Annotated in this window: 829 protein-coding genes, 5 tRNA genes, 1 other RNA gene, 5 pseudogenes, 4 riboswitches and 1 other annotated feature (2 of these 845 cut by a window edge); of the genes and pseudogenes, 217 read left to right on the top strand and 623 right to left on the bottom strand. The window is 44.1% G+C overall.

The features are described from left to right. The 5 genes from MHI51_RS12145 to MHI51_RS12125 form a co-directional block, all read left to right on the top strand. Positions 1 to 512 carry the 3' portion of a helix-turn-helix transcriptional regulator gene (locus MHI51_RS12145; protein WP_405173902.1) on the top strand. It extends 355 nt beyond the left edge of the window, so the window shows 512 of its 867 coding nt (coding positions 356–867); its start codon lies off the left edge, out of view; it ends in the stop codon at positions 510 to 512. 2,417 nt (positions 513 to 2,929) lie between these two features. Further along, a complete protein-coding gene (locus MHI51_RS12140; protein ID WP_038570150.1) occupies positions 2,930 to 3,532 on the top strand; it encodes a YitT family protein in 603 nt (200 codons plus the stop codon). 81 nt (positions 3,533 to 3,613) lie between these two features. Further along, a complete protein-coding gene (locus MHI51_RS12135; protein WP_076189810.1) occupies positions 3,614 to 4,876 on the top strand; it encodes a DNA polymerase IV in 1,263 nt (420 codons plus the stop codon). Between the two features lie 157 nt (positions 4,877 to 5,033). Then, the gene (locus MHI51_RS12130) at positions 5,034 to 5,798 is read left to right on the top strand and encodes a threonine/serine exporter family protein (RefSeq protein ID WP_076129956.1); all 765 of its coding nucleotides are present in this window, start codon (positions 5,034 to 5,036) and stop codon (positions 5,796 to 5,798) included. A gap of 28 nt (positions 5,799 to 5,826) precedes the next feature. Continuing rightward, positions 5,827 to 6,255 carry a threonine/serine exporter family protein gene (locus MHI51_RS12125; protein ID WP_036685970.1) on the top strand — a complete coding sequence of 143 codons (429 nt, stop codon included), beginning with the start codon at positions 5,827 to 5,829 and terminating at the stop codon, positions 6,253 to 6,255. A gap of 109 nt (positions 6,256 to 6,364) precedes the next feature. On the opposite strand, the gene MHI51_RS12120 is transcribed toward MHI51_RS12125, so the two are convergent. From MHI51_RS12120 to MHI51_RS12105, 4 genes are all read right to left on the bottom strand, one after another. Then, entirely contained in the window at positions 6,365 to 7,249 is an 885-nt protein-coding gene (locus tag MHI51_RS12120; RefSeq protein ID WP_076129966.1) for a DegV family protein, read from the bottom strand. A 528-nt stretch (positions 7,250 to 7,777) separates the two neighbouring features. Next, positions 7,778 to 8,239, bottom strand: a complete 462-nt coding sequence (locus MHI51_RS12115) for a DIP1984 family protein (protein WP_076278056.1) — start codon at positions 8,237 to 8,239, stop codon at positions 7,778 to 7,780. Positions 8,240 to 8,241: 2 nt separating this feature from the next. After that, on the bottom strand, positions 8,242 to 8,766 hold the full coding sequence (locus tag MHI51_RS12110; protein ID WP_254847619.1) for a GNAT family N-acetyltransferase: 525 nt from the start codon (positions 8,764 to 8,766) through the stop codon (positions 8,242 to 8,244). A gap of 2 nt (positions 8,767 to 8,768) precedes the next feature. Then, positions 8,769 to 10,787 (bottom strand): Na+/H+ antiporter, encoded by a 2,019-nt coding sequence (locus MHI51_RS12105; RefSeq protein ID WP_076278057.1) that lies wholly within the window; start codon positions 10,785 to 10,787, stop codon positions 8,769 to 8,771. 250 nt (positions 10,788 to 11,037) lie between these two features. Here MHI51_RS12105 and MHI51_RS12100 point away from each other — a divergent pair, with 250 nt between their 5' ends. Further along, positions 11,038 to 11,799, top strand: coding sequence for an MBL fold metallo-hydrolase (locus tag MHI51_RS12100; protein WP_076278058.1), 762 nt, complete (start codon positions 11,038 to 11,040; stop codon positions 11,797 to 11,799). A 77-nt stretch (positions 11,800 to 11,876) separates the two neighbouring features. Here the strand turns inward: MHI51_RS12100 and MHI51_RS12095 are convergent, their stop codons facing one another. From MHI51_RS12095 to MHI51_RS12010, 18 genes are all read right to left on the bottom strand, one after another. After that, positions 11,877 to 12,512 (bottom strand): NAD(P)-dependent oxidoreductase, encoded by a 636-nt coding sequence (locus MHI51_RS12095; RefSeq protein WP_076278059.1) that lies wholly within the window; start codon positions 12,510 to 12,512, stop codon positions 11,877 to 11,879. A gap of 18 nt (positions 12,513 to 12,530) precedes the next feature. After that, positions 12,531 to 13,424 carry a beta-1,6-N-acetylglucosaminyltransferase gene (locus tag MHI51_RS12090; RefSeq protein WP_139329833.1) on the bottom strand — a complete coding sequence of 298 codons (894 nt, stop codon included), beginning with the start codon at positions 13,422 to 13,424 and terminating at the stop codon, positions 12,531 to 12,533. A 67-nt stretch (positions 13,425 to 13,491) separates the two neighbouring features. Continuing rightward, positions 13,492 to 14,358, bottom strand: a complete 867-nt coding sequence (locus MHI51_RS12085) for a VOC family protein (protein WP_076218943.1) — start codon at positions 14,356 to 14,358, stop codon at positions 13,492 to 13,494. Positions 14,359 to 14,576: 218 nt separating this feature from the next. Then, complete coding sequence (locus tag MHI51_RS12080) at positions 14,577 to 14,699, bottom strand: hypothetical protein (protein WP_405173900.1); 123 nt, start codon at positions 14,697 to 14,699, stop codon at positions 14,577 to 14,579. Next, entirely contained in the window at positions 14,689 to 15,033 is a 345-nt protein-coding gene (locus MHI51_RS12075; protein ID WP_076218945.1) for a low molecular weight protein tyrosine phosphatase family protein, read from the bottom strand. The genes MHI51_RS12080 and MHI51_RS12075 overlap by 11 nt, the downstream gene beginning before the upstream one ends. Before the next feature lie 36 nt (positions 15,034 to 15,069). Beyond that, entirely contained in the window at positions 15,070 to 15,621 is a 552-nt protein-coding gene (locus MHI51_RS12070; protein ID WP_076218946.1) for a GNAT family N-acetyltransferase, read from the bottom strand. Beyond that, positions 15,618 to 16,376: a peptidase E gene (locus MHI51_RS12065; RefSeq protein WP_143759908.1), complete on the bottom strand. Its 759-nt coding sequence runs from the start codon at positions 16,374 to 16,376 to the stop codon at positions 15,618 to 15,620. The genes MHI51_RS12070 and MHI51_RS12065 overlap by 4 nt, the downstream gene beginning before the upstream one ends. Positions 16,377 to 16,381: 5 nt before the next feature. Then, a complete protein-coding gene (locus MHI51_RS12060; RefSeq protein WP_051491425.1) occupies positions 16,382 to 16,984 on the bottom strand; it encodes a GNAT family N-acetyltransferase in 603 nt (200 codons plus the stop codon). Positions 16,985 to 17,076: 92 nt separating this feature from the next. Beyond that, on the bottom strand, positions 17,077 to 17,811 hold the full coding sequence (locus MHI51_RS12055) for a metallophosphoesterase (RefSeq protein WP_076218947.1): 735 nt from the start codon (positions 17,809 to 17,811) through the stop codon (positions 17,077 to 17,079). 446 nt (positions 17,812 to 18,257) lie between these two features. Then, complete coding sequence (locus MHI51_RS12050; RefSeq protein ID WP_076278061.1) at positions 18,258 to 18,782, bottom strand: hypothetical protein; 525 nt, start codon at positions 18,780 to 18,782, stop codon at positions 18,258 to 18,260. Positions 18,783 to 18,958: 176 nt separating this feature from the next. Further along, positions 18,959 to 19,381, bottom strand: coding sequence for an Rrf2 family transcriptional regulator (locus MHI51_RS12045; RefSeq protein WP_076278062.1), 423 nt, complete (start codon positions 19,379 to 19,381; stop codon positions 18,959 to 18,961). A 469-nt stretch (positions 19,382 to 19,850) separates the two neighbouring features. Continuing rightward, positions 19,851 to 20,669, bottom strand: a complete 819-nt coding sequence (locus tag MHI51_RS12040) for a hypothetical protein (RefSeq protein ID WP_405173899.1) — start codon at positions 20,667 to 20,669, stop codon at positions 19,851 to 19,853. Positions 20,670 to 20,770: 101 nt separating this feature from the next. After that, positions 20,771 to 21,517: a type I methionyl aminopeptidase gene (gene map, locus MHI51_RS12035; RefSeq protein WP_076218952.1), complete on the bottom strand. Its 747-nt coding sequence runs from the start codon at positions 21,515 to 21,517 to the stop codon at positions 20,771 to 20,773. Positions 21,518 to 21,549: 32 nt separating this feature from the next. Beyond that, positions 21,550 to 22,536, bottom strand: a complete 987-nt coding sequence (locus MHI51_RS12030; protein WP_143761996.1) for a hypothetical protein — start codon at positions 22,534 to 22,536, stop codon at positions 21,550 to 21,552. A gap of 168 nt (positions 22,537 to 22,704) precedes the next feature. Continuing rightward, a complete protein-coding gene (locus MHI51_RS12025; protein ID WP_405173898.1) occupies positions 22,705 to 23,331 on the bottom strand; it encodes an SGNH/GDSL hydrolase family protein in 627 nt (208 codons plus the stop codon). Positions 23,332 to 23,495: 164 nt separating this feature from the next. Beyond that, on the bottom strand, positions 23,496 to 24,674 hold the full coding sequence (locus tag MHI51_RS12020; protein ID WP_036685891.1) for an NAD(P)/FAD-dependent oxidoreductase: 1,179 nt from the start codon (positions 24,672 to 24,674) through the stop codon (positions 23,496 to 23,498). A 40-nt stretch (positions 24,675 to 24,714) separates the two neighbouring features. Then, on the bottom strand, positions 24,715 to 25,158 hold the full coding sequence (locus MHI51_RS12015) for a DUF1641 domain-containing protein (protein WP_036685888.1): 444 nt from the start codon (positions 25,156 to 25,158) through the stop codon (positions 24,715 to 24,717). 200 nt (positions 25,159 to 25,358) lie between these two features. Next, positions 25,359 to 26,201, bottom strand: a complete 843-nt coding sequence (locus tag MHI51_RS12010; RefSeq protein ID WP_076220389.1) for a DUF2785 domain-containing protein — start codon at positions 26,199 to 26,201, stop codon at positions 25,359 to 25,361. 221 nt (positions 26,202 to 26,422) lie between these two features. Here MHI51_RS12010 and MHI51_RS12005 point away from each other — a divergent pair, with 221 nt between their 5' ends. Beyond that, positions 26,423 to 27,040, top strand: a complete 618-nt coding sequence (locus MHI51_RS12005) for a nitroreductase family protein (RefSeq protein ID WP_076278066.1) — start codon at positions 26,423 to 26,425, stop codon at positions 27,038 to 27,040. A gap of 110 nt (positions 27,041 to 27,150) precedes the next feature. Here MHI51_RS12005 and MHI51_RS12000 read toward each other — a convergent pair whose 3' ends face one another. From MHI51_RS12000 to MHI51_RS11970, 7 genes are all read right to left on the bottom strand, one after another. Next, on the bottom strand, positions 27,151 to 27,771 hold the full coding sequence (locus MHI51_RS12000; RefSeq protein WP_405173897.1) for a hypothetical protein: 621 nt from the start codon (positions 27,769 to 27,771) through the stop codon (positions 27,151 to 27,153). A gap of 3 nt (positions 27,772 to 27,774) precedes the next feature. Next, positions 27,775 to 28,659, bottom strand: a complete 885-nt coding sequence (locus MHI51_RS11995; RefSeq protein WP_076278068.1) for an EFR1 family ferrodoxin — start codon at positions 28,657 to 28,659, stop codon at positions 27,775 to 27,777. A gap of 585 nt (positions 28,660 to 29,244) precedes the next feature. Then, entirely contained in the window at positions 29,245 to 30,387 is a 1,143-nt protein-coding gene (gene dnaN / locus MHI51_RS11990; RefSeq protein WP_405173896.1) for a DNA polymerase III subunit beta, read from the bottom strand. Beyond that, positions 30,388 to 30,723: a hypothetical protein gene (locus MHI51_RS11985; protein ID WP_405173895.1), complete on the bottom strand. Its 336-nt coding sequence runs from the start codon at positions 30,721 to 30,723 to the stop codon at positions 30,388 to 30,390. 813 nt (positions 30,724 to 31,536) lie between these two features. Continuing rightward, the gene (locus MHI51_RS11980; protein WP_076278071.1) at positions 31,537 to 32,022 is read right to left on the bottom strand and encodes a DUF3888 domain-containing protein; all 486 of its coding nucleotides are present in this window, start codon (positions 32,020 to 32,022) and stop codon (positions 31,537 to 31,539) included. Positions 32,023 to 32,082: 60 nt separating this feature from the next. Then, positions 32,083 to 33,045, bottom strand: a complete 963-nt coding sequence (locus MHI51_RS11975; protein WP_405173894.1) for a phosphotransferase enzyme family protein — start codon at positions 33,043 to 33,045, stop codon at positions 32,083 to 32,085. After that, positions 33,042 to 33,203, bottom strand: coding sequence for a hypothetical protein (locus MHI51_RS11970; protein WP_341002169.1), 162 nt, complete (start codon positions 33,201 to 33,203; stop codon positions 33,042 to 33,044). The genes MHI51_RS11975 and MHI51_RS11970 overlap by 4 nt, the downstream gene beginning before the upstream one ends. Positions 33,204 to 33,377: 174 nt before the next feature. On the opposite strand from MHI51_RS11970, the gene MHI51_RS11965 reads away from it, so the two are divergent. After that, on the top strand, positions 33,378 to 34,592 hold the full coding sequence (locus MHI51_RS11965) for an MFS transporter (RefSeq protein ID WP_341002168.1): 1,215 nt from the start codon (positions 33,378 to 33,380) through the stop codon (positions 34,590 to 34,592). 77 nt (positions 34,593 to 34,669) lie between these two features. On the opposite strand, the gene MHI51_RS11960 is transcribed toward MHI51_RS11965, so the two are convergent. The 3 genes from MHI51_RS11960 to MHI51_RS11950 are packed head-to-tail and all read right to left on the bottom strand — an operon-like array spanning position 34,670 to position 36,662. Then, entirely contained in the window at positions 34,670 to 35,380 is a 711-nt protein-coding gene (locus MHI51_RS11960; protein ID WP_341002167.1) for an SAM-dependent methyltransferase, read from the bottom strand. A gap of 38 nt (positions 35,381 to 35,418) precedes the next feature. Next, complete coding sequence (locus tag MHI51_RS11955; RefSeq protein ID WP_076220258.1) at positions 35,419 to 35,718, bottom strand: hypothetical protein; 300 nt, start codon at positions 35,716 to 35,718, stop codon at positions 35,419 to 35,421. Between the two features lie 50 nt (positions 35,719 to 35,768). Beyond that, on the bottom strand, positions 35,769 to 36,662 hold the full coding sequence (locus tag MHI51_RS11950) for a LysR family transcriptional regulator (RefSeq protein ID WP_076220259.1): 894 nt from the start codon (positions 36,660 to 36,662) through the stop codon (positions 35,769 to 35,771). 131 nt (positions 36,663 to 36,793) lie between these two features. Here MHI51_RS11950 and MHI51_RS11945 point away from each other — a divergent pair, with 131 nt between their 5' ends. Then, complete coding sequence (locus MHI51_RS11945) at positions 36,794 to 37,534, top strand: SDR family NAD(P)-dependent oxidoreductase (RefSeq protein ID WP_342410698.1); 741 nt, start codon at positions 36,794 to 36,796, stop codon at positions 37,532 to 37,534. A gap of 415 nt (positions 37,535 to 37,949) precedes the next feature. Here the strand turns inward: MHI51_RS11945 and MHI51_RS11940 are convergent, their stop codons facing one another. From MHI51_RS11940 to MHI51_RS11930, 3 genes are all read right to left on the bottom strand, one after another. Beyond that, positions 37,950 to 41,570: a X2-like carbohydrate binding domain-containing protein gene (locus MHI51_RS11940; protein ID WP_405174056.1), complete on the bottom strand. Its 3,621-nt coding sequence runs from the start codon at positions 41,568 to 41,570 to the stop codon at positions 37,950 to 37,952. 350 nt (positions 41,571 to 41,920) lie between these two features. Continuing rightward, positions 41,921 to 42,679, bottom strand: coding sequence for a DUF6612 family protein (locus MHI51_RS11935; protein ID WP_076309246.1), 759 nt, complete (start codon positions 42,677 to 42,679; stop codon positions 41,921 to 41,923). 220 nt (positions 42,680 to 42,899) lie between these two features. Then, positions 42,900 to 44,141, bottom strand: a complete 1,242-nt coding sequence (locus MHI51_RS11930) for a metallophosphoesterase family protein (protein WP_341002165.1) — start codon at positions 44,139 to 44,141, stop codon at positions 42,900 to 42,902. 226 nt (positions 44,142 to 44,367) lie between these two features. Here MHI51_RS11930 and MHI51_RS11925 point away from each other — a divergent pair, with 226 nt between their 5' ends. The 3 genes from MHI51_RS11925 to MHI51_RS11915 are packed head-to-tail and all read left to right on the top strand — an operon-like array spanning position 44,368 to position 47,776. Beyond that, a complete protein-coding gene (locus MHI51_RS11925; RefSeq protein ID WP_076193893.1) occupies positions 44,368 to 45,081 on the top strand; it encodes a polyphosphate polymerase domain-containing protein in 714 nt (237 codons plus the stop codon). Positions 45,082 to 45,083: 2 nt separating this feature from the next. Further along, positions 45,084 to 45,812 carry a DUF4956 domain-containing protein gene (locus MHI51_RS11920; protein ID WP_036683492.1) on the top strand — a complete coding sequence of 243 codons (729 nt, stop codon included), beginning with the start codon at positions 45,084 to 45,086 and terminating at the stop codon, positions 45,810 to 45,812. Between the two features lie 29 nt (positions 45,813 to 45,841). Further along, positions 45,842 to 47,776 (top strand): CotH kinase family protein, encoded by a 1,935-nt coding sequence (locus MHI51_RS11915; protein WP_341002164.1) that lies wholly within the window; start codon positions 45,842 to 45,844, stop codon positions 47,774 to 47,776. Between the two features lie 112 nt (positions 47,777 to 47,888). Here MHI51_RS11915 and MHI51_RS11910 read toward each other — a convergent pair whose 3' ends face one another. The 10 genes from MHI51_RS11910 to MHI51_RS11865 all read right to left on the bottom strand — a co-directional run bounded on the left by MHI51_RS11910 (position 47,889) and on the right by MHI51_RS11865 (position 61,163). Further along, a complete protein-coding gene (locus MHI51_RS11910) occupies positions 47,889 to 48,530 on the bottom strand; it encodes a DUF1775 domain-containing protein (RefSeq protein ID WP_076130655.1) in 642 nt (213 codons plus the stop codon). Between the two features lie 63 nt (positions 48,531 to 48,593). Further along, a complete protein-coding gene (locus MHI51_RS11905; RefSeq protein ID WP_038570057.1) occupies positions 48,594 to 49,253 on the bottom strand; it encodes a response regulator transcription factor in 660 nt (219 codons plus the stop codon). Further along, positions 49,250 to 50,023 (bottom strand): sensor histidine kinase, encoded by a 774-nt coding sequence (locus MHI51_RS11900; RefSeq protein ID WP_254857126.1) that lies wholly within the window; start codon positions 50,021 to 50,023, stop codon positions 49,250 to 49,252. The genes MHI51_RS11905 and MHI51_RS11900 overlap by 4 nt, the downstream gene beginning before the upstream one ends. A gap of 286 nt (positions 50,024 to 50,309) precedes the next feature. After that, the gene (locus MHI51_RS11895; protein WP_341002161.1) at positions 50,310 to 51,203 is read right to left on the bottom strand and encodes a hypothetical protein; all 894 of its coding nucleotides are present in this window, start codon (positions 51,201 to 51,203) and stop codon (positions 50,310 to 50,312) included. 20 nt (positions 51,204 to 51,223) lie between these two features. Continuing rightward, the gene (cysK, locus tag MHI51_RS11890) at positions 51,224 to 52,144 is read right to left on the bottom strand and encodes a cysteine synthase A (protein ID WP_341002160.1); all 921 of its coding nucleotides are present in this window, start codon (positions 52,142 to 52,144) and stop codon (positions 51,224 to 51,226) included. A gap of 147 nt (positions 52,145 to 52,291) precedes the next feature. Next, the gene (locus MHI51_RS11885; RefSeq protein ID WP_341002158.1) at positions 52,292 to 56,188 is read right to left on the bottom strand and encodes a discoidin domain-containing protein; all 3,897 of its coding nucleotides are present in this window, start codon (positions 56,186 to 56,188) and stop codon (positions 52,292 to 52,294) included. Between the two features lie 266 nt (positions 56,189 to 56,454). Continuing rightward, positions 56,455 to 58,149 (bottom strand): methyl-accepting chemotaxis protein, encoded by a 1,695-nt coding sequence (locus MHI51_RS11880; protein WP_342410693.1) that lies wholly within the window; start codon positions 58,147 to 58,149, stop codon positions 56,455 to 56,457. Positions 58,150 to 58,309: 160 nt separating this feature from the next. Beyond that, a complete protein-coding gene (locus tag MHI51_RS11875) occupies positions 58,310 to 59,008 on the bottom strand; it encodes a Crp/Fnr family transcriptional regulator (RefSeq protein WP_036683474.1) in 699 nt (232 codons plus the stop codon). Positions 59,009 to 59,102: 94 nt separating this feature from the next. Next, complete coding sequence (locus MHI51_RS11870; protein WP_076130648.1) at positions 59,103 to 59,627, bottom strand: hypothetical protein; 525 nt, start codon at positions 59,625 to 59,627, stop codon at positions 59,103 to 59,105. 24 nt (positions 59,628 to 59,651) lie between these two features. Next, positions 59,652 to 61,163, bottom strand: a complete 1,512-nt coding sequence (locus MHI51_RS11865) for a DUF4153 domain-containing protein (protein ID WP_076280880.1) — start codon at positions 61,161 to 61,163, stop codon at positions 59,652 to 59,654. A gap of 112 nt (positions 61,164 to 61,275) precedes the next feature. On the opposite strand from MHI51_RS11865, the gene MHI51_RS11860 reads away from it, so the two are divergent. Further along, on the top strand, positions 61,276 to 62,970 hold the full coding sequence (locus MHI51_RS11860) for an ABC transporter substrate-binding protein (RefSeq protein ID WP_405173893.1): 1,695 nt from the start codon (positions 61,276 to 61,278) through the stop codon (positions 62,968 to 62,970). Positions 62,971 to 63,041: 71 nt separating this feature from the next. Here MHI51_RS11860 and MHI51_RS11855 read toward each other — a convergent pair whose 3' ends face one another. The 7 genes from MHI51_RS11855 to MHI51_RS11825 all read right to left on the bottom strand — a co-directional run bounded on the left by MHI51_RS11855 (position 63,042) and on the right by MHI51_RS11825 (position 69,391). Continuing rightward, positions 63,042 to 65,030 (bottom strand): CotH kinase family protein, encoded by a 1,989-nt coding sequence (locus MHI51_RS11855; protein WP_405173892.1) that lies wholly within the window; start codon positions 65,028 to 65,030, stop codon positions 63,042 to 63,044. Positions 65,031 to 65,118: 88 nt separating this feature from the next. Next, a complete protein-coding gene (locus MHI51_RS11850; protein ID WP_076219440.1) occupies positions 65,119 to 65,610 on the bottom strand; it encodes a DinB family protein in 492 nt (163 codons plus the stop codon). A gap of 31 nt (positions 65,611 to 65,641) precedes the next feature. After that, positions 65,642 to 66,085 (bottom strand): GNAT family N-acetyltransferase, encoded by a 444-nt coding sequence (locus MHI51_RS11845; protein ID WP_076219441.1) that lies wholly within the window; start codon positions 66,083 to 66,085, stop codon positions 65,642 to 65,644. Between the two features lie 124 nt (positions 66,086 to 66,209). Next, positions 66,210 to 66,344: a hypothetical protein gene (locus MHI51_RS11840; RefSeq protein ID WP_256715869.1), complete on the bottom strand. Its 135-nt coding sequence runs from the start codon at positions 66,342 to 66,344 to the stop codon at positions 66,210 to 66,212. 79 nt (positions 66,345 to 66,423) lie between these two features. Then, entirely contained in the window at positions 66,424 to 66,957 is a 534-nt protein-coding gene (locus tag MHI51_RS11835) for an AAA family ATPase (protein ID WP_076219442.1), read from the bottom strand. Positions 66,958 to 67,073: 116 nt separating this feature from the next. After that, complete coding sequence (locus MHI51_RS11830; RefSeq protein WP_076130640.1) at positions 67,074 to 68,492, bottom strand: NAD-dependent malic enzyme; 1,419 nt, start codon at positions 68,490 to 68,492, stop codon at positions 67,074 to 67,076. 323 nt (positions 68,493 to 68,815) lie between these two features. Continuing rightward, positions 68,816 to 69,391, bottom strand: a complete 576-nt coding sequence (locus tag MHI51_RS11825) for a hypothetical protein (protein ID WP_076219443.1) — start codon at positions 69,389 to 69,391, stop codon at positions 68,816 to 68,818. 139 nt (positions 69,392 to 69,530) lie between these two features. Between MHI51_RS11825 and MHI51_RS11820 the strand changes: the two genes are divergently transcribed. Further along, positions 69,531 to 70,526, top strand: a complete 996-nt coding sequence (locus tag MHI51_RS11820) for an acryloyl-CoA reductase (protein WP_076219444.1) — start codon at positions 69,531 to 69,533, stop codon at positions 70,524 to 70,526. A 300-nt stretch (positions 70,527 to 70,826) separates the two neighbouring features. On the opposite strand, the pseudogene MHI51_RS11815 reads toward MHI51_RS11820, so the two are convergent. Then, positions 70,827 to 71,414, bottom strand: a pseudogene (locus MHI51_RS11815) (cupin domain-containing protein); the annotation flags it as partial. Between the two features lie 171 nt (positions 71,415 to 71,585). On the opposite strand from MHI51_RS11815, the gene MHI51_RS11810 reads away from it, so the two are divergent. Further along, complete coding sequence (locus tag MHI51_RS11810; RefSeq protein WP_405173891.1) at positions 71,586 to 72,443, top strand: alpha/beta hydrolase; 858 nt, start codon at positions 71,586 to 71,588, stop codon at positions 72,441 to 72,443. A 523-nt stretch (positions 72,444 to 72,966) separates the two neighbouring features. On the opposite strand, the gene MHI51_RS11805 is transcribed toward MHI51_RS11810, so the two are convergent. After that, positions 72,967 to 73,371 (bottom strand): hypothetical protein, encoded by a 405-nt coding sequence (locus MHI51_RS11805; protein ID WP_144024631.1) that lies wholly within the window; start codon positions 73,369 to 73,371, stop codon positions 72,967 to 72,969. Positions 73,372 to 73,378: 7 nt separating this feature from the next. Further along, the gene (locus tag MHI51_RS11800) at positions 73,379 to 73,885 is read right to left on the bottom strand and encodes a hypothetical protein (RefSeq protein ID WP_076218736.1); all 507 of its coding nucleotides are present in this window, start codon (positions 73,883 to 73,885) and stop codon (positions 73,379 to 73,381) included. A gap of 201 nt (positions 73,886 to 74,086) precedes the next feature. Between MHI51_RS11800 and MHI51_RS11795 the strand changes: the two genes are divergently transcribed. Further along, positions 74,087 to 74,356, top strand: a complete 270-nt coding sequence (locus MHI51_RS11795) for an excalibur calcium-binding domain-containing protein (protein ID WP_076218737.1) — start codon at positions 74,087 to 74,089, stop codon at positions 74,354 to 74,356. Between the two features lie 2 nt (positions 74,357 to 74,358). On the opposite strand, the gene MHI51_RS11790 is transcribed toward MHI51_RS11795, so the two are convergent. The 5 genes from MHI51_RS11790 to MHI51_RS11770 form a co-directional block, all read right to left on the bottom strand. Beyond that, a complete protein-coding gene (locus tag MHI51_RS11790; protein WP_076187012.1) occupies positions 74,359 to 75,120 on the bottom strand; it encodes an ABC transporter permease in 762 nt (253 codons plus the stop codon). Beyond that, positions 75,117 to 75,866, bottom strand: a complete 750-nt coding sequence (locus tag MHI51_RS11785) for an ATP-binding cassette domain-containing protein (RefSeq protein ID WP_342410690.1) — start codon at positions 75,864 to 75,866, stop codon at positions 75,117 to 75,119. The genes MHI51_RS11790 and MHI51_RS11785 overlap by 4 nt, the downstream gene beginning before the upstream one ends. Before the next feature lie 122 nt (positions 75,867 to 75,988). Then, complete coding sequence (locus MHI51_RS11780) at positions 75,989 to 77,614, bottom strand: glycoside hydrolase family 9 protein (RefSeq protein ID WP_076218738.1); 1,626 nt, start codon at positions 77,612 to 77,614, stop codon at positions 75,989 to 75,991. 157 nt (positions 77,615 to 77,771) lie between these two features. Further along, positions 77,772 to 78,521 carry a GTP pyrophosphokinase family protein gene (locus MHI51_RS11775; RefSeq protein WP_076130330.1) on the bottom strand — a complete coding sequence of 250 codons (750 nt, stop codon included), beginning with the start codon at positions 78,519 to 78,521 and terminating at the stop codon, positions 77,772 to 77,774. A 668-nt stretch (positions 78,522 to 79,189) separates the two neighbouring features. Beyond that, positions 79,190 to 79,768: a TIGR00730 family Rossman fold protein gene (locus MHI51_RS11770; RefSeq protein ID WP_076193859.1), complete on the bottom strand. Its 579-nt coding sequence runs from the start codon at positions 79,766 to 79,768 to the stop codon at positions 79,190 to 79,192. A gap of 97 nt (positions 79,769 to 79,865) precedes the next feature. On the opposite strand from MHI51_RS11770, the gene MHI51_RS11765 reads away from it, so the two are divergent. Continuing rightward, on the top strand, positions 79,866 to 80,183 hold the full coding sequence (locus MHI51_RS11765) for a MazG nucleotide pyrophosphohydrolase domain-containing protein (protein WP_076130332.1): 318 nt from the start codon (positions 79,866 to 79,868) through the stop codon (positions 80,181 to 80,183). Positions 80,184 to 80,265: 82 nt separating this feature from the next. On the opposite strand, the gene MHI51_RS11760 is transcribed toward MHI51_RS11765, so the two are convergent. From MHI51_RS11760 to lepB, 3 genes are all read right to left on the bottom strand, one after another. Then, the gene (locus MHI51_RS11760) at positions 80,266 to 81,126 is read right to left on the bottom strand and encodes an alpha/beta fold hydrolase (RefSeq protein ID WP_076277967.1); all 861 of its coding nucleotides are present in this window, start codon (positions 81,124 to 81,126) and stop codon (positions 80,266 to 80,268) included. A 263-nt stretch (positions 81,127 to 81,389) separates the two neighbouring features. Further along, entirely contained in the window at positions 81,390 to 82,427 is a 1,038-nt protein-coding gene (locus MHI51_RS11755) for an HD-GYP domain-containing protein (protein WP_076218739.1), read from the bottom strand. Between the two features lie 184 nt (positions 82,428 to 82,611). Then, on the bottom strand, positions 82,612 to 83,109 hold the full coding sequence (gene lepB / locus MHI51_RS11750; RefSeq protein ID WP_076130335.1) for a signal peptidase I: 498 nt from the start codon (positions 83,107 to 83,109) through the stop codon (positions 82,612 to 82,614). Between the two features lie 155 nt (positions 83,110 to 83,264). Between lepB and MHI51_RS11745 the strand changes: the two genes are divergently transcribed. Next, the gene (locus MHI51_RS11745) at positions 83,265 to 84,242 is read left to right on the top strand and encodes an alpha/beta hydrolase (RefSeq protein ID WP_076218740.1); all 978 of its coding nucleotides are present in this window, start codon (positions 83,265 to 83,267) and stop codon (positions 84,240 to 84,242) included. Between the two features lie 84 nt (positions 84,243 to 84,326). On the opposite strand, the gene MHI51_RS11740 is transcribed toward MHI51_RS11745, so the two are convergent. Together MHI51_RS11740 and MHI51_RS11735 are read right to left on the bottom strand one after the other, a co-directional pair. Then, positions 84,327 to 84,728, bottom strand: coding sequence for a DUF4265 domain-containing protein (locus MHI51_RS11740; protein ID WP_076130337.1), 402 nt, complete (start codon positions 84,726 to 84,728; stop codon positions 84,327 to 84,329). 369 nt (positions 84,729 to 85,097) lie between these two features. Then, a complete protein-coding gene (locus tag MHI51_RS11735; protein WP_076218741.1) occupies positions 85,098 to 85,955 on the bottom strand; it encodes an SDR family oxidoreductase in 858 nt (285 codons plus the stop codon). A gap of 204 nt (positions 85,956 to 86,159) precedes the next feature. On the opposite strand from MHI51_RS11735, the gene MHI51_RS11730 reads away from it, so the two are divergent. Then, complete coding sequence (locus MHI51_RS11730) at positions 86,160 to 86,969, top strand: hypothetical protein (protein ID WP_405173890.1); 810 nt, start codon at positions 86,160 to 86,162, stop codon at positions 86,967 to 86,969. A 24-nt stretch (positions 86,970 to 86,993) separates the two neighbouring features. On the opposite strand, the gene MHI51_RS11725 is transcribed toward MHI51_RS11730, so the two are convergent. The 14 genes from MHI51_RS11725 to MHI51_RS11660 all read right to left on the bottom strand — a co-directional run bounded on the left by MHI51_RS11725 (position 86,994) and on the right by MHI51_RS11660 (position 94,507). Beyond that, positions 86,994 to 87,785, bottom strand: a complete 792-nt coding sequence (locus tag MHI51_RS11725; protein WP_036689792.1) for a lipid II flippase Amj family protein — start codon at positions 87,783 to 87,785, stop codon at positions 86,994 to 86,996. Between the two features lie 24 nt (positions 87,786 to 87,809). Beyond that, complete coding sequence (locus MHI51_RS11720) at positions 87,810 to 88,205, bottom strand: DUF2809 domain-containing protein (RefSeq protein WP_339173318.1); 396 nt, start codon at positions 88,203 to 88,205, stop codon at positions 87,810 to 87,812. Between the two features lie 24 nt (positions 88,206 to 88,229). Then, positions 88,230 to 88,655, bottom strand: coding sequence for a hypothetical protein (locus MHI51_RS11715; RefSeq protein WP_076130341.1), 426 nt, complete (start codon positions 88,653 to 88,655; stop codon positions 88,230 to 88,232). Further along, positions 88,652 to 89,239: a histidine phosphatase family protein gene (locus MHI51_RS11710; protein ID WP_312151377.1), complete on the bottom strand. Its 588-nt coding sequence runs from the start codon at positions 89,237 to 89,239 to the stop codon at positions 88,652 to 88,654. The genes MHI51_RS11715 and MHI51_RS11710 overlap by 4 nt, the downstream gene beginning before the upstream one ends. A 16-nt stretch (positions 89,240 to 89,255) precedes the next feature. After that, positions 89,256 to 89,729, bottom strand: coding sequence for an NUDIX domain-containing protein (locus MHI51_RS11705; RefSeq protein WP_076130372.1), 474 nt, complete (start codon positions 89,727 to 89,729; stop codon positions 89,256 to 89,258). A gap of 30 nt (positions 89,730 to 89,759) precedes the next feature. Beyond that, a complete protein-coding gene (locus MHI51_RS11700) occupies positions 89,760 to 90,209 on the bottom strand; it encodes a DUF4362 domain-containing protein (protein ID WP_076130343.1) in 450 nt (149 codons plus the stop codon). A gap of 168 nt (positions 90,210 to 90,377) precedes the next feature. Next, on the bottom strand, positions 90,378 to 90,524 hold the full coding sequence (locus MHI51_RS11695; RefSeq protein WP_155288116.1) for a hypothetical protein: 147 nt from the start codon (positions 90,522 to 90,524) through the stop codon (positions 90,378 to 90,380). 49 nt (positions 90,525 to 90,573) lie between these two features. After that, entirely contained in the window at positions 90,574 to 91,050 is a 477-nt protein-coding gene (locus tag MHI51_RS11690) for a DUF523 domain-containing protein (RefSeq protein WP_076186997.1), read from the bottom strand. 146 nt (positions 91,051 to 91,196) lie between these two features. Then, positions 91,197 to 91,763, bottom strand: coding sequence for a putative ABC transporter permease (locus MHI51_RS11685; RefSeq protein ID WP_076218747.1), 567 nt, complete (start codon positions 91,761 to 91,763; stop codon positions 91,197 to 91,199). Between the two features lie 165 nt (positions 91,764 to 91,928). Further along, a complete protein-coding gene (locus MHI51_RS11680) occupies positions 91,929 to 92,108 on the bottom strand; it encodes a hypothetical protein (protein WP_076218748.1) in 180 nt (59 codons plus the stop codon). A 166-nt stretch (positions 92,109 to 92,274) separates the two neighbouring features. Beyond that, positions 92,275 to 92,454 (bottom strand): hypothetical protein, encoded by a 180-nt coding sequence (locus MHI51_RS11675; protein WP_036689781.1) that lies wholly within the window; start codon positions 92,452 to 92,454, stop codon positions 92,275 to 92,277. A gap of 94 nt (positions 92,455 to 92,548) precedes the next feature. Beyond that, positions 92,549 to 93,235: an LrgB family protein gene (locus MHI51_RS11670; RefSeq protein WP_036689780.1), complete on the bottom strand. Its 687-nt coding sequence runs from the start codon at positions 93,233 to 93,235 to the stop codon at positions 92,549 to 92,551. Beyond that, a complete protein-coding gene (locus MHI51_RS11665; RefSeq protein ID WP_076218749.1) occupies positions 93,235 to 93,645 on the bottom strand; it encodes a CidA/LrgA family holin-like protein in 411 nt (136 codons plus the stop codon). The genes MHI51_RS11670 and MHI51_RS11665 overlap by 1 nt, the downstream gene beginning before the upstream one ends. 187 nt (positions 93,646 to 93,832) lie before the next feature. Beyond that, positions 93,833 to 94,507: an NAD(P)H-dependent oxidoreductase gene (locus MHI51_RS11660; RefSeq protein WP_076130347.1), complete on the bottom strand. Its 675-nt coding sequence runs from the start codon at positions 94,505 to 94,507 to the stop codon at positions 93,833 to 93,835. 150 nt (positions 94,508 to 94,657) lie between these two features. On the opposite strand from MHI51_RS11660, the gene MHI51_RS11655 reads away from it, so the two are divergent. Then, positions 94,658 to 95,050 carry a helix-turn-helix domain-containing protein gene (locus MHI51_RS11655; protein ID WP_076130348.1) on the top strand — a complete coding sequence of 131 codons (393 nt, stop codon included), beginning with the start codon at positions 94,658 to 94,660 and terminating at the stop codon, positions 95,048 to 95,050. Positions 95,051 to 95,066: 16 nt separating this feature from the next. On the opposite strand, the gene MHI51_RS11650 is transcribed toward MHI51_RS11655, so the two are convergent. The 10 genes from MHI51_RS11650 to MHI51_RS11605 form a co-directional block, all read right to left on the bottom strand. Beyond that, on the bottom strand, positions 95,067 to 95,444 hold the full coding sequence (locus tag MHI51_RS11650) for a YkvA family protein (RefSeq protein WP_081387669.1): 378 nt from the start codon (positions 95,442 to 95,444) through the stop codon (positions 95,067 to 95,069). Between the two features lie 116 nt (positions 95,445 to 95,560). Continuing rightward, complete coding sequence (locus tag MHI51_RS11645) at positions 95,561 to 96,199, bottom strand: Vat family streptogramin A O-acetyltransferase (protein ID WP_076130349.1); 639 nt, start codon at positions 96,197 to 96,199, stop codon at positions 95,561 to 95,563. 160 nt (positions 96,200 to 96,359) lie between these two features. Next, positions 96,360 to 97,634, bottom strand: a complete 1,275-nt coding sequence (gene rhaA, locus MHI51_RS11640; protein ID WP_076218752.1) for an L-rhamnose isomerase — start codon at positions 97,632 to 97,634, stop codon at positions 96,360 to 96,362. Positions 97,635 to 97,771: 137 nt separating this feature from the next. Beyond that, positions 97,772 to 99,262 carry a rhamnulokinase gene (rhaB, locus tag MHI51_RS11635; RefSeq protein WP_405173889.1) on the bottom strand — a complete coding sequence of 497 codons (1,491 nt, stop codon included), beginning with the start codon at positions 99,260 to 99,262 and terminating at the stop codon, positions 97,772 to 97,774. Between the two features lie 26 nt (positions 99,263 to 99,288). After that, the gene (locus tag MHI51_RS11630) at positions 99,289 to 100,017 is read right to left on the bottom strand and encodes a lactate utilization protein (RefSeq protein ID WP_076218753.1); all 729 of its coding nucleotides are present in this window, start codon (positions 100,015 to 100,017) and stop codon (positions 99,289 to 99,291) included. Beyond that, complete coding sequence (locus MHI51_RS11625) at positions 100,010 to 101,563, bottom strand: LutB/LldF family L-lactate oxidation iron-sulfur protein (protein WP_076309127.1); 1,554 nt, start codon at positions 101,561 to 101,563, stop codon at positions 100,010 to 100,012. The genes MHI51_RS11630 and MHI51_RS11625 overlap by 8 nt, the downstream gene beginning before the upstream one ends. Further along, entirely contained in the window at positions 101,560 to 102,288 is a 729-nt protein-coding gene (locus tag MHI51_RS11620) for a (Fe-S)-binding protein (protein ID WP_076130354.1), read from the bottom strand. Before MHI51_RS11620 ends, MHI51_RS11625 begins: the two co-directional genes overlap by 4 nt. A gap of 26 nt (positions 102,289 to 102,314) precedes the next feature. Then, positions 102,315 to 103,073, bottom strand: coding sequence for a DeoR/GlpR family DNA-binding transcription regulator (locus tag MHI51_RS11615; RefSeq protein WP_036689767.1), 759 nt, complete (start codon positions 103,071 to 103,073; stop codon positions 102,315 to 102,317). A 40-nt stretch (positions 103,074 to 103,113) separates the two neighbouring features. Then, positions 103,114 to 105,183 (bottom strand): bifunctional aldolase/short-chain dehydrogenase, encoded by a 2,070-nt coding sequence (locus MHI51_RS11610; RefSeq protein WP_076218904.1) that lies wholly within the window; start codon positions 105,181 to 105,183, stop codon positions 103,114 to 103,116. 216 nt (positions 105,184 to 105,399) lie between these two features. Next, a complete protein-coding gene (locus MHI51_RS11605) occupies positions 105,400 to 105,900 on the bottom strand; it encodes a GNAT family N-acetyltransferase (RefSeq protein ID WP_076218905.1) in 501 nt (166 codons plus the stop codon). A 381-nt stretch (positions 105,901 to 106,281) separates the two neighbouring features. On the opposite strand from MHI51_RS11605, the gene MHI51_RS11600 reads away from it, so the two are divergent. Next, positions 106,282 to 107,190: an alpha/beta fold hydrolase gene (locus MHI51_RS11600; protein ID WP_076218906.1), complete on the top strand. Its 909-nt coding sequence runs from the start codon at positions 106,282 to 106,284 to the stop codon at positions 107,188 to 107,190. A gap of 29 nt (positions 107,191 to 107,219) precedes the next feature. After that, positions 107,220 to 108,083 carry a sugar phosphate isomerase/epimerase gene (locus MHI51_RS11595; RefSeq protein ID WP_076218907.1) on the top strand — a complete coding sequence of 288 codons (864 nt, stop codon included), beginning with the start codon at positions 107,220 to 107,222 and terminating at the stop codon, positions 108,081 to 108,083. Between the two features lie 66 nt (positions 108,084 to 108,149). Here MHI51_RS11595 and MHI51_RS11590 read toward each other — a convergent pair whose 3' ends face one another. Continuing rightward, positions 108,150 to 108,386, bottom strand: coding sequence for a hypothetical protein (locus MHI51_RS11590; protein WP_340395449.1), 237 nt, complete (start codon positions 108,384 to 108,386; stop codon positions 108,150 to 108,152). Positions 108,387 to 108,527: 141 nt separating this feature from the next. Between MHI51_RS11590 and MHI51_RS11585 the strand changes: the two genes are divergently transcribed. Beyond that, complete coding sequence (locus MHI51_RS11585) at positions 108,528 to 109,556, top strand: glycosyltransferase family 4 protein (RefSeq protein ID WP_342410681.1); 1,029 nt, start codon at positions 108,528 to 108,530, stop codon at positions 109,554 to 109,556. A gap of 156 nt (positions 109,557 to 109,712) precedes the next feature. Continuing rightward, positions 109,713 to 110,681 carry a glycoside hydrolase family 43 protein gene (locus MHI51_RS11580; protein WP_076130361.1) on the top strand — a complete coding sequence of 323 codons (969 nt, stop codon included), beginning with the start codon at positions 109,713 to 109,715 and terminating at the stop codon, positions 110,679 to 110,681. Positions 110,682 to 110,754: 73 nt separating this feature from the next. Here the strand turns inward: MHI51_RS11580 and MHI51_RS11575 are convergent, their stop codons facing one another. After that, positions 110,755 to 111,549, bottom strand: coding sequence for an AraC family transcriptional regulator (locus MHI51_RS11575; RefSeq protein ID WP_076218910.1), 795 nt, complete (start codon positions 111,547 to 111,549; stop codon positions 110,755 to 110,757). Positions 111,550 to 111,682: 133 nt separating this feature from the next. Here MHI51_RS11575 and MHI51_RS11570 point away from each other — a divergent pair, with 133 nt between their 5' ends. Then, positions 111,683 to 113,026, top strand: coding sequence for a glycoside hydrolase family 30 beta sandwich domain-containing protein (locus MHI51_RS11570; RefSeq protein WP_076130363.1), 1,344 nt, complete (start codon positions 111,683 to 111,685; stop codon positions 113,024 to 113,026). An 89-nt stretch (positions 113,027 to 113,115) separates the two neighbouring features. Here MHI51_RS11570 and MHI51_RS11565 read toward each other — a convergent pair whose 3' ends face one another. From MHI51_RS11565 to MHI51_RS11545, 5 genes are all read right to left on the bottom strand, one after another. Beyond that, complete coding sequence (locus MHI51_RS11565) at positions 113,116 to 115,533, bottom strand: TIM-barrel domain-containing protein (protein WP_405173888.1); 2,418 nt, start codon at positions 115,531 to 115,533, stop codon at positions 113,116 to 113,118. 22 nt (positions 115,534 to 115,555) lie between these two features. Continuing rightward, positions 115,556 to 117,160, bottom strand: a complete 1,605-nt coding sequence (locus MHI51_RS11560; protein ID WP_076218911.1) for an extracellular solute-binding protein — start codon at positions 117,158 to 117,160, stop codon at positions 115,556 to 115,558. 48 nt (positions 117,161 to 117,208) lie between these two features. After that, positions 117,209 to 118,132 (bottom strand): carbohydrate ABC transporter permease, encoded by a 924-nt coding sequence (locus MHI51_RS11555; RefSeq protein WP_081387666.1) that lies wholly within the window; start codon positions 118,130 to 118,132, stop codon positions 117,209 to 117,211. A gap of 17 nt (positions 118,133 to 118,149) precedes the next feature. After that, the gene (locus tag MHI51_RS11550) at positions 118,150 to 119,073 is read right to left on the bottom strand and encodes a sugar ABC transporter permease (protein WP_036689753.1); all 924 of its coding nucleotides are present in this window, start codon (positions 119,071 to 119,073) and stop codon (positions 118,150 to 118,152) included. 82 nt (positions 119,074 to 119,155) lie between these two features. Next, entirely contained in the window at positions 119,156 to 120,760 is a 1,605-nt protein-coding gene (locus MHI51_RS11545) for an extracellular solute-binding protein (protein WP_076130367.1), read from the bottom strand. Between the two features lie 256 nt (positions 120,761 to 121,016). Between MHI51_RS11545 and MHI51_RS11540 the strand changes: the two genes are divergently transcribed. Continuing rightward, positions 121,017 to 122,741, top strand: coding sequence for a sensor histidine kinase (locus MHI51_RS11540; RefSeq protein WP_405173887.1), 1,725 nt, complete (start codon positions 121,017 to 121,019; stop codon positions 122,739 to 122,741). Positions 122,742 to 122,755: 14 nt separating this feature from the next. Next, complete coding sequence (locus MHI51_RS11535; RefSeq protein ID WP_076193819.1) at positions 122,756 to 124,366, top strand: response regulator; 1,611 nt, start codon at positions 122,756 to 122,758, stop codon at positions 124,364 to 124,366. 88 nt (positions 124,367 to 124,454) lie between these two features. On the opposite strand, the gene MHI51_RS11530 is transcribed toward MHI51_RS11535, so the two are convergent. Continuing rightward, complete coding sequence (locus MHI51_RS11530) at positions 124,455 to 124,583, bottom strand: hypothetical protein (protein ID WP_256715861.1); 129 nt, start codon at positions 124,581 to 124,583, stop codon at positions 124,455 to 124,457. A gap of 998 nt (positions 124,584 to 125,581) precedes the next feature. Then, positions 125,582 to 126,676: a glycosyltransferase family 2 protein gene (locus tag MHI51_RS11525; RefSeq protein ID WP_076277432.1), complete on the bottom strand. Its 1,095-nt coding sequence runs from the start codon at positions 126,674 to 126,676 to the stop codon at positions 125,582 to 125,584. A gap of 181 nt (positions 126,677 to 126,857) precedes the next feature. Here MHI51_RS11525 and MHI51_RS11520 point away from each other — a divergent pair, with 181 nt between their 5' ends. Both MHI51_RS11520 and thiD read left to right on the top strand, forming a co-directional pair. After that, a complete protein-coding gene (locus MHI51_RS11520; protein ID WP_076219817.1) occupies positions 126,858 to 127,739 on the top strand; it encodes a DUF4850 domain-containing protein in 882 nt (293 codons plus the stop codon). 131 nt (positions 127,740 to 127,870) lie between these two features. Beyond that, positions 127,871 to 128,683, top strand: a complete 813-nt coding sequence (gene thiD, locus MHI51_RS11515; protein WP_038570000.1) for a bifunctional hydroxymethylpyrimidine kinase/phosphomethylpyrimidine kinase — start codon at positions 127,871 to 127,873, stop codon at positions 128,681 to 128,683. Positions 128,684 to 128,882: 199 nt separating this feature from the next. Here the strand turns inward: thiD and MHI51_RS11510 are convergent, their stop codons facing one another. The 6 genes from MHI51_RS11510 to MHI51_RS11485 form a co-directional block, all read right to left on the bottom strand. Further along, the gene (locus tag MHI51_RS11510) at positions 128,883 to 130,226 is read right to left on the bottom strand and encodes a glycoside hydrolase family 30 beta sandwich domain-containing protein (protein WP_076277433.1); all 1,344 of its coding nucleotides are present in this window, start codon (positions 130,224 to 130,226) and stop codon (positions 128,883 to 128,885) included. A gap of 63 nt (positions 130,227 to 130,289) precedes the next feature. Next, positions 130,290 to 131,927: a sugar ABC transporter substrate-binding protein gene (locus tag MHI51_RS11505; protein WP_038569996.1), complete on the bottom strand. Its 1,638-nt coding sequence runs from the start codon at positions 131,925 to 131,927 to the stop codon at positions 130,290 to 130,292. 55 nt (positions 131,928 to 131,982) lie between these two features. Further along, a complete protein-coding gene (locus tag MHI51_RS11500; RefSeq protein WP_036689738.1) occupies positions 131,983 to 132,870 on the bottom strand; it encodes a carbohydrate ABC transporter permease in 888 nt (295 codons plus the stop codon). 14 nt (positions 132,871 to 132,884) lie between these two features. Continuing rightward, positions 132,885 to 133,826: a sugar ABC transporter permease gene (locus tag MHI51_RS11495; protein ID WP_036689816.1), complete on the bottom strand. Its 942-nt coding sequence runs from the start codon at positions 133,824 to 133,826 to the stop codon at positions 132,885 to 132,887. A 178-nt stretch (positions 133,827 to 134,004) separates the two neighbouring features. Further along, positions 134,005 to 135,012, bottom strand: a complete 1,008-nt coding sequence (locus MHI51_RS11490) for a LacI family DNA-binding transcriptional regulator (protein ID WP_036689737.1) — start codon at positions 135,010 to 135,012, stop codon at positions 134,005 to 134,007. Positions 135,013 to 135,182: 170 nt separating this feature from the next. Further along, on the bottom strand, positions 135,183 to 136,085 hold the full coding sequence (locus tag MHI51_RS11485) for a transcriptional regulator (RefSeq protein ID WP_076219818.1): 903 nt from the start codon (positions 136,083 to 136,085) through the stop codon (positions 135,183 to 135,185). A gap of 150 nt (positions 136,086 to 136,235) precedes the next feature. On the opposite strand from MHI51_RS11485, the gene MHI51_RS11480 reads away from it, so the two are divergent. Next, positions 136,236 to 137,741: an alpha-N-arabinofuranosidase gene (locus MHI51_RS11480; protein WP_076187265.1), complete on the top strand. Its 1,506-nt coding sequence runs from the start codon at positions 136,236 to 136,238 to the stop codon at positions 137,739 to 137,741. A 72-nt stretch (positions 137,742 to 137,813) separates the two neighbouring features. Here MHI51_RS11480 and MHI51_RS11475 read toward each other — a convergent pair whose 3' ends face one another. Further along, on the bottom strand, positions 137,814 to 140,195 hold the full coding sequence (locus MHI51_RS11475) for an alpha-L-arabinofuranosidase C-terminal domain-containing protein (protein ID WP_076277435.1): 2,382 nt from the start codon (positions 140,193 to 140,195) through the stop codon (positions 137,814 to 137,816). A 170-nt stretch (positions 140,196 to 140,365) separates the two neighbouring features. Further along, on the bottom strand, positions 140,366 to 143,032 hold the full coding sequence (locus MHI51_RS11470) for a family 78 glycoside hydrolase catalytic domain (protein ID WP_076277436.1): 2,667 nt from the start codon (positions 143,030 to 143,032) through the stop codon (positions 140,366 to 140,368). 136 nt (positions 143,033 to 143,168) lie between these two features. Here MHI51_RS11470 and MHI51_RS11465 point away from each other — a divergent pair, with 136 nt between their 5' ends. Further along, a complete protein-coding gene (locus tag MHI51_RS11465) occupies positions 143,169 to 144,038 on the top strand; it encodes an AraC family transcriptional regulator (protein WP_076220183.1) in 870 nt (289 codons plus the stop codon). Between the two features lie 47 nt (positions 144,039 to 144,085). Here MHI51_RS11465 and MHI51_RS11460 read toward each other — a convergent pair whose 3' ends face one another. Both MHI51_RS11460 and MHI51_RS11455 read right to left on the bottom strand, forming a co-directional pair. After that, on the bottom strand, positions 144,086 to 144,991 hold the full coding sequence (locus tag MHI51_RS11460) for a hypothetical protein (RefSeq protein ID WP_076130585.1): 906 nt from the start codon (positions 144,989 to 144,991) through the stop codon (positions 144,086 to 144,088). 167 nt (positions 144,992 to 145,158) lie between these two features. Next, complete coding sequence (locus MHI51_RS11455; protein WP_076277437.1) at positions 145,159 to 145,983, bottom strand: AraC family transcriptional regulator; 825 nt, start codon at positions 145,981 to 145,983, stop codon at positions 145,159 to 145,161. A 120-nt stretch (positions 145,984 to 146,103) separates the two neighbouring features. Here MHI51_RS11455 and MHI51_RS11450 point away from each other — a divergent pair, with 120 nt between their 5' ends. Beyond that, on the top strand, positions 146,104 to 149,214 hold the full coding sequence (locus MHI51_RS11450) for a glycoside hydrolase family 2 TIM barrel-domain containing protein (protein ID WP_076277438.1): 3,111 nt from the start codon (positions 146,104 to 146,106) through the stop codon (positions 149,212 to 149,214). Between the two features lie 66 nt (positions 149,215 to 149,280). Here MHI51_RS11450 and MHI51_RS11445 read toward each other — a convergent pair whose 3' ends face one another. Beyond that, positions 149,281 to 150,111 (bottom strand): AraC family transcriptional regulator, encoded by an 831-nt coding sequence (locus MHI51_RS11445; protein WP_076187275.1) that lies wholly within the window; start codon positions 150,109 to 150,111, stop codon positions 149,281 to 149,283. Between the two features lie 120 nt (positions 150,112 to 150,231). On the opposite strand from MHI51_RS11445, the gene MHI51_RS11440 reads away from it, so the two are divergent. Beyond that, positions 150,232 to 151,692 (top strand): alpha-L-fucosidase, encoded by a 1,461-nt coding sequence (locus MHI51_RS11440; RefSeq protein ID WP_076219796.1) that lies wholly within the window; start codon positions 150,232 to 150,234, stop codon positions 151,690 to 151,692. Between the two features lie 91 nt (positions 151,693 to 151,783). Here the strand turns inward: MHI51_RS11440 and MHI51_RS11435 are convergent, their stop codons facing one another. Further along, the gene (locus MHI51_RS11435; protein ID WP_076219797.1) at positions 151,784 to 152,989 is read right to left on the bottom strand and encodes a mannitol-1-phosphate 5-dehydrogenase; all 1,206 of its coding nucleotides are present in this window, start codon (positions 152,987 to 152,989) and stop codon (positions 151,784 to 151,786) included. Between the two features lie 42 nt (positions 152,990 to 153,031). Then, complete coding sequence (locus MHI51_RS11430) at positions 153,032 to 153,694, bottom strand: HAD family phosphatase (protein WP_076219798.1); 663 nt, start codon at positions 153,692 to 153,694, stop codon at positions 153,032 to 153,034. A 527-nt stretch (positions 153,695 to 154,221) separates the two neighbouring features. On the opposite strand from MHI51_RS11430, the gene MHI51_RS11425 reads away from it, so the two are divergent. From MHI51_RS11425 to MHI51_RS11400, 6 genes are all read left to right on the top strand, one after another. Continuing rightward, positions 154,222 to 155,247 carry an ABC transporter substrate-binding protein gene (locus MHI51_RS11425; RefSeq protein WP_405173886.1) on the top strand — a complete coding sequence of 342 codons (1,026 nt, stop codon included), beginning with the start codon at positions 154,222 to 154,224 and terminating at the stop codon, positions 155,245 to 155,247. Between the two features lie 139 nt (positions 155,248 to 155,386). Then, positions 155,387 to 157,054 (top strand): helix-turn-helix domain-containing protein, encoded by a 1,668-nt coding sequence (locus MHI51_RS11420; RefSeq protein WP_405173885.1) that lies wholly within the window; start codon positions 155,387 to 155,389, stop codon positions 157,052 to 157,054. Positions 157,055 to 157,102: 48 nt separating this feature from the next. Then, positions 157,103 to 157,244: riboswitch (cyclic di-AMP (ydaO/yuaA leader) on the top strand. A gap of 133 nt (positions 157,245 to 157,377) precedes the next feature. Beyond that, positions 157,378 to 158,553 carry a KamA family radical SAM protein gene (locus MHI51_RS11415; RefSeq protein ID WP_370510815.1) on the top strand — a complete coding sequence of 392 codons (1,176 nt, stop codon included), beginning with the start codon at positions 157,378 to 157,380 and terminating at the stop codon, positions 158,551 to 158,553. 133 nt (positions 158,554 to 158,686) lie between these two features. Beyond that, on the top strand, positions 158,687 to 159,598 hold the full coding sequence (locus MHI51_RS11410) for a YafY family protein (RefSeq protein WP_076219801.1): 912 nt from the start codon (positions 158,687 to 158,689) through the stop codon (positions 159,596 to 159,598). Positions 159,599 to 159,681: 83 nt separating this feature from the next. Continuing rightward, on the top strand, positions 159,682 to 160,197 hold the full coding sequence (locus MHI51_RS11405; protein WP_076130596.1) for a DinB family protein: 516 nt from the start codon (positions 159,682 to 159,684) through the stop codon (positions 160,195 to 160,197). Positions 160,198 to 160,253: 56 nt separating this feature from the next. Next, the gene (locus tag MHI51_RS11400; protein WP_405173884.1) at positions 160,254 to 160,823 is read left to right on the top strand and encodes a YdeI family protein; all 570 of its coding nucleotides are present in this window, start codon (positions 160,254 to 160,256) and stop codon (positions 160,821 to 160,823) included. Between the two features lie 378 nt (positions 160,824 to 161,201). Here MHI51_RS11400 and MHI51_RS11395 read toward each other — a convergent pair whose 3' ends face one another. Then, the gene (locus tag MHI51_RS11395; RefSeq protein WP_341002045.1) at positions 161,202 to 161,393 is read right to left on the bottom strand and encodes a hypothetical protein; all 192 of its coding nucleotides are present in this window, start codon (positions 161,391 to 161,393) and stop codon (positions 161,202 to 161,204) included. A 554-nt stretch (positions 161,394 to 161,947) separates the two neighbouring features. Then, positions 161,948 to 164,452, bottom strand: coding sequence for an excinuclease ABC subunit UvrA (gene uvrA / locus MHI51_RS11390; protein ID WP_405173883.1), 2,505 nt, complete (start codon positions 164,450 to 164,452; stop codon positions 161,948 to 161,950). A gap of 257 nt (positions 164,453 to 164,709) precedes the next feature. Between uvrA and MHI51_RS11385 the strand changes: the two genes are divergently transcribed. Further along, positions 164,710 to 165,147: a MarR family transcriptional regulator gene (locus MHI51_RS11385; RefSeq protein ID WP_405174055.1), complete on the top strand. Its 438-nt coding sequence runs from the start codon at positions 164,710 to 164,712 to the stop codon at positions 165,145 to 165,147. Positions 165,148 to 165,217: 70 nt separating this feature from the next. Here MHI51_RS11385 and MHI51_RS11380 read toward each other — a convergent pair whose 3' ends face one another. The 8 genes from MHI51_RS11380 to MHI51_RS11345 form a co-directional block, all read right to left on the bottom strand. Next, complete coding sequence (locus tag MHI51_RS11380; RefSeq protein ID WP_405173882.1) at positions 165,218 to 167,971, bottom strand: alpha-mannosidase; 2,754 nt, start codon at positions 167,969 to 167,971, stop codon at positions 165,218 to 165,220. A gap of 45 nt (positions 167,972 to 168,016) precedes the next feature. Next, complete coding sequence (locus tag MHI51_RS11375) at positions 168,017 to 171,169, bottom strand: beta-galactosidase (RefSeq protein WP_405173881.1); 3,153 nt, start codon at positions 171,167 to 171,169, stop codon at positions 168,017 to 168,019. Further along, positions 171,166 to 172,485: a glycoside hydrolase family 125 protein gene (locus tag MHI51_RS11370; protein WP_405173880.1), complete on the bottom strand. Its 1,320-nt coding sequence runs from the start codon at positions 172,483 to 172,485 to the stop codon at positions 171,166 to 171,168. Before MHI51_RS11370 ends, MHI51_RS11375 begins: the two co-directional genes overlap by 4 nt. A 122-nt stretch (positions 172,486 to 172,607) precedes the next feature. Further along, a complete protein-coding gene (locus tag MHI51_RS11365) occupies positions 172,608 to 174,125 on the bottom strand; it encodes an ABC transporter substrate-binding protein (RefSeq protein ID WP_076129999.1) in 1,518 nt (505 codons plus the stop codon). An 85-nt stretch (positions 174,126 to 174,210) separates the two neighbouring features. After that, the gene (locus tag MHI51_RS11360) at positions 174,211 to 175,134 is read right to left on the bottom strand and encodes a carbohydrate ABC transporter permease (RefSeq protein WP_038569957.1); all 924 of its coding nucleotides are present in this window, start codon (positions 175,132 to 175,134) and stop codon (positions 174,211 to 174,213) included. An 18-nt stretch (positions 175,135 to 175,152) separates the two neighbouring features. Continuing rightward, positions 175,153 to 176,082 carry a sugar ABC transporter permease gene (locus MHI51_RS11355; protein WP_076129998.1) on the bottom strand — a complete coding sequence of 310 codons (930 nt, stop codon included), beginning with the start codon at positions 176,080 to 176,082 and terminating at the stop codon, positions 175,153 to 175,155. 280 nt (positions 176,083 to 176,362) lie between these two features. Then, a complete protein-coding gene (locus MHI51_RS11350) occupies positions 176,363 to 177,937 on the bottom strand; it encodes a response regulator (RefSeq protein WP_405173879.1) in 1,575 nt (524 codons plus the stop codon). Then, complete coding sequence (locus MHI51_RS11345) at positions 177,912 to 179,750, bottom strand: sensor histidine kinase (protein ID WP_405173878.1); 1,839 nt, start codon at positions 179,748 to 179,750, stop codon at positions 177,912 to 177,914. Before MHI51_RS11345 ends, MHI51_RS11350 begins: the two co-directional genes overlap by 26 nt. Before the next feature lie 250 nt (positions 179,751 to 180,000). On the opposite strand from MHI51_RS11345, the gene MHI51_RS11340 reads away from it, so the two are divergent. The 3 genes from MHI51_RS11340 to MHI51_RS11330 all read left to right on the top strand — a co-directional run bounded on the left by MHI51_RS11340 (position 180,001) and on the right by MHI51_RS11330 (position 185,170). Continuing rightward, positions 180,001 to 183,147: an alpha-mannosidase gene (locus MHI51_RS11340; protein ID WP_341002040.1), complete on the top strand. Its 3,147-nt coding sequence runs from the start codon at positions 180,001 to 180,003 to the stop codon at positions 183,145 to 183,147. 150 nt (positions 183,148 to 183,297) lie between these two features. After that, positions 183,298 to 184,488, top strand: coding sequence for a pectin acetylesterase-family hydrolase (locus MHI51_RS11335; protein ID WP_179087384.1), 1,191 nt, complete (start codon positions 183,298 to 183,300; stop codon positions 184,486 to 184,488). A 46-nt stretch (positions 184,489 to 184,534) separates the two neighbouring features. Continuing rightward, positions 184,535 to 185,170 carry a TetR/AcrR family transcriptional regulator gene (locus tag MHI51_RS11330; protein WP_076129994.1) on the top strand — a complete coding sequence of 212 codons (636 nt, stop codon included), beginning with the start codon at positions 184,535 to 184,537 and terminating at the stop codon, positions 185,168 to 185,170. A gap of 2 nt (positions 185,171 to 185,172) precedes the next feature. Here the strand turns inward: MHI51_RS11330 and MHI51_RS11325 are convergent, their stop codons facing one another. The 5 genes from MHI51_RS11325 to sbnA form a co-directional block, all read right to left on the bottom strand. Then, positions 185,173 to 186,525, bottom strand: coding sequence for an ATP-binding protein (locus MHI51_RS11325; RefSeq protein ID WP_405173877.1), 1,353 nt, complete (start codon positions 186,523 to 186,525; stop codon positions 185,173 to 185,175). Next, positions 186,522 to 187,199 carry a response regulator transcription factor gene (locus MHI51_RS11320; RefSeq protein WP_076100805.1) on the bottom strand — a complete coding sequence of 226 codons (678 nt, stop codon included), beginning with the start codon at positions 187,197 to 187,199 and terminating at the stop codon, positions 186,522 to 186,524. The genes MHI51_RS11325 and MHI51_RS11320 overlap by 4 nt, the downstream gene beginning before the upstream one ends. Before the next feature lie 59 nt (positions 187,200 to 187,258). Continuing rightward, a complete protein-coding gene (locus MHI51_RS11315; RefSeq protein WP_405173876.1) occupies positions 187,259 to 189,232 on the bottom strand; it encodes a serine hydrolase domain-containing protein in 1,974 nt (657 codons plus the stop codon). A gap of 201 nt (positions 189,233 to 189,433) precedes the next feature. Continuing rightward, complete coding sequence (locus tag MHI51_RS11310; protein ID WP_076277452.1) at positions 189,434 to 190,399, bottom strand: 2,3-diaminopropionate biosynthesis protein SbnB; 966 nt, start codon at positions 190,397 to 190,399, stop codon at positions 189,434 to 189,436. A 24-nt stretch (positions 190,400 to 190,423) separates the two neighbouring features. After that, positions 190,424 to 192,631, bottom strand: coding sequence for a 2,3-diaminopropionate biosynthesis protein SbnA (gene sbnA / locus MHI51_RS11305; protein WP_405173875.1), 2,208 nt, complete (start codon positions 192,629 to 192,631; stop codon positions 190,424 to 190,426). A gap of 162 nt (positions 192,632 to 192,793) precedes the next feature. Here sbnA and MHI51_RS11300 point away from each other — a divergent pair, with 162 nt between their 5' ends. After that, complete coding sequence (locus tag MHI51_RS11300) at positions 192,794 to 193,603, top strand: YheC/YheD family protein (RefSeq protein WP_076129991.1); 810 nt, start codon at positions 192,794 to 192,796, stop codon at positions 193,601 to 193,603. 71 nt (positions 193,604 to 193,674) lie between these two features. On the opposite strand, the gene MHI51_RS11295 is transcribed toward MHI51_RS11300, so the two are convergent. After that, positions 193,675 to 194,697 carry an NADP-dependent oxidoreductase gene (locus tag MHI51_RS11295; protein ID WP_339190520.1) on the bottom strand — a complete coding sequence of 341 codons (1,023 nt, stop codon included), beginning with the start codon at positions 194,695 to 194,697 and terminating at the stop codon, positions 193,675 to 193,677. A 127-nt stretch (positions 194,698 to 194,824) separates the two neighbouring features. After that, a complete protein-coding gene (locus tag MHI51_RS11290; protein WP_038569940.1) occupies positions 194,825 to 195,121 on the bottom strand; it encodes a helix-turn-helix transcriptional regulator in 297 nt (98 codons plus the stop codon). Between the two features lie 129 nt (positions 195,122 to 195,250). Between MHI51_RS11290 and MHI51_RS11285 the strand changes: the two genes are divergently transcribed. Continuing rightward, complete coding sequence (locus MHI51_RS11285) at positions 195,251 to 196,030, top strand: helix-turn-helix domain-containing protein (RefSeq protein WP_076186480.1); 780 nt, start codon at positions 195,251 to 195,253, stop codon at positions 196,028 to 196,030. Positions 196,031 to 196,077: 47 nt separating this feature from the next. Here the strand turns inward: MHI51_RS11285 and MHI51_RS11280 are convergent, their stop codons facing one another. Next, positions 196,078 to 198,945, bottom strand: a complete 2,868-nt coding sequence (locus MHI51_RS11280) for a glycosyl hydrolase 115 family protein (RefSeq protein WP_405173874.1) — start codon at positions 198,943 to 198,945, stop codon at positions 196,078 to 196,080. Positions 198,946 to 199,186: 241 nt separating this feature from the next. On the opposite strand from MHI51_RS11280, the gene MHI51_RS11275 reads away from it, so the two are divergent. Continuing rightward, entirely contained in the window at positions 199,187 to 200,932 is a 1,746-nt protein-coding gene (locus MHI51_RS11275; protein ID WP_405173873.1) for an SGNH/GDSL hydrolase family protein, read from the top strand. Between the two features lie 50 nt (positions 200,933 to 200,982). On the opposite strand, the gene MHI51_RS11270 is transcribed toward MHI51_RS11275, so the two are convergent. Then, positions 200,983 to 202,347 (bottom strand): MATE family efflux transporter, encoded by a 1,365-nt coding sequence (locus MHI51_RS11270; protein WP_341002030.1) that lies wholly within the window; start codon positions 202,345 to 202,347, stop codon positions 200,983 to 200,985. Positions 202,348 to 202,490: 143 nt separating this feature from the next. Here MHI51_RS11270 and MHI51_RS11265 point away from each other — a divergent pair, with 143 nt between their 5' ends. Next, on the top strand, positions 202,491 to 203,381 hold the full coding sequence (locus MHI51_RS11265) for a LysR family transcriptional regulator (protein WP_405173872.1): 891 nt from the start codon (positions 202,491 to 202,493) through the stop codon (positions 203,379 to 203,381). Between the two features lie 146 nt (positions 203,382 to 203,527). Here the strand turns inward: MHI51_RS11265 and MHI51_RS11260 are convergent, their stop codons facing one another. Further along, positions 203,528 to 204,505, bottom strand: coding sequence for a methylenetetrahydrofolate reductase (locus MHI51_RS11260; RefSeq protein WP_256719063.1), 978 nt, complete (start codon positions 204,503 to 204,505; stop codon positions 203,528 to 203,530). 239 nt (positions 204,506 to 204,744) lie between these two features. On the opposite strand from MHI51_RS11260, the gene MHI51_RS11255 reads away from it, so the two are divergent. After that, positions 204,745 to 205,143 (top strand): cytidine deaminase, encoded by a 399-nt coding sequence (locus MHI51_RS11255; RefSeq protein WP_076186474.1) that lies wholly within the window; start codon positions 204,745 to 204,747, stop codon positions 205,141 to 205,143. 392 nt (positions 205,144 to 205,535) lie between these two features. Here the strand turns inward: MHI51_RS11255 and MHI51_RS11250 are convergent, their stop codons facing one another. Next, entirely contained in the window at positions 205,536 to 208,175 is a 2,640-nt protein-coding gene (locus MHI51_RS11250; protein ID WP_405173871.1) for an adenosylcobalamin-dependent ribonucleoside-diphosphate reductase, read from the bottom strand. 404 nt (positions 208,176 to 208,579) lie between these two features. On the opposite strand from MHI51_RS11250, the gene MHI51_RS11245 reads away from it, so the two are divergent. From MHI51_RS11245 to MHI51_RS11235, 3 genes are all read left to right on the top strand, one after another. Then, positions 208,580 to 210,325 (top strand): DEAD/DEAH box helicase, encoded by a 1,746-nt coding sequence (locus MHI51_RS11245; protein WP_076129985.1) that lies wholly within the window; start codon positions 208,580 to 208,582, stop codon positions 210,323 to 210,325. Beyond that, complete coding sequence (locus MHI51_RS11240) at positions 210,322 to 211,386, top strand: YqhG family protein (RefSeq protein ID WP_076277460.1); 1,065 nt, start codon at positions 210,322 to 210,324, stop codon at positions 211,384 to 211,386. Before MHI51_RS11245 ends, MHI51_RS11240 begins: the two co-directional genes overlap by 4 nt. Positions 211,387 to 211,543: 157 nt before the next feature. After that, on the top strand, positions 211,544 to 212,566 hold the full coding sequence (locus MHI51_RS11235) for a hypothetical protein (protein WP_076220063.1): 1,023 nt from the start codon (positions 211,544 to 211,546) through the stop codon (positions 212,564 to 212,566). A gap of 75 nt (positions 212,567 to 212,641) precedes the next feature. Here MHI51_RS11235 and MHI51_RS11230 read toward each other — a convergent pair whose 3' ends face one another. After that, positions 212,642 to 212,830 (bottom strand): YqzE family protein, encoded by a 189-nt coding sequence (locus MHI51_RS11230; RefSeq protein WP_036689445.1) that lies wholly within the window; start codon positions 212,828 to 212,830, stop codon positions 212,642 to 212,644. A 183-nt stretch (positions 212,831 to 213,013) separates the two neighbouring features. On the opposite strand from MHI51_RS11230, the gene MHI51_RS11225 reads away from it, so the two are divergent. Continuing rightward, the gene (locus MHI51_RS11225; RefSeq protein ID WP_254847629.1) at positions 213,014 to 213,766 is read left to right on the top strand and encodes an N-acetylmuramoyl-L-alanine amidase; all 753 of its coding nucleotides are present in this window, start codon (positions 213,014 to 213,016) and stop codon (positions 213,764 to 213,766) included. Here MHI51_RS11225 and MHI51_RS11220 read toward each other — a convergent pair. From MHI51_RS11220 to MHI51_RS11210, 3 genes are all read right to left on the bottom strand, one after another. Further along, a complete protein-coding gene (locus MHI51_RS11220; RefSeq protein WP_081387580.1) occupies positions 213,753 to 214,613 on the bottom strand; it encodes a divergent polysaccharide deacetylase family protein in 861 nt (286 codons plus the stop codon). The genes MHI51_RS11225 and MHI51_RS11220 overlap by 14 nt on opposite strands. 105 nt (positions 214,614 to 214,718) lie before the next feature. After that, positions 214,719 to 215,804 carry a glycerol dehydrogenase gene (locus MHI51_RS11215; protein WP_076277461.1) on the bottom strand — a complete coding sequence of 362 codons (1,086 nt, stop codon included), beginning with the start codon at positions 215,802 to 215,804 and terminating at the stop codon, positions 214,719 to 214,721. An 82-nt stretch (positions 215,805 to 215,886) separates the two neighbouring features. Next, a complete protein-coding gene (locus MHI51_RS11210; RefSeq protein ID WP_076129980.1) occupies positions 215,887 to 216,630 on the bottom strand; it encodes an SDR family oxidoreductase in 744 nt (247 codons plus the stop codon). 129 nt (positions 216,631 to 216,759) lie between these two features. Here MHI51_RS11210 and MHI51_RS11205 point away from each other — a divergent pair, with 129 nt between their 5' ends. Both MHI51_RS11205 and MHI51_RS11200 read left to right on the top strand, forming a co-directional pair. Next, entirely contained in the window at positions 216,760 to 216,921 is a 162-nt protein-coding gene (locus MHI51_RS11205; RefSeq protein ID WP_179087524.1) for a hypothetical protein, read from the top strand. A gap of 196 nt (positions 216,922 to 217,117) precedes the next feature. Then, the gene (locus MHI51_RS11200) at positions 217,118 to 217,393 is read left to right on the top strand and encodes a hypothetical protein (RefSeq protein ID WP_076219475.1); all 276 of its coding nucleotides are present in this window, start codon (positions 217,118 to 217,120) and stop codon (positions 217,391 to 217,393) included. A gap of 24 nt (positions 217,394 to 217,417) precedes the next feature. Here the strand turns inward: MHI51_RS11200 and MHI51_RS11195 are convergent, their stop codons facing one another. The 11 genes from MHI51_RS11195 to MHI51_RS11145 all read right to left on the bottom strand — a co-directional run bounded on the left by MHI51_RS11195 (position 217,418) and on the right by MHI51_RS11145 (position 225,938). Then, entirely contained in the window at positions 217,418 to 218,008 is a 591-nt protein-coding gene (locus tag MHI51_RS11195) for a TetR family transcriptional regulator (RefSeq protein WP_076219474.1), read from the bottom strand. Positions 218,009 to 218,463: 455 nt separating this feature from the next. Continuing rightward, positions 218,464 to 219,384, bottom strand: coding sequence for an alpha/beta hydrolase (locus MHI51_RS11190; RefSeq protein WP_076219473.1), 921 nt, complete (start codon positions 219,382 to 219,384; stop codon positions 218,464 to 218,466). Positions 219,385 to 219,452: 68 nt separating this feature from the next. Further along, positions 219,453 to 219,860 carry a MerR family transcriptional regulator gene (locus MHI51_RS11185; RefSeq protein WP_405173870.1) on the bottom strand — a complete coding sequence of 136 codons (408 nt, stop codon included), beginning with the start codon at positions 219,858 to 219,860 and terminating at the stop codon, positions 219,453 to 219,455. Between the two features lie 173 nt (positions 219,861 to 220,033). Continuing rightward, complete coding sequence (locus MHI51_RS11180) at positions 220,034 to 220,459, bottom strand: DinB family protein (RefSeq protein ID WP_076219471.1); 426 nt, start codon at positions 220,457 to 220,459, stop codon at positions 220,034 to 220,036. Positions 220,460 to 220,462: 3 nt separating this feature from the next. Continuing rightward, positions 220,463 to 220,990, bottom strand: a complete 528-nt coding sequence (locus tag MHI51_RS11175) for a HugZ family protein (protein WP_076219470.1) — start codon at positions 220,988 to 220,990, stop codon at positions 220,463 to 220,465. 44 nt (positions 220,991 to 221,034) lie between these two features. Continuing rightward, a complete protein-coding gene (locus MHI51_RS11170) occupies positions 221,035 to 221,814 on the bottom strand; it encodes an ABC transporter ATP-binding protein (RefSeq protein WP_076129974.1) in 780 nt (259 codons plus the stop codon). 1 nt (position 221,815) lies between these two features. Next, positions 221,816 to 222,805, bottom strand: coding sequence for an iron ABC transporter permease (locus MHI51_RS11165; protein ID WP_051491618.1), 990 nt, complete (start codon positions 222,803 to 222,805; stop codon positions 221,816 to 221,818). Positions 222,806 to 222,821: 16 nt separating this feature from the next. Then, positions 222,822 to 223,859, bottom strand: coding sequence for an ABC transporter substrate-binding protein (locus tag MHI51_RS11160; protein WP_405173869.1), 1,038 nt, complete (start codon positions 223,857 to 223,859; stop codon positions 222,822 to 222,824). 232 nt (positions 223,860 to 224,091) lie between these two features. Further along, positions 224,092 to 224,643, bottom strand: a complete 552-nt coding sequence (locus tag MHI51_RS11155; protein WP_076277468.1) for a GNAT family N-acetyltransferase — start codon at positions 224,641 to 224,643, stop codon at positions 224,092 to 224,094. Positions 224,644 to 224,669: 26 nt separating this feature from the next. Beyond that, entirely contained in the window at positions 224,670 to 225,371 is a 702-nt protein-coding gene (locus MHI51_RS11150) for a hypothetical protein (RefSeq protein WP_405173868.1), read from the bottom strand. A 195-nt stretch (positions 225,372 to 225,566) separates the two neighbouring features. Further along, positions 225,567 to 225,938 carry a hypothetical protein gene (locus MHI51_RS11145; protein ID WP_076129971.1) on the bottom strand — a complete coding sequence of 124 codons (372 nt, stop codon included), beginning with the start codon at positions 225,936 to 225,938 and terminating at the stop codon, positions 225,567 to 225,569. A gap of 166 nt (positions 225,939 to 226,104) precedes the next feature. Between MHI51_RS11145 and MHI51_RS11140 the strand changes: the two genes are divergently transcribed. Then, positions 226,105 to 227,352 carry a S8 family peptidase gene (locus MHI51_RS11140; protein ID WP_076219468.1) on the top strand — a complete coding sequence of 416 codons (1,248 nt, stop codon included), beginning with the start codon at positions 226,105 to 226,107 and terminating at the stop codon, positions 227,350 to 227,352. Here MHI51_RS11140 and MHI51_RS11135 read toward each other — a convergent pair. Then, entirely contained in the window at positions 227,344 to 228,153 is an 810-nt protein-coding gene (locus MHI51_RS11135; RefSeq protein WP_076277471.1) for a trans-aconitate 2-methyltransferase, read from the bottom strand. The two genes, MHI51_RS11140 and MHI51_RS11135, sit on opposite strands and share 9 nt — an antisense overlap. A 199-nt stretch (positions 228,154 to 228,352) precedes the next feature. On the opposite strand from MHI51_RS11135, the gene MHI51_RS11130 reads away from it, so the two are divergent. The 3 genes from MHI51_RS11130 to MHI51_RS11120 are packed head-to-tail and all read left to right on the top strand — an operon-like array spanning position 228,353 to position 230,294. Continuing rightward, positions 228,353 to 228,724 (top strand): GntR family transcriptional regulator, encoded by a 372-nt coding sequence (locus MHI51_RS11130; protein ID WP_036689422.1) that lies wholly within the window; start codon positions 228,353 to 228,355, stop codon positions 228,722 to 228,724. Then, on the top strand, positions 228,721 to 229,611 hold the full coding sequence (locus MHI51_RS11125; protein WP_076277472.1) for an ABC transporter ATP-binding protein: 891 nt from the start codon (positions 228,721 to 228,723) through the stop codon (positions 229,609 to 229,611). Before MHI51_RS11130 ends, MHI51_RS11125 begins: the two co-directional genes overlap by 4 nt. Beyond that, positions 229,611 to 230,294 (top strand): hypothetical protein, encoded by a 684-nt coding sequence (locus MHI51_RS11120; RefSeq protein ID WP_076277473.1) that lies wholly within the window; start codon positions 229,611 to 229,613, stop codon positions 230,292 to 230,294. The genes MHI51_RS11125 and MHI51_RS11120 overlap by 1 nt, the downstream gene beginning before the upstream one ends. Before the next feature lie 1,270 nt (positions 230,295 to 231,564). Here the strand turns inward: MHI51_RS11120 and MHI51_RS11115 are convergent. Then, positions 231,565 to 231,648, bottom strand: a tRNA-Leu gene (locus MHI51_RS11115). Positions 231,649 to 231,830: 182 nt separating this feature from the next. On the opposite strand from MHI51_RS11115, the gene MHI51_RS11110 reads away from it, so the two are divergent. After that, complete coding sequence (locus MHI51_RS11110; RefSeq protein WP_051491615.1) at positions 231,831 to 232,277, top strand: hypothetical protein; 447 nt, start codon at positions 231,831 to 231,833, stop codon at positions 232,275 to 232,277. A gap of 96 nt (positions 232,278 to 232,373) precedes the next feature. On the opposite strand, the gene MHI51_RS11105 is transcribed toward MHI51_RS11110, so the two are convergent. The 3 genes from MHI51_RS11105 to MHI51_RS11095 form a co-directional block, all read right to left on the bottom strand. Continuing rightward, a complete protein-coding gene (locus tag MHI51_RS11105; RefSeq protein WP_076186635.1) occupies positions 232,374 to 232,592 on the bottom strand; it encodes a hypothetical protein in 219 nt (72 codons plus the stop codon). A 115-nt stretch (positions 232,593 to 232,707) separates the two neighbouring features. After that, positions 232,708 to 233,025, bottom strand: coding sequence for a hypothetical protein (locus MHI51_RS11100; protein ID WP_405173867.1), 318 nt, complete (start codon positions 233,023 to 233,025; stop codon positions 232,708 to 232,710). 101 nt (positions 233,026 to 233,126) lie between these two features. Continuing rightward, a complete protein-coding gene (locus MHI51_RS11095; RefSeq protein WP_038569895.1) occupies positions 233,127 to 233,699 on the bottom strand; it encodes a xanthine phosphoribosyltransferase in 573 nt (190 codons plus the stop codon). Positions 233,700 to 233,895: 196 nt separating this feature from the next. Here MHI51_RS11095 and MHI51_RS11090 point away from each other — a divergent pair, with 196 nt between their 5' ends. Next, positions 233,896 to 235,017 (top strand): hypothetical protein, encoded by a 1,122-nt coding sequence (locus tag MHI51_RS11090; RefSeq protein ID WP_076220631.1) that lies wholly within the window; start codon positions 233,896 to 233,898, stop codon positions 235,015 to 235,017. On the opposite strand, the gene MHI51_RS11085 is transcribed toward MHI51_RS11090, so the two are convergent. Genes MHI51_RS11085 through MHI51_RS11070 form a run of 4 tightly spaced genes read right to left on the bottom strand, consistent with a single transcriptional unit; the run spans position 235,004 to position 240,727 of the window. Next, positions 235,004 to 236,440, bottom strand: a complete 1,437-nt coding sequence (locus MHI51_RS11085) for an ATP-binding protein (RefSeq protein WP_405173866.1) — start codon at positions 236,438 to 236,440, stop codon at positions 235,004 to 235,006. The genes MHI51_RS11090 and MHI51_RS11085 overlap by 14 nt on opposite strands. After that, entirely contained in the window at positions 236,437 to 238,242 is a 1,806-nt protein-coding gene (locus tag MHI51_RS11080; protein ID WP_405173865.1) for an AAA family ATPase, read from the bottom strand. The genes MHI51_RS11085 and MHI51_RS11080 overlap by 4 nt, the downstream gene beginning before the upstream one ends. Then, entirely contained in the window at positions 238,232 to 239,584 is a 1,353-nt protein-coding gene (locus MHI51_RS11075; protein WP_076218090.1) for a DNA repair exonuclease, read from the bottom strand. Before MHI51_RS11075 ends, MHI51_RS11080 begins: the two co-directional genes overlap by 11 nt. A 6-nt stretch (positions 239,585 to 239,590) precedes the next feature. Continuing rightward, complete coding sequence (locus tag MHI51_RS11070; protein ID WP_076191391.1) at positions 239,591 to 240,727, bottom strand: glycosyltransferase family 4 protein; 1,137 nt, start codon at positions 240,725 to 240,727, stop codon at positions 239,591 to 239,593. A 157-nt stretch (positions 240,728 to 240,884) separates the two neighbouring features. Here MHI51_RS11070 and MHI51_RS11065 point away from each other — a divergent pair, with 157 nt between their 5' ends. Both MHI51_RS11065 and MHI51_RS11060 read left to right on the top strand, forming a co-directional pair. After that, entirely contained in the window at positions 240,885 to 242,285 is a 1,401-nt protein-coding gene (locus MHI51_RS11065) for an RsmF rRNA methyltransferase first C-terminal domain-containing protein (protein ID WP_405173864.1), read from the top strand. A gap of 112 nt (positions 242,286 to 242,397) precedes the next feature. After that, on the top strand, positions 242,398 to 242,493 hold the full coding sequence (locus MHI51_RS11060; protein ID WP_081383126.1) for a sporulation protein YjcZ: 96 nt from the start codon (positions 242,398 to 242,400) through the stop codon (positions 242,491 to 242,493). Positions 242,494 to 242,564: 71 nt separating this feature from the next. Here the strand turns inward: MHI51_RS11060 and MHI51_RS11055 are convergent, their stop codons facing one another. Genes MHI51_RS11055 through MHI51_RS11045 form a run of 3 tightly spaced genes read right to left on the bottom strand, consistent with a single transcriptional unit; the run spans position 242,565 to position 244,778 of the window. Then, on the bottom strand, positions 242,565 to 243,155 hold the full coding sequence (locus tag MHI51_RS11055) for a class I SAM-dependent methyltransferase (RefSeq protein WP_076218088.1): 591 nt from the start codon (positions 243,153 to 243,155) through the stop codon (positions 242,565 to 242,567). 15 nt (positions 243,156 to 243,170) lie between these two features. Beyond that, the gene (locus tag MHI51_RS11050) at positions 243,171 to 243,812 is read right to left on the bottom strand and encodes a histidine phosphatase family protein (protein ID WP_076218087.1); all 642 of its coding nucleotides are present in this window, start codon (positions 243,810 to 243,812) and stop codon (positions 243,171 to 243,173) included. A 27-nt stretch (positions 243,813 to 243,839) separates the two neighbouring features. Continuing rightward, a complete protein-coding gene (locus MHI51_RS11045) occupies positions 243,840 to 244,778 on the bottom strand; it encodes a ketopantoate reductase family protein (RefSeq protein ID WP_076218086.1) in 939 nt (312 codons plus the stop codon). Between the two features lie 163 nt (positions 244,779 to 244,941). Here MHI51_RS11045 and MHI51_RS11040 point away from each other — a divergent pair, with 163 nt between their 5' ends. Next, positions 244,942 to 245,511, top strand: coding sequence for a TetR/AcrR family transcriptional regulator (locus MHI51_RS11040; protein ID WP_076186653.1), 570 nt, complete (start codon positions 244,942 to 244,944; stop codon positions 245,509 to 245,511). On the opposite strand, the gene MHI51_RS11035 is transcribed toward MHI51_RS11040, so the two are convergent. The 22 genes from MHI51_RS11035 to MHI51_RS10930 all read right to left on the bottom strand — a co-directional run bounded on the left by MHI51_RS11035 (position 245,502) and on the right by MHI51_RS10930 (position 274,116). Beyond that, entirely contained in the window at positions 245,502 to 246,500 is a 999-nt protein-coding gene (locus MHI51_RS11035) for an ATP-binding cassette domain-containing protein (RefSeq protein ID WP_248549246.1), read from the bottom strand. The genes MHI51_RS11040 and MHI51_RS11035 overlap by 10 nt on opposite strands. A 34-nt stretch (positions 246,501 to 246,534) precedes the next feature. Continuing rightward, positions 246,535 to 247,317: an ABC transporter permease gene (locus tag MHI51_RS11030; RefSeq protein WP_036689373.1), complete on the bottom strand. Its 783-nt coding sequence runs from the start codon at positions 247,315 to 247,317 to the stop codon at positions 246,535 to 246,537. Beyond that, complete coding sequence (locus tag MHI51_RS11025; protein ID WP_076191374.1) at positions 247,314 to 248,135, bottom strand: ABC-2 family transporter protein; 822 nt, start codon at positions 248,133 to 248,135, stop codon at positions 247,314 to 247,316. Before MHI51_RS11025 ends, MHI51_RS11030 begins: the two co-directional genes overlap by 4 nt. A 49-nt stretch (positions 248,136 to 248,184) precedes the next feature. Beyond that, positions 248,185 to 249,357: a serine hydrolase domain-containing protein gene (locus tag MHI51_RS11020; RefSeq protein ID WP_405173863.1), complete on the bottom strand. Its 1,173-nt coding sequence runs from the start codon at positions 249,355 to 249,357 to the stop codon at positions 248,185 to 248,187. Positions 249,358 to 249,500: 143 nt separating this feature from the next. Beyond that, positions 249,501 to 249,899, bottom strand: coding sequence for a hypothetical protein (locus MHI51_RS11015; RefSeq protein WP_076218084.1), 399 nt, complete (start codon positions 249,897 to 249,899; stop codon positions 249,501 to 249,503). A 167-nt stretch (positions 249,900 to 250,066) separates the two neighbouring features. Next, on the bottom strand, positions 250,067 to 251,623 hold the full coding sequence (locus MHI51_RS11010; RefSeq protein ID WP_076218083.1) for an extracellular solute-binding protein: 1,557 nt from the start codon (positions 251,621 to 251,623) through the stop codon (positions 250,067 to 250,069). A gap of 57 nt (positions 251,624 to 251,680) precedes the next feature. After that, positions 251,681 to 253,975: a DUF4962 domain-containing protein gene (locus MHI51_RS11005; protein WP_405173862.1), complete on the bottom strand. Its 2,295-nt coding sequence runs from the start codon at positions 253,973 to 253,975 to the stop codon at positions 251,681 to 251,683. 2 nt (positions 253,976 to 253,977) lie between these two features. Beyond that, a complete protein-coding gene (locus tag MHI51_RS11000; protein WP_076218081.1) occupies positions 253,978 to 256,056 on the bottom strand; it encodes a heparinase II/III family protein in 2,079 nt (692 codons plus the stop codon). After that, positions 256,053 to 256,814, bottom strand: a complete 762-nt coding sequence (locus MHI51_RS10995) for an SDR family NAD(P)-dependent oxidoreductase (protein WP_076218080.1) — start codon at positions 256,812 to 256,814, stop codon at positions 256,053 to 256,055. Before MHI51_RS10995 ends, MHI51_RS11000 begins: the two co-directional genes overlap by 4 nt. A gap of 47 nt (positions 256,815 to 256,861) precedes the next feature. Beyond that, entirely contained in the window at positions 256,862 to 258,658 is a 1,797-nt protein-coding gene (locus MHI51_RS10990; RefSeq protein WP_405173861.1) for a sensor histidine kinase, read from the bottom strand. Then, positions 258,658 to 259,689 carry a response regulator gene (locus MHI51_RS10985; protein WP_076186675.1) on the bottom strand — a complete coding sequence of 344 codons (1,032 nt, stop codon included), beginning with the start codon at positions 259,687 to 259,689 and terminating at the stop codon, positions 258,658 to 258,660. The genes MHI51_RS10990 and MHI51_RS10985 overlap by 1 nt, the downstream gene beginning before the upstream one ends. A gap of 64 nt (positions 259,690 to 259,753) precedes the next feature. Then, positions 259,754 to 260,638: a carbohydrate ABC transporter permease gene (locus MHI51_RS10980; protein WP_405173860.1), complete on the bottom strand. Its 885-nt coding sequence runs from the start codon at positions 260,636 to 260,638 to the stop codon at positions 259,754 to 259,756. 21 nt (positions 260,639 to 260,659) lie between these two features. Further along, a complete protein-coding gene (locus tag MHI51_RS10975) occupies positions 260,660 to 261,616 on the bottom strand; it encodes a sugar ABC transporter permease (protein WP_076130130.1) in 957 nt (318 codons plus the stop codon). Beyond that, a complete protein-coding gene (locus MHI51_RS10970; RefSeq protein ID WP_076130129.1) occupies positions 261,606 to 261,812 on the bottom strand; it encodes a tautomerase family protein in 207 nt (68 codons plus the stop codon). Before MHI51_RS10970 ends, MHI51_RS10975 begins: the two co-directional genes overlap by 11 nt. 103 nt (positions 261,813 to 261,915) lie before the next feature. Then, on the bottom strand, positions 261,916 to 266,169 hold the full coding sequence (locus MHI51_RS10965; protein ID WP_405173859.1) for an alpha/beta hydrolase fold domain-containing protein: 4,254 nt from the start codon (positions 266,167 to 266,169) through the stop codon (positions 261,916 to 261,918). A 74-nt stretch (positions 266,170 to 266,243) separates the two neighbouring features. After that, complete coding sequence (locus tag MHI51_RS10960) at positions 266,244 to 267,797, bottom strand: extracellular solute-binding protein (RefSeq protein ID WP_405173858.1); 1,554 nt, start codon at positions 267,795 to 267,797, stop codon at positions 266,244 to 266,246. Between the two features lie 16 nt (positions 267,798 to 267,813). Further along, positions 267,814 to 268,878 carry an SGNH/GDSL hydrolase family protein gene (locus MHI51_RS10955; RefSeq protein ID WP_341001999.1) on the bottom strand — a complete coding sequence of 355 codons (1,065 nt, stop codon included), beginning with the start codon at positions 268,876 to 268,878 and terminating at the stop codon, positions 267,814 to 267,816. A gap of 222 nt (positions 268,879 to 269,100) precedes the next feature. Beyond that, complete coding sequence (locus MHI51_RS10950; protein ID WP_076277945.1) at positions 269,101 to 270,510, bottom strand: extracellular solute-binding protein; 1,410 nt, start codon at positions 270,508 to 270,510, stop codon at positions 269,101 to 269,103. A gap of 167 nt (positions 270,511 to 270,677) precedes the next feature. Further along, positions 270,678 to 271,388, bottom strand: a complete 711-nt coding sequence (locus MHI51_RS10945; RefSeq protein WP_051491610.1) for a Crp/Fnr family transcriptional regulator — start codon at positions 271,386 to 271,388, stop codon at positions 270,678 to 270,680. Positions 271,389 to 271,435: 47 nt separating this feature from the next. Beyond that, on the bottom strand, positions 271,436 to 271,618 hold the full coding sequence (gene rd / locus MHI51_RS10940) for a rubredoxin (protein WP_076130123.1): 183 nt from the start codon (positions 271,616 to 271,618) through the stop codon (positions 271,436 to 271,438). Positions 271,619 to 271,646: 28 nt separating this feature from the next. Then, the gene (locus MHI51_RS10935; protein WP_076218074.1) at positions 271,647 to 272,861 is read right to left on the bottom strand and encodes an NAD(P)/FAD-dependent oxidoreductase; all 1,215 of its coding nucleotides are present in this window, start codon (positions 272,859 to 272,861) and stop codon (positions 271,647 to 271,649) included. Positions 272,862 to 272,877: 16 nt separating this feature from the next. After that, positions 272,878 to 274,116 (bottom strand): FprA family A-type flavoprotein, encoded by a 1,239-nt coding sequence (locus tag MHI51_RS10930; protein WP_405173857.1) that lies wholly within the window; start codon positions 274,114 to 274,116, stop codon positions 272,878 to 272,880. 269 nt (positions 274,117 to 274,385) lie between these two features. On the opposite strand from MHI51_RS10930, the gene MHI51_RS10925 reads away from it, so the two are divergent. Further along, positions 274,386 to 275,402: a CapA family protein gene (locus tag MHI51_RS10925; protein WP_076277947.1), complete on the top strand. Its 1,017-nt coding sequence runs from the start codon at positions 274,386 to 274,388 to the stop codon at positions 275,400 to 275,402. A 78-nt stretch (positions 275,403 to 275,480) separates the two neighbouring features. On the opposite strand, the gene MHI51_RS10920 is transcribed toward MHI51_RS10925, so the two are convergent. From MHI51_RS10920 to MHI51_RS10910, 3 genes are all read right to left on the bottom strand, one after another. Continuing rightward, positions 275,481 to 275,699, bottom strand: coding sequence for a hypothetical protein (locus MHI51_RS10920; RefSeq protein WP_405174054.1), 219 nt, complete (start codon positions 275,697 to 275,699; stop codon positions 275,481 to 275,483). 14 nt (positions 275,700 to 275,713) lie between these two features. Next, entirely contained in the window at positions 275,714 to 276,610 is an 897-nt protein-coding gene (locus MHI51_RS10915; protein ID WP_405173856.1) for an NADH-dependent flavin oxidoreductase, read from the bottom strand. A gap of 112 nt (positions 276,611 to 276,722) precedes the next feature. Beyond that, a complete protein-coding gene (locus MHI51_RS10910; RefSeq protein WP_076186691.1) occupies positions 276,723 to 277,571 on the bottom strand; it encodes a DUF6612 family protein in 849 nt (282 codons plus the stop codon). A 117-nt stretch (positions 277,572 to 277,688) separates the two neighbouring features. Then, positions 277,689 to 277,780, bottom strand: a riboswitch (cyclic di-GMP riboswitch). Positions 277,781 to 277,983: 203 nt separating this feature from the next. Between MHI51_RS10910 and MHI51_RS10905 the strand changes: the two genes are divergently transcribed. Together MHI51_RS10905 and MHI51_RS10900 are read left to right on the top strand one after the other, a co-directional pair. Beyond that, entirely contained in the window at positions 277,984 to 278,502 is a 519-nt protein-coding gene (locus MHI51_RS10905) for an RNA polymerase sigma factor (protein WP_076218070.1), read from the top strand. After that, entirely contained in the window at positions 278,486 to 280,099 is a 1,614-nt protein-coding gene (locus tag MHI51_RS10900) for a DUF4179 domain-containing protein (protein WP_076218069.1), read from the top strand. The genes MHI51_RS10905 and MHI51_RS10900 overlap by 17 nt, the downstream gene beginning before the upstream one ends. Positions 280,100 to 280,251: 152 nt before the next feature. On the opposite strand, the gene MHI51_RS10895 is transcribed toward MHI51_RS10900, so the two are convergent. The 6 genes from MHI51_RS10895 to MHI51_RS10870 form a co-directional block, all read right to left on the bottom strand. Beyond that, the gene (locus MHI51_RS10895; RefSeq protein WP_405173855.1) at positions 280,252 to 281,052 is read right to left on the bottom strand and encodes a Cof-type HAD-IIB family hydrolase; all 801 of its coding nucleotides are present in this window, start codon (positions 281,050 to 281,052) and stop codon (positions 280,252 to 280,254) included. A 261-nt stretch (positions 281,053 to 281,313) separates the two neighbouring features. Beyond that, the gene (locus MHI51_RS10890) at positions 281,314 to 282,078 is read right to left on the bottom strand and encodes a pseudouridine synthase (RefSeq protein WP_405173854.1); all 765 of its coding nucleotides are present in this window, start codon (positions 282,076 to 282,078) and stop codon (positions 281,314 to 281,316) included. Positions 282,079 to 282,080: 2 nt separating this feature from the next. After that, positions 282,081 to 283,601, bottom strand: coding sequence for an RsmB/NOP family class I SAM-dependent RNA methyltransferase (locus tag MHI51_RS10885; RefSeq protein ID WP_076140926.1), 1,521 nt, complete (start codon positions 283,599 to 283,601; stop codon positions 282,081 to 282,083). 101 nt (positions 283,602 to 283,702) lie between these two features. Next, positions 283,703 to 284,155, bottom strand: a complete 453-nt coding sequence (locus MHI51_RS10880) for a DUF309 domain-containing protein (RefSeq protein WP_405173853.1) — start codon at positions 284,153 to 284,155, stop codon at positions 283,703 to 283,705. Then, the gene (locus tag MHI51_RS10875) at positions 284,145 to 284,957 is read right to left on the bottom strand and encodes a GTP pyrophosphokinase family protein (RefSeq protein ID WP_036689325.1); all 813 of its coding nucleotides are present in this window, start codon (positions 284,955 to 284,957) and stop codon (positions 284,145 to 284,147) included. Before MHI51_RS10875 ends, MHI51_RS10880 begins: the two co-directional genes overlap by 11 nt. Positions 284,958 to 284,991: 34 nt before the next feature. Then, positions 284,992 to 286,086 (bottom strand): quinone-dependent dihydroorotate dehydrogenase, encoded by a 1,095-nt coding sequence (locus MHI51_RS10870; protein WP_076218067.1) that lies wholly within the window; start codon positions 286,084 to 286,086, stop codon positions 284,992 to 284,994. Positions 286,087 to 286,295: 209 nt separating this feature from the next. Here MHI51_RS10870 and MHI51_RS10865 point away from each other — a divergent pair, with 209 nt between their 5' ends. Next, on the top strand, positions 286,296 to 286,433 hold the full coding sequence (locus tag MHI51_RS10865; RefSeq protein ID WP_167348489.1) for a hypothetical protein: 138 nt from the start codon (positions 286,296 to 286,298) through the stop codon (positions 286,431 to 286,433). On the opposite strand, the gene MHI51_RS10860 is transcribed toward MHI51_RS10865, so the two are convergent. The 3 genes from MHI51_RS10860 to MHI51_RS10850 form a co-directional block, all read right to left on the bottom strand. Next, entirely contained in the window at positions 286,430 to 287,863 is a 1,434-nt protein-coding gene (locus MHI51_RS10860) for a L,D-transpeptidase (protein ID WP_405173852.1), read from the bottom strand. The genes MHI51_RS10865 and MHI51_RS10860 overlap by 4 nt on opposite strands. 134 nt (positions 287,864 to 287,997) lie before the next feature. Next, positions 287,998 to 288,240, bottom strand: coding sequence for a ferredoxin (locus tag MHI51_RS10855; RefSeq protein ID WP_036689316.1), 243 nt, complete (start codon positions 288,238 to 288,240; stop codon positions 287,998 to 288,000). Positions 288,241 to 288,401: 161 nt separating this feature from the next. Then, a complete protein-coding gene (locus MHI51_RS10850; RefSeq protein WP_282579938.1) occupies positions 288,402 to 289,733 on the bottom strand; it encodes a DNA polymerase IV in 1,332 nt (443 codons plus the stop codon). 117 nt (positions 289,734 to 289,850) lie between these two features. Between MHI51_RS10850 and cimA the strand changes: the two genes are divergently transcribed. Continuing rightward, positions 289,851 to 291,470 carry a citramalate synthase gene (gene cimA, locus MHI51_RS10845; RefSeq protein WP_036689313.1) on the top strand — a complete coding sequence of 540 codons (1,620 nt, stop codon included), beginning with the start codon at positions 289,851 to 289,853 and terminating at the stop codon, positions 291,468 to 291,470. Positions 291,471 to 291,987: 517 nt separating this feature from the next. Here the strand turns inward: cimA and MHI51_RS10840 are convergent. Next, positions 291,988 to 292,551 (bottom strand): TlpA disulfide reductase family protein, encoded by a 564-nt coding sequence (locus MHI51_RS10840; RefSeq protein ID WP_076220683.1) that lies wholly within the window; start codon positions 292,549 to 292,551, stop codon positions 291,988 to 291,990. Between the two features lie 161 nt (positions 292,552 to 292,712). Between MHI51_RS10840 and MHI51_RS10835 the strand changes: the two genes are divergently transcribed. After that, positions 292,713 to 293,192: a M67 family metallopeptidase gene (locus MHI51_RS10835; protein WP_405173851.1), complete on the top strand. Its 480-nt coding sequence runs from the start codon at positions 292,713 to 292,715 to the stop codon at positions 293,190 to 293,192. Here the strand turns inward: MHI51_RS10835 and MHI51_RS10830 are convergent. Genes MHI51_RS10830 through MHI51_RS10820 form a run of 3 tightly spaced genes read right to left on the bottom strand, consistent with a single transcriptional unit; the run spans position 293,174 to position 296,427 of the window. Continuing rightward, entirely contained in the window at positions 293,174 to 293,923 is a 750-nt protein-coding gene (locus MHI51_RS10830) for an exonuclease domain-containing protein (protein ID WP_076276347.1), read from the bottom strand. The genes MHI51_RS10835 and MHI51_RS10830 overlap by 19 nt on opposite strands. Further along, positions 293,920 to 294,993 (bottom strand): DUF294 nucleotidyltransferase-like domain-containing protein, encoded by a 1,074-nt coding sequence (locus MHI51_RS10825; protein WP_076276437.1) that lies wholly within the window; start codon positions 294,991 to 294,993, stop codon positions 293,920 to 293,922. Before MHI51_RS10825 ends, MHI51_RS10830 begins: the two co-directional genes overlap by 4 nt. 39 nt (positions 294,994 to 295,032) lie before the next feature. Further along, positions 295,033 to 296,427, bottom strand: a complete 1,395-nt coding sequence (locus MHI51_RS10820; RefSeq protein ID WP_036689307.1) for an ammonium transporter — start codon at positions 296,425 to 296,427, stop codon at positions 295,033 to 295,035. 548 nt (positions 296,428 to 296,975) lie between these two features. Between MHI51_RS10820 and MHI51_RS10815 the strand changes: the two genes are divergently transcribed. Together MHI51_RS10815 and MHI51_RS10810 are read left to right on the top strand one after the other, a co-directional pair. After that, positions 296,976 to 297,407 carry a MerR family transcriptional regulator gene (locus tag MHI51_RS10815; RefSeq protein WP_036689305.1) on the top strand — a complete coding sequence of 144 codons (432 nt, stop codon included), beginning with the start codon at positions 296,976 to 296,978 and terminating at the stop codon, positions 297,405 to 297,407. Positions 297,408 to 297,442: 35 nt separating this feature from the next. Then, a complete protein-coding gene (locus MHI51_RS10810; protein WP_076125126.1) occupies positions 297,443 to 298,114 on the top strand; it encodes a zinc metallopeptidase in 672 nt (223 codons plus the stop codon). 36 nt (positions 298,115 to 298,150) lie between these two features. Here MHI51_RS10810 and MHI51_RS10805 read toward each other — a convergent pair whose 3' ends face one another. Further along, positions 298,151 to 299,065, bottom strand: a complete 915-nt coding sequence (locus MHI51_RS10805) for a LysR family transcriptional regulator (protein WP_076125124.1) — start codon at positions 299,063 to 299,065, stop codon at positions 298,151 to 298,153. 4 nt (positions 299,066 to 299,069) lie between these two features. After that, entirely contained in the window at positions 299,070 to 299,705 is a 636-nt protein-coding gene (locus MHI51_RS10800; protein WP_076125160.1) for a rhomboid family intramembrane serine protease, read from the bottom strand. Positions 299,706 to 299,822: 117 nt separating this feature from the next. Between MHI51_RS10800 and tpx the strand changes: the two genes are divergently transcribed. Further along, on the top strand, positions 299,823 to 300,341 hold the full coding sequence (gene tpx, locus MHI51_RS10795) for a thiol peroxidase (RefSeq protein WP_076125122.1): 519 nt from the start codon (positions 299,823 to 299,825) through the stop codon (positions 300,339 to 300,341). Positions 300,342 to 300,530: 189 nt separating this feature from the next. Here tpx and MHI51_RS10790 read toward each other — a convergent pair whose 3' ends face one another. The 3 genes from MHI51_RS10790 to MHI51_RS10780 form a co-directional block, all read right to left on the bottom strand. Further along, complete coding sequence (locus tag MHI51_RS10790) at positions 300,531 to 300,920, bottom strand: DUF1499 domain-containing protein (RefSeq protein ID WP_036689295.1); 390 nt, start codon at positions 300,918 to 300,920, stop codon at positions 300,531 to 300,533. A gap of 159 nt (positions 300,921 to 301,079) precedes the next feature. Continuing rightward, positions 301,080 to 301,271, bottom strand: a non-coding RNA gene (gene ssrS / locus MHI51_RS10785) — 6S RNA. Between the two features lie 104 nt (positions 301,272 to 301,375). Further along, the gene (locus MHI51_RS10780) at positions 301,376 to 302,212 is read right to left on the bottom strand and encodes a YesL family protein (RefSeq protein ID WP_076125120.1); all 837 of its coding nucleotides are present in this window, start codon (positions 302,210 to 302,212) and stop codon (positions 301,376 to 301,378) included. A 186-nt stretch (positions 302,213 to 302,398) separates the two neighbouring features. Here MHI51_RS10780 and MHI51_RS10775 point away from each other — a divergent pair, with 186 nt between their 5' ends. Beyond that, on the top strand, positions 302,399 to 302,497 hold the full coding sequence (locus tag MHI51_RS10775; RefSeq protein WP_036689290.1) for a hypothetical protein: 99 nt from the start codon (positions 302,399 to 302,401) through the stop codon (positions 302,495 to 302,497). Between the two features lie 127 nt (positions 302,498 to 302,624). On the opposite strand, the gene MHI51_RS10770 is transcribed toward MHI51_RS10775, so the two are convergent. Beyond that, a complete protein-coding gene (locus MHI51_RS10770) occupies positions 302,625 to 304,280 on the bottom strand; it encodes a DEAD/DEAH box helicase (RefSeq protein ID WP_076218385.1) in 1,656 nt (551 codons plus the stop codon). A gap of 335 nt (positions 304,281 to 304,615) precedes the next feature. Here MHI51_RS10770 and MHI51_RS10765 point away from each other — a divergent pair, with 335 nt between their 5' ends. From MHI51_RS10765 to MHI51_RS10750, 4 genes are all read left to right on the top strand, one after another. Continuing rightward, the gene (locus tag MHI51_RS10765) at positions 304,616 to 305,449 is read left to right on the top strand and encodes a YitT family protein (protein WP_036689285.1); all 834 of its coding nucleotides are present in this window, start codon (positions 304,616 to 304,618) and stop codon (positions 305,447 to 305,449) included. Positions 305,450 to 305,629: 180 nt separating this feature from the next. Further along, positions 305,630 to 305,818, top strand: a complete 189-nt coding sequence (locus tag MHI51_RS10760) for a hypothetical protein (protein ID WP_036689649.1) — start codon at positions 305,630 to 305,632, stop codon at positions 305,816 to 305,818. A 231-nt stretch (positions 305,819 to 306,049) separates the two neighbouring features. Further along, positions 306,050 to 307,261 carry a putative glycoside hydrolase gene (locus MHI51_RS10755; protein ID WP_076125118.1) on the top strand — a complete coding sequence of 404 codons (1,212 nt, stop codon included), beginning with the start codon at positions 306,050 to 306,052 and terminating at the stop codon, positions 307,259 to 307,261. Positions 307,262 to 307,396: 135 nt separating this feature from the next. Further along, positions 307,397 to 308,770 (top strand): MATE family efflux transporter, encoded by a 1,374-nt coding sequence (locus MHI51_RS10750; RefSeq protein WP_076125117.1) that lies wholly within the window; start codon positions 307,397 to 307,399, stop codon positions 308,768 to 308,770. A gap of 71 nt (positions 308,771 to 308,841) precedes the next feature. On the opposite strand, the gene pfkA is transcribed toward MHI51_RS10750, so the two are convergent. Continuing rightward, positions 308,842 to 309,813 carry a 6-phosphofructokinase gene (pfkA, locus tag MHI51_RS10745; RefSeq protein WP_036689277.1) on the bottom strand — a complete coding sequence of 324 codons (972 nt, stop codon included), beginning with the start codon at positions 309,811 to 309,813 and terminating at the stop codon, positions 308,842 to 308,844. Between the two features lie 66 nt (positions 309,814 to 309,879). Further along, the gene (locus tag MHI51_RS10740; RefSeq protein ID WP_036689648.1) at positions 309,880 to 310,962 is read right to left on the bottom strand and encodes a tetraprenyl-beta-curcumene synthase family protein; all 1,083 of its coding nucleotides are present in this window, start codon (positions 310,960 to 310,962) and stop codon (positions 309,880 to 309,882) included. A 193-nt stretch (positions 310,963 to 311,155) separates the two neighbouring features. Here MHI51_RS10740 and MHI51_RS10735 point away from each other — a divergent pair, with 193 nt between their 5' ends. Next, positions 311,156 to 312,406, top strand: a complete 1,251-nt coding sequence (locus MHI51_RS10735; RefSeq protein WP_076125115.1) for an MFS transporter — start codon at positions 311,156 to 311,158, stop codon at positions 312,404 to 312,406. 214 nt (positions 312,407 to 312,620) lie between these two features. Here MHI51_RS10735 and MHI51_RS10730 read toward each other — a convergent pair whose 3' ends face one another. Then, positions 312,621 to 312,818 carry a cold shock domain-containing protein gene (locus tag MHI51_RS10730; protein WP_036689272.1) on the bottom strand — a complete coding sequence of 66 codons (198 nt, stop codon included), beginning with the start codon at positions 312,816 to 312,818 and terminating at the stop codon, positions 312,621 to 312,623. Positions 312,819 to 312,991: 173 nt separating this feature from the next. On the opposite strand from MHI51_RS10730, the gene MHI51_RS10725 reads away from it, so the two are divergent. From MHI51_RS10725 to MHI51_RS10700, 6 genes are all read left to right on the top strand, one after another. Then, positions 312,992 to 313,225: a hypothetical protein gene (locus MHI51_RS10725; protein ID WP_036689271.1), complete on the top strand. Its 234-nt coding sequence runs from the start codon at positions 312,992 to 312,994 to the stop codon at positions 313,223 to 313,225. A gap of 6 nt (positions 313,226 to 313,231) precedes the next feature. After that, positions 313,232 to 313,402: a hypothetical protein gene (locus MHI51_RS10720; protein WP_036689267.1), complete on the top strand. Its 171-nt coding sequence runs from the start codon at positions 313,232 to 313,234 to the stop codon at positions 313,400 to 313,402. Positions 313,403 to 313,614: 212 nt separating this feature from the next. Continuing rightward, a complete protein-coding gene (pepF, locus tag MHI51_RS10715; RefSeq protein WP_076125113.1) occupies positions 313,615 to 315,405 on the top strand; it encodes an oligoendopeptidase F in 1,791 nt (596 codons plus the stop codon). Positions 315,406 to 315,493: 88 nt separating this feature from the next. Continuing rightward, positions 315,494 to 315,805 carry a lipopolysaccharide assembly LapA domain-containing protein gene (locus tag MHI51_RS10710; protein WP_042126298.1) on the top strand — a complete coding sequence of 104 codons (312 nt, stop codon included), beginning with the start codon at positions 315,494 to 315,496 and terminating at the stop codon, positions 315,803 to 315,805. A gap of 2 nt (positions 315,806 to 315,807) precedes the next feature. Beyond that, a complete protein-coding gene (locus tag MHI51_RS10705; protein ID WP_405174053.1) occupies positions 315,808 to 316,848 on the top strand; it encodes a M42 family metallopeptidase in 1,041 nt (346 codons plus the stop codon). Positions 316,849 to 316,924: 76 nt separating this feature from the next. After that, positions 316,925 to 317,662 carry a hypothetical protein gene (locus MHI51_RS10700; protein WP_405173850.1) on the top strand — a complete coding sequence of 246 codons (738 nt, stop codon included), beginning with the start codon at positions 316,925 to 316,927 and terminating at the stop codon, positions 317,660 to 317,662. Between the two features lie 355 nt (positions 317,663 to 318,017). Here MHI51_RS10700 and MHI51_RS10695 read toward each other — a convergent pair whose 3' ends face one another. From MHI51_RS10695 to hemE, 10 genes are all read right to left on the bottom strand, one after another. Then, entirely contained in the window at positions 318,018 to 318,503 is a 486-nt protein-coding gene (locus tag MHI51_RS10695; protein WP_256718961.1) for a tetratricopeptide repeat protein, read from the bottom strand. A 42-nt stretch (positions 318,504 to 318,545) separates the two neighbouring features. Beyond that, positions 318,546 to 320,480: an ABC-F family ATP-binding cassette domain-containing protein gene (locus MHI51_RS10690; RefSeq protein WP_036689259.1), complete on the bottom strand. Its 1,935-nt coding sequence runs from the start codon at positions 320,478 to 320,480 to the stop codon at positions 318,546 to 318,548. Between the two features lie 87 nt (positions 320,481 to 320,567). Further along, on the bottom strand, positions 320,568 to 321,137 hold the full coding sequence (locus MHI51_RS10685; protein ID WP_076218388.1) for a TetR/AcrR family transcriptional regulator: 570 nt from the start codon (positions 321,135 to 321,137) through the stop codon (positions 320,568 to 320,570). A 44-nt stretch (positions 321,138 to 321,181) separates the two neighbouring features. Further along, on the bottom strand, positions 321,182 to 321,985 hold the full coding sequence (locus MHI51_RS10680) for a DUF92 domain-containing protein (protein WP_076184351.1): 804 nt from the start codon (positions 321,983 to 321,985) through the stop codon (positions 321,182 to 321,184). Between the two features lie 22 nt (positions 321,986 to 322,007). Further along, entirely contained in the window at positions 322,008 to 322,631 is a 624-nt protein-coding gene (locus tag MHI51_RS10675) for a fumarylacetoacetate hydrolase family protein (protein WP_036689251.1), read from the bottom strand. A gap of 36 nt (positions 322,632 to 322,667) precedes the next feature. Continuing rightward, entirely contained in the window at positions 322,668 to 323,399 is a 732-nt protein-coding gene (locus MHI51_RS10670) for a glycerophosphodiester phosphodiesterase (protein WP_405174052.1), read from the bottom strand. Positions 323,400 to 323,420: 21 nt separating this feature from the next. After that, positions 323,421 to 324,818: a CapA family protein gene (locus MHI51_RS10665; protein ID WP_076276352.1), complete on the bottom strand. Its 1,398-nt coding sequence runs from the start codon at positions 324,816 to 324,818 to the stop codon at positions 323,421 to 323,423. Between the two features lie 162 nt (positions 324,819 to 324,980). Then, on the bottom strand, positions 324,981 to 326,405 hold the full coding sequence (gene hemG, locus MHI51_RS10660) for a protoporphyrinogen oxidase (protein WP_405173849.1): 1,425 nt from the start codon (positions 326,403 to 326,405) through the stop codon (positions 324,981 to 324,983). Continuing rightward, positions 326,402 to 327,358 (bottom strand): ferrochelatase, encoded by a 957-nt coding sequence (gene hemH / locus MHI51_RS10655; RefSeq protein WP_076125099.1) that lies wholly within the window; start codon positions 327,356 to 327,358, stop codon positions 326,402 to 326,404. Before hemH ends, hemG begins: the two co-directional genes overlap by 4 nt. 54 nt (positions 327,359 to 327,412) lie before the next feature. Next, positions 327,413 to 328,474, bottom strand: coding sequence for a uroporphyrinogen decarboxylase (gene hemE / locus MHI51_RS10650; RefSeq protein ID WP_076125097.1), 1,062 nt, complete (start codon positions 328,472 to 328,474; stop codon positions 327,413 to 327,415). Positions 328,475 to 328,705: 231 nt separating this feature from the next. On the opposite strand from hemE, the gene MHI51_RS10645 reads away from it, so the two are divergent. Next, complete coding sequence (locus tag MHI51_RS10645) at positions 328,706 to 329,926, top strand: MFS transporter (protein WP_038569803.1); 1,221 nt, start codon at positions 328,706 to 328,708, stop codon at positions 329,924 to 329,926. A 4-nt stretch (positions 329,927 to 329,930) separates the two neighbouring features. On the opposite strand, the gene MHI51_RS10640 is transcribed toward MHI51_RS10645, so the two are convergent. Then, positions 329,931 to 330,560, bottom strand: a complete 630-nt coding sequence (locus MHI51_RS10640; protein ID WP_076191324.1) for an O-methyltransferase — start codon at positions 330,558 to 330,560, stop codon at positions 329,931 to 329,933. A 202-nt stretch (positions 330,561 to 330,762) separates the two neighbouring features. Here MHI51_RS10640 and MHI51_RS10635 point away from each other — a divergent pair, with 202 nt between their 5' ends. From MHI51_RS10635 to MHI51_RS10625, 3 genes are all read left to right on the top strand, one after another. After that, on the top strand, positions 330,763 to 331,902 hold the full coding sequence (locus tag MHI51_RS10635) for a class I SAM-dependent RNA methyltransferase (RefSeq protein ID WP_036689227.1): 1,140 nt from the start codon (positions 330,763 to 330,765) through the stop codon (positions 331,900 to 331,902). A gap of 205 nt (positions 331,903 to 332,107) precedes the next feature. After that, a complete protein-coding gene (locus tag MHI51_RS10630) occupies positions 332,108 to 334,147 on the top strand; it encodes an LTA synthase family protein (protein WP_341001984.1) in 2,040 nt (679 codons plus the stop codon). 394 nt (positions 334,148 to 334,541) lie between these two features. After that, entirely contained in the window at positions 334,542 to 334,706 is a 165-nt protein-coding gene (locus MHI51_RS10625; protein ID WP_179086991.1) for a hypothetical protein, read from the top strand. Between the two features lie 13 nt (positions 334,707 to 334,719). Here MHI51_RS10625 and MHI51_RS10620 read toward each other — a convergent pair whose 3' ends face one another. From MHI51_RS10620 to MHI51_RS10580, 9 genes are all read right to left on the bottom strand, one after another. Further along, a complete protein-coding gene (locus tag MHI51_RS10620) occupies positions 334,720 to 334,959 on the bottom strand; it encodes a DUF1450 domain-containing protein (protein ID WP_405173848.1) in 240 nt (79 codons plus the stop codon). Between the two features lie 41 nt (positions 334,960 to 335,000). Beyond that, positions 335,001 to 335,303, bottom strand: coding sequence for an iron-sulfur cluster assembly accessory protein (locus tag MHI51_RS10615; protein ID WP_036689223.1), 303 nt, complete (start codon positions 335,301 to 335,303; stop codon positions 335,001 to 335,003). Positions 335,304 to 335,429: 126 nt separating this feature from the next. Beyond that, on the bottom strand, positions 335,430 to 335,681 hold the full coding sequence (locus MHI51_RS10610; protein ID WP_076219390.1) for a hypothetical protein: 252 nt from the start codon (positions 335,679 to 335,681) through the stop codon (positions 335,430 to 335,432). A gap of 110 nt (positions 335,682 to 335,791) precedes the next feature. Next, positions 335,792 to 337,000 (bottom strand): M14 family metallopeptidase, encoded by a 1,209-nt coding sequence (locus MHI51_RS10605; RefSeq protein ID WP_076219389.1) that lies wholly within the window; start codon positions 336,998 to 337,000, stop codon positions 335,792 to 335,794. A 306-nt stretch (positions 337,001 to 337,306) separates the two neighbouring features. Next, positions 337,307 to 338,113 (bottom strand): glutamate racemase, encoded by an 807-nt coding sequence (racE, locus tag MHI51_RS10600; protein ID WP_036689641.1) that lies wholly within the window; start codon positions 338,111 to 338,113, stop codon positions 337,307 to 337,309. A gap of 255 nt (positions 338,114 to 338,368) precedes the next feature. Then, a complete protein-coding gene (locus tag MHI51_RS10595; RefSeq protein WP_076125087.1) occupies positions 338,369 to 338,848 on the bottom strand; it encodes a YtxH domain-containing protein in 480 nt (159 codons plus the stop codon). 100 nt (positions 338,849 to 338,948) lie between these two features. Continuing rightward, the gene (locus tag MHI51_RS10590; RefSeq protein ID WP_038569796.1) at positions 338,949 to 339,614 is read right to left on the bottom strand and encodes a metalloregulator ArsR/SmtB family transcription factor; all 666 of its coding nucleotides are present in this window, start codon (positions 339,612 to 339,614) and stop codon (positions 338,949 to 338,951) included. Positions 339,615 to 339,672: 58 nt separating this feature from the next. Then, a complete protein-coding gene (locus MHI51_RS10585) occupies positions 339,673 to 340,113 on the bottom strand; it encodes a DUF86 domain-containing protein (RefSeq protein WP_076125085.1) in 441 nt (146 codons plus the stop codon). Positions 340,114 to 340,320: 207 nt separating this feature from the next. Continuing rightward, on the bottom strand, positions 340,321 to 340,608 hold the full coding sequence (locus MHI51_RS10580) for a Dabb family protein (RefSeq protein ID WP_036689213.1): 288 nt from the start codon (positions 340,606 to 340,608) through the stop codon (positions 340,321 to 340,323). A gap of 164 nt (positions 340,609 to 340,772) precedes the next feature. Here MHI51_RS10580 and MHI51_RS10575 point away from each other — a divergent pair, with 164 nt between their 5' ends. Both MHI51_RS10575 and MHI51_RS10570 read left to right on the top strand, forming a co-directional pair. Further along, complete coding sequence (locus MHI51_RS10575) at positions 340,773 to 341,357, top strand: helix-turn-helix transcriptional regulator (RefSeq protein ID WP_036679391.1); 585 nt, start codon at positions 340,773 to 340,775, stop codon at positions 341,355 to 341,357. Positions 341,358 to 341,508: 151 nt separating this feature from the next. Further along, entirely contained in the window at positions 341,509 to 342,312 is an 804-nt protein-coding gene (locus MHI51_RS10570; RefSeq protein WP_076125083.1) for an MBL fold metallo-hydrolase, read from the top strand. Positions 342,313 to 342,424: 112 nt separating this feature from the next. Here MHI51_RS10570 and MHI51_RS10565 read toward each other — a convergent pair whose 3' ends face one another. The 10 genes from MHI51_RS10565 to rpmG all read right to left on the bottom strand — a co-directional run bounded on the left by MHI51_RS10565 (position 342,425) and on the right by rpmG (position 349,271). Beyond that, positions 342,425 to 343,060 carry a bifunctional 2-polyprenyl-6-hydroxyphenol methylase/3-demethylubiquinol 3-O-methyltransferase UbiG gene (locus MHI51_RS10565; RefSeq protein WP_076219388.1) on the bottom strand — a complete coding sequence of 212 codons (636 nt, stop codon included), beginning with the start codon at positions 343,058 to 343,060 and terminating at the stop codon, positions 342,425 to 342,427. Positions 343,061 to 343,063: 3 nt separating this feature from the next. Beyond that, positions 343,064 to 343,429, bottom strand: a complete 366-nt coding sequence (locus MHI51_RS10560; protein WP_076219387.1) for a hypothetical protein — start codon at positions 343,427 to 343,429, stop codon at positions 343,064 to 343,066. Between the two features lie 16 nt (positions 343,430 to 343,445). After that, positions 343,446 to 344,216 carry a GNAT family N-acetyltransferase gene (locus tag MHI51_RS10555; protein WP_081387434.1) on the bottom strand — a complete coding sequence of 257 codons (771 nt, stop codon included), beginning with the start codon at positions 344,214 to 344,216 and terminating at the stop codon, positions 343,446 to 343,448. Then, positions 344,194 to 344,628: a DUF6157 family protein gene (locus MHI51_RS10550; protein ID WP_081383129.1), complete on the bottom strand. Its 435-nt coding sequence runs from the start codon at positions 344,626 to 344,628 to the stop codon at positions 344,194 to 344,196. The genes MHI51_RS10555 and MHI51_RS10550 overlap by 23 nt, the downstream gene beginning before the upstream one ends. Before the next feature lie 149 nt (positions 344,629 to 344,777). Beyond that, entirely contained in the window at positions 344,778 to 345,047 is a 270-nt protein-coding gene (gene rpsN, locus MHI51_RS10545; RefSeq protein ID WP_038569786.1) for a 30S ribosomal protein S14, read from the bottom strand. A gap of 26 nt (positions 345,048 to 345,073) precedes the next feature. Next, a complete protein-coding gene (locus MHI51_RS10540) occupies positions 345,074 to 346,138 on the bottom strand; it encodes a metal ABC transporter substrate-binding protein (RefSeq protein WP_076219386.1) in 1,065 nt (354 codons plus the stop codon). Further along, positions 346,128 to 346,994 carry a metal ABC transporter permease gene (locus MHI51_RS10535; RefSeq protein WP_076125073.1) on the bottom strand — a complete coding sequence of 289 codons (867 nt, stop codon included), beginning with the start codon at positions 346,992 to 346,994 and terminating at the stop codon, positions 346,128 to 346,130. The genes MHI51_RS10540 and MHI51_RS10535 overlap by 11 nt, the downstream gene beginning before the upstream one ends. Beyond that, positions 346,940 to 347,647 (bottom strand): metal ABC transporter ATP-binding protein, encoded by a 708-nt coding sequence (locus MHI51_RS10530; RefSeq protein ID WP_405174051.1) that lies wholly within the window; start codon positions 347,645 to 347,647, stop codon positions 346,940 to 346,942. The genes MHI51_RS10535 and MHI51_RS10530 overlap by 55 nt, the downstream gene beginning before the upstream one ends. 217 nt (positions 347,648 to 347,864) lie before the next feature. Continuing rightward, positions 347,865 to 349,073, bottom strand: coding sequence for a GTP-binding protein (locus MHI51_RS10525; RefSeq protein ID WP_076276360.1), 1,209 nt, complete (start codon positions 349,071 to 349,073; stop codon positions 347,865 to 347,867). A 48-nt stretch (positions 349,074 to 349,121) separates the two neighbouring features. Then, positions 349,122 to 349,271, bottom strand: a complete 150-nt coding sequence (gene rpmG, locus MHI51_RS10520; protein WP_076098468.1) for a 50S ribosomal protein L33 — start codon at positions 349,269 to 349,271, stop codon at positions 349,122 to 349,124. 203 nt (positions 349,272 to 349,474) lie between these two features. Between rpmG and MHI51_RS10515 the strand changes: the two genes are divergently transcribed. The 3 genes from MHI51_RS10515 to MHI51_RS10505 are packed head-to-tail and all read left to right on the top strand — an operon-like array spanning position 349,475 to position 352,415. Beyond that, on the top strand, positions 349,475 to 350,503 hold the full coding sequence (locus MHI51_RS10515) for a GTP-binding protein (RefSeq protein WP_076276361.1): 1,029 nt from the start codon (positions 349,475 to 349,477) through the stop codon (positions 350,501 to 350,503). Beyond that, positions 350,500 to 351,489, top strand: coding sequence for a permease (locus MHI51_RS10510; protein WP_076276362.1), 990 nt, complete (start codon positions 350,500 to 350,502; stop codon positions 351,487 to 351,489). The genes MHI51_RS10515 and MHI51_RS10510 overlap by 4 nt, the downstream gene beginning before the upstream one ends. A gap of 50 nt (positions 351,490 to 351,539) precedes the next feature. Beyond that, on the top strand, positions 351,540 to 352,415 hold the full coding sequence (locus MHI51_RS10505; RefSeq protein ID WP_076219883.1) for a TIGR03943 family putative permease subunit: 876 nt from the start codon (positions 351,540 to 351,542) through the stop codon (positions 352,413 to 352,415). Here the strand turns inward: MHI51_RS10505 and MHI51_RS10500 are convergent. From MHI51_RS10500 to MHI51_RS10465, 8 genes are all read right to left on the bottom strand, one after another. Then, positions 352,408 to 352,803, bottom strand: coding sequence for a NusG domain II-containing protein (locus MHI51_RS10500; RefSeq protein WP_036679457.1), 396 nt, complete (start codon positions 352,801 to 352,803; stop codon positions 352,408 to 352,410). The two genes, MHI51_RS10505 and MHI51_RS10500, sit on opposite strands and share 8 nt — an antisense overlap. A gap of 86 nt (positions 352,804 to 352,889) precedes the next feature. Next, entirely contained in the window at positions 352,890 to 355,994 is a 3,105-nt protein-coding gene (locus MHI51_RS10495) for a PAS domain-containing hybrid sensor histidine kinase/response regulator (protein ID WP_076219884.1), read from the bottom strand. Positions 355,995 to 356,200: 206 nt separating this feature from the next. After that, positions 356,201 to 356,758 (bottom strand): DUF2812 domain-containing protein, encoded by a 558-nt coding sequence (locus MHI51_RS10490; protein WP_076276364.1) that lies wholly within the window; start codon positions 356,756 to 356,758, stop codon positions 356,201 to 356,203. After that, complete coding sequence (locus MHI51_RS10485) at positions 356,755 to 357,084, bottom strand: PadR family transcriptional regulator (RefSeq protein ID WP_076219886.1); 330 nt, start codon at positions 357,082 to 357,084, stop codon at positions 356,755 to 356,757. Before MHI51_RS10485 ends, MHI51_RS10490 begins: the two co-directional genes overlap by 4 nt. A 530-nt stretch (positions 357,085 to 357,614) precedes the next feature. Further along, entirely contained in the window at positions 357,615 to 358,049 is a 435-nt protein-coding gene (locus MHI51_RS10480) for a MarR family winged helix-turn-helix transcriptional regulator (protein ID WP_076133667.1), read from the bottom strand. 167 nt (positions 358,050 to 358,216) lie between these two features. After that, positions 358,217 to 359,905, bottom strand: coding sequence for a dihydrolipoyl dehydrogenase (lpdA, locus tag MHI51_RS10475; RefSeq protein ID WP_405173847.1), 1,689 nt, complete (start codon positions 359,903 to 359,905; stop codon positions 358,217 to 358,219). Positions 359,906 to 359,962: 57 nt separating this feature from the next. Beyond that, the gene (locus tag MHI51_RS10470) at positions 359,963 to 360,403 is read right to left on the bottom strand and encodes an OsmC family protein (protein ID WP_076125055.1); all 441 of its coding nucleotides are present in this window, start codon (positions 360,401 to 360,403) and stop codon (positions 359,963 to 359,965) included. A gap of 173 nt (positions 360,404 to 360,576) precedes the next feature. Continuing rightward, positions 360,577 to 360,660 (bottom strand) — tRNA-Leu (locus MHI51_RS10465). Between the two features lie 237 nt (positions 360,661 to 360,897). Between MHI51_RS10465 and MHI51_RS10460 the strand changes: the two genes are divergently transcribed. Beyond that, on the top strand, positions 360,898 to 361,659 hold the full coding sequence (locus MHI51_RS10460; RefSeq protein WP_076276366.1) for a methyltransferase domain-containing protein: 762 nt from the start codon (positions 360,898 to 360,900) through the stop codon (positions 361,657 to 361,659). A 91-nt stretch (positions 361,660 to 361,750) separates the two neighbouring features. Here the strand turns inward: MHI51_RS10460 and MHI51_RS10455 are convergent, their stop codons facing one another. Beyond that, positions 361,751 to 362,929, bottom strand: a complete 1,179-nt coding sequence (locus tag MHI51_RS10455; protein ID WP_248549329.1) for an MFS transporter — start codon at positions 362,927 to 362,929, stop codon at positions 361,751 to 361,753. Between the two features lie 286 nt (positions 362,930 to 363,215). Between MHI51_RS10455 and MHI51_RS10450 the strand changes: the two genes are divergently transcribed. Further along, positions 363,216 to 364,931, top strand: coding sequence for an ABC transporter ATP-binding protein (locus MHI51_RS10450; RefSeq protein ID WP_076125049.1), 1,716 nt, complete (start codon positions 363,216 to 363,218; stop codon positions 364,929 to 364,931). Positions 364,932 to 365,270: 339 nt separating this feature from the next. On the opposite strand, the gene MHI51_RS10445 is transcribed toward MHI51_RS10450, so the two are convergent. Next, positions 365,271 to 367,586: an endo-1,4-beta-xylanase gene (locus MHI51_RS10445; protein WP_341001978.1), complete on the bottom strand. Its 2,316-nt coding sequence runs from the start codon at positions 367,584 to 367,586 to the stop codon at positions 365,271 to 365,273. Between the two features lie 334 nt (positions 367,587 to 367,920). Here MHI51_RS10445 and MHI51_RS10440 point away from each other — a divergent pair, with 334 nt between their 5' ends. Continuing rightward, entirely contained in the window at positions 367,921 to 368,298 is a 378-nt protein-coding gene (locus tag MHI51_RS10440) for a hypothetical protein (RefSeq protein WP_405173846.1), read from the top strand. On the opposite strand, the gene MHI51_RS10435 is transcribed toward MHI51_RS10440, so the two are convergent. From MHI51_RS10435 to MHI51_RS10425, 3 genes are all read right to left on the bottom strand, one after another. Next, positions 368,284 to 368,742 (bottom strand): hypothetical protein, encoded by a 459-nt coding sequence (locus MHI51_RS10435; protein WP_076219371.1) that lies wholly within the window; start codon positions 368,740 to 368,742, stop codon positions 368,284 to 368,286. The two genes, MHI51_RS10440 and MHI51_RS10435, sit on opposite strands and share 15 nt — an antisense overlap. Positions 368,743 to 368,923: 181 nt before the next feature. Next, positions 368,924 to 370,369 (bottom strand): DEAD/DEAH box helicase, encoded by a 1,446-nt coding sequence (locus MHI51_RS10430; RefSeq protein WP_405173845.1) that lies wholly within the window; start codon positions 370,367 to 370,369, stop codon positions 368,924 to 368,926. Between the two features lie 86 nt (positions 370,370 to 370,455). Continuing rightward, complete coding sequence (locus MHI51_RS10425) at positions 370,456 to 371,109, bottom strand: HD domain-containing protein (protein ID WP_076184328.1); 654 nt, start codon at positions 371,107 to 371,109, stop codon at positions 370,456 to 370,458. Positions 371,110 to 371,463: 354 nt separating this feature from the next. Between MHI51_RS10425 and MHI51_RS10420 the strand changes: the two genes are divergently transcribed. Continuing rightward, on the top strand, positions 371,464 to 372,606 hold the full coding sequence (locus tag MHI51_RS10420) for an ATP phosphoribosyltransferase regulatory subunit (protein ID WP_405173844.1): 1,143 nt from the start codon (positions 371,464 to 371,466) through the stop codon (positions 372,604 to 372,606). Between the two features lie 125 nt (positions 372,607 to 372,731). Here MHI51_RS10420 and MHI51_RS10415 read toward each other — a convergent pair whose 3' ends face one another. From MHI51_RS10415 to MHI51_RS10405, 3 genes are all read right to left on the bottom strand, one after another. Then, positions 372,732 to 374,765 carry a methyl-accepting chemotaxis protein gene (locus tag MHI51_RS10415; protein WP_076219368.1) on the bottom strand — a complete coding sequence of 678 codons (2,034 nt, stop codon included), beginning with the start codon at positions 374,763 to 374,765 and terminating at the stop codon, positions 372,732 to 372,734. 196 nt (positions 374,766 to 374,961) lie between these two features. Then, positions 374,962 to 376,008: a bile acid:sodium symporter family protein gene (locus MHI51_RS10410; RefSeq protein ID WP_076276373.1), complete on the bottom strand. Its 1,047-nt coding sequence runs from the start codon at positions 376,006 to 376,008 to the stop codon at positions 374,962 to 374,964. A 121-nt stretch (positions 376,009 to 376,129) separates the two neighbouring features. Beyond that, positions 376,130 to 377,083, bottom strand: coding sequence for a radical SAM protein (locus MHI51_RS10405; protein ID WP_038569765.1), 954 nt, complete (start codon positions 377,081 to 377,083; stop codon positions 376,130 to 376,132). A gap of 402 nt (positions 377,084 to 377,485) precedes the next feature. Between MHI51_RS10405 and MHI51_RS10400 the strand changes: the two genes are divergently transcribed. Then, positions 377,486 to 378,478: a hypothetical protein gene (locus tag MHI51_RS10400; RefSeq protein ID WP_339247713.1), complete on the top strand. Its 993-nt coding sequence runs from the start codon at positions 377,486 to 377,488 to the stop codon at positions 378,476 to 378,478. A gap of 82 nt (positions 378,479 to 378,560) precedes the next feature. Further along, positions 378,561 to 379,115 carry a hypothetical protein gene (locus MHI51_RS10395; protein ID WP_076276375.1) on the top strand — a complete coding sequence of 185 codons (555 nt, stop codon included), beginning with the start codon at positions 378,561 to 378,563 and terminating at the stop codon, positions 379,113 to 379,115. Between the two features lie 581 nt (positions 379,116 to 379,696). Here MHI51_RS10395 and MHI51_RS10390 read toward each other — a convergent pair. The 12 genes from MHI51_RS10390 to MHI51_RS10335 all read right to left on the bottom strand — a co-directional run bounded on the left by MHI51_RS10390 (position 379,697) and on the right by MHI51_RS10335 (position 392,801). Continuing rightward, on the bottom strand, positions 379,697 to 380,947 hold the full coding sequence (locus MHI51_RS10390; RefSeq protein WP_405173843.1) for a stalk domain-containing protein: 1,251 nt from the start codon (positions 380,945 to 380,947) through the stop codon (positions 379,697 to 379,699). A gap of 156 nt (positions 380,948 to 381,103) precedes the next feature. Then, on the bottom strand, positions 381,104 to 382,054 hold the full coding sequence (locus MHI51_RS10385; protein WP_076276377.1) for a nucleoside hydrolase: 951 nt from the start codon (positions 382,052 to 382,054) through the stop codon (positions 381,104 to 381,106). A gap of 62 nt (positions 382,055 to 382,116) precedes the next feature. Then, positions 382,117 to 382,407 (bottom strand): hypothetical protein, encoded by a 291-nt coding sequence (locus MHI51_RS10380; RefSeq protein ID WP_076276378.1) that lies wholly within the window; start codon positions 382,405 to 382,407, stop codon positions 382,117 to 382,119. Between the two features lie 117 nt (positions 382,408 to 382,524). Then, the gene (locus MHI51_RS10375) at positions 382,525 to 383,706 is read right to left on the bottom strand and encodes a MalY/PatB family protein (RefSeq protein ID WP_076125027.1); all 1,182 of its coding nucleotides are present in this window, start codon (positions 383,704 to 383,706) and stop codon (positions 382,525 to 382,527) included. Positions 383,707 to 384,016: 310 nt separating this feature from the next. Continuing rightward, on the bottom strand, positions 384,017 to 385,192 hold the full coding sequence (locus MHI51_RS10370; protein ID WP_405173842.1) for a collagen-like protein: 1,176 nt from the start codon (positions 385,190 to 385,192) through the stop codon (positions 384,017 to 384,019). A gap of 292 nt (positions 385,193 to 385,484) precedes the next feature. Further along, positions 385,485 to 386,138, bottom strand: coding sequence for a deoxynucleoside kinase (locus MHI51_RS10365; RefSeq protein ID WP_076125023.1), 654 nt, complete (start codon positions 386,136 to 386,138; stop codon positions 385,485 to 385,487). Then, positions 386,135 to 386,758 carry a deoxynucleoside kinase gene (locus MHI51_RS10360; RefSeq protein ID WP_076276379.1) on the bottom strand — a complete coding sequence of 208 codons (624 nt, stop codon included), beginning with the start codon at positions 386,756 to 386,758 and terminating at the stop codon, positions 386,135 to 386,137. The genes MHI51_RS10365 and MHI51_RS10360 overlap by 4 nt, the downstream gene beginning before the upstream one ends. Positions 386,759 to 387,258: 500 nt before the next feature. After that, positions 387,259 to 388,395 carry a carboxynorspermidine decarboxylase gene (gene nspC, locus MHI51_RS10355; protein ID WP_076125019.1) on the bottom strand — a complete coding sequence of 379 codons (1,137 nt, stop codon included), beginning with the start codon at positions 388,393 to 388,395 and terminating at the stop codon, positions 387,259 to 387,261. A 10-nt stretch (positions 388,396 to 388,405) separates the two neighbouring features. Beyond that, positions 388,406 to 389,605, bottom strand: coding sequence for a saccharopine dehydrogenase family protein (locus tag MHI51_RS10350; protein WP_036679313.1), 1,200 nt, complete (start codon positions 389,603 to 389,605; stop codon positions 388,406 to 388,408). Positions 389,606 to 389,899: 294 nt separating this feature from the next. Next, the gene (locus MHI51_RS10345) at positions 389,900 to 390,136 is read right to left on the bottom strand and encodes a DUF5808 domain-containing protein (RefSeq protein ID WP_368665002.1); all 237 of its coding nucleotides are present in this window, start codon (positions 390,134 to 390,136) and stop codon (positions 389,900 to 389,902) included. A 126-nt stretch (positions 390,137 to 390,262) separates the two neighbouring features. After that, entirely contained in the window at positions 390,263 to 391,756 is a 1,494-nt protein-coding gene (locus MHI51_RS10340; RefSeq protein ID WP_076276380.1) for a stalk domain-containing protein, read from the bottom strand. Between the two features lie 43 nt (positions 391,757 to 391,799). Beyond that, positions 391,800 to 392,801 (bottom strand): DUF4830 domain-containing protein, encoded by a 1,002-nt coding sequence (locus tag MHI51_RS10335; protein WP_342410648.1) that lies wholly within the window; start codon positions 392,799 to 392,801, stop codon positions 391,800 to 391,802. 304 nt (positions 392,802 to 393,105) lie between these two features. On the opposite strand from MHI51_RS10335, the gene MHI51_RS10330 reads away from it, so the two are divergent. Beyond that, entirely contained in the window at positions 393,106 to 394,983 is a 1,878-nt protein-coding gene (locus tag MHI51_RS10330; RefSeq protein ID WP_076276382.1) for an LTA synthase family protein, read from the top strand. A 69-nt stretch (positions 394,984 to 395,052) separates the two neighbouring features. Here the strand turns inward: MHI51_RS10330 and MHI51_RS10325 are convergent, their stop codons facing one another. Next, positions 395,053 to 398,661 carry a M14 family metallopeptidase gene (locus tag MHI51_RS10325; RefSeq protein ID WP_405173841.1) on the bottom strand — a complete coding sequence of 1,203 codons (3,609 nt, stop codon included), beginning with the start codon at positions 398,659 to 398,661 and terminating at the stop codon, positions 395,053 to 395,055. Between the two features lie 239 nt (positions 398,662 to 398,900). Then, positions 398,901 to 400,649, bottom strand: a complete 1,749-nt coding sequence (locus tag MHI51_RS10320) for an alpha-glucosidase (RefSeq protein ID WP_405173840.1) — start codon at positions 400,647 to 400,649, stop codon at positions 398,901 to 398,903. Positions 400,650 to 400,923: 274 nt separating this feature from the next. On the opposite strand from MHI51_RS10320, the gene MHI51_RS10315 reads away from it, so the two are divergent. Further along, positions 400,924 to 401,919, top strand: coding sequence for a LacI family DNA-binding transcriptional regulator (locus tag MHI51_RS10315; protein WP_254848908.1), 996 nt, complete (start codon positions 400,924 to 400,926; stop codon positions 401,917 to 401,919). A gap of 48 nt (positions 401,920 to 401,967) precedes the next feature. Here the strand turns inward: MHI51_RS10315 and MHI51_RS10310 are convergent, their stop codons facing one another. Beyond that, a complete protein-coding gene (locus tag MHI51_RS10310; RefSeq protein WP_036679303.1) occupies positions 401,968 to 402,174 on the bottom strand; it encodes a hypothetical protein in 207 nt (68 codons plus the stop codon). 21 nt (positions 402,175 to 402,195) lie between these two features. Then, complete coding sequence (gene clpP, locus MHI51_RS10305; RefSeq protein WP_036679301.1) at positions 402,196 to 402,777, bottom strand: ATP-dependent Clp endopeptidase proteolytic subunit ClpP; 582 nt, start codon at positions 402,775 to 402,777, stop codon at positions 402,196 to 402,198. 183 nt (positions 402,778 to 402,960) lie between these two features. Here clpP and MHI51_RS10300 point away from each other — a divergent pair, with 183 nt between their 5' ends. Further along, on the top strand, positions 402,961 to 403,995 hold the full coding sequence (locus MHI51_RS10300) for a sigma factor-like helix-turn-helix DNA-binding protein (RefSeq protein ID WP_405173839.1): 1,035 nt from the start codon (positions 402,961 to 402,963) through the stop codon (positions 403,993 to 403,995). A gap of 472 nt (positions 403,996 to 404,467) precedes the next feature. Then, positions 404,468 to 405,355 carry an NAD-dependent epimerase/dehydratase family protein gene (locus MHI51_RS10295; protein WP_342410644.1) on the top strand — a complete coding sequence of 296 codons (888 nt, stop codon included), beginning with the start codon at positions 404,468 to 404,470 and terminating at the stop codon, positions 405,353 to 405,355. Between the two features lie 530 nt (positions 405,356 to 405,885). Here MHI51_RS10295 and MHI51_RS10290 read toward each other — a convergent pair. Continuing rightward, positions 405,886 to 407,682 (bottom strand): methyl-accepting chemotaxis protein, encoded by a 1,797-nt coding sequence (locus MHI51_RS10290; RefSeq protein WP_405173838.1) that lies wholly within the window; start codon positions 407,680 to 407,682, stop codon positions 405,886 to 405,888. A gap of 345 nt (positions 407,683 to 408,027) precedes the next feature. Between MHI51_RS10290 and MHI51_RS10285 the strand changes: the two genes are divergently transcribed. Further along, a complete protein-coding gene (locus MHI51_RS10285; RefSeq protein WP_405173837.1) occupies positions 408,028 to 408,969 on the top strand; it encodes a MerR family transcriptional regulator in 942 nt (313 codons plus the stop codon). A 114-nt stretch (positions 408,970 to 409,083) separates the two neighbouring features. Here MHI51_RS10285 and MHI51_RS10280 read toward each other — a convergent pair whose 3' ends face one another. After that, complete coding sequence (locus MHI51_RS10280) at positions 409,084 to 409,545, bottom strand: DUF2798 domain-containing protein (RefSeq protein ID WP_076276389.1); 462 nt, start codon at positions 409,543 to 409,545, stop codon at positions 409,084 to 409,086. Between the two features lie 135 nt (positions 409,546 to 409,680). On the opposite strand from MHI51_RS10280, the gene MHI51_RS10275 reads away from it, so the two are divergent. Then, positions 409,681 to 410,097, top strand: coding sequence for a MarR family winged helix-turn-helix transcriptional regulator (locus MHI51_RS10275; RefSeq protein ID WP_038569750.1), 417 nt, complete (start codon positions 409,681 to 409,683; stop codon positions 410,095 to 410,097). Between the two features lie 77 nt (positions 410,098 to 410,174). Here MHI51_RS10275 and MHI51_RS10270 read toward each other — a convergent pair whose 3' ends face one another. From MHI51_RS10270 to MHI51_RS10250, 5 genes are all read right to left on the bottom strand, one after another. Then, entirely contained in the window at positions 410,175 to 412,112 is a 1,938-nt protein-coding gene (locus tag MHI51_RS10270; RefSeq protein ID WP_248549294.1) for an FAD-dependent oxidoreductase, read from the bottom strand. A 200-nt stretch (positions 412,113 to 412,312) separates the two neighbouring features. Next, positions 412,313 to 413,122, bottom strand: coding sequence for a MerR family transcriptional regulator (locus tag MHI51_RS10265; RefSeq protein ID WP_076276391.1), 810 nt, complete (start codon positions 413,120 to 413,122; stop codon positions 412,313 to 412,315). A 110-nt stretch (positions 413,123 to 413,232) separates the two neighbouring features. Beyond that, entirely contained in the window at positions 413,233 to 414,276 is a 1,044-nt protein-coding gene (locus tag MHI51_RS10260; RefSeq protein ID WP_076184311.1) for a YeiH family protein, read from the bottom strand. A 218-nt stretch (positions 414,277 to 414,494) separates the two neighbouring features. Continuing rightward, a complete protein-coding gene (locus tag MHI51_RS10255) occupies positions 414,495 to 416,399 on the bottom strand; it encodes an ATP-dependent DNA helicase (protein ID WP_405174050.1) in 1,905 nt (634 codons plus the stop codon). A gap of 172 nt (positions 416,400 to 416,571) precedes the next feature. Further along, positions 416,572 to 417,423, bottom strand: coding sequence for an SDR family NAD(P)-dependent oxidoreductase (locus MHI51_RS10250; RefSeq protein ID WP_405173836.1), 852 nt, complete (start codon positions 417,421 to 417,423; stop codon positions 416,572 to 416,574). A 176-nt stretch (positions 417,424 to 417,599) separates the two neighbouring features. On the opposite strand from MHI51_RS10250, the gene MHI51_RS10245 reads away from it, so the two are divergent. Both MHI51_RS10245 and MHI51_RS10240 read left to right on the top strand, forming a co-directional pair. After that, positions 417,600 to 418,064 (top strand): MerR family transcriptional regulator, encoded by a 465-nt coding sequence (locus tag MHI51_RS10245; RefSeq protein WP_405173835.1) that lies wholly within the window; start codon positions 417,600 to 417,602, stop codon positions 418,062 to 418,064. An 18-nt stretch (positions 418,065 to 418,082) separates the two neighbouring features. Further along, positions 418,083 to 419,081, top strand: coding sequence for an NADP-dependent oxidoreductase (locus MHI51_RS10240; protein WP_405173834.1), 999 nt, complete (start codon positions 418,083 to 418,085; stop codon positions 419,079 to 419,081). A gap of 89 nt (positions 419,082 to 419,170) precedes the next feature. On the opposite strand, the gene MHI51_RS10235 is transcribed toward MHI51_RS10240, so the two are convergent. The 8 genes from MHI51_RS10235 to MHI51_RS10200 form a co-directional block, all read right to left on the bottom strand. Continuing rightward, complete coding sequence (locus MHI51_RS10235; RefSeq protein ID WP_076276395.1) at positions 419,171 to 420,127, bottom strand: pectinesterase family protein; 957 nt, start codon at positions 420,125 to 420,127, stop codon at positions 419,171 to 419,173. Positions 420,128 to 420,166: 39 nt separating this feature from the next. Further along, positions 420,167 to 421,528: a glycoside hydrolase family 28 protein gene (locus tag MHI51_RS10230; RefSeq protein ID WP_405173833.1), complete on the bottom strand. Its 1,362-nt coding sequence runs from the start codon at positions 421,526 to 421,528 to the stop codon at positions 420,167 to 420,169. 22 nt (positions 421,529 to 421,550) lie between these two features. Then, positions 421,551 to 422,672 (bottom strand): glycoside hydrolase family 88 protein, encoded by a 1,122-nt coding sequence (locus MHI51_RS10225; RefSeq protein ID WP_339172834.1) that lies wholly within the window; start codon positions 422,670 to 422,672, stop codon positions 421,551 to 421,553. A 150-nt stretch (positions 422,673 to 422,822) separates the two neighbouring features. Then, positions 422,823 to 423,926 carry a glycoside hydrolase family 105 protein gene (locus MHI51_RS10220; protein ID WP_076276397.1) on the bottom strand — a complete coding sequence of 368 codons (1,104 nt, stop codon included), beginning with the start codon at positions 423,924 to 423,926 and terminating at the stop codon, positions 422,823 to 422,825. A 40-nt stretch (positions 423,927 to 423,966) separates the two neighbouring features. After that, on the bottom strand, positions 423,967 to 424,842 hold the full coding sequence (locus MHI51_RS10215) for a carbohydrate ABC transporter permease (RefSeq protein WP_036679255.1): 876 nt from the start codon (positions 424,840 to 424,842) through the stop codon (positions 423,967 to 423,969). A 21-nt stretch (positions 424,843 to 424,863) separates the two neighbouring features. Continuing rightward, positions 424,864 to 425,838 carry a sugar ABC transporter permease gene (locus MHI51_RS10210; protein ID WP_036679252.1) on the bottom strand — a complete coding sequence of 325 codons (975 nt, stop codon included), beginning with the start codon at positions 425,836 to 425,838 and terminating at the stop codon, positions 424,864 to 424,866. Positions 425,839 to 425,971: 133 nt separating this feature from the next. Next, on the bottom strand, positions 425,972 to 427,528 hold the full coding sequence (locus tag MHI51_RS10205; protein ID WP_076191234.1) for an extracellular solute-binding protein: 1,557 nt from the start codon (positions 427,526 to 427,528) through the stop codon (positions 425,972 to 425,974). 188 nt (positions 427,529 to 427,716) lie between these two features. Then, positions 427,717 to 429,234 (bottom strand): extracellular solute-binding protein, encoded by a 1,518-nt coding sequence (locus tag MHI51_RS10200; protein ID WP_341001955.1) that lies wholly within the window; start codon positions 429,232 to 429,234, stop codon positions 427,717 to 427,719. A gap of 180 nt (positions 429,235 to 429,414) precedes the next feature. Between MHI51_RS10200 and MHI51_RS10195 the strand changes: the two genes are divergently transcribed. The 5 genes from MHI51_RS10195 to MHI51_RS10175 all read left to right on the top strand — a co-directional run bounded on the left by MHI51_RS10195 (position 429,415) and on the right by MHI51_RS10175 (position 436,613). Then, positions 429,415 to 431,760, top strand: coding sequence for a helix-turn-helix domain-containing protein (locus tag MHI51_RS10195; RefSeq protein ID WP_076276398.1), 2,346 nt, complete (start codon positions 429,415 to 429,417; stop codon positions 431,758 to 431,760). Positions 431,761 to 431,871: 111 nt separating this feature from the next. Next, entirely contained in the window at positions 431,872 to 433,326 is a 1,455-nt protein-coding gene (locus tag MHI51_RS10190) for a GDSL-type esterase/lipase family protein (protein ID WP_076276399.1), read from the top strand. Between the two features lie 13 nt (positions 433,327 to 433,339). Next, positions 433,340 to 434,440 (top strand): mandelate racemase/muconate lactonizing enzyme family protein, encoded by a 1,101-nt coding sequence (locus tag MHI51_RS10185; RefSeq protein WP_405173832.1) that lies wholly within the window; start codon positions 433,340 to 433,342, stop codon positions 434,438 to 434,440. Positions 434,441 to 434,457: 17 nt separating this feature from the next. Next, positions 434,458 to 435,300: a sugar phosphate isomerase/epimerase gene (locus MHI51_RS10180; protein WP_342410637.1), complete on the top strand. Its 843-nt coding sequence runs from the start codon at positions 434,458 to 434,460 to the stop codon at positions 435,298 to 435,300. A gap of 152 nt (positions 435,301 to 435,452) precedes the next feature. After that, complete coding sequence (locus MHI51_RS10175; RefSeq protein ID WP_076276401.1) at positions 435,453 to 436,613, top strand: glycosyltransferase family 1 protein; 1,161 nt, start codon at positions 435,453 to 435,455, stop codon at positions 436,611 to 436,613. Here the strand turns inward: MHI51_RS10175 and MHI51_RS10170 are convergent. The 6 genes from MHI51_RS10170 to MHI51_RS10145 all read right to left on the bottom strand — a co-directional run bounded on the left by MHI51_RS10170 (position 436,585) and on the right by MHI51_RS10145 (position 450,938). Then, on the bottom strand, positions 436,585 to 437,049 hold the full coding sequence (locus tag MHI51_RS10170; protein WP_248549305.1) for a DUF2269 family protein: 465 nt from the start codon (positions 437,047 to 437,049) through the stop codon (positions 436,585 to 436,587). The genes MHI51_RS10175 and MHI51_RS10170 overlap by 29 nt on opposite strands. A gap of 149 nt (positions 437,050 to 437,198) precedes the next feature. Continuing rightward, a complete protein-coding gene (locus MHI51_RS10165) occupies positions 437,199 to 443,387 on the bottom strand; it encodes a fibronectin type III domain-containing protein (RefSeq protein ID WP_405173831.1) in 6,189 nt (2,062 codons plus the stop codon). 360 nt (positions 443,388 to 443,747) lie between these two features. Next, positions 443,748 to 444,296 (bottom strand): GNAT family N-acetyltransferase, encoded by a 549-nt coding sequence (locus MHI51_RS10160; protein WP_179087504.1) that lies wholly within the window; start codon positions 444,294 to 444,296, stop codon positions 443,748 to 443,750. A gap of 148 nt (positions 444,297 to 444,444) precedes the next feature. After that, positions 444,445 to 446,280: a UbiD family decarboxylase gene (locus MHI51_RS10155; RefSeq protein ID WP_076276402.1), complete on the bottom strand. Its 1,836-nt coding sequence runs from the start codon at positions 446,278 to 446,280 to the stop codon at positions 444,445 to 444,447. Between the two features lie 115 nt (positions 446,281 to 446,395). Further along, entirely contained in the window at positions 446,396 to 446,917 is a 522-nt protein-coding gene (locus tag MHI51_RS10150; protein ID WP_036679239.1) for a serine O-acetyltransferase, read from the bottom strand. A 262-nt stretch (positions 446,918 to 447,179) separates the two neighbouring features. Then, the gene (locus MHI51_RS10145) at positions 447,180 to 450,938 is read right to left on the bottom strand and encodes an alpha-L-arabinofuranosidase C-terminal domain-containing protein (RefSeq protein WP_405173830.1); all 3,759 of its coding nucleotides are present in this window, start codon (positions 450,936 to 450,938) and stop codon (positions 447,180 to 447,182) included. 224 nt (positions 450,939 to 451,162) lie between these two features. Between MHI51_RS10145 and MHI51_RS10140 the strand changes: the two genes are divergently transcribed. Then, the gene (locus tag MHI51_RS10140) at positions 451,163 to 451,750 is read left to right on the top strand and encodes a GNAT family N-acetyltransferase (protein ID WP_256716512.1); all 588 of its coding nucleotides are present in this window, start codon (positions 451,163 to 451,165) and stop codon (positions 451,748 to 451,750) included. 100 nt (positions 451,751 to 451,850) lie between these two features. Here MHI51_RS10140 and MHI51_RS10135 read toward each other — a convergent pair whose 3' ends face one another. Then, entirely contained in the window at positions 451,851 to 452,288 is a 438-nt protein-coding gene (locus MHI51_RS10135; RefSeq protein WP_081386204.1) for a MarR family winged helix-turn-helix transcriptional regulator, read from the bottom strand. 208 nt (positions 452,289 to 452,496) lie between these two features. Further along, on the bottom strand, positions 452,497 to 453,534 hold the full coding sequence (locus tag MHI51_RS10130) for an NADH:flavin oxidoreductase/NADH oxidase (RefSeq protein ID WP_341001949.1): 1,038 nt from the start codon (positions 453,532 to 453,534) through the stop codon (positions 452,497 to 452,499). Positions 453,535 to 453,781: 247 nt separating this feature from the next. Between MHI51_RS10130 and MHI51_RS10125 the strand changes: the two genes are divergently transcribed. Beyond that, positions 453,782 to 454,162: a VOC family protein gene (locus tag MHI51_RS10125; RefSeq protein ID WP_076191215.1), complete on the top strand. Its 381-nt coding sequence runs from the start codon at positions 453,782 to 453,784 to the stop codon at positions 454,160 to 454,162. Between the two features lie 31 nt (positions 454,163 to 454,193). Here MHI51_RS10125 and MHI51_RS10120 read toward each other — a convergent pair whose 3' ends face one another. Both MHI51_RS10120 and MHI51_RS10115 read right to left on the bottom strand, forming a co-directional pair. Beyond that, positions 454,194 to 454,844, bottom strand: a complete 651-nt coding sequence (locus tag MHI51_RS10120; RefSeq protein ID WP_076184305.1) for a suppressor of fused domain protein — start codon at positions 454,842 to 454,844, stop codon at positions 454,194 to 454,196. Positions 454,845 to 454,904: 60 nt separating this feature from the next. Then, on the bottom strand, positions 454,905 to 455,996 hold the full coding sequence (locus MHI51_RS10115; protein WP_076219166.1) for an alpha/beta hydrolase: 1,092 nt from the start codon (positions 455,994 to 455,996) through the stop codon (positions 454,905 to 454,907). Positions 455,997 to 456,176: 180 nt separating this feature from the next. Here MHI51_RS10115 and coaA point away from each other — a divergent pair, with 180 nt between their 5' ends. After that, positions 456,177 to 457,112: a type I pantothenate kinase gene (gene coaA / locus MHI51_RS10110; RefSeq protein ID WP_076124954.1), complete on the top strand. Its 936-nt coding sequence runs from the start codon at positions 456,177 to 456,179 to the stop codon at positions 457,110 to 457,112. 165 nt (positions 457,113 to 457,277) lie between these two features. After that, entirely contained in the window at positions 457,278 to 458,231 is a 954-nt protein-coding gene (locus MHI51_RS10105) for a glycosyltransferase family 8 protein (RefSeq protein ID WP_076219167.1), read from the top strand. A 17-nt stretch (positions 458,232 to 458,248) separates the two neighbouring features. Here the strand turns inward: MHI51_RS10105 and MHI51_RS10100 are convergent, their stop codons facing one another. The 13 genes from MHI51_RS10100 to MHI51_RS10040 form a co-directional block, all read right to left on the bottom strand. Then, positions 458,249 to 459,487, bottom strand: coding sequence for an RICIN domain-containing protein (locus tag MHI51_RS10100; protein WP_036679228.1), 1,239 nt, complete (start codon positions 459,485 to 459,487; stop codon positions 458,249 to 458,251). A 177-nt stretch (positions 459,488 to 459,664) separates the two neighbouring features. Next, positions 459,665 to 460,363, bottom strand: coding sequence for a hypothetical protein (locus MHI51_RS10095; RefSeq protein WP_076219168.1), 699 nt, complete (start codon positions 460,361 to 460,363; stop codon positions 459,665 to 459,667). 495 nt (positions 460,364 to 460,858) lie between these two features. Further along, on the bottom strand, positions 460,859 to 461,503 hold the full coding sequence (locus MHI51_RS10090; protein ID WP_076107537.1) for a hypothetical protein: 645 nt from the start codon (positions 461,501 to 461,503) through the stop codon (positions 460,859 to 460,861). A gap of 143 nt (positions 461,504 to 461,646) precedes the next feature. Next, on the bottom strand, positions 461,647 to 462,168 hold the full coding sequence (locus tag MHI51_RS10085) for a hypothetical protein (RefSeq protein ID WP_076276403.1): 522 nt from the start codon (positions 462,166 to 462,168) through the stop codon (positions 461,647 to 461,649). 21 nt (positions 462,169 to 462,189) lie between these two features. After that, complete coding sequence (locus tag MHI51_RS10080) at positions 462,190 to 462,651, bottom strand: FMN-binding protein (protein WP_076276404.1); 462 nt, start codon at positions 462,649 to 462,651, stop codon at positions 462,190 to 462,192. 90 nt (positions 462,652 to 462,741) lie between these two features. Continuing rightward, complete coding sequence (locus MHI51_RS10075) at positions 462,742 to 463,320, bottom strand: TetR/AcrR family transcriptional regulator (RefSeq protein ID WP_076184298.1); 579 nt, start codon at positions 463,318 to 463,320, stop codon at positions 462,742 to 462,744. Positions 463,321 to 463,386: 66 nt separating this feature from the next. Then, a complete protein-coding gene (locus MHI51_RS10070; RefSeq protein ID WP_076276405.1) occupies positions 463,387 to 465,468 on the bottom strand; it encodes a prolyl oligopeptidase family serine peptidase in 2,082 nt (693 codons plus the stop codon). Positions 465,469 to 465,667: 199 nt separating this feature from the next. After that, complete coding sequence (locus tag MHI51_RS10065; RefSeq protein ID WP_370511623.1) at positions 465,668 to 467,224, bottom strand: glycoside hydrolase family 32 protein; 1,557 nt, start codon at positions 467,222 to 467,224, stop codon at positions 465,668 to 465,670. Positions 467,225 to 467,312: 88 nt separating this feature from the next. Then, entirely contained in the window at positions 467,313 to 468,797 is a 1,485-nt protein-coding gene (locus MHI51_RS10060) for a glycoside hydrolase family 68 protein (protein WP_076276442.1), read from the bottom strand. 138 nt (positions 468,798 to 468,935) lie between these two features. Next, the gene (locus tag MHI51_RS10055) at positions 468,936 to 470,213 is read right to left on the bottom strand and encodes an ABC transporter substrate-binding protein (protein ID WP_341001941.1); all 1,278 of its coding nucleotides are present in this window, start codon (positions 470,211 to 470,213) and stop codon (positions 468,936 to 468,938) included. Between the two features lie 29 nt (positions 470,214 to 470,242). Beyond that, complete coding sequence (locus tag MHI51_RS10050; protein WP_340393871.1) at positions 470,243 to 471,439, bottom strand: helix-turn-helix domain-containing protein; 1,197 nt, start codon at positions 471,437 to 471,439, stop codon at positions 470,243 to 470,245. Positions 471,440 to 471,444: 5 nt separating this feature from the next. After that, positions 471,445 to 473,226 carry a sensor histidine kinase gene (locus MHI51_RS10045; RefSeq protein ID WP_405173829.1) on the bottom strand — a complete coding sequence of 594 codons (1,782 nt, stop codon included), beginning with the start codon at positions 473,224 to 473,226 and terminating at the stop codon, positions 471,445 to 471,447. Between the two features lie 209 nt (positions 473,227 to 473,435). Then, a complete protein-coding gene (locus tag MHI51_RS10040) occupies positions 473,436 to 474,218 on the bottom strand; it encodes a helix-turn-helix domain-containing protein (protein ID WP_036679206.1) in 783 nt (260 codons plus the stop codon). A 208-nt stretch (positions 474,219 to 474,426) separates the two neighbouring features. Between MHI51_RS10040 and MHI51_RS10035 the strand changes: the two genes are divergently transcribed. Beyond that, the gene (locus MHI51_RS10035) at positions 474,427 to 474,792 is read left to right on the top strand and encodes a VOC family protein (RefSeq protein WP_051491055.1); all 366 of its coding nucleotides are present in this window, start codon (positions 474,427 to 474,429) and stop codon (positions 474,790 to 474,792) included. A gap of 101 nt (positions 474,793 to 474,893) precedes the next feature. Here MHI51_RS10035 and MHI51_RS10030 read toward each other — a convergent pair whose 3' ends face one another. Continuing rightward, on the bottom strand, positions 474,894 to 476,099 hold the full coding sequence (locus MHI51_RS10030) for an MFS transporter (protein WP_076276408.1): 1,206 nt from the start codon (positions 476,097 to 476,099) through the stop codon (positions 474,894 to 474,896). 192 nt (positions 476,100 to 476,291) lie between these two features. Here MHI51_RS10030 and MHI51_RS10025 point away from each other — a divergent pair, with 192 nt between their 5' ends. Continuing rightward, positions 476,292 to 476,864 carry a TetR/AcrR family transcriptional regulator gene (locus MHI51_RS10025; protein WP_076184291.1) on the top strand — a complete coding sequence of 191 codons (573 nt, stop codon included), beginning with the start codon at positions 476,292 to 476,294 and terminating at the stop codon, positions 476,862 to 476,864. A gap of 278 nt (positions 476,865 to 477,142) precedes the next feature. Here the strand turns inward: MHI51_RS10025 and MHI51_RS10020 are convergent, their stop codons facing one another. The 5 genes and pseudogenes from MHI51_RS10020 to MHI51_RS10000 all read right to left on the bottom strand — a co-directional run bounded on the left by MHI51_RS10020 (position 477,143) and on the right by MHI51_RS10000 (position 481,478). Then, on the bottom strand, positions 477,143 to 477,424 hold the full coding sequence (locus tag MHI51_RS10020) for a hypothetical protein (RefSeq protein WP_256718965.1): 282 nt from the start codon (positions 477,422 to 477,424) through the stop codon (positions 477,143 to 477,145). A 75-nt stretch (positions 477,425 to 477,499) separates the two neighbouring features. Continuing rightward, positions 477,500 to 477,739 (bottom strand): annotated as a pseudogene (locus tag MHI51_RS10015) (IS1595 family transposase); the annotation flags it as partial. Positions 477,740 to 477,784: 45 nt separating this feature from the next. Continuing rightward, entirely contained in the window at positions 477,785 to 479,737 is a 1,953-nt protein-coding gene (locus MHI51_RS10010) for an insertion element protein (RefSeq protein WP_076220686.1), read from the bottom strand. Further along, positions 479,724 to 479,981, bottom strand: a complete 258-nt coding sequence (locus tag MHI51_RS10005; protein WP_076220685.1) for a hypothetical protein — start codon at positions 479,979 to 479,981, stop codon at positions 479,724 to 479,726. The genes MHI51_RS10010 and MHI51_RS10005 overlap by 14 nt, the downstream gene beginning before the upstream one ends. A 619-nt stretch (positions 479,982 to 480,600) precedes the next feature. Then, positions 480,601 to 481,478: pseudogene (locus MHI51_RS10000) on the bottom strand (SDR family NAD(P)-dependent oxidoreductase). A gap of 165 nt (positions 481,479 to 481,643) precedes the next feature. Here MHI51_RS10000 and MHI51_RS09995 point away from each other — a divergent pair. Both MHI51_RS09995 and MHI51_RS09990 read left to right on the top strand, forming a co-directional pair. Further along, the gene (locus MHI51_RS09995) at positions 481,644 to 482,102 is read left to right on the top strand and encodes a MarR family winged helix-turn-helix transcriptional regulator (RefSeq protein WP_076191189.1); all 459 of its coding nucleotides are present in this window, start codon (positions 481,644 to 481,646) and stop codon (positions 482,100 to 482,102) included. 74 nt (positions 482,103 to 482,176) lie between these two features. Continuing rightward, positions 482,177 to 482,242, top strand: a complete 66-nt coding sequence (locus MHI51_RS09990; RefSeq protein WP_367946865.1) for a putative holin-like toxin — start codon at positions 482,177 to 482,179, stop codon at positions 482,240 to 482,242. A gap of 214 nt (positions 482,243 to 482,456) precedes the next feature. On the opposite strand, the gene MHI51_RS09985 is transcribed toward MHI51_RS09990, so the two are convergent. From MHI51_RS09985 to nrdR, 3 genes are all read right to left on the bottom strand, one after another. After that, positions 482,457 to 482,529: transfer RNA gene (locus MHI51_RS09985), tRNA-Lys, on the bottom strand. Between the two features lie 10 nt (positions 482,530 to 482,539). Beyond that, positions 482,540 to 482,615, bottom strand: a tRNA-Ala gene (locus MHI51_RS09980). A 251-nt stretch (positions 482,616 to 482,866) separates the two neighbouring features. After that, positions 482,867 to 483,343 (bottom strand): transcriptional regulator NrdR, encoded by a 477-nt coding sequence (nrdR, locus tag MHI51_RS09975; RefSeq protein ID WP_036678976.1) that lies wholly within the window; start codon positions 483,341 to 483,343, stop codon positions 482,867 to 482,869. Positions 483,344 to 483,507: 164 nt separating this feature from the next. Between nrdR and MHI51_RS09970 the strand changes: the two genes are divergently transcribed. Then, positions 483,508 to 483,726, top strand: a complete 219-nt coding sequence (locus MHI51_RS09970; protein WP_036678974.1) for an alpha/beta-type small acid-soluble spore protein — start codon at positions 483,508 to 483,510, stop codon at positions 483,724 to 483,726. 84 nt (positions 483,727 to 483,810) lie between these two features. On the opposite strand, the gene MHI51_RS09965 is transcribed toward MHI51_RS09970, so the two are convergent. From MHI51_RS09965 to MHI51_RS09915, 11 genes are all read right to left on the bottom strand, one after another. Further along, the gene (locus MHI51_RS09965; RefSeq protein WP_076124928.1) at positions 483,811 to 484,374 is read right to left on the bottom strand and encodes a lytic transglycosylase domain-containing protein; all 564 of its coding nucleotides are present in this window, start codon (positions 484,372 to 484,374) and stop codon (positions 483,811 to 483,813) included. After that, complete coding sequence (gene coaE, locus MHI51_RS09960) at positions 484,371 to 484,967, bottom strand: dephospho-CoA kinase (protein ID WP_076220141.1); 597 nt, start codon at positions 484,965 to 484,967, stop codon at positions 484,371 to 484,373. Before coaE ends, MHI51_RS09965 begins: the two co-directional genes overlap by 4 nt. A 9-nt stretch (positions 484,968 to 484,976) precedes the next feature. Then, positions 484,977 to 485,723 carry a manganese efflux pump gene (locus MHI51_RS09955; RefSeq protein WP_076124925.1) on the bottom strand — a complete coding sequence of 249 codons (747 nt, stop codon included), beginning with the start codon at positions 485,721 to 485,723 and terminating at the stop codon, positions 484,977 to 484,979. A 131-nt stretch (positions 485,724 to 485,854) separates the two neighbouring features. Next, on the bottom strand, positions 485,855 to 486,691 hold the full coding sequence (mutM, locus tag MHI51_RS09950) for a DNA-formamidopyrimidine glycosylase (protein ID WP_076124923.1): 837 nt from the start codon (positions 486,689 to 486,691) through the stop codon (positions 485,855 to 485,857). A gap of 52 nt (positions 486,692 to 486,743) precedes the next feature. Beyond that, a complete protein-coding gene (gene polA, locus MHI51_RS09945; protein WP_341001909.1) occupies positions 486,744 to 489,413 on the bottom strand; it encodes a DNA polymerase I in 2,670 nt (889 codons plus the stop codon). A gap of 188 nt (positions 489,414 to 489,601) precedes the next feature. After that, positions 489,602 to 490,261 (bottom strand): phosphate signaling complex protein PhoU, encoded by a 660-nt coding sequence (phoU, locus tag MHI51_RS09940; RefSeq protein ID WP_036678957.1) that lies wholly within the window; start codon positions 490,259 to 490,261, stop codon positions 489,602 to 489,604. Between the two features lie 73 nt (positions 490,262 to 490,334). Next, the gene (pstB, locus tag MHI51_RS09935; protein ID WP_036678954.1) at positions 490,335 to 491,090 is read right to left on the bottom strand and encodes a phosphate ABC transporter ATP-binding protein PstB; all 756 of its coding nucleotides are present in this window, start codon (positions 491,088 to 491,090) and stop codon (positions 490,335 to 490,337) included. Between the two features lie 198 nt (positions 491,091 to 491,288). Further along, positions 491,289 to 492,017 (bottom strand): response regulator transcription factor, encoded by a 729-nt coding sequence (locus tag MHI51_RS09930; protein ID WP_036678951.1) that lies wholly within the window; start codon positions 492,015 to 492,017, stop codon positions 491,289 to 491,291. A 109-nt stretch (positions 492,018 to 492,126) separates the two neighbouring features. After that, positions 492,127 to 493,923, bottom strand: coding sequence for a two-component system histidine kinase PnpS (pnpS, locus tag MHI51_RS09925; RefSeq protein WP_076124920.1), 1,797 nt, complete (start codon positions 493,921 to 493,923; stop codon positions 492,127 to 492,129). Between the two features lie 178 nt (positions 493,924 to 494,101). Beyond that, on the bottom strand, positions 494,102 to 494,488 hold the full coding sequence (locus MHI51_RS09920; protein ID WP_076124919.1) for a VOC family protein: 387 nt from the start codon (positions 494,486 to 494,488) through the stop codon (positions 494,102 to 494,104). A 158-nt stretch (positions 494,489 to 494,646) separates the two neighbouring features. Then, entirely contained in the window at positions 494,647 to 496,206 is a 1,560-nt protein-coding gene (locus MHI51_RS09915; protein ID WP_076125145.1) for a fumarate hydratase, read from the bottom strand. A 102-nt stretch (positions 496,207 to 496,308) separates the two neighbouring features. On the opposite strand from MHI51_RS09915, the gene yfbR reads away from it, so the two are divergent. Further along, positions 496,309 to 496,914, top strand: a complete 606-nt coding sequence (yfbR, locus tag MHI51_RS09910) for a 5'-deoxynucleotidase (RefSeq protein WP_139330047.1) — start codon at positions 496,309 to 496,311, stop codon at positions 496,912 to 496,914. Positions 496,915 to 496,996: 82 nt separating this feature from the next. Here the strand turns inward: yfbR and thiH are convergent, their stop codons facing one another. The 6 genes from thiH to MHI51_RS09880 all read right to left on the bottom strand — a co-directional run bounded on the left by thiH (position 496,997) and on the right by MHI51_RS09880 (position 503,339). Continuing rightward, a complete protein-coding gene (thiH, locus tag MHI51_RS09905) occupies positions 496,997 to 498,112 on the bottom strand; it encodes a 2-iminoacetate synthase ThiH (protein WP_405173828.1) in 1,116 nt (371 codons plus the stop codon). Positions 498,113 to 498,146: 34 nt separating this feature from the next. Then, a complete protein-coding gene (locus tag MHI51_RS09900) occupies positions 498,147 to 498,914 on the bottom strand; it encodes a thiazole synthase (protein WP_405173827.1) in 768 nt (255 codons plus the stop codon). A 55-nt stretch (positions 498,915 to 498,969) separates the two neighbouring features. Beyond that, the gene (gene thiS, locus MHI51_RS09895; RefSeq protein WP_038569682.1) at positions 498,970 to 499,173 is read right to left on the bottom strand and encodes a sulfur carrier protein ThiS; all 204 of its coding nucleotides are present in this window, start codon (positions 499,171 to 499,173) and stop codon (positions 498,970 to 498,972) included. A gap of 38 nt (positions 499,174 to 499,211) precedes the next feature. Next, on the bottom strand, positions 499,212 to 499,817 hold the full coding sequence (locus MHI51_RS09890) for a thiamine phosphate synthase (protein WP_081398307.1): 606 nt from the start codon (positions 499,815 to 499,817) through the stop codon (positions 499,212 to 499,214). Positions 499,818 to 499,929: 112 nt separating this feature from the next. Next, a riboswitch (TPP riboswitch) is annotated at positions 499,930 to 500,031 on the bottom strand. Positions 500,032 to 500,117: 86 nt separating this feature from the next. Beyond that, positions 500,118 to 500,990, bottom strand: coding sequence for an SDR family oxidoreductase (locus MHI51_RS09885; protein WP_038569678.1), 873 nt, complete (start codon positions 500,988 to 500,990; stop codon positions 500,118 to 500,120). Positions 500,991 to 501,227: 237 nt separating this feature from the next. Beyond that, entirely contained in the window at positions 501,228 to 503,339 is a 2,112-nt protein-coding gene (locus MHI51_RS09880) for a GDSL-type esterase/lipase family protein (RefSeq protein WP_405173826.1), read from the bottom strand. 194 nt (positions 503,340 to 503,533) lie between these two features. Between MHI51_RS09880 and MHI51_RS09875 the strand changes: the two genes are divergently transcribed. Beyond that, positions 503,534 to 504,475 carry a helix-turn-helix domain-containing protein gene (locus tag MHI51_RS09875; RefSeq protein ID WP_405173825.1) on the top strand — a complete coding sequence of 314 codons (942 nt, stop codon included), beginning with the start codon at positions 503,534 to 503,536 and terminating at the stop codon, positions 504,473 to 504,475. A 286-nt stretch (positions 504,476 to 504,761) separates the two neighbouring features. On the opposite strand, the gene MHI51_RS09870 is transcribed toward MHI51_RS09875, so the two are convergent. The 5 genes from MHI51_RS09870 to citZ all read right to left on the bottom strand — a co-directional run bounded on the left by MHI51_RS09870 (position 504,762) and on the right by citZ (position 510,221). Next, a complete protein-coding gene (locus tag MHI51_RS09870) occupies positions 504,762 to 505,901 on the bottom strand; it encodes an S-layer homology domain-containing protein (RefSeq protein ID WP_405173824.1) in 1,140 nt (379 codons plus the stop codon). 186 nt (positions 505,902 to 506,087) lie between these two features. After that, entirely contained in the window at positions 506,088 to 506,516 is a 429-nt protein-coding gene (locus MHI51_RS09865) for a hypothetical protein (RefSeq protein ID WP_036678923.1), read from the bottom strand. A gap of 127 nt (positions 506,517 to 506,643) precedes the next feature. Further along, positions 506,644 to 507,585, bottom strand: coding sequence for a malate dehydrogenase (mdh, locus tag MHI51_RS09860; RefSeq protein WP_076100099.1), 942 nt, complete (start codon positions 507,583 to 507,585; stop codon positions 506,644 to 506,646). Positions 507,586 to 507,665: 80 nt separating this feature from the next. Beyond that, positions 507,666 to 508,961 carry an NADP-dependent isocitrate dehydrogenase gene (gene icd / locus MHI51_RS09855; RefSeq protein WP_036678918.1) on the bottom strand — a complete coding sequence of 432 codons (1,296 nt, stop codon included), beginning with the start codon at positions 508,959 to 508,961 and terminating at the stop codon, positions 507,666 to 507,668. Positions 508,962 to 509,108: 147 nt separating this feature from the next. Next, positions 509,109 to 510,221 carry a citrate synthase gene (gene citZ / locus MHI51_RS09850; RefSeq protein ID WP_036678915.1) on the bottom strand — a complete coding sequence of 371 codons (1,113 nt, stop codon included), beginning with the start codon at positions 510,219 to 510,221 and terminating at the stop codon, positions 509,109 to 509,111. Positions 510,222 to 510,618: 397 nt separating this feature from the next. Here citZ and ytvI point away from each other — a divergent pair, with 397 nt between their 5' ends. Continuing rightward, positions 510,619 to 511,734, top strand: coding sequence for a sporulation integral membrane protein YtvI (gene ytvI / locus MHI51_RS09845; protein WP_076124908.1), 1,116 nt, complete (start codon positions 510,619 to 510,621; stop codon positions 511,732 to 511,734). An 88-nt stretch (positions 511,735 to 511,822) separates the two neighbouring features. On the opposite strand, the gene MHI51_RS09840 is transcribed toward ytvI, so the two are convergent. From MHI51_RS09840 to MHI51_RS09830, 3 genes are read right to left on the bottom strand one after another with little or no spacing between them, the layout of a single operon-like run. Further along, positions 511,823 to 512,221: an FxsA family protein gene (locus tag MHI51_RS09840; RefSeq protein WP_076124906.1), complete on the bottom strand. Its 399-nt coding sequence runs from the start codon at positions 512,219 to 512,221 to the stop codon at positions 511,823 to 511,825. Next, complete coding sequence (locus MHI51_RS09835) at positions 512,218 to 512,745, bottom strand: thioesterase family protein (RefSeq protein WP_038569667.1); 528 nt, start codon at positions 512,743 to 512,745, stop codon at positions 512,218 to 512,220. The genes MHI51_RS09840 and MHI51_RS09835 overlap by 4 nt, the downstream gene beginning before the upstream one ends. A 39-nt stretch (positions 512,746 to 512,784) precedes the next feature. After that, complete coding sequence (locus MHI51_RS09830; protein ID WP_036678905.1) at positions 512,785 to 513,969, bottom strand: MFS transporter; 1,185 nt, start codon at positions 513,967 to 513,969, stop codon at positions 512,785 to 512,787. Positions 513,970 to 514,096: 127 nt separating this feature from the next. Between MHI51_RS09830 and MHI51_RS09825 the strand changes: the two genes are divergently transcribed. Then, complete coding sequence (locus tag MHI51_RS09825; protein ID WP_076124905.1) at positions 514,097 to 514,798, top strand: G1 family glutamic endopeptidase; 702 nt, start codon at positions 514,097 to 514,099, stop codon at positions 514,796 to 514,798. 186 nt (positions 514,799 to 514,984) lie between these two features. Here the strand turns inward: MHI51_RS09825 and pyk are convergent, their stop codons facing one another. The 6 genes from pyk to MHI51_RS09795 form a co-directional block, all read right to left on the bottom strand. Then, a complete protein-coding gene (gene pyk / locus MHI51_RS09820; protein WP_038569666.1) occupies positions 514,985 to 516,403 on the bottom strand; it encodes a pyruvate kinase in 1,419 nt (472 codons plus the stop codon). 330 nt (positions 516,404 to 516,733) lie between these two features. After that, positions 516,734 to 517,735 (bottom strand): acetyl-CoA carboxylase carboxyltransferase subunit alpha, encoded by a 1,002-nt coding sequence (locus MHI51_RS09815; RefSeq protein ID WP_405173823.1) that lies wholly within the window; start codon positions 517,733 to 517,735, stop codon positions 516,734 to 516,736. Between the two features lies 1 nt (position 517,736). Then, positions 517,737 to 518,630 (bottom strand): acetyl-CoA carboxylase, carboxyltransferase subunit beta, encoded by an 894-nt coding sequence (gene accD, locus MHI51_RS09810; RefSeq protein ID WP_076124903.1) that lies wholly within the window; start codon positions 518,628 to 518,630, stop codon positions 517,737 to 517,739. Between the two features lie 72 nt (positions 518,631 to 518,702). Then, a complete protein-coding gene (locus MHI51_RS09805; protein ID WP_036678895.1) occupies positions 518,703 to 518,891 on the bottom strand; it encodes a hypothetical protein in 189 nt (62 codons plus the stop codon). A gap of 146 nt (positions 518,892 to 519,037) precedes the next feature. Further along, a complete protein-coding gene (locus MHI51_RS09800; protein ID WP_036678892.1) occupies positions 519,038 to 519,538 on the bottom strand; it encodes a phosphatidylglycerophosphatase A in 501 nt (166 codons plus the stop codon). 74 nt (positions 519,539 to 519,612) lie between these two features. Continuing rightward, positions 519,613 to 523,254: a DNA polymerase III subunit alpha gene (locus MHI51_RS09795; protein WP_405173822.1), complete on the bottom strand. Its 3,642-nt coding sequence runs from the start codon at positions 523,252 to 523,254 to the stop codon at positions 519,613 to 519,615. Between the two features lie 141 nt (positions 523,255 to 523,395). Here MHI51_RS09795 and MHI51_RS09790 point away from each other — a divergent pair, with 141 nt between their 5' ends. The 3 genes from MHI51_RS09790 to MHI51_RS09780 all read left to right on the top strand — a co-directional run bounded on the left by MHI51_RS09790 (position 523,396) and on the right by MHI51_RS09780 (position 524,617). Continuing rightward, on the top strand, positions 523,396 to 523,719 hold the full coding sequence (locus tag MHI51_RS09790) for a YtrH family sporulation protein (RefSeq protein WP_036678886.1): 324 nt from the start codon (positions 523,396 to 523,398) through the stop codon (positions 523,717 to 523,719). Positions 523,720 to 523,724: 5 nt separating this feature from the next. Next, positions 523,725 to 524,225 (top strand): DUF4044 domain-containing protein, encoded by a 501-nt coding sequence (locus tag MHI51_RS09785; protein WP_038569663.1) that lies wholly within the window; start codon positions 523,725 to 523,727, stop codon positions 524,223 to 524,225. An 83-nt stretch (positions 524,226 to 524,308) separates the two neighbouring features. After that, positions 524,309 to 524,617: a YtpI family protein gene (locus MHI51_RS09780; RefSeq protein ID WP_405173821.1), complete on the top strand. Its 309-nt coding sequence runs from the start codon at positions 524,309 to 524,311 to the stop codon at positions 524,615 to 524,617. A 134-nt stretch (positions 524,618 to 524,751) separates the two neighbouring features. On the opposite strand, the gene MHI51_RS09775 is transcribed toward MHI51_RS09780, so the two are convergent. After that, on the bottom strand, positions 524,752 to 526,086 hold the full coding sequence (locus tag MHI51_RS09775; RefSeq protein ID WP_076124897.1) for a DRTGG domain-containing protein: 1,335 nt from the start codon (positions 526,084 to 526,086) through the stop codon (positions 524,752 to 524,754). A gap of 457 nt (positions 526,087 to 526,543) precedes the next feature. Between MHI51_RS09775 and MHI51_RS09770 the strand changes: the two genes are divergently transcribed. Then, complete coding sequence (locus MHI51_RS09770) at positions 526,544 to 527,140, top strand: hypothetical protein (RefSeq protein WP_179086995.1); 597 nt, start codon at positions 526,544 to 526,546, stop codon at positions 527,138 to 527,140. A gap of 564 nt (positions 527,141 to 527,704) precedes the next feature. Here the strand turns inward: MHI51_RS09770 and MHI51_RS09765 are convergent. Then, on the bottom strand, positions 527,705 to 527,986 hold the full coding sequence (locus MHI51_RS09765) for a hypothetical protein (protein ID WP_036683968.1): 282 nt from the start codon (positions 527,984 to 527,986) through the stop codon (positions 527,705 to 527,707). Positions 527,987 to 528,182: 196 nt separating this feature from the next. On the opposite strand from MHI51_RS09765, the gene MHI51_RS09760 reads away from it, so the two are divergent. Next, positions 528,183 to 528,758 (top strand): hypothetical protein, encoded by a 576-nt coding sequence (locus MHI51_RS09760; RefSeq protein WP_076124891.1) that lies wholly within the window; start codon positions 528,183 to 528,185, stop codon positions 528,756 to 528,758. A 161-nt stretch (positions 528,759 to 528,919) separates the two neighbouring features. Here MHI51_RS09760 and MHI51_RS09755 read toward each other — a convergent pair whose 3' ends face one another. Further along, on the bottom strand, positions 528,920 to 529,258 hold the full coding sequence (locus MHI51_RS09755; RefSeq protein WP_036683973.1) for a YlbF family regulator: 339 nt from the start codon (positions 529,256 to 529,258) through the stop codon (positions 528,920 to 528,922). Between the two features lie 305 nt (positions 529,259 to 529,563). Here MHI51_RS09755 and MHI51_RS09750 point away from each other — a divergent pair, with 305 nt between their 5' ends. Genes MHI51_RS09750 through MHI51_RS09725 form a run of 6 tightly spaced genes read left to right on the top strand, consistent with a single transcriptional unit; the run spans position 529,564 to position 536,248 of the window. Continuing rightward, positions 529,564 to 530,931, top strand: coding sequence for a YheC/YheD family protein (locus tag MHI51_RS09750; protein WP_076124889.1), 1,368 nt, complete (start codon positions 529,564 to 529,566; stop codon positions 530,929 to 530,931). A gap of 10 nt (positions 530,932 to 530,941) precedes the next feature. Continuing rightward, the gene (locus MHI51_RS09745; protein ID WP_076220185.1) at positions 530,942 to 532,108 is read left to right on the top strand and encodes a YheC/YheD family protein; all 1,167 of its coding nucleotides are present in this window, start codon (positions 530,942 to 530,944) and stop codon (positions 532,106 to 532,108) included. Next, positions 532,109 to 533,482, top strand: a complete 1,374-nt coding sequence (locus MHI51_RS09740) for a YheC/YheD family protein (RefSeq protein ID WP_036683976.1) — start codon at positions 532,109 to 532,111, stop codon at positions 533,480 to 533,482. It begins immediately after the preceding gene. Next, a complete protein-coding gene (locus MHI51_RS09735; RefSeq protein ID WP_076124884.1) occupies positions 533,479 to 534,591 on the top strand; it encodes a YheC/YheD family protein in 1,113 nt (370 codons plus the stop codon). Before MHI51_RS09740 ends, MHI51_RS09735 begins: the two co-directional genes overlap by 4 nt. A gap of 26 nt (positions 534,592 to 534,617) precedes the next feature. Continuing rightward, positions 534,618 to 535,136 carry a GNAT family N-acetyltransferase gene (locus MHI51_RS09730; protein ID WP_076124882.1) on the top strand — a complete coding sequence of 173 codons (519 nt, stop codon included), beginning with the start codon at positions 534,618 to 534,620 and terminating at the stop codon, positions 535,134 to 535,136. Next, positions 535,118 to 536,248 carry a YheC/YheD family protein gene (locus MHI51_RS09725; protein WP_076276423.1) on the top strand — a complete coding sequence of 377 codons (1,131 nt, stop codon included), beginning with the start codon at positions 535,118 to 535,120 and terminating at the stop codon, positions 536,246 to 536,248. The genes MHI51_RS09730 and MHI51_RS09725 overlap by 19 nt, the downstream gene beginning before the upstream one ends. Before the next feature lie 76 nt (positions 536,249 to 536,324). Here the strand turns inward: MHI51_RS09725 and MHI51_RS09720 are convergent, their stop codons facing one another. From MHI51_RS09720 to MHI51_RS09700, 5 genes are all read right to left on the bottom strand, one after another. Further along, positions 536,325 to 537,710 (bottom strand): extracellular solute-binding protein, encoded by a 1,386-nt coding sequence (locus MHI51_RS09720; protein ID WP_405173820.1) that lies wholly within the window; start codon positions 537,708 to 537,710, stop codon positions 536,325 to 536,327. Between the two features lie 93 nt (positions 537,711 to 537,803). Next, positions 537,804 to 539,420: a response regulator gene (locus MHI51_RS09715; RefSeq protein WP_256717495.1), complete on the bottom strand. Its 1,617-nt coding sequence runs from the start codon at positions 539,418 to 539,420 to the stop codon at positions 537,804 to 537,806. A gap of 7 nt (positions 539,421 to 539,427) precedes the next feature. Then, positions 539,428 to 541,197 (bottom strand): sensor histidine kinase, encoded by a 1,770-nt coding sequence (locus MHI51_RS09710; protein ID WP_076276424.1) that lies wholly within the window; start codon positions 541,195 to 541,197, stop codon positions 539,428 to 539,430. Positions 541,198 to 541,242: 45 nt separating this feature from the next. Beyond that, positions 541,243 to 542,061: a carbohydrate ABC transporter permease gene (locus tag MHI51_RS09705; protein ID WP_076125141.1), complete on the bottom strand. Its 819-nt coding sequence runs from the start codon at positions 542,059 to 542,061 to the stop codon at positions 541,243 to 541,245. A gap of 90 nt (positions 542,062 to 542,151) precedes the next feature. Next, entirely contained in the window at positions 542,152 to 543,048 is an 897-nt protein-coding gene (locus tag MHI51_RS09700) for a carbohydrate ABC transporter permease (RefSeq protein ID WP_076219913.1), read from the bottom strand. 236 nt (positions 543,049 to 543,284) lie between these two features. Here MHI51_RS09700 and MHI51_RS09695 point away from each other — a divergent pair, with 236 nt between their 5' ends. Further along, positions 543,285 to 545,825, top strand: coding sequence for a heparinase II/III family protein (locus MHI51_RS09695; RefSeq protein WP_076219912.1), 2,541 nt, complete (start codon positions 543,285 to 543,287; stop codon positions 545,823 to 545,825). Positions 545,826 to 545,851: 26 nt separating this feature from the next. After that, positions 545,852 to 546,172, top strand: a complete 321-nt coding sequence (locus MHI51_RS09690; RefSeq protein ID WP_076219911.1) for a cupin domain-containing protein — start codon at positions 545,852 to 545,854, stop codon at positions 546,170 to 546,172. 67 nt (positions 546,173 to 546,239) lie between these two features. Here MHI51_RS09690 and MHI51_RS09685 read toward each other — a convergent pair whose 3' ends face one another. Genes MHI51_RS09685 through MHI51_RS09675 form a run of 3 tightly spaced genes read right to left on the bottom strand, consistent with a single transcriptional unit; the run spans position 546,240 to position 549,341 of the window. After that, positions 546,240 to 547,367, bottom strand: a complete 1,128-nt coding sequence (locus tag MHI51_RS09685; RefSeq protein WP_076219910.1) for a glycoside hydrolase family 105 protein — start codon at positions 547,365 to 547,367, stop codon at positions 546,240 to 546,242. Positions 547,368 to 547,414: 47 nt separating this feature from the next. Beyond that, on the bottom strand, positions 547,415 to 548,476 hold the full coding sequence (locus MHI51_RS09680; RefSeq protein WP_256718967.1) for an alpha/beta hydrolase family protein: 1,062 nt from the start codon (positions 548,474 to 548,476) through the stop codon (positions 547,415 to 547,417). Then, positions 548,451 to 549,341 carry a pectinesterase family protein gene (locus MHI51_RS09675; protein ID WP_405173819.1) on the bottom strand — a complete coding sequence of 297 codons (891 nt, stop codon included), beginning with the start codon at positions 549,339 to 549,341 and terminating at the stop codon, positions 548,451 to 548,453. The genes MHI51_RS09680 and MHI51_RS09675 overlap by 26 nt, the downstream gene beginning before the upstream one ends. Before the next feature lie 73 nt (positions 549,342 to 549,414). On the opposite strand from MHI51_RS09675, the gene MHI51_RS09670 reads away from it, so the two are divergent. After that, a complete protein-coding gene (locus MHI51_RS09670; protein ID WP_076179655.1) occupies positions 549,415 to 550,296 on the top strand; it encodes an AraC family transcriptional regulator in 882 nt (293 codons plus the stop codon). A gap of 7 nt (positions 550,297 to 550,303) precedes the next feature. Here the strand turns inward: MHI51_RS09670 and MHI51_RS09665 are convergent, their stop codons facing one another. Continuing rightward, positions 550,304 to 551,758 carry a glycoside hydrolase family 28 protein gene (locus MHI51_RS09665; RefSeq protein WP_405173818.1) on the bottom strand — a complete coding sequence of 485 codons (1,455 nt, stop codon included), beginning with the start codon at positions 551,756 to 551,758 and terminating at the stop codon, positions 550,304 to 550,306. A gap of 19 nt (positions 551,759 to 551,777) precedes the next feature. Next, complete coding sequence (locus MHI51_RS09660; RefSeq protein ID WP_076220562.1) at positions 551,778 to 553,343, bottom strand: glycoside hydrolase family 43 protein; 1,566 nt, start codon at positions 553,341 to 553,343, stop codon at positions 551,778 to 551,780. A 202-nt stretch (positions 553,344 to 553,545) separates the two neighbouring features. Here MHI51_RS09660 and MHI51_RS09655 point away from each other — a divergent pair, with 202 nt between their 5' ends. The 5 genes from MHI51_RS09655 (at position 553,546) to MHI51_RS09635 (ending at position 560,605) form a co-directional block, all read left to right on the top strand. Further along, positions 553,546 to 555,789, top strand: a complete 2,244-nt coding sequence (locus MHI51_RS09655) for a helix-turn-helix domain-containing protein (RefSeq protein WP_341001898.1) — start codon at positions 553,546 to 553,548, stop codon at positions 555,787 to 555,789. A gap of 321 nt (positions 555,790 to 556,110) precedes the next feature. Beyond that, positions 556,111 to 557,091: a sugar ABC transporter permease gene (locus tag MHI51_RS09650; RefSeq protein WP_081383729.1), complete on the top strand. Its 981-nt coding sequence runs from the start codon at positions 556,111 to 556,113 to the stop codon at positions 557,089 to 557,091. 12 nt (positions 557,092 to 557,103) lie between these two features. Further along, positions 557,104 to 557,988 carry a carbohydrate ABC transporter permease gene (locus MHI51_RS09645; RefSeq protein ID WP_038569639.1) on the top strand — a complete coding sequence of 295 codons (885 nt, stop codon included), beginning with the start codon at positions 557,104 to 557,106 and terminating at the stop codon, positions 557,986 to 557,988. 141 nt (positions 557,989 to 558,129) lie between these two features. Next, on the top strand, positions 558,130 to 559,662 hold the full coding sequence (locus tag MHI51_RS09640) for a DUF3502 domain-containing protein (protein WP_076276431.1): 1,533 nt from the start codon (positions 558,130 to 558,132) through the stop codon (positions 559,660 to 559,662). A 391-nt stretch (positions 559,663 to 560,053) separates the two neighbouring features. Beyond that, the gene (locus tag MHI51_RS09635; protein WP_405173817.1) at positions 560,054 to 560,605 is read left to right on the top strand and encodes a glutathione peroxidase; all 552 of its coding nucleotides are present in this window, start codon (positions 560,054 to 560,056) and stop codon (positions 560,603 to 560,605) included. Positions 560,606 to 561,302: 697 nt separating this feature from the next. Here MHI51_RS09635 and MHI51_RS09630 read toward each other — a convergent pair. Then, positions 561,303 to 562,028 carry an HAD family hydrolase gene (locus MHI51_RS09630; protein ID WP_405173816.1) on the bottom strand — a complete coding sequence of 242 codons (726 nt, stop codon included), beginning with the start codon at positions 562,026 to 562,028 and terminating at the stop codon, positions 561,303 to 561,305. Positions 562,029 to 562,221: 193 nt separating this feature from the next. On the opposite strand from MHI51_RS09630, the gene MHI51_RS09625 reads away from it, so the two are divergent. Further along, positions 562,222 to 563,385: an ABC transporter permease gene (locus MHI51_RS09625; protein WP_341001897.1), complete on the top strand. Its 1,164-nt coding sequence runs from the start codon at positions 562,222 to 562,224 to the stop codon at positions 563,383 to 563,385. A gap of 96 nt (positions 563,386 to 563,481) precedes the next feature. Continuing rightward, the gene (locus MHI51_RS09620) at positions 563,482 to 563,991 is read left to right on the top strand and encodes a PadR family transcriptional regulator (RefSeq protein WP_036684013.1); all 510 of its coding nucleotides are present in this window, start codon (positions 563,482 to 563,484) and stop codon (positions 563,989 to 563,991) included. Positions 563,992 to 564,096: 105 nt separating this feature from the next. Here the strand turns inward: MHI51_RS09620 and MHI51_RS09615 are convergent, their stop codons facing one another. The 8 genes from MHI51_RS09615 to MHI51_RS09580 all read right to left on the bottom strand — a co-directional run bounded on the left by MHI51_RS09615 (position 564,097) and on the right by MHI51_RS09580 (position 572,107). Next, a complete protein-coding gene (locus MHI51_RS09615) occupies positions 564,097 to 564,354 on the bottom strand; it encodes an AbrB/MazE/SpoVT family DNA-binding domain-containing protein (protein ID WP_036684015.1) in 258 nt (85 codons plus the stop codon). 597 nt (positions 564,355 to 564,951) lie between these two features. Beyond that, positions 564,952 to 566,469, bottom strand: coding sequence for a S8 family serine peptidase (locus tag MHI51_RS09610; protein WP_076219792.1), 1,518 nt, complete (start codon positions 566,467 to 566,469; stop codon positions 564,952 to 564,954). Between the two features lie 96 nt (positions 566,470 to 566,565). Further along, the gene (locus MHI51_RS09605) at positions 566,566 to 567,201 is read right to left on the bottom strand and encodes a DUF6033 family protein (protein WP_076219791.1); all 636 of its coding nucleotides are present in this window, start codon (positions 567,199 to 567,201) and stop codon (positions 566,566 to 566,568) included. Position 567,202: 1 nt separating this feature from the next. After that, on the bottom strand, positions 567,203 to 567,487 hold the full coding sequence (locus MHI51_RS09600) for a hypothetical protein (protein WP_036684022.1): 285 nt from the start codon (positions 567,485 to 567,487) through the stop codon (positions 567,203 to 567,205). 16 nt (positions 567,488 to 567,503) lie between these two features. After that, entirely contained in the window at positions 567,504 to 568,613 is a 1,110-nt protein-coding gene (locus MHI51_RS09595) for a TIGR04066 family peptide maturation system protein (protein ID WP_076219790.1), read from the bottom strand. 11 nt (positions 568,614 to 568,624) lie between these two features. Continuing rightward, positions 568,625 to 570,082: a Cys-rich peptide radical SAM maturase CcpM gene (gene ccpM, locus MHI51_RS09590; RefSeq protein WP_218640429.1), complete on the bottom strand. Its 1,458-nt coding sequence runs from the start codon at positions 570,080 to 570,082 to the stop codon at positions 568,625 to 568,627. Between the two features lie 40 nt (positions 570,083 to 570,122). After that, the gene (locus MHI51_RS09585) at positions 570,123 to 570,302 is read right to left on the bottom strand and encodes a CLI_3235 family bacteriocin precursor (RefSeq protein WP_036684027.1); all 180 of its coding nucleotides are present in this window, start codon (positions 570,300 to 570,302) and stop codon (positions 570,123 to 570,125) included. A 77-nt stretch (positions 570,303 to 570,379) separates the two neighbouring features. Next, entirely contained in the window at positions 570,380 to 572,107 is a 1,728-nt protein-coding gene (locus MHI51_RS09580) for an ABC transporter ATP-binding protein (protein ID WP_076219788.1), read from the bottom strand. A gap of 182 nt (positions 572,108 to 572,289) precedes the next feature. On the opposite strand from MHI51_RS09580, the gene MHI51_RS09575 reads away from it, so the two are divergent. Beyond that, positions 572,290 to 573,039 carry a LytTR family DNA-binding domain-containing protein gene (locus tag MHI51_RS09575; protein ID WP_076219787.1) on the top strand — a complete coding sequence of 250 codons (750 nt, stop codon included), beginning with the start codon at positions 572,290 to 572,292 and terminating at the stop codon, positions 573,037 to 573,039. Continuing rightward, positions 573,036 to 573,827: a sensor histidine kinase gene (locus tag MHI51_RS09570; protein WP_081387445.1), complete on the top strand. Its 792-nt coding sequence runs from the start codon at positions 573,036 to 573,038 to the stop codon at positions 573,825 to 573,827. Before MHI51_RS09575 ends, MHI51_RS09570 begins: the two co-directional genes overlap by 4 nt. A 66-nt stretch (positions 573,828 to 573,893) precedes the next feature. Here the strand turns inward: MHI51_RS09570 and MHI51_RS09565 are convergent, their stop codons facing one another. From MHI51_RS09565 to MHI51_RS09550, 4 genes are all read right to left on the bottom strand, one after another. Continuing rightward, positions 573,894 to 575,975 carry a glycoside hydrolase family 36 protein gene (locus MHI51_RS09565; RefSeq protein ID WP_076276446.1) on the bottom strand — a complete coding sequence of 694 codons (2,082 nt, stop codon included), beginning with the start codon at positions 575,973 to 575,975 and terminating at the stop codon, positions 573,894 to 573,896. Positions 575,976 to 576,105: 130 nt separating this feature from the next. Then, positions 576,106 to 577,416, bottom strand: coding sequence for an ABC transporter substrate-binding protein (locus MHI51_RS09560; protein WP_076220100.1), 1,311 nt, complete (start codon positions 577,414 to 577,416; stop codon positions 576,106 to 576,108). Positions 577,417 to 577,537: 121 nt separating this feature from the next. After that, a complete protein-coding gene (locus MHI51_RS09555; RefSeq protein WP_076276436.1) occupies positions 577,538 to 579,184 on the bottom strand; it encodes a response regulator in 1,647 nt (548 codons plus the stop codon). Continuing rightward, on the bottom strand, positions 579,177 to 581,039 hold the full coding sequence (locus MHI51_RS09550; RefSeq protein ID WP_341004247.1) for a sensor histidine kinase: 1,863 nt from the start codon (positions 581,037 to 581,039) through the stop codon (positions 579,177 to 579,179). Before MHI51_RS09550 ends, MHI51_RS09555 begins: the two co-directional genes overlap by 8 nt. 197 nt (positions 581,040 to 581,236) lie before the next feature. Between MHI51_RS09550 and MHI51_RS09545 the strand changes: the two genes are divergently transcribed. Both MHI51_RS09545 and MHI51_RS09540 read left to right on the top strand, forming a co-directional pair. Next, the gene (locus tag MHI51_RS09545) at positions 581,237 to 582,127 is read left to right on the top strand and encodes a carbohydrate ABC transporter permease (RefSeq protein ID WP_036684044.1); all 891 of its coding nucleotides are present in this window, start codon (positions 581,237 to 581,239) and stop codon (positions 582,125 to 582,127) included. Then, positions 582,127 to 582,960: a carbohydrate ABC transporter permease gene (locus MHI51_RS09540; RefSeq protein ID WP_036684045.1), complete on the top strand. Its 834-nt coding sequence runs from the start codon at positions 582,127 to 582,129 to the stop codon at positions 582,958 to 582,960. Before MHI51_RS09545 ends, MHI51_RS09540 begins: the two co-directional genes overlap by 1 nt. Before the next feature lie 641 nt (positions 582,961 to 583,601). Here the strand turns inward: MHI51_RS09540 and MHI51_RS09535 are convergent. The 5 genes from MHI51_RS09535 to MHI51_RS09515 form a co-directional block, all read right to left on the bottom strand. Continuing rightward, positions 583,602 to 584,654 (bottom strand): CapA family protein, encoded by a 1,053-nt coding sequence (locus MHI51_RS09535; protein WP_256719067.1) that lies wholly within the window; start codon positions 584,652 to 584,654, stop codon positions 583,602 to 583,604. A gap of 84 nt (positions 584,655 to 584,738) precedes the next feature. Next, positions 584,739 to 585,398 (bottom strand): class I SAM-dependent methyltransferase, encoded by a 660-nt coding sequence (locus MHI51_RS09530; RefSeq protein WP_405173815.1) that lies wholly within the window; start codon positions 585,396 to 585,398, stop codon positions 584,739 to 584,741. A gap of 152 nt (positions 585,399 to 585,550) precedes the next feature. Beyond that, a complete protein-coding gene (locus MHI51_RS09525; protein WP_076219055.1) occupies positions 585,551 to 586,573 on the bottom strand; it encodes an SDR family oxidoreductase in 1,023 nt (340 codons plus the stop codon). A 35-nt stretch (positions 586,574 to 586,608) separates the two neighbouring features. Then, positions 586,609 to 587,457 carry an NAD(P)-dependent oxidoreductase gene (locus MHI51_RS09520; protein ID WP_076191106.1) on the bottom strand — a complete coding sequence of 283 codons (849 nt, stop codon included), beginning with the start codon at positions 587,455 to 587,457 and terminating at the stop codon, positions 586,609 to 586,611. A gap of 31 nt (positions 587,458 to 587,488) precedes the next feature. Then, on the bottom strand, positions 587,489 to 588,421 hold the full coding sequence (locus MHI51_RS09515; protein ID WP_038569620.1) for an aldo/keto reductase family protein: 933 nt from the start codon (positions 588,419 to 588,421) through the stop codon (positions 587,489 to 587,491). A gap of 174 nt (positions 588,422 to 588,595) precedes the next feature. Here MHI51_RS09515 and MHI51_RS09510 point away from each other — a divergent pair, with 174 nt between their 5' ends. Continuing rightward, positions 588,596 to 588,940, top strand: coding sequence for a helix-turn-helix domain-containing protein (locus MHI51_RS09510; protein WP_036684053.1), 345 nt, complete (start codon positions 588,596 to 588,598; stop codon positions 588,938 to 588,940). Between the two features lie 728 nt (positions 588,941 to 589,668). Here MHI51_RS09510 and MHI51_RS09505 read toward each other — a convergent pair. The 9 genes from MHI51_RS09505 to MHI51_RS09465 form a co-directional block, all read right to left on the bottom strand. Continuing rightward, entirely contained in the window at positions 589,669 to 590,670 is a 1,002-nt protein-coding gene (locus tag MHI51_RS09505) for an anti sigma factor C-terminal domain-containing protein (protein ID WP_405173814.1), read from the bottom strand. Next, entirely contained in the window at positions 590,667 to 591,158 is a 492-nt protein-coding gene (locus MHI51_RS09500) for an RNA polymerase sigma factor (RefSeq protein ID WP_036684055.1), read from the bottom strand. Before MHI51_RS09500 ends, MHI51_RS09505 begins: the two co-directional genes overlap by 4 nt. Positions 591,159 to 591,301: 143 nt before the next feature. Further along, entirely contained in the window at positions 591,302 to 592,525 is a 1,224-nt protein-coding gene (locus tag MHI51_RS09495; protein ID WP_342410597.1) for an S-layer homology domain-containing protein, read from the bottom strand. Between the two features lie 190 nt (positions 592,526 to 592,715). Then, a complete protein-coding gene (locus MHI51_RS09490; protein ID WP_405173813.1) occupies positions 592,716 to 593,852 on the bottom strand; it encodes a hypothetical protein in 1,137 nt (378 codons plus the stop codon). Between the two features lie 5 nt (positions 593,853 to 593,857). Beyond that, a complete protein-coding gene (locus tag MHI51_RS09485; RefSeq protein ID WP_076187118.1) occupies positions 593,858 to 594,721 on the bottom strand; it encodes an ABC transporter ATP-binding protein in 864 nt (287 codons plus the stop codon). Continuing rightward, on the bottom strand, positions 594,711 to 595,535 hold the full coding sequence (locus tag MHI51_RS09480) for a hypothetical protein (RefSeq protein ID WP_076219051.1): 825 nt from the start codon (positions 595,533 to 595,535) through the stop codon (positions 594,711 to 594,713). Before MHI51_RS09480 ends, MHI51_RS09485 begins: the two co-directional genes overlap by 11 nt. After that, a complete protein-coding gene (locus MHI51_RS09475; protein WP_076219050.1) occupies positions 595,532 to 596,062 on the bottom strand; it encodes an RNA polymerase sigma factor in 531 nt (176 codons plus the stop codon). The genes MHI51_RS09480 and MHI51_RS09475 overlap by 4 nt, the downstream gene beginning before the upstream one ends. A gap of 778 nt (positions 596,063 to 596,840) precedes the next feature. After that, positions 596,841 to 596,999, bottom strand: a complete 159-nt coding sequence (locus MHI51_RS09470) for an RNA polymerase sigma factor (protein WP_256721863.1) — start codon at positions 596,997 to 596,999, stop codon at positions 596,841 to 596,843. Beyond that, on the bottom strand, positions 596,935 to 597,246 hold the full coding sequence (locus MHI51_RS09465; RefSeq protein WP_405173812.1) for an RNA polymerase sigma factor: 312 nt from the start codon (positions 597,244 to 597,246) through the stop codon (positions 596,935 to 596,937). The genes MHI51_RS09470 and MHI51_RS09465 overlap by 65 nt, the downstream gene beginning before the upstream one ends. 171 nt (positions 597,247 to 597,417) lie before the next feature. Here MHI51_RS09465 and MHI51_RS09460 point away from each other — a divergent pair, with 171 nt between their 5' ends. From MHI51_RS09460 to MHI51_RS09450, 3 genes are all read left to right on the top strand, one after another. Further along, complete coding sequence (locus MHI51_RS09460; protein WP_256719068.1) at positions 597,418 to 598,458, top strand: ROK family protein; 1,041 nt, start codon at positions 597,418 to 597,420, stop codon at positions 598,456 to 598,458. A 37-nt stretch (positions 598,459 to 598,495) separates the two neighbouring features. Continuing rightward, positions 598,496 to 599,113: a sugar O-acetyltransferase gene (locus MHI51_RS09455; protein WP_076277527.1), complete on the top strand. Its 618-nt coding sequence runs from the start codon at positions 598,496 to 598,498 to the stop codon at positions 599,111 to 599,113. 66 nt (positions 599,114 to 599,179) lie between these two features. Continuing rightward, the gene (locus MHI51_RS09450) at positions 599,180 to 600,379 is read left to right on the top strand and encodes a sugar MFS transporter (protein WP_076104606.1); all 1,200 of its coding nucleotides are present in this window, start codon (positions 599,180 to 599,182) and stop codon (positions 600,377 to 600,379) included. A gap of 316 nt (positions 600,380 to 600,695) precedes the next feature. Here MHI51_RS09450 and MHI51_RS09445 read toward each other — a convergent pair whose 3' ends face one another. Next, the gene (locus tag MHI51_RS09445) at positions 600,696 to 601,448 is read right to left on the bottom strand and encodes an HAD-IIB family hydrolase (protein ID WP_076277529.1); all 753 of its coding nucleotides are present in this window, start codon (positions 601,446 to 601,448) and stop codon (positions 600,696 to 600,698) included. Between the two features lie 80 nt (positions 601,449 to 601,528). Between MHI51_RS09445 and MHI51_RS09440 the strand changes: the two genes are divergently transcribed. Beyond that, a complete protein-coding gene (locus MHI51_RS09440) occupies positions 601,529 to 602,218 on the top strand; it encodes a Crp/Fnr family transcriptional regulator (protein WP_405173811.1) in 690 nt (229 codons plus the stop codon). 16 nt (positions 602,219 to 602,234) lie between these two features. On the opposite strand, the gene MHI51_RS09435 is transcribed toward MHI51_RS09440, so the two are convergent. After that, positions 602,235 to 602,573, bottom strand: a complete 339-nt coding sequence (locus MHI51_RS09435) for a hypothetical protein (protein ID WP_076187103.1) — start codon at positions 602,571 to 602,573, stop codon at positions 602,235 to 602,237. A 218-nt stretch (positions 602,574 to 602,791) separates the two neighbouring features. Here MHI51_RS09435 and MHI51_RS09430 point away from each other — a divergent pair, with 218 nt between their 5' ends. Beyond that, positions 602,792 to 603,127 (top strand): potassium channel family protein, encoded by a 336-nt coding sequence (locus MHI51_RS09430; RefSeq protein WP_076124810.1) that lies wholly within the window; start codon positions 602,792 to 602,794, stop codon positions 603,125 to 603,127. Between the two features lie 116 nt (positions 603,128 to 603,243). Here MHI51_RS09430 and MHI51_RS09425 read toward each other — a convergent pair whose 3' ends face one another. Together MHI51_RS09425 and MHI51_RS09420 are read right to left on the bottom strand one after the other, a co-directional pair. After that, positions 603,244 to 603,837: an NAD(P)-dependent oxidoreductase gene (locus MHI51_RS09425; RefSeq protein ID WP_076219044.1), complete on the bottom strand. Its 594-nt coding sequence runs from the start codon at positions 603,835 to 603,837 to the stop codon at positions 603,244 to 603,246. A 6-nt stretch (positions 603,838 to 603,843) separates the two neighbouring features. Further along, positions 603,844 to 604,224, bottom strand: a complete 381-nt coding sequence (locus MHI51_RS09420) for a helix-turn-helix transcriptional regulator (protein ID WP_076135812.1) — start codon at positions 604,222 to 604,224, stop codon at positions 603,844 to 603,846. 268 nt (positions 604,225 to 604,492) lie between these two features. Between MHI51_RS09420 and MHI51_RS09415 the strand changes: the two genes are divergently transcribed. Further along, positions 604,493 to 605,122, top strand: coding sequence for a LysE family translocator (locus MHI51_RS09415; RefSeq protein WP_076219042.1), 630 nt, complete (start codon positions 604,493 to 604,495; stop codon positions 605,120 to 605,122). 200 nt (positions 605,123 to 605,322) lie between these two features. Here MHI51_RS09415 and MHI51_RS09410 read toward each other — a convergent pair whose 3' ends face one another. The 14 genes from MHI51_RS09410 to MHI51_RS09345 form a co-directional block, all read right to left on the bottom strand. Continuing rightward, a complete protein-coding gene (locus MHI51_RS09410; protein WP_076219041.1) occupies positions 605,323 to 605,931 on the bottom strand; it encodes a hypothetical protein in 609 nt (202 codons plus the stop codon). Positions 605,932 to 606,045: 114 nt separating this feature from the next. Continuing rightward, positions 606,046 to 606,615, bottom strand: a complete 570-nt coding sequence (locus MHI51_RS09405; RefSeq protein WP_036684067.1) for a manganese catalase family protein — start codon at positions 606,613 to 606,615, stop codon at positions 606,046 to 606,048. A gap of 50 nt (positions 606,616 to 606,665) precedes the next feature. Next, entirely contained in the window at positions 606,666 to 606,932 is a 267-nt protein-coding gene (locus MHI51_RS09400; RefSeq protein ID WP_036684069.1) for a spore coat protein CotJB, read from the bottom strand. Between the two features lie 3 nt (positions 606,933 to 606,935). Continuing rightward, positions 606,936 to 607,154, bottom strand: a complete 219-nt coding sequence (locus MHI51_RS09395) for a spore coat associated protein CotJA (RefSeq protein WP_036684070.1) — start codon at positions 607,152 to 607,154, stop codon at positions 606,936 to 606,938. 208 nt (positions 607,155 to 607,362) lie between these two features. Next, complete coding sequence (locus MHI51_RS09390) at positions 607,363 to 608,388, bottom strand: AI-2E family transporter (protein WP_341001883.1); 1,026 nt, start codon at positions 608,386 to 608,388, stop codon at positions 607,363 to 607,365. A gap of 47 nt (positions 608,389 to 608,435) precedes the next feature. Beyond that, a complete protein-coding gene (locus MHI51_RS09385) occupies positions 608,436 to 608,930 on the bottom strand; it encodes a DedA family protein (protein WP_076100017.1) in 495 nt (164 codons plus the stop codon). 7 nt (positions 608,931 to 608,937) lie between these two features. Then, positions 608,938 to 609,462, bottom strand: coding sequence for a CDP-diacylglycerol--serine O-phosphatidyltransferase (gene pssA / locus MHI51_RS09380; protein WP_076219640.1), 525 nt, complete (start codon positions 609,460 to 609,462; stop codon positions 608,938 to 608,940). A gap of 42 nt (positions 609,463 to 609,504) precedes the next feature. Then, complete coding sequence (locus MHI51_RS09375) at positions 609,505 to 611,259, bottom strand: HAMP domain-containing sensor histidine kinase (protein ID WP_076219641.1); 1,755 nt, start codon at positions 611,257 to 611,259, stop codon at positions 609,505 to 609,507. Continuing rightward, positions 611,256 to 611,936: a response regulator transcription factor gene (locus tag MHI51_RS09370; protein WP_341001880.1), complete on the bottom strand. Its 681-nt coding sequence runs from the start codon at positions 611,934 to 611,936 to the stop codon at positions 611,256 to 611,258. Before MHI51_RS09370 ends, MHI51_RS09375 begins: the two co-directional genes overlap by 4 nt. A gap of 164 nt (positions 611,937 to 612,100) precedes the next feature. After that, on the bottom strand, positions 612,101 to 613,459 hold the full coding sequence (locus tag MHI51_RS09365; RefSeq protein ID WP_076135925.1) for a hemolysin family protein: 1,359 nt from the start codon (positions 613,457 to 613,459) through the stop codon (positions 612,101 to 612,103). A 20-nt stretch (positions 613,460 to 613,479) separates the two neighbouring features. Beyond that, the gene (yfkAB, locus tag MHI51_RS09360) at positions 613,480 to 614,616 is read right to left on the bottom strand and encodes a radical SAM/CxCxxxxC motif protein YfkAB (protein WP_036684078.1); all 1,137 of its coding nucleotides are present in this window, start codon (positions 614,614 to 614,616) and stop codon (positions 613,480 to 613,482) included. 221 nt (positions 614,617 to 614,837) lie between these two features. After that, a complete protein-coding gene (locus MHI51_RS09355; RefSeq protein WP_076187093.1) occupies positions 614,838 to 615,950 on the bottom strand; it encodes an HD-GYP domain-containing protein in 1,113 nt (370 codons plus the stop codon). Between the two features lie 144 nt (positions 615,951 to 616,094). Next, the gene (locus MHI51_RS09350) at positions 616,095 to 616,922 is read right to left on the bottom strand and encodes an undecaprenyl-diphosphate phosphatase (RefSeq protein ID WP_076124791.1); all 828 of its coding nucleotides are present in this window, start codon (positions 616,920 to 616,922) and stop codon (positions 616,095 to 616,097) included. A 72-nt stretch (positions 616,923 to 616,994) separates the two neighbouring features. Further along, positions 616,995 to 618,434 (bottom strand): bifunctional UDP-sugar hydrolase/5'-nucleotidase, encoded by a 1,440-nt coding sequence (locus tag MHI51_RS09345; protein WP_076187091.1) that lies wholly within the window; start codon positions 618,432 to 618,434, stop codon positions 616,995 to 616,997. 137 nt (positions 618,435 to 618,571) lie between these two features. Here MHI51_RS09345 and MHI51_RS09340 point away from each other — a divergent pair, with 137 nt between their 5' ends. The 3 genes from MHI51_RS09340 (at position 618,572) to MHI51_RS09330 (ending at position 621,342) form a co-directional block, all read left to right on the top strand. Further along, on the top strand, positions 618,572 to 619,285 hold the full coding sequence (locus tag MHI51_RS09340) for a molybdenum cofactor biosynthesis protein MoaE (protein ID WP_076219642.1): 714 nt from the start codon (positions 618,572 to 618,574) through the stop codon (positions 619,283 to 619,285). 77 nt (positions 619,286 to 619,362) lie between these two features. Next, positions 619,363 to 620,403 carry an HD-GYP domain-containing protein gene (locus tag MHI51_RS09335; RefSeq protein WP_076219643.1) on the top strand — a complete coding sequence of 347 codons (1,041 nt, stop codon included), beginning with the start codon at positions 619,363 to 619,365 and terminating at the stop codon, positions 620,401 to 620,403. A gap of 690 nt (positions 620,404 to 621,093) precedes the next feature. Continuing rightward, complete coding sequence (locus MHI51_RS09330; protein ID WP_076124783.1) at positions 621,094 to 621,342, top strand: hypothetical protein; 249 nt, start codon at positions 621,094 to 621,096, stop codon at positions 621,340 to 621,342. A gap of 13 nt (positions 621,343 to 621,355) precedes the next feature. On the opposite strand, the gene MHI51_RS09325 is transcribed toward MHI51_RS09330, so the two are convergent. From MHI51_RS09325 to MHI51_RS09315, 3 genes are all read right to left on the bottom strand, one after another. Continuing rightward, on the bottom strand, positions 621,356 to 621,748 hold the full coding sequence (locus tag MHI51_RS09325; RefSeq protein ID WP_405173810.1) for a hypothetical protein: 393 nt from the start codon (positions 621,746 to 621,748) through the stop codon (positions 621,356 to 621,358). Positions 621,749 to 621,865: 117 nt separating this feature from the next. Beyond that, positions 621,866 to 623,704, bottom strand: coding sequence for an ABC transporter ATP-binding protein (locus MHI51_RS09320; protein ID WP_036684176.1), 1,839 nt, complete (start codon positions 623,702 to 623,704; stop codon positions 621,866 to 621,868). 26 nt (positions 623,705 to 623,730) lie between these two features. Continuing rightward, on the bottom strand, positions 623,731 to 625,491 hold the full coding sequence (locus tag MHI51_RS09315) for an ABC transporter ATP-binding protein (RefSeq protein WP_076219338.1): 1,761 nt from the start codon (positions 625,489 to 625,491) through the stop codon (positions 623,731 to 623,733). Positions 625,492 to 625,943: 452 nt separating this feature from the next. Between MHI51_RS09315 and MHI51_RS09310 the strand changes: the two genes are divergently transcribed. Next, the gene (locus MHI51_RS09310) at positions 625,944 to 626,486 is read left to right on the top strand and encodes a hypothetical protein (protein ID WP_341001878.1); all 543 of its coding nucleotides are present in this window, start codon (positions 625,944 to 625,946) and stop codon (positions 626,484 to 626,486) included. A 171-nt stretch (positions 626,487 to 626,657) separates the two neighbouring features. Continuing rightward, a complete protein-coding gene (locus tag MHI51_RS09305) occupies positions 626,658 to 627,098 on the top strand; it encodes a hypothetical protein (RefSeq protein ID WP_076191066.1) in 441 nt (146 codons plus the stop codon). 263 nt (positions 627,099 to 627,361) lie between these two features. On the opposite strand, the gene MHI51_RS09300 is transcribed toward MHI51_RS09305, so the two are convergent. Continuing rightward, entirely contained in the window at positions 627,362 to 627,598 is a 237-nt protein-coding gene (locus MHI51_RS09300) for a hypothetical protein (protein WP_076104563.1), read from the bottom strand. A 77-nt stretch (positions 627,599 to 627,675) separates the two neighbouring features. Here MHI51_RS09300 and MHI51_RS09295 point away from each other — a divergent pair, with 77 nt between their 5' ends. After that, positions 627,676 to 627,903, top strand: a complete 228-nt coding sequence (locus MHI51_RS09295; RefSeq protein WP_076144367.1) for a helix-turn-helix transcriptional regulator — start codon at positions 627,676 to 627,678, stop codon at positions 627,901 to 627,903. A 208-nt stretch (positions 627,904 to 628,111) separates the two neighbouring features. Then, positions 628,112 to 628,318, top strand: coding sequence for a hypothetical protein (locus tag MHI51_RS09290; protein WP_076303945.1), 207 nt, complete (start codon positions 628,112 to 628,114; stop codon positions 628,316 to 628,318). Positions 628,319 to 628,466: 148 nt separating this feature from the next. On the opposite strand, the gene MHI51_RS09285 is transcribed toward MHI51_RS09290, so the two are convergent. The 7 genes from MHI51_RS09285 to MHI51_RS09255 all read right to left on the bottom strand — a co-directional run bounded on the left by MHI51_RS09285 (position 628,467) and on the right by MHI51_RS09255 (position 632,122). Then, positions 628,467 to 628,961: a GNAT family N-acetyltransferase gene (locus MHI51_RS09285; RefSeq protein ID WP_342409809.1), complete on the bottom strand. Its 495-nt coding sequence runs from the start codon at positions 628,959 to 628,961 to the stop codon at positions 628,467 to 628,469. Between the two features lie 240 nt (positions 628,962 to 629,201). Next, the gene (locus MHI51_RS09280; protein ID WP_405173809.1) at positions 629,202 to 629,651 is read right to left on the bottom strand and encodes a hypothetical protein; all 450 of its coding nucleotides are present in this window, start codon (positions 629,649 to 629,651) and stop codon (positions 629,202 to 629,204) included. 137 nt (positions 629,652 to 629,788) lie between these two features. Continuing rightward, positions 629,789 to 630,136 (bottom strand): RidA family protein, encoded by a 348-nt coding sequence (locus MHI51_RS09275; RefSeq protein WP_342409811.1) that lies wholly within the window; start codon positions 630,134 to 630,136, stop codon positions 629,789 to 629,791. Positions 630,137 to 630,267: 131 nt separating this feature from the next. Further along, a complete protein-coding gene (locus tag MHI51_RS09270) occupies positions 630,268 to 630,612 on the bottom strand; it encodes a YolD-like family protein (protein WP_342409812.1) in 345 nt (114 codons plus the stop codon). Next, entirely contained in the window at positions 630,593 to 630,838 is a 246-nt protein-coding gene (locus tag MHI51_RS09265) for a winged helix-turn-helix transcriptional regulator (protein ID WP_405173808.1), read from the bottom strand. Before MHI51_RS09265 ends, MHI51_RS09270 begins: the two co-directional genes overlap by 20 nt. Next, positions 630,835 to 631,026, bottom strand: a complete 192-nt coding sequence (locus MHI51_RS09260; protein ID WP_342410911.1) for a hypothetical protein — start codon at positions 631,024 to 631,026, stop codon at positions 630,835 to 630,837. Before MHI51_RS09260 ends, MHI51_RS09265 begins: the two co-directional genes overlap by 4 nt. 298 nt (positions 631,027 to 631,324) lie before the next feature. Beyond that, positions 631,325 to 632,122, bottom strand: coding sequence for a hypothetical protein (locus MHI51_RS09255; protein WP_339246948.1), 798 nt, complete (start codon positions 632,120 to 632,122; stop codon positions 631,325 to 631,327). Between the two features lie 118 nt (positions 632,123 to 632,240). Between MHI51_RS09255 and MHI51_RS09250 the strand changes: the two genes are divergently transcribed. Further along, positions 632,241 to 632,615 (top strand): hypothetical protein, encoded by a 375-nt coding sequence (locus MHI51_RS09250; RefSeq protein WP_405173807.1) that lies wholly within the window; start codon positions 632,241 to 632,243, stop codon positions 632,613 to 632,615. Between the two features lie 162 nt (positions 632,616 to 632,777). Here MHI51_RS09250 and MHI51_RS09245 read toward each other — a convergent pair whose 3' ends face one another. Together MHI51_RS09245 and MHI51_RS09240 are read right to left on the bottom strand one after the other, a co-directional pair. Next, a complete protein-coding gene (locus MHI51_RS09245) occupies positions 632,778 to 632,993 on the bottom strand; it encodes a hypothetical protein (RefSeq protein ID WP_405173806.1) in 216 nt (71 codons plus the stop codon). A gap of 137 nt (positions 632,994 to 633,130) precedes the next feature. After that, entirely contained in the window at positions 633,131 to 633,838 is a 708-nt protein-coding gene (locus tag MHI51_RS09240) for a hypothetical protein (protein ID WP_341170710.1), read from the bottom strand. Positions 633,839 to 633,973: 135 nt separating this feature from the next. Between MHI51_RS09240 and MHI51_RS09235 the strand changes: the two genes are divergently transcribed. Beyond that, positions 633,974 to 634,201 (top strand): hypothetical protein, encoded by a 228-nt coding sequence (locus MHI51_RS09235; protein WP_405173805.1) that lies wholly within the window; start codon positions 633,974 to 633,976, stop codon positions 634,199 to 634,201. A 143-nt stretch (positions 634,202 to 634,344) separates the two neighbouring features. Here the strand turns inward: MHI51_RS09235 and MHI51_RS09230 are convergent, their stop codons facing one another. The 73 genes from MHI51_RS09230 to MHI51_RS08870 form a co-directional block, all read right to left on the bottom strand. Beyond that, on the bottom strand, positions 634,345 to 635,004 hold the full coding sequence (locus MHI51_RS09230) for a hypothetical protein (protein WP_405173804.1): 660 nt from the start codon (positions 635,002 to 635,004) through the stop codon (positions 634,345 to 634,347). Positions 635,005 to 635,016: 12 nt separating this feature from the next. Further along, positions 635,017 to 635,715: a hypothetical protein gene (locus MHI51_RS09225; RefSeq protein ID WP_405173803.1), complete on the bottom strand. Its 699-nt coding sequence runs from the start codon at positions 635,713 to 635,715 to the stop codon at positions 635,017 to 635,019. Positions 635,716 to 635,826: 111 nt separating this feature from the next. Then, positions 635,827 to 636,177, bottom strand: a complete 351-nt coding sequence (locus MHI51_RS09220; protein ID WP_405173802.1) for a phage holin, LLH family — start codon at positions 636,175 to 636,177, stop codon at positions 635,827 to 635,829. Further along, entirely contained in the window at positions 636,177 to 636,971 is a 795-nt protein-coding gene (locus MHI51_RS09215) for a M15 family metallopeptidase (RefSeq protein ID WP_405173801.1), read from the bottom strand. Before MHI51_RS09215 ends, MHI51_RS09220 begins: the two co-directional genes overlap by 1 nt. A gap of 2 nt (positions 636,972 to 636,973) precedes the next feature. Next, on the bottom strand, positions 636,974 to 637,372 hold the full coding sequence (locus MHI51_RS09210; RefSeq protein WP_076297422.1) for a hypothetical protein: 399 nt from the start codon (positions 637,370 to 637,372) through the stop codon (positions 636,974 to 636,976). Between the two features lie 97 nt (positions 637,373 to 637,469). Next, positions 637,470 to 637,604, bottom strand: coding sequence for a hypothetical protein (locus MHI51_RS09205; RefSeq protein ID WP_256715915.1), 135 nt, complete (start codon positions 637,602 to 637,604; stop codon positions 637,470 to 637,472). Between the two features lie 50 nt (positions 637,605 to 637,654). Beyond that, positions 637,655 to 638,233, bottom strand: coding sequence for a hypothetical protein (locus tag MHI51_RS09200; RefSeq protein WP_405173800.1), 579 nt, complete (start codon positions 638,231 to 638,233; stop codon positions 637,655 to 637,657). A gap of 13 nt (positions 638,234 to 638,246) precedes the next feature. Continuing rightward, positions 638,247 to 641,093: a hypothetical protein gene (locus MHI51_RS09195; protein ID WP_405173799.1), complete on the bottom strand. Its 2,847-nt coding sequence runs from the start codon at positions 641,091 to 641,093 to the stop codon at positions 638,247 to 638,249. Further along, positions 641,083 to 641,640, bottom strand: coding sequence for a YmfQ family protein (locus tag MHI51_RS09190; RefSeq protein WP_339246915.1), 558 nt, complete (start codon positions 641,638 to 641,640; stop codon positions 641,083 to 641,085). The genes MHI51_RS09195 and MHI51_RS09190 overlap by 11 nt, the downstream gene beginning before the upstream one ends. After that, positions 641,637 to 642,701 (bottom strand): baseplate J/gp47 family protein, encoded by a 1,065-nt coding sequence (locus tag MHI51_RS09185; protein WP_405173798.1) that lies wholly within the window; start codon positions 642,699 to 642,701, stop codon positions 641,637 to 641,639. The genes MHI51_RS09190 and MHI51_RS09185 overlap by 4 nt, the downstream gene beginning before the upstream one ends. Next, on the bottom strand, positions 642,688 to 643,101 hold the full coding sequence (locus tag MHI51_RS09180) for a DUF2634 domain-containing protein (protein WP_036684205.1): 414 nt from the start codon (positions 643,099 to 643,101) through the stop codon (positions 642,688 to 642,690). The genes MHI51_RS09185 and MHI51_RS09180 overlap by 14 nt, the downstream gene beginning before the upstream one ends. Next, entirely contained in the window at positions 643,098 to 643,391 is a 294-nt protein-coding gene (locus tag MHI51_RS09175) for a DUF2577 domain-containing protein (RefSeq protein ID WP_076138688.1), read from the bottom strand. Before MHI51_RS09175 ends, MHI51_RS09180 begins: the two co-directional genes overlap by 4 nt. A 2-nt stretch (positions 643,392 to 643,393) precedes the next feature. Further along, positions 643,394 to 644,359, bottom strand: a complete 966-nt coding sequence (locus tag MHI51_RS09170) for a hypothetical protein (protein ID WP_405173797.1) — start codon at positions 644,357 to 644,359, stop codon at positions 643,394 to 643,396. A gap of 6 nt (positions 644,360 to 644,365) precedes the next feature. Then, positions 644,366 to 645,064 (bottom strand): LysM peptidoglycan-binding domain-containing protein, encoded by a 699-nt coding sequence (locus MHI51_RS09165; RefSeq protein WP_405173796.1) that lies wholly within the window; start codon positions 645,062 to 645,064, stop codon positions 644,366 to 644,368. Further along, positions 645,064 to 647,502 carry a tape measure protein gene (locus tag MHI51_RS09160; RefSeq protein ID WP_405173795.1) on the bottom strand — a complete coding sequence of 813 codons (2,439 nt, stop codon included), beginning with the start codon at positions 647,500 to 647,502 and terminating at the stop codon, positions 645,064 to 645,066. Before MHI51_RS09160 ends, MHI51_RS09165 begins: the two co-directional genes overlap by 1 nt. Before the next feature lie 60 nt (positions 647,503 to 647,562). After that, positions 647,563 to 648,201, bottom strand: coding sequence for a hypothetical protein (locus tag MHI51_RS09155; protein WP_340891684.1), 639 nt, complete (start codon positions 648,199 to 648,201; stop codon positions 647,563 to 647,565). Positions 648,202 to 648,449: 248 nt separating this feature from the next. Then, a complete protein-coding gene (locus MHI51_RS09150) occupies positions 648,450 to 648,872 on the bottom strand; it encodes a phage tail assembly chaperone (RefSeq protein ID WP_340034038.1) in 423 nt (140 codons plus the stop codon). Between the two features lie 26 nt (positions 648,873 to 648,898). Further along, entirely contained in the window at positions 648,899 to 649,360 is a 462-nt protein-coding gene (locus MHI51_RS09145) for a phage tail tube protein (protein ID WP_076104535.1), read from the bottom strand. A 1-nt stretch (position 649,361) separates the two neighbouring features. Next, positions 649,362 to 650,678 carry a phage tail sheath family protein gene (locus MHI51_RS09140; protein ID WP_405173794.1) on the bottom strand — a complete coding sequence of 439 codons (1,317 nt, stop codon included), beginning with the start codon at positions 650,676 to 650,678 and terminating at the stop codon, positions 649,362 to 649,364. Between the two features lie 3 nt (positions 650,679 to 650,681). Then, the gene (locus MHI51_RS09135; RefSeq protein ID WP_341001857.1) at positions 650,682 to 650,876 is read right to left on the bottom strand and encodes a hypothetical protein; all 195 of its coding nucleotides are present in this window, start codon (positions 650,874 to 650,876) and stop codon (positions 650,682 to 650,684) included. Beyond that, positions 650,873 to 651,295, bottom strand: a complete 423-nt coding sequence (locus tag MHI51_RS09130) for a DUF6838 family protein (protein ID WP_341001856.1) — start codon at positions 651,293 to 651,295, stop codon at positions 650,873 to 650,875. The genes MHI51_RS09135 and MHI51_RS09130 overlap by 4 nt, the downstream gene beginning before the upstream one ends. A gap of 2 nt (positions 651,296 to 651,297) precedes the next feature. Next, complete coding sequence (locus tag MHI51_RS09125; protein ID WP_405173793.1) at positions 651,298 to 651,702, bottom strand: HK97 gp10 family phage protein; 405 nt, start codon at positions 651,700 to 651,702, stop codon at positions 651,298 to 651,300. Next, the gene (locus tag MHI51_RS09120) at positions 651,699 to 652,073 is read right to left on the bottom strand and encodes an ABC transporter ATP-binding protein (protein ID WP_339189802.1); all 375 of its coding nucleotides are present in this window, start codon (positions 652,071 to 652,073) and stop codon (positions 651,699 to 651,701) included. The genes MHI51_RS09125 and MHI51_RS09120 overlap by 4 nt, the downstream gene beginning before the upstream one ends. 1 nt (position 652,074) lies before the next feature. Next, positions 652,075 to 652,443, bottom strand: a complete 369-nt coding sequence (locus MHI51_RS09115) for a phage head-tail connector protein (protein ID WP_405173792.1) — start codon at positions 652,441 to 652,443, stop codon at positions 652,075 to 652,077. Next, positions 652,427 to 652,705: a hypothetical protein gene (locus MHI51_RS09110; protein WP_405173791.1), complete on the bottom strand. Its 279-nt coding sequence runs from the start codon at positions 652,703 to 652,705 to the stop codon at positions 652,427 to 652,429. The genes MHI51_RS09115 and MHI51_RS09110 overlap by 17 nt, the downstream gene beginning before the upstream one ends. A gap of 19 nt (positions 652,706 to 652,724) precedes the next feature. Then, complete coding sequence (locus MHI51_RS09105) at positions 652,725 to 653,717, bottom strand: major capsid protein (RefSeq protein WP_340974561.1); 993 nt, start codon at positions 653,715 to 653,717, stop codon at positions 652,725 to 652,727. Positions 653,718 to 653,743: 26 nt separating this feature from the next. Beyond that, entirely contained in the window at positions 653,744 to 654,100 is a 357-nt protein-coding gene (locus MHI51_RS09100; protein WP_076303915.1) for a hypothetical protein, read from the bottom strand. Further along, a complete protein-coding gene (locus MHI51_RS09095; RefSeq protein ID WP_405173790.1) occupies positions 654,097 to 654,711 on the bottom strand; it encodes a phage scaffolding protein in 615 nt (204 codons plus the stop codon). Before MHI51_RS09095 ends, MHI51_RS09100 begins: the two co-directional genes overlap by 4 nt. Before the next feature lie 341 nt (positions 654,712 to 655,052). Beyond that, positions 655,053 to 655,307 carry a hypothetical protein gene (locus MHI51_RS09090; protein WP_405173789.1) on the bottom strand — a complete coding sequence of 85 codons (255 nt, stop codon included), beginning with the start codon at positions 655,305 to 655,307 and terminating at the stop codon, positions 655,053 to 655,055. A gap of 53 nt (positions 655,308 to 655,360) precedes the next feature. Beyond that, positions 655,361 to 655,609, bottom strand: a complete 249-nt coding sequence (locus MHI51_RS09085; RefSeq protein ID WP_036684254.1) for a hypothetical protein — start codon at positions 655,607 to 655,609, stop codon at positions 655,361 to 655,363. A gap of 5 nt (positions 655,610 to 655,614) precedes the next feature. Next, positions 655,615 to 657,375: a minor capsid protein gene (locus tag MHI51_RS09080; protein ID WP_405173788.1), complete on the bottom strand. Its 1,761-nt coding sequence runs from the start codon at positions 657,373 to 657,375 to the stop codon at positions 655,615 to 655,617. Beyond that, positions 657,372 to 657,596, bottom strand: coding sequence for a hypothetical protein (locus MHI51_RS09075; RefSeq protein ID WP_341001850.1), 225 nt, complete (start codon positions 657,594 to 657,596; stop codon positions 657,372 to 657,374). The genes MHI51_RS09080 and MHI51_RS09075 overlap by 4 nt, the downstream gene beginning before the upstream one ends. After that, a complete protein-coding gene (locus MHI51_RS09070; RefSeq protein WP_405173787.1) occupies positions 657,565 to 659,091 on the bottom strand; it encodes a phage portal protein in 1,527 nt (508 codons plus the stop codon). Before MHI51_RS09070 ends, MHI51_RS09075 begins: the two co-directional genes overlap by 32 nt. A gap of 20 nt (positions 659,092 to 659,111) precedes the next feature. Further along, positions 659,112 to 660,356 carry a PBSX family phage terminase large subunit gene (locus MHI51_RS09065; RefSeq protein ID WP_217696491.1) on the bottom strand — a complete coding sequence of 415 codons (1,245 nt, stop codon included), beginning with the start codon at positions 660,354 to 660,356 and terminating at the stop codon, positions 659,112 to 659,114. After that, complete coding sequence (locus MHI51_RS09060; RefSeq protein ID WP_405173786.1) at positions 660,349 to 661,209, bottom strand: terminase small subunit; 861 nt, start codon at positions 661,207 to 661,209, stop codon at positions 660,349 to 660,351. The genes MHI51_RS09065 and MHI51_RS09060 overlap by 8 nt, the downstream gene beginning before the upstream one ends. 62 nt (positions 661,210 to 661,271) lie before the next feature. Continuing rightward, positions 661,272 to 661,682 (bottom strand): hypothetical protein, encoded by a 411-nt coding sequence (locus tag MHI51_RS09055; RefSeq protein ID WP_405173785.1) that lies wholly within the window; start codon positions 661,680 to 661,682, stop codon positions 661,272 to 661,274. A gap of 124 nt (positions 661,683 to 661,806) precedes the next feature. Continuing rightward, entirely contained in the window at positions 661,807 to 661,959 is a 153-nt protein-coding gene (locus MHI51_RS09050; RefSeq protein ID WP_339246857.1) for a hypothetical protein, read from the bottom strand. An 18-nt stretch (positions 661,960 to 661,977) separates the two neighbouring features. Further along, positions 661,978 to 662,050, bottom strand: a tRNA-Ile gene (locus MHI51_RS09045). A gap of 188 nt (positions 662,051 to 662,238) precedes the next feature. After that, the gene (locus MHI51_RS09040; RefSeq protein WP_051491328.1) at positions 662,239 to 662,829 is read right to left on the bottom strand and encodes a sigma factor-like helix-turn-helix DNA-binding protein; all 591 of its coding nucleotides are present in this window, start codon (positions 662,827 to 662,829) and stop codon (positions 662,239 to 662,241) included. Positions 662,830 to 663,222: 393 nt separating this feature from the next. Continuing rightward, positions 663,223 to 663,609, bottom strand: coding sequence for a hypothetical protein (locus MHI51_RS09035; protein WP_405173784.1), 387 nt, complete (start codon positions 663,607 to 663,609; stop codon positions 663,223 to 663,225). Positions 663,610 to 663,624: 15 nt separating this feature from the next. Further along, on the bottom strand, positions 663,625 to 663,804 hold the full coding sequence (locus tag MHI51_RS09030) for a hypothetical protein (protein WP_076218588.1): 180 nt from the start codon (positions 663,802 to 663,804) through the stop codon (positions 663,625 to 663,627). 47 nt (positions 663,805 to 663,851) lie between these two features. Continuing rightward, a complete protein-coding gene (locus MHI51_RS09025; protein WP_341002862.1) occupies positions 663,852 to 663,992 on the bottom strand; it encodes a hypothetical protein in 141 nt (46 codons plus the stop codon). An 85-nt stretch (positions 663,993 to 664,077) separates the two neighbouring features. Beyond that, complete coding sequence (locus MHI51_RS09020) at positions 664,078 to 664,329, bottom strand: hypothetical protein (protein ID WP_076304718.1); 252 nt, start codon at positions 664,327 to 664,329, stop codon at positions 664,078 to 664,080. Next, complete coding sequence (locus MHI51_RS09015) at positions 664,326 to 664,526, bottom strand: hypothetical protein (RefSeq protein WP_339248179.1); 201 nt, start codon at positions 664,524 to 664,526, stop codon at positions 664,326 to 664,328. The genes MHI51_RS09020 and MHI51_RS09015 overlap by 4 nt, the downstream gene beginning before the upstream one ends. Beyond that, the gene (locus tag MHI51_RS09010; protein ID WP_405173783.1) at positions 664,523 to 664,822 is read right to left on the bottom strand and encodes a hypothetical protein; all 300 of its coding nucleotides are present in this window, start codon (positions 664,820 to 664,822) and stop codon (positions 664,523 to 664,525) included. Before MHI51_RS09010 ends, MHI51_RS09015 begins: the two co-directional genes overlap by 4 nt. After that, entirely contained in the window at positions 664,823 to 665,281 is a 459-nt protein-coding gene (locus MHI51_RS09005) for a hypothetical protein (protein WP_405173782.1), read from the bottom strand. Continuing rightward, positions 665,278 to 665,619 carry a hypothetical protein gene (locus MHI51_RS09000; protein WP_341088902.1) on the bottom strand — a complete coding sequence of 114 codons (342 nt, stop codon included), beginning with the start codon at positions 665,617 to 665,619 and terminating at the stop codon, positions 665,278 to 665,280. The genes MHI51_RS09005 and MHI51_RS09000 overlap by 4 nt, the downstream gene beginning before the upstream one ends. A gap of 68 nt (positions 665,620 to 665,687) precedes the next feature. After that, positions 665,688 to 665,921: a hypothetical protein gene (locus tag MHI51_RS08995; RefSeq protein ID WP_405173781.1), complete on the bottom strand. Its 234-nt coding sequence runs from the start codon at positions 665,919 to 665,921 to the stop codon at positions 665,688 to 665,690. Then, the gene (locus MHI51_RS08990; RefSeq protein ID WP_405173780.1) at positions 665,918 to 666,238 is read right to left on the bottom strand and encodes a hypothetical protein; all 321 of its coding nucleotides are present in this window, start codon (positions 666,236 to 666,238) and stop codon (positions 665,918 to 665,920) included. Before MHI51_RS08990 ends, MHI51_RS08995 begins: the two co-directional genes overlap by 4 nt. Before the next feature lie 83 nt (positions 666,239 to 666,321). Next, the gene (locus MHI51_RS08985; RefSeq protein WP_076277312.1) at positions 666,322 to 666,510 is read right to left on the bottom strand and encodes a hypothetical protein; all 189 of its coding nucleotides are present in this window, start codon (positions 666,508 to 666,510) and stop codon (positions 666,322 to 666,324) included. Then, positions 666,507 to 666,920 (bottom strand): hypothetical protein, encoded by a 414-nt coding sequence (locus tag MHI51_RS08980; RefSeq protein ID WP_405173779.1) that lies wholly within the window; start codon positions 666,918 to 666,920, stop codon positions 666,507 to 666,509. Before MHI51_RS08980 ends, MHI51_RS08985 begins: the two co-directional genes overlap by 4 nt. A 105-nt stretch (positions 666,921 to 667,025) precedes the next feature. Then, positions 667,026 to 667,154: a hypothetical protein gene (locus MHI51_RS08975; RefSeq protein ID WP_405173778.1), complete on the bottom strand. Its 129-nt coding sequence runs from the start codon at positions 667,152 to 667,154 to the stop codon at positions 667,026 to 667,028. Further along, positions 667,148 to 667,504 (bottom strand): hypothetical protein, encoded by a 357-nt coding sequence (locus MHI51_RS08970; RefSeq protein WP_405173777.1) that lies wholly within the window; start codon positions 667,502 to 667,504, stop codon positions 667,148 to 667,150. Before MHI51_RS08970 ends, MHI51_RS08975 begins: the two co-directional genes overlap by 7 nt. 142 nt (positions 667,505 to 667,646) lie before the next feature. Continuing rightward, on the bottom strand, positions 667,647 to 668,027 hold the full coding sequence (locus MHI51_RS08965; RefSeq protein ID WP_076221088.1) for a hypothetical protein: 381 nt from the start codon (positions 668,025 to 668,027) through the stop codon (positions 667,647 to 667,649). Continuing rightward, positions 668,024 to 668,425 (bottom strand): hypothetical protein, encoded by a 402-nt coding sequence (locus MHI51_RS08960; RefSeq protein WP_076221085.1) that lies wholly within the window; start codon positions 668,423 to 668,425, stop codon positions 668,024 to 668,026. The genes MHI51_RS08965 and MHI51_RS08960 overlap by 4 nt, the downstream gene beginning before the upstream one ends. A gap of 203 nt (positions 668,426 to 668,628) precedes the next feature. Then, positions 668,629 to 668,808 (bottom strand): hypothetical protein, encoded by a 180-nt coding sequence (locus tag MHI51_RS08955; RefSeq protein ID WP_144024925.1) that lies wholly within the window; start codon positions 668,806 to 668,808, stop codon positions 668,629 to 668,631. Continuing rightward, positions 668,805 to 670,583: a DNA cytosine methyltransferase gene (locus tag MHI51_RS08950; protein ID WP_076219417.1), complete on the bottom strand. Its 1,779-nt coding sequence runs from the start codon at positions 670,581 to 670,583 to the stop codon at positions 668,805 to 668,807. The genes MHI51_RS08955 and MHI51_RS08950 overlap by 4 nt, the downstream gene beginning before the upstream one ends. Next, positions 670,580 to 670,846 (bottom strand): hypothetical protein, encoded by a 267-nt coding sequence (locus MHI51_RS08945; protein WP_076306099.1) that lies wholly within the window; start codon positions 670,844 to 670,846, stop codon positions 670,580 to 670,582. The genes MHI51_RS08950 and MHI51_RS08945 overlap by 4 nt, the downstream gene beginning before the upstream one ends. Positions 670,847 to 670,881: 35 nt before the next feature. Further along, on the bottom strand, positions 670,882 to 671,559 hold the full coding sequence (locus MHI51_RS08940) for an HNH endonuclease (protein ID WP_235219503.1): 678 nt from the start codon (positions 671,557 to 671,559) through the stop codon (positions 670,882 to 670,884). 140 nt (positions 671,560 to 671,699) lie between these two features. Then, positions 671,700 to 672,002 (bottom strand): hypothetical protein, encoded by a 303-nt coding sequence (locus MHI51_RS08935; RefSeq protein WP_036684300.1) that lies wholly within the window; start codon positions 672,000 to 672,002, stop codon positions 671,700 to 671,702. Continuing rightward, a complete protein-coding gene (locus MHI51_RS08930) occupies positions 671,995 to 672,528 on the bottom strand; it encodes a Holliday junction resolvase RecU (protein ID WP_076306101.1) in 534 nt (177 codons plus the stop codon). The genes MHI51_RS08935 and MHI51_RS08930 overlap by 8 nt, the downstream gene beginning before the upstream one ends. Further along, a complete protein-coding gene (locus tag MHI51_RS08925) occupies positions 672,512 to 672,670 on the bottom strand; it encodes a hypothetical protein (RefSeq protein ID WP_175618927.1) in 159 nt (52 codons plus the stop codon). Before MHI51_RS08925 ends, MHI51_RS08930 begins: the two co-directional genes overlap by 17 nt. Further along, on the bottom strand, positions 672,667 to 672,927 hold the full coding sequence (locus tag MHI51_RS08920) for a hypothetical protein (protein WP_076303890.1): 261 nt from the start codon (positions 672,925 to 672,927) through the stop codon (positions 672,667 to 672,669). Before MHI51_RS08920 ends, MHI51_RS08925 begins: the two co-directional genes overlap by 4 nt. A gap of 2 nt (positions 672,928 to 672,929) precedes the next feature. Continuing rightward, positions 672,930 to 673,097, bottom strand: a complete 168-nt coding sequence (locus MHI51_RS08915) for a hypothetical protein (protein WP_155986576.1) — start codon at positions 673,095 to 673,097, stop codon at positions 672,930 to 672,932. After that, complete coding sequence (locus MHI51_RS08910) at positions 673,094 to 674,086, bottom strand: Lin1244/Lin1753 domain-containing protein (protein ID WP_076179637.1); 993 nt, start codon at positions 674,084 to 674,086, stop codon at positions 673,094 to 673,096. Before MHI51_RS08910 ends, MHI51_RS08915 begins: the two co-directional genes overlap by 4 nt. An 18-nt stretch (positions 674,087 to 674,104) precedes the next feature. Continuing rightward, a complete protein-coding gene (locus MHI51_RS08905; protein WP_076144253.1) occupies positions 674,105 to 674,455 on the bottom strand; it encodes a hypothetical protein in 351 nt (116 codons plus the stop codon). Then, positions 674,455 to 674,853 carry a hypothetical protein gene (locus MHI51_RS08900; RefSeq protein WP_036684313.1) on the bottom strand — a complete coding sequence of 133 codons (399 nt, stop codon included), beginning with the start codon at positions 674,851 to 674,853 and terminating at the stop codon, positions 674,455 to 674,457. The genes MHI51_RS08905 and MHI51_RS08900 overlap by 1 nt, the downstream gene beginning before the upstream one ends. Next, positions 674,843 to 675,316, bottom strand: a complete 474-nt coding sequence (locus tag MHI51_RS08895; RefSeq protein ID WP_405173776.1) for a hypothetical protein — start codon at positions 675,314 to 675,316, stop codon at positions 674,843 to 674,845. The genes MHI51_RS08900 and MHI51_RS08895 overlap by 11 nt, the downstream gene beginning before the upstream one ends. After that, positions 675,306 to 675,614: a hypothetical protein gene (locus tag MHI51_RS08890; protein ID WP_339246794.1), complete on the bottom strand. Its 309-nt coding sequence runs from the start codon at positions 675,612 to 675,614 to the stop codon at positions 675,306 to 675,308. The genes MHI51_RS08895 and MHI51_RS08890 overlap by 11 nt, the downstream gene beginning before the upstream one ends. 25 nt (positions 675,615 to 675,639) lie before the next feature. Then, positions 675,640 to 676,335: an ORF6C domain-containing protein gene (locus MHI51_RS08885; RefSeq protein WP_405173775.1), complete on the bottom strand. Its 696-nt coding sequence runs from the start codon at positions 676,333 to 676,335 to the stop codon at positions 675,640 to 675,642. Between the two features lie 286 nt (positions 676,336 to 676,621). Then, positions 676,622 to 676,822: a hypothetical protein gene (locus tag MHI51_RS08880; protein WP_076303884.1), complete on the bottom strand. Its 201-nt coding sequence runs from the start codon at positions 676,820 to 676,822 to the stop codon at positions 676,622 to 676,624. A gap of 45 nt (positions 676,823 to 676,867) precedes the next feature. Next, on the bottom strand, positions 676,868 to 677,134 hold the full coding sequence (locus MHI51_RS08875; RefSeq protein ID WP_036684541.1) for a group-specific protein: 267 nt from the start codon (positions 677,132 to 677,134) through the stop codon (positions 676,868 to 676,870). A gap of 1 nt (position 677,135) precedes the next feature. Further along, complete coding sequence (locus MHI51_RS08870) at positions 677,136 to 677,411, bottom strand: helix-turn-helix transcriptional regulator (protein WP_218641820.1); 276 nt, start codon at positions 677,409 to 677,411, stop codon at positions 677,136 to 677,138. A gap of 175 nt (positions 677,412 to 677,586) precedes the next feature. Here MHI51_RS08870 and MHI51_RS08865 point away from each other — a divergent pair, with 175 nt between their 5' ends. The 3 genes from MHI51_RS08865 to MHI51_RS08855 all read left to right on the top strand — a co-directional run bounded on the left by MHI51_RS08865 (position 677,587) and on the right by MHI51_RS08855 (position 680,083). Next, positions 677,587 to 677,961 carry a helix-turn-helix transcriptional regulator gene (locus MHI51_RS08865; RefSeq protein ID WP_081391804.1) on the top strand — a complete coding sequence of 125 codons (375 nt, stop codon included), beginning with the start codon at positions 677,587 to 677,589 and terminating at the stop codon, positions 677,959 to 677,961. 75 nt (positions 677,962 to 678,036) lie between these two features. Beyond that, positions 678,037 to 678,921, top strand: coding sequence for an ImmA/IrrE family metallo-endopeptidase (locus tag MHI51_RS08860; RefSeq protein ID WP_405173774.1), 885 nt, complete (start codon positions 678,037 to 678,039; stop codon positions 678,919 to 678,921). 13 nt (positions 678,922 to 678,934) lie between these two features. After that, on the top strand, positions 678,935 to 680,083 hold the full coding sequence (locus tag MHI51_RS08855; protein ID WP_076104490.1) for a site-specific integrase: 1,149 nt from the start codon (positions 678,935 to 678,937) through the stop codon (positions 680,081 to 680,083). 63 nt (positions 680,084 to 680,146) lie between these two features. On the opposite strand, the gene sufB is transcribed toward MHI51_RS08855, so the two are convergent. From sufB to MHI51_RS08820, 7 genes are all read right to left on the bottom strand, one after another. Next, positions 680,147 to 681,544 (bottom strand): Fe-S cluster assembly protein SufB, encoded by a 1,398-nt coding sequence (sufB, locus tag MHI51_RS08850; RefSeq protein ID WP_036684335.1) that lies wholly within the window; start codon positions 681,542 to 681,544, stop codon positions 680,147 to 680,149. 24 nt (positions 681,545 to 681,568) lie between these two features. Then, a complete protein-coding gene (gene sufU / locus MHI51_RS08845) occupies positions 681,569 to 682,000 on the bottom strand; it encodes a Fe-S cluster assembly sulfur transfer protein SufU (RefSeq protein WP_036684339.1) in 432 nt (143 codons plus the stop codon). Beyond that, positions 681,987 to 683,213 carry a cysteine desulfurase gene (locus MHI51_RS08840; protein ID WP_076219340.1) on the bottom strand — a complete coding sequence of 409 codons (1,227 nt, stop codon included), beginning with the start codon at positions 683,211 to 683,213 and terminating at the stop codon, positions 681,987 to 681,989. Before MHI51_RS08840 ends, sufU begins: the two co-directional genes overlap by 14 nt. Next, positions 683,210 to 684,511, bottom strand: a complete 1,302-nt coding sequence (gene sufD, locus MHI51_RS08835) for a Fe-S cluster assembly protein SufD (protein WP_036684344.1) — start codon at positions 684,509 to 684,511, stop codon at positions 683,210 to 683,212. Before sufD ends, MHI51_RS08840 begins: the two co-directional genes overlap by 4 nt. Before the next feature lie 26 nt (positions 684,512 to 684,537). Next, on the bottom strand, positions 684,538 to 685,320 hold the full coding sequence (gene sufC / locus MHI51_RS08830; protein WP_036684347.1) for a Fe-S cluster assembly ATPase SufC: 783 nt from the start codon (positions 685,318 to 685,320) through the stop codon (positions 684,538 to 684,540). A gap of 279 nt (positions 685,321 to 685,599) precedes the next feature. Continuing rightward, entirely contained in the window at positions 685,600 to 686,061 is a 462-nt protein-coding gene (locus tag MHI51_RS08825; protein ID WP_036684350.1) for a Dps family protein, read from the bottom strand. 239 nt (positions 686,062 to 686,300) lie between these two features. After that, positions 686,301 to 686,603, bottom strand: a complete 303-nt coding sequence (locus MHI51_RS08820) for a YunC family protein (protein WP_036684352.1) — start codon at positions 686,601 to 686,603, stop codon at positions 686,301 to 686,303. Between the two features lie 214 nt (positions 686,604 to 686,817). Here MHI51_RS08820 and MHI51_RS08815 point away from each other — a divergent pair, with 214 nt between their 5' ends. Beyond that, positions 686,818 to 687,345: a hypothetical protein gene (locus MHI51_RS08815; protein ID WP_036684355.1), complete on the top strand. Its 528-nt coding sequence runs from the start codon at positions 686,818 to 686,820 to the stop codon at positions 687,343 to 687,345. 77 nt (positions 687,346 to 687,422) lie between these two features. Here MHI51_RS08815 and MHI51_RS08810 read toward each other — a convergent pair whose 3' ends face one another. Further along, a complete protein-coding gene (locus tag MHI51_RS08810) occupies positions 687,423 to 687,806 on the bottom strand; it encodes a DUF423 domain-containing protein (RefSeq protein ID WP_076124773.1) in 384 nt (127 codons plus the stop codon). Positions 687,807 to 687,976: 170 nt separating this feature from the next. Between MHI51_RS08810 and MHI51_RS08805 the strand changes: the two genes are divergently transcribed. Beyond that, positions 687,977 to 688,438, top strand: coding sequence for a hypothetical protein (locus tag MHI51_RS08805; protein WP_076124771.1), 462 nt, complete (start codon positions 687,977 to 687,979; stop codon positions 688,436 to 688,438). 912 nt (positions 688,439 to 689,350) lie between these two features. Here the strand turns inward: MHI51_RS08805 and MHI51_RS08800 are convergent. Further along, the gene (locus tag MHI51_RS08800) at positions 689,351 to 689,839 is read right to left on the bottom strand and encodes a hypothetical protein (RefSeq protein ID WP_076219342.1); all 489 of its coding nucleotides are present in this window, start codon (positions 689,837 to 689,839) and stop codon (positions 689,351 to 689,353) included. 205 nt (positions 689,840 to 690,044) lie between these two features. Here MHI51_RS08800 and MHI51_RS08795 point away from each other — a divergent pair, with 205 nt between their 5' ends. The 4 genes from MHI51_RS08795 to yhbH all read left to right on the top strand — a co-directional run bounded on the left by MHI51_RS08795 (position 690,045) and on the right by yhbH (position 700,565). Continuing rightward, positions 690,045 to 690,689 carry a methyltransferase domain-containing protein gene (locus MHI51_RS08795; protein ID WP_076219343.1) on the top strand — a complete coding sequence of 215 codons (645 nt, stop codon included), beginning with the start codon at positions 690,045 to 690,047 and terminating at the stop codon, positions 690,687 to 690,689. 118 nt (positions 690,690 to 690,807) lie between these two features. Beyond that, positions 690,808 to 697,545, top strand: a complete 6,738-nt coding sequence (locus MHI51_RS08790) for a hypothetical protein (protein ID WP_405173773.1) — start codon at positions 690,808 to 690,810, stop codon at positions 697,543 to 697,545. Then, on the top strand, positions 697,542 to 699,227 hold the full coding sequence (locus MHI51_RS08785; protein WP_341001744.1) for a hypothetical protein: 1,686 nt from the start codon (positions 697,542 to 697,544) through the stop codon (positions 699,225 to 699,227). Before MHI51_RS08790 ends, MHI51_RS08785 begins: the two co-directional genes overlap by 4 nt. A gap of 174 nt (positions 699,228 to 699,401) precedes the next feature. Continuing rightward, positions 699,402 to 700,565: a sporulation protein YhbH gene (yhbH, locus tag MHI51_RS08780; RefSeq protein ID WP_036684553.1), complete on the top strand. Its 1,164-nt coding sequence runs from the start codon at positions 699,402 to 699,404 to the stop codon at positions 700,563 to 700,565. A 1,335-nt stretch (positions 700,566 to 701,900) separates the two neighbouring features. Here the strand turns inward: yhbH and MHI51_RS08775 are convergent. The 6 genes from MHI51_RS08775 to MHI51_RS08750 form a co-directional block, all read right to left on the bottom strand. Further along, on the bottom strand, positions 701,901 to 703,406 hold the full coding sequence (locus tag MHI51_RS08775; RefSeq protein WP_076126474.1) for an alpha-glucosidase/alpha-galactosidase: 1,506 nt from the start codon (positions 703,404 to 703,406) through the stop codon (positions 701,901 to 701,903). Between the two features lie 118 nt (positions 703,407 to 703,524). Further along, positions 703,525 to 704,442: an AraC family transcriptional regulator gene (locus MHI51_RS08770; protein WP_076218412.1), complete on the bottom strand. Its 918-nt coding sequence runs from the start codon at positions 704,440 to 704,442 to the stop codon at positions 703,525 to 703,527. 167 nt (positions 704,443 to 704,609) lie between these two features. Then, the gene (locus tag MHI51_RS08765) at positions 704,610 to 706,664 is read right to left on the bottom strand and encodes a methyl-accepting chemotaxis protein (RefSeq protein WP_081387595.1); all 2,055 of its coding nucleotides are present in this window, start codon (positions 706,662 to 706,664) and stop codon (positions 704,610 to 704,612) included. 97 nt (positions 706,665 to 706,761) lie between these two features. Continuing rightward, complete coding sequence (locus MHI51_RS08760; RefSeq protein WP_076126471.1) at positions 706,762 to 707,604, bottom strand: sugar ABC transporter permease; 843 nt, start codon at positions 707,602 to 707,604, stop codon at positions 706,762 to 706,764. Further along, positions 707,601 to 708,914, bottom strand: coding sequence for a sugar ABC transporter permease (locus tag MHI51_RS08755; protein WP_036684375.1), 1,314 nt, complete (start codon positions 708,912 to 708,914; stop codon positions 707,601 to 707,603). The genes MHI51_RS08760 and MHI51_RS08755 overlap by 4 nt, the downstream gene beginning before the upstream one ends. A 107-nt stretch (positions 708,915 to 709,021) precedes the next feature. Next, the gene (locus MHI51_RS08750) at positions 709,022 to 710,353 is read right to left on the bottom strand and encodes a maltose ABC transporter substrate-binding protein (protein WP_076126469.1); all 1,332 of its coding nucleotides are present in this window, start codon (positions 710,351 to 710,353) and stop codon (positions 709,022 to 709,024) included. Between the two features lie 879 nt (positions 710,354 to 711,232). Here MHI51_RS08750 and MHI51_RS08745 point away from each other — a divergent pair. After that, positions 711,233 to 712,978 (top strand): alpha-glycosidase, encoded by a 1,746-nt coding sequence (locus tag MHI51_RS08745; RefSeq protein ID WP_076277540.1) that lies wholly within the window; start codon positions 711,233 to 711,235, stop codon positions 712,976 to 712,978. 163 nt (positions 712,979 to 713,141) lie between these two features. On the opposite strand, the gene MHI51_RS08740 is transcribed toward MHI51_RS08745, so the two are convergent. Beyond that, positions 713,142 to 720,902: a pullulanase gene (locus MHI51_RS08740; RefSeq protein ID WP_405173772.1), complete on the bottom strand. Its 7,761-nt coding sequence runs from the start codon at positions 720,900 to 720,902 to the stop codon at positions 713,142 to 713,144. A 687-nt stretch (positions 720,903 to 721,589) separates the two neighbouring features. Here MHI51_RS08740 and MHI51_RS08735 point away from each other — a divergent pair. The 6 genes from MHI51_RS08735 (at position 721,590) to MHI51_RS08710 (ending at position 729,943) form a co-directional block, all read left to right on the top strand. Continuing rightward, entirely contained in the window at positions 721,590 to 722,636 is a 1,047-nt protein-coding gene (locus tag MHI51_RS08735; RefSeq protein ID WP_076218409.1) for a LacI family DNA-binding transcriptional regulator, read from the top strand. Between the two features lie 222 nt (positions 722,637 to 722,858). Then, positions 722,859 to 723,515 (top strand): beta-phosphoglucomutase, encoded by a 657-nt coding sequence (pgmB, locus tag MHI51_RS08730; RefSeq protein WP_076218408.1) that lies wholly within the window; start codon positions 722,859 to 722,861, stop codon positions 723,513 to 723,515. A 319-nt stretch (positions 723,516 to 723,834) separates the two neighbouring features. Beyond that, positions 723,835 to 726,153 carry a glycoside hydrolase family 65 protein gene (locus tag MHI51_RS08725; RefSeq protein WP_405173771.1) on the top strand — a complete coding sequence of 773 codons (2,319 nt, stop codon included), beginning with the start codon at positions 723,835 to 723,837 and terminating at the stop codon, positions 726,151 to 726,153. Between the two features lie 88 nt (positions 726,154 to 726,241). Continuing rightward, positions 726,242 to 727,924: an alpha-glucosidase gene (locus MHI51_RS08720; protein WP_036684397.1), complete on the top strand. Its 1,683-nt coding sequence runs from the start codon at positions 726,242 to 726,244 to the stop codon at positions 727,922 to 727,924. A 145-nt stretch (positions 727,925 to 728,069) separates the two neighbouring features. Beyond that, complete coding sequence (locus MHI51_RS08715; RefSeq protein ID WP_179087039.1) at positions 728,070 to 728,933, top strand: AraC family transcriptional regulator; 864 nt, start codon at positions 728,070 to 728,072, stop codon at positions 728,931 to 728,933. Between the two features lie 158 nt (positions 728,934 to 729,091). Beyond that, positions 729,092 to 729,943: a DegV family protein gene (locus tag MHI51_RS08710; protein ID WP_076126458.1), complete on the top strand. Its 852-nt coding sequence runs from the start codon at positions 729,092 to 729,094 to the stop codon at positions 729,941 to 729,943. Between the two features lie 64 nt (positions 729,944 to 730,007). On the opposite strand, the gene MHI51_RS08705 is transcribed toward MHI51_RS08710, so the two are convergent. From MHI51_RS08705 to MHI51_RS08685, 5 genes are all read right to left on the bottom strand, one after another. Next, entirely contained in the window at positions 730,008 to 731,645 is a 1,638-nt protein-coding gene (locus MHI51_RS08705; protein ID WP_076218404.1) for an ATP-binding protein, read from the bottom strand. A 209-nt stretch (positions 731,646 to 731,854) separates the two neighbouring features. Continuing rightward, positions 731,855 to 732,556 carry an ABC transporter permease gene (locus tag MHI51_RS08700; RefSeq protein WP_232061220.1) on the bottom strand — a complete coding sequence of 234 codons (702 nt, stop codon included), beginning with the start codon at positions 732,554 to 732,556 and terminating at the stop codon, positions 731,855 to 731,857. Continuing rightward, the gene (locus MHI51_RS08695) at positions 732,540 to 733,460 is read right to left on the bottom strand and encodes an ABC transporter ATP-binding protein (protein ID WP_076126453.1); all 921 of its coding nucleotides are present in this window, start codon (positions 733,458 to 733,460) and stop codon (positions 732,540 to 732,542) included. The genes MHI51_RS08700 and MHI51_RS08695 overlap by 17 nt, the downstream gene beginning before the upstream one ends. Positions 733,461 to 733,577: 117 nt before the next feature. Continuing rightward, complete coding sequence (locus MHI51_RS08690; protein WP_076277543.1) at positions 733,578 to 734,513, bottom strand: sensor histidine kinase KdpD; 936 nt, start codon at positions 734,511 to 734,513, stop codon at positions 733,578 to 733,580. Further along, on the bottom strand, positions 734,513 to 735,229 hold the full coding sequence (locus MHI51_RS08685) for a response regulator transcription factor (protein WP_076277544.1): 717 nt from the start codon (positions 735,227 to 735,229) through the stop codon (positions 734,513 to 734,515). The genes MHI51_RS08690 and MHI51_RS08685 overlap by 1 nt, the downstream gene beginning before the upstream one ends. A gap of 158 nt (positions 735,230 to 735,387) precedes the next feature. Between MHI51_RS08685 and MHI51_RS08680 the strand changes: the two genes are divergently transcribed. From MHI51_RS08680 to MHI51_RS08655, 6 genes and pseudogenes are all read left to right on the top strand, one after another. Beyond that, positions 735,388 to 736,359 carry a phosphodiester glycosidase family protein gene (locus tag MHI51_RS08680; RefSeq protein WP_076277545.1) on the top strand — a complete coding sequence of 324 codons (972 nt, stop codon included), beginning with the start codon at positions 735,388 to 735,390 and terminating at the stop codon, positions 736,357 to 736,359. Further along, the gene (locus tag MHI51_RS08675; protein ID WP_341001608.1) at positions 736,356 to 737,369 is read left to right on the top strand and encodes a bifunctional glycosyltransferase family 2/GtrA family protein; all 1,014 of its coding nucleotides are present in this window, start codon (positions 736,356 to 736,358) and stop codon (positions 737,367 to 737,369) included. The genes MHI51_RS08680 and MHI51_RS08675 overlap by 4 nt, the downstream gene beginning before the upstream one ends. 641 nt (positions 737,370 to 738,010) lie before the next feature. After that, positions 738,011 to 738,830, top strand: a pseudogene (locus MHI51_RS08670) (SpoVR family protein); the annotation flags it as partial. Positions 738,831 to 739,093: 263 nt separating this feature from the next. Further along, the gene (locus tag MHI51_RS08665; protein WP_405174049.1) at positions 739,094 to 739,729 is read left to right on the top strand and encodes an FMN-dependent NADH-azoreductase; all 636 of its coding nucleotides are present in this window, start codon (positions 739,094 to 739,096) and stop codon (positions 739,727 to 739,729) included. A gap of 151 nt (positions 739,730 to 739,880) precedes the next feature. After that, positions 739,881 to 740,417 carry a TetR/AcrR family transcriptional regulator gene (locus tag MHI51_RS08660; protein WP_405173770.1) on the top strand — a complete coding sequence of 179 codons (537 nt, stop codon included), beginning with the start codon at positions 739,881 to 739,883 and terminating at the stop codon, positions 740,415 to 740,417. Between the two features lie 420 nt (positions 740,418 to 740,837). Further along, positions 740,838 to 742,227, top strand: a pseudogene (locus MHI51_RS08655) (SpoVR family protein). A 61-nt stretch (positions 742,228 to 742,288) separates the two neighbouring features. Here MHI51_RS08655 and MHI51_RS08650 read toward each other — a convergent pair. The 4 genes from MHI51_RS08650 to MHI51_RS08635 all read right to left on the bottom strand — a co-directional run bounded on the left by MHI51_RS08650 (position 742,289) and on the right by MHI51_RS08635 (position 749,433). Then, on the bottom strand, positions 742,289 to 742,729 hold the full coding sequence (locus tag MHI51_RS08650; RefSeq protein WP_076277659.1) for a GNAT family N-acetyltransferase: 441 nt from the start codon (positions 742,727 to 742,729) through the stop codon (positions 742,289 to 742,291). A gap of 257 nt (positions 742,730 to 742,986) precedes the next feature. Next, positions 742,987 to 745,665, bottom strand: coding sequence for an S-layer homology domain-containing protein (locus tag MHI51_RS08645; protein WP_405173769.1), 2,679 nt, complete (start codon positions 745,663 to 745,665; stop codon positions 742,987 to 742,989). Positions 745,666 to 746,056: 391 nt separating this feature from the next. Further along, complete coding sequence (locus tag MHI51_RS08640; protein ID WP_248547664.1) at positions 746,057 to 746,983, bottom strand: AraC family transcriptional regulator; 927 nt, start codon at positions 746,981 to 746,983, stop codon at positions 746,057 to 746,059. Positions 746,984 to 747,537: 554 nt separating this feature from the next. Beyond that, positions 747,538 to 749,433 (bottom strand): PrkA family serine protein kinase, encoded by a 1,896-nt coding sequence (locus MHI51_RS08635; protein WP_036684429.1) that lies wholly within the window; start codon positions 749,431 to 749,433, stop codon positions 747,538 to 747,540. Between the two features lie 328 nt (positions 749,434 to 749,761). Here MHI51_RS08635 and MHI51_RS08630 point away from each other — a divergent pair, with 328 nt between their 5' ends. Beyond that, entirely contained in the window at positions 749,762 to 750,601 is an 840-nt protein-coding gene (locus MHI51_RS08630; RefSeq protein WP_405173768.1) for a DUF2161 family putative PD-(D/E)XK-type phosphodiesterase, read from the top strand. Between the two features lie 803 nt (positions 750,602 to 751,404). Here MHI51_RS08630 and MHI51_RS08625 read toward each other — a convergent pair. The 3 genes from MHI51_RS08625 to MHI51_RS08615 all read right to left on the bottom strand — a co-directional run bounded on the left by MHI51_RS08625 (position 751,405) and on the right by MHI51_RS08615 (position 753,593). Beyond that, positions 751,405 to 751,566: a hypothetical protein gene (locus MHI51_RS08625; protein ID WP_179087044.1), complete on the bottom strand. Its 162-nt coding sequence runs from the start codon at positions 751,564 to 751,566 to the stop codon at positions 751,405 to 751,407. Positions 751,567 to 751,574: 8 nt separating this feature from the next. Beyond that, positions 751,575 to 752,792 carry a PLP-dependent aminotransferase family protein gene (locus tag MHI51_RS08620; protein ID WP_076277658.1) on the bottom strand — a complete coding sequence of 406 codons (1,218 nt, stop codon included), beginning with the start codon at positions 752,790 to 752,792 and terminating at the stop codon, positions 751,575 to 751,577. A gap of 144 nt (positions 752,793 to 752,936) precedes the next feature. Next, positions 752,937 to 753,593 (bottom strand): response regulator transcription factor, encoded by a 657-nt coding sequence (locus tag MHI51_RS08615; RefSeq protein WP_036684433.1) that lies wholly within the window; start codon positions 753,591 to 753,593, stop codon positions 752,937 to 752,939. 284 nt (positions 753,594 to 753,877) lie between these two features. On the opposite strand from MHI51_RS08615, the gene MHI51_RS08610 reads away from it, so the two are divergent. After that, entirely contained in the window at positions 753,878 to 754,285 is a 408-nt protein-coding gene (locus MHI51_RS08610) for a hypothetical protein (RefSeq protein ID WP_036684435.1), read from the top strand. Further along, the gene (locus MHI51_RS08605) at positions 754,282 to 755,346 is read left to right on the top strand and encodes a phosphodiester glycosidase family protein (RefSeq protein ID WP_143761961.1); all 1,065 of its coding nucleotides are present in this window, start codon (positions 754,282 to 754,284) and stop codon (positions 755,344 to 755,346) included. The genes MHI51_RS08610 and MHI51_RS08605 overlap by 4 nt, the downstream gene beginning before the upstream one ends. Positions 755,347 to 755,692: 346 nt before the next feature. Here MHI51_RS08605 and MHI51_RS08600 read toward each other — a convergent pair whose 3' ends face one another. The 8 genes from MHI51_RS08600 to MHI51_RS08565 all read right to left on the bottom strand — a co-directional run bounded on the left by MHI51_RS08600 (position 755,693) and on the right by MHI51_RS08565 (position 764,853). Further along, on the bottom strand, positions 755,693 to 755,947 hold the full coding sequence (locus tag MHI51_RS08600) for an AbrB/MazE/SpoVT family DNA-binding domain-containing protein (RefSeq protein ID WP_036684437.1): 255 nt from the start codon (positions 755,945 to 755,947) through the stop codon (positions 755,693 to 755,695). Between the two features lie 126 nt (positions 755,948 to 756,073). Continuing rightward, positions 756,074 to 756,538 carry a tRNA (uridine(34)/cytosine(34)/5-carboxymethylaminomethyluridine(34)-2'-O)-methyltransferase TrmL gene (trmL, locus tag MHI51_RS08595; RefSeq protein ID WP_076135879.1) on the bottom strand — a complete coding sequence of 155 codons (465 nt, stop codon included), beginning with the start codon at positions 756,536 to 756,538 and terminating at the stop codon, positions 756,074 to 756,076. Positions 756,539 to 756,662: 124 nt separating this feature from the next. Beyond that, positions 756,663 to 757,751, bottom strand: a complete 1,089-nt coding sequence (serC, locus tag MHI51_RS08590) for a 3-phosphoserine/phosphohydroxythreonine transaminase (RefSeq protein WP_405173767.1) — start codon at positions 757,749 to 757,751, stop codon at positions 756,663 to 756,665. Between the two features lie 106 nt (positions 757,752 to 757,857). Further along, on the bottom strand, positions 757,858 to 758,745 hold the full coding sequence (locus tag MHI51_RS08585) for a hypothetical protein (RefSeq protein ID WP_405173766.1): 888 nt from the start codon (positions 758,743 to 758,745) through the stop codon (positions 757,858 to 757,860). Positions 758,746 to 758,857: 112 nt separating this feature from the next. Beyond that, positions 758,858 to 761,596, bottom strand: coding sequence for a GH36-type glycosyl hydrolase domain-containing protein (locus MHI51_RS08580; RefSeq protein WP_076218320.1), 2,739 nt, complete (start codon positions 761,594 to 761,596; stop codon positions 758,858 to 758,860). A gap of 29 nt (positions 761,597 to 761,625) precedes the next feature. Further along, entirely contained in the window at positions 761,626 to 762,462 is an 837-nt protein-coding gene (locus MHI51_RS08575) for a carbohydrate ABC transporter permease (RefSeq protein WP_036684447.1), read from the bottom strand. Then, positions 762,462 to 763,355 carry a carbohydrate ABC transporter permease gene (locus MHI51_RS08570; protein WP_076126435.1) on the bottom strand — a complete coding sequence of 298 codons (894 nt, stop codon included), beginning with the start codon at positions 763,353 to 763,355 and terminating at the stop codon, positions 762,462 to 762,464. The genes MHI51_RS08575 and MHI51_RS08570 overlap by 1 nt, the downstream gene beginning before the upstream one ends. Before the next feature lie 127 nt (positions 763,356 to 763,482). Further along, positions 763,483 to 764,853, bottom strand: a complete 1,371-nt coding sequence (locus MHI51_RS08565) for an ABC transporter substrate-binding protein (RefSeq protein ID WP_076126433.1) — start codon at positions 764,851 to 764,853, stop codon at positions 763,483 to 763,485. Between the two features lie 377 nt (positions 764,854 to 765,230). On the opposite strand from MHI51_RS08565, the gene MHI51_RS08560 reads away from it, so the two are divergent. Further along, the gene (locus MHI51_RS08560) at positions 765,231 to 766,265 is read left to right on the top strand and encodes a LacI family DNA-binding transcriptional regulator (RefSeq protein WP_076101584.1); all 1,035 of its coding nucleotides are present in this window, start codon (positions 765,231 to 765,233) and stop codon (positions 766,263 to 766,265) included. Positions 766,266 to 766,401: 136 nt separating this feature from the next. Here the strand turns inward: MHI51_RS08560 and glnA are convergent, their stop codons facing one another. From glnA to metA, 17 genes are all read right to left on the bottom strand, one after another. After that, positions 766,402 to 767,826, bottom strand: a complete 1,425-nt coding sequence (glnA, locus tag MHI51_RS08555) for a type I glutamate--ammonia ligase (protein WP_036684454.1) — start codon at positions 767,824 to 767,826, stop codon at positions 766,402 to 766,404. Between the two features lie 283 nt (positions 767,827 to 768,109). Then, positions 768,110 to 769,156 carry a 3-deoxy-7-phosphoheptulonate synthase gene (gene aroF / locus MHI51_RS08550; RefSeq protein ID WP_339247457.1) on the bottom strand — a complete coding sequence of 349 codons (1,047 nt, stop codon included), beginning with the start codon at positions 769,154 to 769,156 and terminating at the stop codon, positions 768,110 to 768,112. Positions 769,157 to 769,420: 264 nt separating this feature from the next. Beyond that, entirely contained in the window at positions 769,421 to 770,377 is a 957-nt protein-coding gene (locus tag MHI51_RS08545) for a 4-hydroxy-3-methylbut-2-enyl diphosphate reductase (protein ID WP_076126427.1), read from the bottom strand. Positions 770,378 to 770,436: 59 nt separating this feature from the next. After that, positions 770,437 to 771,903: a cell wall metabolism sensor histidine kinase WalK gene (locus tag MHI51_RS08540; protein ID WP_076126425.1), complete on the bottom strand. Its 1,467-nt coding sequence runs from the start codon at positions 771,901 to 771,903 to the stop codon at positions 770,437 to 770,439. Between the two features lies 1 nt (position 771,904). Further along, positions 771,905 to 772,594 carry a response regulator transcription factor gene (locus tag MHI51_RS08535; protein WP_076126423.1) on the bottom strand — a complete coding sequence of 230 codons (690 nt, stop codon included), beginning with the start codon at positions 772,592 to 772,594 and terminating at the stop codon, positions 771,905 to 771,907. 105 nt (positions 772,595 to 772,699) lie between these two features. Further along, complete coding sequence (locus MHI51_RS08530; RefSeq protein ID WP_076126421.1) at positions 772,700 to 774,373, bottom strand: S1C family serine protease; 1,674 nt, start codon at positions 774,371 to 774,373, stop codon at positions 772,700 to 772,702. Positions 774,374 to 774,609: 236 nt separating this feature from the next. Then, positions 774,610 to 775,263 (bottom strand): response regulator transcription factor, encoded by a 654-nt coding sequence (locus MHI51_RS08525; RefSeq protein ID WP_036684464.1) that lies wholly within the window; start codon positions 775,261 to 775,263, stop codon positions 774,610 to 774,612. Between the two features lie 3 nt (positions 775,264 to 775,266). Further along, on the bottom strand, positions 775,267 to 776,343 hold the full coding sequence (locus tag MHI51_RS08520; protein ID WP_076126420.1) for a sensor histidine kinase: 1,077 nt from the start codon (positions 776,341 to 776,343) through the stop codon (positions 775,267 to 775,269). Continuing rightward, a complete protein-coding gene (liaF, locus tag MHI51_RS08515) occupies positions 776,344 to 777,423 on the bottom strand; it encodes a cell wall-active antibiotics response protein LiaF (protein ID WP_305954112.1) in 1,080 nt (359 codons plus the stop codon). Positions 777,424 to 777,658: 235 nt separating this feature from the next. Beyond that, positions 777,659 to 777,802: a hypothetical protein gene (locus tag MHI51_RS08510; protein ID WP_156113077.1), complete on the bottom strand. Its 144-nt coding sequence runs from the start codon at positions 777,800 to 777,802 to the stop codon at positions 777,659 to 777,661. A gap of 146 nt (positions 777,803 to 777,948) precedes the next feature. Continuing rightward, a complete protein-coding gene (locus MHI51_RS08505; protein ID WP_175618916.1) occupies positions 777,949 to 778,548 on the bottom strand; it encodes a 3D domain-containing protein in 600 nt (199 codons plus the stop codon). A 385-nt stretch (positions 778,549 to 778,933) separates the two neighbouring features. Next, positions 778,934 to 780,874 carry a threonine--tRNA ligase gene (gene thrS, locus MHI51_RS08500; protein WP_076135889.1) on the bottom strand — a complete coding sequence of 647 codons (1,941 nt, stop codon included), beginning with the start codon at positions 780,872 to 780,874 and terminating at the stop codon, positions 778,934 to 778,936. 506 nt (positions 780,875 to 781,380) lie between these two features. Then, on the bottom strand, positions 781,381 to 781,551 hold the full coding sequence (locus tag MHI51_RS08495; RefSeq protein ID WP_405173765.1) for a toxin-antitoxin system HicB family antitoxin: 171 nt from the start codon (positions 781,549 to 781,551) through the stop codon (positions 781,381 to 781,383). A gap of 11 nt (positions 781,552 to 781,562) precedes the next feature. Further along, positions 781,563 to 782,405 (bottom strand): SPFH domain-containing protein, encoded by an 843-nt coding sequence (locus MHI51_RS08490; RefSeq protein WP_076218318.1) that lies wholly within the window; start codon positions 782,403 to 782,405, stop codon positions 781,563 to 781,565. Positions 782,406 to 782,933: 528 nt separating this feature from the next. Further along, complete coding sequence (gene mqnC, locus MHI51_RS08485; RefSeq protein ID WP_076184682.1) at positions 782,934 to 784,070, bottom strand: cyclic dehypoxanthinyl futalosine synthase; 1,137 nt, start codon at positions 784,068 to 784,070, stop codon at positions 782,934 to 782,936. Between the two features lie 627 nt (positions 784,071 to 784,697). Then, positions 784,698 to 785,870 (bottom strand): PLP-dependent transferase, encoded by a 1,173-nt coding sequence (locus tag MHI51_RS08480; RefSeq protein WP_076103991.1) that lies wholly within the window; start codon positions 785,868 to 785,870, stop codon positions 784,698 to 784,700. 36 nt (positions 785,871 to 785,906) lie between these two features. Next, the gene (gene metA, locus MHI51_RS08475; RefSeq protein ID WP_076126410.1) at positions 785,907 to 786,827 is read right to left on the bottom strand and encodes a homoserine O-succinyltransferase; all 921 of its coding nucleotides are present in this window, start codon (positions 786,825 to 786,827) and stop codon (positions 785,907 to 785,909) included. Between the two features lie 115 nt (positions 786,828 to 786,942). Continuing rightward, a riboswitch (SAM riboswitch) is annotated at positions 786,943 to 787,071 on the bottom strand. Between the two features lie 397 nt (positions 787,072 to 787,468). On the opposite strand from metA, the gene corA reads away from it, so the two are divergent. Next, entirely contained in the window at positions 787,469 to 788,404 is a 936-nt protein-coding gene (corA, locus tag MHI51_RS08470; RefSeq protein ID WP_036684479.1) for a magnesium/cobalt transporter CorA, read from the top strand. Between the two features lie 87 nt (positions 788,405 to 788,491). Here the strand turns inward: corA and MHI51_RS08465 are convergent, their stop codons facing one another. The 11 genes from MHI51_RS08465 to MHI51_RS08415 form a co-directional block, all read right to left on the bottom strand. After that, on the bottom strand, positions 788,492 to 789,508 hold the full coding sequence (locus MHI51_RS08465) for an HRDC domain-containing protein (RefSeq protein ID WP_076219947.1): 1,017 nt from the start codon (positions 789,506 to 789,508) through the stop codon (positions 788,492 to 788,494). Positions 789,509 to 789,718: 210 nt separating this feature from the next. Continuing rightward, complete coding sequence (locus MHI51_RS08460; RefSeq protein ID WP_051491338.1) at positions 789,719 to 790,600, bottom strand: ROK family protein; 882 nt, start codon at positions 790,598 to 790,600, stop codon at positions 789,719 to 789,721. 163 nt (positions 790,601 to 790,763) lie between these two features. Further along, entirely contained in the window at positions 790,764 to 791,663 is a 900-nt protein-coding gene (locus MHI51_RS08455; RefSeq protein WP_076126491.1) for a 5'-3' exonuclease H3TH domain-containing protein, read from the bottom strand. Positions 791,664 to 791,723: 60 nt separating this feature from the next. Continuing rightward, a complete protein-coding gene (locus MHI51_RS08450) occupies positions 791,724 to 792,089 on the bottom strand; it encodes an arsenate reductase family protein (protein ID WP_076219946.1) in 366 nt (121 codons plus the stop codon). Positions 792,090 to 792,282: 193 nt separating this feature from the next. Beyond that, positions 792,283 to 793,269, bottom strand: a complete 987-nt coding sequence (locus MHI51_RS08445) for an RluA family pseudouridine synthase (protein WP_076219945.1) — start codon at positions 793,267 to 793,269, stop codon at positions 792,283 to 792,285. A 1-nt stretch (position 793,270) separates the two neighbouring features. Continuing rightward, entirely contained in the window at positions 793,271 to 793,837 is a 567-nt protein-coding gene (locus tag MHI51_RS08440) for a cob(I)yrinic acid a,c-diamide adenosyltransferase (protein WP_076126402.1), read from the bottom strand. Positions 793,838 to 794,008: 171 nt separating this feature from the next. Next, positions 794,009 to 794,197: an aspartyl-phosphate phosphatase Spo0E family protein gene (locus MHI51_RS08435; protein ID WP_232061510.1), complete on the bottom strand. Its 189-nt coding sequence runs from the start codon at positions 794,195 to 794,197 to the stop codon at positions 794,009 to 794,011. A gap of 251 nt (positions 794,198 to 794,448) precedes the next feature. Continuing rightward, positions 794,449 to 795,669 carry an aminotransferase class I/II-fold pyridoxal phosphate-dependent enzyme gene (locus MHI51_RS08430; protein ID WP_036683526.1) on the bottom strand — a complete coding sequence of 407 codons (1,221 nt, stop codon included), beginning with the start codon at positions 795,667 to 795,669 and terminating at the stop codon, positions 794,449 to 794,451. A 13-nt stretch (positions 795,670 to 795,682) separates the two neighbouring features. Continuing rightward, positions 795,683 to 796,183, bottom strand: a complete 501-nt coding sequence (locus MHI51_RS08425) for an Lrp/AsnC family transcriptional regulator (protein WP_036683529.1) — start codon at positions 796,181 to 796,183, stop codon at positions 795,683 to 795,685. Between the two features lie 259 nt (positions 796,184 to 796,442). After that, positions 796,443 to 796,826 (bottom strand): spore coat protein, encoded by a 384-nt coding sequence (locus MHI51_RS08420; RefSeq protein WP_076126401.1) that lies wholly within the window; start codon positions 796,824 to 796,826, stop codon positions 796,443 to 796,445. A 30-nt stretch (positions 796,827 to 796,856) separates the two neighbouring features. Then, positions 796,857 to 797,090 (bottom strand): spore coat protein, encoded by a 234-nt coding sequence (locus MHI51_RS08415; RefSeq protein WP_036683535.1) that lies wholly within the window; start codon positions 797,088 to 797,090, stop codon positions 796,857 to 796,859. Between the two features lie 176 nt (positions 797,091 to 797,266). Between MHI51_RS08415 and MHI51_RS08410 the strand changes: the two genes are divergently transcribed. After that, positions 797,267 to 798,517 (top strand): FAD-binding oxidoreductase, encoded by a 1,251-nt coding sequence (locus tag MHI51_RS08410; protein WP_076277655.1) that lies wholly within the window; start codon positions 797,267 to 797,269, stop codon positions 798,515 to 798,517. A gap of 438 nt (positions 798,518 to 798,955) precedes the next feature. On the opposite strand, the gene MHI51_RS08405 is transcribed toward MHI51_RS08410, so the two are convergent. The 3 genes from MHI51_RS08405 to MHI51_RS08395 form a co-directional block, all read right to left on the bottom strand. After that, a complete protein-coding gene (locus MHI51_RS08405; RefSeq protein WP_081387621.1) occupies positions 798,956 to 799,501 on the bottom strand; it encodes a hypothetical protein in 546 nt (181 codons plus the stop codon). Positions 799,502 to 799,713: 212 nt separating this feature from the next. Then, positions 799,714 to 800,133, bottom strand: coding sequence for a DUF350 domain-containing protein (locus MHI51_RS08400; protein ID WP_036683543.1), 420 nt, complete (start codon positions 800,131 to 800,133; stop codon positions 799,714 to 799,716). Between the two features lie 31 nt (positions 800,134 to 800,164). After that, a complete protein-coding gene (locus tag MHI51_RS08395; RefSeq protein ID WP_405173764.1) occupies positions 800,165 to 802,531 on the bottom strand; it encodes an endonuclease MutS2 in 2,367 nt (788 codons plus the stop codon). Between the two features lie 152 nt (positions 802,532 to 802,683). Here MHI51_RS08395 and MHI51_RS08390 point away from each other — a divergent pair, with 152 nt between their 5' ends. Next, entirely contained in the window at positions 802,684 to 803,031 is a 348-nt protein-coding gene (locus MHI51_RS08390) for a phage holin family protein (RefSeq protein ID WP_036683548.1), read from the top strand. A 70-nt stretch (positions 803,032 to 803,101) separates the two neighbouring features. On the opposite strand, the gene MHI51_RS08385 is transcribed toward MHI51_RS08390, so the two are convergent. Further along, on the bottom strand, positions 803,102 to 804,169 hold the full coding sequence (locus tag MHI51_RS08385) for a GGDEF domain-containing protein (RefSeq protein ID WP_405173763.1): 1,068 nt from the start codon (positions 804,167 to 804,169) through the stop codon (positions 803,102 to 803,104). Between the two features lie 315 nt (positions 804,170 to 804,484). Here MHI51_RS08385 and MHI51_RS08380 point away from each other — a divergent pair, with 315 nt between their 5' ends. Then, complete coding sequence (locus MHI51_RS08380; RefSeq protein ID WP_256719075.1) at positions 804,485 to 804,838, top strand: cupredoxin domain-containing protein; 354 nt, start codon at positions 804,485 to 804,487, stop codon at positions 804,836 to 804,838. 137 nt (positions 804,839 to 804,975) lie between these two features. On the opposite strand, the gene MHI51_RS08375 is transcribed toward MHI51_RS08380, so the two are convergent. The 3 genes from MHI51_RS08375 to pheS form a co-directional block, all read right to left on the bottom strand. Beyond that, complete coding sequence (locus MHI51_RS08375; protein WP_076277653.1) at positions 804,976 to 807,066, bottom strand: hypothetical protein; 2,091 nt, start codon at positions 807,064 to 807,066, stop codon at positions 804,976 to 804,978. A gap of 199 nt (positions 807,067 to 807,265) precedes the next feature. Then, the gene (gene pheT / locus MHI51_RS08370) at positions 807,266 to 809,710 is read right to left on the bottom strand and encodes a phenylalanine--tRNA ligase subunit beta (protein ID WP_405173762.1); all 2,445 of its coding nucleotides are present in this window, start codon (positions 809,708 to 809,710) and stop codon (positions 807,266 to 807,268) included. Positions 809,711 to 809,828: 118 nt separating this feature from the next. Continuing rightward, positions 809,829 to 810,863, bottom strand: coding sequence for a phenylalanine--tRNA ligase subunit alpha (gene pheS / locus MHI51_RS08365; RefSeq protein WP_076126387.1), 1,035 nt, complete (start codon positions 810,861 to 810,863; stop codon positions 809,829 to 809,831). 60 nt (positions 810,864 to 810,923) lie between these two features. After that, positions 810,924 to 811,209, bottom strand: a binding site (T-box leader). A 265-nt stretch (positions 811,210 to 811,474) separates the two neighbouring features. On the opposite strand from pheS, the gene MHI51_RS08360 reads away from it, so the two are divergent. The 5 genes from MHI51_RS08360 (at position 811,475) to MHI51_RS08340 (ending at position 819,411) form a co-directional block, all read left to right on the top strand. Next, a complete protein-coding gene (locus tag MHI51_RS08360) occupies positions 811,475 to 814,057 on the top strand; it encodes a hypothetical protein (RefSeq protein ID WP_405173761.1) in 2,583 nt (860 codons plus the stop codon). A 2-nt stretch (positions 814,058 to 814,059) separates the two neighbouring features. Beyond that, a complete protein-coding gene (locus MHI51_RS08355) occupies positions 814,060 to 815,520 on the top strand; it encodes an efflux RND transporter periplasmic adaptor subunit (RefSeq protein WP_405173760.1) in 1,461 nt (486 codons plus the stop codon). Then, positions 815,517 to 816,215, top strand: coding sequence for an ABC transporter ATP-binding protein (locus MHI51_RS08350; protein ID WP_076135911.1), 699 nt, complete (start codon positions 815,517 to 815,519; stop codon positions 816,213 to 816,215). Before MHI51_RS08355 ends, MHI51_RS08350 begins: the two co-directional genes overlap by 4 nt. Continuing rightward, on the top strand, positions 816,212 to 817,384 hold the full coding sequence (locus tag MHI51_RS08345) for an ABC transporter permease (protein ID WP_143761960.1): 1,173 nt from the start codon (positions 816,212 to 816,214) through the stop codon (positions 817,382 to 817,384). Before MHI51_RS08350 ends, MHI51_RS08345 begins: the two co-directional genes overlap by 4 nt. 413 nt (positions 817,385 to 817,797) lie before the next feature. Then, on the top strand, positions 817,798 to 819,411 hold the full coding sequence (locus MHI51_RS08340; protein WP_076277649.1) for a sensor domain-containing diguanylate cyclase: 1,614 nt from the start codon (positions 817,798 to 817,800) through the stop codon (positions 819,409 to 819,411). A gap of 61 nt (positions 819,412 to 819,472) precedes the next feature. Here the strand turns inward: MHI51_RS08340 and pulA are convergent, their stop codons facing one another. From pulA to MHI51_RS08285, 11 genes are all read right to left on the bottom strand, one after another. Further along, positions 819,473 to 821,860: a type I pullulanase gene (gene pulA, locus MHI51_RS08335; protein WP_341001588.1), complete on the bottom strand. Its 2,388-nt coding sequence runs from the start codon at positions 821,858 to 821,860 to the stop codon at positions 819,473 to 819,475. Between the two features lie 380 nt (positions 821,861 to 822,240). Continuing rightward, positions 822,241 to 823,953, bottom strand: coding sequence for a phosphoenolpyruvate--protein phosphotransferase (gene ptsP, locus MHI51_RS08330; RefSeq protein WP_405173759.1), 1,713 nt, complete (start codon positions 823,951 to 823,953; stop codon positions 822,241 to 822,243). Then, positions 823,946 to 824,221: an HPr family phosphocarrier protein gene (locus MHI51_RS08325; protein WP_076126374.1), complete on the bottom strand. Its 276-nt coding sequence runs from the start codon at positions 824,219 to 824,221 to the stop codon at positions 823,946 to 823,948. The genes ptsP and MHI51_RS08325 overlap by 8 nt, the downstream gene beginning before the upstream one ends. A gap of 98 nt (positions 824,222 to 824,319) precedes the next feature. Beyond that, positions 824,320 to 826,389 (bottom strand): glucose-specific PTS transporter subunit IIBC, encoded by a 2,070-nt coding sequence (gene ptsG, locus MHI51_RS08320; RefSeq protein WP_076135917.1) that lies wholly within the window; start codon positions 826,387 to 826,389, stop codon positions 824,320 to 824,322. Positions 826,390 to 826,654: 265 nt separating this feature from the next. Further along, positions 826,655 to 827,533: a glucose PTS transporter transcription antiterminator GlcT gene (gene glcT / locus MHI51_RS08315; protein WP_076126370.1), complete on the bottom strand. Its 879-nt coding sequence runs from the start codon at positions 827,531 to 827,533 to the stop codon at positions 826,655 to 826,657. Between the two features lie 410 nt (positions 827,534 to 827,943). Further along, positions 827,944 to 829,536 carry a flotillin family protein gene (locus MHI51_RS08310; protein ID WP_139330125.1) on the bottom strand — a complete coding sequence of 531 codons (1,593 nt, stop codon included), beginning with the start codon at positions 829,534 to 829,536 and terminating at the stop codon, positions 827,944 to 827,946. After that, a complete protein-coding gene (locus tag MHI51_RS08305; RefSeq protein ID WP_076184696.1) occupies positions 829,536 to 830,072 on the bottom strand; it encodes a protease in 537 nt (178 codons plus the stop codon). The genes MHI51_RS08310 and MHI51_RS08305 overlap by 1 nt, the downstream gene beginning before the upstream one ends. Before the next feature lie 690 nt (positions 830,073 to 830,762). Next, complete coding sequence (locus MHI51_RS08300; RefSeq protein ID WP_076218461.1) at positions 830,763 to 831,926, bottom strand: iron-containing alcohol dehydrogenase; 1,164 nt, start codon at positions 831,924 to 831,926, stop codon at positions 830,763 to 830,765. Positions 831,927 to 832,089: 163 nt separating this feature from the next. Further along, positions 832,090 to 833,670, bottom strand: coding sequence for a UDP-glucose--hexose-1-phosphate uridylyltransferase (locus MHI51_RS08295; RefSeq protein ID WP_076218462.1), 1,581 nt, complete (start codon positions 833,668 to 833,670; stop codon positions 832,090 to 832,092). A gap of 54 nt (positions 833,671 to 833,724) precedes the next feature. Next, the gene (galE, locus tag MHI51_RS08290; RefSeq protein WP_405173758.1) at positions 833,725 to 834,711 is read right to left on the bottom strand and encodes a UDP-glucose 4-epimerase GalE; all 987 of its coding nucleotides are present in this window, start codon (positions 834,709 to 834,711) and stop codon (positions 833,725 to 833,727) included. Positions 834,712 to 834,715: 4 nt separating this feature from the next. Next, complete coding sequence (locus tag MHI51_RS08285) at positions 834,716 to 835,891, bottom strand: galactokinase (RefSeq protein ID WP_405173757.1); 1,176 nt, start codon at positions 835,889 to 835,891, stop codon at positions 834,716 to 834,718. 218 nt (positions 835,892 to 836,109) lie between these two features. Between MHI51_RS08285 and MHI51_RS08280 the strand changes: the two genes are divergently transcribed. Beyond that, entirely contained in the window at positions 836,110 to 836,976 is an 867-nt protein-coding gene (locus MHI51_RS08280; protein WP_076126358.1) for an AraC family transcriptional regulator, read from the top strand. A gap of 94 nt (positions 836,977 to 837,070) precedes the next feature. Here the strand turns inward: MHI51_RS08280 and mgrA are convergent, their stop codons facing one another. From mgrA to MHI51_RS08260, 4 genes are all read right to left on the bottom strand, one after another. Continuing rightward, the gene (gene mgrA, locus MHI51_RS08275) at positions 837,071 to 838,069 is read right to left on the bottom strand and encodes an L-glyceraldehyde 3-phosphate reductase (RefSeq protein ID WP_076277073.1); all 999 of its coding nucleotides are present in this window, start codon (positions 838,067 to 838,069) and stop codon (positions 837,071 to 837,073) included. A 107-nt stretch (positions 838,070 to 838,176) separates the two neighbouring features. Continuing rightward, positions 838,177 to 838,917: an NAD-dependent protein deacylase gene (locus MHI51_RS08270; protein ID WP_076192851.1), complete on the bottom strand. Its 741-nt coding sequence runs from the start codon at positions 838,915 to 838,917 to the stop codon at positions 838,177 to 838,179. A 34-nt stretch (positions 838,918 to 838,951) separates the two neighbouring features. Continuing rightward, positions 838,952 to 839,716: an HAD family hydrolase gene (locus MHI51_RS08265; RefSeq protein WP_076218464.1), complete on the bottom strand. Its 765-nt coding sequence runs from the start codon at positions 839,714 to 839,716 to the stop codon at positions 838,952 to 838,954. Between the two features lie 34 nt (positions 839,717 to 839,750). Next, positions 839,751 to 840,494: an alpha/beta hydrolase gene (locus MHI51_RS08260; protein ID WP_076126350.1), complete on the bottom strand. Its 744-nt coding sequence runs from the start codon at positions 840,492 to 840,494 to the stop codon at positions 839,751 to 839,753. Positions 840,495 to 840,687: 193 nt separating this feature from the next. Between MHI51_RS08260 and MHI51_RS08255 the strand changes: the two genes are divergently transcribed. After that, positions 840,688 to 841,728, top strand: a complete 1,041-nt coding sequence (locus MHI51_RS08255; protein WP_076126348.1) for an acyltransferase family protein — start codon at positions 840,688 to 840,690, stop codon at positions 841,726 to 841,728. An 89-nt stretch (positions 841,729 to 841,817) separates the two neighbouring features. Here the strand turns inward: MHI51_RS08255 and MHI51_RS08250 are convergent, their stop codons facing one another. The 8 genes from MHI51_RS08250 to MHI51_RS08215 all read right to left on the bottom strand — a co-directional run bounded on the left by MHI51_RS08250 (position 841,818) and on the right by MHI51_RS08215 (position 853,002). Beyond that, on the bottom strand, positions 841,818 to 842,765 hold the full coding sequence (locus MHI51_RS08250) for a transcriptional regulator (RefSeq protein ID WP_076126345.1): 948 nt from the start codon (positions 842,763 to 842,765) through the stop codon (positions 841,818 to 841,820). A gap of 145 nt (positions 842,766 to 842,910) precedes the next feature. Beyond that, complete coding sequence (locus MHI51_RS08245) at positions 842,911 to 844,305, bottom strand: family 43 glycosylhydrolase (RefSeq protein WP_076277075.1); 1,395 nt, start codon at positions 844,303 to 844,305, stop codon at positions 842,911 to 842,913. Between the two features lie 42 nt (positions 844,306 to 844,347). Continuing rightward, positions 844,348 to 846,096 carry a glycoside hydrolase family 2 protein gene (locus MHI51_RS08240; RefSeq protein WP_076277076.1) on the bottom strand — a complete coding sequence of 583 codons (1,749 nt, stop codon included), beginning with the start codon at positions 846,094 to 846,096 and terminating at the stop codon, positions 844,348 to 844,350. A 27-nt stretch (positions 846,097 to 846,123) separates the two neighbouring features. After that, positions 846,124 to 847,905: a glycoside hydrolase family 2 protein gene (locus MHI51_RS08235; protein ID WP_076219286.1), complete on the bottom strand. Its 1,782-nt coding sequence runs from the start codon at positions 847,903 to 847,905 to the stop codon at positions 846,124 to 846,126. A 58-nt stretch (positions 847,906 to 847,963) separates the two neighbouring features. Next, complete coding sequence (locus MHI51_RS08230; protein ID WP_076126337.1) at positions 847,964 to 848,899, bottom strand: carbohydrate ABC transporter permease; 936 nt, start codon at positions 848,897 to 848,899, stop codon at positions 847,964 to 847,966. Positions 848,900 to 848,914: 15 nt separating this feature from the next. Further along, positions 848,915 to 849,886 carry a sugar ABC transporter permease gene (locus MHI51_RS08225; protein WP_036680973.1) on the bottom strand — a complete coding sequence of 324 codons (972 nt, stop codon included), beginning with the start codon at positions 849,884 to 849,886 and terminating at the stop codon, positions 848,915 to 848,917. A gap of 11 nt (positions 849,887 to 849,897) precedes the next feature. Beyond that, positions 849,898 to 851,643, bottom strand: a complete 1,746-nt coding sequence (locus MHI51_RS08220) for an extracellular solute-binding protein (protein WP_076277078.1) — start codon at positions 851,641 to 851,643, stop codon at positions 849,898 to 849,900. A gap of 405 nt (positions 851,644 to 852,048) precedes the next feature. Next, the gene (locus MHI51_RS08215; protein ID WP_076184706.1) at positions 852,049 to 853,002 is read right to left on the bottom strand and encodes a family 43 glycosylhydrolase; all 954 of its coding nucleotides are present in this window, start codon (positions 853,000 to 853,002) and stop codon (positions 852,049 to 852,051) included. 493 nt (positions 853,003 to 853,495) lie between these two features. Between MHI51_RS08215 and ilvD the strand changes: the two genes are divergently transcribed. After that, positions 853,496 to 855,181 carry a dihydroxy-acid dehydratase gene (ilvD, locus tag MHI51_RS08210; protein WP_076134060.1) on the top strand — a complete coding sequence of 562 codons (1,686 nt, stop codon included), beginning with the start codon at positions 853,496 to 853,498 and terminating at the stop codon, positions 855,179 to 855,181. Positions 855,182 to 855,357: 176 nt separating this feature from the next. On the opposite strand, the gene MHI51_RS08205 is transcribed toward ilvD, so the two are convergent. Beyond that, positions 855,358 to 856,758, bottom strand: coding sequence for a polysaccharide deacetylase family protein (locus MHI51_RS08205; RefSeq protein ID WP_405173756.1), 1,401 nt, complete (start codon positions 856,756 to 856,758; stop codon positions 855,358 to 855,360). A gap of 208 nt (positions 856,759 to 856,966) precedes the next feature. On the opposite strand from MHI51_RS08205, the gene MHI51_RS08200 reads away from it, so the two are divergent. Beyond that, positions 856,967 to 858,160 carry an AI-2E family transporter gene (locus tag MHI51_RS08200; RefSeq protein WP_076184708.1) on the top strand — a complete coding sequence of 398 codons (1,194 nt, stop codon included), beginning with the start codon at positions 856,967 to 856,969 and terminating at the stop codon, positions 858,158 to 858,160. On the opposite strand, the gene MHI51_RS08195 is transcribed toward MHI51_RS08200, so the two are convergent. From MHI51_RS08195 to MHI51_RS08160, 8 genes are all read right to left on the bottom strand, one after another. Continuing rightward, complete coding sequence (locus tag MHI51_RS08195) at positions 858,118 to 859,929, bottom strand: peptidoglycan D,D-transpeptidase FtsI family protein (RefSeq protein WP_370511618.1); 1,812 nt, start codon at positions 859,927 to 859,929, stop codon at positions 858,118 to 858,120. The genes MHI51_RS08200 and MHI51_RS08195 overlap by 43 nt on opposite strands. Positions 859,930 to 860,099: 170 nt before the next feature. Continuing rightward, complete coding sequence (locus MHI51_RS08190) at positions 860,100 to 862,172, bottom strand: methyl-accepting chemotaxis protein (protein ID WP_081387532.1); 2,073 nt, start codon at positions 862,170 to 862,172, stop codon at positions 860,100 to 860,102. Between the two features lie 47 nt (positions 862,173 to 862,219). Beyond that, positions 862,220 to 863,182 carry an alpha/beta fold hydrolase gene (locus MHI51_RS08185; protein WP_143761917.1) on the bottom strand — a complete coding sequence of 321 codons (963 nt, stop codon included), beginning with the start codon at positions 863,180 to 863,182 and terminating at the stop codon, positions 862,220 to 862,222. A gap of 1,349 nt (positions 863,183 to 864,531) precedes the next feature. Beyond that, complete coding sequence (locus MHI51_RS08180; protein WP_076126323.1) at positions 864,532 to 865,563, bottom strand: glycoside hydrolase family 130 protein; 1,032 nt, start codon at positions 865,561 to 865,563, stop codon at positions 864,532 to 864,534. A gap of 76 nt (positions 865,564 to 865,639) precedes the next feature. After that, on the bottom strand, positions 865,640 to 866,473 hold the full coding sequence (locus tag MHI51_RS08175; RefSeq protein ID WP_076126321.1) for a carbohydrate ABC transporter permease: 834 nt from the start codon (positions 866,471 to 866,473) through the stop codon (positions 865,640 to 865,642). 3 nt (positions 866,474 to 866,476) lie between these two features. Beyond that, the gene (locus MHI51_RS08170) at positions 866,477 to 867,358 is read right to left on the bottom strand and encodes a carbohydrate ABC transporter permease (RefSeq protein WP_036675555.1); all 882 of its coding nucleotides are present in this window, start codon (positions 867,356 to 867,358) and stop codon (positions 866,477 to 866,479) included. A 128-nt stretch (positions 867,359 to 867,486) separates the two neighbouring features. After that, positions 867,487 to 868,854 (bottom strand): ABC transporter substrate-binding protein, encoded by a 1,368-nt coding sequence (locus tag MHI51_RS08165; RefSeq protein ID WP_076134055.1) that lies wholly within the window; start codon positions 868,852 to 868,854, stop codon positions 867,487 to 867,489. 318 nt (positions 868,855 to 869,172) lie between these two features. Beyond that, entirely contained in the window at positions 869,173 to 869,952 is a 780-nt protein-coding gene (locus tag MHI51_RS08160; protein ID WP_076126317.1) for a response regulator, read from the bottom strand. Positions 869,953 to 870,248: 296 nt separating this feature from the next. On the opposite strand from MHI51_RS08160, the gene MHI51_RS08155 reads away from it, so the two are divergent. Genes MHI51_RS08155 through MHI51_RS08145 form a run of 3 tightly spaced genes read left to right on the top strand, consistent with a single transcriptional unit; the run spans position 870,249 to position 873,607 of the window. Next, positions 870,249 to 871,199: a glycoside hydrolase family 113 gene (locus MHI51_RS08155; RefSeq protein ID WP_076218141.1), complete on the top strand. Its 951-nt coding sequence runs from the start codon at positions 870,249 to 870,251 to the stop codon at positions 871,197 to 871,199. A gap of 21 nt (positions 871,200 to 871,220) precedes the next feature. Then, positions 871,221 to 872,435, top strand: coding sequence for an AGE family epimerase/isomerase (locus tag MHI51_RS08150; RefSeq protein ID WP_076218142.1), 1,215 nt, complete (start codon positions 871,221 to 871,223; stop codon positions 872,433 to 872,435). Beyond that, complete coding sequence (locus tag MHI51_RS08145; RefSeq protein ID WP_076279759.1) at positions 872,435 to 873,607, top strand: glycosidase; 1,173 nt, start codon at positions 872,435 to 872,437, stop codon at positions 873,605 to 873,607. Before MHI51_RS08150 ends, MHI51_RS08145 begins: the two co-directional genes overlap by 1 nt. A 320-nt stretch (positions 873,608 to 873,927) precedes the next feature. Here the strand turns inward: MHI51_RS08145 and MHI51_RS08140 are convergent, their stop codons facing one another. After that, positions 873,928 to 874,791 (bottom strand): IS3 family transposase, encoded by an 864-nt coding sequence (locus MHI51_RS08140; protein WP_405174048.1) that lies wholly within the window; start codon positions 874,789 to 874,791, stop codon positions 873,928 to 873,930. A gap of 11 nt (positions 874,792 to 874,802) precedes the next feature. Then, on the bottom strand, positions 874,803 to 875,120 hold the full coding sequence (locus MHI51_RS08135) for a transposase (RefSeq protein ID WP_036683594.1): 318 nt from the start codon (positions 875,118 to 875,120) through the stop codon (positions 874,803 to 874,805). 294 nt (positions 875,121 to 875,414) lie between these two features. On the opposite strand from MHI51_RS08135, the gene MHI51_RS08130 reads away from it, so the two are divergent. Then, the gene (locus tag MHI51_RS08130) at positions 875,415 to 876,317 is read left to right on the top strand and encodes a manganese catalase family protein (RefSeq protein WP_036675571.1); all 903 of its coding nucleotides are present in this window, start codon (positions 875,415 to 875,417) and stop codon (positions 876,315 to 876,317) included. Positions 876,318 to 876,379: 62 nt separating this feature from the next. Here MHI51_RS08130 and MHI51_RS08125 read toward each other — a convergent pair whose 3' ends face one another. The 13 genes from MHI51_RS08125 to alaS form a co-directional block, all read right to left on the bottom strand. Then, a complete protein-coding gene (locus tag MHI51_RS08125; protein WP_076218144.1) occupies positions 876,380 to 876,940 on the bottom strand; it encodes a GNAT family N-acetyltransferase in 561 nt (186 codons plus the stop codon). A 69-nt stretch (positions 876,941 to 877,009) separates the two neighbouring features. After that, entirely contained in the window at positions 877,010 to 878,074 is a 1,065-nt protein-coding gene (locus MHI51_RS08120) for a LacI family DNA-binding transcriptional regulator (protein WP_076126305.1), read from the bottom strand. A 45-nt stretch (positions 878,075 to 878,119) separates the two neighbouring features. Continuing rightward, entirely contained in the window at positions 878,120 to 879,430 is a 1,311-nt protein-coding gene (locus MHI51_RS08115) for an ABC transporter substrate-binding protein (RefSeq protein ID WP_405173755.1), read from the bottom strand. Positions 879,431 to 879,452: 22 nt separating this feature from the next. Continuing rightward, the gene (locus MHI51_RS08110) at positions 879,453 to 881,333 is read right to left on the bottom strand and encodes a sensor histidine kinase (RefSeq protein ID WP_405173754.1); all 1,881 of its coding nucleotides are present in this window, start codon (positions 881,331 to 881,333) and stop codon (positions 879,453 to 879,455) included. 169 nt (positions 881,334 to 881,502) lie between these two features. Beyond that, positions 881,503 to 883,689 carry a methyl-accepting chemotaxis protein gene (locus MHI51_RS08105; RefSeq protein WP_248547696.1) on the bottom strand — a complete coding sequence of 729 codons (2,187 nt, stop codon included), beginning with the start codon at positions 883,687 to 883,689 and terminating at the stop codon, positions 881,503 to 881,505. Between the two features lie 319 nt (positions 883,690 to 884,008). Further along, positions 884,009 to 885,340, bottom strand: coding sequence for a U32 family peptidase (locus tag MHI51_RS08100; protein ID WP_036675585.1), 1,332 nt, complete (start codon positions 885,338 to 885,340; stop codon positions 884,009 to 884,011). Between the two features lie 99 nt (positions 885,341 to 885,439). After that, positions 885,440 to 886,372: a peptidase U32 family protein gene (locus tag MHI51_RS08095; protein WP_405173753.1), complete on the bottom strand. Its 933-nt coding sequence runs from the start codon at positions 886,370 to 886,372 to the stop codon at positions 885,440 to 885,442. 56 nt (positions 886,373 to 886,428) lie between these two features. Then, positions 886,429 to 887,478 carry an endolytic transglycosylase MltG gene (mltG, locus tag MHI51_RS08090; RefSeq protein WP_256721812.1) on the bottom strand — a complete coding sequence of 350 codons (1,050 nt, stop codon included), beginning with the start codon at positions 887,476 to 887,478 and terminating at the stop codon, positions 886,429 to 886,431. 172 nt (positions 887,479 to 887,650) lie between these two features. Beyond that, positions 887,651 to 887,959 (bottom strand): DUF1292 domain-containing protein, encoded by a 309-nt coding sequence (locus tag MHI51_RS08085; protein WP_076104918.1) that lies wholly within the window; start codon positions 887,957 to 887,959, stop codon positions 887,651 to 887,653. Next, positions 887,952 to 888,260 (bottom strand): DUF1292 domain-containing protein, encoded by a 309-nt coding sequence (locus MHI51_RS08080; protein WP_038569507.1) that lies wholly within the window; start codon positions 888,258 to 888,260, stop codon positions 887,952 to 887,954. The genes MHI51_RS08085 and MHI51_RS08080 overlap by 8 nt, the downstream gene beginning before the upstream one ends. A 13-nt stretch (positions 888,261 to 888,273) precedes the next feature. After that, positions 888,274 to 888,693, bottom strand: a complete 420-nt coding sequence (gene ruvX / locus MHI51_RS08075; RefSeq protein ID WP_076277088.1) for a Holliday junction resolvase RuvX — start codon at positions 888,691 to 888,693, stop codon at positions 888,274 to 888,276. Next, entirely contained in the window at positions 888,690 to 888,965 is a 276-nt protein-coding gene (locus MHI51_RS08070) for an IreB family regulatory phosphoprotein (protein ID WP_036675601.1), read from the bottom strand. Before MHI51_RS08070 ends, ruvX begins: the two co-directional genes overlap by 4 nt. Positions 888,966 to 889,279: 314 nt before the next feature. After that, positions 889,280 to 891,913 carry an alanine--tRNA ligase gene (gene alaS, locus MHI51_RS08065; protein WP_405174047.1) on the bottom strand — a complete coding sequence of 878 codons (2,634 nt, stop codon included), beginning with the start codon at positions 891,911 to 891,913 and terminating at the stop codon, positions 889,280 to 889,282. Between the two features lie 521 nt (positions 891,914 to 892,434). Between alaS and MHI51_RS08060 the strand changes: the two genes are divergently transcribed. Next, complete coding sequence (locus MHI51_RS08060) at positions 892,435 to 893,295, top strand: CPBP family intramembrane glutamic endopeptidase (RefSeq protein WP_076277089.1); 861 nt, start codon at positions 892,435 to 892,437, stop codon at positions 893,293 to 893,295. 84 nt (positions 893,296 to 893,379) lie between these two features. On the opposite strand, the gene MHI51_RS08055 is transcribed toward MHI51_RS08060, so the two are convergent. The 5 genes from MHI51_RS08055 to MHI51_RS08035 all read right to left on the bottom strand — a co-directional run bounded on the left by MHI51_RS08055 (position 893,380) and on the right by MHI51_RS08035 (position 898,313). After that, complete coding sequence (locus MHI51_RS08055) at positions 893,380 to 894,297, bottom strand: DUF5692 family protein (protein ID WP_076134042.1); 918 nt, start codon at positions 894,295 to 894,297, stop codon at positions 893,380 to 893,382. A 294-nt stretch (positions 894,298 to 894,591) separates the two neighbouring features. Next, positions 894,592 to 895,854, bottom strand: coding sequence for an FAD-dependent oxidoreductase (locus MHI51_RS08050; protein WP_076184718.1), 1,263 nt, complete (start codon positions 895,852 to 895,854; stop codon positions 894,592 to 894,594). 3 nt (positions 895,855 to 895,857) lie between these two features. Continuing rightward, positions 895,858 to 896,895, bottom strand: coding sequence for a helix-turn-helix domain-containing protein (locus MHI51_RS08045; protein ID WP_076277090.1), 1,038 nt, complete (start codon positions 896,893 to 896,895; stop codon positions 895,858 to 895,860). 80 nt (positions 896,896 to 896,975) lie between these two features. After that, positions 896,976 to 897,722 (bottom strand): metallophosphoesterase family protein, encoded by a 747-nt coding sequence (locus MHI51_RS08040; RefSeq protein WP_305954103.1) that lies wholly within the window; start codon positions 897,720 to 897,722, stop codon positions 896,976 to 896,978. Positions 897,723 to 897,791: 69 nt separating this feature from the next. Continuing rightward, a complete protein-coding gene (locus MHI51_RS08035; RefSeq protein ID WP_076126288.1) occupies positions 897,792 to 898,313 on the bottom strand; it encodes a MarR family winged helix-turn-helix transcriptional regulator in 522 nt (173 codons plus the stop codon). Between the two features lie 253 nt (positions 898,314 to 898,566). On the opposite strand from MHI51_RS08035, the gene MHI51_RS08030 reads away from it, so the two are divergent. Further along, entirely contained in the window at positions 898,567 to 900,162 is a 1,596-nt protein-coding gene (locus MHI51_RS08030) for an MDR family MFS transporter (protein WP_248547701.1), read from the top strand. Positions 900,163 to 900,236: 74 nt separating this feature from the next. On the opposite strand, the gene MHI51_RS08025 is transcribed toward MHI51_RS08030, so the two are convergent. After that, entirely contained in the window at positions 900,237 to 900,704 is a 468-nt protein-coding gene (locus MHI51_RS08025; protein WP_076126284.1) for a MarR family winged helix-turn-helix transcriptional regulator, read from the bottom strand. A gap of 148 nt (positions 900,705 to 900,852) precedes the next feature. On the opposite strand from MHI51_RS08025, the gene MHI51_RS08020 reads away from it, so the two are divergent. Next, a complete protein-coding gene (locus MHI51_RS08020) occupies positions 900,853 to 902,349 on the top strand; it encodes an amidase (RefSeq protein ID WP_076277092.1) in 1,497 nt (498 codons plus the stop codon). Positions 902,350 to 902,386: 37 nt separating this feature from the next. On the opposite strand, the gene MHI51_RS08015 is transcribed toward MHI51_RS08020, so the two are convergent. Beyond that, entirely contained in the window at positions 902,387 to 902,980 is a 594-nt protein-coding gene (locus MHI51_RS08015) for a TetR/AcrR family transcriptional regulator (RefSeq protein WP_076277093.1), read from the bottom strand. A 165-nt stretch (positions 902,981 to 903,145) separates the two neighbouring features. Between MHI51_RS08015 and MHI51_RS08010 the strand changes: the two genes are divergently transcribed. Together MHI51_RS08010 and MHI51_RS08005 are read left to right on the top strand one after the other, a co-directional pair. After that, positions 903,146 to 904,033 (top strand): ABC transporter ATP-binding protein, encoded by an 888-nt coding sequence (locus MHI51_RS08010; protein WP_076277094.1) that lies wholly within the window; start codon positions 903,146 to 903,148, stop codon positions 904,031 to 904,033. Next, complete coding sequence (locus MHI51_RS08005; protein WP_076277095.1) at positions 904,030 to 904,842, top strand: ABC transporter permease subunit; 813 nt, start codon at positions 904,030 to 904,032, stop codon at positions 904,840 to 904,842. The genes MHI51_RS08010 and MHI51_RS08005 overlap by 4 nt, the downstream gene beginning before the upstream one ends. 334 nt (positions 904,843 to 905,176) lie before the next feature. Here MHI51_RS08005 and MHI51_RS08000 read toward each other — a convergent pair whose 3' ends face one another. From MHI51_RS08000 to MHI51_RS07985, 4 genes are all read right to left on the bottom strand, one after another. Next, complete coding sequence (locus tag MHI51_RS08000) at positions 905,177 to 906,136, bottom strand: family 43 glycosylhydrolase (protein WP_076184723.1); 960 nt, start codon at positions 906,134 to 906,136, stop codon at positions 905,177 to 905,179. Positions 906,137 to 906,240: 104 nt separating this feature from the next. Continuing rightward, entirely contained in the window at positions 906,241 to 907,137 is an 897-nt protein-coding gene (locus MHI51_RS07995) for a carbohydrate ABC transporter permease (RefSeq protein WP_036675639.1), read from the bottom strand. A 53-nt stretch (positions 907,138 to 907,190) separates the two neighbouring features. Beyond that, the gene (locus MHI51_RS07990) at positions 907,191 to 908,069 is read right to left on the bottom strand and encodes a carbohydrate ABC transporter permease (protein ID WP_076126272.1); all 879 of its coding nucleotides are present in this window, start codon (positions 908,067 to 908,069) and stop codon (positions 907,191 to 907,193) included. Positions 908,070 to 908,148: 79 nt separating this feature from the next. Further along, complete coding sequence (locus tag MHI51_RS07985) at positions 908,149 to 909,393, bottom strand: extracellular solute-binding protein (protein WP_076101554.1); 1,245 nt, start codon at positions 909,391 to 909,393, stop codon at positions 908,149 to 908,151. A gap of 276 nt (positions 909,394 to 909,669) precedes the next feature. On the opposite strand from MHI51_RS07985, the gene MHI51_RS07980 reads away from it, so the two are divergent. The 3 genes from MHI51_RS07980 to MHI51_RS07970 all read left to right on the top strand — a co-directional run bounded on the left by MHI51_RS07980 (position 909,670) and on the right by MHI51_RS07970 (position 917,034). Then, positions 909,670 to 910,575 (top strand): transcriptional regulator, encoded by a 906-nt coding sequence (locus tag MHI51_RS07980; protein ID WP_076126270.1) that lies wholly within the window; start codon positions 909,670 to 909,672, stop codon positions 910,573 to 910,575. A gap of 480 nt (positions 910,576 to 911,055) precedes the next feature. Further along, positions 911,056 to 915,927 (top strand): LamG-like jellyroll fold domain-containing protein, encoded by a 4,872-nt coding sequence (locus MHI51_RS07975; protein ID WP_342410576.1) that lies wholly within the window; start codon positions 911,056 to 911,058, stop codon positions 915,925 to 915,927. A gap of 192 nt (positions 915,928 to 916,119) precedes the next feature. Beyond that, positions 916,120 to 917,034: a transcriptional regulator gene (locus MHI51_RS07970; protein ID WP_076277098.1), complete on the top strand. Its 915-nt coding sequence runs from the start codon at positions 916,120 to 916,122 to the stop codon at positions 917,032 to 917,034. Between the two features lie 49 nt (positions 917,035 to 917,083). Here the strand turns inward: MHI51_RS07970 and MHI51_RS07965 are convergent, their stop codons facing one another. The 4 genes from MHI51_RS07965 to MHI51_RS07950 form a co-directional block, all read right to left on the bottom strand. Then, the gene (locus MHI51_RS07965; protein ID WP_076100542.1) at positions 917,084 to 917,365 is read right to left on the bottom strand and encodes a DUF6171 family protein; all 282 of its coding nucleotides are present in this window, start codon (positions 917,363 to 917,365) and stop codon (positions 917,084 to 917,086) included. 12 nt (positions 917,366 to 917,377) lie between these two features. Then, on the bottom strand, positions 917,378 to 918,874 hold the full coding sequence (locus tag MHI51_RS07960; RefSeq protein ID WP_076104908.1) for an alpha-N-arabinofuranosidase: 1,497 nt from the start codon (positions 918,872 to 918,874) through the stop codon (positions 917,378 to 917,380). A gap of 108 nt (positions 918,875 to 918,982) precedes the next feature. Next, complete coding sequence (locus tag MHI51_RS07955; RefSeq protein WP_076126261.1) at positions 918,983 to 919,690, bottom strand: DUF421 domain-containing protein; 708 nt, start codon at positions 919,688 to 919,690, stop codon at positions 918,983 to 918,985. A gap of 162 nt (positions 919,691 to 919,852) precedes the next feature. Further along, on the bottom strand, positions 919,853 to 922,746 hold the 3' end of the coding sequence (locus MHI51_RS07950) for a polysaccharide lyase family 8 super-sandwich domain-containing protein (protein ID WP_405173752.1). Its footprint extends 5,074 nt past the window's final position; 2,894 of the gene's 7,968 nt are visible here — the last part of the coding sequence; the start codon falls outside the window, past its right edge — the gene reads right to left on this strand; its stop codon occupies positions 919,853 to 919,855.

The following is a 922,746-nucleotide window of genomic DNA, read 5'->3' as shown; positions in this document are numbered from 1 at the left end:
ATCCATATACCATTCGCATCCCGCAGTTTGGTCCCCTTCCTGATCCCTTTAAACGGAGTGGACAAGCGGAGAAGCTTTTACAGCTGTCCACTGGAAGACGTTCCAGTGCAGTTTGGGAGCAGCAAAGGATTTTTGAAGAAATGCTGCGGATGATGGATCTGGCGCAGCATGATACTTCAGAAAGTCATGCGGTAGAGATCGCCGAGAAGACAGAGACTTATATCCGCAATCATTATGCGGAGCCTCTCTCCAATGCCTCTCTGGCGGATGCGCTGCATTTTCATTATAACTACCTCGCCCGCTGCATGAAACGCGTATATGGACTGACCCCGATGGAGTATTTAACGGATTACCGTTTGGAACAAGCCAAGCTGCTGCTGCTTAAGACAGAGATGCCTATTGCTGCGATCGCAGAACGTATCGGCTTCGAAAGCACCGCCTACTTCTCGCGTCGCTTTACTCAGCAGATCGGAATCTCTCCGCTTCGCTTCCGCAAGCGGTATTCCCGATAACGGCAAAAACAGCATGTCTCATAATTGGAGGCGTGCTGTTTTCGTTGTTAAGCGATGCGCTGCTGTAGCTTTCTTGTGTGCTGCTGCCTTTCTTGCTGCTGGCTTACGTGATCAGCTTTGGATTAATGGGACGCGAGATGCGAGATGCTCCTCTAGATCGGAGAAACTTAGGTAACTATTATGATGGAGCAGTACTCCGCTTGGCACATTTCTTGTGTACCCGTGATCCGTCCTAAATCCTTCTGCTGCTTCTTGCTCCTTGCTTCTTGCTTCTTGCTTCTTGCTTCTTGCTTCTTGCTTCTTGCTTCTTGCTTCTTGCTTCTTGCAATAATTTTACCAGTTTACCTTCCTAGGCGTGGCGCACTCATACTTATCATAGATCAACGCTGATTATGCGGCTCGACCCTCTAAAGCTTATCAACAAGTAACTCTCTGTATAGCCATCACACTACTCTCTGTATCCCCCGGAGATGCGTCTGCTTAATCATCCATTCATAGCATTCCCCGTTGCGGACCGGATTGCAGCTATTTGTGATTTTCGATCCATTTTGCAGCAGTTTCGGACTGCATAGTTCTTATTACTCATAATTTGCTCGGAATCGGACTACATTTGTGGGAATAGCTGCAACTGAGTCCGAACAGTTGCTAAAAAGAACACCGCCTGCCGAATTTGATCCTAATCGTGCTGCCCATTGTTTAAACTAGCTGTCTGGGGCTCAACCTAGCTACACTGTGCGGAATAGCTACCTATGGCTTAACCTAGCTACTCCTTGTGCGTAATTAGCTACCTATGCCTTAACCTAGCTACTCCGTGCGGAATTATTTACCTATGGCTCAACCTAGCTACTCCGTGCGAGAAATTAGTTACCTGTTGCTCAAACTAGCCGCCTACGTCTCGATACCTGCTACCTTTTGCTAGAACTTGATCGTATCGGACCGTATTGCAGCTATTTCAGCATATGGGTTCATTTTGCGAAGGTTTCGGACTGCATAGCTCTTATTGCTCATAATTTGCTCGGAATCGGACTACATTTGTGGGAATAGCTGCAACTGAGTCGATAGTGTGATAAAACGAGCGAAATCATGGAAATAAGAGCAACTGAGTCCGAACAGTTGCTGAAAAGAACGCCGCCGCCTGCCAAATTTGCTCCTAAACGTGCTAGCCATTGTTTAAACTAGCTGTCTGGGACTCAACCTAGCTACTCTGCGAAAAATTAGTTACCTGTTGTTCAAACTAGCCGCCTACGTCTCGAAATCTGCTACCTTTTGCTAGAACTTGATCGTATCGTATCGGACCGTATTGCAGCTATTTCAGCATATGGGTTCATTTTGCGAAGGTTTCGGACTGTATAGCTCTTATTACCCTTGATTTGCACAGAAAAGGAGCACATTTGAGCGAATAGCTGCAACTGAGTCCGATAATGTGACAAAACGAGCGGAATCATGGAAATAAGAGTAACTGAGTCCGAACAGTTGCTGAAAAGAACGCCGCCTGCCAAATTTGCTCCTAAACGTGCTAGCCATTGTTTAAACTAGCTGTCTGGGGCTCAACCTAGCTACACTGTGCGGAATTAGCTACCTATAGCTCAACCTATCTACTCCGTGCGAAATTAGTTACCTGTTACTCAACCTATCTACACCGTGCGGAATTAGTTACCTATGGATTAACCTAGCTACTCCGTGCGCAGAATTTGTTACCTGTTGCATAACCTAGCTGTCTACGTCTCGAAATCAGCTACCTTTTGCTCGATCTTGATCCTATCGGACCCTATTGCACCTATTTGTGATTTTGGGCCCATTTTGCGGCAGTTTCGGACTGTATAGCTCTTATTGCTCATAATTTGCTCGCAATCGGACCACATTTGTGGGAATAGCTGCAACTGGGTCTGTTAGCTCGAAAAAATACTTTGTATCTGCCTAATAGGGGCTCCTGGGTCCGCATGGAGGCTGGGCGGTGAGTTACTCTAATGTCTGTTGAGCTAACGGACCGCACTGCACCTATTTGTGGGTGGGATCTCGCATAATGTATTGGTGAGAGTAACTTAACGTCTGTTGAGCGCAACGAACCGGATTGCACCTGTTTGGGGGCGGGATCTCGCTTGTGATTTATGGGTAGGAGTTACTCAAATCTATTGAACGTTGCGGACCCTATTGCACCTATTTGCGATTTTCGGTCCATTTTTCGGAAATTTCGGACTGCATAGCTCTTATTGCCCATAATTTGCTCGCGATTGGACCACATTTGTGGGAATAGCTGCAATTGGGTCCGTTAGCTCGATAAAATGCCCTGAATCTACCTAATAGCGGCTCCTGGGTCCGCATGATTAGGCCCGAAATCAGTTTTTTTGCTTCAATGCAATTTTTTGGAAGTGACAAGCATATTTATAAGACATGCCTTTAATGTGGAGATGTTAAATATGCAGTCATTATTGAGATACGCGATCATCCTGATCGGAAGCTTGCTCATTGCAGCAGCAACTAATTTTTTTCTAGTCCCATATAAAATCCTAGATGGGGGAATAATAGGAATAGCCCTCATCATCAATTATTTATCCGATGCCAAAATCGGTATAGCTGTCCTTCTCTGCAGCTTCCCGATTTTCCTGTTAGCCTGGCTGAAGGAACGTGATATCTTTTTCAATAGTGTATTAGGTTTATTGACCTCATCGTTTCTGATTGAGCTTCTCGGTCCCTTGCAGTACCACTTTCTGTATTATTTTGAGTTCGGCTCCATTTCCAGCGCCATTATTGGCGGTTTTTTAATGGGAACGGGTCTTGGGCTTATGCTGCGGTTCAAAGCCAGTACAGGCGGAACGGATCTGCTTGCTCAATATATCAAAAGGTATCTCCCGCTTAACCTTGGACTCATCATTTTTTTGACAGATTTTATAATTATCGGCGCGGGGGGACTCCTGATTTCCAAAGAAACCTTCTTCCACTCCATCCTCACGATTATCGCCGGGGGTGTGGCCACAGGTCTCTGCACCTTGGAGACTGAAGAAAAATGGAAAAAAATATGAATATACACGATCATATGTTCGTATTATAATAATAAGAAAATCATCTACCGTATCTCTACCTCACCTGGAGAGTGTGAATCTATGAATAAAGAGCGTGTTATTTTGTTATCCGATTGTCAGAGCTTTTACGCCTCCGTGGAGAAGGCCTCTAATCCGCAATACAGCAACAAACCGCTTATTGTCGCCGGAGATCCGGCTAGACGAAGCGGGATTGTGCTTGCCGCTTGTCCGTTAGCCAAATCTTTTGGCATTACTACCGCCGAGACCTTGAAGGAAGCACTCGCGAAGTGCCCCGAAGTAATCGTCGTCAGACCACATATGCAGCAATATATCGATGTTTCCTCCCAAATCACGGACATTCTACGCAAATTCAGTGACCTCGTAGAACCTTATTCCATCGATGAGCAGTTTATTGATATCACCGGCAGCCTCAGCTTATTCGGAAGCCCAAGACAGATCGCTACGACCATTCAGGACTTAATCCGCAGAAATACAGGTGTGCGCGCACGTATCGGTATAGGTTATTCCAAGGTTACCGCCAAAATGGCTTGCGACCTGTGGGCCAAGAAGAACCCGGAGGGTCTATTTACCCTCACTCAGGAAGAGCTTCCAGATGTACTTTGGCCGCTGCCCATTAGTGAGTTGTTTATGGTAGGCCGCCGCATGTCCGCGCACTTCCAAAGCATGGGTCTCACAACGATTGGCCATTTGGCACAGATGCCGCTAAGCGAGCTGAAATGGCGCATGCGGGAGAAATTCCATAAAAAATGCGATATCGATGCCGAGCTATATTGGCGAATTGCCAATGGCATCGACGATAGCCCTGTAAGTCCCGCTACCTATGAAGTTGCACCCAAGAGCGTCGGGCACCAAATGACACTGCCACGGGATTACTATACACTGCAAGAGATCAAGACCATCATTTTGGAGCTCTCAGAGCTAGTGTGCAGGCGCAGCCGCAAACTGAAGGTGCATGGTGCAGTCGTGTCTGTTGGCTGCCAAGGCGCCAGCTTTGATGACCCCAGCGGCTTCTCCAGACAGACTACGATGAGCGATCCTACGAATGCGACCCAGCTGGTATACGAGGCCGCCCTCGCTCTTTTCAAACAGCATTGGGAAGGTCAGCCTGTGCGCCGAATTCATCTAAGCCTGTCCAATCTGTCTGACGAAAGCCAATATCAGCTAACCTTATTTGAGTCGCGCCCCCGCTACCGTGAGCTCGAACGGGCCACTGATGCGCTGAAGAATAAATACGGGGAATCGATCATTGGACGCGCTGCATCGTTCACAGATGCCGGACAACTTAAGGACAGATCCGGAAAGATTGGCGGGCACTATAAATAAACAGTGCATCTTTATACATTTTATTTCTGAAACTATATTAAAATATATCCCATATCGTTTATAATGCTATATTGAGGTTGTTATTTTCACACAATGAAGCGACAATCATAAGTATATACACATAGATATGTAACATTCCAGGGGAGGACCGGAGAAGTTGGAAAGCACGAGCAACACTAACACTACCTATTATGAAATCGTTGATCTCTGTCTTCTTGCTGGCAAGATCATGCTGCAAAACGGTGCAGAAACCTACAGAGTAGAAGATACCATGACACGTATGGCTGCTTCTCTCGGTTTTCCAGGGGCACATAGTTATGTGACGCCAACCGTTATTATGTTCACCACCAATAGAACGGAGCCCGTTAAGTTATATCGGATCGCCGAACGGACAACAGATCTGCAGAAAGTCTCAGAGGTTAATGATATCTCGCGGCGTCTGAACGAGCGTCAGATTACAGCCGAGGAAGCTCGGACACGATTAGGAGAGGTCGATGATGCCGCACATGCATATCCGGTATGGCTGCAAATCATAGCAGCGGCACTTACCGGCGCTTGCTTCACCGTTATGTTTAAGGGCAGCTTGTGGGATGCTCTCCCCGCATTGCCGATTTCCGGGTTAGGTTTTGCTGCGGTTATCTACCTGCATCGTCTTGTGCAGACTAGATTTTTTGCAGAGTTCTCTGCTTCCTTCCTGATCGGACTTCTGGCCTTCTATTCTGTAAAGCTGGGCATAGGTCAAGAAATGGACAAAATCATCATCGGCTCCGTGATGCCTCTAGTACCCGGTCTACTCATTACTAATGCCGTTCGTGATCTGATGGCTGGTCATCTGGTCTCAGGCATATCCAAAGGAGCAGATGCCTTTCTAACTGCTTTTGCGATCGGTACAGGCATTGGGCTTGTACTATCACTATTTTAATTTTCCATGTGAAAGAGGTTAGCCCTTCATGATTTTGCAACTTATAACCAGTTTTATCGCCGCGGCAACCTTCTGTATTTTATTTAATGCGCCTAAGCGCGCTCTACTGCAGTGTGGTTTTGCTGGAATGGTAGGCTGGATGGTGTATGTGATCCTTGATGTAGAGTGTGGGCCTGTTGTTGCTACGTTTGCGGCTACTGTAGTGGTGGGCATCGTCAGCCAGCTGTTTGCCCGATCCTTCAAAATGCCGGTTATTATTTTTAGTGTAGGCGGTATTATCCCACTTGTTCCGGGTGGTCTTGCTTACGATGCTATGCGTAGATTTGTAGAAGAAAACTATAATCTGGCTGTAGAAATCGCTGTTCGGGCATTAATGCTCTCTGGCGCAATTGCGGCTGGACTGGTGCTGAGTGAAGTTATCGGACAAATGTTCCGCCGTCGTGCAAGCAAAGCATAACCTTCTTACAACGTCATCTCATAGATTCAAAAAAAAGAAATCGTCTCTTGGTATAATGAGGATCATCCGTCCCTCTTCCAAGAAGCGATTTCTTTGTTTACTATCCTATCTACACAAGTACTGCTACAGGTTCAACCTCCGAATAAATACTATTGATCCGGTTATTTTTAATCCAAGAAAGTCCCACGGTACCTTCACCCGCATGAACAGCCACGGCAGGAATGTAAGTCATAATCTCCGTACGTAAATCAGGCGCCATCTCTTTGATGTCTTCTTCTAGCTTCAGCGCCATTTCTAAATTATTGGAATGCATGATGCACACATCGCTAACAAGTCCAGCATCCTGTTTAAAGATATCTAACAGCGCCTGCTTCGTCTTCTTCATCGTGCGGATTTTTTCCACAACAATGACCTTGCCCTCGTCAAAACGCAGCAGCAAATTTATCCGTAGTAATTGACTAAGAATTACCTGTGTACCAGAAACACGCCCACTACGGTGAAGCTGGGACAAGCTTGCAGGAATTAAGTAGAAGGACATATTTTGAATGATATTCTCTATCTTTTCTTTAATCTCTAGGCCAGTAAAGCCCATCTTGTGCCAATGAATACCTCGCGTAATCATTTCCCGAATCGGATAAGCGCCAACCTTGGAATCAATTCCAATAACATTAGCTTCCGCTATTTCAGCACCTTGCATGGAAGCATTGTATGTTCCGCTAAGCCCTGTCGAAAGATGCACCGCGATAATCTCATCATATTCTTCCTTCAACCGTTCGTATAACTCGATAAACTCACCGATTGGCGGCTGTGAGCTGCCTACTTGATCATGCTGACGCATTTTCTCATAGAACTCATCGATCGTAATATCTATATTTTCTTTATAACACTCGTTGTTAATAATCAGACGTAAAGGAACAATATACACATGGTTGTTCTTGGCGAATTCAGGATCGATTGTACATGTACTGTCGGTTACCCAGGCAATTGATTTCATGGTCACTTGTCACTTCTCTCTTTCATGAAAGGAATAGTAGAATGTTTGAAGAGACAAGGGCCACTAAACCTTCTCGGCCAATGAATCACTCTCTCATCCTGTACAATCAACTTACGAATAGACCAGCGGTTTAGGAAGTCCTCGTGCGTATTCGTAAATTATACAAGATAACGAGCGATAAGATAGGCAAAACAGGCCGATAATGCAAATTTCATTCATCTTTTTTCAACTTTATTCGACATTATTTCACATTATCTATGACGAATATACCTATCCTAATAGAGCCAGTTCATGTTATGTAAAAGCCTAACCACAGCAAAAATATCCCCGTCCCCACCCTCACCGTTCTTACATAAATCAGCGCTTGGTAGTTACATTAATAGGTACTCTTTACAGTTGTTACAGTACGGGGCTAAGTTATGATTGGTCAGATATGGCCCGGCATCTGTCAATTTGTCCAACTTTCCCTGTTGGCGGGTTGCGCTCGCCTTTATAAAGATCAGTTACCTTCTGCTGTGATAAAGCTTTTTATGGTGTGCTTAAGGCTACCGTCCAGTTTTTCTCCTGAATTTTAAAATCCAACTCGCGATAAGACTTAGACAGTTCATCAATCCGCTTCTGAATCTGAGCGACATCCACCGTTCTCTGGAAGCGAACCTCAGAGCGGCTGTACCGATCCTGAGTGATCGAAGCTTGCTCAAGCAAATCGCTAAACAGCTTCCGCAGCTGAAGCATTTTATCCCGTTCGGCTAGGGCATCGGCAATACTCCAATTCTCATTGAAGGCAACAGATGAATTCGTTCGATTAATCGCTCGAATCAAAATCGTCTGCTCGTTAACAGCTATTTCTAGCTCATGCAAAAGAGCCTCCGGCTGCTCTGCCGGATCTTCCCCCTCCTGCACCTTAACGACCCGATCGAGCCGCTGCTTTAGCTGCGCGATTTTACGGGTAAGATCACTTCGGTTCACTAATGCTTCCGCAAGTTTCATCTTTAAGTTCCCCCTAAGATTTTCTGATAGCTGGCGATATCCAGTCTTCGACCAAATTTACAGCCAATCTCCTTGAAGTAGGCACATTGTTCATATCCATTCTTTGAGAAAAGCTGGCGACTGCGTTCATTCTCTGCGCAAACGGTAGCTACTAACACATGGAAATCCAGTTCGGCAGCTCTCTTTTCAATAAAGCGTAAGGCATGCTGTCCTATTCTTTTACCCACACAAGCAGGTTTCAAATACACACTGATCTCCCCAGAGCTATCATAAGCCGGCTTACTCTTATGTCTAGCAATCAGAACATAGCCCTGAATAACATTATCCCAGGATAATATAACGTATGATTTGAACCGCGGATCATCATTCATCACTGATTGCCGCATTTCGTCCAAACTTAAAGGCTCGGTATGAAAAGAAACCGTAGTGTTCAGCACATAATAGTTATAAATATCGAGTACATCCGACAGATGCTCTTCGCGAATTTCAGTGAATAACAAACTTTCTCCCACTACTTTGTTCAACACAGCTAATCCTCCCAAATGGATGTTTCCAAATGATCGACGAACTTGCGTAATTTACCGGCTAGCTTGCGGTTAATGGTTCCATCCTGATACATTTGCTGCACCTTATCCCGTTGCTCCTGAATAGCTTTCAGTTTCAATTCAAGCTTTTGATCATCAACAAGACCATCCTTTGTCCAGCCTTGACCCTGCTCGAAGCGTGCGATTAGTTGCTCATAACTGCATGCAACCTTCTCTACTGCTTTTCGGTTGTTCTCATTCATACTTGCATTAACAGCAGCTATTGCTGCGCGGGACATAGAAATCTTAGCTTTTCTTGCACATTCAGCCTGTTGCAGCATTTGTTGGCTAGCTTCCCGTTCGTTTTGTCCTGAGAACATCCCCGCAAATAGCCTTCTAATCTCTGTAAGGGATAATCTAATTTGAGAGTTGAGACTTCTGGCTAAGAAAACTTCACTATGATCCAAGAATTCTTCCATTTTCTGAGCCACTGAGGCAGGAATCTCATTGTTAGTAAGCAATCGGGTCAGCTCTTTGCGTTCAGCATGCAAGCCCACTATCCTTGCTTCAACCCCAAGCCGACGGAGTTCCTCAAATGCCGGATCGTTCGCTTGATCCTCGCGGTTCAGACTATAAACCTTTTCTCTGAATTCACTCAAAGCTGGCTGTGCGGAATCCTTGCTCTCCTCCGTCATCATACTTTGAAGCAGCGTTATCCCGGCAGCAACGACCTTAGATTTGGCCGCCTGTTCAACCTCAGTGTCCCCTGGTTCGGCAACCGGCTCTTCTTTACCTGCGAGAATTGGTAAAAAGATACTAGCGATCAGCAGCGACATCAGAATCACACCCGCAGCGATAAAGATAATTAGATCACGTTCAGGAAAAGGTGAGCCATCTCCTAACACAAAAGGAATCGAAAAGGCACCGGCTAAAGTAACCGCGCCTCGCACTCCTGAAATAGTCAGGATTAGCATGGACTTAATAGACGATTTTTCCATTTTTTGCAGGCCGGCGCCAGCCAGGGAAAATACATATACCCATATAAAACGCAGCACAAAAAGCAGTAACGTTATCGCTAATACATAACCAATCACCATAAGATTGTCCACCGCTGTATCCCGGTAGATCACTTCAATAACATCTGGAATCGACAATCCGAGAATAAGGAAGACCAAGCCATTCAAGATGTAGAGCAGCACAGACCATGTACTGGCGGATACCAGCTGTAGCTTATACTGTGGCGAAACTGCACGATCCTTCTCGACCGCATGAATTATCCCTGCTGCAACCACAGCTAAAATGCCGGATACCCCTATTTCTTCACTAATCAGATACACAATGAAAGGAGTCAGGATTTGCAGCAGCACATGTACTGTGATGTCCTCCATCCCCAGTCTGCGGATAAATACACTGAACCGAATCAGGAGGAACGCGAGTATTGCTCCGACAATTAGCCCACCTAAAGCGATAATCACAAAGCTAATGGAGGCTTTCGGCAAAGAAAATATGCCTGTAACAGCTGCTGCAATAGCGAAGTTAAACGCAACAAGGCCAGAGGCATCATTCATCAATGATTCGCCCTCTAGAATACGATGAATACTCTTGGGAAGATGTACTCTCCCAGCGATTGCGCTTACCGCCACAGCATCTGTCGGCGATAAGATCGCTGCCAGCGCAAAAGCAGCTGTGAGTGGAATGGTGGGGATCATCCAGTTAATGGAATATCCAGCGATAAGCACTGTAGCAAATACCAAGCCTAGTGCCAGCATTAAGATTGGAGCCCGCAGGTTCCATAACTCATTTCTCGGTGTTCGCTTTCCGTCATTGAACAAAAGCGGAGCAATAAATAACACGAAAAACAACTCTGGCTCCAGTGACATATGTATTCCCAAAGGCAATAGTACGACCACTACACCCAAGCCAATTTGTATTAAGGGTATCGGCACGAAGGGAATGAATCGGTTTATGATGTTGGATATTGCGATAAGCCCAAGTAGGACGAGTACAACCAGAAATGTCTCCAAACCACATCAACTCCCTTTTTTATATTTGATTATTATATCGCAAAGCTTTAGGCAAGGGCAAAATCTAGCAAAAGATTCTTAACATTAAAATCCCCTACAAATTCCACAAAAATTCCATCAGATACATATTGACATAAATATTTATTTGTGTTATAATTAAATATTTATCTATTGTTTTTATTTTCAGTTTTGAGTAATATATGCATTAGCCTCACGGCGTCGCTCTTATTATCAATCACGGAGGGATATAATGTACATTGCTCAAGGAATAGAAATGCTCGAGATTACAGCGCAGGTTATGGGTGGAAAAGACACGATTTACCCCACGCTACTCTGGGATGAACATACCGCCGTACTCGTCGATACCGGATTCCCGGGTCTACTCTCTACTTTCAAAGAGGCTCTAAAAGAAGCACATGTGCCTTGGGAGAAGCTCCGTATCCTTATTATCACGCATCAGGATTTAGACCATATCGGTTGCCTCCCTGCCCTATTGGCTGATGAAGATCTAGAGCTTACAGTTCTGGCTCATGAAATTGAGCAGCCTTATATTCAAGGAGAGCGAATGCTCCTTAAGCACACTCCTGAAGCTTTAGCGGCGGCAGCGGCTATGATCCCAGCTCATGTACCTGAGGAATGGCAGCGTACCTTCCTCTCTGTATTAGCCCATCCTCCTAAAGGAAAAGTGGATCAAACGCTTGTGGATGGAGAAAAGTTACCTTTTGCCGGTGGAATTACGGTGATCCATACCCCAGGCCACAGCCCAGGGCATCTCAGTCTTTACCATCATGATAGCCGTACACTTATTGCCGCCGATGCCTTGACCGTTCAGAATGGCGAGCTACAGGGTCCCACTCCTTCCGCCACCCCTGACATGGAGCTGGCTTTGGCCTCTCTGAACAAGTTCTCTGAGTATGAGATCGATACGGTCATTTGTTATCATGGCGGACTCTACCGCGGAGATGCAAACAGACGTATTGCTGAACTAGCAGAAGGAAAAGGAAAGCTGTAATGATACAAAAGAAGACAGAGCCTAAAATCCGGCTCTGCCTTCTTTTTTCATATATAATCGTTATTTTTCATTATCACTTAAGACTCTGAACCCACCGTAAACCGTTCACGAATATGCTGCGGCTGTTCGATTTCATCGACAATAGCAACGGCATAATCTTCGTAGCTGACATAACTCTCGCCTTTGGAGTTCACCAGAAGATTATCCTTACCTTTTACATAAGAACCCGTTCTTGTGCCGATGGCAAAATTAGCAGATGGGCTAACAAAGGTCCAAGAGAGTGCATCTGTCCCTTGCAGAATCTCCAGATTCTTGGCTTGATTCGTCGCTGTTGGCTTAATAAAGTCAGGAAAGTCATTCGTATCCACTACTTTAAGCGTTTTGGCTTCATCTACATAAAGACTTCCTGCACCCCCAACTACAATTAATCTTGTATCGGGCGAAGCCTTCAACGCTTCAATAAGCACATTCCCGGCATCCACATGCAGATGTTCTTGTCCAAACGGCGCACCAAAAGCATTCACAACCACATCGAACCCCTGCAAATCTTCAACGGTAAGTGCAAATACATCCTTTTCAATGACATTCGCTTTACTATTTGTTACTTTAGATGCATCCCGCACAATCGCTGTAACTTCATGACCTCTATCCAACGCTTCCTGCGTAATTCGGCTTCCAGCTTTTCCACTTGCTCCAACAACTGCGATTTTCATATGATTGTCCTCCTGAGTTTACGATGTTTTCGCTTTAATATTTATATCAAGGAGCTCCTGAACGATGGTTCTATCGATATCGAGATCAAATTTTCTCCCCCAAAAGCATTCCGTGCCCCGTTGAGTGATCCGATCATAGTCTTCAATCGTTAGCGTTCTAGGATAATCCGGTCCTGTTTCCCAATCTGTATACCGCTTAATTTCATTCAGCACATGCATCTTATAAACACTATTCAAAATTATCGTATGGAAAAAGATTTCATCTCCACATAAAGTGTTCCTAAAAAATCTGACGTATTCCGGAGAGCTTTTTGTAAAATCCAAGATGTATTCCATACATCCACCTGTAATAGACATCCAGTTTGAGCCTTTATATAAACCGTTCGGCAGAGCGCTTAATCTTCTTTGCAGAAACGGAACGCTCATAATTAGTTTAATGTACCTCATTCGGATCGCTGTCATACGCCGGGTCCTTGAGATGAGGAATCTAGGATAGTAAACTGAGACCCGCTCGTAACATCCCCAAGTTTCCGCAGCATTAGGCAGCTGCAAATACTTCACAAATTCCTTACCTTCATTCCCCTTAAAGAAATCTAGAATCACTTCATTCGAAGCCAGAGGCAGATCCTGACCGCTTAGAATGTGAATATAATTGAAATCCCCATGTTCTTTGATCAGCGAAAAGCACTTCAAAATGCATTCAATCTGGCTGTAATGCCCCCACTGCACATCAATAGGCTTTTCCACAAAATGAATATCGTTACGATGAATAATGTCAGCTTCAATATTACTTTTCTGATCGACATGCAGGAAAAACTCTACGGACTCGTTAGTTAAACTATCAATTAGCAAATTGATCTGCTCCGGATTCTTATGACAAAGAATGATATACGCCATTTTGAATGCTTCCAACAAACTTCACCCTTCCGCCCACCTATTTCCAATATTATAAAATAAATGGACGAAAATGGATATATAATTATCTCTCTAAAACAAGTCTGATTCCAATGTTCCAAGGATCTTGGAATGTAGGATCTCCATTCACTTCTGTAACTGCGTAACCAGCCTGCCGTACTCGCTCCACCACAGCGTTGCGTTCCTCTTCATTCGTAAGAATTAAGGTAAAATAATCAATCCCCACAGTATCAGCTGGAGCCGCAGGTGCGCCCTGTCCAGCCCAAACATTCAGCCCGATATGGTGATGATAGCCACCAGCAGAGATAAACATAGCAGCACTTCCATAATTAGCTGTTAGTTCAAAACCAAGCAAATCGACGTAGAAGGCTTTCGCCTTATTTAAATTCCCCACATGAAAGTGTACATGCCCAATCACTGTTCCCGCTGGCAGCCCGTTCCATGATAAACCTTCAGAAGCTGCCAATAGTCCATCTACATCCACTGGATCAGTGGACATCATTACATGCCCTTCCGCATTATATTTCCATTCACTCTTAGGACGATCTCGATAGATTTCAATCCCATTATTATCTGGATCCTGAATATACAACGCTTCACTGACCAGATGATCCCCCTGCCCCACTTCAATCCCCGAAGAGATCAAATTGCGCACAACCAATCCAAGGCTAGGACGATCTGGAACAAGGATAGCGAAATGATACAACCCAGCCACAGAATTAGGGCGGATCACCCGCGCATTTTCAATCTCCCGCAAAATCAATAACACATTCTGACCGTCAGCGGTCATTTCAACTTCGCGGCCAGTCTGCCGCAAAACGCTTAACCCCACAACATTCTGATAAAAGGTGAGCGAACGCTCCAAATTGCTTACTCTAATCTGCACCAGACCGATCTGAGTGTCTGGTTGAAGTATTGTTTTAGTCGTCATTATAAATTCCTCCCAATCACGCTGTAACTGTTTTAGTTACAAATCAACTATCTTTAGTATAGTTACCTTCTATATGTTTGTCAATTACCTATAAAAAAATCATGTCGACTGGTTCACAGCCAAACATGATTCACAGGAACATATAATAAGTAATTCAAAAAAAGGTTTCCGGGTATTTCAACTCTCCCTTAATCCTCTGCAGTACGCCTTCCTTCAGCTCACAGACCATAAAGACATTCTCCGGTACCGCGAATTGCTTCATCTTCCCGATCACCAAAAGCCTTAACATTCACTTGAAATACTTCATTATAGTCTGCCACAGTTTCTGCTCTAATTCTCATTTTTGTTGCTCCATTCCAGTAAATATTCGGATACACTGGATTCCAAAAGGCCGATCAAATCTTCATCCATATACTTATAGTCATCAGCTATGTTCAGGCAAATTATTTTTTTGCCCCTTACACAGTCTCTAAATTTATCTTGAATTCTTCGAACATGTTTCTTCTCCATCACAAAAATCACATCCGCCCAACCCAAATGCCCTTCAGAAATTTTAATTCTGGCATGATCTTCAGTCCCTGCTGATCTCACTTCATGACCATCAATTCCTTGAAAGATCTTCTCCGCAGTTAGACTCCGCCAGCGATTCTGGCTGCAGACAAACAGTAGTTTAATAAGTGCACCTTCCTTATCCGATTGTTAAAAAGATATCTATTGTCTCGCCTGCTTCGTGTATTCAATCAACCAACAATCTCTTAGCTCTCCTTCATGTTGTTCGTGCTGTTCAAGGTATTTCTTCTTCACAAAGCCAATCTTCTCGTATACTCTAAGGGCTCTTTTATTCCAGGCTTGCGGGTCCATGACAATTTTATCCGCCTGTTTTGCTTCGATAAGATAATTAACCGTTTCTTTAATGAGTCGCGAACCCATTCCTTGATTCCATAAATCAGGCTCGCCAATAAACTGGTCCATCCCAAAGATTTGACCTTCGAATCCCACGTAGCCGTACACCTCTAATTCTTCATCATCTATAAGATAGAACTGGAGATAACCTATATCCCGCTCCTTGTATTGCACAATACACTGCGTAACTTCGGCTTGCTCGTCGTAAAAATGCTCCTTCACCAGCTCCAAATCATGCGGGCGATCACGACCTTCATAGAACTCCAGTACAACGGGGTCTGAGAGCCATTTTACAAGTAATGCGGCATCGTTTAGCTCAAGTGTTCTCAGTCTGATCTCTTGCTTTTCAAAAATAATCATAACGCACTATACAGTTCATAAAGAGGTCTGTAGCTTGGATGTTCTTCTATTTCCGTTACGACAACACCTTGCTCGGAGTCAATCACACGGTAGGCTTTAGCTTCTTCTCTGGTCGACATCACTTTATATTCCTTATCTTTATAGATGATTGCACAATTGTTATCCACCGCGATTCCAGGCAAACCTCCACCTTTAACCATGCGTGTAAAATCTTCAACCCGAATATCCTCATTATAATGCGGACAATGAATGCCCGGCAGAATCCCCATGGCTTCAAGCTTGATATACTGCCATTCCCCCTGATCGTCGAACGCCTCAGAGTCACTATGCCCATATTCAAACCAACAGATGGAACCTGCGCTAAGCCCGGCCAATACGGTTCCAGAGGAATAAGCTTCTTTCAAAAGCGTATCTACCCCTGTATTTTTCCAAATCTCCAGCATCTTTCGGGTATTGCCTCCACCAACATAAATCAAATCAGCAGCTGTAATTAAATCTGTAATCTCATCATGAGTGTAAGTTTGGCTCACAAGCAATAAGTGACTTGTTTCACATCCAAGAATATCGCCATATACTTTGCTAAAAGTATCACAATATCCCGGCGCATCACTACTGGCTGTTGGAATAAATAACGCCTTCGGCTTAGCCTTTTGAGTTAGCTGCACAACTTTACGATCAATTTCCAGCGTTTCAAGCTCGATTAACTCTCCCCCGCCAATCACTACGATAGTGCCCATGATTTCCCCTTCTTTCACTAGGATTACATCCTATTGCTCACTCTTGGCTTACCGATGCTTGCAAAATATTCCTCTGCCAAAATGCTGTAGATCTCCAGATCCACCAGCCCTTTACCTGACCATACATGCGCCTGCCTTAACGTGCCTTCTTTCGTAAAGCCATTTTTCAAAAGCACCCGCTTCGATCGTTCATTAAAGGGCATAACCTCAGCTTGAATTCGATTGACTTCTGCAGTCTCAAATAAATATTTCACCACTAACTGAATGGCCTGAGCTGCAATCCCTTTTCCCCAATAAGGTTCCGCCAAAAAGTAACCGATCGTCACCATATCCACCTTTTGATTAAAATCCATAACTTCGATGATACCTAGCAGTATGTAAGGGTTATTTTTGAGGAAAATCCCCCATTTCACTCTTACCCCTTTGGTAAAATCACGTTCGAAATGACCGATCATATTCTTGACTGTATCTTTATTATGTTTCGGAATAATTCCACAGTACTCAAACACTTGATCATTGCTATATATCCCAAATACCTCATTAAGGTTGCTGACTTCAATCTTTTTCAGTAATAATTGCTCGGATTCCAAAGTAGGGAATTGCTCAAATACGTGACTAAGCTTCAATTTGTTCCCTCCATTACTTTTTGATGGCTTGGATCAGGGTTGGATTAGGATTGCAGTTTGACTTTTTGTATCCTGTATTACCCCTTCCTTTATTACCCCCGGACACTTCCCCTGTACTGCGCGGTTCTAAGCTCACGAATATAGGGCTCTGCAGCTGGCATATCTGCCTCAACGGCCTGTTGAACGGCTAACTCGATGTCATAAGGCACTCTTACAAATTGCATATTCAAAGGAGCCGCTGACACTCCCATGTATTCTCCCTCCATAATCACATAAGATGCCTGGGTTAGATCAAGCGGATTCCCCACACTGCCTACGTTAAATAAAGTCTTGCCTTCTAAATGTTGAATAAAAGCATTATGAATATCCCCGTAACCTACGATATCCGCTTGTCGTTTCTCCTGGCAGAGATCAGAATAACCAAACAAAGATAATCGCTTTTCATAATCATCCCAAGGTTGAACACGTTCATACAGGCTTCGTGGCGAAGCATGAAATAACCGTACAAATTTACCACTCATCATAAACTCAATCGAAAACGGCAACGTGCTTAAATAAGCTAGGCGCTCTTGACCTATCAACCCGCGGCACCACCGAGCCATCTCAAAATCAACATCCTGATTCATTAAATCATCCCAGTTCCCCATAACACTGATTTCACAATTCTTTTTTATGATATCAAGTGCAAGATCTGAGTTCGGTCCTTTTCCAACAATATCGCCTAAACAAAACACCCTGCTGATTCCCCGCTGCTGGATGTCATCTAAAACGGCCGTAAGGGCCGGTATATTTCCATGAATGTCTGAGATTATTGCAATTTGCTCCACTGTAGAACCTCCGTATATATTGATCTTTAAAAAAGTTACTTATCCTAAAACTAATTGTACTGCATCAGCGGCTGTTGCTCATTTATAGGGCATTTTTGCCCTTCTTTTCGCTCATCCATCGACTGTTGCTCGTTTATAGGGCATTTTTGCCTTTCTTTTAGTTCATCCATCGACTGTTGCTCATTTATAGGGCATTTATACCGTACATTCCACCATTCCCATCTACTTCAGCACATTTCAACGGCATTTATACCGTACATTTCACCATTTCAGCCACTTCAGCACATTTCAACGGCATTTATACCGTACATTCCACCATTCCAGCTACTTCAGCCCATTTCAAAGGTATTTATACCGTACATTCCACCATTCCATCTACTTCAGCACATTTCAACGGCATTTATACCGTACATTTCATCATTTCAGCTACCTCGTTCTAGTCACACTTAATCTTTTGTAAACTTTATGGATTGTAAAATATCCTCTATCCTCTTCATATCTTCTTTATGTACTTCATCCACACTATAAGGGAACTGCACCATAAATGACATTTCCGGTTTCTCAATAACGTAATAAATAAATTTCCCTTTACTCCCTTCCTCTTCGAATACTTCAGTTTCGTACTTTATGAACTCTAACCCGCCTAAATTAGTTTTACTTTTTGTCAGATCCGCCCCGTTGTTGTAATCCGTTCGGCCATCCTCGAGCCATTTGTTGACAAGCTCCATGTCCTTAGGCTTAAATCCAAAGAGCATTACTCCCGGACCTTTAAGTCCCTCAGCAGCTTTAAACTCAGTCGTGGAGACTATTAACCATAATGGCGCTCCATGCTGCTCAGTTACAACCCAATGATCCGGATAGTTGAAGGTGATTCCAAAATTCGCATCCTCGTATTTAGTGGTATCCCTTGATTCATTACAGCCGGTAATCATTACTATAATTAGTAGTATAGGCAGTAATTTCTTTAACATTCTTTAGCTCTCCCTCAATGTATGTATGCATATTATCTTTAATCCGGCTTCTAAATACAGATTCTATATTCGCTCTTACTTCCCTTCTTTGCCCATAAACCTAATTAAGCAAAAAAAAGACCAGAATCACGTTTTCACATGTTCTGGCCTTCCTTCTAAGCTGTGATATGGAGGAATCAAAGTTCAGGCATTTCATTCGCAATCTGTTCCAATGTAACCTCCTGGAGGACATTCTCCATTGCTTTTTGGGCGAGTGAGAACACAGGTACAATTGCACTGGCTATATTCTTACCAACAGGACAATCGGGATTAGGATGCTCATGGACAGAAAACAACGAGTCCTCTTCCACCGCATTAACTGCCTTATAAATCTGCAGCAGCGTAATCTCGGATGCGCTACGTGTAAGCGAGGCGCCTGCGACTCCGGGGCGGGCATTTACTAGTCCTGCTTTTTGCAGCATACTCGTAAGCCGACGGATAACTACAGGGTTTGTGTTTACGCTACCAGCTATCCACTCAGATGTGCTTTTGCCTTCTTTATTGCTCTCAATCAACGTTAATATATGAATGGCTACCGCAAATCGGGTGCTAATATTCATGGAAATCTCTCCTTCTGCCTTGCTGCAAAACATCCTTCAGATGCAACTATAATAGTTACATTTCATGCATTTGTCAAACTTTTGAGGATAAGAACAACTTATAATCTATCAATATCCTCTATATAGATTATTCCTCAATATGACACATATTATTGAATCCAACATCAAGAATTCAAGAACTCTATTTACTTTTACAGTAAATAGAGTAATACTTTTGAAATGATTAAATATAGATAGGTTGGTGCATTTTAATGAAAAAAGATCGTTGGGACATATTTATAATAATAATAGCTGTCTTTGAATTTATTAATATAATGTACAGTTTAATATTCGAACAATCCATAGAGTGGTTTTCTTTGATTATATTAATTCTCTTTGTTTCTTTAATTGTTAATTCTAATATAAGTAAAAACAAAAAAAATGATTAAATACAACTGCCAAATGGCACTCGTATCCTAAGTGTCTTTTCCTATCTTATCTTATCGAATTCCTTTAGGATCTCAGCCACCTGGGCAGCATATTTTTTACTCAGACGCGATTTGCCAAGATTACTCTTCACAATCTTAAGGATTCGGGCATCTCGGCTCTTTGCAAATCTCTCCAGCATAACAAAGCCTTCTTCAGGCTCATTCGCCACAAATACACTCAAGCTGTATTCAAGTCCCTTAGATAATACGCGAAAATGCTCAGCGTCCTCATGTTGCGCTCCCCCACCATCTATACTCTCCATGATTCGGGCAGCCAACTGAAGACAATATAGCGTATTTTCTTTCTTTTTTAAAAGAGGAGGATGCGCTAATGCCGCTACAAAAGCCCGTTGTTCAAGCCTGTTCGCACCTTTCTCCCACATGTCAATCAGCTGCCTGAGCAGGGTGAAATCATCCTCCCCTATACTTTGCAGCGCCATAGCAGACGCTTCACGTACCCTCCATCGCGAATCATTCATAGCTGTCTTGATGCTGTTTTGAATCACTACTTGCTGTTCTTCTCCAGCGTGACTGTAATAAGCCCCCAACGCCCTAACTGCACAAAACGGCAGAAACTCACGGGGATCATTCACCCCAGCTTCAGCTTCAGTAATGTTAGCCCAAGAGACAAGCAGCTCCCAGCCTGTATCTGTTAGATTAGGATGAGCGAATTGTTTGGCGAAATGGTCTGAGCGCTCCAAATTCACTCGTGGTCCTGGGAGTTTACTCTCCTGCATCATCAAATCACTAAGCTGTACCCACAGCTCCTTATCGTTTATCCATTGCTGAAACGGCTCTTCAATCATCTTTTGCTCAGCCATCTCTGGTCCCTCCGATAGTTATCTTCAGATTCGAACGATTCCTTGCATCGCGTATGCGGGGCACAACCTATAAATAATAAGGTCTGTTCGCACACTACTCTTTATGCCTTAGTCAGAATAACAGGCTCACCTTTAGTCACGATAATCGTATGTTCAAACTGTGCTACCCGACCGTTATCTACAACACTTAGCGTCCAGCCATCCGATTGCTGCTCCACATAGTCCGCTCCAGTCGAGAGGAAGGGCTCTATTGTAATTACTTGTCCTTCCTTCAGCACCGTGGTCACTCTTGGATTATAGAAGGGTAGAATTTCAAAAGGCTTCTCATGCAGTGATTTGCCAATTCCATGGCTGCACAGATTACGCACCACTCTATAACCGCGTTTGCGAGCTTCAAGTTCCATCATTCTGCCGATCTCGTTAACCTTCATTCCTGCCCGCAGATGATTGATCACACTCATCATGGTTTCCTCTGTACTCCGGCATAAACGCAGAATATCATCGTTATAGGGCGGCAATTGAAAAGAAACGCCAGCATCCCCATAATACCCATTCAGCTCAGCAGAGACATCAATGTTGATCAAATCGCCAGCATTAATCACTCTCGGACCCGGAATACCATGAGCAACCTCTTCGTTCACACTGATGCAGGTGCTGCCCGGGAAATTATAAGTTATCTTCGGGGCTGAGGATGCTCCGAAGCTTTCCAGAATCTCAGCTCCAATAAGATCTAACTCCGCAGTCGTCATCCCAGGGGTTACTTTCTTTTTCATCTCGGCGATGGTGTGGCCCACCACTTTTCCAATAGCTTTTAACCCTTCTAAATCTTGTACCGTATCACTTGTCATCCAACACACATTCCTCTCACTTCATGAATTAATCATTTGTCCAGCCTCTGAAATGCACTCCCTACCCACTGAAAAGTATCTTCCACTTGTTTGCCTGCTGCGTTATCGTAGTAACTTCTCTTGAAGCTATGCTCATCAACTTTATCCAGTTTTATGGAATACCGCTCAGGACTGCTGATAAACAGCTGATTTTCAGGTTTAATAGGCAGTTCTTCTATCACGTTATTTCTTCTGAGTGTAAAAAGCTTGTAGAAATAACCGTTACTCGTTCCATATTGTCCGATCGTAAAATCGGGATCACCATCTCCATTATAATCCTCAAACTGAAGCTGGAAAAAATCATTAAAGGTCTGGGCAAATTGATCATTTAACGGATAGCTACTCAGTGTTTTTCCATGCTCATCAGTCACTACTAGCCTAAATCGGCCACTCCAGTTTCTTCCCGCTAACGGACTCGGTGTAGTCCAATCTTCGCTATATGTCCCCTCTAGCAGTTGCAGATTTAAAAATCCCGCTCTGCCTGTGACCGGAGACAGTTCATTATGTGATAGGGTTACTGGACCTGTTACCTCGACAGAAGTCTCCACAGGGTCTGCCTGTTCAATGTTCTCCGTATCGATTGTTCCATAAATGAGCTTTCTTAACTGGTCAGAGTTTTTTACAGGAATTGTATAGCCCTGACTGCTGTTCTCTGCTGTAGTAAACATCCCTTCATGTCCAAGTTGATCTCCAAGCGCTATGTAATAATCTTCCGAATAGCCGTCCCCATAAACAAGCTTCATTTCAAATTCCGGACCCCAATCCAGATCATCAGAAAATTTCTTACTCTTGTTCATAGCCTCCGCAAGCGTCTTGATCAAAACAGAATCCTTTAGCGTTAAGCTCTCTGAGTGCAAAGGACGATCCGCTTGTTTCTGATCACTCGTTGCCACGGGTGTCAACGACACGCCTTCGATCCATCTGGCATTGATGAAGCCCAAATCACTTTTACATCCGCTTAACACTACGACCAATAACAAAGGTGCTATCCATATTAACCGCCTAATGCGAATCGCCTCCAATACATAAGCATATTCCAATTATAACAGTGTCTATAAATATATAAAAACGACTTTATGAACACGCGATTAAAAAAAGACTACAACCTGCTTATTAAAGCGTGGTTCTAGTCTTAAAATGGCAATTGATTAGATTACTCCCATCGTTTTGAGCCAAGCATCCGCAATAAGTGCATGACCTGCAGGAGTAGGATGTACTCCATCATATGCCCAGTAAGCCGGTTCTGCTTTTACGGAAGCCGCTGCAAAAAGTCCATCTAGCGGAACCAGCGGCGCCCCATATTCACGTGCCAGCTCGCGGACAATATGAATTTTAGGATCAAGATCCTGACGCCAAGTTCTACGATCTTCCGGTACAGGCAAAACAAAAGGCTCTATAAGCACTAATTTAGCATCTAAAGATTTCTGAGTGCGTTCGATCAGGTCCCGATACGAAGCTTCAAACTGCTCGGGAGTGGTTTCTTCACCAGAATCAAAACGCCGCCAAGTGTCGTTAATTCCAATATAAATGGACACCCAAGTCGGCTTCAAATCCAGACAATCCTGATCCCAACGTCCCTGTAAATCAACAATACGGTTGCCACCAATACCACGGTTAATAAAAGTAAGATTCTTCTCTGGATATAAATACCCCAGACGAGCGGCGACCATCATTGCATAACCTACTCCAAGTGATGAAGCGTCTTCATGATTACGCCCCCAGTCTGTTATGCTGTCCCCTTGAAACAGAATGACATCGTTTTGTTGGAATATCATAAATGAAATCCTCCTCTAACTACCTCTGTTAATATAACCCAATCTATTATATCAAATACAATGAATACAGCCTACTGTGAAACATCAATAATGCAAACATTTCACTAAAAAAACAATAACAAAAACCCCGCTCAGATTTGAGCAGGGTTTAGGGTTAAGCTATATTAGTAAGCTAGGCTGAACAATCCTTTAATGTGGGACAAGTAACGGATATTACTTGCTTCCTTCATCAGAGTTGCAGGCAAGCCTTTTAACGGAGTAGAACTTGCACCAACGATGGCAACACCGTCTTTACGGCCTAAGCTAGCAAGTGTACCAGAGTTGATTGGGCTAAAGCTTTCAAACGATTTATTTTTCAAGAAGGCATACAGATTGTATCCGATCAATTCACCCATTTGCCAAGCGATTTGAGCAGTTGGAGGGTAAGGACGTCCATCTTCTGCAAAGACCACCGCGCTGTCACCAGCAACGAATACATCTTTGTGGGAAGTGGATTGCAAGAATTCATTCACCGTTGCACGACCGCGGTTAACTTCAAGACCGGATTCGCCGATGAGTGGATTTCCTTGTACGCCACCAGTCCATACAAATGTGTTAGCAATAATTTTTTGACCGTCTTTCAAGTCAATCGCATTGCCTTCTACATTCGTAACAGGAAGACCTGTCAGGAATTGAACACCACGTTTTTCCAAGCTTGCTACAGCACGTTCGATTAATGCATCTGGCAATACTGGAAGGATTTTAGGACCTGCTTCAACGAGCATTAGCTTAATTTCTTTAGGATCAACGCCATATTTTTTAGTAAGTGTAGGCAATACATCCGCGATTTCACCAACAAGCTCAACACCTGTTAAGCCGCCGCCACCGATCAGGATGTTTGCATCTGCTTCATTTTTCGATTTCGCATATTCACGAATACGATCTTCAATATGTTGATGAATTTTGTTAGCATCTGCAGCTGATTTCAATACCATACTGTATTGTTCAAGCCCTGGAATGCCAAAATAAGCTGTAGTGCTGCCAAGACCTACAACAAGCGCATCATAAGTAAGTGTCACACCATCAGAAAGAACAATTTGTTTGTTCTCCACAGAAAATGAATTAACCTTCGCGATTTTCAGGTCAATATCTTTCCCTGCGAAAAGCTTAGTTAGAGGCATAGCTACAGCACCCTCTGCAACACTACCTGCTGCAAGACGATGCAATTCTGTAATGATTTGGTGGGTAGGATACTGATTAACTACAGTAATTTTAGCTTCATCTTTTTTGAGATATTTGCGTACGGTTAAGGCGCTTAGTAGACCACCATAACCTGCTCCTAGAATGACAATATGTTTAGACATGATGTTTCCTCCGTCCCTTACGTATAAGATATGAAAATGATTATTTCTGCTTACTGCGTTCTCCAGCAACTTGAAGGTATGCATTTACGAAACGGAAAAGCTTTTGCGCTTGTGGATCTTTCAACAACTTCATAAGACCAAAAAGACCAATAACTTCGTTACTTTCATTCGCACGATCTTTTGCTTCGATCACTGTAGCTGCCATATTCTTCGCGGAATGCACTACAGGTTCAGCAAGTTCTTTAATTGCACTTACCGTATCACTTTTCAAGACATCATCCGCTGCGACAGTTTGCACAAAGTCATAGGACTTTGTAAGCACGCCAACAAGCTCAGTTAATTTTGGCAACTGTTCCACCAAGACTGTTAATGATTCCTGAACTTCTGGTTTCAAGAGCTGCTCAAGAACATCCATTTGTTCCTTGCTAACAGCTACTTTTGGTGATTCTTGTTCAGGTTGTGTTTGAGTGATTGATTCTGACATATCCAAATCTCCTCTGCAATAAGCTTTGCTGCTTAATAGTAATGAAAAACATAAGAACTTTTAACGCCATATTTCTATTATAGCACTTATCAAGTTATAAATGTCACAAAGTTTTTGAATTTCCATAAAAATTTGTGATTTTTATTACATTATAATAAATTATTTAAATTACTAGTGTTAATTAAAACCGTTTGAGTGAATTAATGTACAAATTCATTCAAATTCTTCTCAGTTTTCAATAAAACCTCCACAATGTCCATATTCTTCTCTGTTAGAAGTAACCTGAAATAAAGAGAACGCAGGAAGTTCTTTGTATTTATTCGTGTCACGTACTGGCTGTGGCTTCTAGGCCAACTGCCACATTGCGCCAAGTTGAGAATCCAATCGGTTATAGACTGCTGTGGAAGTAAATGATGATCGATGATTGTAACTATAATAGTAGCAATCCTTTCATCTTCTTCTTCCCTGAATATGTATTGATCGTTATAAAGCATCTTTTGAATAACTGCCAGAACCTCTTCCCGCACCGCGGCATCACTCTCCGAGCATAAAACCAGCTCATCCAAGGCGTCTGCGCCATGGGCTGCTGCGTGTGCCCAGCCTTCTTTTTCCATATAACCTCTTAAGTCCCGTTCTTCCTCATAATAACGAATCAAACCCTGCTTCACCTTTATAAATTCAGAGCTATCCAATATAGCCGTTTCCCTATGCCGCTGGAGAATAAGAGCAACAACCAATACAGAAAATGTTCTTGCATACACCGTCAGATCTTCTTTATTCCCAATGTGATAAAACAGATGCTGCTCGTCAAGAAGTATCCACAGCAGTTCACGAAGCTCCGCGTCATTAAACCAATGTTTCTCATTAATCCATTTGTAGAATGTGGAATAAATCAATTCATCACGCAGTACAGGCTCGGGATCTCCTATATGCTCAAGCATCAACTTCACATAATCCTTTATGTCCTCTCCACTTCTAAGCTCGTAGTCATTCTCTTCGATTCTTTGCAAATCTATCATCAATTGTTCTCTACTATTAATCAATTTATCCACCCTTTCATCCACTGTGTTTCTACATATCCTAATATCCTAATTTATGTCCTATTTTTTGACAACAGGGTATTCAAGATTAACTTCAATAAATTTTATCATTGACGAATTTTTTAGGCTGTGTTATTTTGAGTTAGTAACATTTAGTTAGTTCATTTACAAATATCAGGTGTTGATATTTTACAACCGAATACATACACAACGGAGGAATACTTATGAGCGCTTTTACAGACTTGATTCAGTCACGCAGATCCGCTATGAATTTTGTGGAAGGGGTCATCATCCCTCAGAATGAATTAGAGGAAATGTTCTCTTACGCCAGATTGGCACCATCGGCCTATAATCTACAGCATACAAATTACAAAGTGATATCTAACGAGAGTTTAAAAGAAGAAATTCGCGAAGCGGCTTACGGCCAATATAAAATCCATACTGCTTCAGCAGTTATTGTAGTGCTGGGAGATAAGCATGCTTATCAGCAGGCTCCAGAAATCTATGGCGGGCTTAAAGCTTTAGGAGCGATGTCACAAGAGGAATATGATGAACAAATAGAGATGATTAACAATGCTTACATTGATAATCATGCTTTTCAAAGAGATGAAGCAATACGTAATGCCTCTCTCTCGGCCATGCACTTTATGCTGATCGCCAAAGATAAAGGCTGGGATACCTGCCCGATGATCGGCTTCGATGCTGATGCTATCCAATCCACCTTGAATCTGCCGGATCATATGGTACCTGTTATGCTGATCACGATCGGCAAAGACAAAAAACATAAAATCAGACCCCGCGGCTACCGTAAGCCAGTCAACGAATTCGTTGAATTCATCTGATTATAGATACAGCAAAACGTTCCATCCGAGGCAAGTAGCGGGTGGAACGTTTTTTAATTGGAACTCATCATGAAGATAATGAACCGTGTGCCCGATATACAAGAGGGGCTCTACTTCGCATATTGTAAAATGGCTATAGCTGCTCTTTCCCGTCGTTCGGAGTCATCACAAATCAAAGCATCTTTCAAAATATTAAGCGCCTTAGAGAGTGTCTCCTCATCCAATTCCAGCGGACTATTCACTTCTTTTTCATTAGCAGAAACACCTGTAATCCACAGATCCAAGCGAGCACTTGGTTTAGGACCATTATATTGTACAACCGGTGCACTTTGGTTAAATAACTCCCGCACGCCTGTGTTTAGTTCAGAAATCCGCACACTTTTCAACCACGTCACACCATGCCGATGGCATGTACCCTCGTCAACATTATCAGTAAACTCGTTGTAAAAATAATCTCCGAGGTCCCCGAGATGTACCCAATCTCCATCGGCCACCAGCACATAATCTCCATCTTGCATCGTATGTACAAATAGCTGAAGGGCTTGCAGATGTTGCGTAAGCTCCAACTCACTATATTGGTATGTGCCAATCAATCGATCACGAAGTTCCTCTGTGGTTAGATTCTCCAGATCCCCTATTCCGGGATAGCCGATACTCACATAATTATCCTCCAAAAATGTGCTGATCCGCTCAATCTCCAGTGGCTTCGATCCCATCCGAAACAGATTCATATGTCATTCCTCCAAATACTTAATAAAATGCTTGTAGTAGCCCTTGGATTTGGGAGTAACAAACCGTCCATCATTCGCAGAATCCTTCATTAGTTTATGAAGCTTCGGACCTCCAGTATAGGGATCTACTACGCTAGCCTTAAGTCGTGTCGCTTGGATTGCCTTCTGAGGACAAGAATAAACACAACGCATACATAATAAACAATTTTGATTGAAAACAATTCCTTCTACGCCGCTACTAATATTGGATGTTGGACAGTTTCTGACACATTTTAAGCATAGTGTGCAAGCGTCCGTTGTACGCAATCCTTTGGCGAAGTATTTTCCCCCTTGGTGTTCCTCACAATAATATACTGTTCTCAGAACCCGCTCCAACACAGGGTGAATCGGCAGATTTCGCGGTGTCCGCTTTACGATTTCCTCTGCAAACAATTCCACCTTACGCTGTGCGGCTTGATACAACTGCTTATTCAACCTGTCATCATATTTAATATAAAAATTACATGGCATCGCCAAAATCGAATTGTGAAAGGGATTATATCCCTTCCCACGCAAAGAACGAAGCACCGTATTCGAAGCACCGTTATTGATATAGTGTGGAGAGGATGCCGTTTTGAATACAAATGCCGGGGTTCCATTACAATCAGGCAGCTGTTCTGCAAAACGTTCAACAAAACCGGAGGCGCCAAAGCCTAGAACCGGATGACCAATACCTATAAGATCATAGGCTTCATATTCTACAGAACGAGTGCCTTTAAAAATATCTTCCACTCTAAACAAATCTACGTCTTGCCCTTTACTTCTCAGCCTTTCAGCAAATTGCTTAGCAATAATCTCCGTATTGCCCGTACCTGAGAAATAAAATATGGCCGTCTTTGCATTATGCATTCCATCCCCTCCCAGATCAAATATACCTCATTCCCGTCTGGGAAAGCCGTGAAGTTGAGATGGGTTTTGGCTAATTCGGACTCAGTTGCTCTTATTTCCATAATTCCGCTCATTTTGCCACACTATCGGACTCAGTTGCAGCTATTCGCTCAGATGCACTCCTTTTCTGCACAAATCATGGGCAATAAGAGCTATACAGTCCGAAACTTTCGCAAAATGAACCCATATGCTGAAATAGCTGCAATACGGTCCGCTACGATCTCAATCGAGCAAAAGGTAGTTGGTTTCGAGATGTAGGCGGCTAAGTTTGGGACGTAGGCGGCAAGGTTGAGTAATAGGTAACTAATTTCGTGCACGGAGTAGATAGGTTGAGCCATAGGTAGCTAATTCCGCACGGTGTAGATAGGTTGAGCTATAGATAGCTAATACCGCAATGAGTAGATAGGTTGAGCACAAGACAGCTAGTTTAAGCAATGGGCAGCACGTCTAGGATCAAATTTGGCAGGTGGCGTTCTTTTCAGCAACTGTTCGGACTCAGGCAGCTATTCACCCATAACTACTCAAATACTGTACATTAACAAATCCTCAATCATGCGTCCTCACAGGAGTAATTAAAAAAAGTGTGGACGAAGATGCGTCCACAGGCAGGATCACCAGCGGCCTTTCTTTTCCCGCGAACCTGATTCTAAGCGTCTCACTATCGATCGCCCGAAGGATGTCCCTGAAATATTTTCCGTTAAAGGCTACTCGAAAATGATCACCTTCCAGATACTCTAAAGGAATCTCTTCTTTTACATCCCCAATTTCTGCAGTCTTGGACACTAAACTTAACGTGTTAGAAGGAAGTACGCTGAGCATAACACTCTCGCCAGCCAATATAGAAATACGTTCAACCACATGTAACAAACGGTCTTTCTTAACAATCACTTCGGAGAGGTACGCTTTTGGGATTAAATTATTGACAGAGGGATAAGTTCCTTCTAAAAGAGCAGACTGAACCCTCAATCCATTAGAAATAAATCTGATTTGCTTGGGGCCTATTTCTAAATCGGTGCTGCTGTCTGCATCATCGTTTAATATTTTTAAAAGATCCTCCAGGGTGCTGCCCGGGATTACAACATCTAAAGGAATTGCTCCGTAATCTTCTACGCTTTCAACAACATGCAGGGCGAAGCGGATGCCATCAGTGGCGACTACACGAATATTTTGCTTATCTATTTGAAGCAAAACTCCTGTGAGCACAGGTCTGGTTTCCGATGAAGAGACCGCAAAAACCACTCTTTTAAATATTTGCTTCAGGAGAGTGTTCTTCATGCTTATCCTTTGAATGTATGGATGGTCTATGTATTGGATTCTTGGAAACTCTGCCACATCCGTTCCACATAAACGAAATTGAGTGCTCCCTGATTGAATATTTAAAATCAATGACTCTTCGATTTCCAGCCTAATTAGTCCAGGATCAAGCTTACGAATGATCTCATAAAAATAACGCGCCGGAACGACGATCTCACCTGTGTTGTGCACAACCACCGAATCCATTTTCACAGGGAGCTTATATTCAATGGTCATCCTTATATTGCTGGCTGTTAATATCAAACCCTGAGTTTGCGCTTGAATAAGTATTCCTGATAGAACACTTGAGGAACTATTCGCGGATATGGCTTTTAATGCTGCCTGTAATGCGGTAGTAAGTGAATCTTTTGATATATGGATTAGCAAAGACTTCACCTAACTCTCCTTAGATTCCTTTACAAAATGCGCCTCAATGATGTTCCGAAATACTTGGGAGCGAGATGCGTTCTGATCCGCGCAAGCCTGCTCTATCTCCTGCCAAATGTCCTCAGATAATGTCAAAGATACCTTTTTGGTTACACCAGTGCTTTTTCTACCTGCACCTTCCCGAAGACCTCCCCTTGTAAAAAGAAACCCCAACTGCCCGTCTTTAGTGGCTACACCTACTTTGACTTTATCCTCGTTGTTACTTGCGCTATCGCTAGTGACTTTATCTTTAACTCCGCTAATACTGCTCCCCTTTTGTTCGCCCTCGAATTTATGATCACCCAATCCCTCACACCTCCATATTTGAATTTAGTAACTTAAATCAATATATTTACTAATTTCATAATACCATAATCGCCATTAATCCACCACAATTCTAAACACAAAAAAACACCCCAAAAATCGGAGTGTGCGGTGCGGTGGGTATGAGTTGGGTATGAGTTGGGTATTGCAACGTTAACCCATGGATTTTTTATTTTGCTTAAAATCGTTTGGGAATGTATGAGTTAATTGCACTTTATACAACTATAAACAATACATTGTGCTGCCCGAGCGAAATAAGTGTATTCTCTGCAACTAAATTCAACGATATTAACAAATAAGTGTGAAAAGACTTCTTTTAACTGCACCAAATGCAACTAAAAGTGACTAAGCTTCTTATCTCCTGCAAATAAGTGTATAAACTGCAACTATCCCGTTTGCCCGCTCGCGGACACAAGCATAGACGCACACGCAAACACCCTCATCATGCCACTAACCCAATCTTCCTCCCCTCTCCCTCACCTCATCCCGCCACTAGCCAAACCTTCCTCCCCTCTCCCTCACCCTCATCATGCCACTAACCCAACCTTCATACCCTCTCACTCACCTCATCATCCCACTAACCCAACCTTCCTCACCTCTCACTCACCCTCATCACGCCACTAACCCAACCTTCATCCCCTCTCATACACCCTCTCCCAAAGACTCCTTTCCCTACAACTCCCATCACCATTACCTCAGAACTCCCTACTCATGTAAAAATAGCTCGCCTCATAACTCAACGTTCGGCACATATTAATATCTACTCTTCCACCCACGCGCCTTACTGAAACTACACTATCTCAGGATGTTCTGATAATTTGGTGGGAAGTCTGACTTTTTGGGGTCTTTTAGATGCTTGAACGATTCAAGCTTCACCTTAGGACCAGGAGAGATCCTAAAAGTCATGGTATCTTCTCCAACTGAAATATGTGGACCAACTGTAGGATATACGTTAAGTGTAATCAAGAAATCAAACCCACGGAAACCATTGGTCCGCTTCACCTCAGTCACATCCACAAAGTAAGGATAAACCATTGGCGATTCTCGCAAAAGCGGCGAATAAATATCTGCAATCTTTTTCTCAATATGGGGTAAAAGAAATAACATTAGCATGTCTTGAAACTTAAGTTCGCGAGAATCTTGATCTGGCAGTTGAAGTCCCGAATCAGACCTGGAAGGTGTTACAGATTGAGGTTGAATTAACCTATTTGCGGAGCAAGGTTGTGGCGTCAGAAATAGCATCACTGCGACAAGAAGGGGAGCAATCCAGCTTTTTTTCATCACAATAGCCTCCTTAGGGAACTTTATATAAATTCCCCAAAGAGACCCTATTTCTATACGTTAAATCTCAATCCTGTTAAAAAGAAAGGGTTCTCCCTTAAGATAATTTCTTAGGATCGCTAACGCATACGGCTGTTCTGCTTTTAGACCCTCGGTTTCCCTCGGATCGGATGCGTGATGGCAATAATTTTCGATCATAACCATGACCGTAAAATTCTCTAAAGTCTGAACCCACTCCCCATCAAGCTTGGCGATACTTTCGTACCCCTTAATGACCCCTTCTCTTTGCAATGGATACAGTCCAAGAAGGGTATGTGCTACGTCATAAAGATAATACCCCCAACCACATCTCCCAAAATCAATCGGCCGAGGCTCACCCTCTTTAAATATGATGTTGCCTTGATGTAAATCTCCATGAATAACGCCATAAGACCTTCTGTTCTTATTTTTATGCTGCTTGCTTAACCAGTTGAATAATTTCTCAGCTGCCGACTGATACAGCACAAACTCATCATCCGTAAGAAAACAATGATAATGCAGCTTTAAACGAAGCATTGCTTTTCGAAAGCTATGTTCATCCCAAACAGGACGATTAAAGCCAGGGGGTAACTCCAGCTCCTGTGCCGCCTTATGTAGCTTGGCTAATAGAACGCCTTCTTTGTAAATTTGTTCTTCGGTAAGATTTTCATTCGCACGTTCCCCTTCAACCCAGCGCATTAAAGAGGCATAAACACCTTCTCCATTTCCCTGTTCCACTCTGAACGTTACAGCACCCGTGCGATCATGAACACCTTTTGGCAGGGGGACATCAATTTTGCTCTTCAAAAGCTCCAGCCACGCGATTTCGGAGTTAATTTCCTCTTTAGATCTCCCCGAATGAAGGCGCAGTAAAAAAGTTCCCTCTTTATTAGTTTCGATAACAAAGGTACAGGTATCCGATAGCTGGTTAAAACGAATCTGCGTCCAATCCAGGTCAAAGTTCTGAAGCGCTATTAAAGCTGCCTGCTTATAATTTTTTCTCATCGCAAAGGAAGGAACAATTCAGTCTCATCGGGCCAGAAAGGGTTCGCAAATTGATAGATTTCTATAACCAATCCACGATCATTACTCTGCAAACTGCTATTAAATTCTCGCTTCATTTCCGGCAATTCAAGCACTTGGACTTGGCCTTCATCATTCATAAATAACCATCCCTTCAATGATCTATAAAAATGAAAACTATCTGAAAAAATATTTATCTTGAAAATATTTTCAGAAAACTAAATAATAGAAAAGCAATACTTACATGTCGGATCTATCATCTTAACCAAGGTGGAGCTTCATTACAGGCAGAAGAAAGGTTGAACATCGGCATCATGAACGCAATTCCAAACCTCAACAAGGCACAATCACGCAAAGAACGAGCAGGGAAAGAGCCCTTTCCCATCTCTATACTTTCTCTTACGGTAGGCGCTTTTGCGATTGGTATGACTGAGTTTGTTATTATGGGTATTTTACCAAATGTCGCCAACGATTTACAGGTTAGTATTTCGACTGCTGGCCAACTCATTACAATGTACGCACTTGGAGTGGCCGTTGGCGCACCCATCCTGACCATTCTCACGCAGCGCATTCCGCAAAAGAAACTGTTATGTCTTCTCATGATTCTTTTTATACTGGGCAACGGAATCTCTGTGTTTGCACCAAACTATACCGTTCTCATGGTAGCTCGTATAATTACAGCTTTAACTCATGGTACTTTTTTTGGGGTTGGCGCAGTCATTGCATCCAATCTTGTACAACCCAATAAGCGGGCCGGAGCCGTATCTATTATGATGGCAGGTTTAACGATAGCCAATATTGTCGGAGTTCCTCTAGGAACATTTATTGGACAAAGTATGGGCTGGCGGGCCTCATTTGCAGCGATTGCTGTCATGGGAGTCGCCGCGCTGATCGGCATCCTCATTTTTATTCCAAAGCTTAAACAAGAGAAACCAGCGAGTGTTATCCAGCAGATTGCTGCGCTGGCTAATCCAAAGCTGCTGCTATTCTTATTGATCGGAGCATTAGGGAACGCCAGCTTGTTCACCGTGTTCACATATATTACTCCACTGCTTGAAGAAGTGACCGGTTTTGCTGAACATAGTGTGACTTGGATTCTAGTCTTATTCGGCTGTGGGGTGACCATCGGGAACATCGTTGGCGGAAAACTTGCGGATTGGAAGCTGATGCCTTCTATCGTGGGACTTTATTTTGCAGTCAGTATGATTCTAACGATCTTTTCCTTCACGATGCATAGCCCAATAGCTGCGGTAATCACAATATTTTTCTGGGGTATGGTGTCCTTTGCGGTCATGCCAGGTCTGCAAATACGGATTATGAGTCTGGCTCAGGCAGCCCCTGCACTTGCTTCAACGACCAGCCACTCCGCCGGGAATCTCGGTAACGCAGCGGGTGCCTTTATTGGCGGTTGGGTTATTTCTCATCTAGCGATCACTTCGCTTCCTTGGGTCGGTGCGGTTCTAGTGGGCCTTGGTCTGGTAATAGGCATAGCTTGTTTTGTAGCAGAACGGAAAGAAACTGTAGCGTAAGCTTTATAGATATTTATACAAAAAACGAGGGTGCTCCCAAAGTCATCATGGCTTGAGGCACCCTCGTTTTTTATATTTCAGAGGAACAATTCTGCTCTTCTAATCTTCAACATCTGCTTTGCACCTTTTTGAAATTCATAAGGAACCTCTAGTTCCTCTGCAGTAAATCCTTGCCTCACCAAATCATCAATTAGGCGGTCTAAATGCTCATACCTTTTGCAAGAAAGGTCGACTAGCGGAAAGATTCGGAGCTCGCCTCTCGTTACCCGCATGAGTTCCTTAACAGTCTCCAGATGAAATTTATAGTCCAGCCGATCGCTGTACATAAATAGAAAGTGAGCAGATAATGTCAGATCAAATGCTTCATCCGCAAAAGGCAGATCCGGAAGTATCACAGGAACATATCGCTGCGGGGTTTGTCTTCGATCCTTAGTGCTGGCGGTTAACGCTGCGTTCCTCGCTTCGGTCAGTCCCTCGATTGATTTAAAGTAGTTCCAAACGAAATTATCCTGTACTTTTTCCATTCCGGACATCGCATGCGCAATATCTTGAGCCCCTTTGTCTGCCAGCTCAACTTCAGAGTAATAGTAAGCAATATCAGCAGCCGTTACTTCACCACCCAACTGATTCGCTATTGCTGTAAAAGAGCAAGCACCCGCAGGACAATCCAGAATGCTCTGGCCGATAAGATCTGATTCCAGCAAATCAAACATACGTATATATTCCTCATAGGTTCTGCCAATAAAAACAATTCTCTCCAAATCAAGTTTTCCCTTTGCTCCGCTCATCTCAGCTCACCTTTCCTCTTCTAGGCTCATCTACACTTCTACTTCTGTTTTAATATACGAATAAGGTAATCCATTAGAATACCCAAAATCAAAAACGTTCCAAAATGAATAATATAAGTTGGGAATCTGACGCTGATTAACGCACTATTGGTTCCCCATCTCGGATTATTTACATCAACCATGAAGCTTACAAAAGGTTCTGTAAAGATCAGTGTATCTATAATAGGGTTCAAACGTACAAGAATAATATTCGCGATCCCCACCCCCAGATAGTCACTCAGACAGATGATGATACTTATAATCGAAAGCCAGAAACTGAATTTCCTCCTAAAAAACATCAAACACCGCCCTTTCTATTTTTTCTATTTCTTAACAATTCGTTTAAAATTCAAAATATCCTTGTCACAGTTAGTTCCTGTTTTAAAAAATGATACAATCTGGAGCTCGCTTGCTTAAGCGGATAATCTGAAAGTTTACATAGGATCCCACAGGTCATATCAATAACCTTCCCCTCCAGCTTCCGTACTATAGTTCCTGCTGGGGCTGGATTCAGCACAATCTCAGGAACAAGTGCCACACCTAAACCACTTCCCACAAAATATTTCAGCGCTGTCATGCTCCCAATCTCCATTGTATCTAGTGGCGGCCCGCCTGATTCCTGCAGCACACTTTCTAATTTTTTACGATAAGGACAATTCGCTGCCGTAATCAGTAAGCGATGACTCTGTAGATTCTCTGGGGTGATACGTTCCTTGGATGCTAGCGGATGCTCTTCTGGCAAAAGTAACAAGAATTCCTCCGCAAATAACGGTTCAAAATAAAGCTCCTTACCGAGCTCTGGTGCCGAGCACACTGCCAAATCAATTTCACCACGCAGGAGTAGTTCACTAAGTGCGGCGGTTCCCGCAATATCCACGGAGACTTTCACTTTAGGAAATTGCACCATAAACCTACTTAAAAGCTGCGGCAAACGATAGCTCGCCGTAGGGTCCGTTACCCCTAATCGCACGTTGCCAGCTTCCCCTATTTTTAAATCAGCCAAACGACTCTGTAATCGTTCCATATCTTTAACGATATGTAAGCTCTCTTCATAAAACAATCTGCCTGCTTCTGTTAAGCTGATTTGCTTCCCCCGCTCAAGCAATTGACATCCCAGATCTGATTCAAGCCTTTGCATCTGCATCGTAACTGTAGATTGGGCATAGTTCAATTCTTCTGCTGCGCGATTAAAGCTTCCGGAAGTTACGATCGTTTGAAAGGTTTTTATTGTTTTCAGATCCATCCTAGTGCCCTCCCCTATTCAATTCAAATTAATTGAACCAAACCTTCATTATATTCAATTATACGAAATCCACTTTTCTCTATAGAATACTTTATAACAACAACATACGCCAACATAAGGAGTGATTGAGGGTGGATCTCAACAATAAAGTCGCATTAGTAACCGGTGGAGGGACTGGAATTGGCAAAGCTGTAAGCTTGGAGTTATCCAAACGCGGAGCCCACGTCGTAGTGAACTATTCTAGATCTGAGGATGAAGCCAATGAAACCGTAAAGACGATTCTGAATCAAGGAGGGCAGGCTATAGCAATACAAGCGAATGTGTCTAAAGATCAGGAAGTGCGAAGTATGGCCGATTCGATTATTCAGCATTTCGGGACAATAGATCTGCTAGTGAATAACGCCAGTATAACTAAACATATTGCTCTCGGAGATCTGGAAAAGGCAACAGAGGAAGTATGGGATGAGTTATATGATGTAAATGTGAAAGGAATGTTTTTCTGCGCCAGAGCGGTCGCACCGTATATGAACCAAAAAAATTCAGGAGCCATCCTCAATCTCGGCAGCATCGCTGGACAGACAGGCTTAGGCTCATCCCTTCCTTATGCCGTCTCCAAAGCGGCTGTCCACGGTCTTACCAAATCGCTGGCACACGCGCTGGCTCCCCATATTAGAGTTAACTGTGTAGCACCGGGAGCCGTTGCTACTAGATGGTGGTCTGGACGAGAAGAACAAATGCATAAACTAGCCCCTAATCTGCTGCTTCAGCATATTTCAACCGCCGAGAATATCGCCCAGTTCGTCTGCGCTGCGCTAGAACAGGAAGCAATGACTGGACAGATCATTACCATAGATAGCGGACAAACATTGTAACAGCCAAAACAGCAAATGGTATGTCAGAACTACTTTTAAATATCATTAGCTGGTTTTTGCGTACCGTACAGGAGGAAGTGAAGCGTTGATAGCATAATTGGGGAATTTCTCCCTAATTATTGGCTAATTTGCTGGAAACTAACGACTTCGCCTGATTTTCAGGGAATAATTCCCTGATTTCGTTGATTTAAAGCAAATATCGGCTATTTTCAGGGAGGTTTTCCCTAATTACTATATAGCCAACACTATAGGAACCATAAATGCATCCGACATATCACATATCACATGACTTATAGAACGTAGCACATAGCGTACATGCCACCTATAGCCGAAGGGTTAAAGTAAGAAGCTGCCTCAAAAGTAGAATTCTCTACTTTTAGGACAGCCTCTTCAGCATAACTATTGGTGAAGATTCTTAGTTAGGTTCACTACCCCAGATCAGATTACCTGAGATGTAGGCGGGAGCTTTTGTCCAGTCTACAAAATTGGTATCAACCGCATTAAAAGAGTAATCTCCGGTTTGAGTGTAATTTGACCAATCCTCTTTAGCTACTCGCACTTGGATATCGATGCTTGCACCCGCAGCAAGTGAACCTGCTGCACTCGAGAATCCAAGCTCCAGATAATAATCCGCATCCGCTTTAGCCGTTGGCAGCTTCACAAACGTGCCCGTTACATTCGCGCTTCCAGCCTGTGACCAATCGCAGAAGAAGCTTTGTGCCTTCTCTCCGTCAATTGTGTAATAATATCTTAATTTCACATCAGAAAGTGCAACGGCACTTGTACTTGTGTTCACCAGCTTAAACTTTGGATTTAGCGTATTTCCGGAAGCAGTCACTGTACCGTTATACATCTGCACTTTCAGTGCTGCTGTAGGAGCTACTGACGTATCTGAGATGGTGACAACCAAGGATTGTGCCGCTCCGGCACTAAACTCAAAGGTCAGCGTTGTCGTTCCTACCGCTTGTGTCGCTAAATACGCTTTTTTAATCGTTACTGTTGATCCACTTACCGTATAATCCGTTCCTGCTACGAGGGTTGCCGTTCCGTTCTTGATCGTGCTCAGTGTATTTCCGTTCAACGTCATAGTTACTGCCACGTCTGCCTGATTCGCTGTTTTCTTATCAAATCCCGCGCTTGTTGGCGTTATCGTGGAGTTGGATACCGGTGTTGTAGTATCCGTTACCGCTACCGCCAAGGATTGTGTAGCTCCAGCGCTAAAGCTGAACGTCAGCGTTGTCGTTCCTACCGCTTGTGTCGCTAAATACGCTTTTTTAATCGTTACTGTTGATCCACTTACCGTATAATCCGTTCCGGCTACGAGGGTTGCCGTTCCGTTCTTGATCGTGCTCAGTGTATTTCCGTTCAACGTCATAGTTACTGCCACGTCTGCCTGATTCGCTGTTTTCTTATCAAATCCCGCGCTTGTTGGCGTTATCGTGGAGTTGGATACCGGTGTTGTAGTATCCGTTACCGCTACCGCCAAGGATTGTGTAGCTCCAGCGCTAAAGCTGAACGTCAGCGTTGTCGTTCCTACCGCTTGCGTCGCTAAATACGCTTTTTTAATCGTCACTGTTGATCCACTTACCGTATAATCCGTTCCGGCTACGAGGGTTGCCGTTCCGTTCTTGATCGTGCTCAGCGTATTTCCGTTCAACGTCATAGTTACTGCGACGTCTGTCTGATTCGCTGTCTTCTTATCAAAGCTTGCAGTTATTGGCGTAATGGTCGAGCCTGTAGCTGGTGGATTTACAGGATCAGCATACAAGGTGCCTCGGCCATTCGTACCGAGATATACACGTCCATAGATTCTTGGATCCCCAGTAATCGCCATATTGATCTTAGCGTATTGGTGAGCATCGTCATTAATACGAACCCAAGTTGCGCCAACATCATCGGAACGGAATACGCCCCGTACACCATCAATCTTAGCTACGGTGTACAATGCCATATAAGTTTGGCCCGGAGCAGCCTTCCCATATCCAATAAGATCAGCTTCTTCTACATTCGTTAACTTCGTGAAGCTCGCACCTGAATTAGTGGAGTGCCATAGACCATATTTATTCTCAACCGTATTCCCTCCGGCGAACCAGATGTCACCTTCAATACCTGGAACTGCCTTCATACTGATTTGGGCTTCATTCGGCTGTAATCCAGCCACATTATTGGTCGGGAAGCCCGAAGCTGCGGTGGCAGTAAATGTAGCTCCACCATCCACACTTACATAGAAGGTTCCTGCATAAAATCCATAGTATTTGTTAGGATTCACGCGATCAGACGCTATCTTCGCTCCAGCCGGTAATCCTGCACTTGCTGTCCAAGAATTGCCTGAGGTTTTGGAATAATACACCCCGATATCTGAGGTGCTCCACAGAATGGAATTACCACTTGCAGAGACAGCTACTTGTCCATGGCCAACCGTTGTTTTGGTTCCATTGGAAGGCTCGGAGTTTGGCATGTACCAGTTCACTCCACCATCGTTAGAGATACCAATGGACTTCATACTTGGCGTTTTTTCTTTATCTGCACTGCCTACCCGCACCATATAGGACGGACTCAGTTCAGCATAGTCAATACTCATCGTCGTTGCCCATGAAGGACTGGTCTGGAATTTAGTCGGCGCTACCGACAAATCCTCATGACGGAAACCGGAAACGTCACCAAGTGCAGTGATCAAATGGGAGGTTCCCGTTGGCGGGCTAATTAGCCCCAGCACTGCAGTTTCCTCCACACCTTTTGCCATGACAGAGATATTTACCTTGCCTCCGGTATCCCATGAGGTCAAATTGTTCGACCCATAAATTGTTGCTCCAGTGCCGTACATCATTCGATTCGAGTTAAATGGATCAATTTCCAAATCACCCATCATCCAGCCTAGCTTCGGTGAAGGATCCAGGGATGTTGAAGTGGTTCCATGATCGAGCCATGGAGCAGCGGTGATGTCCATGCTGAACTTATAAGTCCGTTCTGGATAATTGCCCCAATCCCAAATGCGACTCCAAGTAGCCCCACCATTGGTACTGCGGAAAATAACTTCATCAGGCCACCAAGCGTTTAAGCTGGATACCATCAATGTGTTAGGGTGCTGAGCATCCAGCGCCAATCCACCAAAGCCATACCAGTTATCTTCACCGGTCGTAGGACTGATATTGGTCCAAGCCCCACTAGTTTTGTTGTATTTCCAAACTTCACCCTTACTGCCATCATAGGGACCTACACCATTACTATAAGTAATATAGAGATCACCTGTGGATGACAGCTCGCCGTGATGTGGCAAGAACCCCGTAGGTTGTCCAGCCAGAGCTGTCCAGGTTACTCCACCATCTGTACTCCGATATACGCTGCTAGCCGTATCGGCCACACCGACATATATCGTTTGAGTAGCGTTGCCAAGTGTACCTGTGCTCTTATCGAACGTGATCCAAGACAATCCGACAAGATCATTCCCATAATCAAGTGTCGGATTCTGAATATACGTTCCTACGTTTGGAAAAGAGGTTACCTTTGACCAAGTTACACCCGAATCAATACTCTTCCAGAGACCATTACCACTTCTAGCTCCAAAATAGAGAATGTTGTTCTTATTGGGGTCGATGACTAGACGTTCACCAGCGGAACGGCCAGGCATATTGCCACCTACTTTAAAAGGCAGTGGAGTAGTTTGCCAGGTGTTCCCCCGGTCATTAGAGCGCATAATCTGGCCATTATTATCCCAATGATTAGTATACGTACCCGTTGCCATGTAGACTTTATTAGGATCAATTGGGTCTGTAGCCAGAGCATCAACACCATTCTTGTTCCAATCCACCCAGCCTACCGAGTCACTAATTGATGTCCAGCTAGATGTAGCTTGATTCCAGCGATAGGCCCCGCCAATATCTGTTCTGGCATAAATCAGATTCGGTTCAGTTTGATTAAAAATAATTCCGGGTACAAAGCCCCCGCCAGCTCCCGTTACAACGCTTTTCCAGGTGTAAGGTTCACTTGAGGCTGCATGGGTAGTAGCTGGGAATGCAGAGAATAAAGAGCCTACCATCGCGCCAAGCAGGACCAAAAGTCCTGTTTTCCGGATACGGTTACGAATCACGTTTTACGCCTCCTACGATATAATTGGTTTGTTTATGCCTTCTTCTTACTCTATATCCCTGCTCCTCCCTCCCCCTTAATCCATACCTTCAGAACTTAGACTCCATTTTCTGATAACGCTTTCATTATAATGGTAAGGTTTTTCATTATCGAGAGAAAATGGTTATATTTTGCAGAAGATTGTCTCTAAAAATCGTACCATTTTCACACTTCTGGATACAATTTCACTAAATTTTGATTGAAAATAATTCTGCTGATAAAAAAAACCTCCGGAATAAATCCCAGAGGCTTCTGATATAACTATTCTTCACTAGTATCTACAGGCATAACAATCTCTTTTATACCATTAAAATTGCTGATAGTTGTTTGCAACGTGAGCACTGACTCTGAATTTAAGTTTTCTGATTTCAATGAAGTGAATATTTCTGCCTCCACTTTATGCGGCAAAAGTGTAGTTTTATCCAGCGTATATCTTAGTTTAATCTTGTCTGTCAAATTCTGCTTCATCAATTTCATCGTTTCCTTACTCGCATCATGAGACGATATCTCTATCGAAAGTATGTATTCTTGTTCCTCCTCAGAAACAACGATCCCCTGAGAATCTATCCGGTATATGTCTATATAATCATACGGGTCAATAAATCTTTGTGCGATTTGTTTTTCTTTCGCTGGAATATAATCGTCCTGCTTAATAAATAAATCATCCATTACCTTTGTATGATATTCAGTATCCGATATGTATTCTTCTCGTTCCTTTCCTTCCGCAGTCTCCGATTTTAGATATACGGTATAAGGATTTCTAACATAGTCGACATGAAATGAAACAGCGCTCAACCAATGTTTATCTTCACTTTTTTCCGATTTGCTGGATGTTTCTTCTTGTTTCTCCATTTCTATAGTATAGCTCTCCTGCTTAGCCAGTTCACTCCGAGACATGCTGAGCAGCTCCTCTGCACGCTTATCTCCCTCTCCTTCAGCACCTGATTTAGTGTTCGTTGCACAACCTGTCAAACCTAACATACAAATGATACCGATAAAAACCATTTTTCTGATAAACATATTACTTCCCCTTCACTTCAAATGAAATCCAAATATAACTAAATCTATTTTATCATTATAAAGTTAACAGCTTATATGACGGAAAAGGTAGACATGTGAAAAAACGGCTTAAGATACACAGTTGTTGCGCTGAATTTAGTGTTTTAATGCAAATCAAAAAATACCTCCCCGACTTTACAGCAGAGAAGGTATTTAAATAATATTATCCAATTCTCTTAGCTCAATGTGTCAACACAAACTCATCCAGCAGCTTTCCATCCACATCATAGGCCTGATAGGTTAATGTATCCCCGGTAACGTTAATGCCCGCAAACATTTGCTTATAGTTCTGAAAATGCACCGCATGATAGAACTGATCTTCTTTTTTCTCGTTAAATTTCCCTCCAGAAGCGTTGGTCACCACATAGACTGTCCCTCGTTTAGCATCTTTGGAAATCTCACCTTCTGGAACTATTTTTCCGCCACGTAACGGGTAGGATCTGGAGTATTCATGATTATGACCCTGCAGCACTAAATCAACCTCATACGTATCAAAAATATCCGTCCAATTTTCAACTTTCTTATAGGAGTTCCCCCCGTAAGCCGGTCGGTGCATCGCAACGATTTTCCACTTCTTGTCTGTGTTCTTCAGATCTTCCTTTAGCCACTCCGTTTGCTTTTTTAGATTGCTCTCTGTATTCAGTACCGTTACATGCACTGGTCCATAATCGAAGGAATACGAGGTGCCTGCAATTGAACCCTTTGCCCCATTATCCGGCAGGTTGAAGTGTGAAGTATAATGCGTTGCATCCTCATCCACCTCATCATGATTGCCTGTTACCGGCATTAACGGAATCCCCGAAATCCAGCCCTGCACATTGCCAAAAAAATCATCCCAGCCTGCCGAATCCTCCGGATTCTCCGTCAAATCGCCGTTATGCACAATAAATTCAGCTTCAGGAAATGTCTGAAAAGCCTTGTTCAGCGTATTTCCCCACAGCTTAAAATCCTCTGCCGTTTCCCCTTGAGAATCCGTTACGTTGATAAAAGACACACTTGCCAGTCCATCTTCTTCCGTTGTAAATTCCGCTGCCGGACTCCATTCTCCTTCAACGCCACTACCCACTCTATAAGTATATAACGTCCCGGGTTCAAGACCCGTAGCTTCCACTTTATGAACACCTTTGGTGCCATTGTCTGTTTTGATGGAACTACTTTTCGCATCTACCCTTTGTACATCCGTATTTGCAAAAGAGGACACTTGTCCCTTTACAATCTCCAGAATGCCTGCTGCACTCGAATCACTTGTATACCAAGTAAACGCGCGGCTTGTGCTCGCATCTCCCTTAAAGGTAGTCACGAGATCATACGGTGCTGGTGAATTTGCATTACTTCCGCTTTTCGATCGTTCCAACCCATAAGCCACTAAAATAACCACAATCACAAGCACTCCTATGATTATGGCAAATTTATAGTCTCTCATCACGGTACCTCCTTATGAAAATTTCTCTCTAGCCTTCTAAATAAGATAGCCCCCTGCAAAGTCAGAAGTCAAATTTGCACACGAATCTTTATACAGACTTTTGTTAACGCAGTGTAAAACATTCAGCAAACATTCAGTCTATTTTAAGTTAAGCATAAGGTCTGTCTCCTAGAATTAGTCAAGCAGGAAGGTTAGCCAGAGATAGAGAGAGAAACGAGGTGTGAAAATGAATAAGAAGCTTCAATTCCGGCATGAACTTAAATTTTTCATTAACTATCATCAATACCTTATATTGCGCCAGCGATTGCAAAGCTTGATTGATAAAGATCAACACGCTAATGAGAGTGGAGAATACCACATTCGGAGTTTGTATTTTGACGATATCAACAACACGGCACTTGCAGACAAGCTCGGCGGTCTCAGAGAGCGGGCCAAATACCGGATTCGCATTTACAACATTCAAGACAACATCATTCACTTTGAGAAAAAAATTAAAATGGACGATTATATCGCCAAAATCAAAGAACCGCTAACCCGGCAAATGTACGACGAGATTATGGCGGGCAACTACGAAGTGCTGAACGTCCCGGACAGTCCGCTGTTCTTGGAGTTATACGATCAGATGCGCCATAACCTGCTGCGACCCAAGGTCATCGTGGATTATGTTCGCGAGCCTTATGTTTGCCACAACGGAAATGTGCGAATAACGTTCGATAAAGAACTACGTACGGGCCTGCACTCTACGGATATTTTCGATAAGGATTTGCATCCGATTCGGGCGATTGATGAGAACTTCATAATTTTCGAAGTGAAATTCGATGAGTATATTCCGGAGTACATTAAAATCGCGTTGCAGCTGGAGGGACTGAATAGGCAGTCCGCTTCGAAATACGTGATCTGCCGCAAATTCTTAAAAACTAACACTTGGGAGGATTATTGATTATGAATGCATCACTAGCACCGCTAGCAGCTACAACAACGACTACAGATACTACAAATAATTTTTCAGACATTATTAAAAACTCGGTGATCGACAATTTTGTATCTGATATTAGTATCTCCAAGATGCTGATTACCTTGGGCGTAGCTTTTCTGATCGGATACTTCATTTACCTGCTCTACAAACGTGTCTTTAGCGGCGTTTTATATTCCAAAAGCTTTAACGTCTCACTCATGGGCATGACCATGATTACAGCTACTGTCATTATCGCGATTAACTCTAACCTTGTGCTGTCCCTCGGTATGGTCGGCGCATTATCCATCGTTCGTTTCAGAACACCGATCAAAGATCCAACTGATCTGATCTTCTTGTTCTGGGCAGCTGTAGCAGGGATTGTAACTGGAGCAGGATTTTTCACCTTGGCTATTATCGGTTCGATCATTATCGGCCTTATTTTGTTCCTGTTCATTAAACACTCTTCTATCGAAACGCCATACTTACTGGTCATTAACTGCGACAGTGATGAAAGCGAACGTGAAGTACACAGCCATATCACCAAATCCGTAAAACGCTACAATGTGAAGCAAAAAACAGTCTCCGCAAACAATATTGAATTGACGCTGGAGCTTCGTCTGGATGATAAAGTAGGCGGCTTTGTCAACACAGTCTCTGACCTAAAAGGTGTCAAAAATGCACTCTTGATCAGCTATAGCGGTGACTATGTATCTTAATTACAACGAGATGAAAGGCGGTGCCCCAGATGAAAACCAGAGGTAAGTCAATCCTGCTGAGTTTTTGCTGCCTGCTGCTGGTCATCGCCGTAGCCGGGTGTCAGAATGCAAGTCCGTCTGCAATAAATAATCCAACGTCTGATGCTCAGGACAAGGTCATTTCGAGCGATGAGAAAAAGCTAGACGAGCAGGTCTTTCCAAAAGATAAGGTCGTGGATGTCAAAATCACCTTGGACCCGGACGATTTTCAGGATATGCTGGATAATGCCAGTGCTGAAGAATATAAAATGGCTTCCGTCGAGTACAACGGTATGAAATACGATAATGTAGCTGTACGGACCAAAGGAAATCTCAGTCTCAGAAGCGTAGTACAGATGACAGACTCTGACCGCTACAGCTTCAAAATTTCTTTTGATGAGTATGTTAACCAGAATTTATTCGGCATTACTAAGATCAACCTGAATAATAATTACAGCGATGCTTCTTATATGCGTGAATTTCTGACTTATGAGCTCGCTGAAAGTGTCGGTCTCCCGACGCCGAAATATTCCTTCGTCAATGTGTATGTAAACAATGAACTGAAGGGTTTCTATCTTGCAGTAGAACAGATCAGTGATGCTTATCTGGAACGCAATTTCGGCAACACTTATGGTGCACTTTATAAAGGTGTAATGACCGGTCAGGGCAGTGATTTGACTTGGCTGGGCGATGATCCATCCCTCTATACTGGACTAGAAATGAAATCCGATAAGTCCAACGATGATATTCTTGTCGACATGCTGAATGAGCTAAACAACGGCACCGATTATGAAAAATACATCGACGTAGAGGAATCGCTGAAGTATATCGCTCTAAATGCGGTCACGGGTAATATGGACAGTTATTTAGGTGGAAATAAGCAGAATTATTACTTATATGAAGACGATGGGGTCTTCTCGATTCTGCCGTGGGATTACAATATGGCTTTTGGCGGCATGGGAAGCGCAGATGTGTTAATTGACGAGCCTACCCAAGGTGCGTTGGCAGAACGACCACTGATTGCGAAACTGCTCGCTAATGATGAATACAAAACGAAATATCATGAGATTGTTAGTGAGATGATTACTGGCTATCTAGCGGACGATACGTTCCAGGCTCGGATGGATGAGCTGAACACGATGATTTCCAGCTATGTCAAAGCGGATCCATCCGCCTTCTACACTTTCGAACAGTATGAAAATGGGATAAAGGCTGTTGAGACCTTCATGTCGAACATGGCCACAAGTATCCAGCAGCAACTCGACGGTACCATTCCTTCCTCCGGTGACGGATCAGGAAGTGGTGGTGGCATGGGCGGCGGTGGCTTTGGTGGCGGCGCTAAAAATGGCGCAGCTCAAGGCGCTGCGGCTGCTGGGCAGGCCACAGGTGCGGTTGGCGCTACTGGTAATGCTGGCGCAAATGCAGCTGCACCAAATACCGAAGGGCAAGCGGCTACGGGTGGACAGACTGCCCAAGGCGGTGCAGGTGGTGAACCTGGTGCCATGGGCGGACCGGCTATCCCTAATGGCGGCGAGGGGCCTGGCAGTAACTCACAAGCAGCTGCGGGTGGGCAGACTACACAAACAGGGCAAACTGCTCAGGGTGGACAGGCCAACACTAACGGCCAAGCTGCTCAAGAGGGACAGGCCAACACTAATGGCCAAGCTGCTCAAGGTGGATTTGACGGCGGCGCGGGTGGTGAGCCTGGTGCTATGGGCGGACCCGCTTTCCCTGAAGGCGGCGGAAATGGTCCTGGTGGTGGCGGCATGGGCGGCGGTGGCTTTGGTGGCGGTATGCCTGGTGGTATGGGCGGTGGCGACTTTGGTGGTGCTGGTACTATGCAGCAAAAAGGCAGCACGAGTGAAGCCATCACAACTGGCGTCGCCATCCTTCTCCTAATACTAACCGCTGCTTTCGTAACCTTTTACAAACGCAAACGGCTGTAGATAAGTAAAAAGTATCCTTATCACCAATTAATTCATGCAAGAAGCCTCCGCCAATAAACGACGGAGGCTTCTTGCATGAACACTATATTCTTGTATCACAACTAGTTCCCGCTTACTCTTTTCGCCCGCGCAATATACTTATGGTTGCTATTAAAAAGGCTAGTAAAGAGATCCCTAATGCGATATAGACCATTGGGTTGACACTGGTGGAGTTGTTCTCGCTTTCCATGATGGCATTATGTTCTTCCATGCTCATGCCATTGTCACTGGAACCATGAGAATGTTCATCCCCACCGGAGGCTTGCACAATCGAAGTAATAGAATGCGGACTTTCTGTTCCTGCCTCACCAGACCACTGCACCAAGCTGCCATCGGCATAATGCTGATAAGCATCCCAAGCAATGTCGCCTGCAGTATCAGGATTCTTTGCTGTGAAATAGAAACGTTGGAATTGCCCTGCTTTAATTCCTTCTCCATTAGCTATCCAGCTAACTTTGTTCCCCTCAATGGTAACATCCCAGCCCGGTGTAGCCTCATATTGCTTGAACTCGGCACCCGCCGGGATTCGTAGATCGACTTGTACAGTCGCCACATCTTTTTCTGAAGGAACTTTAAGTGTGTAAGTCTCCCATGCTCCGGTACTGGATTGTGCTGGTGCTACGGTTACGTGCGCGCTAGCCACGGCTGCGAACAACAGAAGTGTTGCAGCGGCTGGTGCGAAGAGTGTCATTATTTTGCGAGATAATCTGTTCATAGTTAGAGTGCCTCTTTCTTTAAGTAATTTTATCATTTTTCACTTTCATCTCTATCCTCATATTTACCGCGGAAAATCACGTTTACGTGAAGCAAGCCCCTGCTCCAGAGCATAACGCGTTAGCTGCGTACGATTTTGGAGTTGAAGCTTCTGAAGGATGTTTTTCAGATGGTTTTTTACGGTATGCTCCGAAATCGACAGGCTTATGGCAATCTCTTTATTCGTCGATCCGGAAGACACACAGCTTAAAATCTCCTTCTCCCTTGCCGTCAATGACTCTCCTTCGTCCGTTACTGAAGGAACGGTAAATTCTTTCAAGATTTGAAAAGCCAGCTCCCGGCTTAGCGGTGCTTCTTCATTCACAATGGCTTGCAAATATTCAATCCAGGTGGAAGGTGCCAGATTCTTGAGTAAGTACCCTTGTGCGCCTTGCTTCAATGCTTCGAGGAGGTGGGAAATTTCGTCCGATACTGTAACGATAACGATTTTGACATAGGGATATTCCTGCTTGATCCGGCGAGTAGTCTCCAGCCCGTCCATCTCCGGCATCTGAATGTCGATAAGAATAAGATCAGGCATCCACTGGGCCGTGAACGCGATCGCCTCAGGACCACTCTCCACTACACCAATGACCTCAAAACTATCATCCATGGACAAAATCTCACACATCGCCTCACGCGCATGCGCATGATCATCCACAACCAAAACCCGGTACCGGCTCATAAACTTCCCCCTCCTTTCGTAATTTCCACATTTGTCCCCGTATTGCCGGAGCTCACCTGAAGCTTCCATCCCATTCCTTCGACACGTTCCTTCATGATCTGAAGGCCGTAACTTCCGTTCACCTCAAAGGGATCATGCTGAAATCCTTCGCCATTGTCGACAATCGCCACGCTCCAGTTTTTCTCAGTGCCTGCACCTGTTATAGAAACCTTCGCCGCTCTTGTATGCTTACGCACATTAATAATAGCCTCTCGGATACAAGATAGCAGCTCTGCTTTTTCCGAAGGAGAGAGGGCTTCATCCTGTAGACTCCAATCCAAGGAAACCTCAATCATAATCTCGTTAGCCATTTGAGCAAGCTGATCTTTAACCGACTGTTCCAATGAAAAAGAGTGCTGCTCAGACACTGGTACCTTCAGATTGGCGATCGCCTGTCGAACATAACGGTTCACCTCGTGGACGGTCTTTTTGATCTGATCCACATTTTCTTCGCTGACTTCCCCATTCCTGCGGCTTGCTTCCAAACGATCTATTTTGACAGATAAAAGAAATAAAGATTGCGCCATTCCATCATGCAGTTCCTTAGCTAGCCCTTCCCGGGCTTTCATTGCCTCTTTGAGCGCACGTTCCTGCTCCAGCTCCCGCTGATTCCGCTCCATCAGCGAAAACAAAGGGACGAGCAATACAAGAGTGAACAAAAATACGAGGACAGGTGTCAAATAATTCCCCAGATCCATCGAGATATAAGGCATTAGAAACTGATGGCGCACGACCTCCCAGATCCCTACCATTAGCGTTGGCAGTAACAGGATCATATACTTGATTCGGTTATACGTTGCTGTCCCCTCCCGTACATCTTATGATTAACAATATCACCGTCACAATTCTGCTACATGACTCGATCGGGCTATTTAAAGTTCTTATTGTTACAAATTTAAGTATTTTAAAAAAATAATGCTATCCTTCATAATATTATAAGCAATATATAGTGAAAATTTATACTTTCTTATATTGTAGCAAAAAAAAGATACATCCTTCGATGTATCTGCATCCCAGTTATAGTGGTGATGTGTAGCGTCCGTATTGAATGTCCATTTCTTTAAAAACATCTCCCTCTTTTTTCAGGAAAAATGTGTTTACGCCTTCCGCTCCCCACCACTCCATACCGAGTAATGGACCTTCAGCAGTTTCCGCCGCAAAAAGAATAGAGAACATCTCAGGTATCACTTCCCCTCCATCATCCACTCTCCAGACGGAAAATTCATCGCCTTGAATGACAGCCGGATAATCCATAAAGGTAAGCCCGGCCTTATCTTCCAGCACAAGACTAAATAACATCTCCTGATCCTGCCTAATGAATTGAACGAGATACAGCTGCCGATCACCAGACAGGTCAGCAAGTTTCCAAATGTGCTCTACTTCACGATTTTTCGCAGAAACAATATTCTGCCGCACACTTTCTGCAACATTTAGCGAGGCTTGCTTAACCTCCGTAGGCTTAACAGAGATTAACGCATTCGCATTAAACTCTGCCTGATCCGTCAGGTAATAGGTCTCATCAGGGGTCGCATTCCCCTCTTCAACCGTATAAAGATACCCTGGCAGATTCACAAAATTGTGAGCCATCTCCCGGCCATTACTGTTCTCCGTACCCTCCTGCCATTTATTCAATTTCACTTTTAGCACTTGCCCATGATCGCCGATCGCCTCATTCAATTGTTGCATTTGCGCATCCAGCCCTTTTTCCTGCCCGGTGACTAAGATGCTCTTGCCAGACTCATCTGCAAAACCAAAATTCGCCTTCAGCTTTTCAGCTTCCAGATAAGCTGCTGGCTGCTGCATGCTTGCCGTTGGTGTCGGCTCTGCACTTGGAGAAGGGTTTGGATTGTTAGAGCCTGAGCAGCCCGCCAGCAGTAGAACAATAAGGAAACTCACACTGAGCTTATTCATTCCCATTCCTCCAGACGAAACTAAAATATTCCCATACTAAGATACCGTTCCCCTGTGTCAGGTGCAATGCAAAGCACGCGTTTGCCAGCCCCAAGACGACGTGCTTCCTGCAACGCCGCCCATACAGTGGCACCACCGGATGGACCCAGCAGAATTCCTTCTTTTGCAGCCAGCGTTCTTACCGTCTCCAAGGCAGCTTCATCCGCAACCTGAACGATGTCATCGTAGACCTTTGTATTCAAAATGGCGGGTACGAAGCCCGGACTCGTTCCTACCAGCTTATGTGGTCCTGGCTTTCCTCCAGATAATACGGGCGAGCCTTGCGGCTCAACCACTAGAACCCGGATATCAGGTAGATGCTCACGCAAAACCTCACCGGTTCCAGTTATCGTGCCCCCAGTTCCTGATGAAGCAACAAACACGTCCAGCTTACCTTCCATTTGCTCCAGGATTTCCAGAGCGGTCGTTGTCCGGTGAATATCCGGGTTGGCTTTGTTCTCGAATTGCTGTGGAATAAAACTGTTCTCCACTTCTTTTCCCAGCTCAATCGCTTTTGCAATAGCTCCCGGCATCCGTTCTGCTGCGGGCGTCAGCACAACATCCGCACCATAAGCCTTTAGAATATTGATTCGTTCCTTGGTCATATTATCAGGCATGACAAGAATCGCTTTATACCCTTTTGCCGCGGCATTCATCGCTAAGCCTATCCCTGTATTTCCACTAGTCGGCTCAATAATCGTCCCGCCCGGCTCCAGCAAACCTGCTAGCTCGGCTTGCAGGATTAGATTATAAGCTGCCCGGTCTTTTACACTGCCACTTGGATTAAAAAGCTCCAGCTTCACGTATAGTTCTGCATCTTGGGGGCTAGTCAGCCGATTTAATCTTACAACCGGTGTATTCCCAATCAGCTCTGTTATATTGTTAACCACTAAGGATGTCATTTTAGAGCCTCCTTCATTTCTGTACCTTCCATTATTGTAACGTGAGCAGCACCTCCTGTCGATTCAGAACCTTAGTTTCTGCAACCTGAAAACAACCGCCCCCCACGAAAGCGGGAGACGGCTGTTCAGTACTGGCAGCATTTATTTTTAAGGATTAACGTTAATCGTAAAAGTAGACGTATTATTTTTAATATTCGTTACCGTGTTGGTAATCTTCAGATTGTTAAAGGTGGCTGACCCTCTGGCAGGACCTTGCCCAGCCTCAGCCGCTTCATTTACCCAGATGCCCACTCCGGATTTGCTGTCAAAAGCATCTCCACTCTTTTGCGCACCGGAAATTGTGACATTCGTGAAGAGGGTATCTGTCACTGGGAATTGCGGCGTGGAGCCGACATAGTTGGTCTGGAACATGATGCCATGATAGGTTGGATCAATGATATCCACATCACTGACACGAATGCCTTGGAATACCTTAGAGGCTGAGAATACCCAGATTGCCGGGAAGGTCTGTGCCCCCCAGAAATGTCCACCTGCACGAACAATGGAAATATTCTCAAAATTCGTTGTCGGTGAAGCGCCAAAGCCGTTCATTGGATACCCGAAGTCAAGTGAGCTGATCGTAATTCCAGAATAGCAAAGCGTGTCAGCAATATAAATGTTGCGGAAGGTATTGGCATATCCGCCATAGACGGCTACACCTGCTGCCCGCCAGGTCAAGATTGAAGTGAGATTCTCATAAATATTATCCTTCATATCTGCACCACCGGAATCAATAGCCGAAAACAATGCAAAGCTATCATCCCCTGTTGCCCGTGCCTCAATATTGGACACGAGATTATTCGTGCTGCCATTCGTCATATTGATGCCGTCAGCGAAGGTGTTGCGGATACGGGAGTTTTTGATCACCATGTAATCCGTATTAGCTCCCCAATACATACACACCTGATGTTCGGTCCAGATGTTATCGATCGTAATATTTGCCACATTGGAGAAATCAAATACTTTACCCGGGCCATCAATACGTGATGTGTAGTTCCCAAAGTAAGCAAAATTCGCAAAAGTAGAGCCGTTAGCGGTATCGCTTGCCCGGAAACCGATATCCGTATTCTCCTGATTCGTTGGAGCGTAAAATCTCGTATACCATGGGCCCGCACCAATGATCTTCACTGCTTTTCCATAGACCTGAAATTTACTGGAGGTCTGATAGTTACCGGCTGGTAAATACACACCTACGAGATTTCCGGTCGTATCCATGCGTACTTTATCTAGCGCATTTTGCACATCCTGATGTGTAAAGCCGGCTGGGACCGTATATTTGGCCGGATCTGGATTGGTAATCGGTGATACCTGCTCCAGACTGATGAAATCAATGGCATACTGCGAGGTATTTGCCACATCCTTTTGCAGTCGAATCGTACTACCTTTCGGAATCGTGCTGTCGAACATAATGTTAGCTTCATCATAAATATGCCGCGGAGAACCCGCGCTTGGTGAATTGCCGGGACTTATCTCTGAACCGTACAGCCATGCATATTTAGAGGTCAGATTAATCGCCTTGGTATAAACTCCGTTCACATAGATGTTCAGTGTAGCATTCGTACCGTCTCCACTCGCCGAATCTGGAATGGAGAAGCGGGTGACCAGTGTATTAGTGTCAGCCTTAGTAGTGAATTCTACATAACTGCCTGTAGTATTCAGTGTGACTGCTCTTCTGCCTGAAGCCTCACCCGCAAGATCTCCAATGGTCCGATTAGCAGTAAGCTTCACAGCCCCGCCACCAATCACACCCTCCTCAGCCTCATACATGTCGTAAGGCATATTGGCTCCACGACCTACAAAAAGAGACTGTGTTTGAATATTATTGGCCTGTTTAACTGGCAGCTCATTAGTGTCTACGGCAATTTCCGTCTTCACAGTATATTTGCCATTAGCTGCTGTCCAAGTGCCAAGACTAACAGGAGGCGCTGTTACTCCACTGCCAATCACGCCGTTATAGGTTCCAGTTAAGGTTTGGAGTACAGCATTCGTAGTAGCATCCAGAACCTTCAAGGTTATGTTATGCGCACCCCCTGCGGATGCTGCTGTCCCTTGATTCTTGATTGCCACCGAGAATCTGACCACATTGCCGCCTGCTGGATTGCTTGGTGTCCAGCTAACAGGGGAAGCTACTAGATCAGAACTGGATACGGGAGCTATAATAAGAGAATTTGGGCTAGTGAAGCTGTTATTGCCTTCGTTCAATTCAATAACCGTATTATTCTCGTCAACCTTTGCAGTTAAAGTATAGGTAGCAGCATCCTTTGCGCCCATATTTAAAGTGACGTTCGTAGATGCGCCAGCCGCTAATGCCCCCACTGGGCTAGTGCCTACAAGTGTGCTGCCCAAGTAGAAATTCACATTAGTCGCTATGGAAGCTAACGTTCCAAGGTTTTTTACCGTTGCATTTAAAGTAATGGCATTGGTCTCTACTGGAGCTGAAGGTGACCATGTAAGACCGGTTATCGCCAAATCCGGATTAGCAGCTGGTGCACCCATCACTTGGAATTCAGCGATTTGTCCAGCGGTTGAACCAGTATTGGTGGTAATCTTCAACTGTACTTCACTAGCCGTGGCCGTTACCGGAATAGTGACCGTATTGCCAGTTGCCGGATTAAAAGTATACACGGTTGCTGGCACAAGACTAGTAAAGGCTGTTGTATTCTGAGTATGCCCAAGCACTTGAACAGTCTGAGTACGTGTGGACCAGGCCGATGATGGATTCAGTTTGAGGACAATGGATGTAATATCGGCATTACTACTCAGGTTTACAGATAATGTATTGGGATAACTTCCTCCTGCTCCTTCCCAGTAAGTAGTTACATCACCGTCATTCGCATTTGTAGGAACAAAGGTAAAGACGGAAGAGGAAGCGTTGATGCTTTTGTTCAAAGCCAGATTGGAACCCGCCCCAGGCGTTGGTGTAACTGTTGGTGTCGGGGTCGGTGTTACCGTTGGCGTTGGTGTAGGTGATACTGTCGGTGTTGGCGTAGGTGTTACTGTCGGTGTTACCGTTGGAGTTGGGGTAGGTGTTGCCGTTGGTGTCGGAGTTGCCGTCGGCGTTGGCGTAGGTGTTGTCGCAGAAGCTGGAGTGACGTTCAAATTATCTAGATTCACATTTCCAGTGTCTCCTGCATCGTACTTATAAGTAATCGTGTTAGCGCCAGCATTCAGAGCCAGCGTCTCAATCTTTGTTGACCAAGTATTCCAATTGGCCAGATTCGCAAGTGAGGTTTGTTTAATTTTAGTTCCATTCACATAAACACTAATGGTTTTTGTACTGCCTGATGCATTTGAAAATCTTAATGTAGCATCATAGTTACCAGCAGAAGCCACATTAACGCTAAATGTAGTCGCAGCACCTTGATTTAGGTAACCATCAATAAATCCTGTACCTGTATAACCTGTATGATCCGTGTTAACCTTGGCACCACCGGATAATGCGGCATTCTCCGCTTCATATCCTGAGGATGGAGTTGTAGTTGTATTACCATGAACCTCAAATTCCGCTAACTGTGCTGCTGGCCAGACTGTATTGGATGTGAAATTCAGTTTAACATATCTGACATTCGCAGCTGTAAAGCTGATGGTCACTGTATTGGAATCACTCGTTGGATTAAATGTATAATTGGCGGAATCTACTAAGTTATTGTAAGCTGCATCATCTGTACTCCCTTGCACCGCTAACGTTTGAGTTCTTGTTTCCCAATTCGTAGGCAGCTTTAGCACAACCTGATTCACGCTGCTTGCTGCCCCTAAATCCACTTTAACCCATTGCGGAAAAACACCGCTTGCGCTCTCCCAATACGTTCCTTGGCTGCCGTCATTAGCATTGGCTGCTACGTATACATCACCGAAGGAGCTTGAAGTAATAGTCTTCCCTTGGGCTAAATTCCCCGCGGCTAAACTCACCGAGGGATATAATCCTAACTGACCTACAAATAATATAACAATCAAACAATAAAGTACTGCCGTCTTCCCGGTAAATCTTTTAGAAGCTGCTATCATTGAATAACCACCTTCCAAAATTTTGTGGAGCTACACAGCAGAAAGGATGCGCTTTCAAAACAGTAGTTTTATAGACATTCGCCTCCTACATTTGAAATGATGGATTACGGATACAAGCTAACTAATAACGCTAATAATATAAGTTATAGGTAGATGGCCGTCGATGGCGATTTCTATGCTTTGTATGTGGGATATTACGTTCAACAAAAAAAGCCCCGGAGAGGCCAAGGGGACTATATTGCCCCTTAACTCTCCGACGCTTCATGTTATACATTAAATCTAGCTACCAACCCTTGCAGTCCATGCGCCATTGTACTTAATTCACTTGCAGAGGATGCAATTTGTTCGACCGAAGCCATTTGCTCTTGTGAGGCTGCCGACACATGCTGAGTACTCGCAGCGGTTGTTTCCGAGATTTGCGTAACGTTACGAATTGACTCTACAATCTCATCCGCAGCCGCCGTAATCTCCTCCACGGCTCCAGATACTTCCTGAACCTGTTCAGCAAGTGAATCTATAGATAATCGAATCTCACCGAAGGAACGTCCCGCTTCCTCGATAATCTCCGTACCTCCCTTTACTTCACGCATGCTGCTCATCATCACCTTCATGGCATCATCTGCTTCACTTTGGATCCCAGTCGCCATTTCTGCAATTTGATTGGCGGATTCCGCGGACTGCTCTGCCAGCTTACGGACCTGATCGGCAACCACAGCAAAACCTCTACCTTGCTCACCAGCACGAGCTGCCTCAATCGTCGCATTTAGGGCCAGCATATTCGTCTGCGAAGCGATTCCTTTTATGACTCCTACAATACTGCCAATCTCCTGAGATCGATTCACAAAACCTTGGACCTGCTGTGATAAAGATTGTATGGAGTGATTAATCGATTCCATTTGCTGCCCAGCGGCCTGAAGGGATTCATCTCCTGTAATGGCAAATGCCGCAGAGCGATGGGAGGCTTCCGAGATGTCCTGGACACTGGCAGCAATTTGACCGATTCCTAGTGATATTTCTGAGATTGTAATTGTATTGGTCTGCAAATCATTCATCTGTCTGGCTGTTCCGGAAGCGACTTCACCCATAATATCCGATATTCGTTCTGTGGCGCCTGCCGTCACTCCACTATCTGACCTAAGCTTTGTAGAGGAACTCGCGAGACTATTTGCTGATAACTTCACCTGTTCAATCATCGTGCCCAGATTATCTGTCATTTTATTAAAGTTAAACGCCAGTTCACCAATCTCATCTTTAGAACGAACACTTAACTTGCGCGTAAGATCGGCATCCCCATCTGCAATTTCCTTCAACTGAGTGTTCACATCACGAAGCGGTTTAATAATCCGTCCAGAAATTAGCAGCGCAAGGACCACCGCGAGCACTACCGACAATCCGGTCACACCAAAGCTAGTAATCAAAGCGTTATTACGATGCGAATTTGCCAGGCTTTGTCCATTCTCTATTTCCTCCATGAGCATGTTCTGAAACACAATCTGAGATTCAATCATAGCGTCTAATGACAGGTCCGTGAATTTCTTCTGTGCTTCCGGGAAATTTCCTTCCTTAGCTAAGGCAAAAGCTTCCTTCAGAACGATCAAATAATCATTCCATTTGCTCTTCAGCTCAGTTACACCCTTTAACTCAGCTTCACTTAACCGGGCATTCTCCAGCTCTGTAATAGCATTTTCAATCAATGGGAGCATTTCTTCATACTGCGCCAGATATGAATTCCGCTCATCATCTGTGTTGCTCATCACATAACGAGCACCCAGCTCATCTGCGGTACGAATCTTATCCGTTAAGCCTTGAACAAGTGACAGCTTGTCCCAGTTACGATTAACCTGATCTGTCAATTGGGTAACCTTCCCCTGAAACAATGTGTTTCCGGCTATCGCCACTAGAAAGACTATAATCACAGCAGTAAATCCTAAGACTATTTTCCCACGGATACTTTTCACCATCGGTTTTCCTCATCTCTATATGTATGTAGATCTATTTGGTACTTTTATCCTACTAGCTCTCCCTTAAGCCTCTCTGAATTTGAACTGAATGTTTGCTTAAAAAAACAAAAAGACCCCTATTTCCGGCCGAGGCAGGAACTAATAGTCTCTTGAGATCTTTTTATTCGTATAAATTTCCGTTAGCCAGCTCTGCCAGCTTCGATTCATCCAGTACACTTAAGCGTCCACGATTTCGTGTAATGATTCCTTCATCAATAAAACGCCGTACGATTCGATTAAGATGCCGATAGCTTGTGCCAAGCAATTCTGCTGTCTCAATAAGACTTGAGGTCCGAATCTCCTCCACCCGCCGGTCACCATTTTTATCTGCGAACAAAGACATTAAATAACTGGCAAATCGATTCTCCACAGGATACAACAGGTTAAGTGCGGAGGCTTGACCGAGCGTATGCAATTTGTGACTAAGTTCTCCGACGAGAAAACGTAACAACGCTGTATTTTCCTCAAGCTCTCTCAGGAGTAGTCTTCTCCCTGCAAAAAGAATCAAGCTCTCACCCACAGACTCCACTTGGTTCTTAACAGGGAACCGGTGAAGCAGCTCTACATCCCCAATCACAGATATCGGATTTGTAAACCGCACCAGCATAGATTTGCCATTTGGCAGCAAGGTCTGAATTTTGAGCTTGCCCTCAACCAATATGAACATCCCATCCAATTGATCGCCAACCAGACACAGCTTTTCTTCATCCGCGTAACGTCTCAACTCCATTTTATGCGTTACCAGCGGGCTAAATATTCCGTCCAGACCGTTCTTCACTGCCAAGGCACGGACAGCCTCACGGTCATTTATCGTCTGCATGTAGTGCCCCCTCTATTGTTTGCTCCAGTGTAATTTAGAATACCCCACAAAAAAAGGACATATGTCCTTTTTAATAAGGTTTTCCTGTGACACTTTACATTACAACAGAATCCACACAATAACGAATCATATCTACCTTCTGATCCTGCAGCCAAAATTCAATACTCCGATGGTTGATTTTATCCACGTATCCGATAATCTCAGCCCCTTGCTCCCCTCTTTTATAATAAGAAGTGCCATAAGCCTTGATCACTTCGTCTGCTGAAGCTCCAATATGAATATCTCTTGCCGTACTCATCGTATGATCGGAATAGACGCTGATTAGAATGATCTTATCATCACCACGTGCTGTGGCTATTGTTGTCTCGTGACCCAGATCATAATACTGATACCGCTCTATATCATTATTTGGCTTAGGTTCCCTAGCGATTGAATCAAGGCTTTGAAGCAGCTGAATGCCGCCCAGACTTTCCTGTTCAAGATGGGTGCTGGAAACACGCGAGTAATGATTTTGTTTGGGCGCATTGTATAAGTAGATATGATAGATCCCGTAACTTAAACCTACCGTAATAAAAATAATGATAAATGACCAGCCTCTTTTAAATGGCTTCTTCCTCACTGACCTCACACCTTCTTCTTACCTTTACTGTGCAAAATATTCAGCCAGCTCACGCTGCGCCAGATATTGCGGGAAATTAAACGACTGCCATGCCTGCTCACGCTTATTGAGTTCTCTCCATTCATTCTTTAAAAAATCATCCAGCATCCCATCTTCCTGTTCACTAAACTTTATCAGAGAAGGGATGACCTCCGGAGATAAACGGACCAAATAATTGGCGTCCAATTTACCACTTGCCGCATAGCGATCCATATTTTTATTAGCGATAATAACATCCATCCCGATATAGTTCATGACGACGTAGGAGATCAAGCCCAGCACAATATAACATTTCGCCAATGGCACACGCTGAACAGCTATCCGTAAGGCTGCAACCACCAACAATAAGCCCATAAATATCATAAATGCATGCACTAAAAACCGAGTCGTGGTATAGCCGTACACCTCTTCATATAGAGTCAGACGGGTATAGGCGGAATATAACATAACTGTCGAGCAACCAACCAGAATGTAGAGCAGGACATTAATGAATTTTTGCAGCCCCCCACTTCTTTTTCCTTCCGATACCAAAGCCAGCAGCAAAATCACGAAATTAATCGCAGCCACCATAATCAGCTCAAAAAATCCACTACGTGCGTAATCAGCATATGAGCTGCCCTCTGGTAAAATCCCTTCCCATGCTCCAAACAAGTAAGAAAACTGTACGAAAACAAACAATACATATACCGTGTTAATGGCTATAAGAATCGTCGTCATAATTATCGGATCCATTTTAAAGCTTACAGGCGCCAGCACTGGACCATATTCCTTAGGCTGCATATTCCAGTCATAGATTTTCGAATCCACATACCCCCACACTAAGCCGAACAAGCCCATGCCCAGCAGGATAATCCACAGCACCCGCACAAAACCTTCCCCAAATGAAATCCGATCCAGCACATTCGGCAGCGCCAGCAGTACATGATGAAACACTCCGTCCGCTGAGGACAGCAGAGTCACCACAACCAGCAATATTGGAAAAGAGATCGCAAGTCCTATCAGCACTTTCCCCATGACCTGCTTACGCTCGTCCTTCATTTTACTGCCGCCAGACCTTTTAATGATCGTAAACACAGTGCTCCAATGGCGGAAATTCTGTGGAAGCACATGCTCCAGCGTGTTCCCCACTAATCCAAGCCGGCTCCAAGCCGGCCGTTTATCACTAAGCAAATAAGTCATATGTAATAAAATCAACACCGGGATCACCAGCAGGTTCAGCCCAAAGAAGAAAAAATTATGAAAGAATAAATAGGTTAATGAAAGTAGAAAAATCGCTCCAAACCAGAAGTAACTGAATTTGTTAAGCTTGCGGATTTTAGCCTTGGCATAATAAAGCATGAACGCATAGAACAGACATACAAAGATTGGATACGATAGGCCCGCCAGCTTTCCATAAAATAAATACTGATGAACTATTGCCAGTAAGAACGCGGCAAGCAAAGCAGCAAGCGATCGATTAAGCCTAAGTCCCGTTCCCGTTTCCATTTCCTCGGTCATGGTAATTACCCCCATTTTCTTACTTTCTCATCCTTATTTTACGTGATAAAATAAGAAAAAAAAGAGAAAGAATTTATTTATAATTTCCTATTTTCCGAAAGGAACCAAAACAATGAAGCTGCATAGCCAATTTTTAAAGCTGCAATCTCATTTTGGGGGAGCCACAGAAATCTCAGTGACGATGGATGAGTTGGCATTGATTTTCGGCTGTACACACCGCAATGCCATGCATATTGTGAATAAAATGATGTTGCAGGAATGGATCAAATGGACGCCTAAGCGTGGACGGGGAAGCCGCTCTTTGCTGCAATTTCTTGTTCCCTCCGAAGAAATAGCCCTTCAATCCATGATGCAGGCGATTAGCCGCAAAGATGTCCACAACGCTATAGAAGGCATCAAAACCCATGCCAGCTCCACCTCACTGCAGGATACACTGCAGGGTTGGCTGCTGACCTATTTTGGGCATCATTCTGAAATTCGTAGTGACAAACAAATTGATACTCTCCGGCTGCCTATTACCCAGCAGCTCCATACCTTCGATCCGCTCTATATGAATCTGCTGGCAGAGTCATTTGTTTCCAGCCATGTTTTCGACGGGTTAGTGAAACGAAGTGGTGAACGGGACAAAATTGTTCCCTGTCTGGCTCACGCCTGGGAAGTCGATGAGAGCCGGACGCTCTGGACTTTTTTTCTACGCAAAGAGGTGTTATTCCATCATGGAAAAGTGCTGACAGCCAAGGATGTAGTCTATTCCCTGGGACGGTTGATGCAAACCTCTAAACGGACACTCTATAGCTATATTTTCAAAGAAATCCAGCGGGTCACCGCATTAAATCCATCTACCGTTCAAATTACGCTTAAGCAGCCTAATGAACTATTTCTGCCATTTTTGTGTACGAGCAGAGCCGCAATTGTACCGCGTGATTTAGAAGGAATGGATGAGCAGAGCTTTGGCCGTAGACCCGTGGGGACTGGTCCCTTTAAGGTTGTGGATATGACCGAGGACACTTGTGTGCTGGAGGTTTTTCCTTATTATTTTCAAGGACGGGCTCATTTAGATCGGGTTGAAATCCTTTATGTCCCGTGGGATACCGAAACGTCATCCTCTGATACGGGTTCTGCTTTTCACGTGATTCAGAATCCCTCATCCGCCAGTTCTTCGACCTGGAGCCGAATTCATTCGGAGTCTTCCATTCGGAAATTCGTCACCTGCAATACGCAAAAAAAGGGACCGCTAAGCGATCCCCTGCTTCGGGCAAAAATAGTCTCCTGTTTAAAAGACGATTCAGCGTACATCGAGCAAGAAGCGATAAAAGATCAAGAAATCACGTTGCAAATCTCTACGATTCCACAATATGCTGGCGATGCTGATTTTATTGCCACTAGACTAGAGCAACAAGGTTATAAATGCAATGTCATTTCCGTGTCTCCAGAGGAATTTAAAGGTCCGATTCGGCTGGAATCAGACCTGATTGTTTTCTCATTATTCCGTGACGAGGATGAACAACTTCGTTTGTTTGATCTATACCTCACGCTCTCCCAGCATATTGAACCGCATACCCGGGCGGATATAGAAGGCTGGCTGTATACCATCGCGCGCGAACCTAATCCGGTGGCCCGAGCGGAAAGTTTCAGTATCATCGAGAACCGTCTGATTAAAGAGCACCACCTACATATTTTGTATGAAAAGCCGACTCAGACAGCTTATCTCCCCTCTGTCCGCGGGGTTAGCTTCAATAGCCAGGGTTGGGTCGATCTTCGTCATGTCTGGTTTCCGCCACTGCTCTCTAGTAGCAGCACGAGTTGATCTGCTTGAAGTAAAAAATGCGGAAATCCAGAGCTTGCCCCGGATTTCCGCATACGCGATAAAGCTAATTATTAAGCTGCTGTTTTAGTCGTAGCTGTAACTGTAGAAGTCCCTGCATCCCACTTCACATCCATATTCAATCCCTCGGAAATAAATCTTACCGGAACCAGTGTCCGGTTTCCGATAATTTGCGGAGGAACGTCGAGTGTGAGTGCTTTGCCATTGATGTAAGCAGTCTTGCTGCCAATGGCCATTACGATCGTTGTATTGTCTTTTATTGCGGTAATTTTCTTAGTCGTTTGATCCATGGTTACTGTAGCACCCAGAGCATTAAAGATTGCATTCACTGGCACCAGCACACGGCCATCCTTATTCACAGGAAGCTGATCTGCAAAGCTGACCGCTGTTCCGTTTAAAAGTACGGATATTCCCTTAGTGCCCGTCGTGTTCGGATTCGTTGTTGATGGCGTTGTAGTTACAGAGGGTAGAGGTGTGACGTTAAGTCCTAGCTGGCCTTGCAGATTAGCAAGTCTGTTCAGCGCAAAGGTCATAATCGAACCTGCTGCCATTGTCCCCATACCTTGTCCCCCGCCTCCAGCGTTACCTGTTGGAGGTGTAGGATTGCCATCAGTCGCAGTCGCTGTATTATCAGGACGTGCTGGCGGTGTCGTTCCATCCGGTGGTGTCATACTCTCCATCCCTTCAGGAGGAGTCATGCCTTCCATCCCAGCTGGCGGAGTCATTCCTCCACTACCACCCATTTCACCTGTTGCTGAGTAAGTAACATTACTTTCAAATTGTTCCATGGTATAAAATTTGGTTGGGTCTGCTTGAACGTAAGGTTTGATCAAGGTAGCCAATTCAGTAATTCTGCTCTGAATTCCTTCCAAATAATCAACCAGCTCAGATACATATTTCAGGTATTTAGTCTTATATTCAGGCACTTCCAACAGATTAGCAATCATTGGGACCTGATCTAAACTTATCCCAAGCGTTGGATTATCAATTGATGCAGTTACTGCGTTGGTATTGGCTGCAAGGGTTGTTGCCGATGTAGAAGTTGTGCCCGCAGCAGCTGTTGTGTCTGTTGTACCTGTTCTGCCGCCTCCGCCACCAGAATACCCGTTAAAGGACATGTTCATATCCCATGGAAGTACACTAAATTTACCGGATGCATCCCCGTACAACATATAATTATGACCTTTATCCCCGTTATAGCTGTCATAATTACCCAATACAGCATTAGCGGCAATATACTTCAGTGCCGAATCCACATCTAGCACACTTTCAATAGAACCCTTCTCACCGGCAGGCATCTCATTCAGCACCTTGATGAAGTTCTTCAACGAAGCTTTATCATCTTCCTTACCTGTATCATAAGTTATTGTTTCGTAGTCACTGCCTTCTTTGTACTGCAGATAACTTTTTTCTTCTGTATCATACAGAACACCATCGTCATAATTTTCTCCATAGGTACGTTCTAGATAGCTATCATCTATCGCTTCCACACCTACATAAAAACCATATAATTCTCCGTTGATATACAGGTTGGTGAACACAGTCAAAGGTGCATCCACACCTACAGAACGAAGCGCTTCGTAATGTAAATATTCACGAATATACGAAGGGTCTGAGTAATTGTTGTTCAGTACCATTTTATCAAGACCAAGTAACGTTTGCTTCTTATCATATTTATCAAATTTCAGCCGGAAGCTGTATCTATCCGAGTCTGTCATACTGGCTACCGATTTTAACGTCAGATTCCCTTTAGTAGAAAATCCAACATTTTCAACAACATTCCCGTCAACTTCAACCTTAACTTTTTTGTATTCTTTTTCGAGGGGACTTGCTAATATACTTTTCCAATCCGCATCATCAATCGTTACTTTAACATCAATGATTCTGTCACCCGCGAACAGGGATTCATACGCTTTCGTTACACCTGCATCCGCCGCACTAACTACGGGCGTGTTTCCAGCAACACCAAACGCCGTTGAGACGATAGCAAGACTTAGTGTAGCTGCCATGAACTTTCTCAGCAAATTTTTCTTCTTCACCATGTGTAATCCTCCTTGAAGTACAGATTTATGTTTTCGCAGTTCAAGGAGATTGTAAAATATGAATCTGAATATACGCTGAATAGCTTGTCTATGCTTTGCCAGGTAGGCTGTTTATCAGCCCTTTGCCAATCAGATTAGCTGAAACCGGCGGTTTTCCGATCTCTCTAGCCCAGACCGATAATTGCCCGACATGATGAATCTCATGAGCAATCACATGGCGCATTACCTCACCCCAGGCATCAGTCACGATCCTGCCATCCGGAAGATGATCCTCAAAAATCCTCTGCTCCAGCCCCTCATGCCAAGCCGTTACAAAGGGTTCCACCTCTGTGTGGAATTTTGCATCCAATTCTCGTACTTGCTGCAAAGTCTTGTACCGCTCAAAATCCTCTTGGAAATCCGGCTTTCCTTGCAATACTTGAATCCAGCTCCACTCCACATCAACAATGTGAAAAAGCGTCTTAAGAATACTGCCTACACCACCTATACGTGTTGCGAGCAACTCCTCCTCAGAAATATCTCCACACCACTCATACCATTGTTCACGGACCATCCAGTTATATTGAAAAAATGTTTGCAGGTTAAAAACCTCCTAGAAAGTTGTGTACTTTTTAATGGGAGCTTAAATGTTTTCGGTATCCCTCCACCTTTTCATCTCTATAACCTAACGATTCATAGAACACATGCGCTTCCTTCCGCTGCTCACCGGAGACTAAAATGATATAATAGCAGTCTCTTTCCCGGGCCGCTTGTTCAATGGCGTTCATAAGTTTTTTGCCAACGCCTTGACGGCGTGCCCGCGCTGAAACCACCACATTCTCAATCACCATAAACGGTTTGCAGTCCCCCACTAAGTCCTGACACACGATCCCCATCAAAGACCCTAGTAACTCTCCTTCTACAAAAGCACCCAACAGGATGTAGCGGTTATCCGCCTTGACCCCTTTAAATACTTCTTCAAGCCTATTAAGGTCAGACGGTTTATTCATCAGCTCTTGATATAAATTCCCCAGTTCAGGAAGAGATTCCATTTCTATTTCTTTAATAACAACCATGATTGTTCATCCTGCTTTCTTTTAAATTAACAGCCCTGCTCATACACATACAGTCCGCCATTCCGTGGATGAGATATTCGCTTTCCATTATAACCTCTTTGGACCAACTGCTGTATTAATACCTTCATAAAGAGTAATGCCCATAATTCCAAACTTCCTTCAACTCGAATTCGTCTTTCTGTCCATCCCACTCTACTACCACTTTGATGATAGAATCCTCTCGCTCAAACGCACCAATCCCAGAATGTACGGACTTCAACTCACCTTTGACTCCCTCAACATTATTGCTGAATTCTTCTGTATCCTGTTGAATAAATTCCGCCGACCAAAAGTTCCTCCTATACCATTTGTAAATATCTCAGCACGATCTCAACGCGCTCTCCAACCGATAAATCTTCCTCTATTCGTAAAATAGGACATTCCAGTGCGGACATCCATTCCTCATGCAGCACTTTGCTCCTGACTTCAACTCCAGCAACATCATATAATGCCGCCCACTCCATAAAGGTCTGATATGCTTCGTATTTACTTCCTCCAGGCAAAATATGATCACCATATCTCTCGTACTCTCTGGCTCTTAATCTATCTAAACGAATTTCCGGTGGAAGTCCTAGAAAAATAACCAAATCGAATAATGGTCGAAGGCCATCTCCCCAGCCACATACCGCACCGCTTAAAATCCAAGGCTCCTTATGGGTCAAATCGCTTGTAAGTTTCGCTAATCGCGCATTGACCTCACGCTGCTTAGTGAATTTATGCTCCCAAAAATAGTCGTCACTGTCTAACTGGACATGTGGCAACACTTTAGCTAATTCGTAACCTAATGTACTCGTTCCTACGCCTGAGGCTCCCATAATATGAATTCTTCTCATACCTTCCCTCACCTTTAAGTGGATTTAAAGTTGCAATTCGGGCAATTTTCCTCCAAGTATAAAAACAAATAGACTGCTCTCTAAGTAAGCAAAGCAGTCCATTTATCGTATAAATCTTATTCCGTTATAGCTGCTACGTCTTTAGGAATCCGGCGTGCTGCATCCGTGGATATAGCCGCTTGGATTACTGCCAGGCGCACCTGCTCAACTACTTTTTCGTTAAAAATACTCGGGATGATATATTGCTCATTGAGTTCATCCGGATGAACGACTGATGCAATGGCTTTTGCCGCAGCCAGCTTCATTTCCAGATTCACAGTTCTAGCCCGGCAATCAAGTGCGCCACGGAAAATACCCGGAAAACATAACACATTGTTGATCTGGTTCGGATAATCACTTCTGCCTGTCGCTAGAACGCGAACAAAAGGTTCTGCCAAATCCGGTTCAATCTCCGGTGTAGGATTAGCCATCGCAAAAACGATGTTATCACTGGCCATGCTTTTGAGATGATCCACGGTTAGAATTCCCCCACGGGACACCCCAATAAAGACATCTGCCCCTCGTATAACCTCCGTTATTCCACCCTCAATTCCCTCAGGATTGGTTGCGGCAGCAAGCTTCTGCCATTCCGGATTATCATACTGGAGATCTTTTCTGAGAACGCCTTCACGATCAACCGCATAAATATAACGCGCACCCGCTGCCAGCAGCAGATTACATATGGACACCCCAGCCGCCCCAATACCCACAACAACAATCCGTGCATTTTCAATAGATTTATTTACAACTTTAAGCGCATTCAAAAGTCCTGCAAAAGCCACCACGGATGTTCCATGCTGATCATCATGAAATACCGGAATGTCCAGTTCTTCCGCAAGCCGGCGTTCGATTTCAAAGCAGCGTGGCGAACTTATATCCTCTAAGTTTATCCCTCCAAAGCCAGGAGAAACTGCTTTTACGATATTGATAATTTCATCCGGATCTTTGGTATTTAAGCACAGCGGAAAAGCATCAATGTTCGCCAATTGCTTAAACAGCATCGCCTTACCTTCCATGACAGGCATAGCGGCTTCCGGCCCGATATCCCCTAGTCCAAGCACAGCAGTGCCGTCCGAAACGACTGCAACTGTATTTCTTTTCATCGTCAGAGAATAAGCTTTTCTGGGATCTTCGGCAATCGCCGTACATACCCGGGCTACCCCCGGCGTATACACTAAGGATAAATCTTCCCGATTTTTAATCGGCATTTTAGGTGTGATTTCAATTTTTCCGCCAAGATGAGCCAGAAAGGTCCGATCCGACACGTTGATTATTTTAATTCCCGGCATCTTCGATAATATTGAGATAATATCTCCATTAGCTGCGTCTTGCACATTCACTGTTATATCTCGGGTAGTGACATCCTTCCCTGCACGTATCACGTCAATAGCAACAATATCTCCGCCAGCTGCGGCAATTCCTGAAGCAACATCGCCAAAAGATGCAACCGATTTCCGAATTTCGAGCCTGATAATCATTGTAGTCGCAATCGACATGAATTAGCCTCTCTTTCTTCAATCCTATTATTTAAAAAATACTATACTTTCCCATTTAAACATATCTTCCGCCTATTAACTAGATCAACGAAAAATTTTTCTTCTTACAGTATCCCCATCCGCACCCGACCCAAATACATCAGGTATGACAGCTACGGGCACAGAGCCATTTTTCCCATAAAAATAAAATTCATCATAATCTTAAGTGTATGTAAGCATAAACAAACCGTAAGCTCTTCTACTCTTCATTACCTTTTCTGCATGTTGTAGAGCATCCTGCCGATTTCTTTTCTCCACTGGCCCTTTCTAGTTGTTCTCCTTCACTAAGGTCTGTACTGCTCTTCTAGCAAAACAACCTTACCTTCTACAAATGTCAGATGGAATAATCTATCCATTAGCTCTTCGCTAATAAAACTCGTATAGTCCCCTTGCTGATGTCTCGCCCCGTTTAGTTCAGCTATAGTTACATCAGTCTCCAGCTTAAACCGCTTGATTTCTTCGCTTGCATTTCGGATATAGAATCCATTAGGCAATGATTCGGGTTCTATTACACCATCTTCTTTAGCTGCAATTTCTGCCGCCGCTCCACCGAACCATTCCACCTCATCCAGATCCAGATAAACCGTATTCCCTTCTGTGATAACGCCCTTTATAAAAGCTAATTTTTTCTCCACTTGCGGTAACTTATAAATAATTTTTTTCAGTTCCTCCACACTCTCACCCTGCACTCCGCTCTCAGAGTTAGATTGGATTGAAATCACACCCATAGTTTGAACTAGCTCCTTGGTAGTTGGGTTAGTCTCTTTTGGTGGCTTGTTATAAAAAGAATATCCATTAAAACCAAGTGAGACTAATGTGATACCCACTAAGACTGTAACCCTTAAATTTTTCCATTTCATAAGTTTCACCCTCTATCACGCGATTTAACGGAACCTTAATAAACAATTGCGCTATATCATAGACAATCACAAGTTGACCGGGCAGAATAAATATTATATACATGTCTTACCTATAACGTAGTTGAAGGAGCTCACACTTATGACAGAATCATTTCAAGCGTTAGTTGTCGACAAAACAGAATCATCCTTCTCCGTAGCTGTTAAACCGGTTACCCTAGAGGATCTGCCAGCTGGAGAGGTTGTAATTAAGGTTGCATACTCCAGTGTAAACTATAAAGACGGTTTAGCCAGTATTCCAAACGGTAAAATTCTAAGAACATATCCCTTTATTCCAGGGATAGATTTATCCGGTATTGTGGTATCTTCCACAGACGAGCGGTTTCATAAAGGGCAGCAAGTCATTGCGACAGGATATGGTGTTGGCGTATCACACTTTGGTGGCTTTAGCGAATACGCTCGTATTCCCGCAGGTTGGATCACTCCCCTTCCAGAAGGCCTGACGCTTAAAGAAGCTATGATCTACGGTACTGCAGGACTGACAGCCGCCTTGTCCATACTAGCCCTGGAAGATCATGACGTTTCCCCGGACAAAGGCAAAGTACTTGTAACAGGCGCTACCGGCGGTGTAGGTGGATCTGCTATTGCCATGCTTGGCGCAAAAGGGTATAGCGTAGTGGCAAGCACAGGTAACGCCGAAGCTGCCGATTACCTTAGAGGTATAGGAGCCGAAGACGTGATCTCACGTGAAGAGGTCATTGGCGGCGCCAGCAAACCCTTGGACAAACAATTATGGCAAGGCGCAGTAGATTCGGTGGGTGGTGACACCCTTGCCGCAGTTCTGAGTAAAATCACCTACAGAGGTTCTGTAGCTGCAAGTGGCTTAACCGGAGGCACTTCAGTTCCAACTACAGTACTTCCGTTTATTCTTCGGGGTGTTAACCTTCTCGGTATAGATTCTGTGGAATGTCCTGCAGACCTTCGCCAGCAGGCTTGGAAACGGATGGCGAGCGATCTGAAGCCAAGTCTGCTGGAGAACCTCGTGGATCGTGAAGTCACGTTAAACGAGCTACCGCAAGCATTGGAAGATATTCTACAAGGAAACCTTAGAGGAAGAGTACTTGTCCGTTTATCCTAGGTTTAATTACGAAACCTCCCGGAATCTAGAGTTCCGGGAGGTTTGTTTAGTTTACTCTTGGTTATTCGGATATTGGTAATGCGGCTGCTGCTGTACATAGGGTTGTTGGCGATAATGCTGATCATAACCCTGCGTGTAGTACCCTTGCATCGGGTAAGGCTGATAATTAAAGGCTTGTGTAGCTGGAGGCATTTGTGAAGATATCGGGATGGGTTGCGCCTGCATATGAGCGTAAGGATTCATATTTGGCTGCATATTAGGATGCATATTTGGTTTAACATTGGCTTGCATATTTGGAGCCATGTTAGGGGCCATATTAGGAGCCATATTGCTGCTGCCCATTACTTTATCTTCTTCGCAGCAGTCAGCAGGAGGGCCGATGAAGGTTCCAGGCTTGATTGGAGCTAAAGCTTCTTTTACCTTAGCTTCATTTAAGCAGTAAGTATGGGCTAATACATTTGCCGGGGTTTTGCTAAGAATATCCGAACCTAAGATAACCTCAGGAATAGGTGCATCAAAAATCGCGAGCAGATGTGTATTATCGACAGTAGCTATCTCATAATGCCACCAGCCTTGCGGCACATTTGCCACTTGACCCGGACAAATCGGAAAATGCAGAAGTTCATTTGTGAACGGATTGATTAAAGACACTACCGCTGAACCGCAGATACAATACACAAGCTCTGCAGCATTTTGATGATAATGAGGTTCAACCACATTTGATTTGCTAAGAAAAATATCCAGCAGTGATATGTTCTCGAGCGTATTCAATTGTTTAACCGACAGCAAGTTAATGAAGTTGTTGGCATCTTTTTTAAAAAGTGTATTAGTGTTCACATCAAAAGTAAACTCTGTATTGGGGGACGTATAGTCCATGTATGAAGTCACTTTTTTTCCTACCTTTCTGTTGCTATAAATTTTTGCTTTCCCTAAACACAAGATATGCGTTTGCCTATGCCTAGGTGCGGAGATTCACTACTCCTGATAAAAATTCATCTTTCTTTTCTAAACGGGGCATCCTCTAAGTATTACACTCTCACCCCACATAGGAGGCACAGTATGAAATCGATTCGCACAAAAATAGTGTTAGCGTTATGTATCACTGTCTTTACAATTATGGGTTTCCAGCCTATGAATCTTAGCTCCACAGTTGAGGCCGCCAATAACAAAACAGCAGCGAAACAAGCGCCTCTTACATTCGTTCTAGTTCATGGGTCTTGGGCTACTGCTGGTTTTTGGGATCAAACGGCCGCCGCACTTCGCAGCTTAGGACACACCGTCTATACTCCGGAATATGCCGGACATGGCGGGGACAAAAACAATAATGTAACGCATGCGCAAATCACACAGTCTGTTGTCGACTATATCAAGCAAAAAGACTTAAAGGATATCATTCTGCTCGGACATAGCTTTGGTGGTTCGGTGATCCAAACTGTCTCTCAGGAAGTACCGGATCGAATCAAACGTCTGGTATTCTTCGACGCCTTCGTACCGCTGGATGGGCAAAGTGTGGCGGACCAATTTCCAGCTGATTCGCTGAAGTACTTTGAACAGCTGAGAGATACTTCCGGCAATAACACCATAACGCTCCCTTTCCCTCTTTTCCGGGATACATTCGTCAACACCGCCAGTCTTGCGGAAGCGCAAGCTTTTTACAAACAAGCTCCTCCTGAGCCAGCAAGTCCACTTTTCGAAAAGCTTGATCTCAAGAAATTTTACAGTCTCCAGATCCCTAAAAGTTACCTTTATCTAACGGAGGACACCGCTATACCGCAAGGTCCATACGGATTCCACCCTACACAATCCAGTCATTTAGGCATCTTCCGCTTCATCGAGGGCAAAGGAGATCACAAGACCACCGTTCGAACCGAACCCAAAATGCTGGCGGAATTAATGGTGAAGGCGGGAAGAGATTAGTCGCTTAACAGCTGGATAATCTAGGTAGCTGTTGTGGCTTGAGCTGGGGTTTTTGGTGCTGAGCTGTGTAATGTGAGTTGGGCTATGCGATGCGAGTTGGGCTATGTGACGTGAGCTGAGCTATGTGATGTGAGTTGGGCTATGCGATGTGAGCTGAGCTATGAGATGTGAGCTGAGCTATGCGACGTGAGTTGGGCTGATGACGCTGGGCCGGGCTATGCGATGTGAGTTGGGCTATGCGATGTGAGCTGAGCTGGCGGCTCGAGCTGCGCTTTGTGAGCAAGCTAGGCTGGTGACGCTGGTCTGGGTTATATGACTCTGAGTTGGCCTTGCCATGCTGAGCTGAACATTGCGACTTTGAGCTGGCATTGTCACTCTGAGCTGAACATTGCGACTTTAAATACACTAGAGTTTGGCGATGATCGGACCGAGGAGCTCTTATTTTCATAATTTCAGCGATTTAGCCATGCTATCGGACTCAGATGCAGCTATTCGCCCAAATGTACTCCTATAATGCGTGATTTTAGGGGAATAAGAGCCATACAGTCCGAAACTCTCGCCAGAACGACCATAATGCCAAAATAGCTGCAATACGGTCCGTAACGATCGTGTAGTGCAGCAAAAATAGCTGCAATACGGTCCGTAACGATTGTGTAGTGCAGCAAAAATAGCTGCAATACGGTCCGTAACGATCGTGCAGTGCAGCAAAAATAGCTGCAATACGGTCCGTAACGATCTGTGCTCTTAAGTAATCACCAACGTAAGCTGATGATTTATGACGCTGAGTTGGCATTGCCACACTGGGTTGAACATTGTCACTGATCATTTGGAGAAACAGACCACGTGGACTAAACGATTGTGCTTTCGAATTAAAAAAAGAGCAAGCGTATGGGAACCCCCTACTACGTTTGCTCTTTTTCCTATCCATAACCAACCTACTTCCTAGGCAATCCGCCACGCGGCAGCTCGGGGTCCGATGTCACTCCGGTAATCACCCAGCTATTCTTCTCTTGCACAAGTGAAATTGTCAAAAGTATAGAAGGTGCTGCTCCACTTGAAGTCGCAGTATCCAGACGCATTTCTATGACCTCTGAATTCTTGTTAATTATCGTTTCTTTAGTGACCTCGTAGTTCGTGATCCAAGGACTTGAGACACCCGTCACCCAGTTTAGTTCAACAAACCGCGGATACATAATCTTTTTGAAATCTTTAGAGAAGATCGAATACTGAATCGAGGCATTCCGATGCTGTAATCCGAACCCGTATAGCTCTGACGCTTGAATTGCAGAAGGTAATATAATGCGCCTAGACTCCGGAGCTGGCTTGGGCATAGCCGATAGCAGTTCTCCATTAACGTGAGTCATAGTAACGGGGGCTGATGCACCCATAGCCATTCCCGGCAGAAGCAACAATCCCGCAATTAGGGCAGTCGCCATTTTCATTTTGCTAATTAGAATCACCTCATTCGTAGCCTGTTCACTACATGTGAATTGAACCTAATTATTCCCCCACTTCACTCATAAATATGTACACAGTTTCCAAATCCACCAATAATGTATACCTCAATGAATTAAACTGGTAATATAAAATACAACGATACTACACAATCATTAATTCCATTAGATTTTTATAGGAGTGTTCCCATGAAAAAAATCTTAAACATTTGTCTAGTAGCAGGTCTGCTACTCACTCTATCCGTCGCTACCCTGAATACAGCAAGCGCTGAATCCAAGGTCAAAACCTACAAAAACTGCACGGAGCTAAACAAAGATTACAAAGGTGGAGTTGCCATTTCCAGCTCAACCAAGAACAAAGGCGGCAAAACGAAATACAAACCCTACGTATCGAAAGAACTCTATAATGCCAATAAAAAAAGCGACCGTGACAAAGACGGAATCGCTTGTGAGAAATAGGCTTAGCCTTGCTCCACTATTTGCTTGAGCCTTAGATCCGGCGTGAAAAAGAGTCGGTAGCTCAGTACACTGAGCAGCATACTCGTTATGGCAGCAGAGGCAGTGAACGAGAACACAATTAATATCTGATAACGAACAGCTACTACAGGATCAGCGCCCGCGATGATCATTCCGGTCATCATTCCAGGAAGTTGAACAAGCCCAACCGTCTTCATACCGTCGATGGTAGGAATCATGCTGAATTTTACAGATCTTTTTCTAACTTCCTGGACCGCCTGTGGGACCGTTGCTCCAAGAGACAACAACGTTTCAATCTCCCCTTTGCTCTGCTGAATTTCATGCTTGATATGGTTAATGAACAACCCTGAAACCACCATAGCACTGCCAATGGTCATGCCGCTAATCGGAATGATATATTGTGGCGTAGCCTCAATGATATGTAAGCTGAGCAGAATGCCCATCATGAGCAGTTCCATAGTAGCAATCGCCAGTCCAATTCTCCAGACTAATCCGCGCAAGCCTTTGCCTCTTTTGGCTGCATTCCATGCGGCTACACTGATCATAAAGAGTATTATCACAATTACATAAATGACCTGATCCGATTTAAAAATAAATTGCAGCACATACCCCACCGCAAGCAATTGAATGGCCGACCGCACTGTGCCTACAATGATATCTTTTTCCAGTCCGAGCTTTTGCCACACGGAGACCAACATTGTCCCTAATACAAACAGAAGCGTGAAACTTAGTGCTGTATAACTCATAACAACGACGCTCCTTCCGAAGGCCGAACGAACCTTTTAGCCAATTCTTCCGCAGATTCAGCAAAAAAAGACTCGCTCACATGCTGTTCCAACCTGCCTTTTCCCATAAACCATGTAGTTGTGCTTATTCTGCTCGCCTGCTTAAGATCATGAGTGACCCAAATCATCGAAGTGCCTTCTTCCTTATGCCAATCCTCTAGTAGCTTTTCAACCATTTGAGTGCTGTTGACATCGAGCGAAGCGGTGATTTCATCGAGCAATAATACCGTAGGTCGGAGCAGCAAGGATCGAATTAAAGAAATCCGCTGCTTTTCACCACCCGAACAATCTGCCGCTTTTTTGCTTAAATCCAAATGCTCCAGCCCCAATTGCCCAATTAGTCGCTGCGCTAGTTTAAGATCATAAGGTTTGTCATGCAGTCTGCTGACAGTTCTTAAATTATCCTCCACACTGCCAGACAGCATGACCGCTTGTTGTGCTACAAACCCTATTTTCATCCTCCATAATCTCGCATCCATACTTTTATATGAAGTCCCCTTTACCAACATATCTCCCTCATTCGGAGCATCCAAGAGAGCTAAGATTCTAAGGAGTGTACTTTTCCCTTGGCCAGAGGCACCAATCAATGCGATGCGGTCCGATTCAGCTATGTCTGCGGAGATCTCCGAGAAAAGATATTTCGAAGTTTGGTCGTTACTTTTCCAGTTAAGTTTTGCAAGTCTCTGAATCTCAAAAATACTACTCAATCCCCTACCTCCTAATACCATCCGCTAAAATAGCATACCGTCTAGTATTATAGCATTTCAGCTATAAAAAAGAGAAAGACATCCAGTTTCAGGACGTCTTTCCCTATTCGAACTATTGCTTTTTATTGATTAAACCGGGCCACAACAAACACCGCAGGTGAATTCCAATAGATCGTCACTTCATTCGTAGAATAGCTAAGCTCATGATCGACAAAGCACTGCGCAGCTGGTTTTCCTTGTAAATGCTCAACTACATATTCATCATGCAGCCCACGATCTGGCCCCCCTGACACCAATCCCGGCACCGGATCAGCCACATGGTCACCTACAGAAGGGCGATGATGCGGATTCATCACGGCATGATCCCCAAACCCGGTAACATAGCTGATATCCAGAACGTTACGCCCCATCAGATAATGTAGATGATCTAAGGCACAGTCCGCAAAACCGGAGTCTCCACTAAAATATTCAGCCGCAAGCAGCAGCATTGCATTGTTCATTACTAGCATATTGCTGCCCCAGATATAGTCCTCCTCTTTTAAGGAGATCCTATAGCCCTCCTCACGACTCTGTTCCGCTAATCGTTGTGCCTCAGCAACAAGCCCTTCTTTTAACGAGGCATATAAAGCACGGTCTGCCTGCTCCTCACCATTTAACAGATAAGCAATAGTGCCATAGCCCCCCATATCACCCCAGCCTAAACTGTATTTTGGAAAAGCCAGCTGCACTAGCTGCAGAACAGCTTGATGATATTCCTCTTTCCCTGTCGTACGATACAGCTCCGCCGCTGCCCAATACCGCTCGTCCTTATCGACTCCATCCCCGTATTCTCCAGTGCTAATCTCAGGCGGATTCGTAAAACCGGGTACATCTGGATGCTGTACAAGCCATTCCCATGCTGCCCCCGCAGCATCCAGACATTTCCGCGCATAAGCAGCATCAAAAGGCTTGTACACTCTTGCAGCCATAGCCATAACACCAGCAAAATCCCCAGTTGCAGTAGCAGATATTGGTGAGAAGTACAGATCTGCTGTATCGTCCTCAGGCATAACATCCAGACCAGGAAAGCTTAACGTAGTCAATTTATGGTATACACCACCTGTTGCGGAGTCTTGCATTTTAAACAACCAATCGAGCTCCACCCTGCATTCCAGCAGCACATCTGGCGTAGATCCATCACTTTCAGGCAATGGGATAGCGCTTACAAAAGCCGAGGGATATAATTCATAGGCAAGCAGCATATCCGCGATAGCTTTCGCTCCGGGACCGCTATATTTTCCATAATCACCTGCATCATGCCAGCCACCCGAACAGTCTAGTTGAAGATCCGGTTGCCCATATACAATCCCTTTTGCGGTATGGCACGCCTTGTGCTTCCAATCTCCAGCATATTCTTCAGTCAACTCAACACCACAGCGATAATAATAAAAAGCTTTCAGCAAGCCCTGTTGAAGCTCATGATAAGGCTGATCTGAGATTGAAAAGGATGCCGAAGCTAGACCCTCGCCCTGCTCAATCCGATATCTTCCCTCAGTATTGACCTCCGAGAAATCACCTGTGTGCAAAGTTACTCCACTGGCTTTATCAAATCTTCCTGCATCTGAACTACCTTTGAACACAATAGTCCCACTATCAACATCAACTACCTGAAAATCATGCTCAGTACCTGTAAATACTGCGATCTTTTGTCCATCCAGCGGATATCCGATTTGATTCACAGTAATGGTGCGAAGTGTACGCTCGCTCATCTTCATTCTCCTTTTATGTAAAAATGATGAAGCTGAAGTAACCATTCTCTTCTAGTTGAGAATACTCTATTCTAGTTATCTATGGCAATGATGTATACAAGAAAAAAACCTAGAGTCACCCGAAAGGAAACGGATAACTCTAGGCGGACAAAACAGCTTATTTGTCGTCAAGCAATTTAATAAAGTTAGCTGGAAGTGTGAACTGCTTATTATGAACCACTATACGGCGAAGCTCTTCCTCAAAGGAGCTAAGATCATCTTCATCATCGTCTTTAATTTCCTTTATATCCCGGTGCAGACGCTCCATTTGCAGATCAAGGGCATGAGCGGCATCCGCCGCATTTTTAAGTTCACGAGTCATACTCTCAGGTACTGATTTATTATATTTATAAAAGATTTTATGTTCGAGGCTTGCCCAGAAATCCATAGCAATGGTACGAATTTGAACTTCTACACAGACAAGCTCCTGGCGATCGGACATAAAAACAGGGACTTGAATCAGCAAGTGAAGACTCTGATATCCGTTAGGTTTAGGGTTCTTAATATAATCCTTTACCTCAAGGACCGTTAGATCATCCTGCTTCTGAAGCATCTCACTAACATGATAGATATCAGAGATAAAAGAACAGGTGATCCGCAGACCAGCGATGTCTTTAATACAATTTTTCACTGAATCCAGCGATAATTCACCATTTTTGCGCAGCATCTTGTTCATGATACTTTCTGGAGACTTAATACGCGATTTGGTATGTTCAATGGGGCTGTAATCATGCAGAGACTGAAACTCCTGTTTTAGGATCTCAATCTTCGTTTCCATCTCATCCAATGCAAATTTATAAATTAACATGAAACGAGTGATATCGTGCTTAAGCTTCTTAAATTGTTCGATTTGATTCTCGGGGGTCATTATCTCATTTCTCCTCTTGTAGCGTTTCTCTATATTTATCATAGCCAATCCACTAGTGAATTTCAAATTCAGCGGTAATGTAGCCATAATCCAAACCTCACACTCCGTTTGATTACGTACCTTTTGCGCCGCGAATCCACTTGCGAAGTCGCTATAGGACCCAGTTGACCTTATACACAGTATAATCCCATAATCGGGATGCTATCGGACTCCATAATCGCTATTGGCAAAAAAACACAAAATATGAACCTCTTCATAAGAAATAACGTCACTGGAGTCCGAAACCCTGCTCAAACGGAGATAAACCTAAGAACCAAACCCATGATGCCCAAGCAACTAAAGTAACCCAAATAACCAAACTAGCTAAAGCCCCTCAATATGTTACGGACCGTATTGCAGCTATTTGCGCTTTTTGGTCATTTTCACAGAAGTATCGGACCGTATAGCTCTTATCACCATGTAACAGTGCAGAATCGGTGTGGTTATGAGTAAATAGCTGCAATATAGTCCGATAGCTCGCCTAAAACGTTCGAAATGGAGAAATAAGGTCAGCTGAGTCCGAGCGGTAAAGGTCATGCAGAAACTAATGCCTGATTTCGGTTGGTTTACGTCCAGGAACACAGTGTACCCGACCGAGTACCCGATCATTAAACTGAAAGTTTCATTATTCAGTTGAGCTGTTTCCACTTTTGCTCAAGCGTTTGCGGAACATACTCCTTCAAAAGAGTCAAGAGTTCCAACGGCTCGTTGGATACGTTTAGCAGACTTAGATGCGAAGAATTAGAGAAGCCTTCTTGGATACTGTTATGTATCAGATTCATCAGAGGATCAAAATAATTCCTGATATTTAGAACCCCTACCGGCTTCTTGTGTATGCCAATTTGTGACCAGCACAAAACCTCAAAGAGCTCCTCATACGTTCCAAACCCTCCAGGTAAAGCAATAAAGCCATCTGCCAGCTCTCCCATTTTTGCTTTACGGCCATGCATATCCTCTACCTCTATCAACTGCGTTAACTCTCTATGTACCATTTCCCCATTAAATAATCCTCTAGGCATTACCCCGATTACCTCGCCTCCACCATTCAAAACAGCATTAGCGACCTCACCCATTAATCCGATTTTTGAACCACCGTAAATTAAACGATAATTATGCATAGCCATGTAGTTACCAAGTTCAACAGCTTTAGCTTTATAATCCTCATGCACCCCTAAATTCGATCCTGCGAAAACACATATTGATTTCAAAATCTCATCTCCAAACTATATATTGATAATGTCCGCTATCTAATATACTATATGTTGGAGTATAAATCATGTGAAAGATTAAGGAGTGCTACATAATATGGAAATTAACGATGTGCAGAAATGGATTAATCATTTTTATGGAGAACGAGGCTGGACTACTTATGGTCCTTTTATAAGAGTCGGATTCTTAATGGAAGAGACAGGTGAAGTCGCACGAGCTGTACGCTCCTATGAAATCGGCAGAGATCGACCGGATGAATCGACTCGTACTCCAGAGCAACTGAAAAACGACTTGATTGAGGAAATCGGGGATGTTCTCGGAAATATCGCATTGTTAGCTGACTTATATGGCATCACTTTAGAAGAGGCTTTTACTGCACATAAAGAAAAATTAGTAAAGCGATTTAATTCCTAGGGACGAAGTAATCCTAAAATAATAGGACTACAATCGGCAAGACCGAATTGTAGCCCTTGTTTATTTTACTCTTTAAGCCCTGTTAAGCTTTACCGCCTAAAGTATGATTCGAAATGGCTTTGATTATTGTTTCCCAATCATCCGGGTGGACTTCGTGGCCCGTTCCTTCCAGGGTTAGAAGCGACGCATTAGGAATTTCCGCCGCAAGCGCCAAGCCATGCTCTATAGGAAGCACCGTGTCTTCTGTGCCGTGGATAACCAAGGTAGGAACCATGATATTTTTTGCCTTGCCCTCGTAGCCGTCATCCCCTGTAAGAAGAGAATGATTAAACATGCTAAGCAAGTTGTTGGCACGTTTTATTTCCAGCCTTACTTGTTTATACGCTCTTTTCTCATCGAATTTATGTTTTGAACCACAGAGTATGCCGGAACCTGAAACCAAATAATTGGCTACCTCTTCCTCATTAGACCAATCCAGTGTTGCTCCATCTGCATGGAATGCGAGGATCCGCTCATCCATAGGAGGCAAGTTCCGATCATTATCGTCAGATTCGAAAAAACTTGATGCGATCAAGGTTAAGGTTAGAACTTTTTGCGGATGACGTGCAGCAAGGACTTGCGCAATCATTCCGCCTAAGGACATTCCAACGATATTTGCCTGTTCTATATTATAGGCGTCTAGTAACCCAGCAGCATCATTTGCCATGTCCATCACGGTATAATTGGAACTCCCAGGCTCATAAACAACGGAACGTCCAACATCCCGGTTATCATAACGAATAACGTAACGTCCGGTATCTGCTAATCGCTGACAGAACTCTTCATCCCAATAAACCATAGAACAGGTGGCACCCATAATCAGCAATATCGCAGGATTGCTAGGATTTCCAAAACTATCCGAACATATATCAATTCCGTTTACTTTTACTATTTTTTCGCTCATTGTTCATTCCTCATTTCATTCGAATTTTATCAATGAATGCACAGTTAAATAAGACTCAATACATTTTCAAAAAAATGGATGATGTCATCATTGAATTGCACCTCAAATTAACGTAAACGAATGAATTTGATAATCACGATAAGCACTCTCCTATTCCATATTGAAGGGTTTTTAACCCAATTTCGATTATAACACAAAAAAGCTATCCCCTGATTTTACGGATCAGGGAGATAGCCTCCTATTTATCGCCACAAAAATATTCGTTAAATAAATACTTCTTCAACAGTCAAATTACGCTCTTTAGATAAGTCTCTGAACGTAGTCTCATTTATTTTTACCAGAGGTTTGAAAATATCCAACGGATTATTCATAATAATCGTACCTTGCTCACCATTGCTAAGCTGAACGCTCTTACCCACAAAATTCGGCAATAAATGTCCGATCAGAGCTTGTACCGCATTTCCATTCAGCTTGCCAAATCCAAGCTCATGTACCTTGCGCAGAACGTTAATCAGGCCTTGTTTTGGTTGATTCGCTCTTCCTAAGGTCATGCCTACATAAGTATTTGCAACAGCAACAATCTGCGTATACGGATGCAAGTCCTGTTTACGGAGATTGTTAGGATAACCTGTACCATCCTCGAATTCATGATGCTGAAGCGCCACTAGTGCGGTCTTTTCGTCATTCATCGATTTAAGGATAATGTCGTATCCATACGTAGTATGACGTTTTAGTTCTTCTGATTCTTCGGGAGTTAAGTTATCCGTCTTATTTAAGATATGTGGAGCAATCTGGCTTTTTCCGATATCGTGCAAATAACCGGCTCTACTAATCTCAAATCTTTCGGCTTTTGTATGACCTAACCAAGTCGCTATGTAAAACGATAACAGTCCGACCTGCAATGAATGATTGTATGTACTGATATCATCACGTTCCAGCAGCAATAATAAAGAAACGACATCCTTTTGTTCATCCAATTTCTCCAGCAATGGCTGCAGCGTATTATCAACATCCGACTGCGTAAAGCTACCCTTGCTGAGTGCTTCCAGAAATATAGATTCATAGTTTTGGATGGCTTGATCAAAATTACCATCTATCCCTTGTGCCACATTCATTTCTTCATTATCCAGCATCATCATGCGTGGTTCAATATCGACATAATCAATCTGATGCCTCATCAGGATGGTGATTTCTTCTCCGTAGACCACTGTCCCCTTCGGAAGCACGTGTAGGCCAACACTATTGAATGTATCTGTGATTAGACAATCGCCATGTTTGAGATCTGTGACATGAGCTTTCAAAATTCAGCACCCCTTACTATATGTAGGTATATTTTACCTTAAGGATAGCTAAATTCTTCCAAAGTAACAATATGGTTAAAGACTCATTAAAGCACTCGGTTAGTTCAAAAGACCCCCGCGACTTCAGCACCCCTAAATCTTTTTTTAGAGATTAAGCCTTACATTTATCCGTCTTACACACTACCTAGAAGGGATTGCTAAATTCAGCGATTACTTTCCCAATCAGCTTATCCTTCGACACAAATGGAGTATCCCACAGATGAGCATCATAGCTTATATTCCGGTTATCTCCGAGAAAAAAATAATGATCGGCGGGTACCGTAACCGGTCCAAAAGTGTAATCCATCTGTTCATTGAGGTAAGGTTCGTTAACCTTCGCTCCGTTTCGGTAAAGTGCGCCATCTTTAATTTCCAAGGTATCTCCAGGCAGCCCCATTAGCCTTTTTACATATCTTTTATTCTCATCACCAGCTACAGGTGGCGTAAATACAACAATATCTCCATGCTCCAGTGTGGTCATCCATAACATTTTCTCAACAATTAAGCGATCATTGATTTGAATCGTTGGGATCATAGAGCCCGTTGGAACTCTCATGGCTTCAGCAACATAGGTTCTAACAAACAAAGAAATAACCACTGCGATCACAATACTCGGCAACCATTGCTTCATAAATTTCAACATTATTGCTCACCTCACATTCATATTATAGAGTCAAACTTTTTTAGCTGGTTCATATTCAGTTCATATTGTCGTCATGTATAGTTCATCTTCATCGGGTAAGCTTTCTTTAGCAACTCATGAAGGTAGCTAGAATAAAGCGATTAGAACAGGAGAAGATGCGATTGAAACCAGAAGAAGAGGTTATAAAAAAAAGGATGAATAAACCGCTGAAAATTATACTTATTTCCTTAGGGGCTTTAGCTACTGCAATAGTACTTTTTCTAGTGACTGTTTTTGTCGCTAATATTTTCCTCAATAAATCGGACCAAGCTAAAATAAAACCCTATGGTCAGTCTGTAAGCGTCGATGGTAAAAATATGAATGTTTTGATTCAAGGAAAGGGTGAAGAGACAATCGTGCTCTTACCTGGTTATGGAACGGTGGCACCGGGACTTGATTTTAAGCTGTTAATAGATGAACTATCTCCATTTTACAAAGTTGTCGTGGTTGAGCCTTTCGGTTATGGATTAAGTGATAGAACTGAAAAAGAACGAACTACGGAAAATATTGTAAGTGAAATTCATGAAGCTGTAAAGCAGCTTAATATTGACCGTTATATTCTAATGGCACACTCTATTTCCGGTATGTACAGTTTGAATTATGTGAACAAATATCCAAACGAAGTGAGTGCATTTGTCGGGATTGATAACAGTATTGCAACGGAAGACAGAATAGGTGTTAAAGTACCAACAGGAAAATTAAAACTACTTAGAAAATCAGGCTTGGGCAGATTGTTATTTAAATCAAGTGGAAATCCCTATGCTGAATTGCCGTTTGATGATGAAACTAAAGAACAATTGAGATTGCTTACGCTTAGAAACACTTATAATTACACTAACTTAAATGAAGTGGAAAATATGTCTTCTAATTATAAAGGGGCTCTAAATTCAACTTTTCCAAAGGATCTCCCCCTTTTGCTCTTTGTTCAAGGGGATGATACTCTCTTAAAAGATTGGATATCATTGCATGAAGAGCAAGTCAAAAATTCCGTACAAGGAAAATTGGTAAAACTTGATGCAGGACATTATCTGCACCATACCAAATCAAAAGAAATCGCTGAAAATTTCAAGACGTTTATGGAAGAAATAAAATAAAAAGCGTTTCTTCTATTCTCCATGCTGCGGTCATCATGTGCAAGTTTCCTTGCATTTCATGACGCAGCATTTTTTTCTTAGTATTTAAATCTCGAACCGCTCAATAATTCGATTCATTTCCCCATCAACATCAATTGAAGTATTCTTAGGAATATGAATGACGAACAAACCGCCAAAGATCAACTCACATTTGCCTTCATTCTCTATAATTCTATGTTTAAAAGCTGCAATGGCCGTTGAATCAACAGCTTCTTTACTAAGCAGCCAAGCGTATCTTTTGAAAGGAGATTTCTGAACAGTCTCTTGGTAATAATAGACTCCATTTTCTTCCTTCACCTGTATAATATCTCCCATTGTAACAGCCGGATTAAAAATCGGTGTCTCTTCAATTCGAAATTTATCTTTGCCAAATGGAGTAACATCGAGGATTTCTATTTCACGGCCATCTGCGTTGAAGCAGATATGGATTCCGGACGATTCTAGCATCGGCACACCTCTATCCTTGTTCAATATCTAATCTTGTTCATTCTAAATAACACAAAACAAAGTAAATACATTAGGCTCGTAATCCCGAACAACCTAAAGATTCCGGGTGTTAATAACATATATAAACTGTAGGGAAAACTCCAGATAAATGCAAGCAGCATTAGCCGACTTCTGTTTAAAAAGACACCTATTGCTAATAACCCCGCCGGTAATAACAACATGATTATACTAATCACAAGAGTGGAGCGATTCGTAATCTCAGCATAAGGATTGATGAATATAAAAATTAACCATAAAAAAACGGTCATCAAACTGGACACATAACCTATTAGTTTAATGATTGTTAAATTTATGGATGACTCCATCCTATCACCTCAATTCTTTCGCAATAATTCTCTCCAGCCACTTCCATGGAAGCAGCGTTTTGCCTAAAATTAAGATTCGCGTACCTTTGCCGATAGGATAACGTAGCCGTGGTGCTTTCATTTCGGTAATACGACCGATAAGATTAGCCACTTGACTAGGGTCAGGCGCTGTCTCAGCAGTATGTTTGGAATATCGTAGCACAGCGTCAAGACGCGCTTTATACGGAGAATCCTCCTTACGTCGAATTTGCTCCATGCCTTTTCCCCATATCGGTGTACGGAAGGAGCCCGGTTCAATTAATACCACCCTTATTCCATAAGGGGACATTTCATGACGCAGGCTTTCGCTGAAGCCTTCAACAGCAAATTTAGAAGCTGCATAAGGCGCATAACCTGGAAATCCGGATAATCCACTTACACTTCCCACATTAATAATCGTGCCGCTCTGCTGTTCTCGCATAATGGGCAGCACAGCTGTTGTCACAGCCACTAATCCAAAAAAGTTCGTCTCCATTTGCCGCCGCCATTCCGGCATAGATATTTCTTCTATAAAACCGCCAATGGCAAAACCTGCATTATTGACTAGAACATCAATTCTTCCAAATGTTTCGTGTACTGAAGATATTGCTGTCTCTATAGAATCGCTGTCAGTTACATCCATGGTCATTAAATGAAGCTGCTTTAAAATTCCTGCCTGCTCTGCCTGCTGCACCAGCTCGCCTTTACGGCTTAAATCACGCATGGTTGCTATCACCTTAAACCCCTGTCCAGCTAATTTGAGCGCTGTCAGCAGTCCAAATCCACTGGAGGTTCCGGTAATCAGAGCCACTCGATCGTGCCCATACTCTAGATGTGAACTCATATTTACTCCCCTTTGTATTTCACAATTATAAAAACAAGCAAACAAATGTTCTATTGTTCATTGACTATCCATTAATTTCAAGTTATAGTAAGAGCATCTTTTATATTTCTGTGCGGGAGAAGCACCTCGCAAGACAGGCGTCAATGCCTATCTTGGAGGTGCTTTTTTGCGTATATTAACTAATTCATTAAGGAGCTGAGAGGAATGTTTAAGCCAAAAAACACCGTCAGATGTAGAACGAACATTTTCAGAATTAGGGATTTAAAATGGGTGGCTCAATTAGTGCTGGTAGCAGCTTTCTTAACCTGTAACCTCACACTTGTGTCTGCTGCTACTGGCTGGGATTCCGCGCTGGATGACATTAACAGTCTTCATGATAATTATACCGCGCTTCAAGCCACCCTCAAGACAGATAACTCAAAAATTCAGAAGTTACGCAAACAGAATAATGACGCTCTGAAATCTATTCGTACCGTCATACAGTCAACAGATCAAGCACTGTTAAGCCGCTTATCTTCAGAAGCCAGCTCAGTTCAGAAGAAACATGCTCCCCTTCTGGAACAATACAGCACACTCAGTAAACAGTCTACCGCAGCCAAGAAAGCTAAAAACTTGAAAACAGTCACATTGCTGGACCTGAAGCGTAATAAACTAAAGGCTGCTGTAACCCTCGCCCGAGCCGAAATTAAGACAAAGACAACCGCTTTGGCAGCCGCTCGCAAGCAAACCGCTGCTAAGCTTAAACCCGTCAAAGATGCGTTGGCACCCATCACTGCTTTAAAGAAACAAATAACTGCCGAGAGTAAGAATCTCGCTGCCACGCAGAAAGTACGCGCGGAAGCTGACAAACAATATAAAGCAGCTGTTAAGCAAGGAGATGCAGTTAGAGCCGCCACAGAATTGAAATCATCCTATGAGCAAATGAAACGAATTCATTCCATGCAGCAGAATATTTACAGCTGGGAACAGAAGACTTCGCTAGCACTACGAGCAGCAGAATCTAAACTTCCCTAATGATTATGATTCGCCCCCACCGGCTCAAATCAGCTTCACTAACATACTAATTAATTGGGCTGCAGGCACAATTAGGAGCTGAGCAAATATAGTGCCTACAAATCGTGAACCCATCAATACCACATATATTTTTCCTAGCTGATCACGGTATTCTACATTTTCAGTAGCCTTATGGGTAATAAGACCAAGCTGTGGGTCGATAAATATGGTCAGCAGAATAGTCGCCATACCGTTAATCAGTCCGGAAGCTTGAGAAGCAGTCGTGCTATATTGAGGCATTAAATGAGCAGCGTACAAAGATGATATGACACCTACGGTGTAAAAGGCTGTCACAAAAACATTCATCACAATAAAACGTTTAGGAATCCCCAGGTATCTGAAGTTATATAGATTCACTTTTGGTTTTCTTATGTATTTTCTGGTGTTCTTTAGTTGCCCGATCGTCACACTGGTAAGCAGTTTTGGGATAGAACCTTCGATTTCAAGCTTAGAGATGATTCTCCCAAACAAGCCTACAAAGGTAGGGAACACAGCAATGGCAATTAAAGTCCCTAATGAAGAAGCCAATAATATAATTCTCAAGTAATTAAGAAGTGGAAAATCGGAATGTATTTTGGCATAATCTACGAATTTAGCCGTCAGTGGAGCTTGGATCATATTTGCAGTTCTTGAGACGAGAACAATAATGCCTGTGAGAGATAACGCAATGGCTATCTTGTTCAGCTTCACTCCGGCGTATCGTACCGAATACGATAAGGTTTCTGCCGTGTGAATAATCATCGTAAGCAAGCATACCACAATCAAACTATTTACCATTTAAAGGTTCCTCTCCAATAAACACTATTTATTATTTCGGTGCACCTTTTGGTGAAAGTATTGATCCAATCCATAACAAAGGGCAATGCCCACTAAATATCTAACAAGGTCGATCCACAGGAATCCTTTTCCGAGAATTAGACCACCCAATACTGTAGAACGGATGCTGTTGATCCACTCCGCTTGATACAGCTGGCTAAATTCTATGCCGAAGCTAAACACCAAACTCCATACAAAGGCGAGCCTTAGCTTTTGATTTACCAGTAGAACCCGAAACATAAAATAAACCATACTGCCCCAAAGCGCATCTCCGAAATGTCTAGATACAAACAAAGGCAGCTGATCCGTGCATACTCTAGAGCTTAACCCCAATACAATAACAACGAGGCAGATACAAGTATAAAAAAGTCTTTCTTTCAAATCATTGATCCTCATTTCCAACCTCTATCCAGCTTCTGACTTAAAATTAATGCTTGCGATAATACTAATCATTGCGATATAAAACGGATAAATAATCATGGCCCCTATTATGATCAGTCCTGTTACCGGTGCAGGTTTATCTGCAGGTTCTGTGATTGGGAACCAGGTTGCGAATAAACTAATGAATAGAATCAAATAGGGAAACCATAGGATCGTAGTGAAATACATGGATTTTTTTCCGCTCAAATATTTTTTTGTAAGCCAAATAAATACTATAGAAGATAATAAAAATAAAACAAGCTTGAAGATAAACAGCAAGGTATCTACTTTTCCCAGCTCCAAGCCGGAAATTCTGCTGATTCGATAAATATTCAATGGCAGCTCTATTACAACAAACAACATAAAGGCATAAAGTACGCTTAGTGCATTCAGCTTTATAAAATATTTCATCTGTTCAGCACTTCGGAGTCCCACAGCCGCTCCACATGGGTAAGCTCCAATTCTTCAAATTCCAGCTTATAAATATCCGGCTTGGACGTTTGTTCAAAGAACTCATATCCATACTTCTTATCGAAGTAGTTCAGGATAATGGTCATGATATTCCCGTGCGTACCTAATGCGATTTTTCCGCCTTTATGCTGTTGAATTAATTGCTTGATAACAGGAATTGCACGCTCTTGTGCTTCCTGGGTACTCTCTCCATCCGGCATTTTATATTGCTTGTCGTTGAACGATGTCCGAATGCCCTGCAGAAAATCATCTTCACTGATTTCAATCTCGACACTTCCGATTGCTCGTTCTCTGAGTTCTTCATACAGTTCAATCTCTTGGTTCGAAGCTTCTGCCAAATATTTAATTGTCTCTACGGCTCGTCTATATGGGCTGGATACAAAATATGTAATTTCCTCCTCCGTCAAAAGCTCTTTGATTCTATAAGCGTCTGCGTGTCCTTTTTCGGATAATCCCCGTTCCCGCTCATTCCCTAATACAAAAGGTGACACTGCATGTCTAACCATATAAATGTATGTCTTCATGAGGCACTCCTCTCAGTCACTCAAATATCGTTGCAGTCTTCTCTCGGTCTTTTATAAAAATCTCTCTAGGATAAAGAATTGCAATCTCTGGCAGCTCGTTCTCTTTGAAAAATTTAAATTCTTCGATCTCCCCATCTATAGCTCTAAGCGTTCCTCTGATGATAGAGCACTCAAATACAATAACCGTATATTCTACCTGATCGCCATTACTATATTCGTATCTATATTTCGCTCCACCAAAAACACCTAAAATCGACGTAGGATGAACCATCAACCCTGTCTCTTCATATACCTCTCTGCGTAAGGTTCTTCCAGGACGCTCCCCTGGCTCAATCGCTCCCGCAGGCAATCCCCACAAAGATTCTCCTGGCTTGCGGATGAACAGAATCTCATCCTCTTTATTTCTTACTACTGCAGCTACGGAAGGCATCATTAATAATTCTGAGCCCACTTTCCCACGAATCCCTTGATAGTACTCAGACATCGGCATATTGATCATCCATCCTCTCCGTAAATGGGTTTATAATCTTTCTTTTAAAAAGCTGATCACGTTTATTTTCTCACCGTCTGGCTGAACATTACATTGAGATAACTCGACATTAAACCGCTCACCTGTCTCTATTAGTTCAATCGCTTGGCACACATATTCGATCTTCCCAGGACTACTACTCCATGCATCTCTTGTATCATCCTTTACCCAATGAAGCTCTTTACCATTAGAATAGAAATCATGAATTAACCGTCCACTATCCGTGGTTGGCTCAATCAACATCAGGTTATCCCCTTTACCTTCACTAAACCTTTGAACGGTTTCTTTCATCCTGTTTAAATCTTTTTGATCAAAATGTATTAAAATATCATCATGTTTAGACTCATCTGAGCCTGTCTCACCTAGATCGGCCGCCAATACGCCTACAAGCACAGCAATCATAAATAACTGCACAATGATTATCCATGTTCTAAATTTCATAGTTCCCCCTAAATTCTTTCCTTGGACTTCCCAAAAACCCACTATATGTATATTAGACATCACTATGAAGGAATCCTTTAGATTCCACAATATGCATAGCCGTGGACAAAAAAAGCTTCCGAACTCAAAAATTCCTGAGCTCCGGAAGCAGTTACAATGAGGTGAGTCTTAGTGTTTACCTTTTGTGCCAGCAAGCTGTACGATCATAATGACAAGAACGAGCAAAGCAATGAGCTGATCAATACTCATCTGCGTCCGCCTCCTATCCCAAATGAAGGATGGCTCATCGGACGGCATTTCCTCTCCCAAGGACACTGCTTCGTTCCCCTTATACACACTATGTATCCTGCAGCCTATTTATTACTTAAAGAATGCCCTGCCCGTCCATACGTGCGAGTTCCTGCTCGACTTCATCCAGCTGATCTTCGCCAAATACTTTAAACCCATTTTTCCTCAACAGCTCCGTAGTGGTGCCCTCTCCCGGTGCTTTCGTATCTTTAAAGGTTCCATCATAAATATACAGGCTTCCGCATGAAGGACTGTCTTGTTTTAAAATAGCTAATGCAACCTGATGTTCCCTAGCCAGCTTTAGTGTGGCTTGAGCCCCCTTCATAAATGGCTCCGTAACATCCACGCCTGCCCCCGTCACTACCCGATCCCCTTGCCGCTGTGCGTCAGGACGAGGGGTTGGCAAACCTCCCACTACCTCTGGACAAATATGGACAAAACGCCCTTCCTCATACCACTTTAGGAATCGGGCATCGAGACACGGAACATCGCCATTATCATAACGTACTTTATGCCCTAACAGACATGCGCTCACTAGAATCTTCCCTGTCATCGTTATCGCCACCAGTCCGTCTAGTATTTAATATATTGCTATATTATTTATGACTAGAAACGGATATGCAATATCGAAATGCCTGTCCACGAAATGTTTGTGCTTGATACACAAAAGAAGACTCGTAGTACACATATAGAAAACCATTATTTCTGATATTGAGGGGTTTTCTCCATCCGATACCGGCTCCAGCAGGTCCATAATAAATCCGCCATAAAGTAGAACCCCACGATCGGAAGCACGAATTTCCAAATAGGCTGAACACCCGAATATAAAAGCTCCATAAGCGGCTGAATTACATAGACACTAGCTACTGAAAGCCCCCACCAATATAGAGAAAAACGCAGGCAAACATGCCCTTGCAGTTGATAAGACATTCCTGAGTAATCCCACCATTGCTTATGGAATACCGTTTTTAACAGCCAACCGCTTATAAATTCCACAGCAGAAGGAATGATTAGCGCAAGAAATAGGAAAAGCGGAAGTGGCAGCGTCAAATCTCGAGCAATCAATAGCAATAGTGGAGCAAAGCCGTACATCGGCTTAAATGGACCTTTTAGAAATCCTTCTTTGCGAAAGCTTCCATTACTGTATAGATTATAGGTCCCTTCCAATACCCAACCTAAAAAGGAATAGACCATAAAATAAAAAAAGTATTGGCCCACCACAGTAACTGCTATATCTCCACTTAACGAAAATATAGGAATAATCATGACCTAATCTCGCCTCCCGTTGTCATTATTTTCTTAGTTGTCCATCCGGCCCTATTATGTCTTGATCGTTCTGGAAATATGCGCACAAAAAAAGACATAACCCAAAAGGTTATGCCTCTATTCCAGAATTCCAGGAGTAAAAGTCTCCCACTTGTTACCTTCTAATTATTTATGCTCTTCTTCATGAGGTGTCGTCAGCAACTGATCGTCGTTTGGTTTCTTCAGTGCATCCATCTTAAGCTCACTGCGTACGCCAAAGTTTGAACCGTACTTTTTCTCAAAGTTTCCTGCTAGAGCCTCACCACGTTTTTGCCGGTAACGGCTGTTCTCATTCCGACTACGCATTCCATTTCCTCCCTGTTGGCAAAGATCTGTGAAATTTGCGAAAAGCTAAGACGAACTTGGAGAAAACACTCTGATGAGGTTGTACTTTTATTTATTATACAATACTTAAGTATATCATCAACAAAAACAGACTGTCCCCTAAAGGACAGCCTGTCTTCCGAATCATTTACTCCAAATTATCGGGAAGCGGATCTGGGTGTGAGGATTCAGCGGGTTTGGCTACCCACTCATCTGCCTCTGGCTCGATGTCTACACCGTTCTCCATCTTCTTAATTTCAGCTAATGAATCGCCTTCTTTATTTTCCTTGTTGCGGATTTCCGCTTCATCTTGTGTGTGATCGGACATGTGAAATCCTCCTCAGGTGCTTTGCTTTTTTTGTTCCTTAGTTATAGTTACCCGATGGAGTGTTTTGCAAACATAGTCCAATTAAAAGAATAATTTAAGGGTACATCATCCACGCTACAAGTGGGCCGATACAAGAGCCAACTATGGCGCAAACAGTCATCGCAACCGAGCTCATCGAAACGGATTGTTCACCATATTCCAAGGCCTTTGCTGTTCCTAGAGCATGAGAAGCGGTTCCTAGACCAATTCCGATTCCAACCTCACTACGAATTCTAAACAGTTTGATGATAAAAGGTCCGCCAATCGCACCTGTAAATCCAGCAATCATAACAAATACAGAGGTTAAAGAAGAGTCCCCACCTAAGCTGTTCGAGATCTGTATCGCTACAGGTGTAGTGATCGATTTAGGTAATAAAGATAAAACATATAATTTAGAGAAGCCTAGACCTGCCGCCAAAAGCAGTCCACTAAACATCCCTATAAGCAGACCTACAATGGCTCCGCCCAGAATTGCCGGGAGATTCTCAATCAACACATTACGTTGTTTATATAATGGGTAGGCTAACGATACTACAGCAGGACCAAGCAGCTGATTAATCCATTGGCCGCCTATCATATATGTATCATACGGAATATGAAAATATAGTAGTAAAGTTACAACAATCACTGTTGCTGTAAGCGCGGGAATAAGTACAGGAATACGAAATCGTCTATATACTACTGACATCATCAAATAAATAGCTACGTTAAGCAGTACAATACCTGTTGCGATAAAAAACATTATATTTCCTTCCCCTTTTCGCTTAGTCTCTTGCCGCTCCATCCCGCTTTCAGCTTGTTGTTTACGCTAGTAAGCCATTGGCTAGAATGTGCAGCTGCGGCAATCGTGAGAACACTGCTAACGATAAGGATTAGGATTAATAGTAAACCTCTACCACTAAAGATATCCATATGATTCACGATCCCAGCTGTCGCTGGAATAAAAAATAACGGAAGGTAAGCTAATATCGTTGTAGCACCCTCTTCAATCCACTTCAAAGGCACGACCCTGAATAGCAATAGAACAAAAAGTAACAGTAATCCTACGATACTCCCGGAAACGGGGAGATGCAGTTGCTTTTGCAGATAGTCCCCAGCCAAGTAGAACAAATATAGCAGGAACACTTGGATAATAATGCGAATGATTTTCATGATGCAGGATCCCTTCATTATTAAGTTAAAGCGATAGCGCTAATATGGAGTCACCTTCATAAGGGTATCAGAGTTTTCATGAAACTTTCAATTACTTTTTGAATCTTATAAGAAATATCGCAAAAAAACCTGCAAAATCCCCAGAATACAGAGACTTTACAGGCTCAAAGATTAAGATTCAATTTCGTTAAACCCACTGAATCACTTGCTCTGCACCTTGACGCGTCTTACCACGTGGTTCGTTCAGGCGATATCCGAAAGCTGCCATACAGGAGATTCCAAAATGCTCAGCGTCCAAAATCCCTTCTTCTTCCAGAATCTGCTCAACCTTAGCTTTATCAAAACCTTCCATTGGGCAGGAGTCGATCCCGATTAACGCAGCTGAAGTCAGCATATTCCCAAGCGCCAGATAAGTCTGCCGGCAGCTCCATTCGAACATTGCCCGCTCATTCTCCATCAGTCCGAAATCAACCTTCAAGAACTTATCAAAAACTTTACGTTTTCCTTCCATTCCTTGCGGAGGCAACTCCTGCACATTCTCCATGATCCCTTTAATATAATCGGAGTCAGCAGCCATATCTTTAGGAAGACGTGAGAGAATAAGCACAAAATGGCTTGCGGTTGCCAATTGCTTTTGTGCGCCCCAGGCATAAGGACGTAATTTTTCACGTACTTCCGGACTTTGTACTACCACAAAACGCCAAGGCTCGAATCCGAATGAACTTGGTGACAATCGTCCAGTTTCCAGAATAAATTGAAAGTCCGATTCACTAATTTTTTTATGGCTATCGAATTCTTTAGTTGCATGTCTGAACTGATATGCAGACAGGATTTCATTCTTGTTTAACGATAAAGTATCCATGAGTAACACTCCCTTTACTTGGTTAGCATCGACGAGCATTTGACTGTTTGCCGATCACATGCTTAATATTAGTGTATATATCACTTCTTTAAAAGTACGCACAATAATGTTATGTAGTATACAAAATGATACCATGGGAGTTGAACAGCTATGCGTGACCGAAAAGGCGGCTTCGGAAATTTCCCGGAAAGCAACAAAGAAGCTTGCCCTGTGGAATTTACACTGGACGTTATAGGAGGCAAATGGAAAGGAATTCTCATCTATCACTTGATTGATGGCACGAAACGTTTTAACGAATTCCGCCGGATCTGCCCGGGTATTACCCAACGTATGCTGACCCTGCAACTAAGAGAGTTGGAAGAGGATGGGGTTGTACACCGTGAGGTCTACCATCAGGTTCCCCCAAAAGTCGAATACTCTTTAACTGAATTCGGCAAGACACTGATTCCTATTATTAAACTCATGAAAGATTGGGGCGAGGTGTACAAAACAAAACAGCTTTCCGCAGAAAGCTGTCCTGAAGGTACAGATATTACGGTGTAGCTCAATGCTGCACCTTTTATTTTTCCCCATTAAAAAACGCTGCAGCTTTTTCCTTATGTTCGTTGGTTACCTGACCGGATATCGCTTTAATGCCTGCTGCGATAATCGCTGCATCATCTGTAAATCCAAGGCCTAGAATCGCATCGGGTATAGCATCTATAGGAGAAATAAAATAAGCCAATGCACCGAAAGCAATTCCTTTCGCCCATAAAGGTGTTTTAGCGTCGACGGCACAATAATACATCGCGATAGCATCTTTAGTAAATGGAATTTTGCCTGCAAACTTTTTAGTTTTCGTCCAAAAATTTTTCGTTACCATTTCCTCATTTTCTTTGCTATATGGAAATTCCTCTGCAGTGAGCTCCATGCTATTCTTGACCTTATCTTTCTTCATTGCCGGTTCCCTCCGAAAGGTTCATATGACGTACATACCTATACCTAAAGTATTCCCTCAATTGAGGTTTATATCTTTAAGATAAACTAAAGTCCGTATCCTGAACCTACTTACGGTTAATTGATCGCTTTGATTTTCGTTAAATCGCTGCTGCATAACACTTCAAGATTCTTAAAGATTCGCTCAGCATCCCAATCCCACCACTTCAGCGCTTCAAGATATTCGATCATTTCATCATCAAAACGTTGTCTAATCACTTTGCAGGGATTTCCTCCAGCTACACTATACGCCGGGATATCCTTTACAACTGTAGAATTGGCTGCGATAACTGCTCCGTTTCCAATATGCACACCTGGCATAACCGTAACATTTTGTCCAATCCAAACGTCGTTTCCGATGACTGTATCACCTTTTAGCGGCAGATCTTTTAAATCCGGGACCGCCTGTTCCCAGCCATGGGCCATGATGTTAAACGGATAGGTCGAAACCGAATTCATCCGGTGGTTGGCGCCATTCATGACAAATTCAATGCCTTTGGCAATCGCGCAGAATTTTCCAATAATAAGCTTATCGCCAATAAAATCATAATGATGAGTCACACGTTCCTCAAACTTCTCTGCACCGTTTATATCATCATAATAGGTATAATCGCCAACAATGATATTGTCTCTTGTAATCGCATTTTTTATATAGCAGATACTTTTAATTTGTTCATTGGGATAGAGCGTATTCGGGTTCGGTCCATATTGTTTCATAGTTTGCGCCTCGCTCTCTTTTGGATAAAACATAGCAGAGATCAGAGCTGAATTCAAATCATGTACGATTCATAAACATAAAAAGGCGGCTACCTGCCGGTAACCGCCTATCTTTTATCTACTTATATTGTTAAAGCTCGTTCTGCTTCTACTTCTACCTCTATCTTTTCGATAAAACCTCAGCCTCATACTGTTTCACTTCATTTAGCCAGCTTTCCCGGACCGGTACGCCATTCTTCGCACAATAATAATCCCAAATGGCTCCAAACGGATACGATTTAAATTCCTCGACCAAGGCAAGTCTTGAAGTGTAATCTCCATCCAGCTCAATTTGCTTCAATTGCTCGATTGGCTCCAGCATAGCACGAAGCAAAGCTTTTAATGTATTTCGTGTTCCGATCACCCAAGCAGCAACATGATTGATGCTTCCGTCAAAAAAATCTAATCCAATATGCGTTCTGTCCAGAAACTGACCACGAACCAGTTCACGGGCAATCTCGAGCAGCTCATCGTCCATAGTTACCACATGATCACTATCCCAGCGTACTGGACGGCTAACATGCAGCAGTAATTGATCCCCAAACAGCAGCCAGGAAGACAGCTTATTCGAAATCGTCTCGGTTGGATGGAAATGCCCAGCATCGAAGCACACCGCCTTACCCCGGCTTAGCGCATAACCCATATAGAATTCATGTGAGCCAACCACGTAACTTTCCGAACCAATACCAAACAGCTTACTTTCTACAGCATCAATGTTATATTGCTGATCGATTTCCTCGCTGAAGATTTCATCGAGTGACTGCTGAAGCCGTACCCTTGGTGACAAGCGGTCGATCGGCGTATCTTTATAACCATCTGGAACCCAAAAATTAGTGACACAAGGCTGACCTAATGCTTGACCAAAGGACTCGGCGATTCGACGTGAGGCCTTGCAATGAGCGATCCAGAAGTTGCGGATCTCAGGATCTGGGTGACTCAATGTGAAGCCATCATTTGCTTTTTCATGAGAAAAACAGGTAGGATTGAAATCCAATCCGAGTCCCTGCTCTTTGGCCCAGCTCACCCAGCGCTCAAAATGCTTAGGCTCTAACGCGTCGAGATCTACAGTCTCTTCTGTATCCGCATAAATAGCATGTAAATTTATTTTATGTTGCCCTGGGATGAGTGCTAGAGCCTGTTCCAAATCCCGGCGCAGCTCCTCCGGATTCCCGGCCCGCCCCGGGTAACTTCCGGTGACTGCGATCCCGCCGCTCAGTTCTTTTTCCTTATTCAAAAAACCCTTCACATCATCACCTTGCCAACAATGCAAAGAAATCTTAATTTCCGCTAGCTGCTCCAACACCTTATCTACTTCGATCCCATGCTGTGCGTAAAGCTTTTTCGCTTCATTGTAGCTGTTCTGAATGCTCTGTAAGCTCTCTTTACTCTGCTCCATGTTTGAGCCTCCTGATTTTTAACTTAGTGTGTTTTAGATGAGGCACTTTTGCCTCTCTTTAGCTCGTTTTCCGCGTATTGCGCTCGATGAGAGGCATTTTTGCCTCTCTTTGGCTCGTTTTCCACTAAACTTAGCTACTAATTAACGACCTGCAGCCGGGCGAACTGTGCCAAAGCCGCTTCTTTGGTCGTGGGGTCCATCCCCTTCGGTATATAAGATGTTACTTGGAATGAACGACTTATAATTTCTCTCGCCTCTTGAAGATCAGTTACAGCACCCGTGCTGATCATCTGCACAACCAGATTGCCTAAAGCCGTAGATTCTGTTGGTCCGGCGTGAATTTCCATCTCCAGCAGATCTGCCGTAATCTGGCACAACAGACCGTTATTCGCACCTCCGCCAACGATATGCAACCTCTCTAAGTTGTCACCCGTCAATTGCTGGAGATCCTGAATGTAGAAATAATAAGATAAAGCAAGACTATCAAAAACACATCGAGCTATTTCCCCAGGCGTTTGAGGGACCAGCTGTCCTGCTTCCACACAATAGCTGCGGATCTCGTCAATCATGCTCTGTGGATTCATAAATCGTTCATCATTGCAATAAATGATCGATCTAAAGGGGATTTCTTGTGCTGCCAGCTCTACCAGCTCGCCGAAGCTGTATTGTCCGCCGTACTCCTCACGAACCTTTTGAATCAACCACATGCCCATAATGTTTTTAAGAAACCGGAATGAGCCGTAGGCTCCCCATTCATTCGTATAGTTGCGTAACATTGCCTCTTTACTTGTGATGGCTGAACCCCGTTCCACCCCGATGAGTGACCAAGTACCACTACTGAGAAATCCCCATTTCTCGCTGTTTGCCGGAACCCCTAATACAGCTGATGCTGTATCATGAGAGGCTACTGCTATGAACTCGCAATCTGGAAGATCACCGCGAGCCGCCAAGTCCTCCGTCAACCTCCCAACGGGTTCCCCAGGTTCTGTTAAGGGAGGGAATTGCTCTTTTGAAATACCAAGCACCGACAGAAGATCCTCATCGTAATCACGAGTGTGAAGATTCAGCATCCCAGAGGTGGAACCTATCGTCACTTCACTAATCTTGCGACCCGTAAGCCGATAATAAAGATAATCAGGGACCAGGAGGATGGAATGTGCTGCTTCCAGCTCCGCCTGATCATGCACAAACAGTTGATACAACGTATTTATCGGGAGATATTGTATCCCCACTTTTCCGTAAACGCTTTCAGTTGAGATGTTACGATGCAGCCTCTCTATCGCTCCATCCGTTCGGGAGTCACGATAAGAAAAAACCTCATGGATCCGCGCTCCCTCCTGATCGAGAAGTACATAATCGACACCCCAAGTATCGATGCCCACGGTGCAGCGCTCGATCCCTCTAGCCTTGGCCTGCTGTAAGCCCTTGACGATTTCAGCAACTAAATAATCTATATCCCAATATAGATTACCATTTTGTTCAGCGAATCCATTACTGAAGCGATGAATTTCTTCTATAGACAGGGTTCCTCCCGGCTGCTGCAAGGTTCCACAGACCACTCTCCCACTAGAGGCTCCGATATCAACAGCAATATGATTCTGAATTTGATTATGAGCTTGTGTATTCATCCCTATACAACACTCCTTATCTCCTATCAGCCTACTAGCAAAGCGAATACGATTCCTGGACCATGCACGCCTATCGTCAGATCATTCTCAATATCCGCTGAACGGCTAGGTCCGGAGATAAAATGGATGCCCGCCGGCAGCCCCGATGGCCCAGCTTCATCAAAATCAATAAGCACCTCACCGAGACGAGTCTTCAGCCGCTCCAATGGAACGATGGCAATTAATGCGGTAGGTAATAAGCTGACTGAACGGCCTTTATTCTCAGAGGACAGCACAGTAATGGAGCCTGTATAGGCAACTGCATAATCCGCAATCACAATTCCAATATCAGCCTCGGCCGCCCTAGCTTTCCATGCCTCCTGATCATCCGTATTCCAGACAGACACCCGTGTATCTGTGAGTTCCTCCTCTAGTCGAAGTGCTGCTAGCTCGGTGACATTTTGCCGGAGAATATACCGTGCGAGCATCTCATCCGCTTTGCTGACGATAAAAGCCTTGGCTTCATCCATATCCTGCACACGAAATACATGGCCACCGGCGCTTTGAAAATTCGCCGTAAATTGTTCAATCCTTTCCTCCGGACTCCACTTGAATTGCTGCCAGTACTGCGGTGCGCCGCGAAAAGGGTGTGCGGGAGCTTCAGTAATTCTCGGCCGCTTCAGGCGGCGAGCGATATCATTCATGAATCCCTGCTGCTTTTCACGTGAATCCTGCTCCATACGTTCCAACCAGTTACTGTGCGTCTCTTCAGTCATGCCCGGCCTCTCCTTCCAGCTCTTCCCGCTTCCGCTTCGCTAGTAAATCTTCCATTCGCTTCTGTATCGCCGGGTCCATTTCGCGACTGTTCTTGTCTAGCTCCTGTTGCAGCCCCTTCCAGCTCTCACGGAAGGATTGATCTGCCAGCTTCGGGGCGATCCGATAATTGTTCCAGCCTTTCAGCGGCCCCAGTTTCGACGGAATTCCTCCGTCTCGCACGAGCAGCTTTTGCCCGATTCTACCTACCTTCATCACATTACTAAATCTCTGTGACTTCGCCATAATCGCCCCAAAACCCTTCATGCCGAGACCTTCTGCCTTATCCCCATAACCACGTTCAACCTTCCGCCGCCGTAAATAGATGAGCATATCATGCAGAGGAATTTTGACCGGACAGGCTTCATAACATGCTCCGCATAGGCTAGAGGCTGAGGCGATGTCATCCCATTGATCTACATTTTTATTCAGCGCCGGGGTCAACACCGCTCCTATAGGTCCGCTATACGTTCCCCCATATGCATGACCGCCAATATGACGGTAGACAGGACAAGCATTCAGACAAGCTCCACAGCGGATGCAATTCAGCAGCTCCTGAAACTCAGGATCGCCTAGCTGCTCAGATCGGCCATTATCAAGAATAATAATATGCTGCTCTTCCGGCCCATCACCATCGTTGGTTCTGCGGGGACCAGAAATACCCGACATATATACCGTTAACTTCTGCCCTGTTGCCGAACGAGGCAACAATGTAGCCATCACTTCAAGATCACTCCACGAAGGAATAATCCGCTCCATCCCCATCAGGGTAATTTGTGTTTTCGGTAAAGTGGTGACCATACGGGCGTTGCCTTCATTCTCGAACAGCACCATCGAACCCGTCTCTGCAATAGCAAAGTTACAGCCAGTCATTCCGATATCCGCATCAAGGAACTTCTCTCTCAGCTTTCGCCGTACAAATCCAGCAAGGATAGTAGTTTCAGGCAAAAGCTCCTCCCCTGCCTCTTTGGACAACAGCTCGGCAATCTGGTAGCGGTTCTTATGAATCGCCGGAATAATGATATGTGACGGGGTTTCCCCGGCAAGCTGGATAATATACTCCCCCAGATCCGTCTCTATGGTCTCCACACCAATGGATTCCAGCGCCTTATTTAAATGCAGCTCCTCAGTAACCATTGATTTGGATTTGACCACAGAAGCTGCCTGTTTTCGCTGCGCGATTTCAAGGGCAATCTTCACAGCCTCTTCACCCGTTGCTGCAAAATGAATATGTGTGCCGTTTGCTCTTGCCTTGTCTGCAAAAAGATTCAAATAGTAATCAAGATGGGCGATCGTGTGTAGACGGATTTGCCGCCCACGTTCACGCCACTCTTCCCAGTGGCCATGATCGTTAGCTGCTTTTTGTTTTCCATCACGCAGTCTCTCCGTGGTAAAACGAACAGCCTTGCGTAAAAAGTCATTATTCAGTGCCAAGTCTGCACGCTCTTTTACTGTTGCTGGCTTCCCGTTCTCTGATTTCGCCGTTAGATTGGTGGTGGTTTGACTCATTTATCAGTCACCCCCTCATACAGCAGTTCTGCTAAATGCATAACTCGAACGGGTTCGCGGCGGTAACGCAGATTCCCGGCAATATTCATCAGACAACCCATATCCAGACCCGTTAGGATTTCTGCTTCCGTCTCCAGCACATGATCTGATTTCTCAGTGACCATCGCCCCGGAGATATCAGACATTTTCACGGCAAAGGTTCCACCAAACCCACAGCAGTCCTCAGCAAAAGGCAGTGGTACCAGCTCCATCGCCTTCACATTTTGCATAAGCTGCATAGGTTCGTCGCGAATCCCTAGAATCCTTGTGCCATGACAGGAAGGATGATAGGTAACCTTATGCGGAAACACTGCTCCTAGATCAGTTACGCCAAGCACCTGCACCATAAACTGGCTGAATTCATAGGATTTGCGTTGCAAATTCTGCGCCTTGACCAGATTAACCGGATCTTCCTGAAACAGCTTAGGGTAATGATGAAGCATCCCCGTACAGGATCCGGAAGGTGCAATGACAAAATCACTGTCATCGAAGGCCTGCAGAATCGTAAGTGCAGCTTGCCGCGCTTCATTCCAATATCCACTGTTGTACGCAGGCTGTCCGCAGCAGGTCTGCACCTCCGGGAACTCCAGCTGTACGCCATATCTGGCCAGCAGACGAGCCATGGCTTCCCCGACCTTCGGGAACACGGCATCGCTGACGCAAGTTATAAACATCGATACCTTCATGCCTTCACCTCCTGCACAACTATTTACTACACCGTCGTTATTGCGATGTTCAGCTTCTGCAACTGCTTCATTTGTTCTTCAACAGGGCTGTAATCCGTTATTAGAACATCCACATCACTAGGAGCCGCAAAATGTGTGAACGCTTGAATTCCGAATTTACTGGAATCGCATAATAAGATCACTTGCTCCGCTATAGAAATCATCTTTCGTTTCACCATAGCTTGCAGCTCATTTGATTCACTAGCGCCACGTTCGAGATGAAATCCTTTGCAGGAAAAAAACATTTTATCCACGTGATACAATTCAAGCGAACGTTCTGCTAAATGACCCACATAGGACATTGATCTGCGGCTCAGTTGCCCGCCTGTAGAAAAGACCTCGATCCGCTCCTTCCCGCTTAACTCTGCTGCCACTCTAGTAGAATTGGTCAACACAGTGAGCGGCATATCCGGCAAATGCGAAGCCATATACCAAGCCGTTGTACTGGCATCCAGTAGAATCCGATCGCCCGGCTTAATCATCATTACCGCCTCACGGGCAATCCGCTGTTTCTCCGCTGCATTCATGATTTCTCGTTCAGCATAAGGGGTCTCCGGTTGCCGGTCACGCAGGCTAACTGCTCCGCCATGCGAACGCAGCAGCCGCCCCGCTTTTTCCAATCGATCCAGATCGCGGCGAATGGTTTCTTCCGTCACTTGGCATAATGTACTCAATTCTGAGACACGGATACTGCCGCGTTCATTCACTAGTTCTACGATTCGTTCATATCTGTCTGCAATCAGCATGATTTCCCTCCGTTATCCCTATCTATATTCAAGCTATCTCTTATCTAGTAAAAGCTGCTGGCACTCCACCATCGATTGTCAGCATACAACCCGTAGTTTTCTCTGACTTGGAAGAAGCAAAAAAAGCAACGCCTTCGGCAATATCACGTGGATAAATATTAACTAGCAGCGTCGTGCGTTTACGGTAATGCTCCTCTAATTGATCCGGCTCAATCCCGTAAGCAGCCGCCCGTTCATTACGCCAGTTCGAATTCCAGATAGCTGATCCTTGTAGAATTGCATCGGGCAGAATCGTATTGGCACGGATGCCAAACTCTCCACCTTCAGCTGCTATGCAGCGGGCCAGATGGGCTTCGAGCGCCTTGGCAGAACTGTAAGCCGAGACGCTTTTACCTGCAAAAATAGAATTTTTGGAGCCGATGAATACCATGCTGCCTCCGATTTTTTGCTCCTTCATCACTTTAAAAGCTTCGCGTGCAACGAGAAAATATCCTGTGCCCAGCACAGAAATATTCAAATTCCACTCTTTCAATGAAGTCTCATCAAACGGACTGGAGGTTGCAAGCCCAGCATTATTAACAATAATATCGACCCCGCCATAAAAAAGGGCTGTCTCCGCATAAGCTGCAGTTACCTGCTCTTCCTGAGTTACGTCCATTTTAACGGCGAATGCACGATTTTCACCATACTTAGCATTAATCTCTTCCGCTACTTTTTGTGCCCCCTCCAGATTGAGATCTGCCAATACAACATGCGCTCCTTCTGATACTAAACGACGAGCCGTCTCACTCCCAATTCCCCCGGCACCACCTGTAATAAAGGCAACTTTACGGGAGAACTCCGCTTCTGCCGGAGCCAAGGATAATTTATATAATTCCAAGGGCCAATATTCCACATTGTACGATTCATTCTCACTAAGAGAGACGAAATCTCCCAGCGCAGTAGCTCCGCGCATAACAGCAATCGCCCGGTGATACAAGGCTCCGCTGATCTTAGAATTGCTCCAGCTTTTACCTGTGTTGATCATGCCCACGCCAGGGATCAGGATCACACGTGGCGCAGCCTCGAACATTACATCGCCTTCATGTTTATTACGGTCGAAGTACGCTTTGTACTGCTCCTTATAAGCGCTAATCGCTTCGCTCAGCTTCGCCTTCAAGCCATCGATATCATTGGTATTTGGCTCCCACGCAACAAAAAGCGGCTTCATTTTGGTATGTACCAAATGATCTGGACAAGCTGCGCCTACACCGGATAACTTCTCCGAGTCAGCCCCTCCTACAAAACGCAGCACATCCTCCGCATCGTCGAAGGTCAAAATCATTTTACGCTCATCGCTGACCGCGCCTCTGATCAGTGGCATCACTGCCGCCGCTACAGCCCGCCGCTCTGCTTCCGGAAGTGCTTCCGATTTGCGGCCGCCAAATAGGTTCTGATCTTCAATTCTTTCTTCAATATAACTTTCCGCTTCGTTAATTATGGAGATTGTTTTGGCATAACAAGATTCAGGTGTATCCCCCCAAGTCACGAGACCGTGTTTCTCCATCAGCACTAATTCAGCTTTAGGGTTTGCGAGCACACCTTCGGCAATCATTTTGGATAAAGTGAAGCCTGGACGGATGTATGGCACCCATACGAAACGATCCCCATAAATCTCACGGGCAATTTTCTTACCGTTATGAGCGCAGCATAAACTGATAATGGCATCTGGATGCGTATGATCCACATGCTTGAAAGGTAAAAATGCATGCAGTAACGTTTCGATAGAAGCACGCGGATGTTTAGGATCAATCATACAATTTGCGAGATAAGCTACCATCTCTTCATCTGGCATTTCATCACGTTCAAATAACGGGGCAATATCCTGAAGCCTTAGTCCGGTAAAGTTGCCTGCTTTCATCGTAGCAAGGTCAGAGCCGCTGCCCTTTACCCACATTACTTCTACCTCACGCCCGCGAAAATCCAATTCTATCGTTTTGCTGGAGGTATTCCCTCCGCCAAAGTTACAGACTCTGCGATCTTCGCCCAGCAGATTAGAGCGGAACACTAGTGCATCCAATCCCCCGTTTAATTTCGTTTTCTGAGATGAATCCCATAAGTTTTGTACCATTTGTGAATACCTCCGTTTTTGAATGTTTGTTTTTTTGTTTATTTTTGTTTGTTTTGATTTTAAACTATTTGTTTGTGTTTGAATAGAGCGCTTTCATCAAAATTTTAATTTTTTTTCACATTTTAGACGAATCCCCATTGGATGAACTACAATAACATCGCGAATAACAAAAAAGAGCTGCCTCTTGGCAACTCCTCCCCTATTTTTCACACCAGCTTAAAGGGTGATCCAGTAGTTACATTTTTCATTCTCAATGCCATGTAGTATTCCTTTGTTCGCTTCAATAACCTTTCTCGAAGATATATTGTCCGGCTCACAAGTCAGCATGACCTTTTCAATCCCCATGTCCGCAGCTTTATTTAACAGCTCTGCCAAAAAAATCGTACCATAACCCTTTCCTCTTTCACTGGGTCTGATACTATAACCGATGTGTCCACCGGACTTCCTCAATTGATCATTTAAGGAATGTCTTAGTTTTCCGACACCAACGGGATAAGCGTCAATCAGTAGCCAGTAGTTGGTTTGTGCTACATACTGTGGCGGAAGATTATCACCTTGTGAAAGTGCTATCCGATCCCGGATGAAATCAGGAAATTGACTGTAAGCCAGATCAAATCCGTTATTGACGAATCCATTCTCCCCCGGACCTATCTCCACAATCAGCTCAAAAATATCGCGTCCATCTGAAACACTAGCTTCCTTTAGCTCAACGAGCATAATCATCCCCACCTAGAACGTTATTAATAACTTCCCTATCAAAATTTACCGCAAAAGAGACCGGCATGCATTATTTAATTGCACATTCTACAACTAAAATGAACTTCAATGCTCACGCCTAATGTGTTAAGTGTACTTTGTGCAATTAAATTCGCCCAATTTAGCTGAATCAGCTAAATACGAGAGAAATAGTTGTACGAAGTACATCTATTTCACCGTAGTGAGAGTAAAGTAGCAATTTAGTTGTATGAAATACACTTATCTGGTCTGAACCCTTCTTTTCACAGGAATGTTCCTATTGCGCGCTCCTCCTTCCCCACTCTCGTAGTATACTTATTGGAATAAGATACAGATGTTGTATTTTCACTAAGGAGGTTTGTGATGGTAAATAGCTTTAAGAATGCCAAGGCGCAAGAACGAGTGTGGCAATCCTACCAACAGCTAGTTGATCAGTGGCCTATTCCTCTTGAAGAGCTCGATCTCCCAACCACATATGGGCTGACGCATTGTATCCTTACCGGGCAAAAGAGTAATCCCCCTTTATTTCTGTTTCATGGCGTTGGTGATAACTCGGTGGTCATGTGGCTCCTTAACATCGAGGAATTATCGCGGTATTTTTACTGCGTTGCTATTGATACTCTGGGCGGACCCGGAAAAAGCATTCCTAATGCGCACTTTAATAAACAAAAGTTTGAGCAGGTGGAATGGATTAATGAAATAGCCAAACATCTGAGCATTGACATCTTTAATATTGCAGGGGTGTCAAATGGCGCCTATATTGCTTTTAATTATGCAACCAAGCAACCGGACAAAGTGAACCGTGTGATTTGTTTGGAAGGCGGAATGGTCACCACACCCATCAAAGCCATGCTGCAAACGCTAATGATGATGTTCCCAGAGATTCTGATTCCCACGGATCGCAATTTACTGAAAGTGCTGAAGAAGTTAAGTGCGCCTGACTCCCCTTTATTTGACAATCACCCAGAAGTAGCTGCTCATCTAATCCTTTTAATGCGAGCTCATAATCAGCAAGCTATGTTTGTTCATAAGCTTCAAAAATACGATAAAAACGCCGCAGTTGCCGTCAGAGATAAGCTCTATTTTTTAGTAGGAGAACACGCGTTAAAACAATCAAAGGATTTCATAGATATTTTAGAGGATGGAAAGTTTCATTACCAAGTGATCCCCCGTGCGGGACACGGCATTAATCATGAGCAACCGGATAGAGTCAACACTGAAATCATCAATTTCCTGACCCGCGATAATGATAAATCACTTGCATCCTTATGAAAGCGTTACTATTATGAAGGTTATTACTCATACTTACTCTATTAAAGGAGAGGTTACTCATCAGATACGGAACTCTGGCCCACACATTTGGCTGCCTGCCGCTCAAGTCGTTAACTGCAACCCTTCAGAATTATGATATCGATTTTGTTCAGCTTGCATTATCCAAAACCATTCAGGACATCGACACTTCTACCGGTAAACTAAGTCCAGGTCTTGCCAGCTATATTGGCGAACAATTTGACAAAGCAGGAATACGTATCGGTGTTTTGGGCTGTTACATCAACCCTGTTCATCCGGATCCTGTCATCCGGAGAGCTGAGATCAATCGTTTTAAAGAGCATCTTCGTTATGCACGCCAATTCGGCGCACCTATGGTGGCAACAGAAACAGGTGCGCTGACTACTTTTCAAGCACAAGATCCGATCCATTACGAAGCTATCGGCTGGGATACGTTAAGGGCAACTGTAGAAGAACTTGCAGAGGAAGCTGAAAAATGGGGCGTTTTTCTAGGACTAGAAGGGGTCTGCACACATACACTTTCTACACCAGACAAGATGCGCCGCATCTTAGATGAAGTCCCATCAAGCTGTATAGGTGTTGTATTGGACCCTTGTAATTTTATTGGCACGGCTGCGCATTTGCAGGATCAAATTGTCGATGATTCCTTCAGATTATTCGGCGACCGTATCATTCTGGCGCATTTAAAAGATATCTATCAAGATGGTGAAAAAGCATACCACGGAAAAGCAGGCAGCGGAGTATTCCATACCGAGGCTTTCCTGCGCAAACTCCAAGAATATAAGCCAATGATCGATGTGTCATTAGAAGATATCAAGGATCTGGAGGTTAATGAAACCGTTGCTTTACTGAAGAAGCTTGCACCTATAACATAATAAAAATCCATTTCTGAGGATAGGTGTTAGCAGCAGCTGCGCATCTATCCCCAGCTTTATCTATGCTCAAAAATAATGTTTCCAGTTATTGAGCAGATGATCATCCTCTTTCTGCAGCAATTTAGAGGCATATACGATTTGACCTGTATGATAGGAATAATGCTCTGCCGCTCCGATCATAATCTTTTGAATACTCCAAGTATAATTCTCCATTCCAGCCCCCTCAGGGAAACTAATGGTGACCTCCTGTTCTAGATCAGCCTTCGTCAAATTGCCCACCACCGAACGGCTTTCTTCCCTCATACTCCCCCCTCTTCCTTCTCCTTTTGTTTATAAACTTGATAAATGGTACTTTTCTATAGGAGCTGAATAAAATAAAAAAAGGAACGATTGAATCATATTTTTTCATATTATAGCTCTAACTTGGAAGGGACGGGATTATCAATGCAATTCACATTCCCTATTCTGACCTTATCTCATGGCGGAGCACAACGTATGCTAGTAGAGCTCACCAATGGGCTGACAGACTTGGGTCATCAGGTCAATCTCCTTTTGCCTGTGGATGGCGCTATTTCTTATGATGTGCGCGCAAACGTAATCCGCTCCTCACATATGAATATTCACGAGCATGACTTTCCTCCCGGAGACGTCATTGTTTCTAATTATTTTACAACTGTCCCCATCGCCCAAGCAGCAAGCCAACAAGGAAAAGGGGTTCATGTACGTTTATCTTTATGTTATGAGCCACCTTTTTTACCGGATAACGGACGCTCCTTCCCCTCCTATCACATCACTGAGCATCTAATCGTTTTATCACGTTGGCAGCAGGAGCTGATCCGTTTAAATCATGGTATCACCGGCAGTATCGTACCCATTGGCATTAGCTCCTCTTTTAAAAATATGAATATCCGTCACAGTCTTCAAGAGCCTTTAAACATAACAGCTATATTAAGAAAAACAGAACGAGGTTTCTCCTGGCACCGTGAACAAGATTATCTTATAGAACAGCTGGATTACGTAAAAAGCCAATATCCCGATGTAAATATTAACTTCATCAGTCCGCCTGACGAGTTCAACACCTCAGAAATTCTCCAAAGAATGAAAGCTACTGGCAAATATCGGTTCTTTACGCCAGCAAATGATGAGGAGCTCTGCTATCACTATAACGGTGCGGATATTTTTGTTAGCTCAAGTATTTTTGATACAGGCTCTTTACCGGGACTTGAGGCCATGCGTTGTGGAGCAGCGTTAGTCTGTGTATATTCGGGCGGGAATATGGAATACGCCCATCACAAGAAAAACTGTTTGCTCTCTTATCGATATGAGAACCGGCTCGGTGAAGATGTCATCCGCTTAATACGTGATCCCAACTTAAGAACTAAATTAGCGGAGCAGGGGGAAAGATATTCGCGCAAATGGACTTGGGAAAATAGTGTCAGATTATTTGAACAAGCGATCACAGATTTATTATAAAAATATAAAAAAGCAAGTCTCCGATGGCTGAGATTTGCTTTTTTTTGATCCAAAAGAATCATTGACTAGAGAAATAATACAAGATATTATGTAAGCGTTATCAATTGCAAAATAATGAAACACTTTAGGGAAATCTAAACTAAAAGGAGAAGGAATATGGCGAAAAAAGGTAGGCAAGGTTATCGGTTGTTATTGTTGTCTTTTTTAATGCTTTTTACAACTGTTTTCTCAGCAGGATCGCAAGCTTATGCAGCAACCTGGAATCTGACTGGAGATACCAACGTACACGACCCTTCATATATCAAAGAGGGAAACACACATTGGGTATTCAGCACGGGATCAGGTCTCCAAGTGATGTTTTCAAACGATGGAACGAACTATATTCGCTCCCTCCCGATTTATAACTCGAAACCCTCCTGGTGGAGCTCTTACGTTCCCAATCAAGAAGGGCTAGATGTATGGGCTCCAGAAATTTTCTACTATAACGGTACCTATTACCTCTATTATTCTATCTCCACATTCGGCTCAAGAGTGTCTGCTATTGGTTTAGTAACTACTAAATCGATCTCCGGGGGAAAATGGACGGACCAAGGTGTCGTTATCTCGTCAAATGACGCCTCCAATTATAACGCCATTGATCCTAACATTACGGCAGATGCTAACGGAAACCTATGGATGACCTTCGGTTCCTGGAGCAACGGGATTTACATTACCTCCATCAACAAAACAACCATGAAGCCAACGGGCAACTCCTATCGCATTGCCACTAAATCCGGGGGGATTGAAGGCTCCAGCATGGTTTACAATCCAAATACCGGATATTATTATCTATTCGTATCCATTGGCCAATGCTGCTCAGGCGTAAACAGCACCTATAAAATTGCAGTGGGACGCTCAACCAGCGTACTGGGTCCTTTCTATGCAAAGGACGGTACTGATATGAAAAATGGCGGGGCTACGGTCATCGATAGCGGCAACAGTTTTTGGGCGGGTCCTGGTGGACAGGATATATACGGAACCAACGTTATCGTCCGCCATGCTTACAGTGTCGCCGAGAATGGTGCACCCAAATTGTTAATCAGTGATCTCGAATGGGATTCAGCTGGCTGGCCTTACTATAATTAACGTCTAATCGAGGAGTTGCCCCTAAGCCCTATTCTGTGATTTATGGGGCAGCTTCTTTTTACTGCTAAACCTTCTACTCTCTCTTTCGATAAATACCTGGCGAGACACCATAACGCTCCCGAAACACCCTGTGAAAATAGGTATAACTTCCAAACCCCGTCTCCTCTGCTATACGCTCTAAGGTGTAATTGGTATTGTCCATTAATCTCAGTGCCATCGCAAGCCGGATTTGCCCCGCATATTGCATAATAGAATAACCGAATTGGATTTTGAATACATGCACGGCCCTTGTCACACTAATTCCAGCATGAGCGGCTACGTCCTTTAGTCTGATCTCTGAAGTAGCATGCTCCTCCACATAACTCTTCATCTTAAGTCCGTGTAGAAGTGAAGCCGAAGATGATGCAGGTGCCTCTTCCATAGCCCGATCTAACAGCAAACATAAAGCTTTAAATAGCGCTTCAAGTATTTCAGGGCTACCCCCGTCTAGTCTTCTATTCTCCAGATCAAGCTGTTGCCATATACTTTGCAGCTTACCATCATCCGCAATTCTTACCTTTTTGGGTCGCTCACGCACGTTCCACCAGTGGTCCACCCATTCCCCTGTACACATCACAAAATAGTCCACACTATGTCCCAGAGGACTTTTCTTTTCACCGATTCTCAGATCATATATATCATAGGGCTTAAATAATAGTAGATCCCCAGGTACTACGGTAGTCATTTCTCCATCAATGAGGACTTCACATTCCCCTTCGGCTTGCAGCCTGATGATATAGGTATCCAACCCACTGCGATATAGTTGCCGAAAAGGCTGAGTATGGCGGATAAATCCACACAAACTAATTTGAACGCTGTTTGTTTCCATCGCATTTTCTCCTCTTTCCATAGTAATCAATGACCAGATTGTTGAGGTTCTTAGCCATATAGTTTCTTCAAAGTGCAGTGAATCTCCTTCTATAATAAAGACAGAATTCATATGTAGGAGGTTATCAACCATTATGAGTAAAACTATTCGCGTCATTCAAACCGCTAAAGAAACCACGGATCGTTTAACAGAAAAGGACCCTCTGATTTTCCTTCCCGATACGTCAGGAGTCGAATCAGAGCTAATCAATATCTATGATGATCTGGAGTATCAAGAAATTGAAGGCTTTGGTGGAGCCCTTACGGAGTCCTCTGCCGTTACTATCGCTAAACTTAGTGAAGCTAAACAAAAAGAAATCATTGACGCTTATTTTCATCCTGAGCACGGCATCGGATACACCCTTTGCCGCTCACACATCCAAAGCTGCGACTTCTCACTGGGCAACTATGCTTATGTAGAGGAAGGCGATGCGGAGCTACGTTCATTCGATATTTCCAGAGATCACGAATCAATTATCCCCCTCATAAAAAATGCTGCCGCAGCAGTAGGTGAAGATTTTCGTCTGTTCTCTTCCCCATGGAGTCCTCCAGCGTTCATGAAGACAAACGGGCAAATGAACGGAGGCGGAGCTCTTAAGCCTGAATATCGTGAGGCTTGGGCTAACATGTTCGTTAAATATATTGAGGCGTACGCTGCAGAAGGGATTGATATCTGGGCTGTCAGTGTTCAGAATGAAGCCAAAGCTGTACAAAGATGGGATTCCTGCCTGTATACCGCTGAAGAAGAAAAGGATTTTGTGCGTGACTACTTGGGACCTGCTCTGGAACAAGCGGGCTTGGGCCATGTAAAAGTTATGATCTGGGATCATAACAAAGAACGGGTATATGACCGTGCTAAGGTTGCTTTTGAAGATCAAGCAGCGTCCAAATACATATGGGGAATCTGCTTCCATTGGTATTCCGGTGATCACTTCGAAGCCCTCTCTGCTGTACATGATCGTTTCCCAGATAAAAAGCTGTTCTTCAGCGAAGGCTGCCAAGAAGGTGGCGTTCATCTCGGCTCATGGAACACCGGTGAACGTTACGGACATGATATCATTGGCAATCTGAACAACTGGATGTCGAGCTGGACAGACTGGAACATTGTCTTGGATGAGCAAGGTGGACCTAATCATGTAGGAAATTACTGTGACGCTCCAATTATCGGAGATACCAAAAACGATGAAATTACTTTTGAGAGCTCTTTCTATTACATCGGGCACTTCAGTAAATATATTCGTCCGGGTGCTAAACGCATTGGTTTCTCCAAATATACAGATAAGCTTGAAACAACAGCTTTCCGCAACCCTGATGGCACTATTGCTGTTATCGTTATGAATCGCACAGAGCAAGAGCTTCCATTCACCCTGCGCTTCCATGACGAACTGGCTGAGAACATGATTCCGGCTCATGCCATTCAAACCCTGCTAATTAAGTAGCAGCGGTTCATTCCTAATAAAAAAAAGGTTCTCTTTATGCCAGCGCACAGAGAGAACCTCCTTTTTTATTAAATTCAATGAAATAGTGCTTAAAGTCTTGCCGATAGTATTTCACATAACGCTCCATACAGTGTATGTTCAAGATCCAACGAGGCAAGAGAAGCCAGGGCCGCCATCGGCGTTACTGCTGCTTTGACTACATGGTAAATTTGCTCTTTCAATTGGAAAAGAATTTGCGCACGGTTCAGAAGGCTGAACACCTCATCATCTACGGAATTCACCGCAATCCGGGCATCTGTGAACGTTACCTCCAATGAATGCTCTACCGCTTGATCCGAAATCATGATCGTAAGCGTATGTGTAGCCTCATCATAGTCCATGTTTGCTTCGATTTCTGTGCCGCCAGCGAATACCTGTACCTTCGTATCAGCAAAACCAACAAAGGACAGCTTCCACGATCTCCGCTCAGGCACAACCTTTGTATTTCCCTTAGCAGAGAGGATCTTGAAGCTCGCTCTATCCCCCATTTCCAGGATCATTTCTGTATCACACCATTGATCGTCCTGATCCTCCGCAGTATCGCCCTCATCCTCCCAGAGATGAAAATGACCCCTTCCTCCCGCAAATACACGGACCTCCATATGCCTCGGATTATCCACTGAAGAGGTAAATTGCGTCAGATCTGCCATGGGCACAATAGCACCCGCTTTAGCTAATACAGGGATATTCTCAAGATTGCGATAAAGAGAAAGCTTTCTGCCACCGTCGTACACTCTTCCGTTAAAAAAATCTATCCAAATCCCTTCAGGTAACCAAGCCTTAAATTCGGCAACGCCTACCTTTGGGTTGACCGGCTGTGTAATCGGACAGGCAATAAGTTCCGTTCCGAAATAATATTCATTGGGCACTTCATAGGCTTCATTCGACAACGCATGATGATAATACATCGGTCGGATTAACGGAAGACTATCGCGGCTGGCGTAGCGATTCATGGTGTACAGATAGGGAAGTAAACTATGCCGCAAGCGCAGGCAATCCTTCATCACATCTTCCGCAATCTTATTGAATCGCCATGGCTCCTTACTGTTAAAGGCACTAGCAGAACTATGTAACCGCAGAATAGGTGAAAACACACCGAATTGCACCCAGCGCATTGCCAACTCATCGTCTAAATAACCATTCATATGGCCCCCGATATCATGGCTCCACCAACCATATCCCACGTTGGCGGCGTTGGCTGTGAAGTATGGCTGGAAATCCAGCGACTCCCAAGTGACAATGGTATCTCCAGAGAAGCCCACAGGATAACGATGGCTGCCAAGACCTGCATAACGGGAAAAAGTAATCTGCCGGTTGCCTCGCCGGCCGCTATCCAGATAGTGATAATGGTTCAGCATCCAAAGCGGATCTAGTCCCGGTACTTTAGTCACTCCACCCTGCTGCCAATCAATCCACCAGAAGTCCACACCTTCATCCTCTAGCGGATGATGCAGAAACTTAAAGTATGCCTGTAAAAAATCCGGGTCCGTAATATCAAATTCCACAGCATCCCCTTTTTCCGGGTCCATCCCCATCTCCGCAGCAATGGCCAGATAAGGATCTTCAAACGCCCGTACACCGTCTGCTGGATGTACGTTGAGCGTTACTCGAAGACCTTTTTCATGCAGCCATGCCAAAAATCTTTGAGGCTCCGGAAACAGTTCCCGGTTCCAGGTATAACCCGTCCAGCCACTGCCATACTGCGGATCAATATCGACGAGATGCCAATCCATATCTATAACAGCGACGGAAAACGGAATTCGCTCGAGCTCAAACCGCTCCATTAACGCTTTGTATTCTTCTTCTGAATATCGGTAATAACGGCTCCACCAGTTGCCAAGGGCATAACGTGGCAATAGGGGCGTACGACCGCAAAGGTGATAGAAATCCTTCAAGCAGTGCAAATAATCATGACCGTATCCAAAAAAATAAACATCGAGGCCAGCCAACGCCCGTAGCTCGACCCGTCCATCCTCTTCCAGTACTAGGGAGGTGCTATCATCAACTAACGTATACCCCGCACGTGAAAGTAGTCCGTGCTCCAGCGGAATGGCACCATCTGCATTATCCAGGGTACGTGCAGTCCCTCCCAAATCTTGGACTGTATCTCCATAATTCCAGACACTCCTTAGGTGACCCGCTTCGTTTCTCACCCGAACATTGAGACCATGCCGGGAGAAAGGCTGCTTGTCATAAGTTAAATGCAGGCGCTCCGTAATCAACTCAAGTTTATTCCCCAGATCCATTACGCGGAACTCTGGAACCGGGAAATTGCGATTCACAACGGTCTGCGACGCCCGATCTTCGAAAAAACCTTCCTCACTATATTCCATCCGGATAAGCTCCGGAGTTAAGACAGTGAACCGATAGCACTCCCCCTGAATAATCGCGTCAGCATTACTGCCTGGTTCAGAATGCAGCTTTAATTGGGACGCCAAAGGGGTTGGCTCTTTCATTATATTTCCCATCAAGTAAAAACCTCATTTCTTGTTATTCAACGCCCATATAACGGCTGAAAGCATCTGTCCGAATTTTCACCATCTTTTCGAGGCCCATCCCCCGTAGCTGCTTCACATAGTCATCCCACTGCTCGTCAATAACACCTGAGATTATAAATTGAGCACGCATTGTATTGACGTAACTATCAATATCGGTGGTCAAGGTCGGCAGCTCCTGAAACTCTTCTGCAGTGTACATTACGTTGGGGAAAGGTGGTGTTGTGTAGTCACTTCCCAGCTTATCGAGTTGTAGCTTCAGTCCATCTCCGGTTTTAGGATTTAGAAAGATGGTCTTTTCAAAAGCTGGGCTTACATATTTCGGCCCAAAATCCCGGAGTGACTGTTCCCAATACCAAGCATCCGCACTGGTGCCGGTTGGAGGGTCCATCAATGTATACGTACCGTTGTCATTTTTCTTAATCACCGTTCCAATGGCACCCCAGAAATTCTGAATGCTGGCTTCATTGGTATAGAACTGATCCGCCCAGCGTGCAGCAATTTCTGGATACTTGCAGGATGTGGTGATCAACAGCTCATTGCGTTCCAGATTCATCCCATACGGGTTCCCAACGGTGTAGCGCTTCCCGTCTGGTCCAGCAATTGGCGGAATGGTCACATATTGATCACTCCATTTGCCAAACATAGCGTCTGGCGTCCACTGATAAGAGAAGCCTACGATTGGGGCATCCGGATTTAGAAACTTTGCCGATCTCATCGTTTCGTCTTGAGTGAATACTTCTTTATCAAGTAATCCGTCTTTAAACAATTTGCTCTCCCATTTGAGCCCTTCTTTGTACTCCTCTGAAATCGGGTAATAAACCGCATTTCCGTCCTTGACCACCATGAAGTTATTATTCAAATCTGCAATTCCGAAAGGACTGATTAGATCATTACTTAATTCGATAAAAGGAATCTCATCCTGTTTTCCGTTTCCATTCGGATCTTGTTCTTTGAATGCTTTTAGCACGTTATAAAGATCGTCTATCGTATCCGGTACCTTCAAACCCAATTTGTCCAGCCAGGTTTTATTAATCACAGGCTGACGTGAGCTTTTAGGACGTGAGGGTAATCTTGCAGGCAGCGAGTAGATTTTCCCGTCAGGAAAGGTGCTGATTTTTTTCATTTCCGGTGTTTCTTCCATAGCTGCTTTGAGATTAGGCATGTTTTGCTCAATATAATCATCTAGCGGCCGAAATAAGCTTAAATTATTGACGATATCCGCATCTCCAAAGGTCTGACTCCCTAAAATGATATCTGGAAGTGTGCCGCTGGCCAGCATAATAGACTTCCGTTCACTCCAATCATTGGAGGACATCACCTGCCACTCGATTTTGACATTCGTGTTCTTCTCCAAATCCTTGAGCCATTGATTCTCGGTAAAAGAAACTCCCATGCTTACCCACCGGACAGTGAGTACTTTCAGCGTCACAGGCTTATCCACTATCGGCAATCCTTCTTTGTTAAATCCGCCCGGCTCAGGTTCAACAGAATTAACCCCATTGCTCCCTTTACAGGCAGTAAGGCTAGCAAGCAACGTTGTCACTAAAAGAATGACGGTGATTGTTCTATATATCCTGTTTTTTTGTTGCTTTTTCATAACGTTCTTGCTCCTTACGAATGAATGTTAGTAGAATAGCCGAATGTACTATTCCTTCACTGCGCCGATCATTACCCCTTGGTTAAAGTATTTTTGTACAAAGGGGTACACACACATAATCGGAACCGTTGCCACGATAATAACAGAATACCGCATCATATTGGCGAGTCGTAGTGCGATTTGCGCAGCTTCCCCGGTTCCCATCCCCGATTGCATCTGATTGGTGATCAGAATATTTCGCAGAATCAGCTGCAAGGGATACATATTAGGATTTTTCAAATAGATCAAGGCATTAAAATATGAATTCCAGTAACCAACGGCGATCCATAGACCCAGCACGGCAATAATCGCCTTCGATAGTGGCAAAACGATCTGTACAAAATATCGAAGATTTCCACAACCATCGATCTGTGCAGCTTCCCATAAATCTCCCGGAATACTCGACTGAAAAAAGGTGCGGGCAACGATAATGTTAAACACCCCAACGGAGAAAGGCAGTACCATCACCAGAAATGTGTCGTACAGATGGAAATCACGGATCGTTAGAAAAGTCGGAATTAACCCCCCATTAAAAAACATCGTAAAGATGAAAAACAGGGAAAGATATTTTCGCCCCACAAGATCCTTTCTGGACAACGCATAGGCCGCAGAAATATTTACAATTAAACCGATTGCCGTCCCTACCACCGTATACATGATGGTATTCCAGTAACCGATCCAAATATTTTCATGACGCAGCAGCTCTTTGTAACCATCGAAGGTGAACCCTTTAGGAAATAACCAAACCTGCCCCCCCGCCACCGCGGAAGGATCACTGAACGAAGCAATGACGATAAAATATAGCGGATAAATTAAGATAACTAGAAAAATTGCTGATATAACATACATCACTATTTCCATTATAGTATCCGAAGAACGATTCTTCTTTATTTTCCCCATATTCCCTTTAGTAACTGTCTCTAAACCTCCCATTTCAATACTCCTCCCTTCTACCACAAGCTATTTTCGCTTAGTTTTTTAGAAATCTGATTGACCATGATCAATAAAATAAAATTAATAACGGTGTTGAACAGGTTGATCGCCGAGGAAAAGCTGTATTGACTGCTGAGCAAGCCAATTTTGTAGACATAAGTAGAAAGAATTTCGCTTGAAGTGATGTTCAAGTCATTTTGCATTAAGTACACTTTTTCAAAACCAACCCCAAGCAATCCACCGACCCGCAAAATAAGCAAGGTTATCGCTGTTGGCATCAGCATCGGAATATCAATATAACGAATTTTATGCATCCGGCTTGCTCCGTCTACGGTTGCCGCCTCGTACAAGCTAGGATCAACTGCGGAGAGCGCAGCGATAAAGATAATGCTGTCCCAGCCGACATGCTGCCACACATCCGACCAAACATATACACTGCTGAATAATCCAGCAGAGCCAATCAGATCAGGAGCCTCTTTTCCAAAAAGACTATATATATTGCCCAGCAGTCCGGTGCTAGGTGAGAACAAAATCATCATTAAACCCACCATTACTACTGTGGAGATAAAGTGCGGCATATAGGACACCGTCTGGAAAAAACGTCTGAACCGGTTAGGTCTCATCTGGTTAACCATCAGCGCCAGTATAATTGGAATCGGAAAGGTAATCAGACTGTACACACTGATGATCAATGTGTTTTTAATCGTTGATGAAAATTGATAGGAATGAAAAAATTTCTCGAAGTACTTGAATCCAGCCCAAGGGCTGCCTCCAATTCCCAACGCCGGGCTATAATCCTTGAAAGCAATCAGCACCCCGTACATTGGCTTGTACGCGAATAATAACGTCAGAACTACAGCAGGAAAAAGCAATAGATAGAGACCCCAATTTTGTTTGATTTGTCCGAATTTCCGCCCGAAATGAAGTGGACCAGATTTCATGACATCCCCTCCTTATTTAAAATAGAGAATGCTACCCCACAGCTATCCTGCAGGGCAGCACCTTTTTCGAAAGACGAATAGGTTATTTCACGTTCATATAACGGCTGTAAGCATCCGTGCGAATCTTAACTAACTTTTCAAGTCCCATTTTATTAAGCTTGCTCACATAAGCATCCCAGCCCTCGTCAATTCCGCCTTTGCTAATAAATTGCGCCCGCATAGTATTCACATAGCTGTCGATATCCGTAGTCAAGGTTGGCAGCTCCTCGAACTCCTCAGAAGTGTACATTACGTTAGGGAAAGGTGTGGTTACATATTCACTGCCCAGCTTATCCAGCTGCAGCTTCAGTCCATCTCCACTTTCAGGGTTCAGGACAATTTTCGATTCAAAGGATGGGCTCACATATTTCGGTCCAAAATCACGTAGCGATTGATCCCAATACCAAGCATCTGCGCTGGTTCCAGCTGGTGGATCCATCAACGTATAAGTGCTATCATCGTTTTTCTTAATAACCGTTCCAATCGCACCCCAGAAATTCTGAATGCTCGCTTCGTCAGTGTAGAACTGATCTGCCCAACGTGCAGCAACCTCAGGATATTTGCAGGATGTAGTGATCAGCAGCTCATTACGGTTAAGATTCATCCCAATCGGATTCCCGATCGTATAACGTTTACCATCTGGTCCGGCAATCGGTGGAATCGTCACATATTGATCGCTCCATTTTCCAAACACGGCGTCTGGAGTCCACTGGTACGTAAAGCCTACAATTGGAGCATCCGGATTCTGGAACTTAGCCGATCTCATCGTGTCGTCCTGAGTGAATACCTCTTTATCTAGCAAGCCTTCCGCATACAATTTATTTTCCCATTTGAGACCTTCTTTGAACTCCTCCGAAATAGGGAAATATATCGCTTTTCCGTCCTTGATGATCATATTATTGTTATTTAAATCGGCAATTCCGAAAGGACTGATCAAGTCATTACCAATTTCAATAAAAGGAATCTCATCTTGTTTTCCATTCCCATTCGGATCTTGTTCTTTAAAAGCTTTGAGCACGTTATAAAGCTCATCAATCGTTTCAGGCACCTTCAAGCCCAATTTGTCCAGCCAGGTCTTGTTAATCACAGGCTGACGTGAGCTTTTTGGACGTGCAGGAAGTCTTGTTGGCAGGGAGTAGATTTTCCCGTCAGGAAATGTGCTGATTTTTTTCATTTCTGGGGTTTCTTCCATAGCTGCTTTGAGATTAGGCATATTTTGCTCGATATAATCATCAAGCGGCCGGAAAAAGCTCAGATTATTTACGATATCGGCATCCCCAAAGGTTTGATCTCCCAAAACGATATCCGGAAGCGTGCCACTTGCCAGCATAATGGACTTCTGCTCACCCCAGTCATTGGAGGACATTACTTGCCAATCGATTTTGACATTCGTATTTTTCTCCAGATCCTTCAGCCATTGGTTTTGCGTAAAGGTGTCCCCCATACTCCCCCAACGGACAGTCAGCACTTTAAGTGTCACAGGCTCATTCACAATCGGCAGACCTTCTTTGTTATAGCTGCTCGTTTCATTTGTCGCTGCATTATTCCCGTTGTTACCACCGCAGCCAGCAATTCCAAATACCATCGCAGCCGCCAGCAGACCCACAGTCCATTTCTTTGCAGTTTTTTTCTTACTGTGTTGACTCATCTCTTAATCCCCCATTTCAATTTATCAAAATGCATCTGAATAGCTTTATAATAACTTCTTATTTTTTCGTATTCCGGACACATTAAGACGGTTATCCAGACCTTTGAATTCGCTTACAAAAAATACAAAAGCTAAATGCTCTACTTGGGGAGATTTAATAACAGTATCCCGACTTCTGTATGTGCTATCCGGACTTTGAGGGGAATCGATAGCGAGTTCTTATGTTTTTTTCACGCAGAGGTTTTATAATGACTTTATGATCAAAAAAACAGCGAAACACAAAACCTACCCCATTCGCCATTATATAAAAGTCATGATGTTGGTTTCATTCACAGTCCTTATTCTGGATTTAGGAATCAGCATCGCTTCCATTTCCATCGTTAAGCAGCAGTCCACTCGAAATTTGCAGGATACTGCGGCACTTTACATCAATCGTATTAATCATGATTTTGCCTACATTAATCACTATATGGGCTGGACGCTTGGGAACGATGAGAGCTTACTAACGATGAATACTTACGGGGTCAACAGTATCGAGTTCTTAAAAGCAAATGATAATCTGTTCAAACGCTTTACCGAGCTGCAAAAAAACTACGGGCATGAGTATAACTTCTTCTACTATTTGAAAAATGAGACCTATTTTTTGAATTGTGCACCGATCAGCGTAACCTATACGGATTACAGGGAGCTGAAAAAGAAGATTATTTCTTATATTGATGATAAGGAGATGTATGAGAAGTTTTATTCCAAATGGACGCCTATTCTTGTGAACAACCATTATTATGTAATTAATATCGTGCCCTATTACAATCGTTATTTAATTGGACTGATCTCCGCAGATAATCTGATCCGGCCGCTACGCCAAATTAATCTTGGCGCCAATGGTTATGTTTCTCTAGTAGATGAGAATGAACAGCCTTTAACCAGTCCGATCTCCAATAGCGGAACGTTAATAACGGAAAATGGGGGATTCGCTAATCTTTTGCAATCGCGTACAACCATCAACAGCGCATTCTCAGACACCACCTTCAGCACCAAAATGGTCATTAAATATAGCATATTCGAAAAAATCATGATTGCCCAGCTGCTTATTATGTTATTGTTCTTCATTGTGACCTCCACGTTATGCATTGTTCTGCTCTTTTTCAAAAAAAGAGTGTTAGGTCCGATTCAAAGCTTCTCCGATAACCTTGCTTTCATTAATGAGTCTGGGCAACCCGCAGATTTCAAAAGCAGTGAGATTATAGAGCTGGAACAGGCAAACACTCAGTTTAAAGGCTTGGTTGAACAAATCAAAACCTTTAAAATCGCTATGTACGAGCAGGAACTGGAGAAACAAAGAATACAGCTGGACTATATGAAGCTACAGATTAAACCACACTTTTTCTTAAACTGTCTGACTAGCATCTATAGCATGGCGCAAATTCATATGTATAAAGAAATTGAAAATATGACGTTGTCTACCTCTAAGTATTTCCGTTACATTTTTCAGAATGGCGAGAATTTTGTCCGGTTAGAGGATGAAATCGAGCATGTCCGAACCTACTTGGAGATTCAAAAGCAACGTTATCAGGACGCATTTATTTATTACATCGAACAAGAGGATCAGGCAGGCAGTGTGGAAATTCCACCGTTAGTGCTGCAAACCTTTATCGAAAATTCAATTAAATATGCGATTTCACGCGAACATGAAGCCGAGATCAGACTTACAGTACAACGATTACAGATGGAGCAGGAAGAAGAAATACTCGTTATCCAGCTCACCGATACCGGTCCCGGTTTTCCACCTCAGGTGTTAGAGAAACTTAATCTTGGAGAGCCCTTGGATCAAAGTAAAGGTACGCAAATCGGCATTATGAATACGCTTAAAAGACTAGAGTACCTATATTTAAAAAGAGCAACCGTCACCTTCTCCAATTTGGAGGGCGGCGGCGCTAGTGTAATCTTATATCTTCCGAAGCTTCCTAATAAATCTAAATGAATGGAGAGCAAACTATGAATGTACTGCTTGTTGATGATGACTTTTATGTTATTGCCGCATTGCAAAAGAAAATAGATTGGGAATCACTCCACATTGATACCGTTTATACGGCTAATAATGTCGCTCAAGCACGTGAAATAATAGAAAAGCATTCTGTTCAAATTCTGATTTCAGATATTGAAATGCCGCAGGGCAGCGGACTGGAATTACTGGCATGGATTCGCGAGGGGAATTATAGTATTCAGACTATTCTTCTTACCAATTATGCAGATTTCAACTATGCGCAGAAAGCAATCGAATTGCAGAGCTTTGAATATTTCCTCAAACCCATTGAATTTGACAAGCTGATGTTGATCATCCAAAAGGCGGTCACCCAAGCAAAAGAGCAGCAAAAAAACGAAAAAGCCATTCAGGGCGGTTACTTTTGGCAAAAAAATCAGGCGAAGATTCTTGAGCATTTTTGGCGGAAGCTAGTCAGTGGCAGTACATCATTTCCGATTAAGTTGGCAGACATCACACATGCCATTGAAGAACAAAACCTCTCCTATCAAATGAGCGATACTCTACAGCCTTTGATATTTAACTTATTCCCTTACAATGGCAGCATGGGAAAAGAAGAAAAGGATCTGTTTGATTTTGCCCTGCTAAATGTATTGTACGAATTGTTTCAGCACCCTTGTTTTACCATCGAAAGCATTCTGGAATATAGAGATTATAACTGGATCGCCATTTTAAAATGGAACCAGGCACCAGACACGCAACGGCTTGAAGCATTATGTTCTTCTTTTATTCAAAAGGCGAATCCTTATTTAAAATGTGATGTCTGCTGCAATATTGGCTTATACGATAAACTGAGTAATGTAGGGAATGTTCTAAAACAATCCCTGACTATGGATGAAGAAATTACGAGATGCAGAAATCAGACCTTTTTGGTGGAGGCTTATCTGCAGCAAAATAAACCGGGCTATACACCACCGGATCTTGCCTATTTGGAAGAGCTGCTGAACCAGAATAAATTCACTGCTTTTCTTGAAGAAGTTACACAATATTTAAAGGTCATGCTTAACAATAGAACACTTGAGACCTCTGTCCTTAGCTTGTTCCGTTTAGATGTAGTTCAGCTAGTCTATTCATTTCTCAATCTGAAAGGGATACGATCGCACAAATTATACTCTGGCAAAACTAATGATAAATTATCTATGCACTCTTTGGATTCAATCGAGGATATGGAAGAATATCTTAAATACCTTGTCACTACAGCCATGAAATATCGTGACTTTGCTGCCCAGCCTAAGTCCGTCGCAGAAGAAATCAAACAATACATTCATTCACATTACGGCGATGATCTGACCCGAAATGATTTGGCTGAAATTGTTTATCTCAATCCTGATTACCTGGCGAGGATATTCAAACGAGAAACTGGGGTTTCATTAGGAAGCTACGTCATCCACGTCCGAATCGCTGCTGCGAAACATCTATTAGAAACCACAAATATGTCTGTATATACCGTCGCGAACAAAGTCGGCTATAGCAACTACTCCTATTTCTCCAAGCTTTTCAAACAAGAAGTAGGTCTCCCTCCAAACGATTATAAAAAGGAACAACAATACAATCCAGCTTACTAAAAGAGGGTAACCCGGCATCTAGTTCATGGATGCTGGGTTACCCTCTTTGGGATATCTTCTGAATATTAATTACTGTCTACCTTTACTCCTACGCTGCTGATAATGATCCACCTACGAGCTTACTCTTGCGCCCAGTAATCATACGCCACGCCTGTACTCCTACACTGCCGGAGTCATTTACGCCGAGCTTACTCTTACACACAGTAATCATCCGCAATGCCTTTACTCCTTCGCTACCGGGAATCTTACACCCCTGACCTTACTCTTACATCCAGTAACCATTCGCCCCAGGTGCTTTCGGACCCAGATGACGCTATTTGCTCATTTATCGCCTTTTGAGCACAGTTTCGGACTCCAGTGCAGCTATTCCTGAGATATTGCTCCAAATCGAGTGTGTTTCTGGTCAATAGCGACTATGCGGTCCGTTAGAATTCCAAATGTGCCATATAGCAGCGTTTAAGGTCGGCTGAGTCCGATAGCTACTTCGTACGCGGAAATTTGGAGCTAATCAGCGAAGCTTGACGGGGATCAAGGGAACAGCACAACTCCGCCAGTAACTATCCGCTTCACTCTCTCCCTTCTGATGCTTCCGGACTCAGATGACGCTATTTGCTCATTTATCGCCTTTTGAGCACAGTTTCGGACTCCAGTGCAACTATTCCTGAGATATTGCTCCAAATCGAGTGTGTTTCAGGTCAATAGCGACTATGCGGTCCGTTAGAATTCCAAATGTGCCATATAGCAGCTTTTAAGGTCAGCTGGGTCCGATAACTACTTCCTACGCGGAAATCTGGACCCAATCAGCGAAGCTTGCCGGGGATCAAGGGAACAGCACAACTCCGCCAGTAACTATCCGCTTCACTCTCTCCCTTCTGATGCTTCCGGACTCAGATGACGCTATTTGCTCATTTATCGCCTTTTGAGCACAGTTTCGGACTCCAGTGCAACTATTCCTGAGATATTGCTCCAAATCGAGCGTGTTTCTGGTCAATAGCGACTATGCGGTCCGTTAGAATTCCAAATGTGCCATATAGCAGCTTTTAAGGTCAGCTGGGTCCGATAACTACTTCCTACGCGGAAATCTGGACCCAATCAGCGAAGATTGCCGGGGATCACGGGAAGGTTCCCCACTGCCAGTAATCTTGCAAGCTCCAAAAAACGCATTAATGCCCCAGCAGTCATAATCAGAACGGCTGGGGCATCTCTTTTACTAAATTAAACCTGGAGCGCTACATATTTATCGCCAAGCAGATTTTTGAAATAGGTGCGATTGTATAACATACTAGGATGGGATGGATAAAAACTCAACGCCGTTTCATTGTGATGATTCGCCTTCTCGTATTGGCCGAGACGATCATAACAAAGTGCCAGTTGAAGATGCGGCAGCCAGGTATAAAAGATTCCATTCTTCATCCCCATCGAATCGTTATCCCGCGGTAGCTGAATCGCTAGCTCATACCAGTATGCGGCTGGATGCAACTGGCCTTTTTCCAGCAGAAGTGCCCCCAGTCGGCAACAGAACTCTGACCGTGGTTTATCATACTGCAAGGTTTTACATAACGCTTCAAATGCACCGTCTTTATCCCCCAGCCGTTCCCGGCATTCGGCAAGCTTTAGGCAAGCCTGGAAATTATCTTCAATCCAGCCCTGCCCACCCGCTAAGAAAATCTCATAGTATTTGCAAGCCTCTTCATTAATAGCATGATCCCTTAATTCATTCGCATAATAATACTGGTCTCTCGGCGAAAATACTTCACCCAGTGCAACACGTTTTTGATAAATCCGTAAATTACGATCTGTGTATTCCTTATCTTTCTCATGTGTGATGCAGACATCACTACTAAAAGAAGGACCACTTACCTCTAAATACTCATGAACAGGCCCGATCCATTGAAAGTTGCAGCTGCGCCGAACCAGCCTGTTGCGGCGTAAACTAGCTGTGACATTTCCCGCTTCGTCAAAAGCCAGATTATATTGCATGTTCACACTGTGAATATGTCCTGGCAGGATTTCTTTTAGTTTTTTAAAAAGAATCTGATCCTCTTCCTTTATATAATCATCCGCATCAAGCCACAAAATGTACTCCTGAGTAGCTTTGCTAAAGGCAAAATTACGTGCGGCACTAAAATTATCAATCCATTCAAAATCATAAATTACAGCTCCGAAGGACAACGCAATCTCTTTCGTTTTATCCGTCGAGCCTGTATCCACGATAACAATTTCATCTACGAGACTTGCAATGGTAGACAAACATCTATGCAAGCTTTTTTCTTCATTTCGTACTATCATACATAAACTAATCGTAACCATACTCGCCCTCCTACACGCTTTGTTTGAAATTCTTTCTATATTGATATGCAGGGTTTAAGAAACGGACTCCCTCTCTATCCCGCCCGATCATGAAGAACTTCAGAAATATAAAGGTTATGTAAGAAACTTTCCACTCCATTCTTAGGTCTATATAAGTAAGATCAAAGGAGGTACAACATATATGAAATCCAAACGAAGAGGTGTTAGAAACGGCTGGATCTTAACTTCAATATTGTGCGTCGTAATTGTACTAGTGCTGCTGATTGGATATAAAGGGCTCGACTGGGGTACACCTACCACACCACCCACATCCACCAACGCACAAACTAATAATGAAGCAGATAACAAACCCAGCTCCACACAAGAAATGCTCGAATTTCCTAGCAGTGATCCCGATAATGGGCAGGTCATCATTCCACTGCACACTACGCTCGCGCAGCTAAATATTGATAGTGGTGACGAATATGTAAATACAGAAATCCCCCCCATACCTGAAATGACCTTTTCTTTATCTCAAGACATGAAAAACCAAGTAGAAGCAACGCTGGTCTACCGTCCTGATATCGGTGGAGGTTATCTTCTACTCGCTCCTGCCGGATGGCAGGCTACCGCGGTTGTCGGCGCTAACGGTTCTTATGGAGTTACCTTTCAGGATCCGAACCATCCGGAACAAAACATGAACTATTCAGATACGGCTTGGACTTGCACAGGCTGTGCCATCACTGCAATCGGAGCCTATTTCCCGGAAAAAGCCGAATGGGCTGACGCGCTGGGATTTACCATTAATAATCCACTTAAGTTTAGCGAACAGCATATTTTAGGTACTGCCGGAGCTGAAGCAAGAACGGTCAGATATACGCTTCAAGCAGACGCGAATGGTTATCAGGATGAGGGTGCTGCCTATTACGATAAGGGAGAATGGGGTTATTTATTCCGCAGTATCGGAATACATCAAGCTCAAACATCCCCACAGCAGGAAGTAGTGGAGACCCTCATGAAGTTCTTTACAGATAATCATGGACCGCTCTTCATTGCTGACCCAAACGCAGAGAAGCTGGACTAAGGGTGGGAATTTTTAGAGGAAGGTATTTTCAACCTTGCTCTTGCTTTTAGAAAGACGTAGGTGCTATTTTTTGTTATAATCAATGCAATGCGTTGTTTATAAATTCAGACATATATAAAGGGGACGTAACCATGACTCAAATTATTAAAACTCTAACTATTGCAGGCAGCGACTCCAGTGGTGGCGCAGGCATCCAAGCGGATCTAAAAACATTTGAAGAGTATGGTACCTACGGCTTTAGTGCCTTGACCACTATCGTTACTATGGACCCGGACAACGGCTGGCACCATAATGTTTATCCAATTGATGCCTCCATTGTTGCTGAGCAGTTAAAAACTATTTTCGCTGGTGGCCCGGTTAATGCCATGAAGACAGGTATGCTTGGAAGTGTTGAAATTGTGCGCGTTGCAGAGCAAGCGATCAAAGAAAATCTTCAGACTAATGTAGTTATTGATCCAGTTATGGTGTGCAAGGGTGAAGATGAAGTCTTGAACCCTGACAGCGCTGAGGCTATTCGTGACTTATTGCTACCACTAGCAACTGTGGTCACCCCAAACTTGTTTGAAGCAGGTGTTCTTTCAGGTCTTGGCAAACTTACTACCCTTGAGGAAATGAAAGAAGCTGCCCGTCTGATTCATAAGCTCGGTGCACGTAATGTCGTGGTTAAAGGCGGCAAAGCACTCGGCGGCGATCAAGCGATTGATATCTTCTTCGACGGTTCTGAGTACACTGTATTCCAAACAGCCAAAATCGAACCCGCTCACAATCATGGAGCTGGATGTACTTTTGCCGCAGCAATTACAGGCGGTCTAGCTAATGGCTTAACGGTTCATGAAGCTGTTGCAAAAGCTAAAGATTTTGTCTCCGCAGCCATTCGTAATGGATTTGCGTTTAATGAATATGTGGGTCCTGTATTTCACGGTGGTTACCGTTTAGAACGTTAGAACTCGCAATCCAATTACACAAAAAATAAATGGCAGTCCAGACGCTGAACTTCAGCTTTGGACTGCCATTTTTATTTACTATTATTGAAAATCCGTAAATTCAAAACTATGCTTACCGAACATTGATTTTTTATACGATTATTTTCATAAAAAAAGCACCCGAATCAAGATTCGAGTGCTTCTGAGCTACGTCCTCTAATTATTTTATCAGAATGGATAAAGCACTTTTTGATGCCAAACGGAAAGATAATTCATCCGCTCCCGGCAAGTTCAAAGCCACATTCTCAGCCTTTTCACTATCGTTGAACAGAACAACTGCAATAGAGTTATCTGTATTCTTAAAAGCTACGGAACGAATCACTTCTTGATTGGTGGAGGCGTCAATACGCACAGCCTTCGGACGAATAAATTTACTGAAATGGGCCAGTGCATAATAGTCGAGCGTATACGTAAGCTCCTTGGTCTCTTGGTTGACTGTCACAACACCACGACAAGTACTTTTGCCAAAACCCGGTACGGTTGGGCCGTTCTTTTCATCTAAGGCCATATTCCATAACACAAAGGATTTACTATGATTTCTAAGAATATCAATCCCTGTTCTCATTACATTGGAGAAGGCTTGTTCAAACGGAGGAATCCATTCTCCACCAGAACCTTCTGTAAAATGCACTTCTTTATCAGCAAAAGCTTTCAGAACCTCTGATTGCGCTGACGCATTGCCACCATACCAGTGCCAAGCTACACCATCTACTTCATCTTTTGCATAATCGAGCACGGTTAACGGATAATCTGGACGATCCCAGTTGTGGTCGTAGCAGAGAATTTTTGTAGCGATGTTATGCTTAACAAAGCTAGGCTTCAGGTAGTTTTTAATGAAATCTTTTTGCGCCTCAGGCAACATTAACATACTAGGGTAGTGTTTGGGTTCAAATAAAGGCTCGTTCTGTGGTGTTACAGCATAAGTTGGCAATCCGTGCCCTTCAAAAGCTTGAATATATCGAACAAAATAATCGGCATAAGCCTGATAATATTCTTGTTTAAGTTCTCCAGCAATCATCGATCCGCTAGTCTTCATCCAACCTGGTGCACTCCATGGAGAAGCCATCAGTTTGATCTCAGGGTTAATTTCCAGAGCTTGTTGCAACAAAGGGATAATGTCTGCTTCATCATGTGCGATAGAGAAGTGGGTTAATTCCGTATCCGTTTCCAGTGCAGGTCTATCGTCATAGCTATAAATATCTCTAGCATAATCCGATGCCCCCATTGGATTTCTTAATACGGACAAACCAATTCCATCTTGTGCGTCAAAAAGCTTGCTCATGACTTCCTTTTTCTGTTCGTTGTCCAGGACTTGATTAATCAAATAAGCGGATGAATCCGTAAAGGATGCTCCAAAGCCATCCATTTCCTGAAAGGTTTGATTCTCGTCAATAGTTACAGTAGTGGTCGCCTCTGCGTCAGCAATTGGAGTTAATTGTTGCAGACTTTGCTCTACAAACAATGTATTCTCCCCGGTGGATTGATAAATTTTAAGCTCTGGCATGTTGTTTCCCTCCATCTTTCTATGAAGAGGCCCCAGTGAAGGGGCCACATTCTATTATCTAACTTATTTAAGACCTAATTTTTCTTTGTTGTTTTTCATTTTTTCAGAACGAACTTCTACAATCTTATCCCAGTTGTTATCATTCAAAAATGTTTTGTAAGCAGCTAAGGTGCTGTCGAATGTAGCATCGTCTTTAGCGCGGATCATACTTACAAGCGTAGTGTTCCAAGTAGTATCAATTGCAGTAAGACTGCGAGCTTCAGGCGTTCCTTGAGCCGGGTTAATATTTTCAAGAATAAAGTGTGGTTTTAGCTTTCCTTTGCCCCACTCTTGCATTTGTTTAATGGAATCTGCGAATGCGTCATTACTCAGCGCTTTATCACGGTCATGTCCAAAGAACATAAATTCGCCCATCCGGTAATCTTTTTTGAATTTATCGGCATTATTTAATTGCAGGTCTTTGATTTCAGGCAAGAATTCAATTTTACCGCTGTCGTTAACTTTATAGGTCTCTCCTTCAATACCGTAGTTCATGAGCTTTTGTCCTTCGTCGCTGAGCAAATAAGTGTAAATTTGAATCGCTTTTGCAGGATCCTTAGCCTTTTTAGTAACATAGCTAATCATCCAACCTGTAATTCCGGATTGATTCAACGTTGGTTCATGTCCAACAGTACTTTGTGGGCCATCAATAGCGATATATTCCTTGCCTGGATTTTCTGTCATGAAGATTTGCAGGTTACCACTTTGTTGAGGGGTTCCATCCAAAAGTATTGTTGCATATTTACCGGATTTCACTTTTTCTTCAAAGGCAGTACCGTCATCAGCAAAGCTGTCATCACTGATATCACCATTTCTGTAGACTTCATTTAACGTTTTCAACCAAGTCAAGTAATCCTCATCTAGGTTACGGTTGTAGAACTCGCCATTTTCAGTTTCCATCGGCACTCCGATGAAATCCTCCAATACATCTCCCAAAGAACCAGTGCCTGAACCAATGGAGTTAAAACCAAAAGGAATCATGTCCGGGAATTGTTTTTTGATTTGTTGCATAACGCTCTTGAATTCCTCAGGAGTTCCAAAGCTTGGTTTTCCAATGGCTTCGTAAACATCCTTACGGATGACAAAGGCTGTTTTAGCAGGGATGTTACCGCTATCATAATCGTTTTGCGTATTGGAATAGTTAGGGTATCCATAGGTCTTGCCATCAGCTAACTGGAACCAGTTCATCGTATCTTTTTCTGCAACTTTATTGAAATACGGATCATATTTATCTGCCAGATCATTTAAAGGCAATGCCCAGGTAGCAGCTTTTTGTACGACTGGAGAGTTGGAATCAAAAATAGTCAACAGGTCTGGCATTTCACCGCCGGCAAAAATCGTATTCAGCTTAGTGTCATCGCCTGTAATGAATTTAATGTTGATGTTTAAATCCTCTTTAATTTTCTTGGTGACAAGGTCTTTTCCGAAATCAGTATTCCACCAGTCTGCATTCACGTACCAAGTCAGATCTGTTGTCTCTTTTTTTGTATCCAGCTTCCATGCCGGTGTTTCCGGATCTATAGTATAACGGCCTTCAATGGAGCTTAACTCTTTACTGGAGCTGTCAGAATTACCTTTCGATCCACAACCTGTAAATACTAATACAACAGCCATAAGTGCCGTACAAAGTTTGAGTCCTTTTTTCCCAAATGCTTTGTTCATCTTTTGTTTCCCCCTAAAATGTTTTGTAAGCATTCACTACTTGGAGATTTACTTACTATTCCTTCACCGCCCCCATCATCATGCCTGAGATAAAGTACCTCTGTAATATTGGATACATCACAACAATCGGCAAAGTTGTAATGACAATTGTTGCTAGTTGAACCCCTTTAGTCGTAGTTTCGATAATCGCAGATCCACCAACATTTTGCATGGATTGTGTTTGCGACTGAACAATGATTTCATAGAGCTTCATCTGCAGCGGGTAGAGCGATTGATCGGTAATATATAACTTGGTAGTCATAAAGTCGTTCCACTGCCCAACCCCGTTAAATAACGCAATGGTGGCCATAGCCGGCATGGAAAGAGGGATAAAGATTTTCAGGAAAATGCGCCAGTCACCTGCACCATCAATTTTGGCTGACTCTTCAAGTGAATCCGGTACATTTCTGAAGAAGTTCATTAGAATAACTACATCATAATAACTGAACAAGGCCGGGATAATATAAACCCAGAAGCTGTTTAAGAGGCCTAATGATTTAATCAATAAATACGTAGGGATCATTCCACCAGAGAAAAACATAGTGATTACACCCATGGCAACATACAGCTTACGTCCACGTATGTATTTCTTACTCAAGCCATACCCGATCATGGCACAAAAGAATACGTGGGTAATGACACCAATGAATGTTTTGGCAAGCGATACTACGAATGCTAAACCAATGGTCTCATCTTGAAATACAGCACGATAATTTTCCAAAGAGAACTCTGGAGACCAAAATATGAATCCGCCTTCCGCAAGCGCCTTGCCCGAACTTAAAGAGGATATGACTACATTCCATAAAGGAACGACAATAATGATTGTACAAATACAGAGCAGGATAATATTTAAGGTATTAAAGATTCGACTATCGAGATCTTCTTTAGCCACCGTACGATTCACAGAAATGCCTCCTTCTACAGAACTGATTGATTATCATTTAATTTACTGGATACTTTGTTGGCGCTAATCAGTAGGATGACTGAAACGATGGAGACACCTAAACCAACAGCAGTAGCATAAGAGAAGTCACCTTGCGTCATACCCATACGATACACATAAGAATTAATGACCTCCGCCTTAACGCGGTTCTGAGAATTCATCAATACCAGGGTTTGGTCCAGATTTGATCCTAATAAACCGCTTACAGTGAGAATCAGATTTAAACTGATAATCGGTTTCATGTTAGGAAGCGTGATATTCCAAATTTGTCTCATACGGCTTGCGCCATCTATTTTGGCAGCCTCATAATAAGTAGGATCAATTTTCGACATAATGGCTAAGTAGAGAATCGTTCCCCAACCAGCCTCTTTCCAAATATCGGATAACGTTGCAATCCACCAGTATTTATTCGCATCAAGCAAAATATTTACCGGTTTCGAAATCAGTCCCAAACTGAGCATAATCTCATTAAACATACCGGATGAGGAAAACCAGGCAATCAGCATCCCGCCGAGAACGATCCAGGACAAAAAGTGTGGTAAATAAGAGATGGTTTGCACTATCTTTTTAAAGCGTCCACCACTTAATTCGTAAATCATAACGGATAAAATAATAGGAATAACAAACCCTATGGCTAATTTCAGAAAGCTGATCCCTAATGTATTGACTACAGCGTCCCAAAAATATTTATCAGATAAAATAATTCTGAAATTATCGAGCCCTACCCAAGGTGCAGAATCGAGCGTATCAATTACGGTGTAACTTTTAAAAGCAATCGTCAATCCGTAAATCGGAATAAAACAAAAGATAATCATAAAAATAATTCCCGGGATGACCATGGATTGAATTTCCCATTGTCTCTTGTAATCAATTACAAATTCTTTGACCCTCTGCCCCATAGGCTTTTTCCCGCTCATTGGATTCTTTCCGTTTGTTGGCACTACGGCTAATTTATCCACTTTTTCTTCTCCCCTCCAAATCATGATCCCCAAACAATAAAAACGTTTTTATTTTTTGAAAAAAAAACCCTCCCAAAACAACAAAATTATAAAAAATGATCGGGTGAAATCTTGAACCCATTACATATATGTGTTCTTACCGACCAATCTTTACTTGACTAGAACCTCTTACAACTAATTCACCCGCCAATTTCATCATCTCGCCCTGTTCCTTCTTCTGAATCATACGAACGAGGTGATTAATAGCCAAAATACCCTGTCTAGCAATTTGATTTCTTACAGTAGTTAAAGGCGGTGAGAAATATTGCGCAATATCAATATCATCAAACCCCATAACACTAACATCTAGCGGAACTTCGTATCCATGCGATTTCAAAGCTTGAATACATCCAATCGCACTCAAGTCGTTCCCTGCTAAGAAGGCATCAGGTATTTTATCAGGACTATAGTGAAGAAAAGATTTTATAGCGTTGTAGGTGCTTTCTTCTTCAAAATATCCTTGTATAATATACTCTTCATGCGTGGGTAGCTGATACTGACGCAAAGCAGCTAAGTATCCTTCTCTCCGCTGAACACTGTCGTACATCTCATCCACACCAGATATGTAAGCAATCTTTTTATGCCCTAGACTGATTAAATATTTGGTCGCTTCAAACCCCGCTTCAAAAGAATCAAATATCACGCTTCCCATCGTGTCGTTCTTAAGCGGCCGATCCAAAAATACAGCCTTGATCTTGTCTTTCACCATTGCGGCAATTTCTTCTTCGTCTATTCTCAGCTCCTCGTAAATAATGACACCATCCACTCGCCGGCCTAGAATATTGCTCATAATCACTTGTTTATCCTTGGTAACAAATACATTCAGCCCGTAACCTAGCCGGTCACATTCACGCGACATGGACTCAACAAGCTTATAGAAGTATGGACCCGACACACTTGTTGTGAAAAAACCCAGCATTTTGGTTTTCCCATTCCTAAGGAGCTTACCGTTCAGGTTAGGAACATAATTTAATCGCTTCGCAACCTTAAGAACATGTGATTTCGTCTCCGGGTTCAATACATCTACGTCATTTAGCGCGTTGGAAACCGTAGAAATGGAGACTCCAGCCTCTCTGGCAACATCTTTGATCGTTACCTTTTCCATAATGATTCAATCTTCCTTTACGAATAAAAACGTTTTTATAGATTTAAATTAACATAAAAACGTTTTCATTACAATATATTTTTATTTTTATTTTATCAGAGGTAATAATTGGTACACAAGCTTAAATTTTCTACAGAATCTTATAAAACACCTCTTCTGCAAACTCGAAATCATTCATAATACACTCTAAACATAATGTCTTGCTCGTAATTCCCAAATCCACGGCCATATATGGTTAGTCCGCCTCTTCTCCGTCCGCTATTCTCTGCCGTTAAACGAAAGGTCCACTGATCCTGCTCTACTCGTACATCCTCCAAGGTAATATCTGAGATTTGCTGCCCATCCACAAAGGTTCCACCTGCATTAATCCGCAGAACCTTCAGCAAACCATATTGGTTAACATCCGAACGCCACCAAATGGGATTTAATCGTCCTCTAGTGAGGCCAAAGTCGCCCGGACTGGTCCATTTTCCTAAATCCTGTCCATTCATCATAAAGCCAATATCCGACGGCCACTTCTCATTTACATGTGGAGCTTCGGAACCTATTTCCAGCGAAATCTCAATCTCCTGCACCACTTGATCTTGAAATAGATAATTTGGAATCTTGTACTCGATAGAACCTTTCGCAAACCATACAATGCCGGCATTCACCCGTTCCGGGTCCAGAAAATAACGTGGATCATCATAATAGCCGATCAGCTTCTCAGTAGTAGCAATCCCGCAGGTAGGTAAAGCCTGGATATCGGTATATTGCCCTACAGGGATAGACACTTCAACCACCTTTCTGGCAACTCCGCGGGAGCCCGATAATTTAATCTGCAGATAATTCGCAGACAAAGAACAATATTTATAGGTCCCTCCATTTACTCGTCTCATTTTAGAACTGATCAGGCCTGCTTTTTGCAGCTTTGCTACATGAGTACTGACAATTGCACTACTAAGATAGAGCTCCGCTGCCAGCTCTTTGATGTGCATCTCTCTGCGGTCCAGAATTTCAATAATTCGCAGCCTAACTTCACTTGCCAGCGCTTCATACACCTGCAAGGATTCAGAATCTGTGGTTAAGTACATTTCAACGTCTCCTATGCTTATTGAATTAGTATTTTAACGAATCCTAAATTAATTCATTGCTTATTATAAGCTAAAATCAGTATCATGTAATCATAAAACAATTACTTAATTAGTGAAAACATTAATTCAACTAGAGGGAGCTGTACACTCATGCCGATTAAATCGACAATGATTATTGACAAAGATTTCAGACTAGCTGAAGTAGACCCGCGGATCTACGGCTCATTTATCGAACATTTAGGAAGAGCAGTTTACGGTGGCATTTATGACCCGGGTCACCCTACTGCGGATCAGAATGGTTTTCGGAACGATGCCATCGAAGCTATTCGTGCCCTAAACGTTCCTATCATCCGTTATCCTGGAGGAAACTTTGTATCCGGTTACAATTGGGAAGATGGGGTTGGACCCAAGCATGAACGCAAGCAATCTCTTGAACTAGCTTGGTGGACCACAGAAACCAATCAAGTGGGTACCAACGAATTTGCAGATTGGGCTAAGCTCGTAGGCAGCGAAGTTATGATGGCAGTTAACCTTGGAACACGCGGTATCGATGCAGCTAGAAATCTAGTAGAGTACTGCAATCATCCTTCCGGCTCCTACTACAGTGACCTGCGGATCTCTCATGGGTATAAAGAGCCTCACGCTTTTAAGACCTGGTGCCTCGGAAATGAAATGGATGGTCCGTGGCAGATTGGAGCTAAAACCGCGGTCGAATATGGCCGGTTAGCGAACGAAACTGCAAAAGCTATGCGCTGGGTCGATCCAACGCTTGAGCTTGTGGCTTGTGGCAGCTCCGGCAGCGGCATGGACACTTTTGCCGAGTGGGAAGCTACCGTGCTTGATCTTTCTTATGATAATGTAGATTATTTATCACTGCATACGTACTACAATAACAACAATGACGATACGCCTAATTTCCTAGCCCGCTCCATGGATTTGGATCATTTCATCAGCAGTGTGGCTGCCACCTGTGATTATGTTCAAGCGAAGAAAAAGAGCAAAAAGAAAATTAATCTGTCGCTCGATGAATGGAATGTATGGAAATCACAAGGCAGCAGCCGTGCCGAACAACATTGGCAGATCGCACCGCCAGAATTCGAAGATGTGTACACACTTGAAGATGCACTTGTTGTGGGCTGCTGTCTTATTTCATTATTGAAGCATGCTGATCGTGTGAAAATGGCCTGCTTAGCGCAGCTGATCAATGTAATCGCCCCAATTATGACTGAAAATGGCGGACCGCTTTGGCTGCAGACTACTTATTATCCGTACCTGCATGCTTCCCTTTATGGTCGTGGAACCGTACTTCACCCGCTGATTTCCAGCCCTAAATACGATTCCAAAGATTTCACTGATGTGCCTTACTTGGAAGCCATTAGTGTATACAACGAGGAGCTGAATGAAGTAACCGTCTTCGCTGTAAACCGCCATTTATCCGAAGGACTAGAGCTCGACGTGGATCTGCGTAGCTTCAGTTCCGTAAACATCATTGAGCATATTGTACTGGAACATGAAGATATTAAAGCTGTAAACACCAAATCCAATCCACATAACGTGATGCCTAGCCAAGGCAAAGCCGTTGTTGAGAGTGGACATGTAAAGGCCCTTCTCGCAAAAGCTTCCTGGAATGTGATTCGTCTGCGGGTGAACGGCTAAGTTAACTTGTAATAGTCATAGAAATGCCCCCATGAATCTTTAATAAGCCATAGATTCATGGGGGCTTCTTCGTTATTTTATTCTGAAAATTGTCACGGATTGCTTCGGAAACTCATAACTAAAGCTGCTTCCTTCTGTCTTAAAGCTGGTTTGTTTCGGAGAGACCTGCTGCTTATTCTCGAAGTTATTTTCGTCCTCAAGCGGGTGTCCCGACATTTCATAGACTTCGATGGTCAGTGCTTCTTTTGCCAAAGATTCCAGTAGAACCTCAGCAGAAACACTGTTCTCTTGTACGTTTACTGTCTTGAGGATAATATCCCCCGTTAAATCTTCCACACTTGCCGTGTAATACAGCGGTTCGATGACCGGAAGTTTATCTTCTGTCTCATTCACCAGTTCTCCGTTAATAAAGGTACGGATCTGTCTGCCCACTACTTCTAGCTTAAGATCGTATTCTACATCTGTTTCAACCGTAAACATAGCATGCGTCAGAACAGAATTTCTTCCGTTGATAATTGAGGCCACAATCGAATCCTGATTCTGCCAGCCACCTAGCTCCCAGTACAAATGATTCTGATCATCCGCTTTACCAAAATAAAAGATAAACCCTTTATTTCCTGCAGTTCGTGTAGCCTTAAAATGCAAAGTATAGTTTTCCCACTCTGTCTCACCAAGCTCTAGTGTCCGATTAGCCGTTTTGTTCTGAGCAGGGTCAGGCAGATTTGAAACTTCCTCTGATAAGTCAGAATACGTCTTCACTTCTCCCGTAAGATTGTTGACTAAGGTGATCTCGGAGAAACGAGCAGCAGAGGCATCCACACCGAAACTGACGGCTCCAGTGATCGCTTCCTTTCTGCTTTCCTTCGGTGCCGTGAAGCCATCTGCTTCCATCTTCAGCAAATGATCTCCCTGATGGTTCATAAATAGCTTTTGCACATAATAGTTTGCCGTTCCGTACACTTCATGATTATTGAACCAGATCATATCCGGCTTCCAGTTAATATAATCCACATTGCAGAGCATTGGAGCATAACAAGCTAAGCCAACGGCATGCGCATTATTTTGCAGACCTGTCATAAATGCTGCTTCCACCAATGCATTGTAATAGGTATTGCCCCATGAAGCATATTCACCGAGGAATACCTTTGGCTCATCGGCTTTGAAGTCATCATAACGATGATGATTAGCCAGGAACCATTCAGGTGTACAGTAATAATGCTCGTCTACGAGGTCAGACTTATTCTCTTTTGCCGACGTCCAGCCCCGTTCATATTCCTGGCCGGCAGAGAACGGACCGCTAGAATTAATGACCTTGATTTCCGGATATTTTGCTTTGATAGCTTGATGAAAGTAAGGATATCTCTCGAAAAAGGGTGCACCTACCTCTTCATTCCCAATGCCGACATACTCCAGCCCAAAAGGCTCAGGGTGACCCAGTTCTGCACGAATGCCTCCCCACTTCGTGGAAGAATCCCCCTTGGCGAATTCAATTAAATCCAAAGCATCCTCAATCCAAGGCGTTAATTCATCCAGCGGTACCATCCGTTTATGATGCGGGTCGTAGCCGCCCGGAAGAACGGGGATCGGCTTAGCTCCAATATCCTCACAGAACTGAAAATATTCATAATAACCTAACCCAAGCGTCTGATTATATGACCAGTTATTGCGTCTTGCCGGTCTTTGTGCAACATTCCCAATCGTATTCTTCCATCTGTACATGGAGTCTCTGTCATCTGGATCCAAGGAACCGTCATGCACCAGACATCCTCCTGGGAACCGCATAAATTTAGGTTTTAAATCAGCGAGCAGCAGCGAAATATCTTCACGCATGCCTCCGGGTCTATTCTTAAAGGTCTTCTCAGGAAACAGGGAAACCATATCCAGATATACCTTCCCGTTACCTTTGGTAACGATTACAAGACGACTGCTTGTGTCCGTGCTATTAGCTGTAATAACGGCTTCATATCGGGTCCATTCGGAGCTGCTTACGGGTATTTCCACTTCACCAAGAATGATGCCATCTGTGCTTTCGATGTTTACGGTAAGCGGCACATCAAAGCTTGTCTCCCGGCGGGCATACACCGAGAAGTTATAATTCTCGCCTTCTTTTACCGGAATACCACTGTTAAAGCCTAGATTCATCAGGCCAACGCCGTCACCTTCAGCCACAATATCGATGGCAACATAATGTTGGTTACGATCATTTAAGGGCTTGCTGTCTTCTACAGAGATATTTACCTTTCCATCTCCACGTTCTACAGGCTCCCAAGCCATCAGCGCATGATAATCTGCCCGGTCAATCGGGTCGAATTCAAAAGATCGGTTCTGAACTAGCTCAGCGTAAAGCCCACCATCGGCCGCATGATTCAAATCCTCGAAGAAAATACCGAATAGATCGCCTAACTCCGCCCCCCGCTTCTGCGTATGTATCTTCAATTTTCCTTCTGTCTTCATTCTTTTGTCTTCCTCCTTGTGAATTCCAATTTGATTTATATTTATGTTACTTAGTTCATATCAATATAAATCATTATAATAACTCCTCTCTATATTCGTCAATTCAAAAACGAAAAACTGACACCGAATATCCCTCGATGTCAGTTCACACTAGGAAGCCCTAGTAAAGGTTATAAAGAATACGTAAATTGATAGCTGCCCGAACCTAATTGAAGTCTCACTCCGTTATCGACCAAGCTGATGCTGTGCACGCCTCTGGACTGCTCCACAGGAACTTCATTTTCTAATAACCCTAGTTGATTGGCTCCAGGCAGAACGACAATACCGTTGGTATTGGCAGGAATCGTAACGTGAATCATCATTCCATTATCCTCTGATCGCCGCCACGCTGACTCCACTTTTCCGTACATGGTTTCAAGACTAGCTTCTGCGTAATCCAGACCGGGGCCTGGCTGTGGCTTGATATGAACGATTTTGAAACCAGGCTCCAACTCATCTGTTCCGATTCCTGCAACGTAACGATACAACCATTCACCTATTGCGCCATAGGCATAATGATTGAAGGAATTCATATCTGCACTCCAGAAGCTGCCGTCATCCTTAATCCCATCCCAATGTTCCCAAATCGTAGTCGCACCTTTCGTCACCTGATACAGCCAGGATGGATAATCCTTTTGAAAAAGAAGCTTATACGCGAGTTCATTATTTCCAATCTCGCTGAGCACAGGATTCAGATATGGTGTGCCCACGAATCCAGTAGTCAGATGATCCTTAGCTTCAGCAATCAGCTCAGTGAGCTTCTGAATTGCACGTTCTTTGGCGCCCCCTTCTATAAGATCGAAACGTAGGGCTAATATCTGTGCAGTCTGGGTAGAGACGGACAACCTTCCCGCAGGTGTTATGAACTCATCACTGAATGCTTTTATAATATTGGCGTGCAACTCACTATAATAGTCCACGTCCTCCGATTTTTCTAAGGCTATTGCCGCTTTTAAAGTAAGAGAAACGGAATAGGCATAAAAAGCGGTGGCGACATAATCCCGATCTGTAGCTCCCACATAGCTGTCTGGCTTGGAATCAAGCGCTAGCCAATCGCCGAAATGAAAGCCAGTATTCCACAGATAAGGGTTACTTCCCTGTGCATAGATATATGAAATCCATTGCTTCATGCTCTCGTATTGCTCTGCAAGCAGCCTTTTGTCGCCGTACATTTCATAGATTGTCCATGGACAGATCGTAGCTGCATCCCCCCAGGCTGCAGAAGAATGGTTAGTATCTCCGTCGCCAGGAGGCGCTGCTCTCAGCTCTGGAATAAAAAACGGAATGCCGCCCTCAGGGGTTTGGTCTGCCTTCAAATCCCGTAACCATTTCGTAAAGAAAGGTGCCGTATTCATCAAATAGGAGGCTGTTCGGACAAACATCTGAGCATCCCCCGTCCAGCCGAGCCGCTCATCACGCTGTGGACAATCAGTGGGCACATCGAGGAAATTCCCTTTTTGCCCCCACAGGATATTGTGATGCAGTTGATTCACAAGTGGATCTGAGCACTGAAAATCACCCGTACGTTCCATATTGGAGTGCACCACAATTCCTGTGAAATCCTCTAGTTGAAGATCTGCTGAGAACCCACTAAGCTTCACATACCGAAAACCTTGGAAAGTGAAGTGTGGTTCATACGTCTCTTGCTCCCCGCCTTTCAGAGTATAGCGGATGCACTGTTTCGCTTTACGCATATTCTCCGTGTAGAAATTTCCGTCCCGGTCTAATATTTCAGCATGCTGAAGTTCTACCATCTGACCAGATTGACCTTTTACATTAAATTTTAACCACCCTACCATGTTCTGGCCCATGTCCAGCACTCTATCTCCCTGCGGGGTAGTCAGCAGTGCAATCGGCTTCAAGGTTTCAACTTGTGTCACTGGCACATTTTCCTGGGCAACGATGATCGCTTTGGAATAATTAATAATGTCCACTGGATGCCAACCTTCTGATGAAGGATCAGTGATATCCAACTCCAGCCGAGCATCATAGGTTTCACCCTTATAAATTTCAGACATCATAATTGCGCTTTTTGCAGCCTGCCAATTCTGATCTGAGCTAATAAGCTCATTTGAACCGTCTGCGTACCGGATATGAAGCTCCAGCAGAAGTGAAGTCTTTGATCCATAAATCTCCTTTCGATTATCCCAGCCCAAATACCCTCTGTACCAGCCATTGCCCAACAGTGCGCCTAACGCATTCGCACCTTCATGCAGAAGCTTTGTGACATCATAAGTTTGATATTGCAGCCGCTTACTGTAACTGGTCCAGCCTGGAGTAAAATAATGATCTCCCACCCGACTTCCGTTCAGCTGCAGTTCATACAAGCCCAAAGCAGTAGCATAAATCCTTGCACTTTCCACTGGACCTTTTACATCCACGAATGTACGAAGCTGTGGGCAAATCTCAGAATCTTGTGAAAAAGAGGCTGTAGGAGCGCTGATCCACTCCGCCTGCCAATTCCCTGCATCTAATAGTCCGGTTTCAAAAAAAGCAACCTCAGACCAACCCGAGTCTATTGCATTCTGATTCCATGCCCGAACCCGATAATAATAACGCGTGCGAGCTTCCAGCAGCAGACCTTCAAGCTCAACATGGATCGATTGAGAAGACTTTACTGCCTCTGTATCCCATAGCTTGCCTTGAAAAAGCATATTCTCCGCCACTTGAATTTGATAAGCAGACTGCATGCAGTCCCTGTCATCTGAAACTAACTGCCAACTGATTCTGGGTCTGATCACATCAATTCCCAGCGGATTTTCTTTGTACTCACAACGAAGCTTAGTGATTGCGAACATATAGATAAAACCTCCTTCTATAGCGACAAATTAGTCTTTGCCCTATAATTATAGCTGGGTTACCACTTTCATCACCCGGTAAAAAGGACATCATATCCCTGCAATCATGCCATGAATCTGGAAGGGGCAATTCAATATGCAACGAACCACCGAGTTGTTCAAAAATGAAATCTTTTTTCAAAACGATCTGCATCTGCTCGTTAACCGCTATTCAGAGAACTTCCATGCCCCTTTTCATGCTCATGAATTTATTGAGTATTGCTATGTAGCTGAAGGAAGAGGTTTTCATCACCTTGAAAATGAGATCTTTCCCGTTAGAAAAGGAATGCTGTTCGTGATTCCTGTAGGTGCCCCCCATGTGTTCCGTCCAGCATCTTCTGATACTTTAGGGAATCGCCTGATCGTCTATAACTGCCTTTTTGATATGCAAATGGTGGAGCAATTAAATATCGTCCTTCAAGAGCCATCTATCCGGGAGCACCTAGCCACTCTTGGGAGTAGCAGCTCATCTTACTTTTCCGTCTCAGATCGAGATGGCTCTATTGAGCGCTTAATGCTGAATTTATATCATGAAATGTCGGTATCCGGTATGGGCTCCAAAACAATGCTTTACACCCTCTTAAGTCAATTAATCATAGCAGTGTACAGGCAAAAATACGGAGAAGATGACAAATCTACGATGGATATGGCAGACTTCACGCAAGTCATTCAATACCTAGAGCATAATCTGTCGGAAAAGATTACACTTGCCGAATTAGCCCGTATTTCACAGTGGAGCAGCAGGCATCTTCAGCGCATGTTCCACAAGCATACTGGCCAGTCCTTTGGGACCTACTTGAAGAATCTGCGAATGCATAAAAGCTGTGAATTGCTGCGTACTTCTGGACATAAAATTAATATGATTGCCGAGCTAGTTGGTTACCGTGACATCGACTCCTTTAACGCTATATTCAAAAAAATAGTCGGCCAGACACCCATCGCGTACCGTAAGCTCTACAGATCATAAAAAAGCCGATGTCGTATGAACATCCATACAACATCGGCCCTATTAATTTATTGATTAGTGATCTGTTTAAGTAAAAACTCAACAAAATCAGTTGATTTAGTCTTACTGTCATCTTGTCCTAACGTTCCGACGATCATCTGGTTTGAATGGATAGGGAGTTCTGTAGCAAAATCCGTATCTGTGATATCTATGCCAGTAATCAGCTCTTGACCACTCTCCGGGTTAGTCATACGTTTCAGACGGTTATCATCAAGAGGAAGTCCTGCGGATTTAATAAACGACTCCAGATTTTGCAGTCCCGACTGCTGGCCAATCCATTCAAAAGTAGCATCATCCATAATCAGGATATCCGGATGATCGGCTGCCAGCATCGCCATAGCCCGCTGCATATAGCTCATATCCAAGGCTCCACCGTCCGTCCCACCTGTTGAGGGTAGATAAACGATTTCTGCCTCCACTCTCTTCCAAGCCGGGTAACGTTTGATAATTTCTTGTTTTAGCTCTTCATTCTTACCTGACGAGTCCTGAGATTCATAGTTGCCTAGGAACATGATTCGAACATCTACCGGTGGGAGCGTAGCTTCATATTTTCTTTCCTGCCATTGATCATAGAGCGCTTTCCCCCCAAAGATAACTACCAGCAGCACGATAATAGAAATAATAGTGTGCGTTTTGTAGAGTCGAAAGAAATTCTCCGATTTACGTGCTACGCCGGACATGGCTCCCCACTTCTCCAGCCGCTTGTCCTCTGCTTCCTGAATCTCCTTCTGATCCAAGCCATCTAGGATGGTTTTGTAAGCGCGGAATTCCTCTTCATAAGCTGCAACCTCATCTTCAGTCGAATTCGATCGACGGCGTTTCAAATGCATATCTAACCTTTTGTTCAATTCCTCCCGGGTAACGTCTTCAGGCAAGTTCAAACGCTCATAGGCTTGCTTTAGCTTCTCATTCAAAATGATGTCTCCTTCCTGATGCTTTTCGTCATTTCAGATCGTTAATTTGGTTCTATGTATTGAATTCTTGTGGCAGTAAAAGTATGGGCTAAGCCGCAAAAAAAACATCGCAGGAACTCAAGTAAACTATATCATGTTGTGCTAGACGGTAACAAGTAAGCGTTTATCTAATCCAAACCATGCAGCTGCTTAAATTGCTCAGGACTCATCCCTGTCAATCTTTTAAACACCAAACAAAAGTAACTAGCATTATCAAAACCCACTAGCTGGGCAATTTCATACATTTTTTTATCGCGTCCATTAAACATAAGCTGTTTACTCAAATTGATACGTTGCTTATTGATATAGGTTACAGGTCGATCATGAATTGTTTTTTGAAAAAGTCTGCATAAATACTGTGGCGATACAGAAATAATCTCCGCCAGCTCCTTTAAAGGAAGCGTCCTATGCAGATTGCTCTCAATATAACGCAGCACCGGCTTAATTCGCTCCAATTCATGTGCCTCATTCAGAGGCGATACTAGCTTTCTTTTTAAATCCAGAAGCAATGCATAAAGATGTTTAGATCGTGCCAAATTAGTCTCCAGCTCATTGCTATCTGGCAGCATAAGGATTTGCTTTAGAGGATTGAGCCATTGATCTTCTTTTAATCTAGCAGGACCAGACTCGCGGATGCCCGCATAGAGCAGCATTTGACCAACCTCTCTGCCATTGAACGAGACCCATGATACCTTCCATTCCTTCCCACTGATAGGGGCATACGAATGAGGAATGTCCGGGAACAAAAAGAACACATCTCCTGGACCCACGAGATATCGGTTCTCATGAATGATAAGCTCTCCCCTACCTTCGTGAATCTGATGTATTTGATAGTCTGGAAAACCTGCAGGACGTATAGTTTCTGGCTGATGCTCCCAAAATCCAAGGGTTGTAGCATAAAGCGGCAGCATGATTACATCTTCTGTTTGGCAAAAAATAATTTTGCTCTCCATAAAAAGTCCTCGTTTCATATTTTGTTATCTGGGACTAAAATTCTTTTATTTATCCTAACATTACTTCAACTTATAATATGAATATAATAACATTACAATGATTATAAAGGAGATCAACTCATGCGAGCAAAGTTTGTCTACCAGCCACCTGCTAACGGTTATCCGGAATGGAATAACAACCCAGAGACTTTTGAATTGAATCGATTGGATGCACATGCCTCCATGATCCCTTACCGTAGCTTATCCCAAGCGCTAACTAACGATAAAGAAACCTCACCTTTCTACCAAACCCTCAATGGGCTTTGGAAATTCGCTTTTTCCGAAACACCGGATCAACGAATTGTGGATTTCTATAAAACCGATTTTGATTGCAGTACTTGGGATACAATTCCTGTACCGTCCCACTGGCAGTTCCAAGGTTACGACTACCCACAATATACAAATCTCCGGTATCCTTGGGCGGAATCCGAGCCAGAGCTTAAAGCCCCCTTTGCCCCAACAAAATATAATCCAGTAGGCTCTTATCTACGAACCTTTACTGTACCTGAGTCTTGGAACGGTCAACCGGTGTACCTAAGCTTTCAGGGTGTTGAATCCGCTTTCTACGTCTGGGTAAACGGTGAACTTGTCGGGTACTGTGAAGATACATTTACTCCATCAGAATTCGATATCACCCCATATTTAGTGGCAGGGGACAACAAACTAGCTGTCGAGGTTTATCGTTGGTGTGATGCCAGCTGGCTAGAGGATCAGGATTTCTGGCGCCTGAGCGGTATTTTTCGGGAAGTCTATCTTTATTCGGCTCCTTCCGTTCATATTGCTGATTATTTCGTCCACACAGATCTGGATGAAAACTTCGTACATGCGGATTTAAATGTAGATATCAAGGTGGAAAATTACTTTAACGAGCAAAGCCCATATACACTGCAAATGCAGCTTTACAATAAAGAGGGCCAGCCTGTTTGGGAGACTCCTATCTCCGCTACGGGTTCCTTTGAGCAAGAAGGCGTTCAACAACTCAAGCTTTCTGCCCCGGTTGAGCAGCCTTTTAAATGGAGTGCTGAAACCCCTTATCTTTATACCTTAGTTCTGTCTATAAATGACGGCAACGGGCATACACAAGAAACGGTCAGCTGTAAGGTTGGATTCCGCAAGTTCGAGATTAATGACGGACTTATGAAGATCAATGGCAAAAGAATCGTACTCAAAGGTGTCAATCGCCACGAATTCTCTTGCGACACAGGTCGTGCTTTAGCCAAAGAAGATATGCTGCGCGACATCCAATTAATGAAAACACATAATATTAATGCTGTTCGAACCTCCCATTACCCGAATCAGTCTGTCTGGTACGAGTTATGTGATGAATACGGATTATATGTGATTGACGAAACTAATCTGGAAACTCACGGCACCTGGGCATACAGCCAAGAAGGGTTGAATGACGGGAATGTCCCTGGAAGCAAACCGGAATGGCGGGCCAATGTCATTGACCGCTGTAACTCCATGATGCAAAGGGATAAAAACCACCCTTCAGTCATCATTTGGTCTCTCGGCAATGAATCTTTCGGAGGCGACAATTTTATCGCTATGCACGACTACCTGAGAGAAATCGATCCTTCGCGGCCGGTTCATTATGAGGGAATCTTTCACTGTAGAGAATCGGAAGCAGCAAGTGACATAGAATCTACTATGTACATTAAACCGCAGGATGTTGAAAAATATGCGCTTAATAATCCGAAGAAACCTTATATCCTCTGCGAATACAGTCATGCCATGGGCAATTCATGCGGTGGGCTGCACTTATACTGTGACTTGTTCGACAAATATGATATTGTTCAAGGTGCATTCATTTGGGATTGGGTAGATCAAGCCATTCGGACCCACACCTCCGAAGGAATTGAATATCTCGCTTATGGCGGGGACTTTGGTGAATCGCCTCATGACGGCAACTTTAGTGGCAACGGATTGCTTTTTGCTGATCGTACGGTTACTCCTAAGCTCTTTGAGGTCAAAAAATGTTATCAGAATATTAAAGTAACGGCTGAAAATATCCTAGAAGGACTCTTCCAGATTCGCAATTCCTTCTTATTTACCAACTTAAAGGAATATGATCTCAAATGGGAGGTTCGTTTAGACGGAGTAACTGCGCAAGAAGGCTTGCTGAAGATCTCATGTGCACCAGGTGAGAACATTTCATGCAAAGTTCCTTACGAGCTGGATTCACTGCGTGGCAATCATGAAGCAGTTCTGAATCTTTCCTTTATTCAGCCTTCAGCAACTATATGGGCAGAAGCCAATCACGAAATCGCTTGGGAACAGTTCATTCTGTCACCCCGTTTTGTAACCAATACCTCAAAGACAATCGCAGAACCACTGCGTGTCAGCGAGCTTGAGAATGTTTTGAATGTACAAGGTGATAATTTCGAACTGAGCTTTAGTACCACTACGGGTGCTCTGAACTCTTATCGTTCCTCAGGCAAAGAACGTCTGCTTGAACCTGTAAGAGCTAACTTCTGGAGAGCAGTCACTGATAATGATTGTGGTAATAAATTGCCACAGCGGTGTGCAGTATGGAAGCAGGCATCGCATAAACAACACTTAATCAGCTTTACATTTAGAACCGAAGGCTCTCTCTGTTTCGTCTCTGCCAGCTACCTTCTGGCTACAAGTCCGGATTCCACGCTTCGGGTCCAGTATGTGATTCGTGCTGACGGGACTTTAGAGATCACGCAAGAATTGAGTCCGGGCAGCAGCGTTCTGCCAGAAATCCCTGAGTTCGGAATGATGTTCGTTCTAGATGGAAGTCTTGATACCCTGTCATGGTACGGCCGCGGACCTCATGAGAACTATTGGGATAGACAAAGCGGTGCCCCACTTGGACGTTACACTGGTAAGGTCAGTGATCAATTCACACCTTATCTCAAACCTCAAGAGTGCGGCAACAAGACAGATGTCAGATTCGCTTCAATTACAGAGGGCAACGATGGATCAGGGTTCTATTTTGAAAGTGCAACGCCTATCGAAGTTAATGCCCTGCCTTGGAAGCCTGAAGAACTGGAAGCCCATGACCACGTCTATAAATTGCCAGTTTCGAACAAAAGCGTACTAAGAGTTAACTACAAGCAAATGGGTGTTGGCGGGGACGACAGCTGGGGCGCACCAACTCACGAAGAGTTCACTCTGCCGGCTAATCGCCCGTACATCTTCCGTTTCACTGTCTCACTGCTCTAATCTCTTCCACTTATAAAAAAGGCCGTCTCTGGTTGGTTTCTACCACACAGGACGGCCTTCTTCTATTTATTTCACAGCTACTGTTCCTTGTCTGAATTCCGAAGGGCTTAAACCTACATTTTTTTTGAACTGTTTGGAGAAATAATAGAGATCGCTAAAACCAAGATCATGGGCAATCTCACCGACAGAACTTTGCGTCCCCCTCAATAGCTCCTTGGCCTTAGTTATCTTTTTTCGGGTGATATACTGTATGGGTGGAACTCCGATTTGCTGTTTAAATAGCCGGATAAAATAGTTGGGATGCATGTACGCAATCTCGGCAAGCTCGTGTATGGTGATATTACGCTCGATATGGGCGTCTATGTACGTTAATATTTTCGTTAATTTTTCGATCGAGCTTAGATTCTTAAAAGTGATTTCGTCTACATCTATGTTCATAATAAAATAAGAAAATAACTCCATTAACTTACTTTTGGCTAATAAATGAGCATACACCGCATCAGATTTCATATGACTCGTTAGGCTGCTGAAAATCTTTTGGATTACATGAGGATCTACTTCTCTGCATACATGACTTAGCTCTAACATTTTGAATAGATTAATGTCTCCGACTTTTGCGCTGAAATGGCACCAATACTTCTCAAAGGGTTGATCACTTATGCAAGAATAAGATTGCTTAACTCCCTCAGGCATCAAAAAAAGCTGACCAGGCTTCGGATAATATTCTCGATCGCCAATCTTTAACCAACCCTCCCCATCGCAAATAAAATAAAATTTACTATAGTCAGGTGTGTAGTCAAGATCTCTCCAGTCACGGCCACAAAGATTGTAATCAGCCATAAATAAATCAACCTTTAAATTGGATAAATAATTTGTAAGCAAAACATGGTTATCCATCCCTTACTCCGCCTTATCAGGTTAGTTTTGTACATCTAAAAGTTAATGTCCTACATTTTGATTTCCACCTCCAATCACTACAATGAAGTAGAAATAAACGTTTGAAAGGATGATTGCAAAATGGTGGATAAAAAAAAATATTTAAAAGTAATCGAAGATACGATCGCAACTGGAAGATTCAAAGCCGATTGGGATTCACTAAGTCAATTTCAAGTGCCTACGTGGTATGAGAACGCTAAGTTTGGTATTTTCATTCATTGGGGCCTTTATTCTATTCCGGCTTTCGCCAATGAGTGGTATCCCCGAAATATGTATATCCAGGGTTCGCGGGAATATGAACATCATCTTGCTACTTATGGTGAGCATAAAACCTTTGGTTATAAAGACTTCATCCCCTTGTTCAAGGCTGAGCATTTCAATGCTGAGGAATGGGCCAGTCTCTTCAAATTATCTGGTGCCAAATACGTGATGCCTGTTGCAGAGCACCATGACGGCTTTCAAATGTATAAGAGCGCTTACTCTCACTATAACACATATGAGATGGGTCCTAAGCGGGATTTAGTCGGGGAAATGAAAGACGCTTTTGAGCAGCAGGGATTAGAGTTTTGTGTATCTTCCCATAGAGCTGAGCACTGGTTCTTCCTGTCTCATGGCAAGGAATTTGATTCCGATATCCATGAACCGCTTGTATGTGGGGATTTCTATTGGCCATCTATGCCCGAACCCGATCATCACGATTTATTCGGCTCCCCACCTAATCAAGAATTTCTGGAGGATTGGTTGATTCGCTGCTGCGAGCTGGTAGACAATTATCAGCCGAAAATCTTTTACTTTGACTGGTGGATTCATACAGCTGCCTTCAAACCCTATCTCAAAAAGTTTGCCGCTTACTATTACAATAAGGGAGAGGAATGGGGAACTCCGGTTGCAATCAATTATAAGCATGATGCCTTCATGTTTGGCTCAGCAATCCCAGATATTGAGAGAGGTCATTTCTCCGGGCTTAAACCTTATTTCTGGCAAACGGATACAGCAGTTGCTAAAAATTCATGGTGTTATACACCGGAAAATGATTATAAATCTGCCGTAGAAATTATCAGAGATCTAATAGATATCGTAAGCAAAAACGGCAACTTGCTGCTGAATATAGGTCCTAAAGCGGACGGCAGCATTCCAGCTCAGGATCAGGAGATTCTGCTTGGCATCGGAGAATGGCTAAAGGTGAATGGTGAAGCAATCTATGATACGACCTACTGGCGCACCTTCGGGGAAGGCCCTACGGAGATTGTTGAAGGTCAGTTTACAGATGGGATCACAAAAATTTTCACCAATGAAGATATCCGCTTTACGGTAAAAGGCAGTTATCTTTACGCTACTGTTCTTGTCTATCCAAACAACGGTATAGTGCAAATCAAATCCCTTAAAGAAAACTCTGCTCACTTCCATGGGATGATTAAACAGATCAAAATCTTAGGTTTTGAGGAACAACCTGCATGGGAAAGAACCGATGAAGCCTTGGTTATAAAAACGACCTCGGTTCGCAGTGAGACTCCGGTTGTTCTGCGGATTGAATTGGATTAGAGACTTACAGACCTTCGTAACCTATAAAAAGAGTGTTCTTGCCCATCCAGCAGAGAACACTCTTTTATAGGTTTATAACCATCGTTTTATATTAAAAGTAGGGTACCTTGACGCTTATTGTCTTCATTCTAGTCCTATGAGGATATCTCGCGCGTAATTTGTTGGACTCCAAAATAATGCGACCATGAAGCGGATGCTCCGTGGGGATTTTTAGTTGTGCAGCAATGACTTCACTTAGCCCGTGGTTTCGGATGTCCGCTTGAAGCTGTAAGGCTTCTGGATCTTTTTCATGATCAAAATAAAGTGCAGAAGCAATAGCTGAGACTAAATGTGAAGTCTCAAAACCAAGTTCATGAGCAAGCATTGCCGGTTTTACGAGTCGATCATTAGGTGAAAGCTTGCGAAGCGGAGAGCGGGCGACACGTGTAATTTTATCGTTAAAGTTGGGGTTAGTGAATCGTTCCATCATCTTTTCTATATACCGGTCATGTTCTATGGGCTTGAAGCCATATAAATGCACCAATAAGGCCCCTGTTTCCTTAAGCACCCCGTGAACACGAGCTCTGATTTCGGGATCAGACATCGCTTCTTGAATGCTAGTATAACCTTCCAGGTATCCAAAATAGGCTGCACTGCAATGACCTGTATTCACAGTATATAGCTTCCGTTCGAGGTATGGCGCCAGCGAATCCACATAATGGACGCCTTTAATTTCATTGTAATTACCAATCATTCCACTGCGGGGAATAACCCACTCACTGAAGGGTTCAACGAGGATTTCAAGTGAATCTGTATTTTTCTGCATAGGTACAATCCGGTCCACCATCGCATTGGGAAAAGCGACATTGCGGTCAGCAAGTTCCTTGAAGGATTGCTTCATATGCCGATAAACTGATTTTTTCAACTTCTGACTGCTTCCAATCCCATTCTCACAGGCAATGATATGAAGAGGGTTGAGATTTCTGCTATTTTCAAGCCTTCGTTCGATGCCCTGCGCAATGGTCTCAGCAATATCTTTTAAAGCGGATATTCCGACGGCAGTTGTCACAATTTCAGCTTCTGCTATAGCTCTAGTAACGTCCTCAGTATCATTCAGATTGATTGCAGTAACATTATCAACGATAAAGCTGTCCCTGTTCTTGTTAGCTAGGGTGACAGGATATTGCCCACGTTTTTGCAATTGGGCAATTTTACTCTTATTTCTTCCGACGAAACAAACATTGTAACCGGAGTCCGACAACATAGGCCCAATAAAACCTCTGCCAATATTGCCTGCTCCAAAATGTACGGCTCTCAATTTGGTATCCCCCTTTAATTTGAACTTAGTTTCTCGGTTTCTCTATACGAAGCAACGTTGAGTAACTACATGATCAAATTCAAGAAGACTTAGATTATCAATTTTATGGTGCTGCTTATCGAATTCAAGAAAATTAGTAATTTCGTTAGGCGTCACAATGCAACGGATGTCAGCTGCTGCCGCTGCCTTAGATCCATTCGGTGAATCCTCGATAGCAACCGCCTCATCAGCTGTGATTCCAAGACAAGCTAACGTTTGGTTATATAGCTCCGGATCTGGTTTCACTTTTGCCACATGGTCGGCAGTCCGAACACATTCGAAATACTCGCGAATACCCAATTGATTCAGATATTTTTCCACCCATTCCAGTGAAGAACTTGAGGCCAGCCCTATGCGCAGTCCAGCTGCTTTGGCGGAATCAAGATAATGCTGAATGCCTGGTCGTATTGTTTCAAGCTCCATAAGTTTGCTGTGTCTCTGTTTAACAGCCTTACTGAACTCTTCTTTGTCAATCGCTAGCTTAAGATCAGTCATTAAATATTCATAAGGATTAAAACTGTTCAAGCTCGTGCCGATGCAGGTGGAATATTGTTCAAGCGTCAGATCCACTCCATATTCTGCATAAGCCTCGTTAAATGCGGTGTACCAAGCAGTCTCCGTGTCGATAATCGTTCCGTCAAAATCAAAAATAATTCCTTTGATCACAATCAACCATCTCCCTCGTATTATGTTTGGTTAGAATATCTTACGCAAAACCTTCTGCATATTCTACAAAAAGCTATTTCGGCTTGCGTTTGACTATAAAAACCATAACAAAGCCCTTCTACTGACGTCAAGCACGGTAGATAACATGCCACGTAATGATAACGATTACAATCAATGTGGACAAACCTGGATTTTTGCATCACCTGAACATCTTAATACATAACAGTAATCAGATTCAAAAAAACACCACAATCCTATGTGCTTCAAGGGATTCCTTCTGCCAAGTTTGTTATCAAGACAAGCTCCCTCTCTTTCTCTCGATTGCTGTTATTTAGAGTATTTTTCCAAGCAGCTAAAAATAATTCAAAATAATTTTAAACACATCCTTTTTACTTGATTGTACAAATCAAATTACGGGGTTATTTTTTGTCCATTGAGTAAAAAGAGGCTTTAATTTATGATATATTTTAATCGAGAATGATTATCATTATTGGTGGTCGTTACATATAATAGGGAGGCAATAAGATATGAACAAGGTACGACAGTCCTTCGCTGTAGTATGTGTACTATTTTTGCTGAGTACATTGCTACTGGCGTGCGGAAACTCAAAGGAACAATCCTCTGCCAATAGTAAGGTGAACGCAACCGGGAACTCTTCCGCTGCAACCGCGGTACCTTCAGCAGAACCCTCAGATAGCAGTACAGATGAAGCAGCAGCGACTACCCGCTCCTATACAGATTACATAGGGCATACTGTAGAGATTCCGGTGAATCCGCAGCGAATTATCTATTCTGGAGAAACTTATGGCGATTTGCTCGCACTTGGTGTGCAGGCGGTAGGTTATCCTCTTTCTATGGGTGAAGGCCAGGTTTTTGAAGATCAATTACAAGGTGTGGAGGATGTAGGCTTCCCTATCAATCTGGAAAAAACATTGGAGCTTCAGCCTGACCTGATCATCTATGCGGGCACAGATGAAGCTGATTTTGAACAGCTCTCCAAAATTGCACCCACTATAATATTTGATACCTTTGCCCCACTCCAGGAACGTATGCTGGACATTGGTGGAATTGTTGGTAAAACGGCTGAAGCAGAAGCATGGCTTGCGCAGTATAAAACCGCTGAAGAGAACATGTGGAAGCAATTGAAATCCGCAGGCATGAAAGAGGGCGAAACGGCTGCGGTCTTCACTTATTATCCAGGAGACAGACTGTTTATAATGGCAGCAACCGGACTTTCCCAGGTACTCTATGGGGAGAATGGCTTCAAGGCAACTCCAGCTATTCAGACGATCCTTGATGAAGGTAAAGGGTTCCAGGAAGTATCCATGGAAGTCCTGAAAGAATATGCCGGAGACCGGATATTCCTCTTGACTCCAGTGGCAGAAGAAGCAAAACAATCCACAGAGAATCTATTAAAGAGCCCTATCTGGAAGAGCCTTCCTGCTGTCAAGAACGGATATGTCTATACACAAGACATCATGAAGACTTCAAGTGATGCGACAACAAGAGAATGGCTGCTTGGCGAAATTCCACAGCTATTGAATATGAAATAACCTTCTGTGATGAAGAGTTTAACACAAGGCTGATAAAAAACTGCAAGAAGCATGTCAACAGCTGTTGATATGCTTCTTTTTTTTATATACAATGAATTCATTGATAATCATTCTCACCAAATGAACGGAGGCTGAACCCATGCTGCATACATCATCGTCCTGCCCCCCACTCCACTCTCTGCTATTTCAGCTAAACGAGGCCGAACTGATGATTCAAGCTGCCGATTCAAGCTCTATAACGCGTACAACCCAGGACTATACCCTTCTCATATTTACTGGAGGGAACGGACAATTGAACCTCGATGATCAAAGCGTGATACTAAGTACGGATAAATGTTATCTACTATCTCCTGGAATCTCCTATAGTACGGACAACCAGGAGCTGACGTTGTATTATTACCTCATCACCTTTACAGCAATTTATACAACCAAGCTTCCTAAACGATATTCTGGAGAGCTGCTTTCCGGCAGACGGGAGTTAATTGTGCACCCGTTCACCAAGGTAATCCGACTAGTCGAAGACCTGCTCATGAACAGGAATAACACCGATGATGTACAACAATTCAAGCGACAATTAAAATTCCAAGAATTGCTGCTGCTACTTTTTGAGCATAATTACCCTTCCAAACACCTGCCAAGTCCTACGGAATCCGTAGAAAAGACCATAACATTCATTCAGGAGCATTATACAGAGAGTATCACCGTGAAGCAGTTAGCTGAACTGGCGGGAATATCAATCTGGCAATATACACCGATCTTTCAGCAGCTTACGGGTAAAAAGCCGCTTGAATACCTGACGGATCTGCGCATTAATCATTCCAAACGATTCCTGCAGGAATCGACTGAACCACTGCGGGAAATCGCCAGACTGGTCGGCTTCTCGGACGAATACTATTTCAGCCGCCGCTTTCGGCAAAAAACCGGAGTTACACCCGGACAATATGCACATCAGAAAGGTCGTAAGCTTACCGTCAAGGATTGGACGGGTCATGAGGTGGAGATTCCAGAGCGAGCGAAACGTATTGTCTATCATGGCGAAACACTTGGCGACCTTCTCGCGTTAGGCGTAAAGCCTATCGGTGGAGATGAAGCATTCGCCCGGAACAGCGTCTATAAACATCGGCTTAAGAAGCTCGCCAACGTCGGGTTTCCACTGGACCCGCAGTTGACCGCTTCCCTAAACCCAGATTTGATCATTTTGGCAAATAGTGATGAAAGAGCCTACAGAGCAGTTTCTGGTATCGCTCCGACACTCACCTTTGATTCATTTGCGCCTCTCGACAACCGAATGCGGACATTAGGCAGTTGGCTAGGTAAACAGCGCGAAGCCGAAGCATGGCTGGAGTCATTCACAATCAAAAACGCTGCCATTTGGCAGCAGCTTTACACGACAACCCTCCAAGTTGGAGAAACCGCCTCTGCTTTGGTCTATGATCATGGAGATCATCTGTATGCTATGGGAATGTCCGGATTCTCCACTGCGCTTTATGCCCCATGTGGTTTACAACCGACCGAAGAGATCCAGGCCATATTGGACGAAGAGTTAGGGTTCGCCGAAGTTGATCCAACGCGACTGCCTGCCTACGCCGGAGATCATATCTTCATGTTCATTCCGGAACGCAAAGACTCGCGAGCTGCGATGGAACGGCTACTAGACAGTTCACTTTGGAACAATCTCCCGGCAGTACGTCAGGGACATGTTTATCTGCTCGACGGAAGCAAATGGAACTCTAGTGATGCGTTAACCCGGGAGAAGCTGCTAACGCTGTTGCCTAAACTACTCGGCGGAAGTAGCGCTAGCAATTGAAAGTGAATCCAGGATTCTCTTTTGACTTTTCAAAACTTGATAGGGTATACTTTATCTACGCTTAATTTCCAACTTTTACAGTTGAAAAGCGGGGGAACCAGTTAATTGGGGCGAATCATTGAGCATTAGAATGTAGGGTACCATCTTACCCGAGTCCGTCAGCTAACCTCGTCAGCAGTGGATGGGTCTGCTTTTCATGTTATTTACATAACCAGAGACCCTTGCTAAGGGTCTCTTTTTGTGCTTTTTTGGACCCTGCTGGCAGTAGATTGGCCTTTGACACTAAGGCTCCCTCATTTCTCACACTACGAGACAAAGGAGAGATGTACGTGCAAAAGGTAAAGTACTTCACGGATATTAACAAAATAGCTATGTTGTCTGAGCTGGAAAAAGAGAATCTGAAAGAAATTACGGACAAATTTGTTTTTCGTGTAAATGACTACTATCTGTCTTTGATTAACTGGGATGATCCAAATGATCCCATCCGTAAGCTGGTTATTCCTAACGAAGGTGAACTGCTGGAGTATGGGCGCTGGGACGCCTCCGATGAGGACACGAATTATGTGGTACCTGGTTGTCAGCACAAGTATAGAACCACTGCACTACTGATTGTATCCGAGGTCTGCGGGGCTTATTGCCGCTACTGTTTCCGTAAGCGTCTGTTCCGAAATGACGTGAAAGAGGCGATGGCTGATGTCTCTCCGGGCTTGGAGTATATCGCAAATAATCCGGAGATTAACAACGTACTTCTTACGGGCGGGGACAGTTTAATTCTCTCCACACCGAAGCTAAGATCCATTATTGAAAATCTAAGAAGCATTGAGCATGTTAAGATCATTAGACTGGGTTCCAAAATTCCCGTATTTAATCCGATGCGGATCTCTGAAGACGAAGAGCTGCTGGAGCTGATTCGTACTTACTCTACCGAAGACAAACGAATCTATGTTATGGCGCACATCAATCATCCTCGTGAAATTACACCTGAAGCCAAAAAAGCATTTAAAGCTCTCCACAACGCAGGGGCAATTGTCGTAAATCAGACCCCCATCCTCAAAGGCATCAACGATGATCCCGTTATTTTAGGGGAACTACTGGACCGGCTTTCATGGGCTGGCGTTACACCCTACTACTTCTTTGTGAACCGGCCCGTAGCCGGAAACCGGGATTTCGTATTACCGCTCGAGCAAGTCTATCAAATTGTAGAAGAAGCCAAAGCCAGAACCTCAGGACTTGGCAAAAGAGTACGCTTATCCATGAGCCACACCTCAGGAAAAATAGAAATTCTCGCCATTGATAACGGAAAAGCCTATCTCAAATACCATCAATCCAGAGATCAGGAATACGGAAAATTTATGATTCTAGATTGTCCAAAGGACGCCGAATGGTTCGATGACCTGCCTGGGAATGAGCAATATTGGACACCACCTGTGAAAAAAAACGATGCTATTATTTCTGTTAATGATTTATCAGGCGAGCCTGCGGATTTAATCTGTAAATAGATTTAATCGACTCTGTCATAGGATATTTCTTCATCGCCAACAACAAAGCTCCTCCCGCCCAAAATTTGCCCGAAAAATTCTATGATATAATCACGCTGTAACACGAAATGGACTAATGGGTGGGAATGCACACATGAAATTGGAACGATTGATTTCTATGATCTACAAACTATTGAACCACGAAGTTTTATCTGCCTCCAAGCTGGCTGAAGAGTTTCAGGTTTCCCAGCGAACGATCTATAGAGATATCGATGTGATTTGTGCCGCTGGCATCCCGGTCGTATCGTATCAGGGTACTAAAGGTGGATATGGCATCATGGACGGATATAAAATGGATAAAAGCCTGCTCCGTTCGTATGATGTCACTTCTCTGATTACTGTACTTAACAGTCTTTCTTCCGTGTTTGAAGATGAGCATACGCAAGGAACCATTGAACGGCTGCAAACGATTGGAACGGAGCCACAGACCTCTAGTCTCGCGGTGGATCTTGAAACCCGGCGTACGGATCCTGACGCACTTCCTCTTTTACGTGCGGCTATATCGGAACGAAATGTTGTCCGTTTTGATTACATCAGTGTAAAAAATGAACGTACAACCCGTGAAATGGAACCAGTAAAGCTTCATTTTAAATATAGCAACTGGTACATCTATGGTTATTGCCGGGCTCGGCAGGACTATAGGGAGTTCCGACTTTCCCGGATGCTGAATTTGTTCCTGACGCAGGATACCTTTCATTCGCAACATGAGGTACCCAAAGAGGCTGGCTGTTCAAACAGGGCAGATCAGGTGGAGGAAATAGTGATCCGGGTAGGCCCTGAGGCTTTGGCAGAAGCTTTGGATCAGTTTCATCAAGTCGACAAGGAATTTCATTCCGATAAAAGCATGACGATGCGAATTCCTGTGTATAAGCCATTGGAAGCACGTTGGCTTTGGTCCATTCTGCTGAGTTTTGGCAGCGGCGCCGAAGTCCTCGAACCCCCTGCATTGCGAGGTATTTTAAAAGAGCAGCTTCAAAACACACTCAAACTTTATGAAGAAGTATGACAGTCTGATGTCATACTTCTTCTTTTATATTAACTACAGTAACAAAAAACAAATCCATGACCATTCAAAAGGAGAATGTACGAATGACAAATTATCCAGTAGAAATGTTTAAATACCACACATGGGCAAACCAAACTATCCTGGGGAGAATCAAGGAACTCCCGCCTTCTGTGCTAAGTCAAGAAGTGAACAGCTCATTTCCCACCATCGCTCATGCCCTTAGCCATATCTATGCGGTTGATACGATGTGGTATCTTGTATTAACAGGCACTGCCATGCCAGAGGCTTTTCAACAAAGTATCCCGCTAAATTTGAGCATTCTAGATTCTGTGGATGAATACGTAAATATCTTTGCCCAGCTATCGGAACAATACAAAGCATGGTTACACAATCAATCCGATTTGGAGCAAACCATTCTGCTTGACAATCCATTCGCCGGAATCCGCCAAACACGCCTATCAGAAATTGTGTTGCAAGTCGCCAATCACGGGACTTATCATAGAGGCAATGTATCTACTATGTTACGGCAGTTAGGCCATGCTTCCACCATGAATGACTATGCTCTTTTTTGGTATCAGGTTCCTGCAAAAGCAATTTAATCTCGGATGGGCAAGACGCTCCACTCCATACCTAGAAAGGAAATTGTATTTTAATTATGGAGATTAAAAATCTAATTACAGTAAAAACGAGAGAAGATTTAAGAGTTTGGCTGCAGGAGAATTCTAAGACTGAAAAATCTTGTTGGGTTCTCGTTAGTATGACGTCAAACCCAGAAACGTTGCTATATTTGGACGTAGTTGAGGAATGTTTGTGTTTTGGATGGATCGATGGAGTGAAAAAGAAAATTTCGGAAACGGAGCTGGCGCAAAGACTCTCTCCCCGAAGCAAAAGAAGCTCTTGGACTGAATTGAATAAAGAGCGTGTCCGCCGCCTCGAAAAGCTGGGGTTAATGAGTGCTGAAGGAAAACGGGTACTTCCTGATATGAACCCTGATTCTTTTATAGTAGATAAGATTATAGAGCAAAGGCTAAAAGAGGACAGTCAAGTATATGAGAATTTCACAGCCTTTCCAGCCCTTTATAAAAGACTTCGGATCGACACGATCCAAAGCAATAAACATCAGCCAGATTTATTTAAGATTAAATTAGACAAATTCATAGCAAACACTAAAGAAAATAAAATGTACGGGCAATGGCATGATAATGGACGTCTGCTAGATTATTAAGCTGCGCTAGATGCATGATCTCCTGCTGAGGCTTTCGGACTCCAATGACGCTATTTACTAATTTATCGCCTTTTCTGCAACTCATCGGACTCCAGCGCAGCTATTCCTTAGAAATGGGCTCTTATACGGTGATTTTTCCGCCATTAGGAGCTATACGGTCCGATAATACTCCAAATGGCGGATTTTCCTGCATATAAGGTCTGCTGAGTCCGATACCGCTGAAGTATAGTCATTTGCTCGGTCTATTGCTACTGCTACTGCTACTGCTACCATGATCTCCTGCTGAGGCTTTCGGACTCCAATGACGCTATTTACTAATTTATCTCCTTTTCAGCAACTCATCGGACTCCAGCGCAACTATTCCTTAGAAACAGGCTCTTATACGGTGGTTTTTCCGCCATTAGGAGCTATGCGGTCCGATAATACTCCAAATGGCGGATTTTCCTGCTTATAAGGTCTGCTGAGTCCGATACGCCGAAGAATGATCATTCGCTGGACTCCTGAGTCCGACACCGCCGAAGTATGATCATTCGCCGGGTCTACTGCTACCACTACTGCTACTGCTACCATGATCTCCTGCTGAGGCTTTCGGACTCCAATGACGCTATTTACTAATTTATCGCCTTTTCAGCAACTTATCGGACCCCAGTGCAGCTATTCCTTAGAAACTGGCTCTTATACGGTGATTTTCCCTCCAATAGGAGCTATGCGGTCCGATAATACTCCAAATGGCGGATTTTCCTGCTTATAACGTCTGCTGAGTCCGATACCGCCAAGTATGATCATTCGCTGGACTCCTGAGTCCGATACCGCCGAAGCATAGTCTTTCGCTGTCATTCGCTGTCTGATGCTACCGTATCCTAATCATCTGCGGATCAAACACCATCGACTCTTGATCATCTGCTAATCCTACAGTGCTACGTACGTGTAAATTCATCTGTTAATCCTAATGTGCTACGTACGTATAATTCATCTCTTATTCCGAAAGTGCTAAGTACGCGCGAATGGGATTGGTTCAGACGTTCAGGCAAAGTTTAGAGTTGAGAGCAGAGGTTTGGTTTAAGTTCAAAAAAGAGAGGTGCCCCAGCCATTTTCATGGCTTTTGGGCACCTCTTTTTATTGGATTACAGCCCTTCAGCCAGAATCCGTTTCAGGAACATCCCTGTGTAGGATTCCCGCACTTCAGCAACCTGCTCCGGTGTACCTTCAGCTACAAGCTTACCGCCCACAACGCCACCTTCAGGGCCAATGTCAATCACCCAGTCGGACTCTCGAATCAACTCTAAGCTGTGCTCCACAACTACGACGGTATTTCCCGTATCAACCAATTTGCTCAATAAGGTATGGAGCTGCTTGATGTCTGACGGATGAAGGCCTGTTGTTGGTTCGTCGAGCAGATAGAGCGTATGGTTTTTGGAAGGTTTGCTCAGCTCTTTAGCCAGTCTAATCCGTTGCCCTTCACCACCGGATAAGGTTTTGACAGATTGTCCCCATTTAAGGTAACCGAGACCTACCTCACACAATGTCTCGATAATCCCCGCCATTTTGGCTTCCGACTTAAGAATCAGCAAGCTTTCCTGTACGGACATGTCCAGCAGATCCGAGATGGAATATCCATCATATTTCACCTGGAGAACCTCATCCGTAAATCTTCTCCCCTTGCATGCGTGGCATTTAACCTCCAGATCGGGTAAGAAATTCATGTCTACAGTCAGCACCCCAAGACCCTGACAGGTTTCGCAGCGTCCACCCGGTGTGTTGAAGGAAAAATGCTTGGAAGTCAGTTTTCTTTTTTTCGCCTCCGGCAATGCAGCAAACAGCTGGCGCAGATGTGTGAATACATCTGTATATGTCGCTACATTAGAACGCAACATTCTACCCATGGGCGATTGGTCAAAGATCACTATATTTCCAACCGGATCTAAGCCCGCAATCTCCGCACAGCCTATTTGCTCATGTCCTTTCGCACTGCCTTGCGCAAGAATATCAAAGACTAGTGTCGACTTGCCTGAACCCGAAACCCCAGTTACAGAAACTAGACAACCTAGAGGAAATGAAACCTCCGGGATATCAATATTCCGGTACTGTGCCTGTCGGATGGTGATTTGTTTTCCGTCACCTTTCCGGCGAACGTATGCAGCAGTCTTATTACGCTCTTCTCTAAGATAGGCTCCCGTAACAGAAGTCTCGCTTACCATCAAATCCTCAATGCTGCCCTCGCCAACAACTTGCCCGCCGTCCAGACCAGCACCCGGACCCATATCAATAATATGATCGGCAGCGCGCATCATCTCAATATCATGCTCGATAACGAGCACCGTATTACCCAAATCGCGCAGCTCCTGAAGCACACGAATGAGGCCAACAGTATCCCGCGGATGAAGCCCGGTCGTCGGTTCATCTAGAATGTATAACACTCCAGTCAGACCTGACCCCAGCAATGAGGCAAGGCGCAGCCGCTGTGCCTCTCCACCAGAGAGGGAGACCGTCTGACGGTTCATGGAAAGATAACCAAGACCAACATCGATAATCCGTTTTAGTCGGGTAGGCATATCGTGAAGGATGGGTTCAAGCAGATGAAGTCCCTCGGTTGGCAAAGCCGCCTCCAAGCCTTTAGTCCACTCGTAAACATCGCTTAATGGCCAATCCGATACCTCCGTAATCGATGCGCCAGCTACCCGAACGAGACGAACTTCTTTTTTTAGGCGAGCGCCAAGGCATTCCGGGCATTGCTGCTCATGAAAAAATCCGCCGTCTTTTTCCTGTGTACCAGCTTCTCCTTCCTTCTCCTTGTAACGCCGCCACAAACCAGGAATGACGCCTTCAAATTTGGTGCCTTGAATCGGCTTAACATTGGGAAAATGGCGCTTAAACGCCTCACTTTCCACTCCGTAATACAACAAGTCGCGCTGAATTTCACCGTAATCTTTTAAGGGCTGATCCGGGTCAAACTCAAAGCCAAAATGCTTGCCAGCGGCCACTAATATACGCATCTGTATATCACGATGAACACCATTCAGCGAGGCAACACCACCCTCACGCATACTAAGTTCTGGATTAAACACCGCCGCTTCATTTATAGTTGCCACAGATCCAACACCACCGCAGGCTTCACAAGCTCCCTCCGGTTTATTAAAAGAAAAGTGGGACATGCCCAGCCTCTCAAGCTCAGCTCCGCAATGCGGACAACCCATCGTTTGACCATCCATTTCCTCGTCTTCCTCGATCAGCATTCCCCTCGCTTCAAAAGAAGGTGGGATGCTGCCACTACAGGAAGGACAAACCCGCTCGCCTAATCTGGAAAAGATAAACCGGACAAACGTATAGATGTCGGTAACTGTCCCAACTGTCGAACGGGGATTACGATTGGTGACATGTTGTCCAACACTAATGGACGGAGATAGTCCAATAATAGATTCCACCTTTGGTTTGCTGATCGTATCTGACGTCATGCCCATGGAATCCAAATACTGTCTTTGGCATTCCCGCTGAAGTGTATCCATAGCTAAGGTCGATTTTCCTGATCCCGAAGGTCCTGTCAGGACAACTAGCTTATACTTAGGAATCGTGAGCGAGACATTTTTCAGATTATTCTCTCTTGCACCTTTAATAACAATAGTCTCTTTCACATCTATTCCCCTCTCAATTCAACCCACTGGTTCGTAGTTATATCTTCTATCCATATGGTTGCCCAAAGCTGTTGGATTGCAATTATTTTGCAAAACATATCTAATTTCGATAGAATGTATTTGATAAATCACAAAATTTTCGAATAACTTTACAATCTAATATCTTGACTATCAAGATATAATTATTTTAAAAGGAGCGTTATCTTTTGTCAAGCCACGAACAACCTACACCAGAGCAGGAACAATTCACCTTGCTTATGCGCAGTTTGGGAAACCGAACGGTATTGTACCAACAAAATGTAGCCGCCTCACTCGGGTTATACAATAATGATTTCTTATCTATAGATATTCTACGGGAGAAAGGTCCGATCACTGCCGGAGAACTGTCTAAATTAACCGGTCTGACCACAGGCAGTGTTACGGCATTAATAGACCGGCTCGAAAAAAATGGCTATGTCCGCAGACAAAATGACCCGAATGACCGCCGTAAAGTGATTATTGTGCCATTATATGAGAATAAAGATGATGTCATTAATACGTACCAACCGCTCCATACCGCCATGGTTAAGCTCGCAGCTTCTTATACGGATGAAGAGCTCGCCCTTATTTCGCAGTTTTTAGGCCAAGCAAGTACGGTTCTGGAAGAGCAGATTGATCATCTTGGATCCACTGCGCGCGGCAAATCTTCTTCCTAAGATACGTATTTATACAAAAAAGGACGATATCCAAAAGTCATACGACTCTCTGGATACCGTCCTTTTTCATTTATTTTCTAATACCAATCGTTACAATTTCGTATGGACCGATCTGTAAGTCAAAGCTACCTTTCTCATCACTAGTGAATGGGTGGCTCTCCTCTTCAAGAATCGTCGTTTTATAGAAATACTGCTGTGGAATAGACGATTGGAAGGCCAGGTTGGTGTTCTGCTGACCCATGTTGTACCAACGCAGCAGTATGTCTCCAGTCTGCTCGTTCATTTTCAGTGAAGAAAATGCGAGTTCCTTACTCTCCCAATCAAATGGAGTATACACCGGCGCAACCACGCCTGCATGTACATCGGTCTGGCAAACAATCCACGGAACCTGGAATTGGTAAGCTTCAGCATAAGCACCAGAAGTTATACCCTCACCTGTGTGCGGGATAAGCTCCATACGAACAACTTGCTCTCCCAGACACTGCGCTTCTGGAGTTGGGAATAGCCCCCAGTCACCAAGTTCGCCAACAGAACGTATCAGCGTAATCGCAATAGTGTTACGCCCATCTCGCAGCACTTCATATTCATTTAATCCAAAATTAGCGACGGTTAGACCCGCTTTCCCATCACTAACATCAACAAAGGCTTGCTGATGTTGCGTGTTACTCGGATTCTTCCATTCTGTGGCTGGTTCAATTTTCCGCTCAGCAACCTCGAACATCGAATCAACACGATGCGTAGCAGCGTTCAAATCTGTCGGAAACAGTATACGAATCCGGTGATCTTTGGCCTGGTTATCTATTGTCGTTTCGATATACAATCCCTTTCCTCCCCGCTCCAAGGAGATTACAGTACGAAGTTTCAGAATGACTGTGTCACTACTGCGCTGAGCTTTGCGCTCCGGATAATAAACCAGTGCACGCTGCTCCTCATCCAGCTTATCATCTGCCGAGGCTGGAATCTCCCAGTTATGGTTAATTTCTATAGCGGCGCGAAACGATGTATTTTCCAGTACACAAATGTTAGCCTTCAGTCCTTTAGTCGTCAAAGCTTGTTCGGCCTCTGGCTGTTTGTACATATATTCATTGCCGATATCCCCGGTGTTTTCATATACACCAAGATCTTGATAGGTCACTCCACTAGTTTTGTCACTTAGCATAAACGAACCATCATCATTAATGACTACCTTGATAACGTCATTTTCCAGCACCCGATCTCCATATAGCAAAGATTCAGCGGCTATTGGCAGTTTTGCATCTGCTCGGCGAACCCAAGCATATGATCGAAGACCTAGCGCAGGAACTTCTACGGCTTCAAAGGTAAGTCTTACCCGGCGGCACATATACGGCTGACGGAACTTATCATCTGGCAAATCATAACTAAACTGAAGCCCCAAGTCCTCCAACTGGGAGGCAATGTTATTCCCTTGATCGTCTACTAACACACGACCGTGCAAGTCAATTCCAGTCATACGGCTAGCCGTTTCTTCCAGAGAGAACCCTTCTCGCAAATATAGACGCGCCACATCAAGTTCTACGCTCACAGTACCCGTGCGACTCCAACCCGTCATATTCATCGCTACTAGTGGAAGCACGTCTTCACCATATACTGTAAACCCGGACGTATCCACAGCTTCTGCAATCACTCGTTTACTATCCTCAACAATGGTCTCTGCCACATGACGGCTTTTGTCAAAACGGGTGACCATCTCACGGTGTACCTCATCCACGCTGCATCCACAAATACTATCATGCGGATGATTCTGCATTAATGTCTTCCATGCATAGGTGAACAGATGATGGGGGTACTCTTTCCCCAGTAAATGTGCGAACGAAGCAAGTGGCTCGGCCAACTTTTCAAGCAAGATTTGCCCTTCCTGATTCCTCTGTTTCAAATAGACACGAGCAGACGCGGTATTCACTAACGTTCCCCATCCATCGGTATGCTGGCTCCGCAGTTCGCCCTTTACAGTCGACAGATTGCTGCGATCCATTACACCCTCTACGGCCTTAAGGTAATCAGGAAAGTTCGAATGAATGAACTCCATATCTGGATACAACCGCTTCGCAGTTTCGATAGCCTCTGGCAAATCCAGTTGAGCCGGCTGATGATCACAACCATTCATGAACAGCAGCTCACCTGTAGAGGCAAACTTCCGCGCATCTGCCAGCTTTTTCTCCCAGAACACTTTGGCTTCTGCTTCATTTACAGGCACTTCGTTTCCGTTAGAATACCAATTGGCAAATAGGATGCCGAGCACTTTTGATCCATCAGGACCTTCCCAAATCAGCTCCGAGAATGAGGATTCGTAACCTCCATCCGACACCGTATTATTGAATCCAGTGGGCTTCACACCTCTTCCAAAAAAGGCATTATTGATGCCGGATTGCAGCATTAATTGTGGAGTCTGGCCGACTAGACCAAAGGTGTCCGGAAAATAACCGATTTTGGAGGGTTCCCCGTAACGCTTCGAATCCTGATGGCCAATCTGCATATTACGAACATTGGCCTCCCCACTGGTAAGGAACGCATCCTGCAAAATATACCAAGGTCCTATTAGAAGGCGATCTTCCGTAATATATTTCTGCAGCCGCTCTTGATTTTCGGGACGAACCTGAAGATAATCTTCCAGAATAATCGTCTGTCCATCCAGATAGAAACTCTTAAATTCGTTATCCTCATCCAACCGGTTCAGTAATTCATCAACCAGTTTCACTAAGCGTACATGATGCTTCTCATAGGGAAGATACCATTCCCGGTCCCAGTGTGTATGGGAAATGATATGGGCTGTCTGAGGGCTAATAGATTGTTTTGAACTTTCCAAAGTGAAGACCTCCTTATATGCAATGCGTTCTATCTACCAAGATGCTTAATGTAGAAGATGTGGATAATTGACATGAATCTCGACTTCCTGCGGGCGATAAACACCAAGCAAATCTCCTTTACTATCCGTAGCAAAGAGAACAGAACGTTCCTGTTCCAACACGAACGAATAAGTTCGGCCAGTGGCTGAATCCTTCACCTCGATCTTTGCATCCTGGGCATATTCCGACACGAAGGTAAAAAGTGCACCCGTAGCAAAGCTCAGTTTCCGTCCGTAGATACCCGCTAAGTCCCCACCACTAATCCATTCAAAATCACGTTCCAGAAAAGCAGCATTAACCGCATAGCGGTAAAGTGTAGCCGTAGTATCCCTACGCTCACTCAATTCAACTGGCAGTGGACTCCATAGGATTCGACCCTTGCCAAGCGGTATGTTCTCGACAGTGTCTATAGTAGAACTTCCACCATTTTGTTGAATGATCGTTTCCTTCGACACCTCAGCAATCCGTCGGTGACCGAAGGAGGCGGGGAGTTCTTGGCCTTGAAGGCTAAGCACTTCTTCGCGGCGAACATTACGCAATTCACGTTTGCCAAGAATATCACTCAACCGATCCGAAGAACGCCAGTAGGCATCAATGCTTAACGGTCCAGTGGCAAGCAATACCGCTCCTGTCTCTTCAACAATGTGTAACAACCGTTCCATCGCTGCATCAGCGAAGTTATGCGCGCTTGGCAGTATAATCAGCTTCGCAGGGTTCTTCTCTAAATCATCTAGGTGGTATTCAGAAGCCCCCCGAAAAGACATCTTGAGCTCATAAGACAGAATACGGGTAAGCTCTGTTGTAGCCGCAAAAGCCAACTTCCGATTAGAGAAATCATTCGAATAAGGGAACACCACCGCAATCTCTTCCAATTTCCGATCACCAAATATATCACGGATACCTTCTATAAACTTCCCGAAATTATAAGATACGTCTGCCTCAGGCTTCTCGGTTCCATCTGCTCTCAGTGCTCCGATATGGGACTCATTCGCATTATCCATATAGAAATTTGTATTCCAGATCCAGTGAATAGCTCCCGCACCTGCCGTTCCAAAAGCGTAAGCATACTTGCGTTCCAGCAAATTCCGCAGCTCTTGTTCTGAACGTTTGGCTCGGCCATCTGGAGTTTCTACATACATGACGCCTGTCTCCTGAATTAGGTTTGGCTTATTGGGGGTTTTGGCAAAAATGCCATCCCATATCAAATAGTCGTTAAACCACCAGGAGTGCACAGTAGTGTAATCTACCGCCTCCTCATAGAAAAACGGCGAAGGACGCTGCGCTCCTAGTCCCTCATCCTGGCCAACCGTAACCATCTGAGCTGGACATTGCTCCTTAATGGTATCGTATAATTGCTTCACCCAACGGTTATGCATTTCCATAGAGAACAAACAATAATCCAACCAGCGTGTTCCCCTCTTGGCACTGTGCATATCTTGTACGTCGAAGTTCATCTCTTTTGCTTCAGGCAGCCCTGCCGAAGCAAAGTCCGGAAGCTGTGCGGGCGTCATATTCCAGCGTTCCTGTAGTACTTCAATTTCCACATGTCTATGTCGAAGCCATTCTATGAAAGCTTGTCGCTCAAAGCGATCATGGCATGAACTCGGGCCGTCCGAGAAAATACGGTCCGGATCAAACATCGACGGTTCATTAATAAGATCCCAGTCTACATTCGAAGAATCTTTATGACGAGATACAATAGACCGAATAAACCGCTTCTGAGCTTCCACACTTTGTGGGTCCAGATAAGGGTTCACCCCTCCCCACGTTTCCGGTGTGAAGGAGAAAAACGTGAAAGTCACCTGAAGATCATGCTTTTTCGCCGTCATGATGAAGGCGTCGATCGCCCGCAATACTTCTTCCGAGACATGTCCATCGTCTTGCATCACATTGCGATAAGCTGTCCAGATCCCTGTACGGATCCAGTTAATCCCGGCCTTCCGCATCTGGCCCATATCACGATCCCAAACTCCGGCGTTCGGCAGAAAAAGAAATTTTCGCGCCACATCACTCGCCATATAAGTCATGCCGACCACTGGTAGCGGACGCCCATCTTTTATAAAATAATCTCTGCCGCTCGTTACCGGATGGCCTGCTGCCAGCAGCTCAGGAGCATGACCCCAGAACCCTTGGCGCAGAATCCGAACCTCACCATCACTGGCTTCTGCTTCACAGACAATCTGGTAGAGGCCCCTACTTATCTCCAAAGGAATAGGCAGACGCACCATGTTTAGTTCTGCATTCGCCTTCATTTCCAAACTCTGAGACCACTTCAAAGAGGTATCTGATTCATGCTCTACATGAATTGTGAAATTCCATGTATCTTCATTTCGCATAGAAGGTCTCACTCGTTCAAGCTGCTGAATCTGAAGGGTTAGGGAAGCACGTTCTCCTGATTCATAAGACGCGTAATTGGGCTTAACCCACATTTCCGTAACACCCTTGCTGCAGAAACGCGCCCAATTGGATATCGCGGAAGGACCTTTTTGCTCCCAAAAAGAAGCTGTTGCAGGTGTATTTACGAACAGCCAGCGTGAACCTGCATACAAACCGCTCGTATTCTCCCAAAGAACTACTGGGGCAGAAATTTCCCGACCTTCGGGCGTAACTCCTTTTAATAGCGGATAAATCCGTGTGCTCATCGGACCTGCCGAGCCCATTTGATGTGGTAAATCACTCGTCTTTGTCGTATGTGGCACGAGGTTCCATGTGTCTGCACTCGTTAGAAAAAGAGATTCTTGCCCCTTAAGCAGAGGAATGACATCCGAGGCAAGCAATGAATGGTTGCGTGAGCATTCAACACGAAGTGCCTCATGAATATACAGCTCCTGATGATAGGAAGTCTGCTCCGCTTCGACATGCCAACGGCCATTTTCCCAACGAACAGGTTGTTTGAAGGGTGCGCCTCCAATGCTAATCAACCCGCCACCTCTTTGCAGGTATTCAAGAATGGCTATCCAGGCCGCTTTCGGGAAATAGGGTGCATGCAGATTGATGAAACAGCCGCTTTTCGTTTCGTGCAGCGTTTGTGCAAGCTGATTCTCATTTACAATAGATCCGAACTCACTCATGGATGTAATCGCATCGCTAGGAATGGGACTGGAAATTGGAAAATCAGAATCATAAAATATGATTACAGGTCTGCTCAGGCTGCTCATAGTAGTCCTTCCTTCATCGTTTTATAGACAAGTTGGGAGAACAGGCTATTGGACCAGGCGAACCATTTTCTAGTGAACGTATTCGGATCATCAACATGGAATCCCTCATGCATAAAGCCAGTATCCGCATCTGTAGCTTCTAACATCGCAAGCATCTCCAGCTTTTCTTCCTTAGTTGATGCCGTCAAACCTTGCATCGATAATGCCATATGCCAGATGTAGTCTTTGGGAGTATGCGGACTGCCGATTCCCTTCGCTGCGGTTCCTTCAAAATAAAAAGGATTCTCCTTGCTCAGAGCAAATCGTCTCGTATTCTGATAAATTTGATCCTCTGCGGTAACATAGCCGAGATAAGGAATCGACAGGAGTCCTGGTGTTCCCGCATCATCCATCAAGCAGTAGTTGCCATAACCATCGGTCTCGTAGGCGTAGATTGGACCGAATTTCGGATGACGATAAATACCATACAATTGAATTCCGTGATCAATCTCAGCTTCTAATGCTTTAAGCTGTTCCAGAAATTCAAGATCACGGAATACCCATTCAGCGAATTCCTGCATATGACGTAATGCAACAACAGCGAACATATTCCCCGGGATGTTGTAATGAAAGTCGCATGCATCATCACTCGAGCGGAATCCGGACCAGACCATACCCGTGTAATTAACAGGCATACCTAGACCGTTATTACGCAGTGTATCTTCAGGAATCCCATTGTTACGCGTAAAGCGGTATGGAGATAATTCACTATGGCGCTGTTCAGTTTTGAACAGGTTGAATATTTTGAACATTGCTGCCTTAAATCCGGCGTCGAATATATCAGCCTTTCCGGTTTCTTTCCAATAGGCATAAACCAGACGCATGGAAAAACAAAGAGAATCGATCTCGAATTTACGCTCCCACACCCAGGGGGACATTTCCGTAATATCGCTAGTGCTCCAATGCCAATCATTCGCTGTCTCATTAAACGCATTGGCGTACGGATCGATATGAATATACTCGATATGACGTTTAATTAACCCGCCAATAATCCGCTGAAGATCGGGATCTTTTTTAGCAAAGGGCACGTAGTGCATAACCTGCTCCACAGAGTCTCGCAACCAAGAAGCCGGGATATCTCCTGTAATTACAAACGTTGTCCCATCATCCATAAGCTTAGTCGTTGTCTCAAGCGTATTGGGAAAACAGTTCTTAAAAAGCTGCAACAGCTTCGGCCGATGAGCTAACTTCTCCTCTGCTTCGTTCAATACTTCTTGAACCGCTTGAGGAAGCGGCAGCTTCGGCATAGAGATGGCGGGAAGTCGGAATTGTTCCATATTCTCACTCCTTCATAATAAATGGGGATAGATAGAGAGACGGGCAGCATAGCTGCCCGTCTCCACTAATCCTATTTGTGTTACCTTTAGTGATTAATCTTAGGCGTGTTACGTTCATTAGCTTATTTCTTTGTCTGGTTCCACTCATCAAGTTGCTTTTGAACTTCTGCAATAACTTTATCAAGTCCAGCTTCTTTAAATTTCTTCGCTGCTTTTGGCAGATATGTTTTAGGATCAACAGAACCTGTGTATAACGCAGGCATAAATTCTTTAGTTACGTTGTTGATAGCCGCTACTTCTGTTTTTACAGGTGTAGGATCAAATGCAAAACCGAAGGTAGGGGCTTCTTTTGAAGAATCATTAAACTTCTTGAAAGCATCCCATTTATCAGCAGGGTCATCAGCATGCAGATAAGTCAGTAACATGTTTCCAAGTGTGAAGCCTGGCATTGCATAGCTATCTTGCATAGCTGGCAGATCTTCAATGACATTGTCAGAGATTTTCTTATAATGTGTTCCTTCAATACCATAGTTGAGCAAATTGCGTAAGTACTTATCTGTATTCAAAAGATTCAAGAACATCATCGCGCGCTCAGGATCACCTGAGGTTACGGAAATCGCGTGCATCGAACCTGCGGCGGACTGTGTATATACATAAGGCTCATGCATAGGCGAAGTTACAATTTCATAACCTGCTGAACGAGACCAACCTTTTTCTGCATAAGGCTGTGTAATTTCGCGATCGGCAAACCATTTACCGGTCTTAATGTTATCAATACCTTCAAGTGTTGCAACGTCTGGGCGTAAGTAACCTGCTGTGTAAAGTCTACGCATCGTATCTAACGATGTTGCAAGTTCAGGTGTCTCCAGAATATTAACAACCTTGCCATCTGTGGAATCCATATAGACCCCGATAGGTAACTCATCACCTAGTACATAGTCAAATGGCATGAATGGTTTAAAGCCTTTAGGAACAGCTAGCGGTGTAATATCAGCCGGCTCGTTCTCTTTAATCGTTTTAAGAAGTGGCTCTAGATCATCCAATGTACGGATATTGGAAATGTCCATGTTGTATTTATCAACATATTTCTTATTGAAGCGCCATACCCATTGCTGTCCAAGCTCCTTATTTACAGGAACACCATAGATCTCACCTTTAATCTTAGTTCCTTCTAAGAAACGAGGGTCCAAAACTTCTTTCGTTTCCTTACCATACTTATCTAGCAGATCATTCAGACCCAAGAACGTACCGTTAGCAGCGTTACGACGGAAGTCATTTGTCCAAGAAGAGGTAAAGGCAATATCATAAGGCTCACCAGAAGCGGTGATGACTTGCATCTTCTTATCGTAATCGCCCCAATCGAACATCGTAATGTTCAACGTCGCGTTAATTTTTTCTTGGGTATATTTGTTAACTTCTTTTAAGACAAGATCCAAATCCTTTTGAGGCCCACCAATTAAATACATCTTCAACTCATATGGCTTTAATTCTGATGTGTTCCCTGCTGAATTCCCTGCTGCCGCTGAATTGTTTGTTTCTTTAGCAGCATTTGTATTATTATTCGAACCACATCCAGCTAGAAGGCCAGAAAAAAGCATTGTCCCTGCAAGAGCGAGTGTTAAACCTTTTTTCATTTTCATTTCTATTTTCCCCCTTTAGATTAATGAACGCTTTATTTATATCGATTCCTGTCCTAGCGATTCGAATAAATACATCTTAGTAGTGTTACTCCTTTAAAGAGCCCACGGTTAAGCCTTGTACAAAATACTTTTGGAAGAACGGATACGCTAGTGCTATAGGCAAGGTCGCCAGTACAACCATCGCCATACGAACGGTTTCTGTTGGCAAGGTTGCAGCAATCTCAAAGCTTGATCCCATCTGCATACTGTTCTGAATGACAAACTCCATATTATTCTGAATTCGCATCAGCATCGCTTGGAGTGGAACAAGACTCGCATCATCTATATACAGCAGGGCATTAAACCAATCATTCCAATAGCCCAGCGTACAGAACAATCCAATCGTTGCAATCCCCGGTAAAGAGATTGGAAGTACAATTTGCAGGAAGGTCCGAAACTCACCAGACCCATCAATTTTGGCAGCCTCAATGAGTGCATCAGGTACGCTAGTCTGGAAGAAGGTCCGCATTACTAGAATAAAGAATGCATTCATCGCGATGGGCAATATCAAAGCCCATATCGTGTTGTACAAATGTAAAAACTGCGTAGCCACGATATAGTTGGGAACCATTCCGCCTGAGAATAACATCGTGAAGAAGGCGAAGAAGCTGAAATAATTACGATAGCGAAATGATCTTCGAGAGAGAACATACGCATAAGTTGTTATTAGAAATAAACTAATGAGCGTACCTAGTACAGTAACCATCAAAGTAACTCCAAAGGAACGAAGCAATTGATCACCTGTGTTAAAAACAAACTGATAAGCTGCTAAACTATATTTTTCGGGTAACAAGCTAAATCCATTTAAAGCGAGTACTTTCTCATCTGTAAAAGAAATGGCTATGACAAACAAGAACGGAAACACACAAGTAAAAGCGAAGATGCCAATTATAATATTGAGTACCACATTCCATAAAGGAGTAATGGCGTTGTTGTCGATTTCTTTTGGCTTACGTTTGAATACTGCCATAACGTCACTAACTCCTTTCTAGAATATCGCATTCTCTTTGCTGATCTTTTTCACAATAGAATTCGTTACAAGCACCATGATAAATCCAACAATCGATTGATATAGACCCGCTGCTGTACTCATCCCTAGATTACCTGTCGTACTCATGCTGCGATAAATATAAGTATCGATAACATTCGTTACGGAGTATAGAACACCTGAATCCCGAGGGATTTGATAGAATAAACCGAAGTCCGATCTAAAAATACCACCAATCGCTAAAATCGTTAGCGTTACCATTAAAGGTTTAAGCAAAGGAAGTGTAATAAACTTAATCTGCTGCCATTTGCTGGCCCCATCAATCATAGCTGCTTCATAGTAGGACTTGTCGATACCCGCTATAGCCGCTAAGTAAACAACACTTGAATAACCAATTGATTTCCAAATCCCCATGAAAATTAGGATATATGGCCAAAAGCGAGTATCCCCATACCAGGAAATAGGATCGCCTCCGAAGTAAACAACCACTTGATTCAATATTCCTTTATCTACACTCAGAAAGCTGAAGGTAAAGAAACTAATAATGACCCAAGAAAGGAAGTAAGGCATAAACATCGCCGTTTGATAAACTTTAGCCATCCGTTTGTTCACAAGTTCATTTAAGGTGATCGCAATGCCCACCGCAAGAACTAAACCGAGAGAGATCAACGCCAAGTTATAAAGAATCGTATTTCTTGTAATGATATAGGCGTCCTCCGTCGAGAACAAAAAGTTAAAATTTTCAAGGCCAACCCACTTACTATTTAAAACGCTTGCAAAGAATCCATCCCGATGAATCTTGAAATCCTTGAATGCAATTACTGTTCCAAACATCGGTAAGTAGCAAAAGATCAGGAACCATAATGTCCCTGGTAATACCATAAACCAGAGTACTTTATCCTTAATTAAACTTTTGAAAAATGCAGGCATTATTCCACATCCCCCTTCTCTCTATCCCCAAACAACCCCTATATATCCCTTCGATCTTTTTCCCTCGCCCCTTTAACTACCCTTAATTCTGCGCTATAAAAGCGGTTTCATAAAGTTGAAAAACTCCAGAATCAGATGTAAAAATTAAAGATCCACAGCAGAAAGGACATTTAAAAAGTCTATTTCCCCTTAAATTTGAGCAAAAAAAAGGAAACATTCTCGTTATCAACGTCCATGAAGCCCATACTTGAACGTGATACTCAGGAACATTTCCTTTATTTTAGGATCTTGCTTTTTTGTACATATTCCGAAGCTCTGTCGGCGATACACCTACTGATTTTTTAAATTGGCGATAGAAATATGCTGGATCCGGATATCCTACTTCAGCTGCAATTTCGTTGGTTAGTAACGTAGTTTGAAGCAGCAATTGTCTTGCCTTTTCAATTCGAAATTGATTAACATAATCAGAGAAACTACGGCCCATTTCCTTCTGAAATAGCTGGCCCAAATAATTAGGATGCATTTCCATTCGCTGACTGAGCGTTTTCAGGGATAGCTCTTCTCTATAGTGTTTGCTTACTTGATCAACCATATATCTCATATTCGGACTGAGCTCATCATTTACTAATGATAATTGGTCCAGTGTTTCTTTCACACTTTCCTGCACATGGTGCACCAATTGCTCAATAGTATGTATGCGCAGCAATGGATTAAACACGGCACTAAAATTAGAGTTTTTCTCCATTTTCTTAGCAATCAACATTAACTCAATCGCTACGTTGTAATTATCAATGCGGGTAATCATGCCACAGCCAAACAGCTTTTCGAACGTTTCTGCGATAAATTGGTTCGTAGCCTCCCGGTCTCCAGATAATAATAATTTGTTGAATTCCTCATAATCAATTTCGAGCTTCTCCTCATGCAGAACCATCTTTGATAGTTGTTCCACATCTATAATCGGGTAACCCGGTAGCATAAGATGATCAACATATAAACTCTTCGCCTTTTTATAACTATTTGGGACTTCCTGAAAAGCATGCTCCTTACTTCCTATCGTTATCCAGACAGACTTTTCTAACTCATGCATAATCTCACATTGCACTTGCTCCAGTACACAATAAAGCTCTTCTTTGTTCTCAGCTTCAGCCCGCTCAGCAATAATAAGAACAAGATCACCTTCCATATCTATAAATACAATAACGGTTCCAAGTTGCTCTAATGACTTCACAGCGATACGATAACATTCATCCATAAGCTGATTCCTATGGAGTTTATCCTGGCCCTCATCGTCATCCTGTTCGGTGATAAGCCGAATCGCAGCCACCGTAAAAAATGAACAGTCCAGTGAGATATTTAAGACTTTTGAACGGTGCTGTAGCTCCTGCCGGCCTATATTGCCAGTTACCCAGCGGTTTAGAATATTATTGCGTAGAACTTGCCAATCCTCTTTAGCATGAAATTGTTCAACATCCTCTTGATTCAGCACTTCAACAATTTGTTCAATGGTTGATTCCAACTCATGTATATTAATGGGTTTGAGAATATAATTTTCAATGCCTAGACTCATTCCAGCTTTTAAATACTCAAATTGCTCATACCCGCTCAAGATTATAAACCTCATTTTTGAATCAAAAACCTTTATTTGCTGAATCAGTTCAAGTCCCGTAAGTTTTGGCATCGTAATATCAGTAATTAATATGTCGATCCCTTCATTATGATTGCGTAGAAATTCTAAAGCTTCTTCCCCATTAGACGCTTGTCCCGCGATTCTCAATCCATATTTTTCCCATTCAATCACTGAACGTAATCCTTCAAGAATAAGAGGTTCATCATCCACGATAAGTATATTGTGCATTATTAGTACTCTCCCTTACTACTGGTATATTCATGATGACTATTGTTCCTTTATTTACTTCACTAGCGATCGTTAAACCATATTCAGTCCCATAATAAAGTTTAATTCGTTCATTCACATTACATAGGCCTACCGAAGAAGGAGGTTCATCCATTCTCATACTGACTTGAAGCATTTGCTGTAGCTCTGTCAGCTTGCTGGCAGTAATTCCATTCCCATTATCACTTATAGCAATTAGAATTTCCCCGCCAGATTCAGTAACTTCAATACGGATGAGATTGCCAAAACGGTCAGGTCTAAATCCGTGAACAATATAATTTTCAATGACCGGTTGGATGAGCAATTTAACGATAGAACAATTCATGGCAACTGGACTTATTTGTGATATGATTTGGAGCCTATCTTTATGTCTAATCTGAAACAGCTCCAGATACAAATTGCAGTATTCAATCTCATCAGATATTGTAACGACCATGCTTTTCTTAATCATCGTTCGAAATAATGTCGATAAAATGTAAATCATCTGACCTACATCCTTCGCTCCTTGCGTAATTGCCCGCATCCTAATCGCCTCAAGTGTGTTATATAAAAAGTGTGGATTAATCTGCGATTGAAGTGCAACTAGCTCTGCATTTTTCTGCGTAAGCTCCGAAATGTACACTTTATTAATATAGAGTTCTAACCTTTCACACATATAGTTAAAGTTGTTGGCAATTAGCTGCAATTCATCTTCTCGATTTAGGTGAATACGTGTGCTTAAATCACCTTCCTGTAAGCGCTTCATAGATTTGATAATGATCTTCACTTTTTTAGAAAAACGTAAAATAATTCCGTATGTAAAAGACATTGCAGTAATAATAAGCGCTGTGGTAATCCCGATAATCCAAGTTCGAACCGTTTTCATTTCGTTGTTGACCTGTGACTTCTGAATGATCCCTGCCATAATAAGACCTGAGCTATTCGTTGTATTTAAGTTAACCTTGGAGATCCCATCCAGTGTTGTCCAACCATCCGCATGAAGCGCATCGAGATGTGGATATCGCTGTCCCATATACCTTCCCAATGAATCATATATAACGTCACCGCTTGGGGTTAAGACCAACAATTGACCATTATTTTCTGCAACTTTTGTGCCAAGCCATTTTGAAATAAGTTCTGCGTCAAAATCTACTATGAGCATCCCGATCGTTTTCAGTGTAATCGGATCTTTAATTTCCCTAGTCATTGTATACAAATTGTTATTGTCTTCTCTTATTTCCTTAAGCACTAATTTGGTTTCATGCGAGACCCAGCCATTCTTCGTTAAGGATAACTTTTGCTTAGAACCGTCCATGTCGCTCAAGTAGAATTGTCGGGTATTATTTTTATATAAATAATAAAATTCTTTCTCTGTACTGTATAAAATAACGTCATAAATCCCGTTTTTCTGATTCAAATAGGTTTTGAAATAAGTATCGAACGTATGAGGAACGGAGCTCCCTATGTCTGCATATTGATCTAAACGGTATTTAAGATAATCCCCATAATCATTTTGCAAAAAGTAGGACAAATCCTCACTAACAGAGGCATCGCTATAAATTTGCTGGATGGCTACCTGGATGCTTTCGTACTGCTGATTCATATACAAACTTACATAATCCAGCACCTCCCGATTGGCATCTACATGTTGGCGAGTGATCGTCTGTTCATAGTATTTATATACGGTAATGGATGAGGCAATTAACGTAATTATGATGATCGAAGAGTATATAGCTAAAATTTTATTGAACAGTTTTTTCTGCAAATGGTTTTGATAAAATTTCTTTACATTCAACAAAGCCACCTTCTTTCTGAATATCACCTTTAGGATTAGAAGCTTAACATCACACTTCTTTTTCTGCAATGGAAGCGCATGCATTTTTTAATTTATATATTCTAGCGCTCCAACTTTTCTCTCCACCGAGAGTTTACAACTCACACAAAATCGTCTATAGTTGATTTCTACCCCCCAAACAAACCTATAATAACCCAAATAGATCTTAATTTCCTCGTCCCCCATCAACATATTGGAGGGGCTATTACTCATGTTTCTAACCAAACGCAAACTCAACTCCCAACTAAACGAAATTTCCGAATATCGTTACCGGGATCGTATACACATTCCTTTTTTCAACTCTATGATTGACGAACAAGGTGAAATTGCAGCCGAACCGCCCGTGGATGGAGAATGGTCTAAGCTACGAGTTGGAGATACTTGGAAAGGCCGCGATTTGTATTTATGGCTAACGACAAATATAGAAGTACCCGCTACTTGGGCAGGCCGTAGAGTACTGGGTCGATTTGATTTTGGCGAGACGGGTGCTGGAAATAACTCCGGATTTGAATCCTTATTCTTTTTCAACGGCAAACCCTATCAAGGTGTGGATTCCAATCATACCGAAGTGTTCTTGCCAAATGAAACGGCAGGCACTCAGCTTCCACTGACCTTCCGGTTATGGTCGGGACTCGAAGGTGGCGGCCCAAAAAAGGATCAGACACATGGGATTCGCATGGCTGAAATTTGTTGGCTGGATGAACCAACGGATGATTTCTATTTTACCGCGCTTGCTGTAGTTGAGACGCTGAACGTACTCGATGCCAAAACACCAGAATATACACAACTTATGAGTGCAGTAGACCGCTCCTTTCTTCTGATCGACTGGTCTCGTCCAGGTTCAGACAACTTCTACGCTTCGATCGGGGAAGCCCGCAATTATTTGCGTGATGAAATTAACAAAATGGAGAAGTCCTCACCCGTCACAGTTACCTGTATTGGCCATACCCATATTGATGTAGCTTGGTTGTGGCAATTGAAACACACCCGTGAAAAATGTGCGCGTTCCTTCTCAACCGTACTACGTCTGATGGAAATGTTCCCGGACTATACCTTTTTACAGACTCAGCCGCAACTCTATGAATATATCAAAAATGACTATCCAGAAATCTATGAAAATATTCGTGAACGTGTGGCTGAAGGACGCTGGGAAGCTGGCGGCGGCATGTGGCTTGAAGCAGATTGCAATTTGACCTCAGGAGAGTCTCTAGTCCGTCAATTACTCTATGGAACTCGCTTCTTACGTAATGAATTTGGGGTTGAATGTGACTATTTATGGCTGCCGGACGTATTTGGCTACAGCTGGTCCTTGCCACAAATTCTAAAAAAATCAGGAATTAATACCTTCATGACCACAAAAATTAGCTGGAATCAATATAACCGGATGCCACATGATACCTTTCAATGGCGTGGGATTGATGGCACAGAGGTGTTAACACACTTTATTACAACACCAGAGCCTTGGTCCGAAGAAGATTCTTGGTTCTACACTTATAATGGCCGGATTATTCCTAAGACTGTAAAAGGAATTTGGGATACTTACCGGGATAAAGAAGTAAATCGCAATCTGTTACTTTCTTACGGATATGGCGATGGTGGCGGGGGTGTGAACCGTGAAATGCTAGAGATGCGCCGTCGGTTAAACGATCTTCCCGGTCTGCCGAAGATTGAAACAGGAACAGCGGGAGACTACTTCCGTACCCTGCAAGAAACTGTTGCAAATACAGATCGTTATGTCCATGTATGGGATGGCGAGCTTTACTTAGAATATCACCGCGGCACCTACACAAGCCAAGCCTACAATAAGCGGATGAACCGTAAGCTTGAACTGCTATACCGTGAGGCGGAATGGCTAAATACACTGCAAAGTGTGATGACAGGTGACTGGTCTAACTATCGTCAGACCGATTTAGACGAGGGCTGGAGAATTATTTTGCGCAACCAATTCCATGATATTATTCCGGGCTCTTCGATTCGTGAAGTGTATGAAGACAGTACAATTGAGTATACACAAGCAGAAGCAATAGGTCAGTCTGTCTGGGAGCAATCCAGTAAGGCACTTGTGAGCGGAAATGAAGCCGGTAAATATACGATCTGGAACAATGCTGCTTGGGAGCTGACAGAACTCGTAGAAATTACTGTTGAAGCCGGGATGGAAACAGGACATTGGATAAGCTCAGAAGGAAAACAACTACAAGCTCAGCGTGAAGGTGACCGCTGGATCGTTGAAGTATCTAACATTCCTTCTCTTGGATACACAACGATCTCCTTCGTAGAAGATGTGAATTCTAAGTCACTAAGCGCTCCATTCAAGCTAAATGAATCAGGAATCTCAACGCCTCACTTCGAAATTGAGTGGAACGAACAAGGTCAATTAGTATCCATCTATGATATAAATGAACAAAGACAAGTATTAGCAAACGGAAGTCACGGTAACGTGTTCCAAGTGTTTGAAGATAAACCCCTAGCCCATGAAGCTTGGGACATTGACATCTACTATCAGCAAAAGAAACGTGAAGTCACCGACTGCCGCAGCATTGAAGTCATAGAAAAGGGTTCACTGCGATGTGTTGTACAATTCACATGGAGTTATATGGATTCCACGATTAAGCAGCAAATGATCTTACATGCACACCATCGTCGTATCGATTTCGTGACAAAGGTAGACTGGCATGAGCGACAACAGCTAATGAAAGTAGCTTTCCCTGTTGCGATACGAGCTACCGAAGCCACTTATGATATCCAGTTCGGTAATGTTACGCGTCCAACACATTGGAACACTAGCTGGGATTACGCTAGATTCGAGACTGTGGGGCATCAGTGGGCAGATTTATCAGATCGTGGTTATGGCGTTAGCTTGCTGAACGACTGCAAATACGGTTATGACATCAAGGATAATGTGATGCGTCTGTCCTTAATCAAATCGGCAACGCACCCTGACCCTGAAGCGGATCAAGGCGAACATACTTTCACCTATTCTATCCTGCCTCATACTGGGGATTGGCTACAGGGTGACACCGTCCGTCAAGCTTGGTCCGTCAACAACCCTCTACGGAGCACCATGGGTCAAGCAGAAGTAGCAACCAAGTCGCTTATTCGCCTTTCTACTCAAAAGGTTATGGTTTCTGCGATCAAGAAGTCTGAGGATGGTCAAAAATTAATCGTACGTGTGCACGACTATTCCGGAAGCCGCCAGCAAATTGATATGACTAGCGACTTGAATATTATTTCGTGGCAAGAGTGTAATCTAATGGAGCGTCCTGAAGGGGAAGTCCACACTGAACCTGTCATTACTTTTATACTTGAACCTTACGAACTAAAAACATTTGAAATCGAAGCAGCAAAATTAATAAAGTAACATACACAATCGAGGTGTCCCTGTAGCCATGGATCAAAGGCTGCGAGGACACCTCTTTATATATTTTCTCACGATTGTTTTATGATTTTAGGTATACACCTTGTGTAATGAGTGATCTTGACGTATACTCCGAGTAAGGGAGAGATGGATATGAGAAAAATGAGGAAAATCACAATATTCACAGGTATTGGATTATTCAGCCTTGTTTTGATTGCCATGTTTGCAATCAGCGCTTTTGTAATCAAAAGACCGGCGACTACCACCCCCGTAATCGCGGAAGTGAAGCCTTACAAGTGGAATAAAGTCACGCTAGACGGAAATGTCATATCAAGTGATGGATCAGAGTATTTTTTGTGGAATAAAAAGGGTGAAAATAATAACTGGATCATCTTTTTTTCCGGTGGCGGAGCCAGCTGGGATGCCCAAAGTGCCGCACACCCCATCAAGCTTATGAACTTTATTAAAGGTGGAGATACAGGCAACTATTTCCAGAACATCCCCTTCTATATGTTGACATTGCTGAGAGGCATGATGGATACGGATAACCCTGCCAATCCTTTTCATGGCTGGAATGTGGTCTACCTTCCCTATTCAACCGGTGACTTCCATATCGGCAACCGCACAGTTGAATATAAAAAAGATGACGGCAGCCCCTTTACTATGCGTTATAACGGCAGCAATAATGTGCGAAGCAGCCTCGATTGGATATATGCCAACGTGGATAAACCCGGCAAACTACTGATTGCTGGCGAAAGTGCTGGTGGCTTCGGGTCCGCTTTTTGGGCTCCCGAGATCGCCTCTCATTACAAGAACTCCGAGATTTTCCAATATTCAGACAGTTCCTTCTTGAAATCAGACAAGTGGCCAAATGTTGTGAAGCAGGAATGGCAGGCAGACTTCGTGAAGAACTTCGGATATGCCCCTGAAGCGGATATCATCGGGGCAGCTTTTAAAGCGAACGGCCATCTACTTCCTGCGAATGCGATAATATTGCAATCCTACTCGGTATTTGACGAGATTCTAATCCACTTTCAGAACAATATCAACGATTACAAGGGGCCAAGAGATCAAAGCATCATTAATGAGTGGTCACAGGAAATGCGGCAATCTGTTTCTTCTTTGGCAGCCACTTTACCTAATTATTATTACTATCTCACCGACTATGGACTGAACGCTAAGACGGGTACAACTCCGCACACTTTTGCCACCAGAGAGACCTTCTTTCAGGCTGAACAGGATGGTGTGAAGCTTCTGAATTGGTTAGGTGATGCGATCAACCGGCAGAACCCCTATTCAGTGGGCAGCAAATTCCTCATGAATTCGAAGCCAGCTCAGAAATAGTGCTAGAAGCAGCGGAAGAGTTGCAACAAGACAGGAGAGAAAATCAATGAATTTGCGGGAAAAGCAAATGCAAATGACAAGGGAGATCATTAAGGATACAGCGCTTAGCTTATTCTGTGCTCAAGGTATTGAGCGCACGGATATGGCACAGATTGCGGAACAAGCCGGCATCTCCCGGCGTACTTTGTATCATCATTATAAAGACAAGGAAGAGTTAGCCGCTCAAATCTATGTCCTTAATCTGGAGCGGATGTTTGGACAGCTGCTGTTTGATTTTGATTTTGAACACCCTGTACAGTCATTGGAGAACATTCTCGATAAATATCTGGCATTAAGAGATCAGCAGGAAGCCCTGATCTACTATGATGCCATTTTTGGAGTTTACTACAGCACGCTTTCCAAAAATCCCGCGGAACTTCCTGACTTTAAGCAGGCTATGGAAGGCTGGTATTCACGGTTAATTCTCCTTGAGTCCATATCAGTCGCTCCGGAGGAAAAAAATAAGTGGCTGGACATTCTGCACAAGTCCACCCACCTGTATTTCATGTATTTACAAAAAGCCGTCATTATTACTCATCAGCGGGGGGGTGTGGTTACGGAGGAAGATCGGGTTATGGACCGGCAATTCAAGGATTTCATTATGTTTGGCGTACGGCAATCCAAGAATCAGACAAACCCTTAATTTCACTTATGGGGCAACCTGACGATAATCGTCGTTCCCGCTCCAACCGCACCGTCCACTTCTATGTTTCCCTGATGCAGGGAGACAATTTTTTTAACGATTGCAAGTCCCAAGCCATTGCCATTGTTGTTTCCATTCCGTGACTTGTCTATTTTATAAAATCTTTGGAATACGGCGTTGAACTCTTCCGGGGAAATCCCGATCCCGTTATCACTGATGGTGACCGATACATCTGCTGCACTGTCATCTATACTAATGCGGATGTTCCCGCCTTCAGGTGTGAACTTGATGCTGTTGCTCAGCAAATTCATCCATACTTGCTTCAGCTGATCTTCATCACCCTTAATTTTGACAGCTTCCGGCAGCTCAAGATCGATAACGATGCCTTTGGCTGACCATTGTGGCTCACAGGTCACAACGATGGTTCTAATCTGCTCGTCAAGATTGAAGGAACCTGCATTAAAAGGATGATGTTCAGAATCCAGGGAAGCGAGCTTCAGCAAATTATCACTTAACCTCGACAGACGTTCACTCTCTGCAATGATGATATCAAGATATTCAGAACGTTCCTCTTCCACGATTAGATCATTGTTCTGCAATGCCTTGGCAAAGCCGGAAATAGACGTAAGCGGTGTCTGAATTTCATGAGAAACGTTGGATACGAAATCCTGCCTCATCTGTTCCAGCTGCTTCAGCTCCCCGGCCATCTCCACATAGCTTTGTGTCAGTTCCCCTATTTCGTCTACTCGGTTTACTTTAAGCTCTACCTCGAAATCACCCTTGGCCAGCCTTCTTGTCGCATTCGTCAAAGCTTTGATCGGCTCCACCAAATATCTGGCGGCAATAAGAATGCATAGACTACCCAGTAAAAGCACGAGTAAAAGCACAAAGAGCAGCATCCGATTGACGATATTTTCGTTCTCGGCAGAATACTGCAAGAACATTGCTTGCCACTCCCCGTTAAACATAAAGGGCATCCCGATAAAGGTATCCTTATCTTTTGCGGAGGAACGATAGAGTTTTCCTTGCAGCACTTGTTTCACAGCCTCGGGGGTGATAGTGACGGCCGGACTATGCTTGAGCCCATAAAAGGTATATTCCACGGAATGATTATACAAGTGGATAGGGTATGCAGATACCTTAACCATACTATTCAAGAACTCGTCTGTATCCTCAGGCTTGGCGTCATCATAACGGTGAATGATCTCCTTCCCCACTGTGATCATTTCATTCTGTCCCTCGTTACTTATTTGTTTCTGAAAGACATACAAACCAATGAAAAAGGAACAGATCAGACTAAAGATAATGATGCCTAAAAACGTGAGAACGACGCGTACATACAATGTCTTGATCATAGCGCAGGGATCAGCCGGTATCCTAGGCCGCGGGCCGTTTCGATTTGAAATTGCTCGTCGTTACCGCAGAATTTCTCCCTCAACCGGCTTATATGCACATCTACAGTCCGGCCGTCTCCTTCATAGTTCAATCCCCAGATTTGAGAAATCAACTGTTCTCTTGTGAAGATTTGCCTAGGGTGACTAGCCAGCAGAAACAGTAGCTCAAATTCCTTCAAAGGAATCGTTACCGGTTCTTCATCACGCGTAACCTGGAAAGTGCGGCGGTTAAGCACCACATTGCCCAACTGCACAGACTGGGAAGAAACAACCAGCGAGCGTTTAAGCAAAGCTTTTACTCGCATCACCAGTTCAAGCGGATCAAACGGTTTGGTCAAATAGTCATCCGTGCCGAGTTGAAAACCTTTCACTTTATGTGCAGATTCTCCTTTAGCCGTCACCATGAGGAGGGGAATGTTGGCATCAGAGCGCCTGATTTCTCTGCACAGATCCCAACCATCCAATCCTGGCATCATAATATCTAGGATGACGAGATCGACTCGCGAGTTCTCTATAATGGACAGCGCTTTGGTGCCATCCCTGGCTTCTTTGAGGTCAAAACCTTCTTTTCGCAAAAACAAAGACATTAGCTTTCGGATGTTATCATCATCATCAGCAATAAGTATAGTAGCCACGATTGTCCTCCTCTCTTAAGCTTACATTATATATGATATATTCTTGACAAGAAACGAAGTTATCCGAACTGCCAACCCAACAGGTTCCAATAGTAGAAAAACAGAGTCATCACTACAGCCGAAAGTGCCACTAGTGTATAATGCACACGCTTGAAAGCTGTCCAGTATTTATTCTTCCAAACCAGTATAGCCGAGATTAGCAAAGCTAAAGTCAGTCCAACCAAAAGGATTGGCATAACTAAACTGAGAGAAAGCGAAAGACTGATACCGCTGAACTTCTGCATCGTATCCATGGACATAACCACCATAAATATCGTAACGAAAGATAGCAGCGCCCACCCAGCAGTTCCCGCAGATAAGCGGATGGCCCACTTTTCCGGAGGCGTCATCACCTTGATCTTGCGTCTGGAGAAGATTAGTCCAAGCAATGCAGTGATGAAAATCAACCCCGAGCCGCCAAGTACGATAAGCCAAAACTTATTCTGATTCAAGAGTGGCGTACGCTCCAGTGGCATTTCCGGTGCCATACCTAAGAGCATATGTGTAACCTTACCGGTATCATTTGTGCGGAAGCCAATTTGTTCGGTGCCTCCCTCGAGCTGGAACAGATTCGGACCGATTTCTCTATACAACTGTTGTTCACTACCACTTCCCAAAGATAGCTTATTATCCTTTACCTTAACATTTAGCTGGGCAAAAAAATTGAAAAATTTATCAATATCACTGTGGTTACGGCGTGTGAATTGATAGGTTCCCGCATATTTCTGAACAGATTCTGCAGAAATGGAGAATTCAGGCTGCTTCGCTTCAGGATCGGGATAATAGCGCTCAAAAAAGGCATGGACTAGGCCTGCCGCGGAATCACCGCCCTGACCGCCGTTATAGGAAACAAAGATACCTACATGCTTGGCAGGCACAAGATAAAACTCTGTATTAAACATGGGGTCGGAACCACCATGAGTGATTAGTCTAAGACCATTGATGCGTTTCTCAGAGAACCCCAGATCTACTCCCGGCATACGTTTATCGAATTGGTACGCCGTTGAATGCATTAGTTCTGCAGTCTCCGTTCTAAGAATCTGCTGGTCACCATATTTCCCGTTCTGCAGATGGGCAATCATAAAGTGCGCCATGTCTACTGCTGATACTGTACCCGAGCCGGCAGGACGAAAGCCGCCCTCGAAGGTAGGTGTGCCAGGAATAAAGCTGCCGTTCTCACTCGTGTACCCTACAACTTGATTGGGTATGAATGACTCCGGCAAAGGCTCTACCACCGTCGAATATTTCATGTCGAGCGGATCGAAAATATACTTTTGTATATAGTCATTGTAAGGAACACCGCTGACTTCCTCCACAATCAGACCCGCGAGAGTAGCCCCGAAGTTCGAATAAGAACTCATCTCTCCGGGGGGTCTTACCCGTGCCAGCATATGCTTATTGAGTGTTTCCGAGATTGATCCCGGCAATTTGGCAGGGTCGGTAGTGATTTGATAACCCACTCCACCCTCTTCAAACCCCGCTGTATGTGTCATCAAATGGCGCATCGTGGTCGGCTCAGGATAAGTAGCAGGGATCTTCACTGATTTCAGGTAGGTGTTAATATCAGTGTCCAGATCTATCTTACCTTGTTCGACCATTTGCATCACCGCTGTCCAGGTGAACAGCTTTGTTGTTGAAGCGATTCGAAACATGCTGGTTGTCGGATTAACCGGTGCCGCTTCTTCCAGATTGGAACTGCCATAACCTTTGGCCAAAATAATCTTGCCGTCTTTTACAATGGAGATAACCGCTCCCGGAATTTGCAGCCGGTTCATATCTTTTTCCATAATTCCATCAACGAAGCTAGTCAGTCCCGAGGTATCATCGAGATTGGCAAATGCTTCAATTTGCGCTGCCGGCAGTCCGGTTTGACCCGTTTGGTTCTCAGCAGAGGCCCGTTTCCCGGGAAATACCAAGCTTGCGCCAAAGCCGGCACTAATCACAGCCAATAGGGTCAGACCAGCGATCAGCCTTTTTTTCATAGGTGTCAACATTATTATCCTCCGAGTCATCATTTATTGGGGTGGATGATCATCCGCCTAACACTTATAGAGATTATCAGAGTATTATGAATGGAACGTTAACAAGACAATAAAAAAACTAGACAGCAATCCACCCTTAAAAGTGACGGATCATAGTCTAGTTACATCAGAAAAATCTATAAAAAATCCCATAGCGAACGTATGCCTACCACCTTACTGTAGCTCAGTCCCGATCCCTTTTTCTCTAGCCTTCTTCACGAAGTATACCGCTGTTGCGATATCAAAAACCGCCATCCCCATCGGACAAAAGAAAATCGGCTCATCTGCTCTGAGTTCATTCAGGCAATGGCGCGAGACGACATCGGTAATCATTCGGGTATCGGCACGAGTTAACCCATGTTTCAGATGGAGCTGCTGTATGTCAGTATTCTCGCGGCACACCTCATCCCAGTCGTCGACGATTATGGCCTTCACCGAAGCTAATGCCTCAGGCTTATAATCACGCAGTGAAATATTCAGTAGAAGACTACCTTCCGCCGGAAGCATATCGATATATCTATGATTGGATACGGTACAGGTGATAAAGATATTGGACTTTCGATAAACGTCCGCCCACGTCTCCTCCACTTCTATCCTATCCTTATATATAGATGAGATGTCTGACAAATCTACTTCCCTTATATCAAAGATGCGGACACGTTCAACTCGATCTCCGTACAATGCCATAACCATTTGAAAATGATATTGCCCGATTGGTCCCCAGCCGATAATGCCAAGATGAATCCGTTCAAGTGAACGTGCCTGCAAAAAGTAGCCAATCATCAGTCCACTGATGGAAGCTGTCCTTACGATGCTGGGGAGCGGAGAGCTTAGGACGGATATAGGCTCGCCCGTAATGGGATCATTCAAGACAATGATGCTATGCGCGCGGGGAAGACCAACCTGGATATTATCCGGGAAGCTGGAAATCCATTTGATCCCTGCTGCGTTCACATTCCCCCCTACGTATGCGGGCATTGCAATAATACGATTTTGAGGATTTTTATACCTTAGATAAGGTTTTACGGGCTGCGCATAATCTCCAGAATCAAGTATGCGCACCGTAGTTTCTATCGATTCCACGAGAGAAGGCCAATCAAGTCCCACCTCCCGGATGTCCCGATCGTTTAAATACAGCATTCCACAACCTCCTTTTGCCGTTCGTTAAGCAAGGACATCTCCACCGTCAGCCGAGAACTCCTGCCCAAATTCATTCTGAATCCATGGGTCAGAGTATACCGTATCGAGGTAACGCTCCCCTTTGTCATGCAGGATCACCGCACAGACAGATCCTGGAGCCAATTCTTGCTCCATACGCCTAACAGCGGCAAGGTTAGCCCCTGAGGATGCACCGGCCAGAATCGATTCATTCTGAGCGAGTGCTCGGCATCCTTTTACGATATCCAAGTCTGAGACATGCACGATACGGTCGATTAAATCCGTTCTGCAGAAAGGGGGTACGATGCCAGCACCCAGTCCCGGGAACCGCCGTTTCTCTTTGTTGCCACCAAAAATAGTACTTCCCTCCGCATCGACGGCAACAATCTTAGTCTTCAGACCATGATCCCTTACATATTCCGCGAGACCTCGAATCGTGCCGCATGTACTTACGCTGCAAAACAAATAATCTACTTCGCCAAGCTCAGTCACGATTTCTTTCATGGTCGTATGGTAGTGGGACAAATAGTTATTTGCGTTTGCATATTGATTCGGCCAGTAGCTGCCCGGTATTTCCTCCAAGAGTCGCTGCACTCGATTCAGTCTAGCAGGCAGATATTCACCGGTCTCGGGGTCGGGATCGCTAACAAAGTCAATTTTTGCAGTTAATGTTTTCAGAATCTGCAGATTTGTTGTGGTAGTTCTTGGATCAACCACGCTAATAAACCGCAGCCCTAAATATTGGCAAATCATCGCCAAGCTAATCGCCATATTTCCCGAACTTGACTCAATAATAGTAGTTCCCGGCCCGATTTTCCCTTCCTTCCATGCCTCATGGATCATCCGCAGAGCTGGACGGTCTTTCGCACTTCCTCCCGGATTTAGCAGTTCCATTTTTGCGTAGACTTCGAACTCACTGTTCTGGAACAAATTATTCAGCTTGATTAATGGCGTTTTTCCGATAGTCGACAAGATACCGCCTTGGATATTTATGTCCACCTTAGCTTTGTCCTTCTGATAATACAACTTCTTGTTCTTGACCTGCCCGTTGGCCAGCGACTCCCCTTTAGCTACTATAATGATCTCAATATCATCAAGCAGATGGTTGCGAATCATCATCCCGATTTCCGGAACACACTCCCTGATTTCCTCTTTAATTACCGGAATAATAGAGGGCTTCACAGATTTACTCTTGATATAAATAGAGAGCGCATTGTTTTTTACCTTGACCCGAATGATTGCATCTTCAATATGACGGTATACGACCTGCTCGATATCGTACAGGCTGATTTTCTCACCGTGCTTCAGTTCTTGACCCACTCTTTTTACAATGGACTCGAAGCTTTGTTGTTCAACGCCGTCTATCATCACAGGCCTAAAATCCCTTACGACGTCATAAGTAACAAAACGAAGGGCTGGCAGCATCTTGCGGACAGTTGAGGTAAGCACCAGAATACTTTCATTGTTCCGAAGCGGCCTTACTTCTTCGTCTAACTCCTGAACCCCGATTCCTTCCGCAAAAATTCCGTCGGCAAAAATGTACCTGCCATGATCATGGGAGTAATAAGCGATCGTACCGATTTCAATGGAGCCGTAAGTATCGATGATATCTCTAGGATCAATACCAAACAAGCCAGCCATATTCCGCTGCCACTCAGGCGGAGCAATTTCCCCTACCAAAATAATCTTGCGAATTCCGAATTCACGCGGGTTTCCGGCAGCATATACGATATGGTCAAGGATGGACGGCATCGTATAGAGCAAGTCAGGTTTAAAAGCTTTAAGCTGTTCAATATGCTGTTCGATTGGCAGTTCAAAGGGTATTGAACTTTTCTCCAATCCTAACCTTTCAAAAATGGTCAGCGCAGTATTTGCTGCATGTCCAGTGCCCATATCCGCCAACGCTCTGTTACATCCGCTTCCCGCAATAAGCTCGCCGAATAGCTTCGTTTTAATATCCACATAGTGTTTGTCATCTTCCTCAGAGTAGAGGATTGCTTTTCTACGGCCTGAGCTTGTACCAGACGTCCTATAAACAGTCCAAGAAGGATCGATGGGTTGGTTATAATAGAAGGTTTCAAGTATTTTCGAAGACATAAGAGGTAAGTTCTGCAGGTTATAATTCGTTTTCTCCCCATCGATCAGCCCCTTGTACCAAGGGTATTCGTCCATTACTTCTTGCACCTTATTCTGCAATTTCCCGAGCAGCATCATAGCCGCCTCCCGTTGACCGCATGCTGCAGCCCAAGTTTAATAAATGCCTCCAATATTCATATGTAGAATTCTTTGCATGTGTTCTATTATTCTGTGGTTGCCCAAGCAAAAACTGCGTATTCCCGTAATATAGCCTATAGATATATAGAACGGAGGAACAAAATGAAGGAGCCAATACGGCGGATATCCAATAAGCTGACGAAAACAAGGGTACTGCTTAGAAAACAAGAGCTAAGGAAGTACATCCCGGTAACGAAAAAAATGAATAAAAACGTACTCTATGAGATGTTGCAAAAACATAAAATGGTGTACATTAAGCCCTGCTGTGGATCTTTGGGACAGGGTGTAATCCGGATTGAAAGATCGCAAGATCATTCCTCCAAAAAACGACCAGCCTACAGCTATCAGTCCGGTACGCATAAACATACATTTTCTGATTACGAGATGGCTTATCGGGCAATCTCTAGCGAGACCCAAGGAAAGTCCTATTTGGTGCAAAAAGGGATTTGGCTTTTGGTTTATGAGGGAAGGCCATTTGATATCCGGGTTATGGTGCAAAGAAATCTTAAGGGTGGGTGGGAAGCTACAGGCATTGCGGGTCGCGTAGCTCATCCTCGCAAAGTGGTTACGAATGGGAGCCAAGGGGGAACGATTTATCCGGTAGAGGCATTATTAGAATCCTACACAAACGTAGAGAATAGTAGCGCGTTGATCCGGTCCATGCAACAAATCGGAGTGAACTCCGCCAGACAGCTGAGCACAGCCTATCCCGGCCTGCAGGAAATCGGTGTGGATATTGCTTTGGATCGACGCCTTAAACCATGGATCTTGGAAGTAAATACTGCCCCCGATCCGTGCCCGTTTACCAAACTGAATGACACCAGCATGATTGAGCGAATCGTCAAATATGCAAAAGCCTATGGCCGCACATACAATCTTAAATGCATGAAGTCCAAACAGGGTATGGTCTGAACGGATTTGATTGGTAATAATACAAACAGCCCTGATATATAAAAATCTCTACCAGAGCTGTTTGTGTTGTTTTAGAATTCGGAGTCGCTCACCTTAACAAGCATCTTCCCGAGGTTCGCACCTTGGAACAATTGCAGGAATGCTTCAACCACATTATCAAATCCTTCAACAACTGTTTCTTCATATTTTAATTTACCTTCTGTTAGCCATTTTCCAAGCTCTTGAAGTCCTTCTGACTGGCGGGCTGCGTAATCACTAAGAACGAATCCTTTGATAAGGGAGCGGGTTTTGATCAATCTGCTCTGAATACGTGGTCCCATATCTCCATCTGTACTATTATAGGAAGAAATAGCGCCACATAGGGGAATACGTGCATAATCATTAAGCAAGCTCATCACAGCATCTGAAATCGATCCACCCACGTTGTCAAAATAAACATCCACACCATTTGGACATGCTTCTTCCAAAGCCTGGTCTAAATTTTCCGTTGTTTTATAATTAATGGTTGCATCAAAGCCAAGTTCTTTTTTCAAATAGTCGCATTTATCATCGCTACCTGCGATCCCAACGACACGAGCGCCTTTGATTTTGGCAATCTGTCCAACAAACATCCCCACTGAACCCGCTGCTCCAGACACTACGACAGTCTCTCCTTCTTTCGGCTGCCCGATATCAAGTAAACCGAAATATGCAGTGAGCCCTGTTAAACCTAGAACACTTAAGTAAGCCGATACAGGTGCAATCGAATCATCGATTTTGGTTACTGCTTTAGCATCTACAGTATTATATAACTGCCAGCCCAGCATACCGATGACTTTATCTCCAGCTTTGAATCGCTCCGATTTGGTTTCTACGATCTCTCCCACAAGTCCTCCAGCGATGACTTCATTAAGCTGATACGGAGGAATATACGATTTAGAATCATTCATTCTTCCGCGCATATAAGGATCCACTGACAAATACAACGTACGTACAACAACTTGTCCTTCTTTTGCTTCAACTACAGGAATATCTTTGAACTCGAAATTTTGCTGGGTTGGCATGCCTACAGGACGTGAAATTAACAGGACCTGTTTATTTTTCAACTGATTCATAGATCACTACTCCATTAATATTTATTTTTGCTGCTACCTATAACTATTAACCAAACCCTGTACATGATTATCAAATAGTTATAAAACTATCAAACTATCAAGAAAAAATTATAGGTTTCCGGACATATTATAAACTGTCCAAGAAACCCGGTAATAATTCGCTAAACGTATCCTCTCGAAGCTGGCTAATCTTATTCTGCCCCATACGTGTGACACTTACTAAATCAGCTTCATACAAAATCTTCAGATGGTACGACACATTGGATTTATCCATTCCCATAGATTCACCAATGGACCCACATGTATTGTTCTCCTTATGGAGATGAAGATAACGAATCATTTCAATTCGTTTCACTTCTGCTAATGCTTTAAAAATCTTCACTCGCTTTTCATCATCTTTTAAGGAATATTGTTCGATAGTCATAAAACTATTGTATTCTTCTGATTGCGCAAAGTCAATTTACAATCCCATTTCTTAATTGGATTCATTTTTGTATAATATACCAATCGGCATTAGCGCGGATCTATTTATAAGGAAAGAGGGATGGTAGAAATGGACATTACCAAATACGAAAATCTTGTTCCCCGTGTTTTTTTGTTCGTTGATCGCCGATCCTTCCCGGATTGGGAGATTACGAGGAGTAAAATTGATTTCCATGATCTTACCTTCATCGTAGAAGGAAAGTCTGACTATTTTATTAATGGAGAGAAATTCACGGTTGAAGCCGGGGATATGCTCTATGCCCCTTCTGGCAGCATTCGGGAAGCTCAGACTTTCAAGGAGGCACCCATGCGTTCCTTTGCCTTCAATTTCTTCTGGGAGGGTGAGGACAATCATGTGCAGCTCCCTTTTGAGACTGTAACTAGGAATTGGAGAACTAAAGAGATTCTAGAGGATATTAAAGAATTCTCACATATCTGGATGGGCAAACAACCTTTCTACAAAATGAAGGCCCGGGCCATCTTTCAACTGATTGTGTACCGCTTATTAAGTATCGCCCACCATCAAGAAACACCTCTGATAGATCTAAGAATCCAAAAAGTGATGACCTATATCATGGATCATTATTCGGAGGAAGTTACGATCAAGGAGCTGGCAGATTTGGTTGCCCTAAATCCCGTATATCTTGGTAAGCTGTTTAAGCAGAACACTGGCTCCACCTGTAAAGAATTTATAAACAAGGTGCGCGTGAACAATGCTGAGATGATTCTATCGGCAGGTGGTTTTAATGTGTCCGAAGTGGCAGCGCACTGTGGTTATCAAGATGTCGCCTACTTCAGCAACGTTTTCAAAAATATAAAGGGTTATCCTCCGTCATCTGCCCTGAAATAACGGAGGATTCGAAGCAACAACCTAGTTGTTCGCCCTTTTAATTCAACCTAACTAAGAATGGACGCCGTCCCGCTAGTATAAAAGCTCTCCTCCGGCCCTAAATAGGAATAAGGAAGCTGGGCAGCGGACAATACAAGCTTTTGCAGAACCAGACCCGCATCCAATCCGTAAAAGCGGAGGGTATGAAGACCCTTCGTTAAAGCATGGCTGGTGGTCACAGCATGAATATTGTCCATAACCGCGCGGCACCATGGTTCATTATCATGATTGCCGCCTTCAAAGTTCGTTGGTAAAGCATCCTTAATCACGGGTGCCTCATCATCGAAGCTTATCGCATATTTTAACCCGCTAGTTTGTGACAGATTGTTTGTCGGCGCAATATACGCGGTTAAGCTATAATCGGTGTCCTGCTGCACTAGAATCTGATATTCCAGACAAGGAGCATCCTCCGGTTGTTCAAAAGATACAGCATCCGGAAACATTTTAAGCGAGGATAAAGAACGTCCATAGCTGTCAATGGTCTTCCATACCACCCCTGATTTCGAAACACGAGTTATGGTATGCTCCGCTTCAATGGACACGATATTATGGGTCTCGATGAATGTCATCGGTGGCATATCCGGAATGTCTATCCAATCCACGGCTGCCTTCACCTTAACTATATTTCCGGCACCGGAGATCGTAATTTCGCCCGTCGATGCTTCTTTGACCTTCTCCCAATCTACGGAAACCTGAAGCGTCTCCCCTGCCTCAATCCAGCCGCGTATTTTCTCAAGCTTGATCCAATCCACGCTGCTCCGCACCTGATATTCAAAACCCGCTTCTCCACCGTTACTGATTGTGATGCGATAGTTTTCTTTTTGGAGATTTGTAAATACCCGAAGATTAGCTGTGCCGGAAACATACGCTTGTTCCGTTCCTTCCACATCGACAATCATTAAAGAACCTCTGGCGGGCGTCAAGGTGTTTACATCCGGATATTTCCACCCTTCTGCATTCCAATGTATATACCCTACATGAGGGGAACTCATCATTCCCTGCCATTTTCCATCCGAAATTCCGCTATTATAAACCAGCTCCAGATACTTATCCCGTTCGATGGTTTCGCGGGTCAGAGCAGCGTAAGTATTTGCCAACATACTATTTCGCTTAGCGTATAGATGGTTCAGTCCAGCATAAATTTGCATTTTGACCACATTGGCCGAGGCAACAGCAGGGAAATATACGAGCTGGAAGTAAGCATCCTTTAGTTGTTCCGGGATTAGCTCATCGTATTTGCCGGCAGCCTTCTCGATCATCACCGCTTGCTCCAGAACTCTGTGCGCCTCATTGTAATGGATAGGACTGAAGGTGGACGGATAAATAATTTCAGGCTTGCGCCGACCGTTCATCCGGGTATAATCACTTAACAATTGTGCGATTCCCAGACATGTCTCTTGTTCCAGCACATATCCGAATTGCTGCTCTACCCAACGGTTGGTGTATTCCACAGTCCGATTGATTGCACCTGTCCCCCATGCCTCAAAATCGTAGGCCAAATCCAGAAAGTAGGAAATGGGCAATTCCATAGGCTTCAAATCCCCGACGTTCACAATCCATACATCACGGATGCCATAGTCGAATGCCATACACATTTGCTCCCAGACTTTTTCAAGCGGGGTCGTATTTAACCATTCATAGGAATGCGGACCACCATGATAGTCAAAATGATAATACATCCCCCATCCTGCGCTGCGGTTACGTTCGTTTTTCGTCGGGATTTTGCGGAGATTGCCAAAGTTATCGTCAGCAAGCAGGATCGTAACGTCATTCAGAACATCCCAGTCCTTCAACCCTTCCACCCCGGCAGTGCCATACCAGTACTTCTCAACTTCCTTATAAACGGCCAAAATTTGCGGCGCATGTTCAAGATTGTATTTCTTCAATAGTTCTTTTTGCGTAAGTATAATATCCTTAAGCAGATCAATATTCTCCTGATCGGAGCCCTCCAGCGCAGAGTCACTTTCCCCCCGCATGCCTAGGGTAATCAAGTTATCAAAGTCCTGATTACGCTTGATTCCGTCTTCCCAGAAATCTGTAATCGCCTGTTTATTACGGGCGAAATCCCATAGGTTACTTGTTCCGTATTGGCTGTATACCTTCTGCCATTCACTGCCTGCCCGGAATAAGGGTTCATGATGGGAGGTCCCCATAATAATTCCGTATTCTTGTGCATGCTTGGCGTTGGCAATCGGGCTGCTTTTACCATTCAGGCTGAATTCGGCGCTCCACATCGCCGGCCATAAATAATTCCCCTTCAAGCGAAGAATGAGTTCAAATACCTTGACATAGAAATCTTCATTAAAGTCACCAAATCTTTGAGTTACCCAAGAACCTAAAGACGGCCAGTCGTCATTCAAAAAAATACCTCTATATTTAACCGAAGGCTCCTTGGAGATCACATGAAGCTTGTTATCAGGAATGGACAATGCCGGCTTCTTCTCCGGCACAATATCCGCCCAGTACACCCAAGGACTAACTCCAATCTTTTCGGAGATCGAATACAACCCGTAAATCGTCCCTCGTTTATCACTTCCTACAATGACTAGCGCCTTGTCCACTCCCGCTGTGGGTTGTTCAACCACCTGAATTTTATAACATTCTCTTTTATTTTGGATGGCCGATACATCAACGGTTCCCTCCGCGATTAAATCACCGATAAAATCATTGCTGCCTATCGATCCAGCGATTATGACTGTTCCATCCAATTCGTTCAATTGTGTATATATCTCAGGCTCAACCTCTGTTACCTGTTTAACATCTGCTGCAAAAGACTGTGCCACCCGGCGTAATCCCTCATAATCTTTCCCCTTGGGGTCTATGTAAATCTTGGCAGCATTGCCCTGCTTCACAAGGTGCAATTCCTTCGTAGGCATGATAATTCTCCCCTTAAGCATCCTATTTTCGTATGACTAGGCACATTATATAAGTAAGCGATTTCAACTTCCATGTGTAAACTAGCAACTTTTTGTAATTATTAAACGAAACTTTGTTTATCGGTTGAACAATCTGGATATTTGGTGTTACTGTTAACAGGTATTCCTTCTAACAGAAGCATGTTTTTTGCAAACGCATCCATAACAAGAAAAGCTTATACAAAAAGCGAGGATGATCAATATGAAAAACAATAACGGGGTCATTACAGGTGGCAAGATTGAAGGTCCAAAGGCGCCCAAGGACCCGGCTGAACGCAGGAACGGTTTTTTTGTGCTCTACGAAACAGCGATTGAGGCGACAGCCCGGGCCGAAGGTCCACCTTCACAGGAAGTTTATCTGGAAGGTAACTATCTAATCGACAAGGCCAGATATATTGGCGGCGTCACTGATGAGACAATACTGGAGCTGCTAGGAAACTGTGTTGGATTTCGCAAATTAGTCCATAGTATCGGAGTGTCTGTGAGAAGGGATCCTGAGCAGAACGAGCCCATCTCTTTTCTATTGCAGAACTGGGGCAAAACCAGCAAATACGAAACAGGCAGCAGCATACGTGTGCCCTGTCCCTCCGACGGTTCAGAAGTCCTCTTAAAGTTAGAGGATTTGGAATGGTCTGAAGAGGATGCAGTGCTCGGCAAATTCGCTTTTGAATTTAAACATGAAGGCGAACTGGCCATCGCGAGTATAATTTTTTATTTGCATGACGGTTATTCTGTACCAGAGCTAATCATTGAACCGCCTGTAGCGTTTGATTCTAACGAATACCGGGAGATCATTACCCAATCCTTGCTTCATCCGGGCAATAATAAAAGATTAAAAACGGCCATCCATAAGGCTATAAAAGGTGAGGATGTCACGATTGCTTATATTGGGGGTTCCATTACACAGGGAGCAGGTGCTAAGCCGATCCATACAGAATGTTATGCCTACCAATCGTATCTGAGATTTAAGGAATTATTCGGTACGAATGGTGGCGAGAACATCCATTTTGTGAAGGCTGGGGTAGGTGGAACACCATCCGAGCTTGGGGTCATCCGTTATGAAAGGGATATTCTCCGGGAAGGTTCTGTAACACCTGATATCGTGGTGGTAGAATTTGCGGTAAACGACGAAGGTGATGAAACGAAAGGCAACTGTTTTGAAAGCTTATGCCTAAAAATACTTTCCGCCGATAATAGACCGGCTGTAGTTCTCCTGTTCAGCGTGTTTATGAATGACTGGAACCTGCAGGAACGGCTCTCCCCCATTGGCCGGCGTTATAATCTTCCTATGGTTAGTGTAAAAGATGCGGTATCCGGGCAGTTCCGCCTAAGCAAAAATGAGGGGAACATCCTCTCAAAACGGCAATTTTTCTATGATATCTATCATCCTACTAATGATGGTCACCGGGTGATGGCTGATTGTCTGGCTTATTTATTCTCCGAAACCCACAAAACGCTAATGGACGAAGATGATCTCCTATTGGATCAACATCCGGTCATCGGGAATGATTTTGCGGGAACCCTTCTGCTGGACCGCAAAAGCCATATTGACGCAGGCAGGATCGAGGTGGGCGGATTTTCGAGGATCGATACCGATTTGCAGCGGGTAGAAATGGATGCCAATCCTTTTGGAACTCCGGAATTCCCTCATAATTGGATGCATTCAGCGTCTTCTGGGGAACACAGCTTCAAGCTGACGATAACAAGCAAAAATCTTATCCTGGTATACAAGGATTCTGGCAGCAGCGAATTCGGCAAGGCGAACATTTACGTCGATGGTTGTCTTGTAGTCACCGCTGATCCACATGAGAATAACTGGACACATTGCAATCCGGTAATTCTTTATCAAAATGAGGTTAGCGGGGAGCATCAGGTAGAAATCAGAATGGTGCCGGAAGATCAGGACAAGTCTTTTACTATACTTGGCTTCGGCTATAATGCTAAGTGAGTTGACCTAGAGAGATGATAACCCCGATGTAATCTACATCGGGGTTATCCTTATTGTATCGCATGGAATTTTGTCCATTTCCCTCTAACGTACCGCCAAATAAACAGAACCCCTTTGATCAGCCAGTCGCAATAAACTGCGATCCACGTTGCAAACATATCCATATGCAGCCAATATACCAATATATAAGCAAACATAATTCTACAACAAATCATAGTAATCATACTGATGACCAAAGGAAATTTGGCGTCTCCAGCAGCTCGAAAAACCGTGGGCAGCGTATTTCCAAAAGGCCAGATCAACATCATAACGATCGCATGACTCCACACAATCTTTGTTGCCCAGAGTTCCGCTTCTGCTGAAAAATGATAGATGCTCAATATGCTTGGAAATAAAGCTAAACTCACAATAGAACTGACTACCTGTGCCATATAAATAAAACCAATAATCCTTCTCGTATAATATCTAGCTTGAGCATAATCCCCAGCCCCCACACATCGAGAAATAACAACAGACAACCCTAAACCAATCGCCATCCCAGGTAATGCCTGCAAGGAAGCAATAGTACTTCCTACTGAATTTGCTGCTATTGCCGCCGTTCCAAATGTGGACACCAAACTCAATATCAATAACCTTCCAATATAAAACATGCCATTTTCCAGCCCATAAGGGACACCAATTCTCATAATCTGTTTGATCATCTTAGTATCAAATTTATGCCGCAAGGTCTTTTTCAGATAGAGGAGATTCTTAGGGTTAGAGATTAACACAAGAATACAAATAGCAGCGCCCGTTCTGGAAATTAAAGTTGGAATCGCGATGCCGGCTGTCCCCATGTCAAAACCATAAACCAATAGCGCATTCCCTGCTATATTCACAAGATTCACAACCAACATAATTTGCATAGGCAGCTTGGAGTTTCCCATCGTTCTGAATACGGCTGCACCTGCATTATATAGAGCCAAGAAAGGAACGGAAGCCCCAACAATTAATAAATAAGTATTGGCATGCCCATATACCTCTTCTGTAATCGTTCCAAAAAGCCCATTTAAAATAAAACCCTTCAGCAAATAAATCAATATCATAATCACTAACCCAGCTGCACCCGTAAACCAAACTAATTGATTCGCTGCTTCTCTAGCCTGATGCGCTTGCTTTTTTCCAAGATATTGACCGACAATTACCGTTCCTCCAGTAGCTAATGCTGCAAATAAGCTAATCAACAGTAACATGACCATTTCAACTAAAGATACACCCGATACTGCTGATTCTCCAACAGAAGCTACCATGATAGAATTCACCAACCCTACCAATGCTTCTAATAATTGTTCAATAATTAATGGCAGGAATAATTTCATTAGTTCTTTGTCTGAAAATAATCTTGGTTTCGTAATCGCACTTTCCAGTTTACTCATAGGATTAGCTCCGTTTTGTATTGGTATTAAATCTATGGTAAATTCAAAAGCGATAAATATCTAATACCTATGTTGGATTACGTACCATGCCTAAAATGCATATATATATGACAATGCTAATATATCAGCTGTAATTTGAAAGGATGTTAAAAATAATGGATGTGCGTGTTCTCAGATATTTTTTAACCGTGGCTAAGGTTGGTAATATAACAAAAGCAGCAGAAATTCTCCACATTACCCAGCCAACATTAAGTAGACAGCTTATGGATCTAGAAGAAGAATTGGGAACCGGCTTGTTTATTCGGGGAAAAAGACAGATTACATTAACAGATAGTGGACTTCTCTTTCAGCAGCGGGCAAAAGAAATTGTTGCGCTATTGGATAAAACAGAACGGGATCTGGCAGAGCAAAAAGAGCTAGTTGGCGGAGTAGTTTCGATAGGTTGTGTTGAATCCTCTGTATCCAGGGCATTACCAAAGTTACTAGAAGAGTTCTCCAATCGGCATCCGAAAGTACAATATGAAATATATAGTGCGGATGGTGATGATATTCGAGAAAAGCTAGACCGGGGAAATATTGATATAGGTATATTATTGGAACCCATTGAAGCCGCCAAATATGACTACATTCGTCTGCCTTATCAGGAAAAGTGGGGAATTCTGATGCGACGGGATGACCCTCTAGCCCAGAAAATCTCTATTGGAATTGAGGATATTCTTTCTTTACCTCTAATCCTCCCCCGCCGTACTCTTGTACAAAATGAAATTACGAGCTGGCTTGGAGTTGAAAATGGCAGCTTATGTATCTTTGCCTCACACAATCTGCTGACAAATGCCATGCTGCTGGTAGAACAAAAGCTTGGGTATGCCATTTGTGTGAGTGGTTCATATACCATCCGAGAAAGCGAGCAAACTTGTTTTGTTCCATTTGAACCTGAACGTACGACAGGTCATGTATTAGCTTGGAAAAAGAACAATCTATTTAGTACCGCAACAGCACGTTTTATTCAATTTATAAAAGATACCTATCATTAAACTCGCGAATCTGTAAGCATATAGCTAAAAAAGCTGCCTCCGATCGTGTACCGGAAGCAGCTTATAGCCCAACATTATAAGGTAATCCTGAGCAGTAGGGTGGCTTAGCAAAATCCATCCGCTACTTCCTAGTTCTTTGCAATATGTTACATGATTGATTGCGTTATGTTGGATTCATGACTCGGCAGCTTCTTATCCAAAATAGCCTTCACATCTTTAACAAGCTGTACGGACGCTTCAATCTCCAACTTACTTGTTGAAACACTTTCAATACTGCAACCAATAGGAATTCCCTTCTCCAGCCCGAAATCTAGTAATTCTTCAAAGATTTTTTGCGATAGCTGGATTGATTTATCCAAAATATCATTCGAGTATTTCAACTCGTTTTCTAACCATCCCGGGATACTGATCCCTAACCACTTCATAAATTGTAATGTTTTCGCGGTACCGCATGGTGCAAGATTAAATAAAATAGGAACCATCTCAAAACCGTTATTTGTATAGTAATAATATAAATCAGACAATAAATTCTTTGATGCCTCTACATTATAAGTTGCCTGTGTAATAAAAAAGTTGCACCCATTGTTGGTCTTTTCGACAACCCGTATATGCTCATCATTCTTTTTTATATGTCTTTCCGGAATGACAACTCCGCCAAAAGTTAAATTGTTATTTAGCTGTTTACTTAGCTTATAAGCCTCTGGTAAATTCAATTTCACCTCTTGTTTACTTGACGAAGCGCCCACATACACGGAAAATCTATCTTCATTTTCGTCAGCTTTAACCCAATCCTCGAACTGAGCTCTAGTATCATTACCGACGCACCGGTAAATTATTTTCGGGACCTCCACCTGTCTTAGATATTTATCACCATAGACAGCCGGATCAATCGTTGGTAAATAGGGATAAGGTCTTTCATGATCCACTCTGTCTACTTCTTCCTGAACGTCGTACAGAATTAACGCATCTAAATCAAGGTTTTTAAGTCTCTCAACCTGTTTCCGGGCGATTTCCGAGACCTTTTCTGGTGCGTGGCTTGCCTTCGGTGGTGTCATCCCATATGTTATAATACCCGGTTTTTTGCTCAATATTTTTTGTTTAAATGTATTCTCTGCCGCTCCCAAATTATAAAACCCCTCTACTCGTCGCTTTTAAGATAAGGTTACCATGGCAGGCTTAATATGTGTAACTTCTATTTACTATATCTAGTTATATTTTAAAGCTATGATTCCCTAATGATGCTTATCGAGTAGTACATGTTGACAACCGTTTGGTGTGACTATAATATTAGAAGTCCTGCCAACCTTAAAGTTGGCGATAAGGGGACCGAAAGGTTCATTCTTATTTAAAAAGGGTGAGTATTATGAATAAAGAAGAATTAATGGAAAGCGCACGTAACACAAAGAAAGCTGCTTATGCCCCTTATTCTAAATTTCCAGTTGGAGCAGCCTTATTGCTTAAAGATGGAAATGTTATTAATGGAGTAAACGTAGAAAATGTATCTTTTGGCGCTACTAATTGTGCAGAGAGAACAGCAATCTTCACGGCTATTACAAAGGGCTATACTAAAGGTGATTTTCAGGCTATAGCTGTAGCAGGTGACACAATGGATTTTCTGCCGCCATGCAGTATCTGCAGACAAGTATTATCGGAATTCTGTTTGCCCGACATGCCTGTCTATTTAACCAATGAGAAAAAAGAGATCTTAGAGCTGAGTTTAAAGGATTTATTGCCTTATGCATTCAAGAATTTAGATATGTAAAAATAATTCCTCTCGTAGTGGAATAACAAAAACACGCGTACCTGTGTTAGACAAGTACGCGTGTTTTGTGTTAAAAAGCTTAGTCAGAACACAGAGTTCACAGAGCAGACACACCGCGTAAATACGTTGTTACTTACCAAATCGCAATTCCAACCTTATCTTTTTCTTTAAATGCTACCTTTATCATTTCCAAAGCATTTCTTACCCTAAATTCAATAAATTCTTTATCATAGTCTGTATGTAGTTCTATAGTATCTAAAACTCATTTAGTTAAAACCTCTCAATGAACATCATCAATAATAAAAAAAACAAGCGATCCATTGAGATAAAAGGTTAACACTTCCTCTCGATGATCGCTTGCTTTTAGTAGCTATGCTAGTCACAGTTCTAGTTTACCCGCAACGACTATACCCGCAATTGCCACAAGTCTTACAGCCCTCAATATTAATCAGCGAGGCGCTGCCGCAGGATGGGCAAAGGTCACGGGAAGCCGTGGCATGGTTATGTCCATGATGACCACCATGTCCATCTTCCGTAGCTGACGGAACGCTCGATTTCAACTCCGCATTTAATGCTTCATTGAAATCCTCCAGCTCCAAAGTTGCCGCAATCGGAGCAGGTACATGATCATCATGAGCATTGTTCAGCACATGTGATTCCAGTGCCTTAGCTACAGCGTCAGCAATGGATTCAACACGGTTCGCGCCGAAGCCGATAGCACCTGATCCGCCAATGCCTTTCAGATGTTTAATCAACAGCTCCACTTTCTCACCATGATCTCCGTAACGGAGGAACAAGGAGCAGACGCGGCCTAATGCTTCTGCCATAGCAAATACGTCAGAACCTGCTTTACCTACATTCAGGAAGATTTCAGCCGGTATTCCATCAAGGTCATTGATCGTAATATATGCCATCCCAAATGGTGTGTTGATTTTATAGGTAGCGCCGCGCAGAACCTGCGGACGTTTTTTGTATTGTTTATCCGCCTCTTTTGTAGTCACTTGAGGCGCTGGACTTGCTGCTACAACACTTGTACTCGCTTCTACAGTAGTTGTAGCTTCTTCTGCCGCAACCGGAGCGGCTTCTTTTTTGTCTTCCTTCTTCGTGGTTTCCAGAACTTGAACGTCACGACTTCCATCGCGGTAGATCGTAACACCCTTACAACCTAGATCAAAGGCCATTTCATATAGCTCAGCCGTCTCCTCAACCGTAAAGTCAGACGGGCAGTTCGCTGTTTTGGAAATAGAGCTATCTACCCAGCGTTGGATCGCTGCTTGCGCAAGAATATGATCTTTAGCTGACAGATCCATCGAAGTTACAAAGTAGTCAGGCAGCTCTTCACCCGGATGAGCCTCCAGCCACTCTTGAGCGATTGGAACAAACTGTTCATCATAGCCAAGACGACTTTGACGGAAATATTTGAAGGCAAAATAAGGCTCAATTCCCGTAGAAGTACCTACCATTGTACCTGTACTACCTGTAGGTGCTTGTGTAATCACTGTAACGTTACGCATACCATGTTCACGAATCGCTTCGCCAACCTCTGGATACGCTTCGACTATATTTTTCATAAAGCCGCTCATTAGATATTTCTCAGTATCAAAAGCTAGGAAGGAACCCTTCTCTCCAGCAATTTCTGCCGAAGCAAGGTAGGCTTCACGAGCCATAAAGCCGTATAGCTTGTCCAGAAACTCCAACGATTCCGGGCTGCCGTAACGGATGTTCAATTTAATCATCAGCTCCGCCAATCCCATGGTTCCGAGACCCACGCGGCGTTCCTTTTTCTGATTCGCTTCATTTTCCGGGAAATGATAAGGTGTTTTATCAATTACATTGTCCAGAAAACGGACTGAATAACGGGTTGTAGTCGCAAGATCTTCCCAATCTACATCATGATTTTTCTCATCGTAGAACTTGGACAGGTTCACCGCAGACAGATTGCAGACTCCCCAGCCTGGCAGGCCTTGCTCTCCACAAGGATTTGTACAAATAATCGGGTTGAAATACCAGCTGTTAGACATCTGGTTATAGTATTCCATGAACACGACGCCTGGCTCAGCGGATTTCCATGCCGATTCAATGATCGTACGCCACACGTCACGCGCTTTTACGGTGCGATAATGGATAACGTTTTTGCCGGCAGCTTTCCACTTGTCGAGATCGCCATCCCATATTTCGTTATATTCAGGATCGGTTGTATCCGGGAATACGAGATCCCAGTCCAGATCTTCTTTTACAGCCTTCATAAAACCATTGCTCACACATACCGAAAGGTTAGCATTAGTGACTTGGCCCATCGTTTGCTTCACAGTAATGAAGTCCTCAACATCGGGATGCCAGTCATTAATCATCAGCATGAGCGCACCACGACGGCTGCCGCCTTGCTCAATAAGCCCCGTAGTATAACTAAACAAACCGCCCCAAGAAACGGAACCACTGGATGAACCATTAACCCCTCTAACAATCGCACGACGAGGACGCAATGAAGACAGGTTAATGCCTACACCGCCACCACGGGCCATAATCTCCGTCATTTCAGACAATGTCTGCATGATGCCGCCACGGCTGTCTTTTGGAGAAGGGATTACATAACAGTTGAACAATGTTAATTCTTCACTAGCACCTGCACCAGCCGCAATACGTCCACCCGGCACAAGCTTCCAATCATCCAGGATTGAACGGAATTTGCCCGCCCATTCTGCTTGAAGCTCAGGTGTCTTCTCTACAGAAGCCATCGCTGTGGATAGACGGTCCCACATTTCCTCAGGAGTTTTTTCTATATTAAGGGTCAACTTTTCAACATCCGATTTCACAAGTTCGCCACTGCGCGTCTTTACAGTTACGATTCGACCACTGCGCTCCACAATTTCTCCGACTTCCTTAGTTGGAAACTTCGGATCATCTTTGGTCAGCACCAATACAACATCGCCTACTTTAGCATTGTTGCTGTCTGCATCCTTCCAAGCATAACGATCCAAAAATATTTTTTCACTTAGCCCTTCAAGGCGTTGCTTACGTTCCACTTTACTCAATAAAAAAACCTCCCGCATGTGTAGTAGATATTAGTTTCCGGTCCAAGGTATGGGCCCACAACAAAAACTCCCTTACCATCCTCCACTGCTTAACAGGTGTATGTAGGAAGCTCATCTTGTCAATAACAAATACCAGCTAAGCACTCTATAAAAAATACATTTTCAAGCTTTTGTCACAATATATTGTGTGCGTCAGCTTTTAAACTATACCACATATTGTATCGAAGGTCTTATTCGAAAATAGAGTCAAGTTGCCGAATTATCGCAAACGTTGCTGCTTTTTCTCGCTCTTGCTCTCTTTTTTAAAGGCTATCGTGAAAAATAGGAGGTTATGAATTCTCTCGTTTACGAGCATACTACTCTTACGAATGGTGATATAAATCCGAGCTTGAGGAGGCTGCATTATGACGCAATTATTCCGTAATTCTCTACCCCAGCAAGGGGGAACACCCGCGCCGATACTGCCTGTTCCTCTTTCTTTTGACCGGAATTGGTTACAAGATCTGGAGCTCAAATTGGAAAAGGGCGGCCCATGGGGAGACTACCGTTTATCTAAGCTTGCCGTACAAGGAGAGGAAACAGGTCTAGTAACGAGCTTCGATGAGCTGCAATGTATGAAGCATTTATCCGGCTTGTCCCCTCTTCCCCATCAGCTGGATACAGCGCATAAGGTTCTGTTCGAAATGTCAGGCCGCGCGATTCTTGCAGATGAGGTTGGACTGGGCAAGACCATTGAAGCAGGACTGGTGCTCAAAGAATATCTCGTACGCGGTCTTGTCTCCAAAGTGCTTATTCTCGTACCTGCTTCTCTAGTATTGCAATGGGTTCGTGAGCTGAATGCGAAATTCGGCATCACTGCTGTCGCTCAGAAAAAAGCCTATTCTTGGGGCAACGCCATAGTCGTCGCATCGATGGATACCGCCAAACGAGATCCTCATAAGGAAATCTTGCTGGAAAATGAATACGATATGTTGATCATTGATGAGGCTCACAAGCTGAAGAATAAAAAATCGACCAATTATCTATTTGTACAGCAATTACGCAAAAAATATTGCCTGCTGCTCACCGCGACTCCCGTTCAGAATGATCTGGGCGAACTCTTTAATCTGATCACTATACTGAAGCCGGGGCAACTTGGAAATCAGGGCGATTTTGCCTCGAATTTCGTGGTTGATAAACGCCAGCCCAAAAATGAAGGTCAACTGCGGGACGAGCTTTCGAAGGTCATGATCCGCAATCGCCGTGGTGAAGGTCCAGTTAATTTCACGAAACGAAAAGTCCGTAATATTCCCTTAGTTCTCTCCCAAGAAGAGAAAGATTTGTATAACAGTGTTACTTCCTTTGTCAAAGACCAGTATCAGGAATCCGGCGGCAATCTTAGCAGCATGCTTTCTCTGGTAACCCTTCAACGTGAGGTGTGCAGCAGCCGGGATGCCGTCTTTATCACTTTAGTTAATTTGATCAAAAAGCTGCCTGCGGATTCCCCAAAAAGAGACCGGATGATGGAGCTGCTACAGACCCTCCGTACCGTTAAAACAAACACTAAAGCTGAAACAACCTTAGCCCTCATTCAAGAAATGAATGAAAAGGTCATCGTTTTCACGGAATATCGAGCAACTCAAGAGTATTTACTACAGTATTTCCGTGAACATGGGCTGATGTGTGTCTCTTATTCCGGCGGAATGAACCGTGGAAAAAAAGATTGGATGATGGATCTTTTCCGCGGCCGGGCCCAAGTTATGATTGCAACGGAAGCCGGTGGTGAAGGAATTAACCTGCAATTTTGCCACCATATGATCAACTTTGATCTGCCCTGGAATCCCATGCGCGTGGAGCAACGTATCGGCCGTGTCCATCGGTTAGGGCAAGAAAATGACGTAGTGATCTACAACTTGTCTACGCAAGGCACGATTGAAGAACATATCCTGCATCTGCTGCATGAAAAAATCAATATGTTTGAAATGGTGATTGGCGGGCTGGATGTAATCCTGGAACGTTTTGAAAAGAAGGAATCGCTGGAGAAAAGTTTATACAAAATCATGCTCGAATCCCGCTCCGACGAAGAATTGCGGCATGAGCTGGACCATATTGGTGAATCCCTCAGTGAATTGACACAGGGTATTAAAAAAGAAAGTGGGACTGCGACATGACCCTCACCGCACAGGAAGTACGCAAGCATGTGATGGACTATCTTGATGCCACTGAATGCTCCATCATTGAGGCTTCGCCCCTTCACGTAACTGTGAAATTATCACCTAGAGCTGACAAAATGCTCACCGACCGGCCGTATTATTGGGGATTCGTGGAGCGCACAGGTGTAGATCCTGAGACCCTTTCTTTCACCTTTGTTTTTGATCCGGAAAAATACGACAGTCAAGCTGCAGTAGAGGTTCCCCCTATTGCAAATCGTAGTGCTGGCATTTTGAATCAAGTTGTCACCGGAAGCCTAACTACAGGCGGAACAAACGATGCAGAGGCCAGCGCTGACTTACTCGAATCCGCCTCCCCGGGCTCAGAAACAGTGAATGCTCCATCTACTGACCCGGAGGAAAGTATCCTAGCCCGCTACTTCGGAATTGTGCCGGCACTCCCACGAATTGGGCCAGGAATGATCCGCAGAGAGGATATTATTTACGGAAGCAAGCGATTGCAACAGATTTGGAACGCCGCTCGGGACGAAGGGAAATGCCTTTACTTATTTGAGGACCCGGGCAGCAGGCAGCGAAACACGCTGTTCTCTGCCGCTTACGAGCCATGGCTTAGTGTCTGCTATAAAGTGGAGATGAGCTGCGATTTGAAACGTGAAGAACTCCATTATCTTGGCATCTCCCTAACAAAGGGAACCATCATTGATGACTTTAATGCAAAAGTTTCCACAAAAGAGATGATGCCACGCTTGCCGGAAAATGTGCATATCCAGCCTTATGAAATGACAGTAGCAGCTGCTACCGACTTATTGGAAACTCATCTTACCGCTCAGTTAGCCGAACTGGACTACACTTGGGCAGAACAGGCACGTGAGCGGCTAAGGGTTGAACTGGACATCATTGATGTCTATTATGGAGAGCTGCTGAAGGAGCCTGACGAAGAAAAACGCCTAGCGACTCAAGAGCAGTATAATCGGCGTCGACAAGAGACCATTTGGCAATATGAGCCGCAAATCGCAGTTTCTGCGGTGACCTATGGACTGTTTCATCTGCGGAGCCTATAGAATGCGACCCTACTCGCTAAAAGCAGGCAAAAAAACAAGAGAACTTCCGCCTTCCGGCGCGACAGCAAGCAACAGCCTTTTTATAGCTTGTCCTCTACAATAAAAAGGAAGCTTTTTACTTTCTGATATTTCATAACAAAGAAAGGTGAACGACGCCATGAAAATAAGTGTACGGCGGAGGCTGCTTCTTGCAGGTCAAAGCTGCTTCCTCCTGCTTCTATGCATCGGACTCATCGCAACGAGCTCCGGTTCCTCTTCTGCGCTTGCCGCTTCCAGAGTAAGTGTAGTTGATTCAGTCACACAGGATTTGATACCTGTACTGCAGATGGATATCTTACCTTCACCCGGTACGGTCCAAGAATTTGCCAAGAGTACACTGAACAAGCTCGCAGCAGAAGCTCCATTTACAGCCTGGAAGGACGCAGGAATAGAATATTATCCTCTGGGTCCAGGTACTCATAGCTGGCTTGTCAACGTTATGAAAGGTGAACAGCGGATCGGCTACATGATCATTTCCGCTACGGATCAAGGTGGTTATATGCTTAGCGAATATGGAGCTGGCACTTACGGACTCCCCTATAGTTTATTAGAACTGCGCCAATTTTTGGTGCAGGAAGGACTTATACCTTCATCTTATACAGGAAAAATAAAACTCACAGCCTTATATGCACCACTTCTACCCGTATGGAAAATCGTCATTGACAATAAGACAATATTTATCAATGCTTCCGTGCCGCAAGTTTTACCGTGGACGCTAAGTAAAGCGGAAGAAGTGCTTAAAGGACAGCAGACAGAAACGGATGTAATCACTAACCTAACTACTGATTTGTCTCCGCTTTCGGCCTATCAAAGCGGGGGAACAGATGATCCTTATAAAGATATCATGTGGTTGACCTCCCCAAAACTGCTTGCTGTAGGCGGTGACAATATCGCCACACTGATTCGTCCCAAGGAAAGTATTGCTTATCAAGCCGCTGGCCGAAATGATATCGTAGGGGCACCTTTTATGATTACAGGTTATCAAAACTGGTTGCCTGCTTCGAATAAAACAAAAGCAATAAACAACATGCCTACCGTTTACGCAGCATCAGGGCCAGAAGGAAGACGGTATTTGCCACTCACTGCCTTGCAGGCTATAGGAACACTGCACAAGCTGCCCGACAGAAATATCTATAACTAAACATAACAAATAACCTTCCGCTGCCACCCTCAACAAGGCACTGGAAGGTTATTTGTTATTTGTTATTTGTGAAATTCAATCCTTGTCACTGTGGCTCCATTTGCTTCGCCAGATCGACCAACCAAGCGGAAGCATACCGAACCATTTCTGTGACCACGGCTGCTTTGTAGCCGCTCTACGAGCATGAATGGCACGCGGATCCTCGATATAAACAACTACCTTCTCAGTGATATACTTTACAAGCTCATCGCCGCCGGAAGCCATTTGTAACACCTCCTACATTGTAAGTGAATTAAGATAGCCAGCGTCGTTCCATGCTCTTAGTGTGCACCACCGAGCATATATCTAAACTCTTGTCTCGAATTGTTCGAATAGGTTTACCTATTAAAGCACAATATAACAAAGAATCTAGGGCACGAGGTTATTCACATGCAAGGAGGAGTTCATTTGAACATTGGGAGAAATAAAGCTTATTCCAAGACAGCAGCTGCAATATGCGGCTTGCGTATTACTTTAACCACAGTTGGACTTCTAATGCTGTTTATGGGGAGTGCATATGCTACTGCAACTCCATCCAAACCCGTAGTGAATGATGAACGTCAGCATCTCTTAAGCCACGGCCACCGGATGATCTTAATTGATGCAGGACATGGGGGGATCGACGGAGGAACTTCCTACGGCAACATTCTTGAGAAGGATATTACATTAGATATCTCACGCCGATTATTTCTGCTGCTGCGCAGCGATGGATTTGACGTTGCCTTAAATCGTAATGGAGATTACGCCCCAAGCGATGAGAACCGCTGGCTGCGCAGTAAATCCCGGCATCTGCGCGACCTCGCTCAGCGTAAAGAGCTGGCTGAGACATTACCAGCTACTGTAGTGGTCAGCATCCATGTTAACTGGGCACCTTCACCATCCAAGCATGGACCACTTGTATTATATCGCCAAGAAGGCCGCAGCTTTATTCTTGCCCAGACCATTCAGCAACAATTAAACAGTCTCTATAATATCCAGGCTGAGACAAGACCAGGTAAACCTTTTTATTTACTCAACAAAATAACCGCCACAACCGTAATTGTTGAGGCGGGTTTTGTAAGCAGTCCGACAGATCGCGAAAAGCTGTGCACCCCTAAAGGGCAACAAGAAATTGCTGAAGCAATTGCTGGCGGCATAGTAGCTTATCTTATGGAAGTGTAGGATTCGAGTTCCATTTCATTTCGTTTTTAACGAGATCAGAAATGCCTATAAATTCAACATCATCTTTTATTTGCTCCACACCGCTGCGGATGCCTGCGGCGGTTTCTTTTCCATATACACCAACATGACCAATGGTTACGCAGAATCGTTGATCCTTCGCCAGATTATTTACTAGACCCATTTGTTTCAGCACATGATTAGCTGTGTGTGTATCATCCAAAAAGATATGGTTCTCTACGCGCGGCAGCCCCATTCGATAAGCCATATTGCCAGCAACAGAACGGTAGTTGGTTTTACTGTCCACAAAAAACAATCCCCGCTCTTTGCATACGGATAAGATCACACCCATAATCCGTTCGTCCCCAGTAATTTTAGAGCCCATGTGGTTGTTTATACCGATAGCATAGGGCACATTATCGAGCGCTGCCTCCACCTTTTGACGCACTTCCTCATCAGACATCTTAGCCAGTATAGCTCCGGGTCCAAGCCATTTAGGATTCCCTTGGCGGGGCTCCATCGGCAAATGGACCAGAACATCATCTCCGCGTTCATGCGCGCGTGTGGCATCCTTCACAGATGTAGGCAAAAAGGGCATAACCGCCACAGTAAGCTTTATTGGCAACGAAAACATTTCATCCGTCCCCTTCATGCCATTGCCGAAATCGTCAATAATAATTACGACCTTATTACGTTGAGATGTCTTCTCTTCACTTGGTGTGTTTGTAGGGTTGTCTCTGGACTCGGCAGCTGAAACAGACGGTGCCATGGGAGCGATTAAAGTAACCATTAAAGCAGCAACAGCAATCCAAATTAGTAAATAACGATTAAACTTTCGACTGTCCTTCATCAAGAGGAACGCCTCCTTCGTCTTAAACAATTGTTCTCATTGTTTGGTTCACGAAGGTTAAATATGTACGGGGAGGGTTCGCAATAATTTACAATAGGGCTTTTTCTATTGTCCCCGCGCGTCTGCGGCAAGAATTGCTTCCAGCACATCCACAGCTTGAACTTCAAAGGGCATATTCCAGACGGGGCTATCCTCAGAACAGCTAGCTTCCGCCACCATCACCAATGGATCAATATCCTTACTAGTAATTCCAAGATCGTTGAGAGTAACGGGAAGACCGATTTTTTTGCAGAAACCAATCACCTGATCAATCTCTTCATATGGTGCTTTCTCCAGTACAAGCTGAACGATCGTAGCAAAAGCAACCTTTTCACCATGAAGAGTATTCCTGCATTCCTCATGCAGCGTCAATCCATTATGAATCGCATGCGCCGCAGCAAGTCCTCCACTTTCAAACCCAATGCCACTCAAGTAAATATTGGCTTCAATGATATGTTCCACCGCAGGAGAGGTGATGCCTTGCTTAATATCTTTTAATGCCGTTTCACCCTCTGCAAGAAGGGTATCCAGACAGGCACGAGCTAATGAAAGGGCTGCAATTGTGCTAGTCCCACCTGCGTGTGTAATAGCCCCAGATTCTCGACAAGCTCTTGCTTCGTAAAAAGTGGACAAAGCATCACCCATTCCGGCAACAAGCAATCTTGCAGGAGCTTTAGCAATGATATCGACGTCTACGATAACCAGATCGGGATTTCTTTTTAGTGGAAGATAACAGTCAAAGTCTCCCTCATCCGTATACAACACTGATAAAGCACTGCAAGGTGCATCCGTTGAAGCCACTGTGGGTACAATAACTACCGGGAGGTTACTCATGTGGCTTACTGCTTTTGCCGTATCTAAAGTCTTGCCACCACCAATTCCTATAATGACTTCCGCATCCTTCAAGCCAAGTGCTGCAACTATCTCATTAACCTGATTACGGCTACACTCGCCCTTGAATTCACACATCACTAGTGGCATTTCGTTCATTTCAAAACTGTATGTGATCTCATTTTTGTACACAGAGAAAATATAAGGATCAATAATGGCATAAGCTCTTGTCGCTCCAAGCTGCAAACAATAATCTCCCAGCTTACGAATTTCACCATGTCCTTGTATATATTTAGTCGGTGAGCAGATGATCTGCGTCATGGTTCACTCCTCCTTTTATTTACATTCATATTAGAAGGATTAACCACATTCAGCTATTAAAAAGATCCCTTTAACCACCAGCTTAAATAAATCCACCATTCACACGGATCGTCTGACCTGTAACCCACTGTGATTCTTTGCTGGCTAAGAACAACACAATGTTTGAGATATCCTCAGGCTCGCCTAAACGTCCAAAGGAATTCATATTCCCCACGGTCGCAATCTCTTCCGCTGATTTCCCTACGGTAAATAACTCCGTATTCACAGGTCCAGGTGAAACAGCATTGATAGTGATTCCTTTTCGTCCAAATTCTTTGGCCAGCTGACGAGTGATTTGTTCCACTGCTCCCTTAGTTCCTGCATAGACGCTGTAGGTCGGGAACATTTGACCCGTAACGGAAGTTGAAAAATTGATAATCCGTCCGTTATCATTCATATATTTAGCTGCTTGCTGGCAAGCAAAAAAGGTGCCTTTTACATTTATCGCAAACTGCTTGTCGAAATCTTCTTCCGTCATATTTAGTATCGGCTTCGTAATCATAATCCCGGCGTTATTGACGAGAATGTCGAGTTGTCCATAGGCTTCTAATGTGGTTTGGAATAATTGTTCAAGTTCTGCCACCTGGCTGATGTCTGCGCGAATAGCGACGGCCTCTCCACCCTTTTGTTTAATACCGGTTACGACTTCCTCTGCTTTGCCGGGGTTACTCGAATAGTTAACGACCACCTTCGCACCCTGTTGTGCCAAGTTCTCCGCAATCTCCCGGCCCATGCCTCTCGATGCACCTGTTACTAATGCTACTTTTCCAGCTAAATTCTGATTCATAATTACTCCTCCTATCACTTTGTCTTTCTTGTTGGTCTGATTATAAATCGATCAATTACAAATTACAAGTGACATTTTTTAATATTTGTCATTTTAATTCGTTTTGCACACGGGATTTATACCGTTCATTTGCTGCAAGTCGCTCCACTCAGCCTGATCTACGGGATTTATACCGTTCATTCGCCCCTAGTTGCTCAATTCAGACTAATCAACTGGATTTATACCGTTCATCTGCTGCTAGTCGCTCAATTCAATCAAATCTACGGGATTTATACCGTTCATTTGCTGTAAACTCGCACAATTCAGACTAAACTACGGGATTTATACCGTTTATCTGCTGCAAGTCGCTCCATTCAGACTAATCTACGGGATTTATACCGTTCATTCGCCGCTAGTCGCTCAATTCAATCAAATCTACGGGATTTATACCGTTCATTCGCAGCAACTCGCACGATTCAGCCTAATCTACGGGATTTATACCGTTCATTTGCTGCTAGTCGCTCCATTCAGACTAATCTACGGGATTTATACCGTTCATCTGCTGCTAGTCGCTCAATTCAATCAAATCTACGGGATTTATACCGTTCATTTGCTGCAAGTCGCTACACTCAGCCTGATCTACGGGATTTATACCGTTCATTTGCTGCAACTCGCACAATTCAGACTAAACTACGGGATTTATACCGTTTATCTGCTGCAAGTCGCTCAATTCAGCCTAATCTACGGGATTTATACCTCTTTAAGACACAAAAAAACCTCCTGAATATCAGAAGGTTTTAAGTAGATGTTACAAACAAATTCCGGAAAGGATCAAATCCCAAACGGAGGCGAAATCCTGATCAATCGTAGCCGACTGCCACTCTATAGCATGTGCTGGATGATGATACCGCGAAGTAGCATTAAAAATTGCTCTAGCCGTTACCACTGGTTCAACCACTCTATACTCTTTGGATTGTATGCCTTTTTCAATAATGCCTGCGATTTGCCCAATTAATTGATCTACGTGTAGGGTAATCATATCCACCGCTTCTAAAGTTACAGCTGCGTACATAGCAAACATTTCGGCATCATCCACAGCATAGGTGCGTTTACTACGAATCAGCGTATCCATCCATAATCGGAGCTGCTCTTTGGCATTCCCATCAAAATGCTCTGAAATATTCTTTAAAGGCTCTGAAATATTATACTGCAACCATCTTTCGGTTACGGCTTCTCGCAAAGCAGATTTACTGGAAAAATGTCTATACAACGTACCATGACTTACTTTAAGCACCTTCGCTACATCTACAACAGAAGTCTTGTCCGGGCCAAAACGCCGGAGCACTTGTTCAGCCGCGTCCAAAATGTTTTCTTTTGATAATGGAAGATCATTCGACATATGTATTCCCCTCGCTCTATCTCTGGTGGTAATTATCATAGCATATTATGTTCAAAAACGAACTGACAATATTACTACTTTGTCATTCGTTAAATCATTATCAGTATATACTCGCACCCAATTATTAAACTTAGGTCCCAGTTTAGTATCTTATTTTCCGTAGCCCCCGTACTACATGAATTCGGACTGAGGAGCCCTTATTTTCAGAAATCACCGTAATTCGCCATGCTATCGGACTCCAATGCAGCTATTCACCCAAATCCCCACCTTTTCAGCGTTCTTATGTGCCAATAAGAGCTATGCAGTCCGAAAAGTTAGCCAAACACGCTAAATTGAGCAAATAGCTGCAATACGGTCCGTTACGATGAAGAAGCCCAACATCTAGCAATCCGCCTTCTGCCAACCTAACGATTTCACCAAAAAACCTCCTTGATCTCTCAAGAAGGCGGGTAATATCAGCTGCTTTTTTGCTCAATCCGATCTAACCTCGTCCTAACAAACTTACCGACATTCGCAATCGCTTGCTGCGCCTCTGGCAGCATATAAGCTAAAAAGTGAAAGACACTCCACATGTTCTCCCATATTTCCAGTTCTACATGAACATCCGCAGCTTGTGCTCGTTCAGCCAACCTCGTTGCATCACTTAACAATACCTCGTGGTCGCCTACTTGAACAAGTAAATCAGGTAATCCCTGCAAATCCAACCTTAAGGGAGATAATATAGGAGCTAGTTCTGTCCGAGCACCTAAATAAACATCAATTATTCGTTTATTTCCGTCTATGCTGCCTGTTGGATCAAACTCCGCTCGGCTCAGATACGATTCACCATCCAAATGGACGAGATCTGTATGCGGCGAGATTAAAAAAGCACCCGCCGGCAATTCCCCACCCGCATCCCGTATAGTAATCAACGTCATCAGCGCAAGGCTGGCTCCAACAGAATCCCCTCCAAGCACGACATTATATCCATTCGCGAGCAGCCACAGATAAGCGTCTATACAATCTTCATTAGCAGCCGGATAAGTAAACTCTGGTGCCAAGCGATATTCAATGATTAGGATCTTCGTGCCACTAGATTTTGCAATTCGTGTAACCAGATCCCGATAAAATTCACAAGTCCCCGAAATAAAACCCCCACCGTGGAAATAAAGGATCACTTCATCAGCGAGTGGAGCAGAATTCACAGGAATAATCCACTCTCCGCTTAAGGGCCCAATCATGACCCGCTCGACGATAACATCCGTAGGACTGGGCATGTTCGCAGCCGTCGCGGCCATCTCCTGCCGTATTTGCCCGATAGACTTGCAATCCAATCGGTTGCTTTGTCGCAAATAAACTTTGATCGCTGCAAGCTGCTCTGTACTTGTCTTTTCCATCTCGTAAATCCCTCCTACAATTCTTTTCAACTCAGATTGTAAAGTCTGTAGGAGACTACAAGGTCAAGTTAAGAATCCATTTTTAGGATTTCGAGCGTGGACTGTACGCCTGGATGTTTATCTGTGGCTAACAAATTTTTCCTCAAATCTGCGATGGCTGTTAGTTTTATTTCCTGTTTTGCAATTTCGCCACGAACTCGATCCATTTTCTTATCCACAACAGTTACAAAATCAGCTATACTAATGCCGCTGCTTTCAGATTTAGTGAGTGCCTTCTTAATTTCCTTTAAAGTGAACCCACACAGTTTAGCATTATGTATAAAAACAAGTCGGCTAAGCACCTCATCCGAATAAAGACGATAACCAGCTTGCGAACGTAAGGGAGTGCTAATTAATCCGAGCTCTTCATAATACCTTAACGTCTCCATATTCACATTCGCCATTTTGGCAATTTGGCCTCGCAAGTACTCTGTCATAATCAGTGCCCCCTTAGAATTCCCTATATTATACCAAACAGAGGCTGCAGAGGACATCAAAAGGACATCAAAAGAACGTCAACAACTACCCAAACTCCTTTTTAAAAACTCCTTATTTACGCACAAAAAAAACGACATTTCTGCCGTTTTCTCATCAATCATTTCCCAATTCACTATACTTCACTTCGAACTGCATTTTTCTTAATAAGCGAAATCTGTCCGGCATGAATGCCTGTATGATACATAAGTCTGCCTATCGCTTCAAGCGGTGTAGATGTGCCAAAAGCCGACTCCACACTCACATGCCATGCTTCTTCCGGAAGCTCCTGCATCGCAGCAGTTAGATTCTCATTGGAAACAGTCAGCAGATCAACGAGTTCATTCAATGTAGAATATGCCGCCTTGTCGCTTTGAGGATTAGGTCTTCCAAAAAACGACTCTGCGAACATAAACTCAACTTCTGCATTATGCTGAATTAATCCCCCAATTGTAGAGTTCCCTAGCTTAAGGTTAAGATCTTCTTCCGGCAAAGCCTTCACCATTTTATGAAATCGCGTTTGCACCGCTTGCCAGACTGGCAACACTGAAGTGAAAGTCATAGATTATTTGCTCCCTTGTACAGTGGCTTCTTCGTCTTTTTTCTTGTCGATCACCACATGGTTGAACAGGTTCGCATCTACGTCGATGTCAAAGGCCAAGCCAAAACCAACAACATAACGCCCTTGGAGAGGGGTCAATTCAAACAATGAAAAATCCAATCCACGCAGCAAATTCACCATTGCCGCCCCATGATCAGCATTAAACAATTCAAAGATCTCCTCATGCCCGTCATTCCCGATATTGCTTGATGTGCAATTCCACCGCACACGTTCCGTTGCAAATTTATTATTCGTCGCAGACTCATCTGCAATTAGAAGCGCATCTACAAAATCGTTATTTTCCATATATCTGTAATGCTCGGCGATCTTACTAATGTAGATATACAGCTTGCCTTCATGCTTAATAAAAGGAGCATAGCTGATAAAAGGTTTTCCTTCGTCATCAATCAAGCTCAAAATCAGATTTTTACGATTCGCAATAAATTGCAAATAGTTTTCTTTATTTTTTTCAACATCTACAGGCTTCTTCATTATAAAATCCCTCCATTAATAGGTTATGTAATCTAGCCACGAATCTAGCGAACGGTACTTAGCAAATGAATACGAGGTTTCGTCTCTGTAGGAACATATTGAACTTCGGCATCCATTCGGTATATATCCCGGATCATATCGGTTGTCATAACTTCATTTGGTGTCCCATACATCGCTTTTTCACCCGCCTGCACCACAACAATACTATCACTATAGGTAGAGGCTTGATTGAGGTCATGCAACACCATCACGACGGTCATCCCCATGTCTTGATTTAGCTCACGTACTAACTCAAGAACTTCATGCTGATGCGAAATATCCAAGTAAGTGGTCGGTTCGTCAAGCAACATAACCAAAGGACGCTGCGCCAAGGCCATAGCAATCCAAGCACGCTGTGATTCACCACCGGATAACGAGGAAACGGCTCGATCCTTATAATCCTTTAAATGTGTCTTCTCCAGTGCCCAGTCGACAATGTCCATATCCTCATGATTTAATTTTTCGAACCATTTTTTATGTGGATACCTTCCATAGGAGACGAGATCGATCACAGTCATATCATTAGGTGCTTGGTTCTTCTGGCTCAGCATACACATTTTTCGAGCGACTTGTTTGGCAGTCATAGACTTTAGATCCGTACCCTCGAGTGTGACCGCACCCGTATGATATGGAATTAGCCGTGATACCGCCTTAAGCAATGTAGATTTACCTGAGCCGTTTGGTCCTATAATCGAGACGATTTCACCCTTTTTTACGGAAAAAGAGAAGTTGTTAATAATGTTTTTCTGCTCATACCGAATCGAAATAGAATCGACAGTAAACATGTTAGAACGCCTTCTTTCTCATCAGGTATAGAAAATAAGGTCCACCAATCACCGCCATAAGGATACCCGCAGGAATATCTAAAGGTGCAAATAGGGTACGTCCACCTGTATCTGCTATCAACAATACCAATGCACCAAGTCCCATACTCATCGGCAAAAGAAATTTATAGTCTGAACCCACCAACAATCGAGCCATATGTGGCACAACAAGCCCTACAAAGCCAATCATCCCAATAGCCGCTACAGAGATAGCCGCTAGAAATACTGCCAGCAAGGAAAGTAGAATACGAATTCGGTCCACATTTTCACCTAAATTCGAAGCTACCTGATCCCCTAAACGTATAATATTCGCCTTGCGGATCGCGAAAAAGGATAAGATCCAGCCTGCTATGGCATACGGGAAAACCATCATCAAAGCATTGTTCCCTTTAGCAGCCAGACTGCCGTTTAACCATTGGACCGCTGCCGGAAGTCTGTCGCTGTACATGATGGTCAGGAGTCCTATTAATCCCCCGCAAAGAGCATTCACAGCAACTCCTGATAAAATAATAGTGATGGGCGAAATACCGGTTCTTCTCCACGCTAATGCATATACAATCCCTGCAGCAATTAGTCCACCCACAAAAGCCGCAATTGGAATGAACTCCGTATATTGTGGGGCTGCAAGCATAATGACAAGCACACATGCAGCCGCTCCACTCGTTACACCGGTCAATCCTGGATCAGCAAGTGGGTTGCCCATCACGGCTTGCAGAAGAGCACCCGAAACCGCGATATTTGCCCCAATGATCATCGCCAGTAATACACGCGGCAAACGAATATCCCATATGATGGTCGCATTCACCGCTTTTGCCGCTGAACCAAAGATCGTGCTTAGGATGTCTGGTATAGGAATGTATACTGAGCCTAGTCCAATCGCAATTATAGCGGCAACGAGCGCAAGTGCTAACGTTACAATAACAATAATTCTGCTACGAGATGTATTTATCACTTGCTGTCTCCTTTAATTATTCATAGAAGTATTTTGCAATTTCGGTTAAGGCTGTCTCCGCGTTAATAATAGAAGTGACACCGAATACGCTGTAATCTAGAATGTTGATTTTGTTATTTGCATAAGCCGAAAGCTTTGTCCAAGTTTCATTTTTCTCTATTTCTTTTTTGAACTTATCCTCAGTCGCTCCGTGATCGCCTGAAGCGAGTACGAGAATGATGTCTGGATCAGCGGCTACAATGTTCTCCATATTGATAGGTGAGTAAGTGTCAGTAACTTGCAATACAGAAGTTGCGATGTTATCAGCACCAAGCTTTTTAACCAAGCTACCTAAATAAGATTTCTCACTCATAACCATAAAAGAATCTGCGGTTCCGATTACGAGCAGTACGCTTGGCAGTTCTTTGCCTTCGGCTAATTGACTCAGCTCATTTTCTTTGTTCAAAATCTTAGTTAAAGCAGTATTCATTTCATCTTTTTTATTAAAATAAGTGCCTAATACTTTGAGACTAAGCTTTAGATCCTCAAATGATTCTGTTCTCAAATATGCTTTTTGTAGGTCGATTCCTTCTAGCGATTTGTCCAACGTGCTGCGAAGAGATTCCGCTCCCAGCAGCAAGTCTGGTTCGAGTTTTGTTACTACCTCCAGATCCGGCGCCATAGGTGATCCAATACGATCAATTGTTTCGAAATCAGCAGGGATTGGATTGGTTGAAGTTGGTACACCTACCGGTGTTATGCCGAGCAAATAAAGCATTTCTGTTAACGGTACAGAAGTTGTTACAATACGCTCCGGTACTTTGGCTGGGAATTGGCTTAACGCTTCGTTGAACAACGCTTCATCCACACCATCATTCTCCAGACTGTACACCTTGCCGGCAGCTTCCGCTGTATTTGCTACTTCTGTTGTTTTTGCTGCATTTGCTTCTTTCGATTCATTAGCAGTTGTATTCGTTACCGCTTCATTTTTTGGATTGTCCGCTGTATTTGTAGACGAACATGCAGTCATTGCCGTAAGCGCTGCAATAACCAGTAGTACTAATATTTTTTTCAAAATCTATCCCTCCAAATATGTATATTTATACGTTCCATGTAGTGATAATGATTTTCATTTTCACTCATCGATTCCTATGATAATCGTTATCAATAAGAAGTGTCAAGAATTTTATTTTAATTTTAAATAAGAAGGAATTTCATTATTGTCCGTTGAAGCCAACTAGCATTTCTAATAAAAAAGCCACGCCCTATGGGCGTGACTTCAAATAGTGGTGTATGAAATCCAAGCGTTAGTTAGTAACTCCCGTATTTAATATCCCATAATGAATAAGGTCTACAAACTCATTCTCTTTATAAATATGCTGTAACAAAACGCCTTCTTTCAGCATGCCAGATTTTTGCATAACTCGTCCCGAACCAGGATTTGAAGCAAAGAATCTGGCGTACACTTTGTGATAATGTTTTTCTGTAAAAGCAAAATTAATGACCGCTTTTGTTGCTTCTGTAGCATATCCATTACCCCAGTGTTCCTCGCCTATCCAATATCCAAGCTCGCCATTTCTGTGTGTCCGGTTATTTCTCAAACCTATAGCACCATACAGTTCGTTTGTATTTTTATCAGTAATAGCGAATTCATATGAATTATCATTATTGAACTCAACTTCATGTGTTTCAATCCATGATAATGCACAATCAATAGGGTATGGATGAGGTAGAGTTAATGTACTTTTGTAAACATTATAATTATTGCAGAGCTCACTGACACGCTGTGCATCAGACAATGCAAAAGGTCTTAAAATCAATCTTTCCGTAGTAATTGTTCTCTTCTCTGAATTGTACAATGGTGTCCCCCCCGTTAAACTAAATATTATAAAACAAATACAAGCCAGATAAACAGAAAACTTGGCCACCACTGCTTGCCTGCTTTCACAAACAGCCAGCCAAATACCAAAGAAAAAGCAGTAATATACAAGCCGCTTTGCAGACCATGCGTCAAATGACCTAATCCCCAAGTCAGCATTAAACCTATTCCCCCATAAGGAAGAGAAGGATTCTTAAACCATACTTCTCCTGCACGCTGCATTAGCGCAACCAATAGTACAACTAGTACAGCTTCCACAATGTAATATATGTTTTGAACCAAGGCAACCCATATGCCCATAAAACCATGTTCTAACTTGAAGTTTTCATATTCTCTATAAATCTGTGGAATGCTCTCCCCATTAATCCAAAATTCTAGCACTGCGAACAAAAAACTTGATAAAAAAGCTACAATTAACAAAGGAATGACCTTAGAGCTCCAATGAAAAGATATAACCTGTTCAATCAACTTCCTCTTCCTGAACCAAAGTAGAAATATCATAGCTCCTACTGCCCACAATAGGGTAACTATGCTCCAATGAACAACTAGTACGTACCAAGGGCTGACAAAAAAGTCGTCTATATTAAACAAATCCCCCCATAACCATTGATCTAATCCCATGATGAACATATCCATTCCTAACATTAAAAATACAAGCATTCCTAATAAAAAATATTGAATACCTGATATATTCCCTTTTTCTTTCACGAAACCTCTCACCGCCTTATATATTGTCCATTTTTGTACTATATTCCCAAAATTATGATGCTGAAAGTATGGCATCCCCTCATTCTGTTTGTCTGTAACAAATCACTCACTTGAATCAAAGTTAGAAAAATAAAAAAACAGCACGCATCGATATAAAATCGACGCATGCTGTTTACTTGACCTGGCTTGTCCAAACTAGAATCTAGCCACAAAAAATTCGCGGTCTGCGGGAACGTTAAAACTTCTTATAGTAGCTCCACTCTCATCTCTTAAAGTGAGAAGATAAGGTACCGATGTTAAGGTGCTAATTGTTGGAAATCTAACTACACCAAATTCGTCAAAATCAGCAGTAACCGTTGTAGTTCCAGCTCTCAATGAAGCTGTCCACCCCGTAGTATCTTTAGGTGTACCCGTTGCATTTGTACCAATAGCAACAACAATAAATCTATCCAGAGTCTGTCTAATTCTACGTTTCTTTCTTGTAGGAGCTGCTTTCGCTTTTTTAGCCGCGAGAACTTTGCTAGCCATAACTGCTTTCTTGTTAACTGGTTTTTTAATAATTGCCATTTACTTCACCACTTTCTTTTTAGGATACGTTAGTAAATGCAAGAATCGTAAGGTTTGACCTCTCTTTCACCTACAAATCTGAAAATATGTTAAACCCTAGTTTCATAGTTTCGTGTCCACTAGCTCTGCATTGCATATAATACCTTCAAGAGGTGATTCATTACTAATGAACGGTCAAAAATGGCTAGAGCAATATCATTCGAAAATGCACCATTCCTTGAGAAAAAGAGTTCAACGTTCCTATCTTCCAGGGCATAAAGCGAATACCATTCCAGTTATCATTAAATTCAAACAAAAAATAACTACAGCCCAGCTACAGTCTTTACAAAAGCATTTAAAATCCCACGACCTTCCGATCAGATATCATCTTCACCTGCTCAATTCGATATCATCCAAAGTTTCAAAGAACTGCCTGAACCGGATGTGCCGCTGGGATGGAATCGAAAAAATTTATTTGGATCAAGTCAAAAAAACATCCCTTAATATAGCGACACCATCCATTGGTTCTACAACCGCCCAAAAGAAAAAGGGGCTTACCGGAAAAGGCATCAACATTGCTATTCTTGATACAGGGGTGTATCGGCACCCTGACCTGTTTCGCCCTGTTAACCGTATAGTTGCTTTTAAAGATTTTATCAATCATAGAAAACAGCCCTATGACGATAACGGCCATGGAACTCATATCGCAGGGGATGCAGCAGGCAACGGATGGATGAGTAAAGGAAAATACAAAAGCCCTGCTCCAGAGGCAGGGATAGTAGGTGTCAAAGTACTAGATAAAAATGGCGATGGATATGACTCCACAATCATTAAAGGAATTGAATGGTGTATTGCGAATCGGAGAAGACTTAATCTTCGTATTCTTTCGATGTCATTCGGGGGTAAGGTGAATCTTCCTTGTTCAGATGATCCACTCTGCCAAGCTGTAGAAAAAGCAATTAAAGCCGGACTTAACGTTGTAATAGCTGCTGGAAACAGCGGCCCGGGACGCAGTACGATCGAATCTCCAGGGATTAGTCCTTCAGCAATTACTGTCGGTGCAGTGGATGACCGTCGCACGCTCACACAAGCGGACGACCGAATCACTTGGTTCTCCAGTCGCGGACCCGCACCGGGAGGAAGGAAGAAACCAGATCTCGTTGCTCCAGGCGAGACGATCATCTCCCTTCGTGCTCCACGATCCAAGCTGGATCGCGAGCTTCCTTATTTGCGGATAGCTAAAGATTACTTTGTGCTGTCCGGTACCAGTGTCTCAACACCTATCGTCTCGGGTGTGATCGCGCAATTACTCCAGAAGAACCCTTCTCTTACGCCTAAGCAAGTAAAATCCATACTAAAAAAGAACACGTATCGCCTTAAACTAAGTCCTAACACAGCAGGATGCGGTGAGATCAATGCGCGGTTTTTATCGTAAATCCGCTTCTTTTTTAAAGGCAGTAATGACGGAAACCGACAAGTCCTCTGTAAATACACCTGTAGGTTCTATTTCTAATAAAGCTGATTTCATATCATCTTCAAAACGTTCTAAGTTATCTCTAAATAATCGCTTAGAAGCATAAGACGTAGAATACAAATTTCCTAGTATCGAATCAACAGTCCAAGTGATGGAATAACTCGGTAATACCTGTCTTTTAACGTCTTTAAAACTGGATCGCTTTACAACATCCTCATGTCTTTCTTGGGGATGTTTATATGTACTTTTTCCGGCTATTCTTTCGTCACCCAACCAGCGTTTCACTACTTCCTCTACCTTTTGTTGCCATGGTAACGGTTCTTGTTGTTCATTAAAAGTATCAATTACAGCAATACCACCGTTATCATCTAAACTATGATAGAGAACTTCAAGTATGGATTCTCGGTCCATCCAGTGAAACGCCTTAGCCATCATGATGAGACGAAAGGAACCCCAGTCATTGGATAGTTCTTCCGCTCTCCCCTGTTGCCAGCTAACATTCTCAACCCTGTTGTACTGTGATAACAGCTTTGCTTCATCTAGCATCTCTAGTTCAGTATCTACGCCAATGATTTCTTCGAACCAATCCGTGAACCTTAGCGCTAACTGCCCAGTACCACAGCCTAAGTCCAGCAACCGGCCTTCTCCATGAAGTGAGAATTTATCCACCAGATATCGAATCAGTGAGGACGGATATAGCGGGCGATATCTGGTGTAATAGCTTGCAGTATCTTTGAACAGATCCGGACCATAATCATTCATAGCTGAACTCCCCCTTCTTTTTTACCAAGGACAAAATCATAGCATTTATGTAATGCAAATAAAAGGCTATCCAGAGCATTCTGGGCAGCCTTTATTTATGTGGATACAGCCCAAAATAATTAAAAATATTGACAATTAACTTCGTTGCATATATGGTTAATTACATAACTAACTAACCAATGAAGTTGGCGGTGAATACATGGGAAACTTAATGGATGATACACGACCGATTTTTATGCAGATCGCCGAACGAATAGAAAATGACATCATCGAAGAAACACTGCTGGAGGAGTCACAAGTTCCTTCGACAAATCAGTTTGCTGTTTTCTACCAGATCAATCCGGCTACGGCTGCGAAAGGTGTGAATTTGCTTGTGGATCAAGGGATATTGTACAAAAAACGAGGAATCGGTATGTTTGTAGCTTCTGGAGCGCGTGCAGTATTGATGGAGAAGAGAAAAGAACAATTTTATGAACAGTATGTAGTAACCATGATCCGTGAAGCTGAAAAATTAGGAATTACGTTGGATCAATTAACAATTATGATTCAGAGGGGAGACAACAAGTCATGAATGAAGTTGTTGAAATCAAAGGATTGACTAAGTCATACGGAAATGTCACTGCCATCCATGAACTCAGTTTTTCTTTGGAGAAAAACAAGATATACGGGCTTCTCGGCAGAAACGGTGCAGGAAAAACCACAATAATGCATATGATCACAGCTCAGCTTTTCCCCACAAGTGGTGTCCTGAACGTATTTGGTGAACATCCATACGAGAATAACCGGGTTCTCAGGCAGATTTGCTTCATTAAGGAAAGCCAAAGGTATCCGGACACGTACCGAATCATCGATGTACTGGAGGTATCCGAATTATTTTTTCCAAACTTTGATCGGGAATATGCTCACTCTTTAATCAAGGATTTCAATCTGCCATTAAAAAGAAGAATAAAAAAGCTATCCCGAGGTATGCTCTCGGCTGTAGGAATTGTAGTAGGTCTAGCCAGCCGTGCTCCGCTTACCATTTTTGACGAACCCTATTTAGGACTTGATGCTGTAGCTAGAAGCCTGTTTTACGATCGCCTAATTGAAGATTATGCTGAAAATCCACGCACAGTTGTTTTGTCCACCCATTTGATCGATGAGGTAAGTCAGCTTTTAGAGCATGTTATCGTCATCGACAACGGCAAGCTAATTATTAACGAAGATGCTGAAGCCCTTCGCGGGCAAGCTGTTACGGTAATCGGCGCGACAGCGAAGATCGAAGATTTTATCGCCGGCAAACAAGTCATTTCCCGCGAGTCTTTTGGCGGATTGCTTACGGCCACCATTATCGGTTTCAACCCGAAAGATCAAGTACATGCTGAAAAGTTAGGCTTAGAAATCTCACCTGTATCTTTACAGCAATTAATCGTTCATCTCACAAATAAAAAATCTCTAGGAAAGGATGTGACCGTGTAATGAATCCTACGGCAGGCATGATAAAAATGCATTTCAGAGATAAGTGGTTATGGTTGTATATGCCTTGGGTAATCTTGTTATCCAGCTTCTTGGTAAATGTCATCGTCGCTTCTTTCATCCAAGAACCAATCTATACCGGCGGTCTCGTCTCCATCTTCATTTATATGTTAATCACCGGTATACTCATTTTGGTGCAGACCTTCCCTTTTGCTCTGGGCTTAAGCCAACGCAGAACGGATTATTTCATAGGCACTTCCTTAATGGCTATTATAACTAGCGCCACCTACTCAATTCTCCTCTACCTGCTCGCAATCATTGAAAGCAAGCTCACGGGTGGCTGGGGTTTGGAACTACATTATTTTCATTTGCCCTTTTTAAATGATGGTAATGCCATAGAACAGCTGTGGATGTATTTTGTGCTCTTTCTTAATATGTTTTTTCTGGGGCTAATGATATCCAGTATCTTCCGGAGATTTGGCCGAAGCGGTTTGTTCATTTTCTCAGGGGCTATGTTTATCCTGTGCAGTCTCGGTGTATTATTAATGACCTATAATCAGTGGTGGGTAGACCTCTTCAACTGGTTTGCTGGATATACCGCATTTGAACTTGCTTTGTGGTCCATGCCTTTGACAGTTGTGTACGCTCTTTTATCGTTTTTGATGCTGCGTAGAGCAACAGTGTAATTCATTATCCTGTAAAAAAACAGGTGTGTCCCAAAAGCCATGCCGGGTGCACCTGTTTTCTTTCGTGTCTTAGACTTTGATCTAGACAACAAACTTTATTGGATTCGAGCATAGTTGCGCGTGCGATGGTGCTATCGGACCCAGCTGATCTTATTTGTGGCTTTAGAGCACATTTGGATTCCTATCGGACCCCCCCACAGTCGCTATTGGCATAAAAAATGCCTTATTCGTTCCTTTTTCCATGTAATAGCTGCACTGGGGTCCGATGCTACGCTTAAAAGGTGATAAATGCGCAAATAGCTTCATCTGAGTCCTTTAGCCTCAGGTGATGATGATGACTCCGCGGGGCGAGTAACGTAGAAGCAAAACACTAATTAGTCTTTCCCCAATCTGCGCGTGGAAAGACGCTATAGGACTCCGCTGATCTTATTCGTGGCTTTAGAGCACATTTGGTTTTCTATCGGACCCAGCTGATCTTATTCGTGGCTTTAGAGCACATTTGGATTCCTATCGGACCCCACAGTCGCTATTGGCATAAAAAACGCCAATTGTGATCCTTTTTCCATGCAATAGCTGCACTGGGGTCCGATACTACGCTCAAAAGGTGATAAATGAGCAAATAGCTTCATCCGGGTCCGTTAGCATCAGGTGATGATGATGACTACACAGGGCAGTAACGTAGAAGCAAAACACTAATTAGTATTTCCCCAATCTGCGCGTGGAAAGACGCTATCGGACTCCGCGGACCTTATTCGCAGCTTAGAGCACATTTGGATTCTATCGGACCCGCTGACCTTATTCGTGGCTTAGAGCACATTTGGTTTTCTATCGGACCCAGCTGATCTTATTCGTGGCTTTAGAGCACATTTGGATTCCTATCGGACTAACTAACCTTGTTCGCAGCTTTAGAGTACATTTGGATTCTATCGGGCCAACTGACCTTATTTGTAGCATTAGAGCACTTTGAATTCTTGTCGGACCCCATTGACCTTATTCGCAGCTTTAAAGCAGATTTGGATTCCTATCGGACCCTACAGTCACTATTGGCATAAAAAACGCCAATTGTGATCCTTTTTCCATGCAATAGCTGCACTGGGGTCCGATACTACGCTCAAAAGGCGATAAATGAGCAAATAGCTTCATCTGGGTCCGTTAGCCTCAGGTGATGGTTCTTAAGGATACCTCCCTCTTTCGCACTACCGTCTGCTGAAAAACATAAAAAAAGGATTATAAACCTGCTACTAGAGCAGTTCTATAATCCTTTTAGCTATGCGGTCAAGAGGACTCGAACCTCCACGATATTGCTACCACTGGCACCTGAAGCCAGCGCGTCTGCCAATTCCGCCATGACCGCGTATTATAATGACTCGCTTATTGCGGTCACAAGATAGATCATACCACGCTAAGAATCCAACGTCAATATATTTTCGCCGTTTTCTTATCATTCATTAATTTATGGATAATTATTGCTTTTGTTGCCGAATATAAGGTATAATGAGAACAAAAGTTCGCATAATATAAATGAGGTGATTTATAATGGCGACTACAAAGCTAAACACATCCATTATTGATGAAGAAGTAACTAAAGAAGAACTGTCCCTGGTCAGAAGCTATTTGCTGCTAACGTTTATTCATAAAGTTTTCGAACGTGACTGCCGTGTAATCAGTAGAAGCGGCCTGTTTAAGACCCCTCAGCTATATATGGAGCTCGTATCTGGTGCCACTAAGAAGACGTCACTAATGCTTCAAGAGGTTACGCGCGAGCTGAGCTCCCATGATTTGAAGATTACTACCGTTCGCCAAGATCAGCGAGGAGTCGAAGCCTTATATTCCTGCAGAGGATTTCAAGGAGAGATGAATATATTATGGCCAGGCTTCCGTAGAGAAATGATGCTGCGCATGCGCGCGTATCTTGGACTGTCCACAGAACTCTCCATACTCTCCAGAGAAGAGAATGCGTCTGAACTAGCTCTAACTATATAATCCCAAATGATATTACAGAAACAGCTCCCGCCCAGTAGGGCGAGGAGCTGTTTTGTATTATGAAGATGATTACTGCGAAAATTATTACTGTGAAGATTATATATTATCCGGATCTTGTCTTGGTTCACTAAATGGCTGGAATATATAATTGCGATCCAGCTTCACTACTCGTCTATTCTGACGACGTATCATCACCTGAGAATCATCCCAAGCAAGAACTATCCCTTTTACATCGTTACTTTCCAAGCCATCACGCACTACACGAATTTTCTCACCGGAAATCCGGTAGGCATCCAATTGCTCATCGCTAATCATCATTAATCCCTCCTGTCATAGCTTGTCCTATTTAGTCTCAGAAAAAAGACCCAAATGATAAATCATCTGGGTCTCATGTAGGCAATTAACGACTTGCATGTCTACTAAAGCATTCTTATATCAGCGCTTCATTCTTCTCAAACCAGAAGTCAAGAACTTTAGCGGACATCACACGGTGCTCCAGATACTCCACTTGGTTAGTTGTGAATTTCTCCCTCCACGGGAAGGATAACTCTTCGCACAAACCTTTGATTGTCAGAAGCTCTGACCAGGCTACATAGCGTTTGTACCAAAAAAACTGAGGATGTTCAATCATATAGGGATACAGATCGTCGAATTCCGTGTGTTTGCAATCCAGCGCACGCTCGAAATGATCCTTGGCCTCGGTTAATTTATCAATAAAAAATTGTTCAGTCACCGGTTCTTTCCCCATTGTGACGCCTCCTCCCTATGTCTAATTTTTATTATAAAGGAAAATCCATAGGGTGAAAAGCAGTTGTTTAAAAAATAGGCCTGTTCTTATTGCCAATTAGGTTATTCCCCAAATTCGATGGTGCCTCCATTTAGAGAGGTAATTCTTACGAGTGACTCCAGACGAATGCCTTGCTCTCTGATCGTCCGAGCCCCTGCCTGAAAGCTTTTTTCTACTACAACACCAAGACCAACTAGCTCAGCGCCAGAACGTTGAATGATCTTAATCAATCCACGCGCTGCATCACCATTGGCAATAATATCATCAATAAAGAGGATTTTATCCTCTGGAGAGATGAACTGGCGAGACAGCATAATATCTGTAACAATACCTTTTGTAAAAGACGGAACTCTTTCGCAAAGCGCATCCGGATCAGCTAACAGTGTTTTTTTGCGGCGTGCAAAAACTAGCGGCACCTTTAATTCATACGCGGTGGCAAATGCCACGGCAATGCCCGAGGATTCTACGGTCACAATACGTGTAATTCCTGAGTCCGCAAACCTCCCGGCAAACTCCCGTCCCATTTCCATCGTAAGCTGTGGATCAACCTGATGATTTAGCAGTGCATCCAGCTTCAGCACCTCATCCGAAACGACGACACCTTCTTCCAAAATCCGCTGTTTCAACACTTCCATGACTTTGAACCTCCAATACCCTTTATAATCGCAGACATTCCGTACAAATTAATCACTGATCATAAAGCAATTACGACGGAAGTCATGTCCTACTGATCCTCATCATAACCTGTACTATACAGAGTACACAAGGTTATCCTGCATAGCACTCATTATGATTTTTCTTTAGCTTCGTAAAACTATTAGGAGGGGAGCCATGAAATCACATGTCCGAACATTACAGATCGCTTTCACTTATATTGGCACCATTGTAGGAGCCGGATTCGCCACCGGGCAGGAAATATTAAAATTCTTCACACGTTACGGGCACTGGGCAGTCCTGACCATCCTGCTCTCAACTATATTGTTCATATGGCTGGGTACAAAAATGATGGTCATTGCTCGGCGAATAGAAGCGGAATCCTATGAGGACTTTAACCGTCACCTCTTCGGGGAACAGGTCGGAAGCACCATCAGTTTGTTCACGATGGTCGTCCTGATCGGAGTAAACAGTATTATGCTTGCAGGGGCCGGCGCTATTTTTCAGGAGCATCTCGGACTTCATTATCAGACTGGACTAATTATCACATTGCTTGGTTCATACTTTCTGCTAAAACGAGGAATTTCCGGTATTCTGCAAATGAACAGTATTGTAGTTCCTTTAATGCTTACTCTGTCACTTATCATTATTTTTAATACTTTTCAAATTCCGGGAGCTGGACGGTTCCTGTTCCTTGATAACGATCGCTCTCTCTTTGGGGCATGGATGTCACCGCTGCTCTACACCGCCTTTAATTTAGGGATGGCACAAGCTGTTTTAGTCCCTATGGCTCGTCACACAGAGGAAGAAAAATCCCTTGTATGGGGCGGTATTATTGGGGGTACCGGGATTGGTTTTATGTTGATTGCCGCACATTTCGCAATGAGCTCACAGATGCCAGGGATTCTCAAGTTTGAAATTCCGATGGGCAGCATCGCCGTCCGGTTGGGTACTGTAGTGCAAACTATATATCTGCTGCTGATCTTTTTGGAGATCTTCAGCACTTTTGTCGCCGATATTTATGGAGTAGCTGTACAGCTTAAGCAACGGCTTCCCCTATCAACCGCATTGATTACACCACTACTGATGTTGATCTGCTATTTACTGAGCCAGTTCGGCTTTAGTTCACTGCTCTCCGTGTTCTACCCAATCTTCGGAGGTTTATCACTGGTCTGGGCTGTCAAACTGCTACGAACACCATGGTCCTCTCCACCAGGTAGTAATACTTCATCGAACTCAAAGGAGAAGGGGAACAGTATCGTATCCGTAAAACCAATCACCCGAACTACACGGAAATAACCGCTGCTGTAGGAATCATACGTGCTGCCGCTTCCGCCACATGCTTGTGACAGGTCATCATCACAATCTGGCGGGAGATCGACAGTTCTCCAAGAAGTCCAAGTGCAGCATGAAGACGAGACTCATCAAAGTTAACGAAGAGATCATCGAATAACAGCGGCAGCGATACTTGCCGTGACATGGTCTCTGCCAATGCCAGCCGGATGGCAAGATACAGCTGTTCTGCCGTCCCTCGGCTGAGCAGTCCGCTGTCTAGTAATCTCCCATTCTTGTGTTCAGCTTTCAGCTCTTTATGCCCTAGTGTCATAACAACCCTTTTATATTCCCCTTCTGTCAGCTTGGAGAAATAATCTGAGGCAAGCAGTAATACCTGTGGCTGCTTCTCCTGCTCATACACACGGCGAGTTCGCCCGATTAGTTCGGCAGTTATCGCTGCCACTGCGTATTTATCAGCCACGATCCGCAAGGCTGCTCTCTGCTCTTCCAGTTGCTGAATAACAGAATCCTCCACGCAGCGCTCCTTCAAATACTCCCTTTCCTGAAGCAGCTTACCTCGTTGCTCCAGCAGGCTGTTCCAACCCTCTTCCTGCCGTTCCATTAACTCTTCAGCCAATGACCGCTCCAGCTGCAATGCTTCCGCATCATGATGATTTAATAATTCCAGCAGAGCAGTAACCCGTTCTTCCTCCCAACCACCGAACATAGCAAGCTCCCACTGGCGAATCGATTTATTCAGATCACTGCGCCGCTGCACAGCTGCCGACCTGCGTAAGAAATCCTCTCCACCAGTCGCCCCGCCTTCCTGTATCAGAAGCTCACGCTGTTCTCTCAGCTCACCTAATATCCTGTGGCTCTCCTTGAGTTCTTCATCCACATCCTGCAATCTTGACTGCATAGTTTCCCGGCGAATCAAGTCCTTTTTCAGATCATCCCATGCTCTTTTTCGCAGTTCCAGCCAGCTTAGTAAGGTTAATGCAGATACTCGTTTCCCCTCTTGCGGATCTATTTCAAAGCCAGCTGCCGCTACACCAGACTCGTCGCCAAGATCAGCACCCGACTCATAAATAAGAGCGAGCAGCTCCTCCTCAAACACGTTACATTCTGCTTCCAGCTCCTTCAATCGTAAGGAGAGTTTATTCTCTTGGCGCAGCAGCTCATTCCCTTGTTCAACCATAGCAAAAATATCCGGCAGCCCTTCAGGAGATAATCCTTCAGGCAACCTGCGTTGGCGAAGCCATTCTTCATATTGCTCAGCAGTTTCCGTGAATGCCGCCTCCGCCCGGTGCATTTCTTCAGCGAGCAGCTTCTCTTGGCCTGCCAGCGTCTCCAGCTCCGTGCGGCAGGCATCACGCTCGGCGGCATAGCGTTCGATGCGCTGCCGCCAAGCTGACCAAGCCTCCATGAGCCTGCGAAGCTCCCTCATGGAGGCCTCCAGCCCGCCTGCGTCAGGGCTGGACCCCGGGGCGGCCGTCCGCCGCCCCGGCACAACGCTCTCCGGCTCCGCCCCGGAGAGCAGCTGCCCCGCAGCCGCAGCATCTCGGCTGCGGCTGCGCTGACGTCCCCGCCATGCTCTGGCGGGGACGCTTCCGGCCGGCGCGCTCCGCGCAAGCCGGCCCAAAGGGCGAGATCGGCCGCGCCCAGCAGGCCGATCGCAAGCACGGCGCTGGCCGGCGGAGCACCGGTCAGCCACAACACTGTGGGCAGCAGCACAGTTAGTGCTGCCCCAGCCCACAGCAGGCGCCGGTAGAGCGCGGCCATGCGCTTCGCGCCAAGGCCGTCACTTCCGGCGCCGCGCGCTGGCCCTTCGCTGAGCTGCGCTTCGCGCCAGCGTTCGGCCGCCTGCTGCAGCTCGTCCCACAGCTGCAGCACTTCACGGGCGCTGCGCGGAGCCAGCTGCGCAAAAGCTTCCGCGCCGGTAGCGTGCTCACGCGCCAGCGCCCGTTCTGCTGCTTGGAGCGACGCTGAGGCAGCGGCCAAACGGGAGCGCAACGACTGCCGCGTTGCACCCTCCGCCTCCATGCGGCGGTCATAACTAGCGAACGCCGCCGCAAACTTCCGTGCAGCTTCACGATCCGCCGCTGTCCCAGAGAACGAAGTCAGCTCTGCAGGGCCCCAGCTCACATCAATGCCGCGCAGAATTCGCCGCAAATGCTCATTCAGCGCCGTTAATTCTCCCTCAAGCCGCTGTCTTTCCGTTCTACGGTTCTCGTAACTGCTCCGATGCCGGTCCAGCCGCTCTAAAACAGGCCCCTGCGCTGCTAATACTTCATCTGGAGGGTTCTTTGCCAGTTCAATAGTAAGCTCGCTTAGAAGACGTTCATAACGTACTACTGATCCCTGTGCATTCCGAATTTCTCCTTCAAACGCCTGAAAGCGAGTTGCTCCTTCTTCAGGAAAGGCTGAAATCAATGGCAATCCTTGCAGCTCTAGCTGAGCCTCGCTCCACTTTAACCACAGCTCACGGACTTCCTGTGCTTTTCGAAACATCACTAGCTGCTCTCCAGTGAGCTTGCGCTGTTGCTCCAATTCATCTAGCTCCGACTCCGTTACCCTCAATGCTACTATATTATCGTTATATCGCGGAAGATAAGAACGGCTCTCAACCATTTGTCGCTCAAGCTTTTCTATGGCTTGCACAACTTTTGCTGCTTCTTGCAGCTTGCCACGAGGTTTGTACAGCTTCTCAGCTTCCTGCACCAAACGGCGTTCCGCACGCATGATTGCACCGCCACCGCCCATACCTGCATGAAAAAGAAAGCTGCTCATCTCCTCAGATTGAAGGGCAGCAAGCTCCTGCAGCTCGTCCAGTGAAACTGCGAACAATTGCTGGAACATACTCCTAGAGATCCCCCCAAGTAAATGTCGTTCCATTTCAGCTTGTCCCAGCTCTTGAGTCGTTTCATTTGGATGATTTACTGTAATGTTCAGCTTTTCATTTCTTCCTGATCCCTCAGCACCTGAAGCAAAACGGCGAATGGTCCACAAACCATCATTACTGTCACGTATCTTCAAGGTTCCCCCATGCAATCCGCCTTGCATAGGTTCATACCTTTCCAAGGGATTTCCACGGCTTGGAATTCCAAACAGCATAGAGCGTATGAATTGCAGTGTCGTACTTTTTCCTGCTTCATTACGCCCATAAAGTACGGTCACTCCCTGCGTTAAATGAATCTCTCGATTGTGAAGACGCCCGAAGCCATTGATATGCAAATGTTCAATTCTCATCGTTTTGCCCTCCGGCTTGTTGATACGAAAGACTTTCCGCCGCTTCAACAGTATCATCCATCCCGCCAAGCATCGTGATTCCCTGCTCTGCTGAACCACGTAGCCAGCTCAACTTCTCTTCTTGACTAGTCATAGACAACAGCTTTCGCAGCTCCTGATTCTCCAATAGCGGTTTAAGCGCACTATTTAATAGTTCTTCGAGCGCTTCCGGGGAATGTTCCGTATGCTCTGCAATGCGCAGCATTTCTCCAAGAAAACTATCCTCTTCCAATAAGCGTTGGCGATCAATAGCTAAACCGGACTCTATAGCGAACCCTTCCGTCCAGACAAGCCCTTTGTAATCTTTACGCTCAGCCCTAATCGCCTCACGGCGCTGGAGTTCAGACAGCAAATCCTCTGCTGCCCCTTTTTCAGCCAATACTTTATGTACGTCCCCTCGCCCAATCAGACGAAATCTGACCACCGACATGAGCTCCGGGAGCTCCGCGCGGATGTCTTCAATAACCTGCTCCACTTTCTGTATCCATTCTGCTTCATTGCTTAATCCTTCTATAGATAAGTCTCTAACCTGCCAGCGGACGAAATCCAGTTCATGAAATTGCAGAGTGGATCTTCCAGCCTCATCTACATCCACAATATAACAACCTTTAGCTCCGGTTTCCTTAATGCTGCGCCCTTGTATATTGCCTGGATATACAATCACAGGCTTCTCATGCAGTACACTACGTTTATGAATATGTCCAAGCGCCCAATAATCAAACCCCCGTTCGATAAGGTCCCTGCGACTGCAAGGAGAATAGGTCTCATGCAGCAAATCACCGTCTACATTGCCATGCAGCATCGCAATATGAAACAGGCGGCTGCCAGGTTTACGAGAAAAGGTTACAGCTGTGTTGTTCGTCACTTTCGCCGTTGGATAAGAGATTCCACTAACGATGGCAACTTCTTGGCCATCTATACGGCGGCAAGCTGTAGCGTGATCTGGCTTCTCTCCGCCAAATACGGTAACATGCTTTGGCATTTCCGTTGTCAGACGCAGTCCGTCAAGCGGATCGTGGTTGCCATGAATCAGGAACACGTGAATCCCGTGCTCACCGAGTTCTTTGAGCGCTTCCTGAAATCGCAGCTGTCCCTGTAATGATGCATCTGAAACATCATACACATCTCCACTAATGACAATAAAATCAACATTCTCTTGGATCGCAACGCGGACAAGCCGCCCGAGGGCGGCAAAGGTAGACTCACGTAAATAAGCACGAATGGCTGGCGAAATATGCGCCAGCCCGGCAAAACGGCTATCCAGATGTAAATCAGCAGTATGCAGAAAGCGAAATGGAATCATAGGTGCTCACCCTTTCGTTCCTGAAGGATACTGTAAATAGGTTTTTTTAAGTTCATTAGCAACTCGTGTCAACGAATATAGGCTTTTGGCTTTATCCCATGCGGAACGTGAAAGCTCATAACGATAAGCCGGATCAGATATCACCTTCTCTAATGCGTCAGCAAGAGCAATCTCATCGTCAGGACTGACCAATAAACCATTCACACCATCTTCAATCTGCTCCGGTATTCCGCCCACATTTGTCCCCACTAAAGCCAGGCAGCTAAGTGCCGCTTCCGCAAACACTGAACCGAACGCCTCCGCCCGAGAGGGCAATACGAAAATATCAAAGAATGGCATGAATTCTTCAGGGTGCAGCGTATATCCGTAAAAGATCGTTTCATTATAGATCCCTAAATGTTGGGCCATCTTTTCCAGATCTGCACGTGAAGGACCGTCGCCAATAATATGCAGTACATACTCATGGCCGCGATTTTTAAGCTCCGCGCAAGCGTTGAGTAATATATCTATTCCTTTGGCCGGAACCAGACGTGTCACGGTCACTAGCTGCGGAATAGCGTTATCATGCGGAACAGGCTTAAATCTTTTTTCATCAAAACCATTCGGTATAACACCTATATTAGAAGGATCAATAATATAAGGGGCCACATACTCTGCAAAAGATCGCGACACCGTCATTAATCGATCACTAACATGCTCAAGTTCACGATAAAGTGAGACTAGAAAACGATGCTCCAAGCCATCCTCGGAAATCGCTCCATTTAGAATCAATTCCCGCTCGTAACTGGAATGCAGGGTATGAATTAACGGAGTATCAGGGAACACTTTTTTCATCGCTAAGCCAGCAATCGGATGATGAGAATGAATAAGATCATAAGGCTTACTCATCCGCAGTTTTGTCCACCATAAATAATCACGATAGGTCTGAATATATTTCTGAACGATCGGACTTTCTCCATACTGCGTCCAATCAAACGTCTCGAATATTACTTCCTCATGCCCCTTATTGCGAATCCGCTTAGGCAGCCAAAACAAATCCATCTCCCAACGGCTTGAACGGAATCTTTCCTGAAGATAAGGGATCATAGATGATACACCACCGGGTTGCTCCGGCGGGAAGAAGAGCGCTTGCAGCAAATTCATATGGTACATCCCCTTTACAATTGCCCTGTGTACTGTAAGACTTGGCAATTATGATATAGTTGAATATATGTAGAATTTCAGGTACGATTACGTTCCCCATACCTTGATTTTATCGGTATAAACATGAAACAGCAACTAAGAAAAAGGAGAATGATCTATGAAGGAAGAACAGCTGCCTGCCTCTTACACCGCATCTATTAAAGAAATGCTGGGGCAAGAGGCAGATGCTTTTCTAGAAAGTTATTCAGCGCCACGAACTCAAGGACTGCGCTTTAATCCGCTAAAAAGCACCTCAGCCATAGGCCAAGTTGCGGTGGACCGTACAGTCCCACAATTTATTTTGAAGCCTATCCCATGGTGCCAGGGCGGTTTTTATTATGATGAGCCCGCTCGACCAGGCAGACATCCTTACCATGCCGCTGGACTATATTATATTCAGGAGCCTTCCGCAATGTCCGCAGCTGAACTGCTGGCACCTGAACCCGGTGAAACCGTCCTCGATCTTGCAGCAGCCCCTGGAGGTAAAACTACGCATATCGCTGGTTTAATGCAGGGACAAGGCCTCTTAATCTCTAATGAAATCCATCCGGAACGCGCAAAAATTCTAGCAGAGAACGTTGAACGTCTGGGCATTAAGAATACCCTCGTAACCTGTGCAACACCAGAACAGCTATCTGCGCGTTTCCCGCAAGCTTTTGACCGAATTATGCTGGATGCTCCTTGTTCTGGAGAAGGCATGTTCCGAAAAGATCCAAAAGCCATTCAAGAATGGTCTCCTGCTCATGTAGTTATGTGCGCAGCGAGACAATGGGATATCCTGCAAGACGCCTACATTATGCTTAAACCAGGGGGTACTTTAGCTTACTCTACCTGCACCTTTAACCGTCAAGAGAATGAAGAAACCATTGCTCGATTGACGGCTAGTTACCCCGATATGGAACTACTCACCTGCAAACGCCTTTGGCCGCATTTAGAAAAGGGCGAAGGTCACTTTGTTGCACTCCTGCGTAAGCAAATTGACACTGTATCCGTGAATGACGATGCCAACCGCAACGCCAAAAAACGCCGAAGCAAAAACAACCCAAAAACTAATTCTTCTATACGTGATGCCTACCAGCTTTTTCAAGACTGGGCTGCGGTAGAACTGCCTGGTCTTTCATGCCAAGGTGTACCCCTGCTCTTCGGCGAATCTCTTTATTTGCTGCCAGAGTCCTTTAATGGCAACCTCCATACCGGGCTGCTGGACGGACTGCGTATTCCACGAGCTGGACTACATATTGCCCATTTGAAGAAAAATCGGATTGAACCTGCTCATGCATTAGCTATGGCACTTCAGCCCCTACAAGCATCACGAAGCTTTGATCTCAGCAGTGAGGGCCCGGAAATACATGCTTGGCTCCGCGGTGAAAGCCTGCCTGTCCCCAGCGAATTACATGGATGGACACTTGTAACTTTAGATGGTTTGCCAATTAGTTGGGGCAAGGCGAGTTTAGGCCAGCTTAAAAATCATCTCCCTAAAGGATTACGTATCCTAAAAGCCCATATTGACGAGCAATAGGCCATAGACCAGTGCAACAGGCCCTCTTCGGCATATGATGTCATTATCTCAGAAAGCTGCGACACCAGTCACAGCAATTGAGAAGAAGACATAAGTTGAGGAGGAATAAATCATGGGTGAATTTCAAGGAGGAGCTTTCACTTCGACCGGAGCGATTTTGGTACTTTTCATCTTGCTGGTCATCATTTCCCGTTCGTTGTTTGTTTAAAACCTTCCCGGCTTAATTAGCTGGTGAAACGAAGCGGCTGTGTCGTCCTTTTTTGGGGCGGTGCGGCCGCTTTATTTCTTTCCGACATAACATCTCCATTTGTTATTCTCGTGAATATTTACCGTCTGAAAGCCCGATTTCCGTAATAACTGCTCCATCTCTTCGTTCTTAGTGAATTGCTTCATATGATAATTGATTTTATAGATCTCAGAAATAATAACAAATGTACCGCCTGCTATCAGCACCCTAAATGCTTCACTTATATCTTGTTCGAGGTCCGGCCAGAAATAATGCGTCTGAATCGCTGTGATCGTCCCAAAAAATCCATCGTTGTACGGTAACGCCGACACATCTCCCTGACTAATCCTCACGCTACCAGCGGCAACAGCCTTCTTGTTTTTTTGAATAGATGTCTCTACAGCTTGTTGTGAGTAATCTATGCCGTAAATTTCATGTTGTTTATTTTGTTTTGCTAACGTATGTATAGTTTGACCGCCACCACAGCCTATGTCCAGGATAGGAGCGCCACTCTTAATTTCTATTTTTCTAAGCCCCCATGTTGTGATGCTGGTATGTGCCTGATTCATGATTTTGATCATGATATTTCCTACGAACCCTCTAGGATTCTTGGCTTGCTCAATCAGCGCATTCAATAAACCCATATTTGTACCTCCCAATCAATTGGCCTTACCAGCAGCCTGATCCCTTGATATATGTTCCGTTAGATTTTCTGCTGTAACTGCCCACTTATCTGCTTGATACTCTATTTTATGAATACTAGTATATGAAGTCGGGAAATGAGCATTCTTATTCGTCCACGTTAGCCCTTTTAAAATATGGTATATAACATTAATTACGCCACCATGAGTGACCATAATTACATTTTCATTTGGATCAGTACTCTCCAGTTCATTACATAGTTTTGAGAAACTTGAACTTATTCGCGTAAAAAATTCCTGAGGACTTTCTCCTCCTGGAAATCTTTCATCCATTCTTAAAGCCGAGAAATAAAGACCCGGGTATCGTTCATTTGCGATTTCATGGGGCATTCCAGCGATTACACCATTGTTCGTTTCTCTCCAATACTGGCTGCTTTCAACAGGCAAATTAAGCTCTCTGGCGATCTCATTTGCTGTATCTAACGCACGTTGCAAATCACTACAAAGAATACGGGTTATGTTAAAGTTAGATTGATTTTCCTTAAGATAATATCCAAGACGTTCGGCTTGTCTATATCCCTCTACTACAAGTCCACGTTGACTCCAACCCCCACGAAAGCCTTCTTCATCTATTCCATGCCTTATAAAATATATAGCCATCGATTGTATACCTCCTGAACAAGATTGTTATACATTTGCATTAAACTTCGAAAACGCTTGTTTTTTAAGTTGATCCCAATTGGACGTTGCGATGTTTGCTTGTTGCTTCAAAATATCAAAAGAATCAAACAAAGCTGCTATTTCGCTGAAAGAACCGTCCACTAATTTCATAAACGGTAATTTATGAATTATTGTCAGACCATAATATACAGCCTGCTTGTGCTTTCGAACAAAGTTAACTTGCCCTGCTGGAGTGACAGTATAACCTAATTGCTCCATGATTTGAAACCCCTCATCCATTACTGAAATGGCTTGTTTTAATAGCTTCTTATCTTTGGATACCTTTTTCAAATCCCCGTCATGCAGATAACTAAGGGAGTTCAAAGCCACTATAGGCACGATATGACTTTTGAGCCAAGCATCCATATCCTCATGATAAGTTAGCTTATACTTAACATTTTTAAACGCATCATCCAGTACAGGCTTTATTGGAATCTCACCGTCTAAACTGCCAAGTACCATTTGCCCTCCTGCGTGTATTTTGATAACGCGACCGCTCGTTTCCCGAATTCCTGCACTAAGCTGAAATCCGAAGAGTATATTTTTCCTCACATTGCTCATTTCCTGTAGATCCTTTTGCATGCCAGGAGCATCGCCATTGTTCCCCACAAGAATTATATTCTGACTCTGATTCTCAGCTAGAATAGGTAACACAGATGGAAAATCATTATATTTCATAACAACAAAAATAAGATCATAGAGATCATCGGATCGAAGCGTAGAGATGACCTTTACTGTATCCACAGTGTTTTTAATTTGAAAATAATGGCGAAGCACAAGTCCGTCTTTCGTCAATTGCTCTGCTCGCTTTCCTCTGGCAAGCATGGTGACATCATTTCCCCCACGCACTAGAACATGTGCAAGATAGCTGCCTAATACTCCCGCTCCAAAAACTAAAACTCTCATATTTAACTCCTCTATCCCTTTTTAGACATTTGTTGAATTTTGATCAACTGTTCGATAAAATCAGATTATCACATCTCCGGTAGGGTTCAATCGTTAGTTTGATCGATTTTGTTGATTTTTCAACAGAATACAATACATTGTTTAATAAAAAGGGAGTCTTACCATGGACAGAAGAATTAAAAAAAACCAAACAGCCATCATGAATGCATTAATTCAACTGATGGCTGAAAAAGATTTTGAAAAAATAACGATCAACGAAATCGCAGAGCGCGCTGATGTAAACCGCGGAACGATTTATTCCCATTATGCGGATAAATACGATCTGATGGATAAATGTCTGGAGGCTCAGCTCCGGCAACTAATCGAAAGCTGCTCCGCAGTGGAGGATGAAACCGAACCTAATCCCTCGAAGGCGTCATTGCTCCGCACGCTGGAACAATTGGAGGAGAATGCTCTCTTTTATAAGACTTTATTAAGAAACAAAGCTTTACTCTCCTTTAGAAACCAATTACAAGAAATGATAAATGAGCAGATTAAGGTACAATTTTTAGAAAACAATTTTAACCTGGATGAGCTGAGTAAAGATATATCTGTGCAATTTTTGAGTTCGGCGACTGTCGGAGTAATTGAATGGTGGTTTACTCATAGTAATCCTTGCTCTGCAAAAGAGATCACTGAAAAGTTATGGTCCATGCTCGATCTAAATCTGCAGATGATCCGTTCTCAAGCTTGAATATGCTCTCCCGTATCCATCTCATAAATGGAGCTGATGATTTTTTCAATGGGAATCTCCTTAATAGATATATCAAGGATCTCTACCTTTTCGCTAAGAATATGCAGAAACTCGCCCATTTTACATTGCTCGGTATCGATCAGCAGCTCCACTTCGTAATCCGATATTCTTTCCGATATCAGAGTCCCAGGCAGATCAATATCTCCAATAGTTGTGGCGGCTGAAAGCCTAACTACTTTTTTGGCGCCCAGATGCAGTCGAAGTTCAGAAAACTTGTCGTCATATACTTTTTTCCCTTGATGAATTATAAGTACTCTTTGAACCAAACGCTCTACATCTTCCAAGTCATGTGTTGTCAGAATAAATGTGGTGCCTTCCTGATTCATTTGCTTAATGAATTCTCTGATTCTTTGTTTAGCTATCACATCCAGCCCGATCGTCGGCTCATCCAAAAAAACCACAGGTGGTGAATGAAGCATCGCCATAATAAACTCGCATTTCATTCGTTCTCCCAGGGAAAGGGTGCGTGTGGGTTTAGTGATAATATCGCCAATCTCAAACATGTTTACAAATCGGTCTAGTCTTGTACGAAAGTCGTTCGTAGGAATATCATAGATTTCCTTGTTCATATAAAAGCTATCCAAAGGGGGTATGTCCCATATTAACTGCGATTTCTGTCCGAACAATACCCCTATTTGTTTTACATATTGATTTTTCTGCTTATGAGGGTTGTACCCTAGAACATTTATTTCGCCCGAGGTAGGATAAAGGACGCCTGTCAGCATTTTAATAGTCGTAGATTTCCCCGCACCGTTTGGACCCAGAATGCCAATGATTTCTCCTTTTCCAACACTGAACGAAAGATCTTCTACAGAGGTAATGATCGATTTTTCACGGTGAAACAGACTTTTAAATACACTTTTTGCATCTTGTCCACGGTGATAGGTTTCATATTGCTTGGTTAAGTTCTTGACGGTAATAATGTCCAAGTGAAATTCTCCTTCTTAGAGCTAAACTAATCTTTTATCCTCCGGCGCTTTTGTAACTGCGAAGCATGTATGTATAGAGCCAAATTCCGAAGGCAGCAAATAACACACAAGGGATAATCGCTATAAAAAAATAGGGTTCCCATCGGCCAATCAGTGTAGATGCTGGAAAGTAAGCAATCATGGAAACCGGAAACAGAAAAGAACTCACGGCTACGACTGCTTTAGGAAAAATCGTCCCTGGATAACGTCCAAAAGACTTAATGCTCTCAAACATCTCCGGCAAGCGGGAATTCGCTACCCATTTGAAGGAAATCGCTGCCACAATAAGCGCCACGCCGAACATAACAAGCAGCCCTGCGCCAAACAACAACAGGAACAATAACCAAGAGCCGATGGTCATCCCATCGATTCCGCTAAGTGCGTATACGAACATGATTACTCCTCCGCCTAAAAGCCCGATACTTTCGAACTCAAAAGATCTGGCCAACAGCAGAAAAAGGCTCGAGGTCGGTTTAATTAATACCACTTCCAAAGTCCCTTCTACAACATGAGACATCGTATTCCACATAATTCCGTTAAAAAAAATCCCGGCACAAGCCGTAGACAGAATAAAAACGGATTGAATCAACAGCGCCTCTTTAAAGGTCCAACCTGCAAATGAAGCATTCGAATTATAAATGAATACCGTTACTAGAGGAAACAGCACATTCCCTATGAGCATGATAAGACTATTAAGAATAAAATTAACACGATAAGTGATAGCAGAAGCAATATTCGCCTTCATGCAGGTTTTATATATTTGATACATACGTTTCATGCGCCCACCCCCGTAAAATGCTTAAGCGACACCGCATACAGCACCCGGCAGACAACTCCGGCAATAATTACCGCTATGAGCTGCAGCAATAACACTTGAGGAATAGGTAAGGTTATATCCGCTAAAGTATAGCTACCTGTATAGACCATTGCAGGAAGAAAGGCCGTATATTGAAAGGGTAAGAAAAAGGACGCCATTTGTAAGGATTTTGGGAAAAATACTAATGGAATCAGCGATCCTGAAAATATCCCTTCGCAAAGATTAAAAAAATTACGAATACTAGAGGATTGCACCATCCAAAAGGCGACCATTCCAATACTATAATGAATGAAAAAATTCATCATAAACGCCATAGCTATCGAAAGAATCGCGTATAGTAAATTTGCGGGTAAGACATCAATATGAAAAATAAAGAAAAAGATCATAAAGCAGGGTAAAAATTCAAATAAAAGCCCAAGTACCCTATGCCCTGCCTTCTGAGACAAAGCAAAGAACATATGATTTAGCGGTCTTAACGAAAACGTAATGAATTTCCCGGTGCGAATAAGCATTTGTAAATTCCAATCGGCAAAATCCATCGTCAAATAGTTGATCAACATCGTAGCACAAAAATAGGAAAGCATTTGGGAGAGTGACATCCCGTTGATATAAGATTCCCCGCTATAAACAGCGCTCCATATATAATACTGCACTAAAAAGTACACTGGGCCTACAAAAATAGAAACCATCGAATGCGTCCTGTACGCACTCCATTCCTTATAAGTAACAAAAGCAACCGCCCTCATAATGCGAAAGCGGTGCTTTATCATCTCAAACATAAGTCACATCCTGCCTATCTATAGATATCACATAAAAAAAGTCTTTTTCTTATTCGAGTCCGGACCAGATCACATTGTGGGTGCCAAATACCGCTCTACCGTCCCATACCCCTTTGTGAAAAGGAAGATACCAAACGGCAATCAGCTTTTCAACCGGGTCAACGAATAAGGCACACGCCCCAGCCCCTTCGTGAAAAAAAGTGCCTTCAGAGTAAGAAGTACTCACATTATAGCGAAGGTCTGGTCCCAGTCCGTATGGTCGATCTGCTCCTGCATCTCCCCATGCATAGTTTGGGATTTTCTCAGAATTAAACCGCTTGGTCATTCTTTGTACCGCCATACGGCTTAAGATATGACTCCCTTCGTATTGCCCTTGATTAAGCAGCATAATTCCGAACTTTTGCAGATCAGCAACTGTGGAATATAACCCACCACCAGTTTCGGGAACGTTGATTTCTTCCTCAGACCTTTGTCCCGCATCCGTAATTTCCCCGTTTTGCAGCTTCTGAAGATATTCCTTAGCCCTTTCCGAACGAATGGCGATCCTACCAGCTTTTTCTGCTGGTATATCAAAGAAGGTATCTTTCATGCCTAACGGTTTTACAATGTGGTCCATTATGTATTTTTCTGCAAAAACACCCGTTATTTTCTCGATAATTGCACCCAAGATCGCGTATCCAAACGATGAATACATCCATTGAGTCCCTACCGGAAAATGAATCCCTTTAGATAGACCGGCTTTAATCCAGTTTTCTTTTCCAAGCTCTGATTCAAAAATATACCACCATGCACTTTTATAGTAAGTATCACTTATAGTGCCAGGATCGGGAGCGATGCCAGAGGTATGAGTCAGTAAATGTGCAATGGTAATCGGCTTAAAAGGATCGGCATCAAACTCTGGAAGAATAGAACTCACAGGCTGCCCCATAAAAATCTTACCATCATCCGCAAGCTGCCAAATCGCTGTCGCCGTAAATAGCTTCGTAATTGAAGCAACACGAAAAATTGTATCCGTTTTCATTTTCTGGGTGATTTCTTCTTCGTAACTGAAACGACCTCCGGCAGCACTAGCAAAGATTTTCCCGTAACGACTAAGAGAATAAATATAACCATCGACTACTTTTTTATCACAGAGATCCTCATAAAAATGATTAACTACCTCTAAACGGTCCTCCCTGTAATTCACTTCGTTCAGCTTGCTAAGCTCTGTGGATGATAACATTATTCGCACTCCCCCTTATTATTCAATAAAATACATGATGCATAAATATCTTGCAATAAAACCCAAATAATTGAAAGGGTGATTTTACATATAACTATTTTATACTGCTCCAATAATTCTGTAACAGCAATGCTGTAATCTCGTTAACGGTTTGTCGTTAGAGATTTAACTAGTGCCATTCCACTAACCAGACCAAATACTATTCCATCATGTATGGTTGCGAATTTGAATATCTCCATATTCGAAATGTTAAAATACATTACTAAAGTTGGATACATAAGCAGAAGAAAACTTGGAAGAAACACAATAAACAACAGAAGCCAATTAACAACAAAAGCTTTAGGTAATCCTTCTAATAACGCCAGATAGATCCCATAGACAAACGGAACAATAGCCGTGATCCATACAGTATTTTCTAATTGATAGTTCTTTTGTGCCTCTTCAGTGTAATGGCTAATTAGCGAGTTTCCATAATGTAATAAGAGCGCCCCCACTATGATCCAGACAAGATAATATAAAATTTTTGAATTCCGCATCTTCATGAAATCACTCCATTTCTTTTTATATAGTTCATTAGAATTAGAATGTCTCCATTTAACTTACCATATAATCCATACTTTGGATATTACATTAAAGTAAACTGGCCCTAACTAAAAAGGCTACCTCTCGGCAGCCCTTAATTGAATTCCAACTCCCCTGGAGGATAAGTCTATCTGCGAGGCATGGTGACGCCAGCTTTGTTATTATATTTTTCCGTAGCTTCCTTGATGACATCGTTGCCGCCCTTAGAAAGCCACTCTTCCACAACCTTCGGCCAGTCGCTGATAGGTTCCTTGCCATATACCATCTTTACCATGTGCGTCAGCAGTACCGGAGGAGCCGTGTCCGAGTTAGGTGCAATGTCTGGATTCTTCACCAAGGCATCTAGCCGCGGGTCGAACTGAATTCCGTCACGGCCTTCGTTAGCCAGAATAGTATCGTATACATTGATCAAGCTTCTGCCTTCTTCTGTCATGTTAAGGACACCCTTATTATAAGTAGTATCCTGCACCATCCAGAGGAATGACTGGCGGTAGCGCTCCTCATCTATAGCGGCGGAATCCGCAGGAGAAGTGTATACGATTTTGCCGTTCTCTTCCTTATAGGTTTCGTCCTTAATCCCAAAGGTAAAGAAGGTTTCTGCCTCTTCGCTCAGCATCCAGTCAAAAAATTTCACAATATCCGCAGCATTCTTCGTACCTTCCTTAATAAAATAGGTGCGCGTGGCGGAGCCGTACAAGTAGGAGCCTCCTTTTCCATCAGGTCCCACTGGCGAAGGGATAATCTCCAGCTTGGCGGATGGCGTCGTAGCCTTCAGTTGCTGCTCCCACTGCAGAAGCTCGTTGGCATTCATCGTCCACATGCCCGCTTTGCCTGAGAGAATCGCATTTTTGTAGTTGGTCGGGTTAATGGTGGCAAATTCCTTGTTGATCAAACCCTCTGTATACATGGTGTTGTAGGTTTGTAACGCCTTCATCATATTTTCGCTATCCATAAACTTCGGCTGAACCTGGCCGTTTACTTCCTCGAACATAGTCAGATACGGAAAAACATCATAAGCGCCAAAGAAAGCATCCGCATATTTGAAGTCTTGACGGCCCATGTACGGGTTCTCTATCCCCAGCTTATTGAAGGCACGCAACACAGTCAAGTACTCATCGACCGTTTTTGGAACCTGCAAGCCGGTTTGATCCAGCAGGTCCTTGCGAATCCAAGTCGCCCGGCGGGAGGGATTGGACAGAAACTCCGGTATTGCATAAATTTTTCCTTGATAGGTGACGTTCTCCCAAGCTTCCTTTGGGATTACTTTCAAAAGGTTCTGGCCGTTTTGCTGCAGCAGATCATCCAAGGGCATGAACACACCAGCTTCAACAGAACCAGCCATCTCCTTGCCATTTACGCCGCCCGAACCTTGAACGACATCCGGTATATCATTAGTAGCGAACATCTGCACCATTTTCTGCTCGAACTCTTTATGAGGAACCAACACAATATCCAAGTCTGTGTTTGTCATCTCCTCCAGCTTTTTCACCCATTTGTCCTTATTCAAGTCGGGTGATTTCTCAACATAGTTAAAAGCCAGCGTCCGCATCGAGATCGAGAATTCAGTTTTCTGCGGCGTATTTGATGCGCCTCCGGCAGTCTCTTCTTTGTCCTTGTTCGAGCAACCTGCAATAACGGTAGCACCCATTACGATAGCCAGACAGATGCCAATCCATTTTTTCATAATATAACCCTCTCCTTGTACAATGGGGTGTATACGTAAAATGAAGATATCTTAAGACTAATAAGCTTTTGGGATCTCAACCCGGTGGGTAATTCCCTGATTCGTAAAGTAGACATGAACCCCATGGTCCTGATCGTCCATAAAGTACGATACGTAATCCCGGCTTCCTGCTTTTTGGGGAATCAGAAGAGTGACGATCCGATGGCTTACAGCCTCTTGAGTAGAGGCAGTCAAATGCCAATGCTCGGGCAGCCCTTCCCATTCTTTCGGATCTACATCTGTAAATTGATTGCTTTGGCTAAGTGTCATTTCTCCCGAGGAACTATAGACAAATCTGCCCTCCAACTGAGCTTTTTTACCATGTACTTTAAAAGATTGATCCTTCAGCTTCATGGGATACAGCGTATGAAACAGCCAATCCAATTTTCCCGGACGTTCCAGCTCGACACTGTCTGTGATAACGAAGTAAGCGCTATCAAAGAAAAATATTTCCCGCACATACCGCTTGATATAGGGTACATTCTCGCGGTAGGCTTCGGTGGCATCCATTTGCGTGTAGTTGATTCCGGGCGTACTATACGCCTTCAACACCTTGCCGTAGGCTGCCATGTTCTTCGACTTGTCCGTGCCAGCATATTGGCCTTTGCCGTCAATAAGAATTGCGTTCTTGGAGCGGGTCTGCCTGCGCCACTGCATATGCATCGTACTGTTGAATGCAACGTAATAGCCGCTTTCAATAGCCAAGGGCTCGCCGAAGGCATGCAGCAGGAAGGCGTTTTGATCCCCATGGCTATGGCTCACAGAGCCGTAACGGCTGCTCTTGGTCAACAGCATGATATGTTCCTGCGGATCCTCCATCCGATGATGCATGGCCACCCATCCCACATCCTGAAACCACTTCAAAGGTTCTGCAGCCACCGGTGGCTCTGAAGAAATCTGCGGATAATCTGTGCGATAAACCATCTCATCGAACCGGAAATCCCACCAGCCGTAGTTATAGAAGATCATCTGGGTGTCGGGGTTCAGTTCCTTAGTTTGCTCAAAATACCATTGGTACTGGCCATTCCCGGTTAAACCCGCGAATTGACGGATATTGAAGCCCGTTTTGAGATTGACCGGATCTCCCAGTGACGATTGATCGCCGAAGCTGGCCCTCATGGTATCCGGACTGAAGCAATAGAGCGGAAAGTCACCTGTTTTGCGAAAGAAAGGACGGTCATAGAAATTGATTGCCATGTATTTGCGAATTAGATTGAGCGCCTCCGTAACGAATGCCATCTGAGTGGTCCAATACATCGGACCTTCGGCCCACCCGCCGTCTTTGCCACCCCATGGGGTATACATGGCGGAGAAGTACTCCAGCGTATAATCAAGCCATTCCTGCGCCTTCTCCTCCTCACCCAACATGGAAATACAACAGGGTACGAGAACAGAGGATAAAGAGCGGATCGCATGGCTGTCATAAGGAACTTGATGGATGCGGGAGCGTTCGATGACATGGAATGCGATCTGCCCGGTTCTTAGCAGTAGCGCCTGCCTTACCTTAAGGCGTTCTTCTTCCGTCAGAGAGCCGTGAAGCCAATCATAGCCCCATGCCAACGCTCCGGCTATGCGAAAGGAGCATTCATCGTTGTAATCCCGGCTGGTGGTACCATCTGTGTTCCAGCTTGCAGCATGAAGCAGCCACTCTTTAGCTTTGGCGATAAGCGCCTCGTCCTCCAACACAACTCCAGCTATAGCAAGATGCCGGATAGCATAGAAGACTTCCTGGCAGTCCATATACATCTGCCGCCAAAGTGTGGTGACACGCTTATTATCTGGATACGGTGCAGGCTCGGGAATAAGCTCGCGCTTTGTCCAGGGTAGAACGGAATGCTTCAGGAAGTCTTCCCAGCCAGTTGAAATCGGGTCTTGGCGGACAACTTCCCGGTAAGACGGTAGCTGTTCCGCTTGAAGCCAAAGCCGCGGATGGTTGGCGGATGCAGCTGAATATCGTTCTGTACGGGAAGGCAGTGGCGTTAGCGGCAATTCATCCTCCACCACAAAAGCTCTTACTTTACTCCACTCGGAACGGATATCATTCTCCCCGATAAGACTGTATCGCCAATAATACGAGCCGGGCGCCAACGGCTTATCCGGGGTAAACAAATTATAGGGAATTCTACTGTAGGTCAACGTATCTTCAGACTCAAATTCAGCTTTTGAGGAGATCTGCAGCTCATACATGCTCTCTTCCAGACAAGCAGGCATCCAAGTAAACCGCGGAGGATTCTCTCCAACATCTATATGTTCATCTGGCCCATACGACAGGTCGAGTACGCCGCTGGTAGGTTGAAATAAAGGTTCTAACATCTCTACTCCTCCGTATTCCGGGACTTTTCCTGAATCAGTCCCGCTTTAGGGTCAAGGCAATACACCACTGCTTGCCCAGTTGTTGCTATTTGGATTTGGGGCGGTTCGCCCACCTGACTCACTAGCTTCAGTACAGCAGGTTCGTGACCGTCCCGATAAACCGTAATAAAATCAACCGACGGGCCTTTGTGCCGAAGCATAATGCCTCGTAGCAATCTACTCGGGTCTTCGGCATTACCCGGTGTGCGGATTTCATACATAGTGGAGCCGGGCGCCAGTAGAGTACTCGTGGATACTTCATACTCCCTGCAGGTGCTCACTCCATCATAACGGATATTCCACTCCGTATTTAACGGACAGTCCGTCTCATTTTTCATTGCGGACAGTACTTCTACTGAGCCATAACCCGCTTCCAGTCCAAGGACTGCCGGAGAATCCTTCTGGACACGGTGAGGGTCGAACGGTAACAGCAAATGTCCCGTCGGATGAAACCATAAGTCTACTTCCTGACTCCGCTCCGTTACTTGCTCAACATGAAACCAATCCAGCAGCCAACCGTCGGCCAATACAAGATGCCGCTCTAGAACAGCTCCTTCATAGGCGCCGTCTGAACGAATCCATAAGTACGTAGCGTTGCCTTCCTGGCGAAATTGACAGCAGCTTCCGGTATGTGGAGCTTGGGAACGACCTCCGATGGTGACCGTGTTATGGCTCGCAGTTTCGGAATACCATTCCTTGCGCAAAACAGATCCATAAGGAACCATACCCAGCTCGGGAGCAACCTCTCCCCATCGGTGCATAATCGTGATATGAAGCTTGTCGAAATGTCCATGTGATCCGCCATGCTCTCCGAAATCCGCCAGCACGGACAGCGGATTGCCCGGATGGCGGAGCACGGCGAATCCGGAATCCGGCAGTAGGACAGAGTCTCTCACCCTGTAACTGGTCTGAAGTTCCTTACTCTCACCTGCTCCATACAGCACTGCCTCCAGACCAGTCCTTAATTCCTGCCCGTATAGATATCTATAAGCATTCGCCAGTATTGGCTGGAGACTCGGGTCTTTGTAAACCGCAATACCTATTTCAAATACTTCAGCAATTTCTCGGGCGAAAGGAACGCGCGCATAAGGACCATCATGCACGGCTGGAAGCTCCCCGTTATCGCCGCTAAGCTCTGCCAGCAACTGAAACATGCCACGGATGGATTGTCCCTGTTCTCCTTTGGCATCATAGAGGTCAACCCCGAAGCGCCCGTACATCTCGGCTGCTATGAGATAAGCCCGCAATACAAAAATATGGTAGTACGTGCTGCCTTCAAATTCAAAACCATCTGGCTTCACGCCAATGGACAGATGATGATAGAATCCGCCTTCTCCCTCCAGCAAAGAAGCAAGCTTTTCTCTGGTACCTTTAGCGGCATATACACAAGCCAGACTGGCATTCAGCCATGCGGTATAGTTGTTCTCTGCATTCTTCTTCTCGTAAATGAGGATGTGGCGGTATTGCTCCATACTCTCCTCCAGCATCGTGAAGAACACTTGCAGCTTTACCTCTTCCTCCCCAGTGAACGTTACTCCATGATCCACAAGCAGCAGATAGGCCCGAATAAGCGTAGTGGACCAGATAGCCTCTGTCAGCGCCTGATGAAAAGCACGGCCACTAAGCATCCAGGGTTGAGCATCGGGATGAACCGGATACAAAGGAAACTGCTCCGCATAACCGACAAGAATCTTCCGGGCTAAGCTGCTGTAGAATTCTTCTCCGTCTGCGGCGAATACCACGGCAGATTGCAGGGCGTATCGCGCCATTGCCTGATGCCGGTATACCAGCCATGCTCCCCGGTAGGGTTCACCTTCCAGCTTGCAGCCCTTCGGGCAAGAAAAGACAACCGCATCTTGCTCCATAACATCGAAGATTAGCTCAGTATGATGCTGGGGACATACATATTGGTGCCACCAGCCACCAGGTTCTGTCGGGAGCAGAATCTCTTCTCTCCGGAAGGGATCCAGCTCCATTTTCAATTTATCCACCTCAAGACCAACCCAGGAAAAAGTATCTGCTTTCTCCTTAAGGTTCATCATCGCATGAACAAGCCTCCGTTAATTTCAATAATTTCGCCTGTCAGATAATCCGACAGCTCTGAAGCAAGGAAGAGTGCCACATTGCTCACATCCTGTGGAGCACCTTCCCGGCCCAGCGGAATCTTCGCAATCGTTGCCTGTCTTGCCGCATCCGCAGTAAAGGTAGCATGGAAAGCGGTCTGACCGATAAATCCGGGAGAGATAGCGTTTACATTAATCCCGTAAGGACTCAGCTCTTTGGCAAGTCCCTTGGTATAAGACCATACCGCAGCTTTGCCCGCTGCATAAATGGAAGCCCCCGGTCCGCCGCCGTCATGGGCCGCAAGGGAAGATACATTGATGATTTTACCGCTTTTCTTGGCAATCATCCCTGCGGATACGGCTTTGCAGGCAAACACGCATGATTTAAAATTGACGTCCATCACCTTGTTGTAATGCTCTTCGTTCATTTCAGTATTGGGAACCCGATTGATCATGCCGCCTGCATTGTTGACGAGAATATCGATGGTTCCGCCGAAATGCTCCTCTATTTCCTTCACCATATTGTCCAGTTGACCAGGACTTGTTGCGTCTGCCTGAAAAGCATAAGCTTCTCCTCCGGCCTGACGGATCGCGTCCACCGTCTCCTCCGCAGAACCGAACAAATAGTTTACCGCCACTTTGGCGCCGGAAGCAGCCAAAGTCTCCAAGATTTGTCGGCCTATCCCTGCATTAGACCCTGTAACAAGCGCAATTTTACCAGTCAAATCAATTTTCATTGCCTATTTCCTCCTAATAGTAATTATTTCTGAAAACATCTTTTTCCTCACTCCGCAGGCATGGATAAGATCAACCGGGTTCCCTCATTCTCCACGCTTTCGACACTTAATCCGTATTGTTCACCGAACACCATTTGAATTCTCCGGTGCACGTTCATGAGCCCGATTCCACCTCTATGATAGAGGGAGTCTCCTTCCGTATCCGCCAGCTGATTCAGATTCAGCTTCTCACGAAGCTTATCAAGCCGTTCGCGGGACATCCCTGCGCCGTTATCCTCTACAAGAACTAGAAAACGATCTCCCTCTTTTCTGGCGTCGATTCTAATATAGTGCTTGTCTTCAATTCCCTCGGGAAACGCATGCTGAAAAATGTTTTCGATCAAGGGCTGAAGTGTAAGCCTGACCATCTTAGCCAGTAGCAGCGTCGGCGGAATCACTACGTCAATTTCGAACTCCCTGCCGATCCGGTGCTTGAGAATCGTCATGTAGCTCAGTACATGATTAAGCTCATTGGCAATCGTAATTTCCTCCAGATTAGTTTGGATGGAGTAGCGAAGCATGAATGCCATGGCCTCCACTATTTCTGTGATTTCGTCCGAATCCTGAACGACCGCATAACATTTGATAGTCTCTAATGTGTTATATAGATAGTGCGGATTAATCTGCAGCTGGAGTGCCTGGAATTCAGCTTGATGACGCTCCAGAGCCTCCTTCTGGGTGGTAAGCTCCGCTTCGTATACCCGCTCAATCATTTCGGACAGCCGGGTCACCATGAGATTGTAGCTGCGCATCAATCCCCCCAGTTCATCCTGACGGCCGTTCATCTCAAGCCTGCGCCACTTGCCTTTTTCCGTCTCCCTCATGCCCTCCTTAAGAGTCAGGATGGGCTTCGTGATGGATCGTCCGAACCAGGCTGCAAGGAGCAGTGTGCCGACAAGCGTGAGAACTCCCACCACCAGCGTGGTCGTACGAATGGTAGAAATAGGCTTGCGCAGCTCACCAACGGGTATGGATACTACAAGCTGCCATTTGGAATATTCGGATTTTCTCGACACGAACAAATACTCTTTCCCGTCTACTTTTTCCACCACAGAGTCATTTGGGTGTTGAAATACGTTCTGAATGTGCTCAGCAGATAAACCAGGGTGATTATTATTCCCTTCCGCCCGGTAAAGGAGCTTACCGAATTCGTCCATGATAAAATAGGACCCGCCCTGTCCCAGATCAAGAGGTTCCCATATACGGGCCAGATCCTCAGCCTTAAATTCAATGGCGACTATACCTTTGGGACGATAGGAAGAGACCCCTCTGATTCGGCGGACCATCGTAATAATGTTCTTATCCCCTTCATTCATCACATTCGTGTTGAGAATGGTGATGCGGCCGCTCTCCGGCGTATGTTCGCTTAAGAAACGGTAGCGTTCCTGAGGATGAAACTGCAGGCTATGTGCCTGATAGGAGTTATCATCGCTAATGGCCTTGCCGTGTTCACCGATGACGTACATCAGATTAATCTGGGGATACAGAATAAACAAAGAACGAAACAAATACTTCTGAATGTCATTCGTATATTGATAGTAGGAGAAGCTATCCTCCGGGTCCATATCCAAGAACTCCTTGACTTGATTGTAGGACAGGATGGAATCGCTAGACTTTTCATAATTTTGCAAATACAGATCCGTTTGATAAGACGCACTTCTGATGACTTGAGCAATGGACTTCTCAGAAGACTTATCCAGCTCAGCCGAAGCCTGAAAATAAGAGATAAATCCAACCATGGACAAGGATAGAAGAATGACGGTCAGAAAGGAGGCAAACAGCTTGTTCGACAGACTCTTTCTCATCAATCGATCCCCAGCTGGTTGCGGTACTCAGAAGGAGCCAGCCCGGTGAACTTTTTGAACGTCTTCGTAAAATGAGGATGGTCTGCATACCCGACTTCATAGGAAATATCGGTGATCCGATAGCTTGCATCGGCAAGTAATCTTTTGGCCTTCTCCATCCTGCGTTTTATGCGGTAATGTACAAAGGTCTCTCCTGTTGAGTGCTTAAACATCTGGCTGAAATAAGAGGCATTTAGCCCAAGCACTTCCGCCACTTCTTCCAGCGATACTTCCTGGGCGAGATGCTTTTCAATAAATGCTTTAGCTTCCTCTATCGGATCCTTCGCTTTACCCTTGCGCTTTCTACGAAGCTCTTCCAATATAGCTGCTGACGCTTCTGCGAAGCAGTGAAATAACTGCTCAGGTCCAGCTGCTGCGGACAAGTCTAACACGCTTTTACCGGGTGTAACTGAATTGACAAGCAGCTTCTTCACGAGTAAAGCATAGCCCTCTTCCAGAAGCTCTTTTTGCTGAATCCGGCTCATCTTACGCTGGAGGAAGTCAGTTTCCCATTCCTTCAGTACAAGGTACAGCCTTTCTTTATCCAAGGTCCAGATGGCATCATCCATACGCACGACCCATTCATCGAGCTTAGCGACAGAGACAAAACTCTCTAACTTCTCTCTATGCGCTTCCAGTTTGGCGATCACATTTTGAAGGTTCCCTTTGCTCACGGGTTTCAGGAGATATTCTTTCACTCCATAGGACACGCATTGGCGGGCGTATTCAAAATCCCCATAACCCGAGATGACAACAGTCTGAATATCCGTCTCCATCTCCGACAGCCGCCGGCACAGCTCCAGTCCGTCTACCTTGGGCATACGGATATCTGTAAAAAGAAAATCCGGCTGCTCCTCCATAATGAGCTGGATGGCCTCCTCGCCATTCTGGGCCAGCTTAATGTTATACGGATGCTCGCCGCATTGCTGGATCATGATAGAAAGTCCCTTTCGAATCATGGGCTCGTCGTCTACGATTAATACACATCTCATCCATGGATACCACCTTCCGATTCGTCTCGCTTAACGCGTTCCTATTCTACCACACTATGATAGATCAGGATTTGACGGATCCGACCATCATTCCTTTAACGAAATGGCGTTGAAGAAACGGATAAATCATGATAATCGGAATAGTAGCGACAATGATAACAGCCATTTTGATGCCCTCAGGTGAGGTGTGGGCCAAAGAGCTATAAACTGAGGAAGCCGGATCAATACTGATATCGTCCGTCTCGAAGAGCTTCTTCAACATCACCTGCAGAGGCCATAATGACGGCTTGTTGATATAATACAGAGCGCTCATGTACGTATTCCAGTGCCCGACGGCGTAAAAAATCCCCAATGAGGCCATTACCGGTTTGGACAACGGCAGTACCATATTGACTATGATCCGCAGCTCGCCACACCCATCGATTCTGGAGGCATCTATCAGCTCCTGAGGCAGCTGCATAAAGAAGCTTCTCATCACGAAAAAGTTAAATGCGCTGATAGCCCCCGGAATCATAAGTGCCCATAAGGAGTTCATAAGCCCCAAATTTTTGATCAGGATAAAGTTTGGAATAAGAGGGGCACTGAATACCATAGTGAACAATACCATCATCACGATGTATTTACGTCCTACGAATTCCGGCCGCGACACCGGATAAGCGAGAGAAGCTGTCGCAATCAGATTAATGGCGGTGCCCAGTACCGTAATATAGACGGAAACACCGAACGCCCGCCAAATGGAATGATCGCTGAAAACGTACTGATAATTGATCGCGGTAAATTCCTTTGGCAGCAAGCCTACCCTGCCATTAATAATTGCTTCAGAGCTGCTAAAGGACTGGGCAATCACATTCAGAAACGGCAGAAACATAGCCAAAGCGAGAGCGGTCAGAAACAAAAGATTGAACACATTAAATAGATTCTGGCCGCGAGTATAGCGTACTCTCATCATCCCTACCTCCATAAAGAGCGATTAATACAGCGATTCACCGGTTGTTTTTTTGCTCAAAATGTTGCCGATGAGCACCAGAATGAGTCCAACTACCGACTTGAATAGCCCCACTGCTGTTGTATAGCTGTATTGCTGAGACAGCAGCCCCGCCTTATAGATATAAGTGTCCAGAATCTCCCCGTTCCCGGTATTAAGCGCGTTCAGGAATACCCATACCCGCTCGAAGCCAAGATCAAGAAATCTCCCGATATGGAGAAGGAACAAAATCATAATCGTCGGTATAAGAGACGGCAGTGTAATGGCTAAGGTTTGTTTCCAGCGCCCGGCTCCGTCTACTTCAGCAGCCTCATAAAGATCTGGGTTTATTCCTGCCAACGCGGCCAGATAAATGATCGTACCGTACCCGGAATCCCTCCAGATACCGGAACTGATCAAAATCGTGCGAATGTATGAATTTTCACCAAGAAAATAAATCGGTTCAAAGCCGAAAGCTTGTAAAGCCTGATTCACAATCCCTGTTCCTGGGGAGAGGATACCCAAGGCGATACCGCTGACAATTACCCAAGATAGGAAATGGGGCATATAAACCACCGTTTGCAAAAACCGTTTGTAAAACACAAGCCGAATTTCATTCAGCAGAAGCGCAAGCAATATTGGAGCCGGAAAGGCGAATATAAGATCATACAAGCCTAGCAGAATTGTATTGCTCAAGATTCTTCCGAAATCCTGGTATTGGAACATCGTCCTAAAGTGCTCGAGTCCCACCCATTCACTGCCTGTAAATCCTTTAAAAATATTGTAGTTCTGAAACGCAATAACTGAACCAGCCAACGGCAAGTACTTGAAAATAATAAAATACAAGATCCCGGGAATCGCAATCACATAGAGTGCTCTGAATTTCCACATGTTTAAAAGCAAGGACCTTTTCGTGTCGGCTTTGTAGTTAATAAGGTCAACCCCAGTTAACTTAGCTTTCATAACCGTTTCCTATAGGTCCTGTTTTCAGCAGGTTCGCCGGAGCATTCTCATCCAGGGGAATTTCTTGAAATTCGACGGTAATAAATCGTTCCTCCCGTTCAATAATTCGGGATAACTCCCGCGTGAATACGGTGACTATCTCCTCCTTCTGCTCACTCGTTCGGCCTTCGTACATCCTAATCTCAATATGTGGCATCGGCTTTCCTCCATTTCCTTAAATAGTGAATGAATCTAACCTCATTCTACCTACAATAAAGCGCTTGCAATATGGAGTTTCTATGAGTGAGCTTGTGTTTTCTTTAGGGTATAATCGGTAACGGCCAACCCTCTACTACTACATGATCATTTTTGAAATAATTGCAACTTATACTGTTAATAAGATTCCCCTGCAGGATGATCCCTTTTCCAGCAAGAAGTCGAATACCGTTCGTATTGCCAATCAGCGAATTTGCGATCAATTGAACGTCCTGCGGGTCGCCCGCTCCGATATCATTTGCTTTGCTATCGCCGGGATCATGCTCAAGGGATACAGCCCAATAATTCGACGCGGTATTGTTGCGAATGATATTCTCCTTAATGATAGTACCTGGCCCGTTCAAAATCTGAATGCCCTTGGCGTCCTCTATATGCGTTGTATTCTCAATCACATTTCGCTCAATGACTGTATCCGGGGTGCCCATAGTTACATTGATTCCTTCTCTTGTATTACGAATCGTATTGTCATGAATATAGTTGCGCGGTCCTGACTTACTGTGATTGCTGGGTGCTGTACCCCCGGTGTTTCCCAGCCCGATCGCCGCACCGTAGGGAATGTCAATAATCACATTGCCGTATATCTCGTTCAAATATTCGAGTTCTCCGTGCAGATCGATGGCATCCAGCTTTGTATTCATAAACTGATTGTTTCGCAGGACATTGTTATGGGCAACAAATTGGATCAGCGCCCCATGCCGCAAATAAGGGCCTTCGAAATGGGAGTCCTCCACAACATTCCAAACCGTGTCGTTCTCATACCCGTTGCGATCCTGTTTGGCCATGCCTTGAATCGACACACCATAGCCAGCACCGCCCGGACCTACATCTGTCGCATTTCGGAACGTGCTGCGGCGTACGACAATATCACGGCTGTTGTCGATACGCACACCCATACGTGAATACTTCTCTACAGTAACCCCATCAACCGTGATGTTGTATGACGGAACCTCACCAAAATTTGCGATGATAATCATGCTGTCGGGACCACCGGCGTCCGGGTTGTTCACTTTATGGTCCGTCGTGTAGACACCGTTCCAGGTAGAAGTCAATGTGAGATTAGATATGGACAGATCATGCTGTCCGGATACTTTCATCAGGGCGCTGTTTTTTACCTTATTGAGAGATGTCATGAGGATGGTTGTTGATTGATCCTCACCGCGAAGGTTTACTCCTGACTTGAGCTTCAAATTGATAAGAGTATCCAATGTTGAGTTCAAATTATAAACCCCAGACGGCAAATAGACCTCATCGCCGGGCTCAGCACTGTTTATGGCAGCTTGAATAGCAATACCGTCATCTGTGTCGTTATCGGCGAGATCAGCATTATAGTCCAGCACGTTCAAGATGCGCCCAGTGGTAGTAGGTGAGGAATGAACCGGATGCACCGTACCCTCAGGTTCGGTTAATCCGGGAGCTGTGAATGGGATCGGTTCCCGGGGGGGATTAGGCGTGTAGTTCGGGATGCTGGCTACAGGTGTATCGCCATTTGCGAACGGCGCATAGATGTTTACCTCCGATAAACTTGTAAACGCGCTGCCATCAGAATTTCCAAGACCCACGATCCGCACATATCTGGCTTCTGTGTCAGGAAGATCAAAAGGTTGCATCTCTATGGTTCTGTACATGCTTGCACCAGTCCATATGGTAGTCCAAGCCAAACCGTCATTTGAAGTTTCGATACTCAATTGAGCCGTACGCGTGTCACCTTTATAAACGGCAATACCTAAATAACTGATCTGCTTCCGTTCGCCTAAATCGTATTGGACCCACGGGCTGTTACCTGCGGCGGACCAACGGGTGAACAAGTTATTATCGATGGTATTCGTTGCGATATTGCCATCGCTGTCGCTGGCTGTCACGTTTGCAATCGCGTAAGGAATGATGGGTTCTGTAAGCGTTGACCGCGTAAAAGAAAGCGGTACGGATGTATTGCCCGACTGATCCACCGCTTCAACCTTAAAGCTGTACGCCGTGCTAGGGCTAAGCCCAACGGCTGTGTACGTTGCACCGGTAACATTGGATAACAGGGTGTTATCCCGGTATACGCGATAGGAGCCGATACCTTGATTATCGCTGGCGGCCGGCCATGAAAGTTGAATGAACTCTGTACCTATATTGACTGCTTTCAGAAAACTTCCATCCGGCCAGGAAGGTTTCTCATGGTCGCTTGAAGGTGTAACCGCTTCTTGAACAACAAGCTGTGGACGGGGGTTGCTGTTGCCATTAGCTTCTTTCGAATAGACATTGAGGGAAATTCCAGTGCTTGCCGCATCACCAAGCAGAAAAGCGATATTACCGCCCGATGCGGACAATCTTTCTCTGACAAACTCGGACACATCGATGCTGTAAACCTGTGGAGCTCCTGATTTGTCTGCCGTTACGGTAAATTTCCCACTTAACGAAGCAATGGTCAGATCCGTGACAGGCGCATTGCTCCAAGTCAGCTCCGATTCAGTCCAATTTGTATCCTTTAGGCCGAATAACGAAAGTTCGAGGTCCGCATTGGATGAACCCTTTTTGGCAGCAACATTAAAAATGTACCTGTTTGCAGGATTGCTATATAAAGAGACATCAAATTTAAAATACACATATTTCTTGTTCTCGGCGCCAGAAGAAATACTGAACAATCCATTGCTGCTGCCCGTCGCGCTATTGAAGTTTACAGTGGGCTTGCTGCTGTCGATAACTGCATCGTCGCTCGGTGCCAGACTGGCTAGATCGCGGTATACAACCTCATCATCAGGTGTTGTTGCCATTCGATTCTTTACATATTGATCCATAAAAGCCCAAGCCTCGGCGCTTGCTTGCTCAGCCGCTTCACCTATAAAACCGTGACCTTGTTTAGGTACAATTTTTACATCGACCACTTTCACGCCTGCATCCTTCAATTGATTGGAGAACGTAATGCTGTCCGTGTATGGGATCGTTGCATCCACATCCCCATGGCGGATGAAAAAAGGCGGATCGTCCGGTGACGCATAAGTGCCAGGCATGGCCAACCTTGCCTGGTCTGGCACAGAGAACGCGTCGTTCCCGCCTAAAAGCGCTTTCACTGATTTATAGCTATTAGCGAAGTTTGTTGTAAAATCCGCTGGACCGTAGAGATCGACAACGGCTTGCACTTGATCAGAATATTGCTGCCAACCGCCATTCCCAGCCAAATCCGGAACATTTACGGTATGTCCTGTATCCAATGTGATTGTCTCGCCTGACTTAATGTTCCCAGTCGTACCAAGCAGTGAGGCCAGATGCCCCCCTGACGACGAACCCCATACACCGATCCGGCTCGGGTCCAGATGGTATTCTGCCGCATGCGCGCGCAAGTAACGAATAGCAAGCTTCACATCCTGAATTTGCGCCGGGAATGGCGCTTCCGGGGTTAAGCGGTAATCCAGCGATACTCCGATATATCCTCGCTTGGTTACATAGTTGCAGATACTGGCAAGGGCTTGCTTCCGGTCTCCGTGATTCCAACCTCCGCCATGAATGTATACCATCACTGGCACGGGTGCTTGAGGCAGGATCTTGGGTACGGCAATCGAAGTATAAATCGGCCGCGTTCCAGCATTCCCAATCAGCACATCTTCATACAGCTTAACGCCTTCAGGAACCACAAACGGCTTAGGTTCAGCCGGTGTAGGGATTGGCACCGGTGTCTCTGCGGGTGGTATTCCGGGAATCGTTTGAGCTTTGAGGGCGACACTATCGATATACATATTCGCGCTCATAAGCTCCCCCACACGAACCCGGATTTTGACGTTCGGGTTGTTGTCAGCTCCGCTGCCCAAGTTTTGGACTTTGAGTTGGTTCGGCTCACTGTTCTTTTGTTCCAGCGTTCCTGGGGGCAGCTTAAATTCCTCCAACGTTGTCCAATTTATCCCTCCGTCACTTGACCATTCTACGATGACGCTTCCTCCGATGTAGGAGGATGCCCGTGTATAATAACTCAATTGAAGATTGCGGTACCCCGTCGAATTCACTGGCAGCGCCAATGCATCCTTGCCATCGATTTTCACCAGATTCGGTACGGACGGGGCCGTGGACGAAACCGAAGTTTTCGCCATACTGTTTCCTTCGCCTTCCTGCAGCCAAGGCCCCGGAATGGCAATACCACCGGTAGATCCAAAATTGTCAGGGTCATCGAAGTTTTCCTCGTAGAGCGTAACATAGTCATCCGTTATTCCGTCTGCATAAACTTCGGTAAGCGCTTGCATTTTCAAAGGCGAATATAACAAAGCCAAAGACAACAGTACTCTAATGCCCACTCGAAAAGCTTTCCTATTTAGTCCGTTTCTCAAATAAATTCCTCCCTGACATGGTATAGGTAATCACAAGCATTATGGAGTTCAAACCTCTTGTGAGATGCAGCTTATTAATGTCGGGACAAAATCACACCGTCGTTATTGTTATAACGTTCTGTTGCTTCCTTGACGACGTCACTTCCCCCTTTCTGCAGCCATTCCTCCACCACCTTCGGATAGTCGGAAATCGGCTTTTTTCCGTATACCATATTGATCACATGCGTCAATATAACTGGTGGCAATTTATCTCCACCTGGGGTGATGTCCGGGTTTTTCTGATAGCCTTTTACTTGCGGTTCAAATTGAATCCCGTCGCGTCCCTCATTCGCAAGTACTGTGTCGTAGAGCTTCATCAAATCTTTTCCTTCGGGTGTGAGACTAAGCGCACCTTTATTGTAGGTAGTATCCTGTACGAACCACAGCAGGATTTGACGGAACGTTTCTTCATCAACTTCATCAGCTGTTTTCGGTCTGTTATAGTTAATATTTCCGTTCTCTACAGTGTAGTTTTCCCCTTCAATTCCGAAGGTAAAAAACTTCTCCGCTTCGTCACTAACCATCCAGTTGAAAAACTTGACGATCCCGGCAGGGTCTTTCGCATTCTTGTTAATTAAATACGCTCGCGGCACCGTACCGACAAGACGAAGTCCCCCCTTACCGTCTGGCCCTGTGGGCGCGGCGATCAGCTTCATTTTACCAGTAGGCACCTGTTCTCTTAGCTGCTGATCCCATTGGATCAACAGGTTCGCATTCATGTTCCAGATGCCCGCCTTGCCTGCAAGAATATCGTTCTTAAATTTCGTGGGATTAATTGTGACGAATTCCTTGTTGATCAGTCCTTCGTCGAACATTGTCTTGTACGTTTGGATCGTCTTTTGCATATTTTCGATATTCATAAATTTCGGGACAATTTGATCCCCTTGTTTCATAAAGAAATTAGCAAAGGTATCGTAAGATCCGAAGAACATATCCGAATATACAAAGTCCTCCCGGCCCATATAAGGATTCTCCACACCCAGCTTCTTAAAAGCACGCATGACATTCAGGAAGTCATCTACTGTTTTAGGCTCTGGCAGCCCTGTTTGTTCCAAAAGATCCGCACGAATCCAAGTTGCCCGGCGTGACGGATTGGACAGCCATTCCGGAATCGCATAGATATTACCTTTCGCATCGGTCTCCTTCTCCCATGCCTCCTTCGGGACTTTCTTGAGAAGATCCTGCCCATACTGCTCAAGCAATTCATTTAGGGGCATGAATACTCCGGCCTCCACGGAACCTGCCAACTGAGGGTTCGTCAGCCCAGAGCTTGCTTGCACGACATCCGGAATGTCGTTGATCGCGAACATTTGAATCATTTGCGAATCAAAATTTTTCTGCTGCATCAAACGGATGTTAAGATCTGTATTTGTAAGTTCCTCCAGCTTTTTGACCCATTTGTCATCATTGATATTCGGATGATTGTCTGCATACGAAATGTTTCCGCTCCGGAACGATATGGAGAAAGCAGTGGTTTTTTCTGGACTCTCCCCCGCTTGCTCTTCTCCCCCCTTATTAGAAGAGGAACATCCATTCATAGAGACGGCTAATAATGAAACTCCCAACATGGTAAGCATCCAACGCTTCATTTCCATCAACTCCCTATTATAAAATTGGGGACACTTCGGTAGAATGACTAGAAGTTCGGAGGGGTTCGATCATGGGCCGCAACAGCTTGGCTAAATGCTCGCTCATTAGCGTGTGTCCATAATCGGAAGGATGAATAAGATCGGAGGTCAGCGAGGTTAGATCGCGCATGACTGATGCGCCATCCAGCAGATGTAGTTGTGGATGTTTATTGCTCTCACAGTAACGAAGCAGCACTTCGTTAAAAACCGTCTCTTGGACATAAAGAAGATGGCCTGTATCAAGAAAATACGTTGCACGATTCGGATAAATCGTAGTAACGAACACAGGTTTGTCAGGATGATTTTTGATAACCCGGTCCAGCATGTAAGACACTCTACGCTTGAATTCCTCGGGAGACACTACAGCACGCATATTGACACCAAGTTCCAGAAACAGAAAATCCCAATCCTCACGTTCAGCCAGATGATCGGCAACTACGTCCTCGCAATAACAAGATCCGCTAAGCGCAAGATTTAGCACATCCACACCAAGTCTGCGCCCTGTCTGCTGTAAGTAACCATTGAAATGATGCGTGGATCCCGCGCTCTGGCTGATGGAAGATCCATAGGCGAGCATCGTAAGCTTCGGTACCTCTTCCGGTCTAGGCGCACGTACTTCACAACCAAAAGCATCCACATCGTAGAAAACAGCTCCGAAACGATCAAAATGCAAACGCCATACGTTAGAGGAAAATCCAGACTGATTCAGCCGCTTACTTGATACCTCTGTAAAACGTTCCGGCTCCTCCAAGTGCAGAGTGGTTACCGTACCCGCCTGCAGAAAATGCTGAGAATGAAAAAAATCCCCTCTGCATACCACAACGCGGCCGTTACTATCATTCGATCCGACAGTGACCCTAACATGCTTGGATTCGGTGACAAACCGCAATTCACAGCCGTTCGATTGTATAGCTTTGGTTCTTCCTTTCTCTGACAAGCCATTGCGCACATGCTGCGGAAAACGCTGGAGATGCAATCCAGATTGATAGGGTTTATGAACCAGCTCCGAAACATTGTGAAAATAAACGCCTTCCTTTTCCATCTTTGCAGCTACACCACCTTAATAAAATCGAGTTCGTGTTAACTCATATCTGACTTCTATTGCATCATATAATAACAACAAAAGCATAGTCAACAAGTTTTTATGTTTATTATGAGTCATATATGAGTCAATTCTTGTGCAACAAACAAATACTTCAACATAACAAAAAGCACAGATTCAGAATTGAACCTGTGCCGGGATTTTCACATAAACTTTCAGTCCTCAAGAGTGCTGAGTCTCCTGATTTACCGCATTCAATATTTCCTCAAGTCTGCGGCATAACTCGTCGTTGTCCAGTAGACCTGAAACAAACATCATGATATCACGTTGAATCTCTTTCAACTGGAGGTTGCTTAAACCCAGCTCTGTAACCAGACGATAGGTAGGGAAGATCTCACGATAAAGCTGAAAACGGGCCGGACGATAACCCACTTCCTCACCTTCCCAATCCATCACCAAACGGTTGGCTGCAATATTCAGCGTCTTGCGCCTAATGATCAGTTGCGCCTCGTGTGAGGTGAGAAAATCAACGAGCAGCATGGATGCATCCTTGTTCTGTGATTTGCTGTTAACCGCCAGTCCATTTATAATCAGCAGCGTATCAGCATTTTGCAGCCGCGGCAATGGAGCAATATCGAATGCCAAATCGGATTGACGCAATTGATTCAAGAAGTAATAGGTCGTCATAATCATGGACACTTTACCTTGCAAGAACAAGGCTTCCGCATCCGCATCGCTCTCGGACAATACGGCTGGAAATACATCTTTCATGCCTATCAGCTTACGAATGGTTCCTAAACTGTCGAGTAGCTTTGAGCCACTGAACCGGAATTTGCCTTCGTCATCCTGCTCTGCCGCAAACGTCGTACCGCTCTGAAGCAGGAACAACGGCCACCGGTTACGAGAAGGCAAATAAAAATAAAAACCATACCAGTCATGACCTTCAGCTACCTTTCGACCATTAGCGAACAAATCGTCCCAGGTCCAGCTACTGTCTGGTGGTGATACGCCGGCTTCCTTAAAGTGCTGTTTATTATAACAAAGCACGACTGGAGAATAAATGAAGGGGCGAACGCGATTACGGTCACCATACCGGAACGGGTCGGTAAGAAAACGATACGTGTCCGGCTGTTCCTCCATCGGCTCCAGCAGCTCCGTACAGCCTTGCTCCAAAAAATCCTGATAATTGTTATTATTCATCAGTACGACATCCATGATTTCCGACTGCAAATATTCCTTCAAAGATGTCGAGTAGTTTCCTGAAGACAACTCGAGCGGCTGAACGTCGATATGCGGATAGCGTTTGCCGAACTCATTCAGTAGCTCTTGCATCTCTACAAGCTTGGGGATGGTGTTCACATATCCGAACTTGATCGTCGTTCTGCCTTCCTCTACCGGAGGAATTACCCGATTGCCAACACGCGGAATTTTCTCAATTAAGCCTTCATCCACCAGCACCTTAAGCCCGTTGCGCACAGAAGCGTTGCTAAGTCCGAAGCGCACCTCTAAGTCGCTTTCTGAAGGAAGATAACTGCCGATCGCTATACTTCCCGAATGAATTTCATGTCGCAAGGTTTGAATCATTTCCTCTAGCCTGATACGGAAAAATTTTCTGCTATTCCTTTTCTGCATTGGGTTTCCTCGCCATCTTCCGATTAATCGAGCCCATAGGGACAAGTTTATATAGTATTCATCATACTGAAATCCTTTGGGAACGACAAGTATCGGAGTCTGGCCCCATATAGCGTATGTTCTGCACCCACGGTGTCATACAGATCGGTCAATACACCGTAATCCTCTTAATACCCCATATAACTCTCCAAACCGGCTGGATCTATAATGAGCATTTGCTTGTTTCCGATTAGCTCAATAAGACCTGAATCTTCAAACCTTGAGAATTTTCTGCTAATAGTTTCGCGGGTGACCCCAACATAACTGGCCAGCTCTTCACGAGACAACGGAAGGTCAATATGAATATGAGTGCCACGCTGCTTACCATATTTGTCGCTGAGTTCCATGATCATATAAGCAATTCGTATTTCGGGATCTTTGGTCGCCAGGCTTTGCGCCAGATTTTCCGTATGGGCTAGTCTTTTGGTCACACTCTTCAGTAGTCTGAGCGAAATATCCGGATTATCCCTCATCAGCTGCTCCATATCCGTTCGGGTCAGCATGCAAATGTTAGTGTCTTTCAGAGCATAAGCACTGAAGTTACTCAGCTCATCGCTGTTAAAAATGCTCAGTTCTCCGAAAAAGTCTCCATTCGTCAAGATGTGCAAAATTTGTTCCTTGCCCTCAGGAGTTGTTTTGGATAATTTAACATGCCCTCGCTGAATAATGTACAGCGTATCTGACGGCGCCCCTTCCAGAATTAAAGGTTGACCTTTAGTAAACTTACGATGCTTGATCATAGCGCTGATCCGGGAGAGATCGTCATCGCTTAACGCAGCAAAAATAGGCACCTTGCGGGTACAAGGTTCAGCAGCGTATTGGCAAGAATACTCCTTCATAACTGTCCCCCCTGTTGTTCATTTTTTTGTACAACTCCTACTTTCCTTTAGGATACAGAAGTTTTTTTATCTTCAACCGGCGCAAAATGACTGGTATCTTCACCGCATACCGGACAGACCCAATCTTCAGGCAAATCTTCAAATGCAGTGCCTGCAACAACATCCTCATCGGGATCGCCTAATGCCGGATCATAGATATAACCACAGGGTAGACAAATGTATTTTTTCATCTTTATCATCTCCTAAAAAGTTAATAGTTTAGTTCAACCTGGTTTGTACTTCAGCCATAATCTCCTCGATGCTACTCCCGTTAACATCGATCCCCTCAAGGGAGATGCCAAACTCTACAGCGGTTTTATACCCAAGAGAAGCAGCTGCACCTTGCCAGGATATCGCACCGATCATTGTGTTATCTTTCACATAGATACGCGTATACGCCCCATTGTCATCTCCGCTTACCGCCGTATCGCAATACTGTTCATCCACGTTGCCTATCGAAAATAAAGAGATACCAAAGGCGGTAAACAAGGTAACCGGAACAGCTCTACGATACGCAGTCAGATTGGCAACCATATTACTGCCGGCAATCCGGCCCTGCTCAATCGCTCCGCCCCACAGTCCTTCCACATGCCCGTTAATTTCAGCCACATCTCCGGCTGCATACACATGCGGATCATTTGTTTGCATTTGTTCATTTACGATAATGCCCTGCCGGACTTGAATATTCGAGCCACTTACCAGTTCCGTATTCGGTACAATACCAATAGAGTAGACTACATGGTCACAGGAAAAATGAGATTGGTCGTGCAGCGTAATTCCGGTAACATACTCAGTTCCTGTTATAGACGCTACATCAGCTCGAAGAATAACCTTCACACCTGCTTGTTCAAGGTTCTCTTTAAGGAGCTGTGAGGATTTCTCATCAAGCTGTCTGCCCATCAACCGGTGAAAAGCTTCGATCACCGTTACCTGATATCCAGCTTCATGCAGCGCCCAAGCGGTTTCGATTCCCTGCACTCCCCCACCGATTACGGCTACATGGCTGCCATCCTGCAGGTTTTCTTTCAATCTGTCCGCGTCGTTCATATCCCGGAGGGTATGAACATTGTTCAGGGCGAAGCCCTCAAGGGAGAGTGCACGATTCTTCGCTCCCATACACAATAAAAGCTTATGATAAGAAACACTCTGCCCATCTTCTGTCACAACTATTTGCCGGTCCGGGTGGACAGAACGGATTCGGGTCGAGGTTTTTACGGAGATACGGTTATCGTGGTACCATTTTTCCTTTTTAATCAGCACCTTCTCACTGTGCAGGTCGGTAAACAGCCCTTTGGTCAGCTTAATCCGGTTATAGGGCAGTTGACTTTCCTCCCCGAGGATCGAAATTTCCGATTCTGCGTCTTGATCACGGATGGCTTTGGCGGCATGGACGGCGGCTACTCCTCCGCCAACAATAACGTAATGTTTTGTCATCCTATGTTCCTCCTCCCTAAAATGAACTCAGCAGCAAATCCGAAACAAATTCAGCCGCATTTTTAATTTTTTGAACTTTCTCTGGCTCTTTCGGGGAAAATCTGATTCGTACAGGGAACTCTACATGTGTCATCCCCGTGGTTTTAATAACCTCAGATGTGCTTTGCACCGTCATGTTTGTTCCATTCAGATAATCCTGAATGACTTCAATGGCTTCACCACTCCAGCCGTAGGAGCCAAAGGCTGCAGCAAGTTTACCTGCCAGATTCATATTGTGCAATTCTTTCAGAATGTTCTCCAGGTTCCCAATCATGTCCGCGTATTTAGTGGAGCTGCCAATAAAGACCGCGTCCGCTGACGTTATGCTGTTCAGAATATCAGCGGCACTACTTTTATCTGCATCCCAAATCTCGGTCTCTATATTATTTTCCTGCAAGCATTCCTGTATGATTTTGGCCATCTTCTTGGTACTATTTTTGATGGTGGTATATACGATGGTTGCCTTTTTTCCTTGCGTCGTTTCACGGCTCAATGTGGCGTACATCCCGATATATTTACGTATGTCCTTCCGGATCACAAACCCATGGGAAGGAGCGATCATCCGGATCTCAAGATCCTTAACAGCCTCTAACAGGGTTCTTACATATCTTCTGTGAGGATGAATAATTGCTGCGTAATAGCCCTCGAAATCTTCCGTAATATCAAACCCGGCTTCATCGCTGAATAGATTCTCCACCGCAACATGCGTGCTGAAAATATCACAAGGAAATAAGATTTGATCTTCGATACAATAGGTGATCATCGTTTCTGCGGTATGGAGATACGGTGTTTCTTTAAACAGCAGCGTTTTCCCGCCAATATCCAGCTTATCTCCGTCTTTAACCACCAGGAAGTTCCGGCTATGAAGCTTGTACATTTCCTGCAATTCGGGAACAGCAATCTCGGTGCATACGATCGTGGCATTTGCAGCCTTGGCAGCGAGAGCTGCCAGTCCACCAGAGTGATCAGGCTCTGTATGATTAATTACAATGTAATGGATATCTAGAAGATCAATCATTTCACCCAGACACTCGGCATATTCACGTCCGAATTCCATATCTACGGTATCAATGACAGTTGGCTTACCTGTTTTTAATAAATAAGAATTATAGGTAGTTCCTTTTGCCAGAATCAGGCGGTGAAATGGAACCTGGCGGTTATCAATTTTGCCTATCCAGTAAGTATCCTCGGCGATTTTTTTGAATGGTGTACTCATTTCTTTAACCTCCAATGTTTGATTGACAATGTTTATCAACAACCTTATTTTATTATGGCTGCCAAACAAAAAAGAGGATTTGAATCAAATTATAAAAGTTTGAAAAAAATGAATACCTTAAATTTAGACGATCTAAATAAAGTGATTATGCGTTGAGTCACATTTTAAATAAAAAGCCACACAAATGTTTGCACTTCGCCTTAAAGAAAGAATAACCCCTAACAACTTTATGCCATATCCTAATGAAAATAATAAAAAGGTGGATATCCATGACTGAAATACAAATAGCTGCTGTGGGAGATCTAATGGTCAAACGTTATATTATTTCGGATGCTAAACAGCCTGACGGAACCTATTTGTTCAGCCCCCTGTTTGCAAAAGTAGCTCCTTATCTGAAACAGGCTGATTTGACGATTGGCAATCTCGAAACCACCTTTGCTGGAAGCGGCCCCGAATGCCGGAAAAGCCCCCGATCAGGCGGTCCGATATTCAAATGTCCAGACGAACTGGCCCCTGCACTTAAGGAAGCCGGATTCGACGTATTAGTAACGGCCAACAATCATTGCATGGATTATGGTGCCCCGGGTCTGGTTCGGACGTTACGAGTTCTGGACCGTAATGGAATCGACCACACGGGAACAGCTAAATCATTAGAAGAATCCAAGAGAACGCTTATTAAAAACGTCAAAGGAATTGCGATTGGCATCCTCTCCTACACAGCAGGAACCAACCGAATTCCTGTACCAGTGAGTAAGCCATGGCTGGTTAACCGGATATCTACGCCCAAGATTATTCGGGAGATTCGAGATTTAAAAAAGAAAGTCGATCTAGTCTTGCTTTATCTGCATTTCGGAAGCGAATATCGTTACACTCCAAACAAGAGGCAAAAAGAGCTGGTCAATCTCTTCTTTAAAAATGGCGCCGACATCATACTGGGGTCTCACCCACATGTTCTTCAACCGTTAGCGCTTCGTGGAAAAAAACAATTCGTTATTTACTCATTGGGGAATTTTGTTTCGACTAAACTAATGAATATTCCTTATACACAAAGCGGTATCATTCTTACGCTTAAAATAAAGAAGGATGAAAAAGGACACACGAGTATAACTAACGTAGGTTACATCCCGACTTGTGTAGATCGAAGAATAAAAAGCGGCAGGAAAATTACAGAGATCATCCCCATCCGCGACGCATTAAAGAGAAGCGACACCGACATAAAAACAGAGCGGCGAAATCTCATGAATCGAATGTTGAAACATACGACAACAATCTTAAAGAGGGAATAGAGTCGTTACAGAAAAATAACGTTCCGCGGAATTTACCGCGGAACGTTATAGATTTAGACCTCAAAACTGTGTTTGGGTTTAGCGTAAACGATCAGGCATCATTAATTTAAGGAATTCTAGAATACCATTCTCTACTACGAGTTCTTCTCTATCTTGATCAGCAAGTACTCTTCTGATGATATCTTCTTTACCCTCCAGCACTTTACTTGTCCAATGAGGATCAATGATAAGAGACCGTCCTACTGCTACTAATTCAGCATTTGTCAACGTGTCCTCTGCGTCCTGTTTGGTACGGATATCTCCTACCCCAATTAAAGGTACACGGCCATTGATTTTCTCATGTACATATTGCAGGATTGATTTTTCTTTAAAATCTTCTGATGCAGATAATCCAGCTTTTTATCAGCTAATTTATCAATAAGATAAAAGGTATCGGTGATTTTAATTCCAGGCTCTTCATATTCTTCTGGAGAAAAACGATACCCGACAATAAAATCCTTAACCTTTGAATTGTCAACGACAGCAATAACTGCATCCACTAATTGGTTAATGAAATTAAATCTTTTCTCTAAGCTTCCGCCCCATTGATCTTCACGACGGTTGGAGTGTGGAGAGAAGAATTGTTGGATTAAATATGTGTTTGCTCCATGAATTTCTACCCCGTCAAATCCAGCTTGAATAGCACGTTGAGTCGCTTTTTTAAAATCCTCAATTACACCGAAAATTTCATTTTCTGTTAATGCTCTTGGAATTTCTGCATTCGGACGTTCGGCAGCAATGGCGCTGGAGGAAACGGGTTGTACGCCACGCAATATTTTTGAATCTGTCATTCTTCCTGCATGGAATAGCTGTAAAATAGCTTTTGTTCCATTTCGTTTAATAGTAGATGCTAATCGGCTAAGGCTAGGAATAAATTCATCGGAGGAAACACTAAGTTCACCTTCCCATCCTTTTCCACCCTCTTGTACATTTGCTGCCGCAGTGATGACCGCACCTACTTCGCCCGTTCTTAGCGAATAGTATTTCAATTCATCTTGTGTTACTACACCGTCATAAAAGCTCATTCGTGTGGTCATTGGAGCCATAACCACTCGGTTTTTTAATGTCAGCCCTCTGCGAAAAGTTAATGCTGTGTCTAGTGCTATCATCTTTTTCCCAACTTTCATTAAATTATATTTAGATAAATTATTATATACATGCGCATACATATAAATTACAGCAATGATTTATTCTTGTTAACTAATAAAGAACTGCTGTTGGATACAACAAAAAGCGCTGTTCCGCTGAACAGCGCTTTTCGCTCGTTATGAATCGTCCTTATTATTCTAGTTCGGCCGGTTTTACAATGGCTGCACCTTTATTATTTTTGGAATATTTAGCTTCGATTTTCGTGGTGTATGTATCTTTGGCTCCATCACTTACCAGCACATAACTCAGATCGACTGTCAGCTTTTCCGTTTGCCAGGTCTTAGTATTGACGAATAATTTCCACGTTACGCTTTTGGGTTGAACTGTCTCTCCATCCCAGAGGTTCTCCTGGTCATAGAGTTTGATTATCCCCTTAGCTGCTGTCGGATCGGTTACCGTGAATTGTAAGACTGTTTGTGCGCCAGCAGTGCTGACTTTCATGGATTTTTTATAACTTTTGACCGAATCAAGCATGGAAACAGGATCGTATTGGCCTTTGGAGTAAAAGGCATCCCATTCCGTTTTCTCCAGTCCAAGCCAATATTGTGCATCAGGATCGATTGGCTCCCCGTCATCGTCGTAACCTTCATCTTCAGATTCATCGATCAGTTCACTTCCGTCTACAAGATAGTAAAACTCCTTGTCATTGGCATATAGACTGTACGATGTTTCTAAAAGACTACTAGCGACAGTGCCTGCTGCGGCAAAATTCGGCAGACGGTTGATATCCAGCTTCAGAGTGTTGGTGTTGCTGATACGCACCCCGCCGCTTTGAATATCCTGTTTTTTGGTCACATCCAGATGGAAATTCTTTATTGCTTTGGAGGCTGCCGTTACTTTGCTGATCATCTGATCCGCGGTTACTACTGTTGAGGTAGCTGCTGACACTACTCCTGGATTAGACATCCATCCGATCGTTCCGGACAGCAATAAAGCACCTACTGCCAAACTAGTACCTATTGTTTTGAAAAAACTGTTCATGTACTTCCCCTTTCGGCCCCTTGCGATAATGTAACGCCGTATAGGTCGAAATAATAAAAGAGCTCAAAATAGACTACATATTCTTAGAGCTATCCTTTATGCTTCATAAGACATCCCTATGGCGGCCTGGCGATCATTTCCTTCTGTCGAAAGGCTTTAGACCCATGGCTTTGTGTCATCATCTTTCGATGATTTTACCTTTAACGCGGACATTCAATTAGTTTTAATAGATTACGGACGCATGTCCCACCGCTAATTTTATCATGGTTATAATTACCTGTAAACGACTTATCTTCTATTCGAATTCGCTATGATACTCAGAAGAAATACTACAATCAAAATGAAAAATGAACGATTACATACGCTTATAAGTCTTATTAATGAGAACAGCAAAGACAGGGGGTGCAGCAAAATGAGTGACCGGGAAATTTTCGAGCTCTATAAAGAACAAGTATATTATTTTTGTTACTACTTAATGAAAAATCAGGCAGATGCGGAGGATATTTCCCAAGAGGTATTTGTAAAAGTTATCTTAGCGGATAAGTCGAAGGTAAGAAACTTGAAAGCTTGGATTTTACGAATTGCTTCGAATGAGTGCAACAGTGTGATCAAAAGGCGTAAGACGGGGTGGATGAAAGAAGTACGTAATTATTTACTATCCAGGTCTGAGGAATCAAACCCTGTAGAAAAACGTTTGGATCGACAGGAAACTAAAAAAGAATTACAAGGGTTATACCGTCAGCTTCCTGACAAAATCAGAATGGTAGTAGTCCTTCGTTTTATAAACGAATTGACTGTACCCGAGATCTCTAAAGTTATGAGCATACCCGAAGGAACTGTAAAATCCAGACTGAACAAGGGACTTGAAATACTAAATAGAATGGGTGGAACCCAACTAAAGGAGCTGAATAGTAATGAGTCTGTATATTGAAAAAGATAAACATATTCCCCGACCGGATTATGATTTGATGTGGACTGCCATAGAACAAGAAGCTTATAAACGTCAAAGAAATCTGCATGCCTCCCAGAATACTCCTAGGTCTAATAAAAAGGTTATTCCTATCAGTATTGTCTTCTCTTGCCTCTTACTTGTAGCCATTCCTGTATTCGCTAGTATGACGATTAATTGGGATAAAATTGGTGGTCGAAGTGTGAGCAATGCATTAAATAACGGCATCGGTCAACAGTATAATCTTCAAACTTCCAGTTCAGGAGTAACAATGAATTTGAACGGTGTTGTAACTGATGGAGAAAAAATGAAAATGCTGTTATCACTTGATACTAAATCTGATCTATCCCAATATACTGGATTTGCTACAGAGGAAAACATCATGACTAATGAATCCGGTGCCAAGGCAAAGGTATACGGTTATTTAGAATACGATCCTGAAAGCCAGAAACTCATTGGAGTATATGAGACACCTGATACATTAAAGGATGATAAAAAGGACTACAGGTTTGAAGCACGGAATCTCATTTTTTACCGTGATCAGAATATTCCCTTACAATCTAATCATCAAGCAGGGGATACTATCGATACTGGAGTTAAGCAATATCCAAGCATTCAAATCGAATCCGTTCGACATGTTTCCAATCAAACCATTATCCGTTACAAAGTCGCTGCATCACCATCTGACTTAGGACGGGGTAATCCACATTTGGTAGTTAGTACTGGTGGTCAAAAGAATGAAGCAATTCCAACCATCATGCCTAACGAAGGATCGGATTTATTTATTGAACAGGTTTTCAATATAACTGAATCAGATTGGAAGGAAGCTAGTCTTCATTTTAGTTACATTGAAGAAGCGAAACGATTTTCAGGTACGTGGAAGTTCGATTTTAAAGCAGATGGACAAAAAGCAAGTGAGGCGATTTACACTAAGAAACTGTATAACAGTCCTGAATTTCAAGAAAAGACCGGCATAACCTTAGATCAGCTAGTGGTTACCCCTTTAGATATCCAAATTCTAATAGATGAAAATGATTCGCTTAAAAAAGGAATTGTCCACTATAATACCGCTCAGTTGGTTATAGGTGATCAAACAATCACTGGGGGTTGGAATTTGAAGGGAGATCATTCCGAAGGCTACCAGCATTTATTTCAATTCGAATCTCCGGAATGGTATAACGACTGGTCCGATGTTCCAATGAAACTTATATTAAAGGATGCTGTCATTGAGAAACGTGATACTACTAAGAATTGGATCACTATAAACAAACCTAAAGAAGAAAAGCAGTTCACTTCACTTGATGTCGATGGGTTAAAAATTGAATTCACTTACTATACTGAGGGCGAAAATTTGATTGTCGAATCAACATCCAAATCTTCTGGCTTCAAAAGCGTTAACCAAACTACGTTACGGATTAATGGCAAAGAAGTGGTGCCTGAAATTACACCTAAGGGCATGATATCTACAGGAACTAATATTGATAGCTACAAAGATATCCCTTTCGACGAAAAAATCGAACTGAACCCTGGTATCTATAAATATAGCGATCCTAGCCGGAACGAGGAAATTAAACTTTAATAAAGGAAGTTAATCTATGTCCCGCCCTTTCTAGTTAATCCTAAGGGCGGGTTATTTATGGATAAAATCATTTCTGTTTATGTATCTCTTTTATTTCCTTCACAACAAAAAAAGCATAGAACGGACTCAAGTCCGCTTTATGCTTTCCATTATTAAGATAAACAATATTTAACCAGCGCATCTCGCACACCATGCTCGTTGTTAGACCCCGTGACAGCATTCGCTGCCGCTTTGACCTCAACCGGAGAATTATCCATCGCAACGCCCATACCCGCGTATGTAAGCATAGAAATATCATTAAAATAATTACCGATCGAAAGAACTTCCTCTTGCGGAATTCCCAGCTTCACAGCCAGATTCTTTAAGGCGTTGCCCTTGGAGGCTTCCGGATGCATCAAATCAACGAAAAATTCACCACTGCGCAAAATATTGTACTCATGGGTCCAAGTACGCCATTCACGTTCAGCTTCGTCAAGGATTTCTGATTGTGTAAATACAGTAAACTTAACAACCGGTTCACGGAAATCTTCCCATGCTGGCAGTGTAACCGGCACGATACGGAAGTGTTCATACATATAATTGGCTTCTTTGGTCAGGTTTTCTACATTATCTACATACATATCAAAAGCCGTATTCACATCATAATGAATATCATGCTTTCTACAATAATCAATATAAGGGTCAAGACCACGAGCATCCATACCGTATTGATGCAGCACTTCCCGATCTTTCACACGAACCGTAGCAGCTCCATTATGACCCAGCACATAACCAGACAGCCCCATTTCCTCCATAAAAGGAATCGAGTTCTGCGGACTGCGGCCGGTACATAACACGATCTGCCCGCCAAGACGCGTAACTTCAGCAATGGCTTCTTTATTCTCAGTGCTCAAGTGGTGATCATCATTCAACAGTGTACCATCTACATCTAGTGCAATCAGTTTGTATCTCATACTCCCACCATCCTTGTCTTTCTTTTTCTATATATATTGAACCTGGCTATTTGAGTTAAGTTTCAGTCGCAACTGCGGTTAATATTTGGACTTCCAGCCGCTGTTGTTTCCAGATTTCTTGATTTATACCGTTTACTAGTGGTTGAAATCCGGAAACAAAGGCGGTCGCTATCGCTTTTACAGTTCCAAATTTCCCCTCCGCCACTCCATTCCCTAATCCCAAGTTTCCAAATTCAATTTACATACCATTTTTTCTCTATATTATTGTTCTAATGCTTCTGTACTTAAGAGTGCCAGTTCCTCTAGCGTAAGTTCACGACTAGCTCCCAGTGGCAGGCTTTCGTCCAGCTTCAATTCTCCCATAGATACTCGTTTCAGAAAAGTGACTTTTTTGCCGACAGCTTGGAACATTCGCTTCACCTGGTGAAACTTTCCTTCTGTGATGATCAGCGAAATATGTGAGATTACTTTACTGCCGCGTTCTCTTCCCAATATAGTTAGCTGTGCAGGTAAAGTAACATATCCATCTTCCAGCTCGACACCTGCCGCAAAAGCCGCTACATCGTCTGCATCTACGTCTCCCTCAACTGTTGCTTCATACGTCTTAGGGACATGCTTGCGTGGCGATAGTAGCTCGTGAGCAAGCTTTCCATCATTGGTGAGCAGAAGCAGCCCTACTGTGTCCTTATCTAACCTTCCTACAGGAAAAGGTTCAAACTGTACATATTCCTGCTTTAAAAGATCCAGAACGGTCCGATCCCGCTTGTCCTCTGTTGCCGACAGAACTCCCGATGGCTTATTCATCATAAGATAAATAAATTCACGATAGGTAACAAGCTCGCCGCCAACCACAATTTTATCGTGATAAGGGTCTACATGAAATCCACTATCCTTGACGACTGCACCATTCACGGTAATTAAACCTTGCTTGGCTTGTTTACGAATATCGCTGCGTGATCCTACCCCCATATGGGACAATACTTTATCTAAACGCTGCTTTTTTGCAGTTTTCCCTGATAGGCTCATTCTTACATCCACCTCCAGCCTGCGGGATATTCATTCTTGAGCACACCGTCCTGCCACTTCCCCCAGCCTGCACTATAACCATCTATGCAGACCAGTACGTATCCTTTTTGGGTAGTTCCTATTTTAATAGAGAGACGTTCTTGACTAATCAACAATGTCTCTCCTTTAAGATAGGAAATAGCTTCATTACTCGTACTGGAAAGTGAGACACTTCGGCAGCTCTCTTCAGGGTGTAACGCGGTAGCCATTGGATGTCCTGGGATAAATCTGCCGTTACGGACATGTCCTACATACCATCCTGGACGAATCGCCTTTAATCCATTTAATCTTTCCTTAGGTAGTGGGGAGATGTACAGATGATCACCGAAGAAAATCGGATACCCTTTTGGCTCCCAGCCAAGCTGGTCTTTTATAAAATCTCCATATGCAGCCAAGGCTTGCTCTTCTCCTGAACCTTGACGGCCACGTTCAGCGCCAGCAGCAGATTTATTAGAGAACTTACCTTCTTTCCCTCGTCTGGCTTCTGGTTTGTTTGCGGATTTAATATGAGCAGTGCCTTTTTTATTCGTATTCCGTGTAACTGCACTCAACTTAACTTCGGCTTGATCACGTTCCTCTGCAGATACCTTTGGCCCCACATGTTGCAGCACAGCCATGAAATGTCCTTCACCTTTTACTTTATGCGGCCATAGTCTTGCTGTCCCTGATAGTTCTCCAAAACCAGGAGCAAATGAGCCAGTGCCTCCAACTGTAATCACCGAAAACTGTGGATGTTCAGAAATAAACTCCGCTATAATTTCTTCATTTTCTTCTGTAGCAAATGTACAGGTGGAATAGACAAGTGTACCTCCCGGTGCCAACGCTGTTGCAGCAGAACGTAAAATATCCCGCTGCATGGCAGCATATTTGGCAGGTGTACCTGAATCCCACTGCTTCACCATGTCTTCATCTTTACGGAACATCCCTTCACCTGAGCAAGGAGCATCAATCAAGATTTTGTCAAAATAAAGCGGGAATGCCGCTGCAATATGATCTGGACTTTCGTTTAGTACGATACCGTTGCGCACCCCATATAGCTCTAGATTTTTGGCTAAGGCTTTCGTGCGTTCTGGATGAAGATCATTGGTAACCAACAAGCCTTCTCCTGAGAGCTTGGCAGAAATCTGTGTGGATTTGCCCCCAGGTGCAGCGCATAAATCAAGGACACGATCTCCTGGCTGTACATCAAGCAGTTCCACAGGTGCCATAGCGCTTGGCTCTTGAATGTAATACAATCCCGCGTGATAATGTGGATGTTTACCTGGTCTGGCCCCATCCTCTGTATAGAATCCGGTTGGACACCACGGAATGGGTTCCAGCTCTAAAGTGGAAAGAGCTTGCAATTTCTCCACTGAAATTTTCAAGGTATTAACACGAACGCCTCCGTTAGGGGTCTCCTTGTACGAATCCGCAAATTGATTATAATCCGTTCCCAGCAAGTCCATCATACGCTCGCTGAAAGAACTGGGCAGTTGTGCCGCCATGATGCCGTCCTCCTGATAGTACTGCTAAAATTTAGGTGTTTAAAGATTCAAGGAACACCCTTACGGGTGTTCCTTTGGCAATACTCATTTATAGAGGATCATTATTTACGATGAGAAGAGGTCGGTCTTTGAGGACCTCGTCGTTGAGGATTATTCGGTGTGATCACCTCAGCCGCAGAGTTCACTTCATACGCTAGACCTTGATCAATGATTTCTATAGTCAGATCATAATAAGAAAATGGCTGCTGCTCACACGACTCCATGCGGCGAACATAATCCTTCACTTCCACCACTAGCTTAGCCAAATTAATGCCGAGTGTCACTGCTGAATATTCTTCCAGCTTGGCAGCAGCCCCGCTTAGCATAATCGTTGCACCACGCATATTATTATTGCGGCAATGGTACAACCCAACAGCTACTTGGAGAAGTGCTTTGTACAATGGGTCGCGTTGCTTGGCAAGCCATAGCTCTTCGAGCACCTCGTGACATTCGAAATAATCCCGGTCACGATTAAAGTACACTAGATACGCCAAGTACAACGGATCATAAGCCATCCGGCAAACTATCCTTTTTAGCTGCGGAGAGAAGTCCCCGTACATGATCCAGAAGCTCCTTCATCGCTTCCATGTCCTGAGCTTGCCATATTTCGTTAAATCGAGCCTGAGTATCTATAGCCTCATTCACCAAATGATAGAAATACAATTGATGAATAGATTTGAGAATTTGAGTCGTCATATTCGAGTTTTCCTCGAAGGTCTTTTGCGCTTCCAGGATTTCATCACGAATACTGGACATTTCGCTGTCCAAGATGGAGGCTGCTTCAGCTGCGGTTTTCAGGCGCACTCGCATTTCATCCGGCAAGCTTTCCCGATATTTATAATTCAGAGAGTGCTCTATGGTTGCCCAGAAATTCATAGCTAGTGTACGAATTTGGATCTCTGCGAGCACTATTTTTTGTCCCAGAGCTGTCTGCACAGGATATTTAATAATCATATGAAAGCTGCGATACCCGCTCTCTTTATAATTGGTGATGTAATCCTTCTCATACAGGACTTCAAGATCCTTACGAGCCCGGATATATTCGGCCACTCTGCGGATATCCTCCACGAACTGGCACATAATCCGGATCCCGGCTATATCTTCAATGCCTGTCTCCAGATCCTCCATCTTCACATTCAGGCGCTTAGCCTTCTCCAAAATGCTTGACAGCCGCTTTACACGACCAGTTACGAATTCAATCGGCGTGTATTCCTCTCTTTTCTTCAACTCCGAACGCATTGTTTTGAATTTAACTTTCAATTCTTCCACAGTCTGTTCATATGGAAGCAAAAAAGTTCCCCAGTCCCTGCCGTCCATCGCCTTCGTCCTCCTGTCCTTTCGACTCCTTCAATCAGTGATGATCAGCACCCACTGCTTCAGAGATATGACTGAATCCGTCCCGCCGTAAGAGCTGCCGTAATCCGGCATGCAGCCTGCGGTTAACCTCCGGTCCTTCGTAGATGAGTGCTGTATAAATTTCGACCAGACTTGCGCCTGCTCTTATCTTGTCATACGCATCCTGACTGGTGAATATGCCCCCTGAACCTATGATCGGCATCTTCCCTTCAGTCTGGCGATAAATCCTACGAATGATTTCCGTTGACCGGTCACGAAGTGGCTTACCGCTTAATCCACCTGTCTCATTAGCCTTTTCATGACTAAGTCCATCCCGGTTCAATGTAGTATTCGTAGCAATAATACCATCCATACCAGCTTCTGTCAGTGATTGAACCATATACTCCAACTCAGAGTCACTTACATCTGGAGCAATCTTAACCAACAAGCTCTTATTCAGGCCTGTGGCTTTACGCTGAATCTCCATTTCTTCCTTTACTTGAGCCAGCAGGAACGCTAATTCACTGCCATGCTGGAGACTGCGCAACCCCGGTGTATTTGGTGAGCTGATATTGACCACAAAAAAATCACCGTACGGATAAAGCGTACGGATACACTGACGATAATCTTCATGAGCCGCTTCATTACTAGTTATTTTATTCCGTCCAATATTTACTGCTATTGGAACTCTGCGATTTTTTATTTTTTTTAGACGCTCTGCCATAGCGTCAGCCCCTTCGTTATTGAAGCCCATACGATTGATCAGAGCTTCATCAGAGGGAAGACGGAACAAACGCGGGCTATCATTTCCCGGTTGACCCTTAGGGGTAACCGTCCCCACTTCCATAAATCCGAATCCGATCGAAGAGAATCCAGAAACGGCCTCGGCATTCTTATCCAAGCCTGCTGCCAGTCCAACTGGAGTCGGAAAATGTATGCCAAACAGATCAACTGCTAAATCTGCCGTTTCAGGAACGCCATACATTAAACGCAATGCCGCGCTTCCCCCTGGAACTGATGATGATTTATCCAATCCACCTATGACGAGATGGTGAGCCTTCTCAGGGTCCAGCTTAAAGAAAATTGGTTTACCAAAATTACGATACAACACCGTTCTCGCTCCTTAAGGGGTACTTCACTAATCCACGTGTCTACCCGATTCTGTAGGTTTCTTCTTAATTTTAGCCTTTTCTTGAACAAAAGAAAAGCATTTTACCCTGTAAGTGTGCAGAGAGCTTAACCCAAAGTATAGTAATTTTCTTGTAAACGCATTACAATATAGGGGTAATCAGCGATTAAGAGAGAAAGAAGGTATGCTGGATGTCAACTAAACGTAAACCACCAACTTTGCAGCAAAAGAAAGAAGAAGTTAATCGTAAAGCGCTAATGTGGATCGGCGTAAGTTTAACTTTACTAATTCTTCTCATCATCGTTCTGTTTATAGTTGCCGGGAACTAATTCAGCCAGTGGTATACTTTGTGGGGGTTGGTCTGATCATACGGAGCAGCAGGGTTGAAGCGTTTCGCCGGCAGCAGCTGCTTGTCAGGCAGAACCCCTTTACTAATCACCACTTTTGTTCCTTTTGGAATCATAGCGAATAGTTCTTCCACATCTTCTCGACTCATCCGAATACAGCCAAGGGATTCATCCTTGCCGACACTTTCTGGCTCATTGGTGCCATGAATAGCATAATTACTATCTGAAAGTTGTAGTCCGCGGCTTCCGAACTCCCCATTATCATGACCGTTTGGATTGACCACTTTATCTGTAATGATGAAGTTGCCTTCCGGAGTCTTGTCTCCCCCAAGCCCTACCTCATAATTTCGTAGAATAACAGAGCCGCTGACTACTGCCAAGCGGTGTTTTTGTTTATCCACAATCACTCTAAGCGGCTGGTCAAAAAAAGGAACGCCCTTTCCACTACTTCCACTCTCGCTTAACGCCGTCGGTATGCCCATTCCCGCCTCAGCAATTGAGCTTGAAGGTTCACTCGCAACTTCTGGTGTACCCAGTGCCTTAGCAGTTGCTATTTCCTTAAGAGATTTGAACTCACGCTTCATAACTGGTGTCATCCCGCCAATCCAATTTTCCGGAAAAGATCTGGTCAATTCCGCCAAAGAAGCCGGAAGCTTGCCTTTATGATTCTGATAAGACCTCATTGCACTCCATAATGTAGCTAGCTCCTCTTGAGCCCCCTGCCACTTAGCTGCATCCACCGTAAGTTCCTCTTGCTCTGGCGGTTCGCATGCACATGCCGCTGGATCATAGGATTGGTATACCAACCGTCCGTTCCCATTCTTCTGCAGTGTGGAATTAAGCGGAAGCTTCTCTTTCCACAGCAGCCACTTCCCTTCCCGCTCCATGCCCAAAATAGCAGCTTGAAACGGTTCCTCGCGCATTAGCATAGTTGCCATCAGTTTCCCTGACGAAGCCGAAGCTCCACTCTCTTGCGCTGTATACATCATTTTTCGTGCCTCTAGAACGGGTGCCTTCTCAACATCTTTTTGATCAAGCGGATCTTTAACTTCAGAAGCAACCGTGTCTTGGACCATTTCCTGATCTTCCGCAATATCTAGACCCGGAGCCACAGCCGATGGCACCATAACCAGTAATAGAAGCATCAGCCCAAGCATAATGTAGCGGAATCTTTGCTGCCTTCGGTCCCGCTGGCGGCTTGCCTGAAGCAGCCCTTCCTCATATTCCCGTAGCGTTTCCGCAGGCACCTTACTATGCTCGAAAGCTTCATATACTTCTCCAGCCTGATTGAAGCAATAGTTAGCTTTCCCCTGTTGACCGTTCTTATAGTATTCCTTACCCAGCAAGTACCATGCCATCTTATTGTCTGGATGCATCTGTACATATGCTTTGAGGTGCTGAGAATTTTTCATCGGAACCTCCGAAATTTTATAATTCCTTCCTACATTAATATCGGTCAGACATCGCAAAAAAGACATCCCTAGCTGAACAAAAGTTCGCAGGAGATGTCTTTATGTTGTGCTAGAAGTTACAAAATCCCGGCTAATTAGCCCTCTTTGTTAAAAGGCTCATCCGCAATTTTAATAGAGTCGGTTGGGCATCCATCACAAGAATCCTGGAGATCATCAAACAAATCATCCGGAATCGCTGTGATGCCGTGGTTTCCGTCATTTTCATAAATAACTTCTGCCAAACCTTCGTCATCGTAATCAAAAATATCAGGAGCCGTTGCGCCACATGCACCGCAAGCGATACAAGTGTCTTTTTCGACCCAAGTGTACTTAGCCATTTTATCTCTGCCTCCCGTTGAACAATACAGCGCTGTTGTACCAGCGTCTTATATTTTCTCATATTAATATAAAAAGAATACAATTTCAATTGATTTTCAATACGTTTGCATTTCTGACGCATTCTACGGCATCTATTTTGACATGTCGTAGAATGTTCTTGTTACTCTTTATCAGACTCGACAGATAGAAGATTATCCTTTTGCAACGAAGTGCCACGTTCTTTATGATTGCGGAGCCTTGCAGAGTGAGAATCGCTTAACATCCCGGCGGTCAACACTGCATTTTCACCGAATTTATTACGTAGCATGTCCATAGTCTTGTTAAGAGATTCTTTCTTAGGCTGACGTTCGTAATCGAACAAATCAAGCTGAATGGCGGAATCCTCTTTAGCAATCAAGCCCTGCAGAGTCACACCCAGCAGCCGCACAGGCTTCTCCCCATTCCAATGACGAACATATAGATCGCAGACGGACTTGTAGATATCCTCCCCACTCTCCGAAGGAGCCTCTAGCTGACGCGAACGGGTTATGGTCTTCATATCGGGTGTCCGAATGGTCAGCTGCACCCCTGAGGCAACAAGACCTTGCTTACGCAAGCGCCGGGCTACCTGATCACTTAAATTCAACAAAATCGGTCGTACCTCAGCTAGACCTATGACATCCCGCGGCAATGTTGTGGTGTGTCCAATCGACTTACTCTGCTCCCGCTCAGGGTTAACGATCCCATGATCAATACCGTTGCCAGCACGCTTTAGCCATGAGCCCATAACTCCGAAATTCTCAACCAGCATATTTTCATCAGCCGCTGCTAATTGACCAATACTGTAAATGCCCAGTTTGCGGAGCTTTTCTGCTGTTTTTCCACCAATGCCGAACATTTCGTTACAGGGCTTGTCCCATAAAATCTTAGGCACATCCCGCAGCCGCAGCACCGAAATGCCGTTTGGCTTTTTTAAATCGGAAGCCATCTTCGCAAGCAGCTTATTGGGAGCGATCCCCACTGAGCATGGCAAGCCCAATTCTTCCATTATACGGCGCTGAATCGTCTCCGCTATTTCCATGGGTGTACCGAATTGTCTGGAGCCAGTTATATCAAGGTAACATTCATCGATGGACACTGCTTCCAGTAACGGAGTATAGCTATATGCAATCTGCATAAAAGCATTAGAATATTTGCGGTATAAATGGAAGTCCGGTTTAATAACGATAAGCGATGGACAAATACGAAGCGCCTTCTGAACCTGCATTCCCGTCGAAATCCCCATTCTGCGGGCGACGTAGGAACAAGTTACTATGATCCCTTTCCGCAATTCAACACTACCCGCAACCGCAGTAGCTTTGCCTCTATATTGGTCAGGGTCCTCTGCCTCATGCACAGAGCAGTAAAAAGCATTCATATCGACATGCAGGATAACCCTGCCACTCGTTGGATAATACTGATCAACATTCTGCACAATATCTACCTTCTTATCCTCAGGTTTTCTATTGTCCAATTTAGAATAACTCTCCGCTGCGGTTAGGTCAACTTAAGAGGCTGTAAAGTTCTTTGTTACATTCCCGCGTAAAAATGCTATAATATATAAATTCATTTCCCTATAAGGAGGACTCTCATGTCTAAGTCCATCTCCATCTTCGATACTACATTACGCGACGGCACCCAAGGTGAAGGCATCAGTCTGTCGGCTGACGACAAGCTGAAGATTGCCAAGAAACTCGATGATCTGGGTGTGCACTATATTGAAGGTGGCATCCCGGGAAGCAACAATAAAGACATTGAATTTTTCAAAAGAGTCAAGGAGCTTCATCTGAACGCCAAAATTACAGCGTTCGGCAGCACTCGGCGGAAGAATTCCTTGGCCGAAAACGATGACAATTTAAAACGTATGATTGACGCAGGGGTTCCTGCTGCTACACTCGTCGGAAAATCTTGGGATTTCCATGTACACACTGCATTACAGACTACGCTTGAGGAGAATCTCGCCATGATCGGCGACTCCATATCCTACTTGAAACGCCAAGGCCTTGAAGTAATTTTTGATGCCGAGCATTTCTTCGACGGATACAAGAATAATCCTGAATATGCAGCAGCTGTTCTGTCCAAAGCCCGGGAAGCCGGAGCAGATTGGCTTGTAATGTGCGATACCAACGGTGGGACCTTACCTTACGAAATTCATGAGATTGTTACCGCTCTAAATCAACAATTGCCCGGAGCCAATCTCGGAATTCACACTCACAATGACTGTGAGCTAGCGGTTGCCAATGCACTTAGCGCCATCGGAGCTGGAGCACGGCAAGTACAAGGTACCATTAATGGTTACGGTGAACGGTGTGGCAACGCCAACCTATGTTCTATTATTCCTACACTACAGATCAAAATGGGTTATCACTGTATTCCAGGCGATTCATTGTCACAGCTTACCAACACTGCCCGCTACATTAGTGAAGTTGCCAATGTTAATCTGCCGGTAAATCAGCCTTATGTCGGAAATGCAGCTTTCGCACACAAAGGTGGAATCCATGTCTCCGCCATCATGCGTGATTCACGGACCTATGAGCATATTGCTCCTGAGCTTGTCGGGAACAAGCAGCGTGTGCTGGTCTCCGAACTGGCTGGACAGAGCAATGTACTCTCCAAAGCGCAGGATATGGGTTTAAATCTGGATCCAAGCAGCGAGCAGGCTCGCCGGGTGATCGAGAAGATCAAAACGATGGAACATCAAGGTTATCAGTTTGAAGGTGCCGATGCCTCACTGGAGCTACTCCTTCGGGAAGCTACTGGCGAGATGAATGAAACCTTTACCTTTGAATCCTTCAAGATGTTAGTTGAGAAAACCGCAGAACATCCAGTAGTATCTGAAGCGTTCGTGAAGCTGAAAGTTGGCAGTGAGAATCTTTATACCGCTGCTGAAGGTAACGGTCCAGTCAACGCACTCGATAACGCGCTTCGTAAAGCATTACAGACCTATTTCCCACAATTAAAGGAAATGCATCTATCCGACTATAAAGTCCGTGTAATAGATGAACAGGATCAGACTGCAGCGAAGGTAAGGGTATTGATTGAATCCAAGAACTTCACAGACACTTGGAGTACGGTTGGTGTCTCCAGTAACGTAATTGAAGCCAGCTGGGAGGCACTTGTTGACAGTATGCGCTACGCGCTTCTAAATGAGCTCTCTTTGGAGAATGAGAAGACGACCAGCAATGAACCTAGAGGCCTGGTCAATCATTAATTGATCACTTATAGAATTTTGTAAGACAAAAAAGAAGCTTCCCAAAAGTAGAATTCTACTTATAGGGCAGCTTCTTTTTTATTAAATAGGCTGTGTAACGGACTATTGCTTTAGCCCATAGACTTTGGGTGGTGGGCGGTGAGCAATGGGCAGTGTGCGGTGCGGGATGCGCGGGGTGCGGGTGCGGTAGAGTAATTAGGGAAAAACTCCCTGAAAATAGCCAATATTCGCTATAAATGATCAGAAACAGGGGATTCCTCCCTAATTATCAAATCAATGACCCGAGATCTCAAAATAATAGGGAGAAATTCCCCAATTGTTCTAACGAGGCTTCCTTCGGGGTTCCAGCCATTTCTGCTCCACTGTATAGTGAAATTAATGCTTGGGGTCAACTAAAGCAAATCGCGGCTGACCAAAAACGCAGATCAGCGATCCTCCAAAAAGAAGAATCGCTGATCTGTAGTCTTTTGCTGTTTGGAGAAAAAAGCAGATCTGGCTCCACATGGGACAGCCTGCTTCATGATTCGGTAAGCTTGATTATTTTCTCCTCCAACTCTTCAGGGCTAAGAATACCTAGAATAATCTCAGAGATCACTCCATTCTTATCAATAAGCACATTGGTGGGAAAAACAGCTCCATTATATTTGCTGTACACCTCATCTTTTACATCAAACATAACCGGAAACACAAGACCGTATTTCTTGATAAAACGTTCAGCATTGGGTTTATAATCCTGACTGCTCACATTAATACCGTAAATATCTAGAACATCCTTATACTTAGTGGCCATGGTATTAAGTTCAGGAGCTTCCTGCTGGCAGGGATCACACCATGAAGCCCAGAAATTAAGGATTACCGCTTTATCTCTGGGGCCATCAACAACATAGGTAGTCCCATCTGTTCCCTGAAGTGAAAACGAAGGTGCACGCAGTCCAGCCTTAGGTCCGCTCTTCATCGGCAGCTCATTTTGCTGCGCAAGCACAGCTTCTGCTTTTGGCTCACGATTATGCCACACCGCAAACACAGCAACACATACAACTATGAGTAATACTGTTATATTTAATTTATTACTTGCTTTCATAGTCATCTGTTCCTTTACGATTGGAATAGTTTTCTACTATTGTACCCTCAATAGGTTAAATTTCAAACCATCCATTTTTTACACAATAATATATACTTTTATAATAAAAAAAGAGGGTTTCGTCTGCGACGAAACCCTAATGAAGAGAGAGGGGTGAACAAATGGCAGCATTCCAGGGAAATGTCCAGCCTATTAGACTGAAATATTCCGTACAGCAAGCACTGGGGAAGCACCTGCTGTCCTGTTATCCGCATGAAGCATGCGGAGTCCTGCTGGGTGCTGCCGCAGCGGGTGGCATGCTCATAGATACTTACGTACCCTTGCGCAACGTAGCGCCAGACCCGCTGCACACCTTTACTCCCCACCCTGAAGAGTGGATTAATGTACTGTACAATGAACCAACTATCATCGGTCTATTTCATACCCACCCACATTCAGCACCTATCCCTTCAGTTGCCGATTATAAAGGACTAACAGCACTAGGACCTGAGTTTGCGCTTTATCTTATAGGTTCTCCCAACACCAAAGATAGCGGCAATCCCATTCTGAACGGATTTTATATTGAGCGTTTGCCTGATGACCGCGACGGTAATTTGTTCCGCGGTTTATCTCAAGCCCCGCTTCACGTTCTACTTAAATAAGCATAAAGATCACCCAAGGTATCCACTTGGCCGCGCTCCGAAATTTCCCGCAGGTAGATCACCCACAGCTGTGCTGTCATCTTTGCGTCTTCCAAGGCATGATGACGGCCATGAATCGGAATTTCATGCACATATAGCAGCTCATCCAGCGAATAATTACTTCGCTGTGGCTCAAGCCATCGCGCTAACATCATCGTGTCCAGCACACGGTGTGTTAGCTGAACTTTAGAGGTTTTCCATAAAGCAGCATTAAGAAAAGCCTTATCATGTGAGCTTGCATGTGCCACCAGCACATTTTGACCTACAAAGGACATAAAATTATGAAGGCCATCCATTAAGGAGGGAGCGGATTGTGTCATTTCTTCCGTAATCCCAGTCAGCCTTGTAATATCCTCCGGAATAGCCGTCTGACAGTTCACCAGTGTATAAAAGCATTCCTCTTCTTTGATCTGCTCTCCAACAACCTTGACGGCTCCGAAAGACATAATCTCATCACCATGCTGATGGGAAAAGCCTGTAGTCTCTAGATCAAAGATCACTGTCTCTAATTCAGACAATGGGGTATGCAGCACCTCAGGCCGCCGCTTCTCTCGCATCAAAGATCGAATAAAGGCCATTTGCTGCGCAGTCTGTTGCGCAGTTTCCCCACCTCTCATCGAAGCAATTGCCGAGGGCATTCCACCTTGTCTTAGATTACTCCAGAATCCTCCGTTTTTGTTCGGCTCCCTCATGACCGCCACCTTTCCGCTGAGCGGAGCTGACGCTGCAGCGCCCGATGAAGGCGTCTGACAAGCAGCAGGCTTTCACGCAGTTCAGACAGCAGCTGCTTATTCTTCAATTCACTCTCAGCTACATAATCACTGCTGATTAACATTCCATCCTGAACACTATATGGCGTGTTCACTCGCAATCGCATTGCTAATAAGAAAGCTCTGCGAATATCCTCTAAATGTTGATATTTCCCAAGCCTATCAAGCGCTTCAATCCGCTCTAATGTCGAGCCAGCTCTAATGCCGTGTAGTAATGACAACCGTCTAACAATGTTCACTAACGGAATATAGACCCCATACTTAACATCAAATCCGCCTGCATAATCACCAAACCGTTCTGTTAACACCTGTCCCAGTAAATTCAAAGTCGCTTTATGGCGTACTGTATTGCGAAGAATAGCATTAGACAGCAACTCATTTTCCGCAAAGCCTTCATAGAAAGCTTCTTGCCACTTCGCTGATAACTCCACGCTTCCTGCCACATGACGCATATCCGAAGAGATAATAAGATACCGGATCGGCTCCCATTCCAACTGATTTCTCCAGCTATCAAGCTGCTCTATCCATTCAGATAATGTCTTACGCCACATGACTTGGGAGCACATTACCTTCCCCGCACATTTCTCATATCCTACTTCTTCAAGCATATCGGATAACAAAGTTCCGAAAAATTCGAAATAGCGATTTTTTTCCCCATCAGGCTCTCCTTCGACTATCAGGCCATTATCCTGATCGCTCCAAAGCGTTGCCTCCTGCCTCCCACTGCTGCCAAACACAATAAAGGAATAAGCACAGGGAGGCGGGCCATAGCCCGCCTCTTTCATCTGCGCCTCACATATGAGTACTGCGGTTTGGGCAATAAGATCATGCATAGTATTCACACGGAACATCCATTCCTCTATAGGAATAACATTCAACTGTTCGAGAAGTACTTTTTGACAGGCAACACGCCTCTCCCTAAGCTCCTCTGACGAACCGGCCAATACGATGGTCCTAAAGCTTTCTTCATTATACTCATCTGTTAACTCCATCGATGCCACACGGTCCGCCTCCCTGTCCGAGTTGAAATGTTATTGTTTAAGGGTTTTGGATTCCGAATCTGCGATCAATTTCATTTGCTCAGGGTATCCGTAAGTACCATGTTCACTGATATCCAGGCCCATCAATTCTTCTTCTTCTGTAACACGAAGTCCGATAGTTACCTTCATTACATACAAGATGATGAAAGAAAGAACGGCTACGAAAACAAATGTTCCAACCACACCAAGCACTTGAACCCCTAGTTGATGGAAACCACCACCGTAGAACAACCCAGCTTCACCTACCAAGCCGCCTTTAGTGATAAGCTCAGGTACAGCGAACAGTCCCGTTGAAACTGCACCCCACATCCCCGCAATACCATGCACCGAGAAAGCATAGATTGGATCATCAAGCCCTGCACGTTCCAGCCATTGGGAAGTCATGAATGTAAAAGCGCCAGCTACAAAACCAATAATGATTGCTGCCCATGGATCAACGAAAGCACACGCTCCTGTGATTGCAACTAATGCAGCCAGAACACCATTCAGCATTGCTGGAATATCAGATTTACCAAAGTACAACCAAGAAGCAATCAATGCTGCCAAACCACCTGCTGCTGCTGCGATGTTCGTTGTTAGGGCTACGTGACCGAAGAAACCGCCCATTGGGGACAAAGCACTACCTGGATTGAATCCGAACCAACCAAACCAGAGGATAATAACACCGAGTACAGTAAATACTTGGTTATGACCTGGAATGATCACGGGTTTACCTTCTTTATTAAACTTACCAAGCCGAGGCTTAAGCAATATGGTTGCTACCACTGCTGCCGTTGCACCTGTAAGATGGACAACCGTGGAACCTGCATAATCTTGCATACCCAGCTCAGCCAACCAGCCACCGCCCCATACCCAGTGTGCTACAACTGGATAAATTACGACGGAGAACAAAATTCCGAAAATGATATACACACTTAGCTTCGCACGTTCTGCCATACCACCAGATACGATAGCCAAGGAAACTGCTGCAAAGGCCATTTGGAATAAGAATTTAACATTTAAAGTAACATCAGAAAATGCAAGTGATTCAAAAGAAGCTGCGGTTGAATCTCCTCCGTACAAGAAGCCTGTAGTACCGAAGAAGCCATTGCCGTTACCGAAACCAAGTCCAAAGCCGATAGCCCAGAAGCAAAGACTTGCGATAGCCAGGGTAAGTACTGTCTTACCTGCTACGTGCCCTGCATTCTTCATCCGAACCGAACCCGCTTCGAGCATTGCAAACCCTGCTTGCATAAAGAATACTAAAATGAATGCCAGGAAGGTAAACGCTGTGTCCAATCCGACTTGTAAGTCTACGTTCGTCGGACCGTCCGCTGCAAAAGCACTTACCGGATAAATCATCAGTGTAATCATGGCCAGTAACATCATCAACCATTTCTTTTTCATTTTTACCCCACTCCCCAATGTTATATTTTCTAACAAAGCGTGAAACTCTTAATGTCATTATAATCAGAAGTCAGGTAAATTGACAAGACTATTTTGGGAATGTTTTTATTTTATTTTATTTGAGCACACGAAATTTTCACAGTACTAATGGACTAGAGGTCCTAAAGACCTGATTCTAGCTGCATTTTCATTAAAATAACTACGCGCACAACCTCATTTATATTACCTGATAATTGAACGCATCTTTTACCAAAATTACAAAATACATAACATTTAATGTTATGTATTGGGGTGACTTATAATTTCCAAACCCAATCATTCTTCAAATTTGATATCCCTTTGAGTTTGAGTGTATTGTATAGAAACTACAGATCACCGTTCATGAATTAACCCTTCTTTACTGCATATACTTTATGAAAGTATGACGTTTGACTGTATGGTTTCCAGTTTGTTATCATTACAGATAGCACAAGAAACCATCAATTTAGGAGATGACCGCCACTTATCGGCAGTCGTATTCAATTAGTGAGGCGAGATTAAATGGGGATATGATTTTGTATCGAATTGGAGAATTAGCTAAGGCTGCTCACATTAGTGAACGAACTATTGATTATTACACGAAACTGGGATTAATCTCCCCGGAATCTAGAAGCACCAAAAATTATCGGCTATACAGCCATGAAACCTTGGCTGCTTTAGAACGTATTACTCAATTAAAGCATGACAAGTATTCATTGGAAGAAATCAAATCTATGCTAGGCAAATGGAACGAGGCAACACCAGAAACTGACGTCTCTGATAAATTAGTTGAGTTAGAGCAGCAAATGCAGCGGCTAGAACGGGAAGTAAAAGCCCTTGAACCTCTTATTAGTGGTTTGAAGCCAGGACAGGCCAGTCGCGTACTTTCAAATCTGCTCCCTCAGGGATTAGCCTGCATGGAAGCGATCCGGCTATTGCTTACGCAAGGACCGCCAATGTAAATACCATATTTACAATACAGTGGAGGAATGCATCTATGTTTATGTACCTATTAGTAATTATTGCTTTTCTTTTCTCATTGTGGGCACAGTTTAGAGTCAAAGGAACCTTCAGCAAGTGGTCAAAGGTAGCTAATTCGAACGGCCTGACTGGATATGAAGCCGCGAGACGTATGCTCGATGCTAATGGCTTACACGATGTTCCGATTGAACCTGTAAGAGGCACACTCTCAGACCATTATGACCCCATCCACAGAGTTGTACGCTTATCAGAGCCTGTATATTATGAAAGTTCCATCTCTGCAATTTCTGTCGCTTGTCACGAAGTAGGCCACGCGATTCAGCATAAAGTAAGTTATCCTATGTTGACACTTCGTCACCGGATGTTCCCGGTAGTTAATTTCGCATCAGGCATCGCGCCTTTCATGCTGATGGCAGGTTTCATCTTCGGTTACTTTAATCTTATAGGCTTGGGTATCATTTTCTTCTCAGCAGCTGTTGCATTCCAGCTCGTAACGCTGCCTGTAGAATTCAACGCCAGTAACCGGGCTCGTCAGGTCATGGTAGAACAAGGTTTCATCCGCAACGAAGAAGAACGCGGAGTAGCAAAGGTTCTCAACGCCGCTGCATTAACTTATGTTGCTGCTGCTCTAGTATCCTTGCTTGAATTGCTTCGCTTGATCACCGTCTTTTTAGGCAACCGCGACTAATATCGCATACCTCTAAACAACAAAAACCCCGGAAGGCTAAGAGCCGACCGGGGTATTATTTTGCCTAGCTTTAAAGTAGGAGATTAAAAAAGTCCGAAAGGAACGTGCCACCAGCGGTAATTTACTATCTGTACGGTAGATCAAGCCAACCGTTCTCGTCACCGCAGGCTCCACAACCTTCACCTGGGCTGGTTGGAGAGGATTCGTCTGATAGAACGCCATCTCCGGAAGCAGGCTTACACCCATCCCTGCGGCCACCAAACCACGAATGGTATCGGTCTCTCCGCCTTCAAAAGCAATCTGCGGTTGGAATCCCGCCTGCAAGCAAGCTTGCCAAACGATAGGTCTCAACGAATAGCCTTGGCTGAATAGAACAAACTTCTCTTTTTGCAGCTGTTCCAACCGAATTTCAGATTCTCCTGCCAACCGGTGATTCTGAGGAAGAATCGCAAACAACTCTTCAGTCATTACAATATCCCCCGAGACATGCTCATCATTCTCAGGAAAAGGTGAAATGAAGGTTAAATCCACTTCTCCAGACAATACGTCTTTTATCAAAGAAGGGTAAGATCCTTGTTTAAAACGAAATTTGACATGAGGATAATACTTACGAAAATCTGCAACGATAGTCGGGATTAGATGTGTGCCAAGGCTATGCGGGAATCCAATCCGAATCTCACCACGCTCGGGATCCAGAAATTCATGCACCTCATTTACCGAATGCTCCAACTCCTTAAGGATACTCTCAACCTTCTTGCAAAAGAGCTGCCCAACAGGGGTAAGCTGCAGATTGCGCCCTTTTTGCATGAATAGATCAACCCCAAGCTCTTGCTCCAGCTGATGAATCTGACGGCTTACCGCAGACTGCGCTACATGAAGCTCTTCTGCCGCTCTTGTTACGTGTTCTTTTTGAGCTACCTTTAAAAAATATTGCAGCTGTCTTAGCTCCACTCCATCATCGCCCCTGTCTTAGGCTTTTTTTGAATATACGAATAATTAGCCCATATACGAAAAAGCCAGAAACCAAACCTCCGAGATGTGCAACCCAATTTACATTCGGTGTAGCAAACGACATAATGATCCCGATCATTAGCAATCCGTATAAAGTCTTACGCGAGCCCTCATCCATCATCGCCCGTTGAATAACGGCAATGTATAAAAATGCACCATAAATGGCGTAGATTGCTCCAGAAGCACCAACCGAAACCGTACCAACCTCTACTACTGAGCGGGCACTAATCGCAATTGTAAGCAGATTTGCCAGAAAGCCTCCCGCCACATAGAGCAGCGCATAACGCCACCAGCCCAGCAATCGCTCCAGAGGCGGTGCAAACACCAGGAGAGCGAAGCAATTAAAGAACAGATGGGAAAACCCATTATGTAAAAAAATAGCGGCCAGATAGCGCCACAGTTCCTCTTTGTACGGACTCACATCAACTATAGCACCAAAATCAATAAGTGTTTGAATATTTGTTGATCCTCCGTTAATTACCGTCAGGATAAACATGATCACATTGGCCAATATGAGCAGACAGGTTACCGGATAATACCGGACATAACTTTTCCAATTTTCGTATCGAATAAATATCATAACACCCATCCCTTTACATATATATCTTGTCCGGTTGGACATCTTCCTGCTATTAAGATTATAATTTATTGTGGCAGTAAGAATCCAATATTATAATTCGAGGAGGAAAACAAGGATATGACGCAAGAAAAAACAGGCGTAGCTACTTTTAAAGGCAACCCCATCACTCTCGTAGGACCTAAGCTAACAGCTGGTGATCCTGCACCCGATTTTGTTCTGAGCAAGAATCTTCTAGAAGACGTGTCTCTAAGTGATTATGCCGGTAAAATCAAGCTAATCAGTGTTGTCCCTTCTCTTGATACCGGGGTATGTGACGCACAGACCCGCCGGTTCAACAGTGAAGCCGCAGAGCTTGGTGACGATGTGGTAATTCTCACGGTAAGCACGGACCTGCCGTTTGCCCAAGCTCGCTGGTGCGGCGCTGCCGGTATCGATCGAGTAATTACTCTATCCGACCACAAAGCAACCTCATTTGGACAAGCCTATGGTGTGCTGATTAAAGAATTCCGCTTAGATATGCGCTCCATCTTTGTTCTGGATAAGAACGACAAGATCGTATATGTTGAATATTTGAGTGAAATGACCGAGCACCCTAACTATGAAGATGCTATTGCTGCTGTGAAGAAGCTGCTCTAATTCTTTAATCAGTAGCGGTTATTCCAACAATACTTAATTATCTCTGTTAAAAAAGCGGCAGAAGGTCCATCCTTCTCCCGCTTTTTTTGTAATAGAAAGATTTATCGATAACACACTGAGCAGCTCACCGTTTACGTAAACGCATTCATACTATCCCTAAGCAAGAAGGGTTTGACGGGCCTCTAAAAATCAGTCTGCTTTGTATTTTCCTAATTTTTTGTCCAAAGATGCATACAAGCGTTGAATCACACGGTAATTCGCCCCGAGATCACCAAGTGAACCTCTAGATGCAGAATACATGTCTACACCACAACGAACAGGCGTCGTATTTAGCACCGATACCGTAATGTCCAGCGTACGGCCAAATGCCGTTCTTTTCTCAAGAGTAATCTCACCTACAGACTCCACTTCGTGAAGCACCTTAAATCCAGGAACTTTCTTTAAAGTTGATGAAACTTCTTCCCATGCTTTGTCTTTAGTTAGATTGTAATAACGCGTTTTTAATGTCGGATCTTTGGCGCGGTCGCTTGTTCCATCATGACTGCGGAATAAGCCAACCAAGGTTCTTTTTAACGACAAAATTCTTCCCCCTCTACAAATCCCAAGTTCATTATTATAAGTGTAACACTCTTGTCTCAGGAACAAAAGGGTATAACTCACTTTCCCTTTATTCCAGACATACAAAAAAGCGCCCGCTCCCATTATTCACGGGAAACAGGGCGCCTTGGCTTAAACAAGAGAAAACCCGCTTATGCCGTCCGGCTACAGTGTCTTCTGAACCTGCTAGAGCAGGTGGGTGATCGCAGAAAACGTTTTTGAATTCCCCAAGTCATATAGACAGGGCGGTTCAGCTGCGCTTCGTGTAGATCTCCCAAGACATTATCATTGGTTCAAAACAACGAGTAACCGTAACGTACATCGCAGGATTTGTTATTATTATATTGCGTTTTAACGAAAAAGTAAACCTGTATGCGCTTTATTTTTACACAGGAATTAATTACCTGGAAATATCCAACGCTTAATCCAACATTTTGTTAAATGCGTTTGGTGTCCTTTTCATCAATTTCATCCTCGTAGTCATCGTCATCGTCATCGTCGTCGTATTCATCCGCCCGATTGTTCAATGCTGCTGCTTCTGCTTCTTCCTGCTCTTTCAGTTTCTTCTTTTCTACTTGCAGCTGTAGCTTATTATAAGTAGCGTAGAAGTTAAAGAAGGCCGCCATTGCAATCAACGTTGGAATACAAATGAAATACAGAGCCGGATATCTAAGACCGATATAAACAAGAACCGCGGCTGCAATCAATGTAGAGAACACACGAATTGGGCGTGCTATAGTCAGCAATATAGAATTGGTCATCACTTGCTTGAAGCCCATTTGGTAGTGAACCACAATGGAAAAGAAGTTAAACATGGATACCGACAAAAGTATCATCAGCACCAACATCAAAATACCAACAATTCTGAAGTTAGGCATTTGTGTCATGTAAACTGTTACATCAACGTACATAACAACGAACATCAATGTATAGATAACTCCTCCGAGCATGCTTTTTACATAGTTCTCTTTATACCCCTGAAAAAATGTACGAAAAGTTCCTACATCCGTATTCCCCATTACCCACTTACGTACTACAGTAAATAAAGCGGCTGAAGCTGGAAACACCGTAAAGGGCGCTAGAATCCCCATTGCCCAGTTCAATGTAATTTGCTCGTTCGCTCCACCTGCGCCTGTCCCTAACATAATCATCTTTAAAACACCAAAAAACAAAAACGGGGCGGAACATAGTGCCCATAAGATATTACTTCCTGCGATACGTGAAATCCATTCTGTGACGCGGTATAAGCCGCCCATTGCTCCTTTAAACTCCAATTCCCTTCCTCCTCTGTCTCTTACATACTACATATCTTAACTATACCTCATTTGACCTCCTCATTTCCATAGCCCAACTTTCTGAATTATAGACTATCGTCTATACGTAAAGCCTTTATAGTCCATATATTAGGATTGTAACCATAAGAAATACCAAAATCCCCACATTCTAAAGGAGGTTATCTCATGTCTACACCTGTTGGCTTCGGCGGTTGGACTTCTACAGGCACGATCCTCGTATTGTTTATCTTGCTCGTTATCATCACTCGTACATTCGGATACTAATATCTCACAAAACAAATTCGCGCCCTACTAAGGACACAACTATTCACCAAACATCCTTATATTTCAGCAAAAAGAAGACGAGAACCGCAATGCGGCATCTCGTCTTCTTTGGTATCTTGACGAAGTATTAATTATCGAAATCTTCACGTTTTGCAGGACGAGTGCTCGTGCTGCTTGGACGAGTGTATGGTTTACGCTCTGCGCTGCGGTTTGCACCACCGTCACGAGCAGCTGGTGCGCCATCACGGTTGCCTTTATAGCCACCGCCATAGCCGCCACTGCCGCTACCGTAGTTACTGCCACCGCTGCTATAGCCACCACGACTACCGCCACCGTTATTATCACGGTTACCACGGTATCCGCCACCGCTACCGCTGCCACCGGAAGTACCACGGTTTCCGCCATAACCACCATTAGGTTTACGGCCACTGCGGATATCGTTTTTGCCACCACGACGTTTAGCACGAATTGGATCTTCAGGAGTCAATTCAATTGCAGAATCCTTCTTGTCGCCAGTGAGAAGCTTCATAGCTGCGGACAACAATTGTACGGAATCATATTGCTCAAGCAATTGAATAGAAATTCCTTTGTACTCGTTCAACTCTCCGCTTTCTACCACTTCAAGCAAACGCTCAGCAGTAACGCGTTGTTTACCTTCAATAGCTTCAGCCATTGTTGGCAAAGGTTTACGAGTAATCCGGTGACGAGTAACACGTTCGATCAAATGCAGGTGATCAATTTCGCGTGGAGTAACAAATGACCAAGCCGTACCTTCTTTACCTGCGCGTCCTGTACGACCAATACGGTGTACATAGCTTTCAGGATCTTGTGGCAAGTCAAAGTTAATTACGTGAGTTACGCCGGATACGTCCAGACCACGTGCCGCTACGTCAGTAGCTACCAGCACGTCAATGCTGCCATCACGGAATTTACGCATTACAGCATCACGTTGGTTCTGTGACAAGTCACCATGCAATCCATCAGCAGAATATCCGCGTTTTTGCAAAGCTTCAGCAAGCTCATCAACCCGGCGCTTAGTACGTCCGAATACGATAGCTAATTCAGGTGATTCCATATCAATCAAACGACTAAGAGCTTCAAACTTTTGACGCTCAGGCACTTCCACATAAGCCTGATCAATCAGTGGGGCACTGATTTGTTTCGGAATAACGGAGACATGTTGCGGGTTGTTAAGAAATTGTTGAGCTAGGCGTTGAATGTTTGGTGGCATTGTAGCAGAGAACAACATGGTTTGACGTTCTACAGGAACGAGCTTCAAGATAGTCTGAATATCTTCCATAAAGCCCATATCCAGCATTTCATCTGCTTCATCCAATACAACGGTTTGAACATCATCCAAACGGATCGTTTTACGGTTGATGTGATCGAGCAAACGACCAGGTGTACCAATAATGATTTGTGGTTTCTTTTTCAATCCACGGATTTGACGTCCAATATCCTGTCCGCCATAAATCGCCAACGAGCGAAGACCTTTGAAACGGCTTAGCTTGCCAATTTCTTCTGACACTTGGATGGCCAACTCACGAGTTGGTGCCATAATAAGGGCCAAGATTTTTTCGTCTTCACGGTTAATCTTCGAAATGAGGGGGATACCAAAAGCAGCAGTCTTACCTGTACCAGTCTGAGCTTGACCGATCAGATCCGACCCAGTCAATGCTAATGGGATCGACTGTTCCTGTATCGGTGTTGCCTCCTCAAATCCTAACTCTGTGATTGCTTGTAGCACTTTTGGCTCCAAGCCAAATTCTGCGAATGTTTTCAAATTATTCATGCTCCTTCTATACAGTGGACATTCCACATGCTTGTCTGTATTCTTAAGTAGCGGTAAACACATTTATAGGCTGTCCAATCATGCTCTATTTTCTGCATGATATAGCGCTTTTGGGACGAAAAGCCTCCCTAATCATCAGGTACCTTGTTGTACCTGAGCAACTGTAGCTTTACATCCGATGCAATGCAAAAATACCATTGTAACGTTCTACTCAAGAATATCCTATACATTATATCACAAACACATGTGAGAATACCAGTGGGTTCCTTTCTTTTCATTGCTTTCATGTTTTATTTTTTTAAATATATATATAAGGGTGGATTTACTTGTTAAGACAGATTTTGAATTGTTTGGTTGTTTTTTTAGGAGCAGCACTGATCGCCAGTGGATTTAATCTATTTTTAATTCCACACCGTTTACTAAGTGGTGGCGTATCTGGGCTTTCCATGTTAGTGGGTTATTTCACTCCATTAAACATAAGCCTCCTATACTTGCTCTTTAATATTCCTCTGCTGGCTGCTGGCTGGTTCCAGTTAGGCCGGAGATTTATTATTATGAGCATGTTATCCGTTGTGTTTACAACCTGGTTCTTAACGGTAATTCCTGAGCATCTGGTGGCTACAGATATGCTGCTGTCCTCTGTATTTGGCGGAGTTCTCGTTGGGATTGGCTGCGGTATCTCCTTCCGTGCAGGAGGTTCTTCCGGAGGTTTTGACATCTTGGGTTCAATTATCACTAAATACCGTGATTTCCCGGTCGGCAATGTAGTGGTAAGTTTAAATGGACTAGTTATCCTGGCGGCCGCTTATCTTGACCAGAACTGGAATTTAGCACTTTCATCAATGGTATCTATATATGTAACAGGTAAAGTGTTGGATATGATTCATATCAGCCACTTAAAGGTAACCGTATATATTGTAACAAACCGTACAGATGAATTACTGCAACATCTAATAGGCCTTCAACGAGGTGTCACAAAGATTAAAACAGAAGGCGCTTATTCTCACGTTGAAAAGGACATGCTAATGACGGTAACAACCCGCTACGAACTTGCAGAGCTGCAACGTATCATCCGCACGACAGATCCGCAAGCTTTTGTAAATATTGTTGAAACAGTGGGTGTTATGGGTTCCTTCCGGAAAGACAAAATGAGGAAATAAAAATTCCTAGTATTGGAAAATGCACCAAACTCAGAATTATGATATATTATACACACGCAGAACCCTAACAATTTCATAAAGATTGAGATTTACCCCTCTTTTTTCCAAAGCACTTCGTTTTCCGATGAACACTGAATCAATTCAGAACTATCGAAAAGGGAAAGGGTGATTTTTGTGGAAATGGAAACGGTAAAACTGTCAGCAATCGTCATGAGGTGGTATCCTGATATGATGCCGTTTCTCAAACAGGACGAATTAAATTCAGTAATCGTTCTGCGAGACGGGCTAAGTATTCTGGAACCTGCAGATGCCATGGATATTATCCATTACAGCATCTGTGAACATCAGAATTCTGCGTATCTTCAATGAGCAAGCCGCAAGAGAAGTCTTGATAGTTGCCGCCTTGGGTTCGGCCCTGTTGCCGATTTAAGGCGGCATTTACTTTTTTCATACCGTTTCGAATCCATACATCTCGTTTATAAACAACAAAGGCGGTTTTTCATTCCCAATCTGAGCTAATATTGTTACAACACTGTTCTTTTTGGGAGCAACCGTTCCTATATAATTTAGGGGAAAGTACATAAAGGGAGAGAAAAACGAATGAACATCACCTGGGCTCTACTGATGATGGCCTTGGGAAGCGTAGGCGTACAACAGAACCAACATGACGCTGAAGTGGCGATCGCTTTGAAGTCCGCCATGAATCCCCCCATCATTGCACAACAAAACAACAATTCGAATGTAGCAACTCCAGCTCCAAGCGCTTCACCTGAAGCAACAAACTCAGAAAGTATGTTACACACCGATCCACAGCCAGACGCACCCAAAGTAAAAGGCATTTATGTTACCGCCTACAGTGCTGGTGGGGAACGAATGGAAAAGCTGCTTACATTGCTTGACCAAACCGAACTTAACTCAATGGTTATAGACATTAAGGACGATGCGGGTTATATCACGTATAAGACCGATAATGCCGACCTTCAGAAGCTTGGTAACCCTCAGCCTTTTATTGGAGATATCAGCAAGTTAATGGAACGTTTGAAGAAACATGATGTTTATCCTATCGCCCGGATTGTTGTTTTTAAAGATTCCATTCTTGCCAAGAAGAACCCGCAGATGTCTTTTGTTAATTCTGATGGCACTGTATGGAAGAATAAAGGCGGCGACAGCTTTGTTAATCCTTATAATGAAGATGTTTGGAAATACAATGTGGATATCGCCAAGGAAGCTGTCAAGCTCGGCTTCAAAGAAATTCAGTTCGACTATGTTCGTTTTCCGGAAGGATTCGAAAAACGTGCTGAAACCCTTAAATACACTAAAACCAGTGATTCACGCGTAGAAATTGTATCTAATTTTGTTAAATATGCCAAAGCAGAGCTAGCTCCACTTGGTGTCCGTGTGTCCGTAGATATTTTTGGATATGCCGCATCTGCCCCTGCTGAGGGTATCGGCCAAGACTTTGTTAAAATATCCAAGAATGTGGATGTTATCAGTCCAATGGTTTATCCAAGCCACTATTCAACGGGATGGTTCGGCGTGAAAGAGCCCGACTTAGATCCTTACGCTACAATCAAAGGTTCCATGGTTGATACACATAAGAAGCTTGATCCACTGGGCAGCTACAAACCCGTTATTCGGCCTTGGATTCAAGACTTTACAGCAAGCTGGCTCGGAAGTGGTCATTATGTGAAATATGGTAAAAAACAGGTGGAAGATCAAATCCGCGCTTTAAAAGATGAGAATGTGGATGAGTTCCTTCTCTGGAACGCCAATAATCGCTATACAGCCGATGTTGATTACGAAAAACAATGAATACAGCCCTTATTATTTATAGCTGATCTGATATACGTATGCTAAAGACCCGGCGTCTGCCGGGTCTTTTAACGGAAACTTATTGAACTATGTAACCTATTCCATGAAAAATCATAAAGAATGAGGCACAGAATTATGATACAGACCACCTCTTTAAAACAAAAGGCAGGACAATTTTTTCATATTTTATTCCCAATCCTTGTTACACAAATTGCTTTATCCGCGATCACCTTCTTTGATACTAATATGTCCGGTAAATTCGGAACCGTCGATCTGGCAGGAGTTGCGATAGGAACTAGTCTTTGGATTCCAATCCAAACCGGTCTCAGCGGTATTCTTATGGGGATCACACCTATTGTTTCACAGCTCATCGGGAGCAAAAAAGATAAGGATGTTGCCTTTCAAGTCACACAAGGTATTTGGCTGTCACTGATTGTTTCGATCATCGTCTTGCTGATTGGCAGCTTTGCCTTGTCACCTATTCTTAATTTTATGAACTTGGAGCCTGGTGTAAGAGATGTTGCTTTCCGCTTCCTCAGTGCTATTTCGTTCGGAATTATCCCCCTGTTTGGATATACGGTACTTCGTAGCTGTATAGACGCTTTAGGGCAAACACGCGTATCCATGTGTATTACACTAATAGCTTTGCCTGTAAATGTAGGTTTGAACTATTTGCTCATCTTCGGGAACTTCGGATTCCCTCGTCTCGGGGGTGTTGGTGCAGGGGTAGCTTCAGCCATTACCTATTGGGTTATATTTGCCGTTGCTCTACTGTTCATATATCGTTCTCAGGCCTTTGTAAATCTCAGATTATTCCGTAATTTCTACTTCATATCGTTAAACAGCATTAAAGATTTGCTTAAAATCGGAGTACCCATCGGTTTCTCGATTTTTTTCGAAACGGCTGTCTTTTCCGCTGTAACCTTGTTAATGAGCCGATTTGATACCGTAACAATTGCCGCGCATCAGGCAGCAATCAATTTTGCAACAACACTCTATATGATTCCGCTCAGTATTTGCATCAGCCTTACCATCCTCGTCGGCTTCGAGACCGGGTCTGGCAGACAAAAGGATGCACGCCAATATGCCATAATGGGTATCGGGCTGGCGGCAATCCTTTCGCTGGCCACAGCTTTATTACTCTTGTTTGCCGGAAATCATGTAGCTGGTCTATATTCAGATGAACCCGATGTCATCTCGTTGATTCAGCATTTCCTGATCTATGCAATCTTTTTTCAAATCTCAGATGCAATTGCTACACCTACTCAAGGGGCGCTTCGCGGATATAAGGATGTTAACCCAGCCTTTATCATTTGTTTTATTGCCTATTGGGTAATTGGCTTACCTACAGGTTATGTACTTGCAACTTATACAGATCTAGGAGCATTCGGCTACTGGATTGGACTTATTACCGGTCTTGCCATCGGTGCGACCCTGCTATTGTCTCGGCTTATCAAAGTTCAACGGCGTTATGCCGCACAATACACACAGGAACAACCACAGAGTTAACGATCCATATTACACAAAAAAGGAACAGTGCGCATCTCGCAGCTGTTCCTTTTTATATATAGGGTCGCTAATTATTGGGAAAGACGGGAAGCCAGCTCGTACAGCTCCAGGTCAAAGCCCTTTTTCGTATTCACAACGAGATCAATATCCGTAAGGGTTAATTCACCTTTGATGATACCACAAGCCTTGTCGGATTCACCTTCGATTAGCTTACGTACGGCAAAATCGCCAAGACGGCTAGCCAAATTCCGGTCTCCAGGAGTTGGTGTTCCACCACGTTGGATATGTCCGAGTACAGTAACACGTGCGTCCAGAGAAGCATGACGGTCTTTCAGAGCTTGAGCCACATCTTCACCTTTGCCAACGCCTTCGGCAACAATTACGATACTGTGACGTTTACCTCTGATAAAGTTATCGCGCATCCGGTCAGCAACTTCATTCAAATCATACGGCATTTCCGGCACAAGAATTGTTTCTGCTCCGGAAGCCAGTCCAGCATGCAGCGCGATATCGCCACAGTGGCGTCCCATAACCTCTACAATGGAAGAACGTTCATGGGAGGACATAGTGTCACGCAACTTGTTAATAGCGTCTACAACAACGCCAACCGCTGTATCAAAACCGATAGTGTAGTCTGTGAAGGAGATATCGTTATCAATCGTACCTGGCAAAGCCATAGTCTTGATACCGAGTTTACTTAATTTGTTAGCTCCTTTATAAGAACCATCTCCACCGATAACTACTAGACCATCGATACCCAGTTCATTAAGGATATCCGCGCCTTTTTGTTGGCCTTCCGGTTTCGTGAACTCCAGACATCTTGCAGACTGCAGAACAGTACCGCCACGTTGAATAATATCCCCTACACTGCGAAGATCCATTGGGAAAATATCGCGATTCAGCAGACCTTGATAACCACGTTGCACCCCAAATACCTCAATACCGAAATAAAGTGCGCTTCTTACAACCGCACGAACAGCGGCGTTCATTCCCTGTGAATCTCCACCACTAGTCAATACTGCGATTTTTTGAATTTTAGACATTCTGTTGTTCCTCCTTAAAATTGTGCGAAGTCTGATACTTCTTATAAAAATAACTTCGCGACATGGTTACAAAAAGCGTTTGCGTATCCAACGGCTGTTAGCGAAGAAGAACAGTCTTGTAAGCGGACTGCCTTTCATCAGGCTTTTAGATACAGAGCGAACTTCCCGCTGTTCGCTAACTTTCGGATCAGATAAATAAAGTGCCAGCAATCCCTCAATCACCATACGATGCATCGAAGACTCTGGAAGATTACGAACATCCTTACGGGCCCACTCAACCATTGCAGCGATCCGACTCAGCATGGTATCCGTGTCATCATAATAATTGCAGAAATTAAGATCACCGCCTGCTCGGTCCTCTTCCTGATCAATCAGATAATCCAGCATAATGTGCAGACCACATACATGCGGAAAATACGCGGCTCGAATCGAAGCCGCAGAAGCTTGGTTCAGCTTCGGATCACATGCGGATAGAAATAACATAAATACACCTAGCGTTGATCCCGTTGCAGCCGAAAACTCATTCCATTGCAGATGCGGCGCTCGACTGCCCTGTTCCTCCCACCACTCCTTCAGGGCTGTTTCCCTGAGTTCCGGGCGGATGTGCTTATACACTTGTAAATCTGTATAGAGCACAGCCAGTTCTCGAATCTCCGCTGCAGCAGCGGAATAACCTGGCAACAAAGAAATCATTTCTTGGCATTTACGAACCAGCCTGTACAAATATCCGCCGTCATTCTGTTCACTTCGAAGCGCATAATAATTACCTGGCTCAGCATTTGGATCAATAGCATCCAGCATAGATTGATGCAGCAGCCTGAAATCTGCAGGATCAAGCGAAGTACTGCGATCACATAAGTTGTCCAGATAATCACTGATAGTTTGATAAGCAACAATTAGCGGAATCAGTATATGTTTCATCGATAAATTGCCGGCGGCATAAATACCACCGCCTATGCAATGAAACTCTTTAGTTTCAATGCTGGCAAGTGCTTGCTTCCGGAGCTCGGGATCGGGAATCCCGTTCGCATCTTGGCGCCAGAAATGGAGACATTCTCTCACTTCCGGCAGCACGTACTTATAGACCCTGTTCATAAGTCCCAGTGGACCACGCGGGCTAAGGTAACGGCCTTGCTCTAATTCACTCAATGACAGTGCCTCCACATTGTTGTCTCCTTATCCAAATCACCACTTATTATAATATGATCAGGCGTATTTGTACAAACAACAAAATCACTTTCGTAAAATCATGAAAGATTCAGAAATACAGCAGTTTTTAAAAACATCTCCCCATTGCTTTATGCTATACTAGGCATATTTCAATTTCGGAGGAGTGCAATCCATGTTTTCAAAACGGACCGGCAGCCTTTACAGTGATCAAAACTGGCTGCGTTCCTTTCTCTTTACCATATATGGTACCAGCGTCCTTGTAGTATCCTACTTTCCTTTATTCTACACACATTTAGGGTTTAGCAGTTCTCAGATAGGCTACTTGTATTCCCTCGGTCCCCTTATCTCCATCCTATCCAATCTATTCTGGAGTATGATAAGCGATAAGTTAGGCACCGTTCGAAAGATCATGTTCATACTACTTGCGGGTCAATTAGTAACTGGTCTTCTATTAGCCAGAGCGGCCGAATTTTCATCTGTCATGCTTATTTTGTCCTTCTTCTACTTCTTCTATTACCCAGTTTTTCCGCTTGCCGATACAATGGCTATCAAAGTTGCCGAAAGACACGGACGGAACTTCATTACCATTCGCGTTTTTGGCTCCTTAGGCTATTCTTTCTTTGCTCTAACCGTTGGCTATGCATTAAGAGCATTGGGCTCTACTTGGAGCTTGACCCTATGTATCATCATCATTATTGCTGCACTTTTAATTACCCTAGGTCTTAAGGATGTTAAGAGACCTGCTGTTATAGAAACAACGAATCAAGATAAGGACACAGCTGAAGCTGATAATAGCAAAAATGGACTTAAAGATATATTGTTGCAAAAAGAGGTGTTGTGGTTCTTCGGCTGTGTGTTTGTACTCGCGTTGGGCCATAGAATGAACGAAGCCTTTCTGACGATCAGTCTAAAACAACTAGGCGCAGGTGAGGAAATCATTGGCTGGGCATTGCTCGCGTCAGCTCTTAGTGAGATCCCTGTATTATTTATCCTCAGCAGATACGGCGACAAATTCAAAGAATTGCCCTTGCTGGCCTTGGGGAGTCTGATGTATGCTCTGCGTTTTCTTTTGATGTCCCTGGCGGATCATCCAGGCTCAATGATTGCCATTCAAGCCATGCACAGTATATCATTTGGTGTTTTTTATGTAACATCTGTCCGTTATATCACCCGGATTATCCCGGATCGCCTGCGGGCAACAGGTCTTGCCATTTTCACCGTCGTTTGGTCAAGTGCCTCTGGGCTGCTTAGCGGTACCTTTGGCGGCATTATTTATCAAGAGGCGGGGCGTTATATTTTTTATATAGTGGCTACGGGTTTCAGCTTACTTGCTTTTGCAGGGTTTCTGGGACAGCATTTATTGAAATCCAACCTGGAGCCGATCAATTATTTCAGAAAAAAGAACAAAAAAGCCTCCCTGTAATTAGGGTTGCTGTTATTCCATAATACAAAAAGGTCGTTGCACTCCCCTTCACTGGAGTGCAACGACCTTTTTCATTTTGGATAACTTCTATAGCGGGCGTAAAAAAACACAGTTCCCGAAAGAACTGTGTTCTGTAAGTTGGTAACCACTCTTGCAAGGGCTTGCCAAGTAAATTATATATTTGTAGCAGACAGCTTAGCTGTCCTGCTGTTTCTTATAATTTTACTACGTTTTCAGCTTGCGGTCCGCGACTACCATCAGTGATGTCGAATTCTACTTCTTGACCTTCGTCCAAAGTCTTGAATCCTTCACCTTGAATTGCTGAGAAGTGTACGAATACATCTTCGCCGCCTTCTACTTGAAGAAAACCATAACCTTTTTCTGCGTTAAACCATTTTACTGTACCTTTCAATTGAACAACCTCCTAAAAATAACCGCCATATATGGCGTATAACTATAGTATACTGCAATCTTCTGTTCAAATCAATCAAACCCAACCCTTAATATATGATTTAATTTGCTTTTCCCTTCTCCAGTGCGTTATCATTGAGCCAAAAGCCAAAAATCGCCAGGGTGGTAATGATAATGATCAAAAAACATGAAATATACAAAACAGACAAATGGAATATGATGACGGTAGAAGTTCAAGGCCGCTACATTGTACTCCGCGAAATTTCCGATCAATGGGGAGAAGAAACACATACCTTCCTGAGTCGTCCAGCGATGATGCAATGGGTGAATAACCGCTTCAACAAAGAATCTTATAAAGACAATGAAGAAGAGTACAAAAACATCATTGCAGCTTTCAAACAGGTATAACAGGAAATGAATAACGAAAATCTCACGATTTATGTTGTCCTAGTCCTCTGTCTAGGCGCAGTATTAATTATGACCAAGGATCGTGTCCCGCCGAAACTAAAGCGGGGCATGGCCATGGCTGCGGTCGTAATGATTCTGTTTGCTTTCATCTTTGTTATTTATAGCTTGTTGGCATAACTACCATATAAAGAAGACTAAATATTAATAATCAGGACTTAGCAGGACATAATAAGCTGACTCTACTTTTCAAAGAGGAGGACGTCATGCCTATTACACTCAAGTCCATCCCTCTTCTACTTGTGCTCAGCTTGCTACCGGGTGAAATATCATCCACAGTATTGCCGAGGGAGATTATGCCTACTACATCTCATCATTCTAGGAGGGTTTCTATGGAACAATTATTGAAGAGAAGTGAAGTACCTGCTGAGAATCGTTGGAAGCTTGAAGATATATTTGCCTCTCAGAAGGATTGGGATGCAGAATATGCTGAAGCTAAATCACTGATCAAAAAAGCTGCTGATTTCCAAGGTAAACTTGATTCCGCAGAAGCTGTGAAACAATGTTTTGAGCTGGATGACAAGCTGTCCGTCTCCACTGAGCGACTCTTTGTCTATGCTCATATGCGTCAGGATGAAGACACTGCTAATCCTGAATATCAAGCTTTGTCCTCCAAAGCGAAGAAGCTTGGGATCGAAGCAGGCGAAGCCTTTTCTTTTGTAACCCCAGAAATCTTGGCACTGCCTATTGAGAAGCTGGATCAATTTATTGCTGATCCTGAACTGTCCGCTTACACCTTCACTTTAAAAGAGATGAAACGTGAGAAAGCGCATGTATTGTCCAAGGCTGAGGAAGCTCTGCTTGCCCAAGTTGGAAACCTAGCACAAGCGCCTCAGAACATTTTTAGTATGCTGAACAACGCAGATCTGAAATTCCCTAAGATTAAAGATGAAGATGGCAAAGAGGTCGAGCTGACTCATGGCAACTATATCAAGTTCTTGGAAAGCTCCGATCGCGAGGTTCGCAGAAATGCTTTTAAAGCAGTCTATGACACCTATCGTAAGCAAAAAAACACCATCGCAGCAACGCTTAGCGCCAATGTGAACAAAAACGTCTTTTTCTCACACGTCCGCAAGTATCCATCTGTAATGGAAATGTCTCTCTACGGTGATAACATTCCAAAAGAGGTATACACCAACCTGATTGATACGATTCATGAGAGTCTTCCTTTAATGCACCGTTACATGAAGTTGCGTCAAAAGCTGCTTGGTGTGGATGAGTTACATATGTATGACCTATTTGCACCACTAGTAGATGAATATAAGCTGGATATCACGTACGAAGAAGCGAAGAAAATTACCAAAGAAGGCCTCAAACCGCTGGGTGAAGATTATCTGAATGTGCTGCAAAAAGGCTACGACAATGGCTGGATTGATGTCTATGAGAACGAGAATAAACGCTCTGGAGCTTACAGCTGGGGCCCTTATGGCACACACCCATACGTCCTGCTGAACCATAACGATAATCTGAACAGTATGTTTACTCTGGCACATGAGATGGGTCATGCTCTACACTCTTATTTTTCAGACAACGCTCTGAACTATCGGGATGCACAGTATACCATTTTCCTTGCAGAGGTTGCTTCAACTACCAATGAAGCTTTGCTTATGGATTATCTACTCAAAAAGTCTACAGATCCTAAGGAAAAAATGTATCTGCTCACTTACTATGCCGATCAGTTCCGGACAACGATTTTCCGGCAAACGATGTTCGCAGAATTCGAAAAGATCATTCATCAGCGTGTTGAAGAGGGCGATTCGCTTACCCCTCAAGATCTTTCAAGTATCTACTACGACCTGAATGTCAAATACTACGGCAAAGAAATGGTTGTGGATCAGGATATCGAGATGGAATGGGCACGAATTCCGCATTTCTATAACAGCTTCTATGTTTACAAATATGCAACAGGCTTCTCGGCAGCGACTAGCTTTGCCAAACAAATCCTTGAAGAAGGTAAACCGGCGGTAGATCGTTACCTCGGCTTCCTGAAGAGCGGTGGCAGTGATTACTCCATCAATATTTTGTCAAAAGCAGGCGTTGACATGTCGTCTCCTGAGCCGATTCGCGAAGCGATGAGTGTGTTCGAAAGTGTTATCGAGCAAATGGAACAGTTGACCAAATAAGGCAGAGAGCTTAGTATTACATTAATCCCTTGCCCTATCTGGGCAGGGGATTTTATATTGTTATATCCCCCTGAGGAGGAAGAATTCAATGAGAATTCAATGGTCACTAATTGCGGGTCTAATCTTCGCGCTGCTAACCGCCATATTCGCAGTCATTAACGTTGATCCCGTTCAAGTCAATTTCGGTTTTGATGTGGTTAATATACCACTTATACTCGTTATTCTTGGCTGCGCGTTAATTGGCGGAATCATCGTGGGCTCTTACGGCATTTTTCGTCAATACAAACTACAAAAGCAAATTAAAAGCTTAACTGCTGAGCTTACCAAGCTTCGTGATGCCGACACTTCACTGGATTCTTTTAACACAGACAATGATGGCTTAACAGGAGGGCTTAACTAATGATTACCATTCAACCTAATGAAGACTACATACTTTCCATCCTAAAAAAATTACTCGACACCCCCAGCCCAAGCGGTTTCACCGCACAGGTAATGACACTAGTTGCTGAAGAAGCAGCTGCGCTGAACGTACCTTTAAGCTGGAATGAAAAAGGCGGCGTAATTCTTAACGTCCCTGGCTTAGATCCCTCTCGTACTATTGGCATCAGCGCTCACGTGGATACACTTGGTGCTATGGTCCGCTCGATTAAAGCTAATGGTACACTGCGTCTGACCTCTGTAGGTGGCTTCGCCATGCACAGCATTGAGAATGAATACTGCACGATCCATACCCGTAGCGGCAAAACTTATACAGGAACCATCTTAACCAGTCATCCATCTGTTCACGTATATCCAGACGCCCGTGACTTTAAACGATCAGAGGAGAACATGGAAGTACGTATTGATGAGCAGGTATCTTCTAAAGAAGACGTACTCAAGCTTGGCATTTCCGTCGGAGATTTCATTTCTTTCGATGCACGTGCAGTGATTACGCCTAGCGGCTACATTAAATCCCGTCATTTAGATGACAAAGCAAGCGTGGCTGCCCTTCTCGGATTGCTGGAAAGTATTAAACGTGAAGGCTGGAAACCTCTCCACAACCTTTCTTTCCTCATCTCTAACTACGAGGAAGTGGGACATGGTACAGCTTGGATTCCTGGTGAAATCAATGAAATGATTGCCGTCGATATGGGCGCCATGGGTGATGATCTCAGCTGTAAAGAAACCGATGTATCCATCTGTGCAAAAGACTCTTCCGGCCCTTACGATTATGTTATGACAGGCCGTTTGATTGAACTGGCAGAAGCACTCGCAATTCCTTATGCCGTTGATATTTATCCTATGTACGGCTCCGATGCTTCCGCAGCGCTCAGAGGCGGAAACAATATCCGTGCAGCATTGATTGGCCCAGGTGTACATGCCTCCCACTCCATGGAACGTACGCATAAGCAAGCTGTAGTGAACACTGCTAAGCTTCTCGCTGCTTATGTGGGGACAAACTGAGGGTAGCTCTGGCAAGCTGAACCAGCTCTGGAGGCGCAGACAGGGACTTATCGTCTCACTTCTGGTGTTATTGATAGTGGGGTTAGCGCTATCGTTGTTTCTAGTATTTAGAAATCACAAGGAAGATCCCTTTAAAGGTCTTCCTCACGCCTATAGCTTTTTGGAAACAGTGAGTACAGATAACGTTCAGCTCTATATGATGTCACTTTCACCTGAAGATATTAAGCTCAAGGCCGCGGGTGTCCCTTTACGGCAAGTTAATGCATATGGGATTAATGGTGGTTTTTTCTATCAAGATGCGCTTTTATCCATGGCTATCATGAATGATACTCCAGTCAACGGAGCTCAGAAAGGTTATGGGTCTGGCTGGTTCAATGCTAAATATGCACGTGGAACCCTTGTCTGGGATGGTGCCACAAGTAGCTTCTCCGTACAGGTTGTCTCTTCTGGAGAAGAATTGAAGATTACTGATCGCCAGCATTATTTTGCGCAAGGTGGCATTAGTATGAATCTGGGGCACGAAGACTTATGGGAAGCGGCAGTAGCTGAAGAGCATCTTCCTTACGCTGATGAGAAACGCCTGCGCTCAGGCATGGTGTATGACAACACAGGAAAGCTCTGGCTGATTGTTACCCCAACGCTCTCAACAGCGGCAGAGTTCCGCTCAGCGATCCTCCAGACAGTTCCTGCTAAGGGTCCGGAGGGCATCTTCTTGGACGGAGATGGCTCTTCCCAGATGAATGCGAAGGAAATCATTGTACCCGGCGATTCTCGGTCTGTAGTACAAATGATTGCTGTGGACGGAACGAAATAAATAAGTAGAAAAATAAAAGAGTAGAATTCTCCAATTAGTGGAGGACCCTACTCTTTTTTTTGTTTATTGGTGGTTCACTTGTTCTTCAACAGACACTGCCGGAATTTCCGGTGGTCATCACTTTCGGCTGGTGCTTACGGACCCAGAAGGCGTTATTCGCAAATTATTAGCCTTTGGAGCATTCTTTCGGACCCAAGCGACGTTATTCACGCAAAAAAGGAACGTATTGGGTGCTTTTAGTGTCAATAGCGACTGTGGTGTCCGTTAACATTCCAAATGGGTTATAATGCTGCGTTTAAGGTCAGCTGTGTCCGGGTAGTGATTTGTAAGAATCACTGTGATTTAAAAGCCGGCCTCAATCCCAGACTTGCTCCAGCTTATCTGAATAATAAGAAATGGCCTTACTGTAACTTCTTATCCCTTCATCCGCAGAGGTTTCTGCCAACAGCTTAAGCAGCAGCTCCATCGCTTGACTATGCTCTCCAAGATTGTGCAAGGTCATGGCTAGGAACGCCGGAAATTCCTTATTCTCCGGGTACTCCTGAACAGCCTGCATCAGAAGACCTTTTGACTTCTCGTATTCTCCGAGTGTCCGGTAGGTGCTGCCCAGTCCCAATAGAGCGCCAACTCTCTGCTCAGAAGGTAATCCTAACGCCAAGCTTTTCTCATAAAAGGGTACTGCCACCCGCTCCAAACCCAGCACATCATGCGTCCAGGCCAATTGATATAAAAGTTCAGCGTCCCCAGCATTCTGCTCATATAGCTCAAACAGCATCATTTTGGCTTCTTCCGCTTTACCAGCGTTGCGTAGGGCTACAGCAGCTTTAAGTTTATCTTCCACACAGAGCCCTCCCCTATTTTCATTCAAAGCCATCCAACGGGTTTAAGCCTTACCAGCGATTTTCTCCGCAAGCTCGTTCAGATAGGTCCAGCGTTCCATAAGACGCTCCAGCTCTGCTTCGGCTAGGCGTTGCTCCTCTACTAGCTCCTGCAGCCTTCCAGAGTCAGCAAAAGCCGCCTCCATCTGTACACTAATATCCGTCAAACGTTGCTCTGCAAGCTCAATTTGCTCATCAATGCCCTCATATTCACGCTGTTCCTTGAAGCTGAATTTGAGTTTTGTTTTGGGAGCCGTTGAAGCTGCAGGGTTGCTGGCAGTGTCCGCGGCCTCTTTTTGCTTTGAGCTTCCTTCTTTGTTCGGTTCTCCAATGCGTGACGGTACATTTTTGGCCAGCCATTCTTCATATTCCGTATAATCGCCAACGTGAATCCGGATATCGCCATTTTCAAAAGCAATCAGCTTATCTATCGTACGGTCCAAGAAATAACGGTCATGGGATACGGTAAAGACGACACCCGGAAATTCATCCAGATAATCTTCCAAAACAGCCAATGTGCCGATATCCAAATCGTTCGTAGGTTCATCCAAAAGCAATACGTTAGGAGCTCCCATCAATACACGAAGCAGATACAAGCGTCTTTTTTCGCCCCCGGACAGCTTGGAGATCGGTGTCCATTGCATCGCAGGAGGGAACAAGAAGCGTTCCAGCATTTGACCAGCCGTAATCACACTGCCGTCTGCTGTCCGTATCACTTCTGCTTCTTCCTTCACGTATTCAATGGCACGCATACTGTCATCCATATCCTGATGCTCTTGTGTAAAGTAACCAAGCTTAACCGTAGCGCCAAGCTGAACTTCACCTTTATCGGGTTGCAGCTGACCTGCAATCATATTTAAGAGTGTTGATTTGCCGCTGCCGTTCGGGCCGACGATGCCCACTCTATCCTGGGGTACAGCGATATAGCTGAGATCTTTGATTAGCTGACGACCATCCAACGCTTTCGACAGGTCATTAATTTCAATGATCTTGCGACCTAAACGTGTAGAAGCCACAGAGATATCCAATGAACCGTTCGAGCTGCTTCCCGTACTCTCTTTCAGCTTCTCAAAGCGGTCGATTCTTGCCTTCTGTTTTGTTGAACGGGCTTTGGCACCGCGACGAATCCAAGCCAGCTCTGTACGCAACAGATTCTTACGCTTCTGTTCGGCAGAGGCTTCTCGTTCTTCTCGATCGGCTTTAAGCTCTAGAAACCGTGAATAGTTAGCTTCATAACGATAAAGCTGGCCACCATCCAGCTCTAGCATGACACTAGCCACACGCTCCAGGAAGTAACGATCATGCGTCACCATCAAAAGAGCGCCGCGCCGTTTCTGCAAATATTGCTCCAACCAAGCCACGGAATCCGTATCAATATGATTGGTAGGCTCATCAAGAATCAGCAGTTCAGAGGGGGTAATCAGTGCAGCTGCCAGAGCCACACGTTTACGTTGTCCACCAGAAAGTGTGTCCATTAACGCATCAAACTTTAAGATGCCTAGCTTGGTAAGCACGCTTTTGGCTTCACTCTCCAAATGCCATGTTCCCGCAGCGTCGATCGCCTGCCCAATCTTTACTAGTTTTCCTTCCAGTTCAGCATTACCAGGCTGCTGTTCAAGCTGGGACATAGTCTCCATATACTCACGCATGGTAGCAAGGTCTGGATCATCCCCGGCGAACACTTGCTGCAAAACTGTATTCATAGGATCATAAGGAGGATTCTGCGCCAAATATTGTACTCTTACATTATTCCCGATGGCAATTTGTCCACCATCCGGAGTATCCAGACCGGCAATAATCCGTAAAAAGGTTGATTTACCCGTTCCATTCACACCGATCAAGCCAATTTTATCCCGATCGTCCATACCAAATGAAGCGTCGCTAAAGAGTACTTTCTCGCCATAACTCTTGGAAAGATGTTCCACGGTCATAATATTCATGCTATTTCCTCGCTTGCCTTATATTTTCATAAAACCGGCCCGCATCTAACCAATGCTATTTATCCGGTCTATCATCCTATCCAAAATTCAGGTGATCATGGCCCCTCTAATAAAAAGACCAGCAGCGAAATCAGCGCGTTTATACGCGTCCTCCTCCGTAAAAGACGGATCAAATAAAATATCCATCTTCAAACGATCCAGCATCCCTATGTAGGACTGTGCCATAAGCTCAGGCTCGGATGCTCCACCTTCTAATAATACCTTGACCACATCTTGCATGTATTGCTCCATAAATTGAGTCATATACGCCACTAATTCAGGATTATTGTTAGGGGCACGGAAAAAGAGCTTCGTATGCCGCTTGCGTTCATAATAATAATTCAAGTGATGTTTAGCAATGATCGACAGTTTACTGGCCAAAGTATCACTAGCCTTCAGCCTTTCCTGTAATTGCAGGAGAAACCCCTCACAATCGCGGCGCGTCACTGCCATGAATAAATCTTCCTTGCTCTTGAAGTATAAATAAACGGTGCCCTTTGCTATCCCGGCTTGCTCCGCCACTTCCGACATCTTCGTTTCGTAAAATCCACCTGAACCGAAGAGCTCGTATGCGGCATCCAGAATAGCAGTATGTTTTTGATTGGATGCGCTACTCATCGGTCCCTCCCCAAACTGTGCCGTTCAAAGCTTAAATTCAAATGCTAAATGATCATGCTCAGCAGTAAGGCTGCCGCACCTCCTAGGATAGAGCTGATGGCATTGACTGCGTCATTGCTCATCCACTTCCAGCCTCTTGCGTGTACAGCTGGAGCCCCACAATGCTGTGAGCCTTCCACTTCGCGGCCGCATACGGTACAGCGGTTCATCTGCTGCACGGTTGCACCAAGGATAGAGTCGGCAAAGGCGCCGACTAATCCTCCGGCAAGTCCTGCTAGGGTAAGCAGCACGAAAGAGTGATCCGGCATGCCGGATATCATACGCAGCAGCCAAGCTGACGCACCGATGAGTGCGCCTCCTGCTGCTGCCGCCAGCGTACCCAAGCTGGATACACCGCCCGAAGCTCCGGCAGGAAGAACTTTACCCGTAAGGACAGAACGAGGCGGTTTCTTGCTCAGTGTTCCGATCTCCGTAGCCCATGTATCCGAGGTTACTGTAGCCATTACACCAATAAATAGGAACCCCCATAGCTCATTCGGGAAGATCGCATTCAGAAAAACCAGAACCATGCCAAGTCCACCGTTAGCAAAGACCTGCCCGGCATCGCGGCGGCCCGTCTTAGCATACGTCAGCTCTAATTCTGCTTTATTATCATGATGAAGTTTGGACAGCAGGCTTGAAGTGATGAAGAAAATCAGCAATATCCCAAACCAAAAAGCATTTCCGGCACCAAAATAAATAGTGCCCATCACTACCGCGGCAATCATGCCAGAGAGACTTAAAGACTGCTTCCAATATGCCGCTCCCGCAACAATCAAAGCGCCTAAAGCGCCAATAACCCACTGCATAGATTCATCTCCAACAGATCTATTAACCGATCAGGCAAGTCCCCATCAGCTTGTCGCCCCAGTACAGCTCGAAAGCGTCGCCAGCTACAGTAGGACCCACGCCTGCCGGAGTACCTGTAAATATCACATCGTCTTTCCCTAGCCCGTAGCGCTCGGCGATAAAATCAACAATTTTTTGAAGTGAAAAAATCATGTTTTTAACATTGCCGCGTTGTACTTCCACCCCATTTTTCACCACTGTAAAATCAGTTCCCTCCAGCTCTTCCTTATCTGGAAACGCTATGTAAGGGGTGAGTGGTGCGGCATTTTTAAAGCCTTTAGCTGGCGTCCACGGCAAACCTTTCTTCTGCAGATCATTATGCACATCACGCAGCGTGAAATCCAGTCCCAGTGCCATTACATCTACCAGATCCTCCACGCTCATGCCTGGTGTATAATCACGTGCAATACGCAGTACAAGTTCACCTTCATAATGAATCTGACCCGCATCCTTTGGCAGCTTAATTACTGCTTTATCGAGGGAAACAGCCGCATGTGAGGGCTTCATGAAGATGAGCGGCTCCACGGGCACATTGTTACCCAATTCCTCCGCGTGTAGCTTGTAGTTGCGTCCAACACAATATAAATTATTAACAGCAGCGCACATAAACAGTCAGCTCTCTTTCCCATCGAATTGGATTATTTATACCTTCAGAAAGGTGTCGCCCCATATATCCGGGCGGTTTGTACAGATCATTATATCAGAATGCATGTCGGCTAAGCGACGCATCTCTTTCGCTTTGTTCACAGTCCAAGCCATAATTTCCACCCCACGCTCGGACAAAAGCTTAGCCAGTCTAGGATTCAGCCGCGAGAAGCTAATCGAAAGTAAAGAGCAATCCAGTTCATGCAGCCTGCGTGCAGGATTGCCAAATCTGGAATCAAAGATCAATCCGGTGCGAAAACGGGGATCAATTTCCTTGACTTTTTTTAATGCTCCAGTATCAAAAGAGGTCAAGATCACGTCGTCCCGCATACCTTTTGCAGAAATAAGATCCGTCACCGTCTTCTCAATGCCAGGATACATATCTCCCACTGTTTTCAGTTCAATATTCAGATGCAATCTTCCGGAGGCTAGTGACAGCACCTCTTCCAAAGAAGGCACCCGCTCGCCCTGAAAAGAACGCCCTTTCCAGCTCCCCGCATCCAGACGCCGGATATGTTCCCAGTCCATGTTCTTCACCTTGCCATGACCATTGGTCGTCCGGTCTAACGTATAATCATGAATGACAACAGGAACGCCGTCTTTGGAGAGCTGGACATCAATTTCCATCCAGTGCACATAGGGCATGGCAATCGCCATCCGAATGGCTGCCAATGTATTCTCTGGAGCTTTACCGGAAAACCCTCGATGGGCTACACACAAATTGTTCATCATAAGGACCTCCCAGGAACCCTATTTGGTAACTTGAGTGACTTTACCGTCGCTACCGATCTTTACCCGTCCTGCGGATAGAGCTTCTACTCTTTTTAACAAAAGCTTTCCATCCACTTCGTTCATCGGCACAGGCTGTGCTAGCTCGGCTTTCATAGGCTTCAGCTTTAAGGAGCATTGACCTTTTACACTACATTCCGCCTGAAAAACCGCAGTTTCCCAAGTGGCAGGCACTGTAGATCTCGTAAAAATAAAATTCCCGGTGCTGTAGGCAATCCATTTGCCCTTGTATGGCTCCACGCCTTGCAGCACATGTGGATGGCCGCCAATGACAAGATCGGCTCCTGCATCGATAAAGCTATGGCCCAGCGACTGTTGCGTTTTATCATATTGTTCTACCCGTTCTTTACCCCAATGGACCACTACGACCACCAAATCGGCTTTCTTTTTGGCTGCAGCAATAGCCTTCAGTCCTTCTGCACTATCGTATACGGAGGCAAGTCCCGGCTTATTTTTCCCTGCCATCCAATCCGACGCAGGAATCACCCGGGTGAATCCCAGCAAAGCGATCTTAATGCCCTTACGTTCAAAATATTGCGCCGAATATGCTTCTTTACTGTTAAGCCCCGCACCCACATAAGGAATTCCTCTTTCAGCAAGGTGGTTAAGGGTATCCCGCAAGCCTTGCTCTCCTTGATCAAGCGTGTGATTATTCGCCATATTTACTGCGTCCACACCCGCTGTCTTAAGCGCATCCAGAGCGAGTGGTGATCCTTTGAATACAAATTGCTTATTAGTGGCACTTACGCCACCTGTGGTCACTGGAGTTTCCAGATTCAAGATCGTAAGATCATCTTTCTTGAACAGACCCTCCAATGCGGCATACGAATAATCATAACCTTTCTTCTCCAGCAGTTCTCCAGCTTTCCCGGAAAATATAACATCTCCACCAAAATTCAAAGTTACCGTCTTACCAGACGCGTTATCATCTGACGGCAGACCAGACACTACATCATTATTTGCTGCTTCCGAGCTGTCCTCATCCTTCGCAGGGGTCGCTGTCGCTTCAGGAGCTTGTGTTTCAATGATCTCTTCGGGCTCCTTCTGCGGTGTAGGCGTTGGCTCTGGAGTTGCCGTAGGAGAAGGGCTTGGCGTCTCTGTAGCTTCAGGCGTTGCAACTGCAACCACCGGAGGTGCTGTCTGAGGCTGATCACTACTCTCTGGTATAGGCGTAGCTGTCGCTTCTGCTACCGGAGGCGGTGAGGCGCTTTTCTTGTCAGGGTCATTCGTAAAGCTATAAGTCAATAACACGGTAATCATCAAAAGAAGACCTGCATTGATCCAAGCCCAGGCCGTTCTGCGCTTGCGTTTGCTCTTATGTTTGTTCTTTTGTCTAGAACGCGATCGCGGCGGATACATGGTTTCTGTGATCTCCTCTACTCTCAAATTGTTTTTATTATAGCATATCTATCACAGCACCCTACAAATAAGAGAGTCGATAAAAATAGAAAATTTTACTAACTAAAGAAAAACAGTGAAGCGCCTCATGCTTCGCTTCACTGTTTTATTTAGTCATCGTACTCACATTTCATTCATTAGCTGTTTAGCAACGCTTTCCGCAATAAGCTTGGACTGCTTGATGCAATCCGGCATTGCTATGCCATTAAATCCGGCGCCAATGACATACACACCAGGAAGCGAAGCCGCTAATTCTTTGCGGAATTCGGTAATATTATCAAGATGTCCTATAGGATACTGCGGCATGGAATGCTCTAAGCGGGTGATTTCCGTAAATATTGGATTCGCAGTAATGCCCATGATCTCTCGCAAATCTTTAAGCACAAGCTCCGTCAAAGCCTCATCAGGCAGCTGAACATTCTGTTCATCACCAGAACGACCCACATAACAGCGCAAAAGCACCTTATCATCAGGAGCCGTATGCGGCCATTTCGTAGATGTCCATGTGCAGGCAGTAATATTCCGCCCTTCTTTACGAGGCACAAAAAAACCTGATCCATCATATTCGTTAACAATATCCTTTTTGTTAAAAGCCATGACTAGATTCGCTACTGAAACATAATCCACCGCTTCCAGCGCCGTAACCTCCATATGGGGACGAAGTAAGTCAGCAGCCGTAAAATTAGGCGTAGTGATATATACATCATCCGCAAGCAACCGTTCGCCATTCTCCAGCTCTACCTCATAAATAGAAGGACTCCCAACAGCCTGAATAGAAACTACGTTAGATTCCGTCCGTTGTTCTACATCATGCAGCTCATAAATCAGACTATGCACGAGACTTTGCAGCCCTTTGCGGAACGTCAAGAAGGTACTCTGTGTAGTACCTTTCTGTGCCTTTTTATTCTTTCGCCCTGTGCGCATTCCACGAATAAGGCTGCCATACTGTTGTTCTAATTGTCCAAATTGCGGAAAAGTAGCATGCAGGCTAATTTTTTGTATATCTCCGGCGTACATGCCAGAGAGGAGCGGCTCGGTTAAGTTCTCCAGCACTTCAGACCCTAGACGGCGCTCAATAAGCTCACCAAGCGATTCGTCTTCATCATTACGCCGCGGAGGAAGAATAAAATCCATCATCGCACGTATTTTGCCCCCAAACGAAACTAACCCACTTGATAAAAAAGGTTTCAGTTCGGTAGGGATACCGAGTACAAGACCGGTTGGCAGAGGATTAAGCTTGTCCCGCTGCAAGATATATCGCTTCTTAGCAAGAGGGTTAGTGGATACCAGCTCGTGATCCAATTCCAATTCCTTAGCCAGCTCGCACATCTCCGCCCTTTCCGCCAGAAATGAATCCGGTCCCTTTTCAATCACAAAACCATCGCGATGTAAGGTTTCAATCTTTCCACCGAGGTTTTTCTCTTTCTCAAGCAAGACAATATCAGGCTTAATACCCGCTTCTTTATAAAATTTACGAATATAAAAGGCGGCGCTGAGTCCGCTCAGCCCTCCGCCTATGATAACAATTTTTCTTGTGGGGCCAATCATGATTGAGCGGCCTTCATCTGCTCCAGTCGTTTACGAATTACATCGCTCAATACAGACATATATGCGGGATCACTATTCAGTGAGTCAATCCGCATAAGACGCATATCAAGCTCTGCAGCTACGGCTGTTGCCTCAATATCGAGATCGTACAGTACCTCTAAATGATCGGATACGAATCCGATAGGGGCCACCAATACGTATTCCACCTGTTCTTTACTAAGCTGTTGCAGCGTGTCCAGAATATCTGGACCAAGCCACGGTTCAGCTGTGCGGCCAGCACTTTGCCAAGTAAACTGCCAGTTGGTTACGCCTGCTTGAGCTGCAATTGCCTGCGAAGTTTCCAGCAGCTGATCCCGATATGGATCACCCATAGCCAGAATACGTTCTGGAAGACTATGAGCGCTGAATAATACGCGAATCTCATCACGGGTCGCGCCTGCTTCAATATATTGATCCAGCTTCGCCGACACTCTTTGGCTTAACACATCGATCAATTCAGGATGCATATGGTAACTCTCTACAAAACCCATGTCAATCTTGCATGCATCAGCCTTTTCCTGCGCACGCTTGATGTAGCTCCCTACACTCATACTGGAATAGTGTGGCGCCAAAACAATACCCACTGCTTGAGTAATGCCATCCTTCGCCATAGCCTCCACGCCGTCCTCAATAAAGGGACTGGCATGCTTCAAGCCTTGATAGCAGACAAATTCAACATCTGCTCCCGCTTTATCCGCATTTAATGCTGCTTGTAAAGCTTCTACTTGCCGGTCTGTATTCTCCCGCAGTGGGAATACCCCCCCGACGATTGCTTCATAACGGTCGGTTAACTCTTTAAGCTGCTCCGCTGTTGGCGGATTCCCCCGTCTAATATGCGTGTAATAAGCTTTAACATCTTCTAGGCTCTTAGGAGTGCCATACGACATGACGAGAACACCTATTTTTACTGTCACGGATTCCGTCCCCTTTACAATTTAATAGCGTGGAACATATAAATTCTTATATTTTTACGAACGCTGCTTAGCCGTTTCTTGTAATACTTCCTGAGAATAAGCGTGAATATACTCCGTCAATTCTCTAAGTTTGTCTAATGAGGCCTCCGGGAATAATCCATGGCCCAGATTGAAGATATAACCTGGCTCAAGCACACCTTCATCGATCAGTGCTTTCGCGCGTTCTTTCAAGAGGTCCATCGGAGCTGTAAGCAAATATGGATCAAGATTTCCTTGAATCGCAAATTTATTGCCTATTCTGCGTCGGCCTTCAGTCAAGCTAACTCGCCAATCCAGCCCGATTACGTCTGCTTGAAGCTTCGTTAGGCTTGGCAGCAATTCTCCAGAGCTTACGCCAGGAAAGTATATTTTAGGTACATCAAGATCAGATAATTCGGAAAAAATACGAGAAACCGTCGGCAGCACGTACGTTTCAAAATCGCGTGGAGCAAGCGCACCAACCCAACTGTCGAACAATTGGAAGGCTTTTCCTCCACTCCGCACATGACTTCGGAGGTAAGTGATAATCATATCGCCCAGCTTGTCCATCAGCATTTCCCAGACACGGGGTTCACTGTACATTAGCTCTTTCGTACGGATATATCCTTTGGAAGGTCTACCTTCGATCAAATAGCTGGCAATTGTAAACGGCGCGCCTGCAAAAGTGATCAAAGGAACGTCCAGTTCCTTATCCAGAATAGCAATCGTTTCCAAAATGTGGCTCAGATCACCCTCCACATCAATGGGTTTTAGTCTCTCCACATCAGCTGCACTACGGATCGGATTCTCAATCACTGGACCGATATCCTTAACGATATCGAATTTCACTCCGATTGAAGCAACTGGATTCATAATGTCGGAATACAAAATGGCCGCATCCACACCCAGCTTGCGAACGGGCATCATGGTTACTTCTGCCGCCAGCTCAGGCTGCTTGCAGATTTCAAGCAACGAATACTTTTCCTTAATTTTACGGTACTCGGGATCATAACGGCCGGCCTGCCGCATGTACCATACGGGAACGTGCTCCGTGTCCTGCTTTCTGCAGGCGCGGATAAAAGTGTCATTGTAGGTCATGATAAGATCTCCATTATATTTTATTAGATTTTTTTAATCGGCATATCTACTATTATGCCCTTTTTAAAAGCTTGTAACAACTAATACGAAGAGTTTGGAATGACAATCCTATGACATTACTATGACATGTGTTGCACACATGAAGCTGCAAAAAATGATATACTGATAAAATGGCATTTTTTCCGTGAATCATATATTCTCTGAAATTCTTTGAAAGGATGTGAAAGCACTATGAAGAAATGGGAGACCTGGAAGGTCAACCTCTTAGTGCTTTGGTTCGGGCAATTTTTGGTGAATGCTGGAATGACAATGATTACACCCTTCCTGACCTTGTACCTTGCGAAGGATCTTGGTGTCCAGGGTGAACATGAAATTGGAATCTGGGCGGGACTTATTTTTGCCGCAAACTTCTTAACCTCTTTCATATTCCAGCCATTATGGGGCAAGCTTGCAGACAAATATGGACGTAAAATCATGTTGCTGCGTTCCAGCTTTGGCATGGCTATTGTCATGGTATTAATGGGCTTCGCACAATCCCCTTTACAGCTGCTCCTGCTCCGTCTCTTAAACGGTACAATCTCTGGCTTCAATCCCGCCTCCATCGCACTGGTGTCAGGTACTACCCCCAAAGAACGTATGGGCTTCTCCATGGGATTGATGCAATCAGGATCTGTTGCAGGGACAATTCTAGGGCCACTGATTGGTGGCTTACTTGCCGATTTAATCGGATTTCGGCCGATTTTTTATGTCGTTGGAGCCTTGCTCTTTATCGCCTCTCTGCTGGCATTATTTCTTGTTAAAGAAAAATTCGACCGCGCCGAAGCCGCACAAGAGCCACAGGTTTCTGTACTCGCAGGCTTGAAGGAATTAATCAAAATCCCTCAGCTTCCAGCTCTATTCGGTGTAACCTTTCTGCTGCAATTTGCAATGATTAGTCCTATGGCCTTGTTGCCACTTTATGTAGAAAAATTAAATGGACCCGCTGAGAATATAGCCTTCTTGGCCGGGATGGTCAGTGCGGTTACAGGGATCTCCAATATGCTGGCTTCGCCCTTGCTTGGGAAGCTAAGTGACAAAGTCGGCGCACATCGTATTCTGACCTATGCGTTAATTGGCGCTTCACTCTTCCTAATTCCGCAGGCATTCGTAACTAGCGTCTGGCAGCTGATAATTGTCCGTTTCCTCATGGGAGTCTTCATGGGCGGACTGTTGCCCAGCGTTAATGCGCTTATCCGCTCCTATACCCCTGACGGAAAAGAAAGCCGCGCATTCGGCTTCAACAGCAGTACATTGGCACTAGGCAATATGCTGGGAGCTATCTTGGGCGGCTTTCTATCAGGTTACATCGGAATTGAGGGGCTTTTCATTATATCCGGCTGCTTGCTGCTGGTTAATACGATTTGGGTTCGATTGAAGCTGTACAAAGTAACAACACCGCGGTTATTTCGCTAATCAGCTATTTGACCATCGCTAGTGCCAGTCCATCATAGGCAGGCAGACATGTACTGATAAGACGTTCATCCGTGGCGATCATCTCATTGAAGTGGCGCACAGCCAGGATGGCAGGACCATTTCTATCTGTATTTAAGGTACGTCCACGGAGAAAAATATTATCACCCGCAATGATCGCTCCTGGATTGGCCAGCTTGATGGCATATTCCAAGTAGTTAGTGTAGTTCAACTTATCTGCGTCAATGAAAAAGAAATCGAACCTAGCGCCCTCTGCTTCCAGTGCCTTCAGGCTGTCCATTGCGGGTCCTATTCTATACTCCGTAGTATCCCCGAAGCCTGCCAGCTCTAAATTACGGCGGGCAAGCTCGGCATAGTCGGCTCTCAGCTCTAGCGAAGTCAGTGTGCCACTTTCAGAGAAACCGCGGGACAAGCAAATTCCGCTGTAACCGCCAAGTGCGCCAATTTCCAAAATACGCTTTGAGCGAGACAGTCTAACTAGCATGGTGAGCAGTCTTCCGTACCCCGGCTCGACAGACACCGGCGGCATGCCTGCTTGAACGATTGCTTCTTTTACTCGAAGCAGAATTTCGTCCTCTGTATAAAGTTGTTCACTGTATTCTTCTTGCGTAAGCATAAAGATTCTCCTTTGAGGATCCCCCGTTTGCTCATAGTAAGGGATGACGGGGAACATTTTATGATTTATGGAATGCCGGGCATTGTGAAGTGTCCCACATTCCCCTATACTTGTATGGATGCTTTAAAGGACGACAATGCCGTCTCTTCTTATTGTACTGGCTTTTTGTATTTATCTACAAGTTAAACGGAGTTGAGAGTATTTGAGCAAATTACAATTAATCGCTACTGCCCCTATGGGTTTAGAAGCTGTGGTAGCGCGCGAATTAAACGAACTGGGTTATGAGACCAAGGTCGAGAACGGACGAGTATTATTCAGCGGTGATTACATCGATATCTGTCGCTGTAACTTGTGGCTGCGTACATCTGACCGCGTATTGGTTAAAATGGGCCAATTCCCTGCTAAAACCTTTGACGAGTTATTCGAAGGGGTTAAAGCCTTGCCTTGGGAAGATTGGATTCCAGAGAATGGAGAATTCCCGGTTGAAGGACGGTCCCATAAATCACAACTAACGAGTGTACCCGCTTGCCAAGGGATTGTCAAAAAAGCTATTGTTGAGAAGCTGAAGCTTTCGTATCATACAGACTGGTTCCCGGAGAACGGTCCTCGATATGTGATCGAAGTGATTTTATTAAATGACATCGCTTTGATCACATTAGATACCACAGGACCCGCGCTTCACAAACGGGGTTACCGCAGACATGCAACAGAGGCTCCACTGAAGGAAACAATGGCTGCTGCACTAATCCAGCTTAGCCGCTGGAATGGCCATCGGCCCCTGTTCGATCCATGTTGTGGTTCGGGAACACTGTTAATTGAAGCTGCCATGATCGCTTGGAATATTGCTCCAGGACTACGCCGCTCATTTCCATCTGAACATTGGCCAGTCATCCCCAAACATCTTTGGGAAGAGGCGCGCGAAGAAGCTTTCGATGCGGTGCGCGACGATTATCCTTTGCAATTAACAGGTACGGACATTGATCCAGAAGCGATCGAAATTGCTGAAGCTGCCGCCAAGAGTGCTGGACTGTCCGGAGAAATCACCTTCAAAGTGATGGCTGCCGCCAAAGCAAGACCTGAAGGAGAATATGGTTGTATCATTACCAACCCTCCCTATGGGGAACGAATCAGTAATGACAAAGAAGTGGAAAAGCTGACCCGCCAGTTTGGTGAAATGATGATATATCTGCCAACATGGTCATTTTTTGCGATCAGCCCTTACAAGGAATTCGAACAATTTTACGGTCGTAAGGCAGACAAACGCCGCAAACTGTATAACGGACGTATCGAGTGTCAATATTATCAATACTTGGGTCCACTTCCACCTAGAAATCCGAAATAATTAGGATCACCATTGTTTTGAATGCAGAACGGACATCTACCTCGTATGAGGAGGATGTCCGTTTTTCTCCGAGTATAAGACTGTTTTAGTTTAGCGCCTATAACTTTACGCTCATATATTTCTACGAGAAACGTTTATCATCTAAAAAAGACAACAACGTTGTTTATTCTGGTTTTATTTATTTTCTGTGTTAGGAGGTTTTATAATGTCTGGCTTTCCATCAAATCGGAGCAGCACAACCGTAACAAGTACAGTAGTTGCTGTGATTCGCTCCCGATATATCGGTTATCTCCTTTTTCTTGGCATCATGCTGGCCAAGTTATTATTTCTGCATAGTGGGCTGCATGCTCCCAATATAGATATGAACCGGCAGGACAAATGGATTGCTGTAGGTTCAGTCATGTTATTGTCTTTTTGGACCCTGTGGCTTCCCCGCCGGGGACAGACGATAGCGTTGTTAAGTATAAACTTGCTTCTGACACTGCTTATTTATTCGGATATCGTCTACTATCGTTATTTTCAGGATTTTATCACGGTACCCGTATTGTTTCAGGCTGGACAGATGGATGCTCTTGGTGGAAGTATCTTCGCTCTACTGCGTCCTTCCGATCTTTATTTGTTCGCTGACTGGCTTCTGCTTATTGCCTATGGAATCGGAATAGGGTTCTACCACCGGAAAACCCATACATACTTGTCTAATGCCGCCCCTCGCCGTTCTGGGCAATTTCACTCTTATTCTCAAACCGGTTATTCCCGCCGCTCTTCACGCCTGAGAAGAACGCTGAAAAGAAGCGTGAATGGCATCGTTGCTCTGGCGCTAGGTTGCGTGCTAACCTTTGGACCTATACACACCTACGCTACTACCTGGGCTAAAGATCTATTCACTGGCAACTGGTGGAGTCTGGCGATGTATAACGTAACCGGACTAATCGGTTTTCACGGTTATGATATTTACTTATATGCTAAAGATCATCTAGGTCCGCAGCCCGAGCTTTCGCAAGAAGAAGCCACCTCAATGCAGCTCTGGTTCAATAAACAAAACACTGAGCAAAATGCCAATAATGACAGCTTTGGAAAATACAGCGGAAGCAACATCGTTGTTATTCAAGCTGAAGCTTTTATGAACTTTGTAGTTGGACGCTCAATATCCGGCCAGGAGATCACGCCTAATCTGAACGCTCTAATCAAAGAAAACACCTATTTCAGCAACTACTACCATCAGACCTCACAAGGCCGAACTTCCGATGCGGATTTCACGTCCAACGCTTCCCTGTACCCGCTGGTCTCCGGCTCGGTATTTGTCCGTTACCCGGATCATCAGTTTGACACGCTACCTGCTATTTTGAAATCAAAGGGCTACAGTACCAATGCTTTTCATGCGTATGAAGGCAGCTTCTGGAATCGGCAGATTATGTATAACGCGATGGGTTATGACCATTTTTATAACAAAAAAGACTATACAATAGACGAACCTCTAGGCTGGTCTCTGGGTGACAAATCCTTTTTGCGGCAATCCCTCGATATTATGAACACTTCAGAAACGATACAGCAGCCTTTTTATTCATTTTTGACTACACTATCCAGCCATCATCCTTATTCTCTCCCTGCAGATAAACAAGGGCTTGATACTGGAGAGTTCAAGGGCACGATCTTCGGAGATTATTTGCAGGCTGTTCACTATACGGATGAAGCTTTAGGGGAAATGGTCAAAGAGATGAAGCAGCGTGGGCTGTGGGATAATACCATTGTTGCTTTCTATGGAGATCATGATAATTCGATCCAGGAGACCTCTTATTACGAACAATTTCTCGGCAAAAGCCTTAACGCACTCGATATGCAGCAAATATTGCATCAGGTTCCCTTGCTCATTCATCTGCCAGGCTCTAACGCCTCTGTCCTTGATTCAGCTCCAGCTGGTCAATTGGATCTTACACCTTCCTTGCTCCATTTGCTGGGGATCTCACGTGATCCTTATTATCTCATGGGTAATAATCTGTTTAGCGGGCATGAGCGTCTTGTAACGCTGCGATCCGGCGCCTATGCCGATGCAAAGCTGTCTTATCTCCCCAGCGAAAATGGGCAATTTGCCAGCGGAACCTGTTATAGTCTCGAAAGCCGCGAAGCCGTTGACGTAGGGGAGTGCAGCATCGGGTATGAGACCAGTAAGCTCCGGCTACAGATCTCCGACGATATCATGAAATATGATGGAATCAAGAAGCTCAAGAACACACAATCTGCACCTTAAGCTTACATCCGGGTAAACGAAGAGACTATCCAAAAAAACTATCGAAAACGGCTGCTGCGATATCCTCTCTATGTTGGACATTTACCACTTGATCGTTGTTGGAAGCACGTTTGGTTTTCCGACTTAAATACGTAAAGTATCTCACTAACGGACACAGCTGACCCTAAACGCAGCATTATCCGAGATTTGGAATGCTAACGGACTCCAGAGCAGCTATTAGCCTAGAAAACGCCGATATGAGCCTCTTTTTAGGGAATAGCGTCACTGGGGTCCGAAATCTTGCTTTAAAGGCTAAAAACAGGCAAATAACGTCATCTGAGTCCGTAACGCCTGTGGGATGGTGGAATGATGGGATGGTGGGCTCGATGAGACGGTGAGATGGTGGGACGATGAGATGATGAGACGGAGAAATGATGGGATGATGGACACGATTGAAGTAAGCCGTCAATGGCCAGAAAACGCAGAGCAGCGATCCTCCAAATTAACAGGAGAATCGCTGCTCTGTTTACTTTTACTTATTCTGAGAATAAAGAGGGATCGACCCTATTATCTTAGTTGATAAGAACTCAGTATTATTTCTGAACGGAGGGCTGTTTGATAAAAGCTTCCGCTTTCTTCAACACTTCATCCTCCGTTGGAGCACTCACATAACGACCATTCACATAAACAAAAGCCCGTTTGCCACATGGACCGCAGTACGACTTGCAGCCGACCTTGATCTCGGCATCAGTTGCCATTTTTTGCAGCTTAGGGATAATACTTTTCAACTTCATGAAATTACATTCATCGCACACTTGTATTTCGTTAGCCATGGAGCAACCCTTCTTTGTGTTCGAAATTTACAGGCGAATGTTTAGTGATCGCCGTGATTACCTTTAGAGGGATTCGTAATGACAAAACCTTCTTGTGGAAGATACAAATAATCAACGACCACGCCATCAAGGAGTGGTTGGCTCGGATCAAGAATAACATCGATTTCCTTATCTGTCGATACTACAACATCGTTCTCTTTAGGCGTGTCCAAGTCCAGTCCGTAGTGAGCATGATCACCGTGTGCATGTGTAATTGCTACGCGCAGCTTCAACTCACTGTTTCCTTCAAGCTCCATTTGTTTCTTTATCACTTTAGCCGCATTGCGGGTAATTTTGACCTTCATCTATATTCCATCTCCTAGTCCGAAAATTAAATACTCAATTACTTATTTTAAAGGTAAATGACATCTAAAAGCAACTATATTGGCTAATTAGCTCTGAAGTTCTTGTCGAAAATGTGCGGTGCTATCTTATTCACCCTGCTGAAGGGTAGGATATTTCCGGCTCATTCGTGACACGAACCAGCCCATTAGCAGCATGGTCACTCCAATATCATCGATCGGAATAAATGGCATGAAGTCCGGCAAGACCCAATAGAGCAGTACTGGAATTGTAAATAACAGCTTGTCCCCCATTGCTACTTTAGGGGAGCGGATGTATTGCCAAGAGCTACTGAAGATATGGGACCATTGTTTTAGTGACAGTATTTTTTTCAGTTTCATGGTGACCCTCCTCCCAAGTAAAAAGGATACAGCCGCGGATAACGTGTAGTGACGACAGCGGCCATACCCTATGGTTTATTTTACGCAAGTTTACTGCAAATGTTTCATAATTATTTCACATTGGAAAGGAGCGTTGCTAATATAAGTCCTGTTTCCAGGGCCATATCTTCAAAATCTGCTAGTGGCAGCGGATTTTTGCCAATCCCAAGCTCCACAGTAAATCCAGGTTTGCGGAAGGTCTGAATAAACCAATCCTTATATCCGGCATCACTTCCCGTCAGCTCCACTGCCCGGTAGCTGCTCGCAACTGCCAGCTGTGCGGCTAATTCACGGCTCTCGGGAGGCTCATACCCCCGGTAGTTCCAATAAATCTCTCCTCCTTGGCTATGCAGAGACACTGCAGCTTCGCCAGGCGCTTCCTCAGCCAGGGCTGCCAGAGCAGCTGCTTCAGGCTCACTCAACGGCTCAGGGCCGCTGTAATCCCGCGGTGAGGGCTGCCTTACTCCCCGACGTTCCCGCTCCTCTTCCCAATGAGCGGGAAATTGATCCCCAAGATCCACACCGCGGATGTTAGCTTTCCAATGCCGGAAGCTGCTTCGTCCACCATTCCATCTCATGAGGTCATCATAAAACGGATGGTCAGGCAAAACCCCTTCCTGAACCAGCTCCACACCATCTGGATTAGCCATAGGCACGACCCATAATGTCCAGTTTTGGAACCAAACCTCAGGGTTATGTCCATTCCATTCCAAGCCTTCAGCATAAGCTGCTGCATACTCCTCTATGAAGGACATCAAGCATGGCGAAGTCAGCCATTCATTGGCATGCAAAGCGGCGTTAACATGCAGATGACGAGTGCCGTTCCCGATCTTGAGTACATGGAGTGGCTTGCCGAGTACGCTCGTGCCTATTGTGGCTGCTTGTATAAAGGGGTATTGGACAAGCAAGCTGTCAATGTCACTCTCAACATCAGCCGGACCGTACTCCCCGCGCAGAAATACCACGCGGTCTGGAATCGGGGGTGGAATGACAAGTATTTTTCCAGGTGTACAGCAGCGCCCTGAGGTCACACCAGGATTAAGCTTTTCCAAATCCTCTAAATTCACATTAAATAATGAGGTTATCCGTTCTGGAGTGTCCCCTTCCTGCACAGCATACCTTTTACGCGGCGAAGATGGCAGAAATAAAACCTGGCCTGGGTATAAATAAGACTGCCTCCCAACCCATGGATTACCTTGAATAACATGCTCAGGAGTTAATCCATGTAGAGCGGCAATTCGGCTTACGGTATCTCCCCTGTTTGCAATATATTGTCGCATTAGGTCTCATCCTCTCGGCCTTAAATTGCTGATACAGCAATACAAAAACAGCGGCATACAGCACTTAACTCTATTGTATGCAAGCGCCACTACCCGGCATGAAGGAGAATTGAATCACAAGAAAAAACAACGTCATCGCCCTTTATAGATGGCAACCATTTCTCATGAAAATAAGGATATTACAGATCCGCAGCGTATAAATGCTTATATTTCAAAAAAACAGACTGGGAAATGTGCTTTCCCAGTCTGTTTTTCTTTTTACACTCCCATGGAGTTTGTCCCTATTCAATTCAACATTGCTCCTGCTTATAACGTGGATACTTGCCACACTACTGGAGTACGTCTAATTTGTTCTCCAAGCCAGTCTCGCGCGATGCTTTGAAACATCTCAGCATCACCGCTGCAGAAGAACTGATGAATTGGACTTTCATCGCCGATGGACAGCTTGCCTTTGTCATATAAAATTGTGCTGATCTCACGAGCGGTCTCATCTGCAGAACTGATCAGCTTGACTCCTGATCCCATAGTCTCACCAATGGGTTCTACAAGAAATGGATAATGAGTGCATCCTAAAATTAAAGTATCGATGTTAGTGTCTTTAATGCCTTCGAGTGCCTCTTCTACGATATCGTAACTTTTCTCTGAGCGGAACTTGCCTTGCTCGACAAGTGGGACAAGCGCTGGACAGGCTTGACTTACAACCTCAACAAAAGGGGACAACTGCTTTAATGCGTTAGTATAAGCTCCGCTGTTGATGGTTCCTACCGTACCGATCACGCCGACATGTCCGCTTTTGGTTGCGCTAATTGCTGCGCGGGCTCCGGGATGAATCACCCCAATTACAGGGATGGAGACCTTCGCTGAGATATAATCGAGTGCCGCAGCTGTTGCGGTATTACAAGCGATAACGATCATTTTAGGATTAAACTGGATCAAATAATCTACAATTTGTTCAGTAAACAGTTGTACTTCCTCGGTCGAACGGGGTCCGTACGGAGCTCGGGCAGTATCTCCGAAATAAATGATCTTCTCCCGCGGGAGTTGCCTCATCACTTCTTTGACAACTGTTAACCCTCCCACACCTGAGTCTAATATTGCTATAGCTTGCTGCACGAACACACCGCTTCCTTCTACTTGTTTTGTGTAGCTTATGTAAGGTGAAAACAAAATGTACCTGGCTTTCAGCCCCAATTGCAGATATTACTCCTTTTGCCCTCTTAGTTCAAGACTAGTCTTCTTCCATCATTTAACAAGCGGGTGCAAACTAATTAAAAAAGCCACCCTCCGCCCAATGCGAAAAAGCGGCTCTATTATAAGAGAATGAGTACTCTTTTACCACTGAAACAGAGGATTTAAACCACGGTCCCATTATAGAATTTCTTTATCAACCTTGTCATCTTGAACGACTTCTTCAAGGCTAACTTCTTCGCTTACATCTTCACTTATAGTGGCCTCAACCCACTCAGTTTCCATTTCCAAAGTAGCAGCAGCCTCTTCAACAGCTTCTACAGCGTCAACTGCTTCTACAGCATCTTCTGTAGCAATACCGCTTACAGTTACTGTGATTTTTTCTTCTTCATCAACAGCATTCGCACATGATTTGCTCCATTCCCGAACTTCATGCACTACATGCCCAATCGAATCTTTTGCTTTGTCATAAATCTCAATGCTCTTGTCTCCGGCTTGAACGGCAATTTCTTGAACCTTCTCAATACCAGCGGCAGTTCCTTCAGCAATATCCTTGCGCAGCTCTTTACCTGGTTTAGGTGCGAACAGCAATGCTGTTACCGATCCAACCACACTGCCGACTAAAGCGCCCCATAATAAGCCTTTGGTGTCCTTTTTCATCGTTTCATCTCTCCTTTAAATTCATTGCTCCCCGCTCTACCGGGCTAATGCCTATATCTGCTATATCATAAGCAGCAGGGGATTGTCTTGTGACTAATTATTATAACTTTTCAGAAGTTTTGTCTGTAACATTTTTGGGTACGATAGCGTAGCGGCAGCAATGGCCGCCCTCTGCCATACATTCATTACGTGTGACCTTAGCATCCAGCAGTTCTTCGAAAAGACTATGCTCACATTGGCATGCCTTACGATACTGGGTAGCCACTTGGCGAATCGGGCAATTGTACTCCCTTATGACATATGAGCCATCCTCTTCGCGGTTCCATTCTGCCATATATCCACCGGCATTTTGGATGGAAGATAACTCGGCGACGCGTTCTTCCAAATTCCGCCGTTCCATCATCGGAGCATACTGAGCGAGCATTCGGCGGCGGCGTCCTTCAAATAATGTATTAACAGCATCCAGTCCACTGCCGTAATCCAATTCACGCAAAAGCTCCAAAGCCAAGTTGTGATAACTTTTTGGGAAATATTCTTCGGCTCTCTCCGTTAATGAGTACATATGTAAAGGCCGCCCCATCGCTTGCCGGACCACTTTTGTCTTTGCAAGCCCTTCTTGCTCCAGCTGAAGCACATGACGACGGACACCCATCTCTGTAATTCCCAATTCTTCTGCCAGCGCGCCGATGGTCAGTGTTCCTTTCGTCTTCAGGAGCGTCATAATCATTTGTCTTGTCGATCCGTTTTCCTGCCCCATCTTCATCATAAAGGAACCCCTCTCTTTCACGGCTATCGCCTATTCTATGTGATTCTATCCTATGCTATTATAGCGGTACACTGGCTCCAAGCTCCTGGTCCAAATATTTCCGTACCTCAACGGCAAACTGCTCAAGTACTTCCGAAAGAATGGGGGTAAGTGGATGCAGATCTCCTCTCTCCCAAGCATAATAATCCTGAACGAGTGGCTTACGCAGAGCAACTAATTCTATCAATCTCTCATAAATCACACTTTGACCTAGCACTTTCTCTTCATGAATAATAGAAATTATATCCTCATAACTTCCAGCATCACGCATAATAAACCCGTCAATGAGACAGCTACCAACGTCTGTTACAACCTCTATTGCCAGATGGAGGCAGCGTTCCTGTATTAGTCCGGTTAATGTTGTACCATCCCAGGAAGCTGCTACAGTCCGAAGACCAGCGGTAATATCAGGGATTTGAGCAAGAATGGTTTCGATTTGATTGCGGTTGACATAATACACAGCAATACCCCCATGTCTATAATTGTTAGAGAACCGTCCTAATCTCTACTTACCGCGTTTGCCACGGCGTTTCAGCCAGAAGAACATTACGAAACATGCTCCGAGAAAAACGACTAAATAAGTTAACGCTTCCATTGGATACTCAAGCTCACGCATTCCTGTCACCGCTTCCGGTATAAAATGATGATACTATATTCAAGCAGCAGCTTAAATTTCGTAATCTACAGCAATCGAGAGCTCTTTGACTTCATTAATGTGAGCAATAACTTCTTTATGCGCCGGATGAACCTGATACGCCTGTAAATCCTCTAGAGAAGCCACTTCTGTGACTAGAGCAATATCAAAGGAACGATCGGAATGAATGATGTCAGCACCCACCTCGATGGAGAGGAGCTGCGGGATCTTGCCTTCCATATTACGCAGTACTGCTACCGTTGCCGCTACGCTTTCTTCGGACCGATCTTTTAATTTGAAAAACACAATATGTTTGATCATTCTATATCGCTCCCTAATGTAATATTGTAATTAGATATTAAAAATATATCATAAGCGTAGCTGTTCTGAAAGAAACTTAAACGGTGTTGTCAGAAATAGCAGCATTAACCATTGCCGATATACCAGAAAGTGTTGTAGTATATTTTTAAAAAATCGGAGGAATTATGCCTAATAACCAACAAGAAACTCATAATATCCAGGCGTGGTCTCTGATCAATCGCAAATACCTTGGACAAGGCGTTCGAGTCAAAAGATTTCGCCGTCCAAAGCGCAGCCAGATTAGAAACCGTGTGCTGCTTGCTGTATTGATGGCTAAGGATATCAAGCTGTCACGACTCGCAGAAGAGCTTGGTATATCCTCACGCAGTGTAAGCGCTTGGGTATACGAAGGTCGTATCCCTTCCAACAATAACATTGACAAGACCTGCCGCCTATTGGGGTACCCACCCCACATTCTGTTCAATGAAGCATTGATTCGTCAAAGCCCCATTGTATGTCAGCCTACACCTTCACGTTTTATGAAAAGAAGTATTACCAGTTCACCGCGCAGCAATGTTATCCTGACCGGACTTTGTATGGTTTACGATTTCTCAGTAACGGATGTAAGTATCTGGATAGGCGTCCATCCTGGAACATTTCGAAAATGGCTCCACAACAGCCATCTGCCGACCCCTGCTCTGCAGGAAAAAGCCGAAGCTTTCTTTCGGATTCCACGCCATATTCTATTTGCAGACTGCGGAACGCTCTAATACAATCCTCTCACAAAACACGTCTAACACAGCCCTTCTTCAAGAAATCATGAGAAGGGTTATTTGCCATACCTTTTTTTCTTAAAAAGAGGTCATACTACTGTGTGTAAATATATTGTGTAGTACTAAAGAACGGGTCAGGAGGCGCAAGATGAAACTTAACGGAATTCTGTCAAAGGGCTATACCGATACTTGGAAAGTGGCCCCTGGTGTCATTGGACTTCGCACTATGTTTGTAAATGTCGCATTAATTGGCCAGCCCTCTTCGGATTGGGTTCTTGTAGATACTGGTCTTAGCTCATATACAGGCAATATTATTGATTTTGCTACGGAGCATTATGATAAACCTCCGGTGGCAATTATCCTGACGCATGGGCATTTCGACCATATTGGGGGTGTAAAAAGGCTTGTTGAGGAATGGAATGTGCCTGTATATGCTCATCCGCTAGAACTACCTTTTCTGACAGGTAAAGAAGACTACCCTCCAGCCGATCCAGCCGTAGGCGGCGGGCTTATGAGCATGATATCGCCATTGTTTTCACATCATGGCATTGACCTTGGTTCAGCCGTTCATCCCTTGCCGGAAGACAGGACTGTCCCTGGTGCGAAGGGCTGGGAATGGATCCATACCCCTGGACATAGTCCCGGACATATCTCCCTGTTCAGGCCTGAGGATAGAGTTCTGATCGCAGGTGATACATTCCTTACGGTCAAACAGGAATCCGTATTTGCAGTGGCTACGCAGCATCAGGTGGTGCATGGCCCACCCTCTTATTTCACGACAGACTGGGAAGCTGCTGAGAAATCGGTCCGTACCCTTGCCTTGCTGAATCCACATCTTGTTCTTTCGGGACATGGAGTACCCATGGAAGGTGAGGAGCTGTCTACTCAGCTTGCTCATTTGTGCAAAAATTTCAAAGAAATGGCGCTACCGGGTCAAGGTAAATTTGTGTAAAAAAGGTACTCCTGATCAGCGCACAGAGGTCTAGGGAAAAAATCCCTATAATTCATTTGATATAGCCGATTCTACGGATATTCAACGAAATTATAGGGAGTTCCTCCCTAAATTACTTGCTTAGTGCAGATTTACGTGCGACGATATATCTCAGTATGTATTGATGTTTTTTTCCAAGCGGCCCACATAAAGTCTCCACACATGAGCCGGTCGTAATTATTTTCGTACCTGCAAAATGTTGTCTTAAATCTTCTTCACTAAAAAAATGGGCGTATTTTCCCTCTTTGTATTCGTAGGTTCCCGGTTCCAAAAGTGTTCCACAGCCGTTGTTCGCATCCTCATCGGAAAAACTGGTAAAATAGAGCAAGCCATCCGGCCGCAGCTGTTCCAGACAATTAGCTACGAGCCTGCGGCGATCCTCTTCGAGAAATAAATGCAATACGTCATAGCAGTAGACAGCATCAACCTGTACTTCAGAAATAGGATCTAATACGGAACCTGAGATAAAATGGCTCTTGGGATCCCATTCTGCCGCCATCTTTAACGCGTCCTCGCTCAACTCAATGCCTAAGGTCTTAAACTCATCTGAGAACACCTTCGTATTTCTTCCGTATCCCGCACCCGGGACTAAAACTGATTTCACGTTATGTTGCCGGAATATATCCCTTGCTGCCTGAGCTGTAGGACTAGGTTCACTCCCCCAGATCATTCCTTCCTGAGCAAATCTTAGACTCCAGTATTCGGACATAGATTAGACCTTCTTTTTAAATTTATTCGCTAATTTCATCGCAAGGAACTGAGGGATCAGGTTTAGCATACTAAAAAATATAAACGATCCTGTAGGTCCAAGTGGTTTGAAAAACGTCCCGTCCCAACCGCCTTCCCCTGACAAGTTGCTAATAAAATAATAAGAGACAAATGCAGAAGCGATATTCCCAATGACTATAGCCATTATATTATTAGACCATTTTCCCAAAAAAGCTATTAGTGATGTTATGACGATCATCATTAAATAACCAACCATTGAACCATTATTGAAATCTTTATCCATCGCGAAATAGACAAATGGAAAACAGTACACAATAATGATCAGGAGATTCAATCCTAATTTTCTCACCGCATCCCCTCCTCAGCTAGTTTTTCACTCTATACCAATACTGATAGATCTCCTTAAAACCCAGCTTGTCATACAAGGCTGAAGCCCCCGTATTCGCTTGCACAACTTGCAGAAAGGAAGTCGTTGCTCCCTTTGCTCTACCCCAATTAAGCAACGCTAGCAGCAGTTGTTCCGCCATTCCCTTTCTACGATGAGCAGGGGAAGTGACAATATCATACAGACCCAAGTACCCGTTCTGAATCACACCAAGACCGCAGGTGACAGGAACACCATGATTAAACAACAGGACATAACCCTGCTGCAAATGTGATGCAGACAACATTCTAGTTAAGGTTTCCCGGTTCTTTTCAGACAAGCCGGTAAGCTCACTGAAGGTGTGCAGCCACTCTTCAGTCAAGCTTTCCTGTATCTGTACCGTATAACGCAGATCAGGGCTCGCTAAGTCCCCCAGATCAAGAAGCCTTACAGATGAAGGCTCGGCAATTGTATAGCCACGCTCTGCAAGAATCTCATCAAGCTTTGGCGGCTGGATGTAGGGAGTTATTTTGAACACGGACTGTAGTCCAGCATGCTCATAATACCGTTCCGCAAGCTTGATTTGTTCTGTGAGTTCAACCTGAGAGCTGTCAGCACCGTATAATGGATTGACCGAATTGGCCCTTTTTGTATAACCAGCTGCCGAACGTAGAATCCAGCCCTGCAGGAGAACACTTTGCTCCGCCGGCCAAGTATTAAGTGTGATTTCTTCTATGAATTTATACAGCTTAATCCGCTCCTTTTGAAGCACGTTTGTTACGCATCGCAGGCAGTAATTTCACAGCTCCCTCCCCTTGGGAGGTGAAATAGTCATATTCGGGAGACTCTTTGCCATAGAGAGCTATTTTCCCCTCACCGTTATAATGAACACCCCAACCAAAACGCTTCGGCAACAGTGAAGCCCTTAGACAAGGATGATTTTTGGAAAATAGTTCGTTCCATATTTCTTCCTTACGGGCCAAACGTTCTTCCTGTGGAATTTGTTTATGGCGCACATGAACCTCGTACAGAAGTTCTTCATGATTGTATTTGTAGGGCTCATTGATTAACAGTTCATATTGAATCACATGTGCAGGCGGGAGCGTTCGGCAAGACATCGGAGGAACTCCTATTTCCTCAGGACAGTCCTCTGCTACACGAATAAAAGTATCGGTATAGCTCATTTGCATCACCTCCATCTTAAATAGAAATATATTCCTTCTATGATAAATCATTTTCCTATTCTAAGCATAGCCGAATTTTCTAAAGCCCATGATGGATGAACAGCAAAAACGGCCAATCCTCTAAACTACGGAGAATTAGCCGTTCTCATTTACCAACTCGACTTGGTAATGCCCGGAATCTGACCTTTATGCGCCAATTCGCGGAATACAATTCGGGAAACATTAAATTTCCGCAAATAGCCTCGAGGTCTGCCCGACACTTGGCATCTATTTTTTTGACGAGTTGCGGAGGAATCACGTGGCAGCTTTTGCAAAGCCATATAGTCCCCCTGTTCCTTTAGTTCTTTTCTTTTAACAGCGTATTTGGCGACTAGTGCTTGTCTCTTCAATTCTTTCACAACTTTAGATTTCTTGGCCATGTTCGTTCTCCTTCCATCCTTTAAATCTACTCGTTCAATGCACTCTTCAAGGCTTCCAGGTTCTGACGCATGATTCCTAAATAATCCAGGTTTTGACTGCGATCTTCCTCTGTTAATCCTTCAATTGGGTTTAGAACGGCTGCTTTGGCACCAATCTCTTTTGCTATTGTGTCTGCCACACTGGAGGATACAAGTGTCTCGAAGAAAATCGTCTTCACTTTATGCTCTTTCGCAAACTCCACAATCTTACTCATATTTGCGGCAGAAGGCTCCTGCTCCGGAGATAGTCCGGCAATCGGGACCTGAGTTAATCCATACTGCTTGGCAAGGTATCCAAAAGCCGCATGCTGAGTAATAAAATCCTTGCGTTTAGTATCCTTAAGACCGTCCTTAAATTCTTGATCCAGTTGCTCCAGCTTAGCTACATAAGCATCTGCATTTGTCTTAAAATCCTCGGCATGTTCAGGTGCGGCAGCAGCTAAAGCTGCTTCAATGTTACGCACTTCTTGAATGGCTAATGTAGGATTGAGCCACACATGCGGATCTAATCCACCGTGATCATGCGAATGCTCTTCATGAGCATGCTCCCCTTCTTCATGAGCATGTTCTCCTTCTTCATGAACATGCTCCCCTTCTTCATGGTGGTGGTCAGCCTCTTCCTCTTCCTCTTCCGTGCCTTCCATGATGTCCAGACCCTTGCTCGCTTCTACAGTAATTAACGGAGTGCCAGATACACTTTCCAGCACCTGATCTACCCAACCTTCCATTCCTGCGCCATTATAGATCAGCATATCCGCATCTGAGATTTCTGCCATATCTTTTGCTGTCGGTTCCCAATCATGGGGTTCGATTCCTGCTGGTATGAGTGCTTCCACGTCCGCCAGATCTCCTGCCACATTTTTGGTAAACTCGTAAATAGGATAGAAACTGACTTTAATATTTAATTTAGATGACTCCGGAAGGGCTGTAGCTTCTGCGGCTCCAGAAGCATTCGTAGTAGTAGAAGAATTAACAGCATTATTACCGCAACCGGCGGCAATAAGTAACGCGGACAGGGACAAAATGGCTAAATGATGGATTCTAAATTTCATTGAGAGGTGTAACTCCTTTACTGGAAATAGTTTTATGAATTCGCCGACGATTTCTTAGTCGGATCAGCTTCTGTACCAAAATTGCGATTAATAAGAACGATAGCAGTATAAGAGCAATCGTCCCACCAGGCGGTGTATTGATGTAATACGAGGCACTTAGGCCACTAAAAACGCCGAGTAATCCTACGCCGATTGAGATCAATATAGCTGTCGTAAAACCAGACGCTATACGCAAAGCAATCGAAGCTGGCAAAACAATAAGCGCTGAGACTAACAGCACTCCAACAACTGGCATCGCAGCAGCGACTGTCATTCCAGTTAGTACAGCAAACGAAAATGATAACCAGCCCACATGAACTCCACTGATACTAGCGGTCTCTTCATCAAAGGTCAGATTATATAAGGATCTGCGTAACACAATAAAATAGATCAGACCGATTACAGCAACCACAGCGATAATCTTTAGTTGAGTATCGCTGACCGCAACGATGGAACCAAACAGATAGGAACTGAAGCTTTTACTTAAATTCTGCTTTAAGCTCATAAGTACAACTGCCAATGCTAATCCAGAGGTCATAATAATCGCTACCGGAAGCTCGCTATATGTACGATAAGACCGTCGAAGCTGTTCGATGACAATACCACCGAGAATCGCTACCATGAAGCCACTTAGTGCCGGATTAAGCTGTAGTATTGAGCCTAGTGCTACTCCTGCAAGCGAAACATGAGAGAGGGTATCCGCCATTAGGACCTGACGGCGAAGCATGAGATATACCCCGAGTAGCGGACCGATAATGCCAATTAATCCACCGGCCCAAAATGCACGTTGCATGAATTCGTAACTAAACATTGCCAACCCTCATTCTCCTTTCGTTCCAGGCTGATCAACGTATCCAGATAGGAGCTGGTCTCTTCCAGGCCATGCGTCACCATGATTACGGTCCGGCCGTGTTCACTGACATCATGGCGCATCAGCTTATAGAACCCAATACGACTGTCCAGATCCATTCCCGTAGTTGGTTCGTCAAGAACCAATATCTGCGGCTGTTGTGCCAATGCTCGAGCGATGCAAATCCGCTGCTTCTGGCCGCCTGACAGTTCTCCTATCTTCCGGTCTCGCAAATGCCACATCTCCACCTGCTTTAAACTTCGCTCGATGATCTCGTCCTGCTCAGGTGTAAAGCGTCTAAATAATCCAAGCCTTGGATAACAACCCGAGCGAACCAGTTCGATCACCTTACTTGGGAACCCTGCGTTAAAAGAAGCTACCTGCTGTGGAACGTAGCCGATAATCATCTTCCCGTTATCTGATAACTCTTTATTCAACTGAACCGTTCCACTCCATGGACGAAGCAGGCCGAGCATTAGCTTCAGCAGGGTGGTTTTAGCAGCACCATTGGGTCCCGTTATACCAATAAACTGTCCGGTATGAATATCTAATGAGATATCATCAAGAACAGGTTCATCCCCATACCCGAACACTACATTCCGCATGGATGATAGGATCATCATGCCTCGCCTCCCTTCTGACTGATATTATGTCCAACCAGATTAAATCGTAAGTTTTACGATTTAACAAATTTGATAATATCGTAATCATTACGATTTGTAAACCCAAAACTGAAAATTAATCGTAATAATAACTATTAGTCCTTTTTCGAATACAACAAAAATCCGGAATCCCACCTTCTGGATTCCGGATTTCCAACGTTAATTTACTAAGTATCTATTCCTCAGCAGCCGCAAGGAGTTCTTCAATAGGCCACGGAAGTGGATTGTTGAACTTTGTCCAATCCTGCTTCAGCTCCTCCGCTGTCAGCAGACATCTGTCCAATCTGGCTTCGAGTTGTGCCTGATCTATATTTACACCGATAAATACGATTTCATTTATTCTATCGCCCCACTGCTCGTCCCATTTTGCCCGCAGCTCAGGTTCGCTTTCCAGCACCTCCAGCTGCTGATCCTTAGGCATTGTAGCCAACCAGTAACCAGCAGGTCCGAACTGAATGGAAGGTCCTGCCTGACTTACAGTAGCTGCAAGATCACCTTTTGCCGCTACCCATGCCACCCCTTTTGCCCGAACGACCTCTTCCGGCCAGTTGCTAAAGAAAAAACTTAATCTTTGCGGGTGGAACGGTGTTCTCCGGCGATAGACGAAAGAAGAAATCCCGTATTCCTCCGTCTCAGGGGTATGGGTCTCTTTATTCAGCTCCGCGATCCAACCAGAGGATAAGCTTGTTTTCTCAAAATCAAACAATCCGGTATTTAGAATTTCCTTTGGATCTACTACACCGTTAATTGTACGGATCAGCTTAGCAGACGGCTGAAGCTTACGCAGCACAGCTTCAAGCTTATTGAGTTCATCTTCTTTCAACAGATCGCACTTATTAAGCAGCAAGACATCACAAGTTTCGATCTGATCAATAAGCAGATCCACAATATCGCGGAAATCCCCTTCTCCAGCCGTTTGGTTGCGGTCCATCAGACTATCACCTGAGGAGAAGTCATGCCAGAAACGCCCAGCATCCACAACAGTCACCATCGTGTCTAATTGAGCAAGCGAAGTCAGATCAATATCCAACTCGGGATTGGCATAGGTAAAGGTCTGTGCTACTGGCACAGGTTCGCTAATGCCTGAGGATTCAATCAGGATGTAATCAAATCGCCCTTCCGCAGCCAGTTTTTGTACTTCGACAATCAAATCATCACGAAGTGTACAACAGATGCAACCATTGGACATCTCAACCAATTTCTCTTCAGTCCTGGAAAGCGTATTTCCGGACTTCACCAGATTCGCATCCACATTCACTTCACTCATGTCATTTACAATAACAGCTACTTTAAGACCGTCACGGTTGTGCAGAATATGATTCAACAATGTTGTTTTCCCAGAGCCCAAATATCCACTGAGCACGGTAACAGGGAGCTTTTTCAACTATATCACTCCTATCGTTTATAAAATCAAGATTAAAAACATCCGCCCTTAACGGGTTTCGCGATGTAAGGTTACTCTCTTAAGGCGTGGACAATATTTTTTCATTTCCATACGCCCTGGATGATTTCGTTTATTCTTGGTAGTGGTATAGTTGCGATCTCCTGTCTCCGTACATGCCAGAGTTATGATTACTCTCATCGTTTCCATCTCCTTTTGATTAAATCGTAATAATTACGATTAACACATCGTACACGGTTTATTCACAATCTGTCAACTATGATCTTGTAAAAATTTCAACTCTCTTAATTTTGTGGTCTTTCTGGTGGACAAATTACGTATAGATGGAATTATAAAAAATATGATTCTTGTAATTCCTAGAGAATCAGGCAGGAGTGGAGATCATGAAGATACCAGTAATTATTTTGAGCGGGTTTCTGGGGAGCGGGAAGACAACTCTGCTGTTGTCCCTGCTGAAAGAGAGCAAGGTAAGAGGGCTGAATCCAGGAGTAGTAATGAATGAACTGGGCAAACGAGATGTGGACGGGTATATTTTGCAGGAGCATACCGGTACAGCTGTAACTAAACTGCTGGACGGATGCGTATGTTGTAGCCGTAAAGAGGATTTGGCAGATAGCCTGATGGTGCTGCTGAGAGGACGTCCAGATGCCATTTATATGGAGTTGAGCGGCGTCGCCGATCCTGAAGAAATCGCCAAAACGTTGCAGGAAACTCCTCTACAGGATCTGGTGGAGCTGCACTATACCATCACTCTGTTAGATGCGGAAAATGCTCTGGAATATAACAGCAGACTCTCCTCTGACAAACAGCTCGTTCGGACCCTGCGTAAGCAGCTTTCCACAGCTGATCTTATTGTCGTTAATAAAAGTGATCTCGTAGAACCGGAAACCTTATGGCGAATTGAAAAGGGAGTTCGTAAACAAAATACGGAGGCTGAAATTGTGTACACCCATTACAGTGAAATCAACCTGTCTCCGATATTGTCAGGAATTATCCCACGTAAAATCATAGCTCCGGCTCCGCAGCGAGCGCCTCAAACCTTCAAAGGAGCATCACTGAAACAAATGCATTCAGAGCATGGGGGAACCGCTGTAAAAGAGCTGCATGAGGAGCAGCATGCTTCTTTCTCGCAGGTAACAGCCATCACGTTAACCATTCCGCAGGTAAGGACAACAATGCCTTCTAAAGAACGCTTAGAGGCCTTCTTTCAAGAATGGGGTGACAACCTGTTACGTGCCAAGGGGCATATTCTTTTGTCCGAACAGGAGCCGGTTCAGCTTGTTCAATATGCGGGGATGCGTACTACCTGGGAAGCCTCTCGTTATCCTGGTATGCCATATGTGGTGTTCATCGGGATGAATATAGATGAAGAACAGCTGGCAGATCGGTGGTCCGCCTTATTCGAGTTTTGACTACCTTTTCACCATTAAAAATACTGCCGTTGCTCCTCCCGATCTCTTTTCTGATTATCATTGGTTTTGTATGGCTGCCGAATCATCTGGAACTGTTGGATAATGCGTACATCGACACCTTCAAAACCGCTTTTATCGGCATATTGCTGGAAGCCTTGCCGTTTGTATTAGCAGGAGCATTGTTATCTTCACTGCTTCGCGTCTTTATCCCGGATGAAATGATTTCCCGGTGGATTCCGCGGCGACCTCTTCCGGCTATTCTGTTCGCATGTCTGCTCGGAATTATTTTTCCGGTCTGCGAATGTGGAATGATCCCACTCGTCCGCCGGCTTATCCATAAAGGTATGCCTGTTTACGTGGCTATCGTGTTTATTTTGTCCGGACCGATCCTAAATCCTGTCGTCTATGGGGCGACCATGACAGCATTTCGCAGCCACTCGGAGCTGGCCTATGCCCGTATGGGTCTGGCGTTTGTTGTAGCCTGTCTCATAGGCTTGATAATCTACGCAACGGTCAAAAAATCTCCCATCCGCCTAAATGTTCAGCGTGAAACGGGGGAAGCTCATCACAATAATTCTCGCGGGGGAAAAATAGCCGCTGTTTTCGTCCATACCTCAGATGAGTTTTTTGAGATGGGGAAATATTTAATTATCGGCTGCTTGTTAACCGCTGGTATTCAGACATTTATGGTTCAAGACAGTCTGGCCGCGATCGGAGCTAAACCGCTGGGGTCATATTTCTTCATGATGGGACTGGCATTTGTGCTCTCGCTCTGCTCCACCTCAGATGCCTTTGTAGCTTCCACCTTCGTACATTCTTTTCCATCTGGGGCTCTGCTCGCTTTTATGGTATTCGGACCCATGCTGGATTTCAAAAATTCATTGATGTTGCTCTCACTGTTTAAGACCAAATTCGCTCTTTATTTGTTCTTTCTGATCTTCGCAAGCGTGTTTGTTGGGGCGGTATTCATGTCCTTGTGGCTGTAATTCATAGAGGTGGTAAGCTGTTGCTTACAACATGGGTAGGAGGATAGAGCATGAATGACTCTCGTAGCATCCGGTTTCACTATTTGTTAAGGGCGGTCATTCTGCTCGCTTTCTCCCTCTATATCGGGCATCTGGTACAGCAGGACGCTTTGCATTATTATGTAGCTCCTAAACTGGCACGCTGGGTTCAATTATGCCCAATCCCGCTGACACTTATGGCGCTCAGTCTGACCATACAGGCTTTATTTGGCAAAGGTAGTGTTCTCTGTGACTGCGAGCATCGGCTCCCACATTCTTTTTTCAAAAGTACAGCGCTATATGGATTATTCCTTTTTCCACTGCTGCTCGGATTTCTTCTTCCTGATCGCGCATTGGGAAGTATGGCTGCTGCTAAAAAAGGAATCTCCCTATCCTCCTTGCCCACTGAAGCTAAAAATTCCGCGAGATTCGAGTCCATTGATCCTTACCATGAAGAGCTTACTGAGCTGGCCAAGATCCTTTATGCACAACCTGTGGTCCCAGTTTATTCGGCGATTTTCTCCGAAACTTTAGGTGCGCTTGAGCTGTACAAACAACAATTTGCAGGCAAAGAAATTACTATTTCCGGCTTTTTATATCGTGATCAAGGTGAACATTCAGAGAATTCTTTTGCCATAGGTAGATTTCTGGTCCAATGCTGTACTGCCGATGCTACACCTTTTGGGATATTAGTGGATTCCGGCAAGCTAAAAAGCCTGCCTACCGATACCTGGATAGAGGTTCGGGGCAAGCTTCAAGTTGTTCCCTATAAAGGTCAAGAAATTATGCAAATTAGTGCAGAGTCTATTACACCTATCAAACAACCCGTAACACCTTACATCTACACCAGTCCTGACTCTATCACCGCATGGAAGGAGCTAGAAGGCTCAACTAAGATTACTAAATAATCGCATCTAGCTCATCCTCATCATTCTCAGACTTATTAGGATTAAATACTTCTACCATAATACGAGCTGGAATACAGATAATTTGCTGTTTGGGTCTTGAGATGAACCCCATTTCCAAAGCAATTCTTAAGGGAGCATCAGAATAGGTCATTTGGATTCCATAATCAAACACCTTTAGCGTATTGTGGCCGAATTTCGTTTGAATATCTATAATTTGTTCTTCTTTAGTCAAAGAAACGGTTTTGTACTCTTTACCGTCCACCGTAATTATAGCTTTCAAATCCCCTTGCTGATACTGCTCATTGCTGCTGTCCCACCACTTCATGCCATAAATCAAGCCCGCAGCTAACAAGGCTATCACAATAATTAAAATATCCCCGCGCTTCATTGTTAGCAAGATAAGAATCCTTTCATGACAAATAATATACGTAATGATTACGATTAATATCAATATATTAATCATAACCCTATTTGTCAATGATGCTCACCTAAACGAATTTGGGCAGACCACTCTCTTAATACCCGGTCGAGCTCTTTTATCGAGATGGGTTTAGAAATGAAATCCTGCATTCCAGCACTAAGACACATCATCTTATCTTCATCTCTGGCAAAGGCTGTAGCCGCAATGATGATTGGATTCAGCCCAAGCTTCTCACGTATGATTCCCGTTGCTTCTATTCCATCCATAATAGGCATCTGAATATCCATAAATACCAGATCATAATGATTGGAAAGCACAGCCCGAACTGCTTCCTCACCATTTAAGGCGATGTCAGGAACATATCCCCTCTTTTTCAGATACGCCTGCATAAGCTGCTGATTCACAGGATGATCTTCAGCAATAAGAATGGACATCGGTCCATATTCACCGGTAGTTAACTCTTTAACAGTGGATTTATCATTTCTGACCAAATCTGTTGAGGCGTTGACGGTCAATTTCTGATCCCATTCCTCTTTGGGTAGAGAGACCTCCACTGTAAAATAAAACTCCGAGCCTTCATCCTCACAGCTATTTACACCGATAGATCCGCCAAGAAGCTCGGCCAGCTTTTTACTAATGGCAAGTCCAAGCCCTGTACCGCCATATTTACGATTGATCGACGGATGCAATTGCGAGAAGGATTGAAATAATAGACCTTGGCTGGAAACTGGAATCCCCAACCCAGTATCTTTTACGACAAATTTCACGATAAGATTTCCGGATGCCTCTGAGGCTTCTAGCATAACAGAGATACTGATTTCACCTGTCTCCGTAAATTTCACTGCGTTCCCAACCAGATTTACGAGAATTTGACGCAATCTCGCCCCATCAGTCATGATGACGGCTGGAAGCTCAGGAGATAACTCGCTAGTAAGTAAAAGCCCTTTTTCCTTAACTTTCGGATAAAACAGTTCACAAACGTTCTGTATCACTTCATGTAAATCCACCATTTGCAGCTCAAGCGTCATCATGCCTGCTTCAATTTTGCTGAAATCCAGCACTTCATTCAGAATATGAAGCAATGCCTCTCCGCTTTTGTTAATGATCTGTGTGTAGTAGCTTTGCTCTTCATCCAGCTCCGTCCCCGATAAAAGATCAGCCATCCCAATAATACCGTTCATAGGCGTACGCAGCTCATGGCTCATGATCGCTAGGAACTCCGATTTTGCCCGGTCCGCTTCCTCGGCAGACTCCTTCGCCCGCACAATCTCCTTCTCCTCCGTGATATCACGAAAGACGACAACCGCCCCAATCCGTTCACCACCATCAAACAGTGGGGTCATTCGATATCTGACTAAAAAGCTTGAACCATCCTGCCTCCAAAACACACCCTCCCTATCTTCAATAGTGAGATTATTGGAGCGCGAAGGAAGCAGCGTCTTCTGAATTCCTGTAAAAGACTCGTTATCCAGCCAGGTTTGGTGAATCGCATGAAATTTGCTGTTTCCCCACTCAGTAGGATCGAAACCCAACATAGTAATGGCTGCTGGATTAATGAACATCGTGTTGCCTTCAAGGTTCATCCCAAATATGCCCTCAGAGACCGAATTCAAGATCAGCGCATATTCGTTACTTAATTTCTGTATTTCTTCAAAATGACGCGTACGTTCCCCAATATCGCGGGTTACACAGACAAGCTCTTGATTCCCGCAGGTCTCAGAGTAAATATACCGCAGTGTCGTTTCTGTCCAAATACAGGTTCCGTCTTTGCAAATAAACCGGAGAATAACAGGCTCAAGCTTCTTCCCCTCCATACAATTGCTGAGATATGAAGTTAATTTGATTCTGTCCTCCGGATGTATGTAATCAATCCCTCTAGTTCCGCACATTTCTTCTGGTGCATAGCCAAACATAGTCTGGCAGATGGGTGAGGCATACAGATAGGTAAAGCTCCCGTCCGCTGCATTACGTGAAATGAAGTCCATAGAATTTTCTGAGATCAGACGATAGTTCTGCTCACTTTCCCGCAGTTGTTCTTCCATTCGTTGACGTTCGGTGACATCCTGGGCTATCCCGCTGATCTGCAGCAGTCTTCCTTCTTCATCCGTAATCACTTCCCAGTGCGCATCCAGATATTTCAGCTCTCCATCCGCACTATGAATACGGACCGTTACTTCGCCATTAGTCCCATTCTCCATGGATTGATGTACTAACCGTTCAAGTCTGATGAAATCGTCAGGATCAATGCAAGCAAAAACACGTCTGTAATCAAAATAAGAATGATTGCTCTCATCTTCCAAAAAGCCAAAAATATTACGCATTTCTCTGGAAACCGTCAGCCGTGATTTTGTCATGTCCCATTCCCAGGACCCCATCTTCGCAAGGTGTTGCGCTTTAGCCAGCATATCCTCGTATTTCTTGCGCTGAGTAATATCGCGACCAATGGTTAGTATCTGTTTAACGTTCCCCTGCTCATCACGTACCACTTGGGAAGAACTCTCGATCCACAAATAATGTCCATCTTTATGACGGGCTCTACGAGTAAATACGTCCGTATCGGAATATATCTTACCTTGTTCAATCATCTCTAGAGCATCATCTACGTGATAATACTCGGGTCTTTTAGTACCTATCATTTCTTGTGCAGAATAACCTAACAGCAGCTCCACTGAGGGAGATACGTAGTGCAGTGTCCCGTCAGGATCGCCAAAAGAAATCATATCCGGTGTATTTTTCGTAATCAAATTATATAACTGCTCATCTTCATGAATCTTTTGTTCAGCAAGTTTTCGGTCAGTGATATCCGTTAACTCAGAAATCAGGACATAGGGTTCACTGGAGTTCTCACGATAGATTAAAAATATATGTTGGGTTACCCAGATGATTTCGCCATCCTTACGCAAGAACCGCCGTTCTTTCTCCAATGCAGTCCCAGGCTCAGCTAGCAAATCGTTCAGGATAACGGAATGATCGTTATTAGTTTTATCTTCCGGATACACAAGATCCAGATAATTTATATTCAAAAGATCTTCTTCTGCATAACCAAACATTTGGCATAGCGCAGGATTCGATTGTAATAACGTCCCGTCCTTCGGAGAGACTACCGCAATCCCGATAGAAGACCGTAAGTATAGCTGTTTAAAAAGAAAATCAGACACCTGTAAGCCTCCTCTTTTGAAAATGGGGGACTATATTAACAAACTTGTAATAATTTCAGTATACCTTTTTTTCGGTAAATAAGCTTGATAGTTGAGTCCTAAATGATAGACTGGTAAATTTCGCAGTAAAACTCCGCAAAAAATAAACAGCAAGTCTCCCTCTGAAAAGGAAACTTGCCGTGTGTGCATGTTACAACTCTAAAGTCCTATTCTATTATCAAATTTTCCAGCTGAAGCTTCTTAATTTTCTTACGGATAGGTGCACCAATAATTAAAAAAACAAGACCTAAAAAAATCAACATACCGCCCATTATTACGTTTACCATACTGAGATTCTGTGATGAAAAAGAATAATTTATTACACCAATCATCACATTAAATAGGCCTAAAATCAACTCTAACCACATTACAGATTTCCATAACCTGTTGATTCGCTTATAGTGTTTTATTCTGGATTCCAGATCTGTGTAAATATCAAACGGACCTTCCACTGACTTCTTTCTAAGGTAAACCCAGCGCATGTAAGTACTTACACAATCTATACCGTTTTCCTCTAAAAACTTGATATATTTGATGCTATCCGGATGATCCGGCAAGTTATCTAAAAGCTCAATTCTATACGTGTACTCATTATTGGGGGTCTCTGTAAACACATATTTGCACCAAGATAATTCTGATAGAGCCATCCCCTTCGCAGACATTTCATTAAGCCACTTTTCTTCCTTCTCATAATCCCAAATCAGCTTGCGAACCACATGTTTCATTTGGACTCACCTCCAGCTATTCTCTTACCATTGGCTATCAATTCTTCCAGACGGATGATCTCTCCCTGAATCACTGTCTTTCCTAAGCCGGTAATTTCGTATTCTTTTCTACGAGAACCTTGCTCCCCTTCCACTGCTTTTATCCAGCCTTTTTCCAGTAAAGTGTTAAGTGCTCCGTATAAAGTGCCCGCGCCCAGATCAACCCGACCGTTACTTAAGTCCTTCACATTCTGCATAATTGCGTATCCGTGCATTGCTGTATATAGAGACAATAAGATATAAAATACAGCTTCAGTTAATGCGCCTCTTTCTGTGCTTTCAGGCATCATTTCATCCCCATTCTATTACTGTTGTCGATATATCGGCTTCCGTAATACCATTATTACGGAAGCCGATATAATTGTCAATACAAAAACACCCATTTTTTTCATCGCAGCGATTATGAGCGCAACAAAAAAACGCCTAGCACTTAGCTAGGACGGATTTGTTGGGGGGCTACTCAGCAGCTAGATACTCCCACCGTGGCACCTATTCCTTTCTCATTATGAAGTATCGGACTGAGATGCCGCTATTTCCGAAAAATAGCGTGTTTCAGCTTACGTTCGGACTCAGATGCAGCTATTCGTCTCCAAACACTCGCTTTTCACACGATTCCTTAGCAATAAGCGCTATGCAGTCCGAAACCTCTGTAAAATGTGCCAAAAATCAATAATAGCGGCCATACGGTCCGTTAGCAGACACTGTTCGCACAGATTCTAAAACTACAAAAGTCTATACAAAAAAATAGGCCAGATAAGATATGTAAAAAAAGAACATACCCAACCTGACCTATTCTTTATTTTGTTCTGCATAGTTTTTATGGTCTCTCTTTTGAGGCATTTTCAACCATGACACCTAGTACATTTTTAAACGTTTGAAGATCCTGTTCAGAAATATTGGTGATCGTATCATCTTTAAACTTTTCGGCAACTGGCAGTAAATCGAGATAGATCTGTACTCCCTTATCTGACAATTCCAACTGCTTGACTCGCTTATCCGCATGGGTGCCAGAGCGATGCAAGAAACCCTCAGATTCCAATTTTTGAAGCAGCCTTACTACGCTGGGCTCTTTTATAGACATTTTATCTGCTAATTCTCTCTGGGTTATGGATTCACTGGTATAGATGTAATACATCGCAATCCATTGGCTCCGGGTCATATTATACGGCCGAAATTCCTTTTCCAAGGCTTCCGCGAATATTTTTGCACTACGGTTTGCAATAAAGGCCATACAGTCATCTAAATTAAACACTGTTTACACCAACCAATCCCAACTGTTTTATCTTAAAATAATCAACTCTTTTCTAATTTATTATAGCAAAATATATTAAGGAAGCTGAACATACTTTTCAAGTGATCACATAGTTCATTTATTTAGGCTGCAGTAGGGGATCCGTCTCCTGAGATACATAGAACAACTTATCCTTGATGCAACGCCCCAATTCCTAAACCGAATGCAGCTTCATGAATTACTTCCCCAGTAGTTGGATGGGCAAAGATTGTCTGTGTAATCTGTTGTTCCGTAAGCCCATTGGCAATCGCAAGTGTAAGACTACTAATCAGAGAAGACGCATCGGGACCAATGATAGACCCTCCCACAATCTGTCCGGAGCCATTATCTTTGATTAATTTGATAAAACCTTCCGGTTCATTCATTGTCAATGCTTTTCCGTTACTTGCAAAAGATACCTTACTCACACGATAGTCCAGCCCATTCTCCTTACATTCATCTTCCAACAGCCCGACGCTGGCAATCTCTGGAGAGGTGAAAATTACATTCGGTACCGCGGAATAATGCATATCTTGGGATTCACCGAGTAAGGTGTTTACAGCCGTAATGCCCTGATGTGAAGCAACATGAGCAAGCTGAATAATGTTAGTTACATCGCCAATCGCATACACATTTTCTACATTCGTACGCATTTGTTTATCAACGGCAATACCTTTACCACGTTCATTTAGTTGAATACCTGCTTTTTCGATATCCAGACCCTCTAGGTTAGGCTCGCGTCCAATAGCGACCAATACTTTTTCACTAACTAGCAGATGCTCACCCTCACTATTCTCATAGGTTACAATCGCCTGACCATCATCCGCACGTTGGATTTTGGAAACTTTGGAGTTGGTATGAATATGAATCCCAGCCCGCTGAGCTAAACACATAATTTCTACCGAAATATCACTGTCCAGCATCGTTAGCAGACGGTCCATAAATTCTACAACATGAACTTCAACTCCTAGGTTACGGTAAATGAAGGCGAATTCCATGCCGATAACCCCGCCACCGATGATAGTTATTACCTTTGGTAACTCTTCGCAGGCGAGCGCTTCAGTACTGTTCATTACAAATGGCAGATCAATTCCTGGGATATTCACCTTGGAAATCCTCGAGCCTGTTGCCACAATGATATTTTTTGCTGAAATACGGTAACTATTTTCGCCGGTTACCTTCACTTCATGCGCCGATAGGAACGAAGCGTGGCCGCGAACAACCTGAACACCGTTTTTTTCCATTAAATAACCAACGCCGGAGACCAATTTCTCTTTGACTTCATTTTTACGACGAATAACCTGCTTCATATCCACTTGAAGATCAGATCCTGTTGTTATACCAAACAAAGAGGAGTTTTTTATTTCATGACAGATTTCAGATGATTTGACTAAAGATTTTGTAGGGATACAGCCAACATTTAAGCAGGTACCTCCTAATTCTTCTTTCTCAATCACCGCTACCTGAAGTCCTTTTTTTGCTGCATAAATAGCGGCAACGTAACCTCCTGGTCCTGCTCCAATGATAAGCAAGTCAGGGTTTATAGCATGAGTTTGTTGCACGGCGACTGCAGGTTGTGGGACAGATGATTGGACCGGAGCCTCCACCTGGATCGGATTTACTTCAAATAAGACTTGATTTGAGGCAATCTCGCTCCCCTCTTCAAATAATATATTGATAATAATACCCTCTTCTGCCGCTTCAATCGATCTGTTGCCTTTTCCAGTTTCAATCTGTACCAAGGTATCTCCTGCAGATATCTTGTCTCCGATATTTACATTTATCTTGCCTGCTTTCCCCTTTTTACCACCTGGAATCATAGACATTTTTATTTCCATCGTTATGCTCCTCATATCCTTGAGGGGACTCATAAAGAGCCCCCTCAAGCGAATGTATTAGTGAATGACTACGCCTGCTTTTACCAGCTTCACACCGTTAGCAAGACAATCTCCAACAGGACATGTCTTCTCGATAAAGTCAGCAAAAGCATCTGCCTTTTCTTGGCTTTCGTTGGTTTTAAAATGCATAACAAAACGAATTTCTTGGAAACCATTTCTCACATCTGCAAGACCCATGAAACCATCCGGATCTAAGTCTCCTTCAAGTTCAACATAAAATTCTTCGAAGCTAAAATCGTTAGCGTCTGCAAAGGCACTAGCGACAATGGACTGACATGCACCAAAGGCACACAATAACGCCTCGACGGGATTCAAACCAACATCGGTCCCCCCCAAATCCTCTGGTTCGTCCATAATAATCTTAAAACCTCTAGAATTGGTTTCAACTTGCATTCCATTAGGCAGTTTTTTAGCTGTCGCTTTAAAAGTAGTTAACATATGTATTACCTCCTCCTTAAGATTGTGAAAATAATAACATAGTAATCGGTGAATATCAATACTTAGCTAAGTAAGTATTTTTTCGAAGAAGAACTCGAACCTGATTCAATAAAAAAAACAGGTTTCCAATCTACCTGAATAGGTAAATCAGAAACCTGTTTTTGTTGATAGGATGCGGTCAAGAGGACTCGAACCTCCACGATATTGCTACCACTGGCACCTGAAGCCAGCGCGTCTGCCAATTCCGCCATGACCGCATATTATGTAACTGGCGACCAAAACCGCCTGTACATAATACTATACTCCCTCTGCACTTAAAACGCAAGGTTTTTGTGTTTTTGAAATAGGCTTCATATAAACTCATAGGCACAACCAATCAATATTATTCAGTTTATATATTTCTATTATAAAGCCTCCTATGGTACAACATAGATAAAGTAAGGCGCTATGACGGAGATGTCGGAATAATCGATCAATAGAAAGGATGAATACTTATGAACCAGCAGTGGAATACCCAAACCTATGATACTGATATGGCCTTTGTGTCTCAGTTTGGAGAATCATTGATTGAGCTGCTTCACCCACAGCCAGGCGAACAGATTATCGATTGGGGCTGTGGAACCGGGGATTTGGCGGCAGCCATTGCTGCTAGGGGTGCCACTGTGACAGGTATTGATGCCTCTGCCGAAATGATTCAGACAGCCCGTGACAAACATCCCCATCTAAGCTTTGTCTTAGCTGATGGGCAAACTTATGTCGCAGAACAGCCAGTCGATGCTGTGTTCAGCAACGCTGCCCTTCACTGGCTAACAGACGCAAACGGAGCGGCGGCGTCCATTGTTGCCAGCCTGCGGGTAGGCGGCCGTTTCGTGGCCGAGTTCGGTGGACTGGGCAATATTGCTTCCATCGTCGCTGGCCTTCCACAAGCTTTTGCAGCCATTGGCTGTAGTCATAAGCTGCATTTGCCCTGGTACTTCCCAAGTGTTGGCGAGTATGCAACTCTACTAGAGAAGCACGGACTGACCGTGGACCTCGCCCTTTGTTTTGACCGGCCAACACCACTGGAAGGCTTGGAGCAAGGATTTCAGCGGTGGCTGAATACTTTTGCCGATGGAATCTTAAGTGTGCTCACACCCACCGAACGCGCAGAAGTTCTCTCTTCTATGGAACAGAAATTGAAATCCAAGCTATATCAGGACGGCCGCTGGGTAATGGATTATCGCAGAATCCGGATTGTTGCTTACAAACGAAGCTAGAATAGATAAGAAATACTTCTCATGTTCAATAGTCAAAAAAAGAGTGCACTGGCGCTTAACACGCGCTAGCACACTCTTTTTACACGGGATCCTATTTTCTATCTCCAACGTACCGATCACTGCCAGCGCCAAGTCCCACAACCATCAACAGCACACTTGCACCCAGCAGTAAAATCAATGGCACCGTCCAGCTGTTCGTTACATCATGCAGCCAGCCGAATAATGCCGGTCCCATTGCTGCCAGTACATAACCCACAGATTGGGCCATTCCTGACAGCTCCGCCGCTTCTTGCGTGCTTCTTGTTCTTAGACTGAAGAACATCATCGCAAGACCGAAGGCAAATCCTCCGGCAATACCAAAGCATACCGCCCAGACAGCCATTAAAGCGCCGCTGCCTTGCCAGATGCCACCTAATGCGATGAAATAAAGAACAGCAGTGATTATAACTAGAATACGTTGGTTCTTCATCCGGCCTGCCCACAGCGGTACGAAGAAAGTAAAGGGTAGCTGTGCCAATTGCATGAGCGAGAGAAACCAACCCGCATTACTCGACGACATTCCCCGTTCACCGAGGAGAACCGAAAACCAGGCAATAAAGACGTAATAAAGCAGTGACTGTAAACCCATAAAGATCGTGACTTTCCAAGCAAGAGATGAACGCCACATATTTTTGCTAGAGGCTGCACTCTTAGAGCCGGTTCCTTGATTAAGCTTACGCATTTGCGGAATCCAGAACACTGTTGCTAGAGCTGCGATCATAAACCAGATGGCCAAGGTCCCTCTCCAACCGAATCCAGCATTCGTTGCCAGCGGTACACTAATACCTGAGGCAATAGCTGCGCATAAATTCATAGAAACTGTGTAGATACCTGTCATTAGCCCGATTTTGTGAGGAAACTTCCCTTTAATAAGACCTGGAAGCAGTACATTACACACGGCAATGGATAATCCAAGTATAGCAGTACCTGTGAACAACAGACCTGCTCCAGATCCCGAGCGAATTAGAATTCCCATAGCCAGCATGACCATGGCAACTAATAACACATTAGCTAAACCAAAACGGCGGGCCAGCTTTGGAGCAAACGGGGACAAGATGGCAAAAGCCAATAATGGTAAAGTAGTAATAGCTCCTGCTAGAGTATTGGATAAGCCGAGGTCATCCTGAATCAATTGTATTAATGGACCCACAGAAGTAAATGGAGCCCGCAGCGCTGCAGCGATAAAAATAATTCCCAGCACAAGCAGCCAGCGATCATATTTGCTGTCCATTAAGCTATTATTCTGAATGTGTCCTTCGCTTTGTGAAGCTTTCATCGTGTATCCTCCTAAATTACAAACAAATAACCCCGCCAAGCACAGAGCTTGTCAAGGATTTGAAATATTTTAAACACTATGAACCATCATCTACTATTCTATTAGAAGTTACAACCCTTAAGTAATTTTATACCCGAATTATTGACAAAACCGCTGACCATCTTTAGTATCCATATCATCGGGTAGTTGAGAATCAATTTCATTTGAACTCATATTTAAACCACAGAAAAGAGTGAACAGAATGCTTCGAAGGTTTTTTTCCTACTATCGTCCGTATAGAAAACTATTTATATTGGATTTCTCCTGCGCTGTTTTTGCGGGACTGCTAGAACTGGCTTTTCCGGTAGCCGTCAATAAATTTATTGATGATTTGCTTCCTGGTCAAGATTGGCCGCTTATTCTTATCGCTTGTGTTGCGCTGCTGGCGATTTACGCCTTAAATACGGTGATGCAGTATATTGTCACCTACTGGGGTCATATGCTGGGCATAAATATCGAAACTGATATGCGCAAAAAAATGTTTGACCATATTCAGAAACTCTCGTTCCGATTCTTTGATAATAATAAAACAGGCCATCTAATCGGAAGAATCACCAATGACTTAAATGATATCGGCGAAGTGGCGCATCACGGTCCTGAGGATGTATTTATTGCAATCATGACCCTTGTCGGAGCCTTTCTCCTAATGGCTGATATTAATCTGAAGCTGGCGATTATTACTTTTATTATCGTTCCAATTATGGCTTGGGTAATCATCTACTTCGGCCGCAATATGACTTCAACTTATCGCCAGCTATTTGGAAATGTAGGCAGTTTCAATGCCCGTATCGAAGATAATGTCGGCGGGATTCGGGTCGTGCAATCTTTTGCCAATGAGCAGCATGAACAAGAGCTATTCGCAGTAGATAATCAAATGTTCCGCAAAACAAAACTTATGGCTTATAAAATCATGGCTAGAAGCTTGTCCGTCAGCTATATGATGACCCGCCTCATTACTATCCTGGTGATGATCTGCGGCGCATGGTTCTTTATCAATGGCGAGCTGCAAATCGGTGAATTTGTGGCGTTTATCTTGTTGTCGAATATCTTCTTCCGCCCTATCGAGAAAATCAATGCCGTGATCGAAAGTTATCCTAAAGGAATTGCCGGCTTCAGACGTTATCTGGAGATCATTGACACGGAACCTGACATCAGTGACAAACCGGATGCCGTGGAGATCAACGCTTTGCGCGGTGATATTACATTCCAGGATGTATCTTTTGGATACGAAGAGAATCGTCCGGTTCTGCAAAATATAAGCCTTAACGTAAAGGCTGGCGAAACCATTGCCTTTGTTGGGCCGTCCGGCGCAGGCAAAACAACAATCTGCAGCCTGCTTCCGCGCTTCTATGATGTCACAGCCGGGGCCATCACGATTGATGGCATCGATATCCGTGACATGAAGCTGGAATCGCTGCGCAAACAAATCGGGATCGTGCAGCAGGATGTTTTCCTGTTCTCCGGGACAATTCGCGAGAATATCGCCTATGGGAAACTGGATGCAAAGCTGCCTGAAATCTGGGAAGCTGCGCGACGTGCTCATCTGGAGGAGCTCATTCAGAATCTGCCAGATGGAATGGAGACAGTCATCGGGGAGCGCGGTGTGAAGCTGTCCGGTGGACAAAAGCAGCGCCTGGCTATCGCTCGCATGTTCCTCAAGAATCCGCCGATTCTGATTCTGGATGAAGCTACTTCCGCGCTGGACACAGAGACCGAAGCCGCAATTCAGCAATCCCTGGCTGATCTGTCCGTAGGCAGAACCACACTCGTCATCGCTCACCGTTTGACGACGATCAAAAATGCCGACCGGATTATGGTCGTGAATGAAGAAGGAATCGCTGAACAAGGCAGACATGAAGAACTAGTCCATGCTGGTGGAATTTATAGCCGTCTGCATCAGGCGCAATATAACTTTTAAAAAGTATTTTGCCGCAGCTGGGCAAAAATGAAGCAAGCCTAGTCACCATGTTTTTGGCGACTAGGCTTGCTTTTTCGCGTAACTCCTCTATTTGCAGCAAACGTGATGCTTGATTAAGGAATTCCTCCCTGATTTTCTTTGGTTTATTGCTCTAATCCTTGCAATCAGGGAAAACCTCCCGCAAATTCACCCCAATTTGCTCATAATAGTGGAATTCAGGCGATATTTAGGGAGGATTTCCCTGAAAAGCTAAGTAACCAGCAAAAATTAGCTATTTTCAGGGAGGTTTTCCCTAAAAATTAAAAACGGCACAATTAAAGCTCAGTTCTCCTACTTTCGCTATTGCGGCTCTGTTCCCCATACCAGCACTCCGTTCCGATAAAGGGTCACCTTGTTCCAATCCGCATAAGCGGTCTGAAGTGAATTAAAAGAATAATCATTGGCCTCGTTAAAATTGCTCCAATCTGTCTTGTGTATCCGGGTCTGAATATCCCCGGAAGTTCCTCCAGCGACAAGCATGCCCGCACCTGCGTTGAATTTCACTTCCAAATAGTAATCTGCTCCCGTTCGGGGCGTGTCCAGCTTTACAAAGCTGCCTGCTACCTTGCTGTTGCCGATCTGGGCATAATCACAGAAAAAGGATTGCGGCTTGTCTCCATCGATCGTATACCAGTAACGGATGCTCAGCTCGCTAAGATCGACTGCAGTTGTGCCGTTATTTTTAATATTAAAATAGGGCTTCATCTGGTTGTCATTTGGGTTAGTATCCGCTGTCCGATACGCCACTGCAAGCCCGGTGACCGGTTCGACAGGCCCCGATCCTTGCGGTGTAGCCATCGCTTGTACAGAATTGCTGCTCGTACCCGCACTATTGACAGCATTCACAACATAATAATAAGTCGTTCCGTTGCTAACCGCCGCATCGCTATAGCTCGTCCCGGTAGCCGTAGTCAGAGTGGTATAAGGGCCACCACTCGTAAGTGACCGTTTCACCGTATAGGAAGTCGCGCCCGCCGAGGTGCTCCAGCTAAGATTCACGAGCCCATTGCCTGCAGCTGCATTCAAGTTAGCAGGAGCTGCTGGAACTACGGGAGCTGCCACTGTCTCCAATACAGACCAATAAGCTGGCTTGGACTGAAGGCGCTCATCGAACAATAAAGGCCAATTGTTACGGGCTACCGGATAGGTACGCAGCCAAGTATTACTGTCATCCTTCCCCCAGAGAGTGACATTCGTGACCGTATCCGTGTGCCGCAGGAAGATTTCAAATAATGATTTGTATAAAGCCGCTTGGCGCTGCTTCAAATTATCAGGGAAGGTCTCATAAGCTTGAGAATTATCAGAATACACACTAATATCCAGCTCAGTAATATGAGTTTCCAGCCCTAAAGCCTTGAATTTGATAATCGAATTCTCGATTTCAGAGAGCGAAGGATAATACAAGCTGATATGTGTTTGATGCCCTACTCCGTCAATAGGAACCCCTTTAGCCTGAAGTCGTACGATTAGATTGTATAGTGCTTGGCTTTTGGCTGGCTCATGCGTATTGTAGTCATTAATGAACAGTTTTGCGTTAGGATCAGCTTCATGAGCGAACTGGAATGCCTTCTCAATATACTCTTCACCCGCGATCTGGTACCACAGGCTGCGGCGCATGCCATCCGATTGCGAAGTATCAATCACTTCATTAACGACATCCCAAGCATAGATTTCACCTTTATAACGTTCCATAACAGTCTTAATATGACTCTTCATCCGTTCATATAACACCGTTTTGGAGACCAAATTACCACTGGCGTCACGGAATACCCAATCCGGTGTCTGCGAATGCCAAACCAGGGTATGCCCACGTACCTGCTGTCCATTTGCGGTGGCAAAAGCTACTGCCGTATCAGCTTCAGCGAAATTAAACACACCTTCCTGCGGCTCCGTGCTGTCCCATTTCAGAACATTTCCTGGCGTTACACTATCAAAATGCTTGGCTAACAATTGCCGATCCGGAGCTGTCAGCAGCTCACTATTCGTAAACGCCGAGCCGATCAGAAATTTGTTTGCAAACACATCCTTTAGCGAAGGAATCGCATCTTCGATGACAATTGGACCGAGATCCGGTAGCTTTTCCAATCGAAAATCATCCAAATAAAAAGAAGTTGTCGCGCTACCCGGCACTTCAAAATAAATAGAAAGCTGATCTGCCGGCTCCAATAGCTTGTACTGCGCCTGCAGCTTCACCCAACCGTTCGCTGTCACTGCACCAAAGGTCAAATTGTCATAATGAATGGTAGAAGGTAATGTCCGCTGCAATGACATATAGATATTCGCGTTAGATGATCCGGCAGGCAGCTTCACCCATCCAATAAACACATAAGTTTGTCCCACTTCCAGCTGGCTAGTCACATCCAGTGAAGGTCCATGCCACGTTTTTGTTCGGCCGCTTACCTCCAGGCCATATGTGCCGCTGCGTGCCGCATCTGTTTTGGCTGTAAGCACCTCAACTTCCCCACGTCCACTCCAGCCCTGAACAGTGCCATCTTCAAAATCGCTTTGCTGAATAAGCGTGTTCTCCGCATGTGCGGGTGCAGCCCAATACACAGGTACAAGCAAACATAAAACCAAAACAAAATTAAGCGCTTTCAAAAAAGTTCTTTTTTTCATCGCTTCGATTCTCCCTTCTGAATTAGGTTCGAACCTTATGGCTTCGTTTCTTCCTGTTCCCCGATACCGCTCGGGCCACACCACCTTTCTCATAAAAAAAATCAGAGCCTATCCTCAGGAGGAACCAAGCTAGGCAGGTCATCCGTGAAGTATGGGTTCTATATCGCCATAATATCACATTTGTTTCCATTTATGGAATGAAAATAAATTATTTTCGATCTTATTTTACTTAAGCTGAACGGATCTGCGTTATCAGCTCCATTTAGCGCCGAAAAAACCCAAGAGACGACACCATTATGGTGTTGTCTCTTGGGTTACATAACATGCTGACTGAATGTACGGAAATTTTACCGTACAATTCGGTATTTCCAGCTGGATCAGCTCATTATACGGGAGTTCTACCGTTCATTTCGCCACTTCCAGCTGGATCAGCGCATTGTACGGGAGTTTTACCGTACATTTCGGCGTTTCCAGCGGGATCAACGCATTGTACGGGATTTCTACCGTACAATTCGGCATTTCCAGCTGGTTCAGCGCATTGTACGGGAATTTTACCGTACAATTCGGCATTTCCAGCTGGTTCAACGCATTGTACGGGATTTTTACCGTTCATTTGGACGTTTCCAGCGGGATCAGCGCATTGTACGGGATTTTTACCGTTCATTTCGGCATTCCTGGTATGTACAAGAACATTATGCTAGTCAGCTATTGATTTTTCTTTCGTTACTATCATGATCAGTAGTAAAAAAATCAAAACTAGTTGAATACCTAAATATATTATAGGAAAAAAATAGATAAGACTTATCTGATCAAAGTCAGGCTTAATATCAAAAAAACTTAAACCAACAACCCCTGAACCACTTGACTCTTTTCCTTGTAATTCTTTTAAATAAAATAGAATTCTCATGCTAGGAACAATACTAATAACTAACCAAGAAATGTTGTACCTAAGCTTTTCCGTCTTTAAAGCTATCTTGCAAGACACATTCAGGAGAATTATTGGGGCTGCATACATTATAAACATTTGTTTTACTACTTCTACTTCCAACTTCCCCGTTTTCATTCCCAAAAGGTAGATAATAATTAAATGCAAGAAAACAACAATGGTGACTTGTAGGAGTACTTTCATCCTTGTGCTTCTTAATTCACCTTTCAATCTATCACCTCTCACAAGTTATATTCTATTTTCTATAATTTTACAATGAAAAAATGGAGATACTGAGATACAACAACAAATAAAAAGAGAGCCGTGTGGTGAACACGACTCCCTCTTCATATAAACCGCATCAGTAGCGGCATATTTGCAAGGAGCTTAGCAATAAGCTGTCATCCTTGATTTATTTTTTAGCAATATGAACCTTCAGCTGCTTGCCCTTCACGGTGGTCTCTCTCATCGCTTGCAGCACCATTGCGCCTTTACCGTTCAAAATATCCACGTAGGTCACATTGTCCTGAATCGAGATAATCCCGATATCTTCGGCGGACATACCTTCAAGCTTTGCTATTGTGCCGACAAAATCCACGGCTCTTAGCTTCTTTTTCTTGCCGCCGTTGAAGTATAGCTTCATAATCTCTTTGTTTAAGCTTTCGCTTTTGTCCTTCTTGCGGACAGGCTGCTTATTGATCTTCTGCTCGAACGCTTCCTTTGCGTAGGCCACTGCGTCGTCCGAAGGAGCTTTCATATGCGGAATGCTGAAGCCAATATAGCTTTCGATTTCAGTTACCCACTTCTGCTCATTCGGAGTGACAAAAGTGATCGCTTTACCTGTCTTGCCTGCACGCGCGGTTCTGCCCGTACGATGCACGTAGCTTTCTTTTTCCAGTGGAATATCGTAATTAATCACATGGGTGATATTCTCGATATCAATCCCTCTAGCCGCCACATCGGTAGCGATTAAATAGCGGAATTGCCCTCTTTTAAAAGCATTCATGACCTCAAAGCGCTCATCCTGCTCCATACCCCCGTGGATCTTATCACAAGGATATTCCAGATCCGCCAGTCCTCTGAATACAGCATTCACCTGCTCCTGCGTACGGCAAAAAATAATACAGCTATCCGGATTCTCCACCGTAATGATATCGCTTAGCAAAGAGAATTTGGCAGCTTGTCTCACTTCAATCAATGCATGTTCAATCGTAGCTGTCGTAATTCCACTTGCCTGAATCTCGATATCCGTTGGATCGTTCATATATTTTAGGCACAAATTCTTAATGACTTCGGGTAAGGTAGCTGAGAATAACATCGTTACTCGCTCTTTGGGCAGCTGCTTGATGATCTTCTCGATCTGCTCAATAAAGCCCATACTCAGCATTTCGTCAGCTTCATCGATGATCAAATATTTGATTCGATTTAGCGGAAGTGTGCCTCTTTCAATATGGTCAAATACGCGTCCAGGCGTACCTACGACAACATGTGTTTTTTGCGTAAGCTCTATCTTTTGAGGGGCAAAGGGCTGCTTGCCGAAGAGAGCAACTGCTTTAATCCGTTTAAAACGTCCGATGTTCGTAATATCCTCTTTCACCTGCATCGCAAGCTCCCGAGTTGGCGTAAGAATCAAAGCCTGCGGCTTATTCTCCACCCAATCCACCAGATCGCAAAGCGGAATACCATAAGCTCCCGTCTTGCCACTGCCTGTTTGCGATTTCACAATCAGATCCTTTTGCCGCAAAGCCACAGGAATTACCTTGCTCTGTACCTCCGTAGGTGTCATAAATTTCAGAACATCCAGTGCTTTAACTATCTCTTCGTCTAACTCATAATCTCTAAATTGCAATTCACTCATCGTTCAACCTCTTCTATGCCGATTGTTCTGGTTAAAGCGGAAACTCCGCGATCCTTCCATCTTGTGCATACTTATCATTATAGCAGTTATTGGCGTCCTTGATTCCATTCCTTATAGAACTGGTCCAGAAAATTCAACATGAAATCATGCCGTTCTTCCGCTAACTTGCGTCCATAAGCCGTATTCATTAAGAATTTTAGTTTCAACAGCTTCTCATAAAAATGATTCACAGCCGTCCCTTTGCTATAATCCCTGTATTCCTTCTGCAGCGACTCCTCGCGTGGAGAAACTTCCGGATCATAAGCCGGACGTCCCTTTGCGCCTGAGAAAATAAAGGTTCTGGCAACGCCAATCGCGCCAAGTGCATCTAGTCGATCTGCATCCTGCACCACTTGACCTTCCAGAGTCTGCATAGGTTCTCCTCCACCACCACTAAAAGACATCGTTTCAACGATCAGCATGATATGACGAATTTGCTCCTCCTCTGTAAGGTTTGCCGTAAGCCAAGTGTGGACTTTAAGCAGACCTGCTTCTTTTGACGGATTAAGCTTCTCATCTGCAACATCATGCAGCAAGGCTGCCATCGTACAGATAAAAACATCCGCACGCTCGATCTCAGCAATTTCACATGCCGTGCTGCGGACCCGATGGGTGTGCCACCAGTCATGCCCCGTAGTATCTTGTCCTAGTTGTTCTTTCACAAATTCTTCCGCCCGGGCTATTATTAAAGGTTGATTCATCGTCAACAAGCTCCCCTCACCTATGAAATATCGAAGCCCTATTATAGCTGATTGCCTGTCCATTCGCCTACTAAAAATCTTTGTTATAACAAATTCTTACTTGCACGGCTCCAAATGATCCGCTATAATCGGCAGTAATCAAAATGTCGAAGGGAATTGATTCTGATGAACACCATAACAATCATGCTGAATCAACTTCATTATTATCACAAACAGCGTTAGCAACCCTGAAATTCTCAGGGAGGCTAACGCTACTCGCGTTGGCCTCCCTGCGGCATAGATCACGCGCAGGACCATGAGGTCCTGCGCGTTTTTTTATTTCTAAACTATGCCAATTCAAAGGAGCTACTAACGATGCAAAACATTAAAGGAACTTATGATTACTTCGGAAAAGAGCAGGCGCTCAGAAAGAACATTCAAAATACGCTGCAGGATTTGTTCGAACTCTATGATTTTGAATCCATGGACACCACATTATTAAATGAACTGGAGTTATTAACCTCGAAATATGCAGGTGGGGATGAAATTCTCAAGGAGATGTACCAACTCACCGATCAAGGAAACCGCAAGCTGGGCTTACGATATGATCTGACCATCCCTTTTGCCAAAGTGATCGCCTTAAATCCTGGAATAGTGTTTCCCTTCAAGCGTTATGAGATCGGAAAAGTATTCCGTGATGGTCCCGTGAAACGTGGGCGCCTGCGTGAATTTCTGCAATGCGATGTTGATGTTGTTGGTATTTCAGGACCTGAGGCGGAAGCTGAATTGATGCAGCTGGCCACAGAAGCTTTTCGCAAGCTGGACATCCCGATCATCCTAAAATGGAACAACAGACGTTTTCTCGGTGAGATCCTGGAATCGATTGGTGTACCTGCCGAGGACCAACTGTCCGTTATGCTAACCTTGGATAAATTAGAAAAAATCAACCTCGTCGGCGTGAAAAATGAATTGATCAGCAAGGAAATCGAATCTGCAACCATCGCTGCTATTCTAGAGCTTATTGAAATGGACAATCCAAGCTTTGAGCAGTTATGCGAAAAATATAGTCTTACCGGACAACCGGGAGCAATGGAGGTTCTTGTCCTGCAAAAGCTGCTCCAAGACATTCAGCTGCAGCAGACTTGCCGTTTCGATCCCTTCTTATCCCGCGGGCTTTCTTTCTACACTGGAACCGTCTACGAGATCTTTGATGCATCCGGTTCCTTTACCTCAAGCTTGGGTGGTGGAGGCAGATATGACGCTATCATCGGACAGCTAGTGGGCAGAGAGGATATTCAATATCCGACGGTTGGCTTATCTTTTGGTATGGAGTCTATCATGGCGCTCCTTGCAGAACGTCCTATCCAAGAGCGCAAGACAGCAGAGGTTATGGTCATTCCGGTTGGCGAGACGCTCCCACAGGCTTTAATTGCAGCCGCCGAGCTCCGTGCCTGTTCTATCCGGACCAGTCTGGTATCCGGTAAAAGAAAACTTAAAAAGCAACTCGCCACAGCCTAAAAGACCCCGCCGGCGACCGGCGGGGTAAAGTCTATATATAAGGGAGGTTATACATGTACTATAACCCTGCAAGCTTAATATTTTATGAAAAAGAGATAAGGATTCCCTTAATTCATTTCAAACCCCTAGATCTTAAACTTATCTACTAACCCCTGAAGCTCTTTGGCACTTTGAGTATTTTCATCGGCCATAGTAACCTCTAGGAATGTTTTTTCCACGATATCCGCCGTTTTCACCGCGATATCCTGAATCCCTATAGCTCCTTCGTTTACTGTAGCAGCTACCTCATTAACGGCAATATTAATACTCGATATGGCCATACTCAAATGATCGGCTGCGCTCTCGAATTGTTTTAACAGCGTATTTACAGTAGCAGCATCACTGTTGTATTGCTGACTTACCTCAGTTAATCGTTCATAATCTGCTAGGACATTCTGGTCAATAAAAGAAAGTAATGCCTCAGAATTCTCCTTCATGGATTCAACAGAGGAATATACACCTGTTACCACACCTTGAATTCCGGCCGCAATCTTAGACGACTTCTCAGCCAACTTCCGAATCTCACCAGCTACAACCGCAAAACCTTTACCTGCCTCCCCCGCTCTTGCCGCTTCTATAGCTGCATTCAGGGCCAGCAGATTGGTCTGACTGGCAATGGATAGAATCGTATCCGTCAGTACATTAATCTCTGCAATCGCGCTCGACTGCTCAATCGCTTTTTCCATATCGATTCGCACGGATTCATAAATTTGTTTAGCATTCGTCGTAGATTCTGTTGCCTCATCCTGAAGAGTCAGCGCCCGCTCACTAATTTGTCTAGAAACGGCAGCGCCTTCCTTCACATTATTGGTGATCCCGGATACATTGTTATCAATTTCAGTAATTGCTGCTGTCATTTCCTCTGTGGAGGCTGCGGTCTCTTCCATACCTGCCGATAGCTGCTGCGTAGTCGCTGAATTATCGTGGGCATTTTCCCGCACATCTATAGACAGCTTCTCCAGCGTTTCTGCATTTTCAAGCACTTTGGACGAGATCGTAATTAAACTTCCAGCCATCTCACGAAGTGTAGCCCGGGTGCTGAACATCGCTTTGGCGATCGTCCCTGTCTCATCTTTGTTTTTAGTCAAATACTCATACTCTGAGTCATGCGTCAAATTCAATTCTGCCGTTTTATTAATCATGTCCGTTAGTTTAACAATCGGAGAAGAGATTTTTTTAGCAAAATAAAGAGCAATCAGCAAGGCAATAATCAAACTTCCCACACCAAGAAATAAGTTGAAATTTCTCATATCAGTGACAGGTTTCACGATTTCATCGAGGTCTGCGGTTAATACAAGCAACCAGTGCGTCTCAGATAAAACTGTATAGGTTGATTTTTTTTCCACACCATTATATGTATTATTGAGCAGGCCATCCGCTACCTTCTCACCAGATTTCACACGCTCCATAACAGCTGCGATCTGCGTATTCTCAATAGGCTGACCAATTTGTGTTTTATCCGGATAATATAATTTATTGCCGTTCTCATCCAGTAAATAAGCGTAAGAGCTCGTCGTGTTTACCACTTTGGTATCGGCCAAATACTTAATCATACTATCTGCGGAAACAGCTGATGCAATAAATCCAATCATCTTTCCATTACTCTTTACGGGCTGTACAAAAGCCACTACATAAGCTCCTGTAGATTTTGATTTCAGCGTTTCACTGATCACAGGCTCAGCCGTCTCCATTACTCTTTTCGTATAATCTCTTTCACTAAAATCTGTCCCTATAAGCTTAGTATCACTGTCAGCCACACTAATACCTTTCATATCACTGACTAGAATGTGCTCAAGGTTTCCTGCTTCCTCCACAATGCTTTGTAGACTGGCGTTCACCTCATTCTGAAGCTTATCTCCTTTGTTAACTCCACCATTCCCAGCTTGCAGCAGTAGATCAACAATTTCCGAACGGCTCGCAATAAGCTCTGTGCTTCTCCGCTCTTTTGCTATCATGGCTGATATAGTCTGAGCTTTGTTCGTATTGACCTGCTTCATAGAATTCTCAGTAAGATTCACAATCGCCTGAGTTGATTTCAAATACGTAAATATCCCCATTACAGAAATACATAAAAGGGTCACACCTATCATAACAAGTGATAACTTTAGGCGAATCTTCATATTCTTTTCATCCTTCCGACTGCTTGTTCATTTGCGAACAATGAAATTGTAAATAATACAATTACTATCGGGTGGCAAAGTTGAATAGTGAATATAAATCGCGCAAAAATAAGAAATATATCATAAAATGTCGAAAATTTTCATGTAAATGAATAAAATATCACAGCTTTTAGGTCATATATCCTTCACAAGATGGTTAACAAGGCCTGTCATCTGTCCTAGAAGAACTAGGTGGTTCTAGCTGAGAGACCGTATTCGCTTGCATTAATGCACCCTCACTTAACAGTCGTTTAGTTCTACTACGTAAAAATAGACCAGACATCGCAGCGAGTATTTGTTGGAATAACATCCCCGAAATTACTGGAAGCGCGACAGCAGGAGGAAAATATTTCACCGCTAATACAGCTCCTGCACTTAAATTCCGCATACCCGAATTAAACTGCACCGCAACGGAATCTTCATAACTAAAGCGGAAACGGCGTGACACCAAAGCTCCGATCACATAGCCAAGCACAACGGTTATGAAGGTCACTCCAATAATGATCGCTAATTTGCCATCCGGATGTTTCAGATAACGGGCAATGCTGGCCCCATTAATAGAAACAACTACAAACAATCCGACTTTAACAAACGGAGCAAGCGGCGGACCACATACCGTATTTACTTTCCCTTTTGTCCATTGATTCAGCAGCATCCCAACTACAGAAGGAATGACTACCATCCATAGCAGCCCTTTCATCATATCGCCTAGCTGAATTTCAACACTCGCTCCCATCAGCAAATATAAGGTACCCGGGACAACAATGGGCGACAAGAGCGTATCAATCAGAATAAGCGCCAATGTCAGCGCAATATTCCCTCCGTACATCGACACCCATACCACACTTACAACACCTGTAGGAATCGCGAACAACAATACATAACCAGTTACTGTATATGGATCTCCCGGAAAAAAAGCCATGGCTGCAAGCCAGCCGATCAGCGGCATTACAATATGTAAAATTACCATTAGAATAATCAGCTTCTGAGGTTTCAGAAGTACCCCCAACAGATCCTTTAGGTTGGACTTCAAGCTACCGATCAGCGTCATTACAGCAAAAATCCAGGGCACGAGACCTGTGAACGGCAGCAGTCTGCTTTCGTTAAGTACGCCGACCACGATGGCCGTGGGTGTTAATAACGGCATAATCTTTTCTAGAACAACATTAGATTTGATGAGTCCATTTCTTATATTAGCAAACACTTGGCAGTACACCTTATGTATGAAGCTCATACATCCCTTATCTTTGTTTTTTATTAAGTCTACCATAAAAAAATAGGAACCAATTCTTAAATTGGTCCCTCGAATTAATCTATATAGAGTGTTAAACTTCTATGCCTTGTGGAAACAATGCATCCAGTGCTGGGCAGGGTTGCTTATCCAAAAACTGTGCCAATGGCGCTGGCATATTATTGTATAAATCTTTTAGTGAAGTTCCTTGATAAATGTTGCCGATAATCACCGGATGGCAAAGCTCTGAAATCAAAATGTCGCCATTTCCATGCAGATGAAGCTGCTTCTTCCCCTCAATACAGTGAGGAAAATACACACCTGGCTGCTCTTCGAACCCAAGGGCGTCCATAAAGCGGTCCATACAGGTGAAATACAGAATCGTATCTTCTTTCTTCCGTGCGATCAGCTCGCTCACTGCATTCTTTAATTGTTCCCGTGCAGCTATAGACTTCCAACCCGTATGATCCATGATAATACTGTTCTGAATTTCATGTGTGCGCACGCCCATTGCGTAGACATGATCGCTGATCTCCTTCATATTATCCTGGGTTTCACTGAACAGCAGCGTCTCCAGTACGGTATCCACACTTGTTGCAGCGAATAGGGTAATATTTTCTCTTATTTTTTCATAGATGCTTGGATGAATATTATAATATTTTGAGAAAGCTTCCGCAGTAGTAAAATTGAAGGAAATATGTATAGTCGTTAATCCTGCGGAGACCAATTGGCCAATTCGTTCAGCATTTAAAAGACTGCCGTTGGAATTTAACTGTGTCTGAATCCCTCTGGATGCGCAGTAGGTTACAATTTCCACACAGTCATCGAATTTCAGCGTCACTTCTCCACCTGATAAGCGTACTCTTTTAAGGCCTGGAAGTTCGTCCAGAATGCGGATGACCTCTTTTGCTTTGATGCTTTGTCCATCATTTCTATTATATGCACAGCAATAATCGCAGCGGAAATTACAGTTCGAAGTTACCCCTATTTCTAACCCTTCCAGCTCATAAGTAAGCGGTTTGTCGAGCTCTAATGCTTTATATCTCATACTCTAAAGTCCTCCTGAAAAATAATGAATTTAGTTCAAAAGTTCAACCTTAGAGATTATATAGGTTTATGGCTTAGGTTAATGTGAGTTTTATAACATTCGAATTGCCAGCTATAACAGCTAACGATCGTGACTACGGAAATATCCGTTCTTCCAACCGGATTTTTCTCCAGTTTCCTTTGTTATTACCGTATCAATTGGTAATTTTACATTACTTTCACTCTGGATTATATAGACCATTTTAAATTAAAGGAGCTTCTATATGAAGAAAGAACGGTACTCTCGAAGCGCATTCCTGAATCTCTCCTTCATTCGATTATGTTAATCATTGACAGATTTTCATAAGATCTTATATACTAATAAAGAGCCAAAATATAGTATTTTTGGTAAAAAAGGAGGATTATGATGATATTCCGAAAAATTGCCTCATTAGTACTGATTAGTTCTTTACTTCTTGGATCAACAGGTGTTGTAAGCGCTTCAAGTAGCAACAACAACGATGTCGAAGCACAGATTAGTAAGATTTATCAAGAAAGAGCGGATCTACTGGGAGAACATAAGGCTGGCTACGAAATAGAATATGAAAAGCTAGGGAAGGAACTAGAATCTTTGGGGGTAGATTTTTTAACTCCAGAGGAAGCACAAGTTGTAATAGCACAAAAAAAATCCTTAGGAACAGACAGCTCACAAATACAACCATTTGTTGATTTACCGGCGAGCACAAACATTGTTTGGTCTAGTTTCCGGTCTAACTGGGTCAAAAATGGGGTTACATATGAAGTTCAACATGTAACGGCAGAATCTAATGCTCAAAATTCTGCACTCAAAAATACGGGAGTAACGTTTCTTTCAAACTCAAATTCGTTGCAAGCGGGGGTTTCCAATCTTTTGGTGTCAGCTGCGACAACTACTCTTGGTTCATTTAATAGTTATGTAGGTGCTACCATAACTATATATGACGCGGTAAAGAACTTTATTTCTGATTCTAACTTTAGTAAAACAACTACAGTCAAAAATATTTCGGCGAGTTATACTTGGAACTGGTACGAATCAGTAGATTTTATGTTTATAAAAGAAGCTAGCAAGTCTGATTCTTATCAAAGTTTAGCATTAATTACTAGTACAGTTAGCGGCGCTAGTGCATATTCTATTCCTACGTTTAGCTATGCTTCAACAACTGGTGCCACAACAAATGCAACAATAAATCAGGGATCATCGAAACAATTTAGTTATACTGCCCTGTATCATAGAGATTCTTCTGCCGCAATAAATTATTATCTCAGCGGGCCTACTGCAACTTCTTTCATAACAAAAATTACTCTTACCGGGATTGATGGTAAAACCGTTCAAACTATTACCCCTGCTATGCCTATGGGTATGGGTTATTTATTGTAATAGATTTCAATTATTTGAAGTTGAGATTTGCGTCAAAGCGTTTTTGACGTAAATCTCAACTATTTTAATTTGGAGGGGAATTATGAGATTAAAGAAACCTATAACCTTAATTTCAGTTGTACTATTTTTAGTGCTAATAGGTGTTGCTTTGTTTTTATATAACTACAATTTCCCGAAAAAGGTTAACGTAGAACGTACTGCCGTCGTGTTCACCCTTAACAACTCTGCTTCAGCTAAAAGTACCATAATTAAGGTTAATGGGACACTATATAAACCAATATTTGGTCAAAAGAAATTTGTTGGAAATGTCTCAATAGATGCCTATGACTTCACAAAAGATCAAGAGGTCACTGTATATATCACTAAAAGAAATAAAGGCATAAATATGAGTACTCTATTTTATCTAGACTCCTCCGCACCATACGAAATAAATCAATACGCTCTAATGTGGTTTGATGATAAATTTGAAAACATCAATATTTGGCCATCTACTAACTGGATAGATGTTAAAGAGAAGAATTTGGCTTTCATTGCTACGGGTTCTAATTATGAACAAGCATTACAAACTCAAATAATGATGAGAAAGAAATTTGGTGATATGTTTGTTCCTCATGAATATGATTCGTTAGTTAAATGACTTGAGTATTGCGATTAATGGAATTGATCCGATCAATAGAAAAGCCCTCTGCAGATGCAGAGGCCAATAAAGAACTTACAATTTTTCTGTGCTACTGCTTAATGAACGATAAAACACAACACCTGCTCCGAACTTCGGACTGGTTTCGTATTTTTGGTCTCTTTATGCCCTCAGTTGTGTTCACCTCCAACACTCGAAAGATTGGCGTTAAACGCTTATGAAGACAGCAATCGGCTGCCAGTTACGGAGGCTAATTATCCACGCCATCCATTTATCCATTTTTTCTTGAGATTTTGCATGTGCATAGTTATATCGTTGAGTGTAACCTCTGTATCTAAATAACGTTCTTCATACTTTGGTATTAAAAGATACTCGCAAGCAGCGGCATAGCAGTCCAATTGTTCAACACTCTCGTCTGATATTCTCTCTAAACAGTTGCATTCTGCCCATAAAAAAACCTTAGGTAGATAAAACACCCACCTTCAATAGTATTTATTCTATAGAGAACAGAAAAAACCTATCGCCTCCAAAGAGGCGATAGGTTTAACCTTCGCGGTACCACTCTTTTTGATCGTTGCTGCTTACTCTACTGACTTCCCCATCTCGTTCCAGACAGGCTGTCCGATCAGACCTAAACGCCAGATTGCAATTCCTTTAAGGCCATAACGTTTAGCAAGTCCTACCTTCGAATTCACTGAAGATTCGTTTTCGCTATACACAGAGATCCCGAGGATCAGCTTATCCTTACTCACTTGCTGAAGCGCAAGCCGGATGCCTTCATCAACTAAACTCATCGGCTCTGGAACTTTTTTCTCTTGTAAATAATCGTACGCCATAATGACCAAATCATCTGCAAGTGTTCCTAAAGTTTTGTAATCATAACCTTTATAAGAACTATTTAATGGATGAAGAATAACGGTAAGTTTAAGTCCTGCTGCATGTGCTTTTTGTGATAGGTTTTTCACAAAAGCATTGTAATCCGCTTGCACCTTCGCCTTATCACCTGTTAGACCTAGGCCCTCCAGATCCAGGGTAATGCCTTGGAATCCTTTTTGCGTTGCAAGATCTACGATTCCAGTAATCGTCTGTTCTTGAAGCTGCTTATCTTCCAGGTTCTTAGTTAATTCTGATGCGGTATCTCCAGAGAAGACCATCAGATAAGGAGCTGTTCCACCTGCCGTTGCATTCGTGACAATTGATTCTGGTGTTACGTCACCAGCCGCCTGAGGCCATTTGAAATCAGTCCCCGTTGTGGTGAATTGCCCGCTTTTATCAATCCCACTCCAACCGAAGGCCACAGCATCAAAATTAGGAAGTAAGGAAATCTCACTATAAGAACTCAGCGCATAGAAACCAAGAGTGTACAGCTCAGTCTTCGGCGAAGTAATAGATACGGTCTTCGTGGATTGATTCCAAGCTACACCCGCACCAAACTGCTGGCCAAAGAAGCTAAGGGGAATCATCGTTGTATCCCGGATCGTTTGCGGAGCAACTCCTAACTTCACAACCGCGCCGTTAACACCTGCATTTTTGCTGCCAAGGGTCAGGGTTACGACTTTGGTCCCTGCAGTATCTGTTTTGGTAGCCGTAATTTTCTTCTGCGCTTGATTCCACTCGACATTAATTCCCAAAGCTTCAGATATAGCTCGGAATGGCACCATCGTTGTTCCGCTCATCACAACAGGTTCTACTGGAAAGGGTAGTGGATAACCATCCAGCACAATACTAACTCCACCAGCTGTAGCTGCCTGTGTGGTATTTTGGAATAACGCCGTGGTGCCTCCTAGCGAAATAGCCATACATAATACTAATTTACCGATTCGCTTATTCATGAATGTTAAGTCTCCCTCTTCTATGATATGCAGTCTAATCTTGTAAACTCTTATATGTCCTCTACCATTTTACCAAAGATTATCCAATTGTAAAATTAATAGATTGTCATCTTTGAGCTTCGAAATTATTTGTCATATTAGAAGAGGTCGGCAAAATTACATAAACACGCTCAAAAAGGTTCCCACTGCTCGTTCAACATCTACATCCACTGCAACTTGTATGGGTTTACCCACTTTTGGCTGAGCCCGCAAGTCCGCTACGACCATTCCCGATGTAAACTCACCTTTATGCTCCACACGAACATTCATCTCTTTGTAGGTTACTAGATCTGGTTGCAGCGCAACCATAAGTGCGAGTGGATCATGCAGCGGTGCGCTGTTGATCAAAAAGTTCGCTTCACGATAGAAATTAAAATAATGAGTAAGCGATTGTTCCATAAACGAAATGATCGCTTTATTTTCTTCACGTCCAAAACGGTTTAATAAATCGATATGCTCTTGTGTAATCCGCGTCTTAAGCGTAACGTCTAGACCTACCATCATAACAGGAAGCCCAGATGTAAATACATGATCAGCAGCTTCCGGATCCCCAGCAATATTCGCTTCCGCAACCGGTGTTCTATTGCCGGGATTGAAGATCGTACCGCCCATCACCACTACTTTTTTCAAAGTATTCTTAATACCAGGGTCTATATCAAGCGCCATTGAAAGGTTGGTTAAATGTGCCAGTGTGACTAATACAATCTCTCCGGGATTCTCATTAGCCATCCGAACAATAAACTCAGATGCAGTTTCGCTAATGGGACGCTGGCTGGATGGAGCAATTTCCACATTGCCAATACCGTTCTCACCATGCACATGAGTGGCGTAGCCTGAGTGTTCACGAACAAGTGCCTTGGATGCTCCGATCGCTACAGGAATCTCATAACCGGGCTTAGCAAGCTCAATTAGCCGCAGTGAATTGTCCGCCGCCTTTTCGACCTCAATATTTCCAAAAACGGTTGTAATTCCTTCTACAATTACGTTTGGAGCACGTAAGGCATATAGAATCGCCAGTGCATCGTCAATACCTGTATCTGCATCAATAATAATTCGTGTTTTGCTCATTTATGTTCTCTCCCATTATGTTTTTTCATAAAAACTATCATATCACGGCCAACGAGGATCGCTCAATTTTTATTCAATTCCTGTTCTTTAAAAGCATCAATAAACCGCTCAGGATCACACTCTATCAAATAAGCATACACGCCCTTACTCGTGTGGAGATAGAACATACCACCCATATCCCCCATTGAGCGATAAGACATATCGAAAATATCTTTTAGCGGGAATTCCCGATGACGAGTTACAATTCTATCTTGATACAGATACATTAGCCGATTGGAAGCAACACTTCGTTGTTCTCCATCCCTAATTTCCCGTTGTATCTTATAATACGGAAGCTGAGCTACCCATTTCATTTGCAGTCCTCCTGCATGTCGTAATGGACTCCATTTTATTATTCTTTTTACCCTATTGCAAAATAAAGAAGCTTAACGATCCCATTAGCGGAATCATCAAGCTTCAGTAATCACCGTTTATTTCGTTGTATAAGCTGCGGCTGCCTTACAAAAGCGTTCCAATGCCTCAACTAACGTGGATCTCGGACAAGCCAGATTAATCCGCAGATGGCCTTTGCCTTCTGTTCCGAAAACAGAACCTTCATTAAACGCAACTTTAGCTTCTTTGTACATCAGCTGCTTCAGACCGTCTATTTCCAAGTTCAGTTCGCGGCAATCCACCCAGAGCAGGTAGGTTCCTTGCGGCTGCATCACATGAACCTGTGGTAAATGCTCCGCCAAATAGCTGACCGTATAATCCACATTATCTGATACATATTGTAACAGCTCATCCAGCCATTCTTCTCCGTCATTGTAAGCGGCTTGTACCGCTCCTTGCGCAAAGAAACTAGCCATATGTAAGCTCAAGGCTTTCATTTTTTGATCGAATTTACGTTTCAATTCCGGATTCGAGGACACGATAAAAGAGGATTGAAGTCCCGGAAGATTGAAGGTTTTGGTCGCGGCAAGTGTAGTTAACGTAATATTGGCAATTTCCTCAGACAAGGATGCAAAAGGAATATGCTCATACCCTGGAAGCGCCAAATCACAATGGATCTCATCAGAGATTACTGTCACTCCGTGACGCAAGCACAGTTCACCGAGCTTCAACAGCTCTTCTCTTTCCCATACTCTACCGCCTGGATTATGCGGACTGCATAACAGCAGCAGCTTCGCGCCCCCCAACATCAGCCCTTCTAACTGCTCATAATCCATCTCAAAGCGCCCATTACGGACGATAAGCGGATTTTTGGCAACCTTCCGGTCATTCATCTGAATGACATCATAGAAGGGATAATAAACTGGCGATTGTAAAATAACCTCGTCCCCAGGCTCAGTAAACAGTTCAACAGAGAGACTTAAGGAAGTTACAATTCCGGGAGAATCTGAAATCCACTCCGGTTTGATCTGCCAATCATGCCGTCTTTTAAACCATGACGTGATGGCTTCTTTATAAGTATCACTAGGTACACTATAACCGTAAACTCCTTGTTCTGCGCGGCGCAGAATGGCTTCCTTCACTGCAGGAGGACTTTCAAAATCCATGTCTGCCACCCAAAGCGGCATAATATCCTTCTCACCGAATAACTTCTCGGATTGGTCCCATTTGTAAGAGCTAGTATTACGGCGGTCAATTACGCGATCGAAATCATACTTCAACTAAAGTCACCTCATCCTTATAAACTTATCTTTTATTGTATCATGAGGAAACCGATATAGCATCTTAAGATAGAATCAAAAGAATTCACATAAATAGATGATTAATTTCAAGTCGTTAGGCGATAGAAAAACAATAGAATGTTAGCATCACCTTGATTAAAAAATGAACTTGTTCGATTGCTGCTTTTTTGAAAGCCAGTAAATACTCTGAGTAAAGAGGAAGACCTTCGTTCGTCCTCCTCTTTACAATAATCATAAGTAAAATCACTAATATTAAGGTGACCAACTTATCTATACGAAATACACCTTGTTACGCTAATTGTGTAATAACGAGATGTGCTGAAACAGATCTTGTTCCTCCAGCGAGAGGAGTAATAGTAAGTGCAGTAGAGTTACCAGCAGGATTGCGAACGGTCAGGATGGTGTTAATGACCGTTGTTTGCACTATAGCCATTTCTACGATTTGCGATGTACCTGTTGCACGTCCAACAACAGTATAGGCAAGATCCGCACCATTAAGAGTCAAGATGAGTTGTCCCGCTTCGGTTACACTAACCTGAAACAAAACCTGATAAGTCCCTATTGCCGCTAAATTAAACGAACTAGGACCTGTTCGTGCAATTGTCGTCCCGCTAGTAGGTCCGTTTTGAGGAAAACTTACGTCTGTGCCCGGTGCTACAGTTGCTGCATTATCAGGAGGCATTAGGGCAAAAAAATCAGCAAAACCTAATACGCCTCCTGTTGCCCCTGTTGCCCCGGTTGCGCCCGTTGCTCCTGCTGCTCCCGGTGCTCCGGTTGCTCCCGCGGCTCCTGCTGCTCCCGGTGCTCCTGCTGCTCCCGGTGCCCCGGTTGCTCCCGTTGCTCCTGCTGCTCCCGGTGCTCCTGCTACTCCCGGTGCTCCGGCCGCTCCCGGTGCTCCTGTTGCTCCAGCTACTCCCGGCGCTCCCGGCGCTCCCGGTGCTCCCGGTGCTCCCGGTGCTCCCGGTGCTCCCGGCGCTCCGGTTGCTCCTACAAAACCTTGTGGTCCTATAGCTCCTGCAGGACCCGGTAAACCTTGCGATCCCTGAGGACCTACAACTCCTTGGGCACCCGGAACGCCTTGCGCACCCTGAGGACCAACGGGGCCCGCTACACCCTGAGGACCAATCGCTCCCGCTGGCCCGGGTTCACCTTGAGGTCCTTGGGGTCCCGGAGGGCCGCCTGCAGGTCCTTGAGGTCCTTCAGCTCCTTGGAGTCCTCGTACTCCTTGAGCTCCGGGAATGCCTTGGGCCCCTTGTATTCCTTGGAGTCCTTGTGCTCCTTGTGGCCCTTGCGGTCCTGTAGCACCAACGACTGTGGGAGTAGTAACATTCACTTCTGGTGGAGGACAGGTTACTTTTACAATCTTCTTAATAACCTTTCGGCGATGTTCTTTTCTTTTTCTTTTCGAAGGAAATACAGTGGCGACTTTTTTCTTATGACACTTTTTATCGTCTGGACAACTCAATGCGTACACCTCCCTATAAAGATAGTTCAGTGTACGCATCTTATTAATTTTAGACATGGACCAATAACTAGTTTCTATTAGACTGGAACCTATTTTTATAAAAAAAGGCTAATAAAATAGGAGGTGGCCCTTAAGCACATTACAATGTCCACACCATTTTAATTTACTTTTCGTATTTTATGATTAGGACAACTGACACTTCCCTATTAGCCCAAATCATAGATTTGGGTCTTTTTTTATGAGCATATAAAAAAACAACCCCCAAACCACGGGAGCTGCTAATCATCAACTATTATATTGTATCAACAGGCTTACGAATGGTGTTGCCTACCTTTGTAAGAATATCCGCCATTGATGCCGAATCATTCACGTCATAATCATCAATGTTCAGTCGGAGCACTGGGCAAGCTGTAAACTCATTGATCCATTTCGAATATCTGCCATGCATATGCTCCCAGTAGGACACGTCCGTTTGAATTTCCATTTCACGGCCACGTTCATTAATTCGCGCTAAAATAGAAGGAAGACTGCCTTCAATATAAATCAGTACATCAGGGTGCGGGAAATAGGGTGTCATAACCATAGCTTCATACAAGCTTGTATAGGTTTCATAGTCTGTCTTAGACATCGTGCCTTGATCCGCATGCATTTTAGCAAAAATACCAGTGTCCTCATAAATCGAGCGATCTTGAACAAAACCACCGCCCATTTCGAACATTTTCTTCTGTTCTTTAAAACGTTCGGCTAGGAAATAAATCTGTAGATGAAAACTCCATCTCTCAAAATCATGATAGAATTTTTCAAGATAAGGATTATGATCAACTTGCTCCAGCGAGGTTTGAAAATTCAACCTTTTAGCCAAAGCACCTGTTAAAGTGGACTTCCCCACCCCCACGGTTCCTGCCACGGTAATTATGGCGTTATCTGGGATGTTATATGGATTCATTTCATTAGCTCCTTTAGGTGAGAGGCAATTTCGACGAAGTGTTCTGGGTTCTCCACGAAATCGACTGCATTTCCATCTATGGTAATAATAACGGTAGACGGCTCTTGAATCGCTAGAGAGGCCATCGCATCATCATAATCTTCTATCAATTGCTGCAAATACGCAGTATCCATATCCCCTTCAAAAGGGCGTCCGCGTTTGGCAATTCTTTTTAACAAGGTATCGAGATCCGCTTTTATATAGAGAATAATATTTGGCTTCGGCAGGTCATCCGTCAGCACATGATAGATTTCTCGATACTTTTCTCGTTTCGTTCCCTTCAGCGTTCGTTCCCCAAAGATAAGGTTCTTATAAATATGATAATCCGAGATCACCGGTTTACCTTTATCTATGTATTGAGTTACTGTATCTTCAAGCTGCTTGTACCGATTACAGAGAAAAAACATCTCCAGTTGAAAGCTCCAGTCATCCATGTTCTGATAAAATTTAGCCAGAAACGGATTTTCATCAACAATCTCCTTAATAATCGGTAAGTTTAATTCCTCTGCAAGCATCGAAGCTAATGTTGTTTTTCCAGCCCCGATCGGGCCTTCCACTGCAATAAACGGTGCATGTTTCATTGATGCTGACTTCCTCCTCAGATACGGACCCTTCAATAACTATTTTTAAAAACAGACTAAATTATTGTATCACATGAGACCTTACTTGTGAGCGGCTAATTATGAAGAAACTTTTCCAGTAATACAAGTATCCAACTGTAAGATAAACCCAATAACAAGAGAAGAATCCCTATGAAAAAACGGTTCGATATCTATCTTCCCCCCCATCCCCACGAACATGAATCGGACCGAGGAGACTCTATTTCCGAAAAATCGGCTGTATCAGCATACAATCGGACTCAGTTGCAGCAATTCTACCAAATGCGCACTAATAATAGTCACTATCCGGCCAATAAGAGCTATCCTGTCCATAACCTTAGCTAAATAAGCTAATAAATACCAATAGCTGCTATACGGTCCTTAGCATCACTTCTCTTTTCCTAGATGTAATCGCGCATTCAAAGGACTGGAACCATAGCAAAAAAGGTGTCCCTGAAGGGACACCTTTTTAGATCATTCTATTAAGATAAACGTCCGCTGAAATCTTCGAAAGCAAACTGTTTGATTACTTTAATTCCTTCTTCGTCATTGTAGCTGACGATAGCTGGCAGATTCACGCCGTTAAACATATGGTTCTTCACCATAGAATAATGCGCCATATCTAGGAATACGAGTCTATCGCCGTATTTCAAAGGCTCCTTGAAGGAATAATCTCCAATCACATCTCCGGCTAGGCAAGTCATTCCACCTAATCTGTACGTATAAGGATATTCCCCAGGTTGTCCAGCATCGATAATGTTCGGACGGTATGGCATAGCCAGTACATCTGGCATGTGGCATTCAGCCGAAGTATCGAGAATCGCAATGTCCATTCCGTTATGCATAACATCCAGAACGGTAGCTACCAAATATCCAGTATTAAGCGCAACGGCCTCACCTGGCTCCAGATAGATTTCCACACCGTAAGTCTCTTTCATATGCAAAATGCAGCGGACAAGGGTCTCCAGATCATAATCGGGACGTGTAATATGATGACCGCCACCAAAATTAAGCCATTTCATCCCTTTGAGATAAGGTCCGAACTTCTCTTCGACTACCTTGAGCGTACGCTCCAGTGTGTCAGAATTTTGTTCGCACATGGTATGGAAGTGTAATCCATCAATCCCCTCAAGCTCTTCAGGTCTAAAGTTAGGGAGAGTTACTCCCATTCTGGAATAATTGTAGCATGGATCATACAGCGGAACTTCGATCTCGGAATACTCCGGATTCACTCGAATGCCGCAGCTGATGTGCTTCGGTGCATTTTTCACACGATCCTTGAATCGATTCCACTGGTCAAAAGAATTGAACACAATGTGATCGGAGTATTCAAGAAGCTCATCGAATTCACTGTCCACATAAGCTGGTGCGTAGACATGAACCTCTTTGCCCATTTTTTCATAGCCAAGTCTGGCTTCGAATAAGGAGCTGGAAGTTACGCCATGCAAGTACTTGCCAACTAGCGGATACAAGGAGTGCATAGAGAAGCCTTTTTGCGCGAGCAAAATCTTAGCTCCTGTACGTTCTTGTACAGAATTCATAATCTCAAGATTGCGGGTAAGCAATCTTTCATCTACAAGGTAACATGGTGACGGGACAACGCTGATATCAATATCCATCAATCGCGCCTTAGTCTAGCAGCGTTGGCGAGAAATCTTCTTGCCAAGGCAGACCATGTTTATTCAAAGCTTCCATGAATGGATCTGGATCGAACTCTTCTACGTTGTACACGCCTGGTTTCTTCCAGATTCCTTTTATAATTAACATTGCTCCGATCATTGCAGGAACGCCTGTAGTATAGGAAATGGCTTGGGAGCCAACCTCTGCATAACATTCTTCATGATCGCAAACGTTGTATACATAATAAGTTTTTGGCTTACCGTCTTTAGTACCTTGGATGATACATCCAATGTTAGTTTTACCTTTTGTTCTTGGTCCCAGGGAAGCTGGGTCAGGCAGCATTGCCTTCAAGAATTGCAAAGGAACGATCTCTTTACCTTCGTACATGATAGGCTCGATAGAAGTCATACCCACATTTTCAAGCACTTTCAAGTGAGTCAGGTAGTTCTGCGAGAAAGTCATCCAGAAACGGATCTTCTTCACGCCCTTGATGTTAACAGCCAAGGATTCCAGCTCTTCATGGTACAAAAGATAAATATCTTTAGGTCCAATTTCCGGAAGATCATAAACTTTCTTCTCAGAAAGTGGTGCAGTTTCAATCCACTCGCCATTCTCGAAATAACGGCCATTAGCTGTAATTTCACGAATATTGATTTCAGGATTAAAGTTTGTAGCGAATGGATATCCATGATCGCCAGCGTTGGCGTCTACAATATCAATGGTATGGATCTCATCAAAATAGTGCTTTTGCGCGTAAGCCGTGAATACGCCAGTTACTCCTGGGTCAAATCCACTGCCGAGCAAAGCGGTAAGGCCAGCTTTCTCAAATCTTTCTTTGTAAGCCCACTGCCAGGAATATTCGAATTTCGCTGTATCTTGTGGTTCATAATTGGCAGTATCCACATAGTGCACTCCTGTTGCCAGGCACGCATCCATGATCGTCAGGTCCTGATATGGGAGAGCGACATTAATAACGACATCCGGCTCAAAGCTCTTGATCAGTTCAATGACTTCGTCCGTGTTATCTGCATCGAGCTGAGCAGTAGAAATCTTCGTGCGGCCTCCGGCTAATTTATCTTTCAGAGCGTCACATTTCGCGACAGTTCTGCTAGCAATGCAGATCTCTTCAAATACATCCGGGTTCTGGCAGCATTTATGAACAACAACACTTGCTACGCCGCCAGCGCCAATAATTAACGCTTTTCCCAAAATAAAAACCTCCTAAAATTCCATTTGCAAAATCAACAAGGCTGATTATACATAATATTTTTGAATAAATCAATAAAAATCGACAAAAAATGATGTGTTTTGTGTAAAATCTCTAAGAAATCTTGTTAATACTCTTAAATGCTCATATTTCCTCGATTATCCACGTTTATAGGTCAGGTGTTTTGCTGGAACAGAGTGGATTTTCAAAAACTAGGGCAACTAGATTATTCTATCACAAGAGGGTTATACTTCATACGATTTATTTTAAAATCAATGAAAAATCTCACCACCCTTTCAACTCCGCCTAAAGAAGTTCGGTTTCCACACATTCCAATCAACAGCACTGCAGCAAATACAAAGAGGCCGTAATATACTCTTACCCTTTTTTGTCCCAATATTAATCGTTGTTGCTATGCCCATCCGTTTCGCGCCCATAATTGAACGATCATTGGGATAATTATAAGTTGTCCCATTTTTCCAATATTCATCATCATCCGTATAAAGAATCCTCGAAAAGATTCCCGCACACATTCTTCAAAATCGCGTACGCTTTGTTTACGGTCATTGCATATCCCCCTAAATCTTCTGCCTTCCACGCAAAAAAGCTGAGCTCCCCTGAAGGAGAGTTCAGCCTAAAGCTTCTAATATTTAGTCAACTTATTTATTGGAATTTATTCGAACGGCATAAGCATCTGCATCCCATTCTACCTGCGCCCCCAACATTTCACTTATCAATCTGAGGGGTACATAAACGCTATCATTAATGAAGACCGGTTTTTGATCTGTTGCGATAATCTTTCCATTAACAGTCGTTTGTCCAGTTACCGAATTCAAGATCAGCGTTGTAGATCCCTTCACAGCAACCACAGCTCTCGATGGAACATCCCAACGAACATTAACTCCCATCTGCTCGAAGACTCCTCTTAAAGGAACATATGTCGAATTATTGATTAGTAACGGCGGCATAGTCAGTTCCATTTCATTCCCATTCAACAACACTTGAATAGATTTCTTCACCAGCTGAGGCGTACTCACCTCGATCTCTCTGACCCCCAGACCCGTCTGTCCAAATTCATTTGCCCCCCAGGCAAGGACATGACCATCTTTTAAGAGTACATAATGATTTCTGCTCCCTTTAGTAATGGAAACTGCATTCTGGATGCCTTTAGACTGTGTAACATTAATCTTGTTCTTATCGCCAACCGTCCACTGCCACACGGTCCCATCCGCCTTCACTGCGGAATCTGTTGTCAGCGAAATGACGTCTGTAAGTCCTGGAACCTGAACAGGCTTTAGAGCTTCTCCCAGATATGGATCTATGTAATTATTCCAAATCCATACTGTACCATCCCATCTCAATGCCGCCCCATAAAGTCCATAGGCTCCATCCATATCAACCGCTCTATATTCTCCGCTTCCTTTAATAAGCGTAGGCTTTAAGATTACGCCCTTCTGAGTTCCCAGTGGTTGCTGTGATCCCCACACCCATACCTCTCCGCCGTTACCAAGAGCCACTGAATTATTCGATCCCGCTGCTATAGACAGGACGGTGGGTAGTCCCTTCACCTGCACCGGGGTTAGCTTGTTTTTCCGCGAATCGTCACCGAGTTCTCCTTGTTCATTGCCTCCCCACGCCCAGACCGTTCCATCTTTAAGAAGAGCTAAGCTAAAGGTGCCCCCCGCAGAAACAGCTTTCACATCTGTTAGCCCTTGCACTTGAACAGGCTCTACAAGAATCTTAGAAGACTGTGTTCCAATGCCAAGTTGTCCATGCTCGTTCCCCCCTACCGCCCACACTGTACCATCGTCCTTCAACATCAAGTTATGGCGATAACCACCTGAGATTTGCTTTACATGATCGATATGCATTTTGACGGGAGTATACGCTGGTGTGGTCGCCCCATTACCAATAGAGCCGTACCCACCACCCCACGCCCAGGCTGTTCCATCCGCAGTGACGGCATACGCACTTCTGTCACCAGCGTCCAGTTGGGTGATGCCAGACAATAATTTCTTTTCTTCAGGTGAATTCACAACATTATCTGCTGCTGCCACTAAGGGTGAGACTATAGTCAGGCAAAGAACAGTCCCGACAACAACTCTACAAATCCGACTTACCTGCACTTTTGACATCAAGCCTTGTTTAAACACTTGAGATCACTCCTTTTATTAAAAATAAAGATAACGCAACAACTCACGGTCCCGTTCCAAAACCTCCAATCTTCCAGCCGTTAGCGTGTTTGGTCAACACTGCGAAGCGAGTCTCCCGGCCATCTGGGGTATTGAAGACGGGATTTAGTGATTTCATATACAGATCGACCACAATATTTAACGTTGTGCGATCACCGATGTCTTTAATTTCTAAGCCAGTATCATAATCCATCACTTTATAAGAGGTAGGTTTAGTCTCAACAATACTTTCACTGAGAGCATTTTCACCACCAAAATCCGGGTTATAGAGTTGATGCGTTTGACGGTTAACCGTCAATGCAGTGAGTAAGGCATTAGGATTCAAACATGCGCGGGCACGGGTATGATTACCATCCTGAATAGCCTGAAAGAAAGCATCCAGAAGTTCGAAATGGCCTAATGAGGCTAAGTCACCATTCTCACCTTCCTCAGCAAACAAACCTTCTCTCTCCGTCCACTCCTCAAATGTAAGTCCTGTAATGTCGGTCAAGCTACGCTTCTTAATCGACGGGCCGATACTTTGAATATTAAATTCCAGCCACGCACCAACGGTATTCCCTGATTGTACAAGCAAAACGAGGTTGGAGGGATAAGAAAATTCTTTTTGTTCGCCAGAACCAGGTAAACCATCGACTAAGGAATACCGCTGCACCTCTACCGTGGTCCCCTTCAGCAGTGTCAAATCCAATCCTGCATCTTTAGAGAACTCATTCGCTAATTGCCAGTAAAGTCCCACTGGATACTCCCCCAGCTTAACCTCCCAGTTCTGCGGTACCTCAACTGCAAATGCCTCCGGATGGCTCTGAACTTTATAATCCAGTGTTTGCAAAAAGTCTTCGGAAATCATAGTTACTTGAGCAGATGTTGGCGTTACCTGTGGTACAGACGTTGAAGCTATAGAGGCAGCAGGTTCCACAACTATGGAGTTCTCCCCTTGATTACATCCAGAGTTTAAGAGTACAAAAAAACAAATCGTTACCATCGTTACAAACTGCCGCTTAGTCATCTGATTCCCGCCTCTCTAATCACTCCTCTATATTTAGACTGAGGAATATTATACAAAGTTGCGGGATACTGGAAATTATTAAAATCATTTTATACGCATAGGACCCTGTAGTTTGGGATTGGCGTTGATTTTACCTGCTTATGCGGCATAAATCGCCTGTTGCTTCGCTCTAGGGCTCTCGTCCACCTTTTGACACTTGTTAACTTCGAGAGCATAATAAGCTTCGGCATATTGCAACGGATTTCCATGAAATACAGGTATATGCAGGACCTTGGTGTAATTGCATCAGAGAGGATGATAACGAGTGAAAAAAGATTTTGATATAAAAAACAAACCCTTCCTAGTCTTTAGCTTCGTCCTGCTGCTAAAATGCGCAGTGGCCTGGTTCGTAGTTTTTAGCGACGGTCCTAACTGGAGCATGCTGCTGACAGAGATCCCATTTTTCTTTATCGTATTTGGACTCATAGAATGGATGGCTTCCAAACGAAAGTTTCTGTATTACATGATAGCCAACCTATTGATTTCAGTCATATATTTTGCCGTGCTAATGTATTACAAATATTACGGTGTAATTGCTACTTATCATGCCTTGGAACAAGCAGATAAAGTAACTAAGGTGGGAGAAAGCACATACTCATTGCTGGACCCTTACTACTTGTTCATTTTTGTGGATATTGTAGTTTTCATGTTTTTTATGTTCCGTCCGAAATATATTGCGATCTGGAAAGAAAGAGGTATGAACCGCCGCATGAACCGGACCGCTTTGTTTGGAATCATCAGTGTTTCTTTGGCGGTCTGTGTCTTTAATATTTGGCCAAATCATGCCAGTATGAACGAGAACAAAAAAGCGGAGAGTATGGGGATTCTAAATTACGAGGTCTATACTATTTTTGCCGATACAAGGGAAACAGAAGAAATAATCGACAGCAAAGAAATCACGCAACCATCCATTAACGAGACCAAAGGGATTACAGAGCCTGTCTCACCGAAGTACTGGGCGGCAGCTCAAGGTAAAAATCTAATCGTGGTACAAATGGAATCTTTTCAGAACTTTTTGCTGGGCCTGAGCATTGACGGGCAGGAAGTAACACCCAATCTAAATAAGCTTTTGAAAAGCGAACATTATTTCAATAACTTCTATACTAATGCCGGGCAAGGAACAACTTCGGATGCTGAATTTGTAGTGAATACTTCGTTGTACGTTCCCCACCACGAGGTAGCCACTTCATCCAATTATATGGATAAGGCGCTTCCGAGCCTGCCTAAGTTGATGAAAGCTAATGGATATAACACAGCAACCTTTCACACCAATAGCGTAGAATTCTGGAACCGCAAAACCCTATACAAAGTTCTAGACTTTGATAAGTATTATGATCAAGCGTTCTATGGGGATGATGATCATATCGCATTCGGTGCTTCAGATGAGGTACTCTATGCCAAGACTGTTCCTGAATTAGTCAAAATGGATGCTAAAGATGATCCTTTTTACGCGATGGTCATTTCTATGAGTGCTCATCACCCTTATAAAATGCCAGAGTTGAAAAATAAAATGACACTGCCTAAACGGTATGAAGGCACCCTAGTTGGCAACTATATTCTAGCTCAAAATTACGCAGATTATGCAATGGGACAATTCCTGGATCAATTAAAGTCCAGTGGTCTATGGGATGATAGCGTCATTGTCTTTTACGGTGACCATCAGGGTGTATCGCTATACTCCCTTGATGGCAACGAGAAATCGTTAATGGAAGAAATGGTCGGCCACGAATATGGTTATACCGATATGTTCAATGTTCCTTTCATCGTTCATGCCCCTGGTGTAGGTGAACCTGCCGTGTACAGCCAAACTGGCGGCCAAATCGACATTATGCCAACTGTAGCTAACCTGTTAGGGATTTCAATGAAAGACCAGCTCCATTTCGGAGAAGACCTGATGAACCAACAGACCAACATGCTGCCTGTCAGACACTTTTTGCCTACCGGCTCTTTCATTAATGACACAAGCATGTATTTAACTGGTGTCGATTACGACGATGGAGACAACTTTAATCTAATTGATGGCTCTGAAACAGAGGGCGGTTCGACAAAAGAACAATTTGACGCCGTTCAGCGGCTTCTAAATATGTCAAACAGCTACATTCAACAACTGCCGGATTTACCCTCTACGGATGATGCAAAGTAACTATAAAAAGAATGCCCCTCAGCCAAATAGCTGAGGGGCATTTTTGTTTTTTTTATAAGAATCTAAAACTTAATTAAGCTTCAACATCCTATCGATAATCACTGCTGCTTGAGCACGGTTGGCAATGTTTTTAGGACCGAAGGTCTCCGCAGTCAGACCTTGCACAATACCTTCCTGAGTTAGTAATGCCACCGCTTCTTTACCGTAAGCAGCGATTGTTGCCTGATCTTTAAAGTTAGCCAAAGCGGCATTTGTATCACTTACCGACTTGCCTTTAAATTTCTTGAGTGTATTGGATACAATGATTGCCATTTCCTCGCGTGTAATCGCACGGTTAGGATCAAACTTTCCATTGCCTACACCGTTAATCAATCCGTTCTTGACCCCGGATGCAATGTATCCGTAAGACCAGTCAGAAGCTTTCACGTCACTGAAGGCAGCGGATGATTTCACATCAAGCAGATCAAAAGCTCGCACGATCATGGTAATAAACTCGGCACGCGTCACCTCTTTAAGCGGAGCAAAGGTATTATCGCTCACCCCTTGCAGAATCCCTTTTGCCGCCAGCTCTTTAATCGCCGATGCTGCCCACGCCACCTTACCTAGATCCGTGAAGTTAGAACCTATTGGGGCTGGTGTCGCAGACGGCTGCACAGTTGGAGTTGGAGTTGGAGCTGGCGTTGGTGTTGCAGACGGCTGCACGGTCGGTGCAGGTGTTGATGTTACAGATGGCTGCCACGGTGTCGAAGGTATTGTTGGCTCTTGTTCATTCACCCCGTTATCCATACCATCCTCTTCAGTCGCCGCTGGAGCGGCAGCATAGATTGAATTGGCAAGCAATCTGAATTGATTTTGCGGATGATATTTATTCATCAGATCATTCGCAAATAACGTCACATGAATGTTGTCTGTATTGTAAGTAAGCGCCAATACTTGGTCTTGTGCAGCCTCGTTATTCGGCCACCAGCCTGCTTTGAAAAAGTCAGCTCCTGATCCGTATTTCGCCAAGATCTCTGCGCCTTCAGGCACTTTTGTAATATAAGCCGCGGAAACCGTGTAGAGGTATTCGCTATCGGCATAAGGCGCTGTAATTACATTGTCCTGAGAGACCTCAGCCTTAAACAATCCCTCATGAGCATCTTCTTTGCCATCCTTATTGACCGGAGTTGAATAGTCCAGTCCAGGGAGGACCTTAAGCCCTTTAACAGTTTTCAGCATCGTTCTTCCATAACCGATAAATGGTTTACCTGTAGCAATCAGATTCGTTCCCGAATTGATTAGAACATCTGCTGCCACTGTATCCGTAGTTACGTTAAATCCAAGATCCTTCAGCATAAATGCAGTCGCTCCTGCAATAGCTACCTTAGGAGCCTTAAGCAATTTACCCGTTCTGTTCTCTGAAGCACTAAACGGCACAATATCCAGCAGATATTTAGACGATACCGTTCTAAGGTTGGATCTGGATACAAGGAAACTTCCCTTCTCGTAACCCGTCCCCCCATTCTCCAGCAGTGTCACTGCCTTATGATTGGCTAGCAGCTCATTCACAGCTTTTATCGCATCATTGTTACTGTTTTTAATCACATAATTTTGCTCGAACGGAGATTGATCCAGATTCGTACTAGGGATCGTTACACCGCTAACCTGTTCTGTCTTCCCAGTGAATGCTCCAACAGAACGGCTAATATATCGGTCAAAACCACGCATAGCCGAGAAATTCTGTACCGTATCTGAATACATCTCATTAAAATCCGAGACATCTAGTCCATCATACAAGACAAGATTCGCATAACCTCTTTTGGCTTGATGCATATTCACCACATAGGTTCCAGCCGGATAGACTACAGAATCTACAGTTACACTGGCTGTTGTCCGTTCTACTTTCACATTGTTACGCAGTAGGTACTGAACCATTTTGTAGGTTTCCAGATCATTTTTTTGCAAATCTTTTGCAACCGGAAGAATGTAATACTCAGGGAAGAAATTCGTATTCTCATCTACCCCTGGACGTCCAATGGACTCATTCTGTGCATTGATTAGATAATCTTTAACAGCAGCATTAGTATTCTCATTTTGGATACCCCGTTTGAAGATTTCCAATTGATTCAGGAACAGTTCCTGCTTGTTGTTGATCACATAATCGGTTGCCCCCAAAGCCGCATAATAAAAGGCATCCAGTGAATCTTCATTCAATTCAGGCACTTCAATCGTATGCCCAAGTGCTCCTTGATGCATGGCATATACAGCTGTGTAGGCTGGTGAAGCATCATCCCAACCTGTTGCATTCGTTCCTTTATAGTTCGGATCCTGTTGTGTTTTTTCGTATTCTTCATAAGGGATATGGTAGGAATCATATTTAGTATTAGCAACTCCCGCCTTCCCCATGGCATTTGCTTGCTCAAGCATACTTGGCATTACAAGATCATATTCAATGTTAGGATCATGAGGTGGTGTGCAAGGCTCAATCAAGAAGCCACTTACAAATCCATGCATGTCCAAAAAGGTAAGCGGCGTCCACTTAGCAATTTGTGCAGTTACCGCTTGTGTCTCAGGCTGGGTCTGGTAAGAGTTGTCCCGATTTGGATCAAGCAGTGTTGAAGTTTGACGCGTGTTTAACGCGCGACCGTCAGGATTCTCTACATAATCAAGCAGGAAAATCACATGGTCAAGCGCTTCGTCGATGTTCAGAACTACCTTTTTCGGATTTCCATTCTCATCAGTGGTATCATAGGTGACAATTTGCTGTGTCATCAGCGTATCCAAAAACTTAATGATTACATCGACACCATTGGCTTCATCGGCATGAATGTTGTTCAACCAGATAGGTACCTTATAATCCTGCAGATCCCCGTCGTTAATTTTCTTTTGCAGGGCTTCAGGATCATTCATCATAAGCGGTAAGGTCTCGTTCAAATATTGATCTACTGAGGACTTATCCTTAGCAACAATAGAGAAATGAATGGCACGACCTTGAGTTGAGGTCCCAATTTGCTGATACTCTACATATCGATCATATTTATTATTGCTTTCAGCAGTAATCCTATCGATCGCCGGTTTAATCTCATCATATGTATGATAGGTTTCATATGGATTTAGTTTGACTTGCTGCTCTACCAGCACATCTCCAGCAGGTAATGTCCCGATTAGATTATAAATTCCCACTCGTTTAACGTACTCTGCACGTATACCCGTTAGTGAGAGATTCTCTCCGTACAGCAAATCAAAATGAATTAAAGCTTTTACTTTTGAACCTGAGATCGGCTCATAGGTCACTGTTACGAAAGGATTACCTGAATAATCTTTCGCATCTTTATTCCATTTCTTCCACTCTGCCAGCGGCTTCATCTCTTCCGCCGTTCTGCCAAAATTCCAGTTGATATCTTGAGGCGATGCCCCATCAGGAAGCTCTAAAGTCAATTCTAATGTTCTAGCTTCCGTCATAGAAGCTTTGTATACTTCAGTGGAAACTGTCGCCGCTATTTGTTCATAGACAGCAGTCGCTACCGTAGTTTGTTCTGAAGAAAGCACCGCTGGATCAGCTGTATTCTCCGTAGAAACCGGAGCAACAACTGCCTGCGGGTTAATTTTGGTTGCAACTTCACCTGCATATGCAGCTGGAAGCAGACCCGACATCATAAGTGTAAAAGCTAGTAATAAAGATAGTATTCTCTTGGACATTTTTTACCTCCTATAATTTTGTCTACTTTCACCCCGAATTGAATGAATATACACTTATATGAATCTGTATTCATAACATAATATAGTATTCTATTAATTTTGGGAACAAAAATAATAGAAAAAATAATATTTTTATACGACTCGCCTAAGTAAGCGCATTCATTTTGTGCAAGAGCCCTACACTACCGCAACAAAAAAAGCGCCCGGATAACCGGACGCTTTGATTTACAATGAATATATTAAACGGTTTCTGGAAAAGAAGCTTCACTTACCTCTTGTACAGGTACAAGTTCACTGCTACCCTCTTGCTCTACAGGTGCGTTAACCAGCATATACACACGGGACTCGTAAGGCCGTAATGCGACAGTCTCAATCGGCTCCGCAGGATCAACCTCATAGTTATGCAAGAGCAATTCACTAATATCAAACTCCAAATCAAATGGAAGGTCAAACAGCGCTTCCTCTGCTGTCAGGTTAGACATCACCAGCAGTTTTTCATTTCCAAGCGTCCGCGTATAAGCATAAATACGTTCATCTTCAGGCAAAATGAGATCATAAGTCCCGTAAACAGTAATGGGATTAGCAGCCCGAAGAGCGATAAGCTTTTTGTAATGATGATAGATGGAATAAGGGTCCTGCTTCGCCCGCTCCACATTGATTTCCGTATAATTCGGATTCACCTTCATCCATGGCTTGCCACTGCTGAAACCAGCGTTTTCAGAGTCGCTCCATTGCATTGGTGTTCTAGAGTTGTCCCGACCGTTCTTCCAGATTACCTCCATGACTTCCTCATGTGATTTACCGGCTTCAGTCTCCAAACGATACAAGTTCTTCATCGCCACATCATCGTAGTCATCCATTGATTCAAATCTTACATTGGTCATCCCAATTTCTTGACCTTGATAAATAAATGGTGTTCCCTGCATCAGGAAATACATCGTAGCCAACGATTTAGCTGACTCTTTCCAATACTGGCCATCATTTCCCCAAGTAGAAACTGAACGCGGCTGGTCGTGATTTTCGATGAACAATGCGTTCCAGCCTCTGCCCTCAAGACCTTTTTGCCAACGGGAGAGCGCTGATTTTAGCTGCAGAACATCCAATCCACCTGTCACACTCTTATTCCAAAGAGCTAAATGCTCGAATTGAAAAATCATATTAAATTTGCCTTGCTCTTCACCCACCCATGACTCCGCCTGATCAACATTTACACCACTCGCTTCGCCAACCGTCATGATGTCATATCGGTCAAACGTCTCCTGCTTGAGCTCCTGCAAGAAATCGTGAATCCCTTCACGGTTCATGTGCCCATCGCCAGACGGAACATACGGAAGATTCTGTGGATTCGGCAGATCGGGATGTCCGGTGATTTTTTTAATATGTGAAATGGCATCCACCCGGAAGCCGTCGATTCCTTTGTCCAGCCACCAGTTGACCATGCTATACAATTCACGGCGCACCTCTGGATTCTCCCAGTTGAGGTCTGGCTGTCTTTTGGAAAATACATGCATAAAATATTGCTCTGTGGCGGGATCAAGCTCCCAAATTGAACCGCTGAAAATACTCTCCCAGTTATTCGGCTCCTTCCCGTCCTTAGGATCACTCCAAATATAATAATCCCGCTTCGGATTATCCTTGCTTGAACGTGCTTCAACAAACCATGGATGTTCGTCCGAAGTATGATTAATCACTAGATCCAGAATCAGCTTCATGCCTCGTGCATGAACCTCGTGCAGCAGCTGATCAAAGTCGGCCATGCTGCCGAACTCCGCCATAATATCCTGATAATCCGAAATATCATAACCATTATCATCATTTGGGGATTTATAAATAGGACAGATCCAAATGACATTGATGCCAAGCTCCTGCAAATAATCAAGTTTAGAAATGACTCCTTGCAGATCGCCTACACCATCACCATTACTGTCCATAAAGCTCCGTGGGTAAATTTGATACGCTGTGGCTTCTTTCCACCATGTTCTGTTCAATGCATGCAGCTCCTTCGTATTCATATACCCTTCACAGGAAAATATTTTCCCGAAATTCATTAGAATTAATAATTCAGTTATTTTTTTTAGCAAAAATTCAACTTTATCGTGCAAAACAAGCTTCTTTCAAGGAAATAATTTTCCTACAGCGATCATTATAGGACCTTTTATTTCCTAGGTCAACAACAATCTTTTGGATTCTTGAAGCTATCCGTGATATGCTTGCGAGAGTTGAAACACCAAGTGAATCATATGGAAAGTTATGGTGATCTTCTTGAAGGTAAAGATAAAAGATATAGCCCAATTGGCGAACGTTTCGATCTCTACGGTGTCCAGGGTAATCAATAACAGCAAACCAGTTAACGATGATGTCCGCAAACGAGTACTGGAAGCTATTAAACAAACCAACTACCGTTCGAATGTCATCGGCCTTGAAACGGACAGAGCTAATACACAGCTGATCGGTGTGATCATTCCGCAGAATAGCAACACTGTACTGGATGACTTCAATGTTGGCATTCGCGATCTCGCGGATTTGTATGGATACGACATTATGGTCGGATTAACGGACGGCAGTGCAGAAAGTGAACAACATTATTTGAAGATGTTCCAGCGGATGGGGACAGAAGGAAATATATTTGTGGGTTCTATTCCAAACCATGAACATTTGGAGATCATCCGCAGCTCAAATACACCTTGCGTGCTTGTCGGGCAACAATCGCAGGTGGATACGATTCCTTCCGTTCATCTGGACAATATAACTGCCTCTTATGAAGCTGTTACTTATCTGATTCAAAAAGGTCATCGCAAAATCGCTATGATTCGTGGCTCGGGAGATAATGCAGTGGGCGGGGATCGGTATAAAGGCTATCTACAAGCCCTTATGGATGCAGGCATAACCTTAAGGAAAGAATGGGTAGTAGAAAGTGCGATGGCCGTCGAAGATGGGAGCGACGCCATGCGCCGAATTATGGATAGCGGGGAGTTACCTACTGCGGTGTTTTGCTCTACAGATTGGATGGCAGTTGGAGCCATGAATCATTTAACCGATAACGGTCTACGGGTGCCAGCTGATGTTGCCGTGTTCGGATTTGATAACAGCTTCATTGCCTCTATCGTTCGACCTAAGCTTTCCTCGGTTGAATACTCAGGAACGGAGATTGGGATGACCGCCACCCGAACTTTAATCAAGCTGATTAAAGGGGAGACCGTTGTGCCGCATCATGCAAATGTGGCTCATTATTTGGCTATTCGGGAAAGTACGGGTTAGGAGCTGTGGAGCTCCTAACCCTTTTTTATACAGATGTTGTTGTTGATGTTATTGTGTGAACCCTACTTTGGCTCGTTCACGCGTTTTGGTATCTAGAGAGATAGAACAGATCGAGCTGATTGGAATATAAAACTCTTCAAAATCCGTCCGGTATTTGACGAAATTTTCACTTACCGTTTCCAGCACTCCTTTTGTAGCGTTGGAGCCATCCACAAAATAGATTGTTACCTCTTTTCCCTGCAAAACCTCCAGCATAGCCTTCTTCACTCCTTCGTCTTAGAGATTTGTGATGACCTTATCGATAATTCCGTATTCAACCGCCTCATCGGCTGACATGAAATAATCTCGATCCATATCTTGCAGTACCTTCTCTACCGTCTGCCCAGTTCGGTCCGCTGTAATTTGCACAAGCACTTCCCTTGCCTTCAAAATACGTTTGGCACTGATCGCAATGTCACTAGCTTGCCCCTGCGCCCCACCATGCGGCTGGTGAATCATAATCTCACTATTCGGCAGGGCATAACGTTTCCCTTTGGCCCCAGCCAATAACAACAAAGAACCAAAGGAAGCCGCCATTCCTGTACAAATGGTATTGACCGGCGGCTTAATAAGCTGCATCGTGTCATAAATACTGAAGCCTGCGGTGATAGAGCCACCTGGACAATTAATATACATGTGTATATCTTTATCCGGATCTTCTGCTGATAAAAACAATAACTGGGCAACAATACTGTTAGCCAGCTGATCCTCAATTTCCGCACCTACGAACACTATCCGGTCCTTCAACAGCCGCGAATAAATATCGTAAGATCTTTCACCTTGATTCGTTTGTTCGACTACATAAGGAACGTACGCCATCCGTATTCGACCTCCATCTGTTTTAGAGTTTTGAAATCTACCCTGTAAACGGATTAGTATGGGGATAGGATACGTTAGGCGTGAGAATTTTTATTTTTTAAAATTGCGTATCTTAATTTCCTGCTCATTCGTTTATTATTAGAAGTAATCGAAATCACCTTACTGGAAAAGGAGTTATGCAGAGTGATCATCCTTGAGAAGCTTAGCACCGGAGATGCGCCGGATGAAAGTAACACCAGGTCTTTGCAGATAGCTCTGAAGCGATATTGTCTTGCATTGACACAATCCCCGTGGGATGCCGATGATTTAGCTCAGGATACATGGGTCAAGGCCCTTGGTTATATGAAGCCATCAAACCCAACGAGCGCAAATAATGGGAACACTCCAATGAGTGAAGTTAAACAAAATAAAGAAACCATTGAAAATGATAAAGCTAATGAGGCTAATGGAGCTAATGAAGCTAATGGAGCTAATGGAGCTAATGGAGCTAATGAAAAACTTGAAACTAATCAAATGAACTATATGGTTTCTACGGCTGCAACGGCTGCAAAGGCTGTAACGCCATCTAAGACTGCAACGTCTACAAAATCTGCAATGCATTCTACGATTCCTACAAATTCTACTCATCATACCCGTTCTACAAATCACCCAAATCCTGAGGCATTGCTTTTTCGGATTGCCCGAAACACATGGATTGATATCATGCGGCGAAAAGCCACCTTGTCACGAGTGTTGGAGCTGGATCAGTCCCCCACTGAGGCCTCTGCGGAGTATGGTTCATTTGAGATCGAAGCTGCTTTTCAAGCACTACAGGGTCATTTGTCTCCGCTGCAACAGGCGGTGTTCCTGCTTCGAGATGTATTGGGACACTCTGCAATGGAAGCTGCCGAGATTCTCGATACCACAGAAGGGGCAATAAAAGCCGCTCTGCACCGAGCCCGGCAAGCCCTCCCTCTCGTAAGACAAGAGCTGCTTCAGGCCGATGGTCCTTCCTTACCACAGGACACAGCCATGCAGATCGTCTTGAGCCGCCTTGCAGCCGCGTATGAACATGGGGAAATTGCCGAGCTGATCGAGCTTGTATTTGCGGACGAAAGCCAGGAACCTGTAATGGCGGTATCGAGCCAAAGCTTACAAGGCTTCCAGACCTTCCAAGCTGGTGGATTCAGTTCAAACAGCTGGAACTATACCACGCCAGGAATGTGTATGGTGGCGTAGTTTTTCGTTAAGCTGGATTTCGGGCAGCTAAGTGTCTCATTACGTTAAAAACGAACAGATATGATTGTGATTAGTGCGCTTAATGTGTAATTAACATTTGGGCTGTTTGTGGTAACTAGCTTCAAACGTTGCATATTGTGCAACAGAATCCGCCGTCCTGGCCGCAAAAATTGAATCTGCTGCACTCTCTGCAATAGATTCTGGTGAAAAGTTAGTTTAATGCCACTTGCTCATCCATTGATTGTATAGAGTGCAATAGGATCAAATTTTCTCCACTCTAATACGAATTCTATTGCACGAAGTACAATCAAACTAACTCTTTCTCTTTAGTCCAATTCGTATCACTCAAAACTCAATACATTGCTGCTGATCTGGCTGATCCCGCCGCTTATCTACAATGAGTCAGAAGCTTTATATAAACCAATAAACAGTCGTTTTAATAACCATTAATAGCAATCAAGGAGTGAGGTTGATGAGGAAGATTCTTATTTTAGGCGGCACACGCTTTTTTGGGAAACGTTTGGTCGAGCGTCTGCTTGAGGATTCTAAGAACGAAGTCACCATATTAACGCGCGGGGAAACAAGCGATCCTTTTGGCGATCTCGTTCACCGGATACAGGTAGATCGGTCTCAACCGGAGGCCTTCGCTCAAGCATTAGGTGATACGAGTTGGGATGTGGTTTACGATAATATTTGTTTTTCACCTGATGAAGCGGATCAGGCGCGCCGTATTTTTGACGGCAAAACCACGCGTTACATACTGACTTCAAGTTTATCTGTCTATGATTTCAGTGAGCAAGCGCTGACAGAAGAGATATTCGATCCTGAAACGTACCCAATTCGTTATGGAGGACGAAAGGATTTCACCTATCAGGAGGGGAAAAGACTCGCGGAAGCTGTCCTTATCCAACAAGCTACGTTCCCGGTAGCCGCTGTCCGCTTTCCCATTGTTCTGGGAACTGACGATTATACACGAAGACTCCATTTTCATATTGAACATGTACGTAACGAACTGCCCATCGGGATTCCGAATCCAGATGCAAATATCTGTTTTATCCGTTCGGACGAAGCTGCTGATTTTCTATATTGGCTCGGCAACTCGATGGTGACGGGTCCTCTCAACGCTTGCTCAGACGGTACCGTTAGTATTAAAGACCTTATCTCGCTGATTGAAAAAGAGACCGGAAAACAAGCCGTCATTCAAAGCGAAACAGCGGATGCGCATAATTCTCCATTCGGGATCACACAATCCTGGTTTATGGATACAGCTAAAGCTCAATCGGAGGGATACAAGTTTCTCACTCTAAGCGACTGGCTCCCAGAGTTAGTTAGCTCCCTAAATCAAACGTACGAGGACTAATTACTAACTATGTTACTACGATAAAAAGCTGGCTCATTCGTGGACACTCCCACGAATGAGCCAGCTTCTTCATGTAACCAAACACAATTATGCGTTGAGTTAATTGCACTCTATACAACTATTTTCAGGTATGTGTACTCCCATCTGGTTTTAGTTGTATTTCATGCAATTATATCCCCACTAAACCACCATTATCGTCATTTCACCTCGAAATAACTGCACTAAATACAACTAAACCCTAATCAAGCTAAATACAAACTTTTTTAGTTGTATAAAATACACTTAAAATCAAAACGGCAGGTAGAACCTCACTAAACGCTAAACTTTAGCCTCTCATCTCTAAACTCTATTCTATAAACTCTACTCCCTACTCCCTACTCCCTACTCACTACTCTCTACTCCCTGCTCTCTTCTCCCTTCTCCCTTCTCCCTTCTCCCTTCTCCCTTCTCCCTTCTCCCTTCTCCCTTCTCTATTCTCTATTCTCTACTCTCTATTCCACCTTACGCTACGAATGCCATTTCCCGCTGAGCTAAGCAGAGATTGTCAGATAAGACCCCTCTTTAGAACCGTCTACATTTGGTGTACCACCATCATTTGGAGTACCGCTATCATCTGGAGGATCACCAGCACCTAATGTATCATCTCCTAATGCGTCTCCTAATGTGTCCCCGGCTTCTGGATTACCAGCATGCTTTGTATCCCTGTCACCTTCATATCTGACCCCATCGTCCCCATCCGAATCAATCTTAAAAATGTTGATTTCTTTAAATAAATTCTGCGAAATTTCATTAATCTCAATGGCTTGACGGGCTATATCACGGATAGCATGATCCTGCTGTACGCTGGAGGCGTTCACCTCTTGCACCCCTGCCGCAGTTTCCTCGGCGATGGCCGCGACGGCATGCACAGACTCTGCGAGTCTACGGTTCATAGTCTGAGTCATATCCACTTTGTCGTGAATTTGCCCAATCTGTTTACTAATCTCCACAATAGATTGATCAATCGCTACAAAAGAGGACAACGTTTCGGCCACTTTATGATCCTGTTCCTCAAGATTTCCTTTGGTCACCAGCATATATTGCTGGAATTCATCCATCCCGGATTGCAGCTCGCTAATAATCTGACTGATATGTACGGAGGACTCTTTGGTCTGCACAGATAATTGTCTTACTTCATCAGCGATGACAGCGAACCCTTTTCCGTAGGCACCTGCCCGGGCTGCTTCAATTGCTGCGTTAAGTGAGAGGATATTGGTCTGATTAGAAATATCTGTTATGGATTTAGTGATGCGCGAGATGTCCTTTGATTGATCACTCAGTTTGGTTAAAGCCAGATATACTTTATTAACAGATTCTCGCGAATGCTCAGACACCTCCCGGAGGGCGATGACGGATTCAGATCCTTTGCGAGTATTGTGATTAGCCGTTTGACTGGTAGCCAGCATAACCTCGGTATACTCCGTGATCTCATTCACTTCACGTTCCAGCTCCTGAATCAGGCCAGCGCTCTGCTCAGATTGTCCTGCCTGCTGTTCTGCGCCTACCGAGATTGCCTGTATAGTGCTTACGATATCTTGATTCGTATGCGCCGTTATAGATGAAGATTCTTGAAAAGAATGCGAATAAGTTGCCAGCGAAGAGGCTACTGACTGGGTATGCTGAAGCATTTCCCGGACCCGCTCCACCATATGATCAAAATGATGACTCAAACTGCCCAACTCATCGTTGTAAGGTGAATTAATCTGCTGACGCAAATCTCCTTCGGCAATTTTTCGCAGAGCCACTTGCAGTTTATGAATAGGATTCAGGAAGGAACGTATGAGCATAACCGCAATCACTAATGTGAAAATAAACACTAGCACAGCTGCGTAAGCAACGATAGAGGTGGTCAGATTAAGCAGATCAAAAGAATAATCCTGTGCTTTTTCTGCATTCTCTGCTGCTGCCGTATACAACTTTTCATTAGTCACTAGCATGACTTCACTCAACGCTGTAGCCTTCGTATGTAATTCATCGATTTGTTCCAGCACACTCATGGGATCAAGCTGCTCGTCTTCTATGGTCTTTACCAATTCGTCAAAATATCCCGTATATTCCCCAATCTGACTATGTAATTGTTCTAACTCTTTAAATGCCGGCGAATCTGCCGCAAAATTCACCGTCGCCAACTCTTTAGTCAGCTTTGTTTGCTTGTCCTTAAAAGGTTGGACGAATTCCAAATCACTCGAACCCGCTAACGAAGATTCTACCGCATTCATTTCCTGCAGCAGTTGCGTAATTATAGACACGGTAATTCGTTTTTCCATCTCAGCTTTTTGCGTTTCCATAGAAATCTCCACTTGGCTGATTTTATGGTTTTGATAAAACGCTACTCCCAAAAAGAAAAGAACAACGGCGGAAAAACTCAAAATCAACTTCCATTTCATAGTTAGATGCATAGACCTAGCTTTCAACAATATCATCCTCCGTATAAAGCCTCATATTGCAATAGGTACATTCTACCAATATCTTGATTGTAGAAGCTGGACGTTAAATACTGGACAATGTTTTGTATGAGAAATGTAAATTATCTCGAATACCCAATCATTAATTCTCCTTGCAATTGACGTAACGTTAAATGCTAAAATAATCCACATAAGGCGCCTTATCAAACTATGAAATGGGAGTTGTCTATGAGCGGATTTGTTACCATTGATAAGCTTTCTGCGCAATTCGGGCTGACGAGTCGGACTCTGCGTCACTGGGAAGCTCAAGGATTGTTTGAAAGTAAGCGGGATAGCAGCTCTGGCTGGCGGATTTATGATGAGAAAGCAATACTCGCCATTCGGGTTACCTCATTATTAAGAAAGCTGGATATTAGCATCAAGGATATTGGAACCGTGCTTAAAAATATGTCCGTTCAGTCCATGTACGAAGCGCTCAGCCAGCAAGCGGCTTCTATTCACAATCAAAAAACAGAACTAACAAATAGAGAAGGTGAAATCCATCTCTTTTTACAGTGGATATCCGCCCATCTCGAGGAACCCATTACAAATCAATTATTATCTGAACTAAACGAAAAGTCATGCAGTCCATCGGATGGTATGACTGAAACTGAGGAGGTTATATCTATGCCAACTATTAATCACTCTACCCCTATTCATGTAAGATTCGTTACTCTTCCAGCTATGAGATTTGCCTACAATGTTGCGGTTAGTACCTCACCAGAAGATGAAGCTATGATCCCAGTTAATGAATGGCTGGAAGCTAGTCAACTATTAGGCACTGCACGGCTGTTTGGCGGCAATACGAACCCGCACCCAAGTGGTGAGAATAAACCTTACGGATATGGATTCTGTGCCTCAATTCCGGAAAATGTGAAGATACCAGCTCATCTAAAGGAAATGCGGCTCGACGGCGGCCTCTATGCTCTGACAGAAAGCACTGATGATATCTACGGCTCATGGCAAGCCCTAATGGGATATCTTGATAATCATCCTGATTATCAAGCGGATCACAATTCCAGATTATGTCTGGAGGAGCATATCCGCAACGATAGTCCCAAAGGTAGCGGAAATGAGTATGCCCTAAATCTACTCGAACCTGTAAAAAAGAGAGTTCACGCGTTTGCGTAAACGAGCGAGCCATAGATAAACGTTTCTCATCTAAAAAAAACGCTCTCTTCTGCTTATTCGGGCAGACGGAGAGCGTTTTGTTGTATATTGATATTGCTTCTATTGATTTATTCCCTACGCAGACACAGCTGGAGTAATTTTCACAAAAATAAATCGTGTAAGCGGCCCAACTAAAATGATTTGCAGTGGAAGTGCAAAAATAAAATTTTTACCTATGGCAGACAGATAAGCTCTTGGTAGTTCAGCAGAAAATCCAACATGGAGAACTGCGCCATAGAAGGACATGAACAATACCATTCCGGTCACCATAAAAAAGGATATGAACATGATTTTTTTGATCATCGGCTCATTCTCTTTAACCAGCTTATGCGCGATCCCCTTCGCAACCTTGCCTACAACAAATACATCTAGAATGAGTGCAACTATAAATGCAGGCAAGTAGCCGACGATCACACCCTTAACTAACGTGCCTGACCAACCCTCCATTAGTGCTACATTGTAAATACTCATCCCCAGTACCATCAAAAAACACATGATGAACGTAAATAAAAATGCTTCTTTTTTGTTTCTTCCCATCTTCAAGCTCCTTTTATCTCTATATTGTCAACTTGGATTACAATAACACAAATTCTCAAATCAAGTCAACCAAGTTGACAATAATCGCAAATGACTTATACTGGGATAAACGAGCCATCATTTAGGAGTGTTCTAATGAATAAGCAGCTGCAAAAAATGAACCTGATTGATTTACTCAGTGAGAAGCATCTAGCTTTACGTAAAATAGTGACAGACAAAGACCCGGATCAAATCAATAAGACCGAATCCCACATTCTTGCAGTTCTTGAGGCCCGAGAAATGTTATCGATCTCAGAAATCAGTAGAATAATTCACATTTCAAGACAGGGCACGCATAAAAGCATTCAAGGCATGTTATCCCGTGGTTATGTTGAAGCCGTTGAAGTCGAAGGAAATCAGCGTGACAAAAATATTGTCCTCACTCCAAAGGGTATAGAATGCAATAACAGAATGATGATCACCAAAATTGAATTAGAGCAGCAGATCGCTGCCAAGCTGGGAGTAACAAATGTAGAGCTTCTTAAATCTTTGCTAAAAGAAGATTGGCTCTAATCTCCAGCAAAAAAAAGCCGCAGAGCTGTCTACTCTGCGGCTTTAAAAAGATTGAATTATTTTCCGGGAAATTGTCGTTAATTAGCTTTCAAAGCACTGTTTGCCGCGCTCTCTCCACCTAGACGACCTGAAGTAAAGGAATAACCAATACCAACCCCATTGCCCACATAGGTATCGTTGAATAATACGCCTTCCGATTCAAGCCCTACAGCAAACAATCCTTTTACTGGTGTACGTTTATCATTTAGCACTTGGAACTTAGTGTTTACCAGCAAGCCACCTACAGAACCCAAGTTGTTGATTTCAGCGACGATGGCATAATACGGTCCTTCTTCGCCCATTGGCTCTAAATAATCAGCAGCTTTACCAAATTCAGTATCCACACCAGTTTTTGTAGCTTCTTTATAACTATTGTAATTTTCTACAAACACATCTACATCCATACCTGCATTTGTTGCTAATTCTTCGATTGTATTTCCTTTGAAGCCATCTCCGTTTTCTACCATAGAATCAAAGACTTTTTCTGCATTTACCCATGGATTCTCTAACGTGAATTGATCTGCAAATTCGGCATAAAATTCTGGTGGCATTCCTGGCAGGCTGGGTGCGTTAACACCTTTCATCCCCTTGGACTGAAGAGCAGCCAATTGAGATTTTGATACGATAACCATATGATAAGCACCATTAAATGCACTCGTATTAGCTGCTGCGACCGATGTTAATGTAGCTGCTTCATCTCTGAAACGTGCTCCGGAAGAACCGACATTCATGAAGTTAGGCAGATACGTCAACATCAGCGGATAACTTGCTTCAAAAGGCTCATATTGTGCTTTTAGTCCTTGTGTTGCTCTGGCTAATGTTTGGTGCAGCATTTGTCCACCGAAGTTATCAGGAACCTTGGCTCCTGCTTCCCAAGCCATTTTCAGACCTTCCCCAACATTCTGACCTAGTCCTCCGTTAACCCCTTCAAAACCAAAAGCTTCTTTAACCATTTCCGAATTTGCAGCATAACCACCTGTTGCCATTACGACACTTTTTGCTGTGATTTCAAGAGTAGTCCCGTCCGATTTCTCAGCCACAATACCTGTAACTTCTCCTGCTTCATTGGTAATCAGCTTTTTGGCAGTGGTTTCGGTGATCACTTGTCCACCCTTTTGTTCAACCGATTCAGCCAACATTTTCCGAAGGGTCTCTTCCCGGGTTTCATAAGCTGGCAGTACATGCAGCTGCTCTCCGAAGAAGTTTAGGAAGCTGGTTTTATACCCTTTTTCTGCTAACCAATCATAAGTTTCGCCGGATTTCGTTACGTATTGTCTAATCGCTGCAGCGTCAACTCTCCAGTGATTGTTGACAATCCAATCGGCAATTTCTTTTTCCACATTTACTTTAAGATTATTGTCAGTAGCTGCGGAAGAATTATAGAACTTACCGGCCCAGGATAGATTACTTGCTCCCCCGATAACTCCTGTTTTTTCGATAATAATAACCTTGGCCCCTTTATCAGCAGCGGTTACCGCTGCGGACACACCAGATGCACCGGCACCTACTACCACTACGTCTGATTCAAGCTTTTCCGTTTTACCTTCACCTGCTTTTTGCACGCCACCGGCTTTAAGGACTTCCAGATTTCCTCCACCTTTGGTTACGGCATCTTCAACTGCCGCGAGCATTGCTTCACTGGAAAGACTCGCACCACTAACAGCATCTACTGCCAAGGTTTGTCCTTCCAGAATTTGATCTTTTATTTTTTCAAGTGCATTATCGCCTAGCCCACCCGTTTCTGACTGGCTTACGATCTTAATATCTTTAATTTTATCTGGCTCATCCATAGTGACTTCTACTTTAATCACGCCCTCTTTGCCTTCCGCTTCCCCTGCGAATGTACCGGCTTTAAAAGATGATGATGACGAATTTGCCGACTCCCCATTTCCTTTGCATCCGCTCAGCATGGAAACGATCAGCACCATACAAAAAGTTAACATGAGCATTTTCTTGGTGAAATTTCTGTTGCGCATTCTCTTCTCCCCCAGTATCTAATATCTTATAGCTCGCCAAGAACGTGATATTTTTCACATTAATATTTATACATATCTACCGAACGTTGCCAAGCTATATACCGAAGTATAAACATTGGTGCAGCACCAAGGTCAATGTCCAATTCTTGTCCAAAAAGAAAAAACACCCGCTCTTAGAGCAGGTGTTTATAAAAATAAACTTATACAATTGGAATATTCACTTCCAAATATGAGCGGTTATTGCCTTCTATTTTTTCAGTAAGCATTAATTTACCCACCACATCACCCGCTACGGTATAACCATTTGCTTCGATGTAATCTATCATAAACTGCAAAGATTTCTTCGTGATATAATGTCCATCCGTAGATAACATGATAGCAGAGATACAGGTACTCGGGCTAATGTACTCTACATATTCATCGATATCCATTGCAAATTTCTGCACTTCCTCCTCGGGTAAGGTAAGCCCCCAGCTATAGTCAAAGTTATTATCACCGGATAACACCCCCGCGTCCTCAATCTTAAAAGAATAAAACGCATAAGGAAGCCTATCCATCCAAGTGTTGACGAGGCTTTTTACAATATCATTTTTTAATAATGCATTTTTATCCGTTTGCTTAAGCCTGTACATGCCTGGCAGTTGTTTAAGTTTACATATATATAATGAGGACTCTATTTCCTTAAGCTCTTTATGAATTTCATTCATCTTGTTTAGCAGCATCGTCTTTTGCTTAATCTCTTCTTCTAAACTCTGCTGAGACTGCTGCATCAATCCCATAACTTGCTCAATAGAGGAATCCTTCATCAGAAGTGCCACTTCGGGCAATGGAATTTCCATACTGCGATACCATCTGCTCATTAACAGATCCCTTGCATCTAAATCATTAAAATATCTATAATTATTGCTGTTATCTTTTGTAGGCCTAACAATATCATGTTTCTCGTATAATCTCAGCGTATCCGCAGTTACCCCGAGAATGGAAGCAAATTCACCTATGCAATACTTCACTTGAAGTCCCTCCATTCATTTCATGCATACCCTACCACACTAAATGATAAAGAGAAGGATGCTGTTTGGATATGAAGTAACTCATTTCATACTCAGGGTGTACATGCTAACTACGCTAGCGCAAGTAAGTGAACTAACATAAATCCAACTAAAGATAACATGACCGAACCTATAAGTCCCGCTGCAAAAGACTTCATTCCAAGCCGTCTAAATGCCGCCAAATCAACGTTTAATCCAAGCCCTGCCATCGCCATAGCGATTAACATATAAGCAATCGTAACGATCCCATTGGCTACTGATGCGGAGACGATTCCTAACGAATTCACACCACTGACAACTAAAAATCCTAGAATAAACCAAGGGATTGGAATGCTTTTCCACGAAGCTTTAGCCGCTCCACCTTGCACTTTTCTTTCTTCACGATTGGACCAAATCCCAATTAAAATAGCCACCGGCACAAGTAAAGCCACCCGGGTCAATTTAACGATGACCGCCATATCAACGGCAGCATTTCCACCAGCATCCGCAGCCGCGATAACGTGAGCAATTTCATGTAAAGTCGCTCCTGAGAATACCCCATAACCTAAATCTGATAAGCCGAGAAAAGGATATAAAAATGTGTACAGCAGTGTAAATATTGTGCCTAATATAGCTACTATAGCTGCACCAATAGCAGTTTCGTCATCTTTGGCTTTTATCTGTGGAGCGATGGCAACCACAGCTGCCGCACCGCAAATCGCAGTTCCGCAGGCAGTTAAGATACTGAGGCGCTTATCTACTTTGAACAGTCGAGCCAGTCCGTATACAACGGAGATCGCAAATATAATGACGATGACTGCCAAAAGAAATACCCGAGGTCCTGCCGCAACGATATCCTTTAGATTAAGCCGCATACCGAGCAAGATAATCCCAAGACGAAGCAGTTTTTTACTGGAAAAATCGGTGCCATGTGTGATGCTATTTGGCACCCCTATCGTAGCTCGCCAAATAATCCCGATTAAGATGGCAATGACCAATTGCCCCATAATAGATAGGAATGGAAAACCCGCTAAAAATTTCGCCAATAATGCGATAACTAAGGTTAGCCCTATCCCTAATGCAAACCCAACCTTTTTGTTGTGATCTGGTTGATACAAACCTTCTGATTGACCCATGTCGTATACACTCCTTGATGAATCTCTAGATGATGCTGTATAAATACATCCCATGACTCAACAATAATACGACACCGCCCGGAAGTTAAATACCAATATCCTATCCGTAAGATTAGGAATACTTATGCTTAATTTTAGACAAAAAAGCTCCTTCGAGTGAAACATAAATGCCGTAGCATCTGCCTCACCAAAGGAGCAATTATAATCGTTAGTGATATTTAAGCTTCCAGCTTCTGTAGTCGAGTCCCTTTTGGAAGTACAGAAGTTATATATTCGTGTACCGGATGTTGCCCTTCCTCGTCCGCAAGTACAGTTACAATTCCTTGATCTGTACCGGTTCGAATCAGCCGCCCCATCCCTTGTTTGAGTCTTAACAGCATGTAAGGCAAATCCACATCTTCAAAGGGAGTGGAGGTTTCCGCCCGTTTTGCCATAAACACTGGATCAAGCGGAGGATACGGCAGCGACCATATGATCACATTAGATAATGAAGGTCCAGGGATGTCCAGCCCCTCCCATAAGGTGACCGCACATAACACGCTATGCTCATCCCGTTGGAACGCCGAAATCAAATAGCTGATTTCTTGATCCCCTTCATATAAAAATGAATATGAACTGCTTTCCGGTCGTAATGAGTTAAGCTGCTTGAATTGCAGAAGCTCTTCACGAGTACGGAACAGTAGCAGCGCTCTACCTTCAGTCCGCTGAATAAGCTTCAGGGAAATTTCCATTTTCTCAGCAAAATCCCCACTCTGAAGCTCTGGCACATAGACATTCATCTGGTGCTCATAGTCATAAGGTGAGTCTACAGAGAAGGATAAAAAATCTTGTATCCCAAGACTGTCCTTCAAGTATTGGAATGATTTATCCACAGACAATGTAGCCGATGAGAATACGATTGGCATTTTTTGCGTGAACAGGCTGTCTTGAAGTACCTCTTTGACATTTCGTGGCATGACCGACAGCGTTAGACCATCGCTTTCTTCTGTCGCCCAGCAGATTAGAGCCCCTGAATCCTCAAACAATCGCAAAGCGATCTCTATGGTCTCCAAACGTTCCTCCACAATTCGCAGTTGGTATTCATCAATCGTGTAGAGTCCGCTCTCGAATACTAATTCTTCTTCGATAGCAGCAATTACACTCCGCATCCGGTGTACCTCACGAATCAATGAAGCATTCAGCGCAATGCTTTTCCGATCTGATCCCGGTATGTTTCGGCATTGACGGCGAATCGCTTTGAACATTTGCTCACTTTGCATGATCGCTTCATCAATCAGAACCGCCAGCGTTTCACGGATTTCATTCTGTAGCAGGCGAGAAATCAATTCTTCAAAGACGACATGCTTCATCTTATAGCCAAGCGCCTTCATGGCCGCTGATTCTAATAAATGTCCTTCATCGAATACAACCGCACAGTGATCCGGAAGCAAAGGGATTTGCCCTTCCCGCTTACGCGCTTCATAGGTCCAAATATGCTCCATGTAATAATCGTGGGAACAAATGATCAGATCACTTGATTTCCGGTAATGATCACGGGACAAGGTCTGCCCGCAGCGGTGACGCATATCGCAAGTAAAGCAGTCCTGAAACGTATCCCAGTTAATCTTGTTCCATTGTTCGTCATTCAGATCAGGGTAATCTCTGCGGTCTCCATAAGCATGGAATTGCTGCATCGGTGCATGTGAATGTACAAAATCAGGTAATGTACTGTACAAGCTCTCCAGTGGTAAGCTTTCATCATCATGGTTCCGAGCCTGATCCAGCTTTTTCAGACACATATATTTATCCGGAGATTTCGCTAGTCTGGCATCAATATTCATGTTCAGATGCTTCGCAAGCTTGGCGATATCGCCTTCCGGTTTCACAAGCTGCTCAATCAAGGACTCGTCCGCACATGCAATAATCGCAGGTTTGCCCATATAACGCGCGTAACAAATGCTATACAACAAATACACTAATGTCTTGCCTGTTCCGACCCCTGCCTCAGCAAAAATCGTCTTTTTCTCGGCAAAAGCCCGCTCTACCTGAAAGGCCATATATATCTGTTCATCACGTACTTCAAATCCAGCCTCAGGAAGAATTTCATAGAATACATCTCCGACCCATTCCCCTACTTGCTCCATAAAAGGTTTGGTCCGATCATATTCAAAAGGATACTGTTTCGCCAACAAGCCTACCTCCAATATTTGATCAGGCATCTCTACCATGCCATGAAAAATAGAATCAACGGAAAAACTCTATTATCTCATACGTTTGGAGGAATTACAAAAAAAAATTAGAGATCTAAAGATCAGATTAACAACGAAGATACTCATTTTCGTAAATATCATTAATCCTTTCCAAAACATTCCCGGCTTGATCCTTAAATTTCAAATCCGCAACCTGACCTTTCCGAAGAAATACCCCCGTCTCCCCACGGTGTTCTCCCAGAGCACCCTCATACAATTGGTCGGCGCCGTGGGTAGGCGGAGAGAAAAACAGCTTCATCAACGGTTTAACTATTAGAGGCAGTCCAGAATTTTTTCCTTTTCGCAGCGTGTTATTGCTACCCGGATCAACACTGCGAATCATGATGCCCTCGTTAGCAAGCTGCGGCGCAGCGGCCTGTGTCCATAACGATAATGCCAGCTTTGAGGTGGCGTAAGGACCAAGCAGCTTGCGGAAGGTGGTGGGACGCTCCAGGATTTCAATCGTAAACTCTTTCGTAAACTTAAGCGCTGAGGATGAGGTGTTGATCACCGTTTTTAAGCGTCCTTTTTGTAGGCTATCCTTCAATTCCATTAAAATAATATACGGCACAATGGTCATCAACTCATAGTGCTTTTCGCGCCCCTGTGTCGAATAGCTCAGTTCAGGGAAGCTCCCGCCGGCATTGTTGAACAAAATATCGATCCGCTGCTCCTTGCCTTTGATCTCTTCCAGTGTCCCTCTCAAGCTGGGAAAATCCGCGAGATCGGTTGTTTTATAAATACGAAGCCAGCCGTTTTTGATGGCTTTTTGGATGTTCTCATCATCGGCTGGAAAACCGGAACGGTTCAAAGCAACCACCTGCCAATCCTCCGCTAGCAGTTTTCGAGTTAATTCCAATCCAATCCCGGCGTTAGCGCCTGTAATCAATGCGATATTTTCACGTTGCTGTGTGCTCATTGTAAATCTCCTCCTGAATTCGGGATATCTTCTTCTTATAACGCACATTTTATTAATTGGAGTCGACTCCAAGTCAAGGCGTAATAAAAAGATTTTGTCCCAGAGATAAGGTCTTGACTTGGAGTCAGCTCCAAGTTGTATAATGCACACACAAAGCAATCTCCAGGAGGTACAGTATGAAGGCAGAGCAAACGTTTACGATAAAAGAAACCGCCGTGCAAACCGGAATATCCGAGGATACAATCCGCTATTACGAAAAGATCGCGCTGCTTCCCCGGGCGGACCGGAAGGACAACGGGCACCGCGTTTACCGGCAGGAAGACATAGAGACAATCCTGCTGCTATCCTGCCTCAAAAAAACAGGCATGCCCTTGCAGGAAATGCAGCCATTTTTGGCGGTCTCCGCCGACGCTGATCCCGCGGATTATCCTGAACTGGTAGAGCATTTAAGAAACCATCGAGAAAACATCGTCAGCCAAATCTCGTCGCTGCAGCAGGTTGTCGATTTTATTGATATGAAGCTGGAACAAGGGAAATATCGCCGATACTGCTCAGATAAAAGCGAGGACAAATCGAAATCAAAAAACATCTCCCCTGTTGAGATGAGTTATTTTTCTGGATCAGCAAAAATGAATAATTAATGAATTGGAGTTTTTAGGATGAAAGCAATGATCATAAAAAAATACGGGAATTACCCTCTTCAACTAGCCGACATCCCAACACCCGCAGTGGGTGATTACGATGTATTGGCAGAGATCCACGCAGCAAGTATTAATCCTATCGATTTCAAAGTGCGGGATGGCAAAGTACGTACGCTGTTGAAATACAACATGCCCCTAGTTTTAGGAAATGATTTTTCAGGGATTGTCATCCAAGTAGGAAAGAATGTTAAAAAATTCAAGATAGGTGATGAGATTTACGGACGGCCCAGAAAAGATAGAATCGGAACCTTCGCAGAATATATCTCCGTACATGAAGAGGCTATAGCGCTCAAACCTCACAATCTTTCCTTTGAGGAAACTGCATCCATCCCATTAGTCGGGCTTACTTCTTATCAAGCATTACATGATATATTACAGCTAACGGCAGGACAAAAGGTATTGATTCAAGCGGGAGCGGGCGGTGTTGGCACCTTTGCTATCCAACTTGCCAAAGCGATGGGGATATACGTGGCTACTACTACAAGCGATGCTGGAGCAGAATTGGTCAAGTCACTTGGAGCCGATCAAATTATCAATTATAAAACCGAAGCATTTGATAAGATTTTACAAAATTATGATGGAGTATTCGATACCATTGGCGGTGAAACATTAGAAAAAGCTTTTAAAACAGTCAAACAAGGAGGACAAATTGTATCGGTTTCAGGGTTGCCTAATGCACGCTTCGGAAAAGAGTATGGCGCGGGGTTCATAAAAACTAATATTTTTCGCTTGATTACCCGGAAGCTGAGCAAATTAGAGGCAAAGTACAAGGTTAAATACAGCTTTCTGTTCATGAAACCAAGTGGCAGTCAATTAGAAATCATTTCAGAGCTTATTGAATCCGGACAAATAAAACCTGTTATTGATCAAGTGTTTCCTTTTGTAGAGGCGCAGAAAGCGATGGAGTATTCCGAATCGGGCAGAGCTAAAGGAAAGATCATATTAAAAATAAAGTGATACAACATTTAAATAAAACGGCAGTCTAAGACTTTATGCTTCTGTCTAGACTACCGTTTTTTTACTTGTGTACTCGTTAATTAAAGTATCTATTTCCAAAAATCCGTGCCAGCAAAAACAAACTCTTTATCCAGCGCCTCGTCCCCATCTTCAAAACAATCTGCCCAAGACACACGTTGCTTACTCAGGGGAATTGCATCCTTCACGCCATATTCCTGATAACTAACGGTTTGTTCATTAGCGGTGTTGTCCCAGTTATCCCAGCCAAGTGGATGTATATGTGCCCCCAACTGGCAATCTACAAATACGGTTTTAGCATACTCACGCCAAGGACGGCCCAGAAACACCGGAGCAATATCAGGGGCCGCTGTTAAAAAGCAATTTTTAAAAATATAACCATACGATTGTCCCTCGGGTGTGGAGGCTGCCGTGATATAACCTGCTTGATTCTCACTATGACACAAGCTGCGAATTTCACATCTGTCAAAATATGCTGTAGCCCCACCAAATATAAAGTCCACTGTTCCCTCTATATAGCAATGCTGATACAACTGCCGATATTGGGCATGGTGTTCTCTCAGTGGTATACCTCCAAACGTAGATCGCTCTTTGGGTGCAGGTGGCAAAGGTCCCGTGAATAACGTATCCTGATGCCCTTTTAAGGTGCAATTTCTAAATACGGTTTGATCACAATTAGCATACACGGCTACCGCCTGCCCGATATTTTCACCCTGCCCTGCATTATTGGTAATCACCAGATTTTCCAAGACCAGATGGCTCCCGCCCAGAAATAACGTTGGTGTAGAGAATGTATTGATTTCTTCGCCCGCTTCATCACGCTCTTTCGCGTAACGATTCATAACAATCTCCACGTAGCCAATCCCTATGATCGTAAGATTAGAACGATAAATCCGCACTGCCTCTTTATAGACCCCTGACAAAATATAAAGCGTATCCGCTTGACCGGATGGCCCCTGCTCTAGTGAATCTACCGCCTCTTGAATCGTGTGATAAGCGCAAAAAGATTCTTTTCCTACAACAAGCATAGTGGATTCTTTTCCTTTCAATAAATTGATGACTTTCTCTTATGGACAGACATTCTGTGCTTCAGGTGATACTGTAGCTTGTTCTACTAATTTTTCCGGCTTCTTCGTGTTTTTTGATCGACAATTTATGATCTCTACAGCTTCTCCATTTTCAATGTAAAAAGCAGGCCCTTCATGGTTCTCAATCGTCACCTGATGAAATTGAACATCTCTTGCATTCCCGAGGAAAAACCCGCGATTATTCATGTTTTCGATCCCTGTCATCATGTCTGGATGGCCGGGAATTGCATTCGTCGCCATGGAGATGTCCACATTGGTAAACGTAATCTCGGATACATACTGCTCAGCAAGCCCGTATAAGAAACCCGCTGCGGCATGAACATTACGTGCGGTAATATTGGCAAAATGAATGCGTCTAAAACACGGCGTTTCCTCTGTAATCGGATAAGGATTTTTATCCCACACATATTTTTCTTTCCCGCGTGGTCCACAGAAATAATATAGATTTAGAGTAAACGGACAAATAACGTCCTCCATTACAATATTGCTGATCCGAATATCTTCAATCGTTCCCCCGCGTCCCCGTCTTGATTTCATCCGGATTCCACGATCGGTTTGTTTAAACACACAATTACTAATCGTGACATTACGAATATCTCCACTCATTTCACTACCGAGTACGACACCCCCGTGTCCATGTACCATAGTGCAGTTGGTGATCGTGATATTCTCACAAGGAACTCGTTCTTTGGTATCCTCAGTTCCTGCCTTGATCGCAATGCAGTCATCACCGACATCAATATTGCAATTGCTAATTCGCACATTGGTGCAAGACTCTGGATTAATGCCATCTGTATTCGGAGAGTCCGCCGGGTTCAGAATGGAAATATTATCAATAGTCACATTGTAACAGCCTATCGGATTAACGGTCCAGCTTGGAGAATTGACCAGCGCGATATCTTTAAGGGTTACCCGCTGACAGCTGTCCAAGCCGATTAGAGTCGGCCGGGGATACTGAAGCTCTTCCCGGCGGTTCCGAAACTTATCCCACCAGAGTTCACCATTTCCGTTAATCATTCCGCTGCCAGTGATCGATACATTAACTAACTCTCTTCCATAAATACAAGGTGAATGAACCTGCTGCTTCACCCCTTCCCATCTGCATTCCACTGCAGGGTAATCCTCCGGGTTCGTACTGAATGAAAGAATGGCACCAGAATTTAAATTCAATTCGATATTGCTTTTCATATGAATTGCACCGGTTAAGAACGTCCCAGCCGGTACATAAACGGTTCCTCCACCAGCTTTATTTGCCGCTTCAATCGCACGCGTTATCGCTTCAGTCGCTAACTTTTTACTATTCTTAAGCGCTCCAAAATCCTCAATATTGTAGATCAACATTCATAAGCCCCCCTGTTCTATATCAGATCCAGCCTCTTAATTGTTCATATTCCACACAAGCCTGTAGGAAAGCACCCACACCTTTTTGGTCGTTAGTGACAATAGGCTCGCTAATGTAATAAGCGAAAGTACCGTCACGTTGGTCCACTCCACCTAATCCGGCTACTTGGCAATTCTTATTTAAATTGACCCATTCTTCTTTGGTTTCAAGTACAAACTCCGAGATAAGTCCTTGGTAAGCCAGATCTAATGTTTCGTACCATCCAGCGTTTAACACGCCTAATCGGATACCTTTAGCCATGGCATACACGATCATACTTGAAGCAGAGGCTTCAAGATAATTTCCTTTGCGTTCCCCTAGATTCATCACTTGATACCAGACCCCGGATTCCTTATCCTGATATGTCTTCACCGCAGTTAAGGTATCATTTAGTATTCGTACCAGCTCGGGATAATCTGAGTGCTCATTAGGCAGCAATGCCAGAACATCAACTAAAGCCATGAGATACCAGCCAAGTGAACGGGCCCAAAAGTTAGGCGAAAGTCCTGTTTCAGGGTCGCACCAAGGTTGAATACGCTGCTCATCCCATGCATGATATAGCAGACCTGTTACCGGATCTTTCGTATGCTTCTCACACAAGATAAATTGTTTGGTTACATCCTCAAGTCCCTGCCCTTCTTCAAAAGCTAGCAAGTAGGCTAAATAAAAAGGAGCGCCCATATAAAGTCCATCTAACCAAATCTGATAGGGATATATATTTTTATGCCAAAAAGCACCTTCCGAGGTTCGCGGATGGGTCTCAAGTTGCTTTCTAAGTAAAGCAGCCGCTTTTTTATATTTTTCCTGCTTCGTTTCTTTATATAGAGTCAATAATAATTTTCCGTTGTTAATATGATCGATATTATACTCCTCCAGGTGGTAGCCCTTGACACTGCCATCTTCCTGAATAAAGTAGTCCATATTATCTTGAATGAACTGCAGATACTTCGAATCACCGGTCTGCTTCCAAAGCCATTCAAAACCGTTCAATACCACGCCATAATCGTAGGTCCAGCTTCCTTTGTAGCCTTTATCTTCATAAAGCTTCGGTGTCCGCGCCATAATAGAGTCTGCCGTTTGAATTGCCCACTGTGATTTCTTCATCCCAACCCCCAAAATATTTATAAATTTAAGAGCTCAAAAACTAAAAATAGGTTCAGCCGATTTAAGGATTCTTTGCACATAAAATAATACGACTTGATTCTCTGAAATCTCAGAGAATCAAGTCATTGTTTAGTAAGGATACGGAGCGATTCACTCTTGAAGCATTGACTGTATTTCAACACAAGCCATCACCAATGCGCCCACACCATGCAGATCATTTTTAACCTTAGGCCGAGTCACGTAACTCTCGTAATCTCCAGCTGAGGTACCGATACAAATGTCCGGCAGAACTAATCGGTTATGCTCATCCCACTGGATTACTTTGGTTAACCCTTCATATCCTTTTTTAGCGGCAGCTGCAGCGATAGTCACATCACTTACAACGCCATGCTTCACGGCTTTGGCAATCGTATAGACGAACAAACATGACCCTGAAGTCTCCAGCCAATTATCTGGCTCATGTCCCTTATCTACGACTTGATACCAAAGTCCACTTTTTTGATCTTGGTAACGAATAAGTGCATCCACAAAATCTCTCAGCGTAGTAGAAAGCTCTGTCCGGGCTGAATCATGGGAAGGTAACAGATCCAGAAATTGCGATAAGGCGAGACCATACCATCCTAATGATCGGCTCCAGAACTCCGGTGAACAACCCGTCTCCGGATTCGACCAAGGCATCCGCCGGCTCTCATCCCAGGCATGGTATAACAAACCCGTTGTCTCATCCTTCATATGCTTGCGCATTAACATTTCCTGATGAAGGACCGTTTCACGCAAGCTTGGTTCATCGTAAACATTAGCATATTTCAAGGAGAATACGCCTGCCATATAAAGTCCATCCAACCACATTTGGTTGGCGTACTTATCCTTGTGCCAATACCCGCCCTCAGAGGTTTTATTTAGTGTGAGCAGTAAATTCCTTAGCTTCTCTGCTGCAATACGATACTTTAGTTTGCCTGTCCGTTCATAAAGAGTGAATAGTAGCTGTCCTGCTTGAACCGCATCCAGCTCATCACGTGCAAAATAAAAGTTCCCGTATTCATCCACCAAATCATCTACATATTCCTGAATATAGTTGATATAACGGTCTTCTTGATAAGCATTCCACAAAAGCTCCATGCCACACAGAAATACACCCTGATGATAGTGCCATCGATGCGCGGGGGGAAGCTCTCCCGCCCTGTAAGTATCCATTAGTGAATCGCAAGCTTTTTTTGCCCACTCTATCGGCGTTGTAGGTATCTGTACAGTCATCTCGAAGCTCCTCCCCTAAGTATAGTCTCTCTCTTTCTTGCTAGCCCTTCATAGAACCCAACATGGCACCTTTGGCAAAATGCTTTTGCAGGAACGGATACACACAAACTATTGGTAAGGTAGCTACAACGATAACAGCCATTTTAATTGATTGATCTGGCGGTGGAACAGCAGCATCCAGTGTAGCGCTGTGATCCATACCGCTGGCAAGGACGACAATTTGTCTGAGCAGAACCTGTATTGGCCATTTCGCACTATCATTCAAATACAGAATCGCATTCATGTAGGTATTCCAATACGTTACCGCATAGAACAATCCGATCGTCGCTAACGCAGGTAAGGATAGTGGCAATACAATCCGAAATAATATTCCAAAATCATTACAACCATCAATTTTGGCCGATTCCTCCAAACCTTCAGGTATATTTTGGAAAAAGTTTCTCAAAATGATCATATTAAAGGCACTAATCGCTGACGGTAGAATCAGTGAGGCGTACGTGTCAATTAGTCCTAATTCCTTCACCACGAGGAACGTTGGAATCATCCCACCATGAAAAAGCATGGTGAACACAACCATGAAGTTAACCACTTTACGACCATCCAGATCTTTTCTGGTAAGAGCGTAGGCCATCAAAGAAGTTATAAACAAACTAAAAATAGAACCAATTGCCGTGACACCAATGGAAACACCCATGGCTTTAAATATTGTATTCGTCGAAAAGATGAACTTGTACGCTTCCAGACTCCATACCTTTGGAATCAGTACAAATTTGCTAGAAGCTAGTTCTGCACTCGTTGTGAAAGAGCCTGCTACAACGTGAACAAGGGGAAGCACAGTAATTAAAGCAATGATCGCAAGCAGCGTAAAGTTTATAGCAGAAAAGATTCTACCACTGATTGTTTTATCTTCTACCATTTCGATTCCTCCCACAAAATATCAATAAACGCCTTCTTCTCCCATTTTCTTGGATAATTTATTCACCATCATCACCATTACAAAGCCTACAATCGATTTAAAGAATCCAATAGCTGTACTGTAACTAAACTGCCCCTGTCTCAAACCAGCAGTATATACATACGTATCGATAATTTCCGCAACTTCTCGATTCATGGAGTTAAGTAGCAGATATACATGTTCAAATCCAAGATCAAGAACGGAACCAATTTTCAGAATAAATAATGTAATAATTACGCCTCTAATCGCTGGAAGAGTGATATGCCAGACTTGTCTAAGTCTTCCAGCTCCGTCCATACGCGATGCTTCATAAAGCCCTGGGTCAATCGCAGCTATGGAAGCTAGATAAATAATCGTTCCCCAACCTGCTTCTCTCCAAATCACCTGAATAATATACATGGGCCTGAACCACCCTGGATTAAGCAGGAAATTGATTGGTTCAAAGCCAAAATAGACAAGCAGCTCGTTGATAATCCCTCCATCCATCGTGACCATTACATAAGAAATGGAGACGATGATAACCAATGACAGAAAATGGGGCAAATAGAAGATCGTCTGAAAGGTTCTTTTGAAAAAGCTGCCTTGAAGTTCATTTAACATCAGGGCAAGAATAATCGGCATCGGGAAATAGATAAGAATATTTAATCCGAAAAGAATAAGTGTGTTCACTAATATATTTAAGAAATCCGGCTCTGTGAACAACCTGCTGAAATGCTTCATCCCTACCCAGTCACTACCGTTGATCCCTTGATAGGGTTTGTAATCCTGAAATGAGATAATTAATCCGTACATTGGAAGATATTTAAAAATCAAAAAATACAGTACTCCCGGAGTTAGCATGACGTAGAGCCATTTATTTCTCCACAGCCGCTTTTTCAGTTCGCTGCTGCTTTTATAAATTTCAGGCTTAGGATTCATTTGAGGAGCTGAGCTGGGCTGTGCGGTGACTTCCTGCATGATATTCTTCCTTTCTCCTTCTTTATTCAAACACGATATTTCTGAACCCAGTGAGGAATAGAAAAGGTTGTTGAAACAAGATCAACAACCTTTTCAGCTACAATTTGTCGCTTAACTATTCGAGTACGGGTTACTATTTTTTGTATAACGCGTTGTATTCTTCAATAATCTTATCTCCACCACGGCTCTTCCAGTTCTCTACTTCCTTCTCAAATCCAGCCTTGTCAATCTGACCATAAATATATTTATAGGTTGCATCTGTAATAATCTGTTGAAGCTCTACGCCTTTTTCTGTATAGGTAGCCGAATCCATAGCAGCTGTTGGATCCGCTACACCAACTTTGACATTCTCAAGAACCAATTGATCTGCATGAATTCTTCCTGGCAGCGTGTTATAGTTCTCGTACATTCCATTGGTTTCAGCTTCGCCGATAACACTGTCCTTATATCCCTTTACTTCACGTTCAATCAATTCTTTGTCGTCAGTAGCTTTCGCTTTACCGTCTTCAACGGTATAGTGAGTACCTTCAATTCCCCAATACATCAAATTAGCTACTTCTGGGGTCATCATTTGATCAAAGAAAGCAAGAATCTTCTTCAGCTCTGCCTCATCCTTGACAGCAGATTTCGGGAACAAGACAACATTGTTATAGCCTGGAATCATCCATTGAGCATATTTTCCATCTGGACTTGCAACCATACTATGCGCATCCAAAACAGCGTCAGGGTTATTCTTAATAGTATCTTTATTGAGGGAATCAATATCTTGCATGGAGCCCCCAATATAGAGTCCACCCTTTCCAGCCTTAAACATATTTACTGCATCCGTTTTACTGGTGGCAGCGAAATCTTGATTAATGTATCCGCCATCACGAGCTTTTTTGAAAAAATCCATTGTGTCGAAATATTCATCGAAGGTAAATTCAGGCGCTAATTTGCCATCCTTCTCACCCCAGGTATTCGGTGTTCCGAACCAAGACGAAACAGTTTTGAAAGCTCCATAGGTCAACTCATTACGGTCAATAATACCGGTAGTATCTTTCTTTCCATTACCGTCTGGATCTTGTTCTGTGAAGGCTTTAGCCATTTCAAATAATTCATCTACATTAGCTGGTGCAGCAAGTCCTAATTTATCTGCCCAGTCTTTGCGGTAAATGATCCCTTGGCGTGCAAGTGGACGCCCGATATATAGGGTATAAAGCTTGTCATCTACTTTCGTGTTATTAAGAATTTCTGGTTTCAATTTGCTCAAATTCGGAAATTCGCTTAATAGTGGACCGATTTCCCAGAATTGCCCGTCTTTTATCGCTTCTTTCATCTGAATGAAGGTTGTCTGATTCTTCAAATATGTTACTTGCGGCAATGAACCCGTTGCAAAAGATGAATTCAGTTTTTCTTCATAAGTATCAGCCGGAAAAAATTGATAAGTCAGCTTCGTGTTGGTCAATTTCTCAAGTTCATTCTTAATCGTATCAGGCGGAGTCTCTGATGTATTCAATGGAAGCATGATTTTGATTTCTGTAGGTTCCTCTTTAGGTGCTTCAGTCTCTTCCACCTTCGTAGTGTTCTCTGCACTTGTAGTTGGGGCTGCTGCTTCTTCTTTGTTATTGTTGTTACCACCGCATCCAGCTAACAATGTGCTGAATGTTAACAGTGCTGTTAACAACATGGTGAAGGATTTCTTCTTCATACCATTTTGACCTCCATAATTTGTATTGGTTACGAGTTCCACGTTACATCGTCGGCAAGGTTACGAAAACAATCATTTCCCCATAACGGCGCGTTCTGAAAGGGATCTGAGCAAATGATTATCGGGATATCGCAGCACAAAAAAATCCACCGCATTATCCGCAGTGGATTAAAACCTTTTTAACCTATTTACTTTTCTGTCCCAAACTCAGCCTCAGCATATTCCTTAATAATAAGATTGCCTCCACGAGCTCTCCATTTCTCAACCTCTTGCTGGAATCCCTCGACGGTAATGTTACCTAATATATAGTTATATGTAGCATCCACAATGATTGAAGATAACTCCATATTCTTCTCATCAAAAGTAGATGAGCTCAGAGAAACTGTCGGGTCATCAACCAGAAAAGATTCATTATCTTTACTCAACTGATCTGCTAGAGAGGTTAATTGCTCCTTCTGAGCCACTTCCATAATGTTTTTATTACTAATATCCGCGATCATTAAAGCATATAGCGGATTCACTTCCTGTACCCGCAGTTGTGAGGTTTCCTCGGGAAGGATAATTTTGCCGCCTTCAAGCTTGTAATGCCGTCCCTCAAAGCCATACATCATTATATTGGCTACATCTTTATCCATGGTCCGATCAAAAAATCCAAGCACCTGCCGAAGCTCCTCCTCTGTGGCAATGGACTTTTTGGAAAAGAGATACAGTCCGTTGTAATTGGGGATAGACCACACTTTATATCCATCAGGCCCCTCGATACGATTGATCAGCGTAAGTTCAGCCTTTGGATTGTATGCTTGAGCTTCAATTGACAACCGCTGCACATCAGTCATGCTGCCAATAAACACACCAGCGATACCGTTAATGAATTTATCGCGTTGAACCTCTTTACTGGTAAGAGCAAAGTCCTGATTTATGATTTTTTCATCATATAATTTCTTCATAAAATTCATTGTGTTCATATACTCCGTTGTTACGAATTCCGGAACAAATTGATGATTCTCTAGCTTCCAATTATTTGGTGTGCCAAAATAAGAGCTTAGTGTCTTAAATACACCATAAACAAGATCATTACGATCGACTAATCCAAGGGTATCTTGTTTGCCATTCTGATCCGGATCGTTATATGTAAATTGCCTCATTACTTCATATAGGTCATCTAAGGTCTGTGGATTGCTTAAATGAAGAGTGTCCAGCCAATCCTTACGTATTATGACACCCTGTCTGGAGGAAGGGCGTTCTGTATACAGGCCGTAGATCTTACCATCAACAGCTGTCTGCTTAAGAATAGCGGGGTCCAGTGCTTTAAGATTGGGGAACTCCTGAAGATATGGGCCGATCTCCCAAAATGCTTCAGAACGGATGGCGTTTTTCACCAGATTATAGTCTGAGAACTTCACAAAGGTGACTTTTCCCAAGGAATTAGTGGTCAACGCTGTGTTCATTTTATCGGTATAAACACCCTCAGGCACCCACGTGATATCAAGCTCCACCCCTGTTAATCTTTCAATCTCAGCCATAATATTTTTTGAAGGCTGCTGTGGAAAATGAAGGGGTGCCAAGATGGAGATGCTCGGGCGAGCTTCTTGCAGTGTGGAACCAGCGGACTTTCCATCACTGCAAGCGCTTAACATAGGGAAAACAAGCATGAAAAATAAGCAGCAACAAAACGTTGCCCTTCTACACATAAATTGTCTAAACATTTCTACAGCCTCCTAAGGTATTGTAAGGATTTTCACCCTACAGCTTGAAGATTTTCCATTTTGTAGTCATAATTAGGGTTAATGATTATTGCAGAACGAGATGATTATTGTTATTTTCCACCAGGTTTCATACACTAAGAACAAGTGTCTACTTCTACATAAGTAAAGGTGCTGAGTCCCGTGAGACCATTAAGCTTTTTAAGTAAATTAACGATTTTTGCCTTTGTAATTAGCACGTTGCCGGTGATATTCATCGGTTCTTTTTCCTATTTCACATCATCTAATGAGATCCAAAAGAACGTAAACAACAGTAAAATGGAACTTATATTACAAATCACCTCAAATGTAGAACATAAGTTAACAACTGTCAATCAAACATTAAACCAAGTGATCAACTCTAGTGTATTAAAAAAAGCACTAAATAACCCTTTAAATGAAACCGATTTCATTTTATATAATGATTTAAGAAACGAAATCCGCAATATGCAATCCTTCGATACGAAACTTGAGGATGTCATCCTGCTCAATCAGCAGCAGAACTGGATGATCAAAAATTCAGGCGTCTATCGTCTGGATGAATACAAAAACCACGCGCAACTCTCTAATCTAATGAATATAGCTGACGATACTTCATGGATTTTGAATCCATCGTCCTTATTTTATAGTGAGGAGAGCATTAACGTCACTGGCTGCAATTACAGCATCAGTCTTATCAAAAAGCTTCCCACCAATAAGCTGCAAAAATATGGGCTTGCCCTAGCTAATATTCCGGTCTGCAGTCTTCAGGATTTCATTAATTCAGATGTGCAGCCACTCGATGACATTATCGTTCTGGATCAAGCTGGCCGCTTCCTGCTCCATCCGGATACCAGCTTAATCGGAAAACCTAAAGAGCAAGGCGGATTTAAAGAAGTCCCTTTAATCTCTGATCCTTCTAAACAATCCGGACAGTTCAAGACTGTGATCAACAAAAAGAATTACTCCGTCACTTTCATGCGTTCTCAGTTAAATGGCTGGGTTTATCTATCGGTTACTTCCATGGAAAGCTTGACGAAGGAGTCCAATAAAATCGGGATGTTTACGATAATCGTGTGTACCTTTATGCTCTTGTTCTCCATTCTTCTGGCCTGGATCGGCTCCAGGCGTATGTACACCCCTATCGAAAGACTGCTTAATCAGATGGGCCAACGCAAACCGGATATTAAATCGAGACATCGCAATGAATTTCAGATTATAGGAGAACAAGTTCATTCTTTGTTCCAATCCAAATCACAGCTGGAAAAAGAAGTCCGGCAACACTTTCAGCAGGTTCGTACGTTTTTTCTGATCAATGCCTTCCACGGCAATGTTAAGAAACGTGATTTACTCGAAGAATTAGGGCAATTCGGTTACCAAACCCAGCTTGAAGAATGGAAAACCATGGCAGTAATTACGTTGTCTATTGATTATGCCGAGGATTCCAGCTATGAGAAAAAAGATCTCAGCCTCTTATTGTTCGCTGCCCACAATATGATCGAAGAGTTAATCTGTCCTGAACAACGGCTGGCTCCAGTGATCATGGACCATGCGGTAGTCGTATTATTGGGCAGTCCAGATTGCGATACCCAATCTTTTCATAAGACACTGTATTCGTTAACGGAGAAGCTGCAGCAAGAAATAAATAATTATCTAAAGGTGCAGGTGAGTATTGGGCTGAGCCTGCCCTTCAACGCCTTCGATAAACTAGCCATCGCCTACAGAGAAGGTCTTGAAGCACTGAAGCATCGCATTAAGCTTGGCAAAGGCGTTATTATTCAATATGAGAACATTAACTCCGGCAAACATTATCTGAACTTGAACTACCCTACGCATAAAGAAAACGATCTAATGGATGCGATCAAGCTGGCTGAAACGGATAAAGCCAAGGAACTGATTCATTTGCTTTTTAAATCTATCTTTGCCCTTGAGCTTTCACCACAGGAATATCAAATCCCGTTGACCCGCTTACTCAATAACTTGCTCATTATGATGCAGGAATCGGGCATTAGCTTAAATCAGATCTATCATGCTAATGGCTCTATTTTTGAGGAATTACATGACCTTCATACCGTGGCTGAGATTGAGGATTGGTTCTGGAGCATGGTCATCTACCCGATGATCAAAATTTTTATCAGCAGGCAAAATGCCCAATACCAAAACATCTCTGAGAAAATCATTGATCTGATCCAACATGAATATGATACGGATCTAACCTTGGAAGAATGCGCTTCACGGCTGCATTACAACGCCAACTATATCAGCAGTGTCTTCCGTAAGGAGACCCAATACTATTTCAGCGAATATTTAACGATGTACCGATTTAAAATGGCGAAAAAATGGCTGCAGGAAACCGATATGCCGATCAAAGATATCGCAGCCAAATTAAGATACAACAATTCTCAGAATTTCATTCGATCTTTCCGTAAACAGGAAGGGATGACCCCTGGACAGTACCGGGATAACAATACAGGCGCTAAATCCAAACCAACATTTGACGAATCTATGTAAAAATCACAAAATAATCGTTCAAGGCCGAATCTAAAAAAAAAAGAGTCTCTCTTTTTTTCGGAAAATATGTTAACGTGTGCATATAACCATTTAGGGAGGAATTTGAACGCAATGTTGAACTTTCGTCTAAATACTAACCGTGTAGAACAAGATACGATTTCTCAGGAAACCTCACTACTCACCCTCTATCCGCTCGAGACGGATCACCCCCGTCCTTTTATATTGGTATTGCCTGGTGGAGGTTATCAGCACTTAGCCAAACATGAAGGAGAACCTGTGGCTCAATGGCTAAACAGTCTAGGTATTCATGCAGGTGTACTAGATTATCAGGTCGGAGATTTCAACGTCTCTTCTTTGTTAAATGATGTTGAGGAAGCTCTCAAATGGATTAGGGAAGCACCCAAAGCTTGGAATGTGATCTCAGACAAAGTAGGGATGATTGGATTCTCGGCAGGAGGACACTTAGCTTCTATCTTTTCTACCACTAGAGCAGAGAAACCAAACCTTCTTCTATTAGGTTACCCTGTAATCACTTTCCAAGAGCCCCATTCGCACAAGGGAAGCCGGCTACATTTTCTTGGAGACGACCCATCACAAGCGGAGCTTGACTCCTTTTCCTCAGAAGCCCAGGTGGATTCACTCACACCTCCAACCTTTATCTGGACAACAGCGAACGATGCCAGCGTTCCCGTGGAGAATAGTCTGTTGTTCGCCTCTGCCCTGTCTAATCAGGGAATTCCTTTTGAATTACATATCTTTGAAGAAGGGCGGCATGGTTTAGGGCTTGCTAAAGAACACCCTCATTGCCAGCAATGGCTTTCCCTTGCTGAGAATTGGTTAAGGGAACGCCAATACGTTAAAGGAGAAGAAGACCTTATGAGACAACAACTATTTATTGCAGGCGATTCCACTGCGGCCATTAAAGGCGCTGGAGAAAAACCTATGACCGGCTGGGGAGAATACCTGCAAAGTTATTTTCGGACTTCTATTCAAATCCAGAATCGTGCAATTAATGGTCGAAGCACCAAATCGTTCATAACAGACGGCCGCCTCGATGCTATCAGAAAAGACTTCCAACCCGGCGACTACCTGTTTATTCAATTTGGACATAACGATGAGAAAAAAGATGATCCATTACGTTACACCGATCCTGAAACCGAATATCGCCATAATCTCATTCAATATATAGATGCTGCTAGGCAGCTAGGGGGGACTCCGGTTCTGTTAACCTCTGTAAGTCGCCGCCGCTTTAACGCCGATGGAGAGCTGGACCCGTTTGCTGTAGGTGCTTATCCCGAGGTAATGAGACAAGTGGCTGAAGAAACGCACACTCCGCTACTTGATATTTTCCCAGCCTCGCAAGCGCTCTATCGTTCATTAGGCGAAGAGGAATCCAAGAAGTTATTCATGCATTTGCCAGCGAAAACACATCCCAATTACCCAAATGGGGTTACGGATGATACTCATTTCTCAGATGAAGGTGCCCGGCAAATTGCTAAACTTGTGGTTCAAGCTCTTAAACAAAATACAGCCTCATCTCTATCAAACTTACAACAACTTTTATAAGGAGTGATCCAAGATGTCTCTAATTAAAGAAGTTATTACGGAGTACTATCGTATCCCTTTGCCAGAAATCATGGAGGATGCTAAACATGGCTTGCATACTCATTTTGAAGTTCCCATTGTCAAAATTAGAACGGATGACGGTCGTGAAGGTGTAGGTTATACCTATACTGGCGGATTTGGCGGCAAAGCGATCTGCTCACTAATTGCTAATGAATTAACACATATCTTAGTTGGCAAAGACGCCAGCTGTGTGGAAAGTATCTGGGAGCAGATGAACTGGGGAATACATTATGTTGCTCGCGGGGGCTTGGCTAGCTTCGCCATTGCGGCATGTGACATTGCGTTATGGGATTTACGTGCAAAGAAAGCAGATGAACCTCTCTACAAACTTCTGGGTGGCGCAAGCAATGAGGTAAAATGTTATGGTGGAGCGATTGATTTAAACTTCCCATTAGAAAAGCTCCTGCGCAACAATCAAAAATACTTAGATATGGGCCTCCAGGCTGTCAAAATTAAACTAGGCCAAAAAACATTAGCTGAAGATGTGGAACGAGTGGCTGCGGTACGCCAATTGGTCGGCCCGGATGTAGCCTTTATGGTCGATGCCAATATGAGCTGGAGTGTGGAAAAAGCGATAAAAGCCGCACGTGAATTTTTGAAATACGACATTCTCTTCCTAGAAGAACCAACGATTCCGGAGGATTATGCCGGCTATGCACGGATTGCTGAAGAAACAGGAATGGCCGTTGCAGGCGGAGAGAACTTGCGCACATTAACCGAATTCCATCACATGCTGCAATATGGTCATGTTGATTTTCCTCAACCTGATGCTTCCAATATAGGCGGGATAACGGGCTGGTTAAAGGTAGCTCACTTAACACAAGCCTATAACCTTTCTGTTTCCACACATGGGATGCAGGAATTGCACGTTAGTTTGTTAGCAGCTATGCCAAATGCAGGTTATCTCGAAATGCATAGCTTCCCTATCGATCAATACACTACACGTCCGCTAGTGATTAATAAAGACAATGGGATGGCAGTTGCGCCAGAAGTAACGGGCACTGGTGTTACCTTTGACTGGGACAAATTAGCACCTTACAAACAACAATACTAATAGGAGCGATCGGTCATATGAGCATTCCCCTTCAACTAGGTGTTCGAGCACATGATTTCACACAAGTTCCATTGCAAGAGTTAATTGAGAAGATTAAGTCCTATCATTTCACTCATATCCAGTTCGCACTTAAGAAATCTTTTCCTGATAGTGCCCCTAGCCTGACGGCTATAAGCCCTGGAACAGCCAGCTATTATGGCAATGCCTTTAGACAGGCAGGTATTCAGATTGCGGTTCTGGGCTGCTATGTAAATATTGTAGACACCGATCCTCACAAACGGGCGCAAGCGTTATCCGCGTTTAATACCCATCTGCGCTTGGCCCGGGATTTCGGCGCTAGTCTGGTAGGTACGGAAACCGGAAGTGTGGGACTTGGGTATACCACAGATAATTTTACAGAAGAAGCCTTCCAAGAGGTGGTGGCATCAGTTAAGGCCATGGTGGCGGAGGCCGAACGTTTTGGTGTGACGGTAGGAATCGAAGCAGGCCTTCATCATCCGCTGTACACCGCGCCCTTAACCCGCCGACTTCTGGATGAAGTCCCTTCTAACAATCTTCAGGTCATATTGGATTGCGCAAATCTAATGTCGCCTACAAATTACTTGCATCAAGAAGCTATTATTACGGAGGCTTTGAAGCTTCTAGGAAATCGAATTGCTGTCATTCATTTAAAAGACTTTATCGTCCAAGAAGGAGCCATAAAAATAGTCCCTGTAGGTCAAGGGTGGCTAGAGTTTGAGCCGATCCTTCGTTATATGAAATATGAACGTCCTCATATTCAAGGAATCCTGGAAAGCACTCCTGAGTCACATTTAGGAGAAAGCATTACTTTTTTACAACAGATATACGAATCCTTGTAGGGCTTCATCCCATTAAAACTAATAAATCCACTGCACACCTCTTTATCTTACCTGGTGCAGTGGATTTTTATATTCTGTTTAACATCCGTTTGACCTCCATCAAATAATCGCCTGTTATGATCAGGGCATCAAGAGTACCTGGGAGGGGTTCCATGCGTCTTGCTTTATTCACGGACACATTTCTTCCGCAAACCAACGGAGTTTCACGTACGCTTCAACGATTAACCACCCATTTGAAAGAGCGCGGTATTGAACATCTGCTTTTCTCACCAAAATCTGCTCCTGAAGACAGTTATGCCGATCCCATACGTCCCATTACCAGCATCCCCTTTTTCTTATACCCTGAATGTAGACTCGCACTGCCCAATATGTCCTCTATCCAATCAGAGCTGAAAGCTTTTCGTCCCGATCTGCTTCATATGGCAACTCCGTTCAATATCGGTCTCTGCGGCCTTCGTTATGCGCGCAAACATGATCTGCCCCATGTCGCCTCCTATCATACCCATTTTGACCGCTATCTTGAATATTACCGGATGAAAAAAATCGCTCCGCTCTATTGGAAATACATGAAGTGGTTTCACCGCTCCTGTGATGCCACCTTTGCACCATCCTACGAAACCCTCGATTCCCTCCAAGCTCAAGGCTTTCATCGCCTGAAGCTATGGTCCAGAGGCATCGACTGCCAGCAGTATACCCCCAAAAAACGCAGCCATGAGGTCCGTGAGCGCTACGGAATTACCGCACCGTTACTGCTTCTATATGTGGGAAGGATCGCCCCTGAAAAAGATATACAGACGCTTGCTCTCGCCATGCAGCAATTGCCCGAATCTATGCAATCTCAGGTTCATTGGCTGGTCGTTGGAGACGGTCCCCTTCTGCCGGAAATGCGGGCACAGGCGCCGTATAATGTCACGTTTACAGGCTATAAACATGGTGACGAGCTTGCCCAATTATATGCCTCAGCGGATCTATTCGTCTTCCCTTCCAGTACAGAAACCTTCGGTAATGTTGTCTTAGAGGCTATGGCCTCAGGACTGCCTGTCCTCGCAGTAAATGAAGGTGGGGTGAAGGATCTGGTCACACCCGGCCGCACAGGAATAATTGTCGAGCCCCGCTGCCCGGATGCTTTTATTCGTGAGATTTGTGCATATGTAGAGCACCCTCAAAAGCTAGCTGCTATGGGGCATGAAGGCCGACAGCTGGCACTCGGCCGCTCTTGGGAGAATATTTTTGATGGACTCATCCGCGATTATGAAGAGATCATTGAGAATAGGCGTTATGATCTTATACCGGCTTTACTACCATTAATATAATAATGACGATAGTAAGTACATGAACCGCCGCTTCTAGCGGAGCGATCTTGTTCATAGCGGTAGTATAACCATCAGGAATTTCTTCCCCTTCGCTGCTCATTACGAGCTGGGTTAGCTTTTTCAATCGGGGCTCAACCATTCCAATAATAATCACTTCGATCACGATAAAAAATAATAACGACAGATTTAACCACAACACCGACAAGCCCATTTTATCTATGATCATTAACAAAATACCTGTAACGATCAGGGTGATCCCACCTGTCTTAGGGAATCTGTTTATTTTCTTCATAAGACCAAATACAAAACGAAGCTGACTGCCTGTCTTGGCTGAGCTTGTCAGTATTGGCAGCACAAAAGCTGGTCCAATTCCCACTATGGATGCTATAACATGTATAACTACCACAAGCTTTGAGATCATATGCGTCAAATCCATATTTACAATCCCCCCTATCATTCGTTGTTTAGATTCATATGAGGCTGTTAGGAGAATTAGTCTTGCAGAATCCTTTAAATCTTAGATAATCTAAAAAAAGCGCCTAGCCGGATATTACCGACTTAGGCGCTTTTTCAACAAATATTCAGTTATTTTACCGTAACTTTCATGATCGCACTCTCATTTACCCCTTGATCATTCAACAGCTCAGCCCGGTATTCATAGACGCCTGGAGAACGGTTAGTAATAGAAGTAGAAGCCGTTTGTGCGTTTGGGGTGTCCGCTGTTAAAGTCTGAGTATCGATCAGTATTCCGTTCTCATACAAGCGATACTCTTTGCCGTTCATCCCCCACCATAAATTCATAGTCACTTTATACTCTCCATCGCCATCCCAGTTGTCATTGGACAACACCGGCTTAGCTGGTGCAGCATCCTTCACGATAACCACATGAGCAGCAGACACCGTTGTGCCAAAAGAATTGGTCAGCTCAGCCGTATAGGTGTAGGTTCCGTTTTCTTTTCCGGTAATATTAGTCACTGCAGTCTGTGCAGCTGGGGAATCATCACGTAAGGTTTGCGTGTCGATTAAGGCACCGTTCTCATATAGCTTGTAGACCGTACCATTATTGCCCCACCACATATTCATTGTGATTTGGTAATCCCCGTCCAAAAGTCCTGTATCCTGCCCATTATTATTGGATAGAACCCATTGCCCCGGAACACCTGTAGCCTTCTGAGGTCCACTTACGAACACAATCACTTGTTCTGTCGTCGAAAGTCCAGCGTTATTAATGGCTGTTGCGATGAACGTATGCGCTCCCGCAAGCCCTGTGAGTGGAATCTCATCTCCATAAACGACAGGTTTACCATCAAAGGTAATATCCAGACTGCGAATGCCAGACTCTGGATCTTCCGCTACGACCTGCACCTTCAATACATCCGTTTCACTCATTTGAGCAGAAGGTAAACCAGAAATCGTAGGTGGTGTAGTATCTTCAGTTTCTCCCGGTGAGCCTACATATTGAATTTTTGGAGCCGCTGGTTGTTCCATCCCTTCACCAAGAAAGAATCCAGGGTGCGGAGGTTGATTATAGCCTACATTTTGCCAAGCTACTGCCAGGCGGTAGATCGGATCATGCATCAATGTGCGAATACGATAATCTGTCATATCCGTTGTTGTGTAGATCCGTAGTTCAGAACTGTCCGTTGCCCGCCAGATCACTTCTTCACGCCAATCCCCGAACAGATCTGCCTGCAAGCTTGGATTCGCCTTGGTGCCATTATTTGAAGAAGCACCTACAGCCGTCAATAAGTTAACCGTTGTCTGGTTGGTATAGTCCCACTTATCCACTCGATTCGCATCCAGTAATTCACGTAAAAGATCACTATCCCACCAAATACCAAAATTCGTGGAGGAAGGCAGTTTTTTAGTGATTAGTTCCCCTTGCGCACTGTATAGGCCCGTAACAGGTATATGCTCCTCATTGGTGATCGTTGCAGCCCATACCTCTTCGCCAGCATATCGCGGATCAATATCTGCTGACATTCCCCGTCCAGTATCAATCCCCGTGAATACACCCCATAATATTTCTCCTGTAGCTGCATCACGCATTTCAATCCCATACTTCGAATCGGTATGCTCATGAACATCAAAGACTTCCAGCCCGGGTCTGGTAGGATCAAGGTCTCCGAAATGAATTGCATCACCATGGCCAAGCTTTGTATTATACAGCGGCAATCCGTCATCGTCGATTGCCATCGCGCCGAAGGTTATTTCGTCCTTGCCGTCGCCGTCCACATCTCCTACAGAAAGATTGTGGTTTCCTTGACCAACGTAGTCTCCATATCCTTCATCATTAGAATCGAAACGCCATACTTTCTCGAGCTTGCCCTCGCGATAATTGTAAGCTGCAAGTACGGTTCTAGTATAATAACCGCGGCTAAAAATCACGCTTGGCTGCTCGCCGTCTAAATAAGCTACAGCTGCCAAAAAGCGGTCTACACGGTTACCATAGGTATCCCCCCAAGCGCCAACATCTCCACGTGGCGGATCATAATCAACGGTATCCAATGCCCGGCCTGTTGCCCCTTCGAACACCGTTAAATATTCATTGCCCAGCAGCACATAACCCGAACTGTTACGATAGTCTGCACTGGCATTGCCGATGACTTTTCCTTGACCGTCCACTGTGCCATCTGCCGTCTTGATCATAATTTCGGCACGTCCATCACTATCCAGATCATATACCAGGAATGGAGAATAGTGTGCGCCGGCACGAATATTAGGCCCTAAATTAATCCGCCATAAGCGAGTTCCATCTAATTTATAAGCGTCCATATAGACAAGTCCAGTATACCCAGCTTGAGAGTTATCCTTGCTGTTCGAAGGTGACCACAGCATGATGATTTCATATACACCATCACCGTCCAAATCACCTACACTTGCATCTCCCGCACTATACGTATACGGTTGACCATCCTTGGTGTAATCATCTGCTGGCTTTTGCAAAGGGATCGATAGATATTGCTTCTGCCATACGCTGAATGGTTCCGAAGCAGATTTCTCGACTCCATTGATTACTGATGTGATTCTATATTTGGCATCCTCCGTGCCTTTAGTATCGAGATAGTTCGTGTTTTGAGTAATCAACGAATCATTAAGTTTCTTATCGCCACGATACAGATTGAATCCTATCGTTTCCGGATCCAGACCTAACATCCGCCAGCTGATATAAACACCCTCATCTGTCTTAACCGCTACAGGCGCACGATCCAGCGCCTCCATCTTCCGGTATAATGTTGTCACCGCTGAGGTTTCCAACGTAGCGGATAGATCAGAGATGCCGCCTGCATTTACCGAGGCTACTTTGTAATAGTAAGAAATGGTAGTCAGAACGGTCGTGTCTGTGTACGAAGCTTCGAATGATTTGCCGATCAGGATGAACTCACTGTCTGCGGATTTCGCACGATAAATGTTGAACATCCGTGCATCCGGTACCTCATTCCAAGTAAAGGTCACATCATTTTTGTTCGTAGATTGTACAGCTAGACTACTAGGTACGGCTGCTTTTGCTACGGAGGGGTCAATCATAGACACTTTTAGCGCATTGGAGCCTACGGATTCCAGTCCCGTGCTGTCGACCGAAGTTACCGTATAGATATATTCCATACCAATATCCGCAGTGGTATCTGTGTAGAGCGGCTCTGTTGTCTCGCCCAGCAGCTCTGCACTATTCGCAACCGTAGCCTGACGATATACACGGTATTTCAGCGCACCCTCCATACTATCCCAAGAAAGATTAGCAGTGATAGGCTCACTGTTTAAATCCAGGCTACCCAGTTTCAGATTCGTTGGGGCTAATAATAACGGTGTGATCTCCAGCCCATTGAGATGAGCGGTTGTGCCACTAAAGACAAGATTCATCTGCCCGTCTTTGACAGCAATCTGGTTATACAGCTTCTCAGCAATATTTTCCTTACCTGAGGAGGCTGTTCCGTAATCTTTGCCTTCAATGGCTACATTCGTCTTGGCAGATCCAATCCAATCTCCTGTATAGGTCTTAACAGAGTAATAACCATTGGGTAAATCAACTTTGAATTCATACGATCCTCCAAAATAAATCACAAAATCTCTGCGCAGATCGTCCGTCGCATTTCCCCGATCCCGATCAATCATCCCTGCACTAGAGGTCAAACCATATCCACGTTCTGGGGTATACAGGACATTCACATTCACTTCCGTATAACCCGCAGCAACGGGTGAACCAACAGGTCCAAAATCATAACGATACTGAGCGGATTTCGTAGTCAGCTTCACTTCATCTGAAGGCTCAGACTCTCCTAGCCCGTTCACTGCAGTCACTCTTACTGAGTAGCTTTGACCTTCAACCAACCCGCTTAATGTCAATGAAGGGACAGTTGATGTTCCCGCTAAGGTATAAGCAGATTCGGCTTCTGCCGCTAGCTTACGATAGATTTTATAGATATCTGTACCTTCTACTTTATTCCATTTCAGTACTGCACCTGCATTACTGATACTCCCAGCTACAAGACCTTCAGGCTTCACAGGCACCGTTTCCGGCTGTTTGATGTCCTGCACAAAGCTGGAGAGTGGAATATTTAATTCCCCTATTCCTTTGGCCAGCAGACGGGCCATTTGAATGGCTCCGTATTCTTGAAAGTGAGTATCGTCTGTCGAGCCATTTGGGAAAGCACCATATATCCCTGCATCGAGGTGAAGGAATACAGAGCGTGTAGCTGCAAAACCGATAGAATTGTAATAAGCTACACTGAGTGCGCTAAGATCGACCAAATCAACATCAAGTTCACTTGCTACTTCTTTCATAGCCTGCACATATTCTGGAAAGCTCACATTAAATTTTTCGCTCGCGGCATTATAATCTCTGCGGCCCATGGGGGTCACCAGAATCGGAGTTACTCCTCTTTGCCTAGCTCCATTGACATATGTTTTTAAATAAACTTTGTAATCGGCTGGAGAAGCATATCGGTCTGGAACGCTAATCGTTGCGTCATTATGACCAAACTGGATCAGGAAATAGTCACCCGGTTGGATCTTACGCAGCACTTCATCCAGCCTTCCCTCGACAATAAATGACTTAGAGCTGCGGCCTCCGATAGCGTGATTCTTAAACGTTACTTCCTCACTAAAGAAATCAGGAATCATTTGTCCCCAGCCTGCTTGTGGTATCCAATAAGGATCATAAGTCTGCACGGTTGAATCACCCGCAATATAAACCGTTGGCAATTCATTAGCAGGACGGTCTGGCTGCTTAGTAATCACCAGTGCATTGATATTTGGCTTAGTGCCAGAGAACACCAAGTTCATTTGTCCATCCACCAAAGCAATGTCAAAGCTCATTTCCAAATACTGGCCTGCTGTTTTGCTCGTCTGTTGAACTTTTTGAATGGATTCGACTTTGATGCCAATCTCTGTTTCTCCGGCGCTGTCACCAGCGATAAGTGACACTGTATAATCGCCATTCGGTAAATCTACATTAAAAGTTGCATCCTTAGGGACCACAAAATCTGATCGCAAAGGATCTGAGGTTCCTCGGTCTACCCCAGTTACTTTCGATATATCTGTAAATCCATATTTAACCTCAGAGGAATAAGATACCCCTGCATCTACCTTAAGATAACCTTCAGCCACAGCACCCGGACCAAAATCAAAGGAATAAACATCTCCTTCTGGCAAAGTTCCAGGAGGCGTATACACGGCGCTTTCCACCTTGTCAGATAGCTCTGATTCGCCTTGGTCATTGGCTGCCTTCACCCCATAATATTGCCGTTTTGAGGTGTCCGCTGAGGCATCCGTAAATGTCGTCTTCTCTGACTGGCCAATCTCATGGAATGTTCCATCTGCTGAATCAGACCTTAAGATCGTATAGCGGCTAGCTCCAGCCACACTGTTCCAATTCAGTTGAACAGAACTTACACCGACACTGACAATTGAAAGACCGGTTGGTGCTGCGGGAACCTCTACCCCCGGAAATTTGTCTACGGTCACAGATGCGCTCAAAGCAGATTCCTCACCCTTTCCATTTACAGCTGACACATTGTAAATGTAACCACTGCCTTCATTTACATCTGAATCCACGTAGCTGTTAGCAGCAGCTTGACCTATGGCTTGAAGGGTTCCACTAGGAAGAACCGTTCGATAAATATTGTAATAGACTGCTTCTGTCACGCTGCTCCACCCTAGAGATACCTCAGTGGGAGTGATATTATGAACCACTAATCCCTCAGGGGCTTTCAATGGACCTGGTACAATCTGCTGAATAATTAGTCCATTTAAATATCCGCCAACCCCTGTACCCGTAATGCCGACGGTCAGTTGACCATCTTGAACAGTCGTCCGGTAGGTAGCTTGATTTACAGCTTGCTTGCTGCTTATCGACCCAGCCGTGCTACCTTCCAAAGTAATCGTAGTTTTGGTTGTACTTGTACCTGCTAGTAAATCTCCTGAGTATACAGTCACATCGTAATCCCCATTAGGAAGATCCACCAAAAAAGAATAGGACAGTCCCAATACAAAATCGTTGGTCATATCGTCTCCACCCGAACGATTCCTTGAAGCAACCGCCTGATCTAAACCATACCCTAGCTCATTCGTATATAACTTAGATTCATGCACGCCTGTATAACCACTCATAACAGGACTTGTTGCTGTTCCAAAATCATATTGCAAGGTTATTGGACCTGAAGCTGCACTGGCCTGTTGCACCCCAAATGTTGTAGATGGAAGTATTGATGAACAAATGAAGATCCACGACAATAACACCATAAATATTTTATTTCCAAGCTTATTCCTCTTCATCTTCTGTGCTTCACCCGCTTTCTTATGATTAAAAGAACTTAGTACGCATCTAGCCCCGTTGTAGTAAACGCTTACAATAAGCTTCGTTGTCATTCGTTCTTCAAATATAAGTTCACTTCGTGCGCGTATCCCCTCCTCTTTGCTCAGGCAGCTGGATGGTAGATGATTCCAGTTTCACTCATATCCAACACGATACTACCACCTAAGTGTCACTCTGAACATTTAAAAAACAGATTTTATCATACACTAAACCGTTCAATTTCTTCGCCTATAGTTATAAAAACCTACGATTTGGGAAGAAGTTAGGACAGAAGAATCAGTGAGGGGACACCCGCTTTTGAGATCACGACAACAGTTTTGCTATTCCGTCATCCTTAACCATTCGCTTCTGAGCAATCCATAGGAATAAGTATCATGCCAGATTGGCTCTCCATTACTATCGTATTTAAAATAACCCGTCTGCAAAAAATGTCCTTCTCGACGAAGCTTCAATCGTTCAAGCAGTTTCCATGAGCGTGTATTTTCGGGATCACAGTTCGCAATCACACGTCTCATTTTCAGATTATCAAAGCCATAGTTTAACAATTGATTACAAGCCTCTGTAGCATACCCGCTTCCCTGAAAATCAGGGTTAAAAACATATCCAAATTCCCAAACGCCAAAAACCTTTGGTTCGCTCGCTTGAAAATATAAGTTGCCGATCATTTTTGTCGTAGATTTAAGACAGACTGCCCAAAAAGCACGGTCCGATGACCGTCTGAGTGCCTCAGTGCGAGATTCATCTGCATTAAACACGGAATAGGGCTCATATTTCACAACACTTTCTTGCGACAAATATTCATGAAGGTCTTTCCAATCCTCTGCTGAGAACCTTCTAATCCATAAACGTTCGGTTTCCATAATTTCCATCAGAACAACACTTCCCCAATATTAATAGTAAATATATACCATACACCCCATAATACCCCTATTTCTTTTTTATTTCATATGAGCAAAATCATTTCACAAACAGCAAATAGGCCTCCTTGGATTCCCAAGAAGGCCTATGAATGTTTCTCTATATCTTGACTCTGCTTAAACTGCCACCTGACGCAAATAATCGTTCGATATGCTTCTGAACGGTTGGGTCTGGGATCAGTGGCGGGGCTTGATGGGGTTTTACCCGAGCATCAATAATCACGTTATCACAGGACCAATGTTTATACTCAGTAGAACTGTTCACTCCATAGATATCATGAGATGGATTACTGCGGGTGAACGTCGCCCATAGGAAATTGTCGATCTTTTCACTCAAAAACTCGCTATCATCACACAAAATAATCATTGGGCAAGAAGGAAGTGACCCTTGCTCCTGAATAGCTTCACTAAGCTTGTTCATTTCCAGTGCTGCTTCAGCGTAGCTTGTGAATTTAGCGCCTTGAAGGGCAACAAGACCAGGCATCACCATTCGTGCATGTTCAAATCCCTGTAATTCTTTCAGCAGGCCTGGCACCTCTGTACATAGCTCTCTTTTCTTATCCCCTACTGCTGCGAAGATCACTTTACTTCCGCTGTTTAATCCTGTGCCGGAATAATCAAGTGTATCAATCGTGGTATTGGTATAGAAATGAATATCTCTATGAAGATTAATCCGCTCTAAGATATACGTCAAGAAATCCTCGATATTATGTGTGCTGATAGGCTGATTCTCTTCTGCTGTAATAAACAAAAACTTAGCTAAACTAAGCTGACCCGTCCCTAAAATCCGGTTAGCAATGGTCAGAATTTCCGCTGGCTGCTTTACTTGCTGATAAGGCGTATAACGTTCACTGCCAATGGCGAACAGCAGGGGATGAACACCCGCAGCATCGACTGCATGAACTTCTTTAACGCCCGGAATTTCTTGGCGGATAGCCCCACCTGTCAGCTCGTGAATTAACTCACCAAACGCGGTATCCTCTTGTGGCGGCCGGCCGACAACCGTAAATGGAAAGATTGCATTTTTTCTGGCGTACACTTTATGTACTCTCATTACTGGGAAAGGGTGAACCAAGCTATAATAGCCTAAATGGTCGCCAAAAGGCCCCTCCGGCTTCGTCTCACCAGGGTGAATTTCACCTGTTATTACAAAGTCCGCATCATTGCTTATACAATAACCATCCACATAGCTATAGCTGAAATGGCGTCCTGAAAGTAATCCTGCAACGATCATCTCACTCATTCCCTCAGGCAAAGGCATAACCGCCGATAAAGAGTGAGCGGGTGGTCCACCGATAAAACAACTCACTTTAAGCGGTTGTCCTTGGCGGTTCGCTTTTTCCTGATGTACGCCAATGCCGCGATGAATTTGATAATGAATGCCCACTTCTTTATTTAATTCATACTCATTTCCAGTCAGCTGCACACGGTACATTCCCAGATTGGAATTCATAATGCCCGGCTTGTCCGGATCTTCTGAATACACCTGCGGCAAAGTTACAAAAGCACCACCATCTCCCGGCCAATGTGTGATTAGCGGAAGATCAGAGATACTAATTTCCTGAAAACCGCTTGGCAGACCCCCTGGCTTTTTAATCGGCAATGCTTTTCTCGCGGATAATCCGGTACCAACATATTTAAATGGATTTTTGAGTGCTTTTACGGGATCGTTGCGAAGGGCAATTACGTTATGTGTGGAGTCCCAAGTACGCCGAAAGATAAACTTACTGCGCTCTATCGTTCCAAAAAGGTTAGATACGGCCCGAAACTTCGAGCCTTTTACATTTTCAAATAATAATGCAGGTCCACCAGCCTCATAAACCTTTAGGTGAATCGCCGCCATCTCTAGATAAGGGTCCACTTCTTCCTGAATACGAACTAAATGTCCGTGTTTCTCTAAATCATTAACACACTCTTCTAAATTGCTATATTTCATTTCATTACTCCGATCTCTAGAAGGTTATTACAAGATTACTTGGATGCTTTAATTATACCCTGTAAGATATTAAAATAAAGCGCACGCGTACCCTATGTACTAGAACCTAACGTCTTTATCTTGTATTCTCTGGTTTCGGTTCACTCCGCAATATATTTTTAGCAGGAATACCTACAGCCGAAGCGTTATCCGGCACATCCTTTACCACGACAGACATGGCCCCGATATTAACATCGTTACCAATGACAACCGGTCCAAGAATCTTGGAGCCTACTCCAATAAAAGCTCTGTCTCCAATCACTGGCTCTCCTAAGTTATTTCTCCCGCCAATAGTCACTTGATGAAAAATAGTAGCATGGCTTCCAAGCACCGCTTTAGGACTAATGATAATCCCATTTAAACCATGCGGTAAATGAAGCGCGTCACCAATTTGAGCTTGAGCGTGAAGCTCGCCATTCGCAAGAATACGGACAAAAAGCACATCCATTATCCGATACAAAAGCCACAAAGGTTTTCGCACGATGCCATTCTTCACTCGATAATACACCCAATTTCCATAACGATAAGTAAACAAGGCCATAATCGTTTGAGGATTTTTCAGATTTGCTTTCCAGTCCGTTTTGAATGATTTCATCATTTTATCGTTCTCCTTTTTAGGGGCTAGGGGGTATGCACTGTATTCTGGAGTAATGAAGGCAGCTGTGGAAAAAACATCTGGAAGGATCGCAGACTGGAGGGTCAGTCGGGTGATGTACTTTCACCAGTGTAAGATAGATTCTGAGATTCATCAAGCAAGTGGACAGTTCTCTCTATATAATCATCAACCGATTTAGAGGCTTGTTAAACAACAACACGCGCCGAACAAAAAGATCGGCGCGTGTTGAACAGCATATTTTCTATTAAATCAGATCCAGAACAATCACATTCACGGAATTGGCAGCTAGCTTCACAATTGCCGTGTCTTTATCAATTACGATTTCCGTTTCAACTGGTGTAACCTTCTCATCATTTTTTCTGTTCACATTAGGTGTGTGAACCAGCGAGGCGTCTCCGGTTAAGGTAATCCGTTTACCCGTAGCAGCTACTTTTAAGCCTTTTAGATCAAGCTTCGTTGCTTTTTCTACACCATCCGCATTTACAAGCTTCACATAAAGATGCTTATCATCTTTAGTTACGGAATTGTATACCTCTCTGTTATAAGCCTCAAGCTTATAATCCAGTACTTTGCTTGTTACCTTGCCATCTGTATAAGAGCAAATCAAATGTTTGCCATCTGCTCCGCCATAATTAACGGTGATGGTATATTCCGTATGATCCGCAAGCTCTTCATAGCAACTGGCTCTAAGGTTGCCAGCAGCGGTACTAGAGGAATAATCGCCGAGAGTATAAGCCTCAATCCCTTGCTTGTACACCTTGACTCCTGTGGCATCGCCATTATAGCCAATTGCATATTCGATAACATCTTTATTTTCCGGTGAGATTTCTGTCAGACCTGCGCCGACATAGAAGCCATCTTCGCCAGAAGCTTTTTCAGCTACAACCTCTACTTTATAATTAGTCCACGCATCATTAAGGATATACAATCCATTCAATCCGCCATTCTGCGCTTTCAATACCAGACCTTTGGAAGGATCCATCGTATATCCGGCAGAGCCAGGAATCACTTTCCAAGCTTCATCCAGCGGCTGCGTGAAATCTTGATCCAACCATACACTGCCATCTACATTCGAAGTCACTTTCACCCGTTTCACGATCACAGATGATTTCCCCGCAGCCACTTCAATTCCTCCATGAGGAATGAGGTCTACCTTCTCCCCGTTGCGATAAGTCGAAAATGAGGTGCCAACCACTTTGGTTCCCAGGTATTTAGCATACAGCTGCTGAACATAATAGTTCGGTGTGTACCATACGGTTTCATCATCGAACCAGATGCAATCCGGTGTCCATCTATAGGTGCCATCTGTCAGAACCTTGTTGAACAACGGTGCCGTTGCCGCCAATCTAATCACATCAGAGTTATTCTCGAAGCTGGACATAATCGCCGCCTCAGCAACAGCTCCTGCCAATGTGTTTTTATCTGTGGAAGCATATTCACCCACAAAAACCTTTGAAGTTTCAGCCTCATCCAAGCTGCCGTCTTCCTTATAGGCTCTGTAATAGTAGTTGTAACGATCAGCATTCTCTAACAAATATTCATTGGAACGGTAGTAATGCTCATCCGCAATGGTATCCATGTAGTTCTTTTGTTTTTCGTACCAGGTAACAGTCTCTTCGATGCTCGATGTACCATCCGTAAAGCTGATTTTTTCCGAGCCCTGTAAATTTCCGCTTAGGAATTTCCAACCTTGCTGGTAAGCATCATCATCTGCCTGTGCACCCACGGTAGAGAGAATAGTCAATTCATGATCAGGATAGTTCTTCACCATATACTCATCAATCACTGTTTTAAAATATTCGAAGTTGGCGAAAAACTCTGTACCCCAGTTTTCATTCCCCACACCCAAATAACGCAGATCAAACGCTGCTTCATGGCCCATCTTTTTACGCAATGCAGCCCACTCATTATTGTCAAAATCCATGCTAATCGCAAAATCAATCAGATCCGTAAAGTTCTTCACATAATAATCTCTTAACGCACCGCCAGCTGGATTCGCATAATCCGAACGAGCTTGACAGAGTACGCCGCAGGCCATAACCGGAAGTGGTGTTGCGTTCAAATCCTCGGCTAATTGGAAATACTCCATATATCCAAGACCCATGGTCATCATGTAGCCCCATACGTTATAGTTCTCTTTGCGCAATTCGATATCGTTGACGGACTCTTTCCAATCGTACACGTTCTCCCAAATGTGAGAACCTTCAGAAATACAACCCCCAGGGAAACGCAGGAAGGTAGGATGAAGATCAACGAGTGCATTCACTAAGTCTTTTCGCAATCTATAGTTTGAATTTCCTTTATAGTTAGCATGAGCTGTAGCAGAACGTTCCTCTTCACCAGCGCCCCAAACGTCATCAGGAATTAAGGAAACCATATCAATGGAGATCTCACCGTTAAAGGTTAAAGCCAGCTGACCAAGCACAGTTTCAGATCCTGTTAATACAAGCTTTGAATCGACACCATACTTCTTCCAGCTGCCGTCACCGTTTACTTCAACAACTGCAGTATCGCTGATGGCTTTACCGTCTTTGTCGAGCAATTGCAAGGTAATTGTGCCCGCTGCTTCTGCCTTCGCCCAAATCGTGAAGTTGTACTTGGCATCTTCCTGAATAAACATCGAGCAGTGCTGATTGGAATCGGCAAAACCTCTATTATTAATCGTCGCGCCATCCGCTACCGTCACATAATGCGCATTCATATCTTTATCATCGATGCCGAAGAAATCGTTTAATCCGCCTGTATTATGGACAGTCATTTGGTCTGTATCCCCAGACCATGCGTGAAGAGGTGTATAATTTCTTCCGGTGGAAGCACCATGTACACCACATACATGCGAATAGCTGTCAAAAGCAAAAGATTCGAAGGAGCGATTCTGCACTAGCTCTGCATAGATCCCACCGTCTGCTGCATTGTTAATGTCCTCATAGAATAAACCATATAGAATTTGGCTAACATCCAAAATCTCCTGATTGCCGTCAATCGTTAAGGTGTAAGGTGGCAAATCTTCCGGAAGCACAGACACAGTGAAGCTCTTTTCTACTGTACTAGCTCCCTTTTTCAAATGTGCTGTAAGTGTTACGCCTTGAGCAGATTGAACTCCTTTATTCACAACGCCTTCATTAGAAATGACTTTGGTATCGCTGGATACCCAAGATACGTCAACTTTCCCGCCCATCAGCGAAGCTGGCAATTCGATATCTTTGGTAATAATCGAGCTTGGGAAGGTTAAGTATTTATCTTTTGCAAGCTTAACGATATCTTCATCCGTCAAAGATTCGCACATAATTTCAATCACTTCATCTTGAGTTAAGCCTGCTTTATATACACGGAAGTCCGAAATATAGCCGCCAAAATCAACATCTGCCGCGTACTGGGATTTCCCGATTGTATTATTGCTATAATTCAGTTGATCTTCAAAAGTAGCAAACCATGTGCGCAGCTTAGCATATGTGCCACTAGAGGTTTGGCTGATCATGCCATCCGCAACTACTTCACCATTTACATACATCACAGGTCCTGCACTGCTTAGTGTTCCACCTTTTGTGCCTGTAACTGCAAAGGAAACGTGTACCCATTCATCAGTCGCAAAGGATTTCCCTGGATCTGCAATTAAGTCTTCCCCTGCAAAACAAGTGCCCCGCAAATTGCGAGTTACAAAAAGATAAGGTCCTGTTTCACCTTTACCAAAATCAAAAATTCTTTCCCATAAGCTTGAAGCTTTGCTTACATACATCCAGGTCGAAATCGTAATTCCTGTATGGTCACTGACCTCTTTAAGCAGATCGTTAGGTAATGAAATATAGGATGTGCCATGTTCTCCCCCAGCAAGCGCAACAGCTTGTCTACCTGCTACGGATTTAATAGCCGGCAGCTTCGTACCTGAAGCGGTTCCATCATTGCCGTTCCCCGAGAAATCTTGACCTACATCCTCTGGATTATCAAACTTATAATGCGCAATTAGACTACCATTAATAAATTTGTTACCGTTGTCATTTTTCATAGAAGATCACCTGTTATCTTTATAGTAGAAATCTTAAAAACCTAACAATATTAGTTCATTGCCGTTTATACGAAACATAATAACATATTTTATAGTCAATTAATATATTAACCAATTAATATTTATGTGAAATAAAAGAAAACATTTTTTATAATCAAATATTACCAAATCAATCAATTGTTTCATGGTAAAATATCTGTTAGTTAATAAAGGAGTGGTGAAAGTTGAGCGAGGTTGTGAATGAAGAGGCCAATTCTAGTGATTTATTTACGATTGATTGTAAAGATATTTTTCTGCGGGAGTATAGCGTGGAGGATTTAGAGGAGTTTCATGCGCTTACTCTACAGCCTGAAATTATTGAATTCTTGCCAGATTGGAATGTTCCTAAAGAACAACGGTTGGACTGGTTAATAAACTATGAAATAAAAGAGAACCAGCAGTTTCTTCAAGCGATCTCAGCGGGCGGAGATATCGGAGAGCTTCGTCTTCGTTTAGGCATTATTTTAAAAGAGTCCGGTGAGTTTATTGGTTGGTGTTGTACAGGAATTAAGGATGAATTGCCCGTTCCTAACAGAGAGATTATGTATGCCATATCCAAGGATCATCGCGGTAAAGGCTACACTACTCAAGCTGCCAAGGGATTAATTAAGTATTTGTTTGATAATAGCTCTACCGATGTATTAAACGCCATTGCTCTGAAACACAATATCCCATCTAATAGAGTCATTCAAAAATGTGGTTTCGAGCTTCTTGACGAGATTACAATTGAACATGAAGACTATAATTATTACCGGCTTTCCCAGCAACAGTAGAATGAACAGGTAGGATGTAAATAGCGCCCCACACTAAAAAACCTCTGTATGGGAAATGGAGATTCGGTCCATTTACCAAAACAGAGGTTTTATTGTGAATTCATGACTGTTGCTTCATGCGAAGCATTTGATCCAAAAGCTCTTTCACATCTTTTTCTGGAAAAGCTGCAAGCAGGGTCTCTTGAAAGGTATCTTGTGCACGGAGGAGCTTGTCTTCGCCAATGGCAGTCAAGGCAGTATAGATACTTCTGCGATCAGCATCACACGCTTTTCTTTCTAAAGCGCCACAGCCTTTGGCCTCAAAACGACTAACCAGTCGGGAAACTGCACTCTGGCTTAAACCCACCATAGCTTCGAGTTTCTGCAATTTCAGTTTCTTCTCCGGCGCTTCCGACAAAAATAACAGCAAATAAAATTCTTTTAAGGATAAGCCATGTTTGGCTTGTAGATTAGCTTCCAATTCATTCGTCACATTCATTTGTATATGCGTTAACGTCAACCAACTCGTTATAAGTTCATTGTTAAGAATGTCGCCCATTTTATTATTCATCTCCCGGGTGTATGGCTTTTCATGATTTTTTCCTTCTATATAATAGTACTACAATCCACAACCATACATAAAGTATAGGTTCGATACTTATACTTTATTTTATTTTAAAAAAGAGGAGAGACCGTTTCTCCAAGAAGCCGGCCCCTCCACACTTTACAATTATTTTGTTTAGACTTCACACTATTTAAATTAGTCTTTACCCATTAATTCTTGGAAACCCGAAAGAATATTGTCTGGGAATACCCGCATCTTTCTGAAGCTCGACCCCTGCTTCCAGCGTCCAGTATGGATTTCTCAACATGCCCCGGCCCACGGCAACAAGATCAGCTTCCTCATTCCCAATCACGGCATTAGCAAGTACAGGCTCATCCAATCTGCCAACCGCAATAACCGGAACATTCAAGCCATATTTGATTTCTCTGGCCAAAGGAACCTGATAAGCTGCATGCGTCCCTGGTTTCCCGGCAGCTGCGATAGGACCTTCACCACCTGCACTGATATGGAAAATATCTGCGCCTGCTTCTTTGTAAGCTTTACTAAATTCCAAGCTTTCTTTGATACCGTACCCGCCCTCAACATATTCTTGAGCGGAGATGCGCATAATCAATGGCATTCCTTCCGGCATTTCACTTTTTGCTGCGCGAATGACTTCTGTACCAAACCGTGTTAAATCCTTGCCATATTCATCTGTTCTTTGATTGGTTAGAGGGGAATGGAACTGATGAATAAGGTAACCATGCGCTCCATGAAGCTCGATAACATCAAATCCCGCTTGTATCGCCCGCTTCACGCCCAACCGGAATTTCTCAACCATAGCTTTCACTTCTTCAGTTGTTAAGGCACGTGGTGTTTTGGAGTCAGCATCAAAAGGAACGTTAGAGGAGGATACAGGAACTGCTGCATCTTCTGCTTTACGTCCGGCGTGTGCAATTTGAATACCTACTTTAGCGCCATAAGAATGACAAGCTTCAACGATTCTAGCCAGTGCAGGAATTTGCTCATCAGACCAAATACCAAGATCAAAATCAGTAATCCGGCCATCAGGCTCCACGTCCGTCATTTCAATAATAATTAATCCAGTTCCGCCAACAGCGCGGCTTACGTAATGATTATAATGCCAATCCGTAGCAATTCCGTCTTTGTTAGACACTGAATACTGACACATTGGAGGCATAACCACGCGGTTCTTCAGCTTCAAATCCTTCAATTCATACGGGGTGAATAAGTCCTTCATGATATCTCTCCTCTTTATAAAAAACTAAGTATAGTATGATCAATGCTTCCAGTGAACATGAGTTTCTAAGTTCATCTTATATAAAATATTTATAAATGCATGCTCATGCATGTATATTATTATAGAATAGCGATGATGTCAACCGTGAATAATCTTCTGCTAAATGGAAACTCCGTGTATTGTTGAAACTTCTATCTTAAGGTAATATATGGATATCTATTTTTTCTTTGAAAGGATGACCTCACTCGTGGACAAAAAGCTCTTACAATCACATAGTATTTTCCCTACGTTGAATATTGAGCAAACCGCTGCCTTCTACAGCCAGTACTTAGGTTTTAAAGCTGTACCCTATTTAGATACACAAGAACCACATCTTTGTTTGTATCGTGACGATACAGAGATTATCCTTACGCAATCCCATGGACAAAAGGTCATTCCCAATCGAGAGTTGTACGGTTATGGATACGATGCCTATTTTATTACGAAGCAGCAACAAGAGTTGGAGAAGGAGTTCGAAGCCGCCGGTGTTCATATTGTTCGTTCTTTATCAAACACCGATTATAATAACAAGGAATTTGTGATCGAAGATGTGGATGGTCGCTGGATTGCTTTTGGAATCAAAAAATAAAAAAACGGCTCTCAGCCGTTTTTTCTTGTGTTTAAAAGAGTCCCCATAACTTCTTACAACTATTTTTACGGGAAGGATCCAAAACATCCGTAACCCCAATCTTATTTAACTTGTGTAGTAACTCTTCCTCGCTATGCTTGATTTTATAATCTAACTCCTCCCCATAGAGCGGAATTAACGTATAAAAGTGCACCACTTTCTCATGGGTCATTTCTAAATTAAAGAAACCGGCTTTATCTTTTACATCTGGAACCCAAACGAACATCCCTTGAAATCCTGTATCCTCACTATAAGGCTGGGCGGGATTCCCGTTCACAAGCGTATGCCCCATATAAAGCCATGTATTATATTCATGCGGAAACCTAGCCATTGTTTTCAGGGCTCGAATCGGCCAATAATTCCGTTCATCCTTAAAAGCCTCATCCGACAGCTTCCAGGTAGGAGGGAGACAAATCATTAGCTCAGCATATTGATATTCTTCTGCACCTTCTGGCACCGTCATCGGTAATTCGCTCATTCCAGAGGTAATTAAAGTATAGAAGTTCCGCTCAGGCGTCGGATCAAGAATTAGAATATCTATCGACAGAACACCTGAAATAATTTCTTTAAAAACATTATCAATAACACCTATGTATTTTTCAATATGATTACATATTTTCTCATTAGACTGAGCAGAATGCATTCATAATTCCCTCCCTTATATATGTTTATCGGTATAAACAAAGGAGAGTTTATTGCTAATTCACAGAATTTCTTCTCCACTACCATGGATCTCGCAAAAATCTTTATGAACCCTACTAATTAATGCCGAATAACCTTGCCCCTGATCTAAAAGATGCTCCAAAAGGAACTTACTTATAAGCTCATTTAGGCAAGTATGAATTTCACAGGTTCTTTGTTTTAAATTCTCTCCTTCCTCATAAAGGGGCAGATCGCTAAATGACATATGTGTAGCCTTTCGTATTTTCAGAAAAGATTTATATCCGTTCCAATTCTGAAAAAGCGCCTCTTGTCCTTTGATGAAATCATTTGCCAGTTTCTCCTGTAATATATTACTTAAGGATTCTAAGGTGGAGGCCTTTTGCCTTAATACAAGAAGCGGCACAGTATTGTTCTTCTCTTCATTCTCAATATATAAGTGCATGCTTGCATCTAATAAAATAGCAGCTTTAATTCTATCGTCTTCCATAGTTAAATCTAATGCAGTAGCACCGCCGATGGAATGACCGATAATACCAATCTTATTCATATCAAATAAGCCCATCACATCTTTATCCATAGAATTAAGCGTGGACAGGTGATCCAGAACGTATTGGATATCTTTTTTTCGAATGGAAATTAAGTTATGTAAATCGGTATAATCCGCAGCTTTTATTTGCCTCATAGCTTCGGATTGATTAATAAATTCTCCACTAGGGCAAACAGTAAACATAGCTTCGTACGCAGCACTGACCGTTACCACGATGAAACCTTGCTTGGCCAGCGCTTCTATATTATAAATATACATATCTCTATCTAAACCTAATGCAGGTGAGTAGATGATGACTGGATAGGAGCGTTTGGATTTGCTTTGAAAGGTCCGATCGCTGATTGAGGTAGATAATGTATTTATGATTTCCATGTTCATGCCAATATCTTTTAGAAGCTCTCTCGCCTGTTGTTGACAGGGCCCGAAAAGCTCCATATATTTCATTGCAGATGCGTTTTTATTTAATACACCCTCTGTATCCGGATAATAAATACTTATAACTATTTTCCTTCCCTCTGACTCTTCTTGGAACGTTTCCGTGCGTGTGTAATCCTTCAATAATTCAACCTTTCGAAAAACTCCCATTGCCCCACCCCATTTTTCCTAATATTCTATATTTTAATTGATTTTCCCATTTACTGAAATGCAATCTCCTTAATGTCCATAATAATGTCGATTACAATGAATGGAATGAAGCTGTATGAACGGTTATAATACCTAAGTGCATAAGAAATCTCTAAAAACTTCAGGGATGTGGAAAATTTAATGGTGAATAATTCAGCATATACACTTTATTTACGTGAGGATTGGAAAAAACTAAGCGATTTCACCGCTATCCAATTATCAGAAGAAGAACTTATGGAAGTCCAAAGTATTAATGAAAAAATCTCCAGCGAGGATGTTAACGAAGTCTATCTTCCTCTGTCCAATTTACTAAATCTGCAACTTCTATCTGCTCATAAATTTAATGAGTCTATAAATCACTTTCTGAATAATGATCTAAAAAAAGGTCCATTTATCATAGGTATCGCGGGAAGTGTCGCTGTTGGTAAAAGCACTACGGCCAGACTCCTACAAAAACTCCTCTCACAATTACCTTCCCATCCAAAGGTGGATTTAGTTACGACTGATGGTTTTCTACATCCCAACGCAGAGCTGGAAAAGCGCGGTATAATGACGAAAAAGGGCTTTCCTGAAAGCTACGACACGCGTAGTTTAATTTCTTTTTTAACGGATGTGAAGTCTGGGGTGCCGCGGGTCCAAAGCCCTGTATACTCTCACTTAACTTATGATATTGTGCCAGATGAATATATTACGATTGAGAATCCGGATATTCTAATTGTTGAGGGCTTAAATGTTCTTCAGACTGCGATTACAAATAATCATAATATGCCTAACTATTTTGTATCTGATTTCTTTGATTTTTCTATTTATGTGGATGCCGATGTGAACGATATCGAGACATGGTACATTGATCGGTTTATTAAACTCAGAGATACTGCCTTCCAAGATGAACAATCTTATTTCAAAAAATATGCACAGCTGTCTCTAGAGGAATCTATTGAAATCTCAAAGCGGATCTGGAAAGAAATAAACTACGTTAATTTGCAGCAAAATATTCTGCCCACCCGAAATCGTGCGGATCTTATAATGCATAAGGACAACAATCATCACGTAGATCAAATTAAGCTGCGAAAATAAAGATTGAAGTCCTTAGCCGACCAAGTTGCTGAGATTCAGCACTTGGTTTTTTGGTGTTCACATCAAATTGGGTGAATATTCTGGGTTTAATGTCTCTGTCCTCTGATCAAGGCGAACGTATACTGTGGTACATTCGTACTCAAACGTGAAGAGAGGATAAATCAAATGATCGATATCGCCTTGGCTTTTCAAGATAAGGATGGGAAATATGCTGAACATGCCGGAGTCGTTCTAGCGTCAATTTTTCATCATACGAGTTCCCCAATTCATATTCATATTTTACATGATGTTTCTTTAAGTGAAACTAATAAGCGCAGGCTTAACGCATTAACTACAAAACATAATCATATCCTTAGCTTTTATTCAATCACTATGCCCGATGATCTAACTCAGGTGCTAGCCAATGTTAACTCCATTAATGTATGGACGCAGGCATGTATGTATCGATTGCTTCTTCCTGCACTAATACCCGTGGACAAAATCATCTATCTGGACTGCGATGTATTAGTGAATATGGACATTACTGAATTATGGCAGGTTGAACTGAATGACAAGTATTTGGCTGCAATTTGGGACCAGGGAATTAGAGAGGTTGCTCATATTGTGAGCGCTAAGGGATTAAATCCTGATCTTTATTTTAATTCCGGAGTGATTTTATTTTCTTTGCATAATATCCGCCAGAATACCAACTGGTACGAAGAAATGCTAACCTTCCTACGTACCTTTCCTGATGTCACCATGCCAGATCAGGATGTTCTGAATGCAGTTTTTGGTGGGAATTACCTCCCCCTTGATATCCGTTTTAATTCGTTCAACACAAACATTCCGGACCATGATTTCACTAACAAAATCATCCATTTTGCCGGAGATGATAAATGCTGGAATAAAGATTCCGCGGGTTCATCCCTATATCAGCAATTCCTAAAGCTAACCCCTTGGAGAATCACCAGAGCCAAAATCAGACGAAGAAAACGGAAAAGCAGCCCTTTAAAACCACACCTCACCCGAAAAAGAAACAAGCAGAAAATAAAAATTGTTCAGTTGAACTTAACCCCTATTCTTTTAGCCGATTTAAAACAAATTAGACCGATTAGACCGATTAGAAAAAGCCCCATTTGATATGGGGCGGCATTTCTTTAGTTCACTTTTGTAAAAAACCATTTCTGAGCATCACTCCCGTTATCCGTCCACTGCTGAACTGCTGCACCATCGGCTGTTGATGCTCCGGATACATCCATGGCTAATCCGCTCACTTTTGAAATAAGCTTATAATAGCCCCCTCCAACATCAATAATGCTCCATCGCTGAGCGTTGGTACCATTGTCATCCCATTGCTGCAGCTGTACACCGCTCGCGGTTGATGAGTTCGGCACATCCAACACTTTTCCACTATGCACTGCCGTAAGCTTGTAATAACCGTCGCCTGTACTCTCCACTTTAAATTTCTGATTATTGGCAGTGTAATTGGTCCATTGCTGCATTTTCGCCCCGCTTGCTGTGGATACATCCACTACGTCCAGAACCTTGCCACTAGCCTTGTCAGCTAAAGTGTAAATCCCACCACTAACGATGCTTGAGGTAGGCGCAGCCTGATACACACGTACGTAATCAACCAGCATTTGAGCTGGGAAAGCAGTTGAAGCATTTGGACTTCCCGGCCAATTTCCACCCACGGCAAGGTTTAGCAGGATGAAGAAAGGTTTCTGGAACTCCTCCGTATTTCCGGTTCCGTTCTCAATATAAAAAGCATTAAATGGGTTGCCGTCTACAAACCATCTTATATAATTCGCATCCCATTCCACGCTGTACACATGGTACTGTGAGAAATCGAGGTTACCAGACACCTGACCGTACTCGGCATGCCCATTGGCATCCCAATGTACCGTCCCGTTAACAAAAGCATTATTGTTCACACGCTCCATAATGTCCGTTTCCCCAGATTTCGGCCAACCCACTGAATCAATATTCGCCCCAAGCATCCAAAATGCTGGCCAGAGTCCCTGTCCTGAAGGCAATTTGATTCTAGCTTCGATTTTTCCGTAGGTGAAGCTTTTGAGTCCCTGTGTTTTGATCCGTGCAGAGGTATAATTCATCCCCCCGTACGACTCCTTTTGTGCAGTAATCACTAAATTCCCACCCGTTACCTGCAGGTTCTGCGGACGACTGGTATAATACTGAAGCTCATTGTTTCCCCAACCCCCGCTACCCGTACCTATTTCCGCCGACCAATTATTAGTGTTCAGAGAATTCCCATCAAATTCATCGCTCCATGCCAGATTCCAGCTTGATGCCGCGCTTGAACTCCCTGTAGGTACCCAAGCAATTAAGAGGGTGAACAGCAGAAATAGACTTAACATTTTTCCTTTTCGTAACATCGTCTTTTCCTCCTACTGATTTCATTGCGCGGCGCGCTCGCACATTTGAAACCGGTTTCGAATAATGGATAAAACAAAACGTTATCCCATAAACAGCTATAACAGCCAGAGTCAGGTTAACGCCTCGCTTCATTTGATGTGTACGTCTTTTCTAAACGCAATATGCCAACATTTCGATTAAAGGGACCATTTTCCATAGTTCTGCATGCTTAATGTCCAGGTTTTCTCTGCGTATTTTACCGTCGCCATACTCTCTGAGAGCGTCCATGCGATACCAGCATACTGGTCCTCTTGATCGTCAAGGAATGATTTCCAATGTTGTCCCCCGTCTATCGTTATATATAACAATGTATGTTCATTTTCAGCGGGCCGAGTAATTAAGATTCCTTGATCCTTCGTAAGAAAGAGGGGAGGATAAGCATAGATTTGCGAGTTTACTAACTCATCCGGCACTGTGACTGTCTGTTCACTCCATGTAACTCCACCATCCATTGTTTTATATAAACCAACTTTTCCCTGCCAAGGCGCATTCGTTGTAATCCAGCCTTCTTTTTCGTTAACAAAAGTAAGTCCCGATTTCACTCCGCTAGGAAGAGTACTTCCTGCTTGTAAGCTATCCCCAATCTCCTTCCAAGTCTCTCCCCCATCACTAGTTGTATAAAGCTCCATATCTTCACGTGACATTCCTTGAAAAGGATAGACTGCTTTCCAACCTATATTTTTGTTGAGGAACACAGTATCTTCTCTGCGGTTATCTGAAGGATCAGGAGAAGGAGAAGTTTCCTGATTAGAGGTTGGATGAGGAATTGGAGTGGAATTGGAACAACCAGATGCTATCACTGCAGCAATTAGTAGTATTGAAACTAGATATTTCATCTTGTTACCACGCCTTCGTTTATTTTTCTAAAAAAGTATAGTGGTGCTGTACATATAGCTTGGTCCGCAAACGTATTCCGTAAATGAAATTCTATCCTAAACTATCTGAAAAGTATTTACAGTTTCTTTATATAATCCAGCAACACCAAGACCTATCGGACCGAGGAGACGTTATTGGTTCATTTTCAAGAGAATTCTTCTGTTAACGGACTGAGATGCAACTATTTGGCTAATCCTCCTACTTTTATAGGCAATAAACAGACAATAAGGGCTATACGGTCCGCGAGTTCGGTAAATGGAGCTAAAGCGCTATACAGTCCGTAGATGATGTGAACGAAACCTTCAAGCAGCAGGTTATCAGCTTAAAGCTATCAGCTCAAAGTAGATATGAATGAATTCATCAAGCAAGGATCTACTCTTTGAATGTCAAAAGAAAAAGAAACGGCATTTCTGCCGTTTCTTTGGGTTATGGATGGTCAGGGCTCAGAGCCTGTTTTACTCCAATCCATGTTCTTTGCGGATGTTATACATGCCTTGAACAAGCAGTTCGGATGGATCCCGGTTCAATTGCAAATGAGTCAGCAACAGATGAAGCGGGAATGCGCATACGTTATTCCCATCGGTGATCGCTGGAAATCCAGCCTCGAAGACTGGTCCCAATTTCTCGTTCCAAGCTAGCCCGACATGCACTTTTTCTGGAGCAAATTCTTGGGTAATTTCCTCAATACAAAGCGGAACTAACACATTATCAATGATCCCTTTTGCTTCTTCTTCACTTGCTGGTGGTTTTGGAAGTGTTTTGCCTCCCTCAATTTTCATCAGCTCAACGAAGAATGAGGCCATCCATGCTGCCGGATCCTTACCCGACTGGAATCTTGCAATTAACTCGCGCAGAAAAAATCCGCAAGAATACACCTGATCTAATTCAGTTTTCACGTGAAAAACAAAAACAGGGCCGTAGGCTTCCATGTTCAATACTTGTCCTTCAACATCTTTAAAGTGTACTCTCAACGCTACAAGGCCGTTATGGTGAACAGCCTTTAGCAGCTGCGCCATATCCTCTTCAGACATTTCTGTATTATCATTTACTTCCTCATTCTCATTTGTTATTTCATTTTCATTAGTCGTCTCATTGTTCATTTTATAATTCCCTCCCATACCTATCATACCATCTAGCGAATTGAAGGAACACTTTATAATAGAACAATTTCTACCAGATTGCAGAGAAAACAAAAAAACGGCAGCTTTGCCGTTTCTCTGTTCGTCTCGCTGGAGCTTAAAAGCTAGATCATATCCCTTACTTTCTTCACTATTTTTCCAGTTAATTGATTAATATCGCCCTCATTTAACTTATAAGCTGAGGTATCTTTACGTGCAGGCTTGTGATCTGCTGATATCAGATCTGCGATATGCTGCTCGATGAATACAACAGGGTCTGCTCCAGTTCTTTTTCTAAGCTCCCCTGGCACCTTCGGATTTGGACCGTCAGCTCCACCATTGATTGAAAGGTAACCATACTTTTGCGGATTTTTCTTCAAGTACTCTAGATAGGCACGGAGCGGTGTGGCCACTTTCCCCATCCAAACCGGTCCAAAAAATAGGATAATATCATATTTTCCTAATTGCTCAGGCTTCGGTTGAACCAACGGTATCCTGTCAAAAATCATATCAAAGGTAATCCTACCGAGTGTTCGGGGTTTAGCTTCCGAGATTCGTATATATTCAGCCGACAACACTTTCGCCACACTCCTTGCTAATGCTTCATTATTACCTGTGAATGAATACGAAATGACTGCAATGTTCATATAAATTCTCCTTAAAATGAATTATTTCGTCTCCGCCTGCAGTAGGGCATTTTCGAGTGCCTTAAGATGTGTTTTAGAGGTAAGCGTTGCCCCGCTGATAACGTCCACCTGAAGAGACTGCGATTCAATCACATGACCAAACAAATCACCAATGCTTAGCCCACCCTTCAGTTCAGCAGGGTTCCCTGTTTTGTCCAAGGCACCTTTGAGTATTTTGATATCTGACAGCCGTCCAGCAGATATTGTGGCCTTCATCTTGGTATCTCTGGAATGATCTTTGATGCCAATGTATTCCCCCACATAGCTGCCCTCCCGCAGTTTCTGTATATCTATGGCGTTGATAGTAAGCTGCTGAACTTCATGCCTTCCCGGAGCAGATAAGAGAATACCACCTATCCAACCTATGACTGTAATCCCGCATAGAATGCTGAGAACAATAATCCATTTATTGAATTTTCGCTTTTTTCCTCTTCTCTTACTCACCTGCTTGCCTCCTTCCTTTTGCTTTAAAATTTGAATGAATATTTAATAATTCATTCATTTCACTAAAAAAAAAACTGCACCATAAGTGTATTAGGGGCAGTCTGTCAAACCCTTCATAATTAGTTCCAGCATATTGTCCAAAAGTTGTGGAAAATACTCCAGCCCGATTTCTTCCTTGTGGGTTTCCACATTAATCATTGCGCCGAAGATCATCATAATCATTTTACTATCCATATCGCTGCGCATTTTACCATCGGCTTGCCACTGCTTAATGATTTCATGGAAGCTATCATACAAGAAGTCGTTTACCTGAATGTTGGTTTCTTCCCGGTACAACTGTTCGATTTTTGCGAAAACACTTTTGTTATACCATTCCTTAAGAATGGGGTTGGCTATCATACCTTCCAAATTAAGCACCATCATCTGCCGTATTAGTGCTAATGGGCTTTGGCTCATATCCAGCGATTGCATACAGCTTTTTTTGAGCTTTTCGTTTTCCTCTAAAAAAATATCCATAAAAAGCTTTTCCTTAGAGGGATAATAGTTGTAAAAACTTCCTACAGCTATTCCAGCCATTGTGGTAATGCCAGAAACATTCGTGTCTTTAAAGCCTTTATTGCTAAATAGCTCTTTCGCACATTGGTATATCTTTGTTTTTTTGTCTTCCACTTTTCGTCTCTCCGTGAATGAATAATTATTTTTTCATTCATATCATAGTGTTAACAGCAGAATATGTCAATGCACAAATAGATCACCAAAAGCATCAACATCCTTAGCCGAACCAATGCCGCTGTTATATTCCACCCAGCCCTTACGCCCCTCACCATCATTGTCATTGACCAATAACGAAAATTTCAGCTTCATTCCTGGCTTCACCTGTACATCGTCGGATTTTAGTTCACGCCAGGGAATGGCTAGTTCGTAACTGGTTTTTGAATCTTTACGTTCCACGGCATACTGTAATTCTATAGCATCACCCAAATTAAACCCCTTTGGTGCCAACCAGCACCATTTGAGTAATTCGCCCGTATCTCCGCGAGCCACACCGAGTTCATGGTACTCAGAAGGCACCGTTCCATCCCCGTTAGCAATGCCAATTCCAATCTGGATGCTATCCCCACTCCAGATGGCATCTCCTGATGCTGACTGTGCGTGATAATCATCGATAACTTCTACCCCAAGGTAAAGATTGTCGGCATCCCATGCTAAGGAACCCTTGACGCTGAGATCCTGCTCTCCTTGCCAGCCCATGATTTTGACATCCTTCACATCAAAGGGAGCTTGATTCCCCCAGTCCGACAAGTTGCCATCGATTTGGACAGGCGGACTGAGTTTCGGCAACAGAAGCACGTTAGAAGAATCAACTGTCGATTGCAATAAGGTACCTATATCATTAAAAACTTTAAGCGACCGCTGGCCTCTTGCCAGCTCAGGAATCTCAAGACGAACGCTCTTACCCGGCTCCAGATTTTCCACAGTCGAAGCATAAGTACCTCGGGTAGATCGTCCCGTCTCATAATCAGCTTCCACTGAACCGCTGAAATTGCTTGTAGATTGATTAGTAACATCCATATGGGTTTTTATCTCTTTGGCAGACTCCTCATAAAAGGTCTCGTAATACACTGCCAGCGGGTCGATTACGTTGATATTCATAGTGAAGCTTGATGCCGCTGTAGGATCTGCACCCCGAGAGACGAACAGCGAATCGTTTCCGCGCACCAAGCTTTCCGGAACCTGTATCCGCAGCGAACCTTCTTCTTCTCCATTAAGCAGCCATCCCTCTGGCAAATCGATATTAAGCGGCTCCTTCGATGCGCTGCGATAAGCTTCAGGCAGCTTAATATCAAAAGCAGAACCAGAAGCAACCGTGATCCCCGAATTTTCCGGAAGACTCGCAAGGTCCGAACTGTTCATGACATTCCACAGAAAATGTGCTGTCGTCTCCATAATTTCATCGATGTATTTTTCATTTTTATAATCATGTCCGACTCCCTCCATCGTGAGCAGATTATGGTAAATACCTTTCTCTTTCAATTGAGCGGCTAGGTCAACACTATGCTGGTACGGCACCATTTTATCTATCGTTCCATGAATAATTAGGACAGGCGGCAGCTTGTTGTCAGCACTTCTTGTCAGTTCACCACCATAAATATCTATAATAGAAAATACAGACTTAACCAGGGAGGGATCTTTTGCTAAGGATAGATTCACAAAGTTCATGGCCAGATGACCTCCTGCTGAATCTCCGCCAATAACTATACTTTCCTTGTTCAATCCATAAGTCTCCGCATGCTGATTAATCCATTTGATCACATCATTTATATCCTCATTAGCATCATTAAGTGTGCGAGTAAAATTGAAAAACGGATCTTTTTTTAGCCTATAATCAATAGTGAGAACAGCATACCCCCGTTTCGCCAGGCCTTCGGAAAAATCTGCTGCATCAGACTTATCCCCTCCGGTATAACCTCCGCCATGAATAAAAATAAATACTGGCCTCTGATTGGTATCGTCTCCAATGGGCTGGTACAAATCGAGCTTCAGCGGTTCTTCAGCATCCGTCTCGTTTTTCTTACTTGCATACAAAATATCGTGTTTCACTGTAACTTTATATGCGGGATCCAAGTACTGCACCGGAGTTTCTCTGTTATTTACAGTAACGTTAGCCATTGTTGTGTTAGTATCAACAATACTCGTAGGCAGCACTTCCTGCACTTGCTTCTCCGAGGCGCTGTTATTTTCCCGGTGATTCAGCAGCAACCATGAACCTAATACAATAAACAGAATAAGAACAACATAAATAGGCCTTCGCTTCATTAGGACAACCTCCCAGAATGATTTTGAAACCAAGAAAAGTAACGTAATGCCAATAACATCATTCTAGAATTCAAGATAGCGTTTAACAATTATGTATTCCTTCGTGAATTAGGTTTAATAATACGAATTTATAATAAAAAAAGAGGACATCCATAGGTTGGAGTGCCCTCTTATTGCGCAAGAATTAGAAAAATTCTGTCTAATCTTTGCCAAAATGCTTAATTACAACATTATTAAAAATCGCGGTGCCACCTTCAGAAAACAAGGTAATGCCTTGATCATTTATTTCCGGGAAGATTTCATTAGATAATACAATTTCACCATCATCTATAAAAACTTCAATACTTGTTCTATCCACAAGGATCTTCAGATGCACTTTTTTCTTGTTCACATCAAAGGGGGCCTTGCTTTCAAGATATCTGTCACTCTCATCAGGTTGTCCAGTGAAGGCTCGGTTAACATAAGAATATTGTCCTTCAACAAACACTCCTACGTCCACGTGGCGCGTCTTATCTGCGGATTCACGAAGTCTTAAGCCTACATTGGTAATCTCTGACCAAGATAGATCTGCATCGAGCTGGTAATTTTCGCCTGTGATATCAAGTGTTGACGAGCCGTTCACTTTTATTTGTTGCAAGGAATCCGTTGAAGTTACCATTTGATCTAATGCTTCGATGGGCTGTGATACTAACTGATACGACTGCTCTTCATCTCGTGTTAAATTTATTTGACGTACGATTGAATCCATTCCGTTAAAACCTTCGTTAAGATTGGGGGTAACATGAGGGTAATCCCAATTATTCATCCAGGCCAAAGCATATCGATGATTGTATTGATCCTTGTCCTTTCCCTCTTCAAAAGTCACAGCACCATACCAATCAAATCCATAATCTAGCCACTGTGGTTCATGATGATCCGCGATAAATTCATTCTCATTAAAATCTCCAGTCCAGTAGGCATACGTGTTAGGTTTACCTATCGACTTACCATTTGCACTGACCCCAAGAACCCATTTATAAGTGCCATCATTCGCCCGCATCATATAGAAGTCAGGACACTCTACAATTCCGATATTTTCTGTTTCGAAGCCGCTTGTGTAGTGCCAATCTTTTAAATTGTCAGACTCGTAAAAGCCCACTTTCGTACCTTCGGCTAGCGTCATCACCCATTTATGAGAATGTTGATCCCATATTACCTTCGGGTCTCTGAAATCTTCTGTGCCCGGATTTGGCAAAATAGGATCATCACTATAAGATTTAAACGTCAGCCCACGATCCGTACTGAACCATAAATATTGTTCTTGCTTCCCCGCCTCTGCAGAGGGCTGTGTTAAAATCGCCACAATAGCCCCTTCGCCAAAACCTGCTGTATTGCTCTCGTCAACAACAACAGATCCTGACCAGGGATCACCATTGGGTGTTGTATATTTTGGAATCGCAACGCCTTCATCTGCCCAGCTCACCAAATCCGTTGATGTGGCATGTCTCCATTCTGTACCATTTCCATCCGGGTAATCAGCATTATAGAGATAATAGTAATGATATTTACCATCAAAATAAATGGGTTTTTGCGGATCGTTTTTCCAATGCTCAGGTACAGTGAAATGATAGCTAGCCCGAGTGGTAGGTTTATGATCAGGAACGTCGGTCCCCGGCTTCTTCTTCTCTCCAGCGTCATAAGTTACTAATACTATCGTCACAATACAAATTAAACAAAGGATTAATATAGTGATTCCTATCATTTTTTTCTTATTCAAAATATACCTCGCTTTTTTTACATTGCTAATCTCAGCTTATAAAAAGAAAAGTAAACGCCAACTACATTGGCATTTACTTTGTAAATGATTAATACGGTTTGTTACCTTTAAGCGTCAATTGCCCTTGTTCCAAAATGCTGTTCGGTACAACTGAAGTCTTGGAGCCTTTAATATTCAGCACAAAGCTTGGGGCAAAAGTGGAATGATGATCCCCAAAGTAACCTCTATTCGTCATGTAACTTGTGATGACTACATTATTACCTTTCGCTTGCGGAATCGCAAAGTGAGCATAAGTCCAGGTAATATCATAAGGATTAAGATCTTGATGGAGGACAAGTCCTGTACCATTTAATGGTTTATACGGTCCGGTTAAAGAATTAGATACGTACCCGAGCATATAGATGTCTTCATCATCAATGCCATCAATGAACATTTTAGAACCTCTTGAGCTTGTGAACAGATACCACTTGCCATTCAATTTAAATATGTTCGCACGTTCAATTTCATCTGTCACGGTGTTGGAGGCAAGTAGCGGCTTCATTTCTTTTTTGAATGTATAATCATTATTTAATTCAATGATACCGAGCGCACCATTCGCGGTTTCCGCAGATGTTTTGTCAGCACTGCTAAGTAATTTCTTTTTCTCCGCTTGGAAGAAGGCATTGCTATTACCATAGTAAGCTTTGTTAAAAAGAGAGTCTTCACCCTGGTAACCCGTAGTTGTCCCTGTATTTGCTTCAAATACAAGATACTTGTGGCCTTTATCCTCCACATAGTGAGGATCTCTTAAGGTATGATTATCGTCGTAATCGCCTTTGCTAAAACCGGTGATATCAACACTTTGATAAATTTCACCTTGATTACCGTCATAGATGGATTTCATATCTTCTACGCCATCAATCTTAAGGGTATCCCCATCCGGGGCAGAGACATTAATTTGAGCTGTAGTTAAAGTTTGTTTCCCGTAAAATCCGCGATCTGGATCCCAAGGATGACGATTAGTGTAAAACAAGCGAACTTTGCCATCAGATGTCATGGTTGCTGAACCGGACCATTCTTCGGCTTGATTGTTTAAAACATAATCATCAGAAACAAGTTTGTCACTATCCTTAAACACTCTGCCGGCATTCTTCCAGCTGCTGATAGAGTTGTCTCCTTCTTTCTTATAGAACAAATAAATAAATGTGTCTGATCCATTATTAGGGTCGCCCGCCAGACCAAAAACAATTTGATACCCCTTATAACTGGCTACAGTTCCATCTGGATTTTGCAGCGGCCAAGTATCCCAAACATCCATTTCAATTTTGTTTCCATTCTCATCGAACTTAATGGCTGCAGGAATGTTCTCAATCGTTGAAGCATCAAATTTTGGGACTTGGAATTGTTTACTATTTTGTTGTTTGGGTAATTTCAACATGTCAGCGCGAGTGATATGAGAGAAACCATAGTCATTGTACTCCGGCTTGTTCGGCTTGTTATTTCCTTTCGCAAAGGTTTGAGTAGCTCCACCTAACATTAAAGCAGCTGTAAAGGTTAGGATTGTTGTTTGTTTAATCATTTTCTTGAAATTCATCATCTAACTCCTCTTATACTTTAAATTTGGGTTTCGATCTTCCTTTGTGCTGTTCCCCTTTTAAATTCTAATGAAGAGTAGACGTTATGAGTATGTCGTAAATTGATGCATTTACAGGGTTATATTGATTTGGTTTTATTACTTCACATGGGTATCCCACGATTTTTGAAGCTCTTGAAGCAATTGATCCCGATTAATTTGCTCTCCTACATAAGCTTGCATAAGATAGCCAAACTCCTCTCTTGCTCTGGGAGGGAATTTGAACCAATTCCAAGATAAAGTTTTCTGTTCATCGACGTATCGCATAAGATCTTTTACAAGCGCTCCCGAACGGTCCGTCTCTATATTTTTAAAAGCTGAAATAAAATGAAAGCGATCCTTCATGAACTTTTTCCCTGTTTCCGAGGAAACCATCCAGTTCAAAAACTTTTTGGCTTCCTTCTTCTTTTCTGGCGAAGATTCTTTATTCACAGCCCAATTATTAGATACCCCTACTGGCAACGCATTGTTTTCGGCACTATCATTAATAGGCATGGGTAAAAAACCGATATTCATATTCGGCGATATTTGATCAATTTTAGACTGAACCCAATTCCCTTGTTTTAGAATCGCCGTTCTCCCTGTTGCAAATAACTCAACTTCCGAATTATAATCTGTTGTCAAAAAATTTTCGTTACCATATTGTACGGTCAAATCCAGCATCCGAATGACATCTTTCACTTCCTTATTCTCTCGAAAAGATTGTGTTCCGTTGTTTAACCCTTGAATAAAAGCATCCGGGTCCTCCTGTTGTGCAATAGCAATATTCAACAGGAGTACAAAAAACCAATGATCGGAATACCCAACAGAAAAAGGAGTCACACCTATAGCCTTCAGCTTTTTCGCCGCCACTTTTAATTCCGTAAACGTTGTTGGGAGAGGAGTAATCCCAGCCTTTGCGAATAAGTCCTTATTATAAATAAAACCGTAGCCTTCAAAATTGATCGGCATCCCGTATATTTTCCCGTCCATCTTCATCGGTTCTAGCGCCTCGTCATAAGCCTGTTCCACCCAAGGTTGATCCGATAAATCCTCAAGATATCTACTCCATGCCTTCGCTTCTTCATAACCGCCATTTGGAAAAATATCCGGACCAACATTGGCCGCAAACCTCGCCTTTAGCTCATCAAGGTAGTTAGCTCCTCCGCCAAAGGTTAGAATTTCCACGTTAATATTCGGGTTTTCCTTTTCATATTCCTTAACCATCTGCTCGAATTCTATAGAAATTTCCACTTTAGGATTCAGTACCTCCAAAGTGACTGTCTTATCCGCTACCTTCAAATCCGCTTCCTTCAGTGGACGTGTATGCGCACCACATGAAGAAAGCGTTAGCGTAATCAACCCCACGATAATCATTTGAACCCTTTTTATTTTCATAATTCCCCCAGATGCATTCAACAATGAACTTATGTATTGGCTATCCTGACTTCCGCGTCTATTTCTCTTGCTCCCTGTGAATTACGATATTCAGCAGGCGTCATACCGACGTTTTTTTTGAACAGCTTAGAGAAATAAATCTCATCTTGATACCCTAGCTTTAAGGCAATCGAGTACATCTTTTCATCCGATTCTAGTAACCACTGTTTCGCTTGATTTATTCGTAAATGAATGACGTAATTAGTAAGAGTCATCCCTACTTCTTGCTTAAATCTCCGCGAGATATGTTCTCGGCTCAGAAAAAAACGGGTGGATAATTTGTCCAAACTTAGCTCTTCCATATAATGCTCATCAACAAATGCGACAATATCATTCATACGCCTAACATCATCTAAATCCGCCAAACGATGGATTGCTCTAAAATTTTGTTCAGCCATAGACCTTTGTACAGATTGAAAAGATAACGATATCTCTGCGAGCGATTGGATGGAGGGGCCACTAACCAAACGAACAGGTATATCAAAATGCTGGGTAATCCATTCCTCTATCGGGAAAAACTGTCCATGAAGGGACAGAATCACACAGACATTAGGATCATTTTGAAGCGTAAATGCATTTCCCCACTCCCGTGTAGCCAGTTCTTCGGTCAAAAGCTGAATGTATGGCTCCGAATAATGAGATTGGTAAAAATACATCATGGTGAAGTCGTATACTTCTGCCTGTGGGAGAGCCGAGGCAATTTCGCCTGCATCAAAAGCTTCACCGTTACAAGCAGCAGTAATCTCCCTGTTTAAGCGAAACATTTTTACCTCTTCATAAAATCCGGACTCCATATTGCGACGTTCTCCCTCTTCTTGTTCCCAGGCTCTCAACGCCCCTTCTAAAGTTTCATTCAGCATTTTCTCTTCAATTGGCTTCATCAAATAATCAAAGCATCCCAGCTTAAACGCTTTACGCATGAAACAATAATCGTCAAACCCTGAAATCATAATCACTTTTCCCGGATAGTCTTTAGCAGCCAACCACTCGATTAACTCCATCCCGCTATTTTTGGGCATTTTGACATCTGTCATTATGATTTCTGGAGATTTCTGCTCAATCAACGCCTTAGCCTCGAGACCATTTCTGGCTTCCAGCACTTCGGTAATCCCGTATTGTTCCCACCGTCCCAAAAAACGGATGATTTTTCTAACATTAGACTCATCATCTACAATAAGAGCTTTCATAAACGTTACTTCTCCTTTAGGTAGAGTGGAATTACTAGCCGTACAGTGAACCCTTGTCCCTGCATCGAATCTAGTTTGATTCCCGCTGTCTGATCGAAATGAAGAACCAAGCGATCATGAATGTTTTTTAACCCGATATGTGCAAAAGAAGGATTGCCTTCGTTAACCGGTGTGTAGAGATTATTTTTTAATGCCTCAAGTTCATCATCCGTCACGCTGTTTCCGTTATTTTCTACGACTAGATTCAAATATTCACCTTGTATTTCACCATAAATATGGATGTAAGCTTGTTCATAGCCCTCGTCATAACAGTGCTTAAAAAAGTTCTCAACGAGCGGCTGCAAGATCATACTAGGAACCGGAAGATCAAGAATATCTTTAGGTACATCAATGGAATAGCTAAAATCAGTCTGAAAACGTTCCGCTTGAAGATTCAAATAAGCCTGAACATAATCCACTTCACTTTGAACCGTCGCCTTCTGATCCACACGAATCGAGTACCGCATCATTTTGGATAAAGAGGTAATCAGTTGATATACTTTTGGAGATTCAGAGAGTAGGGCAACAGCAGCAATGGATTGTAAAGAATTAAATAAAAAGTGCGGATTGATCTGCGACTTTAGCGCCCTATGCTGATTTTTCCTGTTCTCAATCTCAAGCTTATACTCCCGGTCAATGTGACGGTTGATCCGATTCATCATCTCCTTGATATGTCTTTCTAGAATACCGATTTCGTCCTCCCGCATATCGTCGAATGGGGCATTCATATTCCTCCCCTCGATACGCTGGACTTTTTGACTAAGCAGTTTTATCGGCCGTGTAAATCCATATGAAATGATTGTTATCATAATCAAGCCCAGTCCACCTACAACCACACCTACAATGATGTTTGTATAGGCGGTTTTCCTTACATCTTCAAATAAAAAAGAGCTCGGGGTTACCTTAGCAAAATGCCACTCTTTTATAGGTTCCTGCAATGTTCTAGTAAACACAATATCTCCTTCTGGAGATTTAGCAGCTGCCTGTGCTGGACTTATTTTCCTTTGCAGTTCATCGGGAAAGGTTTTGCCTATCCATGTTTCATCACTTGCGTAAATGACATGATTTTCCGCATCGGAAAGCCATACGCTCTCTTTATTTTTCTGTAGAAAATGATTAGCGATATGAGCAATCTTGTCCAAATCAATATCTATAGTGATGACGCCCAGAAATTCCTGTGTTAGGACATCCACAATTTTGTGATGAACCGTCAAGACCATCGTTTTATCCGAAGGAGGCATAATGGAGGTGTCGTTATAGTTCTCAATCGGATGCGGAGCTTCAATAAGATCATTGCTATTAGAGCTCATCAGCTTCTGAATGGAAGCTTGCTGTAATAAACCCGGATTCCTTTTACGGGAACTTAACATGGCATTATAAACTGTAAATGAGCTTTTCCCTTCGTTTATGAATAAACGGATCTGACGAATTTCACTCCTCATGAGATAGAAGTTAGTCATACCCTTATTAATTTCAAGCTGCTTGTAATAAAAATCTTCTTCTAACCCTTCTTCAAACACCCTGAATAAGTCTGGATTTCGGTATAAAATATATGGAAGATTAATGATTTCATCAAAATATTGCTCTAGATCGGCTGACGCCTGCTGAATTTGCTCTTGGCTGTTCTCAAGTTCATGTCGTTCCACATTCTCTTTCGTCTGCCGATAGATCAACAACACGGATAAAAAATACGGTAGAATTATAAACACAAGCAGCAAGAATAATAAGCGCTTATGAATGCTTTTCAAATAAATACTCCTCTGTAAAAATTTCGGTTTTCAGCAAAAAATCTAATATCAGGTTTTATATTTTCACAAATATCCAACACAAAATCAAAATACTTGTTGCTGAGCAACAAGTATTTTTGCCGGATCAATATATGACAAACGCCAATCGTTTATTACCCAAATTATATCCATATGAAACAACCGTAAAGAAATTTCCGCAAATTAATCAGCTATTTGAAAATTGAAATAATTCCCTGCACAATGGGCTTCCAAAGATGTGGATATTCTTGCTGAATTAACTTTCTTACCTCCTCCCCCTTGATGTCGTTGAAATTATTATCTTGAGTAATAAAGGTATAAGCACCTTTTACGGTATCCCCTATAGCTATATGCCCGCTTGCATATCCACCCATTGCAATATGCGAAGCGATAGAGAGACCACCCAAGGAGAACATACCTACAGCTAAACCTCCAACAGCAAATATCCCCAATGCTATTCCACCAACAGCCATTGTACCCGCCGCAATGCCCCCAACGGCTAACAAAAGCCCTAGAGCCAGACCTGCAAAACTGATGAGTCCTAAAGCAAGCGCACCTAAACATAATCCGCCCAAAGCAACAATACCAATGGATACCGCACCAATCGCAACATTACCTATGGCAATAACCCCTTTGGCAACGTATAGCCCCCGTCCGATATGGATATGAACCAGAGGAATTCCAAAGCATGTTCTCTTACTTTTGTACTCATAATGAAATAAGGAATTCAGATCTACATATACGGGGCTTGCGACATGCTCTGCTTTGGTATCGCTTGAAGCATCCTTCACCAGATGATCCAAACTTACGTGAAATAATTCACTTAAACTAATCATCTTATCCATTTCGGGATAGGATTGACCTGATTCCCACTTAGACACGGCTTGCCGCGAAACACCAATCACCTCGGCCAAGTTCTCCTGGGACATTCCTCTCTGTTTCCTATAGCTTTGCAATTTATTTGCAAAGTCCATTCGCCATCACCTCATGCTCATCATATTATAACGTTCTGTAATTGACTACCTATCTCCCCTTACATACTGTCAACCACTGGTTGCAAAGCTGATTTTACGGGCTTTTATCCTCATTAAACGTTCTTGATTCCCATTCTCCCTGTTTCCGGGCAAGACGATAGCGTATAATATACGAAATAGAATATTCATCAGAGGAGACTATAAAACCATGAAATTGAGTATGAATTGGATTACGCTTCGGGTCCGCGATCTGGAGGCTTCCCTTCATTTTTATAACCGGATACTGGGGCTACCCATTGAGCGTAGATTTGAGAGCAGTGGAAAACAGATCGTCATGTTAGGTCTGGAAGGGCAACCCAAGATCGAACTTATTCAGGGAAGTGACCCGGCTTTGAAGCCGGAATGTGGCGTTTCTGTGGGTTTCGAAGTGGAGTCACTTGATGAAGCGATGGAGAGTTTAAAAAGCCAAGGTATCCCAGTAGCGCGCGGACCAATCGCACCCAATCCCCACCTGCGGTTCTTTTATATCCTGGACCCGGACGGGTTTGAGGTGCAGTTAGCGGAGCATAACTAACGTTTATCAAGCGTTATTACCTCAAAAAGAAATAGACCGCCCTAACCAAAGGTAGCGGTCTATTCTGCCGTAAGCCTAACCCCCACTCTTAAAGCAAGGCTTTATTTAACAGTTTTAGTTGATCTTTTTTCAGTGAAAAAGTAAACCAAATCCAATAGCGGCAGGATCACTCCGATGAGTGAAGCGAAGGTCCATCCCCCATAGGCATAAGCCCAACTACCCAAAGATGATCCAACGGCTCCACCCACGAAGAAAATCGCCATAAAGATCCCATTAAGACGTCCCCTCGCTTCACTTCCCAATGAATAAATCACACGCTGTCCGAGTACAAGATTTCCGGATACGGCCATATCCAATGTAATCGCGGAAATAAAGAGCAGAATGAGAGCAAAAGTTGAGTGGCTATGGAAAAGATGAATTAGTAAAAAAGACAAGGTGGCAATGATCATGGCCAGCCCGGTTAACCATTTACTCCAACCTTTATCTGCCAGTCTTCCAGCAATCGGCGCGGCTACAGCCCCACCAACACCTACTAAAGCAAACCATGCGATCCCTTGCTGCGACATTCCAAAATCATCCGCCAACCGCAACGGAACCACCGTCCAAAAGAGACTAAAAGCTCCAAATAAACAAGCTTGATATAAGGCACGTCGGCGCAATATAGGCGTTTGTTTTAAAAGGGTGCCTAAAGAGACAATTAATTTACTATAGCTTACCGAAGGTGCAGGTTTACGTTCAGGAAGAAATCGCGACAGAAGAATGGCTAACAACGTGATAACGACCGCTGAAAAAATAAACACGGCTTTCCATCCCCAGATGCTGGTGATAAAGCTTGCCACGGGCCGGGCAAACATAATACCAAGTAAAAGTCCACTCATAACATTACCAACCACACGCCCACGCTGCTCTTCAGACGCTAAATAGGTGGCATAAGGCACCAGGATTTGAGCTACCACAGAACCGGTTCCTATAAACAAAGATGCTGTCAGGAACAAAGGCGCATTAGCTGCGAAGGCTGCAACCAGCAATGCACCGACTGCAACCATTAACGTGATTATCGTGAGACGCCGATTCTCAACAATGTCACTCAGCGGCACGATAAATAACAAACCTACAACATAACCGATTTGAGTTAAAGTGACGATCAAGCCTGCGGCTGTAGAAGAAAGTCCTGTCGAGACACTGATAGGTCCGACAAGGGTTTGAGCATAATAAAGATTGGCCACGATAAGCCCGCATGCCGCTGCTAACATAAACATCATCCAACTTGAAATGTGGTTCTCTTTCGCCGCTTGTTCTTTTTGCATGTGAATCCTCCTCAGATGGTCATAATAATTTAAATACTATACGTTCAGTTCACTAATTCATGTTTAAATAATATACTGAACGTATCGTTTTGTAAATAGGCGATGGTCATTTATTTTCCCGGATTTTTTTAGTATACTGAACGTATAGTTTATATTTTGATTGGAGACAGATTAACGAAAGGGTGATTTCAGATGGAGAGTAAACGAGGACGTCCGCGTAATGTTGAGACGGAGAAGTCTATTCTTTCCGCTTCCTATGATTTGTTATTGGAAAATGGTTTTGGAGCAGTTACGGTGGAAAAAATAGCGGATCGTGCCAAGGTCAGCAAAGCTACGATATATAAATGGTGGCCTAACAAGGCTGCCGTGGTGATGGATGGATTCCTATCCTCCGCTGCGGACAGACTGCCCGTACCTGACACAGGTTCAGTATTCGATGATATTCTCATGCATGCAACGAACTTATCCCGGTTCCTGATTAGTCGAGAGGGTAAAATCATTACGGAGATCATTGGAGAAGGACAGATGGATTCAGGCTTGGCGGAAGCTTATCGGACCCGATATTTCCAGCCTCGCCGGCTTGAGGCACGGCTGCTTATGGAACGGGGCGTTCAGCGCGGGGAATTGAAGGATAATCTCGATATTGAAGTAGTTACCGATCTTATTTACGGGCCGATATTCTACCGCTTGCTGGTGACCGGCCAACCCATAGACGATGCTTATGTGCAGCAGTTGGTGAGATACGCTTTTGAAGGAATACGGTAACTAACGGTAACGGTAAAATAGACCGCCCTCTCTCACAAGTAACCCGTTCCGTTTTGAGGTGCAAAAACCGATTTGACAGGTCAAATGACTAATAAAGTGACAGCTTAAATACAATAAAACGTCGTGAAGAGCGGTAACATTCCCCGTTCAAATCGACGTCTTTTTGTATCTTTTGATTAGGCTACGTTAAAGTTTATTGTTGATTTTCGACAAAAAGAAAACCGCCTCCTAATAAAGCGGTTTACCAATTTATCGCACCTAATTATTGGCTATTGTAATTATTGTTTGGAGGATTTTAAAATAGAATTCTGTTTTTCCCAGTCAGAGGAACCAACTTTTTGCCAATAATCACCAGTTTGCTTATCGAAAATGATAAAGTAATCACTTACTATCGTGATGAATTCATATCTGTTTTGTACGTCTTGTGTTGAAGTTTGCTTACTCGGCGTATCAACATATTCAACGTGTTTTGTTTCTAAAGATTGTGATATAAACCATGAGCTTAAAAGAAGACATATACCTAAAAATATTATTGATAAAAATTGAAAATTTTTACTCACAACACACCTCCCTAATAATGCTATACGTAATTCAAGAACAAAAAGATGTTTCCCTAAGTGTGGTATTTGTCTCATTTACAGTAAACAAGCACGAGATAACGAGCATATTATTCTTATTCGACGTTGTGTTTTCATATTCCTTGTTATCTAAATAACGAAACCAAGCCAAGTAATGTTGCATATACTTGGTTGATATACCATTAAAATAGTCAAGCCAACGATTTAAACGTCTATGATAGTTATTAACATTTTGAATGTGTTAACCCCTTTAACACGTTGGTTTCCATCCCGCTTGAAGCGGTAATGGGATAAGCCTCATATATATCAATTATCAACAATAAGTTTTAACAGAGTTTTTGATTACGAAAAGTAGATAATATCCTTGATTTCATACTTTCGTCCAGCAATACCGAGACGCTGTGCTGGCGTTAAGGGGACTTTGTCCTTCGTTTTGTATGGCATACAAAAATTGTAGAAGGTGCGAAGGATCGTAATTGCCATTTGAGCATATTTGGGATTGAAATTGGCGTAGATATAACTTTTTCCGTCGCCTCTGGCGGTCACCAAAGGACGTTCTAAAATGCTGAGACGCCTGCGCGCCATTTGAATAAAGGCATTCGTGGCATGGTCGCTAACTTGCAGTACCATCTGTACGAGTTGCTCAGGTTCATATGCCGACAAATCGGTCAAAGCATCCACTGTAAACCAGCCTTTATCTCTCGTCGGCAACGGATGTGGAAACGAGCGCTTCGCCCACCTGCGGTAGAGATTCCCTTCGACAACGATTTCTTCATCAAAACGGTGGACTTCAAATTTTTCTTTTAAGTACAGATAGGCCAATTGGCTAATGGTATCTGCTGAGACTCCGCTGCTTAGCGCCCATGCCTGTAAATCCGCCTTCCCCTCTTGAAACTCCCGAAAGGCTTGCGCTCTGGTTTTGGTCCGATCCATCTTGCATAGAAAATGATGTGCTTCGCCGATTCGCACTTCCCTTTGAAAAGCGCGGTATAATGCGGTGGAAATCGAAGAATCTTCATCGGTCACAAAACGCCATTCTTTGGCGTTAATCTTCTGTTTGAGCAGCCAAAACTGCGCAAATGTCGTATAGGTGGAATTGACATGAAGTCCGTCAATGTAGGCTTTCCGACGTTCAAACGTTTTGAATTCGTTCACATACTCTTCGGTGGTTTGTAAATCCAGGGATGTAGGGGGCTGCGGAGCAAAGGAAAATCGCAGGCGTGCATTTTTACGTGAAGATTCATCCAGATGATCATCTTTATACAACAAGGTGTCTCTTTCGATGTCGGTTAACGAAATGTCCCAGTCATAGGCTAAATCCGAAGCAAACACGTAGTGGGAATGTACATCTGCGCTTACGACAATATGAGTTTGCATGAGGTTATCTTCGAGGTTATCGTAGCGATACTTGCCATGTCCTTTTTTTCGAACGTTGTTCAAGTGATACAGAATTTTATCAGTGTTGATCCAGATCCTTTTAAAGGTCTTATCCTGCAATGGCTTCGCTTCATGCTTCTCTAGAAATTCTAGACACCGTTTATAGAGCAGTTCCAACTTTGCGTAGTAGGTACTGGAGCCGATTTCTAAAATCTCGCAGGTGCGCTTTACAGGCGTTCTAGCGGTTAAGTTTTTAGCAAACATATACAGCACTTCGTTTCGCTGCTGGTGGTAGTTAAATGATCTCCGTTGATCGGGAAGAACGTTCGTTAACTTCAGACAGGTCTTGCATTGCCACTTCTGCGAGTTACTACTGCTTGTCCCCCGTTTATAAAAGGACTTTGGTTGTTTGAGTGGGGTTAGCGCTGCATTTAAGCATGCTTCGCGATGAAAAACATACGTCTCGTCGATGTTTTGTACGCTGTTTTGGGTCACCAAACGTTTGATTTCTTCTACGGCTGCCCAGTTTGACAAGGTCACGCTGTTACACCCCCACGTCAAATAGCCCGTACGTGGCAGTGGTTCTTCTGCATTACAAACGATTCGCTGGTCTTTTTCTTTGGGATTTCCTTTTAAACGATAACGATAAATCGGTTTTCTTGTTGATTTTCCAATGATGGTTTGCGGCATGCCAAACCACCGACAAAAAGGGTTGGTGCATGTATTGAGTTGAATGGAAAAGGTCTTTCCCTTCCACACAAAAGAAGTGGGATCGTACAGTCTGCGATACTTTTTAGCAAATTGCATGGGCGCTAACTGAGGGTAGTCGCTTTTTCGCTGTTCCAATTCTTCCACACTAGGTAAAGGAACATCCACCAAGTTGTCCCTAAGCGTAGCCAATCGCTTAATTTTCCCCACTTGCGCTCTCCTTTACGGCTTCTTCTGGAAAGAGCTGCTTTGCAATTCGAGTGTTCCGCCGCTTCTTCTGAATCCATGCGATAAAGTCGGGATCATCCAAAATATTCAGTAAAAAGGTATCGACCACCTCGTCTTCACTGAAGCCTGTATATTCGGCATAAAATTTGACGGTGTGTTTGGTTCGATCGGATACCTCCCAGATGGTTTTATTGACCGTTTTTTCTTTCGGTTTAATAAATTTCATTTGCCTTATCCCTCCAAACACTGATATTATGATTTTAATAATATTAAACCGATAATGAAAATAAAACAATAACAATTGACACAGAAATTGACAGCTTTATTGACTTATGAATTGACACAGAAATTGACGTCATTTTTAAATTGTAATGAATTCATTACAATTAAATATCCCTTACCTATTTATTAGCCAATTTTCGAGAAATATTCACTACAAACGTTGATATAACAACAAAAATGGAGTGCCAAAACTGTTGCCAGTTTGCACTCCATTTGCTATGTCATTTCTATGTTTTGCACCTCAAAATGGAACGGGATACTCTCACAAGGGATCGGTCTATTTCTGATCGTAGTACTATAAAATGTCGGACTGGCGGAATGTTGAGATACAACGGACCGAGGTGCTCTTATTTTCTCATTATGGGGCGTTTTCCCAAGCTATCGGACTCCTACGCACTTATTTAGTCTTTTCAAAACAAAATACTGCTACTGGAGAGGAAATAAGTGCGCTACGGTCCGATCACTCGACTAATTTCACTAAATAAAGAAAATAAGAGCTATACAGTCCGCAGGATCATGAATGGGTGATTCGAACGGACATGAGGTTAGTTTCACTAATTAAATCAGTTTCCAAAGAAACCTTTCTGCTGCAAAATGTCTTGCGTATCGTTCCATAATTTATTTTCCATTACCTTATCTCCTCCCGGTTGTACGGGTACAATGGGATTGCCTGTCCCAACGTTAAAATATCCCCCACTGCTCTCTTGATACTTAGGATCGGTCATTAAACGAATAATGATCTCCGCTCCTTTACGAGGATCGCCAATACGAAAGAAATTCAATAAGTGCTTAAGCATCGAAGAAAACCAAAGTTCACGCCCGAGACCTGTAACGTTAAAGCCCGGATTCAATGCATGAACGCGAATTCCCGTTCCCGCCCAGCGGCGTGCAAGCTCACTGGTAAACATAATGTTTAGCAGTTTGGTTTTCCCATAAATCTCAGAAGATCCTCTGGAAGTAAAAGAAGCTGTATTGAGCAAATCTTCTGGCAACTTTAGTACTCCATGCCGGCGTGAAGCTTCCGAAGCAACATTTATAATTTTTGCATTTCCTGCTGCTCTCAAAGAACGTTCTAAGGTTTGCGTCAATAACCATGGTGCAAAATAGTTCACAGCCATCATTTCTGAGAATCCATCGGCAGTTATCCGCTGTTCAAACCCATGAAGCCCTGCGTTATTTATTAACACGTCTATCTTCGGAAAAAAACTAGATATTTCTTGTCCTAACCTAGTGACATCCCTCATTGAAGATAAATCTCCGTAGAAAAAACTAATTTCGGCTGCTGGTACGCTCTCCTTTATCATTTTTCAGTTACTTCCGAACGGGTTTTACTCCTTGCAGTTAGAACAAGATGGGCACCCTGCTTTGCCATTTCAAGTGCAACGAGTTGTCCCAAACCGCTTGTAGCTCCAGTAATTACAATAATCGGCTTTGTCATCATCTACATTCTCCTTTATATCAGGAATTCATCAGGGGCAATTTCATTTTGACAGCGTATTGTCCAAATCATATAATTGATATATATCAACTATATGTTGATGATTGACATATGTCAACTAAATAGATGTATGACAACTTTAAAATACAAGGGTAGGTGGTTAAAACAATGAATACTGAACGTAAAGACACGTTGAGAGGACAATTAGAACTGAAGCTAGGTGGACAAATTAGTGCTCTCATTAGCGCTTCGCATGCCCTAAATGTCAGAACTGCTGCCGCTTTCGATTCATCTATACAGCCTGCTGCTTTCCATATAGTCCGTTGGCTGTACTCTTATGGACCAACAAGCGCCTCTGTGTTGGCAGAATCAACGGCTATGGATCGTAGTTCAGTCAGCCGTCTCATCAAGCAACTCGAAAATTTGGGTTATGTTAGAAGAGAAGACTCTCCTAATGATCGTCGAGCCATCCTTCTTACACTCACTGAACTTGGACGACAAAAAACCTTTGATGCGCTGCAGGATAAGGAATTCATATTTTATGAGCGCATAGCTCAATGGGATAATCAACAGCTTGAAACCTTTATTCAAATGCTTCAGGAGTTTAATGGATTTAATGATAATTAATAAATGGGAACAAAAAAAGAAACAGCATCTTGCTGTTTCTTTAGATATGGATTGTCTGTAATTGGAGCCAGCAATTGTCATTGATGTTCATGTTCGGCATGTTCATTATTGCACTGCTCAACTACCTCAAAAAGAAATAGACCGCCCTCTCGCAAAGGAATGCGGTCTATTTCCTGACTAAACTTCCGAAGCCGCCGCCCTTAAAAGCGGCTATTGCACTGGGAGTCGTGTTTCCGCACGACTCTCTTTGCATTGTACGTTTTATCTACCCAAACTATACCACGATCAAAACCAAATAAAAAGTCACTCTTCCCCAAACAACAAAGAAACGGCATTTCTGCCGTTTCTTTAGGATGGACTCTCAGGGGCTCGAACCCTGGACAAATAGATTAAGAGTCTACTGCTCTACCAACTGAGCTAAGAGTCCATATGATGTTTGGTGGAGCCAAGGGGGATCGAACCCCTGACCTCATCGCTGCCAGCGATGCGCTCTCCCAGCTGAGCTATGGCCCCAAACTGAAATTTCAGATGTATGTAATCACACATTTTTTAATTTTAGTTTGGTCGTAATTGAGTTGTTCCGATAAACTCAAGCGTCGTAGGCGACTTCTATATAATATAAAAAATCGCCCTCTATGTCAACACTTTTTTTTAAATTCATTTTCCCACTCAAATTCCCCGCTCAAAACTCAGAGGAAACAAACCAGTACAAGCACTCCTAACAGACTCTAGGATTGGCTGTAACGCCCTAACTGGACAAAACCCTATAATCCCTCTAATTCTCCCGTACTCTTGGATAGCAGCCCCTTGAGTTCCTTCATGAACATATTAATATCCTTGAACTGGCGATATACGGACGCAAAACGAACGTAAGCCACTTCATCTACTGGGTAGAGCTGCTCCATCACGAATTCACCAATCTGTTGGCTTTCCACTTCCGCAACGGCGATGCCGCGCAAAGATTTCTCAACCTCGGACACGATCTTTTCTAGACGTTCCACAGAAACCGGCCGTTTCTCACAAGCACGGATGAGACCGCGGAGTATTTTATCACGACTGAATTCCTCACGGCTGCCGTCTTTTTTAATTACAATGAGTGGCGTTTCTTCAATCATTTCAAAAGTAGTGAAACGTTTGCTGCAACGCTCACATTCACGCCTACGACGGATTGACTTATTTTCATTCGCTGGTCGCGAGTCCAGCACTTTAGTATTTGTGTGATCGCAGTAAGGGCATTTCATAAGCTTCATCACTTCCTATTACATAATGGTATGGGTCCCGGCACGTTATAAATCCGGCTTTTGAACGGCTTTTTAATTATTTCCAGAAATCACCGTTTTTTTCTTGTAATGATAATGGCAAGTCCGGCACATAATACAGTTACCAACAGAGGAGGTGAACAGCAATGAGCCAAAGCAACAACTCCAATAACCTTGTAGCTCCAAATTCCCGCGGTGCCTTGGAACAACTTAAATACGAAGTTGCCCAAGAACTAGGAATCACGCTTTCCCCAGATGGTTACCAAGGCAATAAAACTTCTTATGAAAATGGTTCGATCGGTGGTTACATCACTAAACGTCTTGTAACCCTGGCAGAACAACAACTGGCAGGTCAATACAAATAACCTGACCAACATAAGCTTTTTGAAGAAGTATTAAACGACCTACAGGTCGTTTAATACTTCTTTTTATACATAACACGGTAGAAATTAAAATTCTTTGTAAATGTCCGTGTACTGATCATAGTAATAATTAACGCGCTGTACATAATGCCTGGTTTCACCAATGGGAATATCTTTAATGGTTGCATCTGTCCCATCCCAGACCCCTTCGTCCAACCAGCGTTGAACTTTTCCGGGCCCAGCATTATAGGCTGCGATAATTGCTGTACGTTTACCTTCGAACTGACGGGATAAAGTTGAAAGATACCATGTACCCAGTTCAATATTAGCCGAAGGCTCATGCTTGAGTTCTTCCATAGATACGTTTGGAAGCTTGGCCTTTTCCAGCGCCCACTTCGCGGTATCCGGCATAAGCTGCATCAGCCCTAGTGCGCCTTTTTTGGATTCTCGTCCAGTTTTGAAGTTCGTTTCTACACGAATAATCGCGGTTACAAGAAACGGGTCTATCTCATAAGTGATGCTGTGCTTGCGAATCTCATCTTTAAAATGGATGGGATAAAACCACGACATCCAGTTAGTACTCAGAAACAATATTGCCGTAAAACCCACAAATAGCAGAAGCAGTACTCTTTTTTTACGTAGCCATTTCATGATAAACCCAGCCTGTCCCAAAACACAGCAACCTGTTGCTCAGTGTACGCAAGATCGCCACTGTTGTCGATGATGTAGTCCGCTTTATTACGTTTCTGCTCAATATCCATCTGTGCATTCAATCGCGCTTCTGCTTCTTCTAAAGAGAGCCTATTACGTTCCATTAATCGAGCAATTTGCATTTCACGGGGAACGTAGACTACTACAATCTCATGGAACAGGGTCTCAAGCCCTGATTCAAAAAGAAGCGGAATATCCACAATAATAAGCCGCTTCGGCTCTTCCTGCTCCATGCTGTACATACGGTCTTTGATTTCCTGCCGGATAGCAGGATGCGTCAAATTGTTCAAGGTTTGCAGGGCCACAGGATCTTGAAAGACGATTTCACCTAATTTGGCCCTATTCAGTGTTCCATCCGGAAAAAGGATCTCTTTTCCGAATTGCTTAGCAGCAGCCGCCAACACTTCATGCCCGGGAAGCATAACTTCTCTGGCGATCACATCGGCATCAACCAGCCTCGCTCCCTTGTTCACAAGCAGTGCAGACACTGTGCTTTTTCCGGATGCGATTCCTCCGGTTAAGCCTATAATCATGTACTCACCTCATAATAGCTTCAGTATTCCCATTGCAATTAATAATAACGCTGGCAATGCGGCAGCATGCTTCATCCAGTAGTTCCCGGCAAATCTAAGTCCAGTCTTCATACCCAGCAATAGAAATGTACCACTAAACAAAGCTATTGTAAGTGATGTCCATATCGGATTGAAGCCAAGCAGCGCTGCGCCAAGTCCAGCCCCAAAAGCATCCAGAGAGAGCGCAATCCCCAGTATCATCGCTTCCATCGAAGAGATGCTTCCTGAGGCATCCATATCCGCAGAAGACGGGGTACGCAAGATCTGTACTACAATCCCCAAACGGCGAAGCTCAAGTGAAAAAACAGCTGATTTCAACGGTTCATCATTCATAACAGGTTCTGTACCCGCTTCAGAATCAGCAGCTACCTCTGCCCAAGCCTGCTCGGAAAATGAGCCCTTATCTACCGTTTCAGCTTTACGTCCGCCATCTGCATCTTTCTCTTTTTGCATCAGCATCTGAACAAGCGACCAGCATCCCATTAGCACAAGTATAACCGCACCAACTATAGAAGCTGCATTCGGAGACACTACCTTGGCAAGCAAAACCCCAACCTGCATCGATACACAGATAACTACCCCCGAACAGAGCGAGATAATCAGAACGGAGAGCAGTGGTATTTTCATTTTACGCAGCCCATATGTAATTCCTACACCAAAACCATCCAAACTCAAGGCAAACGCTAGCAATAGCAGTGAAAATAATGGGCTGAGCACCCGCAATCCCTCCTGTGTAGAACCGGAAAACTGAAATTTTATCGTTTCAGCTTCCGTTCTCTATTAAGCATTCTTCACACAGTATATGGGCGGGACAAGTAGTGGGTGCCAACCTTATTATTTCAACAAATTCAGTGAACAGTCGGACGCTGGCAATTTGGACAATAATGCGTGCCACGACCGCCTACAACCGTCTTCTCAATCATCGTTCCGCAGTTACTACACGGCTGATCTTTACGACCGTAAATCAATAGCTGCTGCTGATACGTACCGCTCTCACCTTGGCCATTAACATATGACTTAACAGATGAACCTCCGGCGTTAACCGCTTCGGCCAGCGTGCTTACAATAGCATGATGCAGCTTGTCCAATTGATTGTCCGTGAGCGCTTTGGCGCTGTCTTCAGGATGGATACCCGCACGGTGCAACGACTCATCTACATAAATATTGCCGATGCCGACGATATATTCCTGATTAAGCAGCAGCGATTTAATTTTGGTGCTTTTACCGGACACGATCTGCTTAAACCTCTCCGGTGTAAAAGAAGGCTCCAGCGGCTCCTGCCCCAGCTTATTTAAAGGCGGCAGCTGAAGATCTTCTCCCATCTGAAAAAGATGCATTGTCCCGAATTGGCGAACATCCGTGTAACGCAGCTCAGTTCCATCCGTAAAATGAAAAATCACATGTGTATGCTTGTCCAGTGGGTCATCATTTGAAAAAAGTCCGTAACGGCCCTCCATCCGTAAATGTGACACAAGCACCAGACCATCCAGCACAATACGCAAAAACTTTCCTCTTCGTTCAACTTTTACAATGCTATGACCTGCCAGCAGGTGGGCAAAAGCCTGAATATCATCCGGACGCTGAATAATCCGCGCCAACCGGACGGTTACATTCTCTATCTGCTTTCCATTAACTAACTCATTAAGTGTTCTCTTGACTGTCTCTACTTCCGGTAATTCCGGCATGATGTCTTCACCTCAACTACATTATAGCTGATATGCACACCTTAAAGGGAGTCTATTTCGCCTCGTACCAGTTACTTCCAAAGCTGACCTCTGCCTTAAGCGGCACAGATAACTTTAGGGCTCCACCCATTACTTCCGGCAAAAGCGTCTTCATAAGCTCCATTTCATCCTCTGGCACCTCGAATACAAGCTCATCGTGTACTTGAAGCAGCATACGGCTCTTAAGCCCACGATCAAATAACGCCTTGTCCATATGCACCATCGCCAGCTTGATTATATCCGCTGCTGTTCCCTGTATAGGTGTATTCATTGCTGTCCGCTCCGCAAAAGAGCGCAGATTAAAGTTCTTCGCATTAATCTCCGGCAGATAACGGCGACGTTCGAGCAATGTGGTCACATAACCATACTTTCGTGCCTCCACTACAATATCGTCCATATAGCGGCGCACACCCTGATAAACCTCAAAATACTGTTCAATAAATTGCGCGGCTTCCTTACGCGGAATATTCAGATTCTGCGAGAGACCGTAATCACTGATCCCGTAGACGATCCCAAAGTTAACGGCTTTTGCGGCACGGCGCATATTACTGTCCACCTGTTCTGCGGTCACACCGAACACATCCATCGCTGTCTTCGTGTGAATATCCATATCATGCAGAAAGGCTTCCTTCATCCGCTCATCGCCGGAAATATGTGCCAGCACACGCAGTTCGATCTGCGAATAGTCGGCTGCTAAGATGGACCAGCCCGGTTCGGACGGAACGAATACCTTGCGGATTTTGCGTCCTTCCTCTAGACGAATCGGGATATTTTGCAAGTTCGGGAATTGGCTGCTAAGCCGTCCTGTAGCGGCAATTGTCTGCCGATAGAATGTATGCACCTTCCCTGTGTTCGGGGAAATTTCTTTAAGCAGCCCCTCTACGTAGGTAGATTGCAGCTTTGCAATTGTGCGATATTGCAGAATCAAACGCACCACATCGTGGTATGGCGCCAGTTTCTCAAGCACTTCGGCATCCGTGGAATAACCCGTCTTCGTCTTCTTGACGACAGGCAGACCTAGCTTTACAAACAAGATTTCACCCAGCTGCTTTGGTGAGTTCAAATTAAACTCAGTGCCACAAATCTCGTATATTTCACTGACCAATTTGGAAATTTGCGCCTCGAATTCTTTTCCAAGCTCTTTAAGATCACCAGCATTGACTGCAATCCCCTGTTTCTCCATATCCGCCAAAATCCGTGACAAAGGCATTTCCAGATCCTCGAATAGCCCTGTCATTGCGGTCTCCACCAGCTCCTGCTGTTGCTTCTGTGCGATTCCAAGAACCGTTGCACTCTTTCGTGCAACGTGATTTCCTAAAACTTCAAGCTCAGGGATTTTGTATTTGGCACCTTTACCAAATACCTCTTCATCAGGAGAGAGCCGCGGCAAGCCGTATTTAGCAGTGAGATCATTTAGATTCTGATTAGCCTCCGTAGGATCAAGCAAATAAGCCGCCAGCTGCACATCATGGGCTGCACCTGCAAAAGCAATTCCCTGCCAGTGTAGAGCCAAATCAGCGCGGTGAAGATCATATCCACTTTTCGGAGCCTTTTCATCTCCTAGCCAATCACGCAGCTTCGCAGCGGCCGGTTTATGCAGTAATTCAAATGGCACATAGTAATGCCGCTCCAGAGAGGACAATCCTATTCCGATTACCTCGGCACGATGCGGATTATCTCCATACGATTCCACATGCAGCGCCGAAATACCAGCCAGGGCTTCACTGAGCTCCTTAAGTTCTTCTTCACTTACGATCGTAATATCAAGTGCCTCAGCTTCTACTTCAGCAGTACTCTCCTCACCCTCGGCAACAGGAGCGTAGGCACTAAGTGACAAACGTTCCAACAATGATTTAAATTCCAGCTTGGCAAGCGCTGGTCCGGCTGTATCCGCTGAAATTCCATTGAAGACCATGTCTTCCCACGAATGCTCAAGCGGTACTTCACGATAGATGGTCGCTAATTTTTTACTCATCACCGCATCTTCCGCATGGGTTTCCAGTTTCTCTTTCATTTTACCCTTTAGCTCACCGGTTCCAGCTAAGACACCTTCCACTGATCCAAATTGATGCAGCAGCTTCAAAGCTGTCTTCTCACCTACGCCGGGTACTCCCGGGATGTTATCACTAGCATCGCCCATCAGCCCTTTAAGATCAATGATCTGCTCAGGGGTTAGGTCATATTTCTCCCGGATTTGTTCCGGCCCATAAAGCTCAACTTCGGTGACCCCTTTGCGGATTAAGGCAACGGTCGTATGCTCAGAGGCCAGCTGCAACATATCCTTGTCTCCCGACACGATCATAACCTGCCGTCCCGCTTCATCCGCCTGGCGTGAAATGGTGCCAATAATATCATCAGCCTCATAATTGTCAATTTCAAACTGCGGTACACCTAAATTAGTCAGCAATTCCTTCAACAAAGGGAACTGCTCGGAGAGTTCCGGCGGTGTTTTTTGCCGGCCGCCCTTATAATCTTGATAACCTTCATGCCGAAAAGTAACTTTCCCTGCATCGAAAGCGACAATCATATGTGTCGGTTTATGTTCTTCGATTAAACGAAGCAGCATCGTTGTAAATCCGTACACCGCATTTGTCTGTTGCCCTGCTGTATTCGTCAGCGGGGGCATCGCAAAAAAAGCACGGTAAATAATATTGTTTCCATCTATAAGTATCAACTTGTCCATAGTGCACCTCGCCTTTTTCATGCTTACTCCTTACATCTTACCATATGCCCTGTACAAGTAGAAACGGCTTTACCAACCTAAACAGTGGGATAAGCTGATATGTTAAGGATATACAACAAGTAGCCGCCCTTTTAAAAGGGCGGCTACTTGTTTAACTAAAGATATAACAAAAGCTGTGTAAGTGCAAATTACTGATTCAAGTCCGGACGGCTGCCTGTGACCAGATAAACAACACTCTCACCAATGTTAGTCGCATGATCGGCAATCCGTTCAATATAACGGCCTACCAGCGTTAATAACATAGCTTGGGATACAGAATCCGGTTTTGCCACCATATAACTATATAGCTCATTGATCATCGAACCATATAATTGATCGACCTGATCATCATCTTGTGCCATTCTATAAGCCAGATCCGTGTTCTCATCCAGATAAGACTGGATAGCCTCATCAATCATGGTCGTCACAATTTCCGCCATACGTGGAATGTCTACAAGCGGCTTGATCAGCTGCTGTCCATGGATGCGCATAGTTGCTTTCGCAACATCAATAGCCAAGTCACCCATACGTTCCAAATCGCTAGATATTTTGAAAGCAACGATAATGCGGCGCAAATCTTTTGCTACAGGCTGCTGTGTAATAATTAGCCGTGAGCCAATTTCCATGATTTTATCTTCCATGGCATTCAGCTGCAAATCTGCTTTAATGATTTCCTGAGCGCGCACAGTATCAAGATTCTGTAAAGCAACAATTGCTCCACCAAGAGCATCTATTACATGTTCACCCATCTGCTGCAGCAGACTGCGCAGCTCTTCCAAATCTTTATCAAATTCTTTTCTGCGAATCATAGTAAGAGCGATCCTCCTCATTAATGTATGGTCAGCTTGCCATTTCCAAGGACGAGCGCCCTTGTAGCCCGTATCAGCCGAAACGTCCAGAAATATAATCTTCGGTGCGGGAATCCTTAGGAGTAGAGAACAACACCTCTGTATCCGCCGCCTCTACAATTACACCATTCAAGAAAAACACGGTTCGACCAGATACACGTGCCGCCTGATGCATGTTATGAGTAACCATAACGATTGTATACTTACTTCTTAATTCCTGTACAAGCTCCTCTATCTTGAGCGTAGACACAGGATCAAGTGCAGACGTTGCCTCATCCATGAGCAGAATATCCGGCTGTACTGCCAAAGCTCGGGCGATACACAGCCGTTGCTGCTGTCCGCCGGACAAGCTAAGGGCGGATTTTTTCAGAAAATCTTTAACTTCCTCCCACAGCGCGGAATGACGCAGACTTTGCTCTACAATCTCATCCAGTTCGCTCTTTGAACGAATGCCGTGCAGGCGAGGACCATAAGCTACATTGTCGTAAATCGACTTTGGAAAAGGATTGGGCTGTTGGAATACCATGCCCACCTGCTTACGCAGGCTTTCTACCTCTACCTCGTCACTATAAATATTTTTGCCGCCGATGTTTACAGTTCCTTCAATACGTGTACCAGGAATCATATCATTCATACGATTCAGCGTGCGCAACAGAGTGGATTTTCCGCAACCGGAAGGTCCAATAAAAGCAGTAACCTGTTTCTCCGGAATTTGCAGATTCACATTCTTCAGTGCGTGAAATGACTCATAGTAGAGATCAAGTTTCTCTATGTCAATGATGGATTTCATTAGTATTTACGTCTCCTTCTCATCATCTTCGTTCTCCATAATAAGCTTTTAATGTAAATACAGTTGGAGAGAAATGTTAACGCAATGTAAAATTGGTGAAGATGAATTAGTCCACGTGATAGTATTCCCTACAATTCGGCGTGTAATCTCACCTGAATCTTGTTTATGAACGGGATAAAGAAGAAAACTCCAGTCATGCTAAATGACCGGAGCTCTCTTTTTGTTAACAACTAATTTATAACCTACACCTCGAATGGAATCGATATGGACGGATTCTGGATCTAGCTCAAGCTTTTTACGAAGTGAACTTACGTGCACATCAACGGTGCGCTGTCCACCAATATAATCAAAGCCCCATACAGCGTTCATAAGATCATCTCTTGTCAGCACTACCCCTGGTTTACGAGCCAAATATAACAATACCTCGAACTCTTTAGGTCGCAGGTTAATGCTATGTCCACCTAAGGAAACTTCATACCGCTCAGGATAGATTTCCAGTTGTCCCAGAATGATCGTAGAAGCAGATATAGGTGTCTCTTGTGGAGCCTCCTCAGCAAGACCGGAAATCCGCCGCAATACAGCGCTCACTCTTGCAAGCAATTCGGATACCCCAAAAGGTTTGGTTATATAATCATCAGCACCGGATTTCAGCCCTCTAACCACATCTTCTTCAGCATTTTTAGCAGTCAATACGATAATAGGTGTGCGGATACCTTGTCCACGCAATTTATCAAGGATGTCAATGCCATTCATTCCTGGCAGCATCAGATCCAATACGATCAAGTCAAAAGGTTCCCTCGTCGCACGATCATATCCTGCCGTTCCATGATCCTCTACCGTCACCTCGTAACCTTCCTGCGTTAAGTTATAGGACAGCAGCCGGGCTAGTGTCGGTTCGTCTTCAATGACAAGCAATCGTTGAGCCATAGGTTCCCCCGTCTTCCATATAGTTTGATTTTTACAAAACAGCAACAAAACCATCATATCACCGTAATGTTAACTTAGTGTAAAATTGAAAAAGTGAATTTACAAAAATCTAATCGGTCTTTTCTTCCTGCAGTAAAGGCAATTCAATCACAAAGGAACTGCCGATTCCCAAATCACTTTCAACTGAAATCACTCCATGGTGCATATCTACCAAATGCTTCACAATAGACAGCCCCAATCCCGTTCCGCCGGAGCTTCTGGATCTTGCCTTATCCACCCGGTAAAAACGTTCAAAAATACGCGGCAGATCTTTTTTAGGAATCCCCATACCTGTATCGCTAACAGTAAATTGAACATTTTCGGAGCCGTCTGGTTTCAGTAGACTCTTAACGTAGACCTTTACGTTTCCGCCTTCATGTGTGTAATTAATCGCATTAGAGAACAGATTCATAAAGATTTGACGCAGCTTATCCTCATCCGCCTCAATGAATAGCTCCTCAGGAACCTCTACATTAAGACTAATGTTTTTCTTCTCAGCGACTTTACTGATGGTTCCCAGCACGGAATCAAAGAATTCAATGATATGAACCGGTGAGCAATCGAGCTGCACCCGTTTAGATTCGATTTTAGATAATTCCAGAATATCTCCAATCAAGCGATTTAAACGCTCGTTCTCATCATAAATAATTTGCAGGAAGGATCTCGCCGTCTTCTCATCTTTAACTCCGCCACCCAGTAAGGTCTCGGCAAACCCTTTGACCGCTGCAACCGGAGTCTTGAGTTCATGCGATACATTAGCTACAAATTCACTACGCATCCGCTCCAAACGGCGAATTTCCGTAACCTCTTGCAATAGGAAAAGCATACCTCTGTACGTACCATCCTGGATCATCGGAACCGCGTCCATCCGTACAATTCGCTCTCTTGGGTTATAAATACTTCGTTCTTCATGAATCGGCTCCCGGCTTAACACCCCTTCTTCAAGCAGACGGGTTAGCTCATAATGCCGTTTTAACTCTTTGTACGAATGACCCGCCATTTCACCGTTACTGACATCAAGCATTCGCTCTGAAGCTCGATTAAGCAGCGCAATCTCTTCTTCCGCATTGATCATTATGATGCCGCCCGTCATATTATCCAGCACGCTTTGCAGCAGATCCTCATTATCACGAATCGTCTTAAGCTGGTCTTGAAGACTGTCTGCCATCGCATTAATCGCTGTAGCCAGCTGTCCAACTTCATCTTTACGCTTCAAATGAACTCTGGCATCATAATCCAGATCGGTAATCCGCCGGGCGACTCTTGTGATTTGCTCCAGCGGGGAAGTCATGCTTGAAGCTACTTTATAGCTCACAATAGTTGCTGACAAGAACAAGATAATTAGACCTGCAGCCATGATCATCCAAGCATGCTTAAGACCTTGCGTTACAGCATCAAGTCCCATTGAGACCCGAATATAGCCGTCAAATCCCTGATCAGAAGTTACCTTTCCAGCCACATATAACATCTCATGCTTTAGAGTTTCGCTGTAACGGATTGCCCGTCCAGTTCCCTCTTTCGCAGCCCCTATCTCTTCTTCACGATTGGAGTGGTTGTCCATTTCCAAGGGGTTTTTCTCAGAATCGCCAATTACTTTACCCGACTTTGTAATAAACGTTATCCGAGAATCTAAAAGTTTAGAAATATGCTCCGCCTGTTCAGTGTAATACGGGATCGCATTCGAAGAATTCATATCAACAAATTCCAGTGTGCCTGAGAGCAAGCTTATTTCCCGGGACATATTCTCTTCCAGAGCAGTTATATGGGAGCTCTTAAACAGATGAGCCATCGTAAATCCAGTACCAATCATGGAAATACCGATTAAGGCCATAAGTATAAACGTAAGACGAGCGCGAAACGGTTTCATCTGAAATTTGCCTCTCCCTTTATCATTGTATCTTTTATCCTAACTTCATTTTCTTCAAAATACCAGTACGACTATGACCGTGACATAAGCCCCCCAGAGTAGATTATATAAAAATAACAGCCCGAGTTGATTAACTCTGGACTGTTACTTTGTATTACTTTTGTAAAAACACATGAGTTTATTCTGTACGGGTGGCAAGAAACCACTGATTACCCTGACGGTCTCTAACCCCTGCTCCTCTTTCTCCATAGGATTTATCCAGTGGTTCTTCAATAATAGAAGCCCCGGCATCCAGGCACTTGCGGTAGGTCTCATCAACATTTCTTACATAAAGATGAATGGCAAGCTGTACCGGTGAATACTTTTCATTCGCTTCGGAAATCTCAATGATGGAATCACCGATTCTGACCTCGGCATGCCTAATCCTTCCCTCATCATTTCGCAGCATATCAATAATTTTGGCATCAAAGCAGTGCACAACAAAATCTATCAATTGGTCTGCATCTTCCGCAATAAAATACGGCGTAACGTTAAGAAACCCATTTCTAATATAATGTGGTGCCATTCGTTGTCCTCCTTTAGACAGGTAAAAACGCCTTCGGCGTTCCTTAAAGATCATTTATAGTCTGGACATATAAATCCTTATAATTTGATTAAAACCCATGGAAAAGCCATTCAGAGAATCTGCCCTCCTCATGACTTATCCACCGGTTGTAACCCCATTTATTTAAACACTGGCTCCTTGAATTGAGTCAATTTAGCTGCAGAATCTTTTTCCACATCCGCATGCAGACTGTTGCCGTGAGCATCCATCGTCACAATCGCTGCAAAACCCTCCACATCGAGATGCCACATCGCCTCAGGAATACCAAATTCCATAAAATCAACAGCGTTGACCTTCTTAATGCACTCTGCATAATACTGGGCGGCTCCACCAATCGCATTGAGGTATACCCCGCCGTGCTCCTGTAACGCTTTTAACGTTTTTGGACCCATACCACCTTTTCCGATGACTGCACGGATTCCAAATTTTTTGATAATATCGCCTTGATAAGGCTCTTCACGAATGCTCGTAGTTGGGCCCGCAGCTTTTACATGCCAGCCTTCCTCATCTTTCATCATCACAGGACCACAATGATAAATCACAGCCCCTTCCAGATCTACCGGAGACTCATGATCCATTAAATATTTGTGCAAAGCATCACGGCCTGTATGCATTTCACCGGATAAAATAACCACGTCTCCAACACGCAGACTACGGATATCCTCTTCACTTATCGGCGTTGTAAGACGTACTTCCCGCGATTCAGAGGCTGGGCTGTTAGCTCCCTCAGCAATTACTGCTTCAGATTCATGTGCCCCTTCATCATCTACAGATATCCCTGTACCACTCTCATACAACCAATCCTCTATATTGCCTGTGGATGGATCAACCAGCACCCCTTGGCGGCGGAAGGCCCAACAGTTATAAGCAACGGATACGAAAAAGCTAGCTGGCAGACGATTCATTACGCCAACCTTACAGCCCAGCAGCGATACTTCACCACCAAAGCCCATCGTGCCAATTCCAAGCTTGTTAGCATTCTCCATAATATAGTCTTCCAGCTTACTAAGGTCTTCTATTGGATTAACATCCTCCACTTTGCGGAACAGCTGCTTCTTAGCCAGCTCGTAGCCAGTCGTACGGTCACCGCCGATACCCACGCCAATAAAACCGGCACTGCAGCCTTGTCCCTGCGCCTGATATACCGCGTGTAAAATACATTTACGGATTCCGTCCAGATCCCGGCCCGCTTTGCCGAGTCCTTCTAATTCTGCCGGGAGACTGTATTGAATATTTTTATTCTCGCAGCCTCCACCCTTCAGAATAAGTCTAACGTCTATTTTATCCTCTTCCCATTGTTCGAAATGAATGACTGGTGTGCCTGCACCCAAGTTATCTCCGCTATTCTCACCTGTTAATGAATCTACAGAATTGGGACGAAGTTTACCATTCTTGGTCGCTCGTACAATGGCATTATGAATATCTTTTTTCATCTCAATCTGATTGATTCCCACAGGGGTGTGAATGATAAATGTAGGCATTCCCGTATCCTGACAGATCGGAGACACTTGCTGCTCAGCCATTCCGATATTTTGCGCAATCGTGGTTAAAGCAAGACCGGACCGGGTAGCCCTGTCTTCCAGCGCGCGACCTTTTGCAACTGCCCGGCGTACATCTCCCGGCAAATTCGTGGAAGTTTCTACGATAAGGTTATAAATACTGTCTTCAAAATGCTGCATCTTCATTCAAGCTCCTCTCGGCAGTTCCAGGTTATCTAAAGTTTGATACAATTAGTATAATAATATCATACCTAGCACCGCATGAAAGGGGTTACTTTAAAATTGAGCTACCATTTTTCTGCCTATCTATATCGTCTTCAGTATATTCAGCGCTGGAGCTTGATGCGCAGCACCGCACCGGAGAACGTCGCTGAGCATTCTTTTCATGTTGCATTGCTCACACATATGCTCTGTTCCATCGGTAATGTTCATTTTGGACGTTCACTAAACGCAGAACGAGCAGCAACCCTAGCTCTGTTCCATGATGCCAGCGAAGTGTTCACAGGTGACATCGCCACGCCGGTAAAATACAACAATCCTCGCTTGCTCACCAGCTTCCGGGAAATGGAGAAAGTTGCGGCTGATCGCTTAACTGGAATGATTCCATCAGAGCTGAAAAGCATCTACACTCAGCTTATACGACCGGAAGACAGCCCTCCCGATTCGGAAGACATTCTGCTGCACAGCTATGTGAAAGCCGCTGATCGGCTGGATGCTTATTTGAAATGCGTATGGGAAGTTGCTGCAGGAAACCGAGAATTTGCCGCCGCGAAGGAGCAGACAGCAGCAAAACTTCGTGGGCTTGACCTGCAGGAAGTGGATTATTTTCTGACTCATATGGCACCGAGTTTCGAAATGTCTCTCGATGAGCTCTCTGCCGGAAACTAAACACCCTCTATACAATAAAAAATGGACCTCCGCATGAATCTCGCAGGGGTCCATTAGTGATTAATAATTGATAATACAAGCGTTACGTTGTTGATTCGGTCAGGATATCCCAGTCTTTAAAAATGGGCTGCAAACCCTTCGTATATAGCATTTTCGTAATCTCCTGCACACTACGGCTATCGGATATTTCGAATTGCGGAGTTCCCCCTGCATTAGTGTGACCGCCCACCTCAGTAGTGACCCCGGCTGACATCTTTGTTATTCCTAGATGAATTAAATGATCGCGTAGAGAGGCAGGCTCTCGTGTAGATAAAGTAATGCCCGAACGGGGTAAAAATAACCGGTATGCCAAAATAATCTGCACTAGCGATCGGTCGGTAACATCACACTCCGGGTTAAATTCCCCTAAGTAAGGCCGAAACCGTGGAGGTGACAGACTGATCTCGCAATCTGGATACCGATCCTGCAAATAGCGGGCATGCATGGCACTTTGGAATGCCTCTTGCCGCCAATCATACATCCCGAGCAACGTACCAATATTCACAGAACGAAAACCTGCCTGACAGCCGCGTTCAGGTGCATCCAGGCGATTCCGGTAGTTTCTTTTAGGCCCTTTAACATGCAGCTTTCTGTAAGTCTCCTGGTGGTACACCTCTTGGTATAGTGTTAATCCATCCACCCCTGCTTGAAGAAGCTCTTTATATTCTGCAGTTGATAGAGGATTTATCTCAATACTGACAGAGGAAAAAAATTCCCTGAGTACATCTACGCAATCCTTAATATATGAGACAGGATTCTCCCGGCGCGATTCACCAGTCAAAATGAGGATATGCCGCAGACCTGTAGCTGCAATCTTCTCAGCCTCCCTGCGAACCTCCTCCAAGGACAGCTTTTTGCGCGGAAAATCATAAATGGAGCTGAAGCTGCAGTAGGTACAATGATTCACACAAAAATCCGCAAGATACATCGGTGTGAACAGCTGCATCGAATAACCAAAATGTGCACGGGTCAGTCGCTGTGCAGCCAACGCCATCTCCTCTAGCAGCGGCGTTGCTGCCGGAGAGAGCAATGCCAGCAAATCATTTTCGTTCAGCTTGTCTTTTCCAAGCGCCCGCCTAACGTCATCCTCCCGGAACTCCTTCCACAGTTGCTCATAAGGATACTGCTCCAAGCGGGCCAGTGTGTCAAAAAAGTTCATGCTAATCCTCCCTCCTTTTCGTGACCTATCAAATTCAGTTCAAAAATCCAGTCAACGGTGACGAAGCAAAAGCAACTTCTTCTACAGGACCCAGTCCTGCCAAATAAGCTTTACGGCCAGCGGATATCGCCTCACGGAACGCTTCCGCCATGACGAGCGGATTACGTGCCGTTGCAATAGCCGTATTAAGCAGAACAGCAGCGGCCCCCATCTCCATTGCTTCCGCCGCTTCCGAGGGCTTGCCAATCCCGGCGTCTACAATAATCGGCAAATTCACTTCTTCAATAAGAATACGCACAAGCTCCTTGGTGCGCAGGCCGCGATTCGTTCCGATCGGCGCACCAAGCGGCATCACAGCAGCAGCACCGGCATCTCTCAGACGTAAAGCAGCCGAAAGGTCCGGACTCATATAAGGCAGTACTACAAAACCCTCCGCTGCTAAAATCTCTGTAGCTCGTATGGTCTCCAGATTATCTGGAAGCAGGTATTTCTGATCATTGATCACTTCGATCTTGACCCAGTTCCCCAGTCCCGCAGCTCTTGCTAATCTTGCAATACGGACTGCCTCTTCCGCTGTACGCGCTCCTGAGGTATTAGGCAGAAGAATCATGTGGCCGGGAATGTGGTTCATGATATTTTCTGCTCCACCTTGCGGGTCCACTCGGCGCAGCGCTACAGTAATCACCTGAGAACCAGAGCTTGCGATCACTTCGGGGATCAGCGTATTCCGGCTATATTTTCCGGTTCCGATAAATAATCTACTGGTTAATTCGATGCCGCCAATATGTAACGGGTCATGCATGAAATTACCTCCCTTTGGTTCGTATAAATTTCTCAAAATTCTATACCGCTCCATCTCAACCCCCACCAACAAAGTGCACCAGTTCCAAACGATCATCCTCGCTCAGAGCAGTACTTTCATAATTCTCCTTACTGACAATTTCTCCATTCAGCTCAATGATCATCAGACGACCCGACCACTCAGGAAGACTGATCAAATCAGCTATAGTTTGAATACCACCAGAACACTCTGCGGATTTCCCGTTAATCAACAGCTTCATTCTGAATCACCCCCTTCGCCCATGCTGTTACCTTCAGGCTATGAATGAACCGCCTTATGAATAGCTTTGGCGGCCTCATAAGGATCATCCGCTCCACAAATACCGGACATCACAGCAACTCCTGCCGCACCTTTCCTGATGATCTGCGCCGCATTAGCGGGGCTAATTCCGCCAATCGCAATTACAGGAATAGAGCTGGTCTTCACCGTTTCTGCAAGCAGCTCTAACCCACGTGCGGGCAGCCCTAACTTGCTATCCGAGGGAAATACATGACCAAACAAGCAATAATCAGCTCCCTGCTCTGAGGCATTCGCCGCTTCTTCCGGAGAATGAACCGATCTCCCCAGCCGAAGCTGAGGTGCAATTCGCCGGGCTGTAACCGGACTCAGACTGTGCCAAGCCAACTGAACCCCCGCGGCACCAGCTGCCAAGGCTACATCGGTCCGGTCGTTGATTATCAGTTTGGTAGCGGGCATACCGGCAGCCAACAGCTGCTGTGCCGCAGCGAGCAGTTCGCATGCAGGACATTGCTTATCTCTCAGGTGAATATAATCGACCCATGTCTGCACCGTGACAGCTAGTTCAACAAAATGTCTCAGCTGTAGCTTGCCGTCTGATATTAGATGGATCTCAGCTTGCAACATCACGATCTCCTCTCTCACTTCCCTGTAGGTCAGTAAAAAACAAAAAAACTGCCCCCGTAAGGAAGGCAGTCAGAATCTGTATATAGACGGTACTACAAATAGCCCGATAACAGAAATTCGTTCTCCACTTCCCTACGCTGGTCTTAACCAGATCAGGTTCAAAGGGTCCGGAAATCCATTCCGTCTCAGCCAATCGGCACCCCTAGTGACATAAATATACAATTTTAAAATGCTAACGTGGTTATAGTAACATATTTTTTTATTGAAATACACCCATTTATTCACATTAGCTGTTCTAATCTAACCGTTTACTACCTCGCCACCATTTACATGAATAACCTGTCCAGTCACATAACTGGAATCGTCAGAGGCCAGATATACATAGGCTGGTGCCAGCTCTTCTGGTTGTCCAGGCCGTTTCATAGGCTGTGTACCTCCAAACTCGCTAACCTGTTTTGCATCAAAGGTAGAGGGAATCAGCGGTGTCCAGATTGGACCTGGTGCAACACCGTTTACCCGTATGCCCTTCTCTGCCAGATTCGTGGACAAGGATCGTGTGAAGCTAAGAATAGCTCCTTTAGTTGATGAATAGTCCAGCAGCTGCGGGCTTCCGCGATAAGCGGTAATTGAAGTTGTATTTATAATTGTAGATCCTGCTTTTAAATGAGGCATAGCTGCTTTTGTTAAATAGAACATCGCAAATATATTCGTACGGAAAGTACGCTCAAGCTGCTCGGAAGTAATATCCTCGATCTTAGCTTGCGGATGTTGCTCTGCCGCGTTATTGATGAGAATATCAAGCTTTCCTAAGCCCTCCACCGTCTGTTTAATAAGATCCTTACAGAATTTCTCGTCACCGATATCACCTGGAATTAGGATACATTTGCGGCCTTCCTGCTCGACCTGACGTTTAGTTTCCTCTGCATCTGAGTGTTCATTAAGATATGAAATGACCACATCAGCGCCTTCTTTAGCAAAAAGCACAGCAACTGCACGCCCAATTCCGCTGTCTCCACCGGTAATTAACGCCGCCTTGTCTTGCAGTTTACCTGCTGCTTTATAATTTGCCGGCTCGTATTTGGGCAGCGGCGTCATTTCACTCTCAATCCCTGGCTGATGATGCTGCTCCTGTGGGGGTAAGGTTTTTGTAGCTTGTTTATTGTTGCCTGACATCTTCCCTATCTCCTCTCGTTAAGCAAATTGATAGTTAACTGATCGTCTTAGGATGGCACAACTATGCACGTTTATACGCTGGGTTTGTCATTTTCTTAAATCGCTTTACGAATCTTACTTACCACAATGAAAGTAGAAATAAACAACCGCGAGAGATACACTGCTGTAAGTGGAGAGGAATTCACTGCATACAAATAGACACAGCATCGCTGCTGTGCCTTGAATTGTTCACCCTGACTATTTTAGAGAAGAAACATGATTTTCTGCATTCACTTCATGTTCCAGCACCCACATAAAGTAAAGAGCTTTGGCCGCTTTCTCCCGGGTCACTATTGCTTTAGGTTCTAGTTCTGTCCCATTGACCATTTCGCCTCTGGTAATCCCCACTTCAGATCTAATGAGTCCTAATTCATATGCACTTTTCACTTTTGAAATTAAATAAGGAGAAATGTCCCCTGTATCAACAAGCTGCGTCCAGGATACAAGAGGATAGTACATCGCACCTCTAGCTCCTGGCTCCAGATTCGAATCATAGCCAGGAGCTCCTGGCACTACTGCTGTGCCGTTATAATCAGTCATGTACTTAGGTTTATTAGCAAACTTTATTTGGTAAACGTCATAGAGTATAGCACCCATCGTTTCACGTGACAGCTTACCTTTCGGATAATAGGCAAAATCTGATCTTTCCACTTTCATTAACTTAGAAATACTGCGTGTGAATTCAGCAACTGTCATCTCCGTATCCGGATTAAAATTCCCTTGACGGTCTTTGCCCATTACTCCCATCTGGATTAATTTCTCAATTTGATTACGGTAATATGCAGCTTCCCCGGTCGTCGTATCATTCGTTATTTCCGGAAAAATCTTACCCCAGTTCCCTGTTAGTGCCGCATGCTTAACGTTCCCTTTAAGGTAAGGAGTAATGGAGGCAGCAGTAGAATCGCCAGTAGCACCTTTCTCTACAAGCTCCGTAACAATCATCCGCGAAAATTGTTTGGAGAGCGCTTCTTTAAAATGAGTCCCATCGACTTTCTTTGAAGGATGCCCGTTAGCGTAACTTCCGTCATTTGTTTTGCCTGGCGTTTCTCCGGCTTCAATAGACATGAAGAGGGCTGTTATTGCTTCTACACCGATCTCGTTATAATATTTCAGACTTTCCGAGTTAAGGTCAATAAGTGTAACTCCAGATTCATCTGCGACCCGTTTAAGAATATCTACAAACTTTCTTGATTTAAAAGAATTTTCATAGATATATCCCGGACTTGCATTCCCTTTAATTCTGGACATTGGGGTTACCAGTACTGGTATCATGCCCCGGGCTTGAATCGCAGGGAGATAAACTTCTTTAAGATAATTTTCATACATTGCTTCTGTCGAACCTCTGCCGTAACGTCTGAACTCATCTGCGCTCTCATCATTGTGTCCGAATTGAATAAACACATAATCTCCAATGCTGCCATTCAGTAAAATGTCGTTCAGTCGTCCTTCTGTATAGGCATTTTTAAACGAGCGTCCTCCCATGGAATAGTTAGTTACACTCAATTTATGTTGATTAAACATACTGCCAATAATCTGGCCCCAACCACTCATTGGTGCTTCGTCGAAGGTGTAGGACTTGACCGTGGAATCTCCAAGTATAAATAAATTCGGAAGAGCACCAACTGCTCTATGCTGTGGCAAAATCGGTTCCAGTATGATCTCCTCAATCCCCACAGCTGTGTTCACTTTGTTCGGTTCGATCTCAATATCTATATGATCACGGCCGTTTACATACGTATAAGTCCACTCTTTCCCTTTGGCTACAGCCGTATGCTTGACAGGTACAAGCTTTGCAGCGTCCCAATGTCCACTTTTCAACAAGCGGCTGGTCTGCATTCCTGATACTGACACGATCCCATCCTCTGCGTCAGAAGTCGTTTTTACATATACGTTGTAGGTTCCAGGGGGAGCATCCATTCGAAACGCCATTCCGTAGTTGTTATAATTATCTTTCTCAGATTTAGGTTCAGCAAAAAAAAAAGGTTCTGTGATGAAAAAACCTGTTCCATCGGATGTAATTGAGTCGGTGTGCACTTCTCTGGCGGGTAAAGCGTTGGTCTCTTGAACAAAACCATAACCTAAAGATGAGTCATACAATTGTGCACCGCGATTAGGATCATACCTAACGGATTGATATCCTGTTTTAACTTGGTTTGTAAAATTAAACTTGTATACGCTTGCAATTTGGGTTGGAGGTTGCCTCTCTGCCCCATCTTTTAATAGGGATGCCTCTGTTTTACCGTGAGTAAGAGTCAATGAAGCCATAAGTAAAGAAGATAAGATTAGTATATTCCTACACAGCTTTCTCACTTCATTACACTTCCTTCCGTTTCTCGAAATACTTCCCTAGGTCCCTCCATTATCCCTGTTCTCTGAAGTGATTCAAATGATGATTTCATTCTTTTTTTTGACCTTTTGTAACGAAAACCATGGAATGATCAACGGCTCACACTGCAAAATGGTCATATGTATAGGTATCCTTGATATAATTAAGAATATCCCTATTGATCCTAAGGAGGAGAACTCCTATCGCTTACAAAGTCAGCTTTCCGAACATTATAAGTACACTGCAGCTGATCGGTGTTCATTATCGTGTAGCAGAACCTGGGTGGGCATACCCTGATCATCATCACAAAATCTTCGAACTATTGTATTGCTACGACGGCAACTCCCATCAATATGTAGAAGGAAGTTCCATTGCCTTTGGTAAAGGAGATTGGTTAATTATTCCGCCTGGCTTACGTCATTATGTAGTTAATTCTGGCCTAAGCAACTATATCTACTTCTCCTTTCATTTCGATATTGACGATTTAAAGTTTCGTGATTGGTTTCAGTCTCAAGCTGTACAGAAATGGAATAACCAGCAAATGCAGCATTCGGGATTAAATCACCAACTGGAACATTTGGATGAATTTATTAAGAACAATATTCTCGCCACGACGGCCTCCACTGGATTTCCCGAGGAAATTGAAGAAATGATTCTTGTAAAAGAAAGGCTTCGTTTGCAAGCGATCATCCTGATGATTTTGACTGAACTCATTGATGTACAGCTCTCGAATTCGGAGAATTCCAACACAGCGCGCAAAGCAAACTCTTTGTACGAGGTGGAAACTGCTCATCAGATCGAAAAATATATTGCAGCCAATATTCATTTGCCGGAGCTCACGGTTAATTTGATTGCTGAGCAGCTTTGCTTAAGTCGGGTGCAGTGCCATAAGTTGTTTACAAAGATATATAAGATATCTCCTAGGCAGTACATAACTAACCTAAGATTAAAGAAGTCAAAACATTTGCTGCTTCATACCGATTTAAAAATACAGAGGATTTCTGAACAACTCGGGTTTGCTTCCCAGAGCCACTTCAGCCGACAATTCAAACGATGGACGGGTGTTTCTCCGTTAAATTACCGGCCGAAATCTTATACGAATCCTATCAGGAAAGACTAATTTGGTCATAAAAAACTGCACTCCAATTGTAAGTTCTTGTCTAACAATTGGGGTGCAGTTCAGATAGTTTATTAGTTTGGAATTAATTTCACTTCAGTTGAAGCAGCTTCGCCTTAAGTTCTATAATCTTATTCACCAGTTCTCCAGAAAGCACTTTCTATTGATCTTCGGTTAGTTTCATATACCAATCACACGCTCAGTTTACTGCAGGTTCATTATCCAAAGTTAACTGCCCCACTGTCGAAAGCTTATTTATTTTGAAAGCGAATGTATCTACCTCTGTTGATCAGTTAAAATGGCTTGTCCCTGATAGTAACCCAACACCTTCTACGAGATCGGGCTTTTTCTCAAAAGAGGAGCCTTTACCTCCTTGGTTCACTGTTGCAGCTAAGATTTGACCTTGCCCAGTTACCTTTGTGACTGCATCCAAAATAAGTTTAGCCACAGAAGTCCCTTGTCCCAGTTGAATGAATGCGCCAGATTGTACGGTTACTGTTTTAATTTGAGTTGTTCCTTCAGCTACAAGACTTACTTTTCCGCCTTTTTTCTGAACAACAACTTCCCCCAAAATAGAATCTTTAAAATGAATTGAATTAGCGCCGCCACCCTTAACGATAACTTTTCCTTTTACAGTTACGTTTTCTAAGGAAACATCACCTTCACCAACGCCTTCATTTATACGCAAATCTCCGAGTACAAGGAAATTCTTAAGCGTAACCCCATATGTATTCACTGTAACGCCTTCATCAAAAGCCGGTGCAGTAGGGTCTTCGCCACCAAAAACCCCAGCCTCATTGATCTCCATTGCACCACCCAGCTTGGTAGTTAATGGCTCTATTATAGTTACCACCTCAGCACGGGTGATCGCTTGTAGTGGAGCAAAATTACCACTCGGGTAACCTTTCATAATTCCACTATTAATCATTGCCCCTACCTTACTCGCACTCCATGCTGCTATCTGATCGCGATCTTTGAACTTATTGAGTGCCGAGAGATCTGAAGCATCTTCTAATTTTAGAAGATCACTGATAATTACAGCAGCCTCCTGGCGGGTAAGCGGATCATTTGGGCGAACTTTATCTCCATATCCTTTTATGTAACCTGCTGAGGCAGCCTTGGCAAACTCTTCATAAATCCAACCCGTAGTAGGCACATCAGTAAATCTCACCGGCATACTCCCCCTAATATCGAAAGAGCGATTTATAAGTGTGACAAATTCAGCCCTCGTGATGCCTTGGTCAGGCTTTACTGATCCGTCTGCGAAACCCTTTAACCATCCCTTATCTAACCAGCTCTCGATCTGCTTCTGCGCCCAGTGGCTCTCATAGTCTTTGACCGAGTTGCCAGTAGCTGCGGATGCCAAGCTTAACAAACTGAATAGCAGACTGAATCCCAGATTTACACTCACAATCTTTCTTAAATACACATCCATTCAAACTCCCCGCAATCTCTCAGATAATAAAATAATTGTAAAATCCATCCAAACACATTTATATTACTCTATCACTACATAATTGAAAATATATAATTAGAGATTTTTTAAATAATTAGGTTTTATTAACATACGAAAAACCCGCTCTCCATTACGGAGGCGGGTATAATTCGCTATAGATTAAACTATATCGTTAAACACCATGAAGAATACCATTAGTAGCAATGACACCGTAAGCAGTGCACTAAGTGTGCGCAATTTGCCAGTCTCTGCGCTAACGTCGCGGTTCTCACGAATTCCAGCTGCTGCAAGACGCAAAGGCTTGCTCATAATACCGCCAAGTGCAAACATCGCTAGCAATAACACAACAACAATAATCATCCACGCTACTGAATAATCACCTTTGGTCATCATATAACCGCCTGTAAGGAGTTGGATCACCAATCCATACTGCGCAAAACGATTAAATCCGGTTACTGCACTTAACGTTCCTTCTTTAGCCCCAGACGACAGTTTCTCTGCACGTCCTAGGATGAAGGGTAGCACAAGGTAGAAGCCAAGTGCCAAGGTTCCGATCATATGTAAGAAAAACAACACGTTCCAATCCATAACATATCTCCTCCGATTTAACTGTGATAATAGTTACATTTAATTATACCCATTATTGCTTGAGAAGAAAAGGAAACCCCCATTTTAAGTGAACAAAATGGGGGTTTCTTCATACCTCTGTCACAATCTATACAGTTAGCACAGCTGTTACGCTACGCACGGATTCAGCAGACTTATCTAAAGCCGCTTTTTCCTCAGCTGTAAGCTCGAGTTCAAAAATTTTCTCAATACCATTGGCACCAAGTAACGCCGGAACACCCATGAACAGGTTATCGTAGCCATATTCTCCTTCGAGCAAAGCGATAACCGGAATGATCCGTTTTTTGTCCTTCAAGATAGCTTCCGCCATCTGAACTAAAGAAGCCGCTGGTGCATAATAAGCACTACCATTTCCTAAGAGGTTAACAATCTCTCCGCCACCTACACGTGTACGTTGCACAATCTCATCAATACGCTCTGCAGATATCAATGTATCAATTGGAATGCCGCCGACACTGGAATACCTTACGAGCGGTACCATATCATCGCCGTGTCCGCCTAATACGAAACCACGTACATCTTCAACAGATACCTTCAGCTCTTGTGCAATAAACGTGTTATAACGGGCTGTATCCAGCACTCCGGATTGTCCAATTACGCGACTCTTCGGAAAACCCAGCGCATTAAATGCCGCATAGGTCATAGCGTCAACTGGATTACTCAGAATGATTACGATGGAATCTGGTGCTACGCGTTTTATGTTCTCGCATACCGACTTCACAATACCTGCATTGGTGTTCACGAGATCATCGCGACTCATTCCAGGTTTACGGGCAATCCCTGCAGTGATGATTACAATATCTGAATCCGCAGCATCTTCATAGCTTGAGGTTCCTGTAATTTGACTGTCAAATTTCTGTACAGGACCTGCTTCCAGCATATCTAGTGCCTTCCCCTTGGTTGTGTTCTCCATTTGTGGGATATCAAGCAGCACAACGTCACCAAGCTCCTTTTGAGCAAGCATAAGAGCTGTAGTAGCCCCAGTAAAACCGGCACCTACAACTGTAATTTTATAACGTTTGATTGCCAAGGATTCTCCTCCTAGAACGGTGTCGGTATAGCTTGTATTAGCTAAACTTCAATATATTCAGTTGGTTGAGCCAGCCTATCTTAGAGGTGATTAATAATCTCGTCGGCAAATGCAGAGCATTTCAGTTCAGTTGCGCCTTCCATCAGGCGGGCAAAGTCATAAGTCACGGTTTTGTTATTAATAGCTGTTTCCATACCTTTATAAATCAGATCTGCTGCTTCCTGCCAACCCAGATGCTCCAGCAACATTACGCCGGACAGAATCACGGAACCAGGGTTCACAACATCTTTGTCTGCATATTTAGGTGCGGTGCCATGAGTGGCTTCAAAAATCGCATGTCCAGAAATATAGTTAATGTTCGCTCCAGGAGCGATACCGATACCGCCGATTTGCGCAGCAAGCGCGTCAGACAGGTAATCCCCGTTCAGGTTCAAGGTAGCAATAACATCAAAATCAGTCGGACGAGTCAGAACTTGTTGCAATGCGATATCCGCAATGGCATCCTTGATGATAATTTTGCCCGCAGCTTCAGCATCCTTCTGAGCAGCATTGGCAGCAGCTTCACCTTCACGTTCTTTAATCACATCGTATTGATTCCAAGTGAAGACCTTATCTCCGAACTCTTGCTCAGCAACTTCATAACCCCAGTTTTTGAAGGCACCTTCAGTGAACTTCATGATGTTTCCTTTGTGCACAAGCGTTACGCTCTTGCGTCCGTGTTTGATCGCATATTCAATAGCAGCGCGTACTAAACGTTTCGAACCTTCGGAGGATACTGGTTTGATACCAATACCAGAAGTTTCAGGGAAACGGATTTTGTTAACTCCCATCTCTTTTTGCAGGAATTCGATGACTTTCTTCACTTCAGCAGAACCTTCTTGATATTCAATCCCTGCATAAATATCCTCTGTATTCTCACGGAAAATAACCATATCCACCAGCTCAGGACGTTTAACAGGAGAAGGAACCCCTTCGAAATAACGAACTGGACGCAGACATACGTACAAATCCAACTCTTGACGCAAAGCTACGTTCAATGAACGAATACCGCCTCCGATTGGAGTCGTAAGTGGACCTTTAATAGCTACAAAATATTCACGGATTGCCTCCAAAGTATCATTTGGCAGCCATTCGCCATATGTATTGAAGGCTTTTTCGCCAGCAAAAACTTCGTACCAAGCGATTTGCTTTGTGCCGCCATAAGCTTTAGTTACTGCTGCATCAAGTACACGTTTGGAAGCCTTCCAAATATCACGGCCTGTGCCGTCACCCTCGATAAAAGGAATGATTGGATGATTAGGAACCTGCAGTTTACCATCTTTAATTGTGATTTGTTCGCCTTCTGTTGGCAGATCGAATTTTTCTAGTTTCAACATTTGAGTGTATTCCTCCTAAAGTTTTGTGGGATTTAATTTCTCATGGACAAGCCTCGAACAAAACTCTCTACGTATGAATATGCATTATTGCATATATTCTAGGGTTCATTCTACTAAACTTTAGGAGCAGCCCGCAAGGCTGCCCTTCTATCTTTCGTCTACTGGAACGTATTTCTGTTCAATCATACCTGTGTATTCTGCACGTGGCCGGATAATACGGTTATCTGTATATTGCTCCAGAATATGTGCAGTCCAGCCTGAAGTCCGGCTAATTGCAAAGATAGGAGTGAACAGCTCACGTTCAATACCCAGCTGTGTATAAACTGATGCCGAATAGAAATCAACATTCGGTTTAAGTCCCTTTTGTCCGGTAATCAATTCCTCGATATTTACGGACATATCATACAGCGTAGTATCATTTTTCATTGTGCCAAGTTCAAGTGACATTTTCATCAGGTGTTTAGCACGTGGATCACCATTTTTGTATACTCTATGGCCGAAGCCCATGATCTTCTCGCGGTTATCCAGCTTCTTACGAATATAAGGTTCAACCGCTTCCAAACTTCCGATCTCTTCAAGCATCTTCATAACGGCTTCATTCGCCCCACCGTGAAGTGGACCCTTTAGTGCGCCGATAGCGGAGGTCACGCCGGAATAAATATCGGACAAGGTTGCAACCGTAACTCTGCCTGCAAAAGTTGAAGCATTCAGCTCATGGTCCGCATGAAGCACAAGTGCGGTATCAAGCGCTTTAACAGATACACTGTCAGGCTCTTTTCCCCATAACATATACAGGAAGTTCTCGGCAATCGAGACGCCTTCTTTAGGAGCCACAGGTTCCAGACCTTTGCGAATACGCGATAGGGCCGCCACAACCGTCGGGAGCTGTGCCTGTAGTTTTACTGCTTTAATCTCGTTAGCTTCTCTACTCATATCGTCAGCCGCTTCATCATAGAGAGCAAGGCTTGATACAGCAGTCCGCAATGCTGCCATGGTGTTGGTGTCTTTTGGATAGAGCTTCATTTGCTCGATGACTGGCTCAGGAATCCGTGCGAAAGCACTGAAATCCCGTTTGAGCGCTTCCAGCTCTGGTGTTGTTGGTAGACTGCCAAACCACAATAAATAAGCTGTTTCTTCGAAGGTAGCATTTTCTGCGAGATCATCAATATCATAACCACGGTAAGTGAGTACCCCATCCACAATAGAGCTAATGGATGAAGTTGTTGCAACGATACCTTCCAAGCCTTTGGTAGCTGTCATAGCATATCTCTCCTTTGCCAACAAGGTATAAAAAGCATTCTCGGTTTCATGTAAACATTTACAATTTAAAGCATTGAAAAATCTAAGGAGTGCAGTTCAAGGACATATCCGGCGAGGATGTTGTCTGACTTTCGTAATCGAATCTTTATTCATCATACTGGATTTTGTCGGTTATGTGAACAATGTGGAAGCTTTGCAGCGCATCAAATGATTTTATCACAGAGATAGAAAAAAACTTCTAAACCCTTGATTCACAGTTGAGATTTTAGTTTATAGCATCCGGTTCAGCCCAATATTTATCCTGTTTCCTAGTCTTTAAATAGGTTCTATGAATATATATGAAGACGAGCTTTTATTCCCCTGCATCCGCAGGAATGAAGGAGGTGTAGATCTTCGTATGGACCGATTAGCATTAAAAAGACTGCTGCGCGGCCTGTGGGTCGTTCTGGCTACCTCTATCCTCCTGCTGGCAATCTATTTATTGCTTCCGCTGTTATACCCCCTCCTGCTCGCTTGGTTGCTCGCTTATATCATGCATCCACTAGTGTTGATTCTTAAAGGCCTTAAGCTCCCAGCGTGGCTGGCGGTGTCGCTCTCGCTGCTATTTTACATAGGCGGAACCGCACTAGTACTGACCGCGATGATTACTAGGCTAGTGAAAGAATTGATCGTGCTGCTGCAGACCTTTAATCTTCATACGGACCAATGGAGAGAGCTTCTGCTGTCCTTGAGCCAGAATGCAAGCATACAGAATATCATTAACCAGATAAATCAGTTCTACCGCGACAATCCTGACTATCACGCCACCATTGACAGCAATATCAGCAGAACAACGGAAACCGTTGGTTACGCAGTTACGCAAGTGGTGACCGGATTTTTTAATGTGATCTTAAAGCTGATCTCCGCTCTACCCAGTATGGGTACAATTCTTATCGTGGTCGTTCTCGCTGCCTTTTTTATTAGTACTAGCTGGGAAAGACATAATGCCAAACTCACAGGCTGGCTGCCAGCCCCATTCTTAAAGCCGGTATCGGGTATCTGGCGGGATCTGCGAAAAGCTCTCTTCGGCTATCTCCGGGCTCAGCTAATCCTGATCTCCATTACAGCGGTCATTGTCGTGATCGGGTTGCTGCTCTTGGGTGTAAAATCTGCTTTCGCTATTGGCTTAATGATTGGTTTTGTGGATCTGTTGCCTTATTTAGGGGTTGGAATCGTAATGATTCCTTGGGCGTTATACTCTTACATGACAGACAATCTGGCACTGGGGATCGGACTTACTATCCTATATGCCGTTATCCTTGTAACCCGCCAAGTGCTTGAGCCGAAAGTGCTCGCCAGCAGCATTGGGCTTGATCCCCTTGCTATGCTGGTCGGTATGTTTGCAGGTTTGCAGCTGTTCGGTATGCTTGGGCTGATCATCGGTCCCGTTATTCTAGTTATTCTTGTAGCCTTTAACCGAGCAGGTGTATTTCACGCATTACACAGCTATATTGTCAGCGGAAGACTAAGATAATAAACAATACCCTACAATTCTTGGAATAGCAAAACAGAGCGGCTCCTATCAATGACAGGGGCCCGCTCTGTTTTTGTTTTGATGATGACTAGCGGCGGTAAAAGGTGAAGGTGCCGTTTTTCATCTTTTTCTCAATCCACTTCAGCAAAAATATACGATACAAAGGCCGAGTCAACGGAAACACCAAGGAGAAACCTACAATATCCGTTATGAAGCCAGGTAAGATCAGCAGTAAGCCACCGAAAAAAATGCATAGGCCATCCAGCATCGTCCGGCCAGGAACGCGTCCCTCCTGCATATGTGTTCTGCTGTCTTGCAGCACTTTATTCCCTTCGAAACGCATCATCAATAGTCCGATAACCGAGGTCGTCAACATAAGCAGCAGCGTTTTGAATGCTCCAAGTTGATCTGCTACAAAGATAAAGCCGAATAATTCCACGGCAGGAATGATAAATAATGCAGCCCACAACCATTTGCTTCTAATCATACAGAACCCCTTTCTTCCCGCAGCGCTCCTTTAATCGCGTGAAACAGCTCCGGAAGGGCTCTATCCAGCCTGGCAGGCTTCCATTCTCGATTCACCCAAACATGATTTGTCGAGCCGGTAACCAGCAGTTCCCCGGGGAGGTCCATCGAGCGCAATTGTCCCAAAGTAGCCGCTGAACCCTCTAAATTCCTACCTTCTGCTTCCGAGAGCCTCCGCACCTGATACTCAAATGCGACTCTTAACGCCGAAAAGGTAGTCATTCGCGCATACACGGAGATAAGATCATCATATCGCGCCGGACTTTTAAATTGCAAATCGGCTGAGGTAACAGGCAGCAGCACTCCCTGATTCTCAAGCTCACGATAAGTAAAGCCAAGCTGACGTAACAACTCCGTACGGCCAGACTCAAACCAGTTCAAATAATTCGCATGATACACTACGCCCATCTGATCACTTTCCTGGTATCGAACACGCAGGGTAGACTCATACCACCGGCTTCGCAAGCCGTCTTGCTGTAATTCCATTTATAAATACTCCTTTCGGCATAGGCAGCAGGGAGAGCTTTAGGCCCGGGCCCCGTCTGAAGATAGCTTTGTCGTCGATAGTTTGCTTCGGGAGCTTCTGGCGACATAAAATAACAGCATCGCTCCTGCAATTGAACTCAACATACAAGACAGGTTCATCACTTCTACGCCGCCTTGATTGAGCAAGAATCCATTTAATAAATTGCCAACAACACCGGCAAAACCCGAGAACACCATATTAAAAACACTTTGCCCAGTCGCCTGCATCTCGTTAGAGGTGATCTGAGATACATATTCAACTGCAGCAATATAAAAGAACCCGAATGACAGACCATGCAGTACCTGCACTCCAATCATTACGGATGGATAAGGGAAAGCCACCTGAATACCCCACCGCAAGACATAAATAAGTGCGCCAAGGAGCAGCGTCCGCTCGCGCCCCAGCTTTTTGATTACCTTGGAAGCAAACAGCATGGAGGGCACGTTCGTTACAGATGCGAGGAAAAGCGCAATTCCTGCATAACGAGTTGAACCTCCAACCGACTGAAACGCAATGACGAAGTAGGTTCCAAAAGCAGTCATCGTCTGGTTCACAAGAAAACTGCCACCCAAAAACGCTAGGAACACCCGATTCCCCAGCAGCTTTTTAACCCCCTGAGAAAACGATTGCCGCATCATATGATTCTCTTCTGCCTGCTTCGGCAGCGTCAATGCAATAAGAACCGCAATCAGATTAAACATAAGAAAGGGCAGCCATATCGTGGATACAGAGAAGGACGATACATACAATCCGCCTAAATAGGCTCCCACAGCCGCTCCAATGCTCATCATAAGCCTTATACTGCCATAAGTAGCCCCAGCCCTCTTCGCCGCTGAAATCGCGTAAGAATCGGCTATAGGCGCCTGTGTCGAGGAAAAGATTGTAGAGAGGGTATACACCAGCAGTAACACTATAAAATATTCCGAACGGTAAAAGACGGCTAATAAAGCCGGTATCGCCACACTTAGGATTAGTACCAAACGCGTCTGATTATACCGATCCGAGACAATTCCCCATATTGGCTGAATCGTGATCGCAATTAGCGTGCCTGTTGCCATTAGTATACCTATCTGCCCGCTATCAAGTCCATTGTGGACAAGCAGCAGCGTTAGATATGAGCCAAATGAACCGCCGGCCAATCCTAAAAACAGATAAAAGCCACGCAGCTTCGATAATTTTTCCATTTTAAGCTACAAATCCTCTCCAGCTTCTTAATCAAGCATTGCACTCTCTTATATTTTAGCAGAACACCCGTACTTCCTATGTAATCACCGCATTTAATATAGCAGTACTATAAAGGCGGTGGACAAGTTGAATGATAAGCAAAATTCTAATCGGGTCAATCATCCATGTCTAAAAGACAAATCTAATTCGAACAAATTTCAAAGCTCCGGCTTCGGCTGGTCTTCAACAAACTGGAGCGGATATACGATCACTGGAAAAAAGGGGGCTTTTAACCGCATTGCCGGTGAATGGATCGTTCCATATGTAAAACCAACCTCTAAACCTTCCTATTCCTCTGCTTGGATTGGTATTGACGGTTTCAAGAACAGCAGCCTGATCCAAACGGGTACAGGCCATGAATTCGTAAATGGCCGTGCCCGTTATTACGCTTGGTGGGAAATCCTTCCTGATGTCGAAACGGTAATTCCCCTTCCAGTGAGCCCTGGAGACCATATAAAAGCGAACATCACGAAGGTAGGCCGCAACAAATGGACGATTACGCTCCGCAATTTGAGCCGAAATTGGATTTTTCGAACATTACAGCGATATACCGGACCACAAACCTCTGGTGAATGGATTATGGAAGCTCCCGAGGTAGACGGCTCAATTGCAAAGCTGGCGCGTGTCTCCCCTACTTGCTTCTATTGCTGTCGAATTAATGGCAAAAGTCCGAGGCTCACTCTCAATATGGGAGGAATCATGGTGCAAAATAACGCTACTATCGCCGTTCCTTCTTGTCCAAACCATCGTGGGGATTCTTTTACTGTCAAACGAACATACCCCAAATAAAAATACTCGAACCTATCATTCAAGATTTGTTACTAACAGCATAAATGGATTTAACATAATCTTCAATCGAATATGTTGATAAACACGAAAAAAAGGGCTGCCTCGCTTGTAGATTTTCACTACAGTTGAGACAACCCTTTAATTAAGCTTTATGGAACCTGCTAAACAGGTGAAGCCAATCGAGAACTACTCGATTGTGCTTACTTTTACCAAGTTAGTGGAACCAGAACGTCCAAGTGGAATTCCTGCAGTAATCACAACTAGGTCACCAGTTTGAACCAGACCGGAATCCTTACCACCTTTGATTGCTGTTTCCAGCAGCTCATCTGTGGAAGATGCAACTTGTCCGAACACTGGCGTTACGCCCCAAACGAGGGACAATTGACGCATAGTTCTTTCTTGTGTTGTAACGGCAATGATTGGTGCTTTAGGACGGTATTTGGAAACAACGCGTGCAGTATGACCTGTTACAGTCGAAGAAATGATAGCCTTAGCGTTCAGATCCAAAGCAGAAATTGCAACGGATTGGCTGATTGCTTCTGTAACTGTAGTTTCTTGTGCAGTTTGTTGTTTCATGAAGATTTCATGGTGGTTCAGAGCGGATTCCGCTTTCTCAGCAATGCGGGACATTGTAAGTACGGATTCTACTGGATATTTACCAGCAGCAGTTTCTCCGGAAAGCATGATTGCATCTGTACCATCTAAAATAGCGTTTGCTACGTCACTTGCTTCAGCGCGAGTAGGACGTGGGTTGCGTTGCATGGAATCCAACATTTGTGTAGCTGTGATTACTGGTTTACCAGCAACGTTACATTTTTGAATCATCAATTTTTGAGCCAAAGGTACATCTTCAGCTGGGATTTCAACACCAAGGTCACCACGAGCAACCATCAGGCCGTCAGAAGCTTCTAAAATTTCATCAAGGTTGTCAACACCTTGTTGGTTTTCGATTTTGGAAATGATTTGGATGTGAGAAGCGTTGTTTTTCTCAAGCAGCTCACGAATTTCCTGAACGTCGCTAGCTTTGCGAACGAAGGAAGCGGCGATAAAATCGATGTCCTGTTCGATACCAAAAAGAATATCGTTGGTGTCTTTTTCCGTAATACCCGGCAAGGAGATGTTTACTCCTGGTACGTTAACGCCTTTCTTGCTCTTAATCGTACCACCGTTTACAATACGGGTCTTGATTTCTGTACCTTGAATGTCGACAACTGTCAAACCAATCAGACCGTCATCAATAAGGATTGTGGATCCTACTTGAACATCGTTAGGAAGTTCGCTGTACGTGATGGAAATACGATCTTGATTACCAAGGATCTCTTCCGTAGTCAGTGTCAGGTACTCGTCCTGAACAAGTTCAATCGGTTCTACTTCCAGCTTGCCTGTGCGAATCTCCGGTCCTTTAGTATCGAGCAGGATAGCAACTGTTTTGTTCAGTTCCTTAGATGCTTGACGGATCGTATTGATCCGAGCACCGTGCTCTTCGAAATCGCCGTGGGAGAAATTCAGACGGGCCACATTCATACCAGCCAAAATCAATTTTTTGATATTCTCCAACGATTCACTCGCAGGTCCGATCGTACATACAATTTTACTTTTCCGCATTAGGTTTTCCTCCGTTTTTTCGTTCTCTCTGTCTCACTTTTTCCAACTACAAAATCTACTACAAGGCTAACTAATAAAATAGGAACTTTGTCACATGTGCCTTTAAGTACGCCCTTATGAATATTACTGCAAACCAGACACAAAATCAATGTTGTAGGCACTTTTGGGTGTAACTTTAAGTCGAATTTTCTGTAAACATAAAAAAAATTAAAATAATCCCGTTAGTGGATCGAGATTATTTTAATTCCAATAAATTGTATATTTTACACTATATCCAAAAGACCCACTAAGTATAGCTATATGTCTTAAAGTGCAAATGATTTTGCACTTTTACACTTCTGACTTCACTTCTTCTTCAATAAGAATTTGTTCCTGCTGAGCCTCTGCAAACTCACCAATTTTACGGAATTTACGGTATCGATCATCCTTCAATTCCACTGAGTTCATCTGGGTTAGCTCCTGCAGATGCCGCCATAATGCATCCTTAATCGCCGCTGCCGTTGCTTCGTAATCCCGATGAGCGCCGCCTTTAGGCTCTGGTACGATCTCTTCTATAACTTCCATCTCAAGCAGATCAGCAGCCGTTATCTTCATGGCTTCTGCCGCTTGATCAGCCTTCGAAGCATCCTTCCACAGAATAGAGGCCGCTCCGTTAGGAGATATCGCCGAATAAATGGCATGTTCCAGCATGAGCACTCTATTTCCAACCGCCAATGCCAGGGCGCCACCGCTTCCGCCTTCACCGATGACCACACAGATTACAGGGACACCAAACTGAGACATCTCGCGTAAATTGCGGGCAATCGCTTCGGATTGACCTCTTTCCTCGGCTGTGTTGCCTGGGTATGCACCTTTCGTATCCACGAAGGTAATAATGGGACGTTTGAACTTGTCCGCTTGCTGCATCAGACGCAGCGCTTTACGGAAGCCCTCAGGGTGTGCACTGCCGAAGAATCGTAAAATATTTTCTTTGGTGTCTTTACCGCGCTGCTGGCCAATAACTGTAACCGGCAACCCATTTAGTTTACCGATGCCGCCTACAATAGCAAGATCATCCCCAAACATCCGATCACCGTGGAGCTCAATAAAATCTGTGAAGATCTGCCCCATAAGATCAAGGGAAGTCGGACGTCCTTGATGTCTAGCCAAATGCATTTTTTGCGAAGGAGAAATATTAGAATATATCTCTTCCTCGAGCACACGGTATCGTTCTTCCAGCCTAGCTACCTCGTCCGTAAAATCAATACCCTTCTCTTCGCCAAACTGCTTCAGTTCAGCAATCTTCTTGCGCATTTCTACCAGAGGCATTTCAAAAGGCAACTCTCCTGCCAACCTAAAATCCCCCTTTCACGTCATGCAGCTCCAAAATTTTAGTCAATGTAGCGCGCATTTCTTTGCGGTGCACGACCATATCAAGCAACCCATGCTGAAGATTAAATTCAGCGGTCTGGAAATCATCCGGAAGCTTCTGGCGAATGGTCTGCTCAATGACTATACGTCCTGCGAAACCAAATACCGCTCCAGGCTCTGCAATAATTATATCACCAAGGCTGGCAAAACTCGCAGATACTCCACCGGTAGTAGGATCCGTAATAATCGAGATGTAAAGACCTCCAACCTCGTTAAAACGAGCCAGCGCAGCGCTGGTCTTCGCCATTTGCATTAGACTAAGAATACTCTCCTGCATTCTCGCTCCACCAGAAGTAGAGAAAATAAGGAGTGGAAGCTGTTGCTCTGTGGCCTCTTCTATCGCACGGGTGATCTTCTCCCCTACTACAGAGCCCATACTGCCTGAGAAAAATTCAAAATTCATCACAGCTACGATGACTGGATGGCCACCAATGGAGCCCTGACCCGTAATTACGGCTTCAGTTTGTCCAGATTTCAGCTGCTGTTGCTCCACTTTGGAAGCGTAACCCGGAAATTTCAGCGGGTCGATAGAATACATTTCACTGTCAAACTCAATAAAGCCCTCAGGGTCTAATGTCATTGCAATACGCTCCACAGCATTTAGGCGCAAGTGGTGACCACAATTAGGACATACCTTTAGGTTCTTCTCTAATTCCTTACTATACTGGATCGTTCCGCATTTATTACATTTGCTCATTAATCCTTCAGGGATTTCACGTTTGGGGCGTTCGCCTTCCGCAGGCCCGCCGCTCCGCTCCAGACGTTCTGAAGGAATAGTCGCGTACTTCCGTTTCTTCTGAAATAAATCTTTGAACACACCCGCACCTCTTCAGCCGTTTATTTGCGTTATGCAGCTTGCCGCTGTCATGACTTTTGTCTTGTAAGAAACTCAGGGATGCAGAATAAGATTAAGGACTTCCTGTACTTCCTCCAGCTCACCTGAAGGAACCAATATCTCAAACTGCTGCTTGGACATATTGATTGGACGGCATTCTACCAAAAAACCTTCTTCTGTCAGCTTACTCTTAATCATATCCGCCACTCTGGCGGTCGGCGCGATATATATTACCGTCCACATGCCCTGCAAGGCCTCCCCAATCTTAATTCCCAGCCGTATCCCGTATAATGGAATTATGATAACACAGTTTTCTTTTTTCCCGCAACAGGAGTAGGGCATAGGAAGCAAGACTGAGGAACTTGTTCAAACGAAATAAAGGGGCTCAATTATTCCTTGTCCGTGCCTAAAGGATATACTTTTGCCCCTTCATGCCGATGAGCAATTCTGGCGGAAGCGGCGGCAGCAATGCCGGCAACAAGGTCATCCAAGAATACATGAATCCTACCTTTATCATCGTTCAGTTCACCAATGATTCCAAGCTTTATTTTGTCCAAATACCCAAAACCTGTCAGTCCGATCATCCCATATACCCCTGTAATACCAAGCGCCAGAGTCTCGTCCGCTCCGTAGAGGGATTCATCAGCCTCCATTACCGCCTGCAGCGGCTGTGGAAGCAGTTTTTTCTCGGCTAATTCATCAAGAGCAACACCTGTCATTAAAGTATACTGCACTTCTCTTTTGCCCAAAACAGACTTGACGCTGGACAGACATTCATCCTTGGTTAAACCAGGATAATAAACCGATTGTAAAATATATACGATTTCAGCAATGGAGGAAAGTGATACACCTCTGCGTTCCAACAGATCTACTGCCATTTGATAGGACATGCTGCGACTCCCCTTTCCGTACAGGGATGTGCCCTGTGGTTTCCTAATGTATGCGGAAAAGGGGAGAATTGTTCTTATTTTATTCTTACCGTACCTGCACCCAGCATAACCTCGATCGCCGCGAAAAGTTCCTCGGACGGCTTAATTCGATAATTATCGCTAAGAGCTAGGAGCTTCTGATCCTGTTCATAGAACAGAAGCGTCGCAGCAGGACCGGGATGATTCTGCAGCAGCTCTTTCAGGCGCGACAGCAACGCTGCATTCTCTGAGGCCGGCGTGATCTTGATAAAGACACGCTGGCCTGAGGTCGCCGCTGTTGTTGGCGCGGCCTGTGCAGGTGCTGCAGGCGGCGTTGTGCCGCCTGCTGGCCTGGCAGCCGGACCAGTGGCGGCACCACTGGTCCGGGAAGCAGGAGCTGCGCCGCGTGGCGGCGCTCCTGCCGAGGCCGAGCGTCCCGCGCTGTACGAGCGGGACGCGGCGGCACTGCGGCGCTGCAACAGCCCGCGGAGAGCCTCCGCAGACAGCAGCGCCACTTCCTCGGCCAGCAGCTTGAAGCCTTCGTCTTCCTGCTGCACCTTAGCGCGCAAGGCCAGCAGCGCGCCCTTGGCAATCAAGCTGCGGCTTCGCTTCCACACCTCAGGGAAGAGCACGACCTCGCAGCGCTCGATCTGATCTTCCCATTCGACGAAGGCCATCGATTTTCCTTGCTTCGTCGTAATTTCCTTAACGGATACTACCATTCCGGCCGTAACCGTCTGGCTCTCATCCGCGGCTTCACCAAGATCCATCAGCCGCTGCATGCCGGGCTCCTCAAGCAGTTCCGCGCTATCATCAAGCGGATGGCCCGAAAGATATAACCCCAGCAGCTCACGTTCCATCTCCAGCTGCTGGCCAATGGTGAACTTAGGGATATCCGGATAGCGGATTTCCCAGTTCGGTGTCTCGACCAAATCGTCGAACAGCTGGATTTGCAGTTCATCCCGCTCCTTGCGCCATTTCAGCGCAGCGTCAACCGTCTCGTCCAGCATAGCCAGCAGCTGGGCGCGGTGACCTGGCAGACAGTCAAAAGCTCCCGCCTGCAGCAAAGATTCCACTACCCGCTTATTACAGACCCGCAGGTCCACACGTCGACAGAAATCTAGCAGACTGTCGAACGGCCGCTCCTTGCGGACCGCCATAATGTTCTCCACTGCCAGCGTGCCAACGTTCTTAATGGCTGCGAGTCCAAAGCGGATATGCCCGGTTCCGGTTCCTTCACCAGGAACCGGAGTAAACAATACGCCGCTCTCGTTCACATCCGGCGGCAACACGCCGATGCCTGTGCGGCGGCAGTCCAGCACATACTCCGCTACCTTGCGGTGAGTGCCCATTACAGCGGTCAACATAGACGCCATAAACTGCACCGGATAATGTGCCTTGAGATAGGCTGTCTGGAAAGCCAATACTCCATAAGCCGCGGCATGAGCACGCGGGAAGCCGTAATCAGCAAAGCGCACGATCATGTCATAAACAGCATTTGCATCCGTTTCATTATACCCCTGCTGCAAGCTGCCTTGAACAAAATGGCTCCGTTCCTTATCCAGCGTCTCACGTTTTTTCTTTGAGACCGCTCGACGGAGCAGATCCGCTTCTCCTAACGAGAAGCCCGCCATCAGAGAAGCAATCTGCATGATCTGTTCCTGATACACAATGATCCCATAGGTGTCCGCTAAAATAGCCTTCAAATCAGAATGTGGATACTCTACTTCAATCTCACCGTGTTTGCCTGCTATATATTTCGGGATAAATTCCATCGGACCCGGACGATACAGCGCTAGAACCGATACAATATCTTCAAAGCCGTTAGGCTTCAGATCTTTAAGTACTCGTCTAACGCCCGCCGACTCCAGCTGGAAGACCCCTGTTGTCTCACCAGCCCCAAGCATTTCATACGTAGCTGGATCATGATCTGGGATGACACGGAAATCCGGAACACTTCCGCTCATTTCTCTAATCGAATTCATGCAGCGTTCGATAATCGACAACGTGCGCAAACCCAGAAAATCCATTTTCAACAGCCCGACACTCTCCAAATGCTCCATAGAGTATTGGGTTAACGCCGTACTTTCGTTACCTTCCTGAAGTGGGACTGCATCGGTCAACGGACCCTTCGAGATAACAACCCCCGCTGCATGTGTCGAAGCATGGCGGGGCATGCCCTCCACCTTCATAGCCATATCCAGCAGCCCTTTTATCTTTGGATTGCTATCATACAGTGCTTTAAGATCTGGTGTACTCTCCAGCGCTCTGGCAAGGCTGATCCCTAGTTGACCAGGTATAAGCTTGGCAGCTTTGTCTACCTCGTTATAAGGCAAGTTCAGCACCCTGCCTACATCACGTACGGCAGCCCGTGCAGCCATAGTTCCGAAAGTAATAATTTGCGCCACATGTTCTTTGCCGTATTTCTCCACTACATAACCAATAACCTCATCACGCCGTTCATCACTAAAATCGATATCAATATCCGGCATGGTGATCCGTTCTGGATTTAGAAAACGTTCAAAGAGCAAGTTATATTTCAATGGGTCCACGTCAGTTATTCGCAAAGAGTATGCGGTGAGACTACCCGCGGAGGATCCCCGTCCGGGTCCCGTAGCAATTCCCTGACGATGACAATAAGCAATAAAATCCCACACAATTAGAAAATAATCGCTGAAGCCCATACTCTCGATAACGCCCAGTTCATAGGTCAGACGCTTCTCAGCCGTCTCTCTTTGCTCAGGTGTAGTCCATTGCGGTGTATCTATATATCGTTCCTCCATCCCCTTCCAGCACAGCTCACGCAAATAAGCAGCGGAATCCATGCCTTCAGGGAGCGGAGAATAGGCAGGCAGAATATGATTGCCGAAGGTCAGCTCCAAATTACATTTTTCTGCGATCAATAAGGTATTGGCGATAGCCTGCGGCACATGCGGAAACAAGGCCGCCATTTGCTCGCTGCTTTTTAGAAACAGCTGATCTGTTCCGATCTTGAGACGTTCCTCATCATCCACCGTTTTGCCTGTTCCGATGCAGATCAGCACATCCTGAACCTCAGCATCTTCCTTCGCTAAATAATGGACATCATTCGTCACCACAAGTGGAATTTCACAGTCCTCGGCAAGGGCGATCAGCTTGGGATTGACTCTCTTTTGCTCGGAGATCCCGTGGTCTTGCAGCTCCAGATAGAAATCTTCGCCAAAAATCGCCTTATATCGCAGCGCAGCCTTGCGCGCCTCCTCATCACGTCCATGCAGCAGATGCTGCGGCACTTCTCCGCCCAGACAAGCACTTAGGCAGATAATCCCCTCTGAATGAGCTGCCAGCACTTCCATATCAATTCGTGGTTTATAATGATGGCCTTCCAGATGGCCGATAGAGATCAGCTTCATCAGGTTCTTGTAGCCGGTTTCATTCTTGACGAGCAGAATCAAGTGGTAGATCGGTTGATCTTTTCGACTGCCCCGCTCACGGCGTGAACCCGCGGTTAAATAAGCTTCACAGCCAATAATCGGCTTGATTCCATTCTCTTTACACGCTTTATAAAAGGGGATGGCCCCGTACATCACTCCATGATCCGTAAGCGCCAGCGACTTCATGCCGTATTCGCCGGCCCGGCGCACGAGATCGGTAATGCGCGCCGCCCCGTCCAGTAAACTGTATTCGCTGTGCACATGCAAATGCACGAAAGGGCTCATAACCCCACTTCCTCTCTACTGCAAAAATCAAACATAAGATGAAACTATTTTATCATATTAAAGGGGGACCCGCCCATAGAATGGATTAAGAGCATAAGGACAGGCAAAGCTTGTAAATGCCTCGTCCGGGAAGGGGCCTGTATGAGCATTTTTATGAGCAAAGCTATCCTCGACTTCTTTATCGCCTTCGGCATCGTGCTTGGCGGAGCTATGCTCGGCGGAATCGGCGCCGTTGTATCCCTGCAACCGCCGACGCAAACGATGCTGGATGTGGCAGATCGGATTAAAATATGGGCACTAGCAGCCGCTGTAGGAGGTACTATGGACCCTTTACGGGTCATTGAAAGCAACATGATCGGAGGCAACCTCTCCCCCGCCATCAAACAAATCATGTATCTTGCCTTCGCTTTTCTAGGAGCCCATATGGGCAGTGAGCTAGTAAAATGGGTGTGCGGCAGGGGGTAACGCCAGTGAGAGTTCCACCATTCAGTCGTTTTCGCAGATTCACCCAGATCTCCGCTATATTCATGCTAGGGATCGTCGTAGGAGCTGTCATATACAATGCTATTTACCATGTAGGATATAACGTATTATGGCTGCATAATCAAGATCTGCGTGTACAGATCGAGCAATATCAAAAAGATATTCAGACACTCAAAAAATACAATAATACCTCAACCGTGATCAGAGAAATCAAAATTCGATCGGAGGAAAGCAAATCCAAAGAAGATACCCCACTTGACCCCGTAACTGTAAAATTAATCATAAGCCAAATGGGCTCAGATCTGGAACCGATGCGCGGCCGCAGCATGTTCGATATTGATACAGACAGCAAACTGGTTAGACTGCTGTTGGATGGTAAGCTATACATTGTGCGTGACAAGGAATACTCTGTCAAAATCCGAACCATGCTCGTCATGGAAGGCGTCCTGCAAATCTGGGTAGAAATCAGTCCTTTTAAGCGCAGCTGACAGCCATCGTGTGATACAATAATGGACAGACGTGGAAATTACTTCTTGGCTACTGCAAGACACGATAAAGGAGCTGGCTGTCCATGGTTTTATTTATCAAGTATTTATTGTTTATCCTGCTGGTGATCTTTGTAATCGGTGCCGCTGTGTTCAGCATATCCTCCCGCCGTGCCTTAAATCCCCAAGATAAAGGGCTGAAACGCTCCGTCATGAATGTGATGCTCGGTGCTATGCTCGTAACGCTGTCCTTAATATCCATGTTTTTGTTTCGCGGCTCTACCGTTAATATCATTGTTGAAGCTGCCTTTCTGCTGATTGGTGCGTTCAACATCTTCTCGGGGCTACGCAGCTATAGTTTTTACAGCCGTAGTCCCAGCCAGGAACAACACTAGTCGAAAGCTTAGCTGCTGTTCTGACGGAATAGAAAGAATAAAATAGACTCCCCTCTCTTTCAATGATGAGGGCAGTCTATTTAGCATGTATACGATCCTATTTACCGTATGCTATCCAGCTAGCAAACCATTTTTTAGCCATGATCAATGGATTGCAGCATCAGAACAGCTTTGGCTACCAGAGTATCCGAGTGGCTGATCTCAATTTCAAGCTTACAGGTACGGCGGCTGATTTCGAGCAGTCTCGGCATTACAATGATCGCATGTTCGATCTGTACCGGTCGGATAAAATAAGTGGACATATTATCTAGTACATAATCATTTCCTGTGATGTCCTTAGCTGCTTTAAATGCCGAGAGCGTCATAAGCGTAGACAATATCCCTTCAGAAATCGTCCCAAGATCCGTGGCCATCTGCGGCGTAATAAAGCCATGGAAGAACAACCGTCCCTCTTCGTCCCGCTCATCCGCAAAACCATTCCAAATGAGATGATCAAAAGTCTCTCCCAGCTGAGGTTGATTCCGGACATCGCGTAAGCTTTGCAGCACTTCTTTACGGGTTAGGGAGCCTACCAGTTTACGGTTACGGTCCACTATGGGCAGAAAATCCACGCCTTCCCACATCATGATCTGGGCCGCGGAGGCTAGTGAGGTTTGCAGTGCAGCCGTAACCGGACTGCGGATCATCGCTTTTTCAATGATCTGGCCTTCCGTCAATTCCTCTACATCGCGGCGACCGATAATGCCTATGACTCGGTTCCATTCATCCGTAACGGGAAAGCGCTGCTCTCCAGTTTCCTCAGAAACCTGTCGTAGCTCGCCGACGGTACTAGAGATTTTCAACGTATTCAGGCGCGGTTTGCTGTCGATAATATCCTCTACCAGCATAATTTTTTTCTTTATCAATCTATCAAAAATAGCACGGTTAATCATTGAAGCGACGGTAAACGTGTCATGTCTCGAAGAAATAATGGGAAGATCCAGCTCGTCTGCCAAGGCCTTCACTTCACGGCTCGTCCCAAAGCCCCCTGTCACCAGAACCCCCGCACCCTGCTCCAGCGCTAGAGAGTGAACATCATCACGGTTACCTACAATCAACAGACTGTCAGCGTCTATATAACGGATCATCGCATCGACCTTCATCGCCCCGATCACGTATTTATGCAGATGTTTATTTAGTCCACTTGCTCCGCCGAGCACATGCCCTTCAACAATATCAACTACATCGCCAAACGTCAGCTGCTCTGAAATGTTCCGAGGTTTCTTTTCTACACGAACTGTACCAATCCGTTCCTTCGTGATGACTATCCCGAGATTCTCAGCTTCCTTCACTGCACGGTAAGCAGTCCCTTCGCTGACTAGCATTTCTTTGGCGAGCTTGCGAACAGATATTTTGGTGCCTACCTTAAGACCTTCAATATGCTGCAGCAGTTGCTCGTGTTTAGTAATCGCATCGCCTTGACCTTCCAACTGTTACACCCCCATGCTCCGATCTGTACTATACTGTACCTATTATACACGGATAGAATGGCTCAGTACAACCGATTCATAAGCTTCGAATTCTAATTTCACTCTCCTTACACAATCTAAGATTAAGGTAGGTATTGCCACATAGTAAGTTTGAAAACCACCTTAAAATCGAATTTTTTTGAAACTGAATATCTCTGATGCGTTCTAAGCTGACCTTAAACATTCACTTCCTTTATTTAGCAACCTTTTCCTCTTTTTTATAGTCTGAGAATTAAAGAATGTGTAAAGGAGCATTGAAGATATAAACAAGACCGCTTTATTACTACTTACTATTACTTTGCTTTTTATAGGACTGGTCGGCTGTGGAAATACGGGAAACGAAGTAAAACAAGCAGCCCAGATTGAGCTGGATGCAAATAATATAGTTTCTATTAACTTAATTGAAAAAAAACAGCCCATGGCCACTATTTCGGATCCATCCTCGTTTGAACGTTTCGTTCAAGCCATAACTACTGCTGAATATGATAGAGGACAACTAGATATTGCCCCCAGCGATTACAGCACCACTGTGAACATGAAGGATGGCATAAGTTATGAGTTCTCTTTTTGGATCGGCGGAAGTAACAGTGGGTTACTCATTAAATCCGGACAAATGGGCCACTATCGTCTGTCAGATACCAGCAAAAAAGATCTATTAGACTTGTTTCAATCAACTTTTAAAGATAAGATTTCATCAGAAGACACTGCTAACCCACAGCCCCCAAGTGTTCAAGTTACTGTTGGCGGTGAGCGGTTCGAGGCTATTCAAGGCTCTTATTGCTGGAACGACAATGGCAAAGGCGTATGTGTGGATATGGCTTCTTACGATGAATTGGTTTCCAAACAAAAGGTACATCCTAAAGCCATCAGCGGTGATCGGGTAGAACTCGAGTTCTCATATGCACCCAAAGAGATAGAGGTTATGGCTTCATTTCCTCGTGAGGAACGACCGGACGAAGCTCTTTCTGTGGACAAAAATAGTGTTCAACTCGCAGCAGGTAGCGGCAGACAATAACATTTAGCCCCCTGCAAGCAATGCAGGGGGCATATTAAAGCCCACTGGCTTAGGCTAGTGGGCTTTTTCGTATGAGTGTGTCTCTCTGCGCGACTTCTGCGCTTTTCGCAGCATTCCGAGGCACTTATGCCTCTCTTTTCGCTACTTCTTCGCTTTTCGCAGCATTCTGAGGCACTTATGCCTCTCTTTTGGCTAGTTGTGCGTTTTGCGCGACATTCTACGGTATTTATACCTTTCTTTTGGCTACTTTGGTGTTTTGCGCGGCATTCTACGGTAGTTATACCTTTCTTTTGGCTACTTTGGTGTTTTGCGTGGCATTCTACGGTATTTATACCTTTCTTTTGGCTACTTTGGTGTTTTGTGCGGCATTCTACGGTATTTATACTTCTCTTTTCCCCACTTTTGCGCTTTCCGCGGCATTCTGAGGCACTTATGCCTCTCTTTGCGCCACTTCTACGCTTTGCGCAATATTCTAAGGCATTTTTGCCTCTCTTTGCACGACTGCCGCGCTTATTCGAGAGACCTGAAGCTAATCTAGCTTTTTAGTATCCGATGCCAACTCTATTATCTTTGCGAAACTCTAGTTTCTTCATTCCACTTTGTCTGCCATTGCTCCAGCTTTGCTTTTCGCACAGCTTCCAAACGTTTGGTCTTTTCTTCATCAACCCCGATAATAAAATGCAAATGTGCCGCAATGACCATAAACGCAAAAAGTGACCAGACGACTCCAAAACCAAACACCCAGCTCGGTCCATTCGCAAGCGAAAGCTTCGGCAGTGCATACAAAAGCATGGCCAACGCCAGCAACAGATAGACACCGTGTTTGAACTTGTTTCTTTTTCTCATTAATAACAGCTCCTTCGTAGACAGGATATTCGATTGAATCTATATCTCTACTCTATGAACATGAGGCCCGTAATATGAGACAAGTCCATTAAAAAATATATACCTTTTCAAAATTATGTATAAAAGGTTAGCATTTATATAGCAAGAGACGCTTATATATGAGATGATGATTTCATTTGGGGGAGGCGTTTTTGAATTGAATGCAGCTTATAATCATACCGAATACATAATTCGAAAAAAAGTATTTTCGATCATGGGTGCGAAACTTCATATTTTTGATAGCTCTGAGCAGCTTGTGCTCTATTCGCAAATGAAAGCGTTCAAGCTTAAAGAAGACATTGCACTTTATACGGATGAGTCCATGCAGAAGGAGCTTCTGCGCATAAAAGCCCGCAACGTGGTCGATTTTAGTGCTACTTATGATGTACACGATACAGAGTCCGGTGAGCATATTGGTGCTTTTCGACGTAAGGGTCTCAAATCTATTTTGAAGGATGAATGGATTATTCTTGACCGTCATGATCAGGAAATCGGAAAAATCAAGGAAGACAGCACCGCGATGGCTCTACTGCGCCGCTTCATCGCTATTATTCCGCAGAAATATAATATCGAGATGGATGATACTACGATCCCTGCATTCAAGCAAAATTTCAATCCATTTGTCACCAAAATTATGGCTGACTTCTCGGAGGATCGAAAAGGCAAGCTTGATCGCCGCTTAGGTTTGGCAGCTGGTATTCTTCTCTGCGCAGTCGAAGGTAAACAAGATTAGGTTGAGGTTGAGGTTGAGGTTGAGGTTGAGGTTGAGGTTGAGGTTGAGGTCGAGGTCGAGCTTGAACTTAGGCTAGCCCTATAGTCACAGCCACAAGAAAGAGGGTGTTTCCAGAGCCACCGGCTTCGGGAACACCCTCTTTTGATTTTCATTGCTGAAATTTATTCACCGTACAATTGGGACAAACTCTCAGTGATAATTTTATTTACATCCTCGATTACAACGCTCAGACGGCGTTCCGCATCAAACAGACGACGAATGCCAAGATTCAAGTTAAGCACCTCGAACAGCTTCTCCATCTTTTCCATTTCTTCCTGTGGAGGCATTTCTCCGCTCATCATCCGTTGTTGCAGCTCCATCTGACCTTGGCGGAAATTGTCCAGCATCGCTTTCGCTTCAGGATCTGTTTCCACGACCTTCATGGCATTTCTGATATCCGATACCTCGCTGCTCTCTTTAATGGCTTTCGCCAATTCATGTGCTTTGTCGTGAATGCTCATTATGATTCCTCCTAAAAGTTTTGTTAGCGTACACTCCTCAGATCGTCTTCGTACAAAACTCACTCCGAAAACATACGCTTAAGTTTTGTTAGCAGCCGCTTCCTGAATTCACGCTGCTTTAGTTTCCAATATTCGCTCATTCCATACTTGTTTTGCTTCTTGGGCCGAGCTTATGAAATGACTGGGCAAGGTTTTTAGCGATTAGGTCAATCACCAAGGGTCATCTGTCTCCATATGATGAATGATATGTAACCCTTAGCTACCAAATTGCCGGCATCATGCTGCCTACCGGAAGGAGATCCACGATGTCCCAATTCAAGATCCCGGTCCACACGGTCAACTCGGGCATCCTGCAGGAAAACGCTATAATGCTTGGCGAAAAATCCATGAAAAGACTCAAAATCCCGTCTCACGGAACACTCCAGCTGGCATTCGGCTCTTTCCGGCAGGAGGTTACCATTATCTCGGCTCCCAAATCCGACATCCTGCGTGTAAGCGAAGGACTGGCGCAGCGGACCGGATGGAAACACCGACAAACCCTCAACGTTTCTTACAGCTCTGTAAGCCGCACCTTGCGGCTTGGACCGTTGATCGGCGTGCTCGTCAGTCGTGACCATCCAGATAATCTCGACAGGTTGTTTGGACCCATTACCATGTTCTGCCGGGAATTGACAAATGCCTGCCACACACAAGGCGCCTATGTATATTTCTTTACCCCGGAAGCGCTGGAAACACGCAGTTCTTCCATTCAGGGCTGGGTATACAACGAGGGTTGGAGAAAAATGAGTCTGCCCATTGCCGATGTAATCAACAATCGGTTAACGACGCGAAAGGTGGAGAATAAACCTAGCGTACAGCATTTTTTGGCGGATGTAAAATCACGATATGGAACGCATTTCTTCAACGAAAAATTTCTTGACAAGACAGAGGTATTTGAAGCTTTAGCGCAAGACCCTTCCCTGCAGCGGTATTTACCTGAATCGCATGCGTTGAACGGCTTTGCCGTAATGAAGAAGATGTGCAGCCATTACCCAAGTGTATTTTTGAAACCTGTACGAGGCAGTCTCGGCAAAGGCATACTTCGTATCTCTAAAGAAGAAGGCGGAGGTTACCGTCTGTTGTCTACTACCTCCATAGGTACACGCAAGCAAAGCTACACCACTCTCGCTAAATTGTACCAGTCCATCGCTCCCAAAATGAAGACTACTCGATACCAGATTCAGCAGGGATTGCCTTTGATGGAGCTAGGAAGGCGGCCTGTAGATTTCCGGGCACTTGTTCAGAAGAATGGCAGCGGAAAATGGGGGGTTACCTCCATTGTCGCCCGCACCGCCGGAAGCAATCACTTCGTGTCTAATTTAGCTAGAGGTGGCAGTCTCAGCACTGTAAAAGAAGCGGTTAGCAAGAGCAGTCTTCCTCCGGGCGCAAAAGAAAACGTTCAGCTTCAGCTGCCCAGAGCAGCACTTGCCATTGCAAGAGGGGTCGAAACCTTTATCCCCGCTCATTTCGGAGAGCTCGGAATCGATCTGGCACTGGATCAATCAGGACGAATATGGCTCTTAGAGGTTAACTCCAAGCCCTCCAAGAACGATAATACACCGTTAAACGATCAAAAAATAAGACCGTCCGTCAAGCAAATGATTTTATATTGCCGCTACTTGGCCGGTTTATAAGGAGGACACGATGACTGAAACAGAAGTGGGGTTCCTCGGCATTATGACAGGCCGCCGCAACGGGAATCCACCGATCGCCGAGCCAGAGTTTTGCAGTCATTTATGCCGGGCAGCTCCTCTATACAGCCTAAAAGTCCTCGTATTTCATCCAGACGGAGTAGCGGCAGACGGTTCCTCCATTACCGGCTATACCTGGAAAGATGGAAGCTGGCAGAATACTACTTCTTCACCGCCAGATATTGTCTATAATCGCTGCTTTTACGAAGGTCCTAAAGAAAGAAAAGAAGCTTCCGCTGCTCTCTCTACTCTTCATCGTTCCCTGCCTTGGTCTCGAGGTTTGCCAGATAAATGGGGTGTACATGAGATATTGAAGCGCGACCGGAGAGCAGCGGCAATACTGCCGGAAACTGTACTCTATACCGGTACCCGCAGGTTAAGTACAATGCTTGCTGAAAGAGAATATGGAGTCTTTCTAAAGCCCAAGGCCGGCACCCATGGCAAACGTACATTACATGCCATACTGCAGAACAGAGGGATGAGAGTACGAGGGCGTGACGGAACAAATACACCCTTTCAATATGTTTTCGACTCACAGGCTGAAGGACTGAACTGGATTCATGAATTTATCGGCTCACGCCGCTATATTATACAGCCTTTCCTGCACCTAACGAATAGTAAGGGGCAACCGTTCGATGTGCGTGTATTGATGCAAAAGAATGGCCTTGGCCGCTGGACTCTAACCGGCATGGCCGTACGGCTGGGTAACCAAGGTTCGCTGACTTCGAACCTGCATGGCGGCGGAACAGCTGTTTCTCCCCTGCCTTTTTTGCTTGCTGAATATGGTCAGGGTGGAAAAGACATCATGCGTGAGCTTGCTGCAGAAGCTGCATACTTGCCTCCCCTACTGGAGGCTGCATGCGGCAGGCTTGGAGAACTCGGCCTTGATTTCGGTATTGATTCGAGCGGTCGGATTCATTTACTAGAAGCAAATTCCAAGCCAGGGCGCACGGTATTCCGGCTGACGGGCGACCGCCGGGCTGCTAAGCTCGCCGCCGAGAATCCACTGTCTTATGCGCGCCATCTACTGCTCACACAACGACGGATACCATCCCTATCTACGGGCAGCTCCGTTACAAACGGGAGAATGATAACAATGGTTCCTAAGGAGGATTCATAAATGAGTCTCACTTTTTGCAATGTGCATTTCACTAAGCAGCCCCAAAGAGTTGTATATGTATCAGGTGCACTGATGAAAAGCTTGAAGTTAACGGGGAAAAAAAATATACGCTTAAGGCTCGGTAAAGATGCCACCCCGACCATGATCAAGCCCATCAAGCGCGCCGGAAATCACCTATATCTCGCCTCAGGCGTAAAAAGCGCTATCAAGGTTCCGAAATCAGGTGGTGTCTATTTACGCAATCTACAGAATGACGAGGTGCAGCTAGGACCTTTAGTTGGCATATTGTCCGATGGTCCTGCTTCCTCGTCTCAGCCCTTCGGTTCTCGCACAGGGTTCATCAAGCAATTGCTGCGGGAAGGCAGCAACAAATGTTATATATTTGCCTTTATGCCGCGTGACATCAACTGGCAACAGGAACAGGTCTATGGATATTTTTTGACTTCAAGCGGTAAGTTTGAACGAAAAATGGTCCCTCTGCCTGATGTTGTCTATAATCGATTGCCCAGTCGGAGAGCTGAGACCTCACCCTATATCAACCAACTTCGCGAACGATTTATGCGGAAAAGAATTCCATACTTTAACTGGAGCTTTTTCAATAAATCCGATATCTATAAGCTTTTAGAAAATGATGGGGCGGCAAATCGATATGTACCTGAAACCCACAGCAATCCGTCCACGGAAAAAATGAGAGAAATGCTGGATCACCATCATTTTGTATACTATAAACCTTCTGCGGGAAGTCTGGGTCACGGCATTTATCGGCTTACCTATCTCCCGAAAAAGGGGTATTTTGCCCGCTACCGCCGCGGTGGAAAAAACGTTCTTTTACGCTTTACCACCTTTGAAGCCCTTATGCGTATGCTTCGTTCGCGTCACGGTCAAAATCTGCAAAATTATATAGTTCAGCAGGGAATACGTCTCATTGAAATAGATGGCTGCCCGATTGATTTCCGGTTCCATATGCATAAAAACGGCAGTAATCAGTGGATTGTAGTCGGCATAGGCGCTAAAAAAGCCGGCCGTGGTAGTGTCACCACTCACCTTAAAAATGGAGGAGCATTGCTTACACCTCAGCAAGCACTCGGACGTGTATTCGGCGCAAGAGCTGATGAAGTACTGCAGCGTGCAAAGACTACAGCCATCAAGCTGGCAGAATCACTAGAAGTCCAGCATCGTCATTTGCTCGGTGAAATTGGCTTTGATCTCGGAATTGATCAGGATGAAGACATCTGGATGTTCGAGGCCAACGCCAAACCAGGTCGTTCCATCTTCCGTCACCCTTCCCTGCGCGCTGAGGGCAAAGCTTCCATCGAGCACATTCTGGAGCATTGTCTATACCTCAGCAAATTCCGCAGGAGGGATGAGATGTGAGCACCCATAATCCGGAAGATACAAAACCTGTTATTGCCATACTGACAACCAGCGATAAAGTACGGCAATTTAATGGCAACCGCAGCAACTTCCGGGACATTATTCGCACAGGCAAAGAAATGGGATTTCTTGTCTACGTCATCACTGTCCGTGACCTCAAGCTTGAGGAACGGATGGTGAACGGATATGTCCCATCGTCCAGCGGTAAAATCTGGTACAGCATTCCTGTACCTCTTCCACAAATCATTTATAACCGAATTCCCACCCGTGAGGATGAGGAAAAACCTGCTGTGGTACGTAAAATAGCTCAATGCCTGGAACATCCAGGCATTAAGCTATATAATCCATATTTTTTCAATAAATGGAGTCTGTTCGAATGGTTAAGGGGTTCGCACTCCACCTCAAAGCATGTTCCAAAAACGAGACGATTACGCAGTGCAAACACCCTTACTGCCATGCTGAACCAGCATACCAGCCTCTACCTTAAACCAGAGAATGGCAAAGCAGGAAAAGGAATTATGCGCCTAAAATATCGTGCAGATACCGCTTTGCCTTACCGGCTCCAAATTCAAAGCGGCAAAAAAAATGTGACGTACAAAGCAGCTTCCATGGACCGGCTCTGGGCAAGAATCGGAAAAGAAAAAGGGATCTCTCGTTATATTGTGCAGCAGGCTATTGAACTGGCGACTCATCGGGGCAGACCGTTTGATCTGAGGGTGCTTCTGCAAAAAAACAGCAGAGGCGGCTGGGGAGTCACTGGCATAGGTGCACGCCTCGCCGGTGCCCGAAGTATAACGACACATGTACCACGCGGAGGTAGTATTGAAGAGCCTGCCAGCATGCTGGAAAGTACATTTGGAACCGAAAGAGCAGCCATGATCCTGAAGAGCGTGCCTACAACCGCCCTTCTTATCGCTAGACAAATTGAAAGAGCTTCTGATTCTATGCTCGGAGAGATGTCGATGGATCTGGGTGTAGATGAGAATGGGGGACTCTGGTTCTTTGAGGCCAACTCCCGGCCGATGAAATTTGATGAACCCGCGATCCGCAAGCTGTCCCTAGAGCGAATCTTTCACTACGGCCAGCATTTAGCGCGCCAGTTTAAATAGAAATCATTAAAAGGATGTGACACAGCATGCAGATATCCTCCATCTATGACACAAATGCCAAGCAGTGGAAATCACGGCTGGCTGGACTGCTTGAGTTTATAAGAGCGCATGGGGAGAAGCGAATCACAAACCAAGCTTGCAAAGTACTGGCCCGATTAACACCGGATCAGTTGTCAGAGCCGGGTATCTCGCTGCTTGTCGCTACCGTACGCGGTCAGAATGGGCGCCAGCTCGCAGGAGTCAGCTTCGTATCCGGTTTCGGTGCAGAAGCCTGTCTTGTCGCTGTGCACCCCTTCTACCGGAATAGACATACCGGCACTGCCTTAATGGCTGCCCAGCTGAAACGCCTCGGGCATCTGCAATGCAGTGTTGCCTGCGACAATACTGCTAGCCTAAAGATGTGCTTCAATATCGGCCTTGCTGCCGACACACTTACCACTGGTCCTACCGGCAAGCCAACATTACTGCTCCGGTCACCCCATCATACCGGCAGCACTACTATTTCTCCACAAGAAGGTGAACTCCTGTGCCAGAGCCCGTCTTAGGCATTCTTACTTTATATATTAACGAAGCCAAGCAGCTTGAAGAAAAGGCCGTGTACCGGAGAATGATCGTCGAGGGCAAACGAATTGGCTTGGATGTCTTTGTGTTTACCCCCATGGATGTTCATCCCAGCAAAGAGCAGATCCATGCCCTTGTCTTTGATCCCAAGAGCGGAAAATGGTCACGCAAATGGCGTTCTTTTCCGAACATGATTTATGACCGTTGCCGTATTCAGCGCAGCTCACGCTTTCAGCAACTGCTTCGTTTCCGAGAACGCTACAATCATCTGTTATTTATGAATCGTCCACTGCGCAACAAATGGACCATTCACCAAACATTCTCACAAAAAAGCCGTTTCCGGCAACATATGCCAGAAACTTTACTCTATCAGTCCTCTGCCGACCTGCGCCGGATGCTGAAAACCAATTCAGTAGTCTATATCAAGCCGGCAAACGGCACAGGCGGACGTGGCATTCTCAGAATTGAGAGAATGAAGGATGGGCGTGGGGTATATGATATTCAAGGCCGTCGCCAGGATCGCCGAATCATTCCCACCCGTAAAGTCTCTTCTACTCGGCTGGATTCCATCGTACGGCAATGGTGTATCGGTGGACGTTTCCTTATCCAACAGGGGATCCCATTACGTCTGCCGGGCGGACGTTTCCATGATTACCGGATGCTCGTTCAAAAGAACGGGCAAGGTGTCTGGGAACTGACAGGTATGGCAGCACGAGTCGGTGCAGCGCGGAGTGTAACCTCGAATCTTCATGGCGGTGGTCATGCCGTTCGAGCGGAAACGCTGCTGAAGGAATGGCTGGGTAGTCAGGATAAAACCGATAAGGTCATGAAGACTGCCGAGAGGTTAGGTCTTGATGCCGCAGCCTTCCTGGAAGAAAGTTACGGAGCCTTATGTGAGCTTGCATTGGACCTCGCCATTGATCGCGAAGGTAAAATTTACGTGCTGGAGGTTAATCCAAAGCCCGCCCGTGAAGTGTTCGCAAGATCAGGTGACGGAACCACTTACCGCAAAGCCCTGATTCGCCCTCTGGAATACGCGCTGTGGCTCTACAATAACAAAGGAACCCCGAGCACAGCTAAAACGACTGAGGAATAAAAATATCTTAGTAGTCATAAAAAAAAGACACCCCTAGCTCGTATTAATACGAAGCCGAAGGGGCGTCTTTTTCGATTTATTTGGCCAATGATCCCTGCAGGGAACCTGCATCGAAGTCCGGCTGTGCTTCGATATCGGTGTCACCTGCAGCTTTGGCTTTTTCAAGCGCCGCATTATAGCGAGTATTCAAGTCCTGAAGCTCTTTATCTAAATCTCCACCACCAAAAATATATCTATTGAAGACATCAACCTTCTTTAGTCCTTCCAGACGTCCTTCACTGATGACCATCGGAGTCGCTGGATAAATCCCGTCTAACTTCGTAGGCAGAAAATTTTCAATCCCTGCAATGTCTGGTGCCTTGGCAACTGTAGCAACCGATGGAATAACCGAAACCCCATACCCTGCTTCCTGGTAAGCAATCTGCACATCATCACTGTACATCCATTCAATAAACTTCCAAGCTTCTTCCTTATGCTTAGAATCCTTGCTCATAGCCAAATAACTTCCTGCAATAACTTGGCTGACACCCTTCTGCTCCCCGTCAATGGTTGGAGGAATCGCAGCTGCCCAGCGAATTTCAGTTGGGAATTGGGTTTTGTAGACCGTCGGCTCAACGGAATGGTTGAAATACATGCCGATCTTGCCTTGAGCGAATTGCGCACGCAGCGGGTCGATATCAAGCGATTCCGATCCTGGCATCATACTTCCATCCACCTTAATCTGCCGTAGCGCCTCAGCAACCTCTTTATAGACGCTAAAATCAAATTGCCCCGTCTGGAAGTCAAAGCCCTCTGTGCCCTTAGTCTTGCTAAGTGTTGTTATTGGATAAGCGATACGCTCAAATCCGCTGGTACTTTTGAAATTACCCGCGAAGCCGTAAGCGCCTATATCTTTTCCCGCTTCCGTAATTTTCTTGGCATCCTCGACCATCTCTGCGAGTGTGGTAGGCGGCTCTGTAATGCCAGCCTTCTCGAACAAATCTACGTTATAGATTAGGCGCCAGAACTGACCGATATTGGGAAGGCTATATATTTTGCCGTCAACGGTATTTTTCTCGTTGATAAGTACGTTCTCGAACCGGCTCTTCATCTCTGGTGAAATGTAGCTATCAAAAGATTCCAGATACCCTCTTTTGACCCATGTTGGCACGTTATAAGTATCCACCCGGAGAATATCAGGCGCCTGCATGCTGGAGAAGGCAATATCCACCGACTGGGTATAGTTCTCTGCCATAACCTTCATTTCAATCTCGATATTGGGATTAAGACCTTCATACTCGCTGATCTTTTGCTCAATAAAATCAGAATCATGACGATCAATGGTCCAGTAGACCAATTTTGTTTTTTCGGAGTTTGTATTGCTGCTGCTTACCTCCGTATTAGATTCGGATGATGAACAGGCGGCCAACGAGCCAGCCAGCATCAGCGAAACCCCAGCTAATATCCATTTGTTTCTTTTCATCTAAAATGCCTCCCTTTTCTTTTGAAATCGCATTCATTTCTTAAGAAAATTATAATTCCACTGCCCTTTTATCAGTGAAGGAGAAAACAACTGTCAATGGGAGACGAAATCACTGTTTCCCTCCACTTTGGGCAAGGTATATTTTGCACGAAAGTCAGTCGGCGTCATTCCGGTGTATTTTTTGAACTGCTCTGTAAAATAGGGTCGATCCTCATAGCCCAAAGAGATGGCAATATCCTGAACCTGTATGCCTTCCAGCACCAGCTCCTTGGCTTTGTCCATTCGTCTCCCGATAATATATTGGGCGAGTGTCATCCCCGTCTCCTTTTTAAAAAGATTGGAGAAGTAGCTAGGACTAAGATGCACCTCCCGTGCACAGTCCGCGACGGATAGATTTCGCTGCAGATTTCCATTGATATGAGTGATGGCCCGATCCACAAGCATACGCGCGTCACTGCATTGGCGTTGTTGCAAATACGTACAGCCCAAACGGCAAAATTCCCGAATCTGGCGGCTAAGATCTTCAAAAGAGACTGCACTGCTCATGTCTGCAAGCTTATTTTCCAGAGTTTTAACTTCCGAATCCGTTGCTTTTTCCGAAAAAATCCGATGGATAGAATGAGCCAGTTCAAGACATAACGTCTTAACGATGGACGGGTTAGGCGTTGCCGGTGCAGTAATCCAATCATGCCAAATATGATCCAGCTGCTCCTCTGCTTTGGACAAATTCGCCGAACGCAGACAATAAAGCAATTCTTTCTCCTTGTCATATGAGTATCTGGGTAGCACGGCATTCACGACTGCATCTTCAACATAGGTGTACACGCTGTTCCCACCATTTAGAAAGGTGTTCGCAAGTGCAGACAGCGCCTGCGCATAGGAAGCAGAAAGCTGCCCTACCTCCTCCACCTCTCCACCCAGTCCAATGGATACCGTCTGGTACGTATACCGATGTACATTTTCCCGGCATTTCTCTGCAAGTTGCTCCATATTCGGCTCCGCCAGAGGGTTCATCACAATAACGAACTGATTCACATTTTCCCGGAACACAATGCCCCGAGTGTATTCGGATATTGTATTTTCCAAAATATTCTGTACGGCAAAGCGGATTAATTCCACCTCGGAAACCGTAAGTTCTGATGTACGTTCCACAAAAAAATCCACTTCCGCTACCATCACGCAAAAGTTATGGTTATTCATCTCGATATTGTAAAAATCCCACTGCTGGCTCAAGTGCTGCTGCCTAGTTCCGTAACGGATGAGCAGACGCATATATTCCTGACGCAAATAAGGTAAGCTCTCGCGCAGCTTTTGTTCCATGCCCATCATCTGCTCAGCTTGACTGCGTTCCCGCTCCAACACTTCTTTGGCCTTCAACACGGATTCAAGCACTTGAACCTTGGTATACGGTTTTACAATCAGATCAAAGGCACCCAGCTTAACTGCTTCCTGGGCATAGGTGAAATCAGAATAACCCGTCAAAAAAATCAGTTTGATGCCTGGCTGCTCGGCTTGGATGCTCCGCATCATCTCTAAACCATCCTTAAAAGGCATTCGGATATCCGTCAATACGATGTCAGGACGATGCTTGCGGATCTGCTCCAGACCTTCTTCCCCGTCTGCCGCGGTGGCCGCGATCACAATCCCATGTTCCTCCCAAGGAATCCGCTGCGACAATCCGCGGACCACTGCAGGAATATCATCAACAATACATATTTTAATTGAATGGGCGCTCAGGATTTATTCCCCCTTCCACAGGAATGGATAGAACAGCTTCGGTTTCAACACGCGGACTGCTTCGAAAGACCAATCCGGCTTCTTTGCCGTAGTACAGCTGCAGTCGGCTACATATATTAGACAGAGCATAACCTCCACTGCCGTTCGGCTCCTTCAGCCAGGCATTGAGTTTCTCCGCATTCATGCCGGTTCCGTTATCGGTAACCCGGATGAGCAGTGTGTTTTTGGCTACTTCTACAGAGATCCGGATCACTCCCCCTCCCCTTAATTCCTTAAGGCCGTGCAGGATTGAGTTCTCCACCAAGGGCTGAATAATAATTTTCAATACAGGAAGCTCCAGCAGTTCCACTCCGGCATCAATTGTATAGTCAAACAACCCTTCATAACATTGCTGCTGAAGGTTTAGATACTGGCGGACATGTTCCAGTTCCTTGCCTAAGGTCGTAATTTCCTGCCCGTTGTTCAGTCCCAGCTGAAACAGTGCAGACAGCGAAATGACCATCTGTTTCACATCTTCATATTCATCCATCTCACATTTCCAGAAAATCGTGTTTAATGTGTTATATAAAAAATGAGGCTCGATCTGCGCCTGAAGCGCCTTGATCTCCGCTTTTCTCTTTTCTTTTTCTGTATCCTTGACTTCAACAATCAACTCACCAATCCGGTCTAACATCTGGTTAAATTTGCGTCCCGCCTCCCCAATCTCATCCTGGAAAGGACTCTGGAAGCGTGCACTGAGATCCTCTTGCTCAACACGAGACATCGTCCGTTGCAGTTTCAGCAGCGGTCCCAGTAGCAAAGCGGACAGATACCTTGCAAGGAAAAGCGCGATGACGATACATGCCGCCATGATCATCAACACCAGCCATTGAATACTCCGAACAGGTTGCAGCAGTTCCTTTTTGGACAGGTAGCTGACCAACACCCAGTCTTTTGCGTACCCTGAACTGGCATAGCTGAGCAGCATTGGCCCATCCCCAGCAGAATATTCAAAATTACCCCGGTCCGCTTCCCTCAGTTTGTCCAAAAACACAGAGTCCCGAGACCATTCCGGACGTCTCCCGTCTCCGAAGACGCTTGTTCCCTCTTTATTGATCAGTAAAAAACGCGCGGAGCCAAGACTCCCGCCTCCACTTACAGTATCTTCAAGAATGTCCTCTTTTACATTAACAATCAAAAATAGATCAGGGACATAATTGTCTGTAAGCGGCTGCAAGACTAGGGAAATAACATGGTGTTTCCCGGCAAATAGCTCGTCCCGATGACTCTCTACCCAATTGGATTCAGGTTTCTCCTTAATCCGTTGGTACAGCGAAGATTCTAGAAATGGGGTCAAGGTTCTGCGCTGATTGCTGGTAGAGTAGAAATCCCCGTCCGGCGTACTGATCAAGATAGATTCAATGGAGTTTTCCGTCAACTCTACCTGCGTGAAGGGCGCTTGCAGCATAGAAAAATTGGCAAAAAAACGTTCCATATTATGAGCTTTAATATCCCGGATGGTCTGCTGATAAGCTTCGCTCAACATCATCGTGGAGGAAGCCACAATGATTTGCTTTAACTTCTGGTCCAGGACATTGATTGACTGAGTCAGCACATTTTGATTTAACTCGACAGAGTTACGCTCCATCGCCCGAGAAGCGATGGAGTAAGCCAATAAACCGGTGACAGAAATACAGAATACCGTCAGTGCGGTAAAAGATAGCCATATTCTTTTCTTCAAAGAGGTACGATAAACCCAGGCCTTCAGCATGTATTCACATCCTTCTTGAATAGCTGTCCGAAGCCCGCCCCGAATTTAGCCCTTTACAGAGCCAGCTGTCATCTGCATGAACGATTTATTAGCGAAAATATAGACAACAATCATTGGCAACATGGACAGACATGCACCCGCGAGCATCAATTGAGGTTGCGCCGCATCGCCGATACCATATTTTAGCCCCGCCAATCCTACGGTGAGTGTCTGTAATTTTGGCTGTGTCATGGTAAAAACCAGCGGCAGAATATATTCGTTCCATGCTCCGCGGAAGGTCCAGAGCGCCGTGACTCCAAGGGCGGGCGTCAGAAGCGGTAAGATAACTCGAAAGTATACGCTATAGAAATTACAGCCGTCAATAAAAGCAGCCTCATCCAGATCCTTCGGAATCGCTCGTACAAAACCAATCAACATAAAAAATGCCGTGGCATGCGCACTAATCAGAATAATAATGACACCCCATAACGATTTCTGTAGATTAAGCGCTACCATAAGGTCAAATTGCGGCCGAAGCACCACAGCACCGATCGAGATAAACAGCGTGCAGGACTGAATTACAACATATATACGTTTCCCGTAAAAATCGACTCTCGCTACCGCATATGCGGCCATGGTTCCAATGAATAGAGTGCCTAAGGTGGTAAAGATACTGATAAACACACTGTTCCATGTAAAGCGGGCAAAGTTAGCCGAATTCCAAGCCTGCGCGTAGTTTCCAATCTGCCATGACTTAGGCAGCAAGGTGGTTCCTGTCGTCAACTCCAGATTGGTCTTAAGGGATCCAAAAAAAGCCAGAATAATCGGAAACAACGCAAAAGCCGCCACTATAAGTAGAAAAATCCACAGCAAGGTCCGGGACAGCACCGCTCGGGTCTTGAAGGACCGGACAGGCTGGACCGAAGTGTTCTTCGTCTCCGCATGTAATGTACTCACTGTTCATTCTCCTCTCTTTTAATAGATATCATTTAGCTTTTTAGATACATAAAAGTAGACTAAGGTAATCAGACCTACAATAACTGCTGTGGCAAAACCAACCGCACTACCGTAGCCAAATTGCTGAATGCTTGTACCTCCACTGGATACAGGGAAGAACAGCTTATACAGGTACAGGTACATAACTTCCGTCTTGCCATAAGGACCGCCTTCGGTAAGCACCATAATACTCTCGTAGCCTTTTAGGGAGGCGGTAATAGCGAGCATAATGATCATTTGCAATACAGGTCCGAGCATGGGAACGGTGATGTTCCACATTTTTCTGAAAGGTCCAGCTCCATCTATAGATGCCGCCTCATAGAGATCCTCAGGAATGTTCTGTAAACCAGCGATAAAGAGCAGCATATAGTTACCGATAGCCCCCCATATCGCAATCATAATAGCGGTTAGTAAGGCATATTTCGGCCCTAACCAATCTATCGGAGCGGAAATAATTCCAGAGCCGACCAATAGCTGGTTAACCATCCCGTTGTATGAATTAAAGATAACGTAGAATACGATGGCCATAACCGAAGCACTGATTACGGTCGGCATAAAGTAAACCGCTCTTAGCAGCTGCCGCCCTTTCAAAGCACGATTGAGGACAACCGCCAGTAAAAATGATAATGGCAAGGTGATGAGCAGCTTGCCTCCAGCGTAGATAAAGGTGTTGACCACTGACTTCCAGAATTCCTTATCCCTTAATAAGCGCTCGAAATTCTCCAGTCCGATAAACAGGGGTTCGCCGAAACCCTGGTAATCATAGAACATGTACTTCAGAGCCCAAAAGATCGGATATACTCCAAAAACCAGCGTCAGAATCAAACTGGGAGCAACGAAGGTCCAGGCGTTAATTTGACGTTTTGATAAATTCATTTATTGTTCCTCCTGTCCATTGGACTAAGCTTATGTCCTTAATGATAATTCTATCCGTTCGTAACGGTTAGGGAGAAAGCGACTGCGCTTGGGGGAGAATTTCACTTTTTCAGTTGCTTTGTCCCCTTTCCTTCATTTGTTTATCTATCCCGTCCTTCGTAAAGCCACGTTTATACTAATTAAGAGAAAGCTCACCCACGAACCATGACTACTTTACAAGGAGGTTAGAACTACCGATGATTTCAGCATATGGTGGCGGTACACGCCCCTTCGGATGTTATACCGAAGGAGAGCTGGAGGGCATACGCCTTAGAATCGAACAGCTTCCCAAGGTCCGGCAAGAGTACGAAAGACAACAACAGCTGTCTGAACAATTTGCCAGCCGAGAAGCTGCTGCGCCCCTCCATAAACTCGGGGTGTTCCGGGTAGAACCCTTTGTTTTTAAAACCCCTCCCAGAACGGCCTTCCTCAAGCTTTCTGTACAGATTCGGGGAAAGGGCACGGCGCGCATCGGGGGCTTGCGTCTGACTCATTCGCAGCTTGGCTTGCCGGTTGAACTAGCGAATGGCGGTCTAGAATCTGGGATGCTGGGGTGGAGTCAAGACCGAGAAAACGGAAGCACAGTATATCTAGAGAAATTGGCCAGCTGGCAGCAGGGTCTCCAGCCATCTGGTGTAACCCCATCTGGCGCTAGTCTGGCAGACGATTTGCAATGTATCTGCATCAGTAATGAGGAAGTGATAGGATTGACAATCCTTCATTATGGAGAGACCATACCTGTATACGAAGGTGATCATTACAGCGTGCAGACGGTGCTCAGTCTGGAAGCTCCTCTAGGCGAAGGAATCTGCATCGGGGTCCATTTTCTAAATGCTGCGGGGCAGCCATTGGGAACTGAGCTGCTCTCCCCGCTTTTTAATCGGCCGACACTTACCAATTGGGCCTTCCTGCTGGAGGCTACGGGAGCGGACGCCAATATGTATATGACCACGGGTGAAAGTAAATTTGCGGTTCGAGCCAAGCAAAAGCTCCAGTACATGCTTGCCGATATGCGGGTAGGCATGGATATTTTCCGTAGAGACGGCTGGCATGACGATGATACTTACGGCGCGGTGCATATCGGGAGGGGGCTCGCTGCTGCTTCGGTAATCTACGATCAGATTGCTGGCAGCAGTGTATTCCTCACTGGAGAAGAAACCGAACTTCTCGCTCATTTCCGCTATATCGCAGACATGATGATGGATACCCACTACTACCGGTTTGATCTGGAGACCTTCCCAGATGAAAAGGGAGGAAAACGCAGTAATTGGAATGCCGACCGGGCAACCGGACTGGGTGTATATGCCCTCCTCTTTCCCAATGAAAAACAAAGTGAGGCATATCTTGATCATGCCCTCTCAGTCATCAACTGGCAGCTGGCAGAAGTTGTGGATTCAGACGGTGCGTGGCCAGAAAATATTCGCTACCATGGCGCAGTATTGCATCGCTATTTTCTCTTCTTCGTCCTATTAAAGCGTTTGAAGGGCATTGATTATTTCAAGCATGAAAAGGTAAAGGGCATGTACCGTTTCCTAATCGGCACAGTGACTGCACCAGATATTATTCAAGGCGGCTCTTCTCGCTCCCCCATCCTGCTTACACCAGCGGTCGGCGATGCCAATGTGCAGGAAAAATGGTTTCGCCTGCTCGGATATGCGGCCCCATTCTATATGGACGAAGACCCCCAGCTTGCCGGGGAAATGCTCTGGACGTGGAAGCACGGCGGAGAACCGATTGAGGATAGTGGCGCATTTCCTCTGCCTCTGGTCGCGCTGTTATATCCACAGCCCGACTTAGCAGAACAAAGGCCTGCACTCGACTCCGTACATTATCCCGATATCGGTTATGTCATCTTCCGCAACGGAGAACAGAACCTTCAGCATTATGCAATCTACGAGGCGTCTCCGCTGACTTATCACGCTCATCATGATGAAGGGCACTTCTCCATCTGGGCAGATGGTGTTCCAGTAACCCTTGATTCTGGAACGGGAGGTTACTATAACGGAGATCGGCATTGGTATGTGTCCAGCGCAGCTCATAATGTTGTTCAATTTACCGATTCATTCGGAAATTTTGCCAATGGCCCACTGCAAAGCACATGCAAGGAAGTACGCTTTTCAGAAGAGTTAGATCATGCCAGCAGTCTTATTCCAGAGGCTAACGCCAGAGAATATGAGCGGAATTTCTTGTTCATTAAAGCAGGCTTTAACGTCTACTTGATATGGGATCGAATTGAGGGAGCATCGAACAGCGTCTGGAATCTGCATACACTCAGTACTGATGCAAGTATAATGGAGCAATCCATTGATGCAGCTTGCCTGAACGGCAAGCACCTAAGCGCTTATATCGCCGAACCAGAACTTCCAGTGATTACAATGGGAGAAGGCGCTGTAGCCGGGAATTATCCGCTGGCAGAGCAGCAACATTTTCGTGTTTATGGTGGTACAAGCGATTACGTCATTCTGCTTCATCCCCGGACAGAAGATGCTTCTTCACTACAGCTTGAACAGCTTGATTATGAAGAGGCTGTCGAAGGAGTACGCTTGTACAGGATATCCCGTACGGATGGAAAATGGTTTATCGCCGCCATCAACGGCACCAAGGAGGAACACCTTGTTACTGTTCCGGGTCCCGGACCGCTTAGGCTGCTCGGAGAATCTGAGTCAACATCCGGGCAACCTGAAGCAACCCAATTAAGAATTGAGGCAGGCAGAATTCACATCGCCATGCCCCGATAACTATATAAAAGGAGGAAGATTAGAACATGAGCAATCTTGGAGTATGGGAACCAGCAGAACCGGGAGTTAAACGCTGTATCTTGAACGCTGCAGCCAGTCTGATGATGATGGAGGTTCATTTCGAAAAGGGAGCCGAGGGCTATGAGCATAGCCATCCTCACGAGCAGATGAGCTACTGTCTGCGTGGAAGCTTTGAATTTCGTATTGACGGCGAGAAGCATAAGGTAACCACGGGGCAAAGTATTGCCATACCGCCAGATGCAAAGCACGGTGTAACCGCATTGGAAGCAGACTCTGCGCTGCTCGATGTCTTCACACCTATCCGCGAGGATCTGCTGAAACGCTAATAAATATATATCTGGCAGCAAAAAAAGGCCCAATCATTCCATTTCAGAGGGAATGATTGGGCTTCTGTTATTTTTCAGCTTGGTACCGTTCCACCTCAAGTGATGCTAATAACAATGGAGCGACGCCCATAGGCACATCCGACAATACGTCCTCAGAGATATAGTAATCGTATGAGCCATTACGGTCTTTGCTCAGACCCGCTCCATGACAGATCTGGTGCAAGTGCACACCTTGTTCATCCTCTTCAGTCAAATGCGTCAAAATGCCTTCATACCCTTGCAACATCGCCTCTATAAAAGAGGATTCCAGATAACCTAATCTTAGTCCCTTAGCCATCGCATAAACAAACATGCACGAGCCGGAAGCTTCAAGATAATTGCCTTTTCTCCCCGCTTGATCTAACACCTGGTACCAGAGGCCAGTCTCCTTGTCTTGAACCTCCAGAAGCGCGCCGCACATCCGCTGGAAAATGCCAATGATCGTCCCCCGCTGCGGATGAGTGAGCGGAAAATGCTCCAGGCAATCAACCACAGCCATCGCATACCAGCCCATCGCCCGGCTCCAAAAATGAGAGGACAATCCGGTAGACGAGTCAGCCCATTCCTGCTCTTTGGATTCATCCCAGCCATGATAGAGCAGGCCGGTCCGTGGATCGCGGGTCCGCCGCTCAACCAGCAGCAGCTGATGCGCCGCTTCGTCAATCAGTTCAGGTCGTTGAAAAACCTTGCCGTATTCCGCTAGGAATGGCGATGCCATGTACAGCCCGTCCAGCCACATCTGGAAAGGGTATACCTTCTTATGCCAGAATCCCCCTTCGGAGGTGCGGGGATGTCCAATAAGCTGTGCGGCCAGCAAATGGGCTGCTTCAGCATACCGTTCTTCTCCGGTTTTCTGGTATAGCAAGAACAGGTTTTTCCCCTCGTTAATCTGGTCCAGATTGTATTCTTCCAGCCTGTAGGTACGGATGGAACCATCCGCTCCAATAAATGTGTCCATATGCCGCTCCATAAAGGAGACATACTCAGGCTGGTCGAGCTGAACACCCGCCCGGGCCATTGCCATCAGCAGCATGCCCGGAACATAAGCCCATCTTTCCAGCACATATTCATGCTCTCCCTGCTTGTTGCACCCTCCAAGAATCGTATTCGCAATTTTACTGGACAAGCGAACGGTTGTTGCTTCAGTTATAGACATCCTTATTCCTCCTTCGTTTGTCATCCATATGAAGTCTAATCTTATGCTCAGTTGAGCTGCTTGCGCAGCCAGGCAAAGGCTGGTTCACCATGAATCTCATGACCTCCGGTGAAGAAGTCCGCTTCTACCTGTCCGATATGATTCGCCGACCTGTAAATCGTCTGCAACTGGGTTAAAGCTAATTTTGTTCCGCGCGGGCCAAACAGATGATCGGCATCTCCCGATTCGAGGAACAGACCACGAGGGGCAATGAGGCCCAGTAGGTCAGGCATCTCCGCTTCCAGCAAAATCCCTGGAATATAATTATCAAGGCAATGATTGCGTGTCAGAATACTGTCTGCGAAAGTATTGGCATACCCGCTTACGACCGCACAAGCGATTCGTTCGTCAAGTGCAGCTGTGAAGCCAGCCACCAGTCCCCCGCCGGAAATACCCATAATTCCAATTCGTTCGCTCTCAACCTCTTTTCTTGTCTGCAAATAATCCAGTGCCCGCATGGTTTCGTAGATACGGTAGCCGGCCATCGTCTTCCCAACCATCAACAATGCGGATGACAGGCGGAAGCAGGAATTACGTCCAGGCTCCCCGCTTGTTAGGTCTTCTTCCAGTCGCCTGTCGCCAAAGCCGAGCAGCTCCGGGGCTGCCACTACAAAGCCCTGTTTTACCAGTGAAACAGCGAAGTCTTTGTGCAGCCCGGGATCTCCCTGCCGATCCGATCCGTCCGGGTTCAAGCCTACGATCTCCCGGCTTCCATAGCCATGTCCATGAATGGCAAGAACGGCAGAGGCAGGGGTAGAGAACGGCTGATCCGGGATCAAAAGATACAGCGGCATGCGCAACCCTTCATAGGTAGTTATCTCTATACGTTCACGGGTATACCCGGTGCAGACTGTACGTTCCAGCAGAACCGGTTGCAGCTCCTCAGCTATTTCTGGAAAGCCACCTAATCGCTCTGTAAATGCTGTGGTAAGCTCCTCACGCCATTGCTGAAAGGGATCTTTGCTGAAAGCCGATTTGCACTGAGCTGAACCAGCTAGTTTTTTCATGTATTGTTCCAGAGGCTCCATCCGAAGTGCTCCTTCCTTAATATCCTTCAGGATGCCAGCCATCAAGCACGGACAGCACCCTATACTCCGCAGCTTCCTGTGGAATCAGCTGCCGCGACCATGCAGCTCTGGCTTCGGGATTGGCTCCCGGTCCACTGCTGCCATATTCTTCATAGCGGCTAGTTTCCTCCCTGTCCGGCTGCCCCCAATTATGCCAGCCTTCGCCGATAATCGAACTGTCTATGACCGTGCGGATAAAAGCCACATGTGCATAAGGGCGCCAAGGTCGGCCAAGATACACTTCACTTACACCTTGACCGCCAGTAATTTCACAATCGAGGAATACATAACCAAACGGTGCGCCTTCAGGCGTTGATGCGGCTGTTATATATCCTCTGGAACGTTTGTTATGCAGCCGGCAACGTTCAAACAAAGCCGTAGCCGCGCCAAAAATATAATCCACATCGCCTTCAATGTAACATTCGTTATAATATTGCTTTCCTTGCCCTGTATACAAAGTATCCTGATCACCCAGCAGGCGTACACGCCGGAATACAGCATGACCAGCATCAACAAAAGCAGCCACCGCCTGGCCAGTGCCGGGACCTGATGCATTTCGAATGGTCAGATTTTCAGCGGTGAAATGCTCAGCGAATACATTCAGGGTACCGGATTTGAACGTGCCAATCGGCTCTCCGTCCGGACCTAAAGTGTGCGCGTTGTCTGACCACGTAATGATGGTGGAATTCGTGTCTTCCCCCAGTAGCAGAACCGGAGGCGTTCCCTGTTTCACTGTAATTTTTTCCTCGTAAATGCCGGGTTTGATCCGAATCGTCACTTCTTCCTTGTGTTCCTGTGGAATTGAATCCAACGCTGCCTGTAGACTACTGAATCCTTCGTCGATACTCTTAGAGACTGTAATTAACATCTGCGGCTCCTTTCCTATCAACCTGAGTTTATTCTATAATAACCGTAACGCTTCGTAAGAGAAGAGGAGAATTATGACTAGCCTGACTAGCCCCAATCACAAATATCATATTGAAGAAGACCGCTACAGCATCCAGCATATGAAACGTAAAGGCATCACTGCTATGCCACGTCCCCACAGCCATGACTTAGCCGAGCTGTACTATCTGATACAAGGGGAGCGGGTATACTTTGTGGACGACCGAGTCATTACGGTTCATAAGGGTGAGCTTATTCTTATCTCCGGCCGGGAGCTTCATTCCACAGCAAGCTCGGAAGTAGCCGAATTCGAGCGGATTCTGATCAACTATGATCCTGCTCTTCTACCGCCATCCCTGCAGAATGAAGCCATCTGGTTTCATGACCGCGGGTACCGCTTGTTCAAGCTGACCCTGCGCGAGCAGGACGAAGCGGAAATTCTAATGAACCGGATGCTGGAAGAATGCCGGTTGCAGCGCCCGTATTACGAAACCAGCGTAATCGCTTTATTCTCCGAGCTGATGATTCTCCTCCAGCGTTCAGAGAGTATCTCACAAGCTGGAGGGACGAAACATCCGCTCCATCATCTAGTAACGGATGTAGCCACCTATATCCGTGATCACTACCGTGAGGCCCTTACTCTGGAAGAGACTGCGAGTAATTTTTACATTAGTCCTTCATACTTGAGCCGGGTATTTCACCGATTGACGGGTTTTCACTTTCGGGAATACATCGTTCATGTCCGCGTAAGGGAAGCCGAACGGCTGCTTGTCGGATCTACAGGCAAAATCCAGGAGATCGCCTCCGCTGTCGGATTTGAACATCTTTCCCATTTCAATAAAACATTCAAAAAATCAACCGGTCTGACCCCGCTCCAATACCGAAAAGAAGCAAGGTCACACCCACGGAAGTTCAAGACGGATTTCCATCATCCATAGAATTTTTTTATCTCTCTGTAATCGTCAAATCTTCGGAATGAGTGAGCGTGACGTGGCTGCATCTATGCGCAGTTATCTTCGGCATCTCCGAAGTCTGCAACCGGATACGATCCAGCGTGAGCCCCGTGGCATGCCGCAGCACAATTCCCCGATCACTCACTGCGTGGAATTTTTCGATGGTTAGATCAGCAAGCGGCATCTCCGGCAGCCCGTTAACCAGTAGAGCGGTTGCCGCACCATGGCACACAATGTTCTTCAGGGTAATCTTCCGAAATTGCGGAGTTTCCTCTGTAACCGAAAATAACTGCTCGTCATACCCTTCCGATCCTTCAACCCCTGCATAGAACATATGAAAGGATACAGCCTCATGGATGATGCCAGTCATGTTGATATTCTCCATTACAATATCCTCCACCACACCACCTCTTCCCCGGGTGCTTTTGAACCGCAAGCCAATGTCCGTGCCGATGAACAGGCAGTCGCTAACTCGAACTGCATGGACACCTCCGGACATCTCGCTGCCGATCACAACGCCTCCATGTCCGTGATATACCGTGCAATTCCTGATGGTAATATACTGGCAGGGCATTCCCCACTTACGTCCTTCCTCATCCTTACCTGACTTGAGACAGATGGCGTCATCACCCACATCAAAGCTGCTGTGCTCAACTAGAGCATGCGTGCAGGATTCCAAATCAAGGCCATCCCCGTTCTGCGAATACCAAGGATTACGTACCTGAACATTTCGTACGGTAATCTGCTCGCAGCCAATGGGATGAAGACACCAAGCAGGTGAATTCTGGAAGGTCGGCCCTTCCAGCAGCACCCGCCGGCAATTGCGCAGGCTAAGCAACGTCGGACGAAGATACGTACGAGCAGGCAGATAAGCCTCCATACTAGTTTCTCCCTTATCCCACAGCTTCCGGCAGAAGTCCTCTCCTTCCATGGCTTCCCGGGAAGGCCACCATACTTCGCCCTGCGGATCAAGCACTCCTCCAGATTCGATCAAACGCTCCCATTGCTTCTCGGTCATCTTAAACCGCTTCACTGGGCGCCAGCCTTCGCCACTGCCGTCGAATATCCCCTCACCGGTTATTGCCACATCGCTTAAACCTTCTCCATCGAGCGGAGCCTGACAGCGCCAGCCGGCATTCCCCTCATAATGGGAAGAAAGTAACGGATACAAGGTATGATCAGGGTCAAACTGCACCAACGCTCCCTTGTCTACATACAGATTAATTCGACTATGCAAAGTAAGGGGTCCTGTGCGCCAGATGCCAGCTGGAATAACAACCTTTCCGCCGCCCGCCGCAGCGCAGGCATCCAGTGCAGCCTGAATAGCAGAGGTACATAGCATTAATCCCCCCTCTTCTGCCCCATAATCCGTGATTGCAAAAGTCCGTTCGGGAATCTGGGGAAGCTCGGGAATCGGATACGTGTTAGTTACAAGATTGCTGCTCATTGAATTTCACCTCCTCCTATTACTCAAGTCCTTCATAGCTAAACCAGTCGAAATCGGCATAGCTTTCGCTCTTTGCACCTTGAGAGCTTGCGTACATCCCGAGGTATGCTCCTGTGAATCCTCCGGCCAGATCGGTGCTGAGCACTCTGCCATCCGTCCGTTCGCAGAAGGCTGTCCACTTGGCGGCTTCAGAAGCTCTGTAATAGAAGCTATACTCTTGTCCCCTGGCTTCCACCTTAAGCTGTACCTGATCCTGTGGATATGGCACTGACGCCAGCAGCTGCTCGCTGCCACCCATCCGATGAATCAGCTGTAATACACGTTCGCCTGCCTCTAGCCCCAGTTCATAACGGAAGTGGTGATCCGCATTTTGGAGGAGAACAAGACCAGCTACTTCCCCTTCTGCAGCGGGACTAAACGTCATGTCCGTCGCCGCTCTGAAGTTCAAATGCTGCTGGCGTCTACCGATATAAGATGGATTGGCAATCTCCGAGAGCCGTTCTGGCTTCAGGCGAAGCCGCAGAACTCCAGGCTTGTCGGTAAGACTCCAGAATTCACCCCGCGGTGTCCGCAGGAAATTCCAGATCGGTTCCAGCTCATTACATATAAACTCATCGCGCGCAGGCAATTCCGGCCATTTTGTCTCTGGCAAATCCGGAGCCTCCGTCTCAAATTCCAGCACCCCTTTACCGGGATTGACCACAGGCCATTCATTCTCCCAGATTACCGGTGTCAGGAAGGTTTCACGTCCCAGATTGCGGTAATAACCACCGCTGGTTCGTGAAGCCAAGCAGAACATCCACCAGTCACCATGCTGAGTCTCTACCAGCTCTCCATGACCCACATTAACAATAGGATACGCTCTGCCAAGATGGCGATGCGTTAGAATCGGATTGGCTTTATGGCCTTCATAAGGACCTGTCACACTCTTGCTTCTGGCAATCGTAATCGCATGAGTATGCCCGGTTCCACCTTCGGCAATCAGCACGTAATACCAAGCGCCGATCTTATAAATATGCGGTCCCTCTTGCGCATGAGCTACCTTGAGTGCGCCTTGCCAAATACTATGCTTCGGACCGATTAGCTTCCCTTGGCTGAGATCAATCTCCTGCAGCCAGATATCCATATGCTTCGGATAATCCTGCCCTTCCGGCGGAACACGGTTGCCGGTATAATACACCTTGCCGTCTTCATCGAAGAACAAAGAGGAATCAATGCCGGGTGCATCCTCCAGCCATACAGGATCAGACCAGTCTCCGGCCGGATCGGTTGTTGTTACATAGAAATTATGCTGGTTCTTGTCATTGTCAATAAAAGTGGTAATCATATAGAAAACTCCCTCATGATAGCGGAGCGTCGGTGCCCAAATGCCCATGGAGGGAATCGAGTGATCCAGATTGAGCTGGGACGGGCGGTCCAGTACATGGCCAAGCTGGCGCCAATTGACCAGATCCTTGCTGTGGAAGATAGGAACGCCTGGGAAAAATTCAAAGCTTGAAGTCACAAGATAATAATCTTCACCAACACGGATAGCGGAAGGGTCAGGATAAAATCCCGGCAGCACTGGATTGCGGAATGTTCTCATTAAAAGTAATCCTCCTCAAAACAATTCAAATGTAAGCACCACCAATTATAGTTCGTATAAGTTTAACTTTCTTGTATTTTCTATGTTCTATTTCTTCATTTTTATACTTTCATGCTATATTGCCCATATTTCACTCCTTGTCAGCTAATAGCCTTTCCCTCTAGAATGGGTGTAATAGGATTTACCTGAAGGGGTGAGCAGCTTGGGAAAAAGAAAGAAATTGTACTCCCGCTTTTTTATGAGCCTAACCGCGATTTCAGTTTGCTGTATTCTAGTACTGGCTGTAGTGATCTTTTATTGGTACCGGAATATTACGATAGATAATGTCAACAAGGCGAACCAAAATGTACTGGTGAATACTGAAACCGTTTTTACAAACTATGAAGAGATCGTCCAGAACTACGCTATGGACTTCTATAGGAATCCAAACATCAACGCGCTCATGATGAATGGCGATACCAGCTGGAGCGACCAGTTGTACAGTGCCTTAAGCCAAATCCGCGGAGCATTGGTTGTGAACCAATATATGGAGAACGCCTACATCATGGGAGTGGATGAGCCTGTTGCCATGTTCGAAAACCTTCCGCTAAGCCCTGAATCCAAGCTGGAGCTATTCTCGAGAATGCGGGATAACATCATTGTTGAATCACCGTTTCTGTGGGAGGCAACCTTGAATAACGGTACCCCCATTACCCTGCTCACCGTGTTTTATAATGACCGGGCGTTTGTGAATAGCGAATATAATGGTGCGGTAGCACTGACCGTCAATTTGGGAAAGCTGCAGAATAATCTGTTTACGCAAAAAGAAGGCGAAGCCACCCGTTACGCTGTGCTTGACGGAAAAGCATCTGTACTCATGCACAGTGCATTATCTGACATCCCTCTGGAAGAGGGCATGTTAAAGCAGGTGGTGTCCTCCACCTCAGAAAGAGGCTCTTTTGTCTATAAGGGAGGTGAAGAGCCACAGCTGATTACCTATGTATATTCTGCAGCGGACAAGCTGTGGTTTGTGTCGGAAACTTCCTACAAGGATAGCATCCGTGATATCTCCAATGCCCGTAATCTGATGACTGGCCTTTGCTTGGCCTTGATTGCCGCCGCATCTATAACCGCCAACCTGATCTCGCGGCGGATGTATAAGCCAATCGGCCGGTTGTTCGGCAATATCGCTCATCTATCTGGCAATGAAGAAGCGCTGAAAACCGGTGGCGATTTCGATACCGTAAGCCAGGAGCTCGAACAGATTGGCGTTAAGCTGGAGCAGCTAAAAAAAGAAAGCGATGATAGCGCCTTGATGCGGTGGCTGCTTTCCCCGCAGAGAACACCGGAGAACAGCGGGACACCCCTGATGAGCATAGCCGCTGCTGGGGGAGCATATTGTGTATGCGTGCTGACCGCTCTGGAGCCCGAACAACCTGAAGACTCCGACTTCCAGCATACTTTTGAGGAAAACATACAACAGATTGAACATGCCTTCTGTGAACTTGCAGCCATTCAATCCTTCCGCCCGCATCAGGGCACTGCTGTACTTATTCTGAGCGAGCTTCACAGCGGCAGCTTCGGCGATTACGCTTTGTACCGCGGCAAATGGGAAGAAACCGCCGCTCAGCTACAGCTTTCCGGAGCCTGCTGCGCCTTCGGAATCAGCGGGCTGACGGATGATTTAAACCTACTGAGGGCTAAATACAATGAGGCTGCGGACTGTCTGCAATATATTAAATTTCATGTGCAGCAGAACATCATCTTTGCCGATGATACGATCCACCTGAACAGCAGCCCAATGCCCGACAGTGCCCTTGAACCGGTACTGCAAGCCGTTAAGCAGACGGAACTCTCGAACCATATTCCGCAGGCAGTGGAGAGATTGCTGGCAGTAGCCTGCAGTTACCGCGTCGAGCCTGCCACCATCGCTTTATCGAGACTGGTCTTTGAGCTCAGCCGCACGGCTGAGCTTAATGCAGACGTCCAGCATTCCGGCTTTCTAGATAATTACCAGCATATCTGGCAGATCCAAAGCTATGACAAGCTATGGAATTGGATTGTAGACAGCTGTTATACCGCCCACGAGCGCATTGCCAGCATGAGCGCTGTACAGACCAAGAGCTTTGCTGGTGAAGCCATTTGTTATATCAGAGATCATTATGATGACTCCAGGCTCTCCCTTAATGCCCTTGCTGACAAGCTATCGCTAAGTCCCGCTTATCTCAGTAGACTTATTGCCGACGAAGTAAACTGCAGCTTTCCCGATTTCGTTAACCTGCTGCGTCTGGAGCAGGCGCAGATGTTATTAGTCACTGAGCTTGGCTTGGATATCCGGGAAATTGCCGAGAAAGTGGGCTACAACAGCAGCACCTATTTTACAACCCAGTTCAAAAAGCGTTATGGGGTTACACCTTCTAAATGGAGAATGAATCATATTTTGCAGAAACAGAATCTTCCTGATTGACCCGCTAAAAGTAAGGAACAAAGGGGATGTCCCGGCAGCATTTTCATAGCCGGAGACATCCCCTTTTTGACTTTCAATGAATAGCCCTCGCGCCGGCCTATACTATGAAATCCCTCTTTAAATCAGGCTTTTGAGCACCCTAAAAACAAAAAAGTTCTGTCTTTTTCGTTTTTTTAAGCTGCCCTTTTCCGCTTTTTTTAACTTTTTTCCGTTTATTATGATAGCGTTTACATTCCGGGTGGATTTATGATTTTCATGTAAAGCGTTCTCCTAAAACAAGGGACGGAAATGACAACGCTAGTATAAAGGAGTGGACTGTTAATGATGCAAGAGGCTACATCGGAGACACAAGGAATGCCAAGTCCGGGAATCAGGACGGCCAAAGCCAAGAGCTTCCGTAAATCCCTAAGGAAGGACAGCTCGCTTTATTTGCTCGCTCTTCCGGGAATCATCATTCTAATTCTTTTTGCTTATCTGCCGATGAGTGGTCTGATTCTCGTCTTTAAAAATTACAACTTCAACGACGGAATCTTCGGCAGCCCGTGGGCCGGCTTCTCTAATTTCGAGTTTTTCTTCTCTAGTATGGAAGATTCTCTTAGGGCTACACGCAACACGGTGATGTTAAATGCGCTGTATATGCTAACCGGCACGTTTTTTTCAGTGGCCATCGCCATTATTCTAAATGAGCTGCGCAGCAAATGGTTTATCAAAATCACGCAGAGCGTCATGTTTTTCCCGTATTTTATTTCCTGGATTATTATCGGAGCCATTCTGTTCTCCCTGCTGGATTACGACAAAGGCATTATGAACCAGTTGCTCCAGACATTCGGCTTCTCCCAGGTTGACTGGTATTCCAGCCCTTGGCTGTTCGTAATCATTCTCGTGCTAGCGAATATCTGGAAAAGCGCTGGTTACGGCGCCATCATCTATTATGCGGTGCTGCAAGGCATCGACACTTCCTATTATGAAGCTGCAAGAATCGATGGTGCCTCCAGATGGCAGATTATCACCAAAATTACGGTGCCAATGCTGATTCCGTCGATCATTCTGATGACGCTGCTGGGCATCGGGGGCATGCTGAAAGGCGACCTCAGTATGATTATGGGGGTAACGTTCCTGAATCCGTTGCTTCTGCCGACTACCGACATTATCGATGTGTATGTATACCGCACAGCCATCCGTTCCGGAGAATTCGGCTTTGCTTCTGCCATCACGCTCTATCAATCCGTCTTTGGTTTCATTCTGGTGCTGGTGGCCAACAAATTAGCCGGCTGGTATGACAAAGACAGCAAACTATTTTAGGAGACTGATAAGATGCAAACTACCGAAAACAAAGGTCTGCTCATTTTCTTTTACATCTGTATTGCCGTATTTTCCGTAATCTGTCTAGCGCCGTTTATTCTGGCAGTATCCGGCTCCTTATCTACCGAATCCAGAATCGCCGCGGAAGGCTATTCGTTCTGGCCCAGAGGCTTTACCTTTGAAACCTATGAATTCCTGTTTGGCTCGAAGGCACAGCAGATTCTGCGGGCGTATTCCATGTCGGTGATCGTTACGGTGCTGGGTACCGTATCGGCCGTATTGGTGACCACCGCTTACGCTTATGTCATTTCCGTTAAAAGCTTCCGGCTCAAAAATTTCTTCGCCTTCTTCGCCTATTTTACAATGCTGTTCAGCGGAGGAACGCTGCCATGGTATCTGCTTAGCACCAAATATTATCATTTGGGCGATACGCTCATCGGCCTGTTCATCCCTTATGTGCTAAGCGTCTTTCTGATGTTTCTCATGGCTAACTATTTCCGCAGCATCCCGCATGAAATCGTGGAATCTGCGCAAATCGATGGTGCCGGACATCTGCGGATCTTCTTCAGCATTATGATTCCGCTGGGCCGCGTCGGACTGGTAACCATTTCGCTCTTTTACGCACTGCAATTCTGGAACGACTTCTATTTGCCACTAATGCTGGTATCCGATCAGGATCTCTATACGATCCAATATTTGATGTACAACATGATGGCGAACATTCAGTTCCTGGCTTCCGGCAATGCTGCTCAAGTTGGTGGAGCTATCATCGCACCGCCACTGGAGACAGCCAAAATGGCAATGACCTGTCTGACCGTTTTGCCAATCGCCATATTATATCCTTTTCTCCAGCGCTTTTTTGTCAAAGGCATTATCGTAGGTTCAGTAAAAGGCTAATTTCCAGCAAAGATGCCATATTATGTTCGGTTGCACCGGGTTTATGCTCCCCTACTTCTTGATGTACAATGGGACTTAAGGGAGCACGGCCTTTGCAATAGATGCCTCAAACATTATGATTCTATTTCAGGAGGGTTCATCATGAAAAAGAAAAAAGGTTGGTTAAGTTTGCTCCTCGCTGCGGTGTTCTTGGTAAGCGGCTGTGCTCAGGGCAACAATGAAAGCGCTCCCCATAGTTCTGGAACTGGAAATGAAGGTACCTCTTCCTCTACGGATAGCGGTAGTAAAGACGGCAGCGCCTTGGCTCCTGCCAAATTGAAAATTGTGCTGTACGGGGATGAGTCCAACCGGATGAAGGAACTAGCGAAGACATCGTTCTACGACACTATTAAGAAAGAAATCAATGCTGAGGTTGAATTTCAGTTTCTTCCTTGGACCGAATATGGCGGCGGTAAAACTGATTTAATGCTGTCTACGGGAGAAGACTTCGCAACTTATACAGATGCCAATTACATGGTAAAATCTGTGGCAAAGGGGCTTTATGCCGACCTCACTCCGTATGCCGATGCAGCCGCTGAGTTGAGTAAAAATGTGGACGAGGCCTCCTTCAAAGCCTTTCAGCTGGAAGGCAAGCAGTATGCGATCCCCGTCGGCAACAAACCGAATTCTGCGGAATTCTACAGTGCGCTAGTTAGACAGGATTTGCTTGAAGAAGCCGGCATGACACAGGTCACTTCACTGGGAGAACTAGAGCAGTTCTATGATAAGGTCCATGCCATTCATCCCGAACTGATCGGGTACGCTAACACCGATGCACGCAGACTCCTACAATATGATTACACGGACAAAAACCTCTATTGGCAAAATGATTTTATTGCCCTGGATGAGTCTGTGAAGGATGATCAAATTATTAGCTGGTTTGAAACCGAAGAGTTCAAGAGTTATGCGAACCTTATGCACGGCTGGTATGAAAAAGGAATCATTCCAAAATATGCCGCCACCAATGTCCCACAGCTGCAGTCTGACTGGAACTCCGGAAAAGCGATGTTCTGGGCCGGCACAGCAGCACGCCCATTCGAAGGTGCGGCAACCATCTCACAAGCAGTGCCTGATGCCAAACTGGTCAACTATTTCCTCGGCAGCGGCCGTCCAAAAATCAGCCGCGGCACTTACAGCACCGCCTTTTTTGTCTCCACCGCTGCTAAAGACCCTGAACGTTATATTATGTTCTTCAATCTGCTGCAAAAAAACCAGGAGCTGTACGACTTGTTCGCCTACGGGATAGAAGGAACAGACTATACGCTGGATGAAAACGGGCGTTTGACCAAAATAACTACTGATTCGCTGATCCCCGACTGGCTGCTGATGAACAAAAACTTCATGCGTTTCGACAACACGGTACCGGATGAGTTTATTGCAGAATATAAAGCTTGGGACGATGGAGCCATCATTTCCAAAGGTGCCGGCTTCAACTTTGACAATACACCCGTCAAGAATGAAGAAACGAAGCTGAACGGCGTATTCACTGAATACCTCGCTCCGATCGGAAGCGGCTTCAGTGATTATGACACCGCCTTCCCCAAAGCGCTAGACAGACTAAAAGCAGCGGGAATAGACAAATATATCGCTGAATACCAAAAACAATTTTCCGAATGGTACGCCAAGCAGCAGTAAGTACCGCCGCGGCAATTATCATACAGGTCAAGAAGCGTGTCTCCATTAAGGAGCACGCTTCTTTTGGTCTTCGAACGCCGTGGTGAAAGCGGTATAATGGCCAACCTTGAATCAATACGACGGCGAGCAGGATAATTCAATCAAAATGATTACGTTTGGGGAATTTTCGTTGCTGATACACTTAGAATTATTTTCAAAGTAACCTGAAGGATAAGAGGGAAACTGCTCATTGGTTAAAAAGCGCAAAAATAAAAATTCAAGCGGCATTTTATACTGGAGATATACTCGTTATAGGTTAATGCTATAAATATTATTCCTATTATATATTAGACCAATAAACGCCTATAGCGCTATTATGTTATTTATAATAATAACGTGGAGGGATGATCTGATGTCTATTTATGATTTTCAAGCAAAGTCAATTCATGGTGAGCCTGTTGAATTGTCCATTTATCATGGAAAAGTTCTGCTTATTTTGAACACTGCCAGTAGGTGCAGCTATTCTCGCCAATTACCTGATCTTCAAAAACTTTACGAAATTCACCATGAGCAAGGGTTTGAAATACTTGGTTTTCCTTGTAACCAATTCAACGAGAAGGAGCCAGAAAGCAACTCGGAAGTACATGAATATTGTGAGAGCAACTTTGGAGTTAAGTTTCCGTTATTTGAGAAAGTTGAGGTTAGGGGTCCCTCTGCCCATCCTTTATTTCAATATCTAACACAGCAAGCACCATTTCAAGGATTCGATACTGAGACATCAGGCGGTAAGTGGATGCAGGATTTTCTGCAGGAAAAGTATCCGGACATATATGCCGGCGATGGGATGAAGTGGAATTTCTCGAAGTTTTTAATCGATAGAAACGGTCATGTATACGGTAGATACGAAACAACGACTGAACCCTTTGACATAGAGCCATTTATTGAATCACTTCTTTTAAATTAAATGAATCCGATTGGTAATTTAACCAACAGAGAACGATAGTTTAACATGAAGGGTTTACATATTAGGCATGCAAAACATTTAGAACCCTTTATGTTATTTAAATTTCATTTCTTACTTTGATTAATTAATATTAAGTCAGAATAAATTGTATTAATAAGATAAGATAAATTGCCTGTCCTCCCCCCATATGATTAGTTAAGCCAACCTGTAAGGAAAAAAAAGAGCATTGTGGTACCCACACAGATAAGGAGCAATAGCTCCAATTTTTTTTCAAATAGATGTTTTATAAACCATAGATAACTTACAATGCACAACAAAAGAACAGCACTATAAAAAAACAAGGAATCATAATGAGTTACAAATAGGCTCCCTCCACCAATAGAAAAGACTATACCTATAAATAAAAACCACATCCCCACTCCAATCGCAGCACTTAAAGCAATAAAAAAGAAACTCATTACCATATTTATGCTCCCTTGGCTCGCTTCTCGGCTTCCAGATTTTCCTTCTCCATTTTTTATCGGATTACTCCCTTTATTTATGTATATATCTTTGCTGCCTGACGACGATACCGATTTCTTTCAACTGAAGCACCATCTTTTTGACTTCAATAAAAAGACAACCTTCTTCAAGAAGGTTGTCTTTTATGTGATCAAGTGCTTGCTTGTAAGCTAAGCAAACTCCCCATCGTAAGTTCTTATTCACTAATCGTTGCGTTGTCGTATAAGTCAACCAATTCGTCGAAGGAGGTAATAATGACATCAGAGCCCTTCAGCTCATCCTGACGGCCGAAGCCTGCATAGGCGCAGCCGATTACGGTCTGGCCATTTCCTTTACCTGCCTGAACATCTGAAGAACGATCCCCAACCATCCAGGCACTGCTGATACCATGATTATCCAAAAGAATGCGTAGCAGCTCGGTCTTAGTCGCAGTGCCTTGACCTCCCGCACTATACAATCCTTCGAACAACGCCTTAAGCTCATGCACCACAACGATGCTGTGAATGTAATCCTCCAGCCCGTTGCTAGCCACAAACAGCTTCACTCCACGCTCTTTAAGCGCTGTCAGTGTCTCAACCACCTGTGGATACAGTAGCGTGCCTCCGGCTTCAAGCCCTTCAATCTCCAGCTGCAGGAGCAATTCATCCGCCCGGCGGTGCACGGCTTCATCTGCTTCAGGCATAACATTCTTCCAAATGTCTGCCAGCAACATCCCTAAGCAGCCTAGAATACGTTCTTCTGGTGGTGTAGGTCCTACGTATAGTCCCTCTTCCCGCAAAATATCGAACATTTTATGATATGCAGGCAATAAAAGACTTTCAGTCTGGAACAATGTTCCATCCATATCAAATACAATCGCTTCTGGCTTGTTCAGTTTCGCATGAACCGCGTTTTGTTCCGTTCCTTGTACTTCGTTACTCATCTGTTGTTCCTCCCCATTCTGTTCAGCTTCAGGTAAGACATTCATCTGTGCGATATTTCCAGTACAAGCCCTATGATATATGAAATCGCTTTGTAATGTCCATGCTCTTAACTTTTTCTGTTGCAGTTTATATTTCGTTATGCTATATTTCAATCTGTAATATTACAACTTGAAATATAAAGGAGAAATAACCATGTCAAATCCATTAATCATGCGCTTCCTCAAGCAGCCTGCTACCATCATTGGAATTATAACTGCACTGTTGTTCCAAGTTTTTTTCAGCTTAATTTGGATTACAGGGTACGATCATGTAACGGATCGGGTAGATCAGTTGCCCATTGCTATTGTTAATGAGGATGGTACAAATGGCCAGCCTATAGTCGATGGGATTGCAGGATCACTTCAGTTCGTAACCATACAGGATCTCCAACTAGAAAATGCAAAAGAAGCACTTGAGCATAGAGAAATCCGCATGATTATCAATATTCCCCAAGGGTTCACTGGACAGATCAGTAATCCATCTGCAAAGACTGAACTCCACTACTTCTTAAATGAATCTAATCCGCAGATGGTCAGCAATGTGATGCAGTCGGTAGCACTTAAAGTCACGGCAGCAATGAACACTCAAAGCAGTAATTCAGCACTAAGCCACACCTTGGAAGCTATGAATCTGCCGCAAGCACAAGCGGAGATCATCAAAAGTGCTGCAAGCAGCCGCATTTCCGCCAACGTCGAAATCATTAACCCTACAACTAATTTTGCACAAACTATGGTTCCCTTAATGATCGTTACCGCCTCATTTACCGGTGCTATGTTACTCGCGATGAATCTCCATAAAGCTTCCTCCAACTTGTCTGGACAATTTAGTAAATGGAATCGCTTTGCAGCCCGATTTGTCATTATGGGTGGAACGGCCGTGCTTATCTCACTAGTGGGAACTATCATGGTTAACTCACTCGGTATCCACTCTAATCGTGGCTTTCTGCTTATGTGGCTGTTCGAGTTCACGGTAATTCTCTCCTGTATGATCCTTGCTCAGTTTAGTCTGCTGCTCCTCGGGGATGCTGGCGGCTGGCTAAATATTGCCCTTCTCTCCATGCAAATGTTAGCGTCCGGAGCAACTATTCCACGCGATGTGCTTTCACCTTTTTATAACTGGATCGGTCCCTTTTCGCCCGCTTACTATGCAGTTAATGGTATGCTCGACCTGGTTATCGGGGGTAACGGGGTATGGAAGGATATGTTCTATTTACTCTGTATTGGGGCAACAATTGCTGTATTAAGCGTACTTGTCACTTTCCTCCGTAAAGAAACTCGGATCTCACGAGAACAAGAGCCCGTGCCAGTAAACGCGTAATTATACAGTTTGCCACTCCGGCTATGCCATTTCAAATTGAGAGCGATATGCAGTTGTGATATGGTAGGAAGTGAAAGAAAGGAGCGGCAATGATTTATGAACATACAAGATGTTATTCTGGGGATTTTAAGCGAAAAACCTCATTCTGGTTACGAGATAAAACGACATTTCGAGGAATACTTCTCATTTTTCTTCGATGCCAGCTATGGCACGATCTATCCTACCCTAAGCAAAATGGAAAAGCTGAATCTGATCACTAAAGAATCTGTGCGACAGGAAGGCAAACCTGACAAAAATGTATTCACCATTACCTCTGCCGGCTTGGATCAGTTCCACGCTTATCTACAATCACCAGCCGAAAAAGATGTTCTGCGTTCTGACTTTTTTATGCACCTGTATTTTGGAGAAAAGACGGACAAAGAGAACATAGATAATCTGCTTCGGCAAGCATTGATAGAAAAGCAGGCAATGTACGACGATCTGGAACAGAAGTTGAACCAGCTAGATTACAAGTTATCTTCCTACCAGAAGTTGTGCATGGAGCTAGGCCTCGTACAATATGATGCTTTTATCAAAAAAATCCAAAGTGTGCTAGAGTCTAAATAAAACCTGCTTTCGAAAGTACACCATAAAAAAAAGAACCGGTATTACATGCACATCTTGTGCTTGTAATACCGGTTCTTTTTTTTGAAATCATATGTGGTATATGGATTATGCTCTATCAAAGCTTGCAATAAGTTCATCAAGAACATCTTTGCTTACCATTTTACCTTTGAAATTGATCAGGTTTTCTGAGCTTCCGGAGAAGATACAAGTTGGCTCATATTTTCTAAGGATAATCTTTTCAGCGTCTACAAAAATCTCGAGCGGGTCTTTTATGTCGATTCCCATTGTTCTACGCAGTTCAATAGGAATTACGATACGTCCCAATTCATCCACTTTTCTTACTATGCCTGTTGCTTTCATCATCGTACATCCTCCCTTGAAGTCACATTTATAATCATTCTTGCTAAAAGCTATGTACGCTTCTATATGATAGTAATGATTACGCTACTACCTAATTCTAAAGTTCTATTCATTTCCTGTCAATTATTTTTCTACATTATATGATATTATTCGACAAAATTTCGACAATGTATGATATCTGTTGAGCCCCAAGATTTGAAGCCGTGTCAGAACACAAAAAAATAGGGGATTCTCGGGAATGTTAAAATCCGCCCAGAATGTAACCCTACTTGATGACAATTCTACCCTAAAATACCTTCATTAATCTATTTGTAAATCTTGTCACTCCGCTTATCCGCAATCACAGTAAGTAGGAAATTGTCGAAAACTAGCAAGAACGCTACTCCGTCATTTACCCAGATGTTTAGTAAGTCAAACTTAAATAGGGTATATCAGTAGATTTTTTTGCTATGAGAAGTGTGTATCGAGTCGTCATGTATTACAAGGCTGATGATATCGCTGTAGTGTAAATACGATGAATCCGGAAGTCGACTAACGAGGGACTAGCAAAGATGTTATTGATGGAGAGTATTCAAAGTGTTTGATGATTTTTGTACCCCATTAAGAGAGTAAATTAACTATAGAATTATATAGTTCTCCTATAAAGGTTTCATCAATCTGTTTAGTACTGATAATACGTTCCTTACATAAGCCATCTACTGCAAAAGTTACTTGAAAGCAAGCATTTAAGGGTTGAATATCTATTTCAATATCTGTTTCCATTTTATCTAAAATATCATAGCCAAATAAGACATATATCGCGATATCGTAAGTTTTCTTGTTCAGAATTAAGGAGAAGTAGGAAGATGTTTGCGCTGAGTTTATCTCGGGAACATAGTCTATTCCGTATAAAACTCCGATAGGGTGATTCGATGCAAAATAACTGTTATAGTTATTATTTTTGAATTGCCCTTTTAACCAGATAATAACTTCAAAGTCAGTGTCAGCAGGGATGTAAATAGAAACCATTGGTTCTTCGATCAGCAATGGGTTGCTGTTAAGTGTGTGTATGTTATGTAATTTGAATACGCTATGCCATAACTTAATATTATTACACTGATTGTATACTATCTTATTCATATCTTTTCCTTGGTAATTGTCAATAAACACTACATTTTTATTGTATCTCGATGCAATCCGCTGTAATTCAACATAATCATCAGGACAAAGATCTCTGCTGATCACAACGAGAGTCTCAATATTTTCATTGTAAGCCAATAGGGCTACATCAACAGCATCATAAGACAAATCAGAGGGAACGACAATTTCACCGTGTATGTTAACGCAAAGATTCCGATAGTCCATTTTGCATTTTCCATTCACATAGCATACTAATATATCACTCATCCAATCAGGGTCAGCATAGCAAATAAACAAGTGTTTATCGTCCCTATAGTTATTTGCCATTTTCGACAACATGAGTTTTATTTGCTGCAGGTTAGTTAGGTGAGATTTACCAATGAGTTCACATACTTTGGCTGTAATCATGGGCGCGGCAAAGCTGTTCGAGTTGCTGCACTCTTTACCATTCAATTTGTGTCTAGCAAAAGCCGTAAATTCTATACCGTCGATGATATTACCATTGAGATAAAACTCACCTTCGAGTAGCGTGTCGCTTACCTCTCTCTTGACGCCAATAACGTTTGAGAAAGAAGCTGGATATGTAATATAATCATGATTACTTGCGGCACATACAATAATTAGGCCTTGACCTGCAACCTTGTTTATGACTTTCTGCGTTTCTAATAAATCCGCTGAGCAATGGCTTCCCAAGCTGACATTTACAACTTGAATATCATTTTGAACGCACCATTCCAGCGCACTATACAGCTTCTGAATGTTTCCATTTAAGGTCTCTGACAATATCTTCAAGCTATACATATGGATTTCCGGATAATAGTGCTTAATTATGCCTGCACAGATGGTGCCGTGAGTTATTCTTTCGGGTCTGTCTATTGTATAATTGTTTATTGTGAAATCATCATTGAAGATCAATTGTTGAACAACAGGTTCTCCAAGCAAATATTCGTTGATACCATCATCTATCACGGCAATTTTCACTTTAGCTTTGATGTTCATCATCTCCTTTTACAAAGCGATAAAAATAAAACCGCCTCATTGGTCACAAATCCATTGACCCAGGCGGTAGTCATGATTAAAGAAGTTATTAATCATTTAATTAAACAGATTCTTTTTCCGCAGCATCGAATCCAGACTAGCTTGTAGCACACTATTTAAATACTTGCTATCTGCTTCGTCATTATTGGAGTTCTCAATAAATAACCCGGATTGTGATAGGCTAGTGCTACTACTTAATTTACTCAACGAATCCAACTGCTCCGCCATTTTCTTTTTATCTGCCTCTGCTTCTTTATTAATCTTCTCCCGCTCGGCAGGTGTTAAATAATCACCAATCACCCAAAAAGTAGCTGTTCCATCCGGATGTATAATGACGCCACTGGCATCACCGGGTTTATCATTAGCGCTGGAAGCAAAATGATCCTGAATAATTGCTTCTACCCTTTTATGCATTTGTGGATCTGTTGCCGACTGATTCAGTATATTTGGAGCAATGGTTACATTTCCTTTGCCAACACTACCAGAGTATACCCTTTTCACTGCTTCATTGCTCTTTGGTATGGCTTGCACATTGATTTTAATGTCGAATTTTTTTTCCAATTCCGTCAAAACCGCTTCCGAACTCGATGTCGATAGCGCGTCTTGAAATGAAATCTCTGAGCTCTTATTTTTCTGGATTACCATTGTTGCCCCCGCACGATTCAGGCTACTGAGTGAAGCTACATTCAACAACTTAAACCAACTCCCTTATTCTTTTTTCCTGTAGAATGCGGCAAACTGTATTATTAATTCGATCTAGGCTGTTGAAGCATCCATTTAATATATCGGTTTCCGGAATTTGTATTTTTAGTTTTTCCTCAATATGTACAAATAGAACCAACAAATCCCGTGGTGAGAACTGCATGGCCTCGCCCAATAAATCCTCATAGAAGTAGTTTTCATTAAGCTTGATCTTGTCCATTCCCATTACGTCGAATAATATTTCGTTTATCTGTTCACGCACTTGATCCAGATCCATAAATATCACCCTTCTTTTATACGATTTGCATATTTTCCTGTAACAATAGAGCTTCACAGCATTCTGCTAATTTCAAAGTGTCTGTCCCATTTAACGAATTAAACAGAGGAACCTTTGACTCTAGCGATATTTGTGCAATTTTTTCATCAACCAACTTAGAATCAACCGTAAAAAACTTCAATTCTTTATCCTGTTTGCTTCTGCCCGTATCAAATTTATGATTTGACATATTAAAACAATCAATATCAAAACCTAATTTATGCTTTGTTGACACACATATCTTATCGAGAAACTCTCTATTAAAATCATCATAGGTCAAGTTCATAATACCGACATCCGGATGGATTGCACTAGCCGCCTCGAATGCAGTAATGCCAAATCTATTGGTAAACAGATTATTATATACCATTGTCCCGCCTGGAATTCCGATGATCATTACATCAGGTCGTTCGTTCAATTCAATATATTTACAGAAGTGATTAAAAAGAAATATTTTATCTATCTCCGCTTCTTTATGATTAAACATAAAATCAGGAAAAGAATGAAATCCCATAATCTCACAATAAGATTTTGTCCCAATTTGACTTACTTTGTACCCTTCTTTCAAGAAATAGTCCCTTAGGCTAAGCTGAACATCAAATTTATTGGATTTTTCCATCAGACTCGCCACGCAGATTATCGGAACATTAATATCCAGCAGTATTTTCTCAACAAGTTCTACTTTCGTTCTGTCAATGTCAATTCCAAAAAAACTTGTGAGTTCCACATTATTTTTCAGACATACCTTCTTTACCATTTCAACTTCATGATCAGCACATCTGTTAAGCAGAACAATATCTTTCCCCATCTCTGCGGCTTTGATAATTGTCGGGAACACCACTTTTTCAAAACTGCATTCAAATTCACAAATCATTAACACATCAAATTCATCATCTGAAAAAGAATCTTTAACTTTTATACCCAAATCCTCACCATAATAGCTGTACGCTGCATCTTTTTCATTCAGTCCAAAACCTAAAGGTGCCATTAATGAAACAAACTCATAGTTGCCCAGTAAATTGGAGAATCTGACGACCGGACCGAAATCTGCATGATATGGATAAACAATTGCTCTTTTTTTCACCATTGTCTCCCCCATTACACTTTTTCTTTATCAAAGTCGTAGCCTAACTCTCTTAGAACGCAATAATCTTTAAACAAACTCTCAGTGTTTTCTCTAACTTTATTGCAGATACTTAACTTTTTGGCAGCAGAAAACTCACTGATATCATCGGCGGCCATTGCACAAGAAGTGCAATATCTAAAGGCCCAGCACTCTTTGCATTCTTTCTCCGTTATTGTTCCAATGTTTAGTATGTTCCGGATATTATTTAATTCAAAGCCTGTATCTATATGCCCAATCCTCATTACACTAGATGCTTCACTAACTCTTTCACAGGGATACAGAGCACCATCAGCATTCACAAACAATCGTTGTACTCCTGGAACACACGGTCCGGAATGATGATCTTTTTTTACATCATAGAAAGAGATTCTAAGCCTGTTATGGACATTCTCCTGGATTTGATCAAAGCTTTCCATCACCAGCTTGGATACATCCTTTTTCTTAAGCCTATCAAATTTATAAAGAAATAATTTGAAAACTTCGTAATTATACATCTTGATAAAACTGTCATTGATCAAGGACTCACTTTTTTTGTAGCTACTTGCTATATCACTTGCCATAACAGCAAAGTCTTTTACGGTCTCATAGTTGGAAAAAAAGTTTGTGGAACAGCTAAAATCCGAATTCGGATCAATTACTGCATTGAACATCACTTTATTAACATAGTCTGGTGTTTTGTTTTTGATATTTTCAATATTATCCATAATAGTCTGAAAACTGCCTTTATTATTTACCGCAAAAACTCGGTTTCTATCATGCGCGACTTCATCGCCGTCCAGGCTGATCGTTAAATTAAAATCATTAGAAGATAAGAACTCTAAGGTTTCGTCGGTAATTAGAGTTGCATTTGTAGTAAGGTTAAACGTTAGTTCTTTGCCCTCACTTTGTTCTCTGGCATAAGCAACACAAGCTTTTATTAAGTCCATTTCCAGTAAGGGCTCTCCTCCATAAAATCCAATATTAATAATTGGAGAATCTACGGAGTGCTCAATCAAAAACTTAATTGCTTTCAAAGCAACCTCTTTTTTCATTCTCTTATTGGTATGTACTCTGTGTAAGTAGCTCCCTGAATACGCGCAATAGCTGCATCTTAAATTACAGTTTTGCGTGATCTGCAAAGTTATCGAGCCAACGCTTCTGCTTAAATTGTGCTGCAAAGAGTCGCTCATGGGATGAATCATCTCAAAATCCTGTTTCTCCGCCAAAAAACCGGAATCAAATAAGTTTTGAATCTCCGGTTCCACTTGTTCAAAGTTTGAATTTCTATAGTTCAACAAAGCCTGATAAGATCTTTCATTTAATTTAAGAAATGTATTTGCATTCGCATCGAACATATATTTTCCCGTTACCGTTTCAAATAAATGAAATACTGGCATCTGAACTCCCCCCACTCTAAAAGTGAAGCAGGACAGCTTTTTTAATAAAGCCATTTAGCCATCCTGCTCTTAGCTATACTTAAGATTGCACTTACTACCCGATTCCAATAGCAGTCATCTTCATGGAGTTACCAGTATAGGTTACTTGTTTCATGGCTGCTTTGTTTGATCCGCTGGCATTGCATGTACATGCATAACAAGGACATGCACTGCAAGCTGCATATGCCTCCAACGTTTCATAATTTGCATTTGTTCTTTTTACAAGTTGTTTCATATGCCTATTCCTCCTTTCAAATCGTATTTATCTAAATATCAATATTTGATATTTAAATCACTCGAAGGGTAAACCCATTAAACGAATTGATGCTGTTGTGTGATGCGCCGATACCTTTCATTTGTATAAGACAACTTCTCATGAAGTCCAATAGCGGAGACCTGACCTTTTTCTAAAAAGATTACTCTATCCACATGCTTCAGAATTTCCGGCCTATGACTGACTATAATCACTGTATTGTTACTGAGTGCTGTATCTAATAGATGGTTGATGGCTTGTTCAGAGTGAAGATCAAGGTTGGAGGTCGCTTCATCAAAAATCACCATAGGCCTGCTTTTTATTAATGCTCTGGCTATCGCGATTTTTTGTTTTTGTCCACCGGACAACTTGTTCCCATTAGAACCTACGACATAATCCTCAAACCGGCTTGTATCCTTCTCTAAGAATTGGGTAGCCTCAATAGCCTGTCTATACTGCTCCTCATGGTTTTCACTGTAAAGTTTTATGTTATTTTCGATGGTTGTGTCAAAAAGATATATCTCTTGACTAACAGTCGAAATTAATTCCCGATATTCATTCAAATTAATAGCCTTAATATCCACTCCATCAAATAAAATTTGTCCTGTAAGTGGTTCGTAAAACCTCTGGATTAAATTTAGGATTGTAGACTTCCCCGAACCATTCATTCCTACAATGGCCACTTTCTCATGGCTGCCAATCGTGAAATTCACATTTGACAAGATCAGTTCAGTATCATATGCAAAGCTTACATTCTCAAACTGAATGCTCCCAAAAGGGTTGAGTAGCTTCACATCATAGTTGGCGGATTCTACATCACAAGCTTCGATTTCTTCCTCAAGCAATGAATAATACCTTCGGGCAGAAGGCATTATTCCCGACAATAAGTATCCAATATTCAACATCGATGAGATAGGAGTGGTCACATAAGCGCTATAGGTAATAAATGCAAATATACTTCCTACCGAAAGCTTTGAATCTAATATCATCGTCGATCCAGAAGCATATATAAGAAGAACTAGTCCTCCAATTAGAAATCTCTCCACAGTAATCCGCCAATTATCCAATAAACTGATTCCCATATGGGAGGTTATTACTTGATTTTGCTTGTCTGCAAATTCTTTTTCTTTGAAAATGAATAAATTAAAAAGCCTTGTTTCCTTCACACCGTTCAAACTATCCTCAAACCAATGCGAATATTCTCCATCCTTCGTGATGTATTTCTCCGCAAGAGACTTTCTTTTTTTAGCAAACGATTTCAAAATTAAATATTCTATAGGGATTAAAAAAAGCACAATGAGTGTAAGTTCCCAACTTATGATAAAAAGTCCAATAACTCCTCCTACCAAACTAAAACACTGACTAACAATAAAAAGCATGCTACCATCCGTTATTTGCGAAATATTCGATATATCGGTGCTAACGCGATTTAAAATTTCACTGCAGTTTTTATCAGTGAAATATTTCACTTTTACTTTCATAAGTCGATTAAATGCAGCTTTATGCAAGGAGTAGATAATATTTGAAGCTATTTTTATTCTTCGTTTTTCTTTGAGCAAATCTAAAAAGCTACTGAACATTGACAAAAGAAAGATGTAGATTGCCGTTGAAATAATGATTCTAACATCTGATTTCATAAATCCTTCATCAATAATAATTTTGTTGAACATCGGCAAAATGGAACTAATCAAAGTAGAAAATATTAAGAGCAGAAAAATAAAACATAAATTCTTTTTATGCGGTTTAAATAATCCGATAAGTTTTTTAAGGGTATCCTTATCATTCATAGAATATATCCTCTTCTACTTTCAAGCTTCGGTTTGACATTGATAACGCTATCAATATATCATATAAAAGAATATTTGGGGTAATTTGGTAGCTAATGGTTGGAATAGGAGGCTGAATGACGTTTCGTGTCAGGTTTTGGTATCTCTGAAGATTAACAAATTAAATTATGGGGGGAATGGCTTTGTTACGCATAGCCGTATGCGATGACGAGAAAAAGGAACACGATTTGCTAAAGGAATATCTCCCAAGACTTATGAAAAGCACGGCTTACTCTTTCGAGACTCAATATTTTACCTGCGGTGAGGAATTGCTTCACTATTATAATCAACAGAGTAGTTATCCTTTTCATATACTTCTAATGGATATTGAACTGAGAGGATTAAATGGAATCGAGGTTGCAAAAAAAATCCGTGCATTTCCGGATCGAGAGGTTCAAATTATATTCTTGACAAACTATCCGCAGTACGTAATGAGCAGCTTTGATGTGCAACCCTTCCATTATTTGATTAAACCGGTAGACTATGAGTGTTTAGAGGCAAAGATAATAAAGCTATGTAACTATATCGTTTCTTCGGTAAATAGGTTTCTAATGATTAAAACTGAAGATGGACATATGGTGATCAAAAATTCTGACATTATTGCGATTGTTAAAATCAAACATTCCTTGGCTAAAAACCGGCTAAAGATCATTACCTCAACGCAGCATTACATAATTTCAGGTACAATTTCAGAATATATAAGTAAACTAAACCGTCCATTTATGCTTATTCATCGTTCCGTTATTGTTAATCTAGAACATGTCCATAAGTTTACAGCTACTTCCGTAGTCATGCACAATCAAGAGCAGTTTCCTATTGGCCGTACTCAGGCAAAAGAGGTTAAAGAAGCCTACGCCTATTATATGATTGCACAATTCAAAGAACGAGGATGACTCTTTATCTATCAATGGTCATCGTGATGTTGCTTATTCTGCTAATTAGAGAAACCATCCTTTTATTCGGTAAAATTAATGAAAACACCAAACTGACTAAAGAGAATCTGCAATTACATAAACAGATGGATTATCAACACATCAGCTATGAAAAAACCGCACATTCCCTTACAAGCATCAAACAAGTTATCCATGATACGAACAAGCAATTGGTATATGTCCGGACTTGTATTCAGAACAATGAGATTCAGGAATCTATCCATCATATCAATTCAATGCTCGGTCAAATTCATCAGCCTTCTCCAAAACTATCAACAGGTAATTTGGTAATTGATTCTTTAATTGGCAACGCGCTAAATATTGCTTGTGAACACAAAATTGCTATGAAGTATGATATTCATATACACGCCGAAGCTATTGATATTGATCGGTTTGACTTATGTACCGTAATCGGGAATGTGCTAGATAATGCTCTAAACGCCGCTGCAAGAGTTCCCAAAAAAGAAGATAGATTCATTCAGCTGCTAATTTTCACTACCGATACTTCATTGTTTATCCAAGTCACCAACTCACGGAACAATTATAGTACTATAGTGCAGCATAATTTTAAAGAGAATCCCGCTTTTCACGGATTCGGCTTAACAAATATTCAAAGTGTCACCGAAAAATACGGAGGTCATCTGGTTACCAACGCTCAAAATAATGAATTCGAAACGATCATTGTATTGCCTTTTCTAAATATACTTTCAGCAGCTAGGCCAAACCTGACCGAAGTAGAAAGGCAGTGAAAAAAGCCAAGTTACAGCAACCGCTCCCCAACAGTAGACTGAAGGGGAGCAGGCCCGCTGCAAGCTTTACGAAGTAATCTCAAACAATCTCGCTGTTTTTCCTGGTGGGAGCGCCACCGTCAAAACCCCTGCCGATTTATCCCAATTCCAGGTTGAGCTATGCTGCTGAGGATAGGCACAGGCGATCGCTGGTTCAAGTCCCTTCAGCTCTTCTATCGGCAATTGGACATTTGCAGCTTCTCCGGCAATCCGCCATACCGCGACATACCGTCGTTCGCCGCGCCGCAGGCCAAGGCTGACCCATTCGCCCTCACTGTCCGGCAGGCCGAGTGGCCAGAAAGGTGTGGCGTGTGGGATATCACTGCGAATGGTTTTGTAATAATCCAGCGCTTCTTTAACTAGACTTCTGCGGTGGGGTTCAAGCTCCGCCAAATGACCGCTCTGGTGTACACGAAGCAACAGCGCATTAACCATATTGAAGATGACTTCCTCATCGTCCCCCTCGCGCAGCGGATAAGACCAAACTGCGGACTGCTCCGGTGTCAGTGCTGCCGGAGAACCTGCGGCAATGGCCGCATACTGTACATAATCCTCCTGGTCGCTAGTTGACTGGATGCTGTGTCGGCTGAGCATCGCATAATCCATGCGCATTCCCCCGCTGGAACAGTTCTCGATAACAAGCTTCGGATAACGAACAAAGATACTGTCCAACCAAGCCAGATAAGCGCGGTTATGCTGTAGCAGCCCATCTCCGAAGCTGTCCGCATCCGTTTCTGTCCCAATGCCTGCATTGATGTTGTAATCCATTTTAATGTATCCTACACCGTACTGCTCAACCAAACGCGCAATAACACCGTTTGCATGATCAATGACTTTCGGGTTGCGGTAATCTAGCTGATAGCGGCTACGGTCCTTAACCCTTTTACCATGCCGCATGAAAAACCAGCTGTCATCAGTCTCCGCAAGCTTCGGGCTGTTGATGCCCATAACCTCCAGCTCAAGCCATAGTCCGGGAATCATCCCTTTGCTGCGGATATAGTCGAGCACATATTTAATTCCTTCCGGAAACCGTTCGCTGGAAGGCTCCCACTGGCCTACACCATCCCACCACTCTCCGGGTGCATACCAGCCAGCATCAATACAGAAATATTCACAACCTACTTCTGCGGCAGCATCAATTAAAGGCAGTAGCTTCTCAGTCGTTGGGCTTCCCCATAGGCAATTCATATAGTCATTAAAAATAATCCGCAACAGCTCATTATCCTCATTAGGTCTGCGGATCATCCGGCGATATGACGTAAGCTGTTCAGCCGCGCCCTGGAATCCTCCCTGCACAGCACCCACGGCTACCGGCACCGAGGTAAACTCTTCACCGGGAGCTAGCTTCAGCCACCAATGGTTGTCATGTTCTGTAGGTCCGCTGACCAGCAGTGTAAGCTGATCGTATTGATCCGTCAGCTCCCAATGCCAGGAGCCGTTATGCTCAATCTGCCAGAACAGGCTTGTCCCGCTCTCCTTATTATGCAAAACCGCCATCGGCAGAAGTTCCGCTGCTGACCAAGAGCCTGTATTGCTTGCGGCAATTCGTTTGGAGCCACGGTCTGCCAAATGATACATTCCGAGCTCAGGCAGGCGGTAGGTCCGCCACTGAAGTTCACTCTGCCATCCGCTGTGAGCAAGGGATACTTCAATCTTATCATTGCGCTCCCCGCCTCCCTCTTTGTCTACACCTGTAAGAGCAAAGGAGGAGATGTATTCCACTGCCACCTCAGCTTCTCCAGCATTCTTTAGCACTGTCCAGCTTCGAACGATTTGCACACCCTTGTAGAACTGAAAATGCTGCACTGCCTGGATTCCCGAAATCGGATCAGCCAAGCTAAACTCCAGTTTACGTCCGAGCGCATTCACTTTATCGCTGTGCCCCGCATATACCATCCGAAGACCCGGATAGGATGCTCGGTGTGTACGCCCGTGATATTCGGCGCGGTCTTCGCCCGATAATTGCAGCTCCAGCAGCCGGAAGCCTTGCTTGTTCTTATCCGCTATGGCTGCTTCCAAAGGTGCCGCTCCAAAATGCAACAGCCGAACATCCTGATCTTCCGTAACTTCAATCGTAAGATATAGTCCATTTTCAATGATTTCAATCATTTTGCTATTCACAATAATGTACCTCCTGACTTTGTCTCAGTATCTTCTTATGATTATATAACATGTAAAAAAGGGACGGTTCTCCAGTAAGTGAATCTTACCTTGGAGCCCGCCCCTGATCTGAACCTAATTATTCTGCCGATCCGAATTGAATCCAAGCTTTTTGAATTTCATCGATAGCTTGATCCTTAGTTTTGCTGCCGCCGATGTAAGCCTGCATGAGCTCACCAAATTTTTGGTGGAAGGTATCCAGAGAGTAGTTCACGGACAGGTCGCCGGATTTCTCTGTTTTGAGGATTTCTTCCATTTCTTTTGGCATTTGCAGGTCAGGCATAGGAGCATCCTTAATTGGAGGAATAACCTTAGCTACTGTAGAGAACCAGTTCTTACCGTATTCAGAAGTATACAGCCAGTTGAAGAATTCAATAGTCTCAGCAGCTACAGCAGAATCCTTATTGATACGCAGGGCTTGATCCGCACCAGTAATGATCTGGGACTGTTCAGCCTTGTCGCTGACTGGGTAACCCATAATACCCAGGTCGAAGTCCGGTGTAATTTTCTTAATGGCTTCTTCATCCCATGCGCCTTTACCCGTCATGAACGCTGTTTTGCCGGATGCAAAGTCGCTGACTTCAGCATTGCTGTCCCGTTCAAGCGGTTTGTCTGTGCCATGTTTAACAGTGGTATCAACGAAGGTGAAGAAGTTATTGTACAGCACCGGGTGATCCTTGATCGTGGTTTTTCCGGCAATAAAATCGTTTACTAGTGTCTTAGCATCCGTACCTGCATCTTGGGCTGCCGCATCTACGAAGTGTTGGAAGATGTGTTTCCATACCCACCACTCTTTATAAGCGTTGGCAAAAGGTGTAATGCCTTTAGCTTCAAGCTTAGTAATCGCATCGTCCATTTGGGCTGTTGTCTTAGGAACTTCTGTAATCCCAGCGTCAGCCAACAGTTTCTTATTGTACATCAGGACGAATAGATTTCCTTTTACCGGAAGACCGAGCACTTTACCGTCCGAAGAACTCATGTTAGAACGCACTGCATCGGTCATCGCCGCAGCCAGTGGCTCCTTAGTTAGGTCAGCACTATACTCCGCAAAGGTATCAATATCTCCGCCCGCTGTGGTCTGGAATACGTCAGGTGTACTTCCCGCAGCAATCTTCGATTTGAGCACCGTATTGTAGTCAGCCTGCATAATCTCCAGATTAATCGTCACATTCGGTTTAACTTTCTTGTACTCGGCAATATAAGCGTTAAAAGCATCAGTGTACTCGGGTGATGCGGTGAACATATTAATCGTGACCGGCTTGCCAGAATCTGTGGCAGGAGTATTCCCTGTTCCGCTATTGTTAGCGGCATTGTTGTTTCCGCCGCAACCCGCCAGTAATCCGCCGACGAGCAGCAGACTCGCAGATAAAGCCATAAATCTTTTTAACATGATGTTGCCCCCTTTTCCTATGCATCTAGTGGTCTTGAGACAATTCTAAAGAAAAAGAAAAAGGATAAGAATGTACATAAGTGAACTTATTAGGGTAAAAAAGTGTGTTCATGTAACCGCTTCACTCCTCCCCGTTCAATAGCAGAACCCGATATTCAGAAGGTGAACAGTCATAATAATTCCGGAACGCCTTGCTGAAATAATTTTTGTCCTTGTATCCCAACATCTCGGAAATGTCTTGGATTTTCAAGTCGGGGGTGGATAGCAGCTCCTTTGCCTTGTCCATTCTTACCTTTTGTACATACTCATGTATGCCATAACCATATTGCCCTTTAAAAAGTTTCATCAAGTATTCTCTGCTCAGGAAATATTTATCCGTGAACATCGATATTTTAATATTCTCAAAATAGTGATTATCAATGTATGCTTTAATATTTTCCAGTACGCTGGGGCGATTGCCAGCAAGGCTTTTGCTGATTTCATTGCCATAGCAATCTAGAATCCCGCTCAGCACCCGCTCAAATTCGCCAAAGGAAGCAAAATCGCTCCCGATGCCTAACCCACGCAATCCTTTATCTTTACCACCACGGATACGTTCGGGGATCGCATCCAGCTCCGTGGCAATATCGTTCAGCAAAATAATAAATTCCTCTATCTGCCGGTCAGCCTCGCCCAGATTAAAACGTCCGGAAGCCTCCCATTTCTTAGTGAATCCGCTTAAAATACTTTTGGCATGATTGATATTCCCGCTCTCCAGTGCGTTGCGAATCAAGGGCATGCGCCCCGTCAAGGAAGGATTATCTTTTCCCTGGGAAGTATCGTTGCTGCTATTTGTGACAATCGCTCCCTTCAGCGTCAGGAGGTCAATCCCGTCGAGAGAGGCTTTGGCAGTCTCATAGGATTGAGCAAGCGCCATGATGTCACCATAGGGCTGTCCGATTCCTCCGGCAACAACAATTCCAAATAGCTCTTTCAGCGTCGAGACTAACTTCTTCATATGATGTAAAGAGCGGAAAGTTGCGTCCTCCTCATAGCCGCCTTTCATCGTGAAGATGGCGATAAACTCGCGTTCTCCCTTATGGCTGGCGAAGCTGAAGGCCTGAAAATGCTCATCGCTATTCTCATTAATCACATTTGTGACGGCAAAATGAAGCAAATCCCGGTCCTCATGGAAGCGATTACGACGTACTTGTTCCAAATTGAGCACCCGCAGTACACCCGCAGCAAAATAGTTTCCGGTCGTATCGGCGCCGATCAACGGCAGAAAAGCCTCGTTGGACTGATTTTTGAAGCTGCGCTCAATGATCGACAGATAGATTTTCTCTTTTAGCTTCGGCAGAGACATGTTGAGCGTAATGTTCCTGTTGATGAACTCGCTTTCTTTCTTGCGTTTAGCCTCCAGCACATCGATAGCTTTACGTAAGGCCGCATTCAAATCCCCCCGGTTGACCGGCTTCAGCAAATAATCAACTACCTTAGAACGGATAGCCTGGCGGGTATATTCAAAATCATTGTAGCCGCTGATTACAATCGTCAGCAGTTCCGGGAACTCCTTCTCCACGATCTGCAGCAGCTCACTTCCGTTCAGCTCCGGCATCTTCATGTCGACCAATACGAGATCGATCTTTTGCTCACGCAGCATGGCTAGGCCCATACTTCCATCCGTAGCCTCCAGTACCTGATCGACACCTAGTCCTTTCCAGTCTCCCAGGATGTTGATCGCCTCACGCAACGGTTCCTCATCATCTATAATCAATACTTTATACATGGTTAATCCCTCCCCGCGGTAACCGCATGTCCATCTTTGTTCCGCCAGCATCACTGGTAATGGCCAAACCCGCAGCCTCACCATACAAAAGCTTCAGCCGCGTGTTCAAATTTTTCAGTCCGATGCTTTCCGTGTCACTTTCAGCAGCGTTCTCTCCGCCCTGATCTTCCCACTGGATTTGAAGAGAACTTCTCACTTGCTCCAGCCGCTCCCCGCTAAACCCCGGCCCGTCATCCGTCACTGAAATAACCGTATGGCTGGGCGTCATATGCGCTTCAATGGTAATTGTGATCGTTGTGGACACTTTTTCCAGCGCGTGCTTGATGCAATTTTCTACCAGGGTCTGAATGGACAGCTTCGGAATTTCCAGCTCAAGCAAAGGGTCTTCCCACTGGTAGGCCACCTGCATTCTGTTTCCAAAACGGGCCTTCTGCAGCGCTAAATAACGCTCAATATGCTTTAATTCCTCTCTGGCATGAACCACATCTTTACCGCTAATGCAGTATCTCAGCGTCATAGCAAGATTATCGACCATATCGACAATATCATCATTGTTGTTTTTCAGCGCCTTGGTGGAAATGGCTTGCAGGGCATTATATAAGAAATGCGGATTGATCTCAGCTTCCAGTGCTTTGAGTACAGCATTTTTCTCGACAATTTTCATTTTGTACCGTTCATTGATCAGCTCATTCGTCTTTTCCACCATCTTATTGAAGTGGCGAGACAGATAGGCAATTTCATCCTTTCCTTCAACCTGTGCTTCAGCGTCAAAGCTGCCTGTACTGAACCGTTTCATCTGCAGCGACAGATTCTTTAGCGGGTTTGTTATTTTGTTCGAAATAAAGCTGACCAAGATGACCGAAACGATTAAAAATAACAGTCCTATGAAATAGTTCAATTTGCGTGTTGTCGTGGCCGCTTCATAAATTTCTTTGTAGGGAATCGGCTTAATCAGCTTCCAGCCTTCTTTTTTGCTGATGTCATAAATCACTAGATACTTCTCTTCTTTATCCGTCCACGTCACGCGTCCTCCTGAGGCTGGTGTCAGCTCCTTAAGCAGTCCCGCTTGTTCACTCTGTTGATAAAACCCGGGGTCATCCACCACAAAAGGTTCATTATCGGGACTGACGTACATTAGGTGCTGCCCTTTACTGAAGGGAATATCCTTCATAATCTCGTCCGTAACCGAGGAGTTGAAATAAAGGGAGAGCACCGCCTGCGGCTCCCTGGAGACTATGGAGCGCAGCAATCGATGGTAGCCCATGAAGCTTTTATCCTTATTTATAGGGTAGTCGGAGCTATTGATCATCGAGGATTGGTTTTTTACAAAAGACTGGTAAGAACGGTTAAACGGGCTGGCCAGCGCTTTTTTATACCAGGAAAGATTCTCAATCGACGGATGCTCGGCGACCCGCACGGTAATATTGTAGTTCTCTTTGGTGACATAATAATACTTGTGCTCCTTGATCACATACAGGTAGATAGCTTCCAGATCATTGCGGGAGAAGTACAGGTTCTTCAAGTAGTCCTCCACATACATCTTCGAGGCATAATCCTCCGATTCATGCAAAATCGCATAGGTGATCTCGTCATACGATATTTGCGGCAGGGATAATTGCTCGATGCCGTCCAAATAACTCTCCAGATTCCGGCCGACAAGCAACAGATTGTTGCTCGTACTGGCGATGCTGTTATCCACCGATTCTTTTCGCAGCATGCCGTATGAAATGAATGTCAGTGAGGTCACCACCAACACAATGATGATTGTAAACAGCAAAATAAGCTTGTTCGCCAACCTGCGTGAGACAAGCTCCAGCACGGGTTCAAACCGCTTTATGATCCACTTTTTAATAATGACCGGCAACCTCCTCCACGATTTACAGGCTTAATTATAAATATTTCAGTTCACCTTTTTACCCCTAACTGTACTCTTAAATCCATTTTTGAGTATAGGGTACTGCTCTATAATACACAATATAGACTAACCGGAATGGTTATGTGTGGCAAGCCTAGTCGATATTACCACCCAACAAATCAAGAAGAGGTGCATCCATGTTAAAATCACTCGGCAAAAGATGGCGCGAGAAAACAGAATTCGGATTATTCACTCTCCCAGTCCTCATCTGTATCGCTGTAGCATTCTACATTCCGTTTGCCATGACTATCCGCTATTCGATGACCAAATGGAACGGAATTTCGAAACACCCTAAGTTTGTCGGACTTGATAATTTCAAACAAATCTTTATGGGCGACACCAACTTCGCCAATTCAGCCTGGTTCACCATAAAGTATGCGATTCTGTACATCGTTCTCGTTAACGTGCTGGCCATTCTGCTCGCACTGGTTCTGGACATGAAGCTGAAGAGCACCCCTTGGCTGAGAGCCGCTTTCTTTATTCCTTATATCCTCAGTCTTGTCATTGTCGGTTTTATCTGGAAATTTATCTTTATGCAAGGTTTCAACTCACTCGGAGAAAGTACAGGCTGGTCCATATTTGGTCTAAGCTGGCTAGGGACGCCGGGACTTGCTTTCGTCTCCATACTGGCCGTCTCCATCTGGCAGTCGATTGGTTTTTATCTGGTCATTTATATTGCCGGTCTGCAATCTGTACCTGAGGATCTCAAAGAAGCAGCCACAGTTGACGGCGCTGGTCCCATGAGAAAATTCTTCAGTATTACACTGCCGCTGCTCGCTCCATCCATTACGATTTCTGTGTTCATGGCACTGACCAATTCGATCAAGGTGTTCGATGTCATCCTGTCATTAACCGGGGGCGGACCTGGCGGAACTACCTACAGTATCGCTTACGATATCTACCGGGATACCTTCCAGAACAATCTGTATGGATACGGTACAGCGAAAGCGCTTATCCTGTTCCTGGCCGTCTTGGTGGTAACCATTCTCCAGTTAGCATTCTTCAAACGAAGAGAGGTTGAGGCATAATGAATACAAACCGCAAAGCAGGCCGAATTATTCTAGAGGTTGTTATGGTCATCCTCTCTCTTCTGTTTCTATATCCGCTATTTCTGACGATTATCAACTCGTTAAAAAGCTTTAGCGAAGTCATGACGGATGTCATCGCCCTGCCGAAACATCTGGTATTCGGCAACTATTCCTACGTGTGGAAGTTTATCAACTATCCGAAGCTGTTCCTGAACAACTTTGTCATTACCGGTGTAGGTCTTCTGGGTATTGTGTTCATTTCATCCATAGCAGCCTACAAGCTGGCACGGACGAAATCCAGACTGAGCGGGGTGATTTATTTCCTCTGCATTATGCCGATGCTGATTCCGTTCCAATCGATCATGCTGACCGTTCTGCAAACCGCTAAAACCTTAAATCTCTCTGAGAGTACTTGGGGACTTGGGTTGTTATATTGGGGTTTCGGTGCTCCACTCGCCGTGTTTATCTACCATGGATTCGTCAAGGGTATTCCGGTTGAAATTGATGAGAGTGCCACGATTGATGGAGCATCCGGCTTCCGCCTGTTCTTCAGTGTCATCTTCCCACTGCTGAAATCGGTCACAACAACCATTGTCATTATCGACGTAATGTGGATCTGGAATGACTTCCTGCTCCCGCTGCTCATGGTCAACGGCTCCCCAGATACCAAAACGCTGACACTGGCTGCCTACACCTTCGTGGGCCAATATACCTCAGATTGGCAATATGCGATGACAGCTATGGTCATGGCGGTGCTGCCATCGATCGTGGTATTCATCTTCTTGCAAAAGTACATCGTTAAGGGTGTTGTTGCGGGGGCGGTGAAGGGCTGATTATCTGATTCCAAACCTAGCTTCTGCATAAAAAAGGGGAGATCCATATGGATCTCCCCCTTTTTGCAAACCCAATACTCTACATACTGCTGCAGTCAGCTTTTGATGCAGACGTTCCAATACTTTGCACACTGCTGCAGTCAGCTTTTGATGCAGACGTTCCAATACTCTGCATACTGCTGCATTCTGCTTTTGATGCAGACGTTCCAATACTAACTAGTAGTTTAACTGTATTTTGTACAACTATAACTCTGTAACTCGCTCGGCTGATGGATATAGCTGTATTTCGTGCAACTATTCTGTTGATATATTGCCCTCTAGGTCGATTCTCTAGTTTTTAGTTGCATAGAATACACTTAAAAGCAAAATGGTCCGTTTTACATATAAAATAAGTGTATAGAATACAGTTATTTCACAAACACAACGGTGGTACTCCATAGTCACTCCATAGGTATTCCATACGCCACATCATACTCCATAGTCACTCCATAGGTATTCCATAGGTATTCTATACGCCACATCATACGTACTCCATACATACTCCATACGTGCTCCATAGGTACTCCACAGTTACTCCACACATTTCGCATTCAAACGAGATCGAGCGCGATCCGTGAATAGCTAATCAGAGTTTGTATTTATTAAAGCTGCTTTTCCGTGACCCTGCCGTTAGCATCTATGTTGGCATTAAAAGATAGGGTGTTCAGGAGCTTAATCGTCTTCCTATTGTAGGAATCATCCATAAAATTGGGCTGTCCGCCAATGATTTTGACAGGGGTAATCTTGCTGGTCATCTTGGAGTCCTTAATCTCAACGTTCAATAGCATAGAATTAAGTGTTTTTTCCCCACCACGTGTGGAGCGATTAAACACAAAATTCCCAAGTGAATAATAAATGGGCTTGTGCTTATAGTATTCGATGCCCATAAGGCAGTGACTGTGTGCGCCAAGGATTAAATCCGCCCCGCTATCAATCATCTGTTTAGCTAGTGTGCGAGCGTACTTTTCAGGGAAATCCTTAAACTCTTCATTCCAGTGAATATATACGATCGTGAAATCATTCTCCTTGGACATCTTCTGAATGGCGCTAAGCATAGGCTGCGAGGTGTAAGCTGAAGCGGCTCCCGGTTTGTTTTTGCCGGCATACCATGAAGGATTTGAAAGCACACGGCTAACACCAAGGATGGCGATCTTTTTCCCTTTTACCGTCTTAGTATAAGGCTTGAACGCTTCATCTTCATCTTTGCCAGCGCCTGTATGGCCAATCTTGTTTCGATCCAAATGGATCAGCGTGTCGAGCATAGCGTCTTTTCCATAATCCAAAATATGATTATTCGCCAAGGACACTCCATCAATCCCTGCATAGGTTAAGCCGCCCAACGTTGCTGGTTTGGATCTGAAGGCAAAGGTTTTCTCTGCCGCTTTCCCTCGGATAGACACAGGCGTCTCCAGATTGGCGAAGGCGATGTCAGCCTTTTGCAGCGTAGGTGCGACCTTTACAAACGGAAAGTTCACCCCATATTTAGCAATCTGATCGCCAACAAAACCGTCCAAAAGGATATCACCCGCAAAAGCAAGCTTTATAGGATCTGAAGATAGTGAAGCTGCACTGGAAGCAGATGTCACAGGAACTATTAGTGATAACATAAGTGTAATGAGTGCTATTCTACGCAAAACCTTCGATCCTAATCTCAAAAAATACAGCCTCCTCTCATCTTTTGTTAGCTATGATCCTAGCATACTGGAAAGAGGTTACTAAATTAAGAGTAGAAAGACCTGTTATTCCTTTGCTTTTTTTAGAACGGCTCTAAAACAATTTAATCCACCCCACGCATCCGTATGCACAGCATCCGCAGGCAATTCAAAATCTGTCTCCCCCCAATACTGAAATCCAGTTTGCAGCAGCAGGTCATTCATAAGACTCAGATTTACCGTTGGATAATCAAATGTCAATACCAATAATCCTTCTTCGTTCAACGTCCGGTGAAATTCCCGTAAAGTACCGACCGTATCCTCAAAGCTCAAATGCTCCAATACCGATATGCAAAAAACAGTGTCAAAGCTTTCATCCTCATAAGGCAGATCCGTCAGATTAGCTTGAGCGAAATGCAGATTGTTTGTTCTTCTAGCGATAACCTGCTTCGCCGCTTTTTCCCCAACCTCATTCTCAATACATTCTTGGATAGCTTTTGGGTAAATAACCCTACTGTCCATATCGCAGGCATAGACCTCTGCACAAACCCCTGCCAAATAAAACTTCAAGGGATGAGGAATCCCACAGGCTGCATCCAGCACAACACCATGCGGAGAAATAAAGTTAATACACCACTCATATTCAAAGGGACGGCTCCACCATGATTCCGGCAGATCATAAATTAACTTCTCACGACGTGCATCTGAATTTACGAAAAAACGCGAGACAAAGGGATGGGTTGGCATGGCCAGGACTCCTTTTTCAACGGAATTTTAGGTAGTGAGAGTATATTCATGATTTGCTGATTCATTCCATAACCTTACATTGAACGAGACAAACCTAAAAAAACGGCTGCTCCCTTAGGAACAGACCGTCTTTAAATATAACTGTATATACCTTATGCGTAGAATGAAAGAGGTTTGGCCTCAATTCCATGTCTCTCGATCAACTTATCAAGTAACGCAGACCATTCCGCATCGACCGTACATTGCTCAGGATGAGCCTCGAACCAAGCAACCGACTGCTTGATCCCTTCGCAGAAAGGCACAGTAGCCTGGAAGTCAGGCACGAAACGTTTGATTTTGCTATTATCAAAAACACTGCTTACCGCTTGATCACCGACCAAACCATCCGCTGTCCCTGGAGGGGAAAAGGCTGTGATAAAGTCTGTGGAGATATGCACCACTTTAGCTTCCACACCTGCCGCTTGTCCGATGGCCGCGTAAATCTGATTCCAATTTAATACCTCGTCGGAAGTTATATGAAAGGCCTCGCCTATCGCTTCCGGATGTCCAAGCAACCCAACGAAACCTTTGGCAAAATCCGAATTATGTGTCAGTGTCCACAAAGAGGTTCCATCTCCATGTATAACTAAAGGTAAGCCGCGGCGGATACGATCGATCAGTGACCAAGGATGCTGGCCACTTGTGAGTGCCGCAGGGATGGCTGTATTTCCATAGGTATGGGAAGGACGAACAATCGTAACCGGGAATCCGTTCGCCTTGTAAGCTTCCATCAACAGCTGCTCACACGCAATTTTATTCCTCGAATACTCCCAATAAGGATTCTCCAGCGGTGTCTCTTCTGTGATTACATAATTACGCTGCGGTTTCTGATAAGCAGAGGCTGAGCTGATAAAAATGTACTGCTTCGTTTTACCTGTGAACAGGTCAATGTCTGCCTGCACATGTTCCGGTGTAAAAGCAATCCAGTCTACCACTACATCAAATTCGTAATCTCGTAATACTAATGCGGCTTCTGCCGGATTACGAATGTCTCCTTTAATTACTTTTGCACCTTCTGGAACGAATTCATCCCGCTGTCCTCTGTTGAACAAATACAGCTCGATTCCTTGATCTACAGCCAACGGGGATACAGCCTGACTAATTAATCCCGTACCTCCGATAAATAAGACCTTCATTTTGCACGCTCCTTATAGTGAATCCGGCTCGTTATTTACTGGTTAACATAATCTCGCCATACGTGCTTCGGCTGCCAATTTAGCAGCTTTTTGGCCTTCTCATTACTGAGTAGCGACTCGTGACCCTCCAGCGGCTGGCGGAAATCCGTCACCTCTGGATAACGTGCGGCCATTAGCTCTCTGCTAGGAACAGCCATGCTGGTCTCATCTGCACATATATTAAGAGCAACCGCTTCCAATCCATCCGTTTCGATTGCCAATTGGCAAGCTGTTGCTACATCCCGTGTATCAATATAACTCCATAGAATACGATCGCGCTGCGCCGGATCATGAATGAAGGAAGGGAAACGTTCATACGCCGATGGATCAATAACATTTCCGATTCTTAGGGAAACGACCTGTATACCCTTTCTGCGATAGAACATCTCAGCGGTTTGCTCATTCACAACCTTAGACAGACCGTAGCTGTCTTCAGGTAACTGTGGATGCTCCTCATCCATAGGCACATACTTCGGCCCCAAAGGATTAACCGCAAAACAGATTCCGTAAGAGGATTCACTGGAAGCAATCACTGCTTTCCGAATCCCGAGACCCGCTGCAGCCTCCAAAATGTTATAGGTAGATACTACATTATTTTGAAAGGTAACCTCACTTGTCTTTATATTTGCAGCTGGGATTGCAGCCAAATGTACAACTGCATCAGCGCCTGCGAGCACACCATATACTTCACCCAAATTATTCAAATCAGCAATCATCGTTTGGCACAAAGAATCTGCGGATTTTTGCGTATCTACATTCACAACCTCATACCCTTGCTCTACAAAATGCCGGACCACCCATCTGCCCAACATTCCACTGCCGCCTGTAACAACTACTTTCGCCATGAGTATGTCTCCTTTTTTATGAAGCTAACAACTACTCCAGAATCTCCTCAATCTGCTTCAAAATCTCTTCCGAAAGCTCAATACCTGAAGCCTTAACATTCTCTTCGACCTGCTGCGGACGGCTGGCACCCACCAGCGCACTAGCTACATTAGGTTGACGCAAAATCCAAGCCAAAGCCAAATTCCCAACAGAAATATTCAGTTCCGTGGCGATCCCACTCAATTGGCGGACTTTTTCAATCTTTTCTTCTGTAATCGAATCTTTTAATCGATCCAGCTTAGCAGCACGGCTATCCTCAGGGATGTCCGTGTTATACTTTCCAGTTAACAGCCCTTGAGCCAGTGGAGAAAATACCACCTGTCCAATCCCACGGCGCTCGCCGAGCGGAATAATCTCTTTCTCAATATAACGGTTAAACATATTATAAATCGGCTGATTAACAACAATATGATCTAGCAAATAGCGGTCTGCTACAGCTAACGCATCGGTCATTTGCGCCGCCGTCCACTCACTAACACCGACATAATATACCTTGCCTTGCCGAACCAGATCATCTAGCGCACGTAAGGTCTCTTCAATTGGAGTTTCCGGATCAAAACGGTGGCAATACATAATATCCACGTATTCTACTCCGAGACGTTTCAAGCTAGCATGACACTGTTCCGTGATATGTTTGCGGGATAGTCCACGGTCGTTAGGTCCCGAGCCCATTTCCCCGTATACTTTAGTAGCTAATACATAGGACTCACGAGAGTAGTTACGTAAAGTCTCACCTAGTACTTTCTCGGCAGCACCTTTTTCATAAACATTCGCAGTATCAAAAAAATTCACGCCTAAGTCGTAAGCGGTTTCAATGGCATTAACAGCATTATCTCTTTCCACATAGCCTCCGTATGTCAGCCAGCTTCCCAAACTAATCTCACTAACTTTTAAACCGGTTCCACCTAATCTGCGATATTTCATAATAACTGCTCCTCTCCATAGTTCCGTGTTTGATTTTGGCAGGTTGCTTAGCACTCATATTCATTCTAGAATAGTTTGTATATAATAGAAAGAAGTGAAAATTAGTTTATTATATGATCTCTAGTGTAGTTACTATACTAGAGTATAGTAGCTTCACAAACAGGAGGAGATACCTTGAAGACAGCTAAATCTACTAATAATTATATCCCCAAAACCCCTGTTACTATTGAATGTAATGTTGAAAAAACACTTGAAGTATTAGGTGGAAAATGGGCCTTTCTTGTCCTCAGAGAGCTATTCGACGGCACGCAGCGTTTTGGGGCACTGCAACGAAAAATCACTAATGTTTCTCCCCGCGCACTAACCACTACGTTGCGCCATCTGGAGGAGCATGGTGTGCTTGAACGTCACGTATTTCCGACTGTTCCTGTTACGGTAGAATATTCGCTTACTCCCAAAGGTGAGGATTTACATCAAATTTTGAAGGAAATGAAGCTTTGGTCCGCGAAATGGACTTAGCTTGAGCAGGTTGTGAACTGATTAAAAAGAAGCTGTCCAAAAAGTAGAGAATTCTACTTATAGGGCGGCTTTTTTTTAAAAAAATTGGCTATACAATGGATGGATTCTTACTTAACCCATGGGATATGTGCGGTGTGCGGTGTGCGGTGTGCGGTGTGCGGTGTGCGGTGTGCGGTGTGCGGTGTGCGGTGTGCGGTGTGCGGTGTGCGGTGTGCGGTGTGCGGTGTGCGGTGTGCGCTTTAGTGTAATTGGGGAAATACTCCCTAAAAATAGCCGAAATTCGCTAAAAAAGAGCATAATGAGGGAATTTCTCCCTAAAAATCGAGGTGATTCCTTTATTTTTCACCAAATCAGGTAAATTACAGGGAGGTTTTCCCTAATTATAAGTTAGATGACCAAATATCTAAGAATTATAGGGAGAAATCCCCTAATTATAGAGTCGGAAGCGTATTTGGACATCTGAAAACAATCGAAGATACCAGCGATTTCTGCGATTTCTGCGTCACGTCATAGACAAATTGCCGCTTAAGGTCAGCAGGCTTTGCCTTGCCTTCAATCTACTACTGAAGCAGATCGCGGATAATCAAAAACGCAGAGCAGCGAAGATCCAATAGGAGGATGAATCGCTGCTCTTTCCCTTGCATTTTTGAAAATGAAGGAGAGATCGTCTCTTTTCGTAGAAAATCCACATATAGAATAACCCCTCCAGCATTTTTTACTATATTGATCTAATATTTATCCACAATCGCGCCGAGAACTGCCGTATTTACATAGGGTTTTCCTTTGAGGCTTTGCAGCTCTTTCGCAGTTCCAGTAACGACAACTCCCAATAGCTGTACATCACTGGCGTCCGGCGCCGCTTTATCCTTTTTCAAGTAATTCGAGATTCGCTCAAACTCTCCGTAATGCTTGCCCTTCATCTGAAGCCCATAGGTTAAGGATTGTAAAAAATCCTCTGGTTTCGGCTTAAATAACCCTTCCCATTCCCCACCGTAGCCATATACTTGTCTAGCAGATTCCGGTAAGGCATATTTATTCGGGCTGCTGTCATTCCTAATAAACTCAAGGTTCTTTTTATTGTCATACGTATCTACCCAATACCAAGTCTGTGACAAACCCGCCGGCAGCATCTTCTCTACCTCTGCCTGAGTGTAGCTTTTATCAAAAGAAACAGCCATTTCTACGAGCTTGCCAGGTTCCATATGTTCGAGTGAAGGCAGGTCATTTAGCACTTTTTCGTTATAATTCACTCCAGGCACATAAAACATCATTTCCCGCTGACCATTTTGACTGTTATATCCTCGGTAGTATTCATAATTTTGCTGTGTCATTACCGGGTCAGGAACATTTATACTAGAGTATCCCCTATTAAGCAGAGAAAACCGGCTGCCCATATCGAAATACAGTTTTTTAGTATCCCATACGATGGGCACACCCTCAACAACTTTGTAAGTGCTCAGTTCAACTTTACCCGATAGAAACCCTAAATCAAGCTCAGTTCTCAACTCCTGAAGGTTAGGACTGCTAATCTTCATCATGATCCTCTCTTCATCCAAACCACGCATCGCCAACCAGCTTGTCAGATGGGCGTTACCCAGCATCCCGCCGAATAATACTATAACCGTCACCACTAGAGAAATGATTGTGTTTCGAATCATTGTTTTTCGTTTTGCCTTCTTAATTACTATTGAAAGGTTCTGATCATCCTTTTGTTCCCATGGAGCTGTCATTCCGCTTCACCTCTATACTTTTTTTGAAATTGCTTGCGGGCACGAAACAATGCCGATTTCACTGTATCTGTCGTAATTCCCAGAAGCTCAGCTATCTCCTGATAGGACAGCTCCAGCTCATACTTCATAATAATGAGTTGTTTATGGAGCGGTAGAAGCTCATCCAACACTCTTTCGATGTCTTCCCGTTTCTCTTTTAACAGCACATGATCCTCTGGCAATTCCATATCCGGCACATCTACATAGTCAATAGGAATGACTATCCGCTTGCGGCGGCGGCACAGATCATAGTAGCGATTGATCGCTACTTTATATAACCATGCACTGAATTTGTTCTCATCAATGGAATCAATATACAAAAGAGCCTTATAAACCGTATCCTGTACGATATCTTCAGCGTCGGCTGCAGGTGCCCCGAGACGAATCAAGTATTTTTGAATTTCTAACATTTTAGGTTGAAGTATCTGATGTAGCTGCCCGGGCTTCATCCTGCACCTCCCTTCGTATGTATAACGATAAAGTTCTCGGAATGTTAGCTTATGAGGTGAAAAAAATTATAAAACAAAAGACGGCTGCCTCAGAAAGACATGCCGTCACATTTTAAAGAATGAATAAGGTTCCAGTACAATTCCTATATATCCGTAGGATTCATTGCCTGCTGAGCTGTAGATATGAGTATGGTTTGAACTTTCAGAGATTGTTTGTCAATAATGAAGCCTATATAGAACCCACCCTCCATATTATCCATTTCAAAAGGTGACAATCGGGGCTCATACACTCCACCCTTGTTCTCAAACCAGTAACTCATTATAATCCCGTATTCGTTATCCACTGCAACGTATGTACCGTATGCCTTTAGCACATCTTCCAATGTACTTATCCCAGGTCGAATATTGTTCAATGTACCTATATGGATTGGATCAATGCGCTCATTATCTTTGTCTATTTTCCAAGCGTTCAGCCGACCTTCGGTATCATAATGTACAGATACTTCTTTATACATTTCATTATTGAATACATCTTGACCTGTTGAATCCCCGTAATGTTCCCCTACTAACATTCTTGAACTCCCAAAATCAATAAAAAGATTACGTCCACTATCCGCTATTCCGAAATCACGATCGGTAACCGGAACCGCTATAAAATCCTTCAAACCTGTACCCTGTTCCGGTAATGACGGTAAGTGACTCCGATCCGATCGTCCTTCTGGACGAGAATTCACAGTATATATTCCCTTAAGCTTGAGCATTCTCATCCATTGTATAGCCTCTGCTCTTGTAAGCGGGAGATTTCCTCTGAAACCTACTAAAGTTGGCTCTCCGGGAAGTGGAAGTAGAGAGTTACCCAGCAAATAAACCACGGAATCCGTGTCGTTGTAATTCATCCCTAGACCTGATGCAACTAACCTTGCGGCGGCCATTCTGGTGATTGGAGCCGATCTTGCCACTGGATATTGTAGTCCAGTAACTGGATGATTCCACCACTTAGCCATTCTATACGGTGCTGCTGTCCATTCTTCGCCTATGCTAGTAGCCTTTGGATAGCCGAAAGAAAGATAAAATAATTTCAAAAATTCCGCTTCCGTAATCGGCTGATCCGGTCGAAAGCTCCCATCATCATAACCAACCATCAATTGGTTGTCCAACGCCCAACGCACCCAAGGCTCGGACCAGTGACCTTGAATGTCAGTGAACAGTGAAGATCCCGGATCCTCCTCAACGTCCTCGTCCACTTCTTCATATGTCTCTGTATTCTCGTACGTTGTCGTGTCAGCATGAACTCTATAACTTACGTTGCCGCATGTCACAATTGTCCCTGAGATAAGACCTAGTACCAATAGCTTCATTATCTTCATTTTAATAATCCCTTTCGTTCTTATCGGTAAGGGGTTCCTGCTCTCTTTGCCAGGTTTATCGTGATTCCCCTTTGTCTTAACTATCGGGTGAAATGTCTAATTCGTAAATATACTGCTCTCCTTTTTCACAAGAAGAACAAAAAAAGATCGCCCCACTTCATAGCGGGAACGATCTGGACGTATCTACTACTTAGACCTTTAATCGACGTTCGAAAGCTTTGGGGATAAGCATTATAGCAAGTATACCTATGATTATCACCGAAAGGATTGACAAGGGTAGATGTAATATAGGGATGCCAAAAATGTTATAGGATACATATTTTTCGATTAAGGATCTGCTGACCATTACACCTGACGGCAAAAAAGAGATTATTTTGCCCAACATTCCAGGCAAAGAGAAAAGGGGAAGAATAACTACGAATGCTGCCAGTCCAAGACTGCTTAAGCTACTCCGACACAAAGCGGATATCAGCGCCGTCAATAACAATAGACCACATGCAGCCAGCAAGGTTACAGCATATTTCAGGGCAAATCCCTGCAGCTGGGTTAAGGCATATGGAGTCTCATCAAAATAAAAGTAACTATTCAGCGGGGCATTCCAGCCCACGAAGCCGAACGGTAAACAGGCCAGCAATGTGCAAATCCCGTAAAAAAGAGTAACCCAGACAAACGTAACTATAAATCCAGCTAATAGTTTTGCCGCAACAATCTTCAACCTTCCGTATTTACTAGATAGAATAAGTGCATCCATTCTATAGTTTTCCTCGCCGGAGAACAAGGAGGCCAGTGCAAATACTAGAATAAGACCGATCAAAAGATCCCCGACGCCAGGCGAGCTCGAAAAAAATATATGTAATAAGTCCCAGTCCTCAGTTACATAAAACCCCCGTGGTTTTCCCTCCTCCAGCATGGAGAGCTTTTTAGTAACATCTCTTAGCGCATAAGATCCTGGTTCTTGCCTCTCCATTAAAACCTTCTGCTCTCTCAGCTCTGTTAAATTTCTGTTGAATTGATCTACCATATAAGCTGTACCAGCATAGTGTTGCTCCAGAATTCGTTTCATCTTCTCCTCTTTGGGCCAAGCGCTGTCTTCAGCATATTCTTCTTTGAGTCTAGGTGCGTATTTCAAAGCTAAATCTGGTTGAATCGGTCCTAGATGAGCGGCGATAGCTTCAGGCTTTTCCTTGTTTACAACCAATAGACTATCCGTACCGGATGGGTAGAAACTAACAAAACAAAAAATGGCTAATGCAATACTTCCAGCTATAGAAATCCAGACTCTGGGAATCATAATTTTACGTAATTCAAACATCACCAGACGTTTCATGTGTGTCATCCCCTCCGAAAATAATGCATATATACATCTTCTAATGAAGGATTCACCATCAGTGCATTCTCAACTGGCAAAGTCTTGCTGACTACCCGAACCACTAGTCCAGTATCTGTCTGCTGCACATTCACTACAGTTCCATTCTCTTCGATTTGAGCCAGCAACCGCCCGGGGACATGTGCCTCCCAAACCTCTCCTTGCAATTCATTGGTCAACTCCTTAATTGTTCCTTGACGAAGTAACTCTCCTCGCCCCATCAGTAGCACCTGTTTAGCTATATGATCAACATCAGAAACGATATGAGTAGACAAAATAACGATGCGCTCATTTGATATTTCAGAAATTAAATTTCGAAATCTTACGCGTTCCGAGGGGTCAAGTCCTGCTGTGGGCTCATCCAGAATGAGGATGCCCGGATTATTAAGCAATGCTTGAGCGATACCGAGTCTACGTTTCATCCCGCCGGAATACTTACCACATTTTTTATCCATTTCTCCGGATAGATTAACCATTTGAGCAAGAACCTCTATACGATCACTCGCCTCCTTCTTGGTCAACCCCTTTAGGGCAGCAACATAATACAAGAAATCGCGAGCTGAAAAATGATTGTACATCCCCAGTTCCTGCGGTAAATAACCTATCTGAGCCCGGTACTGATCCCCCATATCATCCTTGTTTTGTCCATCTAAAAGTACATTTCCACGAGTCGGATACAGAATATCTGCAACAATACGCATCAATGTCGTTTTTCCTGTTCCGTTAGGTCCTAGAAGACCATACACACCAGGTGACATAGAAAGGTTGATCGTATTTAAAATTCGCTTTTTGCCGAAATCATGTACAATATTACATAGTTTAAGCTCCAATCAGAAACCCTCCCCTGCTCAATATTCTGGATTGAAACCTCATGGCTAGGCTAAATACCACTGCCGACAGAACGCCCAGTCCCATTAACCAAAATAACTCGACCGACATCGTCCATCTCACTGCAAATTCTCCGGAAAATAAAATCATCCAAAAGAGAGGCAACATGAAGAGTACGGTCGTTAATTGTCTAAAATTACGTATCAGCGTGGATAATACTAACGCTACCGCCGCATTGTTTAGGATCGGGATGCACCATAGCAGGGTCATACGCAGCATAAACTCCGTTCCCCCTACCGGGGTTACCATAGCAGTTACACTAACGTTAATCAGTAGTGAGATCACCCCTGCCATAAGGAACCGAGCTTGCACATACCGATGCAACGGGATTCTAAAACTACGTGCGAGTTCTCCCATTCCACAGAGCGTATTCCGAGCCGTATGAGAGACGACCACCAGTAAAGGAATACAACCCACGATGGACAGAATGAACATAGGGCTAACAATCTTCATAACACTCAGCACCAAATATCCTACTACAAACAAGATCACACCAAGCACAACCTCTTTCCACCATCCCTGTGAAAAAAGAATCCTCAGCTGTTGCCGTGCAAATAGAGGAACGGGTGGTACTGGCGCAGGTAAAGCACGCTTGGATTTTCTCCACCTGCTCATGGCTTCTTCTGCAAAACCGTCAAGGCGTGGCGGTTCAGGAATGCACCTGATATAATTCACGATCTCCTCTACAGACTCTGCTGTCATCTCATCCTGTAAATTCAGATTGAGGTAATCTTGATGGTTACGTTTAACCCTCATTTTCCTGCTCCTTTCTTTAGGGGTTGGGATATGTCCTCTTGCTTGGAATACCTTAGTAAATCACGTAATTTAATCAGCGATCGGCTTACCCTTGACTTCACAGTAGATTCAGGTTCATCAGTTACGGCAGCTATTTCTGTAAACGTAAATTCATATTTATACCTTAACAAGAGCGCATCCCTCTGTTCCTCTGGCAGTGAGTAAATCGCGGCGTATACCTGCTTAACCTCTTCACGAAGTAATATTCCTTCAAGAAAATCTCCTTCGACTGTGATTTCATCAGATAAGCTTTGATTCAACTCTGCTTGCCGAGCACCTTTGCTGCGAAAATAGTCAATGCAGACATTTCGCGCGATCGCCATCAACCAAGCTCGGAAACTCCCCTGTTTATTTTGATAGCTGTCAAGCTTGGCCCATGCTTTTTCATACACTGTCTGTGCAAGATCCCAGGCCAATTCGTCATTATGTATTTTCCATCTGATGAATCGATAAATATCACTATAGGTATGCCGAATTAATAATTCCACCGCTGCCTCATTGCCCTGCTGCGCTTCTGTGACCCATTTGTCCTCCCCGATTTAATTCCCCTCCAATCTACCAATCTACCAATCTACCAATCTACTAAATATAACGAAATCGCCTACAAAGTAGACGCATCACATTAAAAAGACCAACCAGAAGGTTCTGGCTGGCCGAATATTGATTAGATTATGTACCCGGTTCAAATTATGAGTGAACATTTTTAGCTTGTATCTTAGTGAATTATATAACATTGATTCTATTAATTTCCATAGTGTACATCCATTACAATTGGTCTTTTTGTGAAAATCTTCGTAAATGGTGGATTATTGTTCGATGAAACAAATGATGCTGTCTATTCTTTTAATAGTTTCTAGCCCGACATTTAAAAGGGTCACAACAGCCTCAAATACATGGCAAATGTGACCCTCTTATAATAAAAACTATAATTCACCGATTAAATAAGAAAACTGAAAGCCATTCATCGTTTCGAAATCCCAGCCCGCGGAATTTAATGTTTGAAAAGTAGGAATAACAAGATTATAAATTTGCTCTGAAGTCGAATTTTCAATGAACTCATCAGGCATTTGTTTTACTTCGTATCCCGCAATCCCTTGACACAGCCATTTAGGAGCAAGTGAATTAAGGTCACCGATTAACCACATTGTAAACAAGTGCAGCGTGGATTTAAGAATAGTTTCATAGTATGCTCTGGTCCTGGATTCAAAGGAGAAACAATTTTCAATTTTATTCCCTCAAAAGTGCCCATGAACCAATTAGGAGCGTCTACTTCACCAACAGCTCTTTAAGTTCACTTCTTAATCTCTCTAATGCTCGGTACAATCGTTTCTTAACCGCACTTTCTCGCATTCCAACAATCTTAGAGATCTCTAACAAGGTGCAGTCTACAAAAAAGCGCAATGAAATAAAAGCCCCGATATTCATTTTTCACAATATTCTGTGCGATTTTGAAGATCCAAGTGAATAAGCTCGAATTCCCTTTAAATGTTTGGATTTTTTCCATGGCCTTTAAGAAAACCTGCTGCGTTAAGTCTTCCGTGCTACCCGAGTTTACTTTCAACGAAAGATATTTATGGATTCTTTCGCGATATTGATTATAAGTGATTTCAAAGCTTTGCTTGTCTCCCTGTTCATCCGGATAACCAGTGGATTTGTCATGAGCTCCAGACATTGTAAGAACCTCCTCTTGACCTTACATTTAATTAGACACCGCAGGTTGATTGAAAGCCACATGTCCGTTCAAAAAAATCCATTATAAAAAACTGTCGATTGCTAGACAATTATATAGAGCCAAGTTATAGTATTGATAATACTTTTAATAACCATTTTCAAAAGTCTAGAGGTGAATAAAATAAACCAAATCGCAAACAATTCTATTCGTGTGAAAAAGATAAATCAGGAGCTTATCAAGCAAGCCTTGAAATCGATGAAGGAAGGAACCAAATCCACGATTGCAAGTGCCACCGGATTAAGTATTGCTACCTGCGGAAATATCCTGAATGAGCTTCTGGAGACTGGTGAAGTCATTGAGACTGAACTGGAGGCTTCAAATGGAGGCCGACCGGCCAGACGATTTATCTATAACGCTGATTTTTCCTATATTGCATGTATCTATGCCAAAATTGAAGATGGCCAGAAATCCATAACCTATGCGGTGACCAATTCAGTTGGTGATCGTGTGGATCATGGATGGATGGAATTAGAGTACGTAGATGCTGCAGCCATCGACCATCTGCTGGATACGCTTATCCAACAATATAACAATATCAAGGCAGTAGGGATTGGGATTCCCGGCCTTGCTCACCAAGGTGTCATTAATATCTGTGACATTAAAGAGTTAATGAATGCTCCCTTAGAATCACTGCTCAGAGAAAAATACGAGCTTGAAGTCACGATTGAAAATGATATGAATCTGACCGTTTACGGGTTCTATAAACAGCAGGATTATGAAGAGGATAAAACCATTGTCGTAGTGACCTTTATCAAAGGTGCTTTTCCAGGCGCCGGGATGATGATCGACGGGCATATCCACAAAGGTAATACCAGATTTGCTGGTGAAGTCTCTTTTTTACCGTTTGGAATCTCGCGTGAACAGCAATTGAGTAGCTTGGACCACACGGATACCTTCATCCCTTTGGCGGCTCACACTATATCGTCCCTGATTGCAATTATTAATCCAGAGACCATAGCTCTCACAGGAGAACAAGTCAAACAAGAGAATGTGCGGCCGATTTATCAACGTTGTCTGGAAGTGATTCCAGAGGAGCATATGCCTCACTTAATTGTGCTGGATCAACCTGATGATCATTACATGAACGGATTAATTGCGATCACACTGGAAAGCTTAACCTACTCGTTGCAGCTGGTTGAGAAGCGCCGGTAAAACATAAAACTAACATACACTTCAGGAGGAACTACGAATGGCAACAAACAAAGAAAACATGATTGCAGGAAAGCTATATATGGCAGGCGGTGAAGAATTAGCAAAGGATAACAAAAGATCCAGAATGCTCACTCGTTTATTTAACAATACGACGGAAGAACAAGGTGAATATAGAGTAGAACTACTCAAGCAATTATTTGAGTCTACAGGAAAGTCATTATATGTTGAACCTCCTTTCCGTTGTGATTACGGCAGTAATATTACCGTTGGCAATAACTTCTACGCTAATTTTGACTGCATTATCCTTGATGTAGCTAAAGTAACGATTGGTAACAATGTTCTCTTTGGACCTAGAGTAGGCGTATATACTGCCGGTCACCCCATAGATGCGGATGTGCGTATTAGTATGCTTGAATTCGGTACACCGATTACCATTGGAAACAATGTGTGGGTTGGTGGAAACGCAGTAATCAATCCTGGGGTAAAAATCGGCAACAATGTAATCATCGGTGCAGGTTCAGTCGTGACTAAGGATATCCCTGACAATGTAATTGCGGTGGGGAACCCATGCAAGGTATTAAGAGCAATCACCGACGAAGATAAGCAACACTGGGAAAAACTTAAAGAAGAGTATTACAGAGACATTGAGCAATAAAGTAACCCGTTCTGGGAGGATCTCAATTTGAAAAAGCGCTTCGGGGGATTTAACAAGATTTACGCCATGCAATTGGCAACCATCTTTTTAGGATTTATAGTGTTTGGCATATCGGAAAATATTAAGGGACCTGCCATTCCGCGAATCCAATTCGACTTTAATCTGGACGAGAAACAGCTCGGCACCCTTTTATCCCTAAATGCATTAGGTTATTTGATCGCCTGCTCCTTTACAGCTGTATTGGTTCGGAAGTGGGGGATCAAGGCTGTCAGTATCATTGCTTTTGCATCCATGATATTCTCAGGAGTGTTAATCTATATCTCCCACAGCTACCCCTTTTTCTCAGCTTCTTATTTCCTGATGTACATCGGAAACGGAATGCTGGAGATTGGTCTTGCCATTTTGGGAGCACGCATCTTCGTAAAAAATACCGGGACGATGATGAACTTATCCCATTTTTTCTACGGATTTAGTTCAACCTTAGCTCCACTGCTGGCAACAGGACTCATGTCGGTAAGTATATTTGGCCATCCACTCGACTGGCGCGGAATGTATCTGATTATGCTAAGCTTATCTTTACTGCCTATTCTATCTGCCTTGCGCAGTACATTTCCGGGTGACGATCTTCCGCAAGAGGACCGGATCCCATTAAAAACACTGGTCCGCGATCCCGCTTTATGGCTGATGGTGCTTATTCTTTCTTTCGGTGTAGTGTCAGAGCTTGCAGTAGGTGGATGGCTAGTGAATTTTTTGGAAAAAGCATACTTGTGGGATACAGTTACAGCTTCTGGTATGTTGTCCACCTTTTTTCTCTGCTTCTCGCTAGCAAGGCTCCTGCTGGGGCCGGTTACAGATAAGATTGGTTTCAATCTATCGCTTATCATTTTTTCAGCCTTCTCTGCCTTATGTACGTTTGCTGCTATTTTGGGTGGGGAACAGCTCGCGTTTCTATTCGCAGCAGCAGGCATAGGTATCGCTATGATTTATCCGACCGTCATGGCGTTTATCGCAAAAAGGTATCCGCATGGCAGTGACACTGCCATCACCTTTACAGTTACACTAATGGGAGTCGGTAGCGTGATTGGCAACTATGCCATAGGTGCAGTAATCGAAGGTGTAAAGAGGCTTTACGGAGCAGAAACACAAACTGGCTTGCTACGTGGTCTTCAAGCTGGGTATGGTTTTATCGGTTTGTGTGCAGCTATATGCGCGATATCCGGTTGTGTTTTATATCGTTATTTAAATCGCCGCCAAGAACTTATCTAGAATAGTTATCGCACTTATTTCTGCTCATCCATGCAAAAAACCTGCTGATTTTATGGCAGGTTTTTTGTTGCAAATAGCGACCAACCTCCTACCATCGGACTCAAATGTCCTTATTGGCTTCGAAATAGACAGAAATGAGGTTATTCGGACCCCATAGTCGTTATTGAGTTGTTTTTGTGCAAAAACCGCTGTCTTCTGACCAGATAACGCCTCCTGAGTCCGAACACTCCGCCTAATGAAGCTAAATCCCGAAATAGCGACTATACAGTCCGCAACAATGACCTCTGAGCTGGTGATCACCATCCCATCCCATCAATTATCGCAGACCTCCCACCAGCTCCATTATTTTTCTAACAATCTGCTCTTCACCGCTACTAACCTTTTCCGTTGCAACTTCTCCCAAAGATATATGATCGCCAACACAAACCGAATGTGCGGAATGTCTAAACATTTCTATATCATTAGCATCGTTACCAAAAGCAATAAATTGCTGCGGTTCTATGCCTAACCTCTTTAGTCCTGTCCATTTGTTCACACCTTGTGGACTTATATCCATAATATCTTCTTGTCCATGCTGGTAGATCACAATCGGCAGATTTTGCAGCTTATGTATAAGTTGTTCCCCGTTCAGACTGCTCAAAATAACTACCTTCACAATCTCATCCAGCTCCGACGGAGTTACATTTTTGGCGCGTTGTTCTGGATCTACATTTCTCCGGATGGGATGGTCTGCAGAACCCGAATATGCATAGTCCCAATGACTATCAATCAAATAAGTTGCATCAAATTCTTCAATCAAATTCAGGAGGTTGTCCGCAGTCTGTGGGTCAAAATGTATCGTCGAAATAACCTCCCCACCCTTTGCAATAAACGCGCCATTCCCGCCAACCATAGAAAAATGATGCATATGAGCAGGCAACACAGGCAATAAATCACGAATAGGCCGGGCTGACGCAAAAATAACCTCATGTCCTTTTTCAATTAGAGAATCCAAGGCTTGTACAATAAATTTACTCAAAGGTTTGCCGCTAAAACAAATCGTCCCATCTAAATCAAAAATAAATTTCATCGTTTATATCCTCCCTTTTTTCTCTATAATAACGAGTTCAGATATAATGGAAAGGACCGATGTCCAAAAAGGAGTAAACGATGAAATCTATTCACGATCCAAATCTGATATCACATTACATTACACAATTTAATCTAGACCAAGTATTCACAACGTCAACACATGCTTTAATCCAGTTACTTGTCTATGAGCAGAATGAAATCATTTTGCGTGAGGGGGATGAGCTGGACGGAATTTATTTTCAAGTGGAGGGGCGTACCAAGGTTTCTTCTAGTGTGGGGACGGGAAAATCCTTGTTATTACGTTTCTGCTCACCCTTGTCATTATTCGGGGATATTGAATACGTGCAGGAAGTTGTGATCCAATCCCAAGTTGAAGCGGTACAACAAACCAGCCTCTTATTTATCCCGAAACAAAAGGTTGAGTCTGACCTAATGGATAACCACAGGTTTAAAGACTTGTTGCTGAAACATCTCTCCTACAAGCTTCTAACCTGCACATCCGCATCCCGAACGAACTTGCTGGGCTCTGTAGAAGAAAGGTTTGCAAGTTATTTATTGACCATTCAACTCCAACGTGAGTTTGGAAAAGAAATTCAGACACCCTATATACCAGATATAGCCTCTTTGATTGGGACTACTCCCCGCCATTTAAACCGTGTCATTCAGCGGCTCACCGACATGGGAATTTTATATAAGGTTAAGCAAGAAATTGTTGTACTCGACTGGGAGCGTCTGGATGAATTATCTAACGGAATAAGATTTGAATAGCCTAAAAACCCCTCATTTAATTGAGGATAAAATGATCGATGTCATCATAACGGATATCGATCTTTTCTCCGTTTCTTTTGACAAGATTTATATACAGAGGAGCTGCATCAACACTTCCGCCACCCACCAGCACATGGTAGTTTTCATTAATTTCATATTTACGGATGTACAAACCTGAACCAACGTCTTCAAAGGGATGACCTTCAAAATCCTTCCACGACAACGCCTCGCCTTGCTGAGCTAGATCTCGTATTTCATCCATGGATAATATCGCAGCTTTTTTATCATTACATCCTGAAAGTATAATCGTCAAAGCAAACAATAACAGCATTATCAAGTTACGCTTACTTTTCATTCTTAAACCTCCAAACTCTATAATTTGTTATTTATAGGAAAATATAAGGTAATAATAACATAGCTTAGACTAGCTTTGAATGGAGTGTGACCAGTTTCAGCTCTGAATGCTAGAAATTTAAGTTCCCCACAACCTCCTCAGTTTCTTCCTGCAAATCTATTTTAAATTTGACGTTAATTTGTTATGTATGCTCTAATATAAATGAAGGGTGGAGCTGCATGTTATCATTTTTACTAACTTTAAAACGTTTATTCTCGGGCTTATGGAAAGCGCTCAAACGTAAAAATTTCCAAGCATTATTCTTATTAGTTTTGATGACGTTGTTGTCTGGAACCATTTTTTATGTCAAACAGGAAGGTTTGTCTGTTCTGGATGCTATTTATTTCTGCGTTGCAACGCTTAGTACATTAGGTCATCCAACGTTCGTTCCTCAGACAGCACTAGGAAAAATATTTACGATTGTTTACATTATTGCAGGCACAGGGTTGTTCTTGGGAATGATCGGGTATATCGCTTATGAACTGATCAAACAAACCGATAAAGATAACAATTAAATAATGAAATCCAAACTCATGACAGTATTAAGAGCCTTGTTAGCCGAAGCTAATGAGGCTCTTTTTTTTCAATTAATCGCTTATATACTAGTCCATAAATCACTAATATTATAGTATTAAATGCATATTTGTATAATCTGCTGAGCCAACTGATTCACTTTAATGGGTTTTAGATCCTTGTTGAAAAGACCTACGGCTTGTACAAAAGGAACCATGACAACCGCATCAGCACGATCCCCGTAAACCAGACTTGGTTTTACAATGCCGATATTTTTGCCGCTTGTAAGGGCGATATGCTCTCCTCTATGCTTGGATTCAAGAAATTGTTTATTTTTAAAGGGCATTCCCATCCGTCCTGAAATATAACATCCCTTGGGAATGTTCAATCTACTCATAAGCTCAACCATAATGTTTACCGGCTCAGCATTTAGCTTTTCGAAATCCTCCTTGCTGTTTGCTGTAGCAGTGCCGACCAAATCAACGATGGCATCCGCTTGTTGAGGTAACTTACTAATGTAAGAATCGATATCAAAAATATCGACAGACATCCATTTTATCCGATTGTGATTAACGAGGCTCGGTAATAACTTTCCAGGCTTTCCGTTTCGGGATACGCTGATGATCTGCACCTGAGGATCTTTTCTTAACCATTCTTCCGACAAATGTGTTCCGATATAACCACTTCCACCTAACAAAATCACATTTTTCATCTCATGTCACCCTTCATCATCATTTATAGTTTTAGGATCTGATTCTGCAGAATCCTTGATGAACTCATCGATATGGTCAAACAACCTTTTGAGTCTGAAAATATCACTTTTAAGTACATCCAAATAATAATAATTTTTGGTGCCTTCCTGATCAAAACCAATCAAATTAGCCTCTTTTAATACCTTCAAATGATGAGATACAGCTGGACGGGATAAATTGGTCCTTTGTGTCAGCTCACCAACTCTGATTCCTTTTTCGCAATCACTTTCACCTTCAATCAAAGCAATGATGATGGATTGACGTGTCTCATCTCCAATGGCTGCAAGAGCTTTACTGCATTCACCAAATTCTTCAGCCAGATTTTTTAAGCGTTCTTGTCTGTCCATAAGCTGCCCCTTTGGGTTTAATGGTTTAATCATATGAACTATTGTATATTAATTTTCGACCAATAATTCATCGGTAAAGAAAATCGAGACCATTAATATTCATCTCTGGCGATCCTCAAATAAATAAAAAAGACCATCTCTATTAGAGCGGTCGAAAATTATAGAGCAAATTTGTAATAGATAAATTCACTCAAAAGAATTGCCCCCTATTACTTCATGGTGTAAAATATACTTTCGTTTAATTTGATAAAGGGGGCTTTTAATTTTAATGACTTTATTTCTTACATACGTTTTGCTCGGCTTCTCCATCGCTCTCCCCGTAGGTACCATTACCATTGAAATGACCAAACAAGGCTTGAAAAATGGCTTTATGCATGGTTGGATTGTTGGCCTCGGGGGAATGACCATCGACCTCTTCCTAATTCTAGGCTTATACCTGGGTCTAGCCTCTATTCTTTCCATGCCTATCATACAAGTGATCATGTGGCTAGTTGGGGCTCTGTTCCTGTGCTACGTTGGCTATGACAGCATCAAGAATGCAGATCATGATATTTCCCTTGGAGGTGAGAAGACGTCCAAATCGCTGTTCTCTTCTTACAAAAATGGTTTGCTAGTAGCGATCTCACCAGGAAACCTGGTATTTTGGGTAAGTGTCTTTGGTACCGTATTGTCCGACTCCTTTGACCGTACTAATACGGGCAGCTTTTTGCTAGTGGGATTAGGTATCCTGATTGGTATCCTACTCCATGATATTGGCCTGATGACGATTGTATCCACCACACGAAAAGCAATGAATCGGACAGCAATTAAATGGGTGACTATCAGCGCAGGTTTTGTATTAATCGGCTTTGGGGGGTATTTCTTCTATCAATTCCTGCGGAGCCTCCATATTTTTTAACGTAAAAAAGCCGTTCTCTTATAAAAGAGAACGGCTTTAAATGTCTTTTTCACAGAAATCCTTAGAACACCCGCTTCCTTAAACCCGATAGGTGGCTACCATAATTAATTAATACAGAACTGTATCAAATTTCCGAATCCTAATCTCTCTGCTAACATCGTTCGTACCCTTTTGGAAGAGAATATTAATAAATCTCCATATCATTCAAAAGTGTTAGTTGCCTGCGCATCCGCCAGTATGATCAACCCAATCTTTCCGTCCTCATCATAGGTTGTTGAAAGCAGATATTTGGCTCTGAGTTCTTTTTTGGAAAGCGATTTAAAATCTGATGTATATTCTTTTACTAGTTTCTTTGTTTCTGTATCGTAATAATATTCCAAATATTTAAAAGATTTCATACTTTCCGAAGCATTCTCTATCGCATATTTCTCTCCATATAACTCTTTAATTCTCTCTTTGTTCGTACCAACTTCAGCTCCTCGGGCAGTTTTATATGCCCCCTGAGATTCTCTTCCCAATGTTATGGCTACAGCCTTATCATATCTGTAGAGTACACTCACTCCTGAATCATATGTATACCAATTGGAAATTCCTTCATTTCCAGTCCCCAGAACCTTCTCCGCATTCTTACGACTCATGCCATAGCTGACTCTTTCCCTGCTGTTATCTACCTTGTAAATGGCCATATCCTGTTTGGAGAAAGTATCGGGCTCCATCTTATAGACCTTAGCATTACCACTGCTGCAAACTGCCAGTACAAGAAATACAGGTATTAATACTAATAAGGTATAAATTCTTTTACTTTTCAATAATTTTCCTCCTCTAGTTATATTCGCTAATATTAACACAGTAAATTTTAACCAACCAAGTAACTATCTAATAGAAAAATAAAAAAGCCGCCAAAATGGCGACTTCTTCTTGAGTCAGAACACCCGCTTCTGATTCCGATCATCAATAATAATCTGCACCGCTTCCTTAAACCGTAATGCATGCACAATCTCCCGCTCCCGCAGGAACTTAAGGCTATCCTGCAGATCCACGTCATCCGTCATGTCAATCAGCCACTGATATGTAGCCCGGGCTTTTTCCTCAGCCGCAATGTCTTCATAAAGGTCTGCCAGCGGATCTCCCTTAGCTTGAATATAGGCTGCGGTGAATGGAACTCCACTAGCATCCGTGTAGAACAGGGCATGATCATGCGCTACAAAATGTGGCCCTAATCCCGCTTCCTCTAATTCGCATACCGAAGCATCCTTCGTCAGCTTGTAGATCATCGTGGCAATCATCTCAAGGTGAGCAAATTCCTCAGTAGAAATATCGTTCAACACGCCAATAACTTTATCTGGAATCGTGTATCTTTGATTCATATAGCGTAGTGCAGCGGCGAGCTCGCCATCTGCGCCTCCGTATTGCTCACTCAAATAACGCGCCATCCGGACATCACATTTACCCACCCGTACCGGATATTGCAGTTTTTTTTCGTATATCCACATTCGGGAACTTCCCTCCTCTAGAAAAATAGTTCCTTACGGTTATACTCCTCTTACACCTGCCAAGGCCAAGGGGGTTGATTCCATTCCCATGGACATTTAGAATAAGCGCGGCCAAAATTCTGCAGCGGACCATATAACTCCTGAAAATGATTCGCTAGCTTAGTTCGTTCCAGCGTAAGCTGATTAAATTGTTCAATACTTCTCAGATCGTCAGGATGCGTATTTAGGTATAAGTTCAACTCCACTAAGGCAAAATCAAGGGTCTGCAACTGTTCAAGCAATTCATAATAACGTTGGTCGCAAGGATTTGCCTCCATAGTCTATTTCCCTCCTCCTTTGCACTTGGATTCATACGGACTAAATAGTGCCGGCCAGAGCGTTCCATACTTCAGAGCCTCCTGCAAACTAAACTGTGGCAAATCGGGTGGCTGAAAGGTGATAAATTGATTGGGTGGAACTACATACGTCTTGAACGGCACCGGTGGGCAAGGATCAAACGGGCCCCTAAAGGGGGTATACCTCCGCAGCTGTGATTCCATCTTTTTTGTACCTCCTTTGTTCCTGTTCCTTCTTTAAAGACTCTGAACATTACTCCCTTAGCTAACTTATGACAGCAGGACACAATATAAAACGTTATTCACAAAAAAAGCCCATTAGCAATTTTTTTTGTGCAATGTGCATGACAAATAAGCTGTCTCCGGAAAAGTACCGAAAACAGCTTATAACTTGGGTTTTTTAGTATTCAGCTTAGGGCTTCGCTCTTTTGAACGAATCTTCGTGGGTAATCTCAAGGATATCCAACATAAATACAAAGATAGGAATACCAAGAATAAGTCCCCAGACACCCATATAATGCTCAGAGAACAACAACACGCTAAAGGTGAAAAACATCGGCAAATTCATTTTTGTGGACATCAACTTAGGATTCAAGAAATAGCCTTCGATAAAATGCAACACCGCAATAATCGCCAGCACATAAGTAACTGTCATCAGACCGCCGATGTTGTAACCAATTATTAAAAGCGGAATGAGCGAAATCAAAAAACCAACCACCGGGATGAGACTGAGCAGAAAAATCAAAATCGCTAGGGCAAATAAATACGGGAAGTTAAGCAGCCACAAGCCAATAACAGTAAGACAGGTGTTGAACATGGCAATGAGAATTTGCGCTTCAATTACTTTCCCAAAGGAAACGATGAATTTTCGGCTGAAATACTCCAGATCTATATAAAACCAGGCAATCCTGCTCTCTCTCATCCTGGAAGTGAAACTGACGACCCGGTTCTTCTCCAGAATAAACACAAAGCTTAAAATGGTTGATACTACGAAAGTTGCACCCCAGTTGCTAACCTGCAGCACATAATCGATGCCTCTTTTGATATAGGACTGATAGTTAAGGTCCCTGAACATTTCATACAAATATAATGTAATCTTGTTCTGCGGAAGATCCTCTGACTTGAGATTGGTGAGGAAGATGGCTAATTGCTTAATCTGCTCCAATACTTTAGGAAGATATTTTGCAAAGGCCAGTACAATCAATGCGATTAAAGCAAGGTATAAAATGACAATAATCACCTTACTGTTAACCTTCATAAATTTACCAATTCGCTTACTGAGCACAATCTGAAAGCTGTTCATGACAAAAGCAATCAGAAACGTCAGCAGCACCAGATTAAGCATCCCTCGAACCATGTACAGCAGCAACCCGATAAGTGCGAGAATAAAAAAGCGTCTGGTAGTAATATTCGTGTAGAATCGCTTGAATACATTCATTGATCTTGCTCCATTCAATTGCGATTAATAATGTTAAACTTCAAAGGCTATAAAAAGGAAAACTTAGCCCCCACAAAAAAGCCGATAGAAACAAAAAGAAGTGACCAGGTTAGCGCTCCTGCAGTCGTTATTAGTATATATTTTTTGAAAGACATAGCACTGATACCAGAGATATAGCTTGATACATGCCTCAGACCGGGAATAAAATAAGCAATGAAAATCGCCCAGTTTCCGAACCGCAAAAACCATCTTTTCATACTGGCAAAACGCTTGGGTGTAAGGCCAACCCACTTGCCGAATTTTGCTACCACAGGTTGTCCTAGCCTTAGACCAATGGTATAGCTGATAAGCATTCCTGTGATGGATCCCATAAAGCAAACCAATACGGAAAGTGAAAAATCCAAAACCATAACGGAGGATAAATAGCCTACAAACAGCATTAACACCTCATCAGGCACAGGAAGTCCGATAATCCCAAGTGCCATAAGGCCAAATATGGCTAAATATCCGTATTGTGAAATGAACTCTATAATCCAAGGCATGGGTGTATCACTTCCTGTTGAAGGATTTTTTAAGGGACGGAAATGGGATACGGCTGATCATCATTACGGACAGCAATGCCATTAATCCGATGACCAGTCCTGGTTTCATCCGTTCATCTAGTAAAGAAATCATCGACAGAATGACTCCAGCAGCAGTAATGGGCATCCCCACGAACCCTTTGGAAGGCGCCGACAGATTAAATCTGGCCAAACGAAGTGCGCCACAAATCAAAAAGAAAACTGCAGCTGCAGGTCCAATCCAGTCGGCATCTTCTAACCTATATAACAAGATAAGGAAGGTAGGCGCTAAACCAAATGATATAATATCCGCCAATGAGTCCAATTGTTTACCGAATTCACTAGTACATTGCAATATTCTTGCCAGTAATCCATCCAGTACATCACATATTGCCGCGAGCATTATCATTAATAAAGCTAGGCTATATCGTTCTTGAATCGTAAAATACAAGGATAGTGATCCTAGTCCCAAATTTCCGAGTGTGCACGTTGAAGGCAACCAGTTCAATTTCATACAATTTCACCCCTTTCATAGCAGTATTTCTGTTGATTCGGTTTAACCTTCAAAGGTCACTGTAAAGCTGACACCGTTCTTCGTATTTTTCACTGTATAGAGACATGCGTGCATATCTAGTATTCGCTTCGCGATGGAAAGCCCAAGACCCGTACCGCCTGTCATTCGACTGCGGGATGGCTCAGACCGATAGAACCGTTCCCAGATCTGCTCCAGCTGATCTTCAGGGATTGATTCTCCTATATTTTGAATAGTGAATACAATAGTCTGGGCATGACTCTCAATATTGACGGTGATAGAACTTCGTTCTTCCGCATGCCTAATAGCATTGGTCATAAAATTTAGCACAACTTGTTCGATCCAGTTCATATCAGCATAAATTGGTAATTCATTTGCAGGAATAATGATGACCTCCAAATGTTTTTCACTCAGCAAGTGGACCAGCTTGTCCGTCACCTTTTCCGTCAGTTCACTTAACATAAAGGAAGATTTCCGTAGTTTAATCGTGCCCGACTCCAACCGCGCTAGATCTAGCATATTTTTAACAAGAAACTCCATTTTATCGGCTTCCTCAATAATCACTTTAATGTAGTGATCCTGCTTGCCGGCGCTAACGCCGTCTTCCAAGCCTTCAGCAAAACCTTTGATAATACTGAGGGGCGTCTTCAATTCATGGGAGGCGTTGGCAAAAAAGTCCTGCTGCATGATCTCCATTCTTTGCTTCTGTTCCATATCCTCAACTAGCTGCTGATTGGCCTCTCTTAACTCCCGTAAAGCAGAGTCCAGACTTAGTGATAAGGTGAACATGCTGTTAGAAAGGCTGCCTAGCTCATCCTTCTGCCGAATCGATGTGTCCCCTGTAAAGTCCAGAGAAACCATCCGTTTTGCTATCTTGTTTAACTTAATTAGCGGACGCGTTACCATTTTCGAGAAAAAGAGAGAAAGCACCAGAATCAGGACAAAGCCACCCATTCCCAGATATAAGAAGAACCAGCGTAACGCATCGTTCGAATCCTTAACTTCCTGTAATGAAGTGACTGTGAATAGTAATTCAATTTCTCCGTTACTTTGCTTCAAGGGCAGAATAACCACAGAATTGCGACTCCCACTCCAGGGAGCAACCCAGTCTCGTTTCTGTATTTTCAAATTTTTAAAGTCTTCTATCTGCGCTGATGTCAAAGGAAACCATTCCTCAAGAGCTTCAAACATTATTCCCTGGCGTGGATTCCATATTTTTAAATCAGGCAGTACAACTTCTGCAACAGTACCAGATGCATGAATCGTCCCAGTCTCTCCCGTCTCCCCTATGGTTCCGCCCCCTTTTTTTGTAATGCTTATGGGGTAGAGTATAACGGGTGAAGCACTGTCTTCATCCAGAAGTTCGCCTTCCACGCTCAACTGATCATCTACTTTAATGTTTGCTGCTCTCAGTGAATCTCCGTACTGATTCATGAATAGGGATAAAGAAACAACCATACTCTTCCCGTCATCATCGATTAGCTTTATATGAAATGGATCTTCTGAATTCATCCTTCCATCCAGCTTCAAAATAACCATTTGTGTTTTATTCCGCAGCATAAACCGGACAAGCTCCTGAGAGGTTCTAGTGCTTCCCCATGGTTCGCTAATATATCTTGCCGCAAAGCTCTTAAGGTGTTTCTCCACACGGTGCTCTTTTTGCTTCTGATAGAAATTGTCAAACAACAGCAATTGGCTTAGAATCACCATGCCATAGAAGCAAAGGAAAAAGATAACGGTCATCACAAACAGTTTAAAAGTAATTCCCCGTCTTCTCATGCCTCTTCCTCGAACATGTATCCTGTGCCAATTACCGTACGAATAAAACGTGATTCATAACCCAATTTACTTCGCAGCTTTTTGATATGACTGTCCACAACTCTGGAATCTCCTTCAAATTCAATTCCCCAGATCCGACTGAGGATCGTATCCCTTGAAATAACAATCCCTTTATTTCGTATTAAAAGCCATAAAAGATCATATTCCTTAGGGGTAAGCTCCACTTCCGCATCTTCTACCTCCAACCGATGAGCCAAGGTATTAAACATCGCGGAACCAAATTTTATTATGCTAGATTCAGGCTGATGGGTGCCTTCAACCCGTTTCATAAGTGCATTTGCCCGGGCTACTAGCACCTTTGGACTAAATGGTTTTGTAACATAATCATCGGCTCCTAATTCAAAACCGTAGATTTTGTCGTCATCTGTAGACTTGGCGGTTAACAAAATGATGGGTACCGCTGATTTCTCACGAACTTCACGGCACACTTCGAAGCCATTCATAGCAGGCATCATGATATCCAGAATCAGCAGATCCGGCAGCAGTGAATCAAACCAAACCAATGCATCTCTTCCATTATCCGCTTCAAGTACCTCCCAATCATTCTGTAAGAAATAATCAGATACCAGTTCACGAATACGAATTTCATCCTCAACGAGAAGAAGTTTCTTTTTCAATCTAGACCCCGCTTTCAAACAATTAATATACATTAGCATAGACGAGCGTTATGTCCTTTATGTGTCCACAAAAAACTCCCCCTGTCATGAGCCATACAGCTCTTGCAGGAGGAGTTCATTATATCCCTGATCAACCGGAACAATACGTTACAATTTTTAATAGGTTATTCTTTATCCTCATTCAGTTCTGATGAGGTTTCTTCGTCCTCGACACGTGGTTCCCGGTGGATATTAATTCTAGTGATACGCAATCTTGTTGATTCCTCGACTTCAAAAATAACATCTTCTACTTTGACACGTTTTCCTTTGGTTGGATTACCCTCCAGCTCCTTAAACAACCAACCGCCGATGGAATCCACCTCATCGTCTTCAATCACAACACCCGTAAGATCGTTGACATCCTCAATCAGCATCCGGCCCTCAACAGAGATATACTCCCCATTATGTTCCACACTTGGACGCTCATCTTCGAACTCGTCATGTAAATCACCTACGATTTCTTCCAAAATCTCTTCTGCTGTCAGCAAACCTGCTGTGCCGCCATATTCATCGACAACTAACGTCAGCTGAGCCTTATTCTTCTGCATAAAACGAAGAGTATGGCTGATCTCCATCGATTCCGGAACGTTAAGGATAGGCCGAACCAGAGTTGTAAGGTCATTCTGCTGCTCCGGGGGAGCAAACAACAGGTCGGTAATATGAATAAAACCGATAATACGGTCTTTATCTTCCAGGGCAACCGGATAACGCGAATGTCTCGTTTCGGTAATAATCTTCATATTTTCTTCTAACGAAAGATTGCTGTAAAGCACATCCATATCTGTACGAGGCAGCATGACTTCACGTGCAAGCAGATCTGAGAATTCAAAGATATTATCCATTAGTTTCATTTCATCTTTGTCAATGACACCACTCTTGGCGCTCTGATTCATCAGAATACGTATTTCCTCTTCCGAGTGTGCTGCTTCACTTTCATTTGCAGGCTCCACACCGACTAACCGAAGCAACGCGTTGGCTGAAGCGTTCAGCACCCAGATAAAAGGCATGAACACATTATAGAAGAACATCAGGGGTGCAGATAACAACAGTGCCGAACCTTCTGTTCTTTGAATCGCGAGCGATTTAGGAGCAAGCTCCCCAAGTACAATATGTAAAAATGTAATGATCGAAAATCCAATAATCACAGATACGGTAGAAATCAGGGTATGATCGGTGATCCCCATCTGGTACATTAAAGGTTCGACCAACAACTCAGAAATCGCAGGCTCTCCAACCCAACCTAAGCCCAGCGACGCAAGTGTTATCCCAAACTGAGTGGCGGATAAATAGGAATCCAGTCTCTTATTTACTTTCAGAGCATATCCAGCCATTTTATTACCTTCACTGACAAGTTGGGTCAGGCGGGACTGCCTGACCTTAACTAATGAAAATTCCGCTGCTACAAAAATACCGTTCAATAATACGAGCACCAGAACCAGCAAAAGATTAAGCAATAATCTCCCTACTTCAAATTCCGTATGCACCACTTAACAACGCCTCATTTCTACAGATTGATCGCTTTTCTAGTTTTGAAGTCAACTTCCGGATAATACATATCAGCCACTAACAGATTAGGTCCGCAGCAGCCTGCTGCATCGCAGTGGCAGTTCACCTTTTGGTTCAGCGGGTGTTTAGTCTGCCAATCGATAAATATATCATCCAGCTTTTGGTTCTCGATGTTGCCAAAGGCTGCGATATCAGCGAAATCTGTAACAAAAACATCGCCAGTAAACATGTTTACGTTCACTCGATTCCGGCCATCCGGATCATTGCGAAGGGTAACATTCTTCTCGGCGCGCATTCTGCTTATCAGCTTCTGATCTTCTTCCAGGAAGCTGCAAGCAAAAAACGGAAGGGTCCCAAACAGCATCCAAATCTCCGGATCACGGGTATCCAGTAGTTTATGGATTGCCGTCCGCATTTCATTCAAGGACAACACTGGCAAAGCCGAAGCAAAACTGGAGTTGTACATAGGATGTACCTCATGCCGTTTGGCGCCCATATCGAGAATCAACTTATGAATTTCAGGCAGCTTAGTATGTGTACGGTAATTAATCATAGTTTCCGCAGAAATTAGCATACCATCCTCACTTAGCCGTCGAGAATTCTCAATCATTGCATTATATAACCGATATGCACTTTCTTTTGAAACTGCATGCCCGCTGTTGGCAAAACCAACTTCATGAAAATCGTCTCCGTTCACATAATTAAAAGAAATATGCATAACGTCCAAATACGGAAGCAGCTTTTCATATCGAGCATACGGCATCGTCAGATTAGAATTAATTTGCGATCTAATCCCCCGCTCTTTGGCATACTTTAAGAGCGGCACTATGATATTATCCACCGTACCAGCCAAGAACATAGGCTCTCCGCCGGTAATACTAATCGTCTCCAGATGCTCTACTTCATCTAAACGGTCCAACATATTTTTAAGCGGCAGCATATCCCCTTCTCTAGAGGTTAAACTATCACCTACCGCACAGTGTTCACACCGCATATTACATAAATTGGTTACTGTGAATTCCACACTCGTTAGCACATGGCGTCCATGCTTACGTAAAGAAGTAATGGGATCCCACGGATCGTAGCTTGGCGACAGCTCCTTCGGTGAAGATGTTAATGGTCTTAAAACATTCATTTGTACTAGCTCCTTTAAATCTTATTCCTATTATTAACCCATAATCATGAAGATTGAACGGTGTCTTATCCTATATCATACCACGTTAGTCAGAAAAACTGCACTTCGGATGTCTTTCAGACTGTCCTTACAAGCTTTTTCACTGTAAAAAATAATAGCAGCGAGACGAAAAATAGGCTTCCGCGAGTTATGCGGACAAGCCTAATCTTCTCTCTTCGCTGCTATGATAAATATTTTGGCGTTCCCACAGAATCGCCTTGATCTGCGACGTCAACGATAACAACGGAGAGGGCTTTTCCTAGATCCCTTTCGAACGGTACTACTTTTTCTCCTTCAGGCCCTGTAAGCACACGTACAATCGGTCTGTGAGGCGTACTTGGGTCTATTTTGACAACAACTCCACTTTCACCCGTACTGAGCTTCACCGTAAGACCAAGAGGATAGATAGCCACACGATCTCTAAATAACTCTAGCTGCTTCTGCTCATACAATGTACCAGAACCTACATAAAGCGCCTCAACGGCTTGATGTGGCAGCATAGCCTTTTTGTAGACCCGGTTGGAGGTCATGGCATCGTAGGAATCAGCCACGCCCAACCATTTGGCATATTCATGAATTTGAGGTCCTTTTAATCCCCGCGGATATCCGGATCCGTCAATGCGTTCATGATGCTGAAGCGCACAATGAGCCGCGAGCAGCGGGATATTCGGTTCTTCCTTGAGAATCTGATACCCGATCTCGGTGTGTGCCTGCATATGGCGAAATTCATCTTCACTGAGCTTACCAGGTTTTTGAATGATTTTTATCGGGACTTGGGTCTTGCCAATATCATGCAGCAGCGCACCCAGACCAATCACTCGAAGCTCCTCTTTGCTGTACCCATGCGCAATGCCAAGCACCAAAGTGTACAAGCAGACATTCAGGGAATGGACGTACAAGTAGTTATCAGCGGTGTGCATATCAAGCAGCATGATCATCGGATCTTCTTGTAAAGACAAATCATCCAGGATGCTATCCATGATCTTTGAGAATTTTTTATCCAGATGGTAGAATCCCTTGCTTATTCCTGAAGCGCCTGTCATTTGCTGAAACTGATTACGAATCACCTTCAGTGCCTGATTACGTGTCTCATCTTGAAGCATACCTATAATCTCAACATCGTCCGTGACAGAGTCCTCTATGTAAATATAACCGATGTCAATTCTTGAAAGCCTCTTGATCAATGCATCAGTAAGCTCCACCCCATCCGCGAGGAGAGTTAGACCTTCATCATTATATATTTTTTTACCTAATTTCATGCCTGCTTGAAGCTGATTCACGGATACTAAACGCACTTAGCTCACTCCTGCCTTTAACGGTAAAATGCTATTCTGTTTTGAAATCCTTGGGTCACACGCTTTGTCTATACCGTTTATGTAGAGATCAGACAGGTGCACCATGAAGAACATCGGGTGTGTCTAGGTCTTTGCCTATGGGCATTAACGCATAATAAACAACCAGAATATAGCAGCAAGAATAAATCTGTAGATCGCGAAATGCGTCAATCTAATCTTTTGAATCAATTTCATAAACAAAATAACCACTACATAAGCCACTACAAAAGAAATCAGAAATCCAATTACAAAATAGCCAATCGTTTCACTAGTAAAGTTCTTATAAGAATCCAACATTTCATATCCGGAAGCCGCACACATAATAGGAATGGCTATAAGGAAGGAGAAATCCGCAGAAGCTTTATAACTAACCCCACTTAACATCCCTCCGGAGATCGTAGATCCCGAACGGGAAAATCCTGGCCACAGCACTGAAATAATCTGATACATCCCGATAGCCAGCGCCTGTCCGTAAGAAAGATCGTCCAGCTCATGCGCTGTAATTCTAATTTTGCGTCTGTTTACCCATTCTGCGATAATCATTAGAATCCCGCCGGCGACAAGCGCCCAAAGAACAGTCGTGGCTCCAAAGAGACTTTTTATAAAATCGCGGGCAAAAAATGCCACAGCTAGTGCTGGGGCAATCCCAAGTATTACATGGATTAAGTTCAAACGAGACGCCGGCATCACACCGCCTCTTCCTGAGTTCTTACGCCCAATGCCCAGCAAATTAAGCACACGCTCGCGGTAAACAAGCGCAATCGCCAATATTGCCCCTAGCTGAATAACGATTTCATAAGTCTTCATAATCGAATCCTGCTCATCAAAGCCCAGAAGCTTCGAGGTCAAGATCATGTGTCCTGTAGAAGAAACAGGAATAAATTCAGTGATCCCTTCGACAATTGCTAAAATAATAGCTGTAATCGTGTCCATAATCTCCTCCTATTTTTCGGGAATCTAGCACTGTTTAAATGGAATCAAAAAGTATATCTTTGAGCTGCAGGTTTACTCAGACTTGATCTCCCACCGAGTGAGCATGCATTCATCAAGACTGTCCGGACGCTGCAATTCCATCCCAAGCAGGTCGCGTAAAAAATGAGGCAGCAAAAATACAGGATCCTTCCCATTGGCGATCGTCTCATAGCCTGCACGGAAAGTAAACATGTCCAGCGTACCAACATTATACTCTTTATCATCCTCCAGCGGGTTTCCTTCGACAAAAACTGCAATATTGTTATCATACGGTATCTTCTGCGGATCGTACAAGATTTTTATCCCATCTACTGCTAAGCTGCCCAGATAATTCCCGCGAAAGCCATACCCAAAAATCACCTTATTATAAAATTCTTCAGTAAGACTCTGCTCCAAAGCTATGCGAATATCTAGGCCTTTCAGCTTGATTACGCAGGTGTTAATGGGAGAAGGACATAGGGCGTGCAGCATTCCCGCTGTAACCTCCCCTTCAGGCAAAGGTCCTAGAAGCTGACCTGTGTTAACTATCGACAAACTAGTGCCTGTAAATCTACGTACAGCTTGGGCTAAAAGATTGCCAAAAGGGGATTCTCCCTGCAAATTCAAAGGAAGCTCACGATCTGTGATCGCAACGGTCTGCTGAAGAGCCTCACGACCACGCTCCAAATGAATAGTAGCGGCAGGACCTACAATCTCTTCCTTCAGTCCTGGGTCAATCGGAATACATTCACCCGCCACCAGGCTGAATCCAGGTTGTCCCTCTCTCCGCTCAAATTGAAGCCGCCCGAGGTAACGCCCGAATTTCCCGGCTCCACATACAGCTGTTCCGTTAATCATGAGCGGTTCTTCCAGCATATGATGTGTATGTCCACCTAGAATAGCATGCACACCTTCCAGCCGCTCTGCCAGAATTCGATCTGCGGGAAGCCCCAAATGAGAAAGGATGATTAGAATGTCCACCTGAGGAGCTAGAAGAAGGCATTGTTCCCGAAGGGTTGTCTCGGGATCCAGAGCATCCCAGCCCAGCAAGGAATAAAACGAAGTAAATGCCGCTGTCGCTCCAGTCACTCCTATTCTGATTCCGTCCTTCTCCAAGATGGCATGACGCTTCATCCAGTGGGGAGGTTCCCCTGTTGCAGTCTCCACAAAATTACAGCATACCACTGGACACTGTAACCCGGAGAAAATAGAGGATAACATCTCCTGTGAGAATGTTAACCCCTCATTATTACCGATGGTTACAGCATCATATCCTGTTAAATTAAGTACATCAATGTTAGCCTGACCCATAGTTCCTTCTGTCTCTACGGCTGCACGATCCATATGATCGCCAATATCCAGCAGCAGCACAGGCTCTTCTCCCGCTGCAGCTCTTTGTCTCCCGATTTCTGCTGCCAATGGACTCACCATTTCGAAATGGCTATGTATATCATTGGTATGAAGTATGGTCAGTCTTTGCGGCACATGCCCCATTAGCAACATTCCTCCTACCTGTTGAGCCGCTCTTTAATGACGCAGCCGATGCATGATCTTATAGAGCCTAGCATAACATTTTCAGGCTCATTATGGTATATTGTAGACATTACAACATATTTCAGAGGTGAATAAGTATGCATATCACAATCCGCCTGTTCGCGGGTTTGGCTGAGATTATCGGTTCATCTTCTCTGACCTTTCATGCGACGGAGAATCCCTTAACCGCTGGGAAGTTAAAAGAACTCCTTTCAACCTCTTATCCGGATGCAGCATCCCTAATTGGAACTTCTTTGGTCGCTATTGACCGGGAATATGCACCTGATGAAGCCCTCATCACCGAGTCTGCCGAAGTTGCATTAATCCCTCCCGTTTCCGGGGGAGAGAATGGTTCTTTATATGAGAGCACTCCTGACGGCCTCTATAGCATAACGGATCTGCCATTAAATGCTGAGAAGCTTCTGGATGCCGTCCTCGATGCCAATCATGGAGCATCCCTATTATTTGTAGGAACTACACGCGAAATGACCGGAGAACAACGCACAACAGCATTAGACTATGAAGCCTATATTCCTATGGCCTTAAATAAGCTGAAAGAAATTGGTGATGAGGTACAGAATCGCTTGAATGCACGCTGCGCGATTTCCCACCGCATTGGGCTTGTTGGTCTTAAGGAAGCAAGCGTTATCATTGCTGTCTCCACCCCTCATCGCGATACCTGTTACGAGGCTAGTCGTCTGGCCATTGAACTGCTGAAACAGACCGTCCCTATCTGGAAAAAAGACATCAATGAATCAGGCCAGCACTGGGTAGGCTCTGAACAAAAGGCTGCCGATTCCCTCTACAATTAATCTTCACTCCTTTTTCATTGAAAAATCTGCACTTTGTTGATATTCTGGATAAAATCGGATAAAAGGTGGCATAGGCATTGAGAGTACACGTCTCGGATCTAAAACCTGGTAATCACCTCAACTCAGACGCTTATAGTTCAAGAGGTCTGCATGTATTACCAAAGGGATCGCTGCTCCAGATAGATGATATCGCCAAGCTGATGCAGCATGGAGTTGATTATGTTGATATCCAGACGTTAGTGGAAGAACCTGCCCCATTAAGCAGACCTTCAATTATTCAGACGGTGACCACTAGTTTTGATACCATGATTGACGGCTTTGAGAATCTTTATATGGAAGCACTATTAAAAGGAAGCTTTAACCAATCCGTGGTTAACGACATTCTTCAGCCTTCGCTTCAATCGTTGGACAAGCAAAAGGATGTAGTCTCCCTGCTGCTTCTGCTCGATCGCGAAGATAATTATACCTACAACCACTCTTTGCAGGTAGGTATGCTCTCTTATTATATTGCAATCTGGCTTGGGTATTCCAAACAAGAATGCTATGAGATTGGACGAGCTGGATATTTAATTGATATTGGAAAATGTAGAATCTCACCTGCTCTATTAAATAAGCCTGGAAAATTAACCGCGGAAGAATTCGAAGAAGTTAAACTACATACTAAGTACGGCTACGAAATTATCCGCAATTCGATGGATGACTCACATACAGCCTTGGCAGCCCTACAGCATCATGAACGTGAGGACGGTTCTGGCTATCCTAATAAGCTAACCAAATCCGAGATTCATCCTTATGCGCAAATTGCTGCTGTAGCTGACATCTATAGTGCGATGACTTCTAAACGCGTCTATCAGTCCAAGCAAGAGCTTATTTCTGTCCTACGTGAACTAAATGACCTCAGCTTTGGTAAGCTGAACGGCAGAACGGTTCAAGCCTTTATACAGCATTTAATGCCCAACTTTATCGGCAAGCGAGTATTACTGAACACGGGTGATACAGGTGTGATTATCATGAACAATCCAGTTGATATTTTCCGTCCGCTGGTAAAGATCGATGGATTATTTGTCGATCTAGCCCGCGAACGTAACGTTACGATTGTGGAAATCTACATGGACTAGGGCGTTTCTTGAGGTCCTGCGTTGCTTAGCAGAAGGTTAAGAGCTGCTGTTCGTACACTAAATCCCCCGGTTTGACTACGGGGGATTTTTTAGTTGTACTTTGTGCAACAGAACCCACGTCTACCAGGCTGAATTCTGATTTAGTTGTACTTTGTGCAACAGTATCCACGTCTTGCGAGCTGAATTGTGATTTAGTTGTACTTTGTGCAACTAATCCACGTCTTGCGAGCTGAATTGTGATTTAGTTGTACTTTGTGCAACTAAATCCACGTCTTGCGAGCTGAATTGTGATTTAGTTGTACTTTGTGCAACTAAATCCACGTCTAGCGAGCTGAATTGTGATTTAGTTGTACTTTGTGCAACTAGAATTAAGGAAAATGCTCTTTATAAGCACATTTCTCGAAAATAGCTGCACAAAGTGCAATTAACAGTATTTTTATAACGAGAATGATGGTTTCTATTGTACAAACTGCAACTAAAGATTGGTTTCCAGATTACTCCTAAACATTCCTCGATTTTCACCTCTCTCACCTCTCTCACCTCTATTGTTTCCTTCTGACTTCGAAGATAGTTCCTTCTACCCTCAACATAGTAAGGCCCCTCAATTTCATTATCTGACGTAACGTTTGAATTTCTCTTCTCATGGCGAGACTAATATGTGGTTTTAAAATGCTGTAGGAGGAAAAAAGCATGCTTCCTGTCCATGAACGCCTTGCCGAGTTGTTCACCCTAAGCCGTAGACGGCAGCTTACTGCTGCTGAGGAAACGGAGCAACAGCAGTGCCTGCAAATTAACGCTACCTACTGCTATGAGATGGCCCGATTACAAAATGAAATCCTATTAGCGGAACAGACAGCTGATCTACAATGGCATCAAGATATTTGTGCACAAATGTTTGAGCTGCGTGTGACGGGCAGGGTATCCAAACGCCCTAAGTAACTGAATAGAAATCTTACCCTGCTATATTATTTTCTGCCGTCCTGCTGTTCTGCCGTTCTTCCGTTCTTCCGTTCTGCCATTCTGCTGTTCTGCTGTTCTTCCATTCTTCCGTTCTGCCATTCTGCCATTCTGCTGTTCTGCTGTTCTGCTGTTCTTCCGTTCTGACATTCTGCCGTTCTGCTGTTCTGCCGTTCTGCTGTTCTGCCGTTCTTCCGTTCTTCCGTTCTTTCGTTCTTCCGTTCTTCCGTTCTTCCGTTCTTTCGTTCTTCCGTTCTTCCGTTCTTCCGTTCTTCCGTTCTTCCGTTCTTCCGTTCTTCCGTTCTGCCGTTCTTCCGTTCTTCCGTTCTTCCGTTCTTCCGTTCTTCCGTTCTTCCGTTCTTCCGTTCTTCTCTGATCTACCAACCATTATTTTCTACATCCTATATCCCTATAACAACAGCTCACCCCCATTTGCCTAAGCAAAGGGAATGAGCTGTTGTTGTGTTCTGTCGTGTTCTCTTCTGTTCTGTTCTGTTCTGTCGGTCTATAGGAAGCGGAATTGCGCTTCGATCAGACCGTTGTATACCCCATCACGGGATGTCAATTCATGATGGTTTCCTTCTTCTTTAATCTCTCCGTGATCGAGGACGACTATTTTATCCGCATGACGGATGGTAGAGAGTCTGTGCGCTACGATAAAGGAGGTTCGGCCTTGAAGCAGGATTTTGAGTGCCTCCTGGATCTTCAGCTCCGTCTCCGTATCAATGCTGGCAGTTGCCTCATCCAGGATTAGTATCCGCGGATTTGCCAAAAGCGCCCGGGCGAAGGAGAGCAGCTGACGTTGTCCCATCGACAATGCGCTGCCGCGCTCTTCCACCTCAGTCTCATACCCTCCGGGCAGCTTCATGATAAAGTCATGGGCATCCACGGCTTTTGCGGCATTTTCCACTTCTTCATCTGTAGCCTCCAGACGGCCAAAACGGATATTATCCCGAATCGTTCCCGAGAAAATAAAGGTATCTTGCAGCACGATTCCGATCTGCCTTCGCAGGCTGTCTAATGTAACTCCGCGGATATCTTCACCGTCTATCGTGATTCGGCCGCTCTTAATATCATAGAATCGGCCAATCAGGTTAATGATCGTACTTTTACCAGAACCTGTATGACCTACGAGCGCGATCGACTGTCCTGCTTTTACATCCAGATCAATACCTTTTAGTGCAGCCCGGCCTTTTTCATATTCAAAAATGACCTTTTCAAAGTTAATATCCCCACGAATCGTTCCCATTGGCTTAGCACCAGGATTATCTTGCACCGCCGGTTGCTCATCCAAATATTCAAAGATCCGTTCCGAGGAAGCCATTGCCACAAGCAGCTGATTGTACATCTGCCCAAGGCGATTAATCGGGTCCCAGAAGTTGCTGACATAAGAACTGAATGCTACCAGCATACCTACTGTGAGTTCTCCAGATTGGATCAGATAAGCCCCCAGCCAAAAGAGGATCATTGTTCCAAAACCACCTGTGACCTCAATAATCGGACCGAACGCCTGGTTCATCGCAGAGGCTTTGTTCCAGGATTTTTTGCTGTCGGTATTCATAACATCGAAATAATTCATATTTTCTTGTTCTTGGGTGTAGGCTTGTGTGACTCTGATTCCCTGAATCGATTCATTTAAATGAGAATTAATTCTGGAGTTCTTCATCCGCACATCCTGCCAAGCGATCCGAATCTTTTGGCGCAGCTTAGTTGAAACAAAGAACATAATAGGAACCGTAACCATTACTGCAAGACCTAGCTTCCAGTTAATCACCAGCAGAATAATGGTAATCCCCATAAGCTGCACGCAGTCAATCATCAGATTGACAACCCCGTTTGTGAACAGATCCTGCAGAGAGTTGATATCATTGGTTACCCGTACTAATACCGAGCCTGCCGGACGTTTATCAAAGAAGTTAAAGGAGAGCTTCTGAATATGCTTGAACAAATCTGAGCGCAAATCATAAATCACTCTTTGGCCTATGATGTTCGTATATTTAATCCGGTACACTCCCGCAATCCATTGAATCAGATATAAGACGATTACCCCTGCTGTAAGCGAATAAAGCAGTGATAAGCTGGGATTCCCTACCTTTGGCGCAATTGCACGGTCAATGGCTAAACTTGTTAGGAACGGGACGGTCAACTTCGTGATGGTTCCCAGAATCATCATGATGGACACCAATGGAAGCATCTGCTTTGCATAAGGCTTCATGTACCCGAACAGTCTGGTGAATTGCTTCCAGTCAAAAGCCTTATCGATGACATCATCATCTTTGTATACAAAACGTTCATCCAGCTCTTGCTGCTCGGCTGCTTTATTTTTTGCTCCCGTAGCGGTCATTGGTTTGGCTTCAAGTTTCATATGCCTCACTCCTCCCCTCTTCCGGTCGCTCTGGCCAGATAATCAGCATACTGTATCCGGTATACATCCTGATAAGGACCCGGCACTTCAATTAGCTCTTTATGGGTACCACGCTGCTGTACATGACCTTCGTTCATGACGATAATTTGATCCGCATGGCGCAAGGAGGAGATCCGATGGGCAATAATAAGTGTAGTGCGCCCCTTCATGACCTCTTGGAATCCGGCTTGAATCTCGTGCTCCGTCTCCATATCGACAGCGCTGGTCGCATCATCGAGGATAAGAATCCGCGGATTCTTAAGCAGGGCTCTAGCGATGGCAATCCGTTGCTTTTGTCCACCGGAAAGACCCATTCCGCGCTCACCCACCACAGTGTCATAACCGTCTTCCATCTCCATGATGAAATCATGGGCTTTGGCAAGTTGTGCAGCTCGGATAATTTCTTCCATGCTTACATTTTTCAACCCATAGGAGATGTTGTTGCGAATTGAGGAGGAGAACAGGAAGGTTTCCTGAAAGACCGTTGCAATCTGTGAACGCAAGCTGCGAACATTGTATTCTCTGATGTCCATCCCATCCAGTGTGATGCTGCCTTCATTAACGTCATAAGCACGCATCATCAGCTGTGTAATGGTCGATTTACCAGAGCCCGTACCTCCAAGGAACCCTATAACCGCACCAGATTTGGCCTCAAAATCAATGTCTGTAACCGCAGGCATTTTGTTCCCATAAGCAAATGTGACGTGATTAAACGCTACATCTCCTTTAACCTCAGAAGGTACCAGTTCACGGGCGTTCTCTTTATCCTTCACATCAATATTCTGATTAAGTACTTCCAATACACGTTCTCCCGATGCTTTGGATTGTGTATAGTTATTAATATGGAATCCAAGACCCCAAATCGGTCCAATGATGTACCAAATTAAGCTGAAAAAAGCAACCAGTTCACCTAGTGACATTTTCCCCTTAATAACTAACGTTCCGCCTACTCCAAGCAGAATAGCTGCACTGATCGATGCTAAAAACTCCATCGCCGGAAAAAACTTACTCCAGAGCTCAGCGGCAAAAATCTGGTTATTCTTATAACGTTCGTTGCGGTGTGAGAATTTCTCTACTTCATGAGCCTCTCTCGCAAATGATTTGACGGTGCGCACACCCGTGATATTCTCTTGTACAGCCGTTGTCAGAGAACTGAGTGCAAGACGCATCTCTTGAAAGGCCGGGTGTATCTTAGACTCGAATTTTAGCGCAATAAACGCCAGGATGGGCATCGTAATCAAAGTTACTAGAGTAAGCTGCCAATTGAGTGAGAACATCATAATCGAACCAAAAATGACCATAAAAAAGACATTCAGCAGCTGAGCAAAACCGAAACCGATAAAGTTACGAATCGCTTCCAAATCTCCGGTTAGCCGGGACATCAAATCTCCCGTTTTCGCGGTATCATAATAACGGAAAGATAGGAATTGCAGCTTCTCATAACAAGCATTACGCAGCCGGTATGCAAGAAAGTTACCTAGCCGTCCTCCAAAAAATCCATGTGCAAACTGCAGGCATGCTTTTACTATTACTACAGCTAACACGCTCAATGCGAGCACTGGCACCTCTGTAAACTTAAGTGGCACAATAACTTCATCGATCAGCTTTCTTAACAAATTGGGGGTAATCAGCCCCACTGCAGTTGCAGCGGCCAAACATATAATCGAAAGAATCAGAAAATGCAGCTTCTCCCGATAATAACCGCGCAGTTGCCTGAGAACATCCATATCTCTCCTCCTTAAGGCTTACTTAGTAAGCAATTTTTTGTATAAAGCAAATGTTACATCGTAAGCTAGCTTTTTTTAGCGCTTACAATTTAGTGACTTTAAGCAGTGTATCATCCATAATTTAATGCGGCAAAGGGGAGAATTGCGCGTTTTTGCGGTTATTTCGGAAAAAAGCAGCATCTACATGATATAAAGGACCCTCGTTATCTTAAAATGCTCGTGTTTCCTCCTTAATCCTGATGAATTAAGAATCTACATGATTATTGTAATCATCGTGTAATATTAGGAGGACCTTTATTCGGTTTTTTGCATAATTATTGGAATTTATTCCGGGATACGAAGAGTTCACTTTTTCGCCGTCTTAAATTTGCTTCAGATGTAAAACTTTTACCACAATTTACCGTAATATAGTAATACAACACTTTTTACTTATATTATGGAGGGGAACTATATTGAAAAAGCAGCTTGTTTTATCTTGTATTATCGCCATTATCCTTCTTTCAGGGTGTAGCAATACAAATAACAATAACCCTACGGACGCAAACACAGCGATCAACGAATCTAAAAACTTATTTAATTTCGGGGAAATCTCCTCAAAAACTGATACAGCACCCTCACCTGAAAAAATGCTAAGAGAAATAAGCAATTTTGTTATTGCTGACATTTGGAATGTTGGGTTTGTAGATGTTATCTCATATACTAGAAGTGGTACAAGCAGTACAGGAGCGAGCATGGACATTGACTTTACCATTGAACAGCTTGGCAAAGCCATGGAAGAGAAAAAAGTATACGATACATATATGAACGAGTTAGATATTAAGTATGATTCTATAAAAAAAATATGGGCCAAGCTTTCCCCAGAAATTGATCTTTTATATAAACAGATTCAGGAGACACCTCCAAAAGCAAACGACAACAGCTTAAAACTTGATGCAGGTAAATTTAATCAATATTCAGAGGCTTTTAGTAAAGAAGTGAATGATCTGGCAAAATAGTAACCTATACCATATAAGAACCCCCGCCAAGTGATTGGCGGGGGTTCTGTTTATAATTGGGTTTCAGCAGCGTTTCATATAATCAACCCTCTATCTGTTTGTATCTTACACACCATTCTATTTTTTCTCTCATAAAATATAAAATCTACAATGAGAGGTTAGGTGAATAGGATGAGTATACAGTTTCTTGATATGCGAATTTCACAGGGCAGCACTATGGATGCACAAAGTCTTAATTTAGTTCGTTCAAGTGCAATTTTCGGTGACATTGGACTTCAGACAGTAAATGTTACACCTGCAAATGCAGGCTTAGTGAGAGTCACATTGAATGCTTTTGCCAGACTTAGTGTTGATGTCAGCATTATAGTTCAGAATGATGTTACTTTTAGTATTTACCGCAATAATATATTAATTTTTAGTACAACCTACCCCGGAAACATTAATAATACAACGACCCAATATGAAATGGTTGGAATCACCGCTGTCGACTATCCGCCTTCAACCGATGTGCTTACCGGCCAGATCCAATACACCATTGTAGCATCAGCGATTAGAACGGCATCTCTGGGAGCCAGATCCTTCAGTGGAATTGCCGTTGCCGGAAATGGATAATTGAAAATATTAAAGGTGTGTCCCCGGAGCATTCGGGGATTTTTTCAATTGTGCCAATAAAAAAGCATCCGTAGAAAAATATCTACGGATGCTTTGAAGAAATATAAGCGTTGGGAGGACAAGCCTCCATTCATAAGCGCTCTTATTAACCGATAGAACCTTCCATCTCGAACTTAATTATTTTTGGCTTTCACATCTATTCAAATCGTGTTTCTTCTATTATAAATAGCAGACGTCATGTCATGCAGCTTCATATCATTTCATTATCGAGGGGGCAAAAAAGGGGCAGGAATTAGTTCATTATTTTTGGACTCAAATAGAAATTTTTCATTGAGGTTGAATTCAAATTCAATAATCTCTCTGACAATATTCTCGATATCACTCGCCGCGCTTTCATTTGAATAAGTATTGTCTGTCTGAAGTTGCCAAAGAACAAAAGCAGAGTCCGCTTTAATCTTCCCTAAAGCATAGATATCAATTGCACAAACAGTTTTAACCAATTTCATTACTCCTCTCATTATGTATTGTGGTATAATTCGCTCGAACAGCAACCTAAACTGAAAGGAGTCATGGCAGCTTGCGCGTAACTCGCGGAAGGTGTCTACTCCAAGATTGGATCGACAGTAAAGGCTGGACTCAAGCAGAGTACGCCAAACGATCCGGTCGGCCCAAACGTATCATCTCCCATTTTTGCAATAATGAGAGAGTGATGAAGCCAGAAGATGAGTATGCAGCATCTCTCATATTTGATTGCAGAATGGAAGATTTACACGAATGGATTGTTGTACAAGACAACAAGGAGTAGGCTGTGCGGAAATCCGCACTTCCCTACTTCAATTGGGAGCATATTGCTCCTAAATCATTTTAAATCCGTTTATTGGAATTTACTGTCGCTATATGTCGAAACGTCTATCGGTAATTAAATACAGACTTTAACAGTTAAGACCATATTCATATAACAACGAGAATTAATACTACGAAGTAAGGAAAATTTGCCTTAGGGGATGGAAGAAGTGAAAATCGAAGAGTTAACGCTTGGACTTCGCGTACGTGTCAAAGACGGTTTCCATATTGGCAAGATCGGTATTGTTATAGCTAAAGGAACACAAACTGTCTTGCTCGATATTGGCGAGCCATTACTTATTAGTGAACTACCTGAATATCTGGAACCTGCACCTGAGGATCCATTACCACCAGGATGGGAAGAAATGGAGGTATAAATTATCTAATTAAAATGCCTCATCAGTGATTATACTGATGAGGCATTTTAATTAGATAATTGTTTTAGGGTCTTATTGTCTTTATTGAGCTATCGTTTCCCGTTAGCGTAATGAATTTTACCGAATGTTCCGATGCGTGATTATGGTGTTATTTGTAGTTCCTACCTTCTAAAGAATATACATAATCTATATGTTCTCTAACAAAACCCTCAACTTTTCTTTTTTTATGTATTTTGAATCCAACACTCTCATACATTTTTTGAGCAGGTATAAAGTCGATATTAGTAGTTACAACAATTTTCCTAACATCATTTTTTATGATTCTATTAACAGCTTCTTGAAGCTGCATTTTACCATAACCATTGCTTTTTTGTTTTATAGCAATACAATTATGTCCGATTTCCACATAATCAGGTACATTTCTTGGGTCCCATGAAACAAAACCAATTGCTTCACCGTTTAATGTAGTAATAAACCCACATTCATCTGCAATCTGTAAATTATCAAAGAAGAAATTATCAAATTTCTGCCAATCCGCACTACAATTTTGTTCATATCTGCAATCAAATAAGTAAGCATCTGTCAACAATTCAAAGATTAAACCACGGTTAAACTCACTTACTTTTCTAAATTTAATACTCATAAATTAATCTCCTTTTCTTTGCTTAGATGTATAATATTAATTTCTCGTCCATATATTTTCAAAATATTTTAGTTTGTATGTCGCATAACGTTAATCACGAAGTTCGTAAATACCCCATCTCAAAAAGAATTCGAGAAACGATTGAGCTATCCTGCCCGTTACTTCAATATAAAAAGCAGATTGCATTAGCAGTCTGCTCTTTACGCTATCGTTTCTCGTTAGTTGAACGAGCAATTCGTCTTATTCTTCGTACAACCATTCAAAATCATCATGTAGAATATATTCGTTTGGTCCTAATTCCATTGAATAACTTGAACAGACTATATCCTGTTGGTTATATTCGTTTCCGTTATCAATTCCTAAATAAATATGTTGAAGTAGTTTGTTTGATTTTGCTCGCTCAGGGACTCTTTCAAGCATCCTTGAGGATTTAACAATTGCAGAACGATAAAATTCGCTCCATTCATCAAATTCCATACAATAAGGCAAGTTAGCGTAAACGACACCTGAGAAAGTTAAAATTGCTTCCCTAACCTTATATGTGAAATTATGCTCACCTCGGTCAACACGCTCAACTACCTTTAAAAAGTGAATCTCAATCGATTTGTTTTCGTGGTCTACTATTAGTTTTTTTATAACTGAATCATACAGTTGTAAATCATCATTATTTTTATAATCTTCTATACTCATTTAATCCTCCCATATTGGGCTAGTTCCTTAGTTAAGTTATTCGCGAAGCAATGAATCAATCCTGCCCTATATCTTAATGAAAAAGAAGCACTGCGGATCGCGTGCTGCTTCTTCGTGCGTTGAACAAAAGTTTCTCGTTAGTTCAATCCTTTGTATGCTATTCCGTCAATCATCATAAGACAATCAGAGTCAAAAAACTCTGTCGTAGATGTCATTCTAGCAGGGAATTTATCCTTTTCAAAATACTCACAAAAAACCTGTTCCATTTCAGGTAAGTCCTTAATGTACTTTAGGTATACATTCACCTTAACAACATTATCCAGTTGTACATCAAGTTGATTAAGAGTCTCTTTTAAGTGTGAGAAAGTATTGTGAATCTGTTCTGTAAAGCTCTGTCCAAAACCCCGATGTAATCCGAGAAACACATAGTCACCAGCCGCAACAGCAGATGAATAACTAAATGGTGTTGAAATTCGATTTATCATATACATGGGCCTCCTATGTATTAAGTTCCATAATATATTTTTGGAACATACGTTTTAAATGTAAATATTTACTTGTTGGCTCTCCACGCAATCCTGCCCGTTAGCTTAATACGAGATAAAGCGACACTCGATTAAGTGATTGCCTCAATAACTTCCTCTAGTTTAATCCATTCCCAATCGCCATCATGATGGAACTTAATCTGTTTCAACTGCCGATCGACTCTCATGACTATTCCATGGATGGATCTGTACTCATATTCCCCAAACAATGTAATCGTGATCGGACTGCAATCCTCTAAAGATTGAGCTACTACCTGCGAGATTTCAGCTAATGCTTGGGGATCTAAATCAGGCTTTGATCGCACCTTTTCTTTCAGCGAATCGTCCAGAATCCTATTTTTATGCTCAGGCATTATCATCCGACTTCCCTCCCAAAGACCATTACCTTCAAGTTTCTTACGCTGTTGTGGTTTCATTTTCTTCGTCGACTCCCTTAATAACTCTTAACGCTCGTGGTAAGTTCTTACCTCTCTGTATGTACCCCTTGCTCTCTAGTCGCTCCAGGTGCCTGTGAATTACCGCTGTAGATGACAACCCTACCTCCTTAGCGAGTTCACGTAACGTTGGTGGATAGTGATTGATTTCGATCATCTTAATTAATGATCTGAGTATTTCTTTTTCTTTATCCGTTAATGGCTTCATGCAATTGCTCCTTTATCACTTGTTTGCCAAGCTAATATATTTACCATTAGAAACACTCTTGGCGCTCCTGTATTTAAGCATGTCGCACGAATCTTCCCATCCTTTATGCCTTTAACTTCAATTTTACGCTGAGTAATCTTGCCGACTTTATCTAAGTAAACAATTTCAACGGTTTGACCAATCTGCATTTGCAAGTTGATAGCCTTCCAAAATAAGAACGTTTGTTTGTATTATAACCAAACATACGTTCGAAAATCAATGTAAAAAAGAGCCACGATTATTCTCCGGGCTTCTTTGTGTATTCAATTAATTTGATTACTTTTTCTTAGAGGTTTTCGTTATTGTCATTTCTAGACCAACCTTTGAATTTGTTTTGTCTAACCTCACAGTTAACTTCTTGAATATAAAAACACACTACGAGCTTAATAAGCGTAGTGTGTTTTTGTTCATCATTCAATTATTAAAATCTCATTTATTAAAATCTCATTATTCTGGCCATTGTGGGAAAGTTCCTAAAACCATTACCCCAAAAGTATATTTCCAAGTCGTGCTTCCTCTTTTAAGTTGCGTTGTGAATTTCACTCCAATTTGAGTGCCTAGTCCACTAGTTAATACGGGTTCCCAATTATAATTTTGGACTTCAAATAAATATGTATTTCCAGATATTATATTCCAAGGATTTCCGGGGTGATTGCCCTCATTTGTATAATTTTGATTCGTGACGGCTCCGTTTTTTCCAGGACCGACCTGTATGATAGTCGAGTCTGCAGTCATAGATGAAATCGTAGAATCTTCTTTGTCCCAACGGACATAGGCTTTATCCATTCCAGTATACATGTCATTATAATAGGTACTAGAATAGATCGTTATGGATAGATTCACACCTCCGGAAGGATCCCATTTATTGTCTCCCTTAAATGCTCTTAAACTAACATCAGTTTTATACTGAGTTCTTTCTTCACCTGTTTCAAGGTTTTTAATATCACGGATCTTGTGTGTTTCATTTTTGAGGATTTCAGTTTCTAATGAACTTTCCGTTTCACCATCCGTAGACAGTAGTAAAGCCTTCTCATTACTGTTATCAAAAAAACGAGCAGCCTTCTGTTCACTCACATTGTAATCTAAATCCGTCTCATCGTAAGCTTTGGTTACTGTAAAACCTTCCGGAATAAAATCATTATCAACATCCTCTACATTTTTAGCTGATACAATACCACCTACACTAGTCAATGATAACGAAAAAACAAGTGTCATAATTCCAAATTTAATTTTTTTTCTCAACATTACCAAATTCCTCCTTTAAATGTGATATATAGACACTATACCACATTAAAATAGTATTACTAGTATAATTTCCAGATTTATTGTATTATTTTAGTAGATTAAAATACATTAAAAGTAGGTGTCCATCACGAAAAAACTAATTCTATTAAGTATTTTGCCATTATTTTTTTTGATTGGTTGCTCTGATAAAACTCTCAGTTGGAAAGGACAAAGTGCTCATTGGACCGCAACAATAAAAAACGAAAAAAGTTCAGAACTAACTAATTTCACTATTAAATATATCGGAGAAGAGAAAGAATTAACTACTATCTCTTATCAGTTCGCAGGGCAAGTTATAACAGCTAAAGGGCTGTACGATGATAAAACTTATCCTAATTCACTTCAAATTCAATCAACTTCAGAGAAAAATATGGAACACGAAGAATCTTCGGTAAAACTTATAATTAAGTGGAACAATAGTAATGAAGAAATCGTACAATTAAAGAAAAATTAAACTTTTATGAGATATATCACAATGTTCACTCGTGCCGTTCGATGTAAACCTAGGCTTAGAGCAGTAATAGAAACTCCGAAATCATTTTTAAGTAAATTAATGAGCAGATCAACAAATACCCCGCCAACCACTTTAGGTTGACGGGGTATTTGTTATACATACTTAAGCCAAAACCATCCTAAACTCAAATTCATTTCTCATGTAATAAGCATCAGCAATCTTAACGCTCACTGGACTCCATTTCTGAATTGGACCCTCACAATCAATTGTACAGTCAGCTAGATCACCGCGACGTTCAAGTATATCCACTTTAGATTGTTTAAGGGCTGCTGTTAGAAATTCAGAGTCTGTCTTTAGGTCTTTGTATATATTACTCAATACGATCACTCCTATGTATTATAAATACCCAACCAACCAGTTAAAGTAGAACTCTTTCAACTATACCGCCATAATCAAAATTATCTAGGCGGCTGGTTGGAAATCTATATCGCTTACTATGAATTTACATGTAGCACTCAAGCAGTCACTTCCTCTTCTAATCCCAAAAGAATATCTTCAAGAATTGAAATGAGTTCTTTTCTAAAAGTTATCCCTTTGCTCAAATCTTCTTTTATTTCTTCAATCATTCTTTTAATTCTGGCTACTGTATAAATAATACTCAATGTTATTATTAAAGCTGTTACAAAAATATACAGTTCTTGACCCGCATATTTCTTGTAAAAAAATGTTAGTATTTGAGCTAAATTAGGTGCAAGCAAAGCAATAATTATTGTAGGAGCCACTAATGGCGGTAGTTTCTTTTTATCCACTTCACTGTTGTAAGATTCCAGCAATTTTTCAATTTTCCACTTTACTAACATATTATGCTGCCTAAGATGACCTCTTATCATTTCTCTTTGATACTCATTAAACTCCTCTGTTCTCCACCTTTTACCTTTAATTTTCTTATTCAATTTTTTTTGAACGATAATCTTGGCCTTCTGTTTAAACTTCTTGACGCTTAATATAAGCCCTACGATACTTAGAACAGTTAATGCCAATGCGAGAAAGAAGTACATTTTAATAGTCTCATAAAAAGGAAACATACAAAAGGTAACTATGGACATGAATGCTGAAGTCCAAAGCGTTAAAGAAAGAAATATGTTTTGAGTTCTCATTTGAGCAAAAACCAAACTCTCTACGCTCGCCTTATTTTTGTAAAATTCAAATAGTTTTTCTTTCAAAAAAATCACCTCAACAAAAACACATTACTACATTTGGAACATTATGTATATGTACTCTATATCACTAGTAAGGAAAATTTTCCTTCGGGTATCAGTCCGGGTGTATAATAATCATAAAAGACCCGAGGTGTGGTCATGGATATAAGACTTAAGCAAAGTTTGAAGGTCGCAGCCGTAAGACGAGAATTGATTGTTGTATGGCTATTAAATGGGGATAAGATAAAGGGTACTGCGGAGGTATCAGCAGATCCGGAGCGAGTAAAGATCAACACCATTGAAGGACCAGTGTGGGTGCCATACATTGAGGTGGAGAGTATTTCACGAGTAATTAGGCTGCGGGTTGAGGGCGAAACGAACGAATGAAAATATCCCGCCATTACTTGCAGGTGAGCTATAATTCATCTGGAACTATGTATATGTACTCTATATCACTGGTAAGGAAAATTTTCCTGAACGAAAAAAATGCCCCTCTTTTGTTCAGAGAAGGACATTTTTATCTAAAATATTTAAATTGCATACAAGATATCTATGAAGTCCAGGGTTTCTCCTACCGCAAGTCCTGTATAAAAGAGCAAAGTTCCGTCCACTGATACTCTAAAAGTTATCGTTCTATCTCCGTGGTCATACGTAACTATAACGCCTGTTAGTTGACCTGATTCTAACATACTTGAGTAATACTGAGTTCCGTCGATGTTCGATCCCTTTAATGAAACACCTGTAACCGTCTCGATTTCAACATTGAACCTAGCACCACGCACATCAGCGGAATCTGCAATAATACCAAGAATATTAAATTGGTGCTTTTCTAAATGCATTGGAAATCTCAATTCGAATATTCCGGTAGCTTTAAATGCATCCTCTTTTCTACATAGAGCGATTAAACGGCGGCGCTCAGGATGATAGTATATTTCATAGATTCCTTGTTTAACAACTTGATCGATCATTTCACCTTTAACTCTTGCTCGATAGTCCAGTATTTCGTCAGTAACAATTTGATAATTTTTATAACCGGCGGATGAGGTTGTAAGAGCATAAATAAATGTATCCAAATCTTCATCGTAATTGTTAACGCGTTTAGTCTCTCTGAAATGTTGAACATCCTTAAGGATATCACCCAGTTTTTCCTCTTCCTGGGGCGTAACATCAAACACACTTACACTAAACAAACCTATCACCTCTTACTTAAAAAGTAACGCCCTTTTGGCGGTCTCTTCAAGTATATCAAATGATCGCTCATTTATGGATAGTTTTTCCTTGAATATTCGCAGATAATGTTGATTTCTGTCGTTACCGTTATTTTTAGGAATTAGAGCGCTAATAGGAAAGACGCACTCGAAGTGAGATACATTTGCCTTTCCTAATCTCTGAACCATTAACCCATAGAAAGGGTTTTTACCTAATTTAAAATGAACATCCATATTATAACTATGTTGGATAGGTTTGAGTTCACGTTCCAATTCGTTGAATAATTCTCTTAGTTCTCTCAGTACTTCTTCGGCTCTATTCAGGGTCACATTTAATTGCGCTATTCTTATGAATATCTTATGGGAAGAAAAATCTCCTGTATCAAAATCATCTTGAATAAGAATATTGAGTATCCCGCATTCATACAACTTTTTGTTAGCCATATTCACAGTTCTTTTATAACGTTCATTATGATATTTATTCTTCAAGATTGTTTCAATCTTTACATACACACCCTGAATACTTTCTATTTGGTAATCGGCGTTTATAGACCAAGTGGTATCACGCCATTTTGAAAGAAGCCTAACAAAGAAAAAATAATACTTAGGATTTTTTGCATATAACCATGTATGTATACCCAACAATGCCGGGATATACATCAAAACGTATTTCACGACTTTAAATGGGTCCATGGTTGTTGTTCACTCCTTTCAGTATAGAGATCATTTTAGCATACAGTAAGGATATTTCAATAAATAGTAAATGCGACCATTCAATACACTGAATGGTCGACAGAAAATTATTTAAACAATTCCCCCTGCCTTTAAATACGCCTGTTCAATTGCCGCTCGGATCTCCGCGGGCGTGACCTTTACCCCCTTGCGTGATAATTGCACTGTAGCATAATCCAAAGCTTGCTCCAGCTTGGCCTGCCCCTCGGCGCTTTTATAGACCGTCTCCGCATAGGCGTAAGCCTCGCTGGCTACCTTGTGCAGCAACTCTCGCTGTGTTGCGTCCAGCTTGCTCTCGAAGTAAGATACCGCCTTTGCCTTTACCGTGCCTACAGCAGACAACAGGACGGCAGCGAGTGCACCTACGATGGCCGTTACAATAGTGGTTACATACGGCTGTGCTGCATCTACGATTGGTTGCATTACTTAGCCCCCTTCTTAAAAACTCCAGCCCGATCAAGGATCGTAATCATCCGGTAAAAGTCATAACTGCCGTTTGCCGTGGTATCCAGCAGCCCCGCTGCCTTTGCAGCCTCACAGGCAGGTAGTGCCCACTTTGGGATTTCCGGCAGCTTGGCTGCCTTCTCTAGTTCAGTTATTCGGTTGGATAGACCCAGCGTCCCCTCCGCTTGAGCCTTAATCAGTAACTGCATTCCTTCAAACTCTTTCTTCTCCTGTGCTGTCATTGGCTGCTCTGCCTCCCCTTGTAATTTATCAATGACGGCATACGCCGCTTCTACCTTTGCTGCTGCCGGCTGCTGGTTTGCCCGTAAAGCCGCAAGCGTCAAACCAAAAGTTATCTGCAGATGCGGATAGTCCTTAAAGGTGGTCCAGTCTCCACCCCATTCAAATCCAAGTGCCTTAGCCTCTTTTACAACCTCCTGCCAATCTGCAATCTGATTGTTATTCCCGTCCAGTCGCATATCCCATGAGACACTGGATCCATTTGGCAGCAGCAAAGCGAAATCAACAGCCAAACCAAAATTGTGATAACTATACCCGCCTTTAGCATTGGTCACGATAGATCCGGGTTTTGTACGCCCTTGTGCGTAGAGAGCGTCTTGTTCCGCAATAGTTCGTAATCCTTGAGTAATAACAATAGGCACTCCCCGAACGTAACAGCGTTCAATTAAAACTGTCGCAGCAGCCAATACGAACGGATGCAGACCAACCAGGCGTTTAGATGATTTACTCTTTACTTGATCTAGTGTAAGCATATTTACCTCCCTAAAAATTGGTTAGCCACAATCACACCAATGGTAATACCAATGATGTACTTAACAAAATCAAGCCACATTTTACGCTCTGATCCACTATCCTTATTAGCTTGCTGCAATAGCATGAATATCTTATTTTCAAGAGAATCAAATTTCCCCATGATCTCACCAAACTTAACTTCCATTTTTATTGTGGATTTCTCCATTTGTAAAATGCTCTCTTCGTGTCTCAGACCGGCTGCTTCAAGTAAGTTCATTTTTGCATTAGTATTGGCTAGGTCTGCGGATATTCGTGCAAATTCACTGGAAAGACCGAGTAAGCCCTTTTCCACATCTTCCAATCGGTGCATCGGCATTACATCACCGCCCCCTCCTCCTTGGTTGGCTCCCCCAATTGACATAAAACAACTCCCCTCTCTATCTATTGATCAATATAAATAGCCCCCGGATATGGTCCGAGGGCAAAATAAAAAACGCCTCAATGGGCGCCGTCTTTATTTATTCTTCTTCAGCAAGGAATTCAAGTCCGCTATCAACCAAAATTTCTTTTACTCCTGGTCTCAAAGTAGATGGAACCTCGATATATTTGGTCTTACCTAAGATTACGCGCTGTGCAAAAAACATAGCCATCATGATGTCACCCCCTTTCCTCTTTGACATGAACCAGTAAAAAATGCGCGCTATCATTGGTATATCTGCATTGCCATTTCAGCAATGATATCCTCAATAAAATCGGCGCGTTCAGTTATTGCGTTGTTCTGTGCTTTTAAGAGCATGTTTTCTTTTTTTAGCATCTCAATTTCTGAGAGTTCTCCGGGCTTCGTCAACTCCGCAATCTCTTCTGGTGTTAAGCCTTCGACCCAAAGGTTATCTGGCATCATAGGTGGCATATAGATAGGCTGCTCGCCTTGTTCTTCGCCTTCTGCATAACTCTCCCGCCAATCGTGTAGCTCGTCGGCATAGTCGCTCTGTGCCTCTAGTACAGCGTCCTGATATGCTTCCCATGCTAATAGATCAAATCGAGGATGATACAATCCTGTGGGCATCGGAACACCTACAAGATAACCGATGATCTCTCTTGGCTGTTCTGGTTCTTCTGGCGTGTCCGGTTCATCTTCGATCTCTTCATCTCCCGGCAGCTCAGGAGCTTCTTCCTGCACTGGCTGGGCATAAATAGGGACGACCCCTATTAAAGAGTCGTCCGGTTCTACATCTTCTATATACAGTCCGTTTAGGTCTACTTTCGGTACTGCTTTTCTCATGATATCGCCTCCTTTAATCTAACGGAAACCGTAGACCATCAAATATAATATTTTGCTTTACGTTGACCTCTGTTGTTATATCTCCATTTACACCTACTGACACTGCGCTCGACGTTGGATCTACTTTTGATGTCCATGAGGATGTAAGCATTCTAGTGATTCGCACAGGTCGAAACTGTGTCGGCAAATTAAAAATCTTTGTACCCGCTGGTACGTCAGTAATGTTGTAATATACGTACCCACGAAATTCAATAAATCCTTTATTCACGCGATAAGCTAAATCGAAGGCAGTAAATCCGCTTAGCACTGCGGACGGTGTAATCCAAGGCCCTGCATCCTTCTCCGCTTTCTTGGCAGCTAACACACTAACGGTTGAGCTTATCTCTGTCACTGCATCTGTTAAATCATGAATTTGCATCTTCTCAGTGGCGGCGTACGCTCCTGATACCGAAGGTACTGGTGATTTATCTAGTTTGATGTAAGAGACGCTGTAGGAAGTAGCTGTATCGTAATTATCCGTCCATGCATAACGTGTACCGTCTGCTAACTTATCAATATTCCAAAAATCAGGCAGACTGTTTTTAAAAACTTGTTTAATTTCGGAGGCGCGTTTTTTCAGGCTAGAATCTCCACCATTGCCTGCGTCATTGAGTCCAATGTAGTACACGTCTGATAAAGCATTTTTCTTTGGTCTCGCAGGCTCCCTCGATATATAACCACTGCCTACCTCGATAAAGTTATCGCCTTCGAGCAGAGAAAGAGCGCCATCCTCTTGTACCGTCTCCGTGGTCGGTGTTGCTAGACGGTATAGAAGTTGATACGGTATCCAGCCCGAAGGTATTGTGGTTGGTAATACTCCTACCGGATTGCCAGCACTCAAAATCTCGACCCATCCTTTTGTTTGTCCGGCCGTACCGTTATATGGATTTGTAGCCACTCCACTAGCGCCGTTGTACATCCGCCAGCCATTAAAATAAGCCTTAATTTCGTCAGGTGTAGGAGTGTAGGAGTCCCCCCAACCGGAGTCTGTGTTGGCAATAGTAATGTATAATACGCCATTGTAAAGTGTTGATTGATCAGCAGCTGAATAAACACCCGCTGAAGGATATAAAGGGTATCCGTTATACTTAGTCACTCGTTCTGATGCGTTTATGCCACTAGAAGTTGGTAAAATAACGCGTACACGTTTGAAACCTGTGTAATTCGTATCGAATAACCACGACCAGTCACCCACAAGATTGGATTTACGCCATAACCTCGTCACCTCATACCGTCCGTTAACCTCACGCAGTATATCCGGTTCGTTGCCATCCGTTGGGTTAGCGTGTAACTCTACTCCACCAAAGGCGATAAGAGAGTCTTCGCGGGGCTGGAATGGTGTAGCGACACTGCCTAGTTCGAGTTGTGGATTGTTGAAGTTGTATGTCCCTATCTGGTTACTTGCCAAATTTATTAATATATAGTAATAACCCTCTGGTACGATAAGTGGCTGATTTTGAATCCATCCACCACTAAGCACAGCTAAGTCATTCTTTTTGTTACTATCCAAATAACTTCCTACTGCCCCACTATTAGCCGTTATACCCTCAATACTTAAATAGTACGTTTTTCCTGGTATTACAGGAACAGCGCAACTGATTGCTTGCCACTCAGCAGTAGCTGTTAACACGCTCTGATATGGTCCGTTTGCCTTAGCGTTCGGGTTAAACGACCATGCCTTATCTGTAAATGGTGGCAACAGATTACGTCCATATCTCCGTACATATAACCCATCTACTCCATTAATACCTGGAGGTACGTAAGGCCAACGCTGTGCAACTTGCTCCGATGACATGCTGCCAATTGCTGCGTAGTCTGCATCTGATATTTCATAAATCCTAGCCCCTTCAAATTGAACCCAACCTACAGCACCTTTTGCTTTTTGATTAAACAAAATAAGGTAGCTAGTTTCATCTATCGTAGGAGCTTTTTTTATATACATAGTAGTGTTGGTTGTAGATGTGGCATCAGCTGGTGAACCGAATCTGAATGCACCTTGTGTGGTCCCGTCATTTTCGAAATCGACAAGTGCAATATATTTTTTGTTAGCATAAAGTTGTAGGTTAACGCCAACCAGATAACGATGATCTAAAGTATCATTAACTGTAGACGTTATTCTTTGTGCCTTACTATACTTCCCATTAACTACTGTAGCGCTCGCACCAGCAAGTGCAGGTGACCAACTATCTGCAATGCCATCAGCATTACTGTCATTAAATCCGCCGTTTATTTGTCGGTTGATTAACGACCTCCCCTGTACCTTTAATCCTTGTAGTCTAGCGTTCTTTGTTGCGTTTAGAATTTGCTGTCCAGCCACTAAATTGATAGCTGTGAGAGATTCAGTATTTAGCCTGTTATTAATCGGAAGCACTGCTGCATCCGCTTTAGCCTGAGATCCTGTTGTTGTTTCTTTGGCGTTCCATGTTGCCTTTTCAGCATCAGTTGCAAAACGATGTGTGGCATCTTCTACAACTTCCGATCCGTTAACATTTCCCCATGATGAGCTTCCGGCTGTTGTTCCAGCTTTAAGTACTTTGCCATTGTTACTAGTACCCGTAGCTGGTACGTGTTGATTACCATCTCCTGTAGGATGTGTATAATTATTAGCTCCGGTAGCTACTCCAGACAATTTTGTCTTTTCCGCTGTCGTGTAATCATTGGTAGATAATTGCTTGCCGGATACCTTATCTACCTTATTACCAACAGTTGTGTCTATTTTATCCCAGTTATCATTGAGCATAGTATCGATGTTAAAAGTATCATTACCATCGGTAACTGGGTTAACTTTGAGTAAATTCAAATTGGGTGTATTACTGGACAACAGGTCCACCTCCCGCAAATTTATTTAATAGCGTCTGCTGCAATTGGTTGATTGTCATGATCTTATGCACCTCTTTGATAAGCAAATAACGGTAGGCATAAGACAAAGTCATATGAGCCGGTTTGATATCCTCTAAGGCTTTTTTAAGGTCATCTATGTTAATTGGCACACCCAATGTATCAATAAAGGTAATCACGATCTTATACTCAGCTGGAGATACAGCCACATCAACAGTGCCGCCGTCATATGCCTGTGCTACATTCTTAATCATGTCTCCGGATACCTTGCCAAATCCACGCATTTTTGAAATGATCACAGACCGCCGTTGCTCAGTAGGTTTGTTGGTATCGACTACGATTTGTAATTCCTCTTCGTATCTCCCCAATGCCCAAGTAGCCGACTCCGGGAATGCTTGGTTCAATAATTCTTCAACCCGTGCGCCAAGGAGATCAAACTCTGGTCCTTCACCGTTCATCAACTCGTTCATTTCGAGTATGTCGGCATAATAAGCTGGGAGATATCCTTTTAAATGGTCAGCCCCACTCATGTTACAGTCACCGTCCCAAGCACTGCTACAGCATCATCTGGTATCTGAATATTAACTGTTTGATTGTTTACTTTCAGATTTGTATAATCAATCACCGGTGGTATATCTAATATTAGACTCTGTATCCGGGTATAACGGACTAACGAGTCAGTAAAGGCAAGAGTGGCCAGATAATTCCTAGTCGCTGTCTCCAACTGCGTTTTTACTTGATCCGTTGTAGCTCCACTTGCAAGAGTTACACTCACCGATATATTAATAGGAAACTCAGTAGCCCCAACTACCGTAACAACTGCACCGATCGGTGCTACTCCTTCACCCATCCCGTCCTTTGTCGGATCAATAAAATTCTGAACAGCCTCTACAATCGCTGTCGATGGTTTTCTCATATCATTGTTTAGCAACACTACCTTAACGGTACCAGGTCCATTCCATAGAGGGAACGCCTTAGCCCGACCAACACCGCTGATTTCCCGAGCCCATTGCTCATATTGGTATCTGTTACCGCTGGTGACTGGTTTGGTTATCCGCTCCTGATACCTCTCGTAGAGCGCCTTATCCGTTTCCCGGTCCACTCCGGCAACAAGCAGTTCTGTCAGTTCGGCCCGAGCTAGGTTATTAATAAAATCAATCGGCAATAGTGCCCCGAATGTTTGATTTCCAGCAGCGCCCACAGTTTCTGATTCCATCCGGTAGTTACCAAGAGAAAGCCGTTCTATAGCCTTGTAGTTGATATCGCCTATTGCAAACCGACTGCCTATCGGGATATCTAAAAGAGTATTGGATGAATTGTAAAACAACCCTCTTAATTGCGCTTTAGTAGCCACCTTTCGAGTAACACCTGACCATGCTACTGCCCGATCTAAGTAATCACCACTCGTTGTGTCTGCGAAGATCAGGTTTGTATTAATATCTAACTCGACATACATCTGAGCTAATTCCATTGCTGCTGGAGCCATAGCATCATAAATAATGCTACCTTCTCGCTTGTCCAGCCCATCTGGTACCCGGTCTAACATCCGTTCTAAGATCGTTTCAAACGTTTGATCTTCATACACCGCCATTCACCTCCAATCGGTCTGTATAGTTTCCATAATCACTCTCTACATCAAACAAGACGAGTACCGCATCGCCATCATAGTTAAATCTAAAGTTGGTTACGGAGACGATACGATCATCCTGAAGTAATGCTTCCCTAGTCCAGCGTTCCACTTCGGTTTCAAACACCGCCCGACCCCGCACCGCTCCAACATCTGCCTCACTACCGTAATTGTCACTGTAAATCAGGTTTTCAAATCGGATTGTCGAGAGTATTTTTATAACTGCCTGTTTTACGGCATCCAATCCATCCACTACCACGGATCCTATACGCCCATTTACAAGGTCTAATTTATAAGTAAGACTTGGTTGGGGTGTATCCTCCATATCCTCATTCAGTAGCACGTTATCGCTCTGTGGTATCAAACACTCACCACCCTATCCATGATTACGTAGCGTTGACCGCCCTGCATGCGGATAAGTAAAAGTTTATCTCCAGTAGCTAACGGCTTACGAATTACGTATTCTTGGATTCCTATTGTTATTTTCTGTTCAGATAAGGTTTCCGGAACAATTAAAAAATCCTCCGTAAGTGAAAGCCGATTATCGACCAACACTACAAGAGGATTAATTTTTTCTACAATTCCTAGCTGTACCAGAACTGGACCAGCAGCATTCACCGCTTCAGTGGCAGCGCGTTTTATCGCATCTATCATGATCACACCAACCTTAGCTCTAAGTCCATGGTATGTACTCCGCCTTCTTTCTTGTGAGTACATTCATCGACTAGGAAAAATTTATTTATGTTCATTGCGTTGATATATAAATTAACGTAGCATCCTGCACGCATCCGGTAATCTCCAAGGGCCTCTATACTAAGCGTCCGCTTCTCTCGATTCTTCATGAACAGTTGCTGAGTTAGTTGCTCAGTAATTTGAGCCTGATTCAGATTCTCATCTACTGACTCGTAGAGTTGTAGCAATCCCCACTTAGCAATGCTGGCGCTATCCTTGGTAACGTAAGTTTCCCGCTTACCAGTCTCCTTGTTGTCTCTATACAATACAATTTGATTATATGTCTCATCGTCAATGTTGCGGCTGTAAGAATAATCCGTCATGAGTGAATCATCACCCACCACAAAAGGAAAGCGCATATTAGAAGCATTACGTATCGTCAAGCTCCCAAAATCGTCAAAGAATACGAAGTTGGTCCCGTAGTTAATCAGGGTCTCATCTAACGCCATGCAGATCATATCGATAAACGTTTTATCGTCGCGGATCTGGGAAGGAATAATGTATTTTGTATCTTCCAGCGTTCCGGTCTTGAGCTGCATGTCTTGAGCGATCTTTTGAACTACCTGAGTTGCTGTCTGTTTCGTAAATACATAAGTTCCGCTATTCATCAGATACCGGATCTGATCATAAGCAAGGATGCTTATTTCTTCCGTCTTACCAGTTTCAATACTGAAAATATATCCATAGAAAACCTTATGTCCCTCATCTGTGTACCTAACCACATCACCATTATTCAGTTGGAATTTTTTATCTTGCCATGGGCCATGGTCTACAAGGGTGAATTCTAAGGATGCCGCCTTACCTATACGGATCGTCTTCCAAGATATATCAGTAACGATGCTGGAAACATCCCAGACGGCGCCATTTTTATTATCGATCAATAATTCCAAGTATCATCACCCCGGTAGCTTCAGAACAGAGCCGATTTTGAGTGTCTTCAGCTGCGCGTCTGTTAAGCCGTTTAACTTCTGAATCTCTTTCCACCGGCTACCGTCACCGAGTTCTCTTTTAGCTATCTTCATCAAGGTGTCCCCGGATTTGATGGTAACTGTTTTAGACTTGGTACGTTCATCTGCGCGTTTCGCTGGCTCTTTCTTAGTGGTGGTGGTGGTTGTACCAGCTGGTGTTGTATTTGTCTTCAACGTCACCTTTTTAGCAGCGTAAAAGACATACTCCTTCAGGCTGATTTCATATTCAAAATCGCCTGGGCTCCCGGCAACCTCTTTATAATTAAATTCTTCGATACTGGCAGCAATATTTATTTTGAGACCCGTTGACGTAAAAATAAACCGGATCGGCTTGCGCTTGTTCATCCAGGTTTCAATTAATTGGATGTAGTCCGCGGGTTGCCCCCAGTTATTTGATGATACATAGCTTGGTACAGTACCACCGACTGCGATAGCCGGAAAAAAACTACTAAAGCTAATCTCTTTCAGCTTAGCGGCCTTGATTACATTAATTTCACCAAGATCCGTTATATCATAAGTCTCTCCGTCACCTTCCCCGCCAATCCCTATTTCTTCCGGAAGGACGGGGATTTCAAACCAGATAGCACGGTTGTTGAAACTTAATTCAATGCTATAGCCGTTGTTCATTAGGAGTATACCCCCTTGGCTGTACTTGCCACCTCTTCAGTTAGTATATTGCCGATCTTCTTAACGATGGAATCGACATTAGCCTCATTGGTTACTGGTCCTGTCTTGACCTGAATAGTCGGTGTCAATGTCACAAAGTTTTGAATGTTCTTCATCTCCGCGACATCGCGCATAATCTTCAGGTCTTCTTTAGAGATATCAATCGGCTTCTCTACTTTGCCGACCTTATCGACTTTTTTTAACTTATCAGTTTTTGGAGCTGCAGCAGCTGCGGCACCACCCCCAGCAGAAAACCCCATTCCAGCGACCTTATCATCTTTTCCTGATTTTGCATTTTTAGCGTTCTCAGCAGCTGCTTCAGATTCACGTTTCGTTGCACGTTCATCTAACATTTTTTGGACTTTAGCCTCACGTTCTTTAGCCTTTGTTGCTGCACTATTCTCCATTGCAGCTAAGTTTGCTGCCCTCTGTTGCTTCGCAGCTTCTTCTTCAGCAGCTTTTCCAGCAGCTAATTCTATGTGGCTAATGGTCTCAAGTTCAACAAAGGGTAGTTTATTCAATGTATTAATCAAATCATTAATTCGATCAATAGCGCCATTTGCCAAATCCTCCATAAAAGTTAAGGACTTGGTTTTAGCCCATCCGAATGCATCCGCTATTGCGTACCCTATACTTGTGAAGAAAATTGGTACCTGATTGAAGAAATTCATTATTCCATTCCAAACCCTAAGAAATCCGGCTGCAAACGCATCATTTGTATTCCATAGTTTTATTAGCCACATAATCAAACCTGCCAGAATAGTAGCAACTAAAATAAATATATTGGCTTTCATAGCTGCGTTTAAACCTCGCCATGCGAGAGCCAAACCACCTGTAGCAGCTGTTTGAAGAAATACTGCCGCTGTCATTATTCCTGTTCCAATTGAAGCAAATATAGAGGCAGATCCAACAGCCATAGATGCGAGTTTCCACGCCGTTAATGCCGCTGCAATCCCCCAAACAATTGGCTCAATAGTTGTCCAATTCGTAGTAATATAGCTATACACCTGTGCAGCAGCATCTCCTAACGAAACAACAATATCGACAGTTGTGGTGATGCCTTCGCTTAAACCACTCAAAAATTGTTCTCCGTCACTCGTACTTAACCATGCAGTTAGATCCTGTAGCATCTTAGTAATCCTACTAAGAGGACCTTCTGCCCCGTTGATTGTTCCAATCCACTCAGCTACTTTATTCTTCATAATTGTCATTGCCGAACCAAAAGTCATAGGCATTTGACTAAACATCTTATCGATTTTTCCGCTTTGCTTTTCAAAAGCTTTAACAATCATCGCAGATGTTAGTTTACCATCAGCTCCCATTGCTTTAAGTTCCCCGCGTGCTACACCTAGCCCCTCCGCTAATAGGCTCATCACCGCTGGAGCATTTTCACTAAGGGACCTCAATTCATCCCCTTGTAAAACCCCACTCCCGAGCGCTTGCCCCATTTGCAATATAGAGGCAGTCGTTTCTTGGGCTCCTGCACCTGAGATTACCAAAGCTTTGTTGAAGCTCTTCGTGAATTTAATAATATCGTCATCTGTTTTAAAAATACCCTGAGTACTCATAGCGAGTTTTGTGACCATATCCGCTGTAGCTTGGTAGTTTGCCCGAGTTTCATTCGCCGCGTCCATTACCTGGCGTTGTAACTCTAGCTGTGTTCGAAGGCCATCATTAACCATTGCTAATCTAGCGTTAGTCAACGCCACATCATCGGATGTTTCCAAAAGTTTTTTAGCTGCAGCAATAGATAGATAAGCTGCGACTACATTTTTAAGGCTACTTAACCAATTAGATGTGTTTTTCGTTGCATTATTAATTTGTCCGTTAACCCTAGACTGTAGGTCGGCAATTTGCCGTTCTAACCTAGCGATACGTACTAGAGCTCTTTGCAATTCACCTGCATCTGCACTGCGTGTTCTTAATTGTCGCGTTGATCTAATGAGTTGGGATACCAAGCGTTGGAGATTTGTAAACATAGCCTCCAAAGACCTGGGCAGCTCAATCCGAATCTGTGCAACAATGCTACTTAATTCAGATTCAATCTGTCTTTTTATAATTGCAATTTGCGAGGAAATATCAGCGGTATTGATTCTTATTTTAATTAACGATTCTTCACCGCCTAACCGCTGCCTGATTACTGCTAATTGCTGTAATATTTCTGTGGTGTTAATGTTAATTCGTATCAGGCTACCTGTTCCTAGAGCTGCAATCTGCTGTTTAATCATATCTAAATTACTGAGCACATCAAAAGCGCTGATTCTTAATATCATCGGATTCTGCATTTGAGATTGCAATCGTGCCATTAACTGAATAGTCGCTGCTAAAGAAGCATTAACCTGATTCAAGCGCTGACTAAAGACATCATTTAATGCAAGACTAGCTGCAATGCTTGGCAATTTAGCTTCCTCCTTTCTACACAACATAAAAAAGCACTCCACGTTGGAGTGCTTCATTAATTACAATTGAACTGATTGCTTTGGATTGTTCGTTATTATTGGTCTAAGCTTATGTGTTATTTTTTGTGCCGATGCTGCTGTATGACCTCCATCAAACATGAGTGCGGCCATCTCACCGTTAGAATTCGTATAGTTAATTATAAGATAATGCGTGTTTGTTCTTTTTTCTTTGTTCGTCGCTCTTGATCCGACAATTAAACCAATTGGGCCAAACAACAACCCTCCAGCGATTCCTTTAGCTGCACTACTATGGACTATATTTGCAATTTCCGTATCCGTTTTTACTTCTACAGCCCTTATCTGAGAGTTGTTAATGTTAAAGTCAGTGCCACCCCCATCTATCACCAGTTTATCTTGTGTTACAGATAGGTTGCACAATGTTCCCTCACCTAAAGGCAATCCTTCAACATGGTCCAATGCACTTGTTACTAAAAACTCATTTTTATCATCATTTGAGTCTAAATGGTTATGTGGTTTAACTCTAAGGAAATAACCTAAAGCAAAGAAAATCAAAGTAAATACTACGCCAATTGTCCCTCCATTTACATCAGGCTTAACAAACAAAAATATAGTGAATGTCAAGAAAAATATAGAGGCCATGAAACAAAGCACTGCTAAAACATTCCGTAAGCCTTTCATATAAATTCCACTCCCAGAGGTAATATTTACTAACAATATACCAAACAGGGAATGAACGGTCTATTACTTTTTGCGTCCTTTAGAACTGGTCTTAGACGCTTGTTTCTTTTCCTTATCCACCCGGAGAGAAATCATCGCATATATAGCGGCTCGTTCCCTCTGTCCCATCGCCATAAGGTCATGCGGTAAAATGTGAAGCTCGTGGAGGGCGTAGTAAGCTAAGTTAGCCTCACCGTCACCCTCCTCTATTAGTTTTTTACTTCTTCTATCTGCTCATTGATATCTTGATCAAAACCATTTAGTGTCTGTACCCGTTCGCTGAGGGCTGAGAATTCGCCAGGAAGCAGCATTTTGCGTAACAGAACTTCTGAACCAAGTACTCCATAGGATTTTTGAATTTCTGCATTTTTGAGATCCGGATAAGATACAGAAGCCACCACCATTTTTGCCATGTATTCATTAGCATCCATTTCAGATGTAAATTGTCCGTATTTACCTTTGGTTCGCTTCGTGGCAGCCTTACGAAGTTCTTTATTTTCTTCTTCAGTGATACTACGTAGCTTCCAAGGAATCGCCTTTCCATCTTTATCTTTAAATCTAGGAGAGACCACGAAATCCTCTGTAGTCTCCACCGCTGCATTTTGTGCGTAGAATGCTGTGAAATCGCTCATATTATTAATTCCTCCTGAAATTTATTTTAATTGGCTGGCGGGTTAAATGCTTGCCCCATATCAATATCCTCAAAGGTAAAATCGATATCCTCTTCTAGTGCATCAGATTCTGTATCCAGTGATACCATAACTACACTATCAAGGTTCACACCTAGTAGAGTAATTGTTTGAGACCCAATGGTAGATCCCGGATCTTCATTAGTTACCGTAATATCAAAGTTGGTATCTCTACCCGTTTTGATATAATCGATCATCAACTGACGGAACCGACTAGTCATATAGTAGATCGTCATACTACCGGTACCGGACCATCCAGTAGTTTTATGTTGCGTGCCGCGGCGGCCCAACGTCTTCACCTCAGCCTTTTCTTTTTCAACAGAGGCTTCAAGAGTCTTGATGTAGAACATTTCCTCCACCTGACCGTTGATTGTGGCGTAGGCTCGTCCCTCTTGTCCACTGATTGTTTCGCTAGCCTTTAAGAAACCCATTTTATCTCACCTGCACTTTCATATATACTTTTTCGATACTATCTACTGGTTGAATATTGGCTTCCACGTAGATGGCATCTGAATCAACACCAGGAAGTACCGTGATATCCGTCTGAGCATCAAAATTTTGAATGGCATCAATCCCCTGCAAGCTATCCAAATAGATAACTGCCTCTTTACGAAACAGAGCTCGACCATCAATATTATTTGATACCTTACCGATGTAAAATGATTCAAAGATACGCTTCAGATCATTCGCAATACCATCCAACACACGGAGCACACGGTTTTTTTGAAGTTGTTTTCCCTTCTTTGGAGTGTAAGAGAGGAAAGTATTAATATCCTGTTCTATCACAGCCCGATTAACGGAAGGGGTAAAGACAAATTCTCCGGCTTTCAGAGCTGCTTCAATTTGTGTACTTGTATACCTTGGTGCCACATCTACAGCATCGTCGTATGCCGAATAAGTAAGAGACTCATTCATCTCAGCTGCTGCCGAAGCACCTGCTACCCAAGCAGTAGCCTGGGCTGCTGTAAGTATGGTGCCGTCTGAAAGTACCACGCCATTCTTGACGCTGATTACACCTTCGAAATCGGCTACAGGGTAGTTCTCAAGTGCTGCCTGTACCTTTTTACCTTCTGAATCTCTCAAGCGCCGTACAAAGGCAGCATATACCGCTTTGAGTGCATTGTCCGTGGATGTCAGTGCCACTGTCTGGAAATCGTACAGCTCTAGTGCAGCTAGATATGCAGTATGATCTGCATTAGTCACAGTGCCGTTTGCTCCACCAATCAATGGAGCTCCTGCATTTGCTGTTAGTGTGCCAGTCCCGCTCCATACAATCCAGTCATTCGGGATGAGCCCCGCAATATTAGCGACTACCTGTGTGTCCACTACTGCGTTATCCAGCAGTGTTTTTACATCAAACTTGCTACTATCATCAATGTTGGTTTGTACGACAACCTTCAGCGCATTACCTCGAATACCACCATATCTTGCTGTAGCTACCAAGGTCCCAACTGTGACCGTTGACTTTGTTCCGTCATTGAGTTTGTACAGCAACACTGTCCGGGCTCTTTTAAGCGCCTCACGCACCAACAACAGCTCTGGGGCTGTAATGTCATAGCCAAGCGCTTTGAATGTATCCTCACCAGCTATAATCGGTGTGATGACCTTAGCCGCTCCCCATGGGAGAGTTAGCGCTAAAGAGGTTATTCCCCTGCTGCCAACCGTACCCAATGCCCCGCCAGACGTTTCCACGTTAACATATACACCGGGTCTTACTTTATTTTGAGTTGTCCATGTTCCACCGGCCATAATCTACTCAGCCTCCTTGTTCTTAAAATCTTCGATGACCTGCTGTGCCTCAGACGCCGTATACAACTTCTCCGGCTCCAGCAGCGCCGACAGGACATCTTTATCCTGGTATGAGTATTTGGTAGAGTTCAAGAACTGCTCCTTTGTATACGAAGCCTCAGGAGCTTCAATAGCTTCCTTTTCATTTTTCACACTCACTTAATACCGCCCCCTTGCTTCATTGTTTTCATTTTTGGATCAGGGGCCATTTCGCGGATCAGATGGACGTTGAATTGGATGAAGAAATGGAGTACCCCATCAACAATTTCGTGCCGCATCTTAGTACCACGGTACATACCACTGTGTCCACTTACATATTCCAATTCTGAATATAGCCGTTCGGCCATAAGTTCACATTCTTCCCGAGGAGCTTTTGAATCTCGATTCGGGAAGTAATGAACGTCAAATGGATTGAAACGCTGATACCTCCGATTGATACCCCGGGCCTGGCTACCTTCTAACAGCAACACAAAAAAGCACGGCTGCTTCATGCCCTGCTTCACTGCTTCATCATATACCGGATATTCCGGAGTAAATAACGATAGCTTCTTTATGAGTGCGTTTTTAATATCTTGCATGCTCACCGCCCCATGTGCTTCTCCATGTATTTTTTCAGCCTCCGCTCCATGATCCCCGGCAACTCTCTCTCCAGTTCCTGCTCGGATAAGGTCAACATGAATTTACCGTTAACCCAACCGGTTCGTAGTCTAGTGACGTGTCCAAATTCTACATAGAGCGCATATTCAACATTATTTGTGATCTCTACGTGGATACCGCCACCAGGTAATCTGACAACCTCACCGATCTGCCAACCTCGCCTCAAGTCTCCGCTTATAACTGGAGTCCTAGCTATAGTCTTCGCCAGTAACCGTCCTGCAAGCTCACGAATACACTCCTCCATAAATGCTGGAAATTCATTTTGCATCCTTTGAAGGTTCTTCTGAAGCTTTTTGACATCGGAGAAATCGAATTTACCCATACTCATGCGTTCAGGACCTCTTTTAGCTTAATCTCCTGATGAGTAGCATACCTGAATGCCTTACCCGCCTGTTCTCCTTTGAACTCCATGCCGTTCTGCTGAACCGTGATTCGGCTCCCTGGCTTGATAGTTATATCAGGGGAGATAAATAACTTGGCATCATAATTGATCTGATCGGCTGTCACTGTTTGCGTGGCAGCAGGTAAGGAAGACTGAGAGAGAGCACACGGCTCATTAGCCAAGATAATGATAGGCTGCTGTCGTGTTTTACCGCTTAATGGATCTTTTACATCCTTCATTTCCGAAACAGTACATAGGCCTTCATAGGTGCTCTCAATAGCTAACCGCTCTGCTGGTATATTACCGAAACTGACCATGTTACCACCTCAATCTTCGGAAAGCCTGTAATTGAGCTGCGTAGTTCCGAACGAATGCTGCTCCGTTGCCTGCTACAACTGTAGCCTTAGCTGATCCGAAAGCCGTAGTCACATCACCGCGCTTGATGCTAGTGACAGCCGGGGCCGTCTGCTCAAACTCCGTTGGATGCTTGGTTCGATAATAGTCCTCTGCGATCTGCAGCACGACATTATCCAAAGCAGCCGGAATAGTTGAGATGTTACAATAGGTTTTGATCTCCTGGATGATAGTCTCCAAAACAAACTGCAGCCGGCCATCCTTGGAAGTATCTTCGATGGGGATGGAAAGCAATCTCTTCAACTTATCGAGATACTTAAGATACTCCTCCATTAGACTCACCAGCTTTCAGGATAGCTGCAAGAACGTCCTCCCTTTTGGTAGCCTCACCGAGATCAATGTTATGATCTTTAGCGTACACCTTGAGTGCAGGCAGCTTCATCTCTTCCAAAGGAACAGATTCTTCAGGGATTTCCTCTCCGATAGCACCCAACTCTTGCAATCGCAAAGCCTGTTTATCATCTAATTCAATTTCCCCAGAAGCAACAATAACCCCGCCTTGAAGGACGGGGGTCAGCACTTTATATCTAGTCATATTTGTGATAGCTCCTCTCTTAGACCGACAGGCGGTAGATTTGGGATGGTTGTTTGATACCTACAAACGCCGATTCCCCTACATAGATTTCATCTTGTGGCGGTGGACCAAGATCGCTTTTTGTAACAACATAAATGCCGGGTTCAAAGCCCTTTTCTACTGTAGGGCCGTGAACTGTGATAACTGGCTGCGCTCCTAGTAACGCTACAGTTCTCACAGGAAGCAAGCGAGATGCTGCCGCTCCTTCTAATGAGATTTGATCGTCATTGATCCGGATTTGAATTGTAGCGTCAGCCGCTTGAGCCAAAAGAGCCTCAACCTGTGAACGGTTTGGAATCATCGAACTATTTACTCCAAAGATAGCCCCTCTTATTTGCTCATTGAGTGTGATATCAAGCATTACGCTGCTGGACATATCAATATATACCGGCGCTAAGCCACCGTTTGCGTCTTTATATGCTTGTACAGCTGCCCGTAGATCATCTAATGGTGTAGAAGTCGCGCGATTACTCCATGCCGTTGCTGTAGGGACGATAGGAGATACTCCGAAACTAACATTAATCAGAACGTCATCTCCGGATTTGTACACAATGCTTCCCCCATAAGTGGCTTGAGCACGCAACCATTCTTCAACATCTCTAACGCCTTCTATCAATCGGTCAGTTTGATCATAAACCTTTTGAATAGCGCGCTCCCTTTCAGCTTGCACCCGCGGATTCATAAATTTAAGCTGTTCACGCTCATCAATCCGTACACCGTGCTGAATCTTTGCTACTTCTTGAGTGAGTGTTTTGAATCCTTGCTTATCACGAAGTGGAGCGCCTGCATTCCAACCGGTAATAGAAGCCGATGGTACATACGTTTGCGTGAATACATCATAATCGAACGACAGATCATATACTGTGTCGTGATCACTGATAGCATCAAGCAAGTATTTTTTTGGCAAAATCCGGTTCTCTACATATCCCATAAATTGAGGTTGTTTAAATTGATCCAGTGAAAGAATTCCCATTCTTTATTCACCCTTCCTTTTCTATTTTAGTAGTATCTATAACGACCGCCAGCAGCTGTCTTAAATGCTGCTGTAACCCCAGTGAGTTTACTTGCAACAACCAGCGCCTCAGCCCATGCACCCACAATCACATTCACAGTAGTAGCTTCGCCCGTAAATACATCGTGGTTCGTCAGATATGGTGTACCTGTATCAGCATCTGCCCAAGGTTTAGCCAATCTGTTTGCCTGGATGCTAACTGCTGTACCAGCTGGAATCAATGTGTTTAGTGCGAATTTAGTGCCATCCAGAGTAATGCCCCCGACTTTTTCGATAGATCCTTTAACCGTATACAGAATTTCCTTTTGTGATCCGTATTCCTTAACTCTTGGATTCAAATTCATTTTTTCTCACTCCCTTGGTTTCTTTGTTCTGCAATAGACTTCCCGGCGTTGTACCCTTCAGGCGTAGTACCAGCAGGTTTTGTTGCATCAAGCGGTGTCGTCCCTCTGAATGAGGGAGCCGGCTGTTGCTGCTGTGGATCGGCTTCTGGTTTGAACAGGTATGCATCAGTACTTTTTAAGCCTGTGAGTTGTTCATCCAAGCCGACCAAATTCCCATCATCGCCAATTATCAGCTTGGTCTTGTCAATCAAACCAGTTACCACCTTCTCGTTATGCACCTTACCAGTGAGTACAGCAGTAATGGCATTGTCCAACTTGATCTGTTGCAGGTCGGCGTCATATTTATCCTTTGCCGTCTTGTTATCAGACTTGAGCTGATCGATCTGCTTCTTCAGATCATCTGACAGTCCAGCAGCTTTACTCAGATCCTCGATTTGCTTGTCCCGATCAGCGACATCCTTCTCAGCCTGCTGTTTAGCCGTAGAAACTTCGTTATACTGACTCTTCGGAACAAAGTGCTTCGGAATCTCTTTGCCAGCATCTGCAATAGCTCCGTCAATCTTGGAATCTTCAACGCCCAACTTCTTCAACAACTCTTTCAACCAATCCATATATCATCTACCTCCATAGATTTGTATAGCTGCTCTCCAGCTTAGGGAGTGAACCGATATGCTCCGGTTCATGAGCAAATAGGCCGCGGTAGTCTCAACCACGGCCTAACTTTTTCTTATCCCGTTTCCAAATGTCCGAAAATCTCATGTAACAGCCTAAAGGCGTCTTCATGATTCCGACTTTATTAAACCAATGATATAGCCCTACTCGCTGGGAACGAAAGAATACGTAAATCAGCTTGAAGGGATAAGCCCACCATCTACATAAACGTATTGTCTGAGTCCAGTGGTCGATTTCCCACGGAACCCATCCGACAGCCGGCTGCTTCCTCTTGTAATCATTAAAGCTGATCTTCATGGCGGTAACCTTGACTCTTTATGGCTTCGCGAGGAACAAAAAATCTAGCATCATCCTGGAGTATATACCCCTTTTTATCTGAGGTGGTCCCTTCAGCAAGGTCCCGGTTCGATACATTTATAACTCGAAGGCTCTTATATTTCTCCCCTTCTTTATAAATCTCAGGCCATGACCCTTCAATGTGGCCACCACATTCTTGAATGATCTCTACTTCATCACCTACCAGCAAAGCACTCATGTTCTCACCCCTTCAGACAATATAAAAAGCACCCTCGCATATTGGAGAGTGCTTCATATACCATATTTCTGTTTGATTAGTACCCATTTCATAGCTTCTTCACGATTTAACCGCCGTTCGTCCGCTGCATTAGCATCCAGAACACCTACTAGCTGTTTTGGCAGCTTATCACGCTTCTGAAGATACTCATACCTAACGGCGCTGATCTCGTCCACAAAAGCGTCAAATCGTTCGCCTAGCTTCTCACGTTGCGGGGCAAACTGTTCGGCAATAGCCGCTCTATTCTCTTCTTTAGTTCGCAAGATCATCACTCCTTTGTATATTGTAGCGATTCAAGTAGCATTACTAGCTGTTCCATGGTTAGATGCTTTTCGTCATAACCTGTGAGTGCCTGCTCAATAGTTAGTAATGCAAGATACGAATCTTCTGCTTTATCAAGTAACCTGTTAATCTCATCAGTACTCAGGTTTATCGGGGCTGACTTCTTCAGGATGTACGTGCTACCTGAATCAACTGCTCGCAACTCCTTGATTCCATTCTTTATGAATGCTAGGACATCGTCCCGGCTAAATGATCCTCCGGGTTCCCCATCCACTGTAGGGTGGTTATGGGTAACGATGCTCTTTTTAAGTACTTCAGGTGGTTTGATCTTGGTAATATCGACAGATGCCTTATCGCCCTTAACATGGATAACCTCACCTTCTTTAGTGAGAGCAATAGCATGTTCTTCTGTAGCGTTCCTGATGGCTTGCTCAGCATCCTTTACATAGTTGCGGACGATATCAGGTTTAGACAGATCGATATTACCTAGTTTACGCGGAATGTCTGGCTGCAGCTTCGGTAGATCCATCTTACTGAGATTAATCAGCGGTGGTGCAGTCTTTCCGGTTTCATCATACCACTTCTCCGGTTCCGAGGTATATATGCTTTTCTCAGGAATTGGAATATCCTTTGTTGGCCCGCCCGGAATCTTAATAGTAGGTAAGGGAGTCTCTGGTGCTTGCTTACTCGGAGTTTCAACAGAAACAGTCTCTGCAGCTTCTGGAGCGTATTTCTCCGCCCATTCCTTATAGTTGATATCTTCTGGTATGGTCTCAGTCTTACCGTCCTCGTCACGCGCTACCCGAGCTTTAATGTTATCGTCATAGTGCGGGATAGTGGTAGAACGACAATGAGCATGTAGAGGTGGGTAGTTAACATTAACTACCGCATCAACAATAGCAAATACTTTTCCATCCATATCCTGGCACTTAGCAGATGTCTTATTATCCAACGTAGCTGTAAAGCGGTATTCTTCAACACCTAATTCTTTATAACCCGCTAGTCGAGATTGTCCAGCAAAGTATGCTGATTCCGTAAGGATTAGTCGTGTAGCTGCTTTTTCTGATACACCCATACGATCCTGAAGCTGTTGAATCATCTGTTTTGATGTATCCCCGCGTATAAGTCCTTGAGTAAAGATATTCCGCAGCTCACCATTCAGCCTTACTCGATCTGTCCATATACGAGATGAGAAGTTGCTACCATCTGGTGCCCATGGAGCCGAAAGGATAGCTTCAAGCTGCCGCTTATCTACCTTGGAGAAAGATGCTCCTATACCGATACCCTTTTCAAGTTCAAAAATACTTCGATAGTAACCATCCTTGTAGACGTTACCTAATAGCTCTGTTGTGCCTGATAGACGCTTAACAGATAATTCCTCGACATGTTGTTTCATCTGCAATTGAATGGATTCTAAACGGGTAACACGTACTCTAATACTGGCATTCTCTAGTTCCTTCATCCACCGCTGATCTATGGCGTTCTCTTTACCCCGAGCAATGTAATCCTCAACGGTCCACTTGAATTCTTTCAACTCTCCAGCTTTAAGAACTTGCTTAGCAGCGGATAAGCTTACAATCCCATTATTATCTGCAAACCGTTGATAGAAATTGTTAACATCTGTCTGGATGGATATCTGAGCCTTCCGATATTCCTTATTCATTGCCTTTGTGAATGGTACACCCTTATTTAAAAGTGATTCATTCAGTTGCTCCATTCGCTTAGACCAGTAAGCTGCTGACTTCATTCGTTATCAGCTCCCGCCTCTTCTGATGGATTAGAAATAACGAATCCACAAACGGGCGGCTTATCTTCGGATATCCATCCAGCTGTAACCTCTATCAATCTCCTTAGGCTATCAATAGTACTTAGCGGCACAGCAGAGCCAGAAACGATATCGGTGGTTGCTCGATCACTCAAGGCACAGATTAGATCGTTAATTTTCGCTTGTGTCTGTTTTGTTATCATCAGCTCCACCTCCTGAGGAAGTGTCATTATTAGGGAGCCCGTATTCATCAATTTTTGCAAGACTCGCGGCCTCTTCAGCTTCCAGACGTTTCAATTCTTCCTTTACATCAGTAACCCACGGATGATTTGCTACTTGTGTCTCTTTGGATACGATTCCCTCACTGTTCTTAGCATCAGTGATAACCTGTGATTCATTAATGACGATGTCCCGATTAAATAGGAAGTTGACTGTTTCTTCAGAAAAATCGTCGCCTGTGGTGTTCTCGATATGTTTATCAACGAACCAAAGAAGCTGTTCAAGTGCTGCTTGGAATTCATTTTCTATGTCATTAGCATCCATGTCCAAATCAGCATATAAGAATTTTAACGCTTCCCCGCTCGGTGCTGTAGCAAATGAATCTGCTGGAGTATCTACCCCACGGCCAAATTCATAGATATCGTTTCGAGTCATATCCATATGATTCTTGTACGCTTCCGTGTCGATCTCCAAGTTAAGAGTGTCTACTCCACTGTTATCATCTGCTGACACCTTAACAGCCCGTAGTATGGACAGGTTACGACGGAACTCACCTAAATCAGAGCCCTCATATCCACGGATTACATAAACACTGTTCGGCAAATCCTCCAAGTTATTGCTATTGTCAGATTTTTTTTGATCATACTCATCAATCTGGCTCTTGAGCAATGATATCAGCGGCAGCTCATCCTCGTTGTATTTAAAGCATATGAAGGGGATTCGCTCCCAGTTCAATGCCTTCTCATCTGTCTCTTCCTTTTCATAAATTACAGAGAAGTGGCCGCTATTCCCTCCCGATTCCACATCAGAGATGAGACCGCTTATAGATGGCGTGGGCAAATGGCTGCTGGAGCCAACCACATAACGGTTAACACCCTTAGAATGCCAATACTCAACTTTCTGGATAGTGGTCTTTTTAGTTCCTTGATAGGCTTCGACCTCATACACCCGGATGAGCGCTTGTAGATCAGTGTGAGCAGCGTCCCTCCATAGGGGAATAATCTCTTCTGACGGCAGCATTTTAAACCGGAAATTGCCCTTTTCATCATAGTAAATGTGAAGCCAAGCGCGGCCCTTCTTAATGGACTCCTTTAGCAGGCTCTTGAGCATCCGTTTGAATCCTTTATCAAAGAATCCGCTCAGCATTTCATCGTAGACTTTGTTTTCTGTTTGAATGCTCATTTCCTTACTCAGCAGATACCCCGCTTTCTGGTCAACAAGTTTCCTCAAGAATCCATGAACGATTTTATTATTAGCCAGGTTTTTAGCTTCAATTTGTGCCCCACCATCACCGATGGTCATACGCTTTCGGTCCAGTATGTCGCTCTTATTTCGGTAATACTTCTCCCCGGCAAGCATGTCCTTGCGATCTTGGGAGTTGTACCAATCATCGATTTCCTGTTTGATGATCTGTTCAATCGTCATAGCATTTGCTGCTCCGTCTTCAATGATTTTGAAAACTTCCTGTGTGGTACTCAAATAGGTTTCCTCCTCTCCTATTAATCAAATGAGAATGCATCTGGTTTGCGGATTTGTTCCATAGCATAACGCAACGCATCCATAGCATGGTTAAAGTCATCTACTGGCTTTTTCGTGAACTTCCCAGCTTTATTCTGTTCCCATACATAGCTTGATAATTCTATGCTGACATTCGGGCATTTGAATTTATGAACTATAATTTCATATTGCTGAATGGTCTGAATACCAACCTTAATGCTATCCCCGCCCTTTTCAGCAGCTCTAATCCTACCGATCCCGAAGCCGCGGATTTCAGCAATGGACTTCGGCTCTGAGGAATCCGCAATGATACGCTCCTTAGAGTAGCCCTTTTCTTTCAGCATATCGGCAATATCATCATTCAGCATGCCGTGCTCATAGTGTTCATCGAAGATATACAGCTTCTTCTCCTCTTTGTTGACCAGAGCGCATACAAGAGCGGTAGGGTCATTCGTATAACCAAAGTCGAGTCCAAACACTGCCCTGTAACCCTTTTGCTTGGCAATAGCTCGGTAATCAAACTCTTCTTCCCGCCAGTCTTCATATATAGCACCCTCAGCAATACCCCAATCTCCGTCACCCTCTACCCTATGACGCTTTGGTTTATGCTTCTTCATCCACTCAAATAGTTTGCGGTCCTCGTCTCCCAGGAACTCATTACAGCGGTATGTTGTAGTATCCACAAATGTATCTGGGTTCTCGGTATCGAAGAAGCGATGTTTTAACCAATGTTTTTCATTCCAAGGGTTAAAAGTAATCGTTAGCTGCTTATAATATCCTTCCGGCAGCAGACCACGAATAGACATATCCACCTTATCGAAATCATCTTCGTTAAGAATCTGATAGGCTTCTTCAAACCACGCCCAACACAAATAGCCGGTGTCCACCGTAATAGAGGTGATTGACATCGGATCATCTAGGCCTCGGAACAATATCTTTTGTCCTGTTGGCTTATATATAGCTTCCAGCGGGGATTTCTTGAAATGCCACTTGTTACCTACACCCAACCTATTAGCCGCCCATTTGAGTTGCGCCCACGTCGAGTCTTTATGTGAGTTGAATGTCTTACGAAGCACCAAGGTATTAGCAAGTGGATACTCCATCATCTTTGCGATGATCGATAGAGCAGCTGTCACACTCTTTTTGGAGCCCCGTCCTCCCTTTACAACCCGATAGCGTCCTTTAAAATGCCAGAACTTTGCGTATCCCTTACCAACGGTCTCCTGTAAGCTGATAACCTTACTCATGGAGATCATCCTTTATGAATACGACCTCAGATTCGACTTCTTTACTGATGGCTGCAACCTCAAGCTGCATCTTCTGGACTCGGAGTTTAGTCTCTTCATCCATGTAGCCTAGATATTTCTCCAGTTCTTTCAGGGCCTTCAATTTATCGTAGAACTTAATACTGACTCCATCGCGCCCCTGCTTAACCTCGCTTATTAGCGTTCCGTCAACTTCATAACTGTTTTTAAAATGTACGAAATCAACGGTACGGGTCAACTGGACACCTTCTTGATCTAGCACCGGACCATATTCATTCAGCACGGGTTCCTCAGTCTGTCCAAATTCAACATAATCTGAGGTATCAGCAAAGGCGATCTTAAGATATTCCGCAATTACACGCTGAACACTTAAACCAAGTTCAGAGGTAACAGCCTCTTTATGCTCTGCAATTTTGGCCTGTACCTTAGGTTTTCTAAGGTTCTCCCATCCAATTACATAAGCAGTCTTCTTACTGTAGCCTGCTGCCATTGCTGCACGAGTTGCATTGAAGTCTCTGAGGTATTCAAGAATGAATATTTCTTCCTTCTCCGTGAGTTTTGCTGAGTCGCTTTTATCCGGGTCACCCCTAGCCGCTATCTTTTGGCTCTTGTTAACCTTTGGATTCTTTTGTTGTACAACACTCTTCTTTGGCTGTTGTACAACGTTATTTGATAATTGTTGTACAACACTCCATTTATCACGCTGCTTCCAGACGGCTACCTTCTTTTCGCCAATTTCCAGTTTCTCTGCTATTTGCCTGTTTGTTATTTCCCCACCGTGTTCACGCCATATTTCTAGTGCGCGGTCCCGGTTTGGATCGCGTGCTCTTGGCATTACATTATCACCACCCCCGTATTTAAAGCATGAAAAAAAGCACCCGAAGGTGCTCCATCACTTTATCTAAGTTTTGTGAAAACCAACTCGATATAATTATTAAAATTTTCAAGCCACTGTTCATTTACACCCTCACTTGCATTAAAATCAATAATTTCACCTGACTCTAATTGGATTTGTAGATTTAATCCAGTTGGACGTGTACTATTGACTACGCTACGGGTAATTTCGGTAACCTTAATATCTTTTTTCACTTGTATTTTTTCAATACTGTTTTCTTTTTGAAAAATCCAAAGATCTGATTCAGTGAAAATATACAATTGGCCATTGTCATCAGACTCCATATCACCCTTTGGATAAAACGCCTTAACTTTATCATCACTAAGGTATTCTTGAGCGATCAATAAAACTGATTTCCACGGTGTAAAGCCCGGAACAATCGCCGCTTTTTTAAATTCTTTAAACATTTCCATTATATACACCTCCCTTCTACCTCATACTTCGATGCTTAGGGATAATTTTCCTGCTACTATTTACCCATGTACCTTACTTCACCGTCACCTCTGCAGCTTTTGGGGTTTAGATTATGGGCAGGTATTAATTTAGGATAATCGCTGCCACAGCAGCAAATGCCAAACAATAAAAAGCTTCATTCCAATCCTTCTTACCACGCGCTGTATTTGATTTGAAGAGTAAATATCCCATGCCAATACTTCCGATGATTCTAAATGCAACCAGTACATATTCCATGAGTCACCCCCGTTTCTATACTCCCTGCTGGAATCGAACCAGCGACCACAGAGATATAAGCTCTGTACTCTTACCGCTGAGTTAAGGGAGCAAACTAAAACGGCATACCGCTCTAACGCCCAGAGGACATTGTCAGAATACCGTTTAATGATTTTTATATGGTCGAGCTCAATTAACCGTGAGCTCATCGGCTGGCGTGGGATTTTACACGTCATTCATTATAAGAGTCGAACCGTTAATAGGTTCCTCCTATATATAGGTGGCAGGCGTACGGCAAGATTAGACACATTGGAGGAATAGACTCATTCCCTTGTTAATCTCTACTTTGGTTGTAGCCCGATCCAGATAAGATTGCACCGTGCTTTTTTTAGTATCCAGTTCTAGAGAAATCTGTTTAAGGGACATTCCACAACCGTGGTGTAGAACGAAGCATTGCCTTTCTCTCTCAGATAAATTGTGCATGGCATCCTCGATAGCATATTGTTCATGAGGTTGCAAACATCGTCCTTCCTCTTCCTCCTGTTGAAACTCTACTTCATAGGCTGTGAGATATTCCATCCATGCAGGATCCCATACACTTGTTCGTTGAGCTCCAGATCTTCTGTCAATCGTTCTCCGCCATCCTGGAGGATATCCTGTTTCCATCCATTCAATTGAATAATCTAGATCACTTATAATTGCAGACATCATATTTTTATCTAATTTGATCGGTTCCATCTGCTTACGTAAGAGTTCACGCTCATTCCTATCTTTGGAGTCTTCTATTTTCTTCTTCAGTGGCTCAAGTTCTTTTTCCAGTGAAGCAAGCTTTTTATTTAACTTCCCTTTAGTGTCTTTATAACTCGCAATCAACGCCCGATCATTCATCATTAACCCTCAACTCCTTTGTGATATAATCGACTTGAGGATAAAAGCTGCTATTGCCCTGACGCTTCAGGGCTTTTTTCTGTATAAATACCTTCCACCAACATAGAAAACATCTTCATGTTTGTACTAATAGGATATGTGTTATACGGATCTTTGAATCTAACCCAACTCGGACCCCACGCCAGTACATTTACAGGCTCTCCAGGGCTTGCAGTAAAAATAAATTGTCTATGCCCGTCCGACAATGCTTTTTGAGTGTCCTTGTACCTCATTCTACTGACCTCGCTTTTATAGTGTCTTGTTCCTCTCTTTATGGGGAGCAGAAGGGATAAATCTCCTCCGGCCCCCGTTATCACTGGGATTATTCGGTCTGACTCGTAGCCCTACGGCCTATGATTAACCTCTTTTCAATAAAGATAAGTCGTAATTAGATTCAATGAACAACACCGTCAAATTCCGATTTATATCATTTCCTAACCATTCATATATTTCGTACATTTCATCTTTTGTGAAGTTCGTTCCAAGCAACTCATTGAAGCTTTTTAGTACTCTTGGCGCCCAATACTTGTTCAATCCTTTAGCAATAGGCCTCGATAACCACGCAAACATTTTGCATTTAAATTCAAGCTCTGTTTTCACATCATCTAAGCGAAAGTAAACATTATTTCTTGGCTCTAATATGATTTCGTTGTTGCGATTTATAAATGATTTAGGAAATATGTGTAGGGATTGATTAATGATGTTGCTCAATGCTGCCTGTTCCGTTAATTGATATATGCTCATATCCTCTTCTCCCCCTTATACCTCTATAGTTAGTGCGTCAATTTCCTCAACCGATTGTTTTACTATGAAAGAATCATTAGCTGTGTAGACCTTTGTACTCTTCTGATACGGAATATCAGCATAAGCAACGATATGATCCACGTTTACGCTTAATGGAATTCCGTCTGGTGAATTTAATCTGATAAACTTTGCCATCTGTTATCGTCTCCTTTGATTGGGGTCTCAGCCTCCTAAATTGTCCGTTACAGTGCTTCCGTAAAGCATTCTTCCCGATACAGCACGCCTTCGATTAATAACCAGCCCGGCTTATATCGTGTTGCTTGATAGGAAACACCTATCAATAGATCGTAGTTATTATGCCATTTGAAATATGTGACCTTCATGTCTCAGCCCCCTTATAAGTTCATCCAGCCCTGCGGCCTCCGCTGTCGCTATGTAATGCGGTCGAATCGGAGGCCTGACGGCCAATCAGTAATACTCTCTGCCTTCGATAGACTCTGTAACTGTTCGGTTATCTTCGCCTCTCTCATTCTCAATGTCAGAGTAAGCGCCCTTTATCATCTTCACTGTTATACCGATGTCATAAAGATAGATGATTTTCTCCATCAAATCAGAATCATTAAGGACATCCTCTAAGTCGAAATGCATACCATGTTTTTGTTGAAATAAGTTTCGGCGTATTATTTTCGGTATATCGTTATCTTCCCTTGTGAGTGTCATATCGTTTCCTCCAGTCCCTTTAGGAATTCCATGATCTGTGTCGTATATTCTCCCCTTGTGTACACCATCAGTTGACCAGTTTCCTCGTTCCGTAACCATATGAATCCTTTCATGGGTAGCCATTCAGCAACAGCCTCATAGTATTCCTGACATTTGTCGATCGTTTCTTTTTGAAGTTTTTGCATGTCTGATGTCATTGGTTATCTCCTTCCTCAACCTTATAAGCATGAAACCCTTTAAACTCATCTGCGTGCTGCCATTGTCTGTACCATTCCCGTGCATGTTTAGCAAAGACTGCGTTATGCTCATCTTGATTGTTGACCGCCCATGTTATTTCGTGGTAACTATACTTGGGATGTTGGGTTTTCAGATCGTCGATCTTATAACTACCGCTAAGCTTCCGTTCTCCGACTTTCCAAATCTTAATTTTATCGTTTTTAAGAATGACGGAAGCATGCACCTCATGTGGGTAAACATCTAACCAGTGTGGCATCTATTCTCCCTCCTTGGGTGCTGGGTTATCTGAAATTACATCGAACCACTTTTTGTGTAGCGCAAATCCTGTGTCTAATCTTTCTTTGACCCTGTAACGATAGATACCATACCCAAACTGATTATTCGTTTCCGTTGCATCATGAATTGTATAAATCTGCCCATCTTCACGACTTTTCACCTTAGTCCATTCAGGTAATTTCTCTTCTGATAGTTGTGCTGGGGTATCTGGGTAAAGGGTGGATAAAATATCGTTACATTCCTCGTGAATTCCTCCGTAGTAGAAGTCATGAGCGCTGTTTTCTTCTCGAAGTTTTTCCACGAATGCTTTCAGCTGTTGTTCCCGTTCCTCTGCTGCCTTTGCCACACCATAATTGTGCATGGCCAGCATTCTCCATTCGTCATGCGATTGTTTCAACTGTTCATAGGTCATCGGCGGGTGTTGTGGTGTTTGTGTCATTGGGCTTCCTCCCGTACCTTAGTTCCCGAAAACAACCGTTCCTTACAAAGCTTCTGCCACGGTATGAAGTACACTTCAAAAGCCCCTTTTCCCGGGTTGCAAAATGTATAACCGCTCTCCATTTCAAGGTGTGAGTAATCTTCTGGCATGCGTGGATAGTATCGGCAGTATGCACCGTCTTGAACGTCTTCCACTGTTATTTCAAAATCAATATCATCAAACTTCCAATCGAATTCACCTTTGCATTTTTCCAAGAAGTCAGCAGCATCCTTGAATGCGCTTTTCTTGCCGACAATTTCGGTTGTGCTTGATCCGTCCGTGAATTCTATAATGTACATGGTTATCCTCCCTTAGTGGGAGAGGAGGGCTATTAACCCTCTCTGTCCCTGAATTTTCGTAATGTGCTTTATACAATCAAAGTTCCAGCGTTCCCCACGATAGTCCAGACACCATCTGGATAAACATCCAACCAATCACCAATTCCGACTATTTGGTTTTCGACCGCCAAGCCCTGCACACCAGATTTATTTGTGGCGTAGACCACCAATGCCATCTCTCCGGTTTCTTCATCTTTCAGAACATCATGTAGTTGTATTTCCTTGCCCGTGGTATCAAATCTGGCTTCGACTGTTCTGGTCATACTGTAATTCCTCCTTCATAATCGGGAAGCTCAACCTTCCCGTTCTCGTCGTATACATCAAACAGCTCATTGGTGGCCCTGAGAGTGGACGCTCTAAGCTCAAGAATGCGCTTAAGCGTCTTGCAGGTGTACACCTTCATACCTTGGTAGCGCCCATCAATCCCTTTAAATCCTCCTCGATAGAAGCGAGAGAATTCGTGGGCCTTGTATACTGCCCGATCGTCGCTCATGAATTTCCGCTCTGGGATGATGTTGCCGTTAGTTAGAGGAATGGGCGGAATCGTCTTTTCCTCTGGCTCCTTGCGTAAATAGTACATATACTACCTCGCCCCCTGTAGCGTGATATATGCCGCCTCTGCCCTCTCTCGGGGGCAAATGTTTGTCTTATCCTTTACCTGTGTCATGCCTTACCCTCCCCGATCCAATCCGTTACAGCCCTGTACACTTCGTCAGGCAAGTTATTTCCCATTTGAGCGCTGACCATTTGTACACGAGTGCAATTTAATTTGGCTGCCAATTCAGCAAAATTCAGCCGTTCTATCTGTCTCTTTCGATACAATGCTTCTTTTTGTTCTACGGTCAATTTCATGCCTTGTCGCTCCCTTCCTCATATACATAGTCACACGGTACACACAAATAAATTCCCGGCCTACTTGGATGGTTTATAGGGTGTTGGTTTCCACATGTGGGACAGTTTGAAGTAACCGGCATTGCCGTCCCTTCCTCCAACAATTCACGTGCTTTACTTCCTCTGTCGCTCGTAACCATTGATTGACCTCTACCGAAGCTTGGCAACTCCCAATGTTCTTGATTAGCATAGAAATCCAGTACCTCTCGTTGTCGGGCTATGGTCTGCTGTGCCTCTGCTAACTTAGTGTCGCGTTCTCTTAACTTCTCATTAGCACGTTTTTGAGTATCCTCGCGGTTGAATTCAAGTGACTTAATATACAGTTCGAGTTTCCCAATACGTTGTTGTGACTCTTCTAGAGCAGCCAGCATACGTTCATCCTCTGAAGGTAAAACGATCTTTTGGAGAAATTCAGGTGCGAATGATCCACTGTACCCTTCGAGGAATACAGAATCCTGTGCAAATACTCCCTTCCCTCACGTAAACTGATCTGACTTGCACGTCCATATCTTTCCCGGTTCTTCCTCGGATTCAATGCAAGTGTGCATTACGACACGATCACCCTTTTTAAGCTTCTTCTCTTCTATCCGTTCTGGTGTCAGCATTGAGATTCCCCCTCACCAAGTAATTGAATTAATAGCCCTTCTGCAAATTCTGCTGCTTCCACTTCTTCGCTTGGAAGTAGTTCTCGGATATATCTATGCCCAGCCCGGAATGTTGCCAGTTTGCGTATCGTCTCCCATACTTGCGCCCATACACCAACGCCGAATTTTTCATATAATGGGCCTTTATACTTAGCGTATAGATCAGCTAAAGGACTCTTTGCCGCAGAGTGGCTCACTCTTAAATCTTGCTTGGTTAGGTCTCTTAGGATTTCAGCTTTTATATCTGCTTTGAGCAATGCAAGCTGTTCTGGTGTCATGCTGGGTAAGGAAACTTTTCCTGATTCACTCATTTGCCCCATACCTCCTCATGGCATTCCTTGCAAACTTCCAATTCATTACCGTTGAACTTATTTTTCATGACCAGTTCTGAATGTTTTTCCTCACAGAGTTGGCAAAGTGTCCGACCACATTCGGGGCATTTCTTGAGTTCAGTCATATAACCTTTCCTCCGTGCCGTTGTGGACGTGTTGCGTTGTAAGCCATCTTCTCCTTAATTGCTTGCTCCAGATCGATTCCATAACGACCACAGGCGTCAAATACACGAATCACAATGTCTGCCAGCTCGGACGGTATGCCGCATGGTTTCCAAGTATCGTCTGCCATTTCTAAGCGAGTGAGCGTCATCCCGAAAGCGGACTTTTCTTCGTACCAAACCTCTGTAGGCTTCTTGCCATTTCTAAAGTCCTCCAGTGCCTCCGAAGCCTCTGAATGAATCAGGGCAATGATTTCACCAAAACTCCGTTCCTCAACCCACCAACCTTTGTCTACAGCATTACAGTGGGCTTCATTAACCAGCTCATTAATTGTTTTCACGCCTTCGCCGCCTCTCCTTCATCATCCAAAACTAAAACTGACGATTCTCTAAGATTCCATCCGCTGTCTTTGCCTTGGCTGATATAAAATACAGAGCTTTCCTCACTGTATGCAATAACGCCTTCTGCCCATTGTTCGTCCTTGGAAAATCTGCCTAATGATAGATTAGTGAATTTGACTCGCTGCCCTTCGAAAAGGTCTTTGCCTTTATCATCAGCACGACCGATATATTGACCGACTGTCTCTGGTCGTACTTGGTAAGCAAACGGGAGTCCTGCCTCGTTGGAAATGTAATACCCCTTTTTCAGATGCCGCACGTCCTCGGGCAGTATTGCTAGATTCCCAATGTGCCAGTTTCCTTCAAGGTCCATGCCCCGGAATTTGTGCTCTCTGCTCATACTGGTTATCTCCTCTCATGATATAAAGCACATAATCAAAAACTATCGAATGGTATTATTTGGGCTGAATAGGTGTTAACTTGAGTAATATAGAGGTGATTGATGTGTCCAAATTTTTATATTTCCTACTTATCTTTGCGATGATTATGGTGTGCGCCCGTATTTGGCGGTCAAGACGTAAGTGAATTGTTTGTTGGGTGCTGTTATACCCCCTTATTTACTAATATCTCAGCAGCAGTGTTAACCTCACTCAACCATCTTTCGTAGGCTTCTCTCCCGGCACCAAGATTTCGTACACATTGCGAACGCAATGGGCAACGATGGCAGTTGTCTTTGAGATTTTCCCGACAGATTTGCTTGGCTGCTTCACTGAGATCTGTCATAGGCTAAACTCCATCTGCCCAACTGCCGGCTTATATCTTTCCAGCACCAACCCTCTACCGGAACCTACACACATCTCAGGTAAGTTTGCTCTTACCAAGGCTTTCGCAAACGGCGGTGGAACAGCATTACCACAACGGGCTACCTGTGCGCTCTTGGAATAACGCTTGCCATCGGCATCCACATTAATGATGTAATTGGATGGGAACCCTTGAGCTGCGAATAGCTCATGTGGCTCAAGCATTCTCATGCCGATATCTACGATCTGATATTCCACACCGTGAATCGTCACAAGCCCAAATCTATCTTTGGTAACTACCGTTTGCAGGGGATCTGATAGATCCTGTCCTACGCTAGAACCGTAATAAGCAATCAGAAAGGCTCTAACCTCTCCGATATGCAGCCCTCCGGCTGTCACTGTGTGGACTGGCTCATCTGTTGCGTGACCGATATTCGTTCCTCGTAACTTGACCATGTGGCTTGTAACTAAAGCACTCTTTCCGCCTCCGCCAGCTGTCACTGTTCCGATCGGATCATCTATAGCACTACCAACTGACTCTCCGAAATGACGTGCAACGTGAGCTGTAACGATGGCATTATGATCCACCGTTGTGACAGTGGAAAGTGGTTCGTCTACTGCGTTACCTGGTCCTTTATATCCGCCACCATAGTGCTTAATCAAGCAAGCTGCGGCAAGAGCGAATTTGTTACCTCCTGCAGTTACAGTTCCAACAGGTTTATCGAGGTCTAGGACTCGTTTCCCTTCTGGATCTCCGTAGCCCATCTGAATCAGTGTAGGACTAACAAGCAAGTGTTCTGCTTTGGTAGTAATTGTAGTTAATGGATCTTCCACTTCGTATTGCAGGCGGTCACCACCAAATCCAGTCTGACCAATACGAGCAATATAGGGAGTTACTAGACCCCAACCATTCTTTGAAGTGATAGTCTTAAATGGCTCTTCGATAGAATCGCAATAATGATGATTAGATCCACTATGGTTCACCCGCACTATAAACGGATTAGCATTATTGATTACGAACTTCTGAATACCCCGAGCGATTCGACGTAAAGTGTTATCAGCCAGTGGCTTTTTACGTTCAAATATGGATGGGCAAGGAAGCGACCAATCTATAATTTCAGCAGCAGTTCTCCATGGCGCACGCTTGCCGGCTAACACTTCCTGACTATCCGGGGCTCCGTGCGTGGGTTCCGGCCAGACTATCGGGCGTCCATCGCGGCGAGCAATTAGAAACAGTCGTTTACGAATTGTTGGCGCTCCGTAATCACATGCTCTCAGTTCACGCCATTCCACGTTATATCCTTGACGGCGTAGAGCGTTGACGAAGCAATTGAACGTCCGTCCCTTTTGATCAGGATCGGGATAACCGTCTTTCATCAGCGGTCCCCATGTTTTAAACTCTTCAACATTCTCCAACATGATCACCCGAGGACGTACCGTAGCTGCCCATCTTACTGCGATCCATGCAAGCCCTCGAATGGTCTTTTCTACAGGTTTTCCACCCTTGGCTTTACTGAAGTGCTTGCAGTCGGGTGATAGCCAAACCAATCCTACTGGACGACCTGCTGCAATTTCTCGGGGATCAACGTCCCACACAGATTCACAGTAATGTTCAGTTTCTGGATGATTCGCACGGTGCATGGCTATAGCTGCTGGATCGTGGTTAATCGCTATGTCCACTGAGCGTCCAGTTGCAAGCTCAATCCCTGTGGAAGCACCTCCGCCACCTGCGAAGTTATCAACGATGATTTCTTTCATACTCCCAACTCCCGCATTTCTGCATCCTCTGTAGCATCCAAAGTGATTGATGGCATGCCATCCCATAACTCTCGAATCTCATTAGCCTTAGCAATTACTGCTGCTTTCTGCTTTGGTGTTAATACGATATCCATAGCCTCTTGATAATGGTTTTCTGCCTTGGTATAAGCTCGGGTATGCAGTACATTCATGTACTTCCAAAACTTTTCGTTACTCAAAGATTTGATTCGCTGGAAGTGTCTGCGACGTTCAGTTTCTGTCATCAATACCACCCTTTCCACGTTGTTATATGAACTAACTAATCTTCAAATCGGTCATTAGGATGGTAAGATCCCTGTGCTGCATAGCCATTAAGAGCATCAGTAAACATCGCGGTGAAGATATTCAAATCCTTAGTTTCAAACGACTCCAGCAATCTAAGCTCCTTTGCTCGAAGCTCCCGACCGGCTGCCGTTGCGATTAGATCCGCTATAGGTTCAATCTGCTGCAATCGTTCTTCTTTTACCTTCTCTAGTTCCATCTGCTTATTTAGCTTGTGATTGTATTCGTCCCAATCTTGTTCATCAAACCAAAAGTAATCACCGTATTTATTCCAAAACACTGAAATCCAGTACTGCAAGAGCTCTTCATCCGTTTGGATAATGTCATGGCAGACCCCACAAAGGCGTAATCCATTTGTCTTAACTCCCCTGCCCTTTCTTCCTCGTGGCATTACATGATGTGTTGTTGTATCCGGGGCAGTTTTACAATGTGAACATTTACCGTCAGCCTCTGCAATCAATTCCTTAATTACTGCCGCTGGAAACTCACAGCGCTGTTTTGAACTTTTACCTGGCTTGTGATCTGCGAATATCTTTTGCTTCAAAGGAGATACCTCTTTCTTCTCCTTCTTCCGCTGCCCTAAGCTGCTTGTCTTCTTGGGTTTCTCTTGTTTCTGCGGTTTCCAGAAAGTTTTATGAGGGGTTTCTTGAACCATGCTACACCTCATCTCTCTTTGATTTTGTTTAGTAGGTTGTTCTATAGATAATTGCTCTGCCTCCCACTCACATTCAGTACAACGATATAAGTCCGGAGTTATTTCCCTCATATCTGATCCACACTGGAGACATACCAGAATCATGATCCTCTCTCCGCTTCTGCAAGTTCGCCTGGCGTGAGCTGGCTTACTTCGATCTGTTGTTTATCCCGAGCGTACAATGGAGCATAGCTATAAGGTGGAATTGCATTTCGTACATGAAGATAAGCAATAGGCTGTTCGGTAGCTTCCACATGAGCTTTAAGTTGCGCACATCGATATTTTGGTAGGATTGCCCAACCTTTGGGACGTTCTGGACGCCATCCGGGACCGCCTGTGATATAAAGTGGCTTACCACATTCTGCAGCTTCGTTACGGGTCAGCCAGCCATTTCTATCAGGCATTCTTCTGAGTGTCCTCGAACCAAACTCTATCAACTGTAGCTAAATAATCTAGTGGCATGCTTCGTCCTGAACTAACTTCATAGGCATCTATCTCCATGTTATCTAGTGTCATGCTCTTACGGCCTCCACGAGCTGCCTCAGTCTTATAAGCTCTCAACGTAGTGAATGGTAATAAGTACGTCTTTCGTTGCTTTCTAAACTCCACCAGCACGAAGCATAGAGCTCCGAACTTATGACACTTCTCTAGATGCTCGTACTGATGATCCTCAACCTTTTTTAGGTCAAATCTATCAAGCTCTTGGATTGACTTAGCTTCGAAAAAAATAGCTCTTCCACGATAAATTCCATCATAGTCAACAGTTGATTTTGCCTCAAAGAATCCAGCGAGTACCTTTGTTCCTTTACTTCTTGTTACTTTTACTGGGGTTGATCGCTTATTGATCACGGCTAATTCTCTATGTTCATAGGATTCATTTGTGAAATTAATTAAGTTTTCAAAAGCTGCACCTCTATTTCCTTGAGCCATCTTTACCACCCTTTCTAGGAGTCCGCGGCGGATCAAGTACATAACGCATATCATCAATCATTAGTACGCTCGGGGCATCCTCATGCATTTTTGCAACTGTTACGATCTTTTTATATTTCTTACCAACCTCGTAATGTGTCATTTCGAATCTTTCCTCGCTCTTTTTGGGGATTCTAATTCACGTTTTTCAGCTATTTGGTCAATCATGTCCTCAATCTTTGCCCGTACAACTTTTTGACTAGTTGATAACCCAACACCTGCAGTTGATGCCTCTGAAATAATTTTAGCTACGATATGGTCAGCTGCTGCCAAATGTTCAAAAAGTCGATATTCCAAGGATTCAAAGATTCTATCGAATTCATTTAGCAAGTATTTCTCCCGGCGTTCAGCAGCAGTCATAGTCACCACACCTCTGAACGTCTACGATCGACGAGCACCATTATGAGTTTTTTTATTTTTTCTCTGGCTATAAGCTCCATGGTGGCGTGAATCCGTATGTCATAATCTAGAGAGTCATTGTTGATTATCTGCAGAAGCTCAGTGTCAGTCTTCCAGTTTAGAAATTTCAACGTCTTTTCTCCTCCTCAGCTCGTTTTCTTTTATCAAGAAGCTCAGCCATGGACTTCTCATGAAGTTCGATTTCTTCTTGTGTAGGAGGAGCAATGGGGTTCTTAGTAATTTCAATTTGTGGTTTCCCACTTTGCCCACCCCGCCCATTCCTATAACTATTACTAGAAGGATTGCTTCGTAGTTCTTTCTCCTTTGTCCATGGCTCGTCTATGCCTTCGGATTTCCATCGTTTTAGAATGGCACGAACATAACTAAGATTTCGCTTGCCAGCAATTATCGAAGTACGCATAGCCTCGCATAGCCATCTTTCGCCATAGTCATTTATAAAGTCATTAAGCTGATCAGATATCACAGAACTGATTGTGCCAAACCCTTCAGCTTCAAACATCCGGAACGGATTAACTGGCAGAGGCACCTCTATCTCTATTGGTTTTATTTCACTTTCTTTTTCTTTACTTTCCTCTCCTTTACTTTCCTTTACTTTACTTTGTGTACTTTCTGCTGACATTTTCCCTTGTTTGTCGGGATTAATGTAAACATTAACTGGTGTACTTTCAGCACTGACGATCACGATTGAGTGTGATACTTTCTTACTTTCTTCTAACGGATCAATGAGTAAATGACCTTCAAATAAAGTTACTTCTTTACGTCTTTTCGCTGCCTCAATATATCTTTTCTGGAACCCTCTTGATGTCAACACCTTGTAATTTTTGTATACATTTTCATTGAAGAATCCCCAGTTTATGCATTCATTTACGATCTCTTTTACAGTGTTAATGTCAGCATTAACCTTACTGGAAAGGGCATAGTGTTCACGCTCCTCCCAGGGATAAAAATATCCATTGCGATAAATATTCATCATAATTTTTACGATAACTCCGAGTCCCTGCATTCCATATTTAGCTATTGGGACAACTAATTTATCATCCTGATCAAAATCAATATCCAATGGGAAATAGTCTAGGCCTTCTTTTAATGGCCTTGCCATGATGTCAGACCCCTTTCCTTAGCTTCCATTCATCGCACCAATCAGACACTTATAATCGCAGCACAACCCCTTATGACCGTATTTAACAACTGCTTGTCCGATTGGTATCTTTTTCCGACACTTAGGGTTAATACAATTTCCAAGTGATCTTTGTTTGTGCAGAGTTTTAGGATTAAGAAGCTTAAGTTTAGGCTGGTAGGTTTTATTAAGAGATTTCATTTTTTGTTGCAACTCAAAAATTTCTTTTTCTATTTTATTTTTTCGTTTCTGAGTAAGCTTCGAACCTTTTTTATGTTCGGCGTATAGTGTTCTCAACCGTCTCCTAATAGCCGTTGCTTCTAAAACCTTCATGGCAGATTCGTCTTTCATTAATCCCCACCTCCTAATGTGTTCATATCAACCCGTACTCTTAATCTGAGTTCATAAATGTACTCACGGAGAGAAGAAAACTCATTCTTCCACATCATCTTTTCTTCAAGAGCTGTAGCCTCAACCATTCGCAAGTCCTCAATAGCAAGATCGCCGGCTATCTCTTTCTCTCCGCGCTTTGCTTCCTTCCTAGCTTTGGCATAAGCTATTTTACGGGCTGCATAGATACGAGCATGCTCACCGTCTCTAACAGCCGACACTCGTCCAATAAGCATGTGAGCAGCTGTAAGCAGGCGTATTTTTTCCATGATTGCTCCAGGAGCATTGTCATCGTATGCGTCAGCCTGAGCACGCAATTTTCTGATGTCCTTGATATACTGCTTAATATCAATGTCCATCTGATTTCACTCGATCTCTTATTAATTTGTTGCCGAAGCAATGATAATTACAGATATGACCGCCATGGGCTGATAGATGTACCTGGCCTTCAGGAATAATTTTCTCGCAGGCTAGACAGCTAAAATTACCGTTGGTCCAGCCTGAAGTTACTTTCTCACGCTGTATCTGACGCTCTAAAAAGTCTCTTCTCCTTTGTTCTGGAGTTCTCATCCATTCCGGATAATTCATCGTTTTTAAAACAAGGTCTAGCGACTCTTCACACATGTCCTTTACATATTTAGAGTGATCTATTGCTGCACGTTCTTGAGCCGTGAAATCCATCCCATCAAGGATGGGATCGGCATAGGGTTGGCGTTTATGCATAGATAAAACTGCATTAAATAAACTTGTAGATTGGATTGTAACCTCATATATCCGCCCAGTTACATCTACCATAGGTAAATTCCAATCTTTAGCTTGCATTGCTTTTTCCTCCAAATCCTGATAAACTGACCGTAATTGAATTTGTTGTGCACGTGTCTAGCCTTCCGGCTCCTACCCCGGTGGGCTGTTTTTCATTTAATCGGCCATTTCGGAACTTGTCTAAGGCGATTTCATCCCAGACTTTCAGTAGCTGATCCTGACATCCGCGCCGAATTCTAGCAGCAAATAAATAGATACTGAAATCAATCTCGCCACCTCGTAACAACGCATCATCTTCAACTGTCTTCCAAAATGCAACCTCTTCGCGAAGATCCGCAACAACTGTATGCTTGTCCATAAGATCCCTCCTATTCTTGATGAGTTCAAAACAACATTTGACCATTTGCTTGTTCAATCTGTCTCATTAGGTTGTTGGGTGGATTCCAATGTGGAACGTAGTGAAGCGCACGATCGAAATCTTTAATGAATGTGTTGTTATATGAATTGATCTCAAAGAACTCAGTGAATTCATTCCACAGCGCTGAATATACTTGCGTCCGAAGGCTGCTATCCTTATAGGCTGCTGATTTCTTTCCACCCACGATTTCTAAAACTCGCTTGTTCCCTGCCTTTTTTAGTGTTCGTTGCTGCCCGTAATCAATCGTTGTGCGGTTTTCTAAATGCTCTACCCGATCTTCCATTTCTTTAGTTCGAATATCCAGCATCAGAATTGCTTGTAATTCTTTACTAGCCCCAGCGAATGGATTCTTGATCTTTTCTTCCATAGCTTCGAATTTAGTCACATAAGCAGCTGTGAAGAGCACACCCTTTTCTCCTGTCATTTTATTGGCTACCATATCGCAACCTTTACGAGTCAAGAGGTAATTAGGCTGTTCTTTGTTCTGTGCATTGAGATAATGGCTTGGAATGAAGAATTGATGACTCCCGAGATCTTGGGAGTCCAAAATCTCTGCATATCTCCGAATGTCTGATAAAAGATGGTCATGACGTTTACCCATCATGTCTGCTACTTCACGGCTGTCAATTGTAACTGGCTCCTTAACAATTTGTTTATGCATAAATCGCTACCTCCCTTTACTCCTAGCTGATCTCCTATCTTTTGCGTTGATGGAGTCGCTAGGGTATCCGATATTTAATCGCTGAATTGGCGTGTGTCCTTCTAGATTCTTGTTTGCGGCTTGAGGATTGTATCCGATACTTTGTGGCTTTCCGTATTTTCCAAACAACTCTTTGCGCTCCATGTTATGAGCCGTGCGGCAATGATTAACTGTGATTACTTCACCTGTATGACCACAAGTGGGGTAAGGGCATCTGACTGTGCTGCATATGATTACTGTCACGTAACTAAACCTCCTTACCTTCACCTAGAGAAGTTATATACCTTACTTCTAAGTCATCTATGAGTGCTAACATACTTGGATTATCTAACCAGTTACGACGAGTGCGGTCTGTGAAGTCTTGTATTTGCTCTGTCGTACAACCACGATTCAAACAGTTTTGAAATATAGTTGCCAGATCTGGGTACCTGCTTTTCTTATTGCTCATTGGGGTATCTCCTTTCAGGTATAAAACCCTATGATGGCTGATAGATCATCTCGGTTGTTCCTCAAGCCATTCTTCCAAAAAACGCCGTGTTTCTCTTGCGGGAAAAAACCACTTCCCCCCAATCTTTCTTTTTGGGAACCGAGGGTCGAAGAAGAAAAGAGATTGTATTGTATTCCAAGAAAGACAAGTACGACGCTTAAGTTCTGATGTGTCCCAAAAAACATATTCCGAGTCAACTTCTTTAACAAGCAACTCAATCTGTTCACGACACATTTTCATGACTTCTGTTTTATTCACGTTTACTGAAAGAATGTTATTCACTTGTCACCTCCGAACTAGCGAGTTCCTTTAAAGGAACACTCACCTCAAAAAAAAATTCCTTCGGTATACCAAAGTGCTCACAAAGGATCCTTGCTTCTCCCAAAGAGAAATCACCACCCGTTCCATTTAGTTTTTGATTAATCGCACTTACAGTTTTCCCGATCACTTGTCCCACTTCATTCTGAGGGATGTTCTTCTGATATAGAAAAACTTTGATCTTCGTGTATGGCTGTCTTCTGCGATTTGCATTAGGCGACATTGTTGCCATTGTTGCCCCTCCTTTCGTTCCTTAATAGGAACAACCTCAGATTAAACCAACTTATCTGCACTGTCAACACCTTTTGTTCCTAAATAGGAATAATATTTTATCACACTGTTGCATTATAGGAACGAAATATGTATTATATTAGATGTACGTAATATTAAGAAGGAGTGGCGTTCCAATGTTTGGTGATCTCTTAAAAAAACTAAGGTCAGATAGAAAATTGAGTTTAGACCAGTTCGTAAAGGAAATTAACAGCAGGTATTCCACTTCCTTCAGCAAGAGCATGGTTTCTAGATGGGAAAATAATTTAACTGATCCGAAAATGGAAGCAGTACGAATCATTGCTGATTATTTCGATGTGTCTTTGGATGTTCTACTCGAAAACTCATCAGATGACAAAAATAAGGAGCAATTCGAGTTTGAATCATTTATTAACGATCCCGAGAACAACTTATTTTTCAAAGAGCTATTGGATGCCCCAGAAGAGAGAATCAAGGAACTAAGACAAATATGGGAAATTATCAAACGCGCTTCTGAATCTGATGATAAATAAATCCTGTAGAATCAGCTATTTTGTTGATTCTGCATACCCATAAATACGAACATACGATCTGGATAGGAGGTTCTTATGTTTAAATATTACAAAGAAACCCACTTAGAAGAGTTTGTGAAGCACCTTTATATAAATAATGGTATTCATCTTCCAGGAGATATCGCAGTCTCAGCTATCGCCAAAAAATTAAATGTCACTGTAACCTATGTAAAGGTGCGAAGTACTTCTCATCAAACTAAAAAAGGTAAACTGTTAATTTTTTTGAATGATCAAAAAACATTACAAGAACAAAGAGAAGACTTTCTTCACGAGTTAGGCCATCTCCTAAGGCATTCAGGCAACCAAAATTTACTACCTAAATCCTTTGTTAAATATCAGGAAGACGACACAGAACAATTTAAAATTTATGCTTTGATGCCTTTCTTCATGATTAATCAAATAATTCTCTCTCCAGACCGCAGACAAGCTATAGAGCAATTATCAATTGTCTTCTCAGTTAACTTAGAATTAGCGCAAAAGAGGTATGAACAAATTTTACGGAGGGAATTTGAAGGGGGTATGAATGCTGAGATTTCGAATGCAATCCAGCCACGAAAGGAGGTGAATACTACCGTGAACGACGAGGTGGTGTTTGCTGTGTATTACGATCCTTCTGGAACAACTGACGGCCCCTCCCAACTTATAGTCACTCTGGATGAATGGACATTAATAAACTGCCGCGAAATTGAATTACCCATCGGAGAGCGGCTTCCTGAGATTGATTTGGATGAAATGCAGCGAATTGAATGCATGTCAACCTTTAGTAGTGACGTTATTTGTTTCGATGGTATTGTTACATTACAGGTCCACCAACTCTTGTACAGACACGGTTTAAAGAAAAGGTGTTACGTTATTCATATGCACGATGTAGAAATGAAGATCGCTCGCGATCAAATAATGACTAGAAAGTTATCATGGTAAGGAGGTTGTGTAGATGGCCTATTACAGAAAACGAGGTTCAACTTGGGAGTACCGAATTAAGTTCACAAATCGTAAAACAGGTGCTCAGGACGAAACATCTAAAGGGGGGTTCAAAACCAAACCAGAGGCAGTGCTAGCTGCTGCTGCTGCGCAACTGGAAGTTGAATATTATGGATTTATGCCTGATGGCAATGAACTTGTGAACAAATACTTCGAAAAATGGCTTGAGGTGTATAAAAAGCCTAATGTTAAACCTATTACGTACACGGTTCAGGAACGAAATGTACGCTTGAATATTCTGCCTCGCTGGGGTCATTTAAAAATCAAAGAAATCACTCGTAATGAGTATCAGGAGTGGATAAACGAATTGCGGGGGCATTATAGCGAAGGGACTGTTCGGCGGATACACAGTATCATGAATTGTGCAATGAGCGATGCCGTTCATGAATTTAATATTATCCGTGAGAATCCTTTGCAAAAAATTAAAATACCCAAAGAAACTGAGGATAAGAAGAAAGTGAGTTGGTTTAGTCGGGAGCAATTAGATATGTTCCTTACTTCAGCTCGACCAGTCAAAAATTCAAAATATAAGGAATCGAGACAATATGAAACGCTGTTTACATTGCTTGCTCGGACAGGAATCCGGATCGGCGAGGCACTAGCTTTAACTTGGGATGACATTCAACTGGACATGCGAACCTTATCTATTAGTAAAACTCTCGTTTATCCCCTAAATACTAACCCGTACATCTCTACACCAAAATCTAAATCGAGCAACCGGCTTATAAAGCTGGACGAGCCTACGATTAAAATTCTTAGGCGGCACCGCATTAACCAGAAAGAAGTAGTTCTTCGATACGAAAACTACAAAGCCTCTAAAGACAATTTAGTCTTTTCGCAACATGACGGTAGATGGCTTAGGACAAATGTTGTGAGAGATTATTTTAAGGCTGTATGTAAACGTGTCGCTCTACCCATATTGTCACCTCACGCCCTCCGGCATACCCACGCTGTGCATCTACTGGAAGCTGGGGCCACAATAAAATACGTGTCCGCTCGTCTTGGACACAAGAGTGTCAAGATCACAGCGGACACGTATCTGCATATTACTGAAAAAATTGAAGATGATGCTCTCACTCTTTACGTAAACTACGTAAATTAAGCAAAGGGGGCAAAAAGGGGGCGGTCACCACCTTTTAAACCAGAAAACCCTTGTAAATAAAGGTTATCCTATGCTTCCCTCCATCTCGAACTTGATCAGACGGTTCATTTCGACCGCATATTCCATCGGCAGTTCTTTTGTGAACGGCTCGATGAAGCCCATGATGATCATTTGAGTCGCTTCTGCTTCTGTAAGGCCACGGCTCATCAGGTAGAACAGTTGCTCCTCAGAAACTTTAGACACGGTTGCTTCATGCTCAAGAACGATGTTATCGTTCATGATTTCATTGTAAGGAATAGTATCCGAAGTGGACTCATTATCCAAAATCAGCGTATCACATTTAATGTTCGATTTCGCACCTTCTGCTTGACGGCCGAAGGAAGCTAGACCACGGTAAGTTACTTTACCGCCATGTTTACTGATGGATTTCGATACAATGGTGGATGTTGTATCTGGAGCCAAATGGATCATCTTGGCACCCGCATCCTGATGCTGGTCTTTACCTGCTACCGCGATGGATAGTACTGAACCTTTAGCACCACGGCCTTTAAGAACAACCGCAGGATATTTCATGGTCAGCTTGGAACCGATGTTACCATCGACCCATTCCATAGTAGCATTCTCTTCTGCAACCGCACGTTTCGTAACGAGGTTGTAGATGTTTGGAGCCCAGTTCTGGATTGTGGTATAACGAACGCGGGCGTTCTTCATACACAAGATTTCAACAACCGCACTGTGTAGAGAGTTCGTGCTATAGATTGGAGCAGTACATCCTTCTACGTAGTGCACGAAGCTGTCTTCATCAGCAAGGATCAAAGTACGTTCGAATTGTCCCATGTTCTCGGAGTTAATACGGAAGTAAGCCTGCAAAGGAACTTCACATTTCACACCTTTAGGAACATAGATGAAGCTGCCGCCTGACCAAACTGCACTGTTAAGTGCGGCAAACTTATTATCGGTTGGAGGGATGATCGTCCCGAAATATTTTTTCAGAAGCTCTGGGTGCTCACGCAATGCAGTGTCGGTATCTGTAAAAATAACCCCTTGATCTTCAAGGCTCTTCTGCATGCTGTGATAGACTACCTCAGATTCATATTGTGCCGATACGCCGGCGAGGAACTTCTGTTCCGCTTCCGGAATTCCCAGCTTATCAAAGGTTTCTTTGATTTCGGAAGGAACTTCTTCCCAAGTCTTCCCTTGCTTCTCTGAAGGTCTTACATAGTATTGAATATCCTCGAAGTCCAAATCATCCATATTGCCGCCCCATGTAGGCATTGGCATTTTACGGAACTGCTCCAAAGATTTCAAGCGGAAGTCAAGCATCCACTGTGGTTCATTTTTGATTGCTGAAATTTCTTTAACAATTTCGGCCGTCAAACCTTTACCAGACTGGAATATCGATTTATGCTCATCACGGAACCCGTACTGGTATTCTTCCATATCAGGCGCTTTCTTAGCCATGGTGTCAGCCTCCTTGTTCTACTGTTATTTATGTTGCTCTTCTTCGTCAATTCCTTTACGAAGTGCGTTCCAAGCCAGTGTTGCGCATTTGATCCGCGCAGGGAATTTATTCACACCCGACAGGGCTTCAATGTCTTCGTAATCTCCAAAATCCACGTCTTCACCCTTCATCAGTAAGGAGAAGTTATCGGCCAGTTCAAGCGCACGTTCAACCGTTTGTCCTTTGATCGCCTCAGTCATCATCGAAGCCGATGACATACTGATCGAACAGCCTTCACCATTATAACGGGCATCCTTTACGATTCCATCCTCTACCTTAAGCTGAAGAGTAATCCGGTCACCACAGGTTGGGTTATTCAGTTCAATTTTTAGAGCATCATCTTCAAATGAACCGCGATTTCGAGGACTTTTATAATGATCCATAATTACGCGTCTGTATAAGTCATCCAAGTTCATAGCTGAAGTACTCCTTTGTCTTGATTAAAGCGTCCACCAGTCGATCTACATCCTGCTCGTTATTATAAAGATAAAAGCTTGCACGTGCTGTAGAGCTGGCTTCCAGCCAGCGCATCAGCGGCTGACAGCAGTGATGCCCGGCGCGGATGGCAATGCCTTCCGCATCTAGCACTGTAGCGACATCATGCGGGTGAACGTCACCCAGATTAAAGGTGACAACGCCGACTTCACGATTTCGAGGACCATAAATGTTCAGACCCTCGATCTCTGACAGACGTTGCTCTGCATACGCTGCAAGAGCTTTCTCATGGCGGTGTATCTCATCCAAACCGATTTCTTGTAAGAAATCAATGGCTGCACCTAGACCAACAGCACCAGCTATGATCGGAGTACCGCCTTCAAACTTCCAAGGCAATTCTTTCCATGTGGATTCATAAAGACCCACATCATCGATCATCTCGCCACCGAATTCGACGGGCTCCATGGCTTCGAGAAGTGCTCTCTTGCCATACAAAGCGCCAATTCCGGTGGGTGCGAGCATTTTATGACCAGATAGTGCATAGAAATCACAATCCAGATCCTGCACATCGACCTTCATATGTGGTGTGCTTTGTGCACCATCTACGACAATTACTGCACCATGACGATGAGCAATAGCCGCAAGCTCTTTAATAGGATGAGTTACTCCCATAACGTTGGATACATAAGCGATAGCAACGATTTTGGTTTTATCCGTAATCGTCTGCTCGGCAGCTTCCAACGTAACCGTTCCATCAGGTTGCAACGGTATATATTTTAATGTAGCACCTGTCTTCTTAGCGAGCTGCTGCCATGGAATCAGATTACTATGATGCTCCATTAAGGTGATGACGATTTCGTCGCCTTCACCCACAGCAGAGGGTCCGTAAGAAGAGGCCACAAGATTTAAGGCTGTAGTTGTTCCGCGTGTAAAGATAATTTCTTTAGTGCTGCGGGCGTTTATAAACTTAGCTAGCTTCTCCCGGGCTCCCTCGTAGGCATCGGTTGCTCGGCTGCCTAAAGTATGGACGCCACGGTGTACGTTGGCGTTATCCCACTCATAATACGACTTGACCGCCTCAATTACTTTCCGAGGCTTCTGTGAAGTAGCAGCACTGTCCAGATAGACCAGTGGATGTCCGTTCACATTTTGGTTCAGTATGGGAAATTGCTCCCGGATGGCGTTGCTAATCATTGCACTAACTTCCTTTCCACAAGAGATTGGAGCTGATTGCGCAGTCCCTCCAGTGGAATTTGTGACACAACAGGAGCCAAGAAGCCGTAGATGATCAGAGTCTCTGCATCATGCCGTGTAATTCCGCGGGACATTAGGTAAAAGACTTGCTCGTGATTGACCTGTCCTACGGAAGCGGCATGGCCGGCTGTAACATCATCTTCATCAATAAGCAGGATCGGATTGGCGTCACCACGGGCTTTTGGACTCAGCATCAATACTTTTTCCGTTTGCTGGCCGTCCGCTCTAGTAGCACCTTTCTCAATCTTGGTGATTCCGTTGATGATAGAAGTAGCAGAATCACGCATAACTGCACGAGTGATCATGTCACTTGGTGTGCTTTTGCCAAAATGCTGAGCTTGAGTGGTGTAATTCAGTTTCTGTGATCCCGTACCTACTGCAATTACTTTAGCATCGGAGCTAGAACCGTTGCCTTTAAGCACAGACTTGGTATCACTCGCAGTATCTCCGTAGTTCATCTCACCAACAATCCATTCGATGACTCCGTCATTCTCAACAACCGCCCGGCGATAAGTTACATCTGTAGTATCTACACCAAGCTGATGCACTGTAGCATAACGAACTTTAGCGCCAGCGCCCACGAATACCTCTACCGCACCATTGTGTAGTCCAGCTTCTTCTTTATCCGATACGTAGTTATCTACATAGGTTACGGAACTGTTAGTATCAGCTACGACCAGAATGTGTGGAACAAAAGTAGCTTCCGCATCATCCGTTAACAGCACTGCTTGAAGCGGAGTTTCAATAACAACATTCTTAGGAACATAGAGGAATACTCCACCATTCCACAATGCAGCATGAAGCGCTGCGATAGAATGTTCGTCTGGCTGAATGGCTTTATGCAAGTAACGTTGAACTAAATCTCCGTGTTCTTTAACAGCTGTCTGTAGGTCTGTAAAAATAACACCCTGTTCTGCAAGCTCAGGAGCGATACGTGTATATACTGCACCGGAGTTGCGTTGAATAATCAGGCTGCCTTCCTCCTGATCCTTGATCAAGGAAGAAATAGATGCAGGTGCATCACTTAGCGAAGCAAAAGGTTCACTTGCTTTATAGCTACCATAATTATTGACATTCCAACGATCAATCCGTGTCTTCTCTAATTTAGGCAGTGTCAGAGTAGCTGCCAATTCTAGTGCCTTCAAGCGGCTTTCTTTCAGCCAACCCGGTTCGCCGCTGCTGTGCGATAATTCGCTCAAGCGTTCGGCATCCACCGGAAGAATGGTCTGTGTCGTCATAGTGGTCTCCTCCTTCCTGGCGTTTCTTACGCTTCTTGCCCTACAGTTTCATCTTCAATTCCAAGTTCTTCTTTAATCCATTCATAACCCTCTGCTTCCAGACGCTGTGCAAGCTCTGGACCACCGGATTTCACGATTCTACCTTGCATCATAACGTGAACATAATCAGGTTTGATGTAGTTCAAAAGACGTTGATAGTGGGTAATAACTAAGAAGCCGCGTTCTTCGCTCCGCATGGAGTTTACGCCTTCAGCTACAATTTTCAAAGCATCAATATCAAGACCGGAGTCAATTTCGTCCAAGATCACGATTTTTGGATCCAGCATCATCATTTGTAGAATTTCATTACGTTTCTTCTCACCACCGGAGAAGCCTTCGTTCAAGTAACGGTGTAAAAACTCAGGGTTCATATCTAGTTCTTTCATCTTTGCTTCCATTTGGCGAATAAAACGAATCAACGAGATTTCGCTTCCCTCTTCACGACGGGAATTAATGGCAGAACGCAAGAAGTCGGAGTTAGTTACTCCAGAGATTTCGCTTGGATATTGCATTGCAAGGAAAAGACCTGCACGTGCGCGTTCATCAACAGCCATCTCCAGAAGATCTTCACCATCAAGAGTTGCAGTTCCATCAGTTACTTCGTATTTAGGATGACCCATTAGCGCCGAAGCCAAAGTACTTTTACCTGTACCGTTTGGTCCCATGATGGCGTGAATTTCGCCACCTTTCATTTGAAGGTTAATCCCCTTCAAAATTTCTTTTCCCTCAATCGTCGCTTTAAGACCCTCAATGACAAATTCTGCTGCCATAATATTATTCCCTCCATTGATCGATTTGCGAAATCAAAAGTTGTATTGAAACAGGATAATCCTGATTCCCAGCACAATTAGATTTTCTATCACATTATAATTATTATAAATTGAATCACAATGATTATCAATGATTCTCACTAATTTTATATCAAACCTTGTTTTTTTACAAATTTCTCTTTAGCTAATCACTTGTGACTCAGAGAAGATTTTCATTAAACATAAGACTACGCAAAAATAAGACTTCCCGCAGGAAGCCTTATTCAAACTGCTTAATGATTAGCTAAGAAACGAACGTAGCATCCATTGGTGTTTCTCCAGATCACTACGGATTTTAATGAACATATCTGAGGTTGGCTGATCCTTGGTTTCTTCGGCAAGCTCGATGCCTTCTGTCAGCTCTTCAGAGATGGTGGCGAAGTCTTCAATCAGAGACTGAACCATTCCCCGTGTATCTTCCTTACCTGTAGCTTCTTGAATGGTAGCTAATTCCAAATATTCTTTCAATGTTGCTGCCGGACTGCCTTTGATGGTTAGCAAGCGTTCTGCTACTTCATCCATGTGAAGGGTTACTTCATTATATAATTCCTCAAATTTCACATGAAGGGAGAAAAACTGTTCTCCTTTGACATACCAATGAAAGTTATGAATTTTTACGTACAGGACATTTAAGTTAGCAACCTGACGATTCATGATCTGTTCCAGTGAAGTTGTATTTACTTTATTCGATGCTTTAGCCATGAGATGATCCCTACCTTATCCATTATATTTACCGGTTACTATTTCCTTCGTCCGGTAGTAACTTGTCTATTCTTAATTTACCCTTTTACCTGTAATACGAAACAAGGAGAAGCCTTCCATAACACCTTTATTTGTTCTAGCATTAGCAAAGACACACCCGATTATGCTTAAATGTGAATACTTGCACACAAACAAAAAGGGCCTAAGCCCCGTTTGTTTGGAATTGTTAAATTTTCCGGTCAGACCATAAGAAGTAACGCTTCCGCACCCGTCATACCTGGTACGATGCCAAGACTCTCTGCTTCTATCGTTACAGACTCCAACGGGGCAGCTAAAAGCTGGGCAAGCGTCCGTACACCCACCGCACGAGCTGCGATGATATGCCGATCACTAAGTGTTTCATTGAGGAGACCGACATCCAGTGCACCGCACATAATATAACCTCGGTTCGTGCTGATAGAGAGCAGTGTAGTTTTGGGAAGCTTAACCTCTACCCCGATCAGCGTATGTTCACCTACTGTAATAGGCTCCATAGTAACCAATAGCAGCACCTCCTTTTTTTCACTATCCACGTTGTATATGTATGCTAATTTTCCTGTGGGTGTGCTGACGGTAGTCCTATGCCTAGTATAAAATGCAGTATAATAGTCCCTATTCCAGTAGTCCTGGGTATATGAATATTGCATGTTTAATGTTATAGTTAATTACATTCCTGTAACCATTCAGAGATGTTCTAAACGAAAAGCTGGGGGATTTATGGACGAGAAACTACAACGCACAGACGGCAATTATTTATTTAACGTCGACATCCTGATTAATGCCCGTACCAACCCGCTTGCACTGCAATTTCTGCTCGAAATGTTGAACAATAATGACCATATCACAGATTTCAACATTAATTCCGGTCTTGAATTAGGGAGAACCATTGACAGCTTGCTACGCTCCGCTAAACTAGCTTTGAATCAAAACTCTGCTCCTCCCATTTCATTAAAGCTGCCTCCAAAATCTACGAAGAAGCAGCTGGATACACCGATAAAAAAACAGGCAGAAACGCCTGCACAGCAAACGGCCATTGAGACGCCAGCTGATGCATACGGGAAGATTCGTCAGTATATTCAGAATAATCAATTGGTACGTTTACGAGCGAACCGGTACGGGAAACAAGTGTCCATGCCCTGTCGTATTTTAAACTTTGATGAAGCAGCCAACTCTATAAGTGTCTACCATGTGGATGAGAAGCAGGTGTACAGCTTTAATCTAAATGAAATCGACGAGTTTCTGTAAGCGCATGCGTTACAAGCAAATAAGCACCCTCCCTCATTGGGGAACAGGTGCTTATTGGTCTTTCTTTTTTTTAACAACTAAGACGACGTTTTACGTGAAAATCCCTCTATCGCAAGGCATAACCAGCCAATTATAAAGCATACCCCACCGATAGGTGTAATCGCTCCTAGCACCTTAATTCCGGAGATACTCAGAACATACAAACTGCCAGAGAACAAAATGGTACCTGCAATTAACAATCGGCCCGCCCAACGTAATCGGACACTTTCGCCCCATTGGCCCACAGCCAGTGCGATGAGAATTACCCCCAGCGCATGTACCAAGTGATACTGCACACCAGTCTCATATACCTTCATATAGTCTTCACTGATCACTGGTTTTAGTAGATGGGCACCGAAAGCACCAATTCCTACTGCCAGCATTGCTAGCACAGCCCCCCAGGCCATAAATTTCCGTTGCAAATGATTACACCCCCTTAATTTTAGACTCATTCTATCATAACGTAATGCCAGTTCCTATTTCCAGCAGTCATTTTTTATTTTGCCTCATTCAGGGGTTGCTTTTTTAGCATCAATATGAAAAAGTGGATATTAACAACATTTTCATTCTAATCTCTCAAGGAGTGCAAACCATGGACTTAAATTCTCTGTCAAAATCAGACGTACCTGCGGCAGAGGTGGGAAATCCCAACCCTCATCCGGATTACCCAAGCGCTGATTTATCATCTACGCATCAAAAAGTAGAACATGATCTTCAACATTCTGGACCTGGTATTGCTTCGTTCATTATCTGTCTCGTGTCGATCATCGGCTATGCAGCCATCTTTATCTCTATTATAATGAAGTCTTCTTCATTGGTTAATGAGAATTCCGAACTATTAAGCCAGTCCTCGCAATTCATAATGCTTCTAGGATTAACTGTTATTATTCTGGCTGCTCTTAATGTAATCGGTGTAGTCATCGGCATCATTGGGCTTTCCATTCGGAAACGTCGCAAGGTGTTTGGCATTATTGGCACAATAGTCAATGGTGTTATTATCTTACTCTTTATGCTGCTTATTACAACCTTCCTAGTCAATGCTGGAACGCTTTAAGCTTCTTTTAAACATGCTAACTTCATTAAAAAGGGTATCCCAACAACTTTGAGCGGGTTGTGAGGATACCTTTATTTATGTATGAATCTAAAATCTACATTGGGGGAGTCCTCATCTTCATCCGTGGCTCACGGACTCAGATGACGTTATTTACGTTTTTTTCGCCTTTGGAGCACAGTTTCGGACCCCAGTGTCGCTATTGCATCAAAAGAGGATCATATTGAGCGGTTTTTATGGCAATAGCTGCGATGGGGTCCGATAGCGAATCAAATGTGGGGAAGAGCTGCGTTTTAGGGCTGCTGGGTCCGATAATACTGATTCCGATGATGATAATTCCGATAATGCTAGATCCTATCCCTCATCCGCGGCTTGCGGACTCAGATGACGTTATTTACGGATTTTCGCCCTTTGGAGCACAGTTTCGGACCCCAGTGACGCTATTGCATCGAAAAAGGATCCTATTGGGCGGTTTTTATGGCAATAGCTGCGATGGGGTCCGATAGCGAACCAAATGTGGGGAAAAGCTGCGTTTTAGGGCTGCTGGGTCCGATAATGCTGAGTCCAATATAGGTTACTAGATCCATAGTGGTGCTACTAGTTCCGTTAGTGGGGCAGCTAGATCCATAGTGGGACTGCTAGATCCATAGTGGTGCTACTAGTTCCGTTAGTGGGGTTGCTATATCCATAGTGGTGCTACTAGTTCCGTTAGTGGGGTTGCTATATCCATAGTGGTGCAGCTAGATCCAATAGTGTAGCTCCTAATCCATAAGGATGCAGCTAGGTATGCGGACTGTGATCGACCAAACTAAGTTTATTGTTTGAGCAAGAACTATGCTTAAAAAATACGAGGGTGTCCCAGCAACCACTATATGATTGCTGAGACACCCTCTATTTGCAAATTAATACATTCAATTATTTCGCTAGAGCCAGCTTTGTCAGCACACGTTGCTTAACAGACGGATCGCCCTCCACTGCTTTTTCCACGTATTCAATAACTACGGAATCATCGGAATTCAAAGTATCAAGTATACTCTCCATCCCAGCTGAAATCTCAAAAGCGGTTGGACCTTCTTTTGTCGCAATCTCAACGGAATGACTATCTATTTGTCCGATATAAACGGCCGTCAATTTTATTGTTTTACCTTCAGCTTTTGGAGTAGAACTAGGTTTAGCTGTGCTCGGATTTTCGGTTGGTGTGGCTGTACTTGGGTTCTCAGTGGGTACGGGAGTGCTTGGAGCTTCTGTAGGCTCAGCTGTGCTTGCGCTCTCGGTTGGAGTTGGAGAAGGTGTTGCAGTCGGTTCTCCTGAAGTCTGTGCCGAATTATTCCCACCGCAAGCGGTTAAGGCAAATGTTAAGGCAGCAATCGCTGCTATGGCGGGTAATGAACGTTGTTTTTTCATGTTGAGTGCCTCCTCTATGTGGCGATTATTTTCAAAGTCATCTTCATAAGTATACTCTTATAACGTTAACCACTCTATGAAAGTTTCATATGAAGTAATTTTAGATAACTTCCAGCCTCTATTAGGCATCCGTCGGATGCAGGCTACAGCGGTATTAATACAATAGTGTGAGCCTGATTTATCCCAAAGGAAAGGAGTGAGCCCCTTGAAAATCGATATCGGCTGTGGATCTAATAAGGAAGCAGGTTATCTCGGGATCGATCGGATCGCGGGTCCTGTTGTAGATATTGTCTGTGATATTTGCCAAGAGATTCCTCTCCCTGACAATAGCGCTGAGTTAGTTATGGCTAGCCGTGTACTGCCTTATGTGGACAATTTATTCGCAGCCATGGCGGAAATTCACAGAATTAGCATCCATAAAGCAGTTGTTTGCATTCTAGCACCCTATGCCCACAGCTTTGCCCATATGTCCAATCCTTCCTTTAAGCAGAAGTTTGACGAATATACCCCCCGGCATTTTACAGGATCCTTCTTCCAACCCCCATCCGGTCCAGTATGCCCAGCTATTCCAGACTACCCTGTACCCGCACCACCCTTCGATTATCGGTTGCTGCGGATGGAGTTATTCTATCAACACCCTTATGAAGATCCGCTTTACGAAACTGAAGAACTAGAAATACTAAAGACCCTTCAAGCAAATGTAGTGCATGAAATCATGTACCATTTTGTCGTTATCAAGCACAATATCACTGATCAGGAGCTGGAGCTGATGAGCAGAAGTCATTATCCTGAACCTCATGTTCTTGTCGAACGAAGACTTAAATCACAAAACAGACATTTTTTTCTATAATTTTAAGATGGGACATACACTAATACCCATTTTGTATCATAGGCTAACATACAGGTATTAACTGTGCCGTCCTAACTATAGGACGGTTCACTTTTGGCCAAAATCAACCTCGAAGGAGGTGAGAATCATTCCACTAGTCGTACGGGCAACGATCAATGCGACCGGTGCTATCACATTTACCGGCAACACGCTTGGACTTAGCCGCTCCGATACGATCGGAGTGCCAGGGACACTAGACAGCATCGGTGGCTTTACTACTGTTAATACTTCATCGACATTTGGTTCCTATCCTAGCGGAACTACTAGTCTTTATACAAGCAACAGTTCAGCAGCCATACTGGTCCTACCATCTGGCAGCACAGTGCTGTATGCAGAACTGATATGGGGCGGTACCTATATTAACGGAACCGTTAACCTCAGTTCGGCCATTAACAATCCTGTCTCCCTAATAACTCCTGCTGGCACTACATTCAGCGTTACTCCCGATTCAGCAACGAGCAACGTAGTCGATTTGGGAGGTGGTGCATCAGCATATGTTCGTTCCGCCAACGTGACCAGCATTATCCAACAAGGCGGCGCCGGCACCTACACCACTGGCGGTGTAGTGGGTACGATTGTTATCCCTAGTGATTCCACGGCCAACCATGCTGGCTGGACATTAGGCGTAATCTACCAAAATACAGCCTTACCTTTTCGCAATATGTCCCTACGGGCAGGTGCAATACTTGTACAGGCAACCTCAGCCCCAGTTTCAACTACGATCACAGGCTTCGCAACACCAATTACAGGTGCGCTTGGCGGCAGAGCGTTATTCAGCGCACAGGAGGGGGATGCCAACCGTTCGGGGGATCAAGCGTTATTTGGTCCAACCTCGGCTACACTTGTTGCTTTATCGGGACCAAACAACTTTGCCAACAACTTTTTTGCGTCACAGATTAACAATGATGCAGGTAATCTAAACACAACAGGTACCTTTGGAAACCGCAATCAAACCAACGGAAACCCAGGGACCAACATTATCGGCGGCCGTCAAGGCTGGGATATTACCAATGTTGACGTCTCCGCCCGGCTGATAAACAATCAATCTTCAGCCGTATTACAATTAACCACCTCAGGCGATGCTTATGTACTCAACGGTAATGCCATACAGGTTGATATCAATGCTCCTAAAATAAACCTCACTAAAAGCGCTAATGTAGCCGGCCCCATAGTCGGTGATACGGTAACTTATACGGTGACTGTCAGTAATACAGGAACAGCAGGAGCAGCAAGTGTCGTTTTATCAGATGCGCTGCCGGCAGGATCCACTTTTGTAACTGGAAGCGTAGTCGTTGCTGGCGTCGTAAGGCCTACTTTTGATATTACAGCAGGAATCCCATTAGGCTCATTAGCTTTAAGCAGTTCAATAACGGTTACATATCAAGCCAAAGTCACTTCATTGCCGCCAAGTCCACAAAATATCGCAAATACTGCCAACGCTGCCTTTACGTTTCAAAGTGTAGCCGGAGGCCCTATCATGACGGGGGTCATTCCATCTAATACAGTAACCTTACCTGTATATTCACCCGTCCTTAACATTGTGAAATCAGCCAATACCACCAATGCTACGGTTGGAGATCAGATCACCTATACCCTTCAAATCACGAACACAGGAAATATCGGCGCGGTAACAACACTTACGGATAACATTCCTTCAGGCAGCTCTTACGTCGCAGGCAGCTTCACCGTCAATGGAAATCCTATCGCTGGTAACCCTGCCACGGGGATTGCTATCGGTACGGTTGCCGCCGGTGGCAGTTCTACTGTTCAATTTCGGGTCATCGTGAATAGTCTTCCCTCACCGCCGCAGTTGGTTGACCAAGCAAGCGCCGCTTATACGTTTCAAGTTCCAGATGGGCGAACGGTAGCTGGTTCTGCCTCGTCCAACACTTTGTCTATTCCCGTTACAACACCCAATGTTACCGTAGTCAAAAGCGCTGGATTCACCGACGTAACTGTCGGAGATATACTGCTCTACACCTCAGTAATCAGTAACAACGGAATTGCAGCAGTTACCAACGTTTCACTCTCAGATACCATACCTGCGGGTACATCGCTGGTTCCCGGAAGTGTCACCGTCGCCGGTGTATCACAACCCTCAGCTAATCCTGGAACAGGGATTGCTGTCGGTACCATCGCTCCCGGAAGCTCCGTTGCCGTCACTTTTCAAGTCAACGTTATCTCATTACCAAGTCCCGCTCAGCTATTGAATAAATCTAGTGCCTCTTTTAGCTCGGGTGCTTTTACTGGCATTTCAGTCTCAAACACGACTACAACTCCCGTGTATCAGCCTGTAATCCAAATTGCAAAAAGCTCGAACGTTTCCAGTGCAACTGTAGGTGGCAATATTCTTTATACGTTAAATGTTCAGAATTCAGGGAATATCGGGGCGGCTGTAACCCTGAGCGACAATATTCCTTCAGGAAGCGCCTTTGTCTCGGGAAGTGTAACTGTTAACGGTGTTGCTAGACCTGCTGACTCTCCACTTACAGGAATTAACTTAGGCACTTTAGCTTCTGGGGCAGCTGTTCCTGTGACCTTTCTTGTCTCTGTACAATCTCTGCCTGCTCCACCTGTTCTGAATAATCAAGGCAGTAGCAATTACACCTACCAACTGCCAAGTGGAAGATCATTCTCCGGGACCAGTCTATCCAATACCCTAACCATTCCGGTCTCCGCTCCAAACATTACACTAACCAAAACTGCAAATCTAACTAATGTAGCGGTTGGAGAAAATCTTACTTATTCAGTCATAGTGTCCAACCCAAGCAGCGTCACTGTTACTAACGTTGTTGTCTCTGACCCTATTCCTACGGGGGGAGCTTTTGTAGCAGGCAGTGTGACTGTCAACGGTTCGACGGTTGCAGCGGCTAACCCAAGTACAGGTATAGCAATCGGAAGTATCGCCGCGGGCAGCTCTGTCACGGTGTCTTTTAGAGTGAATGTTGCTTCCTTGCCAAGTCCAGCACAGTTTACAAACAGAGCCAGCGCCTCCTTCACCTCTGGGGCGTTCACCGGTTCTTCGCTCTCAAACACGATAGTAACACCTGTATTTCAGCCCATCCTTAGTATGGTCAAAAGCGCCAATGCAGCACAGGCATCTGTAGGGGGATCTCTCTCATACTCCATCCTGATCAGCAACACCGGGAATATTGCAGCTACTCTATTAGTAACTGATATCCTGCCACCCCAAGCCGTGTTTGACACGAATAGTGTCATTATTGGAGGAACACCTTTGCCCGGATATAATCCGGCAACTGGCATTCCAGTTGGACCGCTCGCTCCTGGTGATAGTGTCACCGTAAGTTTTCTGGTCACAATCACAGCCCTGCCTCCATCACAAGTATTGCTGAACTCTGCTTCAGCGACATATAATTTCACCCTTCCAGACGGGCGTCAGCTCGGTGGAAATGTAGTGTCCAATACGCTCTCTGTCCCAGTGTCCGCCCCTAACGTCAGTGTTGTAAAAAGCGTAAACGCTGCTACTGCTGTTACTGGTGATATCCTTATCTTTACCTCTGTATTGACCAACAACAGTATTGCAACAGTAAGCAATATCATTCTCAGCGATCCTCTGCCTGAGAATGTCGCTTTTATTCCCGGAACCGTAATTGTAAGTGGCACTACTCTGCCGCTAGCAGTTCCGTCCGCCGGCATTCCAATCGGTAGTTTGAGCCCTGGCGCCACAGCTACCGTAACATTCGAGGTGAGGATAACGATGCCGATACCATCACAGATTAACAATCAGTCGTCTGTCAGTTTTACATCCGGTGTATTCTCCGGTTCTTCTTCATCTAATATCACAACTACACCAGTTATTCAGCCCCAAATCTCCTTAGTAAAAAGTGCCGCTGATGGAGACGGCGATTTCGATGCTTTAGTTGTCGGTGATTCTGTCATCTACACAGTGCTTGTTAGCAACACAGGTAATCTGGCTGCAAATCTTACGCTAACTGATAACATTCCAGCAGGTACAGTTTTTGTTCCTAATAGTGTCATTGTAGGTGGTATGCCTCAACCCGGATCAGCCCCTGATACAGGGATAGCTGTAGGAAATGTCGCTCCTGGTGCCAGTATTGCAGTCAGCTTCACCGTTGATATCATCTCCCTGCCAACACCTCAGCAGATTAGTAATCAGGCTTCTGCAAGCTTTACCTTTACTCCGCCTGACGGTAGACCGTTATCTGGGACTGCGGTGTCTAACACTGTAACTTTACAAGTCTCTGCTCCTAACATTGTCGTTACCAAGAGCACTACTTCAACATCAGTTGCTGTTGGTGAAACGGTCACTTACAACGTCAATATAACTAATAATGGTATAGAATCTGTTACTAGCGTCTTACTCAATGATCCTACACCGGTAGGGAGTACTTTTGTAACAGGCAGCGTGTCTGTCAACGGAGTTCCATTCCCGAACTTGAATCCTGCTTCGGGGATATCTATCGGCACTCTAGCAGCCGGTGCATCAGCGCTGGTTACTTACAGTGTTACTGTTACCTCCGTCCCTTCTACAGCTTCACTCATCAATCAGGCATCCGTTACCTTCACTTCAGGTGTTATTTCAAGCTCCACTTTTTCTAATACCGTTACTGTCCCTGTGTTCCAGCCGAACATTGCCGTAGTCAAGAGTGCTAGTACAGCCAATGCCACGGTTGGCGATGCCGTTAGCTACACACTGACAGTGAGTAACACAGGAAACTATGCTGCTAATTTAACATTGACGGATAATATTCCCGCAGGTACGGCTTTTGTTCCGAATAGCGTGCTCATTAATGGACTCCCTTTAGCGCAAGCGGATCCTTCCACCGGAATTGCAGCTGGAATAATACAGCCTGGAGGAACGACCGTAGTCATTTTCACGGTTGACATCACTTCATTGCCTAGTCCTCAGCAACTGGTCAATCAAGGAACCGCAGCATACAGCTTCACCTTACCCGACGGACGTACACTTAATGGGTCTGCACTCTCTAACACCGTCACTATTCCGGTCTCCTCACCTAATATTGCTGTAGTTAAAACTACAACCACAACATCAACTACAGTCGGTGACACTATTACTTATTCCATAGCTTTAACTAATAACGGGATTGCCACTGTAAATAATGTGGTCTTCACAGACGCCCTTCCTGCCGGCACCACCTTTGTGACAGGCAGCGTGCTTGTGGACGGTGTGCCTCGCACAGGAGTTAGCCCAGCTACTGGAGTGACCCTAGGCAGCATAGCACCTGGTGTAACCGTAACTGTTGCTTTTACTGTAAATGTAGTTTCACTACCGCCTACTGGATTGTTAAATAATCAGTCAACAGTCAGCTTCACCTCAGGTGTTGTCTCAAATGTAGCCTTCTCAAATATCGTCACGACGCCTGTCTATCTGCCTATTCTTGCAGCAGCAAAAAGCTCCAATTCAGTCAATGCTACCGTTGGGGATACGATTACTTATACTATAAATGTGACCAACACAGGTAACTACGGAGCTTTAGCAACCCTGAGTGACACCATTCCAGCGGGTACAACGTTTATTCCAAATAGTGTACTCATTCAAGGCGCTCCTGCTCCAGGAGCAGACCCAGCTGCCGGGATCCCACTGGGGGTAATCTCCGCGAATGGAAGCCTGTCTGTAATGTTCTCAGTGCTTATCACAACATTGCCGGCAAGCCAACAGCTGCTCAATCAAGCTTCCGTCGCGTTTGCATACACACTTCCAGATGGACGGACATTTAACAATTCGATCAATTCCAATACAACAACAATCTCAGTATCCTCACCGAACGTTATCGTCACTAAATCTTCGACAGCTACCGATGCCGTTGTTGGGGATACCATCACTTATAACCTCACTGTTACCAACAGCGGAATAGCAAATATCAGTAACGTTAACCTCAGTGATCCAATACCTGCAGGCTCTAGCTTTGTCGCTGGCAGTGTGACCGTAGATGGCACTCCACGCCCTAGCGCGAACCCAGCGAACGGGGTCTCGCTCGGTACACTTGCACCGGGAGCATCTTTCCAAGTCTCGTTCAACACGATTGTCAATGTGCTGCCTAATCCTGCAACACTTAGTAATCAAGCTTCCGTCAGTTTCACGTCCGGCGCATTCTCAGGATCTTCATTCTCAAATACACTTGTTATTCCGGTATATCAACCTATCATTGTAGTTGTCAAAGGGGCGGACAGAACCGCCGCAACTGTCGGAGATACGATTACTTACTCCTTAAATGTGACGAATACTGGTAACCTCATAGCAAATGTAGTTATCACCGATACCATTCCGAACGGAGCTGTCTTTGTTCCAAACAGCGTGCTCGTGAATGGGGTACCACAACCAGGATCAGATCCGGCTACTGGCTTAAGTATTGGGTCGGTAGCTCCGGGAAGTACAGTAACAGTAACGATTACCTTACAGGTTACTATTGCGTCCCTGCCTTCACCGCAGCAATTGGTCAATCAAGCTACAGCAAATTTCACATTCACACCACCAGATGGACGTTCACTCACGGGATCCTCTGTCTCAAATGTCCTAATTATCCCTGTATCTTCACCTGACGTAAGTGTGGTTAAGAGCACTACTTCTATTGATGCGGTTGTTGGCGATATCATCACCTATACGATTGTTGTCACCAATTTAGGGATTTCACCAGTTAATAATGTCATCATGGTTGACCCTATTCCAGCTGGCAGCCAGTTCGTAACGGGAAGCATTACCGTAGATGGAGCCCCACGTCCTAGTGGCAGTCCGGCTTCGGGAATCGCAATTGGTACAATTGCTGCAGGTGCTTCTTCAACCATTACCTTCCAGGTTCAGGTAGTAGCGTTATGATTCCCGGCTCACGTACCCAACCTGTCGTAACCAATCAGTCCATGGTACTCTTCAACTCGGCAGCGGGTGTTGACGGAATTGTCTATTCCAATACCGTTAACACCCCGGTCGTGGGCCCCGTGCTTTCATTGCTGAAGAGTACAGATAAATTCCACGCCTCTTTAGGCGACACTTTGGTGTATACCATTACAGCCAGTAATAATGGAAATACAGATGCTTTTTTGACGGTGTTTGACATTCTTCCAGAAGGTGTATCCTTTATTTCCAACAGTGTGCTCAGAGACGGTGTGCCTCTTCCGGGGGCTACACCGTCTTCAGGCATCCCCCTTGGTTCTATTGCACCGCAGAATCAAGTGAGCATCGCCTTTCAAGTCGTCATCATTTCCCTGCCGTCTTCCCTAGTGCTGCAAAATAAAGCGCTAGGCCGTTTTTCTTTTTCCACACCGGAGGGAAGAATCGTTAAAGGAGATCTATTTTCAAATTCCGTACAGGTTTCTTTACGCTCCTACCAGCTCTCGACCTCCTTGTCTGCAAGTACTCCGACTTCTTTTATAGGGGATGTAGTCACTTACACCTTGCGGCTTACAAATGAAGGAAACAGCCTCTTAACTCAAATCAGTGCAATAATTTCTATTCCGGACGGGGCGGTGTTTATACCGGGGAGTGTCATCGCAGGTGGGATTTATTACCCAGAATCAGACCCGGCACAGGGGATATTACTCGGTTCCCTGGACACAGACCTAAGCGTTGATATTACTTTTCGTGTCCGAGTAACAGAGTTTTCTCCCTCGTTGGCCTTAACCAACAGCGCGGTTGTCACCTATTCAGTCGATGAGCATACAATTACGACCGAAAGTAACACTGCGGTTGTCTCACTTGTCCAAGCGGGGGTCACCATTAGTAAAAAAGTGGATCATGTTACAGCAGCTCCGGGCGATAATTTGAGATATGAGCTTACGGTAACGAACAACGGGAATCTGGCTGTAAATGCAGTCCTAACAGATGCTATACCTTCAGGTACTCTTTTCGTATGGGATAGTGTTCTCTTAAATGGAGTGTTGCAAAAAGGTGCACGACCAGCGGAAGGCATCCAGTTAGGTACTTTAAGAGGCGGAACTACAGCAGTTGTAATTTTTCAAGTGAGTATACCTGCAGCCATTAACATTCATGAAATCGCAGCCGTACAAAACCATGGTAGTGTTCAGTATACCTTTGTGCTTCCAGACGGACGGACCGTACGGCAAACCTCTCGTTCCAATACAGTTACCACCCTAGTAGTCACACCTGTCATTTCACTCGTAGTCCATGCAAAACCAACTATCGTAGAAGCAGGAGAGCGAGTCCAATGCTGGATCTCACTAACCAATAGCGGAAATTGGCCTGCGGAAATATCTCTGAATCGGCTAATCCCGGAAAAATGTTTTCTTGATCCCAACAGCATTGTGATTGATGGAGTTCCGAATTCACAATCTTCATTTGCCGGCACCTTGCCGCTGGGGGTAGTTAATGCTGCATCTATGGTTAACATTCATTATTTTGTCCAGGTGAGTGAACAGGTAATGGGTCGTTTCCTTAAGGGCTCCGTAAATGCTCAATACTCTTTCAATATGGATGGACGTAACTACTCTGGCGAAAGCCAATCTAACAGCTATGTGCTGACCCTAGATGAGATCAGTGAATAAGAAATCACATATCCCTCATCCCCATGAATATACTTTAGTTACAACCCCAAAACATCCCCACAAAGTGAGGCTTTGCTTTCTATGCGTACTCAGGTACTTTGCGGGGGACCCAAATATATACTTTGCAAAAAATTCCCTCAATCAACATTTCATATTCCATGGGAGGTGGTCATCCTGTCGCAATCATCCGGTCCCTTTTCCTTCGTAGTCTCAAAAGAAGACTGGTCCCTTCATCGTAAAGGTCATCAGGATCAGGAACGCCATCAGCAAAAGGTCAGAGAAGCCATCAAGGATAATTTGCCTGACCTCGTTACCGAAGAAAATATTATTTTGTCAGGCGGTAAGCAGATTGTGAAGGTTCCGATTCGCAGTCTGGATGAATACCGGATTATTTATAACTTCCGTAAACAGAAGCATGTAGGACAGGGGGACGGGGAAAGTCAGGTCGGCGATGTGCTTGGGCGCGATTCACAATCGGCACAGCCCGGTAAGGGAGAAAAAGCAGGTGATCAGCCGGGCCAAGATACCGTGGAAGCAGAGGTCAATCTGGAAGATCTGGAGGACATTCTGTTTCAGGATATGGAATTGCCTCATCTGAAGCCTAAGAATAAGGAAGAGATCGAGGTCAAATCCATAATTTTTAACGATATTCGTAAAAAAGGGATGATGTCCAACATCGATAAAAAACGTACGCTGCTGGAGAATCTCCGACGCAATGCAAGCAGCGGAAATCCCGGCATTCACAGTATCAGCCCAGATGATCTGCGCTACAAAACATGGGATGATATTAGAACACCTCATTCCAATGCGGTCATTATTGCGATGATGGATACGTCAGGTTCGATGGGTTCGTTTGAAAAATACTGCGCCCGCAGCTTCTTCTTCTGGATGACCCGTTTTCTGCGCCGCCAGTATGAGAAGGTAGAGATTGTTTTTCTCGCCCACCATACGGAGGCTAAGGAAGTCAGTGAGCATGATTTCTTCACCCGTGGCGAAAGCGGGGGAACGATTTGTTCCTCGGCATATCAGCGGGCGATTGAAATTATCGATAGCCGCTACCCGCCTGCGCAGTACAATATTTATCCATTTCACTTCTCCGATGGTGATAATCTCACCTCCGACAACGAACGTTGCGTGAAGCTGATCGGAGAACTGCTGAAACGAAGTAATATGTTCGGTTACGGTGAGGTGAACCAATACAATCGTAGCAGTACCTTGATGTCAGCTTATCGCCACCTGAAACACGAACAATTCATGCATTACGTCATTAAAGACAAAAAAGAAGTGTATCAGGCGCTGAAGACCTTCTTTAGTCCAAAGGGTACGGTTAATTCTTAATCCCCCACTCCAAAACGCGGGTATCCCAAAAGCCAAAAATGGCTGATGGGACATCCGCGTTTTTGGCGTTGCTCCTTCTTGAACAAAACAACAAACTTCGTAAATTGCGTCATCTAAGTTCGCAAGTATCAGGGGAGGGACAAATAGCGTCATCTGGGTCCGCAAGTATCGGGGGATGGACGAATAGCGCCCTTTGGGTCCGTAAGTATCGGGGATGCGCCAGAATAGTATGTAGGGCAACTGGGGGATTCTGGGGGATCGGCGCTTTCGGACACAGATGACCTTATACGTAGCTATAGCGCATATTCGGCTTGCTATCGGAACCCATAGCCGCTATAGGCATGAAAAACACCAAAAACGAGCCTCATTCTGAGCAATAGCTGCACTGGAGTCCGATAATATGCTCCAAAGGCGATAAATTTGCAAATAGGGTCATCTGGGTCCGAAAGTATCGGGGGATGGGCGAATAGCGTCATCCGGTTCCTTAAGTATCGTGGAATGGGCGAATAGCGTCATCCGGTTCCATAAGTATCGTGGATGGACGAATAGCGTCATCTGGGTCCATAAGTATCGTGGAATGGACGAATAGCGTCATCTGGATCCGTAAGATCAGGGAATGGACGAATAACGTCATCTGGATCCGTAAGATCAGGGAATGCGCTGGAAATCCAATTAGGGCAACTGAGGGATTACTGGGGGATCGGCGCTTTCGGACACAGATGACCTTATAAGTAGCTTTAGCGCACATTTGGATTGCTATCGGACCCCATAGCTGCTATTAGCATGAAAAACACCAAAAACGAGCCTCATTCTGAGCAATAGCTGCACTGGAGTCCGATAATACGCTCCAAAGGTGATAAATTGCTAAATAGCGTCATCTGGGTCCGCAAGTATCGGGGGATGGGCAAATAGCGTCATCTGGGTCCGCAAGTATCGGGGGATGGGCGAATAGCGTCATCTGGGTCCGCAAGTATCAGGGATGGGCAAATTGCTCATCTGAGTCCGCAAGATCAGGGAATGCGTCAGTATAGTATGTAGGGCAACTGTGTGGGATTACTGTAGCCCTCGGCGCTACGGGATAGATAAAAAAATAAGCCAGTGAAATTAAACTAACTTTCTTTTTTCAGTTACATAATAACTCCTACTATAAACCTAATTTCACAATTTGGATCGGTACCGATAAACTTGTACTCCCCACCCATGTCAGCTTGTTTTCGTAAGCTATGACTGCTGTTTTGTTTTTCCCCTCTTAGACTTCCATCCTAAAAAAACCTCCAATCCCAAACTCTGGAATGTGGAGGTTATTTATAGTTAAAAAGCTTTCAATGCTACACCTTATTGAACCTTCTCTCTATCCTTGCCTTTATCAGACTCACCAGCATTTTTGTTCGCTGCTTCCCGGTCCTGCATCATCTCATCCACCGTCTTCACCTTCAGGCGAGCAGCGCCCTCGTTGTTAGCGTTCGTTGGGATAAGCTCTCCTGAAGCCAAACGTTCCTTGGCCTTAGCAATAGCTTCGCTGTATTGAGGCAGCCACTGTTCCCCTGCGACGAGCATCTCATCGACCATCTGCCAGATTTCTTTTGGGTTACATACGGCACCAACGAGTGGGTCCATCATAAATGCCTGACGTAACAGCTTATCATCGCCGTGTACAGCTGCTTCAACCGCCAGACGTTGCACTGAAATGCTCACGTTACATACGGCGGCAGGACCCAGCGGCAATTCACCTACCAATGGCATGGAGATCCCGTTCCGGTCTACATATCCCGGTGCTTCGATGATGGCATCATCTGGCAGATTAGAGATTACACCATTGTTCACTGTATTAAAGTGCCCCCGGTACACTCGTCCCGTTTCCAATCCTTCTATAATATAAGAGCCGTGCTCTTCCCCGCGATTCTCCTTCGTATACTCCAATGCCGGGTCTTTCATCCAGTTTGGAAAATCGGTCTCGAACCAATTCCGGCCTTCCGTGCAGACACGCAGATAACCGCCTGTTTCTCCGTTAATCCAGCTCCCCAGATCGATCCAATCCATAATTTCATCACTGCGTTTACGGTACCATGGCACGTACTCACTTAAGTGTCCATTGGATTCTGTACTATAGTAGCCAAAGCGACGAAGCATATCGATGCGCACTTTTTCCGTACGGCTGAATTCCGGATGTTTCTCAAAAGCCTCTAAAAGACCTTCGGTCAGATCCTTCCCCTCATGACTTGCTGAAATATACCAGGTCTGGTGATTGATGCCCGCACAGATAATATCAACTTCGGATTTCTTAAGACCATACACATCCGCAATTTGTTGGTGCCCATGCTGTACACCATGACATAGACCGATGGTCCGAACACCACCATATTTATTGCAGGCCCAGGTCAGCATAGCCATCGGATTCGAATAGTTAAGCAAAAGCACATCCGGTGCTGCCATCTCCCTAATATCACGGCAAATATTCAGCATCTCCGCAATTCCGCGTTGCCCGTACATGATGCCACCCGCACACAGAGTATCTCCCACACACTGATCGACTCCGTATTTTAAGGGAATGTCCACATCCGTAGCAAAGGCTTCAAGCCCACCCATCCGAATAGTACAAAATACGTACTTGGCATCCTTCAGTGCTTCTCTGCGATCCGTTGTCGCCTGAATTTGTATATTTAAACCATTCTCCTTAATATCACGCTGGCATAGCTCCGTGACCATCTCCAGATTGTGGCTGTTAATATCCATAAATGAGACTTCGATATTTTTAAATTCCGGTACAGTTAGTAAGTCCCGCAACAATCCACGGGTAAATCCAATGCTGCCTGCCCCTATAAAAGACACTTTAAATGACATGGTTATCATCCTCCGGTAATGAATTGGTTGTTCCTGTCCATTGTAGCAAGGGACCTAAGGAAAACGTAACCAATATCATGACCTCTTTTGAAAGAAGGTGTCAAAAATCCTAACCTATCTACTGAAAATCATGCTCTTCATAACTCCAGGCGTGACGCTCAATGGAATTGCGGAATTCTACAGGCGTGCAATCGGCGAATTTTTTAAAAAGAAGGTGAAAATATTGCCTGCTGCTAATTCCTACGTAATCTGCAATTTCAGCAATCGGGATGTCGCTCTGCCCAAGCAGCATCTTCGCTTTCTCCATTCGCAGCATATTCAAGTAATCGCTGAGCGTCCGACCCGTATGGCTCTTAAAAATTCGATGCAAATATCCGGGATGCAGATTAACTGCGGCAGCGATGTCCTTAACCTGAATGTTCTGGTCATAGTTCTGATGCAGGAATTCAATGCTCCGGCGCACATAAAGCTGCGAGGGCTGTTGGCTGGTATGAAGCTGCTCTTGCCGAAGTTTGGATAACCGCAACAGAAGCTCACAAAATAATAAATCAACCATACTTCCACCCTTTCCGCCGCTCTGATCAAGCTCTAACACAAGTCCCTTTAGAACATGATAGATTTCCTCCGGATCAGGCATTACTAAACTGGAAAAAGGAAGCTGCAGCATTTCTGCGAGCGCCGTTTCTTCACGGGCTAGCTTGCCGACAGAGGGTGCAACCCCTCTATATTCCATGAAGCCAAATTCCACATTTAGCATCCGACAAGGTGCCCCCTCTTCAACAATCAGCCTATGCGGAACATTCGCGTCTAAAATGATCAATTCTCCCCGCTTCAGCCGAACTCTCTCTTCTCCTCCTGAGCTTGGACGGACATCCACGATACAACTTCCTGAGATCAAATACATGATTTCCGTTGAATTATGCTGATGGTAAGACATATTGTAGTTATTCCACTGTTTATAATAGTAAGCAAAAAAATGAGGACTATAATCTCCCTCGATTAAAACCTGCTGAAAAAGACTCCCGCTGGGGCTCAGATTTAAGTTCGTCAATGGATCACTACTTTCTTCATTTATTACTTAATACAAGTGTATCTCTTTAGCCACTTCGAAGACAAGATAACGTCCGATAGCAATCAAATCAACAAAAACGAGCAACTCTCCATTATATTGGAAAATTGCCCGTCTCTATTCGAATAATATTGTCATACTTGAAAAGAAACCAAAGAGTGCTTAAGATCGGCTGCCAAGCCCTCCAGCTTTTCCGATAGGGCAACCAATTCCTCACTAACCGTGAATTGCTGAGATGACATAGAAGCTACCTCCTCCGTCGAAGCAGTGGTTTGCTGGACGATGGAGCTTACGCTGGCCATGGATTCACCGAGTTGACGCTGGAACTCAATCAGTTCGAGGACAGAAGCAGAAGATTCACTAATATGTCTCATGAAATGTTCCATTTCCTCTTTGACACTCGCGAATATCGTTGATGACTCTCTTACAGAAGAGATTTGTTCACGGAACTTAGGAGCGGCTTCATTGATATCCTTAACGGTGTTCTCGATATGTAGACCAATCTCTTCCGTGATCTTGGAGACCGATTGAATCGATTCATTCGACTGGTTAGCGAGCTGCCTGATTTCATCAGCAATCACTATGAACCCTCTACCTGCCGCACCTGCTCTAACTGCTTCTATGGTAGCATTAAGTGCCAAAATATTGGTCTGCTTATTCACAGCAATCATAGGGCTGAGTATACTGCGAATTAAATGAGTGCTTTCTCTGAGCTTAGTAGAATTATCTTGAATTCGATTGATCACCTCTACCGTAGACTCACTCTGCTCTACCAGCAGCTTCATCAGCTCTGTACCTTGATTGCTAACCTCAATGACCCGTTCTGCTGAATGGTCCATCACTGTATTTATTTCCGTCACTTCACTCATTTTGTTGCCGATAATCTCAACATTGTGATAACTGCGTTCGGCTTCAACAGCGAGGCTGGCTGACCCCGCTGCAATCTCACCGGTAGCGGTCGCAACCTCTCTGGCATGGAGGGAGATTGTACTTGATGCTTGTACTAATTGTTCCGAAGTAAGGAGGACCTCATCTGCCGAATTCCCGCTCTGCCTTGCAAGTAAGGAGATCTGCTCCATCATTTTGTTGAAGCTTTGACCCAAGCGGCCAATCTCATCTTTGCCCTTGAAATTGGTTCGTACCTGTAGGTTCCCACGCTCTCCTTCCTCCATCAATATTGCCAGCTTACCCAGCGGGCGCCCTACCAATCGAACAAGAATATAACCAATTAGTAGTGCTATTAAGGCTGCCGCCAGCACCACAGAAAATGTGATATATAAAAGCTTGTCCGCAGACTTAGTAAAATCACTGACAGGAGCATACCCCATAAGCATCCACTTGGCAGTCGCCAGGGGCTGGTATACAACAAGCTGAGAACTTCCGTTCTCATCCTCCGCTGTAAATGAATGATTTTGCTCTTTCCCTTGTTCTTCTGAAACTTTTATGTAAGAGGGTTGACCCAGCTTGGCATGATCCGCACCATACACAATGCTGCCATCCGCACTCAAGATACGAATTTCACCGGTCATCCCAATCTGAAGGTTAGACAGCATTTCAGTCATGGCCTTCCCTTTCACTTCGATTAGCATGTAATACTCCGCTTCGGGATGTAAAAGATTACGTAGCAATCTCCCCATAGTTAAGGAGGGCTCAGTATAAGCATCAAAAAAGCCTTTCTCACGAACGGGAAACCAGACTGGCTCTCCTTTAGCTGCGGCAATTTGCTCTAATCTTGCGGAAATGCCTTCATCACTACGAATCCCACTTATACCAGCAGACTTATAAGATTCTGAGTCTACCAAGCTCTTGGATACCAGCCTGACGCCATACATCCGCTCATCAGACCCTTTTACCAAGTCCAGCTTTCTGCGAATCCGATCTTCAGCACCGGCTTTGGCCACAGTTGTAAGCTCGCCACTATTTATTTTTTCTAAATCACCCTTTAACACAGAGTCGAGTGCAAACTGCCTTGATAGTGCCTCATACTCTGCCAGCACAAAATCCAGCTTGTCCGCTGCCTGAACTACAGATTGTGTGGAGGCTGCAGCAACCTCATTCGTAATGATATTTTTAGCGGCAAAATAGGAAGTCAATCCTAGCACGGAGGATAAGAGAACTATAGAACTAAATAAAATAACGAACAGTTTAACTCCAACAGATTTAAAATATAGAGTCCAGGACTTTTTCATTAAGTTCACTCCCCATGGCGAAATAAGGGTACAGCCCTCCATTTCTGTATAAAGGCTGTACCCTGATCATTTATTAGCATGAAGCGAGCGAATGGGTTTACCCCTTACTAGCTCCTGCTGTCAAGCCATCTACTAGCAGACGTTGCAAGAATACAAACAAAATCATAATTGGAATGGAGATCAAAACCGCACCCGCAGAGAACAAGGTAAAGTTAGTGTTTTGATTGGTGTTAACCATATCCCACATCCCCACTGCAACTGTCCAGTTCTCCTTAGTCCGCAGAATGAGTCTCGCAAAAATGAAGTCCACCCATGGTCCAACAAACTGAGTCAGCGCCATATATGTGATCATAGGACGTGACAAAGGTAAGATGATTCGCATAAATATTCCGAAATTGCTCGCCCCGTCAATACGAGCGGCCTCATCCAAGGAACGAGGAATCGTATCGAGGAAACCTTTGGCGATAAAGGTCCCTCCCAGCGGCGCCCCGGCCGCATAAACAATAATTAACGCAATATGTGTATCCAGCAAATTAAACTCTTTAAGCAGCATATAAATAGCGATCATACTCATAAAACCAGGGAACATACCAAGAATCAATACGGTGGATAACGCTGTTTTACGCGCTTTAAACCTGAATCTGGATACGGCATAACTGGTTAACAAAGTAAGAACTACCCCGATAAGCATCGAGAACACAGCTATTTTCAAGGTATTGGCATACCAAGTCCCAAACATATAGCTGGGTGATGTGAACAATTCTCTGTAATGTGATAAAGTGAATTGCTCGGGAATAAACGTTTTGCTGTACAATGATTTACCAGGTCGGAAAGAAGCTAAAAGAATCCAAAGGGCAGGATAGAGTGCAGCTATCGACAAAGCAATCAAGATAATATAACTACCTGCTAAGCGAATAAAGTTCGCGACTTTTCTGCTCATTGGATCATATCCTCCTCTTTAAATGACTTCGTCCGGCGGTAATTGTACAGGGAGAATGAAGCGACAATGATAAAGATAATAATCCCTATTGCCGAAGCCATGTTGTTTTTATTCTGATCTAGCGTTAATTTGTATAACCAGGTTACTAGCAAGTCCGTAGAACCGGCATATTGATAGTCACCATTTACCGGACTACCACCAGTTAATAGGAAGATCGCGTTAAAGTTGTTGATGTTACCTGCAAACTGCGTAATCAAGGTTGGTGCTGTAGAGAACAAAACCATCGGCAACGTTACGATACGGAACTTCTGATAACCCGATGCTCCATCCACCTCAGCAGCTTCATACATATCCCGTGGGATAGTAGTCAGAACGCCCATGATAAGCAGCATAGAAACAGGAATACCTACCCACATATTAACGATAATTACGGTAACCTTAGCCCAGAATGGGTCAGTCAGCCACGGTAAACCATCCAATCCAAAATACCCCATGTATTGATTGATAGGCCCGAATTGACCGTTAAATAAGTTGCGCATGAGCAGAAGCGAGATTAACTGTGGCACCGCGTAAGGCACAATCAGAATTACTCTCCACATTCCTTTGAAGCGAATGCCCTTCTGACTCACCAGCAAAGCGACCAACAGTCCTCCGAAGTATGTAGTAATGGTTGAAAGAACTGCCCATATAATTGTCCATGTTAATACACCATAAAAAGTGTGGCTCCATGTCTTAAGGACCAATAAATTACGAAAGGTCTGAAATCCAACCCAGTCCACCAATTTGGCGGGTGGAAGATGATCAGGTGCGGAATAGTTCGTAAAGGCCAACAGGATCATGAAGATAATTGGCATAATCGTAAAGAATAGAACACCAATGCCCGGCAAGACTAGAAACGCTTGAGCAAACTTGTAATCCAGGATATAACGAACACTTTGTTTAAAAGTGTTTGCCTGAAGACCGTTATCACGTTTTTCTCCAATCTTGTAAGCATCTCTGATATTCAAATACCACGCGATAATCAATAGAATAAGAATAAGGATGGTGATCAAGCTTTGGATCATGATATAAATCGAGTGATCACCGGTAACCATCTTGGCGATCCCCTTCACTTTAACCAGACGACTCGGATTCTCTCCTAGTGTTACGATGCCCCATAAAGAGTTGGCAAGGTTCTCAATAAAATAAAAAACGGCTACAGCTTCTACGGCTAAATATAATATTCCTTTAACGAATTGGCGGTTATATATTTGTCCCAATCCCATAAAAATCGTCGACAGTATTGCGGCCCTCGTGCGATGTCGTTGCATTTCGCTTCCGTTCTCCTCTCCGAGTGAAAATAAGAAGCTGCCAGCCGCTAAACATGCGGCGGGCAGCTTGATTCACTGTATGCTGTTAAGACAGTGAATTATGATCCTTATTGGGATGCACTGTTATTCAAATCTTTGATTTGTTGTACAGCTTTGTCCATTGCTGCTTTTGGATCCCCATTTTTATCCCAAATTTCTGGAAGGGCAGCATTCACTGGGCTCCATACGTTACCCATTTCAGGAATAGAAGGCATCGGTTGGGAGTTCTTAGCTTGTTCTGCAAAAACAGAGACATATGGATCGCTAGAGATCTGTGGATCAAGAAGCGCCTCGTTGTTTGTAGGAACCGAACCAATCGTTTTGTTCAGTAACAGCTGAGCGTCTTTGCTTGAAGCAAAATTCGCATACAATTTAGCAGCATTCGGATATTGAGTAAACGAGTTAACTGCGAAAATTTTAATACCAGAGAATGTAATTGCTGTTTTGCCATTCACTGTAGGGATTGGAGCAATACCAAGGTTGTCACCAAGAGCTTCTTTGTATCCTCCAAGCTCCCATGGACCTGTGATATCCATAGCTACATCACCAGAGTTGAACAAGCTGCGTTTGATATCACTGTTGATATCACCACTCTTAATTGGCAATGCTTCCTTCAGTTTCACAAATTCTTTAAGTCCTGCAATTGCACCATCGTTAGCAAGACCGATATCATCTTTATCCGTACCATCCTTACCGAAGAGGTATCCGCCATCGGAAGCGATAAACATGTAGTTGAAGTACAAGTTTCCTACTTCCCACATAATCCCATATCTATTTTTCGATTTATCCGTGAATGTTTTGCTGAATGCAAGAACATCATCAAATGATTTAGGTGCTTCTTTAACAAGCGATTTATTGTAGAACAATGCATAAGTTTCTGCTGCTCTTGGGTAACCATACAATTCGCCTTCGTACGAAGATCCGATAATCGAAGCTTCAGTATTGTTAGCTTTTGTTTCTTCACCGAAGACATCGTTAGGAAGAACCAAGCTCGCGCTTGCCGCTTTACCTAAGTTATCGTGAGGGATAAGAATAACGTCTGCCGCTAATCCTGAAGGACCATCTTGAGTAAGTTTAGTTACTTGATCTGGTGGTGCCAATTCTTCAACCTTGACTGGAACGTTATATTTTGCTGTGAACTGTTTAGCAATCTCATCTGCAAAAGGTCTTTCTTCTTTACTTTCCCATACCACTAGAGTTGCGCCATCTTCAGGTACAATTTCATCTGTTGCTGCTGCATCTGTGCTCTCTGGCGCTGCAGTCTCTGTAGTAGCATTATTAGTAGCTTTTGCTGCGTTGTTGCCCCCGTTATTCGTACTGTTGTTGTTGGAACCGCATGCTGTAACGGACAGAGCCATTGAGAAAGCTGCGGTGATAACCATCATTTTTTTCAATTTCATTACTTTAACCCCTCCCAATTTTTAAAAACGTAAGATGGAAAATAGTAGTGCTGCAATCTGCGCAAACGATTTCAGAAAGGCTAAAAAAAAAGTTCTTCTTTTAGCTTGCTCCTTCTGTATCTGCATTTCACAGGTAAGAAAGCGCTTCATTCATGAGTACATCATACAACAGTAACGATTGTTTTTAAAAACGTTTGCATATACTGTATTGGGTCATTTTCCATTATTTGATATACATTATAGGCATATATCTCCATTTTTCACATGATATCTTTTAATTAGTCGATAATTCATGTGTTTATTATTGGAATATCTATTTTATTTGCCCCTAATATGCCACATTTTCTCTATTTCAAGAGATTTCTCATAAATTGCCCTTCACAATGCTCGTTTACTTTAGTGAAATTTAGTGCAATGGTTTGAACAAGAGTATTGAAAGCCCTTTTATTCCATGCTATAATCCAAAACGTTAAGAGGCTGTCCAGCATGAAGCACAACATCCCTTGTCTGCCTCCTGTTCTATATAATTAAAAGGCAATGTTACTTATCAAAGGTACAACCTCGGGCAAGCTACTTCGCGGTGGTTGTGCCTCTTTGTTATGTGCTACTCTGCTACTGATTTAGTGCATGTTGCATAAAAAACTGTGCAACCAATAACAATAGCGACATTCTACATTCCACGCGCTCTGTGGAGTATCGTCCGGGAATAGTTTATGCTTTCGAGAAAGTAACGCTAACAAAACTTAGCCTATGCTTTCGATGTGGTTTTGCCGAAGTATCCGGGGAAGTAACGCTAACAAAACTTAGCCTATGCTTTCGATGTGGTTTTGCCGAAGTATCCGAGGAAGTAGCGCTAACAAAACTTTAGGAGGATTTATCATGTTACTGGAAGCAGTGTATCATCGTCCGCGGTTAAATTGGTCTTATGCCTATAATGAAAGTACGATTCACCTGCGTCTACGCGCTAAAAAAGGGGATTTAACCGAAGTGTTCGCCTTTGCTGGAGATAAATATGCTTGGGATACCACAAAAGAGCTAATTCCCATGACCCTCTTCACCTCCGATGCTATGTTTGACTATTGGGAATGTGCTTCAGTACCTCTCTACCGCCGCTTGAAATACGGCTTCTTACTTCAAAAAGATAACGAACGAATTTGGATGACCGAAAGTGACTTTCAAACGGTGCGGCCGGAAAACCCAAACAAGCTGTTCGAATTCCCTTTCATTAACCGCGTTGATGTATTTGCTCCGCCTGCCTGGGTAAAGGACGCTGTTTTTTATCAGATCTTCCCAGAACGCTTTGCAAATGGCGACCCAAGCCTTGATCCGGAAAATGTTCAGCCATGGGGCTCCGAACCAACACCAACCAATTTTTTTGGCGGCGACCTGCAAGGGGTTATTGATCATTTAGATCATCTTAACGAGCTTGGGATCACTGCTATTTATTTCACACCTATCTTTGATGCAACTACTAATCACAAATACGATACAGAAGACTATATGAAAGTCGATCCGCATTTTGGAGATATTGAGACTTTAAAAAAGCTCGTCGATAGCTGCCATAAACGTGGGATTCGTGTCCTGCTAGATGCCGTATTCAATCATTCTGGCAAAACCTTTGCTCCTTTTGTAGATGTTCAAGAAAAAGGAGAGGCTTCCGCCTTTAAAGATTGGTTCCATATTCGTAAGTTTCCGCTTCAGATTGAAAACGGTGTCCCTACTTATGACACCTTTGCTTTTGAACCGCTAATGCCAAAGCTAAACACAGAACACCCTGAAGTTAAACAATACTTACTGAAAGTCGCAGAATACTGGATCAAAGAAGTCGGGATCGATGGCTGGCGTCTGGACGTTGCCAATGAAGTGGATCATGATTTCTGGCGGGAATTCCGCAAGGTGGTTAAACGTGCTAATCCTGAGGCCTACATATTGGGGGAAATCTGGCATGAATCTGCACCTTGGCTGGAAGGCGATAAATTTGATGCCGTTATGAACTATCCTTTCACTGACGCCGTCCTTGACTTTTTTGTGCATGGCACTCTTGATGCTGAAGGATTCGCCAATTCCATTGGTAAACAGTTATCACGCTACCCGCTGCAGGCTAGTGAAGTTGCTTTTAATCTGCTGGATAGCCACGATACTCCACGACTGCTTACGCTGGCTGCTGGAGACAAAAACAAGATGCGATTAGCGGCACTGTTCCAATTCACCTTTATGGGCACTCCCTGCATCTATTACGGTGACGAGATCGGCATGGACGGTGAAGGTGACCCTGGTTGCCGCAAATGCATGGAGTGGAACCCTGAAAAGCAGGATCGAGAGCTCTTCGAGTTCTATCGTCAGCTTATTAAAATACGCAATGACCACCCTGCTCTCCGCACAGGTACATTTACCTTCCTTGAGGCAGGACAACAAGGCAGCAAGCTAGCCTATGAGCGCCGGCTGGATCTGCAGACGATTGTGGTACTAATCAACAGTGAAGAGACCGCTCAGACCTTCCGTATTGACGTAGACGAGCGGGATTGGGAGAACTTGTTTACAGGCGAAACACTACGCACAGAACGTAGCAAGCTGAACGTGAAGATGCCAGCCTATGGATTCGCTATCCTAAAAGCAATCATCTAAAAGACTTCTTTTCTTCCCACTGCCCGGCCATACAGCATAACAAAAAAGGGTATCTCGCAAGCGATAATCGCTTCGGGATACCCTGTTTTCTTTTGGAGCATACTAAAATGCTAACCGCTGCTCAAACTAAGGGGTGCCAGAATTCAGCACACCTTAGTTTAGCCTACTTGCTCAGCAGCGTATAAATAACCTGTGCGCTTTCTGCGCGTGTCATCCATGCTTTTGGAGCGAATCGTTTGTTCTCTCGGCCTTGCAGGAGTCCTAAGTCTGCTGCAGTCTTCACATAGGCTTCCGCCCACTTGCTAATACTTGAAGCGTCAGTAAATGCCGTAGAGGCTGCTACAGGTTCAAGCTTCTTACCAGACTTCACTTCAAGTGCGCGGATCGCCATAACGGCCATTTCCTCACGGGTAATTGATGCATTCGGCGCAAAAATATTATTACTCCGTCCACTAACAATACCCAGCTTAGTAGCTGTGGCTACATATGAGGCATACCATGCATCTGACCTGATGTCAGTAAACAGGACCTGCCCTTCCGCTTTTAAGCCAAGTGCACGTACTAGTAGTGCTGTAAATTCCGCACGGCTAACATTACTTTTTGGATCAAACTCGGAGGTAGTAACCCCTGACACAATTTGTTTGGCGGCAAGTGATTGAATCGCCTTAAATGCCCAATAGGTTGCAGGAACATCTTTGAACGACTTATCGATTTCAAGCACAGCATACTTACTGAAGTGTGTGACTTGTGCCGTGATCACCTCTCCATTCAGCTGTCCTCCCACGTACTCTAACCCGCCATTATCACTTAAATAATAGATTCCGATTAAGTCTTTATTGAATTGCCCTTTAATCTTGAATGAGATCGTAATCGGCTCATCGAACTGCTTAATTACAATCCGAGTACCGTCTTTCATCAGCACGCTAAGTCTGAATTCAAATACATCGGAAAGAGAGCTACCATGAGCACTGTCTTTGTTTAAACCGTCTACTATGGCTTTCGCAGCAGACTGCGCCAGTGGGTTCAGTTCAAGCAAGATTTGGGCACCTACCCCATCAATACCTGAAGCTAAACTTGGCAATGTACTTAAAAGCTGGCTAGGGATAGTAACTAACAGATCTCCCATTTTAAATACAAGATCATTAGTTCCTAGTATTTGTGCAGCTTGTAAAGGTAAGCGTACCGCTGTCTTACCGGCAGCAACATCAATTTGCACCTTGCCTTCTTTACCATTCTTCAAGCTATCCTCATTCACAACCTGAGTATCCGCTGGCGGCGTAGGGCTAGGGTTAACAACAACTCCAGAGGTTGGTGCCGCTGTGGCTTCTGGCGTTGGTGTCACCTCAGGCGACGGTGTCACTTCTGGTGTCGGCGTTGGCGTCGACGATGGTGTCGGCGTCGGCGTTGGCGTCGATGTTGGTGTTGGTGTTGGCGTCGACGTTGGTGTCGGCGTTGGCGTCGACGATGGTGTCGGCGTTGGCGTCGGCGTTGGCGTCGGCGTTGGTGTCGGCGTTGGTGTCGGCGTCGGCGTTGGTGTCGGTATAACATCCGATACCTCCGCCAAAATAACCGTGCCTCCATCATCTCTGCCTGGCAGATCAATATTTACCTTTTGATCTTCGGAAACCATGTATGTTTTACCGCTGTATTCATCGGTTACCGATGAATTGGCAGCAAACGGTACTGGAATCGTTACAGAATTCCCACTAGTTTTAGTATTGATTACCGTCACTACGTTCTCATCTTCATAAGATTTGTTGAAAGCTAAATAACCTGAATCATCTGAACCTGCGAGCTTCGTGCGCGCACCTTTGGAATACACTTTGGAGTACTTCGCACGGATATTCAACAGCTTTTGATAATGGTCATGTAGTGGCTTCTCTGCCGTCAATTGATCCCAAGGCATATCCTTACGGTTCTCACTGAATTGACCTTCAGACATATTTCCAGCATTGCTTCCGGAATTCCCCAGTTCTTCTCCGTAGTATATTACCGGCTGTCCTTTGGCGGTAATTTGCAGAGCTGCAGCAATCTTCAGCTTGCCTTTATCGCCTCCCACATAATCAGACAAGAAACCATTCTCATCGTGACTGCTCAGGAATTGAGCCATCATCTTCGTATTGTCGATCTTTAATTCACGTTCCTGGAGATAAGCATCCACACTGTTTACCTTACCATTTGCAAAATCTCTGGCTGCATCTTTAAATCCAAAATCAAGCAGACCATCCATCTGGCTAGTTTCGAGCATTCCACCATTGTTATCAATGGTTCCACCGAAGTATTCGCCGGTCATTTTGAAGTTTGGATCAATCGCTGTCAGTGCATTTTTAAAGGCTTTCCAAGTCGTATCATCCACGTGCTTGACTGTATCCACACGGAAATAATCAATCGTGTCTCCACGTTCCGTACGTGCGTTGTCTAACCAGCCTGTTTGCCAAGCGATAATTTTTTCACGAACGGCTGGATCTTCCGTCTTGAAATCTGGCAGGAAAGCAAGCTCACCCTTAATTGGATCTGTATCTGCGGATACACCATCCGTGCGCAGCATCCCTTCGAAACGTGCTTTATCCTCAGCTGTAATTGTCGGATAGGTATCCTCAGCTTTCAGACCGTAACCCGTATGATTGAGTACAACGTCAACCATGATCTTGATCCCTTTGTCATGCGCCTTTTCGATTAGCTCCTTGAAGGTTGCCATATCGCCAAGATGCTCGTCGAGCTTGGTAAAATCTTTTGCCCAATACCCATGGTATCCATATTGTTCGCTGCCAAAGTCAACGCCTTTGTTAAAATCAATATTATCTACGATTGGCGTGATCCATAACGTGTTAATTCCTAGCTCTTGCAAATAATCGAGATTGTCGATCATCCCCCGGAAATCTCCACCATGATAAGCTTCCAGATGATCTTTATTTACATTCTCATTATTCGTTGGGTCACCGTCTTTAAACCGGTCTGTAAGCGCGAAATAAATCCGGGCCTCATCCCAATCAAAATCCAGCTTATCCCCTGTATAGGTTCTTGCCTTTACCTCAAGTGTAGCCTTTTCCTTATGTGCATTGCCGTATTGGTCTACGAGCGTAATCGGAATATCCTTGATGCCCGCTGACACCGTGTCTTTCACAGCAACCGTTTGTTTCAAGAGTTCCGTATCCAGCTTAACTTTGCTAGGTCCTCCAAGATTGGTTAAATCCATATATGCTTCAGAGTAAGTTACTTCTTCCGAAGAGGAAGCGTTGATGCTTACAACAGCATTCTGATTGGATGTGACTGCCTCTGGACTTACGGATGCCGTAATCGTAACGACAGGTTGATGATAATCAATAACAGATTCATCATTCACCGTATTCTTTGGATCTGTAATTTCGGTAGTGACGCCATCTTTAGTAATCAAGAAAGTATATTTATACATACCTTCTTTTAAATCAGCCAGTGTATAAGTGAACCACTCGTTAGCCGGATCATAGATCATTGGATACGAAGTGCCGTTCACTTTTACTTTAGCAGCTGTTATTGCGTCCATATTTCCATTACGGAACAAAGCGTCGTCGCGGTATCTGAAAGTAATCGTTCCATCTTTTAAAATAGGGCCGCTAATACTTGGTTTGATATCAAGCTCTTTAACCATACTGGTTACATATACCTTAGTGAACGGTTCACCAGGGGTCAACGGTATGACACGATCGTCCGGGTAGTCTTGTTTTCCCGTGTTCCAATCCGTACCTTTGCGCAGGACAAATCCAACGCTTGTTGCATTCTCCGCAACCTCAATCAGAACGCTCGCTGTGCCATTCTTAAAGGTTGTGAAATCAATCTGGTCATTTTTAGCTCCGGTGTTCCAAACCCAGATATTCCAATCCTTATAGTCCTTATCGCTACGGGTATAAGTGAATTGAACATATCGTTTGTCAGTAACTTTAACGGTGACGGTTGTGGAAACACCCTCATAAGAGATGGTAAGGGTTGCCGTTCCTAGCCCAACCGCTTTGACTAGACCTTTATCAGTTACTGTAGCCACTTCAGGATTATTGAAGAGGTAAGTAGCCTTCTTAGTAACATTACTTCTGCTATTGTCATCATATTTCGCAAAAACAGCGGTTTGATGCGTATTGCCTGCTGCCAGCGTGTAGCTTGCACTATCTGTTTCCAAAGAGGTAAGCGTAACTGGAGCAGCTTCCTTTTGAATAATCACAGCCGTCAAAGGCTCTAATGTAATTGAATTTGCTGTCAAAATAAAACCTGTCTGCTGCGCAGCCGGTATCGCTGTAACACCAGCTTCATCGTTGTCCACAAGCACTTGACCACCCGTCAAATCCTCAGATAAGGTCAGCTTTCTAGTTGTGCTGTCACCATTCATGAAGACATAATAGATGCCAGTACCATCTGTTGCTTTGTTGGAATAACCGATGACAAGATCGTTATCCTTCATTTCTGGAGCAGGGATCAGGTTAATGTTAGAGTCAACCAAATCCTTATCGCCCAATCGGAAGGCATCCGTTGATTTTCTTAGCTCCATCAGACCCGACGTATATTTTCTTGTCGTGTTCTGTACTGGGAACTTAGATTCATCCGTTGCTTTGGTCCAATCAAACATGTTAACTGCATCCGATGAATCGTAAGAATCATGAATGAAATAGCCAAACGATTGGTTGTTATTGTCGAACATCTCTGTGAATTTATCTTCAGGATCCGTTGTGCCCTTCCACTGCTTAGTCCGCCCATATTCCTGACCGGCATGGATGAAGGCTGTACCTTGAGAAGTTAATACGAGCATATTTCCTAATCTGATCCGCTGCTGAATTTCAAGCTCATTCTCAGCAATATCCGGATCCTTCTTGATCGATTGTGCTATGACATCATGAAGTGTCAGATTATCATGAGCTTCGATATATGGGACGATATCACCCGGATCATCTGCTGGTGTATTCGAAGGTTGAGCTTTGATATTGTCCAGGATTGTAGCGATCGGACGTGCTCCACCGGTAATAAATCTAGGCTGACCTTCGGAACCATAACCAGACTTCAATTCATTACGGAATTCATCGGAGAAAACACCGACACTATCCGTTTTGTCCATCCAATCCTGATCTGCACCTTGCCCAGCGAGAGAAGGATCAGCCGCAGCGCCGCCGAATGTTCTCCAGCCTTCACCAATAAAGAGTGCCTTCGGATTCACTGCTGCCGCGGCATCATAAGCATGCTGAACAGCATCAGCTGTCGCATCGCCCATCATATCCCAGCGCATTCCATCGATCTTATACTCTTCAAACCAGTATTTTACCGAATCAACCATCAGCTTCTCAGCCATTTTATGGTTGGTGGCTAAATTGTTGCCGAACCCCCCGATAAAGTTGCCGTTTGCATCTTGGAAGGCATAATAATTAGGTACGATGTCGTTTAAAAATTCTTTTTTAGCCATGTGAGTATACACTACGTCCAGAACGACACCCATTCCAGCTTCATGCACGGCATCAATCAAACCTTTTAATTCTTTAATCCGCTCTTCTGGATCGGCAGGATTCTGTGAATAAGCCCCGTCCGGAGAGAAATAGCTGTGAGGATCATACCCCCAGTTGTATTCATTGTTTTTTGCGGAATACTCTGGCTCTCTAGTCCCCATCTTCGTCTCATCCCCGTAATACCAAGCCATCACAGGAAGCAACTGAACATGCGTTACACCAAGAGATTTAATATAATCAAGTTTCTTTTCAAAAGCGCTATAAGAACCCCATCTTTCCCCACTCAGACTATCCTCGATCGATACATCTGATGTAAAATCTCTCACGTGGACTTCGTAGATGATGGCGTCCTCACGTTTTTCGTAGCCTTTTATATCAGCATACCCAAAGGTATCAGGGTTCGTCTGGCTTAAATCAACGATAGCCGCTTTGCCCACTGTATCCCCGCCGGCACCAGCAGCACCTGTGGTATCCACAGTGAATACCGCCATTGATTTAGCATAAGGATCAAGGACCTTATGGGTTACACCGTCATTCGTTACTTCGTATTGATAAAAGAAGCCCCTTACATCTGTTGCCGTTGTGCCTGTCAAATCAGCTGGCTTCAGCTGGACTGACCAAACCCCTTGCTCGCCGAGTGTTAAAGCAACACTACCCACTTGCACGTTAGAGTCATTCTTATCGTAAAGATTTACAACGACTCCGCTTGCTTTAGGTGCCCATAATTTCAATGTGGCTGTTTTGTCAGCATTATACGTAGCTCCAAGATCGTCTCCTGTATAATTGTACATTTCATCAAGCATTCTCCAGCCACTTGCGGCGGAGACTGTTTTACCTGAATAGGTAACGCTAAGCGGAACTTTTTCCAAATCAAAAGCTTCTGTATCCACTTCGATTGAAGTTTTGCTTGTAAGGGTTACAGCAGAAATCGGGACTGCAGCACCCTCTTTATCCTTAACTGTAATTGCTGACTTTAAGGCTGCTGGATCCAAACCGTCAGTCAGTGTGAAGCCGAGAAGGATTTTGCTCGTCGACAACACCTCTGCGGATACTAAGCCAATTGGTGTCTCTCCAAACGGAGAAACATAAACATTGTTGTCTCCTTCTTTAACCCATAGCTGATTGTATCGATCCAGCAGGCTAAAGGTTTTATTGTCACCGTCCTTATCACCGTTCGAAGGTTTCATCACAATAAAGCCAATTTTCTTCGCGTTCTCAATAAGCGGAACATCAACATATGCACCATAACGATCTGTTTGATCTGCCACAAAAGGAGTGGCACCAGACGGCCAATTTTCGGATGGGGCTACGACGTCATCCCACAGCCACAGTCCGTATTGATCATGATTTGTATCAGCTCTGGTATAGTGAATTCGCACTGTATTAGGAGCAAGTGCAACTGGTTCATACGGTGTTACATCATTTGACCCTTGCTTGATCCAAATTTCATTCGTCTCAGGCGTGTTAATGGCAAAGAGTTTATCGCCTTCATCCTTAGCCTGAGTGACTCGGTTTACCACAAGGAACGAAATTTTCTTGGCCCCATCCTTCACTGGCACGTCAACATAAGCACCATAAGAATCGATTTGCCCTTCAGGAAATGAAGTTGCACCTGTTGGCCAATTTGCCGAAGGGGATTGAACATCATCCCATGTCCATAATCCCTGATTCTCATAGTCACCAGCTGTCCGATTGTAGTGAATACGGATGTGTCCAGCCGGAACAGGGGTAACCTCAACAGGTTCAGAAGGAATTTTATATTCAGCTGTCACACTGCCATCCAGTGGATTAAATTTAAAGGTAACCGGCAGATCGGAAGGAAGACTCAGATTATTAGCAGTTTCGGGATACAATTGATCCCCGGCTTCACCGTCTCCTGGAACAGAAACTTGGTAGGTGTAATCTCCCTTAGGAAGGGTAGCCACCGTACTGTAAACATCATCAAAATCAGGATCAGATAATGTGGTAAGTGCTTCTGCCGGCAGGTTTCCTGTCAATCTTGGTAATTTAGCGGAAGCAATCGGTGTGTAATACGTGGAATCGGCTATTTTATGAGTTAAGTCATTATAATAAAAGGTCACGGCAGTCTCTGTTTCTAGCTTGATATGGATATTCTCCCCATCATTGCTCCCCTGAGGATTGGTGTAACTTGTGAATCCATAATTCTCATCCCATAAATCATTTAGAGTAACCTTGTAGTTATATTCTCCTGCTGGCAGAGTGCCTGTAAAAGAATATAGGCCATTATCTGAATAGGTCATTTGGGTAACTACCGATGTCTCATCCCAATCCTTACCCGGCGTTTCCGCATCTGTCGATGTAAATTTAGACTGCAGATCCCCGACCAACACAACCTTCGTCGTTGCTGCTGTAACATTAACAGGATGTAGTCCAAGACCAGAGAACACGAGAGCAATGATCATAAAGATCGCAAATGCCCTCTTCCCCCATAAACTTATTTTCATTTTTGCAAAACCTCCCATAATTATGAATTCCTTTTTGCAAGCGGATACATGATTTTACAAACCCCACCAATTTATGAGATTATAAATCATGCGAATTCCTTCTGAAGGTGAAGAAGGTCTATATGTAGGGCTCGTCAAGCCAATTCAACGCTGTCACCATCCTTCTATCAAAGTAAAAGCTTGATACATCATGTCGAAATTAGTGCAATCGTTTGCAAAAAGCTATGCACAAACACTAGTCCATAAAACCCGATCGTTAGTGCAACTGATTACGACCTAAAAATACCCAATGAAAACGCTTGCTGTATTTTGATTTACATACTAATGCCGAATTTACGGTATTGTCAACCAGTATTTTCTAAAATAAAAGCTCAATTTAAAGCCGCAATAAAAACGAAACTTGTTCTTCCCTTCCTTTCAGCTAAGTTCTTGCATCCTTTAAGCCATACGTTTGCATTCAGCGAATGCTCTTTTCACAAAATTCAGACCGCATTTATACATATTAAGATCAAAATTCCCGAATCATTCATACTTTTTTGGTGAAAAGCAACAATATTGCATTGAAATTTCTTGTGTTCCTTCCAAAAGTAGCAATTTCCTCCTTTTGAATGACTTTATCTATTTACAATTTAGAACTCTTAGATTAATATTACTGTGTAAAGCAAACGGTTCCATAAGGAGGTTTCAATGACAGTTACCATTAAGGATGTGGCCAAGAAAGCGGGAGTATCTCCCTCCACGGTATCCCGGGTATTGTCCAACCATCCCAGAATCAGCCTGGAAACTTCCCGCAAAGTTAAAGCTATTATGGAGGATATGGGCTATACCCCTAACATGATGGCTAAGAGCTTGGTGTCGAAAACTACTAACAGCATCTGCTTCAGTCTTCCTAAACCTGCTGAAGAGCTGTTCTCTAATCTATTTTTTATGGAATTAATTCGCGGGATCGTTACACAAGCCAGCCGTTCCGGTTATGATGTGCTGATAAGCTCCGGAGCGAACGAGAAAGAAGAACTGGAAGCCGTTTCACGACTTCTGAAGGGTCGCCGTGTTGACGGCGTTATTCTGCTTTACTCTCGTACGGATGATGCCGTTATTGATTTTCTAGAGAGCAACGATTATCCATTCGTGCTTGTTGGCCGGAGTGATAAATATGAGAATATTTTATCAGTCGATAATGATAATGTGATGGCAGCATATGATGCTACGAACCACCTCATTTCCATGGGGCATAAACGTATTGGCTTCGTAAGTGGACCACCTAATCTAATCGTTTCTCGTGACCGTCTCGCCGGATATCGTAAAGCATTGCAGAATAGCGGTTTAGAAATGCGGGATGAATGGATTGTAGAGGGTGAATTTCTACAGGATAGCGGCTATAGAGCGATGTCCTTTTTCATGAATTTGCCGAATCGACCCACTGCGCTGGTAGCGGTGGATGACATGGTATCGTTCGGAATTTTGCGCGGGTTGAATGAACTGAAATACAAGGTTCCAGACGATCTCGCCATTGTAAGCTTTAACAATATTCCATTATCTGAATTATCTAGTCCTCCGATCAGCAGTATTGATATAGGAATTTATCATCTTGGCTACACCGCATCACAAGTACTTATCCAAAATATCAAGAGTCCGGATAACGGTTCAGGTCATACCAACCGATTTGTCATTCCCCATCGTCTGATCGTGAGAGAGTCATCCATGCACGCTCAGGCAAAGCATAAAACCGAATGAATAAGTGAAGCGTTTAATCGCTTCATTTATTTTTTGAAAATCTGTACAAACGTTTGCGCTAAATCATACAATACTTAATGATCCAGTTCTTTATGGGTGATTTCTAGGATCTTAGGTTAGGATAAACTTACACATCTTAATCAAAGTTTAAACGGTTTAATAAGATTCTAATACGGCATCCGCTGGATCACGACGCTGTCAAAACTTTTAGGAGGTACTACAATGTCGGAAATTAAAGCCTGCTTGTTCGACTTGGACGGAGTAATCGTCGATACAGCCAAATACCATTATATCGCTTGGAAAGAGCTTGCAGATGGACTGGGGTTTCTTTTCACAGAACAAGATAACGAACGCCTTAAGGGAGTCAGCAGAACGGCTTCACTAAATATTTTGCTGGAAATCGGTGGACTAACGATTGCTGAAGAAGAGAAAGCTAAGCTTGCGGAACAGAAAAATAATCGTTATGTCGAATATATTGCGAAAATGGACAGTTCTGAGATTCTGCCAGGTGCGCTTGATTTCCTAAAAGAGTGCCGTACGAATGGCATCAAAGTCGCTCTCGGTTCTGCCAGTAAAAACGCTATGACGATCTTGAATAATACCGGATTAACCCCTTACTTTGATGCAATCATCGATGGAACTCATACTAGTGCTGCTAAACCAGATCCGGAAGTGTTCCTGTTAGGAGCCAAAGCACTGGATGCCGCACCTGAACATTGTGTAGTCTTCGAAGATGCGGAAGCGGGAATTGAGGCTGCTACCCGGGCCGGTATGTTCAGTATTGGCATTGGTTCGCCGGAAACCCTCAGTGCAGCGAATATTGTGGTTCCATCGCTCGCTCATATGAGTGTGTCCATGCTCAAAGAATCTTTTGCATAAATATAGTGAACATAATGAACTCAAATAGTACTGATTTGAGTTGTTATGGACATTCCTACCAGAGATTAAATGAACTAATAATTAATCGTTAACTTTCTGGTGATGAAGTGACGGAGAGGAATTTTGAAACTGTAGAAGCATAGCGTTCGCCTTTATAATCAGATTTCATCTGCAAAATGTGGTTTAAATATAGAAATCTGATTATAACAGCGATCGAAAGTCCAAAGATTCATCGCAGTCACTTTTATATCACCGGAAGTTTAACAAAAGATTTGTTCATTTTATATATCCCCCTAACATATTTAAAGGAGCGGTTATCGTGAAACAATATTTAACAATTGATGAATGGTCCATTATTGAGGAATCCTTTGATCCACAGACGCAAGAAATTTCTGAAAGCGTATTTAGTCTTGGTAACGGATTTATGGGTGGCCGGGCCAATTTCGAAGAGCAATATAGCGGCAACAGCCTGCAAGGCAGCTACATGGCGGGCGTCTACTACCCTGACAAAACACGTGTCGGCTGGTGGAAAAACGGCTATCCTGAATATTTTGCCAAAGTACTTAACAGCACGAACTGGATCGGTATCAACATTGATATCGAGGGTACCCCCCTTGATCTGGCAAAGTGCACCGTTTCCGAATTCCGCCGTGTACTTAATATGAAAGAAGGAACGCTCTCCCGTAGCTTCACTGCCACTCTCGAAGATGGTAAGGAAGTTAAAGTAGAAAGTATCCGGTTCGTAAGCATGACTCGTCAAGAAATCGGCGCGATTCGCTATTCCATCATTCCTGTTAATTTCTCAGGCAAGATTACGATTACTCCTTATCTTGATGGTGATGTGAAGAACAAGGATTCCAACTATGACGAGAAATTCTGGAATGAAGTTGAGAAACAAGCGGGACCTGATCATGGACATCTCACTCTTAAGACTAAGAAACTCGACTTCCATGTCACCTCTGCTATGGCTTTTGATATCCTTGTCAATGGTGAGAAGGTAACTGCCGAAGCAGAAGCGATCGAACAAGAGAAATATGTAGCCTGCAAACTGGACGTAACCGCACAAGCGGGCAATCAAATCGTCATTTATAAATATGTAGCCAATGTTACTTCTCGGAATCACGGTCTGGGACAATTGGTCGACGCCGCCCAAACTGCTCTGCAAGCTGCTAAGGAAGCCGGATTTGTAACTCTTTTGACCGAACAAATTGAAGCTTGGAGAGAAAAATGGAAAGAAAGCGACATCATCATTGAAGGTGACGTTTCGGCTCAGCAAGCGATTCGCTTTAATATTTTCCAACTCAATCAAACCTATAATGGTGAAGATGACCGCCTGAACATTGGCCCGAAAGGTTTTACCGGTGAAAAATACGGCGGCAGCACTTACTGGGATACAGAGGCGTATTGCGTTCCCTTCTATCTCAGTACGGCGGACTCCTCCATTGCCCGCAATTTGTTGATCTACCGTTACAAGCACTTAGAGAAAGCTAAAGAAAATGCCCGTAAGCTTGGATTCAAAAAAGGTGCGCTATACCCAATGGTTACGATGAACGGTGAAGAATGCCACAACGAGTGGGAAATTACATTTGAAGAAATTCACCGGAATGGTGCCATTGCCTACGCCATTTACAACTATGTGAACTACACCGGAGACAAAGCTTATCTGGGACAATATGGCCTTGAGGTTCTCGTGGAAATCTCCCGCTTCTGGGAAGAACGTGTTCACTATGCATCACGCAAAGAGAAATACGTAATGCTCGGCGTAACGGGCCCGAATGAATATGAGAATAACGTTAATAATAACTGGTATACGAACCGTATGGCTTCGTGGACTATGGAATATACCATGGAAGCACTGGCATACTTGCAAGAAAATGAGCCTACTCGTTATGCTGAGCTAGTTGACAAACTAGGGCTGCAAGAGAGCGAAACTACAAAATGGAAAGACATCATTGCTAAGATGTATTATCCTGCGGATGAAGAGCTGGGTATCTTCTTACAACAAGATGGCTTCCTGGACAAAGAGATCATTCAAGTCAAAGATCTGGAACGTGAGCATCTGCCACTTAACCAAAAATGGTCATGGGACCGTATCCTGCGTTCTTGCTTCATTAAACAAGCAGACGTTCTGCAGGGATTATATTTCCTGGGTGACCGTTACGATCTCGATACCAAAAAACGTAACTTCGACTTTTATGAACCGATCACTGTTCATGAGTCCTCCCTTTCCCCTTGTATCCACTCCATTCTAGCCAGTGAGCTGGGATATAAGGATAAGGCCTATGAAATGTACTTGCGTACTTCAAGACTGGATCTTGATAACTATAACAATGATACAGAAGACGGCTTGCACAGCACTAGCATGGCTGGTACTTGGATGTCAATCGTACATGGTTTCGGCGGACTCCGCGTGCATGACGGCAGACTGACACTAAGCCCATCTAACCCAGGTCACTGGACCGCTTACTCTTTTAAAATCATGTTCCGCGGCTCCCGTCTGAAAGTAAGCGTTACGGATGCACAAGTTACTGTTACGAATGAAACTGATATCCCTGCTTCTATTACTATCTACGACAAAGAATATACCGTAAACGGACTAAGCAGCATCACTGCTGATAGCAATTCCGTCACAGTATAAAACTTACACCCAAGAGACCCTTGAAGCTTAATGCTTTTGGGGTCTCTTTATTTTTTAGGAAGATAACTTATATAAGGAGTGATTTTGAATGAACAGAACCTTTTGGAAAGAAGCCGTTGTCTACCAAATCTATCCCCGCAGCTTTCAAGATAGCAATGGTGACGGGATTGGAGATCTGCAAGGAATCATTTCACGTCTGGATTATTTGCAAAAGCTAGGTGTCGACGTAGTTTGGCTGTCACCTGTATATAAATCGCCAAATGACGATAACGGTTATGACATCAGCGATTATCAAGATATTATGGATGAGTTCGGCACATTGCAGGATTGGGAAGAATTACTGACTGGATTGCACGCCCGTGGCATAAAACTAATGATGGACCTTGTAATCAATCATTCCTCAGATGAGCATCCTTGGTTCGTAGAATCCCGTTCTTCAAAAGATAATCCATATCGCGATTACTACATTTGGCGTCCGGGTGGACCAGATGGTGAGCGCCCCAACAATTGGAGTTCTGTATTCAGCGGCCCGGCTTGGGAACTGGATGAAACCACTGGTGAATACTATCTGCATCTGTTTTCGCGCAAGCAACCGGATCTCAACTGGGAGAATCCGCAGCTGCGTGAGGAGTTATACAAGATGATCACCTTCTGGCTCGACAAGGGTGTGGATGGTCTACGAATGGATGTAATCAATATGATTTCCAAAGTGGAAGGTCTCCCTTCCTCTCATAGAGACGGCCTTGCTCCCGGGGAACTTGCTTGGGGCGGCGAATATTATATGAATGGACCACGTGTTCATGAGTTTTTACATGAAATGAATGACAAAGTGTTATCCAACTATAACATTATGACTGTCGGCGAGACTCCTGGCGCTACAGTTGAAGATGCCATCCTTTACACGGACGAGGAACGCAAAGAGCTGCAAATGGTATTCCAATTCGAGCATATGGATGTGGACTCGGGTCCTGACGGCAAATGGGACGTAGCCCCGTGGACGTTGTCGAAGCTGCGCGATATTCTTCATAAATGGCAAGTGGGTCTGGCGGATAAGGGTTGGAATAGTCTTTATCTTAACAATCATGACCAGCCACGTATGGTCTCAAGATTCGGGGATGACGGTAAGTATCGTGTGATCTCTGCCAAAATGCTCGCTACCTTACTGCACACGCTGAAAGGGACACCCTATATTTATCAAGGCGAAGAAATCGGGATGACTAATGTAAAGTTCACAGCCATTGAACATTATAAAGACATTGAAATCCTCAATATGTATCGCGAAAAGGTTACCGAAGGCGGCGCTGATCCTAACAGCGTGCTAAACGCTATTCATATCAAAGGCCGTGATAATGCGCGCACTCCGATGCAATGGGATGATTCTGCGAATGCCGGCTTTACTGAAGGGGAGCCGTGGCTCAAAGTTAATCCGAACTACAAGGAAATTAACGTGGAGCAGGCCCTGGCGGATTCGGATTCCATCTTCTATTATTACCAAAGGCTGCTTGCTTTGCGCAAAAAAAATCCGATCATGGCTTATGGCGAATACAAGCTACTTTTGCCAGAGCATGAGGATATTTATGCCTATACGCGTACTCTGGATGACGAGAAGTGGCTAGTGCTGCTCAATTTCAATGAGGTTCCACAGACTGTTGATCTTTCCGCAGAGCTAAGTAAGGCTACGGAACTTATTATTGGAAATTACCCTGATGATGCACCCACACGGGAATTATTACGACCTTATGAAGCAAGAGTGTATCGATTGAAAGACTAACTTTGTCTATCTTCCTGAGTTATACTATTTAGGATGATTTTTTATGAGATTATCCTTCTGCCTGCTACCTGTCATTAAAGAGCACGGAATAACAGGATTTTGCAAATGCAGCCTGATAGTATGAACTTAAAGGGAGATGACGGACTTGGAATGGCTTATCCGCATGAAAGAAGCTTTAGATTATATGGAGAGCAAGATGGAGGAATCTGTGACCATTGATGAAATCGCCAAGGTTGCTTACTCCTCCCCCTTTCATTTCCAGCGCATGTTCAATATGCTTACCGGAGTATCTATTAAAGACTATATCCGTAAGCGCAGATTAACTCTGGCTGCACAGGAGCTTGCTATTTCTAAAGTTAAAGTGCTGGATGTTGCACTGAAATACGGATATGACTCGCCCGAGTCGTTTGCCAAAGCATTCCGCAAGGCACATGGAATTACTCCTTCTGCTGCGCGGGAGTCAGGGGTACAGCTCAAGGCTTTCCCTAGACTCTCCTTCCATCTATCACTGAAGGGAGATAAAGAAATGGACTACAGAATTGAGAAAAGAGACGCTTTTAATGTTATCGGACTAGTAGAGGAAATGACAACGAAGGATGGGGAGAATCTGCGCCGCATCCCTCAGTTGTGGATAGAAGCTAATGAAAATGGTACGTCGGATAAGCTGATTGAGCTCGGTGAAGATAAGGATTTATTAGGCATCTGCTCTGACATGAACCATGATAAAGAAACCTTCTCCTATTGGATCGCTGTCGAAGCTACTCCAGAGACTGATGCACAGGGCTTTGCTTCTACAACAATCCCAGCTGCAAGTTGGGCTGTGTTCACCTCAGTAGGGCCGATGCCTGATGCGATCCAGCAGGTATGGGCACGCATTTTCCAGGAGTGGTTCCCTTCCACAGGCTACGAGCACACAGGCGGACCTGAGTTTGAGCTATATCTTCCAGGGAGACCAGACGCAGAGGACTATCGCTGTGAGATATGGATCCCTGTTACGAAAAAAGAATAGAACTAAAAAGACTATCGAAATCCCGATAGTCTTTTTTCTTGTGATTGCCTACTATTTCATTTTGAGAATTGGCATAGTCTTGGTATAATAAATAGATTATGTAGTTCTATAATGATTATTGATTATTGTCATCCGAATTATCGGTGAAGGAGAATTTCATGTCTACTGTAAAAATATTTTCAGACAGCACTTCCGATTTACCTCAAAACTGGAAGGATACTTATGACATCGGCATCGTTCCTCTTTATGTTGTATTTGAAGAAGGTACCTACAAAGATGGTGAAGATATTACACCCGAGGAAGTGTATCGCCGTGTAGCCGCTAGTGGAGTATTGCCGAAAACGGCAGCACCTTCGCCAGCAGATTTCATTGCTGCATTTCAACCCGTGATTAGCAGCGGACAAGATATTGTATATATCAGTCTCTCCTCCTCACTATCCTCTACATATCAGAATGCACTTTTGGCTGCCGGGGAATTTCCTGAGGGACGCGTACAGGTTATAGATTCACAAACCTTGTGCGGAGGCATTGCCCTCCTTGTTATGAAGGCTGTCAGAGCTGCTGAAAAGGGCCACTCTGCCGTAGAGATTGCAGCCATGCTGGAGCACAGCCGCAGCCTTGTGGAAACTGAATTCGTTGTGGATACGCTAGATTACTTATATATGGGTGGACGCTGTTCAGGCATGCAGAACTTCATCGGTAGTCTGCTCAAAATCCGTCCTGTTCTTAGACTGGTAGATGGAAGCATCATACCTACCAGCAAAATCCGTGGCAAAAAAGAAAAAGCTGTGGAACAAATGCTCCAGAACGCTTTGGTTCATGTCGATCGAATGGATAATGAGTTACTCATCGTGGTCCATACCTTGGCGGAAGAAGATGCGCTCTATCTGGAGGCAGCACTACGAGAGAAAACTCAAGTTAATGAAATAGCAATCCTCCATGCGGGTTGTGTAATTGGCAGCCATTGTGGGCCGCATACTGTAGGTCTCATGTATATGCTTCAGGACTAATAACACACAAATCTCCGGCCATTGCTTCTTAAGCAAATGGACCGGAGATTTGTGTGTAACCCCCCTAGTTTGAAGTTACTTCCAGCTCTATATCTTCTGCTCTGCAAGGCAACATAAAACGAAACGTAGAACCGTGATTCTCTTCACTTTCTACAAAGATCGTCCCACCCATCAGCTCCACAAGCTGCTTGCAAATCGCCAGTCCCAAGCCTGTGCCTCCATATTTACGGTTTATGGACGGATGCAGCTGTGAGAAAGATTGAAACAATAGATTGAGTTTGTTACCGGCAATTCCTACACCTGTATCCCGCACTGAAAATTCCAACAAAAATTCTTGTTCATCAGATAGTGGAATGTTCTTCACCGATAGGGTCACGCTCCCACGTTCCGTGAATTTCAGCGCATTGCCTACCAGATTCACGACAATCTGCCGCAAGCGGATCGGATCAGCAATGATTATGGTTGGAACGCTAGTATCCATCCACCAACGTAATGCCAGCTTCTTCTCTTCCGCTTTCGGTGCAAATAAATCAATGACGTCTGAGATCATCTCGCGGAGATCAAACTTCTCGGATTGCAGTGACATTTTACCTGCTTCCATTTTGCTGAAATCAAGAATATCATTCAAGATCTGTAATAACGTATAACTACTGCTGCGTAAAATCTCGGCATAACCTCGCTGCTCTTCTCCAAGTTCAGTATCCAACAATAGATCAGCCATTCCGATCATCCCGTTCATCGGCGTCCGAATTTCATGGCTCATCATCATTAAGAAATCAGATTTGGCTTGCGCTGCCTGCTCTGCTGATTCTTTCGCACGAATGATTTCTCGCTCATTCGTAATATCACTGAAGGCAATAACCGCACCTGCGATCAGCCCTTCATCAATAAGAGGTGCTACCCGATAATTAACAAAAAAACTGGTGCCATCCTTACGCCAGAAGATCTCATCATCTTTCTTGCGGATGACTCCATCCTCTATCGTAAGACTAATCTGGCAATCAGGTGTCGAATAACGCGAACCATCACCTTGGATATGATGGATATAATCCATAAGCTTCAAACCCATCAATTCTGTTGGTTGGTAGCCTAACATATCCGCTGCCTCACGGTTAATAAATAGAGCACGCCCCGTTGTATCCAGCACAAAGATTCCCGCGGAGACGGAATTCAGAATGAGGCTCGATTGTTTATCCTTCACAGCTACTATTGAGCTATCTTTGGAGCTTATCTCCACTTCGCCCGTGATAGGTAATTCAGTATCTAAGGTGTCCGCTAATTCATCTAGCCAGTCTTGTAACAATTCCGCATGTAAAAGAGCGCTTCCGTTAGCCACTTGGGTAATCGCGAATACCCCGGCGATCCCTTCTTCCGTTCTGATGGGTAAAAGTTTAACGCCTACGCAATCCGAGCCTTTTTTGGGATTCTCTAAATCTTGTAGCTCAAAGCTTGAGGAGTTCCCCTGCAGAGCAGCCTCAAAACTAGCAATATTGCCAAGATTTTTTCTCTTTGCTGATATCGGACTTGTATTTTGCAACTTCGCTTCTGCGCTCAAGCCTAGATGAAAAGTTCGGTTGGTTCCTACGCAGCGACCTTGTCTATCCAGAACGAATATCAAATCAGGATGTTGGTCATATAACGATTTATAAGCGCTCTCTTCCGAAAGCAACCGTCTCAGAATGGACGTCCAGTCTTTATCCACAGTTCACATCCCCTCAGGCTCTCTCATCCATTATCATTACCCCTAAACGAGCAATGTTCATCTAAAATTTAAAATATATTTCATATCTATTATATCAAAATTACGGAAATCAGTCGTAGATAAACGTCAAATCCCCCCTTTATAACCCCAATCACGATGCTTTTTCATCGTTACAAAAGGGTTATAAAAGGGGGTGAATTCCGAATCTATTAGGCTATATCTTTATGTTCAATGTTGCGAATAGCCATATAGGCAATACCTGCTCCTAGCAATCCAAGTGAGATCGACACCGCCGCTAAATTACCTAAGCGAGCTTGATCAAATCCCCCAGAAATTAAGGAGGTAACTAACACAGCTGAGACGATGGTGGCAGGGACCGATTTTTTCTTCATTCCAAAGTACAATGGGATTAGAGCAATACCCGCTGCGTAAAAAGCGTTTGCGCCTAACTTAATCAGCTCTGAAGTGATTACATGAAGGGTCAGTTCACCCGGAATAAGCCCTGCAAAGGAATTGAATCCTATTAGGATAGCGCCGACTACAATGTCTGCCACGATTATGGCAACAAATGTGAAGGCGAACACTATCAATATTTTCGCAGTCATCAGCTTTTTACGTGAGATAGGATACATGAAGAGAAGAGTAATGGTGTTGTTCTTATACTCATCAATCACCAGCTTGCTAATAATAACCGAAGCGAAAATAATATAAGCAGCCTTTACAAAAACGAACACGCCCTCAAACAACTCTGCATAAGAAGCAAATGACGGTTCGCTCTCATTTTGATCAACGAATAAAACCATAATCATAAACGCAAGAATCGCAAGATTGACGATTGCTGCACCTGTAAGAAGCGTTTTTAGCTTATTCTTCCGAATTTCCAAAGATATTAATTTAAGCAATGCCTTCACCCCCAATCAATTGCAGAAAATGATCTTCCAGCGTATGTTGTTTTTTGCTGATACTTTCAATTTCCACATCTGCTAGCACTAACGCCTTATTCAGATCACGTTGTGAGATTCCACCGTCATATATTCTAACTGTAATATGGTCCAGCACTTTGAAATTATTAAGCCCAAGCTTATGCTCCAACACATACACTGCTTTATTAATCTCATTCGTAACCACTTCGATATATTCAGTATTTTGGCCACGAATGGAATCCATCGCCACTTCTTCTACCAGAGCACCCTGCCGGATCACACCGATCGTATCAGCAATCTGCTCTATTTCCCCCAGAATATGACTAGATACAAGTAACGTCATTCCATATTCACGGCTAAGCATCCGGAACACTTCACGCATCTCCTTGATTCCCACAGGATCTAGCCCATTAATCGGCTCATCCAAAATGAGCAGCTCAGGTTTCGTCATGAAGGCTCTGGCAATACCCAGACGTTGCTTCATCCCAAGTGAAAATTGCTTCACCGGCTTTTTATCGACACCTGTGAGCTTTACCAGCTCCAGCGCTTCACCAATCGCTTGCGGATCATAATAGCCCATGTACTCTCCGTGCAAAATCAGATTTTCTTTGGCTGTCAATTTATCATAAAACACTGGATATTCAATGATGCAGCCCATCCGCTTCAGCATTTCGTAAGAATGCTCAGTCATTTTTTCATTAAAAAATTCAATTTCTCCACTCGTAGGTTTAACGAGGTTCGTGACCATTTTCATCACGGTAGTTTTGCCAGCACCATTGGGTCCAAGAAACCCGTAAATTTCACCTTGCTTAATATTCATATTCACATTGCTGACGACTTCTTTACCTTGATAGGTTTTCGTTAAATTTCTTGTCCGAAGTATTGTAGTCAATTCCGCGCTCCCCTTTGTTTTCGTCTCGTCTTCCTTAGTTCTTATTGTACACAGCAGAATTTTCTTTTTTATTACTCGTTTCTTACGAAAATCTTAAGCTGCGCACAATTCTATTCCTTAGAAGCGTAATCTGCGAAAAGTAAGGGTAAACACCGTTCTCACATACGGCTGACTAACCAGTGTAATCGTTCCATTCATTTGCTCCGTTAATCTTTTGGTGATCGTCAGACCTAGACCGCTGCCTTGATAAGCCCGATTTCTTGAGTCTTCCAGCGTATACAGACGCTCAAATACTTTATCCTGGTGTACTTCACTGATGCCTTTTCCCCGGTCCCACACCTCTATGTATACTTTGTTCTCATCACTATAGAGCCTTAATCCTAATACGCTCCCAGCGTCGCCATAAGAAATTGCGTTCGACAACAGATTGGACAATATTCGATCAAGAGCCTCTTCATTTCCCATGAAGTAAACAGCCTCATCCGGAATCTCAATCTCCACCTCACTGCCCTTAGCGCTGAGGATATCATAGAAAGAAAGGATGTTGCGTCTGCATACTTCACCTGCCTCAACTCGTGAAAGCGCAATTTCCCGATCCCCAGACTCCAGCTTGGACAAATCAAAAAACTTGTTCATCAGCTGGATCACTTCATTGGCTTTTTGATGAATCATCTTCATCATTCGTTCCCGTTCCCCGGCCGGCAAATGTTCATCCTGTTGAATGGTCTCAATATAACCAAGCACAACCGTTAGCGGAGTCTTAAGATCATGAGAAATATTAGACAGCATATTACGCATGGATTTCTCCAGCCTAACGCGCTCAATGCTTCCTTTATGATTGATATCCAGCAGCCGGTTCAGGTCAATCAGCACGCTCTGCAGCTCCAAATTACCGCTGAACAGCAGCAATCTTTCATGTGAGCCTTCCTCCATAATGCTGCTTAACTTGTCATGCATATATCGCAAATCATTAGAAGCTTTACGCGAATTCTGATATTGCCACACAATGACGGCGAGTAAGAGCACAATGACAACACCTAGCACCGCTATCATTATAGCTGTTCTCCCAGCTTATACCCGATGCCCCATAACGTCTTAATGTATTCGGGATGGGAGGGATCGTCTTCTATTTTTTCACGCAATCTTCTCATATGTACATTAATGACGTTCTCATCCCCGAAATAATCATCCTCCCATACGCTCGCATAAATCTGCGCTTTGGTAAATACTCGGCCCGGATGCGTCACAAACAGCTTAAGAATATGAAATTCCTTCGACGTTAGCTTTACTTCTTCCCCGTTCTTCAACGCAGAGAAGTTATCTAAATCTACAGTCAATCGGCCAATGGAGATCATTTGCTTCACCGGAGCTTGATCTTCCACTTGGATACTGGGAGATGCATAACCTGCACGACGGATCGCTGCCTTCACCCTAGCCGCTAGCTCAATCATAGAAAAGGGCTTCGTAATATAATCATCCGCCCCAAAGCCTAACCCAAGCGCTTTATCTACATCACTGTCTTTAGCGGACATGATCAACACTGGAACCAGACTCTCCGCACGAATAGTCTGAAGAATGTCAGTCCCGCTACGCTTCGGCAGCATAAGGTCTAACAGTACAAGATCAAATGGACCACCGGTCCGAAATGTTCTCTCCGCTACTTCACCGTCAAATACAGCTTCAACCTCATAACCTTCTTTTACCAAATAAGACCTGACCATTTCACTGATTGCTTCGTCGTCCTCAATCAGCAGCACACGCTGTGGCATGTCCAAACCTCCCCGTAGTCGAAAACCTCTTCGTTAAATTATACCAATTTCCCGGAGCTCTTACTATTTCGGTTTTTATTTCAGCTTTAATTTCAGTTTCATTAAAGGTAGCCCAGGTATTATGGCCTTAACAACTTACAAAATGAGGTGATGCTTCAATGTTGAACAAGAGAAGTAAGCAAGCCTGGAGCTTCAAACGAAAGCTGCTGATCGTGATGATCATTGTCCTCCTGCTTCTCGGCACAGTGATATATAGTCTGGCAGATCGTTACTTAATCGAACATGTCGAAGTCGTAGTTGCGGATGATGCAGCTACAACTAGCAGCTCAGGAGCTACAGCCGTTACAACTGCCGAAGTTAACGCAACCTCTGACGACTGGAATTACTCCAGCGATGATATTCAGATCCAGATCGACCAAGTGCAGACCGGTTCCGGTTCAGACCAGATCACTTATTTTGTCGCTGATATCGTCCTCAAGGAAGCGAGCAGTCTGCGCACTGCTTTTGCCGACAACAGCTTTGGAACAAACATCACTGAGGATACCTCGGACATTGCTTCCGCGAACTATGCGATTTTTGCCATCAATGGTGATTACTATGGCTTCCGCAATGACGGAGTGATAATCCGTAACGGCACGGTGTATCGTGATGATCCTGTGCGGGATGCAATGGCGCTGTTCGATGATGGGACAATGCAAACCTATAACGAGGAAGAGATTTCTTCCTCTGAACTTCTGGCGCAAGGGGCCACCGATACCCTTTCCTTTGGTCCGATTCTGATTCAGGACGGGGAGATTGCCAGTGATTTCAGCAATGTCAAAATCGATACCAACTTCGGCAACCATTCCATCCAGAACGCGAATCCCCGCACCGCAGTTGGTATGATCGCACCAAACCATTATGTGTTTGTCGTAGTTGACGGGCGCAATGAAGGGTACAGCCGTGGGATGACCCTTACTGAGCTAGCTGATGTAATGTCCGACCTTGGCGCCACAGAAGCCTACAATCTGGACGGCGGTGGTTCATCCACTATGTACTTCATGGGACGGGTCGTAAATAATCCGCAGGGCAAAAACAAGGAGCGGGGCGTCAGCGACATTCTTTATATCAAGGAGGGTGCAACATCATGACTATACTGATCCCAGCCTATGAGCCAGATGAACGACTGCTCGATTTGATTTTACAGCTGCATAATTTCCAGCTCGAACCTATTGTTCTTGTGGATGACGGCAGCGGCCCGCACTACCGTGGAATCTTCGATATGGCAGAAGCATTCGGCTGCACTGTCCTAACCCATGAAGTCAACCTCGGAAAAGGATGTGCTCTGAAGACAGGGTTCCAGTATATTCAGGGGACTGGTCTGCCGGATTATGTAGTCTGCGCGGATAGCGACGGCCAACATCTGCCTTATGATATTAACCGAATCGTTGAATCTCTGCGGAACCAGACTACCCCGGGAATCGTACTCGGCAGCCGCCGGTTCACCGGAACCATTCCTCTGCGCAGCCGCTTCGGCAACTCGGTAACCCGGACGGTCTTTTCCTTAACTACAGGCACTAAGATTTATGATACACAGACTGGTCTGCGCGGCTACCCCCTATCAATGCTTGATTGGCTATGCCAGATTCCCGGCGAACGGTTTGAATATGAAATGAACATGCTGCTGACTGCCCATAAAGAGGGGTACACCATTACGGAAGAGTACATCGATACCGTCTATCTGGACGATAATAAATCATCCCATTTCCGGCCTCTGATGGACTCCTTCCGGATTTATCTGCCGATACTGATGTTCAGCACTTCTTCGCTGCTGTCAGCCCTGCTCGACTTCACACTCTTATTCCTGTTTCAGAGGCTCAGCCATAACCTATTCCTGTCCGTCGCGGCCGCGAGATTGTGCAGCTCTGTCTTTAACTATTCTATGAACCGAAAATACGTCTTCACAGACGGCAAACGCTCCAAGATTCAGGCATCGCTTCCCAAATATTTTGCGCTGGTGATCCTCGTATTGTTGTTCAACTATGGGCTACTCTATTTCTATAATGAAAAGCTGATTATTCCGCTTGTCGCCGCCAAGCTACTGACCGAGGCTTCAATCTTCCTATTCAGCTATTGGGCGCAACGGAGGTTTGTGTACTGAGGGTTTGGGTACTGAGGGTTTGGGTACTCTGGGGAAGGTTACGTTCTCTCGACTGCTTATGCTTGTGTGGTGAGCAATTGGGAATTTGTGAAGCAATAATTGGACACTTGTGGAGCACTTTTCGGACACTTATTGAGTACTAATCGGATACTTGTGGAGCTTCTATCGGGCACCTATGGAACTGCTCCTCGAACACATATGGAGCACCTATTGGGCACCTATTGAGCACCTATCGGACACAGATGACACTAATCGCAGTATTATTCCACTTTTGGTATGCTAACGGACCCCATTGCCGCTATTGGTAAGAAAGGCACCACATATGAGCCTCTTTTTGTGGGATAGCGTCTGTGGGGTCCGAAACCCTGCTCAAAACGCTGGAAATTTGCAAATAACGTCAGCTGAGTCCGAATTCACCGAGAAGGATACCGTTGATAGAATTCGCATACAAAAAAGCTAATGCTTCCTTCCAATAATGTATACAAAATCACATTATCTTTGCTCAAAAATTCAGAACGTCATACACTCATCTTCTCCCCCATATATATAAATGGAATAGTCCCGGACGTTGTCGCGGAACCTTTGCAGCCCTGTCAGAATAGGTTGCAGCATAAGCCCAAGCTGGAGGGAGAGAAAGATTCATACCAAGCGAAGAAATTAATGCGCTAGAGCGGGCCATTGCCGAGATTACGGAATAGCCACTGGCTTCGGTTTAGATTTTTATCCCATGCGTTATGAAATATGCCCCGCAGATATTATTTATACATTCGGCGCTTATGGAATGCCTACACGATTTGGACACTGGAGTTTTGGAAAAACCTTTCATAAAATGAAATCCCAATACGATTTCGGACTGAGCAAAATATACGAGCTCGTTATTAACTCCAACCCTTGTTATGCCTTCCTGCTGGATGGAAATTCACTGATTCAGAATAAGCTGATCGTTGCCCATGTGCTAGCGCACTGTGATTTTTTCAAAAATAATATGCGTTTCTCCATGTCCAACCGAGATATGGTCGAGAGCATGTCAGCTACAGCAGATCGGATTGCCGGTTATTCTGTAACTTACGGAACTGATGCTGTGGAGAGCTTCATCGAATCAGTGCTGGCTATCCAGGAGCATATAGACCCCAGTCTGATCCAGCCACGCAAGCTGGGCAAAACTCACCTACTGGAAGCTAAGATGAAGGAGCTCAAAGACGCCCCTCCAGGCGGCTCGAAATCATCCAATCCTTATGACGAATTATAGAATTTAGATAAAAGCAATACCGGGCCACAGGAAGCAACCTCTGGAAACCGTGCTTTCCCCCTGAGCCAGAAAAAGATATGTTCTGGTTTATCCAGCAATATTCCACTGTTTTGGAGGATTGGCAGCGTGACATTATGACGATGCTCCATGACGAAATGCTCTACTTCTGCCCACAGATGGAGACGAAGATCATGAACGAAGGCTGGGGTTCGGTCAGCTAAGGTGCTTACGCAAAAAGGCTCTCTACAAACGATGAAGCATCGTTTATGGAGAGCTTTTTTATTTCAGATTCATCCCCTTCGTGGATTGTGTCCGATTGGCCGCTTCTCTTTTTCCAAAACTATTTCAATCAATGCTAGCTGAGTGTTGGATTTGCAACAATTCAATAAAATTGATGGTTTGTTTAGTAGATTAATCGTTTTATACTAACTTTAACAACAATTGTTGTAAACATAAAAGAATAGAGGAGATTATTATCACTAAGGTATTATTTATTACAGCAAATCCAAATGACGAAAATCGTTCGTTTAGTATGGCAGCAGGAAAGGCATTTATTGAAACATATAAAGAGACAAACCCAACGGATGAAATCGTGACATTGGATTTATTCACAGAAGATATTCCAAATTTAGATGCAGATGTTATGAGTGGTTGGGGGAAACTTCGTGCAGGACAGCAAATTGACACTCTTTCAACTGAGGAATTAGCGAAAATTAGTCGCCTAAACGAAATTCTCGATCAATTTATTGCAACGGATAAAATGATATTCGTAACGCCGATGTGGAACTTCTCATTCCCATCCGTTGTGAAAACATACATCGATGCCGTAGCTGTACCTGGTAAGACGTTTAGATATACGGAGACTGGTGCTGTTGGCTTACTTCATGATAAGAAAGTGCTTCATATTCAAGCTCGCGGTGATTTTTATTCAGAAGGTCATTTAGCAGATGAAGAGCTAGGCGACCGATATTTAAAACATATTATGAACTTCATGGGTATTACTGAATATGAAGGTTTATTTATTGAAGGTCAAGCTAAAATGCCAAATAATGCTGAGAAAATTAAAGCAGCAGGCATCGAGCGTGCCAAGCAATTAGCACAAAGCTTCTAATCGTTTATTATCTTTATACTGCACTTCGTAGTCCATACAAAAAATGGACCATGAAGTGTTTTTTTTTCGAAGATTTTTTCTGTTATAATGGGGTCACCCATTAATCCAACAAGTGTCAAAAAGTATTAGTATTTTAAGAAGGAAGGTACAAATGAAAAAACAAGATCCACGGATTCAACGAACAAGAGAAAATATCATGAATGGTTTTATGAGACTGATTAAACAAAAAGATTTTAGTGATATTACCATTAGTGATATTACACAAGAAGCAGAGATTAACCGTTCAACATTTTACTATCATTTTGTGGATAAATACGATTTAATCGATGTGATTCAAAGAGAAGTTCTTACGAAAGAAATTTTTAATGAAGTAGCCTTACAAGAAGTCATCAATGAACAAACAATTATTATGTCCCTCCAAGCTATTATGAGTTCTCAAATAAATTTATCCTTACAATGTCAACATGCTCTTGAAGAATTCAAATCGAAAATGGACTATGAAATTAAACAACGATTGACGGAAACACTTCAAGCTTTATTAGATAAAGAGCATGGTGTGAAGGAAGAACATTATTTACTGGCTACATTTTGGAGTTGGGGCATCTACGGGGTTGCAATGGCTTGTGTAGAGGGGAAAGAAACTTTGCATACGGCGGTAAACCGTTTGACAAATATCATTTCAGGCTAGTATAGAAACCATTCTATAAATTCTCCACCCCATAGTTTCTTCTTTACTTCAAGATGCCTTGAAAATCTCTCTCTCTGTTATACTTTTCGTTTGTATTATCTTTGTTGGAGAAGAAGCGAATGACTTCAGTCATTTTCAACAATAAAGGTGTCCTGTCTCAACTTCAGCAAGCTCAGAAGGATCGCAAGGATGGAATTTCCACATACAGTGACTGCGAGGAAGAATTCGCCGAATTTCTGAATGAGGAATCATCTATTTATAAATACGTTTGGGTGGTGGCTACGATAGTTCCCCCGTCATATTGCCTCCCCTCCTCCCATATACATAGTATGAATAACATTTTTCGATACAGGTATCCGCATTTCATATAGGTTCTGCCCCATACAGGCGGTGCCCAGAGTAGGAAGGAGCGATAGATTCATGCCAAGCGAAGAAATTAATGCGCTAGAGCGGGCCATTGCCGAGATTACGGAAATAGCCACTGGCTTCGGTTTAGATTTTTATCCCATGCGTTATGAAATATGCCCCGCAGATATTATTTATACATTCGGCGCTTATGGAATGCCTACACGATTTGGACACTGGAGTTTTGGAAAAACCTTTCATAAAATGAAATCCCAATACGATTTTGGACTGAGCAAAATATACGAGCTCGTTATTAACTCCAACCCTTGTTATGCCTTCCTGCTGGATGGAAATTCACTGATTCAGAATAAGCTGATCGTTGCCCATGTGCTAGCGCACTGTGATTTTTTCAAAAATAATATGCGTTTCTCCATGTCCAACCGAGATATGGTCGAGAGCATGTCAGCTACAGCAGATCGGATTGCCGGTTATTCTGTAACTTACGGAACTGATGCTGTGGAGAGCTTCATCGATCAGTGCTGGCTATCCAGGAGCATATAGACCCCAGTCTGATCCAGCCACGCAAGCTGGGCAAAACTCACCTACTGGAAGCTAAGATGAAGGAGCTCAAAGACGCCCCTCCAGGCGGCTCGAAATCATCCAATCCTTATGACGAATTATGGAATTTAGATAAAAGCAATACCGGGCCACAGGAAGCAACCTCTGGAAACCGTGCTTTCCCCCTGAGCCAGAAAAAGATATGGTCTGGTTTATCCAGCAATATTCCACTGTTTTGGAGGATTGGCAGCGTGACATTATGACGATGCTCCATGACGAAATGCTCTACTTCTGGCCACAGATGGAGACGAAGATCATGAACGAAGGCTGGGCTTCCTACTGGCATCAGCGCATCGTTCGCGAACTAGATCTGACCGAAGAGGAAACTGTGGAATACGCAAAATTGAATTCATCCGTCGTGCAGCCCTCACGGCAAAGCCTGAATCCTTACTATCTGGGGCTGAAAATCTTTGAAGACATCGAACGCCGCTGGGACCGTGAGAAAATCTTTGAAGTACGTGAGTTGGAATCCGATACCTCCTTTATCCGCAGCTATCTGTCGAAGGAATTGGTGAACGACCTCGATCTTTATGTTTTTGAGAAAAAAGGCCCCGAATGGAAAATCACCGATAAAGCATGGGAAAATGTACGAGATCAACTGGTGCTCGCCCGGGTCAATGGCGGGTCTCCTTACTTGGTCATTGAGGACGCAGACTTCGAGAAGAATGGTGAATTATTTATAACTCATCGCTATGAAAGCATCGAGCTGGATCTGAAGTATCTGGAGCGCACACTCCCTCACATCTACTCTTTATGGGGGCGGACGGTTCATCTACAGACGGTTGTGGAAGACAAAAAGGCGCGTTTTTCATACGATGGCAAAAAGGTGCAGCGGAAGTTTATTTAAACTAAAAAAGCGGCAGACCTAAACGGGTATTAACACCCTGGTCTGCCGCTTTTTGCTATGACTAAAATGAGGATTCAGATTCTTTTAACGACTTCGAGAAATATTTTGGAGCCTCAACAAATCCTTGCCGGGCATAAAATCTATGCGCATCAGTTCTTCTAGAATGACAATGAACCTGAATTTTATCACAGTTTCTTTTTCTAGCTGAATCAGCGCAATACTCCTCAAGCTTTCGTCCAATTCCTTTGCTCCTAATGGAATTACTCACCACAAGATAACTTATAATTGCAGTCTCTCCTACCAGACCTAATTGGGGTATGTAATGCATGGAAATACAAGCCACCACTTTATCATCTTCCTCAAAAACCAATAATTCCTCGTCCGGATGCAGGATTAGCTTTTCTATTTTTTCTTGCATGAACACTTCTGTATCCGGATATCCCAACTGTTCTAATAATTCCGCTATGTCTTTCCAGTCATCAGCTCTCGCTTCTCTAATCATCTGCCCCACTCCCCGTTATTTTCGAATTACCTTTCTAATTGACTCTATTACACTACGGAAGATGATACTCGTCAAACATAAACTGATTAGATAAAAAAACACCCCAAAAGTATCATTGGTTTCCATATGGAGGTTCCAATGTTTTGGGGTGCAAATTCAATCATATACCCGATAAGATTAAGATGATAAGACTGAGCATTGTTTGAACAATTGATATATTTTATTAAGAGTCTTCCGGTAAATAAAGCCGAAGTTCATTATGGCACTAGAATATTTAATAGATTCGGGTCAGACTGACCCTTAGCAATGGTGAAGGTATAGTTAAATGGGATTTGATCTTCACCGTTAAATAAACTATTCACTTGATAAGTACCCTCTGGCAAAAACAACTTAAACTCCCCTGAGAATATAGGGGCTGTGTAAAAAGACTGAGAACCATCTTCATTATTTTTATAAACAGTTATCGATCCATATCTAAAGATTCTTCCATCTGCATTTTTTATCGTTCCGTTGTATCCTTTCGGTATTGTAATGGCTAATGGATTTGGTGTGGTCTTTCCATTATTCACTGTAAATCTATAGTCAATTGAAATCCGACTTGACATATTAACAGGATAGAAACCATCGGCTTGATAAGAACCGTCAGGTAAAAATAAGCTATAATTCCCCCCGTAAATTTGAGCATAATAAATACTTAATTCTGGAGTATCTGTTCTATGCACCATAAGTGTTCCAGAAGGAACTGCTACCCCTTCCGAATTAACTATAGTCCCCTTGATTTTTGAAGGAATGACTATATCAATTTGACTTGGCTCAGTCAGCCCATTAACAATTTTGAATGTGTAATATAGTGAAATTTGCTCTTCAGTAGCATAATTATTCTGGTTTTTTATTAGATAGTCTCCATCCGGTAAATACAAAGTGAATTTACCATCTTTGATCGGCGCACTGAACCCGACAGATAAATTAGGTTCTATTCTTAAAATTGATAACGAACCATTACTTATTGAGGTACCATCTTGATATTTTATAGTTCCTTCATGCCCCTCTGGAATTACAATATCAAGCGAGCTAGGAATAGGTTTCTCATCAGATATCTTAAAGGTATAGAAAAGCGAAATAAAATCTGAAGAATTCAAATCAGATACTTTTGTGATCTGGTAATCCCCATCGTACAAATTAATACTGAATTTCCCGTCAACCAATTTAGTCTCATAACCAATAGTCATATTATCTTGAACTTTACTTATATAAAGAATACCCTCTTTAAATATTTCCTTCCCATCTGCACGTATAATAGTTCCATTTACATTATACTGTTCTGGTTGCGGTGTTGGCCCTGGCGGTGTCGGTTCCGGAGTAAAAGTCGGCACCATTGTCGGAATTGGAGACAACGTTGGCAGTGGAGTCACGTCTGGCGTTGCTGATGGCGTGACTGTCGGTGTTTCTGTTGGTGCCGCTGTTGGCGTTGCCACTGGTGTCGCTGTTGGCGTTGCCGCTGGTGTCGCTGTTGGCGTTACTGTTCCATCTGATGTTCCCGGGGACACTGGTGAAATTGGTGTTGTTACTGCTGGTGCCTGTGTAGGTGTTGCTGCCGGTCTATTTACACCACCAATATTCACATTCACATTTGATGGGACATCTTTTCCAGCTTCTAAATTGCGTGGAGCATGTTCCATAGTAATTCCAGATGCATTTATAACCGCTTGATCAATAGTCCCATTCCCTACAACATTCGTGCTAGCGTTCATAATCAAAGAAAGGATACTAGCCCCATTGTTTAGCTTATTTCCACTTGCATCTTTATTAAAACTAAAATTTTGAACGCTGCCTTGTGGCAATCCAATATTGATATTTTGCGCCAAAACAATTACATTCTTAAAGCTTCCAAGCAAACTCATCTGCGAGTCTTTAGGAAGCGCTTTGGATAGAGTAACTGTATGAATAGTAGCCCCGCTAGAAGATTGGATTGTTGCAGGGGATTGAACTTGAATATCACTAATAACTGTAGAGCCTTCAACAACAATTCTAATAATCCCTGTCTTCTTATCAATGATCACCGAGGTTAGTCTAGCATTCTCAAAATGAACACTATGCGCTCCCCCACCGCTAACCGTAGTAACACCGTTAACAGTAACATTTTTTAAAAACACTTCTCCCTCAGCAATTCCTTCTGCTAGTAATAAGTTCCCTAAGATCGTCATGTTTTGTAGAGTTACATCAGAAGAGTTGATGATTACGTTTTGGCTTACTTTCTCTTCCCCTGTTGCAGGACCATAAGTACCCGCTATATCGTAAGAGAGGGTTCCAATTGAAGATTCACCCTTGATTGTTAAAGATCTGTCCAAAATTACAACAGCCTCAGCACGAGTAGTAAACGATTCTGGATGAAAGGTGTTGTCCGAATAACCCGACATAATACCCTTATCGTATACAGAGCCGATAGCTATTTTACTCCATAAAGGGCTTGTTGATGTGTCGCTAAATTTATTAGCAGAATCGGAGGAAGGCAGTGCTAGTAATTTACTAACAATCACTGCAAACTCTTGACGTGTTACCTTTTTATTAGGTCCAAAGGATCCATCTGAATAACCTTGTATGTAACCAGCAGCATTTGCCGCTAAAAGACTAGAATAATACCAATCTGAAGCTTTTACATCTTTAAAAGAACGCTCCCCCAACTCAACAAATCCAAATGACTTATTGATTAATGCAACCAATTCAGCCCTAGTAATCGAATGGTCAGGTTTAAAACCCCCGTCTGGATAACCTGATATTAGCCCCTTCTCCATCCATTTAGAAATTTGCGCTTCCGCCCAACTCCCTTGAATATCTGAAACCTCACTTGCGAAAACAGTACCTAAAGGTAATGATGTTAAACAAACAATAAGCATGAATACAATAGCTTTTTTAGATAAAATCTTTTTAATAACCACGTTTCTCCTCCTACTTATCTACGAAATGAACTACGAACCACTTCTAATCCCTTAACTTCTAGTACAATAGTGCTAGATAATTCATAGAGATCATATCATATTGTTTTTTACATGGTTGTCTCTTTTTGTCGAGAGTAAGCAGATTTTATGTCTAAAAAATCCACCTAGGGATAGTCCTTTTAATCATTAAAAAAAGCCCGCAACTTAACCGTTGCGGACCTCCATCGACACCCTCATATCAACTTAATAACTGCACATGGCAAATGCTCAGGTGAACGTAACGTAAGGAAGTTTGAAAATGTAGGCGCGTAGCGTTCGCCTTTGTCAGCGACCTAAAGTCCAAACATTTCTGAAATTACAATTATCACCGCGCGGTCTTTGCCCTTATCGACTATTCAGTCAACTTTTTCACAGGAACGTAAATCTCCATCACTGTATCTGGCCGCGAATGGCAGCGTTCATCGTAAAACTCAAAATCCAGCTTAGTCTCGTCATAAACGTAACCACTGTCCTTAAACCATTCTTCGAAGATGTACTTCCAGCTGCTTTTTATGACTTGGGCAAACTCTATTTGCTCTGTATCCGTTGAAGTATCCACTGGAGGTGTTGTAAACACGGCATATTCGGCTTCTGGCACATCCATCGTCAACATATCAGCTTCTACCTTGGAGTAGTCCTCAACAATAACACCCAAAAGATAGGTGGCATTGCCGTTATCTGAAGACGGAATACATAAACCAACTTCTCCGTGTTTAGGCGGGTTTAGTATTTTATACATTTTGGACTCCAGGTTTTCACCCTCATAATGGCTCCAAAAAGAAGCAATATCCTTAGTGTACATACTACCCGCAACATTAGTTTGGATACCATAACCAGCCACCTTAAAAGCAGGCTTACGAACAAAAACAGGATTCATAATATAACCTCCGATATCAAATATTGAATTTCCTTTACTAAACCCATCCATCCGTGCCGCATATTGTGTCGGACTATAACCAAAGGTTTTGCGAAAAGCTTTAGTAAAGCCACTTTGTGTTTCAAAACCATAGTCCAGCGCAATATCAATGATCTTTTTTCCAGCAAATAATTCAATTGAGGCTAAGGATAATTTTCGGCTCCGCACATATTCCATCACAGACATTTCTTTGCACAAGCTAAACACTCGGCAAAAATGATACACCGAATATCCGACCTCCGTCGCTATTTCTTCAACCGTTATATTTTCTTTAATATGAGCTTCTATATATTCAACACATTTTTCTATATCTTTACTGTAATTCAAGTGCAGCACCAGCCTTTCCCCGTACGGTGATTTCATTATATCAACTGCGCTGGAAATGGACTGTTCCTGTTTTGCTGAGCTGCATTATTGCCTGTATAGAAAAACAGAGCAGTGATCCTCCATTTACAAAAGGATCACAACTCTGCGTATTCTTAGTCACCATCATTTTGGGTAAGCCTCGAAGTAGACAATGCTGGATCCACGTAACTACTTACTCTTCAGTTCTGTTGCTCCCAACGACTGACTAAAGGACCCAGATGAAGTTAATTGCAAAAACATCGCCTTTTGAGCGGAGTTTCGGACTCCAGTGCAGCTATTAGTCAAAAACGGCTCATATTTAGGGTTTTTCCTGCTAATAGCGACCATGGGGTCCGATAGCCTGCGAAATATGCTCAAAATCTACGTTTAGGGTCACCTGTGTCCTTTAGCAACTTCTTACGCACAACAGCCAAATTAGTCAGACGGGTTGCGGCGTTTAGATTAACATTAGGAGGGTAAAAGGAAGAAAATACAACATGGAAGGGCAAAAAAAGAGTGCTCCACAGCCATTTTCATGGCTTTTGGAACACCCCGCATAAATGAATTCTTTTTTAACGGTTAAGCAGACTTCCCACGTATTTCAGCAGCTCGTTGGCGCAAATTGGGCAGTAGTGATGTCCATCAATAAGTCTGGCGCATACCTCGTTAATTCGTTTGAGCTGACTTTCATCAGGTGTTTTGGACGAGGTGGTGATTTTGACAATATCTTTGAGATCTGTGAACAGCTTTTTCTCAATCGCTTCCCGCAGGCGGTCGTGGTTGTTGTACTCGAATTTCTTCCCTTTGCGTGAATACGCGGAAATCCGGATCAGGATTTCTTCACGGAACGCTTTTTTTGCATTCTCAGAGATTCCAATTTGCTCTTCAATCGAACGCATTAACCGCTCATCCGGCTCCATTTCCTCATCCGTCAGCGGATCACGAATTTTCGACCAATTGCAGAAAGCTTCGATATTATCTAGATAATTCTCAAAAAGTGTCTTCGCAGATTCCTCAAAGGAGTAGACAAATGCCTTTTGTACTTCGCTTTTCGCTAAAATATCATATTCCTTGCGGGCAATGGAGATGAAATTCAAATAACGCTCCCGCTCCTCTTTTGTAATCGATGGATGCTGATCCAGGCCATCCTTTATCGCCCGCAGGACATCCAGTGCGTTCATGCACTGCAGATCTCCTTTGATCAGAGCGCTGGAAATGCGGTTGATAACATAACGCGGATCAATTCCGGACATGCCCTCATCTAAATACTCCGTTTGCATCTCTTTAAGATCGGCCTCTTTATAGCCTTCGACCTCTTCGCCATCGTACATCCGCAGCTTTTTGATCAGATCCATACCTTGTTTTTTGCTTTCTTTAAGACGGGTTAGAATGGAAAAAATAGCGGCGGCACGCAGCGCATGTGGTGCAATATGCACATGACTCATATCACTCTGGGCGATCAGCTTCGCGTAGATTTTTTCCTCCTCCGAAACTCTGAGGTTATACGGAACAGGCATAACAATCATACGGGATTGGAGCGCTTCATTCTTTTTATTAGAAATAAACGACTTATACTCGGTTTCATTTGTATGAGCAATTATCATTTCGTCCGCACTTATCAACGCGAAGCGGCCAGCCTTAAAATTGCCTTCTTGCGTCAGTGACAGCAGGTTCCATAAAAACTTTTCGTCGCATTTGAGCATTTCCTGAAATTCCATCAGCCCACGGTTAGCTTTGTTCAACTCCCCATCAAAACGGTAAGCGCGCGGATCAGATTCCGAACCAAATTCAGTAATGGTCGAAAAATCAATACTTCCTGTCAAATCGGCGATATCCTGAGACTTCGGATCAGAGGGACTAAAAGTACCAATCCCTACCCGCTCTTCTTCTGACAGAATAACACGCGTCACCTTAACCTGCTCAATGTCACCAGCATAATCATTTCTTAGACGCATCTGGCAGGATGGGCACAAGTTGCCCTCAATCCGTACACCAAGTTCCTTCTCAATCTCCGGACGGAGCTCCAGCGGGATCAAATGCAGCGGGTCCTCATGCATCGGGCAGCCTTCTATTGCGTATACCGCACCCGCATCTGTCCGCGAGTACTGTTCCAAACCACGTTTAAGCAGCGTGACCAGGGTCGATTTCCCCCCACTGACAGGTCCCATCAATAACAAAATCCGTTTGCGAACATCAAGCCGACGTGCTGCAGAGTGAAAATATTCCTCGACCAACTTTTCGACTGCACGATCAAGTCCAAAAATCTCCTGTTCAAAAAACTTATACCGTTTGCGTCCGTTTATGTCCTCTACGCCGTGCGACTTAATCATGTCATAAACGCGGGAGTGAGCGGTTTTTGCGGGAGAGGGGTCTTTTCTCAACAGTTCTATATACTGCTTGAAGGTGCCGCTCCACGCCAACCGGTCGTTCTCAGCCCGATACGAAGCTATACGCTCAAAAATGTCCATTGCTCGCTGCCTCCTCTTGCGCTCCTACTTGCTCTTCTACTTGCTCTCCTATAGCGTTAAAAAGTGTATTACATACCTATGCGGCAAGCGCGGAATAGTTGACCTCTTTTTTACTGTGCTATAATAGAGAATCAGAAAATGGCTGTAAAACCTTATTGGGAAACCCGAAAATAAAGGCCTACGGGAGTGACAAGATGGCGGTACGACATGAAACGGAGCTGTATGCTCCTTTGAAGATTTTTTTGAAAAGCAGGGTTACAGCATCAAAGGTGAGGTTCGGACCTGCGATTTGGTGGGGATTCGGGAGGACGTTGAGCATCCTCTGATCGTGGAGATGAAAAAATCATTCAATCTCGCCTTGCTGCTGCAAGGGGTAGAACGGTTGAAGCTCAGTCCCACCGTCTATCTTGCAGTGGAACGTGTCCGTGATAAAAAAGGAGCGGTGAACCAGCGCTGGGGCGAGCTTAGCGGGTTATGCCGCCGGCTCGGTCTTGGGCTGATCACTGTTATCTTTTATAAGACCAAAGCACCGCTGGTCGAGGTGCTCGTAGAGCCAGACGAGAAGCCGCCTGCGCAGCGCAGCAATAAGCGGCGGCGCGAGCGCCTGCTCTATGAGTTCCGCGAGCGCAGCGGAGACTACAACACCGGCGGCAGCACGCGCGTCAAGCTCGTGACAGCCTACCGCGAGAAAGCGCTGCGTGTCGCGCTTTCTCTGCAAGCAGCGGAGGCGGACGCCGCCGCCGCTGTGGAGAAGGCAGCTGCGAAGGCTTCGCTCGCAGCTGCCAAACGTTCAGCGGCGGGCACCGCTGAACAGGTTCCGGCGCTGAGCTCAGCGCCGGAGAGCCGTGCTGCCGGGGACGCGGCAGCACGGGAGGCAGCGGCGGTAGGCACGCGAAGCGGTGCCCCTAGCGCTGCCTCAAGCACGCTTCCAGCGGCCGTATTGGCCGCAGGAAGCGCTCCCCGCTCGGCCGGCATCACTCCGGCCGAGCTGCGGAAGCGTAGCGGCGTACCCACCGCCGCCGCTATGCTTCAGAATAACTACTACGGCTGGTTTCACCGGGTAAGCCGTGGGCGTTACACCCTAACCCCAGCCGGTCATGCGGCGCTGGTGGAATATGCCGCGATAACAAGCGGCGTACCCAATAACAGCAATCATCCCATTAATTAGCTAACCTAGCCTGGACAGTACTTCTATCGACTATTTCTTTTTAGTCGGGTCTTATTCTTTTAGCTCGGTTCTAATCATTTACTCAGACTTTAAACTTATTATTCTGATGCACACATAACATGTGTAAATAACGCCAAAAAGCATCCCAACTACGGGATGCTTTTTCGTATGTCTAATCTTATTTAAATCCTATCTCTGTGCATTCCATGTTCTTAACTTACACTTAACATATTATTATCTGGTGCGTACCAAGCTCTTACTACACTCATATCACATTTAGATTACATTTTTAACACACTAGTATCTCATACGTACCATGTCTTATTTTACTCATATCTCATTAGTACTCATACGTTACTATTCGAATTACATTCTTCCCGCGTGTTTAACTCGCTCTTCCCACGTTCGTAAATCATTCTCATCACATTAGTAACTCATTCGTACCACGTTCATATCTCACTCGTATCACGTTCATGTCTCATGCGTACCTCATCCAGCTCTACTTGACTGTACTTAACTAACTTATTTACAATCTTCGAACACGAGCGCTATTTACTAATTACTATTTTCTCTACTCTTGCTTTAACAAGCTACTCTTGCTGAATCATTCAAAGCAAAATAAGCTTTAAAAACACCATTCCGAAAAAGGCACACTAAGTTATTAGGGAAATCCTCCCCAATATTCTTCGATTCACACGCTAAAAACTGCATTTTAGGGAATTCCTCCCTGATTTTCGCCAGATTTACCCCTAAAACGGGGAATCCCTTGATTTTTTAGGGAGAAATTCCCTAAACAGTCCATTTTAGAGTTCAAATCGACCAGTTTTAGGGAGGATTTCCCTAATTAATCTCTCATCACGAACTTCATCTTGCCCGACTTGTAATTCTGTCCTTGTTTTAGCTCTAAAAGTGTCTTGTGTTTTCATCATGTCATTCATTTCAATCATTTCATTCCCAACTTTCATTCCACTACCTAACTCCGTGCTGTGAACTCCTTAACCGCTTCGCTCATCAGATTCATGCCAAGCAGCAGCTCATCACGGCCGGGATGGCTAAAGTTAAGGCGAAGGTGATTGCTGACTCCATCTACACTACATAACGGACCTGGCAAAAAAGCCACTCCCTTACCTAGCGCACATTTGAGCAACGCCATAACATCCATTCCCTCTGGTGGTGCGACCCACAGGAACATGCCTCCTGATGGAAGGTCATAGGAGCTGCCCTTCCAAGCAGGCCGCTTGAGCAGTTCCACCATAAGCTTCAGACGGGTGTTATACTCTCGATTCAGCTGCGCGATATGCTCACGCAGATCAAACGCAGACACATCCAATAAATGATGCAGCAGCCGCTGATTTAATGCGCTCGACTGCCAATCGGCCATCTGCTTAGCCGCAGACATCATTCTGATCAAGACTCGGCTGCCTGCCGCCCAGCCCGTCCGCAGCGCGGGCGCAACGGTCTTGCTGAACGAACCGATATAAAGTACGTGTCCGCCATCGCTGATATTTTCCAGTGCATACAAAGACGGATATCTTTTAGCCTTGTGTTCACCCTGCTTCTGGAAGTGCAAATCCCCATAAGAATCATCTTCCACAATCAAGATGTTATATGCGATACATAAATCCAATACTTCGCGGCGTCTCTCCAAACTCCATAAAATGCCGCTTGGATTGGTAAAGCTAGGGGTTGCGAACAGCATTTTCGGCTTATGCAGCTCGATCTGGCTCCGCAAATGCTCCGGATCAAGCCCGTCCAAATCACCCTGTACAGGAATAATAACGGCCCCCTGCATCCGAAGAGTCTGCAAAAATCCTGGAGAGGTCGGATTTTCTACTAATACACGATCTCCTGGATCAATATACACCCGCGACAACAAATCAATGGCTTGCTGGCTACCCGTTGTTAGCAGAACTCCACCTTCAACAACATTTACCCCTTTTTCTTTAAGCCAATCCCCTGCAAGCCACTCCCGAAGCGGTCCGTACCCTGCAGGATCACCATATTGCAGTGCTCCCGCATCTGCTGAAATCACCGTAGATGCTGCTTCAGCAAGCAGTGACAATGGGAATAGTTCTTCCGCTGGTAATTCTTCAGCTAGCGATATCATGGAGCTTCTCCGTGTTTGGGTGCGGATACTAAGAAGCGATGACGACAACAATGTGTGTGCGCGAGCAGAAAATTCGTAAATCATGCGAAATCCCCCTTCCCTGTTACCAAGTAGAAACGGCTTCGTCATCCTCATCCAAGGATGGGATGGTTACCCATTCAACATGATATTCTTACTTCTACTCCAAGAATATTCCACCCCATACGTCATTATGTCGTAAAGCGTGGGTTAGGCGTAGATTTGCCTGTTTTGTCTTGAGAAGAGCGCGAATTTCTCAATCGCTTGTGCCCGGGTCGAAACATCGAGCTTTACATAGATTTTGCGCAAATAATTATCAATGGACCGACGGCTTACCGCAATTTCAAGCGCAATTTTATCGTAGGTAATCCCTTGAACAATTCGCTCCATGATAAACATCTCTGTCTCCGTCAGTTGCAGAACATCATCTAATCCTTTAAATGTCGAAATCGGCCAAGCTCCTTTTTCAATCCATTCCAACGGCATTGAAAGAAAACCCTCCCGTAAACCCAGGATCAGCTGTAAAAGCTGACGGGGAGAAGCTCCCTTCGAGAATATCCCGCTGGCTCCTAGTTCTACGAGGGGCTGAAGCAGTTCTCGCCCGTCTTCGTCTGTCATCACGACAAAATGTGAGTTTGGTGAGCTTTTTTTCATATTTAACAGCACACTCTCAATATTCCCCTCAGGCATATGATAATCTACTAGCACTAGCTCGGGATTTTTTTCCCTTACGATGGTAGCGCCTTCGTCCCAAGTGGAATACATTCCCAGAACCTTAAGCCCCTCTTCCTCTTCCAAAATCAATTTTGTCCCCAGCATACTTGTAGGATGACACCCCACAATGACCACCTGCCAAACCTTCATCATTAATGCCCTGACCCCCTGCTCTATATATAATCATCTAGAAAGGAAAGCGCCGCAGCGTTTCCGGTTAAAACGCAAGCAAGGCTGTATGATGACTTGTCTGTATAATCTCTAGCTGGTTACCTTGTGTACGTCTATCAGAATTCCAATCTATAGAAATTGTATCGCAGTAGTTTAATAGGATGCAATTACTTTTTCTAGTTTTCATACTCTCTTACATTTTTGCGAATCTTGTCAAAGTCTGATAGAATGGGGACTTGAAAAAAAGACCAACCCGAGGTGATAAAATGCAACCGCTAGCGGAAACGTCCCCGGTACGCTCGCGCTCTACTACTGCGAGAAACGGCCCTTCCGTAAAATGGTTTTTACTGTTCTGGATTATGATGATCGGACTCGGCGTATATGCTGTATACAGCTACACGAACCATCTGAAGCAACAGGTGCTTACCGAACTTAGTACTCAGAGCCAGCAGCAGCTTACCGTTTTGAAGACCGACTATGAAGCAAAAATTGCCGTTCTCTCTGAAGAAGTGAAGGAATTGCAGAATACAGTGCAAAGCTTTAACGAACTATTAACCTTCACTAAAGATAATGCTAGTGCCAAGACAGATAACAGCAACAAGCTATATACGCAATTGAGTGAGGTAAGCAAACAGTTAGAAGCTTTGAAGAAAGAAATGGATCTGATCAAATGATGACGCCAGTCAAAAGAGTAAACCGCTTCTTCATGCTTCTAACTGCACCGTTCATAGGCTTGTTTATTTGTATGTCGTGGTATCGACCACCGCTACAGCTAGACCTTGATGTAGGACAATTCACACCAAGCGCTGGGCCAGTGAATGAAACAGCTTCCTTAAAAAAAGAGCTGACGCTGGCAGAGGCCTCCGCAGCTTACACCATTGATGCTGTCAGTGCTAGTGCCAAGCTATATAAAGAGACTACCACTACGATGAATAAGCTGGTCGAAACAGCACAGACTCAGGCGACCCGGCCTGAACTGATCTATAACCGCAGGATTTCAGCCAAGCTTGGTATACCTTCAGAGATCGTTACTAGCGACCGTATAAGAGTTGAGTTATATCGATTGAATCCAGGAAACTACAAAGCTTATGCGTTGAAAATCAAATTGAAGGACCCGACCGCTATGAAGATGAGCTTGGCGGAGACAGCCTCCGGTGCGGAAACTACTATGCATGCCGTACAGCGTAATGGTGCCATTGCTGGTATTAATGCGGGCGGCTTTGCAGATCAATCCGGAAAACGTTATCCCTTAAGCACAACTGTAGTAGATGGAAAGTATTTATACGGTTTTGAGCCGACGTACAAGGACCTAAGTTTTGTTGGGCTGAACAAATCCGGGCAATTAATCGGCGGGAAATTCTACAGTCGCGCACAATTAGATCAGCTAGATCCGGTATTCGGCGCCACCTTTGTGCCTGTCCTCCTTAAAAACAACATCAAAACACCCATACCCGAAAAGTGGAAAACATCCCCTAATCGGGCACCACGTACCGTGATCGGCAAATATAAAGATGATCAGATCCTGCTTTTTGTAGCGGATGGATATAATGAGTATGGCAGCTCTGGTGCACAGCTGGAGGAGATTCAGAACAAATTATCGAATATGGGTCTCGTAGATGCTTATAATTTAGATGGTGGTGGCTCTTCCTCATTGATCTTTAACGGAAGAGTTATCAATAAACCATCTGATGGAAATCTAAGAGCTGTGCCCACGAATTTTCTGTTTTTTAAATAATATAGTAAATTGTCTATGTAACATATCACATTTGCGTTTATTTTTATTAAATTGCAGGTTATAATCTTGATAACGAATACATTCGCTATTGGAGGTGCCAGTATGTCGTTCTCATTAACCTTTTGGATCGTAATGTTCGTATTTGTGTTATTTACGGTCGGCATCCTTACCTCATCTTACAACGACGACAAAACAAAAGGCCTATAAAGCCGATATGTCCCTGCAGCCACTTGGTGCGGGGGCATTTTTTGTATACATAAAAAAACTGCCCCCAAGTAGAAGAGTTCTACGAAGAGGACAGTTTTTTTATAAGCTCTTGGCTGTCAAAATTCAAAATATGTACTTCTTAGGCATGTCTTGGCAATTGAGTCATTTCCGAAAGGCATGCAGAACAAATATAACGATCTTTATATTCGCTTACACCATCCATCGATCCACAGAAAACACATTTTGGACGGTAACGCTCCAAGATGATATGGTCACCCTGTACCAAAATTTCAACCGGGTCGCCTTCATTCATCTGATACCTTTTACGCAGGGACTTAGGCAGAACAATTCTACCCAACTGATCCACTTTGCGAACTACACCAGCAGGTTTCATAACTAACGTACACCTCTCCTGTTCAAGAAAAATTATTTAGTAGCTACTACTTATTTCGGCTCTTTCAATATATTTCGTTACCTAATTGTCGAATCCTGCTGAAAAAAATAAAAAATTTGTCTTTTTTTAAATAAGATTAGGGAAATCCAATTGTCGAAGCGCCTCGTACACAATAATTGCTGCCGAATTGGATAAATTCAGAGATCTCACAGCATCACTCATTGGCATGCGCATTTTTGTTTCTTTACCTGCTTCTAGAATCTCTGCAGAAAGCCCCTTCGTTTCCTTGCCAAAAACAAAAAAATCGCCATCTTGGAACTCAAAGTCGCTGTATCTTTTCTCTGCTTTCGTCGTTGCGTAAAAGAAACGCCCCTCGCTATATTTCTCCAAAACCTCAGCAAAGGAGTCGTGATATTCAATAGTAACAGCATGCCAATAGTCTAATCCTGCTCTTTTTAATGTAGCATCGTCTGTACGGAATCCGAGTGGACGAACCAAGTGAAGATGAGTGCCGGTAGCGGCGCAAGTACGCGCAATGTTGCCAGTATTGGCCGGAATTTCCGGCTCGACTAATACGATATGGAGTGCCATTATATGGTTCCTTCCTCTCTAAAGGCTTAATAGCCAGATGTTTTACTCTAGTGCCTAACCATAGCTTCTCCAAACAAACTGAAAACCTTCCACCAAGAAGGCGGAAGGTTATAGATAGAATTCATTAACCTTGAGTTTGCCGGAAATGGTTCATGAAATCGGATAGTGCTTTTACACTTTCGTAAGGAACTGCATTGTAGATGGAAGCACGCAAGCCCCCAACACTGCGGTGACCCTTTAAGCCGACAAAACCTTCCAGTTCAGCAGCTTTGACAAACTGCTTTTCGAGTTCTTCTGATTGCATCCGGAAAGTAACGTTCATAATAGAGCGGCTGCCTTGTTCTGCAACACCACGGTAGAAACCGTCACTTCCATCGATGTGATCATATAACAGACCCGATTTTTCAAGGTTCTTGGAAAGGATGCCAGCTAAGCCGCCTTGCTCCTCAATCCATTTTAATACTTCGTTCACCATATATACAGAGAAAGATGGAGGTGTATTGTAAAGAGAGTTATTCTTATAATGAGTGCTGTAACGCATGATAGTAGGAATGTTAGAAGGTGATTCTGCAAGCAATTCTTCTTTCGCGATAACTACAGTCACGCCTGAAGGTCCAAGGTTCTTTTGTGCTCCGGCATAGATCATTCCGAATTGGTTCACATCGATTGGACGGCAAAGTATATCACTGGACATATCCGCGATTAACGGAATCGAGCCTGCATCCGGAAATTCTGCATATTGCGTTCCTTCAATGGTCTCGTTGGAAGTAACATGAAGGTAAGCAGCATTCTCCGCAGCTTTGATCGAACTTAATTCAGGTATAGCCAAGAATTTCTTATCTTCGGAAGAAGCAGCAACATGAGCGCCTCCTACCAATTTGGCTTCTTTATAAGCTTTATCTGCCCAGCTACCTGTCATTACATAGCTACCTACTTGGCCTTCGGAAATCAAGTTCATAGGGATCATTGCAAACTGCGTGCTTGCTCCGCCTTGTAAGAACAATACCTTATAGCCCTTCGGATTGCCGAGGAGCGAAAGCAGACGTTCCTGCGCTTCGTTATGCACGGATTCGTAAATGGCACCACGGTGCGACATCTCCATGATAGACATTCCACTTTCCCGGAAATCAACAAACTCCGCTTGTGCGCGTTCCAGTACCTTAAGCGGCAATGCTGCCGGTCCGGCATTAAAATTGTATGCTCTCTTATTCAAAACTGCTCCCCACCCTTTCTCTCCTATCAATATGGATATGGTTATGATAGCAATATTCTCCCGCACCAGCAAGTATAATTATTCACATAAAAGGTTAAGACGGTACTCATTTCGCAGTGAAAAACCGGTAAGATCGGCGCCAGCTCTTGCTTTGACGCGGTAAAAGACTAATGTTCACAAATACTTCAGGAGAGACTACATGACCTTCTCCCCACAGGGCCATACGTTCTACTGGAAAGTCCCCACTCTCTCGCACGCCTGTTCCACTAGGCTTATGAACCAACTCCCAGGTGAACTCATTTTCCTGACCTTCCCAACCGCTCAACCTGCAATAAAAGGGTTTATCCGGTTCCTTTGACCAAGTAAGGGTATTCCCGGATACCTCTAGCAATTCTTTCGTATAGGAGGATTCTGGTTCTACTACCTTGATTTCCCTCGGAAGACGCAGTTCGAAATCCTGCCCAATATTCAACCCGTCGATTCCGATGAAGTTGTGAATATATTCCTCCGTATGGAAAGGCTTCTGCCCTTTGTTATGCAATTCATATGCAATTATTAATAGATCCCCCTGTAAAGAAATCGTTTTGGTTAGCTGCACAGCATATCCGTTGCTTTCCATTGGGTGGATCGTATAGGTGACCGCATCATTCCCTGCTTCGACATCCTTACTAAAAGAGGTTAAGGGGAACTCCTCATTGAAACTGTATAATGGGGAATTTCCTTTTTGTAATAATCCGACTCCGATTTTTGGAAACCAGCCTCCGATTGGTGCTTCATCATATCCAATTGCCCGGGAAATGCCAAACTCATTACAAAACCCCTTGCCTCCAGTTCCTTCGCCTGGCTTCAAGCTTTCCGGCACACAAAACGTATGTTTCCCCTCTTCTAATGTCACCTGTGTAATAAATCCTGTCCAGTCAAAACGAGTGCCCTTATACTCTCCGATATCAGCGATATCGACAGTTAATATGCCATTTGACAGTCTGCAACCCATACCTAACGCGCCCTTTCGTTCATTGTTACAATGAATAAATATTCATTATTGAAAAAAAACGTCTGCAGCCGCTATGAATAACGGTGCAGACGTCTTAAAATATCGTATAAAGCTACGCCAATGTCACTTCAATCAAGTGGCATTTCTCTGTCTGCAGAGAGAGCAACTCTTCACGCGGAATAATCGCACTTCCTGAGCCGCGCTGCAGCGTCACCTCGCTGCCATTCAGGGTAACAGAGTGTATTTGGTACTCCCCGTAGTTTAAGCTTCCTGTGGCTTTATAGACCACTTCAAACTCGCGATCCGCGAAGATTGTCTTAATAGAGGCCTTTCCCTCGGAATCAAACTGCTCTTTAACAAGCTTCGGTTCCAACAAAAGATCGCCTAGCTTACCTTTTACACCAAATACTTCAGTAACCATAGTTAACAGCAGCCAGCTTGCTGATCCTGTTAAATACGTATACATCCCTCTGCCTTGCTCGTTAATATACTCAGGAATTCCTGGGTATATGCGGGCTTTTGCAAAGTCAGTACTTAAGCTATACAGAGATTCTAATACTTTATGTCCTTCTTTCACATATCCGCGTTTATACAACGCATTGCCATACATGATGGTCATGTGACTGAACATAGCACCGTTCTCTTTATGTCCAAAGGCAAAGCCAAAGGCACGACCCAGATTCTGCTGGATGCCTCCAAAACGGGAATTAAGTCTGTACCCAATTTTGTCATCCAGTAGATTACGATCCACGGCGGCAATGATATGCGGAATTTGCTCTGGCGCAGCTGCATGACCCATCAGCGGGAATACTTGACCTGTAAGCGTCATTCGAACGCCTTCTGCGAATTCCCCTTCCACTTGTTCTCCATCATTATTATAATAACCGTTAAACCAGCCTCCACCTTGTTCACTTTCCACCCACTCATTGCGGCGCAAGTGATTAAAGATCCACTCTGCTTTTTGTTCCAGATCGTCCGCTACTGTCTCTATGTCGAGTGCTGCACGAATACCGCTAACTTTGTTCGGAGCGGCAGCATAATATTGATTAAGTCTTTCATGCTTGCCTGATACAGATTCATAATCCACTTGCTCACCAAGCGAATCTAGCAATAGTTTCATTTCTTCTGCCAATTCAACTGTCTCTTGCCCTTTAGAAGTCTTTAGCGTACGCAGCACACGAGAAATATCCAATAAGTTACTTGCGTAGAATGCTGTGAAAGCTACACTCTCACCCCGGTCTGCGCCCATATCAAGACCATCATTCCAGTCTGCACCCTCCAGCAGGATATTATTGTGCTCTCCAACATTAAAGAACGGAACCAGATTTTGCAGCAGGATATGTTCCAGAATCGTACCTTTATAAACCTCACCAGAAGTTGTTCTGAGATCACTTCCTAGCGAGGTATCCCATGAAGTATCACGTTCCTTACAGCGACTCATAAAGGTATCGCGGAAATACGTCTGTTCCTGCAATAAGAAATCAAGATCACCACTCTGATCCAGATATAACATAGTAGTTAAGAACGGCCAAGCCCCATGATCCATCCACACCCGCGGGATGTTGTTACGGTCGGCAATAAATTCACCAGGCTGTTGACCGATAATAGTGGCATTACTACCATCTATTCTTACCCCAGCGTAGTTGTTCAGCAGTAAGCTCCGTACTTCAGCCGGTTCCATAATAAGGAGTGCTAGACAATCCTGCCAAAGATCCCGCCAGCCACGTCCGCCTCTTCCATAATCATGATAAGGCAAGAAGGAGTTACCATAAAGTCTTCTCAGCACGGGTTGAATCGTAACCCATTTCATCCATTGGTCAGCATCTGAATCACCGGTATGAAATTCTACCATATTCACTTTATCTGCCCAGAAGGCTTTAGTCTCCTCAAGCAAATGATCAAAAGCTTCAGATGTACCATATTTGTTCATCAAAGCATCCACGTCAATTCTCTCATTATGGATCGCCATAACTACTATATAAGAATGGCTGTCACCAGGAGACAGAGTAAGCGTTTCGTAACGAAGACCCCCGATAGCCTCATATCCCTCTCTTTGTACGCCTCCGCCCTTGCCAATCTCCGGCGTGTTGTTCAGGATAACAGCTTCCGGCCAATCCAGGCTTCCACCTTCTCCAATGAACTCCTCCTGCACCGGAAAGAACCCCGCAGGTTGACTGCCGTCACCCTCTGCACCAAATACTCCATAAGAAGTGTGATTGATGCGGTGTCCCCGCTCATCAAAGGAGAGCGCAGGCTGAACCTCAACACCATAGGGTGAAGTATAAATCCGGTTAAGCAAGGAGGTTACATGTCTATGATCGCGCAGATCATCCGCCGAACGCGCGTAAATCGGAACTACCGCTGTCGGTGTCAGCGTAATAGCCTCTGCTGCTGTATTGGTCAACGTAACCTTCATTAATTCGACTTTATCATTACCACTTGGCACAAAGCTGGTGATTTCTGCTTTAACACCCATCTCTGCGTTACAACGCGTTACGCGTTGCCACAAGAAACCAGCCTCTAGTACTGCTTCATCAGTAGACGATGTATAAAAATCGGCATTTTGCTTAGCGGAGTTCCCCACTGCCGACCAAGCTCCCTTGCCGTCTACGTATACCCAGAAGTTGCGGGAAGCCCGCGAATTATGCAAATCTTCAACAGATAATGGCGGTGTTAAAAATGAATTATGACCTGTGGTAACCTGACCATGAAGTTTTGGAGTTACTGTCGACATCATTCCCCCTTCATTCACTAGAGGGAAATATAGAAAACTGCTGCGATCCGGTTGCTGAAGCCTGAATTCCCCATCATTTCCGGTGAATTCGAAGCCATGAATTTTATTACGATCCATTCTCTCCATCCTCTCATTTACACAACTACTTAAGCTTTAACCGCACCTGCCAATGCACCGTCAACGATATACTTTTGAATGAAGGTGTATAGGATGATAAGCGGTGCAGATACGATCATGATCCCGCACGCCAACATAGGCCAGTTGTTTCCGTATTGACCGCGGAATTCTTTAAGCCCGAAGGTGATTGGATAGTTTTCTGGACTCGGTAAATACATGACCGGCCCCACGAAGTCATTCCAGATACTAATTGCTGTTAGAATAACACCTGTAGCAATTACTGGTTTCATAAGTGGCATGATGATCTGGAACAAATAACGCATATATCCAGCGCCATCCATACCTGCTGCTTCATCCATCTCCCGGCTAATTCCTTTGATGTAACCTACAAACATCATGAACACGATACCCGTTCCGCCTGTTTTAAGGAGAATGTAACCCAGCTTCGTGTCATAACCTACAAATCCTAGCTCCTGTTTCATGGTAAGCATCAGCTTGAACTGTGCGACCATTGGATTCGGCAGGAACTGAGACATCAAGAAGAACAAATAAATAAATCCGCTCCACTTCACATAATTTCTCGCCACCGGGAAGGCCCCGAATAACGAAACAATTAGGGTCAGCACTGTTGCTACGGCTGTATACAGCAGACTGTTTAAGAAATAATTAGAGAAATTACCCTGTAGCCAAGCTTCTTTATAATTATCCCATTGAATACTTTTTACGAGACCGATAGGATCTAACAGATATTCTGTAAAGGACTTGAATGAAATATTGATTACAAATAACAACGGCATGATATACAAAACAAGCAACACTGCAATCAGAATATAAGAGAGAGTTTTGGCGGTTTTGGAATCCTTCATTAATATTCCACCTCTCTCTTACGCATTTGTTTCACTGCAAATACTACAAACACCAGAATCATAAGGAACTGAACCACGGAAAGCGCGGAAGGAAGTCCCATCTGTAGAGAACCACGGAACGTCTCTTTATAAACGTCATATGCCATCGTTCTTGTGTTAAAGCGACCGTCCGTAGTTGCGAGAATAATATCAAAGGTGGACATCGCACCGATAATAGACAAAATAATGTTAATCGTAAAGGATGGAGCGATAAGTGGGAATGTGATATTTTTAAAAGATTGCCACTTCGTAGTTCCGTCTATATATCCAGCCTCATACAAATCTTTCGGTACGGATTGTAGTCCCGCAAGGAAAATCAACATCGAATATCCCATATACATCCAAATTTGCGTAAATATAATATAACCGAACGCATGAGTGAAGCTTCCAAAGAACATATCTTTATAACCGAACAAAGAATCATACAGTTGGTTAACCGGACCACTCAGCGGATCGAACATCATGCCCCATACCAGTGCAACTACCGCCACACCAAGCACAACCGGTAAAAAGAATACCGCGCGATAGAAATAATCGCCTTTCAGCTTCTGATTGATAACTACGGCCATAAGCAGACCGACACCGTTCTGTACAATGGTTACAATGACCATGAAATAAATAGTACGTATAATGGAATCCCAACGCTCGCCTGAATTTCCTGAGTAAAATACATCATAATAATTGTCAAGGCCTACGAAACTCATCTTGCTTCCAGGAACGTTAGTGATATCTGTAAATGAATAGATGACCGTCATCATAGATGGGCCAAAATAGAAAATTACATACAATGATAATGGAATCATTAGCAGCAGAAGCGGTATATATCGTTTAAAACCTTTCCCGAACGGATACATTTCTCTCACCTACCCAATCCTAATTCAATAAAATGATCGGGGCCTGCACAAAACAGACCCCGAAGCTGTAAAACATGTTTGGTGTACAGTATGTTGTAGATTCTTTTTTATTTATTGGGATAGCTACTTATTTAGGTGCTGCTGCTTCCCATTCTTTTTGTTGTACGTCTGCAAGCTCTTTAGCGGTTTTAAACTCGCCGCCTGGTGCCAAATACTCAGTGTGAACGCCTTCAGCTGCAATGTGTTCACCAACGTTGTCACGGTTAATCATCATAATTTCATAAGCAAGCTCGAAATCTCCAGTCATGTATGGAGCAAGTTCTTTGTCAATAAAATCACTTTCAGTGGCAATATTGTCTTGTGTAGGCAAGAATCCTGCTGCTTTAACATATTCTGTGTAGTTTTCTGGTTCAGAGAAGAATTCCAGCCATTTCAAAGCACCTTCTTTGTTCGGGCCTTTTTCTGCTGCATACCAAGTTACATCGTATTTACCGACAAGAGAATTATTCTTAGCAGCATCTTCTGTAGCTGGGATTGGGAAGTAACCAAATTTCACATCTGGATTTGCTGCCGCGATCGTAGGAGCATCCCAAGTTCCGTCAGCAATCATAGCTGCTTTTCCTGTTGCGAAAAACGAAGGTGCTGTTGCATAGTCGATACCCAAGAAACCGTCGATGATGTAGTTATCTTGAAGCGTCTTCATTTTCTCCAATACTTCTACAGCCTCAGCATCGTTAAATGCCGAAGTTCCCTTCCAAACGCCCTCAATCCATTGTTGTTGGTTGCCGCCACCCAGAATCTTAGCTTGCAAACCGAACACTGGCAGTTTCAATGGCCATACGTCTTTACCAGCCACTACGATTGGAACAATACTCTTAGCTTTCAATGTATCTAGAACACTAATGAACTCTGTCCAAGTTGTAGGTACAGTCAGACCGTTTTGTTCAAAAATTTCTTTATTATAGAAGAATCCTGACATTGCTACTTTACCGGTTGGGATTGCATACACTTTATCTTTATAAGTGCCGGCTTTAGCAATATCATTCGCATTGTAGTTTTTAACGAAAGCTTCGTTGCTCAGATCAGCAATCAGTCCGGAATCAATCCATTGTTGCCAGTCTGGCACTTTCGCACCTGGTGTCCAATCTTTCGGGGACAATCTCATACCGGATAGATCGGCAAGAACATCTACGTCACCAGCTGTAATTCTTGCTCTTTGTGCTTGTTTGAATTCATCATCCGGACCCGTGGTTGTGTACTCCACTTTGTATTCCGGATATTTTTCTTCAAACTTTTTATTAATTTCTGTAATGACCTTGTTAATATTCTCTTGTTTCCAATGTAAGATCTTAATCACTTTCTTATCACCAGATGCAGGCTTGTTTGTTCCGCTGCCCGGAGTAGCCTCACCATTCGCGTTGTTATTGCTGTTTCCACATGCTGCTAATGAGAGCACTAGCGCTGAGCTCAACAATACCGCAGAAAGCTTCTTTACCATTTTGTTACCCCCCAGATAATTTGTTATGACCCTTTTAACGAAACCACATGTTAATTCCTGAAAATCACGAAACAGTAAGGACGATATCACAGAAAGCGGTTTCGGTGTTTTTATTATTACATCGTTATTTGTCTTTGTAAAGTCTTTTTTCTTTGTTCGTTTTTGAACGTTTTTTGAACCGAATATTAAAAAAAACCTTTAAAACCAAGCATAATCCTAGTTTAAGAGTAAACATTCCATTGACTATAATCTTATTGAACTATAAAATAAGTAACGAAACTATTTCGTAAATCATAAATTCAAGTCATAAAAAAATAGCCTTGAGTAGATTTTAAACATATATTACGGAACATTTTTCACTATAAGGGGGACTTAATTTGGCCTACAGCATCAAAGATATAGCGAAAATTGCTGGAGTTTCTGTTTCGACAGTATCCAAAATCATTAATAACTACAGTGATATTTCGGAAGATACCAAGACAAGGGTTCAACAAATTATAAAAGAAACTGGATATACCCCCTCCAATTCAGCTAAAACATTGGCTACGAAATCATCCAATCTAATCGGAGTGATTTTTGCCGGAATGCTGAATGTCGACTTTACCCACCCTTTTTTCATTGAGGTGCTAAATTCATTCAAAAAACAAATGGGACTACTAGGTTACGACCTTATCTTTTTTTCCAATGAAAAATTCCAAAGTGGCGATACTAACGATTATCTTGCCCGTTGCCAGCATTTTAATGTAGATGGGTGTGTGCTTCTATCCGGACAGGAGCTAGAAACCTCTATCAGCGAACTAGACAACAGTGCAATTCCGTGTATCGGCGTAGATTTAAAGCTGACCGGTGACAACTCTGGTTTTATCATGTCGGATAATTTCAAAATGTCCTCCAAAGTGGTGGAACACTTTTACTTACTGGGCTATCGAGAGCTTGGCTACATCGGCAGTTCCTCAGATTCAGACATCTCCAATATGCGCGAAAGTGGTTATCGCAAAGCTCTTGAAGATTTAGGACTGCCTATTAACGAGAATTGGTTCTTAAACGGAAGTAACTTCTTTGAGGCCAGCGGGTATGAGACGATGCGTAGAATGATTGAGAATGGAAATTTACCTAGAGCGATCTTCGCGGCGTCCGATCAGCTTGCTATAGGGGCGATGCGTGCCCTTAAAGAGGCTTCTATCGCCGTTCCTGAAACTGTCGCAATTATTGGCTGTGATGATATCGAGGCCTGCAATTATACAACCCCCCTATTGACTACCATCCGCCAAAATAAAGATAAGATCGGCCGCCTAGCAGCGCTAATGCTATATGATCTAATAAACAACCAATCCGGCACGAGTTCTTTCAGCGTGGAGCCAGAGCTTATCATTAGAGAGTCCTGCGGCGCTCCTGAACGGGGGCTAGTGTAGTCTTTCTTAGCATAAAGTCATAGGGCACAGTAAAATCCATTACTTTTCCTGATTCATAAAAAAGAAGCTGCCCCAAGTAGAATTCACTACTTTTGAGACAGCTTCTTTTATTATAAAGATTATAATAGCAGGAATCTTATAGATCGAAGTACAAGGCGTATTCATGTGGATGAACACGAATGGCAACCTCTTGTGCTTCAGAACGTTTCAGAGCAATATAGTTATCGATGAAGTCCTTAGTAAATACGTCGCCTTCTGTTAGGAACTCGTAATCAGCTTCCAAAGAATCAAGCGCTTCGCTCAGGCTGCCTGGAACGCTGCGGATTTTTTCTTTATCTGCATCAGACAATTCATAGATGTTCTTATCCAGAGGACCATAACCCAGTTCTTGCGGGTTGATCTTGTTCTTGATTCCGTCCAGACCTGCCATCAGCATTGCGGAGAATGCCAAGTAAGGGTTAGCTGTGGAATCCGGTGTGCGGAATTCGATACGACAGCCTTTTGGTGTCACAGCTGCTACCGGGATACGAACTGCTGCAGAACGATTTCCTTTGGAGTAAACCAAGTTAACCGGTGCTTCGTAGCCAGGAACCAGACGTTTAAAGGAGTTGGTGCTTGGGTTAGTCAAAGCGATCAATGCTGGTGCATGGTACAAAATACCACCGATATAATGAAGAGCCATTTCGCTCAGGTTAGCATAAGCGCCTTTTTCGTAGAACAAAGGAGTGTCTCCGTCAAAGATGGATTGATGCACGTGCATTCCGCTACCGTTATCACCGAACAGCGGTTTTGGCATGAAGGTTGCTACCTTGCCATACTGACGTGCAGTGTTTTGTACAATATATTTATAAGTCATGAGATTATCAGCAGTTTTCTTCAAGGTATCAAAACGGAAGTTAATTTCCGCTTGACCTGCAGTGGCTACTTCATGGTGATGACGTTCAATGCGTAGTCCAACTTCAGCGAGCAGACGGCACATTTCACTGCGGATATCCTGTTGGGAGTCAACTGGTGCTACAGGAACATATCCACCTTTAACGCCAACTTTAAATGCCAAGTTGCCGCCCTCTTCTTTACGACCCGTATTCCAAGCCGCTTCTTCAGAATCTACGAAGAATGAGGATCTGTTCATGCCACTTTCGTAACGAACATCGTCAAAGATAAAGAATTCTGATTCAGGCGCGAAGAATGCAGATGTACCTACTCCGCTTTTTTGCAGGAATTCTTCTGCTTTCACAGCAATACCGCGAGGATCGCGCTCATAACGTTCGCCATCAGGAGTGAAAATGTCGCACATCACGTTCAGCGTTGGATGAGCTGTAAACGGATCTATGAATACACTATTCGGATCAGGCATCATAACCATGTCTGATTCTTCAATACCACGGAAACCTTTGATGGAAGAACCGTCGAATGCTACCCCATTTACAAAAGTTTCATCTTCCACTTCAGAAGCTGGCAGAGAGATGTGGTGGGCACGACCACCTAAATCTACGAATCGAAAATCTACCCACTCGATATTGTTCTCTTTAATTGTTTGCAACACTTTTTCAACCGACATGAATTTTTCCTCCCCCAAGTTCCGAACATTAGGCCGCTCACAGTATGCAAATGTTCTTGTTTTAATTTTTTTTGCTGTCGTAATTATAAATCTCATACCTAACATCGTCAATGCTTATGTCAGGTATTTCTTTCAGCAATGTAAGATATTCTAACGCTTTCGTGAAATCTGTTATTTTCGCATATTTCCATGTCACATTTATTTTATCCAACTCCAAAAAAACCCTCTTTTCCCACTAGGTCGCGGGTTAAGAGGGCTTCCGAGGAAGCTATTAGATTAAATTTTATAGGACCGAAACCGCTTCTGGCGAAGTTGAAAACTTACGTCCAACAATTGGAGCCAGCTTTTCCAGATCCTTAAGCAGGTTATCAAACTGATCAGGGAATAACGATTGAACACCATCACCTGTCATGGAATTGTCCGGATCTGTGTGCATTTCAATAATTAGACCATTTGCGCCAGCAGCAACAGAAGCTTTGGCCATAGGCTCAACTAACTCACGACGACCGGTTCCGTGACTTGGATCAGAGATTACTGGAAGATGGCTTAAGCTTTGTAGCACAGGAATAGCCGATAGATCCAGCGTATTACGAGTGTAGGTCTCAAATGTGCGAATACCGCGCTCACAGAGCATAACATCCTTATTACCGCCTGCCAAAATGTACTCCGCTGCATTGAGCAACTCATCGTAGGTCGCACTGAAGCCACGTTTTAGAAGAACAGGTCTGCCACAGGTCCCCAGCTTGCGCAGCAAATCAAAGTTCTGCATATTCCGTGTACCCACCTGCAGAATATCCGCATGCTCCGCACAGATATCAACATACTCTGGTGTCATAACCTCTGTAATGGTCAACAGCCCATGACGCTTTCCTGCTTCAGCCATCATAGTCAAACCTTCCACACCTACGCCTTGGAAGCTGTACGGTCCTGTACGGGGCTTAAACGCGCCTCCACGAAGTACCTGTGCACCAGACGCTTTAACAAGCCGGGCGATCTCATCAATCTGCTCTGGAGACTCAACGGCGCAAGGTCCGCCCATGATCACCAGGTTTTCTCCACCAATCTTCACACCCTTGATATCAATAATCGTATCCTCAGGATGGAAATCCCGGCTGGCCAGCTTGTAGGATTTGGAGATCTTCACGACGTTCTCTACACCCTTCATTTGCCGCAAATGCTCGGCGAGCTTAGGAGTGACGACTCCCACTAAACCTATCACCGTGTGATCTGCTCCTCTGGAGAGATGCACCTGCAAACCTTCTTTTTCGATTACGGCAATTATATCTTTAACCTGCTCTTCCGGTGTTTGATTTGATGTAATGACGATCATATTTATAACTCCCTCTCTACACTTAAAATTTATAATAATTCCGCTAAATACTATCGCGCTACGACGCGTGTTCGCTTTTAAGCTTTTATGCTTTTAATCACTAAAGCAATTTTACCTCAAAAAACGATTATAGTCAATCTATATTCTAGATTCCTATGCCGGAAGCGTTCTTTCGATAAAAAAGAGCACTTAACCTCGACTGACGAAGTTAAGCGCTCTTGTTGCAGCGTTCATAATATATAAGTTCGAGCCTAGCCCATTACATTAAGTAGTACTTGCACTCTTATTCTTAACCGGTGGCAGCAGCTTCGCCATATTCACTGTACGTTTGATCTCCCACGTCTCCGGATTAGCCGAATCATACTGATCTAAGTAGTTAATCACTTCTTTGGTGATAGGTGTAGGTGTGGATGCGCCAGAAGTGACCCCGACGATATTTACACCCTCTAGCCATTCTGTTTGGAGTTCAGACACATCAGAAATACGATGGGCAGGAACCCCAGCAATTTCTTCCGACACCTGTGCCAGACGATTGGAGTTGTTGCTTCGCGGATCACCGACAACAATCACCAGATCACATTGCCCCGCTTGTTCCGCCACAGCCTCTTGACGTACCTGGGTAGCCATACATATCTCATTATGCACTTCAGCACCTGGGAAGGTCTCTAGAAGCTTTTTCATGATGTGTTTAATATCCCACTGGCTCATAGTAGTCTGATTCGTAATGACAATACGTGAAGAAGAGATGGATAACGTAGCAATCTCATCTTCTTTTTCAATTAGATGCACATGCTCAGGGGCAATACCCACAGCACCCTCCGGTTCCGGATGGCCTTTTTTGCCGATATAAATGACCTCATAACCGTCATCTACTTTTTCCTGAATAAGATCATGGGTCTTCGTGACATCAGGACAGGTAGCGTCGACCGTAGTTAGACCCTTGTCCCTAGCCATCTTGCGTACCTCAGGAGAAACCCCGTGTGCAGTGAATATGACGGTCCCACTATCCACTTTATCCAGAATATCCAGACGATTATGTCCGTCCAAAGTAATAATGCCATCATCTTCGAACGAATTCGTGACATGACTGTTATGAACAATCATACCCAGTATATAAATCGGCCGGGGAAGATCGAGATTTTGCGCAGCCTGCCGTGCCATAACCATTGCATCGACAACTCCGTAACAATATCCCCGGGGAGAGATTTTAATGACTTCCATGAGTTCACCAGCTTTCTGCTTTCATTGACCTCTGTATTAGGACACTTCTAAATTATACCCTATTCCAGCGGCGGAGCAAAGAGAAGCGGCAACCAGATGACAAAAGTGGTCCCCTCACCTTGGCGTGTAACAACCTCCACAGACCCACCATGCTCGTCAATAATCCACTTAGCAATGGATAAGCCAAGCCCAATCCCTTCCGTAATTCCACGCGATTCATCTGCACGATAGAAACGGTCAAAGATATATGGAACCTCATCTTTATCCATACCAATCCCTGTATCAGTGATCCGAATGCCAATCTGATTCTGATAGAAGAGGGTATCCAAACTCACGATGCCTGAAGGCGTGTACTTAAAGGCATTATCAATAAAAATAAAGAGCATTTGCTGTAGATAATCTTTATTCCCAACTATATATTTGCCATTTAAGACTGACATATCACCTGTAACCCACTCGGCTTGACGGGGCAGGAAAGAGGCGCGGCGCGCAATCTCATTCATCATCGGTTCCAGTGCCACGGGCTCTATATCAAAAGTACGTCCAGTATCCGCACGCGCGAGCGAGAGCATATCCGCTACCAAGCGGCTCATACGCTTAGACTCGTCTGCGATATCCTGCACCGATTCAAGCGATAGCTGGCGAATCTCAGCTTCACTCATCTTCCCTTCTCCGGGTTCCATCTCCCAAACCTTTTGCAGCAGATCAATATTTCCGCGGATCGTAGTGAGCGGTGTCCGAAGCTCGTGTGAAGCATCTGAAACGAAACGGCGCTGAGCCGCATACGAATCCTCCAGCTCTGTGTAGAACCCTTCCATACGCCCAAGCATACTGTTAACGGTCTCAATAAGTCTTCCTATCTCGTCTGGCGGCCCATCGTATTCAATCCGCGAGCTTAAATCATTCCCCGTCTGAATCCCATTCGCAGCTTCAATTACTTTGCCGATTGGACTCATGGATTTGCGCGCAAGGAACAAACCGAAGGTAAATGCCGCGATCAGGGTAGCAAAAGAACCTACGAGTAGTATATTTTTTAAACGCTCCAAGAGCTTGTCTTCCGAATTTGACGGTGTTGCCACCTGCAGAAGGGCCACAGGACTCTTATTCAAGTCATATATCGGTATCTGATAAACCATCAAATGATATCCGCCAAGCGTAGTCTGTTTGAACCCGTGAGCTTTATCAATATCTTCCAGTTTCGGAACATCGAATTGGATATCTAGATAATGCAAGTTCTCTGACTTTTGCAGGTTCTCATTATTATAGATATAGGTTTGCACCAAAATATTAGCTTCCTCCAGTTTGTTGCCGAAGAAGGGGTTTATGCTCACACTTTGCAATGAACCGTCATACGCCCAGTTAGGATTGAGATTGGTTACAAGCTGCTCACCCTGTTTTTGTATACGATCCTTCAAGTCCCCATAAGTATTAAAATAAACAAAACCGTAAATTGCGGCTGATAAGGCCAGCAGCATAACGGCCAAAATCCCTGAATACCAAGCAGTCAGCCGCAATCTTATAGACATGTTAGTTGTCACCTCTTAGAATGTAACCGGCACCCCGGATCGTTTGAATGAGGCGTTTACCGCCATGCTCCTCCGTCTTTTGACGTAGCATAGCTATGTATACCTCAAGCACATTAGATTCACCGCTATAATCATAACCCCATATTTTATCCATGATCAGATCCCGTGAAAGCACACGTTTCGGATTTTGCATAAAAAGATGAAGCAGCTCAAATTCCTTCGCTGTTAGCTCCAGTCTTTTACCGGCGCGGGTAACCTCACGTGAATCCACATCCAGCGTAATATCTTCATAAGAAACCGCTTGCTCTCCACCTTCGTTTTGCTCACTCTTACGCCGAAGCAGCGCACGTACACGTGCAAGCAGTTCTTCCAGCGCGAAAGGTTTAACCAGATAATCGTCCGCACCCAGATCCAGCCCTTTTACACGGTGCTCAATTTCATCCTTCGCGGTAAGCATGAGAACAGGAACATTACTGCCCCCTTCCCGCAAGCGGCGACATACTTCAAAGCCATCCACCTGAGGCATCATTACATCCAAAATTACCACATCCGGATCACTGCTCAAGATTGCCCGTAATCCATCCGCTCCATTCACCGCTGTTTTCACATCGTAACCTTCAAAAGCTAAACCTCTACGCAGCATAGAAATAATCTTTTCGTCATCATCAATAATTAGAATATTCGGTCGCATCAAGCAGCCCCCATTGTTCAGTTCTTTTTATATATTGTAGCAGTTTACATCACAATTAGACAAAAACGGAAGGGTCGCCCCTTCCGTGTGACTTACCGTCCGGTATTATTGCTGCTGACTTTGTTGTGTAGTCGTTGTATCAAAATCATTTTTGTTACCGATGGTTACTGAGAGATCCATGGTTTTACCGTCGCGCACAACATTTAATGTTACTTTGTCACCAACTTTTAACGTTTGAATGAAAGTAATCAGATCTTGGTTGGTTGCATACTTCGTTCCATTCGCACCGGTAATAATATCGTAAGGGCGCAGGTCAGCGGTATACGCTGGGGATTTATAGATGATATCTGCAACCACAGAACCTTCTTTAATATCCGTACCCATTTGCTTAGCAACCTCATCTGTAATCGTCATAAGAGTTGCACCAATGAAAGGTACCGGCTCTTTCGGAATGGCTTGGTTGGCTTCCAGCTTATCTACGACTTCTTTAATCGTATTCACAGCGATTGCGAAACCAATACCTTGAGAATCCGTGCTGACGGCTACGTTCATCCCAATTACCTGCCCATTCATGTTGAGCAGCGGCCCACCTGAGTTACCCGGGTTGATAGAAGCGTCGGTTTGCAGCAGGTTTTTGTAATTACGTGTTCCACTGCCATCTTCTTCGTTAATATCAATACTGCGTCCTTTTGCACTAAGAACACCGGAAGTTACAGTATGATCAAAGCCTTGTGGGTTACCGATAGCAACCACTTCTGAACCTACCTTTATGCTATCCGAATCTCCCAGTGCTACTGTAGGGAAATCACTATCTCCTTCAATTTTAAGCACAGCCAAATCCAGATCTTTGCTAGAACCTAGCAGCTTCGCTTCATAAGGCTTGGTTACGCCATCCACGGTGACTTGGATTACATCGGCATTGTCAATTACGTGCTGGTTGGTCAAAATATAGCCGGATTTCTCATAAATGAAGCCTGTTCCAATTCCATAAGGGATAAGCTGTGATGAAGAATCCGAGCCTGATTTGGAATCCTGTTCATTTTGGGAAGAACCATTTCCACTGTATTGATCCCCGAAGAAAAATTGTGAGAAGGGATCACTCAGATTCGGGCTGGATGAGCTTCCATTACGCGAATTAGATTTAACTAGTGTCTCAATCTTAACAACTGCTGGTCCCACCGCATCAACAACACCTGTCACATCACGAGATCCAGTCACCAAGGATGTAGTAGAAGTAGAAGGCGCAACACCTGCACTTTCGCCCGTTGTCTTCGCCGTTCCATTCGTTCCGGAGCTAGCAACCGTTGTAGCTGTATCTCCCGTAAACCAGTTACCTCTGTCTGCCATATACATTGAGCCCGAGAGAACGACCATACCGGCTAGGAATGATACCAGCACTGTTTTTAACGAGCTTTTTGGTTTTTTATTATATTGCCAGCCGCCGCCACCTTCAGAACCGCCACCGCCATTTCCTCCGCGGCCACCACCATTGCCATCATAGCCAGTGGTGCGAAGCGATGTGTTATAAGGTAATGGCTTTACAGGCTGTGGAGGTGTAACCTCGACACGTTCTGGCTCCATCCGATTGTAGTGTTGTGCGCCGCCGTCAGCGTTATTCTCATCTTTGTTCAAAGATTTAAAAGGTCCGTAAGAATAGTAGTATGATGATGATCCTGCTTCAGATGAATTATTATTATTGCTGCTATTGTTATTATTGTCCCATTCCCGATCTGGTGCTGGTCCATTGTCGCGATTGAAGTTGTTTTTGTTATCGTCCATGTTTATCTTTCCTCCTGCTTCCTGTCGCCGTGACAAGGATTAATTTGTTTTCATGTTCTTATTTTGTACTTTAAACCTTAAGGTCACATTAAAAACAATTTAAGCGCAGATAAAAGATATAGGCAAATGGGAGGAGATTAGGCAGGAAAGTAAAAAAAGAAGCTCGGGCGCGAAAAACATCGCGGCCCGAGCTTCTAAAACCATTTCAAATAGTAATGCACCTTAGTCTACAAGTCCTACCCCTGAGCCCAGCCCTTCCGATGAGCGTAAATAGCCAACTGGGTACGGTCATCAAGCTCGCATTTCATCAACAGATTGCTGACATGCGTCTTCACTGTCTTGATACTGATATGCAGCTCCTCACCGATATCCTTATTGGTCTTGCCCTCAGCTATAAGCAGCAGGACTTCCTTCTCACGCTCTGTTAAACCGGAGGAATCACCTTGCACGGTGCGCTGGCGAATACCACGGGTCAGCGCCTGTGACACATCACCCGTCATGACTGGCATGCCGCGGTAAGCCCCTTGCAATGCGTAGATTAACTCTTCTGCCGACACTGTTTTGAGCACGTAGCTGACTGCACCAGCCTCTATAGCATCTACAACAAGATCATCCTCCAGGAAGCTGGTGAGGATCACGATCTTGAGGCCAGGAAATTCAGCCAGCACTGCTCTTGTGGTCTCGGCACCATTCATCACTGGCATCATCAAATCCATCAGCACGAGGTCAGGCAGACCTTCATGTCCACCAGCACGCAGCATCTCCAGCGCCTCTTGTCCATTCGCCGCCTCACCGATGACCTCGAATGTAGGCTCCAGCATTAGATAAGTTTTGAGGCCCATCCGTACCATATCATGATCATCTACGAGCAACACTTTTATGACACTCATGCTCTACTCCTCCTCGTCCTGTGTATCTGTTCCTAACGATCTATTCTGCTCTAATTCTGGGTTCCCTTGAACAAACTTAGGAATATGTACACGGATCGTCGTTCCCGCACCCTTGCGGCTAATAATCTCCACTTGCCCACCCAGTTTCTCCGCCCGTTCGCGCATGGTGGTGAGACCGTAGGAGCCTTGTTTTTGCTGCACATGTTCAAAACCTTGACCGTCATCACTGATACTCAGCACAACTTGTCTTGATCCTTCACGCAGCGATAGACTCACCAGTCTAGCCCCGGCATGCTTCACGATATTCGCCATCGCCTCTTGAATAATTAGGAACAGCTGATGTTCGATTGCTTCCGATAACTCGCCCTGAAGTTCGAGCTCCTTCATTCCTTTTAAGCCATTCTGGCGGCAATAATCGGGAAACCATTTTTCCAGCGCCTCGAACAGATTTCGACCTTCCAGCTCCACCGGACGCAGTTGTGCAATTAATGCTCTCATTTGTTTTTGTGCCATCTGAGACATTGTAATCAACTGGTCCATGACCATTTGACCTTGAGCTTCATTGACCTTCAGCACTTTAGGCAGCGAAGAAGCCGACATATGGATGGCAAAAAGCTGTTGGCTCACCGTATCATGCAGATCCCGGGCCATACGCCTTCTTTCCTCCAACACCGCACTCTCCGCTGCCTGTTCCTTCTCAATAACCTCTTGTTCACCCAATCGCTGTAGAAGCTGCATCTTATTCTCGACCGTATCCATCATGACATTAAACTCGTGATACACTCGGGCAAAAGACTGATCGTCACTTTCTGGCATCCGCACGGACAGATTTCCTTTGGCGACCTGCAGCATATTCAGATCCAGATGATCAATCCGGCGCTGAATCCGCTGGCCTGCCATATAGCCGATAACTACGGTGAACAACACAATCCCGAGACATAAGTACAGCCACATCCGATAATCCTTCACTTCGATATAACCAAGGCAAGTGCCTGCATACATCAATCCTGCACTTACCGCTCCAGTGAGCAAAAAGTAAAACAACAGCAACCATTTGGTATTACTGAAGATTGTCCCCATCTAACCCACCGTTTTAACTTTAATGTCACCTATAAATGCACTTACATTTATACGGACTTTTTTGCCTGCTTCTTTATAATAAGGAGTCTTGCACTGTACACTGCTCATAAACCCACTGCGAGACTGATCCAGAACTTCCATATCCCCGATAAAAGAACTGCTGTTCACCGAGATGCCAAGATCCATATCATTCGGAATGTACACTTTAATGTCGCCTATAAAAGCGGAAATATTAATCCTCGTTTCGCCATAAGCAATCTGTGCATTCGTCAGATCCAGTACGGTATCGCCGATAAACTGCGAGATATTCGTGTTCTTCAGTTGGAAATGCTCGCGCCCCATATGGACATCTCCGATAAAAGCAGAGCGATTGGTCGATTCCTTTTGATTATTTGATTCATGGAATTCCTCATGCCATTTACCATGTCTATGAGCATGACGCTCATGACGTTCCTGACGTCTGCGCTCGTGTCGTTCCTGCTTCTCTTGCCAACGTGCTTCAGCGCTGGACTTATAAGATCCTGTTTCGTCCTCATCGTCTTCTTCATCTTTTTGAAGATAGTCCTTCCAGTCGCGTTGACCAGAAGCCTTGCCAAATTTTTGCTCAAATTGTTCATCAAGTGTGGAATCCAGTGGTTTGGGCGGCTCCACATCTAGTGAGCTTTTTCCTGAAGGAAAGTGATCTGGTGGTGACGATGGAGCTGGTGGCACAGGTGGTGGTACTGAACCGCGTGGTTTAAAAATCACATAAAGTCCGCCGCCAATCAACATAACTGGAATGAACATTTTGAAAAAATCCCCGGCTGAAATATCGAACCAATCTAAATTCCGTCCAAGGAAAAACACTCCGATCGCCAGAAAGAAAAAGCCGCCGATAGGTGAAGAACCTTTGGATTGTCCATCCCCTGTACCTAAAAGCCGGTTCATTCCCATTAGGATCAAAATTACCGGCCAATAATTCGAAATCAGGTAACCTAAGCTGAAATCAGTGTAACCTAATTGTCTCAGTAGAAACATAGCTCCAATCCCTATCAGGATCAGGCCGCCTAAAACCTGGCTGGTGAACCTTCTTTTCATCATTCATTTCCCCTTTAAAGTAGTGGAACGCTCTCTTCTTCAATCTTATAGCCTTAGTCTACAGGAATGAAGTACTGAGAAACAGCGGCGAGAGAAGGAACTTCCCCTCAGTCTCTAGACTGAGATGAATGGGATAAAATTCTATTTACTTCATTATATATGAAAAAAGACTGTCCCTCAGTAATTAACTGAATTGGACAGTCTCTTTTTTTAGCAGTCTTCTGCTTCAGTCAGCGCATTATTGTTGCGGTTTCTGAGCTGGTTTAGAAGTATTTCCACTTTGCTTAGTAGCGCCGTCATTCTCAACAGCAAACTCAGCATTGTATTTTTCATTTGGTGTTTTGTAATTTTCTTGTACTTTAGATTTCTTGTTATTGGCCACGGAATTCACCTCCTTTTCTCTTATGCAGCATAGAATATGCTTACTAAGAGAACATCTCGGAAGAGGCAATTGCTTTGCCCCAGTCCGTATTATGGCAAGGTGATGTCACTATTATGCATGACCAAGTGAAAATAAGTTCAATCCCTTTAAATGGATTCTTCGAGCATGGATTGCGGTACTGCTTTGTAAGTCTCAATCGCTTGGCTCAGCTTCTTCAGCATGACTTCCGTACAAGTCCCGTTACCACGCTTAATGAGTTGAACTACAACTGATTTTTTGCCCCATTCCTTATACACCTGTTTCGTAGTAGCAAAATACAGATCAATCTTCCGCCCTTTAATAGCCGAGCCCGTATCAGCAACTATGGCATATCCATAGCCCGGTATATAAAGAATACTCCCCAGCGGCAAAACCTTAGGGTCAGCAGCAATGGTTGAGACTGTATTTTTGTCTCTGCGCACTTTTACCCCTGAATAGGTAATTCCATATTCGGGATGTTTAGATGTTTTACCTGTAGATTCATAACCCGCAGTATATCCAGTCGCCATCACTTTCATTGAAGTAATGATCTGGTCTTCCGCAGGTGCGGCTACAGGAATAGAATTTGGTAACTGTTTGGAAGATCCGCTGCCACCGTTTGTTTTAGTGGTTGGAGCTTTGGTGCTCTGCGGTGCCTTCGTCGCTGCTGGTTTATTTTTTGTTGTTGCAGGTAATACAGGTGCGACGGAATGCGCCTCGTTTGACATAAGTGTGGCACGGCCAGTCGCAAGAATGACCTTATCATCTGTAGTTCTCATAAACACAGAATTAGCCTTGGTATATTGCAACTCGTTCGATAGCGTTTTGTTAATACCCGTGTGCTGTAAAGTGTCTCCTGTCCCAATGGCCCCTACTGCCTGTTGCTTAGATTCTGGAATGATTCCAGCAGCGGTCAATAGCAAAACGATGGTGACAAAAAGACACCAAAACCTCTGAAATATGCCCATTTTGTTCATGTGAAAAACCTCCCCCTTATTAGCGAAGGTTTCCCGATTCACAAAATTTTATACATGAAGATCAGAAGTTGATCCTCATTGGCATATAACAGAGGTCTTATTTAGACGTAATTTTGGTGTTGTTAATTACAAGAAATTAGGAGATCACACGATCAGCAATTTCCTGAGACAAGAGCTCAATCACTTCTTGAAGCGGCTTAGCTCCGATGTCGCCTTCCCCGCGTTTACGGATGGAGACCGTCTGAGCGTTCATCTCATTCTCGCCAACGACGAACATGTATGGCAGTTTCTCAAGCTGAGCTTCGCGAATCTTATAACCCAGCTTCTCATTGCGGAGATCTGCTTCAGCAGAGATACCACGGCGACGCAGCTTGTCTGTAACTTCCTTGGCATAATCGTCGAACGCTGTCGATACAGGAATTACTTTAACCTGCTGTGGAGATAACCAAAGCGGCAGCGAGCCCGCAAAGTTCTCTAACAGGAAGGCAACAAAACGTTCCATTGTACCCAAGATTCCGCGGTGTAGAACGACTGGACGGTGTTTTTGACCATCATCGCCGATATATTCCAGTTCAAAACGTTCAGGCAGCAAGAAGTCGATTTGTACAGTAGACAGAGTCTCTTCTTTACCTAATACAGTCTTAATTTGCACATCAAGTTTAGGACCATAGAATGCAGCTTCGCCTTCTGCTTCGTAGAACGGCAGTCCAGCTTCCTCTACAACCTCACGCAACATCCGCTGTGCAGTTTCCCACATTTCGTCATTCGCATAATATTTCTCAGTATCCTTAGGATCACGATAGGACAACCGGAAACGGTAGTCATTAATACCAAAGTCACTGTATACCTGTTTAATCAATTCGATTACACGAATGAACTCGCCTTTAATTTGGTCTAGACGGCAGAAAATATGGGAGTCATTAAGAGTCATCGAGCGCACACGGTGTAAACCAGTCAATGCGCCTGACATTTCATAACGGTGCTGGATACCAAGCTCAGCAATACGGATCGGCAGATCACGGTAGCTGTGCATCGAGCTCTTATAAATCATCATGTGATGCGGGCAGTTCATTGGACGAAGAACAAATTCTTCATTGTCGATAGTCATCTTAGGGAACATGTCCTCTTGATAGTGCTCCCAGTGTCCTGAAGTTTTGTACAGCTCAACATTACCCAGAACTGGTGTGTATACATGCTGATAGCCAAGACTTGCTTCCAGATCTACGATATAACGCTCCAGAATACTACGCAATTTAGCACCCTTAGGCAACCAGATTGGCAAACCTTGTCCTACCAATTGATTAAATGTAAAGATTTCAAGCTCTTTACCAAGCTTCCGGTGATCGCGTTTCTTCGCTTCTTCAAGCAGACGAAGATGCTCATCAAGCTGAGCTTTTTTAATCCAAGCTGTGCCGTATACGCGTTGAAGCATCTTATTCTTGCTGTCGCCGCGCCAGTAAGCACCGGCTACATTCATCAATTTAAAGACTTTGATCTTGGCAGTCGACGGCACATGCGGTCCACGGCATAGGTCGAAAAATTCACCTTGTTCATAGATAGAAATCACGCTATCTTCAGGCAATGCCTCGATCAATTCCAGTTTGTAAGGATCACCTAGCTCACCGAAAATTTCAAGGGCTTCCTTGCGGCTTACTTCTTTGCGCACGATCGGCAGGTTCTCCGAAATTATGCGGTCCATTTCCTTTTCGATTTTGAGCAAATCTTCAGGATTTAGAGGATGTTCCAGATCCATATCGTAGTAGAAGCCATCTTCAATGACCGGACCTACACCAAGCTTAACTTCTTTTGTTCCGAACAAACGTCTAACCGCTTGAGCCATCAAGTGAGCTGTACTGTGACGCATAACCTCCAGACCTTCAGGTGAATCCAAAGTTACGATCTCTACCAGTGCGCCCTCTTCAAGGGGAGTAGATAAATCTACTACGATACCGTTCAATTTCCCCGCTGCTGCATTTTTGCGCAGGCCACTGCTAATAGAAGCTGCTACATCATCAATACTGCTACCCTCTGCGTATTCACGGACAGAACCGTCCGGAAGCTTAATACTTACTGACATTGCTAATTCCTCCTTCATATAATTAAGCCTAACGGCCCTTTAACCTTTGCGGAACAATAACATCCACGCACACAAAAAAACGCCCGTCCCGCAAAGGGACGAGCGATTACACCCGTGGTTCCACCCAAATTCGATTCTCTCTAGCCTCCCTTGAAACCTCAAGCGGAGCAAAGATAGAATCCTTCGTAAGCATGGAGTAACGACCATGAACCGGCAGCTCTTACTATCCCATTGCAGGGAATTCAAAACCGCAGCTACAAAGGGGTAAATCGAAAGCAGGATGCCGGAGGAAATTTCAGCCTAAGTTTCCTCTCTCTGAACGGTCCAGAACAATCAACTCATATCTTCGTCAATGCTGTTAACGTGAATTATGGAGTAATTATAAATCTGTCCTCTCTGACAGTCAAGTCAGAAAAGGGTCCAAAATGATAGAAGCTCAGGCAGAAGACACACATAAGGACTGTTCTGGCAGCCAATACATGGATGCTGAAACAGCCCTTCTATGGTTATTCCTCTCGCCGTTTTTTTTCAGGTAAGCGGCCTGCACGTTTCAAAGACTCACGCAACAAGTATTCGATATGTCCGTTTACGCTGCGAAATTCCTCTCCCGCCCATCGTTCCAGCGCCTCATGTAATTCCGGATCAATCCGCAGTGGAAAGCTTTTCTTGGCCGCCATGATGCACCGCCTTAGTACAACGAGCCGGCGTTAATGACCGGACTCGCTCCGCGCTCCGACACGATCGCAACCATCAGATTATTAATCATCGCCGCTTTGCGTTCCTCATCAAGCTCAACCACGCCACTCTCTTTAAGCTGTTTAATCGCCATATCGACCATGCCCACGGCGCCTTCAACAATGATTTGACGAGCGGACAGAATTGCAGATGCTTGCTGACGTTGCAACATTGTACTGGCAATCTCTGTGGAATAAGCCAAGTGTGTGAGCCGGGCTTCAATGACCTCTACACCAGATATCGACAAACGTTCTTGCAGCTCGGTTGCCAATTCTTTAGCAATCTCATCTGCGTTGGCCCGCAGGGACATGCCCGATTCATTGAAGTTATCATACGGGTATTTACTGGCCACATGACGCAGCGCTGTTTCACTTTGAATTTCCACAAACGCCATATATTTATCTACATCAAAAAGCGCTTTTGCAGAGTTAATTACCTTAAATACGATAACTGCAGCAATTTCAATCGGATTACCTTCCACATCATTAACCTTCAGCTTGACACTGTTAAAGTTACGTACGCGGAGGGAAACCGTCTTGCGCAAACTGAACGGAATGACTGCAAACAAGCCACTTGTAACGATAGTCCCTACATATTGCCCGAAAAAGGTAACTACAACCGACTTATTGGGCTGCACAACCGTAACACTTGTACATAATACCCCAGCTACAACGAACAGAATGACTGGCACTGCGACATACTCTTGAACCGCACCATAAATTCCCCCAGCTAAACAAACTGCAATTAAGGCGAGAACCCAAAATCCACTGATAGGACGAAGCGTTTTCTCTTTCATAAAAGCACCCCCACTAGATATTCTTTTGATATGATTATGATATCACTTTTGGATAATAATGTGAATGGGTAAAAAGAAATAAAAATAATTTTATGCTCACATTTATATAAAACTTCGTTAAAAGGCGTACTCCACACCAACCCTCGTTTGTGTAGTTAACATTAGTTCATAGTGTTCGTATACATCTGCTCTATCGGACACTGATGCTCTTATACGCCACATTTTCCGATTTTCCCTATGCTATCGGACCCCACAGTCGCTATTGCACTAAAAACCAGCCTATATGAGGCTCTTTTAAAGGAATAGCGTCGCTGGGGTCCGAACCCCGACTCAAGAAGCGCTGAATTTGCAATTAAGGTCCACTGAGTCCGTACGCCTAGCGGATGATATAACAAGCGAAGATTCAGATGTGTTCTGCAATAAGGCTTACTAATGATCGTAATCCTAACCTTACAAAAAAACGCTTGATGCTCAGTAATCCACTTAAGGATTAACAAGCATCAAGCGTTGATTAATAATTAATATATATTAGTTCTGCATTACAAAATCATTATCAATCTTCGCATTAGGATCATCGAACACCCGCAGAATATCATAACGTGTATTCCGCTGTGCTGGAACTTTGCCTGCTTCGCGAATCAGCTGAGTAATCGACTCGATGTTTACCTTATAAGTCGCACCCGCTGAAGATACTACGTTCTCTTCAATCATTGTGCTGCCGAAATCGTTGCAGCCATATTGCAAGGAGAGCTTGCCGACTTCTGGCCCCATAGTGACCCAAGAAGATTGGAAGTTCTTAATATTATCCAACACAAGGCGGCTGATCGCTACCGTCTTCAGATATTCCTCAGGCGTTTGTCTGTCCAGCTTCAGGTTGGTATTGTCCGGCTGGAATGTCCATGAGATAAAGGCCAAGAAACCTTCAGAATCATATTTGTTGGCAATACACTCATCCTGAGCCTCACGTACACGTAGTAAGTGCAAAGCTCGTTCTTCCATACTTTCTCCAAGCCCAATCACCATTGTTGCTGTTGTATTCATACCCACTTTATGTGCTGTCTGCATTACATCCATCCACTCGCGCCACGAGCCTTTTAGCCGGCTGATTTTGCGGCGTGTACGGTCATCAAGAATTTCTGCGCCTCCGCCTGGCAAGGAATCCAGACCCGCAGCATGAATTTCACGAACCACTTGTTCCAGTGGTAATCCTGATACTTCTTTCATCTTCATAATCTCCGCAGGAGAGAAGGAGTGCATTGTAATCTCAGGGAAACGTTGCTTAATTCCGCGCAGTATATCTGTATAGTAGCTAAATGGAAGGTTAGGATTAGTTCCACCTTGCATAAGAATTTCTGTACCATTAACAGCAATCGTTTCAGCAATTTTTTGATAAATCGTTTCATCTGGCAGCACATAGCCTTCATCCGAGCCTGGTCTGCGGTAAAAAGCACAAAAACGGCAGTACACATCACATACATTCGTATAGTTAATATTACGGCCAATTACAAATGTGGCTAACGGGTCCGGATGCCAGCGTTCCATAATAGTGTTTGCAGCAGCACCCATTTTCTCAATTTCGTTGCTCTCGAATAGTCGGATGGTATCTTCCAATTGGAGACGGTCACCCCGCAGGGCTTTATCCAAAATAAGATCTATCGTACTCATCGTTCGCATCCTCCTTTTAAACCCTTAGGGATATGGTAGATTCACAAAATCACAAGAAAAATAACGTTGTCGTCCTTTAGAGATAACAACCGTTTCTCGTAGTAACATAAGGATAAAGTACAGTATGTAACTTATACCTTATATTTTAATAAATGAACAGTTCATTTCCTCATCGTATCACAATCTGAACAGCTTGAAAAACTTTTTACTTTCTTAGCAAGATACCATCCAGCAGAAAGAGTCCTTACATTGCTGCCTGCACCCGGTGAATCAAAATTCCTGGAGGCTGCCGGACACAGATGACGTTATTAGTTAGTATTTAGCCTTTGGAGCATAGTTATGGACTCCAGCGACGCTATTCCTTGACAAGAGACTCATGAAGGCAGGTTTTTAGCGCAATAGCTGCTGTGGAGTCCGTTAACATTCCAAATGTGTAATAATGCTGTGTCTAAGGTCAGCTGTGTCCAATAGCAAAAAGTCCAAAAAGAAGAGCTATCCCAGCAGCCAATTCCCGGCTTATGAGACAGCTCTATTTCATCCTGCGTCCAACACCAGCTCTAAATCAACGTTGAGATAGATCCTCGATATTTTCCAGCAATTCGGTGCCGATCTGGGTTGCCGTTACTTTTACTTCGTTTCGATTTCCGCCCGCGCAGCCTCCAAAGCATGACCAAGATCAGCAATTAGATCCTCCGCATGTTCAATGCCAACCGAGAAGCGCAGCAATCGATCATCTACACCCACCGCATTCCGAATTTCCACAGGAATATCGGCATGCGTCTGTACTGCAGGATAGGTCATTAGCGATTCAACCCCGCCGAGGCTCTCCGCGAAGGCAATAAGCCGGATATGACGAAGCAGAGGTTCTACGTATCTGGCATCTTTTAATTTGAAAGAAAAAATTCCGGTATTGCCCGAGGACTGGCGATTCTGGATTTCATATCCCGGATGATCCGGCAGGCCTGGGTGGAACACTTCCGCAATCGCCGGATGCTCTTGTAGATAGCGGGCAATTGCTAGCGCATTACTCTCGTGCCGTTCCATACGCAGGGCCAGTGTCTTCATGCCTCTCATCAGCTGATAACTGTCTGTTGGCCCAAGCACAGCGCCAATAGAGTTATGTAGAATCGCTATTTCAGCGGATAATTCAGCCCCTTTAGATACAATAAGACCAGCAAGAACATCATTGTGTCCGCCCAAATATTTGGTAGCACTATGGACTACAATGTCTGCACCTAATTCCAGAGGACGCTGGAAAAATGGAGTCAGCAGTGTATTGTCTACAATTGTGAGCAGCCCATGATGACGGGCCCAAGTAGCTACGGCCGCAATATCCGTAACCATCATCAAAGGATTCGTTGGCGTTTCAATAAATATCGCCTTCGTATTTGGAAGACGTGAAGCCTCAAGCGCATCCAAATCATTCGTGTCTACATAGGAAGCAGTGATTCCAAACTTGGACATAATTCGTTCCAACAAACGATAGGTCCCGCCGTAAAGATCCAGCGAAACGATCAAGTGATCGCCTTGCCCAAACAGAGTAAATATGGTTTGAATAGCTGCCATCCCAGAACTACAGGCAAAACCTGCATCACCAGACTCCAATTCCGCAGCCGCATTCTCTAGTACGGAACGGGTTGGACTTTTGGTACGGCTATAATCGAAACCTGTGCTCTGCCCAAGCTTCGGGTGACGGAATGCCGTAGCATTATAGATAGGAAAATTAATGGCTCCGGTAGCCGGATCTTCTTGTGAACCTATTTGTGCCAGTCTGCTTTCAATCCTAAGTTTGTCGTCCATGATAAATGCCTCCTAAATTGTAATGTAGCGCTGATCTTAATAAACAATCGGGTCGATATCGTAAGGTGTCTCTTGATATACATAGTAATTGAGCCAATTAGAGAATAATAAGTTGGCATGTGCACGCCACACTGCAGGAGGTGTTCGTTCTGGATCATCTTTAGGGAAATAGTGTTTCGGCAAGGCCATCTCCATGCCCCTCTCCAAATCACGATCATATTCCCATTTCAAGGATAATGGATCGTATTCGGAATGTCCGGTCACAAATATTTGTTTGCCGTCGGTCGTAGCTACTAGATACATACCAGCTTCTTCGGATTCCGCCAGAATCTGCAGATCTGGATTGCTCTCAATATCTTCGCGGGAGACATCGGTATGACGGGAATGCGGTACATGGAATACCTCGTCAAAGCCGCGCAGCAATTTAATGTTATTTTGATTAATCGTATGGGAGAATACTCCAAAACATTTTTCAGGCAAAGCCACTTTACGAACACCAAAATGATGATACAACCCTGCCTGTGCCGCCCAACAGATATGCATGGTCGAGGTCACATTATCCTTGCTCCATTCAAAAATCTCTTTTAGCTCTTCCCAATAGGATACTTCCTCAAACTCCATTTGCTCTACGGGTGCTCCTGTAACAATAAGACCATCCAAACGGCGGTGGCTGATCTCGTCAAAAGTTTTGTAAAAGCTTCTCAAATGCTCAGCAGAAGTATTCTTAGAAGTATGTGAGCGTGGATGCAGCAAGGTAACGTCAACTTGTAGCGGTGAATTTCCTATTAAACGCAGCAATTGAGTCTCCGTCGTTTCTTTAGTCGGCATGAGATTCAGAATAGCAATCCTTAGTGGGCGGATATCCTGATGGAAAGCCAAACTATCATCCATCACAAAAATATTTTCACCGGATAGTATTTCTTTTGCTGGTAAACTGTCGGGAATTTTAATTGGCATTGTCTTTCCACTCCTTAACTGTATTTAGGTTATGTTGTCACATCGCGGCTTTCTGAACAATAAAAAGACCTTTCTCGGAAAACGAGAAAGGTCATATCTACAGTCATATGCGCCTCTCTCATCTGCCAGAAACTTTTGGACGAGGTTAGTCGTCAGCAAAGTTCCGCAAGAATTAGCACCGTGCGTTCACACGCCGGTTGCCGGGTTTCATAGGGCTAGTCCCTCCACCTGCTCTTGATAAGATTTAGCTGTATTCAATTAAATTTCTTTAAAATTTACTTTAAATCATGAACCTCCTTTTCGTCAAGTCCATACAATGCTGAAGTAGCCTCAAAGTAACAATAAATTTGCTTGAAAGAGGCATACTCCGTTGTTATACTAGACAAGTATTTCATACCTGAACGAAAAGAAGAGGTGAGAAGAAGAATGGAAGGCGACCCGAGCTCGCAATTAAGTGTACAGAATGAGCAACCACACAGGATAATCATCAGCTTGCCGGCGGCGGGAGCAGTTCTTCTTCATGCCCTCGAATCGTCATTCGGCCTCTTGTATTGATTGTAACGCCGGCCAAGCTGATTTTTTTCTCTGTGCTTAATTAGCAGTCCCTGGTGAAGACCCGGGGATAGAAGGAGTGGAATCAGATGAAAATCCGGCTGGTGAATGCAGGGGTTTTTACACCTATTGATGAAATTGATGAAACATTGACACCCCCAACAGAAGGGTTCTATTGGATTGATGCAGATGTGGAGGATTTGGAGCTGCTTCAGCCCCTGTTCAACCTGCATGATCTCGCTGTTGAGGATTGCCTTAGTGAAGAGGATCAACGTCCAAAGATCGAAATATACGAAAGTCATTACTTTATTGTTGTAAACAGCATCCGCTTTGATGATGAGGAAATCTTCCTGCGGGCGCTCAATATATTCTTGGGCAGACATTATATTATTACTGTAACGAAACAAAAGATTCACGAGCTACGCGTACTGAAGCCCATGTTATGGGAACAAGAGGTTAGCGAACCCGACCAATTCCTTTACCTGCTTATCGACCTTGTCGTAGATAATTATTTCTCCGTAGGTGACCGAATTGAAGCCCGGATTGAGAAGCTTGAAGAGGATATCCTAATGCATACCAAGAAATCTCATCTGAGTGAGATTATCGGTCTGCGAAGTGAGATCTTATGGTTAAAGAAGATGCTGGGACCTCAGAAAGAGGTTATCAATACCCTGAATAAAAAAGACCTCCGTCTGATTGATGATCAGCTGCAGAAATACTTTAGCGACATTTATGAAAATGCAGTTAAAATATCCGAAACCTTTGAGACGTACCGCGATCTCATGGGCAACTTACGTGAGGCCTACCAATCCAGTATCGCCAACCGCGCCAATGAAATTATGAGAGTATTTACCGCGATTACAACGATATTCATGCCTTTGACCGTAATTACCGGAATCTATGGGATGAACTTTGATCATATGCCGGAATTGCATACGAAATACGGTTATTTTGCCGTTATAGGTCTAATGTTGACGTTAGGCTGTGGGATGCTGTATGTATTCCGCAAGAAAGAATGGCTATGAAAATAAACGGACGAATAGGCAAGACGAAGGCCCTTTAACCCTATGGTGTAAGGAAGCCTTCGTCTTTTTGATATGATAAAAAAGCTACTAGAAACTGGTCGCCATGCCCACTTTAGGAGCTTGCTCCCGCCGGAAACGAATGCGGATCAGCCGCAGACGTTCATAATAGCTATCCAGCCCTTCTGCTGCTGAAAAATCCTCCCCATACACCTTATGCAGCACTGGCTTTAGAAAAAGATCTCCTACCTCTGCATAGGCATTCCATATCGCCTCCTGCTCATTCTGCGGCACATTTTTCAGTTCTACCTCGATCAATTTCTCCACGCAATAACCTTCTCTTTCCAGCTCCTCTACCGTCTCAATCAGTTCGCGACGGTTCACTCCACTGTTCACCTTAAGCTGTTCTAACCCTAACCCATTCTCGATCCCTTGCAGCAGAATTCGCCGTAATCGCAGTCTTTCTAGCTGTTTCTTATATTTGACCTCTTTCTGTTTATAGAGCCAGGATACAAAAGAATCCTCCTCAATTTCTTGGTGTACCCAATTCAAAGGAAAGGAATGTTCCCTTGCAGCCGTAGAGGTTATAGCCAACCAATCCGTGCCATATTGGGCTGCCTTTCCTTCCCCTACACCAGGGATCTGCAGCAGCTCCTCTGGTGTATGCGGCAAGAAAGTGCTTATCAAACGTAACAAACGATTGCTGGCAAGAATGTAAGGGGCTTTCCGTTCACTAGAAGCTCGGCTGCGGCGCCAAGCACATAACTCCTCATAAATAGCTTCGTTCCCATTATATTCACTGTAATATTGCAGCCTTAGCTGCTCCTGATTACGCCCGGTAAGGCCGTCTTCTTCATGAAATACGCCATCAATCAACGGCCGATAGCCATCCCCCATCTTCACCGCCAGCTCATGCCTGTAAACACAAAGCATTTCATTCCATGAACCACCCGCGTACCACAAATGCTCCTGTGTTTCCTCACCGCCTGAAAAATCACGCCAGCCCAGGCTCCACACTCCTTCTTCCTCTCCAATCCATAGCTGAGCGAACACCTCTTGATCCACCCCGGATATTCTGGATAAGCGATTCATAAATACAATTTGCATATTCATCCCTGCCTTTCTAGTCTTCAGCAAGCACTATACCTACCGGTCTGAGCTACTTATTCGCTGATGTGAATCCCACACTGTCAGACTCGGAAAACGCAAAAAAGCACCACTCTCACGATAAACGTGAAAGAGGTGCTCCCTCATTAAATGCTATACTGTTAGATCCTACAATACCATATATTTCCTAACAGTCAATATCTTTTTATACTAGTTCCTTGCCAAAGCTAAAGTTGCCAGTCCAATCGCACCTGCAAGTCCTGCATTATCTCCAAGCTGCGGTGGCACAACATAATTATCGATGTCGGTATTGAGCGCTGGATGCTGAACATAACCCTTCAGCAGCTCCTGCAGCTTGGTACGAATTAGCGGGAACAAGTGGCTTTGCTTCATGACACCACCGCCCATTACGATTTTTTCGGGAGACAGAATCAACACGTAATTCATAAGTGCATGTGCAAGATAATGAGCTTCCATATCCCAAGCTGGATGGTCAACAGGCAGCTCGCCTGCTGGTTGTCCCCAGCGTTTGCCAATCCCCGGACCTGCGGCTAACCCTTCAAGGCAATCGCCATGATAAGGGCAGTAGCCCTCAAACGTGTCCTCTGGATGTCTGCGAACTAGAATATGTCCCATCTCTGGATGAGACAATCCATGCACCATCTGACCTCCAACTACTGCTCCCGCTCCAATGCCTGTCCCAACCGTAATATAAAGGCAGCTGTCCAGACCTTTAGCCGCTCCCCATTTACTTTCCGCAAGCGCTGCACCATTCACATCCGTATCAAAACCGATCGGCACGTTAAATTGCTCAGCCATTGTACCTACCAAATTATATTGTCCCCAGTGAGGTTTTGGTGTCGTTGTTATGTAACCATAAGTAGGGCTGTCCAGCACGGGATCAATCGGTCCAAACGATCCAATACCAAAAGCTTCTACATTCTTCCCATTAAAATAGTCGATTACGAGTCCCATCGTTTCTTCCGGTGTTGTTGTCGGAAAGCTAACTCGGTCCAGAATGGTACCGTCCTCATAACCAATTCCGCATACAAACTTCGTTCCGCCTGCTTCAATCGCTCCCAATAACTTCATAGCAACTATCTCCCTTCTCCATTAAGCAATAATCCGCCATCCAGTTTGAAAATAAAAATTAATATAAAATAAAACAATCAACAGCCCTTATTATACGTTGGATGAAGCGCTATCACAATAATAAAACTCCCTTCATGCTTTTTTGCATGAAGGGAGACTCTCCTTAACCCAGATCACCTAACTCAATCTGTACAATTCCCCGTTCGTCCTGCACCTCAGCGATCAAATGCATCAGGCTGCCAAATTCCAGTTCTTGAAATTTACGCGCGGCTGTTTCCCGTTGTAATTGCCATAAAGCTTCCGCCAGCTCACAGACCACAGGCACATCACAACGGATTTCAGCCAGCTCTCTTGATAGATGCAGCATATCAAGGTCGGCTTCAATTTTGGACCGTACACCTTTAGGGAGCAAGTGAAGATTCTCAATTACACCTTCAACTGTACCGTATTCCGTTAACAGCTTCAGCGCGGTTTTCTCACCAATCCCTTTTACACCAGGGTAATTATCACTTGTATCGCCCATAAAGCCCTTCAGGTCAATAACCTGTCTAGGGGTTAGACCTTTATCCTCAAGCAATTCTGCAAGGTCATAAACTTTATAGTTGGAGCGTCCTTTTTTCATAATGACGACCTTAACATTCTCATCAATAAGCTGCAGCATATCATGGTCACCCGTCAGAATGTAAACCTCAGAATTATCGCTGTAACAGGATGCTAGCGTACCAATGCAATCATCTGCTTCATAGCCGGCAAGACCGATGTTTGGCACACCTAGCTCAGCCACTACTTCTTTTACTAGATCAAATTGCGGAATTAATTCCAGCGGAGCTTCGATCCGGTTGGATTTGTATCCATCATATTTCTCGGTACGGAACGTTCCTTTACCCATATCCCAGCAGCATACGACATGAGAAGGCTCAAACGTACTTACTGCATCAAAAAAATACTGCAAAAATCCATATACCGCATTCGTCGGTAAACCTTCTTTTGTCTTGCGAATATATCCTCCATAAGAGGTCGCATAAAAGGCCCGGAACAGCAGAGCCATTCCATCTACAAGCATTACCCGGCCCGTTGTATCTGTTCTCACTTATAAACCTCTCCCTTGATCGTTGTATTGATATTAAACATTAGCCCAAGTATCGGCATATTGGTCTTCTTTGAATCCCACCGTAACTTTAACTCCATCGGTGACAATCGGGCGTTTGATCAGCATCCCGTGGCTTGAGAGCAGCTCTAACTTCTCCTGTTCCGTAAGCTGGGGAAGCTTGTCCTTCAGACCTAATGATTTATATACTTCACCGCTTGTATTAAAAAACTTTTTCAGCTCAAGGCCGCTGTTCGCGAGCAGCTCACGCAGCTCGTCCACCGTAGGTGGCTGCTCTGCGATGTGCTGAAGCTCCAGCTCATGACCTTGTCCCTGCAACCATTTTACTGCGCTGCGGCAGGTGCTGCATTTGGGATATTGAAATACTTTTAATTTGCTCATGCTGTGCTCCTTTAATAATCGGCTAATAATATCGTAACTACGGGGAATGTTTGAACTTCCGGCTGCTGTTGTCTACAGATTTCTTCAATTTTACCGTTAAACACGGTTGAAATCCGCAGACAAAGGCGGTCGCTATCGCTCCTACGGTTCCAATCCTCCCCTTCGCCACTCCATCGCCTGAATTATAATTTTATCACAAATCCGCTGTCGGACCTTGCTCCAATATTTTCTCCAAGGCTGCCATGTCAGGTGGCAACGGGGCTTCGAAAATCATTTCTTGCAAAAGCACAGGGTGCTTGAACGTCAGACGCACTGCGTGCAGTGCCTGACGCGGTATGGAAGCATCGAGTGCTGCAACGGTCTCCAATTGCTCGCTTTGAGTTGAAGTCAATTCTGGTAGATTGTACAGCTCATGACGGTACATGCTGTCCCCAATCAGCGGACAGCCGATTGAGGTCATATGGACCCGAATCTGATGCGTACGCCCACTCTCCAGCTTTAGTTCAACTCTAGAGCCAGCTGAATACACCTGCTTAACCTCATATCGGGTTAGGGAAGGATATCCATCCGGTGTCACGATACGCCGATGTGGCTCCTCAGGATCACGATCGATAGGGCCGTCGATATCGCCGGATAACTCCGCAGGAACCCCGTGAACAAATGCAGCGTAACGCTTATCCACAGTACCGGCGATCATCTGCTCGGAAATATGCTGATGGCTGTAAGGATTTTTGGCGATCACTAACACACCGGAGGTCTCCTGATCCAGACGGTGAACAGGCCGGAAACGGAAGCGTTCATTCTTCTGTGCCCAATAATAAACCACACCATTGGCAAGCGTGTCGGTGTAATGTCCATGTGTGGGATGAACTATAATTCCCGCTGCCTTGTTAACCACTAGCAGATGTTCATCTTCAAATAAAATCTCAAATGGAATCGGCTGCGGCAAAATATCATCCGAAGTCTCCGTTTCCATGCGAATCTGCACGGTATCTCCTGCCTTTACATGCACACTAATGTATACACGTTCACCGTTTAATGTAATGCCTTGCTCCGTCTGCTTCAGGCGAGAGAGCAGCTTGCGTGAGACATCCATCCGTTTGTGCAGGATGGTCTTCAGCAGGAAGTCATCCTCTTCAGGCGGTATGATATAAGTAATGGGTGAATAATAGCTTGTCATATTAGTCTCGGAACACCTTTTTACTGCGGATGTATTCTACATCAGTAATCCCTGACCGTGTATTAGCCGTTCTAGCCAAAGCAAAAAAATAATCCGACAATCGATTGAGATAAATCACCGCTTCTGGGTTAATGTCCGCAGTTCGCCCTAAGGTAACCGCCCGGCGTTCTGCACGACGGCAAACCGTGCGGCATACATGTAGAACCGAAGCCAGCTGACTACCTCCTGGCAGGATAAATTTCTCAAGTGGCGGATTCTCCTCTTGTAGAGTATCTATCCAGCCTTCCAGCCGCTGAGCCATCTCACTTGTCACCATATATTGACCACCATCAGCAAGTCTAACAAATGCTAAATCCGTGCCGCAATCAAACAGCTCATGCTGTATTTCGAGCAATTGCTCGCGGACATCGTCGAAATTATCACTTTCCATCAGGCTTCGTGCTTGCCCTACAAAACAATTCAGCTCATCGATCGTTCCGTAGGCCTCGACGCGGACATCATCCTTGCCGACCCGGCCGCCAATCACTGAGGTCTGACCTGCATCACCCGTACGTGTATAAATCGCCATGGTTTAAGCCTCCTATCCATTCTTAAAAAACATATACTGATAGTTTAAGCTTTCTGCTATAAGGAAGGCAATAAAGATAGCAAATTAAGAGTATAAACAAAAACACCATCATTAGTAAGAGTGCACAACAAAAAGAGGACCCTAGGGTCCTCTCAAGAGCATTCAGCAGCACTATTTTCCAGCTGGACGCCCCTTCATATACTCATTTATTTTGAGGTCCAATAAACTGCTAATTTCAATCACATTATCCGAAGTGAATGATTTTTCCTGCAGGAAAAGCTGCTCCATCTTGCTGCGGAGTATTCTAATTTCATCTTCCAGAGAGAGTATGCGAGCAGAAGCATCACCCTTGGGGGGTATTTTCCCATTTCCAGAGAAACATTTCCCACCATAGGAAGGTAAGTAATAATCGGCGCTAAGCACAATCATCCCTCCCAAAAGTATTATTGAGCGCGTGCTGCAAAAGAGCATAAAAGTTAAATAAAGCAACTTCAAAGCAACGCCTTAGTTCCAGAGTAAATGAATCCTTTTAAGTTCTATTATAGGGGCTAATTACTCTCAAAGTAAAATAATACCATAGGATTGTATGATCGGCTATAGTTCAATTTTCACTAATCCGTTCTCTCACGTGTAAGCTTTGTGACAAAAGCACCAATGCGTTCTACTGCTTCGTTCAGTTGGGATACTGATGTGGCGTAAGAACAGCGCAAGTAGCCTTCTCCACCTAATCCAAAGACACTTCCAGGCACAGCTGCAACCTTGTATTCAAGCAAAAGCCGCTGAGCAAATTGATCAGAAGTCAGCCCTGTCTTGCGCACGCTTGGAAAAGCGTAGAAGGCGCCCTGCGGCTCATGGCACTCCAGCCCTGCATCGCGTAGGCCCTTGACGATCAACCTCCGCCGTTGGTTATAGGAATCCACCATCCGGTCCTTCTCTTCCATCCCATTGGTCAGCGCTTCAAGTGCAGCCACCTGTCCCATAGAAGGAGCACACATCACAGTATACTGATGAATCTTAAGCATTGCAGCGATAAGATCCGGGTGACCACAAGCATACCCCATCCGCCATCCGGTCATTGCAAAAGCTTTGGAGAAGCCGCTAACCAGAATCGTACGGTCTATCATGCCTGGTAAAGAGGCAAAGCTGACGTGATTAATGCCATAAGACAATTCTGCATAAATCTCATCTGAAATCACTATAAGATCATGTTTCTCTACTACCTTAGCAATCGGCTCCCAATCTTCTCGGGTCATTACACTTCCCGTAGGGTTACTTGGGTAACACAAAATCAGAACCTTGGAGCGCGGAGTGATTTTGGCTTCCAAGCTTTCCGCAGTAAGTTTAAAGTTATTCTCACCAACCGTTTCAATACCTACAGGTATTCCTCCACCAATCGCGGTGATCGGTGAATAAGAGATATAACAAGGCTCAGGAATCAGAATTTCATCCCCCGGTGAAATCAGCGCACGTAGTGCCAAATCGATGGCTTCGCTTCCGCCAACGGTTGCTATAATTTGATTGGCAGGATCATATTCCACAGCAAAACGGCTGTGCAAGTAATTCGCGATCCCTTCCCGCAGTTCAGGCATCCCTGCATTGGATGTATACCCTGTAAACCCTCTTTCCAGCGAATAGACGCAAGCTTCTCTGACATGCCAGGGGGTCTTGAAGTCAGGCTCTCCGACTCCCAAAGAGATGATATCCTTACTGCCTGCAGCCAGATCAAAAAACTTGCGGATACCCGAAGGCTGAATTTGCTGTACCAACGGGGCCAAATAAGAATCCATTGATTTGCTGTCTTCTCCAGTTAGCTGCGATTTATTCGTGATCATATGATTACTTCCTTTATGGAGAGATCATCAGACGGTTGTCTTCCTCATGCTCTTCGAAGATGATCCCGTCCTGTTTGTATTTTTTAAGGGTAAAATTCGTTTTGGTTGAAAGTACTGAATCAATTGGAGACAGCTTCTCAGATACAAAATTGGCCACTTCACGTAAATTCCGGCCTTCCACTTCCACCAGAAGATCATAAGCACCAGACATCAGATAAACTGATTTGACCTGTGGATACAGGTAGATTCGCTCGGCAATCCCTTCAAAACCACGCCCTCGTTCAGGCGTAATCTGCACCTCAATCAGTGCGGTTACCTTCTCATCGTCCACTTTATCCCAGTTTACAACGGCGGCATATTTTACAATGACATGATCTTTCTCCAACTGCTCAATCGCAGTCTTCACATCTTCTTCTTCCGCGCCAAGCAGCGTTGCTAAGAGTGCAGTAGATCTTCTCGCGTCTTCCTTAAGCAGTTCCAGCACTTTCCTCTTAAGCTCGTTCATTTCCTTCATGCCTTCCCTCCGGATAGTTCGCCAATGACGGTACGCTATTAATGCGTCGCCCCGCGAAAAGAGTTTAATACTAATATGACATGAAATGTGCATCTCTGCAAACAAAATAACCCCATAGGAGCTTCCATGAAAGGCAGAGTTTACATAGAACATACAAAAAAAAATAGAAAAAACGCCCGTTCTACCGGATTTAACCAGTAAAAACGGGCGTTATCTCCACACACATGAAGTGATTTGCTTCATTCGCCAACCATCATGGTTACATTAAATGGGAAGGCTGATGTTGTCCGTTAGCCGGGATATGAGCATTCTGAGCGTATGCGCCAAATTGCCCGGTTTTTTGTTGAACAAATTGCCCGGTTTGCTGTTGCATTTGCTGTGCGGTTTGAAGCTGCTTGTCCACATCTTGGCGCAATGCTTTTGCAGGTGCAGGATACATATTCAGTTGAGACATATGCGTGTATAAATCACCTTGGAGTTGCAAAGTGTCCATGGTCATAGTGTTAAAAACCCTACGAACGGCTGGACATGCTGATTCTGTAGCAGCTGTAGCATATTCGCGTACGGTCCGCTTCAAATCACACAAAATGGTGTTTAGTAAATCCTCATCCGGCATAAATGCCCCAGTATTTTGCGCGTTCATTAAATAACCTCCTTAGAATTAATATTGCAATTATTGTGGGCTTGTTGGCGCGTATTGTTGATGTTGTTGGATTAACTGAGTGAGCTCAGTCATGTGTTTGGTGTGATTTTGCATATGCTGCATACAAATTTGACGAACTTGTTGATTCTGTGTTGTCGCAGCTGTTGCTGCACATTGCTTAAGAAGCAAGTCCTCATTAGAGATGGAGTCAGCGATATATTCCAATTCCTTACCACTTAGCGCTTGCATTTGCGTTGATTGCATTTGTTGTAGTCCCTCCTTGTAGTTGATTCATACAGGCTTTAGTATGCCGCCTATGCCCGCGATTTATTTGCCGGAAGGCACTAGAGAGTTATGACAGAAATAAGAACATACCGCGAATGAGACGATAAAATGCCGCCAATACTAAATCACGGCACGAATGAAGGAGCGAACAATTCATGAATTTAAATAGTGGAAATACACCTTGGTCAAGCACTTTACAGAACCCTCCAACTTACCCCTCTCTAGAAGGTACTATTCATTGTGATTGCCTGGTTGTAGGCGCCGGAATGGGTGGGGCAATGGCCGCCTATCGCTTGTCCTTAATTGGAGCGGATGCTGTTCTGATCGAAAAAAGACGGGTCGGCAGCGGCAGCTCGCATGCTAACACTGGACTCCTGCAGATTTCCAACGATAAATCGTTAACCTCATGCATGAACACCTTTGGGCAAAAGAACGGTTTGCTCTTTTATCAGTTATGCCAGGCTGGGGTAAGGAACATTCTGGACCTGCCGGACAAGCTCGATATCGATCCGCAGATCATTCCTCGCAGCAGTCTTTTGTATGCCAGCACTCCTGCGGATGTACCTGCATTGCGGGAAGAATATGAGAATCTCGTGGCTAATGGCTTCGATTCTGAATTTTGGGAAGAGGATAAGATTGCAGCTCTGTACTCTTTTTCAAAACCAGCAGGACTTTATTCCCGTGGGGATGCCGAAGCGAATCCTTATCGAACGGTGCACAGCCTAATCGCCAAGGCAGCGTCGAATGGCGTCCGCGTCTTTGAACAGAGCGAAGCGAAACATTATGAGTTTACTGAGGATGGTGTGATTTGCCATACAGAAAGTGGCCGGATTATTGCCAAGGACGTTATTTTTGCAATGGGTTATGAAACACAGGAATTCAAAAAAGACCGGGGCGCTGAGCTGATCAACACGTATGCAGTGATGACCAAACCTCTAAAGGATTTTCCAAAGTGGCATGAGCGTAGCCTGCTGTGGGAGACAGCCCGCCCTTATTTATATTTTCGGACAACCCCTGAAGGCAGGATTATTGCAGGAGGTAAGGATGAGCAGCTGACAGACCCCGAACGTCGTGAGGTCCGAGTGATTTCTCAAGGTCAAAAATTGCTCGAAGAGCTTGAAGCCTTATTTCCAGAAATTAAAGGCATTGAGCTGGAGTACTCCTGGGGTGCTGTGTTCGGTTCTACTCGTGATGGGCTTCCATATATCGGCCCACATCCAAAGTTCCCTCACTGTTACTTCATCGAGGGCTACGGAGGCAATGGGACGGTGTACAGTATGATCGCTGCGGAGTTGTTAACGGATACGATTGCCGGCAAACATCGGCCTGAGTTAGATTTATTCTCACTCACCCGGTCAGCCAAACCCTCTCCTTCTAAGAGTTTGGACGTGATGAAACAGAACTGATTTTGTAGATAATAAAAACGGGGCTGGCCCTCGCAGCCGCTTCACTGCTTTTTGGACAACCCCGCTTTTTATTTTCCCTGCTTCAATCATAAATCCATCATCCCATGGAGCTTACGGACACAGTTGACGTTATTTACATGTTTTTAGCCTTTAAAGCAAGGTTTCGGACTCCAGTGATGCTATCCTTGGAAAGAGGCCCATATATAGGCGTTTTTCAAGCCAATAGCTGCACTCGAGTCCGATAGCATTCCAAATATCGGATAATGGTGCGATTAAGGCCGGTTGTGTCCGTTAGCGGGTTACTATGCGCATCCGACAGTGATTACATATACGCACGCTTCCGACAACGGTCAACGGTCAAGTAAGGTCCAAAAAAGAAGGGGCGCACCCCAGCAGCTATTAGCTTATGGGACCGCCCCTTTTTTTATATACTTATTCTTACGCCTGAGCGTTGCTCAAATTGCGTACGAGCTGAATCCGATCTTCCTGCGCCAGACTGTGCTGAACATGGAAGCAGGAAGGACATACGTAAACATTGAGTGAGAATGGAGCGGTTAATACCGACTTACCTAGTGTAGCTGGAGCAGACGGCTCAAAGCCGCTCACAGGCTGCTTACCCGCAAGGATCGTAAGCTCATGGCATTGAGTACATTCCGGAGCTTCCTCCTGAATGGCTAGAATAGCTGAGACACTCTCTTCGTACTTGTTCAAGTCATAATCATCGCCGAATTGATTAAGCGTATTATAGATTGGAACTACGCTGTCTTTATCAGGCGCTCCCCAAAGATCATCGTCATTAACAACCTCTTGTTTGGGTTCCTCTACGACTTCCTCTACTTCTTCTTCTTCGATGCCGTCAATCCCAACAGTGACCGTACGGTATCCGCTAAGCTCATTGTTACAGTGAGGACAATTCTCCTCAGGTCCAAATTCCTCGTCCCATACAATTTCAGTATGACACCAAGGGCATACAGTTGTTTCCATCTTTATAATCTCCTTCATACTTTCACTTTTAAATTTAATTCATCATTAAATAAATAATACCGGCTGCTATAAAAGCAATCGCTGACAGAAACAGAACTCGGGTGAGAATCTTCATGATTTCCTCCTAAGATACCCCACAAAGAGTGGGACTGCTCAATTCAAAGCTTGTCCAGATCCATAATCCTTTGCAGGGTGTCCTTATAAGGACGGATTTAAAAAATAGCCGCACCTATTACATAAGACAACGATACCGAGATCAGCATGGCAATAAGTCCAACAGCACGGTTATCCGCAGCGATCTCCTCGTCAATAGAGAATACAGGGGTCAGAAATTCAAATAAAAAATAGGCAAGCAGCAGCAGCAAAAAACCGACGACGGACCACTTCATTGTCTCGTAAATTGAAACACCAGCTTCAATACTGAAACGCAGTACGTTGCAAATTCCGAAGATTTTACCGCCTGTCGCCATTGCCACTGCCAGGTTTCCCTTACGTATTTCTTCCCAGCAATTATATTTCGTTACCATTTCAAAAAAAGACAGAAATACAACCAGCCCAAGAATCGCCACTGCAAAGTAGCCAAGCAAGGCACCTAGCGGATGACCCAGCAAAAGATCAATATCTTCTTGCACGCTTTCCCCTTCTTTCTGCCGGGAAATCCCGCTATTGCAGCTCAGCCACAGTTACGCCCGCGCCGCCTTCGTTATAATTCCCGAGCCGATAACTCTTCACATGCTTGTGCTTACGCAAATATTCCTGAATTCCTGTACGCAGCACACCCGTTCCTTTACCATGAATGATGGCGATCTGACCCAGATTACCTAAAAAGGCTTCATCGATAAAACGATCTGTCTCCATGATAGCTTCCTCCAGGTTAGTCCCGCGCAAATCCAGTTCACTGCGAATGTTCTCATCACGGGAACGTTTGACGGTTGTCGCATGGCGAAGGGCCGTTGGCGCAGCTGTTGCCTTCGAGGAGAGCAATTCCAAATCATCCAGCCTTACCTTCATCTTCATAATGCCAAACTGCACCAGCGCCTCTTTAGTACCGCTTAGCTCCACCACAAAGCCCTTTTGGTTCAAGCTGTCGACTTTCACTTCATCTCCAGGACCAATTGTACGTGGAGCCTTGGTAGTCTTGCGGGTAACAGCCTTCTTGCGCGGTGATGGCTCAGCTTCATCCAGACGTCGCCGCGCTTCAATCAGCTTATGCTCTTTAACTGAAGCTCCTTCTTCCATAGCCAAGCGGCGCAAATCACTGATAATTCCCTCAGCTTCCTTACGTGCTTTGTCCAGGATCGCGCTGGCGTCCTTCTCAGCCTTCTCGAGGCGTTTCTCACGCTGGCTTTCCAGCTTCTCAAGCTCTTGCTGTTGTCTGCTGCGCAGTTCCTCCACTTCGCGGCGGATGCCCTCTGCACGTTCATGCTCCTGTTCCGCTCCCAGCCGATTCTCTTCGAGAGAAGCAATCATATGCTCCACGCGCAGATCTTCTTCCTTCACTTCGCCGCGGGCATGCTCCAGAATCGCATGAGGCAGGCCTAGACGCTCGGCAATCGCAAAGGCGTTGCTTCGTCCGGGTACGCCGATCAACAAGCGATAGGTTGGGCTAAGGGTCTGGACATCAAATTCCATACTGGCATTGATGACTCCCTTACGCTCATAAGCGTATGCTTTCAGTTCGCTATAATGTGTTGTTGCGACCATACGGCATTCGATCCGGTGAATATGCTCCAGAATGGCAATTGCCAGCGCAGAGCCTTCTGCCGGGTCGGTTCCAGCCCCCACCTCATCAAGCAGAATAAGGCTCTTAGGAGTCATTCTACGCAGAATGGAGATAATATTAGTCATATGACTAGAGAAGGTACTCAGACTTTGCTCAATGCTCTGTTCATCGCCAATATCAGCATAAATGGCATCAAACACACACATCTGGCTGCCTTCCTCTGCTGGAATAAACAAGCCGGACATCGACATTAAGCTCAACAAGCCGATGGTTTTGAGGGTAACGGTCTTACCACCGGTATTCGGTCCGGTTACGATAATTGAGCTGTATTGATTGCCCAGCTCCACGTCCAAAGGAACCACATGCTCCGCTGGAATAAGCGGATGCCGCCCTTTGCGCAGCTTAAGATAACCGCGGTCATTCATACGCGGCTGAGTAGCCTTCATATCACGAGCAAGACGCGCCTTGGAGAAGATGAAGTCCAGTTCTCCCAGAATATCAATATCGTAGGTCATTTCTTCCGCAATGTCGGCTACAAGTGCCGTCAGCCTGTGTAAAATGATCTCGATTTCCCGTTCCTCACGCAGCCGTGTTTCACGAAGTTTATTATTCATCGCCACAATAGACTCTGGCTCGATAAATAAAGTCGCTCCTGATCCAGACTGATCATGTACGATACCACCGAAATGGGCACGGTACTCCGCTTTTACAGGAATAACAAACCGATCACCACGAATGGTCACCAGCTGATCCTGCAGCATTTTCGCTACAGAAGACGAACGAATCATCGAATCCAGCTTCTCACGAATTCTGGTCTCTCCTCCGCGCAATTCACGGCGAATGTTAGCCAGCTCAGAACTAGCTGTATCAAGTACATCAGCATTCTCGTCTATACATAAACGGATGGCATCTTCCACATGTTTTTGCTCCGATAAAACGTCGCTCAGTGAGAACAGGAGCTCAATCTTTTCTTCCTCATGCATAGCTGCCAGGAAACGTTTGACTCTGCGTGCGCCGCCAATGGTATTTCCAACGGCCAGCAGCTCAGTTGTTCCCAGCATTCCGCCTATAGAAGCACGTTTGAGTGCAGCTCGAATATCGCTTACCCCGCCGAACGAAGGTATGCCCTTCAGGCGATCCACATTAGCCGCTTCATCCGTGGCTTGAAGCAGCTTCTTCACACCTTCGAAATCGCCGGAGGGCCTTAGCTGCTCCGCAGCTAATCTTCCCATGGGGGTTTGCGTATATTGCATTAATTTATTTAAAATCTTGCGATATTCAAGCGTATGCAAAATTTTGTCGTCCAATTACAGTCACAGCTCCCTTCATAGATGTTTCCATTATACAGAATTCAGGTCAATTTCGCTATTTGGGTCTTATTTTTAAGCATAGAATCACGTAATAAGGTCACAATAAGAACTGCACATATCCTTAGCATGGGCCAAAGGAGGTTAGTACACTGAATTTCTTAAGTCATGTTGGTCGTTTTGTGGTCGCCGCGCTTGTTCTGATGGTTGTTGGCTGGATTGTTCCACAGTTCACGGTTGGTGGGTTCTGGAGCGCTTTAATCCTTGCACTGGTGATTGCGCTACTCGGCTGGGTAGTCGAAGGAATCTTCGGCAAAAAAGCAACGCCTTTCGGTCGTGGTATCGTCGGATTTATTGTCAGTGCGGTAGTAATCTGGGTCGCTCAATTCGTAGTCAGCGGAGTCAGCGTATCCATTCTGGGTGCCATCTTAGCAGCTCTTGTCATTGGGATTATCGACCTGTTTCTGCCGGTATCCACTCCATTTGAGGCAGCTAAGTAACAAAAGCTCTTCACAACACAGAACCCCCTATTCCGGTTCTTCTCCGGCAATAAGGGGTTCTGTGTTGTTTTTATGCAAAAGACACAATCTCCTCTTTATGACTCTCCGCACAGTTGACCACTCTGTTCTTGCCTTGCTTTTTAGCGGTATAGAGCGCTTTGTCTGTTTTACGAAAGAGAAGCTCTTTTCCATCCCCAAGCTGATAATCACAAATTCCAATGCTCACGGTGATCGGCTTGTTACCAGCCTGCAAATGTTCAATTTGAGCAATATTTTTCCGTAATTTTTCTACTGCTTCATAGGACTCCGAGAAACTTTTATCTGTAAAAATCACAGCGAACTCTTCCCCGCCATACCTAGCCGCAAAATCATTTAACTCAATCATGCCGCCAACCTTGTCCGCTATCACCTTAAGTACAAGATCTCCAACCCTGTGTCCGTAGGTATCATTCACTTGCTTGAAGTTATCAATATCGAAAAGAGCCAGCTGTAGCTGAAGGTTGTTGCTTTCACATTGCTCCAATAATGAATCCAAATATTCATGGAAGGTTTTATGATTATAGAGTCCAGTGAGTGCGTCTATCTTCAGCAGCTTATCCGAAATAGCCCTCTCCACCATTAGATCTTGGCCCGCCTTGGTTAATCTTTCTAAATTAATACGCGCTTCACGAGCACGAATAATTACTGCAATAGCCATCAGTACAAATACCAAAAATACACACTCTACCATCAAGAATTCAAGCAGCGGTTTATGTAGGAATGGCCGTTCCAACCCAAAATATACCCCGGCATAAAACACAATACTAAATAACCCCATTATGTACAGGAGCTTACGATCAAAATAAATAAGAGCAACCATAATCGGCATCATAAGTGTCATCTGAGCACCGTCAACAAAAGGCTCTAATACAAAATACATAAGGTAAGACACTAAAAACCCGCAGCTAACCACCCCATATTTAGGGGACTGTTTACTATAACGCAGCCACAGCTCCGCAGTAATCATAAGGAACACAATTAGTAAATTACAGGCTATAAATAAATGCCATAGATTCGTATCCATGGCTGTTTTTATTTGGAGTCGGTCAATATTCGACAAAAACAGCAACTGTGAGATTAATAAAAGAATGACTACCATCCAATAGCCTTTTAAGATTCTACGGTGCCAAACCTCCGTACTTAGCGCATCATTAATACTTGTAATATGTATCCCCTACTTTTATCCGTTAATGTAATAGCTTTCATTATAATAAATTTTAGTTATATTTTCATCATTTTTTTGCAATTTACGACAAAGTTTGAACAGTCTGCCTGTTCACATATTTTTCACATTTCATCAAAGCGCTTACTTAAATTTTAAGTTATGATGTCTACATAATTGTCACATTTTCACTATGCTTGGACTTCTTGGGAGGGGATTTAGATTATTAAAAAATTTGCAATTCTACTTTCAATGGTGTTCGTTATAGCACTTACAGCCTGTGGGAACAACAATGATAGTGCTGCTGGCAATGCTAACACAGCGGAGCCGGAAATCGAGGCAGAAACAGAACTCATAATTACAGCTACAAATTACAGCTTTGATCAGGAAGAATATCATCTAAAAAAGGGTGTTCCCGTCAAAATCATTTTTAAAAATGATGACGGCAATCACGGTATCCTTATTCCAGAGTTCGAGCTGCAGCTTAATGAAAAAAAATCCTCAAAGGTGATCGTACCCGAGGAAGCTGGAACTTTCGAAATGACCTGCTCCATTATGTGTGGCTCCGGACATAGCGGAATGAGAGCTACAATCATCGTGGAATAGATTACACATAAACAGCCGATTATTAGGGATTCCCCTGAGATCGGCTGTTTTTTTAATTTGAGCTCATTAATAAAGAGAGCTGACCCGAAATAGATCTCTCTACTCATCAGGTCAGCTCTCTTACTTGCATCCGGCACTCAACTGTCTTGCTCGATCAGTTGAATCCATTCATTATATTCATTTTGTAGCTTGGCATATTCCTCTTTAAGGTTACGATGCTCATCTGTCAGCTTGTCAAACTCTTCCTGACGCATTTCAAACTGGAGCTGCAACAAACGAAGCTGTCCTTGAACCATTTCATAGCTTTCACCAACTTCACCTAGCTGCTGAAGCACTTCGCTACGTTCACGATCAATAGCTTCCTGCTTCATTTCAGCCTCACCGGCTTCCTGCTGCCAAATGTCGATCTCCTCACGCAGCTTCGCTTCGAGATCCGTCCACTGCAGCTGCTGATCGGATAGTTCCTCGTACTTATGCTTCCAGGAAGCTCCGTACGCCTCTGCTTCCTTCAGCACTTCCTGTTGCTCAGCAACAGTAGCAGCAGCTTCACGACTAGCTTCAGATAACTCTTCTAAGCGTCGTGTTGCCTCTTCGCCTTCTTCCTGCAACAGTTGATATCTTTCCTGCAGGCGTTCTCCTTCTTGCAGTACATCGTCGTATTGAGCAATCAATTCCTCATAACGAACACGAAGCGCAGACAATTCCCTCTGAGCCTGCACACCTTGCTCCCGAAGTACCGCTGTTTCGCGTTCTGCATCTGTACGAAGCTGAACCTCCTGATCCAGCTGCTGTACTAATCCATCGGCTTGCCCACGTAGCGTGTCGATCTCTTTCTGGAGCAACACGGATTTTTCCTCAGACTCCAGCAGATTCATTTCCAGTTCACCAATATCTTCCATGCGTTTATCCGAAAGCTCCTGCCAGTTAGCCGCCTCTGCTGCTGATCCCGCAAGCTCTTCCTGAACACGGTGCAGATTTTCACTCGTCTCCTGTAGTGACGCTCTTAGCTCTGTAGCTTCATTCTGTGACTGTTGATAACGCTGGCGTAACTCTTCCAGCTCCTCATTCAACAGTGTGCCCAGCTCAGTAGCCGTGCGCAGCTCTTCACTGAGCTGTTCTTCACGTTTAACAATCGCTTCATATTGTCCAAGAAGCGTCTGTCTTGCATCTCGCTCACTCTTAAGACTGGCTTCAGCTGCACGTAATCTGGACTGAAGTTGCCCTGTCCCACCACGAAGCTCAGCCAGCTGTTTTTCCAGCTCTTGAATATTTTGCTTATGTCTATGCTCTTGAGTGCCTTGTGACTGCCGCAGTTCCTTATTCTTGGTTTGTTCCCGCTGCAGTGCTTCACGTTCTTCCGCCAGCTCTTTGCTCAACTTCGCTTTGGTACTCTCAAGCTCTTTACCTAACGTCAACTTGGTATCCTCAAGCTCCTTACCCAGCGCCAATCTGGTATCTTCGAGTTCTTTACCTAATGTAGACTTGGTAACCTCAAGCTCTTCCTCCAGTGTTGACTTGGTCTCGGTCAGCTCAAGCTGCAGAGCAGACAGCGTGTCTGTCTTCTCCTTGGTCAGCGTCTCCCGGATGTTCTCCAGCTCTTGCAGATGAGCAGCCTTCTGCTCCTCCAGCTGCTGCAAGCGGATGGCTTCCGCCTTCGCCAGTTCCTGCCGCTGGTGTTCACGACTAGCTGCCTGCTCTTCTTCGTAGCTTGTCCGCAGTGCTTGCAGCTCTATCTCGCGCTCAAGCAATTCTTCTTCCAGCTTCTTACGTGCAGCTTCCACAGCTTGCACTGCCTCCTGAAGCTGTTCCGCATGTACCTTGCGTTCATTCTCCTGAATCTCCAAATGCCGCTTACGTTCTTCCTCCGCAGCAGCAATCAGTCGCCCAGCCTCTTCTTTGGCCGCAGCTTCAAGTCGCTCGAATTCTTCTTGCCGCTCCCGCTGTACCTCCAGCAGGCGAGATACTTCCAATCGCAGTTCACTGCGTTCACCTGTCATCATGTTTAGTTCATTTTTGAAGTCCTGAACCTGAATAGCCTGCTCCGCCATATGTACAGCTGCAAGCACCGCTATACGCGGTGTGTCCAGTCTGGTGTGAGATTTAGAAATCGTGCGCATATGTTCATCAACATAACGGGCCACTTGTTTCATATATTCAGTACTGCTTCCGACGAGTTTATAGGAAGTTCCGTATATCTCCACGGCGACACGTGTCCGGTCCATAGCCACAGTTGTGCCCTCCTTTGTATGTGTGCGGATTCTAAGCTAGTTTCACTTCTTCTATTGTAGCTTTTTTGGTAAGCATTTGGCAAAATCCCTAATATTCAATAGATTATGGCTGATATTCTCCGCTTTGCACTCTACCTAGAAAAAGCCGCAGCGAATCTCAGTTTCTAAATGGATTCGCTGCGGCTTTACACAATTCCTGCTACTTTCTTAATTCTGCACCAAAAGTTTGTTGAAGAGATGCTAATACCTTCTCATGCACCTCTCCTACTTCCTCATCAGTCAGTGTATGTTCACTATGACGATACAGCAGTGAGATCGCGATGCTCTTCTTTCCATTCTCCAGCTTACCACCAGTATAAACGTCAAATACCTGTACGGACTGGAGCAAAGAACCTCCGTTATCGCGGATGGAAGCTAGCAGATCGCCCGCTGGTACAGCGGAATCCACGACCACAGCAATATCCCGCTCCATTCCTGGGAAACGCGGAAGCTCATTATATTGCAAACGGCTTTGCGCACTTTCATATAACGGCTGCAATAAGATTTCCGCCGCATAAGTATCCACCAGATCCAGCTGTCTTTGCAGATCCGGATGAATCTGTCCCATCGTTCCGATCTTCACACGACCCTCGTTTCCGAGTAAATATACCGACGCGGAACGCCCAGGATGATATCCTTCTGGACTATCTCCTACATAGACGATTTTATCGGTCAGCCCTAAATGAGTAAATACCGTTTCCAGCGCGCCCTTCAAATCAAAGAAGTCCACAGGCTGTGCCGAAACATTCCATTGCTTCACTGTTAAGCTTCCGCTAAGCAGCAGCCCCAGCACCGGCAGTTCGCGTGGCTGACGAGTCAACTGTTCTTCATCCGTGAAGAAGACGTTGCCGATTTCAAACAATGCCAAGTCGCTTTGACGACGATTGGTATTGTAGCTGGCAATATCCAAGAGTTGTGGTAGAAGGCTGGTACGCAGTACGCTGCGTTCTTCACTCATCGGCATAGCCAGCTTCACCGCTACTGCTCCTTCTGATAACTCAGGGAACATTGTGCTTTGTTGCGGCTGGATGAAGGAGTAACCCATCACCTCTTGGTAACCGCCATGTGACAATAGGCGACGCAGTTCACGACGGAGCGCTTGCTTGTGAGTTAGTGCTCCTGGTGTTGTAATTCCTTCAATTAGAGTCGTTGGAATATTGTCATACCCGTACAGGCGGGCAATTTCTTCAATAAGATCAACATCATAGCTGATATCGCCTCGTCTGGTTGGGACTTGAACTTCAATCAGCCCTTGTGCGGTATCTCCACATTTGAAATGTAGACGGCCAAACAATGTCTTCACTTCCAACAAGGACAAATCCGTTCCCAGATAACGATTCAGTTTCTCTAAGGACAAGGTGAGAACCTTCTCTTGAACAGCGTCAGTTCCTGCTTGCACGATGCCTTCATGGACCGATCCGCCAGCATAACGTGCAATCAGTACGGCTGCACGGTTCAATGCAGGAATAACTGCACTTGGATCCACCTCCTTCTCGAAACGAAGGGAGGCTTCCGAGCGAAGTCCCAATTGACGCGAGGTTTTACGAATCGTTCCTCCATCAAACTTAGCAGATTCCAGAACAAGGTTTACCGTCTCAGCAGTAACCTCTGTATCCCGTCCACCCATTACTCCGGCCAGACCTACAGCTTTTACTCCATCAGCGATAACGAGCATTTGCGGCTCTAGCTTACGCTCTTGACCGTCAAGTGTAACCAAAACTTCACCTTCATGAGCAAGACGAACGCCGAGTTCTCCACCTTGTACTTTATCTGCATCAAAAGCATGCAGCGGCTGTCCATATTCCAGCATCACATAATTGGTAATGTCCACGATATTATTAATTGGACGAACCCCAGCAGCCATCAGACGATTCTGAATCCACAGCGGTGATGGTGCAGGTTTAACACCTGCAATATAACGAACTGCATAATGGCTGCAGTATTCTTCATCTTCAATCTTGACGGAAATGGAATCCGCAGCAGGACCACTGATCTCAATCATTTCGCTTTTTGGATCAGGTAATTTAACTTCACGCCCAAGAATTGCACTTACTTCATAAGCAGCACCAATCATGCTGAGGCAATCTGAACGGTTCGGAGTCAGATCGAATTCCAGAATCTCGTCATCTAAACCGAGGACCTTGGAAATATCCTGACCAATCTCTGTCCCTTCAGGCAGCACAAGAATACCTTCTTGTTGCTCTTTTGGAAGCAATTTATCATTCAGTCCCAATTCTTTGGCCGAGCAGATCATTCCTTGCGACAGGACACCGCGCAGCTTGGCTTTTTTGATATCCAGTCCTGGCAGCTTTGCGCCAACCATTGCTACAGGTACAGTTTGACCTGCAGCTACATTTTTTGCGCCACAAACGATTTGTAGCTCCTCATCTTGGCCCACATCCACGATACATACGTTCAGCTTGTCTGCATCAGGATGTTTTTCCTTTGATTTTACATAGCCGGTTACGATGCCGGAAATGCCTTTATTGCGGCGCTCTACGCCGTCAATCTCAATGCCGGCAGCGGTAATCTTCTCCGCTAGCTGTTCGGCGGTTACTCCTTCAATCGATGTATAATCAGCCAACCATCCGGTTGATACTTTCATATCCGCTCACTTCCTTTATGTTTCAGATGTATTTATTTCACTGTCGTTCGCGCTGCTTCCTGTGGGAGAACGCTCCAAAGCCATTCTCCGCCACTATCAGCCAGCGCGCCCACAAAAACTAAACGCCCTTGAATTGCTTCACAAAACTCATGTCATTACTATAGAAATGTCGGATGTCATCGATGCCGTATTTAAGCATTGCAATCCGCTCTACACCCATTCCGAAAGCGAAGCCGCTGTACTCAGCAGGATCATAGCCACCCATTTTCAGTACATTTGGATGCACCATACCTGCGCCAAGGATTTCTAACCATCCGCTTTGCTTGCATAGTCTGCAGCCATCGCCGCCACATTTGAAGCAGCTTACATCTACTTCAACACTTGGCTCAGTGAATGGGAAAAAGCTCGGACGAAGACGAATGCCTGTATTCGGTCCAAACATCTCCTGCACAAATTGTTGCAGGGTGCCCTTCAGATCACTCATTCGAATGTTACTTCCAATGACCAAACCTTCGATTTGGTGGAACTGGAAGGAATGCGTTGCATCATCATCATCACGGCGGAATACTTTACCCGGGCAGATGATTTTTACCGGAGCTTCACCGTTCATAGCCTGCATAGTACGAATCTGTACCGGCGAGGTTTGTGTGCGCATTAACAGGTCATCCGTTAAATAGAAAGAATCCTGCATATCACGTGCCGGGTGATTCTTAGGCAGATTTAGAGCTTCAAAGTTATAATAATCGGTCTCTACTTCCGGGCCTTCAGCTACACGGTAGCCCATGCCGATAAAAATATCCTCAATCTCCTGTACGACTCTGCTAAGCGGGTGAATGCCCCCTTGCTGCATACGGCGACCCGGTAAGGTTACGTCTACTTTTTCAGCCTGCAGACGTTGCTGGGTTTCCTGCTCTTGAAAAGCCTCCTGCTTTGCGCCGATAATCTCCTCAATAGCACTGCGAACCTGATTCGCTACTTGCCCGATTACCGGACGTTCCTCAGCACTAAGTCCTCCCATACCGCGCAGAACCTCTGTAAGCTCACCTTTTTTACCGAGATACTTCACTCTTAGATCATTTAGTACCTGCGGATCCATAACCTCCTGCAGCTTAGCCAGCGCTTCAACCTTCAATGCTTCCAACTTCTCTTTCATGGCCGTGTACAGCCCCCTTCAATCATTGTCTAGTTCAACAAAAAAAGGCCTTTCCTCCCGGTAAGGGACGAAAAGACCGTGGTACCACCCTTGTTAGACAAGCTGATCTGTTCCCCTTAAGAGCTTCATTCCCTCTTTTGGCTGGACAGATACCTATCTCACTTTATACAGAAATAACGGTCTGTGACCGGTATCCCCTACCCTTCCCTATTAGACAGCTTAAGGAATTCAGGGAACTGCTCCGGAGTGAACTTCGACAGCTCTGCTTCTTAGAAACGCTCTCAATCCGCGGCGTCTCCTCCCTGTAAGTCAGGCACTGTGTACTCTTCTCCATCACTGCATTTCACAATTCATGCTAATTGTCAGGTATCTCTTTACTACAAGAGATATGTCTCTTTATTATATGCAAAATCTGTCGTTTTGACAAGCTGGACAAAATTAGGCTAATTTTTATCTTCTTTTAAGCTGGCTTTAAGCTTCAGAGCCATTTTCCCAACTTTTCTTCAGCTAACATTCAGCGGAGCTTGATAATTTCCATTACTAGGAAGGCTTGCTTATCCACTCGGGTGCACCTTCGCAGACTATTAACTATCCTATTGGGAGGAAATCAAATGCATGTACGGAGAATAAAAGTAGCCGCGGTGCTGCTAAGCACAGCTGTGCTTAGCCAATCTGCAGCGTATGGAGCTCATGCCGCTTCGGCCGGGACTACATCCACCAAAATAGCAACAACAGCTTCCGTATCCGCTCTGGATAAACTAGGCTCCATAGCCTTGAAGACTAACATCAGCGCAAAGCTGACGGATGTCAGCTTATTAACTCAGGATGGCGGAAATATTCTTACATACACACTCAGCTACTCTAATGGAAGCAACGCTAGCCTCAATCTGGTGGACTTTTTCTCCAAAGTAACTACTAGCGGCGGTACAGTTATTCAAGGAAGCTCTATTACCAGCAGTGCAACCATCAAATCTATTGCCGCGAAAAGCAGTCAATCTATCACCTACTATGTAAACATCGGCAAATCCACCTCTTTAAACGGGGTCAAAATTTCATTGTACGGATGGGACTTCAACACCACCGATTATCAAAAAAAGCTAGGGAACTTCACCGTACCAACAGGATATTCACAAGCTGTCGCCAGAGGGCAGAGTAAAAAGATCACCCTAAACAATCTCCCTGTAACCACCAAGGCAGAGAGCCTGCAAATTTATAAATATAACGGTAAGGTCTATGCCAAGGTTGGCGTTAGCTTCACTAATCAAGGAACCAAGGTACTCAGTGATACTGGACTTAAAGGATACCTCGCTTCCGCTGGAGGATCTGTATTTGAACTCGCACTTGATGACACCAGCACCAGCTATAAAGTACAGCCTCAGGAAAAGAAGACGATCTACTATTTGACGGAAATCCCTTCTTATATGAAGACAGACAACATGGCGCTGCAATTTGCCGGAGAAGATGCCTCATTAAAAATAGCGTTGCCGGTTGTCGCCTACAATCTCCCCGCTGCAACAACACCGGATCTTGTCGTAGCCAGCAATGTCACGAAGAAGCTTACAATCAGCAATAATACAGTCGAAACACAGCTGAAAACGGCTAACGTCTATGCTGACAATGGCAACGCAAAGTGGACACTACAGTTCCGCATCAAAAATAGCGGCAACAAAGCAGTGAATGTGCCTGCCTATGAACTTGCTATTAAAGCCGCTGAAGGGTATAGCTTTCCGGTAGATACGAAGGATTTTGCCAGCCTAACATTGAAACCGCTTGAAGAAAAGATTATTGAACTCAGCGCAGATGTACCACTCACACTCAATCAAGGAACATTGCAGCTGCAAATGACTGAGCCGGCTGCTGAGGGCAAGATCATTTTTCCTACCGCCTATTATCAGATCCCTTACACGCTGCAAACTAACAATTGGCAGGACACGGAATACCCCATTGAGAACAGTCACGGTACATTTGTTGTCAAAATTGCAAACATTCAAAGACTCCCTTGGTCTGACAAAGACCAGATCGTGGCTAAAATCAACATTCGCAACACTAAATCAACCTCTGTTCAGCTTCCTGCGCTTACAAGTGTCGTCAAAGCTGGAGAAAGTGACATCAGCAGCACTTCCCAGGTTGTCTCAGAAAGTACGCAAACCATCCTCGGTCCAAATGAATCGGCTGCTGTGTATGTCGTAGCCAATGTTCCTTATAGCTATACTTTCAATCAATTAAAAATCACCCTGCAAGAAACTTCAGGTGAAAGTAAGCTTAACTTCCTTTCTCTAAGTACTACCCAACTGGACAGCCGGGTACAGAGTGTTGCAGCTGAAAATTCTTTCCATCTTGAGCTTGAAGGTAAAAAAGCGGAATTACTTGTACGCCGGAACCTCGTGTACCCAGGTACAGATTCAAATCTCTTGTACACAGAACTAGAAATGAACAGTGAGGAATCGCGTAAATCCGAACAGGCTCAACTCGTAGCCTATTACAAAACACAAGACAATCAATATTATGAAGCCGAAGTCACCCAGTCCAAAACCTCCACCAGTCCTAACGGAAAAAGTCTGGTCACCCTCTGGAGTAAGCTCCCTCTCGGTATAGATCCAGCGAACCTTGTCCTTTACATCGGGGAGGGTGTTTCTGAAGGCAAGCTTACCGCTCCTGACGGTCAATCGACGGGTTACATCAATACGGTATCGCTTGGACTGAACCAGTTGGGGGTGGAGCCCAAAGGCAATCTTTTGAACGTGGAAATGTTTCCTTATACCCTATCCGTTACAAATGCAGTCGCCACCGTCACCGCTGGTAAAGATACGCTCAGCACTGTCCTAACCTACAACATGTCAGCCAGCACGCTTTATGAATCAGGCACCTATGAGCACAAACTGGTGTTGGAGCTGATTGACCCCTTAGGACAAAGCATGGAAAAAACATTAACGCTTGGCACAGATCTACAATTAGGTACCTTCAAGTCGTACACCACAACCTTCACAAGCAGCCTGTACAAAACACTGGGTGGCGGCGCAATCCGGTTGAATCTATACGACGAATTCCAAGGCCATCGAAATCTGCTGGGAACACAAACCTATGTTGTCACTTATCAGGCGGCATCAACGACTTCGAACAGCAACTCTACTTCTGGCACAGAACCAGACACCAGCAATACATCGGGCATTAATATGATGAGCTATGGAGGATAGAAATGAAGAAGAAAAAAATAGTGTTCTGGACTCTTGGAGTTGTAGTTGTAGCCACAGCAGGAATGCTGGTTTATACATTGTTACCTGATAAGAACAGTCAAGCCGCTGAAGTGCCTGTTAACACAGCTACCGTTACAAAGGGCGATATCGTAGTTAGTGTATCCGGAGCCGGCTCCGTGATTGCTACAGAAACTGGTAAAGTAAAAACGAAGGACAGCGGGACCGCAGCTGAGGTTCTTGTCAAAGAGGGCGATCTCGTGAAAAAAGGCCAGACTTTGATTACCTTTGAAGGCAATGATCTGAGTGACAATCTTAAGCAGGAGCAAACTTCACTTGCCTCGCTTGAGACCGATCTTGAGGACAAGCAGGAGCAATATAAGAAGCTGGCCGTGGCAGGTGCATCAGAAGATGAGCTAGGCAATGCCAAACGTTCGATTGAAAAGGCCAAAACCGACATTTCGGCGCAACAGGAAAAAATAGCTTCTGTCCAAGAAGATATGCTTCCTCCTGATCCGTTAACGGCTCCTATTGATGGAACTGTAACGACAGTTAATATTGCAAGCGGCGAAAAAGCCATGGACGGCTCTGAACTCATCGACATTACCGATTATGCTAATTTAAGTGTAGTTGTGCAGGTGGATGAGCTTGATATTCCTACTGTAAAGCTAGGGATGCCTGCCACTATTTCATTGGATGCTCTGCCTGATACGGAATTCAAGGGAACGGTTACGAAAATAGCTAATGAGGGCACCGCCTCAAACGGTGTTTCCCTCTTCGATGTTACCATAGGTCTAACAAGCTCCGAAGGTGCTCTTGTTGGAATGTCTGCGGAAGTTTCAGTAACCACTGCTGAGAAAAAGGATGTATTAACAGTACCTATTGAAGCTGTACAAGAAAGAAACGGAAAATACACAGTTTCTATTCCTCTAGCAGCGGGTTCAGTCACAACTTCCAAAACTGCTGGCGAGGGCCAAGTACCAATGCCTAGCGGTGCCCCTGACGCCCGCGGCGGCGCTATGCCCAGCGGGGCTCCTGACGCCCGCGACGGCGCTATGCCCAGCGGGGCTCCTGACGCTCGCGGCGGCGCTATGCCCAGCGGGGCTTCTGATGCTCGCGGCGGCGCTATGCCCAGCGGGGCTCCTGACGCTCGCAGCGGCGCTGCCGGTGGAAGAAATCGCGGCAATAGCTCAGGACAGATGGTCACTGTCGAAGTGGGTCTCCATGATGAGAGCAGCATTGAAATTGTCAGCGGACTCCATGAAGGGGACCAGGTGATCATCCCTACCGTAATCTCTACGAAAACCGGAACAACCAGCACGGAAACGGAAACTAGAGGTGGTATGGGCAGTATGGGTGGCGCTGGCTTCGGCGGCAGTGGCTTTAGTGGGGGTGGCGGCTTCACCGGAGGTGGCGCTGGTGGTATGGGCAGCGCACCAGGTGGTGGCGGAGGTGGCGGCAGATGAGTGCTTCAGCACCTCTGATCGAAGTTCACGACATGTCCCACGGCTACACAATGGCCGGAGAAACCATGACGGTCTTAAATAGCCTTTCCTTTACAATTGATCTGGGGGAGTTCGTAGCTATTATTGGTCCCTCCGGTTCTGGTAAATCAACACTCATGAATATGCTTGGTTGCCTCGATATCTCTGATGAAGGAAGTTATCTTCTAGATGGACAAGAGGTTCGCAAGTTATCCGACAATAAGCTCGCAACGATCCGCAATGAGAAGATCGGCTTTATCTTTCAAAATTTCAACCTGCTCCCCAAGCTGTCAGCCATTGAAAATGTGGAGCTGCCATTGATTTATCGTGGCCTCCCCCATCGGGAAAGAAGACAACTAGCACAGGAAGCACTCATTAAAGTAGGGCTGGAGGATCGGATGCATCACCGCCCTTCTGAGCTTTCGGGAGGACAGCAACAGCGGGTAGCGATTGCCCGGGCTATGGCGGGATCTCCCCCTATTCTACTCGCCGATGAACCAACCGGGGCACTGGATACACGGACGGGGCAGGAAGTCATGCAAATGATACGTGAGTTAAATAAGCAAGGACATACCATCATCCTTATCACACATGATCTGGAAATAGCTAAACAAGCGGAGCGGATTATTCGTATTCAGGATGGCAACCTCGTGGAAGATCGGAGGAATGCGGGGTGAAATTGTACCAAAGCATGCGAATGGCCTTGAAGAGCATCAACAGCAGTAAGGTTAGAGCTTTTTTAACGATGCTTGGGATAATTATTGGAGTCTCTTCGGTCATCATTCTTGTTTCTGTTGGGCAAGGAACTACTTCACAGATCACAGAGCAGCTAAACGGACTAGGCACAAACCAACTCACTGTAAACATTACTGGCCGTGGGGCGACTACCTCTCTCACCTATGCGGAAGCCCTTGCTCTAGGGGATATAGAGGGTATAGCAAATGTAGCTCCTGTGATCAGCGGCAATGCTACAGCCAAGAATAAAACAGACAACGTTAGTGTAACTGTAGAAGGAATCACCCCCTCTTATGAGGAGGTAAAGGATTTTCATGTACAGGCAGGCCGCTTCTTGCTTGACATTGATAACGAATACCGGCAAAAGGTAGCGTTGATCGGTTCAGGTACGGCCGAAGATTTATTCGGTACAGACAATCCTGTAGGGCAGAAGGTCCAGTTAAACGGAATTAGCTATAAAATCGTTGGGCTTTTAGAAACAAAAGGCTCCAGTCTAAGTGGTTCCAACGACGATATCATACTCATTCCTATAAGCGCGGCAGAACGCCAATTAAAAAGTAAAGGCGTCCGTTCCATCACCATTAAGACAACTTCAGCAGATACTGTAGCAGCTGCAAAAGAAAAACTGGAAAGTACGCTTGATGCTAAATTCAATTATGCGGATAATGCTTTTAGTGTGTTTGATTCTCAGGAAATGCTGGAAACTGTCAATTCCACAACAGATACACTTTCCATGGCGCTTGCAGGCATAGCAGGCATCTCACTTTTTGTCGGCGGCATCGGAATCATGAACATCATGATCGTATCTGTCAATGAAAGAACACGTGAGATTGGTATCCGTAAAGCAATTGGTGCCAAAAAATTCGATATCCTCGCTCAATTCATGATTGAATCCATCGTGCTCAGCGGTTTGGGTGGGGTGCTTGGGGTCGGCATTGGTATCGCGGGCAGTTGGCTGCTGGGTAAATACTCTGCACTTACAGTTTCCATTGCTTGGGATATGGTACTGATTTCTTTTATTTTCTCCTTACTCATCGGCGTGATTTTTGGAATGATGCCTGCGAACAAAGCCGCACGACTTCGCCCCATTCACGCACTGCGTAACGAATAATGAATGATTAGCTGTCCTATAGTCATTAAGATGACTAAGGGCAGTTTTTTTCAGCAGCTGTAAAAGGTATCATTTATGCTCGAGTTGGGTAATAGGAACCATCGGTTTGAATATAGATAATTCAATAGGCCCATACACTAAACTTTAAATTTTGTCATTTTGATTATTATCTGAGTAAAGATTGCTCTATAAGCAGCACGTCCTATATACTTGATATACTAGAAACTACCATTTACTCACACGTACACTTTCCTATGTTTTCCCACTATGTATACAACACCTCTTTTATCCCAAAAGCACCTTCAAACATCAGTGAATGTATTAAATTACGCCTGACCATAGATTGCGTTCTGCAGGTTCTACTTAAGCAGCAATAGATTTTCTTAATCATCTTATACAGGGAGAAGATGACTGTGGCAGGATTCTTTGAGTTCAAGGTAACACGCAAACTATTCTATGTCTTCGCTGCAATCTCCGTCCTTCTGGTTGGGATCAGCGTCGCCTCGCTACTCTATTTAAATTACACGATTAATAGATTGTCAGATTCTCTTTATGATGATATATATCAGAACTCTAAGCTCATACTGAGCGCGGATCGTGATCTGCATCAAGCCGCTGTAGCCTTGCAAATCGCAATGGGTCCAAACCTAACAGCCGCAGAAGGTGAACAGTTCACTAAGGAGTTTATAGATAATAATCTTCAAGCGGAGGAACGAATAAGTGTAGCAAGATCAAATATCAACGCTATAAAAAACCCTTACAGTGATATGAAACAAAGTGGAATTATCCTTTCCGAATTAAAAAACGAGCTCAGCTCCTTCGAAACTACCATTATCAAATGGAAAAATTCAGGGTATACGCTAATAACAGAACGGACGAAGAGCAGCTGGAACCCAGATTCATATTCTGCGCTCACCCTAAACTCGCAATTCAATGAAGCTAGGACACATCTCGATCAAGCAGAGGACTTGATTGGCAACTACGCCTTGCAAGTAACGGATGGATTTGGAGATAAAAAAAGCGCTTTGTTCTCTCTTTATTCACTCCTCTTATTTGTGTTTCTCCTAGTTATTATTTACCTTGGACGCAAAATCATCTGGCTCCAGAATGAAATGCTGGAAGAACAAACACTTTATCAGCTTATCGGTGAAACCATGTCTGATTTCATTATTTTGACGGATCCCAACGGGTTGATTCTATATGCTTCTCCCTCACACTCCAGTATTCTAGGCTATGTGCCTAAAAAAGGAGATCCGTTATCCAACTACATACGTGAACCGGAAATTGCCTGGGCTAAATTAAAAAGTGTTGTTCAGGGAACTCCGCGTATTTCTGAACTGCGCATGCGCGGAGCAGAAGGTCAGTGGGTATGGCTTGAAACTAAGGTGTCACCTGTTCTCGGCAGCCGTAAATTCCCAGCACAATTTATGCTGTTATCTCGGGAAATTACCCAGCGAAAACAATACGAAGAACGACTACATAAGCTAGCCTTCTATGACCATTTAACAGCGATTCCCAACAGGGCTCATTTCAAAATGTATATGGAGAACCTTATCACCCAACCCGAAGGACGGAGGCAAAATATTGCGCTTGCCCTGCTGGACTGTGATAGATTCAAGCAGCTAAATGATACCTTAGGCCATCTGGCTGGAGACGAATTTCTTCAGCTGCTCTCCCGTGAACTTCAGCATACGGTTAAAGGAATAGGTCAGGCCTTCCGGATCGGCGGAGATGAGTTCGCAGTTGTACTGCATCGATTCACTTCTCCAGAGATGCTTGATGAAACACTGCAGCGGTTACTTAAACTGTTCAACAAGTCTTGGTCTGTTGATAACGGGTCCAGCTTCCACACCTCCGCGAGTATCGGAGTCGCTTTATTTCCTGAACACGGAAGCAGTATTAATGAACTGCTGCGTGCCGCCGATTTGGCGATGTATCGCTCCAAAGACCATGGTGGCAATAAAGCCCATCTCTACTACGAGCTTGTGGACGAAGGTTTAGCTAACCAGACCATTGTAAAACCATAAGAGCAAATAAAAAGCTGTCTCAGGAAAAATCAACCCTGAAACAGCTTTTTTTGTATGGCCTCTAACTGCTTAACCGAAGATGATCTTCTGAAATTTCGTCAATCTCCTGATCACGATCCCGAACTAAGACCTTGGTTAACTCTCCATTCGTAGAACAATCAATGAAACGGTCTCCGTCCCCATCTTTTTCTTCCCAATCATTAAGCCGCAAAATATATCCGATAGTTTGGGTATCTGGCAGCACTTCGATACGGGCTACTGCACGCCCGTTCTCCATATAACGGAAATCGCATTGTCCATCCTGGATTCCTGTATCCCAAACCCAAAGATTCCAGCCTTGGTAATTCTGATCTGGGCGTTCATAGTGTATTTCGATAATTTTAGAGCGTGGGGCTGGCTCACCACATTCATCATAAAGGACCATCATCGACAACCCTTCCACCTCTACCTCATTGCCTTCGATTCTGCGGATGGCTTCTATCCCGGCACGGGTATGGTCTACTACTACGTTCCAACTATCAGCAACCTCAGGAAGTGATACCGACATCCGGTCATTATTAGCATTGAAGACAACGGTAATATTGTTCCAGAGATCGCCTCCTGCATGGCTTCTAATCAGATACGATACTATTCCGCCATCACAACGCAGAAATTCTAAGGAGCGTTCAATTTCCTGGCGGCCATGCAGACGAAATGCCGGATGTGTACGCCGCAGCTCGATCAGGCCTTTATAATATTGAAATACGGGCTTAAATGCACTTTTCATATTCCAGCGGATCGAGTTGACCGCATCACCGCTGCGGTAGCTGTTATGATCTCCAAATTTACTGCGCAGGAGCTCATCCCCAGCATGCAGGAAAGGAATCCCCTGCGAGGTCAGAATCATTCCGTTAGCAAGCAAGGATCGACGTACAGTTTCATTACCGAGAATATTCTCCTGATCTACATTCACGTATGGATTGGCAAGGGCCACTGCCTCTTCCAGATCTTCGTTATTCATGTTAGCGATTACCGGAAAATCAGCTTCCTGACTCCCTCCTTGAACGATAAGCATCTTATCCCATAAATTCAAATTATCATGGGCAGTTACATAGTTCACCGATTCCACAGGCGAGTCCGTAAACTCATGAATTGCTCCTTTAATTCCGGCTGCAATAGCACCTTCTTTGCCGTATTCGCCTGTCACGAACCCTCTTCCGAAGCCATCACTATCCCCTTTGATTGCTGAACGGAAGTTATCGTTGAAGACAGCATAGCCCTTGCCCCGTTGTACACCTTTTAGCGTTTTAGTGGCCAGCGGAGAATCTCCACCCGTCCAAGGTTCACCGTAAAGCAACAGATTCGGATTCACTTCTAGCCGAAGCTCTTCGGTAATCTCCCGCATGGTAACACTGTCCATCAGTCCCATTAGATCAAACCGGAAACCATCCATATGATATTCCGAAGCCCAATAAGATAAGGAGTCCTTAATAAATTTACGGACCATCGGACGTTCTGTAGCCAGCTCATTGCCAACCCCGGAGCCATTCGACAAACGTCCCGTAAAATCGCGGCGATAGAAATAATCTGGGACAAGCGGTTCAAAGGGGCCATTCTCCACAGCATACGTATGGTTGTAAACGACATCCATAATTACCGCGATCCCGCGGCTGTGTAAGGCCTGCACCATCTCTTTAAATTCACGAATCCGCAAGCCAGGATTGGCAGGATCGGTGCTGTAAGATCCTTCAGGTACATTATAATGCTGGGGATCATACCCCCAATTGTAGTCCACATTAGCTATGGAGGAACCCCGATTGACCACCTTCAGCTCATCCACGGTCTGAAAATCAAATACCGGCATCAGATGTACATGGGTAATCCCTAATTCAGCCAGATGATCAATCCCCACTGTATTTCCTGCCGAATCCTTTAATCCAAATTCGGTAAATGCTTTGAATTTACCCTTATAATGCATACCTGAGCTCTCATGTGAGGAGAAGTCACGAACATGCAGTTCATAAATCACTGCGTCGGCAGGATGCTGTAACGGAGGCGCTACATCCTGATCCCAATGTTCTGGATTCGTATCCTGCAAATTAACGATTGCTGATCTTAAACCATTTGCAGATACCGCTGTTGCATAAGGATCTACTGCTTCCGTCACATTGCCATCTGCAAAAACAGCACGGTACATATAATATTTCCCTTTTAGATCACCTGATAACTTGGTCTGCCAGACTCCACCATTACTACGCTGCATATATACAATACGACCATTGTCCATAGCACTCTTTGGTGACTCAGTATTCAGTTGATGCCCACCTGTTTCGTACAGTACAAGGGACACAGCAAGTGCCGTAGGTGCCCAGACTTTAAATACACTGTACTCCGTTGAATACGTCAAGCCTAAATCCTTGCCCTCGTAGACTTCCATCATCAATTCTGCATTTATATAATTTTTACTCATGAATTAACACCATCCTATGGCTCCCCACCTAACCTGTGGGGTTGCTTATAAGTCCATATATTACCAATTCATTTCATATTAATACTTGCACAGCGCTGCAAGTCGGCAAATGGAGTATAAACTTTCTATGGATCCTTACTATTATATGTACGACATATTTATAGGTTTGGGTTCCTTATCGACTTTATGCTCATTACTAATACTATCGGTATAGACATCTGCGCAATAAAGAAAATAAACAGTGAACAGTAAATGAGGTCGAATTACAGAAAATTATAGGTTAAAAAACATAAAAAAGCCGACCTCCAGCCATCGGAAGTCGGCAATAGTAGTTGGAAAAACAGTAGAACGCTAAAACGGATTAATGCATGCGTAAAAAGTTACTTAGCGATACTTTGAACAAGCGCAGCGACTTCTTCAGCCGTGCCAAGCTGCAACGCTTTTGCAGCCAAATCCTTCATGTCGGCAGCCGACAATTTAGATATTTGACTACGCGCTGGCAAAATGGAAGTTGCACTCATGCTGAATTCGTCGAGACCAAGACCCAGTAGCAGCGGAATAGCTGTTGCGTCACCAGCCATTTCACCACACATCCCCGTCCATTTACCTTCTGCATGGGCTGCATCAATTACATTTTTGACCAAACGCAGGATGGCTGGATTGTAAGGCTGATACAGGTAAGATACCTGTTCATTCATACGGTCCGCAGCCATTGTATATTGAATAAGATCATTCGTACCGATACTGAAGAAATCAACTTCCTTAGCAAACTGGTCAGCCAGTACAGCAGTTGATGGAATCTCAACCATTATGCCAAGCTGAATGTTGTCTGATACTTCCTTACCTTCTTCCCGAAGCTTAGCTTTCTCTTCGAGCAAAAGATCACGTGCAGCACGGAATTCACCAAGCGTAGCTATCATAGGGAACATAATGCGAAGATCCCCGTGAACACTTGCTCTTAGTAATGCGCGTAATTGAGTACGGAAAATATCCTGACGATCCAGGCAAAGACGGATCGCACGGAAACCAAGGAAAGGATTCATTTCCTTCGGAAGGTCAAGATAAGGCAGCTCTTTATCGCCACCGATATCCAGGGTACGTACGACTACCGGCTTACCCTTCATGTTCTCAAGTACAGTACGGTAGGCGTTATATTGAATTTCCTCAGAAGGCAGCTTATCGCGACCCATGTAAAGGAACTCAGTGCGGTACAGACCTACACCTTCGCCACCATTCTCAATGACACCATTCACATCATTTGGTGTACCAATATTGGCAGCTAGTTCAACATGTTTACCGTCTGCTGATACTGTAGGTTCGTCGCGAAGTTTCTTCCATTCTGCGATTCGCAAGTCGTAAGCTTCCTGCTTGCGAGTGTACTCTGCCACTTCAGCTTCGCTAGGATTGATCAGAACGTCTCCGTTCAGACCATCGACAATCACCAAATCGCCAGAATTCACTTCTGACAGAACCGTTTTAGTTCCAACAACCGCTGGAATTTCCAAAGAACGTGCCATAATCGCAGAGTGGGAAGTACGTCCACCAATGTTCGTTGTGAAGCCTTTAACGAACTTACGATTAAGCTGTGCTGTATCCGATGGTGTTAGATCTTGAGCAATCACGATTACTTCTTCACTGATTTCTGCAGGACTTACATAATGAATGCCCAGCAGGTGGTTCAGCAAGCGCTTGGTAACATCACGCATGTCAGCTGCACGTTCCTGCAGATAGGCACTCTTCATATTTTCGAACATCTCAATGAATTGCGTAGCCACTTCGTTTAGCGCATAGTCCGCGTTAACCGATTCCTCACGGATTTTATCAATTACAGGATTGATCAGCTCTGGGTCATCAAGAATAAGCAGATGTGATTCGAAAATCTCAGCCTTCTTCTCCCCCAGCTCTGCCAAAGTACGCTCTTTAATCGTTTGCAGCTCCACTCTTGATTTGGCGAGTGCATCATTCAACTTAGCGACTTCTGCTTCAGTATCACTGATACTTGTCTTCGTAATCGTATAATCCGGATGTTTCAGGATAAAAGCACGGGCTACTGCAATCCCTGCTGAAGCCGCGATTCCTGAAATCTTATTCATGGATTTCCCCTAGCCCTTCTTTAATCATTACTTCTTGAAGAGCGTTCAAAGCTTCTGCTTCTTCGCTTCCTTCAGTAATTAAAGACAAAGTATCCCCAGCTTCAAGACCCAATGATAATACGCCAAGAATGGATTTCAAAGTTACTTTTTTACCTTTAGCTTCTGCATATGCTTCTGTACCTTTGAATTTTGTTGCTGTATTTACCAAGGCAGTTGCTGGACGTGCGTGAATTCCATCTTCATCGACAATTCTGAATGTTTTTTGCATAATATTATCCAACTCGCTTTCTGTTATTAAAGTATTTTAAATTTATAGTGAAAGCTTCGCTTCCTTGTATGAACAAGGAAGCATCGGCCCTTGCACTTTTACTGAATCGTAATGATGTCTTGGTCTCCTATAGAAACCTTACCCGGCTTCTTCAATGTCACAGAAGAGCCCTCTGGTAAATTAGAGAAAATAACAGGTGAGATTACAGAAGGTGCATGTGCTTTTACATACTCTAAATCCACTTCCATAATCGGTTGTCCAGCCGCTACAAGATCGCCCTCTTCAACTAATACCGTGAAGCCTTGACCTTTAAGCTTAACCGTATTAACCCCAATATGAACTAGCACTTCCTTGCCTCCGTCAGACATAATACCGATGGCATGTTTGCTCGGGAACACGTTAAATACCTTACCGTAAACCGGTGAAGCAATCTTCCCATCTTCGGATAGGAACGCGAAGCCGTCGCCCGTCATTTTTTGGGAGAATACTGGATCTGGCACCTCTGTGATATCCAACAATTCACCGTTTACTGGAGATACGATATCTTCCTTGATAATCGCTTCACCAGCTTCACCTGCCTGTTGTTCTTCTTCTGGCTCTGGAGTAACCACTACTGGAGCTGCTGAAGCTGCAGGTGTCTTTCCGTTAATCACATCTTGAATCTGCGATTTAATCGTATCTGAACGTGTGCCAAAAATCGCTTGAACGTTATTACCCACTTCCAGCACACCTGATGCACCAAGTTTCTTAAGACGGTTCTTGTCTACGCCTGCCTTATCTTTAACTTCAACACGAAGGCGGGTAATACAAGCGTCTAAATGAGTGATGTTTTCTTTACCACCTAGAGCGGACAAAATGTTCCGCGGTAGATCATCACCGGCTCTGGAGACAGACTCCGTATTCACTTCTTCTTCTTCATTCGTATCTTCTTCACGACCCGGTGTCATAAGATTGAATTTCCGAATTACAAACCGGAAGCCGAAGTAATAAATTAAGGCAAGGACCAGACCTACCGGAATGACCAGCCACCAAGCTGTACGGTTCGGGATAATACCAAAGAGCACAAAATCGATAAAGCCACCCGAGAATGTCATGCCGATTTTAACATCCAGAATATGCATAGTCATAAAGGACAGACCTGCAAACACAGCATGTACAGCGAACAGCAACGGAGCCACGAATAGGAACGAGAATTCGAGCGGCTCGGTAATCCCTGTCAAGAACGATGTCAATGCCGCGGAAATCATCAAACTTCCGACGATCTTTTTATTCTGAGGTTTAGCTTCATGATAGATAGCCAAAGCCGCTGCTGGAAGACCAAACATCATGAATGGATATTTACCTGTAGTAAATGTCCCTGCTGTGAAGTCTACTCCATCGCGAAGCTGCTGCATGAAGATCCGTTGGTCACCACGTACCAATTCTCCAGCTTTATCAACGTAGGTACCAAATTCATACCAGAATGGAGAGTAGAAAATGTGATGCAGTCCAAAAGGAATGAGCGAACGCTCGATCGTTCCGAAGATAAACGCTGCAAGCGTTTTGTTCGTATCAATCATACTTTGTGACACATAGTTCAGACCATGTTGAATAGGTGGCCATACTATTGTTAGTAACAAGCCCAAGATTAGAGCTGTTACCGCCGTCATGATCGGTACGAAACGTTTACCTGCGAAGAAACCCAGGTAAGAAGGAAGCTCAATTTTGAAGAATCGCTTGTACATGGCCGAAGCCAATATCCCGACGAGTATACCTCCAAACACCCCTGTTTGCAGTGTTGGAATCCCTAATACGCTGGCATACGAGAAGTCGCCTTGGCTCAGGACGTAATCATTAACGCCAATAACTGTACCCATCGTAATGTTCATTACGAGGAAACCGATAATGGCAGCTAGACCTGCAACACCTTCACCGCCGGCTAAACCTATCGCAACCCCCACCGCGAAGAGTAAGGCTAGATTATCAAATACAATTTGTCCTGAGTTCATCAATACGTTGGCAACAGCCTGAACAACATGGTTCTCCAGTGCTGGAACATATTGCAGGAAGTCTGGGTTTACCAGCATGTTTCCTATTCCAAGAAGCAAACCTGCCGCAGGCAGAATAGCTACTGGAAGCATCAGAGCTTTACCAACTCTTTGTAAAACACCAAACAACTTTTTAAACATTTAGGTTACTCCTTTCATTAATTTCACTAAAACAGATGCCAAAAAAGGCATGAGCAACACAGTATAGAAGTTGTAATCTAACGCTATCGTTAGATTGCCCCAAGAAGGGGGTTAACAACCAAAATACTGTAATTCACTCATGCCTGATCGAATCAGTTACACGCTCGATATTCTGTTTTGTTGATGACAGTGAACATTGTAGCATCGTTTTTTTTAAGTGGCAAGCGTTTTTTTTGAAACCATGATTTGTTACAACTTTTGCACTTTAAGGAGCTTCACCATTCTTGTCCATATCTTGTTCGTCCACTTTTTTCTGGGCAATACGCTGCAGGTGAATCGTCAAATAACTCACCTCAGCTTGATACACGGGAATTCGCACACGCTGTTCGATAATTTTTGTTAATTTCCAAGCCAACGAATACATCTCAGGATACTCCCGTTTCATGAGTCCATCCAGGGTTGAGGTCTCTTGTACCGCCTCTCCACGGCGTAATCTTTCTAGAACGAATCGCAGATGGGTTACCAGTCTTGAGTAATCAAGTGAATCACGTGGGATTCGATAGTCCAGATAATTCTCGACTAACCCAACCAGCTCTCCAATCAAGAGAGAATGTTGTCTAACCTCGGAAATTTGCCTATTACTAAGTGCACTGACAATATGAAGAGCCACAAAACCTATCTCATCCACCGGCAATTCCACGCCCATAGCCTCATTGATCCTTCCAATCGCATATTCTGCCATCTTATATTCCTCAGGATAAATCTCCTTAGTTTCATACAAAAATGGATTATGAATTGGGATATCTTGTTCGAAACGACGGATAGCAAAAGAAATATGGTCGGTAAGTGCAATGTGAATATGCTCATTAAGCGGCTGACGGCTACAATGCATAATATGTAATACTATTTCTTGAACGACCTCAATCAACTTCTCATCCACTTGGGGAAGAAGCTGTTTATATTGTTCCTGTTCCTCCTGGCTGCGAAGAATAAACATCTTCTCCACGGAGGATAGATTAATCTGATCACGCAGCTTGCGGTTAAACCCTATCCCTTTACCGATAACTACAACCTCGGAATATTGAGGATGCTGGGCAATGATAACGTTGTTATTCAACACCTTCGCCACTGTTATGCTACTCATTTTTGACACCTCTTTTATTTCTAAACACCTAACTTCCAGCAGCATACGCAATAAGAAATCGTACGATGAATACAAGCTTTGCTACCATCATAACACCAAGAATTGCATATTAGAAGAACACTCTGTGTCCTTACTAAGCTAGTAGATCAGAGTGAACAGCCTTAAAGGCTTTTATTTTACCTGAAAAAATCTTTAAACACCAGTGAAAGCGTCGATGTCTGTATATACAATAATTCCCACGGGATGCCGATAAGCTATAAGGTTTATCAAAAATCACCTGTAAACGCATGAGCTTTTTATCATGTTGTCTAATTTAGATCAAAACAGATCAAAACATAAAGATTAAGGTATGACCAGCAGCTTTGCCAGTCATACCTTAAGTAAATTAAATCCATATAAATTGCATTAAACTATTTTTCCTTTTGTTCAGGCACAGAAGTTAAAGTCTCGCTGGCTGTACTAGATGTTACTGATGGCTGAATATAAGTTGCAGGTGTAGCTGGTGCAACAGGTGCGACTGGTGTAACTGATGCTCCTTTGCTTCCGGAAGCTTTAGAGGTCAACCCCTTGATCAGTGCCTCTACATCAATCCCTGAGACGCTCTTCAACATCTCTGGAGCGGTGGACATTAGCTGAGTCACATAATTGCTGACCCGGGCTGCACCTTCCCCGTTACCGGTATCTACAACGGTAAGTTTATCAATAGATGCCAGCGGCTTCGCAATTTGGCCAGCCAAATCAGGCAGCATTTTGACGATGATATCGAGCACCGCTGCTTCGCCGAATTTCTGGAAAGCTTCCGCCAGTTTCTCTTTGGCTTCTGCTTCCGCTAGACCGCGCAACCGGATAACCTCAGCATCCGCTGTACCTTTAGCCAGCTCTGCATCCGCCATCGCTTGACCTTCAAGACGCTTCTGCTCAGATGTCGCTTTAGCTTGCGTTTCAATACTATATTGCAAGGCATCTGCCTCACGCATTCTCTTCGCCTTATCGGCTTCCGCCGCTTGCTCTACTGCATAACGATCCGCTTCTGCTTTTTTCTTCACTTCAGCATCATACTGCTTCTCGCGGACTTGAATTTCTTTGGCTTGCAAATCGATTTCACGTTCCTTACGTACCAGCTCAACCTTCATCTGTTCTTCAACAACGGTCTGCTTTGCACGTGCCTCTTGAATATGATAAGCCTGATCGGCTTCCGCTTTCGCTGTATCCTGATCCCGTTTAAACGCAGCCACCTTAAGCTGGTTTTCCTTGGAGGCTTCGGCAATATTCGTATCCCGCAGCAGCTCAGCTTTTTGCCCTTGCTCTTCTGCGTTTGCCTTTTGAATTCTCGCATCCCGCACTGCTTCTGCTTCAGCGATCTCTGCATCCCGCTTCACAGCAGCTATCCGCGGTTTACCCAGTGCCTCTAGATATCCATGTTTGTCTCGCACATCCTTGATGGTAAAGGAAACAATTTGCAGACCCATTTTCTTAAGATCACGTGCCGCCACGCCTTGAACCTCTTGCGCAAAGCGGTCACGGTTACGATATACTTCCTCAACGGTCATCGAACCGAGAATGGCCCGCAGATGACCTTCAAGAACTTCTTGTGCTTCGCTCTTCAGTGCTTCAATCGGTTTGCCCATAAATTGCTCAGCAGCTGTCGCCACATCTTCCGTTGAGCTACCCACTTTAATGATCGCCACACCGTCGGCAATAACCGGAACCCCTTGTTCGGTGTATACCTCCGGGGTCGTCACATCGAGTTTATGAGAAAGAAGCGACATAAATTCAGCCTTCTGAAAGACTGGGAGTATAAAGGCCCCGCCCCCGCGTACAATCTTTATTTTACGACCAGAACCATCGTCTGAAATATGATTTTTCCCCAAGAACGACCCCGTTACGATCATCCCTTCATCGGGTCCAACCGTTTTGTAACGTGCCCAGAATGCGATCCCTAGCACAAACAAAACAGCAACGACAACAGCAGGGACTAACAAATACTCAGGAATACCGAACATTAAAGATCCACTCCTCTTCTCTTTTCGAATTCTGACACCAATGCAACGCCTTCTCTAACCTCCACTACAACAACTTTAATCCCTGCCGGAAGCAGCTCATGATCAAAGCTTGCTGCCGTATGCAGGCTATTGCCGGCGCCAAACTTTACCATAATCTCACCATAACCAGTGGCGGGAACAGGAATTGTGATTTCCCCGATCTTGCCAGGCAGATCACTCATTGAGAAACCATTGGACATTTCGCTTTTTTCCATGGGCTTAACCACCCCTAGATACATAAGTACTCCCAAAAAAGCGGCGGCTAACAAAGACAAAGCAATGATCGCCCCAGCTTCCAGAGCGCTGTACCGGGTTAGAAGAATGCCCGCTCCGCCGAACACGGTTATCCCTCCTGCCAGTACGGTGGGATTCAGAAAATCTACGGATACGAAATCAAAGACCCCATGCAAGGCATCTCCGATCAGATCTCCCACCAGGACGCTGACTATGGCAAATATGACGCCTAGCGCCAAGCAGCCTAAATACAGCGTTTGCATTTTTATTTCCTCCTGTCTTCAATCAGGACTGTCATATTACATTAAACGTACAAAGTAGGTCCTTGGTTTCACAATCTTTGGATATTCACCCAAATAAGTTCCATTCAGAGGATAAGCATGCTCACATTGGCACTATTTTATTACATGTGCTGGGTTGTCCTAAAGGCCGTCCCATAGTTGGTGAAGCGCGGATTTTTGTTGGGTAACACTCTCGCGCGTATGAAGAGGCTATGCTGCTTACGCACCTCGGCCATCGGACTCAGCAGACCCTATTCGCCGATTTATCCGACTTTTGGTATGCTATCGGACCGCATAGTCTCTATTGGCATGAAAATAAGCAAATATGAGACCATTTCGAAGCAATAGTGTCTCTGGTGTCCGAAAACTTGCTCAAAAGGCTGAAAATTCGCAAATAACGTCAGCTAGGTCCGTAAGACTCCCGAGGACGGTCGACGGATTAGATTACGGGTGCGAACAGTGATTGATGAGGTACCCCAGCAGCAGCGGAGGTACGGTCAGCGGCAGCGAAACCTTGGGATGAGAGCGACAGGAAAGTATAGAAAGAGGAGCAAGTCACACTAGAACATAAATACAAAGAAGCGATTCTTCCATAACGGAGGAATCGCTTCTTTGACATTCTATTGTGACTTCTGGAATAAAGACAAAGGTTTCTTTTCGTAGAAGAATTACTTACAAAGCCATTTTATAAATCTCAACTACGTCTTCACGCTCAAGCTTGCGGAAATTACCAAATGCTCCGAAACGAACAGCCTTGTCAGCCATACTCCCGATCTCGCTGTCATCAATATCATAATCTCCGAGTGTCTTCGGCGCACCGATGGAATCCCAGAAATTGCGCAGAGCCTCGATACCCTCCAGCCCGATTTCTGCATCAGTTTTGCCAGCAGGTTCAACTCCGAACACATTTACTGCAAGCTGACGGAAACGCGCAGGGTTTGTGCTGAGATTATATTTCATCCATTGCGGGAACAGAATCGCCAAACCTCCGCCATGCGGAATATCGTATACAGCCGACACTGCATGCTCGATATTATGAGTCGCCCAATCTCCGGCAAAACCCATGCTGACCATTCCGTTAAGCGCCATCGTACCGCAGTACATAATGGTCTCACGCAGCTCGTAGTTGTTCAGATCTTCGATAAGCTTCGGCGCGGTTTCAATTACAGTGCGCAGCAAAGTTTCACAGAACCCGTCTTGTACCGGTGTATTGCCGTCTGTATGGAAATAGTGCTCCAGAACATGCGACATGATGTCCACCATGCCATAAACGGTCTGATCACGTGGCAGAGAAAAAGTGTTCTCTGGATCAAGAATCGAGAATGCCGGGTAGGCATGCACGCTGCCCCAGCCCATTTTTTCCTTAGTAACCTCATTTGTAATTACGGAGCCGTTATTCATTTCAGATCCCGTAGCAGCCATTGTCAGCACTGTGCCCAGTGGAAGCGCGTCTTGAGCCGCTGCTTTACGCTCTACAAAGTCCCACATATCACCATCATATTTCGCTCCAACAGCAACAGCTTTTGCGCAGTCCAATACGCTTCCGCCCCCTACTGCAAGAACAAGGTCAATATTATGCTCCCGGCACAGCTCTACGCCTTTATGTACTGTGGAAAGACGTGGATTGGGTTCTACTCCAGAGAGTTCAGTCACTGTAGCGCCTATTGAACTCAGCTCAGCAACTACTTTATCGTACAAACCGCTGCGCTTGATACTGCCGCCACCGTACATCAAAAGCACATTTTTACCGTACTTAGGCACCTCTGTCTTCAAGGCTTCAAGGGTACCCTGTCCAAAAATCAGCTTGGTAGGATTATAAAATTCAAATTTACGCATATGTGTAAACCTCCAGTAGTTAATTCATAATGTCTTACTCCTTCGTATTATAAACCTCTGATTACCCGCATTCAAATTAGGTGGCTGGGTTTCGTCATTCCGAATAAAAAAAGATGCCCCAAGCCCATAGGCTAGAGGACATCCTTAAATCCAAATTCACTTACTACAAAGCGCCGAAGCTTGTTACGAAACGGCGGAAAGCCGCTTGACCTTCTGGAGTCCGTTTGTAAACGCCAGCGTGTTCAAGAATATGCGTAAACTTGATGCCAACTTCGTTCTGCACAATCTTGAGCGCTTCCTCGTGTTGCAGTGCAGTTCCGAATCGCTCCACCAGCTCCTGAATCCAAGCCGCATGCTGCGCAAGAGAATGACTAGGGTCATTCTTCACCGCTTCTAACAGCGCTTGATCTCCTGCAAGAATACCTGCGATGGAATCGAGTTCTTCCTTCAAACGGCCCGGCAGAATCGCCAGTCCCATAACTTCAATCAAGCCGATGTTTTCTTTCTTGATATGATGCATTTCCCGGTGTGGATGAAAAATCCCTTCAGGATATTGCTCATTAGTCCGGTTATTCCGCAGCACAAGATCCATCTCGAAGCTGCCGTCCTCGGCCCGGCGTACGATAGGAGTAACGGTATTATGTGGTTGTACTTCACCGTCAACCTCACTAAAGGCTAGCACTTCCGCCTCTGGATCGCTGTAGGCTTTCCAAGCTTCATAAAGCGCATTTCCGCATTCCAATAGAACCGCAGGATCTTCTCCATTTAAGCGCAATACGGACATCGGCCATTTTACGATATTAATGCTGACACCCGGATAAGAAGCATGTGTAAATGTATCTTCCTTAGGCGCTTTTTGAATCGGGAATGTGTGGCGTCCGCCCTGAAAATGGTCATGCGTCAGAATAGAGCCGCCAACAATCGGTAAGTCTGCATTGGAGCCAATAAAATAATGCGGGAATGATTCCACGAAGCAAAGCAGCCGCTTCAAGGTATCCTTGGTGAGCTTCATTGGCACATGATCATGATGGAATACAATGCAGTGCTCATTGTAATAAACATATGGCGAGTATTGGAAGAACCATTTTTCATTATTCAGGTTAAGCGGAATGATACGCAGGTTCTGGCGCGGCGGATGATTGATCCGTCCGGCATAACCTACATTCTCACGGCACAGCAGACATTTCGGATAGACTGGCGGCGGGAGCAGCCGAGCCATTGCGATTTCCTTCGGATTTTTCTCAGGCTTGGACAAATTGATCGTCATTTCAATGTCTCCGTACGGCGAATCCTGCAGCCAGTAGACATTCTTCGAGATCCGATCCATCCGAATATAGTTCGAATCAATGCTCAATTTATAAAAACGGTCTGTAGCCGCGGAGATGCCTTTTTCAGCGGTCAGACTATAGAACTCAGCATTTACATCCGAAGGACGGGCCATGAGAAGTCCCATAATCTTGGCATCCAGCAAGTCACGGTAAGTGTCACTATTCTCTGGGATCAATCCGATTTCAAAACCATAATCAATCAGTGCATCGAGTGGAGCCTGCGGCCCTTCCAATGGACTTTGATCGATATCACCTACATGCGGCTCACTGAAACCGAACTGTTCGAGCAGCACATTACGGCTATAATCTTCATCGGATGGAGCTATAAGCTGCTGGCGCAGTGCGAACAGAACAAGCTGCTCAATCGCATGTAATGCTTTCTGGCCAGCAGGTGTAATCTTATTCTCGTTGTGCATTTTAATTCTCCTTAAGTAGGGTCTCAAGTTCAAGATAAGCTAACCTAAAGTCCCTTATTCTCCGTATCCTTGCGGATTGGCAGAGTGCCAGTTCCATGCACTTTGAATGATATCTTCCAAATCTGCATGCTGCGGGTTCCATCCAAGGACGCTACGCGCTTTGTCAGAAGAAGCTACCAGCACAGCCGGATCGCCGGCACGGCGTTCTTGAATGACTACAGGAATTTCAAGTCCAGTAACCTTCTTCGCCGTTTCAATCACCTGTTTTACCGAGAATCCAAGTCCATTGCCCAGGTTAAAAATATTGCTGCTGCTTCCGCTGCGCAGGTAAGTTACCGAACGAACATGGGCGTCAGCCAGATCGCTGACATGGATGTAGTCGCGCACACAAGTACCGTCTTCTGTAGGATAGTCATCTCCGAAAACTGCGATACTGTCACGTTGCTTCAAGGCCGTTTGCAATACCAGCGGCACCAAATGACTTTCTGGACGATGGTCTTCACCGATTTTGCCACTGGCATGTGCGCCAGCTGCATTGAAGTAACGCAATGCTACGTATTTAATGCCCAGTACTTTATCAAACCAAGCCATCATCCGTTCCATGGTCAGCTTAGTTTCTCCATACACATTGGCTGGTTCAGTGCGGTCTGTTTCTTCAATCGGCACCTTTTCCGGTTCGCCGTAGGTTGCGGCTGTGGACGAGAATACGATCTTGTTCACGCCCGCTTTTTGCATAGCTTCTAGAAGACACTGTGTACCATATACGTTGTTGTCATAATATTTTACAGGGTCCTTCATGCTTTCTCCGACCAAAGAGCTTGCAGCAAAATGGATAACCGCTTCAATCTCATTTTCAGCGAACAGCTTACCCAGCAGTTCTTTATCACGCAGATCACCTTCGTACAGCTTGCCACCCAGCAACGCCTCACGATGCCCTGTTAGCAGATTGTCGAGGACCACCACTTCTTCACCACGATCCAGCAGCTCCGCTACAGTATGGGACCCAATATACCCTGCTCCACCTGTTACTAAAATCGCCATCTGATTACACTCCCTTCAATTCTTGGACACCATTACCGATGCCGCAAACGTAGAACTCGCCAACCAAACCAGATCTTGTGGTATAGACTTCACCAACTTCACGAATAAAACGTTCTACATCATCTTCATGTACCAAAGATACTGTACAGCCTCCGAAACCCGCGCCAGTCATACGGGAACCGAGTGTACCTGGGATGCGCCCAGCTTCTTCAACCATAATATCAAGCTCTGCACAGCTAACTTCATACAAATCGCGCAAGGACGCATGCGAATCATTCATGAACTGTCCAAACTGCTTCAGATCATTGTTTTTTAATACCTCAACGGAATCTAGCACGCGTTGATTCTCTTCCACAACATGGCGAGCGCGGCGTCTTACAATTTCGTCTGTGATTTTATCTTGATGTGCTTCGAACTGTTCACGATTAAGCTGTGCCAGATAAGCTAGTGAAGGCACTTCTTTTTGCAAAATAGCCAATGCCTCATCACACTGCTGACGGCGTTCATTGTACTTGGAATCTACAAGCCCTCTGCGTTTGTTCGTGTTGCCGATAACCAATTTGTATGAACCTGTGATGAACGGTACCAAATTGTACTCAAGTGTGTCGCACATCAGCAGGATCGCATGATCGCGTTTGCCGTTAGCAACTGCGAACTGATCCATAATTCCGGAGTTTACACCTACGTACTGGTTCTCAGCACGCTGGGACAAAAGTGCAATCTCAACAGTGTCTGTATCGCCACCTTCGAGAGTCAGGAACGCATAAGCAGTAACGACTTCAAGAGAGGCCGAGGAGGACAAGCCTGCTCCATTCGGAATATCGCCATGGAACAGCAGATCGTACCCTTTGGATACTGGTGTGCTTTTCTTATCCAGCTCAACCATTACCCCAATCGGATAGTCAATCCATTCACCCGTTTTGGCCTTGCCAATTTCGCTATAATCAATAGAAGCTTCGTAAGGAAAATTAGTTGATGCAAAATTCACTTTGCTGTCACTACGTGGACGCACAATCAGCGTTGTACCGAATTCCAAAGCTGCGGGAAGTACATACCCGCCGTTATAATCCAAGTGCTCTCCGATGAGATTGACACGACCTGGTGCATAAAACACCTTAGCCTCTTCCCCGCTCACCCCATATTTTTCAATAAATTTGTTATTAAGTTCCTGTATGCTCATTAATGCCACTCCATCCTTTCGCTGCTTCAGCCAGTGGGAATTAGTAAAGCGTTCTTTATGTACTCATTATAATAGATTCATTCATCCTCTGATAATGCAATCATGTGTGTAATGTATGGATAAATGTGACTTCCCATAATATAATAATTACATATATTACTGTTACTCTCTAAACTATAAGCCATTAAATGACATTAACACAAGAAAGGCTGTCCCAAATGGAGCATACTTATTCCGTAGGATCCAATCCAGTGTATTACGATAAACAGAACCTTCATGTACTGTTTGCCGGCCAGAGTCAGACCCTGCCCATGCATCAAGCTGGACCCAAGATCTATGATTATTATTTGCTGCATTTCATAGAATCTGGCTCGGGCGTTTTCCGTACAGAACATCATAAATATGAGTTGGGTAAAGGGGACTGCTTCTTGATCCATCCGGGACAATTAGTCAGTTACGTCTCGGATAAAGACCAGCCCTGGTGCTATCGCTGGGCAGCTTTTACTGGCAGCGAAGCTGACGATCTGGTGCTGCAGACAGGGTTCACACCACAACAGCCTGTGGTGACTACAACAGGTGAAAGCCTAATTCCAGGTGCCCTGTCCAGCATCATGCAAGCCTTCAACGCCAACAAAGAGAGTGCCCATCTGACTTCGCTTGGCTATCTCTATCTCATTGTCGGCGAAGCAGCTGATTTGCTCTCTTCCTTCTCTCGTCTTCCCGGCGCAGAATCACAGGTTAAGCGTACTGTGAAGCAAATGATCCACTACATGGCATCTCAATATGCGCACCCGGTCTCTATTGAACAAATGTGTGATACGCTGGGTTATAATCGAGCCTACCTGTCCCGTGTATTTAAGCAAGAGACCGGATTATCTCCGGTGACCTACTTGCTGAAGCTGCGGATTGAAAAGTCCAGACAGCTGCTGCGTGAACGACCGGAGCTGTCCGTGGAACAGGTAGCAGCATCTGTGGGGCTCACCGATGCTTTATACTTCTCTCGCCAATTCAAACGGTTTTGTGCCCAGTCACCGACGGCTTACCGGATGACTACAACGAGACAAGCAGAGAAACCTGAACGTTAGTTTGCCCTTTAATCCATAAATCCATAAATCCACTATACAACAACAGCCCGCCTTCCTTAACGTAAGGAACCGGGCTGTTACTGTGTTCAATATGCTATAGTTCTGTCTTTAGAATCGTTTCAATCCGCTCTAACTCCTCCGGACTGAAATCAGGATTAGCTAAAGCAGCTATATTCTCTTCAATCTGATCCACTCTGCTTGCTCCAATTAGGGCAGAAGTAACCTTGCCACCCCGGAGTGTCCAAGCCAGTGCAAACTGAGCCAGACTCTGTCCTCGCGAAACCGCAAGCTGATTAAGTGCGCGAATCCTCCGCTGCACCTCCGGTGTAATCCGGCTCTCATTCAAGGCGGCAGACGGCTTGGCAGCTCTTGACCCTTCTGGAATACCATTCAAATATTTGTTGGTTAACAAGCCTTCAGCCAGGGGTGTAAAAGCGATGCTTCCTACACCACTATGTTCCAGTACATCCTGTAAGCCGCCCTCAATCCAACGATCGAGCATAGAATAACTAGGCTGATGGATTAAGAGCGGTGTGCCCAGGCTTTTTAGAATACTGAGGGCTTCAGCCGTCTGCTCCGCATTATAGTTGGATAGTCCTATATATAAAGCTTTGCCAGAACGTACCGCATAATCCAGCGCCTGCATGGTTTCTTCAAGCGGTGTTTCCGGGTCTGGACGATGAGAGTAATAAATATCAACATAATCTAGGCCTAGCCGCTTCAGGCTCTGATCAAGACTAGCCAGCATATATTTACGTGAACCCCATTCCCCATAAGGGCCGGGCCACATGTTATACCCTGCTTTTGTAGAGATCACTATTTCATCACGATAAGGATACATATCATTGGCAAGAACTTTACCGAACAGCTCTTCTGCTGAACCAGCTGGTGGACCATAGTTGTTGGCCAGATCAAAATGGGTAATTCCAAGATCAAAAGCACGAGTGATCATTTCTCTGCCGTTCTCGTAATTATCGACCCCACCAAAATTCTGCCATAATCCTAATGAGATTGCTGGGAGCTTGAGACCTGAGTTCCCGCAACGATTATAACGCATGTTGTCATACCGTTTATCGTCTGCTACATATACCATTGCTTATCCCTGCCTCTCATTACACGCTGTTGTGAGCCTACCTTATCTTTAAACTTCTGAGCGTAATAATAATCTGGCAAGAGAAACCAAAGGACAGCTTTTTTCTTCTAGCTTAATAGATCCTTGACACTGCCCATTACTTTTCCAATTCGATCTGTAATCAGCAGATCCGCCTGATCATCATAAGGTGTGGGATCTCCGTTCAGCAGCACCGTACGTTTGCCCCGGAAATAAGTCACCAGACTGGCCGCAGGCTGAACCGTTAGCGAGGTTCCACCAATAATAAGCATATCTGCAGAGGCAATCGCTGCGACAGAGCCCATAAGCACGGAGTGATCCAATTCTTCTTCATATAAAACCACATCCGGCTTGATAATTCCGCCACATTCCGGGCAGTGAGGAACGATCTCAGTCATTTCCAGCAGTTGATCCAGCCCGTAATATCGTGAGCAGTCCATACAATAGTTGCGATGGATCGAACCATGCAGCTCAAGGACACTACGGCTGCCCGCCTGCTGGTGCAGGCCGTCAATATTTTGCGTAATCACCGCTTTCAGCTTCCCCTGCTGTTCCAACTCCGCTAGTAGCTGATGCGCACCATTCGGACGGGCCTCTGGATGAATCATTTTACTGCGGTAAAAATCAAAAAAAATGTCCGGTGAGGACATAAAAAAAGTGCGGCTCAGCATCACTTCAGGTGGATAAGGTGAATTGTGCTGAGTTTGATATAATCCAGCTGCGGAGCGGAAATCAGGAATTCCACTCTCTGTAGACGTACCCGCCCCTCCGAAAAAAACGATATTGTCACTTTCTTTGATCCAAGAAGCAAGTGTCTGCAATTGATCCATGCTAAGTAGCACATCCTTTCCTTTTATTAGCTGATCAGTAAGTGATCCGAAGCTCATTGAAACCGGAAATGATTACATCGGCATCTATAAGGTGCTCCCCATCACCACTGGCGGAAATCCCAATTACGAGGCGAAGCCCTGCACCTTTACCTAATTGCATATCGGCATTACTGTCCCCAATAATAATCGTCTCTTCAGGCGAAAGCCCTAACTCCCGGCAGGCCAATTCAGCCATTTCAGGAGCTGGTTTTCCGTTTTTTACTCTGTCCCTAGTAACTACCGAATCAAAATAGCCTGCCACATTAAGCCATTCCAAATGCTCTCCGGTGGTCTTTGCCCCGTCAGAGGTAACCACGCCAAGCTTAAGCGATGCCGCAGAGCATTGCTCCAAAAAAGAATGAAGTCCCGCTAAAGGCTGTGCCATACGGCGTCGGCGTAATTCATACATCGCGTTTTTAGTTATGCTTTTCACACGGGTCAGCGCTTCATTCCAAGGAACTCCTGCTGCATATAGCTGCCATGCGAGTACACCGTAACTTTCTTCTTCTGTAGCCATGGTAAGCGGCCCCGCCGGGTCGTACCCTATTAACTTCCCTTGCGGATCATGTTGCGTACCCAGCACCTTGCTGCGCTCTACAATAAATCCCGCTCCCATGATCGCGAGTTGATCTTCCAGTCCACGCAGCACAAGCTCCGCCCAATTCCCCCAGGTGGCTAATAGATCGAGTAACGTCCCGTCTTTATCAAACAATATTCCGGAGCAGGGAACGCATTCATCGTTAATGTGTAATACTGGCATGAATTGTTTCCTCCCTCTGTTGAATGACCCGTAACTACCTCAGATTTCCCAGCCAATCCAACAGGGCACTTACTGTGCGACTCTGCTGTTCTTCCTCGGATATTGTGGCTTCGCCGTCCCCCTTCTGAGGCCCGTAGCTGCCAAATTGCGCATGATTCCCACCTATAATTGAACTATAAACTGTATTATCTGGCAGATAGGAGCGCCCTTTGTTGTAGCTGTCTCTGTCAATCACTTGATCCTCAGTACCCACAACCGACAACACTGACAAAGTAGTCTCTCGCAGACTTCCCTTTTCATCTGGATAAGAGGCTAAGAAAAATACACCTTCCAGCTGGTCCGTATGCTCAATTGCGTAACGCGAGGCCATGACACCCCCAAGTGAATGTCCACCCAGCACAAAAGATTGCTTCGGATGCACACGAATAATCTCTTCTGCGGCATCCCCCTTCGTTACGGCTAAATTAAACGGCATTTTGGCGATGTAGAAGGGATGCCCTGCAGCAGCGACGCTCTTCGCAAGAGGGGAATAGGCTTCCGGTTTAACCAAAGCCCCAGGATAAAATATAATCGAGGCGCCTTTAGTAATGGAAGGTTCGAACGAAATCCAATTATCATTCTGTTCGACGGTAACTCCACCACTTGAAATCAGTGCAGTTTCGGCTTCTTGAGCCGGTGCATATGGCGTTAAATACTTCCATATCAGCAACCCGGCTACCACTAAAATAATCAATACAAAAATAGCGACGCGACGCTTAGTTATTCTTCTCTTCAACATGTTCCACTCCCAGATGTTAATGCATATAAAAATTATAGTGGAATCCCTCTATTCTAACAACCTTCAACACATCGCCACATTTCGCACACATGATAACGCTTTCTATTGTGACTTAATTCACAATTAAATCAAAGAAAATCTAGTATTTTAAAATTAAATTAATTTGCATACAGCATAATTTGGAGGCTAAATCATGGTAGGGGAAAACTCGCTGGAAACGCGCGGAGAAACCTTTTTTCTCAACCTGCGTTTTATGCTTATTATCACTGTTTTTGCCGGTAATGCAATTGAACCTCTGATTAACAAAATGAGCGGAATACACGGATTATATATGTGGATTTTCAGCTTTCACATGCCGCTGTTCGTACTGGTGACCGGCTATTTCGCCAGAAAAAGCCTTGCCGGAACTACCGGCCGCAAAATGCTGCTGCAAATTGGATTGCAATACCTCATTTTTCAAAGCTTATATTCCGCACTCGACGTTTCCCTCTTTCATGTAAGCAACATCCAGCATTCCATTTTCGCACCCTATCTGCTCCTATGGTTTCTGGCCAGTCATGCCTGCTGGCGCCTCCTGATGCTCGGTATGAGCAGATGGTCCATAACCGCTAAGCTCCTCTTCGCTGTAACAGCGGGGGTGGCTGTCGGATATCTCCAGCTGGACGGTGTATGGTTTAGCATCAGCCGTACCTTTGTATATTTGCCTTTTTTCATTATCGGCTATCATTTCTCCTTCGAAACCTTCGTCAAGCTCTATCAGAAATATATCAAAATCTTTGCAGCAGCCGCCTCCATTCTACTCCTTGCCATCATGGCCGCATGGGGGGCAGGATTTCCCTTTGGCTGGTTATATGGCAGCATGACCTATATGCAGCTTGATGCCAATGTATGGTATGCAGGCGTATACCGTCTGGGACTGTACGGACTACAAATTGTCGCTTCACTCGCTTTCCTCGGCCTCGTACCTTACGGAGCGAGCCGCATGACCGACTGGGGGCGCCGCACGTTGTATGTTTTCCTGCTTCATGGTTTTATCGTTCGTCTGGCTGCCGTTTCCGGGATTTACACCTATATTGGCAATGCTGCTGGGGCAGTAGTCCTGCTGCTCACCGCCGTATTATTCACCGTATTGCTGGCTCAGCCGTCCGTTAAACGGCTCTTTCACCCGCTGGTTGAGCCGTCCGTTGACTGGATGATCACCCTTCAGCGTGCCGCCCTACGGCGCACACTCTAGCTTTACATCCAGAACAAACAAAGCAAGGCGGTTCCTTGGATACGAAGATTCGTTTCCGAGGAACCGCCTTGCTTTGTTCATCTCCTAAGCTAAAGTTCTACTTCATCCTGATCCATGGTATATTTTACCTTCATCATAATATGTTGTTCATAATCGCCAAACTGGCGCCCGAACAGGTTAAGTCCGCCTTGATGAACTGCATCAGGGTTGATTCCAATGCGTAGCCGCAATTTGGGGCTCCGGTTAATCAGAAGATCATTTAAGGAAACATTCGACACCTTCTCCATATCAAGTGTCGTCTTTTCATGGTCAACACGCCAGGTCTTGAGAAACCCGTATTGTGTAGATCCATCCCACCACCAGTTCGGATTCAGCTTGCCCCGCCGGTCACCGAAATCACCGGGACTGGTCCACATGCCGATCTCCGATCCATTCACCCATACAGAGATGTTCGAAGGCCAGTTCTGGTCATAATTCGGAGCTTCCGAACAGATCTCCATGGATAATTCCAGCGATTCAATTTGTGCTCCGGAGGGGATATCCATAGGCAGCAAATATTCCAGAAATCCTTTGCGGAGCCAGATCAGCTGAGCGTTGACATGTTTAGGGTGATAAAAGCTCGACGGTTCATCTTCTTTGATAATAAGACCCTCGCTATTAGCCATTCCGCAAGTAGGAGATACCTCACAGTCGCTATAATGGCCGATCGGCATCTCTACTTCATAGACATGAGTTAATCCCTTTGACATCGGTTCTTTCAAATTCAAGGCAATATGAAGATCATCATAATTCCGGCTGCAAACTTTCATTGCCCCGCGTGAAGCCGGAAGCAATTCTGTATGAATTAACTCTGCTGCTTCTAATACTTTAATATTGCTTGCTACCGTCGACACTGGAAGCTTCAGCCTCTCAGCGATTTCAATAATATTTAAGTTTTTGGAGTTTAAGAGCCGAAGAATATCAACCCTAGAACGAGTTGATAAAGCATGCGTTACTGTGACTAATTTTTCCGGGTCGTTTAAGCTAAGTTCCAGCACAAATCAGCTCTCCTTGTATCCTAATAATTATCCTAATCTTACTTCTTAATGAGATGAAAAACAATTACACCTACAAGCCCTTTCACCTAGAAATGACCTCCGGAAAACCGGAAGCCATTTCATATGTCTCTTAGGTTTGTTCGAATCACAATGGCTTAATATCAATGAAATCAATTTCTCCGTAACCTTCGCCTTTGGTAAAACGAAGCTTGTTCATGCCTGCCTTCAGTTGAACCCGGGCTGTGGACAGCCCCCAATTCTCCCACCCTTTATTGGTGATATAGAATGGGCTGGAAGGTCCTGCATTGACACTAAGCTGAAAATTCGACCAATTCCCGCCAGCCGTTCCATTCGCCGTTCGAGCCAAAAGAATATACTCGCCTGCGGCTGCCGCATCAACCGAAAATTCTACGTAACTGTCCGGCGTATCAATATGACCCGCCTTAAGCCCACCCGAGCCCTTGGGACTCGAAGAGGCATAGGCATCGCCGCCAAATGTCCCTTTTTCCGCTTCGTAGCGGGCATGCATGGTTTCACCCGAAGGCAAAGTTATCGGAAGATTAGGGTCAACGGGAATACCCAGATTAGGTGTATGATCAGCATTCCAGCTGAATTTCTGCATCCGCACCTCGCGGTTCCAGCCAGCGTTGTTGTATTTGGCGACATGGTACATGATCCAATCCTCTTGGCCGTCAGGAGACTTAGTAAACGAATGGTGTCCAGGTCCGTAAAGTCCATTGCCTGAGGAAAAGATAGGCTGATTGCTTTTATTCCATGATGCCGGATTCAACAGATCACTGGAGATGTCTGCGGTGATCAGTCCCAGACAATAATCATTAGTCCAGCTTCCGCTTGCCGAGTAGACCAAACTAATGACTTCTCCATTTATAATCACCTGCGGTCCTTCATTCACATTTGGGGAATGATTCGTTTCCCAGCTATACGTTGGTCTTGAAATCTCTACGCGTTCGGAATCAATGGTCCAGGGATTACTCATATGCGCGATATAGAGATTCTGCCGCACATTAACATTCCCCTCCCAGCCGGACCAGATAAAATACAGCTCGCCGTTCACTTGCAGCACAGTACCGTCTATAGCCCACTTATTGCTTGAATCTGTGATCTGGCCTTTGTACTGCCAAGTTCCCTGCATCGGGTCTGCCGCTGTGTTCTCCATTACATGCATGCGGTGGTTTACGTTATCTCCGTCGTCCATCGCATAGTAGATATACCAAGCTCCGTTTATATAATGTAGCTCAGGCGCCCAGATGCCGCTACCGCCCGTGTTGACAACTTTAGTAGGCGCTGCATCAATAGTGGTCAACTGGGCTGACTTCCAGAGGGTAACATTGCCACCTGTTGTTTTGGTGAAATAATAGAAGCCATCTGTATGTTTATACACCCATGGGTCCGCCCCGTCCTGCATAACCACGTTGTAAAAGTCATTATGATCAGAGACTGCAAGGGTCACCTTCCCCATTGGAAGAATAAGAAGAACACTTAAGGCGACCAGACATTTTTGCCGGAAATTCACTTTCATAATCTATCACATTCCTTTCGAATGAATAGTTACGTAGCGCCTCTAATCTTCAATTGCGGCCTTACGCGCATTGATGCCGCGGATACGCTCGGGGTCGAACTTCGGCTGTCTGTCATAAGTGTACAGTCCATTGACTTCCTGTTCCACATCGTACAGCTGGGTATAGCAGAATCCAAACATCAGCGGATGATCTAATAAAACATTCGTCAACCCCTCGTAGCGTTCGATAAACATTTGCTCTGAGGTCGGTCTGTCCCCATACCCCCATGATTTTTCATCTTTCTGCTGCGGGTTCCACCAAATTCCGCCATACTCGCTGATGAAGTAAGGTTGACCTTCATACGTTTGGCGATCCGGGAAGGTATTGAATACTTCTCCGCCACTTTTCATCGGTTCATATCTGTCCCGGAACGTCTGCGGATTCTGGTCATAGTCATGAAGATCGAAGATATCTGTAGCCACATGGAAGTTGCCGCTTGTATCAATTACTGGACGTGTTGGATCCATACGTTTTGTTACGTTGTAAACAATCTGGAGCACGGGGTTATGCTGTTTCGCACCGTCCCGGTCCCAGGTCTCATTAAAAGGGCACCAGCCGATCAGCGCGGGATGATTGAAATCACGCTGCATACCTTCGAGCCATTCCGGCAGGAAGTGAGTCAGGCTATCCGCTCCAGTAATATTCAGCCCCCAATTGGCATGCTCTCCCCAGACAAGATAACCTAATTGGTCAGCCCAATAAAGATAACGCGGTTCAAAGATCTTCTCGTGAAGCCTCGCGCCATTGAAGCCAAGCCCTATTGAGATTTCGATGTCTCTGCGCAGATCTTCATCAGTAGGAGCGGTATAGATTCCCTCCGGATAAAAACCTTGATCCAGAACTAACCGCTGAAATACGGATTTCCCATTGATCCGGAATGCCATCCCATCCAGTCGTACCGTGCGGAGTCCAAAATAAGAATGGACCACGTCACTCTCCCGTCCCTGACTATGCAAGGACAACTTCAGGTCATACAATCTGGCGTTTCCAACTTCCCACAAGTGAATCTCTGATAGTGGAATCGTAAGTTTTATAGAGGGTCCGGAAACGATCACACTGCTGTCCCCAACGGGTTTGCCGCCATAAAGAGCAGTGGCCCTAAGCGTGTCCCCCGCTGCGTTCCCTTGTACCTTCATTTCGAGGTGCACACAGCCATTGTCGGGATCAGCGACAACTTTCAGATTAGACAGATAGGTTTCAGGGACTTGCTCAAGCCATACCGTCTGCCAGATTCCTGTAGTGCGTGTATAATCACAGCCGTGCGAATGGAACTGTTCACTCTGCTTGCCCCGTGGCTGTCGTCCCGATCGAACGTCGTCTTCAGCATAGACAGTAATCACATTACTGCCCGCTAAAAGATTAGAAGTAATATCAAAGCTAAACGGAGTATATCCTCCGCGGTGCGTACCTACGGATACGCCGTTCACCCAGACCTCCGCCATATAATCAACGGCGCCAAAATGAAGGATAACTCTGCCATTTGTCCAGCTCTCCGGCACGGTAAACTCCCTTTTATACCATACAGCAGCCATAAAATCTTTATATTCTACACCGGACAGCTTGCTTTCCGGACAGAAGGGCACAGTAATTGTCCCTGAGAGATTATGTTCGTTAACAGGGTATCCGCGTTCCTTCCCACTTTTGCCATGATCAATTTCGAATTGCCACTGGCCGTTCAGATTGATCCACTCTGGTCGAATAAAGTCAGGGCGGGGATATTCAGGACGCGGAAGCGTTGCTTGTTGTGTCATGGTGTAACTCCTTTTAGTAAATGTTATTTATTGGATATGCATCATAATGTTGCGGATCGCTTCAAGCGGAGCTTTGGGCTGTCTATCATAGGTGAGCAGTCCGTTGATTTCCTGCTCGACATCCGTCAGCTGGGTATAGCAATACCCTTGGATCACCGGGGAAGTGAACATCGGGTCAACCACAGCCTTGAGCTTCATCAGGAAATCCTCTTCATTCTCTGCCCCAGAATAACCCCAGCCCTCCCACTCACTTTTCTTGAAGGCAATTCCACCAAACTCGGATACGAGAATCGGCTGGCCTTGATACGAAGCTCCACCGACAAATATTTTGCGGTTGGCCGGCATCGCATTTACAGAAGATTCTGCCGTGGCATATCTCTCCTCCAGCACTGCCTGATGGCTCTCATAGTCATGAATAGTCACCAAATCTGTAGTCATATGCTCCCACCCATCGTTATACACAACAGGTCTCATCTCATCCAAGGATTTCGTTAAATGATACATAGCCAATCCGTGCTGCTGCTGACGTGTATCAATCTGGACATTGGGAACACCCCAGCTCTCATTAAGCGGAACCCAGGTCACGATACAAGGATGGTTATAGTCGCGCTCGATGATCTCCTGCCATTCCTTCGTGAAGCGGCGGACATACTCCTCGGAATATTCGTAAGCATTGGCTGCCTCACTCCATACCAGCAGGCCGAGCTTATCACACCAATACAGGAACCGGGGATCTTCTGTCTTCTGATGTTTTCTCACCCCGTTAAAGCCCATTTCTTTCGTCAGCTGGGTATCACGTTTCAGCTCTTCGTCTGTAGGTGCGGTTAGTATCCCGTCAGGGAAGTACCCCTGATCCAGCACCAGTCTCTGGAAATATGGGCGGTTATTCAAGCATAGCTTACCATTTTCAATCGACACCTTGCGCATGCCGAAATAACTCGCCACTTCGTCAATTACTTCCTCATTCCGAAGCAATTGAAATTGAATATCATACAAATTCGGATGCTCAGGGCTCCATAAACGTCCAAGACCATGATCCGCAAAATCACCCAAGCCGATAGTGCGCAGCTGCTCAGCATTCATGACCATATATTGATCTTCCGCAATCACTTCACCGTCATACGATACCGTTATGCGCAGCTTGAGCGGATCAGCAGACTTAAATCCTTGCAGAAAGGTCCGAAGCCGGATTTCATTGCGGTCAATATCTGGTGTCATCATGGTTTTACTCAGATGCACTGCAGACAGCGGTTCAAGCCAGACACTCTGCCAGATTCCGGTTGTGCGGGTATAAAAGATGGCAGCAGACTGCTCCAGCCAATATTGCTTGCCCCGCGGCAAGGTGACATCGCGGCTGAAATCCTCTGCGCGCAGTATGATGGTATTCCTTCCTTTGAGCAGCGAAGGAGTGATATCGATCTGAAATGGTGTATGTCCGCCTTCATGCACGGCCACCAGCTGACCATTCACCCAGACTTTTGCCAAATAATCAACGGCGCCGAAATGGAGTACAATCCGCTTCCCGTTCCAACCCTCAGGAACTTCAAAAGTTCTTCTATACCACACAACATCATGAAATGAAGGATCTTCAATCCCGCTCAGCTTGCTCTGAAACGCAAAGGGCACTTGAATAACCCGTGAAAATAAACCCTTTGTGTCCGTCCGATACCATTGTTCTTCCTCACCGACATCTTCATCATCAAACGTAAAATCCCATTCTCCATTTAGGTTAAGCCAATCCTTACGGGCAAATTGGGGTCTTGGATATTCCGGACGTGGAACGGATGTGCTGCTTGCTTCTGTCAACATGGTGTACTTCACTCCTATTAAATAATTTCTATATAAGATGAACTTGTTTTTTTGCCCGCTATCCTTTAATCGAACCTACGTAAACACCTTTAACAAAATATTTTTGCAAGAAAGGATATACCATTAATATAGGAAGCGTAGAAACGACGATCGCACAATACTTAACCAGCTCGCGGAAAGCCGTCTGGCTCTGGGCACTATCGATGACTACCCCGCCTGCACTGCCGATCGAGGTTGCGGTTGCATCATTAGCTACTAATATTTCCTTCATTAATAGCTGCAGTGGGAACAGCTGTCTGTCCTTCAACAACACCATCGCATTAAACCATGAGTTCCAGTTCCCCACTAAATAGTATAAAAAGATTACGGCCAGCGTAGCTTTGGACAGCGGAAGAATCACATTCGTTAAAATATGGGCCTGACTTGCCCCGTCAATGGTAGCCGCTTCCTCCAATTCCTGCGGAATGGCTTGAAAGCTAGTTCGTAGGATAATAATGTTCCATGTGCTTAAAGCACTTGGCAAAATCATGGCCCACAAATTATTGTACAGACCAATATCCTTCATTAATAAGAACCAAGGAATCAACCCGCCGCCAAAAAACATGGTGATTGTAATCAGGATCATGATGAAATTTTTGAAATACAATCCTCGTCTGGATAATACATAAGCTCCCAGAATGGTCATGATCATGTTGACTAATGTGCCTAATCCTACATATATAATCGTGTTTTTATAGCCGTTGATCAGACTGTTATCTTTAAATACCAGCTTATAGCCATCCAAAGTGAATCCCAGCGGTTTCAGCAAAATCCCTTTATGAGCAATCAACATGCCGGGGTCGCTGACGGAGGCAAACAGGATGTGCAGGATCGGATAAAAACACACCAAGGTTAATGCGGTCAGCAGAGTATAAAGTGTGCCGTCAAACACTCTGTCGCCGATGGATTTATGTTTTCGTCTTTTTTTCGCTTTACGCTGCAAATTATCTTTCATAGCTGTCCCTCTTTCTTACCATAAGCTGACCTCGGACCTGCGTTTGGCTATTGTATTGGTCATCCAGAGCAGCCCGAAGTTAACGATTGAGCTGACCAAGCCCACAGCCGTGGAATAACTAAGACTGGCTTCTCTTAAACCGCGACGATACACGTAAGAGGCAATAACATCCGCCGTATCATAGATCAGAGGATTGTACAGCAGGATAATCTTCTCGTACCCGGACGACATCAACCCGCCGATGGCAAAAATAAACAGAATGATGATAACTGGGCTGATCTGCGGCAGCGTAATATGCCACATTTTTTTAATCCGTCCCACTCCGTCAATTTCAGCAGCTTCATATAATGAAGTATCGATGGAACTCATCGCCGCAAGGTAGATGATGCTATCCCAGCCGATGCTCTGCCAAATGCCGGAGAAGGTATAAATCGGCCGGAAGAACGAAGAATAGCCGAGCAGTGAAGAGTACTCTTTTCCGGTAATAAATTGCAGGATTTGCGTGATAATCCCTTCATCTGCGGCAAAGATATGAATGATCCCGCATACCACCACCAGGGAAATAAAGTGCGGCATATAGGTGATCGTTTGGACCACTTTTTTAAACTTAACCCCACGGATTTCGTTCAGCATCAAGGACAGAATAATCGGGGCTGTAAATCCAAAGGCAATCCCCCAAACATTGAGGAGAAGGGTGTTTTTAACGACCCGCCAGAAATAAGGCCCTTGGAAAAAATCAATAAAGTGCTTAAACCCTACCCACTCGCTCTGGCCAAACCCCAGCAGGGGTTTAAAATCCTTGAAGGCGATCATAACCCCCCACATCGGCCCGTAGCAGAAAATCAGGAACCACGCTACAACAGGGACAGCCAACAGATAGACAAACCAGTTCTTTTTCAAATCCTTCTTAATCACTAACTTGGTATTTTTAGGTTTGGCGTCCTGAGGAATGGGCTTTATCGCTCTGTTTTTTCGTAATATTTCCATAAAACAACCACCTATCGTTTGTTATATCGATCTAAGGCTGCCTGATGGATACTCAAAAACTCTTCCAGTCCCATACTCTGAGCTTCTTTCAAAAATTTATCATAGGCATCTACCGGCAGGTCTCCCATTATGATTTTTGCAAAATACTCTCCGCGCAGTGTCGACAGCTGGTTTCCAAGCTCGGCTTCCCGCGAAGCTTCATCTTTGGTAAAGGAAATAGGTGGCATAGCCATACTAGTATCCATATTTTCTGTCCAATTCTTGCGAATGTCTCCCGAGTAACTTCCTTTGGCAGCGATCAGCGGGTTGGAATGATGCTCATCCCGGATATCCGGCCAGTTGTGCATCCGGTATTTCCATAAGGTTGTCGATACGGGCTGACCTTCAGGGTCTTTAAAGATATAACTGTTCTCTGGATAATAAGGCATTCCCGTCTCATCAATCAGGTGGACCGTGCCATATTCACCAAAGTTAATCAATTCCCAGCCCTTTTTACTGTAATTAAAATCAAGCCAAGCCATTGCCGCTTCTACATTTTTGCTTTGCGTGGTGATCGCAGCTTCGATACCCGCTCTTTTGAAATTTTTGTACGTGGTTGCGGACTTATCTCCTTTGTTCAGAACCGGGTTCAGTGCGCCCACAAAGTCGATACCGCTTTGCTCTTTCCAATAACTCCACATCGTATCCGGAGAGTCCATCATCATCGCGGTATCTCCCGAAATTGCGCTCGCCATTCTCTGGTTAAAGTCTGCCGTTGCCCAGTCCGGGTTCAGTAATCCTTCTTTGTTCCATTGCTGCATGGTGGTCAAATATTCCTTAGCTTTCGGCTGTGCTGGCCCCCAGGCCACTTTGCCATTCTCATCAAGGAACGTCCAATCCCATACTCCATATGCGCCATTTATGATGCCGGTAAAAATCTGGCCGTAAGTAGAGCCGTAATTAAGCGGTGCTTTGTATCCGACTTCCTTTGCTTTTGTCAGGAAGGTATGCCATTCATCAATCGTATTTGGAACTTCAAGCCCTGTTTTGTCCAGCGCTTCCTGCTTAATCAATGTTCCAAACCAAGTCCACTCTGAATATGGGGCGATGCCATAGAAGCCGAGCAGCTTGCCGTCATCTGTGACCGTGGTTTTTCTTCTTGATTCATCCGAATTGCGCCACTTCGTATAGTTCGGAGCATTTTTCTCCATCAGATCTGTCAGATCGATATAAGCGCCGTCATTTACGCCCGCTTCAAAACCTCCCGGATAACGTCCCGGCTCAATGATAATGTCAGGCAGTTCACCGGAGGAGATCATCAGCGTGAAGGCATCCGCTTCCTGGCCGATTGGCGGCGTGATGAAGTTTACTTTGATTCCCGTTAATTGCTCCACCTGCTTCTGGACAGCATGATTGTTCATATCCGGAATATTGGAATTCGCAGGCATCCATACATCCAGAACCACATCACCTTTAACAGGATAAGCTGAGTAATCATTTGGAATGACTTCATCGAAGACGTCGCCGAGGTATGTATCATTCAAGGAATGATTAACTTCGTCGATTTGCTCTTGCGTTGGGGCTGTATTGCCGCGTATGTCTGCGCTGATATCTGTAAACTCAACCGGGTCTTTGGCTGTGCTCTCGTTCTCTTTGTTGTTGGAGACACCCTTATCAACCCCATTGTTTGCACTGTTGCCACTACATGCTGTTACAGTCGAAATGATCAGTATTAACACAAATAAAAGACTAAAATAACGCTTTGCATTGTTCTTCATACTTAACCTCCCACTATAAAATATTTGCCACAACGCCTTAAGCAAATCCAAAGCTTGGAACCACGCTCCTTTTTGACCTGTAGATAACTCCCCTTGATTAATACAGTTTTTCTGTATCTCAGATCGAATTATAAGCATCCAAAATTCATATGTCAACGCTTTCATACAATAATTTTGTAATCTTATGAACTTTTCTCAAACAAATATATGGCTATGCCAACTACAAACCTATTAAAAAAGCATACTAACCATCCTGTATTTTGGCGAAAAACCCCTTATAAAGCAGGCGTTTTTCGTCAATTATTATCGACAGCGAATAAAAATATCTGCATTACGTGAAAAGGCCATTCATTACAGTTTTTCTGTAATTAATGGCCTTTTCAGTCTTGATTTCCTGTTTTATTCTTATTCTCCCGACGGAACGGTCTGAGCAAGCGTATCCCTACAAGGAACCCCAAAATCTGGTGTCCCATCCACCTTCCACCCAAATTTCTGGATACGGGTCGCGCGCAAAGACACATCCGCTCCAGCGGAAGGAAGCGCATGATAGACTATCCAATCTTCCTTGCCATCAGGAGAATGTGTGAAGCTATTGTGCCCCGTGGCAAAAATCCCGTTCTCTACACTTTTGCAAAATACAGGCGACATTGATTTTTCCCATGACAGCGGTTGCAAAGGATCTGCCGCTTCGCTCATGGTGAGCATCCCTAGTGCATAATCCTCAGACCAAGTCGTACTTGCCGAATAAACCATGAAAATACGATTGTTTCGCTGCAAAATTACCGGACCTTCGTTAATCGCCATTCCACCTTGCTTCTCCCATGACAGAGTTGGAGCGGTAAGCAAGTGATGCTCCCCTTCCAAGGTCCAAGGATTACTCATTCGCATAATGTAAATAGCTGACCCATAATCAGGAAAATGACCATATCCCGCATACAGAAAATACAGCTGATCCCGCAAAGACATTACTGTTCCATCCAACCCTGGGACAGGTGTCTGCAAAGCCCCTCTCCATACCCACTGTCCTTCCAGCGGGTTCGCTGCTTCATTCTCCAGCACACAAATCCGCCGTGAATCGTCGCCTCCTCCGTCATTCGCAGTGTAGTAAATGTACCATCTGTTGTCCAAATGATGAATTTCCGGCGCCCACAGATTGTAACTGTAGCTGCCCCCCGGTTCGGGAGACCAGATCACTTTCTTGTCGCCCTCCGCAAGGCCGGTCAAGGTTCTAGATCTCGTCAGCTCCAGACATTTAGCTTTTGTGGCCATAAAGTAATAATAGCCATCGGTATGTTTGAATACCCATGGGTCTCCTGAGCTTGCTACAATTGGATTTAAAAAAGTTGTACGCTGTGACATTCCCTTTCCCTCCTTAGCTTTTCATCCCCGTAAAACGATCCACCGCGGCGATAATAATAGACAAATCCCGATTTTCCAGCACCTCCCATAAAATAATAACTCCCATCATACTCAGCTCTCCTAAAGTTGTCTAGAGTGGTAAATAGATACATCCGAACCCTGTTCCATTTTCCAAATAAAGCACTTTCCTTTCGAAAATGAGCTTTTCCTCCACTTCCCACGCTTTGCGTCAATCGACAAACTTCACATTGTCCGGTAGAAAAAACGTGCTCTTTGTGATAGACTCACTAATAACAATGACTTCTCCGTTCATTTTAGGCGGTAACTGTTTATACCAAAACAGCGGCTTTTTTTATAGAAACGGCATCGCTTTTCTTATTGAGGAAGCAGGTCCCCGTTCTTTCTATAAACCGTATATACGCAGGTCTTTGGAGTTCATTGCGTTAATGCGACACTATATTTGATTGAAATTCATTTAGGGGGGAATGTCATTATGGCAGCCAAGAAAATGCGTTCAGACATGATTAAAAAAGGCTTTGACCGTGCTCCACACCGTAGTCTCCTGAGAGCAGCCGGAGTAAAAGAAGAAGATTTCGGAAAGCCGTTTATTGCGGTCTGCAATTCCTATATTGATATTGTTCCAGGGCATGTGCATTTGCAAGAGTTCGGTAAAATCGTTAAGGAAGCGATTCGCGAAGCTGGTGGCGTTCCTTTTGAATTCAATACGATCGGCGTAGATGACGGGATTGCTATGGGACATATCGGCATGCGTTATTCACTGCCAAGCCGCGAGATCATCGCTGACGCCTTGGAAACTGTAGTTTCCGCGCATTGGTTCGATGGCATGGTCTGCATCCCTAACTGTGATAAAATTACACCGGGCATGATGATGGGCGCTCTGCGTGTTAACATCCCAACCATGTTCGTAAGCGGCGGCCCAATGAAAGCCGGCGTAGATAGTAAAGGTAAAAAGCTCTCTCTGACCTCGGTATTTGAAGGCGTTGGTGCTCACCAAGTCGGCAAAATCAACGATGCAGAGCTGCTTGAATTAGAACAATTTGGTTGTCCTACCTGTGGATCTTGTTCCGGAATGTTCACTGCCAACTCCATGAACTGCCTTGCAGAAGCACTTGGACTGGCATTGCCAGGTAACGGTACGATTCTGGCTGTTGCTGATGAGCGTAGAGAATTTGTTCGCAAATCCGCAACACAACTGATGGAATTGATTAAGCTGGATCTTAAACCAAGAGATATCGTAACTAAAGAATCCCTTGATAACGCATTTGCACTGGATATGGCAATGGGTGGTTCTACTAACACAGTGCTGCACACCCTTGCATTAGCTCAAGAAGCAGGTATCGATTATCCGCTTGAACGCATTAACGAAGTTGCAAACCGTGTTCCCTATCTGGCTAAGCTGGCTCCAGCTTCTGATATCTTTATCGAAGATGTGGACCGTGCGGGCGGCGTTAGTGCTGTATTGAATGAACTGCTGAAGAAACCAGGTGCTCTGTTCGGGGAATGTATGACCGTTACCGGCAAAACATTAGCTGAGAACGTAATCGGACACGAGATCCAAGATACTTCCGTAATTCATACTATCGACAACCCTTACTCCGAAAGAGGCGGTCTTGCCGTACTTTACGGAAACTTGGCTCCAGAGGGTTCTATCATCAAGGTTGGTGCAGTTGATGCTTCAGTAGGTGGATATCATAAAGGTCCTGCGATCTGCTTTGATTCCCAAGAAGCTGCACTGGAAGGTATCGCGAACGGTAAAGTTAAAGAAGGCCATGTAGTCGTTATCCGCTATGAAGGTCCTAAGGGCGGACCAGGAATGCCGGAAATGCTGGCGCCTACTTCACAAATCGTGGGTATGGGGCTAGGTGCTAAGGTCGGTCTGATTACAGACGGTCGTTTCTCGGGGGCTTCCCGCGGAATCAGTATCGGTCATATCTCTCCAGAGGCAGCTGAAGGCGGTCCGATCGCTTTTGTTGAGGATGGAGACATCATTGAGCTGGATCTCAACAACCGGAAGATTGAATTGCTGGTTGAAGAAGAAGTATTAGCAGTTCGTCGTACGGGTTGGAAAGAATTCGAACCTAAAGTTAAAACTGGTTACCTGGCTCGTTACTCCAAAATGGTAACCAATGCAAGTAACGGCGCAGTGCTGAAGATCTAATCCCTTTAGCAAAAAAGAATATTAAAACAAGCAAGAGCAGTCCCACCTTAGTATTTCTACTGGCGGGCTGCTCTTTTTTTAATTATCCCAATAAAAAAATGTTCCACAACCATCGCTGGATTGTAGAACATCTCTTTACATGTCCACTGTAAAATATTTATCAATAAGATCATGAATCAATTGGTTACTGTCGCACCTGGCATTTCTACATCCGCAACCGAATCATTAAGTGACAACGATTCTTCCTGTTGCGATTTGCGTTTTTTTGCAGTTTTCGGATGATGAGGCAGCTGTTGATTCATCTTTTTGAGCAGCTCTGAGACAGGCATCAGGATAAGCTTCGGCACAAGGACCTCGCTCCGTTCTTTAAGCCTTGCCCCACCTGCTGGATGAATCACACTTAACAGGATTCTTAAGTAAAATTTGGAGGAACGTGCGAATAAGCCATCCGGCAAATCACGTACGGTAAAGCCGAATTTCTCCGGTCCCCGGTTAATCATGCTGACTCCGTAAAGCGCTTTGGCTTCTGCAAGATCCACATCTTTGGCAATGATCTCAGCAAGAATGGGCAGATCCTTTTCCATTCTGCGGATCATTCGAATCGCTAGTTGAGCGGAAGAACGTGAATGAATTCCTAATTCGAACAACTGTTTATTATCGATGTGCAGCTCAATGACTTTGTCGCCTTTACGCAGCAGCTCTCCACCCTCGAGTTCAACCGGTTCGCCCTGATATTTCCGCATCCGATAATGCAGGAAAGGATCTGACGGAGTAATCGTTTGGAGATGAAAGAGAGCTTGAAATACCTGTTCCCAAGCTAACCAAAGTCCTACAAGCACCCGTTTACCAAAAGATAAGCGCCGGATAGGTGACGTCTCAGCCATCTTAATCATCTCATCAATCCGAATGCTGCGGAGTCCCCGTTTACAGGCTTCCTCCAGAGTCTGCTCAAGAGCCACAAGCATATTCCCTGGAGCATCCGCATCTGCACCCAGCGTTGTGCCGCTATCATGCAACAACATCACTTCCCCGGGATTTAGACGGGCCAGCATCTTCTCAGTGAGTTTTTCGGCGCCGAGCTTCTCACGCCAATCGCCAAACATTGCCGACCAAAGCACAATTTCAACTTGGCGTCGTTTGGAAATATCAAATAAATTGACAATACCCCAAGGTGGACGGTAATACGTACTGCGTTCGCCAATAATATTATAGATAATATCATTCGTACGTTGAATCTGCCGGCGGACGGTTGCTGGCCGCATGAGCCAGTTCGTCTTGTGAACATAATTATGAATTCCGATGAGATGTCCCTCATCATGGATACGCTGAATAAGATCAGGATAACGTTCAGCATTAGAGCCGACTACAAAAAAGGTTGCTTTTGCATCATACCTCTTCAGTAATTCCAGCAGTAATGGTGTAAATCGAGGATCAGGTCCATCATCGAAGGTCAGTGCGAATTCATTTCGCCCAGTTCCTTTACGAAAGACACGGTAACCAAAAATCCGGCTGATCATACCAGGGATAAAAGCATAAAATGATGAGATGTAAAATAACCAGAGCAGCAAAGTCTGCATATTAATTCCCCGCTTTTCCAGAGTTGACTTTGGCTCGCCTAATGTCTGCAAGCAGAACCCGTGAAACGGCCAAGTGAAGTAGAATAAAAAAACGTTACCCCCTATTTTAACACATGTATCAAAGAAATAGACGCTTTTAAAGTAAAATCATGTACAATGTAATCAACCTGGCGTATCCACTTATAAAAAAAGGGAGTTGTTTATATCTATGCTGCCGTTATACAAAAAATATTGGCGCACATTTTTTGACATCGGATTAATTGTCCTCACGGTTTATCTAATTATGTTCTCCTTTAGTAAGCTGTATCAGTTAGCTGCACCTGTATTCCTGTCTTTTTTTGTATTTTTGCTTATCGAACCCTTGGCCCGCTTCTTGAACCGCCGTGGTCTTGGTAAACCTTTTGCCTCCGCCATTTCAGTGTTGCTCTTTCTGATTGTGCTGTTAGGTACATTATTTGGTGCCGGTCTACTGATTACGATCCAGGCCCTTCACTTCCAAGAGAACCTCCCTAAATATACATATGTGGTGCAGCAGCATTTTGTGGAGACCACGACCTACCTGCAGCAAAAAATAGATAACTTGCCACCCGATATTACGAACAAGGTCAACGGGTACTTTAAAGATGCCACGGATGTTCTAACAGGATGGCTGATTACTTTTCTAAAATACATGGCCGGTATTCTAGGCTCCTTCTCCACCTTCATGGCCAATTTCGGGATAGCCATTATTTTGGCATTTTTTCTTAGCATGGAAATCAAAGATTGGCGTAAAATCGCGCATGACAAAATGCCAAAAACCTTTAAGAACGCCTTCGCCTTTCTGCAAGGCAATGTTTTTAAAGCTATTGGTTCCTATTTAAAAGCACAACTTATTCTGATCAGCATTACATTTGCCATAGTTCTAGTCGGCTTATTTATTTTGCGAACCGGCAACGAAATCACAATGGCATTAGTCTGCGCGGTATTTGATGTTTTGCCGCTTCTTGGCGTGACGACAATTTTAGTCCCTTGGATCATCTATTTGTTCATCGTGGGCAATACTTCACTGGCTATCGGATTAATTATCCTCCTTGCCATTGTACTAATTGTTAGGCAATTGCTTGAGCCGAAGATTACCGGGAATTCGATTGGCGTATCCTCAGCCTTCCTTATGCTGTCGTTCGTCATTCTGTCCACATCTGCTTTCGGTATGGCTGGTCTGATACTGTCGCCGATTCTGCTTATTCTGATAAAAGAACTGATTCAACAAGGGTATCTTCAGAGCTGGATCTATCTCCCGCAAGAGGAATTTATCGTTTCACCCTTTGCAGCTAACGGTCCAGCTTCCAATCAGACCAGCTCTGCGCCACCACCTGAACCTCAAGCTCCAGAGGGAACCGATGATAATAAATCCAATATCTGACCGAACAGCTTAACGGCTAGATGTGAGCTGTCCGGAGCGACGTTCTCCACCGCTACCGACACAGCATATCTGGGATGATCCAGCGGCCCATAGCCGATAAACCATTGATTGTTACGTGGCATACCTTTAACAAGGGTTTGTGCCGTACCTGATTTCCCGGCAACCGGCCATTTCGTGCTCTGCAGACTTGTGCCGGTTCCATCCGTAACTACTTTACGCATCCAGGACAGCAGCTGGCGGGCTGTAGATTCTGAGATCCTCCCGGCAGTTGAAGGGGAAAGATGACCCGGCAGATCCTCTAGCTTTTGCCCATTTGCAAAGGTTACACGCTGGAGTATTCTTGGCGCTCTCACTTCCCCGCCATGCAGTAACGTCACCACCAGGTTCGCTGCCTGAAGTGGGGTCACTTGCACATCTCGCTGCCCAATGGCCGTCTGCACTCTGGCGCCTGGATCATCCGGCAGCAAAGAAGTAAAGATCGTCCCCTTCTGCTCACCGGACAGTGGCTTAAGAACTGGAAAACCAAGTGTATTCTCCGCTTGCCAGCTAATATCTCTTCCAAGCCCCAGCGCGAGTGCTGTCGCTTGAAGCTGCGCCCCACTCAAACGTTCTGCCAGCGCAGCAAATACAGTATTACAGGACACGGCGAACCCTTGCGCCAGCGTGAGGGGACCGTGTCCTTTTCCTTTTAGACAAGACAATCCATATTTCTCATATTGCCCTGAACAATAGAAAAGCTCATCCGCTGAGGTGACCCCGGCTTCTAGTGCTGCTGCTGCTGTGACGATTTTGAAAATTGATCCAGGTACGGCAGCCTGCAACGCCCGGTTATTCCACTCTCCCCCTTCAGGGGATATCTTCTCTGGGTCGTAAAAAGGTAAAGATACCATGGCTTCAATATCTCCCGTTCCGGTGTCTAACACCACCACGGCTCCTTCCTTCATTCCAGCTTTAACAGCTAACTCCTCTATTTGTTCCTGAAGCTTTTTATCAATCGTTGTATATAAAGACAGCGGATAATACGGATTGCCCGGGGCTCGTACTTGAATGGGACTGCCCGGGACACGTTGCCCGCGCGCATCAACCTGAGCGTATGCCTCAGTATGCCCTACACCTCGAAGCAACGGCTCCAGGGTCTTTTCTAACCCGTCCGTTCCTGTCATCGGAATTCTCAGCCCCGATGGGGAAGCCTTCCCACCAGTGTTTGGTACCTCTTCCGATAAATATCCAAGCCACTGCCGACCAGTTGCTTTCCCATCATATCTGCGAGCAAAAGGAAGCACGCCTACGCCGTCGATCCCCAATGCACTCACTTCTTCTGCTTGTGCGGATGTAAGTGCGAGCGGTCCTTTTCCCACTGAGGATGGCCAAAGCAATGGTTCTTTAAGGGAAGAGCGCTTGTTTAGCAATTGCTCATAACTCACTCCAAGGATAGCTGCCAACCGGTGCATGGACTCAGCTTCCTCGTATACGACCTGCGTCACGGTATTCCTAGCCTTCGCCTCTTGAGGAAAAAACGCAGCCGTCCAAATGGTTTCCCCGGCAAGGGGTTCACTCTTTCGGTCATACAGACGCCCCCGCCCAGAGTCCAATACAGTTTCCCGTTCGCTTTGAATTTCTGCCATCTTTGCAAGTGTATATTTCGTTCCAGGGACCGTCTGTTCCTTCATAAACAGTTGAATCCACGCCAGCCTAAGGACCAACACGGCTACAACTGAACATAAAATAATCAGTCCGCCGAGTATACGTCTGTGGACATTATTGTGCAATCCCATTCCTCCTGACTGACGTTCATAGCCTTTATTATGTCCCACCCGCTGGATTATTTACACTCATGCTTAGTTAGCTAATTTATAGCCTTTTGAATAGCACAAAGACCAGTCCCAAATAATTGGAGACTGGTCTTTGTTTTAAAATTATTTACTTAGGTTATGCAAAGTTACAAATTAAACTTGGACAGTTTTTCTTGCAACTGCCGGGACGCATGCTCAAGCTGCTCAGACAGCTCTACTAAATGATCACTCACACTTTGTTGCTCCCCGCTAAGCGAAGCCACTTCTTGAGAAGCTGCTGATGATTCTTCTGCAATGGAGCTGATATTGCCCATCGAATTTGACAGCACCTTCTGGGATTGGCTCAAGCTATCCATCGATAAAGCAACAGATTCCAAGCGTGTAATAAAATGACGCATCTGATCCTGTACAGATACGAAGATATCGCTAGTGCTCTCCACTGAAGTAACCTGCTGATTAAAAAGAGGGGCTACTTCCGAGAGAACACCTACGGTCTCGTTCATATCCTTCATAATGGTGTCTGTTATATTAGCCACCACAGCAATGGATTCTTTGGACTGATCTGCAAGCTGGCGTATTTCATCGGCCACTACCATAAATCCCCGGCCGGACTCCCCTGCCCTTGCCGCTTCTATCGTTGCATTTAGAGACAAAATATTCGTCTGCTGTGTAATATTCTGCATAACATCAAGCACCTTCATTACTGATGATGTGGTGTCTTGCAGTTCATTCACTTTCAACACGAGCTTATTCGTCATGTCACCCGTCTTATTGGTTTTACCAAGCAGCTCTTTTAACTCATTAAAACCTTCTTCACTAAGCACGCCGATATTATGTGCGGTATGATCCATCTCATGCGTAGCTGAGTTCACTTTGTTCATTTGCACCGAAATTTGCCCCGTAAGCTCGTTACCCTGGTCCGCCTCCAAAGCTAGGCTGCCTGAACCTCCGGCAATTTCTTCTGTCGCTGCGGCAATCTCTTTGGCTGCCATCGCTGTCTTACGCGATACTCTACTAAGTTCATCGGCAGTTTCCATTACCTTCCTCGCGGTTTCATTGGTATGGATTACCAGTTCTGTGATCCGTTCCATCATCCTATTAAAGGAACCCGATAACTGACCAATTTCATCTCGTGAGGTAATATCCGTACGTACTCCAAGATTTCCATCTGCCCCTTGAGACATTAGATCCTTAAGTCGGGTCAAGGGCTTAGATACCATTCTGTACATCCAGTAACCAATTAGAATGGCGACAATAGCAGCCACCGCAACAATAATATATGTAGTTTTTAGAATACGAAGTGCGTCTTTCGTAAGATTCTCAGCCGGAACAACACCAAGCAATCTCCAGCTGGAGCTTTCCATCGTCCCGTACACAGCCAGAATGGATTTTCCTTTCTCATCCTTCGTTGGCAATGATCCAGCCTCATGCTCCAAACCATGAAGAAGAGTCCCTCCCAGACTGAGATAAGTATCTGTTCCCACTTGCTGGGACGATGCGATCAATTCATCCTTATCCGTCAGCAATTGCATGTAAGAGCTGGGTCCGAGATCAATTTTACGAAGCTGATTTTCTAATTCACTAATTCTAATATCACAGATAATTATGTATCCCGGGCTTTGTGTATCCCCAGCTATCGATTGTGCCAAATGAAACATACCCGAAGTATTTCCGGCTTGCCCCTGTTCTGTTCGGGGAATCCACAATGTTTGTGGTTGCTCCTCAAGCTGCTTGAACCATGAGGACTCTCTGAATTCTTTGATAAAAGCGCTGTCTTTTGATCCCGCTGACGAAGTAGGGACTTCCTGATTCATCGGGATGAGGTATACAGCTTCTACCCCCTTTGATGCGGTCAGCCAGGCATTTAGCTCGGCGCTAATCTGGTTGGACTGCAAATTACGTTCCTCATTACTTGTAGTGGGATTATTCCCTTGTTTGAGTGCATCCTGAATCTCATTGTTGTAAAGAATTCTTCCTAGGCCATCCTCATAACGCAATAATTCAACATCAAACTTCTCTGCAGCTTGGACGACTGTCTGTTGATTGGCTGACAGCGCGTTATTCTCGATCGTTTGCTCAGCTACGGAATAGGAAATGTAGCCAAGTGAGAGAACGAGCACCATTGTTGAGATGAAGAAGATGAGAAAAAGCCGCACCCCAATCGATTTGGCAGGGTGCAGCTGGAAATGCGCCTTTTCTTTTTTTACTTGCGACTTCATCAATTGTTCACCACCGTTGTCTTCAGTTATGCCTGCTGGCTTATCTCTTACAAGGTCATGAACAATTCCAACGCCCGATCGGCAAGATATGGTAAATACTCATGACCGTACTCATAATAAACCATAAGCTCTTTGGACGCTAGTATTTTATTGTATGCGGCAAATTGAGTTGAAGGTGGACAAATCGTATCGGATAACCCGGTAACCCACAGTACTTTAGCCTGTATTCTTTCGGCAAGATTCTGAATATCGATATAACCGAGCCTATTAAAAATCTCATCCTCACGCAAATGATGAGGATCAAAAAAACGGAAATAATAGTTGATCTCCTCATAAGCTGAGGTGGTAATATCCAGCTCCCAAGCACGTTTATAATCTGAAAGGAAGGGATATACAGGCAGGGCTATTTTTATGCGAGGCTCTAATGCTGCACAAGCCACTGTCAGCGCTCCACCTTGAGATAGTCCAAAGGCACCTACACGTTCAGGATCAACTTCATCCATAGACATCAGAACTCTGGCGGTTTGTGCCGTATCCAAAAACACATTGCGATAATAAAGATTATCAGGATTAGGATCATCCATCCCTCGAATAATATGTCCGCGTATCGTAGTCCCTTTTACGGTAAGGTTATCTTCGGAGAGGCCACCCTGGCCGCGACAATCCATCGCCAGGACGCTAATCCCGTGAGCAGCATAAGCCACCTTCTCCATCCAATCCCCGCTGTCACAGGAGTATCCATGGAACATCACTACACCGGGACCTTTTTTATGTACGCTGTTCTTCGGTCTTACATATTTGCAATGGATTCTTGCACCGCCAACTCCGGTAAAATACAAATGAAAACATTCCGCAAGTTCACTGACAAACTCCGCTGGTTCCAGTTCATAATCCAACGGCTGTGCATCCAGATCACGCAATGCCCGCTCCCAAAATTGCTCGAAATCATCCGGTTTTGGACTACTTCCGTTATATTCCTTTAACTGTGACAAATTCATGTCGCTTCCCAAAATATTGTTCCTCCTTAAGTTATGTAACGATATTGTTCGCCTGCTGTTTGTAACCGCGAAGTTCGTTACAGTTACTATGCTAGATAGAAACGGAAAACCCAATATGGGTTTTCCGTTGATGTATGGATAGTTGCGATGGGATAGTTGCGATGGCAAAGTTGCGATGGAGTGGGATGCAATAGTTGCGTTTTCTGCGACTGGATAGTTTAGTCGCAGCTCCGAGGCTGGATAGTTGCACTTTGTGCAGCTATTACAGTTGAATATGTGTGTTTCCCCTCCTAGTTGCACTTTGTACAACTAAAAAACGGTAAAAGGAGCTTTTGGTGGTTACTTCGCTGATATAGTTGCACGAAGTGCAATTATATCGCTTAGCACCTTAGGTATAGTTAGTTTAAGTGCACATAGTGCAACTATTTACGTCAGAGCCATAGAGTGACCAAGCCATAGAGTAACTAAGCAACAGAGTAGCAGAAAAGCCAACAGAGCCACATTCACCACTCACTCGCTGCTTGCCTATTACCTCCACAACTAATCATATTCCACGTACCACTACCTTCTTATTACCTCTACAACCACTCACATTCCACTTGCACGCTACCTTCCTATTGCCGTCACAACACCCACTCACATTCCACGTACCTACTACCTTCTTATTACCTCTACAACCACTCACATTCCACTTATCCGCTATCTTCTTATTGCCTTCACAACACCCACTCACATTCCACGTACCTACTACCTTCTTATTACCTCTACAACCACTCACATTCCACTTATCCGCTATCTTCTTATTGCCTTCACAACACCCACATTTCCATTTTGCCTATTAACTTCTTTATAATCGGCACAGTAACAGTTTGCGACTGGATAGTTGCACTTTGTGCAGCTATTACAGCTGAAATATATTTGTTTCTAATCTTAGTTGCACTTTGTACAACTAAAAAACGGCAAAAGGATCTTTTGGTGGTTACTTCGCTGATATAGTTGCACGAAGTGCAACTATATCGCCTAGTGACCAAAGAAATGTTAGTTTAAATGCACAAAGTGCAACTATTTACGTCAGAGCCATAGAGTGACCAAACCACAGAGTGACTAAACAACAGAGTGATCAGAATCGCCAACAGAGCCGAATTTCCCCCTCACCTGCTACTTATCTATTACAGGCGATAATGTGTCGTTCTGTTGTACATTCTGCAACAGAACACGGAGGTCGCACAAGGCAACCTCCGCACTGAGCACACCCAACAACATTCAACACACCAAACCCAACACACTTCTTTCGAACTCTACGCTACGCAATTCTCCGGAACTCTAGCAAGCTCACTGAAAATATAGGTTATTAAGTCCAATTAGATTTTGCCTAAACCTGCATCATCGCCAACCTCTTCATGGGTTTCGATAACATAGTTGACGATTTCATCAACCGTTGTATAAGCAACGCCTACATAAGTATCAGCCGCGCCATAATAGATGGCGATACGGCCGGTTTCTGCATCATGCAGAGTAGCACATGGGAACAGGACGTTATTCACAAAACCTCTTTCCTCGTACCATTCTTCTGGCGTTAATACAAAGTTCTTCGAGCGATATTTTACTTTCGAGGGCTCATTGATGTCCAAAATAACCGCTCCCATACTATACACAAGACCATTGCACGTTCCAGTTACGCCATGGTAGAACATCAACCAGCCTTCAGTAGTTTCAATCGGCGCTGGTCCGCCACCAATTTTGACACTTTGCCACCAGCCTTGACCACCCTTGGTCATTACATGGCGGTGTTTTCCCCAATATACGAAGTCAGGGCTCTCACTAAGGAATACATCACCAAATGGCGTATGGCCACTGTCACTTGGACGGGACAACATCACGAAGTTGTTGTTGATTTTTCTAGGGAACAGTACGCCGTTCCGGTTGAATGGCAGGAATGGGTTTTCCAAGCTGATAAATGTTTTGAAATCTTGTGTTTTTGCTACCCCAATAGCTGCTCCGTAGAAATCTGTACACCAGATAATATAAAATGTATCTTCAACCTTCACCAGACGCGGATCGTAAGCATAACGCGGCTGATAAGGATTACCTTCTTCATCTATAAATCGGATCGGCTCATCATCGATTTTCCAATCCAAACCATCCACACTATGTCCCATACGCAGATGCGGACGAGTAGTGTTATCTTCTACACGAAATACACCAATAAAACTGCCTTCATACGCAGCAACCGCACTATTGAAAATACGGGCTACACCTTTTGCAGGATTTCTTTTGATAACCGGGTTATCATTATGTCTCCAAATCGGATTCTCGTAGCCAGCAGGCTTTTCTTGCCAAGGCATGTTCGGGATGTTAATTGCACTTGCTCCAACCAATTTTACTTCACTCATTAGTTTTCCCTCCAAATGTATGCAACTTTTCAGTATGCTATTTTATCTTGTACTGTTATTAAATTTACTGTTGAGCTCACTTTACAGAACCTTGTGAAAAACCATTATAGATATATTTTTGCAAGGCGGTAAACACAACCAATGTCGGTATAATTGCGATCATAATCGCCGCACATATTACTTCCCACTGCGATCCATATGGACCTTTAAACTTGAAGAGTGCTGTGGAGATCGTTTGCAGATCTGTTTTCGGCATATAAAGGAAAGGGGTGTAAAAATCGTTATAAATATTAACACCCTTCACGATCACTACAGTAACAATAGCCGGCTTCAACAGTGGCAAAATAATTCTCCAATAAATCGTCCAATAAGAAGCTCCGTCCAGCATCGCGGATTCATCCAGTGACTCGGAGATCGAATCCAAAAACTGCATGAAGATATAAACAGCGATAATATCCGTGCCCAAGTACATAACGATTGGTGCCCATCTGGTATTAAATAATCCCAAGTGATTGATGATTTGGAAAGTAGCCACTTGTGTAGTTACACCTGGAATCAGGGTGGCAATCAGGAACATACTAATTAGGATCTTACTGCCTTTAAATTTGAAGCGCGATAAAATATAAGCCATCATCGAACCCGTCAACGTAGCACCCGCAATAGAAATCACAACGATAATGACAGTATTTTTAAAACCGAGCAGCATTTTTCCGTCTACAAAAGCCTTAGTGTAGTTGGAGAAATTCAACCAATTCTCTGGTAGCGTTAACGGTCCGGTAGAAGCATATTCGGCTCCGGTTTTTAATGAAGCGAAAAACACGACCACGATAGGTATCAAAGCTACAAGTGCTCCCAAAATCAAGGTGAGATATTTGAATATACTAGCAGTGGTATATTTTACAGAATGCATAGTTTATTTCTCCTCCTTGATCAGAACGCGCTGCAAAATAGTAACTATGATAACAATACCCAGCAATACCACGGCCATCGCCGATGCCAAACCAACCTTGCTGTATTTGAAAGCTACATCGACCGTCTGAATTACGAATGTACTACTTCCGTTAGATCCGCCTGTCATGACGTATGGAATTTCGAATACCCCAATGGCGCCACTAACCGCAAGAATCAAGTTCAATTGCAGAATACGTTTAATACTTGGCAAAATAATATGCATAAACTGATGCCATCTGTTTGCACCGTCAATTTCAGCGGCCTCATAGATATCCTTACCAATAGAAGAAATAGCTCCGAGGAAAATCAGGAAGTTCATTCCCATGTATCTCCACAGTGACGCACCTGCGAGCGAGAAGTTGATCAAGTTAGGATTCAGAAGCCATTTCTGCTGCAGACTGCCAAGCCCAATCAGATTAAGAATCGTATCTAACGTTCCATCTGGTTTGAAAAAGAACAGGAAGATAAAACCGATTGCTACACCGTTTAGCAAGGTTGGGAAGAACAAAATCCCTTTAAACAAGTTTTTCATGCGAACACTAAAGCTCAAGATGGTTGCAAAATACAAGGCAAGTGCCATCTGAATAAAGGTGGTAAAGAAATAATACAAGCTGACCTTAAACACAGAAAAATACTCAGGTTTCGTAAAAATGGTCTTGTAGTTTTCTAAACCGACATATTCCATATTTTTGCTCAATCCATTCCAACTGGTGAAGCTGTACCGAAACATACTGATGACTGGATAATAAGCGAATGTGAGCAGCAACAATATCGGCACTAATGAGAATAAGATGATGATAGCGATTCTTTGATTTTTATAGCTCAAATTTGAAAACTTAAACACCCGATACACCTCCAGAAAAAGCATCCTCATTTATTTAAGACTCGTTTAAATGTGAAGGGGGAAATGCTTGTTAGCATATCCCCTCCCACATTCACTACCGCCTATAGCATCTAAGAAGCTTATAGTTGTTACTGTGCTGTGACTTTAGCGCGAGCGGCTTTCCACTTGTCGTTCAGGTCTTTCATGATGTCATCATAGGATTCTTTTCTGTTGCCAATCGCTGCTTCAATAATCCGTTTCTTGAAGTCTGGCTGCCAAGCACCGATCTCAGCTTGTTTGTCGATTTCATCAGACCAGCCTTCTTCGCCAGCTTTAGCAGGAGCAAGAGTATCAAAGGTTACATCTGTACCTTCATATTGTTTCAGGATTTCTGGAAGCTCTGCACCGATAGCCGGGCTCATACCGCCGCCTTCAGTTGTAGGATAGTTAGATTCGTTGATGAACCAATCCACCCAAGCTCTAGCAGCTTCTTTGTTTTTACTGTGCACGCTGACACCCAGATTGTAGTCCCCAGCAAGCGGCACAAGGATTTTATCCGCATTGGTTGGGAAAGGCATAAATCCAACATCGTCTGGATTTGTAGCCAGGCCTTTGATTTGGCCAATTGCCCAAGATCCAAGCACCATAGTCCCAATTTTTCCGTTGGCCAGATCAGCTTTGGAAGATTCCCAGTCTGTTGTAGTTGGATCTTCTTCAATCAAACCTTTTTGTGCTGCATCGTACAGAATTTTGTACAATTCATAGTGTGGTTGACCCGCTACATAGTTGTCGTCGCTAGCCACTTGAGCAATGTTCACATAATCACGGTCACCAGCTACTGTAGCCAGATCCGCTTCCCATTGTGTCAATGTCCAGCCTGCTGCGTAATTTGTGTAAAGAGGAACAGCTTGTGTTTTGTCTTTAATAGTCTGCAGAGCAGTCAAGAATTGTTCAGGGGTTTTGGGAACCTCTGTAATTCCGGCATCTTTGAAGACTTGTTTGTTATAGATAATCCCGTTAAAGTTGATAGTCATCGGAATACCATAGGCAACTCCGTCTACTGCACGTTCTTCCAACCCTGTGTATTGTTTGCTCATTTCTTCAAGCTTGCCAAGGGGTTCGAAGAAATCAGGAATATCTTTTACAGCTATGCTAGTAGGTAACAAAAGAACGTCGCCATAATCACTAGTGCTCATACGAATTTTAATTTGATCTTCGTAAGTAGCGAGCGCTTCAAAGTTCACCTTTACATCAGGATATTTCTCATTAAATTTAGCTGCATACTCTTTGAATACGGTATCAACAATATCTGTTCTTTGCGTTATGACTGTGATATCCCCTTTGATATCCTTGGCTGCTGTGCCATCAGCTGGAGCAGTTGCCTCTGCTGAAGAACCATTGTTCCCTGTGTTTTTAGCAGCTTCATTGTTAGTGTTGTTGTTTGAGGAACAACCGCTAAACAATCCCGCCACAAGTGTTAGTGCCATCAAGCCCATCATTGTTTTGCCTTTTTTCATGCTGTTACGACCCCTCTCTTCAATTCAACTCTAGTTTTAGGTAAATAACAAAATAATAACTTTTATCATCACTCATAACTTGAAAGAGTAGCCATTAATGCCGGATTATCTGAATTACTCTTGAAAACAAGTGATGATATCGCTTACAAACCCATTATAAATCTATTTTTGACGCAAAACGATGGTTTCAATTGCTTTTTCTGGTCTTATATTTGTTATTTTTGTTTTACTTATAATAATTTTGTTATCTAATTTATAAAAACATCCATAAAAAAAGAGAGCTTTTCGCCCTCCTAATAAATAACTTCCTATATATGCCTAAAACTCACGTTCAATTTTCGGGAATTTACAGCCGCTTTTATAATCCTTAGGTGTCATACCACACATTTTCTTGAACAATTTATTAAAATATACCGGATCGCTATAACCCACCTTCTCGGCAATTTCATAATTTTTCAGGTCAGGATGCTCCATTAACAGTTCCTTTGCTTTAGAAATTCTAATCCGAATCAGATAGTCTGTGATCGTCTGCCCCGTCTTTAATTTGAACAAACGGCTGAGATAACTCGCATTCATGCCCACCATCTCCGCTAGGCGTTCAAGCTCGAAGTTCTGATCATACTCTCTCTCCAGAATACTTTTTGTCTGCTCAACTACATAATGTTCTCCACCATCCGCAGCTTGTGAGAAAATCTCCTCATGCTCCGTCACGGTCTTTTTCTTTACATCCTCTACTCTCTTAAGCAGTTCATATAGCTGAGTCTTATCAATCGGTTTAAGCAAATAATCCATCACCCCATGACGGATCGCTCGACGGGCATATTCAAATTCACTAAAACCGCTAAGGACAGCAATAGGGATATCCTCCATATGGTCTCTAGCCTGTTCAATCAGCTTAAAACCATCCATTCTAGGCATTTTAATATCTGTAATAAGCAGATCTATATCCTCCCGGGATAACTTTTCTAAATGTTCCCAGGCTTCCAACCCGTTGCCGTAAGATCCAATTACATGTACGTCTATTTCCATTCTGGATGTGATTTTTTCGAGCCCCCTGCGAATGACTTCCTCGTCGTCCGCAATCATAACATTTATCATTTGAGTAATTCCCTCCAGTTGTATCCGCCAGTTATTATGATTGCGCTATCATCACGAATAGTATCTCCCCATGTATTACGTCAATGTACGATTGCGCCCTTTTATAGTCTTATATTTACTATAACTAAAGTTATTCAAATTTCCCAGCTTCAACTACAAATTGTCCTTGAAATCATCTGCGAAAAAGTATATAACTAAATTAAGTTGTTATTATAAACTAACAAAACAATAATAACTATCTAACAAAATGAAGATTGCTAATTTTTCTATTTTTGTGTGTAAAGTGAGGATTCTCGATGATGTTAAACAACGAATACATTGCAGGCGTAACCTGGGGTTTCTCGGGTAGACGTGGTTCATGGACAACAAAAGAAGCTGAGTGTTCGCTGGAATTAATGTCCTCTGTCACCGGAGCGAACTGGACGGCCATTGCGCTCAGCGCGCTTCAAGCTACCGCTCATTCTACGGAAATCCCCTACTGGGAGGCTCCAACCGTTAGCGACGAAGAAGTGAAATGGGCTATCAGCAAAGCGAAGTCACTGCAGCTAAAAGTATGCCTGAAGCCGATTGTTAATTGTGCTGACGGAACTTGGCGTGCCCATATTAACTTTTTCGATAAGGATGTCCCTTGCGAGCCTAAATGGTCTGAGTGGTTCAGCTCTTATACTAAATTTATTCTGCACTATGCCGCTATCGCTGAGGAAACAGGCTGTGAGATGTTCTGTATTGGCTGTGAGCTTGTACAGACGGATAGACGCGAAGCCGAATGGCGTTCGCTTATTGCCGAGGTGCGGAAGGTCTACTCAGGTATTCTTACTTATAATTGCGATAAGTATCAGGAGGATAACGTAACCTGGTGGGATGCGCTCGATGTGATTTCTTCAAGTGGGTATTATCCAGCTAGTGATTGGGAGGCTCAGCTCGACCGGATTGAGCAAGTGGTGCGCTCACAGAATAAGCCGTTCTTTTTCATGGAAGCAGGTTGCCCAAGCCGGAGCGGGAGCGCTGCGATTCCCAATGATTGGACTTTAAAGGGCGAACCCAGTCAAGAAGAACAAAGTAAATTCTATCAGGCAATGTTTCAAGGCTGTGAGCACAGAGATTGGGTTCAGGGCTTTATGCTCTGGGATTGGCCTACTCATCTTTATCCAATTGAAGAAGCAGTACAGAATGATGATTACTGTATGTACGGTAAGCAAGCCGCTGGGATCATCAACGAATATTTCACCTCAAAAATCACCAAATAATGTGAGGAGTGACTGATTACAATGATTAATTCACCAGAATTATGGTTGACCCAACTTGAGGATGAGCTGCAGGATAATATTCTTAGTTTTTGGATGAAACAGACGAAGGACGAAGTGAACGGCGGTTTTATAGGTGAAATCGACAATCAGCTGAACATTACTCCTAACGCAGAGAAAAGCCTTGTGCTTAATGCCCGGATTCTTTGGTCCTTTGCGAGCGCTTACCGGATCTACGGTAAACCGGAATATCTGGCGATGGCAGAACGTGCTTATACCTACCTGATGGAACACTTCATTGATAAAGAGTATGGCGGATTATACTGGATGGTGGATGCTGAGGGCAGACCTTCTCAAGAGAAAAAGCAGATCTATGGCCAATCCTTTGCTATCTACGCACTGGCTGAATTCTACCATGCGACCGGACGTCCAGAAGTCTTAGAGGATGCGATTCAATTATTCCAGCTAGTTGAAAAATACGGCTATGATTCTATTTATAAAGGTTATGTCGAAGCTTTATCACGGGAATGGCAAATTACTGATAACCTCAGTCTCAGCAGCAAGGATATGAATGAAAAAAAATCTATGAATACCCATCTGCATGTTCTGGAAGCGTATACCGGTCTCTATCGAGTATGGAAGTCGGAGGAACTAAAGAGCACACTAACTGAGCTAATCGAAACGATGCTGGATCATATCATTGATCAGGAAGGCCAGCATTTTCATCTTTTCTTAGATGAAGCATGGAATGTGAAATCAGATATTATCTCCTACGGACATGACATCGAAGGAAGCTGGCTGCTGGTGGAAGCCGCTGAAACCCTTGGAGAAGAGCAGCTGCTGCAGCGTGTGCGAACAGTCGCTGTCTCCATGGCAGAAGCCGTTCTTGCGGAAGGTATAGATAGCGATGGAGGGATATGGAATGAAGCTGACCCAAGCGGGCTGCTGAGCAAAGATAAAGATTGGTGGCCGCAAGCTGAGGCGGTTGTTGGATTCTATAATGCTTATCAGCTGACTGGTAACAGCAAATTTAATGAGGCTGCCCAAGCCTCCTGGACTTTTATCGATAAATACATGGTGGATCACAAGCTGGGTGAATGGTACTGGGGCGTGGACGAGAACCTTCAGCCCCTGCCTCACGGATCAAAGGTTAGCGCCTGGAAATGTCCTTATCATAACAGCAGAGCCTGCTTCGAAATGATCGCACGACTGAAATCAACTATAAAGGAGACTGTCTAATGTCATCATTATTCCAAGAACGCAAACAACAATTAACAGAACGTTATGAAGCCCTGATCGCTCGCAAGAACGAAAAGCTTCCTTATGGAAACGGCATTTATGACCGATATGCTCATCCACTGCTAACTGCTGAGCATGCGCCCTTAATCTGGCGTTATGATTTTAACCCAGATACCAACCCTTATTTTGCCGAAAGAATTGGCGTCAACGGCGTCTTCAACCCGGGTGCTATTGCACTGAATGGCAAATTCTATCTTGTTGCTCGCGTGGAAGGCAATGACCGCAAATCTTTTTTCGCTGTAGCAGAAAGCGACAATGGCGTGGACGGTTTCCGCTTCTGGGATCATCCAGTTGTGCTGCCGGAGACAGAAGTTCCTGATATCAACGTCTACGACATGCGCCTCGTTAGCCATGAAGATGGCTGGATCTACGGCCTCTTCTGTACAGAACGCAAAGATCCAGAAGCTCCACATGGTGACCTTTCTAGCGCAGTAGCACAGTGTGGTATTGTTCGCACCAAAGATCTGAAGACCTGGGAACGTCTGGCGGATCTCAAAACAGGCTCTGCTCAGCAGCGTAATGTCGTGCTACACCCTGAATTTGTAGATGGAAAATACGCTTTCTACACTCGCCCACAAGATGGCTTTATCGATGCAGGTTCCGGTGGCGGTATTGGCTGGGGACTCTCGGATACAATTGAAGATGCCGTAATTACCAGCGAGACTATCATGGACGAACGCTACTACCATACCATCAAGGAAGTTAAAAATGGCCAAGGTCCAGCTCCAATCAAAACTGCAAAAGGCTGGCTGCATATTGCTCATGGTGTACGCAACACAGCTGCTGGACTCCGATACGTGCTATATGCTTTCTTGTCTGACCTGGATGAGCCAAACAAAGTTACTCATTCACCTGGCGGTCATTTCATCGCACCAGACGGTGAAGAACGTGTCGGCGATGTCTCCAATGTCGTGTTCTGTAATGGCGTGATTGCACTTGATAACGGTGAAATCTATATTTACTACGCCTCCTCCGACACTCGTATCCATGTGGCTACAACTACCGTTGACCAAATGTTAGATTATGTGCTGAACACTCCAGAGGATCCCCTTCGCTCTTATGCTTGTGTACAGCAACGTATTGCTCTTATTGATCGTAATTTAGCATTGTAAAAAAGTTCATAAACCCTAAAAATTAACAGAGCAGCGATTCTCCTATATTAGGAGGATCGCTGCTCTGCGTTTTGATCATTCACTGTTTGCTTCAAGCGAATATCAATCATCCAGAGTAACTTAAGGACTCAGATGACGCTATTCACATGTATTTAGCCTTCAAAGTAAGTTTTCGGACTCCAGGGGCGCTATTCCCTGAAAAGAGTCCCATTTGGGGCGTTTTCTAGGCCGATAGCTGCGCTGGAGTCCGTTAGCATTGTAAATATCGGATAATACTGCATATAGGGTCTGCTGTGGACCTCTGTCAAGAAAGTGGACAGTCACGCAACAGACATTCTAGTCAATTGCTCAGCAAAACGAACTGGAGAAAGATACCCCAGCGCGCCATGCATTCGCTTGCGGTTATAGTAAAACTCAATATATTGAAAAAGTGTTTGGTAGGCTTGCTCCTTAGTTTTGAATCGCGGATTACAATAAATGAGCTCCTTTTTCAAAATGCTGTGCCACGACTCGATACAGGCGTTATCATAACAGTTACCTCTGCGGCTCATGCTGGACTCCATGCCATACGCTTTCAACTGCTTCGTGTATTCATGAGAAGTATATTGAGAACCTCTATCGGAGTGATGTAATAGACCCTTTTCCGGTTGTTTAGCTTCGTAAGCATCTTGTAAGGCGCCCGAAATTAAGCTAGTTTCCATATGGTTCTCCAAGCGCCACCCCACGATTTCGCGCGTGCAAAGGTCCATCACACTAGCCAGGTACAAGCGCCCTCCCCGGCAAGGAATGTACGTAATGTCGGTAACCCATACTGAATTGGGTCTGCGTATTTTAAATTGCTGGTTCAGCGTATTCGGGGAAATCGGATGGTCATGATTGGAGTCAGTGGTCTGTACCCGATACGTTTTGGAGACAATGGAGCGAAGCTTCATATGTCGCATGTACACACTCACCGTGCGTTCGGTAACGGTATAACCTTCTTGATGTAACAGGCGGGTGATCTTCGGACTCCCATACCGCTTTTGATGGTCTGTAAAATGATACTGAATTCGCTTCATTATCGCAGCCTTACGAAGCATATGCGTACTGGTTTTTTCTGTCCGCCACTTGTAGTACCCGCTCCGTGACACATGTAGGGTCATGCACATCTTCTCCAAGAGAAACTCGGAGCGATGTTTTTCAATAAACTGGAATCTCAGTTCCTTGGTTTGCTGAAGATGTGCACTGCTTTTTTTACGATCGCTAATTCCTCTTCCACATCGGCAATCTTGTTATCTTTTTCTTGAAGTTGACGGCTCATTTCTTTCAACTGTGCCTCGAGTTCCCGTACTCGATCCACGCTAGCTGCCGGTTCATTCTTTAGTTCTCGATACTGGCTCATCCATTGATGCAGGGTACTTTTTGGGATGTTAAGCTCTTCCGCCAAGTCGCCCACTGTCTTTGTTTGCTCTTGAATGAACTGCACTGTCTGTTTTTTAAACTCTTCGTTATACCGTTGTCGATGTTCTCCCATGTGAACACACCTCCGTGGACTCATTATCGCCAGTCTGTTAACTACTGTCCACTTTTTATTCTAGCTTCACTGTGTCCGTTAGCAGGTTAATATGCGTATTTGATTGCGTATTTGATTGCGTATTTGATTGTGGTTTTAATTGCGTATTTGATAGTATTTGCCGTTTGCCTTTTCGACACAAAAAGCCTTTTACATGACGCACATCCATACTTTTCAGCCCATTCATGAGTAATTCCTATAGATTAAGCTCAAAATAGGTCAGTAACCCCTAACTCCAAGGAGGCTGAGATATTAATGTTCAAACGTATGGATGAAATCATGATTGAGATTCCTGAAGTTGAGAAGCCCGATCCCAATGCTGCTGCCGCTGTTCAGGAATTACTTGGCGGAAAGTTCGGAGAAATGTCGACCCTTAACAATTACCTCTTTCAATCCTTTAATTTCCGTTCAAAAGACAAGCTGAAGCCTTTTTATGATTTGGTGATGAGCATAACAGCGGAAGAGCTTGGCCATGTCGAGCTGGTTTCGCATGCCATCAACAAATGTCTTCGAGGGTCAACAAGTTATAAAGAGCCCGATTCCACCCCTCTAGGGTCCGCAAAAGATGCGCGTCTATCCTATCACTTTCTGGCTGGTGCACAAGGGGCTATGCCTTTTGATTCAACGGGGAACCCGTGGACCGGAGCAAACGTCTTTAATAGCGGCAACCTAGTGGAAGATCTGCTACATAACTTCTTCCTCGAATGCGGAGCCAGAACACATAAAATGAAGGTCTACGAAATGACAGACCATCCAGCTGCACGCGCTGTAGTCGGATTCCTTTTAGTCCGTGGTGGTGTCCACGTGGTCGCTTATGCCAAAGCCATCGAAGTGGCAACAGGTGTTAATGTAACTAAGCTCGTACCGATTCCTTCGTTAAATAATAAATCATTCAGTGAAGCAAAAAAATATGAAGAAAAAGGCGTGCATACCAAGCTATACACCTGGAGTGAAAGTGACTTCGGCGCCATCGATCAGATTTGGAAGGGAACCCACCCAGAGGATAATCTTCCGCTTGAAGTTATTCAAGGAGCCCCTAAAGGCTTTCCGATCCCCGTTGCTCCGGCAGTCGAAGAGGAATTCGCTCCCGGAATCTCCCCCGAAGACTTTAAAGAAATTGCCAAACGCCTCAAAATGGCTGGAAACATTACAGACTAATATTCATAGTGAATCTGGTGAGGAAGTTACTTACAATCTTCCTTACCCTAGATTCACTTTTTTTAATTGTACAAACTGCGGAACTCATCCTCAAGCATGGACATCAGAATCATGTTATGAAACTCTCCGTCTACATAAAGAGCATCGCGCTCCACACCGTCGCGTTGAAAACCAAGCTTCTCATAGACATGAACGGCTCTGGGGTTAAAAGTATATACGCCGAGATGGATGCGATGCAGCTTCAAAGTTTCAAAGCCATATCGCAGCATTTGAATCATAGCTTCAGTACCGTAACCTTTACCCCGATGTTCATGCCCACAAATGCCGATCCGGATATTTGCACTACGATTGTCCGGATCTATTTCATTTAGTACCACTTCTCCGATGAGCTCACCCGTGTCCTTTACTATAATCATAAGATCCACACGATCCTCGGCTGGAACACCAATCTTACGAATCCAAGCTGCCGTCTGCTCACGGGAGAAATCTCCTTGTGATCCTGTTAATTGCCCCATCTCAACATCAAGTAAAAATTTATAATAAGCCTCCAGATCGGACGCTTGCACACCGCGTAGTTGAATCTGTTCGCCTTCAATCTTTGGCATGGCAACTGATTCTGTCATAACTAAACTCCCCCTTACTCAAGCAAAACTAGATTCCATGGCTTATATACTTTTTAGATCAACATAGTTCTAGTCTCGCGGCTTATCCACGGAATCACGATGTACAATATCCGCTGCAATAAGAATTTTCTCAAGCGGTGCAGAAGGATTATGAATACGGCTCAGAAGTTTCTCCACTGCGGCTCGGCCCATCGCTTCTTTAGGAACATGAACAGTTGTAAGCGGTGGAACCCCTCTTAAGGCATCCTCAATATTATCAAAGCCAGTAACCGAGATATCCTCCGGAATATTAAACCCTTCTTCCTTGAGGATATCACTGACCGAAAGGGCTGTGGAGTCGTTAGCGCAAACCAAGGCTGTCGGGAGTGTTTTGGCTTTTTTACGCTTATTCACCCAGTTTTTAAAATCCTCCTGAAATAAGTCTTCCTCCACCCCTTCCAGAAAAAGATTCGCATCATCTTCCAAAGGCAGTCTTATTCCGCTCTCCTCCAGCGCACTCCGGAAGCCAATCCACCGATCGCGGAAACTGCGTGAGAATCCAATATTGCCGATAAAATGCATTTGGGTATGGCCTGTGCCCATCAAATGATTTGTAAGCCGAGCCATAGAATCCACATTATTCGCAAACACGGTATCACTTGGAATTAGCGGATCTTCATGGTCAATCAACACCATCGGCAAACCAATACGGTGTACCTCAAGCAGCAAGGAAGTAGAGATTTGGCCCACACCTATCAAACCAAGGATTCCATTGGGATTCAAAATATTAACAAAATTATCCGCACGGTTCTCGGAGATAATGACCATCCCAAGCCCTTCCTGATCCAGCGCAATAGCAATACCATCCACAATTTTTCCCCAATACAAGGAATCCTGCGTCTGAGAACGAATATTCGGCATTAACACCAGCACGGATTGCTTATTCCGATCCCCGCCACCTACCGGAGGCGTGCGTTTTATACCTTGGACAAAAGCATTTTTTTGCGTAAAATAACCCAGCTGCGATGCCGCTTGAATCACTCGTTCTCTTGTCGTCTCATTAACGCCGCCTTTACCCGAAAGTGACTTGGAGACAACGAATTTGGATACGCCGAGATGATCAGCGATTTTTTGCATGGTAACCTTTTTAGCCATATATAACCCTCCAGAGAATGTCATCAAATTTATGTAGTACTAACTTTAAGGCTGAGAAGTTTGTGGTGCTCCTGCCCGCGCTTCCTTCCATTTTGCATTTAATTCGTCAAAAGCCTTTTGTAAATCAGGCGCAGCCAGTAACTCCTGAATATAATCTCCGGACCAAAAGGACATTTTGGCTCTATTCGCCAGCTCGATGAACGCATCACTTTGTACAGTAGCATCGAGTAGCTTAGGCTTATAAGATAAAAACTCACGATACTGCGACATAGAGGGATTCAAGCTTCCATCTGCCGGAAGAAATCCCCAATCATCTCGATAGGAAGTCTCCTTCACAAAAAAATTCAACCACGCCATAGCAAGCTCTTTGTTCTTGGTATATTTACTAACCCCCATGAACCAATCTGGATTGATCGGCGCATAATGAGCACTGCTATTATCATACGGAAACGGGAAGAATCCAATATCATCCGGGGCAGCCCCCACATCAAGGACTTGTCCAATCGTCCAATTTCCCAGTAAATACATCCCTGCTTGACCTTTAGCTAGCTTAGTCTTCGATATCTCCCAATTGTTCGAGAATAGTTCATCTTCAACATAGCCTTTACCAATTAAGGTTCGAGCAATGGAAATTGATTTCCCCCACTCATTATCAAGCTGCCACGGGCTATTCTCATTTACCATATTATTTAGATACTCTGGATTACCTGTCATATAGTTAACCAAACTGTTTCCCCATTCACGTAAAGGCCAGACGGCTCCATAATTCATATATAGGGGGATAATACCCGCTTGTTTTAATTTCGCACAAGCTTCGTAGAATTCATCCAGCGTCTTAGGAACAGTAGCTATTCCTGCTTTTTCGAATGCCTTTTTATTATAGACAATCCCAACCGTAGTAGTCCCCGTGGACAGCCCATAACGTTTCCCGTTATACGTAGCAAAAGAGGTGAAACGCTCACTAGCGGCGGTTTCTTCATCCAGCGGTTCGAAAAAATAATCCAGCTCCTTTGACGGAAGATTCACCGGAAGCAACAGTACATCACCGGCATCTTTCGTGGACAGCCGTACCAGAATATCCGTTGCATAATTGGACAAACCTTCAAATTCCACATTGGCTTCGGGGTATCTCTGTTTAAATTGGTCCGCGTATCCTTGAAAAGTTCCGTTCTCAATCAGATCTATTCGATTGGTCATCATGACTATGGTGCCGGACAAGTCAGACTTCACCTCGTCTCCAACTGGAGGCGGGGTGGATTCCGTCTGCTTATTGTTATTGGCACAGCTACTACTCAATAACACTAAGAGAAGTAACAGTATGGTCCGCATAGTCCATTCTAATTTCAACCCCTTCAACGGACAGCCCCCTCTTATTTCGTTACTCAGGTAAGCCAATTAATTCCTGCTCCAGTAATGGCAGCGACAAAATAACATCGGTCCCTCGTCCAAGCTCACTATATACCTGGATCCCAAATGCCGCTCCATAATGAAGACGCACTCGCTGCTGTACATTTTTCATGCCTATCCCCCCGTTAATGCTTTTCTTAGGAGGACTTTCGTTCTGCAGCCCATCATTCAATTTCTCCAAAGTCTTCTCATCCATTCCGATCCCGTCGTCTTTAATATGAAACAACAGCATTTGCTCTGTAATCTCGCAGCGGATGCTTAAAAGCATTTGCGGCTTATTATCATCTAAGCCATGGTAAGCTGCATTCTCAATGATAGGCTGGAAGACCAGCTTGATAATAGAGTAATTATCTAACGACTTCGGCACATCGATATCCAGTAAAAAACGGTTAGGATAACGATAGTTCAGCAGCTCGACGTAATTACGCACATACCCAAGCTCTTGCTTCAATGTCGTATTACCACTCAGATCACTTGTACTGTACCGTAGCAGTTTGCCCAGAATAGAGATCATATCCGCAGCTTCGACATCATCATTCAGCTCGGCGGTCATTCGGATGGACTCCAGTGTGTTATAGATAAAATGAGGATTGATTTGACTCTGCAGCGCATGAAGCTCTGCTTCCTTTTTCTGTTCTTCTATGCGGTAAATATCCTGAATTAGCTGCCTGATTCGGGCTAACATACGATTAAATTGATGCCCCAGCAGACCAATTTCGTCACGCCGTTTAACTCTGAACATCACATCCAGATCGCCGCCCTGAACTTTTTTCATCAATTGAATCATTTGAGTCAGCGATTTAGTAAGGGCAACGGAAAGAATAATCGAAATAATTAACGCTAGTACTATGATACTTAATGTAGCAGCAAGTGTTGTATTACGGGTCAGCTTCACATCACGCATCAGTACATCAACAGGAATAGAGATAATTACCTTCCAATTGGTTTTGGTAGAGCCAGAGTAAATATTCAACCGCTCTTTTCCGTTGACTGTATCATAAAAGCTTCCAGAAATGCCTCCAACTCTTTTGAACAAGTCTGAATCAGAAATATCTGTGGCCAGCAGCTTCTTGTCGCTGTCGTAGATGACCATTCCCTTCTCATCCACAATCAACGACTTCCCATGGGTGACTTTATCCAGCTCCGTAACTTGATTCTCCAAATTGCTAATATTCGCTTCAACCGCAATCAGCCCGATTGGATTTAACAAGCCATCCACGATTTTGCGAACAACGGTAAAAGCATATCGGGTGCTCTGCAGATTACTTGTATACGCTTGAGTACCGAACAATAATGCTTCTCCGCTGGAATCCTTAGTCTGCTGGCTCCAGTATTTATAGCTTTGTTCGAGATCAAGTCGTACGCCACCATCCTTCGCAGAATAATAACCATTTCCGTAAGCGTCAAAAATATAAACTGAGTTCGCACCTCGCTTAATATTGTTAATAAACGAAATGTTGCCCTCTATCCCCCGTTGAATGGACAACAGAAGATCAAAATCACCGGGCGACAAAGCAGTACTCCCAGTTGCGCCTCCCATAATCTTTTTCTGCTCATGGTAGTTGTTAGAACGTATTAAATTCTGTTTGATATCATTCACATAGGCGGGCATAGATGAAATACGCTTCATATCTTCGATATAATCGTCTACTCCATCCATCATTTGATCGATTAATTTCTCAGAATAAGCAATGGTGTTCCCCTGAATAGATTCCGAGTAGCTCTTGAAGGTAAATACACTGATGAAGGATAGCGGGAGGGTAATGATAATTAAAAAGACGAGGAGCAGCTTGCGTTCCATGCTCATGTCCCCGATAACGGACCACCAGCCAGAGATGCGTCTACCTTTCATTTGGTCCTTCTCCTTAATACTTTTTACCTAACTTGTTATTAAATTATAACAAATACCTAACAAAGTTATTATACGGTGTAGTTCTTCATTACACAACAACAAACCGCCTCTTCATGTTGAAGAAGCGGTTTTGTTAGGTAAACAATTTAGAAATTAGTGATGAATCCACTCATTTTATAGTGAATAATGACAGCTTGTCCTTCAATTGACCTGAAGCACTTTCCAGCTTGCCAGATAATGAAACGAGTTGATCACTTACATTTTGCTGTTCATTACTGAGTGAAGCTACTTCTTGGGAAGTTGCTGAAGATTGCTCAGCTACGGCGCTAACGTTCCCCATAGCCTCTGACAACACACCTTGCGAATGATTCAGACTGCTAATCGCTGTCGTCACCGATTCCAGGCTTGTTATGAATTCATCCATCTGTCCTTTTACGGACAGGAAGATATCACTTGTACTCTTCACGGAGCTTACTTGTTCTTTAAACAGTGGTGCTACTTCGGATAATACAGCTTCCGTTTCGTTCATTTCCGCCATGATCTTATCCGTAATTCCAGCAACAAGGGCAATAGATTGTTTCGATTGGTCAGCAAGCTGCCGCACTTCACCCGCAACTACCATGAAGCCCTTACCAGCTTCTCCTGCACGAGCGGCTTCTATTGTTGCATTTAACGATAAGATATTCGTCTGTTGCGTGATACTCTTCATCACATCCAACACCTTAATTACGGAGAATACTGTCTCCTTCAGGTGGTTGACACGTTCGACAAGTGCACTTGTTTTTTCTCCAGTGCGGCTAGTCTGATCCAGCAGGTCAGTTAATTGCTTAGCGCCTTGAGCACTAGCTTCACCAACCCCACGTGCTGCTTCATCCATCTCAGTGTTGGCATATATTACAGTCTGCATTTGCGTAGCAATCACATCTGTTAGCTCATTACCTCGTTCAGCTTCAAGCGCCAGACTGCCTGCCCCACCGGCAATTTCTTCCGTAGCGGCTGCGATTTCCTTCGCAGAAATAGCTGTCTTCCGTGAGGCTTCACCAAGCTCACCAGCGGTCTCCAGCACATCCCGAGCGGTTTCTGTCGTTTGCGATACAAGCTCAGTAATACGCTCCATCATCACGTTAAAGGAAGCTGATAGCTGGCCAATTTCATCTTTAGAAACATATTCTGTACGTACACTTAGATCACCACCTGCACCTTGTACCATAAGATCCTTCAAGCGTGCTAGAGGGCGAGCAATCATACGCACCATCCAGATCCCGATTACTATGGCTAGCAGAGCCGCACCAGCAGCCGCAATAAAAGTAGTCAACAGAATCGGACGTGCTTCTTTTACTAGCTCATCTGTTGGGACTACCCCTGCCAACTTCCAATCCGCCCGGATCATTGGATTAAAGACAGCAAGGATTTCTTTCCCGTTTGTATCCTTCTCATCCAAGCTTTTGTTATCCTTTTTACTTGCCTGAATAAAAGCGAACTCTGAAGGTTTACCATCATCTTTTGAATCCGAAGAAGCTACTACGGTTCCATCAGGAGTGACAAGTTGAATTCGAGAGCCATCTCCCAGCTGTACACTTGCGAATGATTCCTCCAGCAATGTATTCTTCAACACAAGGATGACTATGTATCCTGTACCTGAGCCCAGGGTTTTGAGAGATCTTGCCATAGCAATATTTTTGTCTCCATCACCTTGAACAGCTGTCGAGAACCATATGTTCTTGGCTGCATCACCATCACCTTTAGAATAGTAGGATTCATAAGATGCAGTGTTGTCGACAATCTTCTTATACCATTCTTGTTCTCTTATGTTATCTAACTTAATGCCGCCACTGCCACTTGTAACAATGTCTTGATCAGGCGACTCCGGGATCAAAGAAACACTAAGAATATTAGAATCCGTTGTAATCTGACTGGACAACTTTTTACTTACTGCGCTTGTAGCTTCAAATTTCTCATAGGAAGATTGTGCAGTCACTAAAGACTTCAAATCTTCTTGCATCTGCGCATCAAAATAAAGCTGTAAAGCCAAGTTCTCGTACTGCTTCAAAGTAATATCTAACTTCTCTGAGGTCTGAATAATAGTCTGACGGTAGGCTTCCGATACGTTGTTCTTAATTGTCTTCTTGGCTTTTGAATAAGATAGCAGTCCAAGTGCCATTACCACAATTACAATTGCACACAAAAATATCAGGAATATCTTCACGCCAACAGATTCCATAGGATTAACTCTTTTGATCTGTCCCCGCAAATCTATCCCATTCTTCAAATTAAACTTAGGTGTCTTAACTGCCCCTTCAATCTTGCTTGTTTCCTTGTTTCCTGTGATCGCCGATTTCTTATTCTTTTTATTCATGCTAAACCTTCTCTCATTATGCTTTTCACTAATACTATCTTGATCAGGATCCCCCATCTTGATCACCTACCCGCTAATATTAGAATACGCATGAAAGCGTTAACCAATATATATATCGGCGTATTAGGTCTTTTTCCTTAGCTTTACGAGACTTTTTTTACAACTTTTAACCTATGTATGTTTAAACATAATAAATAGCTTGCTGCACCTCCTCTCTTGGAGATATTTGTTAATCCCTAATATATATAACTTATTGTTTGCTTTGTCAAAAAGAAAAACAGGGAGGCTCTTGGATGACCAAAGGCTTCCCTGTTTTTTATTAAAACTTCTTCTTACGCATCATATCAAAGTATGCAACCGGTTGATCTACCTTCATACGAATAGGTTGCAGTGGATGACGGGCAGCATCAAGCGAATTGCCTTTCTCATCCCATATTTCGCCAACCGTTTGCTTGAAGAACGTATCGTTAGGTCCAAAGAATTCTACTTCCTGACCTGGCTTAAAGTGATTGCGCTGTTGAACTAGTGCCGTACCACTTTCAGCATCGTACTCAATTACAAGTCCAGCAAAATCATACGGAGCTGCTTTTTCTTCAGGCTCATAGATATGATCTTCATGATCCGGAGTATCATAGAAGAATCCTGTGTTTAGCGGACGGTTAGCGGCTTTATTAAGCTCATCCAGCCATTCCTGCTTCAATTCATACCCTTCCGGATCTGCCATATAAGCATCAATGGCTTTACGATATGCATTAACGACAGTAGCCACATAGTGGATTGACTTCATTCGTCCTTCGATCTTGAAGCTGTCGATGCCCACTTCAATCAGTTCAGGTATACTTTCCAGCATACACAAATCCTTAGAGCCCATGGAGAAGGGATTATCTCCTTGCTGATGCAGTGGAATCTGAGTTACCCCGGGAAGCAAAGGAGCTGGAGATTTCGCTTCAGCCTGCTCTTCCTCAGACACCCAAGTCCCTTCCGGACGTGCATCCTCAAACAAATCATATTTCCAGCGGCAAGACTGGCAACAGCCCCCGCGATTGGAATCACGGTCGGTGAAATGGTTGGACAAAACACAACGACCCGAATACGAGGAACACATTGCACCATGGATGAAGCTTTCGATTTCAATGTCGACATGTTTTTTAATCTCAGCGATCTCTTCCAGGCTTGTCTCACGGCCCAAAACAACACGCGGAAGCCCCTCTTCCTTCCAGAAGGACACCGCTTGCCAGTTCAATGTAGACTGTTGTGTACTCAAATGCACTTCAAGTCCAGGCACTAACCGGCGTGCTGTATCTACAATGATTGGATCAGCTACGATAATAGCAGCAATGCCAGCTTCATATAAGTTACGCAGGTATTCTTCAATTCCCGCGACATCTTCATTGTGAGCATAAATGTTTGTTGCAACAAATACCTTAGCGCCATATTTCTTGGCGAATTCAACACCTTCGCGCATTTCCTCGAAGCTGAAATTATCTGCGCCGGAACGCAAGCCGTATTGTTGTCCTCCGATATAAACAGCATCCGCACCATAGTGTACTGCGAACTTCAATTTTTCCAAATTACCAGCCGGAGCGAGGAGCTCCGGTTTGTCCAGACGGTAACGTTTGCCCTTATATTGCGGCTTTGTCATGGTTCCCATTCCTGTTCTCCCCTCCATCGCCCACAAAGCTAAGTCACATGCTATAAATGCTGTACCTAATCTTCGTGGGGACCTATAACCTCTTTATTTTTGTCAAACTTAATATACTTGCTCTTTATAGAAAAATCCGAAGCTTAACTCCCGTTCAGGGTCCTGCACCGTTCTGATTACATCCATCCATTCCTCATTGAAGGCATAACCTTCCGGATCAGCCGCATAAAGATCTATAGCTTTACGATAAGTCTTCACAACCGTTACATTATACGCTATCGATTTCATGAGTCCCTCAATCTTAAGGCTGTGTATACCTGCAGCCATCAGAATATGCAGATCCTCCAAAATACAAATATCATCCGGGCTCATAATATGAGTGCCGTTCTCGTCTTCATAAATCGGGAATTTCTGGTCATCTCGTTCTTCCTCAATCAGAAATAGTCCGCGTTCCTTCCCGAGACTCCCTCCATCATTAGGACGGCCTTGATGTGACATATAGCTTTCAACAAGCTTCCGCTTGGAATGGTATATATTGGTCATTCCATGAACCTGCACCTGTGCCTCAATCTCCAAAAGCGGAACCATTTCCGTCATTTCATCCATATTCAGCTCACGGGCCAGCACAACGCGAGAAGCCCCCTTGCGTCCCCAATAATTCGCGGTCGCGTAGTTGGTGGAAGTCATTTCCGCATTCCAGTGCAGCTTCATTGCTGGCGCTTCTTTCTTCACAGTGGTTAACACTGCTGGATCTCCGAATTCAACACCATCAATGCCAAGCTCACCTAAAGCCTTCACATAGGCAGGAAGCTCATCCAGCAGACGGTTGGACATCAGCCCACCCAAGCTTGCATACACTTTGGAGCCTCGCGAATGTGCCATTTCTACGACAGTCGCTGTATCCTCCAGAGAGAAATGTCCAGCAAGCCGCATCCCGAAACGGTCATCCCCAATGAGCAACGCATCTGCTCCGGCATCCAGCAGAGCAGCAGCTTCCTCCAAGGACGCTGCCGTCACCAGCAATTCCGGTTTGTTAGTCATGTTGTACCTCCTACTTGTACAGTTATTTCAACCGCACCACTCTTCATTTTAATAGTTTATTTCGATTCTTGCTTACTTTTTTCGATATTGGCTAAATGTTCCTTGTAGGTCTTAGCAAATAAATGGCCCTGTGTACCATCTTTTTTGGTCACATAGAAGTAATATTCAGAAGCTTCTGGTTCGAGTGCCGCTTGAATGGACTCCAGCCCCGGATTACTAATAGGTCCCGGAGGAAGTCCAATATTCTTATACGTATTATATGGACTATCAACTTCCAAATCTTTATACAAAAGTCTTTCCTTCTGCTTATTGAGTAAATATTGAACGGTAGCGTCGATCTCCAGCTTCTGCTCTTTCTTTAGGCGGTTATAAATAACACCAGCCACAAGCGGACGTTCACTATCCACCACAACTTCCCGCTCAACCAGCGAAGCTACGGTCAACAGTTCATGCAGAGACAATCCACGCGTTTCTAGCTTTTGCTGCCAGTTAGGAATCGTATCGAGCTTCTTCTGGAACTGATCCAAAAGCGCTTCTACAACTTCCTGGGGCGTGCTATCTTTGGCCAGTTCATAGGTTTCGGGGAATAAATATCCTTCAAGACGGTGGCGTAGATTCTTATCCTGCGGGATACCCAGAATATCAATCCCCTTCAAACCTGCACCAGTATCCATAATTTCAAGAAAAGCAGCCGCATCCTGATTCCAGGCTTCAGCGAGCTTCTTAGCGATCTGCTCAGCAGTATATCCTTCGGGGATAGTAAAGACCACAGTTTCTTCCTTAACTACATCACCTGCATTTAATCTTGCAATGAGTTCATCATAGCTGTCACCGGGCTTAGCGATATAAGTACCTGCTTTGAAGCTAGAGCCTTCTTTAGTCCATTTCAAATATCCCTTAAAAAAAAGACTCTTACGGATAATGCCATTCTGCTCAAGCAGATCAGCAATCTCCGCACTTCCCATGCCCTTCTCTATCGTAAATGTTACAGCAGGACCTGCAGGCTCTACCGGCTGCATCCCGTTCCAAATGTACCATGCGCCCCCACCTCCTGCTGCTACCAGCAAAAGAATAATGATTAACACAGTACGGATTGCGGATTTCAAGTCTGGTTCCTCACTTTCCGACTATAAAGTATAAAAGTGTATTGCCTAAAATTCAATATATATTTCCTTAGATTGATGTATATAGGATATTGCTCGCATTTCAAGCAAAAAGAGCGCGGAATTCTCCGCCCTCTTCCGTGCCCATCATAAATGTAACGTACATGTTTAAGTTTTATTCAGCGCCATCTGCTGGAAAAGTCATCTCATCGTATAGCTCAGAGATGTCTTCCCACTCTTCATCGTCCATAATGCTCTCCAATTCCGGAAGTCCGTCAGAAGAGACAACGATACGCAGGATTTCATACTCCACGTCTTTGCCAGAGCCTTTCAGCACTGCATATCCGCGATCACCGACTTCAAATTCGGCGATAATATCGTAAATGGAAGATTTGCCTTGCTCATCTTCCAGTTCTACAGTTTCTCCGTAGGCTTCTTTAAGCCGTGAAGTCCATACCGCTTGATCAGCGGATATCTCAGTCATTCTCCGATCCTCCGTCCAACTCGTCGACCAGTGTGTTGAAAGTCTCTTCGACAATCGCCCACTCCTCGTCATTATCGATCATGAACAATTGAAGATCGTCGCCTTCTTCCACATAACGGAACGCGTATACCTCATCGGTTTCCTCGTCCTCGGAGTCTAGCGGAACCACCATCATATACTTAGCGTCCGAGCCATCAACCTCAAACTTCATAATGACCTCGAATTCCTCTTCATTACCTTCCTCATCGGGAATATAGATAATTTCCGGTTCTTCCTCTTGGCCAATCTGTTCGTTTGTCATATCCTCGCACCCCTCACCTTTTACTGTTAGCATCCAAAAAATTTTGCAAAATCAGGGCTGCAGCCATTTTATCCACAATCCCCTTGCGTTTCTTCCGGCTGACGTCCCCTTCAATCAGCACCCGCTCTGCGGATACCGTCGTCAGACGCTCATCCCAAAGGTGTACGGGCATATCTAACTGTTCCCGTAGCTTATCAGCGAACTCTATACAGATTTCGCCCCGGGGTCCTACTGAGCCGTTCATATTCTTCGGTAGACCAACTACAATCTCTCCAATTTCGTGCTCTGCAACAAGTTCACGAATGCGTTCGAACTCATTACCCGTACCTCGGCGCTCAATCGTTTCAAGAGCTTGTGCCGTCCAGCCAAAAACATCACTTGTGGCTACACCGATTCTACGGTCGCCATAATCTAAACCTAACTTCTTCTTCATTTCGGATTGTCCACCCTGTGATTGACGAGATAGAATCTAACCAGCTCTTCAATCAGCTCATCACGTTCTTTTCTCCGGACCAAACTTCTCGCATTGTTATGGCGCGGAATGTAAGCCGGATCTCCGGAAAGAAGATACCCTACGATCTGATTGATCGGATGATACTCTTTCTCCACCAGTGCATCGTATACTGCTAGCAATATTTCCTGGGGAGAAGCTTCCTTTTCGTCGCCCTTCACATTGAATTTGACCGTTTTGTCCATGGAGTCCATTTGTGACACCTTCCTTCTGCAAAATCGCCTTTTGGGACGGCTTCGCAAAGTTGCTACTGTGCAGCTCGCTTGCTTCCTTTATCATAACATATTCATGCCCCAACGAGGAAATCCTGCCCGTTATTAACGCTTTTTTTGGCATTTTCTCTACAAAAATTATGATATTTTTGGCTTTTAAGCTATTGTCAAGCACAATTATTCATGAATATCTAACATCCTGCTAATAAAGAGTAGCGGTACTGATATCAAACTCTCAGTACCGCTATGTTTTCTCGTAATACGTTTAGTTAGAGAAATGGTTTCGTAATTTTAACTTAGGCTAAGGAAGCTACCAATTCTTCAGCCTTTGCCAATGCTTCGTTTAGCTTAGAAGCATCTTTACCGCCGGCTTGCGCCATATCTGGACGCCCACCGCCACCACCGCCGCAAACCGCTGCAATTTCTTTAACGAGTTTACCAGCGTGGAAACCTTTCTTCACCAGGTCTTGCGGTACAGATACTACAAAGTTCACCTTATCATCCATCGCCGCACCTAGTACAAGCACTGCATCCGGAAGCTTGGATTTCAATTCATCCGCTGTGGAACGCAAAGCATCCATATTGCCTGCTTGAACAGCAACAGCCAGGAGCTGCGTACCTGCGCCAACTGTCTTCACACTGCTTGTAAGTTCAGCAGCAAAAGTAGCACTCAGCTTGGATTGCAGGGACTCATTCTCACGCGAAAGCTCACGCACCTGGTTATGCAGCGCTTCGATCCGTTTCGGAACGTCATTCAGAGAAGACTTAAGAAGGCCTGCTGATTGTTTGAGCAAATCTAGCTGACTTTCAGTGAACTGGTAAGCGTAACGTCCGGTAACCGCCTCGATGCGGCGCACTCCGGAACCAATGCCACTTTCGCTAAGCAGCTTGAAAATTCCGATTTGCGACGTGTTGGATACATGACAACCACCGCAAAGCTCAAGGCTGTAATCGCCCACTTGAACGACACGGACGATATTACCGTATTTTTCACCAAAGAGTGCCATTGCTCCCATTGCTTTAGCTTCATCAATCGGCTTGTTCTCAATCACTACATCTAGACCGCGCCAGATTTGTGCATTTACGCGATGTTCGATATCGCTCAATTCTTCTGGAGTAATCGCTCCAAAATGGGAGAAGTCAAACCGCAAACGAGCACCTTCCACTAAAGATCCCGCTTGATTAACATGCCCGCCAAGAACTTCTTTAAGCGCTTTGTGCAATAAATGGGTAGCTGTGTGGTTCTTCACGATATCTTCACGCTCCGCACGATCCACTTCCGCGCGAACGGATTCGCCCACTTTCAATTCTCCCGCTTCCACAGTTACCAAATGTACGTGTTGGCCGTGTGGAGCTTTAAAGAGTCCTTTTACCTTAGCTGTAACTGAACCCCCAGTAAGCACACCCGTGTCACTTACTTGTCCGCCGCTCTCAGCATAGAACGGTGTTGTATCAAGAATAACTTGGCATTCTGCGCCTTCACCGGCGACATCTACCAATTCATCACCCACAACAATAGCCAGGATTTTCGACTCTGTTACCGAGTCATTATATCCAACAAATTCACTTTTAACCGTCAGGTCTGCTAGTGCGCCTCCCTGGATCTTCATGCTGCCGCCATCATGACGTGCAGCCCTCGCACGGTCACGTTGCTCCTGCATAGCCGCATCAAAACCTTCTCGGTCTACAGTTAAACCTTGCTCCGCTGCGAAATCTTCGGTCAGGTCAAATGGGAACCCATAAGTATCATATAACTTAAATGCATCGGCTCCAGCAATATTGCTGAGACCCTCTGCTTTTGCTTTAGCACTGATCTCACCCAAAATAGCCAATCCGTCAGACAATGTTTCGTGGAAACGTTCTTCTTCAGTACGAATAATCTTTGCGATATATTCGCGGTTGTCCACAACGGATGGATAGTAGACACCCATAATTTCGCCAACGGTTTCAGTCAGCTCATACAGGAATGGACGATCCAGACCCAAGGTCTTTCCGTACCGAACAGCACGGCGAAGCAAACGGCGGATAATATAACCGCGTCCTTCATTAGAAGGAAGTACTCCATCCCCTACCGCAAAAGTAACAGTACGCACATGGTCAGCGATTACTTTAAGCGCGATATCCTGCTCAACGTTATCTTTATAAGTTACACCCGCGAGCTGTGCTGTCTTTTGAATAATAGGTTGGAACAAATCAGTGTCGAAGTTCGAATCTACATCCTGTAGAATGGATGCAAAACGCTCCAAGCCAGCCCCTGTATCAATGTTTTTATTCGGAAGCGGCGTATAGCTGCCATCCTTGTTATGGTTGAATTGTGAGAACACCAGGTTCCATAATTCTAACCAGCGTTCATTTTCTCCACCTGGATACATTTCCGGATCGCTCATATCACTGCCGTAAGCTTCACCACGGTCATAAAAGATTTCCGAGCAAGGACCGCATGGGCCTTCGCCAATATCCCAGAAATTATCGTCGCCCAGCTTAATGATGCGTTCAGCAGGCAGGCCAACCTTTTCATTCCACAGCTTAAATGCCTCTTCATCCTCTGCGTACACCGTTACGGAAATACGTTCCGGGTCAAAGCCGATCCACTCTTTGCCGGTTAGGAACTCCCAAGCCCATGTGATAGCTTCTTCTTTGAAATAATCGCCGATGGAGAAGTTACCCAGCATCTCGAAAAATGTATGGTGACGGCGTGTCTTACCCACATTCTCGATATCATTGGTACGAATACATTTTTGTGAGTTAGTCAGGCGCGGATTTTCTGGAACCTCCCGGCCATCGAAGTACACTTTCAAAGGTGCCATACCCGCATTGATCCACAGAAGCGAAGGATCGTTGTGAGGAACGAGGGACGCACTTGGTTCAATCTTGTGACCTTTACTTTCAAAAAATTTAAGCCATTTGGAACGAATTTCACTTGCTTTCATCATTTACAGCTCCCGTCTCATCTTTTTACTTCGGCATTTACACCGGAAATTACAAAATACCTAAAAAATAAAAACAAAAAAAACGCCCCTGAATAATTCAGGGACGATTAATATCGCGGTACCACCCTGGTTATCGCCTTGACCCCACTAATGGGACAATTGCAGACGATCGCCTTGTCGCGGCTGATAACGGGCGCCCCCGGTGAGCATTGATCTCACACTCCGAAATTAGCTTTCCACCGGCCTGTCTTCAAGGTTCTCACAGCCATTACGAAACGTTTCGTAAAGGAACCTTTTCTCTGATCAAGCCATCCTCCGGTGTACTTCATTTTCATCAACGATTTGTCCGATTTGCATTTTAACATTTCAAGTATAGCCAGTGCCCTTGCTTCTGTCAATCTGGGGATGGGCGAATGTGAAGAATAACACATGATTTTTGTAACAGTAAACTTGGCCTCAAAAAGGATATAGTGAAATCTAAGGTTAATTTGGAATATTTTGTATCAGGAGGACTGCCGTCGATGCTTCACTCCAAGGAGTTCAATCCATCATCGATTTTTGAAGCAAAGCCTACACACTACCTTTTTATAGCGAGCCTCATTTTTATTCATATTATCTTTACTCTTGCGGTTAATCTCATCCTTTTTGAGCATGGATATTTAAGTTTTATTGCCAAAAACACAAACCACTGGATCAATGAAACGTTAGCCGCCAATCTAGTTGGGCTTCTCTTAGAAGTAATTATTTTTTTGATTCTGATAGCTAAAGTTTCGCCCCGGGATTTTGGGTTAAAAATAGAAAAATTACGAGCCGGACTGCTGGGTACCTTTCTGTTTTGGCTCGCTATAAATATAGTAGATTTGTGTATGGTACACTTGAATCACTCAGAGCTAACACTTAACAATGCTATCTTCAGCCATTCAAATTTAGTTTTCGGTGAAATTCTAGGTCAAGTCTTCGGAAATGCTTTATTGGAAGAAATCTTATTTCGCGGCTTCCTGCTCGTTCAAATCTATCTATACTTAAAAAAAATCAACAACAAAACTACACGGATGATCTCTGCAATGCTGATTTCACAATCGATCTTTGCCGCCATACATATCCCAAACCGGATTTACTCAGGATTAGTTGGAATGGAGTTTGTTTATGATTTTATCATGCTTCTAATTCTAGGAATTATATTCGCTCTACTCTATATCTTAACCCGAAATTTATTTTTCGTGATCGGCGTTCACTCATTAATGAATATTCAGATAGTGTTTTGGAACAGCAATTTCACGTATACGGCAACTTTATTATGTGTCTTATTACTGACTTGTCTTTTGCTTTGTATAAAAAGGAAAACATTTCGTGCGCAGCAGCGGGCGGATATGGGGCTCTGATAATTAGAACTTTAATTATTCACAAAAAGAAGTTCCCCCCTTTAAGCAGGAGGAACTTCTATCACTATTACTATAATGTCTCTATTAATTCGCACCCTCTGCAATAGCTTTATAAGCAGCTAAATCCGTATAAACTTCCTCTTTAAGCGGATTGCGTTTATGCTTGATGATTTTATAGAAATGATAACCAAACACTGCAATATTAGCAGCTAAAGATAATGCACTTACTATCCACAGAGCGGTTTCACTATGAGAGGATTGTACAGAGAACTTTGACTCGCCAACAAACGCCGGGAACGACATCGTAAACATCATCCAAATCGCCAAAGTCTGTGCACGATGCTGCAGCCATGCCCCTTTTTTAAAGAAGAACGCCGGGATAGTACAAGAGATCAACAATGCTGCACCTGCATAGAAGGAATGGTCAGAAACTGCATTATATACATAGGCAAAGTTCCAAATGTCATAAGCAATGATCCAGAACCAAAGCTGGTCAGGCCACAACATATCTTTACTCTTATCTTTACTGATCACAATACCCATCCAACCAGAAATCGTAATAATGTTCAGAATACCTGCGATCCCGTTCATAATGTTCCAAGGACCACCTACCATCATTACGCCATCCACCATACCTTGCAAGCTGTACACTTGGAAATCACGAATAACTGCTTCAAGAATGTTAACTGCAAGGATAATAGCCGGGAACATTAATATATATTTATTTTTGTCCCATCCTTTAACATAACGGATAGCCATAAACCCTATACATCCTGCCAAAGCAGAATATACTTTTACCCAGTGAAACCATGTTCCAGTACTGGAGCCTTCTCCTGCCGTATTTGGCCAAACCGCTATGGTAAGAACAATAGGGACAACTATAAACAGAATGATTGAGAACCACTTGCTCTTCCGTGCGATTTCATTTACAAACATTAATCCTGCTAGTACTACTAACCACATTAGCGCAGAGTACCAGGGAATCGATTCGAATAAAAACATGTTTTACTCCTCCTTGTAGGTTGGTGTATGTAATCTGTGTCTCAGGTCCAATATAGCCTATCCCTCTTTAAACGATCAAATCGCTTAAAACGTTGATTTATCAGTGTTTTTTTAGTTTCATTTCAAGTTGAGTTTACACAACCCTAGCACTAGAATTCGCCAAACTTTCTACCTTTCTTCTGAGAAATCTATTAGAATACATGTCTATAGAACTATATACTGCAAACCTAACTTGAATGTAAAAAAACCTTGTCGACAAATTTCTTTGTGGACAAGGTTCCTCATTAATGTTATTCAAAAGAATCGTTCAACCAAGTGTTTCGCGTATATAATACAATTCTCAAGTGTAGGGAAGTTCATGATTTCTCCAGCTAAATAGATATTGTTTTTCCCCTGCATCTGATCAACCCGTTCATAAAATCCCTCATGTAGCGCATTAGAATCCACATGTGGGAAATGCCTCCAACGCTTCATCATATATAGTCGAATGCTCTCTCCGCCCAGCTCGCGAAGTTTATTTTCTACCGTCTCTCGCATTTCCAGATCAGTCATAGCTTCATTCTCTGCTACATAAACCGTAACTAGATCCGTAGTTCCCATATCTGCCCACCGATAGTACCATGCCATCATATGCCCTTTACGTTCAGGGTACATATTCCGGGGGATATAGCCAGAAAGCTCCGGCAACCCCTTCACTCTATACGCATATACCCTAAACCATTCATAGGTTATATTCGCTAATAAAGTTTTGTCCTCACTTGACAGGCTAACTGTATCGCCCATTTGCTCTAAAGCTGCTGTATAAATGACCTTGTCAAAATAAAAGATGTCCTGACTCGTCTCTACTCGAACCTGCCCATCTTGTTCTTGCTCCATAAAAAGCACTTCACAAGTCAGGCGTAGATCGTTCACTTGGTCGGCCATTCGTCTAATCAGCTCAGTAACACCCTTAGGCCAGGTTATCATATGAGTAATTTCAATAAACGACAACAGATTATCATAGCTTAGAAATTTCAGCACATATGCAGCGGGCACATTATGGATACCACCGAATCCAAAAGTATTAAAATAATGCATGTAGACCTGCTCAAGGACAGACAGCTTATTCTCTACACACCACTGCGAAAATGGCTGACATAAATCTGGCGGTAAGTGGAGAAAACCCGGTTCTTGGAGAGACTCATAGCGTTTTAGAATATCCGGCAATCGTTTGAATTCTTGTGTAAACGCCTCTATCTGCTCCATGGGAATTTGTGAAGTTTTTCTCCCATTATTATCAAAAAATCCACGTTCTAACAATGGTCCCCTATCCATAAGATCAAAATCTCTCATAAAATCCATCGTATGTTTATAGGTAGGCAGGCCGATTAGCGTCCCCATTTCATAACTTTTTCCTTTGTACTCAATAGAATGACACTTTCCTCCTACTCTATCCGACTTCTCCATGAGGGTAATGTTGGTATATCCTTTTTTCGCTAATTCATAAGCAGCCGTAACCCCAGAAATCCCTGCACCGATGATTCCAATTCGGTCTTTATTCTTCGTGTTTGTCATCATCCGTTATCTCCTTGTAAATAACCATAATGGCAAAGTTTCTCGTTGTCCCGTATAGGCAAGTGCGACATCCGATGGTATTTTACCTTGATTAGGTCCGTCTGTAATTTGCCTGTTGAAGTTGTAGGTTCTCAAGTATTCATGTAAGCGCTTTTCTAAAATTTCAAAAGAATCTATCGTATCATCTACCCAAGCCTGCTGGTAGAATTCTTTGGTCAACACCGCCGCAAATTGCTGCAAGGGCTGAAATATCTCTGTTTGGTCTACCGTTATAGCGACTTGATTAATATTGTTCTTATGTAAAAATTCACTATATTTATGTTTTCCTCTGTCCCAGTTCGTAATGAATTCACGGCTTTTGTTCGTAACCAGATTATCGATATGAAAATCTAATGTCTTCATCAATGGGAGAACTTTCAGATGCATAAAATCTATAAAATGAATGGTAGATTTCCGATTGTATAGCTTAACTAGACCTAGTCTGGAGTAGGCATCATAAATTACATATTGATATACCTTTCCGACCCTCGGGAAAACTCCCAAATAGCTAATACTCTGCTGACACATATACCCGGGATGAGCATTTATCGGATTCTTCATCTTATAATCTAGTATTTTCCGTTTCTCTTTAAATCCTTTAGTGTGAGTGGATTGTGCGCCATTCCTCTTCTTTGCTTTGATTTGATTGGCGTAAGCTTCACGTTCTATTCGTTTATTTAGTCCGTTTCGACGTAGTACATTATAAATACCGGATTCCCCTATTTGCATACCTTCATCTTGCAGTTCATAAAAGATGCGTTTAGGCCCATCCTCAGGAAATCTGGCGACGTACTCCAAGATCAATCTTTCCGTTCTCTTATCTACTTTATTAGGCATTACCGGCTTTCTTTTCTTCTCCCCAAGTCCATCCATTCCATGTTGTTGATAAGCTTTAGACCACTTATAATAGATCGTCCGGGAAATGCCAAACTCCTTACAGGTTTCGCTCACATTCTTGCTGACGGCCCCTTGCATGAGGATATGATATTTGCTGTTCGCATTCACCTATTTGCACCCCTCCTATCTTTATTTTATACATAGTTAACGTTTAATTCATTACTATTCTAAAAAAAATGGGAGAACGCTCAAAGCGTCTCACCATTCCGAACAAAATGCGTTATGTATTTCCCTGCGGAAATCTCCAAGCAATTTAGTCGTTGGCCATATGCACAGCCGCCATCTATGCCAATTTTATCTCCCAGTGGACTAAACCAGATTTCTTCTGAATCATGCAGATCCATCGTCGAAGTATGACCGAAAACAACCGTTTTGTTAGTGCTAACTACCGGATTCTTATAAAAGGGTTCTCTAATCCAGATAAAATCATAAGGGTCCTGCTGCTTCCAATCCTCTATTAATGGATTAATGCCTGCATGAACAAAAATATGTTCTTCCGTCTCATGATAAAGCGGCAATGTGCTCAGAAAGTCTATATGATGTCTATAGTCCCGCCTAATTTTTTCTTTTAGCTGCATATAATCCTTCCAGCCAAAATCCTTCTGCAATCCTTCGTAGCCCGCCTCGCAATAACTCATCAGTGTATGAAATCCGCCGTTAGTTAGCCAATGGGTATCCAATTTATCATCATCGCTGGTGAGCGCATCGCAAGCCATTTTATCGTGATTTCCTTTGAGAACTATAGCTCCACATTCTTGCTGCAGAGTCATCACTTGCTCCACAATTCCTTTACTGTCCAGACCTCTATCCACATAATCTCCCATTAAAATAAGCTTATCCTCCGACGGGCGATAATTCACTTTTGATAATAGGGCATTGAATTCTACATAACTTCCGTGAATGTCACTAATTGCTAATATTCTGATGATAATCACTCCTTGCTCTAAGATGCAAAAAAAGATGTTCCCGCAGGTCTGCAGGAATATCTTTTGATGTTGGGCTTTCTATACTGAATCTATAACTAATGGCTCCTCATCCGACTGTGGAAAAAAATGACGGCTTCTGACCTCATGCACCGCTTCTTGAAAACGATCGCACAAAAAGATCAGCTGGTCGATCTCTTCCTTACCGACCTTTTGCGTGATTTCACTCAAAATACCGGAATAGGATGCCATCTGCCTGCTATAAATCTGCTCTCCAAGCTCACTCAGACAGATATATACGACCCGACGATCTGTATCGGATGTTGTACGCACTACGTAACCTTTTTCCTCCAAAGTATTTGCCATTTGCGTGGCAGTAGGTCTACTTATCTGGAGCAGGTCACTTAATTTAGAAATCATAACTCCCCGGTGCTGTTTGTCACCTTCAGTGGCTTTCTTTTGCTTCATAACAGTGTGAATGACGTACATCATAACAAACTCTCTATACGATACTACATCAATCGAGTAGGGGCGAGCAGTCAGACGCTTTATATTTTCAAGGGCTATGATCAGCTTCTGCTCTTGATTGTCATGGGTATCCATAGGGCACCTCCAATATACCTCAATCTAATTAGATTACTTACCTATTCCCAAAAAATCAAGTCAAATTCAAATTCTCTTTAAATTAAAATTTAATAATTAACCTGTTGTGCTAATTGATGAATTTGTGTATTATACATAAATGATAGTTTGGCTACCTAATTATTACGACATGAATTCCCAAACTACAATATATAGAAGTTAAAGGAGAGGAACTGCTCTGGAGCATCTCACTCAGAAAAAGAAAGTTACAATTATGATTGCTTTAATGGCGGCTATGTTTTTCGCAGCAATCAACCAGACGATTGTGGGCACAGCAATGCCCCGAATTATTGCGATGCTTGGAGGTATTGAACATTATACCTGGGTAATTACCATCTATATGCTCACCTCAACCATCGCCACCGTACTTGTCGGTAAATTATCCGATATTTACGGAAGAAAGCCCTTCCTGTTATCAGGGATTGTCATTTTTATTATAGGTGCTTTCCTATCCGGATTGTCGACCAACATTTTTCAAATGATCACTTATCGCGGGATTCAAGGTCTAGGCGGCGGGATTCTAATGTCGGCCACCGTAACCGCTGTAGGTGATTTGTTCGCTCCAAGAGAGAGAGCCAAGTGGACTGGAATTATGATGGCAATATTTGGTTTCTCCAGCGTAATTGGTCCTACCCTTGGCGGATTCATGGTAGATCACATGGCTTGGAAATGGATTTTCTGGATCTTCTTACCTTTCGGGATCGTGGCCTTCTTTATGATTTTGAAAATGTTCCCTAAAACCACGCGTTCTACATCTGAGTCCATCGACTACTTAGGCTCCATTTTCCTTTCCCTGACCATTGTTGCGCTCTTGCTCGGCTTTTCATGGGCAGGGACAAAATATGACTGGGGTTCTCCGGAGATTCTCGGCTTGTTTGGGGCTTCCATTCTGGGTCTGATTATCCTGATTCTGATTGAACGTAAAGCTAAAAGCCCAGTATTGCCATTATCCTTATTTAAAAATTCCATCGTATCCATCTCAATGATTGTCGGCTTCCTGATGAATGCCGGTATGATGGGCGCAATGATCTACCTGCCTTTCTTCGTGCAAGGGGTAGAGGGTGTCTCCCCAACTAAATCTGGTTTCATCAATATGCCAATGTCACTTACTATGATTGTACTAAGTACTTTAGTGGGAAGATGGATCTCCAAAACAGGAAAATATAAACGTTATGCTCTAATGGGGATGCCATTCATGGTTGTAGCCATGATATTAATGGCCTTTATGAGTAACATTGCTACGGCTGTAGTCAGCATGATTATCTTCGGGGTTGGGTTAGGACTATCGATGCCTGTATTTACACTAACCGTACAAAATGCTGTAGCGCCTTCAATGCTAGGTGTTGCTACTGCTACAAATACTTTATTCCGTAATTTAGGTGGAACCATAGGTATTGCCATCATGGGTACCATTATGAACTCCTCATTAACCAAAAAATTAGAGGCAGCGGTGTCCTCTGGCAAAGGTCCGGATTTATCCAAACTTGATCCTGAATCCGCTAAACAGCTTTCTGCCTTTATGAATCCTCAAATGCTGCTAGATCAGCCTAAGCTTAAAGAATTGCATGCAACACTGCCAGAGCAAATCCAGCCGCTCTTCAATCAATTGATTGAGATGCTGCGGAACGCACTAAGCGATTCCCTGACAGTTGTGTTCTTAAGTGGTACGGCGCTGTTAGTTATCGCAGCACTGCTCGTTCTGTTCCTTAAAGAGATTCCATTACGTAGTGGAGAGAAAAAAATGGAGACACACGCAGAGGATAAAAACGGGAGTAAAAAACTCGAAAAATCTGTGCCTGCTGCACATTAATCGCAAATAACCTTACATTAGAGATGTCCGTAAACAGCTTAGGCTGTGCGGCATCTCTTTTTTTATAGGAAGGGCTAGGATTCGTTTGGTTGATCATTCAATTCTTCGAAGTAAACATAGACTCCGTTTAACAGCTCCATTAACGTATCCGTCTGTTCTTTGCCCATGTAATCAATCATACCTTTAAAGGTATTCCGGGATTTCGTTACAGCCATCTCAGCCAGATGCTCCCCTTTTTCCGTAAGCGTGATCTCACTAACTCGGCGATCCTGTGCATCAGAAGTACGCACCACATATCCTTGTGCAATCAGACTATTGAGCATTTGGGTAACCGTAGGAGAGGTGACTTTCAGAAACTTGCTAATCTCCGAAACCGTCTGTCCCTTCTTCCCTTCCCGTTCTTTACCAAGCTTTAAAGAAACCAACATCCGGACCTCACTTGGCTTCAAGCCCCAAATCGTGGTTTTACGCCAGTTCATTCTAGCGAATTGTTGGAAAGCCTCCATTAATCCATCCACATTCTGATATTTCTCTTCGTTCATCAGTACACCCCATAAAATCATTTAACACTAAGTATAGCCTAATATGACGTAAAAAAGAATTGATAGATGTCAGATTACCCATTTTCAAAAAATAACTAATGGGATGTATAATATAATAATCATCCTAAATTGAAAGTGGGTATCTAATTTGTCCTTTTCTTACTCTACCTATGACGCTCTAGGACTTGCTTCACTTGTCAAAGCACGTGAAATTTCACCTCGTGAGCTGGTCGAAGCCGCCTTCGCTCGGTTAGATGAGATCAATCCGGTCATAAATGCGGTGGTGCGCACCCGTCGTGAAGCTGCTCTTAGAGAAGCCGACGAGATGCCTGTTCAGGATAACACTCGGCCGTTTGCTGGCGTTCCGTTTCTATTAAAAGATATTTCCCAATCTATCGCTGGCGAGCCCATCACTTGTGGGGCTATGCTGATGAAGAACAATGTCGCACGGTGGGATTCAAATTATGTTGCACGAATTAGGAAAGCCGGCTTTATTCCACTTGGCCATACGAATACACCCGAGTTCGGCTTAAAAAACATTACAGAGAATGTCCTCCATGGCCCTGCTCGTAATCCTTGGAATCACGAATATTCTCCTGGAGGTTCAAGTGGCGGAGCCGCAGCGGCTGTAGCTTCTGGTATTGTTCCAGTAGCGGGAGCCAGTGATGGTGGTGGGTCCATCCGTATTCCCGCCTCATTCACAGGCCTATTCGGACTTAAACCCACGCGCGGGCGCACACCAGTAGGACCCGGAGTCGGCCGTCAATGGCAAGGGGCTTCTATTGATTTTGCCTTAACCCGGTCCGTTCGCGATAGCGCTGCTATGTTAGATCTGCTGCAGGTTGTGCAGCCAGAAGCCGCCTTCCAGACCCCGTTATACCCGGGCGTATATCTGGATGACCTGTTTAAGCCTACGCAACGTAAACTACGAATTGGATTTACGACGGCTTCCCCAGTAGGTACGCCTGTCTCTGAAGAGGCCGTAAATGCTGTTCTCAAAACCGTGAACTGGCTCGAAGCTGAAGGACATGCGGTTGAAGAAACAGAAAGTCCTGTGAATGGCACAAGACTGATGGAGAACTACTATACGATGAATGCCGGAGAGGTAACAGCGATGTTCGTCTCCCTGGAGAGAAATATGGGACGTTCCATAACTGCTGACGATGTCGATATCATTACGTGGGTCCTTGGTGAGACTGGAAAAAATGTTTCAGCGGCCGAATTCGTACATAGTCTGGATGAATGGGACGTTGCAGCCGCCCAAATGGCGGAACTGTTTAATCATTACGACTTATATATAACACCTACGAATGCAAACTCTGCTCCCAAAATTGGTGAATTAACACATAAACCTGCAGAGATAGCAAAGCTGCTGCACGTAAATGAATTGCCAAAAGAAGAACAGAGCCGCTTAATTTACGAGATGTTTGAGCCAAGCCTAACCTATACACCGTTCACCCAGCTCGCAAATCTGACAGGCCAGCCTGCAATGAGTGTGCCCGTCCATAAGTCAGCAACTGGCCTGCCGCTAGGCGTTCAAGTCATGGCGAACAAAGGCCGTGAAGATTTGTTGCTTCAGCTTGCTGCCCAGCTTGAACAATCCGCTCTTTGGGTCGGCATGAATGGAAATCCGCTGTTCACCTGATCAATTAAGGGTGATGCTCTCGCAGCTCAAGCTCCCCTTACTCTTTCCCGCAAATGCCATAGAAGAAAATATGGATGGCTTCCTCGATGAAGGCATCCATATCTTCCTGTTTGCTAGCTTCGTCTAGAAGTTCACCTGCATTACGCATATACATCCCCATTAGTGAAAGTATCCCTTTGGTGGATACTTTATTTGAGATTTCTCCCCGCGCTTTCCCATCCTCGACCATCTTCACCAGCACCGGCAAAATGTCATTCGCATATCGTTCCTCAATATAATGGAACATTTCTTGATCCTCAACCATAAGCTCCTTCACAGTTGCGGGAGATAAACCGCTGTAAGTTTCCCTCTCCATGGTTAGAATGTAACCCATAATCTCCTTTAGAGAATGCTCTTGATAAATGTAATCTTCAAATTTCTGAATTTCCTTCTGAACAAAGTCCTTAAAAGACTCACTAAGCAGCGCTTCCTTGCTGCCAAAATAATTATAAATCGTCACCTGAGAGACCCCTGCTTCTTTCGCAATATCAGCGATCCGTAGACGTTTCGGTTCCCAGTTCTTGAGCATCTCCATGGTAGTTTTCATAATTTTGAGTTTAATCTGTGCTGCTCTCTTTTCAAATCCATTCATAGCTTCCACCCTAACTTCGTTATTAAGTATGCATATTCAAATTTAATGAAATATTTCATTTCAATTATTTCATAATTATATTGACTTCATTAACCACTAGGAATAATATAACATATGAAATATCTGATTCATAATAGTTCATTATTTTGCGGCGGGGGTGGCAGCATGCTGGTAGTAGAAGGCTTAACTAAACGATTTTCGAATGGCAAAGGAATCGAAGATGTAACATTTACCGTAAATAAAGGCGAGGTTTTTGGATTTCTGGGTCCTAACGGTGCGGGTAAATCGACGACCATACGGCATATCATGGGTTTTATGAAACCAGATCAAGGGCATGCGAGTATCCATGGGCTTGATGTATGGAAGGCACAAGGGACAGTCCAGAAGCATATTGGCTACTTACCCGGTGAAATCAACTTTTTTGATGGGATGACGGGTCTTTCTTTCCTTAAATTTATCTCAGCCATGCAGGGAATCAAAAATACTACCAAACGCGAGCAGCTGATTGAACGTTTGCAATTTGATGCCACCACTCCGATCCGAAAAATGTCAAAGGGAATGAAGCAAAAGGTCGGAATCGTCGCTGCTTTTATGCACAGTCCTGACGTTATTATTCTGGATGAACCTACCTCGGGTCTCGACCCGCTCATGCAAAAGGTATTTATTGATCTGGTACTGGAAGAAAAATCAGCCGGAACCACCTTTCTCATGTCCTCACACAGCTTTCAAGAAATTGAACGCACCTGTGACCGCGCCGCAATTATTAAAGACGGACGGATTATCACCGTAAAAAATATTCATGAACTGCAATCGATGCAACGGAAGCTGTTTGAGGTCATTTTTGCGAATAGTGAAGATGCAGTGAATTTTGCCGCCTCCGGCCTACAAGTGGAAGCTCACGAGGGAAATAGGGTCCGCATAGCTGTGCAGGGCAATTATGACCGATTCATCCGGGAAACTGGAAAATACAATATCCGCAGCATCGACGTATTCACGCAAAATCTGGAGGACATCTTCATGGACTATTATGACCGCGAGGGGGCAGTGCAATGAATCTTCCGCTCTATAAGGAAATGATGCGAGTGAACCTGAAAGGAATATTGAATTACACCTTTGGTTCTGCCTTCTATATTCTGTTTATGATCTGGCTTTATCCTGGGATTGCGGGGAGCACACAAGCAATTGATGACCTTATTAAGGCGATGCCAGAGGGTGTGGGTAAAGCCTTTGGATTAAATAGCGGATTTACCAGTGCTGAAGCTTTTATCTCCGGAGAATATTATGGACTTATACTAGTTCTGATTCTTTCCATAGTTTGTGTGCAAATGTCAACGCAGCTTATGGCTCGACTCGTGGATCGCGGTTCCATGGCCTATCTGCTCATAGCCCCAACTACACGGAGAAAAGTCGCTACCACGCAGGCACTTGTTCTCACTACAGCATTACTCTTAATTATGGGTGTAACCACCCTCGCCGGATTATTAGGTAAAGCATGGTTCCTTGGCAGTGAATATGACTTTAACAGTGGTCGCTTCGCTCAGCTGAATACCGTGGCGTTTTTATTGTTTTTTGCCGTAGGCGGCCTTACCTTTCTCGTGTCCTCTGTATGTAATGACGAGAAAAAAGCGCTCGGAATTTCCGGCGCCATCGCCTTCGGATTTTTCACTCTGGATCTACTCGGTAAAATAAGCGACAAACTGGAAGGACTGCGTTTCCTAACCTTATTCTCCTTCTATCAACCCGGGGAAATCGTTCAGGGCAACGTGGAGATAATTCAGGTCTCCAGTTGGCTGCTGTTGATCGGAGTGTTCACCTTTTCCTTGGGAGTAGAACTGTTCAGAAGACGGGAGCTTCCATTATAAGAGTACCTCATTTGATCAACTCGCTTTTACGCATTCCCGAAGCAACTATCGGACACCGTTGACCTTAAATGCAACTTTATCACAAATTTGCGTACCTAACGGACCCTAAAGTCGTTATTGGCTTGAAGAACAGCAAAAATGAACCTTTTCTAAAGGAATAGCTGCACTGGGGTCCGCAACCTTGCTCAAATGGCCAAAAACTTGCAAATAGCGTCAGCTGAGTCCATAAGCCTCAGGAGGGTTATAACTATGACTCTTATAAAAAACAACAGAGCAGTGTTTCTCCACCTCTGGGAGAATCATTGCTCTGTTGTTTTATGCGACAAATCCCTTTTTATTTCGTATCCGGTCTAGGTACACCAAAGTTTGGCGTTCCGTCTTCATTCCACTGGATTACTTGCACACGTGCGTGACGATTCGGATCGTAAAGCGGATCACCGACAATTTCCTTATAGCTTCTAGCATGGAAAACAAGGATATCCTGTGTGCCATCCTCAGAGACAGTGAAGCTATTATGTCCCGGACCATATTGGCCGTTTTCCTCAGAAGTCGTAAACACAGGTTCAGGTGTCTTGACCCATGATTTTGGATCCATCAAATCACTATTCTCATCAGCAGTCAACAATCCCATACAATAGTTGTGATCTGTTGCACTAGCTGAGAAAGTCATGAAAATGCGTCCATTACGCTTAAGGATTGCCGCGCCTTCATTCACCAAAAATCCGATTTTTTCCCAATCATATTCAGGAGTGGTGATGCACACCTGCTCGCCTTTTAGTGTCCAAGGGTTCTCCATTTCGGAAATATAAATATTTGAATTGCCAGGGATAGCAGGATCTTTTTGTGCCCAAACGTAATATCTAACTCCTTTATGCTCAAAAGTTGTTGCATCCAAGGCAAAAGATTCCCATTTTGTTTTTATTTGACCCTTTTCCACCCATTCACCCTCTAAAGGATTTGCGGATGAATTTTCTAGTGCAAACATGCGATGATCAAATAAACCATCTTTCGTATCAGAGGTATGTGCAGCTGCATAATACACGTACCATTTTCCATCAATATAATGAATCTCTGGCGCCCAAATATTAGCACTCATCAAACCCGTTTCATGCTTAACCCAAATGGTCTTTCCTTCAGCCTCAGCCAATCCTTGAATAGATTCAGAACGGCGAAGCTCAATTCTATCGAACTCCGGAACTGAAGCTATGAAATAGTAGTACCCGTCAGTATGTTTATAGATCCAAGGATCTGCTCGTTGCTCAACTAGTGGATTTTTCACATTAAATTCTCTCACAATGACAACTCCTATATTTATCTCTTTTTTTATATTTGCAGGTCACCAAAACACACCCTTCCTTATAAGAAGTCAAGGTGTATTTAAGTTTAAGTTCATTCGATCTAACCTTTGATACCCGAATTCAGGTTGATGGATTGAACGAAGTATTTTTGTGCAAAAACGAATAGCAGCAATGTTGGAATAATCGCCATGATTGCCGAGCCCATTAATTGTCCGATCATACGATAGTTTCCGTAGATGTCTTGCAATAAGAGCAAACCAGCGGTAATTGGCATTTTGTCTACATCTGTGTACACAATAACCGGCCAGAGGAAGTCATTCCAAGATCCAGTAAAGGAGAACAATCCGCAAACAATCAATATTGGTTTAACTAACGGCAATATAATTTGCGCGAAAATTCTAAAGTCACTAGCACCATCAACTTTAGCCGATTCATCTAATTCTTTTGGGATACCGTTCATAAACTGTCTGACCAAGAAGATATTACCCATACCCGCAAGACCAGGGATAATCATAGCCCAGGAAGTATTCACCCAACCAAAGGAGTCAATGATTTTATAAGAAGGAATCAAGTTAACAACACCCGGAAAGAAGGAGATCCCCAGCAAAGTGAAGAACAATGTGTCTCTTCCTTTAAACTTAATACGGGTGTAACCAAAACCTGTAATCGAAATAACAATAACAACCAGAATGGTGTGAGATGTGGCAATAAACAATGAGTTACCTAACCAACGTAGAATTGGAGCTGTAGAGGTATTGTTTAGGATTGTAACGTAGTTCTCAAAGACCCACTCTTTAGGAAATAGTCTAAAGCCCGAGGAGACTACTTCCGTTTGTGATCTAAATGAGGTGGAAATCCCGAATATAACAGGAATGATCCAAATCACACATAGGATACCTAGAAATATATAGGAAATATATTTTGAAATACTTACACTGGAGGAGCCTTTTATTTTGCCTGTTGTATTTACAACTGGATTTACTGCCTGGTTTGACATTTTAGTACACCTACCTTTTCCATTTCCTTGTTAGTCAATTAGTTTCTGCGAACCTATGAAGCATTTCGGTTCATTACAAAATATTGCAGCGCTGAGATCACCAAAATAACTAATCCCAGTAAAACTGCCATAGCTGATGCCATCCCGGCGATGGACTCACCGTTACCGAAAGCTAATTGACGAATATACATCATTAGAACGTGTGTACTTTGTCGAGGTCCGCCATCGGTCATCATTAACGGTTGGCCGAATACATTAAAGGCACCCGCAGTTGTCATAACAAAGGTATAAATTAATGGAAAACGAATAGATGGCAAGGTAATACTAGTGAATTTTTTAATAGAACCCGCACCATCGAGCTCAGCCGATTCATATAACTCTTGAGAAACGCCACTTAAGGAAGCACGATAGATAATCATGTTGCCCCCAATACCACCCCATAAAGTAATTACAATGATAATAATCCACGCATAGGGTTGATTTGCAGGCCAAGCAATTTGTGATCCAAATAGATTACCAGTGATCCCAAGTTGCTTATTAAAGATCAACAGCCAAATCAGTGCTGCCGCAGAAATTGAAATCAAGCCAGGAATATAAAGAATAGATTGAATTAAGCTCTTCATTTTAACTTTTTTATGTTCCAACGCCACCGCGACCATTAATGGAATAATAATCAGCAACGGAACAGACATAGCAACGAAAATCAGTGTATTTTTTAGACCTCTGAAAAATTGAGTATGAAAGGTTGAACTGTTGTCAAAAAGAATAGCCTTATAGTTATCAAAGCCTACCCATACCGGATCACTCATTAAATTCCATTTTGTAAATGAAGCATAAATCCCATAAATCGTTGGCACTAAAATGAAGACAGCAAACAAAATGACATGCGGACCTACAAAGAAAGCAGGTGCCCAATTGATTTTCTTTTTCATAGGAATTCATTTCTCCTTTTGCACAAAGTAATGCACCATAACATGGCACATTACTTCGTACAATCTATTCTATTTTGCTTTATTTTGCTGCACTGCTGCTTTCCGCAATTTTATCTTCAACAAATTTTTGCATCGTTGCCAAAGTCTCATCAATATCAACGTTGCCACGCACGATATCCGCACAGTAAGTATCTACAGCTTCCGCAATGTATGGGTAGTATTCATAGGTGTAAATGTATAGGGATTCGATTTCTTTTTCATCAGATGTAAAGAAGGATTGCATAAAGTCTTTGTACTCAGGGCTTTGGTTAACTACGTTACTTGCTACGTTTTGTCCAGCTTTTGCCCATTCCATCGAATTCGTACGAACATATTCCAAGAAGTTAGCAATACCCACTTCTTTTTCGTCTGTTCTCTTATCATTTTTCAACATAGCGAACAAGTGAGAAGAAGATCTGTTGGTGAATTTATCAGGAGTAGGAGAATAAACATTGGTCACGCCAAAGTTCAAGCCTTCAACCCCAGCATGTGCTGTAGAACTCCAAGTTCCGTCTGTCGAGAAAAGTACATTTTGAGATTGGAACATCAAGTAACCGTCTTCACCAAATGGAGTCATCAGGCCAGCATCAGCGATTTTCTTAACATTTTCAAACGCTTGTTTAAATACAGGGGTATTAACAGCCGGTTTTCCATCGACTTGGATATCCCCGCCCAAATCTTGAATTTGAGCCAAGATAACCCAGCCCAGCAAGGCATCATTAACTACGTAATCGCCTTCATCCAATTTACCTTGTAAGGAAAGCATTTCATCAATAGTAACAACGTTATCATCCAAGAAGGATTCAGCGTTATATTTTTTCAGCAAATCTTTATTGTAATACATTACGTTACTATGAATATCAAGAGGAACTGTGTATTGAGTTCCATCGATATTACCAGTGTTCCAAGCTTGTGGTAAGTAATTTTCAGCTTTCAGTTCAGGTTGTGCTGGCAATACGGTATCTTGCATGGATTCCAGTACACCTTGTTTAACAAACCCAGGAACACGGTCAGCGTGGATAATTGCTAAATCAGGAACACCTTTGCTAGATGCCAAAACTGTAGAAATTTTTGTGTACATATCAGCCGTAATAACATGTTTTACTTTGATTTCGGGATTCGTTGCATTGTAGTTTTTAACAATTTGATCCATATAAGCACCGTCATCACCGGTCAGCGGTGTCCAGAACGTAATCGTCTTACTATCATCTTTACCACCGCATCCTGCCAAAACTGTCGATAATGTTAGAACCGTTGCTAATAAAACTCCAAATTTCTTTTTCATTACTCTCTCCCCCTGCAGCTGTAATGTTAAGATAACCATTCATGTTCACTTTCTTTGAAAACGATTAACTTGAGATTAGTATACATTCATTGTGAAAGCGTAGTCAATAACATTTAAATAAACTTAACAGAATTTTTTTTCGTTTAATTAACCTTTTGATTCATCTCTCGGAGATGAAAGCGATATTATATTTACTTCGGTTACCTTTCATGTTACTTTATATATAGATTAATAAACTTTACAGTATATGAAATAACTTTGAAAGAAGTGGGTAAAATGCAGTTGGAAATCGACAAATCCTCTCTTGTTGTTTACGAAGCTTTAGCGAGTGAAGTACGCATCAAAATTATTCAGTTGCTCTCCAAAAATAAGATGAACATCAAAGATTTGGCAGAAGAACTTAAAATAAGCAGTCCTATCGTTACCAAACACATTAAAAAACTAGAAGATGCAGGGCTCATAAAAACTGAAAAGGTGCCTGGCAAATCAGGAATGCAAAAAATCTCAATCCTTAGGGTGGATCATATTGAGATTAACTTCCCGAAAAAAATCTTTCACTCTTTTGCCTCCTACGAGACATCAGTGCCGATTGGTCATTATACCGATTATGATCTGAAACCTACTTGCGGACTTGCTACGGATAAGGAGTTTATCGGCAGAGTAGACGAACCTAAGTATTTCATGGATTCTAAAAGAGTGGACGCAGAGATTCTCTGGTTCACGCAAGGTTATGTGCAATATAATATCGCTAATTTCCTAAAAAAAGAGGAAACCCTACAGCAATTTGAGATTAGCTTAGAGCTTTCTTCCGAATTCCCCTTTGCTAATGACGTATGGCCTTCAGACATCACCTTTTCTTTGAATGGCTTGGAATTAGGGACTTGGACGAGCCCCGGAGATTTCGCTGATGCTAGAGGTAAATTCACACCGGAATGGTGGCCACACAATATCAATCAATACGGATTGCTAAAAACGATTAGAATTACAAACCACAATGGAACTTACATTGACGGTGACCCGCTGTCTCAGGTTTCGATTGAGGATTTAGATACGAATTGTGATCGTTGGACCTTTCGGATCGAAGTGAAGGAAGATGCAAAACACGTAGGAGGAGCAACGATTTTCGGAAAAAAATTCGGAAACCATGATCAAGATATTATTTTCAAATTGTACTATCTGTAAATTTTTCATTTATGATCTAAGCAAAACTGGTTTTTTTGCGGGGGTGAACAACTAATTAGCTATTCTTCTTTAGCTCCCCCCCACCTGTTATGCCCTATCCCCTCTCTTTATCTTGCTGATATATCCCGCCTTGTCATCCATTCACTGCATTTCACTCTTATCCACTTCAGCAGTAATCACCAGTAGTTAAATCATTTACCTCTATTTTGAATTTATAATTTATAAAAATATAAAAAGATTCATAAATCATTAAATTTCTATTTGACTATTTGCTGATATCATGCTTAAAATGAGAGCATTATAAAACGTTTTCCGTGTTATGGTTTAGTAATACATAAATTAAAACCATTTTCATATTCGAAAGCGTTTTTTTAGTAGCTATTTATGTAAGCGTTTTACATTTTTTTCAGTAAAGAAGGGAGGAATTGGAAAAATACGCGTGTACAAGCTCTACATCACTAGAATCGGAGGAACATACATTTGAGAAAAACTACTGGTAAACTAACCGCTTCCCTGCTTGCCCTCACTCTATTAGTGCCTGCTCCATTAATTTCTGCTGCTTCTGCAAGCGATTCCAAAGCAGTCGCATTATCCACTCAGCAACAAACTGCCGATTATTCCGGCCACTGGGCACAAAAAGATTTTCAAACCTGGGTAGATAAGGGCTTGATTCTCGGTTACGGAAACGGAATATATAAGCCAAATCAAGAAATCAACCGTGCAGAGTGGGTTACTCTGGTTAATCGGGTCTTTAATTTGCAGGAAAAAGCCGATATAGGCTTCACGGATGTTTCCACGACAGGTGCTTACTACAGCGATATCCAAAAAGCAACCGCTGCAGGATATGTAACAGGATACAGCGATGGCACCTTCCGACCCGCACAGCAAGTAAGTCGGCAAGAAGCTGCAGTAATGTTATACAGACTGTTCCAACTCAACTCATCTGTTGGCACTTCTGCACCAAAGGATGCTGCTGATTTGCCAGAATGGAGCCAAGAAGCAGTATTGTCTTTACTTGGTGAAGGTTATCTGCAAGGTTACACTGACGGCAGCTTTAAAGGAACTCAGGCTGTAACAAGAGCGGAAGCACTGCGCATGATTGAGAAGCTTGGCGGAGAAATCACGCCTAAGAGCGGAAGCTATTCGGGGATTAACACTCGGAATATGGTTATCAGCAGCCCAGGCGTAGAGTTGAAAAACTCCACAATCTCAGGGAATCTCTACCTTACCGAAGGTATTGCTGAGGGCGATGTCACACTGAATAATGTCACTGTTAAGGGAAAAGTATTCGTTTCTGGTGGCGGTGAAAACAGTGTCGTACTAAGCGACTCCAATGCTGCTGAAATGGTAGTAGATAAGCATAACGGCAAGCTGCGAGTCGTTACTAGAGGCACAAGTGCCGTACCAAACGTACGCGTACATTCCAGTGCAATACTAGAGGAAGATGCATTAACGGGGGCAGGTTTCAGCCGGGTTATTGTTGAGAATACGCTGCCTAAGGATTCCATCCTCAAGCTGAAAGGAAGCTTTGATTCCGTTGAGCTTCAAGCGTTGGGAGAGCCTACACTCCATCTGACAGCAGGCAGTATTGCTGAAGTTACACTGAAGCAAAAAGCCAAGCTGCGTGTAGAGGCAGGTACAGAAATCAAGAATCTAATCCTTGGTTTCAACGATATCCTAACCATCCAAGGCACGGGTAAGGTTATCTTTGATAGCAAGTACAGTCAGTTAATCCATTTTGAAACACCAACTCCAACGGCTACGGCAACCACTGGTACCGGTGGATCTAACGGCGGTTCTGTTGCTACTTCGGCTCCGGAAGTTACAGCTACTCCGGCCCCAACGGCTACACCAGATCCAACGGCTACACCAAATCCGACGGCTACACCAGATCCGACGGCTACACCAGATCCGACGGCTACACCAGATCCGACGGCTACACCAAATCCGACGGCTACACCAAATCCGACGGCTACTCCGGCACCAACGGCTACACCTAGTCCGGGAGCAACTGCACCAGCACTCACCAATGTCTCGGTACATGATCCATCGGTGGTAGTGGATAATGGAACTTATTATGTATTTGGCTCTCATATCGATGCGGCCAAATCAGATGATCTGATGAACTGGACACAGTTCACTAATGGTTATACAACACCGGGCAACGTGATTTTTGGTGATCTGTCCAAGAATCTGGCAGAATCCTTTAAGTGGGCTGGCGAGAACGATTCGGACAGTAAAGGCGGATTCTCCATCTGGGCACCGGACGTATTCTGGAATAACGATTATAAGAACGCTGATGGAACAACTGGCGCTTATATGATGTATTACAGCGCTTCTTCTACTTATATCCGTTCGGCGATTGGCTACGCCACTTCGCAAAATATCGAAGGGCCTTATACTTATGGAAATACCGTAATTTATTCCGGTTTCACCAAGGAAGAGGCTTATGACAGTGACAGTAAAGTAAATAAGAAATGGGACAATACAAATATCAAGGACCTTATCGACAATGGAACGTTGGAAGGTGTCAATCCAGATTGGTTTAATGCAGGTGGTTTGTATCAAAACAAAACCTATACAAATGCAATTGACCCAACTATTTTCTACGACAAAGACAACAAGCTTTGGATGACTTATGGTTCATGGTCAGGTGGTATATTCATTCTGGAGATTGATCCAGCTACCGGAGAACCTAAATATCCAGGCAAAGATGGAAAGACCGCTGATGGACGTCTTATCGACCGCTATTTCGGAACCCATATTTCTGGCGGAATGACCAAATCGGGTGAAGGTCCGTACATCGTTTATGATAAGGATACTGGTTACTACTTCTTGTATGTAACTTACGGTGGACTGGACTCCAAAGGCGGTTACAGCATGCGGCAGTTCCGTTCAACAAATCCGGACGGCCCTTATACGGATGCAGCAGGACAGAATGCTGTTCTAACTACCGATGGTGACAACACACCATATGGTAATAAGCTGTTAGGAAACTTCATGTTTACAAATCAAAATGCAGACCCGAATTTCCAAACGTATGGTTATGTGTCCTCAGGACATAACTCGGTACAATATGATGATGAAACGGGTAAAATATTTAACTTCTTCCACACTCGTTTCCCACTCCGTGGTGAAACACATGAACTTCGTGTGCATCAAATGTTCACTAACGAAGATGGCTGGCCAGTAACTGCCGTACATCGTTACACGGGTGAAACTATTGGGGCTGTAGCACGGGATAATGTTGTCGGCTCTTATCAGTTCGTTAACCACGGCAAGGATGTTTCAGGCGTTATCAAACCTACAGTAGATATCGAGCTAAAAAGTGACGGAACGATCGCTGGATCGTTAACCGGAACTTGGGAATTGAAGGATGAGTACTTCGCTCATTTGCTCATTAACGAAACGGAAAATGGAAACACCGTACAACATCTCTACAAAGGTGTATTTGTGAAGCAATGGGATTCCTCACGACAACAGCATGTTATGACGTTCACCGCAATGTCAGATCAAGGAATCACTATCTGGGGCAGCCAGATGCAATCGATGAGCGTTGAGCAGATTTTGAACAATATTGCTGCAGGCTTGAGTATTGGTGACACAAGAAAAATATACGATGACATCACCCTCCCTACGGAAGGCTTGCGCGGAGCAGAAATTTCATGGTCCTCTTCCAATGAGGCCGTAATTGCTAACAATGGTAAGGTTACTCGTCCTGAACTTGGACTTGGAAACGCTACAGTTGAACTGACTGCTACAATTAAGCTAGGCGAAGTCGCAGTAACTAAGACCTTCACCGCCGTTGTTATGGAAAAAAAGAGCACGCAATTGGAAGACGGCTTAGTAGCTGCCTTTGACTTTGATGGCGACCTTGCAGAAAATGGGGATCGCACAGCTGACGGCATAGTCACCGGAAATCTGATCAACAACACTGAGGATGGAGACATCACTTTTGAGGCTGGTAAAGACGGTCAGGCAGCCAAGTTTGATGGTAAATCCGGTGTTCGTCTACCTGACGGATTAATTCAAAGTAGCGCATATTCGGTAGGGATGTGGCTGAACCCATCCGAATTAAAAGCTTTTACTCCTGTATTCTTCGGTGCTAAAACCGAAACGAACTGGTTCAGTCTCCTGCCATATGGAAACGGTGGAGCAACCACCAGACTCTGGTTCGGTAGCGATACTTGGCTAGATGCTGATACAGGCTTACAAATTCCAGTTAACCAGTGGACGCATGTTGCCTTCACTTACAATGCTGGAACAGTCAATATGTACGTAAATGGTATATTGAAATCCTCCGGAAAAGGATTCACAGATATTTTCGATACAGAAAAAGGTGTATTTGCTCTTGGTGTGAACTACTGGGATGCACCATACAAAGGTTTGGTTGATAAATTCCGCGTGTATGATAGAGCATTGTCTGCGGAAGCTGTGGGCTGGCTTGTAAACGGTGAGCCTGATACGAACATTAAAGTAAGTAATATCTCATTCAGTGAAGCTGTTAAATCAGTAGCTGTAGGAAATACTTTCACCCCTCAAGTTAGTGTGCTTCCAACCAATGCCGGAAATAAGGCGCTAACTTGGAGCTCTAGCGATTCCAGCGTAGTGGCTGTTGACGCAGCGAGCGGAATAGTAACAGCACTAACTGTCGGTGGCCAAGCTGTAATTACTGCAACAGCGACTGATGGAAGCGAAGTTTCAGCCAGCTACACAGTAAATGTAACTGATGGAAAAGTAGCTCATTATGCTTTTGATGGCGACCTGGACGACTCCTTCCAATTGAACGGAAAAGGCGAAGTTACAGGAGCAAAAGTAGATAGCCCAACTGTAGGCAATATCACATACGGTAACGGTGTCCTCGGTCAAGCTGCAATATTCAACGGTACCTCCGGTATCCGTTTGCCTGATGGATTAATTGACAGCAATACCTATACCGTATCTATGTGGCTAAACCCTGAACAACTTACAGATGCAACAACTACTTTCTTCGGCGCTGCCACTAAAAATAGCTGGATTAGCTTCGTTCCTCAGAACGGCGGCGGTAAAACGTTATTATGGTCCGGAGAAGCTTGGTATGATGCTATTTCTGCCATGAAGATTCCAGTAAACGCATGGACACATGTTGCGTTTACGGTCAGCAATGGTACCGTAAAAGTTTACCTTAACGGAGTAGAGCAGTTCTCTGGTGAGGGCTTCCCGAATGTCTTTAAGAACAAAAACGGCGTTTTCGCTCTAGGCGTCAACTATTGGGATGCACCATTTAAGGGCATGATTGATGAACTGAAGATTTACAGCAGAGCGCTCAAGTCAGATGAAGTACAGGCAGAGTATAGCTCGAACGTAGATTAAGCAAGATTTGATTTGGAAAGAGAGCGGAGCCACAGGCTCCGTTCTTTTTTTAAAGTCCCATATTGTAAAAAAAGTATTTAACTAATATAATCATTAACTATACGTCCGAAATAAACGTCGATTATTATATTGTTATTAATAAATTTCTTAATCATCGGCGATTAGCCCATAAATTTTAATTGGAGGCCACTTATGAAACTTGACCTGTCGGAAGAATCCCTTCCCGTCTATGAAGCTTTAGCCAGCTCAGTACGCCTGCACTTGTTGCGTTTACTTGCCGAAAATCCTATGAATGTTAAGGAATTGGCCGCAGCAGTAAATTTGAGCAGCGCCATTATGACTATGCATGTGCGTAAGCTGGAAGCTGCCGGACTGATCCAGACGCATATGGCACCTGGTCGAAGTGGTCTGCAAAAGATCTGTACTCTAGCTGCTGAAGGAGCAGAAATCACCTTCCCAGGCAGACAGATCAATGAGCGCAAAAGTTATCGCAAGGAAATTCCGGTTGGACATTACTCCGACTTCCTGATCGAGCCAACCTGTGGTCTTGCAACTACTGAGAAAGTGATCGGCAGTTTTGATGATCCCCGCTATTTCTGGGATCTTGAGCGTATGAATGCGGGGATTCTTTGGTTCGGCAAAGGATTTATCGAATATAAAATCCCTAATTTCCTACTCTCCAGCCAGCATCCTGAGGAACTGATTATAACCATGGAAATTGCTTCCGAAGCACCTTCCATTAATAATAATTGGCCTTCGGATATCACATTCACTTTGAACGGAGTGAAGCTTGGATTCTGGACAAGTCCCGGTGACTACGGGGATAGCCGTGGTAAATATACACCGGCCTGGTGGCCAGCACTCACGAACCAATACGGCTTGCTCAAGCAGCTGCGTATTACAGCGAAAGGTACATTTATGGATGGTTTAAAGCTCTCAGAAGTTACCCTTGATCAAGTGAATATCCGTGACAAACAGTGGTCTTTCAAGCTTTCCGTAGATGAAGATGCCGAGCATATTGGCGGGATTACTCTTTTTGGCAAAGGTTTTGGAAATTATAATGAAGATCTAATCGTTGAGTTGTTCTATACGGATAACCAAGAATAAAGCCGCATTCACCTCCCATTGGAGAGTCGAATGCGGCTCTTATTTTAGCTTAATTCTTTTCGATAAAGGGACCCCACAAGCCACCCCCCGGCAATGGACAACTACGTTCCTTAAGCTTGGCTACTACGGGGATGATGCAGCCGCAAGCGACGCAAGTTACCCCTTCGTGCAGCTTAGGGCAAGTCCCACAAAGGGCAACCCGTTCAGCGTAAACTTCATCTGGAACACAAAACTCTGGCTTAAACATGGAAGAAGACAAGATACGATTAATCTGCGTTGGCGTAACTTTATAATCCTCTCTGCATCCCTTGCATGTTGATGTTGTTGACATGGTAACACCACCTTAAGCCTTCGGCGTAATCTCCAGCACAGTTACTGACATTGGAGGCAGTTCAACATTAAGAAGATCACCCTCCAGAGTGAAGGCAGTGAAGGCTTGCGGCACTACCGCCTCCGGTTGGCTGAAGGTATTGTGAGCATCAATTTTATCACCGGCAAGTGTTGTGCCTGTCACTTCAACCTTCTTCCCGGAAAGACCACGAAGCTCAAGTGGAACAGCAGCAGAAGCAGCATGGTTCAAGTTGCAAAGACTGACATGGATGATTCCAGAAGCAGTTACGGAAGCCGAAGCAGATACTTCAGGAATCTCACGGCCTTCAAAGCTGTAAGTGCCACTTTCCAGTGCTAAATCCAGCAACTCCGCATCCTGATGGACTTTAAACATATTGAATACATGATACGTTGGGGTCAGCACCATCTTTTCCCCTTCGGTCAATATAACTGCCTGAAGTACGTTAATCGTCTGCGCAATATTTGCCATCCGTACCCGGTCACTATGTTTATGGAAAATATTCAAGGTCACGCCTGCTACAAGAGCATCCCGAATTGAATTTTGTTGATACAGGAATCCTGGATTCGTCCCCGGCTCTACATCATACCAAGTTCCCCACTCATCTACGATAAGACCTACTCTTTTATCCGGATCATATTTATCCATAATAACGCCATGTCTGGTGATCAGCTCATCCATGCGAAGGGCTTTCTCTAATGTACTAAACCATTCACTCGTTTCAAAGCCTGTAGCTGCACCTTTATTCTCCCATGCTGGACCAGGAATTGTATAATAATGCAGGGTAATCGAGTCCATAAAGCGTGTTGCCTCACGCATCAGAACCTCCATCCAGTGATAATCATCCACGTTAGGACCACAAGCAATCCGGTGAATACGATTGTCCCCGTAATTTCGTACATACGTCTGATATTGGCGATAAAGATCTGCATAATATTCTGGACGCATATTCCCGCCGCAGCCCCAGTTCTCATTCCCCACGCCAAAATAAGTCACAGCCCAAGGCTCTTGATGGCCATTCTGCTGGCGAAGCTCGGACATTGGAGATACGCCTCCAAAGGTTAAATACTCCACCCATTCGGACATCTCTTGAACGGTACCACTGCCCACATTACCGTTAATGTAAGGCTCACATTCCAGCATCTCACATAATTCCATGAATTCATGCGTACCAAAATGGTTGTTCTCAACCGTTCCGCCCCAGTGAGTGTTAATCATACGTTTACGACCTTCACGGGCTCCGATACCATCTTTCCAGTGATATTCATCCGCGAAACAGCCACCTGGCCAGCGTAGTACAGGAATTTTAATTTCCTTAAGCGCTTTCACGACATCATTACGAATACCGTTGGTGTTAGGAATAGTTGAATCTTCTCCAACCCAAATCCCTTCATAAATGCAACGGCCAAGATGCTCAGAAAAATGTCCGTAAATATTTCTGTTAATCGTCCCTTTGCGAATGTCAGTATTAAGGATCGCACGTTCTGCCATGGTTAAATACCGCCTCTCAACGTTTATATTTTTATTAACTAATTAATAATTATATAAACATTATAAGACGCTGCTTAGGTATCCGTCAATCTCCAATATGAACAAAAGCTATTCTTTATCAATAGGTTTCTTTATCCCGTCTTCATAATAGTCAAAAATGAGCTGCTGCTGCGTTCCTCTTACCCCGTAAAACACATCAGAAATTTGTTTCCCCTTACGTCTTAACTCGTTCTCCAGCCACTCTTGGGTCAGGCCATTATCCTTAAGATTATCTGCGAGCATTATTCCATCCATAATCAATTCAACGGGAAAGCTCTGAGGAACGGACAACAGCTTTAGATCTTTTCGGGTAACATATTGGTACTCTTGTTTCTTTAATACAGACACCATTCCGTTATCTTCCAGCACAGCGTATTCTACTACCTCTAGATTAAAAATTTCCTTTTCTCTCAAGGCCTGATCCAAAGAGTCCAACGAATACCTTACCTTTTTCATATTTTGCTCAAGAATTTTCCCATCCTCAATAAGTACAGTGGGTGAACCTGAAATCCAGCTTCTCATTTTACGACTTTTTAAAGCGATGATAGATAGTAAAAAAGATGTAACGGTAACGACTATAAGCGCCAGGATCATGTAGGAAGAATGCAGCTGTTTATTAAACGCCAAGTTCGCGGCTATTGAGCCCAATATAATACCCGTCACGAAATCGTGGAAGGTCAAGTTAGATAACGTTTGTTTTCCCAATATTTTGGCGATCAGCAAAAGCATGATCATAGCAACAAAGGCCCTAAGCACAATGTCCATATACACCTGCATCTCTAATGCTCCCTTCCTATTCAATCCTCCATTATTCACAAACCGAGTAGAAATGAAACCTCAACGAAAGCTCTGCCCATCCAAACCTGCCGATTTCTCTAAACGCCAAAAGGGCTCTGGAATGGTTCTACTGAACCTTCCCAAAGCCCTGGCTTCAAATTCTTACTTTTCAATCTTAATTGCTAAAAGATTGTATAGAACCATTGCACTCTCAGCTCGAGTTGCTGAGCCTCCCGGAGCGAATCGCTGGTCACTTCGACCCTGAATAAGTCCAAGGGCTTGGGCAGCAATGATCGATTCACGGGCCCATGAGGCAGCCGCACGCAAGTCACCGAATTGGATTACAGGCTTCGGTTCCACCTTTTTCCCGCTGACATATTCGTAGGCTCGCATCACCATGACCGCCATCTCTTGGCGGGAAATAGGGGCTTCTGGAGAGAAGCGAGTCTCACTCACTCCATGGACTATCCCCGCCTCTACAGCCTGCGCCACTTCCTCCGCATACCACTCATCCGCAGATACATCTGCAAATGCTGTAGATGATTTCCCTTCAAGTCCTAGCAAGCGGATCAGCATAGCTGTAAATTCTGCACGGGTCACTGACCGGTTCGGCTCGAAATTCCGAAGTCCGACTCCTTGAATCAGATGTTTGGCTGTTAGCTCTTGTACAACCGCCGCCGCCCAATGTCCAGAAGGAACATCGTCATACGATTTGTTGTATTCCAGCACGGCATATGTGCCTAAGTGTTCGGTGCGCAGAGCCACCTTGCCCTTCAGCCAGGAACGGCCCGCATACTCTATATTTCCGGAATCCGGAAAATAATAGCCGCCGAGCAAATTCCTTTTGGCCTCAGGGTAGGCGTTAAGCTCTAATGTAACGGGCTCAACAAATTGGGGAAGTATGCTTCTTGTACCGTCACCAGCAACAATATACAGGTTAAAGAGAAGGAACTCTCCTGCCTGGTTTAGCACTGCACCAGATTTCTTCTCTGCGCTAGCTAGTATTCTCTGCGCCGCTTCCCCATTCACCTCAGAAGCCTCCAGAAAGATCTGGCTGCCGGCCAATTGCTCCGCAGGAATCAAACCCCGCAATTGTTGAAGCACCGCTGCCGGAAGGGTCACATTAAAGTTAGAAGCCTCTACCCGAAGCGGCTTCTGTTTGAGCATGTCTGCTGCCATCCCCGGCAATACTAGCATTCTCAATTTACCCTCGTAGACAATGGCTGCCGAAAGATCGTTCAACGAAGCTGCGTTTAGTTGCAGCCGCCCCGCTGTTACCTCCGGTACGGAAGGCACTTGTGGTTGCGGACTCGGAACAGTTGAAGTATTGTCTTCCGCTTGTAGAATCTGAAGCGTCAGACTGCTCTGCCGTCCTCCGTAACTTGCAGTAATCACAGTCATGCCCGGATCAAGTGCTTGCAGCTGCCCCGTTGCCGTTACTGTGGCTACCTTCCTGTTACTGCTCTCGTAGATCACACCCTCGGTTACCGTAAGGTGGCTATCATCACTATATACCGCCGTTGTGACCACCTTACCGCTCTGCCCTATTTCCAAGGATGTCGGACCGCTTAACGAAATAGAGACGAGCTCCGGCAGTTGTCCATACACCTTTAATAAATAGGAAGCGGTCATGTTGTCATATACGGATGAAATAACCGAAACGCCCGGTCCTTTAGCTTCAATATGGCCATCTTTACCTATACTTGCGACGTTAGGATCGCTGCTCTCATAGACTATACCTTCGGTTACTATATAACGGCTGCCATCGCTGTACACTACCGAAGTAACCGCCGTTCCGGTCTCCCCGACACCCAGGCTTTCCGGGCCGCTAATTGCCGTTGAGACTCTTTCTGTAGGCTCCATGACTGTCACCTGAAGCTGTCGGAAAGGCTCTACATTTCCAGCCTTATCCACCGAACGATAATCGATCCCGAAGGTTCCGGGGTTCTCGATATATACACTCTGAGTAACCGTATTCCATGCACCACCGTTGAGCCGGTATTCTGTCCGCTTGACTCCCCAGCCGACAGCTCCCCCATTGGATTGGTCGGTGACATCAAAAGTGATATTGACTTTGCCCTTATATGCGCCCCCTTCTCCTGTTTCTCCAAGTATGGTAGCCTTCGTGATTGGAGGTGTTGTATCTTTCGGCAAAATTTCCAGATACGCGGCATATTTGCCATTCTCATTCTTACGGCTTCTTATGTCTGTGGCGAGATTATAGCCTACCTGCCTAAGAGCCAGACTTATCACCGGATCGGAAGGGAACTCCGTGCCAACCCATGAGGTAATATCGAACTGCCGCCACTGCTCCGGTCCGGAAAAAGTCTGCAGCGCAGCTTGAGTACCGATTTTTGGAGCATTATTGTAATTTAGCGTTGCCTCCGTCCAATCATCATCTTGGACTCCAAATACACCGATATCGGACAAAGTGCCTGCCCCGTCATTTGTCTTTCCGAACACATTCAGCTTCACAGAACCAACTTCACCGAGAAATGGACTCAGATCGAATTTTAGATAAACCCTTCTGTCTGTGTCCCCGCTGCCATTTCTGATCTGCAAGTAATTGACCGAACTATAATTGACTGCAGCTTTCGATCCTCCATTGACATACGCATCTTCAGAAACATACAGCTTCGTTATTACCGCTTCGTCTGGTTCCGAATCGGAAGGCTCAGAAGGCTCGGCATTCGGATCAATTCTGAACTTGACAACATGGCTTTTTCCTTTGGACCCGCTGGTATGAATTGCGAGTTCAATCCTCGGTGAGGTCTGCAGTACCGTTACGGTTGGATCTTTCATCAGCTCTTCCAGCGCGGTTCTGCCGACATCCACATTCACCACAGATTGAGACTGTGTCGGATCCGAAATGGCTATCGTCAGTTCATCTCCAGACTCCTTGATAATAATGGAGGCTGGATGATTGGCGCGCACGGATTCGATCATTCCCGGTACCCAGAAGTTCATAGCCGTAAGTCCCAGCTTCTGTTCCTTGACGGCTTGCACACTATCCGTGTTGGCTATAATTTCAATGTCAGGACTACTGCTGTAGCGCG

This window comes from Paenibacillus sp. FSL H8-0260, assembly GCF_045040625.1.
Lineage (GTDB): Bacteria > Bacillota > Bacilli > Paenibacillales > Paenibacillaceae > Paenibacillus_AQ > Paenibacillus_AQ odorifer.
The sequence above is the reverse complement of the archived record's forward strand: the minus strand, read 5'-3'. Positions and strand labels throughout refer to the sequence as shown.

Bases quoted from the DNA above. Each gene is read 5' to 3' on its own strand.
- MHI51_RS12140 (WP_038570150.1), top strand. From the start codon at position 2,930: ATGCAGTCATTATTGAGATACGCGATCATCCTGATCGGAAGCTTGCTC.
- MHI51_RS12135 (WP_076189810.1), top strand. From the start codon at position 3,614: ATGAATAAAGAGCGTGTTATTTTGTTATCCGATTGTCAGAGCTTTTAC.
- MHI51_RS12125 (WP_036685970.1), top strand. From the start codon at position 5,827: ATGATTTTGCAACTTATAACCAGTTTTATCGCCGCGGCAACCTTCTGT.
- MHI51_RS12120 (WP_076129966.1), bottom strand. From the start codon at position 7,249: ATGAAATCAATTGCCTGGGTAACCGACAGTACATGTACAATCGATCCT.
- MHI51_RS12115 (WP_076278056.1), bottom strand. From the start codon at position 8,239: ATGAAACTTGCGGAAGCATTAGTGAACCGAAGTGATCTTACCCGTAAA.
- MHI51_RS12100 (WP_076278058.1), top strand. From the start codon at position 11,038: ATGTACATTGCTCAAGGAATAGAAATGCTCGAGATTACAGCGCAGGTT.
- MHI51_RS12095 (WP_076278059.1), bottom strand. From the start codon at position 12,512: ATGAAAATCGCAGTTGTTGGAGCAAGTGGAAAAGCTGGAAGCCGAATT.
- MHI51_RS12085 (WP_076218943.1), bottom strand. From the start codon at position 14,358: ATGACGACTAAAACAATACTTCAACCAGACACTCAGATCGGTCTGGTG.
- MHI51_RS12080 (WP_405173900.1), bottom strand. From the start codon at position 14,699: ATGAGAATTAGAGCAGAAACTGTGGCAGACTATAATGAAGTATTTCAA.
- MHI51_RS12070 (WP_076218946.1), bottom strand. From the start codon at position 15,621: ATGATTATTTTTGAAAAGCAAGAGATCAGACTGAGAACACTTGAGCTA.
- MHI51_RS12050 (WP_076278061.1), bottom strand. From the start codon at position 18,782: ATGTTAAAGAAATTACTGCCTATACTACTAATTATAGTAATGATTACC.
- MHI51_RS12045 (WP_076278062.1), bottom strand. From the start codon at position 19,381: ATGAATATTAGCACCCGATTTGCGGTAGCCATTCATATATTAACGTTG.
- MHI51_RS12040 (WP_405173899.1), bottom strand. From the start codon at position 20,669: ATGGCTGAGCAAAAGATGATTGAAGAGCCGTTTCAGCAATGGATAAAC.
- map (WP_076218952.1), bottom strand. From the start codon at position 21,517: ATGACAAGTGATACGGTACAAGATTTAGAAGGGTTAAAAGCTATTGGA.
- MHI51_RS12025 (WP_405173898.1), bottom strand. From the start codon at position 23,331: ATGATATTCCAACAAAACGATGTCATTCTGTTTCAAGGGGACAGCATA.
- MHI51_RS12020 (WP_036685891.1), bottom strand. From the start codon at position 24,674: ATGTCTAAACATATTGTCATTCTAGGAGCAGGTTATGGTGGTCTACTA.
- MHI51_RS12015 (WP_036685888.1), bottom strand. From the start codon at position 25,158: ATGTCAGAATCAATCACTCAAACACAACCTGAACAAGAATCACCAAAA.
- MHI51_RS12005 (WP_076278066.1), top strand. From the start codon at position 26,423: ATGAGCGCTTTTACAGACTTGATTCAGTCACGCAGATCCGCTATGAAT.
- MHI51_RS12000 (WP_405173897.1), bottom strand. From the start codon at position 27,771: ATGAATCTGTTTCGGATGGGATCGAAGCCACTGGAGATTGAGCGGATC.
- MHI51_RS11995 (WP_076278068.1), bottom strand. From the start codon at position 28,659: ATGCATAATGCAAAGACGGCCATATTTTATTTCTCAGGTACGGGCAAT.
- MHI51_RS11980 (WP_076278071.1), bottom strand. From the start codon at position 32,022: ATGAAAAAAAGCTGGATTGCTCCCCTTCTTGTCGCAGTGATGCTATTT.
- MHI51_RS11975 (WP_405173894.1), bottom strand. From the start codon at position 33,045: ATGAGAAAAAATTATAAGCAGGCAGCTTTAATAGCGCTTCAGAACTTT.
- MHI51_RS11970 (WP_341002169.1), bottom strand. From the start codon at position 33,203: ATGAATGATGAAGGCCAAGTCCAAGTGCTTGAATTGCCGGAAATGAAG.
- MHI51_RS11965 (WP_341002168.1), top strand. From the start codon at position 33,378: ATGAACGCAATTCCAAACCTCAACAAGGCACAATCACGCAAAGAACGA.
- MHI51_RS11960 (WP_341002167.1), bottom strand. From the start codon at position 35,380: ATGAGCGGAGCAAAGGGAAAACTTGATTTGGAGAGAATTGTTTTTATT.
- MHI51_RS11955 (WP_076220258.1), bottom strand. From the start codon at position 35,718: ATGTTTTTTAGGAGGAAATTCAGTTTCTGGCTTTCGATTATAAGTATC.
- MHI51_RS11950 (WP_076220259.1), bottom strand. From the start codon at position 36,662: ATGGATCTGAAAACAATAAAAACCTTTCAAACGATCGTAACTTCCGGA.
- MHI51_RS11940 (WP_405174056.1), bottom strand. From the start codon at position 41,570: ATGGTAGGCTCTTTATTCTCTGCATTCCCAGCTACTACCCATGCAGCC.
- MHI51_RS11935 (WP_076309246.1), bottom strand. From the start codon at position 42,679: ATGTTTATCAGAAAAATGGTTTTTATCGGTATCATTTGTATGTTAGGT.
- MHI51_RS11930 (WP_341002165.1), bottom strand. From the start codon at position 44,141: ATGAGAGACTATAAATTTGCCATAATCATAGGAGTGCTTGTGATTGTG.
- MHI51_RS11925 (WP_076193893.1), top strand. From the start codon at position 44,368: ATGAATAAGAAGCTTCAATTCCGGCATGAACTTAAATTTTTCATTAAC.
- MHI51_RS11920 (WP_036683492.1), top strand. From the start codon at position 45,084: ATGAATGCATCACTAGCACCGCTAGCAGCTACAACAACGACTACAGAT.
- MHI51_RS11915 (WP_341002164.1), top strand. From the start codon at position 45,842: ATGAAAACCAGAGGTAAGTCAATCCTGCTGAGTTTTTGCTGCCTGCTG.
- MHI51_RS11910 (WP_076130655.1), bottom strand. From the start codon at position 48,530: ATGAACAGATTATCTCGCAAAATAATGACACTCTTCGCACCAGCCGCT.
- MHI51_RS11905 (WP_038570057.1), bottom strand. From the start codon at position 49,253: ATGAGCCGGTACCGGGTTTTGGTTGTGGATGATCATGCGCATGCGCGT.
- MHI51_RS11895 (WP_341002161.1), bottom strand. From the start codon at position 51,203: ATGAATAAGCTCAGTGTGAGTTTCCTTATTGTTCTACTGCTGGCGGGC.
- cysK (WP_341002160.1), bottom strand. From the start codon at position 52,144: ATGACATCCTTAGTGGTTAACAATATAACAGAGCTGATTGGGAATACA.
- MHI51_RS11885 (WP_341002158.1), bottom strand. From the start codon at position 56,188: ATGATAGCAGCTTCTAAAAGATTTACCGGGAAGACGGCAGTACTTTAT.
- MHI51_RS11880 (WP_342410693.1), bottom strand. From the start codon at position 58,149: ATGGTGAAAAGTATCCGTGGGAAAATAGTCTTAGGATTTACTGCTGTG.
- MHI51_RS11875 (WP_036683474.1), bottom strand. From the start codon at position 59,008: ATGCAGACGATAAATGACCGTGAGGCTGTCCGTGCCTTGGCAGTGAAG.
- MHI51_RS11865 (WP_076280880.1), bottom strand. From the start codon at position 61,163: ATGACCGAGGAAATGGAAACGGGAACGGGACTTAGGCTTAATCGATCG.
- MHI51_RS11860 (WP_405173893.1), top strand. From the start codon at position 61,276: ATGAAGCTGCATAGCCAATTTTTAAAGCTGCAATCTCATTTTGGGGGA.
- MHI51_RS11855 (WP_405173892.1), bottom strand. From the start codon at position 65,030: ATGGTGAAGAAGAAAAATTTGCTGAGAAAGTTCATGGCAGCTACACTA.
- MHI51_RS11845 (WP_076219441.1), bottom strand. From the start codon at position 66,085: ATGGTTGTTATTAAAGAAATAGAAATGGAATCTCTTCCTGAACTGGGG.
- MHI51_RS11835 (WP_076219442.1), bottom strand. From the start codon at position 66,957: ATGAGAAGAATTCATATTATGGGAGCCTCAGGCGTAGGAACGAGTACA.
- MHI51_RS11830 (WP_076130640.1), bottom strand. From the start codon at position 68,492: ATGTCGATTGCGACTACAATGATTATCAGGCTCGAAATTCGGAAATCG.
- MHI51_RS11825 (WP_076219443.1), bottom strand. From the start codon at position 69,391: ATGAAATGGAAAAATTTAAGGGTTACAGTCTTAGTGGGTATCACATTA.
- MHI51_RS11820 (WP_076219444.1), top strand. From the start codon at position 69,531: ATGACAGAATCATTTCAAGCGTTAGTTGTCGACAAAACAGAATCATCC.
- MHI51_RS11810 (WP_405173891.1), top strand. From the start codon at position 71,586: ATGAAATCGATTCGCACAAAAATAGTGTTAGCGTTATGTATCACTGTC.
- MHI51_RS11805 (WP_144024631.1), bottom strand. From the start codon at position 73,371: ATGGATAGGAAAAAGAGCAAACGTAGTAGGGGGTTCCCATACGCTTGC.
- MHI51_RS11800 (WP_076218736.1), bottom strand. From the start codon at position 73,885: ATGAAAATGGCGACTGCCCTAATTGCGGGATTGTTGCTTCTGCCGGGA.
- MHI51_RS11795 (WP_076218737.1), top strand. From the start codon at position 74,087: ATGAAAAAAATCTTAAACATTTGTCTAGTAGCAGGTCTGCTACTCACT.
- MHI51_RS11790 (WP_076187012.1), bottom strand. From the start codon at position 75,120: ATGAGTTATACAGCACTAAGTTTCACGCTTCTGTTTGTATTAGGGACA.
- MHI51_RS11780 (WP_076218738.1), bottom strand. From the start codon at position 77,614: ATGAGCGAGCGTACACTTCGCACCATTACTGTGAATCAAATCGGATAT.
- MHI51_RS11775 (WP_076130330.1), bottom strand. From the start codon at position 78,521: ATGACCCCCGAGAATCAAATCGAACAATTTAAGAAGCTTAAGCACGAT.
- MHI51_RS11765 (WP_076130332.1), top strand. From the start codon at position 79,866: ATGGAAATTAACGATGTGCAGAAATGGATTAATCATTTTTATGGAGAA.
- MHI51_RS11760 (WP_076277967.1), bottom strand. From the start codon at position 81,126: ATGAGCGAAAAAATAGTAAAAGTAAACGGAATTGATATATGTTCGGAT.
- lepB (WP_076130335.1), bottom strand. From the start codon at position 83,109: ATGTTGAAATTTATGAAGCAATGGTTGCCGAGTATTGTGATCGCAGTG.
- MHI51_RS11745 (WP_076218740.1), top strand. From the start codon at position 83,265: ATGCGATTGAAACCAGAAGAAGAGGTTATAAAAAAAAGGATGAATAAA.
- MHI51_RS11740 (WP_076130337.1), bottom strand. From the start codon at position 84,728: ATGCTAGAATCGTCCGGAATCCATATCTGCTTCAACGCAGATGGCCGT.
- MHI51_RS11735 (WP_076218741.1), bottom strand. From the start codon at position 85,955: ATGAGTTCACATCTAGAGTATGGGCACGATCGAGTGGCTCTGATTACC.
- MHI51_RS11730 (WP_405173890.1), top strand. From the start codon at position 86,160: ATGTTTAAGCCAAAAAACACCGTCAGATGTAGAACGAACATTTTCAGA.
- MHI51_RS11725 (WP_036689792.1), bottom strand. From the start codon at position 87,785: ATGGTAAATAGTTTGATTGTGGTATGCTTGCTTACGATGATTATTCAC.
- MHI51_RS11715 (WP_076130341.1), bottom strand. From the start codon at position 88,655: ATGAAATATTTTATAAAGCTGAATGCACTAAGCGTACTTTATGCCTTT.
- MHI51_RS11710 (WP_312151377.1), bottom strand. From the start codon at position 89,239: ATGAAGACATACATTTATATGGTTAGACATGCAGTGTCACCTTTTGTA.
- MHI51_RS11705 (WP_076130372.1), bottom strand. From the start codon at position 89,729: ATGCCGATGTCTGAGTACTATCAAGGGATTCGTGGGAAAGTGGGCTCA.
- MHI51_RS11700 (WP_076130343.1), bottom strand. From the start codon at position 90,209: ATGAAATTTAGAACATGGATAATCATTGTGCAGTTATTTATGATTGCT.
- MHI51_RS11690 (WP_076186997.1), bottom strand. From the start codon at position 91,050: ATGACAGGGAAGATTCTAGTGAGCGCATGTCTGTTAGGGCATAAAGTA.
- MHI51_RS11685 (WP_076218747.1), bottom strand. From the start codon at position 91,763: ATGATTATTCCTATATTTTCGTTAAGTGGAGATATAGCAGTTACTGTG.
- MHI51_RS11680 (WP_076218748.1), bottom strand. From the start codon at position 92,108: ATGCGTAGTCGGAATGAGAACAGCCGTTACCGGCAAAAACGTGGTGAG.
- MHI51_RS11675 (WP_036689781.1), bottom strand. From the start codon at position 92,454: ATGTCCGATCACACACAAGATGAAGCGGAAATCCGCAACAAGGAAAAT.
- MHI51_RS11670 (WP_036689780.1), bottom strand. From the start codon at position 93,235: ATGTTTTTTATCGCAACAGGTATTGTACTGCTTAACGTAGCTATTTAT.
- MHI51_RS11665 (WP_076218749.1), bottom strand. From the start codon at position 93,645: ATGAAAATCATTCGCATTATTATCCAAGTGTTCCTGCTATATTTGTTC.
- MHI51_RS11660 (WP_076130347.1), bottom strand. From the start codon at position 94,507: ATGGATACTTTATCGTTAAACAAGAATGAAATCCTGTCTGCATATCAG.
- MHI51_RS11655 (WP_076130348.1), top strand. From the start codon at position 94,658: ATGCGTGACCGAAAAGGCGGCTTCGGAAATTTCCCGGAAAGCAACAAA.
- MHI51_RS11650 (WP_081387669.1), bottom strand. From the start codon at position 95,444: ATGAAGAAAGATAAGGTCAAGAATAGCATGGAGCTCACTGCAGAGGAA.
- MHI51_RS11645 (WP_076130349.1), bottom strand. From the start codon at position 96,199: ATGAAACAATATGGACCGAACCCGAATACGCTCTATCCCAATGAACAA.
- rhaA (WP_076218752.1), bottom strand. From the start codon at position 97,634: ATGGAGCAGAGTAAAGAGAGCTTACAGAGCATTCAGAACAGCTACAAT.
- rhaB (WP_405173889.1), bottom strand. From the start codon at position 99,262: ATGAATACACAAGCTCATAATCAAATTCAGAATCATATTGCTGTTGAT.
- MHI51_RS11630 (WP_076218753.1), bottom strand. From the start codon at position 100,017: ATGACTGAAGAGACGCACAGTAACTGGTTGGAACGTATGGAGCAGGAT.
- MHI51_RS11625 (WP_076309127.1), bottom strand. From the start codon at position 101,563: ATGAGTCAAACCACCACCAATCTAACGGCGAAATCAGAGAACGGGAAG.
- MHI51_RS11620 (WP_076130354.1), bottom strand. From the start codon at position 102,288: ATGAAGGTATCGATGTTTATAACTTGCGTCAGCGATGCCGTGTTCCCG.
- MHI51_RS11615 (WP_036689767.1), bottom strand. From the start codon at position 103,073: ATGCTGATTGCAGACAGATATGAACGAATCGTAGAACTAGTGAATGAA.
- MHI51_RS11610 (WP_076218904.1), bottom strand. From the start codon at position 105,183: ATGGTACAAAACTTATGGGATTCATCTCAGAAAACGAAATTAAACGGG.
- MHI51_RS11605 (WP_076218905.1), bottom strand. From the start codon at position 105,900: ATGCTCGTTGAGCTAAAGGAAGCTAGTGTTTCAGATGGACGCGATATT.
- MHI51_RS11600 (WP_076218906.1), top strand. From the start codon at position 106,282: ATGGTAAATAGCTTTAAGAATGCCAAGGCGCAAGAACGAGTGTGGCAA.
- MHI51_RS11590 (WP_340395449.1), bottom strand. From the start codon at position 108,386: ATGAGGGAAGAAAGCCGTTCGGTGGTGGGCAATTTGACGAAGGCTGAT.
- MHI51_RS11585 (WP_342410681.1), top strand. From the start codon at position 108,528: ATGCAATTCACATTCCCTATTCTGACCTTATCTCATGGCGGAGCACAA.
- MHI51_RS11580 (WP_076130361.1), top strand. From the start codon at position 109,713: ATGGCGAAAAAAGGTAGGCAAGGTTATCGGTTGTTATTGTTGTCTTTT.
- MHI51_RS11575 (WP_076218910.1), bottom strand. From the start codon at position 111,549: ATGGAAACAAACAGCGTTCAAATTAGTTTGTGTGGATTTATCCGCCAT.
- MHI51_RS11570 (WP_076130363.1), top strand. From the start codon at position 111,683: ATGAGTAAAACTATTCGCGTCATTCAAACCGCTAAAGAAACCACGGAT.
- MHI51_RS11565 (WP_405173888.1), bottom strand. From the start codon at position 115,533: ATGGGAAATATAATGAAAGAGCCAACCCCTTTGGCGTCCCAATTAAAG.
- MHI51_RS11560 (WP_076218911.1), bottom strand. From the start codon at position 117,160: ATGAAAAAGCAACAAAAAAACAGGATATATAGAACAATCACCGTCATT.
- MHI51_RS11555 (WP_081387666.1), bottom strand. From the start codon at position 118,132: ATGGGAGGTTTAGAGACAGTTACTAAAGGGAATATGGGGAAAATAAAG.
- MHI51_RS11550 (WP_036689753.1), bottom strand. From the start codon at position 119,073: ATGAAATCTGGTCCACTTCATTTCGGGCGGAAATTCGGACAAATCAAA.
- MHI51_RS11545 (WP_076130367.1), bottom strand. From the start codon at position 120,760: ATGAGTCAACACAGTAAGAAAAAAACTGCAAAGAAATGGACTGTGGGT.
- MHI51_RS11540 (WP_405173887.1), top strand. From the start codon at position 121,017: ATGATCAAAAAAACAGCGAAACACAAAACCTACCCCATTCGCCATTAT.
- MHI51_RS11535 (WP_076193819.1), top strand. From the start codon at position 122,756: ATGAATGTACTGCTTGTTGATGATGACTTTTATGTTATTGCCGCATTG.
- MHI51_RS11525 (WP_076277432.1), bottom strand. From the start codon at position 126,676: ATGGTTACGATTAGTTTATGTATGATAGTACGAAATGAAGAAAAAAGC.
- MHI51_RS11520 (WP_076219817.1), top strand. From the start codon at position 126,858: ATGAAATCCAAACGAAGAGGTGTTAGAAACGGCTGGATCTTAACTTCA.
- thiD (WP_038570000.1), top strand. From the start codon at position 127,871: ATGACTCAAATTATTAAAACTCTAACTATTGCAGGCAGCGACTCCAGT.
- MHI51_RS11510 (WP_076277433.1), bottom strand. From the start codon at position 130,226: ATGCCAGAGCTTAAAATTTATCAATCCACCGGGGAGAATACATTGTTT.
- MHI51_RS11505 (WP_038569996.1), bottom strand. From the start codon at position 131,927: ATGAACAAAGCATTTGGGAAAAAAGGACTCAAACTTTGTACGGCACTT.
- MHI51_RS11495 (WP_036689816.1), bottom strand. From the start codon at position 133,826: ATGAGCGGGAAAAAGCCTATGGGGCAGAGGGTCAAAGAATTTGTAATT.
- MHI51_RS11490 (WP_036689737.1), bottom strand. From the start codon at position 135,012: ATGGAAAAGGTAACGATCAAAGATGTTGCCAGAGAGGCTGGAGTCTCC.
- MHI51_RS11485 (WP_076219818.1), bottom strand. From the start codon at position 136,085: ATGTACTTAACCACAGATTCTGAATCCTTGCAGGTGTATGAAGCGCTG.
- MHI51_RS11480 (WP_076187265.1), top strand. From the start codon at position 136,236: ATGCCGATTAAATCGACAATGATTATTGACAAAGATTTCAGACTAGCT.
- MHI51_RS11475 (WP_076277435.1), bottom strand. From the start codon at position 140,195: ATGAAGACAGAAGGAAAATTGAAGATACATACGCAGAAGCGGGGGGCG.
- MHI51_RS11470 (WP_076277436.1), bottom strand. From the start codon at position 143,032: ATGTTCGCAATCACTAAGCTTCGTTGTGAGTACAAAGAAAATCCGCTG.
- MHI51_RS11465 (WP_076220183.1), top strand. From the start codon at position 143,169: ATGCAACGAACCACCGAGTTGTTCAAAAATGAAATCTTTTTTCAAAAC.
- MHI51_RS11455 (WP_076277437.1), bottom strand. From the start codon at position 145,983: ATGGAGAGCAAAATTATTTTTTGCCAAACAGAAGATGTAATCATGCTG.
- MHI51_RS11450 (WP_076277438.1), top strand. From the start codon at position 146,104: ATGCGAGCAAAGTTTGTCTACCAGCCACCTGCTAACGGTTATCCGGAA.
- MHI51_RS11445 (WP_076187275.1), bottom strand. From the start codon at position 150,111: ATGGATAACCATGTTTTGCTTACAAATTATTTATCCAATTTAAAGGTT.
- MHI51_RS11440 (WP_076219796.1), top strand. From the start codon at position 150,232: ATGGTGGATAAAAAAAAATATTTAAAAGTAATCGAAGATACGATCGCA.
- MHI51_RS11425 (WP_405173886.1), top strand. From the start codon at position 154,222: ATGAACAAGGTACGACAGTCCTTCGCTGTAGTATGTGTACTATTTTTG.
- MHI51_RS11420 (WP_405173885.1), top strand. From the start codon at position 155,387: ATGCTGCATACATCATCGTCCTGCCCCCCACTCCACTCTCTGCTATTT.
- MHI51_RS11415 (WP_370510815.1), top strand. From the start codon at position 157,378: ATGTACGTGCAAAAGGTAAAGTACTTCACGGATATTAACAAAATAGCT.
- MHI51_RS11410 (WP_076219801.1), top strand. From the start codon at position 158,687: ATGAAATTGGAACGATTGATTTCTATGATCTACAAACTATTGAACCAC.
- MHI51_RS11405 (WP_076130596.1), top strand. From the start codon at position 159,682: ATGACAAATTATCCAGTAGAAATGTTTAAATACCACACATGGGCAAAC.
- MHI51_RS11400 (WP_405173884.1), top strand. From the start codon at position 160,254: ATGGAGATTAAAAATCTAATTACAGTAAAAACGAGAGAAGATTTAAGA.
- MHI51_RS11395 (WP_341002045.1), bottom strand. From the start codon at position 161,393: ATGGTAGCAGTAGCAGTAGTGGTAGCAGTAGACCCGGCGAATGATCAT.
- MHI51_RS11385 (WP_405174055.1), top strand. From the start codon at position 164,710: ATGCGCAGTTTGGGAAACCGAACGGTATTGTACCAACAAAATGTAGCC.
- MHI51_RS11375 (WP_405173881.1), bottom strand. From the start codon at position 171,169: ATGAGCAGCCTGAGCAGACCTGTAATCATATTTTATGATTCTGATTTT.
- MHI51_RS11370 (WP_405173880.1), bottom strand. From the start codon at position 172,485: ATGGAACAATTCCGACTTCCCGCCATCTCTATGCCGAAGCTGCCGCTT.
- MHI51_RS11365 (WP_076129999.1), bottom strand. From the start codon at position 174,125: ATGAAAATGAAAAAAGGTTTAACACTCGCTCTTGCAGGGACAATGCTT.
- MHI51_RS11360 (WP_038569957.1), bottom strand. From the start codon at position 175,134: ATGGCAGTATTCAAACGTAAGCCAAAAGAAATCGACAACAACGCCATT.
- MHI51_RS11355 (WP_076129998.1), bottom strand. From the start codon at position 176,082: ATGCCTGCATTTTTCAAAAGTTTAATTAAGGATAAAGTACTCTGGTTT.
- MHI51_RS11350 (WP_405173879.1), bottom strand. From the start codon at position 177,937: ATGCACAATATACTTATCGTGGATGATGAACCTCTTATTCTTGAAGGA.
- MHI51_RS11340 (WP_341002040.1), top strand. From the start codon at position 180,001: ATGTTTCTAACCAAACGCAAACTCAACTCCCAACTAAACGAAATTTCC.
- MHI51_RS11335 (WP_179087384.1), top strand. From the start codon at position 183,298: ATGAGAAAAATGAGGAAAATCACAATATTCACAGGTATTGGATTATTC.
- MHI51_RS11330 (WP_076129994.1), top strand. From the start codon at position 184,535: ATGAATTTGCGGGAAAAGCAAATGCAAATGACAAGGGAGATCATTAAG.
- MHI51_RS11325 (WP_405173877.1), bottom strand. From the start codon at position 186,525: ATGATCAAGACATTGTATGTACGCGTCGTTCTCACGTTTTTAGGCATC.
- MHI51_RS11315 (WP_405173876.1), bottom strand. From the start codon at position 189,232: ATGTTGACACCTATGAAAAAAAGGCTGATCGCTGGTCTGACCCTATTG.
- MHI51_RS11310 (WP_076277452.1), bottom strand. From the start codon at position 190,399: ATGCTGTATTTAAACGATCGGGACATCCGGGAGGTGGGACTTGATTGG.
- sbnA (WP_405173875.1), bottom strand. From the start codon at position 192,631: ATGATGCTGCTCGGGAAATTGCAGAATAAGGTGCAAGAAGTAATGGAC.
- MHI51_RS11300 (WP_076129991.1), top strand. From the start codon at position 192,794: ATGAAGGAGCCAATACGGCGGATATCCAATAAGCTGACGAAAACAAGG.
- MHI51_RS11295 (WP_339190520.1), bottom strand. From the start codon at position 194,697: ATGAATCAGTTGAAAAATAAACAGGTCCTGTTAATTTCACGTCCTGTA.
- MHI51_RS11290 (WP_038569940.1), bottom strand. From the start codon at position 195,121: ATGACTATCGAACAATATTCCTTAAAAGATGATGAAAAGCGAGTGAAG.
- MHI51_RS11285 (WP_076186480.1), top strand. From the start codon at position 195,251: ATGGACATTACCAAATACGAAAATCTTGTTCCCCGTGTTTTTTTGTTC.
- MHI51_RS11280 (WP_405173874.1), bottom strand. From the start codon at position 198,945: ATGCCTACGAAGGAATTGCACCTTGTGAAGCAGGGCAATGCTGCCAAG.
- MHI51_RS11275 (WP_405173873.1), top strand. From the start codon at position 199,187: ATGAAAAACAATAACGGGGTCATTACAGGTGGCAAGATTGAAGGTCCA.
- MHI51_RS11270 (WP_341002030.1), bottom strand. From the start codon at position 202,347: ATGAGTAAACTGGAAAGTGCGATTACGAAACCAAGATTATTTTCAGAC.
- MHI51_RS11265 (WP_405173872.1), top strand. From the start codon at position 202,491: ATGTTAAAAATAATGGATGTGCGTGTTCTCAGATATTTTTTAACCGTG.
- MHI51_RS11255 (WP_076186474.1), top strand. From the start codon at position 204,745: ATGAATAAAGAAGAATTAATGGAAAGCGCACGTAACACAAAGAAAGCT.
- MHI51_RS11245 (WP_076129985.1), top strand. From the start codon at position 208,580: ATGACGCAATTATTCCGTAATTCTCTACCCCAGCAAGGGGGAACACCC.
- MHI51_RS11240 (WP_076277460.1), top strand. From the start codon at position 210,322: ATGACCCTCACCGCACAGGAAGTACGCAAGCATGTGATGGACTATCTT.
- MHI51_RS11235 (WP_076220063.1), top strand. From the start codon at position 211,544: ATGAAAATAAGTGTACGGCGGAGGCTGCTTCTTGCAGGTCAAAGCTGC.
- MHI51_RS11230 (WP_036689445.1), bottom strand. From the start codon at position 212,830: ATGGCTTCCGGCGGCGATGAGCTTGTAAAGTATATCACTGAGAAGGTA.
- MHI51_RS11220 (WP_081387580.1), bottom strand. From the start codon at position 214,613: ATGAAGGACAGTCGAAAGTTTAATCGTTATTTACTAATTTGGATTGCT.
- MHI51_RS11215 (WP_076277461.1), bottom strand. From the start codon at position 215,804: ATGACGCAGATCATCTGCTCACCGACTAAATATATACAAGGACATGGT.
- MHI51_RS11210 (WP_076129980.1), bottom strand. From the start codon at position 216,630: ATGAATCAGAATTTAGCTGGAAAAGTAGCATTAGTAACAGGTGCATCG.
- MHI51_RS11195 (WP_076219474.1), bottom strand. From the start codon at position 218,008: ATGTCGAATGATCTTCCATTATCAAAAGAAAACATTTTGGACGCGGCT.
- MHI51_RS11190 (WP_076219473.1), bottom strand. From the start codon at position 219,384: ATGGAAAAGACAAGTACAGAGCAGCTTGCAGCGATCAAAGTTTATTTG.
- MHI51_RS11185 (WP_405173870.1), bottom strand. From the start codon at position 219,860: ATGACAGAGTACTTGCGAGGCCAAATTGCCAAAATGGCGAATGTGAAT.
- MHI51_RS11180 (WP_076219471.1), bottom strand. From the start codon at position 220,459: ATGACTTTCACTTCAGTGTTGCCAGTCTGGCAAGCGGTGCAAACGCGA.
- MHI51_RS11175 (WP_076219470.1), bottom strand. From the start codon at position 220,990: ATGAAGAAGCCTGTAGATGTTGAAAAAAATAAAGAAAACTATTTGCAA.
- MHI51_RS11170 (WP_076129974.1), bottom strand. From the start codon at position 221,814: ATGTTTACTGTCGATTCTATTTCGATTCGGTATGAGCAGAAAAACATT.
- MHI51_RS11145 (WP_076129971.1), bottom strand. From the start codon at position 225,938: ATGGCAATTATTAAAAAACCAGTTAACAAGAAAGCAGTTATGGCTAGC.
- MHI51_RS11140 (WP_076219468.1), top strand. From the start codon at position 226,105: ATGAACGGTCAAAAATGGCTAGAGCAATATCATTCGAAAATGCACCAT.
- MHI51_RS11135 (WP_076277471.1), bottom strand. From the start codon at position 228,153: ATGAATGATTATGGTCCGGATCTGTTCAAAGATACTGCAAGCTATTAC.
- MHI51_RS11130 (WP_036689422.1), top strand. From the start codon at position 228,353: ATGGGAAACTTAATGGATGATACACGACCGATTTTTATGCAGATCGCC.
- MHI51_RS11125 (WP_076277472.1), top strand. From the start codon at position 228,721: ATGAATGAAGTTGTTGAAATCAAAGGATTGACTAAGTCATACGGAAAT.
- MHI51_RS11120 (WP_076277473.1), top strand. From the start codon at position 229,611: ATGAATCCTACGGCAGGCATGATAAAAATGCATTTCAGAGATAAGTGG.
- MHI51_RS11110 (WP_051491615.1), top strand. From the start codon at position 231,831: ATGGCGACTACAAAGCTAAACACATCCATTATTGATGAAGAAGTAACT.
- MHI51_RS11105 (WP_076186635.1), bottom strand. From the start codon at position 232,592: ATGATTAGCGATGAGCAATTGGATGCCTACCGGATTTCCGGTGAGAAA.
- MHI51_RS11100 (WP_405173867.1), bottom strand. From the start codon at position 233,025: ATGGGGAAAGAACCGGTGACTGAACAATTTTTTATTGATAAATTAACC.
- MHI51_RS11095 (WP_038569895.1), bottom strand. From the start codon at position 233,699: ATGGAAGTGTTGAAACAGCGGATTTTGGAAGAAGGTGTCGTCGTTTCG.
- MHI51_RS11090 (WP_076220631.1), top strand. From the start codon at position 233,896: ATGAAATCACATGTCCGAACATTACAGATCGCTTTCACTTATATTGGC.
- MHI51_RS11085 (WP_405173866.1), bottom strand. From the start codon at position 236,440: ATGAGGGAGCTTCGCAGGCTCATGGAGGCTTGGTCAGCTTGGCGGCAG.
- MHI51_RS11080 (WP_405173865.1), bottom strand. From the start codon at position 238,242: ATGAGAATTGAACATTTGCATATCAATGGCTTCGGGCGTCTTCACAAT.
- MHI51_RS11075 (WP_076218090.1), bottom strand. From the start codon at position 239,584: ATGATTCCATTTCGCTTTCTGCATACTGCTGATTTACATCTGGATAGC.
- MHI51_RS11070 (WP_076191391.1), bottom strand. From the start codon at position 240,727: ATGAATTTGCTGCAAGCGCTCTTCTTCCCGCCGGAGCAACCCGGTGGT.
- MHI51_RS11065 (WP_405173864.1), top strand. From the start codon at position 240,885: ATGAAGGAAGAACAGCTGCCTGCCTCTTACACCGCATCTATTAAAGAA.
- MHI51_RS11060 (WP_081383126.1), top strand. From the start codon at position 242,398: ATGGGTGAATTTCAAGGAGGAGCTTTCACTTCGACCGGAGCGATTTTG.
- MHI51_RS11055 (WP_076218088.1), bottom strand. From the start codon at position 243,155: ATGGGTTTATTGAATGCGCTGATTGAGCAAGCCAAGAATCCTAGAGGG.
- MHI51_RS11050 (WP_076218087.1), bottom strand. From the start codon at position 243,812: ATGGCTATATATTTTATAAGGCATGGAATAGATGAAGAAGGCTTTCGT.
- MHI51_RS11045 (WP_076218086.1), bottom strand. From the start codon at position 244,778: ATGAGAGTTTTAGTTTTTGGAGCGGGAGTATTAGGCAGCTATCTTGCA.
- MHI51_RS11040 (WP_076186653.1), top strand. From the start codon at position 244,942: ATGGACAGAAGAATTAAAAAAAACCAAACAGCCATCATGAATGCATTA.
- MHI51_RS11030 (WP_036689373.1), bottom strand. From the start codon at position 247,317: ATGAAACGTATGTATCAAATATATAAAACCTGCATGAAGGCGAATATT.
- MHI51_RS11025 (WP_076191374.1), bottom strand. From the start codon at position 248,135: ATGTTTGAGATGATAAAGCACCGCTTTCGCATTATGAGGGCGGTTGCT.
- MHI51_RS11020 (WP_405173863.1), bottom strand. From the start codon at position 249,357: ATGTTATCATCCACAGAGCTTAGCAAGCTGAACGAAGTGAATTACAGG.
- MHI51_RS11015 (WP_076218084.1), bottom strand. From the start codon at position 249,899: ATGAAGATGCGGAATTCAAAAATTTTATATTATCTTGTCTGGATCATA.
- MHI51_RS11010 (WP_076218083.1), bottom strand. From the start codon at position 251,623: ATGAAAAAATGGATTGGCATCTGTCTGGCTATCGTAATGGGTGCTACC.
- MHI51_RS11005 (WP_405173862.1), bottom strand. From the start codon at position 253,975: ATGTTAGAACCTTTATTTCAACCTACCAGCGGCGTACTCGACCTGTCG.
- MHI51_RS11000 (WP_076218081.1), bottom strand. From the start codon at position 256,056: ATGATGAACCTTAAGGAGAAAGCAGATACTTTTTCCTGGGTTGGTCTT.
- MHI51_RS10995 (WP_076218080.1), bottom strand. From the start codon at position 256,814: ATGAAAATTGATTTGACTGGTAAAATTGCGCTTGTTACAGGGTCTAAT.
- MHI51_RS10990 (WP_405173861.1), bottom strand. From the start codon at position 258,658: ATGAGAAAGAGTCTGTCGAACAAGCTGTTTGCCTCCTTTCTGACCGTC.
- MHI51_RS10985 (WP_076186675.1), bottom strand. From the start codon at position 259,689: ATGAGATGTGTATTAATCGTAGACGACGAGCCCATGATTCGAAAGGGA.
- MHI51_RS10980 (WP_405173860.1), bottom strand. From the start codon at position 260,638: ATGATGAGAGTACGCTATACTCGCGGCCAGAATCTATTTAATGTGTTC.
- MHI51_RS10975 (WP_076130130.1), bottom strand. From the start codon at position 261,616: ATGAAAGCTAAGTTAACTGGGGTTGACCTTATTAACTACAAAGCCGAC.
- MHI51_RS10970 (WP_076130129.1), bottom strand. From the start codon at position 261,812: ATGCCACATATTGAGATTAGGATGTACGAAGGCCGAACGAGTGAGCAG.
- MHI51_RS10960 (WP_405173858.1), bottom strand. From the start codon at position 267,797: ATGAAGCGTTGGATGCTTACCATGTTGGGAGTTTCATTATTAGCCGTC.
- MHI51_RS10955 (WP_341001999.1), bottom strand. From the start codon at position 268,878: ATGGAAAAGGAAGGCGTTTATTTTCACAATGTTTCGGAGCTGGTTCAT.
- MHI51_RS10950 (WP_076277945.1), bottom strand. From the start codon at position 270,510: ATGCAGAAAAGGAATAGCAGAAAATTTTTCCGTATCAGGCTAGAGGAA.
- MHI51_RS10945 (WP_051491610.1), bottom strand. From the start codon at position 271,388: ATGAAGGAGTATTCTTGCCAATACGCTGCTGAACCTTGTACCCGCAAG.
- rd (WP_076130123.1), bottom strand. From the start codon at position 271,618: ATGAAAAAATACATTTGTCTACCCTGTGGTTATATCTATGATCCGGCA.
- MHI51_RS10935 (WP_076218074.1), bottom strand. From the start codon at position 272,861: ATGACAAAACATTACGTTATTGTTGGCGGAGGAGTAGCCGCCGTCCAT.
- MHI51_RS10930 (WP_405173857.1), bottom strand. From the start codon at position 274,116: ATGAGTACACCATTCAAAAAAATCGCCGAGGATACTTACTGGATAGGC.
- MHI51_RS10925 (WP_076277947.1), top strand. From the start codon at position 274,386: ATGACTGAAATACAAATAGCTGCTGTGGGAGATCTAATGGTCAAACGT.
- MHI51_RS10915 (WP_405173856.1), bottom strand. From the start codon at position 276,610: ATGTATGCGCATGTATATAATAATTTATCTAAATATAATTTAATGAAA.
- MHI51_RS10910 (WP_076186691.1), bottom strand. From the start codon at position 277,571: ATGAACAGTTTTTTCAAAACAATAGGTACTAGTTTGGCAGTAGGTGCT.
- MHI51_RS10905 (WP_076218070.1), top strand. From the start codon at position 277,984: ATGAGTGACCGGGAAATTTTCGAGCTCTATAAAGAACAAGTATATTAT.
- MHI51_RS10900 (WP_076218069.1), top strand. From the start codon at position 278,486: ATGAGTCTGTATATTGAAAAAGATAAACATATTCCCCGACCGGATTAT.
- MHI51_RS10895 (WP_405173855.1), bottom strand. From the start codon at position 281,052: ATGAGATACAAACTGATTGCACTAGATGTAGATGGTACACTGTTGAAT.
- MHI51_RS10890 (WP_405173854.1), bottom strand. From the start codon at position 282,078: ATGAGCCTATCAGGGAAAACTGCAAAAAAGCAGCGTTTAGATAAAGTA.
- MHI51_RS10885 (WP_076140926.1), bottom strand. From the start codon at position 283,601: ATGGCGGCACAACTGCCCAGTTCTTTCAGCGAGCGTATGATGGACTTG.
- MHI51_RS10880 (WP_405173853.1), bottom strand. From the start codon at position 284,155: ATGGCTTATGATCCGTTGTACTTGGCGTATCTAGTGTACTTTAATCGT.
- MHI51_RS10875 (WP_036689325.1), bottom strand. From the start codon at position 284,957: ATGGACGGCAGGGACTGGGGAACTTTTTTGCTTCCATATGAACAGACT.
- MHI51_RS10865 (WP_167348489.1), top strand. From the start codon at position 286,296: ATGTCAACTAAACGTAAACCACCAACTTTGCAGCAAAAGAAAGAAGAA.
- MHI51_RS10860 (WP_405173852.1), bottom strand. From the start codon at position 287,863: ATGAAAAATTCTCAGCACCTCAAAGCATATGTACAGATGCATCCAGAC.
- MHI51_RS10855 (WP_036689316.1), bottom strand. From the start codon at position 288,240: ATGGCTAAGTACACTTGGGTCGAAAAAGACACTTGTATCGCTTGCGGT.
- cimA (WP_036689313.1), top strand. From the start codon at position 289,851: ATGTCTAAGTCCATCTCCATCTTCGATACTACATTACGCGACGGCACC.
- MHI51_RS10840 (WP_076220683.1), bottom strand. From the start codon at position 292,551: ATGAAAGCAAGTAATAAATTAAATATAACAGTATTACTCATAGTTGTA.
- MHI51_RS10835 (WP_405173851.1), top strand. From the start codon at position 292,713: ATGGCAGCATTCCAGGGAAATGTCCAGCCTATTAGACTGAAATATTCC.
- MHI51_RS10830 (WP_076276347.1), bottom strand. From the start codon at position 293,923: ATGAGGGAGCCGAACAAAAACGGAGGATTCTGGAGTAATCTAAGACAA.
- MHI51_RS10825 (WP_076276437.1), bottom strand. From the start codon at position 294,993: ATGGAGTTAACAGATGAGTATAATGAAGAAAGCTTTAGGACCATCGTA.
- MHI51_RS10820 (WP_036689307.1), bottom strand. From the start codon at position 296,427: ATGAAAAAGAAATGGTTGATGATGTTACTGGCCATGATTACACTGATG.
- MHI51_RS10815 (WP_036689305.1), top strand. From the start codon at position 296,976: ATGATTTTGTATCGAATTGGAGAATTAGCTAAGGCTGCTCACATTAGT.
- MHI51_RS10810 (WP_076125126.1), top strand. From the start codon at position 297,443: ATGTTTATGTACCTATTAGTAATTATTGCTTTTCTTTTCTCATTGTGG.
- MHI51_RS10800 (WP_076125160.1), bottom strand. From the start codon at position 299,705: ATGATATTTATTCGATACGAAAATTGGAAAAGTTATGTCCGGTATTAT.
- tpx (WP_076125122.1), top strand. From the start codon at position 299,823: ATGACGCAAGAAAAAACAGGCGTAGCTACTTTTAAAGGCAACCCCATC.
- MHI51_RS10775 (WP_036689290.1), top strand. From the start codon at position 302,399: ATGTCTACACCTGTTGGCTTCGGCGGTTGGACTTCTACAGGCACGATC.
- MHI51_RS10760 (WP_036689649.1), top strand. From the start codon at position 305,630: ATGGAAACGGTAAAACTGTCAGCAATCGTCATGAGGTGGTATCCTGAT.
- MHI51_RS10755 (WP_076125118.1), top strand. From the start codon at position 306,050: ATGAACATCACCTGGGCTCTACTGATGATGGCCTTGGGAAGCGTAGGC.
- MHI51_RS10750 (WP_076125117.1), top strand. From the start codon at position 307,397: ATGATACAGACCACCTCTTTAAAACAAAAGGCAGGACAATTTTTTCAT.
- pfkA (WP_036689277.1), bottom strand. From the start codon at position 309,813: ATGTCTAAAATTCAAAAAATCGCAGTATTGACTAGTGGTGGAGATTCA.
- MHI51_RS10735 (WP_076125115.1), top strand. From the start codon at position 311,156: ATGTTTTCAAAACGGACCGGCAGCCTTTACAGTGATCAAAACTGGCTG.
- MHI51_RS10725 (WP_036689271.1), top strand. From the start codon at position 312,992: ATGATCAAAAAACATGAAATATACAAAACAGACAAATGGAATATGATG.
- MHI51_RS10720 (WP_036689267.1), top strand. From the start codon at position 313,232: ATGAATAACGAAAATCTCACGATTTATGTTGTCCTAGTCCTCTGTCTA.
- pepF (WP_076125113.1), top strand. From the start codon at position 313,615: ATGGAACAATTATTGAAGAGAAGTGAAGTACCTGCTGAGAATCGTTGG.
- MHI51_RS10710 (WP_042126298.1), top strand. From the start codon at position 315,494: ATGAGAATTCAATGGTCACTAATTGCGGGTCTAATCTTCGCGCTGCTA.
- MHI51_RS10690 (WP_036689259.1), bottom strand. From the start codon at position 320,480: ATGAATATTATGACCGTGGAACATCTTTCCAAGAGTTATGGCGAGAAA.
- MHI51_RS10685 (WP_076218388.1), bottom strand. From the start codon at position 321,137: ATGAGTAGCGCATCCAATCAAAAACATACTGCTATTCTGGATGCCGCA.
- MHI51_RS10680 (WP_076184351.1), bottom strand. From the start codon at position 321,985: ATGCAGTGGGTTATTGGCGCTTTAGGCGCTTTGATTGTTGCGGGAGCG.
- MHI51_RS10675 (WP_036689251.1), bottom strand. From the start codon at position 322,631: ATGTGCGCTGCTGTTAATAATTTATATTGTGTTGGACGCAACTACAAG.
- MHI51_RS10670 (WP_405174052.1), bottom strand. From the start codon at position 323,399: ATGAACAATTTGTGTGTAGCCCATCGAGGGTTTTCCGGTAAAGCTCCA.
- MHI51_RS10665 (WP_076276352.1), bottom strand. From the start codon at position 324,818: ATGTATCCGCCGCGATCGCGTTCTAGACAAAAGAACAAACATAAGAGC.
- hemG (WP_405173849.1), bottom strand. From the start codon at position 326,405: ATGATTGGCCCCACAAGAAAAATTGTTATCATAGGCGGAGGGCTGAGC.
- hemE (WP_076125097.1), bottom strand. From the start codon at position 328,474: ATGACCTACAATGACACTTTTATCCGCGCCTGCAGAAAGCAGGACACG.
- MHI51_RS10645 (WP_038569803.1), top strand. From the start codon at position 328,706: ATGAAGAAATGGGAGACCTGGAAGGTCAACCTCTTAGTGCTTTGGTTC.
- MHI51_RS10640 (WP_076191324.1), bottom strand. From the start codon at position 330,560: ATGCTTACGCAAGAAGAATACAGTGAACAACTTTATACAGAGGACGAA.
- MHI51_RS10630 (WP_341001984.1), top strand. From the start codon at position 332,108: ATGTCTGGCTTTCCATCAAATCGGAGCAGCACAACCGTAACAAGTACA.
- MHI51_RS10625 (WP_179086991.1), top strand. From the start codon at position 334,542: ATGATGAGACGGAGAAATGATGGGATGATGGACACGATTGAAGTAAGC.
- MHI51_RS10620 (WP_405173848.1), bottom strand. From the start codon at position 334,959: ATGGCTAACGAAATACAAGTGTGCGATGAATGTAATTTCATGAAGTTG.
- MHI51_RS10615 (WP_036689223.1), bottom strand. From the start codon at position 335,303: ATGAAGGTCAAAATTACCCGCAATGCGGCTAAAGTGATAAAGAAACAA.
- MHI51_RS10610 (WP_076219390.1), bottom strand. From the start codon at position 335,681: ATGAAACTGAAAAAAATACTGTCACTAAAACAATGGTCCCATATCTTC.
- MHI51_RS10605 (WP_076219389.1), bottom strand. From the start codon at position 337,000: ATGCGACAATATATTGCAAACAGGGGAGATACCGTAAGCCGAATTGCC.
- MHI51_RS10595 (WP_076125087.1), bottom strand. From the start codon at position 338,848: ATGAAAAAGGACACCAAAGGCTTATTATGGGGCGCTTTAGTCGGCAGT.
- MHI51_RS10590 (WP_038569796.1), bottom strand. From the start codon at position 339,614: ATGATGAAGATGGGGCAGGAAAACGGATCGACAAGACAAATGATTATG.
- MHI51_RS10580 (WP_036689213.1), bottom strand. From the start codon at position 340,608: ATGATCAAACATATTGTGTTTTTCAAATTAAAAGATCGGTCCGAAGAA.
- MHI51_RS10575 (WP_036679391.1), top strand. From the start codon at position 340,773: ATGCCTAATAACCAACAAGAAACTCATAATATCCAGGCGTGGTCTCTG.
- MHI51_RS10570 (WP_076125083.1), top strand. From the start codon at position 341,509: ATGAAACTTAACGGAATTCTGTCAAAGGGCTATACCGATACTTGGAAA.
- MHI51_RS10565 (WP_076219388.1), bottom strand. From the start codon at position 343,060: ATGTCCGAATACTGGAGTCTAAGATTTGCTCAGGAAGGAATGATCTGG.
- MHI51_RS10550 (WP_081383129.1), bottom strand. From the start codon at position 344,628: ATGAGCTATACCGATACTTTTATTCGTGTAGCAGAGGACTGTCCTGAG.
- rpsN (WP_038569786.1), bottom strand. From the start codon at position 345,047: ATGGCCAAGAAATCTAAAGTTGTGAAAGAATTGAAGAGACAAGCACTA.
- MHI51_RS10540 (WP_076219386.1), bottom strand. From the start codon at position 346,138: ATGAAATTTAGAATCCATCATTTAGCCATTTTGTCCCTGTCCGCGTTA.
- MHI51_RS10530 (WP_405174051.1), bottom strand. From the start codon at position 347,647: ATGATCCTATCATCCATGCGGAATGTAGTGTTCGGGTATGGGGATGAA.
- rpmG (WP_076098468.1), bottom strand. From the start codon at position 349,271: ATGAGAGTAATCATAACTCTGGCATGTACGGAGACAGGAGATCGCAAC.
- MHI51_RS10515 (WP_076276361.1), top strand. From the start codon at position 349,475: ATGAAGATACCAGTAATTATTTTGAGCGGGTTTCTGGGGAGCGGGAAG.
- MHI51_RS10505 (WP_076219883.1), top strand. From the start codon at position 351,540: ATGAATGACTCTCGTAGCATCCGGTTTCACTATTTGTTAAGGGCGGTC.
- MHI51_RS10500 (WP_036679457.1), bottom strand. From the start codon at position 352,803: ATGAAGCGCGGGGATATTTTAATTATTGTGATAGCCTTGTTAGCTGCG.
- MHI51_RS10490 (WP_076276364.1), bottom strand. From the start codon at position 356,758: ATGAAACATGTGGTTCGCAAGCTGATTTGGGATTATGAGAAGGAAGAA.
- MHI51_RS10485 (WP_076219886.1), bottom strand. From the start codon at position 357,084: ATGCCTGAAAGCACAGAAAGAGGCGCATTAACTGAAGCTGTATTTTAT.
- lpdA (WP_405173847.1), bottom strand. From the start codon at position 359,905: ATGGAAATAAAAATGTCTATGATTCCAGGTGGTAAAAAGGGGAAAGCA.
- MHI51_RS10470 (WP_076125055.1), bottom strand. From the start codon at position 360,403: ATGTTAACTACTTTTAAAGCGACAGCTAAAAAACTGCCTAATGGAATG.
- MHI51_RS10460 (WP_076276366.1), top strand. From the start codon at position 360,898: ATGAACCAGCAGTGGAATACCCAAACCTATGATACTGATATGGCCTTT.
- MHI51_RS10455 (WP_248549329.1), bottom strand. From the start codon at position 362,929: ATGGACAGCAAATATGATCGCTGGCTGCTTGTGCTGGGAATTATTTTT.
- MHI51_RS10450 (WP_076125049.1), top strand. From the start codon at position 363,216: ATGCTTCGAAGGTTTTTTTCCTACTATCGTCCGTATAGAAAACTATTT.
- MHI51_RS10445 (WP_341001978.1), bottom strand. From the start codon at position 367,586: ATGAAAAAAAGAACTTTTTTGAAAGCGCTTAATTTTGTTTTGGTTTTA.
- MHI51_RS10440 (WP_405173846.1), top strand. From the start codon at position 367,921: ATGTACGGAAATTTTACCGTACAATTCGGTATTTCCAGCTGGATCAGC.
- MHI51_RS10430 (WP_405173845.1), bottom strand. From the start codon at position 370,369: ATGAGTGAATTGCAATTTAGAGATTATGAGTTAGACGAAGAGATAGTT.
- MHI51_RS10425 (WP_076184328.1), bottom strand. From the start codon at position 371,109: ATGAATCAACCTTTAATAATAGCCCGGGCGGAAGAATTTGTGAAAGAA.
- MHI51_RS10420 (WP_405173844.1), top strand. From the start codon at position 371,464: ATGCAAAACATTAAAGGAACTTATGATTACTTCGGAAAAGAGCAGGCG.
- MHI51_RS10415 (WP_076219368.1), bottom strand. From the start codon at position 374,765: ATGAAGATTCGCCTAAAGTTATCACTTGTTATGATAGGTGTGACCCTT.
- MHI51_RS10405 (WP_038569765.1), bottom strand. From the start codon at position 377,083: ATGAGATATAAAGCATTAGAGCTCGACAAACCGCTTACTTATGAGCTG.
- MHI51_RS10400 (WP_339247713.1), top strand. From the start codon at position 377,486: ATGATGATATTCCGAAAAATTGCCTCATTAGTACTGATTAGTTCTTTA.
- MHI51_RS10395 (WP_076276375.1), top strand. From the start codon at position 378,561: ATGAGATTAAAGAAACCTATAACCTTAATTTCAGTTGTACTATTTTTA.
- MHI51_RS10390 (WP_405173843.1), bottom strand. From the start codon at position 380,947: ATGAATAAGCGAATCGGTAAATTAGTATTATGTATGGCTATTTCGCTA.
- MHI51_RS10385 (WP_076276377.1), bottom strand. From the start codon at position 382,054: ATGAGCAAAACACGAATTATTATTGATGCAGATACAGGTATTGACGAT.
- MHI51_RS10380 (WP_076276378.1), bottom strand. From the start codon at position 382,407: ATGAAATGGGTAGCTCAGCTTCCGTATTATAAGATACAACGGGAAATT.
- MHI51_RS10365 (WP_076125023.1), bottom strand. From the start codon at position 386,138: ATGAATCCATATAACATCCCAGATAACGCCATAATTACCGTGGCAGGA.
- MHI51_RS10360 (WP_076276379.1), bottom strand. From the start codon at position 386,758: ATGAAACATGCACCGTTTATTGCAGTGGAAGGCCCGATCGGGGCTGGA.
- nspC (WP_076125019.1), bottom strand. From the start codon at position 388,395: ATGGATATTGATATCAGCGTTGTCCCGTCACCATGTTACCTTGTAGAT.
- MHI51_RS10345 (WP_368665002.1), bottom strand. From the start codon at position 390,136: ATGTGTGCGGGAATCTTTTCGAGGATTCTTTATACGGATGATGATGAA.
- MHI51_RS10335 (WP_342410648.1), bottom strand. From the start codon at position 392,801: ATGACTAAGCGGCAGTTTGTAACGATGGTAACGATTTGTTTTTTTGTA.
- MHI51_RS10325 (WP_405173841.1), bottom strand. From the start codon at position 398,661: ATGTCCAAGAGAATACTATCTTTATTACTAGCTTTTACACTTATGATG.
- MHI51_RS10310 (WP_036679303.1), bottom strand. From the start codon at position 402,174: ATGCTGGAGGTTTTGCAGGGAAAAGAGGTAACAATCTATTTTGTGGAT.
- clpP (WP_036679301.1), bottom strand. From the start codon at position 402,777: ATGGCGTACGTTCCTTATGTAGTCGAACAAACGAATCAAGGTGAAAGA.
- MHI51_RS10295 (WP_342410644.1), top strand. From the start codon at position 404,468: ATGAGGAAGATTCTTATTTTAGGCGGCACACGCTTTTTTGGGAAACGT.
- MHI51_RS10290 (WP_405173838.1), bottom strand. From the start codon at position 407,682: ATGGAAACGCAAAAAGCTGAGATGGAAAAACGAATTACCGTGTCTATA.
- MHI51_RS10285 (WP_405173837.1), top strand. From the start codon at position 408,028: ATGAGCGGATTTGTTACCATTGATAAGCTTTCTGCGCAATTCGGGCTG.
- MHI51_RS10280 (WP_076276389.1), bottom strand. From the start codon at position 409,545: ATGGGAAGAAACAAAAAAGAAGCATTTTTATTTACGTTCATCATGTGT.
- MHI51_RS10275 (WP_038569750.1), top strand. From the start codon at position 409,681: ATGAATAAGCAGCTGCAAAAAATGAACCTGATTGATTTACTCAGTGAG.
- MHI51_RS10270 (WP_248549294.1), bottom strand. From the start codon at position 412,112: ATGCGCAACAGAAATTTCACCAAGAAAATGCTCATGTTAACTTTTTGT.
- MHI51_RS10260 (WP_076184311.1), bottom strand. From the start codon at position 414,276: ATGGGTCAATCAGAAGGTTTGTATCAACCAGATCACAACAAAAAGGTT.
- MHI51_RS10255 (WP_405174050.1), bottom strand. From the start codon at position 416,399: ATGGAGCAAGTAGGGGAATGGGTCGGAGATGTATTCTATGAAATTCTT.
- MHI51_RS10250 (WP_405173836.1), bottom strand. From the start codon at position 417,423: ATGAGCACACAGCAACGTGAAAATATCGCATTGATTACAGGCGCTAAC.
- MHI51_RS10245 (WP_405173835.1), top strand. From the start codon at position 417,600: ATGAAGGCAGAGCAAACGTTTACGATAAAAGAAACCGCCGTGCAAACC.
- MHI51_RS10240 (WP_405173834.1), top strand. From the start codon at position 418,083: ATGAAAGCAATGATCATAAAAAAATACGGGAATTACCCTCTTCAACTA.
- MHI51_RS10235 (WP_076276395.1), bottom strand. From the start codon at position 420,127: ATGCTTGTTGTAGGAAAAGAATCTTTTTGCGCTTATCACACGATTCAA.
- MHI51_RS10230 (WP_405173833.1), bottom strand. From the start codon at position 421,528: ATGTTGATCTACAATATTGAGGATTTTGGAGCGCTTAAGAATAGTAAA.
- MHI51_RS10225 (WP_339172834.1), bottom strand. From the start codon at position 422,672: ATGAAGAAATCACAGTGGGCAATTCAAACGGCAGACTCTATTATGGCG.
- MHI51_RS10220 (WP_076276397.1), bottom strand. From the start codon at position 423,926: ATGACTGTACAGATACCTACAACGCCGATAGAGTGGGCAAAAAAAGCT.
- MHI51_RS10215 (WP_036679255.1), bottom strand. From the start codon at position 424,842: ATGGTAGAAGATAAAACAATCAGTGGTAGAATCTTTTCTGCTATAAAC.
- MHI51_RS10210 (WP_036679252.1), bottom strand. From the start codon at position 425,838: ATGCAGGAAGTCACCGCACAGCCCAGCTCAGCTCCTCAAATGAATCCT.
- MHI51_RS10205 (WP_076191234.1), bottom strand. From the start codon at position 427,528: ATGAAGAAGAAATCCTTCACCATGTTGTTAACAGCACTGTTAACATTC.
- MHI51_RS10200 (WP_341001955.1), bottom strand. From the start codon at position 429,234: ATGTTTAGACAATTTATGTGTAGAAGGGCAACGTTTTGTTGCTGCTTA.
- MHI51_RS10190 (WP_076276399.1), top strand. From the start codon at position 431,872: ATGTTGAACTTTCGTCTAAATACTAACCGTGTAGAACAAGATACGATT.
- MHI51_RS10185 (WP_405173832.1), top strand. From the start codon at position 433,340: ATGTCTCTAATTAAAGAAGTTATTACGGAGTACTATCGTATCCCTTTG.
- MHI51_RS10180 (WP_342410637.1), top strand. From the start codon at position 434,458: ATGAGCATTCCCCTTCAACTAGGTGTTCGAGCACATGATTTCACACAA.
- MHI51_RS10175 (WP_076276401.1), top strand. From the start codon at position 435,453: ATGCGTCTTGCTTTATTCACGGACACATTTCTTCCGCAAACCAACGGA.
- MHI51_RS10170 (WP_248549305.1), bottom strand. From the start codon at position 437,049: ATGGATTTGACGCATATGATCTCAAAGCTTGTGGTAGTTATACATGTT.
- MHI51_RS10165 (WP_405173831.1), bottom strand. From the start codon at position 443,387: ATGAAGAGGAATAAGCTTGGAAATAAAATATTTATGGTGTTATTGTCG.
- MHI51_RS10160 (WP_179087504.1), bottom strand. From the start codon at position 444,296: ATGGAAATTATGGAAACCGAACGTTTATGGATTAGAAGGTTCTCAGCA.
- MHI51_RS10155 (WP_076276402.1), bottom strand. From the start codon at position 446,280: ATGAAATATAGCAATTTAGAAGAGTGTGTTAATGATTTAGAGAAACAC.
- MHI51_RS10150 (WP_036679239.1), bottom strand. From the start codon at position 446,917: ATGATGAAATCATTCAAAACGGACTGGAAAGCAAATCTGAAAAATCCT.
- MHI51_RS10145 (WP_405173830.1), bottom strand. From the start codon at position 450,938: ATGAAAAATGACAACGGTAACAAATTTATTAATGGTAGTCTAATTGCG.
- MHI51_RS10135 (WP_081386204.1), bottom strand. From the start codon at position 452,288: ATGGGCGACATTCTTAACAATGAACTTATAACGAGTTGGTTGACGTTA.
- MHI51_RS10130 (WP_341001949.1), bottom strand. From the start codon at position 453,534: ATGAAGGACTTATTCACCCCGTATGAATTGAAGGATTTGAAGCTGAAG.
- MHI51_RS10120 (WP_076184305.1), bottom strand. From the start codon at position 454,844: ATGCATTCTGCTCAGTCTAATGAGAAAATATGTAATCATATTGAAAAA.
- MHI51_RS10115 (WP_076219166.1), bottom strand. From the start codon at position 455,996: ATGGGAGTTTTTCGAAAGGTTGAATTATTGAAGGATTACACACGCACG.
- coaA (WP_076124954.1), top strand. From the start codon at position 456,177: ATGGTGAATAATTCAGCATATACACTTTATTTACGTGAGGATTGGAAA.
- MHI51_RS10105 (WP_076219167.1), top strand. From the start codon at position 457,278: ATGATCGATATCGCCTTGGCTTTTCAAGATAAGGATGGGAAATATGCT.
- MHI51_RS10100 (WP_036679228.1), bottom strand. From the start codon at position 459,487: ATGTTACGAAAAGGAAAAATGTTAAGTCTATTTCTGCTGTTCACCCTC.
- MHI51_RS10095 (WP_076219168.1), bottom strand. From the start codon at position 460,363: ATGAAATATCTAGTTTCAATACTACTAATTGCTGCAGTGATAGCATCT.
- MHI51_RS10090 (WP_076107537.1), bottom strand. From the start codon at position 461,503: ATGAACAATGAGACGACTAATGAAAATGAAATAACAAATGAGAATGAG.
- MHI51_RS10085 (WP_076276403.1), bottom strand. From the start codon at position 462,168: ATGAACATTGCAGTCATTTCGTATTCATTCACAGGTAATAATGAAGCA.
- MHI51_RS10070 (WP_076276405.1), bottom strand. From the start codon at position 465,468: ATGAAGCGAAGGCCTATTTATGTTGTTCTTATTCTGTTTATTGTATTA.
- MHI51_RS10060 (WP_076276442.1), bottom strand. From the start codon at position 468,797: ATGAATTTCAAGAAAATGATTAAACAAACAACAATCCTAACCTTTACA.
- MHI51_RS10055 (WP_341001941.1), bottom strand. From the start codon at position 470,213: ATGAAAATAAAAAGGGTTCAAATGATTATCGTGGGGTTGATTACGCTA.
- MHI51_RS10050 (WP_340393871.1), bottom strand. From the start codon at position 471,439: ATGAAAGCTCTTATTGTAGATGATGAGTCTAATGTTAGAAAAATCATC.
- MHI51_RS10040 (WP_036679206.1), bottom strand. From the start codon at position 474,218: ATGGACTTTGCAAATAAATTGCAAAGCTATAGGAAACAGAGAGGAATG.
- MHI51_RS10035 (WP_051491055.1), top strand. From the start codon at position 474,427: ATGAAATTGAGTATGAATTGGATTACGCTTCGGGTCCGCGATCTGGAG.
- MHI51_RS10030 (WP_076276408.1), bottom strand. From the start codon at position 476,099: ATGCAAAAAGAACAAGCGGCGAAAGAGAACCACATTTCAAGTTGGATG.
- MHI51_RS10025 (WP_076184291.1), top strand. From the start codon at position 476,292: ATGGAGAGTAAACGAGGACGTCCGCGTAATGTTGAGACGGAGAAGTCT.
- MHI51_RS10005 (WP_076220685.1), bottom strand. From the start codon at position 479,981: ATGAAATTTATTAAACCGAAAGAAAAAACGGTCAATAAAACCATCTGG.
- MHI51_RS09995 (WP_076191189.1), top strand. From the start codon at position 481,644: ATGAATACTGAACGTAAAGACACGTTGAGAGGACAATTAGAACTGAAG.
- nrdR (WP_036678976.1), bottom strand. From the start codon at position 483,343: ATGAAATGCCCTTACTGCGATCACACAAATACTAAAGTGCTGGACTCG.
- MHI51_RS09970 (WP_036678974.1), top strand. From the start codon at position 483,508: ATGAGCCAAAGCAACAACTCCAATAACCTTGTAGCTCCAAATTCCCGC.
- MHI51_RS09965 (WP_076124928.1), bottom strand. From the start codon at position 484,374: ATGAAATGGCTACGTAAAAAAAGAGTACTGCTTCTGCTATTTGTGGGT.
- coaE (WP_076220141.1), bottom strand. From the start codon at position 484,967: ATGATTATAGGCTTAACCGGAGGAATCGCATCCGGAAAAAGCACAGTG.
- mutM (WP_076124923.1), bottom strand. From the start codon at position 486,691: ATGCCGGAATTACCGGAAGTAGAGACAGTCAAGAGAACACTTAATGAG.
- polA (WP_341001909.1), bottom strand. From the start codon at position 489,413: ATGGACAAGTTGATACTTATAGATGGAAACAATATTATTTACCGTGCT.
- phoU (WP_036678957.1), bottom strand. From the start codon at position 490,261: ATGATTCGCAGAAAAGAATTTGATAAAGATTTGGAAGAGCTGCGCAGT.
- pstB (WP_036678954.1), bottom strand. From the start codon at position 491,090: ATGAAATCCATCATTGACATAGAGAAACTTGATCTCTACTATGAGTCA.
- MHI51_RS09930 (WP_036678951.1), bottom strand. From the start codon at position 492,017: ATGGCTCAACGATTGCTTGTCATTGAAGACGAACCGACACTAGCCCGG.
- pnpS (WP_076124920.1), bottom strand. From the start codon at position 493,923: ATGAAACCGTTTCGCGCTCGTCTTACGTTTATACTTATGGCCTTAATC.
- MHI51_RS09920 (WP_076124919.1), bottom strand. From the start codon at position 494,488: ATGGCACCACATTATATTAGAAATGGGTTTCTTAACGTTACGCCGTAT.
- MHI51_RS09915 (WP_076125145.1), bottom strand. From the start codon at position 496,206: ATGCAGCATTTTGAAGACAGTATTTATAACCTTATCGTAGAAACTTCC.
- thiH (WP_405173828.1), bottom strand. From the start codon at position 498,112: ATGAACTTTTTTGACACACTGGCCCGCTTGGAGCAGTATCCTTATGAG.
- MHI51_RS09900 (WP_405173827.1), bottom strand. From the start codon at position 498,914: ATGCATGACCCGTTACATATTGGCGGCATCGAATTAACCAGTAGATTA.
- thiS (WP_038569682.1), bottom strand. From the start codon at position 499,173: ATGAAGCTGTTGATTAACGGGAAATCCGCAGAGTGTTCTGGTGGTATT.
- MHI51_RS09890 (WP_081398307.1), bottom strand. From the start codon at position 499,817: ATGTTGCAAGCTGAGATCCATCTAATATCAGACGGCAAGCTACAGCTG.
- MHI51_RS09885 (WP_038569678.1), bottom strand. From the start codon at position 500,990: ATGTCAGGCAACAATAAACAAGCTACAAAAACCTTACCCCCACAGGAG.
- MHI51_RS09865 (WP_036678923.1), bottom strand. From the start codon at position 506,516: ATGGATTGGAACGTGTTGTTTTTCTTACATATGATCGGAACCTTGGCA.
- icd (WP_036678918.1), bottom strand. From the start codon at position 508,961: ATGTTGAAACTAGAAAAATTCGATCTGCCAACAGAAGGCGAACAAATC.
- citZ (WP_036678915.1), bottom strand. From the start codon at position 510,221: ATGACAGCTACCAAAGGCTTGGAAGGTATCGTTGCAACAACTTCATCC.
- ytvI (WP_076124908.1), top strand. From the start codon at position 510,619: ATGGACCGATTAGCATTAAAAAGACTGCTGCGCGGCCTGTGGGTCGTT.
- MHI51_RS09840 (WP_076124906.1), bottom strand. From the start codon at position 512,221: ATGATTAGAAGCAAATGGTTGTGGGCTGCATTATTTATCATTCCTGCC.
- MHI51_RS09835 (WP_038569667.1), bottom strand. From the start codon at position 512,745: ATGGAATTACAGCAAGACGGCTTGCGAAGCCGGTGGTATGAGTCTACC.
- MHI51_RS09830 (WP_036678905.1), bottom strand. From the start codon at position 513,969: ATGGAAAAATTATCGAAGCTGCGTGGCTTTTATCTGTTTTTAGGATTG.
- pyk (WP_038569666.1), bottom strand. From the start codon at position 516,403: ATGCGGAAAAGTAAAATTGTATGTACGATCGGACCTGCGAGTGAATCG.
- MHI51_RS09805 (WP_036678895.1), bottom strand. From the start codon at position 518,891: ATGTGGACGGTAATATATATCGCGCCGACCGCCAGAGTGGCGGATATG.
- MHI51_RS09800 (WP_036678892.1), bottom strand. From the start codon at position 519,538: ATGTCCTATCAAATGGCAGTAGATCTGTTGGAACGCAGAGGTGTATCA.
- MHI51_RS09795 (WP_405173822.1), bottom strand. From the start codon at position 523,254: ATGAGCCCTTTCGTGCATTTGCATGTGCACAGCGAATACAGTTTACTG.
- MHI51_RS09790 (WP_036678886.1), top strand. From the start codon at position 523,396: ATGAGCATTTTTATGAGCAAAGCTATCCTCGACTTCTTTATCGCCTTC.
- MHI51_RS09780 (WP_405173821.1), top strand. From the start codon at position 524,309: ATGGTTTTATTTATCAAGTATTTATTGTTTATCCTGCTGGTGATCTTT.
- MHI51_RS09770 (WP_179086995.1), top strand. From the start codon at position 526,544: ATGGCCACTATTTCGGATCCATCCTCGTTTGAACGTTTCGTTCAAGCC.
- MHI51_RS09765 (WP_036683968.1), bottom strand. From the start codon at position 527,986: ATGAGAAAAAGAAACAAGTTCAAACACGGTGTCTATCTGTTGCTGGCG.
- MHI51_RS09755 (WP_036683973.1), bottom strand. From the start codon at position 529,258: ATGAGCATTCACGACAAAGCACATGAATTGGCGAAAGCCATTAAAGAG.
- MHI51_RS09750 (WP_076124889.1), top strand. From the start codon at position 529,564: ATGTCCCAATTCAAGATCCCGGTCCACACGGTCAACTCGGGCATCCTG.
- MHI51_RS09745 (WP_076220185.1), top strand. From the start codon at position 530,942: ATGACTGAAACAGAAGTGGGGTTCCTCGGCATTATGACAGGCCGCCGC.
- MHI51_RS09740 (WP_036683976.1), top strand. From the start codon at position 532,109: ATGAGTCTCACTTTTTGCAATGTGCATTTCACTAAGCAGCCCCAAAGA.
- MHI51_RS09730 (WP_076124882.1), top strand. From the start codon at position 534,618: ATGCAGATATCCTCCATCTATGACACAAATGCCAAGCAGTGGAAATCA.
- MHI51_RS09720 (WP_405173820.1), bottom strand. From the start codon at position 537,710: ATGAAAAGAAACAAATGGATATTAGCTGGGGTTTCGCTGATGCTGGCT.
- MHI51_RS09710 (WP_076276424.1), bottom strand. From the start codon at position 541,197: ATGCTGAAGGCCTGGGTTTATCGTACCTCTTTGAAGAAAAGAATATGG.
- MHI51_RS09700 (WP_076219913.1), bottom strand. From the start codon at position 543,048: ATGAATTTATCAAAACGTCAAATTAACGCCTGGACCTTCGTTGCTCCC.
- MHI51_RS09695 (WP_076219912.1), top strand. From the start codon at position 543,285: ATGATTTCAGCATATGGTGGCGGTACACGCCCCTTCGGATGTTATACC.
- MHI51_RS09690 (WP_076219911.1), top strand. From the start codon at position 545,852: ATGAGCAATCTTGGAGTATGGGAACCAGCAGAACCGGGAGTTAAACGC.
- MHI51_RS09685 (WP_076219910.1), bottom strand. From the start codon at position 547,367: ATGTCTATAACTGAAGCAACAACCGTTCGCTTGTCCAGTAAAATTGCG.
- MHI51_RS09680 (WP_256718967.1), bottom strand. From the start codon at position 548,476: ATGGCTGGCATCCTGAAGGATATTAAGGAAGGAGCACTTCGGATGGAG.
- MHI51_RS09675 (WP_405173819.1), bottom strand. From the start codon at position 549,341: ATGTTAATTACAGTCTCTAAGAGTATCGACGAAGGATTCAGTAGTCTA.
- MHI51_RS09670 (WP_076179655.1), top strand. From the start codon at position 549,415: ATGACTAGCCTGACTAGCCCCAATCACAAATATCATATTGAAGAAGAC.
- MHI51_RS09665 (WP_405173818.1), bottom strand. From the start codon at position 551,758: ATGAGCAGCAATCTTGTAACTAACACGTATCCGATTCCCGAGCTTCCC.
- MHI51_RS09660 (WP_076220562.1), bottom strand. From the start codon at position 553,343: ATGAGAACATTCCGCAATCCAGTGCTGCCGGGATTTTATCCTGACCCT.
- MHI51_RS09650 (WP_081383729.1), top strand. From the start codon at position 556,111: ATGATGCAAGAGGCTACATCGGAGACACAAGGAATGCCAAGTCCGGGA.
- MHI51_RS09645 (WP_038569639.1), top strand. From the start codon at position 557,104: ATGCAAACTACCGAAAACAAAGGTCTGCTCATTTTCTTTTACATCTGT.
- MHI51_RS09640 (WP_076276431.1), top strand. From the start codon at position 558,130: ATGAAAAAGAAAAAAGGTTGGTTAAGTTTGCTCCTCGCTGCGGTGTTC.
- MHI51_RS09635 (WP_405173817.1), top strand. From the start codon at position 560,054: ATGTCTATTTATGATTTTCAAGCAAAGTCAATTCATGGTGAGCCTGTT.
- MHI51_RS09630 (WP_405173816.1), bottom strand. From the start codon at position 562,028: ATGAGTAACGAAGTACAAGGAACGGAACAAAACGCGGTTCATGCGAAA.
- MHI51_RS09625 (WP_341001897.1), top strand. From the start codon at position 562,222: ATGTCAAATCCATTAATCATGCGCTTCCTCAAGCAGCCTGCTACCATC.
- MHI51_RS09620 (WP_036684013.1), top strand. From the start codon at position 563,482: ATGAACATACAAGATGTTATTCTGGGGATTTTAAGCGAAAAACCTCAT.
- MHI51_RS09615 (WP_036684015.1), bottom strand. From the start codon at position 564,354: ATGATGAAAGCAACAGGCATAGTAAGAAAAGTGGATGAATTGGGACGT.
- MHI51_RS09610 (WP_076219792.1), bottom strand. From the start codon at position 566,469: ATGAACATCAAAGCTAAAGTGAAAATTGCCGTGATAGATGATGGTATC.
- MHI51_RS09600 (WP_036684022.1), bottom strand. From the start codon at position 567,487: ATGGATCTGGATCAAGTGCGTGAACAGATAAACGAAATATTATTCGAC.
- MHI51_RS09595 (WP_076219790.1), bottom strand. From the start codon at position 568,613: ATGGTGAAAAAAAGAGCAATTGTTTATCCATATCATGCAGATTTCGGT.
- ccpM (WP_218640429.1), bottom strand. From the start codon at position 570,082: ATGGCTTTATTAAAAAAGCTGTCCTGCTTCACTTTTAGAGTGGGGGGA.
- MHI51_RS09585 (WP_036684027.1), bottom strand. From the start codon at position 570,302: ATGAAACAACTTGTAAAAAGAACAAATGCAAATTATGAAACGTTGGAG.
- MHI51_RS09580 (WP_076219788.1), bottom strand. From the start codon at position 572,107: ATGAATGATAAGGATACCCTTAAAAAACTTATCGGATTATTTAAACCG.
- MHI51_RS09570 (WP_081387445.1), top strand. From the start codon at position 573,036: ATGACTCTTTATCTATCAATGGTCATCGTGATGTTGCTTATTCTGCTA.
- MHI51_RS09565 (WP_076276446.1), bottom strand. From the start codon at position 575,975: ATGATTGAAATCATTGAAAATGGACTATATCTTACGATTGAAGTTACG.
- MHI51_RS09560 (WP_076220100.1), bottom strand. From the start codon at position 577,416: ATGTTAAAAAGATTTATGGCTTTATCTGCGAGTCTGCTGCTCGTCGGC.
- MHI51_RS09555 (WP_076276436.1), bottom strand. From the start codon at position 579,184: ATGTATAAAGTATTGATTATAGATGATGAGGAACCGTTGCGTGAGGCG.
- MHI51_RS09545 (WP_036684044.1), top strand. From the start codon at position 581,237: ATGTTAAAATCACTCGGCAAAAGATGGCGCGAGAAAACAGAATTCGGA.
- MHI51_RS09540 (WP_036684045.1), top strand. From the start codon at position 582,127: ATGAATACAAACCGCAAAGCAGGCCGAATTATTCTAGAGGTTGTTATG.
- MHI51_RS09530 (WP_405173815.1), bottom strand. From the start codon at position 585,398: ATGCCAACCCATCCCTTTGTCTCGCGTTTTTTCGTAAATTCAGATGCA.
- MHI51_RS09525 (WP_076219055.1), bottom strand. From the start codon at position 586,573: ATGAAGGTCTTATTTATCGGAGGTACGGGATTAATTAGTCAGGCTGTA.
- MHI51_RS09520 (WP_076191106.1), bottom strand. From the start codon at position 587,457: ATGGCGAAAGTAGTTGTTACAGGCGGCAGTGGAATGTTGGGCAGATGG.
- MHI51_RS09515 (WP_038569620.1), bottom strand. From the start codon at position 588,421: ATGAAATATCGCAGATTAGGTGGAACCGGTTTAAAAGTTAGTGAGATT.
- MHI51_RS09505 (WP_405173814.1), bottom strand. From the start codon at position 590,670: ATGACAGCTCCATGGGAACAAAAGGATGATCAGAACCTTTCAATAGTA.
- MHI51_RS09500 (WP_036684055.1), bottom strand. From the start codon at position 591,158: ATGAAGCCCGGGCAGCTACATCAGATACTTCAACCTAAAATGTTAGAA.
- MHI51_RS09495 (WP_342410597.1), bottom strand. From the start codon at position 592,525: ATGAAGATAATGAAGCTATTGGTACTAGGTCTTATCTCAGGGACAATT.
- MHI51_RS09490 (WP_405173813.1), bottom strand. From the start codon at position 593,852: ATGAAACGTCTGGTGATGTTTGAATTACGTAAAATTATGATTCCCAGA.
- MHI51_RS09480 (WP_076219051.1), bottom strand. From the start codon at position 595,535: ATGAGGGTTAAACGTAACCATCAAGATTACCTCAATCTGAATTTACAG.
- MHI51_RS09470 (WP_256721863.1), bottom strand. From the start codon at position 596,999: ATGAATATCGGGGCTTTTATTTCATTGCGCTTTTTTGTAGACTGCACC.
- MHI51_RS09465 (WP_405173812.1), bottom strand. From the start codon at position 597,246: ATGTCTGGAGCTCATGACAAATCCACTGGTTATCCGGATGAACAGGGA.
- MHI51_RS09455 (WP_076277527.1), top strand. From the start codon at position 598,496: ATGGCAACAAACAAAGAAAACATGATTGCAGGAAAGCTATATATGGCA.
- MHI51_RS09450 (WP_076104606.1), top strand. From the start codon at position 599,180: ATGCAATTGGCAACCATCTTTTTAGGATTTATAGTGTTTGGCATATCG.
- MHI51_RS09445 (WP_076277529.1), bottom strand. From the start codon at position 601,448: ATGAAATTTATTTTTGATTTAGATGGGACGATTTGTTTTAGCGGCAAA.
- MHI51_RS09440 (WP_405173811.1), top strand. From the start codon at position 601,529: ATGAAATCTATTCACGATCCAAATCTGATATCACATTACATTACACAA.
- MHI51_RS09435 (WP_076187103.1), bottom strand. From the start codon at position 602,573: ATGAAAAGTAAGCGTAACTTGATAATGCTGTTATTGTTTGCTTTGACG.
- MHI51_RS09430 (WP_076124810.1), top strand. From the start codon at position 602,792: ATGTTATCATTTTTACTAACTTTAAAACGTTTATTCTCGGGCTTATGG.
- MHI51_RS09425 (WP_076219044.1), bottom strand. From the start codon at position 603,837: ATGAAAAATGTGATTTTGTTAGGTGGAAGTGGTTATATCGGAACACAT.
- MHI51_RS09420 (WP_076135812.1), bottom strand. From the start codon at position 604,224: ATGGACAGACAAGAACGCTTAAAAAATCTGGCTGAAGAATTTGGTGAA.
- MHI51_RS09415 (WP_076219042.1), top strand. From the start codon at position 604,493: ATGACTTTATTTCTTACATACGTTTTGCTCGGCTTCTCCATCGCTCTC.
- MHI51_RS09405 (WP_036684067.1), bottom strand. From the start codon at position 606,615: ATGTGGATATACGAAAAAAAACTGCAATATCCGGTACGGGTGGGTAAA.
- MHI51_RS09400 (WP_036684069.1), bottom strand. From the start codon at position 606,932: ATGGAGGCAAATCCTTGCGACCAACGTTATTATGAATTGCTTGAACAG.
- MHI51_RS09395 (WP_036684070.1), bottom strand. From the start codon at position 607,154: ATGGAATCACAGCTGCGGAGGTATACCCCCTTTAGGGGCCCGTTTGAT.
- MHI51_RS09390 (WP_341001883.1), bottom strand. From the start codon at position 608,388: ATGAATGTATTCAAGCGATTCTACACGAATATTACTACCAGACGCTTT.
- MHI51_RS09385 (WP_076100017.1), bottom strand. From the start codon at position 608,930: ATGCCTTGGATTATAGAGTTCATTTCACAATACGGATATTTAGCCATA.
- pssA (WP_076219640.1), bottom strand. From the start codon at position 609,462: ATGAAATTGAACTGGTTGCCTTCAACGTGCACACTCGGAAATTTGGGA.
- MHI51_RS09375 (WP_076219641.1), bottom strand. From the start codon at position 611,259: ATGAGAAGACGGGGAATTACTTTTAAACTGTTTGTGATGACCGTTATC.
- yfkAB (WP_036684078.1), bottom strand. From the start codon at position 614,616: ATGAATGTTTTAAGACCATTAACATCTTCACCGAAGGAGCTGTCGCCA.
- MHI51_RS09350 (WP_076124791.1), bottom strand. From the start codon at position 616,922: ATGGACACGATTACAGCTATTATTTTAGCAATTGTCGAAGGGATCACT.
- MHI51_RS09345 (WP_076187091.1), bottom strand. From the start codon at position 618,434: ATGGGGCATGTGCCGCAAAGACTGACCATACTTCATACCAATGATATA.
- MHI51_RS09340 (WP_076219642.1), top strand. From the start codon at position 618,572: ATGCATATCACAATCCGCCTGTTCGCGGGTTTGGCTGAGATTATCGGT.
- MHI51_RS09330 (WP_076124783.1), top strand. From the start codon at position 621,094: ATGCTTCCTGTCCATGAACGCCTTGCCGAGTTGTTCACCCTAAGCCGT.
- MHI51_RS09325 (WP_405173810.1), bottom strand. From the start codon at position 621,748: ATGGTTGGTAGATCAGAGAAGAACGGAAGAACGGAAGAACGGAAGAAC.
- MHI51_RS09320 (WP_036684176.1), bottom strand. From the start codon at position 623,704: ATGACCGCTACGGGAGCAAAAAATAAAGCAGCCGAGCAGCAAGAGCTG.
- MHI51_RS09315 (WP_076219338.1), bottom strand. From the start codon at position 625,491: ATGGATGTTCTCAGGCAACTGCGCGGTTATTATCGGGAGAAGCTGCAT.
- MHI51_RS09305 (WP_076191066.1), top strand. From the start codon at position 626,658: ATGAGTATACAGTTTCTTGATATGCGAATTTCACAGGGCAGCACTATG.
- MHI51_RS09285 (WP_342409809.1), bottom strand. From the start codon at position 628,961: ATGAGTATTAAATTTAGAAAAGTAAGTGAGTTTAACCGTGGTTTAATC.
- MHI51_RS09280 (WP_405173809.1), bottom strand. From the start codon at position 629,651: ATGAGTATAGAAGATTATAAAAATAATGATGATTTACAACTGTATGAT.
- MHI51_RS09275 (WP_342409811.1), bottom strand. From the start codon at position 630,136: ATGATAAATCGAATTTCAACACCATTTAGTTATTCATCTGCTGTTGCG.
- MHI51_RS09270 (WP_342409812.1), bottom strand. From the start codon at position 630,612: ATGAAACCACAACAGCGTAAGAAACTTGAAGGTAATGGTCTTTGGGAG.
- MHI51_RS09265 (WP_405173808.1), bottom strand. From the start codon at position 630,838: ATGAAGCCATTAACGGATAAAGAAAAAGAAATACTCAGATCATTAATT.
- MHI51_RS09260 (WP_342410911.1), bottom strand. From the start codon at position 631,026: ATGCAGATTGGTCAAACCGTTGAAATTGTTTACTTAGATAAAGTCGGC.
- MHI51_RS09255 (WP_339246948.1), bottom strand. From the start codon at position 632,122: ATGTTGAGAAAAAAAATTAAATTTGGAATTATGACACTTGTTTTTTCG.
- MHI51_RS09235 (WP_405173805.1), top strand. From the start codon at position 633,974: ATGGATATAAGACTTAAGCAAAGTTTGAAGGTCGCAGCCGTAAGACGA.
- MHI51_RS09225 (WP_405173803.1), bottom strand. From the start codon at position 635,715: ATGGACCCATTTAAAGTCGTGAAATACGTTTTGATGTATATCCCGGCA.
- MHI51_RS09220 (WP_405173802.1), bottom strand. From the start codon at position 636,177: ATGCAACCAATCGTAGATGCAGCACAGCCGTATGTAACCACTATTGTA.
- MHI51_RS09215 (WP_405173801.1), bottom strand. From the start codon at position 636,971: ATGCTTACACTAGATCAAGTAAAGAGTAAATCATCTAAACGCCTGGTT.
- MHI51_RS09210 (WP_076297422.1), bottom strand. From the start codon at position 637,372: ATGTCAATTGGGGGAGCCAACCAAGGAGGAGGGGGCGGTGATGTAATG.
- MHI51_RS09205 (WP_256715915.1), bottom strand. From the start codon at position 637,604: ATGATGGCTATGTTTTTTGCACAGCGCGTAATCTTAGGTAAGACCAAA.
- MHI51_RS09200 (WP_405173800.1), bottom strand. From the start codon at position 638,233: ATGAGAAAAGCAGTACCGAAAGTAGACCTAAACGGACTGTATATAGAA.
- MHI51_RS09190 (WP_339246915.1), bottom strand. From the start codon at position 641,640: ATGAGTGGGGCTGACCATTTAAAAGGATATCTCCCAGCTTATTATGCC.
- MHI51_RS09185 (WP_405173798.1), bottom strand. From the start codon at position 642,701: ATGGCGGTGTATGAAGATCAAACGTTTGAAACGATCTTAGAACGGATG.
- MHI51_RS09175 (WP_076138688.1), bottom strand. From the start codon at position 643,391: ATGATAGATGCGATAAAACGCGCTGCCACTGAAGCGGTGAATGCTGCT.
- MHI51_RS09165 (WP_405173796.1), bottom strand. From the start codon at position 645,064: ATGAACAACGGCTATAGCATTGAATTAAGTTTCAACAACCGTGCTATC.
- MHI51_RS09155 (WP_340891684.1), bottom strand. From the start codon at position 648,201: ATGAAAGGCTTACGGAATGTTTTAGCAGTGCTTTGTTTCATGGCCTCT.
- MHI51_RS09150 (WP_340034038.1), bottom strand. From the start codon at position 648,872: ATGAGCGATTTCACAGCATTCTACGCACAAAATGCAGCGGTGGAGACT.
- MHI51_RS09145 (WP_076104535.1), bottom strand. From the start codon at position 649,360: ATGGGTTTCTTAAAGGCTAGCGAAACAATCAGTGGACAAGAGGGACGA.
- MHI51_RS09140 (WP_405173794.1), bottom strand. From the start codon at position 650,678: ATGGCCGGTGGAACATGGACAACTCAAAATAAAGTAAGACCCGGTGTA.
- MHI51_RS09130 (WP_341001856.1), bottom strand. From the start codon at position 651,295: ATGCAAGATATTAAAAACGCACTCATAAAGAAGCTATCGTTATTTACT.
- MHI51_RS09125 (WP_405173793.1), bottom strand. From the start codon at position 651,702: ATGAGTATGGGTAAATTCGATTTCTCCGATGTCAAAAAGCTTCAGAAG.
- MHI51_RS09120 (WP_339189802.1), bottom strand. From the start codon at position 652,073: ATGGTCAGTTTCGGTAATATACCAGCAGAGCGGTTAGCTATTGAGAGC.
- MHI51_RS09115 (WP_405173792.1), bottom strand. From the start codon at position 652,443: ATGGAGGAGTATCTTAAGTATCTCGATAAGTTGAAGAGATTGCTTTCC.
- MHI51_RS09110 (WP_405173791.1), bottom strand. From the start codon at position 652,705: ATGACTAGATATAAAGTGCTGACCCCCGTCCTTCAAGGCGGGGTTATT.
- MHI51_RS09105 (WP_340974561.1), bottom strand. From the start codon at position 653,717: ATGGGAATTCTTTCACTGGATCAATTTAAACAACCTCAATTTATGGGA.
- MHI51_RS09100 (WP_076303915.1), bottom strand. From the start codon at position 654,100: ATGAATTTGAATCCAAGAGTTAAGGAATACGGATCACAAAAGGAAATT.
- MHI51_RS09095 (WP_405173790.1), bottom strand. From the start codon at position 654,711: ATGGATTGGTTGAAAGAGTTGTTGAAGAAGTTGGGCGTTGAAGATTCC.
- MHI51_RS09090 (WP_405173789.1), bottom strand. From the start codon at position 655,307: ATGAGTGCTTTGCTGGTAGGTGATGAAGTAGAGATCATTCAAGAATGT.
- MHI51_RS09080 (WP_405173788.1), bottom strand. From the start codon at position 657,375: ATGAAGTCAGCAGCTTACTGGTCTAAGCGAATGGAGCAACTGAATGAA.
- MHI51_RS09075 (WP_341001850.1), bottom strand. From the start codon at position 657,596: ATGATAACAAAACAGACACAAGCGAAAATTAACGATCTAATCTGTGCC.
- MHI51_RS09065 (WP_217696491.1), bottom strand. From the start codon at position 660,356: ATGAGTAAGGTTATCAGCTTACAGGAGACCGTTGGTAAGGGATACGCA.
- MHI51_RS09060 (WP_405173786.1), bottom strand. From the start codon at position 661,209: ATGCCAAGAGCACGCGATCCAAACCGGGACCGCGCACTAGAAATATGG.
- MHI51_RS09055 (WP_405173785.1), bottom strand. From the start codon at position 661,682: ATGGAAATGTTTAAAGAATTTAAAAAAGCGGCGATTGTTCCGGGCTTT.
- MHI51_RS09050 (WP_339246857.1), bottom strand. From the start codon at position 661,959: ATGGAATATGTACTGGTTGCATTTAGAATCATCGGAAGTATTGGCATG.
- MHI51_RS09040 (WP_051491328.1), bottom strand. From the start codon at position 662,829: ATGATGAATGATCGGGCGTTGATTGCGAGTTATAAAGACACTAAAGGG.
- MHI51_RS09035 (WP_405173784.1), bottom strand. From the start codon at position 663,609: ATGAGCATATATCAATTAACGGAACAGGCAGCATTGAGCAACATCATT.
- MHI51_RS09030 (WP_076218588.1), bottom strand. From the start codon at position 663,804: ATGGCAAAGTTTATCAGATTAAATTCACCAGACGGAATTCCATTAAGC.
- MHI51_RS09025 (WP_341002862.1), bottom strand. From the start codon at position 663,992: ATGAAGGTCACATATTTCAAATGGCATAATAACTACGATCTATTGATA.
- MHI51_RS09020 (WP_076304718.1), bottom strand. From the start codon at position 664,329: ATGACACTCACAAGGGAAGATAACGATATACCGAAAATAATACGCCGA.
- MHI51_RS09015 (WP_339248179.1), bottom strand. From the start codon at position 664,526: ATGACATCAGACATGCAAAAACTTCAAAAAGAAACGATCGACAAATGT.
- MHI51_RS09010 (WP_405173783.1), bottom strand. From the start codon at position 664,822: ATGCCACACTGGTTAGATGTTTACCCACATGAGGTGCATGCTTCCGTC.
- MHI51_RS09005 (WP_405173782.1), bottom strand. From the start codon at position 665,281: ATGACACAAACACCACAACACCCGCCGATGACCTATGAACAGTTGAAA.
- MHI51_RS09000 (WP_341088902.1), bottom strand. From the start codon at position 665,619: ATGTACATTATAGAATTCACGGACGGATCAAGCACAACCGAAATTGTC.
- MHI51_RS08995 (WP_405173781.1), bottom strand. From the start codon at position 665,921: ATGACCAGAACAGTCGAAGCCAGATTTGATACCACGGGCAAGGAAATA.
- MHI51_RS08990 (WP_405173780.1), bottom strand. From the start codon at position 666,238: ATGTACTATTTACGCAAGGAGCCAGAGGAAAAGACGATTCCGCCCATT.
- MHI51_RS08985 (WP_076277312.1), bottom strand. From the start codon at position 666,510: ATGAAATTGACCGTAGAACAAAAAGAAGCATTGTATCGAAAGAGACAG.
- MHI51_RS08980 (WP_405173779.1), bottom strand. From the start codon at position 666,920: ATGCTGGCTGCTCTAGAAGAGTCACAACAACGTATTGGGAAACTCGAA.
- MHI51_RS08975 (WP_405173778.1), bottom strand. From the start codon at position 667,154: ATGCTGACACCAGAACGGATAGAAGAGAAGAAGCTTAAAAAGGGTGAT.
- MHI51_RS08970 (WP_405173777.1), bottom strand. From the start codon at position 667,504: ATGAGTGAATCAGGAAAAGTTTCCTTACCCAGCATGACACCAGAACAG.
- MHI51_RS08960 (WP_076221085.1), bottom strand. From the start codon at position 668,425: ATGAGCAGAGAGCACAAATTCCGGGGCATGGACCTTGAAGGAAACTGG.
- MHI51_RS08955 (WP_144024925.1), bottom strand. From the start codon at position 668,808: ATGACAGATCTCAGTGAAGCAGCCAAGCAAATCTGTCGGGAAAATCTC.
- MHI51_RS08950 (WP_076219417.1), bottom strand. From the start codon at position 670,583: ATGAAAGAAATCATCGTTGATAACTTCGCAGGTGGCGGAGGTGCTTCC.
- MHI51_RS08945 (WP_076306099.1), bottom strand. From the start codon at position 670,846: ATGACAGAAACTGAACGTCGCAGACACTTCCAGCGAATCAAATCTTTG.
- MHI51_RS08940 (WP_235219503.1), bottom strand. From the start codon at position 671,559: ATGGTTCAAGAAACCCCTCATAAAACTTTCTGGAAACCGCAGAAACAA.
- MHI51_RS08935 (WP_036684300.1), bottom strand. From the start codon at position 672,002: ATGCCTGATAGAAATGGCTGGCTGACCCGTAACGAAGCTGCAGAATGT.
- MHI51_RS08930 (WP_076306101.1), bottom strand. From the start codon at position 672,528: ATGGCTCAAGGAAATAGAGGTGCAGCTTTTGAAAACTTAATTAATTTC.
- MHI51_RS08925 (WP_175618927.1), bottom strand. From the start codon at position 672,670: ATGACACATTACGAGGTTGGTAAGAAATATAAAAAGATCGTAACAGTT.
- MHI51_RS08920 (WP_076303890.1), bottom strand. From the start codon at position 672,927: ATGACTGCTGCTGAACGCCGGGAGAAATACTTGCTAAATGAATTCGAT.
- MHI51_RS08910 (WP_076179637.1), bottom strand. From the start codon at position 674,086: ATGGCAAGGCCATTAAAAGAAGGCCTAGACTATTTCCCATTGGATATT.
- MHI51_RS08905 (WP_076144253.1), bottom strand. From the start codon at position 674,455: ATGAAAGACGAATCTGCCATGAAGGTTTTAGAAGCAACGGCTATTAGG.
- MHI51_RS08900 (WP_036684313.1), bottom strand. From the start codon at position 674,853: ATGGACATTGATATTAAGCAGTATATCAAGGACATCAGAAAATTGCGT.
- MHI51_RS08895 (WP_405173776.1), bottom strand. From the start codon at position 675,316: ATGCAAGCTAAAGATTGGAATTTACCTATGGTAGATGTAACTGGGCGG.
- MHI51_RS08890 (WP_339246794.1), bottom strand. From the start codon at position 675,614: ATGGACAAGCATACAGTTGTTGCGGATCTTCGCGAAGAGGTTGCATTT.
- MHI51_RS08885 (WP_405173775.1), bottom strand. From the start codon at position 676,335: ATGCATAAACAAATTGTTAAGGAGCCAGTTACAATTGACAGCCGTGAA.
- MHI51_RS08880 (WP_076303884.1), bottom strand. From the start codon at position 676,822: ATGAGCAATAAGAAAAGCAGGTACCCAGATCTGGCAACTATATTTCAA.
- MHI51_RS08870 (WP_218641820.1), bottom strand. From the start codon at position 677,411: ATGGCAACAATGTCGCCTAATGCAAATCGCAGAAGACAGCCATACACG.
- MHI51_RS08865 (WP_081391804.1), top strand. From the start codon at position 677,587: ATGTTTGGTGATCTCTTAAAAAAACTAAGGTCAGATAGAAAATTGAGT.
- MHI51_RS08860 (WP_405173774.1), top strand. From the start codon at position 678,037: ATGTTTAAATATTACAAAGAAACCCACTTAGAAGAGTTTGTGAAGCAC.
- MHI51_RS08855 (WP_076104490.1), top strand. From the start codon at position 678,935: ATGGCCTATTACAGAAAACGAGGTTCAACTTGGGAGTACCGAATTAAG.
- sufB (WP_036684335.1), bottom strand. From the start codon at position 681,544: ATGGCTAAGAAAGCGCCTGATATGGAAGAATACCAGTACGGGTTCCGT.
- sufU (WP_036684339.1), bottom strand. From the start codon at position 682,000: ATGAACTTGGATGACTTATACAGACGCGTAATTATGGATCATTATAAA.
- MHI51_RS08840 (WP_076219340.1), bottom strand. From the start codon at position 683,213: ATGATTAGCAACGCCATCCGGGAGCAATTTCCCATACTGAACCAAAAT.
- sufD (WP_036684344.1), bottom strand. From the start codon at position 684,511: ATGACGACACAGACCATTCTTCCGGTGGATGCCGAACGCTTGAGCGAA.
- sufC (WP_036684347.1), bottom strand. From the start codon at position 685,320: ATGGCAGCAGAATTTGTCATTGAGGGTCTTAAAGCGACGATTGAGGGA.
- MHI51_RS08825 (WP_036684350.1), bottom strand. From the start codon at position 686,061: ATGGCTAAAGCATCGAATAAAGTAAATACAACTTCACTGGAACAGATC.
- MHI51_RS08815 (WP_036684355.1), top strand. From the start codon at position 686,818: ATGGACGAGAAACTACAACGCACAGACGGCAATTATTTATTTAACGTC.
- MHI51_RS08805 (WP_076124771.1), top strand. From the start codon at position 687,977: ATGGACTTAAATTCTCTGTCAAAATCAGACGTACCTGCGGCAGAGGTG.
- MHI51_RS08800 (WP_076219342.1), bottom strand. From the start codon at position 689,839: ATGAAAAAACAACGTTCATTACCCGCCATAGCAGCGATTGCTGCCTTA.
- MHI51_RS08785 (WP_341001744.1), top strand. From the start codon at position 697,542: ATGATTCCCGGCTCACGTACCCAACCTGTCGTAACCAATCAGTCCATG.
- MHI51_RS08775 (WP_076126474.1), bottom strand. From the start codon at position 703,406: ATGTCATTTAAAGTGTCTTTTATAGGGGCAGGCAGCATTGGATTTACC.
- MHI51_RS08765 (WP_081387595.1), bottom strand. From the start codon at position 706,664: ATGAAAAAGTCCTGGACTCTATATTTTAAATCTGTTGGAGTTAAACTG.
- MHI51_RS08760 (WP_076126471.1), bottom strand. From the start codon at position 707,604: ATGAGCAGAAAAGTCGCGAACTTTATTCGCTTAGCAGGTAGTTATATT.
- MHI51_RS08755 (WP_036684375.1), bottom strand. From the start codon at position 708,914: ATGCAACGACATCGCACGAGGGCCGCAATACTGTCGACGATTTTTATG.
- MHI51_RS08750 (WP_076126469.1), bottom strand. From the start codon at position 710,353: ATGAAATTGAAAAAAATGATGGTTATCACCGCAGCTTTCTCAATGGCT.
- MHI51_RS08745 (WP_076277540.1), top strand. From the start codon at position 711,233: ATGTTACTGGAAGCAGTGTATCATCGTCCGCGGTTAAATTGGTCTTAT.
- MHI51_RS08740 (WP_405173772.1), bottom strand. From the start codon at position 720,902: ATGAAAATAAGTTTATGGGGGAAGAGGGCATTTGCGATCTTTATGATC.
- MHI51_RS08735 (WP_076218409.1), top strand. From the start codon at position 721,590: ATGACAGTTACCATTAAGGATGTGGCCAAGAAAGCGGGAGTATCTCCC.
- pgmB (WP_076218408.1), top strand. From the start codon at position 722,859: ATGTCGGAAATTAAAGCCTGCTTGTTCGACTTGGACGGAGTAATCGTC.
- MHI51_RS08720 (WP_036684397.1), top strand. From the start codon at position 726,242: ATGAACAGAACCTTTTGGAAAGAAGCCGTTGTCTACCAAATCTATCCC.
- MHI51_RS08710 (WP_076126458.1), top strand. From the start codon at position 729,092: ATGTCTACTGTAAAAATATTTTCAGACAGCACTTCCGATTTACCTCAA.
- MHI51_RS08690 (WP_076277543.1), bottom strand. From the start codon at position 734,513: ATGATAGCGGTGCTAGGTGTTGTCATTGTGCTCTTACTCGCCGTCATT.
- MHI51_RS08685 (WP_076277544.1), bottom strand. From the start codon at position 735,229: ATGCCACAGCGTGTGCTGCTGATTGAGGACGACGAAGCAATCAGTGAA.
- MHI51_RS08680 (WP_076277545.1), top strand. From the start codon at position 735,388: ATGTTGAACAAGAGAAGTAAGCAAGCCTGGAGCTTCAAACGAAAGCTG.
- MHI51_RS08675 (WP_341001608.1), top strand. From the start codon at position 736,356: ATGACTATACTGATCCCAGCCTATGAGCCAGATGAACGACTGCTCGAT.
- MHI51_RS08660 (WP_405173770.1), top strand. From the start codon at position 739,881: ATGAAAAAACAAGATCCACGGATTCAACGAACAAGAGAAAATATCATG.
- MHI51_RS08650 (WP_076277659.1), bottom strand. From the start codon at position 742,729: ATGATTAGAGAAGCGAGAGCTGATGACTGGAAAGACATAGCGGAATTA.
- MHI51_RS08640 (WP_248547664.1), bottom strand. From the start codon at position 746,983: ATGAAATCACCGTACGGGGAAAGGCTGGTGCTGCACTTGAATTACAGT.
- MHI51_RS08635 (WP_036684429.1), bottom strand. From the start codon at position 749,433: ATGGACATTTTTGAGCGTATAGCTTCGTATCGGGCTGAGAACGACCGG.
- MHI51_RS08625 (WP_179087044.1), bottom strand. From the start codon at position 751,566: ATGAAAGTTGGGAATGAAATGATTGAAATGAATGACATGATGAAAACA.
- MHI51_RS08620 (WP_076277658.1), bottom strand. From the start codon at position 752,792: ATGATTTACGAATTTTCTGCTCGCGCACACACATTGTTGTCGTCATCG.
- MHI51_RS08615 (WP_036684433.1), bottom strand. From the start codon at position 753,593: ATGATGAAGGTTTGGCAGGTGGTCATTGTGGGGTGTCATCCTACAAGT.
- MHI51_RS08610 (WP_036684435.1), top strand. From the start codon at position 753,878: ATGCAACCGCTAGCGGAAACGTCCCCGGTACGCTCGCGCTCTACTACT.
- MHI51_RS08605 (WP_143761961.1), top strand. From the start codon at position 754,282: ATGATGACGCCAGTCAAAAGAGTAAACCGCTTCTTCATGCTTCTAACT.
- MHI51_RS08600 (WP_036684437.1), bottom strand. From the start codon at position 755,947: ATGAAACCTGCTGGTGTAGTTCGCAAAGTGGATCAGTTGGGTAGAATT.
- trmL (WP_076135879.1), bottom strand. From the start codon at position 756,538: ATGGCACTCCATATCGTATTAGTCGAGCCGGAAATTCCGGCCAATACT.
- MHI51_RS08585 (WP_405173766.1), bottom strand. From the start codon at position 758,745: ATGGGTTGCAGACTGTCAAATGGCATATTAACTGTCGATATCGCTGAT.
- MHI51_RS08580 (WP_076218320.1), bottom strand. From the start codon at position 761,596: ATGGATCGTAATAAAATTCATGGCTTCGAATTCACCGGAAATGATGGG.
- MHI51_RS08575 (WP_036684447.1), bottom strand. From the start codon at position 762,462: ATGAAGGATTCCAAAACCGCCAAAACTCTCTCTTATATTCTGATTGCA.
- MHI51_RS08570 (WP_076126435.1), bottom strand. From the start codon at position 763,355: ATGTATCCGTTCGGGAAAGGTTTTAAACGATATATACCGCTTCTGCTG.
- MHI51_RS08565 (WP_076126433.1), bottom strand. From the start codon at position 764,853: ATGGTAAAGAAGCTTTCTGCGGTATTGTTGAGCTCAGCGCTAGTGCTC.
- glnA (WP_036684454.1), bottom strand. From the start codon at position 767,826: ATGTCGGTTGAAAAAGTGTTGCAAACAATTAAAGAGAACAATATCGAG.
- aroF (WP_339247457.1), bottom strand. From the start codon at position 769,156: ATGATCGTCATTACATCAAATCAAACACCGGAAGAGCAGGTTAAAGAT.
- MHI51_RS08545 (WP_076126427.1), bottom strand. From the start codon at position 770,377: ATGGAAGTCATTAAAATCTCTCCCCGGGGATATTGTTACGGAGTTGTC.
- MHI51_RS08540 (WP_076126425.1), bottom strand. From the start codon at position 771,903: ATGTCTATAAGATTGCGGCTGACTGCTTGGTATTCAGGGATTTTGGCC.
- MHI51_RS08535 (WP_076126423.1), bottom strand. From the start codon at position 772,594: ATGCGACCGAATATTCTAATTATTGATGATGACGAAAAGATTATTTCT.
- MHI51_RS08530 (WP_076126421.1), bottom strand. From the start codon at position 774,373: ATGGACGATAACAAAAACAACTTCAATCGCGACAATGGACCAGCACCA.
- MHI51_RS08525 (WP_036684464.1), bottom strand. From the start codon at position 775,263: ATGAGTGTCATAAAAGTGTTGCTCGTAGATGATCATGATATGGTACGG.
- MHI51_RS08520 (WP_076126420.1), bottom strand. From the start codon at position 776,343: ATGGGGACAATCTTCAGTAATACCAAATGGTTGCTGTTGTTTTACTTT.
- liaF (WP_305954112.1), bottom strand. From the start codon at position 777,423: ATGATGAAAAGAAGGTTCACCAGCCAGGTTTTAGGCGGCCTGATCCTG.
- MHI51_RS08505 (WP_175618916.1), bottom strand. From the start codon at position 778,548: ATGTCAAACGAGGCGCATTCCGTCGCACCTGTATTACCTGCAACAACA.
- thrS (WP_076135889.1), bottom strand. From the start codon at position 780,874: ATGTCAGTAAGTATTAAGCTTCCGGACGGTTCTGTCCGTGAATACGCA.
- MHI51_RS08495 (WP_405173765.1), bottom strand. From the start codon at position 781,551: ATGGCGGCCAAGAAAAGCTTTCCACTGCGGATTGATCCGGAATTACAT.
- MHI51_RS08490 (WP_076218318.1), bottom strand. From the start codon at position 782,405: ATGAAAGAGAAAACGCTTCGTCCTATCAGTGGATTTTGGGTTCTCGCC.
- mqnC (WP_076184682.1), bottom strand. From the start codon at position 784,070: ATGAGTACGATAGATCTTATTTTGGATAAAGCCCTGCGGGGTGACCGT.
- MHI51_RS08480 (WP_076103991.1), bottom strand. From the start codon at position 785,870: ATGGACGACAAACTTAGGATTGAAAGCAGACTGGCACAAATAGGTTCA.
- metA (WP_076126410.1), bottom strand. From the start codon at position 786,827: ATGCCAATTAAAATTCCCGACAGTTTACCAGCAAAAGAAATACTATCC.
- corA (WP_036684479.1), top strand. From the start codon at position 787,469: ATGAAAATCCGGCTGGTGAATGCAGGGGTTTTTACACCTATTGATGAA.
- MHI51_RS08465 (WP_076219947.1), bottom strand. From the start codon at position 789,508: ATGCAAATTGTATTTATGAATCGCTTATCCAGAATATCCGGGGTGGAT.
- MHI51_RS08460 (WP_051491338.1), bottom strand. From the start codon at position 790,600: ATGAAGTTATTGGGAGCGATTGAAGCAGGCGGAACGAAGTTTGTATGC.
- MHI51_RS08455 (WP_076126491.1), bottom strand. From the start codon at position 791,663: ATGCTTGTAGATGGAATGGCTCTGCTGTTCCGGGCCTTTTATGCGACC.
- MHI51_RS08450 (WP_076219946.1), bottom strand. From the start codon at position 792,089: ATGAGCAAATTAAAAGTATTTCAATATCCCAAATGCAGCACCTGCCGC.
- MHI51_RS08445 (WP_076219945.1), bottom strand. From the start codon at position 793,269: ATGACAAGCTATTATTCACCCATTACTTATATCATACCGCCTGAAGAG.
- MHI51_RS08440 (WP_076126402.1), bottom strand. From the start codon at position 793,837: ATGGCGATTTATACACGTACGGGTGATGCAGGTCAGACCTCAGTGATT.
- MHI51_RS08430 (WP_036683526.1), bottom strand. From the start codon at position 795,669: ATGATCACGAATAAATCGCAGCTAACTGGAGAAGACAGCAAATCAATG.
- MHI51_RS08425 (WP_036683529.1), bottom strand. From the start codon at position 796,183: ATGAAGGAAATGAACGAGCTTAAGAGGAAAGTGCTGGAACTGCTTAAG.
- MHI51_RS08420 (WP_076126401.1), bottom strand. From the start codon at position 796,826: ATGAACGCGCAAAATACTGGGGCATTTATGCCGGATGAGGATTTACTA.
- MHI51_RS08415 (WP_036683535.1), bottom strand. From the start codon at position 797,090: ATGCAATCAACGCAAATGCAAGCGCTAAGTGGTAAGGAATTGGAATAT.
- MHI51_RS08410 (WP_076277655.1), top strand. From the start codon at position 797,267: ATGAATTTAAATAGTGGAAATACACCTTGGTCAAGCACTTTACAGAAC.
- MHI51_RS08405 (WP_081387621.1), bottom strand. From the start codon at position 799,501: ATGGAAACAACTGTATGCCCTTGGTGTCATACTGAAATTGTATGGGAC.
- MHI51_RS08385 (WP_405173763.1), bottom strand. From the start codon at position 804,169: ATGGTAGTCATTCTTTTATTAATCTCACAGTTGCTGTTTTTGTCGAAT.
- MHI51_RS08380 (WP_256719075.1), top strand. From the start codon at position 804,485: ATGGTGTTCGTTATAGCACTTACAGCCTGTGGGAACAACAATGATAGT.
- pheT (WP_405173762.1), bottom strand. From the start codon at position 809,710: ATGAAAGTATCAACCGGATGGTTGGCTGATTATACATCGATTGAAGGA.
- pheS (WP_076126387.1), bottom strand. From the start codon at position 810,863: ATGAAAGAGAAGTTGGAAGCATTGAAGGTTGAAGCGCTGGCTAAGCTG.
- MHI51_RS08360 (WP_405173761.1), top strand. From the start codon at position 811,475: ATGCATGTACGGAGAATAAAAGTAGCCGCGGTGCTGCTAAGCACAGCT.
- MHI51_RS08355 (WP_405173760.1), top strand. From the start codon at position 814,060: ATGAAGAAGAAAAAAATAGTGTTCTGGACTCTTGGAGTTGTAGTTGTA.
- MHI51_RS08350 (WP_076135911.1), top strand. From the start codon at position 815,517: ATGAGTGCTTCAGCACCTCTGATCGAAGTTCACGACATGTCCCACGGC.
- pulA (WP_341001588.1), bottom strand. From the start codon at position 821,860: ATGAGTAAAAATTATATAAATGCAGAATTGATGATGGAAGTCTACGAG.
- ptsP (WP_405173759.1), bottom strand. From the start codon at position 823,953: ATGAATAAGATTTCAGGAATCGCGGCTTCAGCAGGGATTGCAGTAGCC.
- MHI51_RS08325 (WP_076126374.1), bottom strand. From the start codon at position 824,221: ATGCAAAAAACATTCAGAATTGTCGATGAAGATGGAATTCACGCACGT.
- ptsG (WP_076135917.1), bottom strand. From the start codon at position 826,389: ATGTTTAAAAAGTTGTTTGGTGTTTTACAAAGAGTTGGTAAAGCTCTG.
- glcT (WP_076126370.1), bottom strand. From the start codon at position 827,533: ATGAGTAGCATAACAGTGGCGAAGGTGTTGAATAACAACGTTATCATT.
- MHI51_RS08310 (WP_139330125.1), bottom strand. From the start codon at position 829,536: ATGTTCGGTATTCCTGAGTATTTGTTAGTCCCTGCTGTTGTCGTTGCT.
- MHI51_RS08305 (WP_076184696.1), bottom strand. From the start codon at position 830,072: ATGCAAACGCTGTATTTAGGCTGCTTGGCGCTAGGCGTCATATTTGCC.
- MHI51_RS08300 (WP_076218461.1), bottom strand. From the start codon at position 831,926: ATGCGTAAATTTGAATTTTATAATCCTACCAAGCTGATTTTTGGACAG.
- MHI51_RS08295 (WP_076218462.1), bottom strand. From the start codon at position 833,670: ATGCACAACGAGAATAAGATTACACCTGCTGGCCAGAAAGCATTACAT.
- galE (WP_405173758.1), bottom strand. From the start codon at position 834,711: ATGGCGATTTTAGTAACAGGTGGAGCAGGGTATATTGGGTCCCATACT.
- MHI51_RS08285 (WP_405173757.1), bottom strand. From the start codon at position 835,891: ATGAGCATACAGGAACTTAATAACAAATTTATTGAAAAATATGGGGTG.
- MHI51_RS08280 (WP_076126358.1), top strand. From the start codon at position 836,110: ATGGAGCATACTTATTCCGTAGGATCCAATCCAGTGTATTACGATAAA.
- mgrA (WP_076277073.1), bottom strand. From the start codon at position 838,069: ATGGTATATGTAGCAGACGATAAACGGTATGACAACATGCGTTATAAT.
- MHI51_RS08270 (WP_076192851.1), bottom strand. From the start codon at position 838,917: ATGGATCAATTGCAGACACTTGCTTCTTGGATCAAAGAAAGTGACAAT.
- MHI51_RS08265 (WP_076218464.1), bottom strand. From the start codon at position 839,716: ATGCCAGTATTACACATTAACGATGAATGCGTTCCCTGCTCCGGAATA.
- MHI51_RS08260 (WP_076126350.1), bottom strand. From the start codon at position 840,494: ATGTTGAAGAGAAGAATAACTAAGCGTCGCGTCGCTATTTTTGTATTG.
- MHI51_RS08255 (WP_076126348.1), top strand. From the start codon at position 840,688: ATGGTAGGGGAAAACTCGCTGGAAACGCGCGGAGAAACCTTTTTTCTC.
- MHI51_RS08245 (WP_076277075.1), bottom strand. From the start codon at position 844,305: ATGAAAGTGAATTTCCGGCAAAAATGTCTGGTCGCCTTAAGTGTTCTT.
- MHI51_RS08240 (WP_076277076.1), bottom strand. From the start codon at position 846,096: ATGACACAACAAGCAACGCTTCCGCGTCCTGAATATCCCCGCCCTGAC.
- MHI51_RS08235 (WP_076219286.1), bottom strand. From the start codon at position 847,905: ATGTTGACAGAAGCAAGCAGCACATCCGTTCCACGTCCGGAATATCCA.
- MHI51_RS08230 (WP_076126337.1), bottom strand. From the start codon at position 848,899: ATGAAAGATAATTTGCAGCGTAAAGCGAAAAAAAGACGAAAACATAAA.
- MHI51_RS08225 (WP_036680973.1), bottom strand. From the start codon at position 849,886: ATGGAAATATTACGAAAAAACAGAGCGATAAAGCCCATTCCTCAGGAC.
- MHI51_RS08220 (WP_076277078.1), bottom strand. From the start codon at position 851,643: ATGAAGAACAATGCAAAGCGTTATTTTAGTCTTTTATTTGTGTTAATA.
- MHI51_RS08215 (WP_076184706.1), bottom strand. From the start codon at position 853,002: ATGTCACAGCGTACAACTTTTTTAAATCCAATTGTAGCAAGCTCAGGA.
- ilvD (WP_076134060.1), top strand. From the start codon at position 853,496: ATGGCAGCCAAGAAAATGCGTTCAGACATGATTAAAAAAGGCTTTGAC.
- MHI51_RS08205 (WP_405173756.1), bottom strand. From the start codon at position 856,758: ATGCAGACTTTGCTGCTCTGGTTATTTTACATCTCATCATTTTATGCT.
- MHI51_RS08200 (WP_076184708.1), top strand. From the start codon at position 856,967: ATGCTGCCGTTATACAAAAAATATTGGCGCACATTTTTTGACATCGGA.
- MHI51_RS08190 (WP_081387532.1), bottom strand. From the start codon at position 862,172: ATGAAGTCGCAAGTAAAAAAAGAAAAGGCGCATTTCCAGCTGCACCCT.
- MHI51_RS08180 (WP_076126323.1), bottom strand. From the start codon at position 865,563: ATGAGTGAAGTAAAATTGGTTGGAGCAAGTGCAATTAACATCCCGAAC.
- MHI51_RS08175 (WP_076126321.1), bottom strand. From the start codon at position 866,473: ATGCATTCTGTAAAATATACCACTGCTAGTATATTCAAATATCTCACC.
- MHI51_RS08165 (WP_076134055.1), bottom strand. From the start codon at position 868,854: ATGAAAAAAGGCAAAACAATGATGGGCTTGATGGCACTAACACTTGTG.
- MHI51_RS08160 (WP_076126317.1), bottom strand. From the start codon at position 869,952: ATGATAAATGTTATGATTGCGGACGACGAGGAAGTCATTCGCAGGGGG.
- MHI51_RS08155 (WP_076218141.1), top strand. From the start codon at position 870,249: ATGATGTTAAACAACGAATACATTGCAGGCGTAACCTGGGGTTTCTCG.
- MHI51_RS08150 (WP_076218142.1), top strand. From the start codon at position 871,221: ATGATTAATTCACCAGAATTATGGTTGACCCAACTTGAGGATGAGCTG.
- MHI51_RS08145 (WP_076279759.1), top strand. From the start codon at position 872,435: ATGTCATCATTATTCCAAGAACGCAAACAACAATTAACAGAACGTTAT.
- MHI51_RS08135 (WP_036683594.1), bottom strand. From the start codon at position 875,120: ATGGGAGAACATCGACAACGGTATAACGAAGAGTTTAAAAAACAGACA.
- MHI51_RS08130 (WP_036675571.1), top strand. From the start codon at position 875,415: ATGTTCAAACGTATGGATGAAATCATGATTGAGATTCCTGAAGTTGAG.
- MHI51_RS08125 (WP_076218144.1), bottom strand. From the start codon at position 876,940: ATGACAGAATCAGTTGCCATGCCAAAGATTGAAGGCGAACAGATTCAA.
- MHI51_RS08120 (WP_076126305.1), bottom strand. From the start codon at position 878,074: ATGGCTAAAAAGGTTACCATGCAAAAAATCGCTGATCATCTCGGCGTA.
- MHI51_RS08110 (WP_405173754.1), bottom strand. From the start codon at position 881,333: ATGAAAGGTAGACGCATCTCTGGCTGGTGGTCCGTTATCGGGGACATG.
- MHI51_RS08105 (WP_248547696.1), bottom strand. From the start codon at position 883,689: ATGAATAAAAAGAATAAGAAATCGGCGATCACAGGAAACAAGGAAACA.
- MHI51_RS08100 (WP_036675585.1), bottom strand. From the start codon at position 885,340: ATGGGAACCATGACAAAGCCGCAATATAAGGGCAAACGTTACCGTCTG.
- MHI51_RS08095 (WP_405173753.1), bottom strand. From the start codon at position 886,372: ATGACTAACAAACCGGAATTGCTGGTGACGGCAGCGTCCTTGGAGGAA.
- MHI51_RS08085 (WP_076104918.1), bottom strand. From the start codon at position 887,959: ATGACTGAGATATCCGCTGATCAAGCGGTATGGACTTCACGGCTTAAA.
- MHI51_RS08080 (WP_038569507.1), bottom strand. From the start codon at position 888,260: ATGACAAACGAACAGATTGGCCAAGAGGAAGAACCGGAAATTATCTAT.
- ruvX (WP_076277088.1), bottom strand. From the start codon at position 888,693: ATGAAGAAGAAGTTAGGTTTAGATTATGGCGACCGTAGAATCGGTGTA.
- MHI51_RS08070 (WP_036675601.1), bottom strand. From the start codon at position 888,965: ATGGACTCCATGGACAAAACGGTCAAATTCAATGTGAAGGGCGACGAA.
- alaS (WP_405174047.1), bottom strand. From the start codon at position 891,913: ATGAAAGCAAGTGAAATTCGTTCCAAATGGCTTAAATTTTTTGAAAGT.
- MHI51_RS08060 (WP_076277089.1), top strand. From the start codon at position 892,435: ATGCTTCACTCCAAGGAGTTCAATCCATCATCGATTTTTGAAGCAAAG.
- MHI51_RS08055 (WP_076134042.1), bottom strand. From the start codon at position 894,297: ATGTTTTTATTCGAATCGATTCCCTGGTACTCTGCGCTAATGTGGTTA.
- MHI51_RS08050 (WP_076184718.1), bottom strand. From the start codon at position 895,854: ATGATGACAAACACGAAGAATAAAGACCGAATTGGAATCATCGGTGCA.
- MHI51_RS08035 (WP_076126288.1), bottom strand. From the start codon at position 898,313: ATGGATACCCATGACAATCAAGAGCAGAAGCTGATCATAGCCCTTGAA.
- MHI51_RS08030 (WP_248547701.1), top strand. From the start codon at position 898,567: ATGATTGCTTTAATGGCGGCTATGTTTTTCGCAGCAATCAACCAGACG.
- MHI51_RS08025 (WP_076126284.1), bottom strand. From the start codon at position 900,704: ATGAACGAAGAGAAATATCAGAATGTGGATGGATTAATGGAGGCTTTC.
- MHI51_RS08015 (WP_076277093.1), bottom strand. From the start codon at position 902,980: ATGAATGGATTTGAAAAGAGAGCAGCACAGATTAAACTCAAAATTATG.
- MHI51_RS08010 (WP_076277094.1), top strand. From the start codon at position 903,146: ATGCTGGTAGTAGAAGGCTTAACTAAACGATTTTCGAATGGCAAAGGA.
- MHI51_RS08005 (WP_076277095.1), top strand. From the start codon at position 904,030: ATGAATCTTCCGCTCTATAAGGAAATGATGCGAGTGAACCTGAAAGGA.
- MHI51_RS07995 (WP_036675639.1), bottom strand. From the start codon at position 907,137: ATGTCAAACCAGGCAGTAAATCCAGTTGTAAATACAACAGGCAAAATA.
- MHI51_RS07990 (WP_076126272.1), bottom strand. From the start codon at position 908,069: ATGAAAAAGAAAATCAATTGGGCACCTGCTTTCTTTGTAGGTCCGCAT.
- MHI51_RS07985 (WP_076101554.1), bottom strand. From the start codon at position 909,393: ATGAAAAAGAAATTTGGAGTTTTATTAGCAACGGTTCTAACATTATCG.
- MHI51_RS07980 (WP_076126270.1), top strand. From the start codon at position 909,670: ATGCAGTTGGAAATCGACAAATCCTCTCTTGTTGTTTACGAAGCTTTA.
- MHI51_RS07970 (WP_076277098.1), top strand. From the start codon at position 916,120: ATGAAACTTGACCTGTCGGAAGAATCCCTTCCCGTCTATGAAGCTTTA.
- MHI51_RS07965 (WP_076100542.1), bottom strand. From the start codon at position 917,365: ATGTCAACAACATCAACATGCAAGGGATGCAGAGAGGATTATAAAGTT.
- MHI51_RS07960 (WP_076104908.1), bottom strand. From the start codon at position 918,874: ATGGCAGAACGTGCGATCCTTAATACTGACATTCGCAAAGGGACGATT.
- MHI51_RS07955 (WP_076126261.1), bottom strand. From the start codon at position 919,690: ATGCAGGTGTATATGGACATTGTGCTTAGGGCCTTTGTTGCTATGATC.